Annotated in this window: 735 protein-coding genes, 4 tRNA genes, 2 rRNA genes, 1 other RNA gene, 3 pseudogenes, 6 riboswitches and 4 other annotated features; of the genes and pseudogenes, 597 read left to right on the plus strand and 148 right to left on the minus strand. The window is 26.9% G+C overall.

The window, feature by feature from the left end; all coding sequences use genetic code 11:
- The 13 genes from I4U89_RS00005 to I4U89_RS00065 all read left to right on the plus strand — a co-directional run.
- Window positions 1-79, plus strand: a 23S ribosomal RNA gene (locus I4U89_RS00005); the annotation flags it as partial.
- A gap of 127 nt (window positions 80-206) precedes the next feature.
- Window positions 207-280: transfer RNA gene (locus I4U89_RS00010), tRNA-Gly, on the plus strand.
- Between the two features lie 11 nt (window positions 281-291).
- Window positions 292-408, plus strand: a 5S ribosomal RNA gene (rrf, locus tag I4U89_RS00015).
- A gap of 81 nt (window positions 409-489) precedes the next feature.
- The gene (locus I4U89_RS00020; RefSeq protein WP_195937663.1) at window positions 490-945 is read left to right on the plus strand and encodes a hypothetical protein; all 456 of its coding nucleotides are present in this window, start codon (window positions 490-492) and stop codon (window positions 943-945) included.
- A 159-nt stretch (window positions 946-1,104) separates the two neighbouring features.
- Window positions 1,105-2,997 carry a hypothetical protein gene (locus I4U89_RS00025; RefSeq protein WP_195937664.1) on the plus strand — a complete coding sequence of 631 codons (1,893 nt, stop codon included), beginning with the start codon at window positions 1,105-1,107 and terminating at the stop codon, window positions 2,995-2,997.
- Window positions 2,990-5,212 (plus strand): ATP-dependent helicase, encoded by a 2,223-nt coding sequence (locus tag I4U89_RS00030; protein ID WP_195937665.1) that lies wholly within the window; start codon window positions 2,990-2,992, stop codon window positions 5,210-5,212. The genes I4U89_RS00025 and I4U89_RS00030 overlap by 8 nt, the downstream gene beginning before the upstream one ends.
- Complete coding sequence (locus tag I4U89_RS00035; protein WP_195937666.1) at window positions 5,205-5,984, plus strand: PD-(D/E)XK nuclease family protein; 780 nt, start codon at window positions 5,205-5,207, stop codon at window positions 5,982-5,984. The genes I4U89_RS00030 and I4U89_RS00035 overlap by 8 nt, the downstream gene beginning before the upstream one ends.
- On the plus strand, window positions 5,974-9,426 hold the full coding sequence (addB, locus tag I4U89_RS00040; RefSeq protein ID WP_195937667.1) for a helicase-exonuclease AddAB subunit AddB: 3,453 nt from the start codon (window positions 5,974-5,976) through the stop codon (window positions 9,424-9,426). The genes I4U89_RS00035 and addB overlap by 11 nt, the downstream gene beginning before the upstream one ends.
- A complete protein-coding gene (gene addA, locus I4U89_RS00045) occupies window positions 9,426-13,181 on the plus strand; it encodes a helicase-exonuclease AddAB subunit AddA (RefSeq protein ID WP_195937668.1) in 3,756 nt (1,251 codons plus the stop codon). Before addB ends, addA begins: the two co-directional genes overlap by 1 nt.
- A gap of 294 nt (window positions 13,182-13,475) precedes the next feature.
- Entirely contained in the window at window positions 13,476-14,606 is a 1,131-nt protein-coding gene (gene alr / locus I4U89_RS00050) for an alanine racemase (protein ID WP_195937669.1), read from the plus strand.
- Window positions 14,607-14,617: 11 nt separating this feature from the next.
- Complete coding sequence (locus I4U89_RS00055) at window positions 14,618-15,547, plus strand: S66 peptidase family protein (RefSeq protein ID WP_195937670.1); 930 nt, start codon at window positions 14,618-14,620, stop codon at window positions 15,545-15,547.
- Window positions 15,548-15,658: 111 nt separating this feature from the next.
- Window positions 15,659-16,873, plus strand: a complete 1,215-nt coding sequence (locus I4U89_RS00060) for a metallophosphoesterase family protein (RefSeq protein WP_195937671.1) — start codon at window positions 15,659-15,661, stop codon at window positions 16,871-16,873.
- The gene (locus tag I4U89_RS00065) at window positions 16,860-20,387 is read left to right on the plus strand and encodes an AAA family ATPase (RefSeq protein ID WP_195937672.1); all 3,528 of its coding nucleotides are present in this window, start codon (window positions 16,860-16,862) and stop codon (window positions 20,385-20,387) included. Before I4U89_RS00060 ends, I4U89_RS00065 begins: the two co-directional genes overlap by 14 nt.
- A 333-nt stretch (window positions 20,388-20,720) precedes the next feature.
- On the opposite strand, the gene I4U89_RS00070 is transcribed toward I4U89_RS00065, so the two are convergent.
- Window positions 20,721-21,395, minus strand: coding sequence for an NAD(P)/FAD-dependent oxidoreductase (locus tag I4U89_RS00070; protein WP_195937673.1), 675 nt, complete (start codon window positions 21,393-21,395; stop codon window positions 20,721-20,723).
- A gap of 199 nt (window positions 21,396-21,594) precedes the next feature.
- On the opposite strand from I4U89_RS00070, the gene I4U89_RS00075 reads away from it, so the two are divergent.
- The 5 genes from I4U89_RS00075 (at window position 21,595) to I4U89_RS00095 (ending at window position 28,629) form a co-directional block, all read left to right on the plus strand.
- Window positions 21,595-22,848 (plus strand): HlyC/CorC family transporter, encoded by a 1,254-nt coding sequence (locus I4U89_RS00075; protein WP_195937674.1) that lies wholly within the window; start codon window positions 21,595-21,597, stop codon window positions 22,846-22,848.
- A 121-nt stretch (window positions 22,849-22,969) separates the two neighbouring features.
- Window positions 22,970-24,022 carry a sporulation integral membrane protein YtvI gene (gene ytvI / locus I4U89_RS00080; protein ID WP_195937675.1) on the plus strand — a complete coding sequence of 351 codons (1,053 nt, stop codon included), beginning with the start codon at window positions 22,970-22,972 and terminating at the stop codon, window positions 24,020-24,022.
- 77 nt (window positions 24,023-24,099) lie between these two features.
- A complete protein-coding gene (gene pepT / locus I4U89_RS00085; RefSeq protein ID WP_195937676.1) occupies window positions 24,100-25,323 on the plus strand; it encodes a peptidase T in 1,224 nt (407 codons plus the stop codon).
- Between the two features lie 158 nt (window positions 25,324-25,481).
- Window positions 25,482-28,367, plus strand: a complete 2,886-nt coding sequence (locus I4U89_RS00090) for a peptidoglycan-binding protein (RefSeq protein WP_195937677.1) — start codon at window positions 25,482-25,484, stop codon at window positions 28,365-28,367.
- Window positions 28,368-28,440: 73 nt separating this feature from the next.
- A complete protein-coding gene (locus tag I4U89_RS00095; RefSeq protein ID WP_195937678.1) occupies window positions 28,441-28,629 on the plus strand; it encodes a hypothetical protein in 189 nt (62 codons plus the stop codon).
- A 44-nt stretch (window positions 28,630-28,673) separates the two neighbouring features.
- On the opposite strand, the gene yfcE is transcribed toward I4U89_RS00095, so the two are convergent.
- Window positions 28,674-29,234 carry a phosphodiesterase gene (gene yfcE / locus I4U89_RS00100; protein ID WP_195937679.1) on the minus strand — a complete coding sequence of 187 codons (561 nt, stop codon included), beginning with the start codon at window positions 29,232-29,234 and terminating at the stop codon, window positions 28,674-28,676.
- Between the two features lie 22 nt (window positions 29,235-29,256).
- The gene (locus I4U89_RS00105; protein ID WP_195937680.1) at window positions 29,257-30,057 is read right to left on the minus strand and encodes an NAD(+)/NADH kinase; all 801 of its coding nucleotides are present in this window, start codon (window positions 30,055-30,057) and stop codon (window positions 29,257-29,259) included.
- Window positions 30,058-30,336: 279 nt separating this feature from the next.
- On the opposite strand from I4U89_RS00105, the gene I4U89_RS00110 reads away from it, so the two are divergent.
- The 3 genes from I4U89_RS00110 (at window position 30,337) to I4U89_RS00120 (ending at window position 32,733) form a co-directional block, all read left to right on the plus strand.
- The gene (locus tag I4U89_RS00110; RefSeq protein WP_195937681.1) at window positions 30,337-31,239 is read left to right on the plus strand and encodes an RluA family pseudouridine synthase; all 903 of its coding nucleotides are present in this window, start codon (window positions 30,337-30,339) and stop codon (window positions 31,237-31,239) included.
- Window positions 31,240-31,262: 23 nt separating this feature from the next.
- Complete coding sequence (locus I4U89_RS00115; protein WP_195939153.1) at window positions 31,263-32,267, plus strand: nucleoid-associated protein; 1,005 nt, start codon at window positions 31,263-31,265, stop codon at window positions 32,265-32,267.
- Between the two features lie 238 nt (window positions 32,268-32,505).
- Window positions 32,506-32,733 carry a hypothetical protein gene (locus I4U89_RS00120; protein ID WP_195937682.1) on the plus strand — a complete coding sequence of 76 codons (228 nt, stop codon included), beginning with the start codon at window positions 32,506-32,508 and terminating at the stop codon, window positions 32,731-32,733.
- Window positions 32,734-32,777: 44 nt separating this feature from the next.
- Here the strand turns inward: I4U89_RS00120 and acpP are convergent, their stop codons facing one another.
- The gene (gene acpP / locus I4U89_RS00125; RefSeq protein ID WP_195937683.1) at window positions 32,778-33,005 is read right to left on the minus strand and encodes an acyl carrier protein; all 228 of its coding nucleotides are present in this window, start codon (window positions 33,003-33,005) and stop codon (window positions 32,778-32,780) included.
- A gap of 150 nt (window positions 33,006-33,155) precedes the next feature.
- On the opposite strand from acpP, the gene I4U89_RS00130 reads away from it, so the two are divergent.
- The 12 genes from I4U89_RS00130 to I4U89_RS00185 all read left to right on the plus strand — a co-directional run bounded on the left by I4U89_RS00130 (window position 33,156) and on the right by I4U89_RS00185 (window position 43,202).
- Window positions 33,156-33,557 carry a hypothetical protein gene (locus tag I4U89_RS00130; RefSeq protein WP_195937684.1) on the plus strand — a complete coding sequence of 134 codons (402 nt, stop codon included), beginning with the start codon at window positions 33,156-33,158 and terminating at the stop codon, window positions 33,555-33,557.
- Between the two features lie 59 nt (window positions 33,558-33,616).
- The gene (locus I4U89_RS00135) at window positions 33,617-33,820 is read left to right on the plus strand and encodes a hypothetical protein (protein ID WP_092927340.1); all 204 of its coding nucleotides are present in this window, start codon (window positions 33,617-33,619) and stop codon (window positions 33,818-33,820) included.
- Between the two features lie 177 nt (window positions 33,821-33,997).
- Window positions 33,998-34,210: a hypothetical protein gene (locus I4U89_RS00140; RefSeq protein ID WP_195937685.1), complete on the plus strand. Its 213-nt coding sequence runs from the start codon at window positions 33,998-34,000 to the stop codon at window positions 34,208-34,210.
- A gap of 198 nt (window positions 34,211-34,408) precedes the next feature.
- A complete protein-coding gene (locus tag I4U89_RS00145) occupies window positions 34,409-34,597 on the plus strand; it encodes a hypothetical protein (protein WP_195939154.1) in 189 nt (62 codons plus the stop codon).
- Window positions 34,598-34,750: 153 nt separating this feature from the next.
- A complete protein-coding gene (locus I4U89_RS00150; RefSeq protein ID WP_195937686.1) occupies window positions 34,751-34,936 on the plus strand; it encodes a hypothetical protein in 186 nt (61 codons plus the stop codon).
- A gap of 137 nt (window positions 34,937-35,073) precedes the next feature.
- A complete protein-coding gene (locus I4U89_RS00155) occupies window positions 35,074-35,271 on the plus strand; it encodes a hypothetical protein (protein WP_195937687.1) in 198 nt (65 codons plus the stop codon).
- 244 nt (window positions 35,272-35,515) lie between these two features.
- Complete coding sequence (locus I4U89_RS00160) at window positions 35,516-36,526, plus strand: LacI family DNA-binding transcriptional regulator (protein WP_195937688.1); 1,011 nt, start codon at window positions 35,516-35,518, stop codon at window positions 36,524-36,526.
- A 151-nt stretch (window positions 36,527-36,677) separates the two neighbouring features.
- On the plus strand, window positions 36,678-38,246 hold the full coding sequence (gene hutH, locus I4U89_RS00165; RefSeq protein ID WP_195937689.1) for a histidine ammonia-lyase: 1,569 nt from the start codon (window positions 36,678-36,680) through the stop codon (window positions 38,244-38,246).
- Between the two features lie 22 nt (window positions 38,247-38,268).
- Complete coding sequence (locus I4U89_RS00170; RefSeq protein WP_195937690.1) at window positions 38,269-40,308, plus strand: urocanate hydratase; 2,040 nt, start codon at window positions 38,269-38,271, stop codon at window positions 40,306-40,308.
- A gap of 73 nt (window positions 40,309-40,381) precedes the next feature.
- Entirely contained in the window at window positions 40,382-41,275 is an 894-nt protein-coding gene (ftcD, locus tag I4U89_RS00175) for a glutamate formimidoyltransferase (RefSeq protein WP_195937691.1), read from the plus strand.
- A 4-nt stretch (window positions 41,276-41,279) separates the two neighbouring features.
- On the plus strand, window positions 41,280-42,545 hold the full coding sequence (hutI, locus tag I4U89_RS00180) for an imidazolonepropionase (RefSeq protein ID WP_195937692.1): 1,266 nt from the start codon (window positions 41,280-41,282) through the stop codon (window positions 42,543-42,545).
- A 15-nt stretch (window positions 42,546-42,560) separates the two neighbouring features.
- On the plus strand, window positions 42,561-43,202 hold the full coding sequence (locus I4U89_RS00185; RefSeq protein WP_195937693.1) for a cyclodeaminase/cyclohydrolase family protein: 642 nt from the start codon (window positions 42,561-42,563) through the stop codon (window positions 43,200-43,202).
- Window positions 43,203-43,240: 38 nt separating this feature from the next.
- Here the strand turns inward: I4U89_RS00185 and I4U89_RS00190 are convergent, their stop codons facing one another.
- A complete protein-coding gene (locus I4U89_RS00190; protein WP_195937694.1) occupies window positions 43,241-43,681 on the minus strand; it encodes a hypothetical protein in 441 nt (146 codons plus the stop codon).
- Window positions 43,682-43,886: 205 nt separating this feature from the next.
- Between I4U89_RS00190 and I4U89_RS00195 the strand changes: the two genes are divergently transcribed.
- Window positions 43,887-44,687, plus strand: coding sequence for a hypothetical protein (locus tag I4U89_RS00195; RefSeq protein WP_330615507.1), 801 nt, complete (start codon window positions 43,887-43,889; stop codon window positions 44,685-44,687).
- A 92-nt stretch (window positions 44,688-44,779) separates the two neighbouring features.
- A non-coding RNA gene (ssrS, locus tag I4U89_RS00200) (6S RNA) lies at window positions 44,780-44,964 on the plus strand.
- Between the two features lie 37 nt (window positions 44,965-45,001).
- Here ssrS and I4U89_RS00205 read toward each other — a convergent pair.
- Window positions 45,002-46,012, minus strand: coding sequence for a hypothetical protein (locus I4U89_RS00205; RefSeq protein WP_195937695.1), 1,011 nt, complete (start codon window positions 46,010-46,012; stop codon window positions 45,002-45,004).
- A 178-nt stretch (window positions 46,013-46,190) separates the two neighbouring features.
- On the opposite strand from I4U89_RS00205, the gene I4U89_RS00210 reads away from it, so the two are divergent.
- On the plus strand, window positions 46,191-47,324 hold the full coding sequence (locus I4U89_RS00210) for a hypothetical protein (RefSeq protein WP_195937696.1): 1,134 nt from the start codon (window positions 46,191-46,193) through the stop codon (window positions 47,322-47,324).
- 41 nt (window positions 47,325-47,365) lie between these two features.
- Here the strand turns inward: I4U89_RS00210 and I4U89_RS00215 are convergent, their stop codons facing one another.
- Genes I4U89_RS00215 through I4U89_RS00225 form a run of 3 tightly spaced genes read right to left on the minus strand, consistent with a single transcriptional unit; the run spans window position 47,366 to window position 50,193 of the window.
- Window positions 47,366-48,001 carry a hypothetical protein gene (locus I4U89_RS00215; protein ID WP_195937697.1) on the minus strand — a complete coding sequence of 212 codons (636 nt, stop codon included), beginning with the start codon at window positions 47,999-48,001 and terminating at the stop codon, window positions 47,366-47,368.
- A 9-nt stretch (window positions 48,002-48,010) separates the two neighbouring features.
- The gene (locus I4U89_RS00220; protein WP_195937698.1) at window positions 48,011-49,348 is read right to left on the minus strand and encodes a polysaccharide biosynthesis protein; all 1,338 of its coding nucleotides are present in this window, start codon (window positions 49,346-49,348) and stop codon (window positions 48,011-48,013) included.
- A gap of 50 nt (window positions 49,349-49,398) precedes the next feature.
- On the minus strand, window positions 49,399-50,193 hold the full coding sequence (locus I4U89_RS00225; protein WP_195937699.1) for a histidinol-phosphatase HisJ family protein: 795 nt from the start codon (window positions 50,191-50,193) through the stop codon (window positions 49,399-49,401).
- Between the two features lie 108 nt (window positions 50,194-50,301).
- On the opposite strand from I4U89_RS00225, the gene pdxR (I4U89_RS00230) reads away from it, so the two are divergent.
- The 3 genes from pdxR (I4U89_RS00230) to I4U89_RS00240 are packed head-to-tail and all read left to right on the plus strand — an operon-like array spanning window position 50,302 to window position 53,434.
- Window positions 50,302-51,723, plus strand: coding sequence for a MocR-like pyridoxine biosynthesis transcription factor PdxR (gene pdxR, locus I4U89_RS00230; RefSeq protein ID WP_195937700.1), 1,422 nt, complete (start codon window positions 50,302-50,304; stop codon window positions 51,721-51,723).
- Window positions 51,724-51,781: 58 nt separating this feature from the next.
- Window positions 51,782-52,000: a DUF896 domain-containing protein gene (locus tag I4U89_RS00235; protein ID WP_092927306.1), complete on the plus strand. Its 219-nt coding sequence runs from the start codon at window positions 51,782-51,784 to the stop codon at window positions 51,998-52,000.
- Between the two features lie 39 nt (window positions 52,001-52,039).
- Window positions 52,040-53,434, plus strand: a complete 1,395-nt coding sequence (locus I4U89_RS00240) for an aminopeptidase (protein WP_195937701.1) — start codon at window positions 52,040-52,042, stop codon at window positions 53,432-53,434.
- Window positions 53,435-53,485: 51 nt separating this feature from the next.
- Here I4U89_RS00240 and I4U89_RS00245 read toward each other — a convergent pair whose 3' ends face one another.
- Window positions 53,486-54,391 carry a selenium metabolism-associated LysR family transcriptional regulator gene (locus I4U89_RS00245; protein WP_195937702.1) on the minus strand — a complete coding sequence of 302 codons (906 nt, stop codon included), beginning with the start codon at window positions 54,389-54,391 and terminating at the stop codon, window positions 53,486-53,488.
- A 199-nt stretch (window positions 54,392-54,590) separates the two neighbouring features.
- Here I4U89_RS00245 and I4U89_RS00250 point away from each other — a divergent pair, with 199 nt between their 5' ends.
- The 3 genes from I4U89_RS00250 (at window position 54,591) to I4U89_RS00260 (ending at window position 56,477) form a co-directional block, all read left to right on the plus strand.
- The gene (locus tag I4U89_RS00250; RefSeq protein ID WP_195937703.1) at window positions 54,591-55,298 is read left to right on the plus strand and encodes a hypothetical protein; all 708 of its coding nucleotides are present in this window, start codon (window positions 54,591-54,593) and stop codon (window positions 55,296-55,298) included.
- A 53-nt stretch (window positions 55,299-55,351) separates the two neighbouring features.
- Window positions 55,352-55,534, plus strand: a complete 183-nt coding sequence (locus I4U89_RS00255) for a hypothetical protein (RefSeq protein WP_195937704.1) — start codon at window positions 55,352-55,354, stop codon at window positions 55,532-55,534.
- Window positions 55,535-55,598: 64 nt separating this feature from the next.
- Complete coding sequence (locus I4U89_RS00260; RefSeq protein ID WP_195937705.1) at window positions 55,599-56,477, plus strand: metallophosphoesterase; 879 nt, start codon at window positions 55,599-55,601, stop codon at window positions 56,475-56,477.
- Between the two features lie 45 nt (window positions 56,478-56,522).
- Here I4U89_RS00260 and I4U89_RS00265 read toward each other — a convergent pair.
- Window positions 56,523-56,608: transfer RNA gene (locus I4U89_RS00265), tRNA-Leu, on the minus strand.
- 152 nt (window positions 56,609-56,760) lie between these two features.
- Here I4U89_RS00265 and polA point away from each other — a divergent pair.
- From polA to mgsA, 26 genes are all read left to right on the plus strand, one after another.
- Window positions 56,761-59,409 carry a DNA polymerase I gene (gene polA / locus I4U89_RS00270; protein WP_195937706.1) on the plus strand — a complete coding sequence of 883 codons (2,649 nt, stop codon included), beginning with the start codon at window positions 56,761-56,763 and terminating at the stop codon, window positions 59,407-59,409.
- 8 nt (window positions 59,410-59,417) lie between these two features.
- On the plus strand, window positions 59,418-60,020 hold the full coding sequence (gene coaE / locus I4U89_RS00275; protein WP_195937707.1) for a dephospho-CoA kinase: 603 nt from the start codon (window positions 59,418-59,420) through the stop codon (window positions 60,018-60,020).
- Window positions 60,013-60,585 (plus strand): lytic transglycosylase domain-containing protein, encoded by a 573-nt coding sequence (locus I4U89_RS00280; protein ID WP_195937708.1) that lies wholly within the window; start codon window positions 60,013-60,015, stop codon window positions 60,583-60,585. Before coaE ends, I4U89_RS00280 begins: the two co-directional genes overlap by 8 nt.
- Entirely contained in the window at window positions 60,572-62,152 is a 1,581-nt protein-coding gene (locus I4U89_RS00285; protein WP_195937709.1) for an ABC transporter substrate-binding protein, read from the plus strand. The genes I4U89_RS00280 and I4U89_RS00285 overlap by 14 nt, the downstream gene beginning before the upstream one ends.
- Window positions 62,153-62,215: 63 nt before the next feature.
- Window positions 62,216-62,302 (plus strand) — tRNA-Leu (locus tag I4U89_RS00290).
- A 148-nt stretch (window positions 62,303-62,450) separates the two neighbouring features.
- Window positions 62,451-62,663 carry a heavy-metal-associated domain-containing protein gene (locus tag I4U89_RS00295; protein WP_195937710.1) on the plus strand — a complete coding sequence of 71 codons (213 nt, stop codon included), beginning with the start codon at window positions 62,451-62,453 and terminating at the stop codon, window positions 62,661-62,663.
- A 342-nt stretch (window positions 62,664-63,005) separates the two neighbouring features.
- Window positions 63,006-63,608, plus strand: coding sequence for a hypothetical protein (locus tag I4U89_RS00300; RefSeq protein WP_195937711.1), 603 nt, complete (start codon window positions 63,006-63,008; stop codon window positions 63,606-63,608).
- A gap of 79 nt (window positions 63,609-63,687) precedes the next feature.
- On the plus strand, window positions 63,688-64,452 hold the full coding sequence (locus I4U89_RS00305; RefSeq protein WP_243279113.1) for an endonuclease/exonuclease/phosphatase family protein: 765 nt from the start codon (window positions 63,688-63,690) through the stop codon (window positions 64,450-64,452).
- Between the two features lie 105 nt (window positions 64,453-64,557).
- A complete protein-coding gene (locus I4U89_RS00310; protein WP_195937712.1) occupies window positions 64,558-65,490 on the plus strand; it encodes a hypothetical protein in 933 nt (310 codons plus the stop codon).
- A 131-nt stretch (window positions 65,491-65,621) separates the two neighbouring features.
- Window positions 65,622-66,959 carry an electron transport complex subunit RsxC gene (rsxC, locus tag I4U89_RS00315; RefSeq protein WP_195937713.1) on the plus strand — a complete coding sequence of 446 codons (1,338 nt, stop codon included), beginning with the start codon at window positions 65,622-65,624 and terminating at the stop codon, window positions 66,957-66,959.
- A gap of 21 nt (window positions 66,960-66,980) precedes the next feature.
- A complete protein-coding gene (locus I4U89_RS00320; RefSeq protein ID WP_195937714.1) occupies window positions 66,981-67,961 on the plus strand; it encodes an RnfABCDGE type electron transport complex subunit D in 981 nt (326 codons plus the stop codon).
- Complete coding sequence (locus I4U89_RS00325; RefSeq protein WP_195937715.1) at window positions 67,961-68,539, plus strand: RnfABCDGE type electron transport complex subunit G; 579 nt, start codon at window positions 67,961-67,963, stop codon at window positions 68,537-68,539. Before I4U89_RS00320 ends, I4U89_RS00325 begins: the two co-directional genes overlap by 1 nt.
- A gap of 10 nt (window positions 68,540-68,549) precedes the next feature.
- Complete coding sequence (gene rsxE, locus I4U89_RS00330) at window positions 68,550-69,143, plus strand: electron transport complex subunit RsxE (RefSeq protein WP_195937716.1); 594 nt, start codon at window positions 68,550-68,552, stop codon at window positions 69,141-69,143.
- A gap of 12 nt (window positions 69,144-69,155) precedes the next feature.
- Entirely contained in the window at window positions 69,156-69,731 is a 576-nt protein-coding gene (gene rsxA / locus I4U89_RS00335) for an electron transport complex subunit RsxA (RefSeq protein ID WP_092927272.1), read from the plus strand.
- A 15-nt stretch (window positions 69,732-69,746) separates the two neighbouring features.
- Window positions 69,747-70,718: an RnfABCDGE type electron transport complex subunit B gene (locus I4U89_RS00340; RefSeq protein WP_195937717.1), complete on the plus strand. Its 972-nt coding sequence runs from the start codon at window positions 69,747-69,749 to the stop codon at window positions 70,716-70,718.
- Between the two features lie 198 nt (window positions 70,719-70,916).
- The gene (locus I4U89_RS00345) at window positions 70,917-71,501 is read left to right on the plus strand and encodes a Maf family protein (RefSeq protein ID WP_195937718.1); all 585 of its coding nucleotides are present in this window, start codon (window positions 70,917-70,919) and stop codon (window positions 71,499-71,501) included.
- Between the two features lie 44 nt (window positions 71,502-71,545).
- On the plus strand, window positions 71,546-72,205 hold the full coding sequence (radC, locus tag I4U89_RS00350; protein WP_141664395.1) for a RadC family protein: 660 nt from the start codon (window positions 71,546-71,548) through the stop codon (window positions 72,203-72,205).
- 29 nt (window positions 72,206-72,234) lie between these two features.
- Window positions 72,235-73,311: a rod shape-determining protein gene (locus I4U89_RS00355; protein ID WP_092927265.1), complete on the plus strand. Its 1,077-nt coding sequence runs from the start codon at window positions 72,235-72,237 to the stop codon at window positions 73,309-73,311.
- Window positions 73,312-73,321: 10 nt separating this feature from the next.
- On the plus strand, window positions 73,322-74,218 hold the full coding sequence (gene mreC, locus I4U89_RS00360) for a rod shape-determining protein MreC (protein ID WP_334298957.1): 897 nt from the start codon (window positions 73,322-73,324) through the stop codon (window positions 74,216-74,218).
- A gap of 14 nt (window positions 74,219-74,232) precedes the next feature.
- Window positions 74,233-74,721, plus strand: coding sequence for a rod shape-determining protein MreD (gene mreD / locus I4U89_RS00365; RefSeq protein WP_195937719.1), 489 nt, complete (start codon window positions 74,233-74,235; stop codon window positions 74,719-74,721).
- Between the two features lie 11 nt (window positions 74,722-74,732).
- Window positions 74,733-77,732 carry a penicillin-binding transpeptidase domain-containing protein gene (locus I4U89_RS00370; RefSeq protein WP_195937720.1) on the plus strand — a complete coding sequence of 1,000 codons (3,000 nt, stop codon included), beginning with the start codon at window positions 74,733-74,735 and terminating at the stop codon, window positions 77,730-77,732.
- A gap of 59 nt (window positions 77,733-77,791) precedes the next feature.
- The gene (locus I4U89_RS00375) at window positions 77,792-78,463 is read left to right on the plus strand and encodes a septum site-determining protein MinC (protein WP_195937721.1); all 672 of its coding nucleotides are present in this window, start codon (window positions 77,792-77,794) and stop codon (window positions 78,461-78,463) included.
- A gap of 31 nt (window positions 78,464-78,494) precedes the next feature.
- Window positions 78,495-79,292 (plus strand): septum site-determining protein MinD, encoded by a 798-nt coding sequence (gene minD, locus I4U89_RS00380; RefSeq protein ID WP_195937722.1) that lies wholly within the window; start codon window positions 78,495-78,497, stop codon window positions 79,290-79,292.
- 19 nt (window positions 79,293-79,311) lie between these two features.
- Entirely contained in the window at window positions 79,312-79,596 is a 285-nt protein-coding gene (minE, locus tag I4U89_RS00385) for a cell division topological specificity factor MinE (protein WP_195937723.1), read from the plus strand.
- An 83-nt stretch (window positions 79,597-79,679) separates the two neighbouring features.
- On the plus strand, window positions 79,680-80,798 hold the full coding sequence (gene rodA, locus I4U89_RS00390) for a rod shape-determining protein RodA (RefSeq protein WP_195937724.1): 1,119 nt from the start codon (window positions 79,680-79,682) through the stop codon (window positions 80,796-80,798).
- A gap of 29 nt (window positions 80,799-80,827) precedes the next feature.
- On the plus strand, window positions 80,828-81,241 hold the full coding sequence (gene mgsA, locus I4U89_RS00395) for a methylglyoxal synthase (protein ID WP_166504898.1): 414 nt from the start codon (window positions 80,828-80,830) through the stop codon (window positions 81,239-81,241).
- 124 nt (window positions 81,242-81,365) lie between these two features.
- Here the strand turns inward: mgsA and I4U89_RS00400 are convergent, their stop codons facing one another.
- Entirely contained in the window at window positions 81,366-82,559 is a 1,194-nt protein-coding gene (locus tag I4U89_RS00400; protein WP_195937725.1) for an FprA family A-type flavoprotein, read from the minus strand.
- 338 nt (window positions 82,560-82,897) lie between these two features.
- On the opposite strand from I4U89_RS00400, the gene I4U89_RS00405 reads away from it, so the two are divergent.
- From I4U89_RS00405 to I4U89_RS00445, 9 genes are all read left to right on the plus strand, one after another.
- Window positions 82,898-84,742: a TIGR03960 family B12-binding radical SAM protein gene (locus I4U89_RS00405; RefSeq protein WP_195937726.1), complete on the plus strand. Its 1,845-nt coding sequence runs from the start codon at window positions 82,898-82,900 to the stop codon at window positions 84,740-84,742.
- Window positions 84,742-85,443 (plus strand): TIGR03936 family radical SAM-associated protein, encoded by a 702-nt coding sequence (locus I4U89_RS00410; protein ID WP_195937727.1) that lies wholly within the window; start codon window positions 84,742-84,744, stop codon window positions 85,441-85,443. The genes I4U89_RS00405 and I4U89_RS00410 overlap by 1 nt, the downstream gene beginning before the upstream one ends.
- Before the next feature lie 65 nt (window positions 85,444-85,508).
- Window positions 85,509-86,912 (plus strand): Rne/Rng family ribonuclease, encoded by a 1,404-nt coding sequence (locus I4U89_RS00415; RefSeq protein WP_195937728.1) that lies wholly within the window; start codon window positions 85,509-85,511, stop codon window positions 86,910-86,912.
- A gap of 116 nt (window positions 86,913-87,028) precedes the next feature.
- Entirely contained in the window at window positions 87,029-87,340 is a 312-nt protein-coding gene (gene rplU, locus I4U89_RS00420; RefSeq protein WP_092927240.1) for a 50S ribosomal protein L21, read from the plus strand.
- Between the two features lie 13 nt (window positions 87,341-87,353).
- Complete coding sequence (locus tag I4U89_RS00425) at window positions 87,354-87,671, plus strand: ribosomal-processing cysteine protease Prp (protein ID WP_195937729.1); 318 nt, start codon at window positions 87,354-87,356, stop codon at window positions 87,669-87,671.
- A gap of 13 nt (window positions 87,672-87,684) precedes the next feature.
- On the plus strand, window positions 87,685-87,975 hold the full coding sequence (gene rpmA / locus I4U89_RS00430) for a 50S ribosomal protein L27 (RefSeq protein WP_071121257.1): 291 nt from the start codon (window positions 87,685-87,687) through the stop codon (window positions 87,973-87,975).
- Between the two features lie 137 nt (window positions 87,976-88,112).
- Window positions 88,113-89,390, plus strand: coding sequence for a GTPase ObgE (obgE, locus tag I4U89_RS00435; RefSeq protein ID WP_195937730.1), 1,278 nt, complete (start codon window positions 88,113-88,115; stop codon window positions 89,388-89,390).
- 18 nt (window positions 89,391-89,408) lie between these two features.
- On the plus strand, window positions 89,409-89,780 hold the full coding sequence (locus I4U89_RS00440; RefSeq protein WP_092927234.1) for a YhbY family RNA-binding protein: 372 nt from the start codon (window positions 89,409-89,411) through the stop codon (window positions 89,778-89,780).
- A gap of 183 nt (window positions 89,781-89,963) precedes the next feature.
- A complete protein-coding gene (locus I4U89_RS00445) occupies window positions 89,964-91,298 on the plus strand; it encodes a CoA-disulfide reductase (protein ID WP_195937731.1) in 1,335 nt (444 codons plus the stop codon).
- Between the two features lie 125 nt (window positions 91,299-91,423).
- Here the strand turns inward: I4U89_RS00445 and I4U89_RS00450 are convergent, their stop codons facing one another.
- Complete coding sequence (locus I4U89_RS00450) at window positions 91,424-92,341, minus strand: ribonuclease Z (RefSeq protein WP_195937732.1); 918 nt, start codon at window positions 92,339-92,341, stop codon at window positions 91,424-91,426.
- Between the two features lie 275 nt (window positions 92,342-92,616).
- Window positions 92,617-93,255: a recombination regulator RecX gene (gene recX, locus I4U89_RS00455; RefSeq protein WP_195937733.1), complete on the minus strand. Its 639-nt coding sequence runs from the start codon at window positions 93,253-93,255 to the stop codon at window positions 92,617-92,619.
- 117 nt (window positions 93,256-93,372) lie between these two features.
- On the opposite strand from recX, the gene nadD reads away from it, so the two are divergent.
- The 8 genes from nadD (at window position 93,373) to sdaAA (ending at window position 102,027) form a co-directional block, all read left to right on the plus strand.
- Window positions 93,373-94,059 carry a nicotinate-nucleotide adenylyltransferase gene (gene nadD, locus I4U89_RS00460; protein ID WP_195937734.1) on the plus strand — a complete coding sequence of 229 codons (687 nt, stop codon included), beginning with the start codon at window positions 93,373-93,375 and terminating at the stop codon, window positions 94,057-94,059.
- Between the two features lie 2 nt (window positions 94,060-94,061).
- Window positions 94,062-94,637, plus strand: coding sequence for a bis(5'-nucleosyl)-tetraphosphatase (symmetrical) YqeK (yqeK, locus tag I4U89_RS00465; RefSeq protein WP_195937735.1), 576 nt, complete (start codon window positions 94,062-94,064; stop codon window positions 94,635-94,637).
- A 70-nt stretch (window positions 94,638-94,707) separates the two neighbouring features.
- Complete coding sequence (gene rsfS / locus I4U89_RS00470; protein WP_092927223.1) at window positions 94,708-95,058, plus strand: ribosome silencing factor; 351 nt, start codon at window positions 94,708-94,710, stop codon at window positions 95,056-95,058.
- A gap of 29 nt (window positions 95,059-95,087) precedes the next feature.
- Window positions 95,088-95,280: a binding site (T-box leader), on the plus strand.
- 168 nt (window positions 95,281-95,448) lie between these two features.
- Entirely contained in the window at window positions 95,449-97,869 is a 2,421-nt protein-coding gene (gene leuS, locus I4U89_RS00475) for a leucine--tRNA ligase (protein WP_195937736.1), read from the plus strand.
- A 468-nt stretch (window positions 97,870-98,337) separates the two neighbouring features.
- Complete coding sequence (gene ilvA / locus I4U89_RS00480) at window positions 98,338-99,555, plus strand: threonine ammonia-lyase (protein ID WP_195937737.1); 1,218 nt, start codon at window positions 98,338-98,340, stop codon at window positions 99,553-99,555.
- Window positions 99,556-99,714: 159 nt separating this feature from the next.
- The gene (locus I4U89_RS00485; protein WP_092927217.1) at window positions 99,715-100,095 is read left to right on the plus strand and encodes a RidA family protein; all 381 of its coding nucleotides are present in this window, start codon (window positions 99,715-99,717) and stop codon (window positions 100,093-100,095) included.
- Between the two features lie 357 nt (window positions 100,096-100,452).
- Window positions 100,453-101,127, plus strand: a complete 675-nt coding sequence (sdaAB, locus tag I4U89_RS00490) for an L-serine ammonia-lyase, iron-sulfur-dependent subunit beta (protein ID WP_195937738.1) — start codon at window positions 100,453-100,455, stop codon at window positions 101,125-101,127.
- Between the two features lie 21 nt (window positions 101,128-101,148).
- Window positions 101,149-102,027, plus strand: a complete 879-nt coding sequence (sdaAA, locus tag I4U89_RS00495) for an L-serine ammonia-lyase, iron-sulfur-dependent, subunit alpha (protein ID WP_195937739.1) — start codon at window positions 101,149-101,151, stop codon at window positions 102,025-102,027.
- Window positions 102,028-102,139: 112 nt separating this feature from the next.
- On the opposite strand, the gene I4U89_RS00500 is transcribed toward sdaAA, so the two are convergent.
- Window positions 102,140-102,385 (minus strand): hypothetical protein, encoded by a 246-nt coding sequence (locus I4U89_RS00500; protein WP_195937740.1) that lies wholly within the window; start codon window positions 102,383-102,385, stop codon window positions 102,140-102,142.
- 111 nt (window positions 102,386-102,496) lie between these two features.
- Window positions 102,497-103,807: a D-alanyl-D-alanine carboxypeptidase family protein gene (locus I4U89_RS00505; RefSeq protein WP_195937741.1), complete on the minus strand. Its 1,311-nt coding sequence runs from the start codon at window positions 103,805-103,807 to the stop codon at window positions 102,497-102,499.
- 78 nt (window positions 103,808-103,885) lie between these two features.
- On the opposite strand from I4U89_RS00505, the gene I4U89_RS00510 reads away from it, so the two are divergent.
- The 11 genes from I4U89_RS00510 (at window position 103,886) to I4U89_RS00560 (ending at window position 113,789) form a co-directional block, all read left to right on the plus strand.
- Window positions 103,886-104,548 carry a helix-hairpin-helix domain-containing protein gene (locus I4U89_RS00510; RefSeq protein WP_195937742.1) on the plus strand — a complete coding sequence of 221 codons (663 nt, stop codon included), beginning with the start codon at window positions 103,886-103,888 and terminating at the stop codon, window positions 104,546-104,548.
- Window positions 104,549-104,648: 100 nt separating this feature from the next.
- Window positions 104,649-105,689, plus strand: a complete 1,041-nt coding sequence (gene selD / locus I4U89_RS00515; RefSeq protein WP_195937743.1) for a selenide, water dikinase SelD — start codon at window positions 104,649-104,651, stop codon at window positions 105,687-105,689.
- 221 nt (window positions 105,690-105,910) lie between these two features.
- Window positions 105,911-107,311: an L-seryl-tRNA(Sec) selenium transferase gene (gene selA, locus I4U89_RS00520; protein ID WP_207744091.1), complete on the plus strand. Its 1,401-nt coding sequence runs from the start codon at window positions 105,911-105,913 to the stop codon at window positions 107,309-107,311.
- 21 nt (window positions 107,312-107,332) lie between these two features.
- Window positions 107,333-109,222, plus strand: a complete 1,890-nt coding sequence (selB, locus tag I4U89_RS00525; protein WP_195937745.1) for a selenocysteine-specific translation elongation factor — start codon at window positions 107,333-107,335, stop codon at window positions 109,220-109,222.
- Between the two features lie 14 nt (window positions 109,223-109,236).
- Window positions 109,237-109,911, plus strand: a complete 675-nt coding sequence (locus I4U89_RS00530) for a uracil-DNA glycosylase (protein WP_195937746.1) — start codon at window positions 109,237-109,239, stop codon at window positions 109,909-109,911.
- Between the two features lie 170 nt (window positions 109,912-110,081).
- Entirely contained in the window at window positions 110,082-110,396 is a 315-nt protein-coding gene (locus tag I4U89_RS00535; protein WP_195937747.1) for a rhodanese-like domain-containing protein, read from the plus strand.
- A gap of 338 nt (window positions 110,397-110,734) precedes the next feature.
- Window positions 110,735-110,831: transfer RNA gene (locus I4U89_RS00540), tRNA-Sec, on the plus strand.
- Window positions 110,832-111,191: 360 nt separating this feature from the next.
- Entirely contained in the window at window positions 111,192-111,899 is a 708-nt protein-coding gene (locus I4U89_RS00545) for a tRNA threonylcarbamoyladenosine dehydratase (RefSeq protein WP_195937748.1), read from the plus strand.
- Window positions 111,900-112,047: 148 nt separating this feature from the next.
- The gene (trxA, locus tag I4U89_RS00550) at window positions 112,048-112,365 is read left to right on the plus strand and encodes a thioredoxin (RefSeq protein ID WP_195937749.1); all 318 of its coding nucleotides are present in this window, start codon (window positions 112,048-112,050) and stop codon (window positions 112,363-112,365) included.
- 19 nt (window positions 112,366-112,384) lie between these two features.
- On the plus strand, window positions 112,385-113,263 hold the full coding sequence (locus I4U89_RS00555) for an NAD(P)/FAD-dependent oxidoreductase (RefSeq protein ID WP_195937750.1): 879 nt from the start codon (window positions 112,385-112,387) through the stop codon (window positions 113,261-113,263).
- 193 nt (window positions 113,264-113,456) lie between these two features.
- Entirely contained in the window at window positions 113,457-113,789 is a 333-nt protein-coding gene (locus I4U89_RS00560) for a winged helix-turn-helix transcriptional regulator (protein WP_195937751.1), read from the plus strand.
- A 55-nt stretch (window positions 113,790-113,844) separates the two neighbouring features.
- Here the strand turns inward: I4U89_RS00560 and I4U89_RS00565 are convergent, their stop codons facing one another.
- On the minus strand, window positions 113,845-114,687 hold the full coding sequence (locus tag I4U89_RS00565) for a ComEC/Rec2 family competence protein (RefSeq protein WP_195937752.1): 843 nt from the start codon (window positions 114,685-114,687) through the stop codon (window positions 113,845-113,847).
- Window positions 114,688-114,885: 198 nt separating this feature from the next.
- On the opposite strand from I4U89_RS00565, the gene I4U89_RS00570 reads away from it, so the two are divergent.
- The 4 genes from I4U89_RS00570 to holA all read left to right on the plus strand — a co-directional run bounded on the left by I4U89_RS00570 (window position 114,886) and on the right by holA (window position 119,363).
- Window positions 114,886-115,791 (plus strand): DUF2156 domain-containing protein, encoded by a 906-nt coding sequence (locus I4U89_RS00570; protein WP_195937753.1) that lies wholly within the window; start codon window positions 114,886-114,888, stop codon window positions 115,789-115,791.
- Between the two features lies 1 nt (window position 115,792).
- The gene (locus I4U89_RS00575; protein ID WP_195937754.1) at window positions 115,793-116,950 is read left to right on the plus strand and encodes a GNAT family N-acetyltransferase; all 1,158 of its coding nucleotides are present in this window, start codon (window positions 115,793-115,795) and stop codon (window positions 116,948-116,950) included.
- Between the two features lie 126 nt (window positions 116,951-117,076).
- A complete protein-coding gene (locus tag I4U89_RS00580; protein WP_195937755.1) occupies window positions 117,077-118,342 on the plus strand; it encodes a ComEC/Rec2 family competence protein in 1,266 nt (421 codons plus the stop codon).
- Window positions 118,311-119,363: a DNA polymerase III subunit delta gene (gene holA / locus I4U89_RS00585; protein WP_195937756.1), complete on the plus strand. Its 1,053-nt coding sequence runs from the start codon at window positions 118,311-118,313 to the stop codon at window positions 119,361-119,363. Before I4U89_RS00580 ends, holA begins: the two co-directional genes overlap by 32 nt.
- A gap of 146 nt (window positions 119,364-119,509) precedes the next feature.
- Here the strand turns inward: holA and rpsT are convergent, their stop codons facing one another.
- Window positions 119,510-119,776, minus strand: coding sequence for a 30S ribosomal protein S20 (rpsT, locus tag I4U89_RS00590; protein WP_092927179.1), 267 nt, complete (start codon window positions 119,774-119,776; stop codon window positions 119,510-119,512).
- Between the two features lie 279 nt (window positions 119,777-120,055).
- Here rpsT and gpr point away from each other — a divergent pair, with 279 nt between their 5' ends.
- From gpr to dnaJ, 10 genes are all read left to right on the plus strand, one after another.
- Complete coding sequence (gene gpr / locus I4U89_RS00595; RefSeq protein WP_092927177.1) at window positions 120,056-121,012, plus strand: GPR endopeptidase; 957 nt, start codon at window positions 120,056-120,058, stop codon at window positions 121,010-121,012.
- A 12-nt stretch (window positions 121,013-121,024) separates the two neighbouring features.
- Window positions 121,025-121,966, plus strand: coding sequence for a stage II sporulation protein P (gene spoIIP, locus I4U89_RS00600; protein WP_195937757.1), 942 nt, complete (start codon window positions 121,025-121,027; stop codon window positions 121,964-121,966).
- A 9-nt stretch (window positions 121,967-121,975) separates the two neighbouring features.
- Entirely contained in the window at window positions 121,976-122,236 is a 261-nt protein-coding gene (locus I4U89_RS00605; RefSeq protein ID WP_092927173.1) for a hypothetical protein, read from the plus strand.
- Between the two features lie 133 nt (window positions 122,237-122,369).
- Window positions 122,370-124,175 carry a translation elongation factor 4 gene (gene lepA / locus I4U89_RS00610; protein WP_166504910.1) on the plus strand — a complete coding sequence of 602 codons (1,806 nt, stop codon included), beginning with the start codon at window positions 122,370-122,372 and terminating at the stop codon, window positions 124,173-124,175.
- A 177-nt stretch (window positions 124,176-124,352) separates the two neighbouring features.
- A complete protein-coding gene (locus I4U89_RS00615) occupies window positions 124,353-125,669 on the plus strand; it encodes an APC family permease (protein ID WP_195937758.1) in 1,317 nt (438 codons plus the stop codon).
- A gap of 152 nt (window positions 125,670-125,821) precedes the next feature.
- Window positions 125,822-126,964, plus strand: a complete 1,143-nt coding sequence (gene hemW / locus I4U89_RS00620; protein ID WP_195937759.1) for a radical SAM family heme chaperone HemW — start codon at window positions 125,822-125,824, stop codon at window positions 126,962-126,964.
- A 99-nt stretch (window positions 126,965-127,063) separates the two neighbouring features.
- Entirely contained in the window at window positions 127,064-128,080 is a 1,017-nt protein-coding gene (hrcA, locus tag I4U89_RS00625) for a heat-inducible transcriptional repressor HrcA (protein WP_092927166.1), read from the plus strand.
- A gap of 18 nt (window positions 128,081-128,098) precedes the next feature.
- Window positions 128,099-128,656, plus strand: a complete 558-nt coding sequence (gene grpE / locus I4U89_RS00630; protein WP_207744092.1) for a nucleotide exchange factor GrpE — start codon at window positions 128,099-128,101, stop codon at window positions 128,654-128,656.
- A gap of 155 nt (window positions 128,657-128,811) precedes the next feature.
- Window positions 128,812-130,650: a molecular chaperone DnaK gene (gene dnaK, locus I4U89_RS00635; RefSeq protein ID WP_195937760.1), complete on the plus strand. Its 1,839-nt coding sequence runs from the start codon at window positions 128,812-128,814 to the stop codon at window positions 130,648-130,650.
- 148 nt (window positions 130,651-130,798) lie between these two features.
- A complete protein-coding gene (gene dnaJ, locus I4U89_RS00640; protein ID WP_195937761.1) occupies window positions 130,799-131,953 on the plus strand; it encodes a molecular chaperone DnaJ in 1,155 nt (384 codons plus the stop codon).
- A gap of 126 nt (window positions 131,954-132,079) precedes the next feature.
- Here the strand turns inward: dnaJ and I4U89_RS00645 are convergent, their stop codons facing one another.
- Both I4U89_RS00645 and I4U89_RS00650 read right to left on the minus strand, forming a co-directional pair.
- Complete coding sequence (locus I4U89_RS00645; RefSeq protein WP_195937762.1) at window positions 132,080-133,267, minus strand: SAM-dependent methyltransferase; 1,188 nt, start codon at window positions 133,265-133,267, stop codon at window positions 132,080-132,082.
- 105 nt (window positions 133,268-133,372) lie between these two features.
- A complete protein-coding gene (locus I4U89_RS00650) occupies window positions 133,373-133,915 on the minus strand; it encodes a hypothetical protein (protein WP_195937763.1) in 543 nt (180 codons plus the stop codon).
- 248 nt (window positions 133,916-134,163) lie between these two features.
- Here I4U89_RS00650 and I4U89_RS00655 point away from each other — a divergent pair, with 248 nt between their 5' ends.
- From I4U89_RS00655 to I4U89_RS00745, 19 genes are all read left to right on the plus strand, one after another.
- Entirely contained in the window at window positions 134,164-135,102 is a 939-nt protein-coding gene (locus tag I4U89_RS00655; protein WP_195937764.1) for an ROK family protein, read from the plus strand.
- Between the two features lie 304 nt (window positions 135,103-135,406).
- Entirely contained in the window at window positions 135,407-136,096 is a 690-nt protein-coding gene (locus tag I4U89_RS00660; protein ID WP_195937765.1) for a response regulator transcription factor, read from the plus strand.
- Window positions 136,096-137,523, plus strand: a complete 1,428-nt coding sequence (locus I4U89_RS00665) for a HAMP domain-containing sensor histidine kinase (RefSeq protein WP_195937766.1) — start codon at window positions 136,096-136,098, stop codon at window positions 137,521-137,523. The genes I4U89_RS00660 and I4U89_RS00665 overlap by 1 nt, the downstream gene beginning before the upstream one ends.
- Window positions 137,524-137,795: 272 nt before the next feature.
- Window positions 137,796-138,524 (plus strand): cobalt ECF transporter T component CbiQ, encoded by a 729-nt coding sequence (gene cbiQ, locus I4U89_RS00670; protein WP_195937767.1) that lies wholly within the window; start codon window positions 137,796-137,798, stop codon window positions 138,522-138,524.
- Between the two features lie 72 nt (window positions 138,525-138,596).
- A complete protein-coding gene (locus I4U89_RS00675; protein WP_195937768.1) occupies window positions 138,597-139,400 on the plus strand; it encodes an energy-coupling factor ABC transporter ATP-binding protein in 804 nt (267 codons plus the stop codon).
- Entirely contained in the window at window positions 139,400-140,059 is a 660-nt protein-coding gene (gene cbiM / locus I4U89_RS00680) for a cobalt transporter CbiM (RefSeq protein WP_195937769.1), read from the plus strand. The genes I4U89_RS00675 and cbiM overlap by 1 nt, the downstream gene beginning before the upstream one ends.
- A gap of 14 nt (window positions 140,060-140,073) precedes the next feature.
- Window positions 140,074-140,589, plus strand: coding sequence for a hypothetical protein (locus I4U89_RS00685; RefSeq protein ID WP_195937770.1), 516 nt, complete (start codon window positions 140,074-140,076; stop codon window positions 140,587-140,589).
- 182 nt (window positions 140,590-140,771) lie between these two features.
- The gene (locus tag I4U89_RS00690) at window positions 140,772-141,767 is read left to right on the plus strand and encodes an ABC transporter substrate-binding protein (RefSeq protein ID WP_195937771.1); all 996 of its coding nucleotides are present in this window, start codon (window positions 140,772-140,774) and stop codon (window positions 141,765-141,767) included.
- A 161-nt stretch (window positions 141,768-141,928) separates the two neighbouring features.
- A complete protein-coding gene (locus I4U89_RS00695; RefSeq protein ID WP_195937772.1) occupies window positions 141,929-142,942 on the plus strand; it encodes an ABC transporter substrate-binding protein in 1,014 nt (337 codons plus the stop codon).
- 9 nt (window positions 142,943-142,951) lie between these two features.
- A complete protein-coding gene (locus tag I4U89_RS00700) occupies window positions 142,952-144,043 on the plus strand; it encodes a FecCD family ABC transporter permease (protein ID WP_243279114.1) in 1,092 nt (363 codons plus the stop codon).
- Entirely contained in the window at window positions 144,043-144,822 is a 780-nt protein-coding gene (locus tag I4U89_RS00705; protein ID WP_195937773.1) for an ABC transporter ATP-binding protein, read from the plus strand. Before I4U89_RS00700 ends, I4U89_RS00705 begins: the two co-directional genes overlap by 1 nt.
- Window positions 144,823-145,763: 941 nt before the next feature.
- Window positions 145,764-146,825, plus strand: coding sequence for an SH3 domain-containing protein (locus I4U89_RS00710; RefSeq protein ID WP_195937774.1), 1,062 nt, complete (start codon window positions 145,764-145,766; stop codon window positions 146,823-146,825).
- Between the two features lie 530 nt (window positions 146,826-147,355).
- Window positions 147,356-148,054, plus strand: a complete 699-nt coding sequence (locus I4U89_RS00715; RefSeq protein WP_195937775.1) for a LytR/AlgR family response regulator transcription factor — start codon at window positions 147,356-147,358, stop codon at window positions 148,052-148,054.
- A 672-nt stretch (window positions 148,055-148,726) separates the two neighbouring features.
- The gene (locus I4U89_RS00720) at window positions 148,727-150,856 is read left to right on the plus strand and encodes a bifunctional diguanylate cyclase/phosphodiesterase (protein WP_207744093.1); all 2,130 of its coding nucleotides are present in this window, start codon (window positions 148,727-148,729) and stop codon (window positions 150,854-150,856) included.
- 156 nt (window positions 150,857-151,012) lie between these two features.
- A complete protein-coding gene (locus I4U89_RS00725; RefSeq protein ID WP_195937777.1) occupies window positions 151,013-151,636 on the plus strand; it encodes a GyrI-like domain-containing protein in 624 nt (207 codons plus the stop codon).
- Window positions 151,637-151,843: 207 nt separating this feature from the next.
- On the plus strand, window positions 151,844-152,323 hold the full coding sequence (locus tag I4U89_RS00730; RefSeq protein WP_195937778.1) for an RNA polymerase sigma factor: 480 nt from the start codon (window positions 151,844-151,846) through the stop codon (window positions 152,321-152,323).
- Entirely contained in the window at window positions 152,316-153,086 is a 771-nt protein-coding gene (locus tag I4U89_RS00735) for a hypothetical protein (protein WP_195937779.1), read from the plus strand. The genes I4U89_RS00730 and I4U89_RS00735 overlap by 8 nt, the downstream gene beginning before the upstream one ends.
- Before the next feature lie 93 nt (window positions 153,087-153,179).
- Entirely contained in the window at window positions 153,180-153,695 is a 516-nt protein-coding gene (locus tag I4U89_RS00740) for a VanZ family protein (RefSeq protein WP_195937780.1), read from the plus strand.
- A 348-nt stretch (window positions 153,696-154,043) separates the two neighbouring features.
- Window positions 154,044-154,238: a hypothetical protein gene (locus tag I4U89_RS00745; RefSeq protein ID WP_092927134.1), complete on the plus strand. Its 195-nt coding sequence runs from the start codon at window positions 154,044-154,046 to the stop codon at window positions 154,236-154,238.
- Window positions 154,239-154,428: 190 nt separating this feature from the next.
- On the opposite strand, the gene I4U89_RS00750 is transcribed toward I4U89_RS00745, so the two are convergent.
- Complete coding sequence (locus tag I4U89_RS00750) at window positions 154,429-155,226, minus strand: DeoR/GlpR family DNA-binding transcription regulator (protein WP_195937781.1); 798 nt, start codon at window positions 155,224-155,226, stop codon at window positions 154,429-154,431.
- A gap of 329 nt (window positions 155,227-155,555) precedes the next feature.
- Here I4U89_RS00750 and I4U89_RS00755 point away from each other — a divergent pair, with 329 nt between their 5' ends.
- The 3 genes from I4U89_RS00755 to I4U89_RS00765 all read left to right on the plus strand — a co-directional run bounded on the left by I4U89_RS00755 (window position 155,556) and on the right by I4U89_RS00765 (window position 159,336).
- A complete protein-coding gene (locus I4U89_RS00755; RefSeq protein ID WP_195937782.1) occupies window positions 155,556-156,848 on the plus strand; it encodes an MFS transporter in 1,293 nt (430 codons plus the stop codon).
- 128 nt (window positions 156,849-156,976) lie between these two features.
- On the plus strand, window positions 156,977-157,966 hold the full coding sequence (locus I4U89_RS00760) for a PHP domain-containing protein (protein ID WP_195937783.1): 990 nt from the start codon (window positions 156,977-156,979) through the stop codon (window positions 157,964-157,966).
- Between the two features lie 26 nt (window positions 157,967-157,992).
- A complete protein-coding gene (locus I4U89_RS00765; RefSeq protein WP_195937784.1) occupies window positions 157,993-159,336 on the plus strand; it encodes an alanine/glycine:cation symporter family protein in 1,344 nt (447 codons plus the stop codon).
- Between the two features lie 132 nt (window positions 159,337-159,468).
- Here the strand turns inward: I4U89_RS00765 and mscL are convergent, their stop codons facing one another.
- The gene (mscL, locus tag I4U89_RS00770; RefSeq protein ID WP_195937785.1) at window positions 159,469-159,891 is read right to left on the minus strand and encodes a large-conductance mechanosensitive channel protein MscL; all 423 of its coding nucleotides are present in this window, start codon (window positions 159,889-159,891) and stop codon (window positions 159,469-159,471) included.
- Between the two features lie 265 nt (window positions 159,892-160,156).
- Between mscL and I4U89_RS00775 the strand changes: the two genes are divergently transcribed.
- Window positions 160,157-161,077: a hypothetical protein gene (locus tag I4U89_RS00775; protein WP_195937786.1), complete on the plus strand. Its 921-nt coding sequence runs from the start codon at window positions 160,157-160,159 to the stop codon at window positions 161,075-161,077.
- A 70-nt stretch (window positions 161,078-161,147) separates the two neighbouring features.
- Here I4U89_RS00775 and I4U89_RS00780 read toward each other — a convergent pair whose 3' ends face one another.
- A complete protein-coding gene (locus I4U89_RS00780) occupies window positions 161,148-161,711 on the minus strand; it encodes a Gx transporter family protein (protein WP_195937787.1) in 564 nt (187 codons plus the stop codon).
- A 2-nt stretch (window positions 161,712-161,713) separates the two neighbouring features.
- Window positions 161,714-162,112 (minus strand): NusG domain II-containing protein, encoded by a 399-nt coding sequence (locus tag I4U89_RS00785; protein ID WP_195937788.1) that lies wholly within the window; start codon window positions 162,110-162,112, stop codon window positions 161,714-161,716.
- A 470-nt stretch (window positions 162,113-162,582) separates the two neighbouring features.
- Here I4U89_RS00785 and I4U89_RS00790 point away from each other — a divergent pair, with 470 nt between their 5' ends.
- From I4U89_RS00790 to I4U89_RS00815, 6 genes and pseudogenes are all read left to right on the plus strand, one after another.
- Complete coding sequence (locus tag I4U89_RS00790) at window positions 162,583-163,611, plus strand: FAD:protein FMN transferase (RefSeq protein ID WP_195937789.1); 1,029 nt, start codon at window positions 162,583-162,585, stop codon at window positions 163,609-163,611.
- A 123-nt stretch (window positions 163,612-163,734) separates the two neighbouring features.
- Complete coding sequence (locus tag I4U89_RS00795) at window positions 163,735-164,163, plus strand: hypothetical protein (protein WP_195937790.1); 429 nt, start codon at window positions 163,735-163,737, stop codon at window positions 164,161-164,163.
- Between the two features lie 638 nt (window positions 164,164-164,801).
- The gene (locus I4U89_RS00800) at window positions 164,802-165,470 is read left to right on the plus strand and encodes a hypothetical protein (protein WP_195937791.1); all 669 of its coding nucleotides are present in this window, start codon (window positions 164,802-164,804) and stop codon (window positions 165,468-165,470) included.
- 122 nt (window positions 165,471-165,592) lie between these two features.
- Entirely contained in the window at window positions 165,593-167,602 is a 2,010-nt protein-coding gene (locus I4U89_RS15905) for a sensor histidine kinase (protein WP_195937792.1), read from the plus strand.
- Window positions 167,603-167,680: 78 nt separating this feature from the next.
- Window positions 167,681-167,872, plus strand: coding sequence for a hypothetical protein (locus I4U89_RS00810; RefSeq protein WP_195937793.1), 192 nt, complete (start codon window positions 167,681-167,683; stop codon window positions 167,870-167,872).
- Between the two features lie 449 nt (window positions 167,873-168,321).
- Window positions 168,322-168,561: pseudogene (locus I4U89_RS00815) on the plus strand (ATP-binding protein); the annotation flags it as partial.
- Between the two features lie 205 nt (window positions 168,562-168,766).
- Here the strand turns inward: I4U89_RS00815 and I4U89_RS00820 are convergent.
- Both I4U89_RS00820 and I4U89_RS00825 read right to left on the minus strand, forming a co-directional pair.
- Complete coding sequence (locus I4U89_RS00820) at window positions 168,767-169,225, minus strand: threonine/serine exporter family protein (protein ID WP_195937794.1); 459 nt, start codon at window positions 169,223-169,225, stop codon at window positions 168,767-168,769.
- 17 nt (window positions 169,226-169,242) lie between these two features.
- On the minus strand, window positions 169,243-170,010 hold the full coding sequence (locus I4U89_RS00825) for a threonine/serine ThrE exporter family protein (protein ID WP_195937795.1): 768 nt from the start codon (window positions 170,008-170,010) through the stop codon (window positions 169,243-169,245).
- Between the two features lie 830 nt (window positions 170,011-170,840).
- Here I4U89_RS00825 and I4U89_RS00830 point away from each other — a divergent pair.
- The gene (locus I4U89_RS00830) at window positions 170,841-171,677 is read left to right on the plus strand and encodes an aldo/keto reductase (RefSeq protein ID WP_195937796.1); all 837 of its coding nucleotides are present in this window, start codon (window positions 170,841-170,843) and stop codon (window positions 171,675-171,677) included.
- A gap of 168 nt (window positions 171,678-171,845) precedes the next feature.
- Window positions 171,846-175,634 carry a multicopper oxidase domain-containing protein gene (locus I4U89_RS00835; RefSeq protein WP_195937797.1) on the plus strand — a complete coding sequence of 1,263 codons (3,789 nt, stop codon included), beginning with the start codon at window positions 171,846-171,848 and terminating at the stop codon, window positions 175,632-175,634.
- Between the two features lie 172 nt (window positions 175,635-175,806).
- Here I4U89_RS00835 and deoD read toward each other — a convergent pair whose 3' ends face one another.
- Together deoD and I4U89_RS00845 are read right to left on the minus strand one after the other, a co-directional pair.
- Window positions 175,807-176,514, minus strand: a complete 708-nt coding sequence (gene deoD, locus I4U89_RS00840; protein ID WP_195937798.1) for a purine-nucleoside phosphorylase — start codon at window positions 176,512-176,514, stop codon at window positions 175,807-175,809.
- A 38-nt stretch (window positions 176,515-176,552) separates the two neighbouring features.
- The gene (locus tag I4U89_RS00845; RefSeq protein WP_195937799.1) at window positions 176,553-177,572 is read right to left on the minus strand and encodes a BMP family lipoprotein; all 1,020 of its coding nucleotides are present in this window, start codon (window positions 177,570-177,572) and stop codon (window positions 176,553-176,555) included.
- A gap of 232 nt (window positions 177,573-177,804) precedes the next feature.
- On the opposite strand from I4U89_RS00845, the gene I4U89_RS00850 reads away from it, so the two are divergent.
- The gene (locus I4U89_RS00850) at window positions 177,805-179,169 is read left to right on the plus strand and encodes an amidohydrolase (RefSeq protein ID WP_195937800.1); all 1,365 of its coding nucleotides are present in this window, start codon (window positions 177,805-177,807) and stop codon (window positions 179,167-179,169) included.
- An 85-nt stretch (window positions 179,170-179,254) separates the two neighbouring features.
- Here I4U89_RS00850 and I4U89_RS00855 read toward each other — a convergent pair whose 3' ends face one another.
- The gene (locus I4U89_RS00855) at window positions 179,255-180,337 is read right to left on the minus strand and encodes a lysylphosphatidylglycerol synthase transmembrane domain-containing protein (protein WP_195937801.1); all 1,083 of its coding nucleotides are present in this window, start codon (window positions 180,335-180,337) and stop codon (window positions 179,255-179,257) included.
- Between the two features lie 365 nt (window positions 180,338-180,702).
- On the opposite strand from I4U89_RS00855, the gene I4U89_RS00860 reads away from it, so the two are divergent.
- Window positions 180,703-180,861 carry a hypothetical protein gene (locus I4U89_RS00860; protein WP_195937802.1) on the plus strand — a complete coding sequence of 53 codons (159 nt, stop codon included), beginning with the start codon at window positions 180,703-180,705 and terminating at the stop codon, window positions 180,859-180,861.
- A gap of 124 nt (window positions 180,862-180,985) precedes the next feature.
- Window positions 180,986-181,177 carry a small, acid-soluble spore protein, H family gene (locus I4U89_RS00865; RefSeq protein ID WP_195937803.1) on the plus strand — a complete coding sequence of 64 codons (192 nt, stop codon included), beginning with the start codon at window positions 180,986-180,988 and terminating at the stop codon, window positions 181,175-181,177.
- A gap of 92 nt (window positions 181,178-181,269) precedes the next feature.
- Here the strand turns inward: I4U89_RS00865 and glsA are convergent, their stop codons facing one another.
- The gene (gene glsA, locus I4U89_RS00870) at window positions 181,270-182,196 is read right to left on the minus strand and encodes a glutaminase A (protein WP_195937804.1); all 927 of its coding nucleotides are present in this window, start codon (window positions 182,194-182,196) and stop codon (window positions 181,270-181,272) included.
- Between the two features lie 260 nt (window positions 182,197-182,456).
- On the opposite strand from glsA, the gene sstT reads away from it, so the two are divergent.
- Window positions 182,457-183,677 carry a serine/threonine transporter SstT gene (sstT, locus tag I4U89_RS00875; RefSeq protein WP_195937805.1) on the plus strand — a complete coding sequence of 407 codons (1,221 nt, stop codon included), beginning with the start codon at window positions 182,457-182,459 and terminating at the stop codon, window positions 183,675-183,677.
- 215 nt (window positions 183,678-183,892) lie between these two features.
- Here sstT and I4U89_RS00880 read toward each other — a convergent pair whose 3' ends face one another.
- Window positions 183,893-184,060 carry a (2Fe-2S)-binding protein gene (locus I4U89_RS00880; protein ID WP_195937806.1) on the minus strand — a complete coding sequence of 56 codons (168 nt, stop codon included), beginning with the start codon at window positions 184,058-184,060 and terminating at the stop codon, window positions 183,893-183,895.
- A gap of 285 nt (window positions 184,061-184,345) precedes the next feature.
- Between I4U89_RS00880 and I4U89_RS00885 the strand changes: the two genes are divergently transcribed.
- The 13 genes from I4U89_RS00885 to I4U89_RS00945 all read left to right on the plus strand — a co-directional run bounded on the left by I4U89_RS00885 (window position 184,346) and on the right by I4U89_RS00945 (window position 194,637).
- Window positions 184,346-184,675, plus strand: a complete 330-nt coding sequence (locus I4U89_RS00885; RefSeq protein WP_195937807.1) for a DUF1540 domain-containing protein — start codon at window positions 184,346-184,348, stop codon at window positions 184,673-184,675.
- A gap of 10 nt (window positions 184,676-184,685) precedes the next feature.
- Window positions 184,686-184,865, plus strand: coding sequence for a (2Fe-2S)-binding protein (locus I4U89_RS00890; protein ID WP_195937808.1), 180 nt, complete (start codon window positions 184,686-184,688; stop codon window positions 184,863-184,865).
- Between the two features lie 195 nt (window positions 184,866-185,060).
- On the plus strand, window positions 185,061-185,882 hold the full coding sequence (locus tag I4U89_RS00895) for a hypothetical protein (RefSeq protein ID WP_195937809.1): 822 nt from the start codon (window positions 185,061-185,063) through the stop codon (window positions 185,880-185,882).
- 316 nt (window positions 185,883-186,198) lie between these two features.
- Window positions 186,199-186,864, plus strand: a complete 666-nt coding sequence (locus I4U89_RS00900) for an N-acetylmannosamine-6-phosphate 2-epimerase (RefSeq protein WP_195937810.1) — start codon at window positions 186,199-186,201, stop codon at window positions 186,862-186,864.
- A gap of 23 nt (window positions 186,865-186,887) precedes the next feature.
- Entirely contained in the window at window positions 186,888-188,384 is a 1,497-nt protein-coding gene (locus I4U89_RS00905) for a PTS transporter subunit EIIC (protein WP_195937811.1), read from the plus strand.
- A 107-nt stretch (window positions 188,385-188,491) separates the two neighbouring features.
- A complete protein-coding gene (locus tag I4U89_RS00910) occupies window positions 188,492-189,346 on the plus strand; it encodes a MurR/RpiR family transcriptional regulator (RefSeq protein ID WP_195937812.1) in 855 nt (284 codons plus the stop codon).
- A gap of 197 nt (window positions 189,347-189,543) precedes the next feature.
- Window positions 189,544-190,485, plus strand: a complete 942-nt coding sequence (gene prmA / locus I4U89_RS00915; RefSeq protein ID WP_195937813.1) for a 50S ribosomal protein L11 methyltransferase — start codon at window positions 189,544-189,546, stop codon at window positions 190,483-190,485.
- Between the two features lie 8 nt (window positions 190,486-190,493).
- Window positions 190,494-191,246 carry an RsmE family RNA methyltransferase gene (locus I4U89_RS00920; RefSeq protein ID WP_195937814.1) on the plus strand — a complete coding sequence of 251 codons (753 nt, stop codon included), beginning with the start codon at window positions 190,494-190,496 and terminating at the stop codon, window positions 191,244-191,246.
- The gene (gene mtaB / locus I4U89_RS00925) at window positions 191,247-192,548 is read left to right on the plus strand and encodes a tRNA (N(6)-L-threonylcarbamoyladenosine(37)-C(2))-methylthiotransferase MtaB (protein WP_195937815.1); all 1,302 of its coding nucleotides are present in this window, start codon (window positions 191,247-191,249) and stop codon (window positions 192,546-192,548) included.
- Between the two features lie 255 nt (window positions 192,549-192,803).
- On the plus strand, window positions 192,804-193,154 hold the full coding sequence (locus tag I4U89_RS00930; RefSeq protein WP_195937816.1) for a histidine triad nucleotide-binding protein: 351 nt from the start codon (window positions 192,804-192,806) through the stop codon (window positions 193,152-193,154).
- A 154-nt stretch (window positions 193,155-193,308) separates the two neighbouring features.
- Window positions 193,309-193,488 (plus strand): 30S ribosomal protein S21, encoded by a 180-nt coding sequence (gene rpsU / locus I4U89_RS00935; protein WP_021125460.1) that lies wholly within the window; start codon window positions 193,309-193,311, stop codon window positions 193,486-193,488.
- A 28-nt stretch (window positions 193,489-193,516) separates the two neighbouring features.
- Window positions 193,517-193,960, plus strand: coding sequence for a GatB/YqeY domain-containing protein (locus I4U89_RS00940; RefSeq protein WP_092927056.1), 444 nt, complete (start codon window positions 193,517-193,519; stop codon window positions 193,958-193,960).
- 449 nt (window positions 193,961-194,409) lie between these two features.
- Complete coding sequence (locus tag I4U89_RS00945) at window positions 194,410-194,637, plus strand: GNAT family N-acetyltransferase (RefSeq protein WP_195937817.1); 228 nt, start codon at window positions 194,410-194,412, stop codon at window positions 194,635-194,637.
- A 32-nt stretch (window positions 194,638-194,669) separates the two neighbouring features.
- On the opposite strand, the gene I4U89_RS00950 is transcribed toward I4U89_RS00945, so the two are convergent.
- A complete protein-coding gene (locus I4U89_RS00950) occupies window positions 194,670-195,515 on the minus strand; it encodes a patatin-like phospholipase family protein (RefSeq protein WP_195937818.1) in 846 nt (281 codons plus the stop codon).
- Window positions 195,516-195,769: 254 nt separating this feature from the next.
- Here I4U89_RS00950 and I4U89_RS00955 point away from each other — a divergent pair, with 254 nt between their 5' ends.
- The 4 genes from I4U89_RS00955 to hpf all read left to right on the plus strand — a co-directional run bounded on the left by I4U89_RS00955 (window position 195,770) and on the right by hpf (window position 198,226).
- Window positions 195,770-196,015, plus strand: a complete 246-nt coding sequence (locus I4U89_RS00955) for a (2Fe-2S)-binding protein (protein WP_195937819.1) — start codon at window positions 195,770-195,772, stop codon at window positions 196,013-196,015.
- Between the two features lie 131 nt (window positions 196,016-196,146).
- Entirely contained in the window at window positions 196,147-196,821 is a 675-nt protein-coding gene (locus I4U89_RS00960) for a hypothetical protein (RefSeq protein ID WP_195937820.1), read from the plus strand.
- Between the two features lie 232 nt (window positions 196,822-197,053).
- Window positions 197,054-197,551 carry a TspO/MBR family protein gene (locus I4U89_RS00965; RefSeq protein ID WP_195937821.1) on the plus strand — a complete coding sequence of 166 codons (498 nt, stop codon included), beginning with the start codon at window positions 197,054-197,056 and terminating at the stop codon, window positions 197,549-197,551.
- Window positions 197,552-197,713: 162 nt separating this feature from the next.
- Window positions 197,714-198,226, plus strand: coding sequence for a ribosome hibernation-promoting factor, HPF/YfiA family (gene hpf, locus I4U89_RS00970; RefSeq protein ID WP_195937822.1), 513 nt, complete (start codon window positions 197,714-197,716; stop codon window positions 198,224-198,226).
- 45 nt (window positions 198,227-198,271) lie between these two features.
- Here the strand turns inward: hpf and I4U89_RS00975 are convergent, their stop codons facing one another.
- Entirely contained in the window at window positions 198,272-199,246 is a 975-nt protein-coding gene (locus tag I4U89_RS00975) for a hypothetical protein (RefSeq protein ID WP_195937823.1), read from the minus strand.
- 167 nt (window positions 199,247-199,413) lie between these two features.
- On the opposite strand from I4U89_RS00975, the gene I4U89_RS00980 reads away from it, so the two are divergent.
- The 18 genes from I4U89_RS00980 (at window position 199,414) to I4U89_RS01065 (ending at window position 216,600) form a co-directional block, all read left to right on the plus strand.
- Window positions 199,414-199,650 carry a YabP/YqfC family sporulation protein gene (locus tag I4U89_RS00980; protein WP_195937824.1) on the plus strand — a complete coding sequence of 79 codons (237 nt, stop codon included), beginning with the start codon at window positions 199,414-199,416 and terminating at the stop codon, window positions 199,648-199,650.
- Window positions 199,651-199,662: 12 nt separating this feature from the next.
- On the plus strand, window positions 199,663-200,976 hold the full coding sequence (yqfD, locus tag I4U89_RS00985; protein WP_195937825.1) for a sporulation protein YqfD: 1,314 nt from the start codon (window positions 199,663-199,665) through the stop codon (window positions 200,974-200,976).
- A 12-nt stretch (window positions 200,977-200,988) separates the two neighbouring features.
- Complete coding sequence (locus I4U89_RS00990; RefSeq protein ID WP_195937826.1) at window positions 200,989-201,981, plus strand: PhoH family protein; 993 nt, start codon at window positions 200,989-200,991, stop codon at window positions 201,979-201,981.
- Window positions 201,982-202,021: 40 nt separating this feature from the next.
- Window positions 202,022-202,483 carry an rRNA maturation RNase YbeY gene (gene ybeY, locus I4U89_RS00995; RefSeq protein WP_092927035.1) on the plus strand — a complete coding sequence of 154 codons (462 nt, stop codon included), beginning with the start codon at window positions 202,022-202,024 and terminating at the stop codon, window positions 202,481-202,483.
- Window positions 202,484-202,487: 4 nt separating this feature from the next.
- Window positions 202,488-203,204 (plus strand): diacylglycerol kinase, encoded by a 717-nt coding sequence (locus I4U89_RS01000; RefSeq protein WP_195937827.1) that lies wholly within the window; start codon window positions 202,488-202,490, stop codon window positions 203,202-203,204.
- A gap of 342 nt (window positions 203,205-203,546) precedes the next feature.
- Window positions 203,547-203,960 carry a cytidine deaminase gene (gene cdd / locus I4U89_RS01005; RefSeq protein WP_195937828.1) on the plus strand — a complete coding sequence of 138 codons (414 nt, stop codon included), beginning with the start codon at window positions 203,547-203,549 and terminating at the stop codon, window positions 203,958-203,960.
- A 28-nt stretch (window positions 203,961-203,988) separates the two neighbouring features.
- Window positions 203,989-204,879, plus strand: coding sequence for a GTPase Era (gene era / locus I4U89_RS01010; RefSeq protein WP_195937829.1), 891 nt, complete (start codon window positions 203,989-203,991; stop codon window positions 204,877-204,879).
- Between the two features lie 14 nt (window positions 204,880-204,893).
- Window positions 204,894-206,273, plus strand: a complete 1,380-nt coding sequence (gene mgtE / locus I4U89_RS01015) for a magnesium transporter (RefSeq protein WP_195937830.1) — start codon at window positions 204,894-204,896, stop codon at window positions 206,271-206,273.
- Window positions 206,274-206,345: 72 nt separating this feature from the next.
- A complete protein-coding gene (locus tag I4U89_RS01020; protein ID WP_092927025.1) occupies window positions 206,346-206,501 on the plus strand; it encodes a YqzL family protein in 156 nt (51 codons plus the stop codon).
- Window positions 206,467-207,240: a DNA repair protein RecO gene (gene recO / locus I4U89_RS01025; protein ID WP_195937831.1), complete on the plus strand. Its 774-nt coding sequence runs from the start codon at window positions 206,467-206,469 to the stop codon at window positions 207,238-207,240. The genes I4U89_RS01020 and recO overlap by 35 nt, the downstream gene beginning before the upstream one ends.
- 28 nt (window positions 207,241-207,268) lie before the next feature.
- A complete protein-coding gene (locus I4U89_RS01030; RefSeq protein ID WP_207744094.1) occupies window positions 207,269-207,868 on the plus strand; it encodes a DUF4342 domain-containing protein in 600 nt (199 codons plus the stop codon).
- 196 nt (window positions 207,869-208,064) lie between these two features.
- Entirely contained in the window at window positions 208,065-208,940 is an 876-nt protein-coding gene (glyQ, locus tag I4U89_RS01035) for a glycine--tRNA ligase subunit alpha (protein ID WP_092927021.1), read from the plus strand.
- Window position 208,941: 1 nt separating this feature from the next.
- Window positions 208,942-211,008 carry a glycine--tRNA ligase subunit beta gene (gene glyS, locus I4U89_RS01040; protein WP_195937833.1) on the plus strand — a complete coding sequence of 689 codons (2,067 nt, stop codon included), beginning with the start codon at window positions 208,942-208,944 and terminating at the stop codon, window positions 211,006-211,008.
- Between the two features lie 374 nt (window positions 211,009-211,382).
- Window positions 211,383-212,021: a helix-turn-helix transcriptional regulator gene (locus tag I4U89_RS01045; RefSeq protein WP_195937834.1), complete on the plus strand. Its 639-nt coding sequence runs from the start codon at window positions 211,383-211,385 to the stop codon at window positions 212,019-212,021.
- 10 nt (window positions 212,022-212,031) lie between these two features.
- Window positions 212,032-212,868: a pyruvate, water dikinase regulatory protein gene (locus I4U89_RS01050; RefSeq protein ID WP_195937835.1), complete on the plus strand. Its 837-nt coding sequence runs from the start codon at window positions 212,032-212,034 to the stop codon at window positions 212,866-212,868.
- Between the two features lie 130 nt (window positions 212,869-212,998).
- Window positions 212,999-215,626: a pyruvate, phosphate dikinase gene (ppdK, locus tag I4U89_RS01055; protein ID WP_195937836.1), complete on the plus strand. Its 2,628-nt coding sequence runs from the start codon at window positions 212,999-213,001 to the stop codon at window positions 215,624-215,626.
- Between the two features lie 180 nt (window positions 215,627-215,806).
- The gene (locus tag I4U89_RS01060) at window positions 215,807-216,235 is read left to right on the plus strand and encodes a hypothetical protein (protein WP_195937837.1); all 429 of its coding nucleotides are present in this window, start codon (window positions 215,807-215,809) and stop codon (window positions 216,233-216,235) included.
- Between the two features lie 116 nt (window positions 216,236-216,351).
- Window positions 216,352-216,600: a zinc ribbon domain-containing protein gene (locus I4U89_RS01065; protein WP_195937838.1), complete on the plus strand. Its 249-nt coding sequence runs from the start codon at window positions 216,352-216,354 to the stop codon at window positions 216,598-216,600.
- A gap of 145 nt (window positions 216,601-216,745) precedes the next feature.
- Here I4U89_RS01065 and I4U89_RS01070 read toward each other — a convergent pair whose 3' ends face one another.
- Entirely contained in the window at window positions 216,746-218,926 is a 2,181-nt protein-coding gene (locus I4U89_RS01070) for a DNA topoisomerase (protein ID WP_195937839.1), read from the minus strand.
- A gap of 86 nt (window positions 218,927-219,012) precedes the next feature.
- Complete coding sequence (locus I4U89_RS01075) at window positions 219,013-219,642, minus strand: hypothetical protein (RefSeq protein ID WP_195937840.1); 630 nt, start codon at window positions 219,640-219,642, stop codon at window positions 219,013-219,015.
- Between the two features lie 93 nt (window positions 219,643-219,735).
- Between I4U89_RS01075 and dut the strand changes: the two genes are divergently transcribed.
- The 3 genes from dut (at window position 219,736) to I4U89_RS01090 (ending at window position 222,283) form a co-directional block, all read left to right on the plus strand.
- Window positions 219,736-220,167 (plus strand): dUTP diphosphatase, encoded by a 432-nt coding sequence (gene dut / locus I4U89_RS01080; RefSeq protein ID WP_195937841.1) that lies wholly within the window; start codon window positions 219,736-219,738, stop codon window positions 220,165-220,167.
- A 311-nt stretch (window positions 220,168-220,478) separates the two neighbouring features.
- Window positions 220,479-221,603: a C40 family peptidase gene (locus I4U89_RS01085; RefSeq protein WP_195937842.1), complete on the plus strand. Its 1,125-nt coding sequence runs from the start codon at window positions 220,479-220,481 to the stop codon at window positions 221,601-221,603.
- A gap of 272 nt (window positions 221,604-221,875) precedes the next feature.
- The gene (locus I4U89_RS01090; protein WP_195236856.1) at window positions 221,876-222,283 is read left to right on the plus strand and encodes a hypothetical protein; all 408 of its coding nucleotides are present in this window, start codon (window positions 221,876-221,878) and stop codon (window positions 222,281-222,283) included.
- A 611-nt stretch (window positions 222,284-222,894) separates the two neighbouring features.
- On the opposite strand, the gene I4U89_RS01095 is transcribed toward I4U89_RS01090, so the two are convergent.
- Window positions 222,895-223,071 carry a hypothetical protein gene (locus tag I4U89_RS01095; protein ID WP_195937843.1) on the minus strand — a complete coding sequence of 59 codons (177 nt, stop codon included), beginning with the start codon at window positions 223,069-223,071 and terminating at the stop codon, window positions 222,895-222,897.
- Between the two features lie 259 nt (window positions 223,072-223,330).
- On the opposite strand from I4U89_RS01095, the gene I4U89_RS01100 reads away from it, so the two are divergent.
- The 11 genes from I4U89_RS01100 to I4U89_RS01150 all read left to right on the plus strand — a co-directional run bounded on the left by I4U89_RS01100 (window position 223,331) and on the right by I4U89_RS01150 (window position 233,606).
- Entirely contained in the window at window positions 223,331-224,194 is an 864-nt protein-coding gene (locus I4U89_RS01100; protein ID WP_195937844.1) for a tRNA 2-thiocytidine biosynthesis TtcA family protein, read from the plus strand.
- 216 nt (window positions 224,195-224,410) lie between these two features.
- The gene (locus I4U89_RS01105; protein WP_195937845.1) at window positions 224,411-225,427 is read left to right on the plus strand and encodes a 3'-5' exonuclease; all 1,017 of its coding nucleotides are present in this window, start codon (window positions 224,411-224,413) and stop codon (window positions 225,425-225,427) included.
- A 168-nt stretch (window positions 225,428-225,595) separates the two neighbouring features.
- Window positions 225,596-226,813: an MORN repeat-containing protein gene (locus I4U89_RS01110; protein WP_195937846.1), complete on the plus strand. Its 1,218-nt coding sequence runs from the start codon at window positions 225,596-225,598 to the stop codon at window positions 226,811-226,813.
- A 29-nt stretch (window positions 226,814-226,842) separates the two neighbouring features.
- The gene (locus I4U89_RS01115) at window positions 226,843-227,796 is read left to right on the plus strand and encodes a S8 family peptidase (protein ID WP_195937847.1); all 954 of its coding nucleotides are present in this window, start codon (window positions 226,843-226,845) and stop codon (window positions 227,794-227,796) included.
- 166 nt (window positions 227,797-227,962) lie between these two features.
- Window positions 227,963-228,649 (plus strand): cell division ATP-binding protein FtsE, encoded by a 687-nt coding sequence (gene ftsE, locus I4U89_RS01120; protein WP_195937848.1) that lies wholly within the window; start codon window positions 227,963-227,965, stop codon window positions 228,647-228,649.
- Window positions 228,633-229,538: a permease-like cell division protein FtsX gene (gene ftsX, locus I4U89_RS01125; RefSeq protein ID WP_195937849.1), complete on the plus strand. Its 906-nt coding sequence runs from the start codon at window positions 228,633-228,635 to the stop codon at window positions 229,536-229,538. Before ftsE ends, ftsX begins: the two co-directional genes overlap by 17 nt.
- A gap of 21 nt (window positions 229,539-229,559) precedes the next feature.
- Entirely contained in the window at window positions 229,560-230,678 is a 1,119-nt protein-coding gene (locus I4U89_RS15910) for a murein hydrolase activator EnvC family protein (RefSeq protein WP_195937850.1), read from the plus strand.
- Between the two features lie 172 nt (window positions 230,679-230,850).
- On the plus strand, window positions 230,851-231,348 hold the full coding sequence (locus I4U89_RS01135; RefSeq protein ID WP_195937851.1) for a 3'-5' exonuclease: 498 nt from the start codon (window positions 230,851-230,853) through the stop codon (window positions 231,346-231,348).
- Between the two features lie 193 nt (window positions 231,349-231,541).
- Window positions 231,542-231,841, plus strand: coding sequence for a hypothetical protein (locus I4U89_RS01140; protein WP_195937852.1), 300 nt, complete (start codon window positions 231,542-231,544; stop codon window positions 231,839-231,841).
- Window positions 231,832-232,851, plus strand: a complete 1,020-nt coding sequence (locus I4U89_RS01145; RefSeq protein ID WP_195937853.1) for a serine/threonine-protein kinase — start codon at window positions 231,832-231,834, stop codon at window positions 232,849-232,851. Before I4U89_RS01140 ends, I4U89_RS01145 begins: the two co-directional genes overlap by 10 nt.
- Window positions 232,852-233,126: 275 nt before the next feature.
- Complete coding sequence (locus I4U89_RS01150) at window positions 233,127-233,606, plus strand: hypothetical protein (protein WP_195937854.1); 480 nt, start codon at window positions 233,127-233,129, stop codon at window positions 233,604-233,606.
- A 30-nt stretch (window positions 233,607-233,636) separates the two neighbouring features.
- Here the strand turns inward: I4U89_RS01150 and I4U89_RS16005 are convergent.
- Window positions 233,637-233,726, minus strand: a pseudogene (locus tag I4U89_RS16005) (4Fe-4S binding protein); the annotation flags it as partial.
- Between the two features lie 273 nt (window positions 233,727-233,999).
- Here I4U89_RS16005 and I4U89_RS01160 point away from each other — a divergent pair.
- Together I4U89_RS01160 and I4U89_RS01165 are read left to right on the plus strand one after the other, a co-directional pair.
- Entirely contained in the window at window positions 234,000-234,920 is a 921-nt protein-coding gene (locus tag I4U89_RS01160; RefSeq protein ID WP_195937855.1) for a biosynthetic peptidoglycan transglycosylase, read from the plus strand.
- Window positions 234,921-234,930: 10 nt separating this feature from the next.
- Complete coding sequence (locus I4U89_RS01165) at window positions 234,931-235,350, plus strand: DUF3785 domain-containing protein (protein ID WP_195937856.1); 420 nt, start codon at window positions 234,931-234,933, stop codon at window positions 235,348-235,350.
- Window positions 235,351-235,389: 39 nt separating this feature from the next.
- Here the strand turns inward: I4U89_RS01165 and I4U89_RS01170 are convergent, their stop codons facing one another.
- Window positions 235,390-236,031, minus strand: coding sequence for an SIMPL domain-containing protein (locus I4U89_RS01170; RefSeq protein ID WP_195937857.1), 642 nt, complete (start codon window positions 236,029-236,031; stop codon window positions 235,390-235,392).
- Between the two features lie 142 nt (window positions 236,032-236,173).
- Between I4U89_RS01170 and I4U89_RS15595 the strand changes: the two genes are divergently transcribed.
- The 5 genes from I4U89_RS15595 (at window position 236,174) to buk (ending at window position 243,391) form a co-directional block, all read left to right on the plus strand.
- Window positions 236,174-238,117: a sigma 54-interacting transcriptional regulator gene (locus tag I4U89_RS15595; protein ID WP_195937858.1), complete on the plus strand. Its 1,944-nt coding sequence runs from the start codon at window positions 236,174-236,176 to the stop codon at window positions 238,115-238,117.
- 258 nt (window positions 238,118-238,375) lie between these two features.
- Window positions 238,376-239,641, plus strand: a complete 1,266-nt coding sequence (locus I4U89_RS01180; RefSeq protein WP_207744095.1) for a pyridoxal phosphate-dependent aminotransferase — start codon at window positions 238,376-238,378, stop codon at window positions 239,639-239,641.
- An 82-nt stretch (window positions 239,642-239,723) separates the two neighbouring features.
- Window positions 239,724-241,523 (plus strand): indolepyruvate ferredoxin oxidoreductase subunit alpha, encoded by a 1,800-nt coding sequence (gene iorA, locus I4U89_RS01185; protein WP_195937859.1) that lies wholly within the window; start codon window positions 239,724-239,726, stop codon window positions 241,521-241,523.
- A 1-nt stretch (window position 241,524) separates the two neighbouring features.
- A complete protein-coding gene (locus tag I4U89_RS01190; protein WP_195937860.1) occupies window positions 241,525-242,112 on the plus strand; it encodes an indolepyruvate oxidoreductase subunit beta in 588 nt (195 codons plus the stop codon).
- 193 nt (window positions 242,113-242,305) lie between these two features.
- A complete protein-coding gene (buk, locus tag I4U89_RS01195) occupies window positions 242,306-243,391 on the plus strand; it encodes a butyrate kinase (protein WP_195937861.1) in 1,086 nt (361 codons plus the stop codon).
- Between the two features lie 122 nt (window positions 243,392-243,513).
- On the opposite strand, the gene I4U89_RS01200 is transcribed toward buk, so the two are convergent.
- The 3 genes from I4U89_RS01200 to I4U89_RS01210 form a co-directional block, all read right to left on the minus strand.
- Window positions 243,514-243,816, minus strand: coding sequence for a DUF1540 domain-containing protein (locus I4U89_RS01200; protein WP_207744096.1), 303 nt, complete (start codon window positions 243,814-243,816; stop codon window positions 243,514-243,516).
- Window positions 243,817-243,923: 107 nt separating this feature from the next.
- Window positions 243,924-244,229 carry a DUF1540 domain-containing protein gene (locus I4U89_RS01205; protein ID WP_195937862.1) on the minus strand — a complete coding sequence of 102 codons (306 nt, stop codon included), beginning with the start codon at window positions 244,227-244,229 and terminating at the stop codon, window positions 243,924-243,926.
- Window positions 244,230-244,306: 77 nt separating this feature from the next.
- Window positions 244,307-244,732, minus strand: a complete 426-nt coding sequence (locus tag I4U89_RS01210) for a hypothetical protein (RefSeq protein ID WP_195937863.1) — start codon at window positions 244,730-244,732, stop codon at window positions 244,307-244,309.
- A 176-nt stretch (window positions 244,733-244,908) separates the two neighbouring features.
- Between I4U89_RS01210 and I4U89_RS01215 the strand changes: the two genes are divergently transcribed.
- Complete coding sequence (locus tag I4U89_RS01215; RefSeq protein ID WP_195937864.1) at window positions 244,909-246,108, plus strand: ion channel; 1,200 nt, start codon at window positions 244,909-244,911, stop codon at window positions 246,106-246,108.
- Between the two features lie 105 nt (window positions 246,109-246,213).
- Here the strand turns inward: I4U89_RS01215 and yidA are convergent, their stop codons facing one another.
- Entirely contained in the window at window positions 246,214-247,029 is an 816-nt protein-coding gene (yidA, locus tag I4U89_RS01220; protein ID WP_195937865.1) for a sugar-phosphatase, read from the minus strand.
- Window positions 247,030-247,166: 137 nt separating this feature from the next.
- Here yidA and I4U89_RS01225 point away from each other — a divergent pair, with 137 nt between their 5' ends.
- The 66 genes from I4U89_RS01225 to I4U89_RS01550 all read left to right on the plus strand — a co-directional run bounded on the left by I4U89_RS01225 (window position 247,167) and on the right by I4U89_RS01550 (window position 308,595).
- Window positions 247,167-248,861: a M3 family oligoendopeptidase gene (locus tag I4U89_RS01225; RefSeq protein WP_195937866.1), complete on the plus strand. Its 1,695-nt coding sequence runs from the start codon at window positions 247,167-247,169 to the stop codon at window positions 248,859-248,861.
- A gap of 111 nt (window positions 248,862-248,972) precedes the next feature.
- Window positions 248,973-249,083: riboswitch (glycine riboswitch) on the plus strand.
- 98 nt (window positions 249,084-249,181) lie between these two features.
- Window positions 249,182-249,547 carry a GrdX family protein gene (locus I4U89_RS15965; RefSeq protein ID WP_334298958.1) on the plus strand — a complete coding sequence of 122 codons (366 nt, stop codon included), beginning with the start codon at window positions 249,182-249,184 and terminating at the stop codon, window positions 249,545-249,547.
- An 86-nt stretch (window positions 249,548-249,633) separates the two neighbouring features.
- Entirely contained in the window at window positions 249,634-250,599 is a 966-nt protein-coding gene (gene trxB, locus I4U89_RS01235) for a thioredoxin-disulfide reductase (protein ID WP_195937867.1), read from the plus strand.
- A 20-nt stretch (window positions 250,600-250,619) separates the two neighbouring features.
- The gene (trxA, locus tag I4U89_RS01240) at window positions 250,620-250,937 is read left to right on the plus strand and encodes a thioredoxin TrxA (protein WP_195937868.1); all 318 of its coding nucleotides are present in this window, start codon (window positions 250,620-250,622) and stop codon (window positions 250,935-250,937) included.
- A 117-nt stretch (window positions 250,938-251,054) separates the two neighbouring features.
- Window positions 251,055-252,341, plus strand: a complete 1,287-nt coding sequence (locus I4U89_RS01245) for a glycine/sarcosine/betaine reductase component B subunit (RefSeq protein ID WP_195937869.1) — start codon at window positions 251,055-251,057, stop codon at window positions 252,339-252,341.
- A gap of 73 nt (window positions 252,342-252,414) precedes the next feature.
- Window positions 252,415-252,894 carry a glycine/sarcosine/betaine reductase complex selenoprotein A gene (grdA, locus tag I4U89_RS01250; RefSeq protein WP_195937870.1) on the plus strand — a complete coding sequence of 160 codons (480 nt, stop codon included), beginning with the start codon at window positions 252,415-252,417 and terminating at the stop codon, window positions 252,892-252,894.
- 23 nt (window positions 252,895-252,917) lie between these two features.
- Window positions 252,918-254,267 carry a glycine reductase complex selenoprotein B gene (gene grdB / locus I4U89_RS01255; RefSeq protein ID WP_195937871.1) on the plus strand — a complete coding sequence of 450 codons (1,350 nt, stop codon included), beginning with the start codon at window positions 252,918-252,920 and terminating at the stop codon, window positions 254,265-254,267.
- Between the two features lie 196 nt (window positions 254,268-254,463).
- Window positions 254,464-255,996 (plus strand): glycine/sarcosine/betaine reductase complex component C subunit beta, encoded by a 1,533-nt coding sequence (grdC, locus tag I4U89_RS01260; RefSeq protein ID WP_195937872.1) that lies wholly within the window; start codon window positions 254,464-254,466, stop codon window positions 255,994-255,996.
- Window positions 255,997-256,007: 11 nt separating this feature from the next.
- The gene (gene grdD / locus I4U89_RS01265) at window positions 256,008-257,150 is read left to right on the plus strand and encodes a glycine/sarcosine/betaine reductase complex component C subunit alpha (protein WP_195937873.1); all 1,143 of its coding nucleotides are present in this window, start codon (window positions 256,008-256,010) and stop codon (window positions 257,148-257,150) included.
- Between the two features lie 185 nt (window positions 257,151-257,335).
- Window positions 257,336-257,497: a hypothetical protein gene (locus tag I4U89_RS01270; protein WP_195937874.1), complete on the plus strand. Its 162-nt coding sequence runs from the start codon at window positions 257,336-257,338 to the stop codon at window positions 257,495-257,497.
- Between the two features lie 48 nt (window positions 257,498-257,545).
- Window positions 257,546-257,647: riboswitch (purine riboswitch) on the plus strand.
- 153 nt (window positions 257,648-257,800) lie between these two features.
- Window positions 257,801-258,373 (plus strand): xanthine phosphoribosyltransferase, encoded by a 573-nt coding sequence (locus I4U89_RS01275; protein ID WP_195937875.1) that lies wholly within the window; start codon window positions 257,801-257,803, stop codon window positions 258,371-258,373.
- A 409-nt stretch (window positions 258,374-258,782) separates the two neighbouring features.
- Entirely contained in the window at window positions 258,783-259,433 is a 651-nt protein-coding gene (gene fsa / locus I4U89_RS01280; RefSeq protein ID WP_092926940.1) for a fructose-6-phosphate aldolase, read from the plus strand.
- Window positions 259,434-259,649: 216 nt separating this feature from the next.
- Window positions 259,650-260,336, plus strand: a complete 687-nt coding sequence (locus I4U89_RS01285; protein ID WP_195937876.1) for a hypothetical protein — start codon at window positions 259,650-259,652, stop codon at window positions 260,334-260,336.
- Window positions 260,337-260,533: 197 nt separating this feature from the next.
- Complete coding sequence (locus I4U89_RS01290) at window positions 260,534-261,550, plus strand: sensor histidine kinase (RefSeq protein WP_195937877.1); 1,017 nt, start codon at window positions 260,534-260,536, stop codon at window positions 261,548-261,550.
- 125 nt (window positions 261,551-261,675) lie between these two features.
- Window positions 261,676-262,362 carry a lytic transglycosylase domain-containing protein gene (locus tag I4U89_RS01295; RefSeq protein WP_195937878.1) on the plus strand — a complete coding sequence of 229 codons (687 nt, stop codon included), beginning with the start codon at window positions 261,676-261,678 and terminating at the stop codon, window positions 262,360-262,362.
- A 178-nt stretch (window positions 262,363-262,540) separates the two neighbouring features.
- Window positions 262,541-263,848, plus strand: coding sequence for a GGDEF domain-containing phosphodiesterase (locus I4U89_RS01300; protein WP_195937879.1), 1,308 nt, complete (start codon window positions 262,541-262,543; stop codon window positions 263,846-263,848).
- A 93-nt stretch (window positions 263,849-263,941) separates the two neighbouring features.
- On the plus strand, window positions 263,942-264,364 hold the full coding sequence (locus I4U89_RS01305; protein WP_195937880.1) for a YaaR family protein: 423 nt from the start codon (window positions 263,942-263,944) through the stop codon (window positions 264,362-264,364).
- A gap of 11 nt (window positions 264,365-264,375) precedes the next feature.
- Window positions 264,376-264,696: a FliM/FliN family flagellar motor switch protein gene (locus tag I4U89_RS01310; RefSeq protein WP_195937881.1), complete on the plus strand. Its 321-nt coding sequence runs from the start codon at window positions 264,376-264,378 to the stop codon at window positions 264,694-264,696.
- A gap of 33 nt (window positions 264,697-264,729) precedes the next feature.
- Complete coding sequence (gene flgM / locus I4U89_RS15765) at window positions 264,730-265,002, plus strand: flagellar biosynthesis anti-sigma factor FlgM (RefSeq protein ID WP_195937882.1); 273 nt, start codon at window positions 264,730-264,732, stop codon at window positions 265,000-265,002.
- A complete protein-coding gene (locus tag I4U89_RS01320; protein WP_195937883.1) occupies window positions 264,999-265,412 on the plus strand; it encodes a flagellar protein FlgN in 414 nt (137 codons plus the stop codon). The genes flgM and I4U89_RS01320 overlap by 4 nt, the downstream gene beginning before the upstream one ends.
- 17 nt (window positions 265,413-265,429) lie before the next feature.
- Entirely contained in the window at window positions 265,430-266,713 is a 1,284-nt protein-coding gene (gene flgK, locus I4U89_RS01325) for a flagellar hook-associated protein FlgK (RefSeq protein ID WP_195937884.1), read from the plus strand.
- A gap of 9 nt (window positions 266,714-266,722) precedes the next feature.
- A complete protein-coding gene (locus I4U89_RS01330; protein ID WP_195937885.1) occupies window positions 266,723-267,655 on the plus strand; it encodes a flagellin N-terminal helical domain-containing protein in 933 nt (310 codons plus the stop codon).
- Window positions 267,656-267,668: 13 nt separating this feature from the next.
- Complete coding sequence (fliW, locus tag I4U89_RS01335) at window positions 267,669-268,064, plus strand: flagellar assembly protein FliW (protein ID WP_195937886.1); 396 nt, start codon at window positions 267,669-267,671, stop codon at window positions 268,062-268,064.
- Window positions 268,051-268,263, plus strand: coding sequence for a carbon storage regulator CsrA (csrA, locus tag I4U89_RS01340; RefSeq protein WP_092926915.1), 213 nt, complete (start codon window positions 268,051-268,053; stop codon window positions 268,261-268,263). The genes fliW and csrA overlap by 14 nt, the downstream gene beginning before the upstream one ends.
- Before the next feature lie 13 nt (window positions 268,264-268,276).
- Window positions 268,277-268,660, plus strand: coding sequence for a flagellar export chaperone FliS (gene fliS / locus I4U89_RS01345; RefSeq protein WP_195937887.1), 384 nt, complete (start codon window positions 268,277-268,279; stop codon window positions 268,658-268,660).
- Window positions 268,661-268,671: 11 nt separating this feature from the next.
- The gene (gene fliD, locus I4U89_RS01350; RefSeq protein ID WP_195937888.1) at window positions 268,672-270,243 is read left to right on the plus strand and encodes a flagellar filament capping protein FliD; all 1,572 of its coding nucleotides are present in this window, start codon (window positions 268,672-268,674) and stop codon (window positions 270,241-270,243) included.
- A 16-nt stretch (window positions 270,244-270,259) separates the two neighbouring features.
- On the plus strand, window positions 270,260-270,580 hold the full coding sequence (locus tag I4U89_RS01355; RefSeq protein WP_195937889.1) for a hypothetical protein: 321 nt from the start codon (window positions 270,260-270,262) through the stop codon (window positions 270,578-270,580).
- Window positions 270,581-270,697: 117 nt separating this feature from the next.
- On the plus strand, window positions 270,698-271,504 hold the full coding sequence (locus I4U89_RS01360) for a flagellin N-terminal helical domain-containing protein (RefSeq protein ID WP_195937890.1): 807 nt from the start codon (window positions 270,698-270,700) through the stop codon (window positions 271,502-271,504).
- A gap of 141 nt (window positions 271,505-271,645) precedes the next feature.
- The gene (locus tag I4U89_RS01365) at window positions 271,646-272,449 is read left to right on the plus strand and encodes a flagellin N-terminal helical domain-containing protein (RefSeq protein WP_195937891.1); all 804 of its coding nucleotides are present in this window, start codon (window positions 271,646-271,648) and stop codon (window positions 272,447-272,449) included.
- Window positions 272,450-272,529: 80 nt separating this feature from the next.
- Window positions 272,530-274,761: a glycosyltransferase gene (locus tag I4U89_RS01370; RefSeq protein WP_195937892.1), complete on the plus strand. Its 2,232-nt coding sequence runs from the start codon at window positions 272,530-272,532 to the stop codon at window positions 274,759-274,761.
- A 37-nt stretch (window positions 274,762-274,798) separates the two neighbouring features.
- The gene (locus I4U89_RS01375; RefSeq protein WP_195937893.1) at window positions 274,799-275,401 is read left to right on the plus strand and encodes an HAD-IB family phosphatase; all 603 of its coding nucleotides are present in this window, start codon (window positions 274,799-274,801) and stop codon (window positions 275,399-275,401) included.
- Entirely contained in the window at window positions 275,374-276,024 is a 651-nt protein-coding gene (locus I4U89_RS01380) for an NTP transferase domain-containing protein (protein ID WP_195937894.1), read from the plus strand. Before I4U89_RS01375 ends, I4U89_RS01380 begins: the two co-directional genes overlap by 28 nt.
- A gap of 49 nt (window positions 276,025-276,073) precedes the next feature.
- On the plus strand, window positions 276,074-276,823 hold the full coding sequence (locus I4U89_RS01385; RefSeq protein WP_195937895.1) for a class I SAM-dependent methyltransferase: 750 nt from the start codon (window positions 276,074-276,076) through the stop codon (window positions 276,821-276,823).
- Window positions 276,824-276,889: 66 nt separating this feature from the next.
- A complete protein-coding gene (locus I4U89_RS01390; protein WP_195937896.1) occupies window positions 276,890-278,368 on the plus strand; it encodes a CDP-glycerol glycerophosphotransferase family protein in 1,479 nt (492 codons plus the stop codon).
- Between the two features lie 928 nt (window positions 278,369-279,296).
- Window positions 279,297-279,379, plus strand: a riboswitch (cyclic di-GMP riboswitch).
- 446 nt (window positions 279,380-279,825) lie between these two features.
- A complete protein-coding gene (locus tag I4U89_RS01395; RefSeq protein WP_195937897.1) occupies window positions 279,826-280,149 on the plus strand; it encodes a flagellar basal body protein in 324 nt (107 codons plus the stop codon).
- Between the two features lie 4 nt (window positions 280,150-280,153).
- A complete protein-coding gene (flgC, locus tag I4U89_RS01400; protein ID WP_195937898.1) occupies window positions 280,154-280,558 on the plus strand; it encodes a flagellar basal body rod protein FlgC in 405 nt (134 codons plus the stop codon).
- 15 nt (window positions 280,559-280,573) lie between these two features.
- Window positions 280,574-280,891, plus strand: coding sequence for a flagellar hook-basal body complex protein FliE (fliE, locus tag I4U89_RS01405; protein WP_195937899.1), 318 nt, complete (start codon window positions 280,574-280,576; stop codon window positions 280,889-280,891).
- A 22-nt stretch (window positions 280,892-280,913) separates the two neighbouring features.
- Entirely contained in the window at window positions 280,914-282,476 is a 1,563-nt protein-coding gene (gene fliF, locus I4U89_RS01410) for a flagellar basal-body MS-ring/collar protein FliF (protein WP_195937900.1), read from the plus strand.
- 16 nt (window positions 282,477-282,492) lie between these two features.
- Entirely contained in the window at window positions 282,493-283,569 is a 1,077-nt protein-coding gene (gene fliG / locus I4U89_RS01415) for a flagellar motor switch protein FliG (protein ID WP_195580894.1), read from the plus strand.
- The gene (locus I4U89_RS01420; RefSeq protein WP_195937901.1) at window positions 283,550-284,329 is read left to right on the plus strand and encodes a FliH/SctL family protein; all 780 of its coding nucleotides are present in this window, start codon (window positions 283,550-283,552) and stop codon (window positions 284,327-284,329) included. Before fliG ends, I4U89_RS01420 begins: the two co-directional genes overlap by 20 nt.
- Window positions 284,326-285,633 (plus strand): flagellar protein export ATPase FliI, encoded by a 1,308-nt coding sequence (fliI, locus tag I4U89_RS01425; protein ID WP_195937902.1) that lies wholly within the window; start codon window positions 284,326-284,328, stop codon window positions 285,631-285,633. Before I4U89_RS01420 ends, fliI begins: the two co-directional genes overlap by 4 nt.
- A 15-nt stretch (window positions 285,634-285,648) precedes the next feature.
- A complete protein-coding gene (gene fliJ, locus I4U89_RS01430; RefSeq protein WP_330615509.1) occupies window positions 285,649-286,089 on the plus strand; it encodes a flagellar export protein FliJ in 441 nt (146 codons plus the stop codon).
- Between the two features lie 12 nt (window positions 286,090-286,101).
- A complete protein-coding gene (locus I4U89_RS01435; protein ID WP_195937903.1) occupies window positions 286,102-287,343 on the plus strand; it encodes a flagellar hook-length control protein FliK in 1,242 nt (413 codons plus the stop codon).
- A gap of 11 nt (window positions 287,344-287,354) precedes the next feature.
- Window positions 287,355-287,885, plus strand: coding sequence for a flagellar hook assembly protein FlgD (locus I4U89_RS01440; RefSeq protein WP_195937904.1), 531 nt, complete (start codon window positions 287,355-287,357; stop codon window positions 287,883-287,885).
- Window positions 287,886-287,906: 21 nt separating this feature from the next.
- Window positions 287,907-288,776 (plus strand): flagellar hook-basal body complex protein, encoded by an 870-nt coding sequence (locus I4U89_RS01445; RefSeq protein WP_166505001.1) that lies wholly within the window; start codon window positions 287,907-287,909, stop codon window positions 288,774-288,776.
- 20 nt (window positions 288,777-288,796) lie between these two features.
- Window positions 288,797-289,612 carry a motility protein A gene (locus tag I4U89_RS01450; protein WP_195937905.1) on the plus strand — a complete coding sequence of 272 codons (816 nt, stop codon included), beginning with the start codon at window positions 288,797-288,799 and terminating at the stop codon, window positions 289,610-289,612.
- Window positions 289,602-290,309, plus strand: coding sequence for an OmpA family protein (locus tag I4U89_RS01455; RefSeq protein ID WP_195937906.1), 708 nt, complete (start codon window positions 289,602-289,604; stop codon window positions 290,307-290,309). The genes I4U89_RS01450 and I4U89_RS01455 overlap by 11 nt, the downstream gene beginning before the upstream one ends.
- Window positions 290,310-290,320: 11 nt before the next feature.
- A complete protein-coding gene (locus I4U89_RS01460) occupies window positions 290,321-290,782 on the plus strand; it encodes a hypothetical protein (protein WP_195937907.1) in 462 nt (153 codons plus the stop codon).
- Window positions 290,766-291,434, plus strand: a complete 669-nt coding sequence (fliP, locus tag I4U89_RS01465) for a flagellar type III secretion system pore protein FliP (RefSeq protein WP_092926865.1) — start codon at window positions 290,766-290,768, stop codon at window positions 291,432-291,434. Before I4U89_RS01460 ends, fliP begins: the two co-directional genes overlap by 17 nt.
- A 13-nt stretch (window positions 291,435-291,447) precedes the next feature.
- On the plus strand, window positions 291,448-291,717 hold the full coding sequence (gene fliQ / locus I4U89_RS01470) for a flagellar biosynthesis protein FliQ (RefSeq protein ID WP_195937908.1): 270 nt from the start codon (window positions 291,448-291,450) through the stop codon (window positions 291,715-291,717).
- Between the two features lie 4 nt (window positions 291,718-291,721).
- The gene (locus I4U89_RS01475; protein WP_195937909.1) at window positions 291,722-293,548 is read left to right on the plus strand and encodes a fused FliR family export protein/FlhB family type III secretion system protein; all 1,827 of its coding nucleotides are present in this window, start codon (window positions 291,722-291,724) and stop codon (window positions 293,546-293,548) included.
- A gap of 17 nt (window positions 293,549-293,565) precedes the next feature.
- Entirely contained in the window at window positions 293,566-295,623 is a 2,058-nt protein-coding gene (flhA, locus tag I4U89_RS01480) for a flagellar biosynthesis protein FlhA (RefSeq protein ID WP_195937910.1), read from the plus strand.
- Between the two features lie 17 nt (window positions 295,624-295,640).
- Window positions 295,641-296,354: a sigma-70 family RNA polymerase sigma factor gene (locus tag I4U89_RS01485; RefSeq protein WP_195937911.1), complete on the plus strand. Its 714-nt coding sequence runs from the start codon at window positions 295,641-295,643 to the stop codon at window positions 296,352-296,354.
- A gap of 15 nt (window positions 296,355-296,369) precedes the next feature.
- Complete coding sequence (locus tag I4U89_RS01490) at window positions 296,370-297,143, plus strand: flagellar hook-basal body complex protein (RefSeq protein ID WP_195937912.1); 774 nt, start codon at window positions 296,370-296,372, stop codon at window positions 297,141-297,143.
- Between the two features lie 12 nt (window positions 297,144-297,155).
- Window positions 297,156-297,905, plus strand: a complete 750-nt coding sequence (locus I4U89_RS01495; protein WP_195937913.1) for a flagellar hook-basal body complex protein — start codon at window positions 297,156-297,158, stop codon at window positions 297,903-297,905.
- 64 nt (window positions 297,906-297,969) lie between these two features.
- Complete coding sequence (locus I4U89_RS01500; RefSeq protein WP_195937914.1) at window positions 297,970-298,857, plus strand: flagellar motor switch protein FliM; 888 nt, start codon at window positions 297,970-297,972, stop codon at window positions 298,855-298,857.
- Window positions 298,858-298,860: 3 nt separating this feature from the next.
- The gene (fliN, locus tag I4U89_RS01505; RefSeq protein ID WP_092926849.1) at window positions 298,861-299,124 is read left to right on the plus strand and encodes a flagellar motor switch protein FliN; all 264 of its coding nucleotides are present in this window, start codon (window positions 298,861-298,863) and stop codon (window positions 299,122-299,124) included.
- Between the two features lie 32 nt (window positions 299,125-299,156).
- Window positions 299,157-300,275, plus strand: a complete 1,119-nt coding sequence (locus tag I4U89_RS01510) for a hypothetical protein (RefSeq protein ID WP_195937915.1) — start codon at window positions 299,157-299,159, stop codon at window positions 300,273-300,275.
- A gap of 432 nt (window positions 300,276-300,707) precedes the next feature.
- The gene (locus I4U89_RS01515; protein WP_243279115.1) at window positions 300,708-302,453 is read left to right on the plus strand and encodes a methyl-accepting chemotaxis protein; all 1,746 of its coding nucleotides are present in this window, start codon (window positions 300,708-300,710) and stop codon (window positions 302,451-302,453) included.
- A gap of 108 nt (window positions 302,454-302,561) precedes the next feature.
- On the plus strand, window positions 302,562-304,706 hold the full coding sequence (locus I4U89_RS01520; RefSeq protein ID WP_195937916.1) for a chemotaxis protein CheA: 2,145 nt from the start codon (window positions 302,562-302,564) through the stop codon (window positions 304,704-304,706).
- A gap of 25 nt (window positions 304,707-304,731) precedes the next feature.
- Window positions 304,732-305,799 carry a protein-glutamate methylesterase/protein-glutamine glutaminase gene (locus I4U89_RS01525; RefSeq protein ID WP_195937917.1) on the plus strand — a complete coding sequence of 356 codons (1,068 nt, stop codon included), beginning with the start codon at window positions 304,732-304,734 and terminating at the stop codon, window positions 305,797-305,799.
- A gap of 16 nt (window positions 305,800-305,815) precedes the next feature.
- Window positions 305,816-306,430: a chemotaxis protein CheC gene (locus I4U89_RS01530; protein ID WP_195937918.1), complete on the plus strand. Its 615-nt coding sequence runs from the start codon at window positions 305,816-305,818 to the stop codon at window positions 306,428-306,430.
- Between the two features lie 10 nt (window positions 306,431-306,440).
- Window positions 306,441-306,926: a chemotaxis protein CheD gene (locus I4U89_RS01535; protein WP_195937919.1), complete on the plus strand. Its 486-nt coding sequence runs from the start codon at window positions 306,441-306,443 to the stop codon at window positions 306,924-306,926.
- Window positions 306,927-306,945: 19 nt separating this feature from the next.
- Window positions 306,946-307,428 (plus strand): chemotaxis protein CheW, encoded by a 483-nt coding sequence (locus I4U89_RS01540; protein WP_195937920.1) that lies wholly within the window; start codon window positions 306,946-306,948, stop codon window positions 307,426-307,428.
- On the plus strand, window positions 307,412-308,227 hold the full coding sequence (locus I4U89_RS01545) for a CheR family methyltransferase (RefSeq protein WP_195937921.1): 816 nt from the start codon (window positions 307,412-307,414) through the stop codon (window positions 308,225-308,227). Before I4U89_RS01540 ends, I4U89_RS01545 begins: the two co-directional genes overlap by 17 nt.
- Before the next feature lie 14 nt (window positions 308,228-308,241).
- Window positions 308,242-308,595: a response regulator gene (locus I4U89_RS01550; RefSeq protein WP_092926840.1), complete on the plus strand. Its 354-nt coding sequence runs from the start codon at window positions 308,242-308,244 to the stop codon at window positions 308,593-308,595.
- Between the two features lie 41 nt (window positions 308,596-308,636).
- Here I4U89_RS01550 and I4U89_RS01555 read toward each other — a convergent pair whose 3' ends face one another.
- Window positions 308,637-309,035: a GtrA family protein gene (locus tag I4U89_RS01555; protein WP_195937922.1), complete on the minus strand. Its 399-nt coding sequence runs from the start codon at window positions 309,033-309,035 to the stop codon at window positions 308,637-308,639.
- Between the two features lie 775 nt (window positions 309,036-309,810).
- On the opposite strand from I4U89_RS01555, the gene I4U89_RS01560 reads away from it, so the two are divergent.
- The 3 genes from I4U89_RS01560 to tpx all read left to right on the plus strand — a co-directional run bounded on the left by I4U89_RS01560 (window position 309,811) and on the right by tpx (window position 313,471).
- Window positions 309,811-310,503, plus strand: coding sequence for a response regulator transcription factor (locus I4U89_RS01560; protein WP_195937923.1), 693 nt, complete (start codon window positions 309,811-309,813; stop codon window positions 310,501-310,503).
- Window positions 310,504-310,731: 228 nt separating this feature from the next.
- Window positions 310,732-312,861 carry a HAMP domain-containing sensor histidine kinase gene (locus tag I4U89_RS01565; protein ID WP_195937924.1) on the plus strand — a complete coding sequence of 710 codons (2,130 nt, stop codon included), beginning with the start codon at window positions 310,732-310,734 and terminating at the stop codon, window positions 312,859-312,861.
- Between the two features lie 124 nt (window positions 312,862-312,985).
- Window positions 312,986-313,471 (plus strand): thiol peroxidase, encoded by a 486-nt coding sequence (tpx, locus tag I4U89_RS01570; protein ID WP_195937925.1) that lies wholly within the window; start codon window positions 312,986-312,988, stop codon window positions 313,469-313,471.
- 49 nt (window positions 313,472-313,520) lie between these two features.
- On the opposite strand, the gene I4U89_RS01575 is transcribed toward tpx, so the two are convergent.
- A complete protein-coding gene (locus tag I4U89_RS01575) occupies window positions 313,521-314,558 on the minus strand; it encodes a YdcF family protein (RefSeq protein ID WP_195937926.1) in 1,038 nt (345 codons plus the stop codon).
- 210 nt (window positions 314,559-314,768) lie between these two features.
- Between I4U89_RS01575 and I4U89_RS01580 the strand changes: the two genes are divergently transcribed.
- From I4U89_RS01580 to rbsB, 9 genes are all read left to right on the plus strand, one after another.
- Window positions 314,769-315,398 carry a DUF3786 domain-containing protein gene (locus I4U89_RS01580; protein ID WP_195937927.1) on the plus strand — a complete coding sequence of 210 codons (630 nt, stop codon included), beginning with the start codon at window positions 314,769-314,771 and terminating at the stop codon, window positions 315,396-315,398.
- Between the two features lie 99 nt (window positions 315,399-315,497).
- A complete protein-coding gene (locus I4U89_RS01585) occupies window positions 315,498-316,280 on the plus strand; it encodes an HAD family hydrolase (protein WP_195937928.1) in 783 nt (260 codons plus the stop codon).
- A gap of 133 nt (window positions 316,281-316,413) precedes the next feature.
- Window positions 316,414-317,799, plus strand: a complete 1,386-nt coding sequence (locus I4U89_RS01590) for an MATE family efflux transporter (protein WP_195937929.1) — start codon at window positions 316,414-316,416, stop codon at window positions 317,797-317,799.
- Window positions 317,800-317,805: 6 nt separating this feature from the next.
- The gene (locus I4U89_RS15770) at window positions 317,806-318,444 is read left to right on the plus strand and encodes a pentapeptide repeat-containing protein (RefSeq protein WP_330615510.1); all 639 of its coding nucleotides are present in this window, start codon (window positions 317,806-317,808) and stop codon (window positions 318,442-318,444) included.
- Between the two features lie 439 nt (window positions 318,445-318,883).
- On the plus strand, window positions 318,884-319,792 hold the full coding sequence (rbsK, locus tag I4U89_RS01600; protein WP_195937930.1) for a ribokinase: 909 nt from the start codon (window positions 318,884-318,886) through the stop codon (window positions 319,790-319,792).
- Window positions 319,793-319,795: 3 nt separating this feature from the next.
- Window positions 319,796-320,191 (plus strand): D-ribose pyranase, encoded by a 396-nt coding sequence (gene rbsD / locus I4U89_RS01605; protein ID WP_195937931.1) that lies wholly within the window; start codon window positions 319,796-319,798, stop codon window positions 320,189-320,191.
- 1 nt (window position 320,192) lies between these two features.
- Entirely contained in the window at window positions 320,193-321,686 is a 1,494-nt protein-coding gene (gene rbsA / locus I4U89_RS01610) for a ribose ABC transporter ATP-binding protein RbsA (RefSeq protein WP_195937932.1), read from the plus strand.
- 2 nt (window positions 321,687-321,688) lie between these two features.
- Window positions 321,689-322,663 (plus strand): ribose ABC transporter permease, encoded by a 975-nt coding sequence (gene rbsC, locus I4U89_RS01615; protein ID WP_092926820.1) that lies wholly within the window; start codon window positions 321,689-321,691, stop codon window positions 322,661-322,663.
- Window positions 322,664-322,674: 11 nt separating this feature from the next.
- Window positions 322,675-323,568, plus strand: a complete 894-nt coding sequence (rbsB, locus tag I4U89_RS01620; RefSeq protein ID WP_195937933.1) for a ribose ABC transporter substrate-binding protein RbsB — start codon at window positions 322,675-322,677, stop codon at window positions 323,566-323,568.
- Window positions 323,569-323,683: 115 nt separating this feature from the next.
- Here the strand turns inward: rbsB and I4U89_RS01625 are convergent, their stop codons facing one another.
- Window positions 323,684-324,028, minus strand: coding sequence for a cupin domain-containing protein (locus I4U89_RS01625; protein WP_195937934.1), 345 nt, complete (start codon window positions 324,026-324,028; stop codon window positions 323,684-323,686).
- Window positions 324,029-324,177: 149 nt separating this feature from the next.
- Between I4U89_RS01625 and I4U89_RS01630 the strand changes: the two genes are divergently transcribed.
- The 6 genes from I4U89_RS01630 to I4U89_RS01655 all read left to right on the plus strand — a co-directional run bounded on the left by I4U89_RS01630 (window position 324,178) and on the right by I4U89_RS01655 (window position 330,713).
- Entirely contained in the window at window positions 324,178-324,474 is a 297-nt protein-coding gene (locus I4U89_RS01630) for a hypothetical protein (RefSeq protein ID WP_195937935.1), read from the plus strand.
- A gap of 176 nt (window positions 324,475-324,650) precedes the next feature.
- Complete coding sequence (locus I4U89_RS01635) at window positions 324,651-325,160, plus strand: superoxide dismutase family protein (protein WP_195937936.1); 510 nt, start codon at window positions 324,651-324,653, stop codon at window positions 325,158-325,160.
- Window positions 325,161-325,881: 721 nt separating this feature from the next.
- Window positions 325,882-326,553, plus strand: coding sequence for a hypothetical protein (locus tag I4U89_RS01640; protein ID WP_195937937.1), 672 nt, complete (start codon window positions 325,882-325,884; stop codon window positions 326,551-326,553).
- A gap of 146 nt (window positions 326,554-326,699) precedes the next feature.
- Window positions 326,700-328,817 carry a DNA topoisomerase III gene (locus I4U89_RS01645; protein WP_195937938.1) on the plus strand — a complete coding sequence of 706 codons (2,118 nt, stop codon included), beginning with the start codon at window positions 326,700-326,702 and terminating at the stop codon, window positions 328,815-328,817.
- A 177-nt stretch (window positions 328,818-328,994) separates the two neighbouring features.
- Window positions 328,995-329,948, plus strand: coding sequence for an alpha/beta hydrolase (locus I4U89_RS01650; protein ID WP_195937939.1), 954 nt, complete (start codon window positions 328,995-328,997; stop codon window positions 329,946-329,948).
- Window positions 329,949-330,122: 174 nt separating this feature from the next.
- The gene (locus tag I4U89_RS01655) at window positions 330,123-330,713 is read left to right on the plus strand and encodes a hypothetical protein (protein WP_207744099.1); all 591 of its coding nucleotides are present in this window, start codon (window positions 330,123-330,125) and stop codon (window positions 330,711-330,713) included.
- A gap of 20 nt (window positions 330,714-330,733) precedes the next feature.
- Here I4U89_RS01655 and I4U89_RS01660 read toward each other — a convergent pair whose 3' ends face one another.
- Window positions 330,734-331,972: an NAD(P)-dependent oxidoreductase gene (locus I4U89_RS01660; RefSeq protein WP_195937940.1), complete on the minus strand. Its 1,239-nt coding sequence runs from the start codon at window positions 331,970-331,972 to the stop codon at window positions 330,734-330,736.
- Window positions 331,973-332,265: 293 nt separating this feature from the next.
- Between I4U89_RS01660 and I4U89_RS01665 the strand changes: the two genes are divergently transcribed.
- The 4 genes from I4U89_RS01665 (at window position 332,266) to I4U89_RS01680 (ending at window position 336,439) form a co-directional block, all read left to right on the plus strand.
- Window positions 332,266-333,126 (plus strand): hypothetical protein, encoded by an 861-nt coding sequence (locus I4U89_RS01665; RefSeq protein WP_195937941.1) that lies wholly within the window; start codon window positions 332,266-332,268, stop codon window positions 333,124-333,126.
- 167 nt (window positions 333,127-333,293) lie between these two features.
- Window positions 333,294-334,370 (plus strand): peptidylprolyl isomerase, encoded by a 1,077-nt coding sequence (locus I4U89_RS01670; RefSeq protein WP_195236908.1) that lies wholly within the window; start codon window positions 333,294-333,296, stop codon window positions 334,368-334,370.
- Between the two features lie 245 nt (window positions 334,371-334,615).
- Window positions 334,616-336,187 (plus strand): hypothetical protein, encoded by a 1,572-nt coding sequence (locus I4U89_RS01675; RefSeq protein WP_195937942.1) that lies wholly within the window; start codon window positions 334,616-334,618, stop codon window positions 336,185-336,187.
- Window positions 336,188-336,232: 45 nt separating this feature from the next.
- Window positions 336,233-336,439, plus strand: a complete 207-nt coding sequence (locus I4U89_RS01680; protein WP_195937943.1) for a hypothetical protein — start codon at window positions 336,233-336,235, stop codon at window positions 336,437-336,439.
- Window positions 336,440-336,562: 123 nt separating this feature from the next.
- Here the strand turns inward: I4U89_RS01680 and I4U89_RS01685 are convergent, their stop codons facing one another.
- Together I4U89_RS01685 and I4U89_RS01690 are read right to left on the minus strand one after the other, a co-directional pair.
- Window positions 336,563-336,913, minus strand: coding sequence for a hypothetical protein (locus I4U89_RS01685; protein WP_195937944.1), 351 nt, complete (start codon window positions 336,911-336,913; stop codon window positions 336,563-336,565).
- Between the two features lie 178 nt (window positions 336,914-337,091).
- Window positions 337,092-338,183 carry an AI-2E family transporter gene (locus tag I4U89_RS01690; protein WP_195937945.1) on the minus strand — a complete coding sequence of 364 codons (1,092 nt, stop codon included), beginning with the start codon at window positions 338,181-338,183 and terminating at the stop codon, window positions 337,092-337,094.
- Window positions 338,184-338,341: 158 nt separating this feature from the next.
- Between I4U89_RS01690 and cspBA the strand changes: the two genes are divergently transcribed.
- The 5 genes from cspBA (at window position 338,342) to cspC (I4U89_RS01715) (ending at window position 347,091) form a co-directional block, all read left to right on the plus strand.
- Window positions 338,342-341,647, plus strand: coding sequence for a bifunctional germination protease/germinant receptor pseudoprotease CspBA (cspBA, locus tag I4U89_RS15775; protein WP_330615527.1), 3,306 nt, complete (start codon window positions 338,342-338,344; stop codon window positions 341,645-341,647).
- Window positions 341,648-341,671: 24 nt separating this feature from the next.
- Window positions 341,672-343,357, plus strand: coding sequence for a bile acid germinant receptor pseudoprotease CspC (gene cspC / locus I4U89_RS01700; protein WP_195937946.1), 1,686 nt, complete (start codon window positions 341,672-341,674; stop codon window positions 343,355-343,357).
- Between the two features lie 54 nt (window positions 343,358-343,411).
- A complete protein-coding gene (locus tag I4U89_RS01705) occupies window positions 343,412-343,606 on the plus strand; it encodes a CDIF630_02480 family spore surface protein (RefSeq protein ID WP_195937947.1) in 195 nt (64 codons plus the stop codon).
- Window positions 343,607-343,719: 113 nt separating this feature from the next.
- The gene (locus I4U89_RS01710) at window positions 343,720-345,387 is read left to right on the plus strand and encodes a S8 family peptidase (protein WP_195937948.1); all 1,668 of its coding nucleotides are present in this window, start codon (window positions 343,720-343,722) and stop codon (window positions 345,385-345,387) included.
- A 21-nt stretch (window positions 345,388-345,408) separates the two neighbouring features.
- Window positions 345,409-347,091 (plus strand): bile acid germinant receptor pseudoprotease CspC, encoded by a 1,683-nt coding sequence (gene cspC, locus I4U89_RS01715; protein ID WP_195937949.1) that lies wholly within the window; start codon window positions 345,409-345,411, stop codon window positions 347,089-347,091.
- A 36-nt stretch (window positions 347,092-347,127) separates the two neighbouring features.
- Here the strand turns inward: cspC (I4U89_RS01715) and I4U89_RS01720 are convergent, their stop codons facing one another.
- On the minus strand, window positions 347,128-347,520 hold the full coding sequence (locus tag I4U89_RS01720) for a hypothetical protein (protein WP_195937950.1): 393 nt from the start codon (window positions 347,518-347,520) through the stop codon (window positions 347,128-347,130).
- Window positions 347,521-347,658: 138 nt separating this feature from the next.
- Window positions 347,659-347,891 (plus strand) — a binding site (T-box leader).
- Between the two features lie 94 nt (window positions 347,892-347,985).
- Between I4U89_RS01720 and asnS the strand changes: the two genes are divergently transcribed.
- The 8 genes from asnS to I4U89_RS01760 all read left to right on the plus strand — a co-directional run bounded on the left by asnS (window position 347,986) and on the right by I4U89_RS01760 (window position 354,257).
- Window positions 347,986-349,386 carry an asparagine--tRNA ligase gene (gene asnS / locus I4U89_RS01725; RefSeq protein ID WP_195937951.1) on the plus strand — a complete coding sequence of 467 codons (1,401 nt, stop codon included), beginning with the start codon at window positions 347,986-347,988 and terminating at the stop codon, window positions 349,384-349,386.
- Between the two features lie 156 nt (window positions 349,387-349,542).
- The gene (locus tag I4U89_RS01730) at window positions 349,543-349,731 is read left to right on the plus strand and encodes a ferredoxin (protein WP_195937952.1); all 189 of its coding nucleotides are present in this window, start codon (window positions 349,543-349,545) and stop codon (window positions 349,729-349,731) included.
- Between the two features lie 278 nt (window positions 349,732-350,009).
- The gene (locus I4U89_RS01735; protein WP_195937953.1) at window positions 350,010-350,192 is read left to right on the plus strand and encodes a hypothetical protein; all 183 of its coding nucleotides are present in this window, start codon (window positions 350,010-350,012) and stop codon (window positions 350,190-350,192) included.
- Between the two features lie 65 nt (window positions 350,193-350,257).
- The gene (locus I4U89_RS01740) at window positions 350,258-350,551 is read left to right on the plus strand and encodes a rhodanese-like domain-containing protein (RefSeq protein WP_195937954.1); all 294 of its coding nucleotides are present in this window, start codon (window positions 350,258-350,260) and stop codon (window positions 350,549-350,551) included.
- A gap of 87 nt (window positions 350,552-350,638) precedes the next feature.
- Window positions 350,639-351,979: a zinc ribbon domain-containing protein gene (locus I4U89_RS01745; RefSeq protein WP_195937955.1), complete on the plus strand. Its 1,341-nt coding sequence runs from the start codon at window positions 350,639-350,641 to the stop codon at window positions 351,977-351,979.
- Window positions 351,980-351,998: 19 nt separating this feature from the next.
- Entirely contained in the window at window positions 351,999-352,475 is a 477-nt protein-coding gene (locus I4U89_RS01750; protein ID WP_195937956.1) for a zinc ribbon domain-containing protein, read from the plus strand.
- A gap of 90 nt (window positions 352,476-352,565) precedes the next feature.
- On the plus strand, window positions 352,566-353,327 hold the full coding sequence (locus tag I4U89_RS01755) for a nitroreductase family protein (RefSeq protein ID WP_207744100.1): 762 nt from the start codon (window positions 352,566-352,568) through the stop codon (window positions 353,325-353,327).
- Window positions 353,328-353,399: 72 nt separating this feature from the next.
- Window positions 353,400-354,257: an alpha/beta hydrolase gene (locus I4U89_RS01760; RefSeq protein ID WP_195937957.1), complete on the plus strand. Its 858-nt coding sequence runs from the start codon at window positions 353,400-353,402 to the stop codon at window positions 354,255-354,257.
- A 47-nt stretch (window positions 354,258-354,304) separates the two neighbouring features.
- On the opposite strand, the gene I4U89_RS01765 is transcribed toward I4U89_RS01760, so the two are convergent.
- A complete protein-coding gene (locus I4U89_RS01765; RefSeq protein ID WP_195937958.1) occupies window positions 354,305-355,894 on the minus strand; it encodes an oligosaccharide flippase family protein in 1,590 nt (529 codons plus the stop codon).
- A 165-nt stretch (window positions 355,895-356,059) separates the two neighbouring features.
- Between I4U89_RS01765 and uvsE the strand changes: the two genes are divergently transcribed.
- The gene (gene uvsE, locus I4U89_RS01770) at window positions 356,060-357,019 is read left to right on the plus strand and encodes a UV DNA damage repair endonuclease UvsE (protein WP_195937959.1); all 960 of its coding nucleotides are present in this window, start codon (window positions 356,060-356,062) and stop codon (window positions 357,017-357,019) included.
- Window positions 357,020-357,110: 91 nt separating this feature from the next.
- Here uvsE and I4U89_RS01775 read toward each other — a convergent pair whose 3' ends face one another.
- Complete coding sequence (locus I4U89_RS01775; RefSeq protein WP_195937960.1) at window positions 357,111-357,659, minus strand: TetR/AcrR family transcriptional regulator; 549 nt, start codon at window positions 357,657-357,659, stop codon at window positions 357,111-357,113.
- Between the two features lie 225 nt (window positions 357,660-357,884).
- Here I4U89_RS01775 and I4U89_RS01780 point away from each other — a divergent pair, with 225 nt between their 5' ends.
- The 3 genes from I4U89_RS01780 to I4U89_RS01790 all read left to right on the plus strand — a co-directional run bounded on the left by I4U89_RS01780 (window position 357,885) and on the right by I4U89_RS01790 (window position 360,393).
- Window positions 357,885-358,721: a DegV family protein gene (locus I4U89_RS01780; RefSeq protein WP_195937961.1), complete on the plus strand. Its 837-nt coding sequence runs from the start codon at window positions 357,885-357,887 to the stop codon at window positions 358,719-358,721.
- A gap of 104 nt (window positions 358,722-358,825) precedes the next feature.
- Complete coding sequence (locus I4U89_RS01785) at window positions 358,826-359,470, plus strand: hypothetical protein (RefSeq protein ID WP_195937962.1); 645 nt, start codon at window positions 358,826-358,828, stop codon at window positions 359,468-359,470.
- Window positions 359,471-359,538: 68 nt separating this feature from the next.
- Window positions 359,539-360,393 (plus strand): RelA/SpoT domain-containing protein, encoded by an 855-nt coding sequence (locus I4U89_RS01790; protein WP_207744101.1) that lies wholly within the window; start codon window positions 359,539-359,541, stop codon window positions 360,391-360,393.
- Between the two features lie 31 nt (window positions 360,394-360,424).
- Here the strand turns inward: I4U89_RS01790 and I4U89_RS01795 are convergent, their stop codons facing one another.
- Window positions 360,425-362,371, minus strand: coding sequence for a sensor histidine kinase (locus I4U89_RS01795; RefSeq protein WP_195937964.1), 1,947 nt, complete (start codon window positions 362,369-362,371; stop codon window positions 360,425-360,427).
- A gap of 432 nt (window positions 362,372-362,803) precedes the next feature.
- Here I4U89_RS01795 and I4U89_RS01800 point away from each other — a divergent pair, with 432 nt between their 5' ends.
- The 10 genes from I4U89_RS01800 (at window position 362,804) to I4U89_RS01845 (ending at window position 377,001) form a co-directional block, all read left to right on the plus strand.
- Window positions 362,804-364,201: a sigma-54 interaction domain-containing protein gene (locus tag I4U89_RS01800; RefSeq protein WP_195937965.1), complete on the plus strand. Its 1,398-nt coding sequence runs from the start codon at window positions 362,804-362,806 to the stop codon at window positions 364,199-364,201.
- A 268-nt stretch (window positions 364,202-364,469) separates the two neighbouring features.
- Window positions 364,470-365,534 (plus strand): 2,4-diaminopentanoate dehydrogenase, encoded by a 1,065-nt coding sequence (gene ord / locus I4U89_RS01805; protein ID WP_195937966.1) that lies wholly within the window; start codon window positions 364,470-364,472, stop codon window positions 365,532-365,534.
- A gap of 86 nt (window positions 365,535-365,620) precedes the next feature.
- The gene (gene ortA / locus I4U89_RS01810) at window positions 365,621-365,932 is read left to right on the plus strand and encodes a 2-amino-4-oxopentanoate thiolase subunit OrtA (protein WP_195937967.1); all 312 of its coding nucleotides are present in this window, start codon (window positions 365,621-365,623) and stop codon (window positions 365,930-365,932) included.
- Complete coding sequence (gene ortB, locus I4U89_RS01815; protein WP_195937968.1) at window positions 365,922-367,340, plus strand: 2-amino-4-oxopentanoate thiolase subunit OrtB; 1,419 nt, start codon at window positions 365,922-365,924, stop codon at window positions 367,338-367,340. The genes ortA and ortB overlap by 11 nt, the downstream gene beginning before the upstream one ends.
- A gap of 62 nt (window positions 367,341-367,402) precedes the next feature.
- Window positions 367,403-367,777, plus strand: a complete 375-nt coding sequence (locus I4U89_RS01820; protein ID WP_195937969.1) for an ornithine aminomutase subunit alpha — start codon at window positions 367,403-367,405, stop codon at window positions 367,775-367,777.
- Window positions 367,771-369,987, plus strand: a complete 2,217-nt coding sequence (oraE, locus tag I4U89_RS01825; protein ID WP_195937970.1) for a D-ornithine 4,5-aminomutase subunit OraE — start codon at window positions 367,771-367,773, stop codon at window positions 369,985-369,987. Before I4U89_RS01820 ends, oraE begins: the two co-directional genes overlap by 7 nt.
- 2 nt (window positions 369,988-369,989) lie before the next feature.
- Window positions 369,990-371,381: a GlmL-related ornithine degradation protein gene (locus I4U89_RS01830; RefSeq protein ID WP_195937971.1), complete on the plus strand. Its 1,392-nt coding sequence runs from the start codon at window positions 369,990-369,992 to the stop codon at window positions 371,379-371,381.
- Window positions 371,366-372,460 (plus strand): ornithine racemase Orr, encoded by a 1,095-nt coding sequence (gene orr / locus I4U89_RS01835; protein WP_195937972.1) that lies wholly within the window; start codon window positions 371,366-371,368, stop codon window positions 372,458-372,460. The genes I4U89_RS01830 and orr overlap by 16 nt, the downstream gene beginning before the upstream one ends.
- A gap of 223 nt (window positions 372,461-372,683) precedes the next feature.
- Window positions 372,684-374,834, plus strand: a complete 2,151-nt coding sequence (locus tag I4U89_RS01840) for a YhgE/Pip domain-containing protein (protein WP_195937973.1) — start codon at window positions 372,684-372,686, stop codon at window positions 374,832-374,834.
- Between the two features lie 16 nt (window positions 374,835-374,850).
- On the plus strand, window positions 374,851-377,001 hold the full coding sequence (locus I4U89_RS01845) for a YhgE/Pip domain-containing protein (RefSeq protein WP_195937974.1): 2,151 nt from the start codon (window positions 374,851-374,853) through the stop codon (window positions 376,999-377,001).
- Between the two features lie 383 nt (window positions 377,002-377,384).
- Here the strand turns inward: I4U89_RS01845 and I4U89_RS01850 are convergent, their stop codons facing one another.
- Window positions 377,385-378,497 carry a DEAD/DEAH box helicase gene (locus I4U89_RS01850; protein ID WP_195937975.1) on the minus strand — a complete coding sequence of 371 codons (1,113 nt, stop codon included), beginning with the start codon at window positions 378,495-378,497 and terminating at the stop codon, window positions 377,385-377,387.
- A 270-nt stretch (window positions 378,498-378,767) separates the two neighbouring features.
- Window positions 378,768-378,864: riboswitch (TPP riboswitch) on the plus strand.
- A 150-nt stretch (window positions 378,865-379,014) separates the two neighbouring features.
- On the opposite strand from I4U89_RS01850, the gene thiD reads away from it, so the two are divergent.
- From thiD to I4U89_RS01880, 6 genes are all read left to right on the plus strand, one after another.
- A complete protein-coding gene (gene thiD / locus I4U89_RS01855) occupies window positions 379,015-379,821 on the plus strand; it encodes a bifunctional hydroxymethylpyrimidine kinase/phosphomethylpyrimidine kinase (protein ID WP_195937976.1) in 807 nt (268 codons plus the stop codon).
- Between the two features lie 18 nt (window positions 379,822-379,839).
- Entirely contained in the window at window positions 379,840-380,625 is a 786-nt protein-coding gene (gene thiM / locus I4U89_RS01860; protein ID WP_195937977.1) for a hydroxyethylthiazole kinase, read from the plus strand.
- Complete coding sequence (tenA, locus tag I4U89_RS01865) at window positions 380,625-381,308, plus strand: thiaminase II (RefSeq protein ID WP_195937978.1); 684 nt, start codon at window positions 380,625-380,627, stop codon at window positions 381,306-381,308. Before thiM ends, tenA begins: the two co-directional genes overlap by 1 nt.
- Window positions 381,296-381,919, plus strand: coding sequence for an energy-coupled thiamine transporter ThiT (gene thiT, locus I4U89_RS01870; protein ID WP_195937979.1), 624 nt, complete (start codon window positions 381,296-381,298; stop codon window positions 381,917-381,919). The genes tenA and thiT overlap by 13 nt, the downstream gene beginning before the upstream one ends.
- A 29-nt stretch (window positions 381,920-381,948) precedes the next feature.
- Window positions 381,949-382,563: a thiamine phosphate synthase gene (thiE, locus tag I4U89_RS01875; RefSeq protein ID WP_195937980.1), complete on the plus strand. Its 615-nt coding sequence runs from the start codon at window positions 381,949-381,951 to the stop codon at window positions 382,561-382,563.
- A gap of 133 nt (window positions 382,564-382,696) precedes the next feature.
- A complete protein-coding gene (locus I4U89_RS01880; RefSeq protein ID WP_195937981.1) occupies window positions 382,697-384,361 on the plus strand; it encodes a sensor histidine kinase in 1,665 nt (554 codons plus the stop codon).
- Window positions 384,362-384,396: 35 nt separating this feature from the next.
- Here the strand turns inward: I4U89_RS01880 and nhaC are convergent, their stop codons facing one another.
- Complete coding sequence (gene nhaC / locus I4U89_RS01885; RefSeq protein WP_195937982.1) at window positions 384,397-385,803, minus strand: Na+/H+ antiporter NhaC; 1,407 nt, start codon at window positions 385,801-385,803, stop codon at window positions 384,397-384,399.
- Window positions 385,804-386,190: 387 nt separating this feature from the next.
- Here nhaC and I4U89_RS01890 point away from each other — a divergent pair, with 387 nt between their 5' ends.
- Complete coding sequence (locus tag I4U89_RS01890) at window positions 386,191-387,105, plus strand: DNA-processing protein DprA (protein ID WP_195937983.1); 915 nt, start codon at window positions 386,191-386,193, stop codon at window positions 387,103-387,105.
- A gap of 63 nt (window positions 387,106-387,168) precedes the next feature.
- Here I4U89_RS01890 and megL (I4U89_RS01895) read toward each other — a convergent pair whose 3' ends face one another.
- Complete coding sequence (megL, locus tag I4U89_RS01895) at window positions 387,169-388,362, minus strand: methionine gamma-lyase (RefSeq protein WP_195937984.1); 1,194 nt, start codon at window positions 388,360-388,362, stop codon at window positions 387,169-387,171.
- 328 nt (window positions 388,363-388,690) lie between these two features.
- Here megL (I4U89_RS01895) and I4U89_RS01900 point away from each other — a divergent pair, with 328 nt between their 5' ends.
- Complete coding sequence (locus tag I4U89_RS01900; protein ID WP_195937985.1) at window positions 388,691-389,638, plus strand: polysaccharide deacetylase family protein; 948 nt, start codon at window positions 388,691-388,693, stop codon at window positions 389,636-389,638.
- Window positions 389,639-389,684: 46 nt separating this feature from the next.
- On the opposite strand, the gene I4U89_RS01905 is transcribed toward I4U89_RS01900, so the two are convergent.
- On the minus strand, window positions 389,685-389,936 hold the full coding sequence (locus I4U89_RS01905; RefSeq protein ID WP_195937986.1) for a DUF1294 domain-containing protein: 252 nt from the start codon (window positions 389,934-389,936) through the stop codon (window positions 389,685-389,687).
- Window positions 389,937-390,063: 127 nt separating this feature from the next.
- On the opposite strand from I4U89_RS01905, the gene I4U89_RS01910 reads away from it, so the two are divergent.
- From I4U89_RS01910 to I4U89_RS01930, 5 genes are all read left to right on the plus strand, one after another.
- Entirely contained in the window at window positions 390,064-390,666 is a 603-nt protein-coding gene (locus I4U89_RS01910; RefSeq protein ID WP_195937987.1) for an NUDIX hydrolase, read from the plus strand.
- Window positions 390,667-390,756: 90 nt separating this feature from the next.
- Window positions 390,757-391,398, plus strand: coding sequence for a C40 family peptidase (locus tag I4U89_RS01915; RefSeq protein ID WP_195937988.1), 642 nt, complete (start codon window positions 390,757-390,759; stop codon window positions 391,396-391,398).
- A gap of 190 nt (window positions 391,399-391,588) precedes the next feature.
- The gene (gene cysK, locus I4U89_RS01920) at window positions 391,589-392,488 is read left to right on the plus strand and encodes a cysteine synthase A (protein ID WP_195937989.1); all 900 of its coding nucleotides are present in this window, start codon (window positions 391,589-391,591) and stop codon (window positions 392,486-392,488) included.
- Window positions 392,489-392,507: 19 nt separating this feature from the next.
- The gene (gene epsC / locus I4U89_RS01925) at window positions 392,508-393,023 is read left to right on the plus strand and encodes a serine O-acetyltransferase EpsC (protein WP_195937990.1); all 516 of its coding nucleotides are present in this window, start codon (window positions 392,508-392,510) and stop codon (window positions 393,021-393,023) included.
- A gap of 76 nt (window positions 393,024-393,099) precedes the next feature.
- Complete coding sequence (locus I4U89_RS01930) at window positions 393,100-393,405, plus strand: GIY-YIG nuclease family protein (protein WP_195937991.1); 306 nt, start codon at window positions 393,100-393,102, stop codon at window positions 393,403-393,405.
- Between the two features lie 30 nt (window positions 393,406-393,435).
- On the opposite strand, the gene I4U89_RS15560 is transcribed toward I4U89_RS01930, so the two are convergent.
- Complete coding sequence (locus tag I4U89_RS15560; protein ID WP_207744102.1) at window positions 393,436-394,353, minus strand: hypothetical protein; 918 nt, start codon at window positions 394,351-394,353, stop codon at window positions 393,436-393,438.
- 250 nt (window positions 394,354-394,603) lie between these two features.
- Here I4U89_RS15560 and I4U89_RS01940 point away from each other — a divergent pair, with 250 nt between their 5' ends.
- Complete coding sequence (locus I4U89_RS01940) at window positions 394,604-395,605, plus strand: hypothetical protein (protein WP_195937992.1); 1,002 nt, start codon at window positions 394,604-394,606, stop codon at window positions 395,603-395,605.
- Window positions 395,606-395,678: 73 nt separating this feature from the next.
- Here I4U89_RS01940 and I4U89_RS01945 read toward each other — a convergent pair whose 3' ends face one another.
- From I4U89_RS01945 to I4U89_RS01955, 3 genes are all read right to left on the minus strand, one after another.
- On the minus strand, window positions 395,679-395,867 hold the full coding sequence (locus I4U89_RS01945; RefSeq protein WP_195937993.1) for a hypothetical protein: 189 nt from the start codon (window positions 395,865-395,867) through the stop codon (window positions 395,679-395,681).
- 220 nt (window positions 395,868-396,087) lie between these two features.
- The gene (locus I4U89_RS01950) at window positions 396,088-396,324 is read right to left on the minus strand and encodes a hypothetical protein (protein ID WP_195937994.1); all 237 of its coding nucleotides are present in this window, start codon (window positions 396,322-396,324) and stop codon (window positions 396,088-396,090) included.
- A gap of 226 nt (window positions 396,325-396,550) precedes the next feature.
- A complete protein-coding gene (locus I4U89_RS01955) occupies window positions 396,551-396,802 on the minus strand; it encodes a hypothetical protein (RefSeq protein ID WP_195937995.1) in 252 nt (83 codons plus the stop codon).
- 472 nt (window positions 396,803-397,274) lie between these two features.
- Between I4U89_RS01955 and I4U89_RS01960 the strand changes: the two genes are divergently transcribed.
- The 3 genes from I4U89_RS01960 to I4U89_RS01970 all read left to right on the plus strand — a co-directional run bounded on the left by I4U89_RS01960 (window position 397,275) and on the right by I4U89_RS01970 (window position 399,427).
- Entirely contained in the window at window positions 397,275-398,438 is a 1,164-nt protein-coding gene (locus tag I4U89_RS01960) for an AI-2E family transporter (RefSeq protein WP_195937996.1), read from the plus strand.
- A 249-nt stretch (window positions 398,439-398,687) separates the two neighbouring features.
- A complete protein-coding gene (locus I4U89_RS01965) occupies window positions 398,688-399,092 on the plus strand; it encodes a hypothetical protein (RefSeq protein WP_195937997.1) in 405 nt (134 codons plus the stop codon).
- 107 nt (window positions 399,093-399,199) lie between these two features.
- Window positions 399,200-399,427, plus strand: a complete 228-nt coding sequence (locus I4U89_RS01970; protein WP_195939183.1) for a hypothetical protein — start codon at window positions 399,200-399,202, stop codon at window positions 399,425-399,427.
- A gap of 44 nt (window positions 399,428-399,471) precedes the next feature.
- On the opposite strand, the gene I4U89_RS01975 is transcribed toward I4U89_RS01970, so the two are convergent.
- On the minus strand, window positions 399,472-399,618 hold the full coding sequence (locus I4U89_RS01975; protein ID WP_195937998.1) for a hypothetical protein: 147 nt from the start codon (window positions 399,616-399,618) through the stop codon (window positions 399,472-399,474).
- Window positions 399,619-399,909: 291 nt separating this feature from the next.
- On the opposite strand from I4U89_RS01975, the gene I4U89_RS01980 reads away from it, so the two are divergent.
- Window positions 399,910-401,769 (plus strand): SEL1-like repeat protein, encoded by a 1,860-nt coding sequence (locus I4U89_RS01980; protein ID WP_195937999.1) that lies wholly within the window; start codon window positions 399,910-399,912, stop codon window positions 401,767-401,769.
- A gap of 46 nt (window positions 401,770-401,815) precedes the next feature.
- Here I4U89_RS01980 and I4U89_RS01985 read toward each other — a convergent pair whose 3' ends face one another.
- Together I4U89_RS01985 and I4U89_RS01990 are read right to left on the minus strand one after the other, a co-directional pair.
- Entirely contained in the window at window positions 401,816-402,778 is a 963-nt protein-coding gene (locus tag I4U89_RS01985) for a calcium/sodium antiporter (RefSeq protein WP_195938000.1), read from the minus strand.
- A gap of 187 nt (window positions 402,779-402,965) precedes the next feature.
- The gene (locus I4U89_RS01990) at window positions 402,966-403,901 is read right to left on the minus strand and encodes a magnesium transporter CorA family protein (protein ID WP_195938001.1); all 936 of its coding nucleotides are present in this window, start codon (window positions 403,899-403,901) and stop codon (window positions 402,966-402,968) included.
- 373 nt (window positions 403,902-404,274) lie between these two features.
- On the opposite strand from I4U89_RS01990, the gene I4U89_RS01995 reads away from it, so the two are divergent.
- Window positions 404,275-405,402, plus strand: a complete 1,128-nt coding sequence (locus I4U89_RS01995) for an aldo/keto reductase (RefSeq protein WP_195938002.1) — start codon at window positions 404,275-404,277, stop codon at window positions 405,400-405,402.
- Window positions 405,403-405,568: 166 nt separating this feature from the next.
- Here the strand turns inward: I4U89_RS01995 and I4U89_RS02000 are convergent, their stop codons facing one another.
- Window positions 405,569-406,624 carry an NAD(P)H-dependent flavin oxidoreductase gene (locus I4U89_RS02000; protein ID WP_195939185.1) on the minus strand — a complete coding sequence of 352 codons (1,056 nt, stop codon included), beginning with the start codon at window positions 406,622-406,624 and terminating at the stop codon, window positions 405,569-405,571.
- Between the two features lie 586 nt (window positions 406,625-407,210).
- Here I4U89_RS02000 and I4U89_RS02005 point away from each other — a divergent pair.
- The 3 genes from I4U89_RS02005 to I4U89_RS02015 all read left to right on the plus strand — a co-directional run bounded on the left by I4U89_RS02005 (window position 407,211) and on the right by I4U89_RS02015 (window position 411,681).
- Window positions 407,211-409,226 (plus strand): sigma-54 interaction domain-containing protein, encoded by a 2,016-nt coding sequence (locus I4U89_RS02005; RefSeq protein WP_195938003.1) that lies wholly within the window; start codon window positions 407,211-407,213, stop codon window positions 409,224-409,226.
- A 381-nt stretch (window positions 409,227-409,607) separates the two neighbouring features.
- Entirely contained in the window at window positions 409,608-410,342 is a 735-nt protein-coding gene (locus tag I4U89_RS02010; RefSeq protein WP_195938004.1) for a gamma-glutamyl-gamma-aminobutyrate hydrolase family protein, read from the plus strand.
- 31 nt (window positions 410,343-410,373) lie between these two features.
- Window positions 410,374-411,681, plus strand: coding sequence for an APC family permease (locus I4U89_RS02015; protein WP_195938005.1), 1,308 nt, complete (start codon window positions 410,374-410,376; stop codon window positions 411,679-411,681).
- Between the two features lie 129 nt (window positions 411,682-411,810).
- Here I4U89_RS02015 and typA read toward each other — a convergent pair whose 3' ends face one another.
- Both typA and I4U89_RS02025 read right to left on the minus strand, forming a co-directional pair.
- Window positions 411,811-413,637, minus strand: coding sequence for a translational GTPase TypA (gene typA, locus I4U89_RS02020; RefSeq protein WP_195938006.1), 1,827 nt, complete (start codon window positions 413,635-413,637; stop codon window positions 411,811-411,813).
- A 405-nt stretch (window positions 413,638-414,042) separates the two neighbouring features.
- The gene (locus tag I4U89_RS02025; protein ID WP_195938007.1) at window positions 414,043-414,651 is read right to left on the minus strand and encodes an acetate uptake transporter; all 609 of its coding nucleotides are present in this window, start codon (window positions 414,649-414,651) and stop codon (window positions 414,043-414,045) included.
- Between the two features lie 231 nt (window positions 414,652-414,882).
- Between I4U89_RS02025 and I4U89_RS02030 the strand changes: the two genes are divergently transcribed.
- Window positions 414,883-415,074, plus strand: a complete 192-nt coding sequence (locus tag I4U89_RS02030) for a DUF1450 domain-containing protein (RefSeq protein WP_195938008.1) — start codon at window positions 414,883-414,885, stop codon at window positions 415,072-415,074.
- A gap of 90 nt (window positions 415,075-415,164) precedes the next feature.
- Window positions 415,165-415,254 (plus strand): M55 family metallopeptidase, encoded by a 90-nt coding sequence (locus I4U89_RS02035; RefSeq protein WP_195938009.1) that lies wholly within the window; start codon window positions 415,165-415,167, stop codon window positions 415,252-415,254.
- Between the two features lie 8 nt (window positions 415,255-415,262).
- Here the strand turns inward: I4U89_RS02035 and I4U89_RS02040 are convergent, their stop codons facing one another.
- The gene (locus I4U89_RS02040; RefSeq protein ID WP_195938010.1) at window positions 415,263-415,787 is read right to left on the minus strand and encodes a 2'-5' RNA ligase family protein; all 525 of its coding nucleotides are present in this window, start codon (window positions 415,785-415,787) and stop codon (window positions 415,263-415,265) included.
- 225 nt (window positions 415,788-416,012) lie between these two features.
- Here I4U89_RS02040 and I4U89_RS02045 point away from each other — a divergent pair, with 225 nt between their 5' ends.
- The 29 genes from I4U89_RS02045 to I4U89_RS02185 all read left to right on the plus strand — a co-directional run bounded on the left by I4U89_RS02045 (window position 416,013) and on the right by I4U89_RS02185 (window position 447,383).
- Window positions 416,013-416,684 carry a PspA/IM30 family protein gene (locus I4U89_RS02045; protein ID WP_195938011.1) on the plus strand — a complete coding sequence of 224 codons (672 nt, stop codon included), beginning with the start codon at window positions 416,013-416,015 and terminating at the stop codon, window positions 416,682-416,684.
- 125 nt (window positions 416,685-416,809) lie between these two features.
- A complete protein-coding gene (locus tag I4U89_RS02050; protein ID WP_195938012.1) occupies window positions 416,810-417,484 on the plus strand; it encodes a hypothetical protein in 675 nt (224 codons plus the stop codon).
- Window positions 417,484-418,122 carry a hypothetical protein gene (locus tag I4U89_RS02055; RefSeq protein WP_195938013.1) on the plus strand — a complete coding sequence of 213 codons (639 nt, stop codon included), beginning with the start codon at window positions 417,484-417,486 and terminating at the stop codon, window positions 418,120-418,122. The genes I4U89_RS02050 and I4U89_RS02055 overlap by 1 nt, the downstream gene beginning before the upstream one ends.
- 286 nt (window positions 418,123-418,408) lie before the next feature.
- On the plus strand, window positions 418,409-420,904 hold the full coding sequence (locus I4U89_RS02060) for a heavy metal translocating P-type ATPase (RefSeq protein WP_195938014.1): 2,496 nt from the start codon (window positions 418,409-418,411) through the stop codon (window positions 420,902-420,904).
- A gap of 125 nt (window positions 420,905-421,029) precedes the next feature.
- Window positions 421,030-421,239, plus strand: a complete 210-nt coding sequence (locus tag I4U89_RS02065) for a cold-shock protein (RefSeq protein ID WP_092926654.1) — start codon at window positions 421,030-421,032, stop codon at window positions 421,237-421,239.
- 135 nt (window positions 421,240-421,374) lie between these two features.
- Window positions 421,375-422,040 carry a response regulator transcription factor gene (locus tag I4U89_RS02070; RefSeq protein WP_195938015.1) on the plus strand — a complete coding sequence of 222 codons (666 nt, stop codon included), beginning with the start codon at window positions 421,375-421,377 and terminating at the stop codon, window positions 422,038-422,040.
- Window positions 422,024-423,292, plus strand: a complete 1,269-nt coding sequence (locus tag I4U89_RS02075; protein WP_195938016.1) for a sensor histidine kinase — start codon at window positions 422,024-422,026, stop codon at window positions 423,290-423,292. The genes I4U89_RS02070 and I4U89_RS02075 overlap by 17 nt, the downstream gene beginning before the upstream one ends.
- Before the next feature lie 296 nt (window positions 423,293-423,588).
- A complete protein-coding gene (locus I4U89_RS02080; protein WP_195938017.1) occupies window positions 423,589-423,798 on the plus strand; it encodes a hypothetical protein in 210 nt (69 codons plus the stop codon).
- 157 nt (window positions 423,799-423,955) lie between these two features.
- A complete protein-coding gene (locus I4U89_RS02085) occupies window positions 423,956-424,477 on the plus strand; it encodes a TIGR04002 family protein (protein ID WP_195938018.1) in 522 nt (173 codons plus the stop codon).
- 16 nt (window positions 424,478-424,493) lie between these two features.
- Window positions 424,494-425,090 (plus strand): TIGR04100 family radical SAM protein, encoded by a 597-nt coding sequence (locus I4U89_RS02090; RefSeq protein WP_195938019.1) that lies wholly within the window; start codon window positions 424,494-424,496, stop codon window positions 425,088-425,090.
- Window positions 425,091-425,310: 220 nt separating this feature from the next.
- A complete protein-coding gene (locus tag I4U89_RS02095; protein WP_195938020.1) occupies window positions 425,311-425,799 on the plus strand; it encodes a PTS sugar transporter subunit IIA in 489 nt (162 codons plus the stop codon).
- 95 nt (window positions 425,800-425,894) lie between these two features.
- A complete protein-coding gene (gene nagE / locus I4U89_RS02100) occupies window positions 425,895-427,334 on the plus strand; it encodes an N-acetylglucosamine-specific PTS transporter subunit IIBC (RefSeq protein WP_195938021.1) in 1,440 nt (479 codons plus the stop codon).
- 228 nt (window positions 427,335-427,562) lie between these two features.
- Window positions 427,563-428,417 carry a DUF4438 domain-containing protein gene (locus tag I4U89_RS02105; RefSeq protein WP_195938022.1) on the plus strand — a complete coding sequence of 285 codons (855 nt, stop codon included), beginning with the start codon at window positions 427,563-427,565 and terminating at the stop codon, window positions 428,415-428,417.
- 208 nt (window positions 428,418-428,625) lie between these two features.
- Complete coding sequence (locus tag I4U89_RS02110; protein ID WP_092926636.1) at window positions 428,626-429,570, plus strand: L-lactate dehydrogenase; 945 nt, start codon at window positions 428,626-428,628, stop codon at window positions 429,568-429,570.
- Between the two features lie 195 nt (window positions 429,571-429,765).
- Complete coding sequence (locus I4U89_RS02115; protein WP_195938023.1) at window positions 429,766-429,942, plus strand: hypothetical protein; 177 nt, start codon at window positions 429,766-429,768, stop codon at window positions 429,940-429,942.
- A 21-nt stretch (window positions 429,943-429,963) separates the two neighbouring features.
- Window positions 429,964-430,113 (plus strand): hypothetical protein, encoded by a 150-nt coding sequence (locus I4U89_RS02120; protein ID WP_195938024.1) that lies wholly within the window; start codon window positions 429,964-429,966, stop codon window positions 430,111-430,113.
- A 243-nt stretch (window positions 430,114-430,356) separates the two neighbouring features.
- Complete coding sequence (locus I4U89_RS02125; RefSeq protein WP_330615529.1) at window positions 430,357-431,526, plus strand: MFS transporter; 1,170 nt, start codon at window positions 430,357-430,359, stop codon at window positions 431,524-431,526.
- A 196-nt stretch (window positions 431,527-431,722) separates the two neighbouring features.
- Entirely contained in the window at window positions 431,723-433,063 is a 1,341-nt protein-coding gene (locus tag I4U89_RS02130) for a uracil-xanthine permease family protein (protein WP_330615511.1), read from the plus strand.
- A gap of 150 nt (window positions 433,064-433,213) precedes the next feature.
- A complete protein-coding gene (locus I4U89_RS02135; protein ID WP_195938025.1) occupies window positions 433,214-435,595 on the plus strand; it encodes a PAS domain-containing sensor histidine kinase in 2,382 nt (793 codons plus the stop codon).
- A 258-nt stretch (window positions 435,596-435,853) separates the two neighbouring features.
- On the plus strand, window positions 435,854-437,485 hold the full coding sequence (locus tag I4U89_RS02140) for an ABC transporter substrate-binding protein (protein WP_195938026.1): 1,632 nt from the start codon (window positions 435,854-435,856) through the stop codon (window positions 437,483-437,485).
- A 14-nt stretch (window positions 437,486-437,499) separates the two neighbouring features.
- Window positions 437,500-438,492 (plus strand): ABC transporter permease, encoded by a 993-nt coding sequence (locus I4U89_RS02145; protein ID WP_195938027.1) that lies wholly within the window; start codon window positions 437,500-437,502, stop codon window positions 438,490-438,492.
- Window positions 438,492-439,343: an ABC transporter permease gene (locus I4U89_RS02150; RefSeq protein WP_195938028.1), complete on the plus strand. Its 852-nt coding sequence runs from the start codon at window positions 438,492-438,494 to the stop codon at window positions 439,341-439,343. Before I4U89_RS02145 ends, I4U89_RS02150 begins: the two co-directional genes overlap by 1 nt.
- 9 nt (window positions 439,344-439,352) lie before the next feature.
- Window positions 439,353-440,288, plus strand: coding sequence for an oligopeptide/dipeptide ABC transporter ATP-binding protein (locus I4U89_RS02155; RefSeq protein WP_195938029.1), 936 nt, complete (start codon window positions 439,353-439,355; stop codon window positions 440,286-440,288).
- Window positions 440,278-440,928, plus strand: coding sequence for an ABC transporter ATP-binding protein (locus tag I4U89_RS02160; RefSeq protein WP_195938030.1), 651 nt, complete (start codon window positions 440,278-440,280; stop codon window positions 440,926-440,928). Before I4U89_RS02155 ends, I4U89_RS02160 begins: the two co-directional genes overlap by 11 nt.
- 171 nt (window positions 440,929-441,099) lie before the next feature.
- A complete protein-coding gene (locus tag I4U89_RS02165; protein ID WP_195938031.1) occupies window positions 441,100-442,239 on the plus strand; it encodes a pyridoxal-phosphate-dependent aminotransferase family protein in 1,140 nt (379 codons plus the stop codon).
- A gap of 221 nt (window positions 442,240-442,460) precedes the next feature.
- Window positions 442,461-443,237: a sulfite exporter TauE/SafE family protein gene (locus tag I4U89_RS02170; protein ID WP_195938032.1), complete on the plus strand. Its 777-nt coding sequence runs from the start codon at window positions 442,461-442,463 to the stop codon at window positions 443,235-443,237.
- A 121-nt stretch (window positions 443,238-443,358) separates the two neighbouring features.
- A complete protein-coding gene (locus tag I4U89_RS02175) occupies window positions 443,359-445,344 on the plus strand; it encodes a tetratricopeptide repeat-containing diguanylate cyclase (RefSeq protein WP_195938033.1) in 1,986 nt (661 codons plus the stop codon).
- A gap of 179 nt (window positions 445,345-445,523) precedes the next feature.
- Complete coding sequence (lipA, locus tag I4U89_RS02180; protein WP_195938034.1) at window positions 445,524-446,381, plus strand: lipoyl synthase; 858 nt, start codon at window positions 445,524-445,526, stop codon at window positions 446,379-446,381.
- An 18-nt stretch (window positions 446,382-446,399) separates the two neighbouring features.
- Window positions 446,400-447,383 (plus strand): lipoate--protein ligase, encoded by a 984-nt coding sequence (locus I4U89_RS02185; protein ID WP_195938035.1) that lies wholly within the window; start codon window positions 446,400-446,402, stop codon window positions 447,381-447,383.
- Between the two features lie 88 nt (window positions 447,384-447,471).
- Here the strand turns inward: I4U89_RS02185 and I4U89_RS02190 are convergent, their stop codons facing one another.
- Complete coding sequence (locus tag I4U89_RS02190; protein WP_195938036.1) at window positions 447,472-448,842, minus strand: alanine/glycine:cation symporter family protein; 1,371 nt, start codon at window positions 448,840-448,842, stop codon at window positions 447,472-447,474.
- 225 nt (window positions 448,843-449,067) lie between these two features.
- Window positions 449,068-449,155: riboswitch (glycine riboswitch) on the minus strand.
- A 302-nt stretch (window positions 449,156-449,457) separates the two neighbouring features.
- Between I4U89_RS02190 and tlp the strand changes: the two genes are divergently transcribed.
- Window positions 449,458-449,685: a small acid-soluble spore protein Tlp gene (tlp, locus tag I4U89_RS02195; RefSeq protein WP_195938037.1), complete on the plus strand. Its 228-nt coding sequence runs from the start codon at window positions 449,458-449,460 to the stop codon at window positions 449,683-449,685.
- A 78-nt stretch (window positions 449,686-449,763) separates the two neighbouring features.
- On the opposite strand, the gene I4U89_RS02200 is transcribed toward tlp, so the two are convergent.
- On the minus strand, window positions 449,764-450,198 hold the full coding sequence (locus tag I4U89_RS02200) for an XRE family transcriptional regulator (protein ID WP_195938038.1): 435 nt from the start codon (window positions 450,196-450,198) through the stop codon (window positions 449,764-449,766).
- A gap of 985 nt (window positions 450,199-451,183) precedes the next feature.
- Here I4U89_RS02200 and I4U89_RS02205 point away from each other — a divergent pair.
- Both I4U89_RS02205 and I4U89_RS02210 read left to right on the plus strand, forming a co-directional pair.
- Window positions 451,184-452,296, plus strand: a complete 1,113-nt coding sequence (locus I4U89_RS02205) for a serine/threonine-protein kinase (protein WP_195938039.1) — start codon at window positions 451,184-451,186, stop codon at window positions 452,294-452,296.
- A 78-nt stretch (window positions 452,297-452,374) separates the two neighbouring features.
- Window positions 452,375-452,785: an FxLYD domain-containing protein gene (locus I4U89_RS02210; protein WP_195938040.1), complete on the plus strand. Its 411-nt coding sequence runs from the start codon at window positions 452,375-452,377 to the stop codon at window positions 452,783-452,785.
- Window positions 452,786-452,885: 100 nt separating this feature from the next.
- On the opposite strand, the gene I4U89_RS02215 is transcribed toward I4U89_RS02210, so the two are convergent.
- From I4U89_RS02215 to I4U89_RS02230, 4 genes are all read right to left on the minus strand, one after another.
- Window positions 452,886-453,545 carry an amino acid ABC transporter ATP-binding protein gene (locus I4U89_RS02215; protein WP_195938041.1) on the minus strand — a complete coding sequence of 220 codons (660 nt, stop codon included), beginning with the start codon at window positions 453,543-453,545 and terminating at the stop codon, window positions 452,886-452,888.
- A gap of 10 nt (window positions 453,546-453,555) precedes the next feature.
- On the minus strand, window positions 453,556-454,167 hold the full coding sequence (locus I4U89_RS02220; RefSeq protein ID WP_195938042.1) for an amino acid ABC transporter permease: 612 nt from the start codon (window positions 454,165-454,167) through the stop codon (window positions 453,556-453,558).
- Between the two features lie 17 nt (window positions 454,168-454,184).
- Window positions 454,185-454,976 carry an amino acid ABC transporter substrate-binding protein gene (locus I4U89_RS02225; RefSeq protein ID WP_195938043.1) on the minus strand — a complete coding sequence of 264 codons (792 nt, stop codon included), beginning with the start codon at window positions 454,974-454,976 and terminating at the stop codon, window positions 454,185-454,187.
- Window positions 454,977-455,069: 93 nt separating this feature from the next.
- Window positions 455,070-455,328 (minus strand) — a binding site (T-box leader).
- 85 nt (window positions 455,329-455,413) lie between these two features.
- On the minus strand, window positions 455,414-455,761 hold the full coding sequence (locus I4U89_RS02230; protein ID WP_195938044.1) for a DUF1622 domain-containing protein: 348 nt from the start codon (window positions 455,759-455,761) through the stop codon (window positions 455,414-455,416).
- 178 nt (window positions 455,762-455,939) lie between these two features.
- Here I4U89_RS02230 and I4U89_RS02235 point away from each other — a divergent pair, with 178 nt between their 5' ends.
- Window positions 455,940-457,343 carry a YfcC family protein gene (locus tag I4U89_RS02235; RefSeq protein WP_195938045.1) on the plus strand — a complete coding sequence of 468 codons (1,404 nt, stop codon included), beginning with the start codon at window positions 455,940-455,942 and terminating at the stop codon, window positions 457,341-457,343.
- Window positions 457,344-457,423: 80 nt separating this feature from the next.
- Here the strand turns inward: I4U89_RS02235 and I4U89_RS02240 are convergent, their stop codons facing one another.
- A complete protein-coding gene (locus tag I4U89_RS02240; RefSeq protein WP_195938046.1) occupies window positions 457,424-457,840 on the minus strand; it encodes a hypothetical protein in 417 nt (138 codons plus the stop codon).
- A 203-nt stretch (window positions 457,841-458,043) separates the two neighbouring features.
- Here I4U89_RS02240 and I4U89_RS02245 point away from each other — a divergent pair, with 203 nt between their 5' ends.
- Window positions 458,044-458,541 (plus strand): hypothetical protein, encoded by a 498-nt coding sequence (locus I4U89_RS02245; RefSeq protein ID WP_195938047.1) that lies wholly within the window; start codon window positions 458,044-458,046, stop codon window positions 458,539-458,541.
- 44 nt (window positions 458,542-458,585) lie between these two features.
- Here I4U89_RS02245 and rbr read toward each other — a convergent pair whose 3' ends face one another.
- On the minus strand, window positions 458,586-459,179 hold the full coding sequence (gene rbr / locus I4U89_RS02250; protein ID WP_195938048.1) for a rubrerythrin: 594 nt from the start codon (window positions 459,177-459,179) through the stop codon (window positions 458,586-458,588).
- A 201-nt stretch (window positions 459,180-459,380) separates the two neighbouring features.
- On the opposite strand from rbr, the gene I4U89_RS02255 reads away from it, so the two are divergent.
- A complete protein-coding gene (locus I4U89_RS02255; RefSeq protein WP_195938049.1) occupies window positions 459,381-459,602 on the plus strand; it encodes a YdbC family protein in 222 nt (73 codons plus the stop codon).
- 133 nt (window positions 459,603-459,735) lie between these two features.
- On the opposite strand, the gene I4U89_RS02260 is transcribed toward I4U89_RS02255, so the two are convergent.
- Window positions 459,736-460,341, minus strand: coding sequence for a hypothetical protein (locus I4U89_RS02260; RefSeq protein WP_195938050.1), 606 nt, complete (start codon window positions 460,339-460,341; stop codon window positions 459,736-459,738).
- Window positions 460,342-460,727: 386 nt separating this feature from the next.
- Here I4U89_RS02260 and I4U89_RS02265 point away from each other — a divergent pair, with 386 nt between their 5' ends.
- Entirely contained in the window at window positions 460,728-460,892 is a 165-nt protein-coding gene (locus tag I4U89_RS02265; protein WP_195938051.1) for a DUF2812 domain-containing protein, read from the plus strand.
- Window positions 460,893-461,038: 146 nt separating this feature from the next.
- Here the strand turns inward: I4U89_RS02265 and I4U89_RS02270 are convergent, their stop codons facing one another.
- Window positions 461,039-462,172: an anaerobic sulfatase maturase gene (locus tag I4U89_RS02270; RefSeq protein ID WP_195938052.1), complete on the minus strand. Its 1,134-nt coding sequence runs from the start codon at window positions 462,170-462,172 to the stop codon at window positions 461,039-461,041.
- Window positions 462,173-462,322: 150 nt separating this feature from the next.
- Window positions 462,323-462,712 (minus strand): 4Fe-4S binding protein, encoded by a 390-nt coding sequence (locus I4U89_RS02275; RefSeq protein ID WP_195938053.1) that lies wholly within the window; start codon window positions 462,710-462,712, stop codon window positions 462,323-462,325.
- 139 nt (window positions 462,713-462,851) lie between these two features.
- Here I4U89_RS02275 and I4U89_RS02280 point away from each other — a divergent pair, with 139 nt between their 5' ends.
- The 9 genes from I4U89_RS02280 (at window position 462,852) to I4U89_RS02320 (ending at window position 468,648) form a co-directional block, all read left to right on the plus strand.
- The gene (locus I4U89_RS02280; protein WP_195938054.1) at window positions 462,852-463,055 is read left to right on the plus strand and encodes a WG repeat-containing protein; all 204 of its coding nucleotides are present in this window, start codon (window positions 462,852-462,854) and stop codon (window positions 463,053-463,055) included.
- Between the two features lie 313 nt (window positions 463,056-463,368).
- Window positions 463,369-464,205, plus strand: coding sequence for a GNAT family N-acetyltransferase (locus tag I4U89_RS02285; RefSeq protein ID WP_195938055.1), 837 nt, complete (start codon window positions 463,369-463,371; stop codon window positions 464,203-464,205).
- Between the two features lie 57 nt (window positions 464,206-464,262).
- Complete coding sequence (locus I4U89_RS02290) at window positions 464,263-464,799, plus strand: GNAT family N-acetyltransferase (RefSeq protein WP_195938056.1); 537 nt, start codon at window positions 464,263-464,265, stop codon at window positions 464,797-464,799.
- Between the two features lie 36 nt (window positions 464,800-464,835).
- Window positions 464,836-464,988, plus strand: a complete 153-nt coding sequence (locus tag I4U89_RS02295) for a hypothetical protein (protein ID WP_195938057.1) — start codon at window positions 464,836-464,838, stop codon at window positions 464,986-464,988.
- A 9-nt stretch (window positions 464,989-464,997) separates the two neighbouring features.
- Complete coding sequence (locus I4U89_RS02300; protein ID WP_330615530.1) at window positions 464,998-465,363, plus strand: GNAT family N-acetyltransferase; 366 nt, start codon at window positions 464,998-465,000, stop codon at window positions 465,361-465,363.
- Between the two features lie 72 nt (window positions 465,364-465,435).
- Window positions 465,436-466,002 (plus strand): sugar O-acetyltransferase, encoded by a 567-nt coding sequence (locus I4U89_RS02305; RefSeq protein WP_195938059.1) that lies wholly within the window; start codon window positions 465,436-465,438, stop codon window positions 466,000-466,002.
- 563 nt (window positions 466,003-466,565) lie between these two features.
- Window positions 466,566-467,099 carry a sigma-70 family RNA polymerase sigma factor gene (locus tag I4U89_RS02310; protein WP_195938060.1) on the plus strand — a complete coding sequence of 178 codons (534 nt, stop codon included), beginning with the start codon at window positions 466,566-466,568 and terminating at the stop codon, window positions 467,097-467,099.
- A 1-nt stretch (window position 467,100) separates the two neighbouring features.
- Window positions 467,101-468,198: a DUF4179 domain-containing protein gene (locus tag I4U89_RS02315; RefSeq protein WP_195938061.1), complete on the plus strand. Its 1,098-nt coding sequence runs from the start codon at window positions 467,101-467,103 to the stop codon at window positions 468,196-468,198.
- 234 nt (window positions 468,199-468,432) lie between these two features.
- Window positions 468,433-468,648: a DUF3955 domain-containing protein gene (locus I4U89_RS02320; RefSeq protein WP_195938062.1), complete on the plus strand. Its 216-nt coding sequence runs from the start codon at window positions 468,433-468,435 to the stop codon at window positions 468,646-468,648.
- A gap of 43 nt (window positions 468,649-468,691) precedes the next feature.
- Here I4U89_RS02320 and I4U89_RS02325 read toward each other — a convergent pair whose 3' ends face one another.
- Window positions 468,692-469,834, minus strand: coding sequence for an AraC family transcriptional regulator (locus tag I4U89_RS02325; RefSeq protein WP_195938063.1), 1,143 nt, complete (start codon window positions 469,832-469,834; stop codon window positions 468,692-468,694).
- 436 nt (window positions 469,835-470,270) lie between these two features.
- On the opposite strand from I4U89_RS02325, the gene I4U89_RS02330 reads away from it, so the two are divergent.
- Together I4U89_RS02330 and I4U89_RS02335 are read left to right on the plus strand one after the other, a co-directional pair.
- Window positions 470,271-471,080, plus strand: coding sequence for a transporter associated domain-containing protein (locus tag I4U89_RS02330; RefSeq protein ID WP_195938064.1), 810 nt, complete (start codon window positions 470,271-470,273; stop codon window positions 471,078-471,080).
- Window positions 471,081-471,227: 147 nt separating this feature from the next.
- Window positions 471,228-471,947 (plus strand): hypothetical protein, encoded by a 720-nt coding sequence (locus I4U89_RS02335; protein ID WP_195938065.1) that lies wholly within the window; start codon window positions 471,228-471,230, stop codon window positions 471,945-471,947.
- A 58-nt stretch (window positions 471,948-472,005) separates the two neighbouring features.
- Here I4U89_RS02335 and I4U89_RS02340 read toward each other — a convergent pair whose 3' ends face one another.
- The 5 genes from I4U89_RS02340 to I4U89_RS02360 all read right to left on the minus strand — a co-directional run bounded on the left by I4U89_RS02340 (window position 472,006) and on the right by I4U89_RS02360 (window position 475,267).
- Window positions 472,006-473,118, minus strand: a complete 1,113-nt coding sequence (locus I4U89_RS02340; RefSeq protein WP_195938066.1) for an ABC transporter permease — start codon at window positions 473,116-473,118, stop codon at window positions 472,006-472,008.
- Window positions 473,115-473,834, minus strand: coding sequence for an ABC transporter ATP-binding protein (locus I4U89_RS02345; RefSeq protein WP_195938067.1), 720 nt, complete (start codon window positions 473,832-473,834; stop codon window positions 473,115-473,117). Before I4U89_RS02345 ends, I4U89_RS02340 begins: the two co-directional genes overlap by 4 nt.
- 136 nt (window positions 473,835-473,970) lie before the next feature.
- Entirely contained in the window at window positions 473,971-474,183 is a 213-nt protein-coding gene (locus tag I4U89_RS02350) for a hypothetical protein (RefSeq protein ID WP_195938068.1), read from the minus strand.
- A 21-nt stretch (window positions 474,184-474,204) separates the two neighbouring features.
- Window positions 474,205-474,954: a DUF6873 family GME fold protein gene (locus I4U89_RS02355; RefSeq protein WP_195938069.1), complete on the minus strand. Its 750-nt coding sequence runs from the start codon at window positions 474,952-474,954 to the stop codon at window positions 474,205-474,207.
- Window positions 474,955-475,054: 100 nt separating this feature from the next.
- Window positions 475,055-475,267 carry a hypothetical protein gene (locus I4U89_RS02360; RefSeq protein ID WP_195938070.1) on the minus strand — a complete coding sequence of 71 codons (213 nt, stop codon included), beginning with the start codon at window positions 475,265-475,267 and terminating at the stop codon, window positions 475,055-475,057.
- Window positions 475,268-475,652: 385 nt separating this feature from the next.
- On the opposite strand from I4U89_RS02360, the gene I4U89_RS02365 reads away from it, so the two are divergent.
- From I4U89_RS02365 to I4U89_RS02380, 4 genes are all read left to right on the plus strand, one after another.
- Window positions 475,653-476,888, plus strand: a complete 1,236-nt coding sequence (locus tag I4U89_RS02365) for a NupC/NupG family nucleoside CNT transporter (RefSeq protein ID WP_195938071.1) — start codon at window positions 475,653-475,655, stop codon at window positions 476,886-476,888.
- Window positions 476,889-476,974: 86 nt separating this feature from the next.
- Window positions 476,975-477,685: a tRNA threonylcarbamoyladenosine dehydratase gene (locus I4U89_RS02370; protein WP_195938072.1), complete on the plus strand. Its 711-nt coding sequence runs from the start codon at window positions 476,975-476,977 to the stop codon at window positions 477,683-477,685.
- 101 nt (window positions 477,686-477,786) lie between these two features.
- Window positions 477,787-478,266, plus strand: coding sequence for a permease (locus I4U89_RS02375; protein ID WP_195938073.1), 480 nt, complete (start codon window positions 477,787-477,789; stop codon window positions 478,264-478,266).
- A complete protein-coding gene (locus tag I4U89_RS02380; protein ID WP_195938074.1) occupies window positions 478,263-478,796 on the plus strand; it encodes a permease in 534 nt (177 codons plus the stop codon). Before I4U89_RS02375 ends, I4U89_RS02380 begins: the two co-directional genes overlap by 4 nt.
- A 22-nt stretch (window positions 478,797-478,818) precedes the next feature.
- Here the strand turns inward: I4U89_RS02380 and I4U89_RS02385 are convergent, their stop codons facing one another.
- From I4U89_RS02385 to I4U89_RS02395, 3 genes are all read right to left on the minus strand, one after another.
- Window positions 478,819-479,250 (minus strand): hypothetical protein, encoded by a 432-nt coding sequence (locus I4U89_RS02385; RefSeq protein ID WP_195938075.1) that lies wholly within the window; start codon window positions 479,248-479,250, stop codon window positions 478,819-478,821.
- 265 nt (window positions 479,251-479,515) lie between these two features.
- Entirely contained in the window at window positions 479,516-480,787 is a 1,272-nt protein-coding gene (locus I4U89_RS02390) for a sensor histidine kinase (RefSeq protein ID WP_195938076.1), read from the minus strand.
- 8 nt (window positions 480,788-480,795) lie between these two features.
- The gene (locus I4U89_RS02395; protein ID WP_195938077.1) at window positions 480,796-481,497 is read right to left on the minus strand and encodes a LytR/AlgR family response regulator transcription factor; all 702 of its coding nucleotides are present in this window, start codon (window positions 481,495-481,497) and stop codon (window positions 480,796-480,798) included.
- A 136-nt stretch (window positions 481,498-481,633) separates the two neighbouring features.
- Between I4U89_RS02395 and I4U89_RS02400 the strand changes: the two genes are divergently transcribed.
- Together I4U89_RS02400 and I4U89_RS02405 are read left to right on the plus strand one after the other, a co-directional pair.
- Window positions 481,634-482,389 (plus strand): ABC transporter ATP-binding protein, encoded by a 756-nt coding sequence (locus tag I4U89_RS02400; protein WP_195938078.1) that lies wholly within the window; start codon window positions 481,634-481,636, stop codon window positions 482,387-482,389.
- The gene (locus I4U89_RS02405) at window positions 482,382-484,475 is read left to right on the plus strand and encodes an FtsX-like permease family protein (RefSeq protein ID WP_243279154.1); all 2,094 of its coding nucleotides are present in this window, start codon (window positions 482,382-482,384) and stop codon (window positions 484,473-484,475) included. The genes I4U89_RS02400 and I4U89_RS02405 overlap by 8 nt, the downstream gene beginning before the upstream one ends.
- 187 nt (window positions 484,476-484,662) lie before the next feature.
- On the opposite strand, the gene I4U89_RS02410 is transcribed toward I4U89_RS02405, so the two are convergent.
- The gene (locus tag I4U89_RS02410) at window positions 484,663-485,625 is read right to left on the minus strand and encodes an arsenic resistance protein (RefSeq protein WP_195938080.1); all 963 of its coding nucleotides are present in this window, start codon (window positions 485,623-485,625) and stop codon (window positions 484,663-484,665) included.
- A 619-nt stretch (window positions 485,626-486,244) separates the two neighbouring features.
- Between I4U89_RS02410 and I4U89_RS02415 the strand changes: the two genes are divergently transcribed.
- Together I4U89_RS02415 and I4U89_RS02420 are read left to right on the plus strand one after the other, a co-directional pair.
- Window positions 486,245-486,433 (plus strand): hypothetical protein, encoded by a 189-nt coding sequence (locus I4U89_RS02415; protein ID WP_195938081.1) that lies wholly within the window; start codon window positions 486,245-486,247, stop codon window positions 486,431-486,433.
- A 156-nt stretch (window positions 486,434-486,589) separates the two neighbouring features.
- A complete protein-coding gene (locus I4U89_RS02420; RefSeq protein WP_195938082.1) occupies window positions 486,590-487,183 on the plus strand; it encodes a GNAT family N-acetyltransferase in 594 nt (197 codons plus the stop codon).
- Window positions 487,184-487,351: 168 nt separating this feature from the next.
- On the opposite strand, the gene I4U89_RS02425 is transcribed toward I4U89_RS02420, so the two are convergent.
- Complete coding sequence (locus I4U89_RS02425; protein ID WP_092926524.1) at window positions 487,352-487,786, minus strand: type II toxin-antitoxin system HicB family antitoxin; 435 nt, start codon at window positions 487,784-487,786, stop codon at window positions 487,352-487,354.
- A 257-nt stretch (window positions 487,787-488,043) separates the two neighbouring features.
- Here I4U89_RS02425 and I4U89_RS02430 point away from each other — a divergent pair, with 257 nt between their 5' ends.
- On the plus strand, window positions 488,044-489,012 hold the full coding sequence (locus I4U89_RS02430) for a hypothetical protein (RefSeq protein WP_195938083.1): 969 nt from the start codon (window positions 488,044-488,046) through the stop codon (window positions 489,010-489,012).
- Window positions 489,013-489,031: 19 nt separating this feature from the next.
- On the opposite strand, the gene I4U89_RS15970 is transcribed toward I4U89_RS02430, so the two are convergent.
- The 3 genes from I4U89_RS15970 to I4U89_RS02445 are packed head-to-tail and all read right to left on the minus strand — an operon-like array spanning window position 489,032 to window position 489,622.
- Window positions 489,032-489,184, minus strand: coding sequence for a YvrJ family protein (locus I4U89_RS15970; protein ID WP_195938084.1), 153 nt, complete (start codon window positions 489,182-489,184; stop codon window positions 489,032-489,034).
- Window positions 489,185-489,197: 13 nt separating this feature from the next.
- A complete protein-coding gene (locus I4U89_RS02440; protein WP_195938085.1) occupies window positions 489,198-489,425 on the minus strand; it encodes a DUF2922 domain-containing protein in 228 nt (75 codons plus the stop codon).
- A 29-nt stretch (window positions 489,426-489,454) separates the two neighbouring features.
- On the minus strand, window positions 489,455-489,622 hold the full coding sequence (locus tag I4U89_RS02445; RefSeq protein WP_195938086.1) for a DUF1659 domain-containing protein: 168 nt from the start codon (window positions 489,620-489,622) through the stop codon (window positions 489,455-489,457).
- 120 nt (window positions 489,623-489,742) lie between these two features.
- Here I4U89_RS02445 and I4U89_RS02450 point away from each other — a divergent pair, with 120 nt between their 5' ends.
- The 3 genes from I4U89_RS02450 (at window position 489,743) to I4U89_RS02460 (ending at window position 491,238) form a co-directional block, all read left to right on the plus strand.
- Window positions 489,743-490,024: a Mor transcription activator family protein gene (locus I4U89_RS02450; protein ID WP_092926514.1), complete on the plus strand. Its 282-nt coding sequence runs from the start codon at window positions 489,743-489,745 to the stop codon at window positions 490,022-490,024.
- Between the two features lie 642 nt (window positions 490,025-490,666).
- Complete coding sequence (locus tag I4U89_RS02455) at window positions 490,667-491,029, plus strand: DUF3796 domain-containing protein (RefSeq protein WP_195938087.1); 363 nt, start codon at window positions 490,667-490,669, stop codon at window positions 491,027-491,029.
- A gap of 5 nt (window positions 491,030-491,034) precedes the next feature.
- Complete coding sequence (locus I4U89_RS02460; RefSeq protein WP_166505131.1) at window positions 491,035-491,238, plus strand: helix-turn-helix transcriptional regulator; 204 nt, start codon at window positions 491,035-491,037, stop codon at window positions 491,236-491,238.
- A 154-nt stretch (window positions 491,239-491,392) separates the two neighbouring features.
- Here the strand turns inward: I4U89_RS02460 and I4U89_RS02465 are convergent, their stop codons facing one another.
- Entirely contained in the window at window positions 491,393-491,986 is a 594-nt protein-coding gene (locus I4U89_RS02465) for a thermonuclease family protein (protein ID WP_195939191.1), read from the minus strand.
- A gap of 577 nt (window positions 491,987-492,563) precedes the next feature.
- On the opposite strand from I4U89_RS02465, the gene I4U89_RS02470 reads away from it, so the two are divergent.
- From I4U89_RS02470 to I4U89_RS02480, 3 genes are all read left to right on the plus strand, one after another.
- Window positions 492,564-493,103: a GNAT family N-acetyltransferase gene (locus I4U89_RS02470; RefSeq protein ID WP_195938088.1), complete on the plus strand. Its 540-nt coding sequence runs from the start codon at window positions 492,564-492,566 to the stop codon at window positions 493,101-493,103.
- A gap of 246 nt (window positions 493,104-493,349) precedes the next feature.
- A complete protein-coding gene (locus tag I4U89_RS02475; RefSeq protein ID WP_195938089.1) occupies window positions 493,350-493,670 on the plus strand; it encodes a hypothetical protein in 321 nt (106 codons plus the stop codon).
- A gap of 277 nt (window positions 493,671-493,947) precedes the next feature.
- Window positions 493,948-494,160, plus strand: a complete 213-nt coding sequence (locus I4U89_RS02480; protein ID WP_195938090.1) for a hypothetical protein — start codon at window positions 493,948-493,950, stop codon at window positions 494,158-494,160.
- Window positions 494,161-494,336: 176 nt separating this feature from the next.
- On the opposite strand, the gene I4U89_RS02485 is transcribed toward I4U89_RS02480, so the two are convergent.
- A complete protein-coding gene (locus tag I4U89_RS02485) occupies window positions 494,337-494,615 on the minus strand; it encodes a hypothetical protein (RefSeq protein ID WP_195938091.1) in 279 nt (92 codons plus the stop codon).
- 30 nt (window positions 494,616-494,645) lie between these two features.
- The gene (locus I4U89_RS02490; RefSeq protein WP_195938092.1) at window positions 494,646-495,494 is read right to left on the minus strand and encodes a CPBP family intramembrane glutamic endopeptidase; all 849 of its coding nucleotides are present in this window, start codon (window positions 495,492-495,494) and stop codon (window positions 494,646-494,648) included.
- A 714-nt stretch (window positions 495,495-496,208) separates the two neighbouring features.
- Here I4U89_RS02490 and I4U89_RS02495 point away from each other — a divergent pair.
- The 5 genes from I4U89_RS02495 (at window position 496,209) to I4U89_RS02515 (ending at window position 499,494) form a co-directional block, all read left to right on the plus strand.
- Window positions 496,209-496,829 (plus strand): class I SAM-dependent methyltransferase, encoded by a 621-nt coding sequence (locus I4U89_RS02495; protein ID WP_195938093.1) that lies wholly within the window; start codon window positions 496,209-496,211, stop codon window positions 496,827-496,829.
- Window positions 496,830-497,182: 353 nt separating this feature from the next.
- On the plus strand, window positions 497,183-497,857 hold the full coding sequence (locus I4U89_RS02500) for a YczE/YyaS/YitT family protein (protein ID WP_195938094.1): 675 nt from the start codon (window positions 497,183-497,185) through the stop codon (window positions 497,855-497,857).
- Complete coding sequence (locus tag I4U89_RS02505) at window positions 497,847-498,350, plus strand: GNAT family N-acetyltransferase (protein ID WP_195938095.1); 504 nt, start codon at window positions 497,847-497,849, stop codon at window positions 498,348-498,350. Before I4U89_RS02500 ends, I4U89_RS02505 begins: the two co-directional genes overlap by 11 nt.
- A gap of 513 nt (window positions 498,351-498,863) precedes the next feature.
- The gene (locus I4U89_RS02510; RefSeq protein WP_195236989.1) at window positions 498,864-499,076 is read left to right on the plus strand and encodes a helix-turn-helix transcriptional regulator; all 213 of its coding nucleotides are present in this window, start codon (window positions 498,864-498,866) and stop codon (window positions 499,074-499,076) included.
- A gap of 16 nt (window positions 499,077-499,092) precedes the next feature.
- Window positions 499,093-499,494 (plus strand): hypothetical protein, encoded by a 402-nt coding sequence (locus tag I4U89_RS02515; protein ID WP_195938096.1) that lies wholly within the window; start codon window positions 499,093-499,095, stop codon window positions 499,492-499,494.
- 626 nt (window positions 499,495-500,120) lie between these two features.
- Here I4U89_RS02515 and I4U89_RS02520 read toward each other — a convergent pair.
- The 4 genes from I4U89_RS02520 to I4U89_RS02535 all read right to left on the minus strand — a co-directional run bounded on the left by I4U89_RS02520 (window position 500,121) and on the right by I4U89_RS02535 (window position 502,004).
- Window positions 500,121-500,504 (minus strand): hypothetical protein, encoded by a 384-nt coding sequence (locus I4U89_RS02520; protein ID WP_195938097.1) that lies wholly within the window; start codon window positions 500,502-500,504, stop codon window positions 500,121-500,123.
- Window positions 500,505-500,623: 119 nt separating this feature from the next.
- Complete coding sequence (locus I4U89_RS02525; RefSeq protein ID WP_195938098.1) at window positions 500,624-500,944, minus strand: hypothetical protein; 321 nt, start codon at window positions 500,942-500,944, stop codon at window positions 500,624-500,626.
- A gap of 73 nt (window positions 500,945-501,017) precedes the next feature.
- Window positions 501,018-501,251, minus strand: coding sequence for a sodium/glutamate symporter (locus I4U89_RS02530; protein WP_195938099.1), 234 nt, complete (start codon window positions 501,249-501,251; stop codon window positions 501,018-501,020).
- 267 nt (window positions 501,252-501,518) lie between these two features.
- Window positions 501,519-502,004, minus strand: coding sequence for a DUF2798 domain-containing protein (locus I4U89_RS02535; protein WP_195938100.1), 486 nt, complete (start codon window positions 502,002-502,004; stop codon window positions 501,519-501,521).
- 158 nt (window positions 502,005-502,162) lie between these two features.
- On the opposite strand from I4U89_RS02535, the gene I4U89_RS02540 reads away from it, so the two are divergent.
- From I4U89_RS02540 to I4U89_RS02580, 9 genes are all read left to right on the plus strand, one after another.
- The gene (locus tag I4U89_RS02540) at window positions 502,163-502,594 is read left to right on the plus strand and encodes a MarR family winged helix-turn-helix transcriptional regulator (RefSeq protein ID WP_195938101.1); all 432 of its coding nucleotides are present in this window, start codon (window positions 502,163-502,165) and stop codon (window positions 502,592-502,594) included.
- A 422-nt stretch (window positions 502,595-503,016) separates the two neighbouring features.
- Window positions 503,017-503,931 (plus strand): ABC transporter ATP-binding protein, encoded by a 915-nt coding sequence (locus I4U89_RS02545; protein ID WP_195938102.1) that lies wholly within the window; start codon window positions 503,017-503,019, stop codon window positions 503,929-503,931.
- The gene (locus I4U89_RS02550; protein ID WP_195938103.1) at window positions 503,931-505,181 is read left to right on the plus strand and encodes an ABC transporter permease; all 1,251 of its coding nucleotides are present in this window, start codon (window positions 503,931-503,933) and stop codon (window positions 505,179-505,181) included. Before I4U89_RS02545 ends, I4U89_RS02550 begins: the two co-directional genes overlap by 1 nt.
- A 196-nt stretch (window positions 505,182-505,377) precedes the next feature.
- On the plus strand, window positions 505,378-505,797 hold the full coding sequence (locus I4U89_RS02555; RefSeq protein WP_195938104.1) for a flavodoxin: 420 nt from the start codon (window positions 505,378-505,380) through the stop codon (window positions 505,795-505,797).
- Window positions 505,798-506,053: 256 nt separating this feature from the next.
- The gene (locus I4U89_RS02560; protein WP_195938105.1) at window positions 506,054-506,926 is read left to right on the plus strand and encodes a hypothetical protein; all 873 of its coding nucleotides are present in this window, start codon (window positions 506,054-506,056) and stop codon (window positions 506,924-506,926) included.
- 218 nt (window positions 506,927-507,144) lie between these two features.
- On the plus strand, window positions 507,145-507,612 hold the full coding sequence (locus I4U89_RS02565; protein WP_243279120.1) for an NUDIX hydrolase: 468 nt from the start codon (window positions 507,145-507,147) through the stop codon (window positions 507,610-507,612).
- 563 nt (window positions 507,613-508,175) lie between these two features.
- On the plus strand, window positions 508,176-508,502 hold the full coding sequence (locus I4U89_RS02570) for a PadR family transcriptional regulator (RefSeq protein ID WP_330615513.1): 327 nt from the start codon (window positions 508,176-508,178) through the stop codon (window positions 508,500-508,502).
- A 13-nt stretch (window positions 508,503-508,515) separates the two neighbouring features.
- Window positions 508,516-509,082, plus strand: coding sequence for a hypothetical protein (locus I4U89_RS02575; RefSeq protein WP_195938106.1), 567 nt, complete (start codon window positions 508,516-508,518; stop codon window positions 509,080-509,082).
- Between the two features lie 89 nt (window positions 509,083-509,171).
- Window positions 509,172-509,909: a hypothetical protein gene (locus tag I4U89_RS02580; protein WP_195938107.1), complete on the plus strand. Its 738-nt coding sequence runs from the start codon at window positions 509,172-509,174 to the stop codon at window positions 509,907-509,909.
- An 87-nt stretch (window positions 509,910-509,996) separates the two neighbouring features.
- Here the strand turns inward: I4U89_RS02580 and I4U89_RS02585 are convergent, their stop codons facing one another.
- The gene (locus I4U89_RS02585; RefSeq protein WP_195938108.1) at window positions 509,997-510,476 is read right to left on the minus strand and encodes a hypothetical protein; all 480 of its coding nucleotides are present in this window, start codon (window positions 510,474-510,476) and stop codon (window positions 509,997-509,999) included.
- Window positions 510,477-510,740: 264 nt separating this feature from the next.
- Between I4U89_RS02585 and lepB the strand changes: the two genes are divergently transcribed.
- On the plus strand, window positions 510,741-511,277 hold the full coding sequence (gene lepB / locus I4U89_RS02590) for a signal peptidase I (protein WP_195938109.1): 537 nt from the start codon (window positions 510,741-510,743) through the stop codon (window positions 511,275-511,277).
- A gap of 500 nt (window positions 511,278-511,777) precedes the next feature.
- Here the strand turns inward: lepB and gltS are convergent, their stop codons facing one another.
- Window positions 511,778-513,022, minus strand: a complete 1,245-nt coding sequence (gene gltS, locus I4U89_RS02595; RefSeq protein ID WP_330615514.1) for a sodium/glutamate symporter — start codon at window positions 513,020-513,022, stop codon at window positions 511,778-511,780.
- 520 nt (window positions 513,023-513,542) lie between these two features.
- Window positions 513,543-513,863 carry a cupin domain-containing protein gene (locus tag I4U89_RS15915; RefSeq protein ID WP_330615515.1) on the minus strand — a complete coding sequence of 107 codons (321 nt, stop codon included), beginning with the start codon at window positions 513,861-513,863 and terminating at the stop codon, window positions 513,543-513,545.
- 450 nt (window positions 513,864-514,313) lie between these two features.
- Here I4U89_RS15915 and I4U89_RS02605 point away from each other — a divergent pair, with 450 nt between their 5' ends.
- Entirely contained in the window at window positions 514,314-514,463 is a 150-nt protein-coding gene (locus I4U89_RS02605; protein ID WP_279311284.1) for an ATP-binding cassette domain-containing protein, read from the plus strand.
- A 121-nt stretch (window positions 514,464-514,584) separates the two neighbouring features.
- Window positions 514,585-515,115 (plus strand): ABC transporter permease, encoded by a 531-nt coding sequence (locus I4U89_RS02610; protein WP_442971110.1) that lies wholly within the window; start codon window positions 514,585-514,587, stop codon window positions 515,113-515,115.
- A gap of 86 nt (window positions 515,116-515,201) precedes the next feature.
- Here I4U89_RS02610 and I4U89_RS02615 read toward each other — a convergent pair whose 3' ends face one another.
- Together I4U89_RS02615 and I4U89_RS02620 are read right to left on the minus strand one after the other, a co-directional pair.
- The gene (locus tag I4U89_RS02615) at window positions 515,202-516,461 is read right to left on the minus strand and encodes a M56 family metallopeptidase (RefSeq protein WP_195938111.1); all 1,260 of its coding nucleotides are present in this window, start codon (window positions 516,459-516,461) and stop codon (window positions 515,202-515,204) included.
- 5 nt (window positions 516,462-516,466) lie between these two features.
- On the minus strand, window positions 516,467-516,832 hold the full coding sequence (locus I4U89_RS02620) for a BlaI/MecI/CopY family transcriptional regulator (protein ID WP_195938112.1): 366 nt from the start codon (window positions 516,830-516,832) through the stop codon (window positions 516,467-516,469).
- Window positions 516,833-517,431: 599 nt separating this feature from the next.
- On the opposite strand from I4U89_RS02620, the gene I4U89_RS02625 reads away from it, so the two are divergent.
- From I4U89_RS02625 to I4U89_RS02640, 4 genes are all read left to right on the plus strand, one after another.
- The gene (locus I4U89_RS02625; RefSeq protein ID WP_195938113.1) at window positions 517,432-517,911 is read left to right on the plus strand and encodes a hypothetical protein; all 480 of its coding nucleotides are present in this window, start codon (window positions 517,432-517,434) and stop codon (window positions 517,909-517,911) included.
- A 219-nt stretch (window positions 517,912-518,130) separates the two neighbouring features.
- On the plus strand, window positions 518,131-518,466 hold the full coding sequence (locus tag I4U89_RS02630) for an SdpI family protein (protein WP_195938114.1): 336 nt from the start codon (window positions 518,131-518,133) through the stop codon (window positions 518,464-518,466).
- 412 nt (window positions 518,467-518,878) lie between these two features.
- Complete coding sequence (locus I4U89_RS02635; protein WP_195938115.1) at window positions 518,879-520,039, plus strand: MFS transporter; 1,161 nt, start codon at window positions 518,879-518,881, stop codon at window positions 520,037-520,039.
- A gap of 189 nt (window positions 520,040-520,228) precedes the next feature.
- A complete protein-coding gene (locus I4U89_RS02640) occupies window positions 520,229-520,741 on the plus strand; it encodes a ClbS/DfsB family four-helix bundle protein (protein WP_195938116.1) in 513 nt (170 codons plus the stop codon).
- 117 nt (window positions 520,742-520,858) lie between these two features.
- Here the strand turns inward: I4U89_RS02640 and I4U89_RS02645 are convergent, their stop codons facing one another.
- Window positions 520,859-521,479, minus strand: coding sequence for a DUF2812 domain-containing protein (locus I4U89_RS02645; protein WP_195938117.1), 621 nt, complete (start codon window positions 521,477-521,479; stop codon window positions 520,859-520,861).
- Window positions 521,476-521,805 (minus strand): PadR family transcriptional regulator, encoded by a 330-nt coding sequence (locus tag I4U89_RS02650; protein ID WP_166505147.1) that lies wholly within the window; start codon window positions 521,803-521,805, stop codon window positions 521,476-521,478. Before I4U89_RS02650 ends, I4U89_RS02645 begins: the two co-directional genes overlap by 4 nt.
- Window positions 521,806-522,076: 271 nt before the next feature.
- Here I4U89_RS02650 and I4U89_RS02655 point away from each other — a divergent pair, with 271 nt between their 5' ends.
- From I4U89_RS02655 to I4U89_RS02700, 10 genes are all read left to right on the plus strand, one after another.
- On the plus strand, window positions 522,077-522,697 hold the full coding sequence (locus I4U89_RS02655; RefSeq protein ID WP_195938118.1) for a hypothetical protein: 621 nt from the start codon (window positions 522,077-522,079) through the stop codon (window positions 522,695-522,697).
- A 63-nt stretch (window positions 522,698-522,760) separates the two neighbouring features.
- Window positions 522,761-522,955 (plus strand): transcription initiation factor TFIIIB, encoded by a 195-nt coding sequence (locus tag I4U89_RS02660; RefSeq protein ID WP_195938119.1) that lies wholly within the window; start codon window positions 522,761-522,763, stop codon window positions 522,953-522,955.
- Between the two features lie 66 nt (window positions 522,956-523,021).
- Window positions 523,022-523,684 carry an HD domain-containing protein gene (locus I4U89_RS02665; RefSeq protein WP_195938120.1) on the plus strand — a complete coding sequence of 221 codons (663 nt, stop codon included), beginning with the start codon at window positions 523,022-523,024 and terminating at the stop codon, window positions 523,682-523,684.
- Window positions 523,685-523,910: 226 nt separating this feature from the next.
- Complete coding sequence (locus I4U89_RS02670) at window positions 523,911-524,549, plus strand: hypothetical protein (protein ID WP_195938121.1); 639 nt, start codon at window positions 523,911-523,913, stop codon at window positions 524,547-524,549.
- Window positions 524,550-525,375: 826 nt separating this feature from the next.
- Window positions 525,376-525,576, plus strand: coding sequence for a hypothetical protein (locus tag I4U89_RS02675; protein WP_195938122.1), 201 nt, complete (start codon window positions 525,376-525,378; stop codon window positions 525,574-525,576).
- Window positions 525,577-525,786: 210 nt separating this feature from the next.
- Window positions 525,787-526,977 (plus strand): dicarboxylate/amino acid:cation symporter, encoded by a 1,191-nt coding sequence (locus I4U89_RS02680; protein ID WP_195938123.1) that lies wholly within the window; start codon window positions 525,787-525,789, stop codon window positions 526,975-526,977.
- 462 nt (window positions 526,978-527,439) lie between these two features.
- Entirely contained in the window at window positions 527,440-527,856 is a 417-nt protein-coding gene (locus I4U89_RS02685) for a hypothetical protein (RefSeq protein ID WP_195938124.1), read from the plus strand.
- Between the two features lie 1,031 nt (window positions 527,857-528,887).
- Complete coding sequence (locus I4U89_RS02690) at window positions 528,888-530,795, plus strand: glycosyltransferase (RefSeq protein ID WP_195938125.1); 1,908 nt, start codon at window positions 528,888-528,890, stop codon at window positions 530,793-530,795.
- 350 nt (window positions 530,796-531,145) lie between these two features.
- Window positions 531,146-531,538, plus strand: coding sequence for a GntR family transcriptional regulator (locus tag I4U89_RS02695; protein WP_195938126.1), 393 nt, complete (start codon window positions 531,146-531,148; stop codon window positions 531,536-531,538).
- Between the two features lie 17 nt (window positions 531,539-531,555).
- A complete protein-coding gene (locus I4U89_RS02700; RefSeq protein ID WP_195938127.1) occupies window positions 531,556-532,947 on the plus strand; it encodes a PH domain-containing protein in 1,392 nt (463 codons plus the stop codon).
- Between the two features lie 122 nt (window positions 532,948-533,069).
- On the opposite strand, the gene I4U89_RS02705 is transcribed toward I4U89_RS02700, so the two are convergent.
- Window positions 533,070-533,762: a YoaK family protein gene (locus tag I4U89_RS02705; RefSeq protein WP_195938128.1), complete on the minus strand. Its 693-nt coding sequence runs from the start codon at window positions 533,760-533,762 to the stop codon at window positions 533,070-533,072.
- A gap of 230 nt (window positions 533,763-533,992) precedes the next feature.
- On the opposite strand from I4U89_RS02705, the gene I4U89_RS02710 reads away from it, so the two are divergent.
- A complete protein-coding gene (locus tag I4U89_RS02710; protein ID WP_195938129.1) occupies window positions 533,993-534,805 on the plus strand; it encodes an alpha/beta fold hydrolase in 813 nt (270 codons plus the stop codon).
- Window positions 534,806-535,094: 289 nt separating this feature from the next.
- Here I4U89_RS02710 and I4U89_RS02715 read toward each other — a convergent pair whose 3' ends face one another.
- Entirely contained in the window at window positions 535,095-535,748 is a 654-nt protein-coding gene (locus I4U89_RS02715; RefSeq protein ID WP_195938130.1) for a helix-turn-helix transcriptional regulator, read from the minus strand.
- Window positions 535,749-535,768: 20 nt separating this feature from the next.
- Window positions 535,769-536,953, minus strand: a complete 1,185-nt coding sequence (locus tag I4U89_RS02720; RefSeq protein WP_195938131.1) for a M20 metallopeptidase family protein — start codon at window positions 536,951-536,953, stop codon at window positions 535,769-535,771.
- Between the two features lie 267 nt (window positions 536,954-537,220).
- Between I4U89_RS02720 and I4U89_RS02725 the strand changes: the two genes are divergently transcribed.
- The 7 genes from I4U89_RS02725 (at window position 537,221) to I4U89_RS02755 (ending at window position 544,647) form a co-directional block, all read left to right on the plus strand.
- The gene (locus I4U89_RS02725; protein ID WP_195938132.1) at window positions 537,221-537,889 is read left to right on the plus strand and encodes a response regulator transcription factor; all 669 of its coding nucleotides are present in this window, start codon (window positions 537,221-537,223) and stop codon (window positions 537,887-537,889) included.
- Entirely contained in the window at window positions 537,886-538,896 is a 1,011-nt protein-coding gene (locus I4U89_RS02730; RefSeq protein ID WP_195938133.1) for a sensor histidine kinase, read from the plus strand. Before I4U89_RS02725 ends, I4U89_RS02730 begins: the two co-directional genes overlap by 4 nt.
- A gap of 93 nt (window positions 538,897-538,989) precedes the next feature.
- Complete coding sequence (locus I4U89_RS02735; RefSeq protein ID WP_195938134.1) at window positions 538,990-539,757, plus strand: ABC transporter ATP-binding protein; 768 nt, start codon at window positions 538,990-538,992, stop codon at window positions 539,755-539,757.
- The gene (locus I4U89_RS02740; RefSeq protein ID WP_195938135.1) at window positions 539,747-541,816 is read left to right on the plus strand and encodes an FtsX-like permease family protein; all 2,070 of its coding nucleotides are present in this window, start codon (window positions 539,747-539,749) and stop codon (window positions 541,814-541,816) included. The genes I4U89_RS02735 and I4U89_RS02740 overlap by 11 nt, the downstream gene beginning before the upstream one ends.
- A 405-nt stretch (window positions 541,817-542,221) precedes the next feature.
- On the plus strand, window positions 542,222-543,091 hold the full coding sequence (locus tag I4U89_RS02745; RefSeq protein ID WP_195938136.1) for a methionyl aminopeptidase: 870 nt from the start codon (window positions 542,222-542,224) through the stop codon (window positions 543,089-543,091).
- Window positions 543,092-543,489: 398 nt separating this feature from the next.
- Entirely contained in the window at window positions 543,490-544,266 is a 777-nt protein-coding gene (locus tag I4U89_RS02750; protein WP_195938137.1) for a nitroreductase family protein, read from the plus strand.
- Window positions 544,267-544,281: 15 nt separating this feature from the next.
- A complete protein-coding gene (locus I4U89_RS02755) occupies window positions 544,282-544,647 on the plus strand; it encodes an ArsR/SmtB family transcription factor (RefSeq protein WP_195938138.1) in 366 nt (121 codons plus the stop codon).
- 75 nt (window positions 544,648-544,722) lie between these two features.
- On the opposite strand, the gene I4U89_RS02760 is transcribed toward I4U89_RS02755, so the two are convergent.
- Window positions 544,723-545,472 carry an EFR1 family ferrodoxin gene (locus tag I4U89_RS02760; RefSeq protein ID WP_195938139.1) on the minus strand — a complete coding sequence of 250 codons (750 nt, stop codon included), beginning with the start codon at window positions 545,470-545,472 and terminating at the stop codon, window positions 544,723-544,725.
- 570 nt (window positions 545,473-546,042) lie between these two features.
- Between I4U89_RS02760 and I4U89_RS02765 the strand changes: the two genes are divergently transcribed.
- The 11 genes from I4U89_RS02765 (at window position 546,043) to I4U89_RS02815 (ending at window position 559,620) form a co-directional block, all read left to right on the plus strand.
- Window positions 546,043-546,243: a cold-shock protein gene (locus I4U89_RS02765; RefSeq protein WP_166505180.1), complete on the plus strand. Its 201-nt coding sequence runs from the start codon at window positions 546,043-546,045 to the stop codon at window positions 546,241-546,243.
- Between the two features lie 247 nt (window positions 546,244-546,490).
- Window positions 546,491-546,994, plus strand: a complete 504-nt coding sequence (locus I4U89_RS02770; protein ID WP_195938140.1) for a CarD family transcriptional regulator — start codon at window positions 546,491-546,493, stop codon at window positions 546,992-546,994.
- A 426-nt stretch (window positions 546,995-547,420) separates the two neighbouring features.
- A complete protein-coding gene (locus I4U89_RS02775) occupies window positions 547,421-550,096 on the plus strand; it encodes a cell wall-binding repeat-containing protein (protein ID WP_195938141.1) in 2,676 nt (891 codons plus the stop codon).
- Between the two features lie 345 nt (window positions 550,097-550,441).
- Window positions 550,442-551,743, plus strand: a complete 1,302-nt coding sequence (locus I4U89_RS02780) for a D-alanyl-D-alanine carboxypeptidase family protein (RefSeq protein ID WP_330615516.1) — start codon at window positions 550,442-550,444, stop codon at window positions 551,741-551,743.
- A 146-nt stretch (window positions 551,744-551,889) separates the two neighbouring features.
- On the plus strand, window positions 551,890-552,732 hold the full coding sequence (locus I4U89_RS02785) for a L,D-transpeptidase family protein (protein WP_195938143.1): 843 nt from the start codon (window positions 551,890-551,892) through the stop codon (window positions 552,730-552,732).
- 323 nt (window positions 552,733-553,055) lie between these two features.
- Window positions 553,056-553,766, plus strand: coding sequence for a LytR/AlgR family response regulator transcription factor (locus I4U89_RS02790; protein WP_195938144.1), 711 nt, complete (start codon window positions 553,056-553,058; stop codon window positions 553,764-553,766).
- Complete coding sequence (locus I4U89_RS02795; RefSeq protein WP_195938145.1) at window positions 553,760-555,142, plus strand: sensor histidine kinase; 1,383 nt, start codon at window positions 553,760-553,762, stop codon at window positions 555,140-555,142. Before I4U89_RS02790 ends, I4U89_RS02795 begins: the two co-directional genes overlap by 7 nt.
- 164 nt (window positions 555,143-555,306) lie before the next feature.
- Window positions 555,307-555,891, plus strand: a complete 585-nt coding sequence (locus I4U89_RS02800; protein WP_195938146.1) for a hypothetical protein — start codon at window positions 555,307-555,309, stop codon at window positions 555,889-555,891.
- A gap of 10 nt (window positions 555,892-555,901) precedes the next feature.
- A complete protein-coding gene (locus I4U89_RS02805; protein WP_195938147.1) occupies window positions 555,902-556,294 on the plus strand; it encodes a DUF3139 domain-containing protein in 393 nt (130 codons plus the stop codon).
- Between the two features lie 23 nt (window positions 556,295-556,317).
- Entirely contained in the window at window positions 556,318-558,882 is a 2,565-nt protein-coding gene (locus I4U89_RS02810) for an ABC transporter permease (RefSeq protein WP_195938148.1), read from the plus strand.
- Between the two features lie 69 nt (window positions 558,883-558,951).
- Window positions 558,952-559,620 carry an ABC transporter ATP-binding protein gene (locus I4U89_RS02815; protein WP_195938149.1) on the plus strand — a complete coding sequence of 223 codons (669 nt, stop codon included), beginning with the start codon at window positions 558,952-558,954 and terminating at the stop codon, window positions 559,618-559,620.
- A gap of 172 nt (window positions 559,621-559,792) precedes the next feature.
- On the opposite strand, the gene I4U89_RS02820 is transcribed toward I4U89_RS02815, so the two are convergent.
- The gene (locus I4U89_RS02820; RefSeq protein ID WP_195938150.1) at window positions 559,793-560,110 is read right to left on the minus strand and encodes an N-acetylmuramoyl-L-alanine amidase; all 318 of its coding nucleotides are present in this window, start codon (window positions 560,108-560,110) and stop codon (window positions 559,793-559,795) included.
- Between the two features lie 169 nt (window positions 560,111-560,279).
- On the opposite strand from I4U89_RS02820, the gene I4U89_RS02825 reads away from it, so the two are divergent.
- The 7 genes from I4U89_RS02825 to I4U89_RS02855 all read left to right on the plus strand — a co-directional run bounded on the left by I4U89_RS02825 (window position 560,280) and on the right by I4U89_RS02855 (window position 564,393).
- Entirely contained in the window at window positions 560,280-560,792 is a 513-nt protein-coding gene (locus I4U89_RS02825; protein ID WP_195938151.1) for an ECF transporter S component, read from the plus strand.
- A 160-nt stretch (window positions 560,793-560,952) separates the two neighbouring features.
- Window positions 560,953-561,345: an ArsR/SmtB family transcription factor gene (locus I4U89_RS02830; RefSeq protein WP_195938152.1), complete on the plus strand. Its 393-nt coding sequence runs from the start codon at window positions 560,953-560,955 to the stop codon at window positions 561,343-561,345.
- A gap of 11 nt (window positions 561,346-561,356) precedes the next feature.
- Entirely contained in the window at window positions 561,357-562,100 is a 744-nt protein-coding gene (locus I4U89_RS02835) for a metallophosphoesterase family protein (RefSeq protein ID WP_195938153.1), read from the plus strand.
- Between the two features lie 152 nt (window positions 562,101-562,252).
- Window positions 562,253-562,579 carry an arsenic metallochaperone ArsD family protein gene (locus I4U89_RS02840; RefSeq protein WP_195938154.1) on the plus strand — a complete coding sequence of 109 codons (327 nt, stop codon included), beginning with the start codon at window positions 562,253-562,255 and terminating at the stop codon, window positions 562,577-562,579.
- A 98-nt stretch (window positions 562,580-562,677) separates the two neighbouring features.
- Window positions 562,678-563,034 (plus strand): hypothetical protein, encoded by a 357-nt coding sequence (locus I4U89_RS02845; RefSeq protein ID WP_195938155.1) that lies wholly within the window; start codon window positions 562,678-562,680, stop codon window positions 563,032-563,034.
- Between the two features lie 315 nt (window positions 563,035-563,349).
- Window positions 563,350-563,709 (plus strand): PH domain-containing protein, encoded by a 360-nt coding sequence (locus I4U89_RS02850; RefSeq protein WP_195938156.1) that lies wholly within the window; start codon window positions 563,350-563,352, stop codon window positions 563,707-563,709.
- 48 nt (window positions 563,710-563,757) lie between these two features.
- Window positions 563,758-564,393: a hypothetical protein gene (locus I4U89_RS02855; protein WP_195938157.1), complete on the plus strand. Its 636-nt coding sequence runs from the start codon at window positions 563,758-563,760 to the stop codon at window positions 564,391-564,393.
- A 116-nt stretch (window positions 564,394-564,509) separates the two neighbouring features.
- Here the strand turns inward: I4U89_RS02855 and I4U89_RS02860 are convergent, their stop codons facing one another.
- From I4U89_RS02860 to I4U89_RS02870, 3 genes are all read right to left on the minus strand, one after another.
- Window positions 564,510-564,983, minus strand: a complete 474-nt coding sequence (locus tag I4U89_RS02860) for a GNAT family N-acetyltransferase (RefSeq protein WP_195938158.1) — start codon at window positions 564,981-564,983, stop codon at window positions 564,510-564,512.
- 125 nt (window positions 564,984-565,108) lie between these two features.
- Complete coding sequence (locus I4U89_RS02865; protein WP_195939200.1) at window positions 565,109-565,291, minus strand: helix-turn-helix transcriptional regulator; 183 nt, start codon at window positions 565,289-565,291, stop codon at window positions 565,109-565,111.
- A 4-nt stretch (window positions 565,292-565,295) separates the two neighbouring features.
- Window positions 565,296-565,658 carry a DUF3796 domain-containing protein gene (locus I4U89_RS02870; RefSeq protein ID WP_195938159.1) on the minus strand — a complete coding sequence of 121 codons (363 nt, stop codon included), beginning with the start codon at window positions 565,656-565,658 and terminating at the stop codon, window positions 565,296-565,298.
- Window positions 565,659-565,865: 207 nt separating this feature from the next.
- Between I4U89_RS02870 and I4U89_RS02875 the strand changes: the two genes are divergently transcribed.
- The 4 genes from I4U89_RS02875 to I4U89_RS02885 all read left to right on the plus strand — a co-directional run bounded on the left by I4U89_RS02875 (window position 565,866) and on the right by I4U89_RS02885 (window position 567,737).
- The gene (locus I4U89_RS02875; RefSeq protein WP_207744107.1) at window positions 565,866-566,510 is read left to right on the plus strand and encodes a VanZ family protein; all 645 of its coding nucleotides are present in this window, start codon (window positions 565,866-565,868) and stop codon (window positions 566,508-566,510) included.
- A 150-nt stretch (window positions 566,511-566,660) separates the two neighbouring features.
- Entirely contained in the window at window positions 566,661-566,984 is a 324-nt protein-coding gene (locus tag I4U89_RS15640) for an MBL fold metallo-hydrolase (protein ID WP_243279122.1), read from the plus strand.
- Window positions 566,985-567,172: 188 nt separating this feature from the next.
- Entirely contained in the window at window positions 567,173-567,487 is a 315-nt protein-coding gene (locus I4U89_RS15645; RefSeq protein WP_243279123.1) for a hypothetical protein, read from the plus strand.
- Window positions 567,488-567,545: 58 nt separating this feature from the next.
- Window positions 567,546-567,737 (plus strand): PspC domain-containing protein, encoded by a 192-nt coding sequence (locus I4U89_RS02885; RefSeq protein WP_195938160.1) that lies wholly within the window; start codon window positions 567,546-567,548, stop codon window positions 567,735-567,737.
- A 330-nt stretch (window positions 567,738-568,067) separates the two neighbouring features.
- Here I4U89_RS02885 and I4U89_RS02890 read toward each other — a convergent pair whose 3' ends face one another.
- Window positions 568,068-569,189, minus strand: coding sequence for an MFS transporter (locus I4U89_RS02890; protein ID WP_243279124.1), 1,122 nt, complete (start codon window positions 569,187-569,189; stop codon window positions 568,068-568,070).
- A 268-nt stretch (window positions 569,190-569,457) separates the two neighbouring features.
- Window positions 569,458-569,931 (minus strand): MarR family transcriptional regulator, encoded by a 474-nt coding sequence (locus I4U89_RS02895; RefSeq protein ID WP_195938162.1) that lies wholly within the window; start codon window positions 569,929-569,931, stop codon window positions 569,458-569,460.
- Between the two features lie 408 nt (window positions 569,932-570,339).
- On the opposite strand from I4U89_RS02895, the gene I4U89_RS02900 reads away from it, so the two are divergent.
- The 4 genes from I4U89_RS02900 (at window position 570,340) to I4U89_RS02915 (ending at window position 572,288) form a co-directional block, all read left to right on the plus strand.
- A complete protein-coding gene (locus I4U89_RS02900) occupies window positions 570,340-570,753 on the plus strand; it encodes a universal stress protein (protein ID WP_195938163.1) in 414 nt (137 codons plus the stop codon).
- Window positions 570,754-571,063: 310 nt separating this feature from the next.
- Entirely contained in the window at window positions 571,064-571,219 is a 156-nt protein-coding gene (locus I4U89_RS16010; RefSeq protein ID WP_442971111.1) for a transposase, read from the plus strand.
- A gap of 189 nt (window positions 571,220-571,408) precedes the next feature.
- Complete coding sequence (locus I4U89_RS15650) at window positions 571,409-571,732, plus strand: RNA-guided endonuclease TnpB family protein (RefSeq protein WP_330615532.1); 324 nt, start codon at window positions 571,409-571,411, stop codon at window positions 571,730-571,732.
- A 25-nt stretch (window positions 571,733-571,757) separates the two neighbouring features.
- Window positions 571,758-572,288 (plus strand): hypothetical protein, encoded by a 531-nt coding sequence (locus I4U89_RS02915; protein ID WP_195938165.1) that lies wholly within the window; start codon window positions 571,758-571,760, stop codon window positions 572,286-572,288.
- Window positions 572,289-572,782: 494 nt separating this feature from the next.
- Here the strand turns inward: I4U89_RS02915 and I4U89_RS02920 are convergent, their stop codons facing one another.
- The 3 genes from I4U89_RS02920 to I4U89_RS02930 form a co-directional block, all read right to left on the minus strand.
- Entirely contained in the window at window positions 572,783-573,397 is a 615-nt protein-coding gene (locus I4U89_RS02920; protein ID WP_195938166.1) for a hypothetical protein, read from the minus strand.
- A 53-nt stretch (window positions 573,398-573,450) separates the two neighbouring features.
- Window positions 573,451-573,894 carry a hypothetical protein gene (locus I4U89_RS02925; RefSeq protein WP_195938167.1) on the minus strand — a complete coding sequence of 148 codons (444 nt, stop codon included), beginning with the start codon at window positions 573,892-573,894 and terminating at the stop codon, window positions 573,451-573,453.
- Between the two features lie 82 nt (window positions 573,895-573,976).
- Window positions 573,977-574,366 (minus strand): DUF2500 domain-containing protein, encoded by a 390-nt coding sequence (locus I4U89_RS02930; RefSeq protein WP_243279125.1) that lies wholly within the window; start codon window positions 574,364-574,366, stop codon window positions 573,977-573,979.
- A 358-nt stretch (window positions 574,367-574,724) separates the two neighbouring features.
- Here I4U89_RS02930 and I4U89_RS02935 point away from each other — a divergent pair, with 358 nt between their 5' ends.
- From I4U89_RS02935 to I4U89_RS02950, 4 genes are all read left to right on the plus strand, one after another.
- Window positions 574,725-575,438: a polyphosphate polymerase domain-containing protein gene (locus I4U89_RS02935; RefSeq protein WP_242977278.1), complete on the plus strand. Its 714-nt coding sequence runs from the start codon at window positions 574,725-574,727 to the stop codon at window positions 575,436-575,438.
- Window positions 575,439-575,453: 15 nt separating this feature from the next.
- Window positions 575,454-576,125 carry a DUF4956 domain-containing protein gene (locus I4U89_RS02940; protein WP_195938168.1) on the plus strand — a complete coding sequence of 224 codons (672 nt, stop codon included), beginning with the start codon at window positions 575,454-575,456 and terminating at the stop codon, window positions 576,123-576,125.
- Between the two features lie 219 nt (window positions 576,126-576,344).
- Window positions 576,345-576,995, plus strand: coding sequence for a sigma factor (locus I4U89_RS02945; protein ID WP_195938169.1), 651 nt, complete (start codon window positions 576,345-576,347; stop codon window positions 576,993-576,995).
- Window positions 576,996-577,009: 14 nt separating this feature from the next.
- The gene (locus tag I4U89_RS02950) at window positions 577,010-578,071 is read left to right on the plus strand and encodes an anti-sigma factor domain-containing protein (RefSeq protein WP_195938170.1); all 1,062 of its coding nucleotides are present in this window, start codon (window positions 577,010-577,012) and stop codon (window positions 578,069-578,071) included.
- 217 nt (window positions 578,072-578,288) lie between these two features.
- Here the strand turns inward: I4U89_RS02950 and I4U89_RS02955 are convergent, their stop codons facing one another.
- Window positions 578,289-578,999 (minus strand): manganese catalase family protein, encoded by a 711-nt coding sequence (locus tag I4U89_RS02955; protein WP_195938171.1) that lies wholly within the window; start codon window positions 578,997-578,999, stop codon window positions 578,289-578,291.
- A gap of 267 nt (window positions 579,000-579,266) precedes the next feature.
- On the opposite strand from I4U89_RS02955, the gene I4U89_RS02960 reads away from it, so the two are divergent.
- From I4U89_RS02960 to I4U89_RS02985, 6 genes are all read left to right on the plus strand, one after another.
- The gene (locus I4U89_RS02960; protein WP_195938172.1) at window positions 579,267-579,683 is read left to right on the plus strand and encodes a hypothetical protein; all 417 of its coding nucleotides are present in this window, start codon (window positions 579,267-579,269) and stop codon (window positions 579,681-579,683) included.
- A gap of 241 nt (window positions 579,684-579,924) precedes the next feature.
- Window positions 579,925-580,269 (plus strand): DUF2500 domain-containing protein, encoded by a 345-nt coding sequence (locus I4U89_RS02965; protein ID WP_243279126.1) that lies wholly within the window; start codon window positions 579,925-579,927, stop codon window positions 580,267-580,269.
- A gap of 181 nt (window positions 580,270-580,450) precedes the next feature.
- A complete protein-coding gene (locus I4U89_RS02970; protein WP_195938174.1) occupies window positions 580,451-581,434 on the plus strand; it encodes a linear amide C-N hydrolase in 984 nt (327 codons plus the stop codon).
- Between the two features lie 464 nt (window positions 581,435-581,898).
- The gene (locus I4U89_RS02975; protein WP_195938176.1) at window positions 581,899-582,081 is read left to right on the plus strand and encodes a DUF4177 domain-containing protein; all 183 of its coding nucleotides are present in this window, start codon (window positions 581,899-581,901) and stop codon (window positions 582,079-582,081) included.
- 202 nt (window positions 582,082-582,283) lie between these two features.
- Window positions 582,284-582,580, plus strand: coding sequence for a YciI family protein (locus I4U89_RS02980; protein ID WP_195938178.1), 297 nt, complete (start codon window positions 582,284-582,286; stop codon window positions 582,578-582,580).
- Window positions 582,581-582,818: 238 nt separating this feature from the next.
- Window positions 582,819-583,388: a hypothetical protein gene (locus I4U89_RS02985; protein ID WP_195938180.1), complete on the plus strand. Its 570-nt coding sequence runs from the start codon at window positions 582,819-582,821 to the stop codon at window positions 583,386-583,388.
- 89 nt (window positions 583,389-583,477) lie between these two features.
- Here the strand turns inward: I4U89_RS02985 and I4U89_RS02990 are convergent, their stop codons facing one another.
- Window positions 583,478-583,813, minus strand: coding sequence for a hypothetical protein (locus I4U89_RS02990; protein ID WP_195938182.1), 336 nt, complete (start codon window positions 583,811-583,813; stop codon window positions 583,478-583,480).
- A gap of 223 nt (window positions 583,814-584,036) precedes the next feature.
- Between I4U89_RS02990 and I4U89_RS02995 the strand changes: the two genes are divergently transcribed.
- The 4 genes from I4U89_RS02995 (at window position 584,037) to I4U89_RS03010 (ending at window position 586,455) form a co-directional block, all read left to right on the plus strand.
- Window positions 584,037-584,609, plus strand: coding sequence for a helix-turn-helix domain-containing protein (locus tag I4U89_RS02995; protein WP_195938184.1), 573 nt, complete (start codon window positions 584,037-584,039; stop codon window positions 584,607-584,609).
- The gene (locus I4U89_RS03000) at window positions 584,610-585,230 is read left to right on the plus strand and encodes a hypothetical protein (protein ID WP_195938186.1); all 621 of its coding nucleotides are present in this window, start codon (window positions 584,610-584,612) and stop codon (window positions 585,228-585,230) included. It begins immediately after the preceding gene.
- Window positions 585,231-585,257: 27 nt separating this feature from the next.
- Window positions 585,258-585,680, plus strand: coding sequence for a hypothetical protein (locus I4U89_RS03005; RefSeq protein WP_195938188.1), 423 nt, complete (start codon window positions 585,258-585,260; stop codon window positions 585,678-585,680).
- A gap of 169 nt (window positions 585,681-585,849) precedes the next feature.
- The gene (locus tag I4U89_RS03010) at window positions 585,850-586,455 is read left to right on the plus strand and encodes a superoxide dismutase (protein WP_195938190.1); all 606 of its coding nucleotides are present in this window, start codon (window positions 585,850-585,852) and stop codon (window positions 586,453-586,455) included.
- A gap of 247 nt (window positions 586,456-586,702) precedes the next feature.
- Here I4U89_RS03010 and I4U89_RS03015 read toward each other — a convergent pair whose 3' ends face one another.
- A complete protein-coding gene (locus tag I4U89_RS03015; protein ID WP_195938192.1) occupies window positions 586,703-587,011 on the minus strand; it encodes a nucleoside triphosphate pyrophosphohydrolase in 309 nt (102 codons plus the stop codon).
- Between the two features lie 123 nt (window positions 587,012-587,134).
- Here I4U89_RS03015 and I4U89_RS15920 point away from each other — a divergent pair, with 123 nt between their 5' ends.
- The 3 genes from I4U89_RS15920 to I4U89_RS03025 all read left to right on the plus strand — a co-directional run bounded on the left by I4U89_RS15920 (window position 587,135) and on the right by I4U89_RS03025 (window position 590,081).
- Window positions 587,135-587,350 (plus strand): hypothetical protein, encoded by a 216-nt coding sequence (locus I4U89_RS15920; protein WP_330615517.1) that lies wholly within the window; start codon window positions 587,135-587,137, stop codon window positions 587,348-587,350.
- A 393-nt stretch (window positions 587,351-587,743) separates the two neighbouring features.
- The gene (locus tag I4U89_RS03020) at window positions 587,744-589,660 is read left to right on the plus strand and encodes a DEAD/DEAH box helicase (RefSeq protein ID WP_330615533.1); all 1,917 of its coding nucleotides are present in this window, start codon (window positions 587,744-587,746) and stop codon (window positions 589,658-589,660) included.
- Between the two features lie 58 nt (window positions 589,661-589,718).
- Window positions 589,719-590,081: an HIT family protein gene (locus I4U89_RS03025; protein ID WP_195938194.1), complete on the plus strand. Its 363-nt coding sequence runs from the start codon at window positions 589,719-589,721 to the stop codon at window positions 590,079-590,081.
- A 33-nt stretch (window positions 590,082-590,114) separates the two neighbouring features.
- On the opposite strand, the gene I4U89_RS03030 is transcribed toward I4U89_RS03025, so the two are convergent.
- Window positions 590,115-590,567 (minus strand): hypothetical protein, encoded by a 453-nt coding sequence (locus I4U89_RS03030; protein ID WP_195938196.1) that lies wholly within the window; start codon window positions 590,565-590,567, stop codon window positions 590,115-590,117.
- A gap of 135 nt (window positions 590,568-590,702) precedes the next feature.
- Between I4U89_RS03030 and I4U89_RS03035 the strand changes: the two genes are divergently transcribed.
- The 20 genes from I4U89_RS03035 to I4U89_RS03130 all read left to right on the plus strand — a co-directional run bounded on the left by I4U89_RS03035 (window position 590,703) and on the right by I4U89_RS03130 (window position 614,160).
- Complete coding sequence (locus I4U89_RS03035) at window positions 590,703-591,662, plus strand: GIY-YIG nuclease family protein (RefSeq protein WP_195938198.1); 960 nt, start codon at window positions 590,703-590,705, stop codon at window positions 591,660-591,662.
- A gap of 126 nt (window positions 591,663-591,788) precedes the next feature.
- Window positions 591,789-591,889, plus strand: a riboswitch (purine riboswitch).
- An 88-nt stretch (window positions 591,890-591,977) separates the two neighbouring features.
- Entirely contained in the window at window positions 591,978-593,306 is a 1,329-nt protein-coding gene (locus tag I4U89_RS03040; RefSeq protein WP_195938200.1) for an NCS2 family permease, read from the plus strand.
- Window positions 593,307-593,491: 185 nt separating this feature from the next.
- Window positions 593,492-594,199 (plus strand): metal-dependent hydrolase, encoded by a 708-nt coding sequence (locus tag I4U89_RS03045; RefSeq protein WP_195938202.1) that lies wholly within the window; start codon window positions 593,492-593,494, stop codon window positions 594,197-594,199.
- A gap of 135 nt (window positions 594,200-594,334) precedes the next feature.
- Window positions 594,335-597,559, plus strand: a complete 3,225-nt coding sequence (locus I4U89_RS15785; protein ID WP_195938205.1) for an SNF2 helicase associated domain-containing protein — start codon at window positions 594,335-594,337, stop codon at window positions 597,557-597,559.
- Between the two features lie 135 nt (window positions 597,560-597,694).
- Entirely contained in the window at window positions 597,695-598,699 is a 1,005-nt protein-coding gene (locus tag I4U89_RS03055; protein ID WP_195938207.1) for a PocR ligand-binding domain-containing protein, read from the plus strand.
- A 180-nt stretch (window positions 598,700-598,879) separates the two neighbouring features.
- Entirely contained in the window at window positions 598,880-600,544 is a 1,665-nt protein-coding gene (locus tag I4U89_RS03060) for a propanediol/glycerol family dehydratase large subunit (RefSeq protein ID WP_195938209.1), read from the plus strand.
- 13 nt (window positions 600,545-600,557) lie between these two features.
- A complete protein-coding gene (locus I4U89_RS03065; protein ID WP_195938211.1) occupies window positions 600,558-601,121 on the plus strand; it encodes a propanediol/glycerol family dehydratase medium subunit in 564 nt (187 codons plus the stop codon).
- Between the two features lie 20 nt (window positions 601,122-601,141).
- Entirely contained in the window at window positions 601,142-601,564 is a 423-nt protein-coding gene (locus I4U89_RS03070) for a diol dehydratase small subunit (protein ID WP_195938213.1), read from the plus strand.
- A gap of 22 nt (window positions 601,565-601,586) precedes the next feature.
- Complete coding sequence (locus I4U89_RS03075) at window positions 601,587-603,404, plus strand: diol dehydratase reactivase subunit alpha (protein ID WP_195938215.1); 1,818 nt, start codon at window positions 601,587-601,589, stop codon at window positions 603,402-603,404.
- Window positions 603,405-603,414: 10 nt separating this feature from the next.
- Window positions 603,415-603,771 (plus strand): glycerol dehydratase reactivase beta/small subunit family protein, encoded by a 357-nt coding sequence (locus I4U89_RS03080; RefSeq protein WP_207744108.1) that lies wholly within the window; start codon window positions 603,415-603,417, stop codon window positions 603,769-603,771.
- Between the two features lie 15 nt (window positions 603,772-603,786).
- Window positions 603,787-604,212, plus strand: coding sequence for a GlcG/HbpS family heme-binding protein (locus I4U89_RS03085; RefSeq protein WP_195938217.1), 426 nt, complete (start codon window positions 603,787-603,789; stop codon window positions 604,210-604,212).
- A 98-nt stretch (window positions 604,213-604,310) separates the two neighbouring features.
- Complete coding sequence (locus I4U89_RS03090) at window positions 604,311-605,018, plus strand: MIP/aquaporin family protein (RefSeq protein WP_195938219.1); 708 nt, start codon at window positions 604,311-604,313, stop codon at window positions 605,016-605,018.
- A gap of 274 nt (window positions 605,019-605,292) precedes the next feature.
- A complete protein-coding gene (locus tag I4U89_RS03095; protein WP_195939209.1) occupies window positions 605,293-606,192 on the plus strand; it encodes a D-alanine--D-alanine ligase in 900 nt (299 codons plus the stop codon).
- A gap of 101 nt (window positions 606,193-606,293) precedes the next feature.
- Window positions 606,294-607,118 (plus strand): hypothetical protein, encoded by an 825-nt coding sequence (locus tag I4U89_RS03100; RefSeq protein WP_195938221.1) that lies wholly within the window; start codon window positions 606,294-606,296, stop codon window positions 607,116-607,118.
- Between the two features lie 35 nt (window positions 607,119-607,153).
- Entirely contained in the window at window positions 607,154-608,596 is a 1,443-nt protein-coding gene (gene pdxR, locus I4U89_RS03105; RefSeq protein WP_195938223.1) for a MocR-like pyridoxine biosynthesis transcription factor PdxR, read from the plus strand.
- A gap of 232 nt (window positions 608,597-608,828) precedes the next feature.
- On the plus strand, window positions 608,829-610,088 hold the full coding sequence (locus tag I4U89_RS03110; protein ID WP_207744109.1) for a cytochrome P450: 1,260 nt from the start codon (window positions 608,829-608,831) through the stop codon (window positions 610,086-610,088).
- A 222-nt stretch (window positions 610,089-610,310) separates the two neighbouring features.
- Window positions 610,311-611,465 carry a lactaldehyde reductase gene (fucO, locus tag I4U89_RS03115; RefSeq protein WP_195938225.1) on the plus strand — a complete coding sequence of 385 codons (1,155 nt, stop codon included), beginning with the start codon at window positions 610,311-610,313 and terminating at the stop codon, window positions 611,463-611,465.
- A gap of 219 nt (window positions 611,466-611,684) precedes the next feature.
- The gene (locus I4U89_RS03120; protein WP_195938227.1) at window positions 611,685-612,866 is read left to right on the plus strand and encodes a DUF4932 domain-containing protein; all 1,182 of its coding nucleotides are present in this window, start codon (window positions 611,685-611,687) and stop codon (window positions 612,864-612,866) included.
- Entirely contained in the window at window positions 612,856-613,473 is a 618-nt protein-coding gene (locus I4U89_RS03125) for a hypothetical protein (RefSeq protein WP_195938229.1), read from the plus strand. The genes I4U89_RS03120 and I4U89_RS03125 overlap by 11 nt, the downstream gene beginning before the upstream one ends.
- Window positions 613,474-613,599: 126 nt before the next feature.
- On the plus strand, window positions 613,600-614,160 hold the full coding sequence (locus I4U89_RS03130) for a GNAT family N-acetyltransferase (protein ID WP_195938231.1): 561 nt from the start codon (window positions 613,600-613,602) through the stop codon (window positions 614,158-614,160).
- Window positions 614,161-614,214: 54 nt separating this feature from the next.
- On the opposite strand, the gene I4U89_RS03135 is transcribed toward I4U89_RS03130, so the two are convergent.
- A complete protein-coding gene (locus I4U89_RS03135) occupies window positions 614,215-615,081 on the minus strand; it encodes an AraC family transcriptional regulator (protein ID WP_195938233.1) in 867 nt (288 codons plus the stop codon).
- 179 nt (window positions 615,082-615,260) lie between these two features.
- Here I4U89_RS03135 and I4U89_RS03140 point away from each other — a divergent pair, with 179 nt between their 5' ends.
- From I4U89_RS03140 to I4U89_RS03270, 27 genes are all read left to right on the plus strand, one after another.
- Entirely contained in the window at window positions 615,261-617,054 is a 1,794-nt protein-coding gene (locus I4U89_RS03140) for an L-fucose isomerase (RefSeq protein WP_195938235.1), read from the plus strand.
- Between the two features lie 17 nt (window positions 617,055-617,071).
- Window positions 617,072-618,574, plus strand: coding sequence for a rhamnulokinase (locus tag I4U89_RS03145; protein WP_195938237.1), 1,503 nt, complete (start codon window positions 617,072-617,074; stop codon window positions 618,572-618,574).
- Window positions 618,568-619,008, plus strand: a complete 441-nt coding sequence (locus I4U89_RS03150) for an RbsD/FucU family protein (protein ID WP_195938239.1) — start codon at window positions 618,568-618,570, stop codon at window positions 619,006-619,008. The genes I4U89_RS03145 and I4U89_RS03150 overlap by 7 nt, the downstream gene beginning before the upstream one ends.
- A gap of 24 nt (window positions 619,009-619,032) precedes the next feature.
- Window positions 619,033-619,731, plus strand: coding sequence for a class II aldolase/adducin family protein (locus tag I4U89_RS03155; RefSeq protein ID WP_195938241.1), 699 nt, complete (start codon window positions 619,033-619,035; stop codon window positions 619,729-619,731).
- Between the two features lie 38 nt (window positions 619,732-619,769).
- Complete coding sequence (gene fucP, locus I4U89_RS03160) at window positions 619,770-621,110, plus strand: L-fucose:H+ symporter permease (protein WP_195938244.1); 1,341 nt, start codon at window positions 619,770-619,772, stop codon at window positions 621,108-621,110.
- 194 nt (window positions 621,111-621,304) lie between these two features.
- Window positions 621,305-623,275 carry a sensor histidine kinase gene (locus I4U89_RS03165; RefSeq protein ID WP_195938246.1) on the plus strand — a complete coding sequence of 657 codons (1,971 nt, stop codon included), beginning with the start codon at window positions 621,305-621,307 and terminating at the stop codon, window positions 623,273-623,275.
- Window positions 623,276-623,465: 190 nt separating this feature from the next.
- On the plus strand, window positions 623,466-625,247 hold the full coding sequence (locus I4U89_RS03170) for a BglG family transcription antiterminator (protein ID WP_442971109.1): 1,782 nt from the start codon (window positions 623,466-623,468) through the stop codon (window positions 625,245-625,247).
- Window positions 625,248-625,414: 167 nt separating this feature from the next.
- Complete coding sequence (gene pfkB / locus I4U89_RS03175; protein WP_195938250.1) at window positions 625,415-626,332, plus strand: 1-phosphofructokinase; 918 nt, start codon at window positions 625,415-625,417, stop codon at window positions 626,330-626,332.
- A 3-nt stretch (window positions 626,333-626,335) separates the two neighbouring features.
- Window positions 626,336-628,228, plus strand: a complete 1,893-nt coding sequence (locus I4U89_RS03180; RefSeq protein ID WP_195938252.1) for a PTS fructose transporter subunit IIABC — start codon at window positions 626,336-626,338, stop codon at window positions 628,226-628,228.
- A 299-nt stretch (window positions 628,229-628,527) separates the two neighbouring features.
- Window positions 628,528-629,130, plus strand: coding sequence for a manganese efflux pump MntP (locus tag I4U89_RS03185; RefSeq protein ID WP_195938254.1), 603 nt, complete (start codon window positions 628,528-628,530; stop codon window positions 629,128-629,130).
- Window positions 629,131-629,437: 307 nt separating this feature from the next.
- Complete coding sequence (locus tag I4U89_RS03190) at window positions 629,438-630,223, plus strand: 5'-methylthioadenosine/adenosylhomocysteine nucleosidase (RefSeq protein ID WP_243279127.1); 786 nt, start codon at window positions 629,438-629,440, stop codon at window positions 630,221-630,223.
- Between the two features lie 173 nt (window positions 630,224-630,396).
- On the plus strand, window positions 630,397-631,773 hold the full coding sequence (locus I4U89_RS03195) for an MBOAT family O-acyltransferase (protein WP_195938256.1): 1,377 nt from the start codon (window positions 630,397-630,399) through the stop codon (window positions 631,771-631,773).
- Window positions 631,774-631,787: 14 nt separating this feature from the next.
- Window positions 631,788-632,990, plus strand: a complete 1,203-nt coding sequence (locus I4U89_RS03200) for a DHHW family protein (RefSeq protein WP_195938258.1) — start codon at window positions 631,788-631,790, stop codon at window positions 632,988-632,990.
- 36 nt (window positions 632,991-633,026) lie between these two features.
- The gene (locus I4U89_RS03205) at window positions 633,027-633,734 is read left to right on the plus strand and encodes a LytR/AlgR family response regulator transcription factor (RefSeq protein WP_195938260.1); all 708 of its coding nucleotides are present in this window, start codon (window positions 633,027-633,029) and stop codon (window positions 633,732-633,734) included.
- A 580-nt stretch (window positions 633,735-634,314) separates the two neighbouring features.
- Window positions 634,315-635,085, plus strand: coding sequence for an ATP-binding protein (locus I4U89_RS03210; protein ID WP_195938262.1), 771 nt, complete (start codon window positions 634,315-634,317; stop codon window positions 635,083-635,085).
- Window positions 635,086-635,235: 150 nt separating this feature from the next.
- The gene (locus tag I4U89_RS03215; RefSeq protein ID WP_195938264.1) at window positions 635,236-635,787 is read left to right on the plus strand and encodes a glycerol-3-phosphate responsive antiterminator; all 552 of its coding nucleotides are present in this window, start codon (window positions 635,236-635,238) and stop codon (window positions 635,785-635,787) included.
- A 197-nt stretch (window positions 635,788-635,984) separates the two neighbouring features.
- On the plus strand, window positions 635,985-636,782 hold the full coding sequence (locus I4U89_RS03220) for an MIP/aquaporin family protein (RefSeq protein WP_195938266.1): 798 nt from the start codon (window positions 635,985-635,987) through the stop codon (window positions 636,780-636,782).
- 60 nt (window positions 636,783-636,842) lie between these two features.
- Window positions 636,843-638,381, plus strand: coding sequence for a glycerol kinase GlpK (gene glpK / locus I4U89_RS03225; protein ID WP_195938268.1), 1,539 nt, complete (start codon window positions 636,843-636,845; stop codon window positions 638,379-638,381).
- A gap of 222 nt (window positions 638,382-638,603) precedes the next feature.
- Window positions 638,604-640,064, plus strand: coding sequence for an NAD(P)/FAD-dependent oxidoreductase (locus tag I4U89_RS03230; protein ID WP_195938270.1), 1,461 nt, complete (start codon window positions 638,604-638,606; stop codon window positions 640,062-640,064).
- The gene (locus I4U89_RS03235) at window positions 640,054-641,298 is read left to right on the plus strand and encodes an NAD(P)/FAD-dependent oxidoreductase (RefSeq protein WP_195938272.1); all 1,245 of its coding nucleotides are present in this window, start codon (window positions 640,054-640,056) and stop codon (window positions 641,296-641,298) included. Before I4U89_RS03230 ends, I4U89_RS03235 begins: the two co-directional genes overlap by 11 nt.
- 2 nt (window positions 641,299-641,300) lie before the next feature.
- Window positions 641,301-641,660: a DUF1667 domain-containing protein gene (locus I4U89_RS03240; protein ID WP_195938274.1), complete on the plus strand. Its 360-nt coding sequence runs from the start codon at window positions 641,301-641,303 to the stop codon at window positions 641,658-641,660.
- A gap of 369 nt (window positions 641,661-642,029) precedes the next feature.
- Entirely contained in the window at window positions 642,030-642,728 is a 699-nt protein-coding gene (locus I4U89_RS03245) for a hypothetical protein (RefSeq protein WP_195938276.1), read from the plus strand.
- Window positions 642,729-642,951: 223 nt separating this feature from the next.
- Window positions 642,952-643,476, plus strand: a complete 525-nt coding sequence (locus I4U89_RS03250) for a dihydrofolate reductase family protein (protein WP_195938278.1) — start codon at window positions 642,952-642,954, stop codon at window positions 643,474-643,476.
- 387 nt (window positions 643,477-643,863) lie between these two features.
- On the plus strand, window positions 643,864-645,015 hold the full coding sequence (locus tag I4U89_RS03255) for a cyclically-permuted mutarotase family protein (RefSeq protein WP_195938280.1): 1,152 nt from the start codon (window positions 643,864-643,866) through the stop codon (window positions 645,013-645,015).
- A gap of 50 nt (window positions 645,016-645,065) precedes the next feature.
- Window positions 645,066-645,518, plus strand: a complete 453-nt coding sequence (locus tag I4U89_RS03260; RefSeq protein ID WP_195938282.1) for a YhcH/YjgK/YiaL family protein — start codon at window positions 645,066-645,068, stop codon at window positions 645,516-645,518.
- Window positions 645,519-645,662: 144 nt separating this feature from the next.
- Window positions 645,663-646,415 (plus strand): creatininase, encoded by a 753-nt coding sequence (locus tag I4U89_RS03265; protein WP_207744110.1) that lies wholly within the window; start codon window positions 645,663-645,665, stop codon window positions 646,413-646,415.
- A gap of 112 nt (window positions 646,416-646,527) precedes the next feature.
- Window positions 646,528-647,040: a DNA topology modulation protein gene (locus tag I4U89_RS03270; protein WP_195938284.1), complete on the plus strand. Its 513-nt coding sequence runs from the start codon at window positions 646,528-646,530 to the stop codon at window positions 647,038-647,040.
- A gap of 84 nt (window positions 647,041-647,124) precedes the next feature.
- On the opposite strand, the gene I4U89_RS03275 is transcribed toward I4U89_RS03270, so the two are convergent.
- Window positions 647,125-647,553 (minus strand): EamA family transporter, encoded by a 429-nt coding sequence (locus tag I4U89_RS03275; RefSeq protein ID WP_195938286.1) that lies wholly within the window; start codon window positions 647,551-647,553, stop codon window positions 647,125-647,127.
- Window positions 647,554-647,762: 209 nt separating this feature from the next.
- Here I4U89_RS03275 and I4U89_RS03280 point away from each other — a divergent pair, with 209 nt between their 5' ends.
- Complete coding sequence (locus I4U89_RS03280; RefSeq protein WP_195938288.1) at window positions 647,763-648,902, plus strand: AI-2E family transporter; 1,140 nt, start codon at window positions 647,763-647,765, stop codon at window positions 648,900-648,902.
- Window positions 648,903-648,990: 88 nt separating this feature from the next.
- Here I4U89_RS03280 and I4U89_RS03285 read toward each other — a convergent pair whose 3' ends face one another.
- Window positions 648,991-649,329 (minus strand): phage holin family protein, encoded by a 339-nt coding sequence (locus tag I4U89_RS03285; RefSeq protein WP_195938290.1) that lies wholly within the window; start codon window positions 649,327-649,329, stop codon window positions 648,991-648,993.
- A 212-nt stretch (window positions 649,330-649,541) separates the two neighbouring features.
- Between I4U89_RS03285 and I4U89_RS03290 the strand changes: the two genes are divergently transcribed.
- The 17 genes from I4U89_RS03290 (at window position 649,542) to I4U89_RS03370 (ending at window position 667,144) form a co-directional block, all read left to right on the plus strand.
- Complete coding sequence (locus I4U89_RS03290) at window positions 649,542-651,179, plus strand: dynamin family protein (RefSeq protein ID WP_195938292.1); 1,638 nt, start codon at window positions 649,542-649,544, stop codon at window positions 651,177-651,179.
- A 4-nt stretch (window positions 651,180-651,183) separates the two neighbouring features.
- Window positions 651,184-652,866 carry a dynamin family protein gene (locus I4U89_RS03295; RefSeq protein WP_195938294.1) on the plus strand — a complete coding sequence of 561 codons (1,683 nt, stop codon included), beginning with the start codon at window positions 651,184-651,186 and terminating at the stop codon, window positions 652,864-652,866.
- An 81-nt stretch (window positions 652,867-652,947) separates the two neighbouring features.
- Window positions 652,948-654,033: a glycosyltransferase gene (locus I4U89_RS03300; protein WP_195938296.1), complete on the plus strand. Its 1,086-nt coding sequence runs from the start codon at window positions 652,948-652,950 to the stop codon at window positions 654,031-654,033.
- Between the two features lie 85 nt (window positions 654,034-654,118).
- Window positions 654,119-655,579, plus strand: a complete 1,461-nt coding sequence (locus I4U89_RS03305) for a UDP-N-acetylmuramoyl-L-alanyl-D-glutamate--2,6-diaminopimelate ligase (RefSeq protein WP_195938298.1) — start codon at window positions 654,119-654,121, stop codon at window positions 655,577-655,579.
- A gap of 148 nt (window positions 655,580-655,727) precedes the next feature.
- The gene (locus I4U89_RS03310; RefSeq protein ID WP_195938300.1) at window positions 655,728-656,687 is read left to right on the plus strand and encodes a DUF2232 domain-containing protein; all 960 of its coding nucleotides are present in this window, start codon (window positions 655,728-655,730) and stop codon (window positions 656,685-656,687) included.
- A gap of 4 nt (window positions 656,688-656,691) precedes the next feature.
- Complete coding sequence (locus I4U89_RS03315) at window positions 656,692-657,423, plus strand: glycerophosphodiester phosphodiesterase family protein (RefSeq protein WP_195938302.1); 732 nt, start codon at window positions 656,692-656,694, stop codon at window positions 657,421-657,423.
- A 60-nt stretch (window positions 657,424-657,483) separates the two neighbouring features.
- Window positions 657,484-657,733: a binding site (T-box leader), on the plus strand.
- Between the two features lie 110 nt (window positions 657,734-657,843).
- Window positions 657,844-659,049: a tyrosine--tRNA ligase gene (tyrS, locus tag I4U89_RS03320; protein ID WP_195938304.1), complete on the plus strand. Its 1,206-nt coding sequence runs from the start codon at window positions 657,844-657,846 to the stop codon at window positions 659,047-659,049.
- 209 nt (window positions 659,050-659,258) lie between these two features.
- A complete protein-coding gene (locus I4U89_RS03325; protein ID WP_195938306.1) occupies window positions 659,259-659,789 on the plus strand; it encodes a hypothetical protein in 531 nt (176 codons plus the stop codon).
- Window positions 659,790-659,951: 162 nt separating this feature from the next.
- On the plus strand, window positions 659,952-660,299 hold the full coding sequence (locus I4U89_RS03330) for a DUF4870 domain-containing protein (protein WP_195938308.1): 348 nt from the start codon (window positions 659,952-659,954) through the stop codon (window positions 660,297-660,299).
- Window positions 660,300-660,479: 180 nt separating this feature from the next.
- Window positions 660,480-661,406 (plus strand): DMT family transporter, encoded by a 927-nt coding sequence (locus I4U89_RS03335; protein WP_330615519.1) that lies wholly within the window; start codon window positions 660,480-660,482, stop codon window positions 661,404-661,406.
- Between the two features lie 278 nt (window positions 661,407-661,684).
- Window positions 661,685-662,236, plus strand: a complete 552-nt coding sequence (locus I4U89_RS03340; protein WP_195938310.1) for an NADH peroxidase — start codon at window positions 661,685-661,687, stop codon at window positions 662,234-662,236.
- A gap of 121 nt (window positions 662,237-662,357) precedes the next feature.
- Window positions 662,358-663,041 (plus strand): Crp/Fnr family transcriptional regulator, encoded by a 684-nt coding sequence (locus I4U89_RS03345; RefSeq protein ID WP_195938313.1) that lies wholly within the window; start codon window positions 662,358-662,360, stop codon window positions 663,039-663,041.
- Between the two features lie 112 nt (window positions 663,042-663,153).
- Entirely contained in the window at window positions 663,154-664,161 is a 1,008-nt protein-coding gene (gene asrA / locus I4U89_RS03350) for an anaerobic sulfite reductase subunit AsrA (protein ID WP_195938315.1), read from the plus strand.
- Between the two features lies 1 nt (window position 664,162).
- Window positions 664,163-664,954 carry an anaerobic sulfite reductase subunit AsrB gene (asrB, locus tag I4U89_RS03355; protein ID WP_195938317.1) on the plus strand — a complete coding sequence of 264 codons (792 nt, stop codon included), beginning with the start codon at window positions 664,163-664,165 and terminating at the stop codon, window positions 664,952-664,954.
- A gap of 11 nt (window positions 664,955-664,965) precedes the next feature.
- Entirely contained in the window at window positions 664,966-665,928 is a 963-nt protein-coding gene (gene asrC, locus I4U89_RS03360; protein WP_195938319.1) for a sulfite reductase subunit C, read from the plus strand.
- Between the two features lie 116 nt (window positions 665,929-666,044).
- A complete protein-coding gene (locus tag I4U89_RS03365) occupies window positions 666,045-666,677 on the plus strand; it encodes a DUF975 family protein (protein ID WP_207744111.1) in 633 nt (210 codons plus the stop codon).
- 161 nt (window positions 666,678-666,838) lie between these two features.
- Complete coding sequence (locus I4U89_RS03370; RefSeq protein WP_195938321.1) at window positions 666,839-667,144, plus strand: hypothetical protein; 306 nt, start codon at window positions 666,839-666,841, stop codon at window positions 667,142-667,144.
- A gap of 57 nt (window positions 667,145-667,201) precedes the next feature.
- Here the strand turns inward: I4U89_RS03370 and I4U89_RS03375 are convergent, their stop codons facing one another.
- Window positions 667,202-667,981 (minus strand): TIGR00266 family protein, encoded by a 780-nt coding sequence (locus I4U89_RS03375; protein WP_195938323.1) that lies wholly within the window; start codon window positions 667,979-667,981, stop codon window positions 667,202-667,204.
- 205 nt (window positions 667,982-668,186) lie between these two features.
- Between I4U89_RS03375 and I4U89_RS03380 the strand changes: the two genes are divergently transcribed.
- Both I4U89_RS03380 and I4U89_RS03385 read left to right on the plus strand, forming a co-directional pair.
- On the plus strand, window positions 668,187-669,332 hold the full coding sequence (locus I4U89_RS03380) for a DUF362 domain-containing protein (protein ID WP_195938325.1): 1,146 nt from the start codon (window positions 668,187-668,189) through the stop codon (window positions 669,330-669,332).
- Window positions 669,333-669,476: 144 nt separating this feature from the next.
- Window positions 669,477-670,745 carry a dihydroorotase gene (locus tag I4U89_RS03385; protein ID WP_195938327.1) on the plus strand — a complete coding sequence of 423 codons (1,269 nt, stop codon included), beginning with the start codon at window positions 669,477-669,479 and terminating at the stop codon, window positions 670,743-670,745.
- A gap of 52 nt (window positions 670,746-670,797) precedes the next feature.
- On the opposite strand, the gene I4U89_RS03390 is transcribed toward I4U89_RS03385, so the two are convergent.
- Both I4U89_RS03390 and I4U89_RS03395 read right to left on the minus strand, forming a co-directional pair.
- Complete coding sequence (locus tag I4U89_RS03390; RefSeq protein ID WP_195938329.1) at window positions 670,798-672,384, minus strand: HAMP domain-containing sensor histidine kinase; 1,587 nt, start codon at window positions 672,382-672,384, stop codon at window positions 670,798-670,800.
- Window positions 672,356-673,066: a response regulator transcription factor gene (locus tag I4U89_RS03395; protein ID WP_195938331.1), complete on the minus strand. Its 711-nt coding sequence runs from the start codon at window positions 673,064-673,066 to the stop codon at window positions 672,356-672,358. Before I4U89_RS03395 ends, I4U89_RS03390 begins: the two co-directional genes overlap by 29 nt.
- Before the next feature lie 200 nt (window positions 673,067-673,266).
- Between I4U89_RS03395 and I4U89_RS03400 the strand changes: the two genes are divergently transcribed.
- Window positions 673,267-674,277 carry a metallophosphoesterase gene (locus I4U89_RS03400; RefSeq protein ID WP_195938333.1) on the plus strand — a complete coding sequence of 337 codons (1,011 nt, stop codon included), beginning with the start codon at window positions 673,267-673,269 and terminating at the stop codon, window positions 674,275-674,277.
- 182 nt (window positions 674,278-674,459) lie between these two features.
- Here I4U89_RS03400 and asnB read toward each other — a convergent pair whose 3' ends face one another.
- Window positions 674,460-676,286 carry an asparagine synthase (glutamine-hydrolyzing) gene (gene asnB / locus I4U89_RS03405; RefSeq protein ID WP_195938335.1) on the minus strand — a complete coding sequence of 609 codons (1,827 nt, stop codon included), beginning with the start codon at window positions 676,284-676,286 and terminating at the stop codon, window positions 674,460-674,462.
- Between the two features lie 313 nt (window positions 676,287-676,599).
- On the opposite strand from asnB, the gene I4U89_RS03410 reads away from it, so the two are divergent.
- The 7 genes from I4U89_RS03410 (at window position 676,600) to I4U89_RS03440 (ending at window position 684,366) form a co-directional block, all read left to right on the plus strand.
- Window positions 676,600-677,292 carry a response regulator transcription factor gene (locus I4U89_RS03410; protein WP_195938337.1) on the plus strand — a complete coding sequence of 231 codons (693 nt, stop codon included), beginning with the start codon at window positions 676,600-676,602 and terminating at the stop codon, window positions 677,290-677,292.
- A gap of 2 nt (window positions 677,293-677,294) precedes the next feature.
- Window positions 677,295-678,749 carry a HAMP domain-containing sensor histidine kinase gene (locus tag I4U89_RS03415; RefSeq protein ID WP_195938339.1) on the plus strand — a complete coding sequence of 485 codons (1,455 nt, stop codon included), beginning with the start codon at window positions 677,295-677,297 and terminating at the stop codon, window positions 678,747-678,749.
- A gap of 9 nt (window positions 678,750-678,758) precedes the next feature.
- Complete coding sequence (locus tag I4U89_RS03420) at window positions 678,759-679,877, plus strand: hypothetical protein (protein ID WP_195938341.1); 1,119 nt, start codon at window positions 678,759-678,761, stop codon at window positions 679,875-679,877.
- A 103-nt stretch (window positions 679,878-679,980) separates the two neighbouring features.
- Window positions 679,981-680,220: a (2Fe-2S) ferredoxin domain-containing protein gene (locus tag I4U89_RS03425; protein WP_195938343.1), complete on the plus strand. Its 240-nt coding sequence runs from the start codon at window positions 679,981-679,983 to the stop codon at window positions 680,218-680,220.
- A gap of 25 nt (window positions 680,221-680,245) precedes the next feature.
- Entirely contained in the window at window positions 680,246-681,958 is a 1,713-nt protein-coding gene (locus I4U89_RS03430; protein WP_195938345.1) for a [Fe-Fe] hydrogenase large subunit C-terminal domain-containing protein, read from the plus strand.
- A complete protein-coding gene (locus I4U89_RS03435) occupies window positions 681,958-683,118 on the plus strand; it encodes a SpoIIE family protein phosphatase (RefSeq protein WP_195938347.1) in 1,161 nt (386 codons plus the stop codon). Before I4U89_RS03430 ends, I4U89_RS03435 begins: the two co-directional genes overlap by 1 nt.
- A 249-nt stretch (window positions 683,119-683,367) precedes the next feature.
- Window positions 683,368-684,366: an FUSC family protein gene (locus tag I4U89_RS03440; protein ID WP_195938349.1), complete on the plus strand. Its 999-nt coding sequence runs from the start codon at window positions 683,368-683,370 to the stop codon at window positions 684,364-684,366.
- Window positions 684,367-684,530: 164 nt separating this feature from the next.
- On the opposite strand, the gene I4U89_RS03445 is transcribed toward I4U89_RS03440, so the two are convergent.
- Window positions 684,531-685,268, minus strand: coding sequence for a LytR/AlgR family response regulator transcription factor (locus I4U89_RS03445; RefSeq protein ID WP_195938351.1), 738 nt, complete (start codon window positions 685,266-685,268; stop codon window positions 684,531-684,533).
- Between the two features lie 13 nt (window positions 685,269-685,281).
- A complete protein-coding gene (locus I4U89_RS03450; RefSeq protein ID WP_195938353.1) occupies window positions 685,282-686,217 on the minus strand; it encodes a sensor histidine kinase in 936 nt (311 codons plus the stop codon).
- Window positions 686,218-686,427: 210 nt separating this feature from the next.
- Between I4U89_RS03450 and I4U89_RS03455 the strand changes: the two genes are divergently transcribed.
- The 6 genes from I4U89_RS03455 (at window position 686,428) to I4U89_RS03480 (ending at window position 692,706) form a co-directional block, all read left to right on the plus strand.
- Window positions 686,428-689,004 carry an ABC transporter permease gene (locus tag I4U89_RS03455; protein ID WP_195938355.1) on the plus strand — a complete coding sequence of 859 codons (2,577 nt, stop codon included), beginning with the start codon at window positions 686,428-686,430 and terminating at the stop codon, window positions 689,002-689,004.
- 11 nt (window positions 689,005-689,015) lie between these two features.
- Complete coding sequence (locus I4U89_RS03460; protein WP_195938357.1) at window positions 689,016-689,699, plus strand: ABC transporter ATP-binding protein; 684 nt, start codon at window positions 689,016-689,018, stop codon at window positions 689,697-689,699.
- 157 nt (window positions 689,700-689,856) lie between these two features.
- Complete coding sequence (locus I4U89_RS03465) at window positions 689,857-690,564, plus strand: TraX family protein (protein WP_195938359.1); 708 nt, start codon at window positions 689,857-689,859, stop codon at window positions 690,562-690,564.
- A 259-nt stretch (window positions 690,565-690,823) separates the two neighbouring features.
- Window positions 690,824-691,144, plus strand: coding sequence for a PadR family transcriptional regulator (locus tag I4U89_RS03470; protein WP_195938361.1), 321 nt, complete (start codon window positions 690,824-690,826; stop codon window positions 691,142-691,144).
- Entirely contained in the window at window positions 691,137-691,721 is a 585-nt protein-coding gene (locus I4U89_RS03475; RefSeq protein WP_195938363.1) for a DUF1700 domain-containing protein, read from the plus strand. The genes I4U89_RS03470 and I4U89_RS03475 overlap by 8 nt, the downstream gene beginning before the upstream one ends.
- Before the next feature lie 13 nt (window positions 691,722-691,734).
- Complete coding sequence (locus I4U89_RS03480) at window positions 691,735-692,706, plus strand: DUF4097 family beta strand repeat-containing protein (protein WP_195938365.1); 972 nt, start codon at window positions 691,735-691,737, stop codon at window positions 692,704-692,706.
- Between the two features lie 63 nt (window positions 692,707-692,769).
- On the opposite strand, the gene I4U89_RS03485 is transcribed toward I4U89_RS03480, so the two are convergent.
- The 3 genes from I4U89_RS03485 to I4U89_RS03495 are packed head-to-tail and all read right to left on the minus strand — an operon-like array spanning window position 692,770 to window position 695,818.
- A complete protein-coding gene (locus I4U89_RS03485) occupies window positions 692,770-694,014 on the minus strand; it encodes an ABC transporter permease (protein ID WP_195938367.1) in 1,245 nt (414 codons plus the stop codon).
- Window positions 694,015-694,017: 3 nt separating this feature from the next.
- Entirely contained in the window at window positions 694,018-694,698 is a 681-nt protein-coding gene (locus I4U89_RS03490) for an ABC transporter ATP-binding protein (protein WP_330615520.1), read from the minus strand.
- A gap of 1 nt (window position 694,699) precedes the next feature.
- Window positions 694,700-695,818 (minus strand): efflux RND transporter periplasmic adaptor subunit, encoded by a 1,119-nt coding sequence (locus I4U89_RS03495; RefSeq protein WP_195938371.1) that lies wholly within the window; start codon window positions 695,816-695,818, stop codon window positions 694,700-694,702.
- 338 nt (window positions 695,819-696,156) lie between these two features.
- Between I4U89_RS03495 and I4U89_RS03500 the strand changes: the two genes are divergently transcribed.
- From I4U89_RS03500 to hydF, 4 genes are all read left to right on the plus strand, one after another.
- Entirely contained in the window at window positions 696,157-697,578 is a 1,422-nt protein-coding gene (locus I4U89_RS03500; protein WP_195938373.1) for a [FeFe] hydrogenase, group A, read from the plus strand.
- 254 nt (window positions 697,579-697,832) lie between these two features.
- A complete protein-coding gene (gene hydE, locus I4U89_RS03505; RefSeq protein WP_195938375.1) occupies window positions 697,833-698,882 on the plus strand; it encodes a [FeFe] hydrogenase H-cluster radical SAM maturase HydE in 1,050 nt (349 codons plus the stop codon).
- A 74-nt stretch (window positions 698,883-698,956) separates the two neighbouring features.
- Window positions 698,957-700,333, plus strand: coding sequence for a [FeFe] hydrogenase H-cluster radical SAM maturase HydG (hydG, locus tag I4U89_RS03510; protein ID WP_195938377.1), 1,377 nt, complete (start codon window positions 698,957-698,959; stop codon window positions 700,331-700,333).
- A 9-nt stretch (window positions 700,334-700,342) separates the two neighbouring features.
- Window positions 700,343-701,530, plus strand: a complete 1,188-nt coding sequence (gene hydF / locus I4U89_RS03515; protein ID WP_195938379.1) for a [FeFe] hydrogenase H-cluster maturation GTPase HydF — start codon at window positions 700,343-700,345, stop codon at window positions 701,528-701,530.
- Between the two features lie 86 nt (window positions 701,531-701,616).
- Here the strand turns inward: hydF and I4U89_RS03520 are convergent, their stop codons facing one another.
- A complete protein-coding gene (locus I4U89_RS03520; protein ID WP_195938381.1) occupies window positions 701,617-702,099 on the minus strand; it encodes a staygreen family protein in 483 nt (160 codons plus the stop codon).
- A 194-nt stretch (window positions 702,100-702,293) separates the two neighbouring features.
- On the opposite strand from I4U89_RS03520, the gene hcp reads away from it, so the two are divergent.
- From hcp to I4U89_RS03535, 3 genes are all read left to right on the plus strand, one after another.
- Window positions 702,294-703,937: a hydroxylamine reductase gene (gene hcp, locus I4U89_RS03525; protein ID WP_195938383.1), complete on the plus strand. Its 1,644-nt coding sequence runs from the start codon at window positions 702,294-702,296 to the stop codon at window positions 703,935-703,937.
- Between the two features lie 92 nt (window positions 703,938-704,029).
- Window positions 704,030-704,323 (plus strand): cupin domain-containing protein, encoded by a 294-nt coding sequence (locus I4U89_RS03530; protein WP_195938385.1) that lies wholly within the window; start codon window positions 704,030-704,032, stop codon window positions 704,321-704,323.
- A gap of 29 nt (window positions 704,324-704,352) precedes the next feature.
- On the plus strand, window positions 704,353-704,541 hold the full coding sequence (locus I4U89_RS03535; protein ID WP_195938387.1) for a ferredoxin: 189 nt from the start codon (window positions 704,353-704,355) through the stop codon (window positions 704,539-704,541).
- A 257-nt stretch (window positions 704,542-704,798) separates the two neighbouring features.
- On the opposite strand, the gene I4U89_RS03540 is transcribed toward I4U89_RS03535, so the two are convergent.
- The gene (locus tag I4U89_RS03540) at window positions 704,799-705,335 is read right to left on the minus strand and encodes a hypothetical protein (protein WP_195938389.1); all 537 of its coding nucleotides are present in this window, start codon (window positions 705,333-705,335) and stop codon (window positions 704,799-704,801) included.
- A 219-nt stretch (window positions 705,336-705,554) separates the two neighbouring features.
- Between I4U89_RS03540 and I4U89_RS03545 the strand changes: the two genes are divergently transcribed.
- Entirely contained in the window at window positions 705,555-706,199 is a 645-nt protein-coding gene (locus tag I4U89_RS03545; protein WP_195938391.1) for a hypothetical protein, read from the plus strand.
- A 153-nt stretch (window positions 706,200-706,352) separates the two neighbouring features.
- Complete coding sequence (locus tag I4U89_RS03550; RefSeq protein ID WP_195938393.1) at window positions 706,353-707,633, plus strand: alpha/beta hydrolase; 1,281 nt, start codon at window positions 706,353-706,355, stop codon at window positions 707,631-707,633.
- Between the two features lie 57 nt (window positions 707,634-707,690).
- Here the strand turns inward: I4U89_RS03550 and cax are convergent, their stop codons facing one another.
- Together cax and I4U89_RS03560 are read right to left on the minus strand one after the other, a co-directional pair.
- Window positions 707,691-708,737 carry a calcium/proton exchanger gene (gene cax, locus I4U89_RS03555; protein ID WP_195938395.1) on the minus strand — a complete coding sequence of 349 codons (1,047 nt, stop codon included), beginning with the start codon at window positions 708,735-708,737 and terminating at the stop codon, window positions 707,691-707,693.
- 219 nt (window positions 708,738-708,956) lie between these two features.
- Window positions 708,957-709,544, minus strand: a complete 588-nt coding sequence (locus tag I4U89_RS03560; RefSeq protein ID WP_195938397.1) for a hypothetical protein — start codon at window positions 709,542-709,544, stop codon at window positions 708,957-708,959.
- 658 nt (window positions 709,545-710,202) lie between these two features.
- Here I4U89_RS03560 and I4U89_RS03565 point away from each other — a divergent pair.
- From I4U89_RS03565 to pelG, 8 genes are all read left to right on the plus strand, one after another.
- Window positions 710,203-711,438 (plus strand): VanW family protein, encoded by a 1,236-nt coding sequence (locus tag I4U89_RS03565; protein ID WP_195938399.1) that lies wholly within the window; start codon window positions 710,203-710,205, stop codon window positions 711,436-711,438.
- 385 nt (window positions 711,439-711,823) lie between these two features.
- Window positions 711,824-712,372: a ferritin family protein gene (locus I4U89_RS03570; RefSeq protein ID WP_195938401.1), complete on the plus strand. Its 549-nt coding sequence runs from the start codon at window positions 711,824-711,826 to the stop codon at window positions 712,370-712,372.
- A gap of 465 nt (window positions 712,373-712,837) precedes the next feature.
- Window positions 712,838-714,259, plus strand: a complete 1,422-nt coding sequence (locus I4U89_RS03575; RefSeq protein ID WP_195938403.1) for an MATE family efflux transporter — start codon at window positions 712,838-712,840, stop codon at window positions 714,257-714,259.
- A 177-nt stretch (window positions 714,260-714,436) separates the two neighbouring features.
- A complete protein-coding gene (locus I4U89_RS03580; protein ID WP_195938405.1) occupies window positions 714,437-716,461 on the plus strand; it encodes an NAD(P)-dependent oxidoreductase in 2,025 nt (674 codons plus the stop codon).
- A 178-nt stretch (window positions 716,462-716,639) separates the two neighbouring features.
- Window positions 716,640-717,350: a hypothetical protein gene (locus I4U89_RS03585; RefSeq protein WP_195938407.1), complete on the plus strand. Its 711-nt coding sequence runs from the start codon at window positions 716,640-716,642 to the stop codon at window positions 717,348-717,350.
- Window positions 717,343-719,163: a DUF2194 domain-containing protein gene (locus I4U89_RS03590; RefSeq protein WP_195938409.1), complete on the plus strand. Its 1,821-nt coding sequence runs from the start codon at window positions 717,343-717,345 to the stop codon at window positions 719,161-719,163. The genes I4U89_RS03585 and I4U89_RS03590 overlap by 8 nt, the downstream gene beginning before the upstream one ends.
- A gap of 1 nt (window position 719,164) precedes the next feature.
- Window positions 719,165-720,571 carry a GT4 family glycosyltransferase PelF gene (gene pelF, locus I4U89_RS03595; RefSeq protein ID WP_195938411.1) on the plus strand — a complete coding sequence of 469 codons (1,407 nt, stop codon included), beginning with the start codon at window positions 719,165-719,167 and terminating at the stop codon, window positions 720,569-720,571.
- Window positions 720,572-720,573: 2 nt separating this feature from the next.
- The gene (pelG, locus tag I4U89_RS03600; protein WP_195938413.1) at window positions 720,574-722,028 is read left to right on the plus strand and encodes an exopolysaccharide Pel transporter PelG; all 1,455 of its coding nucleotides are present in this window, start codon (window positions 720,574-720,576) and stop codon (window positions 722,026-722,028) included.
- Between the two features lie 85 nt (window positions 722,029-722,113).
- Here the strand turns inward: pelG and I4U89_RS03605 are convergent, their stop codons facing one another.
- A complete protein-coding gene (locus I4U89_RS03605) occupies window positions 722,114-723,493 on the minus strand; it encodes a DUF4832 domain-containing protein (protein WP_195938415.1) in 1,380 nt (459 codons plus the stop codon).
- 404 nt (window positions 723,494-723,897) lie between these two features.
- On the opposite strand from I4U89_RS03605, the gene I4U89_RS03610 reads away from it, so the two are divergent.
- The 8 genes from I4U89_RS03610 (at window position 723,898) to I4U89_RS03645 (ending at window position 730,878) form a co-directional block, all read left to right on the plus strand.
- On the plus strand, window positions 723,898-724,734 hold the full coding sequence (locus I4U89_RS03610; protein WP_195938417.1) for a methyltransferase domain-containing protein: 837 nt from the start codon (window positions 723,898-723,900) through the stop codon (window positions 724,732-724,734).
- Window positions 724,735-724,949: 215 nt separating this feature from the next.
- Complete coding sequence (locus I4U89_RS03615) at window positions 724,950-725,213, plus strand: hypothetical protein (RefSeq protein WP_195938419.1); 264 nt, start codon at window positions 724,950-724,952, stop codon at window positions 725,211-725,213.
- Between the two features lie 325 nt (window positions 725,214-725,538).
- Window positions 725,539-726,801 (plus strand): 4Fe-4S dicluster domain-containing protein, encoded by a 1,263-nt coding sequence (locus I4U89_RS03620; RefSeq protein WP_195938421.1) that lies wholly within the window; start codon window positions 725,539-725,541, stop codon window positions 726,799-726,801.
- Between the two features lie 94 nt (window positions 726,802-726,895).
- Entirely contained in the window at window positions 726,896-728,002 is a 1,107-nt protein-coding gene (locus I4U89_RS03625; RefSeq protein WP_195938423.1) for a DUF362 domain-containing protein, read from the plus strand.
- Between the two features lie 169 nt (window positions 728,003-728,171).
- Window positions 728,172-728,930 carry a MerR family transcriptional regulator gene (locus I4U89_RS03630; protein WP_195938425.1) on the plus strand — a complete coding sequence of 253 codons (759 nt, stop codon included), beginning with the start codon at window positions 728,172-728,174 and terminating at the stop codon, window positions 728,928-728,930.
- A 174-nt stretch (window positions 728,931-729,104) separates the two neighbouring features.
- The gene (locus I4U89_RS03635) at window positions 729,105-729,623 is read left to right on the plus strand and encodes an FmdE family protein (protein ID WP_195938427.1); all 519 of its coding nucleotides are present in this window, start codon (window positions 729,105-729,107) and stop codon (window positions 729,621-729,623) included.
- Window positions 729,624-729,738: 115 nt separating this feature from the next.
- A complete protein-coding gene (locus tag I4U89_RS03640; protein ID WP_195938429.1) occupies window positions 729,739-730,329 on the plus strand; it encodes a class I SAM-dependent methyltransferase in 591 nt (196 codons plus the stop codon).
- A 27-nt stretch (window positions 730,330-730,356) separates the two neighbouring features.
- Window positions 730,357-730,878 carry an ECF transporter S component gene (locus I4U89_RS03645; RefSeq protein ID WP_166505292.1) on the plus strand — a complete coding sequence of 174 codons (522 nt, stop codon included), beginning with the start codon at window positions 730,357-730,359 and terminating at the stop codon, window positions 730,876-730,878.
- 109 nt (window positions 730,879-730,987) lie between these two features.
- On the opposite strand, the gene I4U89_RS03650 is transcribed toward I4U89_RS03645, so the two are convergent.
- The gene (locus I4U89_RS03650) at window positions 730,988-732,382 is read right to left on the minus strand and encodes a Na+/H+ antiporter NhaC family protein (RefSeq protein ID WP_195938431.1); all 1,395 of its coding nucleotides are present in this window, start codon (window positions 732,380-732,382) and stop codon (window positions 730,988-730,990) included.
- Between the two features lie 89 nt (window positions 732,383-732,471).
- On the minus strand, window positions 732,472-733,665 hold the full coding sequence (gene megL, locus I4U89_RS03655; RefSeq protein WP_195237117.1) for a methionine gamma-lyase: 1,194 nt from the start codon (window positions 733,663-733,665) through the stop codon (window positions 732,472-732,474).
- 363 nt (window positions 733,666-734,028) lie between these two features.
- Between megL (I4U89_RS03655) and I4U89_RS03660 the strand changes: the two genes are divergently transcribed.
- Window positions 734,029-734,250: a hypothetical protein gene (locus I4U89_RS03660; protein WP_195938433.1), complete on the plus strand. Its 222-nt coding sequence runs from the start codon at window positions 734,029-734,031 to the stop codon at window positions 734,248-734,250.
- Between the two features lie 217 nt (window positions 734,251-734,467).
- On the opposite strand, the gene I4U89_RS03665 is transcribed toward I4U89_RS03660, so the two are convergent.
- Complete coding sequence (locus I4U89_RS03665) at window positions 734,468-734,938, minus strand: ImmA/IrrE family metallo-endopeptidase (RefSeq protein ID WP_195938435.1); 471 nt, start codon at window positions 734,936-734,938, stop codon at window positions 734,468-734,470.
- A gap of 130 nt (window positions 734,939-735,068) precedes the next feature.
- Window positions 735,069-735,461, minus strand: a complete 393-nt coding sequence (locus I4U89_RS03670; RefSeq protein WP_195938437.1) for a helix-turn-helix domain-containing protein — start codon at window positions 735,459-735,461, stop codon at window positions 735,069-735,071.
- A gap of 224 nt (window positions 735,462-735,685) precedes the next feature.
- Between I4U89_RS03670 and I4U89_RS03675 the strand changes: the two genes are divergently transcribed.
- The 5 genes from I4U89_RS03675 to I4U89_RS03695 all read left to right on the plus strand — a co-directional run bounded on the left by I4U89_RS03675 (window position 735,686) and on the right by I4U89_RS03695 (window position 738,173).
- A complete protein-coding gene (locus I4U89_RS03675) occupies window positions 735,686-735,904 on the plus strand; it encodes a helix-turn-helix transcriptional regulator (protein WP_240275892.1) in 219 nt (72 codons plus the stop codon).
- Between the two features lie 44 nt (window positions 735,905-735,948).
- Entirely contained in the window at window positions 735,949-736,212 is a 264-nt protein-coding gene (locus I4U89_RS03680) for a BRO family protein (protein ID WP_195938439.1), read from the plus strand.
- A gap of 12 nt (window positions 736,213-736,224) precedes the next feature.
- Entirely contained in the window at window positions 736,225-737,151 is a 927-nt protein-coding gene (locus tag I4U89_RS03685) for a DnaD domain protein (RefSeq protein WP_195938441.1), read from the plus strand.
- Window positions 737,120-737,833, plus strand: a complete 714-nt coding sequence (locus I4U89_RS03690; protein WP_243279128.1) for a DnaA ATPase domain-containing protein — start codon at window positions 737,120-737,122, stop codon at window positions 737,831-737,833. The genes I4U89_RS03685 and I4U89_RS03690 overlap by 32 nt, the downstream gene beginning before the upstream one ends.
- A gap of 73 nt (window positions 737,834-737,906) precedes the next feature.
- Window positions 737,907-738,173, plus strand: coding sequence for an RNA polymerase sigma factor region1.1 domain-containing protein (locus I4U89_RS03695; RefSeq protein WP_195938443.1), 267 nt, complete (start codon window positions 737,907-737,909; stop codon window positions 738,171-738,173).
- 214 nt (window positions 738,174-738,387) lie between these two features.
- Here I4U89_RS03695 and I4U89_RS03700 read toward each other — a convergent pair.
- The 4 genes and pseudogenes from I4U89_RS03700 to I4U89_RS03715 form a co-directional block, all read right to left on the minus strand.
- Window positions 738,388-738,477: pseudogene (locus I4U89_RS03700) on the minus strand (YvrJ family protein); the annotation flags it as partial.
- Between the two features lie 58 nt (window positions 738,478-738,535).
- Window positions 738,536-738,763, minus strand: coding sequence for a DUF2922 domain-containing protein (locus I4U89_RS03705; RefSeq protein WP_166505297.1), 228 nt, complete (start codon window positions 738,761-738,763; stop codon window positions 738,536-738,538).
- Between the two features lie 40 nt (window positions 738,764-738,803).
- Complete coding sequence (locus tag I4U89_RS03710) at window positions 738,804-739,028, minus strand: DUF1659 domain-containing protein (RefSeq protein WP_195938448.1); 225 nt, start codon at window positions 739,026-739,028, stop codon at window positions 738,804-738,806.
- Window positions 739,029-739,193: 165 nt separating this feature from the next.
- Window positions 739,194-739,859 carry an N-acetylmuramoyl-L-alanine amidase family protein gene (locus I4U89_RS03715; protein WP_195938450.1) on the minus strand — a complete coding sequence of 222 codons (666 nt, stop codon included), beginning with the start codon at window positions 739,857-739,859 and terminating at the stop codon, window positions 739,194-739,196.
- Window positions 739,860-740,144 lie beyond the last annotated feature (285 nt).

Here is a 740,144-nt window from a genome sequence, read left to right on the forward strand (position 1 = left end):
TACCTGGTTGATAGGTCGAAGGTGTAAGTGCAGTAATGTATTTAGCTTATCGATACTAATAGGTCGAGGACTTGACCAAAATAAACCTAAAGGTTTATATCGCCAATCAAATCATTATTAAATAGTAATAAGGTAGATTTCGGTTGCTAAAAATGATAAAACATTAAATGGTATACAGTTTTGAAAGTACTAATAAAACTAAATATGCGGGTGTAGCTCAATGGTAGAGTTCCGGCCTTCCAAGCCGGCTGTGAGGGTTCGATCCCCTTCACCCGCTCCAAATAAAGATTATGTGGTTATTATAGCAAAGAGGATACACCTGTTCCCATACCGAACACAGAAGTTAAGCTCTTTAGCGCTGATGGTACTTGGGGGGCGACCTCCTGGGAGAGTAAGACGTAGCCACGTAATCTTTTTTATTGCATTTGAAATTATTCACATTTTAACTTAATTTTATATATAATAAAATAAAGTATATGAGGTGAGTATGTGAAAAATGCATTTGACCTGGGAGAAAAACTATTTTTTAATACTTTAATTATATGTATAATATCATTTATATACTCTAAGATAATTGAGGTTGAATCGAGTAACTTAATCATAGAAATTTTATTTGCATTATTCTTTTTTCTTATAAACTTTTATTATGGATATAAATATAGCTTGAAACTTAAAGAATCTTTAATAGTGGGATTAATGGGAGCAGGTTTAGGAATTTTCTTATCATTTTTTTCTTTATGTGCATATTTTTTAATAGAAAATAGTAAGAGTTCTATATCGTTTTCAGTATTATACTTATCTCCAATTCAGTTAATTTCTAATTATTTGAGTGGATATAATAGTATAGTAAATATATTTACAATTATAACTATAAATATATTTTTAGTTGTGATTGGTGGACAATTAAGAAATATTACAAATAAATTTTTAAATAATTTTAAATAGATTATATCTTAAAAAATAAAATAAGCGGCCATTTGGCTGCTTATTTTATTTTAGGATAAAAAAATAGTATGTAGCTTTAAGTAAACATTTTAATGGAGGAATTAAAAATCTCTAATATGATATAATTAAAATACAAAATAGTTTAAAGAAAGGGTTTATATGAGGTACATATATAGAAATTTAGAGAATAATGATAAAGAGAATAAAATAGTTAGTTTATATAATGTAATATTAGAAAAATGTAAAAATAAATCTTCAAAAATAATGATTCTAGTTCCTAATAATCTAACTAAATTAAAATATGAGAAGAAGATTAATATAGATTATTGTGAAAAACTAAATATAACATCATATATTAATTTTATTAAAGGAGAGCTTATAAAATTTTGGCCAATAGTGTTAGAAAATAATAATGAGATAAAAGAACATTACATAAGACCTAAATTTATAAATAATACTTTGACAGACTATATAATAGGGGAAAAGGTAAAAAGTAAAAGAGAACAAGAAGGATATTTTGAAGATATTATAAGTACTAATAAATCTATAACTTCAAGTATAAGTACTAATATAAATAAGGCTACATTAAGTAAATTAGAATTTGAGAACATAGGAGAAAAGATTTATTTGTCTAAGAAAAATAAAGATAGTATAAATAAATTTTCTTATAGTGAAATGAACGAAATAATAATGGGTTACACTAGTATGCTATTAAATAAAGGTATGTTAGATAATTCATTGAGTATATATGTATATAATAAATATCTTTTAAAAAATGATTTATACAAAGAATATTTAAGAAAAGAAATAAAATATTTAATTGTAGAAAGTTTAGAAAGTGTATCTATAGCAGAAATCGAGTTTATAAAAGAGATACAAGAAAATGCTATAGATTCATATACATTTTTTAATGAAAAAAGGGATTTTTCAGTTTTCAATAATATAGATATTAAGTTTATAGAAAGATATATAGAAAATGAATATGAAGAAGAAAAGTATCACCAAAAAGAAGAGGTCTCTATAGATGATATATGCTCTTTACCGGTAAGTGTTGAACTAAATGAATCTAGTCAGTTATATAGCGAGATGATAGAAGTAGTTTTAAAGAAAATTAAAGAATTAATACTATCAGGAGTAAAAGCACAAGATATAGCTATAATTTCCCCTATAAACAATACAATACTAGACTTTCAAATGACTAATAAATTGAAAATTAATAACATTGATATATTTAGCACTAAAAAAGATAAAAAATTAATAGATTATCCTTATGCAAATGCACTTATAGTGGCTCTTAGTATTTTTAATAGTAGTCAAGATTCCATAAGAGAAGAAGACTATATGAATTTTATAGAAACTATATTAGATGTCAATAAGATACAAGCATTAAAAATATATAAAAATAAATATGAAGAAGAAAAATTTAAAGAAATATTAAATTATATAGAAGAGAAAAGGAATGAGAAACTTAAAATAGGTGAGTTTCTAATTAAGTTTTATATAGATAAAATGCTAAATCTTAAGTTTGGAAAAGAAAATATTCATATTTGTAAAAAGATAATATATGAATGTGAGAGCTTTACAGAAAACATAGAGTTATTGAATATAAATGAAGATAAAGAAAAGTTATTTATAAAGGCGCTTAAAACTACGATAAATGACTATTATCAATCTTCAGAATTAGAAGATTTGAGTAATATAGATAAAGTATTATTAACTACTCCATATACATATATATCATCAATAGTAAATAGACCAATACATATATGGCTAGATGTAGGTAGCAATGGGTGGAATATGAAGATAGAAAAGGATATAAGTAATTTGATAGTTCTTAGAAAATCTTTTGAAGAAGGTAGAATATATACAGATAAAATGGAAGAAGATTATAAGAAATATTATTTATACAATACTATATATAATTTACTAATTAATACTAAAAAAGTATATGCATATAAAAGTGAATACACAGTAAATGGGTATATACAGGAAAGTATATTATATAGCATACTACTTAAGATGTTAGATAAGGGGGAAAACTCTTATGAATAATATAAATTATAGACAAGATCAATTACCAATAATAGCCTATGAAGGTGGAACTATGGCAGTACCAGCAGTACCAGGAGCTGGTAAAACTTTTATAGTTACCAATTTAGTAGCAAAGCTATTAAGTGAAAAAAAACATGATAAATCTAAAATACTAATATTAACTTATATGAATAGTGCAGTAAATAACTTCAAAGGAAGAATAAAAACAATATTAAAAGAGAATGACATAAAAGAAGAAAATTCTTATGAAGTTATGACAATACATAGTTTAGCTGTAAAAATAATAAAGGAAAAACCAGAAGTAGTTATGCTAAGTGAAGAATTTAACATAGCAGATGATTTACAAAAAACTATAATACTAAATGAATGCATAAATAATTTTAAGATAAATGGTGGGGAAAGAGCATTTAGATGGTTCCTAAAAGAGCAAAAGGATGATAAATGGAATGATATAATGCTTGAAGCTTGGGAGAGAGGATTTTTTGACTTAGTAGTAAATGCAATAAGTGACTTAAAATATAAGGAATTATCACCACAAGAGCTAGAGGGGATATTATCTAATGGGCATAGAGGGATATTAAAGCTAATACTTCCTATATATAAAGAATATGATAAAAAGTTAAAACAAAATGGCCTACTTGATTATGATGATATATTAGTTCTTGCATATAAAGCATTAAATTTTGATGAGAATTTAAGAATAAAATTTCAAAATAGATATAAGTACATATTTGAAGATGAGTGCCAAGATTCCAATGAGATACAAGGTAAAATTATAAAAATGATATGTAGAGAAAATGAAAATTTAGTAAGAGTTGGAGATATAAACCAGAGTATAACAGGTACATTTTCATCATCAGATCCTAAATTCTTTAAGGAGTTTATATGTCAAGCAGATAGTTGCTATAGAATGGACATGTCTAATAGAAGTTCAAAGGATATATTAGATTTAGCAAATAAACTAGTAAAGTATGTAACAAAGGAATTTAGACAAGAAGAATGTAGAGAAGCTTTAGAAGATATGGAAATAAAAACTGTTCCAAGTGGTATGGGATATAAAGAGAACCCTAAGCCAGATATATACAGTATAAATGTTAAAAAATATGAGACTTGGAATGATGAGTTGATAAAAACCGTAGCATATACAAAGGGAATAAAAAGAAAATATCCAGATAAAAGCATAGGAATATTAGTGCCTTTTAATGACCACATAACACAAATTGCGAAGATTTTAATCGATGAAAATATGGAGTTTGAAGAGTTAGGACCTAATTCTATAAATAAAAGAAAAATTATAAACAAACTGTCATATATAATAGACTTTATAATAAATTGCGATGATATAAATAAACTAATAAATACATTAGATAAAGTATTTGTAAAAACAGATAATGAAAAAGGGAAGGAAGATTTACTAAATGTATTAAAAAAATATAGCACAGAAGAGATAATATACAATGAAGAGATAACAAATAATATAATAATAGATACAAATACAGAGTTATACCAAACATTTATACAAGGAATAAATACTCTTAAAAATATATTAGAATATCCTATAACAAGATTAGATATACTTTTATTATTTATAGGGGATGAACTTAATTTAGAGAAAGAAGATAGAGCAATAATAGATTATCTGGCATTTTATATAAAATTTTTAAGTTCAGATAATCCAGATATAAATTTAATAGATGTATATAACCTTTTAATAGATAGTAAAAATAAGGTATTTAATCATATAATAGAAGTGGTATATGAAATGAATGGATATGAACCACAACCAGGAAGCATAACTATCTGTAACTATCATAAATCAAAAGGTCTAGAATGGGATTGCGTTTTTATGCTAGGACTAACAGAGTTTAATTTCCCTGATAATACAAATCAGAAGTTTCAAAGTGATAAATGGTATTTAAAGGATAAATACAAAAATCCAGTAGCTATTGTAAAAAGCGAAATTGAATGTATATTAAATGGTGATATACCTACTAATTATATATATAAAAGCAAAATAGATTTAATAAATGAAAAGATAAGATTATTATATGTTGGGATAACTAGAGCTAAAGAAATGCTAGTATTATCATCAAGCCTTTACAAAGGCAAAAGCGATATAGGAAAAAGAAATAAAGAGCAAAAACCTTCTTTATATATAAATGAACTTGAAAAGTATATAAATATGAGAAAGAAGGAGGTAAATAAAAATGAATAGTTGTTTAAAAAGTTTTAGATACAGTCAAAATTCTATAAATACATATAAATCATGTCCATTAAAATTTAAGTACAAGTATATTAATAAAATAAATTGGAAGTACGATGATATAGAACATAGAGAGTACTACGAAAGTTTAAAAACAGGTACAGATTTTCACCTATTATGTGAAAGATATTTTAGTAATATACCTTTAGGGATAAATTCTAGTACCAATATAAATTTTCAAAGATGGATGGATAAAGTAAAAAAACTAGTTCCAATTAAAGAGGAATATTTATATTTACCAGAGTATGAAGTAATGCTTAATTTAGAGGGGAATATAATACAAGCTAAATATGATTTAGTAATAATCAAAGATGATAAAATTGAAATATGGGATTGGAAAACAGAAAATAAAAAATTTAACTATAAAAATGTAGAAAGCAGAATACAAACTATTGTATATATGCTTTTAGCAAAAGAAGTAATTCCTAAACTATTAGATAAAGATATAGACGCGCAAAATATAAGTATGAAATACTATCAACCAGAGTTTGATGATAATTGCGTATCTATATCTTATGATAATGAAAAACATAAACAAAATAAAAATAAGGTGTTATCGTATATAGATGATATAAAAAACACCAATTATAATAAAGAAGATAAAGAATATAAATATGAGTTAGTAAAAAACAAAAAACACTGTAAATACTGCGAGTTTAATAAATTATGCAACAATGAAGAGATAGACAGAGGTGTTTTTGAGGAGGACATTTATGAGTGTTAAATTTGTATTAGGTAGAGGAGGAAGTGGTAAATCCACCTATATACTAGATGAAATAAAAAATAGAGTTAAAGATAATGAAACAACACCTGTAATACTTTTAGTTCCAGAACAATATACATTTGAAATGGAAAAAAGAATGAGTAAGCTCTTTTTAGGAGAAGAAAAAGACAAGTTTTTAAGGTCTAGGGTATTAAGTTTTAAAACTATGAGTAGCATAGTTTTTTCTTACGTTGGAGGATTAACTGATGTTAATATAAATTCCAGTGGAAATGCTATGATGACTTATAAAGCAATAGAAAGTGTAAGTAAAGAATTAAATATATTTTCTAAATCATCATCTCAATCAGGATTTGTAAGTTCTATAAGTGAGATAATATCTGAGTTAAAACAGTATAACATAAGTTATGAGATGTTAGAAAATATATCTGGCGAAGTAGAAAGTGAAACTTTAAGTTTAAAATTAAAAGACATAAGTAGGATATATAAAGAATTCGAAGAAAAATTACATGAAAATTATATAGACACTCAAGACATGCTAAAATCACTAGCAGAAAAATTACCAATATGTGATTATTTTAAGGATGCATATGTTTATATAGATGAATTTACTGGATTTACTCCAAATCAATATAGAGTATTAAGTAGTTTATTTAAGCAAGCTAAGGAAGTATGTATATCTTTAACAGTAGATAACCCAGGCAATATTTCATACAATAAAACAGATGCTTTTTCTAGAACAAAGTTTACATATCAAAAGCTAATAAAATTATGTAATGAAGAGGGAGTAAAGTTACTTCCTGATATAAAACTAAATGGTGATATTATACCAAGACTCAAAAATAGTAAAGAGCTTCAGCACTTAGAAAAATATTATAATTCATATCCATATAAAGTGTATGAAGAATGTACTAATAATATAAAAATAAAAGAATTTAGCAACTTATACTCTGAAGTTGAAGAAATAGCAAAAGAAATAGTGCATTTAGTTAGAGATAAAGGGGTTCGATATAGAGATATAACCATAGCTACAAGAGACTTAAACAAATATGATTTCTTAGTAAGCTCTGTATTTAATGAATATAAAATACCTAATTTTATAGATAAAAAAAGAGAAGCTAAAACAAATCCAATAATAGTACTTATAATATCTATATTAGAAATGAAAAGTAAAAGATATAATTATGAGACTATGTTTAGATATTTAAAAAGTGGACTTGTAGGAATATCTAATGAAGAGATTAGTATGTTAGAAAATTATGTATTAGCAAATGGCATAAAAGGTAAAAAGTGGTTTGAAGATAAGTGGGAGTATAGAATAAACCACAATATTTCTTCGGAAGAAAAAGAAGAGGAAATAGAAATACGAGAAAAGGTTAATGAAATAAAGGAAAGAGTCTTGACTCCAATAATACATCTACAAGAGAAATTAAAAGGTAAGAATAGTGCAAAGGATATATGTAAGTATATATATGAGTTCTTGTTAGAAATAAATATGCCAACAACGATAGAAACTCTAATAATGAAATTTAAAGATAAAGGAGAATTAGATATAGCTAATCAATATTCTCAGGTTTGGAATATAGTTGTAGATATATTTGACCAAATTATTGAGATAATGGGAGATGAAAAAATATCCTTAGATAAATTTATAAGATTAATAAGTCTAGGATTTGATGAATATGAACTTGGACTAGTTCCTCCAAGTATAGATCAAGTACTTGTAAGTAGTGTGGATAAAATGAAAAATCCAAATACGAAGTATTTATATCTAATAGGAACAACAGATGGAACATTCCCACTAATAGCAAAGGATAATGGGCTTTTAAATGATAGTGACAGAGAAAACTTAGGGCAAAAAGGTGTAGAAGTTGATATAGATAGTAAAACTAAAACATTTGAAGAGCAATTTTTAGTTTATAAAGCACTTACATCAAGTAGCCAAAATCTAATAGTTACCTATCCTATAGCAGATCATGAAGGAAAAACTATAAGACCATCAGTAATAGTATCAAGGCTTAAAAAGCTATTTCCTAATGTAGATAGTAAAAGTTATCTACTAGAGGAAGAAGCTAAAACAGATGAAGATATTTTAAATAGAATAACTGTAAAATCACCAACTTTTAATGAACTTATAAAGGAAATAAAAGAGTTTGATGATGGAAAAGAGATAAATAATTTATGGTTAGATGTATATAGATACTATGCAAGTGATATTGAATATAAAAATATAACAAATAAAGTTATAAGTGGACTTACATATACTAATCAAGTTCAAAAAGTAGAAGAAGAAAAAATAAGAACACTATATGATAAAAATTTAAGCGTGTCTAGATTAGAAAAATATGCTGAATGTCCGTTTGCTTACTTTATACAGTATGGTCTTAAGGCTAAAGAAAGAAAAGAATATTCTTTTACAGCACCAGACCTAGGGAACTTTATACATAAAATACTAGATAATTTTTCTAAACAGTTGGTAAAAGATAATCTACATTGGGCAGATATAGATATAAATTATATAACAGAAAAAGTGGAAAAAATAGTTGAAGAAATAGTAGGTAAGATACCTGGATACATACTAGAAAGTTCTCAAAGATATAAGTATCTTACTCTTAGATTACAAAATATGATTATATCGGCTATAAGTATAATAAGTGAACAAATAAAAATTGGTTCATTTGAGCCTACAGACTATGAAGTAAACTTTGGAACTAAAGGTAAGTATCCACCTATAAAAATAGTTTTACAAAATGGAGAAGAAATAAAACTAAGAGGACAAATAGATAGAATAGATGAATTTGAGAATGAAGAGGGTAAATATATAAGAATAGTTGATTATAAATCTGGTAAAAAAGATTTAAGCTTAACAGATGTATATTATGGACTTCAATTGCAATTACTAGTTTACTTAGATGCAATACTAGAAAGTGGAAAATCTAAAGGACAAAATATAAATCCAGCAGCGATTCTTTATTCAAGAATAGATGATCCAATAGCCAAGTTTGATGAAGATAAAGAAGAAGACACCATAAGAGAAGAAATACTTAAAGAATTAAAGATGCAAGGTTTACTTATAAAAGATTCTAACATAATTAAAGAAATGGATAAAACACTAGCAAGTGGAGAAAGAACAACATCTTTAGTTATACCTGCAAACTTTAATAAGGACGGTACATTAGGTAGATACACAAAAGGTGTTACTAATGAAGAATTTGAAGTTATTAGAAATTATGTAAAAGGCTTGATAAAAGATTTATGTGAGGATATGTTAAGTGGAAATATAAGTATATCTCCATATAAAAATAAAGATAAAAACTCTTGTATATACTGTAATTACTCAGCAATTTGTCAGTTTGATACAACATTAAAAGATAACAAATATAAAATAATAAACAAAAAGAGTAATGATGAGATAATAAACATAATGAGAGGGGGAGTTAAGTAATGAGTTCTCCTAAATGGACAAAAGAACAACAAGCAGTTATAGATAGTAGAGATTGTAATTTACTAGTAGCAGCGGCAGCAGGTTCGGGAAAAACTGCCGTACTAGTTGAACGTATAATTCAAATGATAACTGACAAAGAAAATCCTATAGATATAGATAAGTTATTAGTAGTTACTTTTACTAATGCAGCTGCATCTGAGATGAGAGAAAGAATTGGTGATGCAATAGGTAAGGCATTAGATAAAGACCCAGAAAATAAGCATTTACAAAATCAGTTAATACTTTTAAATAAAGCTAGCATAACAACAATACATTCCTTCTGTTTAGAAGTAATAAAATCTAACTTCCATAAAATAAACTTAGATCCGAATTTTAGAATAGGCGATACAACAGAGTGTGCACTATTAAAGCAAGAATCAATAGAGGAAGTATTTGAACAACTTTATATAGATAGAGATGAAGGATTTTTAAATTTAGTAGAAAGTTATGCAGAAAGAAGAGGAGATAATAATCTTCAAAATATAATACTAGGTGTATATAACTTTGCTATGGCATCACCAGACCCTAAAGAGTGGTTAGAGTTTTCAGCAGAACAATTTAATATAGATGATGAATTTGATTTCTCGACATCTATATGGGCAAAGGCTATATTAGACACAGTCAAGATAGAGATAAGTGGTATGGAAACTAGTATGAAAAAAGCTTTAGAAGAGTTAGAAGGTATCGTTGAGCTAGAAACATACACAGAAAAATTTAAAACAGATTACAATAGTATAAAAAGAATATTAGATGCTTGTAACTTATCATGGGATGAAGCTTATAGTAATATATCAACTATTAAATTTGAAAACTATGTAAAAGGTGTAAAGAGACTTGGAAAAGATACTCCAAGTTACATAAAAGATATAAAAAGTAAGGCTGATGATATAAGAAAGAAAGTTAAAAAGTCAGTAGAAAGCATTAAAGATTCAACTTTTAATAGAGAAAAAGAAGACATAAATTATGAGATAAAGTACATTTATAAAGTGGCAAAATCTATATCAGATATAGTCATGCTATTTGAAGATGCATATGACAATAAAAAAAGAGAAAAAGGTATAATAGACTTTAATGATATAGAACATTTTGCATTAAATATATTAGTTCAAAAAGATGATGAAGGTAAAAATATTCCTTCAGATATAGCACTTTCTTATAGAGAAAAGTTTTATGAAATATTTATAGATGAATATCAAGATAGTAATTTTGTTCAAGAGGTACTTCTTTCAAATATAGCAAAAATTAAAACGCCAAATAGATTTATGGTTGGAGATGTAAAGCAAAGTATATATAGATTTAGACAAGCGAAACCAGAAATATTCTTACAAAAGTATGCTGACTATGATACAGAAAAAGGTTCACTATATAGAAAAATAATGCTTTATAAAAACTTTAGAAGTAGAGAAGAAGTCGTAGATAGCGCAAATTATATATTTGAGAATGTAATGAGCGAAAATATAGGTGAAATAAATTATACAGAAGAAGAGCGATTAAACTTAGGTGCTATATTTAAAGAAAATACTAATGAAGATGCAGTAGTAGGAGGTCCTACAGAAATACATTTAATGGAGAAAGCATCTAAAAAGGATGACTCTGAATCTAAGGAAAATGAAAATACAGAAGAAGAGGAAGAAATAGATAACATACAACTTGAAGCTAGAATGGTTGGAAATATAATAAAAGATTTAATGTCACCAAATGAAGATGGAAAAACTCAAATGGTTTATGACAAAAAGCTAGATGACTATAGGCCTGTACAGTTTAAAGATATAGTTATCTTACTAAGAGCTACATCGGCTTGGGCTCCAGTATTTGCAGATGAACTTATGAATATGGATATACCAACTTATGCAGATATAGGAGTAGGGTACTTTGACACTATAGAAATAAAAACTATAATGAGTTTACTTCAAATTATAGATAATCCTATGCAAGATATACCTCTGCTTGCAGTGTTAAAATCACCTATATGTGGATTTACACCAGAAGAACTTATAGATATAAGAGTAGAAGAACATAATAAAAGTTTTTATGAAGCTTTAGAGGAATATAGTAATCATGAGGATGAAAAAGGATTAAAGTGTATTGAATTTATAGAAAAATTAAAAGACTATAAGGAAAAATCCTTATATATGAGTACAGACGAATTTTTATGGTATCTGTATACCAACACAGGATATTATGCATATGTAGGTGCTTTACCTGGAGGATCTCAAAGACAAGCAAACTTAAAAATATTATTTGAAATGGCAAAGCAATTTGAAGAAACAAGTTTTAAAGGTATATTTAGCTTTATAAATTTTGTAGCTAAGCTTAAAAAGTCAAATACTGATATGGGAAGTGCCAAAACTCTTGGAGAAAATGCAGATGTTGTAAGAATAATGAGTATACATAAAAGCAAAGGGCTAGAGTTCCCTGTAGTAATATGTTCTGGTATGGGTAAAAATTTCAATACTCAAGATTTTAAAAATGATATATTATATCATCATGAACTAGGATATGGGCCTCAAATAGTAGATTATGAAAGAAAAATATCTTACCCAAGTATAGCTAAAGAGGCATTGAAAAGTAAAATTAATGTAGAAAATTTATCTGAGGAAATGAGGGTACTTTACGTAGCATTTACAAGACCTAAAGAAAAGCTAATAATAACAGGTTCAACGAGAAACATTGAGAAATCTTTACAAACATGGGCAAATGGAGTAGAGGGAAATAAACCAATATCACAGTATAAGGTACTAAAAGGTAAAAGTTACTTAGATTGGATAATGCCATCGGTATTAAAGCATAAAGATTTAGAAGAATTAAGAGACTTTGCTAATATAGATATAGAATATATAGAAAATCATAATTCAAAATGGGTACCTAAGATATGGTATAAAGAAGATGTTACTTTAACTCAAAGTGAAGAAGAGGAAGAAAAGGGCATAAGAGAGATAATAGACAGTCTAGATATAGAAAATCCTGATACAGATTATTTTAGTATAATAAAGGAAAAATTAGATTTTAAATATCCATATGAAGCATGTGTAACAAAACCTGCGAGTATATCTGTAACTGAAATCAAAAAAATACAAAATGCTCATGAAGAAGATTTTTCTCAAGAAGTATTTAATAATCAAATAATTCTTAAAAAACCTATGTTTATGCAAGAAGAAGAGACGATAGAAAAGATTACTGGAGCGGAAAGAGGTACTATAGTTCACTTAGTAATGCAGATATTAGATTTTGATAAAATTCATACTATAGATGATATAAAAGAGCAAATAAATGGATTTATTAAAAAAGGAATAATAACTGAAAAGCAATCTAGTGTAGTTAATCCATTTAAGATATATAAGTTCTTTAAATCTAATTTAGGACAAAGGATGCTAAAATCACCATTTGTAAAAAGAGAACAAGCTATATATGCTCAAATAAAGCTTAAAGATGTATATATATATGAAGACTTAATAAGTGAAGAAAATATGCAAAAATATGATGATGAAAGTATAATGCTAAGAGGTATAATTGATGCATACTTTGAAGAAGATGATAAGATTGTTATAGTCGATTATAAAACTGATTTTGTAAATGATGAAAATAGAAATGAAGTAGTAAGTAGATACAAAAAACAATTGGATTTATATTCTGAAGTGATAGAAAAATTAACAGGAAAAGATGTCAAAGAGAGGTATATATATCTATTCGGAATAGATGAAGGTGTTAGTATATAGATAAAAACTTAATATAAATAAACTTAAATATAGAAAATGAAGGTACTAAGCTAAGTATCTTCATTTTTTATATACAAGGAATTTATATTAAGCATAAAACTATTGATAATTCATGTAAATAAGATAGGTAAATAGGTTTAAAAATGTAAAAAATTACATTTTGAGCAACTGACAAAGTCGTTGGCGACATGAGCGAAGCGAATTTTTTATATATTTAGAACTAGTGATAATAAAAGAATAATTAACATAGTATGAAAATAAGCGAGTGAAATTTTAACACAAGGAAGTGATACTTTGAGCTTGTTAAGACCAACTTATGTACAGGTAAATCTAGATAATATAAAACATAATCTTCAAGAAATAAAAAAATATACCAGAAATAGTACTAAAATAGGCGCAGTATTAAAGTCAAATGCATATGGGCATGGTTCTATAGAAATAGCTAAATTTTTATGTAGAGAAGGTATTGATTACTTATGTGTAGCGACACTTAGTGAGGCTCTAGAACTTAGAAGAGAAAACATTAAATCTCCTATTTTAGTTATGGGATATATTCCAAATGAACATATAGAATTAGCAGTTGAAAATAATATAACTATAACTGTAATTAAAGAAGAACAAGGAAAAATTATAAACAATATATGTAGTAAATTAAATAAAATAGGAAAAGTTCATATAAAGTTAGATACAGGATTTAATAGATTAGGGCTTAAGGTAAATCAAAATACATTCCAAGAAATATATAGTTTATTATTTTTAAAGAACTTATATATTGAGGGTATTTTTTCACATCTAGCACTTAGAGATGAAAAATCAGATTATGCTCAATTTAATATATTCAAAAAGACTATAAATGAATTAGAAAAAATTAAGACGATACCTATAAAACATATTTGTGATAGTATAGGTTTTGTTTCATATAAAGATTTTCATATGGATATGGTAAGGATAGGCGCAAGTATATATGGATACAACAATAGAGAATCTTCCTTACAGCTAAAACCTGCTATAACATTCAAGTCGAAGATAATTCAAGTCAAAGAGGTAAGAGGTGGTGAAGCTATAGGGTATGATTATTCATATATAGCAAATAAAAATATTAAAATAGGAATTATACCTTGTGGATATGGAGATGGGATACCAAGAAGTTTATCAAATAAAGGATATGTAGATATAAATAATAAAAGATGTAATATAATAGGTAAAATATGTATGGATCATCTTGTGATAGACATTAGTTGTTTAGATAAATGTGATTACAATGAAGATGTAGTATTTTATGGAGAAAATGGCCCTACACTTTTAGAGATAGCAAATTTGATAGATACAAATAGAAATGAATTATTAAGCTTAATATCTAGAAGGGTAGATAGAGTATATATTGAGGATGAAGAAATTAAAAAAATTTTAAATTATATATACTAAGGGGGGAAATTATGATATTTCCAGAAAGGCTAAAAACAGGGGATACAATTGGAATTATAGCACCAGCAAGTCCATCTAAGTCTAAAACAAAAAAATTACTAACTTATGAATTAGAAAAAATAGAGCAAGAATTGAATAATCTAGGGTATAAAGTTAAATTTGGAAAGACTTGTCATTTAAGGTATAAGGGGTATTTAGCAGGAGAAGATGAGTTTAGAATTAAAGATATAGAGAATATGTTTTTAGATAGAGATGTAAAGGCTATACTTTGTCTAAGAGGTGGATATGGAACACTTAGAATAATTGATAAAATAAACTACAACATTATAAAAGAGAATCCTAAGGTATTTATAGGGTATTCTGATATAACAGCACTTCATATAGCCTTTAATCAAATAGCAAACTTAGTTACCTACCATGGAATTATGGGATTAAATTTTTTACATTATGATAAATATACTTTTGATTCTTTTTCAAATATATTATCAATGGAAGAGGAACTTATTATAAAAAATCCAGAAGATGAAGAATTATATACTTTAGTAGAAGGAAAAGTTAGTGGGATTACAGTAGGAGGTAACTTATCTGTATTAGTTAGTACCCTTGGAACAAGATATGAAATCGATACAAAAAATAAAATATTATTTATTGAAGAAATAGGAGAAAATATATATAAGATAGATAGAATGCTTACACAATTAGAGCTTAGCAATAAGTTAAGTGATTGTTGCGGAATAATATTTGGGGACTTTAAAAAATGTAGAAAAGATAATGAAGATGATTATGATTTATATGAATTATTATATGAAAAGATTAAAAAATATAATAAGCCATGCTTATGTAATCTAAAAGTAGGTCATTGCACACCATCAAATAGTATTTTACTAGGGGGAAATTGTTACTTAGATGCTACGAATAAATTTATAAAATTTATAAGATAATAATATCTATTAAATAAATAACATAAAAGGAAGATGTTTAGACATCTTCCTTTTATGTTATAATCAAACTATTAAAATATATAAGTAAATCATATTATTTAGGAGGATAAAATGAGATTTATTCATACATCAGATTGGCATCTAGGAAAAAGCTTAGAAGGTCACTCAAGATTAGAAGAACAAACCAAATTCTGTGAAGAATTTATACAGATAGTGGATGATAATAATATAGATATGGTTATAATAGCAGGAGATATATATGACACATCAAATCCACCAGCACAAGCTGAAAAATTATTCTATAAAACAATATCAAGATTATCTGACAATGGAAAAAGATGTGTATTAATAATAAGTGGCAATCATGATAATCCTGAAAGATTACAAGCATCAAGTCCTCTTGCACATGAGCAGGGGATAATAATACTTGGAAATCCCCTAAGCAAAACAGAAGTATCAAAGTATAAAAACTTTGAGATATTAGAAGCGAAAGAGGGATGTATAAAACTTAATATAAATAATGAGAAAGTTGTTGTTATAACTCTACCATATCCAAGTGAAAAGAGACTTAATGAAGTAATACTTCAAAATGATGAAGATAAAGAAAGGCAAATAACATATTCTCAAAGAGTTGGTGAGTTATTTAAAGAATTAGAAGAAAATTTTGAAGATGATTCAATAAATTTAGCGGTATCTCACCTTTTTGTTGTTGGTGGAGAAGAAACAGAATCTGAAAGGCCAATACAGCTTGGAGGGAGTTTATTAGTAGAGAAAAAAGACTTACCTCAAAAGGCTGATTATATAGCCTTAGGACATTTACATAAAATGCAAAAATCATCACAAAGATTAAATGCATACTACTCAGGATCTCCTATACAATATAGCAAAGATGAAAGATCATATACTAAAGGATGTTATATAGTTGATATAAATAAATACAAAGAAATAACTATAGAAAAAAAATACTTTAAAAACTATAAACCTATAGAAGTATTTAAATGTAATGGAATAGAAGAAGCATTAGAAGTATGCGAAAAAAACAAAGATAGAGATATATGGTCTTATTTTGAAATAAAAACAGATGAAGTTATATCACAGTCTAACATAAAAAAAATGAAAGACACATTAAAAGATATAATAGAAATAAAACCAATAATAGCATCAAAAGAATGTAATGAAGAAATAGACGTAAAAGAAAAATCTATGGGAGAATTATTCAAGGAATTCTATGAATTTAGTAGAGGGGTAGAACCTAAAGGAGAGCTTATGGATTTATTCTTAGATATAATAAATGAAGAAGGTGAAGTTAAAGATGAGACCTATTAAATTAGAGTTAAGTGGTTTAAATAGTTATATAGATAAATCAGTTATAGATTTTGAAAAACTAACTGATAGAGGTTTATTTGGGATTTTTGGGAAGACTGGAAGTGGTAAGTCAACTATATTAGATGCAATGACAATAGCTATGTATGGAAGTATACCTAGAAATACTAAAGAATTTATAAATAGTAGCTGTGATAAAGCAATAATATCTTATGAATTTGAAATAGGAAGTAAAAATACAAAGAGAAGATATAAAGTAGATAGAACTATAGTTAGAACTAATACAGGTACTAAAACTTCATATGCAAGATTAATAGAGATGTATAAGGATGAAAGTGAAAAAGTATTAGCGGATAAAGTTGGAGAAGTAAATAATAAAATCGCTGAAATTGTAGGCTTAACAGCTAATGATTTTATGAGATCAGTAGTACTTCCACAAGGTAAGTTTAATGATTTCTTAAAGCTAGCAGGTGCAGATAGAAGGGACATGCTAGAGAGAATATTTAATCTTGAAAAATACGGAAGAGGATTAATAGATAAAGTCAAGAAAAGAAAAAACGTACAACAACAAGCTTTAAGAGATATAAATTCTAAGCTAAGTCAATATGATACTGTAAGTGAAGAAGTATATAATCAAGTACAAAAAGAGTTAGAAGAATTAAGATCATTAGAAATTAGTAAAAATAAAGATTTTGAAATAAATCAAAATAAGTATAAAGAAGTTGAAGAAATACATGAAAAACAAGTAAAGTTAGAAAACTACAACAAAAGAAAATATGAATTAGATTTAAAACAGGAAGATATATCAAAAAAGGGAAGACAACTTGAAGATGCATTAAATGCAGATAAGATTAATCCATACATAAATGCTGTATTAGAACTTGAGAAAAAAGTTAATGAAGATAGCTTAGAAAGTCAAAATTTAGAAAAGAAACTAGAATTATTAAATAAAGAACTACTTATAACTAAAGCAAATTACGAGGAGGCATATAAAAATAAAAATGAAAATATGCCAAAATTATCTGAAGATAGGCTAAAACTTCAAAATGCAATAGAGTTAGAAGTGGAGTTAGTTGGTTTAGATTCTGAATTAAAAGATATAAAAGGCAGGGGAATAGGTTTAAATCAAGAAAAAGAAATACTTATAAAATCAAAAGAAGAATTAGAAAGTAAGAAAGAGATAGTAATAAATAACTTAAAAAGCTTAGAAGATAAAATAAGTGAAATAAAAATAAGTGCTGATCTAAAGCAGAAAATATTCTTAGCCTATGAGTATGAAAAAGAATATAATAAGCTTTCAGAAAGTAAGACTATTAAAAATAATAGATTGAATGAAATAAATAAAAATCTAGATGAGATAAACTTAAAGTTAAGATATATTCAAAGAGATAAAGACTCTGTAGTAAAAAAACTAACTGAATTAGAAGAACATTATGAGGTTTTAATTAAAAAATCTCCAGGAACTAATGAAGAGATAGTTAATAAGACTGAATATATAGCAAACCTAAGAGTAAAAGCAGAAGCTATTAAAGAAAATGAAATTAAAAAAGAAGATTTACACAATAGCCTAAATAAAATACTAGAAAATAGACATCAGATAGAAAGAGAACTACATACTTTAAACGATAAACTAGAAGTTAATAATACCAATATAAATTATCTAGAAAAAGAATTAGAAAAACTAAAGTATTTAAACTTAGCAACAGAACTTAGAAAAGAATTAAAGGAAAATTCTCCATGTCCAGTATGTGGATCTAGAAATCATGAAAATGTAGATGATACAAACTACAATGAAAATATAGAATTTACTAAGTCAAAAATAGAAAAATTAAAAGAAGATGAGTCTAACATAAAAGTAAAAATTGAAGAACTCAACAGAAAAAATAGTGAGTGTATATCAGTAGAAAAAATAATATTAAAGGAATTAGAAGAGGTAAAATCTAAAATAGGAGATTTAAGTTCTAATGAGCTAGTAAAGAAGGTAGAAGAAGAGTCTAAAAGACTAGATATATTAAAAGTTAATCTACAAAATTGGAATAAGGATAAAGAGGAAAGTGAAAGTAGTATAAGTAAGGCCAGAGAAGAAAAAAACAAAATTGAAAAGGATGAACTAATACTACAAGAGAGTATAAATTCTTATAAGAAAAACATAATTGAATTAAAAGAAGAACTAATAGCAATTGAAGAAAACTATAAAAAAACAAAAGAAAACTATTTAACGCTAAAAGCAATAACTAAAACACAAGATTTAGAATTGAAAGTCGAAGAAATAAATAATAATGAAAAAATATTAGAAGATTTAAATAATGAATACTTAAAAATATCTAAGTCAAAAGAAGCAATGGAAAAAGATGTAGTAAATTATCAAAATAATCTACATAAAATAGAGTTAGATTTAATTCAAGCCAGAGAAATTTATTCTGAAAAGAAAAAAGTGAGAGATGGAAAATATAATGAAATAATAGCAACGACAAAAGGTGAATCGCCAAAATTATTATTAGAGAATTTAGAAAATAATATAAATAGGCTTATATCTCAAGAAGAAATGATAAAGGATAAATTAGAAACTCAAAGGTTAGAATTTGAAAAAACTACATCTGATAAATCAAATATAGATGGAAGACTAAGGATAGCAAAAGAACAGTATAAAATACAAACAGACACTTTAAATAAGTCATTAGAGGAGTATAAATTTGAAAACATATATGAAGTAAAAAGATCATTATTAGATAAGGAATACTTAAAAAAATTACATGATGAGATAACACAATATGAGGAAGAGCAAAAGGTATTAGGTATAAAGATAAATGATCTAGTTAAATCAATAGGTGATAGAAGAATAAATGAAAATGACTTTAATGAATTAAAAGATAATATTGATAACTTAAAAATAGAAATTGGTAGGATATCTCAAGATATAGGATCAAAGCAAACTATACTAAGTACTTTAAAAGAATCTTTAGACAAGATAAAAGATTTAAATAAAGAGCTAAAGGTAGTTCAACATAAAGTGGATTTATTAGATGATCTAGATAAGATTGTTCAAGGGAATAGATTTGTTGAGTATGTTGCTACTAATCAGTTAAAGTATATAGCACTTGAAGCGTCTAATAGATTAGAGTCTATAACTAAGGGTAGATATGCATTAGAAATAGATTCAACATTAAACTTTGTAATGAGAGATAACTTTAATGGTGGGCAAAGAAGAAGTGTAGATACTTTATCTGGAGGAGAAACATTCTTAACATCACTAGCATTAGCATTAGCATTATCATCTCAGATACAATTAAAGGGAAGTGCTCCCCTTGAATTTTTCTTCTTAGATGAAGGATTTGGATCTTTAGATAGTGAATTATTAGAAACTGTTATAGAATCACTGGAAAGGCTACATCATGATAAACTTAGTGTTGGAATTATAACTCACGTTGAAGAGTTAAAAAATAGAGTGCCAATTAAACTAATAGTATCTCCTAGTGAAGTTGGACAAGGATCTAAAGTAAAAATAGAATATAGTTAAAAAAATTGGTGACTACAGGGGGAGTATGTAGTCACCATATAAATATATATACTTATTAGGGGGAGAGATATATAATTTCCGCTCTCATTTATAAGTATTGACAAATTTTAAATTTATATTCAAAAAAATAAAAAATAACCACCTAACCAGGGGGGGGATTAGGTGGTTTAAAGAATATTTGGGGGAAAGAATTTTTTTTTATATCCGATCACTAAATTAGAATATTAACAGGAGTTTTGATATTTATAGTGTAAGAGAAACTTTTTAATTTCTCTTACACTATAGTATATGCAAAAATTTTAAAATGTGACATAAAAGTATAAAAATATGTACTTAACTTAGATATTTGTCTAAATTTAGCAAAGATTTAAATTCATCAAAACCAATTTTATCAATAAATGAACCTAGTCTCTGCTTTCCTTGGGCATTATTTTTATAGACATTAACTATTTCATCTACTAGTTCTAATGCATTTTCTTCACTTAAATTCATTAAAAGCTTGTTTCCAAGTCTAGGCATAGTACCACCTTTTCCTCCAACAAAAACAGTCCATCCTTTTGGGGTACCCATAAGACCTATATCCCTAGTATGGTTATCGGCACAGCTATTAGGACAACCACTCACACCTATTTTGAGTTTATTTGGTAGATCCATACCATGATATCTATCATCAAGTTTTAAACCAAGAGATACTGAATCAGAGAATCCTCTTTTGCAAAATGTTGTTCCAGGACATGTTTTTATACTTCTAACACAAAGACCTATAGCAGCTCCAGGCTTCATACCTAAGTCATTCCAAGCGTTGTCAATGTCTTCTTCCTTAAATCCAACTAATGCTATACGTTGAGCTGCCGTAATTTTTATGGCAGATATATTGTATTTATCTGCTACGTCAGCAAGTTTTCTAAGTTGATCTGAAGTAATAATGCCAGCAGGTACATGAGGAGCTATGGCATAAGTTTCTTTATCTCTTTGAAGTACTGCACCTTTTTCTAGTAAATCTTTCATTTTTTTACCTCCTTTTTAAATTTAATACTATTATATGGATATAAAAAAAAATTATAATGCAAATGTATTTTAATAGTATTGGAAATGATAGATAATATAGATTGTATCTAAATTAATAAATTTCCAAATAAGGGCAAGTATGTTATAATATATTAACATATAAAAAGAAATTTAAAAGAAATTAGGAGTGTGGTTTAGGTTGGAATCGACCGGTATATTGATTCAGATTATTGTATTAGTGATATTACTTATAGGATCAGGATTTTTCTCAGCATCTGAGACTGCATTAATGTCACTTAGTAAAATAAGAATAAGACATATGAAAGAAGAAGGGGTTAAGGGCGCAAAGCTAGTAAGTAACTTAATAGAAGAGCCAAATAAACTATTAAGTTCTATCTTAATAGGAAATAACGTTGTTAATATAGCAGCAACTTCTATATCAACATCACTATTTATTACATTACTTAAAGGGCCGGAAGCAGTACCATTGGCAACTGCTGTTATGACTGTGTTAGTATTAATATTTGGAGAAATAACTCCAAAAACTATAGCAGCAAATAGTTCAGAAAAAGTGGCTATATTTGTTTCTAAGCCAATAAAGGTAATAATATTTATATTAACTCCAGTAGTATGGGTACTTAATATAGTAACAAATTTAATATTTAAGTTATTTGGAATAAAAACAAAAGGGAATGAACCATATATAACAGAAGAAGAATTAAAAACTATGGTTAATGTAGGACATGAAGAAGGTGTCCTAGAAATAGAAGAAAGAGAAATTATAAACAATGTATTTCAGTTTGGAGATATGCAAGCTAAAGAAGCTATGGTACAAAGGTTAGATATTATAGCCATAGATGCTGAAGATTCATATGAAGAAATAATACAGCAATTTAAAGAAGAGAAGTTAAGTAGAATGCCAGTATACAATGAATCTATAGATGATATCATAGGTGTGCTTAATATAAAGGATATAATATTCTTAAGTGATGAAGAGATAGCAAATTTTGATATAAGAGTATATGTAAGGGAAGCATTCTTTACATATGAATTTAAGAAAATCACTCAACTTTTAGAAGAGATGAAAAAAGAAAAAATACAAATGGCTATCGTTGTTGATGAGTATGGAGGAACTGCAGGTATAATAACTGTAGAAGATTTAGTAGAAGTAATCGTTGGAGATATAGATGACGAGTATGATGAAGAAGATGAAGATATAATAGTAGTTAAAGAAGATGAATATATCGTAGATGGGGGACTTAAAATAAGTGATGTCAATGAACTTATTGGAGTTAGATTAGAGTCTGAAGAATTCGATTCTATAGGAGGATACATCATAGGTTATTTAAGAAGACTTCCAGAAGAAAATGAAGTTATAGAAGTAGATAATATAAGATTCTGTATAGAAAGTTTAGATAAAAATAGAATAAAGAAAATAAGAATATACACATAAAACACTACAATATTGTAGTGTTTTTTTGTTTTATTTAAAATCTATATAAATTATATAAATTAATTTTAATAGTAAAGATATTTGTTAATAATTAATAATATATTATAAGGGAAGTGATCAGATGAATGTGATAGATAATAAATTCATAAAAGTATTAAAGAAAAACATGATATTTATATTAGTATATACAACAGTATTTATTTTGATTTATAAGACATTTCATTATATATCACCATTTTTAGTAGGAGGCATTATTGCATTTTTGATAAATCCTATATCAGAAAAATTAAGATATAAGTTCAATATAAATAAAGGGATATCAACTTTAGTATTAAGTTTTATTGCAGTTATAATATTTGTAGTATTAGCTGGATTATTAATAATGGCGGGAATAGATAGTTTATTAGAGTTTGTAAATAATACTGTAAATAATTATGATTACATAAGTGACTTTATTTCAAACATAGCAATTAAACTAAATTTATATTTAGAGCAACTTGAGAACATACCAAGCATAAATATAGAGTTTTTAATGCAAAAATATAGCACCAATATAGTAAGTATAGCAAAACGATTATTAGAAAGTTTCGTAAATTTTTTAGGATCAATTCCGTATATATCTATATTTATTATAACCTTATTCATATCTACATATTTTATAGCAAAAGACATAGATAAAATAGAATATAGTTTTTACAATATGTTCTCTGAGCCAACAAAGACTAAAGTTAAGAATATAAAAAGAGAAATAATGAAATCAATATTAGGATATATAAAAGCTTATGCCATATTAATGGGAATAACTTTCATAGTAACTTGGCTAAGCCTTAGAATATTTGATATACCATATTCTATGACTTTAGGTATTATAGCAGGTTTATTAGATTTAATACCTTTTTTAGGGATAGTAGTAATATATTTACCTTTTATACTTTATTACTTTATAGTAAAAAACTATCTTATATCAATAACTTTTATAGTTGTATTTGCATTACTATCATTGTTAAGACAGGTTTTAGAGCCTAAATTAGTGTCTACCAATATAGGCATAAGTCCATTATCTACATTAGCAGCCATATTCATAGGTATACAAGTAAAAGGAATGATCGGAATAGTATTTTTTTTAGGCCTTACAATAATGCACCAAATATTAAAAAAGGTAGATATACTTTAGTAAGATTTTGTAATATAATAGAAATATAAGGGATATATTACTTAACAATTATTAGACCAAAGAAAGAAGGTATAACCATGAAAAATAAAGTAGTAGAAAGATTCTTAAAGTATGTGACATTTGATACAACTGCAGATCCTAAGAATGCAAATTGTCCATCTAGCGAAGGACAAAGAGTTTTTGCAAACTACTTAGTAGAAGAACTAAAATCATTAGGATTAGAAGATGCTAATGTTGATAAAAATAGTTACGTTATGGCAACTTTAAAAGGAAATACAGAAGGTGTTGATACAATAGGATTTATATCTCACTTAGATACAGCTCCTGACATAACTGGGAAAAACGTTAAACCAAGAATAATAGAAAATTATGATGGAAAAGATATAGTGCTAAATAGAGAATTAAATATAGTTACAAAAGTATCTGATTACCCAGAATTAAAAGGCCTAGTTGGAGAAGACTTAATAGTTACAGATGGTACTACACTACTTGGTGCAGATGATAAAGCTGGTATAGCAGAAATAATAACAGCAATAGAATATTTAGTAAATAACCCTGAAATAAAGCATGGAGATATAAAAGTAGGATTTACTCCTGATGAAGAAGTAGGAAGAGGAGCAGATTTATTTGATGTTCAAAAATTTGGTGCAAAATATGCATATACAATAGATGGTGGTATAGAAGGTGAACTTCAATATGAAAACTTTAATGCCGCTGGAGCTACAATATCTATACAAGGAAGAAACGTACATCCAGGTGCATCAAAAAATAAAATGGTAAACGCATTACATATAGCAGCTGAGATATCTGAAATGTTCCCAGCTAGCGAAAGACCAGAAACTACAGAAGGATATGAAGGATTCTACCACTTAAATGATTTAAATGGTAATGTAGAAAATGCTAGTATGGTTTATATAATAAGAGATCATGATAAAGAAAAGTTTGAAGCTAGAAAAGCTCATATGCAAGATGTAGTAAATAAATTAAACGAAAAATATGATGGAAGAATAACATTAGATTTAAAAGACCAATACTTTAACATGAAAGAAAAAGTAGAACCTGTTAAGTTTATAGTTGATATAGCAGAGGAAGCTATGAATGAGGTTGGAATAACTCCTAAAATAGTACCAGTTAGAGGAGGTACAGATGGGGCTAGATTATCATTTATGGGTCTTCCTTGTCCAAATATATTTACAGGTGGTTTAAACTTCCATGGAAAGAATGAATGTATACCAGTAGGATCTATGGAGAAAAGTGTAAATCTTATAGTAAAAATAGCAGAAAAATATGCTCAAAAATAGATAAAATAATAAAAGGCTATCTTCTTATTTAGGAGATAGCCTTTTATTATTTTATAAGTTTATTTGTATAAATATGTAACAATTCCGTATAAAAAGAATATATTTTTAGTAAGTAGAAAATAATCTACTAACCTAAAAATACAAGGAGAGGAATTATAATGCCGAAAAATAGAATAGATATAGATAGAGAAAAAAGAAGAATAAATAGGGAAGAAAGAAGAAGAAATAGAGAAATAAGAAGAGGAATGCGTGAGTGCGAAGATTCATGTGTAAATGAAGATCCAAATTCAGATCCAGATCCACAAGTAGATACAAATGTAACAGCGGATGCAAATGCAGAAGCAAATGCAGATGCAACGTCAGAATCTAATGCAGAATCAACAGCAGATGTAGACGCAAATGCAGACTTAGATGCGAATGCAGATTTAGATACAACAGTAGACGCAAATGCAGACTTAGATGCGAACGCAGATTTAGATACAACAGTAGACGCAAATGCAGACCTAGATGCGAATGCGGATTTAGATACAACAGTAGATGCAGCAGTAGACGCAAATGCAGACCTAGATGCGAATGCGGATTTAGATACAACAGTAGATGCAGCAGTAGACGCAAATGCAGACCTAGATGCGAATGCAGATTTAGATACAACAGTAGACGCAGCAGTAGATGCAAATGCAGACTTAGATGCAACATCAGATTCAGACTCAACAGCAGATACAGATTCAACATCAACATCTGATGCGGATGCAACAGCAGATGCAGATGCAACAGCAGACGCAGACTCAACAGCGGATGCAGATGCAACATCTGATTCAACAGCAGATGCAGATGCAACAGCAGACGCAGACTCAACATCAGACGCAGATGCAACATCTGATTCAACATCAGACTCAGATGCAACAGCAGACGCAGATGCAACATCTGATGCAACAGCAGATGCAGATGCAACATCTGAATCGACAGCAGATGCAGACTCAACAGCGGACGCAGATGCAACATCTGATTCGACATCAGATTCAGATGCAACAGCAGATGCGGACTCAACAGCAGATGCAGACTCAACAGCAGATGCAGATGCAACATCTGATTCAACATCAGATTCAGATGCAACAGCAGACGCAGACTCAACAGCAGATGCAGATGCAACATCTGATTCAACATCAGATTCAGATGCAACAGCAGACGCGGACTCAACAGCGGATGCAGATGCAACATCTGAATCGACATCAGACTCAGATGCAACAGCAGACGCAGACTCAACAGCAGATGCAGATGCAACATCTGAATCGACATCAGACTCAGATGCAACAGCAGATGCCGATGCAACATCTGATTCAACAGCAGATGCAGATTCAACAGCAGACGCGGACTCAACAGCGGATGCAGATTCAACAGCAGATGCAGATTCAACAGCAGATGCAGATTCAACAGCAGATGCAGATTCAACAGCAGATGCGGACTCAACAGCAGATGCGGACTCAACAGCAGACGCAGATGCAACATCTGATTCAACAGCAGACGCAGATGCAACAGCAGATGCAGATTCAACAGCAGATGCAACATCTGATTCAACATCAGATTCAGATGCAACAGCAGACGCGGATTCAACAGCGGATGCAGACTCAACAGCGGATGCAGATTCAACAGCAGATGCAACATCTGATTCAACATCAGATGCAGATTCAACAGCCGATGCGGACTCAACAGCAGATGCGGACTCAACAGCAGACGCAGATTCAACAGCAGATGCAACATCTGAATCGACATCAGATGCAGATGCAACAGCAGACGCAGATTCAACAGCAGATGCAACATCTGATTCAACATCAGATTCAGATGCAACAGCAGACGCGGATTCAACAGCGGATGCAGACTCAACAGCCGATGCAGATTCAACAGCAGACGCAACATCTGATTCAACAGCCGATGCAGATTCAACAGCGGATGCAGATTCAACAGCAGACGCAGATTCAACAGCCGATGCAGATTCAACAGCGGATGCAACATCTGATTCAACATCAGATTCAGATGCAACAGCAGACGCAGATTCAACAGCAGATGCAACATCTGATTCAACATCAGATTCAGATGCAACAGCAGACGCAGACTCAACAGCGGATGCAGATTCAACAGCGGATGCAGACTCAACAGCAGATGCGGACTCAACAGCGGATGCAGACTCAACAGCCGATGCAACATCTGATTCGACATCAGATGCAGATTCAACAGCAGATGCAGACTCAACAGCAGATGCAGATTCAACAGCGGATGCAGATTCAACAGCAGATGCAGACTCAACAGCAGATGCGGACTCAACAGCAGATGCAGATTCAACAGCGGATGCGGACTCAACAGCGGATGCAGATTCAACAGCGGATGCAGACTCAACAGCAGACGCAGATTCAACAGCGGATGCAACATCTGATTCAACATCAGATGCAGATTCAACAGCGGATGCAGACTCAACAGCAGATGCAGACTCAACAGCAGATGCGGACTCAACAGCGGATGCAGATTCAACAGCGGATGCAGACTCAACAGCAGACGCAGATTCAACAGCGGATGCAACATCTGATTCAACATCAGATGCAGATTCAACAGCGGATGCAGACTCAACAGCAGATGCAGACTCAACAGCAGATGCGGACTCAACAGCGGATGCAGATTCAACAGCGGATGCAGACTCAACAGCAGACGCAGATTCAACAGCGGATGCAACATCTGATTCAACATCAGATTCAGATGCAACAGCAGACGCAGATTCAACAGCGGATGCGGATTCAACATCTGATGCAAGTGCAGATGTAGATTCAACAGCAGATGCAAGTGCAGATGTAGATTCAACATCAGAATCTAGTGCAAATAATCAATCAAATGCAAACAATAATATAGGACCAATAACTGTTCACACACCTATAAATATATATGTTACTTGTGGATGTTGTGGTAAAAAACATAAATTTGAACATGACGAAATAAATTGCAACAATGACAATTGCGATGATAATAATTGTGATAATGACAATGATAATTGTTGTTAAGACTAGCAAGAAAACAGGAAAATATAATTATTAAAAAATAAGGAGTATATGGGATATGAATTTTGGAAAAAAAATGCAGAGTAGTAAAAGCTCACATAATAGTAAACATGATAGTCAGCACGATAACAAACACGATAGTAAACATGATACCAAACACGATAGTCAGCATGATAACAAGCATGTAAGTAAGAGTGAACCAGTAAAAAATAGTAAAAAAGTGAGTGATTCTAAAACAGTTAAAAAAAGTGGAGACGATGAATAAAAGGTAGGTATAAATAGAGGAGAGGCTAAAATAACCTCTCCCTTTTAATTTATATGTATTACGTCACCGCTATTTATATCTAGTAAGTTAAATTCCATATTAACTTCATCTTCACTTTGATTTATATCTATAATAGCGACTGAATGAGTACCATCTTTAGGAATCGATGTACTTCCAGGATTTAAGACTATTAAATTTTCATCTACATAAAGTTCTTTAACATGAGTATGTCCAAGAATAAGTATATCTCCACCCATATTTTTAGCATCTTGTATAGTATCTTCTTTAGATTTAGTATATCCATGAGTCATTATTATTCTAGTTTCACCAAATTGATTCATAACATAAGGACTTTGTATAGGATGTTTTATAACCATTTGGTCAACATCAGCATCACAATTTCCTCTAGCTATAATTATATTATTAAGTTCGTTAATTTTAGATATTACTCCTTTTGGATTATAACCTTCTGGAATATCATTTCTAGGTCCATGGTATAGAATATCACCACCATGTAAAATTACATCACACTCAGATAATATATCTAGTGCTTTTTCAAAATAAAGTAAACTTCCATGAGTATCGCTCATAACACCTATTTTCATTTTGTTTCCTCCTTAGTTAAGATTATAAGAATTTTTCAGAAACCCTACTCCAAAATTCATAGTTTGACATTCTAAGTAATTTTATTTTAACATCAGACATAAAAGTTTTAATACTAGAAATATGATTATATTTATGCTCGACTCCATCTATTACTATTATAATTGAATTTTCAAATCTGTATTCAGGAGTAATATTTATTACAGAATCATTAGAACATATAATACTAGAAGTAAAACTTCTATAAGCATTTGTATTTATAGGATAAAGTGGAGTAAGCTGCATTAAGCTTATACTTGGATCAACAATACTACCTCCTGCTGCATAGTTGTAGGCTGTTGAACCTGTAGGAGTTGATATAATCATCCCATCTCCACTAAATTTTTGTATATGTCTATCATTTATATTTAAGTCAATATGTATAATCCTAGATTTATCTCCTTTTACAACAACTTCATTTATAGCAAATATATCATTACAATGTTTGTCGCTACATATACTAGCACCAAGAAGAGGTATATCTTGTATCACATAATCCTCATTTATGTATGATGTTATAAAACTATCAATATCATCTGGAGAAATATCTGGGAAAAAACCAAGATGTCCTGTATTTATCCCTACTACTGGAACCTCAGGGAAATTAAAATCGTGAACAGTCTTTAAAAAAGATCCATCACCACCAATTGATATAACCAGTTCTGTATCTGGATGGAAATAATCGATTACTTCAAATCCAGCAGAAATCAGTTTGTTAGATAATAAGTTTTTCGTTGCAATAGATTTTTTTAGTTCATTTGATTTTACAGTTATAATTTTTCTCATTTTTCCACCCCTCTACACTTTGTATTATAGCATAACTTATTAGGTTAAATTATAGTTAATTAAAAGTAGATAAATAAACTCTTTATACTCAAATGATTGATTATAGAGGTACATATATAAGATAATACATAAAGAAAGACTTAATGTACACTAAAAATAATTAAAGTTTAAAAGTTTATAAACAAATATAAGTAAGATATTAATAATAAAAGGTCTTATCTATTAATCTAAAATAGTATAAAATATATAATGTTATAAGAAAAGAAGGTAGGTGCAGACTTGTTTAAAAAGGAAGAACAAAGATATAATATTATATCTTATACGAGTGAAGAAGACTCAACGTTAAAAGAGATATTATTAGACAAATTAAATTTCTCTGTAAGATCCTTATCAAAGATGAAAAGAGAACAAAGTATGTTAGTAAACGGTGAATTTAAAAAACCTAGTACTAAAATTAAAAAAGGTGACTTAATAGAAGTGAAAATAGATGAAGATATGGCAAACTTTACACCACAAGATTTAAATTTAGACATATTGTATGATGACTTTGATATAATAATGGTTAACAAGCCACCGTTTATGGTAGTACATCCAACTAAAAGTCATAGTGAAGGTACAATAGCAAATGGAATAACTGATTATATAATCAAGAAAAATGAAAAAGTTAAAGTAAGGTTTGTAAATAGATTAGATATGAACACATCTGGGTTAGTTATAGTTGCTAAAAATGCTTATGCACATCATACTTTATCCTTAGATATGAGTAAAGATAAGGTTGAAAAAACTTATATAACTGTTGTAAAGGGAATAGTAAAAGAAGATTTTGGAACTATAAATCAGCCAATATATAGACCCACAGAAGATAGTATAAAAAGAGTTGTGGATGAAAGAGGACAGGAGTCTGTAACTCATTATAAAGTATTAGAAAGATTAAATGATGCTACAGTACTAGAAGTAAAGCTAGAAACAGGGAGAACACACCAAATAAGAGTTCATATGAACTATATAGGTCATGGGATAATAGGCGATGAGCTTTATGGATATGTAGATGAAAATCTTATAAATAGACAAGCATTACATGCATACAGCTTAAAATTTAATCAGCCTAGAACCAAAGAAGAGCTAGAGTTTAAGGCTAATTTACCAAAAGATATAGAAAACTTAATAAATAAGCTAAAATAACAAATATAATTAGAGGTGAGATGATGATAATTCATAAGTTTATAATACATGTATTAGATAAAAATAGTGATGTTCCAATACTAAATGACTATGAAGGAAAAATAAATCCTGAGGTAGATAAGTTTTTCCAAAAAATAATAAAAAGAGTAACTAAAGATGATGATCTAAGAAAAGGTATATTTAAGGATTATAATAATAATATAATAAAAAATTGTTGTGAGCAGATAATATATGATGAAAGTACTTTCTTAGAGAATTCTAAGGAAATAGCAGCATATTTATTTGATATAATGAAGATAAATTCAGAAATAGATTCATGTGATTTAGCAATATGTTTATATACAGTTAAGGATGAAAAATATGTAGCTATACTTAAGTTAGATTATAAAAAATTATACACTCATTCTATAGAATTTATAGATGATAAGTTTAATATACAAATGGTTGCAAATGAAATAGGCATACCAGAAACAGGAAGACAAAAGCAATGTGCAATCATAGGAACAAGTGGAATAAATGACGAGTTTCATTTAAGATTGTTAGATAAAGATGCAGAGAAGGAAGAAAGTGAATCAAAGTTCATTAAGGAATTCTTAAATGCAGAAAGAATTGATGATGATAAATATAAGACTAAGGTATTTAAAAAGTCAGCAGAAAATTGGATAACAAATGCATTAACAGAAAATATAAAACAGGCAGAAGATATGAGAAGTGTACTTAATTATACCTTAAAAGAAAAGAATGAAATAGATGTAAATGATTTTATAGAAAATAATATAAAAGATGATAATTTAAAAGAAAGTTTTAAAGAACATATGGAAGACAAAGGATTAGATGAAGGCTTCAATATAGATAAAACATGGGTTGAAAAAAAGCTTAAGAAAAGAAGTATAAAAACAGATAATGGATTTGATTTAAAAGGAAATTTAGAAGACTTTGAAGATCCGATGAAATACAGTGTAAAGCAAAATCCAGATGGAAGTATAGATATAACATTAAAAAATATTAGATTTTACGAAGAGAAGTAGTAAAAAGCACCAAAGACTTATAAAGCTTTGGTGCTTTTTGTATACAAATATTTTGTATTAAACTCAAAATACATATTTAATTTTTAGCGTAAAGTAATTTCAAGAAATTTAAGCATATTAAAAATAAGATTTTAATTAATAGGAGTAAATTTAAATTTTTAGTGTACATGCAATATATATTAGTGAAAGCCATATAAATATAATAGGACTAAAATTGTTACATATTAAGGGGGTAAATATGGAACAACTAAAAGGTATGTTAAGAGGGTTTGATTTTGTAGATGATAATCCAATGATATTTTTTTTGATAATAGGATTGGTTGTACTTTTTTTAATTAACTCAAATGGAAACTTAGATTGTTTTTTCGACCAAAATAATTCATTAGTTTGGATTATACTTTTAGTATTTTTAGTGTTTATGCTTGGAAGAAATGATGAATGCTGTGACGATGATTTTTGCTGTTAATAAGTTAAAACCGAGCTTCATATGCTCGGCTTTATTTCTTTAGATTATTGGTTATCTTCTATATATTTACAGATATCACCTATAGTTTTGAAGTTTTCAGCTTCTTCATCTGGAATCTCTATGCCAAATTCATCTTCAAGAGCCATTATAACTTCAACAGCATCTAAAGAGTCAGCTTCTAAATCTTCTATTAAAGAAGTGTCTTTAGTTATTACATTTGTGTTATCTATTCCTAATTGTTCAGCTATTATTGATTTTATTTTTTCAAACATGGTTTAACCCTCCTAGAAACGGTTTATAAATTTACTTGTAGTTTAATATAATATTAAAAATTTTTCAATAGAGTTTTTAAGAAAATGTAATAAACTTTTTTAGTGAGAATATAAATTAATATATAAATTTTATACATAGGAGGAATTGTTATGAAGTATATAAGTTTACTAATATCTTCAATTGGGGTGTTTATAGTAATATTAGGAAATTTTTATTATAATTCAGTAACATTAGATATGCAAAAGATTAAAGATTATGTGACAGAAACAAATATTATACTAGAAGATATCATAGATAAGGAGTATTATGTATTAGAAAATAAACAAGAATATATAAAAAGACTTAATAGTCTTAAAGAAGGATTAAATAATACTAATACAACATTTTTAATAGATAATTATAAAAGCTACAAGGTAAAGTCCATAGATAGTTTAGTAAAAAGTCTAAAAGAGACAGAAGATAAAAAGATATATTTAGGAGAAGTAGAAAAGTACAATAAATTATGTGATAAAGAGATTGATAGGTTAATAATCAGTAAAAACCTAGTATAGTAATCTTATATAAATATATAAATTTAATAAAGACATCATGAATTAAAAGGGGGAGTTTAATGGCAAAATTAGAAGATACCCTAACTCGTTTGTTTGGAGGGAATAATAATATTTTAAACAATAGAATGCTAATAGTTATAGTATTAGTATTTATTGTTATATTTACAGATTTATTAGATGACTTTCTAGAAAACGATAATGCTTGGATGTGGATTATATTGGTACTACTTTTATTATTTAATTTTGATGAAAGTCTTTGTTAATAAGCTTTTATAAAAGAAATCATTTGATTTCTTTTTTTTGTGTAAAAAAATTTAGTAATAGACAAGTATATTATAACTTAATTTAATAAAAGGGTAACAATTTTACACATTATTACATAATATTTATTAAATAGTTATTAATATACTATTATTCATAAAATTAAAGGTGGGATATTAATGTCAACAGATCAAGGATTATCAAGATTCTTTGGAGGAGGATTCTTTGGCAACAGTGGTTTAATAGTATTGATAGTAATAGGTGTAATACTTTTACTAGGAGATGATCTTCTTGAATGGATATTATGTGATGATATGGGTATTATTTGGATAGTTCTTATAATACTTTTATTGACTAATTTTGATTTTGATTGTGGATGTGGATGTTGTTAATAAAGAACTCTATTTAGAGTTCTTTATTAACAAATAATTTTATAAATTATTAAAAAATAATAACACTTTTTGAAAAATTACATACTATGTATTAAGTGGGCAAAAGCCCTAACGTGACATAAATATACTTCACTAAAGAATTATTCTTATGTAGGGGGGATTTTTGTGAGTAGTAAATTAAGTAGAGTTTTTGATTGTATGGGAGGAGGAGGATGGTGGATAATAATACTATTCTTCTTGTTTTTAGTTTTCCAAGAATGTTGGAGTGATATATGCATAACTGACTGGATTCCATTCTTGATATTATTATTAATAGTGTGTTCATGTGGAGGATTTAATGACGGTGACTTTGGATGCTGTGAGGCTAACTTCGACTGTGAATGCTAGATAAAAAACAAAAGAGTGCTTTGCATTCTTTTGTTTTTTTATTTTTATAATTTAAAATAAAAATTATACAAACTAATATCACAAATTTAACTTCTTGCATATTATATGTTAAGAGTGAAAGCTCAAATTATAATAACAACAGGAGGTAGCAAAATGTTAGATAGATTATTTGGTGGTTGTAATGGTTTCTTTGGAGGTGCTTGGTGGATAATAATATTATTCTTCTTATTCTTAGTATTTGGAGAACAATGGTGTGAAATAGAAATAGTTCAATGGATACCATTCTTAATATTATTATTAATAGTTTGTAGCTGTGGGGAAATTGGAGACGACTGTTAGTAAAATTAAAAAATAAAAAACATTATGAGTAACAAAAATTTAAAAGCTTCATATTATATACTATACAAAAATTTTAGATTATGTATAGACATCTAAAGTTAATTCAGTAAAAAATTTATCAAAGGGAGGAATTTATTATGCTAGATAGATTTTTTGGAGATTGTGGATTTTTCGCAGGTGGAGCTTGGTGGATAATAGTATTATTCTTTTTATTCCTAGCTTTCCAAGAATGTTGGAGTGAAATCTGTATAACTGATTGGATACCATTTTTAATATTATTATTAATAACATGTTCTTGTGGAGGTCTTTTCGAAGACGGAGATTGTTGTTGTTAATATTTACCAAAAAAGTAACGGTGTTAAATACCGTTGCTTTTTTTTAAATTTAGAGATAAAATATTTACTTATGAAGGTAAATTAATATGCTGTTTTTGGGTATAAAAATTATATTACATATAAAACTAATAAATAATCGTCTTAAAGTATTTATATAATTTATAATATATGATAAAATTAAAATTTAAGAAAGTAGACGGATTAAACTTTAAAATACATAAAATATGTATAAGGAGGAACTAAAATGAAAAGCAACATAACTATAAAAGATGTAGCAAAAAGAGCTGGAGTTTCTATATCTACAGTATCGAGAGTTATAAATGATTCAAAACCAGTTACTGATGAAGTAAAGCAAAAAGTTTTAGATGTTATAAAGGAAACAGGTTACATACCAAATCCTCTAGCTAGAAGTTTAGTTACTAAAAAAAGTCAGCTAATAGGAGTTATAGTACCAGAAGTATCGGATTCTTTTGTAAATGAAATATTAAATGGTATAGAGGAAGTAGCTAAAATGTATGATTATGAGATATTATTAGCTAATACTTACTCAGATAAAGAACAAGAATTAAAAAGTATAAATTTACTAAGAGCAAAACAAGTTGAAGGTATAGTTATGATATCTTGGAAAGTAGAAGAAGATCATATAAACTATATACAAAACTGTGGAATACCAGCAACTTATATAAGTAAAACAGCAAGAAATTATGATATATACACAGTAAGTACAAGTAACAAAGAAGCTACTTATGATATGACTAAATATCTTTTAGATAAAGGACATGAAAAAATAGCATTTGTAATGACTAGTAAAGATGATACAGTGCTTGAAATGGAAAGATTATCGGGATATGAAGAAGCCTTAAATGAAAGAAATATACAGTTAGATAAGAGTTTAGTTAAATATGGTGGAACTACTTATGAAGCTGGATATGAAAGTATGAAAGAGCTACTTGATGAAGGTATAATACCTCATGCAGCATTTGTAACGGGAGATGAAGCTGCAATAGGAGCTATAAATGCAATATGTGATGCAGGATATAAAGTACCGGAAGATATATCGGTTGCAGGATTTAATGATGTAAAAATAGCCAATATGTATAGACCAAAATTAACTACAGTACATCAACCACTATATGATATGGGAGCTGTAGCTATAAGAATGGTAATAAAAATGATAAACAAAGAACAATTAGACGAAAAGAAAATAGAATTACCATACAGAATAGTTGAAAGAGAAAGTGTAATAGAAAGATAATAAAAAGTGCCTTATGATAATGATAACATTATCTAAGGCACTTTTTTTATACAACTATATTATATAATTTTAATTATTATTAAGAAGGATTGCATAAAAAAGTATAGAAATCTTTTAAGTAGAATATATTTTTACATTAGGAGGTTATGCTGTGGGAATAATTACACTAAATGGAAATGATTTAACCATAGAAGATGTTGTAAAAGTAGCAAGAAACGATTATAAGGTAAAGCTTAGTAAGGAAGCTATATATAATATTCAAAAATCTAGAGCTTTAGTAGATAAATTAGTAAAAGAAGATGAAGTATCTTATGGAATAACTACAGGATTTGGAAGATTTTCAGATATAGTTATATCTAAAGATGACGCAAAAGAATTACAAAGAAATTTAATTATAAGTCATTCTTGTGGAGTGGGAAATCCACTAGATGAAGAAATAGTAAGAGCTATTATGTTACTTAGAATAAATGCTTTGTCGAAGGGATATTCAGGGATAAGATTACAAACATTAGAAGTATTAATAAGTATGGTAAATGAAGGTGTACATCCTATAATACCAGAGAAAGGTTCACTTGGTGCATCTGGAGACTTAGCGCCATTATCTCATATGGTTTTAACTATGATAGGAGAAGGTGAAGCTATATATAAAGGAGAAAGATTACCTTCAAAAGAAGCAATGAATAAAGCAAATATAGGCATATTAGAAGATTTATCTTATAAAGAAGGTTTAGCTCTTATAAATGGAACACAAGTTATGACAGCAATAGGTTTATTAACCCTATATGACTCAATAAATCTATTAAAGCATGCAGATATAGCATTAGCTTTAACAATGGAAGGTTTAAATGGAATATCTTGCGCAATGGATGAGAAAGTTCATAGAGTAAGACCACATAAAGGTCAAATAAACACAGCTAAAAATATATTAAATATAATTAAAAATAGTGAAATGATAACAAAACAAGGAGAAATAAGAGTACAAGATGCATATTCATTAAGATGCTCTCCTCAAATACATGGTGCTAGCAAAGATGCTGTAGAATATGTTAAGAATAAAGTAAATATAGAGATCAACTCAGTAACAGACAACCCAATAATATTTCCAAATCAAGAAGAAGTTATATCAGGTGGAAACTTCCACGGACAACCAATGGCATTAGCTTTTGACTTTTTATCAATAGCATTAGCAGAAATAGCTAATATATCAGAGAGAAGATTAGAAAAATTAGTAAATCCAGCAATAAATCACAATTTGCCAGCATTTTTAGTAAAAAAAGGTGGGTTAAATTCAGGATTTATGATTGTACAGTATAGTGCAGCATCTTTAGTATCTGAAAACAAAGTTTTAGCACATCCAGCAAGTGTAGATTCAATACCATCATCAGCAAACCAAGAAGACCATGTTTCTATGGGAACTATAGCAGCTAGAAAAGCAAGAGAAATAATGAAAAATACTAGAAAAGTATTATCAATGGAAATATTAGGAGCAGTTCAAGCCATAGATTTAAGAGAAAATAACAATTTAGGAGTTGGGAGTAAGGCAGCTTATAAAGTTGTGAGAGACAATATACCATTTGTTGATAAAGATAGGATAATGTATAAAGATATTGATAGATGCGAAGATATAATAATATCAAATTTAATGGTAAAGAAAGTAGAAGAAGCTATAGAAGAAGATATTTTAGTAAATGAAGAAATTTCGGAAGTAAGTTTTATATAAAGCACTACGGGGGAGGATGCTAATGGAGAAAACATTAAATACCTTAAACAAAGAAATATTTGAAGGCATGTCTATAAAAATTAATGAAATACCTAAAGATAAATGCGAATTTATTAAAGGAATAAGAAGAGCGCCAAAAAGGGAGGCAAAACTATCTAAAGAGGATATAAAGTTAGCACTTAAAAATGCATTAAGATATATACCTGAAAATTATCATGAAGAATTAGCACCAGAGTTTTTAGAAGAACTAATGACGATGGGAAGAATATATGGATATAGATTTAGACCAAAAGGAAATATAAAAGGAAAATCTATAGAAGAGTATGAAGGAAAATGCATAGAAGGTAAAGCTTTTCAAGTTATGATAGATAATAACCTTGATTTTGATATAGCCCTTTATCCATATGAGCTTGTAACTTATGGAGAAACAGGTCAAGTGTTTCAAAATTGGATGCAATATGTACTGGTTAAAGAGTATCTAAAAGTTTTAACAGAAGATCAAACATTAGTTATACAATCTGGTCACCCATTAGGTCTTTTTAAGTCAAAACCAGATGCCCCAAGAGTAATACTTACAAATGGTCTTATGATAGGAATGTTTGATAACCAAGAAGAATGGAAAAGAGCAGCTGCTATAGGTGTTTCAAATTATGGGCAGATGACAGCTGGGGGTTGGATGTATATAGGTCCACAGGGGATTGTTCATGGAACTTATTCAACACTTTTAAACGCAGGACGATTAGTACTAGGTTTAGGAAAGGAAGAAGATTTAAAAGGAAAATTATTTGTAACTTCAGGCCTTGGAGGAATGAGCGGTGCTCAAGGTAAGGCTATAGAAATTGCTGGTGGGGTAGGTATAATAGCTGAAGTTGATTATTCAAGAATAGAAACAAGATACAATCAAGGTTGGGTTAGCAAAATTGCTAATACTTGTGAGGAAGCATTTGATTTAGCTAAAGCGTATATGGAAAAAAGAAAAGAATGTGCTATTGCATATCATGGAAATATAGTAGATTTATTAGAATATGCTGTTAAAAATAACATATCTATAGACTTACTTTCAGACCAAACATCTTGTCATGCTGTTTATGATGGAGGATACTGCCCACAAGGTATTACCTTTGAAGAAAGAACAGAGCTTTTAGATAAGAATAAAACTAGATTTATAGAACTTGTAAATAAAACTCTAGTAAATCATTTTAATCTTATAAAAGAGCTTAATAAAAGAGGAACATATTTCTTTGATTATGGTAACAGTTTTATGAAAGCTATATATGATGCAGGGTGTAAGGAAATATCAAAAAATAAAGTAGATGAAAAAGATGGATTTATATTCCCATCATATGTTGAAGATATACTAGGACCTCAATTGTTTGACTATGGATATGGGCCATTTAGATGGGTATGTCTATCGGGAAAAGAAGAAGACTTAGAAAAAACAGATAAAGCAGCAATGGAGATAATAGACCCAGATAGAAGATATCAAGATAGAGATAACTGGATATGGATAAGAGATGCAAAGAAAAATGCTTTGGTTGTAGGTACTCAAGCCAGAATATTATATCAAGATGCTATGGGAAGAACTAATATTGCACTTAAATTTAATGATATGGTAAGAAAAGGTGAAATAGGACCAGTAATGTTAGGTAGAGATCACCATGATGTATCAGGTACAGATTCTCCATTTAGAGAAACATCAAATATAAAAGATGGAAGTAATATAATGGCTGATATGGCAACTCATTGTTTTGCGGGTAATTGCGCAAGAGGAATGAGTTTAGTAGCTCTTCACAATGGAGGAGGAGTTGGTATAGGCAAATCTATAAATGGTGGATTTGGAATGGTATTAGATGGATCTTTAAGAGTTGATAATATATTAAGAAGTTCTATGCCTTGGGATGTTATGAGTGGTGTTGCAAGAAGAGCATGGGCTAGAAATGAAAATTCAATAAGTACAGTTATTGAATATAACAAAATGTGTGAAGGAAAAGATCACATAACATTACCATATTTGGTAGAAGAAGAAGTTATAGATGAGATTATAGAGCGTTTAAATTTTTAGCAAATTATCACAGAAAATATTATTTACATAATAAATTTTAAATAAAACATATAAAGTTATAGGGGGGAAGTATATGGCCGTAGTTCAATGTGTTCCAAATTTTAGTGAAGGAAGAGATTTAGAAAAAATAGAGAAAATAGTAGAGCCACTAAGAAAAAAAGAAGGTGTAAAATTATTAAATTATGAAGCTGATAAAAATTACAATAGATTGGTTGTAACAGTTATAGGAGAGCCACAACAAGTTAAAATGGCGGTGTTTGAGTCTATAGAAGTTGCTAAAAATATAATAGATATGAATGTGCATAAGGGACAACATTCAAGATTTGGTGCAACTGATGTTTGTCCATTTATACCTATAAAAGATATGACTATGGAGGAGGCTGTTAATTTAGCTAAAGAACTTGGAAGGGAAGTTGCAGAAAAGTTAAGTATACCAGTATTTTTATATGAGGATGCAGCAACAAAACCTGATAGACAAAATCTTGCCAATGTAAGAAAAGGAGAATTTGAAGGATTAGATGAAAAACTAAAAGATAGTAACTGGATACCTGATTTTGGGGAAGCTAAAAAGCATGAAAGCGCAGGAGCAATAGCCATAGGTGCTAGGAGACCTCTTATTGCATATAATATAAACCTTGATACTGATAACATAGAAATAGCTAATAAAATAGCTAAAACTATTAGACACTCAAGTGGAGGCTACAGGTATATAAAGGCAGGACCTGTTGAAATACCAGAAAGAAAAATCACTCAAGTAACTATGAATCTAACTGATTACACTAAAACTAGTATGTATAGGGCTTTTGAAGCTGTAAAAATGGAAGCTAAAAGGTTTGGAGTAAATGTTACAGGAAGTGAAGTAGTAGGACTTTGCCCCATGGAGGCACTTATAGATGTTGCTTCTTATTATTTAGGATTAGAAAATTTTGATTTAGAAAAAGTATTAGAAACTAGTTTAATGGAGTAACAATATGATAGCAGATTTGATTATAAAGAACATTGGGAAATTAGCTACTTGTAAAAGTAATGGAACTAAAAGTGGAAAAGATATGAACAATATAGAAATAATAGAAAATGCATATATATCAATAAAAGATGGTAAATTTATTTCAATAGGAAGCAAAGATGATTACTATAATATGATAGGTGAAAAAACAGAAGTAGTAGATGCCAATGGTTTATTAGTAACACCAGGGCTTATAGATTCACATACTCATTTAGTGCATGGTGGATCAAGAGAAAATGAATTTTATAAGAAACTTTTGGGTGTTTCTTATATAGATATATTAAAACAAGGTGGAGGAATTTTAAGTACAGTTAATGCTACTAAAATATCTACTAAAGACGAATTATACAATAAAGCTAAAAAAAGCTTAGATAGAATGTTAGAGTTTGGAGTGACAACAGTAGAATCTAAGAGTGGTTATGGATTAGAATTAGATACAGAAATAAAACAACTTGAAGTTGCAAAAGAATTAAACCATAATCACCCTATAGATTTAGTACATACCTATTTAGGAGCACATGCTATACCGTTAGAGTATAGAGAAAATCATGATGAATTTATATCTAAAATATTAGAAGACATGAATAAGATAAAGGAATTAGACTTAGCTGAATTTTGTGATGTATTTTGTGAAGATAGTGTATTTTCAGTAGAAGAAAGTGAATTTATACTTAAAAAGGCAAAGGATTGTGGATATAAATTAAAAATTCATGCTGATGAGATTGTATCATTAGGAGGAGCAGAACTTTCTGCAAAATTAGGTTGTATATCAGCAGACCATTTAATGGCAGCTAGTGAAGATGGTATTAAAATGATGGCAAAAGAAAATGTAGTAGCTAATATTCTTCCATCAACATCATTTAACTTAAATAAATCATATGCAAATGCAAGAAAAATGATAGATTTAGGTGTTAGTGTAGCAATATCTAGTGATTATAATCCAGGAAGTTGCCCAAGTGAAAATCTCCAATTTGCTATGCAATTAGGATGCTTAGGGTTAAAAATGACTCCAAATGAAGTTTTGAATGCAGTAACCATTAATGCATCGTATTGTATTGATAGGCAATATGAAATAGGGTCAATAGAAGTAGGTAAAAAAGCAGATTTTGTTATATTTGATTCTACTAATATAGAGTACCTAATGTATCACTTTGGAATAAATCATGTAGATAGAGTTTATAAAGGTGGAAAACTAGTAGTAAAAGATAAGCATGTATGTTATAACAATTAAAGGATGGGGGAAACTATGAAATTAATAGATATGAGTTTGAGTGAATTTTCTGATGAAGTAGATTCTAGTTCACCAGCTCCTGGTGGAGGTTCAGTATCTGCTTTAGCGAGTAATATAGGGGTAGGACTTTGTAAAATGATGGCTCATCTGAGTTTTGGAAAGAAAAAATATGAAAACTTAGATGAAGCTATAAGAATAGAGTTTGTAAGTATATTTAATAAACTATCAGATATAAGGCAAGAGTTAGTAGACTTAGTTGATAAAGATACAGAAGCATTTAATGAAGTTATGAAGGCTTTAAAAATGCCTAAAAATAGTGAGGAAGAAATAAAAAATAGAAATGGTGCAATTCAAGATGCAACTTTGTTTTCAATAGAGGTTCCGTATAAGACAGCACAACTATCACTAGAAGCATTAAAATTAGTTGATTATATAGCTACTTATGGAAATCAAAATGCAATAACAGACATAGGTGTAGGAACATTGATGATTTATACAGGACTTGAAGGTGCTATACTTAATGTAAAGGTAAATTTATCTAGCATTAAGGATGATAATATAAAAAGTCGCTATACTAAATGCTGTAATGAAATATTGGAATTAGGTAATAAGATTAAAGATAATATAATAGAGGATATACATTCTAAAATAAGTTAAAATAAAAGCTATCCTAGAACTAGGATAGCTTTTATTTTTTATGGTCTTTTAGTTTTTTTGACCTTCTTAACTACTTTTTTTGGATGTGTTGGGGAAGATGATTCATTAGGAGAAGATATTTTGTTTTTGCTAGATTTAGTTTTCTTACTAGATTTAGAACTTTTAGTTTCATTAGCAGAAGATTCAGGTCCTTTTTTAGTTTTAGATTTCTTAGCATTAATTTTATTTTCAATTTCAGCATCAGATATCTTTTTCATTATAACATCTAGTTTATTTCGTTGTTCTTCATCTAGGAAAGTCTTAAATTTAGAGACAACCTCATCTCTTCCCTTTAGAGTTTGACCTATTTTGATTAGTTCATCCATTAACTCACCTTCAGACTTACCTTTATAGCTGTCAGCAATTTGTTCTATTTTATCTTTATCTATATTTTTTTCTTTAGCCATTTTTTCTAGAGCTTCGGTATTTATCTTTTTCATAAAAATGCCCCTTTCTATAATATATATTGAATTTTTCTCATACTATTTATATATAGAAAAAATTATAAAATGTGAAGAGATTCTATCTTAGATAAAAATTTCTATAGATAATATATATGCGTACAAAATAAAAAAAAGTAACACTAATAACAAATAATACATAAATATATATGAGGGAGAAGTATATTTTAAGGGGTGACGATTATTGAATAATCTACTTTTAATACTTGGAATGATTGCACTTAGTAACGGGAATATATCATTAGGAGATTTATCCTTATTTGATAATAAAAATAAAGCTAAATCAAAGGGGGCAAAGGAAAATATTGATATGACTCAAAAAAATGATAGAAATAGTAAAGATAGCGCAAAAAAAGTAAGAGTTAATAAAAGAAAGAGAAAAAAGAGTAGTGAAAAATCAAGTAATAATTCTATTGCATTTAGTATAAATGATATAAATAAAGGTTTGAAACTTATGGACTTGAGTGATGAAGATTTAGAACGTGGTATGGAGATAATAACTAGAACTAAAAAATATATGTCACAAGATGAAAGAAAGTTTTTAGTTAAGATAGAGAGTGTATTAGATTTAGTTAGAGGAATAAAGAAGCTTAGTTCAATAGAGGATATTGAAGAAGAAGAAACAAACTTTTTTAGATGTATGGATGAAGAAGATAAGAAAAATATGATGATTAGGGAAATTTTGGAGGTATTTCCAGAAAAAAGGAAAGAATCTATAGAAAAGGCTATAGATATGAAAAAGAAAATAGATTTATTTGCAGAGTTATTTTTACCAGATGATATAGGAGAAAATGGATTTAGTATAAGTTCTTTAGCAAGTTTAAACAATTTGGGAAGCATGAGTAACCTAAAATTATTGGGAAGTCTTTTAAGAGTTGATGATGAAAAAGGTGATGAAAAATATTATAGTTATGATAGTGAATATGATGAATATGAAGATTTTAGTGAAGATAATGACGACTTTTGTGAGTACATAGATGATTAAAAAGAATAATATGGAAATATATCTTAATATTTCATTAATTACTATATAAAACTACTTTTAAAATTATTGATTTTATTATATAATAAGTATATAAAATCCTGAGGCATACGATATTGCTTATTTAAATTCAACCGACAAATGTTATAAGGGAGACTAAGTCTAATAATGGATAACAAGCCCAGTTCTTAACTGGGAAGTTAAAAGTTATTGGCAGGTCACCCACCTGGGAGTATCTCGGGTATGAATTTATATGAGCTAACGGTGTTTCGGGATTTTAAATTAAAAGAGTGTTGCTAAGGCAACACTCTTTTAATTTAAAATCCTAACATACCTATATCATCGCAAGTAGTAAACACAGAAGTTGTATTGTAGTCAAGATCATATTTATAATTAGAGTAAAATGAAGACCTAGTAAAATCTTCATCTAAGCTAAATTCATCAATTTTATGATCACTCCAAGTCTTTCCTAAATCATTGGAAATAGATGTATGTAATCTATTATAATTAACCCACATAATATATATATCAGATTTAAGCTTCATAATACTTGGATACATACAAGATGAAGAACCAGTTATATATTTAGATATATTAATATCTAGTTTATTGTCCATTAAATAACCATTTATATATTTTACAGCATAACCATTATCAACATTTTCACAAAAAACTATATGACAAAAATTTAGAGCATCTTTTAATACAGATAAGTATATTTTATTTTTTTTCGTATTAGTTATTTGACAAGGTTTAGACCAAGTTGAAGTACTTAAACTAAATTTAGACATAAAAACTTCTTCATATCCGTTTACAAGGTTTAGGTAAAAAACTGTAGGAGAATTTTGAATCCAAATCACTGTGAAATTATTTAAAACAATATTATTTATAAAATCTATTTTATTTTCTGTCCAAACACCATTTAATTTATGATGGTGGATAAGCGCACAAATATTATCACTATCATTGCTATAAACATAGTATAAAATATGAATTTCATTATCTAACTTTTTTATATAAGGAAATAATAAAGTAAACTTATTGCTATTATAAGTAAATACATCAAGATTAGTAAATGTGGTTTCATAATTTTTTATATCAACTAATTTTAAGCTATCATCTATGTAAATACCGTATATGTTATCATTACTATCTAGGTTAAAATAAAACTTAGTAAAATCTAAGGGGTTACTGGTAATAGAAGTTGACTTAACTAGATTATTATAAGAATCAAAATAATCATAAGTTAAAACATTAGATGTTCTAAATCTAAACATATCTTTATTATAACGTCTAATTATTGTATAGCATTCATTAACAAAACTCAAAAAATCATCTCCTTGTAAATTAATTCATATTAAATGTATATTGTCATAACAAATAATTATTCTAGTTTTAGTAAATAGAAGTACAAGTAAGTAACAAATCATAGGTTAAATGCATAATATTTATTAAGCATGAAAAGCTGAATATTAACAATAATTCATTTTAAGGGGAGGACATTATATGCAAGATTTAAAAAGAAATAGAAAAAGAGTTCCTAATCAGCATATAGATCAAATGGAAAATAACTGTTTAGAAGAACGTGTAAGTCAAGAAGTGGATGATGATTTAATTAGAGGATGTGGATGTAAAAAAGATTCAAGTTGTGATAAACATTCAGGATGTAACCACAATATGAAGTGTGAGTGTGAGTGTGAGTGTGAATGTGTATGCCATCCAGAACCACATTGTTGTGAGCCTTGTGAACCAGACGCTGATAAATGTATAAAAAATAAATGTGGACCTGAGTGTCTTGGTCCTATAACTCCACCAAGATTTAATGTATCAAACAGTGTACCAGTTGCAATTGAAGCCAATAGAATATTTGACACTATGGTATTTCAAACATTCACAGATGCAACAGCTCCAAATGGTGCTCCATTAGTATTTGATGTTGAGTTAGTAGAAATAAATGGTCCAATACCTAGAGTTGGTCAGGTAAATGTAGATATAGAAAAAATCTGTATAAACCATAATGGAATAATAATAAACACAGGAACAACAACTTTAGAAGATTTTGATATAGAGCCATTAGAACCAACAGTGGGAAGAAGATGTGAAACTACTTTTGAATATGCAGTATGTGGAGAAACACATAGAAGATGTTGTGATAGAGGAAAAGGACAATCAGTAGTTTATAAAGAAAAAGGATTAAGTGTACTTGTAGAAGACTTAGTGCTAGAACTAAGAGGAAGATGTGGATGCACAGAATTTATAGCTTTTGCATTTCCTGCTATAAAATGTCATGGAGGTCAAGCTAAGAGATGCTGTGATGTTGAGTTCTTATTCAATACATTATCAGCACCAATAGGTGTACCATCAGATGGAAGAGGATTTACATTAAGACAAGAATTCCAAACAAGTTTAACAGTAGATTGTATAGGTAAAGCTTTACTAAGTTGTGTAGATCATGATGATTGCGATTGTCACTGTGAATTATGCATACCAAATGATATAGATTTGATACTTTGCTTACAAAGTAACGTTAGTACTTTGACTAATGAGCAATTAGTTGTTTTAACTTCACCAAATGGAATACAACCAAGAGTTGTAGATACATTCTCTAAAGTTTGTGACTTTGGAAGTTGTGGAGAATAGTGTATAAATGAAAAAGGGCTATCTATTCTAGATAGCTCTTTTTATATTTTATATGTTATTCCATAGCAGTATTCAAAAATATCATCTTTTATAGTTGTTTTATTTTTTTTTGAATATCTACTTGTATGAAGATTATTTTCAATATTAGATTTAGACCATTGTTTAGAGCTACTATTAAAAAAAAGTTTAGAGGTAGTTCTATCAGAAGATGAAGAAGGTTTATATTCTAGCACTATATTTGAAAAATCATCAATATCAAGTTTATAAAAGTATTCATTATCTTTTAAAACATTATCAATTATATATTTAGATAATCGATAATTAGGTACATCAAAGTTAAAGTGAGATAGTTTATGCAAATTATCTGATAGAGGGTATTTTTCGACTATGAAAACATTTAAAGAATCATCAATAGAATACAATCTCATATCCTTAATATTTTTTGTAGTATTAAGGACTTTCAAAATAGATTTTTTTTTCCAAGAGCCATTGTGTTTGAGAAAATGATTTAGTCTACCCCTAGTATCAAGTGCACAGATATGTATATTACTAGAATTATCTATAGTTGCACAATAAGAATGTATATTGTTAGATAATTTTTCTGTTTGCCCATTTATACTTTTAATATATAAAACATTTTTATCTGTATATATATAAAATGGCTTAATATTTTTCATAATAACCTCCTAAGATTTAATATTTTTAGAAAAGTTTTTTAAAGCTTTAATAATAACAAAAATATGTAATATACATGTAAAAAATGACATAAAAGTTGTTGTATAGATATATGCATAAATATTTAAATTAGGTAATGGAGTAAGTAAATATACACCAAATAGCTGAATACACATACTAAAAATAGTAATTAAACTTGAAATTACCTCTTTTCTTATAGAATGAAGTATGCCTGATAGTGTTTGATTTAAAGACATGAACAGAGGAATTAAGCACATTGATTTTAAGTAAGAACCTGCAAGTTCATGATCATATACTAAAAGGCATAATTTTTCACCAAACATATAAAAAAATACTGATGAAAATATTCCTACACCTAGTGTTAGGAGCATAGCAAAATTAATTTTTTTCTTTACACTTTTATATCTACCAAGCGACATCTCTTGAGATATACTAGGTATCAAGTTTACAATTAATGCAGAACCTAAGGTAAATGGTAAGTATATAAAAGGCATAACCATCCCACTTATAACTCCATACATGCTTAATGCTTGACTATAGCTAATACCTGATAAGACTAGCCTAGAAGGAACAATCATAGAGCTTAAAGAATGAAGTAATATATTTGACATACGATTGCAAGTTATAGGTATAGACATTTTAATCGTTTCTATAGAAGCATTATAGAAATCCTTTATTTTTATAACATAGGTATTATATAAATTTGAGTTTTTATATAAGCAAAGTGCTATAAATAATATATTTATGGCCTCTCCAATAGAAAGACCTAATAGTGCAATATAACAATTAAAAGATTTGTTATTTATAAATAAAATAATTAAAGCCACAAAAAATATCCTACTTAATTGCTCTAGAACTTGCCCTATAGCAGGAACTACGACTTCTTTTAAACCATAGTAGTATCCTCTTAATATATTTGATATTGTTATAAGGACTATAGCTGGACAGATAGATAAAATTAATAAACTTAAATTATCATCTTTTAATAGTTTTGATGACAAAAAACTTGCATTAAAAGCTATTATAAGAGAAATCATAAGTGATATAAAAAATGCTACATAAAGTGTAGATATAAACAATACATTGCTATTATGTTTATCATTAAGAGCTTTTTTATTAGCAACTAAACAACTTAAAGTAGTTGGGATACCTGTAGTAGTTAAAGCTAGGCAAATCATTAAGAAGTTAAATAATATATGGTATATTCCAAGACCAACTTCACCAATTGACCTTGATAAAAATATTTTGTACAAAAAACCAATTACCCTAACTACTAAGTTAGAAATAAATAATACAGCCGTAGAAAAAACAAGATTGGGTATTCTCAATAAATCACCCCCTTATGTTTAAATATATTCATAAGGAGGTGAAAAAATAATTATATATTTACAAATTCAGGTTTCATATTTGTAAATTTACATACATGATTAAAGCCTACTTCTTTTAGATATGAGTAAATATAATCAAATTGATATGCTATTTGAGATGGATGGTGAGAATCAGAGCCTGTAGTTATTATTTCACCACCTAAATCTTTATACATATTTATTATACTTCTTGAAGGTGTTAAGTCAGGAAGATTATATCTATAACAAGATGTATTTATCTCAATTCCTTTTCCATCTTGTATAACTTGTTTTAATATAGCTTCTATTATATCTGAAAATAAGCTATCATTTAAAATATTTTTATAGTCTCCATATCTTTTAACTAAATCTAGATGTCCTAACACAGAATAGTCTTTGTAGTTTTTAACAATATTATATAGTTCTTTAAAATAAGCTTCATAAGCTTGATGTTGAGTTTTATCTTTAAAAAACTCGCCAAAATATAAGTCAATTCTATCTATAGCATGTAAAGAACATATTATAAAGTCAAAAGGATATTTATTAGCATCATTACTGCACTTAGTTATTATTTGTTTTTGAAGACCAAGTTCTATACCTTTTTTTATAGATATTTGATTAGCATATTTAGATTTATAAAAATCTAATTTTTCAAAGTATTTATCATAATCAATACCCCAATCAAAATCATTTGCAAGGTCATAATCAACATGATCTGTAAAGCATATTTCTTTAAGACCCAAGTCTATTGATTTTTTAATCATATCTTCCATATCGGTCTTACTATCATTTGAGAAACTTGAGTGCATATGGTAATCATAAAACATAAAAACTTCCCCTTTTTGATAAAATTTTGGTATTATATACATAATAAATCTTATCAAATATAGTAATGACCATCAAGTGATAATATTAAAGAAACAAGTGGGGATAGTATGGAAAAATATAACTTAGATTTAATCAAAGATAGTCCTAAATATTTACAAATATATAATCATGTAAAGAGACTTATATGTGAAAATAAAATAAAGGAATATGAAAAGCTACCGCCAATAAGAATGTTAGCAAAATTAATAGGGGTTAATAATACAACAATAGTAAAGGCATATGAATTATTAGAAAAAGAAGGATATGTCAATAAAAGTATGGGAAGTGGAACTTTTGCTACATCTATAAATCAAGAAAGTTCAAGTACTGTACAAAGAAAAGAAGGTATAATAAGTTTTGATACAGGAAATCCATCTACAGAAATATTTCCAATAGATGATTTTAAAGAAGCTATAAATATGGCTTTGACTAATGAAGGAAGTACTATATTCGAATATGATGAAGGTTTAGGATATGAACCATTAAGAGAAAAAATAGCACAATATCTACATAGCAAAGATATAAATACAACTAAAGACAACCTACAAATAATATCAGGGGCCCAGCAAGGTATAGACATTGTCTGCAAAGGACTTATAAATTATTCAGACGTAGTATATGTTGAAGAGCCAACTTATAATGGAGCTATAGAAGTATTTAAAAGTAGGGGAGCGAAGATAATATCAATACCTATGTTAGATGATGGAATAGACATAGGGGTATTAAAACTTAAGCTTGAAAAGATAAAGCCTAAAATAATATATACTATGCCAAATTTTCAAAATCCAACAGGTATATCATATTCTACATATAAAAAGAAAAAGCTAATAGAACTAGCTGAAAAATATGATTTTTATATAGTAGAAGATGATTTTATAAGTGATTTTAAATTTAATTCTCTTGATAATAAACCATTAAAGAGTTATGATGATAAAAACAGGGTTATATACATAAAGAGTTTTTCTAAAATATTTATGCCGGGGCTTAGAATAGGTATTGTTGAAATTCCAAGTGAATTACTAAAAAAGGTACTTTGGGCTAAGTATTCATCTGATATATCAACTCCAGGTTTGATTCAAAAATCAATGTATTACTATATGGAAAACTTTAGTTGGGATGAATATCTTAAGTGCGTGGAAAATCAATATACACAAAAATATAATGTGGCAAAAGAGTTGATATATAATAAATTAAGCGATAGACTAAAGATAAGAAATGGAAGTGGAGGTATTAACTTTTTTATAGAACTACCAAGAGGATATTTATCACATGACTTAACAGAATTTTTATTAGGTAAAGGAGTATCTGTTCTTCCAGGAACTTGCTTTTTTGATAATATAATAGATGATAGGTTTTTTAGGATAAATATAGCTAGGGCAAGTATACAAGATATAGAAAAGGGAATATCTATAATAAGTGATAACTTAGACGAATTTCTTTATAAATATAAAGATAATATAACAATAAAAAATAATAGGTTTTTTTATTAAGACAACAAAATAGAAAGGAGAATACTTAAAATAAATTTATTTTAAGTAGAATGAAATAATGTTTGATCAAAAGAAACTAGACAGAATAAATGAATTAGCTAAAAAGAATAAAGCTGAAGGATTAACAAAAGAAGAAACTATAGAAAGAGAAGGATTAAGAAAAGAATATCTAGAACACTTTAGAGCACACTTTAGATCTAGATTAGATAATATAAAGGTAGTATCAAAAGAAGAATACGATGAACATATGAAAAATAACCAAAATAGTCAAAACTAAATATAATATAAATTTAATAATTACTTAAGGAGGGGCAATATGAATTTAAAGTATGAAGCTAAAAATGCATGGGATATTGAAAGAAGTAAAAATAATATAGAAGATATAATGTCTTATTCTAAAGATTACATGCAATTTTTAGACAAAGGAAAAACAGAAAGAACCTCTGCTAGAGAAATAGTAAATATGGCAAAAGAAAATGGATACATATCACTAGAGGAAGCTATACAAAAAGGAAAGGTAAATCCAGGAGACAAAATATATGCAGTGAATAAAGATAAATCAGTAGCTATGTTTGTTATGGGTAAAAGATCTTTAGAAGAAGGTATGAAGGTAGTTGGTGGCCATATAGATGCTCCAAGGATTGACTTAAAACCAAACCCTTTATATCAAGAAGCTAATCTAGGATTTTTTAAAACTCATTACTATGGAGGAATAAAAAAATATCAATGGACAGCAACACCACTTTCAATATATGGAGTAGTTATCCTAAATGATGGTAAAAAAGTTGATATATGTATAGGTGATGATGAAGAAGATCCAGTATTTTGTATAACTGACTTACTAGTACATCTTTCAGGAGATCAAATGCAAAAGAAACTTTCTGAAGGTATAACAGGAGAAGGACTTAACCTACTAGTTGGTCATATGCCACTTGAGGGCGAAGAAAAAGAAGCTGTAGCACAAAATGTATTAAAGATATTAAATGAAAAATACAATATGGTAGAAGAAGACTTCCTAAGTGCTGAAATAGAAATAGTACCTTCTGGTCGTGCTCGTCACTTAGGATTTGATAAATCTATGGTATTAGCTTATGGGCATGATGATAGAGTTTGTTCATATGGTGCTGTCAAAGCCTTAATAGAAACTACTGAACCTGAATACTGTGCAGTAGCATTATGTGTAGATAAGGAAGAAGTAGGGTCTCAAGGAAATACTGGTATGCATTCTAAATTCTTTGAAAATACAGTAGCAGAGCTTATAGCTTTAGAAGGAAATTACTGTAACTTAAGAGTAAGAAGAGCTATGGCAAATACTAAGGTATTATCGGCTGACGTATCTGCAGGATATGATCCTAATTTCCCAGAGGTGTATGATAAGAGAAACTCTGCATACATGGGGCATGGTATAGTTTTAAGCAAGTATACAGGTGTAAGAGGAAAAAGCGGATGCAATGATGCTAATGCAGAGTTTATGGCAGAAGTAAGAAGAATATTCAACCAAGGCGAAGTTGTATGGCAAACTGCTGAACTTGGAAAAGTAGACCAAGGTGGTGGTGGAACTATTGCCTATATATTAGCAAACTATGGTGCTGAGGTTATAGATTGTGGAGTAGGTGTGTTAAATATGCATGCTCCATATGAAATAGTTTCTAAAGTTGATATATATGAGATGTATAAAGGATATAAAGCATTCTTTAATATAAACCTTTAAGTAATATTAGAAGTAATTGACTATTAAAAAAGATAGACCTTTTATTTGGGTCTATCTTTTTATGTTGAAATATTTATATAGTCCTATTAAAAATTTATTTTCTAATGGTGTAAAAACTTTTTTTCTGGAATAAATAAAGTAGAACTTTCTTTTAAATTCTATATTTTTTACCCTATAAATGTTCAGTTTCTTAGACTCTAATTCATCAATACAAGATATATATGATACAAAAGAAACTCCAAGACCGGATTGTACAAGTTTTTTTACAGACTCATTAGATTCAAGATGAGCAATTACATCTAGTTTATCTGTATCGAAATCATTAGATTTTAACTTATTTATAATTAAATCCTTAGTTCCAGAACCTTCTTTTCTCATAATAAGCTTAAGTGAATATAATAAATCAACATCTATAAATCCATTTGAATTAGGAAGGGCAAGGTCTAAAGGAGTTATAAGAACTAACTCATCATCCATTAAATCTATGTACTCAATTTGTGGATTATTAGATTTTGAACCAACAAGCCCGAAACTTATCCTTTCATTTAAGATTTCTGAAATTGCAGATTTAGAGTCATAGTGACTAATATTAAACTTAACATCTTTAAATTGTTTAGAAAAATTATTTAAAAAATTAGGAATAATATAAGATTCAGGTATAGAACTGCAAGCTATATCTATAATACCCTCTATTTTTTCGGAATACTCCTTTATATCATAAACTGCTTTTTTACAATTATTTAATATTAATATGGCATGATTGTAAAGTATTTCTCCTGACTTTGTTAAAGTTAAATTCTTATTATTTCTATTTATAAGAACAGTACCGAGTTCTTTTTCGAGGTTATTAATATGAGAGCTAACTGTTGGTTGAGTTAAAAATAATTCCTTTGCAGCTTTAGAAAAACTTTCATACTTACAAACTGCAACAAACACTTCCAATTGCTTAAAATCCAAGACAAAACCTCCTTATATTGTTTATAAGTATTATAGCATAGTATAAAAATGACCTGTTACAAAATCATTACAAAATACATAAAAGTATTATTATTATTATATAAATAGTATATAATCATATAAATGATAGACTAGAATAATTATGTGTAAAATAAAATCGGAAAAAATAAGTGTCAATCAACAAAAGGAGGACTAATTTATGAAGCTACGGAAATTATTATATAGCATCATTGTCATTAGTGCATTTGTAACGGGATGTAGTAAGAGCGAAAATATTAATACAAATGGAAGCCTACCTAATGAAGAAATGAAACATAAGATGATGACAAAGGTTCAAAATAATGTTAATGAGATAATGAATAAAGACTACGAATATGTTATAAAAAATATGGGGGAACCATACTGTACAACTTATTATATAGACTCAGATAATCCAAGAGAAATAAGGGATAAAAGGCTTATATATCCAAAGTATACTGAGGAAAATAAGTTAGACAAGAGTGCTTTATATATAAACTTAAGAAATGATCATGTTGTAGAAGTACAAACCTATGAGATATCTAAAGAAGATTCAGATGAAAAATATATTAATGATGGCGCTGATATAATTGTAGATAGATATAATGATGCATTACCTATATCACTAAGCAGTGTAGAAAAAATAGATATTAATAGTTTTATAGGAAGGGATACAGAATCAATATGTGAATATTTTGGTGATAAATACCCAAGTATAGAAGCATACAGTAGGTTAGGTAATAGAAATGTAGATTTATATGAAGTTGAAAGTAGCAAAAAGATTAAATTATTAGCAGTTTTTAGCAAAGAAAATAAGATAGAGAAGATAGAAACTATTAATCAAGAAAAACTTGTTAATATATTAAAGCAATATTTAGATAATAAATAAGTTTTTTTTGGTTAAATTAATCCTAAATACTAAGTATTTAGGAGGCAGCAAAAATGAATAACAATAAAAATAGATTAAAAGATAGACCTAAGACTAAATCTGAAATGAGAAATATATTCTCAGAGCATGGATCTGAACTAGGAATAAAGGATGGTCTTCATATAGGAGCAAAAGATAGTGGAAGCAATAGGACTAAGACATCAAAACTTTATAATAAAGTAAAGAAAAAGGATTAAGCTTAAAGGAGCGATTAATTTGTAATTAGTCGCTCTTTTAAATTTAGACAAGGAAGGTAAATCAATGATAAGTGAAATATTAATAACAGGTATAGCAATTGGTATTACATATAAATTTTTTAAAAGAGAAGCAACTACATTAGAAAAAATAGAATATAATATAGAAGATGAAAAAATTCCTAAAGAATTTGATAATTACAAAATATTGCAAATTAGTGATTTACACAATAAAACGTTTGGAAAAGGTAATATAAAACTTATAGAAGAGATAGACAAAATAAATCCAGATATAATAGTAATTACTGGAGATTTAGTAGATGGAGAAAAAGATAATTTTAAAGTGGCTCTAGATTTAATTGATTATATATCTTGTAAATATAAAGTAGTCCATGTAGTTGGAAATCACGAGCAGAAATCTCTTAATAAGAAATATAAAAAAGAGTACAAAGAATATTTTAGATTGCTTAAAGATAAGGATATAATAGATCTAGATAATGATAAGATAAAAGTTAATAAAGGAAGTAGTTATATAAATTTATATGGTGTAGTAGTGCCACTAGAATATTATCCATATTTTTTTAGTAACTATAGAAATAAAAATAAAGCTTTAGATGAAAATTTTATGAATGAAAGTCTAGGTAAAATAGATAAAAAGAATTACAACATATTACTTGCTCATAACCCATTCTTCTTTGAAAATTATTCTAATTGGGGAGCAGACTTGGTACTTTCAGGACATGTTCATGGAGGAATAATAAGGATACCTAAAATAGGAGGAGTACTTTCTCCAAATAGAGAATTTTTCCCAAAATACGATTTAGGTGAATATAATCTTAATGGATCTAAGATGATTTTAAGTAAAGGATTAGGCGGTTCTAAGGTTGTAATAAGAATAAATTGTAAACCTGAAATAGTACAAATAAATTTAAAGTCAAAAAAATAGTGCTTAAAAATTAAAAAGTTCTAACTGCTATAGTTAGAACTTAAATGGTGCCGAATGTGGGACTTGAACCCACACGATAATACTATCAACAGATTTTGAGTCTGTCGTGTCTGCCATTCCACCAATTCGGCAAATATTATTATATAGATATTGTAACAATTTAATGAAACGTTTGCAACATATTTATGGTTAATATACTTTTAATATTATGGTAATATAAATAGTATAAGAGTGGTATATAATAACTATTATACTAGAGAGACAAAAACTAGGAGTGATAAATTTGAATAAGAGATTGATTATAATAGATGGGAACTCTATAATAAATAGAGCATTTTATGCATTACCAGAAATGACTAATAAAGAAGGGCTAAGAACAAATGCTATATATGGATTTACAACAATGTTATTTAAGATAATAGATACATATAAGCCTACTCATATGAGTGTTGCATTTGATAGAAAGGCTCCTACATTTAGGCATTTAGAGTTTGAAGAATATAAAGCTGGAAGAAAGAAAATGCCAGATGAATTAAGAGAACAATTTGAACCATTAAAAGATTTACTGGACAAATTCAATATAAATAGATTAGAAATAGATGGTTACGAAGCTGATGATATAATAGGAACAGTATCAAGGCTAGGAGAAGAAAATGGATATAAGGTATACATAGTTACAGGAGATAAAGATGCTATACAGTTGGCATCAGACAAGACTACAACTTTAATAACTAAAAAAGGTGTAGGAGAAGTTGAAGAGTATAATTTTGATTCTGTAATGGAAAAATATGAAATGACTCCAACTCAATTTATAGACTTAAAAGGTCTTATGGGAGATAAATCGGATAATATACCAGGTGTACCAGGTATAGGTGAAAAAACAGGAATAAAACTTATTAAAGAATATTCTAGTATAGAAAATATAATAGAAAATATAGAAAATCTAAAAGGCAGCGTGAAAAAGAAGCTAGAAGAAAATAAAGAACTTGCCATAATGAGTAAGAGGTTAGCTACTATAATAAGAGATGTGCCTATAGAGATAAATCTAGATGATTTAGAATATGGAGATTACGATAAAGATAAGGTAATAGAATCATTTAGGAATTTAGGTTTTACAAGTTTATTATCTAGACTATCTAACATAGATGGAGGAAGTGAAACAGAGGAAGTTGAATCTAATTTAAATATAAAAAAATTAGAAAATATAGACACATTTATAAATGATATTAAAAAAGAAGGAAATCTATACATAGACACTGTAAGTAGACAAGGAAACATATTAGAAAAAAATATTATACATATTTTTATAAGTGTAGATGGAACTAATATATACTATATAAATGAAGATGAAATAAATAAGCTAGAAGAAGTACTTATAAGTAAGGAAGTAAAGAAATTTGGATATAATTTAAAAGAAGATTATATAGCTTTAAGACCTTATAATATAAAATTAGAGAATATGCATTTTGATATAACAATAGCAGAGTATTTAATAGATTCAGCATCATCTACATCTTATGAATGTAGTGCAATAGCTATGAAATATCTTACTAAAAAAGTTAAGTCAAAAGAAGAGTTACTAGGTAAAGGTGTAAAAGCAAAAAAATATGAAGATTTAGAATTAGAAGAATTGTGTGATTATATAGGAAAAGTTATAAATACAGTATATGAAGTATATCCTATAATGGAAAAAAGCATAAAAGAAAGTGAAATGGATGGATTGCTTTATCATGTTGAAATGCCTTTAGTAGAAGTTTTAGGTGATATGGAATATCAAGGAATAAAAGTTGATAAGGAAAAATTACATGAATTAGGTATAGAATTTAAAACTATAATTAAAAAATTAGAACAAGAAATATATGATATAGCTGGAGAAGAATTTAATATAAATTCACCAAAACAATTAGGAGTTATATTATTTGAAAAACTAGAATTACCTATAATCAAAAAAACTAAAACAGGATATTCAACAAATGCAGAAGTACTAGAAAAGCTAAGAGATAAAAGTCCAATAATAGATAAAATAACAGAGTATAGACAAATTGTTAAGTTAAATTCAACTTATGTTGAAGGATTATTAGCTATAATAAATCCATTAGATGGTAGGATACATTCATCATTTAACCAAACTATAACTACAACAGGAAGAATTTCATCAACAGAACCAAATCTTCAAAATATACCTGTTAAACTTGAAATGGGAAGAAACATAAGAAAGGTATTTATATCTGATGAAAATTCTAAATTAGTTGATGCGGATTATTCTCAAGTAGAATTAAGAGTATTAGCGCACATGAGTCAAGATGAAACTATGATAGAAGCATTTAAACATAATGAAGATATACATACAAAAACTGCATCACAAGTATTTAATGTTAATATGGATGAAGTTACAAGTAAGCAAAGAAGTGATGCTAAAGCTGTAAACTTTGGTATAGTTTATGGAAAAAGTGATTTTGGATTATCAGAAGATTTACATATACCTGTAAAGCAAGCTAAAGAATATATAGAAAATTACTTTAATAAATATAGTAAAATAAAAGATTTTATGGATAAAGTAGTAGAAAATGCAACAGAAAATGGATATATAACTACTATACTAAATAGAAGAAGATATATTCCAGAACTTAAATCAAGTAACTTTATGCTAAGAAATGCAGGTAAAAGAGCTGCAATGAATGCTCCTATACAAGGTAGTGCAGCTGATATAATAAAAATAGCTATGGTAAATGTGTATAAGAAGTTAGAAGAAAGACAATTAAAGTCAAAATTAATACTTCAAGTACACGATGAACTTATAGTAGAAGCTTATGATGAGGAAGTAGAAGAAGTTAAAAAAATAGTTAAAGATGAAATGGAAAACGCAGTTAGTATGGATGTGCATTTAGATGTAGATTTAAATGTAGGTAATTCTTGGTATGAAACAAAGTAGGTGAGTATATGCTAATATTAGGACTTACAGGGAATATAGGCTGTGGAAAAAGTAGCCTATCAAATATATTTAAGAGTAAAAATATAGAAGTAATAGATGCAGATATAATTTCAAGGAATATATTTGAAGATAATTTACTTCTTGAAGAAGTATTTGATAAATTTGGAATGGATATAAAAAGAGAGGATGGAACTCTAGATAGAAAGGCACTAGGCAATATAGTTTTCAACAATGAAGAAAAACTTATAGAATTAAATAATTTAACTCATCCTAAAATTTATGAGAAGATAATTAGTAAAGTTAAAGAATATAGATTAAAACATAAAGATATTATTTTAATCGATGGAGCATTATTAATTGAAGGTGGATATTTAGATGTAGTAGATAAATTATTAGTTGTAACATGTAATCAAGATAGGCAGATAGAGAGAATACAAAAAAGGGATAATTGTACAAAGGATGAAGCTTTAAGTCGAATAATGTCTCAAATGAGCCAAGAAGAAAAGGTTAAATATGCAGACTATACAATAGATAACTCTTATTCATTTGAAGAATTAGAGATAAAAGCTAACCGACTCATTGAATATATAAAGGAGAATTGGTGTGAATAATAAAAAGATACTTATAATATTATCTATCTCATTGATTATATTAACTGGTTTTTTAATAGAAACTAAAACAATACATAAAATTTTATATCCTAAAAAGTATTCAGATTATGTAGAAAGATACTCAAAAGAATTTAATATAGAAGAAAATCTAGTCTATAGTATTATGAAGGCTGAAAGTAAATTTAAAAAGGATGCCATATCTAATAAGGGAGCGAAAGGATTAATGCAAATAAGTGATATAACTAGAGATTGGGCTATAGAAGAGCTTAACCTAGAAAATAATATAGACATATTTGATCCTGAAACTAACATAAAAATAGGATGTTGGTATTTAAATAAGTTATATAAAGAATTTGGAAATTTGGATTTAGTTGTAGCAGCATACAATGGTGGTTCAGGTAACGTCAATAAATGGCTTGGAAATAATGAGTATAGCAAGGATGGTAAAATGCTTCACAATATACCATTTACAGAAACATCAAATTATGTAGATAAAGTCAAAAAAAATTATAAAAACTATAATAGTATATATTGCAAGGAAGGAAAAACTAATGAAAAAAACTAAGGTTTTATCTATAATCCTAGTTATAGCAATGATTGTAGTAGGATGTAGTTCTAAAATTGAAACTGAAGATAAGAAAGAAAGTAGTAAGGGTGATATAAATTCAGACTATATAAATTTAACTATGGTAAAGCCTGAGACTATAAATCCTATATTAAACAAAGACAAGTCTGTTGGGTATGTAATGAATCTAATATATGATAGCTTATTTACAATAGATGAAAATTACAACGTAGTACCACAGCTAGTAAAAGAGTATTCAATTGAAAATGGCGGTAAGGAAATAAATGTAAAACTAAAAGATGCAAAGTGGCATGATAAAAGTCCGGTTACATCTAGTGATGTTAAATTTACAGTAGACTTTATTAAAAAAAGCGAAGAAAATCCTTATACTGAATTAGTGAAAAATATAAAATCAATATATGTAATAAATGATAAAGAATTTAATATAAATTTAAATGAGAATTATTCATTTTCTATAGAAACACTTATATTCCCTATATTATCTAAAAATAATTTATCTTCTTTATCTAAAAAAGACATAACTAATAATAAGAATAATTTAATAGGAAATGGACCTTACAAAATAGAAAAATATGAAGAAAGAGATGGAATGTTCTTAACTAAAAATGAAGATTATTATAAAGAGATACCAAGTACAGCCAAGGATATAAGGGTAGGTGTAGTGCCAGATCAAGAGGCACAAGTTGCTATGGTTATGGCATTAGATAGTGATATAGCCAAGGTATCCTTAAATGATTTAAGTAAATTTCACGAAACTGAATTTAATATTACTAAATATGAAGGAAGAGATTATGAAAATATAATCTTTAATTACGATAATCCAATATTATTAGACTCTAACTTAAGAAAAGCCATAGCATATTCAATAGATAAGAAAAGAATATTAGAAGAAGCTTATATGGGAGATGCTAATATTGTTAATTTCCCACTTAATACAAGCTCAAAATACTATAATAAAGATATAAAATCTATTAATTACAATAAAGAAAAAGCTAAAGAATATTTAAGTAAAGTTAAATTTGATGGTGATAAGAGTAACTCAAAAGATCAAAAAGAAAACAAAGGTAATACAAAAGGTTCTTCAAAGATAAATCTAAAAATAGTTGTAAATAAAAATAATATAGATAGAGTGAAATCTGCACATATTATTTCAGAAAATTTAAAAGCTATAGGGATAAAATCTGAAGTTGATGAACTAGAGGGGGAAGAACTTGAAAAAGCTATTTCTGGAAAAAAATATGATTTAGCATTAGTTGGATGGGAATTATCTTTTATACCTGACGCAACCCCTATAATAAAAAGCTTAGATTATAAAGATGAAAAACTTAATGACTATATGGCTTCTTTAACAAGAGCAACTAATGAAAGTCAAGTTAAAGACATATATGACTCTATACAAAAATATGTAAATAACAATATTCTTATGATAAGTTTAGTTATAAGAAATGATTATATGGTTACAAATAGTAGAATAGAAGGTAAAATTCAACCAAATGATTTTGATGTTTATGAGGGTATAACAAATTTAACTATAAAAAATAAGTAAATTAATAAAAAAATAATTGACTTAAAAAAGCAAAAGGCATATCCTTTATAATATAAAGGATATGCGGAAATGGCGGAATAGGCAGACGCACTATCTTGAGGGGGTAGCGAGCTTATGCTCGTGCGGGTTCAAGTCCCGCTTTCCGCACCATTAAAAAGTAGGCATTATGTCTACTTTTTTTATATGTAAGTATTTATATTTAAATTAAATATTATTAAATTTTTTGAGAAAAATATAGACACAAGTTATAAAAAGTATGATAGAATACCCTTATAGGGTATATAAGGAGGTAATTATTATGAGAAAAAAATTACTTATAGATGGAATGAGCTGTGGACATTGTGTTAATCATTTAAAAACAGCATTAAGTGAAGATATACAAGGTGTAAATGTAATAGAAGTTAACCTAGAAGGGAAATATGCTATAGTAGAAATGGATGATTCAGTAAGTAAAGATGAATTAAAATCTGTTATAGAAGATACAGGTTATGAATTAGTTGGAATTGAATAATAAAAAATATGCACAACTGTAAGTTAACAGTTGTGCATATTTTTTTATATATAATTTAAACAAATAATATTTTGCGCAAGGGACAAAGTCGTTGGGACATGACCGAAGCGAAATTTTTATATAAAAATTTTAAAATAAAAAAAGACTTCTATTGGGGGAAATAATAGAAGTCTAAATGGGGGAGATTGAGTATGTTTGATTTTACATTAATATTATGTCCTTACATGAATAATATATACATAAATAATATAAAAAATCATTCATATAATTATAAATCCAATAGCAAAATTCACAATTAAAAAAATTTTTGAATATAATATAAATAATTAAGGGGGGAGTGTCGTGGATGAAAGAGGATATAGAGATGATTTAAGAAAAGTTATACTTGAAATGACCCAAAAAGATTTAGAAGGTAATGCATCTCAGAGAGGTATAAAAAAATACTTTGAAGGAAATATAGATAAAATAATAAATGAAAACATAAAAAAAGCATCAAGTGGCATGTCTTGTAATAATGTATATTTAAATATATTGAAAAGTGGATCTAATGAGAAAAATATATCCTTAATTGTAAAATCTATAAAATCACAAGATCTATTTAAATCTAAAAAAGAATTAATAAAATTTGCTAGATACTTAGGCATAAATGCCACAACAAAAAATTCTTACAATAGCATATTAAGAAGGATAGCTAACCATATTTATTCAAATAGAAATGAATACTCCAAAAGATATTTTTCATACCAAAAAGGGGGTAGAGAATATATTTTGGAGCCGGAGAGGATAAAAGAAGATTTAATTGAAAGTTATAAATCAAAAGCTAGAAATGATATGAAGTCTATAGCAAAACTGCTAGAAATAAGTGTTGATGATGAAGATAATGCGGAGGATATAAGAAGAAAGGTTATAAATTATATTATGAAAGAAAAACTAAATAAAAGATAAATATAAAGTTGAAGACGTCTTTAAGACGTCTTTAATTTTATAAAAAAGCATATAATATAAAATAAAACTATGATAGGAGTTGATATATATAAAAATCAGAAAGATAATAAGTCTTGCATGTGTATTTATATGTATATCTATAAGTGTAGTTATAGAAAGGATTTATTTTCCACCTAAAAAAGAATTAAAAGTAGTTAGTTATAATATACATAGTGGACTAGATAAAAATATGTTTCCTACATTATTTGATATTATAGATTTTTTGCGAGTATGTAACGCAGATATTATTTGTCTTCAAGAAGTAAATGAATCTGCTAAGTCTGGATTTCAAGTAAGTAGTTTCAAAGAAGAGTTAAAAATGTATTCTCATTTCGGCGCAAATGTAACTAAATTTGGCTCTAATTATGGGTTGGTTACATACTCTAAATATCCTATAAAATATGAAAATCATATATATTTAAGTAGTAAAAGAGAACAAAGAGGGATTCTTCATACAATAATAAATATAAAAGGAAGTAAGTTAAATATTATAAATGTACACCTTGGACTTGGGAATGAAGAAAGAGAGAGGCAAATAAATGAACTTATAGAATTTATAAATACATTAAATAATGAGCCATATATAGTTGTTGGTGATTTTAATCAAGGCAATATATGCATTGATAAAAATATTTTAAGAGATGCGGCTATAGAATTAGAAAAGTCAAATATATTAACTTTTGCAACGGGGCTTGATAGAATAGATTATATATTTGTATCCAATGATATTGAAATATTAGACTATGATGTGTTGATAAAGAGTATGTCAGATCATTATCCTATAATAGCTAAGATAAGGATATAAATTAATACAAAATAGTTATTTTTTATATTAAAGCCAAAAATTAATCATAATCTGTACAACCCTAAAATATATATTAGTAATAATAGTTTTAGGGGGGACAAACTAATGAATAAAAGAAAAACTATATATAGAGGTTTTAATAAAAGACGAAAGAAAAAAACTTTAAGATTAATTTTAATTATGATTCCTGTTATATCAATAGGAACATTTGGAGTTATAAAATTAAAAAATAGTGATATTGTAAAAAGTATAGATGAAAAGATTTCATTTTTTAAAAGTATAAATATTAAAGAGGACAAGTTTAAAGGATTTGAAGACTTTGGAATAAAAGAAGTTTCTGAAGAAAATAATAAAGAAGAAGTTGAAAAAAAAGTTGAAAAAGAAGAAGATGAAAACGTAGAAGGAGATGTTAAAGTTGCTATAGCAGATTCTTGGAGTTTATATACTATTCAAGTAGCATCAATAGATAATGAAAATGAGATGAATAAGATAGAGATTAAACTGAATGAAAGTAATTTACCTTTTTCTGTTATAGAAGTTGACGGCATAAAGAAAGTACAGACGTATTCATCATTTAGCAAAGATTCATTAAGAAATAATATAGATAGTGTTAAAAAAGTTTTTGATGATGCATTTATATCAGAACTTAAAGTACCAGTATTATCTATGAAGTATACAAGTAAGTACTCATATTTAGGTGAATTATCAAAATTTTTAAATGAATTGGTATCTAATTTTAAGTTAGAATCAGAATTTTGGGATAAAAATAATGAAAATATTGATGTAAAAGAATATAAAAAAATATTAACAGATAGAAAAAACATAGTGGATAATATGAAAAAAGAGGCAGATAAAATTGATTATAAACCAGCTGATTTATTTAAAGAGAATTTAATTAAGTATGTTGATGGTTTAGATGAAAAAATAAACATCTCTATGGAATCTATAGACAAGGGAGAGTATAGTATGGTAAAAAGCTTGTATTTATCATCGATGCAAGGATATTATAAATTTATAACATCAATAAGTAAAGCTTAAAAGGACTGTTTTATTAACAGTCCTTTTCTTTGTTGATAAAGTTTTAACAATAGTTAAGTTTTAATATGATATATAGTATACTTATACTAAGGGATAGGAATGTTTAAACATATAAGTAAGGGGGTAAAGGAATGAAACTCTTAACTTTCAAAGGAGGTATACATCCTCCATATAAAAAAGAGTACTCAGAGAAAAAGGCTATTGAAATAGCTAAGTCACCAAAGGTAGTTTATATACCACTTCAACAGCATATTGGTGCGCCCGCTAAAGAGATAGTTAAGGTTGGAGATTTAGTAAAAGTTGGGCAAAAAATAGGTGAGCAACAAGGATTTGTTTCTTGTAACGTACATTCTTCTGTATCTGGTAAAGTAATAGCTATAAAAGAACATGAATTAGCTGGTGGAAGAGGTACATGTATTGTTATAGAAAACGATTTTAAGGAAGAAATACACGAAAGCGTAAAACCAAAGGGAAGTTTAGAAGATTTAAGTAAAGAAGAAATTGTATCAATAATAAAGGAGGCTGGAATAGTTGGTATGGGAGGAGCTACTTTTCCAACTCATGTAAAGCTATCACCACCACCAGATAAGAAAATTGATACTGTTATATTAAATGGAGCTGAGTGTGAGCCATATCTAACAGCAGATCATAGGCTAATGCTTGAAAATCCAGAAGATGTAGTTTTTGGGTTAAAAGTACTTATGAAATCTTTAAATGTATCAAAGGGATATATAGGAATTGAGGTAAATAAACCTGATGCAATTTCTGCAATAGAAAAAGAAGCTCAAAAATATGATGATATTAAAGTTGTAGGTTTAGAAGTTAAGTATCCACAAGGTGCAGAAAAACAACTTATATATGCATGTACTAAAAGGGAAGTTCCATCTGGGGGGCTACCTATGGATGCAGGTGCAGTAGTAAATAACGTAGGAACAGCAGCGCAAATTGCCAAAACTATAAAAACAGGAATGCCATTAATAGAAAGAATTACTACTGTTACAGGTAGCTGTATAAGTGAGCCAAAAAATTTAGTTACAAAAGTTGGAACATTGGTATCAGAAATAATAGACCAATGTGGAGGCTTTAAAGAAGATAAGATAGTTGGCAAAGTAATAATGGGGGGGCCAATGATGGGACTAGCACAGTATACAATAGACATACCTACAAATAAGGGAACATCAGGTATATTATGTTTAGACGATGAAGAGTCTAAAACACCAAAGCCACAAAACTGTCTAAGATGTGGTAAATGTTTAACAGTATGTCCAGCATTTTTACAACCGTTATATATAAGTGCTTATTCTTTAAAAAATGATTTTGAAAGTGCAGAAAATTATAGAGCTTTAGATTGTATAGAGTGTGGATCTTGTTCATTTGTTTGTCCAGCAAGAAGACCGCTACTTCAATCAGTGAGAAATGCAAAAAGAGAAATTATTTCAAATAGAAGAAAAGAATCAGCTAAAAAATAATTGGGGCTAGGGGGAATTTAAATGAATAATAAATTGATTGTATCGTCTTCTCCGCATGTGAGAAGTAACCAAGATACGTCTTACATAATGAAACAAGTTATAATAGCTTTACTACCTGCTATGGCATCAGCAGTGTTTTTTTACAGGTTAAGTGCATTAAATGTTATTTTCTTCTGTACAGTGGGAGCAGTGGGATGTGAATTTTTATATCAAAAATTAACTAAACAAGATATTACTATAGGAGATTTTTCAGCAGTAGTTACAGGAATATTATTAGCATTTAATGTACCAGCATCTCTTCCATGGTGGATGTGTATATTAGGTTCAGCATTTGCTATAATAGTGGTTAAAATGGTTTTTGGTGGAATTGGAAATAACTTTTTAAACCCCGCATTAGGTGCAAGGGCGTTTTTACTAGCATCATTTCCAGTAGCTATGACAGCTTGGACGATACCTGGAGTTAACTGGGTAAGTTCTGGAAACATAGATGCATATACAACAGCAACTCCATTAAGTTTTCTAAAAAGTGGAGCAATAGGCATATCAGAATTAACATCAAATGGAATTAGCCTAACAGATATGGTAATAGGTAATATAGGAGGTTGTATAGGGGAAACATCAGCTATATTCATAATACTAGGTGGGCTTTATCTAATCTATAAGGGAATAATAAACTACATAATCCCAGTATTTTACATAGGAACAGTTTTTATATTAGCATTTATACTAGGAGGATTTGACATAAACTTTGCTATATATCAATTAGCGGCAGGTGGACTTATGCTAGGTGCATTTTTTATGCTTACAGATTATACAACGTCACCTATGTCCAAGACAGGTCAAATTGTTTATGCTATTTTAGCAGGAGTTATAACTATAGTTATAAGAATGTATGGTGGTTATCCAGAAGGAGTTTCATATTCTATATTATTAGCCAATGTAGCTACTCCACTTATAGACAAATACATGAAAGGTAGAGTATTTGGGGAGGTGGCTAAATAATGAAAAATATATTAAGGCTAGGAGCTATATTATTTACAATATGTGCAGTAGCGGCTTTAGCACTTGGATTTATAAATCAAATAACAGCACCAATTATTGAGGATAGAAATATACAAGCAAATAATGAATTAAGACAATTAGTACTTGAAGATGCAACTGAGTTTAAGCAATTAGATGAAAAGGTATTAGAAAATATCGATGGATTAGAAGAGGGGATAATATCAGAAGTATATGAAGGACTTAATGGAAACGATGTTGTTGGATATACTATAAAAACTTTGCCTAGTGGATATGGTGGAGTTATGGAGGTTATAGTAGGTATATCAAAGGATGGAAAAATAACAGGGGTAAATATTGGTAATATGGCTGAAACACCAGGACTTGGAACTAAAGCAAATGAACCTAATTTTAAAGGGCAATTTAATGAAAAAGAAGCTAAAGAACTTAGTGTAGTAAAAGGGAGTGCAACAAGTGATAATCAAATAGCTGCGATTTCAGGAGCTACAATAACATCTGAAGCCGTAACTAGGGGAGTTAATGCAGCAATAAAAGTATTTAATGAAAGCTTGAATAAATAGGGGGAAGAATATGAGATTAGCTAAAATATTCAAAAATGGTTTAATAGATGAAAACCCAGCCTTTGTCCAAGTAATAGGTATGTGTCCAACATTAGCTGTTACAACATCAGCTATAAACGGGTTAGGTATGGGATTATCTACAACAGCTGTTTTGATTTGTTCAAATATAGTTGTTTCATTAATTAGAAAGATAGTACCAGATAAAATAAGAATACCAGCATTTATAGTAGTAATAGCAACATTTGTTACAATAGTTGGTATGCTTTTAAAGGCATATGTACCTTCGCTTGATAAAGCATTAGGGCTTTTTATACCTTTAATAGTTGTTAACTGTTTAATATTGGCACGTGCAGAAAGTTTTGCATCTAAAAATAGTCCTGTTGAATCAGCTATAGATGGATTAGGTATGGGACTTGGGTTTAGTATAGCATTAACAGTTTTAGGAACTATAAGAGAAATACTTGGAAATGGAAGTATATTTGGAATGAGTATATTTGGAGCTTCATTTGAACCTATATTATTATTTATACTTCCTCCTGGAGCCTTTTTAACATTAGGTTTTCTTTTAGCAGGATTTAATAAAATAAGAAGTAAAAAAGCGTAAGGGGTGGATTAAATGAATTTAGTACTTATATTTTTAAGTGTAGTTCTTGTTAATAACGTTATAACAAGTCAGTTTTTAGGTATATGTCCATTCTTAGGAGTTTCCAAGAAAGTTGATACTGCATTAGGTATGGGAGCAGCAGTTACATTTGTTTTAACACTAGCATCAATAATAACATACTTTATACAAGAACTATTGGTTATAACTAACAATGAGTTTTTACAAACTATAGCGTTTATACTAGTCATAGCATCTATAGTTCAGTTTGTTGAAATGGTAATACAAAAAATGAGTCCAGCCTTATATCAAGCGCTAGGTGTATTTTTACCATTAATAACAACTAATTGTGCAGTTTTAGGTATAGCTTTAGTGAATGTAAATGAGGGGTATAACTTAATTGAAACTATAGTCAATGGATTTGGTGCAGGCATAGGATTTACATTAGCTATAGTATTATTTGCGGGAATAAGAGAGAGATTAGAACTAGCAGATATACCAGAAAGTTTTAAAGGGTTCCCTATAACACTTATATCAGCAAGTTTAATGTCTATTGCTTTTTTAGGATTTGCTGGATTAATAAAGTTATAAAATAGGGGGGATAATATGTCTATACTTAATTCGGTTTTTGTTTTAGGAGGTATGGGGCTTATATTTGGAGCGATACTTGCATACGCTTCTAAAAAGTTTTATGTTGAGGTAGATGAAAGAGTTGAAAAAATATTAAGTATACTTCCAGGAGCTAATTGTGGAGGATGTGGATTTCCAGGATGTGGGGGATTAGCAAATGCAATAGTAGACGGTAGTGCCCCTGTAAATGGATGTCCTGTTGGAGGTTCTGATTGTACTTTAAAAATAGGAGAAATAATGGGAATATCATCCCAAGAAGGTGAGAAAGAAGTAGCAAAGGTTATATGTAAAGGAAGATGTGATGTAGCAAAAGATAAATATACATATGAAGGTATTTATGACTGCAGATCAGCTGCTACATTAAACTCTGGAGCTAAATTGTGTAAATATGGATGTTTAGGTCTTGGAACATGTAAAGACTATTGTAAATTTGGTGCTATATCTATAATAGATGGATTAGCAGTAATAGATGAAGAAAAATGTGTAATGTGTGGAAAATGTATTGAAGTTTGTCCAAAGGGCATAATATCTAAAAAGCCAGCAAAACAAGAAATTGTAGTTGAATGTAACAGTAAAGATTTTGGAAAAGAAGTCAAGGAAAAATGTAGTGTTGGGTGCATAGGATGTGGAATTTGTGCTAAGGCATGTAAATTTGATGCAATAGAATTTGAAAATAAAATTGCTAAAGTAAATTATGATAAATGTGTAGGGTGTATGGTATGTGTTGAAAAATGCCCAACCAAAGTTATAAAAGGTAGCTTAGAAAATAGAAAAAAAGTTATGATAGAAGAAAGCCTATGTATAGGTTGTACTATTTGTAAAAAGCAATGCAAGTTTGATGCCATAGAAGGGGAATTAAAAGGAAAACATAAAGTTGATAAGGAAAAATGTGTTGGATGTCATTTATGCCTAGAAAAATGTCCTAAAAAGGCTATTAAAACTACATAATATGGATAAGATAAAGGTATGGTTTTTTCCATACCTTTATTTTTTTATGAAATTATAATAAATTTATAAATAAATAAAATCGACTCATTGAAATATAACAATTATGTTACAAAAATCGTTCGACATTTGTGTTGAATTTTTTACAATATAATGATAGACTAAATAAGTACAATTCTAAGTACCAAATGAGGTGATAAAATGAATATAATCTTAGCGTCAGCATCTCCTAGAAGGAAAGAAATTCTAGAAAATATCAACGTAAAATTTGATATAGTTAAAAGTGATATAGATGAGGTTATATTAGAGGATGAGTTACCACCTCAAGTGGTAATGAGACTTGCATTTGAGAAAAGTATGGATGTAGCAAAATCAAATCAGGAATCTTTGGTTATAGGAGCAGATACAATTGTTGTATTTAATAACAAAGTATTAGGGAAACCAAAGGACAAAGAAGATGCTAGAAATACTATTAGGTTATTATCTGGAAATACTCATGAAGTAATAACAGGTATTAGTTTAATTAATTTAAGTGCAAATAAAAAGATAATCGATTATGTAGTTAGTAGAGTTAAATTTAAGGATTTATCAGAATATGATATAAATGATTATATTAATACTGGTGAGTCATTAGATAAAGCTGGAGCATATGGAATTCAAGGGTATGGATCATTACTAATTGAGGAGATACAAGGTGATTACTTCAATATAGTTGGATTACCTATATCAAAGTTAAGTGATTTAGTCAAAAAGAACTTTGATATAAACTTTTTTTATGGAGGATGATATAACTGAAGGATTCTTTTGATGTTAAAATGACTTTGAAGGATATGACATTAGAAGAAAGACCTAGAGAAAAGATGCTTGTTAAAGGAGAAAAATGCTTATCTAATTCAGAGTTGTTAGCAATTATTATCCGAACAGGCACTAAATCAAAAAATGCTATTGAATTAGCTAATTATATCATAAATAAAGACACTCAAGGTATAAGATACCTAAAGGATATGACCATAGAAGAGTTATGTGAAATAGATGGAGTAGGACTATCTAAAGCAACGCAAATAAAGGCAGCGTTAGAACTAGGATCTAGAATAGCTAGTTTTAAGCCTAGCCGATATAAGGTAAAAAACCCTTGGGATATATACAAGTATTATATGGATATTTTAAGATATGAAAAGCAAGAGGTTTTTAAGGTGGTTCTTTTAAATACGAAAAATGAAATAATATCAGATGTAGAAGTATCAAAAGGTACTTTAAATTCTTCTTTAGTACATCCAAGAGATGTATTTAGAGAGGCTATAAAACGAAGTACAAATAAGATAATTCTAATGCACAATCATCCATCTGGTTCTGTTGAGCCATCAAATGAAGATAAAAACATTACATCAAGACTTATTAAGTGCGGAGAGCTAATAGGAATAGAAGTAATAGATCATATAATCATAGGTGACGGATTATATTTTAGTTTTAAAGAGAGTATGATAATCTAATTGGATATAGTAAGGAAGGAGAATTAAGTATGTCTAAGGAAAAAAAAGAAAAAAAAGAGAAAAAAGGGTTAATGTCAATGTTTGGATTTAAAAAGATGACAAAGGATATGGGTATAGATTTAGGTACAGCAAATACTTTAGTTTATATAAAAGGTCAAGGTATAGTAGTAAGAGAACCATCTGTTGTTGCTATAAGAGATGATAGCAAGGAAGTTTTAGCAGTTGGAGAAGAAGCTAAAAAGATGATAGGTAGAACACCAGGTAATATAGTAGCTATAAGACCTATGAAAGATGGGGTTATAGCTGATTTTGATGTTACATCAGCAATGCTTAGCTACTTTATACAAAAAGCAGCAGCTAAAAAGGGTGTGGTAAGTCCTAGAATAGCAATATGTGTACCTTATGGCGTTACAGAAGTAGAAAAAAGAGCTATAGAAGAAGCTGCAAGACAAGCAGGAGCAAGAGATGCATACTTAATAGAAGAACCAATGGCAGCTGCTATAGGAGCTGGTCTTAGAGTTGAAGAACCAGAAGGAAATATGGTTGTAGATATCGGTGGAGGTACTACTGAAATAGCTGTTATATCTTTAGGAGGTATAGTTACTGCCAAGTCAATAAGAATTGGTGGGGATGAGTTTGATGAGTCTATAGTAGCATATGTTAAAAAAGAATATAACTTAGCTATAGGTGAAAGAACAGCTGAAGATGTTAAAATAAGTATAGGATCAACATTTAAAGGTGATCAAGAAACTAATATGCAAATAAGAGGTAGAGACTTAATATCAGGTCTTCCTAAAACAATAGAAATAGGATCAGCAGAAGTTAGAGATGCATTAAAAGAGCCTATAAACTCAATAGTAGATGCGATAAAATCAACTTTAGAAAAAACACCACCAGAATTAGCATCAGACATAATGGAAAATGGAATAATGTTAACTGGAGGGGGAGCATTACTTAGAGGTCTTGATAAGTTAGTTAAACAAGAAACAGGCATGCCTGTTACAATAGCAGAAAGCCCACTAGATTGTGTTGCTTTAGGTACTGGTAAATCAGTAGAAGACCAAGAAATATTTGAAAAAGTATTAATGATGAATGCAAGAAAGTAATTAAAAGTTGGTGATATCTTTGAGATTTGATAAAAATAAAAAAGGGAAGAAAAAGATCAACGTTAAAGTGATAGCAACAGGAACTGTTGCTATCACTTTAATTGGAATTATAGGAATATCAATAGGCAAATTTTCAGGTAGAAATCCAATAGGTCCAGGACCTATTTTAGATGCTGTGTCTGTTGTAGAAGAAACTTTTAATAAGGGTTTTAAATTCCTGGGTGATGGTCTTGGTGATCTAATTAATTATAAGAAAAATGCTAATAAAATAGATAAGCTAGAAAAAGAAAAGAATGAGTTAAAATTAGAAATAGCGAAATTGAATAAAAAACTAGATGAAGTAGAATCACTAGAAAGTTTAAAAAAATCATTAAACTTTATAGACGAGAAGTATGAAGCTAAGTCTATAGCAGCTAGTGTTGTCTCAAAAAATGATGGTAACTGGTATGAAAGTTTTGTACTAAGTGCTGGTAGTGCAGACGGAGTTAAAAAAGATAGTTTAGTAGTAAATGGTAGTGGTCTAGTTGGTATAGTATATGAAGTTTCTAAAAACTATAGCAAAGCAGTATCATTACTTGATAGTAAATCATCAGTAAGTTTTAGACTATTAAAAGACTCTAAATTTAAAGGAGTATTAACTCAAAACTCTACTTTAGACAATAAGGAAAACTACAAAAATAAAGGTTATCTATATGGATATATGTTTGATAGTAATTATGATGTAATTCCAGGTGATGTAATTGTAACGTCAGGACTTGGGTTATATCCAGAAGGTATACCTATAGGTGAAGTTGATAAAGTTATAGATGATAAGAATAAATCTATGAAATCTGTAGTTGTTAAACCTTATGCTGATTTTAAAAATATAGATGATGTTAGAATCATTGAACCTAGAAATATAAGATAAAGGAGACTATAGATATGAAAAGAGTTTTACTTTGTCTTTTAGGTATTTTGTTAGTTATAGTAGAAGGTAGTATTACCAACTACATAAATATATTTAGCGTAAGCTTTAATATAGTAATAATATATATGACGATTATATCTTTGTATTTGGATGAATTAGAAGCGGGTATAATAGGTGCTATAGTAGGTGTAACTAAAGATATAGCTGTAGGTGGAATATTTGGAGTTAATGGTTTAATACTATTTTTAACTTCTTATACAATAAGCCATTTAAAAGATAAAATATATAAGGAAAGTAGTATAACTATATTTGCGTTAGTTTTTTTAACTACTTTAGTTAATTCTATTGTAAATATAGCAACTACGATCTTGGTCTATAACAGCTATGGAATAATTAAGTTACTAATTACGGGAATTTTAATAATGCCTACTTTAAATAGTCTGTTAAGTATTATTTTATACAAAATATCTAAAAAATCTATATTAAAACTAAAAGAAGATTAGTTGGTGATTTAATGGAAAAAAACAAAAAGATAGATAGATTATTGATAATAAAAAGAATCATCATATGTGTATTTATAGTTATTTCCTTTAAAATTTTATATATGACTATTTTTAGATATGACCATTATAAAGAATTAGCTGAAAATAAGACATATAAGGAATTGCCTATAAAAGCCCCGAGGGGAGAAATAAGAGATAGATATGGACGTTTAATTGCAGGAAATAAAAATTTATTTACTGTACAAGTATCTGCAGATGGTATAAATAAAAAAGGAGCAGATAATAAATCTATGGCTAATGAAATATCATTAGACATAATCAAACTTTTAGAGTCTAATAAAGAAGAATATATAGATGAATTCCCTATATACTTTAAAAATGGTAAATTCTACTACACATTTGATGATAAAATAGATAAATATAAAGAAGAAGAAGGTATACCAAAAGAGTTAAATGCTAAAGAAAGTTTTTATTTTATTGTAGATAAGCTAATTAGCGAAGGTGTACTTACGAAAGAAGATAGAAATTTAGACCCTAGTAAGCTACAAAAAAAGCTTAATGAAAATGGAGAATATCCTCCTATACTTGTAAGTAAATGGATGTTTACTGAAGAGAAGAACAAAAAAGACTGGTTAGAAAGTTATAAAATAAAAAATCCTGATATTAGTGCTAAAAATGCATTTAGAGATATTAGAAATGACTATAAGATAGACCCTAAGCTAAGTAATACGGATGCTAGAAAAATACTTATAGTTAGGGATCTTATAAAATCTCAAGGCTATTCTAGATATAATCCAGTTACCATTGCAAAAGATATAAATCAAAATACAATATCTCAAATTGAGGAAAAAGGAATGGAACTTCCAGGGGTATCTGTGGCAGTAGAGCCAGTTAGATATTATCCAGAATCAAATTTAGCTTCTCATATAATAGGTCATATGGGTAAAATGCCATATAATCAAGAAGAGAAATATCTAAATCCTGAAAAAGAAGGTAAAAAGTACTCAAAGGGAGATACAGTAGGTATAACTGGTGTTGAAAAGAGTTATGAAGAGAAGCTTAAAGGTGTTGATGGGCACAAAAAAGTTCAGGTAGATGCATTAGGTAGAGTAACAAAAGAATTAGATGTACAAGAACCACAATCTGGAGATACTGTATATCTAAGTATAGATAAAGATTTACAAGAAGTTGCTCAAGATGTACTAAAGAGAACTATAGATGTAGCTAGAACAGCAGGAACATTTAAAAGTCCTTTTGGAAATAAAAGTTTTTCACAAGCTGCACCACGTGCAAATTCAGGAGCTGTAGTAGCTATAGATGTTAAAACTGGGGATGTGCTAGCCATGGCTAGTTATCCAGACTACGATCCTAATAAATTTGTAAATGGTATATCTTATGAAGATTATGAAAAATTACAACCTAAAAATAAAAATGATGTACTAGCACCTAACGCTCAAGTAAATTTAGCTACTCAAGGGGTATTCCAACCGGGTTCTACATTTAAGATGGTTACGGGTATGGCAGCTATAGATAATGGTATGAATCCAAATTATACAATAAATGATCCTGGTGTTATAATGCTTGGAAATAGACCTTTTGCCGATTATGTATGGCATAAGTCAAGAAGTAATCATGGAGCAACAAATTTATACAAAGCAATACAAGAATCATGTAATATCTATTTCTACACAATAGGTAGTGGTGAAAATAGAGTAGGTGGAAAAGATCCTAATGTAAAAATAGGACCAAATGATACCCTTAAATATGCTAAATTATTTGGATTAGATGATTATACAGGTCTTAATGACGAGATAGATGAAAAAAAGGGTAGTGTACCAAGTATAGAAACTAAATTAAAATCAGCTAAGGCTTTACTTAGATCATATCTAGAAAAAGAAATGAAAAATAAGTTTACTGATATAACTAAGGAAAAAAATGAAGCTGAATATGAAAAAAGAATAGATGAAATTGTTAGCTGGGCAGATGAGCCAACTACAGTCACTAGAGGTGAAGCTATTGAAAGGCTTGCTAAATTAAATGTAAAAGAAAAAGATATAGAGCCTTTAGCTGATGAAATAGTATTTAATCACCTAAAATTTGCTAAATGGAGTATAGCAGATACATTTAACTTATCTATAGGACAAGGTGAGAACCAATACACTCCAGCTCAAATGGCAAGGTATACTGCAGCAATAGCAAATGGTGGAGATTTAGTTGATTTATCAGTTATAAATAGAGTTGTGCCTAGTGATTACAAATCTGTTGATATTGACGAAAATAAAAAAGAAAAGATACCATTTAAGAATAGTGAAAATCTAAAGCATATAACTGAAGGTATGAAAAGAGTTACGACTTCAAGTTCTGTTAAGAGTTTATTTAAGAACTTCCCTGTTAGTGTAGCGGCAAAAACAGGAACCGCTGAGAAAAGTGGTAAGATACCTACAGAAAATGAAGTTGATTATTTAAAAAGTCATATGGGATCTTATGGAGTGGCTTTAGATCAAGCGCTAAGTCTTGCGGAAACTCTTAAAGAGGGAAGAGAGCAAGAGTTGTCAGAGGAAAGAGAAAAAGAGTTAAAAGAAGAACTAAAATCTAAAGATATAACTGAAGAAAGAAAGAAAGAAATAGAAGAAGAGTTAAAAGAAGGTGTAAGCGTTAAATTAGAAAAAAATAATGATAAAATAGACGCTGCATATTTAAGGAAAGCTATAAAACAATTAAACCCTAATATAACAGACAAAGAAATAGATAGATATAAATCAGACTATGATTCCTTTGCATGGAGTGTAGGGTTTGCACCAGCAGATGATCCAGAGATAGCAGTTGTATGTATGATACCTCAAGGTGATTCAAGTACTTATGCAATGTTACCTGTAAGAGAGTTAATAGGAGCATATCTTGGATTGACAGATGATTATTTAGCTGCTAATAAAGGTACTGCTAAGAAAGAAGAAAGTAGTAAAAAGTCGAATAATGATGATATAAATTTTGCTTCTCAAATGAAAAAATAAGAGGAAAAAAATATTTTTTGAAGAATATATAAAAATGATACATCACTCTGGAGGTTGTTATGTCTTTTAAAGAGTTTAATACCAGAGAACTTGTAGAGTTCAAGGGTAGCAAAAGAGGGATAATTGTAAATATAAAGAAAGAAGCCTCTTTTGAAGAAATAAAACAAAGTATAATAAACAGGCTAGAGTCATCAGTAGGATTTTTTAATGGAGCTAAAATATGTGAGATTAATTGTGATTGTTTAAGTGATATACAAATTTTAGAGATAAAAGAACATATATCATCAAGATTTGATGTTGAATTTATTGATGATGAGTATAAAAAAGAAAAGTATGAATTTAAAACAAAATATGTCAATAATCTAAGATCTGGTGAAAACATAGAGTTTGATGGAGATGTAGTAGTTATGAATGATATGAAATCAGGATCACAAGTAAGCTCAAAGTCAAATGTAGTAGTTATGGGAAATGTAGATCCAGGTGCAAGAATAGTAGCTAATGGAAATGTTATAATAATGGGAAGTGTTAAGGGGTTTGTCCATGCAGGTTCAGATGGAAATGAAAGTGCTTATGTAGTAGCTAACCACCTAGATGCTAGAATATTACAAATAGCAAATAATATAGCTGAAGCTCCAGAAGATGAGTTTTTTGAAGGAAAAACAATTAATCCAGAAATAGCTTTTGTAAGCGATGGAACTATAGTCATAGAAAACTATTCAAATAAAGTTTAAAAATAAGTATTAATCCATAGGGGGTAGTAACATGAGTGAAGTTATTGTCATAACGTCTGGTAAAGGCGGAGTAGGAAAGACTACTACCGCAGCAAACTTAGGAACTGCTCTAAGTTTGGAAAATAAAAAAGTAGTTATAGTAGATGCAGATATTGGTCTTAGAAATTTAGATGTAGTAATGGGACTTGAAAATAGAATTGTTTATGATATTGTAGACGTTGTAGAGGGAACATGTAGATTAAAACAAGCTTTAATCAAAGATAAAAGATTTGAAAATTTATATTTACTTCCTGCAGCTCAAACAAGAGATAAAAATGCTGTATCTGTTGAGCAAATGCACGATTTATGCCAAAAACTTAGAGAAACATTTGATTATGTATTAATAGACTGTCCTGCCGGTATAGAACAAGGTTTTAAAAATGCCATAGCAGGAGCAGATAGGGCAATAGTAGTAACTAATCCAGAAGTTTCTGCAGTAAGAGATGCAGATAGAATAATAGGATTATTAGAAGCCAATGAAATAAAAACAATAGAATTAGTGATAAACAGAATAAGACACGATATGGTAAGACGTGGAGACATGATGGACAAGCAGGACATAATAGAAATATTGGCTATAAAGCTATTAGGATTAGTTCCAGATGACGAAAGTATAATTGTATCTACGAATAAAGGTGAACCTGCGATACTTGATTCTAAATCATTAGCAGGGCAAGCTTACAAAAATATAGCACAAAGAATATTAGGTAATGATGTACCTATATTAGAGGTAGAAGCAGAAAGCGGATTTTTCAGCAAAATAAAGAAGATGTTTGGTATGGCTAAGTAGCAAAGGGGGGAGTATATTCATGTTAGACTTATTTAAAGTTTTTTCAAATGAATCTAAAACTAGTAAATCAGTAGCAAAAGAAAGATTAAAGTTAGTTTTAGTGCATGATAGAGCGGATTGTTCTCCAAAGCTTTTAGAGCTTATAAAGACAGATATACTTAAGGTAATAGCAAATTATGCTGAAATAGAAGAAGATGGTCTTGAAATTAAAATGTCTAAAACTAGAGGAGAAGATGATGATATGCCAGTATCTGCATTAATCGCTAATATACCTCTAAAGAATTTAAAAGATAGAAATATATAATAGATTAAATGGGGGATTGTTAAGTCCCCCATATTTTAATATACTAAATATAAGACAATAGACATGAGGAAGTTGGTGAAAATATGATTGAATACAAGTCAACCATTAAGTTAATTAAACAATTAGACTGGAAGTTAATAGTTACAGTTTTAGCGATATTTGGATTTGGACTAGTCGTATTAAGTAGTGCAACTCATGCCCATATGACGGGAAATTATGGACAGATATACAAACAAGGATTAGCTTTTGGCCTAGGTATGATTATGATCATTGGAATATTACTAATAGATTATAATTTCTTGGGAAAATACTATAAGGCTTTATATATAGTTAGTTTAATTTTATTAGCTATAGTATTGATACCAGTAATTGGTGCGTCAAGAGGAGGAGCTAGATCTTGGTTAAATTTAGGTCCTTTAGATTTTCAAACTTCAGAATTAGTTAAGTTTACATTTATATTAAGCTATGCAAAGATAGTAGAATCAAAAAAAGGTAAGCTTAATAATTTAAAGGAAATAATACCTGTTGTAATGTATGCAGTTCCTTTTATAGGGTTATTATTTGCTCAACCAGATTTAGGAACGGCTATAGTTTTTAGCTGTATAATAGGTGCTATGTTATTTACAGCAGGGCTTGATATGAAACTAATAAAAAGAGTTATAATAGGTGTTTTAGTGGCAGCACCACTTATGTATATGGTAATGGCACCGCATCAAAAAGAAAGAATAGATGCTTTCTTACATCCTGATGACCCAACTAAAAAAGGTAATTATCAGGTTATGCAGTCTATGATAGCAATAGGATCAGGAGGAGTTACAGGGAAAGGTCTTTATAATGGGACACAAAGCCAAGAAGATTTCTTACCTGTTCAGGAAAGTGACTTCATATTTGCAGTTATAGGAGAAGAACTAGGAGCTATAGGTATGATATCTGTTGTAATTTTATATGCAATATTCTTGATAAGAATGCTTATTATAGCAAAAGAAGCCAAAGATTTTTATGGAACCCTAATTGTAGTTGGGGTTATGGGTATGTTTGCATACCAGATAATACAAAATATAGGTATGACAGTAGCATTAATACCAGTTACAGGGGTAACATTACCGTTTATAAGTTATGGAGGAAGTTCTCTTTTAACATCTCTAGCAAACTTAGGATTGGTACTAAATGTATGTATGAGAAGAAAGAAAATTAACTTTTAGATAAAGTCAAAATATAAATGGGAGGGAATATGAATATAGCATTAATAGCACATGATGAAATGAAAAATACAATGGTAGGATTTTGTATAGGATATGAAGAAATTCTTAAAAAGTATAAAGTGTATGCAACTGGAACAACTGGAAAGATAATAATGGATGCTACAGATATTAATATAACTAGATTAGCTTCAGGGCCTTTAGGAGGAGATCAGCAAATAGGATCATTAGTGGTTTCTCAAGATATAGATCTAGTGATCTTTCTAAGGGATCCTCTTACATCTCAAGCTCATGAGCCGGATATACAGGCATTAATTAGACTATGCGATGTATATCATGTACCAGTGGCCACAAATTTAGCATCAGCAGAAATTTTCATAAAGGCTTTAGATAGGGGAGAGCTTTCTTGGAGAGAAGTTAGAAAAACTAAAAGCCAAAGAGTATAAAAATAAGCACCTAATATTAGGTGCTTATTTTTATACTCTTTTAATATGAAGTAAGCTATGAATTTAGTAATTTATTGTAAGTAACTAAAAAAGTACCTCATATATGAGGTACTTTGATATATTATTATTTAACTAATTTAGCAAATTCTTTACCGTAGTTAACACATTCTTGACAAGTTTCTTCTGAAGGGAAGAATTTCTTTTTCATAGTAGGAACTGGCATTTTGAAAGCCATAGATTTTAATAAGTTTTCAGCCATAGTTATACCTTCTCCACTCCATCCATAAGAACCGAATACACCAGCTATTTTTCCTTGGTTAGCCATAGGGTCTATAGTAGAGAATAAATCCCACATAGGCTTAACCATAGTTCTATTTATAGTTGGAGAACCTAATAATATTACTTTAGACATAACCACTGCATCGTGCATTTCTTGTAAATTAAGTTCTTCTAAATCGTAAAGTTTAACTTCAGCACCTTCCTCAACTAATCCTTTTTCTATGTTTTTAGCCATTTCTAAGGTATTAGTGTAAGCTGATAAGTAGAATATTGCAACTTGATTTTGGTTTGTAGTATTAACAACTTCAGTTGACCAATCTAAATATCTCTTAACTGCTGCCATTGGATCCTTAGTAAGCATAGGACCATGAGAAGTTAATATTGTATCAAAGTCTATTTTAAGTTCAACAACTTTATTTATAGCACTTAAAACATGTTTAGCGAATGGTTTAACTATGCAATCATAGTAGTGCTTAGCTGATTTTAAGTAATCTTCACTTTCTACAGCATTAGGATCTACACTTGCAAAATGACATCCAAAAGCATCGCAAGTGAATAAAGTTTTATCTTCTTCAACATAAGTAAACATTGTATCAGCCCAATGTAAGAATGGAGCTGTTATGAACTTAAGATTTCTCTTACCTATATTTAAAGTTTCTCCATCTTTTATAACGTGACACTTAAAAGGTCTATTTACTTGTTCAGCTAAGTAAGTTTTAGCAACAGCTGTACAGAAAACTTCTACATCAGGGTTTATATCTAATATATATTTTAAACAACCAGCATGATCTGGTTCTGTATGATGTATAACTACATAATCTATATCTTTTATATCAGTAACTTCTGATACATTCTTTAAAAATTCATCCTTAAAGTTTGGCTTTACAGTATCAAATAATACAGTTTTTTCATCTTTTATAACATAACAGTTATAAGTAGTACCAAATTCTGTTTCCATTATAATATCAAATACTTTTAAATCTTTATCTACAACACCTGTAAAGTAAATATCTTTTTTAACTTCAAATACATTACTCATTACAAATCCTCCTAAAAACATTATATAAACATTATACCCATATAAATTACATTAAAACAATTTAATTTTAAATTAAATGTAAAAAATAAATTAATTAGGTATTTTGACTAGTTATTTAATTGATAACTACTATTATTGTAACAAAAAATAATTTTTATAAAAGGTATAAATTAGATTTTTTTATTAATTATAGAATATAGGCACAATATTTTAATATACTAATTTTAAAACTTAAAACTATATAAAATAATCAATAATATTTTGATAGATAATGTTATATCGTGTATAATAATACTTATGCTTATAAACAATAAACTTATTTGGAGGTTTTAACATAAATGAATAAAGTAGACTTAAAAAGAATTTTAAAAAAAGTTGAAAAGCCTGCTAGATATCTTGGAAATGAAATAAATTCAATTCATAAAGATACAACTAATGAAAATTTAGTAAGATATGCACATTGTTTTCCAGACTTATATGAAGTAGGAATGAGTCATTTAGGAAGTCATATATTATATGATGTTATAAATAAAGATGAAGAAGTATTCTGTGAAAGAGTATATGCGCCAGCTGTTGATATGGAAGCGATGATGAGAGAAAAAAATATACCATTATTTGCGTTAGAATCGAGAGAACCTATAACAAACTTTGATTTTGTTACATTTACGCTTCAATATGAACTTTCTTACACTAATATATTAAATATGTTAGATTTAGCTAATATACCACTATTAAGAGAAGAAAGAAAGCTAGATGATCCATTTATATTAGTAGGTGGCCCATGTGCTTACAATCCAGAACCTTTAGCTGACTTTGTTGATATAGTAATATTAGGTGAGGGTGAAGAAGTAAATCCAGAAGTTATAAATGCTTATAAAGAATGGAAAAAAAATAAGACAACTAGAGAAGATTTTCTACAAAAGATATCTAAAATAGAAGGTGTTTATATACCAAGCTTCTATGATGTTTCATATAATGAAGACGGAACTGTTAAAGAAGTAGTACCAAATAAAGAAGGTGTACCTCAAAAACCAAGAAAAAGAATAATAAAAAATATGGAAGAAGTTCCATATCCAGAAAAATTAATAGTTCCTTTTATAGAAACTGTTCATAACAGAATAGTACTTGAACTGTTTAGAGGGTGTACAAGAGGATGTAGATTCTGCCAAGCAGGAATGATATATAGACCAATAAGAGAAAAAAGTGTAGCTAGGCTAAAAGAATTACTAGAAAAACTAGTTAAAAATACAGGATATGATGAAATATCATTATCATCTTTAAGTACTAGTGATTATAGTGAATTAGCTGAACTTACTGATTATTTAGTTGATGAATATACTCCTAAAAATATAGGAATATCTCTACCATCATTAAGACTTGATAACTTCTCTATGGAAATAGCAGAAAAAATACAACAAGTAAGAAAATCAGGACTTACATTTGCACCAGAAGCAGGAACTCAAAGATTAAGAGATGTTATAAACAAAGGTGTAAGTGAACAAGATTTAGAAAATGCAACTAGAAAAGCATTTGAAATGGGATGGAATAGTGTTAAGTTATACTTCATGATAGGTCTTCCAACAGAAACTTATGATGATTTAGATGGAATAGCAAAACTTGCTTATGATGTTATAGATACTTATAGAGATGTAAATGGAGGAAAATTAAGAAGAGCATTTGGTGTTACAGTAAGTACATCTACATTTGTTCCTAAGCCATTTACACCATTCCAATGGCATGGACAAGATACAACTGAAACAGTTATAGAAAAGCAAAGACATTTAGTTAAAAAATTAAAAAATGGAAATATAAAATATAACTACCATGACTCGAAAACTAGTTTAATGGAAGCTGTTGTAGCTAGAGGAGATAGAAAAATAGGTAAAGTTATATACGATGCTTTCAAAATGGGTGCTAAATTTGATGGTTGGTCAGAGCACTTTAATTTAGATACTTGGAAAGAAGCCATGGCTAAAAATAATTTAGAAATAGCATTTTATGCTAATAGAGAAAGAGAATATGAAGAAGTATTCCCTTGGGATCATATAGATGTTGGAGTTTCTAAGAAATTCTTAATTAGAGAAAATGAAAAAGCTAAACAAGACACAGTTACAGTAGATTGTAGACATAAATGTAATGGTTGTGGAATAAATGCACACGATATCGGAAGGGGGCTTTGTTAATGGAAAATAAAATAATAAGAACTAAATTTAACAAAGAAGGAGATATGATATATATATCACATCTTGATTTACAAAAACTTTTACAAAGAGCCTTTAGAAGAGCTGAAATAGATTTAGCACATTCTCAAGGATATAATCCCCATCCAAAAATAAGTTATGGAAATGCTTTAGCTCTAGGTACAGAAAGTCAAGGAGAGTATGTAGACGTTGAAATAGAAGGTGATATAACTGTAGACGATTATTTATCTAGAATGAATGAGCAATTACCAGAAGGCATAAAATTTATACAAGCTGAGGAAATAACTAAACAAACTCCATCATTAGCATCTACTATAGAATATGGAGAATATGTATTTACCATAGAAACAGAAAAAATATTAACTAAAGAGTTCGTAAAAAATCAAATATTAGATTTTATGGCTCAAGAAGAGATAATGATAACTAAGAGAAATAAAAAAGGTAAGTTAGTAGAGTCTAATATAAGACCTATGATAAAGTTATTTGATTTATTAGATGCACAAGATAATAAAATAATTTTAGAAGCGACAATATCAACAGGATCTAAAGCTAACTTAAATACTTCTATATTTATACCAAAAATATTAGAAATGTTAGAATTAGAAATGGACCCATTAGATGTAGATATATTAAGAAGAGACTTATATGTAGTAAGAGATGGACAATTAGTAAGTCCTATGTAATAAAAGGTGGATTTATCCACCTTTTTTAGTAGTTAAAAAGATTATTGATTTATTAGGAGTGAAGTATGAAGGATATAATAATAGAATCTCTTATATCATCTGAGAAAGTGGCTATACTTGAAGATAATAAATTAAGTGATATATATATAGAAGACAATAAAAAGAATAAAAAAGTCTCTAATATATATAGAGGTATAGTAAAAAAAGTATTACCAGGAATAGAAGCATGCTTTGTAGATATAGGCTTTGATAGACTTGCATATCTTCAATTAAAAAAAGAAGACAATATAAAAACAGGGCAAGAAATAATGGTTCAGGTAAATAAAGAAGAGGTAGGAAATAAAGGAGCCAAATTAAATCTTGAAATAAGTTTATCTGGAAGATATATAGTTTATATACCGTCAAATGATAGAATAACTATGTCTAACAAAATAACGGATGAAAAAGAAAGATTTAGATTAAAAAAGTTAGCTAAATCAATTATTAAAGACAATATAGGAATAATTATAAGAACAGAAGCAGTAGGATGTAGTTTAGAAGATTTAAAAGAGGATATAGAAAATTTAAAAAGTCAGTATGAGGTAATTTTAAAAGAGTTTAAATTAGGAATAGGACCTAAATTACTTTATAAATCATTGGATTTTGCAAGTAAATACATCAAGGATTATATAAGTGAAGATGTAGGTAAAATAGTTACAAATGATGAAAAAAAATATAACGAATTAAAAGAACTATTAAAATCTATAGATAAAAAATATGTAGACAAAATTATATTAGAAAAAAATAAAGATGTATTTGATATATATAATGTAAATTCTCAAATACAAAAGTGTTTAAATAAAAAGGTATGGTTAAATAGTGGTGGATACTTAATAATAGAAGAAACTGAAGCTTTAACAGTTATAGATGTAAACACAGGAAAAAATACAGGTAATATAAAATTAAGAGACACAATATACAAAACTAATTTAGAAGCAGCTATAGAAATAGCTAGACAAATAAAAATTAGAGATATATCTGGAATAATTATAGTTGATTTTATAGATATGGAAAAGGAAAGTCAAAAAAGAGAACTTATAAAGGTACTAGAGGCAGAATTAAACAAAGATAAAAGAAAATCTCAAGTGTTAGGTATGACAAGGTTAGGTCTAGTTGAGATAGCAAGAAGAAGAGATAAAGACTCTATTTATAACTACTATTTAGATGATTGCAATTTATGTAATGGTGATTCAACTATAATATCTACGAAAGCTATAATAGATAATATAGAAAAAGAAACTATGAGAATTAAAGAACATACATCATATAAGAATATAACAATTGAAATAAATAATAAAATATATGAGGATATAAGTAAAAATTTTAAGGATACAATTGCAAGTATAAGTGAAAAATATAGTATGAATCTAGAGTTGAAAGGTTTGCCTGAAATTAATATAGAAAAAATGAATATAATTTATAATAGTTAGTTGACAAATGTATAATAAAGTAGTAATATTAATAAATGTAATGCCGCACAGAACAGGTTGAAAACTTCTTATGAAGTACCTGTATGGCGAGTTTTGAGACCGAGGAGGTGTATTTAATGTACGCTATAGTTAAAACAGGTGGAAAGCAATATAAAGTTGCTGAAGGTGATGTATTATTCGTTGAAAAGTTAGAAGCTAACGAAGGTGATGTGGTTACTTTAAACGAAGTATTAGCTTGCACTAAAGACGGAGAGTTAGTAGTTGGAGCTCCAGTTGTTGAAGGTGCTTCTGTTCAAGCAAAAGTTGTTGAGCAAGGTAAAGCTAAGAAAGTTGTAGTTTACAAGTACAAAGCTAAGAAAGACTACAGAAGAAAGCAAGGACATCGTCAACCATACACTAAGATAGTTGTTGAAAAAATAAACGCTTAATTAGTGAATAGTAATGATTAAAGTTAAATATTATTACAATGATGATTTCTTAATTAAAGGCTTTTGTCTAAAAGGTCATGCTGATTTCGCTGAAATAGGCTATGATATAGTATGTTCTGCAGTAACATCTAATGCAATTGCAGTCATAAATTCTTTAGACAAGCTTGTTAAAGTTGAATTTGAAAAAGTAGTAGGTCAAGAAGGTCATATAGAATGTATCGTTAAAGATAAGTATCTAGGTGATTCTCAACTATTATTAAATCATTTTCAATTAGCTATTGAAGGAATTAAAAGGGAATATCCCAAAAATATAAAAATCTTAAAAAAGTAGGGGGTGACTCCAAATGTTAAACATGAACTTACAGTTACTTGCATCTAAGAAAGGGGTAGGATCTTCTAAGAACGGTAGAGATTCTATATCTAAGAGATTAGGTGTTAAGAGATTTGACGGACAAGTAGTTACTGCTGGTAGTATAATAGTAAGACAAAGAGGAACTAAGATACATCCAGGAACTAACGTAGGTAAAGGTGGAGATGACACTTTATTTGCATTAGTTGACGGTGCTGTTAAATTCGAAAGAAAAGATAAGAAGAGAAAGAAAGTAAGTGTATACCCAGTATCTATAGCTGAGTAATACTTAAAAAAGGAGTGTTAATGCACTCCTTTTTCTTGTAAATAGATATTTTACTGATTAAAGTCAGTTAAATCGGGAAAAATAATCAAAAAGACTTTAATTAAATTAATTTAAGGTCGATCAAGTAGGTGATTAATTTGTTTATAGATAGAGCAAGAATTTTTATTAAAGCCGGGAACGGTGGTAACGGATCGGTATCTTTTAGAAGAGAAAAATATGTTCCAGCTGGTGGACCAGATGGAGGAGACGGTGGACGCGGTGCAAGTGTTATATTTGAAGTTGACTTAGGTCTTAGAACATTAATGGATTTCAAATATCAAAGAAAATATGCTGCTGAAAACGGTGGAGACGGAAGTAAAAAAAGAAAAGCAGGTAAAAATGGAGAGGACTTAATCCTTAAAGTTCCTGCAGGTACTGTAGTTAGAGATGAAGCTACAGGACTTATATTAGCAGATTTAAAAGAAGAGGGAGATAGAGCTGTAATAGCTAAAGGCGGTAGAGGTGGAAAAGGAAACCAACACTTTGGTAACTCAGTAAGACAAGCTCCGGCTTTTGCTAAATCTGGTACAGATGGAGAAGAAAGATGGGTAACTCTTGAGCTTAAAATGATAGCTGATGTTGGGTTACTGGGATTCCCTAATGTAGGAAAATCTACTTTCTTATCAGTAGTTACTAAGGCTAAGCCAAAAATAGCAAACTATCACTTTACAACATTAACACCAAACTTAGGTGTTGTTCAAACTAAATTTGGTGATAGTTTTGTGTTAGCAGATATACCAGGTCTTATAGAAGGAGCTGCTGAAGGGGTTGGTCTTGGACATGACTTCCTAAGACATGTTGAAAGAACTAAAGTATTAATACATATAGTTGATATATCAGGACTAGAAGGTAGAGATGCATTAGAAGATTTTGATAAGATAAATGATGAACTTAAGTTATACAATGAAAAGTTATCAACTAGACCACAAATTGTTGTTGCTAATAAAATAGATATACTTGAAGATGAAAGTGTATTTGAAGAATTTAAAAACAACTTAGAAGGCAGAGGATATAAAGTATTTAAAATGTCTGCTGCTACTAGAGAAGGTATAGATGATGTAATAGCATATGTTTCTGAAATACTAAGAGATGTTGAAGAAATAGAGTTATTCACAGAAGAAGAAATGTATAAGCCAGAACTTGATAATACAGAAGAAGAAGGTTTAAACATAGAAATAGAAGATGGAGTATATGTTGTTACTGGTAAGGCACTAAGAAGAATAATGTACTCTGTTAACTTTGATGATATGGAATCTATCCAATATTTCCAAAAGGCTATGGAAGGCGAAGGTGTTTTTGATAGACTAAGAGAGATGGGAATAGAAGATGGAGATACTGTTAGAATATACGAATTAGAATTTGAATTCTACAATTAAAAATTAAGAGGTGACAAAATGTTAAAAGGTAAGCAAAGAGCATACTTAAGATCAATAGCTAACACTTTAAAGCCTGTTACTCAAATAGGTAAAGATGGTGTTACAGAGAGTTTCTTAGAACAATTAGATGATATGTTAAGAGTTAGAGAAATAGTTAAAGTAACTATACTTGATAATGCAGGATTAGATGCTAAAGAAACTGCTAATGCTGTATGTGAAGCTTTAAGAGCGGAATTTGTACAAGCTATAGGATATAAATTTACGATATATAGAAAAAATCAAGAAGAACCAAAGATATTCTTCCCAGGTCAAGAACCAGCTAAACCAAAGGTTAAGCCTGAAAATATGACTAAAAAAGGAAAGCCAACTAAAAAGGCATTTAGAAAATAAGTTAGTAAAATAACCATCTATTTTAGATGGTTATTTTTTATAAAAAAGATTTTATATTATAATGAAGTATATAGATTTTTACAAAAAATAATGTTAATATAATAACTAAGAATGGTATAAAAATTAAGATAAAATACTAACTTAATTATAAAATATAAAATTACTGCAATTTAGGAGGCAAAAATGAGAGTTATAATAATTGGAGCAGTTGCAGCTGGAATGAGTGCTGCTGCAAAACTTAAAAGAATTAAACCAGATTATGAAGTTGTGGTATATGAAAAAGGAGAAGTTGTATCATTTGGAGCTTGCGGATTGCCATATTTTGTTGGAGGATTTTTTGATGATCCTAACAATATGATAGCAAGAAGTCCAGAAAAGTTTAGAGAAACTGGAATAGACTTAAATATACATCATGAAGTAGTAAAAGTCGATGCAATAAATAAAAAGGTTATAGTTAAAAACTTAGAAACAGGTGTAGAATTTGAAGATTCTTACGACAAGTTAATGGTAGCAACAGGTGCATATAGTGTAATACCACCTATAAAGAATGTACAGTTAGAAAACGTATCTACATTAAAGAGCATGGCAGATGGAATAAAAGTAAAAGAATTATTAAATAAAGAAGAAAATAAAGATATAGTTATAATAGGAGCTGGATTTATAGGTCTAGAAGCTGTTGAAGCTGCTAAAAAATTAGGTAAAAATGTAACGGTAATTCAATCTACAAGTAGAATACTTGAGAATGTATTTGATAAAGAAATGACTGATGTTTTAGAAGAGGAAATAAGAAAACATAATGTTGATTTAAGATTAGAAGAGCTTGCAGCAGAATTTGTTGGACAAACTAAAGTAGAAAAAGTTATAACTAATAAAGGTGAAATAAAAGCTGATGTAGTTATAATAGCTACTGGAGTTAGACCAGCTACTGACTTTATAAAAGATACAGGTATAGATATGTTACCGAATGGAGCAATAATAGTTGATGAATATGGACAAACTTCTATAGAAGATATATATGCAGCTGGAGATTGTGCGACTATAAAAAATATAGTAAGCGGACAAGATTCTTATGTCCCATTAGCAACAGGAGCTAATAAGCTAGGAAGAATAGTTGGAGAAAATTTAGCAGGAGCTAATAATAAGTTCCAAGGTTCTTTAGGATCAAGTTGTATTAAAGTTATGGATATGGAAGCAGGTTCTACAGGAATTACAGAAGTGCAAGCACAAAAACTTGGATTAGACTTTAAAGTTAAGTTTATATCTGATTTTAACCAAACTAATTACTACCCAGGTAGAAATAAGATATATGTTAAGTTAGTATATGATGCAAAAACAAAGGTTATATTAGGTGGACAAGTTGTTGGATTTAAAGATGCAGTTCAAAGAACTAATGTAATAGCAACGGCAGTATTTGCTAAATTAACAACTAATCAATTAGGTATGTTAGATTTATGTTATGCACCTCCATTTGCTAGGACTTGGGATGTATTAAACGTAGCAGGAAACGTGGCTAAATAGCAATTGAAAATCAATATATAGTTTAAATAGGTTATTGAGCATGCCTATTATGCTTAATAACCTATTTTTAATGTAATACTTATACAATATAATATGTTTTAAAAATTTAAAAAGATATTTGATAATTAATCTTTAAAGTTTAAATTAAAGCTTAGCCTATCTTCTCCTATAATGGTATTTTCAAAAACACTAGTAGCATTATTTAAATATATATATGGGTCTTCAAGAGAAGGGCTAAAATGAGTTAAAATGAGTTTATCTACATTTCCTAGCCTAGCAAGGTTTGCAGCTTCTCTAAAGGTCATATGATGATTTTTAACAGCCTTTGAAATATCCATATCATCACCATACATACCCTCACATACAAATAAATTACTATCCTTTATAAATTCTGGTATAGATACTAAAGGTCTAGTATCTGTAATAAAACTAACTTTAATTCCTTTTCTATTATCTCCTAGCACCATAGAAGGAGTATATTCTATTTCGTTATATACAATATTTTTTCCAGATTGAAGTTTTTGCCAAAGTATAATAGGAACATTATTACTAATTGCCTTTTCTTTATTAAATTTAGGTCTTCTCTTAAAATATAAACTATATCCGAGACATTCTCTAGAATGGTCAAGTTCTATAGTTGAGATTTCAATATCTTTTAATATATCATGGTCTAAAGAAAAAGTATTTTTAGGATTTTCTATAATATTTAATTTATAAGGTATATGTTCAATCAAAATCATAACAGCATTTATATATTCTTTTATACCAACTGGGCCAACTATAGTTAGGTCATCAGTACGGCCACTATTACCAATAGTAGATAAAAGGCCAGGTAATCCATTAAAGTGATCTCCGTGTAAATGTGTTATAAGAATTAGATCTAGGCTTTTAAATCCGCAATTTTTCATTTTCATAGATATTTGAGTACCTTCACCGCAATCTATTAATATTTTACTACCATTAAAATTTATAAAAAGGGAAGATAAATATCTATTAGTGGTAGGGACATTCCCTCCGCATCCAAGTAAAATTAAATCTATCATTATAAACTCCTCATAAAATAGTTTTTATATAATTAATTACCCAGGAAATAGTATTTGCTGTAGAAAAAAGAAATATTTATAGATAAAAATATATATTAATTTAAATAAAGTATAAAGTTTAGGATTTATAGCAAAAAATGGATTATAAATTTATAATCCATTTTATCTAAGGCTATCTTGTCTATATAGTTGAATAAGATTATATATACCTATTCCTAGGCTTATAGCACCTATTAATATTCTTTTAACCTCGCTCAAAGCAAATCCTCCTAAAACTACATATCGTATTCATCAACGTTTAGTAATTTGTTTAGTACACGTTTAATAATATCATAACTAAAGCCTTTATAAGCTAAATGTTGATAAATTTTTTGATAAATTTTATGTTTATCGTCGTTTTTTATCCTATCATATCTTTTTTTAGCTAAATACATAGCATTTTCAAATTCTTTATTTTGATCTAAACTAGATATAGCTTGCTCTATAGAATCTTTATCTATACCTTTGTTATATAGATTTTGTCTAATTTTATTTTTACCATATTTATTTAAATTAACATTTGTATTGACTATTTTTTGAACTAAAATTTCATCATTTATAAAATTATTTTTTTGTAAAAACTCTATAACTAAATCGATAGTATCTTCTTCAAAGTCACTTGAAAGTTTTTCTCTTATTTTACTTTCTGATTGATCTGCTTTAGATAAAATGTTTAGAGCTTTTGTTTTAGCCTTTATATACATCTCTTCTTTGAGTATGGACTTTAAGTCACTTTCATCTATAGCCATACCTTTTTTTAGACTAAATGTATATACTAATTCAGTAAATATAGCCATGAAAAATTCATCATTTACATAAATATTTACTCTATCAGTATTCCTCTTTTGTGCCTCTATTTTAGTAATTATAGCCATATTTAAACTCCTTTATAATTATATAAATATAAGTATACACTAAAATATGATTTATAATCTTTAATATTATAAAAAAAATGATAAAATAATAGTATAAATATATAAAGGAGAGTAAAAATGATTACTAGTAATCTAGTTGAGAAAGCAGAGGAGATAAATAGGACAAAATTAGGAAAGTTCAATAAAACATATAAAGGTACAAAAGTTGGAATTATGGGGGGAACTTTTGATCCAATTCATTCTGCACATTTAGCAACTGCTGAATTTATTAGGGATAAATATAAACTAGATAAAATAATATTTATACCATCGGGCAATCCACCACATAAAAAAAATACCATTGTAAACAAGTATGATAGATATGAAATGGTAAAATTAGCAACTATGAGCAATGAAAATTTCATAGTATCAGATATGGAAATTATAAGAGACAAAAGAACTTATACTATAGATACACTTAGGGATATGAAAAAAAAATATGATTCAATAGATATATATTTTATAACAGGGGCAGATGCAATTTGTGATATAGAAACTTGGAAAAGTGTAGAAGAGAATTTTAGATTAGCAACATTTATAGCAGCCACAAGGCCGGGCATAAGCAAAGCTAGTACTAAAGAAAAAATAAATGACTTAAGAAAAAAATATAGTGCAAATATTATAGAGGTATATGTACCATCTTTAGATATATCGTCTACTTATATAAGAGAAAAATTAAAAAATAATGGATCTATAAGATATTTAGTACCAGAGGAAGTTAGAGAATATATAGAATATAAGAAACTATATAATAATGGAGATTAAAAATGAATTATAATGATATAAAAGATAAAGTAAGAAATATGTTACCAGAAAAAAGATATAGACATTCTGAAAATGTAGCCAATTGTGCAGCAAAAATTAGCGAAATTTACGGATATGATAAGGATATGGCTTATTTAGCAGGAATTGTTCATGATTGTGCAAAATACTTAAGTGATGAGGATGTTAAATTTTATGTTAAAAAATATGATATAAAACTAGATAAATTAGAAAAAAATAGTTTAGCATTGTCTCATAGTATAATAGGGTCATATATATGTAAATATGAATATAATATAGAAAATGAAGATGTTATAAGAGCTGTAAGATTTCATACTACAGGAAGAGAAAACATGTCACTTCTTGAAAAAATAATATATATGGCGGATTTGATAGAAGAAGATAGAAATTTTGATGGTGTAGAAAAATTAAGAGAACTTGTATACAACAAAAAACTAGACGAAGCATTACTATTATCGTTTAATAATACTATAAAATTTGTTATAGATAATAATCAAATGATACATGAAAAAACTATAAAAGCAAGAAACTATATGCTAGAGAATAGAAGCAATAAATAGTAATATATTTAAATCACAATTTATGATATAATATAAAAATATGTTTAATTTTAGAAAGGTAGGAAATAATATGACAGTAGAACAAATCACTAAGATTGCATATGATGCAATAGATGATAAGTTAGGTCAAGATATATCTATAATAAATATCGGAGCTGTTTCAAGCTTATGTGAATATTTCATAGTTGCAACAGCAGGATCTCAAAGACAAGTAAAAGCAATAGCTGATAATGTAGAAGATGAACTTACAAAGATTGGGATAGAGCCAAGAGGAAAAGAAGGATACGAATCTCAAACTTGGATACTTTTAGATTATGGCGATATAATGGTTCATATATTTAATGAAGAAGATAGATCATTCTATAATCTAGAAAAATTATGGAAAGATGCTCCGTATGTTGATGTTGACACATTAGCATAAAGGTGATAATATAAACTATTATAACTAAAAATAATTAAATAGACTAGAGTAGTAAAAGAATGTGTTTTTTCAGAGAGCTAGTGGTAGGTGAGAACTAGTAAAATATACCTTTGAACTTGCTAGAAGTATCTATTTAGCCGTAGTTGGCATAAAAACTATCTAAGAGAGTCTATTTATAGACTAATTAGGGTGGTACCGCGAAAATATATCCTCGTCCCTAAACATTATGTTTAGAGACGAGGATTTTTTAATATAAGGAAATTATAAAATTTCCTATCCTTCGAAATATTTTGAGCGACGGATGAGGCTAAAGTGTATACGAATCCATATCGTTGACAAAATGAACGAAGTGAATTTTTTTAATATTACAAAAATAATAGGAGGATGCACATGAGTGTTTATAAACCAAATGAAGTTGAAGCCAAATGGCAAAAAACTTGGGAAGAAAACAACCAATACAAAACAGATACAAATGATACAACAAAACCAAAATACTATGCATTAGAAATGTTCCCATATCCATCAGGAAAATTACATATGGGTCATGTTAGAAACTACTCTATAGGTGATGTAGTAGCTAGATTTAAAAAAATGCAAGGATACAATGTACTTCATCCAATGGGATGGGATTCATTTGGACTTCCAGCGGAAAATGCAGCTATAAAGCATGGAATACATCCAGATAAATGGACTATGGAAAACATAGAAGATATGAGAAAACAATTTAAGACATTAGGTCTTAGCTTTGACTGGGATAGAGAAGTAGCAACTTCTACACCAGAGTACTATAAGTTTACACAAGAGATATTCTTAAAGTTCTTAGAACATGGATTAGCATATAAGAAAAAATCTTTCGTTAACTGGTGTCCATCTTGTGAAACAGTTCTTGCTAATGAACAAGTTGTTCAAGGTGCGTGTGAAAGATGTGATTCTATTGTTATAAAGAAAGATTTAGAACAATGGTATTTCAAGACTACTCATTTTGCAGAAGAATTACTTCAAGATTTAGATACTTTAGATGGATGGCCTGAAAAGGTTAAAACAATGCAAAAGAACTGGATAGGAAAAAGTACTGGAGCTGAAATAACTTTTGATATAGATGGAAGTGATAAGACTATAACAGTATTTACAACTAGACCAGATACAGTTTATGGGGTTTCTTATATGGTTTTAGCTCCTGAACATGAATTAGTAAAAGAATTAGTAGCAGGAACAGAATACGAAGAAGCTGTAGATGCTTTTGTGTCTAAAATGCATACTATGACTGAAATAGAAAGAACTTCAAGTGATGTAGAAAAAGAAGGGTTATTTATAGGTAAGCACGTTATAAACCCTGTAAATGGAGAAAAAGTTCAATTATGGATAGCTAACTATGTTCTTGCAGATTATGGAACAGGTGCAGTTATGGCAGTACCAGCTCATGATGAAAGAGATGGAGAATTTGCAGCTAAATATGAATTGCCAGTAGTTGAAGTTATAAACGAAGAAAATGTAATGGTAAACTCTGGTGAATTCAATGGAATGGAAGCTTCAAAAGCTTTTGAAGCTATAATTGAAAAAATAGAAGAAATGGGAAGAGGTAAGAAAACAGTTAACTATAGATTAAGAGACTGGTTACTTTCAAGACAAAGATATTGGGGATGTCCAATACCTGTAGTATACTGTGATGAATGTGGTATAGTGCCTGAAAAGAAAGAAAATTTACCAATATTATTACCTACAGACGTTGAATTTACAGGCAAAGGTGAATCGCCACTTACAACTTCAAAAACATTTATGGATGCTACTTGTCCTTGTTGTGGAAAGCCAGCTAGAAGAGAAGTTGATACAATGGATACTTTCGTTGATTCTTCTTGGTATTATTTAAGATACATAGATCCTAAAAATACTGAAGAGCCATTTAATAAAGAAGCAGTTAACAATTGGATGCCAGTTGACCAATATATAGGTGGAGTAGAACATGCAATTCTTCATCTTCTTTACTCAAGATTCTTTGTTAAAGCATTTAATGAAATGGGAATGTTAGATTTTAAAGAACCATTTAAGAACTTATTAACTCAAGGTATGGTTTTAAAAGATGGCGCTAAGATGAGTAAATCTAAAGGAAATGTTGTAGCACCATCAGAGATAATAAAAGAATACGGAGTAGATACTGCTAGATTATTCGTATTATTTGCTGCACCACCAGAAAGAGATTTAGAGTGGTCAGATCAAGGTGTTGAAGGATGTTTCAGATTCTTAAACAGAGTATATAGATTAATAGATGAATTAGCAGATGTAGCTAAGAATAATGTTTCTCTAGGTGAATTAACTAAAGAAGATAAGGCTATGAGATACACAATAAATGCAACTTTAAAGAAAGTTACAGAAGATCTTAATGAAAAGTTTGGATTTAATACTGCTATATCAGCATTAATGGAATTAGTAAATGAAATGTACAAGTACAAAGAATTAGAAACTAGAAATGATGCTGTTATAAAAGAAGGTGTAGATACAATAGTTACTATACTTTCACCATTTGCTCCTCATATTGGAGAAGAATTATGGGCAATGATAGGTAAAGAAGGAAGTATATTTGATATATCTTGGCCAGAATATGATGAAACTGCATTAGTTAAAGATGAAGTTGAAATAGTAGTTCAAGTTAATGGAAAAGTTAGAGGAAAATTAAGTGTTGCTACTAATATATCTAGAGAAGATATGGAAAAAGTAGCAATGGAAGATGAAAAAATAAAAGCTTTAGTGGAAGGTAAAACTGTAGTTAAGGTTATAGCTGTTCCTAAGAAGTTAGTTAATATAGTTGTTAAATAGTTTTTAAGAGGTAGCTTGTCTACCTCTTTTTTACGCTTAAGGAAATTATGATACTTTAAAAACTGTGAGTAAATATTTCAGTTAAGTAATATCAATAAGTTTGCAGAGAGTAAAAAGATATTTTGAGCAACGGACGAAGTCGTTGGCCACATGAAGTGTTTCGCTAATATAAAAGAAATTAGCTTATATAATAAAATACTAAATAAATTAAAAATATTTAAAAAAATTTTAAAGTAAAATAGTATCAAAAATATAATAAAATATAATGTATACAAGTTAAAGAAATAAGGTCTAACAAAGGTATACTCTTAATTAATAAAGGAGAAAATAGTAATTGTATCACTTTTTTAGAAAAATTAAAAAATTATGAAATAGCGATTTCCTGTTGCATTTTGTAAAAAAAGAGTATAGAATAATAATTGTTAAAGGGTGATTACAAAAATTACTAACAAGAGGGAGACTTATACGATGACAAAAGTTACTTTACAAGATGTACAACAAGCTAGAGAAACTATAAAAGATATAGTTAAAAAAACAGATTTATTAGAAAGTGCTAAGCTAAGTGCTAAGACTGGGGCAAATGTTTTCTATAAGTGCGAAAACTTACAAAAAACAGGATCTTTTAAATTAAGAGGAGCTTGTAACAAGATAGCTAACTTAACTGATGAAGAGAAGGCAAACGGTGTTATAGCTTCAAGTGCAGGAAACCATGCACAAGGAGTTGCTTTAGGGGCAAAGATGACTGGAATAAAAGCAACAATAGTTATGCCAGCAACAGCACCACTTGCAAAGGTAACAGCGACTAAAGGATATGGAGCAGAAGTTGTTTTAAACGGAATAGTATATGATGATGCATATGCAAAAGCTGTTGAAATACAAAAAGAAACTGGAGCAACATTCTTACATCCATTTAATGATAAATATGTAATAGCAGGACAAGGAACAATAGCTCTTGAAATATTTGAGCAATTAGACAATAAAGTAGACACTATATTATGTCCAATAGGTGGAGGGGGAATAATAGCTGGTATAGCAGTAGCTGCTAAAGCTTTAAACCCAAATGTAAAAATTATAGGAGTTCAAACTTCTAACGTACCTTCAATGAAGGAATCTATGAAAAATGGTGAAGTAACTACAGCTTTCAATGCTACTACAATAGCTGATGGTATAGCAGTTAAAACACCAGGAGATTTAACATTTGAAATAATAAAAGAATTAGTTGATGATGTTATAGTTGTAACTGAAGAAGAAATAGCACAAGGAATGTTATTCTTAATGGAAAACCAAAAAGTTGTAGCAGAAGGTGCAGGAGCAGTAAGTACAGCAGCAATGGTAAGTGGAAAGTATGTTCCAGCTAAAGATGAAAACGTTGTTTGTGTAATATCTGGTGGTAACGTAGATGTTAACACTTTATATAGAGTTATAGGAACAGCATTAGCTACAGAAGGAAGAAGATACTCATTCAACACTGTAATACAAGATAAGCCAGGCGGACTTGCTGAATTAACTAAGATAATAAGTGAAAAAAATGGAAATATATTAGCAGCTAATATATCTAGATTAGCAATGGGAAGTACTCTAGGTAAACAATCTGCTGAGCTAGTTGTAGAAACTATATCAGAAGATCACATAAAAGAAATAAAAGATGCAGTAACAAGTGCAGGATTTGATATAGTAGAAATGTAATTTAAAAAATATACTAAAGGCAGGTGTTTACAAATAAAAATATAGTATATTTGTAACCCTGCTTAAAAAAATATGTGTACAAATATAAATATAGTAGTATAATAGTATCGAAAGACTAATACTAAATACATATAGTTAATGTATAAGGAGGAAGTTAAAATGAAACACGAAGTAATACATACTAATAATGCTCCTAAAGCTATAGGACCATACTCTCAAGCTGTTAAAGCTGGAAACATGTTATTTGTATCTGGACAAGTTCCTTTTGTACCAGAAACTATGGAAATAGTTGAAGGAGATGTTAAGGCTCAAGCAGCTCAATCATTAACAAACATAAAAGCTATATTAACAGAAGCTGGATATGATTTTGCAGATGTTGTTAAGACTACAGTATTTATAAAAGACATGAACGAATTTGCTCAAATAAATGAAGTTTATGCTGAATTCTTCGGTGAAAGCAAGCCTGCTAGAGCTTGTGTAGAAGTTGCAAGATTACCAAAAGATGTTAAGGTTGAAATAGAAGTAATAGCTGTAAAATAATATTTTACCGAAATTTACAAAAATGACCAGACTAAATCTGGTCATTTTGTAATTTATAGGAAAGTTTGTTAAAAAAATATTTAATTCTAAAATAAAACTATGTTGGCAAAAAAAGTTTTTTTACTTTCCTTCTTGACAAAATATGACGAATTTAAATAAAATATTATCAATGGATTAAATTTTAAATTGGATTTTATAAGAAATTAGTTTATATACATTTATTTCAGGATATATATATGTATATAAGATAGTTTTGGATAAATAATAATATTAAGCTATTTAAAATTAATACTAATATGCAATACAATTAAAATCAAAAAATTTTAATTAAGACTTTTAGGAGAAAGAGGTAATACAATGGCTAAGGATTATAGTGTATTTGATGTCGTAGGACCAAACATGATAGGACCATCTAGTTCTCATACAGCAGGAGCAGCTAGACTAGGGAAAACTGCTTCAAAGATAGCAGGAAAACGTATAAAGGAAGTTAAATTCTTGTTACATGGTTCTTTTGCAGAAACATACAAAGGACATGGAACTGATAAAGCATTAGTAGGTGGAATATTAGGATTTGAGACTGATGATGCTAGAATAAAAGATTCTTTTAAATTAGCAGAAGAAGCTGGTATCAAGTTTGAATTCATTAAAACTAATTTAGGAGAAAACGTACATCCTAACACTGTTAAAATGGAAATGCTTTTAGAAGATGGATCTAAGTCAACTGTAATGGGTGCTTCTATAGGTGGAGGTAACATAAAACTTACAGAAATGGATGGATTAGCTCTTGATTTTAATGGTTCAAAGGCTGCAGTAGTACTAGAAATAAAAGATATTCCAGGTGCAGTATCGTTTGTAACAGGATTACTTGCTCATAACAATAAAAATATAGCAACAATATCAACAAATAAGCCAGCTAAATCTGAATTTACATTTGTTACTATAGAAACAGATGAAAAATTAGAACAAGATTTAGTTGATCAATTAAGAAAGTTTGAAGTAATAGCTAAGGTTGTAGTTTTAGACAAATTCTAATGAGTAAGGAGAGACAAAAAAATGAAATATAACTTTACAAGTGGAGCTGAATTATTACAAAAATGTAAAGAATTAAACATGCCTATACATCAATTATGTTTAGAAAGAGAAGCTGAGATGTCAGGTTTATCTAAAGAAGAAATAAGAGAAAAAATGATGTATAGCTTAAATATAATGAAAGCAGCTACTGAAAGAGCTGTTGAAGAAGATATAAAATCTATGGGTGGACTTATAGGTGGAGAAGCTAAGAAATTAACTAAGTATAGAAATTCATCGAGAAGTGCATGTGGAGAGTTAATGAATAAAGCTATGGTTGCTGCAATGGGTACTATGGAAATTAATGCTTCTATGGGTCTAATAGTTGCTGCACCTACAGCAGGTTCTTGTGGTATACTTCCAGGAGCTGTTGTTACAATAGGTAAAGAATATGGATTTACTGATGAAGAGATGGTAAATGCATTATTTACAGCTTCAGCAATAGGAGCTATAATAACTAGAAATGCTACAGTTGCTGGTGCAGAAGGTGGATGTCAAGCTGAAACTGGTGCTGCTGCTGCTATGGCTGCTGCTGGTGTAGTTGAAATGATGGGTGGAGAACCTGAACAAGCTATTCATGCTGCATCTCACTGTTTACAAAATGTTATGGGACTTATATGTGACCCAATAGCAGGACTTGTTGAAGCACCTTGCCAAGGAAGAAATGCTATAGGTGTTGCTAATGCTTTAATATCTGCTGAATTAGTTTTAGCTGGAATATTAAACATAGTACCATTTGATGAAACTGTTGAAGCAATGTACAAAGTAGGTAAAACACTTCCAATGGAGTTAAGAGAAACTGCATTAGGTGGAGTTGCTGCTACTTGCACAGGATGTTCTTTAACTAAGAAAATATTTGGATAATATATAAGAGCTGTATCTCATAGAGAACAGCTCTTTTTATATAAGTAAAAATAAAGAAGCTACTTAAAATCTAAAAAGTAACTTCTTTGAAAAACTTAATTTATTAAAATAATTAATAATTTATACCAGCTGGTTTTATATTATTTTTATCCATAGAGCTACAAGGTGTAACTCCATAAACCATATTGCAATGAGGACATTTGTCTACATGAGTAGTCATCGTAAATACTTTATCACAATTAACACATTCTATATCATGAGTAGTTCTTAGAGGAAAATCTCCTTTACCTTTACTTCTAACTAAATCTACTACATTTCTACCGTTATTTTTATCCATATTTGAACATCCACAGCTCATAATAAACCTCCAATAATTTAAAATATTAAAAAATACATTATAACCCAAAAGTTAGAACTTGTCCGTAACAAATGTTACATAAAATAAAAGAGCAGCAATAAATTGCTACTCTTATCTTCTTCTTTTATATTTTTTGTTTTTATTTGAATATATACTTGTATAACGTCTATTTTTATTTGATTTTCTTTTGATAGTTATAAACAACACAAAAGCAATAATTCCAATTAATAAAACAAATTTTATTATTATCATTACGACTTTGTTTTCTGTTATAAAGCTAAAAACGCTGTTGACATCGTCTGTAGCTACAAGGTTTATAGTAGTTTCTAGTTTATTTTTATTATAAACTTCTAACTTACCAACTTTGTCACCTTTTTTTATAGGTAAACTAATATCGTCTAATTTAACTTTTGTAGTATATATTCCGTCTTTAGTACCTTTAGGAAGAACTACTTTATAACTATATTCAGGTTCATAAATTAATTCTCCTTGCTTACTAAAAAGTACTTTTTGATGTTTTATATAGTCAGATTTATTGATGACAGTAGTATTGGAGAAGTTATCAAAACCATAATCTAGTAGCGTTCTAGAATCTAGATATAAGTCATTTCCAACAGTTTTAAAAACAGCAGCTATAAGTCTCATATCGTTTTTTACAGCACTACTTAAAAGACATCTACCAGCATCATCTGTATAACCAGTCTTAATACCATCAACTATATCATATTTAATATCTATTTTTTCACCCTTGTAGTCTATTTTCTCATTAGATGTTAAAAATTTATTAGTATTTATAAAGTACCTTTCATGAGGATAAACCTCATTTGGTTCAAATTTTATAGATTTAGTGTTAACGATATCTCTAAAAACATCATTACTCATAGCTTGTCTAGCCATTAAAGCCATATCATAAGCTGTAGTCCAGTGTTTTTCATCTGGCAGACCGTGTGGATTGTTAAAATGAGTACCTTCAGCTCCGATAGCTTTAGCTTCCTTATTCATAAGATCTACGAATTTATCGATAGAACCACTAACATAGTTTGCTAAAACATAGGCAACATCATTAGAAGAATGTATTAAAAGAGCTTGTAATAACTGCTTAACTGTAAAAGACTCTCCATTTTTTAGGTACATACTAGAGCCATCTATAGGTGGCAAATCTTTTATTGTTACCATTGCACTTAAATCAGAAACGTGCTTTATAACTACATAAGCCGTCCAAGCTTTAGTAGTTGATGCAGGATATATTCTGGCATGTCCATTTTTATTATATAAAACTTTCCCAGTTTCATAGTCCATTAATACTGCGTATTCTGCTTTAAGATCAGGCTTTTTATCATGAGCAAAAGCCTCATTAGTAGCTCCAAAAATTTGTGAGAATATAAACGTTAAGGATACCAAAATTGATAAAAATTTCTTCATTTACTAACCTCCAAAACAAAACTTATATTTTAGTATAACATAATTTTGTCAATAATTGAAATGAAGGAGTGATTTTATTTGAATAAACAGAAAAAGGTTGTATTAATAGTATTTATAACTGTATTTTCTATATCTACAACTATAATTAATAGAGGGTTAAAAGCTAGAGACAATGTATATGTAGTTAGTAAAAGTGACAAAGAAGAAACTAAAAATATCAAGAATGATGAACAAATGGACAAAGATAAAATATTGGAAAAAACGGCAAATAAAAATGATATAGATAAAAATAAATCAAAAGAAATAAGGATATTTGTAAGTGGAGAGGTTAAAAATCCTGGGGTAGTCACAATTGAAAATAGTAAAAGGTTAATAGATGCTATAGACTTACTAGGAGGATTTACAGAAGAGGCAGATTTAAATAAGATAAATTTAGCGATGACTATAGAAGATGAAATGCATTATATAATACCTAAGATAGGTGAGGAAATAAATAATAATAATGAAAATGCCACGCAAAATAATATTAAATCTCAAGAGGGAAATTCAAAAATTAATATAAATATAGCTAACGTAAGTGATTTGGATAAACTGCCTGGGGTCGGAGAGGCTACGGCTAACAAAATACTAAATTATAGGGAAGAAAAAGGCCAGTTTAAGAGTATCGAGGAAATAAAGAATGTAAATGGAATTGGAGATAAAAAATATGAAGATATTAAGGAGATGATTACTATAGAGTAAAATAACCATTAAATAAAACAATATTTAATATAAACTTGTAAATATAAAAGTAAAAATATGATATTATAATTATTATAAGATATAACAAGGAGAGATATATATGGAGATGTTAAAAAAACTTACAGATATGACTACTTCAGGGGGCTGAGCAGCTAAGATTGGACCAGAGGTTCTGGCATCGGTATTAAGTAAACTACCTAAGAATGAAAATACAGATAATTTATTAGTTGGACTGGAAACATCTGATGATGCAGCTGTATATAAATTAAATAATGATAGTGCTCTAATTCAGACACTAGATTTTTTCACTCCAATGATAGATGACCCATATATATTTGGTCAAATAGCAGCAGCAAACTCTTTATCAGATGTCTATGCTATGGGGGGAAAGCCAATTGTAGCTATGAATATAGTTTGTTTTCCATCATGTCATGATATGAATGTTCTAGCAGAAATATTAAAGGGTGGATTTGATAAGGTTAAGGAAAGTGGCGCACTTTTAGTTGGAGGACATACTGTAGATGATAAAGAACCCAAATATGGACTTTCAGTATCTGGTATAGTTCATCCAGATAAAGTATTGTCTAATGCAACATCTAAAGTAGGTGATAAGTTAATTATAACTAAACCTATAGGTGTAGGTATATTAAATACAGCTATGAAAGAAGGATTAGTAGATAAAGAAGTTTCAGACAAAGTAATAGAAACTATGATACATTTAAATAAGTATGCAGCAATGAGTTTTGATAATATAGAAGTTAGTTCAGTTACAGATATAACAGGATTTGGACTTTTAGGACATGCTCTAGAAATGGCAAAGGCATCAAATGTAAGCATTGAAATAGATTGTAAGGAAGTTCCTATATTAGAGGGAGCTGTCGATATGGCAAGAATGGGTATAATACCTGCAGGTATGTATAGAAATAAAGAATACATAGGAAAAGATGTCAGCATAAATAATGTAGAAACTGAAATAGAAGATATACTGTATGATCCTCAAACATCAGGAGGACTACTAATTTCTGTAAGAGAAGAATTAGCAGATATACTAATAAAAGATATGAAGAAAAATGGATCTATAGAGGCTAAAGTAATTGGTGAAGTTAAAGAAAAATCTGGTAAATACATAACTGTTATATAGATAAAATTAATATGGAAATCATACCGTATATGATTTCCATATTTTATATATGAAAAAATTTTGAACAAAATACGCTAAAATAAATTAATAAAATAGCTAAACAAATAAAATTTTTATTTTGAGAATATTATGTACTACATAGAAGGTGGGTTAGCTATAAAATAGAATAATATAAAATATTATTAAATAATTAGAAATTTAGAGCAAAGGTTGTGATTTATTTGAACAAAAGAGAATTATTTTCTAAGCTACCTTCAGTTGATGAAGTTTTAAACCAAGAAGATATAAATAATACATTAGAAGAGTATCCTAGAAACTTAGTTATAGAGTGCATAAGGAAGGTTATAGATAGAAAAAGAAAAGAAATAATAGATATTAAGGATGACAAAAATAATATAAATTTAGATTTAAATAATATAATTAAAAATATAAAAAATGAGATTAATATAAGCTATGCATTATCTTTAAAAAAGGTTATAAATGCTACAGGGACAGTGTTACATACTAATTTAGGAAGATCGTTACTTAGTGAAAGTATAAAAGAAGAACTTTGGAATTCCGCGTCTAGATATTCTAATTTAGAATACAATATTGAAAAAGGTCAAAGAGGTTCAAGATATGATCATTTAGCAGATACAATAAAAAGACTTACAAATGCTGAAGATGTATTAGTGGTAAATAATAATGCAGCAGCTGTACTGCTTGTATTAAGCACATTAGCTAAAGATGGTGAAGTTATAGTATCAAGAGGTGAGTTAGTAGAAGTTGGTGGCTCTTTTAGAATACCAAGTATAATGGAATTAAGTGGTGCAAAACTTTTAGAAGTTGGTGCTACCAACAAAACACATTTAAAAGATTATGAAGAAGCAATTAGTGAAGATACTAAAGCTATTATGAAGGTTCATACTAGTAATTATAGAATACTTGGATTTACAGAAAGTGTAGATATAGATGAGTTATCTATACTTAGTAAAAAGCATAATATACCTGTGATAGAAGATTTGGGTAGTGGAGTATTTATTGATTTATCAAAATATGGACTGTCTTATGAGCCTACTGTTTTAGATTCTCTACGAAAAGGTGCTGATATAGTTACTTTTAGTGGAGATAAAATGTTAGGTGGACCACAAGCTGGTATAATAGTTGGAAAAAAAGAGTACATAGATAAAATGAAAAAAAATCAATTAACAAGAGCTTTAAGAGTAGATAAATTAACTATATGCGCTCTAGAAGCTACACTTAGAACTTATTTAGATGAAGAAAAAGCAATAAAAGAAATACCAACTCTTAGAATGTTAACCTATAAAATAGATGAATTAGAAGAAAAAGCTAATAATTTATTAAATAAAATAAAAGAGTTAAAAATAGATGCAAAAGTGTGTGTAGAAGATGGTCTATCTCAAGTTGGGGGAGGATCTATGCCTTTAGAGACTATAAAAAGTAAAGTAGTCGCTATAACTCCAAATAATATGAATGTATCAACATTAGAAAGAAGACTACGATTAAGTAATTCTCATATAATAGCAAGAGTGTATGAAAATAAATACATATTAGATGTAAGAACTATATTTGAAGATGAATATGATTTAATAATAAATGAACTTAAAAATATATTTAAATAGTATATAAGAGGGGAGATTAACATGAAAAATATAGTAATAGGTACAGCAGGTCATATAGACCATGGAAAAACTACCCTTATAAAAGCACTTACAGGAAGAGAAACAGATACTTTAGCAGAAGAAAAAAAGAGAGGGATATCAATAAACTTAGGATTTACATATTTTGATTTGCCCAGTAAAAAAAGAGCAGGTATAGTTGACGTTCCAGGGCATGAAAAATTTATAAAAAACATGCTTGCAGGAGCATCTGGTCTAGATATGGTTTTATTCGTAATTGGAGCTGACGAAGGTGTAATGCCTCAAACTGTTGAGCATTTAGATATATTAAAATTTTTAAATGTAAAAAATGGAATAATAGTTTTAACAAAATGTGATACAGTAGATGAAGAATTTATAGAATTAGTAAAAGAAGATGTAGTAGAAAAGGTAAAAGGAACTTTCCTTGAAGATGCAGATATAATAGAAGTTGATTCTATATCTAAAAGAGGTATAGATAAGCTTATAAATAAAATTGATGAGATAAGTAAAGATATAGAAGATAATGATATAAATTCACCTGCAAGGCTTAATATAGATAGAGTATTCTCTGTAAAGGGATTTGGAACTGTAATAACAGGAACACTAACAGAAGGAAAAATAAGTGTTGAAGATGATTTAATGTTATATCCTTCGAATATAGAAACAAAGATAAGAAGTATTCAAGTTCATGGCGAAAATGTAAACATTGCTTATGCAGGACAAAGAACAGCAATAAATATATCTAATGTCAAAGTTGAAGATTTAAAAAGAGGAGATGTTTTAGGTGCAAAAAATTCCTTAGAAGAATCCATGATGTTAGATGTTAAAATATCTATTGTAAATCATTCAAACAAAAGCTTAAAACATTGGGATAGATTAAGGCTTTACCACGGTACAAAAGAAATATTGTGCAGAGCAGTACCATTAGATAAAGAAATAATAAACTCATCAGAAGATGGATATGTACAATTAAGATTAGAAGAAAGTATAGTAGGTAAAAAGGGAGATAAGTTTGTTATTAGAAGTTATTCACCTATGGAAACTATAGGGGGAGGAACTATAATAGATACAAATCCTAAAAAGCACAAAAAATTTGATACGAAAGTTATAAATTCATTAAAGATAAAAGAAAAAGGCGATCTAAAAGATATATTAGAAGAGTATCTTAAAAAGAATACTGAAATCTATCCAAGTAAAAAAGATATAATGGCCTATATTGGAGAAAATGAAGAAAATGTAAATAAAGCTTTACAAGAACTTATAAATATGGATAAAGCTATTTGTATAAATAATATGTATATGCATATTAATAAATATGAAACTTTAAAATCCAAAAGTGTAGACTTACTTACTAAGTATCATAAATCTTATAGACTTAGAAATGGTATGGTAAAAGAAGAGTTTAGATCTAAAGTTGAAAGTAAGTTTAAGACTAAGGAGATGGACTTATTAATAGATAAGTTAAATAAAGAAAAAGTAGTAAAAGTAAATAATAATTTAATATCTTTATATGAATTTGAAGTAAGGTTAAACTCAAAGCAACTAGAAATAAAAAATGCTATAAAAAATCAGTTAAATTCTAGCGTAAATAAATCAGAAAACATATTAACAATAGATAATATATGTAACAAAAATAAATTTTATGAAGAAGTATTAGAATTCATGATAGGGCAAGAAGTAGAACAATTAGATGAAAAGTATGTTATGGATAAAGAATTATATGAAACACTAAAAAATAATTTGATTAATTATTTAAAAGAAAATAAAGAAATAACTTTAGGTGAATATAGGGATTTACTTAATTCTAGTAGAAAAAACTGTGTGATATTATTAGAAAACTTTGATAGAAATAAAATAACTAAGAGAAAAGAAAATAGCAGAGTACTATTTTAGATAAGGGTGACAAAATGGTAAATTTAAATAATGACTGGGACGAACTATTAAAAGAAGAATTTAAAAAAGACTACTATTTAAAATTAAGAGAGTTTTTAAAAAAGGAATATAGTGAAAGAATAATATACCCAAATATGCATAATATATTTGAAGCTTTAAAGCATACATCATATAAAGATACAAAAGTGCTTATACTAGGACAAGATCCTTATCATGGTGAAAATCAAGCACATGGGTTGGCTTTTTCAGTGCAACCAGGAGAAAAAACGCCACCATCTTTATTAAATATATATAAAGAGTTAAATAGTGAATTAGGATGTTTTATACCAAACAATGGATATTTAATTCCATGGGCAGATCAAGGTGTATTACTATTAAATACAGCTTTAACGGTTAGAGCTCATGAACCTAATTCTCATAAAGGGAAGGGTTGGGAAATCTTTACTGATGAAATAATAAAAATTTTAAATAATAGAAAAGACCCTGTAATATTTATATTATGGGGAGCAAATGCAAGAAGTAAAAAGACACTTATAACTTCTAATAATCATTATATATTAGAAGCTCCTCATCCAAGTCCATTATCTGCAAGAAGAGGATTCTTTGGATGTAATCATTTCTTAGAAACTAATAAAATATTAAAATCAATAGGTAAAAGCTCAATAGAATGGCAAATACCTAATATATAAAAATAACTACACCTGTATAGGTGTAGTTATTTTGTTAATAAAGAATATATGATTATATATAAAGTCAATAAATATTTGTCAAAATATAATTAAATATATAATATTAACTTTAATCATGCAACTTATTGTGAAAAAATTCATAATATATTTAATAAGAGAGGAGGTTGTATATGAGTATATATATATTAGATTCAGAAAGAATAAAGTCAATGATAGATAATAATGAATTTGATCTTATTATAGATATTAGAAATGAAGAATATTACCTAAATGGTCATTTGCCAAAGGCTATAAATATACCAATGAATGAGATAAATGATAAGATAGATTTCTTAGCAGATTACAAGGATAAGAAAATATTATTATATTGTGGAATAGGAAGTCAAAGTAAAGCTGCATGTAAGGTATTAAGTATAAATGGATTTAATAAATTATATAGTTTATTTGGAGGGATAAAAGACTATAAATATGAACTTGAAAAATAACGAAAATATTAAGAAGAAATGATATAATAAGATGTGCTATAAGTATTGAGAAAACTTATCAAGCGCATTTTATTTTTGTCAAGTTTATACTATATATCAAAAAGGTTAAAATTAAAATTATAAATATCAATTAAAAAATGTAAAATCAATATTATCTAATTAGATAATAGAATAGAAAATTCATAGTTTATAATTGAAACAAACTATAAATGTAATTTTCTATTAAAATATATTGTATAAATATTGTTAATAACATATATTTATGATATAATTACAAATTATTAAGGTGTTAAAAATACTTTTATACAAATATGATATTTTTATTAAATGATTAATATGGGGATGGATGAGTGCCGGTGTGCTCTCTAGTCTTCAAAACTAGTATGAGGGGTTAAGAGCCTCTTAGGTGGGTTCGACTCCCACGCATTCCCGCCAATTTGTGAGAACTCTTATGAGTTCTTTTTTTATTATAGGATTTTATAATATTACATTAAATGACTATTAAATAGATAGATATGAAAAAATTATAAATAAAAATAATTTTATATTTTATTAAATTATTTTTATTTATATCTTTTAAAATTCATACAATTAAATTATAATTATCATTATATTTAATTTTAACATAATAAAAAAGTACAATCATTTATTGTATAAAATAAATAACAAGATTAAATAATGAAATTAATAATAAGTTAAAAAGTAGATTTATAAATTTTATGTGAATCTCATTATATAATTTAGTAGAATATATTTCTTTAAAATAATAATAAATAATTTCAGGAGAAATAAGATATGGAAAAAAACTTTACAACTAGAACAGGTCTAATAATAGGACAAGAAGGTATAGAGAAACTAAAAAATTCAAATGTAATAGTATTTGGAGTTGGAGGAGTAGGCAGTTTTGCAGCAGAGGCTATAGCAAGAGCAGGAGTAGGAAATCTAACTATAGTAGACTTCGATGATGTAGATGTAACTAATATAAATAGACAACTTCCAGCACTACATTCAACAGTGGGTAGAGATAAAGTTGATGTTATGAAAGAAAGGATACTTGATATAAATCCAGATATAAATATAAAAGCTATAAAAAGTTTATATAATGAAGAAACAAGTGAAGAGTTGTTAAATGAAAAATATGATTATGTAGTAGATGCAATAGATATGGTTAGCTCTAAAATACATTTAATAGAAACTTGCAAAAAGAAGGGGCTTGAAATAATAAGTTCTATGGGAATGGGTAATAAACTAGATCCAACTAAAATAGTAGTTACAGATGTCCACAAGACAACTATGTGTCCACTAGCTAAGGTAATGAGAAAAGAGTTAAGAGATAGAAAAATAAAAAAACTAAAAGTAGTATTTTCAACTGAAAAACCAAGAGAGCTTAAAGAAAAAATAATGAATGGCAAAAAGGTTACACCAGGAAGTATTTCATTTGTACCATCTGTTGGAGGTCTAGTAATAGCATCTGTTGTTATAAATGATTTAATAAATAAATAATATAAAAAAAGAAGAATGCTTTGTGTTCTTCTTTTTTTATTTATTAAAAAAGTTATGTTTATATGTGGTTACAAATAAGTAACTAATTGTTATAAGAAATTATAGCTGATATAGTATATTTATCAAAACAAAAAAAGGAGACAATACAATGGCTAGAATAATAAGTACAGAAGAATTCGTCAATGAGGTAGAATTATCAAAAGAAACAACAGTGGTAGACTTTTTTGCAACTTGGTGTGGACCGTGTAAAATGTTATCACCAATATTTGAAGGATTAGAAGAAGATATGAAAGAAGATGCAAAATTTTTAAAGGTTGATATAGATAAAAGTTTAGAATTAGCTAGACAATTTGAGATACATACTGTGCCAACAGTTATAGTTTTTAAAGATAGAAAAGAAGTAGATAGATTAGTAGGATTTATACCAAAACAAAAGCTAGAAGAAACTGTTAAATCGCACATATAAATATAAGAAGGTGAGTAATGTGAGATATGATATAGCAATAGTAGGTAGTGGACCAGCAGGTATGGCTGCTGCATTAAATGCTAAAATAAGAAATAAAAATATAATTGTATTTGGAAATAGAAATGGAAGTGATAAACTTATAAAAGCTCCATCTATAGACAATTATTTAGGTATTTATGATGTTAGTGGAAAAGAATTAAGAGATAGATTTAAAGCCCACATAGAAGAAATGGGAATAGAAATAACAGAGGAAAGAATTAATAATGTATATGACATGGGTGGTTATTTTGTTTTAGCAGTTGGAGACAAAATGTATGAGTCAGCAACTGTTATAATTGCTACAGGTGTACAATATGGACAAAAGATAAAAGGTGAAGAAGAATATCTAGGAAAAGGTGTAGGATATTGCGCAACTTGTGATGCTGGATTATATAGAGATAAAATAGTTGCAGTGGTAGGGTATAATCATGAAGGAGAAGAAGATGCAAACTTCTTGAGTGAAATAGCTTCAAAAGTATATTATATACCAATGTATAAATTAACTAATGCACTAGATTCATCTATAGAAATAATTAATGATAGACCTTTAGAAGTAAAAGGAGAAAAGACAGTTAATAAGCTAGTTCTAAAAAATACAGAATTATGTGTAGATGGAATATTTATTATAAAAGATAGTGTATCACCAGGTTATATGGTACCAGGATTAGAAGTTGAAGGACCTCATATAAAAGTAGATAGAGAAATGAAGACTAATATAGAAGGATTATATGCAGCTGGAGATTGTGCAGGTAAGCCATATCAATATCTAAAGTCAGCAGGAGAAGGGCAAATGGCGGTATCAAGTGCAATATCTCACTTAGATAAATTGAGAATAAATCAAATGAGTTTGCAGAAATAATAAAAAACCTATGGTAAAATTTATTCATTTATCCATAGGTTTTTTTATTATTTAAAAACTTATAATTTGTTAAAAAATTTAAAGAGATAATACTTAAAATAAATTCAAGCAAAAATTAAAAGATTAAAATTGGACAAAATAGAAATAATATTATAACTTAATATATACGAAGGGTTAATAAGGAGGACGAAAAATGTACAATATAAGTGATATGGTATATGATTGCCCTGTTGAAGCGCTAGCTAGTATATTAGGTAAAAAATGGGTTGGAGGAATCATATGGGCTATACAAGATAATAAAGTAAGATTTGGTGATTTGCAAAGGAAGATGAATAAATGCAGCAAAAAAATGCTAATCCAACAATTAGATCTACTAATAGAAAATAATATTATTATAAATGATAAAAAATCAATAAAAAATACTGTAGAATCTACGTATTATCTCAGTGAGTCAGGATTAGCACTTTTAAATGTAATGGCACAAATGATAGAGTGGAGCAATCAACATATAACTTGTGAAGAATAAAATTATATAGTTACTAAAAAGTTATTAATACATATAAACATAATGTATTGTTATATTATTTATGTGTATTATATTCGTAGTTATTTTTAGTGTAGATAATGTCTCCATCACTATAAAAAACAATATCACCTAAAATGTCAGTTCTGTAAACTAGGGTATTTTTATTAGAAAGATTTTCTAATATATTTCTGTGAGGATGTCCATACTGGTTTTTATAGCCACAGGATATAACAGCTATATCTGGATTAATTTCATCTAAGAACAAATCACTAGTTGAAGAGCTGCTACCGTGATGACCTACCTTTAAAAAATCTATATCACTAATATCAAATGAATTTACAATATCAATTTCATTTGGTTCTTCAGCATCACCAGTAAATAAAAATGATTTGTCTAGATAAGATAGCTTAAATACTATAGAGTTTAAATTGCTATCTTTTTGTATAAAGGAAGGGCTTAAGACTGATAAAATTATATTATTGTCTATATGCAAAGTATCATTTTTATATAGGTAATTTATAGATAGATTTTTTTTAGAACATGCTGATATTAAGTTTGAGTAGGATGTTGAATCATGTTTATATTCAGGCATATAAATAGATTTAACTTCGAAATTATTAATTATGTTATCAAGACCTCCGATATGGTCTGAATCATGGTGCGTAACTATTAAATAGTCTACAACATCTACATTTTGTTTTTTTAGATATCTTTTGACTATGCTATCGCTATCTTCATTTCCGCCGTCAACTAAGATATTTTTATTATGTGGTGTTTGAATTAGAATGCTATCGCCTTGTCCAACATCGATAATATGAATTTTTAAATGAGAAACTTTGTCACAACCAAATAAAAATGATATTATAATAAGTATTATAGAGAGAATTATATTTCTCAAGTGATAAACCACCTCACTTAAATGTTTATTAAAATATAATATGGGTAATATAAGTTAATATTGATTATTATGTTAAGATTCTAAACAAAAAATTAAAGAAAAATTCAACTTTAGAAATTTTTAAAGAAATTTAAAGTTATACATAGATAAAAGTATGAAAATTAAAATTATACAGAAGATAGTAAACAGGAGGAAGTTATGTTTTTTAAAGAAATAGATATAAATGCAAAAAAGGAATTAGATCCATATTTTGATTTGGTAGATTATGAAGCGTGTGAATATTGTTTTGCTACATTATATATGTGGCAACATGTTTATAAAACAAGTTATTATACACAAGAAGATTTTGCAGTATTAGTTGGTGAATACGAAGGAGATAGTTTCTCTATATTACCATTAACTAAAAAAGAAAATTTAAACAAAGTTATAGACTTTGTTATAGAATATTTTGAAAAGGAAAATAAGAAAATTTATTTAAGGGGTGTAACAAAAGAAGTAATAGAAGCACTTCAAGAAGATTTCAAAGATAGATTTGAATATATAGAGGAAAGAGATTTATTTGACTATGTATATGAAGGAGAAAGCTTAAGGACTTTAGGAGGAAGAAAAAATCAAAAGAAGAGAAATCATATAAATTACTTCTTAAAGGAATATGAAGGAAGATTTGAATATAAGCTTTTAGATAAAGAAAACTTTGGGGAGTGTTTAAATTTACTAAAAGAGTGGAGTATGAATAAGGAAGAACAAAATGAATTTGATGAAGGTATGGATGAGGAGTTAATAGGAATAAAAAAAATATTTGATAGTTATGACATACTAAAAGATAGAGTAAAAATAGCTGGTATATATGTAGATGGAAAGTTAGAGGCATTTACAATAGGAGAACTTTTAAATAAAAACATGGCACTAGTTCATATAGAAAAAGCAAATCCAGATATAAGAGGATTATATCCTTATATAAATCAACAATTTATAGTAAATGAATTTCCAGATGTAGAATTTGTAAATAGAGAAGAAGATATGGGGATAGAAGGTCTTAGAAAAGCTAAATTATCATATCACCCATGTAGATTTGTTGAAAAGTATACTGTTAGGGAGAAATAATATGAATATAAGATATGCCAAAGACAATGATATAGATAGTATAAAAGATATATGGAATTATTGTTTTAATGATGAAGAATGTTTCGTAGATTACTACTTTAATTATAAATATAAAAATTATAATACAGTTGTCATAGAAGAAGATGGAAATATAGTTTCTTCTCTTCAATTAAACCAGTATAAATTAATATTAAATAACAAGATATATGATACATCATATGTTGTAGGAGTATCAACATTCCCAGAAGCAAGAGGAATGGGATATATGAAAAATATCATGGAATTTTCTCTTAATGAGATGTATAATAAAGGTCAATTTGTATCTATATTAATGCCTATTGATTATAGATTATATAGAAAATATGGATATGAACAATGCTATGATCAAATAGAATATAACTTAGATGTAGAAGAATTAAAGAGTTTTAAAATAAAAGGAAAGATGATAAAAGCAAAAGATTCTAACATTAAAGATTTAATAAATATAAGCAATTCTTTCCTTAAGGATATAAATGGAAATATAGAAAGAGATCAAGCATATTATGAAAACTTATTTAAAGAAGTAAAAAGTGAAAATGGTCATATATATATTCATGAAGATGAAAAAGCAAAAGGATATATAATATATTTTTTAAATGGAGATAATATGTTTGTAAGAGAAATATATTATAAAAATATAGATTCTCTAAAAACTATGCTTAAGTTTATATATAATCATAATACACAATGTAAAAAAGTGACCATATCAGCTCCTATTAATGATAAGATAAGATTTATACTAGATAATCCTAAAACGTCAGATATAAAAATTAAGCCTTTTATGATGGGAAGAATAATAAATTTAAAAGGATATTTAGAAAGTTTAAATATAGAAAGTGATTTAAGCTTAAATACTAATATAGAGATTGAAGATAAATTTATAAAAGAAAATAATGGAATATTTAATATAAAATTAGAAAATAAAAGGATTTATGTTGAAAAAATAGAATCTGAAGCTGATGTTAAATTTGATATAAACACAATGACTCAGCTAGGATTTTCTTATATAGATATAGAAGATGCTTTAATTATAAACAATAATAAAGCTAGTGATAATGTTATAAAGCTGTTTAAAACTATGTTTAATAAGAAATATAATTATATAAATGAATATGTATAAAAGATGCCAAATGGCATCTTTTTTATTGTATGAAATACCTTAAATACACTTTCAATTATAAATGATATATAGTTTATAAATTATAAAATTTGAATATAATCAAGATAAAAACTAGCAGGAGGAAATATGAGAAGACCACTTCTTATAGTATTTATATTAGTATTAATAGTGTCATATTTTATAACTAATATTTTTTACGAAGATGTTTATGAGGATAAATCTAATATAAATTTAATAGGTATAGTTAAAGATAAAAAAACAAAAAAGAAATACGATGAATACATAATAGATAAATTCTTAGTAAGGGATTATACTAAGAGAAAAAATATTATGGTAGGATTAAAAGTAAATGTAAGTGGAAAATTTAATTCTCTAAATAGTATGAAGTTTGATGATTTTGATTATGGTAAGTACTTGAAAAGTAATGGATATGAAGGTGTAATAAATTTAAATGATTATAAAGTTATAGGCGAAAGTAAGATTTATAAATATTTAGGAAGATTAAAAGTACATATAAGAAGTACAACTAGATATTTATATAAAGTTAATTCTGATTTTATAAATTCTTTGATATTAGGTGAAAAATATGAAATGACTAGTGAGCAAAAAGAAGTTTTTTCAAGAACAGGAACAAGTCATATAATTGCTATATCAGGACTTCATACGGGGATTTTATGTATTTTTATAGCAATTTTAATAGGCAGAATTAATAAGTATTATAAGTTAATAATACTTATATCTCTACTAACACTTTACTCTATGATGATTGATAAATCACCATCTATAATTAGAGCTATATTTTTTACTGTTATATTATACTTATCCATATTTACTGATAGGAAGAGAGATGGTATAAGTACATTATCATTAATAGGCATATTTTTAGTAATAAATAACCCATATGTTATATATAATATAAGTTTCCAATTGTCTTTTCTTTCTACATTGTCTATAATATACTTTTACGGATATATAAATAAAAGCATCAATATGAGTTTAGTTTCAATAACTATAGCATCAAATATATTAACATTACCGATTATATATTATAATTTTAAGGGAATACCAATAAGCTCAATAATTAGTAATATTATAATAGTTCCTTTTATAGGTATTATTATGTATATGAGTATTGTAAGTGTAATTTTATTTAATGTAAACATGGGTATTTCTAAGCTTATAGCGTATTTTAATAATATTATAATAGATAATATATACAATATATTAAATAAAATAAGTGAGTTGGATTTTTTATATTTAGAGATTGTAAATCCAAATTTAATATATGTAATAATTTACTATGTTGTAGTTTTTTCATATATGATAGATAAAGAAATGAAAGTTATGAAGGAGCAGGCAAATGAATTACAAGGATATTATAGGCAATATTAAAAATAGAAACTTTGAAAATGTATATCTTTTTTATGGAAAAGAATATTATTTAATAGAAAATGCAATAAAAGTATTTAAAGAAAGTTTAAGCGAAGGAATGCTTGATTTTAATTTAGATATAATAGATGGAAGAGAAACTACTATAGATCAGATTATAAGTTCTATAGAGACACTCCCTTTTATGGATGATAAAAAAATAGTAATAGTAAAGGATTTTGAACTATTAAAAGGCAAAAAGAAGAACTTTAGCGATAGTGATGAAAAGTATTTTATAGAACACATAGATAATATACCTGATACAACTGTTTTAGTTTTTATAGTTTATGGAGATATAGATAAAAGAAAGTCATTAGTTAAAAAGATAGATAAAAAAGGCATAGTATTTAATTGTGATAAATTATCTGATATGGATTTATTTAAATGGGTCAGAAAAAAGTTTGAACTTAATAATGTAATAGTAGAGAACTCTGAGATAATGTATTTTATAGAACAAGAAGGATATAGAGATAAAAGTAGCGAAAAAACATTATCGGATTTAGAAAATGAAATAAATAAAATAAGTTCATTTGTAGGAAAAGGAAATGTTGTAAGTAGGGAAGTAATAGATAAACTTTCTCAAAAGAAGGTAGAAAATGATATATTTAAGTTAATAGATTATATAGGCGAAAAAAATTCATCTAATGCCATGAAAATATTAAACGATATGATAAATGAAGGTGAATCTGTTTTAGGGATATTTTCTATGATAGCAAGACAGTTTAAGGTGGTAGTACAATCAAGAAAATTACAAAGTGATGGGTACACATCAAAAGTAATAGCTGAAAAATTGAAAATTCACCCATTTGTAGCTACGAAGGCTATAAAACAAGGTAGAAACTTTTCAGATGAAATAATAATAGATATGTTAAATTATATATTAGAATGTGATTACAAGATAAAAAATGGATTAATTAGGGATACATTAGCAGTAGAGATGCTTGTTAGTAAATATTGTAAAAGAGAATTTAATAATGTAATATAAATGAGCTCTAAATAGAGTTCATTTTTTATTTATATATATTTTTTAGTGTATGTGTTGGTAAAATTATAGAAGGGAATTTTGTACTTTGAGCAAAACAAAAACCCTTGAAGTAAATCAAGGGTTTAAATCTATACTTAAACGGTTAATTAAGCGTTCATTCCGTTTAACTTTTGAGCTAACTTAGCAACTTTTCTAGCTGCAGCGTTCTTGTGTATAGTTCCTTTTGAAGCTACTTGTTGTATCTTCTTTTGAGCGAATTGGAATCTTTGAGTAGCTTCCTCTCTGTTTCCTGCAGTAACAGCTTCTTCGAATCTTCTTATTGCAGTTTTAACTTGAGATTTTCTAGCTCTATTTAAAGCAGTTTTCTTTTCGATAACTTTTATTCTCTTCTTAGCTGATTTTATGTTTGCCACCGTGGTTCACCCCCTCGTTTACTTTATTATCTTATTCATCGTCAACATATTAGATTTTAACAGAAATAAATCTAAAAATCAAGGATAATTATTTATAAGTTTATAATATCTTTTTGTTTTGACTTTTTAGATTATAACCTATATAAAAATAATTTACAACATCCAAATTAAATATTCAGAGATTTATAAATTTAAACTTTTTAAATATGATTTGGTTTTAAAATGCTAAAAACTGTCAACAATTATAAGTATCATTTAAATTACACCTGGAGGTTTAGTATGATTAATATAAGAACAGATTTAGCGCTAGAAGCAAGTGAAGTAGTTCAGGAAAGCCAAGAACCAAAAGAAATACCTGGAGTTAAATTAGATAAAAAAGAATTAGACAATGCAACAGTAACAATAGTTGAGATTATAAATGAACAAGGCGCAGAAATAATGAATAAAGGAATAGGAAAATATGTAACATTAGAAAGCAATTTAATGAAGTTTGATGATGATGAATCAAGAGAAGAGGTTATAACATACTTAAAAGATGAACTTGTAGATATATTAGGGACTGACAAAACTAAAAAAACATTAGTTATAGGGTTAGGAAATTGGAATATAACATCAGATGCTTTAGGTCCTAAATCAGTCTCTAAGACGTTAGTAACAAGACATATATTTAAAAATTACAATAAAGATTACGATGATGATTTTACAGAAGTATCAGCTCTGAGCCCTGGAGTAATGGGACTTACTGGTATAGAAACAAGTGAAACTGTAAAGTCATTAGTGGATAGAATAAAACCAGATAGAGTTATAGCAATAGATGCATTAGCATCTAGAAAAATGGAAAGAGTAAATCAAACTATTCAAATATCAACAGCAGGAATATCTCCTGGAGGGGGAGTTGGAAATAAAAGAAAAGCTTTAAATAAAGAATATCTAGGCGTAGATGTTATAGCGATTGGAGTTCCAACAGTAGTAGATGCAGCTACATTAACTAGTGATGTACTAGATTTAGCAATAGATAATCTTATAAATCAATCAGAGGGCGCAGATAACTTCTATAATATGTTAAAAACGCTTAAAGAAGAAGAAAAGTATCATCTTATTAAAGAATCATTAGAACCATATGATAAAAATCTTATAGTTACACCAAAAGATATAGACGAAACAATAGAAAATCTATCTATAATAATAAGCGAGGGCTTAAATAGGTCTCTTCATCCAGGGAGGATAACCAAGTAAGGAGGAGAAAATATGTTTAATAAACGCATTAAGACATCTATTGTGTCATGTGTGTTAATTTGTATTTTACCAACGGTCTCATATGCCATAAGTAAAGATGATTTCCTAAAATTTTTAGTTAATTCATCGTATCCAGAGGCTAAAGAAGAAGTAAAAGAAGATGAAAAAAAAGAAAGCACTAGTAAAGATGAAGAATATATAGAATTCTTTATAGGAGAAGAAAATATACCTACTATAAAGGAAGAAAATAATAGTGATGAAGAAGAAAGTAAGGAAGCTTCAAATGAAATAGCATCAAATTACACTAACAATATAAGGATAACAAGAGAAAAACCAACAATGATGATATATCATTCTCATGCATCTGAAAGTTATTCAGATTCTCCAGAAAATAATTATAGATGCCAAGATAATAATAAGTCGATAGTATCTGTTGGAAGTCTTTTAACAGAAGAATTAAATAAAAAAGGATGGGGTATAGTTCATAGTACAAAGTATCATGATTTTCCAGATTATAACTCATCTTATTCAAATAGTCTAAAAACTATAAATAGCATAATGAGTGAACAAAATAGCATAGATATAGCCATTGACTTACATAGAGATGCTAGAACATTAGATACACAGGCAAAAAAAGATAAAGAAACTAATAGAATGGTTGCTAATTATAATGGTGAAGAAGTAGCTAAGTTTTTATTTGTAGTTGGACAAAGAAACCCAAATGTAAAAGAAGTAAGAGCACTAGCTAATGATATTACAAATTTTGCAAAGAAAAAGTACCCAGATTTAGTTTTACCAGTAATAGAAAAACCATATGGTAAGTTTAACCAGTATGTAGCTGATAATCATATTCTTATAGAAGTAGGAAGTAATGGGACAACCTTAGAACAGGCTCAAAATAGTGTAAAATATATAGCTAATGTACTAGACGAATATTTTAAAGAAAAGAAGTAGACTTGAAGTATGAGTAGAGTTGAAAGAAATATACAAAAAAAAATAAAGAAAAGAAAAAGAAAATTCATAAGCAAAGTACTATTTATACTGCTTATGACTGCAAATTTATTTATATGTATATTTACAATAAATCAAAGTGCCAAAAGTATGTTAGGTGAGGATACATATAATATAGAAGAAAATATTAAAGATTTACAAAAATTTATAGAAAATAAGTTAGAGATACTTTCAGATAAGACTAAAAAACTAATCTCTCAACTTAATATATAGTAAAAAATAAGACTTATAGGCACTTAAGTCTTATTTTTTGTCCTTATTATTTACATAAATGCGGATATATTATAAAATAAAAGTTATGATAAATAAGAATAAAATTTTTAAGTATTAAAAAGGAGGAATAAAGGTGGACAGTAAACAAAGTAGAACTAGAAACTTTAGTATAATAGCACATATAGACCACGGTAAGTCTACCTTAGCAGATAGATTAATACAAAAAACTGGACTTGTTAGTGAAAGAGAAATGAAAGATCAATTACTAGATAATATGGATCTTGAAAGAGAAAGAGGAATCACTATAAAGTTACAAAATATTAGGTTAGTTTATAAGGCTAAGGATGGAAATGAATATTATTTAAATCTTATAGATACTCCAGGTCATGTTGACTTTAACTATGAGGTATCAAGAAGTTTAGCAGCTTGTGAAGGTGCATTATTAGTAGTGGATGCAGCACAAGGTGTTGAAGCTCAAACATTAGCTAATGTTTATTTAGCGTTAGATCAAGATTTAGAAATACTACCAGTTATAAATAAGATAGACCTTCCAAGTGCTAGACCAGATGAAATAAAGACAGAAATAGAAGATATAATAGGACTTGATGCAAGTGATGCACCTTTAATATCAGCTAAAAGTGGTTTAAATATAGAAGATGTATTAGAAGCCATAGTAGAAAAAGTACCAGCACCACAAGGTGATAAAGATGCTCCTTTAAAAGCTTTAATATTTGACTCATATTACGATGCATATAAAGGTGTTGTAGCGTATGTTAGAGTTTATGAAGGAACTGTTAAAAAAGGTATGACTATAAAAATGATGAATACTAACAAAAAGTTTGAGGTAACTGAAGTTGGTGTTATGGCTCCTGGTCAAAGAGAACTTGATGAGTTAGCTGCAGGAGATGTTGGATACATAGCTGCAAGTATAAAGGATATAAGAAGTTGTCAAGTTGGTGATACAATAACAGATGCAAATAATCCAACTGATGAACCTATGCCAGGATACAAAAAAGCTACTCCAATGGTTTACTGTGGTATATATCCAGGTGAAGGTGAAAAGTACGAAAATGTAAGAGATGCATTAGAAAAAATGCAAATAAATGATGCAGCGCTGGAATTTGAGGCTGAAACTTCAGCTGCATTAGGATTTGGATTTAGATGTGGGTTCTTAGGTCTACTTCATATGGAAATAATCCAAGAAAGACTAGAAAGAGAATATGACTTAAACTTAGTAACAACAGCACCATCTGTTATATACAGAGTTACTAAAAATGATGGGGAAGTTGTAATGATACAAAATCCAACAAACTTACCAGAACCATCAGAAATAAATATGATAGAAGAGCCAATCGTTAAAGGTGATATAATAGTTCCTAAAGATTATGTTGGTACTGTTATGGAGCTTTGTCAAGAAAGACGTGGAACAATGATAAATATGGAATACATAGATGAAAAGAGAGTTATGCTCCACTATGATTTACCACTAAATGAAGTTGTTTACGATTTCTTTGATGCATTAAAGTCTAGAACAAGAGGATATGGATCTTTAGATTATGAAATTAAGGGATACACTCCTTCTAAACTTGTTAAGCTTGATATATTAATAAATAAAGAGCAAGTAGATGCACTTAGCTTTATAGTACATGAATCTCGTGCTTATCCAAGAGGTAAAGCTATGTGTGAAAAATTAAAAAATGAAATACCAAGACATCAGTTTGCAGTTCCTATACAAGCAGCTGTTGGAAATAAAGTTGTTGCTAGAGAAACTATAAGTGCACTTAGAAAAGACGTTTTAGCTAAGTGTTACGGAGGAGATATATCTCGTAAGAAGAAACTTCTTGAAAAGCAAAAAGAAGGTAAGAAACGTATGAGACAAATCGGATCTGTAGAAGTTCCTCAAAAGGCATTTATGTCAGTATTAAAATTAGATGAATAATAGCTAAAGCCAAAGGATTTTTCCTTTGGCTTTTTTATTATAAGTTATATTAACTAAAATCGTGTGTAAAACCTGTCCTCATATCTAAATTCTAATAATAGATAAAAACTTGGGAATACTAAAAAATGCAAAGTATACAAAACGATGATAAATATAAACAGCACAAGGAGGACATATATGAGTGATAAGCTTAATAGTACCATAGGACTATCAGCAGCTCTTTCAACAGTTGTTGGTATGGTTATAGGGTCTGGAGTATTTTTTAAGCCTCAAGCAATATACACGGCAACCAATGGTGCACCAGGTCTTGGTATAATAGCATGGATATTAGGTGGTATTATAACTATTACAGCAGGATTAACTGCAGCTGAAGTATCAGCAGCTATACCTAAAACTGGTGGAATGATGACTTATCTCAGTGAAATATATGGAGAAAAAATAGGATTCTTGACAGGATGGATGCAAACGGTATTATATTTTCCAGGTACTATTGCAGCGCTTGCAGTTATATTTTCGCAACAGGTATCAGAACTTATGGGTTATGGTCCACAAAATATGGTAGTAGTTTTACCAGTATCTTTAGGAATAATAATATTTATAGCGTTGCTAAACACAGTAGGATCATCTTTTGGTGGATTTATACAAACTGTAGCTACTATCTGTAAGTTATTACCTTTAATACTTATAATAATATTTGGGTTTATAAAAGGAAATGGAAACCCAATATTAACACCATTAGTAGGAGCTAAAACTACTGTCATAGGATCTTTAGGACAAGTATTGATAGCTACATTATTTGCCTATGATGGTTGGATAAATGTTGGAGCTATAGCCGGTGAAATGAAAAGTCCAGAAAAAAATTTACCATTAGCTATAGTTGGAGGTTTATCAATAGTTATGGCTGTATATATACTAATAAACTTAGCATATTTATGGGTAGCACCAGCATCAGAACTAGCCAATTCAGTAGCTCCAGCTGCACTTGTTGCACAAAAAATATTTGGAGATACAGGTGGGAAATTAATATCTATAGGTATACTAATATCAGTATTTGGTGCTCTAAATGGATATTTACTTACAGCACCTAGAATACCATATGTACTTTCCAAAGAGGGATTATTACCAGGATCAAAAGTGTTTTCAAAATTAAATAAAGGCGGTTCTCCATACAATTCCATCTGGTTAATAGCAGGTCTTGGATGTATATATGCTTTATCTGGACAATTTAACTTGTTAAGTGATTTAACTATATTTATAATATGGGTATTTTATATATTTACTTTTTATGGAGTAGTTAAGCTTAGAAAAGAAAAGCCAGATATGATAAGACCTTACAAGGTTCCATTATACCCTCTTATTCCTATTGTTGCTATACTAGGTGGACTTTTTGTTATAATAAATCAGTTAATAACAATGACCTTAGTTTCATTAGGAGGAATAATAGTTACACTTATTGGTTTACTAGTATATTCTTATAAAATTAAATTAAGATAAGTAAAAGGCATCTTTAAAGTTAGATGCCTTTTATATATTTCAAATCAATGAAGCGTTTTTAAATAGATAATAACCATTAATACATAGATATTGTTATAATATAGTAAAATATGATTAATAATGTAATTAATATATGAACAGGAGAAAAGTAAATGTTAGGATTATATATACACATTCCATTTTGTGTGAGTAAATGCAACTACTGTGACTTTAATTCATACAAATTAGATGTAAACTTAAAGAAAAGATACATAAATGATTTAAAAAAAGAAATGGAATTTTATAAGAAAGATATAGAAAAAGAAGATTATGAAAAAGAAATATGTAGTATATTTTTAGGGGGAGGAACTCCAAGTATACTAACATCTAATGAAATTGAAGAAATATTTAATAATATTTATAAAAACTTCAATATAAAAGATAATGCTGAAGTCACTATGGAATGTAATCCAGGAACCTTAACAAGAGAAAAATTAGAGGTTATAAAAAAGTGTGGAGTAAATAGACTAAGCATAGGTCTTCAAGCAGTACAAAATAATAAATTAAAAGAAATAGGAAGAATTCATACATATGAAGAGTTTGAAAAAAATTATAAAGAAGCTTTAGATGTTGGTTTTGATAATATAAATGTAGATTTAATGTATGCACTTCCAAATCATAACATTGATGAATGGAAAGAGAGTTTAGAAAAAATTGTTTCATTAAATCCATCACACATATCAGCTTATTCACTTATATTAGAAGAAGGCACAAAATTATATTATATGTATGAAAACAATGAATTTGAACTTATAGATGAAGACACAGATATAAATATGTATAATCACACAATAAACTACCTAAAACAAAATGGCTACAATCAATATGAAATATCAAATTACTCAAAACCAGGTTTAGAGTGTAGACACAATATACTATATTGGAAGTGTTATCATTATATAGGGTTAGGTGCAGGGGCATCTGGATACCTAGGAAATAGTAGATATAATAATGTAGAAAATCTAGATGAGTATCATAATATGATAGATAAAAATGAAAAACCTATAAGTAATTTAGAAAATTTAAGTATAGAAGATAAGATACAAGAAAAAATATTTATGGGACTTAGAATGAATGAAGGGATATATTTTGAAGACTTTAAAAAAGAATTTAATATAGAATTTAAAAATAAATATAATAAGCAAATTAAGGATTTAAAAAATAAAGACTTAATAAAAGAAAGTAAAGTAGGTATTAAGCTTACTCAAAAGGGACGAGAAATATCAAATTCTGTATTTGTTGAATTTATAAATTAATTAGAAAGTGTTGACAAGAATAAAATAAAATGATATATAATATATATAATCTTTTTAGCACTCGAAAGTAGTGAGTGCTAACAGCGAGGAGTGAAGGTGATGGAATTAAATGAAAGAAAATTAAAGATCCTCAAAGCTATAGTTAAAGATTATATAGAAACAGCTGAAGCTGTAGGCTCACGAACGATATCAAAAAAACATGACTTAGGTGTAAGTGCTGCCACTATAAGGAATGAAATGGCTGACCTTGAAGAATTAGGATATTTAATCCAGCCACATACCTCGGCAGGTAGAGTTCCATCTGAGAAAGGATACAAGCTTTATGTAGATTCTCTTATGAGTCAAAGTGAACTTAGTGATGAAGAGAAAATTTTAATAGAAAGTTGTATAAATAAAAATGTTAATGATATAAGAGATTTAATTCATGAGACTTCTAAGCTATTATCAGAAATTACTAATTATACAACTGTAGCTGTTACTAAAAATTTAGTCAATCAAAGTGTTATAAAACACATACAGTTAGTTAGTATGAGTGATAACAACATTTTACTAATAGTTGTTACAGATAAAGGTGATATAAAAAATGTAAATTTAGCTACTAACACTCATTTAGATCAATCAAAATTAAACATAATTTCTGATAATCTAACTAGAAAATTATCAGGAAAAAGTATAGTTGATTTAGATGAAAAACTTATAGCATTTATAAAATATGAAATAAGTGAACATGCAGTGTTAATAGATGAATTAATAGATGCACTAAATTTTGATACCAATGATGATACATCAATTTCACTAAGTGGAGCAACTAATATATTTAATTATCCTGAATTTAATGACGTACTTAAGGCCAAGTCATTTTTACATATGCTAGAACATAAGGAAATGATATCTAGTATGGCCAAGTCAAAAGGCATACAGAAGGATAATGTTAATATAATCATTGGTAGTGATAATGATTTTGAGTTAGCGCAAGATTGTAGTATAGTTACAGCAACTTATAATATAAGTAGAGATCTAGTAGGGCGTATAAGCTTTATAGGACCTACAAGAATGGACTATGCTAAGATTTATACAATTGTTAATTATATGAGTTTGATTTTTAACAAAAAATAGATTAAGGGGTGTAACATATTGCAAGAAAATAATTTAGAAAATGAAAATGTAAAAGAAGAATTAGAAACTTCAAGTGAGATTGAAGAAACAACTGAAGAAGTTGTAGAAGACAATGTTACAGATATAAATGACAAATTAGAAGAAAACAAGTTAAGAGACGAATTAGAGGCTCTTAATGATAAGCATCAAAGACTTCAAGCAGAATATGCAAACTATAGAAGAAGAACAAATGAAGAAAAAGAAACTATAGGATTATTTGCAAATGAAAAAATACTAAACGATATAATACCTGTTATCGATAGTATGGAAAGAGCTTTAGAAGCTTGTGATGACAAAGAAGGAAGTATGTATCAAGGAATAGACCTAGTATATAAGCAACTTCAAGGAATACTTACAAAGTATGGAGTTGAAGCAATAGAAGCTGAGAATGCAGACTTTGATCCAAATTTACACTTAGCAGTAATGCAAGAAAGTGTTGATGGAGTTGAAGCAAATAAGGTCGTAATGGTACTTCAAAAAGGATATAAACTAGGAAATAAAGTATTAAGACCAAGTATGGTTAAAGTATCTTGCTAGTTTAGTATAAATATAGCAGTAAAGTTTAAGAATTTAGCTTAAAATATATCTTATTATCTAGTACAACTAGAAATCAGATATTTGAATATATAAAAAAATAACTAAATTCTATATAGAATAAAAATCATAAAAAATTATTTAGGAGGAATTTGGTCATGGGAAAAATAATAGGAATTGACTTAGGAACAACAAACTCTTGTGTAGCAGTATTAGAAGGTGGAGAACCACAAATAATAACTAATGCAGAAGGTATGAGAACTACTCCATCAGTAGTAGCATTTACTAAGGACGGAGACAGAATAGTAGGGGAACCTGCAAAAAGACAAGCTGTTACAAATGCAGATAGAACTATAATATCAATAAAAACTCACATGGGAACAGATTACAAAGTTAATATAGATGGTAAAGATTATACACCACAAGAAATATCAGCTATAATCTTACAAAAATTAAAAGCAGATGCAGAAAGCTACTTAGGGCAACCTGTAACTGAAGCTGTTATAACAGTTCCAGCATACTTCACAGATGCTCAAAGACAAGCAACAAAAGATGCAGGTAGAATAGCAGGACTTGATGTTAAGAGAATAATAAATGAGCCAACTGCTGCTGCACTTGCTTATGGTATGGATAAGTTAGACCAAGACAAAAAGATATTAGTATTTGACTTAGGTGGAGGAACATTTGACGTTTCAGTTCTTGAAATAGGAGATGGAACTTTCGAAGTTTTAGCTACTGCTGGTAATAACAGATTAGGTGGAGATGACTTTGACCAAGTATTAATAGACTATTTAGCTGAAGAATTCAAAAAAGCTGAAGGTGTAGATTTAAGAAACGATAACATGGCTCTTCAAAGATTAAAAGAAGCTGCTGAAAAGGCTAAAAAAGAGTTATCATCAACAATGACAACTAACGTAAACTTACCTTTCATAACAGCTACTGCTGAAGGTCCAAAACACTTAACTATGGATATATCAAGAGCTAAGTTTGATGAGTTAACTGCTCATTTAGTTGAAAAAACTATGGAACCAACAAGAAGAGCATTACAAGATGCAGGTCTTTCAACTTCTGATATAGATGATGTATTATTAGTTGGTGGTTCTACAAGAATACCAGCTGTTCAAGAAGCTGTTAAGAAATTCATAGGAAAAGAGCCACACAAAGGATTAAACCCAGATGAATGTGTTGCTGCAGGTGCTGCTATACAAGCAGGTGTATTATCTGGAGACGTTAATGATTTATTACTTCTAGATGTTACTCCATTATCATTAGGTATAGAAACTATGGGTAACGTAATGACTAAAATAATAGAAAGAAATACTACAATACCAACTAAGAAGTCACAAGTATTCTCAACTGCTGCTGATAACCAAACTGCTGTTGATATACACGTTCTTCAAGGTGAAAGAAGTATGTCATATGATAACACTACTTTAGGTAGATTCCAATTAACTGATATACCACCAGCTCCAAGAGGAATACCTCAAATAGAAGTTACTTTCGATATAGATGCTAACGGTATAGTTCACGTTACTGCTAAAGACTTAGGAACTGGAAAAGAGCAAAAAGTTACTATAACTTCTGGAACTAATTTAAGTGAAGAAGAAATAGAAAAGAAAGTTAAAGAAGCTGAAATGAATGCTGAAGCTGATAAGCAAAAGAAAGATAAAATAGAAGCATTAAACCAAGCTGATTCAACTATATACCAAACAGAAAAAACTTTAAATGAATTAGGTGACAAAGTAAGTGCTGAAGATAAGAGCGCTATAGAAGCTGCAATAGCTGAACTTAAGGCAGTTAAAGATAAAGAAGAGTCAACAGGTGAAGAAATAAGAAAAGCTATGGATGAAGTTATGAACAAATTCCATAAAGTTTCTGAAATGATGTATCAACAAGCACAAGCTGAGGCTCAAGCTCAAGGTGGCGAAGCTGGTCAAGGTGCTCAAGACGATAACGTTGTAGATGCTGACTTCACAGAAGTAAATGACGAAAAATAGGTTACGAAAATATATAGTTTAATATATAATAGAAAAGAGTATCTTTTCATAAGTATATAGTCATAGACTAATACTTAAAAATAATAATAGCTTGTAGTATGATATTCTACAAGCTATTGTTTTGTAATAATAAAGGTGGTGACAAATAATGAGTGCTAAGAGAGATTATTATGAGGTGCTTGGTGTAGACAAAAGTGCCGATGCTCAGGCCCTTAAAAAAGCATATAGAAAACTTGCTATGAAGTATCATCCAGATAGAAATCCTGGTGATAAAGAAGCAGAAGAAAAGTTCAAGGAAATAAATGAAGCATACGAAGTATTATCAGATGATAACAAAAGACAAATGTATGATCAATTCGGACATGATGGTGTAAATGGTCAAGGAGGATTTGGTGGCCAAGGAGGATTTGGTGGCCAAGGATTCGGTGGATTTGAAGATATATTTGGTGACATGTTTGGTGATATATTCGGAGGAGGATTTGGTGGCGGTAGAGCCAGAAGGAGAGGTCCAGAACGTGGAGCGGATATAAAGCAAAGTGTTAGTATAAGTTTTGAAGAAGCTGCATTTGGAAAAAAAGTATCTGTAAAGATAAATAGAAGTGAAGAGTGCGAAGAGTGCCATGGAAGTGGAGCTAAGCCAGGGACATCTAAGAAAACTTGTCCAACATGTAATGGTACTGGAGAAGTTAGAACTGTTCAAAGAACTCCATTTGGTAATATAGCATCAAGTAGACCTTGTAGTGCTTGTAATGGAGAGGGTGAAGTTATAGAATCACCATGTCCAAAGTGTCACGGTAAGGGATATAATAGAAAAGTTAAGACTATAGAAGTTGATATACCAGCAGGTATAGATGATGGACAAATGATAAAATTATCAGGTCAAGGTGAAGTTGGATCTAAAGGTGGACCAAGAGGAGATTTATATATAATAGTTAATGTTAAACCTCATCCATTATTCACAAGAGAAGGAACTGACATATACTTTGATATGCCAATAACATTTGTTCAAGCTGCATTAGGAGATGAAATAGAAGTTCCAACACTAGATGGAAAAGTTAAGTATACAATACCAGAAGGAACTCAAACTGGAACTGTATTTAGATTAAGAGAAAAAGGTATACCAAGACTTAGAGGTAACTCAAGAGGTGACCAATATGTTAAGGTTATAGTTGATACTCCTAAGAAGTTAAATGAAAAGCAAAAAGAAATACTAAGAGAATTTGCTAAAGAATGTGGAGAAGATGTTCACGAAAAGAAAAAGACTTTTGGTCAAAAGATAGAAGATATGTTTAAAAGAAAATAATTTATAAACAAGTAAATATAACAAAAAATAAAAGGGACATAGTTTAAGCTATGTCTCTTTTTTATTAAAAATGTACACATTTCATAATATAATTTAAAAAATTATAGAATAAAATTTACTCATTTTTTAATCTTTATAAATATATTCTCTTGTTAAGCTTATTTCATTATTAACACCTTTACTCATTAAGATTTGATGTAAGTCTATAACTCCATTATTAAAACAAGAAGCACAAGAAGAAAGGTATAAGTCCCACATTCTTACAAATTCTTCATCAAACATATCTTCAACAACATCTCTTTGCTTATCAAAGTTTTTATACCATTCAATTAAAGTTTTAGTATAATGTCTTCTTAAACTTTCAATATCTAATGTATAAAAATTATATTTAGGTAGTAAGTTTATAATTTCACGTAGTGAAGGAATAACTCCACCTGGGAATATGTATTTTCTAATCCAAGCATCACCAGGAGATTCAACTAAACCACTTATATAATGTAATAAGAATAATCCTTTAGGTTTTAATACACTATTTACATTCTTAAAGTATAAATCATAGTGTTCACGGCCAACATGTTCTAACATACCAACGCTTACAATTTTATCAAACATCATACCAGATGTTTCAAGATTTCTATAATCCATAAGCTTTACTTGTAAATAGTCTTGAAGTCCTTCCTCTATTATTCTTTCATTAAATCTTTTATATTGTTCCTCACTTAATGTAATACCAGTTCCTTTAATTTTATATTTTTTAGCAGCTTCTATAAGAAGATATCCCCAACCACATCCTATATCTAGTAAAGTTTCACCTTCTGATAGATCTAATTTTTTTAAAATATGATGTATTTTGTTCATTTGAGCTTGGTATAAAGTATCATTATCATTTTTGAAGTAAGCGCAAGAATAACTTAAAGTATCGTCTAGCCAAAGGCCATAGAAATCATTCCCTATATCATAGTGAGAACAAACCTCTAATTTTTGATTTTTTTCATTTCCTGCTTTATGGAATAGTTTTGATAATTTTGCAAAGTTAGTATGAAAATGTTCTTTTTGACAACTAAATAAAGAATCTAAGACTAGCAATAAATCACCATCAATATCAATATCTTTTTTCATGTACGCTTCTCCTAAGGCCAGCGATGTACTATTTAATAAATCTTTTTTACTAATTGGTTTATTAAAGTAAACCTTAAATTTAGGATCACCTTGTCCAATTAAAAATTGTTCTCCATCCCAAAGTTTTACCTCAAATGTACTTGAGTCAAGTTTTGAAAGAAATTCTTTTAAAAATATTTTGTCTATGCTGTTCATAATAATTTGTCACCTCAGTAAAACCATACCCATAAATTAACAAATGAAAACATAAAATTATAAAAAATAGGAATATATTTAAATACATTCCTATTTTTTATAATTTTATATAGATATTATTGCTAATGTTTGAAGCTGGGTAAATATACCCTGAGAAAGGTCTGAGATAGTTTTTTTATCCATATTCATATCCTTTAAAGCCAGGAATGTTATGAATGCATTTAATAAAACTTTCTCATAAATATAGAAGTATGTATATTTATCATTTAAATATTCTTTACTTCTTATAGAGTCATTTATAAGGTTAAGTTCATCAACTGTAGCATGAGTTACTGCCATAACAGTAGTTGAATCTATATTCGCATCTTTTACAGATTTAAATTTTTGAAGTGAGAAAGTATTTAAATCTATTAAAATTTTATGTATTTCTTTAGAACTTCTATCTTTTAATTCATCTTTAGTTTGTTTTAATAAAAGATTAGAGCGGTTTGTTATATCATCCATCTTTTCTTTATAAAATCCAAGTAGTGAATTTAATTTTTTATTGTCTTCTATTTCTTTATTATCATCTTTAAGTTGCAAATTTTTATACACGTCTGATACTTTTTGTATATCTTTAAATAACTTTAATGTCTCAAACCTTTCCATAATAAACCCCCTTAAGTTGTTATTATATATACTATATAGTATAAATCATTAGAAATATATAATAAAGAAAATGTTTTTCAGATTAAATTTTCAATTGAAAAGGAAGGTATTTTTAGAAAAAAATAAACAATTTAAATTTTAGTAAAAAAATTAATAATATAAGATAGAATTAAATTAAAGTAGCATTTATAATATAATTAAGTTAAAAAATTACCATGTTATGATTAGATTTACTAAGGAGGAGAAGCATGTATTTTGTAGGAGTAGATATTGGAGGAACAGGAATACAAGCAGGGATAGTTAATGAAAACGGTGAAATACTTTTTAGAAAAGAGTGTAAGACTAATTCTTCAAATGGATTTGAAAATGTTATGAATGATATAGAACATTTAGTAAGGGGATTACTAAAAGAAAATAATTTAGACATGAGAGATATAAAGTCTATAGGATTTGGTGTACCAGGTTTTATAAACAAACAAGGTATGGCGACTGCTGTAAACTTAGGCTGGGAAGATGTTAATTTTATAGAGTCTTTAAAAAATAGATTTAATGAAGTAGATGTGTATGCTGAAAACGATGCAACAGTTGCAGCATTGGCAGAAGCTAAATCAGGAAGTATGAAAGGAAAAAATTGTGCTGTCATGTATACACTAGGAACTGGTGTAGGTGGTGGAATAATAATAAATGGTAAAGCATTTTCAGGTGCACATGGTATGGGATCTGAACTAGGGCATGTTATAATAGGTGAAAATTACTTTGACTGTAATTGTGGAAATAACGGGTGCTTAGAAACTTTCTGCTCGGCAACAGCCATAATAAAGTATGCACAAAGGTTAATAAAAGAAGGAAGAGCAAGTATAATATTGGATATGGTAAATGGTAATTTAGAAGATATAAATGCTAAGATAGTATTTGATGCTTATAGAGAAAATGATGAAGTAGCAGTAGAAACTATAAATAGATTTAAACTTTACTTATCTAAGGCAATAGCTAATATAGTAAACACATTAGACCCAGATATAATATCATTAGGTGGAGGAGTGTCAAGGGCTAGTGATATTATACTTTCTGGATTAAAAGAATTAGTAAGAGAGCAGCTTGTATTCAAAAACAATGAATTTGCAGATATAGTATGTGCAAATTTAGGAGCCGATGCAGGTATAATAGGAGCAGCATTTTTAAGTTAAAAATAAATACAACTATCTAAAAATAAATCTTAAGAAAAAACATTCTTAAGATTTATTTTTATGTAAATTTTTAAAGTCAACACTTAGGACATAGTATTTCTTTTAATTTTTATTTAAAGTTAACATTACAATTAGGGATTAAATAAAGTGATTATACTTTTATTATAAAAATTAGATATTAACTAGAATATGATAAATCGTAATCTCTATTTTTAGTATTAAGCAAGAATATACAAATTATGACAAAAAGGTATTATATAATAAAAATATCATAAAGCATAAGATTACTAAGGGAGTGATTGTATTGAGTAAAAAACTTATTTTAATATGTGATGACCAAGAAACAATACATGAAACAATAGGTCAGTATCTAAAATCTGAGGGAATGGATTATATATCAGCATATGATGGATTAGATGGGGTAGAAAAAGCTAATAGGTATAATCCAGATTTAATACTATTAGATTTAATGATGCCTAAAATGTTTGGAACTGATGTATGTAAAGAAATAAGGAAAAACAGTAATGTACCTATAATAATGCTTACAGCAAAGGGGGAAACTGTAGATAGAATAATAGGTCTTGAAATAGGTGCAGATGATTATATTACAAAGCCATTTTCACCAAGAGAAGTAGTTACAAGAATAAAAACAGTGTTAAGAAGAAGTGGAAATAATGATATTTCAAAACATAAAAATGTAATAGTACAAGGAAATTTGAAGATTGATATAGAAAGTCATGAAGTTTATATAGATGGTAATTTAGTAAGTATAACACCAAAAGAAATGAAAACATTTTATATGTTGGCTTCTAATTCAGGAAAGACTTTAACTAGAGAATATATATTATCAGAAGTATGGGGATATGATTACTTTGGAGATACAAGAGTTGTAGATACTCAAATAAAAAGACTTAGAAAAAAAATTAGTCAATTTGAAGTTGATTGGGAAATAAAATCTATTTATGGTGTTGGATATAAGTTTGAGGTAATTTAATGAGTAAGTGTCTATTTAAGAAAATATATAAGACTATTGGACTATCAAGTATAGTATTTGCCTTTATTTCAATATTATTTTGTAGTGTTATAGTCAAGCAGTATTTTATAAAAATAGAAATGGAAGAAATTGAACAAAAGATAGATGAAACTATATATAGATATCATGGTGAAAATCATCAATTAGCTGAGCGATTAAAAATAGCACTAGGAAGTGGAATTATAATAAATGGATATGACTCTCTTGGTAAACAGGCATTTAGATATTATACTATAGATGAGTCAAAGCATAATATTGACTACGAAAAAGTTAATGAAACAATAGGTACCCAAATAAAACATATATTAGATGGAGAATCAATAAGAGGTATAACTAAAGTTGATGGAATAGATGGGAATTCAATTTTTGTAGCCAAACCTATAATTCAGGATGAAAAAGTATTTGGGGCTGTATTTGCTATAAAACCGCAAAGTGAGCTAAATAAAACCTTACTAAGTTTTTATACCATATTGATAGTTAGCTTAATATTACTTTTAATATCCACAGCTGTTCCTGTATATTTAGTAACAAAAAAAACATTAAAGCCTTTGAAAGATATAACAGATGCTACTATTAATATGTCTAAAGGAGATTTTTCAAAAAGAATAGATGAAAATGAAAGTAAAGATGATGAATTTGGAGAGCTAATAAAGGCATTTAACTATTTATCATATAAATTAGAACAAAATGATAAAGATATAAAATTGCTAGAAAAAATGCGAAGAGATTATGTAGCTAATATATCTCATGAATTAAAAACTCCGATAACATCTATTAGAGCGGTGGCAGAATCATTAAATGATGACATGATAGACTGGGTAGATAGAAAACGATATTATAGCATGATACTTAGAGAGTCAATAAGACTACAAGCCTTAATAAAAGATATGTTAGAATTATCAAGGCTTCAAAATCCTAATGAAGTAATTGAAAAACAATCACTTTGCATGGGATGTATAATAAAAGAAGTGAGGGAAAAATTTGAAGTAATAGCTGAAGATTTAGATATAAATTTTATAACTCCATCTGAAGAAGTTAAATATAATAAGGTATTTACAAATTATAACCGAGTAATACAGGTACTTGTAATACTATTAGATAATGCTTTTAAGTTTACAGATGAAGAAGGAACTGTTTCTGTAGAAATAGAAGAAGAAGATGAGTTTATTAAGGTAATAGTGTCAGATACAGGTTCTGGAATAGAAGATGAAGATTTATTATTTGTATTTGATAGATTTTATAAAGCAGATAAATCTAGAAAATCAGAAGGAACAGGAATTGGACTATCCATAGCAGCTGAGATAATGACTAGATTAGATGAAAAAATATATGTAGAGTCTGAACCAGGAGTTGGTTCTAGGTTTATATTTACACTACATTACAAGTAAAATAATAGTACTTTTATGGACAACTATAATGTTTTTAATATTCAAGGATGTGAATGTAATAAATTTGGCCATGATTTTTGTGGTGATACTACAATGGATTCTAGTTGTGATTGCAATTGTAACTAAAAAGGAGCTTATGCTCCTTTTTTATTACAAAAAAACTAAAAATTAAATGTTTACTAGAAATGACAGAAATTTGACACAAAAAAGACACAATTATATTTTAAAATTAAGAGGAAGAATCAATCAAAAGAGATGTTTAGGAGGAAGTTATGCAAAGTCAAATATACAAAAACTCTAAAGAAACATGGCTAGAAACTTGGGAACCAAAAACTAAGACTTTGACAGCTTTTATATGGTTAATGGGAATGCTATTTTTAGAAAATCCGATTATTGTAGGAATTATACTAATTAGTTTATTTGCAATATGTATATTATCTAATAAAAATATAAAACAAATATTTAATAGTTTAAAGATAGTTCTATCTTTTGTTATATTTTCAATGATTACATTAATATTTAGTAATGGACTAAATATTAGAGAGGAAGCTATTAATTTTGCTATGATTTTAGGGTTAAGAGTGTTAGCATCAACGATAATTATACTGATGCTAGTATCAACACAATCGTTCCAAACATACCTAAATAGCATGAACTCATTAAATTTACCACCAGTATTTATGACAACTTTGTTTTTAACAACAAGATATACAACACTTTTAATGAATGAATTTAAACATATAAAAAATGCACTTAAATCAAGGTTATTTAAATCAAAGGGAAACAAAAATACTATAAATACTTATGCAAACGTATGTGGTGGAATGATAGTCAAAGGAATAGACAGATCAGAAGCTGTGTATAAGGCAATGAAGTCAAGAGGATTTTGTGGGACTATGCCAGCAAATAATCCTAAACCTATAACAAAAAATGATTTAATAAAACTTTTATCATCAATTATTTTAATAATAATTATTGTTATGATAGATAGTAGTGTTTAAAACTACAGTAAAAAATATATAAGTGACCATAAATTATTAAAGATAATTTTGCTATATAAAATGGGGGATATTATGAATGCAATAGAGATTAACTCATTATCTTATAGATATCAAGATGGGACAAATGCACTTAATAACGTAAGTATAGATATAAAAAAAGGAAGTAAAGTTGCAATATTAGGTGCAAATGGAAGTGGTAAAAGCACATTATTACAACATTTAAATGGGCTTATAATGCCACAAGATGGAGAAATAAAGATATTAGGTAGAGTTATAAATAATTCAAATATAGATGAAATAAGAAGGTGGGTAGGGTTATTATTTGATAATCCAGACAATCAGTTATTTTCAACAACGGTATATAATGATATAGCTTTTGGGCCAACAAACTTAAGACTTTCGAAAGGTGAGGTTAAAAGAAGAGTTGATGAGGCAATAAGATTAGTAGATATAGAAAATTTAAGGCATAAATCTCCATGTAATTTAAGCTTAGGGCAGAAAAAGCGTGCAGCAATAGCAGGGTTACTTGCTATGGATCCTAAAATACTACTTATGGACGAGCCATTTTCGGGACTTGACCCAATATCACTAAATCAGTTCTTAAAAATACTAAAAAGTTTATCAGATGATGGATGTACTCAGTTAATAAGCACACATGATGTAGATATTGCATATTGGTGGGCTGATTATATAGTTATAATTCAAAAGGGTAATATAATAGCTAAAGGTAGCACAAAGCTATTAGAGGACAAAAAACTCATGGAAGAGTCAGGTTTAGTAAGACCTACTATTGCAGAAATTTTCGCCGATACTGGTATGTATCCAAAAACTGCAAAAGAAGGGAATAGAATTCTTATAAAAGAGGGGGGAATATAATGCATATTTCAGAAGGTGTATTAAATACACCTACAGTAGTTGTAACTACTATAGCTGCAGTAGGACTAATTGCATATTCTGCTAAGGGAGTAAAAAGTGAAGAAATACCTAAAATAGCACTTATGACAGGAGTATTTTTCACAGGTTCATTGATACATATACCTATAGGTCCTGCATCAATACACTTACTATTATCAGGAATTATAGGTATGATTTTAGGAAGACGGACGCCAATATCAATTTCATTAGCACTCATACTTCAATTATTTTTATTTCAATTTGGAGGACTTACAAGTTTTGGTGCAAATGTGTTAAATACATCTTTGCCAGCAATGCTTATGTTTTGGCTAGTAAGACCGCTTATAAGTGAAAAAAAAACAAGTCAATTTATATGTGGTGTATTAGCAGGTTCTATAGCAGTTGTAGGAACGGTACTAGGTGTAGGAATTAGTCTAGTTGAAAGTAATACTCAGTTTGGTATAGGCGCTTTTTCAACTATACATATGTTAGTTTATGGTCATATACCAATTATGATAATAGAAGGAATATTTACAGGATTTGTAGTTCAATTTATTGTAAGTGTAAGACCACAAATACTTGCAGTATTGCAAACTGATAAGGAAGAGGTAAAACCTCTAACTATAAATAACAATATATAATAAGGGGAGAAAAAATGAGAAGATCAAAGAAATTATTATTAGTACTTACAATGGCAGCAACATTTACACTAAGCACGATAGGTGTATTTGCACATGGTTTACACCATGAAAATGAGGGAACGGTATTTTCAGTTAAATATGACGATGGAACACCAACTAAAAATGCTGTAGTATTAGTATATGATGAAGCTGGGAATCAAATACATGAAGGAAAAACTGATGAAAATGGTTCATTTGAATATGGGGAAATAGATGGAGCAGCTAAATTACTTGTTAATGATGGAAATGGTCACCAAGCTGAATATGAGATGGAAACACCTGTAGTAGTAGCTGAAAAAACAGAAAAAGATAATAAAGAAGAAACACCAGCAGAAAAAGAAAAAACTGAAGAAGTTAAAGAAGACGTAGCAGAAGAAAAAGTTAAAGAAACTCAAGACAATTCAAAGATAATGACAGTTGTTATAGTATTGGTTGCATTAGGAGCGATAGCTGGAGTATTCTACGCTCGTAATAAGAAAGTTAATAAATAGTATATATAAAAAGATGAATCCAAAATTTTAGGGTTCATTTTTTTATATATAATTAATATTGATTAAATGAAATTATGTGTATAAATGTTATATATTAAACTATTTATTCATATTTCGACAAAAAAATAAAAAAACAAATGTTATAATTTATGGGATAATACAGTAAATACGGGGAGCAAATAATGAAAAGACTTAGAAAAAGTATAAGACTATTTTTAATCTCAATGTTAATCATGGGCTCTACAGGATGTAGTAATATAAATAAAACTCATAGTGAAGTAAAAAATCAGTCTGCAAGCTCACATTATCCGATAACTATAACTACATATAATCATTTAAAAGAACCAATAGAAATGACATTTCATAAGGAGCCAGAAAGGGTAGTTTCGATATATCAAAACTCTATAGAGACACTTTTAGCATTAGGATTAGAAGATAAGATTGTTTTAGGGGCAGGGCTTGACCATAGTATAAAAGATGAATATAAAGATAAGTTCAAGAAAATTAAATACATAAATGATTATGTACCAGATATAGAAGATATACTAAATGAAAATCCAGATTTTATATTATCTTGGTATTCAATATTTGATGAAGATAGAATTGGTAACGTAAACTATTGGAACGAAAAAGGTATAAATACATATATATCTTTAAACAGTGGTATAACTAAAAAAAGAACTGTTGAAAATGAAATAACAGATATAATAAATCTAGGCAAAATATTCAATGTTGAAGAAAAAGCAGAAAAAATAGTTAAAGAAATAAACAATGAAATAGAGAACACTTTAAAGGATATAAATCATACTAAAGAAGAAACAACTTTAATAATAGAATACATGGGTGAAGATATATATACTTATGGAAAAGAAACCCTAGGAGGTGACATGGTAACTAAGTTAGGAGGAAAATTATTGGAGTCTGAAAATAACACTATAACAGAAGAAGAGTTAGTAGAGTTAAATCCAGATTCAATTTTTGTTGTTTATATGGACAGAATGGATACTAATGTAGCATCACAAGAAGCTAATAAGATACTTAAATCTCATAAATTAAAAGAATTAGATGCTGTGAGAAATAATAGAGTAAACACAATAGCTTTAGGGGAAATGTATTGTAGTGGTATAAGAACGATAGATGGAATAAAAACCTTTGCAAAAGGTTTATATCCAAAATAAATTAAAAATTAGTAGAAAAAATTTGAACAAATATTAAAGTTATATAAAATATCCTAAAAATGACACAATAATGACATAATTTTTCGGAAATTTCGACAATAAAATAAAATAAATGTGTGATATAATATCGATAGTTAAACGACGAAATTTGGAGGAATAATATGAAAAAATTAAAAAAGAATATAGCTATAATATTAAGTTCTATAATGATATTAGGGTTAACAGGATGTAGTGGAACAAAAACTGAAAAAGCTGAAAGTGATGTACAATCATCAAGTAAAACAAATTCACATTATCCAGTTACTATAACAACTCATAATTATAAAAAAGAACCAATAGAAATAACTTTTGATAAAGAGCCAGAAAATGTTGTTGCTGTATATCAAAACTCAATAGAGACTATGTTAGCATTAGGATTAGAAGATAAAATAAAGTTAGCCGCAGGACTTGACCATGATGTTAAAGATGAATATAAAGAAGCTTTCTCTAAAGTAAATTATTCAGAACAATTTACACCAGATAAAGAAACTGTATTAATGGAACAACCAGATTTTATACTATCTTGGTACTCTATATTTGATGATAAGAGATTAGGTGATGTAGATTATTGGAATAAAAATAATATAAATACATACATGTCGTTAAATAGTGGAGCGGCTGAAGATAGAACTGTTGAAAATGAGATTACAGATATATTAAACCTAGGAAAAATATTTAATGTAGAAGATAAAGCAAAGAAAATAGCCGATGAAATAAATACTAAGATAGATGAAGTTTCTAAAAAGGTTAAAGGTAAAAAAGAGCAAACAACTTTAATAATAGAGTATATGGACGGCAAAATACATACTTATGGAGCAAAAAGTTTAGGTGGAGATATGGTAACTAGATTAGGTGGTAAGATATTAAACCCTGAAGGTGGAAGTATTGGAGAAGAAGATTTAATAAAATTAAATCCAGATTCAATATTTGTTGTTTATATGGATAGAGGTAATAAAGAGGTAGAACAAGAAGAGGTAAATAAAATACTTAAAAATCCTGCCCTTTCAAGTTTAAATGCAGTTAAAAATCATAGAGTAAATGCTATGCCTTTAGGAGATATGTATTGTAGTGGTATAAGAACAATAGATGGAATAAATGCATTTGCAAAAGGATTATATCCAGACTTAAATAAGTAGGAGTAGTTTATGGAGAACAAAATAAGTCTATCATCAAGTAAAAAAAATATTTTTAAAGAGACACCTATGTATATAGGTGTTTCTGTTGTACTATTAATATTATTATTTTTGTCAATAGGATTTGCTGTAACCATCGGTTCGGTAGATATAAGCATCAAAGAAGTTTACAGCATTATAATAAATAAAATATTTAATTTAAATCAAAATAAATCACTATCAAATGGTGCAATTCATGATGTAGTATGGCTTATAAGATTGCCAAGGATAGTTCTTGCTATTGCAGTTGGGATAGGTCTATCTGTAGTTGGAATAGTTATGCAAGCTATAGTGAAAAATCCATTAGCAGATCCATATATACTAGGAGTATCATCGGGAGCATCATTAGGCGCAACGCTAGCTATAATGTTAGGAGTTGGAAGTGTATTTGGCGGAAATTATATTGGAATAGCTGGGTTTATAGGAGCATTTCTTGTATCTATATTAGTCTTGATTATATCCAATATAGGAGGAAGAGCAAACTCTGTAAAATTATTATTAGCAGGTATGGCACTTAGTTCTGTATGTAGTGCATTTTCTAGTTTTATAGTTTATATTTCGGATGATGCACAAGGTGTACAAAAGATAACTTTTTGGCTTATGGGAAGTCTAGCTGGTGCAAAATGGGAACAAATAGTATTTATACTTCCTTCTATATTATTGGGGGCAATATTTTTTGCTACTCAATCTAGAATTTTAAACTTAATGTTACTTGGAGATGAAGTTGCAGTTACATTAGGAACTGACCTTCATAAATATAGACATTTATATCTCATTATAACATCTTTTATGATAGGATTATTAGTCTATTCATCTGGTATGATAGGATTTGTAGGTCTTATTGTACCTCATATAGTTAGAATGATATTTGGGACAGATCATAAAAAGTTAATTCCAGTAGCTTCTATATTAGGTGCAATATTTTTGATATGGGCAGATGTATTATCCAGAAGTATAATAAAAGGAACGGAAATACCTATAGGAATTCTTATATCTATTATAGGCTCACCTTGTTTTGTTTGGATGATGATTAGAAAGACTTACGGTTTTGGAGGTAAAAGTTAATGCATATAAAAACAGAAGGTGTAAAACTAAGTATAGGTAACAATAACATATTAAAAGGAATAGATATAAATATTGAAAATAAAGAATTTGTTGGGATAATAGGTCCAAATGGGAGTGGAAAATCTACTCTCTTAAAATGTATTTACAGAAATCTAAAGCCATCTAGTGGAGTTATTATGTTAGGTGATGAAGATCTATCTACTATACCTATTAAGGAGAGCGCTAAGAAATTAGCTGTATTATCTCAACATAATTATTATGATTTTGATTTTAATGTGTATGATATTGTTCTTATGGGAAGATCACCTCATAAAAAGATAATGGAGAGAGATTCTAAAGAGGACTTTGAGATAGTTGATGCTGCTTTAGAAAAAGTAGGTATGACAGATTTTAAGGAAAGAAGTTTTAATACTTTGTCAGGAGGAGAACAACAGAGGGTAATATTAGCAAGAGCACTTGCTCAACAAACAGATTGTTTAGTATTAGATGAACCTACAAATCATTTAGATATCAAGCATCAATTACAATTAATGAGTATTGTAAAAGGATTAAATATAGAAGTGATAGCTGCAATACATGATTTAAATATTGCATTAATGTATTGTGATAAAATATATGTTTTAAAGGATGGAGAAATTATAGCATATGGGACTCCTAGCGAGGTTATGACTAAAGAACTTATAAAAGATGTCTACGAGGTTGATGCTATAATCAATAAAGATGAAAATGGTAAACTAATAAGTATTTCTTATAAGACATACAAAGAGACAAATAAATAATATTTAAGAAAAATAGTGGTTTTAATATGATTTAAAACTGCTATTTTTATATTTTAGATATATTATTTAACTGTGTCATAATATTCTAAATATTCATTATTTATAGTTTGTTTAAACTTTAATAAGAACTTAGTAGAATTAAATTATAAGCCTTGTATTAAATATAAAAAATAAATATATTTTACAGGTTTCATTTTAAATAGAAGAAAAAATTGAAAAAAATAATAAAAAATAAGGCGAATAACTTGAAATAACTAGGTTTTATAAATTAATTTACATTGATATCTATAAACTTATTTTAGTATTAAATATTAGTATAAATTAACATATAAAGTAACACTAATATAAGACTTTAAAGCATATAATATAGTCAATTTTTTATCAAATATTTTATTATTAGATAACTTTATACATGAAGATTTTTTATAAATTATTAAGAGTAAATGACTATCAACCAATAATAGTAAAAGCTAAATAAATAAAAGTTATAGTTTAATTTGATTATAAATTTGGTATCTAAATTTATTGTTTATTAATTGATTTTATATATGAATATGAGAATAAAAAATAAAGCTAATATTGTAACTATTTTTTACTAATTATCAGTAAAAATAATAGTTAGTAAGTATGATTAAAATAGCTATTTAGGCAAAAATTTATGCTTAAATAGCTATTTTTTTAAAAAAATTTTTAAAAATTTTTTAGTAAAATCTAATGTTTAAGAAACGTTGGAACTTCAATAGATTAAGACTGTTACAATTTGTAACTAATTTGTTACCCTTTTTTAATTTTTACCTAAAATGGTGTTTACAAATCCTAAAAAGTGTATTAAGATTAATAACAAGTTAAGAAAAGTTACAAAAAGGTAACAAACAAAAGAATATGAATTAAAAAATATGAGATAGTTAATAATATATAATTTTACTTATTAGGAGGTTTTTATGAGTTTGAAAAAGAGAATGAATAAATCAACAATATTGGCATTAGGATTAGTAATAGGTGGGATGTACGCATCAGCGGGGAATATATATGCAGATAATAAAGTAGAAGTAAATTCAGATAAAAAACAAGAAATGAAAACAGAAAACAATGAGATAGTAGTTGCAGATATATTAAATATAAGAAAAGGACCATCTGAAGATGAAGAAAAAATAGGAGCTTTAAAAGAAGGTTCTGTTGTAGAAGTATTAGAAACTAAAGATGGATGGGATAAGATAAAACTTTCTGATGAAAAAGAAGGTTGGGTAAGTGGTGAATTTACAGTTAAAGAAAAAGCTAAGGTAAATGTAGATGAATTAAATTTAAGAAAAGGACCATCTATAGATGAAGAAAAATTAGAAACATTAAAGAGTAATACTGTTGTTGAAGTGTTAAAAACAGTAGAGATTAAAGATGAAAAACAAGATACAAAAGAAGTATGGCACCAAGTTAAGTTAGTAGAAGATGAAGCTAAAAAATCAGAAAAAGAAGCTTCAAATGATGATAAAAAAGAAGAAAAAACTGGTTGGGTTTCTGCTGAATATGTATTAACAGAATCTCAAGAAAGAAAGCAAAAAGAAGAAGAGGCTAAAAGACAGCAAGAGTTAGCTCAAATGCAACAATTAGAAAGAGTAGAAAAAGTAAATAATGTAGTATCAAATGCTACATCAAATAATCAAAAGACTTCAGAAAGTAAATCAAATGTAGTTGAGAAAAAAGAGCCAGTTAAGGAAGAGAAAGCTACATCAAACACTAAAGGGCGTAAACTTACTGTAAATGCAAGTGCTTATTCAGGGCATAGCATAACAGCTACAGGAACTACTCCTAAGTGGGGAACAATAGCAGTAGATCCATCTGTTATACCTTATGGAACTAAAGTTTATATACCTATGTTTGACAAAGTATTCGTTGCAGAAGACTGTGGTGGAGCTATAAAAGGTAATAAGATAGATATATTCATGGGTAGTGAGCAACAATGTACAAACTTTGGTAGACAAAATATAGAAATACAAATACTGGGATAAATATAAATTGAAAAAGCCAAGATTAAATTAATTTAATCTTGGCTTTTATATATATAAAACTTTATTAAGTAATTATATAGACCAAAATATGATAAATCTATTATAGAATGAAAAATAAGGAGGTATCATATGGATTATCCAATATTTTTAAGTTCTAACGCATTTTAATATTTAGTAGATACATTTAATATAATACCTATAAGTACTCAGATAATTATTTAGTAACATGTGTAGGTATTCTTAAATAATAGAAATATAATAGATGATTAAACTTAAACAAAAGTCTTCTTTTAAAATATTAATAAAGAAGACTTTTATTTTTATTTAGAAAGGTTATATTAGTTATTTATTTTATAAATTAATGCAAAAATGCATATTCTACTAATTATATTTTAGATAAAAGTAGTTTATAAATTAAAAATATAGTAATATAAAGATGACAATATTTTTTTACATATAAAGATTTTAATTTTATAAATCTCTATTGATATTTATTTTAATTTAAATATAGAAACATAGGGGGAGTAAATATGAGTTTGACGTTAGCCATTTGTGATGATGATGTATTAAATATAGAAGTATTAGAAAAGCATATAGATAAAATCTTGAAAGATGAGAGTATAGAATATAATTTGTTTAAATACTTTTGTAAAGAAGAATTATTAAATGACTATCCTGAAAATTTAGATATATTATTTTTAGATATTAAAATTAAAGGAATAAGTAGCATTGATATTGCCAGAAAAATAAGGGAAATTGATACGAATGTAGAGGTAATGTTTACTACGCCAGCAGACTATATTTTTGAAGCAAGGGCTTTTAGATGTTTAGCTAAGCCTTTGAAGTATGAGGAAATAAGACTTCAACTTAGAAAATCTATAAAAGAATATTTAGAAAAACATAGCATAATATCTATACAGTCTAGGAAAAAAACTTTAGTATTGCCAATTAGAGATATACTTTATGCTGAGGTTAGGAGAAAAGAAGTTACAATATATACTGAAGAAAAAACTTATACTATCGAGACTAGTATGAAAAGATTAGAAGGAAAGGTTTTAGATTATAATTTTTACAGATGTCATCATAGTTATTTGGTAAATTTAAAGAAAATCCAAGAGCTAAGAGAAAAATCTATAATTATAAGAGGATTTGAAATACCAATAAGTAGGTCTAAGAATAAAGAACTTAAGATAAGATTAGATAACTTATCAGGAGCTTGTTCATGCTAAAAAGCATTTAGTGATCATGTCTATAGGTGAATCTATTATGAATATATAAATCTAAATTATATTTTAAAATTGCTATTTACATAAAATTATTTAACATGAAAAGGAAATAAATTGATTTTGACATTGATTAGGATTATCATATATTTGGTGAGATTTATATGTAAATAACATTGAGATGATAAAAATTTTGAATTAAACAAATAATTATGTGCATAGAGTTAGGGAAATAAGTTTTTAATAATACATATAAGGTAGATCAATAATAGTAAAAAATGCTAATAAATATTAAAGTGTGGGAGAGTATTTTATGAATCTAGCAATTTTGTTTATAATTTATATGGGGTGTTTTATAATGTGTTTATATATGAGCAATAAATATCAATGAATTGGGACCGATATATAGTAAAGTATCATAGTAGTTAAAATGAAATAGATAAAATTAGGTTAGTAGTAAGTTCTAAAAATTAAATAAATTAAGTTAAATACCACTTCAGAGTAATTTTTTTGAAGTGGTATTTTAATTTTGACATATAAAAGTATTAAAAAATATAGTATAATAATTAAAAATAAGAAATCTAATGTAAAAAGTTTTAAGGAATTAGAAGGGATAGTAACAACATAAGCATGAGTATATTTAATGTTAAATCAATGTTAAAGCGAATGAAGGGGATATTGTTAATAACATTAATAAGTATAATATTTATAACAAAAGTAGAAATGAATCTTTATGAAGAATCTAAAAGAAGTATATCAGAGTTTAATAGACAGATTTCGAATAAAGTATATCTAGATATATACAATGGAATGGAGAAATTAGATTATATAAATAAATATGTAAACGAAGCTATGAACAAATACAAAAACAAATATAGTGAAGACATATTTTTAAAAAATATAAATAAAATTAGTAGTGGAAGTTTATTTAAGTACATAGGTATAGTAGATATGGACGGATATATAAATATAGGAAATAATGAAAATGTATATGTGGGAGATAGAGAATATTTTAAAAAGGCTATATCTGGGAGTAACTATGTAAGTAAAATTATAGAAAATAGATTGGAATATGAACTAGATACAGTATACTCAAGACCATTAATTATAAATGGAAATATAAAGGGAGCAATTGTAGGGGTTGAACCTAAGGAGATATTAGATAAAAATTTAGTAAATAATGCATTTTCAGATAATGTAAAGGTATACATTGTCACTTCTAATGGGAGTATAGTGCTAGGGCCTAAAGAAAATTTAGGCATGTATAGAGATATAATATTAAATGTAATCAATGAAAAAAGAAATGATGGCATAGATAGTTTTGATAAATATGGAGAAAAGAATGTAATTGCTTATAATAAGGTAAAAAACAGTAATAATTGGTATGTTATATCTATAGCTCCTATAGCAAAGGTATTTACGGGAACACATAGTACGATAAAGTTATCTTTATTTACAATTATATTGGCATTACTCTTATACATAATTATTGGTACTTATGAAGATATAAAAAATAAAAAAGAATTAGAAGAAGCTAGTTATGTAGACTCTTTAACTAATCTTAGAAATTTATTAAAATTTAAATTAGATACAAAAAAGATAATATTAAATAGAGGTAAGAATGATGTTTATGCAGTAGTGACATTTGATATAAAGAATTTCAAAGCTATAAATGAATTATTTGGCTATGATAAGGGAGATAAGGTATTAAAGATGATAGCTGATAATATAAGAAGTATAGAGTTTGAAAATATTAGTGGAAGAATTGGGGGGGATATATTCGCCCTATTATTCAAAATAGAAGACGATGAAGATTTTGAAAAAAAAATCGAGTATATAAATAAGCATGTTACAAAGCAACGTCACATTAACAAAAAATTAGAATTAAATATCCATATAGGTGTATTTAAGATGAAAAAGGAATGTATTGAAATTGATAAGGCTTTAGACAATGCAAATAAGTCTAGGATAGAATCAAAAAATGTAGGAGATAAATTATACTATTTATATAATGATGAACTAGAGTACAAGATACAACAAAAGTTGATAGTAGAAAGAGACTTGAAAAGAGCTTTAAAAAATGAAGAATTTGAAATACTATATCAACCTAAGGTAGATATTAATAGTGAAAAGATAGTATCTGCAGAAGCTTTAATAAGGTGGAAACATAAAGATGTAGGATATATATCACCAAGTATATTTATACCAATAGCTGAGAAGAATGGAGATATAAATCTTATAGGAAGATGGGTTATAAAAGAAGTCTGTAAAGAAATAAAAAAGTGCAAAGTAAATAAAGAAAATATGGTTCCTATTGCTATAAATTTATCTAGAGTAGAACTTTATCAAAATAATCTAATGGATTATATAAAAAACACCATTAAGAGATATGATATTTCACCAGAATACTTAGAATTTGAGATAACGGAAACTGCAGCCTTAAATGACTTTGATTATATTAATAATAGAATAAGAGATATAAAAAGTCTAGGCATCAAGGTTTCTATGGATGATTTTGGAACAGGTTCTTCAAATTTAAGTAATTTAAAAAGGCTTGATATAGATGTTTTAAAGATAGATATGACTTTATCAATTGATATAGAGAAAGATGAAAAGACTAAGAGTTTATTAAAGGCTATTATTAATTTAGCTAAGGAGTATAACTTTGATGTGGTTTGTGAAGGAATAGAAAGTAGAGAGCAAGTAGATATACTTAGGAAGTTTAGATGTGATATGATACAAGGGTATGTTTATTATAGGCCATTAGATATATGTAAATTAAAAAAGGTTTTAAAAGAAAATAAATAGATATTTATATAAGAGAGAATCAATATACTGATACTCTCTTATTTTTTATGATAAAGATAATGTGGCCTTTTAGCTAAACACTTAATGTTGCCAATTTAAACCAAAAAGAATATATAATATTATTTAGATAGCTATTGAATAACAAAGGAGGTAAGTATGAAGCACGAGTGGAGAAAAAAAGAAAAGGAATATTACATACCAAAGCAAAAACCAAAGTTAGTAGAGATACCAGAGTTTAAATTTTTTACTATAAATGGGCGAGGTAATCCAAATAGTGAGGAATTTAGTGAAGCTATAGGAGTACTATATTCATTATCTTATGCAGTTAGAATGATGCATAAAAGTGATAATATACCAGAAGGATATTTCGAATATACAGTATATCCCCTAGAAGGATTATGGGATTTAACAGAAAAAGGAAAAGAATTAGAATATTTAGATAAAAATGAGCTAATATATACATTGATGATTAGACAACCTAGATTTGTAAATGATGAAGTATTTAATAGAGCTATGAAAATAGTAAAAAGAAAAAAGGCACATAAACTATTGGATAAGGTGAAATTTGAAAGTATTAAAGATAGTTTATCTGTGCAAATGTTACATATTGGGCCTTATGATGATGAGCCTATAACTTTTAAGATCATGCAAAAGTTTTGTGATGAAAATAATTTAAGATTAAGGACCAAAGTTCATAGAGAAATATATTTATCAGATTTTAGAAAGACCAATCCTGAAAAGTTAAAAACAGTACTTAGATACAAAGTAGAGAGAATATAAAATATGTATTTAAAAATAAAAAATAATTTAATAATATAAAATATAGGCATTTAGTTTAAAACTAGATGCTTTTTGATTGCAATTAAATTAGAAATTTAAGTTTTAAAAAATTTTAAAATAAAATGAACCATTTATTCTAACAAAACATCTAATTAGTGTAAAGCAAAGAAATAGCGCTATAATTTGCAAGGAAAGGTAGGAAGTCTATTGAATAAAAATACATTTATAGAGAAAGTTCTTGAAGCTGAACATACTTTATATCATGTTTCTAAGTCGATATTGATTTATGATCAAGATTGTGAGGATGCAGTTCAAGGAGCAATTTTAAAAGCTTATGATAAATTGAATACATTAAAAGAAGAGAAGTATTTTAAAACTTGGTTAATTAGAATACTTATAAATGAATGCTATAGTTTAAAACGTAGAGCAAGTAAAGTAGTGCCTTATGAAGAATGCATTGAAGTTTACAATGATGATAAAAAAGACTATAGTGAACTATATTTGGCTATTTGTAAATTACCGCCACGTATTCGTATTACAATAGTTCTTTACTATATAGAGGGGTATTGCGTGGATGAAATTAAAGAAATTTTAAAAATACCTTCAGGAACTGTAAAAAGTAGATTGTCAAAAGGAAGAAAACTATTAAAAATAAAGTTAAAAAATATGGAGGTAATTTATGAATAAAAAAAATTTAAATAATGTTTTTTTAGATACACCACAAAGCTTTAAAAATATGGTAAGAGATACTTTAGATAACTTACCAGAAATAAAGGGGAATAGTGAAATGGAAGATAGAAAAGCGAATAAGAAAGTATCGGCTAAAAAAAGAATTATAGCTGCTTTAGTAGCAACTATGGCATTAGGAACAACTGTATTTGCAGCAGGAAAAATATTTTCTATAGTTGGAGACTCTAGCAATATACCAATTTATACTGATATGCCAACAAATAAAGAAGTAAAAGAAGATTTTGGTTTTGAACCAAAGTTAGTAGATAAATTTAGTAATGGCTATGTATTTGAAAATGGATATACTACAAATTATGAAGGTCTTGATGAGGAAAGAAATTCACTTGAGGAATCAAAAACAATGGATTTTGTCTATAAAAATGGTGAGAATAAAATAAATCTTTCAATGCAAGAAGAACTATTAGGTGAAAAATCCAATGGGGAAACAGTGGTTGATACTTATAAAGGTATAGAGATATATTATAATGCATATAAAAATAAGCTTGTACCAGGTGACTATGAAATGACAGAACAAGATAAAAAAGATGAGGTATCTGGTAAATATGTATTTAGCTATGGATCTAAAGAAATAGAGGTAAGTGAGGTTAAATATTTAAATTGGAAGCAAAATGGTATCTACTATAATTTCCTAGTTATAGATGGTAATTTATCACAAGAGGAATTAGTTAAAATGGCACATGAAGTTATAGATACTAAGTAAAGTTTAAGTTATAATTAGATATGATAATTTATACCTACAATATAATTATATTGTAGGTATATTACGTTTAATATAAGACTAGGGGGGAATTAAATGCGCAAAAAAATAATTAATACTTTATTTATTATCGGATTTATTTTTTATACATTGTTTATTTTGTGGAATATTTTGTTTAAATATGTATCTCCATTAGAAATATTCAGTAATGATAGATTTTTTTCACAGACGCTTAATATAATTCCATTTAATGATGTGTTTAAGGGAAATTTTAACAAAATGGATATATATGGGAATGTAATTTTATTTATACCATTTGGAATATACATAAATATGATAATAAAGGATGCAAAGTTATCTAAAAGTATATGCATAATAGCTGTAATAAGCTTTATATTTGAAGTCATTCAATATATATTAGGTATAGGTGCTAGTGATATAACTGATATTATAACAAATACAATTGGTGGAATTATTGGAATTGGTATTTATATCATCATTAAAAGTATATTTAAATCTGATAATAAAGTAAAAAGTTTTATAACTATTTGTAGTACCATAGTTATGTTGATTGTCTCTATTATATTAATAGGGATATTTATATACAATTAGATTCTAGTAAAAAATATAATAAGTAAAGTTAAGTGTTTAAATATAATATTTAAAGATATAGGTTGTATAGTCTGCCATGACTAAAATGCTTATATCTTTTTTATTGACTATATTTATTAAGCTAATAAAATCTTATTCAATTAAAGAGTAAGTTTAAAAGCTAAAGAAAATTATTGAAGTAATCGCTTAGTATTATATATAATATATATTAAGAAAAATAGTTAGAATTATAATGATTAATTTGGGTATAAATTATTATAAAGAAGTAAGAATATTAAATAGTTTACAGATTCTTAATAAAAAATAGGGATATTCATATCAAATTTTAAATAAATAGGAGAAGTTAAAATGAGACCAACATATGAACAAGAAGTTAAAGCATTAGAAGAACATTTAAAAGGCTTATCTAAGGAAAAATTAGAAGAATTAGTTTACTTAGTTGACGAAAATACAGATGATAGAATGTGTATAGGTGGAGTTAATTTTTTTAAGGTTGATATTATAAGGATAGTGGAAGCACTTGAAACTAATACAGAATTGTAGGATAGTGTAAAAATGGGAGTGATTTAAAACTTCCTTTTTTATTTGTTTTATAGAAATTATAAAAATTATGAAAAAGGACTATATCTAAGTAGTTATAGCCCTATATAAAATTTAATTAACCACTTAAATTAAATTTTAATAATATACAATTATACTTCTAAATTCGTTTTATTGCTGATTAGTACAACCATTATTCAGCGATAATTATATTATGTTCTTGAGCCCTGAATTTTTCTACCAATTCTATATCAATGTTAGAATCAGTAATGATACAATCTATACTTTCAAGAGGGCAGACTGTTATAAGTGACACTTCATTAAATTTAGTACTATCAGATAAAACTACAACTTCTTTTGAACAGTCTTTCATTTTATTATGTATAACAACTTCATCCATTCTTTGGTCTGTTATACCATTTTCTAAGGAAACACCACATGTTGTTAAAAACATCATATCCAGATTTATTTTATCTAGTATAAGGGTAGCAAAATCTGAAATAAATGAATTTTCATCAGGTGTAAGTACTCCTCCTGTTGCAATTACAGTGAATCCTTTTTTATCAACTAGCTCATAAGCATTCATCAAAGAATTAGTAACTATTGTAAGGTTATTAAATTTTTTCTTTAGAACCTTAGCAAGTTCATAAGAGGTAGTCCCGGAATCTAGTCCAATTGATTGACCTTCTTTGACTAATTCAGCGGCTTTAAGAGCTATAGATTGTTTCATATCAGAATTTTGTGATTGACGAACTCTAAATGATATATATACATCATCATTATTATCATCATGTTTTACATCAGATTTAGGAATAGCTCCTCCGTGAACTCTATCTAAGTATCCTGCCTCATCAAGATATTTAAGATCTTTTCTTATCGTTTCAGAAGAGGCATTTAATTCTTTTTTTAAATCAGATGTTTTTACTATACCATCAAATTTTAGCTTATCTAAAATTATGGCATATCTTTCTTCAGCTATTATAAATACCACCTCCAGAATAAATTTAAAAATATTAACATCAAAAAATGCTGATTTAATTGGATAAAAACAATTTTAGCTTGTATATTGTTGGTATTAATTATAAATTATATATTAAAAATTTATAAAAATCCACTTATTATAGGAAAAAGTAATAAAAAATGGATAAAAAGCTATAAAATACAACATAAAAAGCTATAAAAAACAATTTAAAACAAAAAAAAACAATAAAAAACTTGTATTTACAAAAAAAAACAATTATAATTATAACCGTAACAAGAAAAGGGTAAATATATTTAGTCTTGAAAACGATTTTATAAAATTAATCATGGAGGTTTAAGATGAACGAAAAAGAATTACAAACAAAAACAAAGTATGCTTGTAATAGGTGGTTTACATTTGCAATTCTTGTACTAGGTGCAGGAACTATATTTAAGCTTAGTTCACTTAAAGATGCATTTTATATACCTATGCAACAATATATGGGATTAAATCATACTCAAATAGGTATGGCTTTATCTACATATGGGATGGTACAAACTGTTGGATTAATATTCTCAATTTATTTATCAGATAGGTTTTCTAAGAAATATATGATATCTTTCTCATTGATAGGAGTAGGGCTTGTAGGTATTTATTTATCAACATTTCCTCCGTATGCAGGATTTTTAGCAGCATTTGCTGTACTTGCTATATTCGGCGAAGTTATTTACTGGCCAGTACTTTTAAAAGCAGTTAGGCTTATAGCTACTGAAAAAGAGCAAGGTAGAATATTTGGTTTTTTAGAAGCAGGACGTGGTATAGTTGATACAATAGTAGCATTTTCAGCTTTAGCTATATTCTCAGCAATGGGTGAAAGTGCACAAGGTCTTAAGGCTGGTATACTGTTTTTCTCAGCTGTTGTTATAGTAGTTGGGATAATATCGTTTTTTACGGTTCCACATGATGAAATAAAAGAAGTAAATGAATCAGGAGAAAAAATCGGTAAAAATGCAGCTGCATTCCAAGGTATGATTAATGCTATAAAGATGAAAGAAATATGGGTTGTTGCATTTACAATATTCTCTGTATATTGTGTATATTGTGGTCTTACATACTTTATACCATTTTTAAGTGATGTATATGCTATGCCAGCAACATTAGTAGGAGCATATGGTATAATAAATCAATATGGGCTAAAGATGGTAGGAGGGCCAGTGGGAGGATTCCTAGCAGATAAAGTTACTAAATCTACAGCTAAATATATAAGAGCAGCATTTGTTGTAGCAGCAATAGCTATGACAGTAATAATATTTTTACCTCATGAATCAATGAGTATATATACTGGTATGAGTTTAACGTTAGGGTTTGGAGCTATAATATTCACAATGAGAGCAGTATTTTTCGCTCCAATGGATGAAATAAAAGTACCAAAAGAAATAAGTGGTGCAGCAATGTCTATAGGGTCTCTTGTAGGATACTTTCCATCAACATTTGCATACACTCTTTACGGAAGTATGTTAGATAAAAGTCCAGGACTACCAGGCTATAAAATGGTATTTATAACAATGGTAGGATTCTCAATTTTAGGGTTTTTTATAAGTTCTTACTTAGTTAGAGTTATAAAACGCAAGCAGACCAAAGATTCAAGATAATTATAAGAAATATATTAAATAAAAATTAAAAAAGTTTTCTATAACCTGTGGATATATCTACAGGTTATAGAAGTAATTATATATAAGATCATATAACATATATTATTTAAAATAGGAGAAAAAATAATATGAAAAATATAAATATAAATGGTTTCAAGAGAAATGGAGAATGGTTTAAAGGAAATTTACATAGTCATACTACAGTTTCAGATGGAAAATTAACTCCACAGGAATCAGTGAATCTGTATAAAGAAAATGGATATGATTTTATGTGTTTAAGTGAGCATGATATATACACAGATTTTAGAGGGGAATTAAATAGTGAAGGATTTATAATATTACCTGGAATAGAATGCTCAAGTGTATTATATGATGATGAAAATCAAAGAAAAAAAATACATCATTTACATGGTTTATTAGGAACTACAGAAATGCAAGAAAAGGCTAAGGGTAAACTTTTCAAACATATGGAAATTTTAGAACCTCTAGTGTGGGAAGGTGCTAAAACAGCTCAAGATATAGCTAATCTTATGGAAGCTAAGGGGTGTATATCGACTTATAATCACCCACTATGGTCAAGAGTAGACCAAGAAGATTTTATAGATACAAAAGGAATCTTTGCTTTAGAAATATATAATCATGGTACAGTATTAGAAAGTAATACAGGATATGATACAACTCATTGGGATACTATGTTGAGAAAAGGAAATAAAGTATTTGCATTTGCATCAGATGATAATCATAATGAGGATTTCTTACCAGATTCATTTGGAGGATGGGTAATGGTCAAAGCTGAATCTTTAGAACATGATAATATAATAAATGCATTGATAAATGGAGATTACTATTCTTCATCAGGTCCTCAAATATATGATTTTGGTATAAAAAATGGAGTTGTATATGTAGAATGTTCTCCTGTAAATCATGTTAACTTTATGTCTGGGAATGCTATAAATGGTGGTTTTTCATATTGGGGAGAGCCTAAAGAAGATAGTATTACAAGAGCAGAGTTTGAGTTAAGAGGAAATGAAACATATATAAGAATAGAATGTGTTGATAAATATGGTAAAATAGCATGGAGCAATCCTATATTTATAGATGATATAAAGTCAAAATAAATGTATTGACATTGAGAGGGAGAAGTATGGAAAATTTGGAACTTTTTTTGAGACAGCTTGCAAGTATCTTATGGGGAAATTGGTTATTATTTACCCTTTTAGCAGTAGGTTTATTATATTCCTTTGCAACAGGATTTGTTCAATTTAAAAAATTTCCGTATATAATAAATCAGACGATAATAAATCCTATGAAACAAAATTTTAAAGAAGATAAATCAAGTTCTGAGGGGTCTATAACGTCATTTCAAGCAATGTGCACAGCTTTAGCAAGTTGCGTAGGTAGTGGAAATATTATAGGTGTTTCTACTGCACTTGCATCTGGGGGAATAGGTGCAATTTTTTGGATGTGGGTAGCTGCATTTTTAGGAATGGCAACTAAGTTTGGGGAAATTATTTTAGGTATTTTATATAGAGAAAAAAATAATAGAGGTGAATATATAGGCGGACCTATGTATTATATTTCTAAAGGATTAAATTTACCTATATTAGGAAGTATAACTGCTATACTTATGACTGTTCAAATAATAGGTGGTAATCTTATACAATCTAATACTATATCTAGTGTGATGGAGAATACATTTAGCGTATCTCCATTGATAACTGGTATATTATTAGTTACTATAGTTTTTACCATAGTTTATGGTGGACTTAAAAGATTAGCAACTGTTACTCAAAAAATTGTTCCTATAATGGCTATATTTTACATATTGTTTGGCTTATTTTTAATATTAGTTAATATAGATAAAGTTCCAGGTGTATTAGAGGATATAATTAAAAGTGCATTTACATTTGAAGCTGGTGTAGGTGGTATGGCAGGTCATACTATCAAAGAAGCTATGAGATTTGGTGTAGCCAGAGGATTATACTCAAACGAAGCAGGGGAAGGTTCTGCTCCAGTAATTCATTCGGCAGCAAATGTAAAACATCCTGTAGAACAAGCTATATTTGGTGTTACTGAAGTATTTATAGATACAATTGTAATATGTACCATAACAGGATTGATTTTAGGGTGTACAGGTGTATTAAATAGTGGTGAACATCCATCTATTTTAGTAATAAATGCGTTTAAAACAATACATCCATTAATGGGGTATATTGTATCTTTAAGTTTAATTTTATTCTCATTAACTTCTCTTATGAGTCAGTGGTATTTTGGATATGTAGGACTAAATTATGTACTGGGAGAAACTGTAGCAGTTAATTTCAAATATGTTTTTCCTATATTTAGTATTATTGGAGCATTAGTTAGCATGGATATAGTATGGCTGATACAAGATTGTGCCCTTGGACTTCTTATAATACCAAATCTTTTAGCATTGATTGTATTAGTTCCAAAAGTAAAAAAAGCCACTAATGAATATTTTGCTTAGTATTAACTTAGTAAATTAAATAATATAAGTAAACTTTAATTTTTATGGTAAAAACAGTATAAATTTAAAGAATGCTATACTAAATTAATAAGTAATAAAAAAGGATAGACTTATTTTGTCTATCCTTTTTTATTACTTTTGTTTCTGTAATAAATCCTTAATATCTCTAAGTAGCAAAACTTCTTCAGGTGTTTGGGCAACATTTTCTTCTTTAGTTACAGCTTCTTCTTTTTTTCTAGTAAACTTTAACTTGTTTATAGCTTTAACGAATATAAAAATACAAAACGCTACTATTAAAAAATCAACTGAAGTTTGTAAAAAATTACCTACATTCAAAGTAACTGCAGGAATAGATCCTATAGATTCTTTTAATACAATTTTATACTCTGAAAAGTTTATTCCACCAGTAGCCATTCCAACTACTGGCATTATAATATCATTAACTAAAGAAGTGACTATTTTAGAAAACGCACCTCCAATAACAACACCAACTGCTAAATCTACTATATTTCCTTTAACAGCAAACTCTTTAAACTCATTAAAAAATTTATTCATAATATGACTCCTTATCAAATAATTGTTTATACATATTACTATATAATAATAAAACTTACAAGGAGTGAAATAATTAAAATGAAAAATCTAAGTTTATTTATTATAGAATTTTAATTATATTTAAGTATATTTTAACTATGAATTATCTAAAATCAGGATTTTTAGAAAAATAGGTAAGATTAAAACTTATTGTAGAAAACTTTTTTACTAATTAATAATAAAAAATCATATACTCAATTAGGATATATAATAGAGGTGGTATTATATGAGAAATATATTAATTAGTAAAATTAAAATAACATTAAATATTATGATTTTAATAATTTCTTTATTATTAGTAGGGTGTTCTAAAGTTGATGAAAAATCTAGAGAAAAAACAAGCACTAAGTCAAATGTATCTGCAGAAGTTATGGAAGCATCTGAAAAAGAAGATAAAGAATCAGACAAAAAAACAAATAAAGATTTGAAAAGAACAGAAGAAATTAATGAACTAAAAGAAAAGACATTATTTATAGAGAAATCTTATGACACAACTAAAGAAGGTATAGATGAGTTAAAATCAAAATCTAAAAGCAGTAAAATATACACAAATATGCAAATAGAAGGAAATGTATTATTATTACTTGAAACTGACGGAGTCATAAAAAATATACGAGTACATGAGCTAGGTGAAGAATTTATGGATGTAGGAGTTGATATAGATGTATACTTAGAAAAATATAGTGAACTTAATTATATAGAACTTAAGGATGTGATATTAGATAAAAATAATTCAATAATAATAAGATTACATGAGCCAGAAACTATACCAAATTATTGCATAACCTGGACTGATGAATTAGGTAATAAAGGGTATTATGTAGTAGCTTATGGGTTTAATAAAGACGGAACAGAGATAGAAAGAGAAAAGGTAAAAATAAATGTAGATAATAGTAAAAATGAATATATAAAAACTACTGAAAACATGAAAAATAAACTATCAGAAGAAGAGGCTATTTATTTAGTTAAAGATAAATTAATAGAAAAAGGGTTGAATGCAAAAATTAAAGTAGACCATATAGAAGGTAATAAATATGTTATACAAGTTTATGAACTTGTTGAAATAGAGGGAGAGGATTCACATATAGCTACTCTAGGGTGGTATAATGTAGATATGTATACTGGGGAAATTACAGATTTATTTTAGATATATCATTTATACATTATTAAAAACATATTAAAAAAGGAGCGAATCTCTATTTGAGATAGCTCCTTTTTTAATTATATTTTAATGAAGAATTATTATTATCCAAATTTAACCTATCTTTAAAATAAGTCAATTTTGCTAAATGGCTCAAGAGATAATTTGCAGAAAGGCCTATAAATATACCTGTAATAATACCTATTGTAGACAATACTGGAAGATATAAAAATACTCCAAAATTATTTAAAATAAGAGATGCCGCGAGTAATTGACCTATATTATGAAATACAGCAGCACAAGAACTAACTCCTATCACAGAAACATACTTACCACCTAGTTTTTTAGTAATTATAGTGGCAATGAAACTAAATATACCACCAGTAGCACTGTATAACAGTGTGGACATATTACCACCAAAGATTGCAGCTAAAAATACTCTTAATATAAGTATAGTAAAGGAATCTTTATAATTATCTAATGTATAGACTGATATTATTATAACTAAGTTTGCAAGTCCAAGTTTAGCACCAGGGGTTACAAATGGGACTGGCATCATGCGTTCAATCAAAGATAATATTAATGCCATTGATACAAGTAATGACATGTAAATCATTTTAGAAGTTTTATTTAATTTCATAATTAGTGTGATAGTATCATATCATCAGATGAACTATCTTTTTCAGCTCCTTTAATTTCAATTATTAATTCATTTGGTAGACAAATAATACTTTCACCTACATTAGATATTTCACCTTGCTTGATGCAAAGTTTATCTTTACAATTTGCTTTTATAATTTTTATTTTATTATCTTTTACTAATACGTCATTAGTACCATGTTTAGATTTTATAGTAAGAGTGTTTTCACCTTTAAAAGAAGATAAGGGTACATTATCATAAAATTTATTATTAACTTTTATACTAGCGTAAGTCGAATTATAATTTTTAGAAAGGGATTTTGAGAAAATTATACTTGGTACAAAGGATAAAATAAGTAGTGATACAATAATAATAATATCAAGTTTTTTTAAACTTTTCATAAATGATTTCTCCTTTAGGTTATTCAAAGATATTAAATCTTTATATAATTGAATTTTAAAGGATATAAAATATAAATGGCAATATAAAAAAAATATATTTTATAAAAAAACTTTTAACATGTTCAATAAATTAGAGTGTATAATCCTTTATAAGCAGGATGTTCTTTAACTGAAGAAAAATTCTAAAATTTAAAGCACTAAAAACTGAGGAAAATGAAGGGAAAAAAGAAAAACATTAATATAAATTAAATTATTAATATATAAAACTATTTTTACAACTAAATAATTGCTTAAATATTGACTTTAAAATCAAATAATGATAAATCTATATATAAAAGAAGGTATTTATGTATCGTAAAAATAAAAAAGGGTAAATGTTTTAATTGTTGTGTATATAAAAATATATAAAACGTAGTTATAATTAGAAATTATAGGGATAGTAAATATTATTATATAAGGGGAAATTAAATATGAGCAGGAAAATGATTGTTAGCACAATAATAATTTTAACTATCATTTTAGTGGGGTGTCAAAAAGAAGAGCAAGGTGAACCAATAGCAAGAACGGAAATATTTATGGGTACACCAATAACAATTACATTACATAATGGGGGTAGTAAAGAGATACTAGATAAAGCATTTGATAAAGTCTCAGAAATAGAAAACCTAGTGAGTATAAACAAAGAAGGTACAGAACTAGATAAACTTAATAAAAATGCAGGTAAATCTCCAGTAAAATTAAGTGATACTAGCTATAAAATTATAAAAAAAGCAATAGAATATTCAAAGTTATCTGATGGTGGGTATGATGTTTCTATAGGTCCATTAGTTAAACTTTGGAGTATAGGTCTTGAAGGTGCAAAGGTCCCAACAAAAGAAGAAATTAATGAAGTTAAAAAACTTATTGATTATTCAAAAGTAAAGATAAATGATAAAACAAAAGAAGTATTTTTAAGTGATGAAGGTATGATGCTAGATTTAGGAAGTATAGCAAAAGGATATGCTGCAGATGAACTTACAAATTTACTAAGAGAAGAAGGCGTTAAAGAAGCAATAATAGATTTAGGTGGAAATATATATGCTCTAGGAAATAAAGAAGGAAATAAAGATTGGAAAATAGGTATCCAAAATCCGTTTAGTGATAGGGGAAGTGTAGTAGGGTCTATAGAAGTAGTTAATAAATCCATAGTAACAACAGGTGTTTATGAAAGATTCATAATAGAAAACGATATTAAATATCATCATATACTAAATCCTAAAACTGGATATCCATATAAAACTGAAATAGCAGGCGTATCAATAATAGCTGATTACTCAGTAGATGCAGATGCTTTATCTACATTAGTTTTTACAAAAGGACTAGAAGATGGATTTAATTTTGTAGAAGGCTTAGAAAATATAGACGCAATATTTATAACTAATGATAAAGAAGTATATATAACAGACGGGATTAAGGGAAAATTTAATATAATGGATGATGATTTTAAACTTTGTAATTAGAAAAGTATTTATTATAAAATTTTGTGAAAATTTTTAATACTGCCTCTTTTTTTTAGTTTGTTTACAATAAATTGCATAGGGTATAAAAAATTATACAAATCAACTTTAGGGGGAGGTCTTTTTATGAATTACCAATTACAGCAAGTTCAAGTAATAAAAGCACTTGAAGAAAGAGGATTAGATAATATATTTACTATTTCAAGGGAAACTTCTAAAAGTGTACTTTTCCAAGCTAAACAAACTTTAAAGAATGGTGATTGTATTATATCTTTAAGTTTAAATGGTGGTAACTTAGCTCCTATATATTATTGTATAGGTAAATTAAATAATCTTCATAAGAAGAATGACTTATTAAATCTTATTAATGTTTTTAATGAAGAAAATTTAGTACTTAATTTCTTCTTACATGATGATAATACAATAATGGCTAGAATCACTTACATATCAAATGAAAAAAACTTTAATGCTTATGATTATGTATCTCTAATTGAAGTAGGCTTTAAGTCTATAGAGGATAATTATTATGATAAAATAATGGATGTTTCAAAATAATAATATTATTAAAAGACTAATATAAAGTTTAAAACTAAATATTTTAATAAGCTAATGATTTTTTAAAATTATGTAGCTATAAAAATAGTAAAATATAACTCATATATTATATTGTTATTAACAATGTAGTATATGAGTTATATTTTTGAAATTTATATCAAAACAGTAGAATGCTTTGAAGTTAATTTGATGTATTTTAAAGGTAGAAAACCAATCACTAGAAATACTAGAGGCAAAATTATAAAAAAGAATCTTAATTTAAGAAACTTAGAAAACTTGTAATTTTGAGAAATAAATATCATTTATATAATAAAACATTATAATTATTTTGTGTATTTATATATAAATTTAAAAATTCTATAAAAATACTCGTAGCCAGTATCATCATCTAAATAGTTAAAAGCATATTTTAGCATATCATAATATGAACGACCAATACCATGGACCATTATTATAGTGTTATCAGTTTCTTTATTAGATTTTATAATAATATCTAATAGAACTTAAACTATTATGTAGTAATATTTATATATTTTCGATATGATAAATATTAAGTTTAACTTATTTAAATATATATATTTGTATAATCTGTAGTATTAAGTTCATAATACGGATAAAAAGAAAAAGGAGATTTGTAATTGATAGATATAAATACGCTTTATCTAGACTCAAAAAAATCTATAAAATCATACCGAGAATATAGAGAAATAAGTAAGATACTAAATGATAAAATATTTGACTACCTAGAAACAACTCAAAAAGGACTAAATGATATTAATATAATGGGATTACTTAAAAACAATAGAGTATATTTAAATAAGAATATAGAGTTTGACTACTGCCATGACTTTATATTATACGAAAAAACTCTAAATAATAAAAGTGGAGTAGATTTATTTCTAGAAAATCACAAACTAGAAGAAAAATCAGAAATAGAACTTATAGAATCAATGAAAAACTCAAAAACTTCTCTTTATAAAGTAATAGATATAGACAAAAAAGACTTTAAAATTAAAGTAGAAGATACAAAGACTAAAGAAACAATAAATATAACAGATATATCTCTTTCAAGAACCTTGGATAAAGGCTATTTGGTATTTACAAGAATAATAAGTTTAGGGGATGTAAATTTTACATCGGGAATGGTTATGTTATTTAATCTTGATCATATAGATTTTTTAGAAAGGGCAGCAAAAAAGGAAATGAAAAAATTAAATATAGAAAATGAAAGTGTTAAAAGATTTATAACATATTTTTATTTATCCAGGCAACATGGTCACAATATTACACTAGCATCTACAACATAATATTATAAAATTGATACTATATTAAAACATATTCTAAGAACTAAAGCATTTGTCAGTTTATGTTAAAAAAGTAATTTATATGTTATAATTTAGGTAAAGATATTTATAAAAGGGGGCTTTTAGTGAGGGTGAGAAATGTCTTTAATAATTCTATAGAGCAAAAAAGAATAAGTGTTGTAATAATACTTTTAATATCAATGACAATATTTAGCTTATACATAATGCGGTTAAATTTGCTTGTAAACAAGGGAGCATCATTTGAGCTTACCAGATCTTGTTTTATAAGATTTTTCAATGCTATTTTGGCAATACTAAGTATTTTAAGTTGTATTATATCTTATAATAGTAACAAAAAAAAGGAATTATTTATAGTTGCATTAATGTACACTATATTTTTTATAGATATATTTGTATCAAATCAAATATATATTAAAGGTGATAAAACATATACATATTTTGCAATAGGAACATCTTTTATAAGGCTTATAGTTATTAGTATAGCAGCTAGTAATCTAGAAAATTTAAAGAATATAATTGATGATAATAAGATAAAGGCTACATTAATAATTATGCTGATAACGTTTTTATCAATATGCTTAGAGTATAAATATAGTTTATATAATAATTTTCTAGGTATTAACTTTATAAAAAATTATAATATATCATTATTTATAATATATTTAATTATATCAGGAATATTTTTCACAAAAAGCATAGTTAAAAAAGATTACATATATGGATTAATAGGTTTTAGTGCTATCATGTTTTCTATAAAATCTATATATGATTATAATAGTTTGATAAAACATAATGAAGAAATTAACTTAACTGCAACATCGGTAATATATATGGGTTTTATTATATTTATAATAGGCCTATTTATAGAGCTTAGTCAAAATATAAAGATGAATAGAAGATTAGATGAACAAAGGGACTTATTTTTTAAAATAGTAGAAGAAAATAAATACAGTAGTATTGTTATATGTGATGAAGAGTACAATATAAAATATGCTAATAAAAGAGCTAGAAATAATAACCTAAAAGCATCAGATATTAAAGAATCAAAAGAGGATAATGATAAACATAACTTAAAGTTTATGTATTCAAACAAAGCAGTCTTTGATAAAGTTGAAAAAAAACTTAGAAAAGATGAAAATTATAGTGAAAGTATATACATAAAAGAAAATGATATGATAGTAGATATTTCTATACAGGAGTTAAAAAAAAATAATACTATATATAAATTGGTAAGATTAAAGGATGTATCTGAAAAGTTCAAGATGGAAAAAGCATTACTAGAATATGAAAATATAAGACAACAAGAACAAGTTAAAACAGAGTTTTTTGCAAATATAAGTCACGAGCTAAAGACACCATTAAATATAATATACTCGACTATGCAATTATTAACGGCTAGTACACAAAAAAGTGATTTCAAAAACATATACTTAAGGTATAAAGGTTGTTTAGATATAAATTGTAAAAGAATGCTTAGATTAATAGATAATATAGTAGATGTTACTAAGTTTGAAGTAGGATATAAGATTCCTAACTATGGAAACTACGATATAGTGAGGATTGTTGAGGGTATAACTACATCTGTTATAAATTATGCTAGAGTTAAAAATATCGAAGTTATATTTGATACAGATGTAGAAGAACTTGACATAAAATTAGACCCAGACATGATGGAAAGAGTGATGTTAAATCTACTATCAAATGCTATAAAATTTAGTAACAAAGGTGGTACTATCCTAGTAGACATATCAACTAATAAAAAATGGGTTAAAATAAAAGTAAAGGACGAAGGAATTGGTATACCTCCTCATATTAAATCAAGGGTATTTGATAGATTTGTTCAAGGTGATAAATCTTTAAGAAGAGAAAATGAAGGTAGTGGAATAGGATTAAGTATAGTGAAATCTATAATAGAACTGATGGGTGGGAAAATTCACTTAAAAAGTGAGGAAAATATAGGTTCAGAGTTTACTATTTTGCTACCTAATGAAGTATTAAAAGAATATAATCAAAATGAAGTTATACATAAAGATTATGATATAGATATACAAAGAATACAGTTAGAATTTTCAGATATATATGAGCTATATAATGAAAGTTCTTATATACTATAAAGCTCTTTTATTTATAATAATATATTTACAATTTAGCATAAATATTATTATAATATTTAAAATAAAGGAACTAGATAAATGAAAAAGATAGTATTTAGATGGATAGGATTTCTAACAATACCATCAATAGTTCTAGTAATTTATGTACTATCAACTAGAGTTGGAGTAAAATCTTATGAAATAGAATTTTTAATAATGCTAGGACTTTTTTTAGGTATAATTTTAGGTGGAGTTTATGAAGGCATTAGAATAATAAAATTAAAAAAATAAATTAAGAAGCTATATATAAACATTATATTTTATATGTAGCTTTTTAGTATGGTAAATAATAAGTTATATTAATTAACTATAATCTAAAAAACAAAAACTTACAGTTTATATGATATAATCACGTAGCATAGTATTAAAATGGGAAATTTTAATGTTTTTTAGGATATGAGAGAAGAAAATGAAAAGAATATGATAATTATATTTCTAATATCTATTATGGTATTTGGAGGTTATATAATAAGATTAGGGTTACTTATAGAGGGATAATCAAATTTTGAATTCACAAGGTCATAGTTTATAAGGTTTTTATACAATTTTAGCCACTTTAGTAGATATTTCAACTACAAACAAGTGGGTAGTATAAAGGTAAAGGATGAGGGTATAGGTATACCTATTGAGATTTAAGATAAGGTATTTGATAATTTGTCCAGGGTGATAAGTCATTAAAAAGAGAAAATGAAGGTAGTGGAGTAGGGTTAAGTATAACAAAATCTATTGTTGAGTTAATGGGAGATAATATAAACTTAAAAAGCAATGGGATAAGAGGAACAGAGTTTACTATTTTATTACCTAATGAAGTTTTAGAAGAGGAAAATAACAAAAAAATAGTAAGTAACGTTTATAAAGTTGATATACAAAAGATACAGTTAGAATTTTCAGATATATATGAACTTTACGATGCAGTATAAATATATTTAGTGAACTAATATTTAATTAAAATTAAAAAATAGATTGTAATTAAGTATGTAAAAGTTAATTACTACATTTAATAGTATTTAGCTTTTTAACTACAAAGCTAACCCTAATTTAATATTGTTCAAAAAAACCTATATATAAATACCTTTTGCGTATTTTAAATATAGGTTTTTTATTTTTTGAACTTATTTTAATTTTTCAACTAAGATTATGAGATTTGATTTTATGAAAAACTTTCAATGATTGTACAAATATGAAAAAACCAACAACTATTCCAAGAGATATTCCTAAAATTATCATAAAAGTTTCCATTCCCTTTTGTCTAAATATATTCATATTCATACTTATTGCTGCCAACATTGTATAATAAAAGCTACTACCTGGAAGTAGCGGAACAACTGAAGGAATTAAACAAATATTAGCAGGTGTTTTTAATACACGTGCCATAATCTCAGAATATATACATACCAATATAGCAGATAAAAAATTTGCTAGAAATAAACTACTGCTCATATTCAAAACGAACAAATACATTATCCATGAAATGAACGCACCAAATGATATTGATATTAACTTTGACTTATCTACATTAAAGTAAATAGCAAAGCCAACTGTACCAGAGACAGCTGTTATAATTTGTATTAAATTACTATCCATAATTAAATCCTCCGAGACTATATATGAAAAATACCAAATGCTACAAGAGATAAGCCAAATCCTAATGCAACAGATAATGCAATTAAGACAGACTCAATTATTCTATAAAGACCTGCTATAATATCTCTATAAAATATATCCTTAACACCATTTACTAGTGCTAATGTAGGAATAAATAACATTATATTTCCTATCATAATTTTATCTACATTTTGTCCTAGTCCAAATTTAACCAAAATTATTCCGAAACATCCTGTTATAAAACTTAAAATCATTGTATATATCAAATTATTAGAATTATCCAAATTACAGTATTTTTCCATAAAGAAAACAATTCCGCCTATTATTCCTGCTAATATACCATCTAAAAAGCTTCCCCCAAAAAATATAGCAAATGATAGAGAAGATAAAATATATCCAATACAGTTATAATATCCGCAATTGACTGAAGAAACAGCTTTTTTAGTCATATCTTCAATATCTTTTATATCTGGGGCATTTTTACATATATACCTTGATAATTCATTTAAAGACTCTAATTTTCCTAAATTATTTGATACCTTTTTTATTCTTACTGATTGAGTAAAATGATAGCCTTCTTTAGTTTTTATAGTTGCAATTATTAAGGTTGTTAAAGCATAAATTTCTACATTATCTATACTATAAGTCTTACAAATGCGTCTAATACTATCTTCAACTCTCCATATTTCAGCACCAGCACCTAACATTGATTTACCAATATCAAGAGCAACGCTTAATAAATATTCACTTTCTTTCTGATTCATAATCTATATCTCCATTAAACATATGTCTTAATTCTAATGATTTAGTATCAATAATATCTAAATATACAATTGTATTACTCAAATAATTAATTTGTGTAACTTCATCGAAAAACTTCAAAAGATTATAAATGCTATAAACTATATAATCTTTAAAAAACACAATGCATCGCTAAAAATTTCATGATGCAGCCATATGTATATAATAATATATAAATTTATGAAAATTAGATTTATAATTTAAATTAAAAATTCTAGTTTCTAAATTTAATATTTCTTTAGTAATAAAAAATTTTATTTTACTCATACTATACCTTCTCTTTTTATTAGATTTAACTTCAATAAGAAAAACATTTACTATGATTTTTAATTATTTGTTAATGAAGTTACTTAATCTTATGAGTTATATAAATAATAATTATATTTATGATATATATTGTAAAATTTTAGGTTTTTGTGTAAAAATTTCACGACATATAGTATAACACAAAGTAGGTTAAAAATATATTGTCTGAAAATGATTATTTATCTAACTTTTATCTTATACAAAAGTGAAAATTTATTTAGAATAATTAGAATTTAAGTACAATGATTATTTAAAGCTTTCTATAGAAAAAGTGCAAGAGTGCTTCGAAAAATGATAGAAAAAGAATTTATAAATTATAAATAAGAGATTTGGACAAGTACTTAAAAAATAGTAGTCAACCGTATCTCAAATGGATGAGGTTTTATCAATAATATAGAGCAGGGTTTTATTATATGTTATAATTTTAATAAATATTACTTATGTTTGTATGTTAGAGAGATATTAATTAAAAGGGGAAGATTATATTATGAATGAAAAATTTATAGTATTAAATAATGAAGTGAAAATACCTTCAGTTGGTTTTGGAACATATAAATTAGAAAACTATGAAGAAACAGCTAAAGTAGTAATAAATGCTTTAAATGCAGGATATAGGATGATAGATACTGCCTATTTTTATGGAAATGAAGTTGGAATAGGTAAGGGTATAAAAGAGAGTAAAATAAATAGAGAAGAAATATTTCTGGTAACTAAGCTTTGGAATGATGATCATGGATATGAGAAAACTATTGAAGCTTTCAATAAATCATTAAATAATTTACAAGTAGATTACATAGATTTATATCTAATTCATTGGCCGAACAAATTAAATAATGAAACTTGGAGAGCATTTGAATACTTATATGAAACAGGAAAGGTAAAAGCTATAGGGGTGTGTAATTTTAAAGTAAATCATTTAGAGGGAATAAAGAAAATTGCAAAAATAATGCCAATGGTAAATCAAGTAGAAATTCATCCTTTCAGTACTAAAAATGAAATATTAAATTACTGTAAAGATAATAATATTCAAGTTGTTGCATGGAGTCCTATAAGTAGAGGAAGAGTATTTTCTAGCAAATTAATGATAAATTTATCAGAAAAATATAAAAAAACAATAGCGCAAATAGTATTAAGATGGCATATGCAAAGAGGGATTATTCCCATACCAAAATCATCAAATGTAGATAGAATAAAAGAAAATATAGATATATTTGACTTTGAAATTTCAAATGAAGACATGGAAGCTATTAACTCATTAAATGAAGGTGATTATATATCTGTATCAAAGCCTCCAACTAATACTATATATAATGAAGTAGAATAATGAAAAAACCGTATCACAATAAGTGATACGGTTTTTTATATACTAGTAGATTATAAATTATTTAAATTCTTACAAGGTTATAATGTGTCAAAAAAGTAATAAAAGTGTAACTGTTTGAAAATATATATCATATTAATATATAAACACATAATTAAGGGAGGAATATAAGTGTATAGCAATAACTTTGACAATATAACTAGAAAATTTAATGTTACAGTATTATCAATACCGATTGTATATGACTTTTTTGGCGACTATGATCCAAATGGAATGATGTATATATTAAGTGAAGATAAAGAGAACGTGAAAGAGAGAGCTTTGAAAAATTTCAACAATAAAGATGAAAATGGAGATCCGCTTCCAATACCTACAGAAGAAGTTCAACCTCTTACAATAAGGGCAAATGTCGGAGATACAGTAAGAATAGAGTTTGAGCACAATGAAAATAGAAGGTTATCAATTCATATGCAAGGAATTAAGTATAGAAATATAAAATCTGATGGAGCTAATGTAGGTTACAATGAGGACTCTACAGTTGGTCCAGGTGAAAAGATAATATATGAATGGTATGCAGATAGAGAAGGGATATTTTACTTTAGTGATATGGGAGATACTAGATCTAGTGAAGATGCAACTAATATACATGGCCTATTTGGGGCCCTTATAGTACAAGCTAAAGGATCTACATGGACAGACCCTGTAGATGGATCTGAACTTCGAAGTGGTATATTTGCTGATATACACAATCCATTTAAGCCAAGTTTTAGAGAATATGCAGTATATTTTCATGATGAACTTGAAGCTGTAAATAGATTTGGAAATCAAATAATAGATCCTCATACTAATCAACCAATGAGCGTAACTGCTATCAGTTACAGATCAGAACCAATGGTAAATAGAGCTAATTTTATACCATTAAAAGATAGAGGTATTAAATGTTGTAATCCTTTCAAGCAAGATGATAGATGTAGCCGTACAGATATAGTAGAACCTAATCATATGCTAGTAGATGGAGAAGACGTTTCTATGAGTTCATGGACTTATGGAGACCCATCAACTTTTATACCAAGAGCATATAAAGGAGATCCTTCAAAATTTAGACTTATACATGGAGGTGTATTAGAAACACATGTATTCCATCTTCATACACATCAATGGAAGTTAGAACCAGATGATCCGAATTCGACTATAATAGATTCTATATCAATAAGCCCTCAAGAAAGTTATACTATAGATATATTACATGGAGCAGGAAGTTTACCTGGGTCTATAGGAGACCATATATGGCACTGTCATTTATATCCTCACTTTCATGAAGGAATGTGGTCTTTATGGAGAGTATTTGATAGATTAGAAACAGGCAAAGATGTAATACTTGAAAATGGAGAAATTATACGTCCACTATATCCAGATGGAACTTATATAAAAGCTCTAAATCCTTTACCTGATAGAGAAAAACCACCTAAAAAAGATTTAGAACACCCAGGATATCCAGGATTTATAAATGGAGAGTTTAAAGAAAGAGCAAAACAGCCACCTTTAGGAATAATTAATCAAGAAGGTCAAAATAAAATGTGCCCAACTGATATTGAAATAGCGAACCTTTCAAAGGATGTTACTAGAGGAGCTTTATACACTCAACCTTGTCCAGATACAAGTAAATGTTACTTTAAAGAGCCAGATGCTATTTTTGAACTATTTGCACTGCAAGCAAAATTGATATATAACAATGCAGGATGGCATGATCCATATGGAAGATTTTATGTTATGAAAGAGCAAATAGAAGAATATACAGGGCATAAGGTAACAGATGAAAACAAAGAAGAGTTAGCTAAGAGGTATGTAGCTGGAATAGAAAATGAAGAGATTAATGTAGAACCATTAGTTATAAGAGCGAATAAAGGTGATTGTATAGAAGTTAGACTTACTAATTTTTTACCAGAAACATTACCGAAAACAGAATTTCAACTAGAAACTTTAACTGACAATGTAAGTTTTCATATACATTTAGTTAAATTTGATGTTATAGCTTCAGATGGTGGTTCAAATGGATATAATAATATGGATTCTGTTTTTTATGGAGAGACCCTAGTAGAAAGATACTATGCTAATGAAGAATTAAATGCTTGCTTCTTCCACGATCATATGAATCCAAATTCACATCAACAACATGGGGTGTTTGGAAGTCTTATAATAGAACCTAAAGGATCAACATATCATGATCCTAAAACAGGTAATCCAATAAAATATGGAACGAAAGCAGTAATAAAAACACCTTCAGGTAGAACTTTCAGGGAATTTGGATTATTTGTTCATGACTTTTCCCTACTATTTGATAAAGATAAAAACCCATTAAATCCACCTCCATTTTCAGGATCACATGATGACCCAGGTGTTATGGGTATAAACTATAAATGCGAACCTTTAAGAGAAAGATTAAATGATAATGACCCAGCTTATGTATTTAGTTCTAAAGTACACGGTGATCCAGTGACACCATTACTTGAAACATATCCAGGAGATGAAATTGTAATAAGATTATTAGATGGAGCACAAGAAGAGCAACATGCATTCAATATAAATGGAATGAAGTGGAGAAAAGAAATAACAGATAAAAAATCACCATTAGTTCAATCTCAAACATTAGGAATATCAGAAGCATTTAATATAAAAATAACAGATGATTATAAAGCAGGAGATTATATTTACTACTTTGGAGGACAAGATGATTTCTGGTTAGGTTTATGGGGAATAATAAGAGTTTATAAAGATAAAACTGAAAAATTATTGCCTATAAGTAGTCATAATAACTGTATAAATGATATGGATACAATGAAAAAACAAAATATAATCACTAGAGAGTTTCATATAGCAGCCATCCAAAAAGATATACGATATAATAATTTTAAAGACCATGATCCAGATGGATTGTTATTTGTGCCGTATGAACACAAAGATGCTATAATTAATGGAAAGATGGAACCAGTTCCATTGATATTAAGAGCAAATAAAGGTGAATATATAAAAGTGACTTTAACTAATCTCTTTACTAAACCAATACCATATCATGATTTTCCAGGAGTACCAGTAGATAAAGAAATTAAGCCATCTATGAGGGTAGGAATTAGCCCACAATTTTTAAAATTTGATCCAATAAACAGTAGTGGTATAAATATAGGATATAACGATGTAGATCAAACTGTAGGACCTGGAGAAAGTATAGAATATTTATGGTATGCAGATGAAGAATATGGAACTTGCTTATTATCATCATTTACAGATATAAGAAATCATAGATATCATGGTTTATTTGGAGCAATAATAATAGAACCAGAAGGATCACAAATACGTAGTTCTAGCAATAATGGATATAAAGACAATTACAAAGAACAAGTAACAGTATCTGTAGATGGAAATGAACAATTTAGAGAGTTTGTAATGTTTATGCACAATGGAATAAGACTTTTGGATGCACATGGTAATTTAATAAAAACTAATCAAGTAAATGAAGACGGTGAAGTACCTGAACCAGTAGATTTTGAAGATAGAGGTGAAAAAGGATTTAATTATAGATCAGAAAGATTCTTTAATAGATTAGAATCTAAGCCTAATTATGATATATCAAAAATATTTAGCTCTAAAGTTCATGGAGATCCAGCTACACCAATATTTGAAGCTTCACCAGGAGAAAAAGTTATAATAAGGCTTCTAATGCCAGCCGATAAACCTAGAAATACTTGTTTTGTACTTCATGGCCATAAATGGAAAGCCCAACCAGAGGATCAATTTACAAGAAAAATATCAGCTCAAGGAGCTATGAGTATAGGAAATGTGTTTAATATAGAATTATTAAATGGAGCATCCATGATACCTGGGGACTATTTATATAGATCAGGGCTTATAAGATGGGATATAGAATCAGGTATGTGGGGTATATTTAGAATTAATAAGAATTGATATTTAAAGCCATACCATAATTAAAAGATAATCCTTATAAAATTAAATTAAAAAGCTATATAAACTTTAAAGTTTATATAGCTTTTTAGTTATAATTGAAATTGATTGCAAAAATTTAGATATTATATCATTATTGTGGTGCTTTAAAGAAATAATTTCATAGATAATAACATTAAGCTAATTCTAAAGCAATTTCCATCATTTTAGTAAAAGCGGTTTGTCTCTCCATAGCAGTAGTAGCAACACCTTCAAAAGGTAAATCAGATATTGTTAACATACATAACGCATTAACTCCTGCACGAGCAGCATTCATATATAAAGCAGCAGCCTCCATCTCAACAGCTAATACATTCATCTTACTCCATGATTTTAATGCATCTAAACCACCGTCGTTGTAGAAAATATCACTAGAGAATATGTTACCAACTACTGGAGTTATTCCCTTTTCTAAAGCTATATCATGAGCTTTTTTTACTAATTCAAAACTAGCTATTGGAGCAAATGTACCAGGTAAATTATATTGAGATCCGTAGTTTGAATCAGTGCAAGCTCCCATACCTATAACTATATCATGTATTTTTAAATTGCTATTTAAAGCACCGGCAGAACCTATTCTTATAAGATTTTTAACCCCATAAAAATGTATTAATTCATAAGAATATATTCCCATAGAAGGTCCACCCATACCAGTACCTTGGACTGATATTCTTTTACCTTTGTAATATCCTGTATATCCGTACATTCCCCTAACCGTATTATACTCAACTGCATTTTCTAAAAAGTTTTCAGCTATAAACTTAGCTCTTAATGGATCTCCAGGTAAAAGTATAGTTTCAGCGATATCTCCTAAATTTGCAGCGTTATGTGGTGTTAATCCCATGTCTAAATCCTCCTAAAATGTCATATATATTTTAAAAATTATTTTCTATTATCATATTCCTTTTGATTAACAGGAATAGTTATTTCTCCTTTTTTAACTTTCTCAGTTTGTTCTTTAACAAATGCTAAAATTTCTTTGTTAACATTTTTATCAGTAGTAGGAGCTATTCCAACTCCATCTTCATTAATTCCGAAAACACTTATTTCCCCACCTTTAAAATCTCCGTTAACTAAATCTTTAACTGTATTATATACTACCATATCAACCCTTTTAATAGCAGAAGTTATAACATTGTCAGGTGCTAAAGAGTTTTGATCTTTATCAACACCTATTGCCATTTTACCATTTTCTCTAGCAGCTTCTATGGCCCCCGAACCAGTATCGCCAGCTGCTGTAAATATTATATCTACATTATTTGAATGCATCTGATTAGCAATAGCTTTTCCTTTAGCAGCATCTGAATAAGTATCTGCATATTGTCTTAAAACTTTAGTACCCTTTCCTGCATCATCAACACCTGCTAAGAAACCATACTCAAACCTTTCTATTATTGGATTTTTAGTACCCCCTATAAATCCAACAGTATTAGTTTCAGTTTTCATACCAGCGATTAATCCTACTAAATAAGATGCTTCTTCAGCATTAAACATTATAGAGTTTACATTTTTTGGTTGATTTTCATAAGAATGGTCTATAATGGCGAATTTTTGATCTGGATAGTTTTCAGCAGCTTCTTTTATAGCCTCATCCATTTGAAAACCTATCCCAATTACTAAGTCAGAATCATTATCTACAGCTGTTTCAACATTTTGAGCATAATCAGACACTTGTTTAGATTGTATGACTTCAACATCAACCCCAAGTTCTTTTTCAGCTTTTTGTAGTCCTTCCCAAGCTGATTGATTAAAAGACTGGTCATTTATACCACCTAAGTCAGATATCATAGTTATCTTTAAAGTATCAGATTCTTTACTACCGCTACTTGAACTACATCCCACAAGAGCGAAAGACATTAATGATAAAACAACCCCTGCTGTCAGTATTTTCTTAAACCTCATATTTTACCTCCAATGTTCATTGATTGGTTTTATTTTAATATAAAACTTATATAAAATACAACAGTTTTTTATAAAAAATTACAAAATATGATATACTAATAAAAAATTATACAATAATTATGATGTATTAAATAAAAATATCAAATAAGTAAATCGTATTTTGAGTTAGAAATATTGAAAAATGTTCGTAATTAATATATAATTTTAAAAAATGAAAAAAAGGGAGTTTATTATGAAGCAGATACTTATAAAAAATGCATATTTGATAACAATGAATGAAGAAAGAGAAGTTTATGAAAATGGCAAACTGTTAATAGAAGGTAATAAAATAAAGGCAGTTGGAAATTTTGATGAAAGTATAGTAAGTTCTGAGGCAGAAGTGTATGATGCAAAAGGAAAAATACTTATGCCAGGATTAGTAAATACTCACGTTCATTTGTCTCAACAACTAGGAAGAGGAATAGCAGATGATGTAAATTTATTAACTTGGTTAAGAGAACGAGTATGGCCTTATGAAAGTAGTTTTGATTATGAAGATTCATTAATATCATCAACAGCTTGTTGTATAGAACTAATACGTTCAGGAGTAACAACTTTCTTAGAATCAGGTGGACAATATGTAGATGCAATGGTAGAAGCAGTAGATAAAACAGGAATAAGAGCATGTCTAGCAAAATCAGTAATGGATGAAGGGGAAGGATTACCTAAAGCCTTTGATAAAACTGCACAAGAAGAATTAGAAACACAAGAAGAGTTATATAATAAATATAATAATACATCTAATGAAAGGGTAAAAATATGGTTTGCTCTTAGAACAATATTTAATAACTCTGATGAATTAATACTTAAAACTAAACAATTAGCAGATAAATACAAAACAGGTATACATATGCACGTTGCTGAAATAGAAGATGAAGTAGAATTTGCAAAGCTTAGAGCAGGACTTACAACAGTAGAACATCTAAATAAATTAGGAGTACTAGATAAAAATCTGTTAGCTGTTCATACTGTGTGGTTAACAGAAAGAGAAATAGAGCTATTTAGATTCTATGATGTTAAGGTTTCACATAATCCAGCTGCAGCCATGAAAGTAGTATTAGGGTTTGCATCAGTACCTGAAATGTTAGAAAAGGGAATACCTGTATCAATAGGAACAGATGGGGCTCCATCAAATAATAGAATGGATATGATGAGAGATATGTACCTAACATCATTAATACACAAAGGCAGAACATTAAACCCAGAAGTTGTAAATGCAGAAACAGTACTAGAAATGGCTACTATAAACGGAGCAAAATGTGCATTACTAGAAAAGGAAATAGGAAGCCTTGAAATTGGTAAAAAAGCAGATATGATAATACTTAATCCAAATACTATACATTCACTTCCAATGCATAATCCAATAGGGAATATAGTATATTCTATGAGTAGTGAAAATATTGAATCAACAATATGTGATGGTAAATGGTTAATGAAAGAAAAAGAAATAGTAGTATTAGATGAGAAAGCGCTTTTAGAAAAAGTAAAGAATCAAGCAGAAAAAATAAGAAAAAAAGCTAATATAAACTTAACAACTAACTTTAAAGTAATAAAATAAATGTTATAAATTAATAAATTATGTAATTTTAAATAAATATAAAAATCCAACAGCTTTCACTGTTGGATTTTTATATTAGAATCTACTATTTACTAGTAGCCGTGTTCATTTTATACTTTGCAAATCTAAGCCATAATCTTAATTTTCTAAATACATTACCTTGAGATAATATAGTAAATAATCCACAAACTATTAAAACAAAATAATATACAAATATTCCATATAAGAACACAGAATAACCAATAATAGCTTTAGAGAATATACCACCAAATATTGTGAAGAATGCTATTTCATTAGCACCAACATTGCCTGGTGTAGGCATAGCAGAAACAGCCATATATAAAAATACTTGTAGTGATAGCATATAAAAATAAGAAGCACCACTTAATCTAAGAGCTTTATATATACAAAATGCTATGCTAAAGTAAATAGTAAGCTGAACAATTGTAAGTAGTGTAGATTTAAACAAAGCTTTTTTATCCTTTATAAAGGATTTAATAGAAAAATTATATTCATCTATAAAGCTATTCACTTTTGATCGTTTGTTACTTAAAAATTTTAAAAATTTAATTTTACTTAACAAATTAAAAATAAAATGAACAAACTTTTTAGTTTGAGTTGGTCTATAAACTACAAAAAATCCGAAGCATAAAGTAACTATATTAAGAGACATACCCATAGCAATAAAAGTAAGCACAGGTCTTAAAGTAGATTTAAGAATATCTACATTAAAAGCCATTAAAAAAATACAATATAAAGTTACCATAATTTGATATATAACAGTTTTATTAGAGACCACTGCGACAGCTTTGCTAGCTGATATATTAGATTTTGATAACTCATAAACTTGCATAGGTTGACTACCTGATGCCATAGGAGTAACTAAGTTATAATAAAGACCCAATATACCTACTTTATATCCTAAAAATTTAGTTTTAGCTCCATGTATAGAGTTTATTATAACCCTTAAAATATAACCTTCTAAAATTATATATGAAATCATTAATAAAAATCCAACAGCTATATACTTATAATCAATTACTTTTAAAATATCAGATAAAATATTTATATCTAGTGTACTAGCGACTAAATAAGTGGTTACTGTCATTAAAAGAATTAAAAAAATGTATTGTAAAAGATTTTTAGGCTTTTTACTTATTTTTTTCATAATACCACCCCTATCTTAAAATGCCTATTTTCCAACTATATTAATTGAGTTTGAAATAAAAAATAGTATCTATCAAATTAACAAAAAAATTATTAAACTTGTATATAAGTTATTTTTTATATCATATAGAAAATAACGTTCACTTTACAATAACTCTCTTTGAATTTAGTAAAGCTTATCGAATGTAAGTTATATTTATATTATACATATAAAAAAGGGAATTACAAATGTATATATCAACTAAACTTCTAATAGTTTCATAAAAAACAATATGCATATAGTTAAATTAAAATATTAAAAGAACAAATTATGGATAAATAGAATAAATCTTGTAAAAACTAATGTAAAAGTTTTTAGGAGGAATTATGCTAAAGAAACATAATTGTGTACAAGTTATAGAAAGTACTTATTTAAAAGAAACTAAAATTATAAAGGCGAGTACTCAAAAAGAGCTTCAAGAGAAGATAAATAGACAAGTAGAGTTATGGAATGATAAAGAAATTCATTTAAAGCAGATGAAATAAAATATACTGGGATATGATCAAACAATATTAAAGATATATCTATAATTATGATATATATGTAAGTAAGAATAAAATAATTTAAAAATGAAAAACTAAGACTAAAACAACATTTAGGAGGAATATCATGCAATTAAGAAGAGCAGCAGAGATAATGAACTCAAAGCAAAAAGAAAATATCGTAATATATTATCAAAATGAACCAGTAAATATAGTTAGTCTTAATAGCAATATAGGAACAGCATATGTTAAGTCAATAAATAATAATAGAGGTTTTGATATTTTAATAGAAGAACTAAGTGAGGAAAAACAACAATAGAGAAAATTAATAGATTACATAATAATCTATATGTTTAACATACAATTAAAAAAAGATGCTTAAAATTAATCATTTTAAGCATCTTTTTTTATCTAATCAAATATATCTAAAACTAGTTCTTTAGATAATTGTTGTAAAATCTTAACACCAGCAACACTATTACCCATAGAATCAAGTGAAGGTCCAAATACACCTATTCCCATTTTATTAGGGACAGTAGCAAGTATCCCACCGCCAACACCAGACTTAGCAGGGATTCCTATATGCACTGCGAAATCACCAGATTCATCATAAAGGCCGCAAGTAACCATTATAGATTTAACAATGGTACAAATATCTCTAGGTATAATCATTTCGCCAGTAAAAGGACTAACTCCTTTATTAGCTAAAACAGCCCCAATCCTTGCTAAGTCCATAGCAGTAACAGAAATAGAACATTGTCTGAAATAGCAGTCTAAAACATCTTCAACATTATCAATTAAACCATGACCCTTCATGTAATAAGCTAAAGACCTATTTATATCACCAGTTCTTTTTTCAGATAAATAAATATCTTCAATTACATGAATATTAGGATTGTTAGCTAACTTTCTAGTAAATTCTAATATTCTATTTATTTTTTCATTACTATTTTTACCCATTATAAGTGAATTAACAATAATAGCACCTGCATTTATAAATGGATTAGATGGATATGGCTTATTATTTATTTTCATATTAAGAATAGAATTAAAAGCAAATCCACTAGGTTCAACACCTATCTTACTAAAAACATATTGTGGTGAATTATCCATCATAGCAATTATAAGAGCTATGACCTTAGAAGTGCTTTCTATTGCAAAAGGTTTATTATAATCTCCGGCAAAATACTCCTTACAATTACAATCTCTTAAATCTACAATAGCTACACCAAGCTGGTTTTCATCAACTTCAGCAAGTGCTGGTATATAAGTAGCTACATGACCATTTTTTATGTATTTTTTGTTTTCATTAACTAGTTTGTTTAGTAAATCAAACATAAAAATCGCTTCCTTTTTTATAAAATTTGTTATTAGTAGTGTACTTACCCTAAAGCATAACAAAAAAACATATCTAAAAATTCAAAAAATATTATTTAAAGAAATTATTACCATTTTCAAAATCTATACAATAAAACTATTCATATAAATCATTACTTAATTTTATATATAAAGTTTAAAAATAAATAGAATAGGATTAGTAAAAAAACATATATACTCTATAAGAACTAAAAATAGAAGAAAGAAATAGGGGGGAGATCATGAAGGGTTTAATAAACAAATGGAACAAAATAAGTTTGGTAAAAAGAATATTAATAGGACTGATAATAGGAATAATACTTGCACTTACAGCTAAAGATATAGCAAGTCCAATAGTGATTTTTGGTTCTTTATTCGTAGGAGCCCTAAAAGCTGTAGCACCAATTCTTGTATTTTTTTTAGTAATGTCAGCAATATCTAGCCATGAAAAAGGTCAGCAAACAAATATGAAATCAATTTTAGTGCTTTATTTGCTAGGAACATTTTTGGCTGGGTTAACGGCAGTAGTGGTAAGTTTTATATTTCCAACAACATTAATATTAGTAGAAGGAGCCAAAGATATCATACCTCCTGGAGGTATAGTAGAAGTATTGAAATCGCTACTAATGAATGTGGTTGATAATCCAGTAAGTGCACTTTTAAATGCAAACTATATAGGTATATTATCATGGTCATTAATGCTAGGACTAGCTTTAAAAAATGCTTCAAGCTCAACAAAATTAGTGATATCAAATGCATCAGATGCTTTATCAACAGTTGTAAGATGGGTAATAAATTTTGCACCACTTGGTATAATGGGATTAGTATTTAATTCTATAGCAACGCAAGGGATAGAATCACTTCTTAGTTATGGGCATTTAATAGTAGTATTAATAGGATGTATGGCATTTATAGCGCTTGTAGTAAATCCTATAATAGCTTTTGTATATATGAGAGAAAACCCATATCCATTAGTATTTAAATGTTTGAAAAGTAGTGGAATAACAGCATTTTTCACAAGAAGTTCAGCAGCAAATATACCAGTAAACATGAAGTTATGTGAAGAATTAAATTTAAATAAAGACACATACTCAGTATCAATACCACTAGGAGCAACTATAAATATGGCAGGAGCTGCTATAACAATATCAATATTAACATTAGCTGCAGTAAATACTTTAGGAATAGAAGTAGATATTGGTATGGCGATATTACTTAGCTTAATGTCAGCAGTAAGTGCTTGTGGAGCGTCTGGAGTAGCAGGAGGGTCGCTACTTTTAATACCTCTAGCTTGTAGTTTATTTGGTATATCAAATGATATAGCAATGCAAGTAGTTGGAGTGGGATTTATAGTAGGGGTTATACAAGATTCTTGTGAAACAGCACTAAATTCTTCAACAGATGTGCTTTTTACGGCAGTGGCAGAATATGCTAAAAACAGAAAAGGTAAAAAAGAAGCATAAAAAGTAAAACTTAAATGATCGTAATTTACTCATATTTAAAGTGTATTTATACTAAATTATATAGAAAATAAAAAAGAGGATATTTATCCTCTTTTTTATTTAAATAAATTAAATTATATTTTAGATTACATAAACTAATTAGCAAAATGTATAGTAGGTTCATCGATATGTGTAAAATACTTTAAAGTTTCTGTATCATTTTTAAGTTTTATTTGTTATTTTTCTTTTAATATCTCTTCTATAGCAGACGCACATCTACCACATCCAGTAGCTGCACCAGTAGCTTTTTTAATGTCTTCTACTGTTTTAGCACCTTCTTCTATAGATTTTTTTATATCTAAATATTTAACTTGTTTACAAAAACATACTGTTTTATTTTCCATTTTAAATTCTCCTTTAAACTTTAATATATTATTATAATTGTAGATACCCAAGGAAAAGGTGTTCAATCATAAAAAATAAAATATTATATCTTAAAAAAATTTTATATTTATATAATTAGCATATTTTATTTTAATGTATGAAACTTCTAATAATACATCTAAATTATAATCTATACAAAAGAAAAATAAAGTATAAAAAAGGTTTTTAAGTAAACAGTTGTATAATACTTTTTAAATTGCTAAAAATAATCTTAATTTAAAATATAAAAAGAAGGATGATTATATATGAAAAAAATAAGCTGTAGTGTAACAAACTGTGCTCATAATTGTCAAGATACTTGTTATGCTAATCGTGTAAATATAGGTGGGCAAGGAGCAAAAAATACAGAAGAAACATGTTGTGGTTCTTTCTTAGACAAAAGACATTACTCAATATTAATAAATAATGCAAGTGAAGGTAAAAATTCAAGTAATGCTTGCGATTGTTTAATATGTGATGTAGCTACATGTACATATAACAATAACAAATTATGCAATGCAGATGCAATACAAGTAAGTGGAGAAAATGTAAACTTATATATAGAAACAAAATGTTCTACATTTAAGCAAAAATAAGGAGGAAAATATGAGTGAAAATATAATATGTCTATGCAAAGGCATAAGTGAGGAAACAATAGTTAAAGCTATAAAAGAAGGTGCAACAAGTGTAGAAGCTGTGAAAGAAAAAACTGAAGCAACATCTGGTCCATGTAGAGGAAGTAGATGTATTTCTAAAATTGAAGAATTAATAGAAAAACATAAATAAAAATAAAAAGCCTTAGGATTTTCTTGATTATCCTAAGGCTTTTTATCTATACAAAAACATATGTAGAGTATTTTTATGTTAAAAAATATAAATTAAAGGTAGTATAGATTTTATTTATATGCGCATATGAGCTTATAGTAGATTATTAAAAAATAAAGTATAATATATATGATTATTATTTAAGGATGTGTAAAAATGAATGTAGTAAAATATGATGAAGATAATCCAAGGTTGATAAATTCTATTGTATGTGCAATAGACATATTAGGATTTTCACAAATGATAGTGAATTCCTCTAAAAATGGATATGGGGATAATCTACTTAGAGAAATAAACTACCTTATAAATAAAAATAAACAATGTATAATACCTAACAAATATAGTAAAGGTAAAATAAAAATATTTACTGATAATATGGTAGTAGCTTATCCTATAAAAGGAGATGGAGAAAAAGAATTAGATGAAATACTAGAAAATGTAGCAGAGTATCAGTTTAACCTGTCTTTAGAAGGACTTTTCGTTCGTGGTGGTATAAGTATGGGTGACTTTTATATAAATGAAGATATAGTTTTTGGACCAGCGCTACTAGATGCACACAACACAGAAAGTAAGATTGCTTGTTACCCAAGAATTATATTAGATAACAATACCGTATCAAAATTACAAACTTATATAAACTATTATGACGTAGCTCCTCAGAAAAATAAAATACTTATAGATAATGATGGAAATTGGTTTTTAAATTACTTAAATACTATATTTAAATATTATACAGAGTGTAGCAATGAATATGAATTTGAGAGAGTTCAATATGAATTATTACTTAGACATAAAAAGAAGATAGAAGAACAATTATTTATACATAGAGAAAACATGAGAGTATGGGACAAGTATGTATGGACTGCAAACTATCATAATTATTTCTGTAGCATACATTTTCCTAAAGAAAAAGAATTAGAAATAGCTAGAAAAGACTTACTTTCATGGCCAAGACAAATATCTAATCAAGATACATAAGAAAAAAGCTGTCTAAAAGAAATTAAAATATTTTTAGGCAGCTTTTTATATACAAGGACCTTTATATTAATCATAAAACTATTAAAAACTGATATATATAAGCTTGAGCTAAGGGAGCTTTTATTTGTTAATTATTACAAAGATAATATTTATAATTGAATTTAATATAGAGATTTTGTTTAATATAAAATGAAAATAATTTTCTAAAATATAAATAATAAACTAGTAAAAATGATAAAAAAGGAAAAAAACTTGCAATAATAAAGATAATATGATAAAATTTGAACATAAAAACGATTGCGAAGAGGGGGAAACGATGTTTACACAAATAAAAGGAAAACTTATAGTATCGTGTCAAGCTTTAGAAAATGAACCACTACATAGTTCTTTTGTAATGGGAAAGATGGCAAAAGCAGCTAAAGAAGGTGGAGCAGTAGCTATAAGAGCACAAGGCGTTGAAGATATATTAGAAATAAAAAAAATAACTAATTTACCAATAATAGGAATTATAAAAAGGAATTATAGTGATTCAGAAATATATATAACACCTACAAAAAAAGAAGTAGAAGAACTTTCAAAGACAAAATGTGAAATGATAGCAATAGATGCTACTGATAGAGTTAGACCAAATGGCGAAACTTTGAAGGATTTAATAGATTATATACATAGCTTTGATGTTTTAGTAATGGCAGATATATCAACATACGAAGAAGCTTTAAATGCCCAAAATTTAGGGTGCGATTGCATATCGACAACATTATGTGGATATACTTCTTATTCAGAAAATCATGAAGGACCAAATTTAGAACTTATAAAAAAATTATCAAATGAATTAGATATACCGGTTATAGCAGAAGGAAGAATAAATACACCAAAGGATTTAAAGGATGTATATGAAAGTGGGGCATTTTCAGCAGTAGTAGGTTCAGCTATAACTAGACCACAACTTATAACAGAAAAGTTTGTAAATGCTATAAAGTAAAATCATATAAAGGGGAGACAAATATGTTTAAATACTTACAAAAAGTAGGAAAGTCATTTATGCTACCTATAGCAATACTACCAGCAGCAGGTTTACTTTTAGGAATAGGAGGAGCATTATCAAATCCAAATACTATAAATGCTTATCCATTTTTAAATATACCGTGGCTACAAGCAATATTTACTATAATGTCATCAGCAGGAGATGCTGTATTTGGAAATTTAGCATTAATATTAGGAGTAGGATTAGCAGTAGGGTTAGCTAAAAAAGATAAGGGAACAGCGGCATTAGCAGCATTGGTAGGATACGTTATAATGAATGCATCTATAAAAGCAATGCTTGGAATATTTACACCAGATGCACCAGCAATAGATACTGGAGTTATAGGTTCAATTGCAATAGCATCAGTTACAGTATGGCTACACAATAGATACAACAACATACAACTACCAGCAGTACTTGGATTCTTTGGTGGTTCAAGATTTGTTCCAATAGCAACAGCATTTGCATCAATATTTGTAGGAGCAATATTCTTTATAATATGGCCGACATTCCAAGGGTGGTTAGTAGTATTAGGTGAGAAAATAGCAGTACTTGGACCAGTAGGAACGTTTTTCTATGGATTTTTAATGAGACTTTGTGGAGCGGTAGGACTTCATCACATGATATACCCAATGTTTTGGATGACAGAGCTTGGAGGGGTAGCAACAGTAGCAGGAGAGCAAGTAGTAGGAGCTCAAAATATATTCTTTGCACAATTAGCAGACCCAAATCATGTAGGGTTATTTACAGAAGGAACAAGATTCTTTGCAGGTAGATTTGCAACGATGATGTTTGGATTACCAGCAGCATGTTTAGCAATGTATCACTGTGTGCCTAAAGAAAAAAGAAAGTTAGTAGGTGGATTATTCTTAGGAGCAGCTTTAACTTCATTTGTAACAGGTATAACTGAGCCAATAGAGTTTATGTTCTTATTTATATCGCCACTTTTATATGTTTTCCATGCAGTACTAGATGGTATATCTTTCTTTGTGGCAGACATATTAAACATATCAATAGGTAACACTTTCTCTGGTGGTATAATAGACTTCACATTATTTGGGGTATTACAAGGAAATGATAAAACAAATTGGATGTTAGTAATACCAATAGGATTATTATGGTTTGCAATATATTATGTGTCTTTTAGATTCTTCATAACAAAGTTTAACATACCAACGCCAGGAAGAGGAGACGATGAAGTTGAAGAAGTTAAAGTAACTGATAAAGATTCTTTAAAGGAAGAAGCGGTTATTATAATAGAAGCATTAGGTGGAGCAGAAAATATAGAAGAAGTTGATGCATGTATAACAAGACTTAGAGTATCGGTTAAAGATGTAAACAAAGTAGATAAAGCTACAATTAAAAAAGTAGGAGCAATAGATGTATTAGAAGTTGGTGGAGGAATACAAGCAGTATTTGGAGCCAAAGCAGTTTTATATAAAAATATAATAAATGATATATTAGGAACTAATGAATAATTTATATAGTTTCTAAATGCTTAAAAGGTGTATAATATTTTATACACCTTTTAATATTAAAAATAATTAAAGGAAGTTAAATGATTATTATAAAAAGGGCTGGTTAAATGAGTATAATAAATAAATTAGATGATAAAAATTTAAAATTTACTAAATCAGAAAGACAAATAATAGATTACATAAAAAGTGATATGGAAAATTTCTCGTATAAATCTATATCAGAAATAGCTAAAGATAATAATATTGGAGAAGCTACTATAACTAGATTTGCTAAGAAGATAGGTTTTAGTGGATTTCAAGACTTTAAGGTAACTTTAGCACAAGAAGTTACGAACATCCAAAATAAACACATAATAGATAGCAGTATAGATAATAAGGAACATGCAAGAGAAACTGCCAAAAAACTTTTACATAACAACATATATGTTTTAGAAAATACAGCACAAATAATAAACTATGAAGATGTTCATAAATGTTCAAAACTAATAAGAGAAGCAAATAAAGTGTATTTTGTAGGAGTTGGATACTCTGGAATAATAGCACAAGATATTAACTATAAATTTATGAGAATAGGTATAAACTGCAATTACTTTAGTGATAGCCATACTATATTAATGATGTCCTCTTTAATGAAAAAAGGAGATATAATAGTTTGTGTATCTCATACAGGGGAGACAGAAGATATAGTAAGTTCAGTAGAAATGGCAAAGAAAAATGAAGCTACTGTAATTTCTGTAACTAATGATAAAGATTCTAAGGTTAGGAGTTTATCAGATATATGTTTATCATATATTTCAAATGAAGGAGTATTTGAAAGTGGTTCAATGTATTCAAAACTCGCTCAGATGTTTGTACTGGATATTATATATACACAGGTGGTTAAAGATATGGGTGGTATAGCACATAACAATAAATTAAAGACCACAGAAGCTATAAAAGGTAAATATACAATATATAGGTAAATATGCTAATGTAAACTTGGGCAAGAATTTTCTTGCCCTTTTTAATATTATAAAATTATTAATAATAATTAAAAAGAAAACTAATTTTAATAATTAATTTTCTTTGAAAGTATAAAAGATTATTTTTAAAGATAATACTAAATATGATATAATAAAATTTACGTAAAAACAGGAATTCTAAAAGGATGGTGTAGTACATGAAATGGACTGAAATAACAATAAAAACTTCAACAGAAGCAGTTGAAGCTATAACTAATATATTATACGAACACAATGTAGGGGGAGTATCTATAGAAGACCCTAAAGACTTCAAATTCCAAAAGAAAAATGAATTCGATTGGGATTTCGTCGAAGAAGAAATATTTAATAGTGGATACGACGGAGTAATAATAAAAACATACATAACAGAAGAAAGAGATGTAAGTGAAGATATTAGGTCTATAAAAGAAAGAATAGATGGATTAAAAGAGTTCGGCATAGATGTAGGAGAAGCAATAGTTGAATTATCATACGTTGATGAAGAAGACTGGGCTAATGAATGGAAAAACTACTACAAGCCAACTAAAATAGGAGAAAAAATAGTAGTAAAACCAACTTGGGAAGAATATGAAGCTGATGATGAAGACCTTATAATAGAGCTAGATCCAGGTATGGCATTTGGGACAGGAACTCACGAAACTACAAGCATGTGTATAAGAGAATTAGAAAAATACGTTAAGCCTGAAAGTAAAGTATTTGATATCGGATGCGGAAGTGGAATACTTGCAATAGCTGCTGCAAAGCTTGGAGCTAAAGATGTATTAGCAGTTGACTTAGACGAAGTAGCAGTTAAAGTATCAAAAGAAAATATAGAACTTAACAACGTATCTGAAAGTGTAACTGCACTTCATGGTAATTTAATGGAAGTTGTAACTGACAAAGCAGATATAGTAGTTGCAAACATAATAGCAGATATAATAAAATTATTAGCTAAAGATATCAAAAACTTTATGAAAGATGATGCAGTATTTATATCTTCAGGAATAATACATGCAAAGGTTGATGAAGTTAAAGAAGCACTAGTTTCAAATGGATTAGAAATAGTATATGTAGAATCTTTAGGTGAGTGGAATGCTATAGTATCTAAAATAGCTAAGTAGGTGAAATTATGGATAGATTTTTTGTAGAAAAGAAAAACATAAACCTAGAAAATAACACTTGCATAATAGAAGGTGAAGACGTAAAACATATATCAAAAGTTTTAAGATGTAGAGTTGGAGAATGCCTAGAAATATGTGACAATGACAATAATGAGTATATAGCAGAGATTTCGGGTATATCTAAAGAAGAAGTAACTCTAGATATAGTAGAAACTATAGATATAAAAAGAGAATCAGACCTTAAAGTAAGGCTATACCAAGGGTTACCAAAAGGTCCTAAGATGGAAATGATACTTCAAAAGTTAACAGAAGTTGGAGTGGATGAAATAATCTTAGTACAAACTAAAAGAAGTGTAGCCAAAGTTGATGATAAAAAAGAAGACAAAAAAATAGAGCGTTGGGAAAGGATAATATACGAAGCTGCAAAGCAAAGTAAAAGAGGAAAAATACCAACACTTAGAGGCGTTTTAAGTTTCAAAGAAGCATTAGCTGATATGAAAAATAATGACTTTAATATAGTTCCTTATGAAAATGAAAGAACAAAGTCTATAAAACAAGCTATAAAAGGTATAGATATAAATAATATAGGAATATTTGTAGGTCCAGAAGGCGGATTTGCAGAAGAAGAAATTAAACAAATAGAAGATATAAATGGTCAATCAGTATCTCTTGGACCTAGAATACTAAGAACTGAAACGGCATCAGTAGTAGCATCTTCTATAGTTTTATATGAATTAAGTGACTTAGGAGGACGAGCATAAGTGAAAAAAGTAGCTTTTTACACATTAGGTTGTAAAGTAAATCAATACGAAACAGAAGCTATGCTTGAAATGTTTAAAAAAGATGGATATGTTCAAGTTGAAAGCGAAGACTATGCAGATGTTTATGTTATAAACACTTGTACAGTAACACATATGAGTGATAGAAAATCACGTCAATATATAAGAAGAATGAAAAAGAAAAATCCAGACGCAATAATAGCAGTTGTTGGATGTTATTCTCAAGTATCACCAGAAGAAATACTTGAAATAGAAGAAGTAAACTTAGTAATGGGTACTAACGAAAGAAGACAGATAGTTGAAGAAATTAAAAAATTAGATGCATCTCAAAAAGCTAGTACGGTAGATGATATAATGAAGGTAAGAGCATTTGAAGAAATAGAAATAAATCAGACAAACGGAAAAACTAGAGCATTTATGAAAATACAAGACGGATGCGATAGATTTTGTTCTTACTGTATAATACCTTACGCTAGAGGTGGTAAAGTAAGAAGTAGAGATTTAGAAAGTATAGTAAATGAAGCTAATAAATTGGCAGACAAAGGATATAAAGAAATAGTTCTAACAGGTATACATGTTGCATCTTATGGAAAAGATGTAAAAGATGCTAATATGAATTTATTAACAGTTATAAAAGCAATAGATAAAATAGAAAATATAGAAAGAATAAGATTAAGTTCAGTTGAACCAGTATTATTCACAGAAGAGTTCGTTGAAGAAGTTTCTAAAATGGAAAAAGTGTGTCCACACTATCACTTATCACTACAAAGTGGATGTGACGAAACACTAAAGAGAATGAATAGAAGATACACAACTAAAGAGTATAAAGAAATAGTTGATAGATTAAGAGCACATATACCTGATGTTGCAATAACAACAGACGTTATAGTAGGATTCCCAGGTGAAACTAATGAAGAATTTAGCATTACAAACAGATTCTTAGAAGAAATAGAGCTTTCACAAATGCACGTATTCAAATATTCACCAAGAAAAGGGACACCAGCTGCAGCTATGAAAAATCAAATAGACCCTCAAATGAAGCAATTAAGAAGTGATAAGCTTATAGCTTTAGGACACACGAACTTTAAAAAGTTTGCATCAAAATATGAAGGTAAAGAAGTAGAAGTACTATTTGAACACAGAATGAAAGATAATAAATTTGAAGGATTAACAACTAATTATATAAGAGTTATAGTTGATAGTGAAAAAGACATACAAGGACAAATACTGAAAGTTAAGATAACTAAGATTAATGACGAATTTGTAGAAGGAATTTTAGTTTAATCTGTAGAAAAATAAAATGACTTAAAAGAAATTATGGCTATTTATAAAACTGTCATAATTTCTTTTAGTACATTTAAGCAAATATATTATATATTAAAAAATACACGTAATGCACATTTAAAGGTTTGTGTAAGCTATTTCAAATAATAATAGATAAATTATATACAAATATATTAGTTAGCTTAAAAACTTAAAGAAATAGGTATGCTATTAAGCATATGAAAAGTTAAATAATAAACAAAAAGGAGAAATATTATGAGTTGTATATTTTGTAAAATAATAGATGGAGAAATACCATGCTCTAAAGTTTATGAAGATGATAAAGTGCTAGCATTTAACGACATAAATCCAGTAGCTCCTATACATATATTAGTTATACCAAAAGAACATTTTGATAGTTTAATAGATATATCAGAGGAACAAATGGACATAATGGCGCATATACATAAGGTGATAAATAAAATAGCTAAAGAACAAGGCTTTGAAAAAGATGGTTTCAGAGTTATAAACAACTGTGGCGTAAATGGTGGTCAAGAAGTAAAACATCTTCACTATCACATACTAGGTGGCAAAAAATTACCGATGTATGAGGCTATGAATAAGTAAGAAAAATTTAAAAAATTCTTCTTAAATAAAATACTTGAAAAAAAAATAAAAGTAGTTTATAATAAACAAAGTGTGAGGTTATAATACATATAAACATTATAATCTTTGTTATAGACACAGCAGAATTCGCACTATCGGAGGGAGGGAAAATGAAATGTCAGAAGTAAGAGTAAGAGAAAACGAAACATTAGACAGCGCGTTAAGAAGATTCAAGCGTTCATGTGCAATGTCTGGCATCATGTCTGAAGTTAGAAAAAGAGAGCACTATGATAAGCCAAGCGTTAGACGTAAGAAGAAGGCAGAAGCTGCTAGAAGAAAAAACGCTAAGAAATAGTTAAAAAAGAAATAAAGAGGTGAGGGTAATGTCCCTTAAACAAAAGTTACAAGAAGATCTAAAGTCTTCAATGAAAAATAAAGATACAGTAAGAAAATCTGTGGTAACTTTAATAAGAGCTTCTATAAAGCAATTCGAGGTTGACAATAGAGTCGAACTTGATGACGAAGGCATTATAGATATAATAGCTAAGCAGTTAAAACAGCGTAGAGATGGTTTAGCTGAGTTCAAAAAAGCTGGAAGAGAAGACTTAGTAAGTGAAGCAGAAGCTGAAATCGAAGTTTTAAAAGAGTACCTACCTCAACAGTTAAGCGAAGAAGAGCTAAACACAATTATAAAAGAAACTATATCTGAAGTAGGAGCTACTTCTATGAAAGATATGGGGAAAATTATGTCAGTTGTTAGACCTAAAGTTAAGGGAAGAGCTGATGGAAAACTAATAAACGAGTTAGTGAAAGCTAACTTACAATAGATAGAAAAACCTAGAGACTAGTCTCTAGGTTTTTTAATGCATTTATTTAATTTTTTCCAGTCATCACCAGAAAATATAGTTAATATAAAGTCGGCAATAATTTCACCTATATCCAATAGTATATCCATACAAAAGCCTCCCTTAAAATATTATATTAAAAAATAGATATAGAGTTTCTAAAAACAAGTTTAAATAAAAATTATACAATATTAACATAAAAAATAAAACTTACTTAAATTATATCCAATGAAAAACAATATATCCATATAAACGAAAAAATAAAAAATAATGAAATATATAATACCCTACTACAATCTTAGAAACTAAAAGGTGTATATTAAAAGAAGTATCTATAGAAGATGCTAAAGATATGTATGAATATTTAAAAGAAGAGAAATTAGCAATACTAGGATATTGTATACATTCTATATTACTAGAATAAAGGTATAATGATTGAAGTCGTTACAAGGTTAATTAAGTTTGGATTTGATGAATTAAAATTAGACAAAATAGGAGCACAATTTTTTGATGGGAATATAAAGTCAGGTAATGTAATGAAAAGATGTGGTATGAAATATTTAGGAAGTGAAGAAAGAGAAATAAAGCTACAAGGTAAAATAGGTAGGGGGAAAATTCATAAATGTGAAATAACTAAAGAAGATTACTATAAGGACTAGAACTATTTCTAGTCCTTATTTAAATTTATGATTTAATCTATAAAATTTAATATTTCATTATACAACTCTTTTGCATTTCTATAACCTTCCTCATACAATGCTGTAAGTTTATTAACGTCCTTCTCAACTTGGCTAACTTTAACAGGTTTTTTAGGTCTAATAACAAGGACATCTCCATTTTTAGATAATTTATCTACTAAATCAAGACTTTTATTATAATTAATATGTCTATTTTCAATAGCACTAACAAGATTAGGATAAGCTTTATATTTTCTCTTTACAATTGAAGTAAATTTTTGTTTATTCTTTTTGTATGTATAATCTCTAGTAAGCACTACTATATTTTTTTTATATCCTTGGTTTATAGCGTACTCAATAGGAATTGAATCAGAGACTCCTCCATCAACTAACTTATAATTGTCTACCTCAACTATATTTGCAAACACAGGTATAGAACAAGAGGCTTGAAGGTAAATAATATCTTTTCTTAAATCATTTAAAGCAAAATACTCTGGTTTTCCAGTTTCACAGTTAGTAGCAACAGCTATAAATTTAGTAGTAGCTTTATTAAAAGCATCGTAATCATAAACATTTAACTCATTAGGTATTTTGTTAAACATAAAATCCATACCAAATATAGAACCTGTTTTAATTAAATTACGAAAGCTTAAGTAACTTTTATCATTTACATAATCTACAGTAGCATGATAAGCTCTTTTATACTGTTTTGACAAATAAGAAGAAGCATGGCAACTTCCAGCAGAAACACCAACAACCATATCAACTTCTATGTTCTTTTCTATGAAAAAATCTAACACGCCAGCAGTATAAATTCCTCTCATACCGCCACCTTCTAATATTAATCCTATTTTATTCATAACTATCCTTTCTATATTTTAAATTTAGAAATAACATAAAATACTTCATTAACTTTGCAACTATTATAGTATAAGGAATTTATATTGTCTAGCTATTTAAATTTATATTAAATATAGTAATACTTATCTATTAGATATAATTTAAAATACTTGAAAAGTACATTTACTAAGTAAAAAACACTTTTTAGTAGATGATTATTAAGTATGAAACTCTGGGTATAATATAAATATTATAAAAGTTTAAGGGGGATAAAATGTTTAAAAATATAATTAAAAAGTATAAAGAAAATAAAAATAACAAAAATAAAGTAGTTTGTAGTTGTTTTGGAGTAACTAAAGCTGACATAGAAAAGGCAGTAAATGAAGGAATGACATCTATAAATGAAGTTAGGAAGAAAACAAAAGCTGGTATGGGATGTGGAAGATGTAACGCTTCTATTGAAAGAATTATATATAAATCTATAAAATCTAAAAATAAAAGTGGAGATAAATATAATTAAGTTAGGTATCTTCTGTTGATTGTATTTATACTATATTAAAAATGGAATAAATTATAAATTAAAATATAAAATTTAAATACTTTTAATATAATATGGTAAAATAGTCATAGCAATAACAACTGGAGGATAATATGAAAAAACTAACAGCATTAATAACAATATTTATATCTATTTTTGTTTTAACAGGTTGTGTAAATACAGACATAACATTAGATATAGACAAAAAGGGAAATATAAGTGCATCGGCACAAATACTAAGCAGTGATTACCTAATGAAAGGTATAGATGAAACTAAATTAAAAGAATCATACTCTAATGTAGAAAAAATAACAGGGCCAGGAAAAACAGGTTATAAAATAACAGAAAACTTAGGAAATATCAAAGATATAAAAATTGATAACAACAAGGATTTAAGTAAATACGCTGATTTAATAAAAATAAATCAAGAAGATAAATTTTTATATAACATATATGATGTTAATATAAGAATAAAAGACTATATGCAAAAAAATATGAGTAGTGAAGAAGTAGGTATTCTAAGTTTACTTGGTTCTGGTTTCGATTTAAACTTCCACTTAAATACACCTTTAAAACTGATAGAATCAAATGCAACATCTAACTCAGAAGAAAATGGTATACATACATATAATTGGGATTTTAACTTAGGAAATGTAGATAATATACATGCTAAAGTTAAAATACCTAACATAAAAAATATAGCTATGTTAGTATTTGCTATTATAGTTTTAATAGGTATTATTGTATTTATAATAAAAAAAGAAAAAAGAAAAAAGAATAATATATAAATAAAGGCCAGTTCTAGTTAGAATTGGCTTTTATTTATACTAAGAAATTATAAGTTACCTATTTTGTTGATAATACATAATTAAAAACTATAGAATTTAAGAAGTAGATATACTGCTTACGAAATTAGATAAGCAAATTTTTTATATTAAAAGTACCAAAATAAACTTGTCATAAAAAAGAGAACTTGTACATACTTATAAATAAGAAAACAATGAAAAGAGGGGGATAACTTTGATTATATCCGTGAAAGAAGTTATAAATTTTTTTATAAGTGTCCTCATACCTCTAGTAGTAGGATATGCTAGTAGTATGATATCTCAAATAATAGCAGGAACAAATACAGCAGCAAATTATGCAAGTTTAATAAAACCAAATTTTGCACCACCTAGCTTTATATTTCCAATAGTATGGACAATTCTATATATATTAATGGGAATATCAGCTTATTTAATATTAAAAAAAGGTTATGAATCTACTAAAGTAAAAGACGCAATGTTTTATTATTGGTTACAACTTGGACTTAACTTTCTATGGAGTATATTATTCTTTGGATTTGATTTAAGATTAACAGCATTAATAGTGCTTGTAATAATATTATTAATTGTAATAGTTATGGCATATAAATTCTTTAAGATAAATAAAAAAGCAACCTATATAAATATACCTTATATTTTATGGCTTATGTATGCTTTATATTTAAATTATTTTATATGGGTAATAAATAAATAAATAGAACAAGCAACAATATATAACATAATACATATACTTAATTAATCATAATTAAAAACCTTATAATATAAAACATTAATAAAAGCTAATGTTTTATATTAAGGGATACTATAAAGTGAAAAATAAAATACAATTTTATTAGACTTTAAGGAGAGGATTTGATTGAAAAGTAATATATGTAGTAGAAATGTAGAATTAAGAGATGGTATAAAAGATTATATTAATTCAAAGTTTGATAAGTTAAAAAGCTCTTTAGAAAATGGATGTATTAAAGTTATTATAGAAAAAGATAAAGATATGTATAATGTTGAGATTTTGATGAGTGAGGATAATGTAAATATTGGAAAAGTAGAATGCATAAATGAAGACTTATACTCTGCATTAGACACTGCTTTTGAAAAGGTATATAGCAAACTAATAAGATATAAATCAAAATTGAAAATTAGTACAGACCCATTAATAATAAAAGACTCAGAAGAATCTAAAGAAGATGATGAAATAATAATAAAAAGAAGAAAAAAATTCAATCTAAAACCTATGAGCATAGAAGAGGCAGTACTTCAAATGGAACTTTTAGGACATAATTTTTTTATATTTAGAAATCAAGATAATTATGAAATAAATGTTGTATATAAAAGGAAAAATGGTGGGTATGGATTAATAGAGCATGAATAAAGATAGATAGCTTATAAAAAATACTGAGATTTTTCTCAGTATTTTTTATGTTTTATTCTCTAAAAGAAGTAACTCATATACTAGAGAATTAAGAGTATTTATACTTATATATAAACTTTTATTAAAATTATTATGCTTATAATCATATTTAAATGTATAACTTTCAATTATATTATCATACTGATAAGTTTTTATATAATTTTTATCATAATATAAATCATTATAAGAATTACTTAATTTATTTTTCAAAAATTCATCAATTATTCTTCGATAAAAATCTTTATCTTGAATAGGAAGAATTTTTAAATCAAAATTTGGTCGCTGATAGATATAAAATATTTTATTATCTTTTTTAGAAATTCTTATTTTATAAATTTTATTTTTAGTCTTAAAAAAATATTGATAAAACCTAAGTGCATCATTATTGTCAAAAAATATATCTAAACCTTCATCTATTATAGATTTTTCACAAAGAGAATCATCAAATATAGCATTTATAGTTTTTATACAAAAAAAATGTAAATATTCATCAGAAGTAGTATCTAAAGTATCATCTTTTGTTTTTTCGCATATATTTAATATGCGTGAATCACTTGATAAATTATAAGAATTTCTTAAGTTGATTTTAGATTTAGTTTTAATTAATGGATATAAAGATTGCATAGATGATATTAAATTAAAATAACTATTACTAAGAGATGCAAGTAAATTTTTTGCATAATTACTTATTGAATATTTTTTTAAATATTTTAGATCGGAAAGTATATTAAAGCTAAGTATAAGTATAGAATTTAAATCAACCTCATTTAAGGTTAATGAATTGGTTGTTCTGATAAGTTCATTATCTAGGGAGTTATGATATATATTTTTATAAAGCTGAGATAGTAGCTTCATATTCCTGCTATTTTCCTCTTTTATAGAAGTTAATGTATCAATCGAATAAGAATAATCTATAAGATAGCTTAAATATATATCTAGGTAAATGCAATTTTGTATGATTTTTATAAAAATATTTTTCATTTAATCACCTCTTTTTTAATAACATAAATATATAGATATTTTATTCAAATAGAGATTATAAGTTTACACGCTGATTTTATTTAAATAAAAAATAATAATGTTAGTTTGAGTTATTAGGTTTAAACTCTATAAAAGAAAAATAATTAAAAAAATTAAGGAGGAATAGTATGGTAGATATTTCAGAAGAATTGTTAGTAAATAAACCAACAGTTACTATAATTTCAAATACTTTCGTAAGTATAGAAAATTATATATCTATAATCACCTATGAATCAGATTTGATAAAGATAAAAACTAGGGAAAAAACAATAAAAATATGTGGAAGTGATCTTTCACTTAAATACATACAAGAAGAAGAAATAGGTGTAAAAGGAGTTATATACACAGTAGAATATATAGATTAGGGGGAAGTACGTATGATAAGCTATATAAGGGGATATTATGTTATAACTGTAGAAGGAGTAGAGATAGAAAAATTTATAAACCTTTTAATAAGAAGTAATGTAAAAGTTTATAATGTAAAAAGAATAAGTAAGACCAAAATAGAATTTTGTGTAAATAGAGAAGATTTAAAAGATCTAAAAAGAGCTTATAGGGGAAATAATTTTGATGTAAAGGTAAAGCAAAAAACTGGTGTACCTTTTATACTAAAGAGGATCTATAAATTAAAGGGAATGTGGATTTGTGCTATAATATCGTTGTTTTTACTTATGATGACATCTCAATTTGTAACAGATATATACATAAAGGTTCCAGAAGGGATAAATAAAGATGATGTACGAAAAGAGCTATATAATGCAGGACTAAAGCCTGGAGTTTATAAAAAGAATATTGATAGAAAAGAAATTAGAGATCACATGATGTTAGAATTTGATGATATAGCATATATATCTATAAATGTTAAAGGTACAAATATATTTGTAACTGTAACAAAAAAAGCAGAAACTCTAAAATCTACTAAAGATTCAAATTATTGTAATATAATTGCTAGTAAAAATGGTATAATAGAAAAGGTAATACCAAGAAGTGGGAAATCTAATGTAAACCCTGGAGATATAGTAAAAAAGGGAGATGTGTTAGTGAGTGGCGCAAACACAAAGTCTCTTCCTGAAATATGGGCAACAACTTTTTATGAAGTTAAAAAAACTGATAGTTATGAAGATACTATAAAAGAAAAAACAGGAAATAAAAAAAGAGTATATACCATAAGTTTCTATGATAAAAAATATACATTAAGGAGAAATATAAAGTATAAGGATTATCTTATAGAAAATAAAACACATAAATTATCTATAGGAGATTATACTTTCCCTATAAAAATTGAAGTAAGTACTTTTTATGAAGCCAAGAACAAAAAGATAAGCAAAGATAAAGAGAAATTGAAAAAAGAAATTTCAGAAAGGGCTCAAAAAGAAATAGAATATATTATACCTCCATCAGCTAGGATTATAAAAGTAGACCATGATTATAAAGTAAACAAAAACAATATGCTAGAATATGTATTAACAGTACAAACTTCTGAAAATATTGCACATACTTATGCACTTAGTAAGTCAGAAGCAGAGGAGTATATAAAAGAAAGTGAAAAAAATGAATCAGAGGAAGAAGTTCCTAAAAATCCTGATAAAAGACCGATTAACGATATAAGAAATGAATTTGAAGACAAAGATAAAGAAAAAGAAGAAGATGATAAAAACAAAGAAAAAAATAAAGATTCAAATACAAACTAAGGAGGACATAAATTGATAGTACAAAAGAAATTTATAGTATCAGAAGAGAAGTTTGAAAGAGAATTATTTGGTAACTTTGATGAAAACATTAAATTGATAGAGGATGCTCTAAATATAGACGTAATATTAAGAGAAGGCAATATAGTTTTAATGGGTGAAGAAAAATATGTAGAAAAAGCCTTAAGACTAATGGATGAATTACATTCAACAGTACAAAATGGAAAACATTTAGACAAGCAAAGTATATCTTATTCTTTATCTCTTTTATTTGAAGGTAGTGAAGAAAAGATAAAAGATCTAGAAGAAACTATAGTATTAACTAAAAAGGGTAATCCTGTTAGGCCAAAAACTCTTGGTCAAAAAACATATATAGATTTAATAAAGAAAAATGATATAACTTTTGGAATAGGGCCGGCTGGAACTGGTAAAACATATCTAGCAGTAGCAATGGCTGTTAAAGCTTTTAAAAAGGATGAAGTAAGTAGAATAATACTTACAAGACCAGCAGTAGAAGCAGGAGAAAGTTTAGGATTTTTACCAGGGGATTTAAAAGATAAAGTAGACCCGTATTTAAGACCATTATATGATGCATTATTTGATATGTTAGGTCCTGAAAAGTTTAGTAAATATTTAGAAAGAGGAACTATAGAAGTAGCACCTTTAGCATTTATGAGAGGTAGAACATTAGATAATGCCTTTATAATACTAGATGAAGCTCAAAATACTACTCCAGAACAAATGAAGATGTTTTTGACGAGACTAGGATATGGCTCTAAAGCAGTAGTAAATGGTGACTTAACTCAAACAGACTTACCTAGAAAAAGCAAAAGTGGGCTACTTCATGCTATAAAAGTACTAGATAAAGTAGAAGGAATAGGAAGTATAAGATTAACGGACAAAGACGTAGTAAGACATGAATTAGTTCAAAGAATAATAAGAGCTTATGATAGATTTGACAATAGGGAATTAGATAAGAAAGAAAGCAAAAAAGATAAAAAAAAGTAAAAGAAAATTAAAGAAAATAACTAAGGAAGAAGTGAATAAAATGGAATTAATAATGGATAATAGACAAGATAAAATGGATATAAGTGAAGAATTAATAGAGAAAATAAAAGATATCATATTAGAGTGTTTGGACTATGAAGGATATGACGATGACTATGAAGTTAGTTTATCTTTTGTAGATAACAAAGAAATACATGAGTTAAACAAGCAATTTAGAGGAATAGATAGACCGACAGATGTGTTATCTTTTCCAATGATAAGTGAAGATGATTTTGATATAGAATTAGAAGAAAAATCATTAGGCGATATAGTAGTCTCTTTAGAAAGAGCTTTTGAACAAAGTATAGAATACAATCATAGCTTTGAAAGAGAAGTATGCTTTTTAGTATGTCATAGTATGTTCCATCTTTTAGGATATGACCATGATACTGATGAAAATACAAAAGAAATGAGACAAAAGGAAGAGCATATACTAAACAAGTTAAGTATAACAAGGGAGTAAGTTTATGAAGGGTGCAAAAAAACGTCAGGGGATAGTTAAGGCATTTAATGTAGCTATAGAAGGTATATTATATACATTTAAGTCGGAAAGAAATATGAAAATACATTATTGTGTTGCTGTAATAGTGCTTGTAGCTAGTATGTTCTTTAAGCCTTCTAGAATGGAGATGATAGCTTTGATTATGGCTATAAGTTTAGTTGTAATATCAGAAATGTTTAATACAGCTATAGAAAAAGCTATAGACATGGTTACAGAAGAACATCATCCATTAGCGAAGATATCAAAAGACGTAGCAGCTGGAGGAGTATTAATAGCTACTTTAAATTCAGTTGTAGTAGGCTATTTGGTATTTTATGATAAATTAACAAAGCCAGCTGAAAACTTGATAAACTCCATCAGGAGATCGGAACTTCATATAACTTTAATATGTATAGTAGTAGTTTTAATAGCAGTTGTAGTAGTAAAAACTTTAACAAATACAGGAACACCACTAAAGGGTGGGATGCCAAGTGGACATTCAGCACTAGCATTTGCAATGGCTACAATAATAACTATGATGACAGGTGGACTTATACAATCAACATTATCATACTTAATGGCGTTTTTAGTTGCACAAAGTAGAATTGAAGGAAAGATACATACATTTTGGGAAACGGTAGCAGGATCAATATTAGGAGTTTTAGTAGGGTTAGCAGTATATCAAATAGGATGGTTTTATTAAATATATAAAGAGTCTTCTTTTAATCTTTTTAGGAGGGCTCTTTTTTATTTTAATTACCTATATATTATGAGTAAGTTATATATATTAATTATATTAATGAATATATTTAATTAAAAAATAGAAACTAGGCAAATACAGAAATATATTGTAAATAATACAAAATATATATTAAACTATTCAAACTAAGGGAATTTTATTAAAAAAATAAGTCTTAAAGTATTAATTTTGTGTTATAATGTAAGGTACTAAATAAATATATTAAATATAAAATACGGAAATAAGAATATTTATTATATATATTTTATAATATAGACTTATAAGATATATCAGGAGGCATATATTATGAATAATAAAGAATTATTAAAAATAGCAGAAGAAGCGAGAAAACATTCTTATTCTCCATATTCAAAGTTTAGAGTTGGAGCAGCTCTTTTAACTAAAGATGGAAAAGTATTTACAGGATGTAATGTAGAGTGTGCATCTTTTGGAGCTACTAACTGTGCTGAGAGAACAGCAATATTTAAAGCTATATCAGAAGGATATAGAGATATAGAAGCAATAGCAGTAGCTAGTGACAACTCAGAAAAAAATGAATCAACATACCCATGTGCAATATGCAGACAGGTTATAATAGAATTTGGATTAGATATAAGAATAATAACAGGCTACTCTGAAGGAACTATAGAGGAAACAACTATAAAAGAGTTAGTTCCACACTATTTCTCAGGAATAGACTTTGTAAATAATCATAAATAAAACGAAATAAAAGACAGGAGACATATATATGTTTAAATCAGGATTTGTTAGCATAGTAGGAAGACCAAATGTTGGTAAATCTACTTTAATGAATAATGTAGTTGGAGAAAAAATAGCTATAATGAGTGATAAACCTCAAACTACAAGAAACACAATACAAGCAGTATATACAGATGAAGAAGCTCAAATAGTTTTCTTAGATACGCCAGGTATACATAAACCTAAAAATAAATTAGGAGAATTTATGGTTAAATCAGCGACTGATGCATTTAAAAATGTTGATTTAGTACTATTTGTTGTTGATGATTCTAAAAAGATAGGACCTGGAGACAGAAAAATAATAGAAGAATTAAGAAATGTAAATAGACCAGTTGTGTTAGTATTAAACAAAATAGATCAATTACAAGAAGATGAACTATTTGAGTTAATGGAAATGTATCACAAAGAAAATGTATTTAAAGGAATAGTGCCAATATCAGCACTTAAGGGAAGAAATATAAAAGAACTTATAAAGGTCATAAAAACTTACTTAGAAGAAGGGCCAAAGTATTTCCCAGATTATATGATAACTGACCAACCAGAAAGAGTACTAGTAGCTGAGCTTATAAGAGAAAAAGTATTACACTATGTTCATGATGAAGTACCTCATGGAGTTGCAGTTGAAATAGAAAAAATGAAATCAAGAAAAGATAAAGAAATTGTTGATATATCAGCCGTTATCTATTGTGAAAGAGAATCTCATAAGGGTATAATAATAGGTAAGAATGGAAGAAAATTAAAAGGTATAGGTAAATCAGCAAGAGAAGATATGGAACTATTATTAGGTTCTAAGGCAAATCTTCAATTGTGGGTAAAGGTGAAAGAAAACTGGAGAAACTTACAAAATTATGTGAGTAATTTTGGATATACTGATAAATAATAAAGGTGGATTATATGGATAGGAAACAGGATGCTTCCCAGGATTTGTTGGGCGAAGTCAAGAGTTTAATTGAAAATAATAAAATATTAGAATTAAGAGAATTATTAGAAGAATATCATACAATTGATATCTTTGATATTATGGAACATTTAGAGGAAGATATGAAAATAAAGTTATTTGAAGTACTTCCCCTTGATGTAGCAGCATCTATATTAGAAGAAAGTGATGCTCAGTTTTTCAGTAGTACTTTATCTAAGATAGATATTGATCATAGAAAAAATATCTTAGAACTAATGTCTTTAGATGATATGGCAGATATTTTAAGTCAGCTTGAAGAAGGCGAGATAGAAAATATAATGGAACTTCTAAGTAAAGAAGATGCAGATGATATAAAAGAACTTTTAATATATGAAGAAGAGTCTACAGGTGGCATAATGACCACTGGATACATAGAAGTAAATAAAGACATGACTGCTAAAGAAGCAATTGAACATATGAGAAATCATGCTGAGGAAGCAGAGACAATATATTATATATATGTAGTTGATAATGCGGAAAAGTTAGTGGGAGTACTATCTCTAAGAGAGTTAATAACAGCTAGGGATTCTAGCATTATAGAAGATTTAATGAGTGAAAACATAATATCTGTATATGTAGATGAAGATAGAGAAGAAGCTGTAAGATTGGTATCTAAATACAATCTAATAGCGATACCAGTAATAGATAGGCAAAAAAGACTTAAAGGGATAATAACAGTAGATGATATAATAGATGTTATGGAAGAAGAAGCTAGTGAAGATATGTATAAATTCGCAGGTACTTCTGAACAAGAAAGAGACTTTGTTGAAAAAGTCAATCCAACATCAAGAGAGCAAATAATATCATCAGTTAGAGCGAGAATTCCATGGCTTATAATAACTTTACTTGGTGGATTATTATCTATGGTGATATTTTCTAATTTAGATTTTATAATGAACCCGACTTATGCATCTTTAGTATTTTTTATACCTGTTGTTATAGGTATGGGAGGAAATATTGGAACGCAGTCATCGGCACTTGCTGTTATGGCTCTTTCAAATAAAGATTTAGAATTTAAAAATGTTATAAGAGAAGGTATGGTAGGTCTTATAACAGGAATAATATGTAGTATACTAATAGGTATAGTAATATTTATATTTATGAGAGACATAGATATAGTGTTAGTAGTATCCTTATCTCTATTTATAAACATGATAGTTGGAGCTATGATAGGAGCATTTATGCCATTTTTATTCAAAAAAATGGATGTTGACCCATCAATAATATCAGCGCCTATAATAGCGACACTTCTTGATATAGTAGGAATTGCTATATATTTAATGATAACAACTTTGCTTTTGGCAAAAATTGTTTAATAACTTAATGTATGATTTACCCTCTTCTTACTTAAAATATAAATATAACTGTAAGAAGGGGGTTTTTTAAAAATGAACAATTTATGTTGGGAAATTTTTAAAAAGACTGGCAATATAGAAGCCTATTTATATTTAAAAGATTACAAAACACTAAATGAAGAAGTAGAAACTATGAGGGAGATAGAAACAGACTATGATAGTATTGAACACCCAGGGGATAGTACTTAAGGCAATAAGGTATGAAGAAAACGATGTTATATTAACTCTATTTACAAGAAAGCTTGGAAAAGTATCAGCATTAGCAAAAGGAGCTAAAAGAAACAAAAGTGCTCTACTTTCATCTTCTCAGCTTTTTGCTTATTGTAATTATACATTAAGAAAACAAGGAAGTATGTATAGGGTAAGCCAAAGTGATATTATAAAAAGTTTTTATGATATATCCTACGATATAGATGCATTTTCTTATGCTACCTATATAACTAAGTTAGTAGAAAATTCAACCCTAGAAAATCAAACTAACAATAGGTTATTTGTATTACTTGCACAAACTTTATATCTATATACTCAAGCTGATGTAGACAAGAAATTTGTAACACACGCATTTGAATTAAAATTTTTAGATTATATAGGTCTTAGGCCAATAATAAACAGGTGCTCAGTATGTGGTACTAGAGATTTAAAATCACCAGTATTTAATGTATACGAAGGTGGAGTGTTGTGTAGTAGTTGTAGTGAAAATGTACAAGACAACATAGTTATAGATGTAACAACGTTAAAATTAATGGAATATATATTATCAAACGATATATTAAAATGCTCAAAAGCTAAAGTATCTAAATATATCATATACGAACTAGAAAAAATACTAAAACAATACTTAGCAGTACATGTAGATAATATAAATCAAAAATCTTTATATATGCTAAGAGATATGAAAAAATCTTCAAAAGAAGATTTAAACAAGTAAGTTTAAAATAATTATAAGGGAGTGGATAATGGTGAATGAAAATATTACAATAGAAAAACTAGATGCTGTTATACAAAGAGTACCAGGTGCTACGTATGAACAAGCTAAAAGTGCATTAACAAAAACTAATGGAGAGGTTATCGAAGCTGTAATATCTCTAGAAGGACAAATAGGCTTTAGTGGTAAAAGTAAAAAGGTTAAAAAGAATGTAGAACAGGTATTTACAAAAGATAGTGAAGATATGAAAGAACTAAAAAATAAAGTAAAAGGCTTACTTCAAAAAAGTAGTGTCATAAGAGTTATAGTGGAGAAAAATGGTAAAAATATAATGAATATACCTCTTACGGTAGGAGTAGTAGGTTTAGCACTTGGTCCATTAGTAACATTAGTTGGACTTTCAGCTGCAGTTATAGGAAAATACAATATAATGATTCAAAATGAACAAGATGGTTCAATAGTTGATTTAGGTGAATTAAATGAAGAAAAATTAAGTATGTTAAAGCAGATGCTAAGTAATACTGCTAAAGACATAAAAGATACTGTAGTGGAAAATAAAAAAGATGATAAAGATATAACAGATGAACTTATAAATGAATATGACAATTCAAATTTAGATGATAATAAATAGAGATAAAATTATGATTTTTCAATAAGATTGACAAAAATTCAAGTATTTGTTATTCTAAAAGTTGAAATACACTAAAGGCCTTTCGTTAACACGAAAGGCTTTGTTAAGCATATAGGAATTTATATTTTAAAACTTAAACTAAAAATTATAGTTTTAACAATATACATAAAATTAAAAATTTATAGGAGGTATTCATATGAATTTCCAAAATATGATACTTACATTGCAAAATTATTGGGCAAAGCAAGGTTGTATCATGATGCAACCTTATGATGTTGAAAAAGGTGCAGGTACAATGAACCCTAATACTCTTTTAAGATCATTAGGACCAGAGCCTTGGAAAGTTTGCTATGTAGAGCCATCAAGAAGACCTGCAGATGGTAGATATGGGGAAAATCCAAATAGACTTTATCAACATCATCAATTCCAGGTTATATTAAAGCCATCACCAGATAATATACAAGAATTATACTTAAATAGTTTAAAAGAAATAGGTATAGATCCAAATGAACACGATATAAGATTTGTTGAAGATAACTGGGAATCAACTACAGTTGGAGCTTGGGGACTTGGATGGGAAGTTTGGTTAGACGGTATGGAAATAACTCAGTTTACTTACTTCCAACAAGTTGGTGGTATAGAATGTGAACTTGAAACTGGAGAAATAACATATGGACTAGAAAGACTTGCTATGTATATACAAGAAGTAGATAGTGTTTATGACTTAATGTGGAATGACGAGTTAACTTACGGAGATGTGTTTAGACAAGCTGAATATGAAAACTCTGTATATGCATTTGAAGAGTGTGATGCGGATATGTTATTTAATTTATTTGATACATATGAGAAAGAGGCTACTAGACTTATAGAAAGAGGACTTGTAATACCAGCATACGATTATGTGTTAAAATGTTCTCATACATTTAATACTTTAGATGCTAGAGGAGCTGTTGGAGTAAGTCAAAGAGCATCATTTATAGGAAGAGTTAGAACAATGGCTAGAAATGTTTCTTCAGCTTATGTTAAGCAAAGAGAAGAAATGGGATACCCACTTATAAAGGAGGGAAAATAATATGAATAACTATCTTTTATTTGAAGTTGGAGTTGAAGAATTACCATCAAGATTTGTAAGTTCTACATTAGATCAAATTAAAGGTAACTTAACAAAATTATTTAACGAAAATAGAATAAAATTTGATGATATAAAAGCTTATGGAACACCTAGAAGATTAGCGTTTATAGTTGAAGGTATAAGTGATAAGCAAACTGATTTAGAAGAAGAAGTAAAAGGTCCGTCTAAAAAAATAGCAATAGATGCTGATGGAAACTTTACAAAGCCAGCACTTGGATTTATGAAAAGTAAAGGTTTAAAAGAAGAAGACGTAATATTTAAAACTGTTGGAAAAGACGAGTATATATTTGGAACAATAAGACAAGCAGGTTGTGAAACTAGTGAAGTCTTAAAAACTATATTACCACAAGCAGTTAAGATGGTAGTATTCCCTAAGGCTATGCGTTGGGGTGGAAAGAACATGAGATTTGCTAGACCTATAAGATGGATGGTTACATTATTAAATGATAAGGTACTAGAAATAGACTTAGAAGGAATAATATCTTCAAATGTAACTAAAGGACACAGATTCTTAGGACAAAGTGAATTTGAAGTTAACTCTTTAGAAGATTATCTAACTAAATTAGAAGAAAACTTCGTAATACTAGATCAAGATAAGAGAAAAGCCATTATAAAGGAACAATGTATAAATGTTGCTAACACTTTAGGTGGAGAAATCGAATTTGACGAAGATCTACTAGAAGAAGTAACTCATTTAGTTGAATATCCAACAGCTTTTTATGGAGAATTTGACAAAGAATACGCTAAACTTCCTAAAGAAGTTGTAACAACTCCAATGCAGCAACATCAAAGATATTTCCCAGTATTAAAGGATGGTAAATTATTACCAAACTTTATAGCTGTAAGAAATGGTAATGACTATAAAATAGAGAATGTTAAAAAAGGTAACGAAAAAGTTTTAGAAGCAAGACTTGCAGATGCACTATTCTTCTACAAAGAAGACACTAAAAAAGACTTAGAAAGTTATATAGAAAAATTAAAGAGCGTTGTATTCCAAGCTAAACTTGGTACAGTTTATGACAAATCTTTAAGAATAGAAAAACTAAGTGTTCAGATACTTGATTTATTAGGATTAAGTCAAGATGAAACTGACACTAAAAGAGCAGCTAAATTATGTAAGGCTGACTTAGTAACAGGAATGGTATTTGAATTTACTGAACTTCAAGGGATAATGGGAAGAGAGTATGCAAAAGTTGGTGGAGAAAATGAGGCTGTTAGCGAAGCGATATTTGAACATTATTTACCAAGATTTGCAGGAGATATACTTCCACAAACTAATGCTGGTATAGCTTTATCTATAGCTGATAAATTAGATTCTATAGCAGGATTTTTTGCAATAGGAATACATCCAACGGGTTCTCAAGATCCATATGCACTTAGACGTCAAGCATTAGGTGTTATAAACATACTAATGGACAGAAAGCTAGATATAAGTCTAAAATCGTTAATTGATATATCTTTAGAAAATTACACTAATTTAGAGTTTGACAAAGAAACTGTAGCTAAAGAAATGATGGAATTCTTCAATGAAAGAATCAAGAACTTATTTAGAGAACTAGGAATAAGATATGATGTTATAGATGCAGTATTAAGTGCAAATATAGACAATGTAAGTGATATGTATATAAGAGCAGAAGAACTTAATAATTGGTTACAAAAAGATGAGTTAGTTGAAATGCTAACAGCATTTAATAGAGTTTCTACATTAGCTCAAAAAGCTACTTCTAGCGAAGTGAAGGAAGAGTTATTAGTAGAAGATGCTGAAAAAGCTTTATATAATGAATTTAAAAATGTTAAAGAAAGCGTAAAATCTTTATTAAGTGAGAAGAAATACAGTGAATCATTAGATGCATTTGCATCACTAAGACCATCAATAGATAATATGTTTGATTCTGTCATGGTAATGGATAAGGATGAAACTATAAAGAATAATAGACTAGGACTTTTAAAACAAATATACGATACAATGTTAAGTATATGTGATTTATCAAAAATAGTTTATAAATAATATATCGGGGGCTAAGAGGATACTTTTAGTCCCTATATTATTTTGAAATAACATTTTCCTAAAAAGATTCAAAATAATTTATTTGGAAAAAATACAAATAATAAATATTAAAATAATTAAAAAAATATCAATAATATATATTAAAACTATTTAATATATACAATGTTATATTATAATAGATTTAATATAAACAATTTAGCTACATTATTTAGTATATAGCCCATTAATATATACCAAATAATAAATAGTATACAATAAATATATATGAAGTATGCGAAATATATAACAAAAAGATTTGCAATTACATATATATGGGTATATAATATACTATATAAAGAATAAATTAATATAAAGTATAGCACATAAGGAAGAGGGTGACTATTATTCAACTTAATGATAGACAATTAAAGATAATTGATATAGTAAAAGAGAATGAGCCTATAACAAGTGAAACCATTGCTGCTCATTTAAATGTAACTCGTGCTACACTAAGATCTGACTTAGCCATATTAACTATGACAGGAATATTAGATGCAAGACCGAAAGTTGGATATTTTTACTCTGGAGTTAGCGAATTTAATTTAATAGGCAACAACATAAAAGAAAAAAAAGTAAGAGACATCATGAGTCTACCTGTATTAGTAAAAAAAGATATGAGTATATATGAAGTTATAGTCAATATGTTCTTATCAGATGTAGGAAGTATATTCATAATAGATAATGACGACATACTATGTGGAGTGGTTTCTAGAAAAGATTTACTAAAAGCTACTATAGGTGCTAGTGATATAAATCATATGCCAATAGGTATGATAATGACTAGAATGCCCAACATAGTTACTATAAACCAAGATGAGGATATAGTATTGGCAGCTAAAAAGATAATAGAACACGAAGTTGATTCTATTCCTGTTGTTGAACGTGATGAAAATAACAAAAACAACTTAAGGGTAGTAGGAAGGATATCTAAGACTAATATAACAAAGTTTTTCCTAGAATTAGCTGACAATTAAGGAGGAATAAATGAAAAATTTAATTATATATGTTATATCAGATTCAGTAGGTGAGACTGCACAACAAGTAACGAAAGCTGCTATTTCTCAATTTAAAATTAATGAAGAGTGTGAAATAAGAAGATTCCCATATGTTATGGATGAAAATTTTTTACTAGAAATTCTAGAAGGTGGAAAAAGTGAGGATGCTATAATAGTATATACGTTAGTAGACGAAAACCTTTTAAATGTTACTAAAAAATTCTGTGAAAAAGAAAATTTAAGTAATATAGATCTAATGACACCAATTTTAAAAGAAATAGCAAATAAAACTCAAATGAAGCCTAAAAGAGAACCTGGTATAATCAGAAAGTTAGATGAAAGCTATTTCAAAAGAGTAGAAGCTATAGAGTTTGCAGTAAAGTATGATGATGGTAAAGACCCAAGAGGTATACTTAAATCAGATATAGTTTTAGTAGGGATATCTAGAACTTCTAAAACACCACTTAGTATGTATCTAGCAAACAAAAACATAAAGGTAGCAAATGTACCTTTAGTTCCAGAAATACCTATACCTAAAGAGGTATTTGAAATAGATACTAAAAAAATAATAGGACTTACTAACACTCCAGAAAAGCTAAATCAAATAAGAGCTGAAAGACTTAAAGCATTAGGCCTATCAAGTAATGCAAACTATGCTAACTTAGATAGAATACTACAAGAATTAGACTACTCAGAACAAGTCATGAAAAAAATAGGATGTCCAGTAATAGATGTTTCAAGTAAAGCGATAGAAGAAACAGCTGGAATAATTCTTGATATTATCAAAGAAAATGGATTAAACATATACAAAGATAGTGATAGATAGTTAAATCTAAAGAAAAAACCTTAAGAACATCTTAGTTAGTTTAATATAAAACATTATATTAAACTAACTAAGATGCATAAAGGCTAATTATATTAAACTAACCAAAATACAAAATGATGGGGGTTAAATAATGGAAGCTAAATATGTTTATAGTTTTGAAGAAGGTAACAAAGACATGAAATATGTTTTAGGTGGTAAAGGTGCTAACTTAGCAGAAATGACAAATATAGGTCTACCAGTGCCACAAGGTTTTACAATAAGTACAGATGCTTGTAATGATTATTACAAAAATAATGAGACTATAAGTGATAATATAATAAATGAAATAGAAAAAAAGCTTAAAGAATTACAAGAAAAGCAAGGAAAAACACTAGGAGGAGAAATCAATCCACTATTATTATCAGTTCGTTCTGGTGCAGTATTTTCAATGCCAGGAATGATGGATACAATACTTAATCTAGGCTTAAATGATACAAGTGTAGTGGCTTTAGCAAACTCTACTCAAAATGAAAGATTTGCATATGATAGTTATAGAAGATTTATACAAATGTTTTCTGATGTAGCTATGGGTATACCAAAATATAAATTCGAAAATGCTCTAGATAAAATAAAAGAAGCTAAAGGATATACTTTAGACACAGAACTTAACGTAGAAGATCTAAAAGAATTAGTAAAAAAATACAAAGAAATATATACAAAAGAAATAAAGAAGCAATTCCCACAAGACCCAAAAGAACAATTAATGTTAGCCATAAAGGCAGTATTTAAATCATGGAATAATCCACGTGCAATAGTTTATCGTAAATTAAACGATATCCCAAGTGATTTAGGAACAGCAGTAAATATACAATCAATGGTATTTGGAAACATGGGAGAAACTAGTGGAACTGGAGTAGCCTTTACTAGAAATCCTTCAACTGGTGAAAATAAATTATTTGGAGAATTTTTAATGAATGCACAAGGTGAAGATGTTGTTGCAGGTATAAGAACACCAAAGGATATATCTTCATTAAAAGAAGTGATGCCAAAGGCTTATGATGAATTTATGAAAATTACTTCTATACTTGAAAATCACTACAAGGATATGCAAGATATAGAGTTTACTATAGAAAATGAAAAATTATATATATTACAAACTAGAAATGGAAAAAGAACAGCCAGTGCATCTATAAATATAGCTGTAGACCTAGTAGAAGAAGGTATAATAAATGAAAAAGAAGCTATAATGAGAATTGAGCCTAAACAATTAGATCAATTACTTCATCCTAGATTTGAAAGCAAATCTTTAAATGAAGCAACAGTTATAGCAAAAGGACTTCCAGCATCACCTGGTGCTGCTTGTGGAAAAGTATACTTTAATGCAGAAGATGTAGTAAATGCTAAAAATAAGGGAGAAGAAGCAATACTTGTAAGACTTGAAACTTCACCTGAAGATATAGAAGGTATGGTATGTGCAGAAGGTATACTTACAGCAAGAGGAGGAATGACATCTCATGCAGCAGTTGTAGCTCGTGGAATGGGTAAATGTTGTGTAGCAGGATGTTCAGACATAAAGGTTGATGAGTATAACAAAGAAATAAGAACTGAAGATGCAGTTATAAAAGAAGGAGAATATATATCTTTAGATGGTTCTAGTGGATGTGTATATATAGGTAAGGTAGAAAAAACAGAAGTATCTTTAACTGGAAATTTCGAAAAATTAATGAATTGGGCAAATAAATATAAATCTTTAGTGGTAAGAACTAATGCAGATAATCCAAGAGATGCTAAGGCTGCCATAAAGTTTGGAGCAGAAGGTATAGGATTATGTAGAACTGAGCATATGTTCTTTGACGAAGACAGAATACCAGCAGTAAGAGAGATGATACTTTCTAAAACATTAGAACAAAGACTAGAAGCACTTGAAAAATTACTTCCAATGCAACAAAAAGACTTTGTAGATATATTTAGAGTAATGGATGGTAAATCTGTAAATATAAGATTATTAGATCCACCACTACATGAATTCTTACCACATGATGATGAAACTATAAAAAGCCTTTCAGAGTCAATGAAAGTTTCAGTTAGTGAAATAAAAAGAAGAATAGTAGATCTAGATGAATTTAACCCAATGCTTGGTCATAGAGGTTGTAGACTTGCTATAACTTTCCCTGAGATATATATAATGCAAGCTAAAGCAATAATTAATGGTGCAATAGAAGCTACTAAAGAAGGTATAAAAGTAATGCCTGAAATAATGATACCTTTAGTTGGAGAGGCTAAAGAATTAAAAGTTATAAAAGAAGATATAAAAGAAACCATAGATAATATATTAGAAAAAGAACATATGAAAATAGATTATACAATAGGTACAATGATAGAAGTACCAAGAGCTTGTTTAACAGCAGATGAAATAGCTAAAGAAGCTGACTTTTTCAGCTTTGGTACTAATGATTTAACGCAAATGACATTTGGGTATTCAAGAGATGATGCAGGTAAATTCCTAGGAGAATATGTAAATAGAGAGTTACTAGAAAAAGACCCATTTGAAGTATTAGATCAAAGAGGAGTAGGAAAGCTTATAGAATTAGGAGCTACACTAGGTAAAAGTGTTAAGCCAGATATAAAGCTTGGAATATGTGGAGAACATGGTGGAGAGCCTTCATCAATAGAGTTTTGTTATAAAGCTGGGTTAAATTATGTATCTTGTTCACCATATAGAGTACCAATAGCTAGACTTTCAGCAGCACAAGCAGTAATAAAAAATGAAAATAAATAAATCTAATAAATAGTTAAAAAATACAGGTTTGTAATACAATTACAAACCTGTATTTTTTATTATAGTTATTAACAATATAGATGAAAACTATTTAAATTTATTAGAGAGAAAATACAAATACGAACAAAATAATACATTTTTCATATAATATATTTAGACGAGTTATTAAGGTGATATAAAATGATAATTAAATTTATAAAAATATTAAAAAAAGAAACTATAGAAGTATTTTTAACACTAGGACTTGCTTGTAAATATTTAATAATATTAGGAGTAATGTGTATTATTATAATTTGTATATCTATATTTAACCCACATTTAGATGGGGCAGGCAATATGGTTACAATAAGAAATAGCTTTTCATCTATTGTAGGGTATATACTAGAAAGAAAGACTAAGATATGTAATTCGGATAAAAAACTACTAAAAACTAAAGTAGTTTTAGTAGGAACTATTGCGATAATATGTTTAAGCGTAATTATAGGATCTTATATATTTGGCATAGATGCAAATAACCCATCTCTAATGTTACTAAAAAATTTACTATTTTCATGCATAGGTTTCTTAACTGGTGCAAGTAAAGAGTTTTATGGAGAATATAAAAAATAATACAATTTAAGGATATTAATAAAGGTATGCTTTTGACATATATCACAAGTAAAATAAATCTATCATACAATATACTAATGTACTTATAAAAAAGAAACAAGTAAGGAGATGATTGTATGATTAAATGTCCGAGATGTTCAAAAGAAGTATCATCAAGACCGGGAAGTATATGCCCTAGATGTGGACTTAAAGTATCTGAAGTAAATGAGAAAATAAGATGCCCTGAACCAAATTGTAGAGCGTTAGTATCTAAAAAGTTTGAGTATTGTCCAAAATGTGGATGTAAGTTAAAAAATTTTACTTTAACAGAATTTATAAAAATGGCAAGATGTAAAATAGATGATAAACTAAATGAAAAAGAATAAAGGTTGCATTTAGAGCAACCTTTATTTGGAAAGAATTGAAGTTTGTATAAATTGGTTTCTTTAAGATAGGAATTAATACATGAAAAGAAAACATTTATTAATATATAAATATGTAAATTACTATATATTAGTTACACTTAAGTAATTAATTTTCTATTTCAATATCCCATCCAAAGTAACCATTATCTTTTTTAGAATATTTAAGTATAGCATCAAATTTAGTACCATTTTTACTTGTTAGCGATTTAACTTTGGCTTGACCATTTTTTAATATACCTTTAACCATTGTTTTGTTAGGTTTTTTCTTATAAAATTCTAAAAATTTATCATTTTTCCATATACCAAATTTACATTCTTTGTAGTTGTTGCATATATATCCTTTAGAAATCTCAACAACATCGCCACCACATACAGGGCATTTTCCAAGAGATTCATTTGAAGGAGAATCATTCTTAGCCCTACTTTTATTAGAAGAATTAGTATTAGGTATATTTTTAGTAAATTTTTTAGTTTTAGGATTATAAACATAATTTTCTGTACTTATGCTTTTAGGGCTATCATGTTTTATTAGTTCAACATTTTTATATATAAAGTTAAATATATTGGTCAAATATTCTTTTCTAGTGAAAGTTCCTTTTTGGATATCGCTTAGACTTTTTTCTAATTTACCAGTATAATCAACATCAAATAATTCTTTTACTGGGAAGATTTCAACTAGATTTTTACCTAAATCAGTTACAGAATAAGACTTACCTTTTTTATTAACATATCCTACTTGTGATATCTTTTTTAATACATCAGCACGAGTAGCAGATGTACCTATTGAATAACCTGATAAAACTGTAGTATCATCATCAGGTACATTTTTACCACAGTTTTTCATAGCTTTAAGTAGAGTATCTTCTGTATAAGGCTTAGGTGGTGTAGTTTGCTTAGTTATAGGTTTAATATCTATAACATCCACTATTTCATCCTTATTTACCATAGGGAGTAAATCGTCTTTTTCTTCTTTATTGTATACCTCTAAGTATCCCTTAGTTTTAAGTACCTTACCCTTAGTCAAGAATATATTTTTATCTACATCAGTTTTAATTTCAGTGTTTTCATATTCTGCAGGAGGCATAAAATTTGCTATAAATCTATCTTTGATGGCATTATACACTATAAGTTCATCAGGTGTTAGATTAGTAGGTATTATATAAGTAGGTATGATGGCACTATGGCTATCTACCTTAGAAGAATCGAAAACTCTTTTAGTTTTAGTAAATTTGACCTTATCACTATAAGGAACTGTTGCCTTTAATTTATCTAAAGCTTGTGAAACTTTAGTTGCTAAACTTTCTTCTAAATAAATAGAATCGGTTCTAGGGTAGGTAATATAACCACCCTTACCTTTCCCTTCATAAAGAGATTGACACACGCTTAAAACTTTATCTGAAGTGAAATTAGCATGTTTAGAAGTTATATATCCTTGCAATGAAGTTAAACTGAAAAGTTTAGGTGCATATTCTTTAGACATTGTAACTTTTTTATCAAGTATTTTACCTTGATTAGAAGTTATACTATTAATAATTTTATTAACATCTTCTATAGTATCAAATTTACTTTCTTTTCCTTTTATATACTTACCTTTATATTTACCATTTTGGCATTTAAAATTTCCTTCTATTTCATAGTAGGTTTTTGGTATGAAATTTTTAATTTCCATATCTCTATCATAAACTAATTTGACTGTAGGTAGTATTACACGACCTATATTTAGTAGTTTACCGTTACCATATTTTAATGTGGCAACTGATGTAAAATTTATACCTATTAGCCAGTCAGTTATAAGTCTAGTGTAACCTGCTGATTGTAAATTTCTCATTTCATTATCATCTTTTAAATTATTAAGACCCCTAGTTATATCTTCTGGTGTCCATTCATTTACTAAAATTCTTTTTACAGGTTTTTTGTTCTTAGATAATAAAAATATTAAAAAAGAAATTAGTTCTCCTTCTCTATCATTATCTGTTGCATTTATAACATATTCAATATCATCTCTATGTAACAGTTTTTTTACTGTATTAAATTGCTTTTTCTTAGAACTATCTACTTTGAACTTAAACTTTTCTGGTGGAATAAATGGAAAATTAGCCATTTTCCAAGAACCAGAGTATTTATCTTTATCATAGTCTTTGACATCATATAGGCTCACTAAATGCCCAACAGCATAAGTAACTATATATCCATTACCTTCAAAATAACCATCAAGACGAGTTTTAGCTCCTAAAAAAGATGCGATAGTTTTAGCCACAGATGGCTTTTCTGCTAGTATAAGTTTCATGTAAAACTCCTTTCAAGGTGCTTAAATACTACATTTGTAACTTAAATATATTATCATAAAAAAATAAAAGACTGCAAGGCAGTCTTTTATAAATAATAGTTAAAATTATTATTATGATTAGTAAGTCCCTTTATATATGAGTTAAAATAATAGTTGCTATCTTCATTATCTATTATCTCAACAAAAGAGATATGGTTGTAGTCACTTACCTCTAAATCACATAGCTTATTTAAGGTAACACAAGATATAGTTAAAGATGAATCTGGACTTATATAAATACTTTGTGTATCATATAGTGCTGTAAATATTTCATAGCATTTTGATTTATCAGTAACTAATAAATAATCAATAAGACCTTTAAGTTCTGGGTATTTATAATAAATATGATTTAAAGTATTATCTTGATTTAAATTATTTAATTCTTCTCTATATCCACAAAGTATTATATATAAGTTATTTTCATATAATGATTTTAGATTAATTATTAAATCCTTTAAAAATATATTTAAGTTAAATGGTAAATATAGATAAAGTTTATTATTTATGTCTATATTTATGTTATAATCTTCTAATAGATTAATCAAAATACTAGTTGTAGTTGGAGTATAATTTAAAAATTTAATATCATTATACATAATATAGAGATTACCGTTTATACTCTTATTGTAAATAACCTCAAGTTTTTTTTTCATCCAAGGGGCATGTAATAAATTCATATTTGTTCCTCCTAGAATTAGTATTTTAAATTTAATGTATTTTAATACAATATTAAAATAACCCTTAATTAAATTATAAAAGGAGACATTAAAATGTATACATTAAAAATAAAGAAATTACATGATGATGCAATAATACCAAATTTCGCTCACAAGGGAGATGCTGGTATGGATTTATATTCTATAGAAGAAGTGGTTATTCCTGCTTCAGAATCTAAACTTATAAAAACAGGAATAAGTATAGCACTTCCTAAAAATACAGAGGCTCAAGTTAGACCAAGAAGTGGATTAGCACTTAAACATTCTGTAACAGTATTAAACGCACCAGGAACTATAGATGAAGGGTATAGAGGTGAGATAGGTGTAATACTTATAAACCATGGTAAAGAAGATTTCATAGTAAATAAAAACATGAAGATAGCTCAAATGGTAGTTAAACCTATATATGATATAAATATATTAGAAGTTAGTGATTTAGATGACACTGAAAGAGGAAATGGTGGATTTGGATCAACTGGATATTAGGCTATATTTATTTAAAGGAACCTTATTTTAAGGTTCTTTTTTTATGCAAAGTTGTTATAAGTTAAAAATCATATATAAGATTTTAACGTTAAGAAAATTTTATAAGAAGAAAAATATATATAAATTGTAAATATATAACAGTTATCGAAAAATATAGACAAAAACTTACAAATTTGAAATAATATTAGCATGGGAAAAATATTAAAATATAAAATAAAAAAGTATTATAAAAAAAATTAAAGATAGGGTATAAACGCCAATTAAGGAGAGGAGTTGAGTATACTATAGCCTCTAAGCTGTAGTAATAAAACATGAATAAACAAAGTATAAAAATGGGATTGGTAGCAACATCAATATTACTTCCAATGTCAGTTACAGTAGCAAATGCTGATACTATACAACAAGCAAACATAGAATATAAAATAATAACAGGAAATTCAGTAAACTTTAGAAAAGGACCAAGCACTAGTTATGATTCAATTGGTAAGTTTTATAAAGGAGATAAAGTAGAGTACATAGGAAAAAGTGGAGAATGGATAAATGTTAAGTATAATGGAAAAGTAGGATATGTACATGGAAATTACGTTTCAAACTCTTCTGAAGGAAATACATCAGATAATACTATAAAATACAATAAGATAGTAAGTGCAAGTTCCCTAAATGTTAGAAAGGGTCCAGGTACTAGTTACTCAAAGATAGACTCAATACCTAATGGCACAAAAGTAGGAGTAATATCTGAGTCAAATGGGTGGGCAAAGATAAGCTATAATGGACAAATAGGATATGTATCAAGTCAATATTTAAAGAGTAGTGAAGATTCAACTTCACCAAGTGAAGAAAAAGTAAAATATAATAAAAAAGTAAATGCAAGTTCACTAAACATTAGAAAAGGACCAAGCACAAGTCATTCAAAAATAGGTTCAATACCGTATGGTGCTGAGGTAGGGGTAATATCAGAATCAAATGGATGGGCAAAGATAAAATATAATGGACAAATAGGATATGTATCAAGCAAGTACTTAACAGCAGATATGTCTAATGGTGGTGGAACAACATCTCAAAGCGCCGATAAGGTAATAAATTTAGCTCAAACATTATTAGGAAAGCCATATGTATGGGGAGCAGAAGGACCTAGTAGTTTTGATTGTTCAGGATTTACTCAATATGTATTTAAAAAGTCTGCTGGAATAAATATACCAAGAGTATCAAAAGATCAATCAAAATTTGGACAATATGTAAATAAAAATAACCTTCAAAAAGGAGATTTAATATTTTTTGATACAAGCGGTTCAAATGATGGAAATGTAAGTCATGTTGGGATATATATGGGTAATAATAAAATGATACATGCATCATCGAGTAAAGGAAAAGTAGTTATATCTGAATTAAGTAATTATTATAATAATGCATATGTAAATGCAAGAAGAGTATTATAGATAACATAAAGATTTTCTCATTATATAAAAAATAGATGTATTATTAATAAGACATCTATTTTTTATGCAATAATTTTATATTAGGCATAAAATCATTGCTTGTTTATGAATATATACAGATAAATAAATTTGAAAATAAAAAAATCTAACTAGACTTAGTATAAAAAATCTAATATTTTAAGTAGAAAAGATTTTTGATGAATAAATAATCTAATATATTGAAAATAATATATAGTGTAAATTAAATTTATAGATTAACAAGGAGTGTTTCTATGGGTGTAGTAACAGATTTTTATAAATTCAAATACAGAAAAGATCACTACTATTTAGATGTATTTATAAATAAAGGAGCAATACCAAATATTGAATCAGCCTTAAATGAAATTCTAAGTGATAAATATATACCTAAAGACTCTCAATGTGCATATATGAAATTAAAAGAATTATTTCAAGAGGCAAGAAAAAGTACAAGCCATGTTTATGCTGAAATAAAAATACACAAATGTTATTTGAGATATATAAATAATTTATATCTATATTTTTTTGATAGAAAAGAGTATAGAGCTTTAAAGGAGTTAAGTGATTATTTTCATTTATATATAGTAGAGGATATAGAAAATATAGCAAATTTTATAACACTAAGCGAAGACGTAAAGATAAGGATACTTTCAAATATATAAAATAATTAAATTCAAAAAAGGAAATATTTATAAATATCTTGCATATAATACATTAAATATGAAACATTTAAAATTAATCCTTCATATTTAATGTATTATAAAAAGAAGGAGGGAAGTTAATTTGGATAATAGATTAGAATTAGTAATGTTTGAATATGAAAAAGAAATAGAATATGATTATACACCAGATAATAAAAGTGAATAAATTAAAAAAGATTTTTCAAGTTTAAATAAGTAAAGAATAAAATAAAATTTATCTTGCTAAATTAATCAATATAATTTATATAAATAAAAAAAATGGAGGTAAAATATGGAAATAAATATAGACTTAATGATATTTGAATATGAAAAGGAAATGGAATATGATTATATACCTGAACATGAAAATGAATAATAATTAAAGCATAAGTAATATTATATATCAAAAGGAGAAATAAAGTGAATATAGATAATGAATCCGATTAAAAGGAGCTATCTCAAACAAAATAGAGTTTAGCTCCTTTTTATTATAAGTTAAATTATAAAATTCTAAATATAAAAATTTTATACATAAAAAATGTCTAAAGTAAATCAAAAGATCACCTTAGACATTAAAAAAACAAAATTATAAATTAAAATGTATGTTTACTTTCTTCAGGGTCATAAACATTCATTAAAGTTTCTAAAAATCTTTTATAAATAGTAGTTTCTCTTTGACCTAAAAATCCTAAAACTTCTATTATATCAACATCATAAGTTATGTTTATAAGTTGATAATAGGTAGCTATTGAGTTTTGTTCAGCGTCCATATCCTCATATAATTAAACCTCTTGTCTTAAAGTGAGAATAAATTTAACAATATATTGTAGTTGTAAAAAGGTGCTATTAATAGATATATAAACTATACTTTAGGCAAAAATACAGGCTAAAATAAATAAGTAGATTACTTGAATTATTAGCTTAATATATGATAAAATAATTTGCATGTTTTATTAAAAATAGTCTAAAATTGAAACTTAATGAAAATGAATTATAGATATAACCAAAATATAAATAAGAGGTGATAGTATGAGTAACTTAGCAGGAAAAGGCTGTGAAATAATAGTACCTTTTGACGAAAGACAACCATTAAAAGATATAGAAAGAAGTATAATAAAAAGATATAGAAAACATTTATGGTCAAAATTTATAAAAGCTATAAGAGATTATAATCTAGTAGAAGAAGGAGACAAAATAGCTGTTGCAATATCTGGAGGAAAAGATAGCTTACTTATGGCTAAGATGTTTCAAGAGTTAAAAAGACATGGACAAGTAAACTTTGAATTAGAGTTTATAGCTATGGATCCAGGATATCATGAAGATATAAGAAAGCTGCTTATAGATAACTGTGAATACCTAGATATACCAATACACTTATTTGACTCAAGAATATTTGAAATAGCAGATGAAATAGCTAAGGATTATCCATGTTACATGTGCGCAAGAATGAGAAGAGGAGCATTATACTCTAAAGCTGAAGAATTAGGGTGTAATAAGTTAGCACTTGGACATCATTATGATGACGTTATAGAAACAACAATGCTTAATCTATTATGTTCGGCTAACTTTAAAACAATGTTGCCTAAACTACATTCAACAAACTTTGATGGTATACAAATAATAAGACCACTTTATTATATAAGAGAAGAACATATAGTAAGATTTATACAAAATAGTGGTATATGGCCACTAAATTGTGCATGTATGGTAGCGGCTAAAAAGACTGGTAACAAGAGATATGAAATAAAAGATTTAATTAAAAATCTTGGAGAAAACTTTAAGGATGTGGAAAAATCAATATTTAAGGCAGCGGAAAATGTAAATATAGATTCTGTACTTGGATGGCAAAAAGATGGAGTGAAGCATTCATTTATGGAAAATTTTGAAGACTAATTAGAGATTATTTAAAATTTTCATTATTTATTTTTAGTATAATTAAATATAATGTATTTATAAATTTAGGAAGAATTTTTATTCTTCCTTTTATTTTTGCTTTTATGAAATATATTTGAATAAACAAGAAAAACGAAAATTTTATAAATGTATGGTGAAAAAATATCATAAAATGATAAAATATAAGTAAAGATATTTAGAAGGTGGGAGTTTGGATTGAAAAGAGTTTATATAGACTTTGAAATGAATATGCCAAGTGCAAGAAACAAAAGAGATATGCTAAATGCGGATATAATTGCAATTGGAGCTATACAATATGATACGGATACAGGTAATATAGAAGAATTTAAGTCACTAATAAAGCCTGTAACTAACCAAGAAATATATCCACATATAGAAGAATTAACTCATATAAAGCAAGAAGATGTTAAAGATGCACCAACATATGAAGAAGTTATGAGAAAATTTAAAAAATGGTTAGGTACATTTTCTCAAATAGAAGGTATATATACCTTTGGGAACCTAGATTTAACTTGCTTTAATAACACAGATAAAAAAAGTGCTCAAAAAAACAATCACCCAAGATTTATAAATAATATAAAAGGTTTGTTCGTAGATATAAAGGACAAATATTTAGATTGCGGAATAAAATGTATGAATTATGTTTCATTAAAAAATCTTCTTGAATGTGCAAACGTAGAATTTAAAGGAGATGTACATGACCCTTTGTATGATGCATATAATTTATATGTATTAGATGAAATTTTAGAAAAAAATGAAGGAATAAGAAACATATTAATAATAAAAGATTTTATAAGATCACCATTTATAACATTAAATGAAAACTTAGAAAAAGTTTTTAATGAATACAAAAACATATACTATAAAAATCCAAAAGAAGCTAGTAAATCTGATATATCTATAGAAGTTATAAAAACTGTATATCTATATTTAGAATCTATAAATAATATAGACATATACAATATAGATATAATAAGAGATATAAGCAGAAAAATGGACACAATAGATAAATTAAAAGATATTAGAACGGGATATTTTTATATACTTGAGAACGTATATTTTGATATGAAAGATTTAATAGATGACTTAATGCTTTATAAGCTAAGTCAAGAGGAATACGTAGAAGAAATAAATAGCATAATAAACCTATTTTTTGATGATTTAAAGTATGAAGAAATAGAATTTGATTACATACTAGAAAAAAGCTGTTGATAAAACTATATATCAACAGCTTTTTTGATGGAAAAACAGTAGCTTTAATATATACTTTTTATATTTTAATTATATAGAAATTTTATACTATTTTTTAATATGAATAAATATGGACAAGAATAAATATAAATTATAAGAAACTAAAAACAGGAAATAGGAGGAGTTTTTGTGGAAGAAATAAGTAATTATTTTTCTATAATATTTAAGGTATTTATATCTCTATCATCAATATTTATATTATTTTATGGGATAAGTATTATATTAAAAGTAAAATATAATAAGCCTAAAAATAAAGGATACATAAGAGGATATACTAGAAGTAGTTTAGTGATAGGCGACATGAACAAAGTAGATACAAATAACGTAAAAGAAAATATAAGACAAATAGAAAATTCTAGTATATCAAGTAAAGAGAATATTATGCAATATGATAATGGAGATGTATATAAGGGAGAGATTAAAGATGAAAAAAGAGAAGGTTTTGGGATATGTATATATATGAATAAAGATAGATATGAAGGACTTTGGAAAGATGATAAAATGCATGGAATAGGTAAATATACTTACCATGATAAAGGGTCGTATAGTGGCGATTTTAAAGAGAATAAAATAGAAGGAATAGGAACTTATACTTACAAAAACAAAGACATATATAAAGGATATTTTAAAGACGGGAAAAGACATGGAAAAGGAATTTTATATTGCAAAGACGGTAGCAAATATAATGGAATGTGGAAAGATAACCTTAAACATGGACAAGGAAAGCTTATTGATGCGAATATGCAGACCTATGAAGGAGATTTTGTAGAAGGTAAAAAAAACGGACAAGGTAAATATGAGTTTGCGGATGGTAGCAAATATAATGGTGAATTTAAAGACAATATATATCATGGGCATGGATCCTACATAGATAAATATGGGAATATATATGAAGGGCAATATAAATATGGATTAAAAAAAGGCAAGGGGATGATGAAATATAGAAATGGTGAAATATATGAAGGTGAATTTAAGGATGATATTATAAATGGAAGAGGAAGATATACATATAAAGATAAAAGTATTTATGAAGGAGAGTTTAAAGAAGGGAAAAAACACGGAGTAGGAACATATGCTTGTGAGTTATATAAATATGTAGGCGAATTTAAAGAAGATAAGAAAGGTAAGGTAGGAACCTATTACCTAGGTAATAATACTATTCTAGAAGTAATTATAGAAGACAATATTATAACACAAGGGGTATATATATGTAATGAAAATAAAAGATACCTAAATAATATAGACTTAAGTGAAATAAATGAAAAATATTTATTAAATAATATAGAAAATTATCTCGAAAATGAAAAAAAACAAAATCACATTATCACTTCAAAAATATATAATTAATTATAAGAATAAATTTTGGGGTGGTATCTATGAAAAATAAATCTGAAGATTTAAACATTAAGTTGTTGCCATTTAAAATAGAATCAAACTCAAGAGGAAGAAATACAGTTAACCAATATGGAGTGGATATGATAAAAGCTAGGGACATGTGGAAAGAATCTACTAAAGGAAGTGGAGTACGTATAGCAGTAATAGATTCAGGATGTGATATATATCATGAAAGCTTAAAAAATAATATAGTAGAAGTTAGAAATTTTACAAATGAAGATAATAAAAATCCCAATATTGTAACTGATAGAGTAGGACATGGTACCCATGTTATAGGTACTATTGCAGCAAATAATCCAAATAATAATATAGTAGGTATAGCACCTAATGCACAGATATATGTATTAAAAGCAATAGAAGGTAATGGATTAGGAAAATTAAGTTGGGTGGTTAATGCTATAAATTATGCCGTAGAAAAAAAGGTAGATATAATATCCATGTCACTTGGAATGGGCGAAAGTTCAGATAAATTAGAAAGAGCAATAAAAGAAGCTGTCAAAAAAGGAATATTAGTAGTGTGTGCAGCTGGAAATGATGGAGATGGAAATGCTGATAGTTTTGAATACTCATACCCAGCTGCTTATGAAGAAGTAATATCAGTAGGTGCTGTTGATAAAAAAGGAAATCCTGCTAGTTTCAGTAATGCAAATTTAGTTATAGATGTAATTGCACCAGGGGTAGAAATACTTTCAACCTATCCAAATAACAAATATGAAGTACTAAGTGGAACTAGCATGGCAACACCGCATGTTACGGGAAGCTTGGCTTTACTTAAAAATTGGTCAAAAGAAGAATTTCAAAGAGATTTAAGTGAAACGGAGTTATATGCTCAACTTATAAAGCATACAAAATCTATTAACTATCCAAGAACTGTTCAAGGCAATGGGCTTGTATATCTAGCGCAAGTTAAAACTAAGAATAAGAAAAAATATTAAAAAACTTCGCATATCTATAAAAAAATTAGATATGCGAAGTTTTTTGATATTAAATGATAAAAATTTGCAATTAAAGTTACAAAAAGGTTACAAAAAAATACTAAATTGTGTATAATGGAATAGTAAAAAAAAATAAGGCAACAAAAGCAAAATTGGAGTGATGAAAATGATTAAATTTACTAATGTAGATAAATTTTATTCAGATGGTAATAAGTCACTAGATAATGTAAATTTAGGAATAAAACAAGGCGAATTTGTGTTTTTAGTAGGGCATTCAGGAGCAGGGAAGTCTACTTTACTTAAATTATTGACTAGAGAAGAAAAAATATCATCAGGAAGGCTTTCTGTTTTAGGAGAAGATATAACTAAAATAAAAACAAGCAAAGTACATAATTACAGAAGAAATTTAGGAATAGTATTTCAAGATTTTAGACTATTAAATGAAAAAACCGTCTATGAAAATGTAGAATTAGCATTAAGAGTTGTAGGTACAAGTACTAAAGAAATTAGACCAAGAGTTATGGAAGTGTTAAAAAGAGTTGGCATAGCTGAAAAGCATAGCAAATACCCAAATGAATTATCAGGTGGAGAATCTCAAAGAGTTGGTATAGCTAGGGCTATAGTCAATAAACCATCTATAATAATTGCAGATGAATGTACGGGAAATTTAGATATAAATAATTCTATCCAAATTTTAAAATTATTAAATGAAATAAATGAAGAAGGTATTACTGTCATAATGGCAACACATGATATAGAAATATTAAAGCTATTTCCAAAGAGAGTTATAGAGCTTAAAGAAGGAAAAATAATTAAAGATACAAAGAGGGAAAAATATGAAATTAATGTCTAAATTTTTATACAGTCTAAAGCAAGGAATAAAAGGTGCTTTTCACAATAAAACTATGACTATTATATCTACAATTTCTATATCTGCATCTTTAATAATATTGGGAATAGTTTTGACTATAGTATTAAATATAAACCAATTTATAAAATATGCACAAGATGAAATAAATGAAGTTAGGGTATCTATAGAAGAATTCACCAATGATGATGCAAGAATAGAATTAAAAAATAAAATTAAAGATATAAATGGTGTCAAGAGTGTTGAGTTTAAAACAAAAGAAGCTTCTTTTAACGATCTTAAAAGAAGTTTTGGAGAAGAAGCATATCTACTTGAAGGTGTACAAAATCCTTTAGAGGATTCCTTCCTTGTTACAATAGATAATCCAGAGAATATAAAGCAAATATCAAGAGAGATATCTAAATTAGAAGGTGTAACAGAGATAACTTATTTTCAAGATATAATACAAAATTTCTTAAGTATATCAAGTACAGTTAAGAAATTTGGGTCAATTTTAATAGGTGGATTACTATTAATATGCCTAGTAATAATATCTAATACGATAAAAAGTAGAGTATATAGCAAAAAAGAAGAAATACAAATTATAAAATATGTAGGTGGTAGTAACTTATTTGTAGTATCTCCATTTATAGTAGAAGGCTTTTTTATTGGATTAATAGGAGCTACTTTAGCTATTGGTATATGTCTGGTTACATATGGATATATAGTAGAAAATTTAAAGCAATTTATAAATCCGATAAATAATATTATGTCAGGTGCAGTCCTTCCATTAGCTTCTATATCATCTTCATTAGTATTAACATTGCTTATAACAGGAGTGGTTATAGGGGTATTAGGAAGTGTTATATCAGTTAAAAGACATTTAAAAGTATAAAGTAATATGGGGGAAGATTGAGTGAGAAAAATATTGACTATATTAACAGTATGCTCTTTAGTATTTGGAACAACATATATATATGCAGACACTGAAGATAAAAATATAGAAATTAAACAAAAGAGTGTAGATGATAAATTAAATAAAAACAGAGAAGAACAAACAACTTTAGAATCTAAAATAAAAGATTTAGATTCTAAAGTGAAAGAAATAGAAGTAAATATAAAAGAGACTAATGATAAAATAGAAAAATTAGATGGCGAAATAGAAACTACTAAGATTGAAATAGAAAAACTCAACGAAAATATAAGTAAAAATGAAGAAGCCCTAGGCAAAAGATTAAAAGCAATAAACAATAATTATTCTATGGGATATATTAAGGTTATATTAAGTAGTACTTCTATATCAGATTTTTTCAATAATATATATGTAGTTAAGCAAGTTGTAGAGCAAGATCAAAAGATACTAAAAGAACTAGATGAAAATAAATCAGAAGTAGAGAAAAAAGAAAAAGATTTAAATTACAAAAAGAAAATGCAAGAAGATTTAAAAATAGCTCTAGTAGAAAATAATGAAAAGGTACAATCTGATAAAAGTGAATTAGAAGCTTTAAAGAGAGAACTAGAAACTGAAGAAGATAATTTACAAAATGAATTAGAAAAATTAGCAGCAGAAGCAGCAGCTAAACAAGCACAAGAAACCCAACAAAGTGCTGCATCAACTGATGAAAACTTAAATGGAGCAATAATATCAAGTGGTTCTTGGCCAGTTCCAGGTCATAGTAGAATAAGTTCTCCATATGGATATAGACTTCATCCAGTATTAAATGTTCAAAAGATACATACCGGTATTGATATACCAGCACCAAAAGGAACTCCAGCAGTAGCAACTGACAGTGGTACAGTTATATATTCAGGACTTAAAGGTAGTTATGGAAATACTGTAATGATACAGCATGATAATGGGAAGGTATCATTATATGCACATAACGATCAATTACTAGTATCTGTTGGACAGAAGGTTCAAAAAGGACAAGCAGTAACTAAAATAGGAAATACAGGAAGATCAACAGGGCCACACTTACATTTTGAAATAAGAATAAATGGAAAGCATACAAATCCTATGCCATACATAGGATAATTAAAAGTAAGTATCTATTATAAAGTAATTTAATAGATACTTACTTTTTAATTAAGAATAAATACATTTAGTTGTTTATTTAGTTAAATATTAGCAAATTTTGTACTAAAACAAAATACATGTTATCATATAATATAATTAGATAAACAAGAACCTAAAAGGAGTTTTAAACATGGAAGAATATGTAGTTGTAGATTTAGAAACCACGGGTCTTGACCCATATAAGGGTTGTGAAATAATAGAAATCGGAATAACTGAGATAAAAAATAATGAAATAATTAGAAATTATTCAAGGTTTGTAAAACCAACTTCAGATATACCGCCATTTATAACAGATATAACTAATATAACTAATGATATGGTTAAAAATGAAGATCCTATAGAAAAAGTATTGCCTAGATTTAGAAAATATATAGGAGATAGAACTATAATAGCTCATAATGCTAAATTTGATTTAAAGTTTTTAAATTATTATTTAGATAAATTAAACTTAGAGCCTATAACTAATCATATATGTACATTAGAAATGTTAAAGGCTAACAAGAACTATAAAGGAAAAAACAAAAAACTAGAAACAGCATGCGCATATTATGGAATAGAAAATAAAAATGCACATAGAGCAGATAGTGATACATTAGCTACAGCTAAATTGTTTTTAAAAATAAAATAAATAAAAAGCAAACTATTATTTAAATATAGTTTGCTTTTTTATTAGAATTTTATGATTTAAATTGCTTTCATACAAACTATAAATTTATATCCTTCAAAATAAAAAATTTTTAAAACTAATTATATTTAGTGGTTAATTTTTATTAAAACTCATAGTATATAGTATCTTAAAAAACCTTTAGGGGGTTAGACATATGAATTTCATAGAATTTAATATATCTGTAAGTGAAATAGAGTTTTCAATATTTAAAAAAACAAAAAATAAGAAAATATATATAGTTAAAAATAAATTAATTATACCTAAGTCTTTTGATATAGGTAATAGATTAAATTATATCAAAAAACTAGTAAGTAGTATTATAAAAGAACATGATGTGAATAAATCCTATATAAATAAAAATGAATTGGAAAATGAAGATAATATACAGTTAATAAAGATAGAAGGTATAGTAGAGGAGCTTCTATTTAATTGTGGGGTGGAAATATGCAAATAAGTCCAAATGTTAACTTAAAAGTAATAAAAAAGATTAAATCTGAAGGAGTAAATTCAAATTTATATTTAGTAGAAGATACTCAGCTTGGATGTAAATTTATACTAAAGCAAATAAGTAAAAAGAAATTAAAATATGCAGATAAATACTTTGATGAATCTAAGAAGATATATAGATGTAATCATCCTAATATAATGAATATAAATACAGCATCTCAAGATGAAAATAATATATATATAACAATGCCATATCTAGAAAGAGGGTCTTTATATAATTTATTAGAGAATAAAAACTTAACTATTAGAGAAGTTATAAAGTACTCATTAGACTTTTTATCAGCAATACAATACATCCATTCTTTAGGTATAATACATTGTGACATAAAGCCAAATAATGTACTTATAAGTGATAATGATAATGCAATACTAACAGATTTTGGCTCGGCATTGTATTTAAATAACTCAGGAAATGCAAGACTTAGAAATGTATATTATAAGCATATAGCCCCAGAACAGTGTACAAATTCTATAATAGATAAAAAAATTGATATATATCAAATAGGTACTACTTTATATAGAATGTGCAATGGAAATGAAGAATATAATAATCAAGCCAGAAAATATAAAGATTTAAATAGTTTAAAAATAGCATGTGCTAAAGGTAAGTTTCCTATAAGAAAAAAATATTTGCCTCATGTACCAAGAGAAATTATAAATATAATAGAAAAATGTCTTATGATAGATCCAAGAGATAGATATGAAGATGTTTTAGAAATAATGAATGATTTATCTAGTATAAGTAGAAACTTAGATTGGAGGTATAAAAAATTAGAAAAAAATGACTTTGTATGGGAACTAGAAGATAAAAATTACAATACTTATATAAGGTTATACAAAGAAGATAAAGATTGGAAAGTATTGAGTGAGGGGGAAATCTATACAGTAGACACAAAGGCTAAGGGATATAAGCTTATAAGAGGTATTATAAAGAATAAAAAAATGACCTTACTTTAAACCGATCAAGTAAGGTCATTAAAAAGGGGTAAAATATATTATAAAAAGGGGTTTATTAGGGAATATATTTTATTTGGGGAGTAAATAATCGGTTATTAGGGGAATAACCTTGTATTTATAATAACAAGATTCGACAAAAAAAGCAATAGTAAATTTAAAAAAAGTTTTATAAAATTTTTGTTTAAGTTAAATTTAAAATTTTATTGAATTTAACTTAAACAAAAATGTATAAAAATATATCTTCTGGATAAACTATAAAAACCTAGGAGGTGCATATGAAAAAATTTAAATGTCTGTTTTTAACCTTATTATTTTTTATAGCTATGTCAAATACATCAATATGTATAGAAAAAAACAATATACTAAATAAAGATATATTAATAAATAATGTAGAAAAAGACGATATAAAAATAAGCATAACTGATATAAATATAGTAGAGGAAAAAATAAGTGTAGGAGATGTTTATAATTCTTCTGCTATAATAAGTATGAATGTTAAAAATAACAGCAAACACGATATAGAATTATCTAATATAGATGTATATCCATATCAAGGAGGAAAACCAGTTAAGTATTTTGTTTCAACAGCTAAGGAAGATATACAAGGATTTATAGGAAATGTTAAAGGTGGAGAAGGTAAAGATATAAAAATGGGAATAACGCTTCATAATACTAAAGATCCTATAAAATTAGAGTTAAATAACATAGAAGATAAAAGTAAAGAACAAATTGTACATAGCATAAATATAAAGTAAAAAAGAAAAGCATTGTATTGCTTTTCTTTTTTACTTTATATTATTCCTCATTTGAGGAGTATCAACAGGGCATATGCTATTACATGTACCACAACTCATACATATATCTAGGTCTATAACGTATTTTCATCTCTGGCCCATATACATTTGTCAAAAGACTCTAGTTTACAATCCACCAACTTATACAAGTATCATGTATAAAATAAGCTATAACAAAGCCTTCTTTGACTATTTTATATATTATATAATTTCCAAAAATCATTTTTTTTAGCCAAATAATATACAAATAATATATAAAGTTGCATAAACTAAGTATAGTTATAATCTTACAAATTTGTTCTTTGATTTATTTTGTATAACAATGTATAATTACTTTATAAATAAGGAGGTTTTATGAGTTATAATAATGATGATAATAAAATAAGACGGAGAAGAGTAAGCTCAAGTACAAGTAAAACAACAAATAAATCAGATAATAAAGTATTTAATAATAGAAGTGTAAGTGAAAAAATAAAAAATGAAAACACTATAAATAGAGGAAAAAGAAATAGTACTTATAGTTCTCGCTCAAGAACTAAAAAAAGCAAGAGGAAAAAAAATAAAAAGTTATTAAAATTATTTAGAAATTTATTAATATCAATGTTATTAGTATTAGCCTTAGTATCAATAGTTTCTAGTATTTATGTGTTTACAGCGGTCAAAGGCTCACCTAAAGTAACTAAAGAGCTATTAGAGCAAAACTATATAAGTAGTGAAGTGGTAGATAATAATGATATACCAAAGTATCTAAAAGATGCTATTGTATCTATAGAAGATGAGAGATTCTATAAACATAATGGTGTAGATACTATATCTTTAGTAAGATCTGTAGTACATAATTTACTAACAGATACAACTCAAGGCGGAAGTACTATAGAAATGCAAATTTCTAAAAACTTACTTACAAGTGATGATAAAACTATAAAAAGAAAACTTAAGGATATGTTTAATGCAACTTCCATGGATAAAAACATATCTAAGGATGAAATATTAGGTATATACTTAAATAATATATATTTAGGTAAATCAGCCTATGGGGTAGCAAAAGGTGCTAAAGTGTATTTTGGTAAAGATGTTAAAGATTTAAATTTAGCTGAATGTGCTATGTTAGCAGGAATAACTAATAGCCCTGCAAAATATGGTCAATTTGTACAAGCAAAGAAAAGACAAGAAACAATACTTTATAAAATGCATGAACTTGGATATATAAACGATGCAGAATACGAAGATGCATTAACTAAGGAAGTAACTTTTATATCTGAAATAGGCAAATAAGAGGTGTAAGATGAAAGAGTATAAGTTTAATTATGAAGATAAAGAGTATGTATTAGGTTTAAATAACTGTAGTGGTTTATTAAATGACGAAGAAAAGCCTGTAGATGGTATAAAATTAGAAAATATATTAGCAATGTTATCTAATGCTAGTGAAATAGATTTTGATATGGAATACTACAAAGAAGCTTGCCCAGAATGTCTAAAAGGAGTTAAGGAAAAGCAAAAGTTCTTTGGTTTTTTAGAATATCATTTTTATATATTCACTAAAAATGGGAAGTTTGTTATAAGTGATATAGATAAAAGTTATGAAGGATTAAGTTTTAACAAATTATTAAGAGCAGGTAAAGTTGATGATAGTTATATAGTTAGTATAATAATATGTGAAAACTGCCAAGATTATATAATACAAATAGAAAACTGTATAGTATAAATAAAAAAAGTCTACCATTGATTAGGTAGACTTTTTTTATTACATGCAATAAGTTAAAAATGATGCATCTACTTGTGCTGTTATCTTAACTATACCAGGTACTACATTTGTGCTAGATGATTTAGATGAATAATTAATATTATTTAGTTGAGAACTTACCTCAGTAACTTTGCAAGGTATGGGATTATAATTAAGAGAAAAACTTTTAGCTAAAATACTAGCTTTATCTTTAGCATCTTGAGTAGCTTTTTTTAATGCTTTATTGTAGTATTCATTAGGATTAGATAAAGAAAAGTCTATATATATTTCATCATTTGCGCCATTTTCAACTACTAAAGAGTAAATATCATTAACTTTACTTAAATCATGCACTATTATAGTTATAAGTTGAGTTACAGTATAAGAAACTAATGTATTTTTTTCATAATCATAATTTTGAGTAGCAGAAATGTCTTTACTAAAAATATCGTCCTTTGAAACACCAAAATCAGAAAGACTATATAAAAGTCTATTCAAAATTTCGCTATTTCTATCTTTTGCTATTTCTAAGCTCTTATCTTGAGAAGATATTCTAACATTAATTTTTGCCATATCAGATTCTATATTTAAAGAACTTACACCTCTAACTGTTAACGAGCCCTTGTCAGAGGGCATATTAAATAGGCTATTTTTATATTGCATAATCAAAAAACCTCCATACTTTATAGTTTATTACTAAGTTTATATATTTAAATAAGTATACTTTAAATTATATTAATTAATAGAAAGTTAATATGATATAATTAATATAAATTTTTAAAATAAGATAAAAGGGGAACTAAAGGTGGAAAATGTAATAGGGGTTATAGCGTCAAATATAGAGCTAAAAGAGAAAATAGAAACACTTTACCCAAGGGAAATAAAAAATAAAGAAATTATAATAGATATTATAGAATTAGATTTATTAGAAGAACAAGGAAAGATATTAGTTGACAAAGGAGCTCAAGTAATAATAGGCAGAGGTGGAGGATATAAGCTTATATTAGATACTGTCAATGTACCCATAATACCTTTAAATATGAAATCTATAGATTTACTAAAAGCTATAAAATTAGCTAGTACATACAAAAAGGAAATAGTTCTTATATTAGGGTATGATGAAGTAGATTTCGATTATATAAGTTTAAAGGATGTAATAAATATACATATAAAGGAAGAATGGTTCAAATCTAAATATGAAATAAGAAGCAAGGTCTTAAAATACATCGATAAAAAAGAAGATATAGTTATAGTTGGAAGTGGAATAGCTTGTTCTTTTGCTAGACAGTATAACATAGATAATGTATTTATAAATGCTAGTGAAGAATCTATAACAGAGGCTATAGAATACTCTAAAAATATAATAAGATCATTATCAAATGAAAAATTTAACAATCAAATGCTTATAAATATACTAGATGGAGTAAAAGATGGAATAATAGCTATAGATACAAAAGGAAAAATAATACTATTTAATGAAAGTGCAAAGAAAATATTAAACACAAAAAAGGAAGAAGTATATAATAAAAATATAAAAGAGGTATTTCCTTGTATGGATTGGCTAGTAGAAGCTATGATTAAAAATGAGAGTCATAAGCGTAAGATAAGAAATATAAATAAATTGACAGTAAACACAAGGTCAGTACCCATAATAGTTGATGGACAAGTCCAAGGAATAATTGGAATACTTCAAGATATAACCAATATACAAAGTTTAGAGAGAAAGATACGCATGGATTTAAATAATAAGGGACTTTGTGCTAAATATACATTTGATGATTATATATTCAAAGATGAAATAAGTAAAGAAATTGTAGAAATGGCTAAAAAGATTGGTAAAACAGAATTTACGACCTTATTATATGGAGAAAGCGGTTGTGGAAAAGAAGTGTTAGCACAAAGTATGCACAATATTAGCCAAAGAAAAGATAAACCTTTTGTGGCCATAAATTGTGCCACCATATCAGAAAGTTTGCTAGAAAGTGAATTGTTTGGATATGAAGAAGGAGCATTTACAGGAGCAAAAAAGGGCGGAAAGCCAGGGCTTTTTGAGCTTGCTCATGGAGGAAGTATATTTTTAGATGAAATAAATAGTTTGCCTATAAATATACAAACTAAGTTACTTAGGGTTATAGAAGAAAAAAAGATAATGAGAATGGGGTCAGATAGGGTGATACCTCTAGACATAAGGATAATGGCTGCTACTAATGAAAATCTAAGACAAAAAATAAAAGATAAAACTTTTAGAGCTGATTTATTTTATAGATTAAGTAGTCTAGAGATAAACATACCTCCACTTAGAAAAAGAAAAAAAGATATAGTATTTTTGTTTGAATATTTTGTGAAGAAAATGATAGAAGAAGGTAATTTTTCAAATCTATCTTCTATCAGCGATAGTTTTAAGCTAAATCAAGAAGAGATTAATCTATTAAATAATCATAATTGGCTGGGAAATATTAGAGAACTAAAGAATGTAGCACAAAAATACGTACTAACAGGCAAAGTAGAAATATTATATGTGGAAGATGAAGATAAAAAAGTGGATGAATATAACTTGAATATAGATAGTAGCCAACTTGAAGATATAAATTATGAAAATATAAGTATTGATATAAAAGAGATAAATAAATATGTTGAAACAAAGATTATAAATACATTATTATCTCAAGGATTAAATAAAACACAGGTAGCAAGTATCTTAGGAATAAGCAGAACTGCTCTTTGGAAAAAATATAAAGATAATAGTTGAAGTGTTAAAAAATAATAACTAATGTTAAAAATTATTAACATAAAAAATAACATCAAAGGTAAGTTATTATAAATAAGAAGATTAATACAAATATGAAACTAATAAAAAACAAGCTTGCTTTAAAAAAAATTGTTTTTTATTAATTTATATTAATTATTAACTTATTATAGTAAACTAATTAAAATATTTAAATATTTGGCACAAGTATTGCTTTATATTGAGAGGAAAAGTAAATAATTATAGGGTGGGGGGAATATTATGCAAAGTATGGCGGCTAAGCATTCTATATGGCCAAGAGAGAAAGATATAATATTTGATTTATCAGGAAGGGCTCAAAGAGCGGAAAAAAATATAGGAAGAGAAAATGTTATAAATGCTACTATAGGAGCATTAATGGATGATTACGGAAGATTAATAACTTTAGATACAGTTTATAGTGAGTATAAAAGTTTGGAAAATGCAGAAATATCTGCTTATGCAGCACTTGAAGGTCAGCCAGATTATCTTGAAGCTGTTAAGAAAGTAGTTTTTAAAGACTATACACCAAATAGTTATATAAGAGCAGTTGCATCTCCAGGAGGAAGTGGAGCTATAAAATTAGCTACTTGGAATTATACAAACCCAGGTGATGAAGTATTAACATCAGATTGGTTTTGGAGTCCATATGTAAGCATTACAGAAGAAATAGGAAGAACTGTAGGAACATACGAGTTATTTGATGAGAATAATAATTTCAACTTCAAATCATTTAAAAAAGAATTTTTAAGAATAGCAGATAAGCAAGAAAGAATATTTACAATTCTAAACACACCAGCACATAACCCAACAGGATATAGCATACCAGATAATGAATGGGATAAAATAATAGGATTATCAAAAGAAGTAGCTCAAAATAAAGAAAAGAAAATAATATTATTTGTTGATATCGCGTATATTGATTTTGCTAGTGATGATAATGCTAGTAGAATGTTTTTTGAAAAGTTCTCAAATCTACCAGAAAATGTATTAGTTATAGTAGGATTTAGTATGTCTAAAGGATTTACAGCTTATGGAATGAGAATGGGAGCAGCAGTTTGCATAACTTCAAGTGAAAATGTAGCAGAAGAATTTTACTATGCTTGTGTACACTCTTGTAGAGCAAACTGGTCAAATTGCAACAGAGGAGCTATGGCACTTCTTTCCAATATAGTAAACGATTCAGAGAAATTTAAGAAATACAATGAAGAAAAAAATACGTACAAGGAAATGTTAAAAAGAAGAGCTAATGCATTTGTAAAAGAAGCTGAAAAAGTAGGACTTGATATACTTCCATATAGAGATGGATTTTTTGTAAGTATACCTTGTGAAAACTCAAGAGAAGTATGCGAAGAATTAACTAAAGATAATGTGTATATGGTACCTTTAAAAGCTGGGCTTAGATTTGCTGTTTGTGCAGTAAATGAAAATAAATGTAAGATAGCACCAAGTATAATCAAAAATGCGCTTGAATATGTAAAAAGTCAGAAATTAGTAGAGAATAAATGATAATACTAAATGTATTATATATAAATTAGTTAAAAATATAAGGGGAATAGATTTAAAACTAAGATATATGGGGGAATTTAATATGAAAAAACTAATGACTGGTAATGAAGCCATAGCTCGTGGAGCATATGAAGCTGGTGTAAAATATGCATCTGCTTATCCTGGAACTCCAAGTACAGAAATATTAGAAAATATAGCTACATATAAAGATTCAATAGTAGCTGAGTGGGCACCAAATGAAAAGGTTGCACTTGAAGCTGCAATAGGTGGATCTATTGCAGGTGCTAGAACAATAGCATCTATGAAACATGTTGGGGTTAACGTTGCAGCAGACCCATTATTTACATTTGCATATACTGGAGTAAATGCTGGTATGATATTAGTTTCTGCTGATGAACCAGGAATGCACTCTTCTCAAAATGAACAAGATAACAGAAATTATGCTAAATTTGCAAAAATAGCTTTATTTGAGCCATCAAATAGCCAAGAAGCTAAGGATATGTTAAAAGAAGCATACAGAGTAAGTGAAGAATTTGACACTCCAGTATTATATAGAGTTACAACTAGATTATGTCACTCAAAGGGAATAGTAGAGTGTAATGATAGAGTAGAAGTTGGAATAAAAGATTATGTTAAAAATCCTCAAAAAACATTAACAGTACCAGCACATGCAAGAGTACTTAGACATTCAGTAGAAGAAAGACTAGAAAAACTAGAAGAATATTCTAATAATACTTCTTTAAACTACTATGAAATAAATGATAGTAAAGTAGGGGTAATAGCATCAGGAATGTGTTATATGTTCGCAAAAGAAGTATTTAAAAATGATGCATCATATATGAAGTTAGGATTTACAAATCCATTACCGATGGAAAGAATAAAAGAATTTGCATCTAATGTAGAAAAAATATATGTAATAGAAGAGAATGATCCATTTATAGAGGATCAATTAAAAGCAGCTGGTATAGATTGTATAGGTAAAGACTTATTCCCTAAAATGGGAGAAATGACTCCAGATGTTCTTAGAAAAGCTGTATTTGGAAAAACAAATGATACAATAGAATATAATAAAGAATTAGTAGTGCCAAGACCTCCAGGGCTATGTGCAGGATGTCCACATAGGGGGTTCTTCTATGAATTAGGAAAGCGAAAAAATGTATTAGTATCAGGAGATATAGGATGTTATACATTAGGATTTGCACCTCCATATAATGCTATGGATACAGTAGTATGTATGGGAGCTAGTTTAAGTACAGGACATGGAGCACAAAAAGTATTTAATATGAAAAAAGATAACGAAATGAGAGTAGTTGGTGTACTTGGTGATTCTACTTTCTTCCATACAGGAATCAACTCATTATTAGATGTAGTATACAACAAAGGTAACTCAATATCTGTAATATTAGATAATAGAATAACTGGAATGACAGGGCATCAACAAAATCCAGGAACAGGATATACATTACAAGGAGATGTTACTGAAATAGTTGATATAGAAGGTTTAGTTAGAGCTTGCGGTGTTAAGCAAGTTAGAACAATAGATCCAAATAATTTAAAAGAAGTGAAAGAGACACTAGATTGGGCATTTGAATTAGATGAACCTTCAGTAATAATAACTAGATGGCCGTGTGTACTTAAGAGATTCTCTAAAGAAGACATAGAAGAATTTAACAATCCATTTACAAGTAAATGTGAGATAGATGAAGATGCTTGTATAGGATGTAAGATATGTATGAAAACAGGTTGTCCCGCTATATCATTTGACAAGGATGAAAAGAAAGTAAATATAGATAAAAATCAATGCGTAGGATGTAATGTATGTTCTCAAGTATGTCCTAAAGATGCAATATCTAATAATGGATTAGCTAAGGAGGTAAACTAATATGACAAAAAGTATACTTTTAGTTGGAGTAGGTGGGCAAGGAACTATACTTGCTAGTAAATTATTAACTACAGGGCTTATGGAAGCTGGCTATGATGTAAAAATGAGTGAGATACATGGAATGAGCCAAAGAGGAGGTTCTGTTTCTTCTCAAGTTAGATATGGATCTGAAGTATATTCTCCAGTTATAGAAATAGGTGGAGCTGACATATTAGTTTCTTTTGAAAAAATGGAAGCTTTAAGATGGCTAGAGTATTTAAAACCAGGAGGGAAAATAATATACAATAACTATAGAATGGATTCTATGCCAATACTTACAGGAAAAGCTGAGTACAAAGAAGAAGAAATAGAAAAAGAATTAGAAAGATTAAATGGAAGCTTGTTAGATGCAGCAGAAAAAGCACTAGAACTTGGGAATGCTAAAGTAATGAATATAATCCTTTTAGGTGCATTAGTTAAATCTATGAACTTAGAAGACATAAATTGGGAACAAATAATAAAAGACAATGTAAAAGAAAAATTTGTAGATATAAATATAAAAGCATTTAATGAAGGGATGAAACTAGTGAGTAAGGAAGCTTTAGCTTAAAAATCATAAAACACACAAATTTATATAAATAAAAATTAAGCTATTATAAGTTAATACTTATAGTAGCTTAATTTAAATATACATTAAAATTAAGAATAATTATATTAATTCTATTTATAACTTATGGGGAAATTTATAAATAGAAATTAGAATTATTTAATATATAACTTAAATAAAGGAAAAGGGGATTATTATGAACTATAGAATATTAGCTATAAATCCGGGGTCTACATCAACTAAGATAGCAGTATATGACAATGAAGAGCAATTGTTAGTAAAAGGAATAGATCATAAAGCAGAAGAAATAGCAAATTATGAAAGAATACAAGACCAATTTGAAATGAGAAAACAAGAAGTATTAAAAGTACTAGCTGAAAATAATATAGATATAAATACTTTAAGTGCTGTTGTAGGAAGAGGGGGACTACTTCCACCAGTTAAATCAGGAGCATATTTAGTAAATGATGAAATGATAGATAGACTAGTTAATAGACCTGTTATTGAACATGCATCTAATTTAGGAGCTATAATTTCTTATGAAATAGCAAAATCTATAGGAGTAAATGCATACATATATGACTCAGTAGCTGTTGATGAATTTAATGATATAGCTAGATTATCGGGAATTAAAAATATGGATAGAGAAAGTCTAAGTCATGCACTTAACTCTAGAGCTATGGCTATAAAGTTTGCAAAAGACAATAATAAAAAATATAATGAACTTAATATAATCGTTGCTCATTTAGGTGGGGGCATAACTGTAAGTGTTCATGAAAAAGGAAAAATGATCGATATTGTATCAGATGATGAAGGACCATTTTCACCAGAAAGATCAGGTAGGGTTCCTTGTAAAAAATTAATAAATACATGTTTTTCTGGGAATTACACACATAAAGAAATGTTAAAGATGATAAGAGGAAAAGGTGGAATAGTTTCTTACTTAGATACAGTAGATGTTAGAGAAGTGGAAAAAATGATGGAAGAAGGAAATAAAGAAGCTAAATTAGTACATGATGCTATGTGTTATCAAGTATCTAAAGCGATAGGTGAATTAGCTACAGTTGTAGAAGGAAAAGTAGATGCAATAATATTGACAGGTGGAATAGCTTATTCTAAACTTGTAACAAAACATATAAAGAGAAGAGTAGAGTTTATATCTCATGTAGAAATAATGCCAGGAGAAAATGAACTAGATTCATTAGCACTTGGTACATTAAGAGTTTTAAATAATGAAGAAACTGCAAGAGAGTATAAAGAAGAAATATTAGCTAATGCATAAATATGTTATAAACTTAAATAGATTTCAATTATAATATATATTAATTAGTTTTTATTGATATTATGGAAAAATCACTGGATATTTATCCAGTGATTTTAGTTTAAGTAAATATTAAAATATAATTATTTAGATATGAAAGTTTCACAGCTTGCATCTTGTTCGTTTATTTGAACTTTCTCAGCTTTACATGCTTTACTAACATTATATTTACATTTCTCAGCTTGACATATTATATTTTCAGGTGTTATATATTCATCATTAGTACTATTTGTAAAAGATCCAAAAGAACCTTCAACAAAAGTTGAACAAGTAGTTTGAGATGTAGAAGTTGCGCTACTACCAGCAACATTTATGCCACCAGCAAAGCATTTTCTACTTTTATTATATGCACAGTTAGTTGCAGAACAATTTAAATTTTCATTCATAATTACATACCTCCTAAAATTATCTTCTAGGTTAGTATGTGAAAAATAAAAGAAAATATAACTTATATATTACAATTAAAGAATTATAATTAATATATTTATAGCTACTATCTAGGACAAAATGTTTCGCAACTTTGATTTTCGTTGTTTATTTGAACATTTAATGCAACACAAGAACCTTCGTCATTATGTTTACATCCTTTAGCTTGGCAAGCTATATTATAAGTTTTAGCATAGTCTTCATTACTAGTTGAGTTAGTAAGAGTTGCATTTTTTCTATCTTCAAAAGTTAGACAGTGGGTACCATTAGTATTTGATGCTATAGAACCTGAGATATTTATACCGCTAGCATAGCAACTACTGCATTTATTATAAAAACATGTAGATGCTAAACATATTAAGTTTCCATTCATAATTAACATACCTCCTAGAATTTTATCTAGTTTAGTATGTGAAAAAAGTAAAGATTTAATCCATTTAAGGTGTATATTTATTCTAGGCAATTGTCACATAAAACTGCAACATCCTCTAAAGTTTCTCTGCCCAAATTTTTATTAATATGATACACATCTAAGTTGTGTTCTTGTCCACAAATAGAACAAGTATAATCATTTTCTCTAAGTACATAATCTTTAAATATTTGCCAATGTATGCTATTTAAGTATTCCTCATACTTAACTTTAAGGCATGCCTCTAAATATTCACTATATAGATTATCTAAGTCAAAGCTAGTTAGATTAGAATATTCACATTCAAAATAATCACAATCATTATATAGATTAGGAAGTGAATCTAGCAAGATACATTTTATATTATATTTGTAATTTTCATCAGGACCATCTAGAGAAAGATGAGTACAATAAGAACAGCATTTCTTTGGTAATATTTCTTTAAGTTTCTCAACACTTTTATCCATATGTAACCTCCAATAATTTATATACTTTAAGAAACAATATATAGCAATACTTAGAATTCATTGATAAATACTCTTTATAAGATATATTAAAAAATAGTGAAATATATTCTATAAATAAAGGGTTTTATAAAAAAATAAAGTAATTATGTTATATTAATTAAAACTAGGGTGATGAAATGAGAACTTATAATTTTGAAAAGGTAAGAGAAGACTCATACAACGAACTGGAAAAAATGAAAAAAGAAATGAAATATACAAATAGATTAAATTTTAAAATAGAAAAAGAACAAATGTATATAAGAGAAACTTCAAATAAAGAGTATGACAATTTATATAATATATATGATGAAGAAAAGCTATATAATTTAAGAATACACAAAAAAAGTATTGGTAAATTTTCTAGTGAAGAAAGAAATGAAAAAAAATTAATAAATTTAAAAGTATTGTATTGTGAATTTAAAGAATGTAGGTTTGAAAATATAGAATTTATAAGTTGCATATTTATAGGAAACGTATTTTTAAAATGTGATTTTGAAAATGTAATATTTAAAGATTGCAAATTTTATAATGAAGAAGATGATATAAATATATTTAAAGATGAATGTAAGCTTAGAGAGGTTAGATTTAATAATAGTAATATAGAAAAAATAAAATTCGAAAACATAGGTTTAAAAAATGTATATATAAAAGAAAGTAACCTAAATAGTTCTATATTTAATAAATGTATAATGAAAGAGGTTATAATTTGTGACAGTGATTTAAGTTCTATTAAAATATTACGTCCTAAGCATTTAGATATATCTTTTGAAGATTATTATTTAAGTAAATTTGACGAGCATACATTTATAGATAAGGTTGACCTAAAGAAAAAAGACAAAAATGAGTATATAGATATATGCAAAGTATATAAGGATATATCAACAAAATTTGAAGCTAATAGATTATCAAATATAGGTGGAGAATATTATTATATAGCTAAGTTAATAGAGAAAAACGGTTTAAAAGGAATAGCTAAGTTAAAATCCATGATATACTGGGCACTTTGTGGCTATGGAGAACGTCCAACATATGCGCTTATAACATCTTTAGAAATTGTATTAGTATTTGCTATATTATATATGATAACAGGTCTTAATATAGGTGGCGAATTGGTAAATTATAAAAGTGCATTAAGGGGAAATGTAGATGTAGCTTCTATAAATAAAGACTTCATTAACTCATTGTATTTTAGTATAGTAACTTTTACAACAGTTGGATACGGAGATATAACGCCAGTAGGATTTTTTAGTACTTTATTATCTGCAATAGAAATGCTTTTAGGTGTTACTATGGTTGGTATTTGGACAGCTACATTGTCTAGAAAGATAACAAAATAGATAAAGTTTAATAAAATTTAAACGCATATGAACATATAAAAAATGGATATAAGTTAGTTTACATAAAGCAACTTATATCCATAAATAAAAAATTATATTACATTATTAATATTTATTTAGTAAAAATTTATCTATAACATGTGCAACGCCATGTTCATTATTGGTTTTAGTTACATAGTTTGCAATATTCTTTATGCTATCGCGAGCATTACCCATTGCTACACCAAGCCCTGCATACTCTATCATATGCTTGTCATTTTCTTCATCACCCACAGCTATAGATTTATCTATAGATAAATCTATATTTTTACATAAAGCTTTAAGTGCATTTCCTTTATTAGCTTTTTTATTTAAAAATTCTAGGAAAAATGGAGCAGATCTAACAACTGTGTATTTATCAAAAAATTCTTGAGGTACATTTTTTATTATTTCTTCTAATTTTTCAGGTTCGTCAACAATCATAACCTTACAAAATGTCATAGTTTCATCTATTTCTTCTTCTGGTTTATAAACTAAAGGTATTTTATTTAAATCTGATTCTAAAATAGTGTATTTACTAGGTTTTTCGTTAGGTGTTACAACGTCAATTGGTGTACTTATATGAAGATAAGTATTAAGTTTTTTAGAAAGTTCATATATAGATTTAAAATCATCGTAATTCATTTCTATATTAGATATAACTTTTTTAGTTTTAACTTCTTGAACAACAGCTCCGTTAAAGCATATAACATAGTCCCCTTCATCAGTCAAATTAAGCTCTTCAAGTAGTGGAGTTACACCAGGTAGTGGTCTACCAGTAGATAAAACTACTTTATTCCCATTTCGTTTAGCTTCTTGGATAGAGTCAAAAACTTTTTTAGTTATCTTTTTTTCAGTATTTAATAAAGTGCCATCAATATCTAGTGCTATTAATTTATACATATAATCCTCCTATGATATTTACATAAAGATAGTTATAATTATATCAATATATACAGAATTTATATAGATAAAATTAAAAAAGAGTGTATGCTATAATATAAATATTAAAAATAAATATAAATAAAGGAGATATTTTAATGAAGTTTTCAGATTTTAAATATGAAAGACCCAATTATGAAAAAAGTAAAAATCAAATAATAGAAATAATAAATAATATAGAAAATTCAAAAACTTATAAAGAGCAAAGAAAAAATATAGATAAACTAAATAGCATTAGAAATAATATAGAAACAATGAATACATTATGTTCTATAAGACATAGTATAAACACTGAAGATGAATTTTATGAAAAAGAAAAAGCTTATTGGGATGAATACTCTCCACTATATGAAGAAGTAAACTCGCTTTTTTATAAAGCAGTAGTAAACTCTAAATTCAAAGAAAATATTCAAAAAGATTTTGGAAGACAGTTTATAAATATAGCAAGCTTTAATTTAAAGTCTTTTAGTAGTGAAATAATAAAAGATCTTCAAGAAGAAAATAAGCTTTGCTCTAAGTATACTAAACTATTAGCATCAGCTAAAATTCATTTTGAAGGAAAAGAAAGAAATCTATCTGGACTTTTAAAATTTATGTCAAGTGAAGATAGAGATATGAGGATAAAGGCATCTAAGGCATATTACAATTACTTTGAAGAAAAAGAAAACGAATTTGATGAAGTATTTGATAAATTAGTTAAAGTAAGAAATAATATGGCTATAAAACTTGGTTTTGACAACTTTGTAGAATTAGGATATATAAGAATGATGAGAACTGATTACAATAAAGACATGGTTAAAAACTTTAGAAAACAAGTTTTAGATTATATAGTTCCTGTTGCAAATAGTCTTTACGAAAGACAGGCAAAAAGAATAGGAGTAGATATGCTTACATATGTAGATGAGAATCTAGAGTTTTTAAGTGGAAATGCTACACCTAAGGGAAGTGATGAGTACATAATAGAAAATGGAAGAAAAATGTACTCTGAATTATCAAATGAAACTAAAGAATTCTTTGATTTCATGCTAGAGAATGAACTTATGGACTTAGTGACTAAAAAAGGAAAGGCAGCAGGAGGATACTGTACATATATACCAAATTACAAATCACCTTTTATATTCTCTAACTTTAATCAAACATTAGATGATATAGACGTATTAACTCATGAAGCAGGTCATGCTTTTCAGCTTTATATGTCAACTTGGATTGAAATGCCAGAAATAAATTTCCCAACTTATGAAAGTTGTGAAATACACTCTATGAGTATGGAATTTATAACTTGGCCTTGGATGGAACTATTCTTCAAAGAAGATACAGAAAAATATAAATTTACTCATTTATCATCAGCTATTAAGTTTATACCATATGGAATAGTAGTAGATGAATTCCAACACCATATATATGAAAAGCCTAATATGACTAAAGAAGAAAGAAAAAATATTTGGAGAGAATTAGAGAAAAAATATTTACCACATAGAACATTTGAAGATAATGATTTCTTAGAAAAGGGAACTTGGTGGTTTAAGCAAGGGCATATATTTAAAAATCCATTTTATTATATAGATTATACACTAGCCCAAATATGTGCATTACAGTTTTGGAAAAAAATGAGGGTAGATAGAATTAACGGATGGGAAAATTATCTAGACATATGTAGAGTTGGAGGAACAAAGTCATTTTTAGAAATAGTAAAAATAGGTGATTTAAAATCTCCATTTGAAGATGGATGTGTAGAAAGTGTTATAGATGTTATTAAAAATTATTTAGATAGTATAGATGATAAAGCTTTGTAATATATATAAATTGTAAAAATATGTAGCAATATTTATAGAAAATTATATTGAAATTTAAATTGAAAGTTTCTATACTTAACTTAGAAAGTATAAAAAAATTAAATAGTCCGGTTGAAGGATATAGGAGACTACTTCTAAAAAAGAAGTGACCGAAGGTACAAGTTTGATTAAATCCCAATTTAATCAAATGAAATTCTCAGGTAAAAATACTATATTCAGATGGAACTCTGAAGATTATATCAACAGAGAAAACAAATGGGATTTGTTTTCTCTGTTTTTTATTAAATAGATTTAAAAAGGGGAGGATTTTTATAATAATAATAACCAATAATCCTATTGTCAAAAACAAAATAAAGCATAAAGATGTAAAATATATAAAGGACACATATTTAGAAGTTTTAAAAGAAAGCAGAAATCTAATTCACAAAGGTTACAAACTTTTATCACATCCAATTTATTCCAGTATAAAGCCAAATGAAACTCCATACAGAAGTATAATATTAAAAAAATCAAACAAGTTAGATACAAATTCAGTACTATTAATTGAAGAAGCAATATACATTTCTAATAAATTTCAAAATAATAAACAAACACCTAATTGGACAGATAATGTAATGGATGACTTTAGAGTTATAGACTTAGATATTTTAAGTAATACATTAGAAAGAATTCAATATATATTATAGAAATTAAAAATAATGTTTGTATGTATCAAAATAATAAAATATCTATTTATAGAAATGTTAAAAAAATAACTATAAAGGAGGAATTTATGGGAGATATATATGATTTAATAATAATAGGTTCAGGGCCTGCAGGGCTTTCGGCAGGACTTTATGGTGCAAGAGCAAAGTTAAAAACTCTTATACTTGAAAAAGGAAAAACTGGAGGGCAAATAGTAACAACTCATGATGTTGCTAATTATCCAGGTTCAATAGAAAATGCTAGTGGACCTAAGTTAATAGCAAGAATGGTTGAACAATGTAAAAGCTTTGGAGCAGAAATGAAGAAAGATAACATAATAGATGTAGATTTAGAGTCTGAGATAAAAGTATTAAAAGGTGAAAAATGTGAATATAGAGGAAAGGCTGTAATAATTGCAACAGGTTCTACACCTAGAAAGCTTGGAGTTAAAGGAGAAAAAGAATTAACAGGTAAAGGAGTATCATATTGTGCAACATGTGATGGAGATTTCTTTACAGATTTAGAAGTATTTGCAATAGGTGGAGGAAATAGCGCAGTTGAAGAAGGTATGTTTTTAACAAAGTTTGCCAGAAAGGTAACTATAGTTAATAGAAATGAGAAATTAACTTGTGCTAAATCAATAGCAGAAAAAGCAAAAAATACTCCTAATATAGAATTTATGCATAATACAACTGTAAAAGAATTACATGGTGATGGGATATTAGAAAAAGTTGTATTTGAAAATATTCTAACAGGTGAGTTAAGTGAATATGAAGCAGATGAAGAAGATGGAACAATGGGTGTATTTGTATTCATAGGACTAAAACCAGAAACAGAAATATTTAGAGATAAAATAGATATAGACCAAAGTGGCTATATAATAACAGATGAAGATATGAGAACTAATATAGAAGGGGTATTTGCAGCAGGAGATTGTAGAGTTAAAGCTTTAAGACAGGTAGTAACAGCTACTAATGATGGAGCTATAGCTACAATAAGTGCTGAAAAATATATAGAAAGTAAAGAATGGAATTTAGCAAAATTAACTATTTAAATATAAAGGGGGAAGTTTGAATGATAATTTTAGATAAAAATACATTTGAAGAAGAAGTTTTAAAACATGAAGGTATAGTTGTTGTAGATTTTTGGAGTGAAGGATGTGAACCCTGCAAAGCACTTCTTCCAGAGGTTGAAGAACTAGAAAGTAATTATAAAGATCATTTTAAATTCTGTAAGTTAGATACAACAAAAGCTAGAAGATTAGCTATAAAAGAAAAGGTACTAGGACTTCCAACAATAGCTATATACAAAGATGGTAAAAAAATAGATGAAGTTACAAAGGATGATGCAACTAAAATTAATATAGAAGAAATGATAAAGAAATACCTTTAATATTTATATAAAATAGTTATTTACAACTAACTTAATACTTATTAAAAATTAGATGTTAAGTTAGTTGAGGAATATAAATTTTAGTTTTTAAAACTTAGATAATTAGGGGGTGCAAGTATGCGTCTTGAGTTAGGTAAAATCTTTATAAGAGATATTCAGTTTGGTGAAGTAACTGAAGTTAAGGATGCTACACTATACATCAATAAAGAAGATATGCTTAAAGAAATTGGTGGAGACGAACATATAAAGTCTATAGATATAGAATTAGCTCGTCCAGGTGAAAGTGTAAGAATAATACCAGTAAAAGATGTTATAGAGCCAAGAGTTAAAGTTGAAGGTAAGGGAGGAATATTTCCAGGAATAATATCTAAGGTTGAAACTGTTGGAAGTGGAAAAACTCATGCACTTTATGGGTGTGCTGTTGTTACTACTGGTAAAATAGTAGGATTTCAAGAAGGTATTATAGATATGACAGGACCTGGTGCAAAGTATTGTCCTTTCTCAAATCTTAACAATGTAGTTATTATAGCAGAGCCTGTAGATGGATTAAAGCAACATGACCATGAAAAAGCTGTTAGAATGATAGGATTTAAAGCAGCAACATATTTAGGAGAAACTGCTAGAAATTTAATTCCTGATGAAGTTAGGGTTTATGAAACTAAGCCACTTTTAGAATCAATAAAAGAGTATCCACACCTTCCAAAAGTAGGGTATGTTTATATGCTTCAAACTCAAGGATTGCTTCATGATACATATGTATATGGTGTAGATGCAAAGCAAATAGTACCAACATTACTTTATCCAACTGAATTAATGGATGGAGCGGTATTAAGTGGTAACTGTGTTTCTGCCTGTGATAAAAACCCATCATACGTTCATTTAAATAATTCAATAGTAGAGGATTTATATGAACAACATGGAAAAGAAATAAACTTTGTTGGTGTAGTTATAACTAATGAAAATGTATATCTTGCAGATAAAGAAAGATCTTCTAACTGGACTGCTAAATTATGTGAGTACTTAGGATTAGATGCAGTTATAATATCTCAAGAAGGTTTTGGAAATCCAGATACTGACCTTATAATGAATTGTAAAAAAATTGAAAATAAAGGAATAAAAACAGTTATAGTAACTGATGAATATGCAGGAAGAGATGGAGCATCTCAATCTTTAGCAGATGCAGATGTATTAGCTAATGCAGTTGTTACAGGTGGGAATGCAAATGAGGTTATAGTTCTTCCTAAGATGGATAAGGTTATAGGATATCCACAAGTGGCAGACGTTATAGCTGGAGGATTTGCCGGAAGTTTAAGAGAAGATGGAAGTATAGAAGCTGAAATACAAGTTATAACAGGTTCAACTAATGAAACTGGATTTGGTAAATTATCTACTACTGGATATTAAAAAATAAACTTTAATAGAAAAAATCGAAATATCCGATAAATTAATATATAAATAAATATAAAGGGGGATAATTATGAGCATACTTGCCAATAAAAAGGTCCTAATAATAGGGGATAGAGATGGAATCCCAGGACCTGCAATAGAAGAATGTGTAAATACTGTAGAGGGAGCAGAAGTAATATTTTCTTCAACAGAATGTTTTGTCTGAACGGCTGCAGGGGCTATGGACTTAGAAAACCAAAAAAGAGTTAAAGAAGCTTGTGAAAAGCACGGAGCTGAAAACTTAGTGGTTTTACTAGGTGCATCTGAAGCCGAAGCTGCAGGTCTTGCAGCAGAAACAGTAACAGCAGGAGATCCAACTTTTGCCGGGCCACTTGCTGGAGTGGAACTTGGACTTAGAGTTTATCATGTTGTAGAAGAAGAAATGAAAGCAGAGTTTGATGATTCTGTATATGATGAACAAATAAGTATGATGGAAATGGTACTTGAAGTTGATGAAATAGTAGAAGAAATGAGTAGCATGAGAAATCAATTCTGCAAGTTTAATGACTAATTAAACTAAAAGGGGTGAAAAATATGGATAAACTAAGAGTAGTTCATTATATAAATCAATTCTTCGCTGGAATTGGTGGAGAAGACAAAGCAGATACTAAGCCACATGTAGCAGAAAAATTACCTCCAATAAGTATTCAACTCAATAAATTATTAGGAGAAAATATGGAAATAGTTGCCACAGTAGTTTGTGGAGATACTTACTTTAATGAAAATATCGAAAGTGCAAGTGAAGAAGTATTAAATATGATAAAAGGATTTAATCCACAACTTTTTATAGCAGGTCCTGCTTTTAATGCTGGTAGATACGGAGTTGCAGCAGGAACTATAACAAAAGTTGTTAAAGAAAATCTAAACATACCAACAGTTACTGGAATGTATATAGAAAATCCAGGTGCAGATATGTTTAAAAAAGATGTTTATATAATAGAAACATCAGATTCAGCAGCAGGTATGAGAAAAGCACTCCCAAAGTTAGCTAAATTTGCAGTTAAACTTGCTAATAATGAAAATATTGGTTCCCCAGCAGAAGAAGGGTATTTAGAAAGAGGTATTAGAGTTAATTTATTCCATGAAGAAAGAGGTTCAAAAAGAGCGGTTGACATGTTAATTAAAAAAATTAAGGGAGAAAAATTTGTTACGGAATACCCTATGCCTGTATTTGATAGAGTAGAGCCAAGTCATGCTCTTAAAGATTTATCTAATGCTAAGATAGCTTTAGTTACATCAGGAGGAATAGTACCAAAAGGAAATCCTGATAGAATAGAATCTTCTTCAGCATCTAAATATGGTGAATATTCATTAGCTGGATTTAATAATTTAACAGAACAAACTCATGAAACAGCACATGGTGGATACGACCCAGTTTATGCTAACTTAGATGCTGATAGAGTATTACCCGTAGACGTTTTAAGAGATATGGTAAAAGAAGGATTAATAGGAGAATTACATGAATTATACTATGCAACTGTAGGAAATGGAACTGCTGTTGCTAGTGCTAAAGCTTATGCAAATGAAATAGGTAATAAACTAAAAGACGCTCAAGTTAATGCAGTAATACTTACTTCTACATGAGGTACTTGTACTCGTTGCGGTGCAACAATGGTAAAAGAAATAGAAAGAGTTACAGGAGTTCCTGTAGTTCATATGTGTACAGTAGTACCAATATCTTTAACAGTAGGGGCAAATAGAATAGTACCAACTATAGCTATACCTCACCCACTTGGAAATCCTTCACTTGATGTTAGCGAAGAGAAATTATTAAGAAGGAGATTAGTAGAAAAAGCATTAATTGCTTTAACTACTGAAGTAGAAGAACAAACAGTGTTTGAAAATCCAGATACATCAGCTTTAAAATCTAAATCTACAATTTAACTACAGTTGTTTAGAATAAAAATAAATATATAAATATTAAATAGATGGGCTGTAAGTCCATCTATTTGTGAAAATATATAAATATTAACCATCACCTTTTATATATTTAATACGGTAGGTTATATAATCTGTAAAATTTTAGTAATGGTGTTGGATATGTATGTAAAAATTTATATAGATTATAGGGGGAAATTATATGTCTTATCCAGTTTTAAAAGGTGCAAGTTATGTTCTTATTCATACTCCAGATATGATAGTACAAAATGGGAGTACTTGTAATATTGAAAGAGCTACAAATCCAGATTCAGAGTTTTTAAAAGAAATAAACAATCACATAAGAAATTATGAAGATGTAGTAAACTATATGCCAAATCAAGTCTATATAGGAAATAATAGACCAGAAGAATTAAAAAACTTATCTATGCCTTGGTGTAATGAAAAAATAGAGGGAAAAAGATTTGGAAAGTTTGGGGAATTAATGCCACAGGATGAATTTCTAGGTTTAATTAAAATATGTGATGCTTTTGATTTAGTTAAATTAAGTGAAGAATTTATAAATGAAGTAAAGCCTAAGATTGAAAAAAACTATCCTGAACTTAGCTCATTTGTACCTAAGTTAAAAGGAGATAATATAGAAGAAGGGTTAGAACTAATAAATAATCATAAAGCCGAAGGATTATATAACAATAATAATTATGTAGGATATGTAAAAGCTGCTCATGATGTAGATGTAAATTTAAACGCACATACAATGTTTGAAAATTTAGTAGTTAAAGCATCTGGAGTATTATCAGGAATATATTTATTAAGAAGTAGTAAAATAAATCCACTACATATAGATTATGTTATAGAATGTTCAGAAGAAGCTTGTGGAGACATAAATCAAAGAGGTGGAGGAAATTTTGCAAAGTCTATAGCTGAAATAGTTGGATTTAATAATGCAACAGGTTCAGATATTAGAGGATTTTGTGCAGCGCCAACACATGCATTAATACAAGCTAGTGCACTTGTTAAATCAGGAGTATATAAAAATGTAGTAGTAGTAGCAGGTGGAGCTAGTGCAAAACTTGGAATGAATGCAAAAGACCATATTAAAAAAGGGTTGCCGGTTTTAGAAGACGTTGTAGGAGGATTTGCAGTATTAGTAAGTGAAAATGATGGAGTAAACCCTATAATCAGAACTGACTTAGTAGGAAAGCATAACGTTGGAACAGGTTCTTCACCACAAGCAGTTATGACGGCACTTATAACTACTGGACTTGATAGAGCAAATTTAAAAATAACTGATGTAGATGTATTTTCTGTTGAGATGCAAAATCCAGATATAACAAAGCCAGCAGGTGCGGGGGATGTTCCAGAAGCAAATTATAAAATGATAGGAGCACTAGCTGTTAAACGTGGAGATTTAGAAAAGAAAGAATTAAAAGATTTTGTATCAAATAGAGGACTCCCAGGATGGGCACCAACACAAGGGCATATACCATCAGGAGTACCATATATAGGATTCTTAATAGATGATTTAACAACTGGTGATAAAAATAGAGCTATGATAGTCGGCAAGGGTAGTTTATTCTTAGGTAGAATGACTAACTTATTTGATGGTGTATCATTTATAGCTGAAAGAAATAATGGGGTAAGTGAAGAAAATAATGGAGTATCTAAAGAACAAATCAAAAAGATAATAGCAGAGTCACTAAAAAAACTAGCATTAGATATGATAGAAGAATAGGAGGAGAAATTATGGCTAAAAAAATAATAGGTCAAACTCTTCTAGAGATAGCTGATGCAATAGAAAGTGGAGAATTTGGTAAAAAAATAAGAATAGGACTAACTACATTAGGAAGTGAACATGGAATAGATAATTTAGTAAAAGGAGCTCATTTAGCTAAATCTAGTTTATTTGATATAGTTTTAATAGGTCCTAAAGTAGATACGGATCTAGAAGTAGTAGAAGTAAGTTGTGAAAAAGAAATGCATAAAAAAATGGAAGAGTTATTAGATAGCGGATATATAGATGCTTGTGTTACAATGCACTATAATTTTCCTATAGGGGTATCCACAGTAGGTAGAGTTATAACACCAGGCAAAGGAAAAGAAATGATACTTGCAACAACAACAGGAACTAGTGCAACTAATAGAATAGAGTCTATGGTTAGAAATGCAATATGTGGTATAGCTACTGCAAAAAGCATAGGAATAAGAAATCCTAAGGTAGGTATACTTAATGTTGATGGTGCTAGGCAAGTTGAAAAGTGCCTAAAGGATTTAAAAGAAAATGGATATAACATAGAGTTTGCAGATTCCATAAGAGCAGATGGTGGATGTGTAATGAGAGGAAATGACTTACTAGCAGGGACCCCAGATGTAATGGTAACAGATACATTAAGTGGAAATATATTTATGAAGGTATTTTCTTCATTTACAACTGGGGGAGATTATGAATCTAGTGGATATGGATATGGACCTGGTATAGGAGAAGATTACAATAGGAAAATACTTATATTATCTAGGGCATCAGGAACTCCAGTAGTAAAAAATGCAATAGAATATGCTTATGATATAGTAAATGGAAATATAAGTGAATTAACTAAAAATGAATTTGAAAATGCTAAAAAAGCTAAATTTAATGATATAATATCTAAATCTATAAAAAAAGAAATAAAAGTAGAACAAGAAGTTAAAATGCCTAAAAAAGAAATAGTAACAGAACAAATAAGTGGAATAGATATTATGGATTTAGAGGAAGCTGTTATAGATTTGTGGAAAAATGATATATATGCAGAAAGTGGGATGGGTTGTACAGGGCCTATAGTATTAGTTAATGAAATTAAAAAAGAATTAGCTGTAAATACTTTATTAAAATTAGGATACACAGCTAAATAGATAAAAAAGCATCTTAATGATAAAATCATTAAGATGCTTTTTTAATTGATATAATTTAATAACTAATGTTTAAATAAAAAATAGGAAATATAGAATTAACATATAAAACAAAAACCACAAAGACATTAACTAAAGATGAAGAAGATGCTAAAACTCAAGTTTTAAATCAAAATTGGATAAAAGAAGTGAAATTTAAAGGAACTAAATACGTTAAACTAAGACTCGTATATAAAGAAGTTAAGGGGTACTTAGTAAAAGATTACAATTCTTTTGGAAGAAAAGAAGAAGCGATAATACTTATACCATTAGAATTAGAATACAGCTTAGATACTAGTAAAAGTATTTAATTTAAATAAAACTATGTTGAATAAAGTAAATATATATAATATAATTATATAAATAAATAAAAAACTACCTGTATATTTTTGAAGATATGGTTCAAATGTTTCTACATAGCTACCGTAAATAGCTTGACTACAGGAGCTTAATATAAAGTATAGTTTTATTTAGTAGTATAATCATTGTTAGTAATTTTAATATTTACATAATGACTATTTCTATATACTTAACTAGATTATTAACTCCTGTCTATAAATAGAGAGGAGTTTTTTTATTAGATTAGAGTTAAACATAATGTTTGGAGGATAAATATGAAATTACTACAAGAAAAAATATTAAAAGATGGAAGAATAGAAGGAAATGATATATTAAAAGTTGATAACTTTTTAAATCATCAATTAGATATAGCTTTTTTAAATGAAATGGGAAAAGAGTTCAAAAATAGATTTAAAGATGAAAAAATAGATAAAATATTAACAATAGAAGCTTCAGGAATAGCAATAGCTTCAATAGCATCTCAACATTTTGGAAATGTTCCTGTAGTTTTTGCTAAAAAAGTAGAATCTAAGAACTTAGATAAAGAAGTATATGAAACAAAAGTATATTCATTTACAAAAGGAAAAGAATATAGTGTAAAAGTATCTAAAAGATATTTAAATGAGGGTGAAAATATACTAGTTCTAGATGACTTCTTAGCAAATGGGAGAGCAGCAGTTGGTCTTAAAGATTTAGTAGATCAAGCAGGAGCTAATTTAGTAGGAGTTGGTATAGCTATAGAAAAAGGGTTCCAAGAAGGAAGAGAACTTTTATTAAGTAAAGGAATAAGACTTGAATCATTAGCAATACTTGATTCTATAGAAAATGGAGTTATAAAATTTAGATAATATAATATTTAAAATAAAATAGAAATTTAATTTAGATCATAATAGAAAAGTATAGGATAAAGCATTTAATATGCTATTTATTCTATACTTTTTTATTACTTACAATTGGAGAATATATAATATATGCATGATTTTTAGATTGATATAATAAAATTTATGAATTAAGTTTGTTTTGGGTATACTTATATATAAATTATTAATTAAGCTACTAGAAAAAAGTTAGATGTTAGATAAGTCCAAAATGCGAGAAGTTAAATAATTAATTAACGTGAAAAAATATGGATAATATGGTATATTATATAAATGATATTACTTATTAGAATATTTCACTATGACTAGTAAATAATATTAACTATAAGATACAACAAAAAATAATATGAACATATAAATAAGTTTTAGGAGGGCTAATATGAAATTTTTCGTAGATACAGCCAATGTAGAAGAAATAAGAGAAGCAAATGATTTAGGTGTAATATGTGGTGTTACAACAAACCCATCATTAATAGCTAAAGAAGGAAGAGACTTTATAGAAGTAGTAAAAGAAATAACAGAAATAGTAGATGGACCTATAAGCGCAGAAGTTATAAGCTTAGATGCAAAAGGAATGGTAGAAGAAGCTGATAAGCTATCTAAAATACATAAAAATATAGTAATAAAATTACCTATGACAGAAGAAGGACTAAAAGCTACTAAAATATTATCTCAAAAAGGGATAAAAACTAACGTAACTTTAATATTTAGTTCTGTTCAAGCTCTTTTAGCAGCTAGAGCAGGAGCTACATATGTAAGTCCATTTGTTGGAAGACTTGATGATATAGGTCAAAACGGGCTTGAATTAATAGAAGAAGTAGTAGATATATTTGCACAAAATGATATAGATACACAAATCATAGTTGCAAGTGTTAGAAATCCAATACATGTATCACAAGCTGCAAGATTAGGAGCAGATATAGCAACAGTTCCACTTAAAGTTATAAAGCAAATGACTAAACATCCTTTAACAGATAAAGGAATAGAGAGCTTTATAAAAGACTGGGAAGGTGCTTCATTAAAATTATAATATATAAAGGGTATGCAAATTTGCATACCCTTTTTAATTATTTAAAAACATGTTTTAATAAAGGTTACACCACTGTAACTTTAATTACGAATTTGTAATCTAAAGTAACAGCGGTGTAACTGTTATATATTATTTAACTATGATAATATAAATACATAGAAAGAAACAAAACAAAAATTTACATAAACTTATACAAAGTAAAAGGATGTGATCTAAATGAAAAGAGCTATAACAGCATTATCAGTATTATGTGGGGGAATGTTATTTATGAGTCCAATAAACAACATAATATTTGCACAAAACTCTAACAAAAAACCTACTACAGAAGTAGTTGAGAATATAAATAACAATACTAAAGAAGAAGTGACAAAACAAGAAAATAAAAACAATGTACAAAAGGAAGTAAAAAAAGTTGAAAAACAAGAAATAGTTACAAATAATAAAGTAAACAATCAAAAAGATTACATAGATAAAAAACAAAGTAAAGTAGATAAAAAAGAAAATGTAGTAACTAAAGAAGAAAATAAAACTACTGAAAAAAATCAAGTAGTAGAAAAACCACAAGTAGTTGAAGATAATAAAGTTCAAGACAACAAAGTTCAAGAAGAAAACAAAATAGTTTCAAATGATAAAGTACAAGCAGATATAAAAGAAGAAAGTAAAGTTGAAGTTATAGAAATATTAAACAAAGAACAAGCTAAAGAATTAATACAAATGTATAATCAAGGTGTAAACTATACTTACGAAGGTGATGAAAATAACTTCAATGCATTAAAAGAAAAAGGGTTAAGTGGATATGTATTCTTCCCAGATTATGATACTGATTTAGGATTCTTTGTTGATAAGAATACATCAAATATATACTATTTCCATCCAAGTGGATATCTTAAATTAGCTATATAAGAAAATTAATATAAAACTCCAAATTAAAACTTAAAGAAATAGCATCTTTTTAATTAAAAAGATGCTATTTTTATGTATTGAGTTAAATTTATTAATTTATATGATTAGATAAAATACTTATTAAGATATATTAATATTCTTAAGTTGATATATAATATAAAAGATAGAACTAAATAACAACATATTAGGAGAACAAAATGAGTGTATATGAATATTTAAAGCAAAGGGCATTATTTTTTTTAGTGAATATAATACTATTTTTAATAACGGCAAGTATAATGTTATTTGTTAAAGTTAATATAAGCATTATAACTATGGTGTTTTTAATATGGTTTACACCAATTAGTATATATGTATTAATGGAGATGATAAAGCATAAAAAATATTATGATGAACTTGTAAGTATAAGTGAAAACTTAGATAAGAAATATTTAATATCTGAAGTAATAAATGAGCCAGAATTTATAGAAGGGAAAGTGGTATATAATATTTTAAAGTCAAGTAATCGTAATATGCAAGAACATGTTAAGTATTTTAAAAATATGCAAAGTGAGTATCAAGAATACATAGAAACATGGGTACATGAGATAAAAACACCTATAGCATCATTAATGCTTATAATGGAAAATCATGAATATAATATACCAAATAGCATGAAGTATGAAGTAAAAAAAATAGAAAATTATATAGATCAAGTGCTATATTACTCAAGAAGTAATGATGTTAGCAAAGACTATATAATAAAAAACTTTAATCTTGAAAACATTGTTAGATGTGTAATAAGAAAAAATGCAAGTGATTTTATAAATAAAAGAGTAGGAATAGATATAAAAGAAGTTAATTTTAATGTATACAGTGATGAAAAATGGGTTGAATTTATATTAAATCAAATTATAAATAATGCTATAAAGTATTCAAGGGAAAATGAAGGAAAAGTATCAATAAATGCAATCAAAAATAAAAATAATATAATATTAAGTATAAAAGATAATGGAGTAGGAATAAGTGAAAAGGACATAGATAGAGTTTTTGAAAAAGGATTTACAGGTGAAAATGGAAGGATATTTGGAAAGTCAACGGGTATAGGTCTTTATCTATGTAAAAAACTTTGTGATAAATTAGGTTTAGGGATAAATATAGTATCAAAGCAACAAGAAGGGACAGAAATAAGAATAATATTTCCTGTTGGAAAAGATGATATAAGAAAAAACTAAAGTTTAAATTATTAAGAGTTAGATATATATAATCTAACTCTTTAATTTTTATATAGACAATTAATATATAAAGAATTGATAAAAAATACCGTATTATTAAAAATAAAAAAATATAGGGAGGCATTATGGTTAATGGTATAAATTTTTTTAGCAATATAGCTGGTAGTAGTATTAATACTCAAAATAAGTGTAGGTGTTGCTGTGAAAAAAATAGTTCTTTTGATGAATTAATGTTAAATTTAGTATTAACTTTGTTAGATGAAGAAAATTATAGCTTAGTAAGTAATTTAAGTGAAGCTGTAAGAAAAAAACAACAAGAGAATAACATAGTTAAGGAGAGTAATTTGGGTTTAGAAACCATTAATAGTTCTCAAAATTTAAAAAAAGTAAGCGTAACAGCAAGCAATAAAAATACTAAAAGTGAAATAGAAAGTGCAGTAAAAATTGCTTCGAGTAAATATGGTATAGATGAAAATTTAATTAAAGCTGTAATAAAAGTAGAATCTGATTTTAATCCAAATTGTGTATCATCGGCTGGAGCAAAAGGGCTTATGCAACTTATGCCTTGTAATATAAAGGATTTAGGTGTTAAAAATCCATTTGATATAAAAGAAAATATAGATGCTGGTACAAGACATCTAAAAGAATATATAGATAAATACAATGGAAATATTGAAATGGGTCTTATGGCATATAATGGAGGGCCAACAAGAATGGTAAAGAGAGGAGTTAAATCTGTAAATGATATTTATAAAATGCCAAAAGAAACTCAAAATTATGTACCTAAAGTTATGAAATATTACAGAGCATAAAAAATTAAAGTATATATGAATATAAATATTGAAGGTTCAAAGCTAGTTTTTAAACAGTCTTTTTATTTATAATTTATAAATATCTATCAAAAGCCTATATAAATTAAGTTATAGTTAATCGAATATAATTTAGGGATTTGATTAATAAATTAAATGTTAAATTAATTGGGAGATAAAAATGAAAATAAGCAGAAAGATATTGAAATTAGATAAAATTTTATTAAAAAAATGTAGACGTAAGGATAGAATTTCCTTAAATAAGCATGATCATTTAACTAAAGCTTATAATAGAAATTATTTTTTTAATTATATAGAAAACAAGGTAAATGGAACTCTTATAAACATTAAGGTTATGTCAATTAAATTTTTAAATTCAAATATTGGCATAAAATATGGGGATGAAGCATTAAAATTAATAGCTAAAATTTTAATGAATATGAAAACAAGTAGTATAGTATGCCGCTTATCTGGCTCTACTTTTGGGGTATATATAGAACAAACAGATATAAATTACGTTAAAAATATAATTGAAGAGATGATTAATAAGATTTCTAATGTAAATATAGGAGTTGAAACTGTGAAAATTTCTACAAATATATCATCTGTTATTTATAAAAATGGCGATTTTGATACAAAAGATGCTATTGCTAAGTTATCAATATCTATGTCAAATTCCATAAAAAAGGGTGTAAATAAGTTTGAAATATATAATGAAAGGCATGATTTACGTATAAATATAGAAACTATAGAGAGAGCTATTTTAAATGAAGAAATTACGCTTTATTATCAACCCAAAATAGATATAAAAACAAAGAAAATAAATGGAGTCGAAGCGTTAATCAGATGGTTTAGCAAAGAATATGGATATATTGAACCAAGTAAAATCATACAATTTGCAGAAAGTTCAGGATATATAAATACCTTATGGAAATGGGTTATGAGAAAGGCTTGTGAAGATATAAATTATATAAATACAAATTTAGATGAAGAAATACAACTTTCGGTGAATACTTCTCCTTATCAATTAGAACATAAAGATTTCCTAAAGGATATTAAAGAAACACTAGACGAAACTAATTTTAAAAGAAATCTATTAACAATCGAAATCACAGAAAGCGATGATATAGAGAATATAGATAATATACAAAAGATTCTAGGTGAAATGAAAGATATGGGGATAAAAGTTTCCATAGATGATTTTGGAAAAGGATACAATTCTATTGATCATATAAAAAATTATAATGTTGATGAAATAAAAATAGATAAGTCTTTGGTTAAGTATTTAAGTGATAATCCTTTATTTATAAAGAATTTGATAGATATGATACATACAACTAATACTTTAGTAGTAGCAGAAGGAGTAGAAGAATATTTTGAATATAAATTACTTAAAGATATGGAGTGTGATTTTATTCAAGGGTACTATTTCCATAAACCAATGGAACATGAAGGTTTGATAAAAATATTGAATCAAGAAGCTATATAATATATATTGTTATATAAAACTTAAGAAAAAATAAAGGTATCCGTATTATTACAAAAGCAAGATAATATAAATTACAAAAATCGAGGTTTCAAAATGAAGGTAAGGAATATTGGATTAAATAAAAGTATTAACATAGAAAGTAAGGGTAAAAAAGAAAAACTAGATTTTGAAGAAAATTTTAATCAAAGAAATAGACTGAAAAATAAAGAAGAACTAGAAGTATACATGAAAGAGATTAAGAATATCGGAGAAAAATTAGTAGCTACTAAAAATTATAGTGATATTATAGATTATAAAAAGGCTATAAAGAATTATTTGAAATCAGCAGTAGACTATGTATATAGTTTAAATAAAGATAATAGCTTTTGGGATAGAAATTATTTTACTACGGTAAGGATTATAAATGAAAAGCTAGAGGCTATAACTAGAGAACTTATTTATGAGCAAAAAGAAAATATTAGTATAGCATCAAAAATAGATGAAATAAATGGACTTTTAGTAGATATATACATGTAAGGAGGATAACCATGAAAAATGAAATAGATAATGTAGACGTATATGAAATAGAGTTTGAGCAGTTAAAAGAAGGTGAGAAAACTCCATTAAATAGTGCCACAGATATATTTGGAGCACTATTAGATATAACTGTATCTATGGGAAGTGCTAGTGAAAAAATAGGGAGAATTATAAACTATAAAGTTGGAGATATAATAGAACTAGATAAGCAGGTAGAAGAAAATTTAGATATAAATGTAAATGGTAAAATGATAGCTAGTGGAGAAAGTATAATAATGGATAATAGACTAGCTGTTAGACTAGCTAAAATAAAAAGTGCAGATGAAGATTAATATTAATTAATCTAAATATTAAGGAGGAATATTGTGAATATAAATTTGGTTAAATTTAGAAATTTAGAAAGAGTATATAATAATAATAAAGTAGATGCTAGTTATGTAAAGAATACGAAAAAATGTGACACAGTTGAAATATCACAAATGGGAAAGTATTTAAATAAAGTAAATTCATCTAAGGAAGAAGTTAACATAGATAGAGTGAATGAAATAAAAAGTAAGATAGAATCTGGTCAATATAGAATAGATTCTAATGAATTAGCTAAGAAGATAATAGAAAAAATGAGGGAGGAATATAATTGATTCCAGAGGTGAAAATAGTAATCTTTGAAGAAAAAAATGTCCTAAAAAGCATGCTAGAACTTTTAGATAATCAGTATGAATTTATAATTAATAAAGATCTTATTAAGATAGATAAAATAGCTAAGGAGCTAGATGAGGCTGCTAAAAAATTAGCTAGATTAGAAATAAAGAGAAGAAATTTAATGGAAGCTAAGCCTAGTGTAAGTCAGTATATAGAAGATTGCAATGATGAAAATATAAAACAAGTTTATGAAGAAATAAAAAAAATATTAAATATGATAGAATTACAAAAAAAAGCAAATGAAACTCTTATCAAGCAGAGATTATTTTTCACAAAAAAGATGATAAACTGCATAAAGCCAGGAAAAAGTATTGGAACATATAATGCCTACGGTCAAGTAGGTAAGTAATTGTTTGGAGGAGAATTATGTCAGGATTACTAGGAAGTTTACAGACAGCAAAGTCTGGGATGAGTGTAAGTCAAGCTTCTATACAGACTACGTCTCATAATATAAATAATATGAATACACCAGGGTACTCTAGACAAAGGGTAAAACAAAGTGCAAGAAGTGCTTATAGTTACCCTGGATATAATAGTAGTATGGGTGCGGGTCAACTAGGTACAGGAGTTGAAGCAACAGATATTATAAGGATTAGAAATACATTCTTTGATTTCCAATTTAGAAATGAGTCTCACAATTATGGTAAAATAAGTACAAAAAGTGAGTATTATACTAATATGGAGACTATATTTAATGAACCATCAGACACTTCTATTTCATCATCACTAAGCAACTTTTTTAGCAGTTGGAATGAAATTTCAAAAAATCCTAATGATAGTGGATCAAAGAACACCGTAGTTCAAAATGCAAAATATTTAGCAACTAATATAAGTAATATTAAAAATAAATTGGAACAACTATCAAGTCAAGCAAATGATAAAATAAATAAAAATTTAAATGAAATAAACGATATGGTTGACCAATTAAGAGGATTAAATAAAAATATAAGAATTGTCGAGGGTAGTGGAAAAACCCCAAATGATTTACTAGATGAAAAAGATAAAGTGTTGGATAAATTAAGTTATAAATTTAATATAGAAGATAATAATGTTAAGAATTTAATTGAAAAAAAAATAAATGATGGAACAAGTATTACATTAGAGGATATAAAAGCAATAGGAAATGTTTCAGGTGAAATACAAGGTTCTATTGATATGATAGATAAAATTAACGAATATATGTCTAGTATAGATAATCTATCAGAAGGAATTGCTAATGGTATAAATGATGTTTTAGGAATTGACTTTTTTGAATTTAATAAAAAAGGCAGCCCATCACTTAAAGTTAAGAATGACTATCTAACAGACTCAAATAATTTATTAGTTTCATCAAAAGTCGCAGGTGAAATATTCAGATTTAAAGATAAAAAAATGAAAATTGGTAGTGAAGCAGAAATTACCATAAATAAATTTTATAATAACATAGTTCAAAAGCTAGGTAATGAGGCGCAGGAAGTTATAAGAAGTGAAAAGAACCAAAATAAAATATTAAATGAAATAGAAAATTCTAGAACTAATGTATCTGGAGTATTATTAGATGAAGAAATGGTAAATCTTGTCCAATTTCAACATGCATATAATGCCAGTGCAAAAGTTATATCTACTATAGATTCTTTACTAGACGTAGTAATAAATGGATTAAAAAGATAGGAGGATAGTATGAGAATAGCCAATTCTTCAATGATAAGAAATAATATGTATGATAATCAAGAAAACCTTCAAAGAACGGACAAGCTCAATAGACAAATAAGTACAGGGAAGGTTATAAATAAAGTATCAGATGATCCATACAAAGCTATAAAAATAATGAACTTAAAAAATGAAATAAAATATACTGAAAAATATAATTACAATATTGATGAAGCAGTAGGATGGATGAATAATACAGATTCATCTTTAGAAGAAGTAGGAACTGTATTAGGAGATATAAAAGATGAAATAATAAAGTTAGGTAATGGAACTTATTCGGCAGAAGAGATGAAATCTATAAGGGCCGAAATGAATGAGAAAATAAAAGAACTAGGTGAAACATTAAATACAAGTCATGGCGGTAATCATATGTTTGGAGGAAGTGACGTAGAAGACTTGCCTATAATTATCGAGGAAAAAGACGGAATAGCTAAACTTACCCTAAATTCTAAATCAAATTCACAAGACTTAAGAGCAATTATATCTGAAGGAATAGATATAGATTACAATGTATCTGCAAAAGAATTATTAAACAAAGATGGTAAAAACTTATTAGAATCTATAAATAAATTATCTCGTGCTATGAATGATATAGTTAATGATAAAGATGTAGAAGCTAATAAAGCTCAAGTATTAGGTACTATAAAAGATGATATTGATACATTGTTTAATCATTCAGTAGATATAAGAACATCATTTGGTGTAAAAGTTAACACTGCAGAAAAAATAAAAGAGTTAAATGATGAAAATATTATGAACATGAAGGATGTATTATCATTAACTCAAGATACAGATAAAGTTAGTGCATATATAGAATTAAAATCAGCTGAATTAATATACCAAATGTCAGTTCAAGTTGGAAGTAGATTGATTCAACCGAGTATAATGGACTACTTAAAATAGCTAGGAGGATTATATGGACATTTTATTTGAAAAAGGTATACCTGGATTTGAAAGTTATAATACTTTTTTAGTTGAACAAATTAAGGAAGATAAAAATTTTTTTAGTATGATATCTAAGGATAACTTGAATGTAGGATTTGTTTGTGTATCTCCATTTAAGATAAAAAAAGATTATGAAATAGAACTAAATGAGGATATAATAAATGAATTAAATATAAAAGATTATAAAGATGTACTAGTATTAAGCATAATAACATTAAGTAATAGTATAGATACAAGTACAGTTAATTTAAAAGCTCCTATTATTATTAACATAAATAATAACAGAGGAAAGCAATTAATACTAGAAGATACTAAATATAATATAAAAGAACCTTTAACAGGAAGTGAAAATAATGCTAGTAATTAGTAGAAAAAAAGATCAATCTATATTAATCGGAGATGATATAGAAGTTAAAATTATAAAAATTGAGGATGGAAGTGTAAAGATAGCCATAGAGGCACCAAAGGATAAGGTTATACTAAGAAGAGAAGTTTACGAAAGTATAAAAGAAGAGAATTCTAAGGCTATAATTAATACTAAAGATATTACAAAGTTATTTAAGTAAGAGAGGGAAAATAATGTATACAACAAATCCATATAATACATATAAGCAAAATTCAGTAAATATGGCTTCTAAAGAACAACTATTGTTGATGTTGTTAGATGGAGCAGTTAAATATACAAAAATAGCAAGAATGGCGATATTAGAAAAAAATATTTCTAGAGCTCACAATGAATTGGTTAGGGTTCAAGATATATTTTTAGAACTTATGATAACTATGGATAAAAGTGCTGGCAAATATATGGAAGATTTATATAATATATATGATTTTATAAAGATCGAACTTGCTAAAGCTAATATGAAAAAGGATATTAAGATAATAGATGAAGTGCTTCCTGTGATAGAAGATGTTAGAGATATGTGGTATGAGGTAGACAAAAAAATAAAGACAGGTAAGTAGGTGAATTTAATATGACAAGAGTAAATGCAATAAGAATACCAGGTCTTGCAACGGGAATGGATACAGACACAGTTGTAAAGCAAATGCTTGTTGGTGAACAAAATAAAATTGATAAAGTCAAGCAAAAAGAGCAAATAGTAAAGTGGCAGCAAGAGATTTATAGAGATGTAATGAAAGATTTGAAAAATATAAACGATAAATACTTTTCAGTAACATCTAAAGATTCAATAGTGAGTAGTAAAGCTTGGAATACATTATCAGTTAAAAGTTCTAATAGTAGCGTAATGTCGGCTACATCAAGTGCGGGAACAGATAATATACATTATAAATTTGAAGTTAATAAAATAGCAGAACCAGCTAAAGTTGTATCTTCAAATAATAAAATAGAAAAGTCAAAAAAGTTAAGCGAGTTAGGATTTACAGACACAAAGCCATTTAAAATTTCTGTTGGAAAAGATGACAAAGGAAATACTTTATACTCAAATCCTATAACAATAGAAGGAAAAGATACTATAGAGGATTTAGTTGATAAAATTAACAGTAATGGAAATGGAAAAATAAAGGCATCATATAGTAAGATGACTGGAAGTTTTAGTATTGAATCTCTTGACACAGGATCAGACAGTAGTATTGAAATCATTTCTGAAGATGGAAGTAAATCTAATTCTCTAGCATTTTTAGGGCTAAAAACAAAAAAATATCAACTAAATACAGATGGAAGTTTTGTATTAAATTCAAAGAATGAAATAGCTTTTGATATGGTTGAATTTTCAGGTATAACTAGTGGAAGTAATTCTTATATCAAAGTCTCAGGAGATGATGGATTTAGTAAAGTAATAAATGAGCAAAAAAATAATTTCTCAATAGATGGAATAGATTATAGTATTTATAATAAAGGAACTTCTGAGATAACATCAAAAAAGGATACAACAAAAGCCTTAGACAACATGAAAGGTTTTGTACAAGATTATAATAAAATAATGGATAAAATGTATAGTCTTATAACTGAAAAATCTAAGAAAGATTATAAACCTCTTACAGAAGAGCAGAAAAAGGATATGAGTGAAGAAGAAGTAAAAAAATGGGAAACTAATGCTAAAAAAGGTATACTTCGAAATGATTCTGAGATGAGAAGGTTTATCAATGATATGCAAAATGCTATATTTGGTGAAAATATAAAAGTTTTAAGTGAAATGGGTGTAACTAGTCCAGAAGATTACAATAAAAAAGGTCAGATATCATTAAATGAGGAAAAATTTACTAAATCCTTAGAATATAACTCTGATAAAGTTTATAAATTATTTGCAAAAGATAAATCTAGTATAATGGAAAAAATGAATAATATTCTTAAAAAGAATATAGGAGGATCATCATCTATATTTGCTAGAAAAGCTGGGCTAGAGAGAACATCTTCTGTTGTGAAGAATTTTTATTCAGAACAAATAAAACGACAAGAGGACATGATAAAAAATCTTCAAAGAAAAATGGATAATAAGGAAAATGCTTTATATAAAAAATTTGCAGACCTAGAAGCTAGTATGAATAAGCTAAATTCACAGATGAATTATTTTATGCAAGCTTAAGGATAGGTGGTTAAAAATGAAGGAAAGTATCAAATTATATAAAAATATATCATTAGACATAGTAAATAAATTAAAAAGTACTAGTTTAATTAATATAGGTGACTTATTTGATAAAAGACAAGAAATACTAAGTAATGTACTTGATTCTGAAGCATTTAAAATCCAGATGATCGATGAAGGAATATTAGAAATTGATAGAGAGATACATACATTACTTAGCAATAGTATAGAAAAAACTAAAGATGAGATAAAAAATCACAAATTATCAAATAGAGTAAGTACCTCATATCTAAGTACGAAAAAAGAAAATTTAAATATTTTTAATAAAAAAGTATAAAGTTAATATAAATTATAACGATATATATATATGTAAGGTACTTGGCCAAGTATAAAATACAAAATACAAAAGGCAAAAGACAAGGATGTCGTAAAGTCCTAAGGAGAGGAAAAAACAATGAGAATAAACACTAACATGAACGCTATGATAGCGACTAACCAAATGGCAAAAAATACTGCATTATCAGGAAAGTCTATGGAGAAATTATCAACAGGACTAAGAATAAATAAAGCAGGAGATGACGCTGCAGGTCTTGCTGTTTCAGAAAAAATGAGATCTCAAATAAGAGGAATGGAACAAGCAGATAGAAACGTACAAGATGGTATATCAATGGTACAAACAGCAGAAGGTGCATTAGAAGAAGCAGGAAACATAGCTCAAAGAATGAGAGAACTTGGAGTTCAAGCAGGAAATGACACATTAACTACAACTGATAGAGATAAGATAAAAGAAGAATTAACTCAATTACAACAAGAAATGAGTCAAATAGGTAAAGAAACTAAATTCAATGGTAAAAACTTATTAAGTGGATCAGGAACATTTACAATACAAGCAGGAGCTAATAAAGAAACTAGAACTATAAACACTATAGACTTAGTAGCACAAGCTAAAACTTTAGCTACTATGGACGTTTCTAGTAGTTCAAAAGCACAAGCTTACGTAAGTAAAGTAGATGCAGCATTAGAAAAAATAAATACAGGAAGAGCTAAATTAGGAGCAACTCAAAATAGATTAGAGTATACTTCTGCTAACTTAACAACTTCTACAGAAAACTTAAGTGCAGCAGAATCAAGAATAAGAGATGTTGATGTTGCTAAAGAAATGGTTAACTTATCTAAGTTAAATATATTAAATCAAGCAGCACAAGCTATGGTTGGACAAGCTAATCAACAACCTCAAAGTGTAACTCAATTATTAAGATAGTTTTAAAATAAATAAATTATAAATATATATATAATATAAAAATATAAAGTATATCTATATTATGCCGATATATATGATATAGATATACTTTTATAAATAAAAGACAAGGATGTCGTAAAAACCTAAGGAGAGGAAAAAACAATGAGAATAAATACTAATATGAACGCTATGATAGCGACTAACCAAATGGCAAAAAATACTGCATTATCAGGAAAGTCTATGGAGAAATTATCAACAGGACTAAGAATAAATAAAGCAGGAGATGATGCTGCAGGTCTTGCTGTTTCAGAAAAAATGAGATCTCAAATAAGAGGAATGGAACAAGCAGATAGAAACGTACAAGATGGTATATCAATGGTACAAACAGCAGAAGGTGCATTAGAAGAAGCAGGAAACATAGCTCAAAGAATGAGAGAACTTGGAGTTCAAGCAGGAAATGATACTTTAACTGCAACTGATAGAGATAAGATAAAAGAAGAATTAACTCAATTACAACAAGAAATGAGCCAAATAGGTAAAGAAGCTAAATTCAATGGTAAAAACTTATTAAGTGGAGCACAAACATTCACTATACAAGCAGGAGCTAATAATGAAACTAGAACTATAAATACAATAGATTTAGTTAAAACTGCAGGAAGCTTAGCGATAGATATATCTGATAATACAAAGGCTCAAACTTTCGTAAGTAAGGTAGATGCAGCACTAGAAAAAATAAATACAGGAAGAGCTAAATTAGGAGCAACTCAAAATAGATTAGAGTATACTTCTGCTAACTTAACAACTTCTACAGAAAACTTAAGTGCAGCAGAATCAAGAATAAGAGATGTTGATGTTGCTAAAGAAATGGTTAACTTATCTAAGTTAAACATATTAAATCAAGCAGCACAAGCTATGGTTGGACAAGCTAATCAACAACCTCAAAGTGTAACTCAATTATTAAGATAGTTTTAAGTTAAAAAATAAAGAGTAAAGCATGTGCTTTACTCTTTATTTTTAAATTTAATCACTTAAAAGGAGTATTAAATATGCTATTAAGTATTGTAATGATGGTAAAAAATGAAGAGAGATATTTAGATAAAACATTAAATGCACTACGTCCTTTAATGGAAGAAATAAATTCTGAATTAATAATACTAGATACTGGATCAACTGACTCGACTGTTGATATTGCAAGAAAATATACTGATAAAGTATTTTTTGCAAAGTGGAATGATAACTTTTCGGATATGAGAAATATATCAATAAGTTATGCAAAGGGAGACTGGATACTTATACTAGATGCAGATGAAGAGTTAACTAATTATGATAAATTAAAAGAATTCTTTAATAAAAACTTATGCAATAAATATAATAGTGCAAGTATAAATCTAAAAAATATACTTTCACTAGACGGAAAAAGTTATAGTATGACTCCTTTAATTAGAATGTTTAAAAACTCAAAAGATTTTAGATATGAAGGAGCAATACACGAACAACCAAAATTTAAACATCCTATATATAACAATATAGCTTTATTTGATCATTATGGATATTTATTTGAAAATGAAGAAATTAAACAATTAAAAGACAATAGAAATAAAAAGATTTTATTAAAAGAAATAAAGAAAGAACCTAATAACCCATATATTAACTATCAATTAGGAAAAACTTATTCTATATCTAAAAACTATGAAGATGCAATATATTATATGGAAAAAGGTTATGATTTATATACAAAAATTAAATATATACCAATATTTGTAACATTAGATTTAGCTATGCTTTATTTAGAAATGAATGAGTTTGATAAATGCGAAAGTTTATGTACTAAGTATATAAAAAATGATAATAAAAATATAGATATATATTACTACTTAGCTACAAGCCAAAAATATTTAAGAAAATATAAACGAAGCTTAGAAAATTATAAAAGGTATTTATATCTTATAGAAAATTATGATATATCTACACAAGCTAATGCTGTTGAGTGTAATGGAGATACATTGATACACCAAGATAAAGCTAAAGTTAACATTATTGATATTTATTACAAATTAGAGATGTATCAAGAGATTATAAATAATATAGATGATATAAACAATGATATTTTAGAACAAGCTTACTTAGTTATATTTATGAGTTTATATAAATTAAACAAAGAAGAAAAAATAATTGAAATATATAAAAATCTTTCGTCTTGTATAATTCAGCAAAATAAATTTAAAGTTGCGTTAGAGAGTATACTAAAAAAAATAAAGGAAAATGATCTGCCTAAAATGTATAAAATGCTTTCTAAAATAGATGGAAATTACGGTATTTTAAATAAAATAAGATTAGGTGAGAAATTAACTATTGAACAATATAATGAAATACTAATAAAAGAGCAAGAAATATATTATGCGGATATAATATATTATGCTATGAAAGAAGCTATAAAATTAGAAGATATATTAAAAAATATAAGTAACCTAAAAATGCAAGATTATATAGATTATTTAGTTTCAAATAAAAGAGACTTTATATTTGATTTATATGATTACTTGGACAGAAATTTAAATACTTTAGATATAAAGAAACTTCAAATTTATAGCTGTGTATCTAAATCATTGTTAACATATGGTAGTTTAGTCGATAAAAAATATGAAAAGTTATTTTTAATGTATATAACTTATACTTATGATTATTTAAAGCAATTATATAATACAGATTTAGAAGATGATGATTTACTAAATTTATTGAAAAATGAAGATGAAATATTTATTATAAGTATACATACAATTCAAAAACTTAGTAAAACTGATAAATTAGAGTATGTTAAAAAGATGAAAGACTTATTAATAAAAAATCAAAAATACAAAAAGGGAATAGAAATATTAATAGAGAAATTTAAAAATGAATTTGATATAAATGAAGAGCTAAATGGTCTTAAAAAACAATATAAATCGATAATTCAAAATGACATAGAGATAGGAAATATTATTGAAGCTAAAGAAAAGATAGATGAATATGAAAGTATATTTGAAGAAGAGGCAGAGATACTAAATTTTAAAGCAATTATAAAAATGCTAGAAGGAAAGTTCGAAGAATCTGATAAAATATTTAAAAATTCATATCTATTAGATAGATATAATTACAATGTGATTTTTAATATAGGATGCATAAAAGAAATATTAGGACAATATGAAGATGCCATTAAATATTTTGAATTAATAGTAAAAAACTGTGAAGACGAAAACATAGTTTTAGAATCAAAAGAAAAAATTATGATTATAAATTAAATATACAAAAAATTATGTCATAAGAGGAGGCGCAAATTTGAGTAAATATAAATTTGTATTTGACCTAGATTCAACTTTAACAAAACAAGAAATACTTCCTGAAATGGCAAAGTATATTGGATGTCATGAAAGTATTAGTAAAATAACAGAAGAGACTATGCTAGGTAAGTTATCTTTTGAAGAAAGTTTTCTAAAGCGAATTGAAATATTAAAAGAGATACCTGTAAAAAAAGTACGCAGTATAGTTAAAAATATAACATTAAATGAAAAATTAATTAAATTTGTTTTAGATAATATAGATAGATGCATTATAATAACTGGTAATCTAGATATCTGGATTTGTGAACTCATGAATATGTTAGGTTTAAATGATATATATTATTCATCAAAGGCTTTAACAGATGGGCAATATATTAAATCAGTTGTAAATGTTATAAAAAAGGAAGATATAATAAAAGAAATAGATGGACCAATAGTAGCTATTGGAGATGGAAGTAATGACTCAAAAATGATAGAGTATGCTGATATAGGAATTGGATTTGGTGCTGTTAGACCAATAGCTCCTAGTGTATTAAATGTTTGTGATTATGCGTTTTATGAGGAGGAGAAATTATGTCAGTTTCTAAAACGATTATTATAAGTTGTGCAGGAATGGGAACTAGATTAGGTCTAAATACTAACAAATCATTAATTGATATTGATGGAAAACCATTAATAATAAGACAATTAGAATGTTTAGACAAGTTTGATGATATAAGAATTGTTGTAGGATATCAAGCTCAAGAAGTTATTGATGTAGTTTGTTCATATAGAAAAGATATTACTTTTGTATTTAATCATGATTATATTAACACAAAAACTGCTGCTAGTTTATCACTAGGAAAAAAACATTCCAATGAGATGATTATATCATTAGATGGAGATGTATTATTTAAACCTGAAGACCTCGAAAAATTTATATTAGAAGATGATGAAGAAGCAATAGGTGTTTGTTATCCATATACTAATGAACCAGTATATATAGATACTGAATCTATAGATGGAACTGAACATGCAGTTAGTTTTTCAAGAAAACATGGAAAATATGAATGGACTGGGTTGTTTAAAATATATGCAGATAAACTTAAGAGTGGAAATGACCATGTATATAAAATGATAACACCTAATTTACCTTTAAAAGTAGTTCATGTAAATTTAAAGGAAATAGATAATATGAATGAATATAAAAAAGCTTTAGATTGGTATAAAAATGGATACAAATAAAGCCGATTAAATATGAATTGATAACCAAACCTTAACTAGGAGAAATGATATGACGAAAAAAAATACAAGGGTATATAAGGAAAATATAAATATAAATAAAAAAAGTGTCAAATTATTTTGGAATAAAAGAGCAGAAAAGTATACAGAAGATAATCCTTATAAAGCTGTAAAATGTAATGACAATGACTCTGAATATGCAAAATTATTAGATGAGTATGAAAAAGAAGTTATTATACCTAAATTAAAAATAGATAAAAATTCTAAAGTTCTAGATATAGGTTGCGGAGTAGGGAGATTAGCAGAAATGATAGTATTAGATAGTAAATACTATTTAGGTACTGATTTTGCAGAAGACTTACTTAATATAGCTAGAAAAAGAATAGGTTGTAATGATAGTTATGATTTTCAAATATGTGATTTTATAAATATATATGATAATGAGGTTATAAAAAGTAATGCCCCGTTTAATAAAGTAATTTTAGCAGGCGTTATAATGTATATAAATGATGAAGAACTTAACATATGTTTTGGAAATTTACTCAAAGTATTAGATAAAGAGGCTATGATATATATAGCATCACCAATTGCTACAAAAGAAAGATTAACCCTAGATGATTTTTACTCTAATGAATTAAATAGTGAATATAATGTTATATATAGAACAATTGATGAATATGTAGATGTTTTTAAAGTTCTTATAAATAATGGATTTAAGATTATAGAAAACGAAATGTTTCTAACTGATAAAAAGCAATACAAAGAAACTGAGAGGCACTATTTTATTTTAAAGAGAGGTTAAACATAAACTTATAATTAAAGTTACAATTTAAATCTTGGATTTATAGAAAGTAGTGTGATTTAAAAAATGAATGAAAAACAAAGAATAATAGAAATTTTAAACACTTCAATAGAAGGTATTTCTTACATAATTAAAAATTTAAATACAGACTATGAATTTATGTCTGAAATTTGTATACAAGCTATTAATACAGTTAAAAATAGCTTCGAAAACGCTAAAAAATGTGACGATAGACTTTATAAGCTATCAAATAATATATTAGAAAAATTGAAAAATCTAAATAAAACAAAAGATACAGATAAACTTGATGATTGCAATAAAATTATTAATATGATAAATGACATGATAGATATTATAAATAAAAACATGAAAGAAAAATATAATATTGTTTTTATGCCATACAATGCATCTATGTGGAATAGTCTTGAAAGTATTTGGAAAGAAGCTAAAGAAGATGCAAATTGCAATTGTTATGTAGTACCAATACCATACTATAAGTTAATTTCTAATAGTAATGGGGATACTGACGCTATATTTACATATGAAGGTGATATGTTGCCTAAATATGTACCTATTACTGATTATAAAACATTTGATTTAGAAAAAATCAATCCAGATGTTATATATATACACAATCAATATGATGAATATAACAATGCTACTAGAGTAGATAGTAACTATTTTTCTTATAATTTAAAAAAATATACAGATATGCTAGTATATGTTACTTATGGAATATTAGGTACTTATCCAATTTCATTTTATAAAGACTTTTACTCATTTATAGGAACAAGAGAATTTGATAAAGTTGTTGTACAATCTCATGTATTTTCAGATATTGCAGAATATAGTGGGGTAGCTAGAGAAAAATTATTGCCTCTTGGATCACCTAAATTTGATGCTTTAGTTAGTAGTCTAAAATCAAATACTACAAATGAGTTTTACAAAAATAAATTTAAGGGGAAAAAAGTATTTTTATGGACTACAAACTTAATGAAAGTTATAAATGGAAGAGATAAAGTACTAGATGAAATTGAAGAAGTATTTAATAAAATTAGGAAAAATTTAAACTATGGATTAATATATAGACCTCACCCTTTAGAGCTTTCATATGTCAAATCAAAGGCCCCAGAATGCTATAAAAGGTATAAAGAATTATTAAGCTCAGCAAAAAATACAGAAAATATAATTATTGACAATTCACCTAGTTATTACGAAGCTTTTCAAATATCTGATGCGCTAATAACAGATAGATCTTCTGTATTAATTGAATATATGGCTACAGGAAAACCTGTCTTAATATATGATATAGGATTAAACAGAGAGTTTTATCATGAAAGTGTATTTGATATATTTTCTAATTATATAGTTGGTGAAGAAGAAATGACTGTAGATAAATTTATAGATTTAGTAGTTAATGAAAAAGATTACAAAAAAGATATTAGAATTAATGCATTAAACACTGTTCTTTCTAATATTGATGGTAGTTGTGGAGAAAAAGTTCACAAACATATAAAGCAGTATATTGAAAATAACTATTTTTAAAATTTTACAATAATATTAAATACAAAAAGTCATGAACAACTTATTACATTAAGTAATTGTTTTAAAAGACTTTTTGTATTTTATTATAAAAATATCAAGTTTGTTTAATGTAGATATATAATTCTAACTATAAGAGTATTTATAATAATTAATAACTTTTTACATATCATGATAAATTCATAAAACAAACCTAAATTAAGATCAGTTAAATCAACGCAAAAATCTTTAACTATTTTTTTAAGTGATAAGTTTTAATAATATTATATAAATACAATATTAATTATTATTTAACGAAATAATAAATTTAGATATTGCAAATATTATAAAATTTATTAAAGTGAAAATTAAATTTATCATATATCTTATTACTATAATAAGTTTTAATTGATTAATAAAGTAGATAAGTATTATAAGTAATTTTATAAATTTAATTGAGTATTTAACCAATATTTATATCAAAAATACCTTTAGGAACTAATATAGGTATAAGTGTATCTGATTTTATAATTTCACTATTTTATTCAAATCAATTAACTATTGTGAATTTAAAAATAAATTCACAATCAAAATTTAAAAAAATAGGAATATTATTTAAATTTTCAATACTTATAAATTTATCTGAATAAGAATACTTAAGTTAAAAATTTTTAGTATTAGAGAAGTTGTCATCTAATATATAATTTATATTATTATGTTGTTGTAGCAAAAAAATGTAAAGTTTTAATTTTAATAGCCGTATAATATAAAATATAAGATAAAATAAAATAAAATTATACTTTGTAATTAAAAAATAAATTTAAATATATTTCTAAAATTAGTTTGAAAAAAAATAGTAAGAAAAAGTGAATAAAAACTTGATTAAATCTAAATTATACTATAATATTTAGTGTGTAGAAGAAAATGTCGAAAAGTGTAGAAAGAGGACGAAAAACAAAATAGGCAAAGCTAGAGAAATCTAGTGACGCAAAACTATAGGAGCTAAAGTGGGAACTATGCTAGCCAGTTGCCAAAAACTATGTGTTTTTGTTTTCGATATATAAAGTTGATGATTTTTGGATAATTATGAATAATATATAAATTATTTTGATTACTCGTGTCCAAAATTATGTATCTCTATTTATCGGCGCTGATATTATATAACTCTCTTTAGAGTTATTTTTTTTTAAAAAAATAATATTATAAAAAGTGTAATAACTTGATTATATTACAAAAGTTCATTACGTATATTATATTTTTTTAACATAATAGGAAAAAATATGTAATAATATAAATGATATGGAAAAAAAGTGAAAAAAAGTTTATAATCGAAAAAGGTAAGAAAACAAACGAAAAGTATATTGATTTAATTTTATATCTAAGATAATCAAACCCTAACAATGATACTATGTTATGTAGTATACAAAATTACTCTTTATAGAGTAGTTTTTTGATTTATAAAGTTAATGAAGGAGAGTAATATGGAAATCTATAATTTAATGAAAATGGGACTAGATGCTACACATTTAAGGAGCAATGCCATTGCAGAAAATATTGCTAACATAAATACTCCAGGGTATAAAAGAAAGTATGTTAGTTTCGAAGATACTTTAAAGAATAAATTAGAAGTTCCTAGTATAAAGTTAAAGGTTGATAAGAAATCTGTGGTCAGAGAAGATGGGAACAACGTTGATATTGAACATGAGAAGGTTAATCAAGCAGCTACGACATTAGAATATAATGCGTTAGTAAGTCTTACAAATATAAAAATTGCTATGACAAAAAGTATAATATCTGGGAGGTAAATAAATGAGTGTTTTTAGTGGTATGAGAATTAGTGCAAGTGGTTTGGCAGCAGAACGTATGAAAATGGATGTAATATCTTCTAATGTTGCTAATATGCAGACTACAAGAACTAAAAATGGAGGAGCATATAGAAGAAAGATAGCTACATTTGAAGAAAATTATGATGAAAAATTAGGAATGTTAGGTGTTAAAACTAAAAAAATTGAAGAAGATAAATCTCCTCTCAGAAAAATATATGAACCAAATCATCCTGATGCAGACAAAGATGGATATGTAGAATATCCTAATGTAGATTTATTAGCAGAAATGTCAGATCTTATAAGTGCATCAAGAGCTTATGAATCTAATGTAGATACTTTAAATGCTCAAAAAAATATGATATCTAAAGCTTTAGAGATAGGCAGATAGAAAGTGGGTGGTTAAATGACAGGAATAAGTAATATAAATGTTAATTCTAATATATTCTCTAATGCTATTAAAAATAATACTACATATAAAGTTAAAGGAAATGAAAAGCCAGACAAGAAATTTGAAGATGTTATAAAGAATGCTATAGGTAAGGTAAATGATAGTATTATAAATTCAAATGAAAAGATAGAAGCTCTTATAAAAGGTGAAGATGTTTCTATGCATGATGTTATGCTATCAGCACAAGAATCTCAAATGTCAGTGCAACTTATGATTGAGATTAGAAATAAGTTATATGATGCTTACCAAGAAATTAATAAAGTACAATTGTAATTCCTTAATAAGGAGCAGATAGATGAATTTTAAAGAGTTAATAGAAAAGATAAAAAAATTTATAAAAACAAGAAAAGAAAACTTTAAGGAAATGAGAAAAGAAAAGAAAATAGCCATTATAGTTGGAATTATTGCAATTATACTAGCTATAATATTTGGAATCAAATATAAAAATGATAATAAATATGATGTTCTTTTCTCAGGTTTAGATTCAAATGATGCATCTGTTATAACTAAAGAACTAGAAAAAGAAAAAGTTGAGACAAAAATTGAAGGCGATAGTATATATGTGCCTAAAGATCAGGTAGATAAGTTAAGACTTGAACTATCTGGAAAAATTTCAAATGGTTCTAAAGGTTTTGAACTTATGGATGAAGGATCATCGTTAGGTCTTACAGATGAAGAATTTGAGGTAAAAAAACAAAGAATGATTCAAGGTGAACTAGAAAAAACTATAAAAACTTTTCCGCAAGTACAAGATGCAAGAGTTCATATAACAGAAGGTGAAGAATCTGTATTTGCTAAAGAGAGCATACCTGGAAAAGCAGCCGTTTATGTAGATTTAAATGTAGGAGAACAATTAAGCCAAGAACAAGTTAAATCTATAATATCTTTAGTGTCCGCAAGTACACCAAACATACCAAAACAAAATGTTGAGGTAATCAATCAAAATATGGTCTTATTATCAGAAGGAATATTTGATGAAAATGGAAAAGAAAATTCTAACGATAATTCCAATGGAATTGATATTGCTACTAAGGCAGAAAGAGATTTAGATAAAGGATTAGAAAGAGATATAGTTAGATTACTTGAACCTATATTTGGAGTAGGAAAAGTAAGAGCAACTGTTAATGCTGATTTGAATTTTGACACAAATGAAAAAACTCAAACGATAATAGATCCTAACAAAGTTATAGTGAGTGAATCAAAAAGCGAAAATAAATCTAAAGAGCCAGTAAACACAGGTGGTACTGTTGATAACAATATGAATAATAAAGGCAATGTAAATGATGGAACTACTGAAAGTAAAAGCGAAGATATAAAATATGAAGTAGGAAAGACAGAAATTAAAACCGTTAAGGCTCAAGGTGAATTAAATAGAATAACTGCTTCGGTTGCTATAGATGGCAAATTAGATGCAGGAGCTATTAAAGATGTTAAAGATATGGTAGCGAATACCATTGGAGTAGAAAAAGATAGAGGCGATGATGTAGTAGTTGTTGCTATGGACTTTGATGTAAATGCTAAAAATAATTTAAAAAATGCATTAGGTGATGAAGATGGAGTAGCTAAGTTATTAAAAACAACAGGATATATAGTAGCCGGATTATTACTAATTATAGTAATAGCACTTATAGCTATATTTATTATTAAGAAAAAGAATAAATCTAAAGAAATTGATGAAATAGATGAATCTAATGAAATAGATATGATAAATCAAAAGCTAGAAGAAATGGAAAAACATAGGCTACACAATTTAGAAGATGATGAAGAAAATATGACTTTAGAGGAAGAAGTTAAGATATACGCTTCAGAAAATATAGAAGAAGTTACAGAATTAATAAATAATTGGTTAAATGAGTAAAGGGTGGTAGTTTGTTTTGGAAAATGAAGTTACTAAATCAGTAGAGAGTACTAAATCAGGAAATGCATTTGATTTAGGTGATATACCTAAAGTTAGAAGAGTTACTGGTGCTAGAAAGGCAGCAGTACTCTTAATGACATTAGGAACTGACGTTTCAGCGGATATAGTTAAAAATCTATCTGATAAGAAAATACAAAGGATTGGTGTAGAAATAGCTAATATACATACTGTCAACGCAAGAGAAAGAAGAGAAATTCTTCAAGAATTTATAGAACTAAATAAAGGAAAAGAATTTGTGTTAAAAGGTGGTATAGACTATGCAAAATCACTGCTTAATGGAGCTTTAGGAAACCAAAGAGCTAATAAATTAATAGAAGGAATTAGATATGATGCTTATACAAAGCTATTTATGGCAGCAAGAAAAGCTGAACCAGAGCAGATATTAGCATGTATACAAGGTGAAAGTACACAAACTATAGCTATAATCTTATCTCACATACAATCAGACAAAGCTGCCTTGATATTAAGTGAGTTGCCACCTAAGATTAAAAATGAAGTTTCACTAAAAATAGGATCAACATCATCAGTATCACCAAGTGTAATAAAGGCCATTGATGAAGCTGTAGAAATGAAACTATCAAAACTTGGACAAAGAGAAATGGAAAGTTCTGGTGGTATAGATAGCTTGGTTGAAATACTTGGTAATGTAGATAGAAAGACAGAAAAAAGTATTATAAGTTACATAGAAGAAAGAAACAACGAATTAGCTGAAGATATAAAGGCTAATATGTTTATATTTGATGACATAGTAAGACTTGAAAATTCTACTATTCAGAGAATTCTTAAAGAGGTTAATGTTAAAGATATCGCATTTGCTCTTAAAGGGGCATCTAAGGAAGTATCAAATGTCATATTTAGAAATCAATCTCAAAGGGCATCACAAGCTCTTAAAGAAGAAATTGATTTATTAGGAAAAATAAAAATATCTCAAGTAGAGGAAGCACAGCAAAATATAGTTAATGTTATAAGACGACTTGAAGATATGGGTGAAATAACTTTAACAAGAGGATCAGATGATGAGTTTATCATGTAGTAACATAATAAAAGCTAAAAATGTTAACTTAAAAGGCGTAAAAACAATAAATAACCTCTCTCAAATTGAAAGTGAAGAAGAAAGAAAGCTTAGAGAAGACTTAGAGAAAAAATTAAGAGAAAAAAAAGAAGAAATAAATATTAAGTTACAAGAAGCTCAAAAAGAATATGATGACATTATAGACAAAGCTAAAGCCGAGGCAAGTCAGATAATTGAAGAAAGCAAGTTAGAAAGAGAAAATATAGAAAAGAAAGCTTATGAAGATGGATACAATCAAGGGCTTAAAAATGGATATGAAGATGGATACAAAGAATCATATGAAGAAAACATAGAAAAGGCAAAAAAAGAGTCTGAGGAAATTGTAAATAATGCAAGTAAATTGTTAATACAGGCTAAGGATAAAGTATCTGAGTATATGAATTTAAATAAAGAAGAAATACTAAAAATTAGTATAAGTATAGCTCGACAAGTTCTAAGGGATGAATTTAAATCAGAATCATCTATGAATACTTTATTAACTAAGATAATTGAAGAGCATGAGCTTAAGGAAAATATAGTAATAAAAATAAATCCTTTATATAAAGATAGCTTAAATAATGAAATATTAAGTTTAAAAGAATGTAATAAACTTAAAGGTGACGTATTCGTTTTAGAAGATGAATCTATAGATATTGGAAATGCTATTATAGAAAACGTAAAAGGAAGAATAATAGTAGGTGTAGATGCTGTAATAGATAAGGTTAAAGAGGAGCTATTATGATAGACATAGATTTTGAAAGAATACTTAGTAGGATAAAGGATATCCCTACTGTTATATCTGAAGGAAAAGTAAAAAAAGTTATAGGTCTTACAATAGAAGTCGAAGGTATAAAAGGATTTGTAGGTGAGTTATGTTCGGTATATAATAATTTGAATATTCCTATTAATTGTGAAGTTGTAGGCTTTAGAGATGGAGATGTAATACTTATGCCCCTTGGAGAGTTAACAGGAATTGGACCTGGTTGCAAAGTAATTGCACAAGGAGTACCACTTAGTGTTAAATGTAGTGATGAACTCTTAGGAAAAGTACTTGATGGCATAGGTAATCCAATTGATGAAAATATGATTTTGCAAGGTGAAAGATATAGTTTATTTAATGAGCCACCAGATCCAATGAAAAGACCTCGAATAACAAATATAATGCCAACAGGAATAAGAGCAATAGATGGATTTTTAACTTGTGGAGAAGGACAGAGAATAGGAATATTTGCAGGTAGTGGAGTTGGTAAAAGTACAACTTTAGGAATGATGGCAAGAACGGCAGAAGCAGATGTAAATGTTATAGCTCTTATTGGAGAAAGAGGAAGGGAAGTTTTAGACTTCATTGAGAGAGATTTAGGTGAAGAAGGTATGAAGAAATCGGTAGTTGTTTGCGCTACATCAGATAAATCACCTTTAGTAAGATTAAAGGGAGCACTAACAGCTACATCTATTGCCGAGTACTTTAGAGATAAAGGTAAAAAAGTAATATTAATGATGGATTCTGTAACAAGATTTGCTATGGCTCAAAGAGAAGTTGGATTAGCTATAGGAGAACCGCCAGCACAAAAAGGATACACACCTTCTGTATTTGCTATGTTACCAAAACTTATGGAAAGGACAGGAATGTCTGAAAAAGGGTCAATAACAGCTTTTTATACTGTTTTAGTTGATGGAGACGATTTTAATGAACCAATAGCAGATACTGTAAGAGGAATACTAGATGGACACATTGTCTTATCTAGGCAATTAGCACATAAAAATCATTATCCAGCTATAGATATATTAAACAGTGTAAGTAGACTTATGAAAGAAATTGCAGATGATAATCATAATAAAGCTGCATCATTTGCTAGAGATATACTTGCTACTTATAAAGAAGCTGAAGATTTAATAAATATTGGAGCTTATGAAGAAGGTTCAAATAAAAATATAGATATGTCTATTAAGTATATAGACAGAGTAAATGATTATTTAAAACAAGGTGTTAATGATAGTACACCATTTAATGAAAGTAAAGAGTTATTAATTAATATGTTCAACTAAAGGAGACTGATGTAAGTGAGTAAGTTTAAATTCAAACTTCAAAAACTGCTAGATATAAAAGTAAAAGATGAGGAAGAAAGTAAATTAAGATATACACAAGCTCAAAATCAAAAAAGAATAATAGAAAGTAATTTAAGAAATTTAGAAAATTCTTATAAAAAATACTCAGATATAGGAATGTCTAAAGATATAATTAGTCAAAAAATTACTATTAATTATTTAGCAGCACTTACTCAGTCTATAAAATTAACTAGTGAAGATTTGAGAAAAGAAGAAATTAATGTTTCTAAAGCAAAAAAAGATTTTATAGAAAAACAAATAGATAGGAAATCTTTAGAAACCCTTAAAGAAAACGAACTTAATAGATTAAAAAAAGAAGAAGATAGATTAGAACAATTAAAAAATGACGAATTTGCATTATATGCATATATAAGAAATAGAACAAATATATCATAAAGGTGAATTAATATGAATTTAAATATGTCTATAAAAACAATGACTAACGCAAAAGAAAATACTTTAAAAAAAATAGAAGGAAGTAAAGATATAGTCAATTGTTTTTTTGGCGAAATAGAATCAAATCTTGAAGATTTGAGCTTAAATTTCAATAAAGATGAATCTAGTAAAAAGGACATTGATTTTAATCTCCTTCAAAATATAATATTTAATCTTAAATACATATATAATTTTGTAAATGATGAATTAAAAGAATGCAAAAATGTAGAAGGGTTAAATGAAAGTATCAATAATATACAAGTTATTTTTGATTCTATTAATATAGATAAAAGTAATTTAGAAATAAATATAAATAATAAAGAAAAATTAGAAACTTTAGAAAATACTTTAAATGACATTGAACTTAAGTCTAATTTATTAAGTAATAATGATAAAGAAAAATTAAATGATTTATTAGAAAAAATAAATAATGATACAGAAAATATAATAAAAAAATTTGATATAAATGAAAATAAAAGTAGCAATAATATCAAATCAAAGATAACTTCAAATAGTGATGAATTATTAAATAGTGGTTTTGAAGATAATAAAAGTTATAAAAAAAATGACTTAATAAAGGAAACTAAGTATAGAGAATTAGAAATTAATTCATTAATAAATAAAAAAAACTTAAATCAAAGTAGTGGTTTAGATAAAAATGATTTGCAAATAAGTAAGTTAGAAGACATCCTTAATAAAGGAAGTATAGGAAATCTAAATACAAACAATATTTTAAATAATGAAAATACATATAATTTAAATGATAGTTCAGTTAAAGAGATTAGAAAAACATTTATAAGTGAAGATATTATAAAAACAGTAAACTACTTAAAAAGAAGTGGTAATGAAGAAATAAAAATTAAAGTTAATCCAATAGAATTAGGAGAGATGACTATAAAACTTGTAAAGCATGGAGACGAAAATAGTTTATCTATAACAGTTAGTAAAAATAATATATTCGACTTGGTAAATAAAAATATAAATGATATAACTAAACATTTGAATGACATGAATATAAAAGTAAAAGATGTATCAATAAATATAAATTCAGAAAATCAAAATGTATTTTCAGATAATCTAAACCAAAATTTTAATAATAAAAATAGCCAGCAAGAAAGACAAAAAAATAACCAAAGACGTATAAGAGATATTATGTTAGAAGAAATAAATGAAATCTCTAATATAGAAGAAGATAATCTAAATATATTAGTATAGGAGAATATAAAATGAGTGGATTAGTAAGTATGAATAAACAAGATATAATGGGAAGCAAAAAAGTATCTAAAAATCAAAAAAGTCAAAAAACAGAAAATAACACTCCTATAATAATGCCGGGAGAAGAAAATAATAAAGAATTATTTTTAAAAATGCTAGTTGCTCAAATGCAAAATCAAGATCCTTTTAATCCTCAAGATCCCACTCAATATGTAACACAATTATCTCAATTTACTATGCTAGAACAGACAATGACTCTTAATCATAATATGGAACAAATGATGGGAATGACTAGTGGATTATTAACTAATTCAGCATTAAATTCTGCGACATCTTTAATAGGTAAGGAAGTCGAAATGAATGAAACAAAATTAAATGAAAGTTCAAATAACACAAAGTCAGAAAATAAAACTATAAAAGGTATGGTAGAAGGTGTTCATATAAAAGATGGGACTGTATATATGGACATAAAAGATAAAGATACAGGAGAGGTTGCATCTATTGAATATGCAGCTTTAATAAAAATAAATGAAAAAAATTAGAAGTTAAGGGAGATTAGTTTTATGTTAAGATCAATGTACTCAGGAATAAGCGGTATGAAAGCAAACCAAACTAAGATGGATGTTGTTGGTAATAATGTTGCGAATGTTGGAACAAGTGCATTTAAAAAAGAATCTGCAAGATTTTCTGATGCTTTAAACCAAACATTTTTATATGCAAGTGCTCCAGGTGGAGTAATTGGTGGAGTAAACCCTGGACAAGTTGGTATAGGTACTAAAGTTAGTGGTATCTTTAAAAATATGATACAAGGACCTATACAACCAACAGGAAGACCAACAGATTTAGCTATGGATGGAGATGGTTTTTTTACAGTTCAAACAGGAGTTAATCAATATGCATATACAAGAGATGGATCATTTAGTTTAGATTTAAATGGTAATTTAGTAACAGCTGATGGTTATAAAGTATTAGGAGAAGATGGAAATCCTATAGAAATACCAAAGGCAGTAGATGCAAATGGAAATCCAGCACCAGATGGAGCTAAGAATGTTAAAAAAGTTTTATCTTTTAATATAGATAAGGAAGGTAAAATATCTTATTTATTAGAAGATGGTACAAAGATGCCATTAGTTGATAAAAATGGAAATATAGTTAAAGGAACGCAGCAAAAGCTTAAAATAGCAGTTTTCCAAAATCCAGAAGGATTAAAGTTATTAGGAGGAAATCTTTATTCAGAATCTGCCAACTCAGGACAACCTTTAAAAACAGCTGTTCATGGTCAAATTAACCAAGGAGCTATAGAAATGTCTAACGTGGATTTATCAGAAGAATTTACAGAAATGATAGTTACAACAAGAGCTTTCCAAGCTTCTAGTAAAGTTATAACAACTAGTGATGAATTATTACAAGAGATAATAAACCTTAAGAGATAAAAGAGGAGAAACATAAAGAAATGAAAAAGCTTGATATTTTAACACCAATAGGACTAGTACTAGCTTTTGCTCTTGTAATGTTTGGAATATCTATGGGGGGTACTGGAATCAAACCATTTATAGATATGCCCTCTTTAGCAATAACATTAGGAGGATCATTTTCTGCAGTATTAGTAACATTTTCGATTGCTGATATAAAAAAGATTCCTAAGTACTTTAAGTTATGTACAACATCAAATAATTTATACAAAATGGATTTAGTAGACCAGTTTAAAGAAATTTCTAAAAAGATAAGAAAAGATGGAGTGCTAGCTATAGAAGAGGAAGTTTCGCAGATAGAAGATGAATTTTTAAAAAAAGGATTAGAATTAGTAATAGACGGTGTGGACACTGAAAGTATAAAAGAAATATTAGAAACAGAAATAGCAGAAAAAGAAGTACTTTACTCAGGCGGGTCTAAAATGTTTAAAGTATGGGGATCTTATGCACCAGCATTTGGTATGGTTGGTACACTAATAGGTCTAATACAAATGCTTACAGACATGGGTTCTCCTGAAGTAATAGCAAGTGGTATGTCAAAAGCATTAATAACAACTTTTTACGGTGCACTATTCTCAAATGCAGTATTAAACCCTATAGGATTTAATATAGAAGGAAAAGGTGAAAAAGAAGTTGTGTTTATGGAAATGATGATTTGTGGAATTAGCAGTATACAAAATGGAGAAAGTACAAGAGTAATAGAAGAAAAATTAATAGCATTCTTAGATGACAAAGAAAGAGCAAAGTATTATAAAAGAGAAGGAAATGAAAAGGTAGCAGATTTAGATGGCGCGTAAAAAAAAGAAAGGTGATGATGTCAACACAAATGCGTGGATGGACACATATGCCGATACAATAACTTTACTTCTTACATTTTTTATATTGCTATATTCAATGTCTGCAGTAGATACTCAAAAACTTAATGAGTTAACTGCTGCATTAAAAAACTCACTTCAAGGAAGTACAAAAGTAACTGATTTAAAAAATATAGACCAGCTAAAGGTAGCTATAGAAAAAGATGGAGATAAATTAGTATCAAAATACGAAAATTTATCTAAAAAATTAAATAAAATAATAGATGAAAAAGGTCTTAAAGATGACATAAAAGTTAGAGAAGAAGACAGGGGTATAGTATTACAATTAGGAGAAAATATATTATTTGACCCAGGAAAAGCAAATTTAAAAGAAGATAGAAAAAAAGTGCTAGACGGAATAGCGACTATAATAAAAAGCACTGATAATGATGTCTTAGTTGAAGGTCATACAGATGATGTTCCTATGCATAATAAAGAGTTTGCTTCTAACTGGGAGTTATCAACTGCAAGAGCTGTAGGTGTAGTTGAATATTTCGTAGATGATCAAAAACTAGATCCTATTAGATTCTCTGCAAAAGGATATGGAGAATTCAAACCATTAGTTAAAAATGATACTCCAGAAAATAGAGCAACAAATAGGAGAGTAGATATTTTAATTGTTGAGCAAAAGGAGAAGTGATAATCATCATCATGGATAATATGTTGCAATATATAATAAATTTATTGATATTTGTACCACTAATTATAATATTAATAATAATTTCTTTAAGATTAAGTAAAGCAAGTATGTCAACTATTACAGGTAAAAAATACACTAAAGTTTTAGAAGTTACAAATTTAAAAAAAGACATAGATGTATTTGTTTTAAAGATAGGTGATGAGGGATGTGTATTAGTATCATCACCTTCTAAAGTAGACAAAATTAAAGATTTAACTAAAGAAGAAATAAATTCAATAGAAAAAATAAAAGATGATTCTGAAATAAACTTAGGGCAGTTTGCTCCAAGATATAAGAAATATAATTTATTGAAAAATAAATTAAAATATAAAAATCTTAAAATAAATAAATCAGATTACAATAATTTAAATCTTAGTAAATACAAGATAGATAAACTAAACTTAAAGAGGAATAAATATGGAAGATTTCGCTAGTATGATGTTAAAAAATCAGCAACATTTAGCTCCTTTAATAAAATTATTTATAGTTTTAACATTTTTAATGTTTTTGCCAACTGTAATATTTATGATGACAAGTTTTGTTAGAATAATTATTACACTCTCATTTTTAAAATCAGCATTAGGAGCACAGCAATCTATACCTAATCAGATTTTAATTGGTATAGCCATGGCACTTACCATATTTATAATGGCACCTACTATAAGTGATATAAATAAAACTGCGATAAAGCCTTACATGGAAAAAAAGGTTGAATTTAAAGAAGCTATAGAAAAAGCTGAAGTACCTGTAAGAAAATTTTTATTAAAGCAGACAAGAGAAAAAGATATAAAATTATTTTTAGAAATGTCTAATATGGATGGAAAAAAAGTTACAAGAGATGATATTCCATTATATATATTAGTCCCAGCATTTGCTATAAGTGAATTAAAAACAGCTTTTCAAATAGGATTTTTAATATATTTACCATTTTTATTAATAGATTTAGTGGTATCAAGTACACTTATGTCTATGGGGATGTTTATGCTCCCTCCGGTTATGATTTCATTACCTTTTAAATTACTACTATTTATTATGGTAGATGGATGGAATCTATTAATAAAATCTTTACTTTTAAGCTTTAAATAACAAGGAGAATATTATGAATGAAACTATGGTAATGAGTATAGTAAAAGAAGCATTATATACAAGTATGTTGGTGGGAGGTCCAATTCTTATACTATCTTTAGTTGTTGGACTACTAGTAAGTGTATTTCAAGCAACTACTCAGATTCAAGAACAAACATTAACTTTTGTACCTAAGTTGATAGTTATAGCACTAACATTAGCTTTAGGTGGAAATTGGATGATGCAGGAACTTATAAAATTCACAACAAAAATAATGAGTATAATAGCTAATATAAAAGGATAAAAAATTGATATTTATATTTATTAGAATAATAACCTTTTTTGCTATCATAAATGTAATATTTCCTGCAGGAACACCCAATATATTTAAAGTAGTATTTTCATTATTTATGTCTACAATAATAGCTTTTACGGTACATATAAATGTACACATTACTACAGTTTTACAATTAATAAATTACAGTATAGTTGAAATAATAACAGGATTAGTATTGGGATTTATAACAAGTTTGTGTTTTAATAGCTTAAAAATTGTAGGTAGTTTAATAGATCAACAGTTGGGATTATCTATGATAAACATATATGATCCTAACAGTAAAAATCAATCAACACTTATAGAAAATATAATGTATTGGATAGGGATTTTAGTATTTTTTACTATGAATGGACATCATAGTTTAATAGAAGGAATTCAACATAGCTTCGAGATAATACCCGTAGGAAAATCTATACTGATTGGAAATTTCAATTACGTAATAAATGTATTTATTGAATATTTTGCAATTGGTTTTAAAATAGCAGTTCCTATTGTACTTTGCTTAATAATAACTGAGATAACAATGGGATTAATATCAAGAAGTGTTCCACAATTTAATGTAATGGTTATAGGAATGCCAATTAAACTTTTAGTAGGAATAGCAGTTTTTATTATAGGAATGCCATTTATACTAAAAGAAATTCATAACTTATTTAATCAACTACCATCCATACTAGATGGAACTTTAAAAGTAAAGCATGGAGTATTAAGCTCTATCGGACCTGTAGGTATGATTTTATCTTCTAGCGGTGATAAAACAGAAGAGCCTACATCAAAAAAGAAGAAAGACGCTAGAAAAAAGGGTAATGTAGCTAAAAGTAAAGAAGTAACAACTGCAATAACCCTAATAGCCATATTAGTTATAATTGGTACAATGTCAAACTATATGATATCAGATTTTAAAAATAATATAATACATTATTTAAGTAGCGATTTTAAATTTAATATGGATTATAACATATTACAAACTTTGACAGTAAATTTAATAATCTCATTTATGAAGTTATTTTTACCAATAGGATTAATAATAATTGTATTTTCCGTAATAGGAAATGTTATGCAAACAGGATTTATGTTTAACTTTGAGAGCATTAAGCCAAAATTTTCAAAACTTAATCCTATAAATGGATTTAAAAATATGTTTTCTATGAAATCTGTAGGAATGTTGATTAAAAGTGTAGTTGTAATAGCTGTACTTTTTGAAATAGGATACAGTTTTATGAAAAAAAAATTCGAATTAATAATGAACAGTGGAGATATACATCTTCCATACCTTATATACACTATAGTAAATATAATAAAAGATTTGCTAATAAATATAGTTTTAGCAGTAGTAATAATAGCAGTAATTGATTTTGCATATCAAAAGTATAGTTATAAAAAAAGTTTAAAAATGACGAAACAAGAAGTAAAAGAGGAATTTAAGCAAGTTGAAGGAGATCCTCATATAAAAGGAAAGATAAAACAAAGACAAAGAGAAATGGCTAGTAAGAGAATGATGCAAGCTGTTCCATCAGCTACCGTAATAGTAACAAATCCAACACACATATCTATAGCAATAAGGTATGAAAGAGGAAAAGATACAACTCCTATAGTTGTTGCAAAAGGAGCTGATGTAGTAGCATTTAAAATAAGAGAAATAGCCAAGGAACATGATATACCTATTTTAGAAAATAAACCTCTAGCAAGACTTATATATAAAGAGGTAGAAATAGATCAAGAAATACCAGAAGAAATGTATCAAGCAGTAGCAGAAGTATTAGTGGCTGTTTATAAAATTAAAAATAAATACAAATAGTTAAAAAGAGGTCATAGATGGAAAAACTAGATTTGAAGAAAAGATTTGATATAATAGTAGGATTTGGAATAATCGGTATTGTTTTAATGATAATAATACCACTACCTCCATTTCTATTGGATGTAATGCTAACATTAAATATAGCATTTTCATTACTAATATTATTACTTACACTTTTTTCAACTAATATATTACAACTATCAATATTTCCTACTATATTGCTTGTTACAACCTTATTTAGACTAGCTCTAAATATATCATCTACAAGACTTATATTAGGTCAAGGTTATGCAGGAAATGTAATAGAATCATTTGGAAGTTTCGTTGTAGGTGGCAATTATGTAGTTGGAGTAATAATATTTTTAATTATAATAATTATTCAGTTTATAGTCATAACAAATGGTTCAAGTAGAGTATCTGAAGTTTCAGCAAGATTTACTCTAGATGCCATGCCAGGTAAACAAATGAGTATAGATGCTGATTTAAACTCAGGTACAATAGATGAAAAAACGGCAAGAATTAGAAGAAGAGAATTACAACAAGAAGCAGATTTTTATGGGGCTATGGATGGAGCATCTAAATTTGTAAAGGGAGATGCCATAGCAGGTATAATAATAACAACTATAAATGTACTAGGTGGAATTATTATAGGTGTTATAATGCTTGGGATGAGTTTTTCAGAATCTGTGCAAACATATATTAGACTTACAATAGGAGATGGTTTAGTTAGTCAAATACCAGCACTACTAATATCTACATCAGCAGGTATATTAGTAACTAGATCAGATTCAGATGAAAGCTTTGGAAATTTACTAGGAAAACAATTAATATCTATACCTAAAGCTATAGGAATGACAGGAATAGTTCTTATAGTATTAGGTTTTTTACCAGGGCTTCCAAAACTATCATTTTTCTCATTAGGTATAGGAGCAGTAGGGATTTCATTTTTATTAAATAAAGCAGAAAAAGAAAAAGAAGCAGAATCATATGACTTAGAATATAAAGAAGAAGATGCTCAAGCTAGTTTAGAAAATGCAGAAGATGTATCTAAGTTAATAAATGTAGAACCAATAGAAGTAGAAATAGGATATGGTCTAATTCCCCTAGTAGACGAAACTAATGGCGGAGACTTACTACAAAGAATTGTATCAGTAAGAAGACAATGTGCTATTGATATGGGTATAATAGTTCAACCAATAAGAATAAGAGATAATTTACAATTAAACTCAAACCAATACAGTATAAAAATAAAAGGAATTGCAGTAGCAACATATGATTTAATGCCATCTATGCTACTTTGTATGAATCCAATGGGAATAGATTCAAGTATAGAAGGTATACAAACAAAAGAACCTACATTTGGTCTTGATGCTTTATGGATAAATAAAGATAAGGCAGAAGAAGCTGAATTATATGGGTTTACAGTTGTAGATCCTACTACAATTTTGGTAACACATCTATTAGAAGTTATAAAGTCAAAGTCTCATGAACTTTTAGGACGACAAGAGGTCAAGGAGATAATAGATGAAACAAAAGAAAGATATAGTGCTGTTGTTGAAGAATTAATTCCAGATTTAATGACATTAGGTGAAATTCAAAAGGTATTTAAAAACCTTCTTAAAGAAAAAATTGCTATAAAAGATAGGGTAACTATTTTAGAAACTTTAGCAGATAATGCAAGAAATACTAAAGATATAGAACTTTTAACCGAATATGTAAGAATGGCAATGAGTAGAAGCATATGCTCGGAATTAATAGATGAGGATAACTCTATTACAGTAGCTACATTATCTATGGAAATAGAAAATTTAATCGGAAATAATCTTCAAAGGTCAGTAAATGGAACATATCCAGCTATAGACCCAGACACTACTAATAAAATATTTAATAGTATACAAATGATAATAGAAGAAGTTAACTTTACGAATAACAGACCAGTACTACTGGTATCACCAAAGATAAGAGCACCTTTTAGAAAATTAGTTGAGATTGTATTCCCAAATGTCTCAGTACTATCTCTTAATGAAGTTCCAAGTGATATTCAGATAAAAGCTCAAGGTGTAGTAAATATATAATATGGAGGAATGTAATAATGAAATCACATCAACAAGAAGAACTTATAGTTAGTAATATGCCTCTTGTTAAGCATATTGCATCAAAATACTATACGAGCAAAATGGGAATGGAATATGAAGATTTAGTTAGTTATGGAGTCATGGGACTTATAGATGCAACTAATAAGTTTGATGAAAGTAGAGGAGTAAAATTTTCAACTTATGCATCTATAAGAATATCATCTTATATAATTGATGAAATAAGAAAATATTCACCTATATCCAGAATGTATATGAGCAAAATAAAAGAATATAATAAGGCTGTAGAAATTTTACAAAATAAATTTTTTAGAAAACCAACTATAGATGAAATAGCAAATCATATGGGTGTTAGTAAAAATGAAATTAATGATATAAATGTAAAAATGTTAGATTTAAACAATGTATATCTTGATAATGTAATTTTTGATGATGAAAATGAAGTTAAACTTATAGATACTTTAAAAGAAAAAGAAGAGTTATCTCCGACACACTTAGTTGAAAAAGATGAGCTACGAGAAATAATGGCAAAGGCTATAGATACCCTTAAAGAAAAAGATAGACTTGTTTTATCTTTATACTATTATGAGGAATTAACACTAAAAGAGATAGGATTAATATTAGGGGTTTCTGAGTCTAGAGTATCCCAATTAAATAGTAGAGCCATAAAGAATTTAAAGTTAGCTATGAAGAAGTTAAAATATATAGACTAATTGGAGGGAGAAAAAGTGATAAGAGGACTATATACATCTGTATCTGCAATGATGACATTAGAGGCTAAACAAAGTATTGTTACAAATAATTTAGCCAATGTAAATACTGTAGGTTACAAAGAAGATACTTTAGTTGAGAAAAGTTTTGATGAAATTATGCTATCAAATAACGACAATTACATAAATGGAATGCCTCATAACCAAAAAATAGGTGGATTAAGCTTTGGTACGAGAATAGATGAGAATGTTACAAATCATAAACAAGGAACGCATATTTCAACTGAAAACAATACTGACTTTGCTATAGATGGAGATGGATTTTTCAAGGTATTAGATCATAATAATAAAACATTTTATACAAGAAATGGATCTTTTAATATTGATAATCAAGGGTATTTAGTAACAAAATCAGGGGATTATGTACTTGGAACAAATAGAAATACAAATAATTCAGAGCCTATATATGTTGGACATGGAAAGTTAGTTATAAACCCAGATAATAGTATAAGCATAGATGGTAATAAAATGTATGATTTTAATATAGTTAAGTTTGATAATAAACATGATTTAATAAAGAGTGGAAATAATCTATACAATGGTAAAAATGAAATAAAAACCAATAATATAAAAATAAAACAAGGTTATTTAGAAGGTTCAAATGTTGATAGTATAGGTACAATGTCATCATTAATGGAAACTGTAAAACTATTTGAAGCAAATCAAAAGGTTATACAAACAATAGATTCTACTCTTAGTAAAGTAGCAAATGAAATTGGAACAGTAAGATAAGGGAGATAAAATATGTACAATATAATGAAAAATAGCGTATCTGCAATGTCTGCAAGTCAAGGGAAAATAGAGATAACTTCAAATAATATGGTAAATGCACAGACCACAGGATATAAGAAATTAGACATTGGTTTTTTAGATTTGTATAATGAGACATTAGATAGAAGCTACTATCCACATAATAATAATAATAATACTGGTACTGGAGTAAAAGTATCTCAATCTTTTAGAAACTTATCCCAAGGAGCAATAAAGGATACAGGAATAAAAAGTAATTTAGCTATAGATGGAGATGGGTTTTTTAGAGTTGTAAATCCAAATGGTACATTTAGTTATACAAGAAATGGAGAATTTAATGTAGATTCAAATGGTGATTTAGTTGACGACAAGGGAAATAAATTAGATATACAAGTGTTAAATGGAAATGATGCTGATTTATCAAAAGGAGAAGTAAGTATAAATAAATTAGGAGAAATATTTGTGGATAAAAAAGAAGTTGGGAAGATAAATTTATATAAAGTCCAAGGAGATAAAGATTTGATTCCTACAGGTGATAATTTATTTAACCTAAGAGACGGGGCTAAAATTGAGTTAGTAACTAATTCAAATATACTACAAGGATATGTAGAGATGTCTAATGTAAATATGGAAACTGAAATGACAGACTTAATCATAGCTCAGAGAAGTTTCCAATTTAACAGTAAGGGGCTACAAGCTACTGATGATATGTGGAGTATGATAAATAATCTACAAAGTAGATAAATACTTATAGAAAGGAGTTAGTATTCTAAAATGTATAATTATATATTTTAGATATATATAGTTTATGGAACAAAATGTAAAAACATATGATTTTAAAAAACCACAAAGATATTCAACTGATAACATGAGATTTTTATCTGTTATATCTGAAGACTATTGCAAAAATACAAATTTATTTTTAGCATATGAGTTAAAAAGACCTAACATAACTTGTAAGGTTGAAAAAGTAGAACAAACAAATTATGAAGAATTTATTAACTCAATAAGTCCAAAATCAGTTATCGTAGAACATGCAATACAGCCACTAGTAAAGGATCTTATTTATCAAATTGATAAATCTGTAGCATTAACATACATAGATTTAATGTTAGGTGGAGATGGAATATTTGAAAATTATGACAGAGATTTAACAGAAATTGACAAGCAATTAATTTTCCATTTATGCACAAAATTGTTAACTAGATTATATATAGTTGAAACTTGTAAATCAAGAGAAGTATTAAGAGTACATTCAAATGCAGGTGCTAGTAAAAAGTATCCAGTAAGTGAATCAGTACTTATAGCTCATATGAAAATGATGTATGGAGACAAAGAAATTGGTAAAATGCGTTTTTGCAACCCTTATAGTTGTATGGAGCCAATATTAGACCAATTAGAAACAAAGATATTATTTAGAAATAAGAATATAGAATATGATTTTGAATTTACAAATGCAATTTATAACAATGTTTGTGGTGCAAATGTAGATATAGTAGCTAGGCTAGGTGAAACAAATATAAGTGTTGAAGATTTATTAAACTTACAAGTTGGAGATATTTTATCACTAGATACAAAAGTAGCCGGAGATTTAGACTTGTATGTTGCAGGGGCTAAAGCATTTAAGTGTAAACCTGGACTTATAAAAAATAAAAGAGGTGTTATAATAACAAACTCTATAAGAAAGGAAGGATAGAATATGAGTGAAAAATTTGATAGAGTATTAGATATAGAATTAAAAGTTAGTGCTATACTTGGAAGAACTAAGATGTCTTTAAAAGATATATTCGAACTATCTAAAGGGTCTTTAATAGAATTAGATACATTCGAAGATCAAGAAGTAGAAATATATGTAAATGGAAGAAAAATAGGTTATGGACAAGTTGTAGTAGTAGATAGAAATTTCGGTATAAGAATAACAAGTATACTAGGAGAAGAAGAGTTAGTAAAAACTTTAAGCTAAGAACCTATATAGTAAAGGATGGTTAGCAGCACATGGCAAAAATATTAAAAAGTAAATACAGCAGCACGGGGGAAAGGTGTGTAGATGCTTGTTTAAATTATGGGATGCTAAGATATGTAAATGAAGATGGATCACCAGTTAATATAGAGATACCTTTTGATAAATATGAGGAAGCTATAAGTGATTTTCAAGATAGGATTAAAGAAGGTATAGCTCAAAAGGATATGAATCCTAAAGAAATATTAAAAAGAGGTACTATAAGTTATAATCAAGCTAAAGAATTAGCTATAGATGGAAAAATTAAAGGTTTAGATTTTTTTGAGATAGATGGAAGTATAGAATGTGAACATATACTTGGTATATCTGGAGGTATAGAGTATGCACTGTCTATTTGGAATGGAGAAAGTAAGATTGAAGCTTTAGAAAAAGCAGTAATTAGATCTATAAAAGTTTATGGTGAAGATTTTATATATGGAGTAACTCTAGATGAAGACTTAGATGAAGCTGAGTACTTAAAATTTGCAAAGAGTATATCTTCAATAGAGAATTTAATTGATGTAGAACTATATAAATCTAAAAATTATAGCATAGATAACGAAATTGAAGAAAATGATTTAAATCCAAAACGTAAGATTTTAAAAAGTTTAGATTTACCACTAGGTTTCTTAGGTGGATTACTAGGATTTATGATTGTGCAGATTGCTACTAATTTTGGGAAAAATATTTCAAATGAAATAGTATATTTATTATTAAATGCTATTACAATGTCTATAGTTGCTTTTATTATGATAAAAAGTGTAAACTTTATCATGAAAAAATATGTAAAAAATAGTACATCATCCATAATGGAATTATTCGATGAAGAAATAGAAAAAGTTAGCTATGATAATTTATTAACTGAAAAAGAAGTAAAACTTATACTAAAAAATATTACAAAGGGTGAAGTTACTAAACTTCTTATGGATATGAAGGGGAGCGTAAATAAGAAAGTATCTAGTAATACTCTTGTAACTAAGGAAACTAAGTTTGTATTAGATTCAAGACGTGTAATAATATTACCTAGTGAGTATGAAATAATTCAAACTATTACTTTTCTTTTAAATGAATACAAAAGTAAGCGATCTAAAGACTACAGTATAAAAAAAATATAAAAATAAAGCATATGAGTCTATTATAAACATATTAAATAGCTTCATATGCTTTATTTTTATATATTAAATACAAAAAAATATTTAATATATAAAGTATTTGTTTTTTGTCCGTATAAATAGAATATAAAATTTATTCATATTATGAAATTATTAAAAAAACATAATATATAAAATCTAAAGTATTAAATTAAGAGTCCGTATAAAATATATGTTAAATGTATTTAATATATTTGATATGTTTATTAAAGATATATTTAGGATTTAGCGTGCACGAACTTTAAAAATCAATATTAATGAAATATAAACTAATAACATAAAGATATATATTAATATAATCAAAGCTCAAAATCTTATATGGAATTAAAATAGTTTATATACTTATGTATAATTTTAAAATTTATATTAACTAATATGAATTATAGGGAGACGATTATGAGAAAGTTTAAAGATTTAAAAATAGGTAGAAAACTTGCAATATCATTTATAATTGTATTACTACTTGCTACATTTTCAAGTATATATACAATATCGAAATTAAAAGAAGCAGAAGAGTTAAATTCTCAGCTATTTAATGGACCATATGTAGGAACAAATGAAACTATGGGTATACGTAGGGATTTAGTTTCTGCTGGAAGAAATACAGTTAATATCGTACTTAGACAAAAGCCTGATGTTTATTTCCAAAAGGCAAAAGAAAATTTCGATAGTATAAACAATAGAATAGATAAAATATCTAAAACATTTACAGGAGATAAAAGTGATCTTGAAGAGGTTAGAACTGCTGTAAATAATTATAAATTAGAATGTCAAAATATTTATGATGTGGCAAGAACTGGTGATTACAAAAAGGCTATGGAAATGAGTGATGAAAATACTCCATTTTATAATGATTACAACAAAGCTGTAGAACTTGCTACAAAGTTAAACGAAGGATCTAACCAAAGAGGTATTGAATTTAATGAAAACATTCATAAAACAGTAAAAAATGCAATAATTGCATCTGTAGGTGTAAGTGTTTTAACTATAGTAGTAGGCCTTGCTATATCAATTTATATAACAAAATCTTTAACAAAGCCAATTGAAGAAATAGAAGAAGCTTCAAATAAAATGGCAAATGGAGATTTTGATATAAATATAGAATACGAATCAAAAGATGAATTAGGTTTACTATCTGAAAGTATGCGCCATATGAGTAAAGAAGTAAAATCAATAGTAGATGATACTGTTTGTGTATTAGGAGAACTTGCTAAAGGTAACTTTAATGTTGAAACTAATGTTGAGTATATAGGAGTATTTAAAGATATAGAAAAATCTGTTACGAGAATAAGTAACGATTTAAGTGAAACAATAGCACAAATAAATGCAGCTGCAGAAGAAGTTGAAGCAGCATCAAATCAAGTTTCAAGTGGATCACAAATGTTAGCTCAAGGTGCTACAGAACAAGCAAGTGCTATACAAGAATTATCAGCAACAATAATAGAAATATCAGATAAGATAAAAGAAACAGCTGACAATGCAAGAAATGCTAACTCATTAACTAACAGTTCTGCAAAACAAGTTCAAGAAGGTAATGAACAAATGAAACAAATGGTAAATGCTATGGAAGAAATATCATTTACGTCTAACGAAATAAGCAGAATTATAAAAACTATAGACGATATAGCATTCCAAACAAATATACTAGCACTTAATGCTGCTGTTGAGGCTGCTAGAGCAGGTTCTGCAGGTAAAGGATTTGCTGTAGTTGCAGATGAAGTAAGAAACCTAGCTGCTAAATCAGCAGAAGCTGCTAAGAATACAGCTACATTAATTGAAAATTCTATGGAAGCTGTAAATAAAGGAACTGAAATAGTTGATAATACAGCACAATCTCTTCAAAAGATAATAGATACAACAAACAGAACTACTGTTATAGTAAACGATATAGCTAAAACATCAGAAGAAGAAGCTGTTGCTATAGCTCAAGTTACATTAGGTGTTGAACAAATTTCTGAAGTAGTGCAAACAAATTCAGCAACTTCAGAAGAAAGTGCTGCAGCAAGTGAAGAATTAAGTGGTCAAGCACAAATGTTAAAATCACTTATTGAAAACTTTAGATTAAAAGATGTAAATAGTTCAAATAGATCAATAAACTTTAATACTGACGAAGCTAGCTATTTTGAAATGAATGAGTTTTAGTAAAAAAATAATATATCATAAATTATGATTTAAAAAATGGAAGCTTTTAGCTTCCATTTTTAAAAGTTAGTTTTAAAGGAATTATCTTATTTAATAAAGGAGAGAAATATGAGTGGAGTAGATTCTTTAAATGAATTTTATGTGCATGAAAATATGCAGTTATTAGAACAATTGGAAGAGATTTTACTTGCAGGTCAATCAGAAAATGGGAAGTTAGAGAAAGAACACATAGAAGAAATTTTCCGAGCGATGCATACTATTAAAGGTTCGTCTGCAATGATGGGGTATGATAGTTTAACAAAACTAACTCATAGTGTAGAAGATATATTTGATGCAATACGTAATGGGTTAGAACTTTCAAGTAATCAGTGGGATGAAGTTGTTGACCTTGTTTTAGCTAGTATAGATTTCTTGAAAGAAGAAATGTTAAATATTCAAGATGGTCTTCTTCCAGAAGCAAGTATTGAAGAACTACATGATAAGGCAATTAATTTTTTAAAAAGTGCAACAAATAAAGAAGATGATATAGATAATAAACCCAATGAAAATATACAAGAGTTAGAAGATAATAAAGAAGAAAAAATTACAGCTAAAAATAGTAATGAAAATTATTTATGTGCAAAAGTATTCTTTGAACAAGGATGTGCTATGGAAAGTATAAGGGCTTTAGGTGTACTTACAATATTACAAAGCCTATGTTCTGAAGTAAAGCATATACCACAAGATTTAGATTCAGACTGTGATGATGTAATAATTAAAGACGGATTTATATTATATATGAGAACCGTTCAAGAACAATCATTAATAGAAGAAGCTATAAAAGATACAATGTTTTTAGATAGATACGAAATACATAGATTAAATGATGAAGAGTTAGAAAGTGTATTTGGAATAACTACTCCAAAAGATGAAATAAAAGAAGAAAAAAAATGTGACACTAATGAAGAAATAATAGAAGCTCCAAAAGAAGAAAGTACAAAGGTAGTAGAAGAGTCAAAAGAACAAAGTACAAATATAATAGAAGAAAAACAAGCACAAGTTCAAAAGAAAGATAAAAAAGAAGAACAAAATCAAGGTCATACACATAGTAAAAATAGTTATTTAACAGTAAATATTAATAAAATAGATACATTAATGAACCTTGTTGGAGAAATAGTTACGACAGAATCCATGGTAGAAAAGCAATCTCAAGTAGAAAATTTTGACAGAGATAGTTTTGAAAAACAAGCTAGAAGACTTCACCAACTGACTAATGAATTACAAGATGTGGTAATGTCTATGCGTATGGTTCCAATATCTTCAACCTTTACTAAAATGCAAAGAGTTGTAAGAGATATGAGTAAGAAAACTGGAAAATTAGTAGACTTAGTTTTAATAGGAGAACAAACAGAAGTAGATAGAAATATATTAGAAAATATTTCAGATCCTTTAATGCACATGATTAGAAATAGTATGGATCATGGTATTGAAACTTTAGAAGAACGTAAAAATACAACTAAGCCAGAAAGAGCTACTGTTACATTAGAAGCTAAAAACACTGGTGGAGATGTTGTAATAATAATTAAAGATGATGGTAGAGGTTTAAATAAAGAAGCTATAGTAAAAAAAGCTATTGAAAAAGGGATAACAACTAAAAGTATAGATGAAATAAGTGACAAAGAAGCATATAACTTTATAATGGCACCAGGTTTCTCAACAAAAGAAGCCGTAAGTGAATACTCTGGAAGAGGAGTAGGTATGGATGTTGTATATACAAATATACGTAAGTTAAGAGGTTCAATTAGTATTGATAGTGAGCCAGGAAATGGAACAACTTTTATACTTAGAATTCCTTTAACATTAGCAATAGTAGATGGAATGAAGGTAAATATAGGGGATCAAATTTATATTATACCAGCACTAAGTATAAAAGAAGTATTTAGACAAGGAGACTATGAAATAGTTAAAAATCCTAATGGGCAAGAACATAGCATCATAAGAGGAAATTGCTATGAAATAGTAAGAGTCTCTAATGTATTAGGTATTAACTCTGAAAAAAATGATGAAGGTATTATGATATTAGTAGAGTCTGAAATGGGCAATGTGTGTATCATAGTAGATGGAATTTTAGGTCAACAACAAGTAGTTATAAAGCCAATACCGACTTTACTTACTCAATTTGACAAAGTTCAATCTTATATGTCAGGATGCTCTATTTTAGAAGATGGCTCAATTAGTTTAATACTTGATGTAAATGCAATAATACACAAGTAATTTAGTTATCCAAGGAGAGATATCTATGGAAGGTAGTAAAAAAATAAAAGTTTTAGTAATAGATGACTCTATGGTATTTAGAAGAGTAGTGTCAACTAGACTACAAGAATATTCAGATATAGAGGTTGTAGGAACAGCTAAAGATTCTTTTGAAGCTAAAGATAAAGTAATACAACTTAAGCCAGATGTATTAACTTTAGATATAGAAATGCCGGGTATAAATGGTATTGAGTTTTTAAAAATACTAATGGAACAACATCCAGTACCAACTATTGTAATAAGTGGGGCAGATGGAAGATGCTTTGAAGCTATAGATGCAGGAGCAGTAGGGTTTGTTGGAAAACCTACTGCAGATACGATGAACCAGTTTTTTGATGATTTATCAACAAAAATAAAAGAAGCATCTATTGCGAAATTAGACAAGAAAACAAAAGTTCAATCTAGCGTTATACCAAATAAACGTAGGTTATTAGAAAATAATATAGTAAGAAAAAATGATAAAGATATAATTGCTATAGGAGCTTCTATGGGAGGTGTTGAGGCAGTAGAAAAGCTATTAAAACAACTACCTCTAGGATTGCCACCAATTGTAATAACACAACATATGCCACCAATATTTACAAAAAAATATGCAGAAAGATTAGATAGAGGATGTGCATTAAAAGTAAAAGAAGGTGAAGATGGAGAAGAATTATTAAGTGGACATGCTTATATTGCACCAGGAGCATTACAAATGGGAATTATAAAAAGAAATGGAAAATACATCTTAGATATAAAAAAAGGCCAAAAGATTAGTGGTCATTGTCCGTCAGTAGATTATTTATTTATGTCTGTTGCAAAGCAAGCAAAGGATAATTCAATAGGAGTTATTTTAACGGGTATGGGATCAGATGGAGCAAGAGGACTTTTAAGTATAAAAAATGAAGGCGGATATACCATAGGACAAGATAAAAACTCTTGTGTTGTATATGGTATGCCTATGGTTGCTAAGAAAATTGGAGCAGTGCTAAGAGAAGCATCTTTAGATATGATGCCAAATATTATATTAAATCAATTAAAAAGAAGACAATTAACATCGAAAGTAAAAGGATAGTTGGAGGATAATATATATGAAATTTGAATGTGATAAGTTAAATGTATTTCGAGAGATAAGTAATATAGGATCAGGAAATGCATCTAATTCATTGGCAGTTATGTTAAATGAGTTAGTAGATATAGGCATTCCTAAAAGTGATATGGTAGGTTTTTCTGATATAACAGATAGCTATGAATCACCAGAGGAGTTAGTTGTTGGAACGGTACTTCAACTATCAGGAGATATGGAAGGTTTTATTATGGTGATAATGAAGGTAGATTCTGCATTCAATTTATTATCTAGACTTTCAGGAAGTAAAATAGATTGCGATAGAAATGATTATAATAAAGTTTGTGAAACATTATCTTCTATTGGTGAAGTTTGTAATATACTTTGTGGAACGTATTTAACAGCAATTTCGGATATGACAAATTTAAATGTAACTCCTTCTATTCCATATTTTAGTGTAGATATGGTCATGGCTATTATGAATTTACCAATGTCATTATATGGACCTATATTTGATTCTATACTTTGTATAGAAACGGACTTTTTCACTGAAGATCATGAAATAGAAGGAAAATATTATTTCCTTCCAGAGGCTGAGTCATGTGATAAATTATTAGCATCACTAGGATTTAATGTTTAGGAGATAAAAAATGAAAAATATAACGGTTGGTATAGCCGATTTTAATATTGTTAAGGCTCCAGACCAAATTACGACCATTGGATTAGGATCATGTTGTGGAATAGTATTATATGACGAAACAAAAAAGATAGCAGGTTTAGTTCATATTTTATTATCAGATTCAAAGAATGAGAAACTAGTTGTAAATAAAGCTAAATATGCAGATACTGGAATAAGTTTGCTGTATGAAGAAATGAAAAAGTCAGGAGCAAATCCAATGTTTATAAAAGCTAAAATAGCGGGTGGGGCTCATATGTTTACTTTTAAAAATGCAGAAAGTAGTATATTTACTATTGGAGAAAAAAATGTAAAAGCATGTAAAGAGACATTAAAAAGATTACATATACCTATTGTCTCTGAAGATGTTTTAGGAACATGTGGTAGAACTATTACTTTTGATGTATTAACAAGTAAACTAAAAATCAAAAGTGTAGGAAAAGGTGAAAAAGTCATTTAAAAAGGAGGATGCCTTATATATGAGTACAAATGATGAAATAATAGATAATAAAATTGATGATTTATGTATGGTATTTATTATAGATAATCAAAAATATGCTTTATCATCAAAATATATTACAGAAATTATTGAAATGCTACCTATAACTAAAGTTCCATTTATACCTGAATATATAAAAGGAATTATAAACTTAAGAAGTAATATAATACCTGTTATGGATGCAAGAATGAGATTTGGAATTAGTCCAAAAGAATATGATGAGAGAACTTGCATAATAATAATTGAAAATAATGATGAAAAAATAGGTTTAATTGTAGATGCAGTAAATGAGGTTATTCATATTCCTGATGGTCAAAGTATGAAAATGGATTCAAATGATATTGATGATAAACCTAATTTTATAAAGGGAGTTAGCGAAATAAATAATGAAGTCCAATTAATACTAGATTGTGATTCATTAGTAAAAATTGTAGAGGATATAGATTATGCACTTAACAGATAAAGATTTCATAAGACTAAAGAACTTTATGTATAATAATTATGGGATAAATCTTGAGAAAAAAAGAACCCTGATAGAAACTAGATTAGGTCTTATGATAAGAAGATTAGGATTTAAAGATTTTAAGAGTTACATAGACAATTTAATGCAAGATAAAAGTGGAGAACAAGCAGCAATTTTAGTAGAAAAGTTAACTACAAATTTTACATATTTTATGCGTGAGGAACAACACTATGAATTTTTAAGGGATGAAGTTTTAACACATGCTTTGAAAAAACCTCCAATAGGAGGAGTTAAAATTTGGTCAGCAGCTTCATCTACTGGAGAAGAACCTTACTGTATAGCCATGTTAGCTCAACAAATGATGTCTAAAAATCCTAGGTTAAAAGTTTCTATAACTGCATCTGATATATCAAATAATGTCTTAAATCAAGCTAAAATGGGGATTTATTCACAAGACAAAATAGCTAAGTTACCACAAACATGGATTAAGAGCTTTTTTAGGCAGTTAAATGATAGAAATTATAAAATTACAGATAATGTAAGAAATATAGTAGAATTTAAATACTTTAACTTAAATGATAATATAGGCTGGAATTATTCTAAATATGATGTCATATTTTGTAGAAATGTTATGATTTACTTTGATAATCCTACAAAGCAAAAATTATGTAAGAGATTATATGATTCATTAAAACCAGGAGGATACCTAATAATAGGTATGTCAGAAAATTTATCTAATCTACAAACTGACTTTGAAAGAGTGAGACCATCTGTATATAAAAAAAATTATAACAAGTAATTGGAGGAAAAAATATGAAAAGAGTACTAATAGTTGATGATGCAGCATTTATGCGTATGTCTATACGTAATATGCTTGAAAATAATGGATTTGAGATAGTTGGAGAAGCTGAAAATGGAGTAATGGCAATTGAAAAATACAAAGAATTACAGCCAGAAGTTGTTACTATGGATATAACTATGCCTGAAATGGATGGATTAGAAGCACTAAGAGAAATAAAGAAAATTGATCCATCTGCTTCAGTTGTAATGGTATCTGCATTAGGACAAGAGGCAAGAATGAAAGAAGCTATAATATATGGAGCAAAAGGGTTTATAGTAAAGCCTTTTAAGGAAGAAATTATAGTATCTGCTTTATCTAAAATATAATTTAATTTATAAGAATAAAAAAATAGTTAGCAATATGCTAACTATTTTTTTATTACTTTTCTCATAAGAAGAAATATTGGGGGAGTAGTAAAAGCTGGAGCAATTATTGGTGATAATATTTCTCCAAGTTTAAATACATTTACAAGTATCACTATAACTCCCATATTTAATATATATTCAAATATATATATTAATATTGAATAGAAAAATTTTTTATAAGAATATTTCTTTTCTTTAAAAGTATATTTACTATTTAATATATAAGATGCTGTTATACTAATAACGCTAGTTATAGTATATGCTAATAGGTAGTAAAGCTTAAAGTAAAGAAACAAAGTAAGGTATATACCTTGAGAGATTATAAAATTGCTCATACCTATTATATTGAACTTTATATATTCAATTATTTTATGTCTGTACTTTTTTAATATTGTTGACATATATACACTCCTAAGATGAAAGACATAAACTTATAATAATATTATTTGAGCATAAATTCAATTTATTCTTCATTAAAAGTATTTGTTAGTTTAAAACTTTCTATGGATTTAGATTGATTATAAACAACTGAATTTTTCTTCCAATTTCCAGTTTTATAATAAACCCAATTATCCAGCCAATAGGAATTCCCATCCATATACCATTTACACCCAAAAATTAGAAAATAAATAGCAATCAGGTATTCTTGCAATCCATAAAGATATAATAGAGCTTATAAGAGCAAACATAGAGTTACATGCTCCTTTTATAGCTCTAGATAGCGTAAAAGATATACATATAAACGTGAAAATAGGATTAGCGACAGATACTACAGCCATTGTATTTTTCCTATAAACTGCCTAACTATAATACTATCAGCAGTATTATAAAGCTGTTAGAACAAACTACCTATTAACATAAGTAGCGAAAATAAAAAGATAGATTTTGACTCATTCCCTATTGTCAAATCACTCATAAAATACCTCCCCTTAAATATAGATTATTTTCAATATTAAAAGTATATGATATTTCACATATTATTGGAAATTATAAGAAGTTTAAATATTATTTATTGTATTTCGTAATAAAATCTTAAGAATTAGGTTAAGAAATTTTTAAGATTTATACTCTATTATATATTTGTAGGGTAGGAAATGAATTTATATTATTAATATTTAAAGGATGTGAAATTATTGTATAATATTAAAGAAAATAATAAAGAAGGGGAAAGCTTATATGTACAATATATTAGTAGTGGATGATGATAAAGAAATAGTTGAGTCAATAGATATATACCTAAAAAATGAAGGATATAAAATATACAAAGCGTACAATGGACTAGATGCATTAGATATTATAGCAAATGAAAAAATACATCTTATTTTGATGGATATAATGATGCCAAGATTAGATGGAATAAAAGCAACTATAAAAATAAGAGAAGAAAAAAATATACCTATAATCTTAATATCAGCTAAGAGCGAAGATACAGATAAGATACTTGGACTTAATATTGGTGCAGATGATTATATAACAAAACCATTTAATTTACTAGAACTTGTAGCTAGGGTAAAGTCAAGCCTTAGAAGGTATGTTAATTTAGGAACTTATAAAAATGAAGATAAAGACGTGATAAAAAGTGGAGGACTTTCTATGAATCTATTGACAAAGGAAGTTGTAGTAGATGGAGAATATGTAAAGCTTACTCCAATTGAGTTTAACATATTAATGCTTTTGTTGTCTAATAAAGGAGTAGTATTTTCAATTGATGAAATATATGAGAAAGTATGGAAAGAACAAAGTTTTAATGTAGAAAATACAGTAGCAGTTCATATAAGGAGAATAAGAGAAAAAATAGAAATAAATCCTAAAGAACCAAAATATTTAAAGGTGGTGTGGGGAGTTGGATACAAAGTTGAAAAGCTTTAGGGGAAAAATTATAAAAAATAAAAGTTTAGTGTTTAATTTAATACTTATATTAACTATATTTATGGTTACGCAAATAATAGGAATAATAACATGTTTTAAATTTTTTAGTCAAAATTTATTTATGATATTAGCTAATTTATCATTGATAAATTTTGTTATATACAAAATAATGAGAAAGTTATCTATATTATAGGTAATAATTTAAATAAATTGAGATGAGGGATAAATTTGAAAAAAAATAGATTAAAGAATGTATTTTTAATGTTATCTATGATTTCATTATCAATACTACTTACAGTAATACCAACTACATTTTCAATATATAGGCAAAATATGGGACTATGGACGAGTTATATGCATAAGGACAAGCAAATACTAGAAACAGATTTTTATAAAAGTAATGTATTTGAATTTAATGTACTTAGACCTATTTTATATTGGATGGGAGAAAGTGTATCAGATGTAGATTCAAATATAAGCAATTATATAAATGAAAATACATATTATGAAGATGTTAGTAAAGGTTTAAATGAATATGGAAATGAAATAATAGAAACTAAGGAAAGAAAGCCTACTAAAGAAGAAGCTAAAAATGATCTTTTAAATAAGGTTAATTATGGTAGAGATCAATTAAAGCAAATACATAATATTAAATTTATGGTAAAAAATACTAAAACTAATGAGTATTATACTAATACAGGATATAAGACATTTGATGAATTTGACAAAAATATAGATGAATATACAAATATAAAAATAGACAAAAATAATTCAAATAGAAGTTACATAAAAACAATAAATAAAAAAGTATCAGAAAATCAAACTCATTATATAGAGGGTAAGTTATTAGATGCTACACAGTATAATAATTTAGAAGTACATATGTCATTTCCTAAAAATATAGTTGGTCTAGATTTAGTACAAGAAAATTATTATAAATATACACAAGCTATGAAAGAAGTATTTATATGCTTAACATTAATGCTTACAAATATAGCTATATTAATTATATCATTAATTATATATAAGAAAACAAAGATAAATGAAGAAACTGAAGAAGGAATATTAACTAAGTTAGCAAATAAGGTACCAATAGATATTATACTATGCTTAATGGCTATAGACCTTTCGTTATATATACCATTTTCACTTGCTTATTATATAGGATATAGCTATATGACAGAAAAAATATGCGCAGTAATAGGAGCATATCTGCTTATATATGCAGCTTACACTATAAATAGAAGAAGCAAAAAATATGATAGAAAGATATATATATTAAAAGAAACTATTATATATAAACTATATAAAATATTAAAAAATACTGTTATAAGTGCTTTAAAAGTATCTAAAAAAATACCTTTAATAAAAAGAATAATAATAGTCTCAATAGGTATAACATTTATAGGTGGGGTAGTATCAGTCTTACTATATGGATTTTTCTATAATGAGGTTGTGCTTTTATTTGGAGTACCTATGTCTATGATTTTATTTACCTTATATATAGTTAAAAAATTAGCGTATCTAAGCGATATAATAGAGGGAACTTCTAGAATAAAAAATGGAGAATTAGATTACAAAATAGATGTATTGGGAAATGATAGTTTTACTAATTTAGCAGAAAATATTAATAATATTGGAGAAGGGTTAGAAAATTCAATAGAAACTCAATTAAGAAGTGAGAGAATGAAATCAGAGCTTATAACTAATGTAAGTCATGATTTAAAGACTCCACTTACATCTATAATAAATTATATAGAGCTAATAAAAAAAGAAGACGTAACCCCAGAACATGTAAATGATTATATAAAAGTATTAGACCAAAAGTCTAAGAGATTAAAAATATTAATTGAAGATTTGTTTGAAGCTAGTAAAGCAAGTAGTGGAAATTTAGAGCTTAATATGGAAAATATAGATATAGTACAGCTACTTAGACAAAGTATAGGAGAAATGGAAGAAAAATTATCAAATTCTAATTTAGATATAAGACTAAATTTGAGTAGTGAAAAAATTAATATATATGCAGATGGTAGAAGAATGTATAGGGTATTTGAAAACCTATTATCAAATATATCAAAGTACTCACTACCTAGTACAAGAGTATATATAGATTTATTAGAGTTTGATGAAAGTATAATTATTACTATGAAAAATATATCTTCATATGAACTTAACTTTGATGCCACAGAGATAACAGAAAGATTTAAAAGAGCAGATGAATCAAGAAATACAGAAGGTAGTGGACTTGGACTTGCTATAAGCAAAGATTTAGTAAATCTTCAAGGTGGTAAGTTTAGTGTAGAAATAGATGGTGATTTATTTAAATCTATATTAGAATTTCCTAAGATAGATAAATAAGTACTACTTTAATATTTATAAAAAACTATATTTTGTTGTTTATATAATTAATATAAAGGTATAAATATATTAACAAATACTAAAAATAATATAGGTTTATATAAATAATTAGGAGGTAATTATAATGAAAGTAACATTTCAAGGAGCACCATTAACATTAAAAGGAAAACAATTAAAAGTTGGAGATAAAGCTCCTGATTTTACAGTTATAGACAATGAATTAAACCCATTAAAATTAGATGATACTAAAGGAAAAAGAGTATTTTTATCTGTTCCATCAATAGATACACCAGTTTGTGATATGGAAGTAAGAAGATTTAATACAGAGGCCTCAAAATTAAATAATGTTACAGTATATACAGTATCAATGGATTTACCATTTGCACAAGCTAGATGGTGTGGTGCAGCTGGTATAGAAAATGTAAAGACTATATCAGATTATAAAGATAGAGAATTTGGGGAAAATTATGGAGTATACATAAATGAATTAGGTCTTTTATCAAGAGCGGTATTTGTAGTTGATGAAAATGATAAAGTTATATATGTAGAATATTTAGAAGAAATAACTGAAGAACCAAATTATGACAAGGTTTTAGACGTATTAAAATAAATAAAAAAGCAGTATACATAAATTATGTATACTGCTTTTTTATTTATTTTTAACCTATTAAAAAATAATTTAGTAAGGCTAATATAAAGCTACAGATTAATATAAATGATATAACTATAAAATGACGTTTTTTATTCATTACTACAATAGCAATATATTCTCTTATTAAAGCATTTGGAATAAAATAAAGTGCAGTTTTTGCACCAATGCCATCACTTTTTAAGTTAGCTTTTTTGGCATAAAGTCCAGCTCTAAATAGATGATAATTATTAGTAACAAAAATGCTGTTGTATCCACTTGGCTTAATTTTATCCATTATATTTTTAGAAAAACTCATATTTTCAAATGTTGTTGTTGATTTATCTTCAAGTATTGTATCAGAAATAGGTATACCATTTTCTATAGCATACTTTTGCATAGCAAATGCTTCAGAAACTTTCTCATCTTTACCTTGACCACCAGAAAATATTATTTTAGGTGGGATCGATGCTTTAGCTTGCTTATTATAAAATTCAATTGCTTTTTTTATTCTGCTAGCAAGTAAAGGCGGAACCTTATCTCCAATTACTCTGCTACCCAAAACAATTATAAAATCTTGATTTAACTTAGGTCTATTAAGTTGATATAATAGTGAAATCATTAAGAAGTTAAAAACGCTAAATAAGAAATATATTTCTATAAGAAAAAATCCACTAATAAATGTATTAATATCACTAGGTAAAAATCTTTCAGGATTAATTATAGTTAGTATTACATGAAAAAGTAAAGCTAACCCTAAGAAAAATGTTAATAGATTAGATAAGCTTCTACTCTCTCGTTTTGTTACGATTCGTGCATTTATAAATAATCCAATTATTAGAATATAAATTCCAAATATTAAAATAAAAATTGTTATAGCAAAAAATATAAAAAATATAATCATCAAGAATATATTAGAAGTAGAGAATGTTATGTATGTTGCAGTTAATAAAAACATAAATAACGAAATATTAAATAAAAATCCATTATAAAGTTTTCTTTTATCTAGATGATAAGATATAAAAAAAATAGAAAATGAAATTAGAGTTAGTATTAAAAGTATTTTCATACTTCACCTCCAAGTTAAAATAAAACTTTATTGATAATTACTAATATTAGCATAAGTAAAAAATATATACAAATAACAACACCGAATCTATTAGGTAAACGATAATTATTAATAAAAAATTAAATATAGTATGAAATGTTAGTATAATTAAAAGGTTTTAAAATACTTTATGTAGAAAGTAGCAATATAAATTATTTTGGAGGGATTATTATGAAGAATTTCAATGAAGTTGGAAACTATAATATACCACTAGACTATGCTAAAAATGAATTTAGGAAAAAAGATCCTATTCTTATGGGAAAATTATCAAATTCATACTTTGATAAAAAGACTAGTATGTTTCATGTAAAGTGTATGGATTTTACTTTATATGTAGAATATCCAAGTGGAGATATATATAAAGAAAATGGAGAAAAATTAGATAAAATAGCTTTAGAAATTTTAGTAATAAGATTTTTAGTTAATGCTAATCCAATACCACCAACTAATAAATATATAACATTTAAAGAAATTGATGGAGGACATGTATATTATCCAGCATTTGTAAGAACTAGTATAAATAGATTAACTAAGGAATTTGGAGGAAATGTAGAAAAATTTAAATCTGTAATGAAAAGTATTGGGGCAAGTAAAATAAATATGGGAGATAGTGCCTATAAAATTAGATTTTTAAATGATACATATATTATATATATTTTATGGAGTGGAGATGATGAAATAGAATCAGCATCTAATATATTATTTGATTCAAATATAAAATACTATTTTAATGTAGAAGATATAGCAGTAATTGGTGACATGCCATTTATAAGAATATATGAAGAGTTAGATAACTTATAAATTATATAATAGTGTTTAGAATTATTACTCTAGATTTTACAATTTAAATAATTAAATACATTTGATATAATATACATAAAACATCAAGGGAGAAGTCATATGATAAAGCTTATTGCAACAGATATGGATGGAACACTATTAAATAATAATAATGAAATACACCATGATTTTATAGATGTATTTGAAAAACTACAAGAAAAAGATATAATATTTGCAGCTGCTAGTGGGAGACAATACTTTAATTTGTTAAAAAGATTTGAAAATGTCAAAGATAAGATGATGTTTATAGCTGAGAATGGAACATTTGTAGTTTATAAGGGAGAAGAGATATTTATAAACTCATTAGATAGAAATATAGCTAAAGAATTAGTTAATATAGGAAGAAATATAGAAAATTCAAATGTAATACTTTGTGGTAAAAATTCCGCATATATAGAATCTACTGATGAAGAATTTATAAAAGAAGTAGAAAAATACTATGAAAAGTATGAAGTAGTAAAAGACGTAAATGAAATAGAAGATGATATATTAAAAGTTACTATATGTGACTTTAATGGAGCTCAAGAAAATAGCAATAAATACTACGACGACTATAGAGAGGATTTACAAGTATCTATATCTGGGAAAATATGGTTGGATATAACTAATAAAGGGGCAAATAAAGGAGTTGCAATTAAAGTGCTTCAAGAGAAAATGGGTATAGATTTTAATGAAACTATGGTATTTGGAGATTATCTAAATGATTTGGAGATGATGGAAGTTGCCTATCACAGTTATGCTATGGAAAATGCTCATGATGATTTAAAGAAAGTATCTAGATTTATTGCAAAAAGTAATGATGAAAATGGAGTTTTAGAAGCTATAAAATTAAATATACTATAACAAAAGTCTACTTAGTATAAATTTATGCTAAGTAGTTTTTTATTATATTCATTACTTAAAATATCTATTGACTGTATTGTAACAATATACTTTATTGTATAATATGATAAGATACACAATTTAGGAGGATAAAATGGATAATTCAATAGCGAAAAGCTTTAACTTTTCATCACTTATAAAATTTACTATACCATCGGTTGTAATGCTTGTATTTATGTCTTTATATACAATAATAGATGGAATATTTGTATCTAGATTTGTAAATACTGACGCATTATCATCTGTAAATATAGTATATCCATTTATAAATGTAGTAATAGCAGTTGGGGTAATGCTAGCGACTGGAAGTAGCGCAGTTATAGCTAAAAAAATTGGTGAAGGTAAAACTGAAGAAGCTAAAAAAAATTTTACATTAATAATACTTTTAGGGGCTACTTTAGGAGTCTTAATATCATTTATTGGATATGTATTTTTAGAAAAGATAATATATACACTTGGTGGAAATAATAACTTATATGGGTATTGTAGAGATTATCTAGCATCAACTTTAATATTTGTTCCAGCATTTATAATTAACTTATTATTTCAATACCTTACAATAACTGCAGGAAAGCCAAATATAGGATTGTTATTTACCTTAATAGGTGGATTTAGCAACATAATATTAGATTATTTATTTATAGTTACTATGGATATGGGAATATCAGGAGCGGCATATGCAACAGGTATGGGAAATTTAATACCAGCAATACTTGGTATAATATATTTTAGTAGAAAAAAAGCTTCTTTATATTTTGTAAAGCCTAGCTTAGACATTAACGTTATATTAACTACAATGACAAATGGTTCATCTGAAATGGTTACGAATTTATCAGCAGGAGTAACTACAATGTTATTTAATATAGTTATGATGAAACTTTTAGGTTCAGATGGAGTAGCAGCTATAACCATAGTTTTATATGGTGAATTTTTAATAACATCTGCATATATAGGATTTTCATCAGGGGTTGCACCTATTATAAGCTACAATTATGGGAACAAAAATGAGCCTGAGCTTAAAAAGATAATAAAGTATAGTATAATATTTATATTGATAAGTTCTGTAATATTGTTTACAGTAGCAATATTAGCATCTCCAGTAATAGTAGGTTTATTTTCAGAGCCTAAAAGTAATGTTTTTAATATTGCTTATAATGGATTTAGGCTATTTGCTATAGGTTTTTTAATTATGGGAACTAATATATTTACTTCGGCAATGTTTACAGCCTTTTCAAATGGAAAAATATCTGCAACTATATCTTTTTTAAGAACTTTTGTATTTATAGTATGTGGAATAATTTTTTTACCTAAATATTTAAATGCAAATGGAGTATGGTTAGCAGTTCCATTAGCGGAATTATCTACAGTAATAATATCTATATTCTTTATAAATAAATATAAAAATATATATGGGTATTGTAGAAAAAATAAAGAATACAATAAGAAAGAAAAAGAATTAGAGGATATAAAGGAGATATAAATACCTGTGAAGTATAAAATAGAAAAGCCTAAAATATATGATGATCTACAAGAGTGCAACAATATAGTAGAACTTATAATAGATGAGGAAAGTATAGAAAATAAAATAATAGAAGATACTATAATAAGTGATATATATAATATAAGAATTAGTTTTAATTCCTGTGTTTTTAAAAATATAATATTTGAAGAATGCGATTTTAAAAAAATAGATATAGTAGATTGTATATTTGAAAACTGTGATATATCTAATATAGATATATCAGATAGTAGTATATATAGAACAGAGTTTATAAACTGTAAATTAATAGGAAGTAGATTCGATGATTCTTTGATGAAAAATGTATTATTTAAGGATACTATAGGGACATATTCAAATTTTTCATATGCTAAATTAAAAAATGTATGTTTTAAAGATTCTAATTTTAGAAATTCAGTATTTCAGGAAGTAGAAAGTAAAGGTTTAATTTTAGAATCTACAGATTTAACAAAATCAATTTTTAGGGGAAGTTCTCTTGATAAAGTAGATTTAACTACTTGTAATATAGATAGCTTAGAAATAAGTATAAAAGATGTCTCAGGTGGAATTTTTACACCTATTCAAGCCTTAGAATTAACTAAACTTATGAATATAGTAATAAAATAAAAATTAAAGGTATATTTAAAGATTAATAAAGGCATAAAACTTTAAATAAGTATATAGTGATAGTGAAAATGAACTAAAGCATAATTGTTTTAGTTCATTTTTTGCATATAAGGAAATTATATTAAATATAAAATTATTGATAACTTATAAAATAAGATATACTAATAAGTTTAAAAGTGTAAAAAATGATATTTTTAGCAAAGGACAAATTTGTTGGATACATGAGCGAAGCAAATTTTTTATATAAGAGTATATTATTAAAATATAATTATATACTTTTATATAAAATTATAGTTGTAATTGATATAAAATGTAAAAAAATATATATAAATATATAAATATGTTGCACTTAATAGATAAATATGATACTCTATAGAAAAGATAAAATGAATATTAAAATAGAAATGATATATATATTATAAAAAATAGGAGGAACATTGTGAAGAATATATGCGTTATAGGTAGTCTAAATATGGATTTAGTTGTAAATGTAGAAAAGATGCCAAAAGCAGGACAAACTTTATTAGGAAGTAATTTCAAAGAAGTTCCAGGCGGAAAAGGAGCTAACCAAGCGGTAGCTATGGCTAGGTTAAATGGAAATGTAACTATGATTGGTAAAGTTGGAAATGATAGCTTTGGAGAAACTTTAGTGAACTCATTAAAAAAAGATAATATAAATACTAATTACATACAAGTAGCAGAAGGTCCAAGTGGTGTAGCACTTATAACGGTAGATAAAAATGCACAAAACTCTATAGTAGTAGCACCAGGAGCTAATTATAAATTAACTAAAGAAGATATAGATAAGAATATAGATGCAATAAAAAATAGTGATATAGTAGTAGTTCAACTTGAAACTCCGCTAGAAACTATAAAGTATGCTCTTAAAAAAGCTAAAGAGCTAGGTAAGTATACTATATTAAACCCAGCACCAGCAGTAGTCTTAGAAGATGAGATAATAGAAAATGTCGATTTATTAACTCCAAATGAAACTGAGCTTGAAATAATAAGCCAAAAATCAATAAGTAATGAAGAGGATATAAATGAATGTGCACAAATAATGATAAACAAAGGTGTAAAAGAACTTATAGTAACTTTAGGTTCTAAGGGCAGTTTATATATAAATAAAGAAACATCAATGTTTAAAAAGGCATATAAAGTTGAAGCCATAGATACTACAGCAGCAGGTGATAGTTACACTGGAGCTTTGGCTGTGGCAATAGCAAATGGCAAAGATATGGAATATGCTATGGATTTTGCTTCAAAAGTTGGAGCATTATCAGTTATGAAAGAGGGTGCTCAAAGTAGCTTACCAACATTAATAGAAGTTGAGAACTTTAGGGGGTAAATTATGAAAAAAACTAAACTGCTAAATAGTGAAATATCATACACTATATCCAAAATGGGCCATACTGATAGTTTAACTATAGGAGATTGTGGACTTCCGATAAGTGATGATGTTAAAAAGATAGATCTAGCATTAACTCACGGAGTACCAAGTTTTATAGATACTTTAGATGTAATACTAGAAGAGTTATGTGTTGAAGAGATAATAATAGCTAGTGAGATTAAAGAAAAAAATGAAAAAATATATAAAGAAATATTAAAACGATTTGAAAATGTAAAAGTTACAGAAGTGAGTCATGAAGAATTTAAAAAGATGACTAATAACAGTAAAGCTTTTGTTAGAACTGGAGAATGCAGTCCTTATGCTAACATAATATTAAAATCGGGAGTTGTATTTTAACATGAAAACACCTATTTTGAAAATGACAAATATAGTAAAAGAATTTCCAGGAGTTAAGGCACTAGACGGGGTTAATCTAGAACTTTATGAAGGAAAAGTTATGGCTTTGATGGGAGAAAATGGAGCGGGAAAATCTACGCTTATGAAAATATTAAGTGGTGTATATAAAAAGACTAAAGGTCAAATTTACTATAATGGAAAAGAAGAAGATATAAAAGGGCCTAAAGATGCAGCTGATAAAGGTATTGCAATAATACATCAAGAACTTAACTTAGTAAATGATTTAAGTATAGGCGAAAATATATTTTTAGGAAGAGAACCTAAAAGTGGATTTAAAATAGACTTTAATAAACTACATAGTGATAGTCAAAAGCTACTTCAAAAGTTAAATGTAGAAATTAGTTCAAAATGTCTTGTAAAAAATTTAAGTATAGGTCAAAAGCAAATGATTGAAATTGCAAAAGCTTTATCACTAGATGCAAAGATAATAATAATGGACGAGCCAACAGATGCGCTAACAGACACAGAAACTGAGAGTTTATTTAAGGTTATAAATGAATTAAAAGAAGAAGGAAAAGCAATTGTATATATATCACATAGACTAAAAGAAATATTCGAAATATGTGATTATATAACTGTACTAAGAGATGGAAAATATGTAGGTCAAGAAGAAATAAAAGATATAGACGAAGATAAAATGATAGAGATGATGGTAGGTAGAAAGCTTACAGACCAATTTCCTAGAATTGAATGTGAAAAAGGAGAACCTATATTAGAAGTTAAAAATTTAAAAAATAAATTTATAGATAATGTAAGCTTTGATGTAAAAGGTGGAGAAATAGTAGGTATATCAGGACTTATGGGGGCAGGTAGAACGGAACTTGCAAAAACTATATATGGACACATAAAAAAAGAAAGTGGAAATATATATGTAAATAAAAAAGAGATATTTAATAGAAGTTCAAAAGATGGTCTAAAAAATAAAATAGCTTATGTTAGTGAAGATAGAAAAGGAGATGGGTTAATTTTAGATTTATCTATAAGAGAAAATATGACCATATCTTCATTAAATACTATATCATCTTTATTTAAAATAAATAAGCAAAAAGAAAAAGAGATAGTAAATAGCTATATAGATAAGATAAATATAAAAACACCAAGCCAAGAACAACTTATAAGAAATTTAAGTGGTGGAAATCAGCAAAAAGTAGCAATAGCAAAAGCACTACTTACAAATCCGGATGTTCTAATTCTTGATGAACCTACTAGAGGTGTTGACGTAGGAGCTAAAAAAGAGATATATGACTTAATAAATGATTTTAAGTCAAAGGGAAAAGCGGTTATAATGATATCTTCAGAAATGCCAGAAATACTTGGATTAAGCGATAGAATATTAGTACTTAGCCAAGGGAGAATAACTGGAGAGTTTAATAAAGAAGAAGTAAGCCAAGAAGAGATATTAAAATGTGCAGTAGAAACTAGGGAGGCAGTATAGTTATGTCATCACAATGTATACAAAATACGAAAGACAGTAAATTAGATATAAAAAATATATTAATAAAGTATAAAAGTTTAGTAGGATTATTATTGTTAGTAGGTATAGTTTCAATATTAAGTCCATCATTTTTAAGCACTAAAAATATTTTTAATATATTAAGACAAACATCAGTAAATGCAATAATAGCAGCTGGTATGACTTTTGTTATACTAACAGGAGGAATAGATTTATCTGTAGGTTCAATACTTGCTATAAGTGGAGCGATTTGTGCAAGTTTACTTGTATCAGGGCAAAATATAGTAGTAGCTATAGTAATATCTATATTAATAGGAGCTGTTGTTGGTTTTTTAAATGGATTTGTAATTTCAAAAGGAAAACTTCAACCATTTATAGCAACACTTGCAACTATGACAATACTTAGAGGTTTAACTTTAGTATTTACAGATGGAAAGCCTATAACATTAGGTAGTGGAGATTTAGCAATAAACTTTGGGAAAATAGGTGGAGGAGAAATATTCTCTATACCAACCCCAGCAATAATAATGATAGTAGTATTTTTAGTATGTGCTTATATACTAAATAGTACTAAAATGGGAAGATATACTTATGCATTAGGTTCTAATGAAGAAGCAACAAAGCTATCAGGACTTAATACAGATAAAATAAAAATATGGGTATACACAATAAGTGGTATATTATCAGCACTAGCTGGAGTTATAATAACTTCTAGATTATATTCTGCACAACCAACAGCAGGTACTGGATATGAGTTAGATGCAATAGCAGCAGTAGTACTTGGTGGAACTAGTTTAACAGGTGGAAAAGGTAAAATAACTGGAACTATAATAGGTGCATTAATAATAGGTGTATTAAGTAACGCACTTAATATATTAGATGTATCATCATATTATCAAATGATGGTAAAAGGTGTAGTTATATTAATAGCTGTACTTTTAGACAGAAGAAGTAACTAGGAGGAAATAAAATGAAAAAATTTCTTTCTATAATAATAACTGTAATATTATCAACAAGCCTACTAGTAGGATGTAGTGCTAAAGATAATGAAGTGAAAAAGATAGGACTTATAGTATCAACATTAAACAATCCATTTTTCGTAGATTTAAAAGCTGGAGTAGAAGAAAAAGCAAAGGAATTAGGATATGAAGTAGTAGTTCTTGATTCACAAAATGACCCGGCTAAAGAAGTATCTAATATGGAAGATATAAGTGTTAGAGATGTAGATGTAGTACTTTTAAACCCAGTTGATTCAGATTCAGCAATAGCATCTGTTATGGTTGCTAATAATCTAAAATTACCAGTAATAACAGTTGACAGAGCAGCAAATGGAGGAGAAGTTATATCTCACGTTGCATCTGATAATGTTGCTGGTGGAAAAATGGCAGCAGACTTTTTAATAGAAAAACTTGGTGGAAAAGGAAATGTAGTAGAACTTGAGGGTATAGCGGGTTCTTCAGCTACAAGAGATAGAGGTAAAGGATTTGAAGATGGTATAAAAAATAGTGAGTTTAAGTTAATTGCTAAACAAAGTGCAGATTTTGATAGAAGTAAAGGACTTACTGTTATGGAAAATATCATTCAATCAAAGGATAATATAAATGCTGTATTTGCACAAAATGATGAAATGGCTTTAGGTGCTCAAAAAGCATTAGAAGATGCTAATATGAAAGATGTATTGGTAGTTGGATTTGATGCAACAGATGATGCAGTTGAATCTGTTAAAAGTGGGAAAATGGATGCAACAGTAGCACAACAACCAATACTTATAGGAGAAACAGCTGTTGAAGCTGCAAACAAAGTTATAAAAGGTGAAAAAATAGATAAATATATACCAGTTGAACTAAAGTTAGTAAAAAATTAATTCAGTAAAACCTAAATATAAATTGTAAGTATACAAAAAAGCTTGATTTAAATAATCAAGCTTTTTTATTTTTAAGGATTTTATATTAAATATAAAACTATTTATAATTAAAAATTTATTTATATTCAGCTCCAGCATTAACTTTAGTAACTTGAACAGCAATCATATCTTCTTTATCAGAGTTTTTAATTCCATGCCATTCATTTGCTTTTACAAAAACTGTACATCCAGTATGAACATTATGTTCTTTTTCTCCAACAGTCATAACTCCAGAGCCTTTTAAAAAGAAAAATATTTGTTCACCATTTGGATGTCTGTGCATTGCTAAATCTTGATTTGGTTTAAAATAATAAACTTCACAAGTTATATCATTACCAGAAAAAACTGGTGTCTTAGGAACTACAGTATCATTGAAATTTGCAGCTTGTGGGTCTAGTAAATGTTTATGATTTGATTCCATAAAAAACCTCCATATATACGTAATTGAAAATATTTTTCTCAAAATATAAAAATTATATTCAATTAATAAATTTTAAACTATTAGAAATAATTATTTTTATAAATATGGTATAATATTAAGAAGACAGAAAGATAGGAGAGACTGATAATATGGATATATTAATAACTCAAGAAGCTAAAAAACAATTTGACAAAATATTAGAAAATAGCGAGCATAAATATATAAGAATATATAAAAATCGTCCATCTATATATGAAGATGCAAAATTAGACTTTATGTTAGATGAAATGAAAGAAGATGATGTACTTCATGAAGTTGATGGATATAAGATAATAATAAATAAAAGATTGGATTGCCAAATATTTTTTATGAATATATCTTATGGCGGGCTAATGAGTAGAGATAAGTTCTCTATAGAATGTGACATTGGACTATTACACTTTTAAATAAAAAATCTCCATCAAAATAAGATGGAGATTTTTTATTTAAAATCATTAAATTAATTACAATAAAGCTCATAAAAAAGCATCTATAATTATATGAAATAAATATTAACATTCTATTGATATAAATCATAAGATATATAGCGATAAAAATGTATTTCATTATAAGGAGGTGCATCATGGATAATTCTTGTCCAAAGTATGATATTCAAAAAATATTTTCTGGATACAAACCATCTAAACCAAATGCATATGCTCAAATAAATGGAGGACCATTAGCCCCTTGTATAAAAGGAGTAATATACTTATATCAATTAGAAGAGGGCGTATATGTAAAGGCATATATAACAGGAATACCTAGTATAAATAATCAAACTAGTTCGTTCCATGGATTTCATATCCATGAAATAGGTGATTGTTCAATAGGAGATAAAAATAATCCATTTACTTCTTCAAAATCTCATTATAATCCAACTAATACAGAACATCCTATGCATGTAGGAGATTTACCACCAATACTATCTGCTAATGGAATAGGTATACTTTCTGTGTTTACCAATAGATTTACTGTAGATGAAGTTGTAGGAAAATCTTTTATACTTCATGAAGGATATGATGATTTTACTTCACAACCTGCGGGAAATTCAGGGGATAGATGGGCGTGCGGAGTTATTGATTACTATCAGTAGTCAAATTTATTATTAATATAATAAATTTTTAAATCTAGTAGTATTAATGTACTCGAGAATTTGATGTTAAATTCAAATAAAAAATTATGATTATTATGACCAATTTATAGGTCATTTTTTTTAACGAAAAATAGATAAAAATCAAATTACATATTTACTGTAATTTAATAATCTTTCTAATTTAATATTTGAAAAAAATTTATCAACATTAAAAAACAGTACTTAGCTTTCCTAAGAAAAGAAAGTTTTTCTTATCATGATTACTCGTGTTTATTTTTTATAAATATTAATAAAACTTTAAAAAATAAAAATATGAATTATTTAAAAAAAAATGGTTAATATATAACTACACAATTAATTGTGTATCTAAGCACACTAGATAAAAGCTCGGGTTACCGAACCTTTTGCTAGTACCTATTGGGTGTTTAGAAGACGAGATATTTTATCATATTAGATAGTTCACCTAGGCTAAAACTACCTCATTTTAATCTATGGCTGTTAGCTAATAAGGCCAAAACCAATAGATGGCTAAATGCTAAGAAGCAAGTATTATCTAGTAAAAGTCAAAAAGAGGGAAAAGCATATAGCTTTGTAAAAGGCAATAGATTTGATGGTACAACCATTAAATCCATTGTCTTTTATTTTGTCTTTTTATTGTAATCCTATTATACGTAAAATTTGGTATGATAGTATAAATAACACAACAAAAGGGGAGATACTTATGAAAATCAAAATAGGATTATTAGCACTAGTACTTAGTACAATATTAGTAGGATGTTCAGATGCAACAATAGAAAATAATGATAGTACAAATAAACCTAGTATAGAAGAAAACAAAGATACACATAAAGATAATAAAGAACAAGAAATTAATAAAGAAGAAATAGAAAATAGTAATAAAAATAATGTTAGTATAAATAAAGAAAAAGAAGAACCTATTGAAAAGCTAGAAGAAATTAATAAGGAAAATATAAATATTGAAAATCCTAAAGGAGAAATAGATTTTAAATTATATACATTTGACTCTGAGGATACTGATAAAAGGATCATACTAAAAGACATACATAATATAAATAAAGACGATACACTAGAAAATAAAATAAATGCTTTATTATTATCTTTAAAGAAAGATTATTTTAAAGATGACAAAGCAAATATACAATTAGAGTCAATAAATGATGGGATAGTTACAATAAATTTAGTAGATGAAAATGCTTGGAGAACACATTTCCAAGGTTCAACAGGTGGATATATAAATCAAAAGACAATAGTAGAAACACTACTTCAAAAAGATTATAATGGAGAGTGGATAAAAGGTGTGGATGTTTTAATAGATGGTAAGAAACAAGAAGTTTTCGATCATGCATCATTTGAAGAAATTTTTTATAGATAAATTAAAACATATAATATAGAGGATAGTTAGCTAGGAGTTAACTATCCTCTATTTCTTTTTATTATTTAAGTATAAAATATGGTAATATTATAAATAGAACAAAGTTTAGGTTTATTTAAGTTTAGCCTATAAGAAAGGAAACAAATATGAAAAAAACATTAGTACTAGCAGAAAAGCCTTCTGTAGGAAGAGATATAGCTAGGGTATTAGGATGCAATAAAGATAAAAATGGATATATAGAAGGAAGTAAATACATAGTAACATGGGCACTAGGACATTTAGTAACATTAGCGGACACAGAAAGCTATGATCAAAAGTATAAAACATGGAATATAGATGACTTACCAATACTTCCAAAGTACTTAAAAACTGTAGTTATTAAAAAAACTAGCAAACAATTTAACACAGTAAAATCTCAAATGACTAGAGATGATGTAGGAGAAATAGTAATAGCTACAGATGCAGGGCGTGAAGGAGAGCTTGTAGCTAGATGGATAATAGACAAAGTACAAGCAAAAAAGCCATTAAAGCGTTTATGGATATCATCAAATACAGATAAAGCAATAAAAGACGGATTTAATAAATTAAAAGATGCAAAAGAATATGATAATTTATACTACTCAGCAATAGCAAGAGCTGAAGCCGACTGGATAGTTGGTATAAATGCAACTAGGGCACTTACAACAAAGTACAATGCACAGCTTTCTTGTGGTAGAGTACAAACACCAACATTAGGAATGATATATAAAAGAGAAAAAGAAATAATGGAATTTAAACCTAAAAACTACTATGGAATAAATTTAAAAGCTAATAAAGGAAATTCAGATATTTTATTTACTTGGATAGATAAAAATAATCAAAGTAGTAGTTTTAATGAAGAAAAGATAGATAAGATAATAAACAAAATAAGAAGTAAAGATTTAAAGATAATAAAGGTAGATAAAACCCTAAAGAAAAAATATTCACAAGGATTATATGATTTAACAGAACTACAAAGAGATGCAAATAAAATATATGGGTACTCTGCTAAAGAAACTTTATCTATAATGCAAAGGTTATATGAACATCATAAAGTACTTACATATCCTAGAACAGATTCTAGATATTTAACATCTGACATAGTAGAAACTTTAAAAGATAGAGTTAAGGCTGTTAATATAAGTGATTACTCTAGAGTATGTAATAAAATATTAAAGTCTAATATAAAGGCAAATAAATCATTTGTAGATGATAAGAAAGTAACGGACCATCATGCAATAATACCTACAGAAGAAAGAGTATTTTTAGGTGAGTTAAGTGAAAAAGAGAGAAAAATATATGACCTTGTTGTTAAAAGGTTCTTATCAGTACTTTGTCCACCATTTGAGTATGAACAAACAGTAATAAATGCTAGTATTGAAAATGAATACTTCACATTTAAAGGAAATAGAGTAATAAATCTAGGATTTAGAGAAAACTATAAAGAATTAGATGATAATGAAGACTATGGTAATGTAATAGTAGTAAAAGAAGGCGAAGTATTAAAGATATGTGATATTATAAAGACTAGTGGAAAAACTAATCCTCCATCATATTTAAATGAAGGAAGCCTTCTTACTCTTATGGAAAAAAATAATCTTGGAACAGTAGCTACTAGAGCAGATATAATAGAAAAATTATTTAACACATTTGTAGTAGAGAAAAAAGGAAAAGAAATACACATAACATCAAAGGGTAGACAACTTTTAGAATTAGTACCAAATGAATTAAAAACACCAGAATTAACAGCTACATGGGAAACTAAGCTTACAGATATATCAAAAGGAAAGCTTAATAAAAATGTATTTATAAATGAAATGAAAGACTATTCAAAAGATATAGTTAGAGAAATAAAGGGTAGTGATAGTAAATTTAAGCATGATAATTTAACTAAAAATAAGTGCCCAGAATGCGGTAAATATATGCTTGAAGTTAATGGGAAAAGAGGAAAGATGTTAGTATGTGAAGATAGAGAATGTAACACTAAAAAGACTGTATCTCAAATTACTAACGCAAGATGTCCAGTATGCCATAAAAGATTAGAACTTCGTGGAGAAGGAGAAGGAAAGACTTTTGTTTGTAGTTGTGGGCATAGAGAAAAGTTAAGTACTTTTAACAAAAGAAAAAGTGAAGAAAAGAATAAAGCATCTAAAAAAGATATTAACAAGTATTTAAAAAATCAAAATAAGAATGAAGAAGTATTTAATAATCCATTTGCAGAGGCTTTAGCTAAGTTAAAGAAATAATCTATTAAGTGGAGATATTAAAGTTACTAGATATTATTACCTAGAGTAGATAAAGCATCTTACTAAACATAGTAAGATGCTTATTTTAATTTAAAATAAAAAAGTTATAAAAATATAGAAAAATAATAAAAAATATTGTATACTAGGTTTTAGTACTAGGTAATAAAGGAGAAGATGATGGATAAAAATAAAAAAATAAGATTGGCAGTTATAGGAGTGTTTGTAACATTATTTATAGGGATATCTACATTTATAGGGTATTTAGTTTATGATGGTTCGGTAGGCTCTAGCCAGAAAATAAAAAATGAAGAAGTTGTAGAAGTATTTTCAAGTAGAGAAAATAAGCCTCTAGAAAGGCTTAAAAATTATGAATATGAAGATGTATTTATAGATTCACCAGAAAATGGTTATAAAATAGAAGCTAAACTTATAAAGTCAAACATAAAAACAGATAAGACTGTTATATTAGTTCATGGTATAGAAAGTTATTATTATGAATATCTAGATAAGGCATATGAGTACTTAGAAAAAGGATACAATGCAGTTATATATAATCAAAGACATACAGGAAATACTGGAGGAGAGGATTATACTTTTGGACTATATGAAAGATATGATTTAGAAAATGTAGCTAAATTTGTACATGAAAGATACCCTAATGGTTTACTTGGTGTTCATGGTCATTCAATGGGAGCAGCTACTGCACTTATGCATTCTAGTTTAAATGAAAAAAATAAATATGTAGACTTTTATATAATAGATTCACCATATCATGAAATGGCTGATGCAGTAAGACTTGGTATCGAGGCTAAAAATATACCGCTACTCCCTGTAGGATATGCAAAATTTATGGGAGATATATACACACAAGTAAAATCAGGATTTTCTTATGAAGATGTAAAACCTTATAAAGAAGTTCAAAATATAACTACTCCAATGTTTTTAATACATGGAAAAGAAGATAAAGTATGTTCACCACAAAGTAGCAAGATAATATATGAAAATATACCACATGATAAAAAAGAATTATGGCTTATAGATAATGTTCAACATGTAAATGGATATGATATATTGGGAGATGAATATTTTAATAGAATATTTAACTTTATAGATAAAAATGTAAATAATTAATATAGAAGGTAGGTAGTATAGAAAATGCTTCCTGCCTTTTTCAATTTAATTAAATTTGGATAAGTTGATTATATGAATATTGAAAAATATAAAATAGATGTTAAAATAGTAAGTTATAAAGATAGATTAAAATTAATATATAAATAATATAATAAAAGGAAAAGAGTGATAATCATGATAATTAAGAAATCAACAAAATATATAACATACACTTTATATATTTTATACTTATTATCTTTCATATTATTTTTAAAAAATGGTGAAATGGAAAAATTAGGTATAACTTTATTTTGTTTATTATCTACTATAGCACTTTATAAGATAAACTTAAATAATAAAAAACTTATAAATGATAATTTATATATAGTTTTAATTTTATTTATAATGATATCTTCATTATTAGGTTCATGTTACAATTTTTATGACATAAACCACTATGATGACTTTTTACACATTTGGTCGGGCCTTATAAGTTGTAGTGTAGCATATTCATTATTATTATTTTTTAATAGTAATGAACTAAAATATATGAACAAAATATTTATAATTATATACCTATTTATGTTTAGCATGGGGGTAGCAAGTTTATGGGAAATAATTGAATTTTTATTAGATACTTTTATAGGAACTAATATGCAAGTAGGTGGACTTAAGGATACAGTTATAGATATGATAGATGCTCTAATTGGTTCTTTAGTTATGATTCCTATAATAATGAGCAGTTATAAGAAATTAAATCTTATTAAATTAAAAAAAAATTCCTAGATATCTAGGAATTTTTTATTTTATTTTATAAATTGTTTAAGATAATTATCCATTGAATCACAAACTTTTTTAGCATCTACAACAGCTTCTATAACTGTTTTAGCACCATTTGTAACATCTCCACAAGCAAACACACCTTCTCTTGTAGTTTGTCCAAATTCGTTAGTCATTAAAAGTCCATTATTTTTAGTATCAAGACCTTTATTATTTATAACTATATTGTTTTTAGGAACTTGGCTAATAGCTATTAATATACTATCACATTCATATAGCTTTTGACTTCCTTCTATAGAAACTAAAGACTCAGTACCATCTTCATTTACTACAACTTCAGTATCTTCAAATATTATACCTTCATCAACTATTTCAACAGGAGCTTTGAAAGTTTTAAATAAAACACCTTCATTTTGAGCTTCATGTATTTCATGCTTTGTAGCACTCATACTATCAAAGTCTCTTCTATAAAATATTTCTACATTGTCTGAACCATAGTATTTTGCACTTCTAGAAGCATCCATGGCTACATTACCAGCACCTATTACTATAACTTTATTTCCAAGGTCATAGCTTTCAGGAGATCTTAAATAATTAATAGCATAGTGAACATGTCCAAGTGATTCCCCTTTTATATCAAGCCTTCTTGGATTCCAAACACCAGTACCGATAAATATAGATTTATATCCATCTTCAAATAGTTTAGATAAAGTGATTACAGGACCTATAAGTGAGTTTATTTTTATTTTTACACCTAATTCTTTTAGTCTTTTTTCTAATAAATCAATATTAGTTCTTGGAAGTCTAAAAGATGGTATACCATAAGTTAATACTCCACCTATTTTTTCATTTTTTTCAAATATAGTAACATCATAGCCTCTTAAAGCTAAGTTAAGCGCAACTGTAATACCAGCAGGACCAGAACCTACAATAGCAACTTTAACTCCATTTTGTTTTGGTTTTTTAAGATTTATATCTTCTAAGTATTGACTAGATATTTCATGCTCAATATCATGAAAATGTACAGGTTCACCTTTTATACCTTTTATACAATTACCTCTACATTGATTTTCATGTGGGCATACTATAGCACATATTGCTGATAAAGGATTATTTTCAAATAGTATTTTACCAGCTTCTTTTATCTTGCCGTCTTTGTATAGCTCAATAATTTGAGGAATTGGAGTATTTATAGGACAATTATTTTGACATCTCGCGTTTTTACAAATAATACATTTGTTGGCTTCATTTAAATTTTTAAGCATTATATTACCACCCTTTATTATATTATGATTAAAATATGATGTACTAAATTATATTAAAGGTATATTATATATAAATATAAAGTACACTAATTAACTCTAAATAAGTTATATTATGTTATATTATAACAGAAAAAAGGGTAATTACCTACAGAAATTATTACCTGATACCAAAAAATCTGTGTTAAATAATTAATTAATAAAATTATGGAATTAGTTTACTAATAACGTATATTTTAGTAATATATTATAAGGCACAATACATATAATATCGACAATTTTAGGGAGGAAAAGTGTTGTTAAAGAAATTTATAAATAAGGTAAAAAATTTAGTAGAACAAAATAAAGATAACTCAAAAATACATAAAAAGGATAAAACAGTATATAAAGAAGAGATTGTAAAATCAGATAAAAATAAAAAAATAAGTGAAATAAAAGAAGTTAAAAAAGATTCAATACATAATGAAGATAAGAGTCATAATGAAAGTAAAGAACATAAAAAAGAAAAAATTGAAAATAAAAGTATAGAAATTATTAGTGAAGACGATAAATATTATATAAAAGATATAAAAATAAAAAGAGGTATGTCTATTAAAGCTATAGATGTATATACAAAAGAAGAGAGAGTTTTTAAGACACATAAAGAGTGTGCTAAAAATCTAGGAATTCCTATTGAGTATATAAAGGAAAATTTAAAGTATGGATATACTGACTATATAGGTGGAGCTATAAAGTATTTAAGTAAAGAATTAAATCTTGAAAAAGAGTATGAAAGTTATCTAGATAGTAATAAAAAGCCATCTCAAATTTTAACAATATTAAATAACAAAATATTTACTTCAAAAATATCAAAAGAAAAAAGAGAAGAAATTTTATGTAGTGATAAATTAGACCCTATAAAAATGCACTATATATTTGAGTGTATAGATGAAGAGTATGATGAGTATTTTAATAAATATAAATCAGTAATTAAAAGAGGGGGAAAAAAGAAGGTAGAACTTATAGACACAAAAGGAGAAGTAATAGAAGTATTTAAGTCTTTAGATGAATGTGCAAATCATCTAAAAAAAGATAAAAAAGAAGTTGTTAAAATGCTAAAAGAAAAAAATACAAAAGTAGGCAGATATGAAATAAGATATAGTTTAAGAAATATTTAAATTCATAATAAATTCATAAGCACTTCAATTACCATTCACTTATATATACTAAAATAATTAATGACAGAAATAAGAGTATATTACTTTATTAAATTTTAATTTTATTTACATTTCAAATAATGTAAAATATAAATAGTTATAAAAAATAGGTATTAGGGAGGATGTAAATGTCTGAAGATAAGAAAATAAATAGTTTAGATGAACATGAAATTGAAAATGAAAAGGGAGAAAAAAAAGAAGTAAAGCCAGCTAAAAAAAATAAAGGAATAGTAAAAACTGCTATGATAACTTCATTAGTAGGTATATTATGCATAGGAGTAGGATTTACTACAGGAAAAAATGTTGGAAGAAAGTTACCAGCAACACACAAAAATTATAGCGATAATAAGGTAATAGCAACAATTGGAGATACTAAAATAACGGGAAAAGAACTTGAAAAAAAGATGGAACCTTTATTTTATATAAATGGTAAAACAGAAATGACGGATGAACAAATAAAAGCTTATGAAGATAGCATGATAGATTATATGACTACAACAGAAGTATTATATTTAGAAGGTAAAAAGGATGGTATAAAAGCTACACAAGAAGAAATAGATGCTGAATATAAATCTTTAATGGAAAGTATTAGTAAACAATTTGGAATATCAGAAGAAGAATATATAAATAAATTTGGAATAAGCAAGAAAGATTCTGAAAAAGATTTAGAAAAAGAAATTATAGCTACTAAATATATAAAAAAGGCTTCAGAAGTAAGTGATAAAGAAGCTAAAAACTATTATGATAAAAACAAAGATGAATTCTTAAAGGTTAGAGCATCTCATATACTTCTTAAAACTACAGATAAAGATGGAAATGACGTAAGTGAAGATGAAAAGAAAAAGATTAAAGAAGAAATAGACAAAATACTTAAAAAAGCCCAAGCTGGAGAAGATTTTGCTACATTAGCAAAAGAATACTCTGAAGATAGTAGTAAAGATAATGGAGGAGACCTTGATTTCTTTACAAAAGGTCAAATGGTTGAGCCATTTGAAAAAGAAGCATTTGCTTTAAAAGTAGGTGAAATAAGCAAAGAACCTGTAGAAACTCAATTTGGATATCACATAATAAAAAAGACTGATGAAAAGCAAGAAAACTTTGATGATATAAAAGAAGAATTAAAGTATAAGCTATCATATGAAAAACAAAGTAATGTTGTCGATAATTTAATAGAAAAGTATAATGTCCAAGTAAAAGATAGATAATATTTTGCTACAGATATAGGTATTCCTAAATCTGTAGCTTTTGTTTATTGTAAAATTTTTTTATTTAACTATAAAGTTACACTTAAATGTTAGAATGATTAGAGTTTAACTTTATGGATAATAATCAAATATGATAATAAAAAGTGCTTTAAAGGGATTTTAGTAAACATATGGAATTAATATAGATATTAGTATATTAAGATTTAATCATAGTTAAAATGAATTGTCATAAAGGATGTGGTTAAATGAAAAAAGTAAATAAAAACAGCAAGTGGTTATTCATATTAGTATCTTTACCTATATTAGCATTTTTGCAGTACTTTCTTTTTAAATTTGGAGTTTTAAGTCCTATTGTAAGAGGTATAGAACTTAAGGTAGTAAATGGAGACTATGTTACAGATATAGATGAATATACCATAAGGTTAAATGATAAAGTCAAACTATCTAGTGGAGACTATATTTGTATACCATCTTATGCAAAAAAACCTGATATTTGGTTTAACGTATTAGATAGTAAGAATATTCTAGAGATAAAAGGAAATGAATTAATAGGTAAAAAAGAAGGAATATCAACAATAGGTGTTATGAAAAATCAAAGAGTGCTAAGGAAAGTCAACATAAGAGTTATAGATCCTAAAGTTGAGGATATAACATATAATGTTGATAATAATTTAAAGTATGTAGGAGATAGTGCTACTATAACATCAGAAGTTAAAGTAGATTATGACAAATTTAAAGAAAAAGAAAAAGTATTCTATGAGAGTAGTAATGAAGATGTTATAAAAATAGATGACAATAAAATAAAAGCTGTGGGTGTAGGTAGTGCTAAAGTGTATATAAAGTCTAAAGATATGGTAGAAACTTTAAAGTATAATATACAAGCAAAGATTGCAGAAATATCTATAAGTAGCACTATAGAAGTAGGACTTGAAAAAAGTAAAAAGTTAAAACCAGATATAATAACTATGCCTGCTGGACTTAAACATCCTAAGATAAGATATGAACTAGTGGAAAATAAATTAGGAGTAGATAGAAATATAAGTCTTGATAAAAATACAGGAGTTATAACTGGAATAAAAGAAGGAAAAGAAAAGATAAGAATAATCTGTGATGAAAAAGAAAAAATAGTAACTATAAAAGTTAGTAAAGAGTCAGTTACAAGCAACAAAGTAGAAAATATAAAAGCTTTATATGAGATAGTAGATGGTAAACTTTTAGTTAAATTATCTTGGGATTATATAGATGATGTAAATGAATATTATATATATTTAAAAAATAATTCATTAAATAATCCAGATTTTAATTTATACGATTCAATAAAAGTACAAAAGGATAAAATGGATTCAAATACCGTATATAAAAATATAGAAATAGATTTAATAGATGGTAAAATACCAGATATAAGCATATACGTAGCTGGTAAAACTAAATATGGAATGACAAATCCAAGTAATACTATAAATATAAAGCCAATAGATGAAGATATACAGAATGTAGAAGTTAAAAATCTAAAAGCATCTATAGATAGTAATAATAATTTAGCAACACTTACTTGGGATAAATTAGATATAAAAAATGTTAAATACAGTATTTATGTTAAAAACAATTTAAATCAAGATGAAGGATTTACACTTCTTGAAAGTAATATAGAAAGTAATAAATATACAATAAATCTTTCTGATGAAAATGTAGACCTAGAAGTTTATGTAAAGGCTAACAAGGATGATAAATATTCAAAACATAGTAATATTGAAATTATAAAAAGAAAAGTTAGCGATGAAGATGTAGATATAGAAGAACCAGTAATAAATCAGTAATAAAAAACATATAAGTAGATATACTTTATTAGAGGAGAGATGGTTTTGAGAAGAAGATATGAACAAATAAGTAATGCTTCTAAAAACTTAGCAGAAGAAGCTTTTAAGTCATATGCAGGCAAAAGAGACTACAAAAGAGCCATTGAAATCTATTCAATATTATCTACGTATACATGTATACCAAAAGATATATCAGACTTTTCTAAGAACATGTTATCTAGGCTTAGTAAAAAAATTGAAGAAAATACTTAAGATAAAAGCCTCATATACTTTAAGTATGTGAGGCTTTGTATTTGAAATAACAATATATGGTGGTATTTTAGTTTAAAGAGATAATAGGTATAAACAAATAAAAGGAGTAGGTATCTACTCCTTTTATTTGTTTATATCATTTACTAGTTCTAAATATCCACTTGGATGGAAATAGTATATATCACTAGTATTTTTATCAACAAAGTATCCAATATCTGTTTCTACATCTGGTAAGAAGACATATCCTTCAAGATTTTTAGATTTTAGATATTCAAATTTACTAGCATTTCCTTGATATATATAATCTACTTTGTCATTATATTTTATAAGAAGCTTCTTAGCATCTTCTTTAGTAAGTTCATGTTGATTATTTGAAATTGTGATAGTAGGTTGAGCAAAAACAAATTTTTGTAAAGGTTGTTGAAAAATTAAACAACCACATAAAATAGATAAAACTATAATTGCCTTTTTCATAGTACACCAACTTTCATAAATTATTTTAATTATATAAATATTATTTCTATAATTAAATATTAACATAATTATCAAAATATAATAGTTACACCCCTGTTACTTATGATTACAATATCGTAATTAATTTATACAGAAATAGAAAATATATAAAAAGTGAGTAGCATATGCTACTCACTTTTTATATATTTAGTTGATTTTGTTTATAATCAAAAAATTTATTAAGATATATCTTTATAACACCCATTATAGGCACTGATAAAATCATACCTGGTATACCAAAGAATCCACCACCAATTGTTACAGCAAGTATAGTTAAAAATGGGCTAAGTCCTAGTTGACCACCGACTATTTTAGGTTCTATAAAAGCAATCTCAACCTGTTGAACTAACATTAAATACACTAAGGAAAATATTGCTATACTAGGGTTATAGAATATATTTATTAATACAACGGGAGTCATACCAATAACAGGCCCAAAATAAGGAATTAAGTTTGTAACTCCCATTAAAACTCCAAATAATAAAGAATATGGAGATCCAATAAGCTGAAGGCCTATACCTGATATTAAACCAACTATAGCAGAATCTATTATTTTTCCTGTAAAATATTTACCTATATTTTCATTTAAGGTACTTCCAATATCTAAAGTTAAATCACAAAACTTTTGACCAAATATTATACTTAGCATTTTTTTATAAAAAGAAAAGAAATCTTCCTTTTCAAGAATAATATAAAAGCATATTATAAACGCTAATACAAATTGTACAATAAATTTAGATATTGAGAATGTAGTTGAAAATACTTGTCCTAAATATCCTATTAATAAATTGCTTATCTGTGGCATAGCAGAAAATAGTTTATCTCCTACTGATTTTAAAGTATTTGGATCAACATTTTTTAAGCTATCCCCAATTTGTATAAGAAAAGTTTGAGTTTTTTCAGCATATAAAGGAACTTGGCTTATTATATCTGCTAAACTACTTATTAATATAGGTACTGTAACAAATATGAAAGAACCTATTATAAGAAGTAAAAATCCATATGTTATACATAAAGCAAATATTCTTTTAATCTTAAACTTATTTTCTAAGAAACTAACAATAGGAGTGAATATATATGCTAATACAAATGCTATAACAAATGGAGTTAAAAGTGAAAATAAAACCTTAAAAATACCTAAGAAGTACTGATAATTATCTATAAGTTTTATTATTATATAAGAAACTACTAATGTAAGTACGAGACTCAGATTAATTTTTTTATTTTTCAAATCAACACATCCTTTCTAATTGAATATTTCATTTTAGTGAATTTTAAATAAATCAATATATGTATTATACAATAAATTTAGCATAAATACATACATATATATTATAAATATTAGAAATAGCAAAAATAAATATAGGTATAAGTATAGGGGGTGTTTTTATCGAATTCGAAGTAATTGTTAGATATAATGGAGATATTTCATTTATACAAGAAGAATTAGGAGTATTTGTAGAAATTTTAGAATATAACTATGCCATAATAACAGCTGATAGTGAAGAAAAAATTGATGCGTTACTTAATTATCCTCAGATAGCATTTATAGAAAAACCATTTATATTAACTACTCAAGATGTACAAAGTTTTTCAAGAACAGGAATAACTAGATTTAAAAATTTAAATAGGCTAACTGGAAAAGGAACACTAATAGGTATTATTGACTCTGGAATAGATTACAACTTAGATATATTTAAAGATAGTCAAGGAAATTCAAAAATACTTTATTATTGGGACCAATCAATACAAGGAAATCCACCAGAAGGATTTAGAAATGGTACTCTTTATACAAATGAAGATATAAATAGTGCAATAAGAGGCGAAAAGATAATACCAATATCTGCAACCAGTGCCCATGGAACTCATGTAGCAGGGATATGTTCTCAAATTGCAAATGAAGCAAATTTAATAGTTGTAAGAGTTGGGAATAGACAAACTGATGTTTTTTCTAGAAGTACAGAGTTTATGAGAGCTATAAAATTTGTATTAGATAAAGCATTAGAACTATTAATGCCAATTGTAATAAATATAAGTTATGGTAGTAATGAAGGATCTCATAGAGGATTATCATTATTTGAACAATATATAGACGATATGTGTTCATTTTGGAAGAACAATATAGTTGTTGCAGCTGGAAATAATGCAGATAAAGGTGGTCATAGAAATATAAACATAAAGCAAGATAGAGAGGTTGAAGTTGAATTTGTAGTAGGTGATTCAGAGCAGGTGTTAAATATAAATATATGGCCTGACTTTATTGATAATTTTAGTGTTAGATTGGTAAGCCCATCTAACGCTAAAACACAAGAAATATCATTAACATCAGGAGAAATAAGAAATATAATAGGGGCAACTAGAATAAAAGGATACTTTTATCCGATAGCACCATATTCCCTCATAAGAAGGATTACTCTTCAAATGACATCTAATACATTTATAAATTCAGGAATATGGAAATTGGTATTTACACCTATAGATGTAGTAGTAGGAAATGTAAATATATATCTACCAACGTCAGAGGGAATAAGTAAAGATACTAGATTTTTAGGTGCAGATAAGAATCAGACTGTAACTGTTCCAGGAACTGCAAGTAAGGTAATAACTGTTGGGAGTTTTAACTCAAGAACTGATAATGTATCTGTATTCTCAGGAGAAGGAGACATAGAAAGAAATGTAATTAAGCCAGATTTACTAGCACCAGGAGAAGATATATTATCAGTATTGCCAGGTGGTAATTTAGGTGCTTTAACAGGAACAAGTATGGCTACCCCACATGTGACTGGTTCAGCAGCTCTTTTAATGGAATGGGGAATTGTAAATAGAAATGATTTGTTTTTTTATGGTCAAAAGTTAAGAGCATTTCTTATAAAAGAGGCTAGAAGAAACCCTGTATATACTTACCCAAATAATTCTATGGGATATGGTCTTTTTGATTTATCAAATGTAGATTTAAGTAGTATGTCTCAAATGAATAATCAATATAATTCTTTATATAGAAGTAATAAAAAAAAAGCGAAAAAACTTAAAAGACTAGAAATTCCAGACGATATAAAAACATATACTCAAACTTTTCACGAACCTGGATTTGAAGAAGAATTAAAAAAAACAAACTTAAATTACAAGTATTATCCTATAAGTGATAAAAATGGAATATTAATGATACCTGTAGGAGAACAAAATAAGATTAGTACAATAAAACGTTTAAGCTCTTATAAAACCTCAGAACCTATAATAACGATGAATTCACTAGGAACTATAACTAGAGGAATAGAGAACGGAGTTGTAGCTACAGAGGAGATTGGTGCAAACTTTTTTAAAGATAATGTAAATATAAATTTAACAGGAAAAGGTGTATTAATAGCTATAATCGATTCTGGAATAGATTACTTACATGAAGATTTTATATATCCGGACAGAACATCTAAAATATTATATTTATGGGATCAAGCTAAAGATGGTAATCCACCAAATGGGTTTTATATAGGTACAGAATATACAAGAGAAGAAATAAATAAAGCAATTTTAGAAAATGATAAGTCTTTATCAGTAGATGAAGAGGGAACGGGTACAATGTTAAGTGGAATATGTGCAGGACTTGGGAATATAGATAAACGATATGAAGGTGTAGCTCCAGATGCGGAGTTGATAATTGTAAAATTAAAAAAGATTGATGGAAATTATAATAATGCACTTGTAGAAGCTGGGATGGATTATGCCTATAAAAAAGCAGCAGAAGCTAAAATGCCTTTGGTAATAAATATGTCTTTAGGAAGTAATGACGTAGTAGGAGCTACACAGAGGATATTAGCAGATACACCGTTATTTAGTAGAGGGGTATGTCTTGTATCTGCAGCTGGAAATGAAGGTAATACTAGAACTCATGCCACAGGAGTAATTAATTTTAAGGGAGATGAGCAAGATATAGAATTGGAACTTGCTGAAGATGAAGAATTTCTTGATATTAATTTATGGATAAATAAGCCAGATAAAGCAAGTGTAGCAGTAGTATCACCAAGTGGAGAAGTAAGTAAGTTTATAGAAGTTGCAAATTTTAATGAGGTAACGGGAATATTTGATTTGGAAGGTACATGGTATGCAATAACTTATATATATCCAACATCATTTTCAGGGCAACAAAAAACTATAATAAGACTAAAGAATGTGACAAAAGGTGTATGGAGGATTAGACTAAGAGGAGAATACATAAGTAATGGAATCTATAATATATATCTACCAAATAGAGCGCTTATAAAACCAGGAACTCAGTTTAGAGAATCAAGTCCAAATAATACTATAAACTATCCGTCTACTTATAGTGATGTTATATCAGTAGGAGCATATAACATAATAAATAATAGCTTATGGCCATCTACTTCGAGAGGACCAACTATAAATGGTTTGTTAAGACCAGACATAGTAGCACCAGGGGTAAACATAATATCAACATACCCAGATAATAAGTATGCCACTATAACGGGAACTGCAGCATCAGCTGCGTATGTATCTGGAGCTGCAAGTTTTTACTTACAATACACATTAGTTGAAGGCTATTATAAACAAAAATCATTTACAACAATGATAAGAACTTTTCTTCAAGCAGGTGCAAAAAGAAATAAGGAAATAATTTATCCAAATGAAAGTTATGGATATGGAGAGTTAGATATAATTGGAATGTTTAATCAATTAAAATAAAGTTAGATAGGGAGTAAAATCACTGTGGAAAAATCTTATATTATAGTATATCAAGGTAGCTTAGATGAAGTAATAAATGATTTATTAAAAAATCAAATAGAAAAATATATAATATTAAATGATACTATATTAGTAATATATGTTCCTATAGACTTTGATGAATTAAAACTAACTAAAATAGATACTGTTGCCTGGTGGCAAAATTCAGCTCCGATGAGTTCATTGATAGACATAACAAATAATATGAGTGAAGGAGAAAGTACTACTAGCGCTGCTGGAACTGATTATATTTATAAAAATCCGTATATAAATATTACAGGAAAAGGTATATTAATAGCTATAATAGATTCTGGAATAGATTACTTAAACCCAGATTTTATAAATTTAGATGGTACAACAAGGATAGTATCGATATGGGACCAAGAAAGTATGAAAAAAGAGCCTCCAGAAGGATTATTATACGGAAGTGAATTTACAAGAGATGAAATAAATCAAGCTATAAAAGAAAATGATGATACATTAACTAAAGATAATATGGGCACAGGAACAATGGCAGCTGGAATTGCATCAGGTAATGGAAGTTTAAATAGAGAATATAAAGGTGTGGCCATAGATAGTGAACTAATAATAGTAAAACTTAGAGAATACAAAGACCGATATAAAAAAGGTAAAACAAATTATGAAAAAACAGATTTTTTAGCTGCAATAAAGTATGTTTTAGATATAGCTAAAAAAGAGAAAAAAGAACTAATAATAAATTTGACGGTAGGTCTTATGCCAAAATCAATAATAGAAATTACTATGTTAGAAACATTTAAAGAGATAGGTAGATCAGGAATTGTAGTAGTAAGTGGGGCAGGAAATGAAGGAAATACAGATATACATTATGAAGGGGTAATTACATCTTTAGAAGAAAAAAATGATATAACTATTCAAGTGGGAGAACAATTAAATTTAGATATAAGAATAGTGGCAGTAGGTCCAGATAAGATTGGGGCATCAATAATATCTCCAGGGGGAGAAGTAAGCTATCAAATAATGTATTCTCCAGATTTTTTTGTATATAGAGGAAGATTTAATCTAGAAGATACAGCCTACGAAATGAAATTTACTTATCCATGGCTAGAATCAGGATACCAAGAATTAATAATAAGATTACTAGACGTTAAGCCTGGTATATGGAATGTAAGACTTGCACCTGAATTTATAATTAGAGGTGAGTATGATTTATATTTGCCAAATAAAAATTTAATGTCTGAAAATACTAGATTTCTAGATCCAGATTCAGTAGCAACTATAACTCTGTATGCAACACCAGAAAATGTAATAACAATAGGTGGATACAATGGAAGGACTGATAGCCTATGGATAGGTTCATCAAAAGGACCTGTAAAAAATGGTGGGATAAAACCAGATATAATAGCACCATGTGTTGATATAATTTCAACATACAAAAATAAATCATATAATACAGCAACAGGTACTGGAGTAAGTTCATCAGTAGTAAGTGGAGTATTAGCATTAATGATGGAATTTATAAAAGAACAAACTAATGAGTATGAAGAAGCATTATATACTCAACAGTTAAAAACATATTTAATGCTTGGCGCGACTAAGAATGAGATATATACATTCCCAAATGTCTCCCAAGGATATGGAGTTTTAAATCTAAAAGATACTATTATTTCTATTTCAAATAACTTTGAATAAAGCGTATTTTATAAAAAATAATGCAAAAACTAAAGATGAAAAGAGGTGATAGTTTTGAATAATGAAAAATGTAGAGCATTAAGTGGAGAAAATAACAAAAGATTAAAATCAAATAGGCCAACAAATCAAGAAAGCACAGCTGCTTGGGCAAATACACAGGAACTACAAGACGTAACTAATGTATCAATACCATCTTTAAATAATGTAGAAAATGCTAAAGAGTGGGTTGATAATGGAAGTAGATTATAATAAAAAAAGTATGCTTTAAGAATTTAAAGCATACTTTTTTATAGAGAAGATTAAAATTTTTATATAGAAATTTTTAACAAAAATAATTCATATATGGGGGTGATATAAATACTATGAAAAAAGACTTTAGAGTAAATTATACCTTAGTGGGTAATGCTGTTTATGGAGAAGGTTTTGAAGAAGATTTAAAAAAACTAGGAGATAAATTTAAGTTTGAAAAGATTTCAGATAACTTTGGGATATTATTTATCGAGAATGATGAATTTAGTAATTTTGGCGATGTTTTTAACTTAAAATCACTACATAGATTAGAACCTAGTGTTAGATTATCATCATTAGTAAATATAAATAGAGGTACTTTTAATGGTGTTGTGGCTAATGAAGATATAGGTGCAAATTTTATTAAAGAAAATCCTAATTTATCAATAAGCGGTAAAGGCGTTATAATTGGTATTGCAGATTCTGGGATTGATTATCTACATCCAGATTTTATATATCCAGATAAAACATCTAAAATTTTATATTTATGGGACCAAACAAAAGAAGGAAAACCACCAAATGGATTTCATATAGGTACCGAGTATAATAGAGAGGATATAAATAAAGCAATTTTAGAAAATGATGGTTCTTTATCTGTAGATGAAGAAGGCACAGGAACTATGATAAGTGGAATATGCACAGGATTAGGAAACTTAAATCCTGAGTATAAAGGAGTAGCAGAGGAATCAGATCTAATAATAGTAAAATTAAAGAAAATAGAAAATGATTATAATAATGGTTATTTAATAGCGGCTATGGAATATATGAATCAAAAGGCAAGACAAGAAAGAAAACCTCTTGTTAACAATATTTCCTTGGGAAATAATAGTTTGGTAGGAATTAGCTCTAGGCTTTCTTATGATAAATTGTTTTTTGAGCATGGATTATGCCAAGTAATAGGAGCAGGAAATGAAGGTAATACACAGACACATGCATCAGGAAAATTAGAATTTAATGGAGAAATACAAGATGTGGAGATAGATATAGGTGAGGATGAAGAAATTTTAAATATAGAGCTATGGGTAAATAGACCAGATAAAATTGATTTATATATAATATCTCCAAGTGGAGAGGAAAGTCAGATTGCACTTGTTTCTGATTTTAATATTATAAGTGGACTATTCAATTTTGAAAATACTAGATATACAATATCTTTTTCATATCCATTTTCTTACTCAGGCCAACAAAGAACAGTAATAACTTTAGCTAATGCTAAAAAGGGAATTTGGAAAATTAGATTAATAGGAGCATATATAACAAATGGAATATATAACATGTACCTAGAAAATAGAAAATTCATCAAACCAGGAACTAAATTTTCAAAGAGTGACCCAGAAAATACTATAAATTATCCATCTACATTAAATGATGTAATAAGTGTAGGAGCATACGATACTATAAATAATAGTCTATGGGCATCATCTTCAAGAGGACCTACTATAGAATCAGTATTAAAACCAGATATAGTAGCCCCTGGTGTAAATATAATAGGTCCATATATAAATAAAACATATGCAATGGGGACAGGAACAGGTATAGCATCAGCGTATACATCAGGAGCAGTTGCATTATTTCTTCAATATATACAAGTAAATGGTAATTATGAAAATAAAGCATTTGTACAAAAGATAAGAACATATCTAAGCGCAGGAGCCAGAAGAAATCAAGATGTTATATATCCTAATTATAGCTATGGATATGGAGAGTTAGATATAAGAGGATTGTTTGAACAATTAAGGTAATTTTAGGGAGAATATATCTATATGGAAAAATCATATGTAATTGTTTATGAGAATTTAGAACGTTTAGAGGCTGATTTAAATTTATATAACATAGATGAATATATTATACTAAATAATCAAATAGCAGCAATTTATGTTGATGAAAGTTTTGAAGAAGAAACATTAAACAGTATAAAAAGCATAGCAGATTGGATACCATCAGTACCTATGAGTTCATTAATTAATATAACTGATAATTTAGAAAGTGGAATAAGTGTAAAAATAGCATCAGGTATTGACTATGTTGATAAAAATCCATATATAAAAACATCAGGTAAAGGATGTATAATTACAATTATAGACTCTGGAATAGATTATCTACACCCTGATTTTTTAAATTCAGACGGTACTACAAAAATAGTATCTATATGGGATCAAGAAAGTCAAGTTGGAACTCCCCCAACAGGGCTAAAATTTGGAAGTGAGTTTAATAAAGATATCATAAATGAATATATAAGAAATAATGACCCAAGTCTAAGTGAAGATACTATTGGAACTGGGACAGTAGCTTCGGGAATAGCATGTGGCAGGGGAAATTTAAACAGAGAATATAAGGGAGTAGCTGCAGATAGTGAATTATTAGTAATAAAGTTAAGAGAATACAAAGATACTTATAAAGAAGGAAAAATTAATTATGGTTTATCAGACTTCTTAGCAGGCATAAAATATGCTATAGATATAGCTCAAAAAGAAGAAAAAAATATGATAATTAATTTAACTTTAGGTGAACGATCAAGGTCTGTAGTAGTAACTACATTATTAGATACTTTTAACTATTTAACAGTAAGTGGTGTAATAGTAGTTAGTGGTGCTGGAAATGAAGGAAATACAGATATACATTACCAAGGACAGGTAAGTAGTTTAAATGATATTCAAGACATACCAATTCAAATTGGAGAGCAAAAAAATTTAGATATAACATTAAGTGTTGCAGGTCCAGATAAAATAGCAGCAGCAATAATATCACCATCAGGAGAAATAAGCTATAGAGTTGTATATGCACCAGATGATTATATATATAGAGGCAAGTTTAATATAGAAAATACATTTTATGAAATGAGATATTTATATCCTTGGATAAAATCAGCGACTCAAGAATTAACAATAAAATTGAATAATGTTAAGCCAGGTGTATGGACTTTAAGATTATTTCCAGAATTTATTATAGATGGATTGTACGATGTTTATTTGCCCAATAAAAACTTAATCTCTAATGAAACTAGATTTACAGATCCAAATTCATTTGTAACCATAACTTTGTTTGGTGCAGTTTCAAATGCAATAACTATAGGAGCCTATGATGATAAGATTGATAGTGTGTGGATAGGTTCATCAAAAGGACCAGTAAGAGGTAGACCTATAAAGCCAGATTTATTAGCACCAGGGGTTGATATAATATCTCCATCTAAAAACGGGAACTATACAACATCAACGGGTACAGGAGTAAGTAGTTCTATTATAAGTGGGGTTGTGGCTATACTTATGGAATATGTATCAAATCAGAGTACGTTTAAACGAAACTTATTATATACAGAAGTTTTAAAAACTTACTTAATGCTTGGAGCAAGAAAAAAAGATTTATATGTATATCCAAATGTAACAAGAGGTTATGGAGTACTTGATTTACAAAACACATTTATACAATTAGCTAATATATTAAGATAAGTAGACCTATTTTAATAGGCCCACTTAAAATATAAATTATTCACTAGGAACTAGTATATAATCACCGTAAGAAATTTGATAATCTTTAGAAATGATATCAGGATTTTCATTAAGAGCTACTAATCTAAAATACTCAATATTTTCAATATCAGAATTATAAATTTTTATTATATCATCTAAAGTCTCGCCAGATAAAACCAAGTGTTTAACTAATATTCTATCTTTCATAACTTTATCATATGCTTTTTTATAGGTCACATTAGATAGTTTTGAAAAAAATGAAACATTTTCTACTAAATAATCTTTAGCTCTATCTAGTGAAGTTATGTAATTATAGATAGATGAGCGTATGATATTAGAAGAATCTTCTTTATCAACTGATGGTGATATAAATGTTACTATAAACAAAAATATAAATAGATATTTCAAATAATACACCTCCTAGCTAAGATTATTAATAAATAAATATAATATTAAACCTTTGTGACAATTATTTAGAAAATAAATTATTGACTAAAAAAATATAAGTTGGTATAATCTTTTTAAATAGTTGAAATAATATAACAATAATAGACTGTGAAGAGAAAAGTAAATATAAAAGGTAGTCATAGCGAGTTGAGGATGGTGAAAGCTCAATACGAAATTTATATTGAAGAACATCTCGGAGTTTCTAACCGAAATCTTGAAAGAGAGTAGACTTAGACGGGAAGTCCCGTTACAGACTATAAGCAATGCTTACTAAGAGGCCAATTTTGGCAATTAGGGTGGTACCGCGAAAGTAATAGCCTTTCGTCCCTTTTTATAGGGATGAAGGGCTTTTTTAATACAAAATAATAAATATTTTAGTAATAAATAAAATAAGCAATATAAAAAATAAAATATGGAGGAAACAAAATGCAAAAAGAATTTATAGAAATTAAAGACTTGTACAGAAAAAAAGAAGAGTATGTAGGTAAAACTGTAAATGTAGCTGGATGGATAAGATTATCTAGAGCGTCTAAAAACTTTGGATTTATAGAGCTAAACGATGGAAGTTTCTTTAAAAATATGCAAATAGTAATAGCTGAAGATAAACTAGAGAACTTCAAAGAAATATCTAAATTACCAATAAGTTCATCAATACTTGTAGAGGGAGAATTAGTTTCAACAGAAGGTGCTAAGCAACCAGTTGAAATACATGCTACTAAAGTAGTAGTAGAAGGAGAATCAGATTCTTCATATCCATTACAAAAGAAAAGACATACATTAGAGTATCTAAGAACAATAGCTCACTTAAGACCAAGAAGTAATACTTTCTCTGCTGTATTTAGAGTAAGAAGTTTAGCAGCATATGCTATACATAAGTTCTTCCAAGACAGAAACTTCGTGTATGCACATTCTCCAATCATAACAGGAAGTGACTGTGAAGGTGCAGGAGAAATGTTTAGAATAACTACTATGGATTTAAACAATATACCTAAGAATGAAGAAGGAAATATAGATTATTCTAAAGACTTCTTTGGAAAAGAAGCTAACTTAACAGTTAGTGGTCAATTAAATGCAGAAATAATGGCACTTGCATTTAGAAATGTTTATACATTTGGACCAACTTTCAGGGCTGAAAATTCATTTACTCAAAGACATGCATCAGAATTCTGGATGATAGAGCCTGAAATATGTTTTGCAGACTTAGAAGACAATATGGAACTTGCTGAAGACATGATAAAATACGTAATAAATTACGTAATGGAAAATGCTCCAGAAGAAATGGAATTCTTCAACAACTTTATAGATAAAGGATTATTAGATAGATTAAACAACGTAGTAAACTCTGAATTTAAAAGACTTACTTATACAGATGCTGTTAAAATGTTACAAGAAAGCGGACATGAATTTGAATATCCAGTTAATTGGGGAGATGACCTTCAAACAGAACATGAAAGATATTTAACTGAGCAAATATTTAAAGCTCCAGTATTTGTTACTGATTATCCAAAAGATATAAAAGCATTCTACATGAGAATGAATGAAGATGGAAAGACTGTTAGAGCAATGGACTTATTAGTTCCAGGAGTAGGAGAAATAGTTGGAGGTTCTCAAAGAGAAGAAAGAGAAGAAAAACTATTAGAAAGAATAGAAGAAATGGGATTAAACAAGGAAGATTACTGGTGGTACTTAGAACTTAGAAAGTTCGGAACAGCTACTCACTCAGGATTTGGACTAGGATTTGAAAGAATAATAATGTACATGACAGGAATGTCTAACATAAGAGACGTAATACCATTCCCAAGAACTCCTAAAAACGCTGAATTCTAATATTTATATATTAAAGCACTAGACTTATGTTTAGTGCTTTTTATATTATAATATTTAAAAAATAAATGAAAAATTAATTATATAAAAAAATTCTGTTTAGACCATCACAATATGGATATATACATAATGTAAACAAATTAAATAGGAGGCTTTAAAATGAAAGCATTTGTAGATAAAGATGTATGTATAGGATGTGGAGCATGTGCAGGAATATGCCCAGAAGTATTTGATATGGATAATGATGGATTAGCAGTAGCTATAGAAGGTGAAATAAGTGAGGATTTACAAGAAAGTGCACAAGAAGCATGTGAAGGATGCCCAGTAAGTGCAATAACAATTGAATAATAAAATCAAAGGCTTAGGGAATATCCTAAGCTTTATTTTTTACATATAATGATTTTATATTGATATAAAATTATTATATGTAAAAAATAATAAATATTAGTAGGCTTTAAATTGAATCGTCTACATATCATTAAATCTAAGTAAACTTTATATACAGAAAAATTTAACAAATTATCTAAATAATATATGAGTAGTATAAGTCCTAATTTAATAAAATATAGAAAAATAGATTATATTTTATGTTATAATTATTAATCATAATAAAAATTGGAGGCAAAATGATAAAGATACTTGACAATATAATGTTGATAATAGATATTTTATTAATTATATATTTTTATAACTATGCAGTTGATACAACAGATATAGGCCAAAGGCTTATAAGCTGTGCAGCTATAACTATGGAAATATCATTTATAATAAGACATATTAAACTTATGAAATCTAGAAAAGTTAATTAATGCAATGTTTTTTACAAAATATTTAGGGTATTAAATATATAGATTAAATATTTAAGGAGAATAATATGGCTTATATAAATATAGATAATAAAAAATTAAAAGAATTAATGAAAAAAGAGGATACTATATTAATTGATATAAGGACAAGGGAAGAATATGAAGAAAATAATATAGAAAACTCTATAAATATACCATTAAATAATTTGTTATTTGAGATAGATGAATTAGAAGAATACAAAGAAAAAAATGTTATTGTCTACTGTAGAAGTGGACATAGAAGTGTAACAGCATGTAATCTACTTCATATGGAAGGATTCAACAAATTATATAATTTAGAAAAGGGAATAATTGGATTGTAAACTCTAGCTTTTAGCTAGAGTTTTATAGTATACTTGATAATATGAGTATAGCAATAAATAAGTTAAATACTTGTATCGGAGGTAAGAATGAATACAGAAGAAAAATATAGTAATTATTCAAAAGAGGATGGGAAGATCTTAAATAAAATATCAAATTATTATAGACTAAAAACAAATAATGAAATGAATTGTTCTAAGTGTAATACTGAAAATAAAGATGGAAGTAATTACTGTAAGCAATGCGGTAATGAACTTTTTAAAGTGGTAGATAAAAACTTATTTAATATAGGAGAAAAAAGTAAATTTAATATTAATAATATAAAAAGCTATGCGAGTAGCACTAATATATTTATAACCTCTGTATCATCTATATTGATTTTATTTATTTTATCTGTAATTTTTAATGGTATTATGGATATAAGTTTAGGAGAATTAGGGATTAGTATAAGTCCACTTCATACAATGCTAGGTATGAATTTAGGTAGTATTAATATAACATCATCATCTTTAATAGGAGTAGGTGAAGTAAGCATACATTTAGGATTAATATCTTTATTAGTAGCACCTATAGTATCATTAGTTATAAGTAATATATTATTTATGAAAAATAAAAGTAAAACACCTAATGAACTTATTACAAATTCTATAGGAGTTGGGATAGTTTACGCTTTATTTATGGCAGTTATAAGTATAATATCAAAAATTGAATTAAATTCATATGATATGATGAACATAGCCACTTTACTTAAAGTAAAGTTTACTACAACAAGTATATTTATAAACAGTTTTTTAATAGGATTTTTATTTACATTTATAATAGGATATAAAAAAAGAATAGGCAAAGAAAGCATATATATAAATATATTTAAAAAAGTTATAAATATATTTATAATAGGTTACATATTAGTATTTATAATTGTTGGTATACTTACTATATCCGATAGTACATATTTATACGAATTTGGTATATCTGAATATATGAAATACATAAACACAGGAATTGTCGTAAGTCAATTGTCTGTTTATATGTGGGGATTTGCAAATTTAATTCCTATGATTATAGGTGATTATACAATATCTATATTTAATATATTGAATTCTGATTTGTTTTTTGATACGAAGCTTATATTTATAATAGTATTTATATTAGTAAGTCTTATAATATTAATAGCTGGATGTAATTTAAAGAAACATTTTAAAAATAATGATAAAAATGTATTGCTTATATTTAGTATAATGTATTCTTTTGTTATGGTATTAATATCTATATTAAGTAAAATCGATGTTGGTATGGGAATGTTAACTACAAGTGCTAATAATCATAATATTATTACATTTGGATTACCTATTATAATTACAATTATAAGTTCATTTATATATAGCTATATATTAGCCTTTATAGGATATAAACTTTATAACTTTGAATAAGTATAGTTGGAGGATAAATATGGAAAATATACAAGAGAAAATAGAAGGTGAAGTATCAAAGATTAAAGATAAAATAGAAAAGAGTAAAAATAAAGTAGACTTGATAAAAGAAAAAAATAGCATAAACAAGATTAAAAATGAAAATCAAGAATTAAAATCAAGGCTATTTTTAGATATGGGTATATTAATTTATGATAAGATAAGAAAAAATGAAATCGTAGATACTGATTTTGATGAGATAAGTAATGAGATAGTAAAAATAGATAAAATAATATATGAAAATATGAAAATAATAGAAGCTTTAAATAAATCTATGGAAGAGAGTATATGTGAATGTGGAAACACAATAAGTAAAGGTGCTAAATTCTGTGCAGAATGTGGTAAAAAAGTAGAGATTGAGCTAGAAGAAAAAGAATATATAACTTGTGAAATATGTAATATGAATATAGATATAGACTCCATATATTGTACATGTTGTGGAAATAAAATAAATTAAAAAATAAGCATCACGTAAATTTTGCGTGGTGTTTATTTTTTATTAATATAAAATGCATATAGATATATAATTATATAGGGGGGGGATATTATGAATGAAGTAATAAATACTATAAATGAAAGAGTGTCGTTAAGAAGATACAAAGATAAAATGATAGATAAAGAACATTTAGATTTAATAATAAATAGTGCTATAAAAGCACCCACAGCAGGAAATATGATGATGTATTCTATTATAAAGATAACGAATAAAAATACTAAAGAATTATTAAGTAAAACTTGTGATAATCAACCATTTATAAAAAATGCACAAGTAATATTGTTATTTTTAGCAGATATGAGAAAATGGTTTGATTATTTTAATATATGTGATGTTAAAGATATAAAATCACCTGGAATAAATGATTTTATGTTAGGGGTAAATGATGCTATAATAGCATGCCAAAATGCAGTTTTAACTGCTGAAAGTCTAGGCATAGGAAGTTGTTATATAGGAGATATTATGGAAAATTATGAGAAGCATAAAGAAATATTAGATTTACCAAGTTATACATTTCCAGCTTGTATGATAACACTAGGCTATTATCCTGATAATTTTAAAAAGATTTATACTGATAGATTTGAAAAAGAATATGTTGTTTTTGAAGAAAAATACCAAAGACTAAATGAAGATAATTTAAGGCAAATGTATAAACATAAAGAAGAAAAAATGCTAAAAAATAACAAAAATAATGCTAAAAACTTTGGTGAATTAATATACAAAAGGAAAATTAGTTCAGAATTCTCAATAGAAATGAATAGATCTATAAAAGAGTGGATAAAAGATTTTACTGGATACTGTAATAAAAAATAGTTATTTAATTTAATGAAAATATATTTTATATATGATAAACTATAATAGTATTTTGAGTTATGGAGGGAGCACATGGGAAAAGACAAAAAAGAAAGAATATCAGACGATACTTTTAGCATAACTATGGAATTAGAAAGACCACTAATAATAGATCAGATAAATAAGCATACTGAACAAAAGGAAAAAGAGCTAAGAAGAAAAAATTTAAAAAGAAAAATACTTATAACAATCGCTATAATATTAGGCATATCATTTTTAGGTTTTTTTATATGGATAGGAAATACATATGAACCAGGAACATTAGCAAAAGAAGCGTTAATAAGTGATAAGAAGGTAGAAGTTAAAATAGATAAAAATATAGTGTTTACTCCAAAAAATAAGGATGTAACTAAAGGATTTATATTTTATCCAGGAGCTAAAGTAAACCCAGAAGCTTATGCACCAATATGTAAGGAGGTAGCAGAGGCGGGGTATGAAGTAGTTATATTAAAAATGCCACTTAATATAGCTTTACTTGGAAAAAATGAAGCTAGTAAAGTAATTAAGGAATATAAAAATATAACACATTGGGTAGTAGGAGGACATTCTTTAGGTGGAGTAGCTGCTTCAAGCTTTGCAGCTGAAAATAACTTAGTAGATGGAGTTGTATTACTTTCATCATATCCTATGACTGATAAGTTAAAGAATATGACAAAAGATGTATTGTCTATATGGGGAAGTAAGGATGGTGTAGTAAACTTTGAATCACTAATAGATGCTAAAAAAGATTTACCTAGCAACACTACTTATGTAGAAATAGAAGGTGCTAATCATTCTCATTTTGGAGATTATGGACTTCAAAATGGAGATAATGAATCATTAATAAGTGAAAAAGAGCAAATTAATAAAACTGCTAAGAGTATAATTAAATTTTTAAAAGAGATAAACTAAATATAAATGTATAAAAATACTATAGGAATCCTATAGTATTTTTATTTTTACATATTATTGTAGAATTTATAAAAACCTAAGTCACTAATTTTAGTAGGATTTATATCCTTTCTAAAGGCATTTATAAACCACATAACATCATTTTTTCTTATAGCTTTAAATAATATTAAAAATATAAAATAAAATAAAATAACTAGCAATACTTGTGGTATAATTAGTGTCTTTATATTTGTAACATCAAAAATATATTTTACTATAGTAGCAGATAAAGTAACGGATATGGCTGGTTTTAAAATCCAATCACCTATAAGAAAATCAAGTTTTGTAACTTTTAATAGTTTATTTATGCTTAAAGTTGCATTTAGTAAAGTACCAACAAATAATACCAATATAAAACCTTCAATACCCCTTTTAGGAATTACAAAAAATATTAATGCAATTCTAACACTCATATCTATAAGATTATATTTTAGTGTACTAACTTGTTGGTCAAGAGCATTCAAACTACCATCAACAACTCTGTCAAGATACATAAAAGGTATTAAAGGGGCAAGTATTCTCATCATATCTCCCACTTTGGAACTATTATATATAGTGATTCCCATTTCTTTAGAGTATATAATAAAAAGTCCTGATGCAAACACTGCTATCATGAGTGTAAATTTAAAAACTCTAGATATTATACTATTTACTCGATTAGTTTGATTAAGTGCTTTAGCCTCAGATATTTCAGGTATTATTAGTGTAGAAAATGAAGCTAAAAATATAGATGGAAAGCAGAGAATAGGAAGTACCATACCCTTAATCATACCAAATATAGATAAAGAAGCAGAAGTAGTAGAACCAAACTGTCTAAGAGCATTTGGTATTAAAATATCTTCTAAAGTCCTAAGGCCTGTTTGTATATAAGCGCTACAAGCAATAGGAAAAGCTATTTTAGAAATAGTCAATAAACTACAATTAGAACTAGTACTATTAATACGCCTAAATCCAGATTTTTTTTCAAATAAATATAGAAGGTAAGAATAAATAGCTGCTATTATATTAGCTACAGTCATAGCTATAGCCACTAAAGTACAAGTATAATCAAGACCTTTAGGTAAATATAAACCTAAAAAAGCTACTATTATTATCATTGATGAAGATACTTCAAGAATATCTGAAGTTATGCTTTTTACAATTTTTCTCATACCATAGAAATACCCATGAAGACAAGAACAAACACCGATAAAAGGCAAGCTTAAAGCTAATATTTTAAGAGGGAATATAGTTCTTTCATCTCCAACGAATTTTATAGCTATAAACTCTGAACTATTATAGATTACAAATGTAGTTAAAAAACTAAAGAAAAGACTATATATAAAGGCTCTATTCATAATTTTTTTTATATTAGCTCTGTTATTTTTTCCAAGTTCTTCAGCTATAAGTCTAGTGGTAGTTACTCTAATACCAGATATGGCGAAAGTAGAAGTCATTATATGAATACTCATTATAATCTGATACAGCCCCATACCTTCAGCGCCAATTTTATTAGAAATATACACTCGAAATCCAGTATTTATAAATCCTAGTGTAACGGTGGTAAGCGTTAAAATAAACGCATTTATTAAAAGCTTTCTTCTTTTAACTATGTTCATAAAATTTATCTCCTCATTAAGTTAATATATAGTCTATAAAAATAATTATATTAATATAGACATGTATATATATATGAAAAATTAATAGTAAATATTATCTATTAATAAAATTAAAAAAAAAGCAAAAATTAATAGTAAATATAAAAGATGATAAGGAGAAGAGATATGAGAATAAGGCTAGGATATGTTGCTATAGCACTTAATTTACCCAAAGTAACTTCATCAAGTACTCTTACATTTAAAAGATATTCTAGTATGAATAGTGATGAAGAAAGATTGAATAAACTAAAACAAGTAACATATTCAAATATAATGGATTTAGAGAAAATATTAAAATATAATATAAAAAATAATATACACTTTTATAGAATAACTTCAAATCTTATACCATTAGCAACTCACCCAGAAGTTATGTGGAATTATAGAAAGTATTTTAGAAAAGATTTTGAATATATAGGTAAAATCATAAATGATAATAATTTAAGAATTGATATTCACCCAGATCAATTTAATGTAATAAATACTGATAGAGAAAGTGTATTTTTAAATACATCTAAGACTTTAACTATGCAAGCTAATTTTTTAGAAGATATAAATTGTAATGATGCTAAGATGGTTATTCATATTGGTGGGGCAAAGGGAGGAAAAGAAAAAGCTATAAAAAGATTTATAGAAAATTTTAAAAAGCTTCCTGATATAGTTAAAAATAAGTTAATCTTAGAAAATGACGATAAAATATTTACTGCAAAAGATGTTTTATATATATGTAAAATATTGAATTTACCTATGGTTTTAGACATACATCATCATAATTGTAACAATAATGGTGAAAATATAGATAGATTGTTAAATGATATATTTAATACGTGGAAAAATGAGAAACTGCAACCTAAGATACATTTTTCTACGCCTAGGGAATTTGAAAATGATAGAAGACATTCTGATTATATAGATGCTAAAGCGTTCTTAAAGTTTATATATTTAATAAAAGATAATGTAAATAAGGACGTTGATATAATGATAGAGGCTAAGAAAAAAGATTTAGCACTACAAAGGTTAGTAAGTGACATAAAAGATCTAGACAAGTTTATCGTATTTGAAGATGAGAGTACCATTATATTATAAGGGAAGATTATTTTTTTGATATAAAATAGTGTTTTAAATGTAGAACAATTACTATTATATAAAAAGACATCTTAAAATTTAAGATGTCTTTTTATATAAAACGGCTAACTAAAAAGTTAGCTATAGATTCATATGGTATTTTTTCTGTTTTTAATAAACCTTGTACAACTAAACCGTCTATTATAGATACCAATAAAAAAGAAAGAGCTTCTGCATCTTTTTTATTGGTTTTTATAAGCTCTGATTTAATTGTATTTCTCCACTCAATATATTTAAGTTTTATTTCTTCTCTCAAATCATCATTACTAGTTATAGCTTCACAAAGTATATACATGTGAATTCTGCCTCTTCCTTCAATAGTTGATATTTTATCCATTATAAGATTTATCATTTGCTCGTTAGAAGCATCAGAATCTATATTACATACGCAATCAAGAGCAGCATTTGTAATAGCCATTAAATGCATGTTGGCTATATCTGATATTAAATCATCCTTAGAAGAATAATGATAATACAAAGTTCCTTTACTTATATCAACAGCTTTTGCTATATCTGCTAAACTTGTATTTTTAATACCATTTTTTATCATCAAATCTGTTGCAGCAAGCAAAATATTTTCTTTCATATTATTTGGTTTCATATGGTATCCCTTTCAAATACTACTATTATAACAAGTAAATTATAATATCATAAAATTTTATTGTCAATAAATCATACAATTGAGAAGATCTTAATAATGTATTTTTAACTATTGACTTTTATATACAGTAAATATACAATGAAAATATAAATCAGTCAACCGACCGACTGATTTATATTTTTAGTATTATGTTAAATTTAAAAATAATAAAGTGAGGAAAGATCTATGAAAAGGGTAAAAATAATTACAGATAGCTCATGTGATTTAAATAAAGATATCATAGAAAAATACGATATAAGTATAGTAAAACTTAATGTTTCTTTTGGCGAAGATATTTATGAAGATGGAGATATAGAAAAAAGCGAATTTTATAAAATGATGGATAACTCCAAAGATCTTCCAAAAACTTCTTGTCCATCACCTGAAAAATTTGCAAAACATTATGACTGCAAGGAAGATGAAATATTAGTACTTACATTAACATCTAAATTATCAGCTACATACTCAACAGCAGTTCTTGCTAAAAATATGTTTTTAGAAGAAAACAACAAAAAAATTGAAATAATAGATACATTAAATGGCTCAATTGGTCAAGGATTGTTAGTTGTTAGAGCATGTGAATTGGCAGAGGAAGGGAAATCCATTGAGGAAATAGTTAGTGAAATTGAAAAATTAAAAAATGAAGTTATATTCTTTGGAGCACTAGATACTCTAGAAAATGCTATAAAGGGAGGAAGAGTAAATCCTTTAGCTGGAAAAATAATAAATGCGCTTAATTTTAAGATTATAATACAAGTAATAGATGGTGTAGTTAAACCAGTAGATAAAGCAAGAGGAGATAATAATTGTATAAAAAAAGTAATAGATAGTGTAAGTAAATATATAAATGATGGTGATAAAAAATCATTATCAATAGCACATTCAAATTGTATAGAAAAAGCAGAAAAAATAAAAGAGATAATGAAAGATAGATATGATTTTAAAAATATAACTATAAGTGAAGTTGGTTCAGTTATGGGAACATATACTTCAAAAGGTGCAATACTTATAAGTATATTGTAGTAGCTCAAAATATAAATAGATTAAAGAACTTGCTCATATGAGTAAGTTCTTTTTTGTTTTATATTTCTATAAAATTGTAAAAATACTATTTTTAGGGGGAGCATATGGAAACTTTAGATATTAAGATAAATAAAATGAAGCAATATATAAATACTAAAGACATAAGTGCTATAAATAAACTAAAACTTAGTGTTATTAAAGAGAATAATAAATACAATTTAAATGAAGAAGATTTTAAATATATTGATGAGTATAATTACTATGTTAAGTTTTTAAAAAATTTAAAAAAGTATATAAGAGTAAATAATAAAAAAAATATAATAATTAAAGTGTATAAAGATAATTTAGATAGACTAATGTATATTATTATTAGCATAGATATAGATACTATATCTGTAGGAATACCTGTAGATATACAAACATTAAGTGGTAGTAAAAACAAGGCATATATGGAATGCATATACTATCAATACAAAGAAAGATCTAGTTTATACATAAATAATTTTAGAGCTATTAAATCAAAAAACGGATATGGAGGAAAAATACTTATTAACTTAAAAGATATAATTAGAGATATTAATAATAAACTTAAAGATAATAATCTAAAGGAGATAAAAATTATAGAAGGTCTATTAGTAGCAGATGAGAACATTATAAGTGAAAAAGATTTAAGAAATTTATATAAAAAATATGGATTTATTATAGATGATCAAAATAATATATCTATTAACTTAGAGAAAGTTGTTTAAAGATTGCTTACAAATAAAGGTTTTGATAAGTTATAATATTATTTATACAAACTTAAGTGGAGGTTGAAATGATTAATAAAACAGACTTTTTAAATAGTTACAATATAAGTGAAGATTTTTTAATCGAAAATAATATAAGTTGGAATGATTTAGTAGATATATATGAAGACTTTAAAAACTATAGAAAAAGTTATGAAACACAAGCTGAGCTAATAGCAAATATATTAAGGGCACATAAAAAAGTGCACTCAGTTAAAACTAGAGTTAAAGATGAAGAGCACTTATTAGAAAAAGTAATAAGAAAGACACCAGACAGAAGAAAAAAGTATGGAGAAGACTTTAATTTTACTGTAACAAATTATAAACAAGAAATAACAGATTTATTAGGAATAAGAGTTATACATATATTTAAGGAAGACTGGAAAGAAATACATGATTTTATAAGCCTTATGTGGCGTGTTAATGAAATAGTAGCAAATGTTAGAGAAGGTGATAATACTAAGCAATTTGAAGAATTGGGTATAGAAGTGTGTTCAAGAATATCAGGGTATAGATCAGTACATTATCTTATAGAATCTTATCCTACGACACAAAAGGTTATATCTGAAATACAAGTTAGAACTATATTTGAAGAAGGATATGGAGAAATAGATCATCAACTTAGATATTCATTAAGCGAAATACCAGAATTATTAGAACAAAATTTAATGTTATTAAATAGGATAGCAGGAAGTTCTGATGAAATGGCATCTCTTATAAATATGTTAAGTAAAAGTTTCGATGAAATTAACATTAGAAAATATAGTCTAAATATAAAAAAAGAGAAAATTTTAGCACTAAAAAAGAAAATAGAAATTAATAAAGAAATGAGTGATACTAGAAAATTAGAGCTTATAAGAGATATAGATGAAATTTTAATGTAATAAAAAGATACAAGTTTTAACTTGTATCTTCTTATTTAAATATGTCAGATAGTTCAATGCTAGCACTATTTAAGTTAGAAGGTATTTCTAAATCATCACCAGTAGTTAATGTAGAGTTTATAGGTAAGGTTATTATAAAAGAGGATCCTTCACCTAATTTAGAGTTAACATTTATAGTACCTTGGTGAAGTTTAACAAATGATTTAACAATAGAAAGACCTATTCCACTTCCCTCATTTTGTCGTGTAAATACACTATCTATTTGAGTAAACTTTTCAAATATCTTATTTAAGTTAGCTTCATCTATACCAACACCATTATCTTGAACTATAAAATTAAAATTATTTTTATCTGCAATTATTGTTGCAAATATATCTTCTCCTTCACTTGAAAATTTAATAGCATTTGAAAGAAGATTTAGTACTATCCTTTCAATCTTTTCAGGATCAACACACATGTTAAGTTCTTCTACATTAGTATCAAATATTATATTTAGTTTTTTAGATTTAGCATAAGGAATTACAGATAAAGCAGTATTTTCTATAAATGATATTATATCGATATTTTTAAGTTTTAGGTTATAAAACCCACAGTCAAACTTAGCTACATCTATAACATTATTTATAAGTCTAATGAGTCTATTTGAGTTTTGAGAAATAATATTTAGGTTACTAAGTATTTTATCATCATTATGTAAAGTTTCTTTAGACAATAAGATACTTAAAAGTTGATTAGCTGACGAAATAACAGTAACTGGTGTCCTAAGTTCATGACTTATATTAGCTATAAAATTACTTTTTGCAATATTAGCATCTTCAGCAATCTTTTTAGATTTATTTAATTCTTCTTTGTGTTTTAAAGTTTTGTGGGTATGTATAAGTAAAGCAATTATTATACATACTAGTCCAATTAAAGTAAAGGTAACAGGAAAAATAAGTTCCTTATGCTTTTCAAAAAATGGAATAGGTTTATTTATTATTATTGAGTTTTTTGGAAGCTTATTTTTTTGTATATTATATTTAACTAGATTATCATAATTAAAATACCATACGTTAGCATCTTCACTAGTTATAAGTTGTTTTTTATTTATTTTATCATCTAATATAGATTTAAGTAATTTACTTGCAATAGTAGATTGTTCATAATGACTTACTACTTTTCCACCAACCATATTATCATTAATATTATAGTTTAAGGTTGTAAATATAGGTGCATCTATATACTTAGAAATTGTTTTAATTGATTCATATATATATAAGTCTTTAGGCGAGTTAATTATATATGGATGCAAATACAAGACAACATCTTTATTTTTATCTATATTAGATAGTCTAGATAAAAAGGATTCATCAATTTTATCAGGTATTACAATATTTTTATAATTAAAATTTTTGTATTTAGATTTAAAGTTATAAAATTCATCAATCTCTTTTTTATACTTACTTTCATCACCACTTATTAAGATTAAGTTTTTATTTTCATTAAATAAATTATGTATTAGATTTAAATTTTCTGATATAGATGGCTTTTCTATAACACCACCATTTATATTACTCTCCATTGCCCTTTTTATATTATCTTCATCTGAAATACCAAGAAATACAACAGCGGTATTTTTAAATAAGTCTAAATTATTTAGTGCAAAATCTAAAGCAGCATCGTCCCCAAGAATAATTCCATCATATTTTCTATAATTTTTAGTTTTAAATTTTATTAAATTATAGAAATTTTTTTTAAATTCTTCATCATTAAATTTTTTTATATCCATATATTCTATTTGAACTTCATAGTTACTATCGACAGAATCACAGATACCATTTAATTGGTCATCAAAGGTTATAAAACTTGGAGAGTAAGAACTGATGAATAATACATTTTTGGTTGAAATTGCATTTGTATTTATAGTATTTAGACAAAATAAAACTATTAATGCAGGTACTATTAAGTACATAAAATTATTTTTAACTTTATTCAACATTTTTATACACCCTTTTGAAAAAAATTGTAATTATATAGAAATTATAGCAGAAAGAAGTATAAATACCTACATCAAAAATAGAAAGATATTTTACAAAATATATATAAATAATTGGAATAATATAAAATTATATATCTAATAAATATACTTGATAAAAAAGGGAAATAGGGTATAAAAGTTAAATTCTTAAAAGTATGCTGTAATTTTAAGAATGAGTTTGATACAAAAATTTTTTACGCTTAAGGAAACTATGATACTTTAAAAACTGTGGATAACTATTGAAGTTAAGTAACACCGATTAGTTTGCAGAGCGTAAAAAAGACATTTTGAAGTGCTTCGCCGACACGTCGCTCAAGCAACGGACGAAGTCGTTGGCGACATGAGCGAAGCGAATTTTTTATATTATAAAATAGATATTTAGGTGGAGGGGCTATGCAAAATAATATATATAAAGAAGTTATAGAAAAAATAATAGAAAGCATAGATGAAGGTATACATTTTATAGATAAAAATGGGAAAACATTAATATATAATAATGCTATGGCAAAATTAGAATATATGAATAAAGAAGATGTATTAAATAAATCATTCAAAGATGTATTAAAAAATATGGAAATAAAAAATAGTACGCTACTTAAAGTTATTAGAAATAAAAAAGAGATAAAAGATAATGTACAAAAGTACTTAAATAAAGATGGAAAAGAAATAACCACCATAAATACGACAATACCAGTTGAAATTGATGGGGAGCTAATTGGAGCATTAGAGGTTTCAAAAGATATAACTCAAATTCAAATATTATCAGAACAGATTATAAAATTAAATGATATCAAGGAAAATAATAGAAAAAATAAGACTAAAAAAGGATATAACTTTAGTGACGTTATAGGTGAAAGTGAATGTATAAAAAAAGCTATTAACATATCAAAAAAAGCAACTGAAAGTGATGCAACAGTATTCATATATGGAGAAACAGGAACAGGAAAAGAACTTATAAGTCAATCTATACACTATGAAAGTAAAAGAAAAGACAAACCATTTATAGCACAAAATTGTGCAGCACTGCCAGAAAGCTTATTAGAAGGAATACTATTTGGAACTGTAAAAGGTGGATTCACAGGTGCAATAGATAGGCCAGGTTTATTTGAACAAGCTAATAAGGGTACAATACTTTTAGATGAGATAAATTCTATGCCACTTCAACTTCAAGCAAAGCTACTTAGGGTACTTCAAGAAGGATACGTAAGAAGAGTTGGAGGAACAAAGGATATACCAGTTGATGTAAGGGTAATAGCTACAACTAATGAAAATCCTGTGAATATATTAGATGAAGGAAAACTTAGAAAAGATTTATATTACAGATTAAATGTAATATATATAGAAATACCACCTCTTAGAGAGAGAGGAGACGATATTATATTACTTGCAAATAAATTTATAAAAAAATATAATTATAAATTAAATAAAAACTTAATTGGTATATCTGAAAAGGGAGCTAAGGTACTTAAAAATCACTTTTGGCAAGGAAATGTAAGAGAATTAGAAAATACTATATACTCTAGTATGAGCCTTATGGAAAATGGAGATGTTTTAGATGAAGATATGATAAATATAAATGAATACAAAACAAATTTATCAGAAAATACATATATAATAGATATAGGTTCAAAGCCTTTAGACTGGATAATAGGAGATATAGAAGAAAGATACATAAATGAAGCTTTAGAAAAATCAGGAGAAAATGTAACAAAAGCAGCTGCTATACTTGGTATAACAAGGCAAAACCTTCAGTATAAAATGAAAAAATATAACATAAGAATTAGTAGATAATATAAGAGCAAAAAATTTTGCAATACATGCAAAATTTAATGCTCTTTTTTTATTTTCAAATTCATTGATATATATAATCTGTATGAGATATCAACAGATTTATGATTGAGATAAAATTCTTGCATGTAAAAAGGGGAAAATAACCAATGTATAAAAAACTACGAGGGGTAAAATAGATAAATTTTTTTAAATAGGAAAAATTAAAAAATTGGCACTACTCTTGCTTTATATATAAAATATAAAAAATAAATATAAGGGGGAAGTATGTATGAGAAATATAAAAGTTGGAATATGGGGATTTGGAGCAATGGGAAGCGGAATGGCAAAAATGTTACTTAAGAAAAAAGGAGTAGATATAGTTGCAGTTTGTGATATGCATCCAGAAAGAGTAAATAAAAGTATATATAATGTATTAGGATGTGAAAGAGGAGAAAGACCAGAAGTTATAATAAAGTCTGATTATAAAGAAGCTTTCACTGATGAATGTGCAGATGTTGTGTTACTTGCAACTGATTCATTCACTAAAGGAGCGTTTAATAAGATTAAATACATATTAGAAAGAAAAATAAACGTTATATCAACAGCAGAAGAAATGTCTTATCCTAAAGCACAAGAACCAGAATTAGCTGAAGAGTTAAATAAGATAGCTAAAGAAAATGGAGTAAGTGTACTTGGTACAGGAATAAATCCAGGATTTGTACTTGATTTACTAATACTTGCTTTAACTGGAACTTGCGAAGAAGTAGATTATATAAAGGCTGCTAGAGTAAATGACTTATCTCCATTTGGTAAAGCAGTAATGATAGAACAAGGTGTTGGAGTTACAAAAGAGGAATTTGAAAGTGGTGTTAAAGATGGTTCAATAGCAGGTCATGTAGGTTTCCCTGAATCTATAAATATGATAACTGAAGGTATAGGATGGAACTTAGAAAAAGTAGAAGAAACTAGAGAGCCAATAATTAGTAGTGTTTATAGAAAGAGCGAGTATGCTGAGGTAGAATCAGGAAATGTTGCAGGTTGTAGACAATGCGGATATGGATATGTTGATGGAAAAGTTAAAATAGAAATGGAACATCCACAACAAATACTACCTCATTTAGAAGGTCAATCTACAGGAGATTATGTAACTATAAAAGGAACTCCAGATATAAATTTACAAATAACTCCAGAGATACCAGGAGGAATAGGTACTATAGCAATGTGTGTAAACTCTATACCACATGTTATAAATGCAATACCAGGACTTAGAACAATGCTTGATATACCAGTTCCAAGAGCAATAATGGGAGATATGAGAGAGTTAGTTAATTTAAAAGAAGATGCTAATGCTTAAACATAAATTTATAAATAAAGAATATAACAAACCAATACTAGTAAATTTAATTTACTAGTATTGGTAAATAAAAGGAGAATAAAATTATGGATGCTAAGCGTGGTAATTGGGTAATAATTCACAATATAGTATTAGAATCTAGCCAAAGGGCACCACAAGTTCCAGATGATACAAAATTACATCCTCTTGAAATGTGGGTTAAAGGGTTTATAGAAGAAGATGCTAATATTGGTGAATTAGTCAATATAAAAACTATAACAGGAAGAAATGTAAGTGGAAAATTACTAAAAGTAGAACCATATTATGAACATGATTATGGAAAGTGTATACCAGAATTACTTCAAATAGGTTTACAGGCGAGAAATATACTATTTGGAGGTGAATTAGATGAAAGATAATAGCTATAGTGCTGTAATGAGTAGAAAAAATGAAATAATGAAAAATGCAATAGGTATAGATTATACAAAATTTGAAAATGAAGGAATATCTTTTGACTATGAAAAAATGATGAAAGAAACTGGATATTCTTTAAGTGAAATAGAAAAAATTCAAGGAGATTATGCAGTAGGAAATACCCCATTAATAGAACTTAAAAATATAACTAAACTTGCTAGAAAAGTATCACCAAAAGGAAAAGGTGCAAAGATATTTGTAAAAGATGAAGCATGTAATGCATCTGGAAGTTTTAAAGCAAGACGTGCAGCAACAGCAGTATATCACGCTAAAAAAATGGGATATAAGGGAGTAATTGCAGCAACTAGTGGGAACTATGGAGCAGCAGTTGCATCTCAAGCTGCCATGCAAGGTCTTAAATGTATAATAGTTCAAGAGTGTTATGACAGTAATGGTATAGGTCAACCTGAAATAATAGAAAAAGCAAGAAAATGTGAAGCTTATGGTGCTGAAGTTGTTCAATTAACTGTAGGACCTGAATTATTTTATACATTCCTAATTATGCTAGAAGAAACAGGATACTTTAATGCATCATTATATTCTCCATTTGGTATAGCTGGCGTTGAGACACTAGGATATGAAATAGCTATGCAGTGTAGAGAAAAATTAGGAAAAGATCCAGATGTAGTAGTGTGTACTAATGCAGGTGGAGGAAATTTAACAGGAACAGCTAGAGGACTTATAAAAGCTGGAGCGACAGGTGTTAAAGTAGTAGGGGCAAGTGTTAATCTAAAAGGACTTCACATGGCTAGTGACACTCAATTTAATAAAAAATCATTTACTACAGGGCATACTGGATTTGGAATACCATTTTGTACTTGGCCAGATCGTTCAGATGTACCAAGATCAGCTGCAAGACCACTAAGATATATGGATAGATACTTAACAGTAAATCAAGGGGAAGTATTTTATATGACGGAACTACTAGCACAGCTTGAAGGTATAGAAAGAGGTCCCGCAGGAAATACATCTTTGGCAGTAGCATTTAGTTTAGCTAGGGAACTAGATGAAGACCAAATAATAGTAGTTCAAGAAACAGAGTATACAGGAGCTGGAAAGCATATAAATCCACAGCTTACATTTGCCCGTGAAAATGGTATAGAAATAAAATTTGGGAATCCACAAGATGAAGTTTGCGGAGAAAATTTAATATTACCATCACATCCAAGTTTGATAAAAGCAATTGATTTAGATATGAATAAGATAAAAGAATCTTATATAAAAAATGCAATAAAAAATAATAATGTAAGTGAGTTAAACAATGAAGATATAGAATTTTTAGCTAAAGATTGTAAGTGTGACATAGAGTTTGTAAAAAATGCTGCTAGTAAAGTACTAATTGAGAATAGATAAAATAATTACCTTATTGTAATAGTTAATTATATAGAAATAATTTAGAATTAGGGGGAAGCTTAATGAAAAAAAGAATTGATGATTTTAATGAAAGAAGAGTTCATCTCTCAAATTTAAGTGATGAAGAATTAAAAGCTAGATTTTGGAGTTTAGCAAGTGAAATAGTTGAACCAATGATAGAACTAGGAAGAAAAAATACTACACCATCAATAGAAAGATCGGTACTACTTAGAATGGGATTTTCTTCTTTAGAAGCCAAAGAAATCGTAAATGGTGTACTTGAAAATGGACTTATAGGAAAAGGTGTGGGTCACGTTGTTTATAAATTTTCCAAAGAAAAAAATATAAGTGTTCGCGAAGCTGGTCTTATGCTTATAGAAAATAAATATTGGGATGAAGTAGTTAATTTATTTTCAAAGGAGGGAGCACAATGTTAAAAGAAAATAAAAAATTAGATATAGAATATATACTAAAAGATTTAGAAAATTATAGACCAAAAAGAAGAGGCTGGACATGGAGAGAAAATGAAAAAGATTTAGAAATGGGGCCTTTTAAATATAAAGATTGTTCATCACCTTTAAAAGAGAGTGTAGCACTTCCTTCAGCTAAATATTTTAATAATATAGACCCTCAACCTAATGCAGTTATAACTACCGAAATAGCATCGGGAAGATTTGAAGATGATATAAGAAGAATGAGAATGGCAGCGCATCATGGAGCAGATCATTTAATGGTTATAAGAACAGCTGGCCAATCTCACTTTGATGGATTAATAGAAGGAACACCACAAGGAATAGGAGGGGTTCCTATAACAAGAAAGCAAGTTAGAGCACAAAGAAAAGCTCTTGATTTTATAGAAGAAGAAGTTGGAAGACCAATAAATTACCATTCTTATGTAAGTGGAGTTGCAGGACCTGAGGTTGCTGTAATGTTTGCGGAAGAAGGAATAAACGGAGCACATCAAGATCCACAGTACAATGTATTATATAGAAATATAAATATGATAAGATCATTTGTTGATGCTTGTGAAGCGAAAAATATAATGGCTTTTGCTAATATGGCACAAATAGATGGAGCACACAATGCAAATGCAACAGCTAGAGAAGCTTGGAAGGTTATGCCTGAACTTATGGTTCAACATGCTCTAAACTCAGTATTCTCAGAAAAAGTGGGAATAAATAAAGATAATATATGTCTGTCAACCGTACCACCAACAGCACCTCCAGCACCATGTTTAACATTAGACCTACCTTATGCAGTAGCCTTAAGAGAGTTATTTAGTGAATATAAAATGAGAGCACAAATGAACACTAAATATATGGACTCATCAACTAGAGAAGCAACAGTAACTCATGTACTTAACTTATTAACTTCAGTTTTAACAAGAGCTGATATACAATCTACTATAACTCCAGACGAAGGAAGAAATGTTCCTTGGCATATGTACAATATAGAAGCTTGTGATACTGCAAAACAAGCACTTGTTGGTATGGATGGACTTATGGATATGATAGAACTTAAAAAAACAGGCCCACTTAGAGATAAAGCAAGAGAGCTAAAAGAAAGAGCAGTATTATATATGGAAGAAATATTAGAAGAAGGTGGATATTTCGAAGCTGTTGAAAAAGGATTCTTTGTTGATTCTGGTAACTATCCAGAAAGAAATGGAGATGGAATAAGCAGAAAGATAAGAGAAGGCGTAGGAGCAGGAAGTGTATATGAAAGAGATGAAGATTACCTAGCTCCAGTTAGTGCTCACTTTGGATACAATAATGTAGCTCAATATGATGAAACTTTAGTAGATAATCCTTCTAAGTTGATAGGTGGATGTACTTTTGAAGAGCCAGATAAAATAATATATATAGATGAATTAGACGATATGGATAATGTAAATATAAGACTTAAAGACGTTGAAGAATTTAGAAACTCTACTAAGATAAAGCCAGAAATGGAATGGTGTGCAGATGGTACAGTAATGCTTACTATGATGCTCCCAACAGATAAGAGAACTGCTGAATTTGCAGCTATAGAATTTGCTAAGAAAATGAACTTAGAAGAAGTAGAAGTTATTCATAGAGAAGTTATGCATAGTGCAGAAGGAACTAGAATAGAGTTAAAAGGAAAGGTTCCATTTAGTGTAGATATAGCTAAACTTGATATACCAGAAGAACAAAAGGTAATGACAGACGATGAAATAAGAGAAGATATAGAAAAAATGCCTATGAAGATAGTTTGTGCAACAATAGGAGAAGATGAACACTCTGTTGGACTTAGAGAAGTTATAGACATAAAACATGGTGGTATAGAAAAATATGGTATAGAATGCCACTACTTAGGAACATCAGTACCAGTTGAAAAATTAGTAAATGCAGCAATAGAGTTAAATGCAGATGCTATACTTGCATCAACTATAATAAGTCATGATGATATACACTACAAAAATATGAAAAAACTACATGACTATTGTGTAGAAAAAGGAATAAGAGATAATGTAATGGTAGCGGCAGGAGGAACTCAAGTAACGCCTGATATAGCAGTTGAAAATGGAATGGATGCTGGATTTGGAAGAAGTGATAGAGGTGTTAATGTAGCTACGTTCTTAGTTGAGAAAAGAAGAGAAAAATTAGCACTAGAAGGAAATGATTAAACATGAAAGTAGATGTATTAGTTGCTGAAATAGGCTCTACAACAACTGTTGTAAATGCCTTTTTCGGCATACATACAGACAGTCCAAAATTTATTGGTCAAGGTCAAGCACCGACAACTGTATTTGAAGGTGGAGATGTAAGAAATGGACTAAAAGGTGCAATAGATGATTTAGCTAAAAATCTAGGAGTAAATAGTATAGACTATAATGACTTTTTTGCTACATCTAGTGCGGCAGGTGGTCTTAAAATGACTGTTCATGGACTTGTATATGATATGACGGCTAAAGCTGCTAAAGAAGCGGCTCTTGGAGCGGGAGCTGTTATACATAAAGTAACAGCGGGAAAATTAAGAAGAACGGATTTAAAAGAAATAAAAGATATAAGTCCGAATATAATACTTATAGCTGGTGGGGTAGACTATGGAGAGCGAGATACTGCAATTTATAATGCAGAATTAATAGCAGGACTTAATCTAGGAATACCTGTTATATATGCTGGAAATATTGAAAATATAGAAGAAATAAAATTAATATTTGAAGATACAAACTATAAGCTATATATAGTTGACAACGTATATCCTAAAATTGATTATCTAAATATAGAACCAACTAGATGCGTTATACAAAATGTATTTGAAGAACATATAACCAATGCGCCGGGTATGGAACATATAAAAGAATTAGTCAATGGTTACATAACGCCAACACCAGGGGCTGTTATGGAGGCATCAAAGCTACTTAGAAAAAATATAGGAGATTTGATGGTTATAGATGTAGGAGGGGCAACTACTGATATACATTCTGTAACAGAAGGAAATGATGGAATAAGTAGGATACTTGTAAATCCAGAACCAATAGCTAAAAGAAGTGTTGAAGGTGACTTAGGTGTTTATGTAAATATGAGAAATATAGTAAATACTATAGGAAAGGAAAAGCTACAAGAAGAATTAATTGATATAGATTTAGATGAGATTATAGAAAATTACTTACCAATACCAAAAACTAAAGAACAAATAACTTTAGTAGAAAGACTTACTAAAGAAGCAGTACTTCGTGCTACTAAAAGACATGCAGGAATAATAAGAAGTATATATTCTACTAGTGGAAAGAATAAAGTAGCTGAAGGTAAGGATTTAACAGAAGTTAGATATATTGTAGGAACTGGTGGAGCTTTAACCAGACTTCCTAACAGAGTTGAAATAATGAAAGAAATACCTAAAAATAACAAAAATAAGGAACTATTATTTCCAAAAGAAACTGTAAAAATATTAGTAGATAATAAATATATAATGGCATCGCTTGGAGTATTATCTAAAAAATACGAAGATGCAGCTCTTAAGCTTATGTTAAAGAGTTTAAATTTTAAGGAGGAAGCTTCGTGTATCCGAGATTAGAAATAAATATACCTAAACTTAAACATAATGTATGTAGGCTTAAAAGTATATTAAATGAAGAGAACCTAAAAATGGCTATAGTAACAAAAGCATATTGTGCAATGCCTGAAGTTGTAGAAGAAATAAGTAGTAAATATGTAGATTATATAGCTGACTCAAGAATTGAAAATCTAAAAAAGCTTCAAAGTATAAAACTACCTAAAATATTGCTTAGAATACCAATGATAAGTAAATCAAAAGAAGTTGTTAAGTACTCAGATATAAGTTTTAATTCAGAAATAGAAACTATATATAGGTTAAATGAAGAAGCTAAAAATATAAATAAAGTTCATAATATAGTTTTAATGTTAGATTTAGGAGATTTAAGAGAAGGATATTTTAATGAAGAAGAGCTATATGATGTAGTAGAGAAAGTATTAAAACTAAAAAATATAAAACTTATAGGGGTAGGAACTAATCTAACTTGTTATGGAGCTATACTTCCATCACAAGAAAATTTAGGAAGATTGGTAAAAATAGCTAAAAATATAGAAGATAAGCATAAAATAAAATTAGAATTTATATCTGGTGGAAACTCAAGTTCTATATATTTACTTCAAGAAGGAAAATTGCCAAAAGGTATAACAAATCTAAGACTAGGAGAAGCTATACTTCTTGGAAAAGAAGCTGCATATGGAAACTTCATAGAAGAAACATATCATGATAGTTTTAAATTATATTGTGAAATTATAGAAATAAAGGATAAACCATCAATGCCAATAGGAGAAATAGGTAAAGATGCTTTTGGAAAAGTACCTCATTATGAGGATAATGGTATAATAAAAAGGGCGATAGTTGGCATAGGAAAGCAAGATATAGATATTGAATCAATAATTCCAACTGATGAAAATATACAAATAATAGGTGCAAGTTCTGACCATATGATATTAGATATAACAAACAGTGAAATTATATACAATATAGGAGATAGACTAGGGTTTGTAGTTACTAGTTATGGTGGAATATTAACAGCTTGTACAAGTAATTATGTAGAAAAAAAAGCAGTATATAATTTAGGAACTCAAATACAACTGGCATAGATAAAAAAGCTATCTTTAAAGATAGCTTTTTTTAATATTTTAAAAAATAATACGAAGTAAATTAATAAATAATGAACTAATAAATAGATTTAGTAAATTTTTTAATAACAGATAAAGTCATTGAAATATTATGGAATATTATTAAAAATTTCAATTATATAGTGAAAAGTGATATAATACTACATAAAGTATGTTTAGGAATCAAACTAAAATGGAGGTAATTATGAAAAATTCCATTAAAATTTTTAAGACAGATATGAAGAATTTAATTAAAAATCCTATAGCTTTAATAATAGTTGTAGGACTATGCTTCATACCATCGTTGTATGCATGGGTAAATATAAAAGCTTGTTGGAACCCATATGAAAATACTAGTACAGTTCCAATTGCTATAGTAAACAATGATAAGGGAACGACTCTAGATGGTAAAAAATTAAATGTTGGAGACGATGTTATAAGTGAACTCAAGAAAAACAAGCAAATTGGGTGGAAATTCGTTGATTCTAAAAAGGGAAATATGGGAGTATTAGATGGAAGCTATTATGCAATGATAGAAATACCTAGTGATTTTTCAAAGGACTTAACTAGTGTTACAAGTGGAAAACCTATAAAGCCAACTATTATTTATAAAGTAAACACTAAATCAAATCCAGTAGCAGGTAAGATAACAGAGGTCGCTGAGGAAACACTTGTAAATGAGATTAACTCAAATTTTATAGCTACTGTAAATAAAACTGTATTTTCTTCATTAAATACATATGGAAAAGATATTGAAAATAGTAAAGATAAAATATTAGAATTAAAAAAAGCTATAATAGGTTTAGATGAACATATGGATGTTATCAATTTTATACTTGATAGTGTCAATAGTAATTCTAAGAATTTAGCTATATATTTAAAAAGTATACAAAATACACTACCACAAGTTACAGATGGTTTAAATGCAGTATCTAATAATAATCTGAATACAAGTAAAAGTATAGAAAACATAAAAGAAAATTTAAATAGCTCATTTAATGGTATTAAATCAACTTTAGATCAGATTAATAATGAAAATAATCAGACAAAAGATATAATAAGTAATATTAATAATAATTCTGGTAGTATTTCAAAAGATGATGTAGCATCGTCTATATCACAGTTAAGAAATCAAATTAATAATACAAAAAATCAAATAGATTCAATTATTAAATATTTAGAAGAGTTCAATAAAGTTAAGCCAAATAATAATATAAATAAATTAATCGATGAGTTAAATAAAATAGAAGATGAATTAAGTAATCAACAAAAAAATCTAGGAAATCTTCAAAATCAACTAGATGGATCAATAGAATCTATGAAAAATACATTAAATTCTATAAATTCAACTGCAAGTAATTTATCAAGTAATGTAAATAATGCAATAAATTCATATGATTCTAAGGTTAGACCTGCATTAAATAATACTGCAGATAGTTTAGTAAGTGCTACTAAAAATGCATCTACACTAGTAGATAGTTCCAAGGGATTAGTTAAAGCTTTAAATGATGTATTAGGTTATGTATCTAAAGGAAGTAACTTAACTGCAGAAATGTCTAAAGACTTAGATTCTAAGTTAAATCAATTTAAAGATACTATACATATATTAAGTACAGAATTAAAAAAAGTTAATGATGATGATTTAAATTCTATAATAGCAATACTTCAGAGCAAGCCACAACTTATGGGAAATTACATATCTAATCCATTTAATTTAAAATCAGAGCCAATATATCCTATTGATAACTATGGATCTGGTATGGCACCTATATATACAACACTTGCACTATGGGTTGGTGGATTAGTACTTACATCTCTTCTTACAACGGAAGTAGATAAATTCAAAGAATTAAGTATAAAAGAAAAGTATGTTGGAAAGATGATTACATTTGTATTTTTAGCAATGATACAAGGTTTTATAGTAGGACTTGGAGATAAACTTGTACTTGGTGTTCAAACTGAGAGTATAGGATTATTTATATTTACTACGGTACTTTCATCAGCAGTATTTGCAATTATTTTATATACATTAGTTTCTCTATTTGGAAACATAGGAAAAGCAATAGGTATAGTGCTTATGGTTATACAAATTGCTGGGTCTGGAGGAACTTATCCTATACAAGTAGATCCTTTAATATTTAGAATAATGCAACCATTTTTCCCATTTACATATACATTAAGCAACTTAAGAGAAGCTATAGCAGGCCCACTTTTAAGTACTGTTATGTTTAATGTGTCTATACTTATAGTATTTGGAGGAATAGCTATAGTTATAGGATATTTACTTAAAGAAAAGCTTAATAAATCAGTTAGAAAATTTGAAAAAGAATTTAAAGAATCTGGTTTATCAGAATAATTATAGAGGTGAACATATGAAAAAGATTTTTAAAATTTATTTAAGAGATTTAAAAAATATATTAACTATTAAGTCAGCCTTTATAATAATTGGAGGACTTTGTTTGATACCATCATTATATGCCTGGGTTAATATAAAGGCTTGTTGGAATCCATATGCAAATACATCAAATCTTCCAGTAGCTGTAATAAATCAAGATGAGGGAACATCTATAAATGGAAAGTTTATAAATGTAGGAGATGAGATAGTTAAAGAACTTAAAAAGAATCATGATATAGGATGGCAGTTTGTGGACAATTGGCAAGGAAATTATCAGTTAAATGAAGGGAAATTCTATGCATTAATTGAAATACCACCTGATTTTTCTAAAGATTTGTCAACGCTTACAACGAAAGACCCTCAAAAGCCAAATATTATATATAAGGCTAATGAAAAAGTTAATGCAATAGCTACTAAAATTACAGATGTCGCTAAAGATAAGTTAGTAGAAGAAATCAAAGCTAATTTTGTTGATACAGTAAACAAAGAGGCATTTTCATTTTTATCAACATTAGGGGTAAAACTAGAAGACAATAAACCACAAATAATAGAATTAAAAAATACTTTAGATAGTACATATAACAATTTAGAGAAAATAAATAATTATGTAAAAGAAGCAAATTCTCATGCAAATACACTTAAAAAGTATTTAAATAATACAAAAGGAAATCTTCCTCAGATAAAAAAAGAAATAAATAGTCTTCAAGATGTAGTAAAAAATAGTAAAAATTTAGTATTAGCCACAAAGGATAGTGTGAATAATGCATCAGAAAATATTAATAATAATATGAATACTATAAATAATATAAATACTAAATTACAAAATGAAATTGATAAGTTAAAAAATATAAATGATGGTTCTTCAATTGAAAATGTAGAAAATACTATAGAATCAATATTAAAACTAATCTCAACTATGGAAACTACAATAGATAAAGTTATAAGTGACCTTGAAAATATAAATAGCAAACATGAAAGTTCTAAGACACAAAACATAATAGATTCACTTAATGCTTTAAAAACTATACTTTCTTCAGAAAAAGATAAATTAGGCGAGGTAAAATCAATAATTGAAGAGGGAGCAACTAAAGATCAAATAGATGAACAACTTAATTCTCTATCAGAATTAGTAAACTCATTTAACAATAAACTAAACTTAACAAATACTATATTTACATCTAACATATCTAATATTTTAGATAGTGTAGGAAATGCTATGATTTCTAGTTCTTCTGATATAAACAACATATTAGAAAGTATAAATGTTATAATACCTCAAATAGATGCACTTTCTACTTATGGTATATCAAGTAGTGATGTTTTTGTAAAACAAGCAGGCAATATATCAAAGGAACTTAATAAGTTTGAAGATGATTTAGACAAGTTAGTAGAGAAAACTAAGATATTAACAGATGCAAATTTAGATAAATTAATTTCAACGCTAGATAAAAATTCAAAAGACATAGCGTCTTTTATATCATCACCTGTTAATGTTAAGACAGAGGAGTTATATAAGGCTGGAATATTTGGAGTAGCTTTAATGCCGTTTTACTCAGTACTTGCAATATGGGTAGGGGCACTTTTATCTACATCTTTACTTACAACAGAGTGTGAAGAATTAGATGGAGAAAAGACTAATTTAGTTCAAAAACATTTTGGAAAAATGCTTACATTTATGACAGTATCACTAATACAGTCTTTAATAATTGCAACTGGAAATATATTTATATTTGCTAAACCTGTTAGTATACCTTTAATATATTTATTTACTATAGTATCTTCTGTACTATTTACTACAATTATATTTACATTGGTTTCTTTATTTGGAAACTTAGGTAAAGCTATAGCCATAGTTATTATGGTCTTCCAAATAGCAGGTTCTGGTGGGATATATCCTATACAAACTAACCCCAAAATATTTGAAATATTAGAACCATTTTGGCCATTTACTTATGCTATAGATGGATTTAGGGAAGCTATAGCAGGACCTAGCATGAAAAATGTATATTATGATTTATCTATGCTTGCAGTATTTTTTGTGATATTTTTATCTTTAGTAATATTTAAAAAGACTTTCCACAAAATGACTGAATTTATGAATAATAAATTTAAGGAATCTGGATTATAGTTAAAAACAAAAAATGTAATTTAATTAAATAGTACTTAGAAATATCTTTATAGGTTGTATAAAATGATAATTATTTAACGATAAACTGTTGAATTGTTTTTATACAATTAGTAAAATAATATTTATAACAAACATTAAGGAAGTGACATTATGAATAAAGATTATTATTGTCCAAATTGTAAATCTAAACTAGATGTACTAGATGGATGAGGTACTATTAATTATTATTGCATGGAGTGCAATATGCTTATATCTAGAAAAAAGATATTAACTAAAGAAGAATTAGAAAGTAAAGATATAGAAAATAAAGAATAAAAATGCCTAGAGGAGATATCTCCTTTAGGCATTTTTATATAAATGTACATTACTATTATATGCTATTTTTAATTATTATCTATTTCTCTTCTTGGTATAGAATATTTTATATCATTTTCTATTTGCTCTAAATACTTTTCATCCTTTGGAGCAACAAATAGACAAGTATAGCCCTTTTCCCCAGCTCTACCAGTTCTACCTATACGATGTATGTAGTCTTCTGAAGTTTCTGGTATATCATAGTTATATACATGAGTAACACCAGTAACATCAATACCTCTAGATGCAACATCAGTAGCTATAAGATATTGTATATCTGCATTTCTAAAAGATTTCATAATTCTTTCACGCTTTGATTGAGGAATATCGCTGTGAAGTTTAGCACAATTATAACCTCTTTGGCAAAGTGCTTCATCTAAAGCATCTACTCTTCTTTTAGTTCTACAAAATATTATAGCTAAAAAAGGATTATCTTTATCAAGAACAGAACATAGTGCATCTTGTTTTCTTCTATCTGTAGTTTCTACAACTTCTTGATTTATATTTTCAAGAGTTATTTCTTCTTTTTCTATAGATACAACAACAGGATCTGTCATATATCTATAAGCTAATTTTTTAACTTGTGAGTTCATAGTTGCTGAAAAACATAAAGTTTGACGCTTTTTAGGAACTTCTTTTAATATAGCCTCAACTTCATTTTTAAATCCCATAAATAACATTTGATCAGCTTCATCTAGAACAAAAGTTTTTAATTTACTAAGGTTTACAGTTTTTCTATCTAAATGGTCTAAGAGTCTTCCAGGTGTAGCTATTATAAGATGTATATCCCCTTTTAATTTTTTTAATTGACCTGCTATATCTTTTCCACCATAAGCAGATAATACATTTATATTTTTACCTTTTGAAAGTTCCATAGCTTGTTCAGTTATTTGAATAGCCAACTCTCTTGTTGGTGATAAGATAAGCGATTGAACATAGCTAGCTTTTGGATTTATATTTTCAAATATAGGAAGCAAAAAAGCTAGGGTTTTTCCAGTACCAGTTTGAGCTTCTGCTATAACGTCTTTTCCAGATTTAATAAATCCAATACTTTCACTTTGTATAGGTGTGGGAGAAGTTATCCCCTTATTTTTAAGTACATTTACGATTTCTTCGCTAATTCCAAGTTCTTTAAAATTCATTATATATTACCTCTTAATATCTTTATAATTTGAGCAACGGATTTGACCGAAGCGGATTATTTATTTATATTTTCCATATTAATAAATAATATCATATAGTTATAATTAATACTAATAATATTATTTATTAATACAAAATATTATTGTTAGTTTTATATATTAATGGGTATTAAATAAATAGTAATATGTATAAATATACAGAACATTTTATAAATTATAATTAAAGTTGATTTATTTGAAGTATAGAAATATACTATAAATATAAAATAAAATATTTGCTAGGGGTGCCGAAAGGCTGAGAGACGAAATGTTAACCCTTGTACCTGATCTGGATAATACCAGCGTAGGAAAGCTTGATAATATATTATTATATTATATATTAAATTAGAAATTAAGGCTATATTCCAATGTTGGGGTATAGCTTTTTAATTGCAAAAATATATGATATTGAAGTTAATTGAGAAGATAACAAGCTTTAGCAAATTAAATATTTAATAAATAAAAGGGAGAGAATCATATGAGAAATTACAAAGTACCTACACTGACAATAGCAGGTTCAGATTCATCTGGTGGAGCGGGTGTACAAGCTGATTTAAAAACATTTAGTGCAATAGGAACTTATGGTATGAGTGTTATAACAGCTATAACAGCCCAAAACACTAAAGGTGTATTTATGGTAGAAGACTTAAGTAAAGAGATAATTAAAAAACAGATAGAAGTTGTATTTGATGATATACGTCCAAAAGCTTTAAAAATAGGTATGGTATCTAGTGAAGAAATAATAAAAGAAATAGCAAAAACTTTAGATAAGTATAAGCCAGAAAATTTAGTAATTGATCCGGTAATGATTTCAAAGAGTGGATATTCATTACTTAAGCCAGAAGCAAAAAAAAGTATGATAGATTATCTTATACCAATGGCTTACATAATAACACCAAATACACCAGAAGCAGAAGAAATAACAGGTATTAAAATAAATTCAGTTGAGGACATGAAATTAGCAGGTCAAAAAATACTAGAATTAGGGCCAAAGTTTGTGCTTATGAAGGGGGGACACCTAGACGGTGATGCTGTAGATATACTTATAGGTAAAGATGTATTTGAAGTATATAAGAGTGAAAGGCTGAATAGAAAAAACACACATGGAACAGGATGCACACTATCTTCAGCAATAACTGCACACTTAGCCTTAGGATATGATATATGTGAAAGTGTAAAAAGAAGTAAAGAGTATATAACTAATGCAATAAGATATAGTTTTGATATAGGAAATGGAGTAGGACCAGTTCATCATTTTTATGAAATAGAAAACTTACAAAACTAATATTTAGGGGGATAGAATATGTATAGTTTAATAAATAAAGTAAAAGAAGTTAATCCATTGGTGCTTCATTATACTAATGAAGTTACTATAAATGATTGTGCTAACATAACATTAGCACTAGGAGCAAGTCCTTTAATGAGTTTTTCATATGAGGAAGTAGAAGAAATAGTTCAGGTAGCAAGTTCAGTAGTTATAAATATAGGTACTATGAAATCTTCTAACTTAGAATTATTTTTACAAGCAGGTAAAATGGCCAATAAGTACAATAAACCTGTTATACTTGACCCAGTAGGAGTATTTGCTACAAAAACTAGGGCAAATTTTGTAGAGAGATTATTAAATGAAGTAAAATTCACTGCAATAAAAGGAAACATAGCTGAAATAAAATATATAGGTGGATTTGATGTTAAAGGTAAGGGTGTTGACTCTTTTGATGATGACAAAAATATTGATGAAGCTATAAAAAAGATTGCCAATAAATTAGAATGTGTAGTTTGTGCAACTGGAAAAGTAGATAGTGTAACTGATGGGAATAGAATAATAAAAATATATAATGGAACGAGTAAGTTAAAGTCTATAACAGGTACAGGATGTATGAGTGCTAGTTTAATAGGATCATATCTTGGATGTACAAATAAAACTTTAGAGGCTATTTCTATGGGAATAATGACTATGAGTTTGTGTGGACAGCTAGCAGATAAAGAAAATATATCTATAGGAAATTTCAAAGTTGAACTTATGAATAATGTATATGACTTAGATGAAGAAAAGCTAAATAAATTTGGAAAGGTTGAGATTATATAATGAAGTTTACAGATTACTTATTTGAAGAAGTCAAATATATATGGCAAGAGTACTTAGACCACCCATTTATAAAAGAATTAGGAGAAGGTACTTTACCTAAAGAGAAGTTTAAAAACTATTTAGTACAAGACTATCTATACCTTAAAGAATTTGGCAAAGTATTTGCAATGTGCTTAATAAAGTCAGAAACTATAGAAGAAATGAACTTTTTCAGTAGAGCTATAAGTGCATCCATAGAATATGAAACAGCCGTGCATGTTAGTTATATGAATAAATTAGGAGTACCACCTAAAATAGCAGAAAAATGTAAATATGAAATAACAACAGATAATTATACTAGCTATATGCAAGCTATAGCTTTAAAAGGGAACTTAAGAGAAATTGTAATGTCTACAATGCCTTGTAACTGGAGTTATAACTATATAGGACACTATCTATTAGATAATTATAAAGATATGTTAGAAGGAAATTATTACAGAGAGTGGATAGAGATGTATTCTGAAGGACAATTTGATGATAATTTAAAAGAATGGTTAGACTATGTTAACTATTTATGTAGTGATATAAGTAATGAAGAAATAAAAAAACTAAAAGAAATATTTATAAAATCAAGTTTACATGAGTTAGAATTTTGGAATATGGCTTATAAAGAAGTAAAGGAGGTAGATTTATGTCTAGTTTAAATAAGATATTAGGAATAGTTATATTAGTAGTTAGTGTAGGGTGGTTTTGTTTATATCTAAAAGATATGAAAAATAGAAAATTAAGTACAAAAGAAATAGTATTAATCGGTATGTTTTCAGCAATGTCTTATATACTTTCAATGATTCAATTTATAAAATATCCTCAAGGTGGAGGGATAACTTTATTTTCAATGTTACCTACAATGTTACTTGCTATATTATACGGTAAAGAAGTTGGAATAACAGCGGGTCTAGTTTTTGCTTTAATAAAGTTATTAAGTGGGCCAACAATAATACATCCAGCTCAATTTTTATTAGATTATATACTTCCAATGATGGTATTAGGATTAGCAGGAATATTTGGAAGGGATAAAAAACTTAATATATTTGCTGGATGTATACTTGCAACTAGCCTTAGTGTTTTAATGTATATAATATCAGGAGTATTATATTTTGCACAATATGCACCTAAAGGAATGAATCCTATAGTATATTCATGTGTATATAATATATCAAGTGCAGGTGTAGAAGGATTATTAACTAGTATATTAATATTATTTATACCTATAAAGAGATTTAGTAAGGTTTTAAATATATCAATTAGCCAATAAACACTAAAAAATTAATATAGGAGATAAATATGAGAGAAAAATTAAAATTATATTTAGTTACAGACTCAGAAATTTTAAAAGGTAGAGATTTTTATGAGTCTATAGAAGACGCATTAAAAGCAGGCGTAAAAACAGTTCAATTAAGAGAGAAAAAAGCATCAGGAAAAGAATTTTTAGAAAAAGCTTATAAATTAAGAGAACTTACAAAAAAATATAATGCAATTTTTATAATAAATGATAGAGTAGATATAGCAATGTTAGTAGATGCAGATGGTGTTCATATAGGACAAAGTGATATACCATGTAGCGAAGTTAGACGTCTAATAGGAAATGATAAGATAATTGGGGTATCTACTCAAAATTTAGAATTAGCGCTTAAGGCAAAAAATGATGGTGCAGACTATATAGGTGTAGGATCAATGTTTACTACAACTACTAAATTGGATGCAAAACATGTGAGCATAGAAGAATTAAGAAGTATAAAAGAAAATATAGACATACCAATAGTATGCATTGGTGGTATAAATTTATCTAATATATCTACCTTAAAAAATGAAAATATAGATGGATATGCAATAGTATCAGAGATATTAAAATATGATGATATATATAGCCAAACTAAAAAATTTATGGATGTAATATAATAAAAAAAGAAGATGCTTTTAAAAGCATCTTCTCTTTTTATTATAAATTAAACTCTAAAAAGATAATATAATTCAAGGAAACTGGATAAATATGTAGAATACTTATTAAGGGTTATATTTGGGGGAGAGAAGAATGAAAGAGTTTTTTAATAATTTGAGCGATAGTATATTTATATTAGATAAAAATTTTAATATAAAATTTTGTAATAATAAGTTATTAGAGCATATAAATGAAAAAGACATTAATTCTTTAAACATAGATAGATGTAGTAAAATGAAAATAGAGAAATTAGGGTTTAAAAACTACTTTGATATATGTATAAAATTAAATACATCAAATGGAGAATTTGAATTAAACACTAATATAACTAAGACAAAAGATAATGGTATATATATATTAGTAAGAGATATAATTGACAACAACATAGATAATATGGTAATTAATATAGACAATGTAGATAACAACATAAAAAGGGAGTTTAAAAGTTTAGAGAAATTAATATATGATATGAGTTGTATCTTAGATGAAATAAAACAAGGTAGTGATATATATAAAATTTTAGAAAGTATAGATTTAGAAGGTATTATAATTAACTTTATAGATGAAATAAAAAAAGTAGAACTTATAAAAAAGGATTTTGAGGTATTTTTTAGTATATCTGCAGATGTAATAGGAGCTATAGATAGAAATGCTTACATTAAACTTTTTGCAAAAGAATGGAATGAAATAACAGGATTTAATGAAGAAGAATTAACATCAACTAGTATAATTGATAAAATATATGATAAACATAAAGAAGAATTTTCAAATATTTTAAGTTTAAAAGATGATAACGTAAAGATAGTAGAAAATAAAATAATATGCAAAGATAATAGTTATAAATGGCTGAGATGGCACTTAAAATATTTAAAAGAAAGAGATATCATAGCATTTTCTATAAGAGATATAGATAAAGAAAAAGATGATGTAGAAGCTAGACAAAAATTAGAACAAAATATATATTTAGAGTCAATGAAAAATGAATTTTTCGCAAATATATCCCATGAATTTAAGACACCGCTTAATATTATGCTTGGAATAATACAGTTAATAGATATTAATATAGTAAAAGAAAATATAAAATTTAATAATAACATAGATCTAGAAAATTATATTAAATTATTTAGGCAAAATTTATATAGAATACTAAGGTTGGTAAATAATATCATAGATATAACAAAAATAGATGCAGGATATTATGAATTAGAACTAGGAAATTATAATATAGTAAATGTAGTAGAAGAGATAAGCTTATCTGTAACTCCTTATGCTAAAAATAAACAAATTGATTTGATATTTGATACAAACTGTGAGGAAATGGTACTTGCATTTGATCCAGAAAAAATAGAAAGAATACTTTTAAATTTATTATCTAATTCTATTAAACATACAAGTATCAATGGATGTATTTACGTAAATGTAGAGAACAAAGGAGATAGAGTATATATATCTGTTTGTGATAATGGAGAAGGTATAGATAGTAATAAGTTACAAAGTATATTTGAAAGATTTACACAGGCAAAGAGTAATATAGCAAGTAGTTATGAAGGTAGTGGAATAGGTTTATCACTAGTTAAATCTTTAGTAAATCTTCATGGCGGAGATATAAGTGTAGAAAGTGAGATAGGAAAAGGTAGCAAGTTTGAATTTTATCTACCAAGCAAGTTAGTAAAAAGTAAAACAAATATAAATAAATATATATCAGAAAATAGTAAGATTGAAATGTGTAATATAGAATTTTCCGATATATATAGATAAAAGCATCCATATGGATGCTTTTATTTTTTAGCATTTTATTTATTTACTTCTTTTTTAGGGATTGTAGCTATTTTAAATTTAATAGCTATCAAAAATAGTGAAACAATAGGATTTATTAAGTTTAAGAATGCATATGGAAGGTAGGCAAAAGTACTAACTCCTAATGTACCATAGATGTAAGCCCCACATGTATTCCAAGGAACTAAGGCAGAACTCATAGTCCCACTATCTTCAAGCGCCCTTGATAGCATTTTAGGATGAAGACCTCTTTTTGCGTATTCATCTTTAAACATTCTTCCAGGTATAACTATAGATAAATACTGTTCACCAGCTACTGTATTAGTCATTACGCATGTAACCATAGTTGAAAAAACAACTCCAAATGTACCTTTTGCAAATTTAAGTAAGGCTGAAGCTAAAGCCTCTAACATACCAGTTTTTTCAAGTATTCCACCTAAAGCTAGAGCAGATATTGTTAAAGAAACAGTACTCATCATACTCATTAATCCACCTTTAGATAATAATTCATCAACTTCTGCAATACCAGTATTAGAAACAAAACCAGTATGAGCTGCACTTATTATATCTCCAACTGATGCACCTTGAAATACTATAGCAAATACAAACCCTAAAATAGCACCAAATATAAGCCCAGGTATAGCAGGAACTTTAAATATTACAAGACCGATAACCACCATTGGAGGTATAAATAATATAGGTGATAGAGTATTAAATGAACTAGCCAAAGTATCTCTTATTAAATTAATATTAGACATGTCTAATTCTTGTCCTCCATATCTCATACCTATTATGCCATAAAGAACAAGGCATATTAAAAGAGAAGGTATAGTTGAATAAAGCATATAATTTATATGTTCAAATAAAGTAGCACCAGCCATAGCAGGAGCTAAGTTTGTTGTATCTGATAGAGGAGAAAGTTTATCTCCAAAATAAGCACCTGATATTATTGCTCCTGCAACTATAGGTGCTGGAATTTGAAGACCTTGACCAATACCTAAAAGAGCAACTCCAACAGTTCCCATAGTACTCCATGATGAACCAGTAGCTAAAGAAACTATACCACAGATAATTGTAGTAGCTGCTAAGAATATCCCTGGAGATAAGATTTTTAATCCCCAATAAATCATAGATGGAACAACACCACTAATTATCCAAGTTCCAATAAGCACACCTATTATCATTATGATAAGAATAGCCTGCATAGCCATTTTTATAGAAGAAAACATACTTTCCTCTAATTCGCTCCACTCAAATCCAAGTCTATAAACAGCTACTAAACCAGCGACTATAGCTCCACCGATTAAAGGAACATGAGGAGAAGCGCCGTATTTAAATATAGATATACCTAGAAATAAAGCTAAACATACAATTGGTATTAATGCATCAACTAAGGTAGCTTGCTTTTTTTCTCTTTTACTCATAAAATAAAAGTCCCCCTTAGAAATTTATAATTTTCACTAGAAGTAAACAAAAATATGATTATAATTAGATTAAGCAAATAATATGCCAGATATAGATAATAATAAATAAAAGCATTGTATATATATAGTTAAGTAAGAATTATCTGAAAATTTAAAAAGTATAAAATTGAATTGTTGCAAAAAAATAAGCAACTATGCAAAAATATTTGCATAAAATAGAGTCATTAGATGAAAAGAAAGGTATAACTGTATTTCTAACAATTGCATAATTTACAATTTTGAAGTAATAAAATATAGATATAAAAATACTTACTTATTTTAGTGAGTCTTTTTATAATTATTATTTGTATTGGTTAAACTAATTAAAATAATAAATAGGAGATGTTCATGGAAGATTTAATACTTACATTACTTAACCTACAAAATATAGGAAATAAAACTATAGAATACATACTACGCACTAACAAAAATATAAAAAATGATGAAAAAGAAATTTTACAGTTACTTAGAGAAGTTAAATTAAAAGGAAAAATAAAACGAATATATACATTAGATGATATAAAAATAGCTATTAACAAAACATATAAAATTAAAGAATCTTGTATAAAACAAAATATAAAAATTGTAAGCATACTAGAAAGTAGATATCCTGAAAAGTTAAGATACATAAATGATAGACCAACATTACTTTTTTATAAAGGAAATTATAGTGCTATGACAAATAATAAATCAATAGCCATAGTAGGAAGTAGAAGAGCTAGTATAGAAGGTTTAAAATCATCTTACAATATGGCAAATTTACTAGGAAAAGATGGATATAGCATTATAAGTGGACTAGCTAAAGGGTGTGATGAACAAGCTCATAAAGGTTGTTTAGATGCATTTGGAAGTACAGTAGCAGTTTTACCATGTCCTTTAGATAATATATATCCTAAAAGTAATATAAAGTTAGCAAATGATATAGTAGATAATAGAGGGTGCTTAGTAAGTGAATATCCATTAGAAAGCAATATACATAAAAGTAACTTTATAAGAAGAAATAGAATTCAAAGTGGATTAAGTAATGCTTTAATAGTATGTGAGACCAATGAAAATTCCGGAACAAATCATACTATAAATTTTTGTATAAGCCAAAATAGAATTTTATCTTGTATAAATATTAAAAGAAATGTAGAGATTATAGATAATAAAAATTGTATAGTTATAAATGGTGAATGTGATGTAAATAAACTTAAAGAAAAAATAGAAAATAGCAATAAAAATTATATAGATAATTGTAAGCAATTAATATTTAATTTATAAAAGTTATATAAACAAAAACTAGAGAGGTAAATTACCTCTCTAATATATATTAAAGAAAAATCACTATAGTCTATCAAGACCTTGCTTTAAATCTGCTATTATATCTTCATAATCTTCTAATCCAACAGATATTCTAATTAATCCATCTGAAATTCCTGCTGCAGCTCTTTCTTCTGGAGTATATGGAGAATGAGTCATTGAAGCTGGATGCTGAATTAATGTTTCACAGTCACCTAAACTAACAGCAAGAGTGCATAATTCTAAAGAATTTAATAATTTCTTGCCTGCTTCTAATCCACCCTTAACTTCAAAGGCTATCATACCACCAGGCATATCCATTTGTTTTTTAGCTAGTTCATATTGAGGGAAGCTCTTAAGGCCTGGATAATTTACTTTTATAACATTTTTATGAGTTTCTAAAAATTCTGCAACTTTCATAGCATTTTGAGTATGTCTATCCATTCTTATCTGTAAAGTTTTCATACCTCTAAGTATTAAATAAGCATCAAATGGGCTTAATACAGCACCAGTCATATCTTTAACTCCAAATAATCTTACTTGATTTATAAAGTCTTGTTTACCAACTACAAATCCTGCTATAACATCTCCGTGACCATTTAAGTACTTAGTAGCTGAATGAACAACAACATCTGCACCTAATTCTAGAGGTCTTTGTATGTATGGAGTACAGAATGTATTGTCTACTATAACTATACAATCTTTAACTTTATGTGCAATATTAGATATAGTTTCGATATCCATTATCTTTAAATCTGGATTTGCTGGAGTTTCTAAATAAACAACTCTAGTATTTTCTCTCATAGCAGATTCAACTTCATCCATATTAGATGCATCTACAAAAGTTACATCTACACCATATCTACTTATACCATGATTTAGTAATGCAAATGTACAACCATATAATGTTTTTGAAGCAACAACATGATCTCCTGCTTTTAAAGCAGTCCAAAGAGCAGAACTTATCGCACCTATTCCAGAAGCTGTTGACATACAAGCTTCTCCATTTTCAAGTAGAGCTATTTTTTCCTCTAATTGAGAATTTGTAGGATTTCCTAATCTAGAGTAGATGTATCCACCTTCTTCAAGAGCAAATCTTCTTCCACCTTGTTCAGCACTGTCGAATACAAAAGTTGATGTTTGGAATATTGGTGTAGTTAAAGCACCAGATACTGGATCTTTATGATGTCCTCCGTGAATAGCTTTTGTAGCAAATTTTTTCCCTCTTAAGTTTTCCATAGTAATTCCCTCCTAAATTTGATTAAATAGTAGTGTCTTACAATTTTCCTGAAAACGTTTTGTTAAGTTTTCACCATCAATATAACACTAAAAAAAATTTTTGTAAACAACATGGAATAAAATAGTAAAATTCCTATAATTTAAAAAATTTAGATATAATACAAACTAGAGAAATTCAATACCCCTATTTGATAAATTAAAAATCATTATTATAAAATAGTTGGATACAAAATTGTAAATTTTATCATGTGGTTTTTTACAAATAAGTGCTATATAATTAGATGTGGAACAATTATAGACAATAAAAGACAGAACGGGGGAACTTTTTATGGCGAAAAAGAACAATATAAACTTTGGTTCTAAGAAAAAAGGTCGCATTGATGTTAAAAAAGTAGCATTAGTTTCAGTAGCATCAATAGTCATAATATTTGGAGGCTATAAGTTAGTCGGAGCGACAGCATCATTTATAGCTGAACAAAAGCAAGAAAAAATTGAAATGCAAAAAAAGGCTGAAGCGGAAAGACTAGCAGCTGAAAAGAAGCGTAAAGAAGAAGAAGAAGCTAAAAAAAGAATGGTCGGAGTTAATCATGAAGGTAAAAAATATACTTATGATGCATTAAAAGTGGCTGACAAATTAAAGAAATATGATTATAGCAACAATGGAGAAAAAGTAGTATTTTTAACTTTTGATGACGGTACATCAACAACAGTTACTCCACAAATATTAAAAATATTAGATGAGTACGGAGTTAAAGCAACATTCTTCTTAACAGGAGAAAATATTGAACGTGGTGGAGCAAAAGCTAAAGAACTTATAAAAGAAGAATTTGATAAGGGTCATGCAATAGCTAATCACTCTTATAGCCATGATTATAAAATACTTTATCCTAATAGAGTTTTAAATTTAGATAATTTTAAAGGTGACTTTGCAAAAACAGATAAGATATTAAAAGACACTTTAGGTCCAAACTTCTCAACAAGAGTTATAAGATGTCCAGGAGGACATATGTCATGGAAAGGTATGGAGCCATTAGATCAGTATCTAAACGAAAATAAAATGGCATCTATAGACTGGAATGCTTTAAGTGGAGATGCAGAAGGTGGAAGAAAAACTCCAGCGCAATTAGTAGAATATGCTAAAAAGACAGCACAAGGTAAAGAAATGGTAGTTGTATTAATGCATGATACTTATGGAAAAGAAGCAACTGCAAAAGCACTACCTCAAATAATAGAATATTTCAAATCAAATGGATATGAATTTAAGACATTATCTTAATTTTAATAAAAAGCCTACAGGTATTTATTACCTTGTAGGCTTTTTATTATGTTAGAATCAGTATTTGAAGAATTAAAATTATTGGAATTCCTATCTTAAACTTGTTTTTTTGAGTTTTATGGTGGAATCTATACATTCCAATTAACATTCCTAAACTACCACCCACTAATGATAGTATCATAAGAGTGTTTTCGCTTATTCTATATTCATGATTTATGGCTTTTTTCTTATCTATATACATTGAATAAAAAGAAGCTATATTTATAATTAGCAGATAAAATAAAAATAAATTTTCCATATATAATCCTTTCTTTATAATTAAAATATTAATAATCATAAATGAATATAATAACTTATATACTATAAAAATATATTATACACTAGTATAATATTAACATAGAATAAATAAAAAGGAAGTGTAAAATATGACTAAAATAAAAGATGTATCTACATTAGTTAAAACTAAATTTGTAGGACTTTATGATGTTAAGTATGAAAATAAGAATAATGACACAAGACACTGGATGGTAGCATCAAGAAAAGATGAGAATAATCTAAAAGAAATATATATGAATGATAAAGAAGATAAAATAGATGCAGTAGTAATAGCAGCGTATCATAAAAGTGAAAAGAAGTTAGTACTTATAAAACAATTTAGAGTACCTATAAATAGTTATATATATGAACTTCCGGCAGGTCTTGTAGATAATGAAGAGGGTATAGAAAAAGCAGTAAAAAGGGAATTAAAAGAGGAGACAGGTTTAGAACTTATAAGTATAAATAATATAAATAGTAATGATAAACTATATTTATCTCCAGGAATGACTGACGAATCAGTAGCATTTGTGTATTGTTTATGTGATGGAAATTTAAGTAAAGAGTTTTTAGAAGAAGATGAAGATATAGAAGCATTTTTAGTATCAAAGGAAGAAGCTAAAGAGATAATAAATGGACGAGAAAAAATAGATATAAAATCATATCTATTACTTCAAATGTTTATAAACTTAGGAGAAAAATTATTTTATTAATTATATGACATAAATACTAAACATATATATATGATAACCGTATTATTTAATGTACGGTTTTTTATATATAAGTAAGTAGGGAGATTTAGTATGAATGTTAACCAAATAGTTATGATAGAGCTTTTAAATGCTATAAGTAAATCTAATTCAAAAAATAAAGCTTGTACAAATAATAATTCAAATGTATTTGATTTTGTATTACAAAGTACATTTAATAGTATGCTTAATGGTAGCCAAACATGTAGTTGTAGTTGTAGTAATGAGAAGCAAAATAAACTTAATGATTTAGAGACACTTTTAAGTAATGTTAACGTAAATAAAGTTAATAATAGTAGTAATATAAATAATGTTAAAAAAAGTAATAATAAGATGGATGATGCAATAAAATTGCTAGAAAGCCAAATAGGCAAGCCATATGTATGGGGGGCAACAGGACCAAAATCTTTTGATTGTTCTGGACTAGTTCAATATGTTTATAAAAATGCACTAGGTAAAGATATACCTCGGGTATCATATGAACAAAGTAAGTTTGGCCAAGCTGTTGAGAAAAATGATTTACAAGTTGGAGATTTAATATTTTTCGATACTATGAATAAAGGTAGGGTTAGTCATGTTGGAATGTATGTAGGAAATGGCGAGTTTATACATGCATCTAATCCAAAAGATGGAGTTAAAAAATCTAAGCTAACAGGTTATTATGAAAAACACTATAGAGGAGCCAGAAGACCATAGAACTAATTACCTATAAAATAAGTTAAGATATATCATAAGCTTATGATATATCTTAACTTATTTTATAGGCATATATTCTTAAGATTGATTAAGTGATTTTTTTACAGAGTATAAATATATATATTTATGGGATTTATATTTATATAATAAAAAATAATAAAAATAAATACTAAAATATAAGGAGCAAATTATGATTAATGAAAATATACTATCTACAATAGGAAATACTCCTATGATAAAACTTAATAATATAGGTAATAAAAATATATATGTAAAACTAGAAAAATACAACCCAGGAGGAAGTATAAAAGATAGAGCTGTTTTAAATATGATAAAAGGGCTAGAAGAAAGAAATATATTAAAAAATGGAAGTGTATTAGTAGAAGCTACAAGTGGGAATACAGGTATAGCTCTATCAATGGTAGGAGCATTAAAAGGATACGAAGTTATAATAGTAATGCCAGACACTATGAGTGAAGAAAGAAGGACTCTTATGAAATGTTATGGTGCCAAATTAATATTAACAGATGGCAAGCTAGGTATGGATGGTGCTATAAACAAAGCTAAAGAGTTAATAGAAAATAATGAAAACTATATAAGTTTAAATCAATTTGAAAATGAAGATAATCCATATGCTCATTACAATACAACAGCAGTTGAAATATTAAATGATGTTAAAGACATAGACATTTTTGTTTGTGGTGTAGGGACAGGAGGAACATTAACAGGAATAGGAAGATACCTAAAAGAAAAAAATAAAGACATTAAGGTGGTAGCATTAGAGCCAAAAAGTTCACCTATAATATCTAAAAATATTAAAGGACCTCATAAAATTCAAGGTATAGGAGCAGGATTTATACCTAAAAATTATGATCATAGTATAGTAGATGAGGTTATTACAGTAAGTGATGAAGAGGCTTATGAAGGAGTAAGATTGATGGCTAAAAAAGAAGGTATATTAGTAGGAATATCATCAGGTGCAAATATTTATGGTGCACTAGAATTATCAAAGAAATTTCCTAATAAGAAAATAGTTACAGTAGCACCAGATGGGTTAGATAAATATATGTCTTTAAATATATTTAATTAAATCATAGAGGGATGATTATATGTTTGAAAAAATTAAAGCAGATATTGAGTATATAATGGAGAATGATCCAGCAGCAAGAAGCAAAACAGAAGTATTTTTACTTTATCCATCTATACATGCAAGGATAGGGCATAGTATTTCTCATTTTTTATATAGTCATAAGAGATTTTTTTTAGCAAGGTTAGTATCACAAATCTCAAGATTTTTGACAGGTATAGAAATACATCCTGGGGCTAAATTAGGTGGAGGAATACTTATAGATCATGGTATGGGGGTAGTTATTGGAGAAACTGCTGAGGTTGGAAGTAGAGTAACTATATATCATGGAACAACTTTAGGTGGAACAGGAAAAGAAAAGGGAAAAAGACATCCAACTGTTGGTGATAATGTAATAATTGGGGCAGGAGCCAAAGTTTTAGGTCCTGTCAATATAGGATCAAATTCAAAAATAGGATCAAATGCAGTTGTTTTAAAAGATGTACCAAATGGAGCTACAGTTGTTGGAATACCTGGTAAAGTAGTGAAGATAAAATAATTTTAAAAAGCAATACAATACATCTAAAACATGTTATTATATATTATAAAGTTAAAAATTAAGGATGGATGATTTTATGCATTTTACATATATAATAAGATGTAGAGATAATTCTTTATACACAGGGTATACAACCGATATAATAAGACGTATAAAAGAACATGAAAAAGGTATAAATTCTAAATATACACGGTCAAGGGGTTTTTTAAAACTAGAAGTATGTTTTGTAAGTGATACGAAAAGTAAAGCTATGAAATTAGAAAGTTATATAAAAAAACTTTCTAGAAATAAAAAGCTTTGGCTAATAGAAAATAATGAAGAGTTTGTAAATGAATTAGAAGATAAAGAAGAATATAAAATATATAAAGAGGAAGCTTTATAATAATCAAGCTTCCTCTTTATATATTTTATATTAATTTTTATAAGGGATCTTCTTAGGAGGCATATATTTTTCTTTTACTTTTTTACCAGGAGCTTCATATCCTTTAGGTCCCATTTCACCTTTAGGTCCAGCAGGTCCCATAGGCCCCATTTCACCTTTAGGTCCAGCAGGTCCCATAGATCCCATTTCACCTTTAGGTCCAGCAGGTCCCATAGATCCCATTTCACCTTTAGGTCCAGCAGATCCCATAGATCCCATTTCACCTTTAGGTCCAGCAGGTCCCATAGATCCCATTTCGCCTTTAGCGCCTTTAGGTCCAGCAGGTCCCATAGGTCCCATCTCACCTTTAGATCCAGAAGGTCCCATAGGTCCCATCTCACCTTTAGATCCAGAAGGTCCCATAGGTCCCATTTCGCCTTTAGCGCCTTTAGGTCCAGCAGGTCCCATAGGTCCCATTTCGCCTTTAGCGCCTTTAGGTCCAGCAGGTCCCATAGGTCCCATTTCACCTTTAGCGCCTTTAGGTCCAGCAGGCCCCATAGGTCCCATTTCACCCTTAGGTACTTGTACACCTATACTCAAATTTGTACCACATAGAGGATTAACATAGGTTTCTTTACCAAAATCTATATATTGAATGGCATTAAGTTTTACGTATATAGGTCCCTTACCGGATGGCGTTTTACCAACAACTCCGCAACTATTTACATCACATATACAAAGTCTTAATATACAATTATTATCTACTAACTTTAATCCAACAATCCTTCCTATACAATTACATAATATATGAAATATTTCACAGTTGCACAAGTCTACAGGATATACAAACATAGGAGACATTTTTAAATTTGCACCTTTATTTTTTTTATATTCTTTTTCACAATGGCAATCATCTAAATCATAGTACTTTTTACACTTCTTAGTTTTATCCATACAATCTTTATGCATACAAACACCCCATGTCAAATATTTTAATTTAGTAGTAATACTACATAATATACATATATGATAAAAACATTTAAAAGGAAACAATAAGTTACCAAAATAAATAAAATATATATAACAATAAGTGATGGAAAAATATAAGAGATATTCACTTTATCAAGCATTTTAAATAAGTCACCCTTAAGAAATTTAATACATATAATGATGTAAGGTGTCGTATAGATACTTTAATTAATAAAAGGAGGCTTATTTTGTGAACTCTGAAGAGAAAAATAATAGAATAGAAAGTTATGAAGAATATGAAGATTATATGTTAATGGATAGTATTTCTAAAAGATCTCCTTTTTACAATTTAAATAAGAGTGTTGAAAGAAAGTACAACAAAAATTGTAAAGAAGAAGAAAAAGAGCACAACAAAAAATCAGACGAGAGTAGTGACAAATGCAAGTTAATAGAATCAAATAATAGCACTAAAAGTAATGTAAATCAAAATGATAAAGAAGAAGAAAAAGAGCACAACAAAAATTCAAGCAAGAAAATTAACACAAACAAGTTGCTAGAATTATTACTACGATATATTAATAATAAGGAAATTAACCCATTAACTTTAATGAACCTAGATGATGATACAAAAAATATATATTCAAAATCTAATTTAAAAGATATGAATGTACTAGATGGTTTATTATCAAATATGTTAATGAGTGATTATAAACTAAACGAAAGTAATAATAATTCAATTGAAGAAATTATAAAACTAATGAATGGAGGGATGCCAAAAATGAATCTAAATTATGGAAATAGTGAAAATAATAAAAATAATGAAGATATAAATGAGAATATAAAACGAATACTAGAAAGAGTAAATATAGATGAATTAAAACAAGAAGTAGAAGGTAAATCTATGGATGAAATTATAGAAATAGCTAAAAAAGTATCATCGGGTATGAACTTTGATAATAGACAAAATGAAGAAAATAAATCAAATGTAAATAATATATTAGAAGAAATAGATATAAATAAACTAAAGCAAGAAGTAGAAGGAAAGTCTATGGAAGAAATTATAGAAATGGCTAAAAAAATATCATCAAATATAAATTTTGATAATGAGCAAAATGAAAAAAGCAAATCAAATATTAATAATGATGCAAGCAATATATTAGAAGACATCGATATAAATAAATTAAGAGAAGAAGTAGAAGGAAAGTCTATGGAAGAAATTATGGAAATGATAAAAAAGATATCTAAAAAATAATTGCATATATAAAAATAAGACACCTATTATATTCTAGGTGTCTTTTATTAATTAATATATATTATAATTTATACTAAATTAAGCAATTACCATGTCCTTTTTTATTACAGCAGAATAAAAGGATTATTATAATAAATACAAAGCATTTATTATTATCATCAAATCCACAACCTTGTCCGCAGTCAAATCCATCATTACAAAGTAATAAAAGTAATATTATAAAAAAGTTATCATTACAAAAACATCTATCGTTTCCAAACATAGTAAAACCTCCATTGTATTTTTATTTAAGCTTTAAATTAAAAGATATATTTTTATATATCTAATAAATAATATGTATAAAATGCAGAAAAAGTTACTAATTTCGACAAAATGATTAAATTAATAAGTTATGTAATTAATTTAAATAAAATATAAAAAATTATATACAAAAAAGCACCTATAATAGGTGCCTTTTTTATTAATATATGTTATAACTTATATTATCTTAAGCAATTGCCATGTCCTTTTTTATTACAGCAGAATAAAAGGATTATTATTATAAATATAAAGAATCCATTTTTATCGTCGCATTTGTTATGATGATTACATTCATCATGATGATCCCATTTATCATCACATTTATCATGACGATCACAACCGAAACCATCGTTACAAAGTAATAAAAGTAATATTATAAAAAAGTTATTATCACAAAAATCATTATTTCTTCCAAACATATTAAAACCTCCATTATATTTTTATTATTTAAGTTTAAAATTAAAAGATATATTTTTATATATCTAATAAATAATATGTATAAAATACAGAAAAAGTTACTAATTTCGACAAAATAATTGAAATTAATTAATGAATTCAAATAAAGACATAAAAATAAATGTATATAAAAATGAGGCACCTATAATAGGTGCCTTTTGTTAATTAATATATATATTATAACTTATATTATCTTAAGCAATTGCCATGTCCTTTTTTATTACAGCAGAATAAAATGATTATTATAAATATAAAGAATTCATTATTATTACATCTTCTATTATGGTCTCCATCATGGTCTCCACCATGGCATCCATCATGGCCTCCACCGTGACCGCAGCCAAAACCATCATTACAAAGTAATAAAAGTAATATTATAAAAAAGTTATCATCACAAAAACCATTATTTCTTCCAAATATATTAAAATCGTTTCCAAACATATTAAAACCTCCACTATATTTTTATTATTTAAGATTTAAATTAAAAGATATATTTTCATATATCTAATAAATAATATGTATTAAACGCAGAAAAAGTTACTAATTTCGACAAAAATATTTAAAATTATACAAAAATTTAAACTAAGTGTACTAGTCAGGTGATAAACTAAAAGGAGAGAAAATGAACTTTCAAATATATAGTAAATTTCGTATATATCTTCAAATAATAAAATATATAAAAAGGGAAAATGAAAGAATTTATTGGAATAAATGGTGTTGGTAAATTAACAATATTAAAATATACAAAGATGAAATACTATGTAGTTAATATTAAATTTTAATATGAAGATAAATTCATATTAAATATATTAATTTATTGACAATAAATATGTTATATTGGTTATAATTAAATGATAGGTAAAAAAATTATGCTATTAAAAGGTAAATTTAATTAGGAGGAATCACAACGTAAATGAAAGTTGAATGGAATAACAAATATACTACCATATCGGTGTATGCGATTATAGTTATATGCTGTAGTTTATTATTTTTTAATATATTAGACAAACTACCAGCATTTACTGAAAACTTAAGTTGGGTTATGTCAACATTACAGCCTTTTGTCATAGGATTTGTAATAGCATATTTACTTAACTTTATATTAGTATTTTTTGAAGAAAAGGTATTAGTATTTGATTCAATTAAAAATATGAAACAAAAAGGTAAAAGAGCTATAAGTTTATTATTAACTTATACAACAGCTTTTATAATACTTTATTTATTTATACAATTTGTGTTACCACAGTTAGTAGATAGTGTGGTAGGGCTTGTTAATGACATACCAACATATGTAAATAATGTAACTGTATTCATAGAAAGTCTAACTAAAAATATAGATTTAAACAATGAATATATGACAGTAGCAGTAGGTAAGTGGAACGAATTTATAGACTATACTATAAAAATAATATCTAATTTAATTCCAGTACTTGGAGGCATGTTAAAAACTACTGCATCAGGTGTTTGGAATATAGTATTAGGCTTAATAATATCTATTTATATGTTAATAGATAAGGAAAAGTTCTGCGGACTTAGTAAAAAAGTAACTTATGCGGTATTTAATAAAGCTAGTGCTGATAAAGTTATTGAATTAACAAACAGAGCAAATGATACATTTGGTAAGTTTTTAAGTGGAAAGATAATAGATTCAGCTATAATAGGTGTATTAACTTTCATTGTACTTACAGTATTTAAAATGCCATATACATTACTTATATCAGTAATAATAGGTATAACTAATATAATACCATTCTTTGGACCGTTCTTTGGAGCCATACCTTCAGTTATAATAATAATGTTTGTATCTCCAATTAAAGCATTATGGTTTATATTAATAATAATAATTATACAACAATTAGATGGGAATGTAATCGGACCTAAGATATTAGGAGATTCAATAGGAATATCAGCATTTTGGATATTATTCTCATTATTAGTAGCAGGAAAGTTACTAGGATTAGTTGGAATGATAATAGGTGTTCCTTTATTTGCTTGGCTATACTCTATATTAAAAGAGATAGTAGAATATAGATTAAAGGAAAAAGGTCTACCAGAAGATACAGAAAAATATATTTAATGCAAAGAGGCTGTTGTAGAATGATTAGATCTAATCATTTTGCAACAGCCTCTTAAATGTTATAAATTCTGAGAGTAATGTAATAACATTTATATTATTGACAAAAATAATATAAATATACATAAAAAACTAATTTGCTTGATTGAGTCAATTATACATTGTATAATAAAGGAAAAGCTTATCTTATATAAGAGTACCTAGCTATAACTTATTAATCATAATAATCACATCATTAGGAGGAAATGTCTTATGAGTAGGGAGTTAGAATTAGAGGACAACGAAATAGTAAGAGCTAGTATGAAGTGTTATAGGGAAGTAAGCAATACTGAATTAGTGTTAAATTTTTTAACTAATATGTTTGTAGCTAATCAATCACTAGTTGCAGCAGGAGAAATAGTTAGTGAATATATAGTAACACTGACGGATAAAAATCTATATTTAGAAGGAATATATCATGTACCATTAGGGGGATTACCCGAGGTAAGTAATTTGTCAAAGATACCCTTAAAAAATGTTGAAGATTTTATTGTACAAGAAAAAGGAAAAGAAGAGTTAGTTACAATACTAGTAAATAAAGGCAAAAATTTAAAATTAATACATAAAAATAATGGTTGGACCAATGATGCTATGAAGATTAAAGAGCTATATTTTTAATATAAAAAAGAGCTATCTAATATTAGATGGCCCTTTTTTATGATTTATAATTATGATATAATAAGACAAAATTAAAATATATAAAGAAAGGAAGAGTTATGACAGAAATAACTATAAAACTTACAAGAGATAATTTTAATTTTAGATTTAAGCAGTATGAAGGAATGTTTTTTAATGCAAGTATAAATGAAGGTAATGAAGTTGTAAAATATAAAATAACTAAAGATAAAGAAGGAAAAGAACTTAAGGAATTTGGAAACACACATATAAAAGAAAAGCATATGTTGTATATACCTCAAATTGAAGCATATATAGATTTAAAAACTTTAAGATAGAAAATACCTCACTTAATTTACTTTAAGTGGGGTATTTTTTTATTTTAGATAAACATTCTATAAACTAAAAGTATTATAAATAGTACAAGTGCTATTTTAAAGACTAATCCACCTAAAAACTTAATTACTTTTATTGTAATACCAATTAACACAATAGCCATAACTATTTTAAAAATTAAATCTATATTCATAAAATCACTCCTATTTGCTAATTTATAAATAATTATTAGAAAGCATTATAATACTAATACATAAATGAACAAGCCATTTAAACTCATAATAAATACTATTTATACATAAATTATATAAGATATTAATATGCATGGCTATACACTACATAAAAATTAATTAAATATATCTACTATTACAATATTATTACAGAAAGACAAAAAATTAGCTAAAAATTGTAGGTTTGTTATATAATATATAATTATTAAAACATATTACTAAAATAAAAGTAAAGTTTAAATAGGGAGTTAAATATGAGAAGTACAAAATTTTCAATACAAAATATAAAAAATATTCCAAAAGACCCAGCAATACATCACACTAAAGCAAGTTTGCTTGAGAAAATGGGTAAAATAGATAAAGCTATAGAAACATATATAAAATCTGCAGAAGAAGGATATGTAAAGTCTCAATATGCATTAGGTAATATATTTGAATCTAGAGGTCAATACAATGAAGCAGAAAAGTGGTATTCTATGGCATTTAGGAATGGACAAGAAGAAGCTGCTCTTAACCTAGGCAATATATATTTTATATCTAATGCTTATGAATATTCACTTTATTGGTATGAAAAATTGGCTACTTTAGGTGATTTACAAGCTCAAAATAATTTAGGAGTTGTTCATTATAAACTTAAAGATTATATAAGGAGCGAAAAGTGGTTAAAAGAAGCAACTAAAGGCAATTTTGGTTTAGCTTGCTTTAATCTAGGTATACTTTATGATAAATTAGGAAAAAAAGAAGAATCTATTGAATATTATAAGAAGGGTTCAGTATTATTAAATGAAGAATCTAAGTATAATTTAGCTATAATAAACTATATAAATGGTGATGATAAGTCAGCAATAAGCTTATATAAATATTTACATAAAGTAGGAAATTTAAAAGGCTGTTTTAATATAGGTCTTATAATGGAGATTAATGAAGAATTTGAAGAGGCTGAAAGGTACTATATAAAAAGTGCTGACAAAGGTTGTACAAAGTCTCAATATAGATTGGCATATATATATGATAGAGATGAAGATGATAAAAATGCTATAGAGTATTATGAAGAAAGTATAAAAAATGGATGTGCTTTAGCAAGTTATAGATTAGGAAACTTATATAACAGAAATAATGATATAGAAAATGCTAAAAAGTATTATGAGATAGCAGCAAATTCAGATATAATAGAAGCTAAAAATAATTTAGCCGGTTTATATTTTGAAGAAGAAAATTATGAAAGTGCGAAAAAATATTATGAGGAATGTATAGAAGAAGGACTAATAGAATCTATTGAGAATCTGGGTGATTTATATCATAAGATAAATGATATAGACAATGCCATATCTTGTTACAGAAAAATAGAAAATAGGTTATCATGTCAAGTTAAGCTTGGGAAAATATATGAAGATAAGTGTGATTTTGAAAAAGCTTTAATGTGGTATAAAAGAGCTAGTGAAAATCAAGATGTAGAATCTAGCTATAAAGCAGGATGTATATATGAAGCTAATAATGATATAGAAAATGCTAAAAAGTATTTTAATATTGCCGTATCAAAAAATCACATAAATTCAAGAATACATTTAGGTAGAATATACTTTGCAGAAGAAAATTATGAAGAAGCAAAGAAAATGTTTGAAACACCAGCAAATGATTCAAATATATATTCACAACACATGCTAGGTCTTATATATGATATTTTCTATAAAGACTATACAAATTCAAAATATTGGTACGAAAAAGCTAGAAATCAAAAGTGCGAAGAATCTATATATAACCTAGGGCAATTAAGTTTAAAATTAAATGAAGATGAAGAAGCTAAAAAATACTATAAAGAAGGTTTTAATTTAGGAAATAAGAAATGTGAATACATGCTAGCTGGTATATATTATAAGAAAAGTTTAGATATGTATAAAAGTTTAGCAGATGAAGAATATGATAATTCTAAGCAAATATTAAAGACAATGCCAGAGCTGAGTATAAACTTTGATGAAGTACTTACTCCGCCATTTAAAGAAATTAATTTAAATGAGGAAGAAGAAGAGTATGTACCAATATATATATTAGAAAAAGATGAGAATTTAAAATTACAATTTGAAAAGCCCTTAGAAGAAATGATAATAGATAAATAATAGATAAAAAGTACCTCAAAGTAAAATATATTACTTTGAGGTATTTTTACCTTGAAACTAAATATATCATATATATAAAATATGTAGTTATTAAAAATAAACTTTCATACTTTGTTATTTCTTTATCTTGAACAACAAATATATAAGAAAGTATTATAGCTCCTATCATAAATATACTATCCAATATTAGTGCAGGCTCTAGATATAAAGGAGAGATAAATGCTGATGAACCTAAAATAAATAAAATATTAAATATATTAGAACCGATTACATTTCCAATCGCAATATCGTTTTCACCTTTAGTGGCTGCAATAACAGATGTAATAAATTCTGGTAAAGAAGTACCAAGTGCTACAACTGAAATCCCAATTAAGTGATCACTTACACCAAAGGAATAAGCTATATTAGTTGCACAACTTACAACCATTTTCCCACCAATTATAATAGCTACAAGACCAACTCCTGAAATTAATAAAGACTTAGCTAAAGAGTTATCTATAGATATAGAGGCTATATTTGTATTTGCTTCTAAGAATTCATAACTTTCTTTTAGTGAAAAGTTTCTACTTCTTAATGCTTCTTTTATCATATCATATAAAAATAGTAAAAATAATAATAAAAGCATCATACCATCAATACGACTTATAGTTAAGTCTATTGACAAACCTAAAGCTATCATAGAGGTAATTATAAGTACTGGCATCTCCTTTTTTACTATTGATTTTCTAACCTGTAAATTTTTAATAAAAGCAGTTGTACCTAAAACCATCAATATATTAAATATATTAGAGCCAATAATATTTCCTAGAGATAAACCGTTTTGATTATTTATAGAGGCTATTATACTAACTGAAAATTCAGGCAAAGATGTACCAAAAGCTACAATAGTAAGTCCAATTAAAATTGGAGGAATTTTTAGTATAGTGGCAATATCTGATGAACCGTCAACAAAGTAGATAGCTCCTTTTATAAGTAGTAAAAAACCGAAAATTAGTAATATGTAATTCATACAATTACCTCCCAAAAATAAATAAGTAAATATAAGTTTATGCAAATTTATAATAAAAAACCTCCAAGGTAGAGCATGTCTGCCTCGAAGGTCTTGATTTATAAAAAATTTGTTAATCAAGTTATTTTACAAGAGTGATATAATCATGTAAATTATATTATAGAATATGGTAAAACTAATGGTTATATTATAATAGCTTATTTCTAGACATAAAGAATGTAACAACTAAGCAAATTAAAGCAGTAATAACCATTACAATCCAAAATCCATTAATGTGGTTTGCATAAGGAATACCTCCAACGTTCATCCCAAAGAAACCAGATACAATAGTAGGTATAGTGGTTATAAGAGTAACAGATGTTAAAAATTGCATAACATTATTTTGATTATTACTAATAATAGCACTAAAAGCATCCATGATTCTACTTAATATATCTCCATATATAGTGGCCATCTCTAAAGCCTGTTTATTTTCAACTATAACATCTTCTAGTAAATCTTCATCATCAGAGTATTTTTTTATACTAGTAGTACGAACCATTTTATTTAAAACTAGTTCTATAGCTTTTAAAGAAGTAGAAAAATAAACTAATGATTTTTCAAGTTCTAGAAGTTGTATAAGTTCTTTATTTTTCATAGATTTAGTAACTTCCTTTTCTATAACAGTAGTTATTTTATTTATTTTTCTTAGATAATATAAATAATAACTAGCATTTTTATGAAGAATTTGAAGTATAAATCTAGTTTTTTTATAAGTGTAAAATTCTTTTATATGACCTACAATAAAGTCATTTATAATTTTAGTTTGAGCAGAACATACAGTAAGTATTGCATTTTCACAAATTATTATACCAATAGGAATAGTAGTATAATGAGTTGAGTTCACATCACTTTCATCAACTGGGATATCAATAAGTATAAGTGTATGATTATCTTCAACATCTATTCTAGAGCGTTCCTCTTCATCAAGAGCAGATCTTACACTATCTTCATCTATATTTAATAAATCAACTATTTCACTTATTTCATTTTGATTAGGTTCAACAAGATTTATCCAACAGCCACTTTCAAATGAATTTAACTTTTCTAGTTTGTTGTCAATAGTCTTATAGTATCTTATCATGGCAACACATCCTTTATTCAATTTTATATAAATCTTATCACTTAGTATTATTAATTAAATGACTGATTTATATAAGAGGATAGATAAATTAGCCATTTAAAAGATAATAATAAGTGATGCTTTTTAAATCAATATCCCCCAAAGGACTTTGATCCATTTTCCATCACTCTCCTATTAAAAATAATATTAAAAATTTTATATCCTTTAAATAGGATACATTGTTATTAAATATAAATCAAGTTTTCAGCTAAAAATATATTAAAAAAATAAAGAATATAGCATGATTTATTTGATTAATAATAAAAATTGTAATATATAGGAAAAATTATTAAATATAATATAAGTAGATAATATTTTTATAGGGGGAAGTAACATGATATATAGAGAAATGGGAAATACTGGTGAAGAAGTGTCTATATTAGGATTTGGATGTATGAGGTTTCCATTAAAGGATAATAAGATAGATAAGAAAAAATCAAAGGAAATGCTTATATATGCAATAGATAATGGTATAAATTATATAGATACAGCATACCCATATCATAATGGAGAAAGTGAAATATTTGTAGGAGAAGTATTAAAAGATGGATATAGAGAAAAAGTTAAATTAGCTACAAAACTACCTTCATGGTTAGTAAACAAAAGAGAAGATATGTATAAATATATATATGAACAGTTAGAAAAATTACAAACTAATTATATAGATTTTTATTTAATACATAATCTAAATAAAAAAGATTATACTAGATTAAAGGAAAATGGGTTATTTGACTTTATAAAAGATATAAAAGAAAGAAGTATAGTAAAACATATTGGTTTTTCATTTCATGATACATTAGATGTATTTAAGGAAATTGTAGATGACTATTACTGGGATTTTGCTCAGATACAGTATAATTATATAGATGAAGATTATCAAGCAGGTACTGATGGACTTATGTATGCTAGAGAAAAAGGATTAGGTATAGTTATAATGGAACCACTTCGAGGAGGAGCATTAGTAAATAATTTATCTAATGATATAACAAATATAATTAATAATAGTTCAACTAGCAAAAGTGCTGTAGAATGGGCTTTTAAGTTTTTATATGATAAGAAAGAGATAGATGTAGTTTTGAGTGGAATGTCAAGTTTAGAACAAGTTGTAGATAATATAAATATAGCTTCTAAGGAAGGTATAAAAGAATCCATGAGTAAATATGAAAAAGAAACCATAAAAGAGCTTAGGGATATGTTTAAATCCAAAATAAGAGTAAATTGTACTGGATGTAAATATTGTATACCATGTCCAAATGAAGTTAAAATACCAACTTGCTTTGAATTATTAAATAATGCATATATGTTTAATAATATAGAAGAATATAAAAAACAATACAATATGTATTTGGTAGATTCGGGAAATGATGCAAAAAAATGTGTAGGATGTGGATTATGCGAAGAGAAGTGTCCTCAGCATATAAATATAATAGAAAAGTTAAAAGAAGTTAAAGATACATTTTAATACTAAAAGTATATATTTAATGCTATGTTAATTTTAGAAAATAAAAATAGACTAATATATGTTAGTCTATTTTTATTTTCTAAATTTTAGCTTTAGAATTAGGAAATAGCCCTAGATTTAGGAGTGTAAGAGCATTTAAATATAATTAAAGCTAAAATTTAATTATCTATAACTTAGAAGTTAATTCTCTTATAACCTCATCAACAGAATATAATTTATCTACTTTGTAGGCATTCTCACCACAAAATAGCAGTCCATTATCAACATCTCCCTTTACTGCATTTATAAGAGCTTCTGATATACAATAAGGAGTGGTTTTAGGATTACAAGGAATTAAACAATTATAGCATTTAGTTATTTTAGGTGACGATATAGAAGTATGTTCTATAAATTTATTGTGTATAGCACGACCAGGCATTCCAACTGGACTTACAACTAAATTAATATTATCTTTAGTAGAATTTATATACGTTTGTTTAAATTCATAAGAAGCATCACACTCATAAGTTGCAACAAATTTTGTACCTACTTGTACACCACTAGCACCTAGATTTATATATTTTAAAACATCATCAGCACTAAATATACCACCAGCAGCTACCACTGGTATTTCTTTATTATATTTATTACTATAAGTTTTAACAACTTCTAATATATCTACAAATTCTTTATCATAATCAATGTTATCTATATTTTCTAGTTCACTTTTTTTGTAACCTAAATGACCGCCAGCTTTTGGTCCTTCAACTACTATTAAATCAGCTGTAGTTTTATCTTTTTTGTCCCACATTTTAAGGATAACACTGCAAGCTTTAGCAGTTGAAACTATTGGTGCAATTTTTACTTTAGATCCTTTAATTAAAGAAGGTAATTTAATAGGAAGACCAGCACCAGATATTATAAGGTCAACACCAGATGAAATAGCTTCCTTTACATGTTCTTCGTAGTAGTTCATAGCTACCATTAGATTAACACCGATTATTCCTTTATTAGAATTTTCTTTAGCTTTTATTATATGACTTCTAAGGGCCGATAAGTTAGCTCTTAGAGGGTTATACTCAAAATCTTTTTCATCATAGCCAATTTGTACGCCAGATATAACTCCTATACCACCAGCACGACTTACAGCCGCCGCAAGGGAAGATCTAGATACTCCTATTCCCATACCACCTTGTATTATAGGAACTTTAGCTATTAAATCTCCAATTTTTAATGCTTTAATAAAAAACGCCTCCTTAATATAAAAAAATTATATCAAATATTAATACCAGGTACTAATAATATTATATAATAAATTGTAAGAAAATAACAAGTAAATTTTTAGAAAAATAAAGATATTGTATGATGATATAGTATAAAAAATTTAAAAGGTTACAATATTTAAACTATAAATAAATAATAAAAAAGTACTATAATGTATACATAGTAAAAAATAGGAAAAACTAATGAACATACATGAAATTTCAAAATAAATTCATAAATACTTCATATATTAAAGATATAATATAAGCAAAGGAGTGATAGATATGGGTATAATACTTATAACAGCAGTAATAGTTTGTGTTATGTATGGATTAACATTCTTATCATGTTTAAGCGAGAATCACATACTAGATGATATAAACCAATAGACGACATAAAATAAAATATTAAATAGATATAGAATAAACATAAAAAAGAAGTTTGCTATAAAATAGCAAACTTCTTTTTTATAAAAGACAAATTAAGTATAAATTAGATATAATAGTGGATAACTAGATAACAAAAATTAAAAAATATATAATACAAAATAAAAAGGGAGACTTAATATGAAAACAATAGGTATAGTTACAGATGGATTATCCACATTAGAAGTCTTTTTAAACAACAATATAAAGATGATATTCAAAGACAAATTAAAAATAAACAATTATTTTTTTAATAATCTACAAAAAGGTCAAAAAATCGATGATGATATAATTCTTGTCATGCTTAGAGATAGGTCTATAAAACTAAAAAATTATATAGATGATAGCAAGAAAATAATAATAATAAATAGAAGTGTAAAGCAAAAAGATATATACAGACTGTTTTCATTACCTAAAAACATAGATGTGTTAGTTGTAAACGATAACAAGGAAACAATACTTGAAACTATATCCATGCTATACCACATAGGTATAAATCACCTAAATTTAATTCCATATGATAAAGAAAAAGAATACAAGGATATTAAAGTTTGTGTAACTCCTGGTGAAACACACTTAGTTCCTGATTATATAGAAGAAGTAATTGATATAGGGCATAGATTTATAGACATATCTACATTTCTACAAATAATAACAAAACTAAAAATCGATGACAAAGAAGTAACACAAAGACTAATAAAATACTCTGAAGAAGTTATTAGTATACATTCAGGAATAAACCATACCTATAAAAACCTTACAGTAGAAAATGATGAGCTAAAATCTATTATAAAGTTATCTAAAAATGGTATGATATTACTTTCAAATGAAGGTATTATAAAAGTCCTTAATGAAAGTGTGAAAAATATTTTAGATATAAAAGAAGATATAATAGGTAAAAACATTAAAAATTTAGATGATAAAGAATTAAAAGATATATTAAATAAAGATAAGACAAAAGATGATAATGTTATTAAATATAAAGATAAGTATATAACAATAAACAAGCACACAATAAATAGCTTTGGTAAAAATATAGGGTCATATTTTTGTATACAAGAGGTAACTTATATAAAAAAATTAGAACAAAATTTAAGTAAAGTTCTTAAAGATAAAGGTCAAGTAGCTAGATATACTTTTGATGATATTAAAACTAATTCTATAAATATGGAAAATACAAAAAAGTTAGCCAGAAAAATATCTAAATCAGATTATACAGTTTTAATAACTGGTGAAAGTGGAACTGGAAAAGAGTTGTTAGCTCAGTCTATACATAATGAGTCAAATAGAAGTAAACAACCTTTTATAGCTATAAACTGTGCTGCTATGCCTGAAAATTTATTAGAAAGTGAGTTATTTGGATACGAAGAAGGAGCATTTACTGGTGCATTAAAAGGTGGTAAAAAAGGGTTATTTGAACAAGCTCATAATGGAACTATATTTTTAGATGAAATAGGGGATATGCCTATGTATCTTCAAACAAAGTTACTTAGAGTTCTTCAAGAAAATCAAATTATGCCAGTTGGAGGACAAAATGTAATAGATATTGATGTTAGAGTAATAGCAGCAACAAATAGAGATTTACTTAAAATGATAAAAGAAGAAAAGTTTAGAGCAGACTTATACTACAGAATAAATGTATTACCCATACATATACCTCCACTTAGAGAGAGAAAAGAAGATATAGATATGATGCTTAAACATTTTATAAAAAGAAAAATTAAGGTAAGTGAAGATGTAAAAATTATAATAAATGATTATGATTGGCCAGGTAATATAAGAGAGTTAAGAAATGCAGCTATGTATATAGATACTATGGCATCAAAAGATGAAGTTACTACAAATGATTTGCCTCATAATCTAACTAATATAAAAAGGGATTATAAAAAAGATATAGATTATATAAAAAATAAAATATCTTTAGAAAAGACCGTAAAGGTAATGAGGTGTATCAAAAATCATAATGACTTAAATAAATCATTAGGAAGAAATGCTATACTTAAAGAACTTATAAAGGAGGATATACTAATAAGTGAAGGTGAAATTAGACATATATTAGAAGTATTAAAAGGAAGAAATATTGTAGTATCAAAAAGTGGTAGGAAAGGAAGCGAATTAAGTCAAAAGGGAATAGAAGTGCTTAAGTTATTAAAATAGGTAGTTAAATAGGCGTATTTAACTGCCTATTTAACCTATAAATACATTTTAACATTATATAGTATTTAATAAAAAAAGTAAAAGTTTTCCTAAAATAAATATTGAAAAAATTTTTATGATTATTACTATTTTCCTATTGAAAATATTAATGAAACTAGACTAAATTAACTTATAAAATGAGTGTATACCTTTATTAGAAAGGCATTTGAAAATGTACAAAATTAAAAAATATATTAAGTTAATAGACTTAAAAATTATACGAAATATCTAAATATAAAAAATAAAATATAAATTTGGCATAGTGTTTGCTTAAAGTAATTGATGTACAAAAGATTAGAGTTATAATCTAAAAATAATAGAAGAATTGGAGTGCATTAATTTATGACAAACAAAAAGCCTATAGTAGGTATATCAGGTAGCCTTATAATAGATGAAGGAGGAATGTTTCCAGGATACGAAAGAGCATATGTAAATAATGACTATGTTCAATCAGTTGCTATGTGTGGGGGTGTACCTTACATAGTTCCAATGGTTTATAATGATGAAATAATAAAAGAACAAGTAAAAAATATAGATGCTCTTATTTTATCTGGAGGGCATGATGTAAATCCTTTAAATTGGGGAGAAGAACCACATCAAAAATTAGGTGGAATATTACCTAAAAGAGATGCTTATGATTTTAAATTATTAAAATATGCCTTAGAAATGAAGAAGCCAATTTTAGGTATATGTAGAGGAGAACAAGTTATAAATGTATGTGAAGGAGGTAGCTTATATCAAGACTTATCTCTAATAGATGGATGTTATATAAAGCATAATCAAGGTCATTTATCAAATGTAGCTACACATACAGCTATAATAAGAGAAGGTACGAAGTTACATAATATATTAGGAGAAAGTGAGATACATGTTAATAGTTTTCACCATTTAGCTGTAAATGAGTTAGCTAATGGATATATAGTTTGTGCAGAATCTAAAGATGGAGTAATTGAAGCTATAGAAAAAGAAGGAGAAGAATTTGTATTAGGAATTCAATGGCATCCAGAAATGATGACAAAGGATTATCCTATCATGCAAAAGCTATTTAAGGCATTAATAACAGAAGCAACTAAATAATTATAAATATATATTTTGGTGGAGGAAGACTATGGAAAGTAGTAAAAAATTAGGTTTTTGGAGTATAGTACTTCTAGGCATTAACTCAATCATAGGTTCAGGTATATTTGGATTGCCAGGAGAGGCATATAAAATGATAGGGCCTGCAAGTATTGTTGTACTAGTATTTTGTACAGTACTTGCCGTATCTATAGCGCTTTGTTTTGCTGAGGCAGGAAGTTGGTTTGATGAAAATGGTGGACCATATCTTTATGCTAAGGAAGCGTTTGGAGAATTTATAGGTTTTGAAGTTGGATTTATGAAGTGGGCTATAGGTATGATAGCTTGGGCAGCTATGGCAAACTTTTTTGCAATAACGATTTCTACTGTTTGGCCTCAAGCAGCAGATCCATTTACTAAAAATGTTATAATAGGTGTAGTGTTAATAGGTCTTGGAATAGTAAACATAATGGGTGTACAAGCATCAAAAGTTTTAAATGATATAATAACTATAGGTAAACTTGTTCCATTAATATTCTTTATAGTTGTAGGAATTTTCTTTGTAAAAGGTGGTAACTTTAAACCGTTTGTAATTGTACCATCTGGTGAAGCTACAACAACAGCATTTGTTGCAGCTGCAATATCATTATTTTATGCATTTACAGGATTTGAATCTTTGGCAGTTGCAGCAAAGGATATGGAAAATCCTAGGGAAAACGTTCCAAAAGCTTTGATTACAGTGATGGCAATAGTATCAATTGTATATGTGTTTGTTTTAGCTATAAGTGTTGGTGTATTAGGTCCTAAGTTAAGTGGAGCAGCAACACCTGTGGCAGATGCAGCTAAGTCAATGGTAGGTAATATTGGAACTTATATAATAACAATAGGAACAGTAATATCTGTTGGTGGTATAAATATAGCAGCATCTTTCTTAACACCAAGATCAGGGGTTGCATTAGCTGAACAAGGATTAGTTCCAAAGTGCATAGCTAAAAATAACAAAAAAGGTGCTCCATATATAGCAATAATAATAACAGTTGTTGGAACTCTTTTAATAGCTTGGTCAGGTTCATTTAAATTTTTATTACAAATAAGTGTTATATCTAGATTTATACAATATATACCAACATGTATAGCAGTATTAGTATTTAGAAAGAAATATAAAGATAAGCAAGTAAGATTTAGAATACCAGGTGGAGCATTTGTACCAATATTTGCAGTATTAATTAGTTTATGGCTATTAATAGAAGCAGGAATTAGTGACCCTATGAAGATAGTATGGGGACTAGGTGGATTACTAATAGCTGTACCATTCTATTTCTATATGACTAAAGTGTATAAAGTTAAAAATGTTGAATAATAAATAGTATCTAGAATTAATATTTTAGAAATATAAAAATAAGCTATCTATTTGATTTGATAGCTTATTTTTATTATGAATACAAAAAAAGAACACTTTAGAGAATTACTAAAGTGTTCTTTTTATAAACTATTTATTAGCTTGTCTAGATTTGTTGTATTTTAATCTATCATGCTCATTTAAGAATTTCTTTCTAAGTCTTATAGCATCTGGAGTTATTTCAACTAACTCATCATCTTCTATGAATTCTAAAGCTTCTTCTAATGTAAATGTTCTAGCAGCTTGTAACTTAACTGCTTCATCAGTACCAGAAGCACGAACGTTAGTTAATTTCTTATTTTTACAAGGGTTAACAGTCATGTCTTCTTTTCTAGAGTTCATACCTATTATCATACCTTCGTAAACTTCAACAGCAGGGTCAACAAACATTTGAGCTCTTTCACTTAATGAATTAAGAGCATAAGCCATAGTAGTACCAGCTGTTTGAGCTATTAAAACTCCATTAGTTCTTCCAGGTATTTCACCTTTGTGTTCTTCGTATCTTTCAAATGATCTAACTAAAGAACCTTCTCCACGAGTATCATTTATGAATTCACTTCTGTATCCAAGTAATCCTCTAGTAGGAGCGATGAATGTTATTTTAACATAGTCACCTTCTATTTCCATAGCTTCCATCATTGCTTTTCTTAAGTTTAATTTATTTATTACAGTTCCTGAATAAACCTCTGGACAGTTAACTATAACTCTTTCCATTGGTTCCATTAACTTACCATTTTCATCTTTTGTAAATAAAACTTCTGGCTTAGAAACACCTATTTCGTATCCTTCACGTCTCATGTTTTCTAAAAGTATAGATAAGTGAAGTTCTCCACGTCCTGATACTCTGTATCCATCAGTTGTGTCTAATGGCTCAACTTTAAGACCAACATTAACTTCTAATTCTTTATCTAATCTATCTTTTAAGTGTCTTGTTGTTACGAATTTACCACTCTTTCCGCAGAATGGAGAATCATTAACTAAGAAGTTCATAGATAAAGTAGGTTCTTCTATGTGTATCATTTCCATTGGAATTGGATTGTCACTATCACATATAGTTTCACCTATAGATATATCACTTATACCAGCTATAACAACTATATCTCCAGCATAAGCTTCTTGCTTTTCAACTTGATTTAATCCTTCATAAACTGTAAGCTTAGCTATTCTACCTTTAGCTACTGAACCATCAGCTTTGCATATAGAAACTTGAGAACCATTTTTTATAGTTCCTTTGTAAACTCTACCGATTCCAAGTCTACCTACATAGTCATCATAAGCAAGTGCAGATATTTGTAATTGAAGAGGTTCTTCGCTATAATCAGGGTATGCTTCAACATGTTCAACAACAGTTTCAAATAATGGAGCTAAGTTAGTGCTTTCATCGTCCATTTCTTTCTTAGCTATACCTTGTTTAGCTATACCGTATATTATTGGGAATTCACATTGCTCATCAGTTGCATTTAAGTCAACGAATAAGTCAAATACTTCATCAACAACTTCTTCAGCTCTTTGATCTTGCTTGTCTATCTTGTTTATGAAAAGTATTGGTCTAAGTCCAGCTTCTAAAGATTTTTGTAAAACGAATCTTGTTTGAGGCATTGGTCCTTCACTAGCATCAACTAGTAATATAACTGTATCAACAGTCTTTATAACACGTTCAACTTCTGAAGAGAAGTCACTATGTCCTGGTGTATCTACTATATTTATCTTGTAGTCCTTATAGTTTATAGAACAGTTTTTAGAATATATTGTTATACCTCTTTCTGCTTCAAGGTCATTACTATCCATTACACAGTCTTTAACTACTTCATTATCTCTAAATGTTCCAGATTGATGTAAGAAAGCATCAACTAAAGTTGACTTACCGGCATCAACGTGGGCTATAACCGCTATATTTATTATTTTGTTTTTTGACATTGAATATGCTCCTTTCGCATTAAAATAACTTATTTAGTATAGCACAGTATAACTGTGTATACAAGATACTAAAACTTAAAATAAAAGTATAACAATGAATATATTTTATGTAAAAAAAAATAATTTAAAGTTAATTTTACATATAAAAAATAAAAGTTAGTTTTTTTGTCTACGGGAAAATGTTTTTGGTAAAGGGGAGATATGTATTAAAATTTTTAAATAAGATTTAGATTAGATTTTTAAATTAAATGAAAATAAAATTAAAGATGAAAAAATTAAAAAATATAATAAAAAATATTAATTAAATGAAAAAATCCTACCTATTTATATAGGTAGGATTTTAATGTCTAAAAAATGTCTAAAAATTATTATAATATAAATTGAAAAAACTTATTTAATATTAAATTATTTTTTGAATATTCCAAATGGCTTACCAACAGGTAAAAATTCTCTTCCAAAATGAGCATTCAGTACTGAAGCAGCAGAACCATAGAATGAGAATACTGCTATAAGCATTTCTGAGTATGCAGCAAATGTATGAGTTGCTTCTGACATTATACCGAATGAACTTAAAGTAAGCCCTATAAATAAGCAGTCTATAAGTACAAATATTATAAATAATACTTTATGTGTCTCCATTGCACCTATAGTCATATATAAAGTAAATATTAGGTAACCTAAGTATGCAAAACCTAATTGCTTAACATCTATAGTAGAAGCTAAAGCTTGTCCAAATACTCCATTTTGAATTAACCATACTAATCCAACTGAGTACCAGAAAAATGCATATCCACCAAATGCAGTAGCTCCAAATGTATTGTTATGTTTAAAATCGTTTATACTTGCCATTAATTGGGCAGATGCTCCTAAAAATATTGCCCATGGTATAACAAAAGATACACCAGAAGTTAATCCTAACTTTTGAGATGATGCAACTAATGTTATCATTGCTAATCCAAAAAGCCCTAATGCTGAAGGATCAGCAGTTACAACTTTAACTTTAGTTTCGTTCATGATTGCCTCCAAAAAAATTTATTTATAATTTATATAAGTTCATCTTTGTATACAATATACTTTATTCATAACAAAGACTAAACTATAATAACATCTTTATTGACAAAAATGCAAGAGAAAATTCAAAAAAATTCAAATTGAATAAAATTTATAAAAATATACGAATGTTTACTGTATATTTTTATAGGGTAATAATAATTTAAAATAATTAATTAAAGAAGGAGAATGAAAATGGTTAGAGTATGTCCATATTGTTCAAACGTTGATGTTAATAAATTAAAAGAAATAGCTGGAGAAGAAAATGTAAGTACAGGATGTATAGGTGCTTGTAGAATGTATTCAAAAGAAGCTGTAGCTAAGATTGATGGAAATCTTGTTATAAAGCAAACAGAAAAAGAGCTATTTGATATGATAAAAAAATAAAAAATACTTCTATAAAAAATACCATGATTTTATCATGGTATTTTTTATAGAAGTATTTCATTAATATTATATAATATTAGTTACGATAATATGAAAGTTTTTATAAATGCAGATATTGAAGGAACTTGTGGGGTGGTAGATAGAGAGGAAGTTGATATAAGTATAAACTCATGTATATAAAGATAGATTTATTTGAGAATATATTCTTTGTGAAGTACCCAATTATTATCTACCCATTTATATATCGAGATATTATCAAAACTGCAATAGAAATCACAAGGTATATTATTTACATAATCCCACAGTTCATTAAACTTACTTCTTATTTTTTTAGAACTTATTGTAACATGAAATATTTTATTCTTACCATCGTGGCTATCAAATTTTATGTAGTTTATAGAAGAAAGTTCATCTATAAGTTTATCATGAACAAATTTAGCTTCATTACTCATAAAAACTTTCATATATATAACTCGATCATCAAAATGATCAAATCCATGTATTTCATAAGGTGTAGCATTATTAGAATTAGAAAATATATTTAATATTTTTTCTAATTGCGAAATATCATCACTTTCAAAAGGGGATTTTATAGTAAAGTGAGCAGGAAGTTTAGAAGATTTCACACCAAACTTATCAAAGACATCTTTCCTTAAAGTGTTGTTAAATTTGCCTGCATCTTTTTTTAAAACACTAACTATTACGTATCTCAAATGTTTACCTCCAAGTATATTTATACTAATTTTTAACAAATATTTCATAAAGAATTCATATAAATATTATAAAATGAAATATAACATATATTTATATATTAAGTTAAAAGGTTACAGTATTTATACCAATTATAGTATAGACACATGCTATATATAAATATACAATATATTATAAGGTTATGATTATCAATGTATAATCACAATAATAAAAGGATGGGATGAAAAATGAGCTTTTTTAAAAGACTAAAAAATATAGTGGATGCAAAGGCTAACAAAGCGTTAGATAAGCATGAAAATCCAATTGAGATGTTAGAACTATCTATAACTAAAAAAGAAAAGTTATTACAAGATGCTAAAAAACAATGTGCAAACTTTATAGCATCGGTAGATGGAATAAGAAACGAGAAAAAAGATATACAAGAAAAAATAGATAAATATGAAGAAGCCACTAAAGTTGCTATACAAAAGGAAGATAATGACAAAGCTCAAAACTTTGTAAAACAAAAATTAGAGCTTCAAGGAAAATTAACTCAAACAGAAGCTAGGATAAAAGAACAAGATGAGAAAATACAACTTGTAAAAAATAAAATATCAGACTTAGAAATAGAAATATCTAAAATGAAATCTAAAAAACAAGAATTAGCTACAAGACTTGATGTTGCTGAAATAAATAATGATATAAATGAGACATTAGCTGGTTTAAATGATGATCATGGTATAAACTTAGATGAACTAGAAAAGAAAGTTGCTCAAAAGGAAAGTTATGGTAAAGCATTAGAAGATTTAAAACCTAAAGACGAAGATGAACTTTTAGATGAATATATAAGTAGTTCTCCATCAGTTGATGATGAAGTAGCTAAAGAATTAGAAAGAATAAAAGAACAAATGAAAAAATAAGTAGGTTAAATTAGTCTATTTAAATATTTGTAAATGAATGCTTCGTTTAAATACCAAATCATAAAAGTTGGTTATATAGACGAAGCAAATTTTTTTTTATTAGTTAATGTAAGGGGTGCAAGGTTATGGCAAATGAAATAATACAAAGCGAAAAAGACAAATATAAAAAGATTTACTCAGATATAATGTTTTCTTATGATGATTTAAGACAAATGTTAGATGAAAATGAACTAAACAAAAGAACATTTATAAATAAAGTTGAAACATTAAAAGATTATATGGACTTTTTAGATAGATTAGAAAGTGAAAGTAAAAAAGATAAAGGCTTTTTTAAAAAATTATTTAACAAAAGTGAGGATGTAGAGTCAAAAATTAATAATTATTTAACTATAGACAAAAAAAGAGATATAGATAAACTTCAAAAGTGTAGTAAATGTAAGTGTATAAATTGTGTATCAAATTGCATGGTCAATTCTTGTTTAAATTGCAGAGAAGAAGAATATGTATATGGATGTGATAAAAAAACTGATGCATTTACTAAAACAAAAGAAACGGTGACTTTATACGATGGTAACAAAGAAATAATATTTAATGTAGCAGGATACTTAATAGAAAAAAGTGATAATAATATATTTAGATATGTATATTTAATTGATTCAAAAGATTATGATAATCAACACTTATTAAGATACTCTAAGTTTAAAGGGGAAGAAAGTTATGATTCTGTAATAATTGATGATAGTCAAGATGAACTTATAAGACTTAATAATAAATTTATAGAACTAGGGCTTACAGTATAGTGAAGAAGAATAAGTTAAAATTATTTCCCCTATTATTAGTAGCTTTATTTACGTTTTTAGTTACATTTAATTCACTATCAATGATAAAATCAGAGGCCTATGGGAAAGATTTAGGTGAAGTGGCCTACTCAAGAACTAGAAGTTCTTTTCATTCAAGTAGTTCTAGCAAAAGTTATTCTAAGCCCAAGACCATAAAGCCAAGTTCTGGGAGTTTTTCTAGTAAACCAAGTAGTAACTTAAAAAGCAGTAAAAGTAGCAAATCACAAAGTACTATAAAGCCAGATTCAGGAGGATTTACAACTAAGCCAAGTGATAATAGTAATATAGACAGTAAAACAAACAATAAATCAAATAGTACTATAAAACCAGATTCAGGAAGTTTTTCTACAAAGCCTAAAAATGAAAGTAATGAAAATAATTCTAATACCAATAAGAAATATTATGACTATGATGAGCCTAAATCAAGTAGACCTATATTTGGAGGAGGATATTATAGCGGAGGATTTAATCCTTTTGGAAGAATGTTTTATAGTTTTTCAATGAGTTCTTGGATAGTAAAGTTAGTAGTTATATTGACTATAATAGTAGTGTTATATATAGCAATAGATTTTATAAGAAATAGAAGAGACAGAGATTAATATTATCAAAGAAAAAATAACCTATGGTAGATAAGAAATCTATACATGGGTTATTTTTTTAAAGATAAGTAATTATATTAAGTATAAAGGTATTGATAAAAAATAGGTTATAAAATATAAAATGGACATTTTAAATAGCAGAGGAAATCGTTGAGACATTGAGTAAGTATATTTTTTATTTGCTAAGTATTAGCACTTAAAATTTTATAGATTTGCAAAAAAATGTTTTGACATACCTACAGGGGGTATAGAAGGAATATAATTAAAAATAAAGGAGCTAAATGACATGGATAATATAATTAAAAAAACGTATGAAGTCACAGGAATGACTTGTGCAGCATGTGCCAAAGCTGTTGAAAGAGCCGTCAAAAAGCTAGATGGAGTACAAAGTCAGAGTATAAACATGGTGACAGAAAAGTTAGAAATAGTATACGATGAAAGTAAGGTCGGTTTTGAAGATTTAAAAAAAGCTATACAAAAAGCAGGATATGATATATTAGAAGATACAACATACAAAAAAGTTGATTTGAAAATCGGCGGAATGACATGCGCAGCATGTGCCAAAGCTGTTGAAAGAGCTACTAAGAAATTAGATGGAGTAGAAAGTTCAAGTGTGAATATAGCTACAGAAATAGCATCAATAAGTTATGATCCAAGTAAGATTAAATTACCTAAGTTAGAAGAAGCCATTAAAAAGTCAGGATATGAAGTATTAGAGAATAATAAAGATAAAAATCAAATAGATGAAGATAAATTAAGAAAAGAAAAAGAAATGAAAACTTTATTTACTAAGTTTATAATAGCTGTAGGATTTTCTATACCACTATTTTATATAGCAATGGGGCCTATGATAACAAAACCTTTTGGTCCATTACCAGTACCAAGCATAATAAATCCTAACACAAACCCTTTAAATTATGCACTAATTCAAATGTTACTTGTTATACCTGTAATGGGAGCTGGGTACAAATTCTATGTAAATGGATTTAAAGCATTACTAACAAAAAGTCCTAATATGGATTCTTTAGTTGCAATAGGTACATCAGCTGCATTTTTATATAGTGTATACACAACATTTAAAATAGCAACTTATAGTGGGCAAATGTCTCATGGACATCATCAGTTATATTATGAAAGTGCGGGAATAATAATTGCCTTAATATTACTTGGGAAATATTTAGAATCAAGATCAAAAGGAAAAACTAGTGAAGCAATAAAAAAACTTATGGGACTTCAACCAAAAACAGCACTTATATTAAAAGGTGATAAAGAAATAGAAGTACCAATAGATGAAGTTGAAGTTGGAGATATAATAATAGTAAAACCAGGTAGCAAAATACCAGTAGATGGTGTTGTGGTAGATGGTACTACATCAGTAGATGAATCAATGCTTACAGGAGAAAGTATACCTGTTGAAAAAAATATTGGAGATAAGGTAACTGGAGCTAGTATAAATAAACATGGAAGTATAAAATTTAAAGCAGAAAAAGTAGGTAGTGATACAGCCTTATCTCAAATTATAAAATTAGTGGAAGATGCACAGGGTAAAAAAGCACCAATTGCAAAACTTGCAGATACTGTATCAGGATATTTTGTGCCAGTTGTTATAGGAATAGCTATAGTATCAGCAATATCGTGGGCTTTATTTGGAAATAAAGATTTAGAGTTTGTATTAACAATATTTATATCTGTATTAGTTATAGCTTGTCCATGTGCATTAGGACTTGCAACACCAACAGCTATAATGGTTGGTACAGGAAAAGGGGCAGAAAATGGAATACTTATAAAAGGTGGAGAAGCCTTAGAACTTGCACATAAAGTAGATACTGTAATATTTGATAAAACGGGAACTATAACTGAAGGTAAGCCAAAAGTTACAGATGTTATAGTAAGTGATGATGTAGATGAAAAATATATAATACAAATAGCAGCAAGTGCAGAAAAAACATCAGAACATCCATTAGGGGAGGCTATAGTCAAATATGGTGAAGAAATAGGAATTAAATTTATAGAAGTCAAAAACTTTAAAGCTATACCAGGACATGGTATAGAAGTAAAGATAGATAATAAAAACATATTACTTGGTAATAAAAGATTAATGGAAAGTAGAGATATAAGTCTAGAATCTCTACATAAAAAATCTGATAAGTTAGCACAAGAAGGAAAAACACCTATGTATATAGCTATAGAAAATAATATAGCTGGAATAATAGCAGTAGCTGATACTGTTAAAGAAAATAGTAAAAAAGCAGTAGAAAAACTACATGAAATGGGAATAAAAGTAGCTATGGTAACAGGAGATAATAAAAAGACTGCTGATGCTATAGCTAGAGAAGTTGGAATAGATATAGTGGTATCAGAAGTATTACCTCAAGATAAATCAAATGTAGTTAAAAATCTTCAAAATGAAGGTAAGTTTGTAGCCATGGTTGGAGATGGTATAAATGATGCACCGGCACTAGCACAAGCTAACGTAGGTATAGCTATAGGAAATGGAACAGATGTGGCTATGGAATCTGCAGATATTGTTTTAATGAAAAGTGATTTAATGGATGTATGTAATGCAATAAAATTAAGTAATGAGACAATTAAGAATATAAAACAAAACTTATTCTGGGCATTTGGATATAATACAATAGGAATACCAATAGCAGCAGGATTACTTTATATATTTGGTGGACCACTATTAAATCCAATGTTTGCAGCAGCTGCTATGAGTTTAAGTTCAGTATCAGTAGTAAGTAATGCACTTAGACTAAAAAATTTTAAAACATATAAATAATAAAAAGAGTTACTTTGAGTAACTCTTTTTAGTTTGTAGATTAACTTTAAAGAGTTAAATAGTATAAAATATATAAGTAAAGAAATAATATTATTAATTAAAACAATATTAAAGGAGTAGACAAAATGGCAAAGTTCAACGGTGTAGTAAAGTGGTTTAATAGTGTAAAAGGATATGGATTTATAACTTGTGATACTGGTGAAGACGTATTTGTTCACTTTACAAATATAAAAGAAGAAAATGATGAAAAGAATTTGCATGAAGGTGAAGAAGTTAGCTTTGATATGGTAGAGGCTCCAAAAGGAATGTCAGCTATAAATGTACACAAACTATAAAAATAAGGAACTATCAATTGATAGTTCCTTATTTTTAATTACGGTAAAAATTATATACTTCATAAAAAATTCATATAGTTATAAATTAATTATGATAAAATTAAATATAAATAAAGATCAAATGGAGTTGATAAAATGAGTGAATCTATATTAGTTATCGAAGATGATTCAGATATACAAGAACTTATAGTTGAGTTTTTAGGTTCTAAGGGATATAAAATAGACTCAGCTAATGATGGAGTAGAAGGTATAAAAAAGTTTAAGGAAAAAGAGTATGACTTAATAATACTTGACATTATGATGCCAAACTTAGATGGACATTCAGTATGTAAAATGATTAGAAAAAACTCAAATGTACCTATAATATTTTTAACAGCATTAACTGAAGAATCAGACCAGATAAAAGGGTTTGATTTAGAGTGTGATGATTATATAACAAAGCCTTTTTCATTTAAGTTACTTATAAAAAGAGTAGAAGCAGTGCTTAGAAGGACATCACAAACTAGTAGCGACTCTTTAATCTTTGAAGATTTAAAGCTAGATTTAAATACGTATACAGCGCAAATAAAAGAAGATACTATAGAACTTACTTTAAAGGAGTTTAATATACTTAAAACTTTAATAGAAAAATATCCACAAGTAGTAACTAGAGAAAGTTTATTAGATAGTATATGGGGATATGACTATTATGGAGATACAAGAATAGTTGATGCACATATAAAAAATATAAGAAAAAAAATAGTACTACCATATATAAAAACAGTAAAAGGTATAGGATATACTCTTGAAAAAGATATTTAGTAAGTGGGAAAAATTAAATATAAAGTATAAACTATTTACAATAACAACAGGGTTATTACTAGCATTAGCTATAATAATATACCTAATCTTATATTTTTTATTACCAACATATTATTATGAGTATAAAATAGGGAATTTCGAAAAAAGTGTAGCAAGTCTTAAGAAAGAATCAGTATTTTATACAACAGATGAATTAAAAGAGAAGCTACATCAACTAGAAGCGAGTCAAAATCTATCTGTTCTTTTAACTAATCAAAGTGGAAGAAGAATTTATGGTAGAACAGAATTATTAATACTTAATCATAGTAAATATGTAATAAATAATAGTAGAGAATACCCTAAGAATATTACTATATATACTAAAGATTCAATACTCCCATATAATTTAAGTATAGTAATGCCGCTTCAACCTATAGATGAAGCTACTGAGGTTATAAGAAATCTTATGCCATATATTATAGGGGTAGCTATATTAATAGCTATAATAGGTGCATACATATATACAAAAGTAATAACAAAACCTTTAATAGATATAATAGAAACTGAAAGAGAAGCCGAAAATAAAAGAAAAGAATTTATAGCTACTATATCTCATGAACTAAAAACGCCAATAACGATAATAAGTGGACAGCTAGAAGGTATGATTTATAATATAGGGAAATATAAAGATAGAGATTTATATTTAGAAAAATCATATGATACTACACAAGAGTTAAAAGAACTGGTAAATGAGATGATAGAAGTATCAAAATGTGAAATACTAGAAACTGATTTAAGTTTAGATACTGTTAATTTAAGCAATATGGTTGAAAATATAATAAAAAGACAAGCATTTTTAATAGAAGATAAAAATTTAAATACAGTAATAGATATAGAAAAAGATTTGTATATAAAATGTGATGAAGATAGAATAAAAAAAGCAATAAGTAATATAATAAACAATGCTATAAAATATTCGCCAAATAAAGAAACTATAATAGTAAAGCTTTATACTAAAAGTGTAAAGCTTTCCAGAAGAAAAACTGATTCAAAAATATACTTAGAAGTAGAAAATACAGGAATTACTATAGATAAAAAACATCTAAATGAGATATTTAAGCCATTTTTTAGAGTAGAAAAATCAAGATCTAGAAAAACTGGAGGAAGTGGATTAGGGTTGTATTTAGTTAGTAAGATACTTCAAAGTCATGGATTTAAACATAACATAAAAAATAAAGAAAATTCAGTAATATTTACTATAGAGTTTAATTAAACTTTCAAAGTTCATTCACTTAAAACTCATATTAAATTCATATTAAAAAGTTAATATATAAGTATAGAAAGACTAGCTTAAAAACCATAATATAATACCCTATAATAATGGCAACACTCCCTCACATCCTCCTATGGGTTGCCATTATTTATATCCCCTATATTTTATATAGGGGATATTTTTTATTTTAAGCAAAATATATAATTCATAAAATAATAAATTAGGTTTTGTGTTAAAAAAGAAAGTAATAATTTTTAATAAAATGCAAAAAATAAAATAAATAAAGGAGGGTATATATGACTACTATGAAAAATTATATGAATAATATGAAAAATGATATGGAAAAAGGACTTGATGGAGCTAAAGAAAAAGCAGAAGATGTAAAAGAAAATGTATTAGGATTTATGGCTAATATGGGAAACCAAGTAGAAGATGGAATGGAAAGATATAAAGAAAAAAAATTTGCTAAAAATTTAAAAAAACAAATGGAAAAAGAACATAAATAAATACCTAAAAGAGCTAAATTATTTAGCTCTTTTAATATTTAAATAAAATTGTATCATTACATTTTATATTTATTATATATTTAATATTAATATATAGAAATTGTATTGGTTAGATAGTAATATTTAATTAGGATTCATTAAAAATGGAGGAATAACTATGGATAGAGTAAATGAAGTAAGTAAAACTAAAACAAAATATTTAGTGACAGCATCTTTATTTGCCGCATTAGTTTGTTTGACAACAGCATATATATTACATATTCCAGTAGGAGTTAATGGAGGATATGTTCACATAGGAGATTCATTTATATATTTAGCAGCAGCGATACTTCCTACTCCTTACGCAATGATTTGTGCAGCAATAGGAGCTGGAATGGCAGATTTAGTTAGTGGTGCGGCTATATGGGTAATACCAACAATAATAATAAAGCCAATATTAGTATTATTTATAAGTTCAAATAGCGAAAAAATAATAACTAAAAGAAATATAGTGGGTAGCTTTATTGCAGGATTTGTAGGATGGTTTTTATATATGATAGCAGGGGGAATTATATCAGGTACATTTGTAGGTGCATTTGTATTGTCTCTTGTAGGTTTTGTACAACCAATAGGAAGTTTTATAGTATTTTTATTAATAGGAAGTACTTTTGATAAATTAGAAATAAAGAAAAAATTTTAATAAAAAGGAGATAGAGATGAATATATTATACACAATAGATGATAGCCTTTATGTAAACTTGACTAATAAATGTCCATGTAGATGTATATTTTGTATAAGGGATGAGAAAGATGAAATTGAAAAAAGTGGGAATTTATGGCTAGAACATGAACCAAGTATTGACGAAATAAAAGAAGCATTTAAAAATTATAATTTAAGTGATTATAATGAAGTTGTATTTTGTGGGTATGGAGAACCTTTAGTTAGATTAGATGAAGTAATAGAAATTAGTAATTTTATAAAAGAAAAAAGTAATGTAAAAGTTAGGGTTAATACCAATGGTTTAAGTGATTTGATTCATAAAAAGAAAACAGCAATCCTATTAAAGGATAATATAGATTCTATATCAATTAGCTTAAATGCCCCAAATAAAGATGTTTATACAAGAGTTACAAGACCTAAATATGGGGAAGTATCATTTGAATATATGATAAATTTTGCAAAAGAATGTAAAGAATATATAAGTGAAGTAGTTTTTTCCGTTGTAGATGAAATATCACAAGAAGAAATAGAAATGTCAAAAGTATTAGCAAATGAGCTTGGAATAGATTTAAAAGTAAGAAATAAAAACTAAGATACTTAGAGTATATATTAAAAGCTATAAAAACAAATTTGTTTTTATAGCTTTTAATATATATAATAATAAATAAGTATTAAAATATAAATTTAAATTCACTAGGAAATGGTTTCTAAAAAATAAAAATTTACAAAAAAAGTGCAAAATTTGACGAGATTTATGGTAAACTACAACTGAAAAGAAAATTAAATTAACAAAAGAACAGGAGCAAAGAACAATGGGAATATTTGATATCTTCAAAAAGAAAAATAAAAGCAATATTATATTAGCACCTACAAATGGAGAAATATTAGAGTTATCATGTGTACCAGATGAGGTATTTTCTAACAAGATTATGGGAGATGGATTTGCTATAAAGTCAAATGATGGGGTTATAGTATCACCAGTAGATGCAACAGTTGAAATGATATTTGATACTAAACATGCTATGGGGTTAAAAACTGATGATGGTTTAGAGTTACTTATACATTTAGGAATAGATACAGTAAATTTAAAAGGTAAAGGTTTTGAAATATTCACAAATGTTGGAGATAGAGTTAAAGCAGGAGATAAAATAATGAAGATGGATGTTGACTTTATAAAGAATAATGCAACATCGGATATAAGTCCTATAATATTTACTAGTTTAGAAGATGGGCAGTCTGTAAAGGTTGTAACAGGTGCTGTAGAAGCTAAAGAGGAAAATAGAATAGAAATAGTTAAATAACTAACAAATAGGGGGTCTTTAGATATATCTAAAGACTTTTTATATGTAATAAAATTAAATTAAAACAAATAATGACATCAACAGGAGGAAATTATATGCTTAAATTTTTACAGCGTATAGGTAAATCACTTATGTTACCTATAGCAGCGCTGCCAATAGCAGGTATTATGCTAAGAATTGGACAACCGGATGTAATAAAAGCATTACATGTAGTGCCATTCATGTCTCAAATACTTCCATTTTTTGGAGCGGCAGGGTCTGCATTATTTGACAATTTACCATTATTATTTGCACTAGGGGTTGCAGTTGGTTTATCTGATGATCAAAATGGTGCATCAGCTTTAGCAGGTGTTATATCTTATTTAACATTAACTAATGTTACTACTAAATATTGGGGTATGAATTTTGCACCAGAAGTAGCATCAACATTAAATATATCATTTTTAGGTGGTATACTAGCAGGTTTAATAGGTGGATTATCATATAATAAATATAGAAAAGTTCAATTACCAGAGTTTTTAGCATTCTTTGGCGGTAGAAGAGCAGTTCCTATAATGTCTGGATTAATATCAGCTATAGTAGCTATACCTTTAGCTATAGTTTGGCCTAGCATTCAAGCTTTTTTAGGAAATATATCAGCAACTATAGCAGGATTTGGAGCTATGGGAGCAGCATTATATGGATTCTTTAATCGTCTATTAATACCAATGGGACTTCATCATGTATTTAATTCATTCTTTTGGTTCCAATTAGGAAATTTTAATGGGACAACAGGAGATTTAAACAGATTCTTTGCAGGAGATCCTACAGCAGGACACTTTATGGCAGGATTTTTCCCAGTAATGATGTTTGGTTTACCAGCAATAGCATTTGCTATATACTGTGCAGCTAAGAAAGAAAAGAAAAAAGCAGTAGCAGGTATGCTTTTATCTTTAGGGCTTACAGCTTTATTAACAGGTGTTACAGAGCCACTTGAATTTTTATTTATATTTTTATCACCAGCATTATTAGTAGCACATGCAGTACTTACAGCAATATCTATGTTTATTACAGATTCTCTAGGAGTCCTTCATGGGTTTACATTTTCAGCAGGAGCGATAGATTATTTACTAAACTTTAACTTAGCTACTAATCCAATATATATATTATTAGTAGGGCTTGGAATTGGTGCTTTATACTTTGTAGCATTTTACTTTTTAATAGTTAAGCTAGACTTACCAACTCCAGGTAGAGAAGATGATGATGAACTTAGTTCAAATCCAATACAAAATAGTGAAGTAGCAGTAACTAGTGAAGATAAAATATCTAGAAGATATATAGAATATCTAGGTGGAGATGAGAATATAATTAAGGTTGAAAATTGCGCAACTCGTTTAAGATTAGAATTAGTTGATACTAATAAAATGAATGAAAAAGGTTTAAAATCATTAGGAGCAAAAGGTGTTGTCAAATTAAACAAGACTAGCGCTCAGGTTATAGTTGGTACAAAAGTTGAATTCGTAGCTGATGGAATAAATGAAAGTCTTAAAAAATAGAAAATAATAAGGATATCTAAACTTAGATATCCTTATTTTATAATACAGTAAATTTTAAATTCTGTTCATTTTAGAGAATTTAAATAAATGTTGTTCTAAGTGAATACTAAGAAAAAGTGTCAGTAGTATGAGTAAAGTAAATTTTTGTTGTTCAACTTTTACCAAAATATAGCTATAATATAAAATAAATGAAAATAAAAAAATTATCTAAAAATAGGAGGGGGATATATGTTAAATACTAATAAAGAACATGTAGTTAAATGGTCAGTACAAGGTAAAATTCATCATCCAATAGGTGGAAATTATAGAATAAGTCATGATGGAAAACCTATGATACTTCCAGCAACAGGCGGAATATCATATAATGTATCTGTTGGTGATAGTGTTTTTAATTGGGCAGGTGACCATGTAGAACCAGGTGTATCTATAAGAAATGAAAATAGTTCAGAAAATGCAGCATTAATGACATTTGCATGTATTGGAAATGAAGCTAAAATAGTATCAGGGGATGCTAAAGGCAAAAAGGGATATGTAACAGGTATGCATGGAGGTATAGACCATGTGTTAATATATTTCGATGAGGAAACTTTAGAAGATTTAGCAATTGATGATAAAATAATGGTAAAAGCATATGGACAAGGGCTTAAGTTAAATAATTATGAAAATGTACACATAATGAATATAGATCCTAATCTATTTGAAAAATTAAACATAAAAGAAGAAAACGGGAAACTTAAAGTTAATGTTGTGGGAATAGTACCAGCATATTTAATGGGGTCTGGTATAGGTTCTAAAAGTGCTGCTACAGACGGTGATTATGACATAATGACAGCTGATATGGAAGAAATAAAAAGATTAGGACTTGATAAATTAAGATTTGGAGATTTAGTATTGCTTCAAGATTGTGATAACACATATGGTGTAGGATATTTAAAAGGTGCTGTAAGTATAGGAATTGTAGTTCATAGTGATTGTGTGAAATCAGGTCATGGACCAGGGGTGACAGTTATAATGACTTGTAAAGATGACACTATAGAAGGCATTATAGATGAAAATGCTAATATAAAAAATTATATGAAATAAAAAGTAAGGTCTTCTATTTAAATAGAAGACCTTACTTTTTTAAAGTCAAAATAAGTATATCTATAGTTATTAAAAAATAAATATTTTATTTTAATATATGAGAATATGTATACCTAAAAAAGTGAAATCTATTATAAAAACAATTTTAAAGATTTAAAATTTGCAAAAAATGGTATATAATATGAAAAGACTAACTAGGAGGGGCCAAATGAATAAAAGTAAAGTTGTAATAGTAGGAACAGGAATGGTGGGAATGAGCTATGCTTATTCAATGGTAAACCAAGGAACATGTGAAGAATTAGTACTTATAGATTTAGATAAAAAAAGAGCTGAAGGAGAAGCTATAGATTTAAATCATGGACTTAGCTTTGCACCAAGAAAAATGAAGATATATGCAGGGGATTATAGTGATTGTAGTGATGCCTACATAATATGTATAACAGCAGGTGCTATACAAAATGAAGGAGAAACAAGATTAGACTTATTACATAAAAATACAAAAATAATGAAGTCTATAATAGGTGAAATAAAAAAGACTGGTTTTAAAGGAATATTATTAATAGCTACAAATCCTGTTGATATAATGACTTACGTATCATGGAAATTATCAGGTTATGACAAATCTAAAGTCATAGGATCAGGAACGACACTAGATTCAGCTAGACTTAGATATACATTAGGTGAAAGATTAAATGTAAATCCTAAAGATATAAATGCATATGTAATGGGTGAACATGGAGATTCTCAATTTGTAGCTTGGAGTTATGCACTTTGTGGATTACAACCAATATATCAAATAGCATCAAGGAAAGATAAGAATATAGACTTTGATGATTTAGAAAAAATAGAAGATGAAGTTAGAAATATAGCCTATAAAATAATTGATTGTAAAAAATCGACATACTATGGTATAGGAATGGCTTTAACTAAGATAACTAAAGCTATACTTGAAAATGAAAATACAGTACTTACAGTATCATCATATTTAAATGGAGAATATGGCAATGAAGATGTATATATAGCAGTTCCAAGTATAGTAAACAAAGACGGAGTAAGAGAAGTTATACACTTACCACTTGATGCTACAGAAAAAGAAAAATTAAATGACTCTATAAAGATAATGAAAGAAAATATAAAAAAATTAGACTTATAAATATAAATAAATAATTAAAAGCGCTACTTAATTTTAAGTAGCGCTTTTAATTATTTATAGTTATGTAATAGTATGTTAAATATTTATAGTATTAGTTTAAACAAATTTATCTAAAATATAAAAAAACTTATAATAATAAAACTTTAATATATGGATAACTTAAAAGTAAACACTATTTAAAAGAAAGGATAAGTTATGAAAAAAGAAGTTAAAGTAAATGAAGGAAGGTCAGATAATAATCCATATATGGATAAGTTATTAAAAGAAAACAAAACTAAAATGGAAATTGCAAAAGAAATAAGTACTAATAAAAAAATAAGTGACATAGTAGGAGAAAGATTATCTAAAAAACATCATTTCCCACCATGTTAAATTAAATTTAGGAGGAAACTAATGGAGAATAAATTTTCAAATGGACATTATAAAGACGCAATTGAGTATGCAAAATATATACTTTCAAATAGTTCCTCTATAAAAGAAATAGCTGAGAATATAAATTCATTAGAAAAAGAAGGCGATAATAAAAAAGCAAGTGATAATTAAATTACTAACCAAATAATATAGTTATAAAATAGTAGGTTAATTAATATTTATATTAAATAACCTACTATTTTATTTGAATAAATTATTTAACTAAGTGTAGTTATATATAAATTATTAAAAAATATAAATAAAAACACTAATATTAATTATTAAAGAATGGGGTAATAAAGTTTAGGGGGGATTATTATTAATAAATTACTTAATACATATAAAGGACTCCCAAAAGAGATATATATACTGTTTATAGGTAAAATAGTAAATAGTATAGGTTCGTTTGTACATCCTCTTATGTCGTTGATACTTACACAAAAAATAGGAATGTCAGCTTTTGAAGCCGGTCAATTTGTGACAATGCTCGCAGTATTTCAGGCTCCATGTATGATAATTGGAGGAAAGTTAAGTGATACGATTGGAAGAAGAAAAGTTATAATAATATTTCAAGCTTTAGGCGCACTTATGTTAATTATATGTGGACTTATGGATACTACTGTATTAACAGCTAAGATAATGATATTATCATCATGTTTTTATTCAATATCATCACCTGCTTATGATGCGTTAAATGCAGACTTAACTAATGACGGAAATAGAAAAGAATCATACTCACTATTGTATATGGGAGTGAATATTGGTTTTTCTATAGGTCCAATACTTGGTGGATTTTTATATAAAGATTATTTATCTTTAATATTCATAGGAGATGCTATAACTACCTTAATAGCCCTAACACTATTTATATTTTATGTAAAAGAGCCAACAAAAATTAAAAAAAGCAATGTAATAGAGTCAAAAGAAATATATGATGATGAATATAAAGATTTTTCTACTTTAAAAGTATTAATAAAAAGACCTATACTAATAGCATTTCCTATTATAATGCTATTATATCAATTTTCATATTCTCAATGGGGATTTTCTCTTCCTCTTCAAATGGGAGAAATATTTAAAGATGATGGAGCAAGATTATATGGATTATTAGGAGGATTAAATGGATTTATAGTAATTATATTAACTCCTATACTTACTAGTAAAACTAAAAAATATAAATCTATGAAGGTTATGTCTATAGGAGGAATTTTATATGGGTTATGTTTTTTAGTGGTTAGTTTTTCAAAAGTAATGCCATTATTTTTCCTAGCAATAATATTATTAACTATAGGAGAAGTTTTAATAGCTATTAATAGTTCGGCTTTTATAGCGAACAATACTCCTATATCTCATAGGGGAAGGATAAGTTCTATAGTACCATTGATTACTGGAATGGGATATGCAATGGGACCTATGATAATGGGTAAAATTATAGATTCAAGCTCTATATTTATAGGGTGGATAGTAGTTATGTTGGCATCTTTTATAGGAGCATTGGGGCTTTTAACATTAAAAAAACTTAAATTAGAAATAAATGAAGAATAACTAGCATAAAAAATAGAAATTAATATGAATATTAAGAATAAAGTACTTTTTAAATCGTACTTAAATAGATAAAATTTAAAAAAAGTTCATAAATTATTGAAAAAAAATTCTGTTATGCTATAATAAACCTATAAATACGAATTATTAAAAAAAATTATGGAATAATAATCGGTTTTATAAGGGGAGGAAATAAAAAATGATGAATCAAAGTTCGGTTATCTATCAACTAGATGGGAAGCCCAAATTAACAGAAGCTATACCTTTAGGTCTTCAGCACATACTTGCGATGTTTGTTGGAAATGTTACACCGCTGATAATAATTTCAAATACGCTTAATTTATCATTAGCTGATAAAACTGCTTTAATACAATGTGCTATGTTTGTATCTGGAATAGTAACATTAATACAATGTTATAAAGTTGGTCCATTTGGAGCAAGATTGCCAATAGTTATGGGAACTAGTTTTGGGTTTGTGCCAGTACTTACAGCGATAGGTGTTAAGTACGGATATGAAGCAATACTTGGAGCATGTCTAGTAGGTGGTCTTATAGAAGTAATATTTGGGAAAAGTATGAAAAAATTAAGAAAATTTTTCCCACCAGTAGTAACAGGAACAGTAGTTTTAGCTATGGGGATATCTTTACTTCCAACAGGTATAAATTATTTTGCAGGTGGAGTAGGATCTAGTGACTTTGGTTCGGTATCAAACCTTATATTAGGGACAGTAGTTTTACTAACTGTATTAATTTTTAATCAATATACTAAAGGAATAGCTAGTTTAGCATCTATACTTATAGGACTTATAGTTGGGTATGTAGTAGCAATAGCAATGGGAAAGATAGATTTCTCACAACTTTCACAGGTGTCTATGATATCTATTCCAATGCCTTTTACATTTGGGTTTGAGTTTCGTCTAGACGCAATATTTGCAGTAGCTTGTGTATATATAGTTTCAGCAGTTGAGACAGTCGGGAATATAACATCAATAACACATTCAGGTATAGGAAGAAATGCTACTGATAAAGAAATAGCAGGTGGGGTTATGGCAGATGGTATAGGAAGTGCTATAGGTGCAATATTTAGTGTACTTCCAAATACTGCTTTTGGGCAAAATGTAGGGATTATAGCCATGACTAAAGTTATAAATATAAATGTAGTAGCAACAGGTGCAGTATTTTTAATATTAGCAGCAGTATTTCCAAAGTTTGGTGCGATAATATCTTTAATGCCTTCAAGTGTATTAGGTGGGGCTAGTGTAATGATGTTTGCAATGATTGCAGTTAGTGGGATAAAGCTTATAACTAGTGAGCCTCTTAATAATAGAAATAGTACAATAGTAGCACTTTCATTAGGTGTTGGAGTTGGATTGTCATTTGTACCAGGAGTTCTTTCTAATATGCCAGAATCTATACAACTAATATTTGGGGATTCAGGAATTGTATTAGTTGCAATTATAGCATTAGTTTTAAATATAGTACTTCCAAAAGAAGAAAAATCTGTAGAATTAGAAGTTAAATTAGAAGGTCAAATATCTTAATATAAATAAGAAAATAGCTATTTTTATATATAAAAATAGCTATTTTTTTATAAAAATCCTTTAGATATATGTGTTAAAATTTTGTTTAAATTTAGGTATAAGTTATATATAATTATAATAGGGAAAGATATAACAGGGGGAAATATACCGATGAAAAGGATATTTAATAAATTAAATGGGGATATAATAATTATAAATAATAAGGGAGACATATTATTTTGTAATGAAGTATTTTTAAAAAAATTGGGATATAAACAAGATGATATTATAAAAAATAATATAAATAATATTTTATATAATAGAGAGGATATTGATTATATAAAAAAAGAAAATAATATAGATTTATTGTTTTATAAAAAAACAAAAGAGATTGTTAGATTCAACTGCGATATAATAATAGATTTTTTTGAAGAAAAAGAATCAATTTTTATATTATGTAAAGAAGTAAGCAAATCATATACAATAGAAGACTTAGAGAATCTATTAGATAATATACCAATAGGATTATGGATTAAGGATATAGATGGTAAATATTTATATTCAAATAGCTATTTAGCAGGCCTTGCCAATAAAGAAAAAGAAAAGATGGTAGGAAATTATGATATAGATAATTTTAAAGATGAGTATGCTTATTTATATAAAGAGGTAGATGAAGAAATAATAAATACAAAAAAACCAAGGCTATTAGAAGAAATTATAAGAGTAAATGGGATGGACAGAGAATTTGAAACATATAAGGCACCTATACTTGGTAAAAATGAAGATGTAGTTTATACTGTAGGAGCTACAAGAGATATAAGCTTGAGAAAAAAGATAGAAGAACAGGTATTTAATAATCATAATCAAATATCAACTTTACATAATATTTTAAATAGATCTAATAGAGATATAAAAGGATTATTAGAAAATGTTTGTGATGAACTCTTAAAATCCTTAAGTAGTGACGGAATATCTATATGGTTATATGATAAAGATAAAAAAGAATTAAAATTATATATAAGAAGAGGATATTTTGCTAGCTCACTGCATGAAGGTATAATAAAGCTAGATACAGATAAAATGAGATGGGAGCTTTTAAATGAGATTTCAGATGGGCTAAAAGGGATAAGTGAAGTAAGTTATATGGATATCTATGAAGAAATGAAAAGTGATGGAGTAAAATATCTAGGAATTTATAAAATAAAATTAAGAGATGATAATATAGGTATATTAACTATACCTTATAATGATGATAATCAGCCTCCAGAATATGACCAAAGTAATTTTATAAAGGCTATATGTAGTCAAATGGCTATATTAATCAAAAACTTAAAACTTACTGATGAAATAAAAATAGAAAATAACAAAAGAAGCAATACAGAAAGAGAATTAGCGTTGTTTTTAGAAACAGCAGTTGATTTAGTAGGGGTTATAGGTGAAGATGGATATTTTAAAAAAGCAAACTCAAAATGGAGTGAAGTACTAGGGTGGACGGAAGAAGAATTAATGAATATTAATTTAAAAAATTTACTACATCCTGAAGATAGGAAAAAGGTATTACAAGTTAAAGATTTTAAAGAAGGTTCTAAATTTAGAAAAAATGTTAAGTATAGATATTTGAATAAAAGTGGCAAATATACATGGTTATATATAGGTAGCAAGTATGTAGAAGAAAAAAAGCATTTTTTAGTTACAGGAAGAGATATAACAAAGGAAATGTATGCAGAAGAACAAACTAAAAAATTAGAAAAAGTTATTGAAATAGAAAGTTTGAAAAATGAATTTTTCTCTAATATATCACATGAATTTAAGACTCCACTTAATATAATACTTGGGAGCATGCAATTATTAAATCAAAGTATAGATAAAAATAGTATAACTACTGAAAAACTTATTAATCATATAAATACTATAAAGCAAAATTCTTATAGACTTTTAAGGCTTGTAAATAATCTTATAGACATAAGTAAAATAGAAACAGGATATTATGAATTACAACTTTCTAATAATAATATAGTTAGTATAATAGAGGATATAACTCTATCAGTTGTAAATTATGTGGAGTGTAAAAATATAAACTTAATATTTGATACTGATACAGAGTGTGAAATATTAGCATGTGACCCTGATAAAATAGAGAGAGTCATGTTAAACTTATTATCAAATGCAATAAAATATACAGGAGAATATGGAGAAATAATAGTAAGTTTAAAATCAGATAATAAAAAAGTAATAGTATCTGTAAAAGATAATGGAACTGGAATACCTAAGGATAAAATAGGAATTATATTTGATAGATTTGGACAAGTAAATGATGCACTAATAAAAAGAAGAGAAGGTAGTGGAATTGGTTTATCCTTAGTTAAATCTTTAGTAGAAATGCATGGAGGTTCTATAAGGGTAGAAAGCGAAGTAAATATAGGAAGTGAATTTATATTTGAAATACCGATATCTTTAATTGAAGATGAAGAAGTAACTATATTAGATAAGAATTTAAGAGGTTCACAAATAGAAAAGTGCAATATAGAGTTTTCAGATATATATAATATTTAAAAATCAAAATGTATATTTTAAAAAAAGTAAAAATATAGAAAATTTTGAAAAAAATTCTTGACTTTGAAAATAAAGCTTACTACAATTAACTTGAAAGATAAAAAAATATAAAAAAATATGTAAAATAAATTAATGAATAATTAATTTTAAACCATGAAGGTTTTCACTATCTAAAGTGAAAACCTTTTTTTTGATTTATTAAAAACAATTTGGGTTGAAATTTTAGGGAGTAAACAATTTATTATGGGGGAGAGAAGAATGAAAGTAAAAAAATCAATATCTATAATGATAAGTTTAGCACTAACAGCTAGTATATTAGGGGGATGTTCTAACACAAAAACAGAAGAATCTAAAGGGACAGGAACAAAGGTAGTTAGTGAAAATAGTAGAAAGTCAAGTAATGAGTTAGTAGTAGCAGTGGCATCTGAACCAGAAGAAGGGTTTGATGCTACAGTAGGTGGCCATGGTTCTATGACAAGAGTATTATTTAGCACATTATTTAAAAGAGATAAAAATCTTGGTATGGAAAATGATTTAGCATCTTCATACGAAGTAAGCGAAGACTTATTAACTTGGATAGTTAAATTAAGAGAAGATGTATTGTTTACAGATGGAGAAAAGCTTACAAGTGAAGATGTTGTATATACATATGAAAAAGCTAAAGGAAGTGGATCAAGTATCGACTTAACAATGTTAGATAGTGTTAAAGCTATTGATGATTATACTGTAGCATTTACTTTAAATAAACCACAGTCCACATTTATAGAAAAAATGGCTTATATAGGAATAGTGCCAAAACATGCACATAATGAAAATTTTAAAGACAATCCTATAGGATCTGGACCTTATGAATTTATACAATGGGATAAAGGTCAGCAAGTTATAGTAGAAGCTAACGAAAATTATTATGATGAAAAACCAAAAATGAAGAAATTGACAATGGTATTTTTAGATGATGATGCAGCCTATTCAGCAGTTAAAGCAGGACAAGTAGATATTGCATCAATACCAGGAAGTTTAGCAAGTGCTGATATTGAAGGTAAAAAAATAATTGAATTAGATAGTATAGAGACTTATGGTATAGAGTACCCAATGCAAAAGGGTGGTCAAAAAGATGAAAATGGAAATAAAGTTGGTAACGATGTTACTAGTGACAAAGCCATAAGAGAAGCTTTAACTTATGCAGTAGATAGAAATATGTTAGTAGAAGGAGTTTTAAATGGACATGGAACTGTATCTACTACAGGACTTGAAAAAATGCCTTGGTTAAATAAAGAAACAGTAATAGATGAAAAACAAGATATAGAAAAAGCAAAAAAGATTTTAGAAGATGGTGGATGGAAAGATACTAACAACAATGGAACTATTGATAAAAATGGAGTTGAAGCAGAGTTTAAATTACTTTATACAGATGGAAAATATAGACAGGAACTAGGACTTTCTTATGTAGAAGTGGCAAAACAATTAGGTATAAAAGTAAAATTAGAAGCAAGGACTTGGGATGATATAGAAAGTGAAATACATTCAGAGCCAGTATTATTTGGATGGGGTTCAGGAGATCCATCAGAATTATATAATTTATATAGCTCAAATATAATAGGAAAAGGTGTATCTTGGAATAACGCAGGATATTACAAAAATAAAAACGTAGATGAATACATAGATAAAGCATTAGCTAGTAAGGATGAAAACGCAGCTATAGAGTATTGGAAAAAAGCACAATGGGATGGAAAAACAGGATTTTCAACACTTGGGGATTGTACATATACATGGCTAGTAAACGCAAATCACTTATTTATAGCAGATGAAAATTTAGATATAGGAACACCTGTAGTTCAGCCACATGGAGGTAGAATTTTAGATAATATTGATGAATGGGATTGGAAATAGTATAGGGGAAAAATATGAAAAATAAAGATTTAATACATAAATATATACTAAAAAAACTTGGTAAACTTATAACTCTTTTAGTAGCAATATGTGCTATAACATTTTTATTGATGGAAAATTCTCCAATAGATCCAGTTAAAGCATATGTTGGAGCTGACTTAACTGTTAGTTATGAACAAAGAGAAAATATAGAAAAATATTGGGGCTTAGATAAGCCCCCAATAGAAAAATTTACATCTTGGTTTAGCCAAATAGCAAAAGGAGATTTAGGGACTTCTATGATATATAGAAGACCAGTATCAGAAGTTATAGGAGAGAGATTTTTAGCATCTATAATATTAATGATAATAGCATGGGTAATATCTGGAGTACTTGGGTTTATTATGGGAATAATATCAGGAATAAATGAAGGAAAAAAAATAGATAAATTTATTAGAGGGTATTGTTACTTATTAATATCAACTCCAACATTTTGGTTAGGAATATTATTTATAATGATATTTTCAGTAAAACTTAAAATGTTTCCAGTAGCTTTAGGAGTTCCTATAGGAGTATTATCACATGAAGTTACAATATCTAGTTTAATAAAACATTTAGTGTTGCCAGCACTAACTCTTAGCGTTATAGGAGTTTCTAATATATGTTTACATACTAGAGAAAAAGTTGTAGAAGTTATGAATAGTGACTATGTACTATTTGCAAAAGCTAGAGGGGAAAATAAAAAAGAAATAGTATTTAATCATGTTATAAGAAACGTATCACTTCCAGCTATAACGCTACAATTTTTATCATTTAGTGAATTATTTGCAGGTACTGTATTTGCAGAACAAGTATTTTCATACCCAGGATTAGGCCAGGCAACAGTAGATGCAGGTCTTAAGGGGGATTTACCACTTTTAATGGGAATAGTAATAATAAGTTTAATATTTGTATTTGTGGGAAATACAATAGCTGATTTATTATATAGATTTGTAGATCCGAGAATAAGAGGAGGACAGAATGTATAATGAATGATATAAAATCTTACAGTACAAAACTTAATATAGGCATAAGAGAAAAAACTATTTTATCTATATCTTTATTTACTATATTTTTACTAAGTGTAATGATTTTTGGAAGGATTATAGGTGAAGATAAAATAGCTATAAACTTAGTAAATAAAAATTTAAACCCAAGCATAAATCATCTATTTGGAACAGACTGGATGGGAAGAGATATGTTTTATAGAACTATAAAAGGACTTAGTATAAGTTTAACAATAGGTATGCTTGCATCTATAATAAGTGGTTTTATAGCTTTAATCCTTGGAATATTAGGAGCAACTTTTTCAAAAACATTAGATTCTATAATAACTTGGATAATAGATTTGTTTTTATCTATACCTCATACATTAATAGTGATACTAATATCTTTATCAGTTGGGGGAGGATTAAAAGGTATAGTACTTGGAGTTGCACTTACTCATTGGCCATCTTTAACTAGAATAATAAGAGCAGAAGTTATTCAAATAAGGAACTCTGAGTATTCAAGAATTTCAAGAAATTTTGGTAAGTCAAATTTATATATAGCAATAAATCATATATTACCACACGTTATACCTCAATTACTTATAGGAATAGTATTAGTGCTTCCTCATGCAGTACTTCATGAAGCATCTATAACATTTTTAGGATTTGGTCTACCACCACATGAACCAGCCATAGGGATAATATTATCAGAGGCTATGAAATATTTAAGTAGTGGACATTGGTGGCTTGCGTTTTTTCCTGGTGCTAGTTTAGTTTTAGTATCTATTATGGTAGATAACATAGGTAAAAATATAAGTAAGCTAATAAATCCTAAAAGTGCATATAAATAGGAGGGGATTATGAAAAAGGAGCCAATACTTTGCGTTAAGAACTTAGGAATATCATTTTCACAATATACAAAAGGATTAAGAAAAAAAGAATTAAAAGTAATAACAGATTTAGATATAGATTTATATGAGGGAGAGATACTAGCAATAGTGGGTTCTAGTGGTTCAGGAAAAAGCTTATTAGCACATGCAATGCTTGGTATACTTCCTCACAACTCTAAATTAGAAGGTAAAATAATATACAAAGGAAAAGAAATAACTCAAAAGGAAAAAGAAGATTTAAGAGGTAAGGAAATAGCTTTTATACCACAATCAGTAAATTTTTTAGATCCACTGATGAAAGTATCAAGTCAAGTTCAAATATCAATAAAGGATAAGAATAATAAAAAATCTATACAAAGAAGTATATTTAAAAAGTATAGATTAGATGAAAATGTTGATAATTTGTACCCATTTGAAATTTCAGGAGGAATGAGTAGAAAAGTATTATTATCAACAGCATTAACATCAAGTTCTAAGATAATAATAGCTGATGAGCCAACACCAGGATTAGATGAAAAATCTTTAATGGAAGTACTAAAAGACTTTAGAGATTTAGCAGATAGTGGGTGTGCAGTACTTATTATAACACATGACATAGAGGCAGCACTTAAAATAGCAGATAGGGTAAGCGTATTTTATGCAGGAACGACATTAGAAGTAGCAAGTGTTAAAGATTTTAAAAATGGTGGAAAAAACTTAAGACATCCTTATACAAAAGCATTGTATAATGCACTTCCTCAAAATGGATTTAAATCAATAAAAGGAACACAACCTCTACCATCAGAATTACCTAAAGGATGCTTATTTTATGATAGATGTGATATTCCAAAAAGTGAATGTAAAAACAAAAGGCCAGAGATGACCTATATAAGAGATGGGATGGTGAGATGTTTAAATGCAACTTAAAGCAGAAAATATAGGATTTAAATATAGTAAAGATAAATACATACTAAAAAATGTTAGTTTTAGTATAAAAAGTGGAGAAGTAGTAGGACTTATAGCACCTAGTGGATATGGTAAAACTACTTTGGCTAAAATACTTTGTGGATATGAAAAAGCACAAGAGGGAAAAGTTTTAATAGATGGATATAATAAAAAGAAGGGATATAATCCTGTGCAACTAATCTTTCAACATCCAGAAAAAGCAGTAAATCCTAAATGGAAGATGAGAAAAATACTAGAAGAAGCATTTAAGCCATCTAAAGATCTACTTTATAAAATGGGAATAAAAAAAGAATGGTTAAATAGATGGCCAAGCGAATTATCAGGAGGGGAGCTACAAAGATTTTGCGTATTAAGGGCATTATCAAAAGATACTAAGTTTTTAATAGCAGATGAAATGACTACTATGCTCGATGCAATAACACAAGCTCAAATATGGAATGTAGTATTAGAGTTTGTAAAAGAAAATAATATAGGCATGATAATTATAAGTCATGAAAAAGCTTTAATAGATAGGCTTTGTGATAGAATTGTTGACTTAGGTAAATTTAAAGATGAATTAGAAGATAGTTATATAAGTGAATACAATATAAGTATTAGTTAAGTAGGTTTTATGACCTACTTTTTTGTTTTATATAAATTTATTATTTTAAATAATTGTTTATATTGCTAAAAAAGTGTATTCATACAATTTGGAAATATTGTTAAATTGTATCGGTTAAAATAAAAATATTATATAATTATGTTAGAAAATAAAGAAGGGTGAGATAATTATATGAATAAATTTGTTTACACACCAGGACCAACAATAGTAAGGGAAAATGTAAGATTAGCTATGGCAAAATATGCAACTAATCCAGATTTAGACTATGAATTCTATGATTTTTATAAAAACACATGTAAAAAAATAGGAAGCATAATTAATACTAAAAACCCAGTGTACATATTAGGTGGAGAAGGGATATTAGGGCTTGAGGCAGCATGTGCATCATTAACAGAAGAAGGTGATAGAGTACTTGTAATTGACAATGGTATATTTGGGAGAGGATTTGATGATTTTGTAAAAATGTACAAAGGAGAAGTTGTATATTTTTCACAAGCATATGATGAGCCAATAGACATAAAATATCTAAAAGCATTTTTAGAAAAAGATAGTAATTTTAAGTATGCTACTATTGTTCATTGCGATACTCCAACAGGAGTATTAAACGATTTAAGTCAAATATGTCCATTATTAAAAGAATATAACATATTGACAGTTGTAGATTCTGTTTCAGGTATGGTAGGTGAAGAGATAAGAGTAGATGATTGGAAAATAGACATTGTCTTAGGAGGTTCTCAAAAAGCTATATCATCACCAGCAGGGCTTACTGTAGTAACTTTGAGTGAAGATGCAGTAAATACTATAAAACAAAGAAAAGAACCTGTAACTGGTTTTTATTGCAATTTAGGTATATGGGAAAATTATTATGAAAAAAAATGTTTCCCATATACAATGCCAATAAATGATATATTAGCTTTAGATAGAGCTATTGATAATGTACTAGATGAGAAAATAGAAAATGTATTAAATAGACATAAGAAGATAGCTATTGCTACTAGAAATGCTATTAAAGAGTATGGATTAGAACTATATTTAAAAGAGGGATATTCAAATACTGTAACAAGTGTAAAAATACCTAAGAATATAGGTGCTCTAAATTTAAAAGATCATATTTTAAATAAATATAATGTATTATTAGCTACATCACTGGGAGAATATGAAGATAAAATCTTAAGGATAGGTCATATGGGGGAAAATGCTAAATTAGAATATATTATATATGTATTAAATGTAATTGAAAATGGGTTAAGTGATTTAGGATTTAAAGGAAATGGTAAATTAGTTGAGTTATTTAATAAATATTATTTTTAGTTAGTTAATATAGTTAAAGTATTTGAAAATGAAAAAGAACATATAAAAGGAATAATATATAAAGCACTAGCTTAATTTAAAATAAGCTAGTGCTTTTAAGCGTATAAGAAAGTTAAATTAAATAGTAGAAAGAAAATTTATAATAAAATATAAAAATATTATGATAATATATAACTAATAAATTGGAAATTAAATATATATTGAACTTAGGTGGTGAATTAATGAATATAATATATTTTTTAGTAGGTATAATAGCAACAACAATTGGCACTATATCAGGAATTGGTGGGGGAGTTATAATAAAGCCAGTACTTGACACATTAGGTAATTATGATATAAGTACTATTGGTATATTATCTAGTTTTACTGTATTTTCTATGTCAATTGTGGCATTATCAAAGAGCATAAAAAGTAAGGTTAAGTTAGATGGAAAGAGGACAATACCTTTAGCTATAGGCTCTATAATAGGTGGAACATTAGGTAAGAGTTTATTTACCTTATTTTTAGAGGTTTTAAACAATAATTTAATGAGTCAAAAAATACAATCAACTATATTATTTATACTTATGGGCTTAGTTTTAGTTTTATATATTAGAGAAGATAAAATAAAAGGCTTTAGAGTAAATAGTATATGGTTTTGTGCATTAGTAGGAACTGTATTAGGGATAATTTCTTCATTTTTAGGAATTGGTGGGGGTCCACTAAATGTAATTGTATTAATATATATACTAGGTATGGGAACTAAAGAAAGCTCTATACATTCTATATTTATAATATTTTTCTCACAAGGATCTAAACTTTTATCTGTATTCTTATCAGAAGGATTTAGTGGATATAACCTAGAGGTACTTCCTTTTATGGTTGTAGGCGGTATTATGGGAGGATTTATAGGAAGTTATTTATCAGAAAGGATGAACAAAAACAATATAAAAAATCTTTTTACATATACTATGTTACTTATTATGTGTTTTAATTTGTATAATTTAATAAAAAAATAGTTAAATATTACGTATATTTATTTTATTACAATTGATAATTAAAAATAAATACATATGAAATAACCAAATAATTATTAATATTAAGGAATATCTAAGTAAGAAAATGAGGGGAAAAAATATAATGATAAAAAATATAAAAAATATCTTTTTACTTTTTACTACTTTATTTATAATTTGCGGATCAATAAAAAATAATAATGTATATGCTAAAAAACTAAATGATAGTAATCTGAGTAAAGATATTATAATAGAGAATATAGAAAGTACATATAATAAAAAGGAGTTAGAAAAAACTTATATAAATAAAGTTAGGGATAATTTAAAGGGTGAAGCAAAAGATAGTGAGTATTATTTTATACAAGGTTATATAGACTATAGTATAAAGGATTATAAAGGTGCAATAAAAAATTTTGAGTTAGCTAAAAAAGGCATAAAAAATTCTAAGTACATATTTGTAAAAGTATATAATTATATACTTTTAAATAATTGTCTTTTAGAAGAAGGTAAAAGTGAAAATTTAATAGAAAATGCTAAGAATGCAATTACATATATAAAGAAAGATAAGTTATATAAAAATAATAGTAATGTAGTTTGGGAAGTGATATTTCCATTAAGTTATAATACAAAAACTAAATATGAATCAATAAAATTATTAGAATCGTATATAGAAGAAACTCGTAATTTAGATATAGAGACTAAAATGGCATTGAGAGGAGATTTAGCTATAATATATACTATAGATAGAAAATATGGTAAAGCTATATATAATTATTCAGATGTTATATATTTAGCAAAGAAAAATCCAAATATAAATAAAGCTAGTATGTATGAAGCTAAAGCATATACTTTTATAGGTAATATAGTATATGAATTAGGTATGCATAAAGAAGCTATAACTTGGTATGATAGAGCAGTAGATGTAAAAATACCTAATAAAATAAACAATGCAGAAGCTAGGGTAAATACATATATAAATCAGATGCATGCATACTTAAGTATAAATGATTATGATAAATGTAGTGATGTAGTAAATAAGACAAAAAAATATATAAAATATTTAGATAAAAATAAACAAGATGATGTAGAGATTCTTCTAAATTATAATATAGCAAATATAAATATACATAAAGGAAATTATGAAGAAGCTAAGAAATATATAAAAAAAGGTACAGAGTTATTAAAAGAAGATAAAGTAGAGTATTTTATTCATAAAGATATTTTCCTAGGATTATCATATGCAAGTATATTAAAAGAAGAAGGAAATTATGAAGAAGCTTTAGAGATATACAAGCAAATGCTAGAGTTACCAAATGAAGATGCTAGATATATAGAAATTGATATATATTCTGATATGGCTGAAATATACAGTAAAATAGGAGATTTAGAATCATATAGAAAATACAATGAAATACTAAAAGAAAAGAAAAAATATTTAGATGGAATTATAAAAAATGATTATATTAAATATTCAATAAAGGCATATGAAAATGAAGTACTAAAAGATAAAGAGAAAAACGAACAAATAAAAGTATTAATTATGACTTGCATAGTAGTGATATTAATTATTATTTTAGTAGCAAGAATAGTTCGTGTGAAAGCATTAAAAAAATTACACTATCAAGATAGCATGACAGGTCTTAATAATAGAAGATACCTAGATGATTATGAACAGAAAAATGTAAAGAAGCTAGAAGAAAAGGAAATATCTATAGTATTAATAGATATCGACTACTTTAAGAAATATAATGATAATTATGGACATATAAAAGGAGATAAAGTAATAAAAGAGGTATCAAATTCAGTTCTTATGAATATTAGAAAGGATGGTATAGCAATAAGATTTGGAGGAGAAGAAATAGTTATTATACTAGAGGATACTAGTGGTAATGAAGCTATAGAAATAGTAGAAAAAATACAAAACGACATAAAAAATAAAGCAATAGAACATAAGTATTCATTAGTTAATGATATAGTAACTATAAGTATAGGTATATATACTAAACAGAAAAATATGAAAGAGGATATATATTTAGCAATAGATAAAGCAGATAAAGCATTGTATGAGTCTAAAAATAATGGAAGAGACAGATATAGTATATATAATTAAAAAAGTAATGAATTTTCAATTATAAAAATTATATTAAATTTTAAATAAAAGCCCTTAAGACGTTAACATCGTTTTAAGGGCTTTTATTTAAAGTTTGCATAAGTATGAAGGAATTTATATGTTAGTATCTAATATTGTATAAAGAAAGGTATATGACAAACGTTTATTAGGGGGATTGTATGGAAAAAACAAAAGTAAGAAGAAAGCCAAAGTGGCTAAGAGTAAATTATGAACGTCAATCTATAAAAGAGATTGAAATTATGATGGAACAGTTATCATTAAATACGGTATGCAAAGAAGCAAAGTGCCCTAATTTAGGTGAATGTTATAAAAAAAGAACAGCTACATTTATGATAATGGGAAGTCAATGTACTAGAAATTGTAGGTTTTGTAATGTAACTAATGGTAAACCTCAAAATCTTGATATAAATGAACCAGAAAATGTAGCAAAAGCAGTAAAAGAACTAGGATTATCTCATGCAGTAATAACAAGTGTAACAAGAGATGATCTAGAGGATTGTGGAGCTAGTCATTTTGCAAAAACTATAGAAGCTGTAAAGATTTTAAATCCAGATACTACTGTAGAAGTGCTAATACCAGACTTAAAAGGCGTTAAAGAAAATTTAGATATAGTTATAAAAGCAAATCCTGATGTTATAAATCATAATGTAGAAACTGTAGAAAGATTATATGATACAGTGCGTCCAGAAGCAATATATAAAAGAAGTATAGAGGTTTTAAAATATGTAAAAGAAGTAGCACCTCACATATTAACTAAAACTGGTATAATGGTTGGCCTTAGTGAAAGCGATGAAGAAGTATTTAATGTTATGGATGATGTACTTAAAGTTGGATGTGACATATTTACAATAGGTCAATACTTAAGACCATCAAATAAATATATAGAAGTTTATGAGTATATAACACCAGAAAAATTTGAAGAATATAGAGTAGTTGGAGTAGAAAAAGGATTTAAGTATATAGCAAGTAGCCCTTTAGTTAGAAGTTCATATAATGCACAAGAAGCTATTAAATAGACAAAAGGGGAGAAAATCATGATATATGTAGAAAATAATTCAACTAATCCATACTTTAATTTTGCACTAGAGTATTATCTTATAAATGAAAAAGATTTAAAAGATGATGTTATATTTATGTTTTGGAGAACAAATCCAACACTTATGATAGGTAAATTTCAAAACACGATAGAAGAAATTAATGAAGAGTATGTAAAAAATAATAATATAAATGTAGTTAGACGTATAACAGGTGGCGGAACTATATATACGGATATGAATGGATGGCAATTTAGCTTTATAACTAAAAACTACAATGGAAATGGGATAGACTTTAAAACATTTACCACACCAATTATTAATGCACTAAAAAAACAGGGAATAGACGCATACTTTAATAGCAGAAATGATTTATTAGTAGATGGTAAAAAATTTTCTGGTAATGCACAATGTGTTAAAAATGGATGCAAATTACATCACGGTTCTATATTATTTGATACTAATATAGAAGAGATGGTAAGAAGTATAACTGTAGCTGAGGATAAGATAATATCTAAAGGGATAAAATCAGTTAAAGATAGAGTTGTAAATCTTAAAAATTATTTAAGTGAAGATATGGATAGTATAAAGTTTAAATATATAATGCTAGAGAGCTTACTTAAAGAATCTAGTGGAGTTTATAATTTAACAAAAGAAGATATAAAAAGAGTAGAAGAAATAGCTAAAGAAAAATTTGAAACTTGGGAATGGAACTACGGAAAATCTCCTAAATTTGAGATTGTTAAAGGAAAAAGATTAGATGGTGGGAAAGTAGAGTTTAGGATTAATGTAGATAAAGGTATAATAAAAGAATGTAAAATAAATGGAGACTTTTTTGGAGAAGGCGAAATAGAGGATATATCAAATTTACTATGTGGATGTAGATATAATAAAGAAGATATATTAAATATATTAGAAAACATTGATATAAATAAGTATTTCTATAGAGTGAATAAAGATGAGCTTATAGAATGTATAATATAAGCTCATATATAATAATAGTATAAAACCTGTATCATTGTTTATTGATACAGGTTTTATATTTAAAATATAAGTTATTAATATAATTTATTTATATATTAATGGCATAAGAATCTTCTTTTTTTAATTTTAAATAATTCATATAGATATTAGTTTCAGCTATAACTACAGGAGTAAGATAAATTAGAGCTATAAGGTTAGGTATAGCCATAAGAGCATTAACAATATCTGCAATTATCCAAACCATTTCTAGTTTTAAAAATGATCCAATAAGTATCATTAAAACAAAGACAACTCTGTAAGCATTTATAAACTTAATACCAAATAAAAATTCAAAACATCTTTCTCCATAATAACACCAACCAAGTATAGTAGTAAAAGCAAATAAACTTAAACTAATAGTTAAAAATAAAGGTCCAATATGTGGAAGAACACTTTCAAATGCACTTTGAGTCATAAGAGCGCCATTTAAATCTCCTTTCCATACACCAGACAATATAAGAGAAAATCCAGTAAGATAACAGATTATCAGACTATCTATAAATGTCCCAGTCATAGATATAAGACCTTGTTCAGCTGGGTGGTTAGTTTTAGCAGCAGCTGCTGCAATTGGAGCACTACCAAGTCCAGATTCATTAGAAAATACACCACGAGCAATACCATTTCTAATAGCCATAGAAACACTAGCTCCCATAAATCCACCTACAGAAGAGATAGGCGTAAAAGCACTTTTTAGTATTAAGATAAATGTAGATGGTATTTTATTAAATGAGCCTAAAATAATTAAAAAGCACATTAGTATATATACAAAAGACATAAATGGAACTACTGTAGATGCTACTTTTGAAATATTTTTAATACCTCCAAATATAACTAAGGCTACAATTAATGTTAATATAATTCCAGTTATTTTAGGATTAATTCCAAAACTTCCATTAATAGAATCAGTTATAGAATTAACTTGAGTAAATGTACCTATACCTAAAAGAGCAACTAAAATACCACTTATAGCAAAGAAAATAGCAAGAGGTTTATACTTAGATCCCATACCATTTACTATATAGTACATAGGACCACCAGAAATTTCGCCTTTTTCATTTTTAGTTCTATACTTTATAGCAAGCACTCCTTCAGCATATTTAGTAGCCATTCCAAAAAATGCTGCAACCCACATCCAAAATAATGCACCAGGACCTCCTATTTTTATAGCAGTAGCAACACCAACTATATTTCCAGTACCAACTGTAGCAGCAAGAGCAGTACATAAAGCACTAAAGCTTGAAATATCACCACTACCACTATTTTCTGATTTAAATATTAATTTTAAAGCAGTAGGCAATTTAGTTATTTGTAAAAATCTAAGTTTAAAAGTAAATAATATACCAGTACCAACTAATAGTATTAGTAAAGGTGGCCCCCATATAAATGAGTTGATTTGAGATAAAACATCAATTAAATTCATAAAAATACACTCCTTATATATTCGCTTACTTTTTAAGCGAAGTGAATTTTATGCCTTAATAAATCAATAAAGGAAAATGAATTAATTGACAGGAAGATAAGATATTTAGAAATTTTTAATTTTCTAAATAATAAGAATAATAATTGCTTGAATAAAAAAAGCCAAGTCTTAAGACTTAGCTCTGGATAAACTACAACTATAAAACTATACAAAAAGTAAGTATAGCACATAATCCCTGTCCTTTTGCCTGAGAGATTGAGCAAAATTGCCTTGCCCCTTCGGCGCCTATATAGGTCTCTCCAGAGTTCCCTAAGCTTTACAGTCCTACTTATAAAAGTACCTGAGAGTGCGACTCCTTCGGTGTGCCTAAATGACAACTCTTCTATAAAGCTTCAATCGGGTATTGATTTGTTATTGCATTTTTTATAATAGTACAAAAAAAAGTAAGAAATGTCAAATTAAAAAATCAAAATTAAGGATTTTATCTACATAAACTAGATATTTAAAGCCTTAATAAAATTTCTATAATATATATTTTTGCCTTAAGCAAACTAGAATAAAAATATATTTATTGAACAATATAATTAATGAAAATTAATTAAAAGGAGATATAAAATGAAACCAAATCCAGATGATAGAAGAGACAATGTTGAGAAAATACAATGTAATATAAATCATACTCTCCAAAATATTAGATTAACAAATGATATGATTGAAAAAGTAGATAATCCTAACGAAAGAAAAAAATTAGAGGAAAAAAATAAAAGAAGAGAAGAATCTCTTAATAATATGCGTAGTGAAATAAAAGAAGAAGCTAATGTAAATAAAAATGAGTTTAAATAATTAAAAATACAATTTAATTTTAAATATAAAAAAAGGTAATAAGTATGTAACAACATAAATTTATTACCTTTTTAAATCTTAATCATCTAAGCAAGCCAAATTCCTATCGTATAAGAGTTCATCTAATTTTAGAATACCAATTCCTTTGTTTACACCAAATATAATCACAGCATCTCTTAAATTTTTAGAATATAGTTCACCGCAATCGGCAAGTCTTAAGGCTTTATTAGTTTCTTTAATATCTAGATTTGCTCCTATACAAAGTTTTATAACTTTATCGCGACTAGGCTTTTTGCTTCCATTTAAAATTTGATATCCATAAGTTCTATCTATACAAGCATTTTTTATAAGCTCACTTTTAGTAATTTGTTTATGTTTTAAAATATCTTCAAAAAATGTTTTAAATTCTAAGCCTTTATATTTATCATAGATATCTACTAGATATTCATCTAAGCAACTTTCATCTTTTATATTTTTTAAAACACTCATTAACTCTATTGTTTCATTATTCAAGCTATTACCTCCAATTTATATAGAAGATTGTTTCATATAAAGTTGTTTTTTTACAACTATAGTATTTTTTCTTTTAAATAAATTATATAAATAATTATAATAAATACCAGGTGTTATTATACCATTTATTTCTATTAAATCTAAACCTATAGAGCAAATTATAGTATCTGCGAGCCTTACACAATTTGAAGTGAGAGTAAAGTATGTTTTAAAATATCCAGATTTGAATTTATAAAGTTTACAGTTAGTATCTAAAAACATTATATCTGCTTCATCAGTATACTCTTTAAATGGGTCTTTATTTGCATCACAATCCCAGTGAATACAGTTATTTTTAATAGATGATATTTTATCTTTAATAGCATTATATTGAATTTCATTTAATGCTAAAGTAAACCCTATTAGAGAACGATTGCATTTAGAATTTATAAAATTAATGTATTTTTAGTATCAACTTCTAATAAAACACCATCGCTAACAAGTGTAAATAATCTATTAGAACCACTATCATAAGTTCCATATGAATAAGTTATTACATCAAAAGATATATCAACATGACCAAATCCATTAGCACAATCAGGTGCTAGATGAATAAATATATCTATTGTTGAAAAAGAGCTATCTATTAAATTATCATAGTCACTACTTTCAACTAAGAATTTATTATTAGGATTTACCTTAATAAAATTATTAATTTTATCTAATAGATGTTGAGGTATAAAGGCGGCATAAACTATTGGTAATGTAATCCTAAATTTCCTTTTTAAATTAGATTTAAAGATATTAATATCTAAAATTTCCCTTAAAAAATCAGAAAAATAAGATTATAGATTTTGATAATATAGAAAAAGGGATATAGTTTTTACATTCATATAAAACCTTCTTATAGATAGTATAATATTATCATTAAATTAGAAGTTTAACAAAATTATATTTATGTATGGTATAATTTTTACTGAAAAATATAGATAAAGAGGGATTAAATTTGAATTTAGAAGCAGAACTAGAGTTGTCTTTATATGAAGAACTAAAAATAATACATAAAAGTAGCAAAAGTGAAGTAATACTTGTTCATAATAATATAAAAAATAAATTATATATAAAAAGATTATTAAAAGAATGTAATAAGGATGTATACTATGCTTTAAAAAATATAAAAAGTGATAATATATCTAAAATATATGAAGTATTTGAAATAGATAATAATTTAGTAGTAATAGAGGAGTTTGTTAATGGTAAAACTCTTCATGAAAAATTGAAAGAAAGAGGTCGCTTAGAAGATATAGAAGTTATAAATTATATAATATCTTTATGTGACATATTAAATATATTACATAATCTAAAGCCACCAATAATACATAGAGACATTAAGCCATCTAATATAATGATAAGTAATGATAATGTATTAAAACTTATTGATTTTGATATATCTAGAAACTATAAGTATGGAGAAAATATGGATACAATTTTGCTAGGCACTAAAGGGTATGCATCTCCTGAACAATTTGGATTTGAACAAAGTGATTGTAGAAGTGATATATACTCATTGGGCATTATGATGAATGTACTATCTACAGGAAAGCATATAAAAGAAGTTGAAAATAAAGGGCTATTAGAAAATGTTATAAAGAAATGCACTAAGATATCTCCAGATGATAGATATCAAGATGTATCAACACTAAAAAATGATTTAATAAAATTAATTTCTAAAATAGAAGCTAATAAAGAGAAAAATACAAATGATAATATAAGTAAATCTATAAATACTAAAACTAAAAAAAATATTAAATTAAAATCTAAGTATATACCAGGGTTTAGAAGTGGAAATATTCTTAATATGATATTATCTACAATGTTTTATATATTTTTATTAATAGGATTATTTGTAGGAAGTAGTATTGTTGAATTTATTCAAAATTTAATAGTAGTAACAATGCTTTTAATGTATTTTTTATTATATACTAATTTCTTAGATATAAAAAATAAGTTACCAATTATAAAAAGTAGTAAATTACACATAAAAATACTTGGATATATACTATATTCTAATATTATATTTTGGGGGCTAGGTATACCACTAACTTATATTGTAGGGTAGTTGTATGCTGGTAGCATACCAATAGGTTATAAATAAACTTTATAATAAATAATGAAATAGTTATTATGGAGGTTATTTATGAAAAAAGTTTTACTAGGAGTAATAATAGGATTTGTAGTAATAATAGGAGGATGTGCTGTAATGCTTGCACAAGGTGCATCTAGCGTTAATAATGCTATAGAAGAAACACAATCACAATCAAAAAAAGAAAATAAAAAAATAGAAGAGATGGCTAAAAATATTACTTGGGAAATAAAAAAAGAAGATTACATGACTAAAATAGTTGGAGTTTTTGAAAATACAAGTGATGAAAAGATAGATTATGTTCAGTTTGATTATAAGTTATTAGGAAAAGATGGCACTGTTATAGAAAAGTCTTTTACTAATGAAACTGATATAGCACCAGGAGAAAAAAGAAAAATTGAAATATTATGTGCAAAAGATGATTTTGCTAGCTATGAAGTAACTGCTACAAATAGTGCATTTTAAAAAAAAGTATATCTTAACAATTGTTGAGATATACTTTTTTATATATTAAGTATTATAAATATATTCGTCCACATGTAGCTCAAGCAAATGGAATTTTTTATTAAATTCTGGATAAATTATTAGCTAATCCATTTTTTATAGTTATTGTTTTATCAGAAATTTTATTTGCAAAATCTAAGTCATGAGTAATTATTAAAATAGTCATACCACTTTCTTTTAACTTATACATTATATTTACTATATCTTTTATAGATTCTAGGTCTAGTGCAGATGTAGGTTCATCAAAACACAATATCTTTGGAGATAGGGCTATTGCACGAGCTATTGCTACTCTTTGTTTTTGTCCACCAGATAGTTCAAAAGGATATGAGTTTAGTTTATCTTTTAAGTTAACTAAATCTAAAATATTAGTAGCTTTTTCTAAAGCTTCTTTCTCACTTTGACCTAGTACATTAACCAGTGCACAGGTGATGTTTTCAAGTACAGACATATGTGGAAACAAATTGAAGTTTTGAAATACCATTCCAATTTGACCTTTTAACTTTAGTATGTCCATAGAACTTTTCATAGTGGTTTTATCTATTACAATACTTCCACTATCGAAGTCTTCTAGTCCACATATACATCGAAGTAAAGTTGTTTTGCCAGCTCCTGATTTTCCAAGTAAAACCCCAATTTCACCTTTATTTATAGTAAATGATATATTATTTAATATTTTGTTTTTACCAAATGATTTATTTAAATTCTTTATCTCTAACATATAAAAACTCCTATCTATAATATGAATACTTATTTTCTAAAGCTTTAAAAATACTACTTAGTATGAAAATTAATCCTAAATATATAAGACCAACTTCAATTAAAGGAAGTAGACTTAAAGTTCTATTAGAATCTATCTGAGCAATTCTTAATATATCATTAAGCCCTAATATATAAACTAAAGATGTATCTTTTATTAATGTTATAACTTCATTCGACATTGGAGCTAAAATATTTTTTACTACTTGGGGTACTATTATTTTTTTATAAGTTGTAAATCTGTCAAATCCAAGTACAAAAGAGGCTTCATATTGACCTTTATCTATTGATTCTATACCTCCTCTAAATATTTCTGCAAAATATGCACTATAGTTTAGAGAAAAGGCAAGTATTGCCACTGTAAACCTATCCAATACAATTCCTAAAAGAGGAAGTCCGTAGAATATAAATATTAGTTGTAGCAAAAGTGGAGTACCTCTAAAGATTAATATATAAAATTTTGAAATACTATTTAAAATATTGTTTTTAGATAATCTTAATGTGCAAATAATTATACCTAGAGGTATTGATATTATAAGTGTTAGCATAAATACAATAAATACTATTTTTAATCCTTGTAGCATATTAAATCCTCCTAAATTTAGTTGAACCATTTTTTATAAATTTTATCAAAAGTTTTATCTTCTTTAACTTCAGCTAAAGTTTTATTTATTTTATTACGAAGTGAAGTATTTCCTTTTTTAAATCCAACAACAAAGCTTTCCTCCCCAAAGTTATCCTTTAAGATTACAAAATTTTGTTTATTTGAATTACTTATATAATACTTTGCTAATACTTCATCAGCTACAACTGCATCAACTCTACCAAACTCTAAGTCTCTAAATGCATTATCAAAGCTATCGTAAAGTATAGGTGTTTTATCCTGTAAGTTATCAACTAGATTAGTATCTTTTTCTATAGCATCAAGGCCAGCACTACCTTGTTGAGTTCCTAGTAATTTGCCTTTTAAATCAGATTTATTTTTTATAGAGGAATTATCTAAAGTAACTATAACTTGTTTATTAATAAGATAAGGATTAGAGTAGTCTACTTTTTTTCTTCTTTCTTCTGTTAATGTATAACCATTCCATAAAGTATCTATATTACCAGAATTTAGCTCCGTATCTTCCATGCTCCAATCTATATTTTGAAATTTCACATTCATATTGAGCCTAGAGAAAACTTCTTTAGCAAGATCTATATCAAATCCTACAATCTCATTATTTTCATCTAAAAACCCCATAGGTACAAAAGTATTGTCATATCCTATAACAACTGTATCATCTTTAGTATTATTTTTATAATTAGTAGATTTCTTATTACAACCTCCAATTGATATTAGAGGAATTATAATTAATAGCACTAAGCTAAATTTTTTTAATATATTTTTCATATAATATCTCCTTATAGTAAATTTAATTATTTAAGTATATTTCTTTGCGCGCATAAGGAAATAAACTAAAAAAACTCCCGCCTCTAGCTATTGCTAGAGGACGGGAGTTAACTCTCGTGGTTCCACCTCTATTTATTAATGCCTCACGACATTAACCTCTTTGAGTACGACAAAAAATTGTTTATACTCTAGCACTATAACGGGTGCAGGGAATCCGGAAACAGCCTACTAAGATATCTTTTCGGTGTTCTGCTCAAAGATGTGTTCAAAGTAAAATCAATTGCACCTCTCACCAACCGGTAACTCTCTGTTAAAGATACTTACTTTTACTATTTCTTATCATTGCATTTAGTTATGTAATTAACTTTGTTGTTTTCAATAATAAGGCTATTTTTTATTTATGTCAATATATTTTTTTAATACTATAAATTAACATATTAGTTTTTATTGATAGATTCAATTTCTTTATTTAAGAAATAAGAAATAATTGTCCTTATTATAACTATTGCAGCAAGGCCTAGTATGTGGTTAAGACTAGGATCTAGTATTGATTCTATAATATCTGCACCTATTAGAATTTCTAAGCCAAATAGTATATATGTACCCAAAAAGTTTTTTATGGTAGTAATATTTTCAACAGCAGCTTTTCTAGTCTTAGATGCAATTTCTGATTTTAACCATAAAGTAAATTGAATTGCTATACCCCATATTATAACTATTGTAGACAGACCTTGTAAAATAATTATTAATTTTTCTAAAATATTTTTAAAATCCAAATTAACCATATCCTTTAAATTAATTATATAAATATAGGTTGTGTAAAATATAAAAACTTATTACTGATTAAATACGACAAAATATTTAAAAAAACGCTAAATATAACAAAAATTTAAAAGTAAAGTATTTTAATTTATTATTAAGTATGCTATAACTATTTTAGAAAAAAAATATACGGAGGAAGTTATGGGAAGACAAACTGACAAAAAGAAGTTTAACCTGCCCACTGCATATACTATATTATTTTCTATAATTATAGTAATAGGTATAATTACACAGTTTATACCACAGGTTAATAAAGCGGGGATATCAGACGTTGTAATGTCTCCTATAAAAGGATTAAAAGATGCTATAGATGTATCTTTATATGTACTTTTAATGGGTGGATTTTTAGGTGTTGTAACAAAAACAGGGGCACTTGATGCAGGAATAGGTTCAATAGTAAAAAAGCTAAATGGCAAAGAATTTATATTAATACCAATACTAATGTTTACATTTTCATTAGGTGGAACAGCTTTTGGTATGTCAGAAGAAACCTTAGCCTTTTATGCATTAATAACAGCTACTATGTTAGCTGCTGGATTTGATTCTTTAACAGCAGTTGCTACTATATTATTTGGTGCTGGATGTGGGGTTTTAGGTTCAACTGTAAATCCATTTGTAGTTTCAATAAGTATAGATTCTCTTAAAGGTGTTGGAGTTGAAGTTAATCAAGCGGTAGTTATGGGAATTGGAGTAGCACTTTGGTTGTCATCACTATTAATATCTATATATTTTGTTATGAAGCATGCTAAAAAGGTTAAAGAAAATCCTAACGCTACTTTATTATCAAAAGAAGAAGTTAAAGCTGCTAAAAGTGCATTTACAAATTCAAAAGAAGAAACTTTGGAGTTTACAACTAAGAGAAAAATAGTATTAGCTCTATTTGGATTATCATTTGTGGTTATGATATGTGGAGTTATTCCCTGGGAAAAATTTGGGATAAATATATTTAAGCACACTGATTTTTTAACAGGTAATGCACTTGGAAACTGGTGGTTTTCAGAACTTGCTACATGGTATACATTAATGGCTATTGTAATTGGTGTAGTCTATGGATTAAAAGAGAAGGAGATAGTATCAGCTATAATAGAAGGTGCATCTGAGATGGTAGGAGTTGCTCTTATAATAGGTATATCAAGAGGAGTATCTGTTATAATGAGTAGTACAGGACTTGATGTTTATGTTCTTAATAATGCATCACATGCATTAAGTGGAATGTCACCTATATTATTTATAAACATAGCATTTTTAATATATATAGGTTTATCATTTTTAATACCTTCTACATCAGGCTTAGCTAGTGTATCAATGCCTATATTTGGACCATTAGCAAAAAGTTTAGGATTTCCATCAGAATTAATTATATCAACTCTTGGTGCTGGATGCGGACTTGTAAACTTTATAACACCAACATCTGGAGTTATAATGGGGGGACTTGCTATAGCAAAGGTTGAATATAGTACATGGGTTAAGTTTGCAAGTAAGATAATAATTTGTATATATATATCATCAGCTATTATATTATCAATAGGGATGATGTTATTATAATTAAAAATATTTAATAAATATGAGATAGTGATAGTAAGATTTTAAATTCTACTACAACTATCTCATATTTTATTTTATACCTAATTTATAGTAAAAAGCATATTAACAGAATTTAAAGTAGACCTATCTTTTACAAAAGAGCTAAATACAACATTTCCATCTTTGAAGTTATATTTTTCTAAGTCTAATTTATTTTCTATAATAAACTCTAAGTCCACATAACTATTTGGGTCAATTTTATTTATATCTTTAGATTTTATAGTATAACTATATTGTTTTTCGTATTTATCACATAATATTAAGCTAATATCTGGATTTAAAAATTCATTGATTGATTCATTTTTTAATCTTATATTTATTTTGGTACAATTATTATCATTTATATAACCTAGTAATTCAAATTTCAAATTAAGGTCTATATTATTATCTAAAGAATTAAAACCTATTAAACATATACTTAATGAAAATAATAAAAAAGCTATAAATAACTTTCTCATAATATAAAAACCTCCAAATTAAAAGATTATATAAGTATTCTTTATAATATATATAGTTTCCTCTATATAATTGGTTATTAAGTACAAAGATAATATAAATATTTATAAAAATTGACTCACATTTTGTATAAGGATGCATATATATATTATTAAGAAGATGATATTTAATATATCATGTCTAATTAAAAAAAAGGGTGAATATTATGGGATGTAAAAAAGGAAATCATAAAAATCATAATTGTGGATGGCATAAAGTTTTTTGTTGTAAAAATGCAAACATAAGTCAAAAAGGGTGTTGTAAAAAACATAAATGTGAATGTAATAATAATATAAAATGTCTAGAGTGTAGAAGACTTGAGTGTTTAGCTCAAAGAAAATGTGATGAAGCTAATGAAAGAATAAATAGAGCAAATAGAGCTGCACAACAAGCACAACAATCAGAAAGAAGAGCAGAGGAATTAAAAAGACAAGCTATGGAAGAATGTGAAAGAGCTAATGCATTATGGAATGATTGTAAAAGATTATCAAATGAGGGTGAAGATTTAATGCGTGAAGCTCGAAGACTTATGAAAGAAAGTGCTGAGTGTCATAAAAATTGTCATAAAGATAATGATGAATGTAATTCAAATGATCACAACTGCGGATGTAATTGTAATTTTGGGTGTAGTTTAGACTGCAATTGCGGATGTAATTGTAGATAGTATATAAATTAATAAAAATCCCTAGGTTATCCTAGGGATTTTTATTAATTTTCAAATGGAGAATTAGAATATAGTATGAAATATCCTTGTGGATATGAACAAACTGGGCAAGCTTGTGGAGCTTTAGTTCCTATATGAACATGACCACAGTTTAAGCAAATCCATTTTTCTTCAGTATCTTTTTTAAATAGGGTATTATTTTCAAGATCACTAGCAAATCTTCCAAATCTATCTCCATGAATTTTTTCTATTTCAGATATTTTTTCAAAACTATTAGCAACCTCTAAGAAGCCTTCTTCACGAGCTGTTTTGGCAAATTCTTTATAAACCTTATCCCATTCTTCGTATTCATTATGTTGAGCATCTTTTAATGTTTTAATTAAACTGTCATATACCTCAACAGGATATCCAGCATCTATAGTTATAGAAGAACCAGAAAGTTCTTTTAGATGATTATAAAAAACCCAAGCATGAGCTTTTTCTTGTTCTGCTGTATAATTAAATACTTTTTGAACTACATATAAATTTTGTTTTTTAGCTAAACTTTCTCCAAATGTATATCTGTTTCTAGCTTGACTTTCTCCAGCGAAAGCCCTCATTAAATTTTCTTTTGTTCTACTATCTTTTAATAAACTCATATTATACTCCTTTACTAAAATATTACTATTAGGATTATTTACCAAAATAAATAAAATATACATTTATAGTAATTTAATAACTTTTAAGTAATAGATATTGATATTTTTAGTAAAAATTAAATTAATTAAAGCCTTTGTCAAAGTTTTATATAAAACTTTTCGTGGTATAATTATTATATATAAATATAAAGAGGTGAAATCATGTCAAGTATAAAATATGATATAGTAAAAGAGGTAGGAGTAATATCGACTACAACGTCAGGGTGGAAAAAAGAATTAAATGTTATAAGTTGGAACAATAGGGAACCTAAGTATGATTTAAGAGATTGGTCATCAGAACATGAAAAAATGGGAAAAGGAATAACTTTAACAGCAGAAGAATTAAAATCACTTAAAGAATTACTAAATAATATGGATATATAGAAATTATAGTTTATATATTTTTTATATTTAAGTTAAAATTTAGATAGCTTAGCATATACATATGTATATATTTTAATTTTATTATGAATTTATAGTAGAGATTTTACATAGAAAAAGTATCACCAAAAGCTAATTAGCTTTTGGTGATACTTTTAGTATGTTTTTTGTTACAGATTTTTCTATTTTTGCAATTACGATTTTTTTTACATATGCAGTTATAATTATTTTTTATTTCATAAGAAGTAGAAAACTTTCTAGGGTAATAGTTGGGAGAATTAAATGATGAAATATTATATTTAGAACAATCATCGCAGTAATTTTGATCACATAAAGAATCACAGTTGTTAGATTCAAGTGGTGTTACTTTTTCTAAATCGTAAACAGCTTTGTTTACTAATAATTTGTAATTAGAATATTTATCTTCATAGTCAGACAAATCAAATTGATAAAAGCCTTCATAATCACTTATAGTATGAGCTATTCCTCTGTAATAAATTTGATCGTCATAACATTCAACTCCTAATAATTTTACTAGGGCATTTTCTACTGGATCTCCTTTATGATTTATTACTCTTCCCCAAAGTCTAACTGATTTGTGCTCGGGCATAACAATGTCTGATCTTATTTCAGGTTCACAGTAGTCAACATTAATATCTAAAGAGTTAGCGCCAACTATATTATATTTTGATAAGCAGCCATAGTTATATTCATTGTCTTGGTAATGTGATATACAAAACACCCCCTTTGAAATTTAATAATTTTTAGCGTCTAATATAGCATATGAACAAAGTAATAAATGTGATTTTTATTATTTAATAATTTTAATGTTTAAAATTATATATGATGTTTTATTTAATGTAATTTGAGAATATATAACAGCTTTATTAAAAGTTCTTAAAAATGTATGAATATAATTAATTATAAAAACTTTAAAGATGAAAAGACGTTGTCATGTCTATTAGATTAGTGAATGTAGGAAAAATTTAAAAAAGTGGAGAAGTTGAAGAAGTAGCATTAAAAAATATCACTACAAGAAGTGCTAAAATCTTATAGAGAGTAATAAATAGCATATATTAAAACCTCTTTAAATATATCAATAATAAGAATATATTTAAGGAGGTTTTTATGAGTAAAAAAACATATGAGTATAAATGTGTAGTAATAAATGAAAATGCTAAAAAGACAGCTGAGATATTAAATAAATATGGAAATGAAGGGTGGAAGTTAGTATCAGTTTGGAACTCTTGGCATTACCTTAGTAAAAAAATAAAAACAGATGATGAAAGTTAAAAATAGAATAAATTATTTAATACATAAAGGAGTTTGACTAAAAATTAAAAATATACAAAATTTCAGTAAAAGAACGTACATGTTATAATTCTTTTACTGAAATACATTTTAAAATAGAAGACTATCTAAATTTTAATTAATTATACTTAATCATCAAACATATTAGAGATAGATATTAACTTATTTAAATTTTTATCTAAAAATTGTTTTATGGCCTTACATTGATAATTAAAAGAAGGGATATTATCAACAAAAGGCTCTAGGTTACGCCTACATCCACCACCACAAAGCTTAAAGTACTTACATTTTTTACAAGTATCATGTATATACAATGAACGATTAAAAAATTCTAATGCCTTAGGAGAGACCATAAGTTCATCCAAAGAGTTTTTATTAATATTACCTAATTTCCAATAGTCAAGGCAGTAAAAATCACAAGGATAAACATCACCATTGGATTCAATAACCATATGAAGATTACAAAATCCATCCATACCACAGCTATTTGGATTATATCCTTTAAGAACCGTTATATAGTCCATAAAGTTTCTTATTTCTACAAACTTACCATTTTTAATATCTTTGTACCAAAGATTAAATAATTTATCTAAAAATAAGTAAAAGCTAGTAGTATCTAAGTAATTTTTAAATTCATTTTCTATATATTTGTTTTGATTATCTATCTCGAAGTTTTTTATATAGGGTATGAATTGTATATATGAAAAATCATTAGATTTAAAATACTCATAAATCTCATCTATATTTTTAGCACTTTCTTTAGTTACAATAGATAGTATATTAAAATTAACCTTATATTTTTTTAATATATTAATAGCTGATATAACTTTATCAAAAGTAGAAGATCCGTTTTTATATGTTCTATATAAATCGTGAGTTTCTTTTAAACCATCTAGTGATATTTCAACTAAAAAATCATTTTCTTTGAAAAAAATTGCAAATTTATCATCTATATTTATACCATTAGTTTGAATAGAATTTACAATATTAATATTATTATTGTTATATTTATTTTGTAAGTTTATAAGCTCTTTATAAAAATCAACACCTACTAAAGTAGGCTCTCCACCTTGAAATATAAAGTTTATATAATCTAAATTTCTACTTAAAGCATTTTTAACTATATTTTCTAGTGTAGAAATATTCATAAAATCATTAGAATAAACATCTCTATTTTTTGATATATTTTTACAAAAACAATATTTACAATCTAAATTACAAGCACTAGAACTAGGCTTTATTAAAATTGTTAAATTATTCATAAAATCCCCCCCCCTTTTAGGTAGATAAAATTATATAACAGTTATTAATAAATATTATATATTAAAAAAGAGTATTTATTAAATATAAAATATATGAATAACCCCTGTTTAATATCAAAACAGGGGTTATTCATATATTTTATTATAAAATTAACCTTCTTTAATCTCAAGAATTCCCATAGGACAAGCATCAACACAAAGTCCACAAGCTATACATTTAGATGGTACAGGTTTATCATCTACTTTTGCTATTATGCCCTTAGGACAGGCATCAACACAAGTAAGGCAACCATTACATTTTTTCTTATTAATCATATAAACACCTTTAGGATTTTGAGTTATTGCTTCTTGAGGACATTTCTTAGCACATAGCCCACATTGATTACATGCTTTAACATCTAAAGAATCATCTTTCTTTAACCCTATTTTTATACATGGAGTATTTAATCCATAATGCTTATAAAATGCATTTGAGCAAGTCATTTCACAAGCTAAGCAATTTTGACATAGAGATCTGTCTGTAACAACTAATTTTTTCATTCCCTTTTCCCCCTAAAAATTTAGATAGTATTACTAAATATGTATTCAAGTTAAGTGTAGGTCAAATATTGCTAAAAATCAATTTGAAATTATGGCAAGTAAAATAATTTATGAAATTTACAAATTTTAGAATAGGAAGATGAAAAATATACTAAATATAAATAATTTAATAGGTTTATTAATTTTAAGTAGCTTAATAATAGGAGTGCAGGGAATAGAAAAATCGTATGCATATAATAAAGATGAATTTTATAAGGTGAAATTAAATGATAAATGGGGATTTATAAATAGTAATGGTGATATAATAGTAAAACCTCAATTTGAAAATTATAGTTTTATATAAAATTAATTTATTTACAATTTTATTGAATTTAGAATTAAAAAGGGTAATAGCATTAAAAGCTATTGCTCTTTTTAATATTTAATAAAACATTTGATTTTGATAATATATAAAAAGTCTTAAAAAGCACTTAGAACAATTTAAACTTATATTTAAAGTGTTCATAAAATGGTGGAAATGTTTTTATTATTAAAGAAAGAGGAACGAAACGTTCCTCCTAGGATAAAATATATTTATCTATTAATAATAAGTAAATAAGATGTATAATTAAAATAAATCAATTTTATTAAAACAAAGAAGTAAAAAGGGTGAAAAAATGAATTATAAAATACTTACACATGAAGATTATGACGATATAGTGGATATATCAAGAAATATTTGGGAAGGCAATGATTATTTACCTAGTGTATTTCATAAATGGGTAGATGAAAAAGATGGGTGTTTTTTAGGACTAGTTGTAGATGATAAGGTAGTAGCAGTAGGAAAATATAGCATACTAATAGATGGGCAAGGATGGCTTGAAGGGCTTAGAGTACATGTTGATTATAGAGGTAGACAATATGCACATGCAATTTGCGATATGTTGTTTAACTTAGCAAGAGAAGATTTAAGAAATAATAAGATAACTAATATAGCAATGTGCACTCATAAAGATACAGTAGCTAGCATAAATATGATGAAGGCAAAGAATTTTTATTTAGAAGATAGTTGTCTAGTAGCATTTAAAGACAATGATACTCAGAATAAAGAAATAAATGATTTTAATGTTGAAAAATGGGACATATCATATGAAGAATTTAAAAACTTAGATTATTTTAAGAAAAACAAAAATAGAATAACTTATGGATTTACTTATTTTAATTTATGTAAAAAAATATATGATGAGTTAGTAAAAAGTAATTCTTTAGTAGTAGTAAATGGTCATAGATGCATAGTGAAAATAAAGAAAAATCCATCTATAATATGTATAGATAATACTTTTGAAGGTATTAACGATTGTGTAAATTATTATTTATTAAAAGAAAACTATAATGAAGCTGAAATATATATACATAATTCAAGTGATGAATTAATAAGTAAGTTAAAAGAAAATAAATATGAATCATTAACTAATTTTGAAAATGATTGCTTGTATTATGTTTATAAAGAATAAAAATAAAAGTATATAGATTAATCTATATACTTTATTTATATAAAGGGGATGGGACTTGTGGAATTTAAAGAGTTAGAAACCGATAGATTATATTTAAAGAAAATAAATGAACATTACTCAAAAGATTTATTTGAATATTTATCAAAAGATGAGGTAACAAGGTATTTAGGACAAAGCTCATTTAAAAATATAAATGAAGTTTATGAAATGATAGTTAAGCTAGAAGATAAGTTTAAAGAAAAGAGAGGGATAATGTGGGGGCTAGTATTGAAGGAAAATAATAAGCTAATTGGAACTATGGGATATGATTGTATTTGCTTACATAACAAAAGAGCTGACATAGGATATAATATAAATTCAGATTATTGGAAAAGGGGACTTGCCAGTGAAGCTATTAATGAAATATTAAAATTTGGATTTTATAATATAAATTTAAATAGAATAGGTGCTGTAGTATTTCCTGAAAATGTAGCATCTTATACTTTACTAAAAAAAATTGGATTTAAAAAAGAAGGATTATTAAGGGACTATATTATACAAGATAATATACAAAGAAATACTATAGTTTTTTCATTGTTAAAAAAAGAGTTTTAGGTTTAAAAAATAGTTTATATAAAGGGGTAAAAATTAATGAGTATAGAACTAAAAAAGATAACACATAAAGATATAGAGGATTTTAAATTAATACAAAAATGGGACAATGATAATAGTATAAAGTATTTACTTAGACCCAATTTTAAAGAAGGAGAAATAGAAGATATAACATTAGAAGAACTAATATAAGGAACTAAAATAAATGAATACAAGCATACATACATGATAATTGAAAATGATAAAAAAGTTGGATTTGTAACTATTGATACAAATTTTAAAATGATATTTAATAAAAGTGATAACACTGCTTGGATTAGTATATGTGTAGGGGATAATAAATGTAGAGGAAAAGGTATTGGACTAAAAGTAATGAAGCTATTAGAAGATAAAGTGAGAGAACTAGGTAAAGGTAAAATAGAGTTAGGAGTGTTTGAATACAATACTAAAGCTATAAATTTTTATGAGAAAAATGGATATAAAGCAATAGGAAAATCTGAAAATTTTGTGTATTACAATGGAAATTGGTATAGTGATATAAGAATGGAAAAACAAATAAATTTATAATATATTTTTTTATAATAGAGTAAAAAACAAAATCTTATAAAATAATTAAAATCAATTAGGGAGATATTTTCAATGAAGGAGAAAATAATACATCAAAAAACAGAAAAAGAAAAAATGTTATCAGGAGAACTTTATTGTGCTTTAGATAGTGAATTAGAAAAAGAACATGAGAAAGCTCAAAGAATTCTTAGAGAATTTAACAATTCTTCAGATATAAATAGAAGTGAAATATTAAAAAGTATATTTGGAAAAACAGGTAAAAGTTTTTGTGTAAAACCTAATTTTCGTTGTGACTATGGATATAATATTTATGTAGGAGAAAATTTCTTTGCAAATTATGATTGCATTATATTAGATGTTTGTAAAGTAACAATAGGAGACAATTGTATGATGGCTCCAAGAGTATGCATATATACTGCAACTCACCCATTAGAAGCAGAATTAAGAATATCTGGTTTAGAATATGGTAAGTCAGTGACTATTGGAAATAATGTTTGGCTTGGTGGAAATTCAGTTATAGCACCTGGAGTAACAATTGGAGATAATGTAGTTGTTGCAGCTGGAGCTGTAGTTGTAAAAGATGTTCCGGATAATGTAGTAGTAGGTGGAAATCCTGCTAAAATTATAAAATATTTATAGTAAATAGCTAGTCTAAAATATTTTTCAAAACTATAAAACTTTATTAAAGATAATTAATACCAAGTAATATCATAAAATTTATTTTGATATTAGTTGGTATTAATTTATGTACATTTTTTTAGTTATATATTATTAATTATAACCTTCAAATAAATCCCTTTCAAAAAAATATCAACTTTTAAATCAAATTCATTAATTCCTTTTTATTTAAAATATTTGAACTTCTTTTCTAAATGACTCATCTGTATAAAAATAAATAATGTATATTATTTCTAAGATTAAACATATTTTAAAACTTTCCAATGTATATCCTTGTGTTTTTGTACTTATCCTTGCGTATCTATAAATCATTTGGTATAAAGTTCTTTGAGATAAAATTTATAAATCAATAGTTTATGGCACTGCTAAATGTATTGATTTTACTAGAAAAATTTAGTTGGTGTCAATATTTTGATTATATAACAAATAAATAATTAAATAAAAAAATATTTAAGTATGCAAGTTTTTTAATTTAATTTACGAATTAATTAGTGTAAAAGCTTTTATAGTTAGGAGGAAGTAACTTGCAAGACAAATTAATGATTAAATATATCAAAAAGAAAAATCAAAAAGGAATGGAGCTTTTAATAGATCAGTACAATGCTCTTATTACATCAGTAGTTAGATATCATTTAGGTACACTTATTAATTATGAAGAAGAATGTGTTAGTGATACTTTACTAGCTATTTGGGATAATATAGACGGCTTTGAAAAAGATAAAAACTCTTTTAAAAACTGGATATGTGCAATAGCTAAATATAAAGCTATTGACTACAAAAGAAAATATCTAAATAAGATAGAGACATCTAGTTTAGATGAACAAACATACTATATAGATAAAAATTTATTAAAGGTAGAAATTCAAGAGGAATTAAATGAGACATTAAACTTCTTATCAGAAGAAGACAAAGAAATATTTAGAAGATATTATCTAGATGATGAAAGTGTAGTAGATATAGCAAATGATAAAAAGTTAGCTATTTCAAGTATACATAGTAAATTATCTAGGGGTAAGGCGAAAATAAGAAAAGCTTTATTAAATGAAGGAGGAAAATAAGATGATAGATAAATATAAAGTATTAAATAATGAAAAAATTCAATTTGATAGATATGATGAAGTAAAAACTGATAATGAAAAAATGAAAAATATAATGAAATCTAAGTTAAAGTCAAGAAAACAAGTAAATAAAAAACTAATTGCAGCAAGTATATCAGCAACACTTGTACTAGGCTCTGTGGCCCTAACTAATGAGACTACATGGGCATATATTGATAGATTAGTAAATCATATTGAATCTTTCCTAGATAGAGATTATGGTGAATTTGATAAATATAAATTTGAAGGAAATCAATCTCTAGAAAAAGATGGATTAATCCTTAATCTAGGAGATGTAATGCTTGATGATAGACAATTAATTATAAGTTTAAGTATGGATTATACTAATTTTGATTTAGAGAAACATGGTTTTAATAAAAAGGACTTTATGCCAGATTTACCGCTTATTACAATAGGGGATATGTCTTTCCCTGGTCAAGGAGGAGGCATTAGAAAAAGAGACTTAAGAGCTGAAAACAAAAAAGAATTTTTATATACTGTTAATTTAACTAGTATTGACACTGATGGAGATGGACTTGGGGATACTGACTTTGAGATACTTGATAATCTAAAAAAGAATAAAGATTATGATTTAAAAATTAAATTTAAAGACTTTGATATAGGAGAGTCAAAGACTGAAAAAGGAAGGTTATTAAGTAAAAGCTTTGGCAATTGGGAGTTTAATACAACTATAAATAGTTCTAATATATCTAGTGATGTAAAGACCATTAATATTAATAAAGTTATAGATATAAGTGAAGGGAATATAAAGTGTAAATTAAAAATTGATGAAGTGAGAATATCTCCAATTTCAGTGAAGGTTAAAACTCAAGTAGAAGGAGAGATATCAGATGTAATGTATTTAGATTATTTATTAGTAAAAGACGAAAATGGAAAAGCTTTAGATGGCGGTGGTATTGGTAATTCAAATGGAAATGGCATGTATTATGATTTTGATCTTAAAGGTAGTGAAAAGAAGATTACAATAATTCCTGTACTCCATTCAGAAAATAATACTAAATATTTTGAAGATGAAAAAATAGAAATAGATATTCCTTAAATTAATATTTTTTAAATAATACCAATGATTATTAATATAGTCATTGGTATTACTTATATTTATTAAACTTTTGTGACTTTTTAATAAGGTTATATAAATGCTTTAGAAAATATAATTACAAATATATAATAAAAAAATATCGAAAAACAATAAAAACTATTGAAAATTATTTTTATGTGTTATATAATTTGTTTATCGAAAAACAATAATTATATATCGCATATGGAGGAAAATATGAAAAAATATATTTTAAATTTAATACCATTTATTATAGGGATAGGATGCTTTTTAAGTTTTAGTTTTATAGGAAGTGAAGTAGCACCAGATGGTACTTTAGTAGAGCCATTTTTCTTAGTACCTATTGGATATCTATTTTTATTTATAGGAATAATAGGAGTGTTAGTTAGAGTTGTACTAAACTACTTTAAAAAATCAAAATGTAATCAATAGATAATTTAAAAAAGCTGGCATATAAGCCAGCTTTTTTATTTTTTTAATCATATATTGACTTTGAATATTCAGTAGGTGAGATACCAAATGATGTCTTAAATTTTTTAGAAAAATAGTGAATAGAAGAAAATCCAAGCATCTCAGATATTTCACTAATAGTATAAGAAGTGTTTTTAATAAGTTCTTTACTTTTTGATAATTTTAATTCATTTATATAGTTTTTAACAGTATTATTCATATTCTTTTTAAATAGTGAATGTATCATAGATGGACTTATACAAAAATGATTACACAAAGTATTTATAGATAGTTTTTCACATATATGTTCATCTATAAATGAAAGTATTTCATTTAATAAGTTGTTTTCATAAGTTTGCCGCATGTGAGTAGTTGGTTTAGATTGAAAGTAGGTATTTTTTAGTCTGGCAGTATGTATAATAAGCTGTTTTAAGTAGCAAATAGATAAATCATTGGAGTATATATCATCGTTTGAAAGTTCTTCTATAAGTTTACTTACAATATTGTAGGATTCTCTTTCTAAAGTAAATACTTTATTACAAAGTATTTCATAGTCATTAGAGTCCATTTTAAAGTTAATAGTTAAGTAAGAGCTAATATTATCTAAAGTAGCTTGAGTATGAAATTGAAATGGAGCATAAAATATAAGATCTCCTTGTTTTAAGTTATATTCTTTACCATCTACATTAGTAGATAAGTTTCCTTTATCAACATATGTAAGCTCCCAATAAGTGTGAGATTCACCAGCAAAAGAATAGTTAGTTCCTTTTTCTTGATAAAACTTAGTATATATTTGATCAATATTAAGGGAAGATGAAATTTTAGTATAAGTATATTCTTCTTTTAGATTTATAGATTTAAATTCATCTTTAGATATTATGCTTACTTCACTTTCATCTGAAATTGATATTAAATTAAAGTATATTCCTTTTTTTAAGTTTATAGTTTTATTTATTATAAAAGATTTCATATCTTTCCCATCTAAGGAAACTAATATCATAACGACACCTTTGTTTACTTTTAAAAAGGTAGAATTATCAGATGTTAATTTTAATTCCTTAATACTTTTGTTTTTTATATTTAGATCTTTTGAAAAATCTTTATATAAATTATCGCAAACTAGCTCCCCAAAATTTTTAAAGGTAGGATTAGTAGTTTTTATGAACATGGATACCCCCTAAAAAAGCTTAATGTGTTAAAATTTTCCCCTAATATAATTTTATACTATTTAATATGGTATGTAAATTAAGATAAATAAAAGCGTATTTATTAGATAAATTGTATGGGAAAATGTTTATTCTAAATAGATTAGGGTATAAAAATAAAAAATGTATAAAAAGTTATTATAATAGAAAACAATCCTAAAATAAATTTATTAAGTAAAATATATGAACAAAAGTTCAAAGTAAATTTTATAAAAATTGGTTTTAAAATATTTAGTTTTAATATAAAATGAAATTATAAGATATAAGTATAGATGTAGTAAATATTTGTATATCAACTTATATAAATATAAGTCATAGTATATATTATAGGTAAATTGACTTATATAATTAACTGTGATAAAATCATTTAAAAAATTTATATTTAAAGGAGATATGAGTATGTTAGAACCTGAACCCGAAAGGACCATCTTACAATCAATTTTTAAAAATGTGAAGGATTTTATAAATAAGATAATTCACATTGTAGCAGGTAAAAAAGAAAATAATCAATTAGATAATTTAGCTGTAGACAGTAAGTTTGAATTAAACGACAAAGTAGCTAGAGAAATTATGGTATCAAGTAAAGATGCATTTTTAATAGATGTAAATGAAAATATAGATACCATATTAGATGATATATCTATAATAAATTATTCTAAAATACCTGTATATGAAGAATATGTAGACAATATAATAGGAGTCTTACATGTAAAAGATTTAATGATTGAAGCTAGAAAAGAAGGATTTAAAAATATAGACATAAGAAAGATTCTTCATAAACCATGTTTCATACCAGAAACTAAAAATGTAAGTGAATTATTTAATTCAATAGATTCACAAAATGATAATTTATTTATATTAATAGATGAATATGGAGCATTTTCAGGCATAGTAAGTATGGAAGATTTAATCTGTGAGATTAAGGGTATAACTTATGACAAAAGTGATTTACACCATGATAAAATCAAAAAAATAGATGAAAATAACTTTATAGTTAAAGGAGTATTAAGTGTAAGTGACTTTAACGAAATATTTAATGTTAACATTGAAGAAGGAGATTATGACACCTTAAACGGTTATATTATAAATCAGCTAGGAAAGATTCCAAATGAGAACGAAGACATACAGATTAATTTAGGAAAGTTAATTCTTAAATTAATAAGAGTTAACAAAAGAAGAATAGAAGATATTCAAATAAGTATATTATAGGTGTAGATTATTCTACACCTTTTTATAGTGTTTATGTTAAATGATTATAAAATAATAGTATCTATTTGATATACATAATATAGTAACTTTTAATTATATATTGTCATATACATATACAAAATAAAAAATCAACTAGGGGGATTTTACATGCAATTAAATAATGACAATATGAATAAAAATAACATGAAAAATAAACCTTTACAAGGGCAAGGAATGAATTCACAATTCCCAGGGGGATCTCAAGGTCAAGGAATGAATCAACAATTCCCAGGGGGATCTCAAGGTCAAGGAACAAATCAACAATTCCCAGGAGGATCTCAAGGTCAAGGAACAAATCAACAATTCCCAGGAGGGTCTCAAGGCCAAGGAATGAATCAACAATTCCCAGGAGGGTCTCAAGGACAAGGTGGTTTACCAAGTATGCCACCGCAACCACAACCAAATCAACAACAACCGCAACTAAAGTCAAAGCCACAGCCTGATGATGATAATGAAAGGTCAAGAGTAAAGATAAAGTCAGTATTTGAAGATAAATTTGTAGTAATTGGAAGAGATGTTTTTTTATATGCAGCAGCTGAAAGCGCTAATAGAGGTGATACATTTAGGATTATAATAGATGGCAATAAAGCAAAAATAAGAGAAGCAGGAGGAAGTTTCGTAAGAGTAGATAATAGAGACTTTTTAATTGCAGATACTGATAGAAGAGGAGCTACAGAGTTTACAATATATAGAACAGGTGATAGGGAATATGTATTAAGAGCTCCAAATGGATACTTTGTTAGAGTTAGAGAAAATGATAATAGATTAGTAGCAAGGGCAGTAAGTGCTGGTTCAAGAACTAGATTTAGATTTAGAAGGGTAGATTAATAATAAAGCGTATCTTATAATGTTATAAGATACGCTTTATTTGATTAAAAAATGAATTTTATATTTTTCTATATCTTTTTAGGCCTACTATATTTAATAATGAAAGTATTATAGCAAATAGTATTAATATAATTATATCCATGTATATATCACTAAATGTATAGCCTTTTACTATTATACCACTAAGTGCATCAGATCCGTAGTATAGTGGAGTAAATCTAGATAAAACTTGTAGCCAATTAGCCATTGATTTTACTGGCATTATTCCTGTAAAAAAAATTTGAGGAACTATTATAATTGGTATAAACTGCACCATCTGAAATTCTGAATTTGCAAAAGTAGACATTAAAACACCTAAAGATAATGCTACAAAGGCTATTAGTATATTTATAATTATTACTAAAAATACACTTCCAATTATTTTTATATTTAGAACATATACAGAAAATAGTACTAAAATTATAGTTTGAATAACTGAGAATAATCCATAACCTAGTAAGTAACCTCTTATAATATCACTTCTTTTAATTGGAGTAGAAAGTAGTTTTTCTAGTGTGCCTGAAGTTCTTTCTTTTAAAAGAGATATACCTGATACTAAAAATACAAAGAAGAATACAAAAAATCCAATTAGTATAGGGCTTAAAGTATCAAAATAAGATAAATTTTCATCTCCATATATATAGTTATTTTTAATAGACACTTTGCTAATATTTAAGTTAGTACTTGAGTTAAGTATATTTTTAGCAAAGGCAAATTGTTTTTGATATGAGTTAAGCGAATTTTTAATATTTATTATTTCGTCTTTTGCTAATGTAGCATTTATCTTAGCTTCTATTTGTTTACTATCTTGAGGAGAACTATTTTCATAAGTAACATTTAAAGTATTATCATCTAAATATATAAATGCACTTAAATCATCTTTTAATATTTTATCTTTTATATTATCTTTATTTGAATAATTTAATATATTTAAATCTGTTTCCTTTAAGTTATTATTAAATTCACTATTAGTATTACACACACCTACATTTAGCTTTAAATCTTTACTTGAATTAAATAAAAAATATACTAAAGACATAACTATAAGAGGTGCAAACATCATAAGAGCTAGGGTTCTTTTATCGTTTATAGTTTGTTTTATAATTCTAATTGCTAATGCTTTAACTCTCATTTAGTTTCACCTCCTAATTTTAAAAATATTTCTTCTATAGTATTAACTTCAAATTCTTTTATTAAATTATTAGGAGTACCAGTAGCAATTATTTTACCGTCCCTTATTAAAGCTAATCTATCACATTTTACTGCTTCATCCATAACGTGAGTTGTTACTATTATAGATTTTCCTTCATTTTTTAAGTTATAAAGCTCATTCCATATATCAAATCTAAGGCGAGGGTCTATACCTACAGTAGGTTCATCTAATATTAAAAGAGCAGGGTCTTGAATTAGAGATATAGCAAGTGATAGTCTTCTTTTCATACCTCCTGAAAAACTTTTAACTTTTTTTGAAAGATGATTTTCAAGATTAACTAATTTTGAAGTATAATCTATTCTTTCTTTTATTTTAGATTTATTTAATCCAAATATTTTTCCTAAAAAATCCAAATTTTCTTTTGCACTTAAATCTTCATACAAAGCATCTGATTGTGCCATATATCCTATGTTTTGTAATAAGTCTAAATTAGGAATGGGTTTATTAAATACTTTTATAGATCCACTATCTATTTTTTCCATACCTATTATAGCTTTAACAAAAGTTGTTTTACCAGCACCAGAAGGTCCTATAAGACCAACTATTTCACCTTTTTTTATATTTAAGCTTAAACCATCTAAAATTATAGATTTAGATATTTTCTTAGAAATATTTGAAACTTCAACAATATTCATAAAATACTCCTTTCTATTTTAATATGTACTGTGCCTATTAATGATTATACTACAATTATAATAAAGTTAGAAAACTTAAGGATACTTAAAAAGAGGACTCTTAATTTTTAAGTCCTCTTTTTAAGTATATTTTTTATTAGTCTATTATTTCTATAGATTTTATATTGTTTTTATCTAAAGATATAGAACTACCAAGCTCAAATCCAGATACAGTAAGTAAACTTACATATTGATTAGAATTAAATTTGTCCATCCAATCAAGTAATGAATTAAAGTTTTTAATGTTATTTCTTTCTACTATTTTAGTAAAACCATTATTAAAGGTTATTTTTAATTTATTAACGCTCAAATATGTCACACCTTTCAAAAATTAATACATAATAGGTATTAAAGAGCCTAAGTCTAATAATTTTTCATCACTTAAAGAAACTATTTCTTTATTTTTAGATTTAACAAAATCATAAATCATACCATAATCAGGATGAAGCTTGATATTACCGTAAAAAGCTAATTCTTTATGAGATATAAGTCCGCTACATCCACCTATAAATCCATAATTCATATTAAATAATTCAATATTTCCTTTAGATATAAGTAAGCAATCAATATTGTGTTTTATTACTTCTTTATATATACCTTCATCTGAAGTTATAATAGAATTTTCATCAACAATACATACCGAACACTTTGTATATCCTTGATTTACATTAATCATAGTAAGATTATTTTCTTTTATGTAATTTAAAATGTTTTTGTCTGTATAATCAAAATTATGAATAGCATACTTTCCAAACAAGCAAACATTATATTGTATATTATTAGGATAGTTACTTTCTATAGGTAAATCTCCTTTTATGACATTAAAGTTATATTTTTTTAGTTTATCATTATAATAGTCATAAACATCAGGAGATACAACTATATTTTCATCATTTAATTTGAATATACTTATATCTGGATGAAACTTTATAGCATCATAAGAATTTTCACATCCAATTGTTTTTATTAAATCTACACCTCTAGCTCTTAGATTTTTCTCCATCGTAGGAGTAATTCTTTTGTCTACTATTGCTAATTTAACATAGTCATTAACTATAAAAGAATCTTTTATAAATTTCATAAATTTTCTCCTAAATATATAATAATTTTAGCTTATCATAAAAATTTAATATTTTACAATATTAAAAGGCATGTTTTTACATGCCTTTTAAGTAAGATTATTATTTGTTATCTTCACTATTACTTTCATAAATATTAGGGTCTTGGGATGGATAAGAGTTATTTGTATTTATTACTCTAAAATTTATTAAATCAGTAGTTTCACTATCAGAACTTTCAAAAACGTTATTATTATCTATTATTTGATTGTATTGGTCATCAAAATGATTTAAAAATGATAAATTATCATGTTTTTTGTTAGAGTTTTTTTTCATTTTATACTCCTTTGATAATAAGTTATATATTAAAAGTATATGTAAGTTAATATATTTTATGCTAATACTTAGATTAAATTGTTATAAATTTAGATAATATAAAGATTAAAAGTGGGTAATATATATAAAAATGTAAATATTAATTAATAAATAAAATAAAAGTCTTGTCATAATAAATAAGAAAAGGTTATAATATTAAAGAAAAATAACATTTACATTTTAATTATATTGGTAAATAAAACTTTATTAATTGTCGAAAAATATTGAAAAATGGTATGTATGGGGCAAGGCTTCTAATATTTAAGAAGTGCATATTATAAATATTTAGACTAGGTAAATAAACTAAACTTACCAAAAATTAAACAAAAGTAGAGGGCGAGAAAATATGACAATACTAATAAATGCACTAGGCATAATTATCTTGTTAGGAATATTGTATCTGTTATCATCTAATAAAAAAGCAATAAATAAAAAGATGATAGCTAAAGCACTTGTAATACAATTTGTCCTAGCATTTTTACTGGTAAAATTCCCACTTGGAAGAGCTGCACTACAAAAGTTATCTGATGTAGTAACTGCTACTTTAAGTTATGGATTTGAAGGTTTATCATTTGTATTTGGGCCATTAGCAGATTCTGGGGCTCCAACAGGTATGATATTTGGTATACAAGTTTTAGGTAACATAATATTCATATCATCATTAGTAGCTGCATTATACTATTTAGGTATAATAGGGGCTGTTGTTAAAGTAATAGGTGGGGTTATAGGTAAAGTACTTGGAACTTCTAAAGTAGAAAGTTTCGTTGCTGTTGCTAATATGTTCTTAGGACAAACTGAATCTCCAATATTAGTTTCAAAATACTTATCAGGAATGACTAAAAGTGAAATAATGCTAGTTTTAGTATCTGGTATGGGGAGTATGTCTGCAACTGTTTTAATGGGATATGCAGGACTTGGAATACCTATGGAATACTTACTTATAGGTGGAGCATTAGTGCCACTTGGAAGTATAATAGTATCTAAGATAATACTTCCAGAAACAGAAGTTGAACATGAATTTGTAGACAAAGGTCATGAACATGAAGGTGCTAAAGAAGAAATAAGTATAGATAATAAAGGGGATAACCCAAATCTTATATCTGCAATATCTCAAGGTGCTAATGACGGGCTTCAAATGGCATTAGGTATAGGTGCTGCACTTATAGCTATAATAGCTTTAGTTGCTCTAATTAATGGTATATTAGGAGTTGTAGGATTATCATTAGAACAAATATTATCATATATATTTGCACCAATAGGAGCATTAATGGGTCTTTCTCCAGACAAGATATTAACAGCTTCTAAGCTTTTAGGAAGTAAGTTAGTATTAAATGAATTCGTTGCTTTCGGACAATTAGGTACTATATTACCAGACTTAGATTACAGAAGTGGTCTTATGATGGCAATATCTCTTTGTGGATTTGCTAATATATCAAGTATGGGTATATGTATATCAGGAATATCAGTATTCTGTCCAGAAAAGAGAAACTTACTATCTAAGCTAGCATTCAAAGGAATGTTAGGAGGATTCTTCGTTAGTGTACTAAGTGCATTAATAGTTGGATTAATAATAGCTATATAATAAAATAAGATTAATTTAAGGAGGAACGAATCGTTCCTCCTTTTTTTGTTATACTAATTAAGATATAAATAAAAAGGAGAGTTAAAGTGGAAAATAAATTTATAAAAAGAACAACCATTTTAATAGGTGAAGATGGATTAGAAAAACTTAAAAATTCAAATATTCTAGCTATAGGAGTAGGTGGAGTAGGAAGTTTTTGTGTAGAGGCTTTAATAAGAGCTGGAATAGGAAATATAACTATAGTAGATTATGCTAAAGTTTGTGAAAGTGATTTTAATAGGCAACTACCAGGGCTTAATTCAAACTTAGGCAAAGATAAAGTAGAGGTAGTAAAAGAAAGACTTCTAGATATAAATAAAAACTTAAATATAAAAGCTATAAATTCTATATTTAACAAAGACACTAGCAAAGAAATAATTAATAATGATTATGATTATGTAGTGGATGCAATAGATATGGTATCATCTAAAATTCATTTAATAGAGGAGTGTACAAAAAGAAATATACCAATAATTAGTTCTATGGGGATGGGAAATAAATTAGACCCAACAAAAATAGAAGTAAGTGATATTTCAAAAACTCATACTTGTCCCCTAGCTAAGGTAGTAAGAAAAGAATTAAGGGATAGAGATATTAATCATTTAAAAGTAGTTTTTTCAAGTGAACACCCTTTAGAGCTAAAAGAAAAAATATCAGATGGTCATAGAATAATTCCAGGAAGTATATCTTTTATGTCATCTTCTGGAGGACTTATTATGGCATCTGAAGTTGTTAGAGATTTGTTAAATAATAAATAGAAATTAAAATTTTATCTATAATTTCTTTAAGTGACAATGATAATAAAGACTGCATATTATATTTAAAGTCTAATTATAGCATTGTTACGGGGGGAGTATGTTTGATTAATTTTATTATTTATTTAATGTGCATTTTTTTATTCATTTTTTCATTTATAAAAGATCCCAAAAAAACAAAAAGTGCTTTTGTAAAAGGAATGAAATCATTAGAAGCTATAATGCCTCAATTCTTTCTTATTGTAATTATAATCGGTATAATCCTATCTATATTAGACACAGAGTCTATATCAAAGCTTATTGGCGAAGAATCAAAATTTATTGGAACAACTATATCATCAGTAATAGGCGCAGTTACTATGATGCCTACATTTGTAGCTTTTTCAGTGGGGGATTCTCTACTTAAAAGTGGAGCTGGATATGCACAAGTAGCAGCATTTATATCAACTTCTACTATGGTTGGAATATTAACACTTTCACTAGAATCAAAATTTATAGGAAAGAAGGCTGCTCTTTATAGAAATGTTGTAGCATTTATATTTGCTTTTGTAGTAGCTTTTTTTGTAGGGGGAATTTTAGGATGATTAATATAAGATTTATTTTAAATAGATATAAATATGTATTTATTGGATTTATTATTTGCATATTTATATATTTTTTTAATAATAATTTGGGAGCTAATATTTTTAGCAATGTAAAATCTAGTATTTTGCAAATGTTAGGTATTCTTCCAGGAGTTATGATTTTACTTTCTCTTTTGGAGGAGTGGGTTCCTAGAGAGTATTTTATTAAGTATATGGGAAATAAATCAGGCTTACTTGGTATATTTTTATCTTTTGCTTTAGCATGTTTTGCAGCAGGTCCTATGTATGCAGCATTTCCTTTTGCCAAAGTTCTTATGGATAAAGGGGTTAGGTTTTCAAATATAATTATATTTTTAAATGCTTGGTGTGTTATTAAGATTTCTACGTTGACATTTGAAATAGATGCTCTTGGATATGAGTTTACATTAGTTAGACTTATAATTGATATAATTGGAGTAATATTTATGGGATACTTGGTTGAGTTTATAGATAAAAAACAAATACATTTTAGTAGAAGGCATAATACCTAAAGGTATTACATCTTCTAAAATATTATATAAATGTTTTAGTTTTATTAACTATAGAATTTGTAATTAAGTCAAATTTAACATAATTTCCAAGTTGGACTTGGTCTAAATATTCTACAATTATAGGATTTAAATCAACGTAAATATTTGATGCAAATATACCTATATTTTCGATTGGTTTAAGCTTTATATGAAAGCCATTATCTACTAAACTTAATTTTATATTTTTTAGATTGTTTATAGCTTGTTTAGTTTGAGATACTATATCCATACATTCTATTGTTGAGTTTTTAATAATTTCTATTATTTCATTTATATTAATTTCTATGTTTAAGTCTTTAGGATTTTCATTTTTGCATTTAGATGATTTGTCAATTATATAGTAAAGTATTGTTTTTTCAAGTATCGGTAGCTTAGTTGGTGAATTAGCTATTATTTTTGGTAAGTAAATTTCCATATTATATCCTTTCTGTAATGTATTTATTGGTTATTATAACATGAATTTATATTAAGTTTAATCTATAATCATAATATGATAATAATAAGCCTATAAAAAGATGATTATATTAAAAGAAGGAGGAATGAATCGTTCCTCCTTCTTTTAATATATATTTTTTAATGGTATTTGAACAAATATTAAGTATAACATTGTTATCAAAGAAGCCAATGTGGCAGTATCAGAATAAAGCTAAATTAAGGGGAAGACTATAGCATTATATATATTAGATTTTAATAATTGCTAATAAATTAAATTCATACTCAGAATAAGTGATATTAAGGGTGCCACTATATTTTTTTACAATATCATCTATGTTTTCAAGTCCAAATCCATGCATATTTGAATCTAACTTAGTAGAGTTATACTTTCCATTGTTAAATTTAATAATATCATTGTAATTATTACAAATAGAGTAGCTAAAATAACCTTTATTGCAGCGAACTTTCAAAGATATTTTTCTCTGTGAAATGTCACTTAACTTTAAAGAAGCCTCAATAGCATTATCAAGCGTATTTGAAAAAATAGAACAAAGGTCAATATCTTCTAAAGGAAGAATCTCGTCTATATCAATATTAAAAAAACAATCAATCTGATTTTGTATTGCTAAATTGTATTTTGAATTTATAACTGCATTTACAATACTATTTTTACAAAAGGCTCTATTACTTACATTAAACTTACCTGAAAGTTCATTAAAATATCCTTTAGCACCTTCTAAATTATCATACTCTAAAAATGAATATATTACAGATAAGTGGTTATTCATATCGTGACTTAGTTTTCTTACCTTTTTTTGATTTTCTTCAAGTTCCCTATAGTAGCTATATTCAAGTTTTAGGTTTTGATTTTCAAGGCGATTCTTAACGCTTTTAACTATGTATTCAATAAGAAATATCATAGTCAAGCTAGTAATTATACATGCAATTGCTATGGGATATGCTTGATATTCTTTTCCTATAGGTGTATTAATAATTGTTGTTATTATGGAAATAAACGGTGCCAAGCATATAATATCTATCATAATCCATGTTTTTATATCAATATATCTACCTATATTACTTAGCTTGTCTTTAGAATAATGGTAAATTAAAAACCAAGAAAATGAAATGATACACATTTCTAGTGTTTGAGCAAAATAATCTATCCATAAAGTTTCACCTAAATAAAGATAAACCTTAGCACAAAAGTCATTGGCAATTAAATTTATAGATACTACAATAGGATAAAAAATCATTACAGCAGAAATATTTTTAATATAGCTAGATTTATAAAAAACAACCATTATTAAAATAAAACCAATCATAGTATAGAAAACATTAACAATATCTGAAGTATATATAATTACATTTGGAATAAGATAAGCTCCAAGTATAGAAGTAAATTTAGCATATTTATTATCTTTAACTGATGAAAAATTTACTATAACCTTATAAAAATAGTAGCTTGTTACTGCATAAAGTATTAAAGTTGTAAGATTGTAAATTATATCATACATAAAGGTACCTACCTTAGCATTGTTTTTGCAAACTCAATCATAAATGAATTATATCTACCACGACTTATAGGTAAGGTTTCTTTATTTATAACTAAGCTACTAGATTCTACTGAAGATACATGGTTGATATTAATAAGATAACGTTGATGAATTCTTACGAAAAATGAAGGTAGATTTTTTTCAAGATTATCTAGTTTATCATAAAAATCTATAGTTTCCGTGAAAGTAACTGCATTTACCTTACGCCTATCGCTAGTAAAATAATAGGTATTACTTAAGTTTATCTTTTCAGTTTTAGATTTGGATTCTACAATATAGAACTTATCTTGAATTTCATCTAATTCTTCAAGAGCAGAGTTTAAAACTTGTCCTATTTTTTCTGGTTTATAAGGCTTTAATATATAGTTAAATGCCTTAACTTCATACCCTTGGAAAACAAAATCAGGATATGATGTAACAAATATAATTATAGATTTTTTATTGTGTAATCTAATGTTTTTTGCAGTATCTATTCCATTTAGATCTTTCATTTCTATATCCGAAAATATAATATCATAATTTTCTTTAGTAATTGAATCAATAAGACTTTCTCCACAATCAAATTCATAGATTCTATAATCTAACCCCTTTAAATCTAAATGTATTGATAATATATTTTTGAGTAAATTAATTTGAGATTTTTCATCATCACATATTGCAATTTTAAGCATAAAAATTATTCCCCCTATTTTTTTATTATAGCATACCAAAAATTACAATATCACTGCAAAAGATTACATTTGGTATAGTTTTTAACGCCTTAATAAAAATATACAATTAAATTATAAAATATTAGGAGGGAAGATTATGCTTAAAGTTAAGAATTTATATAAAAGTTATAAAACAGGAAATGTAAATTATGATGTATTAAAAAATATATCTTTTGATGTGAAAAAGGGAGAGTTTGTAGCTGTTATGGGGCCATCAGGAAGTGGAAAAACTACACTTTTAAATTGTATTTCTTGTTTTGTGCCTTTTAAAAAAGGCGAAATATTACTTGGAGGAGAAAATATATCAGGATTAAATGAAGAAAGTTTAGCAGATATAAGAAATCAAAAGTTAGGGTTTGTTTTTCAAGATTTTATGTTATTAGATGGATTGAGTGTAATAGAAAATATTTGTTTACCACAAATTATAGCAGATAAAGATGTTACTAAAATGGAAATACTAGCAAATAAACTTTGTGATACTTTTGGTATTTCACATATAAAAGATAAATATCCAGCAGAAATATCGGGAGGAGAAAAACAACGTAGTGCTGTTGCAAGAGCTCTTATTAATAAACCATATATTATTTTAGCAGATGAACCAACTGGAAACTTAGATAGTAAATCATGTAGAGCTGTTATAGATTCATTTGTTCAAGCAAAAAAAGAATTAGGTGCAACTGTATTTATGGTAACTCACGATAGTTTTGCAGCATCATTTTGTGATAGGGTTATAGTTCTTAAAGATGGAGAAGTATATACAGAACTTACTAAAACTACAAGTCGTATTGAGTTTATGGATAAACTCCTAGATACACTTAAAAAACTAGGGGGTGATGATAGTGACAATGAATAATGTTATATCAAGGCTTAGAAAAAACAGCATAAAAAATTATTATATGCTTGCTTTTTGTATAACCTTATCAGTGCTTTTAGTTACCTCATATGCATTGATGTTTTTTAGCCCAACAGTAATGAACATCTTACCATCAGGAGGAGATAGTAGAAAACAAGGTTATATGATATTTTCTATAGCAATTATTGGATGTGCTGTATTTACAACTTATGCATCTTCTTTATTCTATAAATATAAAAGTCGTGAGTTTGGAATATTAATGGCATTAGGAGAAAGAAAGTCAAAGCTTAAAAAAGTTTTGTTAAAAGAACTTATATTTATTATTCCTATATGTTTAATAGTTGGGGTGGTTCTTAGTATTCCTGTTTCTTATATAATATGGAAGATTTTTCAAATATTTATTATAGATACAAAAGAAATGGCATATCAATTTGGAGCTACAGGACTTATATTTGGAGTTGGCTTTTGTGTTTTTGTAACATTATGTATATTTATAAATGGTGCTAAGTTTATAAAAAGAAGTAATATTATGGATATTATCTATGAACAAAGAAAATCGGAAGTTGTAAAAGATATTAAGCCTTGGGCTGGAATAGTTGGCTGGATATTAGTTATAAGTGGATTATTTTTAGGATATGGGGTTCCAATTATAATAGCAGAAACAATAGGATATCATATACCATCTATATGGAATATTGTGTATTTATTATCACTTTTAGGTCTTTATATGGTATTAACTCATGCAATAATTTACAGCAAAAAAGGGAAAAATCCTAAAAAGTATTATAAAAATATTATATCAACAAATATGATGAGATTTTCAGGAAAACAAACAGTTAGGAACATGTGTGTAATAACATTTTTAATTGCAGGAGGATTGTTTGCAGCATTTTATACACCTACAATGATAGCTAGTCACTTAGTAGATATAAAAAACAATCCAATAGATTATGCTTTTTATTACAAAGGAAATGAAAATCAAATAAATAAAGAAGACATATATTCTCTTTCTAAGGATCATAATGTTTCTATAACAGATTACTATGAAGTAGATTCTATTTCACTTATTACAAATGGATATTATAGAGATTATGATGAAAACAATATGCTTATAGATGAGTATATAAAAAAAATGCAATATAATGAGTTTTTCAAAGAAAGTGATTTTAATAAAGTATCAGGACAAAATATAGATGTTGCTAAAGGTGAGTATTATAAAGTTATAGCTGAGGGAGAATCTGAAATTATTTGGTCAAAATTTAATGATTTAGATACAATAACTCATCCAGTAACAGAAGAATCTGAGAAAATAAAATTTGCAGGAACAGTTTCTTTTAGACCTTTTATAAAAGAAAATCAAGGAAAGTATGTAATATCAGATGAAGATTATTTAAGACTTTCAAAAGGATTACCAAAAGAACAATATGATAAGTTTGTGTTATTTAATGTTATAAATCCAGATGAAACTTATGAATTTGCTAAAGCTTTAAAAGAAGAAATTATAAATAGAAGTTCAAAAGATATGGCAGTATCTACTTCTTTCGATGAGTATGAAAAAATGTTAGCAGAAAAAAAGGGAGAAGAGTATGATCATGATACTAAGTTAGAACTTTCTCCAGATGATACTCAACTTTTTAGGGAGTGGAAGTATTATCCTATGTTTAAACCTTTAGACAAACAAGATTTACTTAAGAATATGGCTGTGTTTATTATGTTATTTATTTATATATCAATAATATGTTTAGCATCAACAGCAATAATAGCTTATACTAGAGCAGTAACTATTGGACTTGATAATAAACAGCTGTTTTCAGATATTAAAAAGCTTGGAGCAAACAAAAAATATATTGAAAAAAATATTAAGAAGCAGTTAGCTAAGGTATTTATATATCCAACAGTGATAGGGAGTATTTTTACATATATGATATATCTTACTATATTCTACGGAAATAGCGGAGGTAATATATCGCAAGGAGAGTTTTTAGCTCTTGTTGTAGGATTATTAATAATTTTACTAGTAATATTATTTATGTTTATAATATATAAGTTTTCTCTTGAAAAAGTTAAAAAGATAGCTAAAATTTAGCTAGCAGTTTATATTTATGCTTGCCTATATAACTATTTGAATGATTAATATATTAATTAAAGAAAATATAAAACTATTATATATATAAAGTAAATTTTATTATTATAAACTATAATATAAAATTTAATAAATAACTGTACCTGAGATTTTAAAGTATTTAAATACATAAGGTACAGTTATTTTTATATTATGTTTGTTTAACATAATTAATACTTAATAATATTTTAGACACTAGAAATAACACAGGCAATTCTATTAAAGGTCCTATTATAAGCGCTAATGATATTAAAGGCTCATTAGGAAAAGCTGAAACTGCTATTGCAAGTGCTATAGGTGAGTTTCTAGCTAAAGTAGTTAAGTTTAAAGCAACATTATCCTCTTTACTTAATTTTATTTTTCTACCAACAACTTGTCCAATAACTAAGTTAATTATAAAAAATAATAGTACTGGCAGTAAAAGCTGTAAAAGTACTTGAGGATTTTTAAGTAATACTTTACCTTGAGATGCAAACATTGAAATTATTGCTAAATTTAAAAAATAACCTTGGTAATCACAAGCTTTTAAAGATATATTTTCTTCAAAATAACTTAAACCTTTTTTATTAATTTTAATTTTTCTAAAAATAGTAGCCAATAAAAGAGGTATAAATAAACTTACAACCATTCCTTGAGTAAGGCTTAATGCATCTATGTTTACACTTGAGCCTCCAATTAAAAATACATACACAGGAAGTAGTAGTAATTGAAGTATAAAGTTTAGTGGTAAAATTGATGCTCCTAATGCAACATTACCTTTTGCTATAGCTGTAAATATTAAATACCAATCAGTACAAGGTGTTACCATAAGCATTATAAATCCAATTAACAGCTCTGGGCTATTTTGTAAGAAAAATTTCCCTAAAAAGAATATTAAAATAGGTGTCCATACAAAATTTATAAGTATCGCTGTTAATGTAAACTTTATATTTTTAAATGATTTTGTAATATCTTTTAATGGTATTTGTATAAATACTAAAAATAACATTATTATCAAAGAAGGCATGATTATATATTCAGAATAGATTTGTATAATATTTATTTGCCCGAGTATTATTCCTATTAATACCATCAATAATATAATCAAACTTTGAAATTTATTAATATTGTCCATTTTAAACCTCCTTATATATTTACAATTTTATAGATATTTATTATCAATTGCAACTGTTTATTAAGAAGAATTAAAATATAAAAAATGGAAAAATAAAAGAGGAACGATTCGTTCCTCTTTATCTAAAGTTTATATTTAATTATATTATCATCACAATTAGTAATTATTACTGGAGCAATTAAAGATATATGCTCTGCTAATATTGCAAAAGATATATTAGATGATACAATGGAAGCTAGTAAAGATTTTTGGCCAACATTAAAATAATAGATAAAAAAGGGAATGTATTTCATTCCCTTTTTTATTTTATATGTTTAAAAGAAGTGTTGTTTTTTAAATGTATTATACTAATATTAAGCTATAATATAAGTATTCAAAAATTGCAGGGGATATTTTATAGAAGACATTACGAAAGATATAGTTGATGATGAATTTCACAACAAAATAGACAAAGAGTTTTTAGAAAGTCAAAAGGCAAAATGTTATACGTTAACTAATCCACTAGTAGAAAAAGCAACCCAAGGGATACTTAGTAATTATAAAGTAGTAAAAAAAGGAATTTTATACTTTGCTGATTACTATGGCGATGGATAGTAAATATGAGATAAGGGGTGATAGTTTGGATAAAAAAATACTATATTCATTATTAATTACTATAGGTATAGTTTTGGTATGTTTGTTTGTTGTAAATATGGTTTTAAATGCTATATTAGGAGAGCTTGGGATATATGTATCAATGTTTGCAACTATAATATTTACCATAATTTATTGTACTCAACTAATACTTAGTAAATTAGATAATAAATAAAGAGTGTAAAAAGGTTATAAATATGAATGTTCACGAAAACATCTATTTTTATGTACACTAATTTTCTTATAAGTTATTAAAGGATATTAAATTAATATGTAAAATTTTATGTAGTAGTGTTTATTATAAAATTTTTATTAAAAGGGGATAAGCAAAGTGATTAATAGCAAAAATTTAATAATAAGACAATTGGAATTAGGAGATGAAGAATACTTATATAAATGGTGGAATGATGGAGATATGATGGAACATGCTACTCATGTATTTGGAACTTTACAGAGTAAGGAATCAATAAAGAAGAGCATTTTAAAAGATATTGAAGATACAACAATGTTTCCAAATTCTAAAAGATTTATTATTTGTAAAAAAGATACTTTGGTTACGATAGGGGAAATAAATTATTCTAATTGGGATAGTAGGAATCAGAAAGCTGAGTTAGGCATAAAAATATGCAATATTGAAGAGCAAGGTAAAGGTAATGGAGTAGATGCTTTATATCACTTTATAGATTTTATGTTCAAGTTCTTAAATATAAATAAAATAGAGCTGACTACTATGAGTGATAATAAAAGAGCACAACAATTATATAGAAAATTAGGCTTTAAAGAAATTGGTATAATTAGAGAGGCTTATTTTGATAGTCGATATGGTAAGTTTGCAGATGTAATGTATATGGATTTATTAAAAAAAGATTGGGATAATTTAAAAAGTGACATACTTAAATTTGAGAGAATTGAAGAATTAATATAACAGAAAAAATAAAAAGCTGGCAGGAAAAAATCCTACCAGCTTTAACACAGAAAACAAATTTAACACAGAAAGGTATCTGTATTAAAATTGAACATTTAACATTATATCATAAATTTTATAAAAAGTATAATAAGAATAGTGAATATATTTTTAAAAATTATTTAAATATTAATACTTTTCTACTATTCCAAGTTCTTTTTTTAAAGCATCTTGTAGTATTTGAGAAAAATTTAAATTTTGTTTCATAGCTTCTATGTTTAACCATTGTGGAATAGTTAAAGTTTTCTTTATAGATATATTATCAAAAGCCTTTCTAACTCTAGGCATTATTGCATTTACAGACATTAAAAACTCATTATCATTTAACTTATCTTTATATTCAATAGGATTTATTGGATCTGGTAAATCTTCATTGTCTTTTTCTCTTCCGTATATTCCAAATTCTAAGCATTCAGTTATATTCTTTAAGAGTTCTTCTAAGTTTTCACCATCTGTATATACTTCACCAAAATTTGGGACATATGCTGCATAATATTCATTAGGACGTGAATCATCTTTTTCTAAAGATACTACGGCTATATAAGTATAAAAATCTTTTTTCATTTTTTATTTTCTCCTTTGATAATAATTGGTTTGTTAATATAAAGAAAAATAGGTTTAAGATAACTAATTTAATCCATTACTATATATATAATAATACGTATTTAAATACGTGTAAATATGTAAATCCAAAATAATCCAATTTATAAATAATTATACTTGTGGGGAAATTTTATTTATTTTTATAAATTTAATAATAAATTTAATTCTATTTGTTAAATATAGTAATGAACTTACTAAGAAATGAAAAGAGGACAGCTATGTTTAAAATCAAAGTTATATTTTTAATTACAATAGCACTAATAAGCACACCTATAATAGGAATATGTGAAGGAAAACATGATAAATTAATATTAGGTGGAAAATATATAAAAGAAAGAAAAGTAGAAGATGAGCATGATGTTGATAATAGTGAAGAGTATTATAGCCTAGAAAGATTTTTTAGACCATCTAATATGCCTATATTAAACGATAGAATAGAAACTTCACTTTACAATATCTACAATGGCAAACCTTCTGATGTAAAATTACCTAAAAAGCTTTTAGAAACTCCAAGGGATACTATAATAAACTATTTTAGTGTTTTAAGAGAAGCAGCAAATCCTACTAAAGGCACAAACACTGGATGTGGTACATTAGGTGAAGCAAAGGGTCCTTATCCTGTTTCATATAACTTTTTATCAGACTCTTATAAAGAAAAATATTCATATAAAGATTATTTAAAATCATTTGAAAATAAGCTACATATTAATCTAATAAAACTAAATGAAGTGCCGCCAAGTGAGAATAATCCTAATGAAATTAAGTACTTTGTTGAGCTAGAGGTAATAGAAGGCTCTAAGGAGCAAAAGGGATTATTTGCATATTATTATGGATATATTTATTTAGACAATGAAAATGGACAATATAAAATTAAAGATATAAAATATTTGGCTGAAAACTATTTGTGTGCACCATATCATGGGTGGTCATATGATGCAAAGAGTCTTGTTGCCATTGAGTATGGAGATTGGTGTTCCTTAGTTAGTGGTGATATAGATGTTAAGGAAGAAGGATATGAAAAGAGAGTTTATTTTAAGGATAAAGAAGGTAATGAATACTATGTTTTATTTTACCAGTTAACTAATGGTGTTGATATAAAAATAGCTGATTATAAAAAAGGTAAAGATGGTAAATGGGAATTAATTTATATTTACCCTGAAAAATGCCTAGAGAAGAAAAAGAGTTAATAATAAAAAGGGATGAAATTCATCCCTTTTTGATACTTAATATATTTTTAGATAAATTATTAATACTATCAGTAAGATTTAATAGCTTTCCTTCAATTCGTATAAGTAAATACATAGACAAAGTGATAGGAAATCCAATATTAGATATTAAAGTTTGTATATCAAATTCCATAATATCACCTATATTATAATACTAAATCGTATTCAGTAGTGCCAGTCTCAACAACTTTAGCTTCAACTAAAGAATCTAAATCCTCACCATTTACCTTAAATATATTTTTAGATAATATAGTAGTCATAGCTGTTTTTTTTTCAGATTCAGTTAAATTTTCTCTAGGGTCATCAACTGATATAGATATTTTTTTACCAGATAAAGTTTTAAAAGACATAATTAATTTTTTCTTGATTTCCATAGCATACCTCCTTAAAATTATAATTAATATTAAGCTGATAATATAGTACCTACGTCATATACATCTTGATCAGTTGCATCTGGATTTACATTTGAGTAAGACTTTGTTCTTACTACTGTTTTACCAGTTTCATCATCTTTTCCACAATCAAATCTAAGCTTTAAATATGATGGATTTTTAGTTATAGTTACTGCCATATTCATTCCCCCTTTAAATTTAAACTATAAGTAACTTCCCTTACTTATAATTAGATAGTACTTAAGATTAAACACATGTAGTTAAAACATAAGTGTACAAATTTTGTTTAGGAGGAGAATATGAAGATAAAAAATGAAGATGTTAGTGAAAGATTAGAGGTGCTACTTGAAATAGTAGGTAAGGAGAAGTTTTTAGAAATAGCTAGAATGTATGGAGGAAGTAATGTTTATATACCAACATATACTAGCGCTATAAAAAATGCCAGAAATAGAGAGATTATTAAAAAGTACAATGGGTTTAATGTAAATAATTTAGCTAGAGAGTACAATATGAGTGTTACTCATATAAAAAGAATACTAAAAGAAGATATAACAATAGCTCAATCAATTATACAAAGCTAATTAAATAAAGGGGAGATTTATATTAAAGAATTATTATTTAATGAAAATTTAAGAGCTCTTCGGATTACTGAAATTAAGGAAAAAGAATTAGCAGATGCTACAATAACCCCACTTGGTCATGAAAGACTACTAACGGCAGCATTAGCATACACAGGATATGATGTTTTAATTAATAAGGTAAATTTATAATAAATTATTTATTAAAATTTGGAGGAACTAATAAAATAGGTTTAAGATTTAATGAAGGAAGGGATACAAAATAAAATTGATTCCTTTCTTTTTGTATTTGTATACTAAGTTTTATTTGTTTTAAAATTGTAACGAGTCGTACCACTATACGTATAACCAATCGTTAACAAGTAGTGAAAAAAATTAAAACGACTCGTATTAAAATATAGGACAAGAAAAAGAATAAGAAAAAGAATAAGAATAATAATAAAAAGAAGAAAAAGAAGGAAATAGTGTAGGTATGCTAAATTATATTAAAAAGTATAACTTTAGAAGATAAAATTAATTTAGTTAATTATTATAATTTTAAATGTAAAATATATTTTTTAATTTCAATCATAATATAAAAATCAATGTGATATATATGTAATATATAGATATAAATATATCACATATATAAAGGGGGATTTATTTATGAAAGAGTTAAACAAGTATTCAATTTTTTTTGCACTTTTTGGATTTTTAGGTTTTAAAGAATTAAACGGTGATCCACTAGGACTTCTATATTTTGCCTTCTTTGGTCAATTAGCTAATTATTGGTGGTACAAGCTAGGCGATTGTGAAGATGAGAGATTAATTTACAATAAACATAGAGCAGCTTCTATAGTATTTCCTGCATGTTTTGCTATAGCAATTGTATCAAGTGTATTAATTCAGTTATATACAGTAGATGTACTAACACTTTATAGACTACAAATATTAATAGTAGCACTTACTTTTGCAATATCAATGAATTTATGGGCATTTTTAACTTACAAATTTGATTTAGGTAAGTAAAGATTATGGCAAAGTTTATTAGTAATTTAAAGAAATATCGTCAATTTAATGAGTTAACTCAAGAAGAATTAGCTAATAAAGTTAGTGTTAGAAGAGAAACTATAGCTCGTTTAGAAAATGCAAAATACAATCCTTCACTTGAATTAGCTGTTAGAATTTCAAGGGAGTTAAATACTCCCATTGAAGAATTATTTATTTTTGAATTTTAATAAATTTATATCTAGATAATAGTTTAATAAAAAGTTGTACATGAAAATAAATATGTACACAAATAAATTAAGAGAAACCTAGAAGTAGGTTAATAGAGGTATTATAAAATATTCGAAAAAAACACTGCTGTTTATTAGTAAACAGTAGTGTTTTTTAATCATTAGGTAAAACTGTAGATTTTTTAGTTTCTTGATCTACAACTAGAGTTATACGTGTTGCTTCTGGGTCTCTTTTCTTTTCTTCGTATAATTCTTCTTTTCCTTCTTTTACATACTTTTTATTAAACATTCCATCAACAACAAAGTCTTTTTCCAACCAGATACCTAAGCTTTGTTTCTTTGCTAGATTTTCAGTTTCTTCTAATTTTGCTATATTTTCATGCCCTTTACTAAGAAATATATTACTCTTGGTATAAGCCAACCCCGACTTAATTTGTTCATTGTTAAGTTGCTTTACTTTATCCCCTGTTTTAACGTAGATAAAGGCTCTACGTGTAACCCCATCCTCAGAAAATTCAATATAAACCTCATCTCCAGGAGATGCTAAATCTTCTAGGTTCTTTTTTGATTCTTCTGCATAAGGCATCTTGTTGAATATATTATGTGTAATTTCTGGAGCATTAATACACTCTAGCTCGAATAGAGTCTTTTTTCCTAATCCATCTTTTCTATGTTCTGACCAGTCTATGTATAAACTATCACCATCTACAATGCTATCAACTACACCTTTTGCAAAGCTATCCTTTATTTCATATGTATTTTCATTAGAAGTGCTTTGTTCTACTCCTTTAGTATCTGTATTTGATTCTTTCTTAACATCGTCAGTTGAATCACTCCCACATCATACTAACCCTATGCTTGCTACGATTGTAGCTATTAAAAATCTCTTTTTCATTGTTTTATCCCCCCCCCTTTTTTTTACATTTTAACCGATATTTGGTATAAATTAAAGTATTGCCTGAAGGCAGTGATGAATAAAAATGTATACACTTTGGTGAGGAAATAGCCAAACTATAATAAATACTTAAACCCTTAATTATGTATTCAAAAGTATATTAATCTTTAAGATACTTTTTTTATGTAGATAAACTAGTTAAATTTTAAAAATAAGTAAAACAATTATGTATCATAGTTAAACATTATTGGTGTTTTGATTTAAATATATTTTTAGATTGTAATTATTAGATAAAATTATAGAAAATTAACATATTGATAGTACAATATAATTAAAGAGCAAAAATGGTAAAATTATTAAATTTAGGTGGAGATTTATAAATAAAAAAAGAAACATTGTAGACTTAATATTTTAATAAGGGGATTAGAATATGAATTTTAAGAATTTAGAAACCAATCGATTGTTGTTAAGAAGCATATCAAAGAATGATTCATTAGATATATTTAACTACTTATCAAAGGATGAAGTTACTAAATACCTAGGAAAAACATCACTTAAGTGTGAAAATGACGCCAAAATATTAATTGATAAAATTTTAAAAGCTAGTTCAGAAGGTAATGGTATGAGATGGGGAATTGTTCTTAAGGAAGATAATAAATTAATTGGGTTAGCAGGGTATAATAGCATAGATTTTAAAAACAAAAAATGCAATTTAGGATATGATATAGATAGTACTTATTGGTACAATGGCTATGGAATGGAAGCTGTTAGTGAAATAATTAGATATGCATTTTACGATTTAAATTTACATAGAATAGAAGCTGAAGTTGTTATAGGGAATAATTCATCTTCTAATTTATTAACAAAGCTTGGATTTAAAAAAGAGGGAACACTTAGACAAAGCATATTTAAAGAAGATGTTTTTTTGGATGTGGAAATATTTTCGTTAATTAAAAATATTCTATTATAAAATTAGGCTCTGTTAGACAATTATGTAAAAAGTATATATAAAAGTCATAGTTAAATATTCAAATAAAAATTGAAAATCATTTAAAATCACTATTTTTAAAATGCTTAGAGAACATAGAAAAAGAGGTAAAGGAAATAAATAATTTAATAAAATTTATGATATAATCAAAGTCAGTAACTGTAATTTAACATTAATTACTTTTATTAAACAAATACATAAGTTAGAAAGCTAGGGGGGAATATCATTATGGATTATGGTTTGTTAAATAGGGGAAGTTTATTATTTGGGTTGATTGCTCTTATTATCCCAATTATTAATCTTATGTGGGAGAATAAGTCTATCAATAAGAAGTGGGGGATTTTTTCTATAGCTAGTGCTAGTGCATGTGCCATTTCATTGTGTATGCAGATTTTTTATATTAATCATTTGGTTAATATAGAGGACTGGACAGCGATGATGGATACTTTAAGTACAGTAGCACTTACATCAGGATTACTTCTTGTAATTACAATTACACTAAATGTTATTGTTTGTGCTACATATTATAGAATAAAATCAAAAATTTAGTAAATAAATGTACCTTAGTATTTTAATATATTGAAAATACTAAGGTACATTTATTTTTATCTATAGTATATCAAAATAAAAGCTAATATAGCCTAAAAATAAATTAATTTGATTAATTTAAATTTATAAGATATAGATTTAATGTTATTTTGGTATTGGTAAATGAATTTACAAAGTATATAATATAAAAAGGCAACAATTATTATGTATTAAAATTATTAAAATTATATAAGTAATTTTTAAAAATTTTCAACAAAAGGGTATGAGGAGTGAAATAGTGGAAGAACAAAATCAAATAGTAGAGCAACTTAAAGATATATCTATGGAAATATCTAATTTGCAAAATAGTGTAGAGAATGTAAGTAATAGTATAAATAATTCAGGTGGAACAGGGATTATAGGTATTTTAATTTTAATATTATTAATTTCTATAAATGATAATTTACGTAAATTAACACGGGCAATAAAAGATAATAAAAATAATGTATAATCTATTAGCATAAAAAATATCTTTTTAATCAAATTTAGAATTTATTAGAATTTTGTATTATAAATAAGCAAAAAAATGGCTAGAACTATTGGAATTATCAAAAGTCTAGTCATTTTTATATACTTTAGTTTAAATATGTTAAGATTCTTTACTTAATCTACTCAATAAATTGGTAATTATTTTTTTAAAAATGTAGGTTTTAGCAATAATTTAGCTGATATCATAAAAATAGCTAAAGATATAAAACATGGTAAAACTCCAGATAAATTTGGGGGTAACTTGGTAAATACAGGCTCCATTAATAATATTACTCCAAGAACTGCTATGCCTAACCCTATATAAGAAATTACTCCATATTTTTTTATGTACTTTCCCTCTTTATAATTTTTTACAATAAAATAAAGCCCAACAATAAATAGTAAAATACCAAGAAACACCATAATCCATAATAACATGATAAATTACCTCCCACCGTAAATTTATAACTAATTATCTATAGCTAACTTATTATTTTTTTCTTGTAATTGCCTTATGTAGTTCAGCCCTTTTACAATACAATATAATCCTAAACAAATGTATGTAATTTTAATTATTATATTACTTGGTACTGGTATAAATATAATTAAATTATTTATAAAATGAGCAAAAATAGATAGTTTCATAGATTTTGTATAATAATAAATATATCCTAGTATTACTCCTAATATAAAGGCATTTATCCCTTGAGGTATATTTAAATGTGCAATAGCAAATATTATCGCAGAATATATTATAGCTTTTTTATAATTTGTTTTATATTTACTTAGAAATCCATTTAATAATATTCCCCTAAAAAATAATTCTTCAAATATAGGTGCTTCTATAAGTGTTTGTAAAAATAACATTAAACTCAGTATAAAAAATTCTATACCACTAGAATTTTCAATAATAAAATCAAGAGTTTCATCAGGTATAGGTCCTTCAAACTGTGTTAATACTTCAAACAATGTAGCTTCTCTAATTAAAATATACCCTATTATTATCAAACAAATATGTAAATAGTCTTTCTTGTTAGGTTTAAAAATATTGCTATTTATTTTAGTACTACCTTTTTCTGTAAATATATGCCCTGCCAATATTACTATAGCTATACTTATAAACACTGTTGATATCATTATAAGTATCATATTATTTCCAAAAGACATGTTTGGATTTATTAGAATACTAATAAAAACTGATAACAAACTTATTATATTTTGTACTAAAATATATATAGCTATAGCAAAAAGTGATTTTAATAAAGATATTGGTTTAATTTTTATTTCATTTTTATATATTTGATTTAAATTATACATCTCCACCCCTTAAATTATTTACCCACATATATTATTTACAATTTATAACAATTGTAAACTTTAGTTATATTATACATAATACTTAATCGTTTTCCTATTACAAAATGGTTTCATTAAACTTTAAGTAAAGTATCTTGATTTAAGTTAGCTAAAGAAATTAAATGGGAATTTTTTGCATAGAATATTGTATAGAAAGAGGACAAAAATTAGCCTTCTTTAATAATATTTATAAGATTATAAACAAAATTTTATTTAGTAGATTTATTAGAGAATTTAATGATAAAAATTTTAAAAAAATATTGACAAATTAATTGAAAAATATTATCATTTAATTAAAGAGTTTGATAAGGATTATCAATTTCTATCAATGGATATATATACTTTGGTGAGGAAGTAGCCAAACTATAATAAATCCTTAAACCCTTAATTATGTATTCAAATTATGTATTCAAAAAAGTATCTTAATTTTTAAGATACTTTTTTTATGTAGATAACTAGTTAAATTTAAAAAATAAGTAAAATAATTTTGTATCAATCTTAATATTGCTGGTATTTTAATTTAAATATATTTTTATTTAATAGCATTGCTTGTATTCACAAAATTATATGTTTTAGTGCACATACTTCAAACTATAAGCTCTGATATAATTAAATTAACAGATATCATAAATTCAGAAAAATTAATTATATATAGATGAAATGGGAGGAAATAGATTGTTAGATAATAAGGGGTTTGATTTATGGGCAAGGGAGTATGATAAAAGCGTAGAAAAAAGTTCAAATGAATATCCATTTGATGGTTATTATGATGTATTAAATTATATTTATAATTCAATTATTAACAAAGAATCAAAAAAAATTTTGGATGTAGGTTTTGGGACTGGACTATTAACTAGTAAATTATATGAAGATGGAGCAAAGATATTTGGAATTGATTTTTCACAAGCAATGATAGATATAGCAAAGGAAAAGATGCCTGATGGTCTTTTTATACAAAGCGATTTTAATTTAGGTATACCTTCAGAATTAGCACATGAAAAATTTGATTATATTATATCCTCTTATGCAATTCATCATTTAAATAATGATAAAAAAGTAGAATTTATATCTAAGTTAAAGGATTTATTAAGTGAAGATGGGAAGATAATAATTGCTGATGTCGCGTTTAAAACAGAGGGTAACTTAATTGAATGTAAAAGTAAGAATTTAAATAAATGGGATGAAGATGAAATATATATGATTGAAGAGAAAATAATACCATCATTATATAAAAATAATGTTAATGCAAAATATACACAAATATCTTCTTGCGCAGGTGTTTTAGAGGTTGATTAAAGGAATAATATTACAAATTATAAGTGAAGATGAAGTCTATGGATATAAAATAATAAAAAGATTAAATTCAAAATATAAAATCTATAAAGATGGCTAGAATTGGTAAAATATATCAAAATCTAGTCATTTTTCATTATACTCTTCATTTAATTATTATAACAAGTTTAAAAAGAAAAATAAACAGACTTTAAGAAGGAGATAAAGGACTTAAGGAGCAGATTAAAATTAATTATGATGATATATATAAACAGTTATAATATAATTATATCATGGAGATATATTTAAAAAAGGTGTTGGAGAATATTTAAAAATAATAGTTGAAAGTTCGACTATTATTTTTTAGGAGATTAATTATGAAAAGAATATTAATGCTTTTTCTAAGAATGTTATCAGGCTTTTTATTATGTGCACTTTCTACTGTAATGTCAATAAAATCAAATTTGGGTTTGAGTCCATGGGATGTTTTTCATCAAGGTTTGTCTAATTTAGTTGGATTTACAATCGGTCAGGCAAGTATCATTGTCGGTCTATTAATTGTAACTATAGTTAGTATATTAGGTATAAAAATAGGATTTGGAACATTGGCAAATATGATTATGATTGGATGTTTCATAGATTTAATAATCTATATAGATATAATTCCTACAAGCATTAATTTATTTTACGGCATACTACTCATGATAGGAAGTATGTTTGTTAATGCAATAGGAAGTTATTTATATATAGGGTGTGAAATGGGATGTGGTCCGAGAGATGGATTAATGGTAGTCTTAGTAAAGCTTACATCAAAGCCTATAAGTAAAATAAGATTTTTTATAGAAGGACTGGCTCTAATAACTGGATGGGTATTAGGTGGGACTGTTGGACTAGGTACTTTATTAACTGTATTTGGGATAGGTTACTGTGTTCAAATGATATACAAAATATTTAATTTCGATGTTAAAAATTTAAATCATAAAGATATAAAACAGTGTTTTGCATTTGTTAAAGAATGCATAACTGACAAGGAGGATATTAGTGAAGTTTAGAAAATCAAAAACAAATGATGTAAAAAGTATAATGAAAATCATCAATCAAGCTCAAGAGTTCTTTAAAAATAAAGGAATAGACCAATGGCAAAACAATTATCCAAACGAAGATACAATTATTGGGGATATAAAAAATGTTGAAAGCTATGTACTAGAAAAAGATGGTGAGGTTGTTGCTACTTCAATGGTAACATTTAAAGGAGAGCCAACGTATGAATCTATCTATGATGGAAAGTGGCTAAGCAACAATAAATATGCAGCTATCCATAGAGTAGCTGTAAGTAATAACCACAAAGGGTTAGGTCTATCAACTGAGATTATTAAATGTGTAGAACAACTTTGTGTAGATAGCGGTGTACATAGTATTAAAATTGATACACATGAAGAGAATATTCCTATGCAAAGGGTACTTGAGAAAAATGGATTTAAGTATTGCGGAATAATATATGTAGATGATTCAAGTAAAAGAATAGCTTTTGAAAAATTGCTATAGTTTAATTTATTTGGTAATTATGCAATTTCTTTAGTAGTTTCTAAATTTATGTTTAGATAATAATTTTATAAAATAAAGTAATTTAATAAAACGTCGTACATGAAAATAAATATGTTTTTGTGTATGACTTTTTTATTATTACAACTTAAAAGTAATGGCTCCTTTTTTATATTAAACACAATAGATATAATAAATGTACAGCCCAAAATGCGTAGATTAGGACTTGGAAAATCTTTATTTTCAGCATCAGCACGTATTGCTATAGAAAGAGATTGTAAACGATTAGATTGGTAGTGTCTTAATTGGAATGAACCATCTATAAAATTTTATAAGAAGATAGGTGTAATTCCAATGGATGAGATTTATCCTCTATTATGCATTTGGGTAACAAATGTAAATTTCTCTTATATAATATATTAAATGTAAAGTTAGCTTGACATTTGATTTTAATATGCTACTATTAATGTATGGAAAGTTAACTTTACATTGTGTTAAGAAGGAGTGCATTGTAGTATGAATAATAGATTAGAAGAAATTAGAAAACAAAAGCAAATTACCCAAGAAGAACTAGCATCTGCACTAGAAGTTTCTAGGCAGACAATTAGTTCTTTAGAAAAAGGAAGATATAATCCTTCGATTATTCTTGCTTTTAAAATTGCACGATATTTTAATATGTCAATTGAGGAGATATTTATATATGAAGAGGAGGATAATAATGTTAAGTAAAAAAAGGAGTTTCATTATGCTAATATTAGGAGTAGTATTAGCAATTGTAGGTTTATTAGCATCAATTTTTGTAGATAAAGGAGATATAATTTCAAGGTTATTTGGATTAGTTTTTGCATTAGGGTTTGGATTAATTGGTGGAGGTTTAGGTTCGTTATATAAGATTAAACGTATTGAAAAAATACCTGGTAAATCTAAGCAAATAGAAATAGAGTATAAAGACGAAAGAAATGAACTTATAAGAGATAAAGCTAATGCTAAAGCAGGGGATATATCTAACTGGTTTGTTTTACTAATTGCTTATATTTGCATCATAATGGGATATCCAACATGGTTAGTATTCCTTATTTTAGGTGTTTTCTTATTAAAATATATTTTATGGATACTACTTATAAATAAATATAATAAAGAATTCTAATTTAAAAGGACCATATAATGGTCCTTTTAATTATTGTATTTTTTAATATTATAATTAAACATAGCATAAAAATTTATAGCATTTATTATAGTAATAGATCTACTTTTTATATTATTTTAAATATTTTACGTATGGTTTAAAACCTTTTAATTCTTCAATTACTTCATCTTCCATCCATTGTAAAACTAGATAAAATTTCTTAATATTTACTTTCTAAAACAATAATTATTAATTTTTAAGTATTTACTTGATATTTATATGATAAGCAATCTATATCTTTAACATTTTTGTTAAAATGCTCTATCTAAATTTAAAAGACCTTCTTTGGTAATGTGTTGAGCTTTAAATTCATCTACTAAAAACTTTGAAATGTATTTTATTTTACATTTGATCCCTATATTCACCAATATTACCACCTTATATTTTATTATATATAATTATAGATTAAATATATATATTTTAAAACTTATTAATGGTTTCTAAATATAATTCTAAGTAATAGCATTTTTTGTATTTATGAAATCACTTATCTTAGTGTATACTTTTTTAACTCTATATAAACTAATTAACAATGGTATAATACTAGGTACAATCTTTATATAAGTATAATTTTATTTAATGATATATTAAAAAAAGATAAAATACAAAGCTAAAGCTATAGCACATATACATTGAAAAATAGGCATAGTCGATATATATTTTTTAGTGCTTTCATTTTCATCTCTATCACTTAAATATTTTAAAATATATTTAGATCTAATCCATTCAGCTATCAAAGCTACTATAATTATTAATAAAGTAAAATAAGTATTTTTATTTAGAGGAGAAGTTATTAAAATAACTAGTATTATACCTAATATAAAAAACCTTCTTGAAAATTCTAAATCTTCAATTTCTTCTAAAAGTGCTTTATTTGGTTTAAATTTCTTTTCTGATATATAATTCCCTAAAAACATAATTATTAAAATTATAAATGGAATAACTAATTTAAAATCAATAATATTATCCATAATATTCCCCCTAATTAACTAAATAATTGTTATGTATTAAATGATAACTTACACCTATTATAATAACTAAAAAGAATGGCAATTTTGATATTTTCTTATATTGTGTATCGTTTTATATATTACTTTATATCATTATAATCTTTTAACGCATATTCAATAACATTATTATTAAAACATATATCCTTAAATGAAAATAAAAAACCTATAATTAAACCTGCTATAATATCACTATCATTAAATATAGGTAAAATAAAAATTATTATTAAAAATAATATATTTGCAATTATTCCTAATCTACGTTTCTTTTTTTCACTTAAATTATTTATTTTTCTTTGTACTTCTTGAAATAATTGTGGTTTGATATGATTTAACTTATAAAATAAAAAACTAAATAATAGTGTTGATAAATATGCCCATATTACAAAAATTATAAATGACATTATGTTTTCCCCCTAATATATTTACTTTCATATAAAATTCTAATATATCCTATATATAATTATACATTATAAATTAGTGATTTAGAATTATTAATAATGTCTGCAAAGTTAGTAGTATTAACATAGGTATAGCTAGGTCTATAAGCTCCCATAACTTTAAGCTACATATAGCCATTGATAAAAATAATGATAAACATATTGAACCTATGCTTTCTAATTTATTGATTGATATCTCACATATTCCTTTTGCATCTGAAATATTTCTCATAATAGCTGCTACTATCATATAACCTATATAAGATAGCATTGTTATACCTATGTATAAAAATAAGATGAATTATAAAAGATTTAGTGAATCAGATTTAACATTACTTTTATTATATTTGAACTAATTCATATCAGATTTTGAAAATAAGTATATCTTAGAGCTTATATATTACAGTAAATAATAAACCGTTACTTTGTTGGTAAATTATATCAAACTTAGCTAACAGAGCTAAAACATATAATATAAATTAAAAATTTAGAATTACAAATAATGAACCCTATCATAAGTAAGGGATAGGGTTCATTATTAAATAGCATTTGTTTGTTGATCAAAACTTGAAATAGGTGGAAACATCTTAAAAAATAAAAATCTTACTAAAGGAGATACAATTAATAAATTTAAAGGAATTGCAAAAATAAAGTTTGTAACTAAAGCAACACCATAAGCAGAAATAAAGTTAGAATCTAGTCCTACATTAGTAATTACTCCGAATAATGACATCCAAATAACCATACCACATCCTGTGAAAAATGACATACACAATCCTACTTTTGCCATAGAGTCAGTGGGCTTTAATATTTTACTTGTAATGACTTTCACGATTTTACCAACTATAAAAATATCTCCTATTAATGCATAAATAAAAGCAACTGGGAAACCTAGCACTGCATGCTTAAATATAGATAATGAAAATCCTTCAACTATAGCTATATTATAGCAACTCATTATAAATACCATTGTTGTAGCAATCATTAATATAAATATAAAATGCTCTTTTTTGTTTTTAAACAAGTTAAATACCTCTCTTCTAATATATTGTCAACTTGGTTGACTAATGTATAATACCATTTTTAACTCTAAAATGTCAACTAAGTTTACTAAAATTGTATTATAGAGTTAAAAATGATATATAATGTATATAGATTTAATTAAAATAAAGGAGTATTTATATGAGTTCAAATTTTCAAAGTTTAAATATAATAGATTTAATAAGTGAAAAACATGCAAAGCTTAGAAAAATGGTAATAGAAACTTGGGTCGAAAGGGGAGAAGAAAGGGTTAGTGATACAGAATCATATATGATTGCACTAATAGAAAAAAATGAATTAACAGTGGCACAGATTGGAAGGATAATAGGAATATCACGCCAAGGAGCTCATAAATGTGCAAAAGGCTTAATTGAAAGAGGATATATTATTATAGAAAATCAAGACGCAAATTCTAGAGATAAGATACTTTCTTTAACTGAAAAAGGATTAAGATTTTGTAAAGAGACATTAATTTTAAAAGAAGAATTTGAAACTAACATTATAAACTCTATAGGTGAGGATAAATTTAAAATATTAAAAGAGTGTTTAAATGAAAGTTGGTTTACAAAATAAGTATTGTGAAAAACTAACTTTAATATAAAATCCTTTAGAATATATAAAAATATAATGTGTAATAAAAAATTTTAAAAGTTACTTCATATAATAAAAATACGTTCCGTATAGCAAGATACAAAGAACCGTATCACAAGCAAGGTATCTTGATTCTTTAATATATTATAATTTAGATAAAACCTCTCATATTTGTGAATCAAATGAGAGGTTTTTAAATTTATTATTTATTATACTATTATTTGTAAGGTGATAGCCTATTGTACAACATATCATTTTTAAAGGATGTTTTCATATAGCAGGAACTCCTTTATCAGAACATATAAGATGTTAACATACAAGGTGATATTATGGAAAATGGTTGAATATAAATAATCGTTAATATACTATATAGTAGAGGTCATATTTAAAAGAGGGGAGAAAATATGAAGCTAGAAGTAAAGGATCTAAGAAAAAGTTTTTCGGAAAATGAAGTATTACATGGAGTATCCTTTTCGGTTGAAAGTGGAAAGGCACTTGGATTATTAGGGAGAAATGGTGCAGGAAAAACTACAACAATTCGTATATTAATGGATGTTTTCAAGGCTAATTCAGGTGAAGTATTAATAGATGGAAAGAAGTTTAATCCAAGAGATTATCAGATAGGCTACCTACCAGAAGAAAGAGGATTATATCCTAAAAAGAAAGTTACAGAACAGATAGTTTATTTAGCTCAGTTAAGAGGTGTAGATGCTAAGTCTGCAAAAGAAAGTACAAAGATATGGCTTAAAAAATTAGGTATAGAGGAATATGCAAATAGAACATTAGATAGCTTATCAAAAGGAAATCAACAAAAGGTTCAATTAGCACAAACATTAGTATGTGATCCAGAAATAGTTATACTTGATGAGCCATTTAGTGGGCTAGACCCAGTTAATTCACAGATACTTAAAGATACTGTCAGAGAATTAATAAGTCAAGATAAGCTAGTAATATTTTCTAGCCACCAGATGAGTTATGTTGAAGAATTTTGTGAAGAAATAGCTATAATAAATAAAGGTGAGATTGTACTAAGTGGAAATCTTAAAGAAATAAAAAAAGAATTTGGTAACAATAGATTAATATTAAGTGCAAATAATCTTACATTAAATGATTTAGAATCTATATGCAAAGATAAATTTAAGGATTTGGTAATAGTAGATGAAGTTAAAAAGGATTACTTAATACTAGTGTTAAATGAAGATGTAACTAAAAACCAACTTTTAGAAAATATATTAAAAGAAAATATAGATATAGAGAAGTTTTCTGTATATGAACCAGACTTAACAGATATATTTGTAAAGAAAGTAGGTGAAGAGTAATGAAGCAATTTTTCACAGTACTAAAATTTGAACTTGGGAATTACTTTCATAAAAAATCCTTTATAGTAAGTACTATAATAATTTCATTAGCAATGATAATTGGATTATCTCTACCTAACTTTATAGATATGTCATCCATATTGCCAGTAGGAAATAAAGGTGAAGCTAAAGTAGAGGATCTTATAGAAGAAGATAAAACTAATTTTGCAATATATGATGAAAAGAATATTATTTCTAATAAAGGAGAGCTAAAGGCCTATTTTCCAAATTCATATTGGAAAGTTGTAAAAAATAAAGATGAATTAAACAAGTTAGTTGAAAATAAAGATGTAGAAGCAGGTTTTAATGTTAAAAGTTTAACTGAATATGATTATGTTGTTCAAAATACTAAATTTAATGATGAAAATAAGTATATATTTGATGAACTTTTACAAAAAGAGTATAGAAAAAATAAACTTACTAGCGAAGGAATAGATTTTAACAAGGTAGATACAATTTATAATACTCAAATAGCAGCTAATGTTGAAATACTAGGCAAAGATAGTGCAAATAATTATTTTTATGCCTATATACTAATTTTCGTTATATATATGATGATTATAATGTATGGTCAATTAATTGCTATGGGAATAACTGCAGAAAAAAGCAATAGAGCAATAGAGGTATTAGTAACAAGTACAAATACAAATAATTTAATATTTGGTAAAGTTATTGCAGGTGCAATAGCAAGTATATTACAAGTTGGAGTAATAATGTCATCAGTACTTATTGCATATAAGGTAAATAGTGAAGCTTGGAATGGAATATTAGATAACTTATTTAAAATTCCTTCAGAATTAATAGCTACATTTGCTATATTTGGGATATTAGGTTACCTATTCTATTCATTCATATTTGGGGCATTAGGAGCATTAGTATCAAAGACAGAAGACATAGGATCAAGTGTTGGACCTATAATGATGATATTTATTGTAGTATTTATGATTAGTATATTTGGATTAACTAATGGAGATAGTACACTAATAAAAGTTTGTTCATATATACCATTTGCATCTCCAATGACAATGATAGTAAGAGTTGCAACAGGAGCTGTTACATCAGTAGAATTTATAATATCTGTATTAATATTAATAGCATCAACAGTATTAGCGGGAATAGGTGGTGCTAAGATATACAGAATGGCTACCTTAATGTATGGAAATCCAATAAAATTAAAAAATGCTCTAAAATGGCTTAAAAGTGAAAAGTAAATATTAAAATATGTGAAAAGCTAGGCTTTTAGCCTAGTTTTTTTAGTGCCTAGATAAATATAAATTATTTATAAAATATGTAAGTAAAAGTATACCTAAAAAATTTAAAAATATATTGACAAACTAATTGAAAAGTATTATCATTTACTTAGGGAATTGAGAAAGATAATCAATTTCGGAATGTGGAGGTATACATATGAAAATAATATATTGGAGTGGTACAGGAAATACTGAGGCTATGGCAAATCTTATAGCTAAAGGAATAACTAACTCTAAAAAGGAAGTTACAACTTTAACTGTAGATAAAGTCAGTATAGATGACATAAAAAATGATGATATATTAATATTAGGATGCCCTTCTATGGGGTGTGAAGAACTAGAAGAAAGTGAGTTTGAACCATTTATAACATCTTTAAAGCAAATAGGAAATGGTAAGAAAGCCTTATTATTTGGGTCTTATGGCTGGGGAGATGGAGAATGGATGAGAAACTGGGAAGAACAAATGAAAGAATATGGCTTTGAAATACCTCTAGAGCCTGTTATTGTAAATGAAATGCCTGAAGGCAGTGATGAAGAAAAATGTATACACTTTGGTGAGGAAATAGCTAAACTATAATAAATCCTTAAACCCTTAATTTATGTATTCAAAAAAGTATCTTAATTTTTAAGATACTTTTTTTATGTGGATAAACTAGTTAAATTTTAAAAATAAGTAAAATAATTATGTATCATAGCTTAACATTATTGGCGTTTTGATTTAAATATATTTTTAGGAGTAATTATTAAATAAAATTATAGAAAATTAACCTATTGATAGTACAATATAATTAAAGATCAAAACTGGTAAAATTATTAAATCTAGGGGGATATTCATGAACAAAAAAAGAAATATTGTTTTAAGTATATGTTTTTTATTGGGAATAGTAGGTATTGTTATGGTATATATGAAGGGTAATGATGGGAAAAAAATAAAGAGCTTAAAACAAGTGTATTTTGAAATGATAGAAGATGATATAAAAGGAGAAAAAATTACTTCAGATGAAGTGGTGAAAAATATTGAAAAAATTTTAGCAAAAGACGACTCATTTACTTATGAAAAAACTGAAGATGAAGGTAATGAAATTAGAAATAAAATAAATACATATAAATTTGAAAATAAAAATGAAATACTAGAAGTGTCATATTTAAAAGATGAGAACAATAAAGAAGGGGATATAAATTTTATATCATATGAATTAAAAAAAGAAGAGAGCAACCCATATATAGGAATAAGTTACTTTAAGCAAAAAGAAGGTACTTATGTATTAGGAACAGTATTATATCCAGAGAATTTAACTGAACAAAGAAAGTTTCTAAACATAATTAAAAAGGGAAAAGAAGTCGATGAAATATATAAGATGTATTATGAATTAGCGCCATATGTAGAAGATGGTAAGAGCATAAGTGTTGAAGCAATAGAGAATATACTAGTAGAAAAATCAGAGGACATAGAACATGATACAAAAGATGGAGTAACTACTTATTATATTGTAAAAAAAGATAAGTATAGACTTAATATTTTATATAATAAAGAAGAAAACAAAATAATTTTTACCTCAATTGAAAATGATTACCCTATAAATGAAGCAAATGTATATTGTAGTGAAGATAAAACAGAAAAAGAATCTAAAGTGATTACGACAATTAATAAAGATTTAAAAGAACAGAAAACTATGGTTAAAGATGTAGTACAAAGTAAAAAGTAAGTAATATTAATGCTTTTAATATAATTTTACTTAATAGCTTTGTTTATGTTCACGAAATCATCTGTTTTAGTGGACATTTAGCTTAATATTAAAGTTGTAATACAGCTAGGCTAATAGTTATATTACAATATAGGTAAAATGGAGTTTACAGGTACAGGGGGATAAATATGGAAATATAGGATATTTATGATAAGGATAGAATTAAAACAGGAGAAACAATGGTAAGAGGTAGCAAATTTAAAGAAGATACTTACCATATGGTAGTCCATGTATGTATTTTTAATTTAGAAGGCAAAATGCTAATTCAACAAAGGCAGCCGTTTAAAGATGGATGGCCAAATATGTGGGATATTACAGTTGGAGGTAGTGCTATATCTGGGGATACAAGTCAATTAGCAGCAGAGCGTGAAGTCTATGAGGAAATAGGCTATAAGTTATCATTGGATGGAGTAAGGCCAGCCCGTACGATAAATTTTGATAAAGGATTTGACGATATATATTTAATTAAACAAGACATAGATGTATCGAAGTTAAATTTGCAATATGAGGAAGTTCAATCAGTTAAATGGGCATCAATGGAAGCAATATTATCTATGATTGATGAAGAAACTTTTGTACCCTATCATAAAAGCTTAATAGAATTGTTATTTTTTATGAGAAATAGGAACGGTACACATACTAGGTAAATGTCAAATTCGTAAAATGTATGAATTTATTATAATACTTAATGTTATTCATGGTGTTCAATAAAACATATCTTTTTATATTTAGTTGTTATACGTAAATTTTATTGCTATAAAAATAGTTAATTTAATTAAATACTGCTCAAGAAATTAAACTCATATTTTCTTACACAGGATATTTTATATTAAGAGGGCTAAAATTAGCCCTCTTTAATAATGCTTATAAAATTAGTTTGAAATATATTAATGTTGTTTAAGAAACTTTAGTTTTGATTATTTATATAGTAACTTATTAAATCAACTAGATACTAATTTTCTAACTTTGTATATTTGTAAATTCTGTAATATGCTCCAAGTTCTATTGTCAAACTAGACAATAGAACTTGGAGCTATAATTATATATTGATAAGTATCTTTTCTATAAAAAATTAATGAAATGTAGTTGCCACCTTTTATTATTTAAAGTTTTAAAAAGGATTTTTTATACAAAAATAACAAAAGTACTTGAAATAATTAACTACTTAGTGATACTATATAGCAGTAGTAAGTAATACTAAGTAGTGGTGGTGATTAAAATAGAAAATATAAGCGAAATGTTAAAAGGGATTTTACAAGGAATAATATTACAAATTATAAGCGAAGATGAAGTTTATGGATATGAAATAGTAAAAAGACTAAATTCAATGGGATTTAGTGAAATTGCAGAGGGAACAGTTTATACAGTTTTAGTTAGGCTCGAACGAAATAAAATGGTAAATATAACCAAAAAACCTTCACAATTAGGTCCACCTAGAAAATTTTATTCTTTAAATGAAAAAGGAATCACTGAATTAGAATCATTTTGGACAAGATGGAATTTTTTAGAAAGTAGAATTAATGCGCTAAAAAAATAGGAGGTATATTAGAATGAAATTTAGTAAAGATACAATGGATAGCATAAGAAAGTTTGCAAGCATTGAGGCAGTAAAACATTTAAATGATAGTGAAATAAGTTATATTGAACAATTAAATAGAAAAACTAATAACTTTAAAAATAAATTTAAAAACAAATTAGATAAATTTAAATTAACATCAAAACAGTCTAAAGAAATACAGGAAGATTTCATAATTTATATGAGTGATTATATGACAGACTTAATAGATAAAGGTCACTCTGAGGAAGAAGCGCTAGAAATTGCAAAAACTAACCTTGCATCAAATAGTCAAAGTGATGAATCAGAGTATTTAAAAAATAAATATACTGAATATTATCTATCAAGAGATCCACAAATGGATGAAATAATAGGGCTTTATTATGGTGGATTTACTCTAATAGGACTTACTTTAGGAATAGTAATTGGGATTATTATTTCATTTACTTATTTTAAAAATTATTCCTGGGTAACAATTGGAGTATCTACAATACTAGGAATTATACTTGGTGTAGGAATGGGATTATTAAAAAATGCTTCATTAGTAAAAAAATATAAATAATAATATTTTCTGTGAATATTAAATAAAGCATTTGTTTTAATGAATATTTATTGTGATGTAAATTCTGCTACAATTAAATAAAAAAGGAGTTGTGGGTTATTAAAACTTTTAATAATATTCAATACAATAGTATTCAAGATGGGGATGTAGTTATATTTTATGTAAATGAATTATATGCAAAATATACTTTGACAGAAATAAAAAAATGCATAAGTGAACTAAATGAAAAATTTGTAGTAAAAGAAAATATATTTAAAAATACTATAAATGTATTTTTAGCACCAAATAGAAAAGAATTTGAATATCTTATTTTAAATATTTTAAAGGTTAATATTAAAATTCCAACAAATAAAGCTAGAATTGCACAACCTCAAAGGACAGATTTGATTTTATTGTGTCCTACATCATATGATACTGATTCAATATATACATACGATGAAGGATATTATAAAAGATTGTTAAAACACGAGATGATTCATATGTTTCAGGAGCACTTAAATGTTGATATGGAAAATACATCAAGAGGGTTTGCAGAAGGAATTGCAGTTTATTTATCAAAGCAGTACGAATATGAAGATGAATTTAAAAATCCTGTAATTGAAGGAGTTTTAAATAAGAAAATACCTTCAATAGAAGAGATAAATAATAATATTGTACTTTGTTATGATTGGGGATGGACTATTGTTAAGTATATAGATGAAGTTTATGGCTTTGACACTGTACTTAATATTTTTAGAAGTTGTGGAAGTTATGATGTCATAGGATTTATGAGAAACGATAAAGTAGAATTTGAAGAAAAATGGAAAGCTTGGCTGTTAAGTAAATAAAGTTTTATTTATTGATTTTGTTATAAAATTGTGTTATAAAATATAAAAAAGTGGCTTCTATTATAGTAATAGAGCCACTTTTTTATATTATTTAAAATATTTTCCGTAAGGCGTAAAATGATTTAATTCTTCAATTACTTCATCTAAAGGATTATGATTTTTTTCAATATCATCACCAATAAACTTTGATAGATAATTAAATAAAAATTCTCCAATTCCATCCATTACAAAACTAGATAAATTATCTCCATCTTCACTTTCTAAAACAATAATTATTAATTTACCAGTGCTTATTTGATATTCATAAGATGAGCACTTTATATCTTCATCATTTTTGTTAAAATGTTCTATAGTTATTTGTATTTCTGATTTTTCATTTTCACTTAGTAGAGATTGAATAAAATCTGAATCACTTATTTTATATATTATTGAATTGTCATTTAACTCAATCGTAGAAATATTTTCATTTAAATTTAAAAGGTCTTCTTTAGTAATTTGGTGAGCCTTAAATTCATTTACTAAACACCTTGAAATGTCTTTTATTTTACATTTGTTCCCTATATTCATCAATATTACCCCCTTATATTTTATTATATATTATACTATATTATGTTAATTTGATATATCTATTTTGATATTATATTGTGTAATATAAGTTTCTTTTGTAGTAACACATCTAGTATATTTTTACTTCTAGTTTTACCAAGGCTAGAATAGGATAACTCATAAATAACTTGAAAGGCTTTACAAAGGATATATTGGAGAAAATTCTATATTTTAACTGTATTTTTATATATAATTATCTTAGAATTATATTAGGGAGGGGTAAATTTGAACAAAAAAGTAAAATATGAGATATTAGAATGGATTAAAACCATATCTTTTTCGTTAATTCTTGTAATAGGAATAACCTTTATGGTGCAACCAACTATAGTTAATGGGCAGTCTATGTATCCAACATTAGAAAATAAAGATTATTTATTTGTAAATAAGTTAGCGTACAAGGTTGAAAGTCCTAAAAGAGGGGATATAATAGTTTTTAATACAGAATTAATTGATAAAAAAAGTAATAAGATAAAAAACTTAGTAAAAAGGGTAATTGCATTGCCTGGGGAACATATAGTTATAAAAAATAGTGAAGTTTATATAGATGGTAAGCTTTTAGATGAAAGTTACATAAATGGAGTATATACATCTGGTGATATAGATATTATAGTACCTGAAAATCACATATTTACTATGGGTGACAATAGGCCATATAGTGGAGATAGTAGAAATAGTGAGGTAGGTACTATATCTTTAGATGATGTTGTTGGTAAAGTTTCAATACGTTTATATCCCTTTGATAAGTTGGGAACGGTTAATTAAATTGAAAATTAATAAGCATTGATATAAAAAAGGGGAGTGGTCATTGGTAATTAGGATTCAATATATCGTAATTTTTATTATTATTTTATCCACGATGTACTCTATATATCTAGGGGATTCATATACAATTACAGGCATTTTAGGAATTATATTTATGGTTTCTTGCATTTTAAGAAGTAAATCAGAAAATAGAAATATAATCGTAAATTTAGCATTTTGGCTATCTAGTATAATTATAGTAACTTCTTTTGTTTTAGAAAAATTTATTAAATAAAGAATAGTGTTCAAAAAACATATATTTTATATTCAGTTACTATATACAAATTTACATAGTAGTATTATTTGTGTTCGTCAAATCATATGTTTTAGTAAGTTATAGATATGCAGAATTGATTTTTTAGAAACCAAAAAAGTATCTTAATTTATAAAGATACTTTTTTGTAAATTTATTTAGTAACTACATTTAATAACATAGCCTTTATTTATTAAGATAAATATATTTATAGTAGATTCATAAATGTTGTTATAACTGCTGAGTTTATAAATTCTATAAATAATGCTCCAACTAATGGTAATATGAAAAATGCATTAGGTGCAGGACCGTATTTAGAAGTTACAGATTCCATATTTGCTATTCCATTTGGTGTAGCTCCAAGGCCAAATCCACAGTGTCCTGCTGCAAGCACTGCTGCTGTGTAATCTTTCCCCATAACGTTAAATGTAACAAAGTAGGCAAATAGTATCATTAATAATGTCTGTAAAGTTAGTAGTATTAATATAGGTATAGCCAGGTCTACAAGCTCCCATAACTTTAAGCTACACATAGCCATTGATAAAAATAATGATAAAGATATTGAACCTAAGCATTCTAATTCATTACTTGATACACTATGTATTCCTTTTGCATCTGAAACATTTCTCATAATAGCTGCTACAACCATAGAACCTATATAAGATGGCATTGTTATACCCATATATGAAAATAAGCCTGATACTATAGTTCCAAGTCCCATAGCTATTATTATTTGTATAATTGAGCTTATCAATTTACTTTCTGAAAGTTTTCCTATAGATATTTCATCGTATGATACTTCTTCAGTTACGTTTGTTGATATTAATTCTTCTTTTACTTCTATTTCTTCTGGTTTGAGATTATGTTTTTGAACTAATCTATTTGCAAGAGGACCACCTATAATACTTCCAGATACTAGTCCAAATGTAGCACAAGCCATAGCTATACTAAGAGCACCTTCAAGTCCATTTGCTTCCATAATAGGGCCAAATGCACCAGAAGCTCCATGACCACCTGTCATAGAAACTGAACTTGAAACTAATCCTAATAGTGGGTCTACACCTATTAACTTAGCAGAGAAAACACCAACTATATTTTGAGCTAATATCAATATTACTGATATAATTAAAAACTTAATTACCTGTGTTCCACCTTTTTTTAAAACTTTCAGACTTGCAGTGAATCCAACCGTTGTAAAGAAGGCTGTCATTAATATATTTTGTAGCGTTGTATCAAATACTATAGTAATTACTCCTGCTTGTCTTAATATAAAGGCTATTATTGCAAAAGAAAATCCTCCTACAACTGGCGATGGTATGCAGTATTTATTTAATATAGAAATTTTACTTTTTATAAAAGACCCGATTAAAAGTACAGCAGTAGTAAATGCAATACTTTGAATTATATCTAAATTTAGTACCGTCATTTTTAATTCACTTGAAAATTGAAACATAAATTTTTCCTCCTTAATGTAATTTTGAAGTTTAAATCTTAAATCTTACGATGAATAATTTTAAAATTTAAATTCTTTTGAATTTATTTTCTGATAATTAAGAACAGAAAAATATCTAATTTTGTAGAACTTATTCTATATATTACAATAAAATGTTGATAAAGTCAACTTAATTGATACATTAGGAGGTTTTATAGACAAATTATAAAGTATTTAGGAAATTATATTTTAAAGCAAAGTGGAATGAAAAAAGGTAAATATATAGCGATTAAATACGAAAAAGTACAATATAATCGGTGTATAAATTGAAGATGATGAATTAATAAAACTAACAATGTCAATTGCATTATTTGTAGGAGGGAAGGGGTGTTATATTACTTTCTAAAAAGACGGTAAAGATATTAGAATCTAGTGGTTAGGTTTACTACGTATTTACTATTGGAATCATGAAAATCATATTGATTTAGTAATCAATATGATTTTTATTTTTAATATAAAATGCATACTCTACATTTATTCATTAATACCTTTCGTTATGTTCAGCAGCTTCTGCATTTGCTTTAGTTTCATGAACTGCACCATGTGGGTGCTCAGGAGGAGCATAGATAGCGTACAATTTAAGTGGTTTATTTCCCGTATTAATTACATTGTGCCATTTACCAGCAGGTATCATGATAGCATAGTCATCATAGACTTTTCTTTGAAAATCCAAATTATCTTTACTATCTCCCATTTTAACAAGTCCTTGACCTTCTTCAATACGTATAAATTGATCACCTGTTGGATGAACTTCTAAACCTATGTCATCTCCAATATCAATGCTCATTAGGGTAACTTGCAAATCATCTCCTGTCCATAAAACTGTACGAAATGTATTGTTTTGTTCAGTAGCATCATCAATATTAACTACAAATGGATTTGGACCAGAATCCTTCAATCTAATAAAGGGTCTATCGAAGTCTGAGTTATATATTTGTGCGCTACCCCAGAAAGTTTGAGGATACATATTATACATTTGTGGGTTAATCCAGAAAGGGTATTGGTACATATTATACATTGATGTATTAATCCAGAAAGGGGATGAATAGGGATTATAAACATTATACATACTTATCACTCCTTTTATAGACTTTATAACACTATATGATATATGTTTATAAAAGATGATTATTTCATTTTAGGTTAAGATATAATTGATCAACATATAAAGTGATATTATGGAAAATAGTTGAATATAAATAATCGTTAATATTCTCTATAGTAGAGGACATATTTAAATAGGGGAGAAAATATGAAGCTAGAAGTAAAGGATCTAAGAAAAAGTTTTTCAGAAAATGAAGTATTACATGGAGTATCCTTTTCGGTTGAAAGTGGAAAGGCACTTGGATTATTAGAAAGAAATGGGGCAGGAAAAACTACAACAATTTATATATTAATTTGATGAGCTTTTACAAAAAGAGTATAGAAAAAATAAAATTACTAGCGAAGGAATAGATTTTAATAGGGTAGATGCAATTTATAATACTAAAATAGCATCTAATGTTGAAATATTAGGCAAAGTTATTGCAGGAGCAATAGCAAGTATATTACAAGTTGGAGTAATAATGTCATCAGTACTTATTGCATATAAGGTAAATAGTGAAGCGTGGAATAGTATATTATATAACTTATTTAAAATTCCTCTAGAATTAATAGCTATATTTGGAATATTAGGTTATCTATTTTATTCATTCATATTTGGAGCATTAGGAGCGTTAGTAGCAAAGACAGAAGATATAGGATCAAGTGTTGGACCTATAATGATGATATTTATTGTAGTATTTATGATTAGTATATTTGGATTAATTAATGGAGATAGCACAGTAATAAAGGCTTGTTCATATATAACATTTGCATCTCCAATGACAATGATAGTAAGAGTTGCAACAGGAGCTGTTACATTAGGACAATTTATAATATCTGCATTAATATTAATAACATCAACAGTATTAGCAGAGATAGGTGATGCTAAGATATACAGGATGGATACCTTAGTGTATGGAAATCCAATAAAACTTAAAAATGCTCTAAAATGGCTTAAAAGTGGAAAGTAAATATTACAAATGCGAGAAACTAGGCTTTAAGCCTAGTTTTTCTTTATAATACTTGAGCAAATATAATTTTATGTAATAGTATTGTATCAGTTACTACCACCTTTATATAAAGAATCTGTATTAATTGAATATGAAACATCTGAACCAACTATTACTCTTTTACACTTACCAGTAAATAGAAAATCCATAGCATAATTAACTTCTTCTTGTGTCAATTCTTCGAACTTTCTATCTTGATAAAATTCAATTTCATCTTTTACATCATTTATATCAACATTTTTAAGATTATTTTTTAGTTCTTCATCTGTTATTACCTTAGGTTTTAATTGAGAATTTTCATTCGACTTTGGATTAATTTCATTATTTATTTCTGATTGGTTAGCATAAACTGTGTTTTGTTTGTATATTAGATTAAATGATAAAATTGATAATGCTGAAATACCACATAAAAATATCGTTATAAGTGTTCCTTTTTTACGTTTTTTTAAATTCATCATTCCTTCAACTCTCCTTTTAATTAAATCAATTTGGTTAGTGTTAAACTGAGAATAAAGCATAGTAGATTTTAGATTATTTCTATATCTTAATGTGTTAACTAACACTAAAGCATACTCTTTAATATCATTTATATTAGATTTTTTTAGTACTTTTTCGTCGCAAGAAAGTTCACATTGCTCATAAAAGTAAACTTTTAATATTATTATTAATGGATTAAACCAGTGAATTGCACAAGCAATCATCAATAATAATTTTAATAAATTATCTTTTCTTTTAAAATGAGTTAGCTCATGTCTAAAAATCCACTTTAATTGTCTATTATCATAGTTTTTATTAGGTATTATTATTTTGCTGCTTAAAATATTTATTAAAGCAGGTGAAGAAAGTCCATCAACTCTAAATATATTAATATTTCTATTAATATTTAAAGCTTTTTTTTCTTCTTCAAAAGCATTTATTATATTATCATCAGTTACTTTATAAGTTATATTTCTTATTTTTTTATAAAATATAATTTGTTTATAAATATTTCTAAAGATAACATATACAGCCCCAAAAATCCAAATGACAAATAGTATTTTAACATAATTTAATGAACTAATATTGTGATTATTTATGTAGTATACGCTTTTTAGAGTTGTATTATTTTGAGTTTTTAAAAATTCAAAAGGCAGATATACTTTTATATTTGATATAAAAAGCATTCTTAAAGTTATTAAAATGCAAATTATATAATTTAATTTATAAGTATATTGACTTAGAACTTTATCTTTTAATAAAGCTATTAATATAATTGGTATGCTTATATATATACTTGTTTTTAAGATATCAAATATGATATAGCTCATAGTAATTACCTACTTTCTATCCATTCTTCTAAGGCTTTAATATCTTCTTCTGATATATCCTTAGAATCATCAAGAGCTGATATCATACTAGATAAAGAGTTGTCATGTATAAAACTAAAGAAGTCTTGAGTTTCAAATTTTAGATACTCTTCACTATTAATTAGTTGATAATAAAAAATATGCCTACCTTCTTTTTCTGATTTTAGAAATTCTTTTTCAACTAGTCTCATAAGAGTTTTAGATGTAGTTCCCTTTGACCAATTATACTCTTCATTCATAAATTTTGTAATATCAACAGAAGCTACCCTAGGTTCTTCTTGAGCCCATATGTACTTCATAACTTGGAGTTCTGTTCTAGGAATCTTTTTCAAATTTAACACCTTCCTTTCTTACGGCAGTTGCCTACCTTTGTACTTAAATGGTAGTGCGACAATTGCCTTCTTGTCAACATATTTTTATTAAAATTAATATTTAAATTTTTTATTGCGAGGAAATATATGTGTTCAAAAAAATTTGCTTTAGTGAAAAGATACTAATCTATAAGTTCTGCTATAATTAAATTAACAATTGTTATATATTTTAATAAAAGATTGAAAGGGGAAATTATTGTGAGAAAGTGTACTGAATGTAATCATAAGTTTACATTTTATGATAGATTAAAATGTATTTTTAATTCGAAAGGGCATTTGAAATGTTCAGAATGTAATTCAATTTATAAATCTAAAGTAAATGTATATAGGGGAATATACATTTTTATTATTACTATGTCAAATATATTTGTATTTAATAATATCATTATTTTAAATGACTTTATGCTAAAATTTAAACTGCAAATATTAATATTAATTATAGCTATTCCTTTGTTTGATTTATTACCTCATAGGTTGCATAGATACGAAAAGATTAATTAGAAATTGCTATATATTATAAATTATGTAATAGGCTATACAGTATTATACAAGGGGGAAAAATGAACTCGAAGAAAAACAAGACAATCCTAATATTAGGTTTGATAATAATTATTATGTTTATTGCTATAAAAGTATTTGTAAAAAGTAATGAAAAGTTTGGTGGAGCAGTAATAAGTGGAAGTATTGGTGCACTTAATCTTGATAATAATGTAAACATCTCAAAAGAAGATGAAGAATATATCATCAGAGTTTGTTTCACAAAACGAAAAAATGGTATAGATGTAAATTCAGAAAGTGCTAGAAAATTAGGAGAACCAACAAATACTATGTCCTTATTTTTATACAATAAAATTGAGGGAGTATCAAGTAGAGCTTATCGTTATAATTTATGGATAGGTAATAAAACAGGATATATTCAAAATATTAAAGATAATAAAGTTTATACATTGAGTAGTGATGAAAATAAATTCTTTATAGATCAATACTTGAAATTTCATAGTATTGAAGAAGTAAAAAGTATGATATCAAATGAATTCTGATTTAGGTTATAATTTTGTTATATTACGAATTAAAAAATTTAGAGGTATAAATAATTAGTAATTCACAATGTAGCATGTTTATTTGAAGGTTTATTTTCTAACATGGGAGCGGTAGGAATAGGATACCTTTTAGAGAAAAAATTTCTTATTTTTAATAATAAGATAAGTTTTAATAAATAATATATTTATATATGAGTATAAAAATAGGAGGGGTATAATATGAATTACTTTGAACATTCATACTATCTAGGTATATTAATGATAATTGCAGGATTGATTATGAGATATGGTGCGGGGGAAAGACCTAATTCATCAGGATATAAAACATGGGCTTCTTGTAAAAATGGTACTAATTGGGTTATTGCTAATAAATATGCAGGAAAGCTAGGTATAGTTTTTGGGTTTATATATACTATAGTTTTCTATTGCATAGATAGATTTTTTACTTTAAAAAATGAAGTGGGTATATCATTGTTTGTATTTGTTACAGTATCCTTGGTTATTGTAATAGCAACAGAAATTCATTTACATAAAGAAAAGAAAAAATCATGTTAAGTTTATATAGTTAAACTTATAATTAAATATATTTAAAAAGTATCTGTTTTAGTTGACATTATAGAATGTAGATATTCTAGTATAATTAACTTAGTAACTTATAAGATGCATAATTTTATAGATTTATAAATTAATTCCCTATAGGTTATGTTGAAGACACAATATATTCTATTAAAGATAATATACAATTTACTTGGTCAAATTCCAGGTATATTGCAAGATGGCTAGATAAAGATTTAGCGTTACATGATATATATATGGAAAATAAAAAGCTAATATATTATCTAAGAAACAATCATTTATTTCAAGATAATTAATCATATATCCTTAATGCAAGAAAAAGTATAAAACTTAATGTATATAGTATAAATATGTTATAGAATATATTTATACTATATTGGAGGATTTCGGTATGAGTAACAAACACACTACTTTAAGAAAGCCAGTACTATTAACATCATTACCATTGGGCGTGATGTCATTTCTACTCCCCATATACAGCAAAAAACTTGGTATGAATGCAGTAGAGATAACAGGATTATTTTCAATACTTTCATTAATTCTAATTATAACAAGACCGATTATCGGTAAATTTACAGATAGCTTTGGAAGAAAGCCTATTTTAATAGTTTCATGTATTTTATTTGCAGCTTCCTATTTTATATTTTCCATTGCAACCACATCAGTACTAATATATGCTGCAAGGATTTTTCAAGGAATAGCAACAGCTACAATGACCATTTCAACATATTCAATTATTTCAGATACTACAAAAGAAAATAACTTCTCAAAAGCATTCGGGAGAATACATTCGTATAAATCAACTGGTTCTTTATATGGATGTATTATAGCATCTATTATATTATCATTTATGACATTTACACAGGGATGGAAAATGTTGTTTTTAATATTTTCTATTTTATCTATTTATTCAGTAATAGAGGTAATAAAGAATATTCCAGAAAGCAAAAAAATAGTAACAGTCAAATGTGATATAAATAAAAATAAGTCAAGAAATACAATGAAGCTATTAATAATTGTATTTATGACATGTATATCATCATCTATACTAGGACCAGTATTTATGATATATATGCAGGATAAATTTACAAATAATATTTTATTGCTAGCCTATGCATTTTTTCCAGCTCTTATTTCAGAAAGTTTACTTTCAAAGCGAATTGGTGCATTTTCAGATAAATGTGGCTATAGATACTCTATGATTTTTGGTATATTAATTTGTGCAATTATATCAATTATTACACCAAGTGCTAATTCTATTTTGATATTAGCTATATTATGGATTTTATCTACATTAGGTGGTGTTTTATATAATGTATCTGAGAAAAATATATATACAGATATGATAGGTGAATCATGTGTTGGGGTTATGTATAGTATCTATAGCATTGTCTGTGATTTTGGATTAATGATTGGACCTTTAGTTGGAGGGATTCTTTATGACAATGTTTCACATCAAGCACCGTTTTATTTAAGTGGTTTTTTTATGGTCATTGTAGCGATACTGATATTAATTCTAATTAAAAAAGATTCAATTTGTAGAGTAGATTAAATTAGCTTTACGTAAATAATTTTAATATGCTAAGAACTAAAGAGCATTAATGAATGATGCTCTTTTTGGTGTTTAAAAATATATGCTTTAGTGGATACTTGATAGAACAATATATTTTATGAAGTGCTATCTAATTTAACACATTTAACGTTATAATTAAAGTAGCAAATTTTAAAGTGGGGTGTAAAAGTGGTAGAGTATAAAAATAGACAAGAATTGATTTTAGAAATTTCAAATCGTGCAAAATTATTTATAGAAGAATTTAAAGACATTGATGAAAAAAATAAAGATAAGTTAATCGATGGAGTTGATAAAACACCAACTCAAATGATTGCTTATCAGTTGGGATGGATGAATCTTATCCTTGATTGGGAGAAGCAAGAACAGCAAGGATATACTGTTATAACTCCAACACCAGATTATAAATGGAACAACCTCGGTGGTTTATATGAAAGCTTTTATAAAGAATACGAGGGATATACTCTTAAAGAGTTATGCAGTATGTTTATAAAAAAAGAACAACAAATTATTGATCTGATTAACAGTTATACAGATAGTGAATTATTTCAGCAAGGGGGAAGAAAGTGGTCATCATCAACACCATCTAATTGGCCAATATGGAAGTGGATTCATATCAATACTGTTGCACCATTTAAGTCATTTAGAACAAAAATACGAAAGTGGAAAAGGTTGCAACAATAATAAAAGTAGCTATACCACAGTAACTAAAATTGATTTAGTTAAGTGGTATAGCTATCTAATAAATTTAATTCTATATAGTTTAAACTTTATATAATATATAATTCTTTTAATATTGAATTATTCATAAAGCTTTTTGTCTTTTTTATATTTCTTTACTAAGCTAAAGTATTTTACAGTCTGTATTCCTAAAAATAGAGTAATTAAAATTAATGCCCCTAATAGTGTATTTAATAATAAATGATTATTAGCTTTATATTTACTTATAAAAATAGTTATTGCAAAAAGTATAGTTGTGAATAAATACATATTTCGTATTGGAGTAAGGTATTTTATTAAATCATCATTACTTGTATGTAGGTTAAAATCCATACCATCATTTTGCTTTTCTAATATTAGTAATTCTTTGTTAAAACTTCCTGGGGAAGTTGAAATTTTACCACCATTACTCCATGGTCTAAATTTCATTTTTCCAAATGACCAGTTTATATTTATATTTTTTCTAAAGCTTTTATACCCAATATCATCTTCTAAAAAATTCTTATATTTTTTTATTTCAGAGTTTGACTTATCAGCAACAAATTCAACACAGTATATATATTCTGATGGATTGCATTTTTCAAACTCATAGGTTAATTTTCCTACCTTAATAAGCCTATATCCATGTTTAGCCATTTGATTTAACCATTTTTCTTGACCCTCTAAAAAATCAAAGAAATACTTAAACACTATTTTTTTCATATTTTATCATCCCCTACTATTTTTAAAGAGATATTAAGAACATCATTTAATCGTGCAATTTCATTTTCAACTACGATTTTACCTTTAGATGTTATTAAATACTCCTTTTTCCTACTATCATCTTTACTTTCATATGGCTCTATCCATCCTTTTTTTAACAAAGTATTAATAGCTCCATAAAGAGTACCAGCCCCTAATGATAAACGACCACTTGTTTTTAATTCTATAAATTGCATAATCCCATAGCCATGGTTAGGCTTATATAGTGCCAATAGAATAAAAAGTGTAGTTTCTGTTAAAGCACCACCTTTTACATTATCTCTCATTTTATTTCTCCTTTATTACAGTAACCTTTATTACGTTTACTGTAATAAAATTATATCAGTAAACGTAATAATTGACAATAAAATTATATCTTTATTAAGGTTTACATTAATCTTATGTATATTATCATTTTAAAGATATAAGATAACAAGTTAAAGTCAATTATGTTGAAATATACAAATAGTTATAACATATAGTATAATTATGTAGATTATTTGTTTACAATTATTATATAATACAAAATAAAAAATAATAGTAAGGGGGATATTTAAAATGATAAGTGAAGATACTAATGAATCTTGGTCTATTAGAACATCTAAGGATGAGTTATTAAACTTTATTATATTCACTGGGTGTATGTATAATTTAATTGATAATGAAAACTTTAATGAATCGAATACACCTTGGCCAACTAATCTATCAAATTTAGTTTTTGATGATTTACATATTGAAAAGCTAAAATTACAGTGGAAACTATGGTTTAATGGAGTTATAGAAAAAAGGTGTAATAATATTAACCATAATAGAATGAGTTTACTTGTTAGTGAAATATATAATGTAAATAATTTTTTAGAGCTGGAATATATTGAGCTTAGGGAATGCTGTAAAAAAGCATATCCATACTTCATTGAGTGGTGGGATATGCAAGCTGGAGGTAAAAGTGCGATTTCTTACTATGAAATTATGGTAGAAAATAGATTTTGTGATTATATAGATGAATTAGAATGTGAATTAAATAGAAAAGTTAAGGGATTTAATCTTTATATAGATATAGTATATACGGGAGTACCAGATGTACTAGATGTAAATGATGAATATATTGTAATAACTCCAAATGGATATATCAATTTAACTAAGGATTGGTGGATGAGAAAATTAGCTAAATTAGCATAATAATTACTGAAAAATTTTAATATAATGCTAATTTAAATAAGATACATTTTAGGGGGATTATCAATGGATTTAGAAAAATGTCCATTATGTGGATGTAGTGAAATTGGAGAAGGTAGTTTTGTAGGTTATGGTGGATTAATTAATTCAAAGAGTTTAATTCCTAAAACACAAGAAGTTGTAGCTAGTGTATGTACAGAATGTGGATACATAATAGCCATGAGAGTTTTAAAACCTAATAAATTTAAGAATAGTAGATAATAATATATAGGTTTAAAACTATCCATAAAAAATAAATGTATGTTATTAAATGAAGGATTAAGAGATATGAATAAGATTTTAATGATAGAAAAAACTAAGAAGTTTGTCAAGAATAAACTATATGGTGAAGGAAGTGGACACGATTGGTTTCACATAGAAAGGGTATATAACTTAGCTAAATATTTAGCAGAAAAAGAAAATGCAGATTCTTTTATTGTTGAGATGACAGCATTATTACACGATATTGATGACTGGAAATTTTCAAATACAAATGATACAAACACTACAGTTACAGAAAACTTTCTAAACTCTATAAATATAGATGATGAGTCTTTAAAAAAAATAATTAAAATAATACAAACTATGTCCTTTAAAGGTGGAGTTATTGATTCAACACAATATACTATTGAAGGAAAAGTAGTTCAGGATGCTGATAGGTTAGATGCTATAGGGGCTATAGGAATAGCTAGAACCTTCGCATATGGAGGAAATAAAAATCAATTAATGTATGACCCAACAATAAAACCAATAGATTTTAAATCTTTAAACCAAGTTAAAAATGCACAAAATCATACAATAAATCATTTTTATGAAAAATTATTAAAATTAAAGGATTTAATGAATACAGATACAGCAAAAGAAATAGCAGAAAAAAGACATAAATTTATGGAAGAGTTTTTAAATGAGTTTTATAATGAATGGAATTTTAATGGGCAAAGTGTTAAATAAAGGGGGAATAAAAATGACTACATATTTTTTTACAATTCCATATGGGGTAATTGCAGTATTTGGGATATTGATAGCTGGAGTTGGCTTATTTTTATATAATAAAAATAAGCATAAAAAGTAAACTAATAGAGGATTTAAAATATTTCCATCCTTATGGATTATCATTTAGGAAATATTTTAAATAATATAGATAAATAGGAATTTACATAAGAAAGTGAATTAGACAATGATAAAATTTTTAGAACAAATAAGAATTCCTAAGAATGATTTAATGACTTCCAAAAAGATAATGAATTCAATTATAATTTTTCTTCTTGGAATTGGACTTGGAATTTTTTCAAAATGGCTAGATACTTTATCTATAGATGATGGTATTTGGTGGCAGCATATTTTAGGTATACTCGACTTAGGAAATGTATTCTCTTTACTTGGAGTGTGGATTTTAATAGCAGTATGTATATCTATTTTTAGTAATACATCTTTACGAGCGGGCATTAATGTATTTTTATTCTTTTTAGGTATGTGTGTTAGCTATCATCTATGTAGTATTATTTTTGCAGGATTTAATCCTATGAATTACATGATGATATGGTATTTGGTAACACTTATTTCTCCATTATTGGCATTTATTTGTTGGTATGCTAAAGGAAATGGAATTATCCCATTTATTATTAAGGTATGTATAATTACAGTTATGATATTATGTTCTTTTAGTATAGGAATGTGGTATTTCGATTTTACAAGTATAATAAATACAGTGTTTTTTATAATTACATTAATTGTTTTATACGATACACAAAAGGGATCTATATATAGTTTAATAACTTCTATAGTATTGGCATATTTAATCAGATTATTTATGTAGTTAGGATAGCTGTACAAATTAAAAGAATATAATATATTAAAAATTTTAATATATTTATTATTAAAGTATATAAAAATAGCTAGAGTTTGGAGAATTTCTATAGGTCTAGCTATTTTTATTGCTTATTTATTATACAGTTGTATAAGGTAGCTAAAAATAAAATATTAAAAAGTATATGGATATATAAATACTACATCATCAACACTTTGTGAAGAAAGTTAAAACTACAATAAAATTCTTAAAGTATATATTAAGAATTTTATTGTAAAATTTTATAGCATTATTTGGGTTTATGAAATTATTTACTTTAGTGTACAGTTATTTAACTATAAGTTCTGCTATAATTAAATTAGCAATTGTTATATATTACAATAAAAGATTGAAAGGGGAAATTATTGTGGGAAATTATACTGAATGTAATCATAAGTTTACATTTTATGATAGATTAAAATGTATTTTAAATTTGACAGAACATTTGAAGTGTACAAAATGTAACTCAATTTATAAACCTAAAGCAAATGTGTATAGGGGGATATATATTTTTACTATTCTTATTTTAAATATATTTGTATTTAATAATATCATTACTTTAAATGACTTCATGCTAAAAATTAAATTGCAAATATTAATAATAATTGTAACTTTTCCTTTGTTTGATTTATTACCCCATAGGTGGCATAGATACGAAAAGATTAATTAAAAATTTAAATATATATTTGTGGTATCATTTATAATTTCCTTAGGCACACATATAAAGGATAAAAAACAAAGTAAATGATGTTTCGAAAAACATGTTTTATTTTAATATTCAAATGGAGGCGATAGTATGAGAATGTGTTTAAGATGTAATGAAACTATGGTTGAAGATTATATGTTGAAAACTGAAAATTTTACAGCTCAAGCTTCAGTGTTATTAGGAAAAGGAAGTGGAGTTTTTTCAGATACCAAAGGAAAAGTAAAGGCTACTGTTTGTCCAAAGTGTGGTGAGATTTCAATATTTTTTGATAAGTTAGATAAAATTAAGTAGTGTATTTATTTAATATATTGTGAACTTACGGAGTAGTAATCTAAAATTATTACTCTATTTTTATGTATTTGATTTAATTTTATGTAAATGCTTAATTATTGTTGAATATTAAGTACTAGTTTGCTATCATTTGTGTTGATGCTTATAATATTTTGTAACAACTAAATATTTTATTTAAAAATTTTATTCATATTAAAAGGGGGATTTATTATGAAAAAGATTTTCGATAGCTTAATATTTAAGCTAGTACTAGCAGTTATTATTGGTCTTATAGTTGGATTTGCATCTTCAGAGTCCGTAATGAACGTAATAGTTACTCTTAAATACGTTTTAGGTCAGGTTATATTCTTCTCAGTTCCATTAATAATCATTGGATTTATAGCTCCATCCATAGCTAAATTAAGACATAATGCTTCTCAATTACTAGGATTTGCAATTGGTTTTGCCTACATATCATCAGTAGGTGCAGCAGCATTTTCTGCAATATTTGGTTACATATTAATTCCAAAGTTATCAATCGCTTCAACTACAGGGTCTTTACGTGAATTACCAGAACTTATCTTTCAATTAGACATACCGCAAGTAATGCCTGTTATGAGTGCTTTATTTTTATCTATAATAGTTGGTTTAGCTGTAACTTGGACTAAAGCCGATTTAGTTGAAAAATTTCTAAATGAGTTTCAAAATATAGTTTTAAGCTTAGTTAATAGAGTTGTAATACCTATATTACCTTTCTTTATAGCTACAACATTTGCTGCTTTAGCATATGAAGGCTCTATAACTAATCATCTTCCAGTATTCTTAAAGGTTATAGTTATTGTACTTATTGGTCACTTTATATGGATGTCAGTATTATACCTTGTTGCAGGTATGATGTCAGGAAAAAATCCAATAGAAGTTATAAAATATTATGGTCCAGCTTATTTAACAGCTGTTGGAAGTATGTCTTCTGCTGCAACATTACCTGTAGCACTAGAATGTGCTAATAAGTCTAAGGTTTTAAGAAAAGATATATTAGATTTTTCTGTTCCACTTTGTTCAAATATACATCTTTGTGGTTCTGTTTTAACTGAAGTATTCTTTGTAATGGTTGTATCTCAAATTCTTTATGGTAATCTTCCAAGTGTTGGGACTATGGTTTTATTTATATTATTACTAGGAGTATTTGCAATAGGTGCACCTGGTGTTCCTGGGGGAACAGTTATGGCATCTCTTGGTTTGATAACTAGTGTTCTTGGATTTAATGAAACTGGAACAGCTCTTATATTAACTATATTTGCCCTTCAAGATAGTTTTGGAACAGCTTGTAATGTTGTTGGAGATGGTGCGTTGACTCTTATGCTTACAGGAGTTGCTGATAAGAAGAATATAAAGAGTGATGATAAATCTTTTAATTTATAGTTAGTTTAATTATTTTATAAATATAATAAAGCCTTACTACATGTATTTTGTATAAGGCTTGTTTTTATATTAATTAAGATTTATAGAAAAATTATAAGTCTTAATTATTTTTTATTAACTTAATTGTAATACAACTATAATATAACTAGAAAATAATTGAATATTATGTATAATATAATCAAAGTTCGTAATTGTTATATAACTTGAAATAGGTGAAGGGAAAGTTATAATTTTTCTCCTTGGAATTGGACTTGGAATTTTTTCAAAATGGCTAGATACTTTAGCTATAGATGATGGTATTTCGATTTTACAAGTATAATAAATACAGTGTTTTTTATAATTACATTAGTTGTTTTGTACGATACACCAAAGGTTTTTATATATAGTTAAAAGAACTATACAAATTAAAAGAATATAATATAATAATAATTTTAATATATATTGTATTAAGGGGGATATGTAATGATACTTAAGAAGAAGTATATTTTAGGATTGGCAATTATAGTTGGACTAACATTTATAGGATTAGAGAGTTTTGCTAATTCTCAAAGCAATTTAGATGATATTTCTAATAATGAAAATGTATACGAAATCAAAGAAAATGAAAATGGACAAACTTATGGTAGTAATTTAGCTACTATAGAATATGACAATGGACCAGATTTAATATCGGTTGAAATGGAAAATGGTAAAACTGGTTATGTTTACAGAGATGAGTTTTATGATAATGCAAATCAACCAAACAACCCAGAGGAAGCAATGGCTTATATGGAGAAGGTAGAAAAAAACATTAAAAAATATGGCTATTATAGAGCAATTCCTGTTTACGAAGAAGATGGAAAAACAGAAATAGGCTCATTTAAAATTGGTGGAAATTAAGTATATAAAGGTTTATATTAGATTATATACTTGGAAAACATATTATTGAAAATGTGATTAATGAACATACATTATTTATAGATATGCTAATTGAAAAAGAAATTTTAGATAAATAGATAGAGCTAGATAACTAAAAATTAATCTATATTGAACTTAACTCCCATGCCTAAGATGAATTTCTTGAGTATGGGAGTTTCTTATGAAATTAAACCACACTATATTCATAGATGTTTATCAAAACTGCTTGTACTAATAATATAAAACTACAAACCCATACAGCCTTAGTACTTATAGCAATAGATATTAAAGCATTATATAATAATTTTTCATATAATTTTACCTCTTAATATGTGAATATAACTATTAATGATATATATTATAACCTAAATTATGATAGTTACTTTAAAAGTAAATTATTAGTATTACTAAAAGCATTCTAGCCAAAGTACAAAATCAAATTATTAAAAACCCAAAGCTTGTACCATTTGAATTTAGCACTCATGCATCATTTTATGATCAGCAAGAGAGATTTAACGAAGAATTGGTAAAATTTATTGAAGAATAAAGTTTTGTATGAGTAAGGACTATTTGGTAAGTGTTAAGGAAAAGAGGTTAAATTATAGGATATATAAATAAGGAGGAACGATTCGTTCTTCTTTGTTTATGTAGTAAATGGAAATTACTCAGTTGATTTTGATGAAATATAGTTATTTACTTATGTTAAGGTTGATATTATAATATAAATAACGATTATTTACGTAGGATTAACATAGGGAGTATTTAAATTTCGGACAGAGGGGATTCCCTCGTCTTTACCATTGAAATTCATGAAAAAATGTATTGGTTAAAAGTCAATATCTTTTTTTGTGGTATAGATATATATTATTCTAAATGAAGCCAAAGTAAGTTATAATTAAGTGATAAAATTTATCATACAAAAGAGGTATTATTATATACATAGATTATAGATTATAGTAAATACTAGTATACTTAATTATACGTTAAAAATAAAAAGGGGAGAGATATGAAACATGTATTTATATATAATCATAGTAGTATTGTTATTAAGTTACTTTATATCAAGGCAAAAACCTAAGTATAGAAAAGTACTAATAACAACAAATACAGTTACATCCATTGTATATATAGTATGGAGATTTACGGTTATACCTATAAACAATGGTATGTTTAGTTTTATAATGGGGACTAGTTTATACTTAGCAGAGATAGTAGGATTAATATCATTTTTAAATTTTAAATTTTTGTTTACTAGAGAATATAAAATAGAAAAGAAAAGCATAAAAAATTTTGCATACAATAGGGTACCAAATGTAGATGTATTAATATGCACTTATAATGAGCCACTAGATTTATTAGAAAAAACAATAGTAGCTAGTATGGGGATGGAGTATGATAAGAATAAATTTAAAGTATATGTGTGTGATGATGGAAGAAGGGATAGTTTAAAAAAATTATGTAAGAAATACAAAGTAAATTATATTACTAGAGAAGATAATAAAGGTGCGAAGGCTGGAAATATAAATAATGTACTTAAATATATAAAAGGAGATTTATTTGCAGTATTAGATGCAGATATGATTCCCAAAAAAGATTTTTTATCTAAAACCGTTGGGTACTTTGTAGATGAAAATTTAGCTTTTGTTCAAACACCACAAGTATACTATAACCAAGATATGTATCAATACAATTTAAATAAGAATATACCTAATGAGCAAGATTTCTTTATGAGAGAAATTGAAGAAGCGAGGGCATCTATAAATGCAGTTTTACATGTAGGTACAAATGCAGTATTTAGGAGATCTACTGTTGAAGAAATTGGTGGTTACCCAACATGCTCAATAACTGAAGATATGGCAGTAGGAATGTTGTTACAATCAAAAGGGTATACTACAATGTTTATCAATGAAGTATTAGTTTTAGGTTTAAGTGCAACTACGTTTTCAGAGTTAGTGAAGCAAAGGGATCGTTGGTGTAGAGGTAATTTACAGGTGTTAAAGAAATTTAACCCTTTATTTACTAGAGGACTTACTCTAAGTCAAAAAATTGCATATTTGGATGGTGCTATATATTGGTTTTCTAGTTTACAAAAGTTAATTTATATAATTTGTCCTTTAGTATATTTAACTACTCAAAAACTTATAATAAATGCGGATGCTTATTCGTTGATTAGTATGTTCGTGCCATATTTATTGGGACAGATTTTAATATTTAATACATTGTCACCAAAAACTAGAAGCTTAAAATGGGCACATTATTATGAAATGGCTATGGCACCTCATATAAGCTTATCTGTACTTAAAGAGATGTTATCTATAAAGGTTAATTTTAATGTTACTTCAAAGGATATTACTAATGATAGAAAACAGTTCCAGTTTAGAATAGCCATGCCTCATATAGTTATAATAGTAGTTACTTTAATTGGTTGGTATATTAGTGGAAAAATGTTTTTAGAAGGTAATATACACGTAGGTGCATATCTTATTAATATGGGATGGAGTATTTTTAATTTTATTGGAGCAATTATATGTATAAAGGTTGCTTATCAAAAGCCTATATTTAGAAATACAGAAAGAATTGAAGTTGTAGATGATATAAGAATTGAGTTAGAAGATGGTATGAATCGTTTAAGAGGAAAGGTAGTAGATATATCTGAGAAAGGCATTGGAATAGAGTTAAGTAATGATGAAGAGATCGAACTCGGAAATAAGCTAGGTTTAGTTATTAAAGGGATTAAGATTAATTGTAAGGTTGCTAGAAAAAGAGGTACAATAGTTGGGTTAACTTATGATAATCTAAATGTTGAGCAAATGGAGATGATTATGGATATTTATGTGGATAATATGAGTCCTTATTATGATCCAAAGAGAACTCAGCGATATGTAGAAGATAAAAATATAGAAAAATCAGTAGCTGTATAAACGTAATTTAAGTGTTTGACTTAATATAAATTAAGTCAGATTTTTTTGTAATAATTCCTATGAGATTAAGGATGTTATAAGTATAAGGAAGAAGAACAGTGTTAAATGAAAAGAAAACAATAAATTAAATGAACTTATATTTACTAGAAGGTAAAAAGTAAATTAATTTCGGGTATTATTTCTGATATTCCTCTCCATAATTGAAGTCCACGAAAAAGGTATTGACCATATTTAGTCAATATCTTTTTTATTTTGAAAATTATTGAAATAAAGTATTATATGTATTACTATATATAACACAAATAATACTTTATTTTAGTTTCAAATTATTTTAAAATCGAGGTGTTTTAATGATTATTAATTTAAATTTTGAAAGTGAAGTTCCTATTTATTTACAACTTAGAAATGAGATTGTAATAGGAATTGGTAAGGGGGAATTTGTTCAGGGAGAAGGTATTCCTACTGTTAGACAAATGGCTGAGGATTTAGGGATTAATCCTATGACAGTTAATAAGGCTTACGGTCTTTTAAAAAGAGAAGGTTTTATTACAATTGATAGAAGGCATGGGGCTAAGGTTAATTTACTTTCTGGTGGAAAGTTAGAGTTTAAGGAAAAGTTAGAGGAAGACTTGAATTTGGTTATATCAGAAGCTAGTATCAAAGGTGTAAAAAAAGAAGAGTTTATGGATATGTGTGAGAATATATTTAATCTGATGAAATGTGTGTCCTTAGATAGTAAATAGGGGGGGGAAGAAAATATATGAAGAATTTTATCTTAATGCCTGCATTTATTATGATTATAATTATGGTTTATTTTACAATGAAGAGTGCAGCTAAACCAAGCAGAAATATATTGTTTGGAGTTACTCTTCCAACGCAAGCTTTAAGTGATGATGCTATTTTAAAGATGATTGATGATTATAAGAGAATAACAAATATATTTACATTAGTAATTATATTAACTGGATTGCCAATAGCTTTTATAAATAAGGAACTTTTATCAGTTTTATATTTGCTTGCTTGGAGTTTAGTTACGGCAGAATGGTTAGTTAAGCAACCTTATATACATATGAATAGAAAGCTTAAAAAGTTGAAGAAAGATAATGAATGGTTTATTGGTGAAAAAAGAGTTGTAAGTATGGATACTAAAATTAGTAGGTTAAAAGATAAGATGCCTATACCTAATAAGTATATTCTTATACCTTTTGGTATATCTTTGATTCCACTCATTATATCTATAGTTAAATATGATGAAGATTTAAAGTATGCAACTTTTACAGCATTTATATTAATGATTGTATTAGTATTATTGTATTTTGTAGGATTTAGAAGTAGTAATAAGCTTAGATTAAAAGTGTATAGCAAAAATAGTGATATTAATTATATTTTGAATAAAGAAGAAAAATACTTAAATTCAATTTTTTGGTTTATTACATCTCTAACTTCAAGTATAATTTTCTTGTTTACATATTTAGTAATTTATGAAGTTATTAATGTAAGTTATTACGTTATAACTATTATAGCTATTTTAGGAGCTATAATAGTAATTATAGCTCCTATTTATACTAATAATAGGATAAAAAATTTAGAAGAAGAGCTACTTAAAATAGATAGGGAAGTTATTTATACAGATGATGATGAATATTGGATAGATGGATATAAATATTACAATGAAAATGATCATAACTCAAAAGTAAGACCTAGATTTGGATTTAATGTATATACTTATAATTTAGCTACTAAAAAAGGGAAAATATCATATTATTCAGGATTTGTAATATGTGCGGTGATTTTTATACCATTGTTTTTTAATTTATTAAGTATGGAACTTACTAATCATAAGATTACTATATCAAATGAAAGTATAAGTGTTGATTACCCTTCTTATGATTATGAATTTAGTGTTAATGATATAGAAGATATTAAATTAGTAGATGAGGTTAGTTTTAAACTGAGAACTAATGGTATAGGCACTGATGAATATTGTAGAGGTAATTTTAAATCTAGAGAATATGGAAAGTGTAGGGTATATATTTATAATAATAGTAAACCATATATCATTGTAAAATTGAAAAATAACTATTTTATATATAACGAAAAAACTAAAGATGAGACTATGGATGTATATAATAAGTTAATAGAAAAATTATAAAATCATTATATGTATATAAGGTATAATGATGACAATGTAAGAATACTTAGATGGATAAATAAAAGTAAATTTTACTCCCATACCTAAGATGAATTTCTTGGGTATGGGAGTTTCTTATGAAATTAAACCACACTACATTCATAGATATTTATCCAAACTGCTTGTGCTAATAATATAAAACTACAAACCCATACAGCCTTAGTACTTATAGCAATAGATATTAAAGTACCTGGAATAGCTCCTAATGCAAAGGAGAAAGTAAGACATGCAAAAATAATTAACTTTCTTATGGAATTTTTACTTTTTTCGTCTAATGCATTATATAATAATTGACCAACATTTCTAATATTTCCTGTACATATAGTTGTGTTAAATGCAACACCAAGGCATTCTCTAAATAAACATAGCTGATATCCCATAAAAAAAGAAACCAAATTAGTAACAATAATATCCGGGCAAGAAGTAGGTATGAGTCCTATAAAGAATAGTGCAATTGATTCTAAAATCAGGGCTAGTTTTCTCCAGTCTCCTTTGAATTTATGTATTATAAGTATAGCTTTAACTAGCTCACTAAATGCAGCACCTAATATACAAGCAACAATTGGAATAAAGTAGCTTAGTGCATCTTGCCACTGACCAAGTGCTATGTTAATTCCTAATTTAGACATATTAGCAGTGTGCATATTAGCTAATATATGATTTCTTGTAATGTAGGTATATCCATTCATATACCCTCCAACAATGGTTACTATCATTACAAATATAGGCTTTTCCCAAGGAGGGACTTTCTGTTTTCTCTCATTATTATTTTTCATATAATTTTACCTCTTGACATGTAAATATCACTATTAATGATATATATATTATACCCTAAATTATGATAGTTCTTTAAAAATAAATTATTAGCATTACTAAAAGCATTTAGTCTTTTAACTTACGATATTTGAAAATTACAATACAGAATAAAAGCGTAAAGACAACTTACATATTTATATGAAGAAGAATAAGTTACTAATAAAGACTTTATATTAATGGAGGTATTTGTATGGGATATTATGTTAAAGTAGAATCAAATGTAAAACTTTACGTAGAGGATCTTAACCCAGAGGGGAAGAATACAATAGTATTTTTGCACGGGTGGCCTGGTAGTCATAAGTTGTTTGAATATCAGTTTAATCAACTTCCTAAAATGGGATATAGATGTATTGGTATAGATCAAAGAGGATTTGGTAAGTCAGATAAGCCTTATGGAGGTTACGACTACGATAGATTGTCAGACGATGTTAGATGTGTAGTTAATGCATTAGGGATACATAATTTTACACTGGCAGGACATTCAACTGGAGGAGCTATAGCTATCAGGTACATGTCTCGCCATAAAGGATATGGAGTATCTAAACTTGCTCTTTTTGCTGCAGCAGCTCCTAGCCTTATCAAACGTCCAAATTTCCCATATGGTTTAGAAAAAGATGCGGTTATCAAAATTATTGAGGGAACATATACTGATCGTCCTAAAATGTTGAGTGATTTTGGTGACATTTTTTTCTTTCAGTATATAACTAAACCATTCTCTGATTGGTTCTTGCAATTAGGCTTACAGGCATCAGGTTGGTCAACAGCAGCTATTGCAAATACTTGGATAAATGAAGTTTTATTTACTGATTTAGGAGCAATTAATGTCCCAACTTTAATTATTCATGGAATTCATGACAAAGTTGTTCCATTTTCACTAGGCAAAGTACAAAATCAAAGTATTAAAAACTCAAAGCTTGTACCATTTGAATTTAGTGGTCATGCATCGTTTTATGATCAGCAAGAGAGATTTAACGAAGAATTGGTAAAATTTATTGAAGAATAAAGTTTTGTAGAAGTAAATCTAGCATGGTATTGTAAAAATATATAGAACTTTCATGAGATTGTTGAAATTGATGAGGCTATTAGTAGTAGGATTATTTAAGATGAGTAAGGGGTATTTGGTAAGTGTTAAGGGTAAGAGATTAAATTATAGGATATATAAATAAGGAGGAACGATTCGTTCCTCCTTATTATATGTAAAATAGAATTTACCAAGTTGATTTTTATGAGAATTTAACAAGTCTTAAGCATACTGCAAGTATTTTTGGCATACTAGTTACATCAATTAAAATTTATAAATAATTTTTTAATTTATTCTTGTTTTCATTGTATTTAATTATAGGTTCGGTGTAATATCTATCACATTTTAAAGCATCAAATACCATATTCATTAAAACTAATTTATACTCCTCATCATAACAATATAAACACAATCCTTCCTTTTTTAAAACATAAGAAATAGGAAATACCTCCATAACAGTATTTTCAAGATGTAACTTTACAAAAGACTTATTATCTATGGCATCTTCAATTACTTTATATACATCTTTTTTATCAATACTTTTGTCTTCATCTAAGTCTATTATATATATTTCTTCTAGTTTTTCTAATATTTTATTACATCTATCAGAGTCAACTAGCTTGAATTTTTCAATAAGATCTGTCTTTTTTAAATCTGGTTTTATATGCTGAGAAATATATAGTGACAATATTAAATCTTTATAATCATTGTCAGTTAGTATATATTTAGCTATTATATAATTTCTATCTATCTCTATTCCGCCATTTACACCTCGATATGAAATTATAGGAATACCTAAGAGTGATAATTTATCTAAATCTCTCTGTATAGTTTTTTCACATACATTAAACATCTCTGCTAAATTTTTTATTGTAGTTTTAGAGTTGATTTTTAATAGATAAAAAAGTATTTCTAATAATCTCATATCTTTCTCCTTTTAATCAATTACTTATTATTTTTTAGCCACTCAATAGCACAATAAGCATGCATTGCTGCTCCTGTAACCATTATGTCCTCATTAAATACAACTTTATTATTATGCATAGGAAGCCCATATAGTGGATTTTCTTGTTCAGTACCTGCACCTAGCATAAAATAAACACTTGGAACTTCGTAAGAGTAAGATGCAAAATCTTCAGAACCCATACCTCCACCTTCAAATGAAACAACAGATTTTTCTCCAACTAAATCTTTTACATAGTTTCCAAGTTCATTAGCTAAATTTGTATCATTTGTAAGAGGTGGAACAGAAGATAATTCTATAAGTTGTGCTTGTCCTCTAAACATTTGTGCTGTTGAAGTTACTATTTCACTCATTCTATTAAATATAAATTCGCCTAATTCCTTATCTAAACTTCTTATTGTACCTTCCATAACAACTTCTTCAGGTATTATATTTGGAGCATCTCCACCAGCAAATTTACCAATTGTTAGTACTGCTGGTTTAGTTGGAGATATTTCTCTACTAATTATCTCTTGTAAAGATAAATATATATGAGAAGCAATATTTATAGGATCTACGCCTGTTTCAGGAAGAGCACCATGGCATCCAGTTCCTTTTACAACTATTCTAAATCTAATACATCCTGCTATACTAGTTCCTAATCCATATAAAACAACATTTGAAGGTGTTCCAGAGTGAACATGCATAGCCATAGCAGCATCAACTTTAGGGTTTTCAAGTACACCTGCTTTTAACATATTTTTAGCCCCAGTAAATCCTTCTTCATCTGGTTGGAATACTAATTTAACTGTACCTTCAATTTGATTTTGGTTTTGTTTAAGTAGTTTAGCTGCTCCTAAAAGCATTGCAGTATGCATGTCATGACCGCAAGAATGCATACATCCATTTGTTGATTTAAAATCACACTCAGTAAATTCCTCCATTGGAAGTGCATCCATATCTGCTCTTAACAAAAATGTTTTTCCTGGTTTATTTCCTTGTATAGTAGCTATTATACCACTTTCACAAATTTCCTTTGGATTATACCCAAATGATTTTAATGTATTTATTACAAAAGCCTTTGTTTTAGGTAATTTAGCCCCAACTTCTGGGTTACTATGAATTATTCTTCTATAATTTACTATCTCATCTTTTATTAAATCTGCTTGTCTTATAAAGTCATTCATATATTTGCACCTCTTTATTAATTTTGATAAAAAATTTGCTTATTTTGTATTTTTCACTATATATAGTAAAAAATTCTTTAAGATATAAAGTGTTTTTTTTAATATAAACCTTAAATAGGACATATATAGTCTGTTTTATAGATATTATTTATTTTTGTAGATAAAGTTAATAGTCAATTAAATTTTTAGTGTTTTATATTGAAGACATATAACTAGTAAGATAATATAATTGGTAAGATAAGACAAATTATAAATGGGGAGAAAAACATGTTTACAATAATGATAATTGATGATAATGAACAATTACAAAATGAAATAGGGAATCTACTAATAACAAATGGATACTCTATCTTAAAACCAAAAGACTTTAATCAAATACCACAAATAGTAAAAGAAAATAATCCAGATTTAATTTTATTAGATATAAATTTACCTAATGATGATGGATTTAAAATATGTACAGAAATACGTAGTTTTTCAAAAGTGCCAATAATATTTATAACAAGTAGAAATACAAATATAGATGAACTAATGGCAATTACCTTAGGTGGAGATGATTTTATTACAAAACCTTACAATACTCAAATACTATTAGCTAGAATAAATGCTCTTATTAAAAGAGCTTATCCAAATGATACTAACATGGATATAGTTGAGTATAATAATTTAAAACTAAATATTTTATCAAGTACAATTGAGCACAATGGAAATAGTGAAGAGCTTACAAAAAATGAATTAAAAATACTATATTATCTATTAATAAATAAAGGAAAAATTGTATCAAGGGTAGATATTATGGAGTATTTATGGGATAGTTCCATGTTTGTAAATGACAATACACTTACAGTAAATATTGCAAGGATAAGAAATAAATTAGAAGAAATAGGTCTAAAAGATTTTATAAAAACTAAAAGAGGACAAGGTTATATAATATGAGTTTAAAAGATTACTTAAAAAGTAAATTAGGAACAATATTATTAAATACTATAACCTTAACAACTTTATCTACTTTTCTTTTAAGTGTAGGTAATGAGTTTGAAGTTATAATGACAATAGGAATTACATGGATTACTGTTTTATTTATATACATTATGTATGAATATAAAAAAAGAAAATCTTATTTTGAAATTATAGAAAAATGTGTATCAAATATAGATAAAAAATATTTAATAAGTGAAGTATTAGAAGTTCCACCATTTGTGGAATCAATACCTTATTATTATTTATTAAAAAAATCAAGTAAATCAATGAGAGAAGAAATAAATAAAGAAAAATCTAGACTTAAAGATTATAAAGAGTACATAGAGCAATGGATTCATGAAGTAAAAACGCCTATATCACTTATAAAATTAATAGAAGAAAACAACAGAACGACAAAATCATCAGCAGTGCTTATGCAGTTAGAAGAAATAGATAGATATGTGGAACAAGCTTTATTTTATGCAAGAAGTGAAGATGTAGATAAAGATTACCTTATAAAAGAAATAAGCTTAAAAAATTGTGTAAACAGTGCAATTACAAGAAATAAACAAGGATTTATTTTAAATAATATAGACATTGAAATAGATAATATAGATAAAACAGTATATTCTGATAGCAAATGGCTTGAATTTATTTTAAATCAGATAATAGTAAATGCTATAAAATATACAAATGATAAAGAGCCAAAGGTAAAGGTATATGCAGTTGATATAAAAAATGGAATTAAATTGATTGTTGAGGATAATGGAATTGGTATACCAAAAGATGAAATAGATAGAGTATTTGAAAAAGGGTTTACAGGAAATATAGGAAGAGTAAATAGTAAATCTACGGGTATGGGGCTATATTTATGTAAAAAATTATGTGATAAATTAGGGCTATTAATAAATATAGAATCAGAAATTAATAATTATACAAAGGTAATAATAACTTTTCCTAAGGGAAGTTTTTGCAAATTTTAGTTATAGTAATGTTACAACAATGTCACCTAAAAGTAATATTAAATCGAATCTAGTATGTGGAATATAAGTTAAAATATCATTGGGGTGATAATAATGGATGAAATATTAAAAATAAATAAAATTGAAAAATATTATGGTAACAAAGGAAATATAGTTAAAGCAGTTGACGATATAAGCTTTAGCGTGAAAAAAGGCGAGTTTGTAGGAGTAATGGGACCATCTGGTTCAGGAAAGACAACATTATTAAATATGATAGCTACTATTGATGATGTTAGTTCAGGAAACATTTATTTAGATGGAAAAGATTTAACTGAAATAAATCCAAAAAATATAGCAAAGTTTAGAAGAGAAAACTTAGGATTTATATTTCAAGATTTTAACTTACTAGACACATTAACTATTCATGAAAATATAGCATTAGCACTTACTATAAATAAAACTAAAAAAAGTGAAATAGATGATAAAGTGTTAAATGTATCAAGAGAACTTGGAATAGAAGATTTACTTTCAAAATATCCTTATGAAGTATCAGGAGGACAAAAACAAAGAACTGCTTGTGCAAGAGCATTAGTAACAAATCCAAAACTTATATTAGCTGATGAGCCAACAGGTGCCCTTGATTCTAAATCAGCTCAAATGTTAATAGAGATGATGTCAAATTTAAATAAAGATTTAGAGGCAACTATATTAATGGTAACTCATGATTCATTTACAGCTAGTTATTGTGATAGGGTATTATTTATTAAAGACGGTAAGATATTTACAGAGTTAGTAAGAGGTGAAAATACACGTAGACAGTTTTTTAATAAAATACTAGATGTAGTTGCATTATTAGGTGGTGATGTAAGAGATGTACGTTAAATTAGCCAAAAGTAATGCAAAAAAATCTATTAAAGATTATTTAATTTATTTTATAACTATAACAATATGCGTAAGTTTGTTTTATGCAATTACATCACTTTCTAGTTCTAGTTATGAACTAATTACAGAAAAATCTTATAACTTTAGAAATTTAAAATTAATATTACAATACTCAACTTATATAATAACAGCAATTCTTATTTTACTTGTATCTTATGTAAATAAATATATGATAAGAAGACGTCAAAGAGAATTTGCCACATATATATTACTTGGAGCAGAACAAAAAAATGTTGCACTTATGTTTTTTAGTGAAACACTTGTAATTGGAATTTTGGCTATAATAGCAGGAATATTTGTAGGAACTTTATTTTCTCAAGTAATTACAGCCATAGTTTTAATAAGTGCAAAACAAGAAGTAGTATTTACCTTTAAATTGTATATTGATACAGTGATAATTACATTTATATTCTTTGTATCTATGTTTTGTTTAATAGGATTATATAATATAGTAGTTTTAAGAAAAATAAAACTTATAGATATGTTAAATGCACATAAACAAGTAGAGTTTCAATTTAAAAGAAGCGCTAAGGTGTATAGTGTAGTATTTGCATTATCAATAATTTTATATATTATATGTGGTTTTTGTACTTATAAAATAATAAATAGTAAAATAGATTATAGTATAGAATCAATGATATGTATAGCCATATCACTTTTTACATTTATAATGGGGACTTATGCACTGTTTTACTCTATTGCTTATATACTAATATACATAAAAAATAAGTGTATTAATTTTAAATATGAAAAAACTAATTTATTTTTAATAGGATCAATAGTATCTAAAATAAAAACAGCACCCATATTAATGGCTACTATATCTATGACATTTTTAGGAGCTATGATAAGTTTTATAATTACACTTGTAATGGCACAGTGGGCAATGGGATATTTACATATGAGAGTTCCATATGATATAGATATAAGAAATTATTATCACTATAGTTTTTTAAAAGAATCTAATATAAGTAATATTAAAGAATTACCTAAATTAGATTATAGCGAAGTGATAGAGTATTTAAATGATAAGGGCTATGATATAGATAGTTACTGCCAAGTAGAAAAATACTTTATAAATAAAGATGATTTTTATAATATAGATAAAAATAATGAGGCAACTGTAGCTATAAGATTAAGTGATTTTAATAAACTAAGAAGTATGTTAGGATATGAAAAAATAGAGCTTAAAAATAATGAATTTACTACACAATGGTACAGTACCATTAATGATGAAGAAATAAACAATTATATAAAAGAAAACTCTCATTTGAATATTAATGGAAAAACTTTTAATATTAGTAAAAACTCAAATTATAAGGAATCTATTGGAGAAGGCTTTTATAGCCCTTATATAGACAATATTATAATACTACCAGATAAAGTATGCGATAATCTCACTTTAGCAGAAACAAACTTTGTAGCTAATATTAACGATGAAATGAGTTATGAAGAAGCTAATGATTTCCAATATAATTATGTTAGGGATTGGTTTAGAAAAAATAATGAGGAATTTGTAAAAAAGTATAGTAAAGAACATGATGTAACATTTAGTGTAATTAATACAAGAATAAAATCATCAGAAACTAATACTATTTTAAATATGACTTTAGCTATGAGGATTCTTGGAATATATTTAGGAGTAGTACTTCTTATGATAAGTTTGACTATTTTATCACTTAGCCAACTTTCTGAATCTATTGAGCATAAGGATAGATTTAGTGTACTTAGAAGATTAGGAGTTGAGGATAAAGAGATAAATAAGATTATTTTAAAGCAAATTTCAATATATTTTATAGTTCCTATAGCTATAGCAATGGTTGGGGCTATAATCTTTATATATAATTATTATATATATTATAAGGATGTAATTACGACTTATGTTGGTGATACCACATTTATCTTGAGTATAATTGTTGGAGTTGTTTTAATGATAGGAGTTTATATATGTTACTTTGTAGGAACATATTATACTTTTAAGAGAAATATTAATAATTAATTTAATCTACATTAATGTTATTTAAATAAAGGGGATATGTTAGTACAAAAGGTATTGGTTATGCTATTTAAAGTAGGATTATTTAAGATGAGTAAGAACTATTTGGTAAGTATTAAGGACAAGGGATTAAATTATAGGATATATGGATAAGGAGGAACGAATCGTTCCTCCTTTTAATTTTGTATAAAATATAGGTATTTAGAAATTGAAATTTACCAAGTTAATTTTTATGAGAATTTTATAGGTTTTAGGCATTTAAAGGGTTTTAGGTATGTTGGTAGCATTTTTGGTAAAAATCAATTTTGAAATACTATTGTAGAAAGTAATATGATAATATTTAATGTAAGTAAGATTATATAAAGTAGTATAATCTTACTAATAAGCAATATATAAGGAGATAAGTTAATGAAATTAAATAGAAATGATGAATGTTGGTGTGGGAGTAAAGTTAAATATAAAAAATGTCATATGCAATTTGATGAAAAATTAAATAAACTAAAAGAAATGGGATATGAAGTTCCATCGCATAAAATTATAAAAACTAAAGAGCAAATAGAGAAAATAAAAGAAAGTGCAAAAATAAACGATGCTGTACTAGATGAAGTAGCAAAGCAAATAAAAGTAGGTATGACTACTGAAGATATAAATAAAATAGTACATGAGTTTACAATAGCTCAAGGGGCAGTGCCAGCACCTCTTAATTATGGTGGATTTCCCAAAAGTGTATGTACTTCAATAAATGATGAAATATGCCATGGAATACCTAGTGAAGATATAGTTCTTAAAGATGGAGATATAATAAACGTAGATGTTTCAACTATATATAATGGTTATTACTCTGATGCATCTAGAATGTTTATGATAGGAAATGTTAGTGAAGAAGCGAAGAGATTAGTAGAAGTAACTAAAGAATGTTTATATAAGGGAATAGAAGCTGTTAAGCCATGGGGACACTTAGGTGATGTTGGTTATGCAATACAACAACATGCACAGGCTAATGGATATTCAGTAGTTGAAGATTTTGGAGGCCATGGAATAGGGCTACAGTTCCATGAAGATCCTTTTGTTTATCATTATGGAAATGCTAATGAAGGAATGATTTTAGTTCCGGGTATGGTATTTACTATAGAGCCTATGATTAACCAAGGAACATGTGATTTATACATTGATGCAGAAAATGAATGGACTTCATATACCGAAGATGGAAAATTATCTGCTCAATGGGAGCATATGGTTTTAGTTACTGAAGATGGAATTGAAATTTTAGCTAAGTAATTTGAAAAAATGATATTAAGACAAATACATTAGAAATAGATTAAACACTTACATAGAGCATTTTGACTTTATTGTGATTATTTAAGATGAGCAAGGACTATTTGGTGAGTTTTAAGGGTAAGATATTAAACTATAGGATATATGGATAAGGAGGAACGAATCGTTCCTCTTTGTTTATGCGGTAAAATATGAATTGTTAGAAATTAGAATTTGCCAAGATGATTTTTATGGGGATTTCATAGGTTTTAGATATGTTGGTAGTATTTTTAGTTGGTAAATTTATATGATAATAGAGATATTAAAGATTTAATGGTAAACAAATTCTTTACCAATGAACATAAAAAATATCTGAATGTTATAATAGTTTAAACTAATAAACGAAGGGCAGATGAATGCATATGAAATACCAACATATAATTGAAGTTAATAAAGATCTTTGTATTGGATGTGGACTTTGTAAAAATGATTGTCCAGTAAATAATATAATTATAGAAAATAAAAAATCAGTAATTAAAAATCAAGACTGTCTAATGTGCGGTCATTGTGCAGCGATCTGTCCAAAAGAAGCTATTACACTGACAGGATTTGATGAGCCGCCAATAGAACTTACAAATAAGCCAAACTTAGACCCAGACGAATTACTAATGGCAATTAAAGCTAGAAGAAGCATTCGTAAATTCAAAAATAAAGAAGTTTCGTCAGAAATTGTAAAGCAAATTATTGAGGCAGGTAGATATACACCTAGTGCTAAAAATTCACAAGATGTATCATATATTGTTTTAGGTGAGAATAAAGGAAAATATGAAGAAGTTGCAGTGAAACTTTTTAGAAGAATAAAGCCAATTGCAAGCCTTTGGATGAAAGATGCAAAAGAAGTTACAATTGATGACAACTTCTTTTTCAAGAAGGCTCCTACAGTAATACTGGTAGTATCAAAAAATGAGACTAATGGTTCACTTGCAGCATCAAATATGTCACTAATGGCAGAGTCTTTCGGACTAGGTGTATTATATAGTGGATTTTTCTCAGATGTAGTAAAGTACTCACCAAAATTAAGAAAACTTTTAAATCTAAAATCTAAGGAACATGTAGTTGCAACCCTAGTAATTGGATACCCAGATGTTAAATATAGACGTACTACACAAAAAGAGGCAGCGAATGTTAGATATTTATAAGCGATGGAGGATTTTATGGAAAAAGAATGTCAGCAGAGAATACAAGAAATAACATCTAAATTTAAAGGATGTCGTAAAGCTATTTCAGCTATGGGTGATGAAACTAGACAGTTGATTTTAATTACGCTTTTAGAGAGTGACTTTAATGGTATACGAGTGGGAGAAATTACAGAAAAAACACATCTTTCTCGTCCTGCTGTATCTCATCATCTTAAAATATTAAAAGAAGCAGAAATTGTTAATGTACGTAGAGAAGGAACGAAAAACTATTATTATCTTGATTCAAAACAATCACAATGGAAATCACTAACAGAACTAATAAACCTTATATTTATTGGAATACAACATATTGGTGAAAATGATGTAAGAAAAGGTGAGTAAACCAAAGTGATTTAGCAAAAAACCAGTAAAATTAACTTTACTGGTTTTTATAATGGTTTAAACGATAAAAATGTATTATTCTAAATAGTACCTTTCTTTATTTTGAGTATTATTTTTATACTCAATAGCCTTAGTAGGGCAACCACAAATACATGCCATACAATGAGTACATTTATTTCCCCAAACTGGCTTTTGATTTTTTAAATTAATATTATTTAGAGGACATAGTTCTACACATTTTCCACAGCCAATGCATTTATCAGTATAATGAAATCCTTTGGCATGAACAAATATCTTATAAAAAGCCACATTTGTTATACCACTTTTAATTGTACCGCCTAAGCCACTAGGGGTAATGGTTTTAAATTCATTTTCATTATTTATATCAGAAATAATTTTATATATTTGTTTATCTGCTTCTTTAATAATTTGTTTTGATGTTTCTTTATCTGGTGCAGAAAATAAAGCTATATAATTTTCTGGCATTTTAATTTCTGTCATACCTTTTAGTTGCCATTCTTTATATTTACATAGCCTTTGAATATAATTTATAGCTTTTGCTGTATCTCCTCCACAAGTCATTACAAAGTAAACTTTGTTATTTCCTAAAAATTTTGTTTTTTTTATAAAATCAGTAACCACTATTGGCAATCTCCATGCATAAGTAGGACATACGAATATGAATGGTTTATTTGTTGATATTAATTCATCTGTTTTTTCTTCTTTTATAAGTTGATTTAATGATATTAGTTCATCATTTAATTCTTGTGCAATTTTGCGAGCTACATATCTGCTATTACCAGTACCGCTAAAATATAAAATCATAATTATATCTCCCTAACTATTTTTATTTTAACTCTTAATCCTTTTGTTCTAATAAAGTAATTTATGGATATATTGGATTATAATAAATATAAAATTTACTAGTTAAAAAAATTATAGCACATTAATATTTTTTATATTTATTGGTAAAGGATTTGATTACCATTAAAATCTACAAAAAAGCATATTGGCTAAAAGTCAATATGCTTTTTCTTATTGTTTAATTTAATTTATTATATAAAAGAGTAGACAAACTCAAAAGAAATATTAGTTGGAAGAATTATCAAATAATTCTAATATAGAGTTATAATACCCTAGAAAAGATATGTATTTTAAATACAAGAAGAAAATAAATCTATAGAAACTATTGTATAATAGTAATGCTACAAAATGAGTAGATAAAAGATTGTTATAGTAACTAAAAATGTATACTAATAAAAAATAAAAAATACAAATTTAAGATAAAAAATATATAATAGTATCTATTATTATATATATGTGTTATAATAAATATTGTAGAGATACAAAAGCAAGTCAAGAATATCTTGATGCAGGTTCAATAGGAGAAGTTATATGAATAACGGAATAGTAAAATGGTTTAATAATGAAAAAGGTTTTGGATTTATATCAGTTGAAGGTGGAGATGATGTTTTTGCTCATTTTTCGGCTATACAATCAGATGGATTCAAATCATTAGAAGAAGGTCAAAAAGTAAGCTTTAATATAGTTAAAGGGGCTAGAGGTCCTCAAGCAGAAAACATAACTATATTATAATATATACATTGTTATTAGAAAGATTCCTTAGTGGGGTCTTTTTTATATTTATAACAGTATAAAGAGTTGAATATAATATTAATAATAATATTTAATATAGAAAATAATTTAAACTTAAAATCTACATTACTAGTAAACTTTAAATAAAATACTATATTAGTATACAGTACAGCTTTATAAAGATAAATCTAGTTAAATAGGCTAAGTTTTATTTTCATATATAAAATAAAAGAGGAGAGATAAAAGCATGTACAAAATTGGAGAATTTATTATTTATAGTAATTCTGGATTATGTGAAGTAGAGGATATAGGTCCACTTAATATTTCAGGTATTAACAATAAAAAGGATTATTACACTCTAAAACCAATATATGAAAATGGAAAAATATTCACACCAATAGATACAGATGTATTTATGAGAGCAATTTCTACGTATGAAGAAGTTCAACAATTAATAGAGGGTATTTCTTACATGGAAGAAATGGACTGTAATGAGAAAAATGTAAATTTATTGCAGTCTAAATATAAACGCTTTATTAAAAACTATGAGTGTGTAGATTTATTAGCTGTAATATTAGGTGTTTATAAGAAGAAATATAATGGAAAAAAACTAGGTCAAGTAGATGAAAAGTTTATGAAATTAGCTCAAGGATTAATTAATGATGAATTTTCAATTGCCTTAGGAATATCTAGAGAAGAAGTAGAAAAATATATTAAAGAAAAAGTTAGAGATAGACAATACAATAACTAAAAATATAACTATTAATATTTATATAGATATATATACTAGAATATTATCTTTAATAATACAATTGTGGATTTGATTGTTGAGAATCGTCTCCACTATTGAAATCCACGAAAATACATTGACAATTTTGTCAATGTATTTTTGTTTTAGTATATAAAGATTTTAATAAAAATAGTATAATTAATTTTAAGGGCATTTATTACAAATAGGGGGAAGTAACATGAGAAAATATAATAAAAATATGGGATTATTTTATCGGGAGTAGTAATAGCTACGACTACACAAATTACAACACTATCATATGCATTAGAAGACGATAAAATCCAAACTAAACTAGAAAAAAACATAGAAGAAAAAGTTACACAATCTTCTGATTATGCAAAATCAGAGGTTGTAAAAGTAACAAATGAAGAAGAGTTAGTAGCAGCATTGAGAAATGAAAATACAAAAATAGTAGATATAAAGAATGATATATTCATAAAGGGAGATTCAGAGTATGCATTCCATATAGACATACAAGGAAATGAAAAAGAAATAAAAGGAAATGGACATACAGTAAGTGGTAGCCAAACAGGTGTATCACTGAATACATATACAAATACAAAAATAGATAATTTAAAACTAAATCAAGTAGGAATATCTAATGGTTATAGAGTTAATTTAGATATAGTAAACAATAGTGAAATAAACAATGGAAGTACAAATTTTTATGGGAACGTTACATTAGAAAATGTAAAAGTAAATAACACAATAATAAATAGTAACGAAAACTTAGTTATAAATTCAAGTAAAATGAAAAATAGCTCAATTAAACATTATGGCTCTAAGGGTACAATGGCAAATATAATTAATACTGAAATAAATGGTAGTAAGGATATTGTAGAAGCTGGCAATAAAATCGATAAAACATCAATATATTCAAGAGGAGGTAATATAGAATTAGAGAATGTAAGAATAATAAATCCAGGAAAGCACGCAATATATGCAGCAGGAAGTCACTCACCATATATAGTTGAACAAAAGATAAGAATAAAAGGAACATTAGAGATAGATGGTGCACAAAAAGAAGCAATATTTTTGAAGATGGAAGATGGTAGTAATAAAAATATACCATTAGAGCTATATATAGATGGAGATATAAAGCAAAAAGGGGATACATATACAGTAAAGGCAGAAAATGAAGGTACATGTACGAAGGTATATTATGATGATAGCAAAATAGAAAAAGGAACTGATAAATGGTCAAATTCGTATTACAATACGAAAAATAGAGAAGGAAATAAGCCACAGCTTCCTAATCATGAAAATCAATTTGTAGTAGTAACAAATGAAGTAGAATTACGAAAAGCATTAGAAGATCCAGATGTAAAAGCAGTATACATAGGGAATGATATAGTCATAGATGGATATCCAAACCGTTGGAATGATTTTAAAATAAAAGGAAATGAAAAAGAAATAAAAGGAAATGGATTCACAGTAAGGAATACCCTAGGATCAAATTTCTTATATGCATATGCAAATACAAAAATAGATAATTTAAAGCTAGATAGAGCAAGAATATTCACTGTAGAAGGAAAAAAAGTAGATATAGTAAATAATAGCGAAATGAACAATTTAGCAATAGATTTGGATGGAAATGTATCATTAGAAAATGTAAAACTAAATAACACATCAATATATGGTACTGGGAATTTAGTTGTGAATTCAAGTAAATTAAAAAATAGCTCGATTTCAATATCAGCTTATAAAGAAAAAGTTGGAATAGCGAAGATAATCAATACTGAAATAAGTGGTAGTGAGATATATGCTGATGCACCAATAAATTTAGGTGGAGGTAGTGTAGAATTAGAGAATGTAAAAATAACAAATCCAGAAAAACATGCAATATATGCAAAGGGAAGACAAGAAGCTAGGGGTAAAATAAGAATAAAGGGAACATTAGAGATAGATGGTTCAAAAAAAGATGCAATAGTTCTGAAAAAAGGCGATAATAGTAGTACAGATAATCCAGTAGAGCTATATATAGATGGAGATATAAATCAAAAAGGAGATACATACACAATAAAGGCAGAAGATGAAGGTAAATATACTAGGGTATATTATGATGATAATAAAATAAAAAAAGTAATTGATAAATGGTCGCATACTTATTATAGTACGAAAAATAGAGAAGGTAATGAACCACAATCTGTCGTATATGAAAATAAGCTAGTTGGAGATGATAGATATCAAACAGCTGCAAAAGTAAGTAATGAAGGGTGGACTAGTGCAAATGACGTAGTAATAGTAAATTCAAATTCAATAGCAGATGCACTTAGCGCAACACCATTTGCAAAATGTGAAGATGCACCAATACTTTTAACAGGACCAGATAAATTAAATAGTGAAACTAAAAAAGAAATATCAAGACTTCAAGCTAAAAATATTTATGTAATAGGTGGAGAAAGCTCTGTATCAAATTCAGTTATAAAAGAACTAAAGTCTATGAACCTTAGTGTAGAGAGGATAAGTGGAAAAGATAGATATGAGACATCTTTAGCGGTGGCTAAAAAATTAAATGAATGGTCATCACATATACAAGAAATAGCAGTTGTTAATGGAGTAACCGGACTTCCTGATGCAGTAAGTATTGCACCAATTGCAGCTGATAAAGGTATGGCAATAGTATTATCATCACCAAATGGGGGAACTAAGATATTTAACCAATATATAAAAGATAATGAGGTATCAAAATCTTATATTATAGGAAGAGAAACATCTATATCAAATGAAATCGCTAATAAACTACCAAACCCAGAAAGATTAGGTGGAATAGATAGAAATGAAACTAATGCAGCTATATTAGAAAAGTTCTATACAAGTGAAGAATTAAATAACGTATTTGTTGCTAAAGATGGGATGAAAAATCCTAATGATTTAGTAGATGCACTTTCAGTAGGAGTATTAGCATCTAAAAAAGATTCACCAGTAGTTATAGTAGGAAAAGATTTAAATGATAAGCAAGAAAGTTTACTATCTAAAAAACAACCTAGTGAGATAACTCAGGTTGGTGGAAATGGAAATGAAAATGCATTTAATAAATTAGTAAATATGTTTAAGAATTAATTTGGAGATAATATTATAATCGTGGGTATTATTCTTACGAATCGTCTTTAACATTGAAATTTACGAAAAAGCTATTGATAAATTATCAATAGCTTTTTAATTTTATATAAAAAATATATCTCTAGATAATAGAAAATAGTTGTTATTTTTCACATTATAAATAAGTTTTTGTTTATTTATTATTAATATAGTATAATTAAAAAGAAATCGATTAAACCACTCTTATTCTATTAGTAAGAGTGCTTTCTTACGTCTAAGAAGGCTATATTTAGACTAAGACTAAGAAAAAAGCTATAAAACTTTAAAAGTAGCAACTAATAATATACGATAGAAATGAGGTTTAAAGTGAAAAAATTTAAGTCTTTTAAGACAATAATTCTAACAATTTTAATATTAGCACTAACATCTGTAAGTAGTTTAGTTAATGCCCAAGATAACACAGGTCAAATCCAAGGAATAGTTGCCGAGTCAGCAATAGTTATGGATATGGATACTGGCGAAATTATAGCATCAAAAAATGCCAATAAGCAGATGCCTGTAGCAAGTACTATAAAATTACTAACATCATTAATTTATGCAGAAAATACTTCAAAGTCAGAGCAGATTTCGTTTACTGAAGATGCACTTAAAACCACTCAAACTGCATTAAATAATTTCAAAAAAGTTAATCCAGGAGATAAAATTTCAAGTGATGATCTTATGAAAGGTGTTATGATTTTTTCTGCTAATGATGCTGCATATCTAATGGCAGACTCTGTAGCTGGAAATACTAAAGATTTCGTAAAGATGATGAACGATAGAGTAAAGTCTATGGGATTAAAAAATACATATATAGTAAATCCATGTGGGTTAGAAAGTAATGCTCTAGATCCAGAAAATAAAGAAATAAACTTATCAAGTGCATACGATATAGCAATAATTGCAAGAGAAGCTTTTAAGAATGAATGGATTAGAGATACAATATCAGAAAAAAATAAAAAGGTAACTGTTAATCTAGCAGGATCACCTGTTATTATTGAAACAAGAAATAAAATGCTTGGCCAACATGGCAATATAGGTGGAAAGACAGGAAATGAAGCTAAAGCAGGTCGCTGCTTTGTTGGTTTCTTTGAAAGAGATGGTAGAAAATTAGTTACAGTTGCTCTTAATTCTGTGTATGGGGCAAATGATGTAGATGTATTTAATGATACAAAGATAATTGCAGATGATGGATATAATGCTAAAAAACAAGTATTTAAAAAAGCTGGAGAAAAGATTGATACAGTAAAATTAGAGTACAAGTTATTTGGGTTATTTGGGCCTAAAAAGACTGTAGATGCTCCAATTGTAGTATCAAAAGATATAATGTATTATAAAAATCCTATCAATGATAAAAATGCAAAAATAGAATATAACACTAAAGATAAAAATGCATGGAAATTAGCAGATAAAGAAGTAGAGCTAACATTTTCATTACCAAATTATAAAGCAAAGGTACCAGGAAAAGTGGATATATCATTATTTGATTTAATTAAACCTAATATAGTACCATATGGTATTTTTGTTGCTGTTGTAGGCGTTGTTTTAGCAGTGTCTATAATATTGTATAGGAAAATATCTACAAATAGAATGCGTAAAAGAAAAGGATATATATTTTATAAAAAATAAATATAAAAAGCACATTGATTAATTAGTCAATGTGCTTTTTATATTTAAGAATAAAAATTTTGTATTAGCTAGTATTGAGTATAATTGTGCCAAATAAAGAAAAAGCCTCATAGTATATTATAAGAAAGTAAATTTAGAGGTGAAGTATGAAAGAATATAAAAGACAACAACAAAATTTATATAAGTATACCTTAGCTAATACTAATCTAAGAGAAGAAAAGTCTACTTCTTCAAATGTAATCACTGTAATACCTGCAGGGGATAAGGTTCAAGTTATCGAAGCTGAAGAAGATTGGTATGAAGTATTATATAATGGAAAAAGAGGATATATATATAGTGAGTATTTATCCAAAACAAAATATACATGGACAGATGTTACTTTAAGGTCTTATCCATCTGCTGAATCAAATCCAGTAACTACAATTCCTCCAAAATCTATAGTACAAGTGCTATCTGTAAATGGAGATTGGAGTCATGTTATGTATGATAATCTAAAAGGATATATATTTAGCTATTTCCTTTCAGATGATGGAAATCCACCTGAAAAATATGATTTTAAGTACTTTTATACGGATATGACAAAGTTTGTAAATGATAATCAAATTAAAAGTCCAACTATAAATTTAATTACAACAGATTTAAAAAATAAGCTTACTTATATATTTGAAAAAAATTATGATGGTTCATGGAATTTACTGTATAAGTGGCCATGTACAGTAGGAAAACCTAGTACACCAACTATTAAGGGAACTTTTTATGTTAGCGGTAGAAAGCCTTACTTTGGTTCTGATACTTATAGAGTAAAATATGCTACTAGAATTCGAGGTAGCTACTATTATCATTCAATTTTATTTAATGCAGCAGGAACTAAAGTAATTGATGATAGACTTGGGATGGCTTTGAGCCATGGATGTGTTAGATTAGCTACAGAAAATGCTATGTGGATTTATAATAATGTATTAGATAAAACTACTATAATTATAAATTAACTTATAATTTAAATTCATTTTAATTTCTTTTAGTCTATAATTTTCAGATAATAAGATTAATATAAGATATGTTTGAATATGAATTAAGCATAAGGTTTAATATTTATAAGAAGGAGGAACGAATCGTTCCTCCTTGATTTATATGTCATTAAAAATTGAGAAAAACCATAGTTGGATAATATACTTATAAAGCAGTCTGCTTTTTCTTTATTTTCTATGATTTACTTCTATTGAAAATAATAATTAAAAAATGTTATCCTAAAGTATAGAATATAAAACATATTTAATAGTTCATAAAAGAAATAATGCATAAGGGGGAAATTATGATTAGGGTAGCAATTTGTGAGGATGAAAAAGATACACAACTCTTAATAGAAGATTATATTCATAATATATTAAAAAATATAAATATAGAATATGAAATACAAAAATATAATTTAGGAGAAGAATTGCTTGAAAGTAATTTAAAAGATATAGATATATTACTTCTTGATATACAAATGGGACAAATAAATGGAATGGATACTGCAAGAAAGATAAGAGAAGTAGATAACAAAATGGAGATAATATTTATAACTTCTTTAATAGATTATGTACAAGAAGGATATGAGGTAAGAGCTTATAGATATTTGTTAAAACCTATAGAATTAGAGGAATTAAAAAAACATATATTAGCATGCATTAAAGAGATTGAAAATAAAAATAGCTATATCCTAATAAAGAATAAATCTAATACATACAAGATTTACTCAAATGAAATAAAGTATATAGAAGTTCAAAAAAAGAATATGTTAATACATACAATAAATAAGAATTTGGATGTAAGGTATAGCCTAGAAAAAATAGAAAAAGACATAAATCTAGATAAATTTGTAAGATGTCATAAAAGTTTTTTAGTTAATCTAAGTTATGTAGAAAATATAAAGTCAAATACTATTATATTAGAAAGTGGAGAAGAAGTACCTGTTAGTAGATATAGATATAAAGAGGTTAAGGAGAAATTTCTAAAATTTCTTGGTGATTCAATATGTTAAAGTTTATGGCTGAGGGAGTATTAGTTTTATCAGTACTTACTCCGTTAATAATGCTAAAAGGAATATTAACTTATAAAAAAGAAGGTAGGGAAAATAATAAAATTGTTTTTTATATTTTATTGTTATTAGTTTATATTATAGCTATATTGTTTAATATAGAGAAAAAATATAGTTATTTTAATAATATAAATTATTTGTTTGATGGCATAGTATTTATTGCCTTTGGAATCTACTATAATTATTTTTATAATATAAGATATGTTAAATATATAACTTGCTTTTGTTTATTTAATATATATTACAATTTGATTAAGGGGTATCTATTAGATAGGCTTTTATTTTTTGTAATCACAGGTAATGTTATCTCATCAAAAGAGGCGCTTTTAGTATCTGACTTTGAACAATTAAAAGTTGATATATATACTAACTTGGTTATTTTATTTGTCTATCTGGTATTTTGTTTTTTTAATAATCGTTTGCAATTACTTGATAGCGAAAAAAGAAATTATATATACTTATTATTTGCTTTAATGGTTAATTCAATTAGTATAGTTGGAAATTATATATTTCATAAATTTGAGAGATTTGGAGGATTATATTCAGAACGGTATGTATTTGATTTTCTTTTAACTCCAAAGTTAATAGGAGCTAGTAGTATAGTTCTTATATTATTATTTAGGCAAATAGTAAAAGAAAACAAGAAAAAAGCTCAAAATGAATTAATGAAAAATAAATTAGATATGCAATATGCTCATTATTTAAGTATTCAAGAATCTCATATGAAAGTTAAAAAGCTTTATCATGATATAAATAATCATATTTATTGTATAGACAATCTTAAAAATAATAGTAAAGAAGTTAATGAATATGTAAATAATTTAAAAGATGAAATTAAAGAATTTAAATCTATTTATAATACAGGAAATATGATATTAGATATTATAATTAATGAAAAAAGTGAACTATGCAACAAAAAAGGAATTAAATTTATTTGTGATATAAATTTTTCAAAAGTTAACTTTATAAAACCCATAGATGTATCTAGTATATTTGCTAATATTTTAGATAATGCAATAGAAGCATGTGATAAAATACATGATAAAAATATTAATAAATATATTAGAGTTAAAGGAACTATATCAAAATCATATTTTGTACTTAAATGTGAGAATAGCAAAGTTAATAGTATTAAAATTAATAAAAATAGATTAATAACAGATAAAATGGATAAATTTATGCATGGAATAGGAATTCAAAGTGTTAAATCATCTTTAGAAAAGTATAATGGAGAAATATTATTTGAAGACAAAAAAGACAAATTTATACTAAACATATACATACCACTAAACCAAAATACTGACAGTTGGGTCGATTAACCTACTAGTTGGGGCATATGTATTGTTACTAAAAAACAAGGATGTTATCTTTTAATAGAAAAAGGTAATATCCTTATTTTTTACACTTAAAGAGTTCAAAAATTTTTTAATGTAAATGTAATTAATAAATATATGAGATATAAATACAATGGAGGAAAATGTATATGAAAGTAAAAAAAATTATACTAGCTATATTATTAGCTACAAGTATAAGTTCAGCTTTTATGGTGGGCTGTGAATCTTCTACAATTGATATGGATAAAAAAGCTTATACAACAACAGAAGTATCAAAGATTAAAAAAGATTTATCAAAGAAAATTTCAAAAGCTATAGAAGATACTGGTCTTCGAGTGGCTGAAGTAAAATCAGATGGTAGTTTTGTGCTATCTTTAGGTAATTTGGAATATTCTAAAGAACAACCTAAACAAGTTTTGAATTATTCTATGACCTTAGATAAGAAAAAAGATAAGGAAATACTATTTATTCAATGTGTTAAGGACTACTTAAAAGATGAAAAATTATCAAAGGATGATAAGTTTATTAAAGCAATTTATAACATATTTAAGTCTTTAACTGATACTAATTTAATTGAAAAGGAATTTTTTAATGAAGTTGAAAAAATATTTAATCAAGGTGAGGGAAATGTAGAACTGCCTGATATGGGTGATATACATATTTTAGTAAAAGAAATTGATAAGGAAACTAAGATTTTAGAGTTAAGACTTAAGGATGAATTTATATTAAAATAAGGAGGTTTATATGAAAAAATATAAAGCTATTTTAGTAGCATTAATTATAGTAATTACAGGACTTACAGGGTTATTTATATGTAATAATTATTCTAATACTTGGAAGGAAGCTGAGAAAAATATTAATAAATATATGGTAAAACAAGGAGTTTCAAAAGATGATATAAGTGAAATTACAAAAGAAAAAGCAAAATTAAAAAGTTATAATGGAATTCTTTATAAGGTGTCTTATAAAGATGATCCTCAATATGAATATCAATATTTTTATAGTGATGATATTTATGCTTTAGATAAAATAAATAAAGTTGTATTGCAAATCTATGATTTAAGTAATGGCAATAAACGTTTAGAAGGAAAAGAGCTTAAAAATGTAAAGTATCTTCCAACTTACTTAAATAAATAAACTATAAAAAAGGAGGGAATTTTATGGGAATATATTTAAAAATGTCACTAGCATATTTAAGGAAAAATAAACTTAGAACTTTATTATTAATATTAGGTGTTGCATTAGGTGTAATTTTAATATTTGGAACTAGTGTTATAAAAGAATCTCAAAATAAAAATGATGTAGAAGCAATAAATAAACTTTATGGTGGATATCATTTAGAATTTAATGATTTAAACCTTGATGGAACTGAAAAGTTAAAAAATGATAAGGATGTATCAAAAATTACTACAGTACAAAATTTAGGTAATATTGTAGACAAACAAGGAAATTCATTTCCAATAAAATCAGCAGACAAAGATTATATAACTAATAAATCAGGTAAATTGATAAAAGGTAGACTGCCAAAGAATAATAATGAAATAGTAATGGAAGAAAAGGCTCTAGAAGCAATGAATATACCTGATAAATTAAATACTACATTAGATTTTACAATAAAAAAGAAATATAAAGACTTAGAAGGAAATGACAAGATTTACACTGAAGATAAAAAATTTAAACTTGTAGGAGTTATAAAAAAACCAGAAGGATTTTACGATTTTTATGACATTAATATCCCTTTTGAAGCATTTACTTACAAAAATGATGGAAAAAATAACATAATACCACAAGATACAATTAGTTATAATAGTCTACTAAGTTTAAAAAGTGGCTGGAAAAATGTTGATGGACAAGCTTATAAAATTATGGAAAAAAATAATTTAGGAGAAGTTAGTTATTCACCAAATATGCCGCTTGTACGACAATTTATGGATAAACAAATAGATAAGGATAATCCAAATACCTATAAAAGAGAAGCTCTAATTATAATTACAGCAGCAATTTTTGTATTTAATATTTTTAACATTACATTAAATGAAACAATAAAAGAAATGGGATTACTTAGACTAATAGGTGCAAGTAAAAAAAATGTTAGATGTATGATAATATATCAGGCATTAGTTATAATGACTTTAGGTATATTAGTAGGATTAACATTAGGTGTTATATCTTCTTATATCGTAGTTAATGCATCTATTTCTTCAATATATCAAGAAGTAGCAATAAATCAAAAGTTATATATAAGTAATGAAAATATTATGAAAGCTGTAACAACAGGTATATTTTCTGTTCTTATTTCTTCTATTATACCGATTTTTAAAGTTGGTAATATATCATCTATTGAAGCTACAAAGAAAAGTGATAAGTTTAAAGGTAGTAGAGGAAGTTACAGGGTAGACAAATTTTTAAGGAAGATATTTGGATTTTATGGATTTATGGGTCTTAAAAATATTGGAAGAAATAAAAGTAGAGCACTTATATCCATGATATCTATTGCACTAGGAGGGTATGTATTTTTAACTACATTTTCAAGTATGCAAGACGAAGTAAATAATAAAATTGAGAATATGCAAAAAAAATATGATATAACAATACAATTTGGAGTAAATTCAGATATAGAAAATGCAAAATATTTAGAAAGTGATGTAAATAAGCTAAAAAATATAGATGGGGTAAAAAGTGTAACTCCACTACAAATAGAAAGTGGATTACTAGATTATAAAAAGAATGAAATGGATAGAGACTTTGCAAATAGCAAAGGAATAGAAGAACAAGAAAAAATGGAATATGAAATGGATTTAAAATTATTCGGACCAGATTATACAAAAGATATACTTAAAAACTTCTTACAAGAAGGGAATATATATGAGGTTGGAACATTAAACAAAGGTGTACCAAATGTAGCAGTATATAATTATTTTTACGATGAAGCTGGCACAAAAACATTTAAAAAAGTTTTTCCTAATTTAAAAATAGGAGACATAATAACAATAAAAGTTCCAATTACAGAAAACGGAAATACTGAATATAAACAAAGCAAAGTAAGGATATGTGCAATATTAAAACCTAATTGGATGTCTAAGGGAGATGGCGATTTAGGCCGTAATTTTGAAATTGTAACAGCTAATAGCCTTTCTAAACATATTATTGGAGAAAAAAAATACAATAAATTAGGTATAAATTTAGAAAATCCATATGATAAAACTGTAAATGAAAAGGTAGAAGAAGTTTCTAATAGTATTCATTTATCTCAATTTGAAAGTAAGCTTAGCTTTAATGAAATGCAAAAAAGTTCCGTTGAGGATTATATTAAGTCACAGTTATCAATGATAACATTAGTTTTAATAATAGCAGGAATTAACATTTTCTGTACAATAAAAACAAATTTACTTGTAAGAAAAAAAGAAATTTCAACACTTAGAGCACTTGGATTGAGTATGAAAAATATGAAGAAAATGATTACTTATGAAGCATTAACATATGCAATTTTAAGTTTTATAATTGCTTTAATTCCATCTATAATAAATCTAATTAAATTTGTAAATTGGAATAATGATGCTTATAAAAATTATGGAATAGAACATTTTATGAATTTTACATTTCCAATTAAAGAATCAATAATATTTTTTATTATATCAGTGACTGTATGTTTAATTGCAGTAGCTACAAGCAGTAGAGATTTGAAAAAGATGAGTATTATTGAGGGAATAAAAGATAACGATTAAATAGTTTAACATAATTAAAATTTATACATCAAAAATTAGAAAATATTTATTATACGAGGAGATTAAGTTATGAAAACTTTAAAAGCTATAGATTTAAGAAAAATATATGGAAAAGGCGATAGTGAGGTAAGAGCTATTGATGGAATAAATTTAGAAATACAGCCTCATAAATTCACAGCTATAATTGGGAAAAGTGGTTCAGGAAAGAGTACATTACTTCATTGTTTGGCAGGACTTGATAAACCGAATTTTGGAAAAGTATTTCTAGATGATTTAGATTTATATACTTTAAATGACGATAAACTATCTAAGATAAGAAGAGAAGAAATTGGATTTATATTTCAAAGTTTTAATTTAATACCAGTTATAAATGTTTATGACAATATAGTGCTTCCTATTTCAATTAGTGGTAAAAAGGTAGATAAAGAGTACATAGAAGATTTAATAAATAAATTAGGTCTTAAATCTCAAATTAAAAAATTTCCTAATGAACTATCAGGAGGTCAGCAACAGAGGGTAGCTATAGCTCGTGCACTTGCAAACAAACCATCAGTCATATTTGCAGATGAACCAACTGGAAATTTAGATAGTAAAACAACTGATGAAGTAATTGATATATTAAAGTTTTGCGTTAATGAATATAAGCAGACATTGGTTATGATAACTCATAATGATGAAATAGCTAAAAGTGCCGATAATATTATAACTATTAGTGATGGTAAAATTATATCTAATTAAAAAATTAAATTTTAGAATTTATGGAAAATAAGGAGGAACAGATTGTTCCTCCTTTTGAATGGGAGCTTTAGTAAAATATGGATACAAATTTATACTATATAAGCATCACTAAATACTTTTGATATAGCTTTGTTTTTAAAATTTATAGCATTTTCTCTATCCTCAAAATCTCCTATACACATACGATATAGTTTTTATTTTTCGTTTCCTTATTTACAAAAGATAAAAGCTCATTAGATATTGTATTTGCTATATTTTCTAGAAAATAATTATTAGATATATTTTTCTCAAATTCTATATTTGATATAAAGTATATCTCTATTAAAATATCAGGAATAGTTGTTTTTTTAAGTACATAAAATTCTTTTAATTTTTCTAATGAGTTTTTTATTAAGCTTCCTATTTTTAGGGCTACATCGCTTTCCTTTGAAAACTTTCCCAATGCTCCTGAGTCTTTGCCACCATGCCCAAAGTCTAAGTACCATTTCATATTATCAACTCCTTTTTTATTAGAGAGATGATTTAGATTAAATTAATATATGTGTATGAGTTAAGTTTGTCCTTAAAAAACAAATTGTATGGTTACAATTAATATTGAGAATTTTTATAAATATAAATATAATTAATTTATAAGATACTCAAAATTTGGAGGGAGTAATATGGATAATAAAACTAAAAAAATTGTAATAAATGGACTTATGATAGCCTTAGTATGCCTTGCTACAATGACTATCCAAATTCCAATACCTGGTACACAAGGATATGTAAATGTAGGTGATAGTGTAATATTTATTTCATCAATTTTATTTGGACCATTTACAGGAATGATTGCAGGGGGAGTAGGTTCAGCACTAGCAGATATTTTAAGTGGATATTCTCATTGGGCATTATTTACTCTTATTATAAAAGGATTAGAAGGATATATAGTAGGTGTTACTATATTAAAAAGACATACAATTATAAATATGGTTTCTTCAACTTTACTAGGAAGTATAGTTATGGTAATTGGTTACTTCTTAGCAGGTATATTATTAAATGGAGGTGTTTTAGTTTCAGCAGGTTCTATACCAGCAAACATAGTTCAAGGAATAACAAGTATAGTTATAGCAGTTCCTATTACTTGCTCTTTAAGAAAAACAAGTTATGTAAAGCGTCTTAAGGCTCAACACTAAAAATAAAGCTAAGGATTTTATCCTTGGCTATTTTTATTATATTAATCTAATTATAAATAAGAGAGAGATAAAAAAGAATTGATATAATAGTTTACAAAATTAAATTTTTAGCATAACATATGATTAAAAGTGAATATGATAATTTGATAAAGGAGATTTTATGAAAATAATACAAATGTTAAAAGCTTTAGGAGATGAAACTAGAATAAGAATAGTTAATATTTTAAGAGAAGGCCCATTATGTGTTTGTGAAATTAAATCAATACTTGAAATTACACAATCTAATGCATCTAGGCATTTGAATAAGTTAATGAATGCTAATATAGTTACTTATTACAAAGAGGCAAAATATGTGTATTATAAATTAGATGAAAAAACTTTAAAAAAATATAATTTTATAAAAGTTTTTTTAGAAAATGAATTAGATAAAGAAGAAAAATTAAAATATGACTATGATATTTTAATAGCCTATAAAGATGCTGGGTTAAATTGTGAAAATGTATCTAAAGTTAAAGATATAATTTGTAAAATTAACAAAAGAAAATCAATTTAGGAGTAAAGAACATGAGAATAGCAGTAATATCAGATATACACAGTAATATATATGCACTTGATAAAGTTCTATTAGATATTGATAAAAAAAATGTAGATATGACAGTATGCACAGGTGATCTAGTAGGTTATGCAACAAGACCAAATGAAGTTATACATAGGATAAAGGAAGAAAGTATACTTACTATAATGGGAAATTATGATGATGCTATAGGAAACTCTAAAATAGTATGTGGATGTGATTATCCAGATACTGAAGATGCTCATAATGCTGGACTTTCAATGTATTTTACAGGGAAAGAAATAACTGAAGAAAATAAAAAATATTTAAGAAATCTTCCGAAAGAAGTAGTATTAATTTTTAACAATAAAACTATAAGATTTGTTCATGGAAGTACGAGAGTAATAAATGAATACTTAAAGGAAAACTCTAAAGAAGCAGATGAAGTTATGAACGAGTTGGTAGAAGATATATTAGTTTGTGGTCATACTCACATACCATATGCAAAGTATTATGGAGAAAAATTACTTGTAAATGCAGGAAGTGTAGGAAAGCCAAAGACTAATAGACCTTATGCAAATTATGTAATTATAGATATAAAAAATAATGATGAGTTAGTAAAAACTTCTTCAAGTGTTGAAGTTGAAATAATTGAAGTAGAATATAATTTTGAGAAACTAGCAAAAGAAATTGAGGAAAATGAAATACTACCAAATAAATTTGCAAGACTTATAAGAGAAGGTAGCTCAAAATAAATCTATAATTTAAGATAAAATATTTATATTAAATATGAGTAAACATATTCACAAATTTGAATGTGTTTATATAAGTAAGAAGTATTTGTTGAATTAGAAAATAAAACTATATATTAGTTTGTAAAATAAAATTATATCGGAGATGAATAATTGTGAGAATAGAGATTTTAGAATCAATGAATTATGGAATACAAGGTTTAACGGATACATCTAAGGATATGAAAGCTTCAAAATTTCATCAAGATTTAAATATGTTAAAGTACCAATATAATGATATAGAAGTTTTAACTTATAAGGTGGATGTGTATGGAGTTAGACCTAAAAAAATAGATTTTTTAATAAATACAGGTGGAAATAAGTTAGTTAAGGAAATGAGCAATAAAAAGTTACCTATAATATTTATAAATGATGAGATTTTTAAATATGGAGAATATCCAAATATAGAAGAAATTAAAGCATATATACAAGCTAGTAATTAATTTTAAATATTAATATATGTATGTATATTTGATATAAATCGTAACTATTATATTTAAACTAATATATTATATAATTATAAATAAAAGGGGAGATTTATATGTCAAATATTAAAAATGATTGTAAGATTATACAAAATCATATAAAAAAGTCAAAATCTAATTTACGTATATTTATGTATACAACTAACGGAATTATCTTTATGTTAATGACACCTTTTGTAAAACTTCACGAAAAACACTTTAATAAAATTGAAGAATATGTAAATATCCTTAATGATTATTCCAAAGAAAACAATTTAGATATAAAATTTGATAATTTTTATGAGATTCAAAATTCATCTATTATGTACAGTCAACCACAGTTAGGGTCATTAACAATTAAACAATATGAAGCGAGAATAAAATATTTAAACACTCTAAACGAGAGAGTTGAATCTTTAAAAGAATGTATATAAAAAGTTTAAATTTTGATTGTATTATTTATATGATTTTACAACTTAATAAAAGAAATAAAAAAGTGATCTAGAAAAATTTCTAGTCACTTTTTTATTTAAATAAATATTTTTCATAAGGCTTTATTTAAAGATATATTAAATAAAAAAAATAATATATTAATATATTTAACTGTAAATTATACTTTAAAATATAAAAAAATCAATATGTCGACTAGAAATTGCAAATTTCGACAAGGTGGATATGTATAATTAATATGGTGAAGCCAAAAATCGCAATATTTGGTAATAAATTTAATTAAGAAAAGGAGAGAAAGTATGAATATAGTTAAATTAGGATTTTTTGGATTTGAAAATATGGGGAAAGAACATGAAGGATTTAGACATTTCTTAGGAACTAATGAAGAAATAATATACTCATTTAAAGGAATAAGAGATGAACTTGTATTTACAGACAAAAGAGCAATAATGCTTAATATTCAAGGATTAACAGGAAAGAAAAAAGAATTTAGATTTTTCCATTACAACAAAATAAACAGCTATGCAATAGAGAGTTCTGGAAGTTTTGATTTAGACAGTGAAGTTAAGTTAGTAATAGGTAGTGTTCAATATGAGTTTGAACTAGGTAAAGGAATAGATGTAATGGCTATAGGTAGATTAATAAGTGATGCAGTATAAAAAATTTTAAATAGGAATAATAAATTTTATATCAAGGAGAGCAATTATATGAATAAGTTTTTAGCAAAAATTAAGGAAATGGGTGCAAAGAAAGTAATAAGCTACATAGCCACATTTGTAGTAGCAGCTTTCTTAGGAATAGGTATGGGAGCATCTGGAATGGTATCAAAAGCTGATTATGATGAATTAAAATCAAAGTATGATACAGTAAATAATGAACTAGAAAGTTCAAAGAAGAAGGTAAATGAACTACAAGCAAAAGTAGATGAAGCAAAGCCATTCTTTGAGATGAAAGATGCAGAAAAAGAAGCTATGAAAATAGAAACTCATAAAAAAGAAGAAGAAAATAAAAAAGAGCAAGAAAGAATAGCTAAAGAGAAGAAAAAAGAAGAAGAAGCAAAGAAACAAGCTGAATTAGATGCAAGAAGTATAACTTTAGGAAATGGAACTTATTTAGTAGGTAAGGATATACCAGAAGGTGTATATGATGTATATGCTGTAAAAGGTGGAGGAAACGTAATGTCATCTGACTTTAGAGTAAATCTAATAATGGGTGTAAGTGGAAATGATGATTTTTATCAAAGAGAAGAACAAAATGTAGTATTAAAGGATGGCACTAATATAGAATTAAAAGGAGTTACAGTGAAATTTGTTCCAGATGATGGGTATGTTATAAATAACTAATAAATAATTAAGATATAAAGAGGAACGATTCGTTCCTCTTTTTTGTTGGATGTGTTATACACTAGTGATAAAATTTATAGTAAGAGTAAAATCCTTATAAATTTAAGATTACTCATTTAATATGCAGATAAATTGGAATTTATATGTTTTTTCATGATATAATTCGTTACTCTTACACCATTTCTCTCAACAAATTGTTTTTTTATTACTTCATATCCTCGTTTCTCAAAAAATGGTTTTGCGGTTATGGATGAATGAGTTATAATGTGTTCTACAGAGTATCGTTTTTCTAATCTATCGCAAAGGGCAGTAGCAATACCAATATTTTGATAATCTTTATGTACATATAATCTATCTAAATATCCTTCAGTATTAATATCACCAAAGCCAACTATCATATTATTTTCTTCTGCAACTAATGTATAATTATTTAAAAAAGATTTATTCCATTCATAAATATCAACATTTCCTGTAGCCCATACATTTAATTGCTCTTGTGTATAGTCTTTTGCATTAATGAAATGAACAGTATTATAAAATAAATCTGCGATTTTATTACAATCACTCGATTTATATTCTCTTATCTCCATATTTCTTTTCCTCCAAAATTTCTATTTACTATAAAATTCTTATTTTAAGTTATCATTTGGTTAATTAAAATATTTCTAAATAGCTGATTTAAAATATTTTATATAAACTTTTTAATATAATATAATTATTCAATGGGAGTATTTAACTCCTTTGAAATTCTAATAGCCAATTTAAGTGAAGGATTGTATTTTACATTTTCTAAGCGAGCTATAGTTCCCCTTCTAATATTAACTTTATTAGCTAATTCTTCTTGAGTTAATTCGTTAAATTGACGATACTTTTTAAAATTACTAATAAACTTTGCTATAATTTTAGTTCCCTGTATCAAATTTGTAAGTTAAAAATGCCCATAAATTAATTGATATTGCAATAGTAAATGCTATTATTAATACTTGTAATCTATAAAGTGTTAGTAAATCTATTGTATATAGCCTAATTAATACACTTGATATAATTAATAGAACAAAGCCTGTATAAAATGCTATGTAACCTGCTTTATGTTTATTGTAAATTAAGCGTTCATCCTCACAATCACCTAGCTTGTACCACCAATAATTACCTAATTGACCAAAGAAGGCAAAATATATAAGTCCTAACGGATCACTGTTTAATTCTTTAAAGCCTAAAAATCCACAAAGTGCAAATAAAATTGAATATTTCCTTACCAATTTCATTAATAAATCCCCCTGTTAATGTGATATATTTATATCCTTATATTACATATATATCACACTAACTTTATATTATGACTTAAATTTGAAAAATACATCTTAATAAATATTAAGAGCTTCTTAATATTTTCTTAATATTTAAAAATTGCTATTATGCTAGTATTTATATTAATAAATAAATTAAATTTTGAAAGGAGATAACTTATAATTATGTCTATTATTTATCCATTTCTTTGTGTAATATTACCTTGTCTAATATATCAAATAATTGCTATAAAACAAGGGGATTTAAAAGAGAAAATATATTTAGTACCACATTTAATATGGGTCTATATTTTCTTAATTTATATATACTTAGCACTTAGTGTAGCAGGAATTGGTAGTATATGGGATATAGATCAATATAGTGAAATTATTAGATTAGAAGAAATAAATTTAATTTTATTTAACTCAGACGGTATTTTGACTTATATCTTAAATATTATTATGTTTATGCCTTTAGGATTTTTACTTCCTTTGATTTGGGAAAGATTTAGAAATCATATTAGAGTATTTTTAACTGGCGTAGGTTTTTCATTAGCAATTGAGATTTGTCAATTATTCAACCATAGAGCTACAGATATTGATGATTTAATGATGAATTCTTTAGGTGCTGTTTTGGGGTATTTTATATGGGTATTTGTAAGTAAGTTATTTAATAGTATAAATAAAGAAATTGCTTTTATATCTAAAAATGAAGATACTATGGATACATATACTACTATTTCCATATCTAAAAATGAGGCTATTATGTATCTTATATTATCTGTATTAGGAGAATTTTTCTTGTACAATTGGTATCTTTTCCTTAACTAAGCTATTTTATTGTATATATTAAAAAGCTTTATATAAATTATTTTTTATTAGATGGCTAACTTTAGTATTGTATAATATCAATAGATGGGATGGTTATACGTTAAAAATCTAGTTACTAATTTATTGAGGGAAAAGATTGGGGGATTAAACTTGATAATAACAACTTTGGTTGAAAATACTACCATATCAAAAGAATATAAGAAAAAACATGGATTGTGCTTACATATTAAAACCAGAGAACACAGTATTTTGTTTGATGTAGGTCCAGATGATACATTTATAAAAAATGCTAGAGAACTAAACATTGATATCTCTGATGTTGATATAGTTATTATTTCTCACGGACATAAGGACCACGGAGGTGGATTAAAATTATTTTTAAATGAAAATGATAAGGCAAAAATATATATTAATAAAAATGCATTTGACTCTTATTATACTTCAATAATAAAGTATGCAAAATATTATGTGTGATTAGATGCTAGAATTAAGAATAATGATAGAATTGTTTTAATTGATGGTAATTATGAATTAGATGATAGTACGTATTTATTTTCAAATGTTGAAGGAGATAATTTAGTTCCAAATTCAAACAAATCACTACTAAAAAAGAAGAAAATAAATATGTTCAAGATAATTTTAAGCACGAGCAAAATCTTATTTTGAAAGAAAACAATAAATATATACTCATTGCAGGTTGTTCACATTGTGGTATAACTAATATTATAGACACAGCAGAAAAGATAATTGGTAATAATTTAGATATTACTATTGCTGGATTTCACTTGTTTAATCCTGTATCAATGAAAAGTGAAAGCTATGAGTTTATTGAGTTAATGAGCGAAAAATTATCAACAAAAAATATGGATTTTTATACTTATCACTGTACAGGTATAAAACCATTTAATATATTAAAACAACGCCTTAAAAATCAAATTAAATATTTATCAACAGGTAAAGTAATTGAAATCAAATAATAGTATAATATAATTAAAGTTAAAAATAGGTATAATATTTAAATCTAGGGGGAGATTTATGAAAAATAAGATGTACTTATCTGAAACAGATGCTATGCTTGCAGGGGTATGTGGTGGAATTGCTGACTTTCTTGGATTTAAATCAAACACACTTAGAATAGTTTTTGTAATATTTACTTTATTGGGTAAAATGACAATACCAATTTACATAGCTCTAATTTTTTTGATGCCTAAGAGAAGCATAGGCTAAATACATACAAATTTGTAAATTTATTAATGGTTTCATGAATAATAAAAGAGGTAATTAGGATATATATCCTAATTACCTCTTTTATTATAATATACCAAAATTATATGAATTATGTTCAAAAATCCAATCAGGTACTAATATAAAAGATATAGTTACAATTCATACTATAATCAAATTTAGTAGCTCCTAGTACTTATACTAATTCATTTTTAAATTTACTTCATTCAAGTTAGTTTATTACACCTAGGGCATTAACCTTATGTAAAACACATAATTAGTCTTTAAAGTAAAATTTTAAGATTAGTTTAATTATTTATATTGTTATGTAGTTTACATATTTAAATGCGTACCCTTATACAAAACTGGTATTGCAGCTGCTATAAGCATCATACCCATAAAAGCGGGTGCAGCATGACCAAGTGATACATAGATTTGACCTCCAATTATAGGACCAATTATTCTTGCTAAAGCCTGAATAGATTGGCTACCTCCTTGAATCCTTCCTTGTTCACTAGAATCAACAGACTTAGAGAGCATTCCATTAAATGAAGGCCCAAAGACTGAATCACCAAAACTAAATATAAACATTCCAGATATAAAAAGAGGGTAGAATGAGAACAAAGATGATGCTGCAATAAAACTATATCCTATAATCTCCGAAACCATTCCAAGAATTGCTATTTGTTTATCACTAAGTATTTTCAAAAGCTTTGGCATTATGAAACCTTGTGAAATGATATCTTGTAATCCCATAATTGAAAACATAAGCCCGATTAGTGCAGGTTTCAAATTGAAAGTATCCATTGTAAACTGTGAAAAAACTGCTTGTAAAGATCCGTTTGGTATCCAAAGTAAGAATGCTGAAATAAGTAGCATTTTTAAGTTTTTCATGGAAAGTATATTTGCAAGTTGTGAAAATGGATTCATTCTTACAAAAGTAATCTCTTTAAGTCTATTATTTTTGTCAAGACTTTCAGGCATACAAAATGCTCCATAAACAACATTTAATAAAGTTATTATAGATCCAAAATACATAGGCACAGAATAACCAAATTTGGCAAGAAATCCCCCTAGAGTTGGTCCAATAACAGTGCCTAGACCTACAACTGCACTCATCCATCCAAAGTATTTTGTTCTCTGATTTGGAGGAATAATGTCTGCAAAATATGCAAAGGTAGTGCTTATGCTACCGCCTGTTATACCTTCTATTATGCGCCCAGCAAATAACACCCATAGAGCTCCTCCTATACCAAAAACTAAGTACCCGATTGCAGAGCCTAAAAGGCATAATAAAAGCAATGGACGACGTCCATACTTATCACTTAAAGCTCCAAGTACGGGAGCTGCGAAAAATACGCAGACCGCATAAGCAGAGGTAAGCAGTGTAACAATTATAGCTTGATCTTTTGGATTGCTTGTATAAGACTCAACTAAGAATGGGACGACAGGCATTATGATACTGAAGCCTATTCCACAAAGAAATACAGAGATAAGACCAAATATTAAAGCATGTTTATCTATGGCTTGTTCTGCATTTTGTTTATAGTTTGATTTAAATTTGAACATTTAAATTCTCCTCTCAAAAATTATTATTTTGATTCCTTGGAAACAAAAATATTATATTATCATTTTGTTTCCTTGTCAACAAAATAATAACGAAAAAAAGTAGCCCTTCTCAATAGAGTTGGGCTGCCTGTGGTTTTATTTTCATTACTCAAATTTATTTAGACTTAATATCTATACCAGTTTTCTTTATTTCTGCATCCAAATGCCTACGATACTTTTCTATGAAACTAAGCATACTGTTAAATTGTTCCTCAGTTATCTGTTCAAATACAGCTTTATCCCGCTCTTGAAACTCTTTGTGTAGTTTTTCATGGATTTTATAAACTTCTTTCCCTTGCTTAGTAAGCCTAAAATAGATTTCTTTCTTGTTGTCTTGTTTTTGGTAGCTTTCAATAATATCTTTTTTTAGGAGTTTTTTAGTTATTTTACTCATGGCGCCCCTAGTCATATAAAAGGCCTCCGCAAGTTTTGTAACGTTAGAATCTACATTTCTTTCAATGTATTCTATGCAATGTACTTCAGAAGACTTATAACCCTTAAGACTCTTTTCCATCTTAAGTTTATTAAGCCAAACTATCTTGTTAAATAAGTCCCTAAAACCCATTAAGACCTGTTCTTCTTTATTCATGACCTGTCCTCCTAGCCGTTGGCGTATTAACAATAGTATATTAAATTTTTGTTTCTATTTCAACAATATCAAAATATAAAAGCATTTTATAATACTAAATAGAAAGGGTATTTAAGACTTCAGTAAAAACATATTTAAAGAGATCTAATAAAAAAGTTCTTAGAATCCATTTATTTGGATGTTAAGGACTTTAAATTTATATTAAATACTTAATTAGCCTATAAAATAAAATTTAAGTAATAGTTGAAATTTGCATTCTTAAATTTAATCATTTTTATTATTTATAAAATATTTATATTTTTACAATGATTTAGAAAATGTTTTCCAAAAAAGACTATTTTTCTACAAAATTTTCTGATAGTATATTAATTATACAGTTAATATTTCTTAAAAAGGATGTGTTGAGAAATGAAAAAAATATTAATTCCTATTGATGGAACAGCAAGAAGCCAAAAATCTTTAGATTTTGTATCAAATAATTTTTCTAAAGATGAAGTTGAAATAGTATTAATAACTGTTAGTGATATTAGCTTAACTAATATTACAAATCCAATGATTATTGATATGAAGATAGAAAAATCTCAAAAAGAAGCAAGTATTATGTTAGAAAAGTTTAAGAATAAATTGCAAGGATATAAAGTAGAAAAATATTGGATATTAGGAGATCCAGGCAAAGAAATTATATCAAAATCAATAGATGGTAAATTTGATGAAATAATAATGACCAAATCTACTAAAAAGAATTTTATTGATTCTATAGGTTCTGTAACTTTATATGTGGTAAAAAAATCTAAATGTACAGTTACTATAGTACCTGAATAGTAAGAGTATTAAATTTTAAAGATTAGATAATAAATTAAATGATGCGCAGTATTTAATAAATAAAGTCTCATAAAAACTAAAAAAAGAAAAAGAATGTATTTAATGAAATGTAGTAATTTTAATAGATATACTCTTTTTTATATTTAACTATTCTGAAAATGCAAATTTCAGTACTAGTTATATATGTAATGAATAAAAAAATAACATAAAAAATATGTAAATAAAAGTCTTGTTTTGAAAAATATTTTGCTATAAAATAAAATTATCTAGTAAACCTAAAGAGAATTATAAAGGGGAAAATTTGTTATAAATTTTAACTTATAATTATTCAGTATTCGCATTACATTATCATTTAGTCATGTGTATCAAATATAGAAGTAAAGTAATAAATGACTCTATATCAGATAGACTAAAAGATATATTTGTAGATATTGCACCGAATTATGGAGTAGAGTTGATAGTTTAGCACTAGCTAATGAACAAATGAACTTAGACAAAGCCTATAAGAATTTCTTTAGAGATAAATCTGTAGGTTTCCCTAAGTATAGATCGAAGAAAACTAATTATCATAGTTATACTACAAATAACCAAAAAGGTACTATGTATAAAGGTACCGTGTATATAGAAAGTGGGATAATCCAAAGTACTTTAGAAAATCAGAAAAAGATTAGCTAAATTACAAAAGGACTTATCAAGAAAACAAAAAGGAAGTAATAACAGATATAAAGCTAGATTTAAGGTAGAAAAACTACATCAAAAAATAGCAGATCAAAAAGCCTATTTCCTAAATAAGTTATCGACTAAACTAATAAGCGAAAACCAAGTTATAGTTATTGAGGACTTAAAGGTAAAGAACATGGTAAAAAATCATAAATTAGCGAAAGCTATAAGCGAAGCAAGTTGGTCAGAGTTCAGAAGAATGTTAGAATATAAAGCTAAATGGTATGGTAAAGAAATTATGTTAGATGAAATGATATAATATTTGTAGAGGTGGTGCAATTTAAATGGAGCAATTAACAATAAGTCAAGCAATTATAAAGTTATCAGACTTAGAAAAATCATATAATCAAAAGATATATTTATTACAAGAAGTTGAAAATAGTACAGTGAGATATATACTAGAATTAGATAATCAAAAACATTTATGCAATGAGCCATTCGAATTTGAAAAAGTGTTTAATGATTTTTTTGAAATATCTAAGAAAATACATAAAATAAAAACGGAAATATCTAAATATAATAATATAGTTGAAATAGAAGTTTTAGGAACTAAGATGACTATACAAGGTGCATTAAATAAATCTAGAATGCTTAGAATTGAAAGAGAAATGATAGAGAATATAATTCAACAATCTAAAGCATCAAAGATTAGAAAGGTTGATGCAGCAGCAACTTCTGTATATTATAATGTTTGTGAACCTAATTTTGATAAAATAAAAATGCAAGGATTTTTAGATAATATAGATAAAGAGTTATTAGAGTTAGAGTTAGCAATAAATAAAGCTAACAATGAAAATGTTATTACTATAGCATAAGCTATTGTGATATAAGTCAGAATTTAAATTTGGATATTACTTTAGTTTTTAAAATAAGTTTTATATATTACAAATCACAATTTAAAATGATATTACAATTTATAGATCATAGATGCAAACTAAATACTTTATATGATTGTTCTATAATATTCCAAATTTATATTTTTATATTCCAAATTTATATTTTGACTAAAGAGTTATGTAGAGATTAAAAAATAGTCTCTTACATAACTCTTTTATAGTTTTGATGTATATAGTAACTTTGAATATAGTAGTCTCTAAAATAGAATTAAAGTTAAATAACCTCTACACGAAGCTATACAAATTCATTTATATCTTAGCTTTAAACTACAATATGAGATAAGTGTCTACCAAAACAGATGTTTTCGTGGTCATTCTAAATATACAACTAGTGACTAAACTAAAATTAGAAATTTGTTATAAACTTTAGGTATTAAAAATTATTATATATATATCTTTGGAGCTTTTATAAATTATTTTAGAGATTTAGAATACACTTCATTTAAATAATTAAGTCTATCAAGCATTTTATCTAAGTTTTTATTAATACTTTCATGTGTTTTCTTTCCTTCATAACCTAATTCTTTATTTACATCAAACTCATCATCTACTGCATCAGCATTAACTTTAATTGTTGCAGACATAACCTTCCATTTTCCCTTTATTTTGGAAAGATACACTACATAATCATTTCCTGCTCCAGCATCATATATTTCTCCAGTATCTTCATCTTCATATGAACAATTTTCAAGCATATAAACATTAACTTTTACACAATCACCAGATCTCACAAAACCTTTATAGTCAAATTCAAAATTTTGTGAAAGAACTTTTGTGTAATTTCTTTTATAATTAGTAGATTTTGCTGTATTTCTTGCTATTAGATATTTTTTTAAATTTTCATTGCCAACTGTTGAAAAATCATTCTTTCCGCCACTATAGTTGTAATCATCTTTGATGAACGTTTCTAATACTTCTTTTATAGAATCTTTTTCAAATATAGTGTGCTTATATATATATACACTAAAAACAAGAAGAATTGATAACCCTAGTAAAAAAGCAAACAATTTGTTTTTAGTTTTTATCATATGATAACCTCCCAATATATAATCGAATAAAGTAGATATTAATACCAATCCTATTATCCAGTATATACACCTACTATCGTATATTTATCTTTTGCTATTTTCTTAACTTCTACAATTTGATATTTTTCTTTTATCCAGTTATCTTCATATTCAACACCATTGCCTGTAATAAATACAGTTGAGTATCCGTCAATACTTTGAACTTCATAGTGTATTCCAACCAAAAATGTGTCATTTCCTTGGGTATCTGTTAATTCAGAACTAACTATATTATAGTCATTGAGTATGTTTATAGTTTTACCTTCATCATTTACATAATTCTCATAACTATCTTTCAGATATTTCTCAAATAATAATTCCCCTATCTCTGTTTTATTAGCCGTAGATGTCTTAATTATAGGATAATTATTTTTTGCATCTTGTTCATTTTTACTACATCCTATTATTAATACAGAACCAAATATAATACAGCATAATATTATAATATACTTTTTCATATAACTTACTCCCCACTCCTTTTTTATATTTATGATAATTTTTATAGAATAAAAGTATATTTAAAATATAGTATTTAGTAGATTAAATATCTCTTTTAAACTCTAGATATCTACTCCCTTGAAATTTCAAAATGCCTACATCTCCCTCAATAATCATACCAAACTCTTTTCCTGAAACACTAAACTCCATTCTATCAGTACTTTCAAACTCAAATGTAATATAATAATTTGTAGATGAACCTCCGTTATGATGTACTCCATTTGAGTCAACATGTCCAGTGTGTCTTATAACTTCACTTCTTTTAGAAACAACCTTACTTTTTACATCTAATATAGGTTGTTTATTATTGTAAGACCATTGATTAACACCTCTAATAATATTAATTATAATTGTACCTAAAATAAGAAAAAAGATTATAAAAAACATGGCCGTAAATAAGTCAAAAGTTGGATCAAAAAAATACATATCCATAATAGATACCCCTCATTTCGTATATATTTTTAAAATATAATTTATGCTAATTTTAAACTATAGATTCATTTATGTGGTAACAAAAGAGATACATTTTTGATTATTCTTAAAAAATATATCTAAAGAAATCTAGTAAAAAAGCTTTTAAAATCCATTTGTTTCGATTTTAAGGTCTTTAACTTTATGTAAAATCCATAAAAATATTAATTTGATAAATCTTAAATGAGCAGTCATAGTATCGGTATATTCTAAATTAATTATATTTTTATTTAAATATTTTTTTAATATTAGAAAAAAGTCCCTAAATATTTAAAAAAATTTGTATTATATATCGAAAGATAATTTAGGAGGTGAAAATATGAGTAATATTGACATGTTATCTGTGTCAAGGAAAGAAGTAAAGTTTTTAGTTTCTCTTATAGATAGAATTTACTTGTTAAATTCTTTAAGTAAAGTATTAACTCCAGATAAATATGGTGACTATAATGGCTATAAAACAAGAAGTGTATATTTTGATAGTATTGATAATGAAGATTTTACACAAAAGTTAGTAAAAACTGAAAAAAGAAAGCGTGTAAGACTAAGAATATATAATACTACGGATACTTTTGCTAAATTTGAAATTAAGCGAAAACATTTAGACAGAGAATTAAAAGAAAGCATAACAATTTCTAAAGAGGATGCAATAAAATTAATAAATGGAGATTATTCTGTACTATTAAAATATAATAATAATCCTCTTTCACATTATGCATTTAATCTAATGAAAACTCATAATTATAGACCAGTTTCTATGGTTGAATATGATAGGAGAGCATTCACACATGAAAGTTTTAATACAAGAATAACTCTTGATAACAATTTAAGGTATACAAACTTTAATTATAATTTATTTGATGAAGATATAAACTTTAAACAAGCTATGCCTAAGGATCAAACTATTCTTGAAGTTAAATATGATAGATTTTTGTTTTATCAGATACAAGAAATTTTATCAAAATGTAATTTTATTGGGAAGCCTCCAAGCAAGTATGGAACATCAAGACAATTATTAAATAGATATTATTATTAGACAGGAGATGACATTATGAATCAAATTTTAAAAGGAAATATAGATTTAAACTCAATAATTCAAAATGCACAAACACCAAAATTTATTATACAAAGTATTATCATGACTATTGTTTTTTCTGCAATAATTTATTATACATATAAGCTTTCATATGATACGCTAAATTATAATAAGAAATTTAATATAACACTTGTTATGATAGCCTTTATAAGCACTGTTCTTATGGATTTAATTCAAAGTAATTTAGCGATATCTCTAGGAATGCTAGGGTCATTATCAATAGTAAGATTTAGAACAAATATAAAAGATTATAGAGATATAGGATTTATTTTTTGGAGTATGTCAGTAGGTCTTGCATCAGCCACACAAAATCTTTTTTTATGTCTAATAAGCTCTTTATTAATAGCTTTATTTATGATTATTACGGGAAAAGAAAGCAAGTGTGGAAATAAATTATTGCTAGTTATAAGAGGTAAAGAAGTTAATTTAAATACGATTCAAGAGATACTTGATAAATATAAAATTAAAAATAATATAAAAGCTAAAAATATATTAAGTGATTCATTTGAACTAGTTTACGAGATAAAGGTATCAAATAATCAAGATAATTTATTGATAGATGACTTACTAAAGTTTGATAAAATAGATAGTGTAAATGTATTAGCACCAAGTACAGAAGTTATATAAAGAACAAAAGCAGATAGTTTCTTAAAGTATCTGCTTTTACTTATTGGATGATATATAAATTAATAATTTAAATTAAGAAACTTCTATTAGTAATGTAATTGGACATTATTAAAATTAATTTTATCAATAAGAAAAGTATATGTAGTTAATTAAATAGAAAGTTATTTATTATATAAAACTAGCAAATATATTTCAAGAATCAGGATGGGAATAATAATTATGTCAAAAGAGGTATTTCTAAAGGGTGATATAAATCAGATCGTTGAAGAAAATATCGGATTTATAATAAATACAATTTCAAAAGTTACAGGTAAATATGTTTCAATTGAAAATGACGATGAATTTAGCATAGGCCTTATGGCTTTTGTTGAAGCATTAGATAAATATAACCAAGAAAAAGGTCCATTTTTATCATTTGCAAAGATAGTAATTGAAAGCAGGATAAAAAATTATTTAGTAAAAGAGAAGAAAAAGGTTGATGTTGTATCAATAGATTTATATAAGGAGATAGGAATAGACATAAATAATATCTTATATAATCCAATTGAAGATAAAACAGAACTTATAAATGAAATACAACAATTTAAAGAAGAACTTAATTTATTTAAATTAACAATTGAAGATTTAATAAAAGAAGCACCAAAGCATAGTGATACAAGAAAAAATGCTATTAATGTATCAAAGAAAGCAAGTAAAGACCTTGAAATTACTGATTTTATGTATGAAAAAAAGAGACTTCCAATAAAAAAAATCTCTTTAAAATATATGGTTACAGAAAAAGTGATAAAAAGAAGTAAAAAGTTTATAATTTCACTTATAATAATTTTCTTTAAAAAATATAGAAACCTAATGTTATGGATAGGGAAATAGAGGTGACTAAGCTTATGTATTACAAAGGTATCGTTATGGAATTAAATAAAGAACATGCAATAGTTATGATAAATAGTGGGGATATGTTAAAAATAAAAATTAAAAAGGGGTTATTGATTGGGGACGTAATTATATTTACTGAAGAAGATATAATTAAAGAAAGCAAAGTTATAGAATTTAAAAATAAAAAATGGATAAAACCATTGGCATTAGTTGCATCAATTTTCTTTATAATTATATTTAACTTTTCAGGTAAAGACAAAGAACCTATATCAAATCCATATGCATTAGTAACATTAGATATAAATCCAAGTATAGGGCTTGAAGTTGATGAGAATAAAATAGTAGTTAACGCAAAGGGTTTAAATAAAGATGGAAAGAAAATGAATATGAAAGATTTAAATGGGAAAAGTCTTGATGAAGCAACTAAGATTATTAGATCCTATGTACAAAGTAATAAAGATATAAAGAATAAAGATTCAATGATAGTAGGGTTTGCCTTTTTAGAAAATACAAATAATAAAGTATTTGAAAAAAATGTCCAAGATATAATAAGAAAAAACTTTAGTGGAGTTGAAATAGTTTATATGTATGGTTCATCACAAGATAGAGAAAAGGCAATTGAAAAAGGGATAAGTCTTGGAAGATATAAAGCAGATGAGATAATAAATGAAGATTTATTAGAAGATACCATAGAAAATATGTCTGTTGATGAGCTTATAAATTTACTAAAAAATAAATCTACTCCGGTTTATTTAAATAAAGAAATAAAAGATGAACTTGAAGATAGATATGAAGATAACAAAGACAATGACGATAATGATCGTGATTATAATGGCAATAAAAAAGATGATGACGACGAAGATCATGGTTATAATAATAACGAAGATGAAGATAACAAAGACCGTAAATATAATGATAATAACGAAGATGATGACAACAAAGACCGTAAATATAATGATAATAACGAAGATGATGACAACAAAGATCATAAATATGATGAAAACAACGAAGGTTATGAGAATAATGACCGTAAATATAATGACAATAACAAAGATGATGATAATGATGAATAAAAAAGATAGATTTATAATTAAAAACAATAAATGAAAAAAATATGGTACGATTATATAAATAACTTTAATTTTAATTAGTATCTAAAAGCACATTTAAATATATACAGTAAAATGCCCATAGAATCAGTTTATTTGGATTCTATGGGCATTAACTTTATTTTATAAATACCTATTTAGGAATAATTACAGTGTATATTTAAAATTGATATACTTAATGTTACTTTTTAGAATCTTTTCCAACTGGTATACTATCATTATTTATAGGGTTATCAAATGATGGTGGAGTAATATTTATTTTAGTATCATGGTTAGGCCCAGGAGTAGATAAGTCAAAGTATAACTTAGAGTCTTCAGTAACACCAAAATCTCTATTTGAGCCTGTATTTTTAACTTTATTTAATGCATCTCTAAATAAAGCATTATGTGCTTCTTCTCTATTAAGTAAGAAATCAATAGTTTCTCTAACATATTTATCTTCAATTTGTCTATATAAGTATTCATATACAACTTTTGCTCTTTGTTCTGATGCTATATTAGATAATAAATCTGCAACTAAATCACCTGTTACAGTTACATAATTTGCACTCCATGGTGCTCCTGATGAATTTATTAATACAGGTGATAATCCAGTTAATACATGTGTCTCTATCTCTCCTGAATCAACAGCCTTATAATCTACATCATGTCCGTTAAGTAAGTTTATAGTTTGAGCTACCATTTCCATATGACTAAGTTCTTCTGCAGCTATATCTAAAAATAAATCTTTTATAACAGGGTCTTTTATTCTAAAACTTTGTGATATATATTGCATCGCTGCTTTAAGTTCTCCATTACCTCCACCTAATTGTTCTTGCATTAAAACTGCATATTGAGGATTTGGTTTTTCTACTCTTACTTCTCTTAATAATTTTTTATCATGCTTAAACATTTAAATATGTACCTCCATTTTATATGTAGTTAAAAATATATTTTCCAAATTAATGAAAAATATTCTTACTTGAATAAATAATGTACTCCTTATTCTTTAAAAAATTATTTAAATATATCTAGTAAGAAAGCTCTTGGAATCTAAGGGCTTTAATGATAATTAATCTCTAAAGTAAAATTTAAGATGTGGTTAGAATTATTATATGGCTTGTAAATTGTTTTTCAAAGATATATTATTAAAGTAATACAAGTCAAAAGGGGGAGTTCAATGAATAAATACAATAATCTGTTTAAATTGACAAGGTCATTAACATACCTATTTATACTTTCCCTATTTATATTAATTTTTATTGGATTTACTATAGGGGAAGGAGAAATATTACAGTATAGTGTAGGTTTTTGTGTTATAAGTTTTATTTCATGCTTCGTCATAGGGGGAATTTCATTAGTAATAAAAATCATATTTTTAAATTCAATGGATAGAAAAAGAAGATTAATTAATGCTTTAAAAAATTTTTTATGTTTATCCATAACATTATTTATTTTAGATTTTATTTTGAGAGGTTCAGATATAAATTTAGGTAGTATATTTAGTATAAGTTTTGGAAGTGCCGTAGGAATAAATTTTGGAGATTTAATATTCTTTAAGCGTAAAAATTTAAATACTTACCAAAAATTTTTTTAATATTCTAGTAAAAACTTTCAGGAAATAAGCCTTAGAATCGATTCTAGGGCATTTTTATATTATTATATTAATTAATCATTTTTATTAGAGCATTTAGATATTCTTAATAATCAAAAATGTATCTTATTTGTTACCACATAAATAAATCTATAGCTTAAAATTGTCATAAATTACATTTTAAAAATATATGCGAAATGAGGGGAACTATTGTGGGGAACCAACTTTTGACTTATTTACGGTCATGTTTTTTATAATATTTTTTCTTATTTTAGGTACAATTATAATTAATGCTATTAAAGGTTTTAATCAATGGTCCTACAATAATAAACAACCTATATTAGATGTAAAAAGCAAAGTTGTTTCTAAAAGAAGTGATGTTATAAGACACGCTGGACATGTTGATTCAAATGGAACACATCATAACGGAGGTTCATCTACAAACTATTATATTACATTTGAGTTTGAAAGTAAGGATAGAATGGAGTTTAGTGCCTCAGGAAAAGAATTTGGTATGATTGCTGAAGGAGACATAGGCGTTTTAAAATTTCAGGGAAGTAGATATCTAGAGTTTAAAAGAGAAATTTAATCTAACTACATTTAAAATTAATACTAGGGAGGACGGAATGAAGAGGAAATTAATACTCTTATTAATATGAATTGCATGAAGAGGAAAACAAATACTAGACTTTTTCTGTTTTAAATGGATGATTTTGGATATAAAAAATATTAAATAAAAGACTAGAATAACTTGACAGGAGATGATTTAAATGTGTACACATATTCACATTTCAAGTAACAAAAATAACTTTTATTGGGGGAGAACTTTAGATACTTCTTTTAATCCATTCGATGTTGGTTCAAAAGTAACTATTGTTCCTAAAAATTTTACTTTAGATACACAAAGTAGACCATGGAAAATAAAATATGCTTTTTTAGGTATAAATTTATCAGGATCTACTTTATTTTTTGATGGAGTAAATGAAAAAGGGCTTGCTGGAGGACTTTTATTTTTAAAAGCATGTACATGGGACAAAAAAGATAATATAGAAAATGAAGGACTTACAGCTATTAATAGTGGTGAAATAATTCCTTGGATTTTAAGTAACTTTGAAAATGTTAGTGATATAAAGAAAAATATATCAAAAGTTGCAGTTACTAGTGATGATATTCCTTCATTAGGAGAGTTAGGTAAAGGAAATCCTATAACTGCTCATTATACTTTTACAGACAAAGAGGGTAATTCAGTTGTATTAGAACCAACAAATAACGGACGTTTTAGAGTTTTTGATAATAATGTAGGTGTAATGGCTAATGACCCAACATTTGATTGGCATATGACTAATTTAGCAAATTATATCCAAGTACAAGGATTTAATAGACAACAAAATCATTTAAATAATAAAACAGTAATTACACCAATTTCAAATGGTTCAGGTCTACTTGGATTACCAGGAGATTATACTTCACCATCAAGATTTGTACGTGCATCATATTTAAGAAATCTTATAGGAGAAGTTAGTGATGAAGAAGCACCTAGTCAATTATTTAGTATTTTAAATTCTGTTTGGGTTCCAAAGGGAGTTATGCGTTTTGTTAAAGATAAAGATGACTCAGATTTCACAAGTTATATGTGTGCATATGATCAAAATTTAGGTAAACTATATTTACGTGTTTTTAATCATATAGATACAATGGAATTCTCTTTAGAAAATGTAAGAGAAAATGAATTAGTAACTTATTCAGTTAACTAAAAATTAGTTAAAAATAATTTTTAAAAAAGTGTTAAAAAGGTTAACATATAAATTTCATATGGTTTTAGTGTATATGGTAATAATAAGCGAAAATACCTAAGATATTGTTATATAGGTTAAAATCAACCAAAGAAGAGTGTATTTGATGAAATATATTAATTTCAATAGATACACTTTTTTAGTTATAACTATTATATAAGTCTAAATTTTAGATATTAATCTAAAGTATGTAATGCTTTTGTTTATATTTAAATCAAAGCTTATAGCTATTACAAATTACGAATGTATTTTCATTTAAGGATATATATACTATATTTTATTAATTCTTTAGATGATTTGATTGAGTATATAAAAATGATAATTAATAGCTATAATATGTTAAAAATAAGATTTTTTAATTGGAATATAATTTAATAAAATGTATAATATAATCAAAGTTTTTAAGAAAAGTTATGGGGGATAGAATGTATAAATATATGTATAAAGAAATTGATTCTAGTACTATGTTCAGAAATTCTAGGCATAGAGAGTTAATAGATAAGTATAGCAAAGAAGGATGGAGATTTATATCAGCAATACCTAGTGAATTTGAACTTAACGGGAAAATAAGTAAATTTGATTTAGTATTTGAAAAAATAGAAGAATGATCCCAAATTTATTAAATTTAATCAATAACTCTATCTTAGTATATATACTCCAATAACTATGATAGAGTTGTTTTTATTTTGCTTATTTAATAGTTTTTAAATATATTTTTAAGGGTATTTATTATTTTAAATAAGTTAAGTCTAATTATAAAAATACTAGTTAAATATATTTACCATACATAGTTAAAGGAGCATAATAAAAATGAAATATTTTATTGTTGAAGGGAAACTAAAAAATCAAAATCCAATTGATGTAAATATAATGAAAGAACATATGGCTTATTCTCAAAAGGCAATGGATGAAGGATTAATATTAATGGCTGGACTTAAAGAAGATATGAGTGGTGGACTATTTGTTATGAAGGCAGATTCTATTGAAAAAGTAGAGGAGTATCTATCTAATGAGCCACTTAAACTTTATGGTATACAAGATTACAACGTTATAGAATTTTTACCTCATTACTTTAATCAATCACCTAGTGAATGGTTTAATAATTAATTTATAAAAAATTTAAATTAAGATAAATTAAAAAAAGCAAGTAGGATATGTTACCTACTTGTTTTTTTATATGATATAAATACATCTATCTCAAGTTTTAATTTAAAAGAAATTAGTGATATTTTAAACTTTATAATATTTAAAAAATTACAAAAATTATCTATAATTGGAAATAAACATGATGTATAATCTAAATAAGATTCATAATTTTCACAAATGTATAATGGGGTGGGGTAATATGAAAAAACTAATCATGGTAATGACATTAATGCTTACACTAATTGTAACTGGTTGTTCTAAGGAAGAAGATTTTCAGATAGAGTATCAAGATTTGACTAAAGAACAATTTGAATTATTAACATTAACAGGCAATCGAGTTTTTAAGTATAATTTAAAAAATTTACCTAATGACAAAAAATATAGACTAGAATTAGTATATGAAGTGTACAAAAACAATAAAAAGGTAAAAGAAGAATCGTTTTTGGGGATAGGATATGAACCAATGGATGAAACTTTAGATGATTCCACATTAGCAATAAATATTCAAGATAAGAAGATAACAAGTTTTTTAGGTGGTGCTTCTTCATATATTGATATTGATGAAGATATTTCAAAATTATCACAATATCAACCTTTCTCTGGTAATACTGAGATAAAACTTGGAGATGAAATATATTTATTTCAAGGTTCAATAGGTGAATACAATCTTATAAATATAAGTTCAGGTAGATTATCAAAAGAAGAAAAAAATAAAATTATAAAAGGCAATGAATTGAATGTATTTATTAAACTAGTATGTAAAGGATAGATAAAATTAAAAATAGACTATAAAATAACTGTACTTTAGTGATTTAAATATATAAATTAAAGTACAGTTATTTATTAATTTATAAAATATTAATCTGAAATTATTTCAAAATTAGATATGGAATCAATTCTTAGAATTTTTATTTTAGTACACCCCTTTTTATCAATATAAGAAAATTTTATCCATTCATCATCAGCATCTAATACCGAGCAATCTATTTCTACATTTCCATTAAAAAGCACTGCCTCATCTATTCTTATTCTACAATTTTTACCTACAAGTGAAGTTATTATATTTGACATTACACATCCCCTTCTTTGATTTCTTTCGAGTTTTTTTACTTTATCTTCAAGCTTTTTTATTTTCCCTGGATATGAAGAGAAAAGCAAAATGAAAATACAACAAGCAAAAATTATCCACTCCAAAACATCACCCCCTACTTCTTAAGTCGCTACATTCACTAACATATCCTTGATTTGGTAAGTTTTGTTCTTATATATATTATAATTATACTATGATTAAAGTGCTTAGAACAAGACAACCAATATTTATTAACAAAGAGGAACTAAACGTTCCTCTTTGTTAATAAATAGCCCAATAATATTAAATAATAACCCAAAATGGGTTATTATTTAATGGGTGATAAAAATGGATAATTTAAGAAAAAAACTTAAAGAAGCTAGAAAGAGAAAAAATATAACTCAAGAAGAACTAGCTAAAAGAATTGGAATAAGCAAACATGCAATAGCAAAATATGAACAAGGTCAAAGAGAGCCTAATTTAAAAATACTTACAAGTATTATAGATGAACTTGAAATGGACTTTTGGGAAGTAGCACAAGATGCTAATTTAGAAATAGAAGCAGCACCTCCTTATGAAGAAGGTATTAAATTTGCTGATGAGGTGTATGAAAAGGCTATGAAAAAGCTAGATGGAATGTTTAAGGAAAAAGATATTAAGTATCTTGATAAAGAGGAAATGTTAAAGAAGGTGATTTATGAAAATAGAGATTTAGGAGTTAATAAAAGACTTATATCAATGTGTCATAGGGAGTATTGCAAGAGGTTTGGCGTTGAGAACAATGGTGTTATAAGCTTTGATAGTTATACATATTTTGATGATTTTAAGAAGGAGTTTTATGATGATCTTGTGAGGTCTGTGTTGTTTACTGTTGAGCTTAAGATGAAGGAAGCTGAGGATAAGATAAAGAAGGAGAAGTAAATGAGTAATATGCATATAGATTTAAAGAATATACATGAAAGAGAATTACATCCATTTTTAGTAAGATATCTTGCTAAAAAAATGAATATATATACAAAAACTATATTTCATGAAGTATCAACTAAATTAGGAAAAGGAAAAAGTGAATGGTTACATCCAGATATAGTTGGTTTTAATTTGCCAGTTGAAAATTGGGATGAAAAGGTATTAGAACTTTGTGGTAACTTTTCTATAAATAGAGCTACTATATACTCTTTTGAATTAAAAAAAACAATAACTATAGAAACATTAAGAGAACAATTTTTCCAGGCTGTATCTAACTCTAGTTGGTCAAATGAAGGATATTTAGTAGGTGTTGATATAAATACTGATGATATAGAATTAATGCAAGAGATAAATAGATTATCTAGTGCATTTAATATAGGAATTATAAAATTAAATTTGATTAATGTAGAAGATAGTGAAATATTAGTTCAACCAAGGAGAAAAGAAAAACTTGATGGTGAAACTATAAATAAGTTATTTAGTATAAATAAAAATTTTAAAGAATTTGTACAAGTGGTATTACATAGCATAAAGATAAATCAAGTAGTACATAATGGGCTAGATAAAGTAGTATAAGAAAAAGAATTAAATGATATATTATATGTGGATAAACCAGATAGTATAAAAGATGATGGTGAAAATTTCCCGAGTACAGATATAAACAGTGAGTGTTTAGGATTAGATTCTGATTTTACAGGAAAATCTCCAAATTGTATAGAAATAGAAAATAATAAAATAAGTGTTTCATTTTGGAAAGATATCTATATAAAAGTGTGTGATTATTTAATAGATAAAGACAAGGAAAAGTTTATAAAAGTTACTATGGATATAAGAGGGAAGAAAAGACTTTACTTTGTAAGAGAAAGTAGTACTATGAAAGTACCTTATTATCTAAGTGAAGTAGATTTATATTTAGAGATTAACCTAAATGCTAATAGAATTATGAGTATAGTTAAGAAGTTGTTAGTTGGATATGGGATTAGTGAAGGTAAAGTTAAAATATATGTAAATAAAAATAATATATAAATAAGATTGAAAATTAGAAAACAAACTAAAAATGTTAAATATATTTTACATGGGTATAAATATAAGGAAATAAAAATATAATAATGAAGTATTTACTAAAAAGCAATAGGAATTAGATATTTATGTTTTTTTAATAAGTGCGATCATTAAAAAATAAGAGGTGTTTAAAATGTTTGATAAAATAGTATTGCCTTATGGATTTCACGATTTAGAACCATATATAGATGAGGATACTTTAGAAATTCATTATGGAAAGCATCTTCAAACTTATGTTAATAACCTAAATAGCATATTAAAAGGCTATGAAGAATTTACTAAAGGAAAAACATTAGAAGATGTATTAAAAAATGTATCTAGCTTACCAGAAGAAATTAGACAGTCTGTAATAAATCAAGGTGGTGGAGTTTACAATCATAATTTATATTTTGCAAACTTATCTCCAAATCCTTGCAAAACACCAAAAGGAGATTTATTAAATAAGATAAATGATACTTTTGGTAGTCTTGAAAACTTAAAAAGTGAGTTAAACAAACTTGCTATATCTAAGTTTGGTTCAGGTTATGCATCTTTACTTATGGATGAAAATAAAAATTTATGTGTAAAAGCTACATCTAATCAAGATACAACTCTTGAAGAAGGGTTAACACCTATACTTACAATAGATGTTTGGGAACATGCTTATTATTTACACTATCAAAATCGTAGAGCTGAGTATGTTGAAAATATATGGCATGTAATTGATTGGAGTAAAGTCGAAAAATTATATGAGAAGTAGATGATATTTTGAAATAAAATAACATATGAAGATAATTGCACAAGTTTATATAAAATACCAAAATAAATAATATGTATTATTGTTTTGATCAGTGATTAAAGTAAAAGGCTTTGTTAGTTATAAACAAAGCCTTTTTAAAATTATTTTGATAGACTTATAAATGTTTCTCCAATACTCAAACCCAATACATGGTTTATATCACTTCATGAAAATGAAGTAATGTGAGATATCATTCTTATTTATATAATTAGTATGTTTTCTTTAAAATTAAATTATCCTCAAAACCACCACGAGTATCTCTTTTTTCATTTCTCCTATTCAAAACCTCATACTCACTATAACCATACTTCTTACCAATAGCAAAAAGTACTTCCATAATATCAGTAATTTCATCCAAATTTTTATCTTCTAAAAGCTCATTAACCTCTTCACCAAGCTTTTTATAAAGATATTCAAGAGCAACCTCATCAGAAACCCTTTCAATTTCACATTTATTCCCACTAGATTCTATAATATGCGGGATTTTATCTCTAACTAACTTATCATAAACTTTCATAACAACCTCCAAATACAATCATACATAAAATTATAAAACCAACTAAAATACTTGTCAAAACATGATAAAATATAATTACATAAAATGGAAAATAATAACCCAAAATAAAGAAAGGCTACACAAATGAATTTAAACATAAACTGCATAACAGGTCACAACGACCATTTATATAAACGAATACAACAAAGCATTCACACAGCCTCATCAATAGATATAATAGTATCGTTTTTGATGGAAAGTGGAGTTAAACTAATACAAAAAGATCTAGAAGCAATAAAAAACAAAAACATACCAATAAGAATATTAACAGGAAATTACCTAAACATAACACAACCATAAGCACTATACTTAATAAAAGATATTTTAGGAGATAAAGTAGACCTAAGATTTTATAATGATACAAAAAGAAGCTTTCATGCAAAAGCATATATATTTGAAAAAGGAAATGAAGGAGAAATATTTATAGGATCTTCTAACCTTTCAAGAAGTGCTTTAACAAGTGGAATAGAGTGGAACTATAGAATAGACAAAAGGACTAACTATGATGACTTTAGATACTTCAAAGATGTATTTGAAGACTTATTTAACAACGAATCTATAATAGTAAATGATGTAGAATTAGAAAAGTACTCAAAAACTTGGAAAAAGCCTAAAATATATGCAAATGTAAATAGTGAAAAAGAAGACATAAACTATGTATATGAAGAAAATAATAAATCAAATATAACATCTATATATGAGCCAAGAGGAGCACAAATAGAAGCTTTATATGAATTAAAAAAGACTAGACTAGATGGAAATGACAAAGGATTGGTAGTAGCAGCTACTGGTATAGGAAAAACATACCTAGCAGCCTTTGATAGCAGAGATTTTAATAGGGTATTGTTTTTAGCACATAGAGAAGAAATACTAAAACAAGCTTATGAAAGCTTTAAAAATATAAGAACTGATAAATATATAAGCGATATTGAAGTTAATGATAAAGTAGCAGATAATATTGAAAATAGCTTACCTTCTAATACATATAATGAAGATGGATATAATATGGGGTTTTTTATGAATTCTATTAAGGATAATGATAAAGATATAATATTTGCATCTGTCCAAAGTTTAGGAAAAAAAGAATATTTAAATGAAAAATATTTTTCAAAAGACTATTTTGATTATATAGTGGTAGATGAATTTCATCATGCAGTATCTAAAAACTATCAAAATATAATAAATTACTTTGATCCTAAATTTATGCTAGGACTTACAGCTACACCAGATAGATTAGATAACAAAGATGTATTTAGTGTATGTGATTACAACACAGTATATGAAGCTACATTAAAAACAGCAATAGATAAAGGATGGTTAGTTCCATTTAGATACTATGGTATATACGATGATAGTGTAAACTATGATGATGTTGAATACAAAAATGGAAAATATAATGACAAAGAACTAGAAAAAGCTCTTAGTATAAATAATAGAGCCAACTTAATATTAAACCATTACAAAAAGTATAAGTCATCAAAAGCATTAGGATTTTGTACTAGTAAATCTCATGCAGAGTTTATGGCAAAGTATTTTAATGAAAATGGTATACCTTCTTGTGCTGTATATAGTGGTAATGATGGTAAATATAATGAAGAAAGAAGTATTGCTTTAAGAAAACTTAGAGAAGAAGAAATTAATGTTATATTCTCAGTTGATATGTTTAATGAAGGCTTAGACGTAAAGAGTATCGATATGGTAATGTTTTTAAGACCAACAGAATCACCAACAATATTTTTACAGCAATTAGGTAGAGGTCTTAGAAAAGATAAGAATAAAAAATATTTAAATGTTTTAGATTTTATCGGAAATTATAAAAAAGCTAATTTAGTACCATATTTACTAACTGGAGAAAGTAAAGTAAAAGAATTATCATCAAAATCATACTTACAAGAAGAATGCTATCCAGAAGATTGTATTATAGATTTTGATTTTAGGCTTATAGATATATTTGAAAGAATGAGAAAAGAAAGTCAAAAGATTGAAGATATGATTAAAGAAGAATTTTATAATATAAAAAGAGATTTAGGGAATAGACCTTCAAGAGTTGAATTATTTACTTATATGGATGATGATTTATATAATAATATAAAGAAAAAAGCTAAGATAAATCCATTTAAAGATTATATAAGCTTTCTAAAAAAAATAGATGAATTACATGAAGATGAAAAAGCTATTATTGATACTCCTGCTTATGATTTTATAAAATTTATAGAAACTACTAGTATGAGTAAGACTTATAAATTGCCAGTGATACTTGCTTTATATAATAATGGGAATATGAAGCTTAAAATTAATGATGATGATTTATATAAATCATTTAAAGAATTTTATAATAAAGGATCTAATAAAGTTGATATGCTAAAAGATAAATCAACATCAAAATTTAAAACTTGGGAGAAAAAGCAATATGTAAATTTAGCAAGAAAAAATCCAGTACATTTTTTATGTAAAAGTAGTAGTGAGTTTTTCTATTTAGATGGAGACTATGTTTGTTTAAATGAAGAATTAGGTAAGTACTTAGATAATGAGAACTTCATTAAAAATATAAAAGACGCTATAGACTTTAGAACTAAAGAGTATTATAAAAATAGATTTAAAAATAAGTAAAATAAATAGTTTAGACCCTACGTCGCGAAACATGACATAGGGGTAAAAGGAGAAAATTATGAATTGTATATTTTGTGAAATGGATAATTATATACTAGAAAATGAACTAGCATATGCAATATTTGATAAATTCCCAGTAAACAAAGGACATATGCTATTTATACCTAAAAGGCATGTAAAAGACTTTTTTGAAATAACTAAAGAAGAAAGAGAAGCTATATTTAATTTAGTAGATGAAGGTAAAAAATTATTAGATGAAAAGTATAATCCAGGTGGATACAATGTAGGCGTAAACTGTGGGCAAGTATCAGGACAAACTGTTATGCATGTTCATGTTCATCTTATACCAAGATACATTGGTGATACAAATTGTCCAAAAGGTGGAGTAAGAGGAGTTATACCAAATATGATGAAATATTAAAAATAAGGAGGAACAAATCGTTCCTCCTTATTTTTAATCTTCTACTACACTTATTATATCTGTTCCTACCAATGAATCCCCTCTAAAACGTTCTTCAATTAATAAATTTACCTTATCTCCAACTTTTAGATTCTTTTTCTCTAAGCTTTTATATAAATCAGACTTTTTGATTGGTTCTTCTTTATAAACCCTTTCATTTCCTTCACTATCAGTATACTCAATTTCTAAATCCCATTCTTCATAATCGTATATTTTTTTCTTTTCTTTTACCTTCTTTGTTGTTCCATCTTCTTGTTTAACCTTTTTAGTAACTTCTTTTGTTTCCCATTTACCCTCTTCAAACTCCATTTCAGTAATAATACCTGTTGTTTCAAAGTTTTTAGAAGTAGACTTTACAAAAAATATAGAATATATGAAGTAAACAGGAATTGCTATAATTACTATAGCTACAGCAATAACTATTAATGTATAAATTTTTTTCCCCATAATATATCCTTCCTTTAAACAATAATATATAATAGTCTAACAAAATAAGATGTGTAAATCAATAAATTATTAAACTACCTACATATTGAGTAGTTTTTATTGTATAATCATAAAAAAAGCTATATGAGGTGCAAAATGAACTTAAAAGAAAAAATAAATAGCTTTCCAAAAACACCAGGAATCTATCTTATGAAAGATAGAGACAATAATATAATATATGTAGGAAAATCAAAGAAGCTTCAAAATAGAATAAAAAGTTATTTTACAAACTCTAAAAGTCACTCAAGAAAAGTACAAAGAATGGTAAAAGGTATACATGATATAGAAATAATAGAAACGGATACAGAGCTAGACGCACTTTTACTTGAGTGTGAATATATTAAAAAAATAAAGCCAATGTACAATAAACTAATGAAAAATCATGAAAATTATTCATATATAAAAATAGATACTAAAAAAGAATATCCATATATTGAAGTAGTGGAAGAAATAGATGATGATAGTATATACTTTGGTCCATATACAAGTTTAAAAAATCTAGAAAAAATAAAGGAAATACTAAATGAAAATTATAAGCTAAGAAGATGTAAAAAAATGAATAAATGCTTAAACTACGATTTAAATAAGTGTATAGGACCTTGTAGAGAAAGTATATCTCAAAAAGAATACAAAACTATAATAGATTCTGTTATAAGTGACCTAAAAGGAGATAGTGAACACATAATAGATATATTAACACAAAATATGAACAAAGAGATAAGTAGCCTAAATTTTGAAAAAGCGTCTATGATAAAAGATGATATAAATAAGATAAAAAGTTTATTTAACAGACAAGAAGTAATAAATAGTAGTGTAGATAAAGATGTAAAGATTTCATTAAATGAAGTTAATGATGATACTTGTAAAGTATATATTATTTACAAGGGAAAGATATTAAAGTCAGAGATTATTGATAAAAATAAACTTAAAATGTTTGATAAAGAAGAGTATATAAAAGAAAATATAAGTGAAAATATTGAAAGTGATGATTTTAGTGATTATGTAGATAAGTATGATATAGACTTTATGAATATAATATATAATTACATAAAATAGTTCGTGATTTTAAGAAAAAAACTATAAATAAAGATAAAAATAATATAAAATCAAAATAAATATTTAAAAATATGAAAAAATAAAATAATTATATTGTAAAATGTTCGTTATTGATATATAATAAAGCTACAAAAAAGAGATATTATTCGTATAATATGGTGATATGGTCCATATGTTTCTACGAACTCGCCGTAAATGAGTTTGCTATGAATAGTTACACATACTTATAATGACACTTGTAAGATATATGTTCTATTCAGTTAGGATATATATCTTTTTTAATATAGTTTTTACACTAAAACATAGGGGGTCATTATGATAGCACAAAAACAACAAATCAAACCTTCTTTATCTTTTTTAGATAAAATATTTAACTACACTGAACGTGGATCAAATGCAAAAACTGAAATAATAGGTGGAGTTACAACATTTTTAACAATGGCTTACATTGTATTTGTAAACCCTGCAATATTATCTGATGCAGGTATGGACAAATCAGCACTTATAACTGTTACAATATTAGCTACAGCCATTGGAACATTAATATTTGCATTTTTAGCTAATGCACCTTTTGCACTTGCACCAGGTATGGGACTTAATGCATTTTTTACATACTCACTTGTAATTGGTGAGGGAATTCATTGGACAAAAGCTCTAGGAGTTGTATTTATATCTGGAACAATATTTTTAATTTTAGCAGTAACTGGAGTTAGAAAATATATTGCAGATGCAATACCAAAAGAGCTTAGTATAGCATCAGCTGCAGGTATTGGATTGTTTTTATCATTTGTAGGACTTAAAGGTATGGGAGTAATAGTTGGTAATCCTGATACATTAGTTGCTTTAGCTGATTTTACACCAACAGTTTTAATAGCTTTATTTGGACTTGTTTTAATGGGAATATTTGAAGTTAAAAAAGTTAAAGGTGGAATTTTAATAAGTATTATTGTAACAACTGTTTTATCTATAGTATTAGGATATGTAGAACTTCCTACATCTATAATTTCAGCTCCTCCGAGTATAGAGCCAGTTGCTTTTAAGCTTGATATATTAGGGGCACTTAAGTTTTCATTAATAGGACCAATATTTTCATTTATGTTTATAGATATGTTTGATTCTTTAGCATTTTTAATAAGTTGTTGTAAGCAAATGGGACTTGAAGATAAGGATGGAAACATAAAAGGTTTATCAAGAATGTTATATGCAGATGTTACTTCTACTTTAATAGGTTCTATGCTTGGAACAAGTACTGTTACTACTTTTGGAGAATCAGCAGCAGGAATAGCAGCTGGTGCTAGAACAGGTCTTGCATCAGTAGTTACAGCTTCATTATTTTTAGTAACATTATTATTTACACCACTTTTAGGTGTAGTACCATCTTATGCTGCATCTCCAGCACTTGTAATGGTAGGAGTATTTATGTTTTCAAGTATTAGACAAGTTGACTTTAATGATAGCAAGATTGCTGTTAGTGCATTTGTAACAGTTTTATTAATGCCACTTACTTATAGTATTAGTATAGGATTATGCTTTGGGTTTATTTCATACATTATAATGCATGTTGTTTCTAAGGAAACTGAAAAGATTAGCTTAACTCTTTGGATAATAGGAGCATTATCTGTCTTAAATTTAATGCTTAGTTAATAGAAATAAAATTTTAAAAAGAGCTTCTTAAAATTTTTAATGATTTTAAGAAGCTCTTTTATTATATATAATAATTATTTGACTAAAGTGAGTGATAATGTGTATATTATATAAGTACTAAATTTAGAATTAATAGTTTTAGGATAAGCTAAATAAAAGAGAGTATATAGACTAGGAGAAACATAATGAATGGAACAACACATAAGTGTGGGGGAGTAGCGCTAGCAACTCTTACAGTGGTAGCACTAGGGGGATTTAAAAATATATCAATAGAACAGGGAGTAATGTTAGTTACAGGAGCATCTTTTGGAGCATTACTACCAGATATAGATCATAAAGGTAGTGAAGTAGGCAAAAAACTAAAGCCAATATCTAAATTTGTAGCAAAGCATACAGAACATAGAGGATTTACACATACCTTAGTAGCAGCACTTATAGTAGCTATACTTTCCCTTGGCGGTATATATATACTTAAAAATTTCTACACTAAAGACCTAACATCAAGAGTGGTACTAGGAATAATTAGTGGATTTTTAATATGGATAGCACTAGATACAGCACTAAACTCAATGAGGCCTAAATTTGTACATAACAAAAAAATCAAAAAGTTATTAGATTTAGAATATCCATCTCTAATAGTGTTAATAGCTTTATGTACAATATTTTCTACTATGGTTTATAATAGTTTAGACATATTTGCTTGGGGAGTTACTGTTGGATATATTAGTCATCTTCTTTTAGATATGCTAAACCCAACAGGTGTACCAATACTTTACCCATACAGTAAGCATAGAATAAGTGTGGCAAATATAAAAACTGGCAAACATGAAGGATTTGTCAGTGCAATTTGTAATATTATAACAATATTTTGTTTAATTATATTGTTTACTTAAAGTTTAATATAATATATAGATTGTTATTTATAAAAGGTCTATGCCTAATTTATGGGGATAGACCTTTTATCTCGTATTAAAGAATATAATGTATGATATAATACAAAATAGTAAAAGGTAGTTAGGGGTGAATTCGTGATACTAGATAAAATAAATTCAAATGCAAGAAAAATAACTAATATAACTAGATGGAGTAGAGGACAAGAATACTATGAAATAGGAAATGTATACAACCTAAATATATTTATAGACGGTAAATATATATGCATACATTCAGTAGTAGAAGGATCTAAGGCATATATAGACTATAAAAATGAATTAGCTTTAAATCTAGAAAACTTAGCCCTTGAAGATACCTCTTGCACATGTGATGATTATATTAAAAATAAAAAAACTAATAGTCATCCATATATGTGTAAACACTTAGTAGCGACATTTTTAGAAGCTATTTATGATATAAAACAATCAAAAGAAGAGTTTCCACTTGAAACTTTACATGAAAATATAAAAAATACAGAAACAATAGATATAATAGAAAAGAAAAGTCCACAAGATATGATACTTGAAAGTATAGAGACTGAAGAAAAAATAAAGCTAGATGTATTAATAGATAAACCTACAAAACAACAATATGCAAAAGTTGAGTTTAAGATAGGGAAAAATAAGATGTATGTTTTAAAAAGCCTAAGTGATTTTACAGAAGCTAGAAAATTTGGAAGTAGCATAACTTATGGAAAAGACTTTAAATATGAACCTAAAAAACATATTTTTTCATCACAAGATGAGGCAATAGCTTCATATATAGATGAAATGGTAACTATAAATGAACAATTTAAAGTAGTACAAAAAGATAAAGATCAAATAGAATTAGTAGAAGGAAAAATTTTAAATATAATTGGAGATTCTTTAAAAAGATTTTTAACTACTTTAGGAAATAAAAGAATTAAGATAAAAATAGATGACACAATATATGAACCTAATATACTTTATAAAGACTTACCAATATCTTTTAATATAGAAGATAAAAATGATAAATTAGTTATAAGTAGCGATGAAAATATGCCAATTCCTTTAAATGAAAAGGCAGATGTATTTTTTTACAATAAAGATATATACCTACCTTCAATAAATCAATATAGTTCATATAAACACTTTTATAAGTATTTAAAAGAAGATAATAGTATAAAATTTGATAAATCAAAAGCTCAAGAAGTTATAACTAAAGTAATACCAAAATTAGAACAAGCTAGTTTAAATGTATCAATTGATGAAAATATAAGTAAAAAGATAAGAAAAGACTTAAATACTAAGATTTATTTAGATAGAAAAAAGGATTTAATAATTCTTGATTTAAAATTTATATATGGTAATGAAAAAGAAAATAAAGATTACTATATAATAAGAGATGTTAACAAGGAAAATCATATAAAAGAAGTTTTAAATAATCTAAAATTTGAAGAAGAAACTGATAATAAGTTTGTATTTGTAGGAAGTGAACTTGATTTATATATATTATTAAGTGATAAAATAAGAGAACTAAAAGAAATAGGTGAAGTTTATTATTCTGATAAGTTTAAATATAATATATTAAATCCAAATATAAATGCAAGTATAAATGAAAATAAAGATAGAAAGTACTTAGAAATTAACTTTAATATTGAAAATATCGATGAAAAAGAGTACAAAAAAATATTAAAAGCCTTCAAGGAAAAGAAGAGATTTTACAAGCTTAAAAATGATACTATAATAGATTTAAAAGATGAAAAAGCACAAGAATTTTTTAAACTATTAGATACATTAGTTGGTGATTTAACTAAAGATATAAGCAGTAGTAAGTTAAAGATAAATAATAACAAAGCAATATATTTAAATGAACTTTTAAAAAATGATGAATTAGAATTTATAAGTGGAAAAGAGTATTTAAAATCAATATCAGATAAAATAAATACTATTGATAGTATAGATATTAAAGTACCTAAAAATTTAAATGCAACATTAAGAGACTATCAAATAGATGGGTATAAGTGGCTTAACACTTTAAATCATTATGAGTTTGGTGGTATACTTGCCGATGAAATGGGACTTGGTAAAACTATACAGACAATATCTTTTTTACTTTCAAAGGAAAATAAAAAAAGCCTAATAATAACTCCAACTTCCTTAGTGCATAACTGGAAGGATGAGATAGAAAACTTTGCTCCAAGTATGAAAGTACTAATTATGCATGGAGATAAAAATCAAAGAATTAAATTATTTAATGAAATTAATGAAGTAGATGTAGTACTTACTACATATTCAACTCTTAGAAATGATTTTGAGTATTATGAAAAAATGTATTTTGATTATTTAGTAATAGATGAAGCTCAAAATATAAAAAATCCATTTGCTAAAAATACAGAATGTGTTAAAAATATAAATGCAGGAGTTAAATTTGCTTTAACTGGAACACCTATTGAAAATAATTTAATAGAACTTTGGTCTATATTTGATTTTTTAATGCCAGGATATTTATTTAATAGAAGGTCTTTTGAAGAAAAATTTATAAAAGGTGATGATAAAAATATAGATGAACTTAAGAAAATGATAAATCCATTTATCTTAAGAAGACTTAAAAAAGATGTTTTAGAAGAGTTGCCAGATAAAATTGAGAAAAAGTTCTTCGTTGAAATGAACAAATCTCAGAAAAAAGCATATACAGCACTTGTAAATGACATAAACAAAAAAAGGGAAAATGAAGAGTTTAAACAAGATAAAATAACTATATTTTCATATTTAACAAAGCTTAGACAGCTTTGCTTAGACCCATCTATACTAATAGAAGATTATAGTGGTGGAAGTTCTAAAATTGATGTTTGTTTAGAATTAATAAAAGAAAATATAAATGAAGGGCATAAAATATTACTATTTTCTCAGTTTACATCAGTACTTAAAAATCTAGGAGATAGATTAGATAAAGAAAATATAAATTATTCTTATTTAGATGGTTCAACTAGTGCAAATAAGAGAATAAGTCTTGTTAATGAATTTAATGAAACTGATAAGGATAAGGTATTTTTAATATCACTAAAAGCAGGAGGAACAGGTCTTAACTTAACAAGTGCAGATATTGTTATACATTTTGACCCTTGGTGGAATCCAGCTATTGAAGACCAAGCAACTGATAGAGCTCATAGATTTGGTCAAAAAAATGTTGTAGAAGTAATAAAGCTTATAGCTAAAGGGACTATTGAGGAAAAGATTATAAGGCTTCAAGATGATAAAAAAGATTTAATTGAAAATATCATAAGTGGTGATATGAATAACTCTTCACTACTATCTAGTTTATGTAAAGAAGATATTAATGAGCTATTTAGTTTATAGATTAAACATTAAAGGAGGAACGAATCGCTCCTCCTTATTTAGTATGCTTAGTACTAAGGTATTGAAAAAGTTTGCACATAACAATATAATAAAGACATAAAAAGAGTCTATAAAATGTAAAAAGGATGTGTCACATTGAACAATACATTATCATTAGAAAAAATAATAAACTTAGAGTCATTCCAAAAAATACAAGATGACATAGCACAAGCAACAGGAATAGCTATAATAATGGTTAATTACGAGGGAAAGGCAATAACAAACCACAGTAATTGTACTAAATTTTGTTCTATGATTAGAAAAATAGATAGATATTCAGCCATTTGTGAAAAATGTGATTCAAGAGGTGGATTAGAATCTGTAAGAATGAAAAATTCATACATATATATATGCCATAAGGGTTTAGTAGACTTTGCTGCACCAATAATAGTTAAAGATCAATACTTAGGGGCTGTTATGGCTGGGCAAGTTCTAGTTGAAGATATTGAAAATATTGAATTAGAAGAAATTGTACGAGTAAACAAAGATTTTGATAATTTAGGTGAAGATTTAAAAAAAGAGCTAGAAAAAGAATATAAAAACTTACCTGTCGTTAGTATTAAAAAGATAAAAGCCATAGCACAAATGATGTTTCATATTAGCAACTACATAGTAGAAGAAGCAATTCTTAAGATGTCATTAAATGAAGCTAACTATAAATTAAAAGAAGAAAATAATAAAAATCAATTAGAAGAATTGAATGTAAAAATAGAAGAAGAAAATATAGATAAAAGTGTTAATTTAAAGATTAACGAAAAAGATGAATTTGAGTCACCTATAATACAGGCTATTGAATATATTGATAATAATATAAATGAAAATATAACTTTAGAGAAGATATCTTTTGTTTGCAATTTAAGCCAATGTTACTTTAGTAAGTTGTTTAAAAAAGAAACGGGATTAAATTTCATAAACTATTTAAACTCTAGAAAAATAGCTAAAGCAAAAGAATTATTAGTAAGTACAGATGAGCCAATTAATAATATAGCAATAAATCTTGGATTTGAAGATTGTGGTTATTTTATAAGAGTATTTAAAAAGTCAGAAAAAATTACACCAAAAAAATATAGAGATTTACATATTAAAAATAGTTCTATTTAAATATAGGACTATTTTTTTATTTAAGAATATATAAAAGACAAAATAATCTTATTTAAACAAATATAAATTGATAAAAAAATCACATATGAAGGCAAAATATTGTAATGGAATAAATATAAAAATAAGTTAAAATTATAACAAGTAAAGCGAGAAAACGATTTAACTAAGGGAGATGAGAACATGAAGTCAAAAAGATTTGAAGCTTTAGCTAAGCGTCCAGTAAATCAAGATGGTCTTATTGGAGAGTGGGAAGATGAAGGATTAATAGCAATGAATAGCAAAAATGATCCAAAGCCTTCGATAAAGATAGAAAACGGTAAAGTAGTTGAATTAGATAACAAAAAAAGAGAAGATTTTGATATGATAGATAGATTTATAGCAGATTACTCTATAAATTTAGAAAAAGCAGAAGAATACATGAATTTAGATTCAGTTGAAATAGCTAGAAAATTAGTAGATATAAATGTTCCAAGAGAGGAAATAGTTGATATAAGTACATCTATAACACCTGCTAAAATTGTTGAAGTTGTATCTCATATGAATGTTGTTGAGATGATGATGGCACTTCAAAAGACTAGAGCAAGAAAAACTCCATCAAATCAATGCCATGTAACTAACCTAAAAGATAATCCAGTTCAAATAGCAGCAGATGCAGCAGAAGCAGCAAAAAGAGGATTCTCAGAACAAGAAACTACTGTTGCAATAGTTAGATATGCACCATTTAATGCATTAGCTATACTTGTAGGTTCTCAAGTTGGTCGTGGAGGGATATTAACTCAATGTTCTGTTGAAGAAGCTACAGAACTTGATTTAGGAATGAGAGGTCTTACAAGTTATGCTGAAACAGTTTCAGTATATGGAACAGAGTCAGTATTTACAGATGGAGATGATACACCTTGGTCAAAAGCATTTTTAGCATCTGCTTATGCTTCAAGAGGATTAAAAATGAGATATACATCAGGTACAGGATCAGAAGCACTAATGGGATATGCAGAAGGTAAATCAATGCTTTATTTAGAAGCAAGATGTATATATATAACTAAAGGCGCTGGAGTTCAAGGTCTTCAAAATGGAGCTGTTAGTTGTATAGGTATGACAGGAGCTGTTCCATCAGGAATAAGAGCTGTACTTGCAGAAAATCTAATTGCATCTATGCTAGATATAGAAGTAGCATCTGCAAATGATCAAACATTCTCACATTCTGATATAAGAAGAACTGCTAGAACTTTAATGCAAATGCTTCCAGGAACAGACTTTATATTCTCAGGATATAGTGCAGTTCCAAATTATGATAATATGTTCGCTGGATCAAACTTCGATGCAGAAGATTTTGATGATTATAATATACTTCAAAGAGATTTAATGGTAGATGGTGGACTTAGACCAGTAAGTGAAGACGAAATAATAGCTATTAGAAATAAAGCAGCAAAGGCTATACAAGCAGTATTTAAAGAATTAGGATTCCCTGATATAACTGATGAAGAAGTAGAAGCTGCAACTTATGCACATGGAAGTAAAGATATGCCAGAAAGAAATATAGTTGAAGATTTAAAAGCAGCAGAAGAAATGTTAAAAAATAAAATAACTGGACTTGATATAGTTAAAGCATTAAGTAAACATGGATTTGATGATGTTGCAAATAATGTATTAAACATGCTTAAGCAAAGAGTTACAGGAGATTATTTACAAACATCAGCTATATTAAATGAAAACTTTGATGTTATAAGTGCTGTTAATGACATTAATGATTATAAAGGGCCTGGAACAGGATATAGATTAAGTGAAGAAAGATGGAATGAAATAAAAGATATACCTAATGTAATAAAACCAGAAGATATAGATTAAGGAGTTGATATATATGGATAAGTTTATAATGCCAACTCTTCAAATAGAAGAAATGGGAGAAGCTAGTGTTGGAACAAGATCAGATGAAGTAGTTATAGGGATAGGACCTGCATTTTTAAAATATCAAACTAAAACTATAGTTAATATAAAACATGATGAAGTATTAAGAGAACTTATAGCAGGTATAGAAGAAGAAGGATTAAATGCTCGTGTTGTTAGAATACTAAGAACCTCTGATGTTTCATTTATGGCAAATGATGCTGCTAAATTAAGCGGTTCAGGAATTGGTATAGGTATTCAATCAAAGGGAACAACAGTTATACATCAAAAGGATTTACTTCCATTAAACAATGTAGAACTTTTTCCACAAGCACCTCTTTTAGATTTAGATACTTTTAGAGCAATAGGAAAAAATGCAGCAAAATATGCAAAGGGAGAATCACCAAATCCAGTACCAACTAAAAATGATCAAATGGCTAGACCTAAGTTTATGGCAATAGCTGCATTACTTCATATAAAGGAAACAAAACATATTATAGAAAATAAAAAACCAAATGAGATAAAAGTTAAATTCTAATTATAGAAAGGAGAAATTTCATGCAAAAAAATAGAATAACACCTAAGGATTATCCTTTAGCAACGAAGATACCAAATCTTATAAAGACTCCAACAGGTAAAAAACTAGAAGATATAACATTAGAAAGTGTTATGTCACAAGATATAAAGCCTGAAGATATAAGAATATCTAAAGAAACTTTAGAGATGCAAGCTCAAATAGCTGAAGGAATGAATAGAAATGCAATAGCAAGAAATTTCAGAAGAGCAGGTGAACTTATTAGTGTTCCTGATGAAAGAATATTAGAAATGTATAATGCATTAAGACCTTTTAGATCGACAAAAGAAGAATTACTTGAAATAGCTAATGAGCTTGAAAACATTTACAATGCTAAAGTAAATGCAGATTTTATAAGAGAAGCGGCAGAGGTTTATGAAGTTAGAAAAAAACTAAGAGTAGAATAATAAATAAAAGGATGTAAGCAAAATGAAAATAATAGCAGGTGTAGACATTGGAAATGCTACTACCGAAGTAGCAATTGCAAAAGTTTATGATGATAAAGTAGATTTTATTTCTAGCAGTATAGTCCCAACTAGTGGAATAAAAGGAACAAAAGAGAATATAAAGGGTGTAATTTCATCTTTAAATATTGCTCTTAATAATGCAAAGCTAAAAATGGAAGATTTAGATTTAGTTAAAATAAATGAAGCAGCTCCAGTTATAGGAGATGTGGCTATGGAAACTATAACTGAAACTATAATAACTGAATCAACTATGATAGGGCATAATCCATCTACACCTGGTGGAGAAGGCCTAGGTATAGGTAAAACCATAGATATAAGAGATTTAGAAAAATTAGAAAATATAGATTTAAAAGAAAGCTATATTCCTCTTGTATTAGAAGATATAAATTTTTTAGAAGCATCATATAGAATAAATTTTGCAGTTGAAAGAGGAATAAATATAACTGGTGCAATTGTTCAAAGAGATGATGCAGTATTAATAAATAATAGATTAAATAAAAAAATACCAATAGTAGATGAAGTAACTTTACTTGAAAAAGTACCTCTAGACATGTTATGTGCAGTTGAAGTTGCTATTAAGGGAAAGATTATAGATAAGTTATCAAATCCTTATGGGATAGCGACTGTGTTTAATTTAACTTCTGAAGAAACTAAGATGATTGTTCCTATATCTAGAGCACTTATAGGAAATAGATCTGCAGTAGTTATAAAAACTCCTAAAGGAGATGTTAAGGAGAAAAAAATTCCTGCTGGTAAGATAATTATCGAAGGAGAAAGAAGAAAAGAAATAGTTGATGTTGGACAAGGTGCTAAGAAGATAATGGATGGAGTTAATTTAAGTTTACCAGTTTGTGATATAAAAGGTGAAGCTGGGACCAATGCAGGTGGAATGATTGAAAGAGTAAGACAGGTAATGAGTAGCCTTACAAACCAAAACATATGTGATATTAAAATACAAGACTTATTAGCTGTAGACACATTCATACCACAAAAAGTAAAGGGTGGTCTTGCAAAAGAATTTTCAATGGAAAATGCTGTAGGAATAGCAGTTATGGTTAAAGCAGATAAACTTCAAATGCAAATGATAGCAGATGAACTTGAAGAAAAGTTAAAGATAAAAGTTGAAGTTGGTGGAGTAGAAGCTGACGTTGCTATAAAAGGAGCATTAACAACTCCAGGTACTAGCGTACCTCTTGCAATACTTGATATGGGAGCAGGTTCAACAGATGCTTCTATAATAAATAGTAAAGGTGAAGTTAAATCAATACATTTAGCAGGTGCAGGAAATATGGTAACTATGCTTATAAAATCAGAGCTTGGCCTTGAAGATTTTTCAACAGCTGAAGATATAAAGAAGTATTCTTTAGCAAAGGTAGAATCACTATTTAATATAAGACATGAAGATGGAAGTGTAGAATTTTTTGAAAAACCATTAGACCCATCAGTATTTGCAAAAGTTGTAATTATAAAAGACAATGAACTGATTCCTATAGATGGTCAAAATTCAGTTGAAAAAATAAAGAATATACGAAGATTAGCTAAAGAAAAAGTGTTTGTTACTAACTGTCTAAGAGCACTTAGCATAGTATCTCCTACAGGCAATATTAGAGATATTGAATTTGTAGTATTAGTTGGAGGATCATCTTTAGATTTTGAAGTACCACAACTTATAACTGATGCACTATCTCATTATGGGGTTGTAGCAGGTAGAGGAAATATAAGAGGAATAGAAGGTCCAAGAAATGCAGTAGCAACAGGGCTTATATTAGCATCTAAATAAGGAGTAAGCTATGATTATAAAGAGTTATGATTTAGATATACCTAGTATATATGTATATCACTCAGCTGATACAGATATAGATGAATTTAAAGAAGTTTTGTGGGGAATAGAAGAAGAAGAAATTCCGTATATAGTAAAACAAATGGAATTTGATGACTGTGAAACTTTAAGTTATGAAGCATCTTTAAAATCTAGGTTATCTATAGGCATTGGTATAAATAAAGAAAAGATAATTTTAACCACTAATAAATTAAAAAAAGATAAACCATTATTTTGCATAGATTTTAACCAAGAGTTAAAAGTATTTAGAAACTTAGGAGCTAACGGAGCAAGATTAGTTAAAGGAATTGAACTTAAAAAAATATAAAGAGGTGAAGTTACTTTGAAAAAATTAAATGAGTACAAAGAATTAAGCTTAGAAATAGTTAAAGAAATGGCTAAAGCAGCAGAAAAAAAAGCTTTAGAAATAAATGTACCTGTAGTATTTTCAGCAGTTGATAAAGGTGCAAACCTTATGTTAATGCATAGAATGGAAGATGCTTTTATAACAAGTATAGAAATATCAATAAACAAAGCATTTACAGCTGCTTGTTTAAAACAAGGAACTCATGAGATAAGTGAAGTTGTTCAACCAGGAGAATCTTTATATGGACTTCAACTTACAAACAATGCTAGGATAGTTCCTTTTGGTGGAGGTCTACCAATTGTAGTAGATGGACAAGTTGTAGGAGCTGTAGGCGTAAGTGGAGGATCAGTAGAAGAAGATAGATTAATAGCACAAGCTGCGGTTGATGCTTTTCATATGTAGCATCTTTCAATGACTCAGAATTAATGGGTGGAAAATCAGCATATTAATATAATTATCCCCTTTCAGAAATGAAGGGGGAATTTAATGGGGGAAATATTATGGATTTAAGATTTTTTGCAGAATTAGTAGGAACAATGATATTAGTATTACTAGGAGACGGAGTTGTAGCTAATGTAATACTTAAAAAAACAAAAGGTGTAAATGGTGGAATAATATCTATAACAGCTGGTTGGGCATTTGCAGTTACGATACCAGTATTTATGTTTGGCAATTTAAGTGGAGCTCATTTTAATCCAGCAGTAACATTAGCTCTTGCATTTATTGGAAAGTTTCCATGGGTAGATGTTCCCATGTATTTAATAGCACAATTTATAGGAGCATTTATAGGTGCTTCACTAGTACTAATTTCTTATTATGACCATTTTAAATTAACTGAAGATAAAAGTATTAAATTAGGGGTATTTTGTACAGCCCCAGAAGTTAGAAACTTAAAGTCAAACTTTGTAATTGAATTTATAGGAACTTTTATATTAATGTTTGCAATATTAGGTATAGGAGAATATCCATTAGCTGATGGGATAAGTCCAATTGCAGTAGGTATAATAGTATGGGGTATAGGTTTAAGTTTAGGAGGACCTACTGGATATGCTATAAATCCAGCTAGAGATTTAGGGCCAAGACTTGCACATTTTATACTACCAGTTCCAAGTAAAGGAGATTCTGATTGGAAATATGCTCCAATACCAGTTATAGCGCCTGTATGTGGAGCTATAGTTTCAGCATTTATTTACAGTATAATATTTTAATGTTAAATATAGAGGATATATTAAAACAAATGTTGTATTAGCAATAAAAATAAATTAAATAATGATTAATATAAACTTACAAATAATATTAATTTAAATAAAAAGCCATGTATAAATATATTTATACATGGCTTTTTATTTGAAAATAACAGTGGTACCACTACCGCTTAAAACTTATATATATGTGGTACTTTAAATAAAACTAATTTAATCATATAATCTTAATATAAACAAGAAAAGAAATAATTGACATATATAGGAGATGAATAAAATGATGAAAGTTGGAGTTATAATGGGTGGTGTATCTTCAGAAAGAGAAATATCACTAAAATCAGGAAGAGGAATACTAGGTAGTATAGATAAAAATAAATATGAAGTAGTAGAAGTAATACTAGATTCAAAACAAGATATATTTGAAAAAGCAAAAGGATTAGATTTTGCACTACTTGCACTACATGGAGAATTTGGAGAAGACGGAACAGTTCAAGCAATACTTGAAGCAATGGATATACCATACTCAGGATGTGGACCTTTAACTAGTGGTTTATGTATGGACAAAAATATGAGTAAAAAAATATTAAAAGAAGGAAACATACCAACAGCTCCTTGGACTACTGTAAAGGATTTAGATAAAATAGATTATGAAAAAATAGAAGAAATTGGATATCCTTTATTTATAAAGCCAAATAGTGGAGGTTCTAGTGTAGCTACATTTTTAATAAAAGATAAAAGTGAAATATATGACGCAGTTAAAGAAGTATTAAAATATGATAAAGAAGCTATGATAGAAAAATATATAAAAGGTGAAGAATACACTTCATTTATATTAAACGGAGAAGTATTCCCTACAATATCTATAAAAACAGAAAATGAATTCTTTGACTATGAAGCTAAATATTCACAAGATGGAAAAGGTGCTAAGGAAGAAGTAGTGTACCTAGATAAAGATTTACAAGAAAAAGTAAATGAAGTTTCTAAAAAATGTTGGGATGCTTTTAACTGTAGAGTTTATGTAAGAGTTGATGTTATAATAAGTGAAGGAGTACCTTACGTTTTAGAACTTAACACATTACCAGGAATGACAGCTACTAGTTTAATACCTCAAAGTGCAAAAGCTAGAGGTATAGAGTATAGTGAGTTAATAGATAAGATAATAGAATATTCACTAGCTTAAAAGTAATTAATAAAACTTTATAAATTCTAAAACTATAAGGAGGAACGAATCGTTCCTCCTATATTTATTGTCTAAATAAAACTAAATAAGGAGAGTATTAAATGATAGAAATTTTAATAAATAGTCTTGAAAATCTATTTGCAGTTTTAGGCATTTTTATAGTTTTTGGCCTTATATTTAATGTAATTCAAGTTATAAATGAAAGACTTATAGTATCTACCTTTGGGTTTAAAGGATTAGTAGTTACTGGATATATAGGAACAGTAGTGCATGAACTAAGTCATATGATAATGGCAAAGATATTTAATCATAAAATAGTTAAATTTAAGCTATTTAGACCTAATAAAGCACTTTCAGATGGAGTATTTGGATACGTCAAGCACTCTTATAAATCAAATAGTTTGTATCAAAGAGTAGGAGATTTTTTTATAGGAATAGCACCTATGATATTTGGGACAGCTTTAATATGGTTAATAATGATGGTTTTAACTCCTAATACTTATAATGATCTTATAAACAATATAAATGTTATAGAGTATTTAAATAGCTTAAATAATATAGATATAAACAGTATAATAAATATTTTATTAATACAAACAAAAGTAATAATAGATAGTATGTTTCTAACTAAAAATATTTTTAGTATTAGTCATATAATAATGCTTATATTAGTTTACTCTATTTCAACTCATATGACTCTAAGTAAAAAAGACATACAAGGAAGTTTAAATGGATTAGGAGTATGTTATATTATATCTATTATATTGACTATAATTAGTATAATATTTAAAGAAAAAAGTATATTTTTATATGGTTTAATTACAAAATTTAACATATACACAATATCTTTTTTAATGATTGGATTAATATTTTCACTCATTACATTAGTTATAACTTTTATCCTAAATAGGATTTTAAATAATTAATAAAAATACTTATTAATATAGAGGTGATATAGTACTTGATATTTTCAAATATAGATTTTAATGATGAAGAACCAATATATATACAAATAAAAAATAACATAAAAGACATGATATCAAAAGGTATGCTCACTAAAGGAAGTAAATTACCTTCTACTAGAGAACTTAGTGAAATACTAAATGTAAGTAGAAACTCAGTTATATCTGCCTTTGAAGATTTAAAAGATGAAGGTGTCATACACTCACAAAAAGGCAAAGGAACTTTTGTAAGTATATCTAATGTATCTAAGGAAAATACTTGGAATATAAATTGGGATGAAAAATATAATAATTATGCAAAATTATGCGAAGATCTTGATATAGTAAAAAGTGAAATACCATGGGAAAAAAATTTAATATCTTTTAAAAGTATATCTCCTCAAGGAGAATTATTTGATATTGACGAAATAAAAAAATCATTTTTAAATAGAATATCTCTTGAAGGTCATAAGCTACTTAACTATGGCTATGCAAAAGGATATCAACCACTTATTAACTATTTACTTTCATATATGGAGGATAAGGGAGTTGATACTTCTAACAAAGACATACTAATAACTAATGGATTTACTGAAGGGCTTGATATAATACTATCTTCATTTACTAAAAAAGGAGATACTATTATATGTGAAAATCCTACTCATAATACTGCTATAAAACTTTTTAAGGTTTATGATTTAAATATATTAGGAATTGATATGACTGATAATGGAATGGATTTAGAAATTTTAGAAAAAGAGCTTAAAAATAATGATGTTAAGCTTTCCTTTATAGTTCCATCATATCACAATCCAACAGGTGTAGTTATGAGACACAAAGAAAGGTATGAATTATATAATATAATGAAAAAGTACAATGTACCTATAATAGAAGATGGCTTTAATGAGGAACTACTTCATACAGGGTCTCATATATGTCCAATTGCAGCCCTTGATGGTGCATCTAATGGAGTATTGTACATAGGAAGCTTTTCAAAGGTACTTTTTCCTGGTATGAGAATAGGTTGGATATTAGCAGATAAGAGTATTATAAATAAATTAGAAAGTGTTAAAAGATGTAAAAATATTCATGTATCTTTTTTAGACCAAGCTATTTTATATGATTATTTAAATAATGGCTCTTTTGAAAAATATATGAAAAAGATTAGAAAGTTTTATAAGGAAAAATATGAATTTGCATTAGAGTGTGTAAAAAAATATATACATACAGACTATATTATGGGCGAAGGTGGACTTCATATATTTTTAAAGTTAGATAATATAAATAGCAGGGAATTATTAGCTAGGTGCTATGAAAAAGGTGTTATATTTATGTGTGGAGATGTATTTTATACAGATAATAGTGGATATGATACATTAAGACTTGGATTTTCAAGGCTTGATTTTGATGATATTGAAAAAGGAATTAAGATAATTGGTTCTGTTATAGATGATATTAGGTAATAAAAAAGTGAAATTAAAAAATAAGATATATAAATTATAATTTTAATAAGAGGAACAAATCGATCCTCTTATTTTTTACTTTAAAAAAATATTAGATTAACAAATAAGTTCTTATAAAATATCATCATTTATTGCAGCTTTATAAATAAGTAGAATAGCTTATACTTGGTATGGAAAAAATAAAAAAGCAGAGTGATTTTTTAACATGTAATATAAAGGAGTATATAAGATAATGTCAATTAAAGAACAAGTCCCTCACGATAAAGGTATTGATCATACTATAGCTATGTCTCAAGAAGCATATCTATTTATAAAAAATAGAGTTGATAAATATCAGTCAGATATATTTGAGACACATTTGCTAGGAGAAAAAGCAATTTGTATAGTTGGAGAAGAAGCGGCAAAGATTTTTTACGATTCAGAGTTATTTAAGCGAAATGGTGCTGCTCCAAAACGTGTACAAAAAACATTGTTTGGTGTAGGTGGTGTACAGTCTATGGATGGAGAATCACATAGGCATCGTAAAAATCTTTTCATGTCATTGACTAACTCACATCATCAAAATCAACTTTCAAAACTTCTAATGGATAAATTGCAATCATCAATTAGTAAATGGGAAGGTAATAAGGAGATTGTACTTTTTGATGAGGCAAAGTATATTTTATGTTGGACAGCGTGTAATTGGGCTGGGGTTCCTCTCTTAGAATCTGAGGTAAAAGATAGAGCAGAGGATTTTAGTGCAATGGTTGATGCCCTTGGAGCGATAGGACCACGATATTGGAAAGGTAAAATAGCTAGATCTAGATCAGAAGAGTGGATAGGGAAAGTCATAGAAGATGTTCGTTTAGGTAAGCTTAAGGTTAAAGAAAGCTCAGCCCTTTATGCTATGGCTTTTCATAGAGAGCTAGATGGTAGTCAACTGGATACTAAAATTGCTGCGGTAGAACTTATCAACATACTACGTCCAATTGTTGCTATCTCAACATTTATTACATTTTCAGCTTTAGCTTTATATGAACACCCAGAGTGTAAAGAAAAGCTTTTGTCTGGTAACAGTAAAGATTTTGAAATGTTTGTGCAAGAAGTTAGACGCTATTACCCATTTGGACCATTTCTAGGGGCAAGAGTAAAAAAGGATTTTATTTGGAATAAATATGAATTTAAAAAAGACATGCTTGTTATTCTTGATATTTATGGTACCAATCATGATTCAAGAATATGGGAGAAGCCTTTTGAATTTATACCAGAGCGTTTTAAAGAACGTAATGAAAGCTTATTTGACTTTATTCCTCAGGGTGGAGGGAATTCTGCAAAAGGCCATCGCTGTCCAGGAGAAGGAATTACCATTGAAATAATGAAAGCTAGTATTGATTTTCTTATTAATAAGATTGATTTTGAAGTACCTGATCAGGATTTAAGTTATAGCCTAGAAAGGATACCTACGTTGCCTAAAAGTGGATTTGTAATGAGAAATATTAAACGAAAAATTTAGTTTTTTTAATGTTTGATTATAATAGAATAAAATTAAAATAACTAAACTTTTTAAATTCTAAAATTATAAGGAGGAACGAATTGTTCCTCCTTATTTTAAAATTAATCATAATTACAAATTATAAAAAGTGAAAATAGTCATATTTTAAGAAAGTATATTACTAGAAATAATATACCCTAAAAAATTACAATTAACATATATTCATAAAAAGGGGCGATTTAAGTGGTAAATAGAATTGTATTAAATGAAACTTCATATCATGGATCTGGAGCAATAAAAGAAATAGTAACAGAGGTAAAAAGAAGAAACCTAAAAAAAGCATTTTTATGCTCTGACCCAGATTTAATAAAATTTAATGTAACAACAAAAGTAACTAAAATATTAGATGAAGAAAATCTTGATTATGAAATATATTCTAACATAAAGCCAAATCCAACTATTGAAAATGTACAAAGTGGTGTTAAAGCATATAAAGAGTCAAATGCAGATTACATAATAGCTATAGGTGGAGGTTCATCTATAGATACAGCAAAAGCAATAGGTATAATAGCTAACAATCCAGAATTTGAAGATGTTAGAAGCTTAGAAGGTGTAGCTGATACTAAAAACAAATGTGTACCAATAATAGCAGTACCAACAACAGCAGGAACAGCAGCAGAAGTTACTATAAACTATGTTATTACAGATGTTGAAAAAAATAGAAAGTTTGTATGTGTAGACACTAATGATATACCAGTTGTTGCAGTAGTAGATCCTGATATGATGGAAAGTATGCCAAAAGGTTTAACAGCAGCTACTGGAATGGATGCTTTAACTCATGCAATAGAAGGATTTATAACAGGTGGAGCTTGGGAAATGAGTGATATGTTCCACATAAAAGCTATAGAGTTAATATCAAAACATTTAAGAGGTGCAGTAGAAAATACTAAAGAAGGTAGAGAAGGTATGGCATTAGGTCAATATATAGCTGGAATGGGATTTTCTAATGTAGGACTAGGTATAGTTCATTCAATGGCTCATCCTTTAGGTGCATTATATGATACACCACATGGAATAGCTAATGCAATTATACTGCCAACAGTTATGGAGTATAATGCTTGTGTAACAGGAGATAAATATAAATACATAGCAGCTGCTATGGGTGTAGAAAATGTTGAAAATATGAGTGTTGATGAGTATAGAAAAGCTGCAATAGATGCAGTTAAAAAACTTTCAAGTGATATAGGTATACCTTCTAACTTAAAAGATATAGTTAAAAAAGAAGATATTAAGTTTTTAGCAGAGTCTGCATATAATGATGCATGTAGACCTGGAAACCCAAGAGAAACAAGTATAGAGGATATTACTAAATTATATGAATCGTTGGTTTTATGCTAAGAGTTAATGTAAATAATAAATTAAGCATACAATAGTTTTTAGAAAGAGCTCTGTAATGTAGATAAAAAATCTGCTATATAGGGTTCTTTTTGTATAAATATTTTATACTAATTTTAAGATATATTTTTAAAATTCAAACTTTTTGATACGTATTATGATTACAATGTAATTAGAAAATAAAATATGTAATTAAGATAGTGAGATAAGGAGGATAATATCTTGAAAAAAATTATATCATTATTATTAACTTTAACAATGATATTTTCAGTAGGATGTTCATCATCTAGTGAGGTAAACAATGAAATAATCAGGGATAATAAAACGATAACAAAAAAATTTAACAATATAAATATGACAATAGACCCAAGAATTGAACTTTTATCAGTAATTATGTACTTAAGTCCAACCTATGATTATAAAACAACTAGTATAATCCCTGAAGACATAATTTACAAACAAGAAGTAGAAAAATACTTTGGAGAATATAAGTATCACGAAGTAGTAAAATTGTTTGAATCTATGTCAAAAAATGGGTTTAGCTATGATGCACCTCCAACAAGCATGCTTTATTTAACCAATCCATCAAACTTAAAAATAAGAGAAGATATTGATAAAAGTGATTATGTATATACACAATGTGTTCAAAGGGCTGGAGGAGAAGAGAAATTTTTAGAATTTATAGATGAGTTAAATAATTTTGTTAAGGAAAGTAATTTTTATGACTTTTATAATGATCATATGGATTATTATGAAAAAATAATAAATACTACAATAAAAAGCTTAAGTGATGTTGATTATATAAGTCAAGTAGAAGACTATTATGGAACTAAACAAAATAGTTATAATATAATACTTAATGGAATGCTTTATGCCAATAATTACGGACCAAGAATTAAAGATAAAGATGGAAAATATGATATATACTTTATACAGGGAAGCAATGGTGTAAAGGATGATTTACCTATATTTGGAGAGGACTTTATGTTTAGGTATTTGATAAGACATGAATTTGGTCATTCATTTATAAATAATTTGACAACTAAAAATATAAAAGAAGTAAATAAATACGAAAGTTTATTTGAGCCTATAAAAGGTAAGATGAAAGCTAAGGCATATAGTAATTGGGAAACATGTTTAAATGAGCATTTAGTTAGAGCTTGTGTAATTAGAATGACAGATATACATAATGGAAAAGAAGATGCTAATAGGTCTATAAAAATGGAAAAAGAAGCTGGATTTATTTATATAGATGAACTGATAAATCTATTAGAAAAAGAGTATGAGACAAATAGAGGTAAATATTCTACATTTGAAGATTTTTACCCAGAAATATTAAACTTGTTAGATGATTTAGCTAATAATAAGACATTATCTATTAATGGTGGCTTACATGAAAAATAGGAGTAAATTAATAATAGCTATCCTAATAGTATGTATTTTAGTAGTTATAGGCTGCAATAAAAATACTAATAAAGAATATATTGAATCTAATGAATTAAATAAAGAAGTAGTAGTTGATGAAGAAAATGATATACCATATATAAAATCTGAAAGCGGTGAGATTGACTATATAAATATAGACAATAGCGTAATTAATGAGAGGTATGAAGAAGTAAATAAAGAAGAACTCCAGTATAAAGTGGTAAGTTATAATAATAAAAATGCGTCCCAAGAAGGGCAAATAACAAAAGTAGAATCAGCAGAACCAATAGCTAATAAAAATTATTCTAATATATTATTAGGATATACATATGCTTCAGAAGTTAATCCAACAAGTGTAACATATGAAGAAGCGATGGATTTAATTAATAAAGTTCTTCCAGATGATATAGTTAAGGAAAAAGAAGTAGAGGATACTAATTTTAATAAAAAATATATATTCTATAGCTCAGAAAAAGGAAATTTTGTTGTAGGATTATGTTATGGATATGAGTCTAATGAAAATAATGAAGAAGAATTAAGAAAAGACATTATTGTTGGAATAGATTATCTTAAAGAAATTAATTAATATAATAAATAGCATGTGTTCAATAAACATATGATTTAGTGAGCACATGCTAGACTTTAAGTTCTGATCTAATTAAATCCACAATTGCTATATATTATTAATCAAGGAATATATGAGGGAGATACTATGAATCATAAGGGAACAAAAAGAATAGATACAAAAAATTTAATTTTGAGAAAGTTTGAATTGTCAGATGCAGAGGCTATGTATAGAAATTGGGCAAATGATTCTGAAGTTACAAAGTTTCTTACTTGGAAACCGCATGATAACATTGAAGTATCAAAAAATATCCTAAAAAATTGGATAGATGAATATAAAAATAAAAATTTTTATCAATGGGCTATTATATTAAAATCTAATGGAAATGAACCTATTGGATCTATAAGTGTTGTACGTCAAGATGAAGAAATAGGTATGGTGCATGTTGGTTATTGCATAGGAAGAAAGTGGTGGAATCAAGGAGTTACTTCAGAAGCACTAAGTGCTTTAATTAAATATTTTATATATGAAGTTAAGGTAAATCGTATCGAATCAAGACATGACCCTCTTAATCCAAACTCAGGAAAAGTAATGACAAAATGTAAAATGAAATATGAAGGTACAATGAGACAAGCAGATATAAACAATCAAGGAATCTGTGATTATTCTATGTATGCTTTACTTACTAAAGATTATATTGATGATTAATAAAACTTAAAGGAGCAAATGCTCCTTTTTATTTAATATTAAAAAAATTTAAAATTAAACTGCACTATATATAGAAGACTTTAAGTATTGTTTAGGTGTAACTCCTTTATGCTTTTTAAAAGTCTTAATAAAGTAACTAACATCATTAAATCCACAATTTAGTCCAATTTCAGTTATAGAATAATCTGTAGTTAAAAGTTGTTCACAAGCACTTTCTATACGATAATAATTTAAATATTCAATAGGTGTTTTATTAGTCATCTCAGAGAAAAATCTACAAAAATACTTTGGAGTCATACCACAAGCCTTTGATAAATCCTCGAGAGTAAGTGGGCTTGAATATTCACTTTCTATTAAAGTTAACACTTTTTTAAAATTAAGAATCCTTTCTTGGGTTCTTTTTGTATTTGTATTTTTATTTGAATATAATTTATTATTTAATATAATTCCTATTAAATAATATAAAGAACCTTGAGTAATAAATTCATATCCTACTTCTTTTAACTTCATAGACTTAAATAAGTTATTACAGCATAACTTTAAATCATTAATATCATTAGACAGTATAGGTCCAACTATCTTTTTGTGATCTATAATATCTTGTATTTGCTTAGTACAAGTGTGATTTTGCTTTGTTAATGAATTTATATCAAATACTATACATTCATAAATACAATCTTTTGGAATACCTCCATGAAGCATTCCATCATGAATAAATATTATATCATTTTCTTTAGCTAAAATTTTTTCATCTCCAAGAGTTAGTAAAAATTCCCCTTTTAAAATCCTTATTATTTCGTATTCAGTATGCCAGTGATAAGGCATATTATATCTTGGATGATTTGGAGTCACATGATAAAACTCAATTGGAAAATCAAATGTACCGTGTTTTTTATCTTCTTTAAAATCAAAGTATTTCATAAAATCTCCCCTTCATTTGATTTAATACAAAAAGTGAATATTATTATATTTTCTGACTATTATAACACAAGAAAACGTTTTTTAAAATATCTATAATTAAATTAGAAAGATAATAAATAGAAAAAATTACTAAAAATAAAAATAAAAAAATTATAAATAAAATTGGGGAGGTAATTATAATGGCTAAAAGTAGATTGATAGGAAGATATCCAGTAATAGGAATAAGACCTACAATAGATGGAAGAAAAGGAATATTAGACGTACGTGGTTCACTGGAAGAGCAAACAATGAATATGGCAAAATCAGCAGCTAAATTATTTGAAGAAAACTTAAAATACTCAAATGGAGAACCTGTAAAGGTTGTTATAGCAGATACTACAATAGGTAGAGTTCCAGAATCAGCAGCATGTGCTGACAAATTTAAAAGAGAAGGAGTAGATATAACTCTTACAGTAACTCCATGTTGGTGTTATGGCTCAGAAACAATGGATATGGATCCAATGACTATAAAAGGAGTATGGGGATTTAATGGAACTGAAAGACCAGGAGCTGTTTATTTAGCATCAGTACTAGCTACTCATGCACAGAAAGGTCTTCCTGCATTTGGTATATACGGACATGATGTTCAAGATGCAGACGAAACAGAAATACCTGAAGATGTTAAAGAAAAGTTATTAAGATTTGGAAAGGCAGCAGTAGCAGCAGCTTCTATGAGAGGAAAATCTTATTTACAAATAGGTTCAATATGTATGGGGATAGGTGGTTCTATAATAGACCCAGCATTTATAGAAGAATACTTAGGAATGAGAGTAGAGTCAGTTGATGAAACAGAAGTAATAAGAAGAATGAGTGAAGAAATATATGATAAAGCAGAATTTGAAAGAGCTTTAAAATGGACTAAAGAAAAATGTATAGAAGGATTTGATAAAAACCCTGAAAATGTTCAAAAAACTAGAGAAGAAAAAGATGCAGATTGGGAATTCGTTGTTAAGATGATGTGTATAATAAAAGACTTAATGAACGGAAATGAAAACTTACCAGATGGTTGTGAAGAAGAAAGATTAGGACACAATGCAATAGCTGCAGGTTTCCAAGGTCAAAGACAATGGACAGATTTTTATCCAAACTGTGATTTCCCAGAAGCATTACTTAACACTTCATTTGACTGGGACGGTGCTAGAGAACCTTATATATTAGCTACTGAAAATGATGTATTAAACGGTATAAGTATGTTATTTGGAAAATTATTAACTAATACACCTCAAATTTTCTCAGATGTTCGTACTTACTGGAGTCCTGAAGCAGTTAAAAAGGCTACTGGATATGAATTAGAAGGTGTAGCTAAAGAAGCTGATGGATTTATACATTTAATAAACTCAGGAGCATCTTGCCTAGATGCTTGTGGTCAAGCAAAAGATGAAAATGGAAATAAAGTAATAAAAGCTTGGTATGATATAACAGAAGAAGATCAAGAAGCAATATTAAAATCAACTACTTGGAATGCTGCTGATAATGGATATTTCAGAGGTGGAGGATATTCTTCAAGATTCTTAACAGAAGCTGAAATGCCTGTAACTATGATGCGTTTAAATTTAGTTAAAGGGCTTGGACCAGTTCTTCAATTAGTGGAAGGATATACTGTAAATCTTCCAAGTGAAGTATCAGATAAGTTATGGAAGAGAACTGATTATACTTGGCCTTGTACTTGGTTTGCACCAAGACTTACAGGAAAAGGTGCATTTAAATCAGCATATGACGTAATGAATAACTGGGGTGCTAATCATGGTGCTATAAGTTATGGACACATAGGTGCAGATATAATCACTTTATGTTCAATACTTAGAATACCAGTAAGTATGCATAACGTAGACGAAGAAAAAATATTTAGACCAGCAGCTTGGAATGCATTTGGAATGGATAAAGAAGGCCAAGATTATAGAGCTTGCAAAACTTATGGACCAATGTACAAATAAAATTAAAAGGTGATATCATGGAAACTAAAAATAATAAAAAACAAGTATTAGCCTTTGACTTTGGTGCATCAAGTGGGAGAGCAATGCTTGGAATATACGATAAAGGTAAAATAGAAATTAAAGAAATCCATAGATTTTCAAATGACCCTGTAATAGTAGGGGGAACAATGTATTGGGATGTACTTAGATTGTTCTTTGAAATAAAGCAAAGTTTAATAAAATCAAAAGCCTTTGGAAAAATTGATAGCATAGGTATAGATACATGGGGTGTTGATTTTGCACTACTTGACGAACATGGCACATTACTTGAAAATCCTATCCATTATAGAGATGGTAGAACATGTGGGATGGTAGAAAAAAGCTTTGAAAATATACCTAAAGAAGAATTTTATGATATAACAGGAAATCAATTCATGGAGATAAACACAGCATTTCAATTATTATCATTAAAAGAAAAAAGATCACATCTGCTTAAAAGAGCAGATGTGATGCTCCTAATGCCTGACTTTTTCAACTATCTCCTAACAGGAAAAAAGGTTACAGAAAGCTCTATAGCATCAACAACTCAATTATTTGATGCAAAAAATAGGACTTGGTCAGAAAAATTAATCGATTCTTTAGGATTACCTAAAAAATTATTCACAGATATAGTACCTAGTGGAACGATAATAGGAAAGATAACTGAGGATATAAGTGAAGAATTAAAAATAGATATGTGTGATGTTATTGCAATTTGTGGACACGATACTCAAAGTGCTTTAGTATCAGTTCCATCTTTTGATGATGATTTTGTATTTTTAAGTTGTGGAACTTGGTCACTTCTTGGAACAGAGATTGATGAACCAATAATAAATGAAAAATCAAGTTATTATAATATAACAAATGAAGGAGCTTATGGTAATAAGGCGTCTTTTCTTAAAAATATAATAGGACTATGGTTAATACAAGAAAGTAAAAGACAATGGGAAAGAGAAGGAAAAGTCTATAATTTTAGTGAATTAGAAGAAATGGCAAAAAAATCTAAACCATTTAAATGCTTAATAGATCCAGATGATCCAATATTTGTACCAGCAGGAAATATCCCAGAAAGAATTAAAGATTATTGTAAAAAAACTAATCAAGAAGTACCTCAAACTGAAGGCGAAATAGTTAGATGTATAAATGAGAGTTTAGCATTAAAATATCGTCACTCTTTAGAGGAAATTAAAAAATGTACTAATAAAGAATATAAAACAATGTATATGGTAGGCGGAGGTATACAAAGTAAGTTACTTTGCCAAATGACTGCAAATGCGTGTAATATAAGCGTATCTGCAGGACCTGTAGAAGCTACTGTACTTGGAAATATATTAGTTCAATTAATGGCAACTAATGAAATAAAAGACTTAAAAGAAGCTAGAAATATAATAAAAAATTCTCAAGAAATAGATTATTATAATCCAATAAACTTAAGTTTATGGGAAGAAAAATATGAAGAGTTTAAAGAAATAATTAAGCCTAAGGAGATTGTAAAATGTTAAAAAATATACCACCAATATTGTCTCCAGAACTATTAAAAGTATTATGTGAAATGGGGCATAGTGATCAAATAGTAATAAGTGATGGAAATTTTCCAGCAGAAAGTATGGGAAAAGATTCTATAGTAATAAGATGTGATGGACATAATGTTCCTGAGCTATTAGATGCAATACTTAAAGTATTTCCACTAGACACATATGTAGATCATCCTGTTAATTTAATGGAAGTAATGGCAGGTGATAATGTTAAAACTCCTATATGGGATACTTATAAAGAAATAATTAAAAAGCATGATAGTCGCGGAGAAGATGTAGTAGGAACTATAGAAAGATTTAAATTTTATGATGAAGCAAAAAAAGCTTATGCAATAATAGCCACAGGAGAAAAAGCATTATATGCAAATATTATATTACAAAAAGGCGTAGTAGTAGAATAACACAAAATATGGGAGGCAATTATTATGGAATGTACAAAAAACTTAAAATATATGGAAGTAAGAGAACAAATATGTGATGTATGCCACAAAATGTGGCAATTAGGATGGGTTGCTGCAAATGATGGGAATGTAACTGTGAAATTAGAAGATGGTACTTTTTTAGCAACACCAACAGGAATAAGTAAAAGCTTTATAACACCAGAAAAATTAGTTCATATTGATGCTAATGGAGAAATATTAGATGGACTTGAAGGCTTAAGACCATCATCAGAAATAAAAATGCATTTAAGATGCTATAAAGAAAGAGAAGATGTAGGAGCAGTAGTTCATGCACATCCTCCAACAGCTACAGGATTTGCAGTTGCTCAGTTAGATATGGATAGATACACTATGATAGAAACTGTAGTTGCAATAGGGTCTGTACCAGTAACACCATATGGGACACCATCAACAGAAGAAGTTCCAGAAGCAATAGCACCATATTTAAATGAACACGATGTATTATTACTTCAAAATCATGGAGCATTAACAGTAGGAGCAGATTTAATAACAGCTTATTATAGAATGGAAACATTAGAATTATATGCAAAAATAAGTTTAACTGCACATTTATTAGGTGGGGAAAAAGAAATTTCAAGAGATAATATAGATAGACTAATAGATATGAGAAAAAATTACGGAGTTACTGGAAGACACCCAGGATTTAAACGTTATAGAAAATAAAATAATTTAATTCCTAAATATAAAAAGGAGGATATTTTATGGATGGTAAGATAAATAGTGCTGAAAATGTTAAAGTAAAAAATACAAATGAAATAGTACCAAAAAAATATACAATGCACTTTATAATGCTTGTATCGTGTTTTATACTTTGGGGACTATTAAATAATATGACAGATAATCTTGTACCAGCATTCGGAAGAATATTTATGCTTGAGGCAGCAGATGCATCTTTAACACAAGTTGCTTTTTATGGATCTTATGCAGTACTTGCATTACCTGCTGCAATTTTAATAAAAAAATACTCATATAGAAATGGTGTATTAGTAGGTCTTGGTTTATATATAGTAGGGGCTATGGGATATATACCAGCTGCAATTTCACAAAACTTTAATTTATTCTTAGCATCAGTTTTTGTTTTAGCAGGAGGGCTTTCAATCCTTGAAACAACTTGTAATCCATATGTAATATCATTAGGACCAGAAGAGACTAGTGTTCGTCGCCTTAACTTGGCTCAAGCTTTTAATCCACTAGGTTCTTTAACAGGTATCATAATGGCTAAATATTTTATATTAAGTAACTTAAATCCTGCAACATATGAAGAACGTATAGCGATGAGCCCAGAAGCTTTAAGTGATATACGTAGTACAGAATTATTATGGGTATGTGTACCATATGTTGGTTTAGTAGTTATAGCTATAATAATATGGACTTTCTTTAAGAAAAGTAAAGATTCTGAAAGAGATACTTCAGGAGATCTTAATATAGTTAAATCAATAAAAAAACTTATAAAAATACCACGCTATGCATTTGGTGTAGTTGCACAGTTTTTCTATGTTGGTGTTCAAATATCTGTATGGACTTGGACTATAGGATATGTAATGACAACTCTTGGACTTGATGAAGCAAGTGCATCTGAGTACTATCTTATAGCAATAGTTTCTTTTATAGTATGCCGTTGGATATGTACAGCTTTAATGAAGTACTTTGACCCAGCTATAATGATGGCTATATTTGCAGTAGGTGGAATAGCATTTAGTTTAGGAACAATATACCTACCAACTTCTCAATCTGTATGGTGCTTAGTTTTAATATCAGCATGTATGTCATTAATGTTCCCTACAATTTATGGTATAGCACTTAAAGATTTAGGTGATGAAGTAAAAGTAGGTGCGGCAGGACTTATAATGGCAATACTTGGTGGAGCAGTTATAACCCCTATTATGGGTAAAATGATAGATACTGGAATGTTATCTTTTATAGCACCTTCATTTAGTGGTCAAGAAGCTGCAGTTCGTTCATCATTTTTAATACCAGTAATATGTTTTGCAGTAGTTTTAATATACTCAATATGTTTTAGAACTAAGAAAACAGCTAAATAGATGTAATAATATAAATTAAAATCAGATTATTTTTATAAGTAGGAACGAATACTTCTTCATATTTTTTATTAATATATAGCCTAAGGATTATTTCCTTAGGTTTATTTATTTTAAACAAAAATAATGAAGGAAAAAAACAAATAATGTAGAATTATTAAATCTTGAGTATATTTTTGGTCAGGGAGATTTAATAAATGACAAAATTTAAGAAAATGATATACATATCAACTGTTATATTAATGACACAGATGTTTATATCTAAAATACATGCAAAAAGTATAGGAGATGAGTCATTTAACGTTTTAATACTAAACTCTTATCATCAAGGACATTATTGGGAAGCAAATATAACAATGGGACTAAAAAATTATATATTAAATAATAATGAGTCAAATATAAACTTTAGAGTTGAATATTTAGATTTTAGGATTAATCACAATAAAGAATATATAAAATCATTAAAAGATATGTTAAATAAAAAGTACCCAAAAGGAAGTGTAGATCTCATATACGCAGTAAATGATGAATCTTATGAAGTTTTTAAAAATGAAGTAAAAAATATAAATAGTAATTTTTATAAATTACCTCTGTTATTTAGCGGTGTGGATAATAATTTAGAAGAAACTTATAAAGAAAATGAATACATGACAGGTGTATATCACCGTGATGATACATTAGATTTAATGATTCTAATGAAAGACTTAACTCCTAAAGTAAGACATATAAACATAATAACGGAAGAATCAGGATATGGATATTCTCTTTATAAGGAAGTATCGAGGATAGTAGATAGATACTTAAAAGATCAAGTAAAAATAAGACATATAAAAAGTAATTACTTAGAAGATATAACAAAAGAATTAAGTGAGATTAAAAACTCGGAAGATATGATTAATATAATAGGAGGAGAATTTCAGTACGAGAATTCAGGAAAGTATATAAATCCTATAGAGGTTGTAAGCACAATAAAAGATTATAGTAGTGCACCAATATACTCTGACGACGAAACCTATATAAATTCTGGAATATTAGGGGGAAGTATGGATATAGGTCAAGAACAAGGCAGTATAATTGGAGAGATGATAATTAAAATAAAAAATGGAGAAAAAATAAAAAATATCAAAAGTGTTCCAGAGCCTAAAGTAAAATCATACGTAGATTATGATAGTATATATGAATATAATATTAATCCTTTTTCTGTAAGAAAGGATGTAGTTATTTTAGATAAAGGTCCTTTTGATTTATTAATTCCTACATGGATGAAAGTAGTTTCAGTATTTTTACAAATCATATCAGCACTAATTATTATAGGTATAATTATATCTTTTATTAAATTTAGACGTGATAAGATAAAAAGAATAGAAATACAAAAAAAAGAAAAAGAAAGAGAAAAATTAAAATCAGACTTTATAGTTAATCTAAGTCATGAATTAAGAACACCTATAAATATAATACTAGGAATTACTAAAGTATTAGAAAAAAGTCTTGAAAAAGGAAATTTAGATAAAGATTATATATTAAATAAGTTAGAAAATGTAGATAAAAATACCTATAGACTTCTGAAAATATCAAACAATATAATAGATATAACTAAAGCTGAATCTGGAATGTTAAAATTAAACTTAGAAAATTGCAATATAGTATGCGTTGTAGAGGATATATTTGAGTCGAGTATAGATTTTGCTAGGAGAAAAAATATTGATATGATATTTGACACAAAATATGAAGAGATAAAAGTAGCTATAGATATATTTCAAATTCAAAGAGTTATATTAAACTTGTTATCAAATGCTATAAAGTTTACATCTGAAAATGGGATTATAAGAGTTTTTATTTATAAAGACGAAGAAAATGTAGTTATTGAAGTAAAAGATAGTGGCATAGGTATACCAAAAGAAAAGATTGACTATATATTCCATAGATTTTATCAAGTAGATAACTTATATACAAGAAACAATGAAGGTAGTGGTATAGGGCTTTGTATAGTAAAAGAGATAGTAGATATTCATGATGGTAAAATAGAAATAGAAAGTGAAATAAATAAAGGTTCTACTTTCAAGATACATCTTCCTAGACATTTGAAAGTAAATGAAATGCAAAATGAAGGCTCAAGTATAAAAGATATAAACAAAATAGTAGATTTAGAAATGTCTGATGTATATTAATGAGTAACCTATATATTAACTTTTAATAAATAAAGGTTTATGTATAGGTTTTTAGTTTAAAATAAATTTATTATCTAAGGATACTTTCAAAGAAGCTTAATACTATATCAAGGAAAACTAATTTTATTTGAAACTATAATTACACTTATAGTAGAATAAAATAATAGATAAAAAATTTTAATAAGGATTGATGATATTGACATATATTTTAAATAGTAGACAAGTTAAGATAATTAATATATTAAACAAAAGTACGCACCCTATAACTAGTAAGGCTTTAGCATATGAACTAGATTGTTCTACAAAAACAGTTCAAGGAGAAATAAAAGATATAAACGCCACTTTAGAAAACGTAAAAATAGATTCTATAAGAGGAAAAGGATATATATTAGTTGGAGATGTAGATTCTATTATTGATAAAGATGATGAACAAACTAATGTTAATATAGATAGAGTAGGATATATATTAAAAAAAATCTTACTACTTTATAAAGATAAAACTTTGAAAATAGAAAGCTTAGCAGATGAAATGTATGTTAGTCTATCTACCATAAAAAATGACTTAAAAGAAGTTAAAGTTATACTTAAAAATTATAATTTAAAAATTATATCAAAACATAAGCTAGGTATTGGTATTTTAGGAGATATTAAAAATATAATAAAGTGCATAATAGAAAGTAGCTTAAAGTATAATAACATAAATATTGAAGACTTTTTTAGTGACACTGTAGCTTCAAATATATCTTCAATAAGAAGTGAGATATTATACAATATAGATAAAAAACATATAATATTTACTGATTATGAATTTAACAATATATTTAATTATATACTACTATCACTATCACTAGAAGATAATAATAATTATAAAGAGTATATAAAAACATATATTAACAACTACCAAGAAAAAATAAACAATAATTATAATAAAGAATATAAAGAAAAAATACTAAGCTCTATAGATGAGTTTATTAAAAATTTAAAATTAGCTACATCTATAGATTTAAGTAATGACGAGATATTTAAAAAGTATTTATATAAGCACATACTTAGTTTTTATACTAACAAAGAATTAAACATAAATAATCAAAGTATAATAGCAAGTGATATAAAGACTAAGTATCCATTTGCATTTGAACTAGCAACTATTGCAAAAAATACATTAGAAAAAGATTTAGATATTAAAATAGATGAAAATGAAATTGCAAATATTGCAATTCACATAGGAGGAGCATTACAAAGAACTTCTCATAAAGAAAACAAAAAAGTATTAAAGGCTATAATAATATGTGCATCAGGTATTGGAACATCTATGCTTATAAAGGCAAAACTTGAAGCTAAATTTGATAAAAGGATTGAAATATTAAAAGTAATGCCTTCTTACTTAATAGATTTTATAGGAGTACTTGATGTAGATTTTATAATAGCTACGGTACCTATAGATATTAAAAATATTCCTGTTATAAATGTATCACCATTTTTAGATGACAAGGAAATAATGATAATAGAAAAGTTTATAGATACAGGCAAAATTTATTATAATATAAATTTATCTGAAATATTTGATAAGGATTTATTTTTTGTAGATTTAGATTTTGATAATAAATATGATGTAATAGACTATATGTCAGAGAAGTTACTTAAAAAGAATTATATAGATGAAGAAATGAAATTATCTTATATTGATAGAGAAAAGATAGCTACAACAGAAATTGGAAATATGGTAGCTATTCCTCATGGTGCTAAAGGAAAGGTATATAAAGATACTATAGCAATAGGAATACTTAAAAAAAGTATAAAGTGGGAAGTAGGAGATGTAAGGCTTATAGTGATGCTTTGTATACAAAAAGATAGTATACTAAACTATGAAGATTTACTTTCAAATATATATAAAAGAATAGATTCTATAGCTAAAGTTATAAGTATATGTGAATCTAAAAATTATGATAAATTTATAGCTATGTTTAAATAAATTTGTTTAATTTATAATTTGAAAAAACTTAATATTAATAAAGGTAAAAATACACTTTTATATTTAATAGATAAATTTCTCTTTTAACTAAGAGAAATTTTTTGTCTTTCAGGAAAAGGTATTCTGAAATATTATAAATATATAAGATAACACAATGAGGTGATAAAATGATTTATACAGTTACACTTAATCCATCTATAGATTATGTAGTAAAGCTAGATAATCTAAAAAATGGAGAGGTAAATAGAACTAAAGAAGAATATGTATATCCAGGTGGTAAAGGTATAAATGTATCTTTAATATTAAAAGAACTAGGATATGAAAGTAGAGCCCTAGGATTTGTTAGTGGATTTACAGGTAATTATATAAAAGATGTATTAAGAGATAAAGGATTAAATGAAGATTTTATAAATATAGAAAATGGATTTACAAGAATAAATGTTAAGGTTAAAAGTGATGAAGAAACAGAAATAAATGGTCAAGGACCAAATATAAGTGAAAAAGATTTAAATAAATTATATGAAAAATTAGATACTCTTATGGAAAACGATGTATTAGTATTAGCAGGAAGTATACCTAGTACTTTAGACTCTTCTCTTTATGAAAATATAATGAAAAAGCTAGAAAATAAAAATATAAAAATAGTAGTAGATGCAACTAAAAATTTATTAATAAATGTATTAAAGCACAAACCATTTTTAATAAAACCAAACAATCATGAATTAGAAGAATTATTTAATGTTAAATTAGAAACTACTGATGACATAATAACTTATGCTAGAAAGTTAAAAGATATGGGAGCTAAAAATGTATTAGTATCAAGAGGAAAAGATGGAGCATTACTTATAACAGAAAATGGAGAAACATTTATAAGTAACGTAGCAAAAGGAAAAGTTAAAAACTCAGTAGGTGCAGGAGATTCTATGGTAGCTGGATTTATAGCTGGATATCTAAATTCAAAAGACTACAAAGAAGCTTTAAAACTAGGAGCAGCTAGTGGAGGTGCAACAGCATTTTCTAATGATTTAGCAAATAAAGAACACATATATAGTTTAATAGATGAAATAAATGTAGAGAGGAGATAAGCTATGAAAATAGTAGATTTAATAAATAAAAAGTCTATAAGCCTTAACTTAAAAGCAACTAATAAAAGTGATGCTATAGATAAGCTAGTAGATTTAGTAGATAATAGTGGTAATTTAAATAATAAAGAAGAATATAAAAAAGCAATAATAGCTCGTGAAAATCAAAGCACAACAGGAATAGGTGAAGGAATAGCAATACCTCATGCTAAAACTAGTTCAGTTAAAAATGCGTGTTTAGCTGCAGCTATTTGTAAAGATGGTGTAGATTATGAATCTTTTGATGGTAGCTTATCACATTTATTCTTTATGATAGCGGCACCAGAAGGAGCTAATAACACTCACTTAGAAGTATTATCAAGATTATCTACAATACTTATGGATGAAGAATTTAGAGAAAAACTTATAAATGCTAAAAGCGAAGGTGAGTTTTTAAGTTTAATAGATAAAAAGGAAAAAGAGAAATTCCCAGAAGAAAAAGAAGAAAAAATAGAAGTAGTTAAAGAAAAAGCTTCAAAATACCCAAAAGTATTAGCAGTTACAGCTTGTCCAACAGGTATAGCACATACTTTTATGGCAGCAGAAAGTTTAAACAAACAAGCCGATAAAATGGGAGTTAGTATAAAGGTAGAAACTAATGGTTCATCAGGAGCTAAAAATGTATTAACTAAAGAAGAAATAGAAAATGCAACAGCTATAATAGTAGCAGCAGATAAAAAAGTTGATATGGCTAGATTTAATGGAAAAAAAGTCATAATAACTAAAGTTGCAGATGGAATACACAAGGCAGAAGAGTTAATAACAAAAGCAGAAAATGGAGATGCACCTATATATAATTACGGTGGTAATGTAGAAACAAAAGAAGAACGTAGTGAGGAAAGTGCGTTTAGAAAAGTATATAAGCATTTAATGAATGGTGTATCAAACATGCTACCATTTGTAGTAAGTGGAGGTATACTAATAGCTTTAGCATTTTTACTTGATGATTACTCAATAAATCCAAAGACTTTTGGTTCAAATACACCACTTGCAGCTTTCTTTAAATCAATAGGAGATACTGCCTTTGGATTTATGCTACCAGTACTAGCAGGGTATATTGCATATAGTATAGCCGATAGACCAGCTTTAGTAGTAGGATTTGTAGGTGGGGCACTAGCAAATACTGGTGGTTCAGGTTTCTTAGGAGCACTACTTGCAGGTTTTATAGCAGGATACTTAGTAGTAGGACTTAAAAAGGTATTTAGTGTATTACCAGATTCACTAGATGGTATAAAGCCAGTACTTTTATATCCTTTATTTGGAACACTTTTAATGGGTATTATAATGACATTTATAATAATACCTCCAGTAGCAGCACTTAATTTAGGAATAACTAATTTCTTAAATGGACTTGGAACTAGCTCTAAATTAATACTTGGATTAATACTTGGTGGTATGATGGCAATAGATATGGGTGGACCAATAAATAAAGCAGCTTATGTATTTGGAGTAGCATCACTACAATCAGGTCAATTTGAAATAATGGCAGCAGTTATGGCAGGTGGTATGGTACCTCCTTTAACAATAGCACTTGCTACAACATTCTTTAAAAATAGATTTACAAAAGAAGAAAGAGAATCAGGTAAGGTTAACTATGTAATGGGATTGTCATTTATAACAGAAGGTGCAATACCATTTGCAGCAGCAGACCCACTTAAAGTTATACCAGCTTGTGTATTAGGTTCAGCAACAGCAGGAGCATTTAGTATGATGTTTAATGCAACATTAAGAGCACCACATGGAGGAATATTTGTTGTTCCAGTTGTTGGTAATCCTTTAGGATATTTAGCTGCAATAGCAATAGGTTCAGTAGTAGGTATGATAGCATTAGCAGCTTTAAAAAAGCCAATAAATGAATAATATGTATTTACTTTAAAATAGATAAACTTATATAAAATAAGTCTATCTATTTTTTATATACTAAATGATTAAAAACTTTATTTATTATATAAAAGTTATTTATTTATATATAAATTTATATTATAATAAGATGTATATTCCATTATACTGAGGGAGTAGTTTGCACGTATTGTGTGATTAGGTCAACATAATGACTAAATAGTCTGGTCTAATCTTAAAAAACGAGACTCAGGTATGCTTATTTTGCATACCTAGAGTCTCGTTTATTTTTTTGAAAAATTATAAAACAGGAGGAAATTATGAGTATTACAGCAGTATTTTTTACAGCTTTAGCACTTTCAATGGATGCTTTTGCTGTATCGGTAACAAAAGGAATGACTATTAAACATTTAACAAAATCTTTAGGTATAAAAATAGCCTTATTTTTTGGAATATTTCAAGGTGGAATGCCACTTTTAGGGTGGGTTATGGGTATTGGATTTGAAAAGTACATAAAATCTATAGATCATTGGATAGCACTTATATTATTAAGTTACTTAGGATATAAAATGATAAAAGGATTTATAGATGAAAGAAAAGAAGCAAATGAAGTAGATACTTTGTTAGCTGCTACATCTGAAGAAGAGCTTTCTACAAAGGATATTATAGTGTTATCTGTAGCTACTAGCATAGATGCTTTGGCAGTGGGAATAAGTTTTGCCTTTTTAAGTATAAACATAGTAGAGGTATCAATAGCTATAGGTGTTATAACATTTATAATGTGTTTATTTGGAGTTTTTATAGGCAAAAAAATAGGAAATGTATTTAATGGATATGCAGAGCTTATAGGTGGAATTATACTTATATGTATAGGTATAAATATATTTAATGAACATACACATATATTTAGCCAGTTATTTTAAACACACCCAATCAAAACATTAAAAATATATGATAAAAGCATAGATATAATAAGTTTTTATAAAAGCTTATTATATCTATTTTTTTATTAAAATTAAAAATTTTAAAAAATAAATAAAACTTAAGATAGTTTAATAGGCTTATGATGAAGTATATACAAAGACTAAAAACGAACGTTACATAAAAAAATTTTTATAAAATTCATAATAATACATAAAAAAATAAAAAAAATATTGAAAATATATGAAAATGATGATATAAATAATATTGTAAAATGATTTTGACATAAAATTAAGGAGTAATTAGAAAATGAAAAAAATATTAGTTTTGCTACCAACAATATTATTATCAATATTTTTAATGGTAGGATGTACATCACAATCAGAAACAGGAAATGAAAATGTATTAGGTATAATAGGGGCTATGGAAGAAGAAGTAGAAATATTAAAAGAAAAGATGGATATAAAAGAAACTACAACTATAGCAGGAATGGAATTTTATAAAGGAACATTACATAATAAAAATATAGTATTAGTTCGTTCTGGTGTAGGAAAAGTTAACATGGCTATGTGTACTCAAGTTTTAGTTGATAAATTTAATGTATCAGCTCTTGTTAATTCTGGAGTTGCTGGAACTATGAATGAAGATTTAAATCAAGGAGATGTAGTTATATCAACAACTACAGTTCAGCATGATTTTGATACAACAGCATTTGGAGATCCACTTGGAGAAATATCAAGACTAAATAAAAGATTCTTTGATGCAGATAAAAATATGATAAACAAAGCGAAAGAAGCTGCTAAGAATGTAAAAGGTGTAAATATAGTAGATGGAATGGTAGCCTCAGGGGACCAATTTGTAGCAGGTGGAGATATTGCTAAAAAAATAAAAGATAACTTTGGAGAGGTAGAGGCAGTAGAAATGGAAGGAGCATCTATGGCACAAGTAGCCTACTTAAATGACATACCATTTGTCATACTTCGTTCAATATCTGATAAAGCAAATGGAGAAGCTGATCTATCATATGAGGAGTTCTTACCAATAGCAGCAAAAAATGCTAGTTCGCTATTAGAAGAATTTATAAAAATATATTAAGTAATAAGACATAAGCATTAATTTTACATTTTGAACATAGTTTTGATTAATATATAATCGACAAAAAATAACCATTTAAACAATAAAAATAACCGTTGGGTAAAATTTCAATAAACTACTAAGAAAATGTATTATATTAACCATAAGATTATAAATGAAGGGGAGTTAATACAATGGTTTTTAGTAGTTTATTTTTTTTATTTCTATTTTTACCAATAGTTTTATTAGGTTACTATATAACTAAAGACAAATATAAAAATTATATATTATTAATAGCAAGTTTATTTTTTTATGCATGGGGAGAGCCGAAATATGTATTTTTAATGATATTTTCTATAATATGCAACTATTACTTTGGTATAAAAGTAAATGATAGTTCAAAAAAGAAAATATGGCTTATCATATCAATTATTTTCAATATAGGACTTTTGATAACTTTTAAATACGCAGATTTTTTATTCAATATAAAAGGAATAAAACTGCCTCTTGGTATATCATTTTTTACATTCCAAACAATGAGTTATGTTATAGATGTTTACAGACATGATGGTAAAGTTCAAAAAAATATATTAGGGCTTGCATTATATATAAGTTTGTTTCCACAACTTGTTGCAGGACCTATAGTAAGATATCAGACAGTAGATAATCAAATAAATAAAAGAATACATAGTACGGATAAATTTGCACAAGTGGTTAATAGATTTGTAATAGGACTTTCTAAGAAAGTTATAATATCTAATCAATTAGGTATAGTATCTGACTTTGTATTTTCAAAAGGGATAAATAGCTTATCAATAGGAGAAGCTTGGCTTGGAATTATCTGCTACACATTTCAAATATATTTTGACTTTGGTGGTTATAGCGATATGGCTATAGGTCTAGGAAAGATGTTTGGGTTTAACTTTCTTGAAAACTTTAATTATCCTTATATATCTCAAAGTGTATCTGAGTTTTGGAGAAGATGGCATATATTTTTAGGTAGCTTTTTTAGAGATTATGTATATATACCTCTTGGAGGAAGTCGTGTTTCTAAATTTAAATTATATAGAAATTTATTTATAGTATGGTTTTTAACTGGTATATGGCATGGAGCAAATTATACATTTATAATATGGGGACTGTACTTTGGTATATTTATAGCACTAGAAAAAGCATTTTTAGAAAAATTATTATTTAAATTGCCTAGATTATTTAGACATATGTATTTAATGTTTATAGTTATTATAGGATGGGTATTTTTTAGAGCCAATAATTTAAGTCATGGTTTTGAGTTTATAAAAGTTATGTTTGGTATATCAGAAAATAATATTATAAACTCTGATTTTATAACTTACTTAAATGATTATTATTATATAATCCTTATGGCGATAGTATTCTCAATGCCAATAGTAAATTCTATTAAAAAAATAATTATTAAAAGCAACAAAAATTTATTACAAAATAAATTAGCATATATACTTCAAAGTTTCTTTTTAAGTATTTCTATGATAGTAGTTATAGTAATTTTAAGTAGTTCTACTTATAATCCATTTTTATATTTTAGATTTTAGATAGGAGATAAATTATGAAAAACAAATCAAAATATATAATAATGCCTTTTTTAACAATAATATTTGGTTTTTTTATAATAAATATTGTTAAACCAGATAAAAACTATAGTTTTTCAGAAAATAGGAATTTAGAAAAATTACCAACGATAGAAGATATTAAAAACAATACTTTTACAAAAAAGTTTGAAAAATATTATAATGATCAATTTGCATTTAGAGAAGAAATGAATAAAATATATATAAAGTCAGAAATTAGCTTAAATAAAACAAAGGTAGGCAATTATTACCTGGGAAAGAATAATTGGATATTAGGGCAATTTTCTCATTTATTAAGTGATGACAAAATATATAAATATACTATAGCATTACATAAAACTAGTGAAATAGCAAACCAACTAGATAAAAGCGTGTACTATGTATCAACGCCTCACAAGACTAATATGTTAAAACACTTATATCCAAACTATGTAGATAACAAAGAAAATATAGATATAAATAAAAATGAATTAAAGTCCAGCTTAGAGCCAGACCTTATAAATTTTATAGACTTAGATGAAGATTTTTTAAATAGATTTAGTGACAAAGAGCGTGAGAAGCTTTATTTTAAAACAGATCATCATTGGAATGGATTAGGTGCTTTTGAAGGATTTAAATCTATGATAAGTAAAATGGATTTAGGTATTACTGAAGATAAATTAAATTCATTTTTTAAGGAATATAAAATAAAAACTGTCAAAGATAAAGAATTTATAGGTAGTTACAATAGAAATTTAGATATGCTTGTAAAAGAAAAAGAATACCCTATTTATGTTTATAGAGACAATGAAGATTATAAATTCTATAAAAATGATGGAAAAAAAGATAAACATATAAAAATTGATGAAGTTATAGCAACTCAAAAAGATGATAAAGAATGGGATTATGGTGGTGCATATATGAGAGGTGCAAGTTGTAATATATTAAAAATTAAAAATGATAAAGCTTTAACAGATAAAAAGATATTATTATTTAGAGATTCATATGAAGCACCAATGACATTAATGTTTGCTGATGTTTTTAAAGAAGTAGAAATAGTAGATCCAAGAAATATAAGTAATTTAGACATGACTTATGAAGATATTATTAAAAATAGTGATAGTAATATAGTTATGTTTATGTATAACAGCTTTGGATTTTATGATATGATAAAAGTGATGATAGAAAAGGGGATAAGCTAACATCATTTATTTAAAGTATTATAAGGAGCATGAATAATGGGGCTAAATATTGTTATATGTGAAGATGAATTAATACACAGAGACATTTTAAAAGGATATATTATAGATATATTTGAAAGTAAAAACATTGAATACAATATATTTGAATTTAAGTCTGGAGAAGAATTGCTTAAAAATTATCCAGATAAAGTAGATATATTATTCCTAGATATTCAAATGGATAATTTAAATGGAATGGATACAGCAAGGCATATTAGAGAATTTGATATTCAATGCGATATAGTGTTTACTACTTCTATAGATAGTTATATGCAAGAAGGCTATGAAGTTCGTGCTTGTAGATATTTACTAAAGCCTATTAATTATGATGACTTGCTAAGTTTTATAAATTCAACGATCAAAAAAAATCCAAATTATATAATAGTAAATCAAGTAGGTTGTGAAGGAAGTGTCAAAGTCGATATAGATGAAATATTATATATAGAAACTATAAATAGATGTGCACATATACATACTTATGATAATACTTATGTAACTAGAGTTAAATTAGAAAATCTCGAAAAGGAGCTTAGTAGTCACAATTTTTATAGAAGTCATAGATGTTATTTAGTTAATTTAAAAAAATCAAGTATTACTAAAAATGATGTAGTAATTGTAGAAGGTATAGAGATACCTATAAGTAGAAGAAAGTTAAAAGATTTTAAGAAAAAGCTAACAAATGTATTAGGGGAAGTGTTATGTTAGATCTATTAAATAATTTAGATAAGTTATTTACAACTGATACATGGTTTTGGATTATTTTAAATAATTCTACTTATTTTATAAAGTGCATTATATTTTATTATTTAATTAATTATATGTATGAAAAAAATATAGTAAGCTAGTATCGATTATAAATTTTTTAATATTAGATCAACTTTTATTTAATATAAGATTTTCTAATATTAATGATTTTTCAATAATTTTATTCCCTACTATAGGTTATATATATTGTAAGATAAATTATGATATAGATAATAACAAAAAGGCATTTATTATTTGTATTATATATTGGGGATTAGTTGAAAGTATAACAGAAAGCTTATCTTATACCTTAGTGTTTCCAGCAGATATAATTCACTATAATTCATACGTTTATTATATACAATCAAATTTAATTATGACATTATTACTAATAATAGGGTTTTTACTTACAAAGTACTACATAAATATAAAAAAATATAAAGAGAAAAATTTAAAACTAATATTTATTCCTATATTAGTAAATCTTATATCTCTTTTAATAGTATTGGATAATATAAGAAAAAATATAAGAGGAAAAAATATGAGTGAATTAGTAGCTAATAAAAATTTAGTTATGATGATAGTAGCCATACTAGTTATAATTTCAACTATATATATATCTTATGTATTTGATAAAATAGTAAAATCTCATAAAATAGAAATAGAAAATAATATAATCAAAAAAAGCATAAATAAAGACTATAATCATTATCTAAGTCTTAAAGAGCAACAACTAAAGGTACGAAAGCTTCATCATGATATGAAAAATCATATTATATGTATAAAAGAGTTATATAAAAATGATAGTGAGAATTTAGATTTATATATAAATGAAATTGACCATATGATAATGGATTACAAAGAAGCTTTTGAAACTAATAATAGTATATTAGATATTATTGTTAATGATAAATATAATACTTGTTTGAAAGAAAATATAGATTTTAAATGTAGTTTAGATTTTTCAAAATGTGAATTTATAGACATGGTAGACGTTTGTACTATATTTTCAAACTGTTTAGATAACTGTATAGAATCTTGTAGAAAGATAAGTGATGAGAGTATACATAAGTATATAGATATAAAAAATACATATATGAATAATATGTGTGTTGTAAAAATAGAAAATAGTAAAATTAATGACGTAATTATTAAAAATAAGATTTTACATACTGATAAAAATGATAAGTTTCTACATGGAATAGGAATTAAGAATATAAAAGAGAGTGTAGAAAAATATAATGGACAAGTAAATTTTGAAGGCTACAACAATAAGTTTGTAGTAAAAATTATAATACCCATAAAAGATTAGATATGAATACTTAATCGCAAAGTAAGCAATATAAAGGAGGAACGAATCGTTCCTCTTTTATATTTAAAAGTTCGTTAAAAAAATAATTAATATTGCACTTTTTTTTATTAATGTATAATAAATATAGACGTATAAATTTGGAGGGAAAAAATGAGAGAAATATTAGAAGTAAATCCTATAATAGGTGCAATTAAAAATGACGAAAATTTAGAAGCTGTGGCAAAATCAGATTGTGATATTGTATTTTTATTAAATGGAGATATACTTAATTTAAAAAAAATAATCGAATATCTTCATAAATATGATAAAAAGGTATTTGTTCATATAGATATGATATCTGGAATAGCATCAAATCCTGTTATTGTAGATTATATAAAAAGGGAAGTAAAATTGGATGGAATAATAACTACTAAAACTAATATTGTAAAAAGGGCATTAGAACTAAACTTAAATGTTGTGCAAAGGTTTTTCTTTATAGACTCAATGTCACTTGAAAATGCTATAGAAAGCTTAAGGAAAGTAAAACCTCAAGCTATAGAAATAATGCCTGGAATAATGCCAAAGATAGTAAAAAGGATAAATAAAACTTATCCTAATATACCAATAATATGCGGCGGACTTATCGATGAAAAAGAAGAAGTTATAAATATATTATCTTGTGGTGCTATGGCAGTTTCAACTACAGATAAAAGTATATGGTAAAGCTTAAAAAATGTTAAAAACTTAACTGTAATGTTAAAAACTTAACCTTAAAAAATATTGACGAGAAAATGTTTTTTTATTATTATTTAATTAAATCAATACTAGGCTGGAGACGAGAGAGCTAATAGTTTTTTACTAAGAGCTCTCTCTGTTTTTTTACAAAAAATTGATTTTATAAAATTTAAGGAGGAATTGAGTTGAAAAAAACATTGATGGGAGAGTGTATCTCTGAATTTATAGGATCCTGGATACTAATATTTATAGGTTGTGGATCAGTTGCATCACTTGTATTAAATGGAGCTAATATTTCACAATGGGAAATCGGTATTATATGGGGCCTTGCTGTTACCATGGCAATATATGTTACAGGAGCAGTGTCGGGTACACATATAAACCCAGCAGTTACTATAGCTTTAATGGTGTATAGGGATTTTCCAAAGAAAAAGGTTTTGCCGTACATAATATCTCAAATACTAGGATGTTTTGTAGGAGCTGCTACAGTTTACTTTTTATTTAAGAACTTATTCATATCTTTTGAAAGTGCTAATAACATAGTAAGAGCAAGTGAAAGTGGTATGGCTACAGCGGGAATATTTTCAACATACCCACATGCTGATATAAGTATAATGACAGCTTTATTTACAGAAATAATAATAACAATGTTTTTAGTTATGGTTATACTTGCAGTTGGAGAAGCTAAAAACTCAAACAAGCCTCATGCTAACTTAGCACCAGTTATGATAGGTCTAACAATAGCTATAATAGGTGCAAGTTTTGGTGTATTAACAGGATTTGCAATGAATCCATCAAGAGATCTTGGACCAAAATTATTTGCAATGATAGCAGGATGGGGAACTAATGCATTAGGAGAAAATATGTATTTCTTAGTTCCAATAGTAGGTCCAATCATAGGTGGTTTACTTGCAGGATTTGTATATGATAAAGGTGTAAAAAGATATTTAGATGATGAAGAGGTTAAAGAAGCATCTAAGTAGAAATATTAAATACAACAATAATTGTAAATATAAATTTAAAAATTTCTGGGAGGGATTTGTATGAAAAGAAAGTATATAATGGCGCTAGACCAAGGAACAACTAGTTCAAGAGCAATATTATTTGATAAGAGTGGAAACATAATAGCAACTTCCCAAAAAGAATTTACTCAATTTTATCCAAAGGCAGGATGGGTAGAACATAATCCTATGGAAATATGGGGAAGTCAAAGTGGGGTTATGAGAGAAGTACTAGAAACTAATTCTATTAGACCAGATGAAGTTTGTGCAATAGGTATAACTAACCAAAGAGAAACTACAATAGTTTGGGATAAAAATACAGGAAAGCCAATATACAATGCGATAGTTTGGCAATGTAGAAGAACATCAGGAATATGTGATGAATTAGAAGCTAAAGGATACAAAGATACTATAAAAGAAAAAACAGGACTTATACTAGATGCATATTTTTCAGGAACTAAAATAAAATGGATACTTGATAATGTAGAAGGTGCAAGAGAAAAAGCAGAAAATGGAGATTTATTATTTGGTACAGTAGATACTTGGTTAATATGGAATTTAACTCGTGGAAAGGTACACGTAACTGATTACTCAAATGCTGCTAGAACTATGCTTTATAATATAAAAGAGTTAAAATGGGATGATGAAATACTTGAAATATTAAATATACCAAAGAGTATGTTGCCAGAAGTAAAACCATCTAGCTGTGTATATGGACATACAGACAAAGAAATGCTAGCAGGAGCTGAAATACCAATAGCAGGATGTGCAGGAGACCAACAAGCGGCATTATTTGGGCAAACTTGTTTTGAAGAAGGAAGTGCTAAAAATACTTATGGAACAGGTTGCTTTATGTTAATGAATACTGGAGAAAATATGGTAGAATCTAAAAATGGATTATTAACAACAATAGCTTGGGGTGTAGATGGAAAAGTTGAATATGCATTAGAAGGAAGTATATTTATAGGTGGTGCATCTATACAATGGTTAAGAGATGAACTTAGAATATTATATGATGCTAGCCAAAGTGAATTTTATGCTCAAAGTGTAGATGATACTAATGGAGTATATGTAGTACCAGCATTTGCAGGGCTTGGAGCACCATATTGGGATATGTATGCAAGAGGTAGTGTAATGGGACTTACTCGTGGTGCTAATAGAGCACATTTAGTTCGTGCAACACTTGAATCAATAGCATACCAAGTTAAAGATGTATTAAATGCTATGCAAGAAGATTCAGGACTAAAGCTAAATGGTCTTAAAGTAGATGGAGGAGCAAGTGCAAATAATTTCTTAATGCAGTTCCAATCTGATATATTAAATACAAATATAAATAGACCAAAGGTAGTAGAAACTACTGCACTAGGAGCAGCTTATCTAGCAGGATTGGCCGTAGGATTTTATGATAGCAAAGAAGACATTAAAAAATCTTGGATAATAGATAAAGAGTTTACTCCTAATATGAGTGATGCAAAGAGAAACTTATTATATAAAGGATGGAAAAAAGCAGTACAAAGAAGTCTTGACTGGGCAAGAGAAGATGAAGAATTTAAAGCTGAATTAGCATCAGTTGAGAGTTAATATAAAATTAGTGACAAAAAATAATTTATAGTATATAATTAACATACCGAGGAAAATGTTTTCGATTTTTAAAGTGATATTTATAATTTACAAATTATAATAAAGTAAATTTTACTAAATACAATATTAAATATTTTTGGCTAAGAGATGAGAGAGCCTTCTATACAACGTATAGGGGGCTCTCTGTATTTTTTTAGAAAAAAATAAGTTGGAGGGAAAGTTATGTATGATATAGCAATAATAGGAGCTGGAATTGTGGGAAGCTCTATAGCTCGTGAATTATCTAAATATAATTCAAAGATAGTAGTACTAGAAAAAGGAGTAGAAGTATGCCAAGGAACTACTAAAGCAAATAGTGCTATAGTACATGGTGGATATGATGCTAAAGAAGGAAGTTTAAAGGCAAGATTAAATGTAGAAGGTAACAAGTTATATCCTAAGCTTTGTGAAGAGTTAAATGTAGAATTTAAACAAAATGGTTCTTTAGTTTTAGCTTTTGATGAAGAAGAGAAAAAGCATATACAACAACTTTATGATAGAGGAATAAAAAATGGTGTAGAAGGTCTAAAAATACTAAATAAAGCAGAAGTATTAAAACTTGAGCCTAGTATAAACAAAAACGTAGTAAGTGCACTACTTTGCGAAGTGGCAGGTATAGTTTGTCCATTTAACTTAAATATAGCACTTATGGAAAATGCTATAACTAATGGAGTAGATTTAAAATTAGAAAGTGAAGTAATAGATATCAATAAAATAGATGATGAATTTAATATAAAATTACAAAATGGAAAAATAATAAAATCAAAATATGTAATAAATGCAGCTGGAGTATACAGTGACAAAATAAACAATATGATAGGCGGAGATGAATATTATATCATACCTAGAAAAGGAGAGTACAAAATACTAGATAAGTCTGAAGGAAAAATAGCAAATCATACATTATTCCAATGCCCAACAAAAAAAGGTAAAGGTGTATTAGTAACTCAAACAGTTCATGGAAATTTACTAGTTGGACCAAATGCAAATGTTGTAGATGATAAAGAAGATATATCTACAAGTAGAGAAGGGATAGAAGAAGTAGTTAATGCTTCAAGAAAAAGTATAGAAAATATAGATTTTAGAAAGACAATAACATCTTTTGCAGGACTTAGAGCAACACCAAATACTGGAGACTTTATGATATTTGCATCAGATAAATGCAAAAACTTTATAAATGTAGGTGGAATAGAATCACCTGGGTTAGCTTCATCACCAGCTATTGCAAAATATGTAGTAGAAATTCTAAAAGAAGAGGGCTTAAACCTAGATAAAAACACAGATTTTAACCCAATAAGAAGAAAAAATAAGCCATTTTCACATATGAGCACTAAGGAAAAAGAAGAAATAGCAAAAAAAGATGAAAGATATAAAAAGATAATATGTAGATGTGAAATGGTAACAGAAGGTGAAATAATAGATGCTATAAAATCTCCATGTGGAGCTAAAACTGTAGATGGAGTTAAAAGAAGAGTAAGACCAGGAATGGGAAGATGCCAAGGTGGTTTTTGTGGTCCTAAAGTTATAGAAATAATAGCTAGAGAACTTAATATAAACGTTGAAGATGTATTAAAAGATTATGGCAAATCAAACATGGTAGCAGGTAAAGTTAAGGAAATGAGGGGTGAGTTAGTTGAAATATAATGTTGTTGTTGTTGGAGGAGGACCAGCAGGTCTTGGAGCAGCTTATGAAGCTAAGAAAAATGGTGCAAAAGATGTACTTATAATAGAAAGAGACAGAGAATTAGGTGGAATACTTAACCAATGTATACATAATGGATTTGGACTTCACGAATTTAAAGAAGAATTAACAGGACCTGAATACGCTCATAGATTTATAGAAATGATAAAAGAAGAAAATATAGATTATATGTTAAATACTATGGTACTTAATATAACTAAAGATAAAAACATAGAAGCACTTGGAGAAGATGGACTTATAAATATTAAAGCAGATTCGATTGTTCTTGCTATGGGATGTAGAGAAAGAACTAGAGGTGCAATAGATATACCAGGATATAGATGTGCAGGAGTATATAACGCAGGAGCAGCGCAAAGACTATCAAATATGGAAGGGTATATGGTAGGTAAAGAAATAGTTATATATGGTTCAGGAGACATTGGTCTTATAATGGCAAGACGTATGACATTAGAAGGCGCTAAAGTTAAGGCAGTAGTTGAAGTAAATCCTCACAGCAGTGGACTTACTAGAAATATAGTACAGTGTTTAGATGATTTTAATATACCTTTAATGTTAAGTACAGGTATAAGCTATATTCATGGAAAAGAAAGAGTTAAAGGAGTTACACTTTCAAAACTTGATGAAAATAGAAAACCTATAAAAGGAACAGAAGAATATATTTCATGTGATACAGTACTTTTATCAGTAGGGCTTATACCAGAAAATGAGTTAAGTGTTGATTTAGGAGTAAGCCTAGATAGTAAAACTAGTGGGCCAATAGTTAGAAATAGCATGGAAACTAATATAGACGGTGTATTTGCTTGTGGTAATGTAGTTCATGTACATGACTTAGTCGATTTTGTCACAAAAGAAAGTAGAATAGCTGGTAAAAATGCAGCACTATACTCATTAAATAAATTAAAAAACAATGAAAGTGTAAAAACTTTAGCAAGTGAAGGAATCTCTTATATAGTACCACAAAATATAGACACAACTTGTGACGAAGATATAAATTTATTTATGAGAGTTAGAAATATATACAGTAACAAAAAATTAGTAGTAGAAAGTAATGGCAAAGTAATATTAGAAAAGAAAAGAAAACATATGATACCATCTGAAATGGAAAATATAAAATTATCTAAAGATTTATTTAAAGATATAAAAGAAAATATAACTGTAAGTGTTAAGGAGGCTTAGATATGGTAAATATAACTTGTATAGTATGTCCTATGGGATGTCCATTAGTAGTAACTAAGACTAACGATGGATATAAAGTAGAGGGAAATACTTGTAAAAGAGGAGAAAAGTATGGAGTAGAAGAATTAACTAATCCTAAAAGGGTTATAACTACTACTGTAAGACTTGAAAATTCATATTTAAACCTACTTCCAGTAAAAACAAAAGAATCTATACCAAAAGATATGATGTTTGACGTAATGAAAGAATTAGATACTATAAAAGTAAGTGCACCAATAAATGTTGGAGATGTTATAGTTAAAAACATACTAGATACAGGTGTTGATGTTGTAAGTGCTAAAACAGTAGAAATTTGTAATTAAAAAGATAGCTTATGCTATCTTTTTTTACATACAAGTACTTTATATTAAGCATAAAGCTGTTGATAATTTACATATATAAGATATATCAATAAGCTCAAAAATGTAAAAAAGATATTTTGGGAAACGAACGAAGCCGTTGGCGACATGAAGTGTTTCGCCGACACGTCGCTCAAGCAAAGTGAATTTTTGTTGTACCCAAAAAGTATAAATATAAAAGTTACATCCTTGTTACCTTAATTACGAACTTGTAATCTAAAGTAACAGCCGTGTAACTGTTATATATAATTTTAATATGTTAGTATAAATACATAGAAAGAAATAAAACAAAAACTTACATAGATTTACATAAAATAAAAGGATGTGATTAAAATGAAAAGAGCTATAACAGCATTATCAGTATTATGTGGAGGGATGTTATTTGTAAGTCCAATAAATAACATAATATTTGCACAAAGTTCTAATAATAAACCTAAAGTGGAAGCAGTTGAAAATATAAATACTAATAAAAAAGAAGAAGTAAACAACATAGATAAACAAGTAATAAAAAATGAAAGCAATAATAAAGTACATAATGAGATAGCAAAAGTTGAAAATAAAGAAGAAGTTAAAAAACAAGATAATATCAAAAAAGATAATAACAACAATAAAATAAATAAACAAGAAAATAATCAATTAGTTAAAGAAGAAAATACAACTAATAGTGAAAATGTAATAGCTGAAAATGTAATAGCTGAAAATACACAAAAAACTGAAGACAATAAAGTACAAGAAGAAAATGTATTAGTTTCAAATGATAAAGTTCAACCAGACATAAAAGAAGAAAGCAAAGTTGAAGTTATAAATGTATTAAACAAAGAACAAGCTAAAGATTTATTAAAAATGTATAATAAAGACGCAAACTATACATACCAAGGTGATGAAAATAGCTTTAGCGCATTAAAAGAAAAAGGATTAAGTGGGTATGTATTTTTACCAGACTATGATACTGACTTAGGTTTCTTTGTTGATAAAAATACATCAAATATCTATTACTTCCACCCAAGTGGATATCTTGAATTAGTTATGTAGAATAAATTAATATAAGCTAAAAAAGTGCATCTCTAAAAAAGAGGTGCTCTTTTTATATAGTAGCAATATTAGCAATTACTAATTTTAAGTTTAGAATTTAATACAGCATATATTTTTAAATAGAATATAAAATATTATGTATTATAATATATTTATAATTAAAAAATTTTATAGCAAAACGTAAACTAAATCAAAAACTTTAATAAGAAAGAGAGACATAAATATGAAAAGAAAAATAATATTAAATTTAGCAATAAGTATAGATGGATATATAGCAAGTGAAGATGGAGGATTTGATTGGATAGTTGGAGATGGAGATAATTCTTTAAATAGTGAAAAAAAGTTGGATTTTAATGAATTTCTAAGAGAGGTAGATACTGTAGTCATGGGAAAAAAGTGTTATGACCAAAATTTTCATAATGATTACAAAAACAAAAAGGTGTATGTAGCCACATCTAAAGAATTAGAAGATTATGAAAATGTACATTTTATAAATGGCGATATATGTAAAGTAATAGAAGAAGAAAGAAAAAAAGAAGGAAAGAACATATTTTTATTTGGAGGAGGGAAATTAGTAGATAATTTTATAAAAGCAAATATTATAGATGAATATATCATAGGAATAATACCTACAATACTTGGAAAAGGTAGACCATTATTCTTAGGTGATAATCCTAAAATAGATTTACACTTAGATGAGTACATCTTAGACAATGGTATTGTCATATTAAGATATTCAAAAAGGTAGCATATAAAATTTAAATATATAACTTAAATATGTATAAAGTTATGAGAATATTAATTCTCATAACTTTTTTCTATAGACACATATAATATTAAATTTTAGATTTAAAAAATTCTATCATAATTTATGTATTTATTACATTAAACATAAAATTAATTTTATATAGAAGTTATATAAAAAATTTTATTGATAAGAATATTTTTTCTTAGTACAATCTAATTGTAAAAGTAAAAAACTAAAAATATAGTTATGTCATTTTTATAATAACAGTATATATAAATCTTAAAGTATATAAAATTGATAAATAGTTTTTGACTAAAATAAATACCTCTACAAATTATATCTATAGTTTTTAGTTTTAAAAATATATTATTTATTAGGAGGTAAGTAATGAGAAAGTTAACAAAAGCTATGGCAATTGCAATTTCATCTACTTTTATATTAGGTGCAAGTACTATGAATTATACTGGAAATGCAGGCGGAAATGATGTAGATAGAATACTATGGGAACATGGTGGTGACTTAGAGGCACAATTTGGACAAGGTAAAAATATAGGTACAGCCGGTTTACTTGCTGGTAAAGATGGCGAATATATAATAGCTGGTGGAGGAGCAAATTTCCCAGATAAACCAGTTTTAGATGGAGGGGCTAAAAAGCTTTATCCAGATGTATATGTATTAAAGGAAGAAGATGGAAGGCTAAAGCAAGTTAGTCATGAAAAACTAAATTATGAAATTGGATATGGATGTTCAATTACTGATAAAGAAGGGGTTTACTACATAGGTGGAAGTAGTAATGAAAAAGAAGCTGACAATGTAACTTTATTTACAGTAAACAAAAAAGGAAAACTTAAAGAAAAGCACATAGGAGATTTACCTTTTACACTTAGCGACGGAATAGCTGTTAAAAAAGGAAATTACATATATATCGGTTTAGGAAAACAAAATGGAACAGCTAGCAATAAGATGTATAGATTTGATATAAAAAAAGGTAAGACTAAAGAGTTAGCACCTATGCCGGGAGAAGCAACTAGAAATCAAGCTGTAGCTCAAATATTAGATGATGATATATATGTATTTAGTGGAGGAGATAAAGTAGCATACACAGACGGATATAAGTATGATATAGAAAATGATAAGTGGGAAAAAGTTTCTGATGTTAAAATAAATGATAAAAAAATATCTTTATTAGGAGCAAGTTCAGTGAAACTTAATGAAGATGAGATGTTAGTTATAGGTGGATTTAATAAAGAAATATACGATGATGCAGTTTATAATTTAGATAACTTAAAAGGAGAAGAATTACAAGCATTTAGACAAAAATATTTTGGTGCAGATCCTCAGGAATTTAATTGGAATGAAAATATATTAATATATAATGCAGAAGAAGATATCTGGAAAACTATAGGAGAAATTCCATTTAATGCACCTTGTGGAGCAGGTCTAATACTTAATGGAAATAAGATATATTCAATAAATGGAGAAGTAAAACCAGGTGTTAGAACAGAGAGAACTTTTGTAGGAACAATAATTAACGAGTAGCTATCAAGGTAAAAATTTAATTAACGACTTAAAAAATAGGGGGAAAATTTATGATATTTGGCAATATAAAGCATATAAAAAATTATCCTAACTTAAGTAAAGATCTACTTAGATGTTTTGAATATGCTAAAGAAAACGATTTAAATGGCTATGAAAAAGGGACATATACTATAGATGGAAAAGATATATTTGTAAATATAGTAGAATATGAAACTTATGAGAAAGAAGAAAGATTTTGGGAAGCTCATAAAAAGTACATAGATATTCATTTAATGATAGATGGATGCGAAAGAATTGATTTAAATTTTATAGAGCAATTAACTCAAAAAGATTATGAAGAAGAATCGGACTTTTTACCTCTAGAAGGTGAAAATAATGGATATGTAGAATTAAGAAAAGGAGATTTCTTGGTTTGCTATCCAGAAGATGCTCACATGACAGCTATAAAAGTAAATAAAAAAGAGTATGTAAAAAAAGCTATATTTAAAATTATAATAAGATAAATATAAGAGAGGGTATATACCCTCTCTTATTAAAGTATAAAAATTAAATTTTTATTATTAGTAAATATCGTTATTTATATTTATCAAATACATTTTTTTATATGATATAATTTATATAGTAGTCTTAATAAAGGAGTGATTTTTATGACACTAATGGCAGAAATGACATGGTATGAGTTTAATGAAAGAAAAGACAAAGATGTAGTAATACTACCTATAGGATCTGTTGAACAACATGGACCACATTTACCATTATCTACAGATACTATAATATCTGAAGGATTCTCTAAGTTATTAGGAGAAAAAACAAATTCTATAGTAATGCCTTCTATAAGTTATGGATATAAATCTCAACCAGCATCAGGTGGAGGTCCATTATTTCCAGGGACTATAGATTTAAATGGAACTACTTTAATAGAGTTAGTTAAAGATATTTTAGAAGAATTAATAAGAGATGGTGTAAGAAAAATAGCTATAGTAAATTCTCACTTTGAAAATCAAGCATTTTTACTAGAAGCTATAGATTTAGTAAGCAAATTTATGCCAAATGATACAAAAATAATAATGATGAGCTGGTGGGACTTAATAAGTCAAGATACTATTGATAAAGTGTTTGATGAAATTGAGTTTCCAGGGTGGGCATTAGAACATGCAGCTATAACAGAGACTTCATTAATACTTAAATTTGCTCCACAACTAGTTCATATGGATAGATTAATAGATGAAAAAATAGAAGAAGTACCAACTTATCATGTATATCCAATACCAAAGGATTTAGTTCCAGAATCAGGATTATTAGCTATAGGAAGAACTAGTTCTAAAGAAAAAGGAGAACTAATAGTAAATGAAGCTTTAGATAAAATGGTTAGCATAGTAAATAAAGAATTTATAAAATAAACAAGAATATTTTTATATCAAAATATATTAAAAACCTATAGCTATAAATAAATAGCTATAGGTTTTTAATGTATTTACTGCTATTTTAATTTATTAATATTGGGGGGATAACATGAAAATTGCAATAATTGGTTATAGTGGAAGTGGAAAATCAACACTTGCTAGGAAGCTTTCAAAATATTATAAGGCACCTGTTTTATTTCTCGACACAGTTAATTTTTTACCCAATTGGATTGAACGTGATAGAGATGAGGGGCGTTTGATAGTATATGATTTTATGAAAAATGATTCTTGGGTGATAGATGGAAATTATAGTGATTTTTTTCAAAAAGAAAGATTAGAACAAGCTGATAAAATAATTTTTTTGAATTTTCCACGTAGAATTTGTATTTATAGAGCATTAAAGAGGTATTTTAGATACAAAAACACAACTCGTGAAGATATGGCTAAAGGATGTATAGAAAAAATTGATCTAGAATTTATTTGGTGGATTCTTTATGAAGGACGCACTAAAGAAATATGCAATCATTATAAACAAATAGAACACGATTTTAAAAATAAAATAGTAGTTTTGAAAAAAACAAAAGAAGTTAATTTGTTTCTACAGAAAATAACAAATTCATAGTATATAGTAAATAAAAAAATTAATTACTATGTACTATGAAATATATAGTTAATATTTTTATTGTCTTGATATGTAATATAAAATTTATCCTAAGGCAACAAATATAGTACCAATAGCTATAAATAAAACGCCTATTATACCTTTTACACTTATTTGTTCTTTAAATATTAAAATAGAAAAAATTACAGTTAAAACTACAGATAACTTATCAATAGGAGCTACTTGCCAAGTTTTTCCCGTCTTTAGTGCTATATTTAAAAATAACCAAGATAAAGCACCAGATACGCCAGCAAATACTAAGAATAGTAAGTCTTTTTTATGACTTAAAAGAGAAGATAGATTAGAAAAATCTCCTTTTATAAAAGATACTGATACTAAAAATACTGCCATTATAACTGCTCTAACACTAGTAGCTAGTGAAGGAGACAAGTTAGTTACTCCCATCTTAGAAAAAACTGTTACAAAACTTGCACTTATAGCTGCTAAAAGTGCATAAAATAACCAATTACTCATAAAACCTCCTTGATAATTAATATTAAATATTAATTAAAAATAAATGAAAATAAATATCAATCAATTAAAATAATACTTTATAAACCTTATATAGTCAATAAATATTTAGATGTAATAAAATATTATATCTTATTTGAAAACATACTAATTTTAACTTGTTTGTTGTATAATTTAATAATAAACAATCAACAAAAGGAGAGTCAAAATTTATGAGGGATTTTAAACTGAAAAATCAATTTATACTAGCAACTTATATAATTATATTATCCTTTTTATTATTAAATATAAAAACTGTAGGAAATATTTTAAGTACTGCATTATCTATATTAAAACCTTTTATAATAGGATTAGCTATAGCATTTTTATTAAATGTGCCTATGAAATCTTTTGAAAAGAGACTAATAGGAAAGATTGTTAAAAGATATAATATAAAGGATTCAAAAATTATTATAAGGATAATATCATTAATATTAACACTTATAACAATAGGATTATTATTAAGTGCATTTATAAACTTAGTAATACCACAATTAGTAAAAAGTACCTCAAGTTTAATAAGTAGTATTCCACAGTATATAGACTCATTACAGTCTTATATAACAACTTATATGTCTCATATAAATATATCAGATAATTTACATCACAGTTTATTATCAGGGGTTGATAAGATGTCAGACTTTATGATAAAAACTTTAAATTATTTTATATCTAATATAGTTGGAATTACTTTTTCAATAACATCTATAATAACTAACTTATTATTAGGTTTTGTTATAGCTATATATATGTTACTTAGTAAAGATAAGCTTATAATTCAATTTAAAAAGGTGTTATATGGTCTTTTAAGTGAAAATATGGCAGATAAAATAATGAGCATTATTAAATTAGGTGATGTTAAATTTTCAAAATTTATAGTAGGACAATGTACAGATGGTATAGTTATGGGAAGTTTATGCTTTATAGGTATGACTATATTTAATATGCCTTATGCTATATTAATAAGTACATTAATAGGAATTACAGATCTAATACCTATGTTTGGTACATTTTTAGGGGCAGCTCTTTCTGCTTTAATATTATTTATGATAAAACCTGTAACAGCGCTTTACTTTATAATAATGATAGTTACAATTCAGCAAGTAGAAGGGAACTTTATATATCCATTTATAGTAGGAAATTCCATAGGATTATCATCATTTTGGATATTAGTTCCTATAATAATAGGTTCATCAATGTTTGGAGTACTAGGAATACTAATAGGAGTGCCTCTTTTTAGTATGATATATACTTTATGTGGTGGATATATAAATAATAGGATAAAAGCAAAAAATATAAGTTTAAAAAAATAGTTTGATACTTGTATTTATTTTATACAAACAATTAAAATAATATAAAAAGGGACTAAAATTGATTTTTAGTCCCTTTTTATATTATTAATTAGTCTAATATACTATATAAAACACTATTTACAATAGATAGTAATATAGATGCACCTATTGCACTTAAAGTACTATTTATATAAACTCCATTAACAAATGAGAAGGCTAGTTTTAAAACTAATCCATTTATAATTAGTGAAAATAACCCTAAAGTTAAAACTGTTATAGGGAATGAAAAGAACTTAAGTATAGGCTTTATAGTTAAATTAAGTAATCCAAATATTAATGTAAGTATTATTAATGACTTAAAAGAACTTATATATACGCTATTTAAAAGTAAAGATACTATATATAAGGATATAGCATTAACAACTATAAATAATGATACTTTTCTCATAGTAAATCTCCTTTCAAGGTATTACAAAATTATACAAATATTAAATCATATATACAATAATATTTCAAGTGAGTATAATATTTAAGATAATTAGGTCATATACTTTAAATATGGTTTTGTTTTAAAGCTTTATCTATATATTAAATTTATATACACTTGCATCTATCAAAGTAAAAATATAATTAAATTAGTATATCAAAAAGGATGATATTATGTATAATTCAAGATATGAAGAATTAAACAATATTATGAAAATTATTATACCTATAGAAAATGAAATAAGTAATATTATAAAGTATGTATATACCAAAGATAAAACAAAATCAATAGATATTATAGATTATATACAAAAAGAGATAACTAAATTAAAAAACAATGTAAAAGAGCTAGAAAATCCATTTGTACTTTGTATAGTAGGTTGTGGAAACTATGGAAAATCAACTCTTATAAACTCGTTAATTAAAAGAGAGATAGTAGCTACAAAAGATATACCAAATACTTGGAAGATTGATATTTTTTTAAAAAGCAATTTAGAAAAAATAGAGATAATATACAATAATAAAGAAAAAATTTTAAAAAGTATACAAGGTGGATATAGATTACTGAAAAATGAAGAAGATAAGTATAAAAAATCTAAAGAGAAAATATATAAATTAGTTCAAGAATGTAAAAAAGAAAATACAAAAACTAAAAAAGAACTTAAAGAATATAAAAGAGAATTAGAAGAGAAATATTTATATAAATCTCAAATATGTAAGGTTAAATATTATTTAAAAGAAGGAAATTTAATAAATGATTTTACTATAGTAGACACACCAGGACTTAACCAAAGTCTATTAAATACTGATAATAAAGTAGATAAATATTATGAAATAGCAGATGGGATTATATGGATAATAGATGCTCAAAATATAGTATCTAGTGAAAATACAAAGCTTATAAATGAGATTAATGATATAGATAAAAATTATTCTAATAAAAATATAATAGCTGTTGTAAATAAGATTGATATAATAAAAGAAAAAGATTTAAATAAAGTTAAAGATAAATGTGAAGAATTATTTAAAGATAAGTTTAAAGACATTGTATACATATCAGCCAAGGATGCTATAAAAGGAATACTAAGTAAAGATTATTATTATATAAAGAAAAGTAATATAGAAAAATTATATAAAAGTATAGATGTTAATTTTAAAAAACTTTGTGAAAATAAGCAAATAGAATCAAAATACAAAAATTTATATATAACTAAACGTAATATATTACAATCTATATATTCACATAAGAGAGAATTATATAAAGATTTATCTATATATAATGAAATAGATTATGAATTAAAATACACATTAGATAATATAAAAAAGGATGCCCTAAGTTATATAAAAGATATAGATATAGAAACAAAGGACTATATAATAAGTTTACAAAATAAATGCAATAATGATTTTAGCAATATATATGATATAATTTATGAAAAATCAAATTTCAATAAAGATGCTATTTATCAAAAAATAGATACGGATATAAATTTAGATAAAATCCAGGTGCCAATTCAAAAACAATCAAAAGATAAAATAAAAGAAGATAAACTAGAAAATTTATTAAATAAATTTTTAGTTAAAGCATTTAATGAAGACGTAAATCCTAAACAAAATTACCTATCTAAAAATAAAGAAATCATAACAAAAGACATAGAAAAAATATTAAAAGATAATATAAATACTATAATTTCAAACATAGAATATATAAAAAATCATAGTTTTGAAAAAGTATATATAGACTATAAATATATAAATATTTATATAGACTTCCTAAATAATATAGAAAGAATTTTAAATACTTTGGGGTGATATTTTGGAAAATAATAAAGGGATATGTATAGTTAAAGAAGAAATATTAAATTCACCAATAAGAAAAAAGTTAATTGAAGATTTAAATTTACCGTATAAAAATACAATAAAAGAACCATTACAAGAAGTGGTTGAACTTATTAAGTCTATAGAAAGTAATAAGGAAGAACCACTAAAAATTGTTGTATTAGGAGAAGTTAAATCAGGAAAATCAAGCTTAGTAAATTCATTAATAGGAGGGGATATAAGTGAAGTAGATGTGCTTGAAGCTACTTCTAGTATAATAGAAATAGTATATAGTAACATGCCATATACTAAAACATATAAAGACATAACAAAGGTGGGTCTTAATATAGATTATTTAAAAAAGATAAATATAGTAGACACACCAGGGTTAAAGAGTATAACTATAAATAATGAAGAAAAAACTTTAAACTATATAAAAAATGCTGATTTGATACTATTTGTAATAGATGCAACTCACCTAGGACAAGAAGATGTAATAGAAGCACTTGATTTGGTAAGTGAGTATAAAAATAACATTATAGGTATAGTAAATAAGTGTGATTTATTAAGTTCTGATAAAGAAGAAATTATAGATTATATAAAAGATGAATATGGAATATATATAGATGAATTTTTTATGATATCCTCATATCTTGAATATCAAGAGAAGGTATTACCTAAGGTAAAAATAAAAAATACTGATTTAGTAGTTTCAAACTATAATGATTTAAAATACGAATTTAATAGATTAAATGATTATATAAATTATCTAATAAAAAATTATAAAGAGGAAAAAAATAGTAGCATAAAATCATCTTTAGATAGAATAATACACAAGGATATAGTTTGTCATAATGATTATCTAAAGACTTTGTGTGTTTTAGATGATGAACTATTAAGATACAATAAATTACTTCAAAATAAAAGTGACTATATAAGTGCTAAGATGGATTTTGAAATAAAGGATTGGATAGATAGAATATTTTTTAGTGATGAAATACAAAAAATTAAATTAAATATAGATTTAGCTAAGTTATACATAAATGAAGAATATATAAATGAGTTAGTAAACAAGAAAAAAATAGAATTGGATAATTTATTTTTTAATGAGTGGAGTCAGTGTTTAAAAGAAATAAGCAATGAAATGGATGATGATATAAAAAGATATATAAATGACATAACATATAAAAATGAATACATAGATAGTCAAAGTTTTAAATTAGAAAAAAATCAGGGAACAGTAAATGAATTATTAGCAGTAGTAGGAACAGGTGCAGTACTTGGAGCAACTTCAGGTACAGTTGTTTCAATGTATAGTGCAATACTTGGAGCATCGGCAACTTCAACTACTATATCAGCAGCACTAATGACTTATTGTCCACCATTATTAATAGCAGGGACTATAAGTGGAGCAGTAGGGAAAGTTATATATGATAAAGTACAAGATGATAAAAAGAGCAAAGAATTACTAAATGATATAGATACTTTTATAGAGAATCTAAAGTATAAAATAAGTGAGAATCTAAAAGATATATATGAAAATTATAGTATAGAGATAAACTATACAACACTAGAAATACTAAAAAATATAAAAGGTATACAAACTAACAAACACGAAATAGAAGATACAATTAAAGATATAAATATATATATAGATAAATTAAAAACATATATACATTAATGAAAATTCAGTACAATAAACACAAAAAATGTCATTTTATCATACATTAAAGTATAACGTTTAATTAAGGGAGCAAATAGTATGATTACTATAAGTTTATGTATGATAGTAAAAAATGAAGAAAATATTTTAAAAAGATGTTTAGATAGTATTTATGATATAGTAGATGAAATAATAATAGTAGATACAGGGTCAGTAGATAAAACAAAGGAAGTTTGTAGAGATTATACTAATAATATATACGATTTTAAGTGGATTGATGATTTTTCAAAGGCTAGAAATTTTTCCTTTGATAAAGCAACCAAAGATTATATACTTTGGTTAGATGCAGACGAGTATTTAGATGAGAAAAATAGAAAAAAATTTATAAACTTGAAAGAAAACCTAAATAAAAGTATAAGTGTTATATCTACAGAAACCCATATGTGTATAGATGAAAATAATAATCCTAAAATAGTAGCTAGAAGAAACAGAATAATCAAAAGAAGTGAAGATTTTAAGTGGGTAGGATATGTTCATGAATATATATCTATAGAAGGTATAAATGAAAGTACTGTATATGATAGTGATATTTGTATAATACATGATAAGGTAAAAAATATAGATGATAGAAATCTTAAAATATATGAAAAAAATCTAAAAGATGGCAAAATATTAAGCAATAGAGATCTATATTATTATGGAAGAGAATTATATTGTAATTTAAAATATGAAAAATCCATAGAAATATTAAAAGAATTTATAAAGGTAAGTGAATTTAAGGAAGAAACAATAGATGCATTATGCAAAATAGGAGAATGTTATATAAAACAAAAAGAATACAAACTAGCAAGGATATATTTATATAAAGCCTTTGAAGAAGATATACCAAGGGCTGACATAATGTATAATATAGCTTATTCATTTGAAGAAGAGGAAAAATATTTGCAAGCTATAAGTTGGTATAAAATAATACTTAATACTAATATATCTTGTGATACTAACCAATGCATAAATATGAGTTACTTAAGATTTAAACCTCATTTAAATCTTTGTTGCTGTTATTATGAGTTAAAGGATTTACCGAGGGCTTATTATCACCATCAAAAATGTATGGAGCTAAATCCAAACGATGAATGTGTAAAATGTAATGAAAAGTACTTTAATTCTATAATAAAAGAAAGATAAGGTGGGGTAACCCACCTTAAATTACATATCATAAAAAAATAATATGAAAAATATACTATATTAAACAATAGATAAGGAGGATATGATGAGATTAGATAAAATTTTAGAGAATATAGATACTTTAAATATATATGGAGACACAAATATTAATATAGATAATATATATTATGATTCAAGAGAAGTAACAAAAAACAGCCTGTTCATATGTATAAAAGGATATAATACTAATGGACATTTATATATAGAAAATGCCATAAAATCTGGAGCTAAGGCATTTTTAATAGAAGAAGATATAAATATAGATAATATGGATAAGTATACATTTATAAAAGTAAGTAATACTAAAGAAGCCATGGTAAAAATTGCGTCTAATTTTTATAATGAGCCAAGCACAAAATTAGGTGTAATAGGAATAACAGGAACAAATGGGAAAACTAGTGTATCAACTCTTTTAAAGGAGATATTAAATAAAGTTAATAAATGTGGCCTTATAGGAACTATCGAAATAGACAACTCAAATGAAAAAATAATACCTAAAAATACAACTCCAGAAAGTTTAGACCTTCAAAAAAATTTCAATGATATGCTAAAAAACAACTGTAAATATTGTGCCATGGAAGTATCTTCTCATGCACTTAGCTTAGGGAGAGTGAAAGATACTAGTTTTTTAATTGGGTTATTTACAAACTTAACCGAAGAACATTTAGATTTTCATAAAAATATAGTAGACTATAGAAACTCTAAAGAAAAATTATTTTATATGACAAGAAAAGCAAATGTAATAAATATAGATGATGAACATGGTAAAATCATATTAAACAATATTAAAAACTTAGATATACCTGTATATACTTATGCTATAAATGAAAATGCTGATTTTATGGCAAGTGATATTATATTAGAAAAAGATCATATAGAATATAAACTAAAAACTCCAACTTATGAAGATCATATTTATGTAAATATACCAGGAAAGTTTAGTGTATATAATACATTAGGAATAATAAGTATTTGCTACATATTAGGTATAGATATAAACACAGTTAAGGAAGTATTTAAAAATACTAAAGGTATTAAGGGGAGATTTGAAAGTATAAAAAATAATAAAAAACTAAATGTTATAGTAGACTACGCACACACTCCAGATGCTTTAGAAAATATATTAAAGGCCTCAAAAGAATTTACAAAAGGTAAGGTAATAACAGTATTTGGATGCGGAGGAGATAGAGACAGACAGAAAAGACCTATAATGGGAAAAATAGCACAAGAATGTTCTGATATAGCTATAATAACATCAGATAATCCAAGATGTGAAGAGCCTCAAAAAATAATTAATGATATATTAAAAGGTATTAATATAAAAAAGGATAATTATATAATTATAGAAGATAGAAAAGAAGCAATATATAAGGCAATAGATATTGCAAATGATAAAGACTTAGTTATAATAGCGGGAAAAGGACATGAAGATTATCAAATAATAGGTAAGAAAAAGCATCCTTTTGATGATACAAAAGTAGCACTTGAAGCTATAAATTTAAAGTAGGCAATAAATAAACTCATATATATTTATAAAAGAGGCTGTGAATATTCACAGTTTCTTTTATATTATATTAAAGCATGCTTTATTATTTTTTTTAGAAGTATTATAATATACGGATAAACTAAATAAAATTTAAAAGGTAGGTAATTTGATGAATGAAACTAAAAAGTTAACAGAGTCAGCAATATTATCCGCACTATTTGTTATAAGTACTTTACTATTTGTAGGAATTGGCTTTGGATATGCACTTTACATAGATTTTATAGTTCCTGTATTTTTTTCAATAGTGGTACTTAGATGTGACTTTAAGTATTCAGCACTTTCTGGAATAACATCACTTTTAATAGTTTGGTTAATACTTGGGAATATAGGTATAGCTATATGGTGTAGCCAAAGTGTAATACTTGGAATACTTTGTGGCTACTTTATAAGTAAGGATACCTCTATTATGGATGATATGGTATATACTTCTTTTATAGGCGTTGTACTTATGGTATTTGTAGATATATATGCATCTAAACTAATAGGATACAGCTTTATGAAAGAGTTTCAAGGATATATAAATATACTAAAATCCGGAGAATATGTACAAGTTATTTATTATATACTTATAGCTGCATTTCCTTTTGGAACTGTATTTTCTATATATATTTTATCCTTATTTATGTGCAAGAAATTAAATATGCTAAAAGGAAATATAAATAAAAAATTTGAAATTATAGCTAACTTTAGAAGACTTTCAAGATTTGTATGTTGTTCTAAAAATGTATTTTATGTATTATCAGTATACATTTTTATAGTAGAAGTTTTTAAATCATTTAATATAAACATAGATAATACATACTTAAAAACTATAATAATAAGTATAGAATATTTATCATTTTACTTTGTGATAAAAGATGGATATACAGCAATACAAAATTATTTATTAGCTAAAAATAAGAGAGTAGCTCATATAAGAATATTGTCTATTTTAATGTTAATAGCATTAGTATTAATATTTAAGATAACTACATTTATTATAATCATAATTAATATAATATTAGATATAAAGATAAATATAAGAAATCAACAAATAGGAATATTAAATAATATATTAAGTAGAGGGTGAAAATGTGGTTAAGGATGTAAGTTTTATCAAAAAATGTCCCTTTTCACATAGAGGACTTCATAATAATATATATCCAGAAAACTCTATGGGGGCTTTTACAAATTCTATAAAACATAACTATGGTATAGAATTAGATGTACAACTTACAAAAGATAAAAAGGCAGTAGTATTTCATGATGAGTTTTTAGAAAGAATGACAGGATATAAAGGTACTATAAATAATATGACTTATAATGAAATATGCAACCTAAGGCTACTAAACACTGATGAAAAGATACCTCTTTTATTGGATGTACTAGATATTATAAATAATAGGGTACCAGTTTTAATAGAATTAAAGGCTCTTGGAGATGCTATAGATATGAGTAGTGAGGTTTATAAGATAGTAAAAAATTATGAAGGTAAGTTTGCTATACAGTCTTTTAATCCAAGGGTACTTCTATGGTACAAAGAAAATGCAAATAATATAATAAGAGGGCAAATATCATTTGATTACAAAGATACAATAATAAAATGGTACAAAAAATTATTTTTAAGGGGCATGATATTAAATATTAAAACAAAGCCTGATTTTGTATCTTATGATATAAAAAGTATTCAAAGTCAAAGGGTTCAGTTAATTAGAAAGAAGATGCCAGTTATAACTTGGACTATACTTGATTGTAATCAATATAAAAAAGCATCTAAATATGCAGATAACATAATATTTGAAGGTATAGATTTAAATAAATGTTAAAAAGTATTGACAAAATATAATTTTAAGAATATATTATAGACATAAATGAAAAAATATTAATATAAAGCTATGATAAGAATTAGTAGGATTAATGTATTCTAACAGAGAGTTTCCGGTAGGTGAGAGGAGCAAGAAAAGTTAATTTGAATACATCTTGGAGCAGTTTTCCTGAAAGATAACAACCACTAGGGAAAAACGGAGTAGCATACGTTATAATGCTAGGGTATAATTTTGTACCTAATGAGGTTAATACTGTGAAGTATTAATAAATTAAGGTGGTAACACGTAAGCACAAGCTTTCGTCCTTTTGTAAGGATGAAGGCTTTTTTTAATACAAAAAAGTTTTATATCCTTAAAAAATGATTTGCTAAAAATAAGACTTAAGCAAATTTATAAATACAAAATAATAGGAGGGTAAATATGTTTAATTTAGATGAACAAGTAAAAATTATATTAAAAGGTGTAGAAGATTTAATAGATGAAAAGGACTTAAGAGAAAAATTAACTAATGCTCATAAAGAGGGAAGACAGTTAGTTGTTAAGTTAGGTCTTGACCCATCAGCACCAGATATACACTTAGGTCATACTGTTGTTCTTAGAAAAATGAAGCAATTACAAGACTTAGGACACAAGGTAGTAATAATAATAGGAGACTTTACAGGAAAGATAGGAGATCCAACTGGAAAATCTCAAGCTAGAAAAGCATTAACTACAGAGCAAGTTTTAGAAAATGCAAAAACTTACCAAGAGCAAATATTTAAAGTTTTAGATAAAGAAAAGACAGAAGTAAGATTTAACAGTGAATGGTTAGGAAAGTTAAACTTTGAAGATGTTGTTAAATTAGCTGCAACTATAACTGTTGCTAGAATGTTAGAAAGAGAAGACTTTAAAAAGAGATATGAAAGCCATACTCCAATATCAGTACACGAATTCTTCTACCCACTAATGCAAGGATACGATTCAGTTGCTATAAAAGCTGATATAGAATTAGGTGGAACTGACCAAAGATTTAACTTACTTATGGGTAGAGCATTACAAAAAGAATTTGGTCAAGATTCTCAAGTAGTTATAATGATGCCTATAATAGAAGGATTAGATGGCGTTAACAAAATGAGTAAGAGCTTAGGAAACTACATAGGAGTAGATGAAGAAGCTGGTGTAATGTATCAAAAAGCTATGGAAATACCAGATTCATTAATAGTTAAATACTACAACCTAGTAACTGATGTTCACCCTGATGTAGTAGCTGAAATAGAAAAGGATTTAAAAGAAGATAGAAAAAATCCAAGAGATATAAAAATGGAGCTTGCTAAAGAAATAGTAAGATTATACCACGGAGAAGAAAAAGCAAACTTCGCTGAAGAAAGATTTAAATCAGTATTCCAAAAAGGACAAATACCTGTTGATATATTAACTGTAGAAGCAGATGCTAATGATTTTGACTTAGCTCAAATAATAGTAGATAACAAATTAACTCCAAGTAAAAGTGAATTAAGAAGATTAGTTAAGCAAGGTGGAGTTAAAGTAAATAGTGAAAAAATAAATGATTTACAAGAAGTAGTAGCTGAGGGTGAATTAGTAGTTCAAATAGGTAAGAAGAAGTTTATAAAAGTAGTTGTAAAATAATATAATTAAAAGAGATATAAGAAATTAACTTATATCTCTTTTTAGATTAACATCATAATATACCTCACATTATGCTAAATAATAATATATATTACACTAAAGATAAATAGATGATATAACGAATAATAATTAGAATAAAGCAGTTGTAAAAAATAGTGATAAATGTTATATTTTATCTATTAAAGATGAAAAAAGAGATGAGGGGCTATATGTATTTACCAAGTAAAATAACTAAAATATTATCTAATATGAATAGATCTTATATCATATACTATAGTAAAGGGAAAATAACCTCTGTAGTAGTTGACAATAAAAATATAACTATAAGTGCCAGTACAAAAGGATATTTAATAGATATAAAAGGTTCAAAAGTCATATTAAATGATCTAAAATCAATTAAACCTTTACTTATGAAGTTTAGCACAAGTCAAGTTGATAAAAGCAAAAGTTTTAAGATATCAGAGAATTTAGTTGAGTTATTTGCTGAAAATGAAAAGACATTTGCTGTTGAGTATTTAAATGGAAATGTAATATCTATTATAATGGATAAACCAAGTGTAAAAATAGAAAAAACTGCAACTGGATATTTTTTAGAGATAAATCATAAAGAAATAGCAGTAGATAGCTTAACAGATGTTAAAAGATTTTTATCTAAAATGAACATAATAAATGAAAATCAAAAAGAATCTAACAAAAATCAAGAAGAGGATTTATACAAACAACTAAAGCTAGATATATAAATATCTTATATATACAAAAACCATATTACATATATTTTTAATATGAATATGATGTTTTTAGAAATGAGTATGACTAAAAATACGCACGTATTTAAGAGGAGAATGAAAAATAAAAATGTTTTCCTGGGAAATTTTAAATAGTTTATAAGAAAGGATATAATTATGGATGATTATAGAAAATCAATATCTAGAGAAAATCTTATAATGCTTTTAATGGCAGGTGGAATTATAGTTTTTAACCTTATCGGATTTATAATAGCATATTTTGTATGGAGAGATTATAGTAAAGACTCAGATTTTATAGCTAGAAATGGTAGAAGACTTTTAAATTTTCACATATCATTTTTTATATATGAATTAATATCTGGATTATTAGTATTTTTACTAGTTGGAATGGTATTAGTACCACTAGTATCAATAGCATATCTAGTGCTTAACATAATAGCTATGATAAGATATGGATCATATAAAGATTATGAATTTCCATTTACAATTAATTTTATAAAATAGAATAAAAAGAACTACATTTAATATATTATGTAGTTCTTTTTTTATGTATTAATTAAATTATATATAAAAATAAAATTATTTGAAAATTATGAATAAAAGAAATGTTAATGTATTTACAAAATATGTCTAGTATATTAATGTTAATAGTGAGTTATATCAAAATAAAAAGGGGGAAAAAATGTGAAAAAAACATATATTTCGCAAATAGGACTACTAATAGTTGCTATGATTTGGGGGAGTGGATTTGTAGGAACACAATTGGCGCTAGATGGGGGACTTACGCCACTACAAATAATAACACTTAGATTTTTTATAGGAGCACTTTTGATAAATTTAATATTTTTTAAACAGATAAAAGAAAATGTTAGTAAAGATGCAATAAAGCATGGTTGTATATTAGGATTTTTTTTATTTACAGCATTTGTTGTTCAAACAATAGGGTTAGTTTATACAACACCATCAAAAAATGCATTTATAACTGCTACTAATGTAATTATAGTTCCGTTTATAGGATTTTTAATCTATAAACAAAAACTTGATAAAATAGGTATAATAAGTAGTATATTAACAGTAATAGGTATAGGCATATTATCCCTTGAATCAGATTTTTCTATTAATTTTGGGGATTTTTTAACTTTAGTATGTGCTTTTGGATTTGCATTTCATATATTCTTCACAAGCAAATATGCTGTAAGATATAATCCAATGGTACTTACAGCTATACAATTTAGTGTGGCATTTGTACTTTCATTATTTACACAAATACTTATGGGAGAGGGAAGTATAAATGCTGGTATAGATGGATATCTAGGAGTGTTATATCTAGGAGTATTTAGTACTACTGTTTGTTTTTTAGTACAAACTATATGTCAAAAAAGTGTTGAAGGAAATAAGACGGCTATAATACTTTCAACAGAAGCAGTATTTGGGACACTTTTTTCTGTAATTATATTAAAAGAATTAGTAACATTAAGAATGATTCTAGGAAGCTTTATAATATTTATAGCTATAATAATGGCTGAAACTAAACTATCTTTTTTAAAGAAAAAAGACATATACGTAGAAGAAGCATGTATAGAATCTAACGAAGATACAAGCAAATATTAATATACATTATATAAAATAAATAATTTAATATATAAATGGCAAAATAAGGTTGTAATTAGGCTTGTATAGATGGTAAACTTATATTTGTAAAAAGTTTAAATTTATTGTTTAGGGGATGCTAGACCGGGTATATATAAAATATGATTGATAAGATATTAAATATCTTGTTTATAAATAATAAAAATTTATTATTTAGTTAATATATTTCAGGGTATATAGTATAGTAGTTAAATAATGAATTTAAATTAAATTAATATATAAATTGGAGGAGTATAATCATGAAAAAATTTGTTTGTACAGTATGTGGATACATACATGAAGGAGAAACTGCACCAGAAAAATGTCCAGTATGTGGAGTTGGAGCTGACAAGTTCGAAGAAATGAAAGGTGATATGGTTTGGGCTGATGAGCACAGAATAGGTGTTGCTAAAGGTGTAGATGAAGAAATATTAGAAGGTTTAAGAGCTAACTTTACTGGAGAATGTACAGAAGTTGGAATGTATTTAGCAATGAGCCGTCAAGCTGATAGAGAAGGATACCCAGAAGTTGCAGAAGCTTACAAGAGAATAGCATTTGAAGAAGCAGAACATGCTGCAAAATTTGCTGAATTATTAGGGGAAGTTGTTGTAGCAGATACTAAAGCTAACTTAACTGCAAGAGTAGAAGCTGAATACGGAGCAACTGAAGGAAAATTAAAAATAGCTAAGAGAGCTAAAGAATTAGGATTAGATGCTATACATGATACAGTTCATGAAATGTGTAAAGATGAAGCTAGACATGGTAAAGCATTCTTAGGATTATTAGAAAGACATTTTGGAAAGCAAAACTAATTATAGTTTAAATAAAGAGGTCATCTCATATGAGGTGGCCTCTTCTAATTTATATAAAAATATATGTTATAATATTAGATGAAATTAAATATTATAAAATAAAAGTTAATATGGTGAATATATGAAAACTATAAACTACATAGACAATATAAATATATTTAAAAACTTAAAATATGAAACAAAAGAAGAACTTAAGAATTGTAGCAATATAATGAAATTAGAAAAAAATGAAATTTTATTTAATGAAAAAGAAAAATTAGACAATATATATTTCGTGATAGATGGAAAAGTATCTACATTTAAAATTAATGAAAATGGAGACAGAAAGGTAATATTTATATTAAATAAGGGTGAAATGATTAATGAAATAACTACAGATAAAAAAAGAGAATCATCAGTATTTTGTGAAGTCTTTGAGAAAGCCACTATACTAAAATATAACATAGATGATTTTATAAAAATTATGGAAAAAGATTTCAATCTAACTAAAAATATAATAAATTACATGGAAAGAAGAAATAGAAGGTTATATAGACAACTTAAAAATTCAATTTCTATAAAAATGGATAAAAAGTTAGCAGCTAAATTATATAGAATAAGTAAAGAATTTGGAACAAATAAAGGTGTATGGACATTAATAGATGTAAATATAAGCATAACTTATTTATCAGATATGCTAGGATGTAAAAGAGAAACTTTATCAAGATCAATGAAAACACTACAAAATGAAGGATTAGTAAAAATAGAAGATAAAAAACTATTTGTAAAAGAAAAAGAGTTATCAAATTATTTTAAAAAACAGTAAAACATTAAGGTCTTGATATTTCTTTTATTTTATAAAACGTGATATTAATCACGGAAAATAATCAAAATAAATGTTAATATTTTATCAATAGAAAAGGGAAAAGGTGATTGTTGTGAAGATAAAATTAAGCAAAGATAATTTTAATGAAAAATTGAAAACACTTAGTAATGAATATAAAATATTAGCACCAGTATCATTAGAATATATGGGAACTTTCTCAGATACAGACGTTGTAAGGTATAAAGAAGTAAGTTCTTTAGATGAAATGGAACTAAATAGAAAATCAAACTTTTCTGCTAAGGAAATAGTATTTCCTATAACACAAATATTATTTTATTTTACAGAAAATGAATTTAAGGAAAGCGATATTGATGACAAAAAATTATTAATCTTTTTAAGAGCATGTGACATAAATGCAATGAAAAGACTAGATGAAATATATTTAAAAAATGGAATTGATGAAGATTATTATTATAAAAAACTAAGAGAAAAAGTAAAGTTTGTTCTTGTTGGATGTAGAGAAAGTTTTAGAAATTGTTTCTGTGTAAGCATGGATTCAAATAAAACGGATAATTATTCTATGGGAATTAAAATAGACGATAATGAAGTTTTCTTAGAAATAAAAGATAAAGATTTAAGTATATTTAATGGAGAAAAATGTGAATTTGAAATAGATTTTGTGAAGGAAAACCTATTTAATATAGAAGTGCCACAAATAAATAAAATAAATTCTAAAGAAGTATCTAAACATGAAATGTGGCAAGAGTATAACTCAAGATGTATAGCTTGTGGAAGATGTAACTTTGTATGTCCAACATGTTCTTGTTTTACTATGCAAGATGTTTTTTATAAAGAAAATGAAAAAGTAGGTGAAAGAAGAAGGATATGGGCAGGATGTCAAGTTGATGGATTTACAAGTATGGCTGGAGGACATGAATTTAGAAAAACTAAGGGTGAAAGAATGAGATTTAAGGCAATGCATAAAATATATGATTTCAATAAGAGATTTGGATACAACATGTGTGTAGGGTGTGGAAGATGTGATGATGCTTGTCCTCAGTATATATCATTTTCAAAATGTATAGAAAAAGTAAATGAAATAAGTAAGGAGGAAAAGTAATATGAATTCATATATTCCAGTAGGAGCTAAGATAATAGATATAGTTAAGCATACAGACATAGAATGGACTTTTAGAGTAGAAAGTAGCACTAAAGATGTACTTCCAGGTAAATTTTATGAGATATCAATACCTAAGTATGGAGAAAGTCCAATATCTGTAAGTGGATATGGTGATAATTATATAGATTTTACAATAAGAAGTGTAGGAAAAGTAACTAATGAAATATTTAATTATAAAATAGGAGATAAATTCTTTATAAGAGGACCATATGGAAATGGTTTTGATGTAAAATTATATGAAAATAGAGAAATAGTTGTAGTTGCAGGAGGAAGTGGGCTTGCACCAGTTAGGGGAATTGTAGAATATTTTTATAATAATCCTCAAAAGTGCAAAAGCTTTAAATTAATAGCAGGATTTAAATCACCACAAGACATATTATTTAAAGATGATTTAAAAAGATGGAGTGAAAAATTAGAAGTAATAGTTACTGTAGATAAAGCTTGTGAAGGTTACGATGGTAATGTTGGTTTAGTTACAAAATATATACCAAATTTAGAAATAAAGGATGTAAATAATACATCAGCAGTAGTAGTAGGACCTCCTATGATGATGCATTTTACAGTAGGTGAATTTTTAAAAAGAGATTTAGCGGAAAATAATATATGGGTTTCTTATGAAAGAAAAATGTGTTGTGGAGTAGGTAAATGTGGTCACTGTAAGATGGATGATACTTACATATGTATAGACGGACCTGTATTTGACTATTCTTATGCTAAAAATCTTATAGATTAGGAGGAAATGTTATGATAAGAGATTTAAATACTAAAAAAGTAATGAAAAATGCTTATAGAATAACTAAAAATAAATATGAAACAGCTTTAAGAGTTAGAATACCAGGAGGATGTATAGATCCTGAGAGTTTGATGATAGTTTCAAAGATAGCAAGTGAGTATGGAAATGGTCAAATACACATGACCACTAGACAAGGATTTGAAATACTTGGCATAAAAATGGAAGATATGGAAGAAGTAAATAAACTTATTCAACCTATTATAGAAAAAATGGAAATAAATCAAGATAAAAAAGACAAAGGATATCCTGCTGCAGGAACTAGAAACATAGCATCATGTATAGGAAATAAAGTATGCCCAAAAGCACAATACAATACAACTGAGTTTGCAAAGAAAATAGAAAAAGCAGTATTTCCAAATGATTTACATGTTAAAATAGCTTTAACAGGATGCCCAAATGATTGTATAAAAGCAAGGACTCATGATTTTGGAATAATAGGAATGACTTTACCACACTATGAAAGAGATAGATGTGTATCTTGTGGGGCTTGTGTTAAAAAGTGTAAGCAGTTATCAACAGGTGCGCTACATTCAGAAAACTATAGGGTAATAAGGGACCACAGTAAATGTATAGGATGTGGAGAGTGTGTACTTAATTGTCCTACAAATGCATGGAGTAGAGATCCTAAGAAGTATTATAGATTAGCTATAATGGGAAGAAGTGGTAAAAAGAATCCAAGGCTAGCAGAAGATTTTTTAATATGGGCAGATGAAAAAAATATAATTAAGATAATATTAAATACTTACAAGTATGTAGAGGAATATATAGATAAAAGTTTACCAAAAGAACACATTGGATATATTGTTGATAGAACAGGATTTATGGAGTTTAAAAAATGGGCACTTGAGGGTGTAGAATTTGATGATATTACTATTGTTAAGGATAATGTATACTGGAGTGGAATTAAATATTAAATAGACATAATAAAGAGGTTAAAATAAATTAATTACAATATTGTTAATAAACTATTAAGAATATCCAATATTTGTTAGAATATAATAAACTAACAAAATAATTTGGAGGAAGAGATATGATATCAAGATCTGAATTAAAAACTAGCGCTAAAACGCAATTAAAAGGTCATTGGGGATTAGCAATATTAACATGTTTAATATATACCATAATAGTAGAAGGAACAAGTGTTGAAATAGGAACAACTTCATCTTGGATAAATGAAAATATAGCTATTACCTTGAATATAATAGGATTAATATTTGCAGGTCCAATACAATTAGGATTTAGCAGATTTATATTGAACTTAGCAACGGATAATGAAAAAGCTAAATTTACAGATTTATTCTCTGGATTTAAGTACTTTATAAAATCTTTTGTAATAAATTTAATAACAACTATAGTAGTGGTAATAGGAACATTTTTATTTGTAATACCAGGTATTATAGCAGCATTAATGTTTTCACAATCATACTATATATTAGCAGAAAACCCAGATATATCAATAATGGATTGCTTAAAGAAAAGTGCAAATATGATGAAGGGCTTTAAGTGGGAATTATTTGTACTAGAGTTAAGCTTTCTAGGTTGGGCTATATTATGTGTATTTACCTTAGGAATAGGGTTCTTATGGTATACACCATATTATTATACTACATTAGGGAATTTTTATTTAAAGTTAAAATCTATTCCTAATGAAGATATTTTATAAAAATATTACAATATTTATATTATGTAAATAAAAAATGTATACTTACTAGAAATAGTAGATATACATTTTTTTATTATGATGATATTAAACATAAATTAATAAAATTAGCACCATTTCCTTTAGAAATAAATACTATATAATTAGGAAGGGGGATTAATAAAATGAATTTAAAAAGAAGTGACGAAAATAAAGATTTACAGAGTTTAAGAGATAAATGTAAAAGATTCTTAAATTATCATGCTGTATTAATGATGGAAGATGGGGAAGTATTTGATGGAATTATTGAAAGTGTAGATGAAGATAGTGTTACTGTATTAGTTGGAGAAGATGTAATTGTAGATGAAGATAATAATCAACTAAGACGTGGCAGACAATTTGGAAGACCTAGAAGGTTTAGACGTTTTAGACGTAGAAGATTTCCACTTAATCTTTTAATTGCTCTATCATTATTACGATATCCTTATTAAAATTAATCTTTTACTTGAAATAGGAGCTATCTCTAAATAGAGATTAGCTCCTATTACTTATTTTTCAAATAAATTTCCAAGACCTCCTAATATACTTCCTTCGCCTTTTTGATCGCCATAAACTTGAGGTGCAGAAGCAAATACTCTAGAAGCAAGTCTACTAAATGGTAAACTTTGAACCCAAACATATCCAGGACCTGTTAGAGTTGCAAAAAATAACCCTTCACCGCCAAATAAGCTATTTTTTATACCACCTATAAATTCTATATCATATTTTATATCTTTTGTCATAGCTACTAAGCATCCAGTATCAACTTTTAATTTTTCACCAGGCATTAGTTCTTTTTTAACAATAGTACCGCCAGCATGAATAAAACAAAGTCCATCTCCTTCTAGTTTTTGAAGGATAAATCCTTCGCCTCCAAAAAATCCAACACCAAGTTTTTTTCTAAAATCTATTCCAATACTTACTCCTTTAGCAGCGCATAAAAATGAATCTTTTTGACATATTAACTTACCGTTCATTTCAGATAGGTCAATAGGTATTATTTTACCAGGATAGGGTGATGCAAAAGATACCTTTTTTCTATTGTTAGAAGTATTAGTAAATGAAGTCATAAAAAGACTTTCACCAGTTAAAACTCTTTTAGCAGCACCAAATAGTTTAGAACCACCTTTCTTGCTTCCATCTCCAAAGATTGTTTCCATAGAAATGTGTTCATCCATCATCATCATAGAGCCAGCTTCAGCTACTACACTTTCACCTTTATCTAATTCAATTTCAACAAATTGCATGTCATGTCCATACAGTTTATAATCTATTTCATGTGAATTCATAAAATATCCCTCCTTATGTATTTAATTATAATCTAATTATATATAAAGTATTATAAAAAGTTAAAATATATAGTTATTATTTTTATACATTATATAAAAATAATAACTAAAAAAGGTATAAATGTGAGAATTTTAAGAAAGATTTCTTCATTATGATATAATTATGTAAAGATATAAGATAATAATTTTATCAAGGGGGAAACAAATGGGGAATGTATCAATTAGGGAATGTAATAATTATGATTATGAAAATGTAAAAAATGCAATAAGTAAAAATTTAAAAGATTTAGGTGGATTAGAAAGATATATAAATCCAAATAGCAAAGTACTAATAAAACCAAATTTGCTAATGAAAAAAAGTCCCAAAGAAGCAACAACTACTCATCCAATGGTAGTTAAAGTTGTGTGTGAAATGTTACTTAATCTAAATTGTAAAATAATAATAGGAGATAGCCCAGGTGGTCCGTATACAGTATCTTCATTAAAAAGCATATATAAATCAACTGGTATGAAAGATATAGCAGATGAACTAGGTGTAGAGCTAAATCATGATATAAGTGAAATTAAGGTAGAAAATAAAAATGCTAAAGCTTTAAAATATATGAATATTATAACTCCAATAACTAAAGTAGACCATATAATAAACATATGTAAACTAAAAACTCATGGCATGGCAACATTTACAGGAGGAGTTAAAAATTTATATGGTTCTATAGCAGGACTTCAAAAAGCAGAAATACATTATAGATTTCCAAATGAAGAAATATTTTGTGAGGATGTATTATTAGATATATGTTCTTATGTAAACCCAAGTTTAACTATTATGGATGGAATTATAGGTATGGAAGGAGAAGGTCCTTCAGCTGGAATACCAAGAAATATTGGTGTAACATTAGCATCACCTAGTCCTTATATGATAGATATAGTAGCTTGTAGGGTTATAAATCTAGACATAAATAAAGTACCTACTATAAGAGGGAGTATAAAAAGAGAATATATAAAAAAAGACTTAAGTGATATATCTATAGTAGGTGATAACATAGAGAAATTTATAATAAAAGACTTTAAAATACCTAAAACTAGCAAAGATTTTAGATTGTTATCATCAACTATGCCTAGATGTATACATGAGCCACTTACAAGGATGATAACTCCAAAGCCTGTTGTTTCTCATAAAGATTGTGTAAAGTGTAAAAAATGTATAGAAGTATGCCCAGCTAAGGTCATTACCTTAAATGATAAAATAGAAATAGATTTAAATAAATGTATAAGATGTTTTTGTTGCCATGAATTATGTCCTAAAAAAGCTATACATATAAAAAGAAGTATAATATTTAAATTAATAAAGTAATTTAACAATAATTTAAGTAGCTATTTTATAAAAGCATTCGTATAAATATAGTTATTTAAAATTAAAACTATTTTAATTACATATAACTTAATGTATAATATAGTAAATTTAGTTATATATTAATCAGCTAAAGGGGAGAAAAAGATGATAATTATAAAAAATGGAAGACTAATAGACCCAAAAACTAAAAGAGATGAAGTAGTAGATATACTTATAAAAGACAATAAAATAGAAAAAATAGGGAATATAGACGAAAATAGTGTTGATAGAATAATAGATGCTAAAGGATGTATAGTATCACCTGGACTTATAGATGTACACGTTCATTTTAGAGATCCAGGATTTACTCATAAAGAAGATATATTAACAGGTTCAGATTCAGCAGCTAAGGGAGGATTTACAACAGTTGTATGTATGGCAAATACTAATCCTATAGTTGATAATGAAGAAACTTTAGATTATATAAATGAAAAGGCCAAACTATCACCAATAAATGTATTACAAGCAAGTGCAATAACTAAAGGATTTAAAGGTAAAGAAATAGTTGATATGGATAAAATGATAAAAGCTGGTGCTGTAGGCTTTACTGATGATGGACTACCGATAATGGATAGTGATATTATACTTAAAGCTATGAATATGGCGAAGGAAAGAAACGTTCCTCTTAGCTTTCATGAAGAGGATCCATCACTTATAACTTGTGCTGGTATAAATGATGGTAAAATATCCAAACAAATGGGAATAGTGGGTGCACCAAATGTTGCTGAAGATGTTATGATTAGTCGTGATTGTATGTTAGCTCTAAAAAGTGGGGCAAAAGTTAATATACAACATATAAGTTCTAAAAATTCAGTAGAAATGGTAAGATTTATAAAAAAGTTAGGTGCTAATGTATATGCAGAAGCAACACCACATCACTTTACACTAACAGAAGATGATGTATTAACTTATGGTACTAATGCTAAAATGAATCCACCACTTAGAACATTAGAAGATAAGATGGCAATAATTGAAGGTTTAAAGGATGATACAATAGAAATAATAGCAACAGATCATGCACCTCATACATATGAAGAGAAAAATGTAGAGTTTGTAAAAGCACCAAGTGGTATAACAGGTCTTGAAACTGCACTTTCTCTTGGGATAACTAGCTTAGTTAAAAATAATCATTTAGATATGATGAAGTTAATAGAGAAAATGACTATAAATCCAGCTAAATTATACAACCTAGAAAGTGGAAGCATAGAAGAAGGTAAAGTTGCTGATATAGTTATATTTGATGAAAATGAAGAGTTTGTAGTAGATAAATTTGCATCAAAATGTGAAAACACTCCATTTAAAGGGCATAAATTATTTGGTAAAGTAAAATATACTATATGTTGCGGGAAGGTAGTATTTGAAGATAAAAAATAAAATTAAAAAGGGCTATACTAAAATATAGCCCTTTTTAATTTTATTAATATATTTAATAAACTTTAAATTTTAATATAACTTTAAATAAATCTCCATCTATATCAAGTTTAAGATTACCACCCTGAAGCTCCACTAAACTATTACAAATAGATAGTCCTAATCCACTTCCAGAAGTATTTCTAGAAACATCACCACGAACAAATCTCTCTAATAGTTCATCGGAAGAAATATTTAATCTATGATTAGAGATATTTTTCATAGTAATAAATATATAATCATCTTTAACATTAATATCTATATATACACGAGTATTAGCTAAAGAATATTTAGTAATATTAGTTATAAGATTTTCAAAAACTCTAAACATTCTTTTACCATCTATATTAGTAAATACAGGATAGTTAGGCGTATCTACTATAAAATCTAGCTTAGAAGATTCTATTTTATCCTCTAATTCAACGATACTTTGAATTAGAAGTTCTTTTATATCAGTTTTTTTTAGATTAATTTCTATATCACCACTACTTATTTTAGATGCTTCAAATATGTCCTCAACTAAATATTTAAGTCTAGTAGCTTTTTTATCTAATATATTTATATAATCTTTAGTAGTTTTAGAATCTAATTCGTTATTTTTAAGTATATCTATATAGCTAACTATAGAAGTAAGGGGTGTTTTTAAGTCGTGACTTACATTAGTTATAAGTTCTGTTTTCATTTTTTCACTTTTAAGTTGTTCATTAAGAGACTTTTCAAGTCCTAAGCTTATATTATTTATACTACTAGCGATAGATGATATTTCATCATTACCAATGATCTTTAATTTATGGCCTAAATTACCATTTTCTATAGTTTTTATATTTTTAGATATATATTCAATATATTTTGTTTTTTTAGTTAATAATTTGTATATATAAGAGTAAGGTATAATACTAAATAGAGAAAATAGCATAGCATAAATTATTGTAAAAATAGAAAAATAGTTTATAACTGATAAAAATAAAAATATAATTATAAACTGTATTATTATAGATATTACTAATATACTAGCGATTTTATTGTTTATAGTTTTTTTATTTTGTTTATCTAAAAAATCCTTAATCATAGAAAGTACTACTAATCTAGATAATAAATTATCAGATGATAATTTAAAACTTTTATAAGCTATATAAGTAGTTGTAAGGATTAAAAAATCACATACTATAAGTGAATTATCAAAAAAATCTGGTGTAGAGGACCAAGTATGAAATCTTATAAGGAATATAAAACCTATTATAAATAAAAATGCTTCAACAGAAACATTTGAAGTTAGATTTATAATAGAATCAAATATTCTTATATTAGATTTTTTAGTTATGTTATAAATCACAATACAACTTATAGATATAGCTAAAGAAATTATAAAAACTATCACTTCAATACTTAAAATACTTCTATTATCTAAATGTATTACATTTCCTAAGAATATATATTTTGCTATTGGAGAATATTCATATAAATTATGAAAGCTAAATGCTAAATTAAATAGTGATTCAAAACATATAGATATAGATAAAAATAAAATTAGTAAAGAAGCTATTTTTAATTTTGAGTCTTCTATAGTAATAGATTTATTTAATGTCTTCAATTTTATATCCAATTCCCCACACCACCTTTAAATATTTTGGATCCTTAGGATTTATTTCTATTTTTTCTCTTATTCTTCTAACATGAACAGCAACAGTTTTTTCACAGTTATAAGCTATATCATCCCAAGCGTTTTCATATATCTCTGTAGATGAAAATACTATACCCTTATTTAAAAGTAAAAATTCAAGTATTCTATACTCAATAGGAGTTACTTTAATAACTTCTCCATCTAAACTAACTACTTTAGTATCTTTATTTAAACTAAGACCACCACTTTTTAATACGTTAGAATCATTAATACACTTATTATTAGAGTTACTATTTAAGTTAATAAATCTTCTTAATTGAGATTTAACACGAGCAATGAGTTCTAGTGGATTAAATGGTTTTGTAACATAATCATCAGCTCCCATATTAAGACCTAAAATTTTATCCATATCTTGATTTTTAGCAGATAAAAGTATTATAGGTATATTATTATTTTCCCTTATTTTTAAAGTTGTTTTAAGACCATCAAGATTTGGCATCATTACATCCATAATAACTAAATCTACATTATTATCTATTAAAGTTTCAATAGCATCAATTCCATCGTAAGCTTTTAATACATTAAAACCCTCAGGTTTTAAATAAAATTCAATAGCATCAACTATTTCTTTATCATCATCAACTATTAATATATTTTCGTTCATTTTATCACTCCTTTAAAATAATTATATCATACAACTAAAAAACATATTTTAACAATAAATTATAGATTTATTAAGAATTTATAAACCAACGTATTAATTATTACAAAATTATTAAGAAATTTATATTATTAACATAAGCATAGTAAATATATAAATATTTATGCTATACTCTGATTAGAAAACATAATGAGGGGGATGTTATGAAAAAAAGACTTATATTAGGAGTAGTAGCAGGAGTATTAGCACTAACTAGCATAGGATTTGGGAAAAAGGAAAAAATTGAGGTAAATGTACTTGGAACAACAGATTTACATGGTATAGTAAGTAAGGATTTAGAAAACTATGTAAGTGAAGAAAGAAAAAAGGATGAAAATCTAATATTAGTAGATAGTGGAGATTTTTTTGATATGCAAACTCCAGAAATGAACGAATGGTTTAGAAAAAATAGTGTAATAGTTAATGAAAATGGATTTCCTATTCTACGATTTAAAGATAGTGAAATAGAAGGGGTTGCCCCAATAGTAACTGATATGGGAAGATTAAAATATGATGCTGTGATTCTTGGAAACCATGAGTTTGTGTCTAATAATAAAGATCGTTTAGATACATTAATAAATGATTTTAAAGAAAATAATATGGAAATATTATCTGCAAATACATATAAAAGTAATCATGAAAACTATGTAAAGCCATATATTATAAAAACTATTAATACAAAATATGGAGACTTAAAAATAGGAATATTAGGGCTTACTATAAAAGAAGTAGGAGAATCTATGGATTGGGATGGTGAAAAATCAGTACCTGCAAAATCAAGAGAATTAAAAGACCAAGATGGATACAAGGGTGAGCTATATATGAATGATTTAGTAGAAGATGCTAAAAAATGGGTACCTAAAATGAAAGAAGATGGTGCTGATATAGTAATAAGTGTAGTTCATAGTGGGGAAGAACCTAAAAAACCTAAAAATCCAGGAAATAAAATAAAAGAATTAGCAAGAGAAACTAGTGATATAGATGTTATATTTGCAGGTCATACTCATAAAACAATAGATGAACATAAATACACTAACAAAGATGGTAAAGAAGTAATAGTAACTCAAGGTGGAAAACATTCAGAGGCAATAGCTCATTCCAAGCTCCAATTAGAGAAAGTAAAAGATGGTTGGAAAGTAATAGAGAAAAGTAGTGAAGTTATATCTTTCAAATAAAAAATAAGTTGGATTAATAAGGTTAAGTATTGCTTATTTTAATAAACTAAATTTCATATAAAGTAAAAATATATTCAATTTACATAATAAGAAAAACTGTATTGTAATTAAAATATTAAAAGAAGTGAACTATTATAATAATTCACTTCTTTTAAATTATTTATATTTTCAATTTCTTATATTTAGTCTATAAAAAATCTTTTATACCAAACTAAGAAAGTATATATAGTATATATTTTACGAGCATTATTAGTTTTGCCATTAAAGTGGTCACCTAAAAGCTTGACTATTTCGTCAGTATCAAAAAATTCATTAGCATAATCACTTGTAAAGCTTTCCTTTATTATATTATAGTATCTTTCCTCTTTAAACCAATGTCTTATAGGTACAGGGAATCCTTTTTTCTCTCTTTTAGCCCAAGCATCAGGAAGCTTATTTTTAGCAGCTTCTCTTAAGGCAAGTTTTGTAATACCATTATTGACTCTATATTTTGGAGGGATAGTTTCTCCTACCTTCATAACTTCAACATCTAAAAATGGAACTCTTAGTTCTAGAGAGTGAGCCATACTCATTTTATCAGCTTTAAGTAATATATCTCCTGCTAACCATAATTTTAAGTCAAGATATTGTTTTTTAGTTAAGTCATCCATATGAGATACTTTATCATATATAGGTTTAGTTATATCCTTTATAGAAGGAGCATTTTTATAGTTTGGCTTTAATATAGAATTAGCCTCTTTTTCTTCAAATATGAAGGCTTGTCCTATAAAGTAATCTTCAACTTTAGAACCACCTCTAATTATTGTTGTTCTACCTTTAAAATAAGGTAGTTTTTTTGCAGTCATTGCTAATGGCTTTCTTATGAAAGAAGGAAGTTTTTTATATTTTTTTAATCTATCATCATCATCATACCATTCATAGCCTCCAAAAATTTCATCAGCACCTTCACCAGATAATACAACAGTAACATGTTCTCTAGCAAGTTTGGATAAGAAGTATAGTGGTATGCATGATGGATTTGACTGAGGTTCATCCATATGATACATAATAGCTGATAAGTTTTCAAAACATTCTTCAGAAGTTAGTAGCTTTTGTACATTTTTAATTTCTAACATATCGGATAGATCTTTAGCTAAGCCAGACTCATTAAAATTGTCTTCTTTAAATCCAACAGAGAAAGTTTTAGCAGGCATTAAAGATGCAGTTATATAACTAGAATCAACACCACCAGATAAAAAGCTACCAACAGGCACTTCACTGTTTTTATGAATATCAACAGATTCAGCCACAACATTTTCTATTCTTTTAATACTTTCATCAAGTGAAATTTCTTCATTTTTAAATTCTACATCAAAGTACTTTCTTATTTTTAATTTACCACTTTTATAAATCATATAATGTCCTGGTTTTAATTTATAAACCCCTTTAAAGAAAGTTTCATCAAGTACTGAGTATTGGAAAGTTAAATAAGGTTTTAGAGCTTCTTTATTGACTTCTTTTTTGAAATCTTTATAAGCTAAAAAACTTTTAATTTCTGAACCAAATAATAATTTATCATTATCAATCCTAGAGTAGTAAAAAGGCTTTATACCAAAATGGTCCCTTGCAGCAAAAAGGGTTTTAGCTTTTTTATCCCATATACAAAAAGCAAACATACCTCTTAGTTTTTTAACCATATATTTTCCAAACTCTTCATATGCATGTATTAAAACTTCACTATCTGTTTGAGTTTTAAATATATGACCTTTTTCAATTAGCTCATCACGTAATTCCTTATAATTATAAATTTCACCATTAAATACTAACACTAAACTATTATCTTCATTATATAAAGGTTGTAACCCATTATCAACTCCAATTATGCTAAGTCTTCTAAATCCAAGGGCTATATCTTCGTTAATAAAAGTTCCCATTTCATCAGGACCCCTGTGAACAATAGCTTCTAGCATATTATTTAATATATCTTCTTTATTTGAATTTCTATCAATAAATCCTACAAATCCGCACATAAACCTTACACCTCTAATTATTATCTATATTAAATTAATTTTTTATATCTTTTTAATCTATTATAAATTTTACAAAATTTATATAGCAATGATGTGTCAATGATGTATCAATTTTGTGTCAAAATTTATCATTTAAGATAAAAATAAGTATTTAAAATATAGTAAGATATATATAATATAGAAAATATAACCATAAATCCTATTAATGTTACAAAATTGTTTCATTCATGTAACATACATAATATATAAATAGTTTATAGTTAAATATATAATAGGTAGGTAGAATTATTTAAAAGAAAGAAGTGAAGTATCTATGGAAAAAATATTAATAGTTGAAGACGAAGAAAATATATCAGATTTACTGGCATATTCTCTGGAAAAAGAAGGATACAAAACGGAAGTGGCAGGAAATGGGAAAAAGGCTTTTGAGCTTATAGAAAGCTTTAATCCAGATTTAATAATGCTAGATTTAATGCTTCCAGATATAAGTGGATTAGATATATGTAAAAAAGTTACAACTACATATTCAACACCTATTATAATGTTAACGGCAAAATCAGATACAATAGATAAAATACTAGGGATAGAATTAGGTGCTGATGATTATATAACAAAGCCATTTAATGTAAGAGAGGTTATAGCAAGGGTAAAGTCAATATTTAGGAGAATAGCTTTACTATCAAAATCTATTAAAAGTGAAGAGGATAAAATAAAGCTACAAAATGGATTAGAAATAAATAAAAGCGAAATGAGAGTGAAAAATAATAAAGATGAAGCAATTCATTTAACTAGTAAAGAATATGAGTTACTGCTTTATTTTATAAACAATAAAAATAAAGTATTAACGAGAAATCAGCTTTTAGAAAATATATGGGGAATAAACTTTGAATGTGAAACAAGAACAGTAGATACACATGTTCAAAGGCTTAGAAAAAAATTAAAAGAATATAACTGTATCGAAACTGTAATAGGAACAGGATATAAACTAAGTGATAAGAGTAGGTAAATATGAAAAAATCCATAACTAATAAAATAATGCTATTTTTCTTAGGAATAATATTTTTTGTAATATATTCCATAGTAACATATAGCAATTCAGTACTCAAAAATAACAATGAATTTATAATTGATAAAGAGATAAAAGAAAAATCTAAAAGTATTGATTTATATCTAAAAGAGTATTTTGAATTTAATGGATTAAATCTTAATAATATATCTTTTAGAGCGGCTTCTAGTAATATATCAAAAGATTTAAGCTACAGGCTAGAAAGTATGGTATATATATATGATAGTCAAGGTAAGCTAGTATATCCAAGAATCAAAAATTCTCAAAAATTAGAGAAAACGCAAGATTTAGATGAAGCTATAGATCAAAAAGTATCTTATACTATAAAGCATAGTAATTCTAAAACTAATGTGTATTCATCATATCCCATATTACATGATGATAAGTTAATAGGAATTATAAGGTATAAAAGTGATTACACATACTTATATGATCAAAGTAAATCTTTTATAGAAAAGATAGCATATTTTTCTATAGGCGTATTTTTTATAAGTATATTAATAGCTCATATTATATCTAAAAAGATAACAAAACCTATAATAACTTTAGCCAATAAAACTAAAGAGATAGCAAGTGGTAATTTTGATATAGATATAGATATTAATTCAGATGATGAATTAGGTCGTTTAAGCTTAGATTTTGAAACAATGGCAAAAAAAATAAAACATCAAATCAAGATAATAGAAAAAGATAGAGATGATTTAATTGAGTTATCAAAAAAACAAAAAAGATTTTTTGACAATGTAACCCATGAACTTAAAACACCAATGACTACTATAATAGGATATAGTGAAGTATTAAAGGATAATCAGTTTACGGATGAAAAATTTTTCAACAAAGGTATAGATAGAATTATATCAGAGGCTAACAGATTAAATAGGATGATAGTTCAATTGATAGAAATATCTAGAAATTCTAAAAAAGATTTTGACTATGAACTTAAAAAAATAAATGTATCAAAAATAATAATAAGTATTTGCGAGGACATGATACACAAATCTCAAAAATACCATATGAAAATAGATGTAGATGTTAAGGAAAATTTAAATATAATTGGAAATGAAGATAAGATAAAAGAAATATTAATAAATTTATTAGATAATGCTATTAAATATGGAAAAATAAATACGACAATATATGTAAAAGCAGAGGTTTATGATGGATACATAAACATAAAAGTAGCCGATAGTGGTGAAGGAATTTGTGAGAGTGAATTAGAAAATATATTATCGCCATTTTATCGAGTATCTAAAAGTGATACTAGAGAAATTGGGAGTACAGGTCTAGGTCTTGCTATTGTAAAATCTATAGTTGAAAGCTATAACGGTACTATTGAAATACAAAGCGAAGTAAACAAAGGAACTACGGTTTTAGTTAAATTGCCTACAATAAGTTAAGGAGGAGACATGAAAAAATTTGATATCTTTAAAAAAGAGAAAAGTAATTTAATAGTTTTGTTTTGTATTGTAGGTATACTTTCTATGATAATATACTATGGTATAAATAAAGATAAGGAATATACTAAAAATGTAAATTTAAGTTCTAGTGAATATATATATAATGAGAATAAATTAAAAAAAAAAGATGAACCTATAAAGCTTAATTCAGTAATATCTTTAAGTAAAAATGTATTATCCATGAAAATTTTAGATAATAATATATTACTATTTGAATCAGAAAAAGGCAAAACTGATATAGTATCTATAGATATTAAAAGTAAGGAGAAAAAATTAATAAATAGCAGTAGTACTGGAAAAGTTATGTACTATGGTTATAGAAGTATATCTCCAAATGGAGAAGTAGTTTTATGCATACAAGATTATAAAAATAAGCCAGTAACCAGTATATTAAACTTAAAAGAAAATAGTTCTGAGATACTAGAAAGTAGGCCTATTACAATATTAAGCTGGGTTTTAGATAGTAGTGGATTTATATATACTATAGATAATAGTTTAATTTATTATGATATAATAAATGGAACTAAAAGGGAAATATATAAATTTAAAGATGACGAGTTTATACATAAAGCAGAATTTTCTAGTGATGGAACAAAGTTATATATGTTTATGGAAAAGCTATTGAAAGATAATCATACAAAAAGTATTTTGCTAGAATATGATTTTAAAATGAATAAATCAACTATTAAAATAAATCGTAATAATATTATAGATATGGAAGTATTCAATAATGGAAGTATATTAACTTTAGAACATAGAGATGGAATAAATAGAATATACATAAATTCTAAAGATAAATCTGAAGAACTAGATATAAAAAATGTAGAATCAGTTTACTTAAATAAGAATAGAAATAAACTTGTAATAATAACTACAAATAACAACTATGAGGTGGAAATAGGAATATATGATGTTAAAAATAGAAGTGAAAATACTAAATTAAGTAAGGTAGGAAAGATAAGTGGGTTAACGAGGATAGGTTCTATAAGTATAAATAATGAAAATCAACTTGCTTATTTAGTTAGAGATAAACTACAAAATTTAAGATTATATATTTATGATATATAAATAAAACTAAAAATAAATTTAATAAAAATTAATAAATTTTATAGAAATAAGCTACATAGTTAACTAAAATTATATTATAAAGAAAGCTTAAGGGGAAGATAATATGAAATCTATAAAAATATGTATAGGAAGTGCTTGTCACTTAAAAGGATCATATGAAGTTATAGAGATATTTAAAAAACTAATAAAGGAAAAAAATTTAGAACAAGAGATAGAATTATGTGCATCTTTTTGTTTAGGAAATTGTAAAGAAGCAGTATCAGTTATGAGATGGGACGGAGTAGTATTTTCTGTTGATAAAGAAAATGCAAAATATATATTTGAGCGTGAGTTTAAGATATAAAATTAACTATCAGGGGGAATATACTATGTGGTTTATGAGCTTTTCTAAAGCAAATTGTAAAAATTGCTATGCATGTATAAGAACTTGCTTTGTACATGCTATAAAAGTAAAAGAAGAACAAGCACATATTATAAAGGAAAGATGTATAATATGTGGTAAATGTTTTAAGGCTTGTCCACAAAATGCCAAGCTTATAAAATCAGAAGTATCTATGATAAAACACTACAATAAAATGGGGAAAACTGTAGTTGCATCACTTGCACCAAGCTTTAGTGCAATATATGGTAAAAATAGCTTAAAAATTCCAACAGCACTTAAAAAGTTAGGATTTAATTATGTAAAAGAAGCTGTAGAGGTTACTGATCTAGTATTAGATGAATACATAAAATATGCAAATAAAGAAAATGATGATGTGTATATAACAAGCTTTTGCCCATCTATAAATAATCTAATCCAAAAACACTATCCTGAATTAACTAAAAATATAATACCTGTAACATCACCATCAATACTACATGGAAGAATACTAAAAGAAAAATATCCAGATTCTAAAGTGGTTTTTATAGGCCCATGCTTATCTAAAAAAACTGATGCACACGATGAAAAATCTATAAACTCTGTTATAACTTTTGAAGAATTAGATAGGTGGTTTAAAGAGGAAAATATAGATTTAGAAAGTCTAGAGGATGGAGAATTTAAGTATATAGAAAAAGAAAAAAGGATGTTACCTATAATAGGAAGTATAACAGATAAAATAAAAAGTCAAAAGCCAAGAAGAACTATTATACAAGTGGATGGGGTTAGAGAGTGTATAGATGTTTTAGATGAAATAAAAAAAGGAAAATTTAAAAATACTTTATTTGAAATGACTGCTTGTAGACATGGCTGTATTGGTGGATCTGGTATGCCTGAGGATAATAATAGTGTTTATGAAAGAAAAGAAAATATAAAAGAGTTTTCAAAATACTTAGATGAAAATAAGAGCTTAACAATTGAAAGTGATACATTACAAAATAAAAATATAAATATATCGCTTTATAAAGAATTTCCATCAAAAGATTATAAATTAAAACAACCAAGTGAAAATGAACTTAAAGAAATACTAAAAGACATGGGAAAATACGATAAAAGTGATGAACTAAACTGCGGTGGATGTGGGTATCATTCTTGTAAAGAAAAAGCAATAGCAGTATATAATAATATGGCTGAAATAAATATGTGTTTACCATTTATGAGGGAAAAAGCAGAAAATTTAACTAGTACTATATTTGAGATAACACCAAATATGATAGCTATAGTAAATAAAGAGTTAGAAATAACTAGATTAAATCCAGCAGCAGAACATTTTTTTAATATGTCTAGCAATAAAGCTAAGAATATTCCTATAGGAATGTTTTTAGAAGAAGAAAAATTTAAAAATGTAAAAACAAGTAAGAAAAATATATATAAAGAAAGGATAATACTAAAAGAAAGTAACTCAACTATAATTCAAAGTATAATATGGTTAGATAAAAATCAAGTACTACTTTGGATAGGAGATGATATAACAGAAGATGAAAAACTTAAAAATAAAATAAAAAGTATGAAAATAGATGCTGTTAATATGGCTCAAGATGTTATAGACAAACAAATGATAGTAGCACAAGAAATAGCAAGCCTTCTTGGAGAAACGACAGCCCAAACTAAGGTTACACTAACAAATCTTAAACAACTTATAAAAGAAGAGGAGAATTTATAATGGATTTTTTTATAGATTTCGCTAGTAGTAGCTTAAACAAACATGGTGAAGAACTATGTGGCGATAAAGTTGAGTTTTATAATGATGAAGAGATGTTTATAGCAGTACTATCAGATGGGCTTGGAAGTGGAGTAAAAGCAAATATACTAGCAACTTTAACCTCTAAGATAGCTATAACTATGTTAAAAGAAGGAGTTAAAATAGAAGAAGTAGTAGATACAATAGTAAAAACCTTACCAGTATGTTCAGAGCGGAATTTGGCATATTCAACTTTTACAATAGTAAAAATAGCAAAAGATAATATTGCTTATATTGCAGAATTTGACAATCCAAGTATATTTTTTCTAAGTGATAGAGAAATAAAAAAAATAGAATGGAGTACTATTGATATAGATGGACGCAAGGTAAAAGAAAGCCAGTTTAAAGTTCATGAAAAAGATACTTTAGTATTTGTTAGTGATGGAGTCATACATGCTGGAGTTGGAACTATCCTAAATTTAGGGTGGCAGTGGGAAAATGTAGATGAATACTTAAAGAAAAATATAAACAAATCTATGTCGGCTAAACAAGTAACGGATTTATTATTAGGGGCTTGCGATCAACTATATATGCAAAAGCCAGGAGATGACACAACCGTAGCCACTATAAAGGCTATAAGGCGTAAAAATGCAGTATTATTTTCAGGTCCTCCAATAGATAGTGCTATAGATAGTAAAATAGTAGATACTATAATGAAGACTCATGGCAAAAAGATAGTATGTGGTGGTACTACGGCAAATATAGTAGCAAGAGAACTAGGTGTAGAACTTAAAACTAGTTTTGATATTTTTGATAAAAATATACCACCTATAGGTTATATAAAGGGGATTGATTTGGTAACAGAAGGTGTATTAACTATTAAGGAAACACTAAAAAATCTTAAAAGAATAAAATATGAAACTAATTTAAATTTTTTATATAAGGAAGATGGTGCATCAAAATTGGCTAGAATGCTTTATGAAGATTGCACACATATAACTTTAATAGTTGGAAGGGCAATAAATCCAGCTCACCAAAATCCTGACTTTCCAAATGAATTAAGTATAAAGCTATATCTTATGAATGCACTTAAAAAAGAGCTAATAGCTTTGGGGAAAATAGTTGATATAAAATTTTACTAAAGGCACATTTATGTGCCTTTAGTTTATTATACAAGTATTTTAACATTTCATAATATAAGTGCATATAACATAAGTATTGGTTATTAAAAATTTTATAAAAATTTACGTACTTGAAATTAAAGTTTTATAGTAGTATAATTACTCCTTGATTATAAGAAAAGCAATTATAATTTTAATTTAAAAAATAATTACTGATTAAATGTTTATATCGGTACAATAACCTTAAAAAATATGAAATGGGGGATGAATTTGGAAACAAATATCACTAAAAGATTAATGATTAATAAGTTAATTTTACTTATTATCATAATAGCATTTGTAAATATGTTCTCTTTCTTATTTGGAACGGAAAACACCCTAACAGGGGTAACAGTAATAACAGGTGCATTAATGTTTAAAGATATAGATTTAGGGTACAATGTTAAACAATCTGTATTTATAACTATAGGATTATTTACTTTTATAGGAATAGTTACATATTTAACTAGTCAAGTTGGAATATTACTTGCTATATTAATAAACCTTATATCAGTATTTATAGTAATCTATATAACATCAGAAAATTTACAAACAAAAGTATTTTTACCATTTATTTTACTTTATGTATTCTTAGATGGAACGCCTATTGATGAAACACAAGCTATTATGAGGGTAATATCATCTTTTATAGGTGGAATTATAATGGCTTTAACACTTTATATAAGCCATAATAAAAAACAAATATCAAAAAAATCTATAAAGGAAGATTTATGTAAAGAAAATATAGATTTTTCTAGTGAAAGATTTAGATTTTCAGTAAAAATGGCAATAGGTATAAGTATAGCAATATTTATAGGAAGCGTTTTAAATACTCAAAAGGCTATGTGGATTACTATAGCAGTAATGTCATTAACTCAGCCACAACATGAAGATTCAAAACAACGTATGAAAGAAAGACTTATAAGTACAATATTAGGAGCTATAGCCTTTGTTATATTATTTAAAGTGTTAGTGCCTCAAAAATACTTTACTTTCGTAACACTTAGCTTAGGGTATATATATACATTCATATACGAATATAAAATAAAAATGTTTTTCGTAGCTATAAATGCTTTAGTAGCATCTATGTTTATATTTAATACACCAACATCTATAGTACTAAGAATTGGATTTTTAGCTATAGGAATATGTGTTGTATATATTATAAGTAAAGGTGAAGAAGTTATATCTAAAATAAAAGAGAAAGAGCAATCAGCTATATTTGAATAATATAATTAAATTAAAAATCAATACTATAGATAGAAAAGTTTAATCTAAATATAGGATTTTAATTGGAATTAAATTATAAATTTTATATTTTATGAAAGATTTGAGTAAAAAATGTGTTTAAATAAAAAGAAGGTATAAAATAATTTTTATACCTTCTTTTGTATTTAAAATCTTTTAGTTCTATAAAATCTGTATAAAAAGTCTTTTTCTAAGGATTTACTTAAAGTTGCACTCTCTTGAAAATTAATAAACCTTATTTCTAAAGAAGACTTACTAGTAGGAATAACTTTATGTATTAATTTTAGATTAACTATGTAACTTTTATGTGATTTGAAAAAATTCGGAGGTATTCTTTTTTCTAAATCATCAAAGTTTTCGTAAAATTTTATAATATCATGGTCTTTAGTATATAAGTTTATAGCTCTAGAGTTCTTTTCAAACATAACTATATCATCGAAATTTAGCATATGTATTTGCTTTCTTATTTTATAAACAAATAAGGTATCATCTATAAAATTTGTTTTAGCTAACTTATGAGAATTTATATGATCAATAGCTATATTTACAGAATCGATTATTTTATCACTGGTAAATGGTTTGACTATAAAATCAACAGGATGAACCTTAAAACTTTCTAAGCTATAATCTGAAAAACCAGTAACAAATATTATATGAATATCTTTGTCGACAGAAGTTATTTCTTTAGCAGTATCAATTCCATTTTTATAAGGCATATCGATATCAATTATAAGCAAATCTATTTTTTCGGATTTAACAAATTCTATAGCTTCGACTCCATTTTTAACTTTTTTTATATAATCAACATATCCAGATTCTTTTAAAATTTTTTCTATATCATCTCTTATGGCTTTATCATCATCACATATTAAAACTTTTATCATAAAAATCTCCTATTTAATTATATTTAGGTATTAATATAGTAAATTCTGTTAAGAAATCATCACTATTTGCAAATATATAATATCCATATTTATCTAGTATATTTTTGACTAAATAAAGACCATATCCCCTATCTTGTCCATTTTTAGTAGAAAAGCCTTCTAAAAATATTGCATCAGTATTATATATTTTAGGACCGTTATTTTTTATAGATATAACATATTGAAATTCATCTTCATAGACAAATAGCTTGATGTATTTATTATCTTTAGATATTGTAGATAATGAATCAATTGCATTATCTATTATATTAAGAAGTACAGAGCTCATTTCATTAGGTTCTATAATCAGATTGTCTATAAAATCTTGTATATAAACATCAAAAGTTATATTTTTCATAAGGCATTCTTCGTATTTTAATGATGCTATAGCATCAAGGTAAGATACTTTGCCATATCTTGAATTTTTACTTCTAAAACTATTAGATATATTTGTTATATATTCTTTAGCATCATTAGTAAGCCCAGTATTTAATAAAGAGTATACTACTTGAAGATGTTTTAGATAATCATGTTTTTGACTTCTAAGTTTAGCAATAATGTTATCGTTATGCTCTATTTTATTATTTGAAGTATTTAGATTTTTTTCTTTAATAATATTATCGTCTATTAACTTGATAAACTTATTTCCTATATATATACAAATAATTATTAAAACTAAAGATAATGAAATTTTAAAAATACCCCTTAAAAAATAATCATTTATAATCTCAAATAAGATATATTTGTATAATCTATTAAATAATAAAAAGGTTATAAATGATATAAAAAATGACAGAAAAGACTTTTTAGTTAAAGAAAGTTTTCTATAAAATTCATATCTATTAAATAAAAGGCTAGTACCTATAAACAAAAGAAGTATATATACAGGTAAGATATAAATACTATTCATAATTCCCCCTAAATTTTATATTCTTTAATTAAATTATAACATTTATAAAAAAATATGTAAAAAGTGGAAATCTACAAATAAAGGCTTTAAACTTGAATATAGATACATAAATTTGTACACAAAACCATTAAAAACTTGAAAAAGTGCAGTTTGCTACATTTTTTTAAAGAAGCTATAATCAAATTAATTAAAAGGAAGGAAGTGGTAAGTGTGAGGAATGATTTGGAGATGGTTTTTAAATATATAAAAAGCTACAAATCAAGGTCATTGGCTATAGTACTTAGTGTAGTACTTGCTAGTGCATTAATAGTAGGAGTTGGAACATTATCAAGAAGTGCACAACAAGCAGACTTGGATAGATTAAAAAGAGAAAGTGGAAAGTATCATGTATATTTTAAAGATATAAATAAAGAACAGCTTAAAACTGTTAAAAATGGAAAAGACATAAAAGATATAGGAATAACATCTTATTATGCATCAAGTGATGTTGGTGAAAAACTACCTATAAATATACTTTATTCAGATAAAAATTATTTAAATAGCGATACTGAACTTTTAAAAGGAAGATTTCCAAAGGGGAATAATGAAGTAGTAGTAGAAGAGTGGATTTTAAATAGTATGGGCCTTGAGGCTAAACTAAATCAAGAAATAACTTTTAAATTATATAAAAAAGAAAAGCCTGAAACATTTAAGGTAGTTGGAATACTTAAAGATAGATATAAAGATAAAAGTGTTGGAAGGTGTGAAATGTTTTTAGGTTTAGATGAAAATAAACTTAATAACTTTACAGCTCATGTAGAATTTAATGAAAATAGTGATATAAGTAAAAACATATCAAATATAATAAAAGAAGCTAAAATAGATAAAGAAAAACAAGCTGGGATAAACTCTATGCTTGTAGATTCTGCAAGAAATAATGGAAGACTAGATTCAGAAAGCAAAAATACATCAATAGTGCTTAGCTTATTTGCAGGACTTGTAATATACAGTATATATACTACATCAATATATCAAAGAATAAGAGAGTATGGAGTATTAAGAGCAATAGGAGCTACTAATTTAAAAGTATTTTTACTTATGCTATATGAACTTTTAACATTAAGCATAGTATCAATTCCTATAGGCATAATACTTGGAATGGGTGGAGCACAGTTATTTAATAAGTTTGCAGGGAATATAGAGTTTGAAGGACCAGTAAAAGAAACTCCATTTGTTATACCTACGCAAGTTATTTTACTATCTATAATATGTATAATTTTAGTAATGTTTGTTATAAGTATATTAACTTATATAAAGATAAGAAAAATATCACCAATTGAAGCTATAAGAAGAAACTTTAATAAAGATAAAATAAAGAGAAGTAATTTTATAATATCAAGGTTAAGCAAGAATATATCACCTACTAAAAATATATCTTTAAAAAATATATTTAGAAATAAAAAAGCATTTATAATGATTATGTTTTCTATGAGTATAGGTGGGATAATGATTATAAAAACTGATTATAGCTTAACGGGAAGCAAGGAAAGAAATGAAAATAATTACAAAAAATTATATTGGCAAGGAGATTTTATGCTAAGTGTCAATGGAAGTATTGATGAAGAAAATGGTTTAAAAGATGAAGATATAAAAGACATAAAAAATATAAATGGTATTGATAAAGTTCAAACCGCTAAAATATTAAATAGTAGAATGCCAGTTAAAAAAGATGATATTTTAAATATGAAATTTTATGAAAGTCAAGCTAAGGGAGGATATGTAGGAAAGGTATTAGATGGACTTTTAATAGAAGATAAAGAAAATAATGGATATCTATTAAAACAAAAATTAAAAGGCTATAATGATGAAATGCTAGATGAATTAAATAATCACATAGTAAGTGGTGAGATAAATAAAGAAAAAATGAAAAAAGAAAATTTAGCAGTAGTATATATTCCACATGCTTATGAACCTTATAAAGATTACAAGGATTATTATGATGTAGGAGATAGTACTTATGGAAAACCAATAGTTGATATAAAAGTAGGAGATACTGTAAAAGTAAAATATCCAAAAGGTAAAATAGATACACAAAAATATTGGCAAGGTAAAGACAACTATGATTATGATGAATATGAATTTAAAGTAGGAGCAATAGTTGATTATCCTTATGCAGATGATAGTATGTATAGTTCAGAAAATGGAGTAGACGTTATAATTAGTGATAATCAATTTAAAAATATAACTAATTTAGATAATTATGATTTAGTATATGCAACAATAAAAGATGGAGCAGACCATGAATCTATAAATAAACAATTAGGTAAAATAGGTAGTAAAGTGCCAGGAACTACTACTATAGATATGATTAAAGATAAAGAAGATAATGCTAAGATGAATGAAAAATTCTTAATATATAACTATGGTATAGTAGCTGTTATATTTGTAATAAGTATGTTTAATATAATAAACAACGTAAGTTATAACCTAACATCAAGAACTAGCGAATTTGGAATGTTAAGAGCAGTTGGAATAAGTGATAAAGACTTTAAAAACATGATAGTATACGAAGGACTACTTTATGGTTTATTCTCAAGTGCTATAGTAATAGTGTTAGGTATACTACTTCAAATCAGAATGTATAAAAGACTTGGATTTGAAATTATAGGCATAGAGTTTGCTATTGACTATAAACTTTATCTACTTATAATAGCAGTTAATATAGTAATAGGATTACTTGCTACATATTTACCAGCAAGAAAAATAAAAGAAACTAATATAGTAGATGCTATAAATATTATAGAATAGAGGGATTTATTATGGTTATACTTGAAACTATTAATTTAGGTAAAATATATGGAAAAAAAGAAACAACTGTACATGCATTAAATGATGCTAATTTAAAGATAAACAAAGGGGAATTTGTTGCAATAGTAGGACCTAGTGGAAGCGGAAAAAGTACATTCCTACATTTAGTAGGAGGATTGGAAAGACCAAGTAGTGGAACTATAAAAGTAGATGGGAAAGATATATGTTGCTTAAGTGATAAGGAACTAGCAAAATATAGAAGACAAAAAGTTGGATTTGTATTTCAACAATACAATTTAATACCTGTACTTAACGTAGCTGAAAATATAGAATTGCCAGTAAAATTAGATAATAGAAAAGTTGATAAGAAATATATAAATGACTTAATGGATTTACTAGGAATTAGTGATAGAAAAACACATCTTCCTAATCAGTTATCAGGTGGACAACAACAGAGAGTAGCAATAGCTCGTGCACTATCATCAAAACCTAGTATAATACTTGCAGATGAACCAACAGGAAACTTAGATACTAAAACTACTGAGGAGGTTATGGAACTTCTTAAGACATCTATAAAAAAATATAATCAAACTCTTATAATGATAACTCATAATGAAAATATAGCTAAAAAAGCAGATAGAATAATATCTATAGTAGATGGGAATCTAAGTTTATCTGATAAAGAGTGTATATAATAAAAAATAACATAGGTCTAATATTAGACCTATGTTATTTTTTTATTTAAAAACATTATCATATTACAATTTTGTAAGCTTAATGTAATCTAAATCGATGGTACATATTAGTAAAAAATAATAAGATATTATCAGAAATCAATACAGGAGGACATAAATGAAATTATTTAGTAATTTTACATTAAAAATCATGGCTATTATATTTATGGCAATGGATCATATTTATACTTATATGAATGGACCATTAAATAATCAAGTGCCTATATGGTTTGGATATTTAGGAAAGTTAGCAGCACCTATATTTTTCTATTTAATAGTTGAAGGACTTTATCATACAAGAAGTAAAAGTAAATATATACAAAGGCTTTTCTCAATGGCATTATTAATGATAGGTGTAGATGTAGTATTTAAGATACACAACAATATATTCTTATCATTAGGATTTGCAGTTTGTATGTTAAGTATGATAGAATATGCAAAATCAAGTACAGATAAATTTAGTATTCTAAATTGGAAAATTTTATTAGCTATTTTATTTGGAATAGCAGGATTTTTTACAGAAGCATCTTTATATGGAGTGGGTATGGTATTAATATTTTACTTCTTAAGAGAAAAAAAGGTTTATATGGCCTTAGCTTACATTGTGTTTAGTTTACTTGGATTAGTAACTATGATTGGACCTGATTTTAAGGAAGCAATATTTTTATGGGATTACCAATGGATGATGGTATTTGCAATAATTCCAATACTTATGTACAATGGAAAATTAGGAATATCTAATAAGTTTATAAAGTGGATGTTTTATTGGTTCTATCCGATTCATTTGATAGTAATAGTATCACTAGCAAAGATGATAAGTATGTAATCAGTAAATAATATACAAATAGGGCTCATTTATATGTAAATATAAGTGAGCCTTTTTATATTAAGTTATTATTTAAATTATAAAGCATATTGGTATATAGATAAAAATGTAAACACATCAAATTCAAAATTAAAGCTCTTTTTTAGTTTTATTCTAATACTAAAAGGAATTTAATATTATATATCGTATAATATTAGTATCAATATATACTATATGGCATATAATATATAAAAACATATAATACATTTGGAGGAAAATCATGTCTTTTCAATTAGGTTCTGCTATACTAGACGCATGTGTTTTGGGTCTATTAAGTAGAGAAGATACTTATGGATATGTACTAACACAACAAGTCAGAGAAATTGTAGACATTTCAGAATCAACCTTATACCCAGTATTAAGAAGGCTACAGAAAAATGAGTACTTAGAAACTTATGATAAAGCATATCAAGGTAGAAATAGACGATATTATAAAATAACCGAATTAGGAATAAAAAAGTATAAAGAATACTTAGTAGAATGGAATGAATATAAAGAAAATGTAGATAAAATTTTATTAGGAGGAAATAAAAGTGAATAAAGATGAGTTTTTGAAAATACTTAGAAAAAAGCTTAAAAGCCTACCTCAAAAAGAGATAGATGATGCTTTAATGTATTATGAAGAATACTTTGACGAAGCGGGCATAGATAGTGATCATGATGTACTTTGTGAATTGTCACATCCATCAGATATTGCATCACAAATATTATCAGAATATGCAGTTAAGGAGATAAATTCAAAAACTAAATCTATAAAAACAGGTATATCATCTCTTTGGTTTATATTACTTGCAATAATAGTATCACCAATAGCTTTTCCAATAGCTTTTCCAATACTTATAACAATTGTAGTTGGTATATTTGTAAGTCTAGTATTAGGATTTGTTTTCTTTATAGTTACAGGTTCTTTGGTATTTTCAGGTGTAGTAGTACTTTTAAGTGGATTTAAGTATTTGTTTGTAGATATTGCTACTAGCTTAATTTCTATAGGAACTGGAAGTTTATTAATAGGGATTAGTATTTTAGGTATTATAGTTTCAATATCTTTATTTATCAAAATATCTAAGCTTATAGTTAGTGGGTGTAGTTTGTTATTAGATAAAATAAAAAATAGATAGAAGGAGAGTTTATATGAAATTAAAAACTTTAGCTAAAGTATCAATAGTTTTTATAGTAATAGGGTTTATACTTACAGGGATAGGATATGCTATAAATAGAGAATTTAATGTTAGAGGATTCAATATTAATATTTCAGCACCTAGTAATAAAAATCAAAACAATAATAAACATATAAATTTGATAACAAAAGCTAAAGAATTAGAAGCGTTTAAAAATATTGATATAGACACAAATGTAAGTGATATAAAGATAATACCATCAGATAAATATAAGATTGAACTAAAATATAAAGAAGATGAAGTACTAGAATATGAACTTAAAGATAGTACTTTATTTGTAAAACAAGACTATGAGTATAAATTAGATAAAAATAAAAATGAAGATAGTATAAATGAAATAAAAATATATATACCTAAAAATGCTAATATGGATAATATAATCATAAATTCGATGGTTTCAGATATTAATTTAAAGTCTTTTGAAATAAAGGATTTTAGACTTTACAATAAGGTTGGAGATATAGATATCAACGATTTAAATATTGATAATTTTTATTTAGAAAGTGATGTAGGAAGTGTTAATATAAGCAATGCTAGTATAGGTAAAGGTGAAGTTTATTTAAATATAGGAGAAGCATATTTAAATAATATAAATAGTAAAACTTTTAAGGCACATAGTAAAGTTGGAGATGTTGATTTAAGTAAATCTAATATAGCTAATAAATTAGATATAAAAAGTGGTGTAGGAGATATAAATATAAATACTAAAGCTTTTGGTGATATAGATATAAAAGGAGGAACTTCTGATATAGAAGTATCAATAAATGATAAAGAAGAGATTTACAACTATAATTTAGATTGTAATGTTGGAGATATAGAAGTAGATGGTAAGGCTTATGAAAAAGATTTAAAGGTTAATAATAATACCAAGAATAATATAGATATAAATTGTACAACGGGAAGTGTAGAACTTAATTTTGATTAAATAAAAAAGGAGGTCTTATTTAAGACTCTCCATTTTTTATTTATTAACTTATAAAAATAAATTTTATTTATATATAGCTTTAATAGGATCTAATCTAGATGCTTTAAAAGCTGGTACTATACCAAAAATAACTCCTGTTACAATAGTAGCAATAAAGGCATAGAATAAGCTATTTATATTAACTATAGCTTTAAATGGTAGATAATTAGATGCATAGTTTACAACTATAAATCCTATTATTATACCAAGGATACCACCTAATACTGTTATAAATACAGATTCTGTTAAAAACTGTAACATTATATCACGAGGTTTCGCCCCTATAGCACGTCTTATACCTATTTCTCTTTGACGTTCCATTACTGATATATACATAATATTCATAACTCCAACACCACCAACAAACATAGAAATAGCAGTTATTACAGTTATAAACATATTTATATTATTTACCATAGATTCAAGTGCTTTAGTTTGTTCACTAGGATCATGAACTTGATAAGTTCCCTCTATATCAGGATGAAGTTCCTGAAGTTTTTGTGTTACTCTAGAAGCTGTTTCAAATAAATCATATCCATTAGATACAATTAAATCTAATTGGTATATATCAGTCGGATACATATTTTGATTAATTAGTGCATCTAAAGCTTTTTTTGGCATATATGAAGTTAGATAATCCATATCTCCATAATACATAGATTCAAAAGAATTAGATTCTTCCTTTTCTTTTTTTACAACTGAACTTTCGTCTATAACCCCTATTACTTCATATATAGTTCCATTTATACTTATACCTTTACCTAAGGCATCTTGTGGAGTTCCAAATAGATCAGTTGCATTTTGTAGAGTTATTATAATAACTTTTCTATTTTCGTCTTCATAAGAAAAACTTCTTCCATATAGAGGGTTTAAAGTCGTATCGTCTTTTAATGGTGAAATATCAACATATGTAACTTTTTTATCAAAGTAAGCTTCTGAATAAAACATAGAATTCATAGCAAAATCATCTTTAGCAGGTCCAATTCTTTCAACACCTTCTAAAAATGATAACTCTTCTAAATCTTTAAGTTTAAATGGAGATAAAAAGCTTGTCATACCAGCCATATTAGAGTTAGTAGGTTCAAAGTATATTTGAGTTTTGTTAGGATTAACTTTGCTAACTGATTTTAGAACTTCTTTTTTAACACCATTACCAATAGAACTTACAAGTATTACAGATGTAATACCTATTATTATCCAAACTAGAGTTATAAAGACTCTAAGTTTATGTCCTTTTAAATTAGTTAATGCATTTTTCATCATATTCATAGGTTATACCTCCGATGATAATACACCATCTTTAAGTCTTATGACTTTAGTGGCATATTTTATTAAATCACTATCATGAGTAACCATTATTATAGTTTTACCTTCTTCATTTAGTTTTTTTAAAACATTCATTATATCATTACTAGTTTCACTATCAAGTGCTCCTGTTGGTTCATCTGCAAATATTAATGATGGGTTGTTAACAAGTGCACGAGCAATAGCTACTCTTTGTTGTTGACCACCAGATAATTGAAGAGGCCTAGATTTTGATTTATCACCAAGACCGACTGACTCTAATTTTTCTAGTATTATCTCTTGTCTTTGAGCCTTATTTAAATGATTGCTATAAAGTAGTGGAAGTTCTACATTTTGATAAATATCTAAACTTTCTATTAGATTAAACTGTTGGAATATAAATCCAATATTTTTATTTCTAAAGTCAGATTTTTGATTTTCACTAAGATTAGTAACATCTTTATCAAAGAAGAAATACTTACCTTCATCAAATTTATCTAAAAGACCTAAGGAATTAAGTAAGGTAGTTTTACCACTACCTGACTTACCCATTATCATTACAAATTCTCCTTCTTCTATTTCAAGATTTAGAGATTTTAGAACATGAAGTTTATCTTTTCCAACCTTATAATATTTTTCTATATTTTCTAGTCTAATTACATTACTCAAATTAATTCTCAGCTCCTTCAGTAGTAGTCTCAACAGAAGCATCTATATTTGAAGGTGTTTCAGTATTAGTAGCGCCTGCATTACCTGGGTTTACTGGATCGCCTTCTTGCATTTCAGGCGATATATATCTAATAACTATATCGTTTGGTTCAAGACCAGAACTGATTACACTAAATTCTTCATTTTTATCATGTATTTCTACTACTTGTTTTTTAAGTATTCCATCTAAATCTTTAAACACATAAGCTGTACCGTCTTCTTTATTTTCTAATATTGCAGTTGTTGGCACTTTAACTAATGAATTATTAACTTTTATAGAACCTTGAACATGGAATCCATTAACTAAACCTTCTTGATTTTCAAAAGATACATTAACATCATAGTAAGACATATTTCCTTGATTGCCCATATTCATTTCATTAGTATTAGTAGTTGGTCTATCTGATATAAAGCTAATTCTACCACTTAAATTTTTGTTATTTGAAAATACTAATACATCTACAGGATCATCCATTTGAAGCTTAACTAAGTCTTGTTCACTAACTTGACCTTGCATATAAAATGTTGAACTTATAAGTGTCATAAATGATGAATTTTGACCCTGCATATTATTATTTTCAGATTCATTGTTATTTAGATAAACTTTACCAGCAAAAGGTGCATAAGTATTTACATAGGCCTTTTTATTTAGTGCTGATATTTGTGCATTTATTTTGTTTATTTCTGTTTTTATGGTAGGGTCATTTTCTGTATTTGCTTTTTTAAGTTCATTAATTTGAGCCTTAAGACCATCTATCTCATCTAATATAGTTTGATTTTTAGTTGTAAATAATAAATCCCCTTGTTTTACAATCTTACCATTTGTAACATTTAATTTGCTTATTTCACCCTCATTAGAAGGATTAAAGTCTTTTGTTTGAGTAGGTACTATAACCCCATTTATAAATATTTTTTCACTATCTGCAATAGTGTAAGTTTCTATTTGAGTATTTAACTCATTTACTTCATTATTTATTTTATTATTCCTGTAAATAAAATAACCGCTTCCAAGTGCCACTATTATTACTGCACTTACCCCAATCATAACTTTTTTGTTCTTAAATTTCTCTAAAAAAGACATATTTTCCTCCTCATGTAAAAAAATCCATTCATTAGTAAATTATAATTGAAAATGGCTATATAAGTCAAAGTAAAATGGAAAATATACAAATTTGTAATTAAATGGTAAAGGATTTCTTGAGAAAAAAATAAAAAACTTTTTAAATGTATGATAATAATCAAAAAAATTGGGTATATAAATTTATATTAGATATGTCGAAAAATGGCAAATCTAATATATAAAAACCATAGTTTAAAGTTTAAAGCACTATATGACAACCTTATAAAGATTATAGGGTTGTCATATAAGATGATTAAATTTTTTTAGACAATAAAATAAAGTAGCAGAGGGGAAAAATCATGAAACATTTATTTACAGAAAAAGTTGTACCAGTAGAATTAGACAATCCAGCCATACAAATTGACTATGATAAGTGCATAAAGTGCGGATTATGTAAACGTACTTGTGATAATGATATAGCTGTTGCTGGGAGATTTAACCTAGAGGAAACAGGTGATGTAGCTATATGTATACACTGTGGACAATGTGCAGTAGCATGTCCAGTAGGAGCTATAACTCAAGTAGAAGACTATCAAAAAGTTAAAGAGGCGATAAATGACCCTGAAAAAATAGTAATATTTAATACAGCTCCAGCAGTTAGAGTTGCACTTGGAGAAGAGTTTGGATATGAAGTAGGTTCATATGTTGAAGATAAAATGGTAGCTGCACTTAGAAAATTAGGTGGAGAGTATGTATTTGATGTAACTTTTGGTGCAGATATGACAATAATGGAAGAAGCAAATGAGTTAGTTGATAGAATCATCAATAAAAGCGAGAACTTACCTCAATTTACAAGTTGTTGTCCATCTTGGGTTAAGTATGTAGAAACTTTCTACCCAGAGTTTATACCAAATCTATCTACGACTAAAAGCCCAATAGGTATACAAGGAGCTGCTATAAAAACATATTTTGCTAAAGAAGCAAATATAGATCCAGCTAAAATAGTAAACGTAACTATAACACCATGTACATCTAAAAAATACGAAATAGTTAGACCTGAAATGAATTCTTCTAGTAAATATAACAATATAGAAGGATTAAGAGATAATGATTACATAGTAACAACTAAAGAATTAGCTAAATGGATAAGAGAAGAAGAAATAGATTTTGAAGCTTTAGAAGGTTCTAACTTTGATGACCTAATGGGACAAGGTAGTGGAGCTGGTATTATATTTGGTAATAGTGGTGGAGTTATGGAAGCTGCTGTAAGAACAGCTTATCATGTATTAACAGGAGAAAGACCAACTAAAGAATTATTAGATTTTAAGCCAGTTAGAGGTCTTGAAGGAGTTAAAGAAGCTACACTTCAAATAGATGATAAAGTTATAAGAGTTGCTGCTGTTCAAACTACAAATAATGCAGAAGCTTTAATGGAAAAAATAAAGAGTGGAGAAGTCGATTATCAATTCGTAGAAGTAATGACATGTAAAGGTGGATGTATAGGTGGAGCTGGACAACCTAAACAGCCTAAAAAGAAAGTAACTAATGAAATAAGATTAAAGCGTATAGAAGGATTATATAATAAAGATGCGCATATAAATGTAAAATGTAGCTATGAAAACCCAGAAGTTATAAAAGCTTATGATGAATTCTTTGAAAAACCATTATCTCATGTATCTCATGAACTTTTACATACAGAATTTGATTCTAAATATTATATGTTAGGTCGTGGAGATGTTAAAGTTGATAATGCTAAAAGTGAAGAAAAAAGCATTGGATAAAAAGTTATTTATATGAATAATTTAGTACAAAGGAATATTTAATAAAATATGTCTCAAAATACATGAGTTTTATAGTTGATTCATAAAACTTATGCATTTTGAGACTCTGATAAATTGATTAAAAAATTTTTTGAAAATTAATTAAAATAATAAAATTTTAATTTGAATGTATTAAATGAAATTTTAATAGTGCTTAAAACTTATTTTAAGTAGTATTGAGATTTTATTTTAACTCAATTAAAGAGGTGATATTAATGAATGTTATAGATATAATAAATAAACTATATAGTGAAAATGACGCAAGCAAAGAAGAATTACTTTATCTACTTGATAATATAAATGAAGAAGAAAAAAATCTTCTCATAGAAAAAGCACATGAAACTAGAATGAGAACTTATTCAAATAAAGTTTATTTAAGAGGGCTTATAGAACTTACAAGCTTTTGTAAGAAGGATTGCTTGTATTGTGGGCTTAGAAGGAGTAATAAAAGTGCCGAGAGATATAGACTAAATATTGATGAAGTTTTAGAATGCGTTAGAAAGGGAGATAAGCTGGGATATAAAACTTTTGTACTTCAGGGTGGTGAAGATGCATATTATACTGATGATGTTATGGTAGAAATTATAACTGCTATAAAAAATGAATTTCCAAATAATGCTTTAACTTTATCTTTAGGTGAAAGAAGTTATGAATCTTATGAAAAAATGTTTAAAGCAGGTGCGGATAGATATTTATTAAGACATGAAAGTGCATCTAAGGAGCTATATGAATCTATTCATCCAGGAGAACCATATGAAGTCAGATTTAATTGCTTAAAAAATCTAAAGGAAATAGGATATCAAGCAGGAGCAGGATTTATGGTAGGAATACCAAACCAAACCAATGAAGATTTAGCCAATGATTTAAGATTTGTAAAGGAGTTTGAACCTGCAATGTGTGGAATAGGACCTTTTATTCCTCATAAAGATACCCCACTTAAGGACTATCCTCATGGGAGCTTAGAAAAAACTGTAATATGTTTAGCTATAGTTAGATTATTACTTCCAAAAGTATTACTTCCTGCAACAACTGCTTTATCAAGTATTGATAAAAATGGAAGAAATGCTGGTCTTAAAGCCGGTGGAAATGTTATAATGCCAAACTTATCACCTATGAGTGTTAGAAAAAAATATTCTCTATACAATAATAAAGCATACATATTAGATGAAGATGCAGAATATAGAAGATTAACTGAAGAAAAGGTAAAAGAAGCTGGATTTGAAGTTGAAATAACTAGAGGAGATAATCCTGATTTTAGAGACTAATATGAAAATATTATAAGTTTTAAAAGCACAAATTAATAAACTTTACTTAAATTTAACTAAAGGAGATGTTTTAAATGTTTATAGATCATGAATATATATACAAAATATTAGAGGAAACTGAAAATCCTTCAAATGAAGAAATAAAAGAAGTATTAAATAAAGCTAAAAAAAGAGAAGGCTTATCTTATAAAGATATAGCAATACTTCTTCAAGCTGAAGATGAGAAAGATTTAGAAGAGATATATTCATTAGCAGGACAAATTAAAAAAGACATCTATGGAAAAAGAATAGTAGTATTTGCACCGCTTTATGTAAGTGATTACTGTGTAAACAACTGTGTGTACTGTGGTTACCAAAGAGATAATAAGTTTAATAGAAGAAGACTTACAATGGATGAGGTAGCAGAAGAAGTAAGAATACTTGAACAAATGGGACACAAAAGGCTAGCATTAGAACTTGGAGAGGATCCTGTTAATGCACCTATAGATTATGTATTAGAATGTTTAGATACAATATATAAAACTCAAAATGCAAATGGAGAAATAAGAAGAGTTAATGTAAATATAGCAGCGACTACTGTAGAAAATTATAAAGCTCTTCACGATAAAGGGATAGGAACGTATATATTATTCCAAGAAACTTATCATAAGCCAACATATGATTTAATGCATCCAAAATCTATAAAAGGAGATTACAATTATCATTTAACAGCTTTTGATAGAGCTATGGAGGCAGGAATAGATGATGTAGGAGCTGGAGTATTATTTGGACTAGCAGACCCTAGATTTGAAGTTTTAGGACTTATGATGCATAATGCTCACTTAGAAGAAAAATATGGTGTAGGATTCCATACTATATCAGTACCAAGACTTCAAGAAGCTAAGGGAGTTACATTAGAGAACTACCCACATTTACTTAGTGATAAAATGTTCAAAAAGATAGTAGCAATACTTAGAATTGCAGTACCATTTACAGGACTTATACTTTCAACTAGAGAAACTCCAGCTATGAGAAAAGAGCTATTAAAATATGGAGTAAGTCAAATATCTGCAGGTTCTTCAACTGGTGTTGGTGGATATAAGGAAAGAGAAGAAGGAAAAGAAACTAAGCAGTTTAAGACAAATGATGAAAGAAGTCCAATAGAAATATTAAAAGAATTATTAAATGATGGATATATACCAAGTTACTGTACAGCATGTTATAGAAAAGGAAGAACAGGGGATAGATTTATGCAACTTGCCAAGTCTGGTAATATAAAATACGTATGTGAACCTAATGCACTTATGACTCTTCATGAGTTTACCCTAGACTATGGAGATAAAGAGCTATATGATAAAGCACAAGAAATAATAAATACTGAAGTCGAAAGTATAGAAAGAGAAGATATTAAATCTTATACAAAGGAAAGTTTAGAAAAAATGAAGTCTGGAGAAAGAGATTTCTATCTTTAGGAGGTAATTATGAACAATACTCCAAATGCAAATAGAAAACATATTGGGATATATGGTAATACTAATAGTGGTAAATCCTCTTTAATGAATAAAATATTAGGCCAAGAAATATCACTAGTATCTAATGTAGAAGGAACAACAACAGACCCTGTTCAAAAGGCTATGGAGTTAATTCCTTTTGGTCCAGTATTATTAATAGATACAGCAGGTCTTGAAGATAAAAGTGAATTAGGCAAAATGAGGATTAAAAAAAGCTATGATTATTTAAAAAGATTAGACTTTGCTATGTATGTAGTCGATGGTAAAAATCCCGATATAAGTACATATAAGACTTGGAAGAGGGAAGCTAATAAATATAATATACCTCATATAGTAGTTGTAAATAAATTAGATAAGCTAAAAGATAATGAGATAGATAATATAAATAAAGAATTCAAAAATCCAATATATGTATCAGCTAAAGAAAATACTAATATAGATTCTTTAAAAGAAACTATTATAAAAAAATTAGAAACTGAAGAAGAAGATAGGCCAATAGTAGGAGACTTAATAGATTATGGCTCTAAAGTTGTATTAGTAGTACCAATAGATTCAGAAGCTCCTAAAGGTAGGATAATACTTCCACAAGTCCAAGTTATAAGAGATTGCCTAGATCATGGTATAAAGACTTATGTAGTAAGAGACACTGAACTTGTTGATGCAATAAAAGATTTAAAAGATATTGATTTAGTTATAACTGATTCGCAAGCATTTAAAGAAGCAGATGCTATGATACCAAAGGATATAAAACTTACAAGTTTTTCAATACTATTTGCTAGACAAAAAGGAGAGCTTAAAGATTTTATAAATGGAGCTAGAAAACTTAAAGACTTAAAACCAGGTCAAAAGGTGTTAATGTGTGAAAGTTGTACTCATAATATAAGTCATGAGGATATTGGTAGAGTTAAAATACCTAAAATTCTAGAAAAAATAGCAGGAGGTAAGCTAGATTTTAATTTTAAGGTAGGCTATGACTTTACTAATGATTTAGAAAATTATGATTTCGTAATACATTGTGGGGCTTGTATGGTTAATAGAAAAAGTGTAATAAACAAAATAAATCTATGTAAAGAAAAAAATATACCCATAACTAACTATGGCTTAGTTATAGCTTATTTTACAGGCATACTAGATAGAAGTATTGAGATATTTAAATAAAGGAAGGAGGAACGATTTGTTCCTCCTTCTTTTATAAATTATACAAAGTATTAATCATTTTTTATAAATACTAATGAATTAAAAAATTATTTTAATTTAACAGACACATCTACTTTATCATCAATATAATCTTTAATAAATTTATAAGGAACTATTTTATTAAATTGAGGGTAGGAGGAGATGAATCTAACATATATAGGAGCTTCATACAAGCTAGGGTTAGCTTCTAGAAGACTTTTATCTCCATTAGCTACAGCGCTTATAGACATAGGAAGAAGCTCTAAAAACTTTTCATATCGATATTTAGCCACATCATAAGGATAATCACCAACAAATACTGCAAAAGTTATTTGATACCTATCACCATATATAAAATACCATTGACTATATATTAAGTTTGTACTAGTAGTATATAAATCTAGATTATAAAAGTATGGTGAAATAGATAAATTAACTTCTCTTGGATTATCTAGGTGAAGTATATTATACCTTCTAAATCTAATAGGTGATGTAGATGTATATGGTGGTTCTATAACTACATTAACCTTAGACAAATTTAAATTTCTCAATATTATCACATCCTAATTTAGTTGTACTATATTATATTTTTTAAGACAACTTTTGTGATAGATATAACTAATCATGATTTATATTAATAAAAAATCTTATAAATTTTTATAAAATGTAACATACGTTACAGAAAAAATAACCAATAAAGAGTATCCTAAAGATAAGAAAACACAAAAGTGATGGAGGAATAATTATGGAAAATAAAATGTTCTGTTTCCAATGTCAAGAAACAGCAGGATGTACAGGATGTACAAAATTTGGGGTATGTGGAAAATCACCAGATCTAGCAAGAATGCAAGATTTATTAATATATGTAACTAAAGGATTATCAGAGGTTACAACTAGACTTAGAAATGAAGGAAAAAAAGTAGCAGATGAAGTTAATAATTTCGTAACTATAAACTTATTTACAACAATAACTAATGCTAACTTTGATGATTCAGTATTCTATGAAAGAGTTGCAAAAACTTTATCAACTAAAGAAGAATTATTAGCTACATTAGAAAATAAAGAAAACTTATCAGAAGCAGCTTTATGGAATGCATCAACTAAAGAAGAAATGGATGAAAAATCAAGCAAAGTAGGAGTATTAGCTACTGAAAATGAAGATATAAGAAGTTTAAGAGAACTTATAATATATGGATTAAAAGGAATGTCTGCATATATGAAACATGCTAATGCACTAGGTTATGATAGTGAAGAAGTAAATGCATTTATGCAAAGTACATTAGCTAAAACTTTAGATAACACTTTAACAGCAGATGATTTAGTTGCATTAACACTAGAAACAGGTAAGGTTGGAGTAGATGCAATGGCTTTACTTGATAGTGCAAATACTGGAACTTATGGACATCCAGAAATAACTAAAGTTAATATAGGTGTTAGAAATAATCCAGGTATATTAATATCAGGACATGATTTAAAAGACTTAGAATTATTACTTAAGCAAACAGAAGGAACAGGGGTAGACGTATATACTCACTCAGAAATGTTACCAGCTCATTATTACCCAGCATTTAAAAAATATTCACACTTTGTAGGTAACTATGGAAATGCTTGGTGGAAGCAAAAAGAAGAATTTGAAAGCTTCAATGGTCCAATATTAATGACTACTAACTGTATAGTTCCTCCAAAGGATAGTTACAAAGATAGAGTATACACTACTGGAGCAGCAGGATTTGCTGGATGTACTCATATAAAAGGAAATTCAGAAGATGATAAAGACTTCTCACAAATAATAGAACATGCTAAAAAATGTCAAGCACCAGTTGAAATAGAAACTGGAGAAATAGTAGGTGGATTTGCTCACAATCAAGTATTTGCACTTGCAGATAGTATAGTAGATGCTATAAAAACTGGAGCTATAAAAAGATTCTTTGTAATGGGTGGATGTGACGGAAGAGCTAAGTCAAGAAACTACTACACAGAATTTGCAAAAGCTATACCACAAGATACAGTTATATTAACAGCAGGATGTGCTAAATATAAATACAATAAGTTACCATTAGGTGATATAAATGGAATACCAAGAGTATTAGATGCAGGACAATGTAACGATTCTTACTCATTAGCACTTATTGCATTAAAGCTTAAAGAAGTATTTGAATTAGAAGATATAAATGATTTACCAATATCATTTAATATAGCTTGGTATGAACAAAAAGCTGTAATAGTATTATTATCATTATTATACTTAGGAGTTAAAAATATACACTTAGGACCAACATTACCAGCATTCTTATCACCAAATGTAGCTAAAGTTTTAGTTGAAAACTTTGGTATAGGTGGAATAACTAATGTTGAAGATGATTTAAAAATGTTCTTAGGAGAAAAATAAGATATAAAAGTAATCTTAATTATATAAATAGTAATTTATATAATTAAGATTACTTAATATAAAAAGTTTCCTATAAAAAGGAGAGATATAAAATGAAACTAATTGCTACAAACTTAAACAATATAGAAACAAATAGAGAAATATTAGTTCAAAATGAAAAATTTAAAAATATACTTTTTAAATTTGAGGAAGGCAAAGGTTTACCAAATCATACTCATAATGGATATGCCACTGTTCAAGTTATAAGTGGAAGTGTTGATATTGAATTTAAGACAGGAGAGAAATTCGTTTTAAATCCAGGAGACTTTTTACCATTTGATGCAAGGGTAGAGCATAATGTAATAGCAAGAGAGCTTAGTTCAATTCTTGTTACAATAATATTTTAAAAGTTAGAAGATATAATAGGAGATGTAAAATGAAAGCATTTGTAGATAGAGATACATGTATAGGATGTGAAGGTTGTGTAGGTATATGTCCAGATGTATTTAGTATGGATGATGAAGGAAAATCTGTACCAGTAACAACTGATATTCCTGAAAATGAAATAGATTCAGCTAATGATGCAATGGAAAATTGCCCTGTAGGTGCAATAACTATTGAATAAATATTTGATAAATATTAAAAAAACTTATATTCAATGTACTATACATATATAGCAATAATAAAAAGATCCAATAGATAATCTATTGGATCTTTTTATTTTGTATTATATTATATAAAAAAGATATAGGATAAGTATATAATAAACTTAATATCCTATATCTATAATAGTATATTTAATTTTAAATCCTTTTTTAGTTATGTAAATTTTATTACCTACAAATAAAGCTATAATTATAAATAAAAAAATATACACAATACCTAAAGTTTACTTAATTGTTCCTGAAATTTTGAAGAAACTCCATTTTCATTTTTGCAATTAAAGTCGCTTAATGTTGAAATCCATAAATCAATTACTGGCTCAATTTTACTATTTACAATAGATGAAGGATCTATATCATTGAAACTTAAAATATTAGTTAATAGATATTTTTTTAGTTCATCTCTTTTTAAATAATCATATACATTATTACATTTATCACAATAATTAGAATATGTATTATAAATTTGACCTAAGTAACATTCTTTATCAGTAAGGTTATTTGAGTCCTTTATTGTTTTTAGAGCATTTAAAAGATTTTCTACCTTATTATGAAGGGGAAAATCTAATTCAAGCTCTTCAACCTCATTGAAAAAATTATAAGAGAATGTTATTTCTGTTAAATCTTTTAATAGATTGTCGTTAAAATCCACTTCATTTTCTTTAGCCTTTTGAATAAGCTCTTTTAATCTAATAGAAGTATACTCGATAGTAAAATTGCATAATTGTTTTTCTAATGTTTTATTTTTATCTTGCATTTTTATTACTCCTTTTAATATTTAGTATATTTAATATGATACTCCTAAAAAATAGAAAAAACAGTAACTTATGTTACGGATTGAGTGGTATATAATGCAATATAATAAATATATAAATTCATAGTATTAATTTTAAAATTAATGAACAGATTACTAAATAAGTTTAAATAATAGAATAAAATTTAATAACAATATCTTAATTAATAAAGGAGACAAAATATGAGTAGATTTTTAGCACCAATACACACTTGGTTATTTAATAAAGTAAAATTAAGTCAAGACTTAGAAGAACATATTGTAAGGTTACATGAAGATAAATATAAAAAAGATGCCTTAAAAATACAAGAAGAAGCAGTTACTTTATATGGAAAATATTTAGTAAATAAACCATTAGAAGAACTAATAGATGTAGACAATATCCATGGATGGTTACAAGAAAGAATAAAAGAAGTTGAAAGTAGAACTGCATATATAGTGACTAAATATAAAGAGATATATGGAGAGGATAGTGTAGAGCTTACAAAAAATGCATATATCCAACAAGCAACAGAATGTGCAAAAAATGAATTTAATAAAATAGATACACCAGAAAATGTATATGTTTCTTTAAATAACTATATATTAGCGGGTATGCCTTGCGACAGAGCAAGTTCTGTAATAGAAAAAAATGAAGAATATATAAAATACCAAGAAAATAAAGATATTCATAAATCTAATTATGAATTAGGTAAAGGAGATTTAAAATATCTATATAATCTTAGAGAATTATGGATAAAATCATTCGTTGAAAATCTAGGTATTAGATATGCTTATGAAAGTGAAGTTAGTGGAAGTATTAGTGATAATAAAATTATAAAGTTATAGATTAAAAAGTAGTTGAAGAATTTTTGATTTTTCAACTACTTTTTATATGCAGGGAAAGATTATTATGTGAAAACTAAGCATATTTATATAAAAAATTACAAATAGCATAAAATATTAACAAAATAATATTATATAAAAAATAGGTGATAAACTATGATAAAAAGAATATTTTGTGTAATTTTAATTTTATTTTTTATTATTAGCACTGTAGTTTACAGTAATGAACAACCAAAACTAAACAAAAATAATAAAGAAATACTAGAAAATTTATTAAATGAAGATAATATTTTATGGAAAACTGATAGTGATAATGATGGAATAACAGATGCACTTGAAGAAATAATAGGAAGTAATAAATATAAAAAAGATAGTGATGAAGATGGATTAAATGATAAGCTGGAAATTGAACTAAATCTTAATCCTAATAAAAAAGATAGCGATAATAATGGCGTAGAAGATAAAGATGAAGATTTTGATAATGATGGTATAGGTAATGAATATGAATTAAAATATAGAACTAATCCAAAAATAAATGATAAATTTATAACTCCAGAATTTAGAAGTAAAAATGTAAAAGTAAATGGTAAGATGTTACTTGAAAGTTGTAAGTTAAGTTATGAAGGTATAGAAAAAATGAAAGTAGGTAAAACAGTAAAAGATGTATTTGGAAAAAAATATAATCTTTTAAGTGATTTTACTATAATAAGAACTACAGGAAATACTAAAGGTTTTTCTGCTATAGCTTTAAAAAATGGAGATGCTTTAATAATAGCTTATCAAGCTAGTAAAGATTATAAAGATTGGCTAGGTAATTTTCTAACACAATTTATGCCTCATCCTCAAAGAAGTGCTTGTATAGAATTTTTAAACCCAATTATAAATAAAGAAGATAAAATATATATAACAGGTCATTCACTAGGAGGACTTTTAACTCAGTATGCTATATATGAACTTTATAACAATGATTATAAAAATATAAAGGGGATAACTTTTAATTCCGCTAATAATATGAACCCTAACCATATAAAAGGTGAATATGGACCTTTAATACTCAAAAAAAGTTTAGTTGGGTATTATATATCAGCTTATGCAGATATACTCTCAGAAACAGATGAAAAAATTAAAGATAAAAAAGAATTAATTGAGTTTTTTGATAAATCAATAGAAGCAAATGGATTTATAGATATTAATAATAAAAAATGGAAAGATAGTGATTTTTTCAGAGACTATGATAAGTTTATAGAAAATTATATAGTAAAAGGAGATCCTCTATATTCAATAATAAATGGAGGATATCTTGGAAAATATAATATAAAAGATTGTGGATATGAAAACAAAGAAATTATACAAAATGAAGTAGACTTCTCTAATGCACATAGAATAGAAAACTTTGAAAATGATATTAATTTAAGAAAAGTAATAGAAATAAATTAAAATACAAAAGCACCGTATGTAGTTAATAAACCTACTTAGGTGCTTTTTATATATAATTTATAATATGAAAAATCCTGCTGCTATTATAAAGTACACAGAAAGTAATTGAACACCTTCTAGCCAATTACTTTCTCCATCACTAGCAACCCTATTAACAATAAAAACAGCAAAGATAAGAGATACTAATTCAAAAGGGTTAAATACTATGCTCATAGGAGTAAATAATAAGCTTAAAAATATTAAAATTGGAGCGACAAATAGTATTATTTGTAAACTTGACCCAATGGCAATTTCAACTGCTACATCCATTTTATCCTTCATGGCCATAACAATAGCTGTAGAATGTTCTGCTGCATTTCCTATAATAGGTATAAGTATTATACCAACAAAGAATTCACTAAGTCCAAGTGTTTTAGTTAAGGCATCTATACCACTAACTAAAAACTCACTTTCAATAGCTATAAATATAGTAGCTACAGCAAGAACAATAATAGATTTTTTTAATGTCCATTTAGCACTACCTTCATCATCGCTATGGTCTACGGAATATATATCTTTATGAGTAAAGAATGAGAAAACTAAACTTAATATGTATATAATAAACATAATTATTGCAACTACCACGCTAAGGCCTTCATATTTAGTATTTAAAAGAATAGGATCAATAGTATGTGTAAATACAGCAGGTATACAAAGGCCGATAACTGCAAATAAAAGCATACTTGCTGATGTCTCTATAACCTTTTTATTAAAGGTTTGAGTTTTGTATTTTATTCCACCAAGTAGCATACTAGCGCCTAAAACTAATAATATATTCCCAATTACAGAACCTGCGATAGATGATTTTACAACATCAAATAAGCCAGCTTTTAAAGCAAAGAAAGAAATTATAAGCTCTGTTGCATTTCCAAAGGTTGCATTTAAAAAACCTCCTATTTTAGGACCTGTATAAAAAGAAATTTCTTCAGTTGCTTCACCCATAAGACCAGCAAGTGGTATTATCGATAAAGCAGCTAAAATAAACATGAATGTAGGTGGGAAATGCATAAACTCACCTATAAAACTTATAGGTATAAAAATTAATAAGTACTTTAAAATATTCATATATACCTCCAGAGAGTTAAAATATAATTTGATTTATAACTATTATAACATTTATTACCTTAGAATATATAAATAAAAAAGATATAGTTATAGTACGCACTTATTATATAAAATACTCAAATAATTTTTTAATTAAGAAAAATAAAAGGCATCTTTATATAGCCAAGTTTTATAACTAGGTTGCATAAAGATGCCTTCAAGATAGTATACAAAAGAGTACTATGCAGTAAATTCTTCCTCAGAAAGTTCTACTAATCTTTTTGTAAGTATATTTCTTTTTATACCATATTCGTTTTCTTTTTCAAATTGGATTTCAAATCCAAGCTTTAAAACCGTATTTAAGCTAAATATATTTTCTTTAGCTATAGCAGTTATTATAAAATCTTTACCTCTAAGTAAAGATTCTTCTATTCTAGTTTCCATAAGTATTCTGTGAAGAGCATTTCCTCGATAAATAGGGTCTACCATCACATATCCAGATACATAGCTAGAATTAATATCACAATCATCTAGCCCTAGTTCGTAAAGATAATCTAAGTAATCACCACTAGGAGCTTCACAAAGAGCTGAAGCAACTAAAGTTTCTTCAACATAACAACCAATTATAAATCCACCTTTATCTAAAACATCCATCAAATAAAGCTCATCACGAGACTTTAACCAATTTTTATTATCTAGAGCATCACTCACCCTATTGTATAAATTAGCAACATCATTAAAGTTAGATGCTGTTATATAACATACATCAGCATATAAGTTTTCACATAGTTCTCCATTAAATTTAGATAACTTTACTCTTTTTATCATAATAGACACCATTTGTTCACATAAGTTCGCTAGGCTTATGCAGTTTCTTAAAAAACTTCTCATACTTTCATATGAGAGCAGACTATTTCTTCACCCTCGACATTACTCGTTAGGGGCAACCTACTTCCACTATCAATCGCTTATAGTGTACGAGATAAATCTCTAGTCGTTGAAGGTTTCCCTATTCGGGACTTCCCTGCAAGAACATCCATTGTTTTGGTACTTAGGGTTTAACCATATACCATCCTAAGACTTCTTTCTACTTTCGTTCCTTCACGCTTAAAGCTATTCGCTTTTACGTTGTGGCACTTAGGCTTTAGGAATTACCTGCAATTCAGGTTGTACCATATGCAGATTTCTCTACATACGAGGCTAAGCTTACCTCTTTTCTTATTTTAAAAATACAAATATTATTAGATGGATTTCAATTTAATATTCATTGATAATTTATTATAACATAATACTTAAAAAAGTATATTAAAAATTATATTTTTTTATAAAAAAATTTAAATATTAAATGAAATTTCAAAAATACCACAATGATTCAAATTTTAAAATTAAAATTAAAGTTGAATCAATTTGAAACCTTAGTTATATATAGGAATATAAAATACTTAAGAGGAGAAAATAATAAAGACAACAAATTAAGGAGAAAAATATGACTACTAAAATAACCAAAATAAATATTGTACTTATACTAGTTATAGTATCGCTTTTTAATTTGGGTATGAAAAAAAATGAAATTATAAAAGACCCTAAGATATTTAAAAATATATATATAGAAGATATAAATGTAGAAGACTTAACTACAAAGCAAGCTGAAGATAAAATAAATGAATATTACCATCCTAAAGATATAAATATAAGGTACAATCAAAAAACATGGGTAATAAATAAAGATATAATAAAATTAAATTATAATGTAGATAAAGCAGTAAAATTAGCAAAAGATTATACAAGAACTGAGGACAATTTATTAAACCTAAGAAGAATATTTGATTTAGCTATAAAAAAACAACATAAAATAAAGCTAAAAGCATCATATGATGAAGCTAAACTTAGTGAAGTAATAGAATCTATAAAAAAAGAAATAAATAAAAATGAGGTAAATGCTACTGTAAGTATAAGTGAAAGTTCACAAATAAAAACAACTGAATCAAAAGATGGATTAGAAGTGGATATTTCTAAGTTAAAAGAAGAAATATATGAAATTATAAAAGAAAAAGAAATAAAAGATATATACCTTCCTGTTAAAGTAATAAAGCCAAAAATTAATACATCAGATGTAAAAAGTATAAATGCTATATTAGGCCAATACAGTACTAGCTTTAATGACAAAAGTTCAAGAGGAAACAATATATATACATCAGGAAAGAGTACAAGTGATATAGTTATAATGCCAAATGAGACCTTCTCATATAATACGGCTACAGGACCTAGAACTTGGTCTAATGGGTATAAAAGTGCAAAAGTTATAGTAGGAGGTAAATATGTAAACGGAGAAGGTGGAGGAGTTTGTCAAGTTTCAACTACAATATATAATGCCGCTCTTATATCTAATATGGAGATAGTAGAAGTACATAATCACACTTATCCATCTAGATATGCACCTAAAGGAAAAGATGCAGCAGTTTCCTATGGTTATATAGATTTTAAGTTTAAAAATCCATATAGTCATCCAATTTATATAAAAAATATAATAAAAAATGGAGCTATAACAACCAAAATATATGGATGTGATAAAGATAAAAAGAAGTTATATATAAGAACTGATGAAAAGCATGAAGAAGAAAAAATATATGTAAATACTTATAGAGTATATTTAGATAATAACAATCAAAAAGAGCGAGAAGAATTAGTAGCTAAAAGTATATATAAAATAAAAAACCAGTAAAAATAATTACTGGTTTTTTGCATGAAATTAAAATGTTTTTTCATTTTAAAATTTAATTAAGTGTATAAAAAAATATACGGTTAATTTACTTAAGATTTAAAAAATAAAAAATATTATTAAAATTTATGATTTCACTTAAAAATGTAAAAAAAAATGTATAATATAGTAAGAAAACTAATTATAATCCTAATATTGCGTTTCTTTTTATAATATTTAGAAATATAACTATATTTCTAAATATTATAAAAAATAATTTTTTGATGGTATATTCTGTTTATATAATGAAATATAAGGGTATATAAAAAATACAATAGTATATAAGGATGCAATAATTAAAATTAACTAAAAATTAAGATAAATTAAAAATCTTGGAGGTATTGTTGTTATGAGAAAGTTTGTATGCACAGTTTGTGGTTATGTTTATGAAGGTGAAAATTTGCCTATATCTTGTCCAGTGTGCAATGTAGGAAGTGAAAAGTTTGAAGAAATGAATAGTAATTTAATATGGGCTGATGAACATAGAATAGGTATAGCTAAAGGGATAGATGAAGAAATACTAGAAGGGCTTAGAGCTAATTTTGTTGGAGAATGTACTGAAGTTGGAATGTATATAGCAATGAGTCGTCAAGCAGATAGAGAGGGATATCCAGAAATTGCAGAAGCTTATTTAAGAATAGCTTATGAAGAAGCTGAACATGCAGCAAAATTTGCTGAACTTTTAGGGGAAGTTGTTGTTGCAGATACTAAGTCTAACTTAGAGGCAAGGATTGAAGCTGAATATGGTGCAACAGATGGAAAGCTAAAGCTTGCAAAAAAAGCAAAGCAATTAGGATTAGATGCAATACATGATACTGTTCATGAAATGTGTAAAGATGAAGCAAGACATGGTAAAGCATTTTTAGGATTATTAAAAAGACATTTTAGCAATAAATAGTAAGTAAGGCTATCTTTAAAAGGTAGTCTTTTTTACGCTCAAGGAAATTATAATACTTAAAAAACTGTGGGTAACTATTGAGGTTTAAGTAATACCAATCAGTTTGGAGAGCGTAAAAAAGAAATTTTGAGCAACGGACGAAGTCGTTGGCGACATAAAGTGTAGCGCCCATGCAGTGGCTTAAGCGAAGCGAATTTTTTATGTATAAGAAAATTGTATAATTTTTAAAAGTGATATAAATAAGAAGAATTAAAATGAAATAAAATTTTAATGAAAAATTTAAATAAAAGTTATTTTTAAAAAATTTAAGTCATATTATAAATAATGGAATATAGATTAAAAACTTTTAAGTATCACAAAACTTGTCACAAATAGTTTATAAAAAATAGTAGAACAATAACTATAAATATATATTAAAATTTAAAGGCTATATTAATACAAAGAAAATATAAAAGGAGAATCTAAATGCATTCACAAACTGAACTAGGAGTAAAACATGTCAATTCTTTATTATTTAAGTATTCAGTACCAGCAATTATAGGAATGCTTGTTAATGCTTTATATAATGTGATAGATAGAATGTTTATAGGAAAAATTCCTGAAGTTGGACCACTTGCTATAACAGGACTTGGAATAACTATGCCAATAGCTACTATAATACTTGCATTTGGAATGTTAATAGGTATTGGAACAACTACTAATATATCTATAAAACTTGGTCAAAAGAAAAAATATGAAGCAGAGATACTTTTAGGAAATGCAGTAACATTATCCTTAATAATAGGTATTATATTAACTATAATAGGTATTATATTCAGTGAAGATATTCTTATACTATTTGGTGCTAGTGAAAATACTTTAATATACGCAAAAACTTATATAGATATAATACTTGTAGGAAGTGTAGTTAACTTGCTTTCTTTTTCACTATATCATTCTATAAGAGCAGATGGAAATCCTAGGATATCATCAGGAATCATGATTCTAGGATGCATATTAAATGCAAGTTTAGATTATTTATTTATATTTATTTTTAATTTGGGAATACAAGGAGCGGCTCTAGCTACTATAATAGCGCAATGTGTAACGGCGATACTTACTATTTTCTATTATTTATCTAAAAAATCTAATTTAAAAATTAGGAAAAATAATTTAATATTAAGAAAAAATTTGGTAATCAGTATATTTGCTATAGGTATGTCGCCATTTTTTATGCAACTAGCTGCAAGCTTAGTTCAAGTTATATCTAATAATGCATTAAGAACTTATGGAGGAGATTTAGCTATTGGTGCAATGACCACAATTTCTTCAATAGCTATGATATTTTTAATGCCTATATTTGGACTTAACCAAGGTGCACAACCTATAATTGGATACAACTATGGAGCTAAAAAATACAGTAGAGTCAAAAAAGCATACTTAATGTCTTTGAGTGTAGCAACAATTATATTATTTATAGGTACATTTTTTATACAAATGTATCCAAAATTTTTTATTGGATTATTTAATAAAGATGAAGAACTTATGAAAATATCCATACAAGGAATTAGAATTTATTTGTTTATGATGCCAATCGTTGGTATATCAATAACTGGAAGTAATTTTATACAGTCTATAGGTAAAGCTAAAGTTGCTATGTTATTAAGCTTACTTAGACAAGTAATACTTTTAATACCATTTATATTAATACTTCCACAATTTTTTGGACTCAATGGAGTATGGTTATCTCAAGCTTTAGCAGATTTAATATCTACTATACTTACTATAATAGTCCTATACAAAGAATTAAGAAGTTATAAGATATTAAATGATGAAGGAGAAGACATATTAAAAACTGAGTTAGAAGAATACGCATTAGAAAAAGAAAATGATAAGGATGAAAAGTAGCTTATATTAGCTACTTTTTTAATAGAAAGAAAATTATAATTTTTTCATTAGATATATAATTTGAAATATTTAATCTTTTATTGAAATATATGACAAATAGATTAATCTACACAAAAAATCGACAAAAAGTGCTAAAATATTATGATGAAAGTAATATTTATAAAAAGGTGGTGTAAGATGAAAATACTTATTGTAGGAAGAGTTAATTCTCTAATAAAATCAATAGCACATAGATTTTATAAAGAGGGAAATAAAGTGTTTATTTTAAGTGATGATGAACTAAAAGAACCATATTATAAAAATTATAAATTAGAGTTATTAAATTATAAATACGATTATATATTCAAAAATACACACTTTGATAAAGTTATATATATAAATCATAATATCGAGAGTAATATACTACTAAACATTTTAGAGTTATCTAAAACTTATAAAACTTCCCAAATTATAATGGTAAATCTAAAGAATAAAAGTAAAGAACATATACTTTGTGAGAATATTTTTAGAGAATTTAAAAAATTATATGACATAAGTATGCCTATTTTATACATAGATAGAGTATATGGTGAGGTAGATTTAAAAGAAAAAGAAGATATAGTATTAAACATAATTAAAGATATAGCAAATAATAAAAATAAGAATTATGATAATATCTTAAAAAATGGATATATTCATTATTTAGATGTGGCAGAAGCTACATACCTATTATCTAAGTATAATATCAATAAAGAATATTATATTTGTGGGTATGAATTAGCTAGCGATGAAGATATATATAATTTAGTATTAAGCATTATAAAAAATAAAGGTATTTATATATTAGAAAAAATAAATACTAAAGGACTTAAAGAATTTAAAGAAGATACTAACTTTTATATAAAATTTAGTTTAAGTAAAGAGATAATAGCTATATACAATAAGTATATAAACGAATCTAATAGTACTGAAAAAATAAAAGCAATTAAAAAAAATAAAAAACAAAATGAATTTATAAAAGTAACTAAGCCCTATGTAGAAAACATAGTTATATTTTTGATTGTATGCTTTATATCATCATTTTTATCTAAGAATAATTCAATATTTACTGTAATAGACTTAAAAATTATATATATAATTGTAATAGGTATGATGCATGGAATGAAGCAATCTGTAATAGCATCTATATTATCTTGTTTATTATTAATATCAAACCAATTATCACAAGGAATATCTATTATATCAATATTTGTACTTAGTCAATCTTTAGTTCAAATGTTAATGTATGTATTGCTAGGAATATATATAGGATATGCTAGTGACTTTAAGAACAATCAAATAAAAGAATTAAAAAGAATAAATGAAGAAAAAGATAGTAAATATGAATTTTTAGAAGATATATACAACTCAACATACGAAGAAAAAAGAGAGCTAGAAGAAAAAGTTATAAGCTCTAAGGATAGTTTTGGTAAGATATATTCTTATGTAAAAGAGCTAGATAGTTTAAAGCCTCAATATATATTAAGATCATCTATAGATATTATGGAAGAGTTTTTAGAAAATAATAATATATCTATATATACTTTAAATAATGATTACTTAAGGCTTAATGTAAAATCTAATAATAAGGATTTTAACCCACTAAAAAGTATCAAAATAGATGATTTATACGAAGCTAAAGATAAACTATTAAATAAAGAAATGTATATAAATAAAAACTTAAATCCAAAGTTACCTTCTATGGTAGCACCAATAGTAAAAGATAATAAAATAATAAGTATTATAATTGTAGATAAAATCAAGTTTTCGAAGATGAATTTATACTATCAAAATCTATTTAAAGTTATAGTAAGTTTAATTGAGACATCTATAATAAAAGCTTATAATTATGAAGAAGCAACTAAAAAAGAAAGATATATAGATGATACTATCTTTTTAAGAAAAGAGTATCTAAAAAGTGCCTTAAAAGTATGTGAGATATCTAAGAAAGAGAAAAAGTCAGACTATACACTTTTAAAAGTTAATATGTTAAATAATATTAACTTTTTATCTAAAGAAATATCTAAATGCATAAGAAGTACTGATTTAGCTGGAGTATATAATAATTATGTATACATAATACTTAACAACACTAATGAAGAAGAAAGTAGTGTAGTAGTAGACAGATTAATGGGTAAAAATCTAACAGTAAAAATAGTAGATGGAGTAGATGAAGATGATTAAAATATATGTCATTAATTTTTTAATAGGTCTATTTATACTACTACTTATGAAAATTTTTAGAGTGAAAAATGCTTACACCAATTTCTTACTAATTATAGCTATTCCTTTTTTAGGTATTATATATATATTGTTTATCTATTTATTTAAATTTTTTATTAAAAGTGAAAATGGACAGTATTTGATAGATAAAGAAAATGAGTATGATAGAAATATAAGTTTGCTTATTAGAGAAGCAGAGCTTAAAAATAAAAAAGACTTAATACCAATAGAAGATGCACTAAATTTAAATGATCATACTATAAAAAGAAATCTAGTTATAGAAATGCTAAAAGAAGATTCATATAAATATCTAGAATTTTTATTAAAAGCACTTAAAGATGAAGATAGTGAGACATCTCACTATGCAGCAACGGCTATAACACAACTTAAAAGTAAGCTTACAGTCGCTATACAAGATATGGAAGTTAATTATTATAAAAATTCTAAGAATAAAGAAATAAGTAAAGAGTATATAAAAGCTCTCAAAGAATGTATAGAGAGTAATTTAATAGATGAAAAAGAAAGAAAAAGATTAATTTATACCTATAAATTAGCATTAGAGAACTATCTAAGAGATATAGAAGAAGATGAAATTTACTTAAATGAACTAATAAAAATATATATAGACATTAAAAATTATGATAAAGCTATAGTATATTCTTATAACTATATGAAAAAATTTGTACGAAGTTATAAACCATATATGTTTTTATTAGAAGTTTACTATACACTTAACGATAAAAAGAATTTTGAAAAGGTTATAAAATCATTAAGAGAATCTGATATTAAATTAGATAAAGAAGGATTAGATATACTAAGATTTTGGATAGAAGGTGATGATAATGTTTAGAAAAAGATTTATAATAACTTTTACATCTATAATTTTAGTTTTAGGTTTTTTAATATCTCTTATGAAAAATAACTATATATTTGATAAAATTCAAAATACAAAAACCACAAACTTAGATAAAAAAGTATATACATCAAAAGAATATGAAAGTGCTATTAAAAAATACGATGAAAAGTTTTTAATATTAAGTGATGAAAGTAAAGAATCCAAAAAGATCGAAAGTAATTTTAATGAGATTATAAAATCTATGGATAAGTCTATAATAAATGAAAATATTAAAAATTTTAAAGGTGATATAAAAGGATACAAAGCAGTTATAATAAACTCTGAAAGATTACAAGAGTTTAGTTACTTAGACGAACTTATAAATTATTCTAAATCAGGAGGAAATTTAATATTTGCACAAAGACCATTGATTAGTGATAATGTAAAAAAATATTCAAGTGACTTAGGAATAGAAAGTATTAACGAGTTAGTAGAAGCAGAGAGTATGTATGTTAAATCTAATATACTTATAAAAGGTAACGGACTTAAAAGAACTGAAGATACAGAAAATAGTTCTTTAGATGTTAAATTAAAAAAAGGTGTTAAGGTTCATATAAATGCTGATAATAATATTCCTCTACTTTGGGAGGAAAAACTAGGCAGTGGTAAAATAATATTTTCAAATGGACAGTTTTTAGGTGAAAAGTCTAATCGAGGTATATTAACAGGAATACTTTATAGAACTGGAGATGAATTTATATATCCTATTATAAATTCTAAGGTTTTAGATATAGATGATTTCCCGGCTCCAATGCCTAATGGAAGTTCGGATATAGTTTATAAATATTATCATGTTAATGATGAAAAATTTTTTGTTAATATATGGTGGCCAGATATTGTTAAAATGTGTGAAAAATATAATGCAGTTCCAACAGGTTTTTTAATATATAACTATGAAGATGTAACTAATAATATAGAAAATTTTAATGGAAATGCATATTCTAAAAATCTAGTAACTTTAGGTAGAAATCTGCTAAAGGTTGGCGGAGAAATAGGTATACATGGATTTAATCATCAGCCGCTTACTACTAATAAATACTTAGTAGGTAAAGAACTTGGATATAAGCCATGGAAAAGCTATGATGAAATGTTAAAGGCACAGATAGCTTTAAATAAATTTATACATAATATATATCCAAATTATGTAATAAGAGGATATGTACCGCCATCTAATATTATAACAGAAGAAGGTATAAAAGCTTTGAAAAAAGGTATACCAAGTATTAATGTTATATCATCTTTATATGTAGTAGGTAATGATGAACTAGCTTACGAACAAGAATTTTCAAAAGGAAAAGATGGAATATATAATTTCCCTAGATATAGTTCAGGTTATGATTTTGAGGAATTTGAAAAATGGATGATATACAATGGTATAACTATAAATGGAGTATTTTCTCACTTTATACATCCAGATGACATATTAGATCCAGAAAGAAATCATGGTATGAGTTGGGAAGAACTTAAAAAGGACTTTGAAAAAATTATGGAGATAGTTTATAAAGACTTTAGATGGTTAGAAGTAGATACTATATCTCAAGGGGTAGAATCCTTAGACACATATTTAAAAACTAAAAGTGTATTTTCTTTTGAAGAAAATACTATAAAAGGATATTCAAAAGATACCTCAAAGAATGATTATTATATACTTAGAAGTGATAAAGATATAATAAAAACTAAAGGATGTAGTTATAAAAAAATAGATGAAGATATTTACCTTATACATTCAACTAATACTGATTTTAGTATAACAACAGGAGGTAAATAATATGAGGATATGTTTAATAGCAGAAGGAAGCTACCCATATGTAACAGGTGGAGTTTCAAGCTGGATTCAAATGCTAGTTAGTAGTATGAAAGAAATTGAATTTGTAATATATGCAATAAGCGCTAAAAATGATGAAAGTCTTACATATAAATATGAAATACCAGATAATGTGATAGAAATTAAAGATATATACTTAGATATAGAAGATAATAAAAAAGCTAAAAGTAAAGTAAAAGTTAATCTTACAGATATAGAAAAAGAAGTTATAGGTAAGTTTATAGTAGGTGAATACTTTAACTGGAGTGATTTATTTGACTGTATAAATAGATTTAAAAATATAAATACAGTAGATATATTAATGAGTGAAGACTTTTTTGACGTAGTAAGCGATATAGCAAGTAAATATTATCCACATATAATATTTAATCATTTTTTCTGGACTATAAGGTCTATGATGATGACTGTATTTGAAGTTTTGAAAAGTGATATACCAAAATGTGATATATATCATAGTGTATCTACTGGATATGCAGGGTTAATTGGAGCTTTAGGAAAATACTATAATAAAGGTTCTAGGTTTATATTAACAGAACATGGAATATATACAAGAGAAAGGGAAGAAGAGATAATAAAGGCAGATTGGGTTAAAGGTTACTTTAAAGATAACTGGATAAGGTATTTTTACAATTTATCAAGAGCTGCATATACTTACAGTGATGAGGTCTATAGTTTATTTGAAAAAAATAAAAAGCTTCAAATAGAATTAGGATGTGATGGGAATAAGATAAAAGTTGTTCCAAATGGTGTAAAGCTTGATAGATTTAAAAATATAGATACTAAAAAAGATGATGAAAGTATTATATATATAGGTGCTATAGTAAGGGTAGTACCTATAAAGGATGTAAAAACTATAATACAAGCCTTTGTAAATGCAAATGAAGAAATGAAAAATATGAAACTATACATTATAGGTCCTATGGATGAGGATGAAGACTATACCAAAGAGTGTATAGATTTAGTTGAATCGTTAGGTAATAAAAATATAGTATTTACAGGAAGAGTAGATATATCAAAATATATAGGTAAAATGGACATGTTACTTCTTGGAAGTATAAGTGAAGGTCAGCCACTATCAGTACTTGAAGGTATGGCAGCTAAAAAGCCTTATATAACTACAGATGTAGGAGCATGTAGGGAACTTTTATATGGAAATAATGATAACATAGGACACTGTGGGGTAGTAGTACCTGTTATGGGTTATTCTCAAATGGCAAATGAAATAGTAAATCTAGCAAAAGATGATAATTTAAGAAAAGAAATGGGTGAAAATGGATATAAAAGAGTATCAACTTTTTATACACAAGATCAATTTATACAAAACTATAGAAAAATATATGGAGAAATATAGATATGGCAGGAATTGGATTTGAACTTAAAAAGATAATAGATAAAGATGGATACTTTTCAAAAACTAGAACTTACTTTATGTCTTCATTAATAACCATAGGTCCAATGATTATCTCAATATTGTCATTTTTAATTATGCAAGGTATATTAAAAAAAGTCGGAGAAACCTACTTAAATATACAATTGTTTAGCGCTATAATAATATATGCATTTTTTATATCATATATATTATCTAATGGTATAAGTATGTTTATATCAAGATTTGTTTCAGATTGTATATATGAAAGAAAGATAGGATATATATTTGAGTCTTTAATAGGAAGTATAATTATATACAGTATAAGTGCGTTAATAATAACATCATTATTATTTATAAGTTCAACTTTAGATATATATATAAAGTTGGCAACAGTTATGATAACTATAACAATAGGAATAATATGGATAGAAGTAGTATATCTATCAGCTGTAAAAGATTATTTAAAAATAGTTTTAGGGTTTGTAATAGGTATGTTAATTATAACTTTAGGAACTATATTTGGGATAAAGTTTATAAATATGCCTAAGTTATACATAGCGCTTTTAGCCACTTTAATAGGATATATATTTATATCTATAATGTTTATAGGAATACTTTATAAAGCATTTGGATTTAATAGTTTAAAATTATCAAGATGTATGAAGTTTATGGAGAGTCTAGACAAGTATTATGAACTATTTTTAACTGGGATATTTTTAGCAATAGGTGCATATTCTCATAACCTTATAATTTGGATGACAGATAGCGCTACAGTAGTTGACAATACTTTTAGAGTAGCTTCATTTTATGATGTTCCAAGTTTTTATGCTTTTTTAAGTGTTATACCAGCAGTTGTAATATTTACTGTAAAAGTTGAAACTTTAATATATCCAAAGTATAAAGAATTTTATAACTTTGTAAGAGATACTGGAAGTATAAATGAAATAAAAAGAGCTAAAAAAGAATTGATAGATTGTGTAGTAATGCATATGACTCATATGATAGAGGTACAGTTTATAGCAAGCTTTGCATGTATAGTATTAGGGTTTAAGCTACTTCCATATATGGGCTTTTTAAGTGATTCTATTGAAATATTTGGGATATTAACACTAGGAGCATTAGCATATATATGTATGAATTTTTTAATTATAATGTTGCTTTATTTTGATGCAAGAAGTGAAAGTTTAAAAATAGCAACAGTATTTTTAATAACTACAATAGTATTATCAATAATTACTGAATTTATTGGGAAAGAATTTTATGGATATGGATTTTTCTTTTCTAGTATAATATCCATGGTATTTGCTTTTAATGAAATAAATAAATTCTTTAATAGGATAGAATACCATATATTTGCAGACCAACCAATGTTTAATATAAAGAAAAAGGGCATATTTAGTAGTATATATGGTCTATTTAATAAAAATAAAGTAGTATAAATAAAATAACCTATAAAGTGGGTAACATAAAGAATCCACTTTATAGGTTATTTTTATAAATATATATTATCTAAGTTTTAATATATTACTTAACAGTTATTTCACCTAATTTAAAGTAATTAGGTATTATCTCATTATCATTAGCAAATTTTATGCTAGGTTTATTATTAGATGGATCTAATATAGATAAAGCTATATTATAATTTCCACTAGATATATGTGAAGGTAGTTTTATAGATGTAGTAAAGTTTATATTTCCAGGTAACCAAGTTGTGATATCTTCATCAATATTTAAACTATAAGTGATATTATTATTTTTGTCTATTAATGAAATATTCACAGGCCATTTATAATAAAAAGGAGCTACACCTTCATTTTTTATATTAATATCAAGTTTAAGGTTATCATTAGGATTTAGGTTATTATTAAATTTTACAGTATCTATAACATATCTATACCCTAAAGTTTTTAATACTTTATCAAAATTATATTGAAATTTACTTTTTCTATCAGCAGGACAGTTAGGTCCTATATAGGTTATATGAGTGTCTTGTATTTGCTTTATAGTATTATCTATAGAAAAATCTTTTAAAAAGTTCATTCCTGAGTTACCACTTGCAAATTCACCACCAGAAGGTGAATTTTTCCAAAAATCTATCATAGAAGGTTGATTAACCTTTGTTAACCAATCTATATATCCATTATTTACCCAAGATAAAAATTCCTTTGTAGAATGTTTATTACCAAGCATATCATTAAATAACCCCATATTATTATCTTTAGCTACTTTAAAAGGTCTTCTCATTAATAGTTTTTTATTAGTAAAGTATTTTACATAATGAGAAGCATAAATATTGGCTACTTCTTGGCTAGGAAATGGTATGAAAAAATCATTTGCCTGATAGGTATGCCATTCTCCCCAATGTCCTATACTACCTAGAGCTACAAATGCTATTTGTGAAGAATTATTATATCTATTTGCTAAAACTTTTATAGCTTCTTCATGATATTTAATCAGGGTTTTATTTTCATAGTTTGGGCTAAATCCACTACCATAAGATATATTATACCAAGTACCATCCTTACCTATTTCCTTATACAACCAGTAAGGGATATACATTTTGTTTTCACTGTTAGGTAAATCCATAACTAGCCTTATTATTATTTTTACATCTTTACTTTTCCAATAGTCAAAGTTATATTTCTTTTCTATATAATCAAAATTGTATACTCCTTTTTTAGGTTCTAGTTCACTAAAATATATATTTGCATAAACTAGTTTATGTGGCTGGGTATAGCCTGTATATTGTGCATCAGGTGCCCATCCCATCAAAGGATTGTTTAAAACTTCATCTGACTTAGGTGGAGTATATGTATTTTTAGGAGTAGTTTTACAAGATACAGCAGTAGTAGATATAAGTATAAGTGATAATGATGCTAAAAGTGCTTTTAGTCGAATGTTCATAATTTCCTCCAAATATTAAGTTATATAGCTTATTATACCTAATATTTAGTAATTTTAGGAACATAAAAATAAAAGCTAAATAACTATAAATATAAAATATGTTGAAGTTTGTTAAAAAAAATACTATGATTAAATTAGAAGTACTTATAATATAAAGCCATGGAGGTTTTAATCTATAATAGATTTGTCTTTATGGCTTTTTGTATTAAAATTAATTTTTTACATGCAAGGAAATTATATTAAGCGTAAACCTGTTGATAACTCATGAAAATAAGATATATCAAGAGGTTTGAAAATGTAAAAAATGACATTTTGAGCAACGGACAAAGTCGTTGGCGAAATGAAGTGTAGCGCCCACGCAGTGGCTTAAGCGAAGCGAATTTTTTATTTATCAGAGGTGGAGTATGGAGAATTTAGAGTATTGGAAAAAGGAATGGATTAGAGTAGGTAAAGAATATATTTTAAACAAAAACACAGAAGATAAGAACATAAAGGTTTGGGATGAATCTTCAAAAAATTATGATGAAACAGTTTGTAACAATAGAGTTAAGGATGTTATTAAAAATCTAAAACTAAAGGGATATATTAATGAAAATAGCCAGGTATTAGATATTGGTTGTGGTACAGGCTCATATTCTATAGAATTAAGTAAAATATGCAAAAAAGTATATGCACTTGATTATTCAGATTGTATGCTTAATGTTCTAATAGAAAAGATAAAAAGCAATAATATAAATAATATAGAAATTATTAAAGCTAATTGGAATGATATAGACTTAAACAAAGAAAATATGTATAAAAAATTTGATTTAGTAATAAGTAGTTTAAATCCAGGGTGTTATAATCCAAATAGTTTATTGAAAATAAATGAAGCTTCAAATAAAAGTTGTTGTTATATAGCAACAGATGGAAAGTCAAAAGATGATGTTTTAGAAAAGGCAGATGAATTTATATTAGGAAAAAAGCTAGAATTTTGTGGAGTAAGTGATATTATATATCCATTTAATATATTATATTTTAGTGGGTATAGACCGAGTATTTTTTATATAGGTACTACTTGGAAATATAAAACGAGTTATGAAGGTTCAGTAAATAAATTAAAAAATAGATATAAAGAGTACTTAGATAAACATGAAACTATAGGAAAAATAAAAGAATTTGTTAATAGAGAAATTAAAGATGGTACATTTTATCATGAAAGAAAAGTAAATTTAGGGGTTATTACCTGGGATATTATATAAAAGAAAAATTAAATATCTATATTATTTATAAAATAAATATCTAAATAATAATTACAAAGTTTGGTATAATAGTAAATTTTAATTAGAAATAAAAAAATTAGGAAAAAAATATAAAAAAAACTAATAATATGTTTATGATGATATTTTACGGGTATCTATAAATTATCAACAAGAAAGTTGAACTTACATAAAATATTAGTCAGGAGATGTTAAAGATGACATTTAAAGCAGAAGTAAAACATATTGAAGAAGAATTAAAAAAAGATGCTGAAGGTTTAAAATATGAACATGAAAGCAGAAAAGAGTTTAAAGAAGAAAAACACGAAGCACATAAATTTGCAAAAGAATTAAAGCATCAAATGAAAGAAGAAGATAAAGAAGCAAGAAAAGAAGCAAAAGAAATAATAAGAGAAGTTAAAAAAGAAGAAAAAGAACTAGTAAAAGAAGTAAACAAAGAATTAAAAGATGAGCTATTATAATTAAATGAATAATATATATTGAGCAACCTCATATTGAAGTTGCTCATTTTTTAGTATTAAGAATTATTTATGTTAGCAAAATCCTGGATTTTTATTTATATATGATAAGTTTATATTATTTTACTTTCATTAATTAGGTATATTTTATTAAATCAAGATAATTAATAAAAAATTATAATTTCGTAAAAAAGGTAATAAATATAAAGTTTTAAAGGAAATTTATAAAAATATAAAGAATATATATAAAAACTTATTAAAAAGTTTTAGTTATTAATATTAGATAATATGTAAATAATTAAGTCATATAAAATTAAGAGGTGATAATATGAGCCATATAAGTGCTAAAAATGCTTATAAAAGCTTAGAAGAAAGATTAAATAAATTTCCGCAAGGGGTACCACCATCTAAAACACTTTATGACATATTAAAGGTACTATTTACAGAAAGGGAAGCAACTTTAGTAGCTCAACTTCCAATAAGGCCGTTTAGAGTAAAAACAGCAGCTAAAATATGGAGTGTAAGCGATAGTGAAGCTTTAAAAATTTTAGACTCACTTGCTGCAAAGGCAATACTTTTAGATCTAGAAGATGATAAAGGTAAAAAATATATTCTGCCACCTCCTATGGCAGGTTTTTTTGAGTTTGCACTAATGAGAACAAGAAATGATATAGACCAAAAACTTTTAGGGGAACTTTACTATCAATATATGAATGTAGAAGAAGATTTTATAAAAGATTTGTTTTACTCGGCAGAAACTAAATTAGGAAGAGTTTATGTACAAGAAGAAGTTTTAACTAATGATGATGAAATAACTATACTTGATTATGAAAGAGCGACACATATAATAGAAACTGCAAGCCATATAGGGGTTAGTATGTGTTATTGTAGACATAAAATGGAACATGTAGGAAAGGCTTGTGATGCTCCTATGGATATATGTATGACCTTTAATAATACTGCAAATTCTTTAATTAAAAATAATTTTGCAAGAAGAATAGATGTATCAGAGTGTAAGGAATTACTTCACCAAGCTTATGAAAGTAACTTAGTACAATGTGGAGAAAATGTACAAAAAGGAGTAAATTTTATATGTAATTGTTGTGGATGCTGCTGTGAAGCATTAGTTGCAGCAAGAGAATATGGAAGTTTACAACCAGTAGCTACTAGTAGCTTTATACCGTATATAGATTATGATGAATGCATAAATTGTAAAAAATGCTTAAATACTTGTCCTATATATTCAATAATTGAGGTTAAAGATAAAGATAAAACTACTATAAAAATAGATGAGGATATATGTCTAGGATGTGGAGTGTGTGCAAGAAGTTGTCCAAAAAAATGTATACATCTAAAAAAGCGAAAAGAAAAAATAATAACTCCAGCATCATCAGCTCATAGAGTAGTACTTATGGCTATTGAAAAAGGACAATTACAAAATTTAATATTTGACAAAGGAGCACTTCATAGTCACAGAGCTATGGCTTCAATACTTTCTAGTATACTTAAACTTTCTCCTATACATAAAGCTATGGCAAGTGATCAGATGAAATCTATATATTTAGATAGGTTACTTAGAGTAAAAAAATAAAACTTATACTTAGTAACCTTAAGGTTATTACTTAAAATAAAAGAAAAAATAGATATAATTATTATATAAATAAAAGGGTAAGGGGATAAGGTAAATGCAAAAATCAAAAGTATATTTTACTAATTTAAGAACAGACCAAAATACAAGTTTACTTATGAAATTAGAAAATCTTATAAAAAAAGCAGGGATAGAAAACATTGACTTTAAGGGGAGATTTAGTGCTATAAAAATTCATTTTGGAGAACCAGGAAATCTTGCATATCTAAGACCAAACTATTCTAAGGTAGTTGTAGATTTAATAAAGAAAAATGGAGGAAAGCCATTTTTAACAGACTGTAATACTTTATATGTAGGAAGAAGAAAAAATGCACTAGAACATTTAGATGCAGCATATGAAAATGGATACAATCCATTTACAACAGGATGTCATATAATAATAGGTGATGGGCTTAAAGGAACAGATGAAGTTAATGTTAAAATAGATAAAGAGTACATAAAAGAGGCAAAAATAGGTCAGGCAATAATGGATGCTGATATAATAATATCTATGAATCACTTTAAAGGTCATGAATCAACAGGATTTGGTGGTGCACTTAAAAATATAGGTATGGGGTGTGGCTCTCGAGCAGGTAAAATGGAAATGCACTGTAGTGGTAAGCCTAAAATTAAAGAAATAAAATGTGTATCTTGTGGTGCCTGTAAAAAAGTATGTGCACATGATGCTATTAGTTTTAATGAAAGCAAAAAGGCAGTTATAAATCATGATAAATGTGTAGGATGTGGCAGGTGTATAGGAAATTGTAATTTTGATGCAGTAGGTACTACAACATTTGAAGCTAATGATATATTAAATAAAAAGATAGCAGAGTATACTTATGCAGTACTTAAAGATAGACCACATTTTCATATAAGTTTTGTAATAGATGTAAGTCCTAATTGTGATTGTCATTTTGAAAATGATTTAGCAATAATACCTGATGTAGGTATATTTGCATCATTTGACCCAGTAGCACTTGATATGGCTTGTGTAGATATGGCAAACAAGCAAGGTGTAATAAATGGAAGCTATCTAGATGAGAAAAAACATAATACACATGATCATTTTATAAATACACACCCTGAAACTAATTGGGAAGTATGTGTTGATCATAGTGTAAGTCTTGGTATAGGAAATAAAGAATATGAATTAATAGAAGTATAAAACAATAAACTAGCTTAAAGTCTATACTAGGTTTGAGCTAGTTTTTTATTTTATTAATTCTTATATATACAAAATAAATGATAAAATTAAATATTTTAATATAATTATATAAAAAACTATTTACTCTAACATAATGTTATAGAATAGAATTTCATTAGGAGGTGTAAAAATGTATAAAATAAGTGAAGTATCAAAATTAACAGGCATAAGTGTAAGAATGTTACACCACTATGATAGTATAGGACTTTTAAGCCCAAAAAGAGAAAATGAGTCTAACTATAGATATTACAGTGAAGAAGATATATTAAGACTTTATCAAATACTAGTATTTAAGGAATTAGACTTTAAATTAAGCGAAATAAAAAAGATATTAGATGATAAAAATTTTGATATAGAAAATGCCTTAAGGGTACAAAGAAAACTTATAATGAAAAAGAAAGAAAGGCTAGAAAATATAATAGATTCTATTGATGAAACAATAAAAAATTTAGGAGAGAATAATATGAGTAAAAAGAATTTTAATGCTTTTAGTTATGATGATATAAAAAAGCATGAAGAAAAGTACAAAGAAGAGACAGAAAGAAGATATAAAGATAGTGATGCTTATAAAGAAAGTAAGGAAAAGACATCAAAGTATTCAAAAGAAGACTGGGAAAAAATAAGTGAAGAAGCTAATAATATATATATTGAACTAGCAAATTTAATGGATAAAAATCCAGATGATGAAGAAGTTCAAGTATTAGTACAAAAATGGAGAGATCATATAAGCAATAATTACTATAACTGTACGGTAGAAATATTTAGAGGATTAGCCCTTATGTATGTAGCAGATGAAAGATTTACTAAAAACATAGATAAGCATAAAGAAGGACTTGCTAAATTTTTAAGTGATGCTATGAATGTTTATTGTAATAATAAAGAGAAATGATAATTAAAAATTACTAAAAATATTAATATATAAAATATTTATTGACAAATAATGTATAAATATATACTATTTATATTGAAAAAAGAATTATTAAATATAGAAATTAAACCATGAAGGTTTACACGAATAATATAAGTGTATCTTCATGGTTTTTGTTTTTGGGGGAGAAAACTTATGAAAACTTGGGAAGAGGTAGTTGAATTTCATGGACATGAATGTCCAGGACTAGCTATAGGGTATTTAGCTTCTAAAGGCGCCAAAGAATACTTAGAATTAGATTTTTCTAAAGATGAGGAAATTGTTTGTATAGCAGAAAATGATGCATGTGGATTAGATGCAATACAATTAATGCTTGGGTGTACTATTGGTAAGGGAAATTTACTTATAAGACTTAGAGGAAAAAGTGTTTATCATTTTTATAATAGAAAAAATAATAAATCTGTTAGAATGTCTCTAAAAAATAGGGATAAAAGCTTATCAAGAGAAGATTATAAAAATCTTTTGATAAAATCTAATCCAAAAGATTTATTTGAATTTACACCAACTAATATAAAACTTCCAGAAAAGGCTAGATTATTTTTATCTGAGACTTGTGAAGTATGTATGGAAAAATCATCTGAGCAATTTATAAGACTTCAAGAGGGGAAGAAGGTTTGCTTAGATTGTTACAGTGATTATAAAAGATTTTTTTAGATATTACTAAGAGATAAATAATTTATTAGGTAGTTAACTTCAAAGAATATTACTAGCTAATGAAGTTTAGATAAAATATATAAATTAGGAGAATTTCAAATGGAGGAGATATTCTATGAATCAAGTACAGTTTTTTGATAGTATAGCAAAAGATTGGGACAACATAATAGAGGTAAATGAATTAAAGATAAATACTCTTTTATCTAAGATAAATATTAAAGATAATCAAAGTATATTAGATGTAGGAACAGGAACTGGCGTATTAATACCTTTTTTAAAAAAATTAAATAAAACTGGATTTATAAAAGGTGTTGATATTTCAAGTCAAATGTTAGGAGTAGCAAAAGAAAAGTTTAAGGATATTAAAAATTTATCCTTTGAGGTATTAGATGTTGAAAACGATAAGGTATATGAAAAGTTTGATAAAATAATTTTATATTCAATGTTTCCACATTTACAAAATAAAACGTTAACTATTAAGTCATTAGTAGAAAATAATTTAAAAGAAAATGGGCAACTTATGATAGCTCATTCTAATAGTAGAGAGTTTTTAAATAATATGCATAAAGAAAAAGATGAAACTGTTAAAAATGATAGGCTTATATGTGTTAAAAAACAAAAGTCATTATTTGAAGATGTAGGGTTAAATGTAAGTGAAGCTTTTGAAAATGATGAAATTTATTATTTAATAATAGATAAAAATTAATAATTTAGCTTTTAGGGGGATATTTTTATGAAAACAAAAAAAATAATTTTATCGGGGATATTTATTGCATTTGGAATTATATTACCTATGTTTTTCCATACATTTAATATGGCAGGATCAATATTTTTACCAATGCATATACCAGTTTTAATAGGTGGATTTTTATTAGGACCACTTTATGGAGGATTAGTAGGATTATTGACACCTATATTAAGTGGGTTTATGACAGGTATGCCACCATTAGTTCCAGTTATGCCTATAATGGCTTTTGAATTATGTGCATACGGAGTTATAAGTGGATTTTTATTTGAAAAAACTAATAAAATATATATAAGTCTTATAGGTGCTATGATAGGTGGTAGATTATTTGCTGTTTTGGGGGCATTCATTGTTTCTTTAACTATAGCACCAAAAGTTAGCCCATTTATGTTTGTATTTGGAGATTTAGCTAAAGCTATTCCTGGAATGCTTATACAACTAATATTTATTCCAATTTTAATTAAGTTTACAACTAAAAATCCAGAAATAAAGAGAAGCTTAGCTTCTTAAAAATTATATAAGATAAAAAAATAGATTTTCAAAATATTAAAAATAAAAGAGTAGGTAAAAATTTACCTACTCTTTTATTTTATAAAATATAAAAATTTATATATATTTATTAATTTTGAATACTCTCACTACCAATATTTTTAATTTTACTTTCAGGCATTTCACTAGAAAAATTCCAAGGATCTCTTACGATTAATTTGTTTGCAAATGGTATGAAAGTTGAAAGTAGTGTTGAAACCAATAACAATTGACAGAACCAAACTAAAGGCATAACTTGCATAGGAGATACTTTTCCATTTGTGAAACTAGTTAAAATCAACATTTGAGCACCATAAGGTAAAAATCCTTGTAAAATAGAAGAAACAGTACTTAAAATAGCAGCGCTTCGTCTAGGGTCAACTTTGTATCTATAACAAAGTTTTTTAGCTACAGGTCCATTTATTATAATGGCAACTGTATTATTTGCAACAGCTATATCTGTTAAGGCAACCAAAACACCTATACCAATTTCTGCTGATTTTTTATCTTTAATAAACTTTTGAACAGCTACAAGAAGTGCTTCTATACCACCAGCATGAGTTACCATTTCGGCAAGACCACCTGTTAAAAGAGATAACAAGAAGATATCTGTCATATTTGTAAAACCTGTGTAAATACTTTTTACAAAAGTTAATATTGTCAAATCACCATAATACATTCCTATTGCTCCAGCTAAAAATATTCCACCAGTTAAAACTAAAAATACATTCATTCCAGCAACTGCTAATACCAATACAAATAAATAAGGTAAAACTTTAACTAAGTTAAAATCATAAGCTTGAATTGTAGTAGGAACTTCTGGCTTACCAAATACAAATAGTAAAATAATTGTAATAATGGCAGGAACCAAACTTAAATAAAAGTTTATTCTAAACTTATCTTTCATATCACATCCTTGAGTTCTTGTAGAAGCTATTGTAGTATCTGAAATTATAGAAAGGTTATCTCCAAGCATAGCTCCACCTAAAACACAAGCCATTACAAGGGGAAGAGAAGCACCAGTTTTTTCAGCTACTGCAACTGCAATTGGACCAATTGCTGCAATACATCCTACTGAAGTACCTGTAGCAGTAGATATGAAACCAGAAATTAAAAATATACCAATTACGATAAATTGTGAAGGTATGTATGTTAAACCTAAGTTTACTGTTGAATCAACGCCTCCCATTTGTTGGCAGACACTAGCAAAGGCTCCAGCTAATAAATATATTACACACATTATTATAATGTTTGAGTTACCACAACCTTTAACGAAAATATCAAATTTTTCATCAATGGAACCTTTAATTAAGAAAAAAGCTGCTAAGACACCACAACTGACAGCTACTGGGGCTGGGAATTGATAAAAGGCCATTTCTACGCCTTGAGCTTGAAGAATTATACCACTTCCTAAATAAACTGCTATAAAAACTAAAAATGGAATTAAAGCTTTAAAACTCGGTTTGACTTTTTCTTCTTTTCTCATAAGAATTCTCCTTTTGAATTAAAATTGTGACAATTAAGACTTTAAAAAAATTGAACCTAGCTTAATTAAACTAGGTTCAATTTTAAAGCCTAAAGTAAATCTAAGGCTTGTTTTAAATCATCTATTATATCTTCAGGGTCTTCAAGACCTACAGAAATTCTTATTAATCCATCTGAGATTCCAGCTTCAGCTCTTTCCTCAGCTGTATAAGGAGAGTGAGTCATTGAAGCAGGATGTTGTATTAATGTCTCGCAATCACCTAAGCTAACTGCAAGAGTACATAATTCTAAAGAGTTAAGTAATTTTTTACCTGCCTCTAAGCCACCTTTAACTTCAAATGCTATCATACCACCTGGTAAATGCATTTGTTTTTTAGCTAATTCACGTTGAGGGAAGCTTTCAAGTCCAGGATAGTTAACTTTTACTACATTTTTATGTCCTTCTAGGAATTTAGCAACTTCTAGTGCATTTTTACTATGTTTATCCATTCTGATTTGTAAAGTTTTCATACCTCTTAATATTAAGTAAGCATCAAATGCGCTAAGTACAGCACCTGTCATATCTTTAACACCAAATAATCTTACTTGGTTTATAAAGTCTTGTTTACCAACAACAAAACCTGCTATAACGTCTCCATGTCCGTTTAAGTACTTAGTTGCAGAGTGAAGTACAACATCAGCTCCCCATTCTAGAGGTCTTTGTATGTAAGGTGTACAGAAAGTATTATCTACCATAACTATACAATCTTTCTTTTCATGAGCTATTTTAGCAACAGCTTCTATATCTATTAATTTTAAGTCTGGATTTGCTGGAGTTTCTAAATAAACAACTCTAGTATTTTCTTTCATAGCAGCTTTAATTTCTTCTAAATTAGTAGCATCTACAAAAGTTACTTCAACTCCATATCTTGTTAAGCCATGATTTAATAATGCAAATGTACATCCATATAATGTCTTAGACGCAACTACATGGTCTCCTGCTTTTAAGGCTGTCCATAATGCTGAAGATATAGCTCCTATTCCTGATGCAGTAGACATACAAGCCTCTGCGCCTTCTAGTAAAGCTACTTTTTCTTCTAATTGAGCATTAGTTGGATTTCCTAATCTTGAGTATATGTATCCACCTTCTTGAAGTGCAAATCTTCTTCCACCTTGTTCAGCGCTATCAAATACAAATGTTGATGTTTGGCATATTGGTGTAGTTAATGCTCCAGATACAGGATCTTTATGATGTCCTCCATGTATCGCTTTTGTAGCAAATCTTTTGTTTTTTAAGTTTTCCATAGTAATTCTCCTCCTAGATTTGATTAATATAGTAGTGTCTTACTTTATGAAAACGATTGCTGCTGTTTTCTTTTTTAATATAACACTATTGGAATTTATAGGCAAATTAAAAAATAGGTATGAAACTTAAAATAATAAAAATTTTTTAAACTTAATTTAGACAAATTTTGACTTTAGATTATTTAGGCTTAAAAAAAATTTTATATATATAAATTTTACTTTATTTATTAAAAAATTAATACAAATTTTACTTTATTTATTTAAAAATTATTCAAAAAATTAAAAATTATTTAAAAATTTAAAAATAGATATTAAAAATATAACTATGATAAGCACATAAATAGTAAGATGGAGAGATATTAAATGAAAAAAATTATAATAATATTATTTAGAAGATTAGAAAATATTGATAATTTAATTTATAATAATAATTGGACACAGTGCATAATATTGAGAAATAGGTTTAATTATGAAACATTTAAAACATCTACTCAAATAATAAAAGATGAATTAAATAAGATACACAAATTTATAGATATTCTCCACATATTTATATTTATGACCCTATCAAGTAGACACTCATAAAAAAAGCTTATGCGGCATGTGTTTCATATTCAATTGAACTCATGCCGCTATTTATTTGTTATTACTAAAAGCAATTAGTCTTAAAAATATATGAGGGATATTAAAACATGTTTTCTATACATTTAAGACTAAAGCAATAATAATTAATAAAAAACAAACCTATGTTCTATAAAAAGGCAAAAAAATAATTAATTACAGTATTATTGTTCTTTTATTATCAAAATTTATTTAATCTTTTTCTAAAATTATTAAGTTTAAGTTCAACAAACCTTTGTGGAACTTTTTCACAACTTGCTATAAATCCATTGTTTCTACCCATATATTTATAATATATATCATCACTTAGTAAAAGTTCAGAAGCTAAGGTATCAGCTTCTATTTCTAGAGTACCAAGTCTAAAATATGTATAAGTAGCTAAAAATAAAGTATTAGTAGTAGGATGAAGTATAGCATGTCCTAACTCATGAGCATAAACCTTACGACGACATTCATCATTTAAATCAGGATGAATAAGAATGACTTTATCCCCATTAATCATGCCATAACATCCTTTTAATTTATTTATATCTGTATCATTAGGTAAAAAACCTAATTTAATCCCCATTGCATCTATAAGTTCTTTTGGATCAGAAGTATCATAACAGTATGTAATTCTTCTAATTGCCTCTCTTATATGATTTATATTCACTAAAAGTCTTCCCCCTTTATAATCCATATATATAAGTTTACTTATCTTAAGCTATATGTTGGTTATATAATTTATGTTAATAATGACTTTATTTAAGTAGGTATGTAGATATATACATACCTACTTAAAATTAATCATTGTCTTTCTCTAGAGCCATTAGCATACCAACCTTCATAGCTTTAAGTATGTGATCTATATCTTCTTTAGTAGCAGGCTTACCATAAAGCATTAAACCGTCTTGTTTTAACATTTCTTTAGTATTTTCATATATACTTTCAACGTTTTTGTTCATATCATCTTTTAAAGTCTTATAATTTCTAATATCTGTTATACCAAGTAAATAGTCAGTAGATACTTCTAAAATCTCTGCTAACTTTGAAAGTGTAGCAGCTTTAGGTTCTCTAAGTCCATTTTCATACCTTGATAAAGTTGCTTCATTTATTTCAGCTTTTTCGCACAATTCTTTCTGATTCATACCTAAATAACGTCTTGCCTTTGTTATTCTATCTCCGATGCTTTCCATTAATATCACCTCTAAAAATATTATAGTATATATTTACCAGTAAGGAAAGAAAAATTAACAAATGGTAAGATACAAATATATATTACCATAAAGTAATATATATTTACTAAATGGTAAATTAAGATGTAAATTTATACAAATGGTCAAGTTTTTCTTGACTATGGATATTACTTCCAGTTAATATTAAATTACAGAAAGGCAGTAAAGTTATGGAGGGGATAAAATTGAAATTAAGATTACTTAAATCAAAGAGGGTACTTAAGGGGTTATACCAATATGAGCTAGCAGAGAAGATGGGAATTTCTCATAAGACATACAACTTTAAGGAAAATGGCAAAATAGTGTTCACTGTTGGAGAGATATTAAAAGTAATTGAATGTTTGGATTTAACACTTGATGAAGCTAATGATATTTTTTTCTCTAATAAATTACCAAAGAGCTAAAAAAAGTTCAAAATATGCTGATATAGAAAATAAGGGGGATACAAATGAATGACTTAAAGATATTTTCAAATGAAGAATTTGGAGAAATAAATGTAGTAGTAATAAATAAAAAAGAATATTTTGAGGCTATATCAATAGCAAGGGCATTAGAATACTCAAATCCAGGAGATGCAATAATTAGATTATGCAAAAAAGAGGGGGTCGAGTTTTTAGACGTAGGGGTAGTTAAAGGTAGTATTGATAATGATATGTTTTTAGTAGAAAATTCATTAGATTCTATAGAAGTTGAAGGAGAAAGTTTAAATTAAGGGGGATTTTATATGGCACTATTTAGACATGTAAGAACTGAATTTTGGAAAGATGAAAAAGTATTAGAAGAGATGACACCAGAGGACAAGCTATTTTTCTTATATATTTTAACCAATACAAACACAACACAAATAGGAATATATAAAATACCTAAAAAGCAAATAGCATTTGAATGGGGGTACTCAGTAGAAAGTATAAATACACTTATAGATAGATTTGAAAATTACTACAAAATTATAAGATATAATCAACAAACACGTGAATTAGCCATAAGACGATGGGGAAAATATAATTTAGTAAAAGGTGGAAAACCAATAATAGACTGTGTAAAAAAAGAAGTTAAGGAAGTTAAGGATAAGAGCCTATTAGCTTATATAGCACAACATATAGATAAAGAAGAGATAAAAAGAGAGTTTGAAAAGTATATAGACGATACGTGTAACGATTCGTTGGATAGTATATCTACCATAGGTGGGCAAAAAGAAAAAGAAAAAGAAAATAAAAAAGAAGAAGAAAAAGAAAATGAAGGCTTATCGTATTCTTCATCTTTAAGTAAGTTTAAAAAATTATATGAAGAAAATGTAGGACTTATAAATGGTATAGTAGCACAGTGGTTAATAGATATTACAGAAACTATAGATTATGAATTATTTAAAAGAGCTATAGAGATTGCTACAGATAGAGGTAAGTGTAACAAAGGATATGTAAATGGAATAATAAAGCAATGGAATGATAACAACATAAAAAGTTATAGTGATTTATTAGCATATGAAAAAAGCTTAAAAAACAGGGGAGATAAATATGGAAAGAGTAGTAACAACTATAGAAACAATGAATATGCCACATATGATGAAGGAGAGGATGAAGACATTTATAGAAAGCCAACACCAGAAGAAATCGCAGAAGTTGAACGAGAGTTTGGAAGGTTTAGAAGCTAAAGTTAGTGAGTATAGATGTGATAAGTGTAGAGATATGACCTTTATTATAGATGAAGGAGTTGCAATTCCTTGTGCATGTAGGCAAGTAAGAATAGCTGAAGATATTTTAATAAAAAGTGGTATAAGTGAAGAGTTTAGAAAAAAGAGATTTAGCAACTTTGTTTATGATATAGAAAAACAAATTATATATGCTTATAAAGAAGCTTGTAATTATTCAAGAAACTTTAAAGACATTGAAAAGGATAGATGTAACTCTATAATGTTTATGGGACAAGTTGGGTGTGGTAAAACCCATCTTTCCCTGGCTATAGCTAATGAGCTTATGGATGAGGGGGTAGGTGTTGTGTATATGAGTTATAGGGAAGTTGTGACTAAACTTAAGCAAAATATTATGGATGAGGCTTATTATAATAGGGTGATGAACAGATATAAAAATGCTAGGGTGCTTTTGATTGATGATTTGTTTAAGGGCAGGATTAGTGATAGTGATGTTAATATTATCTTTGAGATTGTTAATCATAGGTATTTTAATAATTTGCCACTTATTGTTAGTTCGGAGAAGAGTGTTGAGGAACTTATAGGTATTGATGAGGCTATTGGTAGTAGGCTTATTGAAATGAGTAAAAATTATTTAGTAAAGATTATTGGAAAGAAATTGAATTTTAGAATATATGGAAAATAAAATTATAATTATAGGTTGAAATTTGTTATAATTAGAATCAGGGTATATAGACTAAACATAAGGGGAGATTAAAATGAACGAAAAATTAAAGCAAGAAGTAATGGATGAATTTATAAATTTATTTAAAGGACTTGATAAATGTGAAATGAAAAAAACGATTGAATACATAGAAAAATTAATGGGAGGGGATCTAGCTGATTTAATAGAAAAAGGTAAAGAAGAAGGGATTCTTACAAAAGTAGAGATAGTAAATGCTTTTAAAAAAGCTAATCTTGATGAAGTACAAATGAACTACTTATATAATAGAATAGTTGATTTAGGAATAACAATAAGTGAATAATATATAAAACTTAAGGAATATAAAAAAGACAGGCTTTAGTTGCCTGTCTTTTGATTTAGTAAGTCATTTTAAATATAAAAAGTACAAAATAGATTTATATTAGTAGGATATTTAGAGCATTTCCTAAAATGGAATAATTATACATTTATTATAATTATTATTTCATACCAATAATAGTTTTAGATAATTCATTAATACTATCAGATAGAACCTAAAGCTTTCCCTCAATCCTTACAAGTAAGTACATACTAAGGGCTATAGGAAAGCCAACAGAAGCTATAAGAGTTTGTAATTCAGAATTCACAAAAACACATCCCTTCAATAAATTAAAAGCTATGCTAAAAATAGCATAGCCTTATTAACTATAAAACCAAGTCATACTCAGTAGTTCCAGTTTCAACAACCTTAGCTTCTACTAAAGATGCAAAGTTTTCTCCAGCTGGTTTAAAGATATTTTTAGAAAGTATAGTAGTCATAGCTGTTTTTATCTCTGTTTCAGTTAAATTTTCCCTAGGATCATCTACTGATATAGAAACCTTCTTTCCAGATGTTGTCATAAAACTCATTAATAATTTCTTTGAAACTTCCATAATACACCTCCATATAATTTAGATTTTAAATAATAAATTTTTATTCTGATAATGTAGTATTGTCTATTATAGCTACTTCAAGTAGTGTATTGTTTTGAAGTGATGCTATAACAGCTCCAACAGAATATATATCATCATTTGTTGCTGCTGGATCTACATTAGAGTAAGTTCTACTTTTTACTTTTGTTTTTCCAGTTACATCATCAAGCCCACAGTCAAATCTTATTTTTAATCCTGATGGATTTTTAGTTGCAGTTACTGCCATAAGTATTCCTCCTTTGTTTTTATTGAAGTTTTATACTTCTTGATAATAAGTATAGGTAAACTTAGTTTTTAAAGATATTAAAGTTTTTTATGAAAATATTTAAATACCCGGGGGCTGAAAATGCGACGTAGGGTATTTTGAGTATGAAAGCACGACGTAGGGATACTAGATTATATAAGTGTCATTAAAGCCTTTGGATATTGCTTTATTTTTAAGGTTTACGGCATTAGTTTTATTTTTAAATGCTCCTATACATACTCTATAAAAATTCGCGTTGCTCATTTCATCTATTATTGATTTATCCACAAATGAAAGCAGTGTAGATGATATGGAGTCTGCTATGTCTTTTATATATTTAGGAGAAGATAAGTTATTTTCAACAACAGAGTTTGATATAAAGTCTATTTCTATTAAAAGAGCAGGTATTTTAGTTTTTCTAAGTACAAAGAAGTCTTTTGATATTTTAACCCCTCGGTTAGATGTATTTATAGCTTTTGATAGGTTTGAGCATATGGTTTTAGCTAGGGGATATACTTTGCTGCTTTTATCATATACCCATACTTCACATCCTTTTGCTGATTTGTTAGTTGATGAGTTCATGTGAAGACTTATAAAGTAGTCACAGTTTGACTTGTTTGCTAGTTGGCTTCTATAGTCTAGGGAGTAGTATTTGTCAGTTTTTCTAGTTGTTATTACTTTTTCAAAAGCTTCTTCTAGGTTGTTTTTTATTATCATTCCTATTTTTAATACTGTATCACTTTCTTTGGTTGAGTTAGTTCCTAATGCTCCTGGGTCTTTACCACCATGTCCAAAGTCTAAGTACCATTTCATATTATTTACCTCCATTATTTTTATTTACAATTTAAGATAAACAATATAAAAAAGTATAATAAAGAATTTAAAATATTAGATAATTCTTATTCATAAATAAATATGTAGCTAGACCTAATTGAATATAATAGTGAAGCATAGAGAATACAATGGTAACTATAAAGAGCTATCGAGAAAGTTTGGTATAAGTGAAGTACAAGTTAGAAATATCATCAATTCAAATATAACATATTAAATACAAAGAGGAACGTTTCGTTCCTCTTTACTTGTAAACTTAAAATATAA

It is taken from the genome of Romboutsia sp. 1001713B170131_170501_G6 (assembly GCF_015668195.1).
Lineage (GTDB): Bacteria > Bacillota > Clostridia > Peptostreptococcales > Peptostreptococcaceae > Romboutsia_C.

What these genes read in the sequence shown, in the direction of transcription:
- I4U89_RS00025 (WP_195937664.1), top strand. Translation starts at nt 1,105, where the DNA reads ATGAGGTACATATATAGAAATTTAGAGAATAATGATAAAGAGAATAAA.
- I4U89_RS00030 (WP_195937665.1), top strand. Translation starts at nt 2,990, where the DNA reads ATGAATAATATAAATTATAGACAAGATCAATTACCAATAATAGCCTAT.
- I4U89_RS00035 (WP_195937666.1), top strand. Translation starts at nt 5,205, where the DNA reads ATGAATAGTTGTTTAAAAAGTTTTAGATACAGTCAAAATTCTATAAAT.
- addB (WP_195937667.1), top strand. Translation starts at nt 5,974, where the DNA reads ATGAGTGTTAAATTTGTATTAGGTAGAGGAGGAAGTGGTAAATCCACC.
- addA (WP_195937668.1), top strand. Translation starts at nt 9,426, where the DNA reads ATGAGTTCTCCTAAATGGACAAAAGAACAACAAGCAGTTATAGATAGT.
- I4U89_RS00055 (WP_195937670.1), top strand. Translation starts at nt 14,618, where the DNA reads ATGATATTTCCAGAAAGGCTAAAAACAGGGGATACAATTGGAATTATA.
- I4U89_RS00060 (WP_195937671.1), top strand. Translation starts at nt 15,659, where the DNA reads ATGAGATTTATTCATACATCAGATTGGCATCTAGGAAAAAGCTTAGAA.
- I4U89_RS00065 (WP_195937672.1), top strand. Translation starts at nt 16,860, where the DNA reads ATGAGACCTATTAAATTAGAGTTAAGTGGTTTAAATAGTTATATAGAT.
- I4U89_RS00070 (WP_195937673.1), bottom strand. Translation starts at nt 21,395, where the DNA reads ATGAAAGATTTACTAGAAAAAGGTGCAGTACTTCAAAGAGATAAAGAA.
- ytvI (WP_195937675.1), top strand. Translation starts at nt 22,970, where the DNA reads ATGAATGTGATAGATAATAAATTCATAAAAGTATTAAAGAAAAACATG.
- pepT (WP_195937676.1), top strand. Translation starts at nt 24,100, where the DNA reads ATGAAAAATAAAGTAGTAGAAAGATTCTTAAAGTATGTGACATTTGAT.
- I4U89_RS00090 (WP_195937677.1), top strand. Translation starts at nt 25,482, where the DNA reads ATGCCGAAAAATAGAATAGATATAGATAGAGAAAAAAGAAGAATAAAT.
- I4U89_RS00095 (WP_195937678.1), top strand. Translation starts at nt 28,441, where the DNA reads ATGCAGAGTAGTAAAAGCTCACATAATAGTAAACATGATAGTCAGCAC.
- yfcE (WP_195937679.1), bottom strand. Translation starts at nt 29,234, where the DNA reads ATGAAAATAGGTGTTATGAGCGATACTCATGGAAGTTTACTTTATTTT.
- I4U89_RS00105 (WP_195937680.1), bottom strand. Translation starts at nt 30,057, where the DNA reads ATGAGAAAAATTATAACTGTAAAATCAAATGAACTAAAAAAATCTATT.
- I4U89_RS00115 (WP_195939153.1), top strand. Translation starts at nt 31,263, where the DNA reads ATGATAATTCATAAGTTTATAATACATGTATTAGATAAAAATAGTGAT.
- I4U89_RS00120 (WP_195937682.1), top strand. Translation starts at nt 32,506, where the DNA reads ATGGAACAACTAAAAGGTATGTTAAGAGGGTTTGATTTTGTAGATGAT.
- acpP (WP_195937683.1), bottom strand. Translation starts at nt 33,005, where the DNA reads ATGTTTGAAAAAATAAAATCAATAATAGCTGAACAATTAGGAATAGAT.
- I4U89_RS00130 (WP_195937684.1), top strand. Translation starts at nt 33,156, where the DNA reads ATGAAGTATATAAGTTTACTAATATCTTCAATTGGGGTGTTTATAGTA.
- I4U89_RS00135 (WP_092927340.1), top strand. Translation starts at nt 33,617, where the DNA reads ATGGCAAAATTAGAAGATACCCTAACTCGTTTGTTTGGAGGGAATAAT.
- I4U89_RS00140 (WP_195937685.1), top strand. Translation starts at nt 33,998, where the DNA reads ATGTCAACAGATCAAGGATTATCAAGATTCTTTGGAGGAGGATTCTTT.
- I4U89_RS00145 (WP_195939154.1), top strand. Translation starts at nt 34,409, where the DNA reads ATGGGAGGAGGAGGATGGTGGATAATAATACTATTCTTCTTGTTTTTA.
- I4U89_RS00150 (WP_195937686.1), top strand. Translation starts at nt 34,751, where the DNA reads ATGTTAGATAGATTATTTGGTGGTTGTAATGGTTTCTTTGGAGGTGCT.
- I4U89_RS00155 (WP_195937687.1), top strand. Translation starts at nt 35,074, where the DNA reads ATGCTAGATAGATTTTTTGGAGATTGTGGATTTTTCGCAGGTGGAGCT.
- I4U89_RS00160 (WP_195937688.1), top strand. Translation starts at nt 35,516, where the DNA reads ATGAAAAGCAACATAACTATAAAAGATGTAGCAAAAAGAGCTGGAGTT.
- I4U89_RS00170 (WP_195937690.1), top strand. Translation starts at nt 38,269, where the DNA reads ATGGAGAAAACATTAAATACCTTAAACAAAGAAATATTTGAAGGCATG.
- ftcD (WP_195937691.1), top strand. Translation starts at nt 40,382, where the DNA reads ATGGCCGTAGTTCAATGTGTTCCAAATTTTAGTGAAGGAAGAGATTTA.
- hutI (WP_195937692.1), top strand. Translation starts at nt 41,280, where the DNA reads ATGATAGCAGATTTGATTATAAAGAACATTGGGAAATTAGCTACTTGT.
- I4U89_RS00185 (WP_195937693.1), top strand. Translation starts at nt 42,561, where the DNA reads ATGAAATTAATAGATATGAGTTTGAGTGAATTTTCTGATGAAGTAGAT.
- I4U89_RS00190 (WP_195937694.1), bottom strand. Translation starts at nt 43,681, where the DNA reads ATGAAAAAGATAAATACCGAAGCTCTAGAAAAAATGGCTAAAGAAAAA.
- I4U89_RS00210 (WP_195937696.1), top strand. Translation starts at nt 46,191, where the DNA reads ATGCAAGATTTAAAAAGAAATAGAAAAAGAGTTCCTAATCAGCATATA.
- I4U89_RS00215 (WP_195937697.1), bottom strand. Translation starts at nt 48,001, where the DNA reads ATGAAAAATATTAAGCCATTTTATATATATACAGATAAAAATGTTTTA.
- I4U89_RS00225 (WP_195937699.1), bottom strand. Translation starts at nt 50,193, where the DNA reads ATGTTTTATGATTACCATATGCACTCAAGTTTCTCAAATGATAGTAAG.
- pdxR (WP_195937700.1), top strand. Translation starts at nt 50,302, where the DNA reads ATGGAAAAATATAACTTAGATTTAATCAAAGATAGTCCTAAATATTTA.
- I4U89_RS00235 (WP_092927306.1), top strand. Translation starts at nt 51,782, where the DNA reads ATGTTTGATCAAAAGAAACTAGACAGAATAAATGAATTAGCTAAAAAG.
- I4U89_RS00240 (WP_195937701.1), top strand. Translation starts at nt 52,040, where the DNA reads ATGAATTTAAAGTATGAAGCTAAAAATGCATGGGATATTGAAAGAAGT.
- I4U89_RS00250 (WP_195937703.1), top strand. Translation starts at nt 54,591, where the DNA reads ATGAAGCTACGGAAATTATTATATAGCATCATTGTCATTAGTGCATTT.
- I4U89_RS00255 (WP_195937704.1), top strand. Translation starts at nt 55,352, where the DNA reads ATGAATAACAATAAAAATAGATTAAAAGATAGACCTAAGACTAAATCT.
- I4U89_RS00260 (WP_195937705.1), top strand. Translation starts at nt 55,599, where the DNA reads ATGATAAGTGAAATATTAATAACAGGTATAGCAATTGGTATTACATAT.
- coaE (WP_195937707.1), top strand. Translation starts at nt 59,418, where the DNA reads ATGCTAATATTAGGACTTACAGGGAATATAGGCTGTGGAAAAAGTAGC.
- I4U89_RS00285 (WP_195937709.1), top strand. Translation starts at nt 60,572, where the DNA reads ATGAAAAAAACTAAGGTTTTATCTATAATCCTAGTTATAGCAATGATT.
- I4U89_RS00295 (WP_195937710.1), top strand. Translation starts at nt 62,451, where the DNA reads ATGAGAAAAAAATTACTTATAGATGGAATGAGCTGTGGACATTGTGTT.
- I4U89_RS00310 (WP_195937712.1), top strand. Translation starts at nt 64,558, where the DNA reads ATGAATAAAAGAAAAACTATATATAGAGGTTTTAATAAAAGACGAAAG.
- rsxC (WP_195937713.1), top strand. Translation starts at nt 65,622, where the DNA reads ATGAAACTCTTAACTTTCAAAGGAGGTATACATCCTCCATATAAAAAA.
- I4U89_RS00320 (WP_195937714.1), top strand. Translation starts at nt 66,981, where the DNA reads ATGAATAATAAATTGATTGTATCGTCTTCTCCGCATGTGAGAAGTAAC.
- I4U89_RS00325 (WP_195937715.1), top strand. Translation starts at nt 67,961, where the DNA reads ATGAAAAATATATTAAGGCTAGGAGCTATATTATTTACAATATGTGCA.
- rsxE (WP_195937716.1), top strand. Translation starts at nt 68,550, where the DNA reads ATGAGATTAGCTAAAATATTCAAAAATGGTTTAATAGATGAAAACCCA.
- rsxA (WP_092927272.1), top strand. Translation starts at nt 69,156, where the DNA reads ATGAATTTAGTACTTATATTTTTAAGTGTAGTTCTTGTTAATAACGTT.
- I4U89_RS00340 (WP_195937717.1), top strand. Translation starts at nt 69,747, where the DNA reads ATGTCTATACTTAATTCGGTTTTTGTTTTAGGAGGTATGGGGCTTATA.
- I4U89_RS00345 (WP_195937718.1), top strand. Translation starts at nt 70,917, where the DNA reads ATGAATATAATCTTAGCGTCAGCATCTCCTAGAAGGAAAGAAATTCTA.
- radC (WP_141664395.1), top strand. Translation starts at nt 71,546, where the DNA reads ATGACATTAGAAGAAAGACCTAGAGAAAAGATGCTTGTTAAAGGAGAA.
- I4U89_RS00355 (WP_092927265.1), top strand. Translation starts at nt 72,235, where the DNA reads ATGTCTAAGGAAAAAAAAGAAAAAAAAGAGAAAAAAGGGTTAATGTCA.
- mreD (WP_195937719.1), top strand. Translation starts at nt 74,233, where the DNA reads ATGAAAAGAGTTTTACTTTGTCTTTTAGGTATTTTGTTAGTTATAGTA.
- I4U89_RS00370 (WP_195937720.1), top strand. Translation starts at nt 74,733, where the DNA reads ATGGAAAAAAACAAAAAGATAGATAGATTATTGATAATAAAAAGAATC.
- I4U89_RS00375 (WP_195937721.1), top strand. Translation starts at nt 77,792, where the DNA reads ATGTCTTTTAAAGAGTTTAATACCAGAGAACTTGTAGAGTTCAAGGGT.
- minD (WP_195937722.1), top strand. Translation starts at nt 78,495, where the DNA reads ATGAGTGAAGTTATTGTCATAACGTCTGGTAAAGGCGGAGTAGGAAAG.
- minE (WP_195937723.1), top strand. Translation starts at nt 79,312, where the DNA reads ATGTTAGACTTATTTAAAGTTTTTTCAAATGAATCTAAAACTAGTAAA.
- rodA (WP_195937724.1), top strand. Translation starts at nt 79,680, where the DNA reads ATGATTGAATACAAGTCAACCATTAAGTTAATTAAACAATTAGACTGG.
- mgsA (WP_166504898.1), top strand. Translation starts at nt 80,828, where the DNA reads ATGAATATAGCATTAATAGCACATGATGAAATGAAAAATACAATGGTA.
- I4U89_RS00400 (WP_195937725.1), bottom strand. Translation starts at nt 82,559, where the DNA reads ATGAGTAATGTATTTGAAGTTAAAAAAGATATTTACTTTACAGGTGTT.
- I4U89_RS00405 (WP_195937726.1), top strand. Translation starts at nt 82,898, where the DNA reads ATGAATAAAGTAGACTTAAAAAGAATTTTAAAAAAAGTTGAAAAGCCT.
- I4U89_RS00410 (WP_195937727.1), top strand. Translation starts at nt 84,742, where the DNA reads ATGGAAAATAAAATAATAAGAACTAAATTTAACAAAGAAGGAGATATG.
- I4U89_RS00415 (WP_195937728.1), top strand. Translation starts at nt 85,509, where the DNA reads ATGAAGGATATAATAATAGAATCTCTTATATCATCTGAGAAAGTGGCT.
- rplU (WP_092927240.1), top strand. Translation starts at nt 87,029, where the DNA reads ATGTACGCTATAGTTAAAACAGGTGGAAAGCAATATAAAGTTGCTGAA.
- I4U89_RS00425 (WP_195937729.1), top strand. Translation starts at nt 87,354, where the DNA reads ATGATTAAAGTTAAATATTATTACAATGATGATTTCTTAATTAAAGGC.
- rpmA (WP_071121257.1), top strand. Translation starts at nt 87,685, where the DNA reads ATGTTAAACATGAACTTACAGTTACTTGCATCTAAGAAAGGGGTAGGA.
- I4U89_RS00440 (WP_092927234.1), top strand. Translation starts at nt 89,409, where the DNA reads ATGTTAAAAGGTAAGCAAAGAGCATACTTAAGATCAATAGCTAACACT.
- I4U89_RS00445 (WP_195937731.1), top strand. Translation starts at nt 89,964, where the DNA reads ATGAGAGTTATAATAATTGGAGCAGTTGCAGCTGGAATGAGTGCTGCT.
- I4U89_RS00450 (WP_195937732.1), bottom strand. Translation starts at nt 92,341, where the DNA reads ATGATAGATTTAATTTTACTTGGATGCGGAGGGAATGTCCCTACCACT.
- recX (WP_195937733.1), bottom strand. Translation starts at nt 93,255, where the DNA reads ATGGCTATAATTACTAAAATAGAGGCACAAAAGAGGAATACTGATAGA.
- nadD (WP_195937734.1), top strand. Translation starts at nt 93,373, where the DNA reads ATGATTACTAGTAATCTAGTTGAGAAAGCAGAGGAGATAAATAGGACA.
- yqeK (WP_195937735.1), top strand. Translation starts at nt 94,062, where the DNA reads ATGAATTATAATGATATAAAAGATAAAGTAAGAAATATGTTACCAGAA.
- rsfS (WP_092927223.1), top strand. Translation starts at nt 94,708, where the DNA reads ATGACAGTAGAACAAATCACTAAGATTGCATATGATGCAATAGATGAT.
- leuS (WP_195937736.1), top strand. Translation starts at nt 95,449, where the DNA reads ATGAGTGTTTATAAACCAAATGAAGTTGAAGCCAAATGGCAAAAAACT.
- ilvA (WP_195937737.1), top strand. Translation starts at nt 98,338, where the DNA reads ATGACAAAAGTTACTTTACAAGATGTACAACAAGCTAGAGAAACTATA.
- I4U89_RS00485 (WP_092927217.1), top strand. Translation starts at nt 99,715, where the DNA reads ATGAAACACGAAGTAATACATACTAATAATGCTCCTAAAGCTATAGGA.
- sdaAB (WP_195937738.1), top strand. Translation starts at nt 100,453, where the DNA reads ATGGCTAAGGATTATAGTGTATTTGATGTCGTAGGACCAAACATGATA.
- sdaAA (WP_195937739.1), top strand. Translation starts at nt 101,149, where the DNA reads ATGAAATATAACTTTACAAGTGGAGCTGAATTATTACAAAAATGTAAA.
- I4U89_RS00500 (WP_195937740.1), bottom strand. Translation starts at nt 102,385, where the DNA reads ATGAGCTGTGGATGTTCAAATATGGATAAAAATAACGGTAGAAATGTA.
- I4U89_RS00505 (WP_195937741.1), bottom strand. Translation starts at nt 103,807, where the DNA reads ATGAAGAAATTTTTATCAATTTTGGTATCCTTAACGTTTATATTCTCA.
- selB (WP_195937745.1), top strand. Translation starts at nt 107,333, where the DNA reads ATGAAAAATATAGTAATAGGTACAGCAGGTCATATAGACCATGGAAAA.
- I4U89_RS00530 (WP_195937746.1), top strand. Translation starts at nt 109,237, where the DNA reads ATGGTAAATTTAAATAATGACTGGGACGAACTATTAAAAGAAGAATTT.
- I4U89_RS00535 (WP_195937747.1), top strand. Translation starts at nt 110,082, where the DNA reads ATGAGTATATATATATTAGATTCAGAAAGAATAAAGTCAATGATAGAT.
- I4U89_RS00545 (WP_195937748.1), top strand. Translation starts at nt 111,192, where the DNA reads ATGGAAAAAAACTTTACAACTAGAACAGGTCTAATAATAGGACAAGAA.
- trxA (WP_195937749.1), top strand. Translation starts at nt 112,048, where the DNA reads ATGGCTAGAATAATAAGTACAGAAGAATTCGTCAATGAGGTAGAATTA.
- I4U89_RS00560 (WP_195937751.1), top strand. Translation starts at nt 113,457, where the DNA reads ATGTACAATATAAGTGATATGGTATATGATTGCCCTGTTGAAGCGCTA.
- I4U89_RS00570 (WP_195937753.1), top strand. Translation starts at nt 114,886, where the DNA reads ATGTTTTTTAAAGAAATAGATATAAATGCAAAAAAGGAATTAGATCCA.
- I4U89_RS00575 (WP_195937754.1), top strand. Translation starts at nt 115,793, where the DNA reads ATGAATATAAGATATGCCAAAGACAATGATATAGATAGTATAAAAGAT.
- I4U89_RS00580 (WP_195937755.1), top strand. Translation starts at nt 117,077, where the DNA reads ATGAGAAGACCACTTCTTATAGTATTTATATTAGTATTAATAGTGTCA.
- holA (WP_195937756.1), top strand. Translation starts at nt 118,311, where the DNA reads ATGAATTACAAGGATATTATAGGCAATATTAAAAATAGAAACTTTGAA.
- gpr (WP_092927177.1), top strand. Translation starts at nt 120,056, where the DNA reads ATGATTAATATAAGAACAGATTTAGCGCTAGAAGCAAGTGAAGTAGTT.
- spoIIP (WP_195937757.1), top strand. Translation starts at nt 121,025, where the DNA reads ATGTTTAATAAACGCATTAAGACATCTATTGTGTCATGTGTGTTAATT.
- I4U89_RS00605 (WP_092927173.1), top strand. Translation starts at nt 121,976, where the DNA reads ATGAGTAGAGTTGAAAGAAATATACAAAAAAAAATAAAGAAAAGAAAA.
- I4U89_RS00615 (WP_195937758.1), top strand. Translation starts at nt 124,353, where the DNA reads ATGAGTGATAAGCTTAATAGTACCATAGGACTATCAGCAGCTCTTTCA.
- hemW (WP_195937759.1), top strand. Translation starts at nt 125,822, where the DNA reads ATGTTAGGATTATATATACACATTCCATTTTGTGTGAGTAAATGCAAC.
- hrcA (WP_092927166.1), top strand. Translation starts at nt 127,064, where the DNA reads ATGGAATTAAATGAAAGAAAATTAAAGATCCTCAAAGCTATAGTTAAA.
- dnaK (WP_195937760.1), top strand. Translation starts at nt 128,812, where the DNA reads ATGGGAAAAATAATAGGAATTGACTTAGGAACAACAAACTCTTGTGTA.
- dnaJ (WP_195937761.1), top strand. Translation starts at nt 130,799, where the DNA reads ATGAGTGCTAAGAGAGATTATTATGAGGTGCTTGGTGTAGACAAAAGT.
- I4U89_RS00645 (WP_195937762.1), bottom strand. Translation starts at nt 133,267, where the DNA reads ATGAACAGCATAGACAAAATATTTTTAAAAGAATTTCTTTCAAAACTT.
- I4U89_RS00650 (WP_195937763.1), bottom strand. Translation starts at nt 133,915, where the DNA reads ATGGAAAGGTTTGAGACATTAAAGTTATTTAAAGATATACAAAAAGTA.
- I4U89_RS00655 (WP_195937764.1), top strand. Translation starts at nt 134,164, where the DNA reads ATGTATTTTGTAGGAGTAGATATTGGAGGAACAGGAATACAAGCAGGG.
- I4U89_RS00665 (WP_195937766.1), top strand. Translation starts at nt 136,096, where the DNA reads ATGAGTAAGTGTCTATTTAAGAAAATATATAAGACTATTGGACTATCA.
- cbiQ (WP_195937767.1), top strand. Translation starts at nt 137,796, where the DNA reads ATGCAAAGTCAAATATACAAAAACTCTAAAGAAACATGGCTAGAAACT.
- I4U89_RS00675 (WP_195937768.1), top strand. Translation starts at nt 138,597, where the DNA reads ATGAATGCAATAGAGATTAACTCATTATCTTATAGATATCAAGATGGG.
- cbiM (WP_195937769.1), top strand. Translation starts at nt 139,400, where the DNA reads ATGCATATTTCAGAAGGTGTATTAAATACACCTACAGTAGTTGTAACT.
- I4U89_RS00685 (WP_195937770.1), top strand. Translation starts at nt 140,074, where the DNA reads ATGAGAAGATCAAAGAAATTATTATTAGTACTTACAATGGCAGCAACA.
- I4U89_RS00690 (WP_195937771.1), top strand. Translation starts at nt 140,772, where the DNA reads ATGAAAAGACTTAGAAAAAGTATAAGACTATTTTTAATCTCAATGTTA.
- I4U89_RS00695 (WP_195937772.1), top strand. Translation starts at nt 141,929, where the DNA reads ATGAAAAAATTAAAAAAGAATATAGCTATAATATTAAGTTCTATAATG.
- I4U89_RS00700 (WP_243279114.1), top strand. Translation starts at nt 142,952, where the DNA reads ATGGAGAACAAAATAAGTCTATCATCAAGTAAAAAAAATATTTTTAAA.
- I4U89_RS00705 (WP_195937773.1), top strand. Translation starts at nt 144,043, where the DNA reads ATGCATATAAAAACAGAAGGTGTAAAACTAAGTATAGGTAACAATAAC.
- I4U89_RS00710 (WP_195937774.1), top strand. Translation starts at nt 145,764, where the DNA reads ATGAGTTTGAAAAAGAGAATGAATAAATCAACAATATTGGCATTAGGA.
- I4U89_RS00715 (WP_195937775.1), top strand. Translation starts at nt 147,356, where the DNA reads ATGAGTTTGACGTTAGCCATTTGTGATGATGATGTATTAAATATAGAA.
- I4U89_RS00725 (WP_195937777.1), top strand. Translation starts at nt 151,013, where the DNA reads ATGAAGCACGAGTGGAGAAAAAAAGAAAAGGAATATTACATACCAAAG.
- I4U89_RS00735 (WP_195937779.1), top strand. Translation starts at nt 152,316, where the DNA reads ATGAATAAAAAAAATTTAAATAATGTTTTTTTAGATACACCACAAAGC.
- I4U89_RS00740 (WP_195937780.1), top strand. Translation starts at nt 153,180, where the DNA reads ATGCGCAAAAAAATAATTAATACTTTATTTATTATCGGATTTATTTTT.
- I4U89_RS00745 (WP_092927134.1), top strand. Translation starts at nt 154,044, where the DNA reads ATGAGACCAACATATGAACAAGAAGTTAAAGCATTAGAAGAACATTTA.
- I4U89_RS00755 (WP_195937782.1), top strand. Translation starts at nt 155,556, where the DNA reads ATGAACGAAAAAGAATTACAAACAAAAACAAAGTATGCTTGTAATAGG.
- I4U89_RS00760 (WP_195937783.1), top strand. Translation starts at nt 156,977, where the DNA reads ATGAAAAATATAAATATAAATGGTTTCAAGAGAAATGGAGAATGGTTT.
- I4U89_RS00765 (WP_195937784.1), top strand. Translation starts at nt 157,993, where the DNA reads ATGGAAAATTTGGAACTTTTTTTGAGACAGCTTGCAAGTATCTTATGG.
- mscL (WP_195937785.1), bottom strand. Translation starts at nt 159,891, where the DNA reads ATGAATAAATTTTTTAATGAGTTTAAAGAGTTTGCTGTTAAAGGAAAT.
- I4U89_RS00775 (WP_195937786.1), top strand. Translation starts at nt 160,157, where the DNA reads ATGAGAAATATATTAATTAGTAAAATTAAAATAACATTAAATATTATG.
- I4U89_RS00780 (WP_195937787.1), bottom strand. Translation starts at nt 161,711, where the DNA reads ATGAAATTAAATAAAACTTCTAAAATGATTTACATGTCATTACTTGTA.
- I4U89_RS00785 (WP_195937788.1), bottom strand. Translation starts at nt 162,112, where the DNA reads ATGAAAAGTTTAAAAAAACTTGATATTATTATTATTGTATCACTACTT.
- I4U89_RS00790 (WP_195937789.1), top strand. Translation starts at nt 162,583, where the DNA reads ATGAGCAGGAAAATGATTGTTAGCACAATAATAATTTTAACTATCATT.
- I4U89_RS00795 (WP_195937790.1), top strand. Translation starts at nt 163,735, where the DNA reads ATGAATTACCAATTACAGCAAGTTCAAGTAATAAAAGCACTTGAAGAA.
- I4U89_RS00810 (WP_195937793.1), top strand. Translation starts at nt 167,681, where the DNA reads ATGAAAAAGATAGTATTTAGATGGATAGGATTTCTAACAATACCATCA.
- I4U89_RS00820 (WP_195937794.1), bottom strand. Translation starts at nt 169,225, where the DNA reads ATGGATAGTAATTTAATACAAATTATAACAGCTGTCTCTGGTACAGTT.
- I4U89_RS00825 (WP_195937795.1), bottom strand. Translation starts at nt 170,010, where the DNA reads ATGAATCAGAAAGAAAGTGAATATTTATTAAGCGTTGCTCTTGATATT.
- I4U89_RS00830 (WP_195937796.1), top strand. Translation starts at nt 170,841, where the DNA reads ATGAATGAAAAATTTATAGTATTAAATAATGAAGTGAAAATACCTTCA.
- deoD (WP_195937798.1), bottom strand. Translation starts at nt 176,514, where the DNA reads ATGGGATTAACACCACATAACGCTGCAAATTTAGGAGATATCGCTGAA.
- I4U89_RS00845 (WP_195937799.1), bottom strand. Translation starts at nt 177,572, where the DNA reads ATGAGGTTTAAGAAAATACTGACAGCAGGGGTTGTTTTATCATTAATG.
- I4U89_RS00850 (WP_195937800.1), top strand. Translation starts at nt 177,805, where the DNA reads ATGAAGCAGATACTTATAAAAAATGCATATTTGATAACAATGAATGAA.
- I4U89_RS00855 (WP_195937801.1), bottom strand. Translation starts at nt 180,337, where the DNA reads ATGAAAAAAATAAGTAAAAAGCCTAAAAATCTTTTACAATACATTTTT.
- I4U89_RS00860 (WP_195937802.1), top strand. Translation starts at nt 180,703, where the DNA reads ATGCTAAAGAAACATAATTGTGTACAAGTTATAGAAAGTACTTATTTA.
- I4U89_RS00865 (WP_195937803.1), top strand. Translation starts at nt 180,986, where the DNA reads ATGCAATTAAGAAGAGCAGCAGAGATAATGAACTCAAAGCAAAAAGAA.
- glsA (WP_195937804.1), bottom strand. Translation starts at nt 182,196, where the DNA reads ATGTTTGATTTACTAAACAAACTAGTTAATGAAAACAAAAAATACATA.
- sstT (WP_195937805.1), top strand. Translation starts at nt 182,457, where the DNA reads ATGAAGGGTTTAATAAACAAATGGAACAAAATAAGTTTGGTAAAAAGA.
- I4U89_RS00880 (WP_195937806.1), bottom strand. Translation starts at nt 184,060, where the DNA reads ATGGAAAATAAAACAGTATGTTTTTGTAAACAAGTTAAATATTTAGAT.
- I4U89_RS00885 (WP_195937807.1), top strand. Translation starts at nt 184,346, where the DNA reads ATGAAAAAAATAAGCTGTAGTGTAACAAACTGTGCTCATAATTGTCAA.
- I4U89_RS00890 (WP_195937808.1), top strand. Translation starts at nt 184,686, where the DNA reads ATGAGTGAAAATATAATATGTCTATGCAAAGGCATAAGTGAGGAAACA.
- I4U89_RS00895 (WP_195937809.1), top strand. Translation starts at nt 185,061, where the DNA reads ATGAATGTAGTAAAATATGATGAAGATAATCCAAGGTTGATAAATTCT.
- I4U89_RS00900 (WP_195937810.1), top strand. Translation starts at nt 186,199, where the DNA reads ATGTTTACACAAATAAAAGGAAAACTTATAGTATCGTGTCAAGCTTTA.
- I4U89_RS00905 (WP_195937811.1), top strand. Translation starts at nt 186,888, where the DNA reads ATGTTTAAATACTTACAAAAAGTAGGAAAGTCATTTATGCTACCTATA.
- I4U89_RS00910 (WP_195937812.1), top strand. Translation starts at nt 188,492, where the DNA reads ATGAGTATAATAAATAAATTAGATGATAAAAATTTAAAATTTACTAAA.
- prmA (WP_195937813.1), top strand. Translation starts at nt 189,544, where the DNA reads ATGAAATGGACTGAAATAACAATAAAAACTTCAACAGAAGCAGTTGAA.
- I4U89_RS00920 (WP_195937814.1), top strand. Translation starts at nt 190,494, where the DNA reads ATGGATAGATTTTTTGTAGAAAAGAAAAACATAAACCTAGAAAATAAC.
- I4U89_RS00930 (WP_195937816.1), top strand. Translation starts at nt 192,804, where the DNA reads ATGAGTTGTATATTTTGTAAAATAATAGATGGAGAAATACCATGCTCT.
- rpsU (WP_021125460.1), top strand. Translation starts at nt 193,309, where the DNA reads ATGTCAGAAGTAAGAGTAAGAGAAAACGAAACATTAGACAGCGCGTTA.
- I4U89_RS00940 (WP_092927056.1), top strand. Translation starts at nt 193,517, where the DNA reads ATGTCCCTTAAACAAAAGTTACAAGAAGATCTAAAGTCTTCAATGAAA.
- I4U89_RS00945 (WP_195937817.1), top strand. Translation starts at nt 194,410, where the DNA reads ATGATTGAAGTCGTTACAAGGTTAATTAAGTTTGGATTTGATGAATTA.
- I4U89_RS00950 (WP_195937818.1), bottom strand. Translation starts at nt 195,515, where the DNA reads ATGAATAAAATAGGATTAATATTAGAAGGTGGCGGTATGAGAGGAATT.
- I4U89_RS00955 (WP_195937819.1), top strand. Translation starts at nt 195,770, where the DNA reads ATGTTTAAAAATATAATTAAAAAGTATAAAGAAAATAAAAATAACAAA.
- I4U89_RS00960 (WP_195937820.1), top strand. Translation starts at nt 196,147, where the DNA reads ATGAAAAAACTAACAGCATTAATAACAATATTTATATCTATTTTTGTT.
- I4U89_RS00975 (WP_195937823.1), bottom strand. Translation starts at nt 199,246, where the DNA reads ATGAAAAATATTTTTATAAAAATCATACAAAATTGCATTTACCTAGAT.
- I4U89_RS00980 (WP_195937824.1), top strand. Translation starts at nt 199,414, where the DNA reads ATGGTAGATATTTCAGAAGAATTGTTAGTAAATAAACCAACAGTTACT.
- yqfD (WP_195937825.1), top strand. Translation starts at nt 199,663, where the DNA reads ATGATAAGCTATATAAGGGGATATTATGTTATAACTGTAGAAGGAGTA.
- ybeY (WP_092927035.1), top strand. Translation starts at nt 202,022, where the DNA reads ATGGAATTAATAATGGATAATAGACAAGATAAAATGGATATAAGTGAA.
- I4U89_RS01000 (WP_195937827.1), top strand. Translation starts at nt 202,488, where the DNA reads ATGAAGGGTGCAAAAAAACGTCAGGGGATAGTTAAGGCATTTAATGTA.
- cdd (WP_195937828.1), top strand. Translation starts at nt 203,547, where the DNA reads ATGAATAATAAAGAATTATTAAAAATAGCAGAAGAAGCGAGAAAACAT.
- era (WP_195937829.1), top strand. Translation starts at nt 203,989, where the DNA reads ATGTTTAAATCAGGATTTGTTAGCATAGTAGGAAGACCAAATGTTGGT.
- mgtE (WP_195937830.1), top strand. Translation starts at nt 204,894, where the DNA reads ATGGATAGGAAACAGGATGCTTCCCAGGATTTGTTGGGCGAAGTCAAG.
- I4U89_RS01020 (WP_092927025.1), top strand. Translation starts at nt 206,346, where the DNA reads ATGAACAATTTATGTTGGGAAATTTTTAAAAAGACTGGCAATATAGAA.
- recO (WP_195937831.1), top strand. Translation starts at nt 206,467, where the DNA reads ATGATAGTATTGAACACCCAGGGGATAGTACTTAAGGCAATAAGGTAT.
- I4U89_RS01030 (WP_207744094.1), top strand. Translation starts at nt 207,269, where the DNA reads ATGGTGAATGAAAATATTACAATAGAAAAACTAGATGCTGTTATACAA.
- glyQ (WP_092927021.1), top strand. Translation starts at nt 208,065, where the DNA reads ATGAATTTCCAAAATATGATACTTACATTGCAAAATTATTGGGCAAAG.
- glyS (WP_195937833.1), top strand. Translation starts at nt 208,942, where the DNA reads ATGAATAACTATCTTTTATTTGAAGTTGGAGTTGAAGAATTACCATCA.
- I4U89_RS01050 (WP_195937835.1), top strand. Translation starts at nt 212,032, where the DNA reads ATGAAAAATTTAATTATATATGTTATATCAGATTCAGTAGGTGAGACT.
- ppdK (WP_195937836.1), top strand. Translation starts at nt 212,999, where the DNA reads ATGGAAGCTAAATATGTTTATAGTTTTGAAGAAGGTAACAAAGACATG.
- I4U89_RS01060 (WP_195937837.1), top strand. Translation starts at nt 215,807, where the DNA reads ATGATAATTAAATTTATAAAAATATTAAAAAAAGAAACTATAGAAGTA.
- I4U89_RS01065 (WP_195937838.1), top strand. Translation starts at nt 216,352, where the DNA reads ATGATTAAATGTCCGAGATGTTCAAAAGAAGTATCATCAAGACCGGGA.
- I4U89_RS01070 (WP_195937839.1), bottom strand. Translation starts at nt 218,926, where the DNA reads ATGAAACTTATACTAGCAGAAAAGCCATCTGTGGCTAAAACTATCGCA.
- I4U89_RS01075 (WP_195937840.1), bottom strand. Translation starts at nt 219,642, where the DNA reads ATGAATTTATTACATGCCCCTTGGATGAAAAAAAAACTTGAGGTTATT.
- dut (WP_195937841.1), top strand. Translation starts at nt 219,736, where the DNA reads ATGTATACATTAAAAATAAAGAAATTACATGATGATGCAATAATACCA.
- I4U89_RS01085 (WP_195937842.1), top strand. Translation starts at nt 220,479, where the DNA reads ATGAATAAACAAAGTATAAAAATGGGATTGGTAGCAACATCAATATTA.
- I4U89_RS01090 (WP_195236856.1), top strand. Translation starts at nt 221,876, where the DNA reads ATGGGTGTAGTAACAGATTTTTATAAATTCAAATACAGAAAAGATCAC.
- I4U89_RS01095 (WP_195937843.1), bottom strand. Translation starts at nt 223,071, where the DNA reads ATGGACGCTGAACAAAACTCAATAGCTACCTATTATCAACTTATAAAC.
- I4U89_RS01100 (WP_195937844.1), top strand. Translation starts at nt 223,331, where the DNA reads ATGAGTAACTTAGCAGGAAAAGGCTGTGAAATAATAGTACCTTTTGAC.
- I4U89_RS01115 (WP_195937847.1), top strand. Translation starts at nt 226,843, where the DNA reads ATGAAAAATAAATCTGAAGATTTAAACATTAAGTTGTTGCCATTTAAA.
- ftsE (WP_195937848.1), top strand. Translation starts at nt 227,963, where the DNA reads ATGATTAAATTTACTAATGTAGATAAATTTTATTCAGATGGTAATAAG.
- ftsX (WP_195937849.1), top strand. Translation starts at nt 228,633, where the DNA reads ATGAAATTAATGTCTAAATTTTTATACAGTCTAAAGCAAGGAATAAAA.
- I4U89_RS01135 (WP_195937851.1), top strand. Translation starts at nt 230,851, where the DNA reads ATGGAAGAATATGTAGTTGTAGATTTAGAAACCACGGGTCTTGACCCA.
- I4U89_RS01140 (WP_195937852.1), top strand. Translation starts at nt 231,542, where the DNA reads ATGAATTTCATAGAATTTAATATATCTGTAAGTGAAATAGAGTTTTCA.
- I4U89_RS01145 (WP_195937853.1), top strand. Translation starts at nt 231,832, where the DNA reads ATGCAAATAAGTCCAAATGTTAACTTAAAAGTAATAAAAAAGATTAAA.
- I4U89_RS01150 (WP_195937854.1), top strand. Translation starts at nt 233,127, where the DNA reads ATGAAAAAATTTAAATGTCTGTTTTTAACCTTATTATTTTTTATAGCT.
- I4U89_RS01160 (WP_195937855.1), top strand. Translation starts at nt 234,000, where the DNA reads ATGAGTTATAATAATGATGATAATAAAATAAGACGGAGAAGAGTAAGC.
- I4U89_RS01165 (WP_195937856.1), top strand. Translation starts at nt 234,931, where the DNA reads ATGAAAGAGTATAAGTTTAATTATGAAGATAAAGAGTATGTATTAGGT.
- I4U89_RS01170 (WP_195937857.1), bottom strand. Translation starts at nt 236,031, where the DNA reads ATGCAATATAAAAATAGCCTATTTAATATGCCCTCTGACAAGGGCTCG.
- I4U89_RS01180 (WP_207744095.1), top strand. Translation starts at nt 238,376, where the DNA reads ATGCAAAGTATGGCGGCTAAGCATTCTATATGGCCAAGAGAGAAAGAT.
- iorA (WP_195937859.1), top strand. Translation starts at nt 239,724, where the DNA reads ATGAAAAAACTAATGACTGGTAATGAAGCCATAGCTCGTGGAGCATAT.
- I4U89_RS01190 (WP_195937860.1), top strand. Translation starts at nt 241,525, where the DNA reads ATGACAAAAAGTATACTTTTAGTTGGAGTAGGTGGGCAAGGAACTATA.
- buk (WP_195937861.1), top strand. Translation starts at nt 242,306, where the DNA reads ATGAACTATAGAATATTAGCTATAAATCCGGGGTCTACATCAACTAAG.
- I4U89_RS01200 (WP_207744096.1), bottom strand. Translation starts at nt 243,816, where the DNA reads ATGAATGAAAATTTAAATTGTTCTGCAACTAACTGTGCATATAATAAA.
- I4U89_RS01205 (WP_195937862.1), bottom strand. Translation starts at nt 244,229, where the DNA reads ATGAATGGAAACTTAATATGTTTAGCATCTACATGTTTTTATAATAAA.
- I4U89_RS01210 (WP_195937863.1), bottom strand. Translation starts at nt 244,732, where the DNA reads ATGGATAAAAGTGTTGAGAAACTTAAAGAAATATTACCAAAGAAATGC.
- I4U89_RS01215 (WP_195937864.1), top strand. Translation starts at nt 244,909, where the DNA reads ATGAGAACTTATAATTTTGAAAAGGTAAGAGAAGACTCATACAACGAA.
- yidA (WP_195937865.1), bottom strand. Translation starts at nt 247,029, where the DNA reads ATGTATAAATTAATAGCACTAGATATTGATGGCACTTTATTAAATACT.
- I4U89_RS01225 (WP_195937866.1), top strand. Translation starts at nt 247,167, where the DNA reads ATGAAGTTTTCAGATTTTAAATATGAAAGACCCAATTATGAAAAAAGT.
- trxB (WP_195937867.1), top strand. Translation starts at nt 249,634, where the DNA reads ATGGGAGATATATATGATTTAATAATAATAGGTTCAGGGCCTGCAGGG.
- trxA (WP_195937868.1), top strand. Translation starts at nt 250,620, where the DNA reads ATGATAATTTTAGATAAAAATACATTTGAAGAAGAAGTTTTAAAACAT.
- I4U89_RS01245 (WP_195937869.1), top strand. Translation starts at nt 251,055, where the DNA reads ATGCGTCTTGAGTTAGGTAAAATCTTTATAAGAGATATTCAGTTTGGT.
- grdC (WP_195937872.1), top strand. Translation starts at nt 254,464, where the DNA reads ATGTCTTATCCAGTTTTAAAAGGTGCAAGTTATGTTCTTATTCATACT.
- grdD (WP_195937873.1), top strand. Translation starts at nt 256,008, where the DNA reads ATGGCTAAAAAAATAATAGGTCAAACTCTTCTAGAGATAGCTGATGCA.
- I4U89_RS01275 (WP_195937875.1), top strand. Translation starts at nt 257,801, where the DNA reads ATGAAATTACTACAAGAAAAAATATTAAAAGATGGAAGAATAGAAGGA.
- fsa (WP_092926940.1), top strand. Translation starts at nt 258,783, where the DNA reads ATGAAATTTTTCGTAGATACAGCCAATGTAGAAGAAATAAGAGAAGCA.
- I4U89_RS01285 (WP_195937876.1), top strand. Translation starts at nt 259,650, where the DNA reads ATGAAAAGAGCTATAACAGCATTATCAGTATTATGTGGGGGAATGTTA.
- I4U89_RS01290 (WP_195937877.1), top strand. Translation starts at nt 260,534, where the DNA reads ATGAGTGTATATGAATATTTAAAGCAAAGGGCATTATTTTTTTTAGTG.
- I4U89_RS01295 (WP_195937878.1), top strand. Translation starts at nt 261,676, where the DNA reads ATGGTTAATGGTATAAATTTTTTTAGCAATATAGCTGGTAGTAGTATT.
- I4U89_RS01300 (WP_195937879.1), top strand. Translation starts at nt 262,541, where the DNA reads ATGAAAATAAGCAGAAAGATATTGAAATTAGATAAAATTTTATTAAAA.
- I4U89_RS01305 (WP_195937880.1), top strand. Translation starts at nt 263,942, where the DNA reads ATGAAGGTAAGGAATATTGGATTAAATAAAAGTATTAACATAGAAAGT.
- I4U89_RS01310 (WP_195937881.1), top strand. Translation starts at nt 264,376, where the DNA reads ATGAAAAATGAAATAGATAATGTAGACGTATATGAAATAGAGTTTGAG.
- flgK (WP_195937884.1), top strand. Translation starts at nt 265,430, where the DNA reads ATGTCAGGATTACTAGGAAGTTTACAGACAGCAAAGTCTGGGATGAGT.
- I4U89_RS01330 (WP_195937885.1), top strand. Translation starts at nt 266,723, where the DNA reads ATGAGAATAGCCAATTCTTCAATGATAAGAAATAATATGTATGATAAT.
- fliW (WP_195937886.1), top strand. Translation starts at nt 267,669, where the DNA reads ATGGACATTTTATTTGAAAAAGGTATACCTGGATTTGAAAGTTATAAT.
- csrA (WP_092926915.1), top strand. Translation starts at nt 268,051, where the DNA reads ATGCTAGTAATTAGTAGAAAAAAAGATCAATCTATATTAATCGGAGAT.
- fliS (WP_195937887.1), top strand. Translation starts at nt 268,277, where the DNA reads ATGTATACAACAAATCCATATAATACATATAAGCAAAATTCAGTAAAT.
- fliD (WP_195937888.1), top strand. Translation starts at nt 268,672, where the DNA reads ATGACAAGAGTAAATGCAATAAGAATACCAGGTCTTGCAACGGGAATG.
- I4U89_RS01355 (WP_195937889.1), top strand. Translation starts at nt 270,260, where the DNA reads ATGAAGGAAAGTATCAAATTATATAAAAATATATCATTAGACATAGTA.
- I4U89_RS01360 (WP_195937890.1), top strand. Translation starts at nt 270,698, where the DNA reads ATGAGAATAAACACTAACATGAACGCTATGATAGCGACTAACCAAATG.
- I4U89_RS01365 (WP_195937891.1), top strand. Translation starts at nt 271,646, where the DNA reads ATGAGAATAAATACTAATATGAACGCTATGATAGCGACTAACCAAATG.
- I4U89_RS01370 (WP_195937892.1), top strand. Translation starts at nt 272,530, where the DNA reads ATGCTATTAAGTATTGTAATGATGGTAAAAAATGAAGAGAGATATTTA.
- I4U89_RS01380 (WP_195937894.1), top strand. Translation starts at nt 275,374, where the DNA reads ATGTCAGTTTCTAAAACGATTATTATAAGTTGTGCAGGAATGGGAACT.
- I4U89_RS01385 (WP_195937895.1), top strand. Translation starts at nt 276,074, where the DNA reads ATGACGAAAAAAAATACAAGGGTATATAAGGAAAATATAAATATAAAT.
- I4U89_RS01390 (WP_195937896.1), top strand. Translation starts at nt 276,890, where the DNA reads ATGAATGAAAAACAAAGAATAATAGAAATTTTAAACACTTCAATAGAA.
- I4U89_RS01395 (WP_195937897.1), top strand. Translation starts at nt 279,826, where the DNA reads ATGGAAATCTATAATTTAATGAAAATGGGACTAGATGCTACACATTTA.
- flgC (WP_195937898.1), top strand. Translation starts at nt 280,154, where the DNA reads ATGAGTGTTTTTAGTGGTATGAGAATTAGTGCAAGTGGTTTGGCAGCA.
- fliE (WP_195937899.1), top strand. Translation starts at nt 280,574, where the DNA reads ATGACAGGAATAAGTAATATAAATGTTAATTCTAATATATTCTCTAAT.
- fliF (WP_195937900.1), top strand. Translation starts at nt 280,914, where the DNA reads ATGAATTTTAAAGAGTTAATAGAAAAGATAAAAAAATTTATAAAAACA.
- I4U89_RS01420 (WP_195937901.1), top strand. Translation starts at nt 283,550, where the DNA reads ATGATGAGTTTATCATGTAGTAACATAATAAAAGCTAAAAATGTTAAC.
- fliI (WP_195937902.1), top strand. Translation starts at nt 284,326, where the DNA reads ATGATAGACATAGATTTTGAAAGAATACTTAGTAGGATAAAGGATATC.
- I4U89_RS01435 (WP_195937903.1), top strand. Translation starts at nt 286,102, where the DNA reads ATGAATTTAAATATGTCTATAAAAACAATGACTAACGCAAAAGAAAAT.
- I4U89_RS01440 (WP_195937904.1), top strand. Translation starts at nt 287,355, where the DNA reads ATGAGTGGATTAGTAAGTATGAATAAACAAGATATAATGGGAAGCAAA.
- I4U89_RS01445 (WP_166505001.1), top strand. Translation starts at nt 287,907, where the DNA reads ATGTTAAGATCAATGTACTCAGGAATAAGCGGTATGAAAGCAAACCAA.
- I4U89_RS01450 (WP_195937905.1), top strand. Translation starts at nt 288,797, where the DNA reads ATGAAAAAGCTTGATATTTTAACACCAATAGGACTAGTACTAGCTTTT.
- I4U89_RS01455 (WP_195937906.1), top strand. Translation starts at nt 289,602, where the DNA reads ATGGCGCGTAAAAAAAAGAAAGGTGATGATGTCAACACAAATGCGTGG.
- I4U89_RS01460 (WP_195937907.1), top strand. Translation starts at nt 290,321, where the DNA reads ATGGATAATATGTTGCAATATATAATAAATTTATTGATATTTGTACCA.
- fliP (WP_092926865.1), top strand. Translation starts at nt 290,766, where the DNA reads ATGGAAGATTTCGCTAGTATGATGTTAAAAAATCAGCAACATTTAGCT.
- fliQ (WP_195937908.1), top strand. Translation starts at nt 291,448, where the DNA reads ATGAATGAAACTATGGTAATGAGTATAGTAAAAGAAGCATTATATACA.
- flhA (WP_195937910.1), top strand. Translation starts at nt 293,566, where the DNA reads ATGGAAAAACTAGATTTGAAGAAAAGATTTGATATAATAGTAGGATTT.
- I4U89_RS01485 (WP_195937911.1), top strand. Translation starts at nt 295,641, where the DNA reads ATGAAATCACATCAACAAGAAGAACTTATAGTTAGTAATATGCCTCTT.
- I4U89_RS01495 (WP_195937913.1), top strand. Translation starts at nt 297,156, where the DNA reads ATGTACAATATAATGAAAAATAGCGTATCTGCAATGTCTGCAAGTCAA.
- I4U89_RS01500 (WP_195937914.1), top strand. Translation starts at nt 297,970, where the DNA reads ATGGAACAAAATGTAAAAACATATGATTTTAAAAAACCACAAAGATAT.
- fliN (WP_092926849.1), top strand. Translation starts at nt 298,861, where the DNA reads ATGAGTGAAAAATTTGATAGAGTATTAGATATAGAATTAAAAGTTAGT.
- I4U89_RS01510 (WP_195937915.1), top strand. Translation starts at nt 299,157, where the DNA reads ATGGCAAAAATATTAAAAAGTAAATACAGCAGCACGGGGGAAAGGTGT.
- I4U89_RS01515 (WP_243279115.1), top strand. Translation starts at nt 300,708, where the DNA reads ATGAGAAAGTTTAAAGATTTAAAAATAGGTAGAAAACTTGCAATATCA.
- I4U89_RS01520 (WP_195937916.1), top strand. Translation starts at nt 302,562, where the DNA reads ATGAGTGGAGTAGATTCTTTAAATGAATTTTATGTGCATGAAAATATG.
- I4U89_RS01525 (WP_195937917.1), top strand. Translation starts at nt 304,732, where the DNA reads ATGGAAGGTAGTAAAAAAATAAAAGTTTTAGTAATAGATGACTCTATG.
- I4U89_RS01530 (WP_195937918.1), top strand. Translation starts at nt 305,816, where the DNA reads ATGAAATTTGAATGTGATAAGTTAAATGTATTTCGAGAGATAAGTAAT.
- I4U89_RS01535 (WP_195937919.1), top strand. Translation starts at nt 306,441, where the DNA reads ATGAAAAATATAACGGTTGGTATAGCCGATTTTAATATTGTTAAGGCT.
- I4U89_RS01540 (WP_195937920.1), top strand. Translation starts at nt 306,946, where the DNA reads ATGAGTACAAATGATGAAATAATAGATAATAAAATTGATGATTTATGT.
- I4U89_RS01545 (WP_195937921.1), top strand. Translation starts at nt 307,412, where the DNA reads ATGCACTTAACAGATAAAGATTTCATAAGACTAAAGAACTTTATGTAT.
- I4U89_RS01550 (WP_092926840.1), top strand. Translation starts at nt 308,242, where the DNA reads ATGAAAAGAGTACTAATAGTTGATGATGCAGCATTTATGCGTATGTCT.
- I4U89_RS01555 (WP_195937922.1), bottom strand. Translation starts at nt 309,035, where the DNA reads ATGTCAACAATATTAAAAAAGTACAGACATAAAATAATTGAATATATA.
- I4U89_RS01560 (WP_195937923.1), top strand. Translation starts at nt 309,811, where the DNA reads ATGTACAATATATTAGTAGTGGATGATGATAAAGAAATAGTTGAGTCA.
- tpx (WP_195937925.1), top strand. Translation starts at nt 312,986, where the DNA reads ATGAAAGTAACATTTCAAGGAGCACCATTAACATTAAAAGGAAAACAA.
- I4U89_RS01575 (WP_195937926.1), bottom strand. Translation starts at nt 314,558, where the DNA reads ATGAAAATACTTTTAATACTAACTCTAATTTCATTTTCTATTTTTTTT.
- I4U89_RS01580 (WP_195937927.1), top strand. Translation starts at nt 314,769, where the DNA reads ATGAAGAATTTCAATGAAGTTGGAAACTATAATATACCACTAGACTAT.
- I4U89_RS01585 (WP_195937928.1), top strand. Translation starts at nt 315,498, where the DNA reads ATGATAAAGCTTATTGCAACAGATATGGATGGAACACTATTAAATAAT.
- I4U89_RS01590 (WP_195937929.1), top strand. Translation starts at nt 316,414, where the DNA reads ATGGATAATTCAATAGCGAAAAGCTTTAACTTTTCATCACTTATAAAA.
- rbsD (WP_195937931.1), top strand. Translation starts at nt 319,796, where the DNA reads ATGAAAAAAACTAAACTGCTAAATAGTGAAATATCATACACTATATCC.
- rbsA (WP_195937932.1), top strand. Translation starts at nt 320,193, where the DNA reads ATGAAAACACCTATTTTGAAAATGACAAATATAGTAAAAGAATTTCCA.
- rbsC (WP_092926820.1), top strand. Translation starts at nt 321,689, where the DNA reads ATGTCATCACAATGTATACAAAATACGAAAGACAGTAAATTAGATATA.
- rbsB (WP_195937933.1), top strand. Translation starts at nt 322,675, where the DNA reads ATGAAAAAATTTCTTTCTATAATAATAACTGTAATATTATCAACAAGC.
- I4U89_RS01625 (WP_195937934.1), bottom strand. Translation starts at nt 324,028, where the DNA reads ATGGAATCAAATCATAAACATTTACTAGACCCACAAGCTGCAAATTTC.
- I4U89_RS01630 (WP_195937935.1), top strand. Translation starts at nt 324,178, where the DNA reads ATGGATATATTAATAACTCAAGAAGCTAAAAAACAATTTGACAAAATA.
- I4U89_RS01635 (WP_195937936.1), top strand. Translation starts at nt 324,651, where the DNA reads ATGGATAATTCTTGTCCAAAGTATGATATTCAAAAAATATTTTCTGGA.
- I4U89_RS01640 (WP_195937937.1), top strand. Translation starts at nt 325,882, where the DNA reads ATGAAAATCAAAATAGGATTATTAGCACTAGTACTTAGTACAATATTA.
- I4U89_RS01645 (WP_195937938.1), top strand. Translation starts at nt 326,700, where the DNA reads ATGAAAAAAACATTAGTACTAGCAGAAAAGCCTTCTGTAGGAAGAGAT.
- I4U89_RS01650 (WP_195937939.1), top strand. Translation starts at nt 328,995, where the DNA reads ATGGATAAAAATAAAAAAATAAGATTGGCAGTTATAGGAGTGTTTGTA.
- I4U89_RS01655 (WP_207744099.1), top strand. Translation starts at nt 330,123, where the DNA reads ATGATAATTAAGAAATCAACAAAATATATAACATACACTTTATATATT.
- I4U89_RS01660 (WP_195937940.1), bottom strand. Translation starts at nt 331,972, where the DNA reads ATGCTTAAAAATTTAAATGAAGCCAACAAATGTATTATTTGTAAAAAC.
- I4U89_RS01670 (WP_195236908.1), top strand. Translation starts at nt 333,294, where the DNA reads ATGTCTGAAGATAAGAAAATAAATAGTTTAGATGAACATGAAATTGAA.
- I4U89_RS01675 (WP_195937942.1), top strand. Translation starts at nt 334,616, where the DNA reads ATGAAAAAAGTAAATAAAAACAGCAAGTGGTTATTCATATTAGTATCT.
- I4U89_RS01685 (WP_195937944.1), bottom strand. Translation starts at nt 336,913, where the DNA reads ATGAAAAAGGCAATTATAGTTTTATCTATTTTATGTGGTTGTTTAATT.
- I4U89_RS01710 (WP_195937948.1), top strand. Translation starts at nt 343,720, where the DNA reads ATGAAAAAAGACTTTAGAGTAAATTATACCTTAGTGGGTAATGCTGTT.
- cspC (WP_195937949.1), top strand. Translation starts at nt 345,409, where the DNA reads ATGGAAAAATCATATGTAATTGTTTATGAGAATTTAGAACGTTTAGAG.
- asnS (WP_195937951.1), top strand. Translation starts at nt 347,986, where the DNA reads ATGCAAAAAGAATTTATAGAAATTAAAGACTTGTACAGAAAAAAAGAA.
- I4U89_RS01730 (WP_195937952.1), top strand. Translation starts at nt 349,543, where the DNA reads ATGAAAGCATTTGTAGATAAAGATGTATGTATAGGATGTGGAGCATGT.
- I4U89_RS01735 (WP_195937953.1), top strand. Translation starts at nt 350,010, where the DNA reads ATGATAAAGATACTTGACAATATAATGTTGATAATAGATATTTTATTA.
- I4U89_RS01740 (WP_195937954.1), top strand. Translation starts at nt 350,258, where the DNA reads ATGGCTTATATAAATATAGATAATAAAAAATTAAAAGAATTAATGAAA.
- I4U89_RS01745 (WP_195937955.1), top strand. Translation starts at nt 350,639, where the DNA reads ATGAATACAGAAGAAAAATATAGTAATTATTCAAAAGAGGATGGGAAG.
- I4U89_RS01750 (WP_195937956.1), top strand. Translation starts at nt 351,999, where the DNA reads ATGGAAAATATACAAGAGAAAATAGAAGGTGAAGTATCAAAGATTAAA.
- I4U89_RS01755 (WP_207744100.1), top strand. Translation starts at nt 352,566, where the DNA reads ATGAATGAAGTAATAAATACTATAAATGAAAGAGTGTCGTTAAGAAGA.
- I4U89_RS01760 (WP_195937957.1), top strand. Translation starts at nt 353,400, where the DNA reads ATGGGAAAAGACAAAAAAGAAAGAATATCAGACGATACTTTTAGCATA.
- I4U89_RS01765 (WP_195937958.1), bottom strand. Translation starts at nt 355,894, where the DNA reads ATGAACATAGTTAAAAGAAGAAAGCTTTTAATAAATGCGTTTATTTTA.
- uvsE (WP_195937959.1), top strand. Translation starts at nt 356,060, where the DNA reads ATGAGAATAAGGCTAGGATATGTTGCTATAGCACTTAATTTACCCAAA.
- I4U89_RS01775 (WP_195937960.1), bottom strand. Translation starts at nt 357,659, where the DNA reads ATGAAACCAAATAATATGAAAGAAAATATTTTGCTTGCTGCAACAGAT.
- I4U89_RS01780 (WP_195937961.1), top strand. Translation starts at nt 357,885, where the DNA reads ATGAAAAGGGTAAAAATAATTACAGATAGCTCATGTGATTTAAATAAA.
- I4U89_RS01785 (WP_195937962.1), top strand. Translation starts at nt 358,826, where the DNA reads ATGGAAACTTTAGATATTAAGATAAATAAAATGAAGCAATATATAAAT.
- I4U89_RS01790 (WP_207744101.1), top strand. Translation starts at nt 359,539, where the DNA reads ATGATTAATAAAACAGACTTTTTAAATAGTTACAATATAAGTGAAGAT.
- I4U89_RS01795 (WP_195937964.1), bottom strand. Translation starts at nt 362,371, where the DNA reads ATGTTGAATAAAGTTAAAAATAATTTTATGTACTTAATAGTACCTGCA.
- I4U89_RS01800 (WP_195937965.1), top strand. Translation starts at nt 362,804, where the DNA reads ATGCAAAATAATATATATAAAGAAGTTATAGAAAAAATAATAGAAAGC.
- ord (WP_195937966.1), top strand. Translation starts at nt 364,470, where the DNA reads ATGAGAAATATAAAAGTTGGAATATGGGGATTTGGAGCAATGGGAAGC.
- ortA (WP_195937967.1), top strand. Translation starts at nt 365,621, where the DNA reads ATGGATGCTAAGCGTGGTAATTGGGTAATAATTCACAATATAGTATTA.
- ortB (WP_195937968.1), top strand. Translation starts at nt 365,922, where the DNA reads ATGAAAGATAATAGCTATAGTGCTGTAATGAGTAGAAAAAATGAAATA.
- I4U89_RS01820 (WP_195937969.1), top strand. Translation starts at nt 367,403, where the DNA reads ATGAAAAAAAGAATTGATGATTTTAATGAAAGAAGAGTTCATCTCTCA.
- oraE (WP_195937970.1), top strand. Translation starts at nt 367,771, where the DNA reads ATGTTAAAAGAAAATAAAAAATTAGATATAGAATATATACTAAAAGAT.
- I4U89_RS01830 (WP_195937971.1), top strand. Translation starts at nt 369,990, where the DNA reads ATGAAAGTAGATGTATTAGTTGCTGAAATAGGCTCTACAACAACTGTT.
- I4U89_RS01840 (WP_195937973.1), top strand. Translation starts at nt 372,684, where the DNA reads ATGAAAAATTCCATTAAAATTTTTAAGACAGATATGAAGAATTTAATT.
- I4U89_RS01845 (WP_195937974.1), top strand. Translation starts at nt 374,851, where the DNA reads ATGAAAAAGATTTTTAAAATTTATTTAAGAGATTTAAAAAATATATTA.
- I4U89_RS01850 (WP_195937975.1), bottom strand. Translation starts at nt 378,497, where the DNA reads ATGAATTTTAAAGAACTTGGAATTAGCGAAGAAATCGTAAATGTACTT.
- thiD (WP_195937976.1), top strand. Translation starts at nt 379,015, where the DNA reads ATGAGAAATTACAAAGTACCTACACTGACAATAGCAGGTTCAGATTCA.
- thiM (WP_195937977.1), top strand. Translation starts at nt 379,840, where the DNA reads ATGTATAGTTTAATAAATAAAGTAAAAGAAGTTAATCCATTGGTGCTT.
- tenA (WP_195937978.1), top strand. Translation starts at nt 380,625, where the DNA reads ATGAAGTTTACAGATTACTTATTTGAAGAAGTCAAATATATATGGCAA.
- thiT (WP_195937979.1), top strand. Translation starts at nt 381,296, where the DNA reads ATGTCTAGTTTAAATAAGATATTAGGAATAGTTATATTAGTAGTTAGT.
- thiE (WP_195937980.1), top strand. Translation starts at nt 381,949, where the DNA reads ATGAGAGAAAAATTAAAATTATATTTAGTTACAGACTCAGAAATTTTA.
- I4U89_RS01880 (WP_195937981.1), top strand. Translation starts at nt 382,697, where the DNA reads ATGAAAGAGTTTTTTAATAATTTGAGCGATAGTATATTTATATTAGAT.
- nhaC (WP_195937982.1), bottom strand. Translation starts at nt 385,803, where the DNA reads ATGAGTAAAAGAGAAAAAAAGCAAGCTACCTTAGTTGATGCATTAATA.
- I4U89_RS01890 (WP_195937983.1), top strand. Translation starts at nt 386,191, where the DNA reads ATGGAAGATTTAATACTTACATTACTTAACCTACAAAATATAGGAAAT.
- megL (WP_195937984.1), bottom strand. Translation starts at nt 388,362, where the DNA reads ATGGAAAACTTAAGAGGGAAAAAATTTGCTACAAAAGCTATTCACGGA.
- I4U89_RS01900 (WP_195937985.1), top strand. Translation starts at nt 388,691, where the DNA reads ATGGCGAAAAAGAACAATATAAACTTTGGTTCTAAGAAAAAAGGTCGC.
- I4U89_RS01905 (WP_195937986.1), bottom strand. Translation starts at nt 389,936, where the DNA reads ATGGAAAATTTATTTTTATTTTATCTGCTAATTATAAATATAGCTTCT.
- I4U89_RS01910 (WP_195937987.1), top strand. Translation starts at nt 390,064, where the DNA reads ATGACTAAAATAAAAGATGTATCTACATTAGTTAAAACTAAATTTGTA.
- I4U89_RS01915 (WP_195937988.1), top strand. Translation starts at nt 390,757, where the DNA reads ATGAATGTTAACCAAATAGTTATGATAGAGCTTTTAAATGCTATAAGT.
- cysK (WP_195937989.1), top strand. Translation starts at nt 391,589, where the DNA reads ATGATTAATGAAAATATACTATCTACAATAGGAAATACTCCTATGATA.
- epsC (WP_195937990.1), top strand. Translation starts at nt 392,508, where the DNA reads ATGTTTGAAAAAATTAAAGCAGATATTGAGTATATAATGGAGAATGAT.
- I4U89_RS01930 (WP_195937991.1), top strand. Translation starts at nt 393,100, where the DNA reads ATGCATTTTACATATATAATAAGATGTAGAGATAATTCTTTATACACA.
- I4U89_RS15560 (WP_207744102.1), bottom strand. Translation starts at nt 394,353, where the DNA reads ATGCATAAAGATTGTATGGATAAAACTAAGAAGTGTAAAAAGTACTAT.
- I4U89_RS01945 (WP_195937993.1), bottom strand. Translation starts at nt 395,867, where the DNA reads ATGTTTGGAAACGATAGATGTTTTTGTAATGATAACTTTTTTATAATA.
- I4U89_RS01950 (WP_195937994.1), bottom strand. Translation starts at nt 396,324, where the DNA reads ATGTTTGGAAGAAATAATGATTTTTGTGATAATAACTTTTTTATAATA.
- I4U89_RS01955 (WP_195937995.1), bottom strand. Translation starts at nt 396,802, where the DNA reads ATGTTTGGAAACGATTTTAATATATTTGGAAGAAATAATGGTTTTTGT.
- I4U89_RS01960 (WP_195937996.1), top strand. Translation starts at nt 397,275, where the DNA reads ATGAAAGTTGAATGGAATAACAAATATACTACCATATCGGTGTATGCG.
- I4U89_RS01965 (WP_195937997.1), top strand. Translation starts at nt 398,688, where the DNA reads ATGAGTAGGGAGTTAGAATTAGAGGACAACGAAATAGTAAGAGCTAGT.
- I4U89_RS01975 (WP_195937998.1), bottom strand. Translation starts at nt 399,618, where the DNA reads ATGAATATAGATTTAATTTTTAAAATAGTTATGGCTATTGTGTTAATT.
- I4U89_RS01980 (WP_195937999.1), top strand. Translation starts at nt 399,910, where the DNA reads ATGAGAAGTACAAAATTTTCAATACAAAATATAAAAAATATTCCAAAA.
- I4U89_RS01985 (WP_195938000.1), bottom strand. Translation starts at nt 402,778, where the DNA reads ATGAATTACATATTACTAATTTTCGGTTTTTTACTACTTATAAAAGGA.
- I4U89_RS01990 (WP_195938001.1), bottom strand. Translation starts at nt 403,901, where the DNA reads ATGATAAGATACTATAAGACTATTGACAACAAACTAGAAAAGTTAAAT.
- I4U89_RS01995 (WP_195938002.1), top strand. Translation starts at nt 404,275, where the DNA reads ATGATATATAGAGAAATGGGAAATACTGGTGAAGAAGTGTCTATATTA.
- I4U89_RS02005 (WP_195938003.1), top strand. Translation starts at nt 407,211, where the DNA reads ATGAAAACAATAGGTATAGTTACAGATGGATTATCCACATTAGAAGTC.
- I4U89_RS02010 (WP_195938004.1), top strand. Translation starts at nt 409,608, where the DNA reads ATGACAAACAAAAAGCCTATAGTAGGTATATCAGGTAGCCTTATAATA.
- I4U89_RS02015 (WP_195938005.1), top strand. Translation starts at nt 410,374, where the DNA reads ATGGAAAGTAGTAAAAAATTAGGTTTTTGGAGTATAGTACTTCTAGGC.
- typA (WP_195938006.1), bottom strand. Translation starts at nt 413,637, where the DNA reads ATGTCAAAAAACAAAATAATAAATATAGCGGTTATAGCCCACGTTGAT.
- I4U89_RS02025 (WP_195938007.1), bottom strand. Translation starts at nt 414,651, where the DNA reads ATGAACGAAACTAAAGTTAAAGTTGTAACTGCTGATCCTTCAGCATTA.
- I4U89_RS02030 (WP_195938008.1), top strand. Translation starts at nt 414,883, where the DNA reads ATGGTTAGAGTATGTCCATATTGTTCAAACGTTGATGTTAATAAATTA.
- I4U89_RS02035 (WP_195938009.1), top strand. Translation starts at nt 415,165, where the DNA reads ATGAAAGTTTTTATAAATGCAGATATTGAAGGAACTTGTGGGGTGGTA.
- I4U89_RS02045 (WP_195938011.1), top strand. Translation starts at nt 416,013, where the DNA reads ATGAGCTTTTTTAAAAGACTAAAAAATATAGTGGATGCAAAGGCTAAC.
- I4U89_RS02050 (WP_195938012.1), top strand. Translation starts at nt 416,810, where the DNA reads ATGGCAAATGAAATAATACAAAGCGAAAAAGACAAATATAAAAAGATT.
- I4U89_RS02060 (WP_195938014.1), top strand. Translation starts at nt 418,409, where the DNA reads ATGGATAATATAATTAAAAAAACGTATGAAGTCACAGGAATGACTTGT.
- I4U89_RS02065 (WP_092926654.1), top strand. Translation starts at nt 421,030, where the DNA reads ATGGCAAAGTTCAACGGTGTAGTAAAGTGGTTTAATAGTGTAAAAGGA.
- I4U89_RS02070 (WP_195938015.1), top strand. Translation starts at nt 421,375, where the DNA reads ATGAGTGAATCTATATTAGTTATCGAAGATGATTCAGATATACAAGAA.
- I4U89_RS02080 (WP_195938017.1), top strand. Translation starts at nt 423,589, where the DNA reads ATGACTACTATGAAAAATTATATGAATAATATGAAAAATGATATGGAA.
- I4U89_RS02085 (WP_195938018.1), top strand. Translation starts at nt 423,956, where the DNA reads ATGGATAGAGTAAATGAAGTAAGTAAAACTAAAACAAAATATTTAGTG.
- I4U89_RS02090 (WP_195938019.1), top strand. Translation starts at nt 424,494, where the DNA reads ATGAATATATTATACACAATAGATGATAGCCTTTATGTAAACTTGACT.
- I4U89_RS02095 (WP_195938020.1), top strand. Translation starts at nt 425,311, where the DNA reads ATGGGAATATTTGATATCTTCAAAAAGAAAAATAAAAGCAATATTATA.
- nagE (WP_195938021.1), top strand. Translation starts at nt 425,895, where the DNA reads ATGCTTAAATTTTTACAGCGTATAGGTAAATCACTTATGTTACCTATA.
- I4U89_RS02105 (WP_195938022.1), top strand. Translation starts at nt 427,563, where the DNA reads ATGTTAAATACTAATAAAGAACATGTAGTTAAATGGTCAGTACAAGGT.
- I4U89_RS02110 (WP_092926636.1), top strand. Translation starts at nt 428,626, where the DNA reads ATGAATAAAAGTAAAGTTGTAATAGTAGGAACAGGAATGGTGGGAATG.
- I4U89_RS02115 (WP_195938023.1), top strand. Translation starts at nt 429,766, where the DNA reads ATGAAAAAAGAAGTTAAAGTAAATGAAGGAAGGTCAGATAATAATCCA.
- I4U89_RS02120 (WP_195938024.1), top strand. Translation starts at nt 429,964, where the DNA reads ATGGAGAATAAATTTTCAAATGGACATTATAAAGACGCAATTGAGTAT.
- I4U89_RS02130 (WP_330615511.1), top strand. Translation starts at nt 431,723, where the DNA reads ATGATGAATCAAAGTTCGGTTATCTATCAACTAGATGGGAAGCCCAAA.
- I4U89_RS02135 (WP_195938025.1), top strand. Translation starts at nt 433,214, where the DNA reads ATGAAAAGGATATTTAATAAATTAAATGGGGATATAATAATTATAAAT.
- I4U89_RS02140 (WP_195938026.1), top strand. Translation starts at nt 435,854, where the DNA reads ATGAAAGTAAAAAAATCAATATCTATAATGATAAGTTTAGCACTAACA.
- I4U89_RS02145 (WP_195938027.1), top strand. Translation starts at nt 437,500, where the DNA reads ATGAAAAATAAAGATTTAATACATAAATATATACTAAAAAAACTTGGT.
- I4U89_RS02150 (WP_195938028.1), top strand. Translation starts at nt 438,492, where the DNA reads ATGAATGATATAAAATCTTACAGTACAAAACTTAATATAGGCATAAGA.
- I4U89_RS02155 (WP_195938029.1), top strand. Translation starts at nt 439,353, where the DNA reads ATGAAAAAGGAGCCAATACTTTGCGTTAAGAACTTAGGAATATCATTT.
- I4U89_RS02160 (WP_195938030.1), top strand. Translation starts at nt 440,278, where the DNA reads ATGCAACTTAAAGCAGAAAATATAGGATTTAAATATAGTAAAGATAAA.
- I4U89_RS02165 (WP_195938031.1), top strand. Translation starts at nt 441,100, where the DNA reads ATGAATAAATTTGTTTACACACCAGGACCAACAATAGTAAGGGAAAAT.
- I4U89_RS02170 (WP_195938032.1), top strand. Translation starts at nt 442,461, where the DNA reads ATGAATATAATATATTTTTTAGTAGGTATAATAGCAACAACAATTGGC.
- I4U89_RS02175 (WP_195938033.1), top strand. Translation starts at nt 443,359, where the DNA reads ATGATAAAAAATATAAAAAATATCTTTTTACTTTTTACTACTTTATTT.
- lipA (WP_195938034.1), top strand. Translation starts at nt 445,524, where the DNA reads ATGGAAAAAACAAAAGTAAGAAGAAAGCCAAAGTGGCTAAGAGTAAAT.
- I4U89_RS02185 (WP_195938035.1), top strand. Translation starts at nt 446,400, where the DNA reads ATGATATATGTAGAAAATAATTCAACTAATCCATACTTTAATTTTGCA.
- I4U89_RS02190 (WP_195938036.1), bottom strand. Translation starts at nt 448,842, where the DNA reads ATGAATTTAATTGATGTTTTATCTCAAATCAACTCATTTATATGGGGG.
- tlp (WP_195938037.1), top strand. Translation starts at nt 449,458, where the DNA reads ATGAAACCAAATCCAGATGATAGAAGAGACAATGTTGAGAAAATACAA.
- I4U89_RS02210 (WP_195938040.1), top strand. Translation starts at nt 452,375, where the DNA reads ATGAAAAAAGTTTTACTAGGAGTAATAATAGGATTTGTAGTAATAATA.
- I4U89_RS02215 (WP_195938041.1), bottom strand. Translation starts at nt 453,545, where the DNA reads ATGTTAGAGATAAAGAATTTAAATAAATCATTTGGTAAAAACAAAATA.
- I4U89_RS02220 (WP_195938042.1), bottom strand. Translation starts at nt 454,167, where the DNA reads ATGCTACAAGGATTAAAAATAGTATTTATTGTATTTATGCTAACACTT.
- I4U89_RS02225 (WP_195938043.1), bottom strand. Translation starts at nt 454,976, where the DNA reads ATGAAAAATATATTAAAAAAATTTAGCTTAGTGCTATTAATTATAATT.
- I4U89_RS02230 (WP_195938044.1), bottom strand. Translation starts at nt 455,761, where the DNA reads ATGGTTAATTTGGATTTTAAAAATATTTTAGAAAAATTAATAATTATT.
- I4U89_RS02235 (WP_195938045.1), top strand. Translation starts at nt 455,940, where the DNA reads ATGGGAAGACAAACTGACAAAAAGAAGTTTAACCTGCCCACTGCATAT.
- I4U89_RS02240 (WP_195938046.1), bottom strand. Translation starts at nt 457,840, where the DNA reads ATGAGAAAGTTATTTATAGCTTTTTTATTATTTTCATTAAGTATATGT.
- I4U89_RS02245 (WP_195938047.1), top strand. Translation starts at nt 458,044, where the DNA reads ATGGGATGTAAAAAAGGAAATCATAAAAATCATAATTGTGGATGGCAT.
- rbr (WP_195938048.1), bottom strand. Translation starts at nt 459,179, where the DNA reads ATGAGTTTATTAAAAGATAGTAGAACAAAAGAAAATTTAATGAGGGCT.
- I4U89_RS02255 (WP_195938049.1), top strand. Translation starts at nt 459,381, where the DNA reads ATGTCAAGTATAAAATATGATATAGTAAAAGAGGTAGGAGTAATATCG.
- I4U89_RS02265 (WP_195938051.1), top strand. Translation starts at nt 460,728, where the DNA reads ATGAGTAAAAAAACATATGAGTATAAATGTGTAGTAATAAATGAAAAT.
- I4U89_RS02270 (WP_195938052.1), bottom strand. Translation starts at nt 462,172, where the DNA reads ATGAATAATTTAACAATTTTAATAAAGCCTAGTTCTAGTGCTTGTAAT.
- I4U89_RS02275 (WP_195938053.1), bottom strand. Translation starts at nt 462,712, where the DNA reads ATGAAAAAATTAGTTGTTACAGACAGATCTCTATGTCAAAATTGCTTA.
- I4U89_RS02280 (WP_195938054.1), top strand. Translation starts at nt 462,852, where the DNA reads ATGAAAAATATACTAAATATAAATAATTTAATAGGTTTATTAATTTTA.
- I4U89_RS02285 (WP_195938055.1), top strand. Translation starts at nt 463,369, where the DNA reads ATGAATTATAAAATACTTACACATGAAGATTATGACGATATAGTGGAT.
- I4U89_RS02295 (WP_195938057.1), top strand. Translation starts at nt 464,836, where the DNA reads ATGAGTATAGAACTAAAAAAGATAACACATAAAGATATAGAGGATTTT.
- I4U89_RS02305 (WP_195938059.1), top strand. Translation starts at nt 465,436, where the DNA reads ATGAAGGAGAAAATAATACATCAAAAAACAGAAAAAGAAAAAATGTTA.
- I4U89_RS02315 (WP_195938061.1), top strand. Translation starts at nt 467,101, where the DNA reads ATGATAGATAAATATAAAGTATTAAATAATGAAAAAATTCAATTTGAT.
- I4U89_RS02320 (WP_195938062.1), top strand. Translation starts at nt 468,433, where the DNA reads ATGAAAAAATATATTTTAAATTTAATACCATTTATTATAGGGATAGGA.
- I4U89_RS02325 (WP_195938063.1), bottom strand. Translation starts at nt 469,834, where the DNA reads ATGTTCATAAAAACTACTAATCCTACCTTTAAAAATTTTGGGGAGCTA.
- I4U89_RS02330 (WP_195938064.1), top strand. Translation starts at nt 470,271, where the DNA reads ATGTTAGAACCTGAACCCGAAAGGACCATCTTACAATCAATTTTTAAA.
- I4U89_RS02335 (WP_195938065.1), top strand. Translation starts at nt 471,228, where the DNA reads ATGCAATTAAATAATGACAATATGAATAAAAATAACATGAAAAATAAA.
- I4U89_RS02340 (WP_195938066.1), bottom strand. Translation starts at nt 473,118, where the DNA reads ATGAGAGTTAAAGCATTAGCAATTAGAATTATAAAACAAACTATAAAC.
- I4U89_RS02345 (WP_195938067.1), bottom strand. Translation starts at nt 473,834, where the DNA reads ATGAATATTGTTGAAGTTTCAAATATTTCTAAGAAAATATCTAAATCT.
- I4U89_RS02355 (WP_195938069.1), bottom strand. Translation starts at nt 474,954, where the DNA reads ATGAAATTTATAAAAGATTCTTTTATAGTTAATGACTATGTTAAATTA.
- I4U89_RS02360 (WP_195938070.1), bottom strand. Translation starts at nt 475,267, where the DNA reads ATGAAAAAAAACTCTAACAAAAAACATGATAATTTATCATTTTTAAAT.
- I4U89_RS02365 (WP_195938071.1), top strand. Translation starts at nt 475,653, where the DNA reads ATGACAATACTAATAAATGCACTAGGCATAATTATCTTGTTAGGAATA.
- I4U89_RS02380 (WP_195938074.1), top strand. Translation starts at nt 478,263, where the DNA reads ATGATTAATATAAGATTTATTTTAAATAGATATAAATATGTATTTATT.
- I4U89_RS02385 (WP_195938075.1), bottom strand. Translation starts at nt 479,250, where the DNA reads ATGGAAATTTACTTACCAAAAATAATAGCTAATTCACCAACTAAGCTA.
- I4U89_RS02390 (WP_195938076.1), bottom strand. Translation starts at nt 480,787, where the DNA reads ATGTATGATATAATTTACAATCTTACAACTTTAATACTTTATGCAGTA.
- I4U89_RS02395 (WP_195938077.1), bottom strand. Translation starts at nt 481,497, where the DNA reads ATGCTTAAAATTGCAATATGTGATGATGAAAAATCTCAAATTAATTTA.
- I4U89_RS02400 (WP_195938078.1), top strand. Translation starts at nt 481,634, where the DNA reads ATGCTTAAAGTTAAGAATTTATATAAAAGTTATAAAACAGGAAATGTA.
- I4U89_RS02405 (WP_243279154.1), top strand. Translation starts at nt 482,382, where the DNA reads ATGAATAATGTTATATCAAGGCTTAGAAAAAACAGCATAAAAAATTAT.
- I4U89_RS02410 (WP_195938080.1), bottom strand. Translation starts at nt 485,625, where the DNA reads ATGGACAATATTAATAAATTTCAAAGTTTGATTATATTATTGATGGTA.
- I4U89_RS02425 (WP_092926524.1), bottom strand. Translation starts at nt 487,786, where the DNA reads ATGAAAAAAGATTTTTATACTTATATAGCCGTAGTATCTTTAGAAAAA.
- I4U89_RS02430 (WP_195938083.1), top strand. Translation starts at nt 488,044, where the DNA reads ATGTTTAAAATCAAAGTTATATTTTTAATTACAATAGCACTAATAAGC.
- I4U89_RS15970 (WP_195938084.1), bottom strand. Translation starts at nt 489,184, where the DNA reads ATGGAATTTGATATACAAACTTTAATATCTAATATTGGATTTCCTATC.
- I4U89_RS02440 (WP_195938085.1), bottom strand. Translation starts at nt 489,425, where the DNA reads ATGGAAATCAAGAAAAAATTAATTATGTCTTTTAAAACTTTATCTGGT.
- I4U89_RS02445 (WP_195938086.1), bottom strand. Translation starts at nt 489,622, where the DNA reads ATGGCAGTAACTATAACTAAAAATCCATCATATTTAAAGCTTAGATTT.
- I4U89_RS02450 (WP_092926514.1), top strand. Translation starts at nt 489,743, where the DNA reads ATGAAGATAAAAAATGAAGATGTTAGTGAAAGATTAGAGGTGCTACTT.
- I4U89_RS02455 (WP_195938087.1), top strand. Translation starts at nt 490,667, where the DNA reads ATGAAAGAGTTAAACAAGTATTCAATTTTTTTTGCACTTTTTGGATTT.
- I4U89_RS02460 (WP_166505131.1), top strand. Translation starts at nt 491,035, where the DNA reads ATGGCAAAGTTTATTAGTAATTTAAAGAAATATCGTCAATTTAATGAG.
- I4U89_RS02470 (WP_195938088.1), top strand. Translation starts at nt 492,564, where the DNA reads ATGAATTTTAAGAATTTAGAAACCAATCGATTGTTGTTAAGAAGCATA.
- I4U89_RS02475 (WP_195938089.1), top strand. Translation starts at nt 493,350, where the DNA reads ATGGATTATGGTTTGTTAAATAGGGGAAGTTTATTATTTGGGTTGATT.
- I4U89_RS02485 (WP_195938091.1), bottom strand. Translation starts at nt 494,615, where the DNA reads ATGTTATTATGGATTATGGTGTTTCTTGGTATTTTACTATTTATTGTT.
- I4U89_RS02490 (WP_195938092.1), bottom strand. Translation starts at nt 495,494, where the DNA reads ATGTATAATTTAAATCAAATATATAAAAATGAAATAAAAATTAAACCA.
- I4U89_RS02500 (WP_195938094.1), top strand. Translation starts at nt 497,183, where the DNA reads ATGAAAAGAATATTAATGCTTTTTCTAAGAATGTTATCAGGCTTTTTA.
- I4U89_RS02510 (WP_195236989.1), top strand. Translation starts at nt 498,864, where the DNA reads ATGAATAATAGATTAGAAGAAATTAGAAAACAAAAGCAAATTACCCAA.
- I4U89_RS02515 (WP_195938096.1), top strand. Translation starts at nt 499,093, where the DNA reads ATGCTAATATTAGGAGTAGTATTAGCAATTGTAGGTTTATTAGCATCA.
- I4U89_RS02520 (WP_195938097.1), bottom strand. Translation starts at nt 500,504, where the DNA reads ATGGATAATATTATTGATTTTAAATTAGTTATTCCATTTATAATTTTA.
- I4U89_RS02525 (WP_195938098.1), bottom strand. Translation starts at nt 500,944, where the DNA reads ATGTCATTTATAATTTTTGTAATATGGGCATATTTATCAACACTATTA.
- I4U89_RS02530 (WP_195938099.1), bottom strand. Translation starts at nt 501,251, where the DNA reads ATGCTATCTTATATAGGTTATATGATAGTAGCAGCTATTATGAGAAAT.
- I4U89_RS02540 (WP_195938101.1), top strand. Translation starts at nt 502,163, where the DNA reads ATGAGTTCAAATTTTCAAAGTTTAAATATAATAGATTTAATAAGTGAA.
- I4U89_RS02545 (WP_195938102.1), top strand. Translation starts at nt 503,017, where the DNA reads ATGAAGCTAGAAGTAAAGGATCTAAGAAAAAGTTTTTCGGAAAATGAA.
- I4U89_RS02550 (WP_195938103.1), top strand. Translation starts at nt 503,931, where the DNA reads ATGAAGCAATTTTTCACAGTACTAAAATTTGAACTTGGGAATTACTTT.
- I4U89_RS02555 (WP_195938104.1), top strand. Translation starts at nt 505,378, where the DNA reads ATGAAAATAATATATTGGAGTGGTACAGGAAATACTGAGGCTATGGCA.
- I4U89_RS02560 (WP_195938105.1), top strand. Translation starts at nt 506,054, where the DNA reads ATGAACAAAAAAAGAAATATTGTTTTAAGTATATGTTTTTTATTGGGA.
- I4U89_RS02565 (WP_243279120.1), top strand. Translation starts at nt 507,145, where the DNA reads ATGGTAAGAGGTAGCAAATTTAAAGAAGATACTTACCATATGGTAGTC.
- I4U89_RS02575 (WP_195938106.1), top strand. Translation starts at nt 508,516, where the DNA reads ATGAAATTTAGTAAAGATACAATGGATAGCATAAGAAAGTTTGCAAGC.
- I4U89_RS02585 (WP_195938108.1), bottom strand. Translation starts at nt 510,476, where the DNA reads ATGAATATAGGGAACAAATGTAAAATAAAAGACATTTCAAGGTGTTTA.
- gltS (WP_330615514.1), bottom strand. Translation starts at nt 513,022, where the DNA reads ATGTTTCAATTTTCAAGTGAATTAAAAATGACGGTACTAAATTTAGAT.
- I4U89_RS02605 (WP_279311284.1), top strand. Translation starts at nt 514,314, where the DNA reads ATGAAGCTAGAAGTAAAGGATCTAAGAAAAAGTTTTTCAGAAAATGAA.
- I4U89_RS02615 (WP_195938111.1), bottom strand. Translation starts at nt 516,461, where the DNA reads ATGAGCTATATCATATTTGATATCTTAAAAACAAGTATATATATAAGC.
- I4U89_RS02625 (WP_195938113.1), top strand. Translation starts at nt 517,432, where the DNA reads ATGAACTCGAAGAAAAACAAGACAATCCTAATATTAGGTTTGATAATA.
- I4U89_RS02630 (WP_195938114.1), top strand. Translation starts at nt 518,131, where the DNA reads ATGAATTACTTTGAACATTCATACTATCTAGGTATATTAATGATAATT.
- I4U89_RS02635 (WP_195938115.1), top strand. Translation starts at nt 518,879, where the DNA reads ATGAGTAACAAACACACTACTTTAAGAAAGCCAGTACTATTAACATCA.
- I4U89_RS02645 (WP_195938117.1), bottom strand. Translation starts at nt 521,479, where the DNA reads ATGAAAAAAATAGTGTTTAAGTATTTCTTTGATTTTTTAGAGGGTCAA.
- I4U89_RS02650 (WP_166505147.1), bottom strand. Translation starts at nt 521,805, where the DNA reads ATGAGAGATAATGTAAAAGGTGGTGCTTTAACAGAAACTACACTTTTT.
- I4U89_RS02655 (WP_195938118.1), top strand. Translation starts at nt 522,077, where the DNA reads ATGATAAGTGAAGATACTAATGAATCTTGGTCTATTAGAACATCTAAG.
- I4U89_RS02660 (WP_195938119.1), top strand. Translation starts at nt 522,761, where the DNA reads ATGGATTTAGAAAAATGTCCATTATGTGGATGTAGTGAAATTGGAGAA.
- I4U89_RS02665 (WP_195938120.1), top strand. Translation starts at nt 523,022, where the DNA reads ATGAATAAGATTTTAATGATAGAAAAAACTAAGAAGTTTGTCAAGAAT.
- I4U89_RS02670 (WP_195938121.1), top strand. Translation starts at nt 523,911, where the DNA reads ATGATAAAATTTTTAGAACAAATAAGAATTCCTAAGAATGATTTAATG.
- I4U89_RS02675 (WP_195938122.1), top strand. Translation starts at nt 525,376, where the DNA reads ATGAGAATGTGTTTAAGATGTAATGAAACTATGGTTGAAGATTATATG.
- I4U89_RS02680 (WP_195938123.1), top strand. Translation starts at nt 525,787, where the DNA reads ATGAAAAAGATTTTCGATAGCTTAATATTTAAGCTAGTACTAGCAGTT.
- I4U89_RS02685 (WP_195938124.1), top strand. Translation starts at nt 527,440, where the DNA reads ATGATACTTAAGAAGAAGTATATTTTAGGATTGGCAATTATAGTTGGA.
- I4U89_RS02690 (WP_195938125.1), top strand. Translation starts at nt 528,888, where the DNA reads ATGTATTTATATATAATCATAGTAGTATTGTTATTAAGTTACTTTATA.
- I4U89_RS02695 (WP_195938126.1), top strand. Translation starts at nt 531,146, where the DNA reads ATGATTATTAATTTAAATTTTGAAAGTGAAGTTCCTATTTATTTACAA.
- I4U89_RS02700 (WP_195938127.1), top strand. Translation starts at nt 531,556, where the DNA reads ATGAAGAATTTTATCTTAATGCCTGCATTTATTATGATTATAATTATG.
- I4U89_RS02705 (WP_195938128.1), bottom strand. Translation starts at nt 533,762, where the DNA reads ATGAAAAATAATAATGAGAGAAAACAGAAAGTCCCTCCTTGGGAAAAG.
- I4U89_RS02710 (WP_195938129.1), top strand. Translation starts at nt 533,993, where the DNA reads ATGGGATATTATGTTAAAGTAGAATCAAATGTAAAACTTTACGTAGAG.
- I4U89_RS02715 (WP_195938130.1), bottom strand. Translation starts at nt 535,748, where the DNA reads ATGAGATTATTAGAAATACTTTTTTATCTATTAAAAATCAACTCTAAA.
- I4U89_RS02720 (WP_195938131.1), bottom strand. Translation starts at nt 536,953, where the DNA reads ATGAATGACTTTATAAGACAAGCAGATTTAATAAAAGATGAGATAGTA.
- I4U89_RS02725 (WP_195938132.1), top strand. Translation starts at nt 537,221, where the DNA reads ATGTTTACAATAATGATAATTGATGATAATGAACAATTACAAAATGAA.
- I4U89_RS02730 (WP_195938133.1), top strand. Translation starts at nt 537,886, where the DNA reads ATGAGTTTAAAAGATTACTTAAAAAGTAAATTAGGAACAATATTATTA.
- I4U89_RS02735 (WP_195938134.1), top strand. Translation starts at nt 538,990, where the DNA reads ATGGATGAAATATTAAAAATAAATAAAATTGAAAAATATTATGGTAAC.
- I4U89_RS02740 (WP_195938135.1), top strand. Translation starts at nt 539,747, where the DNA reads ATGTACGTTAAATTAGCCAAAAGTAATGCAAAAAAATCTATTAAAGAT.
- I4U89_RS02745 (WP_195938136.1), top strand. Translation starts at nt 542,222, where the DNA reads ATGAAATTAAATAGAAATGATGAATGTTGGTGTGGGAGTAAAGTTAAA.
- I4U89_RS02750 (WP_195938137.1), top strand. Translation starts at nt 543,490, where the DNA reads ATGAAATACCAACATATAATTGAAGTTAATAAAGATCTTTGTATTGGA.
- I4U89_RS02755 (WP_195938138.1), top strand. Translation starts at nt 544,282, where the DNA reads ATGGAAAAAGAATGTCAGCAGAGAATACAAGAAATAACATCTAAATTT.
- I4U89_RS02760 (WP_195938139.1), bottom strand. Translation starts at nt 545,472, where the DNA reads ATGATTTTATATTTTAGCGGTACTGGTAATAGCAGATATGTAGCTCGC.
- I4U89_RS02765 (WP_166505180.1), top strand. Translation starts at nt 546,043, where the DNA reads ATGAATAACGGAATAGTAAAATGGTTTAATAATGAAAAAGGTTTTGGA.
- I4U89_RS02770 (WP_195938140.1), top strand. Translation starts at nt 546,491, where the DNA reads ATGTACAAAATTGGAGAATTTATTATTTATAGTAATTCTGGATTATGT.
- I4U89_RS02785 (WP_195938143.1), top strand. Translation starts at nt 551,890, where the DNA reads ATGAAAGAATATAAAAGACAACAACAAAATTTATATAAGTATACCTTA.
- I4U89_RS02790 (WP_195938144.1), top strand. Translation starts at nt 553,056, where the DNA reads ATGATTAGGGTAGCAATTTGTGAGGATGAAAAAGATACACAACTCTTA.
- I4U89_RS02795 (WP_195938145.1), top strand. Translation starts at nt 553,760, where the DNA reads ATGTTAAAGTTTATGGCTGAGGGAGTATTAGTTTTATCAGTACTTACT.
- I4U89_RS02800 (WP_195938146.1), top strand. Translation starts at nt 555,307, where the DNA reads ATGAAAGTAAAAAAAATTATACTAGCTATATTATTAGCTACAAGTATA.
- I4U89_RS02805 (WP_195938147.1), top strand. Translation starts at nt 555,902, where the DNA reads ATGAAAAAATATAAAGCTATTTTAGTAGCATTAATTATAGTAATTACA.
- I4U89_RS02810 (WP_195938148.1), top strand. Translation starts at nt 556,318, where the DNA reads ATGGGAATATATTTAAAAATGTCACTAGCATATTTAAGGAAAAATAAA.
- I4U89_RS02815 (WP_195938149.1), top strand. Translation starts at nt 558,952, where the DNA reads ATGAAAACTTTAAAAGCTATAGATTTAAGAAAAATATATGGAAAAGGC.
- I4U89_RS02820 (WP_195938150.1), bottom strand. Translation starts at nt 560,110, where the DNA reads ATGAAATGGTACTTAGACTTTGGGCATGGTGGCAAAGACTCAGGAGCA.
- I4U89_RS02825 (WP_195938151.1), top strand. Translation starts at nt 560,280, where the DNA reads ATGGATAATAAAACTAAAAAAATTGTAATAAATGGACTTATGATAGCC.
- I4U89_RS02830 (WP_195938152.1), top strand. Translation starts at nt 560,953, where the DNA reads ATGAAAATAATACAAATGTTAAAAGCTTTAGGAGATGAAACTAGAATA.
- I4U89_RS02835 (WP_195938153.1), top strand. Translation starts at nt 561,357, where the DNA reads ATGAGAATAGCAGTAATATCAGATATACACAGTAATATATATGCACTT.
- I4U89_RS02845 (WP_195938155.1), top strand. Translation starts at nt 562,678, where the DNA reads ATGTCAAATATTAAAAATGATTGTAAGATTATACAAAATCATATAAAA.
- I4U89_RS02850 (WP_195938156.1), top strand. Translation starts at nt 563,350, where the DNA reads ATGAATATAGTTAAATTAGGATTTTTTGGATTTGAAAATATGGGGAAA.
- I4U89_RS02855 (WP_195938157.1), top strand. Translation starts at nt 563,758, where the DNA reads ATGAATAAGTTTTTAGCAAAAATTAAGGAAATGGGTGCAAAGAAAGTA.
- I4U89_RS02860 (WP_195938158.1), bottom strand. Translation starts at nt 564,983, where the DNA reads ATGGAGATAAGAGAATATAAATCGAGTGATTGTAATAAAATCGCAGAT.
- I4U89_RS02870 (WP_195938159.1), bottom strand. Translation starts at nt 565,658, where the DNA reads ATGAAATTGGTAAGGAAATATTCAATTTTATTTGCACTTTGTGGATTT.
- I4U89_RS02875 (WP_207744107.1), top strand. Translation starts at nt 565,866, where the DNA reads ATGTCTATTATTTATCCATTTCTTTGTGTAATATTACCTTGTCTAATA.
- I4U89_RS02885 (WP_195938160.1), top strand. Translation starts at nt 567,546, where the DNA reads ATGAAAAATAAGATGTACTTATCTGAAACAGATGCTATGCTTGCAGGG.
- I4U89_RS02890 (WP_243279124.1), bottom strand. Translation starts at nt 569,189, where the DNA reads ATGCCTGTCGTCCCATTCTTAGTTGAGTCTTATACAAGCAATCCAAAA.
- I4U89_RS02895 (WP_195938162.1), bottom strand. Translation starts at nt 569,931, where the DNA reads ATGAATAAAGAAGAACAGGTCTTAATGGGTTTTAGGGACTTATTTAAC.
- I4U89_RS02900 (WP_195938163.1), top strand. Translation starts at nt 570,340, where the DNA reads ATGAAAAAAATATTAATTCCTATTGATGGAACAGCAAGAAGCCAAAAA.
- I4U89_RS02915 (WP_195938165.1), top strand. Translation starts at nt 571,758, where the DNA reads ATGGAGCAATTAACAATAAGTCAAGCAATTATAAAGTTATCAGACTTA.
- I4U89_RS02920 (WP_195938166.1), bottom strand. Translation starts at nt 573,397, where the DNA reads ATGATAAAAACTAAAAACAAATTGTTTGCTTTTTTACTAGGGTTATCA.
- I4U89_RS02925 (WP_195938167.1), bottom strand. Translation starts at nt 573,894, where the DNA reads ATGAAAAAGTATATTATAATATTATGCTGTATTATATTTGGTTCTGTA.
- I4U89_RS02930 (WP_243279125.1), bottom strand. Translation starts at nt 574,366, where the DNA reads ATGGATATGTATTTTTTTGATCCAACTTTTGACTTATTTACGGCCATG.
- I4U89_RS02935 (WP_242977278.1), top strand. Translation starts at nt 574,725, where the DNA reads ATGAGTAATATTGACATGTTATCTGTGTCAAGGAAAGAAGTAAAGTTT.
- I4U89_RS02940 (WP_195938168.1), top strand. Translation starts at nt 575,454, where the DNA reads ATGAATCAAATTTTAAAAGGAAATATAGATTTAAACTCAATAATTCAA.
- I4U89_RS02945 (WP_195938169.1), top strand. Translation starts at nt 576,345, where the DNA reads ATGTCAAAAGAGGTATTTCTAAAGGGTGATATAAATCAGATCGTTGAA.
- I4U89_RS02950 (WP_195938170.1), top strand. Translation starts at nt 577,010, where the DNA reads ATGTATTACAAAGGTATCGTTATGGAATTAAATAAAGAACATGCAATA.
- I4U89_RS02955 (WP_195938171.1), bottom strand. Translation starts at nt 578,999, where the DNA reads ATGTTTAAGCATGATAAAAAATTATTAAGAGAAGTAAGAGTAGAAAAA.
- I4U89_RS02960 (WP_195938172.1), top strand. Translation starts at nt 579,267, where the DNA reads ATGAATAAATACAATAATCTGTTTAAATTGACAAGGTCATTAACATAC.
- I4U89_RS02965 (WP_243279126.1), top strand. Translation starts at nt 579,925, where the DNA reads ATGTTTTTTATAATATTTTTTCTTATTTTAGGTACAATTATAATTAAT.
- I4U89_RS02970 (WP_195938174.1), top strand. Translation starts at nt 580,451, where the DNA reads ATGTGTACACATATTCACATTTCAAGTAACAAAAATAACTTTTATTGG.
- I4U89_RS02975 (WP_195938176.1), top strand. Translation starts at nt 581,899, where the DNA reads ATGTATAAATATATGTATAAAGAAATTGATTCTAGTACTATGTTCAGA.
- I4U89_RS02980 (WP_195938178.1), top strand. Translation starts at nt 582,284, where the DNA reads ATGAAATATTTTATTGTTGAAGGGAAACTAAAAAATCAAAATCCAATT.
- I4U89_RS02985 (WP_195938180.1), top strand. Translation starts at nt 582,819, where the DNA reads ATGAAAAAACTAATCATGGTAATGACATTAATGCTTACACTAATTGTA.
- I4U89_RS02995 (WP_195938184.1), top strand. Translation starts at nt 584,037, where the DNA reads ATGGATAATTTAAGAAAAAAACTTAAAGAAGCTAGAAAGAGAAAAAAT.
- I4U89_RS03000 (WP_195938186.1), top strand. Translation starts at nt 584,610, where the DNA reads ATGAGTAATATGCATATAGATTTAAAGAATATACATGAAAGAGAATTA.
- I4U89_RS03010 (WP_195938190.1), top strand. Translation starts at nt 585,850, where the DNA reads ATGTTTGATAAAATAGTATTGCCTTATGGATTTCACGATTTAGAACCA.
- I4U89_RS03015 (WP_195938192.1), bottom strand. Translation starts at nt 587,011, where the DNA reads ATGAAAGTTTATGATAAGTTAGTTAGAGATAAAATCCCGCATATTATA.
- I4U89_RS15920 (WP_330615517.1), top strand. Translation starts at nt 587,135, where the DNA reads ATGAATTTAAACATAAACTGCATAACAGGTCACAACGACCATTTATAT.
- I4U89_RS03025 (WP_195938194.1), top strand. Translation starts at nt 589,719, where the DNA reads ATGAATTGTATATTTTGTGAAATGGATAATTATATACTAGAAAATGAA.
- I4U89_RS03030 (WP_195938196.1), bottom strand. Translation starts at nt 590,567, where the DNA reads ATGGGGAAAAAAATTTATACATTAATAGTTATTGCTGTAGCTATAGTA.
- I4U89_RS03035 (WP_195938198.1), top strand. Translation starts at nt 590,703, where the DNA reads ATGAACTTAAAAGAAAAAATAAATAGCTTTCCAAAAACACCAGGAATC.
- I4U89_RS03040 (WP_195938200.1), top strand. Translation starts at nt 591,978, where the DNA reads ATGATAGCACAAAAACAACAAATCAAACCTTCTTTATCTTTTTTAGAT.
- I4U89_RS03045 (WP_195938202.1), top strand. Translation starts at nt 593,492, where the DNA reads ATGAATGGAACAACACATAAGTGTGGGGGAGTAGCGCTAGCAACTCTT.
- I4U89_RS03060 (WP_195938209.1), top strand. Translation starts at nt 598,880, where the DNA reads ATGAAGTCAAAAAGATTTGAAGCTTTAGCTAAGCGTCCAGTAAATCAA.
- I4U89_RS03065 (WP_195938211.1), top strand. Translation starts at nt 600,558, where the DNA reads ATGGATAAGTTTATAATGCCAACTCTTCAAATAGAAGAAATGGGAGAA.
- I4U89_RS03070 (WP_195938213.1), top strand. Translation starts at nt 601,142, where the DNA reads ATGCAAAAAAATAGAATAACACCTAAGGATTATCCTTTAGCAACGAAG.
- I4U89_RS03075 (WP_195938215.1), top strand. Translation starts at nt 601,587, where the DNA reads ATGAAAATAATAGCAGGTGTAGACATTGGAAATGCTACTACCGAAGTA.
- I4U89_RS03080 (WP_207744108.1), top strand. Translation starts at nt 603,415, where the DNA reads ATGATTATAAAGAGTTATGATTTAGATATACCTAGTATATATGTATAT.
- I4U89_RS03090 (WP_195938219.1), top strand. Translation starts at nt 604,311, where the DNA reads ATGGATTTAAGATTTTTTGCAGAATTAGTAGGAACAATGATATTAGTA.
- I4U89_RS03095 (WP_195939209.1), top strand. Translation starts at nt 605,293, where the DNA reads ATGAAAGTTGGAGTTATAATGGGTGGTGTATCTTCAGAAAGAGAAATA.
- I4U89_RS03100 (WP_195938221.1), top strand. Translation starts at nt 606,294, where the DNA reads ATGATAGAAATTTTAATAAATAGTCTTGAAAATCTATTTGCAGTTTTA.
- I4U89_RS03110 (WP_207744109.1), top strand. Translation starts at nt 608,829, where the DNA reads ATGTCAATTAAAGAACAAGTCCCTCACGATAAAGGTATTGATCATACT.
- I4U89_RS03125 (WP_195938229.1), top strand. Translation starts at nt 612,856, where the DNA reads ATGAAAAATAGGAGTAAATTAATAATAGCTATCCTAATAGTATGTATT.
- I4U89_RS03130 (WP_195938231.1), top strand. Translation starts at nt 613,600, where the DNA reads ATGAATCATAAGGGAACAAAAAGAATAGATACAAAAAATTTAATTTTG.
- I4U89_RS03135 (WP_195938233.1), bottom strand. Translation starts at nt 615,081, where the DNA reads ATGAAATACTTTGATTTTAAAGAAGATAAAAAACACGGTACATTTGAT.
- I4U89_RS03140 (WP_195938235.1), top strand. Translation starts at nt 615,261, where the DNA reads ATGGCTAAAAGTAGATTGATAGGAAGATATCCAGTAATAGGAATAAGA.
- I4U89_RS03145 (WP_195938237.1), top strand. Translation starts at nt 617,072, where the DNA reads ATGGAAACTAAAAATAATAAAAAACAAGTATTAGCCTTTGACTTTGGT.
- I4U89_RS03150 (WP_195938239.1), top strand. Translation starts at nt 618,568, where the DNA reads ATGTTAAAAAATATACCACCAATATTGTCTCCAGAACTATTAAAAGTA.
- I4U89_RS03155 (WP_195938241.1), top strand. Translation starts at nt 619,033, where the DNA reads ATGGAATGTACAAAAAACTTAAAATATATGGAAGTAAGAGAACAAATA.
- fucP (WP_195938244.1), top strand. Translation starts at nt 619,770, where the DNA reads ATGGATGGTAAGATAAATAGTGCTGAAAATGTTAAAGTAAAAAATACA.
- I4U89_RS03165 (WP_195938246.1), top strand. Translation starts at nt 621,305, where the DNA reads ATGACAAAATTTAAGAAAATGATATACATATCAACTGTTATATTAATG.
- I4U89_RS03170 (WP_442971109.1), top strand. Translation starts at nt 623,466, where the DNA reads ATGATATTGACATATATTTTAAATAGTAGACAAGTTAAGATAATTAAT.
- pfkB (WP_195938250.1), top strand. Translation starts at nt 625,415, where the DNA reads ATGATTTATACAGTTACACTTAATCCATCTATAGATTATGTAGTAAAG.
- I4U89_RS03180 (WP_195938252.1), top strand. Translation starts at nt 626,336, where the DNA reads ATGAAAATAGTAGATTTAATAAATAAAAAGTCTATAAGCCTTAACTTA.
- I4U89_RS03185 (WP_195938254.1), top strand. Translation starts at nt 628,528, where the DNA reads ATGAGTATTACAGCAGTATTTTTTACAGCTTTAGCACTTTCAATGGAT.
- I4U89_RS03190 (WP_243279127.1), top strand. Translation starts at nt 629,438, where the DNA reads ATGAAAAAAATATTAGTTTTGCTACCAACAATATTATTATCAATATTT.
- I4U89_RS03195 (WP_195938256.1), top strand. Translation starts at nt 630,397, where the DNA reads ATGGTTTTTAGTAGTTTATTTTTTTTATTTCTATTTTTACCAATAGTT.
- I4U89_RS03200 (WP_195938258.1), top strand. Translation starts at nt 631,788, where the DNA reads ATGAAAAACAAATCAAAATATATAATAATGCCTTTTTTAACAATAATA.
- I4U89_RS03205 (WP_195938260.1), top strand. Translation starts at nt 633,027, where the DNA reads ATGGGGCTAAATATTGTTATATGTGAAGATGAATTAATACACAGAGAC.
- I4U89_RS03210 (WP_195938262.1), top strand. Translation starts at nt 634,315, where the DNA reads ATGAGTGAATTAGTAGCTAATAAAAATTTAGTTATGATGATAGTAGCC.
- I4U89_RS03215 (WP_195938264.1), top strand. Translation starts at nt 635,236, where the DNA reads ATGAGAGAAATATTAGAAGTAAATCCTATAATAGGTGCAATTAAAAAT.
- glpK (WP_195938268.1), top strand. Translation starts at nt 636,843, where the DNA reads ATGAAAAGAAAGTATATAATGGCGCTAGACCAAGGAACAACTAGTTCA.
- I4U89_RS03230 (WP_195938270.1), top strand. Translation starts at nt 638,604, where the DNA reads ATGTATGATATAGCAATAATAGGAGCTGGAATTGTGGGAAGCTCTATA.
- I4U89_RS03240 (WP_195938274.1), top strand. Translation starts at nt 641,301, where the DNA reads ATGGTAAATATAACTTGTATAGTATGTCCTATGGGATGTCCATTAGTA.
- I4U89_RS03245 (WP_195938276.1), top strand. Translation starts at nt 642,030, where the DNA reads ATGAAAAGAGCTATAACAGCATTATCAGTATTATGTGGAGGGATGTTA.
- I4U89_RS03250 (WP_195938278.1), top strand. Translation starts at nt 642,952, where the DNA reads ATGAAAAGAAAAATAATATTAAATTTAGCAATAAGTATAGATGGATAT.
- I4U89_RS03255 (WP_195938280.1), top strand. Translation starts at nt 643,864, where the DNA reads ATGAGAAAGTTAACAAAAGCTATGGCAATTGCAATTTCATCTACTTTT.
- I4U89_RS03260 (WP_195938282.1), top strand. Translation starts at nt 645,066, where the DNA reads ATGATATTTGGCAATATAAAGCATATAAAAAATTATCCTAACTTAAGT.
- I4U89_RS03265 (WP_207744110.1), top strand. Translation starts at nt 645,663, where the DNA reads ATGACACTAATGGCAGAAATGACATGGTATGAGTTTAATGAAAGAAAA.
- I4U89_RS03270 (WP_195938284.1), top strand. Translation starts at nt 646,528, where the DNA reads ATGAAAATTGCAATAATTGGTTATAGTGGAAGTGGAAAATCAACACTT.
- I4U89_RS03275 (WP_195938286.1), bottom strand. Translation starts at nt 647,553, where the DNA reads ATGAGTAATTGGTTATTTTATGCACTTTTAGCAGCTATAAGTGCAAGT.
- I4U89_RS03280 (WP_195938288.1), top strand. Translation starts at nt 647,763, where the DNA reads ATGAGGGATTTTAAACTGAAAAATCAATTTATACTAGCAACTTATATA.
- I4U89_RS03285 (WP_195938290.1), bottom strand. Translation starts at nt 649,329, where the DNA reads ATGAGAAAAGTATCATTATTTATAGTTGTTAATGCTATATCCTTATAT.
- I4U89_RS03290 (WP_195938292.1), top strand. Translation starts at nt 649,542, where the DNA reads ATGTATAATTCAAGATATGAAGAATTAAACAATATTATGAAAATTATT.
- I4U89_RS03300 (WP_195938296.1), top strand. Translation starts at nt 652,948, where the DNA reads ATGATTACTATAAGTTTATGTATGATAGTAAAAAATGAAGAAAATATT.
- I4U89_RS03305 (WP_195938298.1), top strand. Translation starts at nt 654,119, where the DNA reads ATGAGATTAGATAAAATTTTAGAGAATATAGATACTTTAAATATATAT.
- I4U89_RS03310 (WP_195938300.1), top strand. Translation starts at nt 655,728, where the DNA reads ATGAATGAAACTAAAAAGTTAACAGAGTCAGCAATATTATCCGCACTA.
- tyrS (WP_195938304.1), top strand. Translation starts at nt 657,844, where the DNA reads ATGTTTAATTTAGATGAACAAGTAAAAATTATATTAAAAGGTGTAGAA.
- I4U89_RS03325 (WP_195938306.1), top strand. Translation starts at nt 659,259, where the DNA reads ATGTATTTACCAAGTAAAATAACTAAAATATTATCTAATATGAATAGA.
- I4U89_RS03330 (WP_195938308.1), top strand. Translation starts at nt 659,952, where the DNA reads ATGGATGATTATAGAAAATCAATATCTAGAGAAAATCTTATAATGCTT.
- I4U89_RS03340 (WP_195938310.1), top strand. Translation starts at nt 661,685, where the DNA reads ATGAAAAAATTTGTTTGTACAGTATGTGGATACATACATGAAGGAGAA.
- I4U89_RS03345 (WP_195938313.1), top strand. Translation starts at nt 662,358, where the DNA reads ATGAAAACTATAAACTACATAGACAATATAAATATATTTAAAAACTTA.
- asrB (WP_195938317.1), top strand. Translation starts at nt 664,163, where the DNA reads ATGAATTCATATATTCCAGTAGGAGCTAAGATAATAGATATAGTTAAG.
- asrC (WP_195938319.1), top strand. Translation starts at nt 664,966, where the DNA reads ATGATAAGAGATTTAAATACTAAAAAAGTAATGAAAAATGCTTATAGA.
- I4U89_RS03365 (WP_207744111.1), top strand. Translation starts at nt 666,045, where the DNA reads ATGATATCAAGATCTGAATTAAAAACTAGCGCTAAAACGCAATTAAAA.
- I4U89_RS03370 (WP_195938321.1), top strand. Translation starts at nt 666,839, where the DNA reads ATGAATTTAAAAAGAAGTGACGAAAATAAAGATTTACAGAGTTTAAGA.
- I4U89_RS03375 (WP_195938323.1), bottom strand. Translation starts at nt 667,981, where the DNA reads ATGAATTCACATGAAATAGATTATAAACTGTATGGACATGACATGCAA.
- I4U89_RS03380 (WP_195938325.1), top strand. Translation starts at nt 668,187, where the DNA reads ATGGGGAATGTATCAATTAGGGAATGTAATAATTATGATTATGAAAAT.
- I4U89_RS03385 (WP_195938327.1), top strand. Translation starts at nt 669,477, where the DNA reads ATGATAATTATAAAAAATGGAAGACTAATAGACCCAAAAACTAAAAGA.
- I4U89_RS03395 (WP_195938331.1), bottom strand. Translation starts at nt 673,066, where the DNA reads ATGAACGAAAATATATTAATAGTTGATGATGATAAAGAAATAGTTGAT.
- I4U89_RS03400 (WP_195938333.1), top strand. Translation starts at nt 673,267, where the DNA reads ATGAAAAAAAGACTTATATTAGGAGTAGTAGCAGGAGTATTAGCACTA.
- asnB (WP_195938335.1), bottom strand. Translation starts at nt 676,286, where the DNA reads ATGTGCGGATTTGTAGGATTTATTGATAGAAATTCAAATAAAGAAGAT.
- I4U89_RS03410 (WP_195938337.1), top strand. Translation starts at nt 676,600, where the DNA reads ATGGAAAAAATATTAATAGTTGAAGACGAAGAAAATATATCAGATTTA.
- I4U89_RS03415 (WP_195938339.1), top strand. Translation starts at nt 677,295, where the DNA reads ATGAAAAAATCCATAACTAATAAAATAATGCTATTTTTCTTAGGAATA.
- I4U89_RS03420 (WP_195938341.1), top strand. Translation starts at nt 678,759, where the DNA reads ATGAAAAAATTTGATATCTTTAAAAAAGAGAAAAGTAATTTAATAGTT.
- I4U89_RS03425 (WP_195938343.1), top strand. Translation starts at nt 679,981, where the DNA reads ATGAAATCTATAAAAATATGTATAGGAAGTGCTTGTCACTTAAAAGGA.
- I4U89_RS03430 (WP_195938345.1), top strand. Translation starts at nt 680,246, where the DNA reads ATGTGGTTTATGAGCTTTTCTAAAGCAAATTGTAAAAATTGCTATGCA.
- I4U89_RS03435 (WP_195938347.1), top strand. Translation starts at nt 681,958, where the DNA reads ATGGATTTTTTTATAGATTTCGCTAGTAGTAGCTTAAACAAACATGGT.
- I4U89_RS03445 (WP_195938351.1), bottom strand. Translation starts at nt 685,268, where the DNA reads ATGATAAAAGTTTTAATATGTGATGATGATAAAGCCATAAGAGATGAT.
- I4U89_RS03450 (WP_195938353.1), bottom strand. Translation starts at nt 686,217, where the DNA reads ATGAATAGTATTTATATCTTACCTGTATATATACTTCTTTTGTTTATA.
- I4U89_RS03460 (WP_195938357.1), top strand. Translation starts at nt 689,016, where the DNA reads ATGGTTATACTTGAAACTATTAATTTAGGTAAAATATATGGAAAAAAA.
- I4U89_RS03465 (WP_195938359.1), top strand. Translation starts at nt 689,857, where the DNA reads ATGAAATTATTTAGTAATTTTACATTAAAAATCATGGCTATTATATTT.
- I4U89_RS03470 (WP_195938361.1), top strand. Translation starts at nt 690,824, where the DNA reads ATGTCTTTTCAATTAGGTTCTGCTATACTAGACGCATGTGTTTTGGGT.
- I4U89_RS03480 (WP_195938365.1), top strand. Translation starts at nt 691,735, where the DNA reads ATGAAATTAAAAACTTTAGCTAAAGTATCAATAGTTTTTATAGTAATA.
- I4U89_RS03485 (WP_195938367.1), bottom strand. Translation starts at nt 694,014, where the DNA reads ATGAATATGATGAAAAATGCATTAACTAATTTAAAAGGACATAAACTT.
- I4U89_RS03495 (WP_195938371.1), bottom strand. Translation starts at nt 695,818, where the DNA reads ATGTCTTTTTTAGAGAAATTTAAGAACAAAAAAGTTATGATTGGGGTA.
- I4U89_RS03500 (WP_195938373.1), top strand. Translation starts at nt 696,157, where the DNA reads ATGAAACATTTATTTACAGAAAAAGTTGTACCAGTAGAATTAGACAAT.
- hydE (WP_195938375.1), top strand. Translation starts at nt 697,833, where the DNA reads ATGAATGTTATAGATATAATAAATAAACTATATAGTGAAAATGACGCA.
- hydG (WP_195938377.1), top strand. Translation starts at nt 698,957, where the DNA reads ATGTTTATAGATCATGAATATATATACAAAATATTAGAGGAAACTGAA.
- hydF (WP_195938379.1), top strand. Translation starts at nt 700,343, where the DNA reads ATGAACAATACTCCAAATGCAAATAGAAAACATATTGGGATATATGGT.
- hcp (WP_195938383.1), top strand. Translation starts at nt 702,294, where the DNA reads ATGGAAAATAAAATGTTCTGTTTCCAATGTCAAGAAACAGCAGGATGT.
- I4U89_RS03530 (WP_195938385.1), top strand. Translation starts at nt 704,030, where the DNA reads ATGAAACTAATTGCTACAAACTTAAACAATATAGAAACAAATAGAGAA.
- I4U89_RS03535 (WP_195938387.1), top strand. Translation starts at nt 704,353, where the DNA reads ATGAAAGCATTTGTAGATAGAGATACATGTATAGGATGTGAAGGTTGT.
- I4U89_RS03540 (WP_195938389.1), bottom strand. Translation starts at nt 705,335, where the DNA reads ATGCAAGATAAAAATAAAACATTAGAAAAACAATTATGCAATTTTACT.
- I4U89_RS03545 (WP_195938391.1), top strand. Translation starts at nt 705,555, where the DNA reads ATGAGTAGATTTTTAGCACCAATACACACTTGGTTATTTAATAAAGTA.
- I4U89_RS03550 (WP_195938393.1), top strand. Translation starts at nt 706,353, where the DNA reads ATGATAAAAAGAATATTTTGTGTAATTTTAATTTTATTTTTTATTATT.
- cax (WP_195938395.1), bottom strand. Translation starts at nt 708,737, where the DNA reads ATGAATATTTTAAAGTACTTATTAATTTTTATACCTATAAGTTTTATA.
- I4U89_RS03560 (WP_195938397.1), bottom strand. Translation starts at nt 709,544, where the DNA reads ATGATAAAAAGAGTAAAGTTATCTAAATTTAATGGAGAACTATGTGAA.
- I4U89_RS03565 (WP_195938399.1), top strand. Translation starts at nt 710,203, where the DNA reads ATGACTACTAAAATAACCAAAATAAATATTGTACTTATACTAGTTATA.
- I4U89_RS03570 (WP_195938401.1), top strand. Translation starts at nt 711,824, where the DNA reads ATGAGAAAGTTTGTATGCACAGTTTGTGGTTATGTTTATGAAGGTGAA.
- I4U89_RS03575 (WP_195938403.1), top strand. Translation starts at nt 712,838, where the DNA reads ATGCATTCACAAACTGAACTAGGAGTAAAACATGTCAATTCTTTATTA.
- I4U89_RS03580 (WP_195938405.1), top strand. Translation starts at nt 714,437, where the DNA reads ATGAAAATACTTATTGTAGGAAGAGTTAATTCTCTAATAAAATCAATA.
- I4U89_RS03590 (WP_195938409.1), top strand. Translation starts at nt 717,343, where the DNA reads ATGTTTAGAAAAAGATTTATAATAACTTTTACATCTATAATTTTAGTT.
- pelF (WP_195938411.1), top strand. Translation starts at nt 719,165, where the DNA reads ATGAGGATATGTTTAATAGCAGAAGGAAGCTACCCATATGTAACAGGT.
- pelG (WP_195938413.1), top strand. Translation starts at nt 720,574, where the DNA reads ATGGCAGGAATTGGATTTGAACTTAAAAAGATAATAGATAAAGATGGA.
- I4U89_RS03605 (WP_195938415.1), bottom strand. Translation starts at nt 723,493, where the DNA reads ATGAACATTCGACTAAAAGCACTTTTAGCATCATTATCACTTATACTT.
- I4U89_RS03610 (WP_195938417.1), top strand. Translation starts at nt 723,898, where the DNA reads ATGGAGAATTTAGAGTATTGGAAAAAGGAATGGATTAGAGTAGGTAAA.
- I4U89_RS03615 (WP_195938419.1), top strand. Translation starts at nt 724,950, where the DNA reads ATGACATTTAAAGCAGAAGTAAAACATATTGAAGAAGAATTAAAAAAA.
- I4U89_RS03620 (WP_195938421.1), top strand. Translation starts at nt 725,539, where the DNA reads ATGAGCCATATAAGTGCTAAAAATGCTTATAAAAGCTTAGAAGAAAGA.
- I4U89_RS03625 (WP_195938423.1), top strand. Translation starts at nt 726,896, where the DNA reads ATGCAAAAATCAAAAGTATATTTTACTAATTTAAGAACAGACCAAAAT.
- I4U89_RS03630 (WP_195938425.1), top strand. Translation starts at nt 728,172, where the DNA reads ATGTATAAAATAAGTGAAGTATCAAAATTAACAGGCATAAGTGTAAGA.
- I4U89_RS03635 (WP_195938427.1), top strand. Translation starts at nt 729,105, where the DNA reads ATGAAAACTTGGGAAGAGGTAGTTGAATTTCATGGACATGAATGTCCA.
- I4U89_RS03640 (WP_195938429.1), top strand. Translation starts at nt 729,739, where the DNA reads ATGAATCAAGTACAGTTTTTTGATAGTATAGCAAAAGATTGGGACAAC.
- I4U89_RS03645 (WP_166505292.1), top strand. Translation starts at nt 730,357, where the DNA reads ATGAAAACAAAAAAAATAATTTTATCGGGGATATTTATTGCATTTGGA.
- I4U89_RS03650 (WP_195938431.1), bottom strand. Translation starts at nt 732,382, where the DNA reads ATGAGAAAAGAAGAAAAAGTCAAACCGAGTTTTAAAGCTTTAATTCCA.
- megL (WP_195237117.1), bottom strand. Translation starts at nt 733,665, where the DNA reads ATGGAAAACTTAAAAAACAAAAGATTTGCTACAAAAGCGATACATGGA.
- I4U89_RS03660 (WP_195938433.1), top strand. Translation starts at nt 734,029, where the DNA reads ATGAAAAAAATTATAATAATATTATTTAGAAGATTAGAAAATATTGAT.
- I4U89_RS03670 (WP_195938437.1), bottom strand. Translation starts at nt 735,461, where the DNA reads ATGGAAAGCATCGGAGATAGAATAACAAAGGCAAGACGTTATTTAGGT.
- I4U89_RS03680 (WP_195938439.1), top strand. Translation starts at nt 735,949, where the DNA reads ATGAATGACTTAAAGATATTTTCAAATGAAGAATTTGGAGAAATAAAT.
- I4U89_RS03685 (WP_195938441.1), top strand. Translation starts at nt 736,225, where the DNA reads ATGGCACTATTTAGACATGTAAGAACTGAATTTTGGAAAGATGAAAAA.
- I4U89_RS03695 (WP_195938443.1), top strand. Translation starts at nt 737,907, where the DNA reads ATGAACGAAAAATTAAAGCAAGAAGTAATGGATGAATTTATAAATTTA.
- I4U89_RS03705 (WP_166505297.1), bottom strand. Translation starts at nt 738,763, where the DNA reads ATGGAAGTTTCAAAGAAATTATTAATGAGTTTTATGACAACATCTGGA.
- I4U89_RS03710 (WP_195938448.1), bottom strand. Translation starts at nt 739,028, where the DNA reads ATGGCAGTAACTGCAACTAAAAATCCATCAGGATTAAAAATAAGATTT.
- I4U89_RS03715 (WP_195938450.1), bottom strand. Translation starts at nt 739,859, where the DNA reads ATGAAATGGTACTTAGACTTTGGACATGGTGGTAAAGACCCAGGAGCA.